We start from the raw sequence: 922,746 nt of genomic DNA, 5'->3' as shown, positions 1-922,746 counted from the left end.
CTAAAGTTTTCATGATGTGCTAAAAACTCAGCGACTTGCGCTTCATTTTCACTCACCTGCCAACTACAGGTTGCATAAACTAAATATCCACCCAGTCGAACTGAAAGGCAGGCATTTTCCAATATTTGCTTTTGAATCGATAATTGTTCAGCCGTATCCTCCAACGAAAATCGCCAACGCGCATCTGGATTACGACGCCAGGTGCCGGCTGAGGTACAGGGTGCATCAATTAAAACCCGGTCAAACCCTGCCTGTTGTTTAACATCATTTGGCAGCCTTAATTTTGATTGCCCATCCCAAACAAAACTTCGAACATTATGATACTGTCCACGCTTGGCTCGTTTTTTCAGCTCATCTAATTTATATTGATGTAAGTCTGTCGCTGTAACACTCCCTTTACCCGCTAATAACTGAGCGATAGCTAAAGTTTTGCCGCCAGCGCCAGCACACGCATCCCAAACTTTAAACCCTGGTTTTAATGATAAAGCTTCAGCAATTTGTTGGCTGGCTAAATCCTGAATTTCAAATGCACCTTTATTGTAGAGTTCTGTTCTTTGAACATCCGTGCCACCGTCAACACTGATCACATTCTTATATAAATCTGCATGAACGCCTTGTTGCTTTATATGGTGCAAAATATGGTGTAAACAATCAGCCTGCTGGTATTCCTGATTAATTCGCAGGTAAATCGGCAGGTGAATATTCTGTTGTTTGATAAATTGACGACTTTGCTCTGCACTCCACGCTTGCAACAAACTTCGCTGTTTTAATAAGTTCAGCCACTGCGGGCGAAAACCATTAACCAAGGCATACGTCTCTATATTATCGTTGATTTGTACTCTATTTTTTAAAAACCAGTTTTGTCGATCATTTTCACTTTTTGTGCCAGGTCCAGATTTGTCTGCGAGTAAATAAACCCACTGCCAAAACTCTTTTGTCGGTATCTCGTGGATACAATCCTGCTTCCATTCTTTATCCCAAAGCAAGGCATTTAATAAAGATTGAGCTTGATAACAAGATTCCAAATAACAGGCGGCTTGCATATAGCGCATTGCTGAAAACATATCATTACTGACTTTCAACTTGTCTTCGCGCGTTAAATTTGGATATTTTTTGAAACTTTGTTTTAACCACCTGTCTAGCGGTTTAAATTTAGATTGGCTAAGCCATTCCTGCCACAGTTGCTTTTTAGCCACCACTAAGTTGAGTTGTGGGTGGGGTGACTTTTTACTTCGTCTTTTCATTAATTTGCTCAAGCTTTAATAAGTAATTACGCTGGATTGTTAATATCAACAAACTCAACATCTAAATGATATTCCTTTGCTAAATACTCTCCCAGCGCTTTTACCCCATATCGCTCGGTTGCATGGTGCCCTGCGGCGATAAAATGAATCCCCATTTCACGCGCAACGTGAATCGTTTGTTCACTGACTTCACCGGTAATAAAGGCGTCTACCCCCTCAGCGACAGCTTGTTCAATAAATGACTGTCCTCCCCCAGTACACCAGGCGATGGTCTGCACGTCGAACTCGCCACCACTCTCGACCAAGGGCTTACGCGCCAACTTTGTTTCCACCTTTTGCGCGAGCTTTGATAAAGAAATAGGTGAAGTGAATCGACCTTTTTGCAATACTCCAGCCGGCTTAACATGTTCTATTGTTTCAACATCGGCGATTTCTAAAACCTGAGCCAATTGCGCATTATTGCCCAGAGACAGGTGCACATCCAATGGTAGATGGTAAGCAAACAGGCTGATGCCATTATTTAATAACGCAGCAATGCGTTTTCTCTTCATACCCGTGATACAGGCAGATTCATTTTTCCAAAAAAATCCATGGTGAACCAATATCGCATCGGCTTCTAGAGATACTGCTTTGTCGATTAGGGCTTGTGTTGCGGTTACACCCGTAACAAGCTTTTTAACTGCCCTATCACCTTCTATTTGCAAACCATTTGGACAATAATCTTTGATCAACTCGGCACTTAACAGTTGATTTAATTGGGCTTCTAATTCTTTAATTTTCATATTTTATGCGTGGTTTCGACTTTGCACACTGTGAGGTTGTTGCAACGGGGCAATACGATTTTGCAACACTTTAATACACTCAAACTGTTTTAGCGTTTTTCGTTCATCTAATTTCATATTGGCGGATAACAACATCACAGATGCAAACTCATTATTTTCATCAATAATCAGAAAAATGCCTTGTTGCATTTCTGACTTTAGCATCACGACCTGATCAAACAAATTGCGTTTTAGTTTGTGTTGTTCAAGAAAATACCAACTTTTGGGCTGCTCTGGCCGCATAAACTTTTTCTGTGCGACGGCATTCAACGCGATTTGCGCACAAATAGCCTCTGAAACAGCCAATTGTTCTTCTACAATCGAATAAAATTCAGTATAACTTTGATTATCAGCAACACTAAATGCAACTGTCTGCTTGGCAGATGGGATCAACTTACTCGCCTTACATGCAGTAACGAACACAAAATCTGTCATGTTCAAACGCATTGTGTGCGAGTCTAGATCGTAAAACCAATACCAATCAGCTTTTGCCTGTAGCATATTTATTCTTGTTCCTGCTTGTAGTGAAACATCAAGATGACAAATTTATTCTTTTTTATCAAGCCCCTGAACAATTTCTTTGATTAACTCAGGCCCTCGATAGATAAAGCCAGTATAAACTTGCAATAACTGAGCACCTGCAGCCAGTTTTTCATTGGCTGCGTTGGACGAATTAATTCCGCCAACCCCGATAATCGGCATTTTTCCGTTTAATTCTTTTTTGAGTTGTGCAATTACGTGTGTGCTTTGTCGTCGCACGGGCACACCACTGAGTCCACCCGCTTCTTTACCATGTTTTAAATGCTCTACTTTATCACGCTCTAAAGTCGTATTAGTTGCAATCACACCATCAATTTCATTTTTAATTAAGGACGCAGCAACTTGAGCGACTTCTTCATCTGTCATATCGGGTGCAATTTTAACGAGAACGGGTTTGTATTGGCCTTGCTGTTCAGCGAGCTCTTTTTGCTTCGCTTTAATACTGCCGAGTAGATCATCTAAAGCTTCACCATATTGCAGACTGCGCAAACCTGGGGTGTTCGGTGAAGATATATTAATCGTAACATAGGATGCATACGGATAAACTTTTTCTAAACAAACTAAATAATCGTTTTTTCCTTCTTCATTGGGCGTATCTTTATTTTTTCCGATATTTATACCTAATATTCCTTGGTATTTAGACTGCTTAACTTGTTCAACCAGGTAATCGACCCCTTTGTTATTAAACCCCATTCGGTTAATAATAGCCTGCGCTTCGGGTAATCGAAATAGGCGTGGTTTATCATTACCCGGCTGAGGTCTGGGTGTAACAGTGCCCACTTCAATGAAGCCAAATCCCATGGCCGCAAAAGCATCGATACATTCACCATTTTTATCTAACCCTGCAGCCAAACCGACTGGGTTTGGGAAAGTTAAACCAAATAACTCAACCGGTTTATTTTCTATTTTTTGACCGTACAAACAATCCAAAGATGTGCCACCCGTCTGCTTTAAGGTTTTTATGGTGACGTCGTGCGACCACTCAGCATCTTGAGTGAATAAAAAAGAACGTATTAACTGATACATTTTTCCCTCAAAACAGCGCAGCTAGTTTAAATATTAGATGCGCTGACTAATTTAATTGTTATTTACATGCATTGTATCGCAATGATGGCTTAACAGCATCAATTCACGTAAGACAACTGAAAATTTAGCGAACTCATGGCTTTGAGTTGCTTTAAAATCAGCTAGCATATGGCGCCAGCGTGCTAACACCTCTGAATGACGCTCGCACCAGTCTCCTAACATATCTTCTGTTACACATTGATCAGTGCAGCCACGCAATACAACCGACGCTAACGCTCTTTGTTGCCAATCTAACTCTTCACGATAGGCTGCTCTGGCAAGTGCTTGCCAATGATTGGCGACAGGCTGTTTATTAATTTGTTCCAAAAACCAATGCAAGTCCATTTTTGCGCCCAGCTTATAATAAACATCTGCAACCAAATGAACAGGTCTTTGAGTTTCTTCAACGACTTCCGCAATATCCATAACCGAAAATAATGTACTGGTAAATGAAAGCTTGTTGGCAAAATTAATATCCACACCACCGGCAGCCAATCGCTCTGCATTTAATTTAAGCTTTTCAAGCTCATCTGCGACCAAATATTTATCTAAGTTTTCACTTAGCTCAGCATACACGGGTTGATAACGTTTAATATTATCTTCAATGGTTGTGATATTACTTCTATGCCTTAAAAACCATCGAGTAGCACGTCTGACCGTTCTTCGCAGCTGAAACAAAGCTTCAAGCTGCAACTGAGCGGATACTTTATTGTCCCACTTTTCGATTTCGTGCCATAAATCAGACAAACCAAAAATGGCGCGCGCGATAGTAAAACAAATAGCGACTTCGCCAACTGTCGCGCCTGTTTCTTCTCCCATGCGATGAACAAAATTCATACCCATATCATTGACTATCTGATTGGTGATCTCGGTTGCGATTATCTCTCCCTTTAACGGATGATTTTGCATCGCTGATTTGTATTTTTTCTGCAGTGCTTTTGGAAAATATGAAACTAAGGCATCCGCCAGATACTCGTTTTCAGTTATTTCTGGAATATTAAGTTTTTCTTTTAACCCCATTTTTGCATAAGCCAACAATACCGAAAGCTCCGGGCGAGTTAATCCGATGCCAGCGGCCTGTCGCTCGGCAAGCTCATCATCTGATGGCAAAAACTCCAGCTCTCGATCGAGGTACCCTTCTTTTTCTAAAGCGTGCAAAAATCTAATTTGTTCTTTTAGCTGCGTTTTAATTTTAAACTCTGTAATAGACAATGAGTGTGTTTGACGATAGCAATCTCTTAAAACGATTTCTGCAACATCGTCTGTCATTTTATAGAGCAAGTTATTACGCTGTTTTAGTGTCAGCTCTCCATCGACAACTAATGTGTTGAGCAATACTTTAATGTTTACTTCTTTATCTGAGCAATCGACACCACCGACGTTATCAATAAAGTCTGTATTAACACGAACACCTTTGTGTGCAGCCTCCACGCGCCCTAATTGTGTGCAACCTAAGTTGCCACCTTCTCCAATTATTTTAAAGCGCACCTGTTTACCATTAATTCGAACGGCATCATTTGCTCTGTCACCCACATCTGTATTGCTTTCTTTGCTGGATTTAATGTAAGTACCAATCCCACCGTTCCAAAACAAGTCTGCTTTCATTTGTAAAGTTTTTCGAATCAGTTCATTAGGCGATAAGGCACTGTCTTGAACTTCAAGCATTTTTTGCATTTGGGGCGTTAACTTTATCGATTTGGCAGAGCGTTCAAAAATGCCGCCACCTTTAGATATCAATTTTTTGTTGTATTCAGACCACCCCATTACACCATCAAACAGTCGTTTTCGTTCAGCATATGTTTTTGCCGCATCTGGCTCGGGATCGATAAATATATGCATATGATTAAATGCTGCTTGCAATCGCGTGTGTTCAGATAACAACATACCATTGCCAAACACATCTCCCGCCATATCGCCTACTGCAACGCAGGTAAAATCTGTTGTTTGGCAATCAATACCAATTTCACGAAAATGACGCTTAACCGACTCCCAAGCACCTCTTGCGGTAATCCCCATTTTTTTATGGTCATAACCAACACTGCCACCTGAAGCAAATGCATCTCCTAACCAAAAGTTATATTCTTGCGAAATTGCGTTTGCGATATCTGAAAAAGTCGCCGTACCTTTATCTGCTGCGACAACTAAATAGGGGTCATCTTCATCATGTTTAATGACATTATCGGGACTAACAACCTCGCCATGTACTATATTGTCGGTCACGTCTAATAAAGCCCGAATAAACGTTTGGTAACATGCTTTACCTTCCGCTAAAAATGCCGCTCGGTCACCGGCTTTGATTGGGGTTTTACAGACAAATCCGCCCTTTGCGCCCACCGGTACTATTACGGTATTTTTAACTTGTTGTGCTTTAACCAAACCTAAAACTTCAGTTCTAAAATCTTCACGTCGGTCAGACCAACGTAAACCGCCTCGCGCAACTTTGCCACCTCTTAAATGGACACCTTCAACTTTCGGTGAATAGACAAATATTTCAAAATGAGGAACCGGTTTTGGTATTTCGGGTATGTTCTTAGGAATGAGCTTGATCGAAATATAGGGTTTGGGCGTTGAATCATGCTCAACCTGGTAATAATTAGTTCGCAGAGTCGCCATCATCATATCTACAAAACGGCGAATAATTCGATCATCATCTAAATTTGCGACCTGATCGAGCGACGTTTCAATATCTTCAATTAAACTCACTTGTTTTTGTGTATCAAACTCTGATGTGGGATCAAACCGAACATGGAATAACTCAACTAACTTTCTGGCAATAGACGGATATTCAGCAAAGGTATTTTCAATGTAGGATTGGCTAAAACTGCTGCCTATTTGCCGCATATACTTAGCATATGTTCGAATAATTGCGACTTCCCGCCCAGTTAAAGTAGCTTGTAATACTAACCGATTAAATCCATCATCCTCTAGTTGACCAAACCAAACATCTTGAAATGCGTCTTGAAAAATATCTCGGCAACGCTCTAAGTCAAGTTCAAAGACCTCGCCCGTCGACATTGAAAAATCTAATATCCAATTGATATGCCCGTCACCACAATTTATTTTGTAAGGTCTTTCATCTATGACACGCAAGCCAAAGTTTTCTAACATAGGCAACACATCAGACAGATGTATTGGTTTATCACGGTGAAACAATTTCAAGCGGACAAAATGTGGGTTTTGATCATCTTCTTGTGGGCGATAGAGCAACATTTCAAAGGTATTGTTGTCGTTAAGCGCCTCTAGCTTGTCGATGTCAACGAGTGCAGTATTGGGCAATTCGTTTTCTTTATAGCTACGTGAAAAAGCATGTTCGTATTTTTTTGCTATTGTTTTCCCTTTTTCTTCGCCATACTGAGACAACAAGCTGCGCTCTAGTTTATCTTCCCATGATTTTGTTAACTCAATCATGTTATTTTGCAACTCATGCTCATTTATATCAAAGTTATTATTCTCTACTCGTACCATATAATGTGTACGTGCTAATGTAGATTCAGATAAATAGGTGTTAAATTCGACATCTCTGTGGCTGCCAAAATAATCCTGAAATAGCTTTTGCGTAGCTTTACGCAGTTGTGTGGTGTATCTGTCCCTGGGCACAAATGCCATACATGAAAAATAACGTCCAAAAATATCTTTACGTGTAAATAAGCGAGACATCCCACGCTCTTGCATTTGCATCACGCCTAATGCAATGCGTTGTATTTCTGACTCTTTAGCATGTAAGATTTCTTCTCTGGGATAAGTTTCCAGTATATTTTGAATCGCTTTATATGAGTGCGAGCCTTCCTGAAACCCCGTTGCTTGTATGACACGTTTGACCTTATGGCTGACCAGTGGGATGTCAAAAGCACTATCGTTATAAAAGTCTGATGAAAACAAACCAATAAATCTGTGTTCGCCAATCACCTGACCTTGCTCATTAAACTTTTTAATACCGACATAATCCATGTAAGCAGGCCGGTGTACCTGAGATTTTGAATTTGTTTTGGTTAATACCATTAAAGTGGATGATAGCGCCTCGTTTTCGGCTGAATTGGGCAAGGTAGAAAATAATCGAGTGCTTTCACCTTTGCTTTGTCTCATCAAACCCAAACTGGAATCTTCAATTCGTGATAAACAATAATCCCCTTTTATTGCTTTTAAGGTATATTCACGATATCCCATAAAAGTAAACTTATTGTTCTGCAACCAGTTTAAAAACTCAATTGCTTCTGAGACTTGATGCTCTTCAATAACTTGCGGCGTTAACTTTAATTCTTTGGCAATACTTTCACACTTTTCCTGCATTGCTTGCCAATCAGATACACTTAAATGAACTTGTTTTAAAACTTGCTCTATTTCCGCTTGTATTTGATTTAACGTTTGGGGATCTGATTGCCGGTCTATTTCTATTAAAAATACGGTACGTTGATGGTCATCTGTTTCGTGATTCCCTTGACTCACATCTGTAATTTTTTGTTGTTCATTTAATTCAACCGTAATTGATTGATATAAAAGCCAGTGAGCCGTAATGCCAATCCGATTAAGTGCCATACGCACCGAGCCAACTAGAAAAGGTTGGTCTGGTGCAATTATCTCAACTATGGTGTGATTGCTTTGCCAGCCATGTTGACTTAAATCTGGGTTAAATACTCGAATGCCCGGCAGTTTATTATAATGGCTTTGGAAGGTATGCCATAAGCTAACAGCTGCGCCATACAGATCGCTGTCATTTCGATTAACCAGATCTTCTGTAGCGATGTCGCGAAAAATAAGTTGTGCGAATCGGCGAATAACTTGCGCTTGTTCAGCTGGCATTTTTGATCTAATGAGTTCACCAACATTCTCAAGAAGCACAGACTGGTTATTTTTATTGTATGTCATGGTTCAGACCTTATGATTAAACAAAGTTTAATCATAAGGTTAGCCTACAGAGCCCAGGTTATTAAAGTATTTATTTAATAATTTTAAAGTTTTGCACAAGTTTTCAACAACAATCCTTTTGTCTCTTTTGATGCAGCGCCGTTTTGATTGACCCAATAACCAAGTGCCGCAATCATTTCATCACCATAAAAAAGATATGGAATTTTGTCCCTTAACCAAGGCGGGATGTTCTGTTCTTGCCACAGTTTTTTTAAACTGCGTTTATGCCGTCTAAATACGGGCTGACATTCAAAAGATGATGGGATTTGGTAACGAATAGAAACGGCTTCATGTTCTTCGGGATGGCGCACATCCGCATGTGTTTCAACATTGATAAACTCGAGCTTTCTCCCATCCGCTAAGGGAATATAATTCGGTAGCCCATTTACTATATGCGTATTAAATGTCGCTAAAAAATGTAAATAACGAGCAGAAAGAAAATATAACTCACTTCGATAACGCCTAATTTCACCACCATGCAAACAGACTTTGGGCTGCGCATCTGCTTTGGCGCTACACATTTGAATAATCTCTTCAGTTAGTTTTTGACTGGGTAAGTTAATATTAAACTCGGCCAACCAATATCTGAGTAGGTTATTTTGACGATGTGGCGCAAGCTGCAAAAATTCTACAAGTTTCAGCTTTTGTGCGGTTATACACTGATTGGCATCAATCTGTGCAATATCGTCTGCCAGCAAGTTACTTTCATTGCATAAAGCAGTGGTTCGTGCAACACAATCATTAAATTTTAGCCAGCGTATATTTAATAAGGGTAACACTTGATTGCGTAAAAAATTACGATCGAACTGATCATCTTGATTACTTTCATCTTCAACCCAGGTGAGTTGATGTTGTTTAGCGTATTGTTCTATCTCGTTGCGGCTACACTTTAATAAAGGTCGCCATAAAATCTGACCGTTTGGGAGATGACTAACGTCTTGCATCGCCGCTAGACCTTTTACGCCACTTCCTCTTTTTAAACGAATTAAAAAAGTTTCTACCTGATCATCTTGATGTTGTGCAGTGGCTAAGATAGCCTGTTTTGAACTATGTTCCATCAAAGCTTGATATCTGGCATCTCTTGCAACCTCTTCAAGAGATTGGCGCGACTTTAACTTTAATGAGACATTTATCGATTGAAAGCTAACTTGATATTGATGACAAATCTCTTCGCAAAACTGTTGCCAATGCGCAGCATTATCGCTTAGGTTATGGTTTACGTGGATGGCCGCCAGCTTAAATGAGATTTTTCGTCGAAGTTCAACTAATTGATGAAGTAAAACACAAGAATCTAAGCCTCCGCTTAATGCTAGGGTTAGCGTTTTATCTGTATTAGATAAATCGGTTAACTTTTCACACCAAGCAGAGTCTAACAACAAGAATTCAGCCCTTAACAATAACCAAAAGACATTAATTTTTGATATCGGCTATCCAATAACTGCTCTTGTCCTGCATTGTCTAATTCACCAAGCTGCTTTTTAAGCGTGGCTTTTAGATTATGCGCCATTAAATCGAAATCCCTATGTGCACCACCTAATGGCTCTTCGACAATATGGTCTATAAGTTTTAATTCTAACAAGCGTTGTGCTGTAATTCCCATCGCATCGGCAGCTTGTTCGGCCTTAGCAGCTGATTTCCATAAAATCGAAGCACAACCTTCTGGAGAAATGACTGAGTATGTGCTGTATTGCAACATATTAACACGGTCACCCACACCAATGGCTAATGCACCACCTGAACCACCTTCACCGATCACGGTACATATAACAGGTACCTTTAAACGGGCCATTACTTTCAAGTTTTTGGCAATCGCTTCACTCTGACCACGCTCTTCTGCCCCCACCCCAGGATATGCACCCGGTGTATCGATAAATGTAATCACAGGCATTTTAAAGCGCTCTGCAAATTCCATTAGACGTAGCGCTTTGCGATAGCCTTCAGGTCTTGGCATACCGAAGTTACGTTTAATTTTTTCTGCTGTATCACGTCCCTTTTGGTGTCCAATGACAACCACAGGTTGACCTTCAAATCGAGCAGTACCACAAATAATTGCTGGGTCGTTGGCAAACGATCGGTCGCCTGCCATTTCATCAAACTCAGTGAATACACGATTTATGTAATCTTGAGTATATGGCCGCTGAGGATGACGCGCCAATTGTGCAATTTGCCAAGCACCTAAATCAGAAAATATTTTTTCTGATAAGTCTTTGCTCTTCTGCTTTAATCGATTAATTTCTTCTTCGATATCTATATTGAGTTCGCCACTGTTCTTGGCTACGCTTTTCAGCTCTTCTATTTTAGATTCCAGCTCGGCAATTGGCTGTTCAAATTCCAGAAAACTTAAACTCATGGATCTATATCTGCCCTTTTAAATGAATATCCGTCCGGTAAAACCGGCCATATAAATGATTAAAATCTTAATGCAATTTGTTCTTCACCAACAATATGGCGCAAATCATACAGCAAACCATCGTCCGGTGTCACATACCATTGTAATCCAGCTTTAATTTCTGCTTGCGCTTTATCACATTGGTAATCAAAAACAAGCGGTGTTACCCCTTCTTTATACTTTTCAATTTTGTCTTTAAGCTGTTGTACGGTATTTTCGTTTAAACTTTCTTGAGTCAGCGAAATCGTCAATGATTTAACATATTTTTCGCGTAAAGAGACTAAATTTTGTACATTTTTGGCTGTCATGCAAAAACCACCGGTAAAATCATCCGGCTCAACGGGACCGGAAACAACTATAATTTGATCTTTTACCAGTTGCTCTTCAAATTGTTCAAACATATCGGCAAAAAAGCGCACATCAATACGACCACTTTTATCATCCAAAGTAACAATGGCCCAACGACGTCCGCTGCGCTTGTTAACCATAGATTTTACACCAATAATTAATCCTGATGTTGTAACTTCTTCATCTCTTCTAGTCGGCACCAATTCATTAATGCGATTTCTAGCATAATGCTTTAGTTCTTCACGATATCTATTTATCGGATGACCTGTTAAATATAGGCCTAATGTTTCACGTTCACCTTCCAACCAAATTTCTTCAGGCCATTTAGCTATTTTTACGAAAGCTTGCTCTACTTCTTCCGGCTCTGTGGTTAATAAACCAAACAAATCGGTTTGTCCCGCTAATTCGTCTTTAGCATGTTGTTCTGCGGCGCGTATTGCATCAGGTAAGGTTGCCATAATAGAGGCGCGATGAGGCCCTAAACTATCCATAGCGCCTGCTTGCACAAGTTTTTCTAACACACGCTTGTTAATGCGTTTTAAATCAACACGTGCGCAAAAATCAAATAAGTCTTTAAACGGGCCGTCTTTTTGCCGCGCTTCAATTATAGCTTCTATCGGCCCTTCGCCAACGCCTTTTATCGCCCCGATGCCGTAAACAATTGCACCTTCCTCGTTGACACTAAATTTGTATTGCCCTTGATTCACATCAGGTGGAATTAGCTTGAGCTTCATACGCTCGCACTCATCCACTAAAGTGACAACCTTATCGGTATTGTCCATATCGGCAGACATTACAGCCGCCATAAACTCTGATGGATAATGTGTTTTCATCCATAAAGTTTGATAAGAAACAAGGGCATAAGCTGCTGAATGCGACTTATTAAAACCATATCCGGCAAATTTTTCTACTAAGTCGAAAATTTTCATCGCCAGATCAGGATCTATACCATTATCTTTAGCGCCGTCTTGGAAAGTGCTACGCTGCTTCGCCATCTCTTCAGGTTTTTTCTTACCCATTGCTCGACGCAACAAATCTGCACCGCCGAGTGAGTACCCAGCCATAACCTGAGCTATCTGCATCACCTGCTCTTGGTACAAGATAATACCGTATGTCGGTTCTAATATTGGCTGCAGACATTCGTGTTGATATTGTGCATCTGGGTATGAGATTTCTTCACGACCCCGTTTACGATCAATAAAGTTGTCTACCATACCTGATTGTAAAGGGCCGGGTCGGAAAAGTGCGACTAACGCTATCATATCTTCGAAACAGTCGGGCTGCAGACGCTTTATCAGATCTTTCATCCCGCGTGATTCGAGCTGAAAGACAGCTGTTGTTTCGTAGTTCTTCAGTGTGACAAAACTGGGTTTATCATCGAGTGGTATTGCAGTTATATCGATTACTGGTTTATTGGCTTTGGCAAGTTTTTCATTTGCCATATCGATTGCCCACTGCATAATAGTAAGCGTTCGTAAACCCAAGAAATCAAACTTTACTAACCCAGCGGTTTCTACATCATTTTTGTCAAACTGGGTGACTGGCTGCTTCCCTTCGGAGTCACAGTACAAAGGTGCAAAATCAGTAATTTTAGTGGGCGAAATTACAACGCCCCCCGCGTGTTTACCAGCATTTCTTGTTGTCCCTTCAAGAATACGCGCCATATCAATAAGTGCTCTAACTTCTTCATCGACATCGTATAATTCACCTAATCTAGGCTCAACTTCAAAAGCTTTGGCGAGCGTCATTCCTGGATCACCAGGAATCAACTTTGAAATGCGATCGACAAACCCAAACGGGTGACCCAATACTCGCCCCACATCGCGTACAACCGCTTTAGCAGCCATAGTTCCGAATGTAATAATCTGTGAGACTGCCTCACGGCCGTATAATTCAGCAACGTGATCGATAACCTCATCACGCCTATCCATGCAGAAATCGACGTCAAAGTCAGGCATCGATACGCGTTCAGGGTTTAGGAATCGTTCGAAAAGTAAGTCAAATTCGAGCGGGTCGAGATCTGTAATTTTTAACGCATAGGCAACCAGTGAACCGGCACCTGAACCTCGTCCTGGGCCCACTGGAATATTGTTATCTTTACTCCACTGGATGAATTCCATAACTATCAGGAAGTAGCCGGGAAAGCCCATTTGATTGATACATTCAAGTTCTATTCTCAAACGTTCATCGTATTCCTTGCGCTTTTCTGCTCTATCCTGCTCATCTGGAAATAAAAACTGTAACCGTTCTTCTAACCCGTCTTCAGAAACTTTAACTAAAAAGTCTTCTTCACTCATTCCACCTGTTGGACATTTGGGTAGGAAATACTTACCCAATAAAACCGTAACATTACAGCGTTTTGCAATTTCAACTGAGTTTTGTAGAGCTTCAGGAACATCTTCAAACAGCTCACACATTTCTGCTTCGCTACGAAGATATTGCTGTTCTGAATAGCGTTTAGGGCGTTTTTTGTCGTCTAACGTATATCCATCATGAATGGCGACACGAATTTCATGTGCATCAAAATCTTCTTTTTTAAGAAAAACAACTTCATTTGTTGCGACAACGGGTAATGCTTGTTCATCGGCCCATTTTACAGCATGGTGGAGATAAGTCTCTTCGTCTTTACGACCTGTTCTTATTAGCTCAACATAATAGTTATCTGCAAAATGAAGCTTGTAAAAATCTGTAATTTGTTGCGCCAGCTTATAATTACCTTTAATCAGCGCTAAACCTAAATCTCCCTCGCGAGCGCCAGACAACAAAATAAGCCCTTCTTTAAGCTCTGCCAGCCACGCTTTATCGATTACAGCTTTATCTTGGATTGCACCGCGAAGATAGGCTCTTGAAATTAATTCTGTTAAATTTTTATAACCGTCATTATTTGAAGCCAGTATAACCAGCCTGAACAACTCATCACCAAATTCTTCACCCTTCACCCACAAATCGGCACCTATTATCGGTTTAATACCACTGCCGTTTGCTGCCGTGTAAAAACGCACTAAACCACAAAAGTTATTCTGATCGGTAATTGCAACGGCAGGCATCCCCATTTCAGCAATTTTGGAGACGATTGGCTTAGTTTTCGCCAATCCATCGACCATAGAGAAATCAGAATGCACTCTTAAGTGAACAAACTTTGGATCTGTCATGCTTTATCTAACTCCAAAATTTTTTGCACAGGTTTAAAACTTTTGCGATATTGGGGCAATATACCCAACTTCTGAATATTTTCCAGATGCTGTTTGGTCGGATAGCCCTTGTGCTTGTCAAATTGATACAATGGATACTCTAATGCCAACTTTTTCATTTCACGATCTCGCTCTTCTTTGGCCAAAATAGAAGCGGCGCTTATAGCTGGCACCAAATCATCACCTTTTACGACGGCAAGTGCGGGATAATTTATTTTTGGTAATTTATTACCATCCACCAAAACGAATTCGGGTGCAGTTTTTAAGCCTTCAACTGCTCTTTGCATTGCTAAAAAGCTAGCTTGCAGAATATTAATCTGATCAATTTCTAAGGGGGTTGCTTTACCGATACACCAGGCTATCGCATTTTCTTTTATTTCAATTTCAAAAGCTGCGCGTTTTTTCTCAGATAGTTTTTTAGAGTCACGTAAGCCTAAAATGGGTTTTTCTGGATCTAAGATCACCGCAGCTGCAACTACACTGCCGACTAACGGGCCTCGGCCAACTTCATCAACACCTGCAATAAGTTGATATTGTTTTAATATATTTTCGTCAAATAGCTTGGTCATTTAATATCTCACTAACCGCATCTGCGGCCAGTTCACCTGCATTGAGTTTAAGTAGTTTATGTATTTTATTAAAATCATTAACTTGTTGATTGTCTGGAGCATTCAATGCACTTTCAATTAAAGTCGCAATTTTATCTGCTGTTACTTCATCTTGTAACAATTCAGGTACGACCGCTTTACCACATATTAGATTCGGCAGGGAAAAGAATTTCACTTTGACTAAGCGTTTAAATATTTGATACGAAAGCGCTTTAAAACGATAACAAACAACCATAGGGCGTTTAATCAGCGCGGCTTCCAGCGTGGCTGTACCGGATGCGATCATAATTGCCTCACTAGCAGCCATTACATCTCTAGATTGGCCATTGACTATGGTTATCTCGACATTTTTAGCATGCTGTGCAAAAGCATTGTAAATATCTTGTTTTCGTTGTTCGTTAACCGCCGCTGCAACAAATTTCAAATCATCGTATTTAGCATGCAAAATAGCGCTAGCTTGGGCAAATTTTTCCGCTAATAACCCCACTTCACTCGCACGACTACCCGGAAGTATCGCGATAAAGCGACCGTCGTCTAATCCTAATCTCTGTTTTGCTTCATGTTTATCACTGTACATCGGGATTTGATCAGCCAGTGTATGGCCGACAAATTTACAGGGCACCTGGTATTTATCATAAAACGCTTTTTCAAAGGGCAATAATGCTAATACCAGATCAACGGCTTTCTTAACTTTAAAAACACGTTTTTGTCGCCATGCCCAAATTGAAGGACTGACATAATGAACAGTCTTTATGCCATGTGCTTTTAGTTTGGCCTCTAGTGTTAAATTAAAGTCTGGTGCATCAATACCCATCATGATATCTGGTGGGTTTTGTTTCCAGTATTTAATGAGGTCTCGACGAATTTTTAACAAACGGGGTAATCTACCCAGCACTTCAACAAGCCCCATCACAGCTAATTCTTCCATGTCATAGAATTTGTTAAAGCCAAGGGCTTCCATCATCGGACCTGCTACACCTTCATATTCTACATCAATGCCCTGTTGAGACATTTTTTCAGTGAAGGATTGCATGAAGTTTGCAGCGAGAATGTCGCCGGAGCGTTCTCCAGCGACTAAAGCAACTCGTAAGGTATTGGGTCGCATAACCTAACGAATAATGCCTCTGTCTGAATTATTTAAGAAGTCAACGATCAGCTGAACGGCTTTTTCTTGTTTTGCGAGTTCAGCCAGTTGAATTTTTGCATCCGCCAGCGTTAAACCATTGCGGTAAATGATTTTATAAGCTTTCTTGAGTGCTGAGATACTATCAGCAGTATAGCCTTTGCGTTTTAAACCTTCGGTATTCATACCATGTGGAACTGCATTTTGCCCAGCAGCCATTAAATACGGTATAACATCTTTAACGACGACTGAACCAACACCACAAAAAGAGAAGCTGCCAATTTTACAAAATTGATGAACGCCAGTAAAACCACCTAATATAGAGAAATCACCTACTTGAACATGGCCTGCAAGTGTCGCGTTATTGGCTAAAATATTATTGTTTCCAACAATACAATCATGTGCTACATGAACATAAGCCATCAGCAAGTTACCACTGCCAATTCTAGTCAGGCTATTATCTTGGACTGTACCGCGATGTATTGTAACTGACTCTCTTATTACGTTGTTGTCACCAATTTCCAGTCGAGTTGGCTCACCTTTGTATTTTTTGTCTTGGCACTCTTCACCAATTGATGCAAATTGAAATATTTTATTATTCGCACCAATTTTAGTCGGCCCTTTCACAACAACATGTGAACCAATAACACATCCTTCGCCAATTTCTACATCCGCACCTATCCAACACCAAGGCCCTATCTCAACACCTGACGCAATTTTGGCTGATGGATCTATAATTGCCGTTTGATGAATCACGTTACATTACTCTCCTAGCACACATAATATCTGCGGCACACACAATCTTGCCGGCGACCTCAGCATGACAATCGAATTTCCAAATGCCTTTTCGTTCTTTTACAAACTTCGCATGCAAATGTAACTGGTCGCCTGGCGTGACAGGCTGCTTAAACCGAACATTATCAATACCGGCCAATAAGTATAATTCTTCCTGTGAAGGATCCTTATCCGTATCTGCTTGCATAGATTTAAAGCCTAAAACACCCGTTGCTTGAGCTAATGCTTCTACAATCAAAACACCCGGGAAAATAGGTTTATCAGGGAAATGTCCAGTAAAAATAGGCTCATTTACTGTTACATTTTTATAACCGTGTAAATAATCTAAAGGTTTATAATCAATAACTCTATCAATTAATAAAAATGGATATCTATGTGGCAATAAAGTAAAGATTTCCTGAATATCTATCGCGTTTAATTCGGTTGTCAAAACGAGTCTTCCTGTTTAATCATTGTTCTAGTGTCGGCATTATATATGGCATTGTGTATATATGCATGTTTAAAAGCCATCTTATTTTAAAGATTTAAGTTGGCCTTCTAACATTTTCACTTTGTCATACAAAGACTCAATTTTTCTCAATCGAGCTGTATTTTTGCGCCACTCTTTATTGTTTACAGCTGGCATGCCCGACGAATAAACACCGGCGTCTTTAAAAGATTGAGTGACCATACTGGTACCGGTAAAGTGTACGTCATCCCCAATCTCTATATGCCCGTTAACTGCAACACAACCGGCAAAGGTACAGCGCTTGCCAATTTTAGTGCTTCCAGCAATTGCAGTTCGTGCGGCTAATGCTGAGTTTTCACCTATTTCAACATTGTGTGCAATGTGTATTTGGTTATCTAGTTTGACGCCATTATGAATAATGGTATCGTGCAATGCACCACGATCAATACTGGTATTTGCGCCAATTTCAACGTGATTACCAATCGTAACACCACCAACCTGTGGTATCTTTATCCAATTGCCTTGGTCATTTGCAAAGCCGAAACCATCTGAACCAATCACGGCGTTGGCATGAATAATACAATTTTCGCCGATTTTAACATTGTGATAAATCACTGCGTTTGGATATATTTTACTGCCAGCACCCAGCACGGAATTTTGACCAATAAAGACACCGGGTCCGATTTGACAACCTTTCTCAATAACAGCATTGGCGCTAATTACTGCATGCGCTCCAATATAAGCATCAGGTGAAACCACTGCGCTAGCATCTATCTGTGCACTGGGATGGGTCGTACTCGCAACCGCGGGTGTTGAATCTAATATCTGCGCAACCTTAGCATAGGTTAAATATGGGTTGTCAGAAATCAGCTTGTTACCAGCAAACAAGGCTTGATCTTCAGCTTTTAAAATCACCAGACCTGCTTGGCACTTGGCCAGTCCTGCAGCATAATTTTTGTCGTTAAAAAACGTGACTTGATTAGGCTGTGCATCATCAATACTCGCAGTTGAGCTGATAACTTCATTTTTATTGCCGATCAACTCGGCTGAAACTTGTTCAGCCAGTTCAGCGATAGTGAACGCCGTCATTATTTCATTTTGCTCACAGCTTCAACAACTTTCTGTGACAGGTTGTCACTTTCGTTACCTAAATATACAACAGCCGTATTTTGTAAAATCAGGTCATATTTTTCACTTGCACCAATTTTGTCCACTGACTGCTTAATCATACTTAATAAACGATTTTGCTCTTCAGCTTTACGACGACGTAAATCATTATCAAGTGGTTTTGCTTTTTCTTGATATTCTGCACCTAAGGTGCGGATTTTGTCGTCTAATTCTTGTTTTTGCGCTTCGCTTAATGTTGCCGCTTCGCGTTGCTTTTTATCCATGTAATATTTGATATCTGTTTGCAAGCGCTGAATTTCTTCAATTCGGTCTTTAAACTCAGCATTAATGCTTGATTCAATTGCAGCAGCTTGTGGCAATTGCTGAAAAACCGCTTGTACATCAATTACACCGATTTTTTGTGCCGCATTTGCCTGCATGCAAAACATACCTGAAGCTAGAGTTAGTAGTAGTGCTGCGGCCTTATTATATTTTGTCATCTTAGTACTCCTCAAAGTTAGAATGTCTGGCCAATGTTAAAACTGAAAAATTTGGTATCGTCGTCGTCAAACTTCTTAAGTGGTTTAGCGAAGCTGAATACGATAGGCCCCATAGGCGATATCCATTGAATAGACATACCTGCTGATGCACGATAACGTGTTGCATCAGAATAGTCATCTAATTTTTCTAATTCAGTTCTGGATAAGTTGCTATAACGATCTAAATCAAATTCGGTATCCCATACATTACCAATGTCCATAAATAAACTTGGACGAACTGAGTTTGATTGCTCTTCGGTAAATGGGATTGGGAAAATTAATTCTAAAGTCGCTAAAGCCTGAGCATTACCACCGTTTGATATAGCAGCACTGCCGTTTCGTGTATATTTTTGAATAATGTCATTTTCTGGACCCAATAATATACTGCCTGTTTCGCCTGTTATATCGGGTACGCCAGCTTTCTCTTGTGTTGTACGATAAAACAGTTTTGGGCCCACTACGTTATTTTCAAAACCACGCATTGTCGATGAACCACCTGCTCGGAACATCTCCCAAATTGGCAATACATGATCATGAATACCTGTTGAACCATAGCCATTTGCATAACCAAAAGATGCTTTGGTCATGAAAACCCAACGCTGGTCACGTGAAAGTGGGAAATAATGACGATCTTCGGCTGTAAATTTAAAGAACTGTGAATCAGAACCTGGGATCGCAACTTTAAAACCAACTGATTGACTAGAACCCGCTGAAGGGAACAAACCTCTGTTTAAGGTAGATTGTAACCAGTTGATATTAAATTCGTAATTATCGAACACCAACTGATTTTGTTTATTATCAGAGTCGGTATAAATTGAGTAGAAATTACGCATCTGCTCGGATGGCTGTGAAATATTCGACATTTCATTGTGCAAATATCCTATTCCATAACTGATCCGACTGATTTCATTAAGCGGATAACCTAAAGTTAAACGTGACGATATGCGCTCTAACTCATAGTCTTCTGAGTTAGAAAAACTGTTACCATAATTCAGTTCACTGTAACTTAACGAGCCCCCTAAACTGACCCCATCTACCGTAAAGTAAGGGTCGGTGTAACTGAAACTAATTTGTTTGGAATAACTATAAGTATTTACGTTGACACCAACACTGTTACCTGTGCCAAGGAAGTTTTCTTGTTGGACACCCAATTGTAAACTTAAACCGGTTAAATCGCCGTAACCGACACCTGCGGTGAATGATCCGGACGGACGCTCTTTAACCGTGAAAACCACATCGACCAAATCACTTTCACCCGGTATTTTAATGGTTTCAAATTCAATCTGTTCCACATACGGCAAACGTGCAATCCGCGCTTTCGAGGCTTCTAAAGAGCGGTTGGATAACCAACTACCTTCAAACTGGCGCAACTCACGCCTCAAAACCTCGTCGTCAGTAATTGAATTACCAACAAAATCAATTCTTCTTACGTTAATACGATTACCCGGCGTTACAGACATAGTTAATGAAACTTCTTTGTTTTCATCATCAATATCTGGAATGGTTTTTACTTCAGGGTAAGCATAACCAAAAGCACCTAGGTAATTGGTAATCGTTTCTTCACTATAAGTGATTGCCGCTGCATTGTAATAACTACCTTCACGAATAGGCACCATGGCTTGAATTGCTCTATCTAAGCCGACCATATCACCAATAAAGTTAACTTCTTTAATTTTATACTTTTCACCCTCTTTTACGTTTAGAGTAACGTAAACTTGTTCTTTATCGGGCGTTAAAGATACTTGAGTGGTATCCACAGCAAAGCGCACATAGCCCTGATCTTTGTAGAAAGATTCTAGCTTTTCAATATCGCCTGAGAAGGTTTGCTTTTGATACCTATCATTGGCCAGAAATTGCCACCACGGCAAATCGTATTTTGATTCAAATAAACTCAGTAGCTTTTCATCAGAATATAATTCATTACCAACAATATTAATTTGTTTAACTTTAGCGGCTTTGCCTTCACTAAACTCAAACGTTAACTTGACTCGGTTACGTGGCAGATGGCTTATCTTTGCACTCACTGACGCATTATATTTACCGATACTTTGATAAAAATCCTCCAAGCCCTTTTCCAGTAGAGTCAAGGTGGTTTTATCTAAAGGTTCGCCAATACGAATGTTTTGATCTTGCAAGTTTTCTTGCAACTGCTCTTCTTTAACATCTTTGTTACCATCAAATTCTATTTCTGCGATGGTCGGACGCTCAGATACTTTGATTATTAAAGCACCTCCTTCACGATACGCTTCAATATTATCAAAGTGGCCCGATGCATAAAGAGACTTAATTGTTTGAGTTAACCTAAAGTCATTTAGTTTATCGCCGATTTGTACCGGTATATAAGTCAACGAAGCACCTAATGCTACACGTTGTAAACCATTTACCTGAATGTCTTCGATGATAAATTCTTGGATAGCAAAAGCTTTACCTGAAAATACCAAAGCGACAGCAGACGCTATAATTGATTTTTTTATTGTCATTCGAAAACTCAAGTTTATATCTTACCAACGAGATAAATCGTTTAAAATGGCTACGCTCATCATACAAAAAATGATGACAGCCCCAATTCTGAAACCTATCTCCTGTACCCGCTCTGGCACTGGCTTACCACTTACAAACTCTATAAGGTAATAAACTAAGTGGCCACCATCAAGTACTGGAAGCGGTAATAGGTTAATAATCCCCAAATTGACACTGATTAACGCTAAAAAGCTTAAAAAGTATACAACACCAAGCCCTGCAGATTGCCCTGCTCCCTGTGCAATAGAAATAGGTCCGCTTAATGACTTGTATGATACATCCCCTGTTAATAGCTTCTCTATCATCGAAAAGCTCAAAGTGATTAATCGCCATGTTTTTTGTGTCGCTTCAACTAATCCATCTAATATGCCAAATTGCATATGAAAACGATAGGCTTGCGGCCATTCAGCCAAAGTTGGAGCAACACCTAAATAACCTTCTTGCTGGTTATTGCGTTCTCTGACGCCTATTGTGACGGAAAGTTCCAATGGTACGCCATTGCGCTCAATCTCCAGATTAACCGTTTGACCCGGGTTTTCACGGATCCAGGATGACATTTCCTGCCAATCAAAGGCGCGCCCCTGATTATAAGACAAAATTTTATCGCCTTTTTGCAAACCTGCGCTTGCCGCTGGGCTCTGTTCTGCTACATGCGCCAATTCAGGTAAAATTTCAGGTCTAAAAGGCACGATCCCCAATTCAGAAATCAAATTGCCTTTCTCAGGATCGACCGTCCAGTCTTTTAGGTCGATAGTATAGTTTTTTTGATATGATTGATTCTGAGGTAGGACTGCCAATTGCAAAGAAGACTCGCCAAGCGCATCCATTAGTTCAATATTCACCTGCTGCCAGGTTGTGACTGGATGACCATTAATCGAGACTATTTCAGCTTCGTTATGTAAACCTGCTTGCGCAGCTGGCGATTGTGCAACCGTTTCTTTTATTACCGGGCGAACTTCCGGCACTCCAATTAGATACATCCCCCACAAAGCAACAATCGCAAATAATAAATTCGCTAATGGACCAGCGGCAACCACTGCAATACGTTGTTGTACCGTTTTATAATTAAATGCTTGCGACTTTTCATGCTCAGGTACGTCGTCTAAACGCGCATCTAACATACGCACATAGCCACCCAATGGGATGGCGGCAATAACAAACTCGGTACCTTCTTTATTCAGCCATTTGTATAATGGCTTACCAAACCCGATCGAAAACTTTAACACCTTTACGCCACACCACCGAGCAACCTTGTAATGCCCGTACTCGTGAATGGTGACTAAGATGCCGATTGCAATAATGAAGGAAAAAATATTCCACAATGCACCCATTAACTTAAACCCTCGGTTGCTAAAACGCGTGCATACTGATCAATTTGCAAAATACTGTCAATATCAGAAACTGCGGAAGGCTGATATTTTTCAAGTATTTTCGCATTTAATTCTGCAATAGCCGTAAACTGAATTTGCTTTCGTAAAAATGCTGCGACGTGCACTTCGTTCGCAGCGCTTAAAACGGTCGTTGCTTCCTGACCGTAAGCAAATGCTTCACTGGCTAATTTCAAATTTGGAAACCTTTGATAATCTGGTGCGGTAAACTCAAAAGCAGGTCCGTTAATAAAATCATAATGGGCACTACCCGAATGAATTCGTTGAGGAAAGCCTAAACAATGCGCTATGGGCGTTTTCATATCAGGCGCACCCAATTGAGCTAAGATCGACCCGTCGCAGTACCTTACCATAGAATGTATAACCGACTGGGGGTGTATTAATACTTCAATAAAGTCAGGTTGTACCCCAAAAAGCCAACAAGCTTCTATTAACTCCAAACCTTTATTCATCATTGTCGCCGAATCAACAGAAATTTTTTGTCCCATTGACCAGTTTGGATGGTTACATGCTTGCTCTGGTGTTTTTTCGGTGAGTTCGACTAATGGCGTTTTTAAAAACGGACCACCGGAGCCTGTTAAAATTAAAGCGTCAACACCATAGTCTCGAATATTTTTGTGTAAATAGCCTTGCTGATAATCAAGAGGCAGACTTTGATAGATAGCATTATGCTCGCTGTCTACAGGCAGCAATTCAGCACCGTGCGCTTTAACTTGATCAAGAAAGATTTGACCCGACATCACCAAAGCTTCTTTGTTTGCCAATAAGATTTTTTTACCCGCTTGGGCGGCCGCTAAAGTAGACGATAACCCTGCCGCTCCAACGATGGCGGCGACCAATGTATGTGTTTTATCGTCGCTCGCCAAGACACACATATTATCGGAGCCCGTTAACACTTCGGTATCTAATTGAAGGGGTTTTAACTTTGCTTGCAATAAACTCGCAGCTTGAGGATCAACCATCAGCGCAAACTCTGGTTTAAACTCAATGCATTGCTCTAGCATTAAATCTACATTTGTATTTGCTGCTAAAGCAAAGACAGATAATTTTCCAGGGTTATTACGAACAACCTCTAACGTGCTTAAGCCTATAGAGCCTGTAGAACCTAAAATAGTGAGTGAATTCATTTAAAATGCATAGAAAAATAAACAACTAAAAACGGGTAGCGCAGCAGTTAAACTATCAACTCTGTCTAAAATACCGCCATGCCCAGGTAATATAGTGCCACTGTCTTTTATTCCAGCCTGACGTTTTAACATGCTCTCTAACAAATCTCCTAATACAGAGCTAAAGACCACAGCTAATGAAACCAAAACAACATGTAAGCCATTGTGACCGATAAATAAAGGCGTCTGTAATACTAAAAATATCAGTGTTGAACTAGCAACAACACCGCCAAACATACCTTCAATGGTTTTACCCGGACTAACGTTTGGCATTAATTTACGTTTACCAAATGCTTTGCCAGCGAAATAAGCACCGATATCCGCCGCCCAAACTAATGCCATTACATATAACAGTAACCAAGCACCATATTGGCTATCATTGTGATATTCGTAGCCTCGAATTAGGTTGATCGCTAACCATGTAGGCAACAAGGTTAATAAACCGAATCCACCTTTGACCCAACGTTCGCTTCGCCAATGTCGTGCTGATTTTGGATAACTCAAGACTAAAACTAGGGCTATAAGCCACCAAATCAGCGCTATCCATAAAGCGGCTTCAATCGCCTGATGATACAAATCAAATTTACCGCTGGTAACTAATCCGGTTGAATAGGCAAACGCAAACATTGAACCTAACAGTACAACCATTAAGCCAATTCTGCGCCTTTTATTGCAAAAACCGATAAAAGGCCCCCACTCCCACGCCCCAATAGATAATACAATGGCGGTAAAAACGGCAAACCAAGTTAAATTTAATTCAAAGATGGCAACCAATGCCAAAGGAAGAAGAATCAATGCAGTCAATATACGTTTTTTTAATGTACTCGACTTTTCTACCTTATTATTATTCAGTGCTTTCAACCTGATCTCCTGTCAGCCCGAAACGTCTTTGACGGTTTGCAAAACAATGCACAGCTTTTGCAAAACTTTCTTCTCTAAAATCCGGCCAAAGCTCGTGCGTAAAATAAAACTCCGCGTATGCGGCTTGCCATAATAAAAAATTACTGATGCGCTGTTCGCCACCGGTTCTAATGATTAAATCCAAAGGCGCGAATTCAGATAGACTGATGAACTTATCTATGTCTTTTTCATCAATAAAATTTTTACCAGATTGCTGTAAATATTGATTAACGGATTGTGCGATATCCCAACGCCCACCATAATTCGCTGCGACAGAAAGTACCAGTCCATCATTGTCGGCAGTTAATGCTTGAGACTCTGCAATCTTTTTTTGTAAACGTTCATTAAAACGAGATAAGTCACCTATCACCTTCAGACGAACATTGTTCTTATGCAAACGCTTAACTTCTTTTGTTAAGACATACATAAACAATTCCATTAAAACTGAAACTTCCTGCTCGGGTCGTTTCCAGTTCTCGCTGCTAAAAGCAAAAAGTGTCAATACTTCAATATGATGCTGTTGAGCAAAGCGTACTGCAGTACGAACTGACTCTACTCCAGCTTTGTGACCAAATGTGCGAGGCTTGCCCTGTTGCTTAGCCCAACGTCCGTTGCCATCCATAATGATACCAACATGTTTAGGAAACGCCTCAGGGTGTATTTTTTTTATCGTATCTAAAACTGTAGTCATGTATAACCAAGGCGCCTCCGAGGAGGCGTTAATTAAATTTCCATTAATTCTTTTTCTTTGGCAGCTAATATGGTGTCAACTTCTTTAATGTTCTCGTTGGTCACCTTCTGAATATCATCTTCTGCTTTTTTAGCTTCATCTTCACTGATGTCTTTATCTTTTAATAAGCCTTTGATATCAGAATTTGCATCGCGGCGAATATTGCGGATTGCAACACGACCACCTTCAGCTTCTGCACGCACAATTTTAACGAGATCTTTACGACGCTCTTCAGTTAATGGTGGTAATGGAATTCGAATCATAGTGCCAGCTGATGAAGGGTTAAGACCCAGATCTGACATCATAATGGCTTTTTCTACAGGTTGAATTAATGACTTATCAAAGACACTTAACGCTAATGTACGAGAATCTTCAACTGTCACGTTAGCAACCTGATTGAGCGGTGTATCAACGCCATAATAAGGAACAACAATTGTGTCCAATAGACTTGGATGTGCTCGGCCTGTTCTAATTTTTGCTAATTGGCTTTTTAAAGCCTCTAAGCTTTTACCCATACGCTCGCCAGCGTCTTTAATTATATCGTTTATCATGGTTTCAATTCCTATTTTTATAAACTGGGTGGATTTAAATTTTCAGCGTGATCTATCAGCGTGCCTTCTTCTTCGCCCATGATAACATTTTTTAACGCACCTGCTTTATTCATGTTAAATACACGAATTGGTAAACTGTGATCGCGCGCAAGTGTAAATGCAGCTAAGTCCATCACTTTTAGTTCTTTTTCAAGCACTTCTTGATAAGTCAATTTATCAAGTAATACTGCATCTGGATTGGTTACAGGATCATCTGAAAATACGCCATCTACTTTAGTTGCTTTTAAAACTGCATCAGCTTCTATTTCAATACCACGTAAACAAGCCGCAGAATCCGTTGTAAAAAATGGGTTCCCCGTCCCGGCAGCAAATATGACGACTTTACCCGCTTTTAACAAACTAATCGCTTCAGCCCAATTATAGGTATCACATACACCTGTTAATTCGATGGCTGACATTAGACGCGCATTCACATAGGCACGGTGCAGCGCATCACGCATTGCTAAGCCGTTCATGGTTGTTGCCAACATACCCATGTGATCGCCGACTACTCGATTCATTCCCGCTTTAGCTAAGCCAGAACCTCTAAATAAGTTTCCACCACCTATTACGATGCCAACCTGTACGCCAAGCTCAACCAGCTCTTTGATTTCTTGAGCCATTCTATCTAATACTTTAGGGTCGATGCCAAAGCCTTCATCACCCATTAATGCTTCACCACTTAATTTTAACAGTACACGTCGATATTCAGGTTTAGGATTCATAGCGTTTTCCATTTAATAACAAAAAGAAGCCGCGACAAGCGCGGCTTAATTGGATAATTATTGGCCTTTCGCAGCAGCCATTTGCGCTTCAACTTCAGCAGCAAAATCTTCTTCTTTTTTCTCGATACCTTCGCCAACTTCTAATCGAACGAAAGTAGAAACGCTTACGCCTTTCTCTTTAAGAAAGTCGCCAACAGTTTTCTTTGGTTCCATGATGAATGCTTGACCAGTTAGAGAAACCTCACCAGTAAACTTCTTCATACGACCAATAACCATTTTTTCAGCGATTTCAGCAGGCTTGCCTTCATTCATCGCGATATCGATTTGAATCGCTTTCTCTTTCTCAACTACGTCAGCTGGAACATCTTCAGGGTTGACGTATTCAGGCTTGCTTGCAGCAACGTGCATTGCAATGTGCTTAAGTGTTTCAGCATCACCTTCACCAGCAACTACAACACCAATGCGATCGCCATGCGTATAATGCGCAAGATTTGCACCTTCAACATATTCTACGCGACGAATATTGATGTTTTCACCAATTTTAGTCACTAATGCAACACGAGCTTCTTCAAATTTAGCTTGCAATTCTTCAATTGTTACTTTTGAAGCAATTGCAGCGTCAGCTGCTTCATTTGCAAAAGCCAAGAAATTTTTATCTTTAGCTACGAAATCTGTTTGACAGTTAACTTCTACTAATACAGCGACACCATCATTTTGCTTAATGATAATGGTACCTTCAGCAGCAATGTTACCTGCTTTTTTGGCCGCTTTCGCTTGGCCAGATTTTCGCATATTTTCAATTGCAACTTCGATATCACCATTTGTTTCTACCAAAGCTTTTTTACAATCCATCATGCCAGCGCCAGTGCGCTCACGAAGTTCTTTAACTAGAGCAGCAGTAATTGCCATCTTAATTTATCCTCGTTTATATAATCGCCTTTAATAAACGGGGGCAATCAGCCCCCGTTTAACAGTAAATAGCAGTTGTTACAGCAGAATTATTCAGCTTCTACAAAACCGTCTTTTTCTGCTTGAACTTCTAAATTGCTTTCACGGCCTTCGTTAACCGCATCAGCTGCAGCGTTTAAATATAATTGAATTGCACGGATAGCATCATCATTACCCGGAATTACAAAATCAACACCGTCAGGTCTAGAGTTAGTATCAACAACAGAAATAACTGGGATACCTAAGTTATTTGCTTCTTTGATAGCAATGTGCTCGTGATCAGCATCAATAATAAACAGAGCGTCTGGTAAACCACCCATGTTTTTGATACCGCCTAAGCTCAACTCTAATTTTTCCATTTCGCGAGTTAACATTAAAGCTTCTTTTTTGGTTAACTTGTCGAAAGTACCGTCTTGACTTTGTGTTTCAAGATCTTTTAAACGTTTAATAGACTGACGCACAGTTTTCCAGTTGGTTAGCATGCCACCTAACCAACGGTGGTTTACATAATACTGGTCACATTTTAAAGCGGCTTCTTTAACTGCTTCGCCAGCAGCACGCTTAGTACCAACAAACAAAATTTTACCTTTGCGCTGAGCAACTTTAGATAATTCATTTAAAGCGCTGTTGAATAAAGGTACAGTTTTTTCTAAGTTGATGATGTGAATTTTATTGCGCGCACCAAAAATGTAAGGTTTCATTTTTGGTTCCCAGTAACGGGTTTGGTGACCGAAATGAACACCTGCTTTAAGCATGTCGCGCATAGATACGTTTGGCATAATTTTCCTCATTTAGTTGGGGTTGAGCCTCCACATACACGCTGTGACCGACCAAATTTAATTGGCACCCCGGACAACGTTGCAGTATGTGTGTGTTATTTAGTTAATCAATATAACAATTCATTTGCGAATTGTCGGCGCGCTTTATACCATAGAAGGCCTAAAACGACAATTTATAAATAAGTTTGTCCTTAAAAAACATGTTAGAGGCATCAGCTTGAGTGTAAAAATTAAAACCCCAGAAGAAATTGAAAAAATGCGAGTTGCCGGCAAGATGGCTGCTGAAGTGTTAGAAATGATTGGTCCACATGTCCAAAAAGGCATCACGACGGACGAATTGAATCAAATTTGTCATGATTACATAGTCAATGTGCAGAAGGCATATCCTGCGCCGTTAAATTATCACGGTTTCCCAAAATCAATTTGTACTTCGGTAAACCATGTTGTGTGTCATGGCATTCCCAACGACAAACAACTTAAAGATGGTGACATTATCAATATTGACGTAACCGTCAGGTTTGATGAGGATTCAGCGGATAATATGCACCCTAATGGATATCACGGTGACACCAGTAAAATGTTTTTGGTTGGCGAATCCAGTTTAAAAACCCGATTAGCGGAAAGACTCATGCAAACCACGCAAGAGTGTTTATATATTGGTATTGAAATGGTCAAACCGGGAACACGTTTAGGGGATATCGGTTATGCTATTGCCAAACATGCTGAAGCGGAAGGTTTTTCAGTGGTTAGGGAATATTGTGGCCATGGTATCGGTAGAGAGTTCCATGAAGAGCCGCAAGTATTGCATTATGGCAAACCCGGTACAGGTGAAGTGTTACAAGCGGGTATGTGCCTCACCATTGAACCTATGATTAATGCCGGCAAGCGCAATACCAAAGTCTTAAAAGACGATTGGACGGTCGTCACGCGAGACCGAAGCTTAAGCGCACAATGGGAGCATACTTTACTAGTAACAGAAACAGGCTGTGAAATTTTAACTTTACGCAGTGACGAGACCATTGAGCGTATAAGATAAACGGGACAATTTGTGAGCAATCAACAGTATTACCTTGAGCAGATAAAAAATGTGACTTCTTTAGCCGATATCAGCGAGCTGCGCAAAAAAGTAGACGAATATCACCTTTGGTTACAAGAAGAGTTCACTAACAAGCCTATTGCAAAATTGGTTCTGGGGCGGGCATTTTTTATCGACAATTTGGTACGAAAATTATGGAGAATTCTCGAACTTGATAAAACACAAGAAATCACCTTGGCAGCTGTTGGAGGTTATGGACGAGGCCACCTTAATCTGCACTCAGATATTGATTTGTTGATTTTATCAAAGAATGAAATAGATAAAGATTGCCAGCAGAAAGTCAGCCAACTTATTACGGCGCTTTGGGACTTAGGCCTAGATATTGGACAAAGCGTCAGAACCTTAAAAGAAACAATAACTTTAGGGCAAGAAGACATAACCATTGCGACCAATTTATTGGAAGCTCGCCTACTTGCAGGTGATGAAAAACTCTTTAACGAATTAACTAAAAAAGTGAATTCTAAAGCCTTTTGGCCCAGTGTTAAGTTTTTCAAGGCAAAATCTGAGGAGCAAAATTTAAGACACAAAAAGTTCAATGACACCAGCTATAATTTAGAACCTAACATCAAAGAAAATCCTGGTTGTTTACGCGATATTCAAAACATTGGCTGGATTGCCAAAAAGCACTACAAAGTGTTTGATGGCAACCAACTGGTTAACCATGATTTTATGACCACCGAAGAACTGCGTGAGCTACAAGACTGCCGTGAATTTTTATGGCATATGAGATTTGCTTTACACATGGTTGCCGGTCGCAGCGAAAATCGCTTGTTATTCGAACATCAACCTGCGGTTGCTAATTTATTAGGTTACGGAGATGACAAAGCAGCGGTTGAAACTATGATGAAACGCTTCTTTGTCATCGTGCGGCGCGTTGGTGAGTTAAATCAGGTTTTGTTGCAATACTTTGCAGATGAGTTTGTCACCCGCTTTCGTCCATGGAAACGCAAACGCCTCAACACTGATTTTGAAATTACCAACGGCCTGATTAAAGCGCGAAATGAAGACGTATTTGAAACGCCTGCCGGTATTTTAGATATGTTTATGTTGATAACCGAAAATCGTAAAATTGAAGGGTTACACTCGCTGACACTTAGATTACTGAGAAATGCCAGACGCAAATATGAAACACTCGAGTTATGTCAATTAGAAGCATGCCGTGAACGCTTTATCAAGTTGATAAAACATCCAGATTTTTTTGGCGTCAGCTGGAATTTGATGCACAAGCATGGTGTGATGGCTGTATATTGTCACGATTGGGCTCACATTGTGGGTTTAATGCAGTTTGATCTATTTCACAGCTATACAGTTGATGAACATACGCATCGCTTAATACGTAACATATACCGTTACACTCAAAAAGATTATAAAGACGAATTTCCTCGCTGTTCCGCTATCTGTAACAATTATCCAAAAATGGAGCTGTTATATATAGCCGCTATTTATCATGATATTTGTAAAGGCAAAGGTGGCGATCACTCAGAATTAGGTGCCGTCGCAGCTCGTAATTTTTGTAAATTACATAATATTTCTGCAACCGATGCAGACTTAGTCGCGTGGCTCGTGGAAAACCATTTGCTGATGTCTGTTGTAGCGCAGCGTAAAGATATCAACGACCCGCAAGTTATTTATGAATTTTGTGATCGAGTACAAGATGAAACCCATCTAAATCTGCTCTATGCTTTAACGCTGGCGGACATACGTGCAACAAATGCCAATTTATTAAATGATTGGAAAGCGTCTTTACTAAAACAGCTCTACACCGCGACACTCAACGCACTTCGTAGTGGCTTGGAAAAACCGGTTGCAAACGCGTTACAGGAAAAAGAAAAGCGTGACAATGCTTTGGAAATTTTGGTGAATAAAAAGCTAGATCCCAATCAGCTTGTCAAATTGTGGCAAAATATGCCAAGTGAATACTTTTTAAGGTACAATGCGCAGCAAATTGCTTGGCACACTCAAACAATATTAACCAATGGTCATGATAATTTTGCTGTAGCTGTGTCTAATCAAGCACATGTTGGTGGCACAGCGGTATTTGTTTATGTCAAAGACAGAGACTATTTGTTTGCCTCGATCTGCTCTGCGTTAGATCGAAAAAATTTCAATATCCATGATGCCAATATCATGAATACTAAAAATGGTTTTGCACTGGATACCTTGATCGTTTTGGAAGAAGAAGGCAATCAAGCCGGTAAAAAACGCTTTAAAGATATATACGATGCGATAAATGAAGCGGTTGCGCAGCACGGTGAACCCAGCGTACCTAATCGCATCCCAAGGCAAATAAAACAGTTTCATGTACCCACTAAAATCACCTGGGTTGAGCATAAAAACGACAAACGCAGCATGATGGAACTAGAAGCGCTTGATACCCCAGGTTTACTGGTTAAAATTGGCCGAGTATTTTTTGACAACAATATTACGATACATGCAGCTAAAGTCACAACAATTGGTGAACGAGCAGAAGATTTTTTTGTGTTAACAAATAATTCTGGTGAGTCGCTAACTGACGAAGAAAAATCTGAAGTCACGACTCAGTTGGTTGCTGCATTAAAAATTAACCCTTCAAATAAGAGATAAATTATGTCTGATATTAAAAATATTATCGAAACTGCGTTTGAAAATCGCGCGGATATCACTCCCTCCAATGTTGCTGACGATGTTCGTTCAGCAATCGAAGAAGCTATAAACTTACTCGATAGTGGTAAAGCGCGTGTAGCGGAAAAAATCTCAGGTGAATGGGTTGTTCATCAGTGGCTTAAAAAAGCAGTATTATTATCTTTCCGTATTAATGACAACGCACCTATTGATGGCGGTGAAACTCAGTATTACGATAAAGTACCATTAAAATATACCAACTATACAGCTGAGCAATTCAAAGCTGAAGGTGTTCGTGTTGTCCCGCCTGCAACAGTTCGTCGCGGTTCTTGCATTGCAAAGAACACGGTATTAATGCCTTCTTATGTAAACATTGGTGCATTTGTGGATGAAGGCTCAATGGTTGATACATGGGCAACTGTAGGTTCATGCGCACAAATTGGTAAAAATGTTCATTTATCTGGTGGTGTTGGGATCGGTGGTGTTTTAGAGCCATTACAAGCAAACCCAACAATCATTGAAGATAATTGTTTTATCGGCGCACGCTCTGAAATTGTTGAAGGTGTTGTGGTTGAAGAAGGTTCTGTTATCTCGATGGGTGTATACATTGGTCAAAGCACTCGTATTTACGATCGTGAAACTGGAGAGATCCACTACGGACGCGTCCCTGCCGGCTCAGTAGTAGTATCTGGCTCTTTACCTTCTAAATGTGGAAAATACAGCTTATATGCAGCTGTTATCGTGAAAAAAGTTGATGCTAAGACCCTTTCTAAAGTGGGTATCAATGGTTTATTAAGAAGTATTGATTAATCAGTCGTTGTCCGTACAGATTATCTTAGATAAAGCCCTGTTTTTCAGGGCTTTTTAGTTTTATTTCATTTAATATAAAGAAGATATACTTTTAAGCCACACGGATCATTTTAGCCGCCTGAGAAGGATCTGTGATATATAAAGTTTCTTCAAACGTCTTCTGAATTAAAGCAGCGTCATTACTGGCCCGATGTCGAGGCTCTGGATTACGTTTCAAAATTTCTAGTTTACTGGTATGCCAGATGGCTTGCTGAGCATCAGACAACAAGCAAACAATACTTTCTAATTTAAACTGAGCGACCATACCCGCCTCTTCAAATAGCAATCCTAACCAGCTTGAATCATGCCCCCAAGCATCAGAATAAACCGTTTTCCCCTGCAATAATTGATTAAGCTCTAATGCCACTTGTTGTACTTCACCCCCTTTACAAAACAGTAAATTCTTGGAGATATGATGAACAGATTCAGCGTTTTTATCCCAGTGCGTCCAATGCTCAAGTGGTTTAATTAATCGGCAGTACCTTACTTGATTTGGCAATGCCAGCCCTATTTCAATAGGATAACTTCCGCGTCCAAAACCTGAAGCTTCAATATCGATTATAACTGGTAAATCAAATTGCATTGCTAAAGCCTTTTGTTAAATATATGTTTCAGCTTAGAGTTAAAGACTCATATTTTCAAGAAATTTAAGGCGCTACTTCGCAAAATGCTATCGTCATCTAGAGAATTTTAGTAACATTTACACAACCACCTATGAAAACGTTCACCCTTTGAGAAACCAATGGCAACAATAAAAGATATTGCACAAGCAGCAGGCGTATCACTGGCAACCGTATCCAGAGTGATAAATAATGGTCCTAAAGTAGGCGATAAAACACGCGCCCGGATCAAAGAAATAATGAAAGAAATGGGTTATCGTCCAAATGCGAATGCACGTGCATTAGTAACTCAAAGAAATCCGTCGCTGGGTGTTGTTCTTGCCGAATTAGCTGATCCGTTTTTCGCGACACTTGCCTATGGTATTGAAAAAGTCGCCAGACAGAAAGATATTCAGGTTTTACTTAGTTCAGGTTCTATTCAAGTAGAGACTGAGCTTAAAGCGATAGAAACACTGTTAGAGCATCGTTGTGAAGCAATGATAGTACACAGTAAAGCGCTAGATGATGAAACCTTAATTGATTTTGCTTCACAAGTTCCAGGCTTTGTTCTAATTAATCGCTATATAGAGCAGATTGCCGATCGGTGTGTATGGTTAGACAATTACTCTGGCGGTGCCACTATGGCTCGACACCTGCTCTCTTTAGGCCACAAAAAATTCGTAATGGTTAGTAGTCATTACCAAATCGATGACCCCAGTGAGCGTTTAAGAGGCATCAAGGATGAGCTTAAGAATGCTGGAATTGAATTACCTGACAGCGCCATCGAATATAGCACACCCGATCAGGAAGGGGGTGAAATTGCAATGCAAAATTTATTGGCTAAGGGTCATGATTTTACCGCTGTGCTTTCATATAACGATGCAATGGCTGCAGGGGCAATGTCAATGTTGTTAGACCATGGCGTAGAAATACCACAACAAATATCGGTTATGGGGTTTGATGATGTTTTGTTATCTCGTTACTGTCGCCCTAAATTAACGACTTTAAGATATCCAATTGAGATGATGGCAGTTAAAGCGGCGGAAGTCGCGTTAAATCGCGCGCGAACAAACGGAAAAAATAAATCGTTAGAAGACACATTTAAATATACACCGACTATCGTAAAAAGGGAGTCGGTGACTCATGCAGCCGACTCCAAATAACCACAGCTAGGTTAAAAATGATAATATAGGCGCTTATGCAAAAGCGCCCTGCTCGGCTGAACAGACAAAGACATCAGCAACCAACCCAGTTTTGTCGGTATACTTAGCAGTGACAACAGATTTTACCGATTCCGTTAATGAACTTGGCGCTAACGCGACAACGCACCCACCGAAACCTCCGCCTGTCATACGCACACCGCCCTTATCGCCTAATTGCTCATCGATAATTTCAACTAGGTAATCTATTTGAGGTGTTGTTACTTCAAAATCATCTCGCATAGAAATGTGAGACGCTCGCATTAATTGACTCATCTTGCCCATGTCAGATGCGTTTAATGCATCAAACATTTTTAATGTACGCTCATTTTCTGTAATAACGTGTTTCGCGCGGCGATATTCATCATTTGATACCTTGTCTTGATGCGATTCCAGCAATGATAAATCAGCGCCTCGCAATGTTTCTAATCCCATCGCTTTGGCGGCAGATTCACATTGTTGACGACGCGTATTATATTCACTGTCCACGAGGCCACGCTTAACATTCGAATTTATAATGATTAAATCTAATTCTTCAGGGATAGTAGAGTGCGAAATTTCTAGCGATTCACAGTCTAATAACATCGCATGGCCTTGCTTACCCATTGCAGAAATAAGCTGATCCATGATGCCACATGAGCAACCAACAAATTCGTTTTCAGCTTCCTGCCCCAATAGCGCGGCTTTTACACCATCTAAAGGCAGTTCATTGAGCGCCGCAAAACATTTTAATATTGCCACTTCAAACGAAGCAGATGAGCTTAAGCCTGCTCCTTGTGGTACGTTACCAGAGACCACTAAGTTTGCGCCCTTAAAATCAGGGAAAACTTTACGTAGTGCCAGCAAAACTCCGCGTACGTAATTACTCCACGTATTCACTTTATCAAATTGAATATCGTCTAACGAGAACTCAACAATGCTCTGTCCCAAATCAGCAGCCACGACTTTGACCATCAAATCATCTCTTATTGCCGCAACAATATCTGTACCAAAATTAATCGCTGCGGGTAACACGAAGCCACCATTATAATCGGTATGTTCTCCGATTAGGTTTACCCGGCCCGGCGCATGGATTTCCAACTGACCTTCAGCACTAAAATGTTCTTTAAATAGCTGACGTAAATTTGCAATACGGCTCATGTTATTAACCTCTTAAGAATTTTGCTTGTAATGAACAGTTGGCAAACCACGGAGTCTATCTGCTGCCTGCTCTGGAGTTAAATCGCGCTGCGCTTCGGCCATCATTTCATAGCCAACCATAAACTTCCTAACACTTGCAGAGCGTAATAGGGGTGGGAAAAAATGCGCATGCAAAGTCCACTCTGGGTGTTCTTCACCATCATAAGGCGCGCCATGCCAGCCCATTGAATACGGAAATGAGGTATTAAATAAATTGTCGTAACGAATGGTTATTTGCGACATCATATCGGCTAAACTGGCTTTTTGCTCTGCACTCAATTCCACCATTCTGGTGACTTTAAATTTTGGCAATAACAATGTTTCAAAGGGCCAGCCAGCCCAGTATGGTACGACCACGATCCAATCATCATTTTCACATACAACACGCTCTGCACTTTTTGATTCTCTTAATGCATAGTCCAACAACATGTTGCTATCGTTTTGTTGCCAGTAGTCACTAAAATGCGTTTGTTTTTTAGCTGCCAATGTTGGCAAGTGGTGATGCGCCCAAATTTGCCCATGAGGATGCGGGTTAGAACAGCCCATCATCGCACCTTTATTTTCAAATACTTGTACCCACGCATAATCTTTAGCCAAGTCTTCGCATTGTAACTGCCAAGTATCTATCACTTGAATTATTTCGTTTTGAGTCAGCTCTGGCAGGGTTTTACTGTGATCTGGAGAAAAACATATCACTCGACTACAGCCCTGGGCAGAGGCAGATTTAAATAGCGGATCATCTGTTTGGTACTCTACAGTGTCAGGCATCAGTGCAGCGAAATCATTATTAAATACAAATGTACTGGTATAATCTGGATTCACTTCACCCGTTATACGTTTATTGCCAGCACATAAATAACAGGATTCGTCGTAACTTGGTTTAACCGTTTCATCAGGCTTTTCAGATTGCCCCTGCCAAGGCCTTTTAGCACGATGAGGTGAAACCAATACCCATTCACCAATCATTGGATTGTAACGACGATGAGGGTGTTCTGTTGGATCAAATTCGCAAGTCATACGTTTAACCTAATAGTTGTTTATGTGCTGAACAGGCTACCTACCAGACAAAATGGTCTAGGTGGGCGCCACCCACTAAAAATATTTTTAAATACTAACCATAAAAACCAGCGCTTTCAAGGAAAAAAGTAAAACGTTTTACCTTCTTTTTAAAAATCGAATATAAATCAATCTTTAACATAACAGAGAGTTTTCGATAGCAAGATCACCAACTGGTTGAAAATTCGAATTTTAAAGGTGATTGATTATGCTGATCTTGAATATTTATCGATACTTGCCAACGCATGTTTCGTTCGCTACACATCACAGGGATAACGTAAAACCGATAAATAAACTGATCTTCCTTCGCTAAAATATCGTATTGCAAGGGTATTTTACCCATGTTCATATTGATACCTTCTAGCCAGGCGCTGTTGATGTTTAACTGAGAGGGTGACGCGACATCAAAATAATTTACTGACTCCAATTCAATTATTTCTTTTAACTTAACAATAGAAACATTCACGTTAGTCATTTTTGCACTACATTGTTGGCGCTCTGATAAATCGCACACTCCATCAAAGGCTGTATTGAGTTGTGATACGACAACCAGTAAAACCAAAAGTGCGAAAATAAAAACAAGTTTTAAATATTTTATTAAATTCAATTTAACCAACTTACAAAAATGGAGGATAACTTGAACATGATATTGACTCAAATCATGTTTTTTTTAAAGTCGACTGTATTTTTAATCGTAAAACCCATACAATTTGCCCGATTTTAGTCAGCTTACTACTTTTTTGTTGAAAATCCGTTCAATTCGGGTGGTTTTTGAGCAAAAGAGGCTATTATCTATATTTTTAGCCGCACATAAGCTTCGCCTTATTTAACGAGACGGTTAAACTTTATTAGTTTTATGCCTTAGAACTTTGGAAGATACAAAATGAGCGCAACAAGTTCTGCAACGCCTATCTACAATTTTGACATAGTCAAAAAATTTGCCGTAATGGCTGTAATCTGGGGGCTGATCGGAATGTCTGCTGGTGTTCTGATTGCAGCTCAGTTAGTGTGGCCGGAATTAAATTTCGACACACCTTGGTTTACCTATTCACGCCTTAGACCACTGCATACCAACGCAGTAATATTTGCTTTTGGCGGCTGTGCATTGTTTGCAACCTCTTATTATGTTGTTCAGAGGACCTGTCAAACGCGCATCTTTAGCGACAAAATTGCAAACTTTACCTTTTGGGGATGGCAGGCAGTCATTGTCTGTGCAATTATTTCATTACCTTTAGGGATGACAAGTTCAAAAGAATATGCTGAGCTAGAGTGGCCAATTGACATTTTGATCGCAATTGTATGGATTGCTTATGCAATCGTATTTTTCGGTACAATTGTAAAAAGAACAACTTCTCATATTTATGTCGCTAACTGGTTCTACGGTGGGTTTATCTTAACCGTAGCGGTGCTGCATATTGGTAACAGCATGGCAATACCGGTCAGCTTTACTAAATCCTATTCCATTTACGCAGGTGCAGTTGATGCCATGATGCAATGGTGGTACGGTCACAATGCGGTAGGCTTTTTCTTAACGGCAGGCTTCTTAGGTATGATGTACTATTTTGTACCTAAACAAGCAGAACGCCCTGTGTATTCATATCGTTTATCTGTGGTTCACTTTTGGTCACTCATTTCATTATATATCTGGGCCGGCCCTCACCATTTGCACTACACTGCCCTACCTGATTGGACGCAATCATTAGGTATGGTGATGTCAATTGTACTATTTGTTCCTTCTTGGGGCGGTATGATAAACGGTATCATGACTTTATCCGGCGCATGGCATAAACTTAGAACAGATCCCATTCTGCGCTTTATGATTGTTTCATTATCTTTCTACGGCATGTCTACATTTGAAGGCCCTATGATGGCAATTAAATCGGTAAATGCACTGTCTCACTACACTGACTGGACCGTGGGTCATGTACACTCAGGTGCATTGGGCTGGGTTGCAATGATTTCTATCGGTTCTCTATATCATCTAATTCCACGTGTATTTGGTCGCGAACGTATGTACAGCATTAAATTAATCAACGTGCATTTCTGGTTAGCAACTGCTGGCGTGGTGTTATATATCGTCGCAATGTGGATCACCGGGGTGATGGAAGGCATGATGTGGCGCGCAATTAACGCTGACGGCACATTAACCTACAGTTTTATTGAAATTGTTGCACAGAAAAAACCATTTAACATTATTCGTTGGGTTGGTGGCTTGTGTGTAGTCACAGGTATGATTCTGATGTTGTATAACGTAATCAGAACAATTCGCTCTGACAAAACAGCGGATGAAAGCATTTCATCTCCCGCTGCTCAAGCGACTGCGTAGGAGGATATCATGGCGAATAAACATGAAATCGTAGAAAAGAATATAGGCCTGTTGGCAATTTTTGCCATCATTGCTATTAGTTTTGGTACCTTAGTGGAAATCACACCACTGATGTTTATGAAAGACACAACAGAGCCAGTTAAAGGTTTAAAACCTTATACCGCTCTACAAATGGAAGGACGTGATATCTACATCCGTGAAGGATGTGTAGGCTGTCACAGTCAAATGATCCGCCCTTTCCGTTCAGAAACCGAAAGATATGGCCATTACTCAGTAGCAGGTGAGTCTGTTTGGGAGCACCCTTTCCTATGGGGCTCCAAACGTACAGGTCCTGATTTAGCGCGTGTAGGTGGTCGTTATTCAGATGAATGGCATCGTGTACATTTAATTAATCCAAGGCTCGTTGTTCCAGAGTCAAATATGCCAGGCTTCCCATGGTTGGAAGAAAATGTTTTAGATGGTGAATTAACCGCGAAAAAACTAAGCATTTTTAAAGAATACTATGGCGTTCCTTATACTGATGAAGATATAGCAAATGCTAAAGCCAGTGTCGCGGGTAAAACCGAGATGGAAGCGCTTATTGCTTATCTACAGTCACTTGGCACGGCATTGAAATAATATGGATTACGGCACTTATCGAGGCATATATACCATAATTATGATGGTCGTTTTTGCGGCTATCATCTGGTGGGCCTACAGTAAGCACAGTAAAAAACGATTTGATGATGCGGCAAACTCTATTCTGGACGACAAAGACCTGAAAGACAGCCGTAAAAAAGAGCAGCAAGCTCACAAAGATTAGAGGATACAACATGAGTACCTTTTGGAGCTTATGGGTAGCAATTTTATCCATTTTGACATTAGTTCTGGTATTTTCATTACTCTACTGGAACATGAAAAATTACGCGGGTGTTGAAGAAGGCAAGTCCATGGGACATGAGTTCGACGGCATTGAAGAATTAAATAACCCTTTACCAGCTTGGTGGACAAAAATGTTTTGGGCGACCGCTGTATGGGCTGCTTACTACTTGTTGGCATATCCAGGGCTGGGCAACTACGAAGGCTTTTTAGGCTGGAAAAGTTCCATTCAAGGCATTCAAACAATTGCTGAAGGTAAAGAAAAAAGCGCTAAAGCATTAGAAGAAGGTTATCGCGTACAGTACGATACGGAACTTCGTGATGCTGAAGCAGTTTTTGGACCTATATTTGAGCAGTATGCGTCTCAAGATGTGAAAACGTTAGCCAAAGACGAAGATGCATTAGAGATCGGTAAACGGTTATATTTGCAGAACTGTTCTCAGTGCCATGCGTCCGACGCTCGCGGCGGAACTGGCTTCCCGAATTTAACCGATAATGATTGGTTATATGGTGGTTCACCCGAAAAAATTAAAGAAACTCTGATGCACGGCAGAAATGCGGTTATGCCCGGTTGGTCCTCTTCAATGGGTGAGCAAGGCATAAAACAATTAACCGCTTACGTCATCAGCTTAAGCGGACGTGAAGTCGATGCGACCTTAGCAAAAGCCGGTGAAGCTAAATTTGGTGTCTGCGCGGCCTGTCATGGTGCAGATGGTAAAGGTAGTATAGCGCATGGGTTGCCTATGGGTGCACCGAACTTAACGGATGATATCTGGTTATATGGCGGCTCTGAACGCGCAATTAGTGAAACACTAAGACACGGTCGTAATGGTGTTATGCCAGCATGGAAAGATATTCTGGGTGAAGACAAAATTCATCTAGTAACAGCTTACATATACAGCCTGTCTAATAATAAATAAGTAACATCTAAAAGCCCTGCTGATTCAGGGCTTTTTAATTTTTATAACTTCAGTAAAATACAGCCCAACACCCTCCCCTTTTGTTAAGTTTTTTAAGTGGTTTTAAATGAATCAAACAGATGTTCGCCCTTGGTATAAAGAACCCTGGCCTTGGGTTTTAATCGCAATCATCGTGCTGCCTATGTTGGTTGCAGCGGTGCGCATGAGTATCTACAGCGAATATCAAGTAGAAATGGTTGTCGATGACTATTACAAAAAAGGTAAAGCAATTAATCAAGAGTTTGATCGTGAAACACTTGCAAGAGACTATGGCATTGCTATCTTTGCCGAAGTTTCAGACCAGCAAATATTACTCGATGTAAATAGAAATCAAAAAGCACCGCAAATCGCCAGTTTAATAGTCTCTTTTTATCATTCAACTCAATCACATAAAGACCAACAGGTTATGGCAACAGCACGCGCTGATGGCATTTTTAGTGCTGATTTATTAAAAGCGACAGAGGGCAAGTGGCAATTAACGATTGAACCTCATGATAAATCTTGGAAAGTCCAAAAAGTCGTGCAATTGCCGCATCAAGGCAAAATTTTAATCACGCCGCATTAAATATATGGCTCAAAATTGTTTTCACTGTAGCCAGCCGATTCCGCATAACGTTGCACTGACAGTTGAGGTAAACCAACAACCTCAAGCTGTTTGTTGTGCTGGTTGTCAGGCTGTTGCAAACGCCATTCTTGGCGGTGGAATGAGTGAATATTATCGCTATCGTGATAGCTCAGCAGACAAACCAGAAATATCTAACGATGATATCCAACAAGATAAAGTTTATGATACGGACAGCATTAAAAAAGAATTTGTCTGGCAAGAGAGCAACGAAGAAGTCGCAGATATTGCTATCGACGGTTTACATTGTGCCGCCTGCGCTTGGCTCATAGAAAAACACTTGAAACAACAATTTCCCGACATCATATCTATTAACGTCAATCTAACACAAAATCGTGCTCATATTAGATGGCTTAAAGATCAGATAAAGGTAAGCGAGTTATTTTACCAAATAAGAACAATCGGATATCTCCCCAGTCCGTTTAAAATATCCGAACTGGAAAACAAGTATCATCAAATCAACAAATCTTTTCAAAAACAACTTGCGGTCGCCGGTCTATTTACCATGCAGGTTATGATGTTTGCATTTGCACTCTATTTTGGCATTGTTGAGCAAGGGTTCGCCGAGTTTTTTCGCTGGATTAGTTTAATACTTTCTACACCTGTTATTTTTTATAGCGGGTTACCTTTAATTCATTCAGCTTATCGCGCGTTAAAAAATAGAAGTTTAAATATGGATGTACCGGTCGTCTTTGCGATTTTAGGCACCTATTTTGCCAGTGCATACGCCACCTTTACACAAGCAGGCGAAGTGTATTTTGAATCTGCCAGTATGTTTGTTTTATTACTGCTAACCAGTCGATATTTAGAGCATCTGGCCAAAACAAAAGCCACAGTCATATCTGCCAATATGCTTAAACTGTTACCTATGGTCGCGCATAAAGTGAAAGGTGAAAACTCAACAAAAACAACCGTGGTACATGCCGACACTTTACACAAAGGCGACTGCATATTGGTAAAGGCGGGACAAAGCATCCCTGCTGATGGCTATTTACTGTCAAAAACCTGCCAAGTTGAAGAAGCTTTATTAAATGGCGAAAGCTTACCGATAGTCAAAAATAAAGGAGATCGAGTTTATGCAGGAAGCACCTCAATAGATCAAAGTATCTACATAAAAGTCAGTGCTTGCGGTTCAGCCACGACACTTGCCAAAATAGCCAAACATCAAGAAACCATCAGTACGTCAAAAAGTAAACTGGCAAATTTAGCCGACAAAGTAGCACGCCAAGCAACTATTGGTGTCATCTTATTATCTTTACTGACCTATATAGTTTGGACATGGTTAGGCGAAAATGCCTTATGGTATGCTGTCGCTGTATTAGTAGCGACTTGTCCTTGCGCATTATCGCTGGCACTCCCCACTGCATTGTCAGCCGCATCTGCCCGCTTAAAAAAACAAGGGATCTTAATACGTAACACCTCAGCACTCGAAAACGCTTGCAAGATCAATCGATTTGCATTTGACAAAACAGGTACCCTAACTGATGGAAAGTTCAGCATTGAATCGGTTATCCTCTACCCCAGCTGCAATTTGACACAACAAGAACTATTGAACCATGTTGCAGCTTTAGAAAAGCCAAGTGGGCATCCAATAGCCAGTGCTTTTACCGATTTTAAAGCTGATATCCCTATTGAAAACTATCAATTGCTTGCAGGCGTAGGTATTCAAGCAACAATTGCGAAGCAAACTTGGCAAGTCGGCAGCGTTAGACTCGTTAACAAGGCAGCAAGCGAACATTTAAAAAACTTAGACGATACGCAGATATATGTCCTGATAGATGGCCAATTAATCGCACATATTAATGTTACAGATAACATTCGAAACCGTGTTAAAGAAAGCTTAACTGCACTAGATGCACCCGTTTATATCTTAAGTGGTGATGTGCACACTAAAGTCAAAAACACTGCAATGCAATTAAACACAGGTTATTATGCAAGCCTAACTGCCAAGCAAAAATTATCGATACTCAAGGATCTCAAAGACTCGCAAGGCGGCATCATGATGGTTGGAGACGGTATCAATGATGCGCTTGTTTTGGCACAGGCAGATATCAGTGTTGCAATGAATGAAGCAGCTGAGCTTAATAAACAAAATACCGATGTCGTATTATTGGGCTCTGATCTCAGTAAAATTCCGCTTCTGATTGCGACCTCAAAAAAACTTAATAGAATCGTAAATCAAAATTTTAGCTGGTCAATCGTTTATAATTTATTAGCGCTTCCACTGGCTGTTTTTGGTATATTAACACCCTGGATGGCCGTTATCGGCATGTCTGTAAGTTCACTGATTGTTGTCACAAACTCAATGAGACTTCTTAAAGAATGAATGTAATCTACGTACTAATTCCATTAGCTATCATCATTTTAATTGCGGCTATTGTTCTATTTTTTTGGGCGGTAAAACGTAATCAGTTTGAAGATTTAAACAAGCAAGGCTATAGCATTTTATTTGACGATGATAAACCTGACGCCAAAAAATGACAGATTTATTTTCAGCTTTTGTTATAGGCTTAATGGGTGCTGGCCACTGTATAGGCATGTGTGGTGGTTTAGCACTGGCCAGTGGTATGCAAAAAAGCCTGGCAGATACCCTACTTTATAATATCGGTCGTATCAGTAGCTATACTTTACTAGGCTTAATGATAGGATTACTCGGCTACTGGCTGACAGACAGTTTTAAACCTATCTTAAATTTATTACGTTTATTGTCCGGATTTTTATTAATATTTTTAGGCTTGTATATCAGTCAATGGTACATGGGGCTGGCAAAAATTGAGCAACTATTCAGCGGCGCTTGGCGTATTATTGCACCAGCAGCAAATAAACAAATCTTTCAGCCGGGTAAATTTAATCGATTTATCGCCGGTACACTCTGGGGCTGGTTACCTTGTGGTCTGGTCTACAGCGTTTTAACTTGGGCTGCAACGCAAGCATCTCCGATCCACTCGGCAAGCATCATGCTGGCATTTGGTCTAGGAACCTGTCCGGCAATGCTATTGTCTGGTATGTTAAGTCAGCAACTAGCCGAAATCACCCAAAATAAATACGTCCGCAGCTTTTTTGGTTTTACCTTGATAGGTTTTGGCCTATATTCAATTTTTACGACTATAATGCAAATGTTTGCGAACCTATAAAACGCAACAAATTTTGCGTTTGCTAAATTAAATAACGATATTACCCACTTATCTAATCGTTTCCGCTCCCGAGGATTATCAGCATTTGAATTCAAATTAAGTATGACGCGAGGCGAAATTGGTAATCATCTTGGGCTCACAGTTGAAACAATTAGTCGTTTACTGAATCGGTTTAAAAAAGCTAACCTGTTAGAGATTAATGGTAAATATATAAAAATCATAAACTTAGAAAAACTCACTGATATCGCTAACTTGCTCACCTAGTGCAATTAATTTGCAACAAAAATAAGCATAAACCCCAACTCTGGACTACACTCATTTAAAAGACAATCAGGGGGTGATTTATGAAAAAATTAAATCGTATATTAGCGGTAATTGACCCGACCGTTGATCAACAAAAATCTCTGAAACGCGCAATCGAACTCTCTCAAAAAACCGATGCCGCTATCACAGCATTTTTAGTCGTATATGACTTTTCTTATGAAATGACAACGATGCTCTCACAAGATGAGAGAGAGTTAATGCGACGCTGTATGATTGAAGAGCGCACGCAGTGGCTAGAAGAGATGTTATTACCCTATGCCGAGCATGTCGTGCAAATTAGACCTGTAGTTGTGTGGCATAACCGTCCGTTTGAAAGCATTATCCAGCACACTCTAAAACACAACTATGATTTAGTAGTCAAAGCGACGCACGAACATCACACTCTACGCTCAGTCATATTTACCCCTACAGATTGGCACCTTATTAGAAAGTGCCCTTGCCCCTTGTTATTAGTAAAAGAACATGATTGGCCACCACAAGGCAAAATTCTTGCAGCGATTAATGCAGCAAACGAAGAGAAACATCATATTGACTTGAATAAAAACATCATAGAAACCAGTTTATTTATCAGCGATTTGTTAAACGCGACCCCTAAATTACTAAACTGTTATCCAGGCACGCCCATTAACCTGGCTGTAGAAATTCCGGAATTTGATCCAACCAGTTATCGTCAGGCTATCAGAGCCCACCACATGCGTTCGGTATTGGAATATGCCAAACAATACAATATCGAAGAAGATAACTGCATAATTGCAGAAGGTTTGCCAGAAGACTCGATAAGTGACGTTGCTAAAGAAATAGATGCAGAATTGATTATAATGGGTACAGTAGGCCGCACGGGTTTATCTGCAGCACTACTAGGCAATACAGCAGAGCACTTACTAGATGGTGTAAATTGCGATGTTTTAGCTATAAAACCGCATGGTTTCGTATCTCCAATCACACTGGACGATTAACGGTAAATAAATGCTAAATAAATGGGCACAAACCTATTCACTGTGTGCCCATTCACAGTATTGAACGCTTACTAAGCAGCCAAATCACTTAAAATAAAATCTAACTCACAAATTTAATTAAATATCTCCGATATTTGCGCCTTTAACGTTAGCTTACTATGACACACCTTGTAAAAACGGATTACGACCACATAAACATTGACAATTCGCAAGGGATCTAAGGGAAAAATAGTGATTAAAGTATTAATTGTTGATGATGATATTGAATTCACAGAAGTAGCCAGCCAAATTTTGGAGTTTCTTGATTACGATGTATGTGTTTCAAATAGCTTACAAGAGGCAAAAAAATGCTTGGAAGTAGAATTCTTTAATCATATATTCCTAGACTTTATGCTACCCGATGGCAGTGGGTTACATTTAATTGAGCATACAAACAAACTACAGCACAAACCCAATATAACTCTAATCACTGGCCACCCTTTGATTAAATCTATCATCGCCGATTTATCACTCCCTAACATTGACTATATAACCAAACCTATCGAGCGCGAAGACTTTGAAAAAGCACTGAACAAAAGAAAAGTCAGCAAAACCAAAGTCGCTAAGCAGGACAACAAACCCCAAAAACATTTTGATTGCTTAATTGGTGAGTCAGAGCCAATGCAAACGCTCTATCAAATGATTAACAGAGTGGCTAAAACCAATGCCAACGTTTTGTTAATTGGTGAAAGCGGCGTTGGTAAAGAAGTTGTCGCACAAGCAATACACACTGCCAGTGGTATAAAAAAACAGTTAGTTGCAACCAACTGCGGAGCTTTGAGTAAAGAACTCATCGCTAGCGAGTTATTTGGTCATGAAAAAGGCGCATTTACGGGCGCGGTTGCCAGCAAAAAAGGCGTCTTTGAACAAGCAAATGAAGGTATTTTATTTTTAGATGAAATAACAGAAATGCCAATTGATATGCAACCTAATTTATTGCGCGTGTTGGAAAACAAAACGCTTGTTCCGCTCGGTAGTACAAAAGAAGTAAAAGTAAATTGCCGCGTTATTTCAGCAACAAACAGGACGGTATCGGAAATAGCAGAAAACAATATTTTACGTGAAGATATTTATTTTCGCCTCGCGGTATTTCCAATAGAAATCCCTCCCCTGCGTGAACGCAAAAGTGATATAGCAGCTTTGGTTCGTTATTTTTTAGATAGATTAAATGAAGAATCGGGGCAAAACATCCAAGTCAGTGAAGAGCAGTTGGCAAGGTTACAGACATATGATTGGCCCGGTAATGTACGGGAGTTAAAACATGTCATTCACCGTGCTTTTATCATGGCCGATCTAGACAAACAGTTAATCGTATTACCCAAAAACCTGCAATCACCATTTTCTCATCAGAAAAATTTATTATTAAATAAAAACCTATCCGCAGGACAAACAATTGAAGACGTTGAAAAAGAATTGATAAAAGTGACCTTGTCTGAGGTCGATGGCAATAAAACACTGGCCGCAGAAATGTTAGGAATTAGTACAAAAACGCTATACAACCGACTCAACGCCTATGGCGAACTATAAAATGTAAGTGGAGGTAAAAGATGCAAAACAAAGATAAACATCCCGATCTCAATAAAAAAGTACATGATGCGCGTACACCACTAAACCAAATTTCAATGCAAGCAGAGCTGATCAAAATACTGATTGAGTCCAATGGCTCGGCCGAAAAATTAACAGAGGCAGCCCAAAAAATAATCGATAACTGTCAAAAGTGCAGTCACTCTTTACAACAAATTTCAGAAGCATTACGACAGTGATAGCTATGGATATGTTGCTTGAAAAAAAAAGAGATAGTTGGATATTAATCTTTTTAATCGTTATTTTAGTGATTTCAGCAAACATTTTTCTTGCGATAAACATCACCTCAAAACTATCCAAAGCGCAAACCTCGTTATATAACACCGGCGAAATAATTAGTGAGCTGGAAGAATTGCATATATTAGTGTTGCAAGCCGAATCAGGTCAACGAGGTTATCTACTCACCGCAAATGAAGAATATCTGACGCCCTATACCAATGCACTTGAAAATGTTTATCAACAAATTGAAACCATCAAAACCCTCGAATCTGAAATACCTGAACAGCCTGCTAAGGTTGCATCCCTCATTCACTTAATAGAAGCGAAACTGAGAGAGTTAGTGGCAACCGTTGAGCTGGCACAAGCGGATAAAGAAAAATCCGCGTTGCGTCAAGTCATGACAGGTAGAGGGCGAAACTTGTATAAAGAGATTAAACTACACTTTGACATGCTCAAATCGATAGAAACCACATATCGAGATGACTTGTTTGCCCAGTTATTAAAAGCTGAAAAAAACGCTGAATTCACCTTTACAACCTCAGCCATCACCAGTTTTTTATTGTTATTTGGCATGATGATTCTAGCCCGTATCTTACTTCAACAAGAAAGAAAAAATCAGACGCTGTTAGAAACTCAAAATGAAACTTTACAAAAAGAAGTTAATGCAAAAACTCAGGAATTAACGGTTTACGCAGAAGAATTAGAACAAAGTAACAGAGAACTGGAAAGCTTTGCGTTTGTCGCATCCCACGATTTGCAAGAACCACTGCGAAAAATCAGAGCATTTGGTGATCGACTGGAAATCAACTATGCGGACAAATTGGACGAACGAGGCGCCGACTTTATAAAACGGATGAAAAATGCAGCAGAGCGGATGTCCAACCTGATTAATGATTTACTAGAATATTCACGTATTTCAACCAGAGGTAAATCATTTAAAGCGGTCGCATTACAAGAAGTTGTTGACACGGTAACGGATGATCTAGAAATTGCAATCGTTGAAGCAAACGCGACCATAAAGGTGGCAGAATTGCCGTCAATTCAAGCGGACAAAAGCCAAATATGCCAGCTTTTTCAAAACTTGATTTCAAATGCTATTAAGTTTAGGCGTTCTGACCAATCGCCCTTAATCACAATAAATTACCACACAGAAACCATTAATAATGAACTATTAGACTGTACGGAAAATTGGCACGTCATAACAATCGCTGATAATGGTATCGGCTTTGAACAAGCGTTCGCCGATAAAATTTTCATTCCGTTTCAGCGCCTGCATTCAAGATCTGAATATAAAGGTACCGGCATTGGACTGGCGGTATGCCGACGAATTGTTGAGCGTCACGGCGGCTGTATCAATGTAAAAAGTCAACCCAATGAAGGGGCAATATTCACCATCAAAATACCAGAAGATTATCAACTACCAATGAGTGACGGAGAATAATATGTGTTTAACAAAAAAAAGATCGATAACCATCCTTATGGCTGACGATGATGAAGATGATAGATTGTTAACGCAGGATGCATTAAGAGAAAGTCGTGTCATGAATGAGCTAAAATGCGTCGAAGATGGTGTCGAGTTATTAGAATACCTGCGCAGAGAAGGAAAATATTCAGATAAGACACTTTCACCTCGTCCAGGCTTAATATTGTTAGATTTAAACATGCCTCGAAAAGACGGGCGAGAGGCATTAAAAGAAATTAAGGCGGATCCAAATTTAAAATCTATCCCTGTTGTCATTCTAACAACCTCAAAACAGGAAGAAGATAAGCTCCGTGGATACAATTTGGGCGCAGCTTCATATATCACTAAACCGGTCGATTTTGATGGTTTAGTCGACTTAATGAAAACTTTAGGTAAATACTGGGTAGAATTTGTCGAACTCCCCAGCCCCGAACAATAATTTATCAAAAATAACAGCAGGTGAATTATGACAAGCAAAATTACAAAAGTATTAATGGTCGATGACGACGAAGATGATTTCATTATTACTCAAGATTACCTACATGAAATGACAACCCATACTTTTGAAATTGATTGGATTAGTTCACCCAAAGAGGCATTAGAAATACTACAAAAAAACCTTCATGACATTTGTTTATTAGACTATCAGCTGGGTGCGCTGGACGGTTTATCCGTATTAAAAAAAGCCATTAAAAACGGCTGTACGGTTCCCATTATTATGTTAACTGGACAATCAGATAGCAGTTTAGATAACAGTGCATTAGACGCCGGCGCAGTCGATTACCTGATTAAAAATGAAATAAACTTAACCTTATTTACACGTGCTATTCGTTATGCGCTGGCACGTAAAGACTTTGAAAATGAAAGATTAGAACGCATAAAAGCTGAAACAAGTAATCGCTCTAAAGATAAATTTTTAGCGCATTTAAGCCATGAACTGAGAACGCCATTGACATCAATCTTAGGCTATACCGAATTACTGTTAAACAAACACCGGACCAAACCTGTTCATTCAGAGCTAACAACGATATTTAATAACGGTAAACACTTACTCGGTTTATTAAACAATGTGTTGGACTTATCCAAAATAGCGGCCAATAGATTAGAATTAAATTGCACTTCAATAGCGCTCCATCCATTTATCGCAAACATCTATGATCTAATGGAAATAAACGCTAAAGACAAAGGGCTATCCTTTACAATTGAATCAAAAACGACACTACCACAACATATATTTAATGACCCGATACGCTTAAGGCAAGTGTTGATTAATATCATTCACAATGCCATTAAATTTACCACTAAAGGTGGAATAAACGTCAGGATACATTTGCAAGATATTCAGGGTGTTGAAATGTTATGTTTTGATATCCAGGATTCAGGCATTGGGATCCCAGATACACTACTGGAGAATATCTTCAAGCCATTTGAACAAATAGAAGATGTGGTTTCAAGAAATGAAGAAGGTGCGGGTTTAGGGTTAGCTATCTGCTCAGAGCTAGTCAAATTAATGCATGGCCGTATATCTGTTGTATCTGAGATTAACAAAGGAAGCTGTTTTACGATTCAAATCCCACCGTATAGCCCAGATAATGAAGAACGCATAGAATTATCTTTAGCCGATAAAGAAAGTTACCAATCGCACGAAAATTACGCACCATTACAAGGTAAGATTTTAGTCGTTGACGATATTCAGGACATCCGCCAACTGATTGGTTATTTCAGCGAATCTTTTGGACTGGAAGTTCATTATGCCGACAATGGTCAAACTGCAGTTGACTTAGTGCTTTCCATGCAAAACGCCAACACGCCATATGACTTAATTTTGATGGATATCCACATGCCTAAGCTAGACGGTAAACGTGCAATTTCCAAACTTAGAGCTCATTCAGTAACAAACCCGATATTAGCGGTTACCGCTGCGACTATGAAAGGCGTCCGTGATGAGTTAAAAAGCCTAGGATTTAATGACGTAGTCGCGAAGCCAATTGAAAAATCTTCTTTATATAACAGTCTTAAACAATTCTTGCCACATGCGGAAATAAGCCAAGAAATCGAGGAAACGACATTAGAAATACTGATTGTAGATGATGATTCAGATGCTGCTAACATAACTGCATTACTACTCGAATCCCTTGCAGTAAAAGCGCATGTAGCGCATTCGGCTGAACATTGCAAAACCTCCCTTGCTGACAACCCCAACATCAATACATTGCTGTTAGATTACCACCTCCCCGACATGGATGGTATTTCATTAGCCAATCAGCTCAAAGATAACAACGCCAATCTAAACATTATCATGTTAAGCGGTAGCGAAATTTCTAATGAGGCAATGCGTACAGCTGGGGCTGCGGGTAAATTACTAAAACCGATAAATTTAGAAATGCTACAAAGAATGTTAGAAACGCTAAACTAATCTAACACACTCGCATAGCAAACTAGTTATGCGCTTTACCCCAGTTAAAATGAAGTAAAGTCTACACACACCCTGTAATTATTACCAAACACACTGAGCCAACAAAACAAGCAAACACACAAAAAACTTATAAAACAATAGGTTAAAAGTTGGCACACTAATCGCTTATTCCCTAGCGTCACAACATTAAAAACCTTATTTGGAGGCCTTAGTATGTTGAGATGGGCATTAACATTTTTTGTCATTGCTTTAATAGCGGGTGTGCTTGGCTTTGCTGGGATTGCTGGCGCAGCTGCTGATATCGCTAAAATAATATTCGTTATTTTTGTTGTTTTGTTAGTTATCTCACTATTTTCAAATGCAATACGTGGAAAACCACCAGAACGCTAACTTATGTAAATTAGCTAGACAATCGGATTAACTAAATTTAAATGGAGAATGATTTTATGAAAACTTTACTCAAAACATCGGCCGTTGTATTTTCATTATTAGCAGCGCTTTCATTAACTGGCTGTGATGATGGCGGTGCGGAAAATATGGGCGAAGAAATTGATCGCGCTGTCGACAATACGGGGGAAAAAATTGAAGATGCAGCGACTGACGCTGGAAACGCAATTGAAGATGCCTGTGAAGATGTAAAAGAAGGTGTCGATGCCAAAGACAAAGATTGTTAACCCCCCATGATTACTACAAACTAAGCGTAGTTTGAACTACGCTTAGCTTTTACCGAAAAAGGAGCTTTATCATGAAAAAACTACTTACCAGTATCACCATCATTGCCTCATTATTGTTCAATACCGCAATTGCAGGTATGGTCGACTCCTCAAGTGTTCTAGCGACTCATCAAAATCAAGTTAAGCAAGCCGAGATACTGCAAATGCTAGCAGATAAAGAAGTGCAAAATAAGCTAATTGCATTAGGTGTTTCACAGCAAGTAGCTGAAAAAAGAATTGCAAACTTAACACCTTCTGAGCTTAAAGCACTGAATCAGCAAATTAATGACGCACCAGCTGGTGGCGTGATCGATTTAATATTCTCAGTATTAATTGTGGTTGCCGTACTCGATTTACTCGGTGTAACTGACGCATATAGTTTTATCGAACCTATTTAATCGACCCTATTTAAGCAAACGCAAAATGTTAAGCAAATAAAATTGAAAGTGGGGTTAAATTGAACGGTTGTGCAACGCTAAGCTGTTGTGGGAATAAAAACACACTCGTTTGGTAATACTAAAATACTTAGAAGGACATAAGATGAGCTTGCGTTGTAATGCATTTGTTTTATTGCTTGGTAGTTTACTATTTTTATCTGCTTGCTCTACAACAGCGCCTCAAACCACAGCTTTGCGCAACCATCCCCCAATTTCGTTAAATCAGCAAACTCACATTTTAGATGTGCCTTTTTTTTCACAAAAAGACTATTATTGTGGGCCAACGACCCTGGCTGAAGTATTTAATTATTATGGTTTCAATACAACGCCGGAACAAATCGCACCTAAAGTTTTTGTACCATCTAAAAATGGCAGTTTACAAATCGAAATGGTTGCAACAATTCGCCAGCAAAACCTTTTGGCTTACAGCGATAACGGCAATCTAAATCAACTACTTCAGCTGGTACATGATGGTATTCCAGTTATTGTATTACAAAATCTATCCATTGAATGGAAACCACTTTGGCATTATGCCGTAGTCGTTGGATTCGATTTAAAGCGACAAAAAGTGATACTACATTCTGGCACAAATCAAGCTAGAGAAGTTGATATGGCGTTATTTGAAAGAACCTGGCAACGCAGTGATTTTTGGTTTGTGGCACCGCTTCCACTTAATAAACATAGCCGAGCATTAAACAAGTTGACTTATGTAACTGCTGCACAAGACTTTGCTAGGATACAAAAAAAAGAACTTGCTCGTCGTTACTTCTATCAAGCAATTCAATACTGGCCGCAATATTGGATCCCCTATTTTCTAATGGCCAATAGCTACTTGGCAAACAAACAGCTAGAAGATGCCTTATATTGGTTTAAGCAAGGCGCCCAATACGGCGCTAACGAATCAAATTACCTAAATAATTACGCCTATGCATTAAACAAATATGGCTGCCATAAACAAGCATACAAAATTATTCAAATGGCTATCCAACTAAAACAAAGCAATCAGCAAGTGTTATTAACCAAACAAGAAATAGAAGAAAATAGTAGCACTCAGCCGCATATAAATTCATCTGCGGCTTATTGCAACACGCTCTAGGGCGTGTTTATCTTTGTTTATAATTTGAGCTGAGAGAAAAAATGGTCTTAGGCAAGGCAGAAATAATGAAGTTTAGTCATCTAAATAAGTTATTTCTAACGCTGCATCAGACCATTTTGGCCTCAGCCCGAAGGGCAATGGCTATTTTAACCCTTAACGGCATTAGAATTCGTTTATTTAGAATGACTAAACCCCACTCATTCTGCTTTGTTAATGATTAAAATAGCCTATTGCTCAAAAATAATACAAAGATTCACACGCCCTAGTAGCAATGCGACGAGTCGTCAACCCACGACATCAATAAAATAATGGATCCAGCCCCACCGAAAGTGAATTCAGGCTGGCTAACCAGTAACATTCTATGGCTTGGTTGACATAATGAATAGGATAAACAAGGTGGCAAGCACCTTGTTTATCACAAATTAGGGGGGCTAAAACACTAAGCAGTTGCCACACTTTCCGCGCCGGCATTCTCCAATACATCTTCGATTCCTTTAGTGTTATTGTGATGTTTAACACCAATTAATATTTTGCCTTCATTAATCGCATCTTCATAAAATTTTATTTCGTGCTCTGGAACAAACGCACCAATCACTGAACCGATAACACCACCAGTAACCGCCCCGATACTTCCAGTTGCTAAAGCGCCAACCAATGGGCCAGCTACTATTACACCGGTACCGCCGGTTGCAGCTGTGCCTATAGCGCTGATGCCTGCTACAACCGCTGTTAATACACCACCTGTGGCTGCACCTATTAAACCACCTTCAGGCGCTTTACTATTATTTTCAATTGCAAAACTTTCTTTGCTATAGCTACCATTTGCAAGCAAACTAATATCCGTTTCTTTACCACCGATAGCTTCAAGTTTATGTGTCGCTAAACTGGCATCAATAGCATTATCAAATAAACCTGTAATTACATCGCTCATCACTGTATCCTCCAATTAATTTAGATTGAATTTGAATCAACACTGTTTTTGTCGCATCATCCTAATGTACTACTAGCTAATGGCTACTTTTTAGCAATAATCCATACCGCATGAACAATACCCGGTATATAACCCAATAAGGTTAACAGAATATTTATCCAAAATGGCGCCCCTATCCCCACTTGTAAAAATACGCCGACTGGTGGCAATAAAATTGCAAACAAAATTCTAATAAAATCCATCTTTCTCTCCATCTATCTTTTGTGTTTTAAAAAGCCCCATTGCCAGCCAGTAAAAGTGTTAACGATACCAGCAGGACAATGAGGAAAGCGAGATAAGATCGTCTATTACTTAAGAAAACATTCCCATCTCTATATTAGAAGGTGTACTGCAAGCTTAAGCTTGCATAATCCACCTCAGTATCAAAATCGTTAATTTCAGCTAAGATACCAATCTTTTGTTTGTCAGTTAAAACGACACCCGCTTGCTGAAAGAACTCGCGCTCTTCTTCTAGGTGATGTAATACTTTGTCTTGCAGCTTTTTCATCACTTTTAACCAGTTAGGATCACTCATTTCAAGCTGATCCAATTCGGCAATGCGTTTATCGATTACGTGATGCTCAGCGATGCCATGGCGCGAATGGCCTATTGTGCGTTCAAATTTAATCAAAGGTGCATAAAAATATCTTTCTTCTGCTACAGCATGATTTTCCAAATTAGCTTTTAAATCTTGGTATTATTCAGCGCGTGTTTTTGACTCACCTTCAGTTTCAACCAAAGCCTTCATCAAGGCTCTTTGTTTGTCATGGTCTTCAGTAAGTACTTCAAATATTGTTGTCATTTTAAGCTCCTATTGTTTTGCAAACGTAGGGATTGCAACCTTTTATTTTGAGCGATACGTGCTAATACCAAAAGCGTTCGAAGCTTGACCAAGGTATATAACATTTTCAACTTTTGACTGTGCAACTTGATGTGATTGAGCGTTCATGGTGATTCCTTTTGCTTTAAAGGTGATGTAAGACATCCATGTCTTATATCCATATCCTATCGGTTTAATTAACTGAATTCGCAAAATACATATTTAACTGTTATTCACTTTTAATTGATTAATAACGTTTTTCACATCATCTGTATTTTGTGCAATGGCCACTGCAAGCTGTTTTTCACTGGCTGATTCAACTTCTCCTTTTAGTGTCACCACACCATTTTTTACTTCAACATTGATATCTGTACCGCCAACCTCAGATTCCAAAAGTAATTTAGTTTTAACTACAGTGGCGACTTTTGAGTCATTTAAAGAAGCCATTAATTGACTATCTTTACTTTTATCTTGGTTGACAACAATTAGGTGATTTTCAACACCCTTAACCCCTTCAAGGCTTTCAACGATTTCTTCAGCTAAAGCTTTATCAACTTCACTATCAACTTTACCGGTTAGAATGACGTGACCTTTCTCAACATCTGTGTTGATGTCAAACGCACTTAATTGCGTGTTAAATAAAATGGTTGCTTCGGCTTTACCATCTATCCATGCATCTTTAGAAGTATCTTGCCAGGTATTGGAGTCACCAGCATTTGCGCCATTAACAACAGCAAAACTTGAAAGAACACCTGCAATCAATAATTTATTGAGTGAATTTTTCATTTCGGTCTCCTAGTTACTAAATTCAACTTACTGAATGCCAGCTGACTAATGCAAGTCACAGACCACCTTGTAACCAGCTGTTTTTAAAGTAATTAATAAACTCACTGATAAATAACTGAAGACTCAATAACCTTTTTACAGGTATCGTTTGTAAAAAATACACATTAATAAACAAAAAAAGCCAGTCGACTTTTCCGACTGGCTTTAATTTTCAGCTTCAATTAACAATATTCAAATAATAAACTGCGGTTACAGCGTACCTCGTAGCCCAAGCAAAAATTGCCGTCCGTTTACAAAGTATTCCATCGGTTGTTTATTATAAATATTACCCCACTGTTTCTTCTCAGCATTGGTTAAGTTAATAATTTCAAAGGAGACCGACATCTCATCACTTAACTTATAACGTGAAGAGAATTTCCAGCTACCTTTATCTTCATAACCCCGAACAAAAGTACCTTCGTCTTTATATTCATTACGGTACTCTTTGTTGTAACCCTCACGGTAATTATAAGAAACCCGCGCACTAAATTTTTCGCCTTCATAATACAGGGTTGTATTGACAGTATTTTTAGAGGTTTCTTCTTCAACTAAGCTTAACACCTCACCAGTAAACGGGTCTTCAACATCTCTTGTGTAATCAATATAAGTATAATTAGCTGAAATACCAAAATCGTCTAACCCGGCAGGTAAAAAGGTAAATGGCTGCTGATAAATAAGCTCATAACCCCACATACCCTCTGCCGGTGTATTTTCTAAACTTTGTACCGACCAGATAGTATCCGGGGTAATCAGTTCATTACCGTCGACATCAACATTCAAACCTTCTAAAAACGTGCGGCTCAACCTGGTATTTTTAGTCGTTTTACTTAAACCAGAAATATCTTTATAAAATACGACACCCCCTAATAGGGCTTCTTCAGCAAAGTACCATTCTAAACCGATATCAAATTGAGTTGATTCGTATGGTTTAAGTGAAGGCCCAGCACCTACTTTAATTGAACCGCCATTTTCTTCACCCGTTTCAGTGCTAACAGATGGCTCACTCACCGATACCGAAGAAGCGAGATCTTTCAGTGCCGGACGTGTGATCGCTTTAGAGGCACTAAAACGGCCAACTAAATCTTCGGTTAAATCCACGGCAATATTTAAAGAAGGCAGGAAATTATCACTTTCACTGACCGTTGTGACCCAGCCATAGCCGTTTTTATAATTCGCACCATCGCCCCAACCTGCCAATAAAGTATTTTTGTTGTAATGATCTTTGTTCGCAATAGATGAGGTATTCGTGTTGTCCAAATAACGCACGCCCAAATTTGCACGCACATCAAAACCGGCTACTACACCGTTATAATCTGTTTGCAAATATACCGCATCAACTTCCTCTTTTAAGCGATAAGTTTGGTCAAATCTTTCGCGGCGCTGCATAAACTCTTTGTCACCAAAAGCAGCCATCATTTTATCAAAATTGGCGGCAGTCCAGCTTGACTGCGTAATCGCAGAATTGGCCGGTACCTCTACTGAATTACCAAATTCAATCCCTAAATCAGCTAAAGTCGTTGCATATAATTCACCGGCTAAATTAATTCCGGTGTAGGGGTTACCTTGCTCATCTGTAGTATAATCTACCGCCCAGGTTTCAGCTCTATTACCCGTTGTGCTCGCTTTAGGATCATTCGCAGCTCTTGTTTCACTGTCTTTAAGGCGCTTGTAGTAGTTTCGGTAATAATGATGCTCGGTTTCAAATGAACGCGAATTGACACCAAATTTAAGCGTAAATTCATCATTCAGCTCATAAGTGAAATCAAGTTTCAATGAGCTATTATCACTTTCTATTGTTTGACTGGCCGTGCGGGTTAACGCAACATTATAATTGCTTCCATCTTTCATTGCCGCTTTAGATTGCTCAAGCGTGTAGTTACCACCTGCATATGAACCATCAGCAAATTGGGGTTGATTTGGTACAAAAGCAAATGATGGCATATCAGAGTTCATTTCACCTGAGGTCGTGGTATTGCCAGAATCATTAATTAAATCCATTGGGTTAATAGAAGCATCATAACTATAAGCAATAATTGAATTATTGGCATCTATTGCGAAGGTATTTTGATAAGGAACATCTAGCTCTGAAACACCGGCACCAACCAAAACTTCCATTTTCAATTTATCATTAATGTACCAATCTGCGTTAAAAGATAACTGATTAAAAGTCGATTCAGAATTATCTTTTCTTGCTTCAGATCGAATGGGTGCATTAGAAAATGCCCCTGCCACTATATTGTTATTTGCGTCATGCACTAGATTCTCAGCATAAATCGTTGGACGAGTTCCTTTGTTGTCACGCATTAAAACTGAATATTGATATTCATTGACATCCGTTTCTAATTTAGCGTGGAGCCAGTCTAAACTCATGACTAAATCGTCTGATGGTGCATATTGTAATGCACCGGTTATCCCTAACCGTGTTTTTTCCTGGCTATAAATTGAGTATCTTGGAATACGCGGGATATATTTACCATCTAGGTATTCGTCGTCATAAGCACCTTTACCTGTAACAACTGTTCGGGGTGGTTCAATAAGTAGATTTGGGTTACCGTATGCATCAGTATCCCCTTTAACCCCATTGTGTTTAGGATTCAGCACAGTCCAACGTACAGAAGAAGATCCTTCGGATTGCACTACCCCTTTAGAGTAAGCAACCGAACCTAAAATACCAAATTTGTTATCCCAGTTTTTACTCGCCATAAACGACATTCTGGGAGTTGTTTCTGCGGCGATGTCATTGTAGCGCGCATTGATGTTATAGGATAATTTTGTTCCTTGGTATTGGAATGGTCTTGCTGACTGCAAATTAACATTACCACCAATACCACCATCTTCCAACGAGGCGGATGGTGATTTATCGACTGTCACTTCGGTAAATAGTTCAGAAGCAAAGACATTAAAATCAAAGGCTCTGGATTTGTTAGAGCCCCCACCGGCATCAGATCCAGAACCAGCCGAAGCTGATTCCATACCGTTTATCGTTGTTTTAACAAAGCGAGACCCCAACCCCCGAATGGTGATCTGACGCCCCTCACCGCCATCTTCTTCCATTGAGATCCCTGGCACCCGAGCTAATGAATCTGCGACATTTAAATCCGGAAATTTACCAATATCTTCTGCTAAAATAACATCCCTAGAGCCGACTGCATCACGTTTAGACATTAAAGCTGCGTTTAAACTACTTCTAAACCCGGTAACTTGAATCACCTCTGATTTTTCCGTTGCTTGTTGTTCAGCATTTTCAGCTGCTATAGCACCAGCAGGCAAGATAACACCAGTTAATAGCAAGCTTTTAAAAAACTTGCTGTAGTTAAAATCATTATTTTTTTTCATTTGTTTCTCCCATATGCTTTATTTGCTTGTTTTATATTCATTTTATGTCGTTATTTTTTGTCTTAATTTTTGTCTTTATTTTTCATTTTGTATTGTGGTTTTATCGTATGCCGTACGTTATCTATAGGTAATTTCCTTTTTAACTAAAACGTATCGGAGATCTCACATGAACTTGGCCACCGGTGGCAATTTAACACTGTTAAAAATAGCAAATCATTTGGGTTAGTGCCTGTTCTAAAAAGAACAGGCACTAACCCTGATTGATGCATCATGCGTTATTTTGGTGATATCACTAAATCATCAATCGTGATGGTCAGATTACTTTCAGTACGTAATTGAATGAAAGATTTAGCCGTCCCCATCGGCACATCTACCGTTATTGTTTGACCAATCAAAGAAGTTAACTCTGATAGTTTACCCACCGAAATTTTGGAAGCACTACCATGTAACGATTTACCACTGCTCGACGTATTATTGTCAATGTAGACAAAGAATCCTTTTTCTTCACCTTGAGCATCCAGCAATTTAAAGCTAACGGTTGCACCGTTTGATAAATCTAATACGCCATTAGGTTCAACACCGTCCGCGGTATCAATATCGAGCGCTGCATCAATATCACCAATGGTAAAGCGCCCGCCACTTGATCCACCAATTGCCAACGTTCCATTTATCGGCTCAACGCCACCGCCTGTTCTAACATAAAACGGTGAAGCTGAATCATCCGGCAATGAACGATAATCCGCACTAAAAAACGTACTTTGATCGGCAGCTGAGAAATCTTCAGTGATGTCATTACGTTTAGGTATAATCACTAAATCGTCAATCGTAACTGCGAAATTACTTTCAGTACGTAACTGCAGGAATGATGTTTTAGTCCCAGCTGGGATATCAACTAAGATAGTTTCTCCCACTTTTTGCGCCAGTTCTGATTGAGTCCCTATAGTTATTTTAGACGCACCGCCATGTAGAGAATTTCCGCTACCCGAGGTGTTATTGTCTAAATAAACAAAAAATCCTTTTTCTTCCCCTAAGGCTGCAATCAGCTTGAAACTTAAGGTTGCGCCTAAAGATAGATCTAATGTACCTAAAGGATCAACACCCGCTTCAGTGGTTGCTGTACCTGTATCACCGATGGTAAAACGACCACCATCGATAACCAGTTCACCATTCACCGGATCAACATTACCACCTGTGCGGATATACAATGCTTGAGTGTCATCCGTTGCTAACGTTTTATAGGCTGCACTGAAGAAAGTAGCTCGGTCAGCGGCTGAGAAATCTTCCGTAAGCGCACCTGCAGAGCCAGCGCTGCCACCAGAATTTCCATCATTACTACCGCCATTACTACCACCATTATTTCCGCCGTTGTTCGTGCCCCCATCGATCGCTGGAATATCATCCATTGACTGGTCAATTATACCAACGCCTGCATTTGCTAAAACATAATTTTTAACGTCAGCAGTGTCGGTTAAATGGTCCTGATAATCATACGGAACTTCGTAAGTAGAGGTGGTTGGGCCATCTAGGTTGTAACTTGCTTCGTCTGCATCTGGAGTCGTCCAAGTCACGTTAGTAAATTGGTTATTACGGGCATTCCAATAACCAATATCTCTTGAGTAAAATGAAACAATTGGATTTTGGACATTTTCAAAAACATTGTTTTCAATTAATAGTTCAGCCCCCATGCGAGAATTAATTGCAGTTGAACTGATATTATTGAAATAGTTGTTATACAGATGCCCTTTACCATAACGGAACAATGGTACCCGAGATTCAAGGTTTGCAAAATGGTTGTGATGATAGGTAATAAAGCGCTCACCGGTATCATCATCTGAAGATCCATTTAACATCGATTTATAATGATTATGAATGTAGTTATATGAAACCGTGATATGGGTCGCACCCGCTTTACTGTCTAATAAACCGTCATAATCATTTTTGCCAACCGATAAATCACCATATAACTCATTGTGGTCAATCCAAATGCGTTTAGTGGGTGTGTTTTCATCGCCTTCTATGCCAATTGCATCACCATTTGCAGCAGGTACATCATGAATGGTCAGATTACGAATAATAATATTTTCCGCACGTTCAATCTGAATGCCAATCCCCTCTAGCTCTGCAGTGGTACCAACACCAATAATTGATACATCTTTAATATCTTTTATTGCAATTGATTTCGCATCATTACTATTCGCTGATGTAATTTTACCATGAACATAAACGGTTAAAGGCACCCCTGAGTTTTTAGCATCAGAAATCGCTTGAATTAAATCCGCACCGTTATTTACAGATACGATTGTACCTCCAACACCGCCCGTAATTTCACCTTCAATGCCTGCAAATCCACCATCGCCTTGCTCTTGCACATCATCAGCTATTACTGGCGGAGCAATTGGTTGAGGGTCCCAACCTGCGCCATTATCGTAGCTTGCAAATACATCCGCACGCGTTGCATATGGCGCATTCGTTAGATCATTTTCAGCTATCGCATTGTTTACTCGACCGCTGGTATCAATAGGATTGCCTTGCAGATCCATGCTGCCATATTCGCGCCAACCAGATGTTGCATCAGCTGTTTGCGGATTAGGCATTGGATCGGTTCGCCATCCATCGGTAATAATGTGTGGTCCCAATTTGTTGTTGATCAACACAATATTATCGTACAAATTACCGTCGCCCGCACTGCGTGCAATATAAGTTGAATTGTCGTTTACACCGTTGCCCAGTGGACCTGGCCCTGAAGTAAATTCGTTATTGATAAAGACAAAACCAGGATAGCTTGCATCTTGAATTCTGGCTTGCAACACATAACCACCATTGCTAGCTGCTGGTGCACTTTTTGAATCGCCAATCGTTCTGATTTCACTATTTTCAAATAGTGTTGCAACACTATAGCCCCAGATAAAGTCAACATTACCGGCAATTAAACAGTCATAAAACCAGTTGTAGCCTTTCATCAACAGCGTATCTTGCTCGCTTATAAAGTTCATATTATTCGCGATAAGACGATGTGAACTATTAAAATACAGAGTTTCAGCTTGATCACCTGAACCTGTTCGCGTGTGCGTATTTTTAAGTGTGAAATTGTTTAACACTAGGTTGTCTGAGCTTTCGACTAAAAATACCGGTCGGCCAGACGATCCACTGTTAAAGCCATCAAAGTTGTTATATTGCACAATGGTATTGTCTCGGCTTTCACCTTGAATGGTTAAATTATTCTTGTTGCGCAAGAATAATAACTCTTGGTAAATCCCGTCTTTAATGGTAATGGTCATCGCGGTGTTTTTATCTGTCATCGCATAATTTAGTGCACCTTGCAGTGTTCTAAAGTCCGCAAATCCATCATCATCTACGATAACTTCTGTGCCACTAGGCGCGGAAGCTTTGGTTGTAAATGTCCAGTTTGCTCCCGAACCTATACCATCAAAATCACGAGCATTTAATTGAGTATTGACCACGACATCATTGCCAACAACAAGCTGATAGGTTTTGCCATATTCAAGCACCCCATCAGCTGGTTTAATGGTGAGTTTATTGCCGTTAATGGTAAACGGACGATAGTTCAAGTCACGGGTTTTACCTGTGATTGACGCAACTGTTTTCCCTAAAGAAGTGGTATCTGATGAAACGCTAATCTCATCCACCATTTCACTGGTTGCGGTATCAAAAATGCGAACAACCCCCGATGTTCCCAAAACCGGTTCGCTGTCAAATTTGATGGTAAAACTACTATCTATATATTGTGCTTGCGCGCCTGGCATTGGGCTTAATTTGGCCGCTAAATCGCCATAATCTGTGCCAGATTCGCTAAATGCCGGGCCTATATCTAGATAAATTTCACGTATAACCGATGCATCAGAGCCAGCCGTTAAATATAAAGTTGCGGTCCCTTCTTTTAATGGTGTAACTGTGACGGTATCACCGTTTCTTTCAACTTTTGCAACCGATACGTCGGAAGATTCAGCGGTAAAACTATCTGTCGTCACGCCATCTTTTTGCTGAGCGGTTACTTTAAACACTAAAGCATCGCCTAATGCGCTGCCAGTCCAGTTGGTTTCGGCTAAATCCGTGGTGAGTAAAACCGGTTTTACACTGGCATCACCAATTTTTAAATCGTCAATTTCAAACGAACGGTTATCCGTATATAAACCGACTAAGCCTTTTGCAGTCAAACTAGAATCTGTATGTGTACCGATTTTTTCGCCATCTACGTATAAAGTAATGTCACTGCCCAATACTTCATAACGAACCGTATACCAGACACCATCTTCGGTCGCGCCTTTTTCACCTAGTAAAAATGGCTTTTTAGTTTGGACAGGTCGATTTAAACTGCCACCCAATTTAGTTGCAACTTCAGCCTGAGTTGAAGTCGATGCATTTTGCATGTTTAAACCGGCACCGTACCAGTTATCTTCATCCTGATAGCGACCTAAAATATACAAATGTTTTTTACTGGTCGTACTGTTTTGCCGTGGACGAATTTTCATTTCAACAAAATAATCTGCGCTTGGAATGTTGGCCATCACAGAATCTTTTAATGTTGCTAAAACACCACCCACTTTTTCAGCCGTAAAACGCATCACTTTATTGCCATTTTCTAATTCCAGTACATCGAATGCACCATCATCAGAGCCGGTATCTAAGTTCCAGTCGTCTAGATTACCATCGGCAAAATCATCACAATAATAAATTTCGCTACCGGCATCGCTGCAACTAAAAACGGGTGCTTCAAACGGATTTAAATATTCAATTCGAAGGTTTTTAATTTCAACAACTGAATCACCTTCGGTGCGCAACTGAACAAATGACTTATTCGTCCCAATTTCACCCGGTATAACGAGTTCACCTAAAGGAACTGAACTAGCCGCAACATTATAAATACGCGAAGAACCACCATGCATCGAGTTAGCGCTGCCTGAGGTATTATTGTCAATGTAAACTTGGAATTTTTTACCTGCGGTTGGCTCTTGTGTTTGCACTACATCTAATACGATGTTGTACGGTTTACTTAAATCGAAAACCCCAACTTTTGTATTGTCTGAACTGCTCGTTGAATACAGGGTTTCGCTATTACCTATGGTAAATCGTGCTCCGGACAATTTAACACCCGTGTCACTCACATCAATTGTACCGCCGGTTTTATAAAACATGGGTTGTGCACTGCCGCTTGCGTCGACTGTACCGTCTAGCGCTAAAGTTTCTGAACTGAACAAATCGCCCGAGACGGATGTGAAGTCAAAAACAAAAGGCAAATCAACTGAAACTTCTGACTCTTTTGGCCCTTCTGGTTCAGTTGGTTCTTCAGGGGCACCAACTGATGCTGCAATGGTATCAATTTGTAAATTATCAATTACAACAATAGAGTCGCCGGCGGCTCTTAACTGAATAAATGAGTTTTTGGTTTTAGCAAAAGCATCCCCTTGATAACTATAAGTAACGCGCTCCCCCACTTTGAAAGTAGGTAAACTCGCGCCTAAAGTCACTAATCCCCCTTCTGTCGTTTCACCTGTTGCTAAATCAATTTGCACCATTTTAGAAATATCGCCGTGTAGCGAATTAGATTGAGATGCAGTATTGTTATCGGCATAGATATAAAAATTACCTGCGTCACTGGCCGAAATAACATCAAACGAAATACTAAACCCTTCACTTAAGTTATATATGCCCGTACCACTACTAAGTGCATTAGTTGCTGCACCCGAGGTATCACCGATGGTAATGCGGTCACCGTCGAACTTAAATTGACCATCGATAATTTCCGGCGAACCAGATGCAATCGCGTACAGCGGGCCGCTGCTGAGTGATTTGTCCAATCTTTTGTAAGTAGATGAGAAAAAGCTATCAATATCGGTATCAAAGTCTTCTTTTAGCTCAATTGATAATTCTTGCGCCGCTTGATTTAAAGCCTCAATTTCTACCGTATTTTGCTGTGCAGAAAAAGCAATTTTGTTGATATTTCGTTCGTTTTCAATGTCACAGTTAGCAACAATTGAAGCGACCCCCATACTGTCATCAGCGGCACAAACACTATAGACTTGCGTTTGAGTGTTGTAGCCTAAAGACACTAAATATTGAGTTTTACTATGCTCGCCATCCATATAATGCATGGCTAAAACGCGGCGGCCAAAGACAAATTCATATGTTCCCGTTTGAACATCACTCCCGGCGACAGAGATGATATAGCTACCCTTTTTACCTTCAACCCCATCTTCGCTTACCGGATCGGGTGTAAAAGTAATCTTTTGTTCAACCACTTGTGCTGTATTGTCTATAAATGGATTATAAATTTCGCCATCAAAAACCGATAAATCAAAAGCACCACTGGCAACGTCACCAAAGTCTTCTTCTAGTGTTTTGACAAAATGAGCAACTGCATCATCATACGAAACCATGGTTCGATCAGGAATAGCCTGAGTCAACCAAGGTTCTATTGCTGCGGCGAAATCTTCTGGCGAACGATTAAAAAACGCTTCAACTGTTTCTCCATCATTCAATGGCATATTCGCAACAGATGCGGCATTAGGTGTGATCTCGATACCATTTTCCGGATCGCCATCTGTATCGAGTGACTGTAATAAACGTGCTAGGTTGGCAACCTGAGGTGCTACTGGGTTATCCGTTTTAAAAAAGCTTAACGGAGTAACAAAGTTTTTAGGTGATATTTCGGGAAGTTTAAAGTTTTCACCTATTTTAAAAACAATCCGGTCGCCTCTTAAATACTCAAAGTGACCATTGAGATCTGTCGTACCACTTGCAACGATTTCGTCATCAATATTTTTTCTTTCAAACTCAAGACCTGATACAGGACTGTCTACAAACTGACCTTGAAGCGCAGGTGGAAGTGGCTCGATAACATTTTTTTCAACTTCAAATCCACAACCAGAAAGCAGCGATGCGCTGATGACACTGCTTAATAACGATATTTTATATTTCATATTAAACCCTCTGTTTAACGCCAGGTTTTTCATCTGGCGTATTTAACTAGCGTTGTTCAGCGTGTTTTTTAATAGAATTTGTAATTCACACCAACTTGCACTGTGCGGCCATATTCTTCTCTTTGATACATAATGTTGCCGCCACTCAAGGCATCTCCTTCAAAGTAACGCAGGTCAACATTATCGGTTAAGTTGATGGCATCAAAATAAACAGACAATCCGCCGCCTACATCATATTTAGCTTTAAAATCAATGGTCTTAAGGTTAGATTGGTATTGATCTGACCAAACCCGGCAATAATCAACACCATTTGGATCGACGCCATTTGGCACAGTTACTTTGCTATCCGTTGCATCAGGACAAGCGCCTATTTCTTCCAGAATATCTGAGCGATAATTACCAATAATGCGTACATTAAAGTCGTCGTTTTCCCAACCAATCGTTAAGTTAGCCGTTACATCCGCTTGCTCTGGTAAATCTATCGTGCCTTTGCGAACGGTTGGATCAACTGTCGCCTCACTACTTTGCAAGGTCGCGTTTGATTGTATAAAAAAGCCTGAATCAAAAAACTGGTTATAACTCAGTTCAATCCCTAAAACTTTTGCCGAATCGCCGTTAATTGTCATATTGATATTCGCCAGAGTTTGCTCTTGAGGAATGATAAACTCAGTCACTTGATTTATTGGTAAAGAGATAGGCAAGGTATCAAAACGACCGTCAATGCCACGCGCATCAACAATAAAGTTTTTAATATCTTTATAAAAAACAGCGGCTTCCATAAATAGATCTTCTGAGTGATACCAACTGATTGAAGCATCATAGTTAGTCGCCGTCATCGGGATCAGATTTGGGTTACCTATGTCGATACTGTTGCCCGGTGCCAGTGTATAGTCTTGCAAATCCAGTGCTGAATAGTTTGCAAATTCTTCTGGCTTATCATGGCAATCGGGTTGTTCATCTGTACTGGTTGGTGAGCATAAAAATACGCGATCATCCATTTTTGCAAACGCTCGGCTTTGCTTAAATGATGGGCGGGTATAACTTGTCCAAATTGCCCCCCGTACCAGCAGATTTTCCGTCGGTTCATAGCGTAAATGCATGCTCGGGAAAAATTCACTGTATTTAATTGAGGCTTGCGGCAGTGGCTGGAATACATCTAATGCTGAACCGGCAAAAGCAAATTCATCATTACGTATGGTCATATAACCGGTAGACGCATATTCTGTTTCTACATAACGCACACCGGTGATCAAAGTCAGGCGATCTGCCAGTTCCATTTCGCCCATCACATAAGCTTCTTGAGTATCTTCACTTAATTCGTAGTCGTTACTTAAGCTGACGTAACCTTGCTTACCTTCAGTCGCAATGTCTTTTGTGTACTCTATTGCATCAACTAGATAATTAAGCGCATCTCGGCTTACAAATGGATATTGAAAATCACTGTTTTTTGGAATAGAAACATCAAAACCAAAGTCTTCTTTAATGTTTTGATGATTAGCACCAATTGCATTAATACAAGTGTCATCGCCGTCATTACAATAACTGGTTTCCGGTTCATAGCTCCAGCGGTTTTTGTCGGTTACATGATCACGATCACTGGCTGCGATACCAGCTTTAATATAATAGAACCAATCTGAATCGATAAAATCATATTGAACATCCAAATTGAATGTTTTGATTTCATCCGTTCGGTTGCTGCCTTCTAAAAACACATTATCAAATTCAAGATTGGCTGGATTATTAATATCACCACGCGTCACATTACTGGTAGACGAAGGGTTTTTAGTTAAGCCGATACCATAAATATCATTATTTTCATAATCAGGGTTTATGATTTGCAAGTCAGTGCGATAATCTAATACTTCATCTTGCGTTAAAATCCGCGCGTCAATTCGATCTTTATGCCCTTGACCGTAAACAATAAGATCTCGTTCTCTAAATTGCACACGGCGATCACCAGTTGCATCTTCGACAGCTTCTGAAGTCGTAAAGTCATAATTGACTGTCCAAGCATCCCTTAATTGATGTTTACCACCAAAATTAAATGTTGTGGTTTCTTTCGTCGATTCCTGAATAAAAAATTGGTGCTGCAGATCAGCATCCGACATAATAAATTCTTTTGTATCAGGGTTAACGTATAATGTTTCACCGGTACCTGCACTGCCCGCTCTAAATCGATAGAATTCGCGATAAGCGACATCTTCATCGGTATATTCAACATAATTACCGCGAACATAAAACTGGTTAGCATCATTGGGTCGGTATTCAACATTCAAAGCGGCTGTGTTACGAGTTCGGTCAGCGAGTTCTTGACGAATTTCATATTCCTGCGGCGCTAATATTCGATTTTCTTCACCAACGCTATAGTCAATGATATCGCCTAGATTACCATTATCATCTACTTCGAAAACGGGTTGTCCGAAATCTTGTTGATAAAATTCCATATTGTTCGTGCTATGGTGACGCTGCTCATTAACAACCGTACTGCGTTTTTCTGTCGATACAACAAAACCAAGTCCTACTTTTTTGTCAAACAAAAACTGCGTACCGTCAATGGTAAATTTTGGTGAGTGCGCTTCACGTAACTCGGAGTATGAGTCCTGTAGTTTAAGTTTTAAGGTATTTTTACCGCGTTCATATGCTGAGATAGCATTAACATTTACAGCCCCACCAATAGAGTTTAAGTTCATATCAGGTGTCAATGTTTTAACCACCTCGATTGAACCTAAGGCGTCACCAGCCAGTGCATCTAATCCAATTTTACGCTCATCGCCCATGCCGGCCATTTGAGATCCGTTCATACTGACAGACACAAATTCAGGACCTAACCCCCGTACCGTAACAAATTTACCTTCACCTTCAGAACGTTGTAAGGTTACACCGGGCATACGTCTTAATGACTCTGCAACGTTTTGATCGACAAAGTTGCCTAAATCATCAGTTGAAACAACTGAACTGAATTGTTTTTTATCACGTTCTATTAGACGGGCTTTTTGATCACTGTATTGAACCCCTCTAACTTCAATTATTTCGGTTTGCTCTTCTTGCTCTTCAGTTGCTTCCGTATCTTCAGCGGCAATAACGTGAATGGGATAATTCATCGCCATTGCCATAACAAATGCATTAAATTTCCAACGTTTCATTTAGTTGTCCCCGATTTATTTTGTGTATGTAACGTCTATAAATTGCCACCGGTGGCATAAACATATCACTATTTAAATTAGATTGTCAAATTGTTATTTTTATGTTTATTTTGCTTTTATTTTCTATAACAGTTCAAATTAAGTATTACTTTTAAGTAACAATAAACCGCGCTATTCATTATTTCCACTCGTCAATAAAGATAAACGTCAAGCACAAGCATCTAATAGTGCTTATATACCGATATGTTAACCAAATGAGATATAGATTAACCTTGACGTAAAAATGTAAAATCTATATATTGCCACCGGTAGCACACTATAAAATCTAGTCCACCGGTAGAGTCTTAATTTTATATTAGCAATTAAATATTTGTTTTAGAGGAAATCTAATGGTCAGCCAGATCCAACCTATCAACTTGCATGCGGATCGACTGTTTAGTGCAGATCCAAAAATGCGAGAACTCAGCAGAGCTTTATATAAAACTGTTGCTGATTTGCCTATTATCAGCCCACACGGTCATACTGATCCAAGCTGGTTTGCAAACAACGAATGTTTCAAAAACGCGACGGAGCTTTTGATTATTCCAGATCATTACGTTTTCCGCATGCTGTACAGCCAAGGTATTCAACTTGAAGAGTTAGGTATTCCTAGAATTGACGGTGGCCAAGTTGAAACTGATTATTTAAAAATTTGGCGCATTTTTGCTGCGCATTATCACCTGTTTCATGCGACGCCTTCCCGTATGTGGATGGATTATGTTTTTTCTGAAGTTTTTGGCTTTACCGAAACCCTGTGTTTGGCTAATGCTGATGATTATTATCATAAAATAAATCAGCAACTTAATTCAGATGCATTTAAACCAAGAGCATTATTAAAACGTTTTAATATCGAGCTTTTGGCCACTACTGAGGGCGCGACAGATCCATTAAAACACCATGCTAAAATTAAAGCGGATGGTTTAAATCAGACAGTAATAACAACATTCCGTCCAGATGATGTGGTTGATCCGAACATTCCAAATTTTTTAGGCAATATTCAGAATTTAGCTGAGCAAACAGGTGAAGATGTACACACGTGGCAAGGTTACTTAAACGCACTCAGAAACCGACGTGCATTTTTCCGTGCGCATGGTGCAACCGCCACAGATCATGGACACCCTTCAGCTTTGACAGCTGATTTATCTGGCGTTGAATGTGAAAAACTGTTTGCAACTGTATTGTCTGGTGATGCATCAGCACAACAAAAAGAGTTGTTTAGAGCGCAAATGCTAACCGAAATGGCGGGTATGAGCGCTGAAGATGGCATGGTGATGCAGATACACCCCGGATCACGTCGTAACCATAATAAACAAGTTTTCGAAAAGTTTGGTTTAGATAAAGGCTGTGATATCCCCGGACGCACAGATTTTGTCGATTCTTTACGTCCATTACTGGCTCGCTATGGTACAGAAAAAGACCTGCGTATTATTTTATTTACTTTGGATGAATCAGTTTACGCGAGAGAACTGGCCCCCCTTGCCGGACACTACCCTTGTTTAAAATTAGGACCTGCCTGGTGGTTTCATGACAGCCCAGAAGGCATGCTTAGATACAGACACAATGTAACTGAAACGGCTGGTTTCTATAATACCGTGGGCTTTAATGATGATACCCGCGCGTTTTTATCCATTCCATCACGCCATGACGTCGCACGTCGGATTGACTGCCGATTCTTGGCTCAGTTGGTAGCAGAACATAGGTTAACAGAATCAGCCGCATTTGATTTAGCTTATGATCTGTCTTATAGACTGGCAAAAGAAGCTTATCAGTTGACTAAATAAGCCGCTTTACCATTCTTATTTCGCAACATTAAAACGAAGGTGGATGTTCATTCACCTTCTTTGTGTTTTCCAATTCGGGTAAGTTATCAAGGTATTTAATAATCGACATAGATGACAGCATTTTATTTTCAAAACGTTGTTTCATATCCTTTTGCTTAGCAACAATGATTTTGTGATGAATTTCAGCCTTCACTTTTTGCAATGGTTTTACACTGGATTCTCGTTTATCTAACAACCTAAATAGATAATACCCATCGTCTGCTTTGATAACATCTGAGGTTTGTCCAATATCAAGTGAATAAGTTGTAGCCACGACATCTACCGGTAAATAGGTTTTTAAGTCTTTTTTAAACCAACCAATGTGCCCGCCTCGATAGCGACTTGCTTGATGATCTGAATATTCAACGGCCAACGCACCAAAGCCGTTAGCAATCTCAATCTCTAATGCCGAGGTACTAACTTGCTGCAGCAAGGTTCGTTGTTTTTCTTGATTCTCACTTAACGCTTGATAAATCATGGCAACCCGGGTTTGTTCGGCTTGTGTAAAGTCCGCATGATTTTGTCTATAAAATGCTTCAATTTCGGCATCGGATACCGTTATTTTAGCCAATTCTGAATTTAAAAATTGCTCTTTAATTTTACCTATCAACAAATTATTGGTCGCTTGTTGATATTCAAATAACTTATCTTGGTTGTGCTGTTTTGCATATTGAACAATAGCCGTGTGTAACACCATTTCGTCCAATAAAGCATTTACATCGACATTCGCCTGATACTGGCCACCTCTTTGTGCTAAAACCTTGTTAAATTCGCTTAAAGTAATGCCTTTAGAGCCAACTTCGGCAACTAACGTTTCACCAATATAATGATCAGCAATCATTCTATTTTGGTAGATCAAAACAGCTAAAACGCCTACCATACAGCCGGCTAATAGACAAAGAACATGCGAATAAATACTGCGCATTATTCGACCTTAATTTTAATGTCATCCGCTTTAAACTGATAACTACTGGCTAATGCAGAGGCGCTAAAATTAACCTGTGTTTGCCCCTGTTTAAGCGCGCTGAATTTAGCATTTGCTAGGTTCAAAGGTAGTTCGGCAATAGATGGCCATTTCCCTTGCGGTAAATCTGCCCAGGACAATACAACAAATTTATCAGTTGTTGGATCATTGTCATAATCCTGCGTATCTCGCTCGATATCACCTACACCTAAAAGTCCGCTAGCATATACCTGCGAAGAATCGATATAAGATAAATATTCGCTTGACCAATGCAGCCTGATCCCTACACCGGCCAGCGCTTTAGCTTCAGGTGCAGTCTGGTATATTACAGTGGTTTCAAATTCAGCACCCTGTGTGACATTCAGTTCAGAAGTGCTACTACTGATCTTTTGTTGTTTTACTTCACTTTCAACCGGTGGTTCTGTCACAGGTGGCTCTGGTGGCGGGTTAACAGGGTCACCGCCGTTACCATTATCAACTTTATAACTACTCTCTCCGCCACCACATGCGATTAACGTTAGCGACAACAAAATAACAAAACCTTTGTAAAAATTATTCATTTTTAGGCGACACCTATTCAGTAAATTGACGACAATATTGCAATATAACATCAGGCAATTGACGACCGGATTCGCTATCAATAATACCGTCTATCAATGCGCTACCTTCATAACCTGCCATGCAACGTGACAACAAAAGACCGTCCGTTAGTGCATTAATTTCACCATTCGCATCTAAATCAAAATACGGCATCATTTCAGATAATTGAGTATCAAAACCTGTCTCTGATATATCTTGGTTAACTTTTAAACCTCGAAGACCTGACATGTAGCGAACAACGGCTAAAGCATCCTGATCAGATGAAGTTTGCCCATCGTTGTTCAGGTCTAGCCGGTTTTGAACACTCGCCATTAAAATAGTCGGTTGAGTTACAAAGTCATAACCAACGCTGAGCTGACTTGCGCTAAACGAAATAACACCACTGGATGTTGGTGACGTTAAAGTTGTAAAGCTTACAGCAGCAAGTTTATTGTCAGGTAATTGCCAATCTGCTGTTGTTTTAGACCACCTTAACTCAATATAACTATCAGTCAGTGGGTTATTATCGTAATCCGAAAAGTCTTGAATTACAGTTGCAGATTGATAAACAAAGTCGGTTGCGTAAATTTGTTTGAACTCATTAAATTTAACAATTTGGCTATTAAAATGGATTCTCACGCCAATACCGTCTAGACCACTGGCGACAGCCCCGCTGTCCAAGCTTGCCTGAGTCTGAAGCTGCAATACAAATTGATCTGATGGCATCGTGATAACTTTTTCTGCTTTAGCAAAAACACTCTGCACACCGACACTTGTTATTTTTGTCGCATCTGTCGCATCATCGGGACTACGATCTTGCTTATCTGGTATCCCGTCATTATCCGTATCAATAGAATTCGGATTTAAAGCAAGTTCATATTCTTTGATATTAATTAAGCCATCACCGTCAGCGTCGGCAAACTGGTCATCTTTATTGAAGTTTAACCCGTTTTCAATTTCCCACATATCATCCATGCCATCGTTATCTGTATCCACTATCGCGTCAGACTCAAAAATACCGATTTTTACCGACGATGAAGACGCTATCTGATAACTATCTGAAACACTGACTACAATTTCAACAAACTCGGTGCTTTCATCTAATGTATCGGCGTAGGGTAAAATTTCAAAACTCGTTTGGGATTGCCCTTTCGCAAAGGTGATTTCTTTGCTGATAAAGCCATAATCACTGCCATTTTCGGCTGAACCCACGATTTCCAGATTAACTTTTAGCGAAACATCTAACGAACCATCACGTGTTAAGGTGACCTGAGAAGCTTTATTGAGCCCCTCAATTAGACTGGTATTAGTCGCCGTAATAGAAACATCCGGTAATCCATCTGAAACACTGAAGCTAATTGAATCTTTTTCACCGATTGCATAAACGTCCAGCGGCATCAGTTGAATGGTTAAGTTTTCTGGAAGCTCAGAAATATTGTCTTTTTTTGGTGTAATACGTAACTTAACCACAGTATCATTTTCAGCGACATCTAAAGGGATGCCATTGTTGGTCAGTGGATGCCATTTGTAATCAGAGGTTGCTTGATTTTTTTCAACTGCGTTGTTCGGGTCGTAATGCGCAACTTCCAATAAAAAGTCAGCTCCGAATTCCGCACTGCCCGTTATTGAGATAGGCACAGACATACCCGTTGGCATAGGAACACCGTTTGTTGTTAATTCAAACTCAATACTTTCGTTTGATTTTTCTTCCAGTGCACCGATTGCTGAAGGATTAAAGTATAATTTTATATCAGGTCTTACAACGCCGGTTTGCAACACACCGCGCGCCCATAATTTATTAATTTCGTTGTTTCTTATTGAAATATTAGACAACACAATGTTCGCATCATGGTAACCACTACCATCACCGTTTGCATCAACCGATATATATGTGTCAAACGTATCCGTCTCTAACTTTATATATTTGCTAAGTGGAATGTCAGGATCGACAACATCAAAAAGTAACGTTAGATCTAATACATCCTCAGATATATCAAAATCAACCACACTGGTTCCATTGGTTACAACAAATAAATCCGACCCAGCCAAGCCAGTCAGCCAATCACTGCCACGCCCAGCAACCAAAATATCGTCCTGGCTGCCGCCTACAAATTTATTATGCGCCGCGCCACCGATGAAAATATAAGATTTATCCTGTCCATATTGATTTTGATAATTTTGGATACCGTCTGAGACAAAAGTGCCTAACCGGTCGCCTAAATAATAGATAGCTTCGTCCAATGATTCATATTCTTCGTCTGCATCACTGGGTGCGCCAATAAAGTTAGCCACCGCAGAGCGGGCATTCACAGCGTAAGTCGTTTGCGAATGGTCAACAACGATACGATCAAACCATTTACTATATAAATACGCATACACACGCCATTTTTCAGATTTACAATCACCACAGTTTAGCATCACAACCTCACCTAAACTGCCCGTGAAGGGATCTTGCATTTGATAATTATCATCATTTGCACTGCCAATCATTTTACCGCCAATCGTCCGGCTGGTTCCCCAATTAATATTTGAAGGATCACCGTCTGCTGATTGCTGTTGAGTCGCATGGTTAACACCCGAGTTTTTGACGTTAAGCTCAAGGCTTGTTGATTGATCATCAATAAACAACGCAGCGACATTCCAATCTTTCGACACCGTTCGGGTACCATAAACAGATTGATAACCTTCTCTGGAAAATCTCAGTCTGTTTGGATAATAAGGGTCGTCATGTGCAGTCAGAACGATTTCAGCCTGTGTATCATGAGTTAGAATTTGCGTAGATTCACTGTTGGTTTTGAAAACAGCAAAATACCCCAGCTCATTATTAAAATGAAACGGGATTGCATCATCCGTTTCTTCTTCTGCCCAGGATTCGAGATAATGATTGCCATCTAGTTTTATGCTTTTTTCACCATTTGGTCCGTCTTGCGCAGTCACAACATCAGCCCATTGCCAACCCGTATTATCGATATGATGTAATAAATCAATTTCACTACCGCGACCGGCTCTGCCAAACCATTCTTCAGCGCTGTCAGAAGTGCTTTCCGCATCCGGATTGTCATAACTGTCAAATAGCGTTTGGTCAACAGAAGCATCTAACCACATTTGTAATGTTGTTGCCTGATTATCCGTCAAACGCATAATATCAACATTGATATCCATCACGACCGCTTGATGTTCCTTGTCATCAACTAAGATTTGTATTGCGTAAACATCCGGACTTAAATCTTGCGCATCAATTGAGGTTACTAAATGTTTAACGACAACATGTCCGTACAATAAATCACTGAGTTTGACGACGTCGCCAGCAGCCAAAACAGTGCCGCTGGATAGATCTGAACTACCGCCTGCCAGATAGCTTAGTTGCAAATTTTCATCTATTTGGTTGAAAGTGACATCAATATTCCAATCCCAGGTATCACTATCTAATACCTGGGGCTGCAGTAAGCTAAAACCTTGTTCACTTAATGTCACCTGGCCCCGAATTAACGTAGGTATCCGGTTATCGCCAGTTTCGGCTCTCGGATCGCTCGACAATTGATATTCTTCGAGGTTAGTCAATCCATCTTCATCTTCATCATTGTCTGCAATCGCACTCGTTGTATCACCAAAATAACCCAGTTCCCAGCTATCTGGTAAACCGTCACCGTCTGTGTCAACAGGCGGCTTAGAGACATATAAATCAATCTGAATATGTTGCGAGCGTTTTGCCTGACTTAAATTAAGCTGGTTTTGATTGGCATTTACGACATAAGCACGAACATTGTCTATGGCAATAAGATTGTGGCTATAGTTCTGACTCTCCTCACCCACTGCAATTGCCCGTTGTTCAACTGTTTCAGTGATAAGAGATGGGGTTAAAGCCTGTTCCAACAACCTTTGTGGAATATCCAAACGATAATCAAATTGCCCATCACCGATTGCATTCAGTGATGTTGAATAAGTTAGCACCTTTGCTGAGCCGTCTAAGGCTTTTATTTGCCATTGCAATTGCCCACTGTTCAAGCGCGTTTCAATACCATGATAGCGATTAAAAACTTGCCCATACAATGTGATCTGAGGTTCAGGCACTTCGGCTCTTACAGAGAAAAGCGAACTACATAAAACAATCATTAATAATTTTATTTGCAGGCTAATAATTGTCTTCATAATTAGTTTCCTGAGTAAGAATAAGTTTGGAAAAATAGTTTGATATCCGTGACACCATTACCATCGCGTAACACCGTATTTTGTCCGGGAATTTTCTGGCCATAAATAAAAGTATCCATACCATCTTCCGAATCAGCGAGGAATGTGCCGCCCGGAATAATCAGCAACCATTTGGTGTTCCATACTGAGCGGCCAATGAGTCGACTGCTATAGGTCATATCTGTTTCGTTAAAAGAACCGGAATCATGATAGGCGCGGAAGCTTGAGTGGCGTCTTATTTTATCAAAAGATCCACTTAAACTATCCGCACTGGGTATCCACGCTGAATTATTTAAGTCACTATCCCTTGCAGGTAATGGCACAGGTATCACCTGATCAATAACACTCCATTCTCGAGTATCTAGTTCAACACTGTCCGGCACATACATAATGTCCATTCCTACCGGTATTAAATACACACGTGGTGTGGTTGATAACGCCGCATTGTTATAGTTATCAAACCAAACACCGACCGATCTGACTTTGGTGGCAAAGTTGCTTGCATCGTAGGCAAAATCACCGCCAGATAACGGCCAACCGAAGAAGTTTTTACCAAACTCAATTGTTGAGGAGAATGGAATCACTAACCCAGGTTGTACGCCAGCACTTTCCGGTGCAAAATTACGCGCAAAACGTCTGAATTCAGGCACATCCCACAGATTATTTTGTTTATATTTTGCCAGTGTATTACGCCAAAGCTTATCGTCTTCCGTTGAGTTATCATCGTTGGCAATTCTAAACAGCCCATGACGCAGTGAAAAACGCCCCGACTCGGTTTGTGGGTTATTAAAGCCCATTTGTGTTTTCAACACATCAAAATTGATTTTAAGGGTTGATAATATCTCGCTTAAACCACCTTGCCCACTAACAGCACCGTTTAGACTTTGTTCACCCAATGTTCGCTCTTTAACGATTTGCGATAACATATGTTTGGCAGAGGCCGGATCGTTTTCAGATAAATTGGTTTCGTAGTCATAGACACGCGCTGCCATATAAATATAACGGGATGCCAAATCAAATGCGGCACGATATTTTTGCAGTGCTTCATATTGACCCATTCTGAACGTCATATCCTTATAACGCTCGCCCTGCGCTTTCGCAGCGATACGTTTATTTAAGGCTTCCCGCTCTTCTAATAAACGTAAACCTTCAGCGAGCACCGTGCGATACTTTTCACCGGCCTGACGCAAAATTTCACGCTTTTTATACATTTCAACTCTAAGGTAGGGTTCTTGTGTGGTTAAGCTGTATTCCACCTCTCTCAGTTGTTGCTGCGTTTCAAAATCATAGCCAGCTTTTTCGATCTCTAGCTCATGTTCCATTGCTTTAAGTTCTTTTTCCGATTCAGTTGCCACAATTGCGCCTTCAGCGGCTATGTTTGCAACAGATAAAATAGGATCAGCTATCGCCCATGAAGCATAAATCGCAGCCCGTCCAGGCGCGCCTACATCAACCGATAAACCGGCACTTTTAGGCAACGCATCGGCAGCCAAGGCTGAAGTATGCCGCAAAAAATCTCGCGTTTCATTCATTGCACTCTGCGTGGTTTTCAAAGTCCCAATAACGGCATTAAATGTTAAAGTGTCATCAATGGCCTCATTGCGAACGTTAATCACATTATCCTGAAATGCTTTTTGTGCATAAATCTGCCCTACTTGAAACTCCATATCCTGTATCAAATCATCATATTGGTCAGCGGCTTGATTAAAGTTAGCTTGAGCGACCAATATTTCAGACAGCGCTTCCTGGAGTTTTCCGGGAGCCCGTCGAATGCCCCAAGAAGCAGGTGCATCAAAACCATATGTACCCGCGGTCACTGGGTATTCAATTTGTATCGCATTAGATGCAACCACTGAGTTAACCGCATCAATATCGGATATATCACCTATTGAAGTGGTGCGGCTCTTAAAATGACCTGTTAATACGTTATCAAAGGTTTGACCATTGCTATTCGCCACTGGTGCAACTTCGTTTGTGATATCAGTCACATCAACATATTGATAGAAATAAAGATCAGGACCATCGTAACCCGGCGCATACACCTTGCCGCTACCAATGGTACCTTCATAGGGTGTGCCAAAGATTTCAATTAAGCGACTTTTGAAATCACGATCTTGATCTTGCGCTTGTTGCAACATGTCTTGCGCGGTATCAGCAACTTCTCTGATCCGGTTCTTTTGCACATTCGCGTAATCATAAACCTTAAAGGCATTTTCCAAAGCCTGTTCTGCTCGCTCTGCGACCTGCTCAAAATGTGTCGCGGGATTATTATAATTACGATCAACACGCACAGGATCAACATCAAAAGGCACTATATCAGGCGCGACGCCTAACGGGTTTTGTCCTTTATCAGCCGATGCTGCTAATGCATAGATATTTTGCGCCTGACTGGAGATTTGCTGAATTTCCGGTACCGTGCTGCGATCAACTTTTCGGATGTCGGCGCTGTCGGTATAATCACTGTCTTTCGCTGGCAACATATTGTTGGCCATTAACCAATCGAAATAAGCACCCGTTGATGCGCGCTGAGCCCATTCAGAAACGCCCCATGAACGTTCAGTATTTCTGTCTTTATAACCTTGCCACTGACCATTTTCATCTTCAACATAACTTGCTCTATATGTCATATCAACAATATCGCGACCCGTTTTTGCGCGCGCAGCGGCTATTTCGGCAAAACGTTGTTCGTCCTGAAAATCAACATCAACTGTCACACCATCAATAAGGACTTTTTCGCCTCTCGGTGTCCACTTGAAATTACCATTTTGCATCAAGTCATAATAATACCTTAATGCCATTGTGTAGTGGCCCCATGCGTCGCCATGACCCTGTGGATATAAAACCCGGGCGTCATCTTCGTCAACCAAACCACTTCCATCAACATCTTTAATATTGTAATTCAGCGCATACGCAACCTCTCCGTCACCAATGGTGAAATTCCAAATCAGACGATTAAATGCCGGACTCGCACCAAATTCTGAGCGTCCCCTTAATAAACTTAACTCCTCCTGCAGTAAAGAAGGCATTTGATTTTTGAAAGTAAAAATACTCGGTGCAACACTGCCATAAGCCTCACTTTCTGTCGTGAAACCAATAGACGGATCAAGCGCGTCGACATAAGCTTCATTGGCCAGCAAGGTATACAACTGAGCCAACCGTGTCGCCGCTAATTGCAGGGCGTTATTAACACTTGAGTTAGAAGTGGGTTGTGAAGCTTCTATACTCAACAGCTTAGCCCGTTCTAAAACGGTTTGATAAAGCTGAATTAAACCTACGTTCTCTATAACATCTTGATCAGCATTTAACGCCACCGCCCCGTTATATCTTTGTCCTGCTTGTTGCAACATACTGGAGTACGTTGCCGGGCTGTCACTACTATAAAAATCACTGATGCGCGCTTCGAACAGATTTACTCTGTCAATAACACGTTTTACCCAGCCCTCAGACAACTGTGCTTTATAAACATTTTTTGCCGGATTATTGTTCGCAGCCCCCGCCCAATCTGACCAACAATCGGCATTATTGGAAGGCTGACAGTCTTTGTGGCGATATCGGGTGAAAAACAAATTATCGGCTAACAACGCCGCGGTCGCGCCTTGCAATGCAATCTGATTTTGGCCTAAACCATTATTAGGTAAAGAAAAGGGTTTCCAATCGCTCGGAGCTTGATCTGGCGGTGCTTTTTCTAAACCATCGTCCGCGCGATATTTCCATTCGTACACCATATCGGTGCCATTTGCGCCAAAGTCAGCTGTATGTCTTAAAACCACTTTTTCATCAAACACATTAGGTGGCATCAAAACATCTATTTCACCTCTAAACTTATTGGCTTTAACCAGTTTCACAATATGTAAAGCTACCGGCGCGCTCCCTAAATCTGCATGGTTATTTTCTGCAACCGTTACATAGGTGATATCAGGTGCATTAGAGTTGGGATCTAACATTGCTGCGCTTGGCATTAACGCGAGTCCACTACCCAAACTTGCCGTATGGATATAGGTATCAGTTTTTAAACTCCCTTCCGGATTTTGTGCGACCTCAATTCCGATGCCATAGTCTATACCCGTCAGCTTTGATGGATTACGGGATAATGCATACAGTTGATCGACAACCTGAGCGAACGTTGCATTGTCTGTTAGTGATTTAACAACCGCCACTTCTTCACTGGTGAGGATATTAGGCAACAATGAATAAATCGCGCCGGGTGCCGCCGTTAAGGTATCGTCGCCCAAAGTTTTTCCGTCAAGAAAACCTTGCACCGCTAATTCTTTAGTCAGTGGATCATAATATATACGGTTTTGTAAATGTGCAGGCAAATCAGTGAAATAATACAAACCTCGCTCTTGTTTAACCATTTTCTGGGACAAGTCAAATTCAGGAATTTTACTGAACTCAGTCCCCCCAGTCGGCCATTTCACAGTGCGCTTTTCAAGCACTTGTGCAAGTCGAGCAGAATAGCGTTTGTCCGAGCTATAACCTGCGTTTAGCCCCATTAGTTTGTTTACATCGTCATATATAATCTGACCCGCAGCAAAAGCTAAAACGCCGGGCAACCCATTTTCAGCAATTCCATCCTCTTCGGCTTCACCGCCAGAATAGGTTAAGGTTTCACCTGCTTTTAAAATCGGCAGCTCTTGCGGCCAACTGGTGTCGAAGCTAATCGCTATTTCTCGATTTTCACCTTCAACTACTTGAGAAAACGGTAATAAGGTGCCATCGGCAACCGCTTGGCAAGTTAGATTAACGTCGTTTTTCGTTGATATTTTACGACCTTTAAAATCGGCTGGTTGACTCTTATCAAAGCACAATTGTGTATCCGCAGGCCACCAAAAATCGGGTTGCATTGGATACCACTGGTAACTAAACAATCGGCCACCACCGGATATCGCCCACGCCTGCCCTTTATGATCTTCCCAATACACATTTTGTGCAGGTGTACTCCCTTGATGCCCCCAGTTTAAACCCGGTATTTGCACACCTTGCACAACATTAAGCGGATAAGGCGCAACGACAGGCTCACCGGCTTTCATTGGATAAGTAAAGGTGTAAGCCTGCTGTTCTTCTGCACTTCCACCTGAAACAGATGAGCCAGTTGTAATTTCAATAGCCGGTAAAACATCTAGGCTGGCACTAACCACCTCTGTACCCTGAACTAAGTTCTGAGCCGTTTGTGACGGTTTAATCCATCTAAAAAACAGTTCTGCACCACCGCCGTGTTCGTAATATTCCAATCGAATATCATAGGCTGTATTCGCTTCTAGGCTAACTTTATATTTACGGTCAAATGGCCCTGAATCAATCCATGAAGATATAACCTGTTTACCGTCTAACCACAAATTGACACCGTCGTCCGCACGCGCTACCAAGGTATATTCGCCAGAAACTTCAGGTACAATCTGTCCGGTATAACGAACTGAAAAATTATCATGGCCTAAGCCGTGCCCGATACTGCCACCCGTGGAGAAACCTATGTTTTGAACACGCTCTACACTAGTGGGATTTCCAGACAAGGTTTTATTGTTAAAGTAGCTGGCAATAAAACCTTGTTGTGTTGTAAGCGCATGTGATTTCATCACGCTAGAGGGTATCGTTTGCAATGTGGTTTCACTTGGCAAACGCCAGGATAAACTCAGTTGAGTATTGGAAGTGTCATCGTAATATTCAACTTTAAGCTTATAAACTTGATTTTGGTTTAAGGTCTTATTGAAGACTTTGCTCCGCACTCCGCCATTATTCCAATCGTCAACCAATAACTCATCGTCAATCCATAAACGAATACGATCGTCATATTCTAAATTAAACAAGTGATCGCCTGATTGCTGCCCAATAATCACCCCTTCATATCGCACACCCACTTTGTCGTTTGGTACCGCGCTATCGAGCTGTTCGGTTGTGATATTTAAACGACTGACCGTACCCCGATGAATGGCATTGCTCAACGACGGTTCGGCGAAATAGGTCGCGGTTAAACCAGCCGTTAATGTCTTGAGTTGTTTGTCTAAACTTTCATTACCAGACGCTTGATTTGCACTGTGAAAAGTTGCCGGATCTTCCATCTCAACCTTATAAACTTTCATTCGGTAAGCTGCAGGTGTGAATGAATTATCTTTGTATTGCACTAACACGTATGGATGCGAAGTATAGGATTCGTCTGCTGTTGTTACATTTAAATCGTTTCTTAATGCAAATGCAGCCGGTGGTCTTGGCGATTCAGTGCGATATCTGTATGAAGCTTCAATTAATGCGTGTTCTTCATTCGGATTAAAGCCAGCTAACGCTGGGTTTGGTTGATTGTATATGCTTACATCTTCAAATTTAGTCGGCGCAAACTTTTCCTGCTCCGCAATACGCAAGCCGTCTTTACCATCAGAACCAACCCGACTGGCTATAACAATACGCTGTAATGCTTGAGGGTCGTCATTGCCATTTAGTTTTTCTGGCCAGCGAATATCATAACGAACCTTTTTAAATGGCCAATATACGGCTTCATAAACATTTTCGTACTGGTAATTTTTGTACCAAAATACTTCAAATAAATGTTCTGGGTTGCCACTGATAAAGTTTTTATTGACCGGGATGATAGGTCCGGTTAAAAGTTCAGGCTGGTAAATATTTGAATTATACCTTGCCAGATCATTTTCAATATAGCCACTGTGCGGCGCTGTATGTTCACTATCGACAAGCACATCACCAATTGGCGCCGAAGCATTTGAGTGCACCATCGATTGGCTAATCAAAGAAACAACCCGAACACAGACTGGCTCATTATTGATATCGCCAATCGCCGGACTGGCTGTTTCGCCAGCAGCCAAATTTTTATCTGAACAAGTGAAAACTAACGTTGATTTTTTATTAACTTCACTGGTCTTTGGCACAGGATCACTGCTGCTTTCAAAAATAAATTTATCAACCTCAACAATGCTGTTATTACTTTCAACTTCAGTATATGCCAGTTTAACGAACGCCCAGGTATCCAAAATACTCCGGTCTAACCACACTGCGGGGGTATCAATGACATAATCATAATGAGATGCAACTGGCCAATTAGAGGTAATTTCAACACGAAATGTTTCGGCACTCCCCCCTTGTACGGGTTCGTTTACCGACCATTCTAAACTATATTTTCCGGGAATTAGTGGATAGATTTTATCTTCGTAATCGGCCCACAGGTACATATCCTGATACGTATCTGCATTACCACTGATGATAAAGCCATTGAAAGGTGCAACATTGAGTCGTCCATTTGAGGTTAACGTTTGTTTGAGCTGACTGACTGCACTGCCAATTTTAGCGTCCGTTAAATTATGCTCGATTATCTCAGCCAAACTGACTGCTGAACCAATATTGTAATTTGCTTTTAACGTTAGAATTTCCATTTCCCACGCAAGTGAAACCGCATTACTCAAATTATCAATATCAATAAAATAATAAGTTTTTCCGTCAATCACTGTGGTGTTGTTATTTAACTTGCTTAAATCACCAGATTCAGCTAAACCGTTTGGCAAACCTCTGCCATACAACCAACCTTTTAATTGATTTAAACCACTGGCTGCTGGCATTAACAAGCGAACATGTTCAAATTCATCGACCCAATATTTGCCAGCATTTTGTTCTAACCTAACCACTTTACCCGATTGTAAGGTTTGAATACGGACTAAATCTTCGTATTTTGAAGCTGTCGTATTAAGATCGATTGCATATTGAGTTTGCCAATTGTAGGTAACTTGCAGAGGCGCATTAAAGTTTAAGCTCAGCGGCTGTTGACGTTGGTCACCGGGTATAAAATCCAATGGAAGGGAGACATCAGAAGAGATGAACTCAGCCCCAGAATTTAAACCAATCACACTGGCTGACTCGGTATTATTTGCCAGTGTGCTGGCTAAAGGGTTTTTCGCTTCATCAAATTTTAAATAATATTCTAAATTCGCTTGCCTGCTGCTAAAAGCATGATTCATATTATTGCGAATTTGAGTTTGGCTGCGCGCTTCACGCCAAACTCTAAATTCATCAATAGAGAAGTTTTTAGTGTATTTATTTAAAGCATCATACCATAAGGTATTGCCCAAATAGCTCAAGTCTCGATCGATTGAGCGTGGTAATGGCATATCATACCTAGCGCCGGCAAACTGACCATTGATGTAAAAAGTAGCTGTGGTTTCACTGCGATCATAGGTTAATGCGATGTGCTGCCACTCATTATCCGTCAATGACTGTGTCGCCAAAACCCGTGGAAAATGATCTTTAGGATCTAGCTCAGAGTTTAAAATGTAAAATTCTGGTTTTTTATCACTGCCATTCAACCCGAGTATTAAATTATTGGCGAAAGAACCGTTAGCCCCAGTGCTTGCTGAAATCTCCAACACTCGGTTACCGTATAAAGTACTGTTTTCATGGGGATTAACCCAAAACTCTATGGTGAAATCGCCGTCAAATACCGCTTTTTCCATATTCGGCAAATCTATTCTAGGTGTACCTATTCTGTCACCGACAAAGGTGACCGATGCACCTGAATCGGTAAAGGGGCTATATGACTTACGGTTATCCAGCACCTTTACACCAATATCATTCAGTAAAACACGCTTATTATTGTTGCTTGTATCAACCACCGCACCATTTACTTGTAAGGTTAGCTGTTCACCTTCTTCAATCCAATGACGACCAATCGTTGGCTGAGGGTTAGGCTGCGCTAGGGTATAATCGCCTAGCGTGGTTATATTAGTTTTTAAGTCTAATAAATGTTCAACCTTCCAATTAAATTTAATGGACACATTTGAATTAAAAGTGAATGCGTATCGGCACGCCTGACCACTAACCACTTGGTCTTCCAAGTCATAACCGGTACAGGTATAGCGAGTGACGGCTCGCGTATCATTTGGATCTGAAACCAGAATTTTCTGATTGGCGTCATCTAAAATAAAGTTGCCAGACGAATCGACCTGATATAAAACTTGACCGTTTTTGTCGATGTAATATTGATTGGGCGCACTAACTTCAACTGTTGAACCTTTTACATAACTAAAATTACCCACCCCCGGGTAAACAAGATTGTTATCATACTTAGATTCAATACTAACCGTTGCTCGCGTGGCCCACTCACCCTGGTTATTCAGTGCAATCACAAAACTTTTGTTGGCGTTGCCTGCTATTAAATTTGCATCATCACCACTACTATCTCTTAATGTCAGCTTACCGTTTTTAAAGTAGCCACTAACATATACTTCTCCGGAGGTTTCTTGTATTGATAAACCACCTGTTGCTGCAGCATTTGCGGGCAAACTACCGGTAAATCCATCCGGCTGAGTTACCCACACCCAATTCAGATTGCTGTCTAGTTTACTGACAAAAAACGTACGCTGGCCAGTGGTTATGTTACCAAATTTAATCGATGAACCGGTTTTAAAATCTGCAGTAACACCTGTTTCCAGTGTCGCCATCAAATATATATTGCCGTTGCTGTCTTTATTTAACGCCATCGCCTGGCCTTTATATTCAGCACCGTTTTGTAATTCAAAGGTAGCTTCTGAGTTAGCAACCTGATTTAAGCTTGCATCTAGGGCGTAAAGCTTAAAACCAGTTGCTTTAACCGGCGAGGTGGCATTGCTGCTATTGTTGGCAACAACCATTTTACTGAGCACATAAATGCGCGAGTTGGCATAAATTGCATCAACTGGCACTTCTTCCTTGCGTGCTTTAATTTTAATTAAATCACCATTACTGTTGCGTTTTGAAATAAAAGTACGGCCAGTATTATTGCTTGAGTATTCATGCGGTCGAAAGGCTTCATTTGAACGTAATGCAGAGTTCAGCCCAGATATTTCAGCTTCTGACCATTTCGCATTACCATCTGTATAATAAGCAGTATCTTTTTCCGGTAAAAAATTAGGCCAATACCAGGTTGCGATTGAACCTGATAGACGGTCTTGCGCAGAATTGGCATTCCATTCAAGCAGATTATTAAAAATCACCTGATCGCTACTATCATAAATTTTCAGTCTAACTCTCTTGCCGCCGCCTTCCGTATCTCTGTGCTCTAATGTAATGAAATGAAAACCAGCATCTAGCGTATAAGTTGCTGATTTTGTTGCCCCTATCTTACCCTCAACTTGTTTACTACTATCACGATCAATGACAACCTTTGCCCAGTCATCGATATCAGAAATTTCAAATTTATAGTCACCTGATGCTGGAAATTTTAGTAAACCATCCACACGGTTATAGTGACCATCATCACCTGAGTTAAGCAAAGGGTAGCGGTTCCAAGCGATACATGAGACATGACCGCTCGTAAATTCTTGGCGTACGCCTTTCACGTCGACATTAGTACAATTATGCCAATTATTTGAGTATGCATTTTTGACTATCGTATGCCAGCCAATCGATGAATATGCATCACCACCGTTATCAATATTATAAGACCGAGATAAATTGCTAACGATACTGCTCAAATCCATCGCAGGACTGTTGTTGCCCACAGCCTGTGTTCCATGTGATAACTGCTCTGTACCATAAAAACTATAGATATCACCCGACTCATCCGTTAACACAGCCGCAGCTTGCATCGGAATATGCACATCGAATAAGGTTGGCTCAGAATCGGGGACAGATTTTTCGTTGTAGTAACGCTTTTTAACGCCAAAGGTTGAGGTTTTTTTATTGTTATTGCTCAGCTTTAACGTCGGTTTTGTCAGGCTATAGCCTCCAACAACAGAATTTTGATTTACCGTGCTTTCGCCTATTTCTATTGGGTTACCAGAGGCGTTTATAGCAAAGTTTGTTGCCGCATAGGATGCATCGGTAGAATACCAGTGCGTTTTGCTATGTTTAAGCTCAAATGAATAACGATGTAAATAATCCCCACTGTTACTGGCATTAGAACTCAGCAACTCCAGTCCTTGACTACTGACTAGCAACTTAAGTTTTTTATTACTATCAGTTGACCTGAAGCTAGTCCCTAAATCTTGAAATATGCTTAGTTCACCCGCAGGAGAAAATTTCGCCAATGAAACACCGGTTTGCGTTACAACAAAACTCTGACCAGATACATTAATGATATTGCCTTCGTTATAAACAACTGCATACATATTACCGGCATCATCATAACCAATATCATGAATTTGACCGCCGGTAATTTCATTGATGTACGGGGTAGCTGCATTTGCACTGTGCAAAACTGTCAATAGTAATAAAAAAACATTAAGCATTGAGCCGACAAATTTGACAGTAAGTTTATATATTTTATTCATTATTCAACTCCTACTGCATTTAGCTGTTTAACGCTACTGACTAATTGCATACTAAATCGGCCTTTAGAGATAATTGGTGCTAGTTCATCGTTATTGGTTTGCTGGTGCAGACCCGTAACTTTTTCGGTATAAACGCCACTCAACTCGTCTACACCTAACCTTGGATTTTCTGATTTTTGCGCTTGACTGTATTCATCAAACATAAAGTGAATATGACGTTTAATTTCGAAACCTTTATCTAAATCTGGGTGATATAAATGTTTATAAGGGTTAAGCGGATGATCTTTCGCATAAGTTAAAATGACTGACACCGCCCCCCCTTCACCAATTTTACCTTGCATCACCTGCTGAGTTTTAACCTTCACGGCACCCGCATTCGTTTCTGAATCTAAGATAAATGGAATTGCAGATAATCTAACGCCAACCAGTTTGCCGTTTTTACGAACAATACCATCATAATTTGCTAATAACCTTTGATCGGTTATTAACACTGGACGCACTGCATCAACGCCAGGTTTGGTTTGCATTAATGTCACTTCCGATAATATATGTGTTCTGTCAGCACTGGCATGCAATAAAAATGGCAGTAAAAAAGTAGAGCCCGCTTCTGTTAACGCTTGACTGTCTTTTACCTCAATATGGGATTCGTTAACCTTTGAAACAACGACCCGACCTTGCCATAAACCGGTTTTTAGCTCACCGGTCGGCAAGGTTGTCCCTAGTTCAATTTCTGCATTTTTAAAAGTAATGCCTTGCGCTGCAGTCGACGCCGAATTTTCGCCCGAAACAGCATTATTTCCATTAATAACATCGGTATAGGTTCCAGCAAAAACATCATTAAAATGCCAGCGTGCCGTTAACCCTAAAGAATTATGGCTCGGTGCCGCATTTTGCAAAGCAATTAAATCGCCAACCGGCAGCACTCTATTCCAGACATGGAATTCATCCATCCAACCAGAATAATGCTGCTCATTATTTTTACCCAATATGAGATTTGCCGTTACGTCGTAACTGTTAAAGTCAGCAAAACTTTGCTGATTCAAAAGCGCCCCATCTTTATATATTTGAATAACTAAGTTTTGTTCGTCATTTACGCTAAAAGTACAAGCCCAATGATGCCACAAAAGATCAAGCGCATTAGCAGGTGTTGCAGCGCTCAAATTATCTAACGTACAAACCAGTTGATCAGCATCCGTTACCTTTATAGCAATCTGGCGAGATTCATTAGCATGTGAAATAAGGGTCGCATTTTGCCCTAACTTGGCAAACCGGTTGTAAAAATCAAGCGTGATGCCCTGTTGTAAATCTAAGTTTAGTGCGTCACTTGTTAACGCATCATCAACAGAATCAAAATAATAGGCTTGGTTTAAGTTGATGTTCGCAAAAGCTAAGCCATCAGATAAATCGTTTGCAGTAAAATCAGCAAGCTGCGCATTGCTTAGCAGTAATCCACTGGTTTGCGTGTACAAAGACTGATTAAAGTTTTCAGCCAAAATCAAATGAGGCTCCATGCCCGTTAGCTTCGCCTTAGACAACTGTTGTAATTGTTCAGTAGATAAAGCTCTGGACCAAAGCTGTAAGTGATCAATCGCGCCAGTTAAAGAGCTAACACTCTGACCATCGCTGTTGGATTTCCCTAAAGACCATTCGCTGATCGTTACAGTGCCAACTTCAACTCGCTTTTGCAGTTCACCATTTAATAATAAGTTTAAGTGGTTGTCGCTATATATCACACTCAGATTATGCCATTCTTCTAATGTAAGTGTGCGCTCTGTAAGGATTAAAGGCGACTCTTGACTACTAAGATAAAGTGCAACTTTATTGCCCTCACGAACGAGTTTAATTTGGTTGGAAGCTGCAATAATTTCGCTGTTTTGCGCGGATTGAGTCAAGTTTAACCAAATTGAAAAGGTGAATTCTGAGGCAAGTTTCTCCTGCTGGCTTTGCGCTAAACGCCATGTCGCTGCTTGTGTGGAACCTTTAAAATTGAGTGCATATTCTCCCTGTACCGGAATTTGGCCCTGCGCATTGATGTTATCAAGCTTTACCCCCAAGTTTGAAAGTTACTACTTACCGTATCCGTTGAACTCACCAATACGCCACTATTGAAGCTGTCATTAAATTGAAAATCGCTGCTTGTATCTGAGCTAATAGGACTGTCTAAACTTTGTTGAACTAACAAACCAGCCGGTTGTTTAATTAAGCGAGTAGCGCTTGTTTGTCTTATTTCAGACTGACTACGTACACTATCCCAAATTCTCAGCTCATCAATTTCGCCGGTAAAATATTGCTCAAAACCATTCCCCCCGACATATAAATCACCTGTTGCGGTGACAGCTGATACGTTTGATTTTTGGGCAATTTGCAAGCCATTTTTAAACAGCGTTAACGTACCTCCGTTTAACGCGTTATCGTAAGTACAAGCAAAGTATATCCAAGGGTTCCCCGCACTAATCTCTGGTTCTATCACAAAATCAGTATCATTGTTTTTTGTTGCGCAAAATAACTTGCCACTTTTGAAACCGGCGACAAAACTGGAGTTTGAATAGGCACCGGCAATACCTATCGCTATATTGTGTGATTCAGTTGTTGATTTTTTATTGCTTTTTAACCAAAACTCTACTGAAAAACTGGTGTTTTCTATGAGTTTGGGGTAACTGTCAGCTTGTTCGGTTAACAAAGTTTGCACACTACCATCAAATTGCATCGCAGTTTGACCAAGGGAGGCGCTTTGCATAACGAGCGTTGATGCGGGCATTAATTTACCATCAACACTTTCGTCTGATATAAAACTAAAATCACCTGAATATGGTGCCTGATTCAATAACTTGGTAGCCTGGCCTTGGGTAATAAAACGCCCTAACTGACTGTTAAACAATAAGCCTTGTTCTAAACCGGATAAATTGGATTTATAAGAAGATGAGATTTGCTCGGCGTTTCGTGTGACCTGCCAAACTCTAGGCTGCGTTATATCAAGCTCGGAAGCATTTTGCTGCCAATATAGATTTTCGTGCGGGATAATTTGTTCGATACCGTCTGGCGTAATCCACTTGAGTTGTAAATTGGCATGCCCACTATTTTCGAAATATTCAATTTTTATCGGAGTGTAGACTCCCTCTGTTAAAGTGAGTTGAGTGCTTCCTTGTAACCCACCGCCATTTTGCCAGACATTAATTTTAGCGGCTCCGTTGATGTCATCTAACCATAATTTCAATCCATCATCACTGACTGTTTTTATCGTATACTGACCGCTTTGGGTTGGTACAAGGTAACCTTGCCAGCGTGCGGTAAAGTTATCCGAGTTCGTTTTGCCGGATAATGTCTGTGCACCATCACCTACAAAATTGATATCGAAATTTTTAGAAACCGTTTTACCTACGTGATGTTGCCATTTTTCATAGACATAACCATCAAATGCATCCATCCCTGAATGGCAATTATATTGAAAAGGGATGTTAGGTTCGGTATATCCATAACATATCTTTTTTCGTCTATCGTTGTAAAAGTCCCCTACCAAGCCCTGATAAAACTCTGCGCTTAAAAATCGGATCTTAGCCCCACTAAAATAGGCTTTATCAACGCCTTTTTGAATCTGGTGTTTTTTGGCTAACTGGCCGTTTAGATATACATTGATATCTAAGATGCCTGTGCTCGTATCTGACGAAACAACGAGCGAAAGATGATGCCATTGATTGTCTGAAAATGGACCGGACACAGTAAAAAAAGGATTATTTACCGGACTATCCGATAACTCCAGGTTGCCCTTATTCAATCTCAAATTCAGCGCTTGGTGCGTGTTATCGCGCTCAATCAACACTAAACCTGTATCCTGAGATGCAGTTTTAAACCAAAATTCAATCGTGGCATCTTGTAAATTGTTGGGTAATTTTGCGGTTTGCAGTACCTCCCCTTTTCCCAACGCCAAAGACTGTGGGGTAATTTGTGCTGTAATATTCGAGCTAAAGAAATAAGCGCCAATAACCGTTATCAAATATAGTTTATTTTTTATCATAGTTAACTTCTCTATAGCTGCGCGCTAATTGGGATTAATCGCTTAATACCAAAGCCTGAAATTTGCAGTAAGCTTTTGCGGCTTGGTTGTCCATTAATTTGATTTTTTTGCAAAACAAAACTGACTTTGGTTTTTTCTCCCTGCAATAAAACCGGTGAGGCATAATTTGTAATATCAGAAAGCAATTCACTTTCTGCCACTGAATCTACTTCAATCGCTACAGGCACTGAGGCGGAATTATCCGTACCCAATACATTCTGAAACAAAAAATCAGATGGAATACGACCAATATTTTTTACCATGATTTCGTATCGGTTATTACTGGGTTGGAAAACCACACCATCACTAGATATCCCTGAAATTTGCAAGTTGCCATAGAATTCAGAATTTCCTTGACTATAAATCCAGTAAGCCTGATTACGTTCGACAATTGTTTGATTTGGCTCGGTGATCAATGTCCATTTATTGTCAATCAGCCGGTAGGCAACCAGTTGTTGATGTGCTGCGGATGATTCAAAAAAGTCCGCAAAGGTGAGCGGTAAAGTTTCGTCGACTTCAAAACCAATTAATGTAAATGCGTTTGCCTGCCAGTTGGGTTTAAGAAACTTAACTTCACCTGTTATTTGCCAATTAAAATCGTCCGTAGCATGAACTAAGTATCCCCGGCCACTATTCAAGCGGTACAAATTAGTTAAAAAAGAATCTTCACGACTGGGCGCTATCCATTTATGCCACTGTGCAGATTTCCAATTTTGCTCGTTTGGTTCATCTATAAATTCAACCGAGCTTAAAGGGGCAAAATAACTGGCGATCATATCTATTTTTGTGTCGGACAATAACGTATTTAAATCGTCAGATTGCGGCTCTACCATTAAATAAACTGCATTCCAGCCTTGATTCAAAGAGATAGTTTGGGTTTGCAATGTATTTGCATTCACAACAAAAACAAATGACAAAAGTATTGCCGGTATGAATCTATTCAATGTGAGTTCTCCAATATTTTTATAGAACGTCATATAACGGTCTTTCGTTTTCTAATTTGGTATTTCCTGAATTGGTACTGCAAACTAATTAACAATATCAATATAAGCAATAAGTAATGAATCGAACCACCACTACTTTCACTGCGACCGGAAGCGGTAAATAAACTATCAATGCTTGTTTGTGCCTGATTGTCATTTGTATCAACATCCATTATGTCCGCTTTAGCAGCGACCGATATTAAATCGGATTGCATCGCAACACCGGCATATTTTTGTAATCTAAAGCGAGTCGTCGCTTTCACGCCATTGGCTAACGTACCTAAATCGCAGACAAAAACCACTAAACTGGTAGACACTTGGCGTATACAGTTCTGTGGAACATCTAAATATCCTAAGCCTTCAGGGAAGCTTACTGTGATTTGATTATTCGTCGTACTTAAAGCGCTATTATTTTTAACGATCGCCGAATAGCTAAATATCTTCTCATTGTTATTCACAATCTCAGCTACCGCACTAACTGACAAGTTACCACCATATTTTGAAAACTCACTTTCAACAAAGTTGTTGCCAGTGTTTGTATCGGCAAGAGATGCTTTATGTGAAGCATTAATTTTCGAATTGAGTAAATTTCCTGATAAAACGAGTGGGATGGTGATTTCACTACCCGCTAAAACGGTACCAATAGAACAGACGATGACCTTTGTTGTTTCGTTTACACAGTAAACAGGCATTGATTTGACGTCGATATCATCAGGCACATTGATCGTTACTTTATTTTCCAAACTATCTACTTGTGCACTATTTTCTATAAGTAATTTATATAAAACTTGATGATTTGTATTTTCTTCAAGGACCATCAACTGTGTTTGCGCTTTCAACACCAAATCGGCTTGCTGGCCTAAATTGCCATTTGAGTTGCTCGTAAACAAAGCCATTTTTCCTTGCGTTTTATCGTAACTAACAATATCAGCAAGGCCGTCTCCGTTGAGGTCGACAGGCGCAATTACGGAGGAATTAGAGACAATCACAGACTCTTGTAACTCAAACTGATTTAACTGACCTTTGTTTTTATAAATTTGAACAACGCCAGTGTCGTTACCAATCATTAAGTCTGGTTTGTTGTCGCCGTCAAAATCGGCTATTTGTACTTTATTACTTGAGGCACTACCAAAACGCCCGACTGTCTCCAGTTTATTGGCTGTGGTGGAAACGACACTGACTGAACGTTTTGCTTTGCCATCATTATTTACCGTGCTTGTGGTTGTTGATCTGGCCGTCACCACAATTTCTTGACTATTGTCACCGTCTAAATCAGCTACCGCAATATCCGTTATCCCGACAATTTCTAATGGTTCACTTGCAGGAACAAAACTCGCTTTGCTAATTTTGGCGGCCAGTGAGCCATCCAGCGTTGGTCGGGCACTGATTGTTTGTTGTATTTGATAAAACAATATTTGTAAACTCTGGCCTGTTGCCACAGCAATCTTATTGTCGGCAATCAAGTTCGCAATACTGGTAATCGGATGATTCGCAGTGTAAACATCAGGCGCTTCACTAAAATAACCGTCTACATTGATATAGACACTTAAATTATAACCCTGTCCGGACATGACCAAGTCTGGATAACCATCCTGATTAAAATCTTGAATAAATGCCTTTTTACCAAAATTTAACGCAATCGTTTGTGTTGAGCTTTCAAACAAACCTTCACGGGTCGCATAATACACATCAGACACCTGTCCCTGACTATTGATGACAAGCACATCAGTTCGCCCATCTAAATTAAAGTCATTTGCGATAATCGTTTCAGTTTGCCCTGTGTTGTTGAGGCTCGCCAACAACTCACTCTGTCCCGCTTCGCCGTCTAATCTTAATATTTTAACCGTATCCCCTTGTTCAGTACCGGCGATAATTTCAATACCTTGCCGCTCATGCAAATCAGCGGTCGTTAAAGCCGTTGCATTACTGATGTCAAAACTTGCATTACCTTGAGTAACCGCCTGACGAATAAAACTAATATCTGAATTAACATTTGCCAGACGATTGTCATTGATATCAATCAATTCAGCAGATACCAAAGTATCTTGTACTTGCTCTGCTGTAATGACCACATTCACCTCAACAGTCTCATTGCTTGGAATGATAAGTTCGCAACTCAAATTAAGGGCATTTTCGCTACAATTTTGAGCTGAAACAATTTGTGTGCCTTCACTAAATTCTAGCAATAAAGTGCCAGAAACTGAGGTATCAGAAAATGATTGCAGGCGTAGGTTGAGTGTCGCTTCTTGTGCAACAAATGCCGGTGCGTTAGACCAATTTGCAGCTAGATGTACCTCTGCGGTTTCTCTTTGCAATACTTCAAATGTTGATTGCTGCTGTGCAGTTGCACCTTCATTATCACGAACATTTACGGTGAACGAAATATCCCCACTGATATCACTTGGCACTAATCCATTAATATTAAAACCATCCAAACTAAGCCAATCCGGCCCTTGGTATTCTAATTGAAGATCTACGCTATCCGGGTCGGATACACCAACAAAATATTCAAATACTGAACCCTGCTCTATCGCATCGAGCTCCAATGCTGAGATAAATATGGGCGCATCATTTATTGGATTAATTTGTATATCAACTTGAGAGACATTAGATTCAACTTGCCCATCTGATAGACGGTAACTAAAACTATCATTGAGAAATTCAGAGCCATCATGCTGATATTCGAAACGACCATCCGCCAACATTGAAAATACGCTTGCTCTGCTCGGTTGAGTCACAAGCTCAATAGTCAGATTGGCAGTTGTATCATCAACGTCAAAATCATTAACCAGTATGCTTTTGCTGTCATCAACGGATAACAGAGCGCCTTCTGTCACTTCATAAAAATCATTTGTAGTAACTGGCGCATCGTTTACAGCTTCTATGATAACCGATATTTCAACACGGTCAGTTAACGCACCATCAGACACTTGCAGCGTAAAGAAGTCATTGCCCACATAGTTTTGATGTGGTGTATAACTGAGTTCGCCATTTATTAAACTCACATCGCCAAAATCGGGGGAGTTGAAACCGTCCAGGATAAGGTATCCAGATCGTTATCCGTTGCGCTCAGTACCATACTTGTTTTCTGGTCTTCTACTCCGGTTAGACGAATAGGTTCTTCCAACTCGATTACGGGTGCGTCGTTAACGCTGATAACATTAATATTAAATAATAAACTATCCGTTAGAAGTCCATCACTCAGTGTCACTAAAATTCGATCTTGGCCAAAAAAGTTGGCCACAGGCTGATAATCCAGAATGCCATTTTCGATGGAAACCAATGCTGCACTATTTAAGCCATCGATTGACCAAACAAGCTCTGTATTATCTGGGTCGAATGCCCTTAAAGGATACTTAACACTTTGATCTTCATTAATTTCAATGGTTGTAACGGCTGGGCTAGTACCACTTTCTGTAATAATCTGAGGTGCGTCATTTTGCGCAATAACGTCTACTTCAACGGTGATAACATCAGTCAACTCACCATCCGACAATTCCACAACAAAACTATCTGACGCCTCACTATTTGCTAATGGTTGATAATTGACTAACCCTTGAGTTACGGTCGCGATCCCGAAACTGGGTGCATTTACGATTCTCCAGCTAAACGTCTGACTATCGGTATCGGTTGCTGATAACTTTCTGGAAATATTTTGATCTTCAATAGTCGACAGCAATAATGATTCTCCTTGATTGATGACAGGCGCATCATTAACGCTGATCACATCTATTGAATATGATTGACTAATAACCCCATTGTCATCATCCGTTACTATCAATTCAACCGCATGAATACCCGCTAACGCTTCCGTTGGGGTGCCTTGCAATACGTACGCTACTTCACTGATTTTTTCTAACGTCAGCCAGTCCGGTACATTAGCGGATAGTTGCAATTCGCTATTTTCAATATCGGATAATTCAATTTCATATTGATACAGTTCATCTTCAAATACCGATTCAACTGGCTGTGATTCAATTTTTGGTAAATCATTTACCGCAACTATCTGGATTGATACCACAGTTTCGTCGGACAATGCGCCTTGATTATCTGCTACTTGATAACTAAAACTGTCAGCACCGTTTTCATTTTCGGTAGGACGGTAAATGACTATACCATTAGATTGAATTTCCAGTGTTCCTTTGCCAGGTTCTGAGGCAAGGACAATACTGCCTTCGTCCAATGTACCATCAATATCTTGGTCATTCGATAAAATATCGAGTTCGATAACCGTATCTTCATTCGTTTGATAACTATCTGCATTGGCAACAGGTATATCATTGACAGAGGTGACGCTGATACTGACTAAGCTGATATTTGAGGTTAGACCCGTACTATCAGAAACTTGGTAGGTAAAACTGTCAGAACCAAAATAATTTTGTCTTGGTCTATAAATCACCATACCTGAATCGGTGGTTTCAAGTTGACCAAACTCGCTGTTTTCTATGATCTCAATGCTATTCACGTCGATGTCATTTTCGAGATCGCTGTCGTTACCCAAAACATTAATTGCTTGAATGGCATCTTCCAATAATAGCACTTGGTCTGGAAGAGTTACCGGCGCGTCGGCTACCGCCTGTACTTCAATATTTACTGTAGCAGATGATGAGCTTGCCCCTTCGCTGTCTGTCAGTATGTATTGGAAATGATCACGACCGTTGAAATTTGCATTTGGTGTATAACTCCACAGTCCATCCGGCGTTTGAGAGACTGAACCAAATGCGGGTTTAGCGAATATCGAAATATTGAAAGGTGATAATTCACTATCTTCAATATCACTATCGTTAACGATCAGCTGTATAACAACACTTTGATCTTCAAGTGTTGTGGCTTCATCATCTACCGCTGTTGGCGCATCATTTAAGCCTTGAACATTTATGATAACGCTGACCGGATTACCATAATCCCCTTGCTGGTCGGCAACGTGGTAGCTAAAAACATCCGTTCCGACATAGTTTTCCAAAGGTATGTAGTGAATTTCTCCGCTTTGAATACTGACTGTGCCTTGTTGAGCCGGATTAACAATATCTAGTGTTTCTGCGTTGATTTCATCGCCTTCGTCAATATCATAATCATTTGCAAGTACATCTATAAGCGTTTCAGCATCTTCATTTATGCTTATTTGGTCAGCGGTGAGTATAGGTGAATCATTTGCAGGCAATACATTTATTGTTACGATAGCCGGATTCGAACCTTCACCTTGTGTATCAGAAACCTGATACACAAAACTATCTGTTCCATTAAAGTTTAACACTGGGATATAAGTTAATACGCCGTTGGCGGTATTGACACTCACTGAACCGTGCTGTGGTTGTTCGATAACAGTAGTACTGGACGCAACAATAAGCCCGTCGCTATCTGTATCGTTTGCCAGTACATTAATTTGCACTGCGTTATCTTCTATTGTTTCAGCGTTATCATCATTTGCCAAAGTCAGGTTATTAACCGTTGAAAACTTCCATTCAATTGATGCACTGTCAAATGGGTTGTTTGATAAGTCTGTTAATAGACCCTCTGAAAAAACAATTTGATATTGAGTATTGGGTAGCAATGTTGATTGCAAAGCAAGAGTTAACTGTGATTCAGTAATATTAATTGCATCTGGCGCTAGGTTTTCGATAACTTCTGCAGTTTCAATATCAACTATACCAATCGCAATTTCTGCGGGTGAGGCTACTTGAACGGGTTCATTGAATATAACGTCAAAAACCAGTCCACTAGTTGGCATAAAGGCTTCATTATTTGCAGGCAATAGTTCAACCACCTGCGGCGCATTCAAATCAAGAACAGTAATTTCAAATTGCTGGCTAATGATTTCATTACCATCGGTTACGGCCAAAACAACCGAATGACTGCCAATATTATCATTCGTCGGTGTACCGGATAAGATTTGAGTGCTGGTATTAAAGGTTAACCAACTCGGCAAACTGGTTGCTGAATAACTTAAAGTATCGCCGGTATCGACATCACTTGCGGTGAAAGTATAGCTATATAAAACATCTTCTAAGCCAGAGGTGATTTCTGTGCTGGTAATTACTGGCGCATCATTGACATTATCCACGACAATCGTAAAGCTTTGATTAACCGTTTCATTACCATCCGTTACCAAAAGGACAACCGAATGACTGCCAATATCATCATTTGTTGGTGTACCGGATAAGATTTGAGTGCCAGTATTAAAGGTTAACCATGTAGGGATTGCCTGTGCAGAATAACTTAAAGTATCCCCTGCATCGACATCATTTGCGGTGAAGGTATAACTATATAAAACATCTTCTAAGCCGGAGGTGATTTCCGTACTGGTAATTACTGGCGCATCATTGACGTTATCCACGACAATCGTAAAGCTTTGATTAACAGCTTCGTTGCCATCGGTCACCAAAAGGACAACCGAATGACTGCCAATATTATCATTTGTCGGTGTACCAGATAAGATTTGAGTGCCGGTATTAAAGGTTAACCAACTCGGTAAGGTGGTTGCTGAATAATTTAAAGTATCGCCGGCATCGACATCACTTGCGGTGAAAGTATAGCTATATAAAACATCTTCTAAGCCGGAGATGATTTCTGTGCTGGTAATTACTGGCGCATCATTAACGTTATCCACGACAACCGTAAAGCTTTGATTAACCGTTTCATTGCCGTCCGTTACCGAAAGGACCACTGAGTGACTGCCAATATTATCATTCGTCGGTGTACCGGATAAAATTTGAGTACCGGTATCAAATGTTAACCAACTCGGCAAAGTAGTTGCTGAATAACCTAAAGTATCGCCGGCATCGACATCACTTGCGGTTAAAGTGTAGCTATATAAAACATCTTCTAAGCCAGAGGTGATTTCCGTACTGGTGATCACCGGCGCATCATTCACGTTATCCACGACAATCGTAAAACTTTGACTGACCGTTTCATTACCATCGGTTACCGCCAAAACAACTGAGTGACTGCCAATGTCATCATTTGTCGGTGTACCGGAGAGCACTTGTGTACCCGTATCAAATGTTAACCAACTCGGTAAAGTAGTTGCTGCATAGCTTAAGGTATCGCCGGCATCGACATCATTCGCGGTAAAACTGTAGCTATATAAAACATCTTCTAAGCCGGAGGTGATTTCTGTGCTGGTGATCACCGGTGCATCATTAACGTTGTCGACCACTATCGCAAAACTTTGGCTGACCGTTTCAGTGCCATCTGTTACCGAAAGGACCACTGAGTGACTGCCAATGTCATCATTCGTCGGTGTACCGGATAAAATTTGAGTACCGGTATCAAATGTTAACCAACTCGGCAAAGTAGTTGCTGCATAGCTTAAGGTATCGCCGGCATCGACATCATTCGCGGTGAAACTGTAGCTATATAAAACATCTTCTAAGCCGGAGGTGATTTCTGTGCTGGTGATCACCGGCGCATCATTCACGTTATCCACGACAATCGTAAAACTTTGACTGACCGTTTCAGTGCCATCTGTTACCGCCAAAACAACTGAGTGACTGCCAATGTCATCATTTGTCGGTGTACCGGAGAGCACTTGTGTACCCGTATCAAATGTTAACCAACTCGGTAAAGTAGTTGCTGCATAGCTTAAGGTATCGCCGGCATCGACATCATTCGCGGTAAAACTGTAGCTATATAAAACATCTTCTAAGCCGGAGGTGATTTCTGTGCTGGTGATCACCGGTGCATCATTAACGTTGTCGACCACTATCGCAAAACTTTGGCTGACCGTTTCAGTGCCATCTGTTACCGAAAGGACAACTGAATGACTGCCAATATCATCATTCGTTGGTGTACCAGATAAAACTTGTGTACCGGTATTAAAGGTTAACCAACTCGGCAAAGTGGTTGTAGAATAACTTAAGGTATCCCCTACATCGACATCACTTGCGGTAAAACTGTAGCTATATAAAACATCTTCTAAGCCAGAGATGATTTCCGTACTGGTGATCACCGGTGCATCATTGACGTTATCCACGACAATCGTAAAGCTTTGATTAACCGTTTCATTGCCGTCCGTTACCGAAAGGACAACTGAATGATTACCAATATCATCATTCGTTGGTGTACCAGATAAAACTTGTGTACCGGTATTAAAAGTTAACCAACTCGGCAAAGTGGTTGCTGAATAAACTAAAGTATCCCCTACATCAACATCACTTGCGGTTAAAGTATAGCTATATAAAACATCTTCTAAGCCAGAGGTGATTTCCGTACTGGTAATTACTGGCGCATCATTCACGTTATCCACGACAATCGTAAAGCTTTGATTAACCGTTTCATTGCCGTCCGTTACCGAAAGGACAACTGAATGACTGCCAATATCATCATTTGTTGGTGTGCCGGATAAGATTTGAGTGCCAGTATCGAAAGTTAACCAACTCGGCAGAGTGGTTGCTGAATAACCTAAAGTATCGCCGGCATCGACATCATTTGCTGTCAGAGTATAACTATATAAAACATCTTCTAAGCCAGAAGTGATTTCTGTGCTGGTGATTACTGGCGCATCATTGACATTATCCACGACAATCGTAAAGCTTTGATTAACCGTTTCATTGCCGTCCGTTACCGAAAGGACAACTGAATGATTACCAATATCATCATTCGTTGGTGTACCAGATAAAACTTGTGTACCGGTATTAAAAGTTAACCAACTCGGCAAAGTGGTTGCTGAATAAACTAAAGTATCCCCTACATCAACATCACTTGCGGTTAAAGTATAGCTATATAAAACATCTTCTAAGCCAGAGGTGATTTCCGTACTGGTAATTACTGGCGCATCATTCACGTTATCCACGACAATCGTAAAGCTTTGATTAACCGTTTCATTACCATCCGTTACCGAAAGGACAACCGAATGACTGCCAATATTATCATTCGTCGGTGTGCCAGATAAGATTTGAGTGCCCGTATCAAATGTTAACCAACTCGGCAAAGTGGTTGCTGAATAAACTAAAGTATCCCCTGCATCGACATCACTTGCGGTAAAACTGTAACTATATAAAACATCTTCTAAGCCGGAGGTGATTTCTGTGCTGGTGATCACCGGCGCATCATTCACGTTATCCACTTGAATAGCAAAACTTTGGCTGACCGTTTCGTTGCCGTCCGTTACGGCCAAGACAACCGAATGACTGCCAATATCATCATTCGTTGGTGTGCCGGATAAAACTTGTGTACCCGTATCGAATGTTAACCAACTCGGCAAAGTGGTTGCTGAATAAACTAAAGTATCCCCTGCATCGACATCATTTGCTGTCAGAGTATAACTATATAAAACATCTTCTAAACCAGATGTGATTTCTGTGCTGGTAATTACTGGCGCATCATTAACGTTATCCACGACAATCGTAAAGCTTTGATTAACCGTTTCGTTGCCATCTGTTACGGCCAAAACAACTGAGTGACTGCCAATGTCATCATTTGTCGGTGTGCCGGATAAAACTTGTATACCCGTATCAAATGTTAACCAACTCGGCAAAGTGGTTGCAGAATAACTTAAGGTATCCCCTGCATCGACATCATTTGCGGTGAAAGTGTAGCTATATAAAACATCTTCTAAGCCAGAGGTGATTTCTGTGCTGGTGATTATTGGCGCATCATTAACATTATCCACGACAATCGTAAAGCTTTGATTAACCGTTTCATTGCCGTCCGTTACGGCCAAGACAACCGAATGACTGCCAATATCATCATTCGTCGGAGTGCCGGATAAAACTTGTATACCCGTATCAAATGTTAACCAACTCGGCAAACTGGTTGCTGAATAACTTAGTGTATCGCCGGCATCGACATCACTTGCGGTGAAAGTATAGCTATATAAAACATCTTCTAAACCAGAGGTGATTTCCGTACTGGTGATCACCGGTGCATCATTGACGTTGTCGACCACTATCGCAAAACTTTGGCTGACCGTTTCAGTGCCATCTGTTACCGAAAGGACAACTGAGTGACTGCCAATATCATCATTCGTTGGTGTGCCGGATAAGATTTGAGTGCCAGTATCGAAAGTTAACCAACTCGGCAGAGTGGTTGCTGAATAAACTAAAGTATCCCCTGCATCGACATCACTTGCCGTTAAAGTATAACTATATAAAACATCTTCTAAACTGGAGGTGATTTCTGTGCTGGTGATCACTGGTGCATCATTAACGTTATCCACGACAATCGCAAAACTTTGGCTAATAGTTTCATTACCATCGGTTACCGAAAGGACAACCGAATGACTGCCAATATTATCATTTGTCGGTGTGCCGGATAAGATTTGAGTGCTGGTATTAAAGGTTAACCAACTCGGTAAAGTGGTTGCTGAATAACTTAAAGTATCCCCTGCATCGACATCATTTGCTGTCAGAGTATAACTATATAAAACATCTTCTAAACCAGATGTGATTTCTGTGCTGGTAATTACTGGCGCATCATTAACGTTATCCACGACAATCGTAAAGCTTTGATTAACCGTTTCGTTGCCGTCGGTTACCGAAAGGACAACTGAATGACTGCCAATATTATCATTTGTTGGTGTACCGGATAAAACTTGAGTACCGGTATCAAATGTTAACCAACTCGGCAAACTGGTTGCTGAATAACTTAAAGTATCGCCGGCATCGACATCACTTGCCGTGAAAGTATAGCTATATAAAACATCTTCTAAGCCAGAGGTGATTTCTGTGCTGGTGATTACTGGCGCATCATTGACGTTATCCACGACAATCGTAAAGCTTTGATTAACCGTTTCATTGCCATCCGTTACCGAAAGGACAACTGAATGACTGCCAATATCATCATTTGTCGGTGTGCCGGATAAGATTTGAGTGCTGGTATTAAAGGTTAACCAACTCGGCAAAGTGGTTGCTGAATAATTTAAAGTATCGCCGGCATCGACATCACTTGCTGTCAGCGTATAACTATATAAAACATCTTCTAAGCCGGAGGTGATTTCCGTACTGGTAATTACTGGCGCATCATTGACGTTCGAAATTGTTAGAGTAAAGGCCTGTTCTGTATATAAAGTGCCATCACTGACACGTAAATTAATATTGTGTGTACCGACTTCATCATTACTAGGCGTACCTGATAAAGTGCGACTCACGGCATCAAAAGTCAACCAAGATGGGATAGTAATCGCAGAATAGGTAAGCGTGTCATTATTACTATCTGTCGCGGACATCGTATAACTATATGTTAAATCTTCAAATGCAAAATCAAAATAAATACTGGTTATTTCAGGTTTTACATTAACATCAACATAAAATCGATGAGAAACCACATCCGTCCCATCGGCTACAGATAATTCAACAGTATTATCCTCCCAATAACTGGAAAAACTAGGTGTGCCGGATAACACCCCTGCTGCCGCGTCAAAACTTAACCACGTTGGCAAGGTAACGGCAGAGAAAGTTAAAGTATCATTTGTATCCACATCGCTAGCAGTTAGAGTATAACTGTAACTTGCACCTTCATGGGCTATCAACTCAGGTGAACTGGTTACAACAGGCAAACTATTGGAAAAATCGACGAGTAGCTGAGAAACACTAGGTGAAAACGCCGTACTTCTGCTATCTATTTCAAGTCGCCAACGTAAATCAGAACCACTGCCATTTGGAAAAGAAAAACCCTCAGCCTGCTGAATCGGATACCAATTTAAACCACCGTTATTTGACAACAAATACGTAATTTCTGAGTGAGCGCTCAGTGTAGACAAGGCGGTCAATTCTGCTCTGGGGATATCAGTAATAGCTGAATTTAACTTTATCGATGTTGCTTGATTTTGTGTAGGTAAAAATTTCTCTATACGGCGCAGGCGACTTTCTTCAAGTAAATTTGCTTCAATTAATTCCGAGACACCATTAAAATCAATATCTGCTACTTCAATTGCCCATGTTGCGTAAGAATTAGTATCGAGTGCAACTCCACTATCAAAAGAACCGCTACCATCATTAAAATGTATGCGATTAGGTGCATTTTCATTGGCAAAAATAACATCCAAATCGCCATCCTGATCAACATCTACAAAATCAATATCTCTGGTGCTCTCAGCAAAAGCTCCAAAATCAGTGCCCGTGGCAGCAAAACCACCCGAACCATTATTCAAATACAGCTTATTTATCAAACTTCCTGAAAATCCGTATGCTACAACCATATCTGGATAAGAATCTTGGTTTAAATCTGCCAGAGAAACAATGGTTGCAGCACTATTATTTTGTGCAACCGTTGTTGCTGCGCCGAAAGTCCCGTCACCATAACCTAAGTACAACAAGGGTTGAGTTGCAGCAACGACAACATCGACATTTCCATCATTATTTACATCACTGGCAGCAACTGTCGCGCCAGAAGTATCAGCGCTTAAATTAGTACCTGTTGTAGGGAAGCTACCGTCACCGTTATTTAAATAAATTTTTTGGGCTATACCTGAATCAGTGCCCACTACCACATCCATATAACCATCACGATTAAAATCGGCTATATCGACACTCCAGGAAACATCAACTTCATTACCAATCGTACTAACCGCAAAAGTAGCATCACCGTTGTTTAAATAGATTTTATTCGTTTGATTATAAGTAGCCGTGACTATATCTGGATCGCCATCATTATCCATGTCTGCAACACGTACTTCTTGGATCTTTTCACTACTACTACCACCTATTTCAGTAGCCGTAGCTAAAAGTTGACCAATACCATCATTAAGGTAAATTTTTACTGCTTGTTCGTCATTTGCAATAAGTAAATCTGGCCATCCATCTTGATTAAAATCTGCAACCCGAGCATCCCGAGAATTGTCTGTATTTGCAGAAATGACCGATGAAGATTGCGAAAAGTGACCGGGATGTTTATTAAAAAGAATCTGGCTTGACAGTCCACCGTAGCTAAAAAGCAAATCCAAGCTGCCGTTTGCATCAAAGTCTGCAAAGTCAAGTACAGAAGTTTGTGTCGATTGCCAATCTAATACTTCAGCTATTGAGAAATTAGCCGAACCATCATTGTAAAAAACAAGGTTTTGCAATGCCTTGCCGCACACCAAATCCAAATCGCCATCATTATCTAAATCCAATAATTTGCTGGTATATGTTTGACCGGTACCGGCTCCATAGCTTGTTCCTTGCAAGGATAAGACACCAAAACCATCATTTAAGTAAATTTGAATTTCCCCATTTTGCAATGAGAAAATCAAATCGACATCATTGTCACCATCAAGGTCACCATAATCAGCCGAATTTACATCTAACCCTGCCGTTGTAAATTCAACACCCGGTTCGATAAAATTACCCAAAGACGAATTAAAATAAATTTTGCTGGTAACCGTATCATTAACGACAACCAAGTCTTTCAAACCGTCACCATCTAAATCCGCTAATAATGCAGTCTCAGTGTCATCTGTTTGATTACTGAATATTTGTGAAGCAGAAAATACGCCGTTTCCTTCATTAAGATACAACAGATCACTAGCTGAATTTTCGATAGCAACAATGTCATTTAAGCCATCTAAATTAACATCCGTGACTAAAATTTCTACCGTGTTTCCAGCTTCACTTGCAAAACTGACAGGCGCGAGAAAACCGCCTGTTTGATCATTTAAATAATACGTATTTGCTGCAGCTTCATTAGCGCAAACCAAATCTTTAAAACCATCATGATTGATATCCGCCAGTGTCATGGAATTAGGGACATTTGTACCGAGCAATACACCACTTAGCATTTTCCCCAAGCCATCATTCAAATGAAGATAAATACCCTCTCCTGATTTAGCGACAATAATATCCGGAGAAAAATCTGAATTGACATCGCCGATAACGATCGTGTTTAAATTCTCCGTACCTGTAATATCAACACCCGTTTTTGGCCAACCACCAGCAACAGAATTACGATAGAGTCGGTTAGGATTACCAGATGTATTGGCGGTAACAACGTCTTTATCACCATCGTTATCAATATCAAGTAATGCAACGTCCATCGTTGCGTACGCGTCAGAACCAATATCACTATCTAATAAAAAGTTACCTGCGCCATCGCCCATAAAATATTGCAATGAATGCTGATAATTCGCAACGGCAAGATCTAGAATGCCATTATTGTTAATATCTGCGAGCGCTAGAGCACGTGTTGATAATGAATCTGCAGAAACACTCCCCAACAGCGAAAAATTACCGGTACCGTCATTCAGATAAATATTATTTGTGCCTTGCCGCGCATTGATTAAATCAAGATCACCATCGTTGTCGATATCGCCTGCTACGTATGCGTAAGTATCATTGGTTTCTGCGCTCAGTGTATATGAGGTCGGAAAATTACCTGAACCGTCATTAAAATAAATTTTGTCTGCGCCATTTAATGACAAATTAGCAACAACAACATCCAGATCGCCATCATTGTCTAAGTCTGCCAATAACAAACCAAACGAGTTCTGCATATCACTTGAAATGTTTGTACCTGCCGAAAATTGCCCTGTTCCATCATTAAAAAATATTCGGTTTGGCTCACCGTAATTACCCTGCAACCCATTGTTTGCAGTCAATATATCTATATCACCGTCATTATCTATATCAGCAGTAACAATTTGTGTCGTTGCATAGTTGCCATAGACAAAAGGAGGGGAGTGAGGGCCTAATGTTGTACCAAAAGAATCAAAATTTCCGTTGCCATCGTTTAAATGTATTTTGTTCGGTTCTTCATAGTTGCCAACCGCCAAATCTAAATAACCATCACCATCAAAATCAGCTAATACGATGGATTGACTATTCACACTCTCCTCTGCCACACTTATCGCGGTTGAACTAAAACCGCCGTCACCATCATTTAAATACAGCTGATTAGCTTGCCCCCTATTGGCATAAATTAAATCAATATCCCCATCATTATCTATATCACCGTAAGCCACACCGGGCGTCCAATCGTTTTCTGAGCCGATTGATTCACCATCCGCTAAAATAGCCGTCAAATTTAAAAAAGAAGGATCTACTACAGGTAAGGTCAGCTGCGATGACGCACTAGACCATTCTAAACTGGTTTTATCTGGATCTAACAAATCTAAATTTGTAAAGTCTTCGGTTACCGGCAATCCTGCTGACGCAGCCTGAACACATATTGTCTGAAGATAAATATAAATCCCGACTATTGCTCTAAGTAAAAAGTACATAGGTAAATTATTTATCTTCATTAATCATCTTCTTAGAGAATAGTTTAACGTTTAGAAAATCTGATTTTCCAGGGTAATCAGACTCCAGTACTCGAAAGTTAAAACTCACTTCCATGGTTGGATAAAGTTGTTGAATATAATCCGCAATATTTTTAGCTCGACTAGACGCGAGTTCTATCGCACCAATATAAGAACCACGATTTTTTATTACTGATTCTAAAATGATGGTGTCAAAGTTTTTTTGGCGAACAAATTCAGAAATAGCAGACTTATTTATTGATGATAACCAGTCTGAATAAGACTTAAACCTAACCTGATGCATATTGTTGGAAAGAAATTTAGCTTCTAAACTATCAACCTGAACTAAAAGCGCGTGGTTTTCTGGATTAACATTAGATTTGCCCCATTGCACAAATATTTTATCGTTTTTGACACCATTAGAATTAAGATATTGATTAACTTCATTTGCCCGCCATAAGCCGGCTCTTTTTTGAAGGTGTTCAGAATCTACTTTTGACTGCAATATTTGAATACGAATGATGGAGTGAGGATGTTTTTTGCTGGCTTGCGCGATTTGCAACAACAGTGATTTTTTATCCTGATTGAGCTTATATGCATCTTTAATAAATTTGAATTTTATCGATTTAGAATAAGCGCGACCGGCTGACCTAGAGCCCTTAGCCAAATTAGAGCCCTCAGCTAAATTAGAGCCCTCAGGTACCTTAGAACTTTTAGCATTGTTTGGCACAGCTGCTGCGGTTACTTGTTTACTATCTTCCAATCTAGGGGGGGATTGCGGTGTCGAATTTACTGGCATCAATACAATTTCAGATCTTCTGGGTTGAATTCTAGTGTTTGTACCCGTTAAAAAATGATATTTAAACCCCAGAGATAAATTAGAAACTGTGTGTCGATTCAATTGATATTGGTTGGCTTGTATAAAAAAAGCGAGGTTCGATTTTATCTGATGTGACAGTGCGATACCGTAAAATACACTGTTGCCCTCTTCTTCTACGGTCAAAACTTGTTGATTAGAGTTTCTTATATTAAAAGAATTTTGCCAAAATAAACCACCAACATTCAATGAAACATCTACCGTTTTAAATACCGGGTAACTGGCTACCATTGATAAATGATATCCACGGCCAGTATCGACATATACCGGTTTTACTTGCTGATGAAAAGCATTTAAGTCAGTTGTTAATCCTGAGAATTTCAAATCCCGACGGCCAAGATCCTGATACCCGATTTCCATAGCCATGCGAGGATGAAATATATAACCTAAAGATATGTCGTAACTGTTTCCTGTTTTACCAACATCCAAGGAAGCAAGGGTTACATCTTGGTAAGCATTGGCAAACGCACTGTTGTCAATATGAGTCTGAGATTTTCCGATACCTGCTTTTATATAAGCCAAATATTTATTATCTCCAGCTGACACCGTACACGACAATACAAGCAGTTTTAATAGTACAGGAAACATAATTTTTTTAAGCTTCCAACGACAATACCTATGTTTCCAAGTCACTATTTATTATTATCCAAAATTACATGTATCCTGTCATCGGCAGGAATCTGAAAAACTATAGCGTTTTTTCAAAAAAATAAAACGAATACAATAATAAGCATAGACAAAAAAGCCACCGTATTTTCAATTAAATAAAAAGAAATACGATGGCTTTGCTATTTTTTAGTTAAACTTTAATACTTATTTCAGCCTGATTATACGTTGTAGGTACTTGAAGATGTGTCGCCACCTCTTCCTGTCCAGTTAGTATGGAAAAACTCACCACGCGGTTTGTCTGTACGCTCATATGTGTGGGCACCAAAATAGTCACGCTGCGCTTGTAATAAATTGGCAGGCAATCGTGCAGTGCGGTAGCCGTCAAAATAAGTTAATGCAGCACTTAAACAAGGTACCGGAATACCGTTGGCAATTGCAGTACCAACGACTTTACGCCAGCCCGGTTGAGCGGATACAACCGTATCTTTAAAATAAGGGTCTAACAATAAGTTAGATAATTCTGGATTATTACCATATGCTTCTTTGATTTTGCCTAAGAAAGCAGAACGAATAATACAACCACCACGCCACATTAACGCGATACCACCATAATTTAAATCCCAGCCATATTCTTTGGCAGCTTCGCGCATCAATACATAACCTTGTGCGTAAGAAACCATTTTAGCGGCTAATAATGCTTGACGAAGGTCTTCGATAAAGGCTTTTTTATCGCCCGCAAATTCTATTGCTGGGCCTTCTATAACTTTAGAAGCTTCAACACGCTCTTCTTTTTGTGCAGAAATACAACGTGCAAATACAGATTCAGCAATTAAGGTTAAAGGAACGCCCAAATCTAACGCGACAACACCTGTCCATTTACCGGTACCTTTTTGTCCAGCTGTATCTAAAATTTGTTCTACTAAAGGCTCACCGTTTTCATCTTTATAGGCAAAAATGTCTCGGGTGATTTCAATTAAATAACTGTCTAGTTCCGTTTCATTCCATTGTGCAAATACTTGATGAATTTCATCTGCAGATAAACCCAATACCGTTTTCATTAACTGATATGCTTCACAAATCAATTGCATATCACCATATTCGATGCCGTTGTGAACCATTTTCACAAAGTGACCCGCACCTGCATCACCAACCCAATCACAACAAGGAACGGTTAAATCACCATTCTCGTCTGCTACTTTAGCTGAAATGCCTTGAAATATATCTTTTACAAATGGCCATGCTTCTTTGGCTCCGCCTGGCATAATTGAAGGACCTTTTAATGCGCCCTCTTCACCACCTGATACACCGGTGCCAATGTAATGTAAGCCTTTGCTGGCTAAATATTCAGTACGGCGATTTGAATCTGGAAAATGCGTATTACCACCATCAATAATAATGTCACCTTTTTCTAGGTGGGGAATCAACTGTTCGATAAAATCATCAACAGGCTGTCCCGCTTTTACCATCAACATGATTTTGCGTGGTTTTTCTAAAGAAGCAACAAGCGACTCTATACTATCAGCACCTCGAATGGATTTTCCTTCAGCTCGGCCATTTAAAAATTTTTCTACTTTATCGTATGTACGGTTATACGCTGTAACGGTAAACCCCTTGCTTGCCATATTAAGCACCAGGTTTTCACCCATTACAGCCAAACCGACTAGGCCGATATCTGATTTTGCTTTCATTATGTTCTCCCATGTATTGATATATTCCTTGGGCGTGCGGGCCCAAGGTCTTACCAGCGTCTTATGCAAATATTCTGCTTATATGACGCTCAAAAATATTTTCAGTTACATTCTTGCCAACAATATCTTTATTGTCTTTCAAAGCTTGTAAATAACGATCACCCATTTGTGCAGCGACTTTATAACCAACATGTAATAACTGACGCAAATGCGGGTTATAATCAGGGTGGTTCAAATCATGACGTAATGCGTTTGCATACTGCTGGCCTGTCCAAGCATTTACCGTATCTGCTGTTGGAAGTTTAGCTGGATCAATGTCAATAACGGTTGCATAAGGCGCGCATAAAGCTTCATAGTTATCTAAAGAATTAGAATACACTTCTTTTGCGATAACCAATCCTTCACCTTCTGATTCAGCCAAGCCAATAAGCTCTTCTAACCAAGTGGTACCAGCTGTTTTTAAGTGTATGCCTGCATTATGTTTTTTCAAATTTTTGCCGATAGATTCATAAATAGAAAACTTATCAGAACCCGAATGAACACTTAATTTCAAAGTTTCAGGTAAACCAAACTCACTAATTGCATACGCTATGACAGCCAAGTCTTGATCAAACTCTTTGTCAAATTGTACAACATCTCCCACATAATCAACACCTTTGTTAAAGCGACCGGTAAATTTAGGTGCAATGGTTTGAGCTGGGATACCTTCTTGTGCAATTGCACTTAATATAAAAAACAATTCCAATGGCGTCTGAGGGTTTTCACATTCATCCATTGAAACCTCAGTTACAAACTCTCCATTCTTGTTTGCTGTGATTTTATCGTAAATTTGTTTTGCCAGTTTAACGGCCCCTAGAAACTCTTTAGCAATTGAGCGTACCTGCTCTTCACTGACATCAAACACCTCGTCAATGCCCGGGATCTGTAGCTGGCCGATGTATTTAGCCTGTGCTTTGACAAAAGATTCAATATCTTCATCGGGTGCTGCTAAACCTATTTGTTCAGCGACATCCAAAGTAAAAAAGTTACTACATGCAATAAACGCGTCTACATTGCCCAGTTGAATATGGTCAGCATCAACAAAATAAGGTAACTGCCAATTTTTCGCTTTTACCGCAGCATCTGCTTCATCACGCAAGCTTTGCGGTTGAGTACCAATTATTTGATGCTCTCTGTTTGATTTATTCCACACGGGGAAGATTTCAACACCAAGCTTTTCTTTTGCCTCAATCATCGCCTGTAACTGAGCCTCTGCCTGATGACCAAATCTGTCACCCACGCCAATTGTATACTTTTCAATTTTTAACATATTATCACCTCATTAGAATTATTGAATCTCCGCCACACACTGCCACCGGTGGCAGTGTGAGTGCAAAAATATTCATAGTAGATTAATGTCATGTACCCAAACTTAACTAACGATAACCCCCAAAAGTAAATAGGTACATGCTTGTCGATTTTACCCATAATTTAAATATCTAATTTTTAACCTGCTGATAAAATTAAGCAGATTTAAAAGCAGATCCTTTTTGATAAGGTCTGACACCTGAAAACACATAATTATGTTGTTCACATTCTTGCTTAACGTATTGCATAATTTGCATCAACAAAGTGTCATCAGGCATATTGCCTAACTCTACCACTACGCCTTGTTGCGTAATTCGACAACGGACTGTATCCGTTTTTTGCATAATGTCTTTCAGTTTGCTCTCTAACAAATCAATAAACTTTAAAGTTGTTTGTTTAATCGATATACCTGTTTCTATTCGACTGGCTAAACAAGGTTGTGGAGGCAAGCATTTGAGCTCTTGTAGATTTAGATAAGCTGCAAGTTCATATATATCGCCTTTTGTCATATTCGCCTTCACATAGGGGTGAACAACAGAATACTCTTCTGCCGCTTGCAAGCCAGGTCGATAATCGGATAAATCATCTAAATTTGTACCTGAGGCAATCGTTCGATTAAAACAATGAGCAATGCGCTGATACAAATTTCGCTTGCAATAATAGCAACGGTTAACAGGATTATTTTTGTATCTTTCTTCTTTCAATTCTTGCGCATCTAATAGCTTTAATGTCCAGCCATAATTTAGCGTATAACTTTGTATCAGTTTAAATGCAGAAGAAGGCACAGCGGGTGAATAAGCATGCGCGGCAATAACATCACTATCAGCAAAACTGTTAGCAACATACATCAATAACATGCTATCAACACCCCCACTGACCGCGACGGCTAAAGTCGGATATTGATTTAAAACATCAATGAGCTGTTTTAACTTATCTTCAACGAATACCACGCGCTGCCTCTCACCTTTGAACTTCAGCCACTATGCAATTTCGGTACACAATTTAAACCGCTTCAATAAATTTATCTTTATAGGCCCACAAGCCTAAAGCTGGATTGCTGACATAGAAAATTTCTTCACCGTCCGGCATGGTATTCCAACCATCTTTCAATGTCTCAATGGGATACTTTTTAATCATTTCTTGATAGTGGCAATACTGATAATTAACAGATTCTATTTCTTCTTTGGAAACGCCGTCAGCCGGACAATATGTCACATTAAAGCGATTATCCGTTGTACCATGAATTAAATGCGCCGCAGCAGATAAATTAGAAGCCAGTTGCGGGTTTTGTTTAACCGCCGCTAATGTTTCATCTGTAGTTTTATAGCCAAATTTACGAATAAGCTGATCAATTTCCATGTCCTCACCAAACCGATGTAACGCTGGCGCTAATACAATCAAGTCACCGCCATCAGCCATCGCCATCCGTGTTCGATAAATGGCTTTGTTGCCTAACCAAGTTGTTTTAAATTCACTGGGCTCTAAATAAACAACCGCTTTGTTAATTGGCTTTTCCAAAAGGTTTAAATTTAGTTTCTGACTCAGTTTGCATGCTTGCGTATAGGTCTCTGTTTGATTGCCACAAAACACACCTTGCAACGCAAGCTTGTCATTTTTGTTACCCAATACGGTTAAAATAAATTCAATGGGCAGATGTCGTAAATATTCATCAAAACCTTCATTTAAGGCCTGCCTGACAGGGGTATTAACCTGCCCCATAATGCGCTCCATGCCATACACAGCGCCTAAAAAATGAGATTTGTGAATGGTATCCGAGCCGCCCGTACCAACCAGTATATTTTTGGTGTAATTTGCCATACCAATCACTTCATGCGGCACTATCTGACCGACTGAAACAATAAGATCCCAATTACCTTCATCTAAGATTTTATTAGCCGCCACGTCCATTGTGTAATCTAATTTGCCTTCCGATAATTCAAGCATTCGCTGAGGGCTAATTTCGCCAAACTTTTTAACGTCTGTGCGCCATCGATGCGGAATAAATAATGATTTAGGAATATCTGGACCAAACATCGCGTCAATTTCATCGTCTGACATTGGGTCGTGCGTACCCAAGGCCGGCAAAAAGTAGATTTCGGCTTGATCTTTAAGTGCTTTATAAAGATACGCTGAAATAAAACCGGCTTTTGAATAAAAACGGGTAATATCCGGTGGTAAAATTAAAATGCGTTTTGCGGTGGCCGCTTTTTGTTGGATAAATTCATCCAATATTTTAATTAACGCGTCATCACTAATGGTATTGTCTGTGTCTACAGCGTGTATTGGATAAGACATTATTTGAGCTCCCGCAAAATCATTTCAACTATATACTCAGGTGTGTTGTCAATATTAACAATAACAGCTTGGCTTTCATTCGGCTCTTCTAATGTATCAAATTGAGACTGCAACAAACTGCTGTTCATAAAATGATTTGCGCGTTTTTGCAAACGTTCAGCAATCAGTTCATAACTGCCCTGCAAATAAATAAAGGTCACCTTTTCCGGCAATTCGCTGGCTAGCCAATCTCGATAAATGTTTTTTAACGCAGAACACGCCAAAACAGCACCCCCCTGATCTTGCTGCCATGTTAGCATTTCGTTCGCCAACCCTTTCAACCAAGGAAGCCGATCTTCGTCGGTCAGTGGAATACCTTTAGACATCTTATCTATCGACGCTTTGCTGTGAAAATCATCAGCATCGTAAAAATCTAACCCTAACTTTTCAGCCAGTTGTTTGCCAATAGAAGATTTTCCGCACCCGCTTACCCCCATCACTACATATATCATTTGCTCTCCTGATGTATTAATCACGCAGACCAGCGCAATAATAACAACACTACTTTGCTAATTGTTTAATAGTATGCTTCAATCTCTTGTTAGTTGCTAACGCTAACACAGCTTAAACCTGCGTTATTTAAAACTAAGTCCACTGCTAAGATAATATTAACTAGGATGGGATTAATATATAATGCCACCGGTGGCAGTGTCAAATTAAAAGAGCCTATTTATATTTAAAATTTTACAAAATATTATTACAATTAGGCATTTCGCTCTAATTATGATACATAAGAGCCGAACAAATTAAATAATGACATTATGAATCAAGAAAAAATAACGATAAATGACATAGCCAGGCTGGCTGGTGTTTCTAAACGAACAGTTTCACGCGTGATTAACCAATCACCCAAAGTCGGTGAACAAACTAAAATTAAAGTTGAGAAAATCATTGAACAGTACAACTATGTACCAGACAAACAAGCTAGAGGCTTAGCGTCTAGCCGATCTTATTTACTTGGTTTAGTTTACGATAACCCTGATGCATTATATATTGATGATATACAACGTGGGATCTTAGAATTTTGCAGCCAGAAAGGTTATGAACTTGTTGTTCATCCCTGCCGGTATAAAAGTCCAGATCTGAATAATAATGTGGTTAATTTTGTTCGGCGTTCTAAGCTCGACGGTATCGTTCTCTTACCGCCTGCCTCTGAAGTAGATAGCTTAGCTGACGTGTTAGATCAAAATAGCATTCCGTATGTTCGTTTAGTTTCAGGCTTTTCCGAAGCCAGTGAAAATTTTGTGATGTCAAACGACAGACATGCAGCTGCCGAGATGGCTAAATATATTACCTCTCTTAACCATCAAAAAATCGCGATGATAACAGGGCCGCTGAACTACCGCTCTTCGCGCGAACGCTTTGAAGGTTTTAGCAATACAATGCAGGAGATGGGTCAACCTTTAGCAGCAGATTTAGTTGTTGAAGGTACAAACCAATACGAAAGCGGTATCGAACAAGGTCGACACTTATTGACCTTAGAAAATCGCCCTACCGCTATTTTTGCCAATAACGATGAAATGGCATCTGGTGTCATTAAAGCCGCACATGATTTAGGTATTAAAATACCTGATGAATTATCGGTATGTGGTTTCGATGATAACTTATTAGCATCCCGCATCATACCTGCACTGACCACCATCAAACGCCCTGTAAGGGAAATGGCCAAGTTTGCAGCCAATAAACTTATCGCGAAAATAGAAGGTGGTAACCCTCAAGCGATTAGTCAAAACTGTGTAGTTCACCCTGAGATTGTTATTCGCGAATCAGCGGGATCGGCAAATAAAGTTTAATCTTGAATGTGGTTTGCTTTAGAGGCCGATATTGCAAACCCAACAGCGATACCAATTGTAATTCCGACCGCGACATTATCAAGTGCCAGACCTAAAGTGCAGCCTACACCAACACCTAGGGCTATCCACAAATCAGAAACGTGCTTTTCGTTGTCTTTTTTATTGGTTGATGCCATCTCATGTCCCTCAATGATCTTATAGTCAACAATCAAACGCTCACTATAATTACTCAAAGAGAATACATTTTCAACATTAAATTAACAGAAAATTAAATATTTGAAGTCTCGTCTAAATCTGTATATTGGTGTGCGGCATCTAACATCCGCCTACTTTCTTGCAAGAAATAGTCAGCATATTCACCAAACCACCGTCTAACATCAAAAAATTCTTCTTTAAACAGGGATTTATCTCCACTTTCTAAAAGCTGAATACCTTCTTGAAAACGTTGAACAAAGCGCTTTAACAAATTAAAGTTCTCTGGATTGGCGTAAATAATATCTGCATATAACTGCGCATCCTGAGCAAACAGCCGTCCAACCATTGCCAACTCTAGACGATAGATAGGTGAACTTAACGCGATTAATTCTTTTAATTGAGGGTTTTCTTGCTGTAAATGCAAACCATAGACAAAAGTAGAGAAGTGCCGCATTACCTGAATAAACGCCATCGCTTTATCGTGCGATTGTGCGCCCACTTCTTTTAATTTTGCGCCCATGGTTTTAAATGTATCTAACAACCACTGCGCCTCTTCAACCTTGCGCCCTGCACAATAAGCGACAACTTGATCATGAATATCAGGAACGTCAGGGCCAAACATCGGGTGTAAACCAACGACACAGCCTAGATGTGCATTTAACATTGCATCAACCGGTTGTGCTTTAATACTGGTTAAATCCGCTAAAATACAAGACTCGTCCAAATTCCCTTGCAACGCATGAATAATCTCAACGGTTAAATTGATAGGTACTGATACCAGGACTAAATCTTGTCCGGAAAGTTTTTGTTGAGCATTGGGCCAGTCATCTTTTTCAAAAACCTGAACCTGATGACCATGCTCAGAAAAAAGCCGAACAAACAAAGAACCTAAACGCCCTTCTCCACCTATGATGGTAATTTTTCTCGTTTGATGGCAGCTTTTGTTCTTAGCAGCTTGCAAACGCTGAGCGCGAATAAACTTTTCAAGCTCAGCTTTTTTCTGTGTTAAACGCTCTATTTCCTGTTCAACCTGCTCTAACTGCGATGCAAGTGTATTTGGCATTATATTAAGCGCCTCGATTGGCCAACGGTTGTTTTAATTTAACCGCCATTTCACGTAATAAATCTTCGGTAGTCGGCCAATCAATACAAGCATCGGTAATAGATACACCATATTTCATATCTGTCATGCATTGATCCGAAGACTGGTTACCCGCATTTAAGTGACTTTCTAACATAATACCGATAATAGACTGGTTGCCGGTTTCAATTTGCTGCATCACGTCTTTAGCAACCAAAGGTTGACGAGTGTAATCTTTATTTGAATTACCATGACTACAATCAACCATCAAAGCGTCATTTAAGCCTGCTTTACGGAGTTTTTCTTCACAAATAGCAACATTGGCTGAATCATAGTTTGGCCCTTTACCTCCGCGTAAAATAACGTGCCCGTCTGGATTGCCACTGGTTGAAATTACGGCAACTTGACCTTGCTGATTAATACCCATGAAGCTATGTGGTGAAGCGGCTGATTTAAGCGCATTAATTGCAGTGTCTAAACTACCATCTGTGCCATTTTTAAAGCCAACTGGCATAGACAAACCACTTGCCATTTCTCTGTGCGTTTGTGATTCAGTGGTACGTGCTCCAATGGCCGACCAACTGAACATTTCGGCTAAATATTGTGGACTAATTGGATCCAACGCTTCTGTAGCCATTGGAATTTCCATATCGGCCAATTCGATTAATAATTTACGGGCTTTATGCAACCCCTCTTCAATATTAAAACTGCCATTGATGTTTGGATCATTGATAAGCCCTTTCCAGCCAACGGTCGTTCTTGGCTTTTCAAAATAAACGCGCATTACAATATACAAACTGTCTTTTAATTCATCATGTAGTGCTTTTAATTTTTTAGCATAAACAATAGCAGCGTCTACATCATGAATAGAACAAGGACCACTAATAACGATAAGCCGTTTGTCTTTCCCTTGAATAATGTTAGAAAGAGTTTGTCTTGCGTTAGCGATATAACTTAATGCACGGTCTGAAACGGGTAAAGCTTCTTTAAGCTTTTCCGGCGTAATTAAAACTTTTTCATCATTAACATGTACATTATTTAGGTTATCTTTGAGCATTAAATCGGTATCCAGTATTTATTTTTGAGGGCTTGATATTATCACGCGACTCTTTCGCAAAATCGCTATATTGTAGCCAAAAACTCTTGGTTAATCAGCTTATTTTTAAGTGCTTTTAACATTACTTTTAAATATTGCTGTACAATGTACAAATATCAAATCATTAATCTTGTTATGCAATCAATATTTAAAATTTTACGCCTGCAAGTCAGCTGGCAATTTATAACGACTGTTGCTTTTATATACGCCAGTTTTTTGTTTTTTAAACCTATAAACACAAATGCGGTCGTGCTATTTCCGCATTTCGACAAACTGGCACATTTTGTCGTATTTGCCGGACTGACCTTTTTAACCGTAATGAGTTTTCATAAAAACCGCAATTTTCATGCTGCTGCAATTATTCTTACTATGGCATTTTATGGTGCGGGTGTAGAAATCATTCAAGGTACATTTTTTGACAGGCAAGCCAGTTTAGCTGACTGGCTATTTGATATGGCAGGTTGTATTACCAGTATTTATATATTCAATAACACTAAGTTTTCATGCTTACTATCGTGGGTTGTGGCGCGATAAGCGCGACCGTAATTTATCAATGTTATAAACAGCAAATACCTTTTGAGGTATTGCTGCGCGCACAAGATATCGCCACTACCGCGTTACCAAAAAAATGTCTTTTGTTCACCGATTTCAACGGTTCTGAGCATCACATTGATTTACCATTAAAAACCAATGACGAAAGCCCCATCGAACTATTGTTATTGGCGGTCAAATCTTATCAGGTTGAAGCTGCACTTAGCCAAGTTAAACAAAAATTCTCGCTCGCTAAAAATGCACATATTGTCCTGCTACATAATGGCATGGGGACGGTTAGCTCGGCACATAAAATATTTCCGTCAGCGCACGTGCTTCTCGCCAGCACAACCTATGCAGCTTTTTCTAAAGAAAAATTCAATATAATACAAACAGGTATTGGCGAAACTGTATTTGGCTGCTTAAAGAATACAGCTGAATGCCCTGCTTTATTGCAAGGCCTTATCAATAGCTGGCAACAAGCCAGTTGGGTGACAGATATTGAAAACAGGTTATGGCTTAAATTGTTTATCAATTCAGTGATCAATCCACTGACTGCTGTTAATAATATAAAAAATGGTGAACTCAGATCGCCTCGCTATTCGGCGCATGTAGAAAAATTAATAGATGAAATTATGCAATTGAGTGTTTGTTTAAAATTGCCTTTTAACCATTCTCAGCTAAACAGCACAGTTTATCAGGTTATCGAAAATACGGCGGAAAATTACTCATCGATGCAACAGGATGTCGCGCACCAGCGCAAAACAGAAATAGATTTTATTACAGGCTACTTATTACAACAGGCAAAGCAATACAATTTAGTACTGCCTTGCCACTTATCACTTTACCAACAGCTTAAACAGGTTGAAAAAGCTTAACGTTTTTATAGCCTTGCTCAATCAAATAAAGCGCTTGCAATCGGCTCATAACCCCTTTTTTACAATACAACAAATACTCTTTATCTTGCTGTAAATCAGGAAATTGAGTCGCCAACTTAAAAAATGGAATATGCAACACTTCGACATTCTCAATATCTAAAGGCTCTAATTCTTCTTCTTCAACTGAGCGCACATCGATAATCACCTGATTTTCAGCGACCTCAGTTAGCGACTCGACTTCAGAAACCACCTCTTGTGTTTCGGTTTTTAACTGTCGGATATCGTAAACCTTGGCCTCATCTACCACTTGCTCGATAAGGGGCATGTGAAAACAATCTTCAGCGGCCAATACTTTATGTTCAGGCGCTGCGATATTGGGTCGTTGTGAGATAACCCCACAATATTCAGGCATTGTTTTAGCAAAATCTTCAGTACCAATTTGACGGGCTAAATCAATAATATCCTGCTTGTCCATGGTAACCAAAGGGCGCACAACCAGTGTATCTGTCACTTTATCAATTAAACTTAAGTTTGATAAAGTTTGGCTTGATACTTGGCCCAAGGCTTCACCGGTTACGACCGCTTTAATATTCATGCGCTCGGCAACTAAACTAGCCGCCCGCAACATCATACGCTTTAATACAACGCCCATTAAACCTGAGTCTATCGTTTCTAATATTTCAGCCACGACCGGTTGAAAATCAACTGAAATAAACTTTACACGATGAGATATGCCGTACTTAGCCCACAAAAAATAAGAGACTTGTTTAACCCCTATCTCGTGCGCTGCCCCCCCTAAATTGAAAAACAAAAAATGCGTTTTAATCCCACGGCGCATGGTTAAAAAACTAGCCACACCTGAGTCAAACCCACCAGAGATCAGCGAAATGGTTTCATCTTGTGTCGCAATCGGGAAACCACCTAGCCCCTTGTATCGGGTACCAATCAAAAAGAGCTGATCGTTAGCAACCTCTAAATTAATTTCAACTTCAGGTTTTTTAAGCTGTACTCGCGCTGACTCTACCTTTTGATTTAATGCGCCACCTACATATTGCTCTAAATCTTTAGAGGTAAAGTCGTGTTTACCACGACGCCTAACCCGCACACAAAAACTTTTATGTTCAATTTGTGATGCATATATAGATAGAATTTTTTCGCAGGTTTCGTCAAAAGAAACAAAAGGAGACTGCTGTACCTCGGCAAACGAGGTTACGCCAGGAATACACTGCAAGCGTTCAATTGCAATTTCACGCTTATCATCACTGACACGTGCCTCTACACAATCCCATTGTTTTTGAACCCAAGCTTTTTCGTCAACTTTACGCAGTACATTTTTAATATTGCTTTCAAGAATTTTGGTAAACCGGATGCGCACCGAACGACTTTTAATCGAAATTTCGGGGTGCATTTTAACTATAAATTTAATCATATTATGCAAAGCTGACTTCAAGCGAAAAATTGGCTGACGATTATACAGATTTTATCAAAGATAAAGAATGCCTTTTTCAAATTAGACTACTTGTCTGTCACAAAATGTGACAGACAAAATGGATTACAGTGTAAATTTATGGCGAAACCGTGATGGGATCTGACTCTTTAGCTTTACCTTGCATAATCGAGATTTCAACCCTTCGATTACGTCTGCGGTTTTCTACTGAATTATTCGGTACTAAAGGTCTCGTATCAGCATGGCCAACAACGACCAATCTATTGGCATCAAAACCCGGGGTTCGCACCATTTCATGTGCAACAGCCACCGCTCGTTTACTCGATAATTCCCAGTTTGAAGCATATAACTCTGATACAACGTTCTGATTGTCTGTATGCCCGGATACAGTTATTTCGCCCGGCACCTGAGTCAGTAGCTTAGCAACTTGCTGAATAATTGGTTTAAATTGAGACTGTAAAAATGCTGAGCCAGATGGAAATGCGCCGTTCTCACGGATACGAATAATAATTTGCTGACCGAGCGATTCTAGCTCAATCGCACCATCGACAATTTGCTCTTCTAATTGCTGGGCAATTTTTTTCACCAGCTCACTGATTTCTTCTGCTGCGGCTTGCGACTCAGCAGTTGAAGACTGTTGGTTTGCAGTGTCAGAAGCAGTACCGCCACGCTGATCACCGCGTTGTTTTTGACGACCACCCGATGAATCTTCATCCCCCGCTTCAAACTCTAAGGTTTGTTGTGTCATTTCAACAGTTTGCTGCTGAATGGTTTCAATTGGTGTTGGATCAGGGCGACCGGGGCGAAATTCTTGTGCAATAACAGATGTCCCTTTAGGAATATCTTTTATTTCCAGTTTATTTTGCACACCGAATGCAAACTTCATCGAACCTGCAATTTGCTTAAATTTAAGGACATCCATTTCAGAGAATGCAAGCAAGAGTACGAAAAAGCACATCAACAACGACATCAAATCAGCAAATGTCCCCATCCACGCGGGCAAACCGGGGGGAGGACATTTTTTACAGGGAGGGCAATCTTCAGCCATTTTATTCCTCGCCTACTTTGCGTTTAGACTCGGCCAAGTAGTTTTTCAAAACACCTTCAATGACCCTTGGGTTTTGTCCATCTTGAATGCCTAAAATAGCGTCTAAAATAAGGCTCTGATTTAGTTTTTCTTCTTCTTTTCTAAGCGTTAATTTAGCCGCCAATGGTAAAGCAATTACGTTCGCTAAAAAAGCACCATATAAAGTAGTTAGCAAAGCAACGGCCATCGCAGGACCAATCGCTTTAGGGTCATCCATGTTTGATAACATAGCAACCAAACCAATCAATGTGCCTATCATGCCCATTGCAGGTGCAACATCACCCAGTGCTTTTAATAAACCAATACCCGCTTCATGTCGTTCAGTTGTCAATTCAATGTCTTTAGCCAAGGTTGCTTTAACAACATCCCCATCATGACCATCGACTAACATATCAACGCCTTTGCGCATAAAAGGATTATCTATTTGCGCTTCTTCTAATGCTAAAAAACCACCTTTACGCGCTGCATCGGCCATTTCAACTGATTTTTCAATTAATTCTTCAGGGCTTTCGATTTTAAACATAAAAGCCTTACCCATAATTTTACCGATGCCAAAAAACTGGCCCATTGTAAAATTAGCCAACACAACGAATAATGAACCACAAAATACGATGAGCACAGACGGGACATCGAAAAACATGGTTAAATCACCGCCTAATATCATCGCCATCACGATAAAGGCGATCGCCCCGACAAGACCAATTACCGTTGCTAGATCCACGCATTCCTCCAAGCAAAAATGGTGTTCGAACTGAACATAGATTTATTTTTATTTTATAAGTTTAACTCAATTATCGACAATAACAGATGAATGTTTAGCTTTTTCATAAAATTAGCTATTTTATCCAACACTTTAAATTGACCATTTACCCAGCCTGTTGTAGTGTTTCGCCGATTTTAAAAGTAGGAATAAATTATGGCCGCTAAAAAACCTGAAAATATGTCTTTGGAAGATAATATAGATGAGTTAGAAAAACTTGTTCAACAAATGGAACAAGGCGAATTGCCATTAGAAGAGGCTTTGAAACAATACGAGCGCGGTGTAGCTTTGGTTCGCGCCAGCCAGCAAAAGCTAGAACAAGCAGAGCAAAAAATAAAAATACTGCAGCAAAAAAACGGCAATAATGAGCTTGTAGATGTCGACCCACAGAGCCTGATTAAATGACAATTGAATCTGATATAAAAAAGTTTCAAGCGGAGTTTAATCAAACTTTAGCCGAACTTTTTCAACAAATCCCAGCAGACAGATCGCCTATATTGCATCAGGCTATGCTGTACAGCTTAACCAATGGGGGCAAACGTGTACGTCCTTATTTGATGAGTTTAGTTGCGCAAGCATTGGGTATTTCAACGCAAACAATCATTCCGGCGGCCATTGCATTAGAGTGCATTCATTCTTACTCATTGGTACATGACGACCTACCCGCAATGGATGACGACGATTTACGCCGAGGCAAGCCAACTTGTCATATTGAATTTGATGAAGCAACCGCCATCTTAGCCGGTGACGCATTACAAACACTCGCCTATGAAACCATCGCCAATGCCGGTGTAAACGACAGTATCAAAGTTAACTGGATAAAAGAGCTTAGCCGTCACGCTGGCTATTATGGCATGTGCTCAGGACAGGCGCTTGATTTAGCAGCCGAAAACAGCCAAATCAGCTTAGCTGAATTAGAAAAAATTCATCATTTAAAAACCGGCGCTTTGCTGCGTGCTGCCGTAAGTCTAGCCTGTCTTGCAAAACCCGACTTACCGGCAGAACATATGAAACAGTTTGATGAGTTTGCGCAGCAGTTAGGCTTAGCGTTTCAGATTCAGGATGACATTTTAGATGTAACCGCCAGCACTGAAGCCTTGGGAAAACCGCAAGGCTCGGATGAAAAATTAAACAAAAGTACCTACCCCGGATTGTTAGGATTAGAACAAGCAATCGAAAAAGCTGAACAAGTATATCAATCAGCACTAGAGCAAATTCGCGATCTCCCCTACAATACGCAATCACTATTTAATTTCGCGCGGTTTATCGTACAAAGACAGCACTGATCTGAGCAATGACTATTAATATAAATAATTACCCCAGACTAAGATTGATTAACGAGCCAGAAGACTTACGCAGCTTACCTTTGTCTGAGTTATCTGAAGTCGCAACTGAATTGCGCGAATATTTACTGGCATCGGTAAGCCAGAGCAGTGGTCATTTTGCTTCCGGCTTAGGTACGGTCGAACTTACGATTGCATTGCATTATGTTTATAAAACGCCGTTTGACCAACTAATATGGGATGTTGGTCATCAAGCCTACCCGCATAAAATACTAACCGGCAGACGCGATCAAATTCATACCATACGCCAGTTAAACGGATTACACCCCTTCCCGTGGCGTGAAGAGAGTGAATATGATCCACTGAGTGTGGGTCATTCTTCAACTTCTATCAGCGCAGCGTTAGGCATGGCGATAGCGGCAGAAAAAGAAAAAGCTGGCCGACAGGTTGTTGCGGTAATTGGTGATGGTGCAATGACAGCCGGCATGGCGTTTGAAGCATTAAACCACGCGGGTGATTTAGATAAAAACATGCTGGTTATCTTAAATGACAATGACATGTCGATATCGGAAAATGTTGGTGCACTGAATAATCATTTAGCCAAATTATTATCCGGCTCTGTTTACACCTCGTTTCGCGAAAGTGGTAAAAAAATACTCAGCAACGTACCACCCATTAAAGAATTAGCCAGTCGTGCAGAAGAACATTTAAAAGGCATGATAGCACCGGGCACCATTTTTGAAGAGTTAGGTTTTAATTATATCGGCCCTATAGATGGACACGATGTAAATGCTTTGGTCGATACCTTAAAAAACATGCGCAGCTTAAAAGGCCCACAACTATTGCATGTTGTTACCAAAAAAGGTAAAGGTTATCACCCGGCAGAACAAGACCCGATTGGTTATCACGCGGTACCTAAATTTGATTTAACCTGCTGTGAATTGCCGGTAAAAAAAGCCAATTCGCCAACCTACTCTAAAGTATTTGGTACTTGGTTGTGTGATATGGCAAAAAACGATAAAAAACTGATGGCAATCACACCTGCCATGCGTGAAGGCTCAGGTATGGTGCGTTTTTCACGTGAATATCCGGCGCAATATTTTGATACCGCGATTGCCGAACAGCACGCAGTGACATTAGCAGCCGGTATGGCTATACAGGGGTTAAAACCCGTTGTTGCGATATACTCAACCTTTTTACAGCGCGCTTATGATCAAGTGATACATGATGTCGCGCTACAAAACCTGCCGGTATTATTTGCCGTCGATCGTGCCGGAATTGTCGGTGCAGATGGACCGACCCATCAGGGGACATTTGATATCAGCTTTATGCGCTGCATTCCCAATCTTGTCGTTATGACACCGTCTGATGAAAATGAATGCCGACAAATGCTGTATACCGGCCACAACAGCCAAAAACCTTGTGTTGTGCGCTACCCAAGAGGCAGTGGTCCAAATGCCGAAATACAAGCTCAAATGCAAAGCTTAGAAATTGGTAAAGCATGGCTAAAACGCAGCGGGCAAAAAATTGCCATTTTAAACTTTGGTAGCTTATGCCACTTTGCTGAGCAAGCCGCCGAAGAATTAGATGCTACTTTATATGACATGCGCTTTGTAAAACCGATAGACAAAACAGCCATAACAAATGCAGCGCAGCAGCATGAATATATTATTACAGTTGAAGACAACTGCATTCAAGGCGGTGCAGGCAGCGCAGTATTAGAAGTATTAGCGGGTTTAGGCGAAGCCTGTAAAGTACTTAATATTGGTGTACCGGATGAATTTGTTAAACATGGTTCACAAAACGAACTTTACCAGATTTTAGAATTAGACGCTGAAGGAATAAAAAACCAAATCAATCGTTTTATTAAAAAGTAAAACGAATAAGGGTAAGTTATGTCTAGCAGCCAGCAAGAGATTGAAAAAACACTGGGTTACACCCTGCACCATCTTGCGTTTAATATGAAATCGGTACTGAAACAGATTTTTAAACACAGCGGATATGAAATTACACCTGAAAGTTACTTTTTGCTCAATTTAATACCTGAAGAGGGTATTGAACAGCAAGTTTTGGTCAACAAAACAGGCAAAGACAAAGCCGCCGTAACCCGCCTGCTTGACTGGCTAACACGACAAGATTGGATTATCCGCCGTGTTGTAAAAACCAATAAACGCAAGTGTATTGTCAGACTATCACCCGAAGGGAAAAAGGTGTGTACGACTCTCAACAAAGCCTTAGCCAATATCAGCCAACCCATGGTAAAAGGCATCACCAGCAGTGAACTTAATGCAATGTATTCTGGATTAAAACAACTGGACGAAAATTTACAGCGCATTGAAGATAAGCTAAAAGAAAAGGGGTAGGAAAAAAGGGTTAGGAAACGAGTAAGTAGCATTTGATTATAGTATGTAGTTCAGTTTATGCTCATGTCGGCGTACACAAGCCAATTAAAGTGGGAGTGTTATTATTTAATGTTTAGGTCGAGCGTAATAAGATGTATCGCGGCTTTAGCTTTAATAGCCTTATATCCTGTGACATCACCCGCATGCGTGAAATCTAGTACTTTAACAGAGCAGCAGTTTCAAAAAATATTGATTGAAAATGGTTTTTCTGATGAAGATCTAGGATCTAAGCATGGATTAGTTCAAGAGATTAGCGTCATTGATGAACATTGTGTGAGGTTGCAAGGACTGGTTGGTGCACCCAAATATCTAAAAAGCCTAGAGTTGGCTTTATATTCCAAGCCGGTTAAAAATCCAGATGGGTTGTGTATCGTATTCAGCTACTACTATTTGGGAAACTATGAAGACGGAGAGAAAATCACGATTCACCCTGATCAAAAGCTAGCTAAAATTGATAAAGACTGCAAGGTTGTTAAACACAACAACTACGAAGGTTATGTTGCAGTTAATCCCAAATTGAAAGGTAAAGACCTGATAACCGAGGTCAAAGAAAAAATGATTGCGCAGAAAAAAATATTTTAAGCATATTAGGGCGTGTGAATCTTTGTATTATTTTTGAGCAATAGGCTATTTTAATCATTAACAAAGCAGAATGAGTGGGGTTTAGTCATTCTAAATAAACGAATTCTAATGCCGTTAAGGGTTAAAATAGCCATTGCTGAGGCCAAAATGGTCTTATGCAGCGTTAGAAATAACTTATTTAGATGACTAAACTTCATTATTTCTGCCTTGCCTAAAACCATTTTTTCTCTCAGCTCAAATTATAAACAAAGATAAACACGCCCTAGGCTAGCCGAAGGTTTTTAGCCAACAAATTAATCTGCTGTTGGCGTTGGAGTCGAAGCTTGATTTTCGTCAGTAAATGTTAAAGTAACCGAGCGGCCGTTGTGCAGGTTTTCTACCTGATAATCTAAATTAATTTTTTGTACTATTTTTTCAACCAGTACTAACCCGATGCCAAATCCGGGTTCTTTTGATGAAGTCACTAATTTATTTTCAACACTGTTTTGGTTCAGGATGGTTACCCCATTCCTGACAACCGCTATATGTACCAGCCCTTGCAGAGTATTTTGAAAAGCGTTACGTACTAAGTTATTAAACACTATTTGAACTAGTGTTGGGTGGGTAAATACCTGTAAATCATCGCCACTGACTATTACTTTAACGCTGCGATCAGCAATAATCGATTTATTGTCTTCAATTGATTTGTTAAGCATTTCAACCAGATCGCACTGGCTGAATCCAAGCTGATTTTGACTCTCTTTACTGATCCATAATAAAGCTTCAATTTGATACTTCATATCAGCAACGGCTATTTCCATTCGTTGCAACACTTTGCGTTCATCCGGTGATAGATCACGCATCATAGCTTCAAGAATTTCCATATTAGTCGACAATACCGCGACTTGTGTACGCAACTCGTGACTGGTAAAGCGCGCAAAAGAGTGTTCTTTTTCAAGCAGTTGGCTAAATTTATTGATACTGTTATTGACCGTATACGCCAGTGATGTTAAGCCATCCATTTTTAATTTTGGCGGTGGTTCTATTTTTTTAGAAGCCGATAAATTATCGGCCCAGCTTGCCAGTTCTCTTACGGTTAAATTCACATGATTAATATAATAAAGCTGCACCATAAACATAATGGCGATGATAACGGCCGCTATAAATACCGCTGGTTGCATTCTGCCAGCCAGCCTTGCGTCTAGCTGAGTTACGTTTTGCGGTGCAACCCGATAGTAGGCAAATAACTTTTTTTCATCAAACAAAACGGGGTAAATCAGCACCAACTCGGCAACTGAAAATACCCCTCTAAATTCAAATATCCCGATATTAACTTTATTGGTAACCAGTTTGTCTTCTTCGCCTAAATTTGGAATGCTGTTTTTTAGCGTTTGATAAGAAGTAACAAGCTGCAATGCATCACTGCCTATTGGATAATGTGGCGCGGTTAAGTAACGATCGGGGTTAGCTTCTATACGTGAGATAGCTCTTTCGGTATAATCAACTAAAAAATGGCTTTGCTCTTTGGCGTGTTCTACATGAAAGTGGATCGCAACATATATCACATACAAAATGATAAATAGTGCGATAAACGCAGTGCCAACTAAGGTACTGCGGATCTGCAAAGCTGTGTTTTTAATCATTCAGTGGATTTCTTAACTCAAATCCAAAACCATGCACGATATGCAATAAAGGTTTACCAAAGTCTTTATCTAAACTTTGACGTAATCTATGTATATGCACTTTTAATACACTACTATCAGGTAAATCGTCCCCCCAAATTGCGTATTCTAAATCTTGTTTACTGACCGCTTTTGGATAGGCTCTGGCAAGTGATTCTAAAATAGACCAACCTGAAGGCGTTAACCTGAGTATGTGCCCATCGCGTCTCGCTGTTTTGCTGGATAAATCAAGTTCTAATCCCAGCTCTGCAATTTTTAATGCTTTTACCTGTCCGCTTCTGCGATGCGATAAAACTTTTATGCGTGCAAGTAATTCTCTCAGTTCGAAAGGTTTAACTAAATAATCATCTGCACCGCTGTCAAAACCGGTTAATTTGTCGTCGATATCAGACAATGCAGAAACCATTAAAATTGGAATTTCTTTACCTTCACTGCGCAATGTGCTGCACATTTGTGTGCCTGACATAAGTGGCATATTAACGTCTGTCACAACAACGTCATAGCTATTTTGATTAACTAAATTAACCCCCTGAACGCCATTGCCACAGTGGTCACAATCAATTTGATTTAACTCTAAAAAATGCATCACGGTTGCGGCTAAATTCTGATCGTCTTCAATCAACAAAACTCGATTACTCATGTTTCACCTCACACCAAGAATGTACTTAAACCTAATGATTTAGTACTATCTAACACACATTGTTAAATATTTGTTTAATATAGCCCTAATCAAAAAGGATGCAATATGCATTCGTATGCAAAGCAAATAACTTGCAGTTCAGTGCATAAAGTTTAACAATTCGTTATTGTATTCATTCACTTGGGTTTAATGCGGCTTTGATAATTTATGCATAATTATGTAATGCAAAAGCTTTACCTACTATATCCCTTTGCCCTTATGCTATTACTTGCAGGATGCGAACGATTTTACACGCTAGAAAAACACCGACCAGAGGTGTTTACCGAAGCTGATTTTTATCAAGTTGAAGGTTACAAATTACGTTATGACTTATACATGCCTAACTCGTATACGGGCTGGCATCACTCAGACAGAAATAAATTTGAGCTAGACGAAAAAACCAATACCTATTGGATGAAAAATGTTGATATATCCAAACCTCAAGTTGATGACGTGGGTGGCCGGTTTAAAATAGCCAGTATTGATTGGCAAAATCAGTTTGGTTTTGGTGAATATGATGTGACGCAAGATGAGTCGAGTTTCGGTTTACCTGAAAAAGGTGTGGTTTTGCATTTGCACTTTTCACATAACAGCCGAGACATGTTTATCGAACTACCTAAAGAAAAACATGGTAAATGGTTAACCGTTGGTCTAAAAGTAACCTCTGATTCCCTGCGCCCGAATGCCATTATGATGGTTAAATTAACAAATATTCCATTCTTACCGTAAATCTTTCTTTATGTTTACCAGATAAATGAGTAATCTATCGGCTAATTAATCGTCAGCTCTAGACTCAAAATATAATAAGGACGAGGCCGATTATGCGCAAACCAATTGCCATCTACGCACAAGATGTAGATATAAATCTGGAAGAGTGTTGTCAAAATGCACGCTATTGGGGGGTTAATACTCTGATATTATCGCCTGATTTGTTTGATGAACCCGAACTCCCCATATTGCTTAATAAATATCAACTCGCTTTATGGTTGAATATCCCAGTATTTAATAATCCAAGCTATTTAAAAGAACACCCTGATAAAATTGCTGTATCGAACACGGGCAATTTAGCGCAGCAAGATTGGTGTCAATTTATCTGCCCATCAGATACCGCGTATATCGAACATTTAAAAGCACAAATCACTGAATATTTAGATGAAACCAACCCAGATTATATTAGTCTGGACTTTTTGCGCCAATATCTTTATTGGCAAGATAAAAGTTATGACGAGATTGCGCCGGAAGATATTGAATATGGCTGCTTTTGTAGCCGTTGTATGAATGCCTTTTATCACAGTGATTTTGCAACATCTGACGCAACGGCTGAAATTGAAAGTCGTGAGTTTTCAGCTGATTTTGCCCATTGGCGAAGTGAACAAATTGCCTCTGTTGCCAAAGTTTTAACTGACTTTATTCGGCAGATGTCTCCCAATACCAGTATTGCATTAAACACCCTGCCCTGGTCGGATAAAGCATTAAATTGCGCTACGTCAAAATATGCGGGCCAGAATAAAAGCCGTTTATCTGAATATTTTGATGCTTTTTGCCCTGTAGCTTTCAGCCATATGTTGCCGCAAACAGCAGATGATAAAAAACAGCTATTAAACGAATTAAATGCTGAAACCCAAACACCGATTTATTATGGTTTACAGGTTGCGCATTGGCGCTTAAAAAAAGCGATACCGGCTGAGCAGTTTGAGATAGAGTTAAAACAAAATCTAGCGTTAAGCAAACAAGGTATGGTGATATACAATTATACGGAGCTGCTGGCCGATGCTGAAAAAGCGACTATTTTAAAACGCCATTTAAATCCAGAAATCCACTTTTAGTTTGCTGTGTTGTAAAAGAGTTCGCAGATAAAAAAAAGCCGACATCAAATCTGTCGGCTTTTCATATTAGATTTTATAAGCATATAAACCTTATTGGTTTATAAACTTACCAACCTGTTTTTTCAGCTAATGCTTTACCAATATCAGCCAGTGAATCAACAGTTGTTACACCTGCTTCACGAAGCGCGGCAAATTTTTCTGCTGCTGTCCCTTTACCACCTGAAATAATCGCACCGGCATGACCCATACGCTTACCCGCTGGTGCAGTAACACCTGCAATGTAAGAAACAACTGGCTTGGTGACATTTTCTTTGATAAATGCTGCAGCTTCTTCTTCTGCTGTACCACCAATTTCACCAATCATTACGATTGCTTCAGTCGCTGGATCTTTTTCAAATAAAGCCAAGATATCAATGAAGTTAGAACCTGGAATTGGATCACCACCGATACCAACACAAGTTGACTGACCAAAACCTGCATCAGTTGTTTGCTTAACCGCTTCGTACGTTAAAGTACCAGAGCGAGAAACAATACCCACTTTACCTGGCAAGTGAATGTGACCTGGCATAATACCAATTTTACATTCACCCGGAGTGATTACGCCCGGACAGTTTGGACCAATTAAGCGTACGCCTAACTCGTCACATTTAACTTTACATTCCAACATATCAAGCGTTGGGATACCTTCGGTAATACAAACAATTAGTTTGATACCGGCATTTGCGGCTTCTAAAATAGAATCTTTACAAAATGGCGCAGGTACGTAAATTACACTTGCTTCTGCACCTGTTTCGGCGACCGCATCTGCAACTGTATTAAATACTGGCAAACCTAAATGTGTTTGACCACCTTTACCTGGCGTGACACCACCCACCATTTTTGTGCCGTACTCTATCGCTTGTTCTGAGTGGAAAGTACCCTGAGAGCCAGTGAAACCCTGACAGATAACTTTTGTATCCTTGTTAATTAAAATACTCATTATTTACCCTCCGCAGCTTTAACAACTTGAACCGCTGCATCTGTCAAACTCGTTGCTGCAATAATGTTTAATCCACTATCCGCTAAAACTTTTGCACCTAATTCTGCGTTGTTACCTTCTAAACGCACAACCACTGGTACACTTACACCGACTTCTTCAACTGCACCAATTACGCCTTCGGCAATTAGGTCACAACGAACAATACCACCAAAGATATTGATTAATACGGCTTTAACTTTGTCATCACTTAAAATAATTTTAAATGCTTCAACAACACGCTCTTTCGTTGCACCGCCACCAACATCTAAGAAGTTTGCTGGCGCGCCACCGTGTAATTTAACAATGTCCATCGTACCCATTGCTAAACCAGCACCGTTAACCATACAACCAATGTTGCCGTCTAATGCGACGTAGTTTAATTCCCATTTAGCAGCATGCGCTTCACGCTCGTCATCCTGCGTTGGATCATGCATTTCACGTAGATCCGGGTGACGGTATAATGCGTTGCCATCGATAACCACTTTAGCATCTAAGCACAGTAAATCGTCATCGTTGGTAATTACTAATGGGTTAACTTCTAACAGCGCAACGTCTTTTTCTGCAAATAACTTAGATAAACCTAAAAATATTTGAGTGAATTGCTTAACTTGTTTGCCTTGTAAGCCTAATTTAAACGCGATATCGCGTGCTTGATAAGGCTGACCACCAACTAATGGGTCAACAGTTGCTTTAAGAATTTTTTCAGGTGTTTCTTCTGCCACTTTTTCAATTTCAACGCCACCTTCTGTTGATGCCATGAAAACGATTCGGCGTGTAGAACGGTCAACAACCGCACCTAAATAAAGCTCTTGTTTAAAAGGACAAGCAGGCTCAACTAAAACGCGGCTTACTGGCTGACCTTTTTCATCTGTTTGATAAGTAACTAAGTTGTTACCTAACCATTTTTTAGCAAATGCTTCTACTTCGTCTTTGGTTTTAACCAGCTTAACACCGCCAGCTTTACCACGACCACCGGCATGTACCTGTGCCTTAACGACATAAGTATCACCTTCAACCTGGTCTACTGCAGCAACCGCCTCAGCAGGTGTTTGTGCAGCGATACCTTTGGCTACTGGCAAACCATATTGTGCAAACAGTTGTTTACCCTGATATTCATGCAAATTCATGTTATGTTTCCTTGATAGCTTAAATATCCAACAATAAACGCGTTGGATCTTCTAGTAATTCTTTAACAGTTACTAAGAATCCGACTGATTCTTTACCGTCAACCAATCTGTGGTCATAAGAAAGCGCCAAATACATCATTGGCAAAATTTCCACCTTACCGTTTACTGCCATTGGTCTTTCTTGAATTTTATGCATTCCCAATATAGCGGTTTGAGGTGGATTAATTATTGGCGTAGAAATCAATGAACCGAAAACACCGCCGTTAGTAATAGTGAAATTACCACCGGTCATTTCTTCGATCGTTAATTTACCATCACGACCTTTAATTGCTAATTCACGAATACCACCTTCCAACTCAGCCAAAGAAAGTTGGTCTGAATCACGTAATACAGGTGTAACTAATCCACGAGGTGTTGAAACTGCAATACTGACATCAAAATAGTTGTGATAAACAATGTCATCACCGTCGATTGATGCATTCACTTCTGGGAATCGTTTTAATGCTTCTGTTACTGCTCGAACAAAGAAAGACATAAAGCCTAAACGGATGCCATGTTTCTTTTCAAAAGCATCTTGATAAGATTTACGAATTTCCATAATAGGTTTCATGTTAACTTCATTAAATGTCGTTAACATTGCAGTTGAGTTTTTAGCGTCTAATAAACGTTCTGCAACACGTTTACGTAAACGTGTCATGGGTACACGTTTTTGCGAACGAGCACTGTTCGCTACCGGCTCAGACAACGATTTGTCTGCAGCTTCTGCAGCCGCTTGACGTTGAGTTTTTGCTTTCACGTAAGCTTCAACATCTTCTTTGGTTAAGCGGCCTTTTTCGCCAGTCCCTTTAATTTTAGCGGCTTCTTCTGTGCTGATTCCGTTTTGAGATAATGCACGTCGGACAGATGGTGTTAACGAAGAATCAGAGCTGTCATCACTGCTTTGTGCTTTAGCTTCATCTTTTGATTCTGCTTTTGGCGCTGCAGCTTCACCCTTGTTTAAAGTACCAATGACTTGCTCACCCGTTACCGTTGCACCTTCATTTTCGATAATATCAGCCAATACACCGTCATATTCGGCAACAACTTCAAGTACAACTTTATCTGTTTCGATATCAACTAGGTTTTGGTCTCGCTTAACTGCTTCACCGGGTTGAACATGCCATGTTGCAATTGTTGCGTCAGCAACTGATTCTGGCAATACTGGAACTTTAATTTCCACGCTTTCACCTTTAACTTGTTTTTCTGGTTGTGATTTCTGCTCGTCTGCAGCATCAGACGGAGCGCTCTGCGGTTTTTCTGAAGAAGATTTTTCATCTGCGCTGCCTAACCGAGCAATAACTTGCTGACCCAGTACAGTGTCACCTTCTTCATGTAGGATTTCAGTGATTACGCCATCTTGTTCTGCAACCACTTCTAGTACAACTTTATCTGTTTCTATATCAACTAAGTGTTGATCTCGTTTTACACTATCACCCGGCTTCACATGCCATGTAGCAACACTAGCATCGGCGACTGATTCAGGTAAAACAGGGACTTTTATATCTAATGCCATAATTCTGTTCTCTTGTTCTCTTTATAATCCAAGTGCCTGATGCACCAATTCTTTTTGTTGCTTGTTGTGCACGGCTAAATAACCAACAGCAGGTGATGCAGAAGCTGTACGACCAACATATTTTAAGCTTGCGCCGGATGGAATAACATCCCAGAAATGATGTTGGCTACAATACCAAGCACCCTGGTTTTGAGGTTCTTCCTGACACCAGACAAAACTTTTAACGTGCGAGTACTTCTCCATAACCGCTTCCATTTCCTTTTGAGGGAAAGGATACAATTGTTCTAAACGAATAATTGCAACATTTTTAAGTTCTTCTTTGTTTCTAGCGTCATACAGGTCGTAATAGACTTTACCACTACACATCACAACGCGATCGACTTTTTCAACATCTTGATTATCGATTTCATCAATAACGTTGTGGTAAACACCAGAAGACAGCTCTTCTAATGTCGAAGTCGCAAGCGGGTGACGCAACAATGATTTCGGCGACATCACAACCAATGGTCTGCGCATCGGTCGCAATGACTGACGGCGGATCATGTTAAACACCTGAGCTGGCGTGGTAGGCACACAAACCTGCATATTATGATCTGCACATAATTGTAAGAAACGTTCCAATCTAGCAGATGAATGCTCAGGTCCTTGGCCTTCGTAGCCATGTGGAAGTAACAATGTTAAACCACATAAACGCCCCCACTTGTGTTCACCAGAACATAAGAATTGATCGATTACTACCTGGGCGCCATTAGCAAAATCACCAAACTGCGCTTCCCAGATTGTTAAGGTTTTAGGCTCTGCAGTTGCGTAACCATATTCGAAAGCCAGCACAGCTTCTTCAGACAACACTGAGTCGTAGATTTCAATCGGTGCCTGATCTTCTTTAATGTTTTGTAACGGCATATAAGTTGATGCATCACGCTGATTATGGATCACAGCATGACGGTGGAAGAACGTCCCACGACCACAATCCTGACCGGTTAAACGAATGCGATTGCCTTGTTCCACCAAGTCTGCATATGCCAACGTCTCAGCAAAACCCCAATCCAGCGCTTTTTCACCTGCAGCCATTAATGCTCTGTCTTGGTAAACCTTTTTAACACGCGAGTGCGGCACAACATCTTCCGGATATGAACTCACCGATTTCGCCAAGGTTTTTAAACGCTCAACTGAAATTTCATGATCGTATTCAATATCCCAGTCATGACCAAGGTATGGACGCCAATCAACTGAATGCTCCATCATGGGTCGCCACTCTTCGACAACACAGGCACCATGATCAAGCGCAGAACGATACTCTTCAACGGCACGATCAGCATCTTGTTCACTCAGTTGCTTCTCGCCAATCAACTGTTGTGCATAGATTTGACGCGGAACCGGATGTTTTTTGATTTTTTGGTACATAAGCGGCTGAGTTGCACTTGGCTCATCTGCTTCGTTATGTCCGTGTCGGCGATAACAGACTAAATCAATCACCACATCACGTTTAAATTTGTTTCTAAAGTCTAACGCTACTTGTGTGGCAAAAATAACCGCTTCCGGATCATCAGAGTTCACGTGGAAAATCGGTGCCTGAACCATTTTCGCAATATCAGTACAATACTGAGTTGAGCGCGTATCTTTTGGATTTGAAGTTGTAAAACCAACTTGGTTGTTAACAACAATTCGAACCGTGCCACCGACTGAATAAGCACGTGTTTGCGAAAGGTTAAAGGTTTCTTGTACAACCCCTTGGCCGGCAATTGCAGAGTCACCATGAATGGTAATTGGCAAGGCTAATGAACCATCGTTACAATTGCGTCGGTCCATACGGGCTCGCACAGAGCCCATTACAACTGGGTTTACAATTTCTAGATGCGAAGGGTTAAACGCCAGCGCTAAGTGAACATTGCCACCCGGTGTTGCAAAGTCTGATGAATAACCCATATGGTATTTAACGTCACCAGAACCTAAAGTTTCATCATGCTTACCAGAAAATTCATCAAATAATACTGATGGGTTTTTACCTAATACATTGACCAGCACATTTAAACGACCTCGGTGTGCCATACCAATGACAACTTCTTTTGAGCCTTGCTCACCTGCACGGCTAATCAAAGATTTCAACATAGGTATTAATGCGTCAGCGCCTTCTAATGAGAAGCGTTTTGCACCGGGAAATTTACTCCCCAGATATTTTTCTAGGCCGTCAGCAGCAACAAGTTCTTTGTACAGTTTAAGCTTTTGAGCTTGGTCAAGTTCAGGTTTACACTGCACTGATTCCAAACGATTTTGTAACCAGCGTTTTTCTTCAGTTGAAGTGATATACATATATTCCGCACCAACCGAGCCACAGTAGGTACGTACAAGAAGGCTTTGTATATCTTTTAATTTCAGTGTTTCACTATTAACCGCAAGAGAACCTACATTAAAAGGCTTATCTAAATCGTCTTGTGTCAGTTCATGGTAACTTAATTCAAGATCACGAACGCGCTCTTGCTTCCACAAACCAAGTGGATCTAGGTTGGCATGTTGATGGCCTCTAAAACGATAGGCATTAATAAGTTGCAGAACTTTAACTTGTTTAGTATCAGAGGTGACTTGTGGAACGATAACTTGACCACGGTGTGCTTTTTTTGCTGCTAGTTTGAAATCTTCACGAATATCGGAGTGTTTCGATTCAACTTCTACACCTTCAACTTGAGGCAACTGATCGAACAATGCTCGCCATTCGTCACCAACACTTTGAGGATTATCAAGATACTGTTCGTACAGCTCTTCAATATATGTGGCATTTCCGCCGGCAAATTGAGAAGACTCAAGCCAGGCTTTCATTGTGCCTTCGTGCATCGTATTTTTCCTTTCCCGCTTAATTATTATTTACGGACTTATTCTTTATAAAAAAATAGCCATTCTCGCAACAAGAACGGCTATTCAGAAGTCAGATTAACCTTGGATAATAAGGTTAGCGTCTAAACAGCCTTATTTAAAAGCATCGATTTAATTTTACCGATAGCTTTCGTCGGGTTGAGCCCCTTAGGACACACATTAACGCAATTCATAATGCCATGACAGCGGAAAACGCTAAATGCATCATCTAAATCAGCAAGTCGCTCATCTTTAGCACCGTCACGTGAATCGGCTAAAAACCGATATGCATGCAACAAGCCTGCTGGCCCGACAAATTTATCTGGATTCCACCAAAATGATGGGCATGAAGTTGAACAACATGCACACAAAATACATTCGTATAAGCCATCCAACTTTTCCCGCTCTTCCGGTGATTGTAAAAATTCTCTCGCCGGAATGTTTTTCGGGTCTGGTATTAAGTAAGGCTTAACTTTTTCGTATTGTGTATAAAATTGAGTCATATCCACTACCAAGTCTCGAACAACCGGCAAACCAGGTAAAGGACGAATTACAATTTTGCGCGCTTTTAAATGTGATAATGGTGTAATACACGCCAAGCCATTTTTACCATTCATGTTGACACCGTCAGAACCACATACGCCTTCACGGCACGAGCGTCTAAACGATAGAGTTGGATCTTGCTCTTTTAATAATAAAAGCGCATCCAAAACCATGATGTCCTGACCGTCTTCAAGATCTAACTCATAATCTTGCATACGCGGTTTTGTATCAACATCCGGGTTGTAGCGATAAATTGAAAATATCTGTTTCATCTTTTTTGCTACCTGCCTTAATAAGTACGAACTTTCGGTGGAAATGCTTCACGCAATTTCGGCTGCATGTTTACTTCACGTTTAATCATAGATTCGGATTCTGGCTGATAAAGTGAATGGCATAACCAGTTTTCATCATCGCGATCTGGGAAATCGAAACGGCTATGTGCGCCGCGACTTTCAGTTCTATAATTCGCCGCGACAGCGGTAGCAAACGCAGTTTCCATCAAGTTATCAAGCTCTAAACACTCGATACGCTGAGTATTAAATTCAGAACTGGTGTCATCTAAGCGCGCTGTTTTTAAACGCTCACGAATTTCTTTTAATTCGCTTAAACCTTGAGCCATTGCATCCCCTTCTCTAAATACAGAGAAGTTCAGCTGCATACACTGCTGTAAATCTTTCTTGATTTGCACTGGATCTTCACCTGATCGCGTGCTTTCCCAGCGATTGAAGCGAGAAAGTGAAGATTCAAGGTCACTTTCAGAAGCATCACGCACGCCATAATCATTCAACGCATCACCGAGATACAAGCCAGTTGCACGACCAAAAACAACTAAGTCAAGTAACGAGTTACCACCTAAGCGGTTCGCACCATGCACAGATACACAAGCAATTTCACCACAAGCATAAAGACCGTCGATCAATTGTTCTTTACCGTTTGCATCAAAGCTCAGCGCCTGACCATTAACGTTGGTTGGAATTCCCCCCATCATATAGTGACAGGTTGGGATAACTGGAATCGGCTCTTTAACCGGATCAATATGCGCGAAAGTACGGGATAATTCACAAATACCCGGTAACCGGCTTTCTAAAACTTCAGCACCTAAGTGGTCTAGCTTCAATTTGATATGAGTGCCCCAAGGACCTTCACAGCCACGGCCTTCACGAATTTCTGTCATCATTGAACGCGCAACAACATCACGACCCGCTAAATCTTTTGCGTTCGGTGCGTAACGTTCCATAAAACGCTCGCCATCTTTATTTAGAAGATAACCACCTTCACCACGACAACCTTCTGTTACGAGTACCCCCGCACCTGCAATCCCAGTTGGGTGGAATTGCCACATTTCCATATCTTGCACAGGCACACCTGCACGTAGTGCCATACCAACGCCATCACCGGTATTAATGTGTGCATTAGTTGTCGATGCAAAAATTCGACCTGCACCACCGGTTGCTAATACAGTCGCTTTCGATTTGAAATAAACAACTTCACCGGTTTCCATATCAATTGCGGTACAACCAACAACCGCGCCATCTTGGTTTTTCACCAAATCAAGGGCATACCATTCACTGAACACTGTTGTTTTGTTTTTGACGTTTTGTTGGTACAACAAATGTAATAGTGCATGACCGGTTCTGTCTGCTGCGGCTGCAGTTCTCGCGGCCTGTTCGCCACCAAAGTTTTTAGACTGACCACCGAACGGACGCTGATAAACTCTACCATTTTCAAAACGTGAAAACGGCAAGCCCATATTTTCCAGTTCAATAATCGCTTCTGGGCCTGTTTTACACATATACTCAATCGCGTCTTGGTCACCGATATAATCAGAACCTTTAACCGTATCGTACATGTGCCATTCCCAGTTATCATCATGCGCGTTACCTAAAGCAACAGTGATACCACCTTGCGCTGACACTGTATGAGAACGGGTTGGAAATACTTTTGATAATAAAGCACAGGTTTTTCCGGATTGCGAAATTTGCAATGCCGCACGCATACCTGCACCACCTGCGCCGATTACTACGGCATCAAACTCTCTGACAGGAATATTCACTTATACACCCCACAATACAACGATGCCAGTCACTAAGTAAGCAAGCGCGGCGACGTTTAAAACAAATTGCAAAAAGATACGAACAGCGACAGCTTTAACATAGTCTGTTAATACCTGCCATAATCCTATCCAAGCATGAACCAACAAGCTTAATAATGTTATTAAGGTAAATACTTTAACCCAAGTTTGCGCAAACAAATTAACCCAAACGGTATAAGTAACTTGCGGTGTAGATAGAAAAAAACCAACCATAAATAAAGCGTAGGCCGTTAATATAATTGCGCTCGCGCGAATTAAGATAAAGTCGTGAACACCGCTACGACCTAAAGTTGCTGCATTTGTTACCATAACCATACTCCTGCCAATACTGAACATATAACAGTAAGAACAATGGTCAGTTGTGCACTTAAAGCGCCTGACTCAATTTCTTCCCAAAAGCCGAAATCCATTACAAGGTGACGTAAGCCGCCTAATAAGTGATAACTTAACGCAGTTAATATGCCCCAATAAATAAATTTGGCGAAATAACCGGATGACCAGTCTTGAACAAATTCAAAACCGGACTGAGAAGATAACGAAACCGATAACAACCACATTAGAATGCCCATGGCAAAAAACATAATTACACCGGTTATACGATGGAGGATGGAAGCAATTGCGCTAGCCGGAAAGCTAATCGTGTTTAGCTCCAAGTTGACTGGTCTTTGCTTGTTCACGAGTTTACCCACTTAGTTTGCGTATTATTGTGATTAGAAGTTACATGTTGCAAGGCGAAAACTTAAATTTATAAATTCGATAATGCAGATTCACATCAACTATTTAGCTATTTAAGTCTGTCGTTTATCCCCTACGGCTTAATTGTAACAACATTAGTTTAAAAAATAAGAGTTTGCGATTTTATACAGCATTTTTTTTTAGCTAGTTCATTTTTTTAATGAATTAAACGCATTTTCAGAATGAATGCAATTAAGATTGGGCATACACGGCATTTACGCTAACATTAACTCGATAATATTTGACCTGTTTGCAGTACAACTCGATATGAGTTTACAAGTCGACGCTATGAAGACTCAAAATAACAGGTTACAATGCCAAAAAGTAATAAATAGATACTTTTATAGGGCTTTAAGTTGAAATAACTTAAATTTCTGTATATTGACTGTTAAGGTCATAATCAAGTATTAATAATTAACTAAACCTGTCACATGACTTGCTCGAAAGGAGAAATTCTATGGCTGACAAGAAAGCCATCCTCAATATTGACGGACAAGAAGTTGAATTACCCGTCCTATCAGGCACAATGGGCCAGGATGTCATCGATGTCCGTTCACTAGGTAAGTATGGTCATTTCACATTTGACCCTGGCTTTTTAGCTACCGGTTCTTGTGAATCAGCTATCACATTTATTGACGGCGCAAATGGTGTACTGTTGCACCGTGGTTATCCAATTGACGAGTTGGCAACCAAAGCAGATTATCTAGAAGTTTGTTATTTGTTGTTGCACGGCAATGCACCAAGCGAATCAGAGTATAAAGAGTTTGTTGATACCATTAACAGACATACTATGGTTCATGAAGGCATTGAGTTTTTCTTCCGCGGTTTCCGCAGAGATGCCCATCCAATGGCAATGTTGTGTGGTACAGTGGGTGCTTTGTCTTCTTTCTATCACAGAGATTTGGACATTACAGACCCAGCCCAACGTGTTCGCTGCGCCACGCGTTTAGTTGCTAAGCTGCCAACCATAGCGGCAATGTGTTACAAATATAGCATCGGTCAGAAATTTGTTTGTCCGCAAAATCATTTAAGCTATTCTGAAAACTTCTTGAACATGATGTTTTCAGTACCCGCTGAAGAGTGCAAAATTGAACCTGCAGTGGTTCGTGCAATGGATAAAATCTTTACTTTGCACGCAGATCATGAACAAAACGCATCAACCTCTACCGTTAGATTAGCTGGTTCTTCAGGTGCAAATCCCTACGCATGTATTGCAGCTGGTATTGCTTCTCTTTGGGGTCCAGCTCATGGTGGTGCCAATGAAGCTTGCTTAACTATGTTGGAAGAAATCGGTTCAGTTGACCGCATTGACGAATACGTAGCCAAAGCAAAAGATAAGAATGACCCGTTCCGTCTAATGGGCTTTGGTCACCGTGTTTATAAAAACTTTGACCCGCGTGCAAAAGTGATGCGCGAAACCTGTCATGAAGTTTTAGATGCTTTAGGCATTAACGATCCATTATTAGACATTGCAATGCGCCTAGAAAAAATCGCATTAGAAGATGAATACTTCATCAGCAAAAAACTATATCCAAATGTAGATTTTTACTCTGGTATCATCCTAAAAGCAATTGGCATTCCAACCAACATGTTTACGGTTATCTTTGCCTTGTCTCGTACAATTGGCTGGATCTCACACTGGCATGAAATGTTGAGCCAGCCGGGTGCAAAAATCGGTCGTCCTCGTCAGTTATATACGGGTGAATTACCGCGCAGCTTCACGCCAATCAATAAAGATTAGTTAATTTTTATTGTATTAAATTTCACAAAGCCCGCGCTTGTCGCGGGCTTTTCTTTTGTATATCCTGCGCGCACGCAATTCTTCATTTCAATGGCACTTTTTTAAGTGAGCAGATTTAGTTACATTTCCAGCATTTTCAAACTTGCTTGGCCCATATGGATCACGCAAGCAATTCAAACCGCAATGGTGACCATCGACTTGTTGATGTCTGCACAAGTCAGTGAAGCGGATATGGCAGCCGTCGGTACCGCTTTATCCATTTGGCACCCTATCTATTTTTTCAGCATGGGGGTAATCATGGTTTTATCTCCATTACTGTCAAAAAGTTACGGTGAGTCCAACTTAACAAAACTGACATATCAATTAGCTCAAGGTATTTGGCTTGCCGGTATTGTATGTATATTTTCATTGGGCGTATTGACGTTAAGCGCACCAATTTTATCTTATTTAAAATTAGCGACACCGTTAATTGTGATTGGCCAAGAATACTTGTTGTATTTAGCGGTTGGCTTACCCTTTATTTGTCTAACCGCAGTATTGCGCTATCTCAATGAAGCTGTTGGGCAAACTAAACCTTTGATGCTGATAAGTTTATGCGGCGTTTTGATTAATATTCCTTTAAACTACCTTTTTATTTATGGCTCGTCTATTACGCCCGCATTTGGTGGTGCCGGATGTGGCATTGCAACCAGCATCGTAAATATCCTGATACTGATCGCATTGTGGCAATATAGTCGCAAAGGCGAATATACTCAGAAGATTCTCGCATTATTCCGTTTTTCTCCCTTGGAGATCCGTGAAATTATCTTGCAACTCAAAATAGGTGTCCCCATAGGTTTAACGATTTTTATGGAAATCGCATTGTTTGCTGCAATAGCGTTGGCAATAGCAACCCATGGTACCAGTGCTGCAGCAGCGCATCAGATCGCGTTAAATGTCACGACAAATTTTTACATGATCCCACTGAGTATCGGCATGGCAACAACCGTGTTAATTGGACAAAACGTCGGACGCAATAAACCTCTGGATGCAAAAACGGTCGCCTATTCCGCTATATCAATGGCTTTTATCTTTGCAACCTGCTCATGTGCACTCATTTATTTAAGCAGACCTTGGCTTATCCCCTACTTTTCTGACGATCCACAAGTGTTCGCTATTGCCAGTTTATTGCTGTTTTGGGCCGCTGTTTTTCAATACCCAGATGCCCTGCAAACAGTTATATCTTCATCATTACGGGGTTATGCAGATACACAAAAACCGATGTATTTTGTTTTATTTGCCTACTGGTGTGTGGGTTTCCCGTACGGTTATATTGTCGGCGAAACGGATTGGTTAGTTGCCCCACAAGGTGTTTCTGCTTATTGGCAAGGTTTATTGATCAGTTTAAGCAGTGCAGCCGTATTATTAACGGTGCGTTTGTTTTACTTTTGGAATAAACAATGCAAAGTAAAGTCGATTTGATTTATAGGTTATTGATATTACTTATATGCTGTCAGCTGGCAGCCTGCTTTGATACGCCGTTGGAAAATGAATGGGCGGAATATCCAAATCGCGTTCATAACCTAGTTACAAAAATAACGGATACCGCGAAAAATAGGCCGCCTTACTCGCTTAATGACAACCAGCTTGACTTTGAGTCAACTGCAATTCAACAACCAGAGTCACTCACAATTCCATTTACACAAGCTCTATCAATAAATGCTTGCAACATGCAACAGTATATCGGTGAGCGCAATAGCTCACTGGGCAAAGTTCATTCGCACGATAGTCGACTGGTTTATGAACTTAGGTTTTTACGAGAGTTATTAAATTGCCGTGACATTGAATATCCAGCCTCACAGACACAACAACAAATACTGCAAGAGATTAAAAAACATAAACAACAGCAATGGCCCAATCAACTCAGCTATTTTTTAGCACATTCAAAACAATCAAATGCAATATTAAGGCGCCATGCAAAATTATTAGAACATGATAATATCGGATTTGCTGCTAGCAAAAATTATCTTCAGGCCCTCTTTGAAATTTCTAAAACACAGCCTCAGGCGATAACCGATGCAAATATAGAAAAATTTGAACGTTCTATCGCACAATTTAAACAGAATAAATTTATCGCCCGGCTATTTTACACATTGGAGTTGACCCAATATCAATTAACAACGGCAGCCGAATCGATTAATGAATTGACCAACTTAAAGCCCTGTAAGAAAACCCACAAGCCGTTAGAAGTCGTCTATTTGAATAATGTTTTAATAAAATACTACGGCCAAGTATTACAACCCCACTTAACCTATTTACAACGAGTGTATAAAGAGTTAGTCCCATTGATAGAATCAATCTGGCAGGCCCCGGCCATTCAGCAGCAAGCATTTGCAGCAAGATATCTAACTACGGCAGCAGGTTCAGTTTATCAAGATTTTGAAAATGCCGTAAATTCACACACAAAAAGTTGGCAAAAGTTGTTAGCTCAATGCCAAATGTCGCCAAGTGTTCAAAATTAAAGCAAACAAACAAAAATTGAAAAATAAACCTTGCCAACCGTGAATGGAATAAGTAAGATTCGCGCCGTTGTTTAGACAACGCCGCAAAATGTACGACCGTAGCTCAGCTGGTTAGAGCACTACCTTGACATGGTAGGGGTCGGTGGTTCGAGTCCACTCGGTCGTACCAATTCTAAAGGCCTTCTGCGCCGCTGAAAACCCTATAAATTTTTTCTACAATCGTTCTACAAACGATCTGCAAACACGATTTCGCTATTCTATACCAACCACAATTAACGTCTCAAAATCTTAAACACATCTAATAAATTGATTAGTTAGAATAGCCACTTAATTTATCTCAAGCATAAAGTCGCTGGTATTGTTTATAGCAAGAAGACCTGCGCCAACCAATTAACAAACAAAAAATCATATACAAACCACATTTTTTATATACAATAATTCATAATTTAAATACAAAATTGCAATACTGCATGCATTAATTTAATGCGAGTTGATAATGAATGAGATAAAAAATAAATTTTGGTTAAAGCTAATTGTAACTATAAGTGCCTGTGCTAGCGTTCTAACTGGTTGTGTATCTCCTAACAGCTTGATTCATGAAAAATCAGCTAAGGCGAAAGCATTCCCCAATATCTTATTTATTTATACAGATGATCAAGCGCCTTGGGCGATAGGTAGTTCTGGTAATCAACAGGCAATTACACCCAATATGGATTTATTAGCAGCTCAAGGCATGTCTTTTCCCAATGCCTATACGACAACCCCTGTTTGTAGCCCATCTAGAGCCGGGTTATTAACCTCTAAATATGGGTATGAGTTAGGTATAGATGATTGGATTAATACGCACTATAAATCAATTACACGCCAAGAGCCTGACCTAGGTTTAGATACAAGTTACCTCACTTGGCCGGAACTATTACAACAACAGGGTTATTACACAGGCCTTATCGGTAAATGGCACTTAGGCGAACTAGATAAATATCACCCGACTAAACATGGTTATAACGAATTTACCGGTTTTAGAGCAGGTGGTATAAAAACCCAGAACCCACCACTTGAAGTTAATGGTACGCTTGCACATCATGATGGTTTAACCGTTGATATTTTAACCGACTACGCTTTAGATTTTCTGGCTAACAATAAAAACCAAAAATTCGCCCTATCCCTTCACTATCGTGCGCCTCATACCAATTGGTTACCTGTCGCCGCTGAGGACATGGCGCCCTATAAAGACTTAGAAATGCAAATCCCTAACCCGCACTACCCTAATTTAGATATCGCACGGGTAAAAAGCATGATGCGTGACTATTTGGCAAGTGTGCGTGGTATAGATCGCAATTTAGGGCGAATTTTAAATCAACTCGAAGTGTTAGGTTTAACTGAAAACACCCTAGTGATTTTCACATCCGATCATGGTTACAACATGGGACACAATGGTATTTGGCACAAAGGTAACGGGCACTGGGTATTAAAAGACAACACAAATCCAATACCCAATATTCCAGCAGATCAAAGACCTAACATGTACGATAATTCAATTAAAGTGCCCGCCATAATTCGCTGGCCCGGGGTTATAGAAGCGGGTAGTAAAAATGCTTCAAGCATATCAAATTTAGATTGGTATCCGACTCTGGTTGAAATTGCAGGCGGTAAAGTGCCAGAAGAGGCTAAAGTGCGTGGTCAAAGCTTTGTCGCTGGCTTGTTAGACAAAAACCAAATAATTAAAACTGACTATTATGCAGCTTACAGCACACTTCACCAATCAGTGACAGGGATGCGTATGTATAGCGACGGCCAATACAAGTTAATCAAAGACTATGTAAATAAAGGTCGCGACGAATTTTATGATTTAATCAACGACCCGGCAGAATCAAACAACTTAATTGCAACGGCTAACCCTGATTATCAAATCGTTATCAATCAATTTGACGATATTATTTTCAACAAAATGTTAGCAACCAACGATCCTTTATTAAAACAATTTTTTGGAGAACAATAACAATGAGCTGCAAGAAGTTATTGGTTTACCTATTGATTCTATTGGCGACATTCACATTTAAACTGCATGCAGTTGGTGAAAATTTACACCATCAACATGCCTTACCCTCCAATTTAGCTGATCATAATATTGTCGAATCAGATTTCAGCAAAGCACTCAAAAAAGGTAAACGTATTTTACAAGCAGAAAACTGGAATGTATGGGGCGCCTCTCCGATAGTCGGTGATGATGGGAAAATTCATGTGTTTTATTCGCGCTGGCGTGGTACGCATAGCCGCTGGTTGAGTCATAGTGAAATCGCACATGCGGTCGCGGATAAACCAGAAGGTCCCTACACTGTTCTTGGCACAGTGTTAACAGGACGAGGCGGAAATAAATGGGATGCCGACACCATACACAACCCGACTATCCAAAAAGTGGGTGATAAATATGCGCTGTTTTTCATTGGTAATAATTTAAAAGACGCCAGCAAATATGATGGTCATCATGCGTCTACCCAAAGAATTGGCCTTGCCTTATCGGATAGTTTATACGGACCATTTATTCGAGTGGGTGAAGATCCTATTTTGGAGATCAGCAAAGATAAAAAACAATGGGATAGCTATTTAACGACGAATCCAGCTTTGTTGTTGCATCCAAATGGTGAATACTGGTTGTATTACAAGGCTTGGGATAGATACAACGACCAAATGCGGAAAATGGGTGTTGCGATTGCCAATCATATTGAAGGACCTTACATCAAACATGAGAAAAATCCGCTCGTCAGCTTTTCACACTTAAAGCGCCAGGTCGAAGATGCATATGTGTTTATTCACCATAACAAATTCTATATGGTCATGCGTGATATGGGTGTTATTCATCCCCATGTTGGATTAATACTCGAATCGGATGACGGCATTAACTGGTCAGAACCTATGTTAGGTTACAGAACAAGCGTCGAATATATAAATGAAGAAAAAGTTGAACGGATGGAGCGACCACAAATCTTGTTTCAAAACGGAAAACCGACCCACCTATTTTTAGCCTTGATGGGCGGAAAATATAACACCTCTTCAGCTTTCATTGTTGAAATTGACCAAAGCAAGTTTTAAAGCACTGGCTATGCAATAAGGGGGTTGCTCAATACACAGGCAAAAGGCGATTGCTCAACAAAGCAACCGCCTTTCAAGTGAAACTAAACTACAGTCACATTTTTAATAACATTGCCCTGACCACTCACCCCTTAATGAAGTGGTGTTGCTAATAAAGCGATATCACTATCATTTAGGGTTGAGTTAAACACTTTAAATTCATCTATATATCCATTAAATGGTAAATCTGGCCAATAGTTAACGCCTAACGCAAATGTTGCGCTTTGAGCGCTAAATATATCGCCAATACCATTCCAAGAAGCGCTTTCGACACCATTAATATAAATTCGTGCCATGCCGTTATCAACGGTAAAAGCGACATGAGTCCATTGCGCGGTTGCAAGTGGTGCGGTCTGTGTATTAAACCAATTGCCCTGATTAAAACTCCATAAGGTTGTACCTCCATCCCACCAGTTTTGCGGCAAAAAGCTTAACCATTGTTCGCTATTATTCGCAGCAAAAAACATCGGAGTATGGACAGAAGTTGAGTTAGGATTCACCCAAAATGAAACACTGTATTGATAATTATCAATCAGCCCATTTGGTAAAGCAATTCCAGTACTACCGTCCAACCATATCGCTTGTCCTTGAATGCCAGTTGCATAGTTTTCGTTCCCCCCTTCAGCACCAATCATTGGGCCAATCACTGCAGCGTCACTGAACCCACCTGTTACTTCAGACAAATGATTGTCAAAAGTATAATGCGCTGAAGCGATTGGTGGTGCGCCCAGTGATTTTATTAGCACCTCAAAATCACGGGTCATATCTTCGCCAGCCAACGATACAGTGGCTGTTAAGGTCACCGTTTTATCCGGCTTCCCTACCGCTGGAAGAGTCACAACACCTTGGTTTGTAATAGATGCGGTATCAGAGCTTTGCCAACTAATAATGGCAGAAAAATCACCCGCAACTGGCAGTGTTAAATCATGGCTTACATTATCTAAACTGCCTAACTCTATTTGCCCTGCTACTAGTGATAATAGCTCTGAATTTGAGCGTTGTTCTATATCCAGTGCGATTATTTCTGCTTGCGACAAACTGGCATCATAAACGGTAAATTGATCAATCAAACCGTTAAAGGGTAAATCCCAATAATTAACACCCAATACAAAAGTTCCGTCGTTGGAGGAAAACAAATCTGTGATTTCGCCACCAGAAAATTTGTTAATGCCATCTATATATAGATTCACTGAGCCCTGATTAACTGAAAACGCAATATGCGTCCATTGATTATCTGGCATACGCTCACCGGCAGTACCATCAAACCAGGCTTCGCCGCTCCACAACATGGTGTTACCATCCCAACTTTGCGGTAAAAAGCTTAACCAAGCACTGGGTGAAGTTGACGCAAAAAACGCAGTTGTAAACGCATTTATCTGAGTTGGATTCAACCAAAAAGAAACCGTATATTCGTAACTACCGATCAAGCCACTCGGAAGCTGAACACCCGACGAACCATCTAAAAACAAAGCCTGCCCCTGAATGCCATTTTCAAACGCGAGGTTGCCACCTTCTAAACCTATTTTGTCCGCTAACATAGTCGCATCAGAAAATTGACCAAAGCTGTCGCTTAAATTATTTTCAAAACTAAACTGAGCGACTCGGTTGTAAACACTACGTGCTTTCACCGTAATCATAAATTGCTTTTCGACTTGCCTTCCCAATATGTCAATCGTTGCGGTTAGCGTGACCACTGCGTCAGCTTCACCTGCGGCCGGTCGTGTTACCTTGCCGTCTACCGAAATCACGTTTGGCTGTGAACTATGCCAACGAATATTGGCAGCTCGCGTTGCACGCGTGGGTAAATGTATTCGGTTGGTTTTAATAATTGAATCATAATTAAGTGCAGCAACAATCGAGTCTATAATCTGATCGGTCGTTTTATCTGTTAACTTCGACCCCCATATTGAAATTCCGTCGCTTGAAAGTGCTGTAAACGCTGGGACTAACTGCTGAGTTTGATCATTATACTGCCATTGAATGACACCGTTAAATGTCCCACCCGTAAAACCGGGCTGACTGTTAAGTTGCAAACCTATATAATTAGGGTTTACAGCCGAGACAAAATAACTGCCTGTATACTCACCACTGACTTTACCATCGGCTGTCAAGCTTATATAAACTGACTGTTTAGCCTTACTATTGGTATCCAGTTCATGATTAATAAATCGATAGTCGCCTACTAAATCTTGTTCATTTACTTGGGTCTCTCCATTAATAGGTACATAACGATGCGGTGATGCGACTAACCAGTCATCTTCATTAATGAACATTTCATGTACACGTATAGCGTGCGCCTCTCCACGATCGGGAAACCGCGTATGTGTGATTAATAAATGTTTTCCACTGCTCTCATCATAATATGCAGAATTATGCCCTGGCGCTAAATAACCTTGATCCTCGCCTTCATCACCTACTTCGGCAACAAAAGTAAAACCGCCCATAAGTTTAACACCGTGTTCTTGAGGATCACCCCATACATCCGCCATGTTAAAACCTTTAGCGTCGAAAAACGGCCCATTTGGATTACGCGAGCGAGAGATACGCATGTTGTATCCACCATCAGAATTAAAACCACCAAGCGATGTGAACAAATAATAATAATCACTTACAGGGCTATACAACATATATGAACCTTCATTTGCATAAAAGTTACCGCCGGTTAATCTTGTACCATATCCTTGACCGGTTTTTGGTTTCGCTGTTGTTTCATCCATTTCAAGTACCCATATTCCGCCAAAATGCGAGCCGTATATCATCCACAAACCACCGTTTTTGTCATAAAAAACGTCAGGGTCAATCGCATTCGGCATTTGTCCATCAATATAATGCTCTACACCATCTGGTAAATCTGCTGCAGTCACACTGCTTAGTGTGCCAGATTTAAGAAAAATCCCTTTATCAACGTACGGACCTTCAATATTATCAGAGACTGCCACGCCTAAATAAGAATGTGGCATGTTGCAATCTCCCGATGCAGGGTTAGCACAATGGTTATAATAAAAATAGAATTTACCATCATTTAATTGAATCACATCAGAGGCCCAAGAACCGACATGCCCACCAGTCCATGCAACCGCTTCGGGTAAAGCTTGTGCATAACTTGGAGAGAATAAAATCCCGTTGGTAAAGTTATCTCCTGGGTTAAGCGCTTGCCAGTGCATTAAATCAGTTGTTTTAGCAGCAGCAAGGTGAGAGCCAAAAACATAATATGTATTGTCAACTTTAATCACTGAGGGATCATGCACGCCAAAATCATTAAAAGTAATTGATTGACGATCAACACTTGGGCGGGCGTTGATAATTTTTAATGCTTGTAATTGTGCAGAGTAAGAAAACATCCCCCGTTTGCGCTCAAACACTATACGCACAGCTGCACTGATATCAGATATTTCAAAGTAAGGCTGACCTTGCTCATCAAACCCATCTGCATTCAGCACTGCATGACTGTTATCAACAACGACAAGACGCAATGGATCAGCTAACTCAATATTGCTGTCTGCAACCAACTGGTTATCGGTATAATAACCCGTTCCGCGTAAATAAAATCGGCGGCCTTTTTCAATACTAACAGATTCTAATTCAATCCATTTAGCGTCTCCTGCAACAGCATAATTACTGTATGTGAAGAGGCAGGCTATGGCCAATAAGAGTGCGATGATGGATAAATGGTTTGCCATATAATGGGCCAATAAACGTTTCAATATCATATTCATTTTTAAACGCCTACTTGTATCATTCTGGGCAAGTGAACACGCAAAGTTAAGCGTACGACCAATAAAATTAATCCACCAATAAAAATAAACAAAGCTGCCGGCTCTGGTATATCAGCCACAGTTTCTGTGATAGATAGGTTTGCTACCGTCAAACTGTCGAATAAATCGAAATCACCGTCAATTACACCAAATTGAATAGATGCATTGGCACCTGACCATGCTGTAAGATCAAAACGACCGCCTGCAGTTAAATCGATAGTTGAGAGGTTATTATCTAAATCGAACAATTGGACAAAAACAAAATCAAACACGTCATCCGTTAAACGATAAGAAACATCTAAGGCTAAAGTTAAATTGTTACCCGCGGTTATGTTATCTACCGTAAAATCCTGAAATAACACAATACTCCAATAATCATTATCAATATCAAATGAAGTGTTTAAAGTAACTGTGTTACTCGATGTTTCAAAATTTTCTGGATAACTGCCAGCTATATCCCCAAAATCAAGGGTGTCGCTATCCGACGTAAAATTGTATACAACAACTTCCCCATGCCAGTTCGAAAATCCACTACTGAAATCCTGATTAATCAAACCAGCATTAGCCATTTTGTTTATCATCAAGCCACATAAAAGCAACACAGGCATTGCTAAACTTGATTTAAATCTGCGCATATTCACCATTATTCCCCTAAATTCAAACGTTAAAAACCACCAAAAACATACAATAATACTATATTATATTTTTAAGATTTAAAACAAGATTAATAAAATGAACATAGATTGTTTAACCTTTGTATACAGGGTTGTTGTTAATTTGTTGTTTAGCGGCTCAATCCATTTAAGGTCAGCTTTTTTCATTAAAAAATCGAGTAGAGTCAGACTAATACGCAATATTTTTTAAATAGAAGAGAATTAAAGTGAACTGGTTACTTTATTGTTCATACTGACTATTAGATAATAACAACCACCTTTATATTTCGTTTTTTATTTATGCTTGAATACGCCACATCACTTTTCACTTTTAATCAAAATAGCTTGATAGTAACTGGCCAATATTCCACTGGCATGGTTGCTCTGTCTGTATTGATTGCAGTTTTCACTTCTTTTATGGCATTACAAGTGGCGTATCAGGCTTCCGGCTTTCAATCAAAATTCAGGCGTCAAGCTTCACTTTTCAGTGGCAGTTTAGCTTTAGGTGGTGGTGTTTGGTCTATGCACTTTATTGGCATGATTGCTTTTAATCTTTGCACGCCAGTTGAATACGCCATTAATACAACCCTTATTTCAGCACTGCCGAGCATTGCTGCCTCATGGGTCGCACTTAATATCATCTCCAAGCCCAGCTACAACAAACCCCTTATTTTATTAGGAGGTGTGATAGTAGGTGCTGGAATCGGAGCTATGCATTATATTGGTATGGCTGCAATGGAAATGGCACCACTGCTGAGATATCACCTACCTACATTTTTACTGTCGATCATAGTTGCAGTTGTGCTTGCGGTGTTGGCGTTATGGGTCGGCTTTGGGCTTAGAAATAATACCCATTTAAATTTTTCGGTCTTACAGCGAAACTGCATTGCCAGCATCATAATGGGCGCCGCCATAGCTGGAATGCATTATACAGGCATATCGGCGGCCAGGTTTGTATTACCCGAAGGTATGGAGCTGTCCAACCAAACCTCTAGTATTTCGACTTATTTAGCGATTGCGGTCACTATAGCGACATTCACCATTACCAGCTTAATAATAGCTATAAATTACATTATCAAATATAAGCAACTATCACATCAGGCAAAAGTGAATGAAGCCCGCATGCGCTCTATGATGGATACAGCATTGGATAGCATGTTAATTCTGGATACATTCGGCAACGTAGTTCACATCAATAAAGCGGTAGAGAATGTGTTTGGTTGGACCCCAGCCGACTTACTCGGCAAGTCTATCGTAGCCGTATTACCAACCAAATTGAAACAAGAATTTGCAGAACAAATTAACAGCAAAACGAACATTTTTATTGGCAAAAGCCGTGAAGTGAAAGTGCTGAATAAAGCAGGCGAGCAGATAGACGTACGCCTAGCGGTTGGCAAATGTGAAGTTGAAAACGAAATTTATTACATAGCCTATGTATCAGACCTCACCGAGCGTCTAAAAATGGAAAGCGAGCTCAGATTTAACGAAGAAAGATTCCGCTCATTAATCAGTAATATTCCGGGTATCGCTTTTCGGTGTTTAGATCAATCTGATTGGGCAATGCTCTATATCAGTGACGCGGTTGAAGAAATCACCGGCTACCCGGCCAGTGACTTTGTATTACCGAACCCTAAACGCTCCTTTGCTGATTTATATCATCCAGATGATAGCGAGCCGCTTGCTCAAATGGTCGGCTCTAAAGGTGGGTATTGTGCTGAATACCGCATTATCACTAAATCGGGTGATGTACGATGGATGTTAGAACATGGAAACTTCATCGAAAAAGAGCATAAAACCACCTGGTTAGATGGTTTTATCATGGACATAACAGAACGAAAAGATATTGAGAAAGAACTAAGACAAGCCAAAGAAGTTGCTGAACAAGCCGCTGCAAGCCGCAGTGCATTCTTAGCCAATATGAGCCACGAAATCAGAACCCCAATGAATGCAATCATTGGTTTTGCCGATATTTTATTAGACAGCCCATTACAAAAAGAGCAAAGCGAACAACTTAGAACCATCCATAATTCAGCCAAGTCATTGTTGCACCTTCTAAACGATGTGCTAGATAGTGCAAAACTGGAAAAAGGCCGATTTGATTTAGAACTCGTCGATTTTTCTCTGATTGAAGAAATTGACATGGTTGTCTCCACTTTGTGGTTAGAAGCCAAAAAGAAAAACATTGTACTCAATACAGAAATTTCTCCGTCGATTAAACCCTATTATCTTGGTGACCCGCATAGAATAAGACAGGTTTTAACAAATCTTGTTAGTAATGCAATTAAATTCACCCCTGCCGGACAAGTAACGGTTAAGGTCAGTGAATCCAACAATGGTCACATTGACATAGTCGTATCAGACACTGGCATTGGTATGACGCCGGAACAATTAAAGGTCATATTTGATGCGTTTACCCAAGCAGATGCATCGGTCAGCCGTAAATTTGGTGGTACAGGTTTAGGGACAACGATTAGCAAGCAACTTGTAGAATTAATGGGTGGCACAATTCATGTCAATAGCCAGTTGGGCGAGGGCAGTCAATTTACCATTCACCTACCACTTCAATCCGCGCAAAATAAACACACAAAACCTTCAAAAGGCTCGTATGCAGTATTACCACCGCTTTCAATTTTAGTGGTGGATGATATTCAACAGAACATTGATTTACTCACAACACTGCTGTCAAATCGTGGACACAAAGTCATGACCGCTCGCGATGGAGAACAGGCACTAACACGCTTAAACAAAGCGTCAAATATAGACCTTGTCTTAATGGACATACAAATGCCTGTATTAGATGGCATCAATGCTGCGCTGCAAAGAAGGCAATTAGAATCAGAACTGCAGTTGAAAAAGGTCCCAATTATAATGCTAACGGCCAGTACATTAGAACAAGACAGAGTAGCAGCCACCGCAGCAGGTGTGGACGGTTTCGCCTATAAGCCAGTTGACTATATACAACTATCGCAAGAAATTGCACGTGTTTTACAGTTAAACCTTGAATCTAATAATACTTCTAATGAAGCGTCTAAAGAAGCTTCTAATGATGCATTTACGATACAAAATAATGAAATTGAAGGTTTTGACTGCTTCGACGCCAATAAAGGCATCGAACTATGGGGATCAAAGCGTTTGTATATGAAAGAGCTTAATCTTTTTTATCAGACGCATTGTGAAAAAGTTAAACACCTTACTTACAATGCAGAAACAGTTAGAAGTCCCGATGCGCAAAATTATATTCACAGCATTAAAGGTTTGTCTGGAAATCTAGCACTAACTAAGCTCTTCGGATTATTTAAGCAACTAGAAGAAAACATTCAAAACGAGTCGTTCTTAACACTCAATTCTTTATATACGGACATTCAATTACAGTTTAATCAGTTAAAACAAGCGCTGGATTTATACTTTTCAACCCAGAACCCAAATAACCCGATTAAAAAATCATTAGAGCCGAATGTGATTTTAAAGCTGCTTGAACAATTAAGTGAGCAGGTTGAACATAATGAATTTGATGAAGACATATTGGCTCAATTATCCGCAGCCGTCCCCACAGAATGGGAACAAAAAGTTGTACCTTTGGTTGATACATTAAATGAATTTGAATTTGCCAAAGCACAGCAAATTATATCGCAACTAAAATTAAATATTGCCGAGGTTTAATTATGTCGTATATGCCATCTCGCGAACAGAAAATTCTTGTAGTTGATGATGAACCGGCCAATTTACGAGTCTTAAAGCAAGTTTTACAAAATGAATATCGTTTAATCTTTGCCAAAAGTGGCGAAGAAGCAATACGCTTAGCACAAACAGAAAAACCAGATTTGATCTTGCTAGATATTATGATGCCAGCCATGTCTGGTCTTGAAGCCTGTGAAAAATTAAAAGCCGATACTAGTACTCGAGCGATTCCTGTCATCTTTGTGTCGGCTTTATCCACTGAAATAGATGAGGCTTCAGGATTTGCTGCTGGTGCAGTCGATTATATTAGTAAACCGATTTCTGCCGCCTTGGTGAAGGCGCGAGTAAAAACACATTTATCACTGGTACAAGCTGACGAGTTAAAACAAACCCGACTACAGATTATTCAAGTACTGGGACGTGCATCAGAATACAAAGATAATGAAACAGGCATGCACGTTATTCGCATGAGCCATTACGCACGAATTATCGCACTGGCATACGGTTTCTCCCCCGAACAGGCTGATAAATTGATGCACGCAGCTCCGATGCATGATATTGGAAAAATAGGGATCCCTGATAGCATTTTATTAAAACCTGGGCGCTTAACGGATGAAGAAATGGAAAGGATGCGACAGCACCCAATTATTGGCGCGGCTATATTAGGAGAAGCAAACTCAGATTTACTCAAGTTAGCTAAATCAGTTGCCCTCACCCATCATGAAAAATGGGATGGTACAGGTTACCCCTATGGTTTAGCGGGTGAAGATATTCCAATTGAAGGTCGTATCGTCGCATTGGCAGATGTTTTTGATGCTCTGACCTGCAAACGCCCCTACAAAGAGGCTTGGAGCATTGAAAAAACGACTCAATTTTTAATTGAACAAAGTGGTAAACACTTTGACCCTAAACTAGTCGATTTATTATTGGCCGAAATGGATAAAATATTAGAAGTTAAAGAAACTTGGCGCGAAGACACTGAGTAAACTTTAAAGCTCGCATATCTAAAACAAGAAAACCGGCATAAATGCCGCTTTTCTGTATTTCCTTAACTCTAGTTGATAATTAATCTATGCATTCAACGGCATCTATTAATAATCTCTCCACTGTTGGTTCCAATTATTGTGACACGACCACTGTATCATTGAATCCCCATTGCTGGTTCCAGCAGCACTGACATCAATACACTTATCGCTGAGTCTTGAGCGCAACCGATAATAGCCATCCCCCATATCTTCTTTCATAAAATGCTGGTTATGACTAGCAGAACAAGTCCACTGCACGATATTGCCACCGTCTAGCATACTGTGTTCAAAAACATCTAAACATAAGCCACTATGAGCGACTTTAATTTGAAAATATCCATCGCCTGTCGGCTCAAAAGACCATTGCTGATTAGCATTAGTATGACATGCCCACTGCACCACATCCGCTCCATTTGCCGTACCTGAGCCGTATACATCAATACATAAATTACTGTGGCGTGATTGAATACGCGTTGTTGGATAACTGTTTGCTTGTTCTAAAAATGCATCTAACGTTTCAGTAGGTTTACCAGTATTAGGATCCCATGCCCCCAATGTATAGCCATTCCAATTTGAAGCTTGTGGTTCCCAGTAAAAGATCCCCAAACCTCGACCATTATTAACTTGTCTAACTTTACTGATCATGTCTGATATAATTTCTGGCGCTTCAGGGTGATCCCAGGGTGCGCCCACTTCGGTAATCATCACATCTTTATTGTAACGCGCCACCATATCATTCAGATTGTCTAAACATTGGTTGTTAATCGTTTGCCAAGCAGTTGGCGCTGAATTGGTCGGGTAGGCAGAAGCCCCTATTACATCGTATTTGGCGCCATATTGGTTAATACCATCAAACATCCATCGAAAATTTGCACTATCGTGACAATTGGCTAAATGCACAATGACTTTTGCATTCGGAAAAACGTCTTTAACCGCGTCATGTCCACTATTAACCAGCCACGCAAAATTTTGCATGCTGTTAGTTGCTTTACCTTCATCCCACAGCATACCATTGTTGGTTTCGTTACCCACCTGCACCCATTCTGGGGTAATACCTGCATTTTTTAACGCGTTTAATGAATCATAGGTATGCCACCAAACGGCCGACATTAAGCCATTAATATCATAGGTTTCCCAAGCTGCAGGTTTAAATTGTTTAGCTGGATCTGCCCAACTGTCGCTGTAGTGAAAATCGATCATAATGCGCATGCCGGCATTTTTTGCACGGATAGCTTTGTTAATCACATCATCAATACCATTCCAACCGCCTTCAGGGTCTACCCAAACGCGCAGTCGAATTGAATCCATACCATGATCTTTTAAGATTTGTATAACGTCTTGTTCTTGACCTGCATCGTTGTAAAACTGCGTGCCGTAATATTCCATTTCAGATAGCCATCCAACATCAGCCCCTTTAGCAAATCCAAATGCCTGAGAGTGTGTAACAGCCAGTAGCAGTCCAGCAATTGTATTCGTTATAAGCTTGGATTTTTTCATAAAAATATCACCCTTGTTGTTTTATTTAACATAAACGCAACACAATAATACACACAAAGGTAAACGCTTAACAAGCATTATTTCCCAACAAAAAGTTAAATAAACAGTATTTCATTGATTTAAATGGATTTATTTAGTTAAACGATTACCCAAATTAACACATATATTTTACAAATTAAATCAACTACTGGGCTAAACGTTGTAAAAGCATATATCGTGCTTGATACTGATCTAAGGATTCAAGCTCTGGCTTTGCTTTTATCACAAGCCGCTTGCCTCTACTAAAGTTTGGCCAAGGTATCAGCATCAATTTATGATCAACTCCGTTTCCCATATTAGGGCTGAGCTTTTTTATAAAATTAGCAAAATAGCTTTGCATGACTTTTGAAGTTTGATAGTCGTCATCTTGCCATTGATAAGTCGGGTTTAGTCCAAGATTACCGAGTGCATATTCAATTTCAGCCGAATGTACCGCTCCTCTCTCAACTGACGGAGCGGGCCTTGGGCGTGCGTATAAATAATAATATACGGGTCGGCGAGAATGGCTAGACACCTGTTTAGCCCAAAGCCAAGTACTAAAACTTAAAAAACGATCGCTGGCCAAATCTTGTGCGGCGTCTTTAATTTGCTCGGCCTTCTCTGCTGGGTATAAGTTTAAAATGGCTTGCCAATTTTGCGGGTAATGTTTTTTAAGCGCTGCTATATAATTATTTTTATTAATATTTTTTTGCCATTGAGGTTCATCTAAAATCGCTTTGTAGCTATCTTCCTGGCTATTGACGCCTGTTAACAAAGGTACTTTGGCAAACTCGCCACTGTTGTATAAATGCTCGGCAGACTGGGGGAAAAAATATCCATCTATAACAGGCCTGAACCAAACATATTGCGCATCTGAGACTTTTTTTAATAAGCTTTGTGCATCCATATTTCTCAATTGAGCAATATTTTTTAAATTTAATACTTGCTGTATCGCCTCTCCTTCTGATTCACCTTCTTCTCTTGTTCTATGGGTAAAATCTAATCCAAGCATTGAACCACTTTGCCCAATTGCAGCTTTCATTAGATCTCTACTTAATGGTGATGCCATCAATGCACTGACTGAAATTGAACCTGCAGACTCTCCACCAATAACAATATGCCGTGGATCGCCACCAAAAGCTTCTATGTTATCCTTTACCCATTGCAATGCTGCGACTTGATCTAAAAATCCATAATTACCTGATGCTTTGTGAGGGGATTCTTGTGTTAATTGTGGGTGAGCAAAAAAACCAAACACGCCTAAGCGATAATTCACAGTCACAACAATCATCCCTAATTTTGCCATACTCGTGCCATCATAACGCGCTTCATCAGCTGATCCTGCAATAAAGCCACCGCCATGAAAGTACACCAACACGGGTAACTTCCTTGCTTTTTTTGTAGCATCGACGGGTGCCCAAATATTTAAGTATAAACAATCTTCACTTACCTTTTCAGAGCGAAACATCATGTCGTCAAATATTGGCAGTTGCATGCAACGCGGAGCAAACTGAGTTGTCTTTTTTATGCCCGTCCAACTCGCTAATTTAACTGGCGCTTTCCACCTAAGACCTCCCAAGGGCGGCTGTGCATAAGGTACACCTTTAAAGATATATAGTTGAGCTTGTAAGTCTTCTACACCTTCAACTATCCCGCTGGGCATCTTCATTTGAATCGCGTTTTCGTTTGCGTTGGCGTGCAGCGAATTGCTATAGCTCAATGTTGTTACGAATAAAAAACCAGAAAGTAGGAAAATAAATTTTACTGGGGAAAAAGATAGATAACTCTGAATAACACGTGACATTTTTAACTCCGATAAAATCAAAAGCAAGCCGACATATCTAGCTTGCTTTTGTTTATATTCAATGACAACTTAATGGTTGTCACAAGGAGTATATATTAAAAATTTGTTAAGTACTTATCTAAACCCATTTTAGAAGCCTGAACTGCTTCAAGAGGCGTCATATTATTTGGGTACTCTTCTTGTTCGACGACAAACCATAAGGTGCCACCTGCTTTTACGTTAGCTTCAATTAACGCAGACCAATCAATGGTATCTTGACCAATAATGGGTGATTTGCCTTGCGTACCTTCAGGTAATCGCACTTTAAAGTGTGTTGTCAATGTACGCCCAGGATATTTGTTAACATATTCTACCGGATCTAATCCTGCATAGGTCGTCCAACCCACATCTTGCTGCAAGACAACCGATTTAGGGGTATTTTGCGCTAAATAGTCCCAATAAGTTGAATCTTGATACTGGTTAAACTCTTGCGCATGGTTGTGATAACCCACCTTGATATCATGTTCAGCTAGCTTGTTTGATAAACGGGTTAATTCTTCTGTTACCCAAACAATGCCATCATCACTAAAGGCGCGCTCGTCGTAGGGGATGATCAACATCGGACATTCTATTGTTTTGTAAAATGCGACAGTCCGAGTAAAATTCTGTTCATTTAATGCTTCAAACGGAACATGTGCCCCACTGGCAACTAATCCAATTTCGTCTAGAAAGGTTTTCAACCCCTTAGGATCCTGTTCATAAGGTCCAAAATTCCTCGCAAATTCAACGCCATCAAATCCCATATTTTTCAGTGTTTTTAATGTCCCTTTAAAGTCTGCTGAAACCTGATCTTTGACAGACCATAGCTGAACACTGATCTTTGGCATTTTTTCCTCGCTCGTATTCTGTTGTTTTGTTGTGCAGCCTAGCATCACTAAACTGGCTGAAATTAAGGCAACCAAGCCAATATTATTAAATATTTTCATAGTAGTAAGTTTCTCTTTTCGTTTTATATTTTGTGTATTGTGTAATTTATTATTCGTTGTATTGATTAAGCGTTTATAAACGTCCGGCTTTAACTTCTTTCACTGCATAATCAACCGCTCTGGCTGTCAACGCCATAAAGGTTAAAGACGGATTAACTACGGCTGACGAACAAAAAGCAGAACCATCGGTGACAAACAAATTATCAATATCATGGCACTGGTTGTAACCGTTCAGAACAGACTCTTTTGCATCGCGTCCCATTCTCGCCGTACCCACTTCATGAATGGCAATCCCTGGCGGGCGCTCTGAGAAAGAACTTTGTACATTCTTATAACCTGCTTTTTCTAACATTTGTGCGGCAGTTTGTGCGGCATCTTCCATCATGCGCTTTTCATTTTCTGACCACTTACAATTAAAGTGTATTTGCGGTATCCCCCACTTATCCTTTTTACTGTTATGCAATGTCATTTGATTTTCTCTATTTGGCAGCATCTCGCCCTGAGCGCCCAACGACATGCCCCATTTCCCCGGGTGTTTCAGCTTATTTTTGAAATCAACCCCAAATCCGTTGCTTTTTGCCATCCCTTGCCAGTCACTGCGGCCTGCACCGCCTGATAAGGCATAACCACGTTTATAGTCTTTGTGATAACGTTTAGGCTCATAGCGGAAATTTGGAATATAAATTCCGGTTGGCCGACGCCCCATGTAATACTCGTCTTCATAACCATCAATCTCTGCATAAGCTCTCGCGTTATAATTATGATCCATTAAATAATGACCCAATACGCCTGAGCTATTTGCAATACCATTTGGAAATTTACGAGATTTAGAGTTCAACATTATCTGCGTACTGGCTAATGTCGACGCGCACAAAAATACAATTTTGCCGTAATATTCGCGTGTTTTGAGTGTGTCGTTATCAACCACATTCACACCTTTAACCTTGTTGGTTTTTTCATCGTATATAAGGCTTTCGACGACACTGTTCGGCGCTATGTATAAATTGCCGGTACGCGCTGCAGCCGGTAAGGTTGCACTTTGCGTTGAAAAGTATGCGCCAAATGAACAGCCTTTTTGGCATTCATTACGTGCCATACACTTCATTCTTCCAAGCTCAACCTGAATTTTTTGCGGCGCAGTAAGGTGTGCACAACGTCCCATTATAGCCGGACGATCTGGATACACTTCGGCCATGGTTTTTACAAAGTCTTGTTCCGGTTTTGTCATTTCAAATGGCGGTTGAAACTGGCTGTTTGGTAACTGAGGTAAATTGTCATAATTGCCACTAATACCGACAAATTTTTCGACATAATCATACCAAGGCGCTAAATCTTTGTAGCGGATCGGCCAATCATTACCAATGCCGTCTTTTAGGTTTGCGGTAAAATCATAATCACTTAATCGGTAAGACTGCCGGTGCCACAGCAATGATTTCCCGCCCAACTGATTCGCCCGGATCCAGCTAAAATCGGTGCCTTCTGCTGTGCTATAGGGTAAATCCCTATCATTGCCAAAAAAATGTTTAGTACCATCATGAAAGGCATAACATTGGCTTTGTATTTTGTATTGTTCTTCCACCAGTAGGTTATTAACTTTAGTTCTGTGCGGAAACTCCCACGGGCCTTTTCCTTCAGCAATATAGTCTTTCCGGTGCTCAACCACCCGCCCACGTTCAATCATTAATGTTTTAAAACCACGCTCGGTGAGCTCTTTTGCAGCCCAACCGCCGGTAATACCAGAACCAATAACGATTGCATCATATACTTCGTTAGATTCGTTAATGTAAGTTTCTTTTTTCATACATTGCTCTCGTTAAAAATCTATCGTGAAAAGCTTAATAATACGCTTTAGAACTCCAAGCAGTGCCCACATCTTTATAAGGTACCGAGCCTCTAAAACCACCTGGTACCGGCAAATAACGCAGTTCTTGCATCGCCCCAGCTTGCGATGTGTAGTAGCCAAAGACGATCAAGGACTTAACCAGCTTAAAACCGGTTTCATCCTGCTTAGAAAAAGCTCCCTGAAGAGTCTCAACTTGTTGTAATATATCCAATTGTTGCGCATCGTTTAGCTCAATAAAACCTTTGCTAAATCGGGTTTGGCAAACTTGATTTATTTTATCCAAGATTGCAGTCGCAGACGATTGTGCACTTTGCTCATGCACATGTTTGAGTTGATGATCAACGAAACCATGACAATCCACATCAACTGCACCTGGCGTATCGGTTTTCGGGATCACATGTGCACAAATATCCCGCAACATCTGCATCTGTGGTTGCGAAAAAACTTCGCCAGCTAACTTGTGACTGTTTGGTTTTGGTGTATAAGCATTTGCAATAGCGATGGCGTTTCCGCCAAGCAAATTACAGGCAGCAGCTGTGCCAAGCACAGCTCCTAAACCTTGTAAAAGCGAACGCCGTTTTAAGTTTAACGAGTCGCTCATGCGGCCCCCTCTGCGTTGTCAATGTTAGAAGATTGTTCACCCTCGCTATGGCCCGATTGCGGCTTTGGTCGGTTGCGCATATAAATATATAAGCCGCCAAACGCAACAATTAATACCAATGGAAATAAGGTCAAATTGGACAAGGTTGCCTGTCCAGCCGCTAATTCGGCGGCAGGACCAACCAAATTCTGGCTTGCCGCCTGAACGCGACCTTCATCAATCCAGCTTCCGATAACCGGATTCCACATGCTCACTGAAAACATTCCAGCGCCACCTATTAGCGACATGCCTAAGGCGCCCGTTCTAGGCTGATATTCAGCTATAAAACCTATCATGGTCGGCCAAAAGTAAGTAACCCCTAAAGCAAACAAAATCGCAGCGAAATAAACCATATTGCCCGTTGCGATACTCATAGTATAGATCCCTAACGTCGATACGATAGCTGAAGCTAATAAAATACCCACTGGATTCAACGTATGTACCAAGGGGCCAGCAAAATAACGGCCTACTGCCATTAATCCCGTGACCATCGCCATGATAATCATAGGAGAAGCACCCGATGCGCCCAATATACGTTCAATCCACTGCTGTGTACCCAACTCTGTTGTCGCCGTTAAAGTCATACACAGCACCATAAAAATAAACAATGGAGAGGCTAATGCTTTAATGTTATGCGAGGTCGAATTATCAATATTTTCTGCTTCAGGAAATTTCTGAGTCAACATTAAATAACCATAAATGACGGTTGGTAATAACATAACCGCAATTTGTAATTCCCATCCCAAACTTGCATCTGTCATAAATTTAGAAATTAAAGCGCCGATTACAATGCCACCTGGAAACCAAACATGAAATTTATTCAGCATGGTTGTTTTATTTTTATGGTACATATCGGCAATCAGTGGATTACAACCCGCTTCTACCGAACCATTTGCAAAACCAATAAAGAAGCTGGAGATAATTAATAACCAGAAGCCATCAGCAGCCATTGTTAAAATCAAACCCAACAAATGGCAGAAAAACGCGACGATTAATAATTTTTTAGCGCCCATCAGATTGTATAAAAAGCCACCTAGCATAGTTGCAACAGGAAAGCCGGCGAAAGCCATCGCATTGATCCAACCTAATTCTGTATCTGATAAACCATAGCTGTCACTGAGCTGGCCCAATATACCAGCACGAATTGCAAACGTCATTGCGGTTACGGCCAGTGCAATACAGCTTGCAATAAACAATCTTGAACGATTAATCTGCATCATAGTATTTACCTTATAACCCGAGTATTTTGTTGTTTAACGCTTCATCTGCACCGACGGATGCAAAATCATCAAAAGCTTTTTCAGCGCGGCGAATGAGGTGCTTTTTAATAAACTCAGCCCCTTCTTTCGCTCCCTGCTCTGGATGTTTAAGGCAGCATTCCCACTCCAAAACAGCCCAACCTGAAAATCCGTATTGTGTTAATTTGCTAAAAATGCCACTAAAATCAATCTGACCATCACCTAAAGAGCGAAAACGTCCTGGACGATCAACCCAAGATTGGTAACCGCCATATATGCCGCTTCGACCGTTCATATTAAATTCGGCATCTTTCACATGGAAAGCTTTAATGCGTTCATGATAAATATCGATAAATGACAGATAGTCTAGTTGCTGTAACACGAAATGACTTGGATCATATAAAAGATTTGCACGCGCATGATTACCCGTTGCTTCTAAAAACCTTTCGAAGGTAACACCATCGTGTAAATCTTCACCCGGATGGAGTTCATAACAAACATCTACACCAGCATCATCAAACGCGTTGAGTATCGGCAACCAACGTTTCGCTAATTCGGCAAAACCTTGTTCAACTAATCCAGCTGGACGCTGTGGCCACGGATAAACGGTTTGCCATAATAACGCACCAGAAAAACTAGCATGTGCGGTTAAGCCTAAATTTTGGCTGGCTTTAGCTGCTGCTTTAAGCTGAGAAATTGCCCACTCAGTACGATCAGCTGGTTTACCTTTTAATTCTTCAGGCGCAAAACCTTCAAACATTGTGTCGTATGCCGGATGTACCGCAACCAATTGACCTTGTAAATGCGTAGACAATTCACTGATTTCAAGACCGTGTTGGGCAACAATACCTTGTACTTCATCACAATAATCTTTACTTTCTGCGGCCAATTCAAGATTAAACAAACGTTTATCCCAAGTTGGAATTTGCACGGCTTTATATCCCATACCGGCAACCCAGTTACATATATCAGACAAGTTATTGTATGGCGCTTCATCACCTGCAAATTGTGCTAAAAATATAGCAGGACCTTTAATTTGACTCATGAGACGGATGCTCCTATTAATTTAATTATTCTTTTACTTATTATTCGGTGCAATACTAAACGCATGCCACTTTTCGTTTGACTGACTGGCCGCAACGACATTTTCGATAAATGCCATACCGCGCACAGCTTCTTTGATGCCTGGGACATCCTGAGCAATTTCATCGGGCGTTTGTTTTTCTTCAAAGGCTCTAATTTGCTGTGCAAAATTGCGATAGATATTTGCAAAAGCTTCCAGATACCCTTCCGGATGACCGGCCGGTGTACGCATATTTGCAGTCGCAAATTCAGATTGTTGACCAATACCGGCGCGTAATATTTGGTTTGGTTCGTGCAAATCTTTTAGGATCAGAGAATTCGGTTCTTGCTGAGACCATTCCAGCCCCCCCGTTTCACCATATACTCTAATTTTTAAATTGTTTTCTTCACCTACGGATATTTGGCTTGCCATCAACACACCACGTGCACCATTGTTAAATTTTAAAAGTACGGTGCCATCATCATCTAGTTCTCTGTTTTCAACCGTAGCAACCAAATCAGCACATAGTTCAGTAATTTCAAGGCTTGACATATATTCTGCTAAGTTGGCAGCATGCACGCCAATATCGCCCATACAACAACTGATCCCAGCTTGTTTTGGGTCTAAACGCCAAATTGCTTGTTTGTTACTTTGGTCCGGTGCTTCAGCCAGCCAACCTTGTGGGTATTCAACCACTATTTTTCTAACTTTACCGATTTTGCCTGCATTAATGAGCGCTTTTGCTTCTTTAACCATTGGGTAGCCGGTATAAGTATGTGTTAACCCGTATAACACATCATGCGCATTTAAAATCTCTTCAAGTGCTAAAGCCTCTTCCAAGGTAAAAGTAGCTGGTTTATCTGACATCACATGAAAACCGTGTTCAATTGCCATTTTGGCAACCGGAAAATGTAAATGGTTTGGTGTAACAATTGCTACCAACTGCATGCGCTTATCGGCAGGCAACTTTGACTCAACTTCGAACATTTCTTGATAACTGCTATAACAGCGCGAGTCATCTAAAAACAATGCGCGACCAGATTGTTTTGAACGTTCAGCAGTACTACTAAATGCACCGCACACCAGTTCGATCTGTCCGTCTAAATTTGCAGCCATGCGGTGTACTGCGCCAATAAAAGCGCCCTGCCCACCGCCAACCATGCCCATTCTAATCTTTTGCATTTGTCTTCCCCTTTTAAACTCGACAACAAGGTTAATTCATTGTTAACCATGTTAGTTTAAATTAAATACAATTCGTTAGAAGTAAATCGGTCTAAATTAGGACTAATTCGGCGTTGAGCTGGCTGACTTTATTACAAGCTGCTATCATACTTGTGTTTGCAACTTTGCAGTCGAAACTATACATTCATCTCAAAATTGAAAACAATTTGCAAAATTACAAATATCTAATCGTTTAATTAAGAAGCAAAAAATGTCATTAAAACACACAGAAATAGATGATTTTTTAGACAAGGTTGGCGTTCAACAACTCATCAGTATGTTTGATTTGTTACCCGATATTCTGTTTTGGATTAAAGATGCCGATAGCAAAATTATTTATGCGAATAAGTCTTTTCAAGCGCATATAGGGGTTAATAATCTAGAGCAAGCAATTGGTTTAAGTGACTATGATTTCGCACCAACTCACTTAGCAAGACAATTTGTCATGGACGATCAAAGAGTGATGGCTGGTCAACTTGTTGACGATAGATTGGAAATGAATATCTTAAAATCGGGTGACTTGGGGTGGTTTACAACCTCAAAACGGCCGCTGTTTGATCAAACAAATAACATCATCGGCTCATATGGCACGTCGCGTCATTTAGAAAAAACTTCTCGTGCGTTAAGTGGCATGCATGCGTTAAAAATTCCGGTGGAATATATTCGAGCGCAATATATGAAAAACATCTGTATTGTAGAACTAGCTGAAATAGCACACTTGTCAGTTAGTGCATTAGAAAGGCGTTTTAAAAAATATTTACATAAAACGCCGAAACAATACATAAATGAGGTACGTCTTGAACATGCCAGAAGGCTGTTAACTGAAACAGCTATGCCAATCTCTGCAATAGCCAGTGAAACTGGCTACACAGATCCGAGTTATTTTACCCGGCAATTCACAAACTTTTTTGCAGAGACACCCTCTGAATTTAGGCGCTCGTATCAGAGCCCGTAAACCAATGGCGTGTTCTATTGGCAAAATAAACCAAAGACAACATCACAGGTACTTCAACCAAAACACCAACAACTGTTGCCAACGCAGCACCCGAGTGTAAACCAAAGAGTGATATCGCAACCGCCACGGCCAACTCAAAAAAGTTTGAGGTGCCTATCATACAAGCCGGTGCAGCAACATTGTGCGGCAGTTTCATTTTTTTCGCGGCAAAATAAGCTATCGCAAATATGCCATAGGTTTGAATTAGCAATGGGATAGCTATCAAAACAATGGCTTGTGGTTTAGCCAAAATGGTTTCGGCCTGAAAACCAAATAGCAATACGACCGTGGCAATTAGCCCTACAATTGACCAAGGTTTAGTTTTGGCCAAAAATGAATTTAACCGTCTGTGATCATCTTTTTTGTCCAGCTTGGTTCTGGTTATCGCACCCGCTAATAATGGTAATAACACGTATAATACCACTGACAGCAACAAGGTTTGCCAGGGCACCTGAATATCCGTTACACCAAGTAAAAATGCGGTAATAGGCGCAAAGGCAAATATCATAATCACATCATTAATAGACACCTGCACTAAAGTGTAGTTTGCATCCCCTTTGGTTAACTGGCTCCAAACAAACACCATCGCGGTACAAGGCGCAACCCCTAACAAGATCATACCGGCGATATATTCATTGGCAGTTTGTGCATCGACCATATCTGCAAAAAACACTTTAAAGAACAACCAACCTAACGCCGCCATTGAAAAAGGTTTAATCAACCAGTTTATAACCAGTGTTAAGATGATCCCCTTTGGTTTTTTACCGACATCTTTAATTGCCGAAAAATCAACCTGCACCATCATAGGATAAATCATTAGCCAAATTAAAACTGCGACCACTATGTTTACATGTGCATATTCAAATGCGGCTATCTGACTAAAAACTTGTGGCGCGATACTGCCCAAGAATACACCAGCAATAATCCCTAGACCGACCCAGACCGACAAAAAGCGTTCGAAAATTCCCATAGGTAAACCTCCTAAATTGATCTTTGATTTACGCGCTGACTAACCTGCTCGGCCGATTCGACGCGTTCAGAATAACGGTCAACCAAATACGATGCATTGTCACGAGTAAGCAAGGTAAATTTCATCAACTCTTCAACGACGTCCACGATGCGATTGTAATAAGGGGAGGGTTTCATCCGGCCATCTTCTTCAAATTCTAAAAATGCTTTGGCAACAGAAGACTGATTAGGAATGGTTAACATACGCATCCAGCGGCCTAGAATACGCATCTGATTAACCGCATTAAACGACTGACTTCCACCACAAACCTGCATTATCGCAAGTGTTTTCCCTTGTGTTGGTCGAACGCCACCCAAGCTTAATGGGATCCAGTCAATTTGGCTTTTCATGATACCCGTCATCGCTCCATGCCTTTCCGGTGAACACCATATTTGCCCTTCGGACCACATTGCTAACTCGCGTAGCTCTTGCACTTTTTCATGCTCTGCGTCTGCATCATCGGGTAGAGGTAAACCAGACGGGTTAAAAATGCGCGTTTCAGCGCCCATTTTTTCTAATAAACGCTGACATTCTTCAATAACCAAACGGCTATAAGAACGATCTCTTAGCGATCCGTACAATAATAAGATCCGAGGTTTATGTTGACTATATTGTTGCTTCATTGCATCCAAGCTAGGCACTTGAAACTGCGATTCATCAACATTAGGTAATGATAAATCTATATCTGACATTACACAGCCCCGCATTCTTTTAATGCAGCGCGCAATGCAGTCTGCTCACTGACATCAACTGAAATCGACTTTAACGCCTCTACTCTTGATTTAATTTCAGCAATCGTCGCGCGAAATGCTTCTGCTTTTTCACTTTCAGAGCCTTCTAATTTAGAAGGATCTGATAAACCCCAATGTACTTTTACACTATTGCCAAACCAGACAGGGCAAGCCTCACCGGCTGCTGAATCACACACAGTAACAACAATATCAGGCGCAAAATCTTCAAACTCATCCCAAGATTGACTTTGCAAACCTTCAGTAGCAATACCCGCTTCTTGCAAATACTTAAGTGATAAAGGGTGCACTTCGCCAGACGGTTGACTACCCGCACTTTTAGCTTCTAATTTACCATCTGAAAAATGGTTACTGATTGCCTCAGATAAAATGCTACGACAACGGTTATGCGTACATATATATAAAATTTTCATTATTAAAACCTATAAATTAAGAACGGGTACAAGTGTCCTGCTGGGTATCCAACATAGACAACAACGAATCGATATATTGCGAATTATTTTTAGCTGTGTTTTGCAGCACATCTACAGCCCAATCCGGCAGGTCTGGATTAAATTGATAATAAACCCACTTGCCTTTTCTTTGATCAGACAACAAACCACATTTGCGTAACTCCGCCAAATGACGGGATACTTTTGGCTGACTTAGTTGCAATGCAGTGGTTAAATCACAAACACACAACTCGCCTCGAGTGGCAATCAACAGCAAAATTTTCAAGCGCGTATCTTCAGAAAGACACTTATAAAATGTTAAAGGACATAACATATTTAATTCCCACTAAACACATATGAAATATCATATATATGAAATTCCATATGTCAATGCGAGACTACATTAGTTTTCAATTTGGACTGCCCGGCGTTGAGGTGTTGAGGTGTCGAATTCAAGAAATTTTATAAAAGCGATACAGGTATAGATGCAGGTATATTAGTGATATAAACTTATTAATTTTGCAGAGACAATTCGTTATTTTGCGCTTTGTATAGCCTAATCATGGTCGATAAATTGATACCAATCACCATAGACTCAAGCATAATGCCACCAATCGAGTTTACAATGATATTATTTACCAGCCATATGACTGAACCAATCAATAACGCCACTCGCATTTGAATACCGCGCAAACAAAATAATCCATAGGTGCCAAATGACGCGCCCAAAACGGATAACCAATCGTACCAGTATTGTGCCCATTGCGCATTCACCACAATCAAAGCAATAATAAAAAGATAAGCGACTTTTTTAGAAGCAGTTTTCATCGATGTTGCGGTACGCAGCGCTCCAAGTAACGTTGAGCACGCAGAGGTCACGGCCCCCATTAAGATAAAATGTATCGAATGGTTAATGTTCAGCACCAACATTATGCACTTAAATTTTTTGTCGTCTTTTTGCATAAAGCAAAAAGCCCCCAAAATAAAGCTAAATAGGCCAAATAACTGAGGGATCAGCATTTCATTCATATAAAGAGTAAAACCACGCTATAAGATTGAATTAAAGTCGCAACTAAACCGACTGGTTAGCTGAACTAGGACAATAGACGCGTATTTTCGCATATTCCCAAGCAAAATGCCACCGGTAGACATCGCAATTTAAGTAAGCGAGAATGTTTATTATCATGCATTAGCGATTGCTGCTTTTTAACTCTTTCGACAATTGTTGCAGACTGGATTTATCAACCTGTATAAGTCCACGTTTAGGCCTATCTAAATCAATAATCACAGTGATAATTAAAGTAATGAGAAATGTTACTATCATAGTTGGCACTAAAATGCGTTTATTACTGAGACCACTGGAATAACCTAAAATCCCACCGGCTGATAAAAACACGCAAAATAATAAAAATAAAACAACTTCTGGCACCCTAATTTGTAATAGTGCATTACGTTTAGACTGAGCCTCAATTAAACCTTCTATGGCAGAAAAATAGGAACTTGCATTAAAATATTCGGCATCCAGTTTTGCAGCTTCTTTTGCCAGGTCCCACATTGCATGATGCAATTGATTAATCTCTACGTTGAGTTGAGCACGACGTTCGACTTGGGTAATATCCACTTCTCCAATCGTTATGCGCAGAGCCAAATATCGCTCTAACATGCTGTACGCTTTATTTTGCATATCTTCCGGCAACATCTGCACCTGAAAACTGGCTTTTTCGATCGCAGCAGTTTCGTTTATTAACGCGTGACTGCGTTGGTCGTATCTTTGCATCGACATACTAAACGTAAAGCCCAACAATAAAGCCAACAAACCAAGTGTACTGGTTTGTATCGCACTGGTGAGCGTTTTCACGTCACTATCGCTTTTCGCTTGCATTATTCTGCCAAATCTAAAAGCGATCTCATTTATTAGCAGTAATAAAAAAAACAAACATAATGCGATTATTGGGCTGGGTATACTGTACACGAATTGCATCACCATAGTTGGGAAGTTTCCTAAAAATACAAATTAACGGTAAGAGATAAATTTAGCAAATCATTATGCAGTCAAACATGGTTTTTTGCTTGTAATTTAAACCACTAGAGCTAGAGTTAAATGACTTAAATTGTAAAAAAGATAATAGAGTATGGAAGTTGTTAATTTTAGAGTTGGCGACCAGTTTGTGGCCTTTAACATTTTAGATATTCTGTTAACAGAAAAATATATGCAGGACGAAACGCCAGTCCCCTCGCAAGATCCTTCATTCTTAGGCATGAAAGAGTTTATGGGGGTAGCAACACCTATATATGATTTAGGGAAAGCGATGAACGGCACAACAACCCAAGAAATCAATCAATCTTTATCAATGCGTGTCAAAAACGCGATAAACAATATCCAACAAACACTGGTAGACAGTGATAAAAGTCGTTTAACTTTGAACGCTGAACTACCGGAATTAAGGAATTTACATGCCACTCATCCCGAAATAAAAGAACTTTTACAGCAAGCTCAACAAACTTTAGTAGAAATAGAAAAAATTAAGATTGAATACGACAATCAAGAAGCTACAAAGCAAAAAATACGTAAACTACTGCAGCAGCTTGGTATGGTTTATGAGTTGATAGAAATAACGCATAAACCCGTCACAGTTTACACGACTCAAGATGGCCATACGCCGAAAACCGGTTTTGTCGTTGATGAAGTATCAGACTCGTTACAGGTTCGTCAGGATAATATTAAACCTTTAGAAAACCTCGAATTCCATACAGGTAATATTGACCCTCGCGTTAAAAATATGCTGCAAGGTTTATTGACTCATGCAAACAAAAACAGTTTATTATTAAAACCCGAAGCATTTTATGCAAAATTAGTTGTTGATACAGCACAGTAAACCGAATATGAGCCAACACCCAATACAAGAAAATAAAATAGATTGGATTACATTAGAACAAGCTTCTGAAATTACAGGTGCGTCACTCGCTATAATTCAAGATACCTTTCGTAAATATCAAGACAACCCTAAAGCCCTCAAGACTCAATCAATTGATGGTGAAATCTTTGTCGATAAAAGACAAATTATTAATTTGTTTCCGGCATCAGCTACAGTCGTTGAAAAAGAAAAAATACCCGGCACTTTATTCCGCTGGTTTGACGATCTAAGACGCGCTTATGAAACCAGTTTAAATACCATGTTTAAACGCGTTGAAGCGGTTAAAGACGAACATAAAAATGATTTGGAAAGCGCCTATAAACAACAAATAGCACTGCTTGAAAAAAAGCATCAGCAACAGATAAAACAATTTGCAATCCATTACAAGCAACAAATGCAACATTTGCAATCCAGCATCCATAGATTAGAAAAAGACGCTGAGTTTTATCAGAATCAAATCGTGACCCAACAAGACACCATAGCTAAACTCAACTCCCGTTACGATGCGGTCATCTTGGCATTAAAAAACAAAGGGACAATTGCTGAAAAAGATATTACGCCAGACAACAACCTGTTGGCTAGTCAGGCAGACCAATCGGAACAAAATAAAGAAAAAATACCACCGGCTGAAGAAACGCATAAAAACACAGTACCAAACGACAGTGAAAGCCTTAATGAAGAAATCAATAAACTCCTGGAAATTGCATTTCACGCTCGAGATGAAAAAAACTATTCTGTTGCAGTTAAAAACTTTGAATTGGCAGCATTTTTAGGCAGCAGCAAAGCCATGGGCGCGCTCGGGCGTTGTTACTTTGTGGGTGAAGGTGTCGAAAAAAATATCGAAAAAGGCATTGCTTGGTTGTATCTGGCCTCTGAATATCACTTTGAACCCGCTAAAATTAAAATCCAGCAAGTACAGATAAAACACCCAGAAGAATATACCAATGCATTACAACTAGCTGATGCACTGGCGATTCAAATAAAATTAAAACAAACACAAATCGTGCATGACGCCAGAGAGAAATAATGACATTAGAAGAAAAAAAACAACTGTTTACTGAGTTTTTTACCTTACCACTTGCGTTAAACATCAATTTAGAAGCGTTTGCTGACAACGAAGCAATACCCGATGACGAAGCTTTTTTAGAAGAAATCCCCTACCCGTTTAAACTGGCAACACAAATAAACAGCTTAGATGCGATGAATATTAAACAAAGCCACAGTTACGGCAACCATACGGCCGAATTGGTTGACCTTTTAAACATACAAGCCAAAAAAATTGATTTGATTATGTCGCACCTACTGTTGCAAGAAGATCATGCAGAATCTCGCTATAAAACCCAGACCTTCGGTGCAGGTGGATTAACCCTAATAAATGAAAAAAAATGGTTATTAGAGCAAAGTTTTCGCTTAAAAATATTTATGCCAGAAGAAGCTTCTGCCGTATACTGCTTCGCCGAAATTATTGATATCCAACAGCGCGAAAACCTATATGAATATCAGTTTGTATACACTCAAATTCGCGATGAAGATAGAGAAATTTTGGTCAGGGCTGCTTTGCATCAACAAAGCAAACATTTAAGACAATTGGCACAACAAAGAGCCAATTCAGCTAAAGATAATAAATGAACGAATACAGACTACCACCAGAATGGCATCAACAAGATGCCATCATGCTTACATGGCCACATGCTCAAACCGATTGGGCTGAAGTATTAGAACAAGTTGAGCCTGTTTATATTGAAATCTGTAGCACAATTGCTCGTTTTCAAAAACTCGTGATTGTCTGTCACAGCTGTGATTTACAACAGCAAGTGCAGCAAAAATTAACCGATGCCGGGGTACACGTAGCTAAAATTAGCTGGGTCATTTGTGCAACCGATGATACTTGGGCCCGGGACCATGGTCCGATAACCTTAACGAATGATAATGGCACAATTTTCGCCCTTGATTTTACCTTTAATGGTTGGGGCAACAAATTTGAAGCCGAAAATGACAACAAAATTAATACGGCCATATTTAAACAACTGAACATCAAACAACAAAAAAACATTCCATTTGTTTTAGAAGGTGGTGGGATCGAAACTGACGGGCAAGGCACCTTATTGGTTACTCAGGCTTGTTTACTCAACCCAAACCGCAATCCAAACTTTTGCAAAGCGCAAATTGAAGATAAGTTGGCTGATTTATTCAACATCAAACGATTTTTATGGTTAGAGCATGGAGAACTAGAAGGTGACGACACAGACGCGCACATTGATACACTTGCCCGTTTTGCGCCAAACAATGTGCTTGTTTACCAAGGTTGCAATGATCCTACAGATGCACATTTTGCATCACTAAACAAAATGGCTCAGCAGCTTAAACAATTTACCAATAGCAACAATCAAGCATATCAATTATTTGAGTTACCTTGGCCCAGCGCGCAATTTGATAAACAGGGTAATAGACTACCAGCAACCTACGCGAATTTTTTAATTATCAATAATGCAGTATTGCTTCCCGTTTATGGTATCGAACAAGACGCGCAGGCCATTGAAGTGATGCAGCGCGCTTTTCCTTCACATCAAGTCATAGCCATCAATTGCCGTGCTATTATTGAACAATACGGAAGTTTGCATTGTATAACGATGCAACTCCCCAAAGGCTTTTTAGCCAATCAACCTTGAATCGGGAGGATTTATGAAATCATTAAAAGTCGCTTTAGTGCAACACTCTAATACTTCTGATACGACGCATAACCTAGAAAAAACCATTTCAGGTATAAAAGAAGCCGCAGCAAAAGGGGCAAAACTGGTTGTTTTGCAGGAGCTTCATCGCAGTTTATACTTCTGCCAAACCGAAAATGTAGATATGTTTGATTTGGCTGAATCTATTCCCGGCCCAACAAGCGATAAACTGGCAGAAGTGGCTAAATCATTAAACATTGTCATTGTAAGCTCTTTATTTGAAAAGAGAGCGGCAGGTATTTATCACAATACGGCGGTGGTATTTGAAAGTGATGGTGAAATTGCCGGAATATACCGCAAAATGCACATTCCAGACGACCCTGGATTTTACGAGAAATTTTATTTTACCCCTGGTGATCTAGGGTTCGAGCCAATTGATACCAGTGTCGGTAAATTGGGTGTGTTAGTTTGTTGGGATCAATGGTTTCCTGAAGCCGCCAGATTAATGGCAATGGCAGGCGCTGAACTGCTAATCTACCCGACGGCTATTGGTTGGGATCCAACAGATGAAGATGACGAACAGCAACGCCAACTAGATGCTTGGGTAATAGTACAAAGAGCTCATGCGGTAGCCAATGGTGTCCCGGTCATTGCCTGTAATCGTGTCGGTCATGAGCCTGATCCAAGTGAGCAAAGTGAAGGCATTCGATTTTGGGGAAATAGCTTTGTGACTGGCCCTCAAGGTGAGATTTTAGCGCATGCAGGTGATAGTGAAGAAGAAATTCTGATTGCCGACATCGATATGTCACGGAGTGAAAATGTGAGACGCATTTGGCCCTATTTGAGAGACAGACGAATTGATCATTACGCTGATCTAAGCAAAATTTACCGAAAATAAATAATGCAGATAAATATTAATATCAACAAAGCTCAGACCGAATCCGGCCTGAGCTTTTTCAGTTGAAAATTCAATTACGATTTCAATTTTGTATCTAACTCTGCAATCTTAGCTTGCCAAATGGCTGGGCCTGTCTGGTGCACATTGTTACCATTAGAGTCAACAGCAACAGTTACCGGCATATCTTCTACTTCAAATTCGTAAATAGCCTCCATACCTAAATCTTCAAACGCCACCACACGTGATTTTTTAATTGCCTTAGCAACCAAATAAGCCGCGCCGCCAACCGCCATTAAATAAACCGCTTTATGCTTTTTAATCGACTCTACGGTTGCTGGGCCACGCTCTGCTTTACCAACCATCCCCATCAAACCACAATCATCCAGCATCATTTCAGTGAATTTATCCATTCGAGTTGCGGTAGTTGGGCCGGCCGGACCGACTACTTCATCGCCCACAGCATCAACTGGGCCGACGTAATAAATAAAACGACCGTTAAAATCAACGCCATTCGGCAATGCTTCACCACGCTCTAAATATTCTTTAATACGTCTATGCGCTGCATCACGGCCGGTTAGTATTTTACCGGATAGCAAAACAGTATCACCCGCTTTCCACTGCGCAGTTTCCTCTTTTGTCACTGTATCTAAATTGACTCGACGTACGTTTTCACCCAGCTCCCAAGTTACTTCAGGCCAATCTTCCAATTTTGGTGGAGTAAATTCTGCCGGTCCGGAACCGTCTAAATAAAAATGAGCATGTCGGGTTGCAGCACAATTCGGGATCATAGCGACTGGCTTTGACGCCGCATGTGTCGGTGCGCTTTTAATTTTAATATCAACCACAGTTGTTAAACCGCCCAACCCTTGCGCGCCGATACCCAATTTATTGACTTTATCAAATAACTCTAAGCGCAATGCTTCTTCTGCATTTTCTGCACCTTTGTCAACCAAGGCCTGAATATCAACGGGGTCCATTAAACTTTCTTTTGCAAGTACCGCTGCTTTTTCTGCAGTACCACCAATCCCTATACCTAACATCCCCGGAGGACACCAACCCGCCCCCATTGTCGGCAATGTTTTTAATACCCAATCAACAATAGAATCACTGGGGTTAAGCATAACCACTTTAGATTTATTTTCAGAACCGCCCCCTTTCGCCGCAATCATCACTTCAATTTTATCGCCTGCCACCATATCAATGTGCACGACGGCGGGGGTATTGTCTTTAGTGTTTTTGCGGCTTCCGGCTGGGTCTGCAACAATCGAGGCACGTAATGGATTATCCGGATTCATATAGGCTCTGCGAGTACCTTCATCAACCATTTGCTGCACAGTTAAATCATGTTTATCCCACTGAACTTGCATACCCACTTTAACAAAACAAGTCACGATACCCGTATCTTGACAAATGGGACGATGGCCTTCTGCAGACATTCGTGAATTTATTAAAATCTGCGCCATAGCATCTTTAGAAGCTGGGTTAATTTCTTTTTCATATGCCTGCTCAACTGCTTTGATATAATCCAGTGGATGGTAGTAAGATATAAACTGAAGCGCATCTTCTATGCTATCAATAAAGTCCTGCTGACGGATTAAACTCATTTTGTACCTCGTGGTGTTTGTGTTTTTCTTTTCTAATGCCAATATGATAACCTTCATCCCAACTCACGCCAATGGCTATATAACAATTCAACGAAAAATGTCAGACACAATGAATAACAGTCACTTCATATCTCAATTAGAATTGCCGTCAGATTTAGATTCGGCATTGTTATTTTCGGTGGTTGCAGATGAAAATGGCGCAATATTTTTAGACTCAGCTAACGCAGAGCATCAACACAGCCGATACGATATATTGTTGTCTGCACCTCTGGCACGATTAACTTATAAAAATGGCATCACTCAAACAAAATTGCTACAAGGGCTTTATACCAGTGAAAGTCAAGATGACCCTTTTAAAGTTGCACGCCGCTTACACGCTGAACTGATGCCGAAATCACTTGTAGAAACAGATTTACCGTTTGCAGGCGGAAGTGTTGGTTGGTTTACGTATGATCTCGCCCGAGCAATAGAAAACTTGCCAGAAACTGCTCAGGCAGACATCAATTTACCTGATATGATGCTGGGCATTTATGATTGGGCCATCATTAAAGACAACAAAACCAAAACTTGGTTTGCACTGGATTATCAGCCAAAATTAAAACGTGTTGAACGCTGGTTGCAAAAATTTGAACAGTCGACAGCACAACCCGCTGAAACGTTTGCACTCACATCTGACTGGCAAGCCAATATGAGTGAAGCCGATTACCGTGATAAATTTGAGCAGGTAAAAAAATATTTACACCAAGGTGATTGCTACCAAATTAACTTAGCTCAAAGGTTTACGGCTAGCTTTCAAGGCAATGCTTGGTCCGCTTACTTAAAATTAAGAGAACGTAACAAAGCGCCTTTTTCTGCATTTTTACGAACAGAAAATGCCAGCGTCATATCAATCTCACCCGAACGTTTTTTACAAGTAACCAATCAAAAAGTCGAAACCAATCCAATTAAAGGAACCATAGCCAGAGGTCAATCGTTAAAACAAGACAACTTGCATAAAGCTAAATTAAAAGATTCACAAAAGGATAGATCCGAGAATCTTATGATTGTTGACTTACTGCGCAATGATATTTCAAAAGTTTGCCAAGCTGGCAGTGTCAGAGTACCTAAACTTTTTGACATAGAAAGTTTCCCTTCTGTTCACCATATGGTAAGTACGATCACCGGCGAACTAAAAGATGATAAAAATGCCTTTGATTTACTGAGGGCTTGCTTTCCGGGTGGGAGTATTACCGGTGCGCCCAAAATTAGAGCGATGCAGATTATCGAAGAGCTAGAGCCGCACCGCCGTAGCATTTATTGCGGTGCAATTGGCTTTATTGATTGGCGCGGCAATATGGACACCAATATCACAATCCGAACCTTAGTCGCGAAAGAAAATAAAGTACATTGCTGGGGGGGCGGCGGATTAGTTTATGATTCAAATTGTCTCAGCGAATATAACGAGACTTTCGATAAACTGAGCCAAATATTACCCGTGTTAAAACGTAACTAAAGCAACGTCGACAATTAATTAGTGTACAAGCAAACCATATTACACAAATTGCAACTGTCTGTGTTACCTGAATTAAATGATGGCCGCCGACAATTAATGCAAGGGCAAACACTAAAAGCCAGCGCGGTGCTTGTCCCTATTTTCAGTTTTAATGATCAACTTTGCATTGTACTTACACAAAGGCAAGGCTTTTTACGCCACCATGCAAATCAAATTAGTTTTCCTGGTGGCAAAAAGGATCCCACTGACAAGACATTAGCAGATACGGCACTGAGAGAAACCTTTGAGGAAATAGGTGTTGATATAAACGCAGTCTCTATCATTAATAAGCTGAGCGAAATTCAAACGCCTTCGGGCTTTAGTATTACTCCATATACAGGTTTTATTGCCGAGCATGCCCAGTTCAAACTCAACTATCAGGAGGTTAGACACCTAGTTTATTTACCGCTAGAAGTGTTATTGCAACAAACGGATTGGGCTTGCTACTCTGTCAAAATTAAAAACCGTTACCATCAAGTATATGCGTTTCAATACAATGAACATTTTATTTGGGGGGCAACAGCTGCCATATTAAAACAGCTGTCTATGATACTAAAATAATCGTTTACTTAACGGGCAGTTTTAAGTCTTTAAACATTGCATCAATTTCATCGGCATTTTTAAGTGCAATGGCTTTATCCACCACATCTCGGGTTAAATGTGGGGCAAACCTTTCGATAAAATCATACATATAATGGCGTAAAAATGTGCCTTTTCTAAATCCAATTTTAGTTGTGCTCGGCCTAAACAAATGAGATGCATCAATTGCAACTAAATCTAGATCATTTCGTTTATCAACCGCCATAGTCGCCATCACACCGACCCCAACGCCCATGCGTACATAAGTTTTAATGACATCGGCATCTGTTGCTGTAAATACAATTTTAGGCTCTAATCCAGCTTTACTAAAAGCACTGTCTAGTTCAGAACGCCCTGTAAAACCAAACACATAAGTCACAATTGAATGTTGGGCTACGTCTTCAAGCGTAATAGTTTTCTTTTTCGCTAATGGATGGTCACGCGTTACGACCACACTTCTATTCCAGTGATAACAAGGCAACATAATCAAGTCATTGTATAAATGCAGTGCTTCTGTTGCGATAGCAAAATCTGCTTCACCTTTTGCCGCAGCATCGCTTATTTGAGAAGGGGTTCCCTGATGCATATGCAAAGACACTTTAGGGTATTTCTGCATAAACCCTTTAATAACCTCAGGTAGCGCATATCGAGCTTGTGTATGGGTCGTCGCTATATTTAACTTGCCTTGATCTGGCAGTGTATGCTCGCGTGATACTGATTTAATACTTTCAACTTTAGAGAGTATTTCTCGAGAAATATGGACAATTTCTCGCCCGGCAGACGTCACATGGGTTAAATGCTTACCACTTCGTCCAAAAATTTGAACACCTAGTTCATCTTCCAACATTCGCACTTGCTTGCTAATGCCTGGTTGTGATGTATACAAACTTTCCGCTGTTGCCGAAACATTTAAGTTGTGGTTAACAACCTCGACAATATAGCGTAGCTGTTGAAGTTTCATGCGCCCACCGCCATTTACATCCTATATTCTATTAGAGAATACAATATCAGAGTTTTATTACTTTTTATAAAGTTTATACCTAGAAAATTCAAAATACGATGATTAATTGGCAAAAATATTCTAAATTCAATATACAAGACTTCTAAAGGCATCGTTAATCCAGCATGAACAGACTCAATCGTTACACTAAGTTAAGTTTTTTACTGGTCGATGATTTTGCAGAATTTCGCACTTCTCTTAAATCCATTCTTAATGGTATTGGTGCGCAAGATATAGATATGGCTGCCAATGCAGAAACCGCTATTTCGCTTTATCAACAAAAACGTCATGACATTATCTTATGTGATTTTAATTTAGGCCCGAATAGCATTAATGGCCAGCAGTTAATGGAATCATTAAAATATCGTGAGCTACTTAAAGCTGAAAGTATTTTTATGATTATATCTGCTGATAATTTCAGTAATATTAATACACCGATTGATTGCCAAGCAGACGGCTATTTAACTAAACCATTTAACCGCCAGATCTTACGCAAAAAACTTGATCGTATCCTTGATCAAAAAAACGAGCTTAATGATATTTTAAAACTTCAAAACTCGCATAAATATGATCTAGCAATACAAGCCTGCAACGATTATATCAAGGGGAAAAACCAGTACAGTTTCAGCTGTTTGCAGTTAAAAATTGATTGCTATTTGAAAATAGCCGCATACCACAATGCATTACAACTATTAGATGCATTAATAACAAAACGAGCGACAAACTGGGTTTTAATAAATCATGCAAAATGCTTAATCGGTCTGGGGCAATATACCAAAGCAATTGAAAGTATAGATCTAGTATTAACAACCAACTCAAATTCGGTCAGTGCTCGAGATCTTAAATGTGAAGCATTTATGGCATTAGGTGAGTTTAAACAAGCTTTTGAGGAAATTGAACATGCCATTCAACTCGCTATAGCCTCAACATATCGCTATCGCGTGGCTGCACTTTTAGCCGAACAAAATAATGACCTAGCTAAAGCAGTTTTGTATCGAAAAAAAATCAACAATCAGATACCGCTCACCCCAACTCATTTAGAAGAAGATACATTGAAGTATTTAAATGTATTATGCCAAGCAATAAGCGCATGCGACGGGCGCCAGCAAAGCTATTATCATAACGACTATCAAACAGCCTACTCAAATGCGAATAAATCTACGCAAGGTCAAAGTCAATTTCAAACCGCTTTGTTACTAAGCAAATGTATCTATCTTAAGGTGAGCGAACAGTTAGATACCCTCAATACCACGCTGAAACAAATAGAAGCATTAGTTAAGCTTGAAAATCACGCAAAATGTCGTAGCTTTCTTAAATATCAGCTTGTTTACATATTAACTGAGTACCCATATTTATTAGCAGACTCGCCAGCTATACAAGATTACTGCAAAACGACAAACTGCCATAAGCGACTCGCTATCAATGTTTTAAAAGCGAATCAACTTTATGAAAAAGCCAAGGTTTGTAATTCAAATAACATGCTTACTGAGCAGCAGAGCTTGCTGACACAAGCATTTTCATATGCGCCTTTTAATAGCAACATAGCCATTAAACTATTGCTTGTATTAGGCAAAAACATAAATTTACAATCTAATCAAAATGAATATAGTGACATACTAGAAACATGTATAAATCACTTAAAATCGCTCGATCCTTCAGATCAAAGATTTACCATATTCAGAAATGAACTAAAACGCTTTATTAATCAAAAGCCAACACACATCCAACAACAAAAAGAGGTCTAAACGTGAGTGACGAAACCCCAATCGATTTTTCCAGCGTACTGGCATCCGCTGTCCATGACATGAAAAACTCCCTCTGTATGCTTATTCAATCTATCGATCAGTTAAGCCAATCTTCGTCACATCAAAGTAAAGAACAAGCTGAAGAGCTTGCACGTCTGCACTATGAGGCATCACGTTTAAATACAAACCTTATGCAACTTTTGTCGCTGTATCGAGCAGAAAAGCACCAGCTTCCCATGACGATAGAAGAGCATTATATCGATGACTTAATCGAAGAAATGATTGCAAAAAACGAAATCTATATCGAAAAACGAGGATTAACAATCGAAATAGATAACGATGAAGCATTAGCCTGGTATTTAGACATGGATCTAGTTGGCAACATGCTAAATGACATTTTAATAAATGCGATGCGCTACAGCAAAGACACTATTGTTATTTCTACAGAAATCATCAACGATGAATTACATATTCATATTCAAGACAATGGTGATGGTTATCCACAAGAGATGATTGATTTGATTGACTTGCCAATGCAAGATTTAAATTTTGATACCGGCCGTACGGGTTTAGGCTTATTTTTTGCTAGGATGATTGCAAAGGCTCACAAAAACCAGAACAAAGAAGGTCGGATTATGCTAGAAAATGGTGGTAAATTGGGCGGCAGTGTATTTACTTTGATACTTCCGTAAAACAAATTAACAAACTTCTGTTTGCAAGTCGACTAATTGGGATTATTCTTGTAGTATCAGTTGGTTAATAATTTAACAACAAAAAACGTTATCAATCAGGATTTGTAATGATTTTTTCTATTGTAATAGCACTTGTAGTCGCGCTCGTCGTTTTGGCCATTATTATCAATGCTGTCCAACAGCACAAAGAAAAAGTTGAGGCCGAAAAGCGAAGTGAAATCGCTAAGTATAAAAATATAATCGAAGAAACCGAAAGCCTGCTCATGAGTATTGGCAATATTCCGGTAAGCCCTCAATTAGTGCTGGTATTACATCAGCGCATATTGGACGCGGTTAAAAATATGTATGAAATCATGCCTGAATCAACAGAGTTACGTCAAAGAGTACGTGATGCTGAAGGTAGTGTACAAAATATGGATCCGACCGAAAAGGTTCAATCAGAAGAGAGCTTCGTATTACCGGACGATGAACGTGCGACCATTGCACTAATTCAGAGCATCAAAAAACTGCGCAACGCTTTACGTGCAGAACACAGCAAAGGGAAAGTGGATACCCATCTTTTCATGAATGAAGATAAACGTCTAGACAGATTGCAACTGCGCATCAATGTTGAGAGCTTAATGAAACGCGGCCAATCTGCTCGTCAGGGAAAAATGTTAGGCTCTGCCCGTCAATACTATGAAAAAGCATTGGCTACAATCACTTCTCAAGCAATTCGAGACGATTACACTAACACACGCAAAGCAGAATTAGATCAGATTCTGGCAACCATAAACGAAGAGCTAAAAAATACAAATGCACGTGACCGTTTGAAAAAGCAAGCTGAAGAGAAAGATGATTTAGATATGCTTTTTCAACCGAAAAAGAAATGGTGATTTAGTTTATCCGTTATATAGACCCCAAAAATATCTAAACATCTAAAAAAAGCCGTGTAATGACACGGCTTTTTCATATTGAGCGGCTCTGCTATGACAATGACTCATATACTACATCAACATAATATTTTGCAACGCCATTTTCCTGCTCTTTAATTAATCCATGTACGTCAGTTTCAAAACCTGGAAACGCAGTATTAAAATCACGTGCAAACTGTAAATATTTAATAATGGTTTTGTTAAACCGCTCTCCCGGCACCATTAAAGGAATTCCCGGAGGGTAAGGCGTCACTAGCATTGCAGTTATCCGCCCTTCTATCTCATCAATTGAGATACGTTCAATGTCACGGTGCGCCATTTTAGCCCAAGCATCAGCCGGTATCATTGCGGTTTCAATGTTGGATAAGTACATATCCGTCGTAATCCGAGCAACGTCATATTCTCGATACATATTATGTATTTGATTACACAAATCTCGTAAACCAACCCGCTCGTACTGACGGTGTTTTTTAACAAATTCTGGTAGTACGCGCCACAAGGGTAAGTTTTGGTCATAATCATCTTTAAATTGTTGTAATTCAGTCACCATTGAATTCCAGCGACCTTTGGTAATACCAATCGTAAACATGATAAAAAATGAATATAACCCGGTTTTTTCAATGATAATCCCATGTTCTGCCAAATATTTACTGACAATAGCTGCAGGAATACCGAATTCAGCAAAATCACCTTCAATATCTAATCCTGGGGTGATAATCGTTGCTTTAATTGGGTCTAACATATTAAAGCCTGATTCTATCTGCCCGAAATCATGCCATTTATCTTGTGGATGAATGACCCAATCTTCGCGCTCGCCAATACCTTCTTCGGCTAATTTTTCGGGTCCCCAAACTTTAAACCACCACTCATCGTCACCAAACTCTGCATCCACTTTGCGCATCGCACGACGAAAATCAATCGCTTCTAACAGTGATTCCTCTACTAAGGCTCTCCCACCGGGTGCTTCCATCATTGCCGCAGCAACATCGCACGAGGCAATAATAGAGTACTGTGGACTGGTAGAAGAATGCATTAAATAAGATTCATTAAAACGATGCGTATCAAGCTGACGTCCAGTACCATTTTGTACCAATATTTGTGACGCCTGAGATAAACCTGCCAGTAATTTATGCGTACTTTGCGTTGCAAACACCAAAGTTTCATCGGTGCGCTCACGCCCTTCACCTATCGCATGCATGTCTTTATAAAATTCATGGAAAGTTGCATGTGGCAACCAAGCTTCATCAAAATGTAGGGTGTCGATTGAATTACCTAAAATGTCTTTAATTTGCTCGACATTGTAGATAACCCCATCATATGTACTTTGGGTAATGGTTAAGATACGCGGTTTCTTATTTTTAGCATTTCGTGCAAATGGATTCGCTTCAATTTTTTTACGAATAGCTTCTAAACTAAACTCACTTTTAGGAATTGGTCCAATAATGCCATAATGGTTACGCGTTGGCATAAGAAATACCGGTATCGCGCCTGTCATAATAATTGAGTGCAAAATAGACTTATGACAATTTCTATCAACCACCACAATATCACCAGGTGCGACCGTTGAATGCCACACTATTTTATTTGAAGTCGAGGTACCATTAGTCACAAAAAATAAGTGATCACAATTAAATATACGTGCAGCATTTTGCTCACTGGCTGCAACAGGACCGGTATGATCTAACAATTGCCCTAACTCATCTACCGCATTGCACACGTCAGCACGCAACATATTTTCACCAAAAAACTGATGAAACATCTGCCCGACCGGACTTTTTAAAAAGGCAACACCACCAGAATGGCCGGGACAATGCCATGAGTAAGAACTGTCTTCTGCATAATTAACTAAAGCGTTAAAAAATGGGGGCGACAACGCGTCCAAATATTTTTTAGCTTCGCGAATGATATGGCGAGCCACAAACTCAGGGGTATCTTCAAACATGTGAATGAACCCATGCAGCTCACGCAATATATCAGTTGGGATATGACGAGAGGTGCGTGTTTCACCATACAAAAAGATAGGAATATCAATGTTTCTTTTTCTAACTTCTGCAATAAAAGCACGTAAAGAAGCGACCGCAATTTCAACTTCAGCATCACTGCCTGCACCAAACTCTTCATCATCAATAGAAAGAATAAAACAAGATGCTCGGCTGGCTTGTTGCGCAAAAGCACTCAAATCAACATAGCTGGTAAAGCCAATAACTTCCATCCCTTGTTGACCAATCGCCTCAGCCAAATCTCTAATGCCTGAGCCGGAGATATTCTCAGAGCGAAAATCTTCATCAATTACAATAACCGGAAAACGAAATTTCATGGGTAGTGTCCATATTTTGTCCGTGTAAGCAGGAAGGATAGCACTTAAACAGACGGATTAAAAAAACAGACGAAGTTATCGCCTACCCGACCGCTCTGCTCCTTTGTGCAATATGACACATGAAATGTTACGCCAGCTTTGTCTGGCGCGAATTAAAGCAGTTTTTTATGAAATGAAAAGCATTTTTTTATGATTTTTTTGCGTTAGTTACTCGCTCGTCAAATTAACCTTAATCTACATCCTTTAACGGCCAAATCGCGATGTAATCTTCAAAATATTCTAAATCAACTTCATCGTCTTGAAGAACCTTCCCACGCACGGACATACCAGCTTGATGCATCTTAGATTTTTTGCCTTTATTTAACAAAGGATGCCATGAAGGTAAACCGCGTCCTTCTTGCAAACGACGATAACTACAACTGCTTGGCATATAAAAAATAGCGTCTAGGTTTTCCGGTGTTAACTCAACACAATCTGGCACTAATTGCCGACGTTTAGGATAAACGGTACAGCTACAGGTTTTATCATTTAAATAACGACAGACAATATTGGTAAATTCTAGCGACTCACCTTCATCGATTCTGTCGGTCGTTGTCACTTCAGCAACTGTGTCATCGGCAATAAATTTATGCAAACAACATTTACCACACCCGTCACAAATCTGTTCCCACTCCGAACGCGTCATTTCCTGCAGCGTTTTAGTTTGCCAAAATGGCGCTGTATCAGTCATGAGTTACAACCTGACTTGTATAATTGAATCGGTCAAACGAAATACTTAATTTATCGCCTGATGATAGTGCTGCGACACCAGCAGGTGTACCAGTTAACACCACATCGCCAGGTAACAAAGTAAAATTCTGGCTCATTAAACTCACAACTTCAACAATACTACGTTCCATATTTGCGCTGTTACCGGCTTGGCGTAATTTACCATTTACCTCTAGAGAAAATTCAATATTGTTGAGATCATCAAAATATTGCTTACTGGTAAAACCAGAAAGTGGACAAGAAGCATCAAATGATTTTGCGCGTTCCCAAGGTCGCCCTTGCGACTTCAAGCGTTTTTGTAACGCTCTTAACGTTAAATCCTGTGCAATACCGATTCCCCAAATGGCATTTTCCGCAGCCGTCACATCAGCATTTTTAAGCGCTGTGCCAATCAATACAGCAATTTCGGTTTCATTGTGGCATTCGCCAAATTCTGTCGGAATCTTAATTTCAGGCTCTAAGCGCACCATAGCCGTAGACGGCTTCATAAATAACACCGGCTCATCGGTTACTAAAGACGACATTTCTTTGATGTGGTCAGCGTAATTACCGCCAATGCAAATGACTTTACCAACCGGCAAGTCTATTGACTTGCCTTGTGAATCTTGATGAAAATATTGCATCTATTTAACCACCGGATAACCGATACGATCGGCTAAATACCCCACCGTCGTGACAAAATAGTAAGAGCGATTCCAATGCATTAATACTTTGTAATTATCATACGCTAAGTAGACTCGCCCTTTTTCTCCGTCTGGTAATAACATCGCCGCTTTTATATCTACGTTAGGTAAATCTGAACCATCCATTCGGCGCACACCTCTGCGCTGCCATTCGGCTAAACTAACTTCAGTTGCTTTCCATTTTTTAGTCCAGTCGCTGCGACCTTTAGTTTTACTTGGAATGGCTAATGAAAAATCAAAGTCTTCTGGCACTTTAACCTGGCGACCCCAAGTTAAATTATCATTCCAGCCTTCACGTTTTAAATAGTTTGCTGCGCTGGCAAAAACATCGGCCTGATTTTGCCAGATATCTTTAATGCCATCACCGTCATAATCAACCGCATAAGCTTTAAATGAACTCGGAATAAACTGTGCCTGCCCCATGGCACCTGCCCATGAGCCTTTAAGCTGATCAAGCCTTGCTTCACCGTTTTTAACTATGTCTAGCGCATCCCATAGCTGGCGTTTAAAAAATGCGCCTCGTCGTCCGTCGTAACTTAAAGTCACTAAAGAAGAAATAACCGGCAAATTGCCTTGAATACGGCCAAAATTACTTTCTAATCCCCAAAGCGCGACAATAAACCTAGGCTGGACACCATATTCCTGACCGATTTTTTCTAATAGTACTCGATGTTCGGCAAATTTTTCTCTGGCTTGTTTAACTTTCCACTCGGGTACCCGTTTTGGTAAATAGGTTTCCAATGTTTCAATAAACTCTGGCTGATTGCGATCTGCTTTGACCACTTTTTCTTTAAACTCAACCCCTTTAAAAGCTTCGTCAATCAAAGATTTATCGTAACCTTTACTGATAGCTTCCTGTTTAAGCTCAACAACAAATTGTTCAAACTTCTCTTTATCTGTCGCTGTATCCGCCCAAGCCGGCAATGCTGCACCTAACATTGCCGCCAAACAAATGCGTTTTGCAAAATTTTTAATCATTACTATCACTCCGTTTATTGCGAGCTTTTAACTCATCCAACATATTTTCTGACGGTGGTGGCAACTGCAGATAAAAACCGTGTTCGGTTAAATCTGCCCGCACTTTTTTTAAATCTGCTGTGCCTAACTTATCTCTTTTATCTAAATTACACATCAACACAAAGATGGGTTGACCAAAACTGGCCATCAAAGGTTCAGGAACCCGGCTAAAATCATCCCGTTTTGTGACGTACAAATAAGTATCTGCTTTTTTATGACTACGATAAACCGCACAAAGCACTAGAAAATCCTCATATTTATTGGTTCTGAATGCTAAATAAAATTAGAATCTGTCGAATTTTACAACAATGGCTATTCACAACCTGATCTTGCCCGAAAACACTGCATCTATAAAGTGATAAATGCTTGCGTTCAAATTAGGCGCACTATACCATGTTGCGCAGTAATATATATGTAACTCGCGGCTAAGAAAGCCTATCTCGAACAATAAAAATTTAAAATTATATGTCGGATTCTACAATCGAATTAAAAGGCAGTGCTTTTACACTGTCTGTTCTACACATTCAAAGCAACAATGTTGTTGCAGTTGCAGAAGCTTTAGCAAGCAAAATTGCCCAAGCCCCTCAATTTTTTTTAATGGCCCCCATAGTTGTCAATGTGGACAAGTTAAATGGTGAAGTGATTGATTTTGCATTATTAAAGCAACAATTAGAAAGCCTAAAGTTGGTTCCGGTAGGCATTTCAGGTGCTAACGACGAACAAAAAGTTGCAGCCAGAGCAGTTGGTTTAGCTTGTTTAAGCACAGCTAAAGAACAACATCCGCAACCTCAACAGCAGAATAACGACGGACAACAAACACAAATCCGTTACGAACGCGTAGAAGTGCCGGTTGAAGTTGAAGTGCCAACCTATAAACCGGCGCAAGTTTTAAGACAAAATTTACGATCTGGTCAGCAAATTTATGCACGCGATACAGATTTAGTTGTAATTGGTACTGTCAGTAATGGCGCTGAAGTCATTGCTGATGGCAACATACATATATATGGCAGTCTGCGTGGCCGTGCAATAGCCGGTGCGCAAGGAAATGCAGAAGCAAAAATATTTGCACAAAAAATAGAAGCAGAATTAGTGAGCATAAATGGGACTTACTGGACCAGTGAACAACTCACCCAGTGTTGGAAAAAGTCAGGCTGTATTTCATTAAGTGGCGATAGTCTCGCCGTATCAGATTTAGAAGTTTAGCGAGGGAGATATAAATGGCTCGTATTATTGTTGTTACCTCAGGTAAAGGTGGCGTTGGCAAAACAACTTCAAGTGCGGCAATTGGCACAGGATTAGCGTTAAAAGGCTTTAAAACAGTTATTATCGATTTTGATATTGGTTTAAGAAATTTAGATTTAATCATGGGTGTAGAACGCCGAGTGGTTTATGACTTTGTGAACGTGATTAACGGAGACTCAAACTTAAACCAAACCATGATTAAAGATAAACGTGTAGATGGTTTGTACATACTTCCAGCGTCACAAACTCGTGACAAAGATGCACTTACCAGAGAAGGTGTTGAGCGCGTATTAAATGAATTATCGGAAACTTTCGACTACATTATATGTGACTCTCCTGCTGGAATCGAGCAAGGCGCGCTAATGGCCTTGTATTTTGCGGATGAAGCAATTGTTGTTACTAACCCTGAAGTATCTTCAGTACGGGATTCAGATCGCATTTTAGGTATTCTCGCTTCTAAATCTAAACGTGCAGAAGAAGGCAAAGACGCAGTTAAAGAGCACTTGCTGTTAACACGTTATAATCCTGGACGAGTGCAACGTGGCGACATGTTAAGTGTTGAAGATGTGTGTGAAATATTAGCCGTTAAAATGATTGGTGTTATCCCTGAATCACAAGCGGTGCTACGTGCTTCTAACGTCGGTGAGCCGGTAATTTTAGATGAACAAAGTGATGCCGGACAAGCTTATTTAGACACAATAGAACGCTTGCTAGGCAACCAAGTTGAATATAGATTCATAGAAGAAGAGAAAAAAGGCATATTTAAACGCTTGTTCGGAGGTTAATGGATTATGTCATTATTGAATTATTTTCGCCCTAAACGAACATCAGCAGCGTCTCACGCAAAAGAGCGGCTACAGATCATCGTTGCACAACGTCGCCGTGGAGACGAACGCAGTGACACGTTAAGTGCGATGGAGAAAGATATCCTGGAAGTTATCCGAAAATATTATATCAACATAGATTCGGACGCCATTTCTGTGCAATTAGAACAGAACGAAGACGACTTATCGGTATTGGAACTGAACGTCACATTGCCAGAAGATAAATAGCAAGCTTATCTAAAGTATTGGTGGGGCAAGCTGATAGTAGAAATAAACCCGAATAAAATTTGGGTTTATTTTACTTATATTCAATCCATCTAAAAACATATCGCGTATAATCATAAAAGAATAAGCAAAAACTATTTATATGGAGTTTTTGATGTTGAGCCCCGAAGCACAAAAAGTACAACAAGCTCTGATTGCTAAAGGTTTAGAAACCCCAGTTGTTGAAAACCGACTGAGCAATGAAGAAAAACGTCAGGCAATTGAGGCCAGTATGACACAAGTCATGCGCGCACTGGGTTTAGACTTGTCAGATGATAGTTTAGCTGAAACACCTCAACGCATCGCTAAGATGTATGTCGATGAGATATTTTCAGGTTTAGACTATGAAAACTTTCCTAAAATGACCACCATTGAAAATAAAATGGCAGTCGATGAAATGATCACAGTTGATAAAATAAGTGTCAGTAGCACCTGTGAGCATCATTTTATCACCATTGACGGGGTTGCCCGTGTCGCTTACATACCAAAAGCCAAAGTAATTGGTTTGTCGAAAATAAACCGAATTGTTCGTTTTTTCTCGCGACGTCCTCAGGTACAAGAGCGACTAACTCAGCAAATATTAGTGGCCCTGCAAACACTGTTAGAAACAGATGATGTGGCGGTCAGCATTAACGCGACACATTATTGTGTAAAAGCGCGAGGTGTGATGGATATGAGTTCGACAACACAAACAACCTCTTTAGGTGGGTTATTTAAGTCAAGTTTAAATACAAGACAAGAGTTTTTATCTAACCACCACAACTAGGACGTGTTGAACTTGGCATTTTTATTTTTTAATCGATAAGCCACTGCACGCTTAGTGGACCTTTTAGTGACCCTCAGTGCATACAGGCTTATCAGCGTAATGCTTATAAAGATTTAAAATTGTCACTGTTTTGTCATTGACCCAAAGCTAGTTTAGATGGCATATTCTTTAACGCATATAACAAACTTGGACTTAATATGAACTTAACCGCCTTTAATATTCGCTTAGCAATGCCCGTGGTCGTCATTCGCCCGCTGCCATTTTGTATGCGCGTATTCGAATGCGGAAATTAACAAGTATATAAGACTCATTGTTAAAAGCCGCATTCAGTTATCGATGCGGCTTTTTTGTTTGCATTGGTAGCTTTCTTTTTTCTTATTAGGGATAACACAATGCAACTTCAACCCAAAATAACATTCAGCTATTTAGCCGTCGTTTTAATTTGGTCTACCACACCTCTTGGAATTGTCTGGAGCAGCGAGTCAATCCACCCTGTTTTAGCCGTCATGCTGCGCATGTGCTTGGCTTGTGTCATTGGCTTATTGTTATTACCAATATTGGGCATTCGTCTACCTGTTAACAAAAACGCACTGCGATTGTACGGCTACTCTGTCATAGGTGTATATGGCGGAATGATGTTCAGCTACTTAGCTGCTGGGTACATTCCATCAGGATTAATCTCTGTTGTATTTGGCCTAGCACCCATTATTGCCGGAATAGCCGGACAAAAAATATTGGGTGATGCGCCTTTTAGTAAAGTGCGTTGGTTTGCTTTGATTGTTTGCTTGTTAGGCTTAGCTTTTATTTTTAGAGACGCATTGAATAATGGACACAACAACCTGATTGGTATTCTACTTGTGCTCATTGCCGTCACACTTTTTAGTTTAAGTAGTGTTATGGTTAAAACCGTTGAAATTAATATCCATCCTATGGCGACAACCGTTGGTGCCGTCACTTTATCATTACCTTTGTATTTTATATCTTGGTACTTAATGGATGGCCAGTTAAATTATACCCAATGGAGCAGCCGCTCTGTCGGCGCAATCGTCTATTTAGGTTTATTCGGCTCTTTGTTCGGGTTTATCTGTTACTACTTTATCTTGCAAAAGCTAGCAGTATCAACCGTGTCCTTAGTGACCTTAATTACACCGGTTATTGCACTTCTATTAGGCAACCAACTCAATGGCGAAACATTAAGCAAAGATTTATTGTTAGGTACTGCTGCCATTTTACTCGGCTTGTCTTTGTATTTATGGGGAGACCATTTGGGTCAAAGGCTTGTAACAAGCCAGAATGCGCTATGAGTGGTAAGCTAATTGCTACAGCTAATTGCTGCAAAAGGTGTTTTATCAAGAGACGGTTTATCACCGCTCTCTTTTTCCGGCTTGTCTTTTGCCAAAAATGAGCCCATCAAAAACAAAAAGTCCACTTTAACGTGGACTTTTTCTTACTAATTCTCGCTAATATAAAGCGTTAAAAAATCAGTTTATTCCCACTCAATCGTCGCAGGCGGTTTACCGGAAATGTCGTAAACAACACGTGAAATACCATCAATTTCATTAATAATCCGGTTAGAAACATGACCTAAGAAATCATATGGCAAATGAGCCCAGATAGCTGTCATAAAGTCAATTGTTTCAACTGCGCGCAGTGAAACAACCCAATCGTATTTACGGGCATCGCCCATCACACCAACAGAGCGTACCGGTAAGAACACAGTAAATGCCTGGCTCACCTTATGATACAGCTCGGCTTTGTGTAACTCTTCGATAAAAATAGCATCTGCACGGCGCAATAAATCGCAGTATTCTTTCTTGATTTCACCTAATACACGCACTCCTAAGCCCGGCCCTGGGAATGGGTGGCGATATAACATATCGTAAGGTAAACCCAGCTCTAAACCAATTTTACGTACCTCGTCTTTAAACAATTCACGCAAAGGTTCAACTAAGCCCATTTCCATATCATCTGGCAGGCCACCTACATTATGGTGCGATTTTATAACGTGCGCTTTGCCGGTTTTTGAACCTGCTGATTCAATCACATCTGGGTAAATTGTGCCCTGCGCTAACCATTTTGCGGTGGTTAATTTTTTAGATTCTTCATCGAAAATTTCAACAAAAACACGGCCTATAATCTTACGTTTTTTCTCTGGATCAGCTTCGCCCTGTAGCGCATCCAAAAAGCGATCTTCGGCATCGATATGAAGAATTTTCAAACCGAAATGATCACCAAACATTTCCATTACCTGCTGACCTTCATTTAGCCGCAACAAACCATTGTCAACAAATACACAAGTTAATTTATCGCCAATTGCGCGGTGCAACAACATTGCGGTTACTGAAGAATCAACGCCACCGGATAAACCTAAAATGACTTCATCATCACCAACCTGAGCTTTAATACGCTCAACAGCATCTTCAATAATGGATGCGGGTGTCCAAAGTTTTTTACAACCACAAATATCAACGACAAAGCGCTCTAAAATACGCTGACCTTGACGTGTATGGGTAACTTCTGGGTGAAACTGAACACCATAAAAATGTTTATCTTCATTGGCCATCCCTGCATGGGGGCAACTTGGCGTGGTCGCAACTGTGCTAAAACCAGATGGAATTGAAACCACTTTATCACCATGGCTCATCCAAACATCTAATTGTGCCAGCCCGTTTTCACCGATATGATCTTCGATATTTGACAACAATGCAGATTCACGCGCCAGTTCAACTTTTGCATAACCAAACTCACGATGTTCTGAGCCTTGCACCTGACCGCCCAACTGCTGTGCCATAGTTTGCATGCCATAACAAATACCAAAAACAGGTACACCCGCGTCAAAGACATATTGTGGCGCTCGCGGCGTGTTTTCAGCCGTTACGGTTTCTGGTCCGCCTGATAAAATAATACCACTTGGGTTAAATTCTTTAATCTGCTCTTCAGTGACATCCCACGCCCAAAGCTCACAATAAACGCCTATTTCACGCACGCGACGTGCTATCAACTGTGTGTACTGAGATCCGAAATCTAAAATCAGAATTCGACTTTCGTGAATATTTTTACTCATTGCTAAAATCCAGTATATATAAACAACTCAGGCCAGCCCTCGGGCTAGCCTGAAAATAAAGGAATAATCGACTAAATTATCCTAATCGGTAATTCGGCGCTTCTTTGGTGATTTGTACATCATGCACATGCGATTCACCCATGCCGGCTGATGTTATACGAACAAATTGAGCTTTGGTGCGCAACGCTTCAATATCACCACAACCTGTTAAACCCATCGCTGAACGTAAACCGCCCATTTGCTGATGAATAATATTGGATAACGGTCCTTTATAAGCGATACGGCCTTCAATACCTTCTGGCACTAACTTATCGGCTTCGTTCGATTTTTGGAAATATCGGTCACTTGAGCCTTCTTTCTGGCTCATTGCACCAAGCGAACCCATACCGCGATAAGATTTATAATAGCGACCTTGGAACAACTCAACATCACCCGGTGACTCTTCAGTCCCCGCAAACATTGACCCTACCATGACACAACTTGCACCCGCGACTAAAGCTTTTGCAATATCGCCCGAGAAACGAATACCACCGTCAGCAATAACCGGAATACCCCGCTCGGCTAAAGCTTCAGCCGCATCTGCAACCGCCGTAATTTGTGGTACACCACAACCTGTCACAATACGTGTTGTACAAATTGAACCCGGTCCAATACCGACTTTTACCGCATCAACACCCGCATCAGCCAGTGCGATTGCACCTTCTGCGGTTGCAACATTACCCGCGATTAATTGTACAGTCGGAAAGTTTTCGCGCACCCAACGAACTCTGTCGATAACGCCTTGCGAATGGCCATGTGATGTATCCACCAAAATCACATCCGCACCCGCTTCAACCAAAGCAGCGACACGCTCATCAGTGCCAGCTCCAACGCCAACCGCGGCACCAACACGTAAGCGACCTAACTCATCTTTACATGCGTTTGGTTTATTTTCAGCTTTGTAATAATCTTTTACTGTGATCATGCCAGCTAATTTAAATGCATCATCCACCACTAAAACTTTTTCGATACGGTGACGGTGCATTAAATCTAAAATCACATCTGATTTTTCACCTTCTTTAATGGTCACCAATTGATCTTTTGGTGTCATCACAGAAGAGACAGGTAATTCTAAATTTGTTTCAAAACGAATATCACGAGCAGTACAAATGCCAACAAGGTTATTATCCGTATCAACAACAGGGAAACCAGAAAACTTCACTTGTTCAGATAAGTAGATCACATCTTGTATCGTCATATCCGGCTTTACCGTAATCGGATCAGAAACAATACCTGATTCAAACTTTTTAACTTGACGAACCTGAGCGGCTTGCTCTTCGATGGTCATATTTTTGTGAATGAACCCCAAACCACCCTCTTGAGCCAACGCGATGGCCAAACGAGCATCTGTTACCGTATCCATAGCAGCAGATAACATTGGGATATTTAAACGAATTTTGCTTGTTAATTGAGTTTTCAATTCCGCATTATGCGGTAGTACGGTCGAGTGACCCGGTACTAGGAGAACGTCATCAAACGTTAGAGCTTCTTTAGCGATTCTTAGCATTGCAACTTCTCACCAAGGTTATGAGTAGGTATTTACAGTTGCGGCAGAATTTTAACGGCTTTAAGTGACTAGGTAAACTTAAATTTAAGATATTTTCGCTTAAATTTGCCTATATGGAGTTTTCAGCATTAACATAGGCCCATCATTTACCAAATTTGACCGGATATGCTTTCATCTCAAACTGTTTTTAGCGTAAGTCAACTCAACACACAAATTAAAAGCTTACTAGAAAATAACTTCAGTGGCATTTGGCTCGAAGCCGAAATATCTAATTTAACCAAGGCCGCTTCAGGACACTGGTATTTTTCGTTAAAAGACGAAAACGCACAAGTGCGCTGCGCCATGTTTCGAATGGCAAACCGAAAAGTGACTTTTCCAGCAGAAAACGGAACACAGGTGTTGGTTAGAGCAAATGCCAGCCTCTATCAAGCGAGAGGAGAATATCAATTAATCGTCGAGTCAATGCAGCCAGCAGGCATTGGACGCTTGCAACAAGCTTTTGAAGCGCTCAAAACGAAACTGCAAAATCAAGGGCTATTTGATTTACACCGTAAAAAACCACTACCGACCAATATTCGTAAAATCGCGATAGTCACTTCAGCAAAAGGCGCGGCCATCCACGATATGCTCAGTATCTTAAATCGCCGCGCTCGACATATCGAAATCGATATCTATCCCTGTTTAGTACAAGGTGAATCGGCGGCAAAAGACATTGCCGAAAAGATCAAACTGGCACAAGCCGACCAAAGCTTAGATTTAATCATTGTCGGTCGAGGTGGTGGTTCTTTAGAAGATTTATGGGCTTTTAATGAAGAACAAACTGCATTAGCGATAGCAAGTTGCCCACTGCCTGTTATTAGTGCTGTCGGCCACGAAACCGATATTACAATTGCAGATTTTGTTGCAGATATACGCGCCGCAACCCCTTCTGCGGCAGCTGAAATCATTAGCCAAAACTGTCTTGACTTAGCCGCAACCCTTCCGCATCTGAACAATCGGCTGACAAACGGGCTACAGCAAACCATTCGAGCTCAACAAAACCGTCTACTGACATTAAAAATGACCTTGTCTGAACACAGCCCTCAACAAAAAATCAGGCAAAAACAACAATGGTTAGACGAACAAGAATGGCGTATTAATGAAGTACTGAGTCACAAACTAACCCAGTTAAAAACAAAACAACAAAAGTTAAGTGACCGGTTTGCTGCGCATTCACCGTTAGAGCATTTTTACAGTATCAAACATCAATTGGCGGAACTGCAAAACCGGCTGACATCGACCATCCAGAGCCAAATGCAAACAAAGCAAAATAAAATCAATTTAGCGGCACAACACCTGCACGCAATCAGTCCTTTGGCGACGTTTGAACGCGGATACTCTGCAACTTACAACCAACAAAAACAATTAATAAAATCAGTCAAAGAGGTTTTACCCGGAGAGGAAATTCAAACCCAGTTAAAAGATGGTTTTATCACCAGTAAAATAATTAACAGCAGAAGCACAACTGATTCTTGAGCTTATGCAATTGAAGACATAGAATGCGACGCAGATTTTTAATAACAATAATTTAGAGAATTTTACTCGTGGATATTCCAAAGTTTAGCTTGAAGTTTTTTCTACCCAAATATTGGTTAACTTGGATTGGCATTAGCATTTTGTACACTATCAGTTGGTTACCCTATAAAGTCCAACTCTTACTGGGTCGTCTTGTCGGTAGATTAATGTATACACTGGCCAAACGCAGAAGACACATTGCAAGACGAAATCTGGAAATTTGTTTTCCCAATATGCAAGACCATGAAATTCAGTCTCTGTTAAAGCAAAACTTTGAAGCGGCCGGAATTGCGCTGTTTGAATCCAGTATGGGTTGGTGGTGGCCTAAATGGCGACTTGCGAAATTCTGTCATTATCAAGGATTAGAGCATATTGAAGAAGCCCAAAAAGCTGGTAAAGGCGTATTAATGGTGACTTTTCACAACATGTGTTTAGAAATATGCTGCCGGGTATTTGGCCAAAAACATCCAGCGGTTGCATTTTACCGCCAGCACAACAATCCGTTGATGGAATATTTTCAATATCATGGACGCGCCAGAGATAATAAATATCTAATAGGTGCTAAAAACGTAAAAGGATTACTTAACGCATTAAATGACAACGAACTGTGTTTTTACTTCCCGGATCAAGATTATGGCCGCAGGCGCAGTGTTTTTGTCCCCTTTTTTGCTGAGGAAAATACCTGTACCACCACAGGCACAACATTATTTTCCGGCGAAGCGGGTTGTCCAGTTGTACTGGTTACGCCACAAAGACTAGACGATGGCAAAGGTTATCTAATTACAGTCAGCCCGATCATAGAAAATTACCCCAGTGGCGATGACACAGCAGATGCAGCAAGGTTAAATAAACTGATAGAAACTGAAATCTTAAAAGCACCAGAACAATATATGTGGTTGCACAGACGCTTTAAAACACGTCCCGATCGCAAAGCAAAATCATTATATGATTAAGCTTTTAATGACAACTTACTGGAAATTTAAAAAGCAATAAATTAATCTTGCTCATCAAATGAACAATGGATAGTCAATCATGTGGTTTTGGATTCGACATACATCTGCAGCAATTATTTTAGTATTTATTGGAGCTTACGTAATCTTAAACGAAAACGCTTTATTTACCGCTGACACTTTAGACAATGCATTAGAAAGTGACACAGCAAAAACAACCAAATCCAGTGCGACAAAAGCAATGCAAGGATTTGGTGACTTTTATGCTGATCTAAAACAAAAATATGAAAGCATGTCTGATGCAGAGCGAGAGCTGTATGTAATCGAATTGAAAAAGCCAAATAGTAGCCTAACCGATGAACTTCACAAAATCGGCGTAACAACACGCTCAGTGAGTGGCAATTGGGTTGGTGCCATGAAAAACCGACGCTTCGCTCATGGTGACACGTTAAGGGAACGCATGCGAGATATCGCAGAAGCTGAAAATATGCATCTAATATGGTGGTTAGAGCGCGATTTTGTTGTCAAACTGCCTTTTAGAGTAGAAGAAACAACGGTTGGTACCTTGTACAAAATGAGTACCGCAATAGATAGTGATTTCGAAAGGGATGTGTACGCTTTCTTTTGTCCCAAACAACGTACTCTTGTCATCACAGACGTTGTTGAACATTACATTCGGGAAAATTGCGCGCCAGCCAGATCAGCCGACAGTCGAAGATGGCGATTATTTAGATAGTAACTGTATCTACCCTCTAACGAATTTATTCTCTTTAACCGAAACCCGACAGTTATTGCGGTCTTCTTTGGTCACGGTTTTTAAATCGCCTAATTGGATATGAATTTGACTATACATATTCTTTGCTGCATATACATAACAAGACTCAATGGCGCCAGAGATACGCTTTTCTAAAACGAGACAAGCTTGTTGCACCTTTTTAAACTCTTTATCATGGTGCTTATATTTTTTAATCGTCTCTTCAACCAGTTTAGTTCTTTCAGGACATGCCTCATCGTCTTTCAAATGTTCCCATGCCGCTTTTAAATCTTCTAAGACGATTTTTTTATGCTTTTTAAGCTGCACAATCGCCGCCTTTTTCTGTTGCTCTTTTTCTAAATCACAACATAAATGAATATGCGTAGAGGTTGAAGCTGGCGCCCCTAAAGTGGCACAAGATAAAAAACGATTGAGTTGAAACAAACCACCAATAATCTTACCTGCTGGTGTGTTTTCAACACCACCAACAACTGAATCTGCTTTGACAAATGCATGTGATAATTGCGCTTGAAAAGACAACTGCTTACCACAAGTCACTTTTGCATACTGGATATACTTAGCACAGACATTACCAGTTGCCTGCACATTACAACTGAACTCAGTTTCTTGTGTAACCACTTCATCAGTTACCTTGCGGCCAATAATACCTTTTAAGACGGTGACATCTCCGTCTACTTCGAGTCTGGCATTTTCAACAAATCCAGCAATCGTAACATCCCCTTTCGCTTTTAATCGCATCCCTTCAGCGACATCACCGTTGACAATAACACCGCCTTCAAAATCGATATGCCCGGTAGACACATCGACCCCTTTGAGCTCCAATACATTGTCGATGCGAGCACCTTGTTCAGACAAATACGGTAAACCTGCCATTTCCGCGACTAATAAGTTTTTGTCTGTCGGTGAAACCACACACCCACTTCCTGCTTCAAATTCTAGCCATTCTCCCGGTGTCGCTAACAATGCATCACCTAACACATTGAAACCAGATTTACCTTTAGTGGGCGGGTGTCGCCGCATGATAGCATCGCCGACTTTGACGGAAATAAGCTCACCTAAATCCCGCATATCAACTTTGCCATTTTCAGCTTCTTGCGGCTGTAAAACACGCTCACGTGCATTTTTACTTAGCGCTTCAAACCAACTATCATCCCCTTTTATCGGCTGTTGTCCATGCGCGATAACCTGAGTGGTTATTTCACCCGGTTCGGCATTCGCGGCAAGCTCTGCCAAATTTTTAACGGCATCTTGATCAACGCCCATGCTTACGCCTTTTTGCGTAAGCGCTTTAATGATTTTATTCGGCGTTAAATAAGCGCCACCATAAGGGCCAATAATTTCAGCTTTAGCAGACATACTGTCATTCGCAACAGTGACATTGATTTTAGCATCACGCACTTCTGCGACAACCAATTCGACCGGCTGGCTAAATTGTTTTTGAATAATTTTATCATTTGCCATAGCAACAAAATCCGTCACGGATTTGTCAATAACAAATAAATTGGCATAATCAGACGTTGCTAACTGGCTTTTTAACCAACTGTCTTTTAAGGCTTGGCTATCTTGGCTGATAGTAACTACCGCCGTTAATTCGCCTGAATGCTCGTCTAAATTAAACTTCAACTCAGCCATGCAGGGGGGACTCAAGTTTTTTACATTTGATCAAACAATAACATACAATTATTTTTTTCAAAAGAATCATAAGCATAATTAGACAGGTAAATTAAACTGTCTCTGCTTCTTGTTTAAAATGTTTCAATAATTGAGCAAACTCTTCAGCCGGACGGTCAAATGCACTTTCTGGTATCAATAAATCATACCCACTTAATTTTCTGAGCCAGGCCATACGGTGTGCAAACATGCCTCTAAGTCCAGTATAGATAATACCCGAGTCACTTTTGTAAGCATCAGTGTTTAATGTTATTTCACTTATACAGGTACCCGTTGGACAATCTTCTTTTAAATAACGGTGTAAAATTGCACGCTGTTCAATCAGCAAGTGAGATATCAGTCTTAAACTGATTGCGCCCAGTATTTTTTCAGGGTCAACCAATTTTATGCCAACAAAAGCCAAGTCAACCGATTCTAATCCCTGATGAACCTTTGGAATATCAATTCGTTGAACGTTTTCCCATTCAATCAATAAAAAACCGCGTTTGTGATGATATAGGATGCCTTGATTGTTTAGCATAAAACTGACATCAGGCTCTTGTATTTTAAATACGCCCATCACCACCCCAACAACAGAGCAGCCCATCAAAAACATCAAGGGCAATTGCAAATTTTCAGGTGCTTCAAAATATAAAATAGCCAAAACAACCATTAAAATAGCACTATATACACTGATACTATAGCCATTTTGCTTAGCGACAGATCGAATGTACTGTGTATCCAAGTTTTGCATAACATTCATCCAGTCAAATTAGGTAAATAAACCTCCATGACAAACCAAAACATAAAAAGGCCCCAAACAATAATAAGCCGCCACTTGCGACAACGAGGACAATCGGGCCAGAATAAATCTCTAATCCATTTTTTCATAAATTAAAAAAAAGGAGGCATAGCCTCCTTGTTATCTATTGTCAGTTAACTATAGATCAATCTATAGTTAGCGCTTAATATTTTGCAAACTACGTATCAGCTCACCGCTCAAACTTAAATTGGCTGAAGCACCTTCAATTGAACCTTGAGTTTGGCTCACCAACTGCTGCATTTTTTCCTGAATATCTTCAGAATTCGTCAACTGTACACGAATGTGCTCAATCATAGTGGCCATAGATTCTGAACTGCTTTTTGCAACGTTCACCAAAGAATTAAGTTGGCTGGTAGTGGTATCGGCTATATTTACACTACTATCAATTAACTCTTCGACTTCTTTTTGTTTAGTAATGATAGAGCCTGAAATATCCATAATTTTACGCATTTCAGTTTGAATCTGGTCGGCAGAATTATTTGCAGTGTTAGCCAGCGAACGTACTTCATCTGCAACAACCGCAAAGCCTCGACCATGCTCGCCTGCGCGTGCAGCTTCAATCGCCGCATTTAACGCGAGTAAATTCGTTTGTTCAGCAATACCTTTAATCGCTTCAACTAAGTGGTCAATGTTTTTGCTGTTTTCTTCAAGATTAGAAAGTAAGTGGGTAAATTCTGAGATAAATTGCGCTGAGCTGCGGATATTGTTGACAAGATTCGTTAACTCAACGATACACTCCTCACTTGTTTTTGAAGTTTCAGCTGCCGCTTCGTGAGAACTGTTTGCAATATTTTCAATTTCCATCGACTGCTCTATAAAATGTTTAACCATTTCATAGCTATGCTCGATCATGTTTAGGCCTTCTTCACTCGACTCATTCACGGTGCTGGCATTTAGTTTTATTTGCTCTGCTATTTCGTAAGCAGAACTTTCGAGCAGTTTATCTAAAATAGCGGCTTTCTTTTCTAAATCCATCAATTCAACTTGATCGACTACTGCCTTTCCGGCAGGAATTGCTGGTTTCATCCAACTAAACATATCAGGCCCTTATCTAATACGAATAAAATTATTCTTATTTAACTTATGATTTTAGTTATTTTTTAATGAGTAACTTGTTTAAACTAAACCTTATAACAATATAAATTTTTGAAACAATAGTTTAGCAAAGTTAATTTATCTATGTTCGCCATCTAACTTTAGATGATGTCGCATGAGTTGAACAGTTTTTTATCGGAAAAATACACAACAACTTTAAGATAATTTACGCTTTTAGATGATAATCAATATCATTTGCAATATAATTGCAATATATCGCTTCGAAATGGCAACTTAGGAGTCAGTCAAAATGACACTGAATAAATTACCAGTTGGAACATCTGCCACTGTTTTATCTATCTCGCCAAGTCAAGCAGGCTTTAGGCGTAAACTACTCTCTCTAGGCATGACTCCCGGTGCAAAAATAACCGTAAAACGTTTGGCGCCATTAGGTGACCCAATTGAAATTGAAGTTCGCGGTTTCAGTCTAAGTTTGCGTAAATCAGAAGCAGAAACCATTCAGGTAGAGACAATTTAATTCATGCAAAAACAACTATCTATTGCTGTAATTGGTAATCCAAATTGTGGTAAAACCACTTTATTTAATGCCTTAACAGGCGCAAGACAACGTGTCGGTAATTGGTCTGGTGTTACGGTGGAAAAGAAAACCGGTTTTTTTAATATAGACGCCTCCACTAAAGCTGAGTTAACGGATTTGCCGGGGACTTACTCACTTGATGCAGAAGACCATGAGATATCTCTAGACGAAAAAATTGCGCGCGATTACCTACAATCAGGCGAATCCGATCTGATTCTTAATATTCTCGATGCATCCAGATTAGAACGCAGCTTATATTTAACGTTGCAATTGAGAGAAATGGGCGTACCACTGATTGTGGTGCTCAATATGGCTGATGTTGCAGAAAAACAAGGCATTAAAATTGATACAGAGCGTTTAAGCGAATGTATTGGCGTGCCGGTAATCAGTGTCAGTGCGATAAAAAAACAGGGCCTTGATAAACTATTATCTGCCATTAAAACGCCGCCATCATATAAACCTAAACCGTTAGAGTTAGACTTAACTCAAGCTAAAAACATTGTTCTAGAAGAGCTTCAATCAGAATTTAAGTTAACTGAATCGCAAGCCCAACAAGTTTACTCGCGACGCGCTGAAAAAAGCACCATTGCTCAATGGTTAAAAGCAGAAATACCCGCGGCTGAAAAACTGATTGAAAAGGTAGAGCACGAGCAAGCAACCTTTTTAGCAGATAAAAGGTATCAGATTGCTCAGCAGTGGATTGACCACAGCACCCAGCAAGAATACAAGCAAACTAAAACTTTAACGGATTATATAGACGATGTAGTCCTAAATCGCTGGTTAGGCATTCCAATATTTTTAGCCGTGATGTACTTAATGTTTGTCTTTGCGATCAATGTAGGTGGCGCCTTCATCGACTTTTTTGACATTCTATTCGCAACTGTCATGGTTGATGGTGCGCATATTCTTTATCAAAATATCGGCTTACCTGAATGGTTAAGTACCATCCTCAGCCAAGGCATTGGCGGCGGCATACAATTAGTCGCAACCTTTATACCTGTCATTGCGGGTTTATATTTTTTCCTCTCGCTTATTGAAGATTCAGGATATATGGCGCGTGCAGCTTTTGTCATGGACAGATTTATGCGCGCAGTCGGTTTGCCGGGTAAATCATTTGTCCCGTTAATTGTTGGTTTTGGCTGCAACGTACCTGCGGTCATGGCCAGTCGAACTTTAGATACACATAAAGACAGACTCTTAACGATAGCAATGGCACCTTTTATGTCATGTGGTGCTCGCTTGTCTGTGTATGCCCTATTCGCGGCAGCATTTTTCGCCAGTTCAGGCCATAACATTGTCTTTTTATTGTATTTGCTAGGTATCGTGATGGCGATATTAACGGGTTTGTTATTAAAGCAGACGTTATTTAAACCGACATTAACGCCTTTTGTTATGGAATTGCCGGCTTATCATCTACCTTCAATGAAAAATGTTTTATTAAAAACTTGGGATAAGTTGCACGGCTTTATCACACGCGCGGGTAAAACCATTATTGTTGTTGTCACCTTGCTGAGCTTTTTAAACTCTTGGGGGACAGATGGGACTTTTGGAAACCAAGATTCAGAAAATTCAGTGCTTAGCCAAATCAGTAAAACCATTACCCCAGTATTTGCGCCAATTGGTATTGAAGAAGAAAACTGGCCCGCAACGGTGGGAATTTTTACCGGCATTTTTGCTAAAGAAGCGGTTGTCGGTACTTTAGATGCATTGTATGGCCAAATTGGTTCACAAGCAGAAATCGATGCATCTGACGATCAAACGAGCTTTTCATTGCAAGCGGGTATCTCAGAAGCATTCGCAAGCGTGCCGGCCAACCTTGTGGATATTTATAATAATATTTTTGATCCACTTGGGTTAGGTATTATTTCAGAAACAGATTTAACCGCTGCGGCGGACGCACAAGGTGTTCAAGTATCGACTTTTCAGGCAATGGGCAATTTATTTAATGGCACAACCGCCGCTTTCTCGTATTTAGTGTTCGTTTTATTGTATACCCCTTGTGTTGCGGTAATGGGCGCGATGTATCGCGAAGCCGGGCTAAAATGGATGAGTTTTATTGCACTTTGGTCGACGGGTCTGGCATATATTACCGCTTCGGTAATTTATCAAGTTAGTACGTTTAGCGCACACCCAACATTCAGTGCAATGTGGTTATTATCCTGTGCTGCTATTGTTATTGTTACCTTGGCATTGATGAAACAACATGGGCGGAAAATCGCCAAAAAAGAAGCGCTAATTATTCCAGTGGTCAACGTGAACTAGCTTTCTAAGCAAAATTAGCCGCATAGAAAAGATCTATAGTCACTATTAATAAACCGGATTTCTGTTTATTTCAGCTTAAAAATAGAAATTCGGTTTATTCAAATCAAAGTACCCCTGCTATCCTTTTAACTATTTGCGTGTAATGTTCACACCTCTACACACCGCTCAAGAACCGAAATTCCTCAATAAAAACAACCAAATAGGACTGAGCATTCAAATCGCAACAACAGATTAAAATGTCGAAAAATAATACGATAGCTTATTATTTTTAAATACAAAAACAATTTTCGAAATGATATTGATTCGCATCCAGCCTAATGTATAATTCGCTAATAATAATTACTCTCATTTTCAAGTACATTAAGATTTAACTCATAAAATATTAACAGGAAGCTAGGTTAGGATTATGAATATCAAACATTCAATATTATTTAGTGCAATCGCTTTATCTCTTACTGCTTGTGGTAGCTCATCAGATGACGCGCCTCAAAATACAGCGCCAACAAGTGTTTCCTTGTCTACAACAACGGTTGCCGAAAATCAAATGGCGGCCACTATTGGTACTTTAAGTGCAACTGATGCGCAAAATGATACACTTACTTTTGAACTCGCATCAGGGGCAGACAGCCGCTTTGAAATCAACGGTAACAGCTTACAACTCAAAGCCGATGCCATGTTAGATTACGAAAAAGAAACAACAATCACCCTGCCTGTTATCGTTTCAGACGGTACTTTATCAACAGAAGAAACCTTAACCATTGAAGTTCAAGACGAACTTGATTTTTATGTTTTCCCAAGCAAATTTTCTGACGGTGACAGTGTCAGCTATTCTGGTCAGGTCGCGCGCCACGTATTAATCGCCGAATTAACCAACTATATCGGTTCGGGTTTACAGGCTGATATTGAAAACGAAAAAGTTAAAACAAAAGCGGACGCTTTAGCTAAATTATATGCCTACTACTACAGTGATTCGGATGAAAACACCACAGCAGATGCCGTCAATGCGGTGTTAAATGCAGATTTAACAGTGGTTGCAAACAGCGAACAAAGTTCAATTGCAGATATTTCTTCAGGTAAAAACCTGCAGGGCAAAATTGCTGGCAATGATGGTGGTTTCGATGATGCAGTCGTAACACAACATAAAGATTGGAATGCGGGCACTGAGTTTGAAGCCTTTAGCGCAACTTACATGGGTGATTTTGAACAAACCCCGGAAGCCTTATTGTTAAAATTCTTTGAAGTGATCGCAATCAACGCTGAAGCAGTTTATGCTGGTGAGCACCTCGACGATAATAATTTCTCACTTCCAGTCTATTTAACAAAAGATGGTCATGATCTAAAACAATTGGTCCAAAAATTCTTATTAGGTGCAGTAGCTTATTCGCAAGGCACCGATGATTATTTAGATGACGCAACAGACGGTAAAGGTTTAAAAACCGCCAATGCTCAAGATGGCACATCTGCTTACAGTAAATTAGAACACCAGTGGGATGAAGGTTTTGGTTATTTTGGTGCAGCGCGCAATTATCTAGCCTATACAGATGAAGAAATCGCAGGTAAAGGCGGCCGTGACGGTTGGAGCAGCGGTTATTACGACATCAATATGGATGGCAAAATTGATTTAAACAGCGAGTTTAACTTTGGTAACTCAACCAATGCGGCAAAACGTGATTTAGGCAGTGCAGGTGTCACTGATTATACCCAGCAAGCAATGGAAGCATTTTTAGCCGGTCGTAGATTATTAAACGAAATCGCTGGCACGAGCTCTGATTTAACAGATTTAGAAATGGAAGAATTAAAAGGCCATCGTGACCAAGCGGTATTAGCCTGGGAAAAATCAATCGCAGCAACGGTTGTGCATTACATCAATGATACCCATGCAGATATCACAACTGGTGCAAGCTTAGCCGATACTGCTAAACACTGGTCTGAATTAAAAGGCTTTTTAATTGGTTTACAATTTAATCCGCATAGCCCGTTAAGCGATGCTGACTTCACTGAAATTAACAACCTGATTGGCGACAAGCCGGTATTAGATGCGGTTAATAAAACAGCTTATTTAGCAGACTTGCTAGAAGCCAGAGCGAAATTACAAGCTGCATATAGCTTTGATGCAGATGTAGTTGCAAACTGGTAATTTTAAAGCAGTCAACTATTTGAAAACAGGATGTTAAAGGTTAGCTGCGCAAGCAGCTAACCTTTTTCCGTTTATAATCTAGCATCGTTTATAATCCGATGCTGATGATATTCAAAGGATTTTTAATCTCGTTAAACATACCTAAAAATTAAAATATAACAAAATAGACATAAAAATCGTGTAAACAACGCGCATATAGAATCAACAGAGTGCAATTTATGAATTTGACTAAAAAGACAAGAAACGCTCTATCAGCTGTTAGCCTGATATTTTTAAGCGCCTGCGGCGAATCCACCAGCAGTAAAGCCGGCCCGGAATATGGATTAACCTCTGACTTTACCGAAAATGAATTGATAACGCACTTGGTTGACCAAGTCATTAAGCCCCGCCATGAAAGTTTCAGTGCAGCACTTGCAGCACAAGAACAGTCACTTGAAGCCTATTGCACAACAATTGAAACTCAAACTGACAGCAGCAGCGAACTCACCCAAGTACAAAATGACTTTACAGCACTGATGGCGAGCTGGCAGCAAATTGAAGTCATGCAAATGACACCGCTTTCTGAAAACTCCGCAGCCCTGCGTAACACAATATATAGCTGGCCCAGAGAAAACAGCTGTGCGGTTGATCAAGATGTCGCGTTTAATGCAGAAGGCAGTGTAAATGGTCAAAATTATGATATCAGCAAGCGAAGCGACACGCGCAAAGGATTAGATGCGTTTGAATATCTCATTTATAATCAGAATTTAACCCACAGCTGCAGCTTAGAAACAGGCGCACTCGTCGGCTGGAATCAACTAGACGAAAATACACGAAAAATACAGCGCTGCGACTTTGCTAAAGTTGTGCTTTCCGATCTCAAAACACGCTCTGACGAACTGCAAGTAAAATGGTATACGGCTGACAATGCCTATCAAAACGAATTAAAAAATGGCGATCCACGCAGCGCAATAAACACACTGGGCCAAGCCTTATTTTACGCCGATTATCAAATTAAAGACCAAAAACTGGGCATGCCACTGGGCTATTTTAATAATCAATGTGGCAATGCACCTTGTGCTGCAGAAGTAGAATCAAAACATGCCAAATTAGCGATTAAAAACCTACAAAACAACTTAATCGCGTTTGAAGCTCTGTTTACCGGTAAAACTTCTGAACATGCAGCCGACAGCGACGAAGCAATTGGTTTTGATGATTACCTACAAGCTGTTGGTGACAGTGAAACGTCTGAGGTCATTTTAACCGCTTTACAAAATGCACAAACACAATTAGCCGATATTCAAAGTGATTTTGCAACTGCGCTAACCAATCAAAATAGTGATTTTGAAAAAATCGAAGCACTGCATGCGCAAATAAAAGTGATTACCGACCAGTTAAAAACACACTTTATTACGAGCTTATCTGTTGAATTGCCTGACACATCAGCCGGCGATAACGACTAAGTTTAAATAATAAGGGAACGAACAAAATATGAAACTCAACCCAATTTTTATCGCAATCTCGGCCTGTTTGCTTAGTACAAATATAAATGCACAACAAGCGAATCAACCAGCGAATCAACCAGCGAATCAAGAAAAAGCGAATGATAGCGAGAGCCGATATGCAGAGCGTATTCAAATATTAGGCGCACACGACAAATTGCGCACTCAAGGCGGTGCAACCAGTTTAGTATCAGAAGCGACATTAGAAAAATTTGAATTTGATGACATTAACAAAGTGCTGGCTTCCGTACCCGGGGTAAATATTCGCGAAGAAGACGGCTATGGCTTAAGACCCAATATCGGATTCAGAGGATCAACGCCAGAGCGCAGCAAAAAAATATCTCTAATGGAAGACGGCGTGCTGATCTCCCCTGCCCCCTACTCTGCACCTTCTGCCTATTATTTCCCAATGGTCAGTCGGATGACGGCAGTCGAAGTATTTAAAGGCCCGGCAGCGATAAAATATGGGCCAAATACAGTCGCAGGTGCACTTAACTTAGTCACTCGCAGCGTACCAACTGACAATGAAAGCGCGATTGATTTAGCCTACGGCACAGACAATTACAACAAAGCCCACTTGCATCATGGACAAACGGTTGGCCGTTTTGGTTATTTAGTAGAAGGCTTGTATACAAAAGCAGATGGCTTTAAAAGTATCGATTTTTCTGACGCCGATACCGGCTTTGAAAAATCTGATTTAATGGCAAAATTTAAATACGATTTTTCGGGTAGCCAATCAAAACATTTTGTTGAACTCAAACTGGCATATGCGCAAGAAACTTCAGATGAAACATATCTCGGTTTAACCGATGCAGATTTTAACGTCGAACCAAATCGGCGCTACGCTGCAACACAAAAAGATAAAATGCAGTGGACCCATGATACAGTTCAATTAACGCACTACATTGAACTAGGCTCTGTCGATCTAATCACCCGCATTTATCAACACGATTTTGCCAGAGACTGGCGTAAAGTCAGCTCATTAGGCCAAGGCGCACCTTCGTTGTTAGACGTGTTAATACAACCAGACAGCAGCGAACATCAGAAATACTATCAGATTTTAAGCGGCCAGCAGGCTGGTGATATTATTCTGGGTACGAATGACCGATCTTACCAATCAAAAGGTATTCAAAGTGATTTAAGCTGGCAGTTTATCAGCGGTGATATTCAGCACAAAGTGGATGCCGGTATTCGATTGCACCAAGATTATATTAACCGAGATCACTTTGAAGAAACCTTCAGTATGTCGGAAAGTGGAACACTTGGCTCGGCTGCAAATAAAGAATTTACCTCTGTCAATCAAGAAAAAACAGATGCCCTGTCGGTTTACCTGCAAGATGCAATGACATTAGATAACTTAACCGTTACCGCAGGTATACGCGGCGAATATATAGATGCTCGCTACCAAAACCGTAAAAACGAAAACGATTGGTTAGAAAAAGAAAGCCGAATCTGGTTACCTAGCTTAAGTGCGTTTTACAAATTGCACTCAGACTATGGCGTATTTGCCGGTGTACACCAAGGATATGTCCCAAGCAGCCCGCAACAAAATGATCAAGACGTAGAAGCAGAAAAAAGCATCAACTATGAAATGGGCTTTCGCTTAAACAATGGCCATATCAATGCTGAAATTGTTGCCTTTTATAACGACTACAGCAACTTAAAAGAAAGTTGTACCTTTTCTCAATCATCAAACTGTCCACTGGATTCTGATTTTAATGGGGGCAACGTAAACGTATATGGCTTAGAAGCACATATTGCTAATCAATTTACCTTAACCGATGCATTAGACATGCCATGGAGCGTCACCTACAGCTATACCCGTTCAGAGTTTGAAGACAGTTTTGTCTCCGATTACCCGCAGTGGGGGGCAGTTGAACAAGGTGATTCTATGCCGTATCAACCCGATCATTCATTAACCTTGAGTAGTGGACTCGCTGCAACTAATTGGCAGCTCAATGCCCAATTAAAATATACAGGTGAAATGCTAGAAGCAGCCGGCGATGGTGTAAACCTATCTGGAAAAGTAATCGAAGCCAGCACCATTTTGGATATATCGGCAAGTTATTACTTCCCAAACAATCACACCGTCTACCTAAAAGCAGACAATATTACCGAAGAAACGCATATCGTCAGTCGCCGACCTAACGGTGCCAGACCGGGCAAACCAAGACAGCTCATTTTAGGATATAAGTTTAGCTTTTAAACAATGAACCCTATCCTAAACTGGCTAGATACAAATGTGTTTGATATGGCATCTAATTTATTAGATGCCAACAAACGCATCTATTTAGTTTATTTGTTATCCGCTTTGCTGATTGCCAGCGCAACCTATTTAATGCAAAAGCCCGCAGGCAAACTGCACCAATATTTATTCAACCGTAAAATTTGGTGGCATAAAAGCGCACAAGCCGACTACAAATTAATGTTGCTGAATCGAATCATTAAAGCCCTAATGGTCACCCCTTTCTTGTTTGGCGCAATACCAATAGCCCTGTTTATTAACGAATCTTTTAGCATGTTAATGGGACCGGCTCAAAGACCCAGTGCAGGTACTTTAGAAACGGCCTTTATATTTACCGTAATCTTATTTATTCTAGACGATTTCAGTCGCTTTATATTGCACTACGCGCTGCACAAAATACCGGCACTTTGGGCCTTTCATAAAGTCCACCATAGCGCACAAGTGCTTACACCACTGACTATCTATCGCACACATCCACTAGAATCTGCCTTATATGCAATGCGCATGACGCTAGTGCAAGGTAGTTCAATTGGCATCAGTTTAGCGTTATTTGGGCCAGCGTTAACTATGATAGATATACTAGGTGCTAATTTATTTATTTTTTTGTTTAATCTGGCGGGTTCTAATTTACGTCATTCACATGTCTGGTTAAGCTGGGGCAAGTATTTCGAACATATATTTATAAGTCCGGCACAACATCAATTGCATCACAGTAAGCAAGCTCAACATTTTGACTGTAATTTTGGCACCACCCTAGCCTGCTGGGACATATTATTTAAAAGTTTAATCACAGCCCCCAAAAAACGCCCGTTTAAGCTATCATTTGGTATTAAAGATCAAGCAAACCCACATCAGCTGCCTCAATTGTATTTCACCCCTTTTTATGAAGCTTGCCCAAAAAGCCTGCGCTTGAGCTTGACTCAACTTTTTAAAAACTTGATTCGGCTTCTTAAAAATCTGAAAGCAAAATTTAAATACGACAACTCTCAACCCATACGTTTTGACTAATGTTCAAAAAAGCATAAACTTAAAAGAAACTCACAGACAACAATAAACCATGGACGTAACTAAAAAATTAACCTTATCACTGCTTGCATGTTTATATTCCGCTTCTGCATTTAGTTCAGAAGAGTTTGCAACCACGCTATATTATCAACAAGCGAAAACCGAGAACGCCAGTGACGGTTTTGGCATAGAAGGCGCCTATATCCATCAAAATTACGGCGGCATCTATTTAAACTACACAGAGTATGCTGAGATAGAATTCACCGACAACAATAATGTTGTGCAAAATAACAGCCTACCTATGTTGAAGCTAGGTTATATTCACAAACTCAAATTAAACCAAAAACTATCTTTAGCGTTTAAATTAGGTGCAGCGTTTGCAAACCAAGAAATCACCAATAGCCAAGCAACCTTATTGGAAAACGGCGATACTGCATTAAACCTAGGCGCTAATTTGATCTGGTCTTTTTCAGATGTTTTGGCTTTAGATGTTGGCATAGAGCAAATACAAGATATGCCCTATTTTGGTAGCTTCAGTGCGATACAACTGGGTTTAAGTTATCGTTTCCAGCTCAGTGGAAAATCCGATAAAGTTATCCGAGGTGAAATTTCAAAACCCGTCCCATTAACTACACAGCCAGTGGAAAAAAAACCGCATACTAAACAGCCAGTAAATGAAACAACCGAAAATGTCGCACTTGCTGAAGTGAAAATTGGTGAAGACACACAAAAACCCACCTTATTACAGCGTGAAATGGCCAAACGCAGTACAGAACAAACACAACCTACAGCGCAGTCAACAGCACAGCCAACCGCGCAAAAACCTAACACAGAGTCACAACCAGACTTATATACAACTCAAACATCAAGCGCTTATAAAATACAGTTAGGTGCATTTGCTAATCCCTCAAATGCAAAACAACTGGCACAAAAAGTTGAACAAGCCGGATTTAAATTTACCATCGAGAATAAAAATGGTCTGCAATTAGTGTACGCAACAGGTTTTGCAAATCAGCAATTAGCAGAACAAGCAAACGACACACTAAGCGAGAAGTACGGAACAAAAGGCATCGTTCGCCTAAATAAAAACGAATAATTGATATAAAAATATAACAGGGAACATTATGAAACCAACCAGTCGTGCAGTGTCATGGGCATTTTTAGTCTTTAGCTTGTTTCACTTGCCTTTATGGGCGCTTAGCAACGCACAAGACGTGGAATTTAAGATAGAAAAAGCGCCCAATTGGGTTACACCCAAACAACTTGAGCAAAAGCTATCGCTGGCAAAACTGAGAAAACCGGCCCATTATCATCTTGTTGATGTGCAAAAACACGTTGCCACACAAAGCCAGTACCGTCGGTATGTTTACAGTGTTTCCGATCCTTCCGGTATCAGTGACTATTCTGATATCAGTATTCGTTTTAACCCAGCATTTGAAAAATTAACCATACATACAATTAATATTGTTCGAGGTGGCAAAATAGTCAGTCGCGTTGAAAAAAGCGACATAAAAATCATTAATGCAGAAGATGATAGAAGCAACAACATCTATTCTGGAGAAATGACTGCAGTTACCTTACTAAAAGGTGTCCAACTCGGTGACACAATTGACTACGCATATTCGTTAGCAGGACAAAACCCCGTATTTTCGGGTAACTTTGCAAGTTTTGAATGGCTGGGATGGAGAACACAAGTCGACCAAATTAATGTCGAAGTAATCAGCCCTAAATCCCGTAACATTCATTATCAGGTATATGGCACAGCGCAAACGGTAAGCGTCACTCAACAAGAAGACAACTTGCTATACCGCCTGAATATATCAAACAGTCAAAAAGTATTTGAAGAAGATAATGTACCTAGTTGGCACAAAACCTACCCTTACGTTCAATTTTCGGAATATGCAAATTGGCAACAAGTTGCTACTTGGGCAAGTGCTTTATTTACAGTGAATTCTCAGCCGTCTGAACAATATTTAAATCTGATCAAAGAATTAAAGAAACAACCTCAAAAACAAGCAATAGAAAAGGCAATAAATTACGTACAGGATGAAATTAGATATTTGGGTTTGGAGCTGGCTGAAAACTCGCATAAACCGCACACTCCGAATGAGGTGATCGCCAACAAATATGGCGATTGTAAAGATAAATCGTTGTTGCTTGTCGAGCTGCTAAAAGAGCTGGGGGTAAAAGCCAATGTCGCGCTGGTGTCTAGCTATAAAAGTAAAATGCTAAATACATATTTGCCAGCGCACAACGTATTTAATCATGCAATTGTAAAGCTAGAATATAATGACAATAAATATTGGATAGACCCAACTATTTCACTGCAAGGCTTCAAGTTAGAAAACAAATACCAGCCTAATTACAGTTATGCGTTGTTAATTGAGCATAACTCAACCAATAACGATTCAGTGCAACTTGTTGATGCAACACCAAGTCAGCCTTTAAAAGGAACGGTTAACATTAAAGAGACAGTAAAAGCGATAGATTATGTATCTCCTGTCGAGTGGATTATTGTTAGCCATTTTACCGGCGTCGAAGCTGAAGATATGCGTTATAAGGTGAATAACTCTGGTTTAGATAGTATTCAAAAACAATATTTAAATTATTATGCTAAAACCTTTCCCAAAATATCTAAGCTGAGTGCGTTAAAAGCGTCTGATGATATCAAAAATAACCACTATACCTTAACTGAGCACTATCTAGTTCCAGATTTTTGGACAATTAATCAAACAGCTTCTGAGTTTGCTTTAAATGCGGATTACACAGAAAACTTCATTTATCAACCTGATACAATAATCAGAAGTCAGCCACTTTACATTCCCCCGCGAGTGCAAGTAGAGCACCGTGTCACATTTATTTTGCCGGAAGATATCGATTTTTCATCTTCAGTGACTGAAGATGTGCTGGAAGATAAACATGTACGTTTTGTCAGTAACTTAAGCTACGACAGACGTCACCTAACCTACAGCAATCAATTGCATTCCAAAACAGATCATGTAAACCCGGAGGATGTTGCAGACTACCTTTCACTGCTGAAAAAGATAGAAGACCATAAAACCTATTATGGTGAAATCACCAATGTAACCCAAGAAAGCAGCATGCTGGCAATGCAGAAGCTTGCAAGCAGGTTAAATAAAATGCGAGCTAAAAATAGCCCACCTACGCAACTGTACGAGGGACGTTAAGATGACCGGCATTCGCCTAAATAGCATCAAAATAAAAAATACACTAGCCAAACACATAAAAGCCTTAATTGCGCTCACTTTATGTTGCTTGTTAAGTGTGTTTACAACGGCTTGCTCTAACACATCAAATCAACCGGCAAATTCCGAACCGGTCACAAATAATACAAGCAAAATACTAAAACCTGTTCAATTTAATTATTTGTTTGAAACTGCGCTAAATGATAAAAATTGGCGATTTATAAACAAGCACCTGACAAACGATTCGATTGTTCAATATATCCGCGATCAGTTTCCTGATTACCTGCCAACCGTATCAACTACGGCAACCTTAAAAAGCACCTACAGCACACTAATAACAAACCACTCGCTTGAAGAATCAGGTTGGTACTACCTTTTTTCGGAAAAAACTGAAGACTACTTAATTAGTCATTATCGGGTCGATATGGACAGCGCTGGCTATGTTTATCTGGATTTTTATTTATCGCCGGATACATTCCATATTTTAGATATTAAAAATGTATCGACCATATTCTCATCAGCAGAGCTTATTATTGGATTAGCTCAATTGGCTGTAAGTGAAAAACAAAAATCATTGTTACCATTAATGCAGGCTACCCGCAATAAAGACACAGCACAAATTAAGCGACTTTGGCCAATGCTCAGTGAAACGCATAAAAATAACCTCTATTTGCTCGATGTGATGCTGCGAAATATAGCCACCCAGCACACGTCATTTGACAACAAAATGGTGATGGATATTCTTAACCGCATGCCTGACTCACACAACCCCCCGATGGCATTTGAAGATTATTTTATTCAAAAAGAAGACTATGATTCAGCCTTGAAATCGATAGACAACATGCCGTTGTTTGCGCAGCAAGATGTCAAATTACTCTCTGAACGCGCTACACTGTATTGGTTAAAAGGCGAACTTGAATTAGCGCATCATTATGCGCACCAAGCACTGGTCGCTGACCCGTACGATTTGGAAGCCTATCTCATTTTTTTACAAATTAGTATTGTTAAAAAAGATTATCCGCTAGCCATTGAATTAATGGACGTGCTGGAAAGCCGTTTTTTATTAACTGAATGCTCTGAAGTTTTACCAGAGATAGAAGGCCACCAAGATTTTATGCAATCAAAAGCCTACAAAACACGTAATAGACAGAGTAAAACTCAAAGTTAGAAACAAACAGGCTTAAAACGAACGAAGAGAAGCTACAAAAAAGTGACTGGTGCTGCAAAGAAGCGCCGCAAAAAACAATTTTGCGGCGTTTATGATTAAATCCCCAAACTCTTAAGGTATTCTTCGTAGCTACCCTGAAAATCGACTAAACCAGTGGGTTGAATATCAATAATTCGTGTTGCTAATGAAGAGACAAACTCGCGATCATGGCTGACAAAAATAAGCGTACCTGGATAATTTTCTAGTGCTAGGTTCAACGCTTCAATTGATTCCATATCCAAGTGGTTGGTCGGCTCATCCATCAATAAAACATTTGGGTTGGTTAAAGTTAATTTACCAAACAACATGCGCCCTTTTTCACCACCAGAAAGTACACTGACTTTTTTATTCACGCTGTCGTTAGAAAATAGCATACGCCCCAGTGCGCCGCGTACTAGCTGGTCATCACCTGTCGTCCACTGTTTCATCCAATCAAACAAAGTTAAATCTTCAGCAAAATCGGTGGCATGGTCCTGTGCAAAATAACCAATCTGAGCCTGTTCAGCCCATTTTATATCACCGCTATCGGCCGCCAAATCGCCATACAAACAACGCAATAAAGTGGTTTTACCCGCACCATTCGGGCCGATAATCGCCACCCGCTCACCTGCTTCAATCATCATATTTAAATCACTAAATAAGGTGCGATCAAAACCTTTGCTTACCCCTTCTAGCGTAACCGCTTGGCGGTGCAATTTTTTCTCTTGTTCAAAACGAATAAACGGACTGATCCGGCTTGAAGGTTTTACTTCATCCAATTGAATTTTTTCAATTTGTTTGGCTCGAGATGTTGCTTGTTTTGCTTTAGAAGCGTTCGCAGAGAATCGACTCACGAAGGTTTGCAACTCAGCAATTTGTGCTTTTTTCTTCGCGTTTTCACTCAATAAACGCTCACGAGCTTGCGTAGAAGCTGTCATGTACTCATCGTAATTACCCGGATACAGACGAATTTCACCAAAATCTAAATCTGCCATATGGGTACATACAGTGTTTAAAAAGTGGCGATCGTGCGAAATGATTATAATGGTACTGTTGCGCTCAACCAAAATACCTTCCAACCAACGAATGGTGTTGATATCCAAGTTGTTGGTTGGTTCATCAAGTAACAAAATATCCGGATCTGAAAACAACGCCTGAGCTAATAAAACCCTGAGTTTCCAACCTGGCGCAACATTACTCATTGGGCCATAATGCTGTTCAATTGGAATATCTAAGCCCAGCAATAATTCGCCTGCTCGCGCTTCCGCTGTGTAACCGTCCATCTCAGCAAATTTCACTTCCAGTTCAGCAACGTCCATCCCATCCTGCTCACTCATTTCAGCTTTGCTATAAATACGATCTCGCTCGGCTTTAACGGCCCAGAGTTCCGTGTTGCCCATGAGCACAGTATCCATCACTGAATACGCTTCAAACGCAAATTGATCCTGACGTAACTTACCTAAACGCGTATCAGGCTCTTGCATTACGTTGCCTGAAGAAGGTTCTAAATCACGGCCCAGAATTTTCATAAAAGTTGATTTGCCGCACCCATTTGCACCAATTAAACCATAACGGTTACCTTGGCCAAATTTAACAGAGACATTTTCAAATAAAGGTTTGGCACCAAATTGCATGGTGATATTTGCAGTTGAGATCACGTAAAACTTCCTGAGGATGGGTAAAAAAGCGCGTATTTTAACGGAAATTAAGCGCTATAGATATGACAATTCTGTTTAATTCAAAGCTGGAAAACAATTAAATGTGTTTTGCCATAAAATTTCAGCCAGTTGTGTGGCGTCCGTTTTTTTAATTTGCTGCAAAACTTTAAAAATCTCAGGTAAATATTCGGGTAAATTAATCTCCCCCTGACGTCCACAAATTGGCATATCCGGCGCATCTGTTTCTAGTAGCAAATGCTCACTTGGGATCTGCTCCACCGCGGCGCGTGTTTTTTGGGCTCGCGGGTAGGTAATGGTACCACCAATACCCAGTTTAAACCCCAGATCAACTAATTTTTTTGCTTGTTGAAAACTCCCTGAAAATGCATGCACAACCCCACCGCAATCAAAATGAGCTTGGCGCACCAATTTACTAATATTATCAATACTTTGCCTGTGATGAATAATAACAGGCAAATTAACCTGTTTAGCCAACATAAGTTGCTGATAAAAAATATCAATTTGTTTTTGCTTATCAACAACACTGTCTAAAATATGGGCGCTAAAATCTAAGCCAATCTCACCTACTGCTACGCTATTTTCATTCGCACTTAACAATTGTTCCAGTTGCAGTAAATCATCCGTGTAATGTGATTTTTTCAAAAAATATGGGTGGAGCCCAAACGCAATATCTAGTTGTGCATACTGTTTTTTTAATTTAATTAAATCCTGCCAACTAGGCTGATTTATGGCCGGCACGAGTATGCGTTTCACCCGGTTTTTAAGTGCCCGACTTAATACCTGATCTATAGGCATTTTTTCTGCAATCAGATTAAGGTGACAATGACTATCAAAAAATTTCATAAAAAAACCTTGAAAGCAAAAAGTACCATCCCTATATATTAATCAGACGCCGATGACGGGTCTACAACGCCAGCCCTTACGGGTGGCACACAATCAAATTTTAACATATTGCTTAATAGCGAGGATATGAATATGAAAACTTTAGACTTTACACCACTATACCGTTCTTTTATTGGTTTTGATCACTTAGCCAACTTAATGGATACTGCTGCACGTAGCGATAAATCAGCAGGTTATCCCCCATACAATATCGAATTAACTGCAGAAGATAAATACCGGATTACGCTTGCAGTTGCGGGTTTTGCTGAAGATGAACTAGAAATTAATCTTGAAAACAACACATTAACTGTAACCGGCAAACGCGCAGACAAAGCAGATAACGCAGAAGAAAACGACAAACGCTTTATTTACAAAGGTATCTCAGAGCGTAACTTCGAGCGTAAATTCCAGCTTAGCGACCACATCAAAGTCAGTGGCGCTGAAATGGATAGAGGTTTGTTACACATAGACTTATATAGAGAAGTACCAGAAGCTTTAAAACCTAAAAGCATCCCAATTGGTAACAAGCAAAAATCTGAATTGTTAGAGAATAAATAACCCTCTAACGCAATAATTAACGTAAAAAGGGTCGCGGATGCGACCCTTTTTCGTTTTACGTTTAGTTTTACGTTTTTAGTATTTGCTCATCCAATCAATCGCCCTACGCCTTGAGTGATGTTAGCTAACTAGCTGAACCAACGCGATTTCTTCTATTAATTTTGATATCTGATTAGGTTTGTGAATGTAATAACCCTGCAGGTAATCCACTTCAAGCCATTCTAGGGTATGTTTAATTTCTTTGTTGGAAACATATTCAACAATGGTTTTTAAATTCATCGTATGGCCAATTTTATTAATCGCGTCTACCATTGCTTGGTCAAAAACATTCGCATCAATTTCTTTGACAAACGCCCCATCAATTTTTAAATAATCAATCGGTAAGTTTTTCAAATATCCGAATGAAGACAACCCACTGCCAAAATCATCTAACGCAAAACGCACGCCGAAATTCTTTAATTTATTAATGAAATCAGTCGCTTTATTCAAATTTGAAATCGCAACAGTTTCAGTTACCTCAAATACAATGTGCTTGCCGTCAATTTGATAGCTATTTAACATTTCCACAATATAATCTTGCAGCTCTGGTTTATTAATAGACTCACCCGAGAGGTTAATCGAACAAGATAAATCCGCTGGCAGCCTAAACCTATTTTCATCTAACCATTTAAACGTTTGCTTAATCACCCACAAATCAATGGAATACATTAAATTATATCGCTCTGCAGTAGGTATAAATGCACCGGGTTGAATAATTTCACCATCAAAATTTAAACGAAGTAAAATTTCAAATTTTAATCCTTTGTCACCCCGTTTAGTTGCCGCTATCTGCTGAAAATAAAGCTCAAACAAATCTTGTTCTAAAGCCTGCTTTATTCTGCTCACCCATTTTACCTGATTTTGCCGTGCATTCAGTTCAGAGTCATCAGGCTGATAAACATAGACATAGTTACGCCCCATATCTTTTGATACGTAACAAGCGACATCAGCCAAGTGCAATACATCATTTACATTATTAGAATATTGATCAATCGGGATAACGCCAATACTCGTAGTAACCGTAAAGTCTTTACCATCCCAACAAAAGCGGAAAGACTCAACTTGATCGCGAATACTTTCAGCAATTTTCTTAGCTCGCTCGATATCACAATTAAACAAAATTGCGGCAAACTCGTCGCCTCCTAAACGTGCAAATGTATCGTTTGACCGGACCTGTTTTTTCATTAAACGAGAAACTTGCCGCAGCAATTCATCTCCCGCTTGATGGCCACAAAGGTCGTTTACAATTTTGAATCTGTCCAGATCGATATAAAGTAAAACATGATGCTCGGCCGCTTGTATACTCTGCTCTACTAAATCTGATAGGGTGCGATCAAACTCACTTCGATTAATTAACCCGGTTAACCCATCATGTTTCGCTTGATGACTTAACTGTCTTTGAATAATTTGTGACTGCGTCACATCCTGAAACACCACAACGGTTCCGGTCACATTCTTGTTTTGGTCAAACATCGGCGCAATTGTATGCCTAATCGCACAAACAGAACCGTTTCGGCTATACAGTAACCTAGATTTACTGGTGACATGAGTTTGTTTGTTTTCAATTGCATTGCGAATAATGACATCACATGGCCTTTGTTCTGGTGAGTCAACAACGGCCATCACCTGACTTATTTTTTTGTGTTTAGCCCGTTCCAAAGGCCAACCAGTTAACGCTTCTGCTACCGGGTTCATATAAACAATGGTGGCGTTGTTTGAAGTTGTGATCACGCCATCGCCAATAGACTCTAACGTGGCATACATCTGCTCTTTCTCTTTATAAAGCGCCGCTTCAATAGCTTTGTACTCAGTCATGTCATTAATTAAACAAGTGAGTTCAATAACCGCATGACTGCTTTGCGTGATTATAATATCTAAGTAACGCGTATAATTTGCGTTTGTAGAATAGCCTTCTAAACGCAAATGGCCCGGCTGGCTAAACAAGCTTGCGCGCGCTGAAAATAAGTCTGTTTCAGTCGAGTTTTTCATTTGTGAAACTTTGTTCACATTAAATATTTGCTGGATAGATTTACCAAGCGCGTATCCTTCTGCAACAGAAAAAATACGCTCAGCTTCGGGGTTCATTCCGGTAATTTTTTGTGCTGAATCTAAAGTAACAACCCCTGCTTGAATATCCCGCACAATACTCTCAGTTTTTGCGGTTGCATCTTCTATAACATCCATTAGTTTATTATAGCGCTCTGCAATTAAGCCTACTTCTGTATAAGGCTCTACCGGAATTCTGAGCGATAAATCGTCTTTTTGTTTATCTAAATTGAGTAAAAAATCATGTAAGTCCGTTCTAGCATTATGCTCGGTCATATTCAGGCCGTTATGTTCATCTTCAGCGCTAACACGTAATGGATAAAACGAATTAACGAGCCTCAGCATTAAATAACTACATGAGAATGCCCATAAGCCACAGGTCACCACGCCTTGCAGTTGTACATAAAATTGCTCAAGACGGCTCAATCCGGTTGCTAGCACGTCAAGATCAGCAAATATTGCAACGGCAAGCGAGCCCCAAATACCAGCAAATAAATGAACAGGAATGGCTGATATTGCATCGTCTAACTTTAATCTGCCAAGTAATGTACATCCCAACAACATCACAGCAGCGCCGATTACTCCAATTAACACTGCATCTATCTGAGACACTGCATGACAAGATGCGGTTACTGAAACCAAACCAGCGAGAATACCATTTAACAGCACCACACTATCTTCAAGATACCGTGTTGGCATAATGCGGTTAAAAACAAAAGCTGCAAGCCCACCTGAAGCGGCGGCCAACAAGGTATTGATAATAATCAGAGGTATATCGCGGGTAAAAGCTAACGTGCTACCCGCATTGAAACCCACCCAGCCAACCACAAATAACACCACACCTAACATGGCTGCCGGTAAGTTACTATAAGGAATTGAATTAATATGTTGTTGAGTGAAGCGGCCAATTCTTGGCCCAATTATAATAATCGCCGCTAGCGCGACCCAGCCGCCAATACTGTGCACAACGGTAGAACCGGCAAAGTCAACAAAACCAATTTCGGCCAACTTACCAGCTTGCGTGCCACCATTAAACCAAGCCCAATGACCAAATACCGGGTAAACGATGGCGACAACCAGTAGCGTTATTATTTTATAGGCTAGAAACTTGGTTCGTTCAGCAACTGCACCGGAAACAATCGTAGCAGCGGTTGCACAAAACATAGCTTGAAAAATAAAGAAAGTCGCTTCGCTAGGATTACTCTTTTCAACCGCAAACAGAAAGCTTGTACCGCCAATCCAACCAAAATAACTTTGGCCAAACATCAGACCAAAGCTTACGACCCACCAAATTAAAAAAGTAAGCGCAAAATCGGTAGCATTTTTTAGCGCGACATTAATTGCATTTTTTTTGCGTGTTAGACCTGACTCTAAAAATAAAAAGCCGCCCTGCATAACCAAAACTAACACAGCACAAAACAACACCCATAGAATGTCTATACTCACGCTTACCTCCTAGTTTTATACTCACTAGAAGATGCAAAATATACGCCACACTATAAATGCAGGTGCCTTTTAGACACTGATTCAAGGTTGCTAATAGGCTCTGATGCTCGGTCAGTCTGCGATACGTGATGGTTCAGCGGGAATATGTGTTGAAGTCAATACGCATATATCAAACATGATAATGCAATGAGTGGCGCACCAAATTAGGGATTTTTCGCTAAATAATTCTTACCCCTATAACCATCTATAACCATCGCCTTACTTTTATCGAATACTCCCTATATTCAACAGGTAAAGCGTGCGATAAATGTTGCTCTTCAGCAATTGCCTGACGATTGAGTGTATACACGCCGAAAATTAAACATACTAAAGAAAAAACTGATGGCATTGTGCAGAAAACCACAAAACTTAAAGTCTGTGCTAAATCGCTATCGTTTTTGGCTTGTTAAACTTTTCTCGGGCTTTTTGTACTTCGTCTCTATATGCACAATATTCAGCATGATCATTAATCAGCCCCATCGCTTGCATAAATGCATAAACGGTCGTTGGGCCTACAAATTTCCAACCTTTTTTCTTAAGATCTTTAGACAGTACCTTAGAGACATCAGAAACCGAGATTGATTGCGGTGTAGCAAGCGTTGTCTGATTAGGTTCAAAGCGCCAAAAATAAGCAGCTAACGACCCATACTCTTTAACAATTAACTTAGCTTGCTGTGCGTTGTTAATAGCGGCTTCAATCTTTTTGCGATGGCGCACAATACCAGAATCGGCTAATAAACGCATAATATCGTTTTCGCCAAAAGCAGCCACCTTGTTATAGTCGAAACCAGCAAAAGCAGCGCGAAAATTTTCACGCTTTGCCAGAATAGTTCGCCAACTTAAACCGGACTGAAAACTCTCAAGCGTTATTTTTTCAAACAGTCGAATATCATCGTCTACAGGATACCCCCATTCTTTGTCATGATAAGCGATATACTCGGGCGTTGCGGTGCACCATTGACAGCGCACTTTCCCATCTTCACAGACAGCTGTTGAATTCATGATTTAAGCCTTATTAATTGATAAAAATTGAAGATTTAGCATCATCTTAAGATTTTGTCACCTAATATTCTAAGGCTTTTACATATTCATTTTTTAATGTATTTTATAAGCCATTCAGCTCGCAATACTCAAACGAAACATAGCAAGGAGATAAAATGCCCATTAGTGCGGTTCTGCCGTTAAAGGTAAGTGGTAGTTATGATGTAAATGATCTAAAAAGAGCTCATATACTATTTTCTTCACTCTCTAAATTTTTATCCCCCGGCCTTATTAGTGAGCTTTTTGTTGTAACCCCTGCAAGCGAAGTGGAAATCGTCAAGAATGAATATGCGCGCTGGGCACATTTAAACATTGTGGTAATTTCTGAAGAAGATCTTCTGCCTGAGCTGAAAAATTACCCTAAAATGCGTGGCTGGCGTAAACAGCAGTTAGTAAAAATAGCCATTGCTGACAAAATCAGCAACGAATTTTATCTAACATTAGATGCTGATGTTGTGTGTTTAAAACCAATCACTGAATCCGATTTAATAATAGATGGAAAAGCTATTCTGCAGTATGAGCAGCGCTCAAGACACCCCAAATGGTGGAAAGCGTCTAGCCGGTTATTAAAAATAAACAGTAATATTGGTCCCCAAGGCGTTGGTATGACAGTGACACCAGCATTAATGTCTAAAACATTAAGCCGAACATTGATGGCTGATTTATCGCCCAAACGCGCAAATAAGACTTGGGCAGATAACCTATGTTCCTTACACAACCCATCCGATCCAAAAAACTGGTGGTTGGGTCGTTATTTAAAACTTAAATGGACAGAGTATTCTTTATATTATTTATGTGCGTTAAAACACCAAATATTGGATGATTTTCATGTGATATGTGGTACCGAAAAGATCCCACAAAAACTATTAGTAGATGACTCACATGATTACCAAAACTGGCATGTCGCTGACAGTTTCGCAGAGCATAACCCAGGGTTATTTTTATTAGTTGGCAGTAAATCACGTTTACCGCCAAAACAAGTTTTTGAGCGCTTGTCACCATTTATAAATAATAGCAACCAGCCGGTAACCTCAGCGCTGTTTGATTGAATTGCAGTTACTTTGCAGCTTGGCATACGCTTGTGCAAAATCTTCACCCATTTTAAGATAGCCCGAGCTTAAATAATGCCAAGCATCTTTTTTTCCATATTGATAGTTTTCGGTTTGCGTCATATAGCTAGCACAAATGTCTTGTTCAACAAATAACTGCTGAGCTAAGTGTACGCGCTTGATATAAGGCATAATATCTTCTTCACCTAGCTCTGAATCTGTAATTTTGCCAATAACAACCGGTATATCATCATCTCTTAACGCAGCGCGTAGTAACCCCATCAAACGCGTTAAATTATACAAATAGGCATTCGCTGATGCATCACTATCATGCGCATCGGCTTCGCCCTGCATCCAAATAATACCCGCAGGTATTAATGTATCCGTTTCGCCATCACCATTTATATCAGCGGTAGCAAATGCATTTTTAATGGTGTTGAGTGCAAAATCATATTGGTTGTTCCCGTCTCCTTCACGAAAATCGGGTGACCAGTTGCCATAACCTGTTTTTAAATGTAAGCCAGTTCCACCGACCGAATATTTTATTAAGGCAATTTTTTTATTCGGAAACAATTTTGCTATCGTTGCAGCAAAACTGAGTTCAGCACCAAAACGAGTAGAATAACGGTTGGTTTTACCATCTGATTTAAAGCCAGTACCATGACCAGGTTTTAATTTTGACCACTTACCTAAACCGCCATTTGGTTTATTATCAAAAACCCCATTACCATGAAAAATCATAACGTTTTGTTCAGCTAACAGGTGTTCTGGCAGTTCATTGACATAACCATAACCATCCATATTAGATTGACCGCCTAAATAAAAAGTTAAATATTCTTCAGCACTGCTTATGTTTGTGAAACAAAGTAGTAGTAATACAGTTAAAATTTTTGTTTTCATTTAAAGCCCCTATTTTTGTTCATCAGATAGTGATAATTCGATAAAATCTAAAATTTTTGCATCGTCTTGATGCCCGCCGCCAAAATTCCATTTGCTAGGCTCAGGCGTCAGCTCTCGATAAGCGCCTTCACCCGTTATATCCCAAGTTGTCACATATATTTTGCTGCCTATCCAGTTTGAAAGACCAAAATCTGATAAACGATACGTAAAGCTGATTGTTTTGCTGTTTTTGTCGGTTTTCACCCGCGGTGCAACACCAAATTTTTGACCTTGATGTTTTTCGCTGGCCTGCTCTGTTGAAAAAGTAGTATTACCCCACCCGTAAACTACATGCGCTAAATCCCAATTCCAACCGTCAGGCATTTGAGAATTTAACATAGGTAAAACAGTTGCCCCATGCATATCTGGAATATCAAAAAACAAACTAAATGCGACGTTGTCAAATCCATTGGCCGGTATCCAGTCATTGGTAAATTCGCGCATGGTAAAAGTCAGGGTTAATACTTCACCACCCATTTCAGCTTTAACTGATTCAATGTCTTGTTGGCCAATACTTTGCGCATGCAGAGGTGCGCTGTAACTGCCATTTAATCCTCTATTATCCCCAACGCCATCTATAAAATTAAACACATACTCTGGCTGAGAGACTAAAGTAGTAAAATTTAAAGTATTGCTGACCGCTTTATCAATTGGCGAATAAGCGACCAGAGAAACCTGTTCTTTACCCAAATTAGTGACCCGATGTTTATATTGCCAGTTACCTTTGGCATCGGTTTGGATTTTAATTGCCGTGTCTAACCGCGTATTTTTAATGATTAAAATTTCACCATTGGTGACAGATGATTGGCCACTAATCAATAGATCTTGCGTTACAACAGAAGTCGGTGGTGTTGTCGCAATAGAAATGTGGCTTGCAGCCTTATTAGCGATTGTTTCGTTTAAAGGCGTTACTTCGGCGATCATGATGCTTTTTCCCGGCAACTCTGTTGTCAGTTTACCGTCAGAATTTAGCCTGATATCCTGATTAAAACCAAACAAAGGCGTCAGCTTGGCTATCCTGTCAGCTATTTTTATATCGCTAACTAAAATATCCTGACTCGATGTGTTAAACATAATCAGCGCTGTTCGCCCTTGATAACGGCGGGTATACGCCAATACCCCCGCGCCAGTTTTATTTGCAGCAACGATATTTAAATTGCCGCGCGTAAATAATTTATCTGAAGTCCTAAGTTTGGCCATTGATTGGATAAATTGATATAACTCGCTTTCTTGATCGAAATAATCTTTTTCGGCCAGAAAACCACCTTTAAACATAGCTTGGCGTGATTCTATCATCGCTTGAGCAGTGCCCTGGTATATGGTTGGTATACCCGGAATTGTCATAATAGTGGCTAAAGCTTGTTTGAATCCGGCAATATCGCCCGAGGCTAAAAATCGCGCCATATCATGGTTATCAATAAAGGTCGGCACAACATAAGGGTTATCATAAACCTGCATATGCTGCTGAATGCGATAAGCTAAATGGTCAGTGGGGTAACCCTGAGCAAAAACGGTTTTTAACTCATGATGCAGCGGAAATGAAATAATTGAGTTTAACTCTGGCTTTTGTTTATTGCCTAAATAACTCGCGACCTTATGCTCTGCATCATTATTATAAGGTTTTGATGTATCAAAAACTTCGCCAAATGCTAAAAAATCATCTCGCCCCGTTATTTTAGCAGCAGCATGAATACCATCTTCATCATGCATAAAGTGATGAAAAAAGTCATGCTCAACATAGCGGACAGTATCAATGCGAAACGCGTCTACACCTACATTTTTAATCCAATCACCGTAAATTTGCTTAAACGTATCAATAACAACAGGGTTTTGAGTATTAATATCTGCTAGCGAAGCTAATTGATAAGTGAATTGTTGAGATGTGTCAGAATAATCCATGATAGATGGTGTCCAGTTGTAAATATCCGCTTTTACATGTTCTGGATTATTGCGGTCAATTAAATTGAATGGTGCTTGGATAGGCGTAGGTTTCATTCCTTCTGTATTAACAAGCAATTTAAAGTTTTTTGCCGTGTCATTTGGATCATATCCGTCTATTCCGCCTTCGTAACTAAATAAATTGGCCGTGTGATTAACGACAATATCCTGAATCAAATACATGTTTTTACGATGCAATTGGTCTGAAAGTTTTTTTAAAGTATCAATATCACCAACGTGCGGATCGACTGAACTAAAGTCAGTTGCCCAGTAACCGTGGTACCCGCCATAATTAAGCGCATCGCTCCACCATTGATTAGTGACAAGCGGGGTTGTCCAAACCGCAGTTGCACCTAACCCTTCAATGTAATCAAGTTTATCGATGATGCCCTGAATATCACCGCCACTATAATGACTCTCTAAATAAGGGTTATATTCCCCCTGCCCTTGATCATTATTGGCTGCAACACCATCATTAAATCGATCTGTCATTACAAAATATATGATTTGATCGCGCCAATCGGGTGATGGAACATGCAGCAACAATTCTCCTTGTGATGCATCACTCACCTTAGATTCAGCTTTTTGTTCTTTATTTTGCTTGCTACAAGCCACCAAAATAATAGCCATACCGAGCACAACAACAATTTTTGTTCTAATCATATTAACCCGTCCCACGCTTATTGAATTTAGAAAGTTTAGCTCATTGCAGGTTAATTTTTGGATGCGACAAATCCAATTTAAAGATTCTAAAATTTTCTCAAAGAAGCTCTAAAAGCCTATATTTCCCTACACTGCAGGTTTAAATTGATTAATTTTTCGGCGTTTTAAACATAGATTCAACTTGTTCTAATTCAGCATAAAGAAATGAGATATTAAACTTGGTAATATCTCGTTTTGCTTCTAAAAACAGATTTTGTGCGAGCTCAAGGTTGCCAGATAATTTGTGCACCTTAGACATTTTCAGTTTGATTGCACATATATCAATAACCTTTCCGGTAACCTCATAAAACCTGAGTGATTTATTGAGACTATCTAATGCACTTTGGTAGTCTTTTATTTTTGTTAAAACCTCACCTGATTCCGCATTAATTCGAGCGCCTAAAAGCGATGGTGGGTATTCAGATATCAACTCTGCTGCGCTGTTTAAAAAATCAAGTGCCGCCTGATATTGGTGTTTTGCAAATGCAACCATCCCTCTGTAATAAAGTAGTTTTGATTTTTCTTCCAATTTTAAATTAGGTAGCGCATTTAATTTATCGTAAAGTTGTAACGCATCTGCGTAATCACCCAGCCAGATATATAAGCGCATAAGATACGTCATCGCAACGACTGAATCGGGCTCGATTTTAAGGTAGCTTTCAAAAAAACTAACTGCACTGCTCCAGTCTGTTTCGTATGCCAACATTGCTTCGGCAAATAACGCATGTTTAAATTCGTTCTTTAAGTGTATATGGTTATCCGCTACCGAACCGTTTATTTGTTGCAGCACTTCATTTGCAGCCTTTACCAAACCTTGATCAAGAGACTCTGCGAAAATGACTTTTTTGTGAACGTTATTGGGGCTATTGACTGTAATCGATATGGTATATTCCATATTTTTACCGATGAACGTTACCTCTACCGCGTGTGTCGCCCCTGACAAATTTAATATTCGTTGAATGTTTAACGATTTTTGCTCAATAGAAAAACCAGCTGAATTAATTAAACTGATTGTTTCTTCCGTACTAAATACCTGCAACGAAGCTGTTACACTTTCTAAAGTAGAGATTATGTGATCCATGCCTCCTATACTTAACCATTTTCTGTCTTCATACTCGATTTCATTTTGTACAGGTAATATTAAAATTCGCGTGTCGGTTGGCAAAGCATGACGGCTATCACTAGAAGATAAAAAGTAAATTACCCCTACAACTGCCAACACAATTAACGCACTGCAGCTCGCAGTAACGAGTTTCCAATTAAGCTTGCGCGTGGATTTTTCTTGTGTCGGTTCGACATGCGCGACAAATTGATAGCCTTGCCTAGGATGGCTAACAATGACTTTGCTATCTTCTAAAAGTTTGCGAATTTCACTAATAGACTGAAATACAACACCTTCATCCACAGTAACATCGGGCCAAACTGCGCTTAATAATTCTTCTTTACTTTTAATAGCATGTTGATTGGAAATAAAATAAAGCAGTAATTTGAGTGTTCGTGGTCTTATTTTTTTTATTTTATCACCACACACTAAAGTCCGGTCATTCGGATCTAACACTAAATCATTTATTCTGTAGTTCATTAATTGCCCGAAAGTATGCTCTGGTAGTTACCGAAAAAACGATGTTAAATATATCTTTCCGCTCAATAACGCACTGTTAACGGCACTTGACCAATAGACATCTAAACAAGAATGAATGACAAGACTGAAAGACACAACAACTGAAACAAATACAATCGCCAGTATTATATGATAATGAATGGATTTAATCTGGAATGCAAAAAACTTAAAGGAAATTTAAAGAGAAGTCGTGTCGATGTGTGCTTGAGAAAAGCTTTAAAATTGAGCGGATAAGTACCAATTGCGCAAATTGGTACTTAATATTAGACGTACAAAATGACGAGTCATCTGTTAGACAGCGAGATGATCAACAATTGCTTTACCAACAGCGTGCGCGCTAGCCGGGTTTTGCCCTGTAATTAGACGATCATCCTCAACCACAAAAGATCCCCACGGCTGAATTTTATTAAAACGGGCTGCTTTCCGGGTTAGTGCTTCTTCTAGTAAAAAAGGCACGTCATCAATCGTGCCATAATCTATCTCTTCTTCACGGGTAAAACTGGTGATGGATTTGTCCGCAAGCAAAGATTCACCGTTACTCAAATCGATGGGTAACAATGCCGCTGGACCGTGGCATACAGCAGCGATTATGCCGCCACGCTCATAAAGCTGCGCTGCTAATTTTGCAAAATCTTGATTCGTCGCTAAATCAGATAACAGGCCGAATCCACCCGGGTAAAAGACAGCATCGTAGTCTGCGATATTAACTTGAGATACAGGGGTTGTATTATTCACACGGTTTTGGAAATCTTTATCGGATAGCATGTTGCTATTTACATCATCACCTTCAATGTCTTGACCATAAATAGGTGCTTTACCGCCTTTAATGGATGCAATTTCATAGTCAATGCCAGCTTCTTTTAGTACGTGCACTACGTGCGTCAATTCAGGCGAGAAAGTGCCGTTTTCTTGTTCGGTTTCACCTAGCGTTGCGTGATTAGTGACTGGAATAAGTACTTTTTTCATATTTGTCCCTCATTAAATATTTGAGTTCTAGCGTTGAGTTTTAGTGTTAAGTTCTAATGTTAAGTTCTAATGCAGGTTGCTAACCATGACACTACTTTAATAAATTGCAGGACTGATGATAATCCCCTAAAATAGATAAACAGTATTGCCATATAGCAACAATGAGAGCAAATGGACAGTTTTGAGGGCATTATTGAATTTGTCGCCGTAGCACAAAGCAATGGGTTTTCTGCAGCTGCCACTCAGTTGGGATGCAGTACAAGCCACGTCAGCCGGCAAGTAGCGCGTTTAGAAAAACGTTTAGGTTGTGTTCTGCTCGCCCGTTCAACCCGTGTAGTGACATTGACAGAAGCGGGGGCCGACTATTATCAGCATGCCAAAATGCTGGTCGAAGGCTTGCAACAAGCAAATGAACAGGTAAATAGACAACAGGTAGCGTTAAGCGGTACGTTAAGAGTGAGTGCGGCGGGCGGACTTGCCGAACATTTTGTGGGCCCTGCCCTAATGGAATTTGTTGCTCAGCACCCCGGGTTAACCGTTGATCTCGATATGAATAGTCGCTTGGTAAATCTACCAGAAGATGGTATTGATTTTGCGATTCGATATGGTGAGTTAAATGACTCAAATTTAATTGCCCGTAAACTCGTCAACCGCCCCATGATGGCCGTTGCCAGCAAACGCTACCTGCAACAACATGGCACACCTAAACATCCTTTTGATTTGCAAGACCACAGCTGTATTGTTTCCAACAAAGACTTATGGGAATTCAATATTGATGGTAAAAAAGAAGTGACAAAAGTAAAAGGAAGATGGCGTAGCAATAATGCCAACATGGTTTTAAATGCCTGCAAAAAAGGCTTAGGCGTCGCCTACATGCCCAAAAGCACATTTACAGATGCCATTGCAAAACAGCAACTTATACCAATACTGGAACCTTTTTGGGGACAAGGCACCAGTAGTTGGATTGTATACCACAATAAGCAATTCATGCCTTTGAGAGTAAGATTAGCCATTGATTTTCTTTTGCAACATTTCGCGAATTGGGATGAAACTTCACAATAATTAAGCTTGCCAGTGTTGACGGTTCGCTTTACAGTTTAACCAACTCATTTAAATCATTATTTGGATATACTTATCATGGAGCAAGATAAAGCAAGTTCTACCGCTTATACCGTATTGCAAGGTACTTTATATACAGCTAACAAGTCTCAGTATGCGTCGCTGGTGTCTGAAGACGTAATCACGGCATGTCAACAAATATTGCAAGCGTCTGAAATCGGGCGCGCACGCCTGAAACAATTAGAAAGTAAATCATATAACCTCTTAGCATCGTTTGCTGAAAAAATATTAATGCCGGGCATTACATTGCATTATGTATTGCGAAAACGTTATATAGAAGAAGTCGTTCGCGAAGCCTTAACAGATGGAGTGACTCAAGTTGTTAATCTAGGTGCAGGGTTCGACTGTTTGGCATGGCGGTTACATAAAGAGTATTCAGAGGTCAACTTTATCGAAATCGATCACCCAGCCACCAATGCAGAAAAAGAAAAAGCGTTGTTTGATACTCAACCTGAAAATCTCAGTTTATTAGCGATTGACTTTAGTCAAACAGATACCAAAGGGGCATTAAGCCAATTCGACCGATTTGATCCCAGTAGGCCCACAATTTATATTTGTGAAGGCGTATTAATGTACCTTAAAAAGCAAGATGTCGATCTTTTATTTAAAAACTTAAAAGAATTAACAGGTACATCAACACGTATTGTATTCAGTGCTTTAGAGCCGATGTCTAGTGCTAATAATAATACAGGTTTGCTTTTAAGAATTTACTTAAAGCTCGTGTCAGAGCCATTAAATTGGACGATTTCTTCAACAGATATTTCGGAATTTTTAGACAAACAAGCGTTTAAATTACTCGAAATTGCAGACACGCCGCTATTGGCTGAAAAGTCTCTGAAAGGCATAAAACATGGCACCTTACACAAAGGTGAATATCTTGTTTTAGCTAGAGTCAAAGAAGCATAAATTGGTACTTAAATAGTTAAATAAATTCAAGCCTAAAATACTAAGCGTGGCAAAACACTCTAGAGCTGTTTGTTGTAACCTTACCTGCTGCTCTTTATGCACATCAAACAATGTGCAGAGGGAGCGATCATGATGTGTGGACACAGATTTTGCCCCCTAGATAAAACAGGAACAATATTAAGACAGCTCCCCAAAAAATAATCCTCTGTACACCACGCGTCTTTTGATTAAAGTGATATATTGCATCACCGATTTTCTTATCTGCTTTTACACGAGTAATATCAACATCTTTAATGCCAGCAGCTTTAAACGCTAACAAAGAAACAACAAATATGAACAACAGGGGTAAGAAAACACTTTTAAATGAAAATTTAAAATTTTCCCATTCAATTTCGTAGGCAGCATATCCAGCTACTGCGACACCAGACAATATAATGACCATAGCGGCTAAATATCCATTTAATTTCTTTTTCATCAAATCCTGTCATCTTATTAAGTTGCGGCTTCGCGCAACATATCCTTATTTATTATGCATGGTAACAAATGCGAATGGTTACTTAACCATTAGAGTCCACAACCTTGTTGGGATAGAAATTGTGTATTAAGAAAAGTGATTACTTTATCAAAGTTATCATGATGTTCGTTATGCCCGCCCACTAGGGAGATATGCTGGCTCGGGAATGGAAAATCATTTGCTTTTAACCGGTTAATTATGATTTCAGACATTTCCATTGATGGCCACTGTTCATCTTCGGTGCCGGAGATAAGCAGCACGGGCCCGGAAATGTTTTCAACTTTTATTGCTGCAGCCTCCATAGCCTCGGTATTCTGCATCATTTTTTCGAAAGCCCCCCGCAAGTTGCCTGTCAACAAATCGGGAGTAACGCTCCATGGTACAGGAACAAAAGGAAGGGACTTTTTGTTGTGGGAAAATCCGGGTGTCGTCATAGCATCGTTAACTGCAGCAAAAACTGAACTTCCTGGGACGATACCGATAACACTTTTGTATTCTTGATAATAGCTGCCTAAAAGCAGTGCCAGTTCGCCGCCCCGGGACACTCCCATAACTGAAATGCAATTTTCGTTTATACGTGGATTTTGTGCTGCCTCTATTACAGCCTTGTGCACACCTTCAATGGCGATTCGATCTAGACTTTTAGGGGTGTTCTCAGTGCCGAAATAGGCTATTGATAGGAAAGCATAACCATTATTCTGCAGTAGTTTTCTCTGTTTCTCTCCGTGCGGCCCAGCCCAGCCATTCCCTCCATCGGCGCCGCCAAGGCCAACAACCAAAGGCTGGTTACTACCTTCGCTTAAGAATAGCTTTACTTCAACTTCTCCGTATTTTTCCGGCAAAGTCTCAGTATCAAATGAATATACCGTGTAGTTTGCATAGGCAAATAACAATATAAATAGAGCAATAATTGCAACTAACAACCATTTAAAAACACGTAACACCAGTTTCATTTAATATCCTTTTTTTAGCAAGTCACAAATACTCGTAAGCTTGCAAAACGCTCCTTTAACGAGCAAAATTATGTTGGCTATAATGTGAAGCGGAGCGAAACAAAGCCAACGTAATTTTGTCCACTATTGAACAATTTGTTGAACGAAGCCGCTATGCGGCAGAATAAAGCGATCGTGGCTTTAATTAAATAACTGCGAATACTGGCAGCCATTTAATTGGAGTCCACCACCATGAACAGCCACGATCAAACTCAATTTAATACTTTGTATTTAACTTATATCAACGAGTTAAAATTGCAAGGTAAAAGCGATAAAACCATTGAGTGTTATAGTCGGGCCTTGCGCCAAACTGCTGACTTTTTTGATACTTGCCCTGATGACTTATCCGTTGAAGATTTGAAACGCTTCAACAAAGTTACCCATCTTGTGGTAATCGTCACTTGCCCGTGCTGCCATTATGAAATTACAGGAGAAAAAAAACTAACATGAAAAACAATGCGTTAAAAATCACGGCCGAAAACTGTCTAGCTTCACTCGCCTTGAAAAAAGTCAGCCATAACGACAAACCTATTTATTTCCTTATATAAGCAGAACTCAACACCGGGCTTGTGACGTGCAAGGATGCACTAATGCCGTGACTGCAGGATGCAGAGAAACGGTCCAACAATAGAATTAAGTTGCGGCTGCGCGCAACTTATCCTTATTTATTAGCTTTCTAGGATACACAGATATTAAGAACAGCTTTCATTTTTGAAAAATCACAATGGACACCTAATATATTTGCATCAATCCAGTCATCAACACTTACAGCATCGAAAGATATCTCAAACCCAGCATTAATAACTAGATGTTCAAAAAAAATACGCTGAGCACGACCGTTACCTTCCCTAAAAGGGTAAATCATATTTAGATCACAATAATATTCTGATAACTTTGTAATAAACTCGCTGTATTCTAGACCCACTAAATAGTTATCTTGCGACAACTTGTTTAATAACTTATTAGCTTCATTTTCGATAAATGAAACATTACAAAATCTAGTATGCCCTTTTGTAATATCGATCTCTCTGAGTTTTCCTGACCACTCGTATAAATCTGAAAAAAGAGCATGGTGAATGTTGCAAAGGTAAGCTAAATCATAAGGGGGCTCTTTGAATTCAATAGCTGCAGCGGCAACAAAGGATAAGTCTCTTTCCGCTTCAGAGAGTAAGTTTTCATCTTGAATTGACAACTTATTCTTAAGTAAGTTAGTACCAGGATAACAACATGGGTCATCCCCAACACCATATTTATCAAGCATTGACTAATTGTGCTCTTTTCGCGTAATACTTCAATAACTCATCTCGTTTATCTTGGAGCTGCTTCTTATTAGCACTTAAATCAAGTTTTTTAGATGATATCCCCTCCAAACGAAGACTTTCATTATAGTTTTTGAGTTTAACTGAGTTTGAATATTCAATTTTATCAGATAGTGATAATAATTTACGTTTCCTCTGATTTTTTGATGCAATTCGGCGGGCCTTAGCTTTTGCTAAATCTAACTTATATAAGCGCTCAATAATTGAAGAACCTGTCTCGAACGCGCCCCAAGACTCTATAAAGAAGTAAAAAGAGTTTTTCTCTCTTCTTTTTTTGATACATATACCTAGATTTGAGTGCAAATCTTTCAGAACTGATTGAACTTTCCTTTCTGAAATACCTGTAGAATTAACTATAACCTTAGTATTAACATGTTTAAATTGTACTAGAGCTGCTAAAACTTCAAATTCGTATTTCATAGAAAATACCTTCCTGCATATATATGCGTATTTAAATGTAGTTTACTGTAATTTGGCAGATAGCAGCTTGGATCAGAAAGAAAGCTAACGCTTAGTATTCATGCACACGTAGTTTGTGTGAATGCATCACTTGTTGAACGGGCAAACAACGCTGTTGTCTGGTTTGATTTATGCTTTAGGAACCACTGGATAAGGCGCAGAGTGAGAATGTGTTACTGGCGACAATGGCGAAAGCCCAGAACTAAAGTAAGAAACCTTATGAAACGAGGTGTGCATTTGTGAGGTACGAACAAAGCCAACTGTTTTTTGTCCGCACTTTTAATTTGCTTTGTTAGAAAGCCTGGATTCTATACTCAAGGCTTTTATTTCTGAGTTGGAAAGATACAACACGGCTATGTTCGTCATAACTTACGATTTGATTCATAGTCTTACTTTTAAAATAGTCACCAATCTCACTAGCTGAAATATCTCTAGAAAATAAGACTGTATGACTAACTGAGCTTACCTTACATGCTGGCATGTCAGAGTTACTCCTGCACCTATCATCTAAAGTTGGCATTGAAACAGAAACCGAGTAAAAATTATTAGCTTGTTTGTCAGCATCCAAATAGACTCTTGTGCTTACAGTAGCAACCATACAACCAGAACCAATATAGTGTTTATGAGAGCGGCCGGAAATAGAACTTTGTCCAATCCTAAGCCTTTCTCCACTATCTGTCGAAATTGGAAAAGACTGGTAATACTCGTGAGCACATTGTTCCCGTTTAGAGTTCGATATTTCTGAAGAAGGTAAATACCCCCAATCCCAAACAGGATCAGGCTCTTTTTTCCCACAACCAAATAAAAGCAACAAAGCTAAAAGGTAAATAAAATTCTTCATAGGCTTTCTAACGAGACTGTAGAAAAACAACAATCTCAGCTTTAATAAATAAAACCAGTTTAATCTGTAAATTGTTGAAAAGAAACATTGAGTTGCCAGATCCCATGTGATCTAATAACTATTATTCGCTAACGCAACTTATTTATGGCCAACTACAAGCCAGACTACTCACACCAAAACCAATTTATCGCTGTTGATTTCTCTGCGCAAATTGTTCCGGGTACATTCGAATATGCCTTAAGCCATATTATTGATAACCACCTCGACTTATCCTCGTTTAATGCCCGTTATAAAAATGATAAAGGCGGGGCAAGCGCTTATTCACCGGCCATCATGCTCAAAATCATCTTACAAGCGCAAGCTTGGGGGTCGGTTGGAGAACAACAAACCTTACAACCCGCCATCAAACAACTACAAAAAACGCTCTCTAAAATCCAACAAGCAGACAGCTTAATCAGGCTAAAAAGCGAAAGGTCCGTACCGATAAAAGCCACAAACTCTTTACCTACCATGAGTTCACATTCAACGAAGCAAACTTAACCTGTATCTGCCCTGCGGGTAACCCCATGTGGCTAACCGCCAAACCAAAAACAGATGCAACGCATACTCGCTTTCAAGCGTACCTTAAAGATTGTCGAGATTGCCCTATGCGCGAGCAATGTATGCAAAAAGAACCGAAGAAATACGGCCGGCAAGTTTCAATACCAATAGACAAACTGCGCTCAGCAGCACAAATACTCAGCGATAAAATGAAAGCTAAAAATAGACAGCCCACAAGGGCGGCGTGAATATAGTAAACGACTCGGTTGCATTGAACCTGTATTTGCCAATATTACTAAAAATAAAGGGATGAATTACTTCACGTTACGTGGAAAAACAAAAGTAAATGCCCAATGGCAAATGTATTGTTTAGTCCATAATATCGAAAAACTCAGAAATAGTCTGCATTAGAATCGCTAAACCAAGTAAAATGGCACCTCCCTCCGCCAAAAAGACAGTTACCTCCCAACTTCCACGATAAAATTTAATTCCAAAATATTTCCGACTGCAAAATCTAAAACCAAGGAAATAAATTGCAACTAAAGTTAAACAGAAAATTGAATTTAAGGTGATTTACTCAGCTAAAAACAAGTAATTCTACAGTCTCAACGCCACAATATGAGGCTCAAAACACTTGGCTAAACTTTATGCGACGTAGGAGCACAAGCCAAGAGTTTTGTGTCCTTCCATAATTGACTTGTTATATTTTTAACACTATCATGTACGACAGTTCCGTACACAAAAGAGAGGGTATTATGGATAGCATAAGCGTTAATCAATTCAGAGACAATCTAAAAACTTATGTTGAGCAGACCGTTAGCGAACATGAGCCAATAAAAGTAACTAGACGTGCTGGCGAGCCATTTATTGTTATGAGTGCAGAAGATTGGGAAAGGGAGCAGGAAACACTTCATGTACTTCAAAGCAGTAATTTAATGCAGCAAATTGCTGACTCAGCATTAACGCATAATAAGAAAGATGGATACAAACCAACTCAAGAGCAATTGGATGAGATCACTAATATTTGAAGGTAACACTTGGCTCATATATGAACAGTTGAGAGAAAAAGATAAAAAGCTTCACAAGTCGCTTTGCAAGATATTAAAAGAGATGTTGCGAGGCGAGCCCAATAGAGGGCTAGGAAAGCCAGAGGCATTAAAACATAATCTATCGGGCTTGTGGTCTAAGAGGATTTCACAAAAAGATCGGCTCATTTACAAATATGATGATAACTACATCTATGTCTTTGCTATTGGCGGACACTACGACGATCACTAAAAACAGTCATGGTAGAACGACCCATTACTGAGCCGCCCCCATACAGATCCGGACGTGCCCTAATGTTGAAAATAGCACCGCATCCGGCTCTTCATTAATATCATTGCCCGCGTAATACACAAAGCCCCCTAATACCAATCTACAGTAATCAGCCGCTTGCTGACCCGTAGTGATTTAATTTGAAAATATCCTAGCATATCTTTCAACCCATGCCAGTTAAAACTCTGCCTTTGACTACGCCTATTTAACCATTTGTATAAGGTGTGCAGCACAAAGTTATATATCCTGCTGATACTTTTACTATTGTCTGGTAGCCCAAAATAATTTTGAATGCCAACCAGTTTTCGCTTGAGTGTCGGCATTGTATTAGACCATTACAACTATGAGTAAATCCGACTGCCAAGGTGTCTTCAATCTGTCTTGTATTTTACTTAACATATTTACCAACCTCCGTTTGGAACAACCTTGGCGCTCACAAGTTCTTGTGCACATCTTTTAATACATGCCACGGTTTTATAACTGCGTTGACTCGCCACAACCTTGCCTTGTCGGTTGCTTAGCTTGGACTTCGACTGCCTTAACATATAAAAGAGGGGCCTCGTCAATCAGAATTCTTGTTTTTCGCAGCGATTTCAACACTTCAGGGACACGGCATCCCCTATGGCCTATATTATTCTCTGTCTACGCTCATTTGCATCCTGCAATCGCTGCATTAGTACGTCCTGTACGTCTACGCTTCGCATTGTTTGTTCGATTATGTGTGGCCGCACCACGGGAGAATCTTCGATAATCCATAACCTCCGCGCAACACGCAAGACTCGATACTGGTGGCGGGCTAGGCCTTACCAGACAGGGACTTTCACCCCGAAAGATGCGCCAAGCTTACCGGTGGAATAATTTGGCGCGGCTTTTTGCGTTTTTTTGCAAAAACCGCGACAGATTATGGAATCCGGTAGAGCGCCTTGTTAGCAGTTTTATTTGGTGCATGCACATTAGTAATGATACCTGCACGATATTATGGTTAGACTTTTATCATCAACGGCATAAACTAAACGATTGGTGTCATCAATACGGCGTGACCAGAAACCTGACAAATTTTCTTTAAGAGGCTCAGGCTTGCCAATACCCTCAAATGGTGAACGCTTAGTGTCACTGATTAATTTGTTTATACGCTTTAATGTCTTTTTGCCCTGACCTTGCCAGTAAACGTAATCATTCCAAGCTTCATCAGTCCAACAAAGTAGCCTACTACTCATCGACTATATCTCTTTGCGTAGTTTTACCACTTTTATATTGAGCTATTGATTTGTTTAAATGTTCTGCATTTGCAGGAGACTTTAACAAATGAACTGTTTCCATCAAACTATTGTAATAATCTAATGACATCACTACCGCATCTTCTGAATCTCGACGCGTGATAACAGTGGTGTCTGCATCATTAACGACAGAGTCTAAAACAGCTTTTAGTCCATTTCTTGCTTCAGTAAAAGATACAACTCTCATAAATCACCTATATGTACAATTTATTGAACAACTATAACTCAGTTATTTTACATGCACAATATATGGTACATGTATTTTTTGCTGCGTCATGGTAGAACGCCCCATTGCTGAGCCGCCCCCATACAGATCCGGACGTGCGGAATTACCGCATCCGGCTCCTCAGTTATATTATTTACCGCGCAGTATATTGCCTTCACAAAGTTGCTTAATCTAGCCATCTTCTCCATTCCACCCGAGGATAATTTAATCAATCTTCAGCTCAACTGAATGTATAGTTTGTACCTTAGTTTTCATACAATATCCAGCCCTACATGTCCGGTGTATGTTTCCGTTACAAACGCAATATAACCGCCACCCCCTTCGCCATGTAAACGGCTTTCCCGTTTTCAGACTACTATGAGTTGGTCCGACTCCCAATACACCATCGTTCGCCTCGCTTTTTGCTCAGCATCCCTACCCATATCCTTTGGGAGTTGTACTGGGTCTCACAAGTTCTCAACACATCTTTTGATACATGCCACGGTTTTAGAACTGCGCTGACTCACCACAACCTTGCCTTGTCGGTTGCTTAACTTGGACTTCGACTGCGTTACAGGCCTCGTCAATCAGAATTCTTGCTTTTCGCAGCGATTTCAACACTTCAGGGACGCGCATCCCCTATGGCCTATATCATTCTCTGTCTACGCTTCGTATTGCTTGTTCAACTATTTGTGGCCGCACCACGGGAGAATCTTCGATAATCCATAATCTCCGCCCAACACGCAAGACTCGATACTGGTGGTTGGCTAAACCTTACCAGACAAGGACTTTCACCCTGTAAGATGCGCCAAGCTTCGCTTGTCGCACTAACGCCGCGGTAAGCTGCGGCTATGTAGTTGATTGTGTTGTGGCAGCGTAGCGACCGCCACATAAACAAGCGACGGAATAGACGTCAGCTTGACCGCCTTGTTAGCTACTTGACCTTGCGATAGAACATGTTTCCGAACTTAGAGTCGAAAACATAATAAAACTTTCTGTTACCACGGTACAGTGTTGGGTATTCATCAACTAGGGGATGAGCATGCTCGATATCTATACGGAATAGCATCGGTGGTGATCGTCTGAACCAGACCACTTTACCCTTTATAGTTTTCACGTTTCCATCTTTCAACTTTTCATGAAATAGAAACTCATCCTTCTCGTTGATTTCAAATGAAAAGTGTTCCTTTTGCCAATCAGCGTTTTCACCCGGGTAAAAACTGGCATCAATTTGGTATAGCCCAACAACTCTTTCCTTGGTTATTGGATAATGCGCATAAAGTACTATGGCAATTAATATGCTCGGAAAAACCCAAATTAACCCAAGTTTTTTGAGGTATGCCAATTCTCTAGTTCTGCAATACTTCCATGCACAAATTGACGTTGAAATCGCGATGAAAAGTACAAAACCAAAGAAAAATAGGAAGCTGAAAAATGGCACGATCTAGTTTTCCATGGGTAGCTAACGCCCAAAGCACCGCGCGAGCGTAGCGAGTCCGGTGCCTTTGATTGTTACGTGTTTAGTCATGGAAGTGCTCCAAACCAGAGGCCTTTATATAGGGAGCTAGAGCTTCCACTGCTCCGTTATTTTTATGCCAGATAATATATGTGTAGTCCCACTCTTCACTTACAACACACTCTAAATCTGGAATTACTATCTTTATGAATTTTGATGATTCTTTTTCCATGCTTTCATCATAGGTTGTAATCAATGTTTCTATATCACCGATCTTTGTCAGCGATTGATTCTCACAGTTTGCCAATTCGAGGGAAAAGGTTTTGGCTAGACTTCTAAGGAATTCGTTGAATCTAGCCCATTCAGATTCCGTGACTTCATCCAATTTGTGATAGTTCTCTTGACCAAGCCAGCCTTTCCAGAGAGATACATACTCTTTGGAATATTTTGGCTTGACTTCCCAATCTTCAAAGTAATCGCTAAACATGATTTCTCGATGACACGGTCATGGTAGAACGACCCATTACTGAGTCGCCCCCATACAGATCCGGACGTGCGGAATTACCGCATCCGGCTCTTCATTAATATCATTGCCCGTGTAAAACACAAAGCACCCTAATACCAATCTACTGCAATCAGCCGTTTGCTGACCCGTAGTGGTTTTATTTGAAAATATCCTAACATATCTTTAAAACCTCGCCAGTTAAAACTATGCCTTTGACTGCGCCTATTTAACCATTTGTATAAGGTATGTAGTGCAAAGTTATATATTCTGCTGATACTTTTGCTGTTGTCTGGTAGCCCAAAGTAATTTTGAATGCCCACCAGTTTTCGCTTGAGTGTCGGCATGGTTATATTCAGTCGTTTTGAGCGATGTTTCTTTATCCATTGGTAAAGTGTGCTCAGCATAAGTTTATGCTTTTTCCGACTCGTGACTCGTTTTAATCTTGGCTCGCCTTGATGGTCTTTGCCCCAATAACATTCAAACCCTAAGAAGTTGATTCTTCTATCTGGGTGTCCGCTTGGATGAAAGCGGCTGAATCTCTTGAGGTGCGTTTTATCTTTTGCCAGTTCTAGATTAAATTTTCTTAATCTATTACCGAGTATTCGATAAAACATTTGTGCATCTTGTTGATATTGAAATGCGGTGACAAAGTCATCCGCATATCTTATCAACATGGCTCTGCCCTTCATTCGTGGTTTAACCTTCTTTTCAAACCAGAGGTCTAGTGCGTAGTGCAGGTAGATGTTTGCCAATATTGGGCTGATAATTCCACCTTGTGGTGAGCCACTGGTTGGTTTTATCTTTTGTCCATTTGGCAGTTGCACTTTTGCTTTTAACCATTGGTTGATTAAGCTGAGCAAGGCTTTATCTTTAATTTTGAGGTTCAGCATTTTCATCAGCCAGTTGTGGCTCATGTTGTCGAAGAAGCCTTTTATGTCGGCTTCAACTATATAGCCGTATCCTCTAAATTGTAGATTTAGCGTTAAACTGTGAATGGCTTGGTGTGCACTTTTGTTGGGGCGATATCCGTAGTTAAATGGCAGAAATTCGCTTTCCCAGATACTTTGCAGTATTTGGCTCACGCTCTGCTGTACCAGTTTATCTTCAACGATTGGCATTCCAAGGTTTCGGGTTTTGCCATTGGCTTTGGGTATTTCAACACGTTTTACTGCACTGGCTCGGTAGCTTTTGCTTTTGAGTTGGTGGTGCAGTGTTTGGATATTTTCTGGCAATCTTTGTTGGTATATGTCGGTTGTGATACCGTCTATTCCAGCCTTCGATTGTTTGTTTAGTTGACCCCAACTTTGATACAACAATTCTGAATTCAGTAGTCCATAGAGGTTTTCAAACTGATGTTTGGGGTGGGTTTGTGTTTTAAATGCTATGGCTTGCAAGGCGGTTGTCATTGTTAATTCAGACCCGACTTTGTTCCGACAATGTATCTGTTGCAAGCCGTGATATTAATGTTTACCCCTTCGCCTTGTATGTGGCTTTCCCACACGCTGACTACTATGAGTAAATCCGACTGCCAAGGTGTCTTCAATTTGTCTTGTATTTTACTTAACATATTTACCAACCTCCGTTTGGAACAACCTTGGCGCTCACAAGTTCTTGTGCACATCTTTTAATACATGCCACGGTTTTATAACTGCGCTGACTCGCCACAACCTTGCCTTGTCGGTTGCTTTGCTTGGACTTCGACTGCGTTACAGGCCTCGTCAATCAGAATTCTTGCTTTTCGCAGCGATTTCAACACTTCAGGGACACGGCATCCCCTATGGCCTACATTATTCTCTGTCTACGCTTCGCATTGCTTGTTCAATTATTTGTGGCCGCACCACGGGAGAATCTTCGATAATCCATAATCTCCGCACAACACGCAAGACTCGATACTGGTGGTTGGCTAAACCTTACCAGACAGGGACTTTCACCCTGTAAGATGCGCCAAGCTTTGCTTGTCGCACTAACGCCCCAAGCAGCGGAAAACACGAACGCTTTGGCCGTTGTTTGGCCAGTGAGTGGTTTTCCGTTGACTTGGCTTGTTAGCATTTATTTGCACTGAATTTCAGCTTTTAACCAAGGATGCTCAATAGTAGTGATACCTCCGAGGAAAATACCACCATCAGTTTTGCCTTTGTTTTCGTCTATGACATCGTAACCTTGTGGGCACAATTCTGAGGCACGTTTACTCCAATACTCTTTAAGCATTGGAATTGAAGTTGTTCCATTTCCATAGTATTCAACTCGGTAATGGTTCTCTCCCAACTTTTCATCTTTGTAACCACCGGACCAAGTGTGGGCTTGGTATCCTGTCGCGCATCCAGTTAAGACTAAACATCCTGTAATTAATGCAACTGACTTCATTTTTTCTCCAAACTTAATTTGAATGCTAACGCCGCGGTAAGCTGCGGCTATGTAGTTGATTGTGTTGTGGCAGCGTAGCGACCGCCACATAAACAAGCGACGGAATAGACGTCAGCTTGACCGCCTTGTTAGCTACTTGACCTTGCGATAGAACATGTTTCCGAACTTAGAGTCGAAAACATAATAAAACTTTCTGTTACCACGGTACAGTGTTGGGTATTCATCAACTAGGGGATGAGCATGCTCGATATCTATACGGAATAGCATCGGTGGTGATCGTCTGAACCAGACCACTTTACCCTTTATAGTTTTCACGTTTCCATCTTTCAACTTTTCATGAAATAGAAACTCATCCTTCTCGTTGATTTCAAATGAAAAGTGTTCCTTTTGCCAATCAGCGTTTTCACCCGGGTAAAAACTGGCATCAATTTGGTATAGCCCAACAACTCTTTCCTTGGTTATTGGATAATGCGCATAAAGTACTATGGCAATTAATATGCTCGGAAAAACCCAAATTAACCCAAGTTTTTTGAGGTATGCCAATTCTCTAGTTCTGCAATACTTCCATGCACAAATTGACGTTGAAATCGCGATGAAAAGTACAAAACCAAAGAAAAATAGGAAGCTGAAAAATGGCACGATCTAGTTTTCCATGGGTAGCTAACGCCGCAAATAAACGGCAAAAAATAGTTGGCTATAATTTGAGAGGCACGAACAAAGCCAACTGTTTTTTGTCCGTACTTTTTAATTTGCTTTGTTAGGTGCGTAAGAATCCAAATACTCACCTACTCGACCACCAAATAGCGAAGGTGATGTATTATGTATTTTACGTTTAGCATATGAGCAAGACTCTTTAACTCTGATGCTACTCTCAGATTGCCATAATGCCGCGTCTGTATTTTTTACTATTTCTTTTAATGGTTGCTTGCTGATGATAACTGCTTTATCGATGAGCTGTTTGTTACTTAAGTACCACTCATTTATTTCTTCTTGGGTTGCGTTATCACAGTATTTTTTTAAAGATAATATGTAGCTAAAAACCTGACGAGCTCTAAATGCAGCATCTTCATATGAACAAACACCATCTCGTCTTTGCTTGCCCTCTGGGACTGGTTCACAAGGTTCCACAGCAGAGACTCTAAATGAAAAAAGCAGAAGCAAAGTTAGTAATACGATCTTCATTGGCACCTAACGCCGCGATAACTGGCTTGGGAGAAGGGGCGGTTTTTTTGCGCCTTTTAGCAAAAAAGATGACGCTTTGCCCAAGTCCATGTTCATTGCCTTGTTATGAGGTCTTGCCCACTTGGCAATGGGCTCAAGTTTTTAAGATGGATTCCAAAGCCCGAAACAGTTTCTTCAAAGGAGATGTTTCGAATCTTTCCCTTTGAAGAAATACTGAGAGCTATATACCTGCCTGTTATCTCTTGATTTGGCGGGACTATCTCTATTATTCCCCGAATGCTTTGTGCTGAACACTGGGACCATACTGCTACTAGCTCTTCTACACCTATTTGAAGCGCATCATAATTTTGAATGTACTCCGTAACTCTTTCTGCATGCTCATGACTAGGAATGTCGTTTTCTTTCATTATTGAAACGAAACCTTTGATATCCCAGTGTACAGCTGTTTCGCGCCCAGCTTTTAGATCATCATGATAGTCAGTGTAGATTTTGATGACTCTCTCATTGCATGGGTTGGTATCTCCTGCACGAACAAGAGAAGAAATGAACATCAAAATGATTATTGCCACCTTACTCATGATGCGTGCATCTCATAACGCCGCATTCACCGGCTTGTCCGGTGCAATGCTTTGTTATACCTCTCCTTCGACAGGCTCAATGTCTTCGTCAATTCTATCAATAGGCAAGTTCCCATAGACACTAAAGTCATGTCCAGGATCAAATTTAGCTTTGGCGGCTTGTAACATCTTCACACTATCATTTCCTATTCGAGACCTATTCCGCCAATACACTTGGTTGTTTTTGTTGCTCCCCTCCAAAAGCGTGAGAAGCTCCTCCTTAGTAAAACTATTCAAGTTGGGATCGATAAACCTATCGTAATACATATCTGCTCGTTCAAAGTCCGAACTATTGATGAAACAGGCGATACAAAGTTTTCGGTATTTATCATCTAATCCAAGTTGATCAGATATGTCTCTGATGGTTTTTAATTGCTCTTTCTTTATATATGAACCTGCTTCACCGTATTTCCTATATAAGTTTTCTCTAACATGGCTTGATATTTTTTCGATATGTGACCCCGGATTGTCAGAGATAAAAAATGCAGTAGCGAAATTGGTCAAGTCCTCAGTCAGAACAGGATTGATCAATTCTTTAGCCGCATCATTTAACGCATCATAAATAGGCTTTTCCAATGAAATAAACGAAATTAAATTTTCAATAATATCGGTTTGGCTGGAGATGTGAGAGTAGTAAGCAGTTTCCGCCTTAATTGCTTCCTGAATTTGTGGCTTCTCCTTCTTGTAGATTAAAGCCAAGGCTCTAGTGTTAATTTCCCTATTTTCATTCGCCTTATCATCTTCCAGCCTAAAACAGAACTTCCACAACCCTCTGAATACTTTTATCATAACCTCGACATTAAGAGATCCTAAATATTTTGCATCAAGATATTTAGAAAGCGCCGAATCATTTGGCATCATATTTTTAGTTTTTTCTAAATCAGATAGGATCGTGCCTACGATTTTTTGTGTCAAATAAGGTGGTTTAGACAATAGTGTTTCAATGCTATTCCTAATGTCGCTTTTAACCATCTCATCAGTTGGCTCGAAGAGTGTATCTTCGTCACTAATTACCGGGTGCGCAGATAGATGTCTATGGTCCTGAATTACGGATAACTTATGATAAGAACTCGTGTCCAATAATTGAGTTCTCTCAAATACCATTTTGACTAATTCTTTTTCCCATTTGGGCGAATATGGGTCACTATTTTGCAACTCTTCTACTTCAGCGAGAATTTTTTCAGCTGTTTTGTCATCATATAGGTCTCTTAATTCTTGCAACTTAAATATGAGGTCACATACAACAACAGACCAGAGCATAACTGTCGCAGATCTAAGGCAACCATTTGCATAACTCTTATATACCTCATCAAAGTATTTACGAGATCGTCTGTCATAGATCTTGGCTTTGTGATTCTCAAGTGAAAATACTCTGGTACTCACTTCTTCTCCTTAAAGGTATAACAATTTAATAGTGCGCGATTTGCGCATTTTTCTGCCAAAATTGCGCGCATATTTATACTTTTTGTATTTTTAGCAAATTAGCTAATACTTTGCCACATATATTATTTATTTTGAAACATAAAAATAGTCTAAGCAGAAAAATGCGCAAATCGCGCATTTTCTTGAATATAGGAGAAAGAGCGCTATACTGTATAAATAAACATACCCAAGGAAGGAGATTTTATGAAAACTAGATCACCATTTTTAAATAGTATTGCCGAGTACATGTTTTTACGTCAATACTCGCTAAGAACGATTGAAACCTACTTAAAATGGATAACGTCTTATATTCACTTTCATGGCAAGCGCCACCCAGCGTCTATGGGTGATACTGAGGTTGAACAATATTTAGAACATCTCGCCTTAAAGGCAAATGTCGCACCAAGAACTCAAGCAACTGCTTTAAATTCATTATCGTTTTTATATAAACATATTATTAAAAAAGAATTGTCGCACAATTTAAATTTTGCGCGTAGCAATAAACAATCAAAGTTACCTATAGTAATGACGCCCAATGAGGTGACTCAAGTTATGAAGCACCTAAACAAGCGATATTATTTAATAGCAGGTTTAATGTACGGCAGCGGACTACGAGTTATGGAAGCGATCCAACTGCGTGTGCAAGACATCGATTTTGATTATAAGTGCATCAGAATATGGAATGGCAAAGGCAACAAGCATAGGATTGTTACGCTGGCTATTGAGCTAATTCCCATGCTTAGGAATCAAATTTTACAAGTTGACGAATATTTACAGCTAGATTTAAAGAACGAGCAATTTTCGGGCGTATGGATGCCACACGCGCTAGCTAAAAAATACCCGTCTGCGAATAAATCACTAGCTTGGCAGTATCTGTTCCCGTCACATCAATTGAGTGCAGATCCCGAAACCGGTGAAATTAGGAGGCACCATTTTCATCATACTTGCATTCGAAAAGAAGTAAAAAAAGCAGTGCGCGCTGCTGGATTAACTAAGCCGATAACACCACATACGTTTAGACATTCTTTCGCTACTCATTTATTGCAAAATGGCGCGGATATTCGCACAGTACAATCACAATTAGGTCATTCTGATGTTAAAACAACCCAAATATACACCCATGTATTGCAGCAAGGTGCAAACGGCGTTGTTAGCCCATTAAGCAAATTGTTTTAATATTTATAAAAAAGGTCGCTTGCGCGACCTTTTCAGCACTAAATTTAGCCGCAGCCAAATTTAACAATTAAGCGTTACGGTTACGAAAACGCTCTATCAATGCGTTAGTTGAGCTGTCACCATTTAACTCAATTGAGCTGTCTTCTAACTTAGCTAAAACATCGTTACCCAACACTTTACCTAATTCAACGCCCCATTGGTCAAATGAGTTAATTCCCCAAATAATGCCTTGTACAAATACTTTATGTTCGTACATAGCAATTAATTGGCCTAATGCTCTGGGTGTTAGTTTGTCCATTAAAATCGTATTACTTGGTTTGTTACCTTCAAATACTTTTTGTGGTGCTACCTTTTCGATTTCAGCGTCGGTTAAACCTTTGCCAGCAAATTCTGCTTTAACTTGTTCTACTGTTTTACCTTGCATTAATGCTTGAGTTTGACCAAAACAGTTAGACGCTAACATTGCATGATGGTTTGTCATTTCATGCTGTGAGTGTAATGGCATAATAAAATCAGCCGGAATCAATACAGTGCCTTGGTGTATTAATTGGTGGAACGCATGTTGGCCATTTGTGCCCTCACCGCCCCAAATTACCGGGCCTGTTGCATAATCTAAGTAGTCGCCGGTTGGAGTAGCTGATTTACCGTTAGATTCCATGTCTAGCTGTTGCACGTATGCTGGGAATCCACGTAAGTAGTGGTCGTATGGTAATAAAACATGGCTTTGCGCACCAAAAAAGTTGATGTACCAAACCCCTAACACACCTAATAATGCAGGTAAATTTTCTTCTAGCGGTGCATTTAAAAAGTGTTGGTCCATGTCATATGCACCGTTTAATAACTCTTCAAAATTATCAAACCCAAGCGCTAACGCGATTGGCAAACCAATAGCAGACCATAAAGAGTATCGACCACCAACCCAATCCCACATTGGAAAGATGTTGTCTTCGTCCATACCAAACTCGGTCGCAGCTTTGATGTTAGAAGAAACACACATAAAGTGCTTTGCGATATCTTCAAATGTACCGCCGTTGTTCAAAAACCACTCTTTGGTGGTTAGTGTGTTTTTTAATGTTTCTTGTGTACCAAATGACTTAGACGACATTAGTACCAATGTTGTTTCAATCGGCAATTTAGCTAACACATCATGAATATGCGCACCATCAACGTTTGCGACAAAGTGCACATTTAAACCTTCAACTTTATAAGGTTTAAGTGCTTCGGTCATAATTTTAGGGCCTAAAAATGAGCCACCAATACCAATTGCCAAAACATCTGTAAATTTTTTGCCGGTGTAACCTTTGCGCACGCCATTGTGTACTTCTTCAACAAAGGTTTTCATTTTTGCCAGTGTAGCGCGCACTTCTGGCATCACGTCTTTTCCGTCAACCAGCACTTCTTTATCTGATTTGTTACGTAATGCGGTATGTAATACCGCACGATCTTCTGAAGTATTGATGCGCGCGCCATTAAACATGCCATCACGCTTTTCTTCAACTTTAGCTTCACGAGCTAAATCGAGTAATAGAGATTTTGTTTCGTCGGTGATACGGTTTTTTGAGTAGTCTAGCTCGATGCCACATGCTTTCGCTGAAAATTTGTTGAAACGATCAGCATCTTGAGCGAATAAATCACGCATATGTACATTTTTTACTTGTTCAAAATGCGCTTGCAAAGCTTGGTAACTTTTTAATTCTGTAAATAAAGCCATAATATTATTCTTAACTTGTATAGGTGTATGCCAGGTCTGTGGTTATGAACAAACAAGGCGGTATAAACCGCCTTGTTTTAGCTAATGCTGTAATTTAAATTACAGTTTAGCGCGTAACATGTCTTCCAATTTGTTTTGGTCAACGGCAAAGTTACGAATACCTTCAGCTAACTTTTCGTTAGCCATTGGATCTTGGTTGTGCTCCCAACGGAATTGCTCTTCAGTTAAACGAGCTGGGCGCTCTTTAGTTTCGCCGTTATAAGACAATTTAACTTCTAAATCGCCCTCTACTGCTTCTAACTCTTCTAACAATGCAGGACCAATTGTTAAACGGTCACAACCTGCTAATTCGATGATTTCATCTGTGTTACGGAAACTTGCACCCATAACAACTGTTTCATAACCGTGCTCTTTGTAGTAGTTGTAAATGTTTGTAACAGATACAACACCCGGATCTTCAGACGGTGCATAGCTGTCTTTGCCTTCCGCTTTTTTGTACCAGTCTAAGATACGGCCAACAAATGGAGAGATTAAGTAAACGCCCGCTTCAGCACACGCACGCGCCTGAGCAAATGAGAACAATAATGTAAGGTTACAGTTGATGCCTTCTTGTTCAAGAATTTCAGCCGCTTGGATACCTTCCCAAGTTGAAGCTAGTTTAATCAATACTCGGTCATTAGAAATACCAGCGTCATTGTATAATTTAATTAATTTACGCGCTTTAGCTAATGAGCCTTCTTTGTCAAACGACAAACGTGCATCAACTTCAGTTGAAATACGACCAGGAACACTTTTTAAAATTTCTAAACCAATGTTTACAGATAATTTGTCACCCGCATCAATAATTTGCTGATCAGCATCATTTGATTGCGCTTTTGCCCATTCGATTGCATCAGCAATATACTTTTCGTATTCTGGGATCTGAGCTGCTTTTAATAAAAGGCTTGGGTTAGTTGTTGCATCTTGAGGCTTAAATTTTTTGATTGCTTCAATGTCGCCTGTGTCGGCAACAACTGTGGTTAATTTACGTAGGTTTTCCAGCTTAGTAGTCATGTATCGCTATCCTATAGTTTTCAATGGGTCTAACAAATTTTTTAAAAATAATACTAAAGCTTAAATCAAAGCTCTAGCTAAACTAATATTTTTAAGTAGTATTATACAGATTTACCACTATTCATCCATTATTCTGTAAGCTCGTTCACCATTCATCAAAAATATGATGGCTATATGGAATTGAACGGGCTCTATACACATATTGCGTTTTTTGTGCTAATTTCAATACCATGTTGTCCTCTTTTTACGAGTGCAAAATTACACAAAAGTTAAACTTATGTTAACCTTTACATAGGCTTGATAGGCATTGGTGGTTAGATATGGTGTTTCGCAGTAGTTTTTACGCTAAGAAAAAAGTCATGGTTGTAGATGATTGCGAACCCATTCGCTCGGCTGTAAAAGGCATGCTGCAAAAAATCGGTTTTGTCACCATTGTTTCTGCCGCCAACGGTAATCAGGCGTTACAAAAAGCGACAGATACGCGATTCGACTTTATCCTCGTTGATTTCAATTTAGGTGACGGTAAAGACGGTTATCAATTATTTGAAGAGCTAAAATACAAAAAACTACTCGCCCCGCATTGTTGCTTTTTTATTATTTCTGCTGAAAACCGCAGACCTTACGTACATGGGTTAGTTGAATTACTACCGGATGATTTTTTATTAAAGCCTTTTACTTACAAAGGCCTAGAAATGCGTTTTTCCAGAGCGCTTGCCAAAAAAGTGACATTAAATAAAGTTTACGAATCTATCAGTGAAAATGATACCAATGTCGCCATCCAAGAATGTAATGAAATAATCAAAAATGATTCGGCAAATGCCTTACTTGCTTTGCGCATGAAGGGTGAGTTGTTGATCAAACAACATAACCCTGAAAAAGCATTAAAACTGTACAATAATGTGTTAAACAAACGAGAATCAAGCTGGGCTTTGTTGGGCAAAGCTATTGCAACTTTAAAGGGGGGCGATTTAACGGAGGCTGAGTCGTTATTTTTCGAATTATTAGACAGAGACGATACGCGTCTTGAAGCTTATGACTGGTTGGGCAGGCTTAATATAGAAAGGGAAGACACGGTCACGGCATTTGAAATGTTGATGGAAGCCGGAAAAATCTCCCCTAGAAACTTATTTAGGCAGCGCGCAATTGCCAATTTGGCAATTGCCAACGGCGAGACTGAGGAGGCTGTCAGAGCTTATTCTCGAATTCTTAAAAACAGCCGTTTTTCGGTATTTGATACACCTGAAAATTATCTGAATTTTGCCCGTTGTTTATTGGATTTATGTGACGATTCAAATAAATTAGAAGTCGCCAAACAAATAACCAAATGTACTGATTTATTAAAAGATATTGATAAGCGATTTTACTCTGACACTGTCAAAGCGCAAGAACTCGTTATTAAGGCGCGCGTACAGGTTTTAAAAGGCAACATGCAAGATGCCAGAGTGAATTTAGAAGAAAGTGAAAAACACGATTCACCATACGATTCGGCCGATGACAGGCTAGATAAAGCCAAGGCTTATTTTTCTACCGGTAATTTGTCACGCAGTGACGAAATTATGGCGACTTTAGACGAGATATCAGAAAATGACGATCTAATTTCTGCCACTTTACAGGTTTTAATTAACAAAGAAAAAGCCAGTCATGAAGAACTGCGCGAGCGCATACGCGAGCTTAATAATGAAGGTTTAGCGCTCTACCAAAAAGCGCAATATCCGCAGTCTGTCGAATGTTTTGTTGAGGCCTACCAATACATGCCCAACAACGCAAGTTTAGCGCTCAACTTAGTGCAATCCATCACTAAAGTCGGTACATTTTTAACTCAGGGCAGAAGCCCTAAAGAGATGAAATCCATGTGCCAAAATTGCGTTAATATTATTGAGCAGTCTGATTTATCCGAAAACAATATGCGCCGCTATCACGCCATCAAAGAAGAGTTGATGACGTTATTAAACGCTAAAGATGTAGCATAATTTTTAACTTAGCACTAACTCAGCATTTGTTTGCTTAAACAAAAATAAAAGCCAGTATTAAAACGATGTATGGAAACATTACAGTAGGCTTAAGCGCAGATTTGATGTACTGCTTAATGAGCCCTACTGTTGATGGCCGGTTTTTAGACCATTGTAAATTAAACTCAAAACCACCTGCCACTTCGCCGCCCTTAATCGCTACTTCTAACCAGATTAAACGCGCGTCTATTCTGGCTTGAAAAGTTTTCCATATCGCATCCTGCAACCAGCAGACCGCAAGTAATACAATTGAAAGCGTCAGTGTCGCATTTGCAGAAAATTGATACGCTGCGAGCGCTATTGAAAATATTTTAATGCCAAGCGATAAGGCTTCGTATTTATCATAAGCTTTTTGCAACACCACCCATTCATCATTTAGCCGGTTTTGAGCTGTGGTTTGTATATTCATAATACTCGTTTGCACCTTCAGTGATTAATGTTTAAATTAAATGTCTACCGCCATCTAATTTAAGTTGTCGCCCCGTCATATAACCGCTATTTAAGATAAACTCGATTGCATTGACCACTTCCTGCTCGCCGGGTTCAACACCCAACGCAGATTTTTTGAGGGTTTTTTCCCGGTATTCTGGGTCATCTTCTGGGTTAAATACAATTAACGAAGGAGCGATTGTATTTACTTTAATTTCAGGCGCAAAACGTTTGGCAAAACTCAACGTTAAATTATCTAAAGCTGCTTTACTGGCGCAGTAGGCGATATGTTTATCACTGCCCTTTTCAACCGTATAGTCAGTGATATGGATAATATCAGCAAGCTGATTACCGGCTTTTAATAATGGTTCTAAAGTTAGATTAATTAAATAAGGGGTTTCAACATGTATCTGGTACATTTTGCGTAAAATATCTGCTGATATTTGGCTTTTATTTTCAGCTTGCCAAGCACTGGCGTTATGAACAACAGCCCGCAAACTGCTTACATGTTTTTTAACCCAAGCATTAAAAGCATCTATTCCGCCAGTCGTTGAAAAATCGGCTTGAACACAAGTCACGCCCAGTTTTTTCAACTCATCCACGCCACTTTTATATGTACGATAAGTGATGACGACCGGGTAATCAGACTGAGCTAATTGTTTTGCAGCTGCCAGTCCCACTCGCTGTGCAGCTCCGGTAATCAGTACAACGTTTTCTAACACTTTACCCACCTTTTACATTTGCAATCTGCTGCGTTTTTGCTGTTAATTGCCCGTCAACAACCTCAATACCCTTTTCGTCTTCCACCGGTTTTATTAAGCTGGTTATTCTCCAACCAGCTTTAGGTTTAAATGAAGGTACATTGGTATACATATGAATCTTACCTTTTGGTTCAATCGCACAAAGGGGTAATAAATATCCGTCATATTTTTTGCAGTAATCATCAAAACTAAATTCTTTTGATAGTTTAGTGGTTTTAATAACCCCTCCCTGAAAAACGTATTCTGTTAAACTGCCATAGTCGACGGTTTCAGAAAATAAACATCGTTTTTGTCTGTTTGGGTTAGAAACCTGATGGCTCGCCAATTTTTGTGATTCAATTGTTCTTAAGCTCCATACACTCCCTTTACCAATTTCATGTTCAAAATGATAAGCCAATAGCGAATTGAGTTGTGTATAGGGTGACAACAATAAAACCCCACCATATCTTGAAATGTCCAATGTCCGGTATGCATGTTCAGACATCGGGTTACCAAAATAAGTGGGGATACCATCCATTCTTGCTCGGCTTATTGCATCCCAGTTGGTATCTGCAATACTCACTGCAACATCCTGTTTGATGAGTTCTTTGGCAAATAAGCGTGCAAATACGCCACTTCCAAATATTAAATAACCATTCGGTTTTGGTGCTCTTAAGTTGAGCATTCTGGCTATTCTAACGGCAGTTAAACTTTGTACAACCACGGTAAAAATAATTACAGAAAATACCATGGGTACCAGAATGACGGCTTCTTCATAACCTAAATTTTCAAGCTTTAAAGCAAATAATGCCGACACCGCAGCGGCGACAATACCGCGCGGTGCTATCCAACTTAATAGTGCGATTTCCTGCCATTTCAGCCCTGCCCCTACCGAAGAAAGCATGACTGAGATCGGCCTAGCAATAAACATAATCCCCAGTAAAACTAAGATTGCCTTCCACCCCAAATTAAGCACCGAAGCCAATTCAATTCTCGATGCGAGCAATATAAACAGGCCGGAAATTAATAACACACTGAGCGTTTCTTTAAACTCTAATATGCTATCAACTTCTACATATTTCATATTAGCTAACCACGCTCCCATAATGGTCACTGCTAATAAACCAGATTCATGCGCTATCATGTTCGATCCTTGAAATACGCCCAGCATCAGGGTTAAAACAGCGGTGTTCACTAAATAGTGCGGAATTAGTTTATTTCTTAAGATTAACCCCAACAAATAGCCTGCAACCGCGCCAAATACCGCGCCTACCGTTATCGTTAGAGCAAAAGCTTTAAGGGTATGGTTTATCGCGTCATGTGCGGACACCATATATTCAAAAACCAGTACAGCTAAAAGTGCACCGATGGGATCAATCACTATACCTTCCCAACGCAGTATATTGGCTATCTTCGCACTGGGCCTTACTGTTCTGAGCATGGGCACAATAACGGTAGGGCCCGTTACTGTGACAATGGCACCAAATAAAAAGGCCATCTCTAACGATATGTCCAATATTAAATGGGAGATAAAGGTAGCAATTAAACAGGTTGCCAAAGCACCAACCGTACATAAATTTCGAACGACGGAACCATGCCCTTTGAGGTCTTTAAATTTAAGCGTTAAAGCGCCTTCAAATAAGATGATAGCCACTGATAAAGAAACAATCGGGAACAGCAAATCGCCAAACATCTGATCGGCATCAATAAAACCGATTAGGGGGCCAACAATAATACCCGCTATCAACAATGGCAAAATTGCAGGTAGTTTTACTTGATATGCAAAAAATTGACAGGCTATCGAAATCAAACCAACAGCAACTAATGGGATAATTGGATCACTCAAATTAAATCCTTGGAATTTAAATCAAAATACATGTGATTAGTCGTAGATCACATAACAAAATAATAAATGAATTAGCAGTTTTTATACCAGTATCTTAATTTATTTGGTACAAATGCTAAATTGTCTTATACGCGAAAACCACATTATAACCGCAATTTAATGAATGAATTTGCAAACCTTAAAAATACCATTAAATTTAAGCTAATACTTACTCTATTTGGTGATCTATATTGTCGTTGTTAAGCCACCTTCAAGCCGCCGTTGATGTTTCTGGACCTGTTTTAATTATTTTATTAGCAGGTATGTTTTTTAAACGAATTAAATTGGTTGATGCACATTTTGTCAGCATTGGTAATAAACTGGTTTTTAACATTGCCCTACCCTGTTTATTATTTTTAAGTACGGCTTCTGGTCCGATTGGTGAAAATTTTAATTTGTCTTTGATCGGTTTTGGTGCAATTGCCACAATTGTATCGGTTGTTTGTGTCTGGTTGCTCGCATATATCACTATTGAAAAATCAAAAGTCGGCGTTTTTACCCAGTGCGCTTTTCGCGGCAATATGGGCATTATCGGTTTAGCTTTGTGCGTAAATGCTTTTGGTGAACAGATTATTGCTAAAGCGGCAGTTTATTTAGCTTTTTTAACTGTGTTGTATAATTTAATAGCTGTTTTAATATTGAGTGACTCTAAGTCTGGTATTTCGGGTATTTTTAAAAACTTAGCTAAAAACCCACTTATCATCGCTATTTTACTTGGTGGCTTTTGGTCACAATTAGGGCTTTCTATTCCTGTGGTGATGGAGTCTTCTCTCGGTTATGTGGCGCAGCTCACTTTGCCGCTGGCTTTAATATGTATCGGGGCCAGTTTAGATTGGCACAGCTTTAAAGCAAACCACCAACAGGCTGCCTTTGCAACCGCTTTAAAACTGCTGGTTTTACCGGGATTAGCAGTAATTGTTGCAATACAATTGGGCTTTGACTCTGAATCATTAGGCATATTATTTTTAATGATGGCTACCCCAACGGCTGCGGCTGCCTACATTATGAGTAAACAGATGACGCCACACGGTAATCTAGCCGCTGAAATTATAACGCTTTCAACTGCCCTCAGTCCTTTCACTATCACCTTCGGATTAGTGTTATTGAGTTATTATAAATACATTTAATATAACTTAATAAAACGACTGCTTATTCATCTGATATTTCACTGGGCTGAGCTTCTGGTTGTTCTGCAAGCTTGGCTCGCTCAGCTTTTGAAATATATTTAGGTTTATTTGAATGCACATTTTTAGCATTCGCTTTTTTAGCTTTCTTTTTTAAAATTGTGAATATTTTTTTCTTACGATTCATTGTTTGCAACTTTCAGTGGCTGTTTAATAAATGAAGTATACATAACGATTCGGGTGAAAGCTTGAAGCGTGAGGAAAATGAGGTAACTTTAATGAAATTAAAGTGGCGGAGTGGACGGGACTCGAACCCGCGACCCCCGGCGTGACAGGCCGGTATTCTAACCAACTGAACTACCACTCCGCAGTGGTATGATTGTAATGCGGTATTCGATTTTCTTTACTTTAAATGCTTGAATATTTTAAAAAGGTTGAGAAATACAACTTTATTAAAGTGGCGGAGTGGACGGGACTCGAACCCGCGACCCCCGGCGTGACAGGCCGGTATTCTAACCAACTGAACTACCACTCCGCAGTGGTATGCTTTTATAGCAAATGTTCAAACCAAATTTTTGCAATACATTTTAGATAATAGTGGCGGAGTGGACGGGACTCGAACCCGCGACCCCCGGCGTGACAGGCCGGTATTCTAACCAACTGAACTACCACTCCGCAGTATTATCTAAGCGCTTGAATTAAGTTGGCGGAGTGGACGGGACTCGAACCCGCGACCCCCGGCGTGACAGGCCGGTATTCTAACCAACTGAACTACCACTCCGCATTCTCTTAACTTTCAAGAACTTAATCTTCTAGACTTTGGTTGCCCTCCGTCAGAAGCGGGCGCAATAATAAGGACTCGAAGAGGATGAGTCAACAGCTTTTTTCTAAAAAATTTAAATTAAGTTTCATCCGGCAAGGTTAAGTCTATTATATCATCAGCTTCTGTTGAAATTTTATCCACTCCGTTTTCTTCAGGCAATTCCATCTCTTTAACCGCCTTTTTATTACGTTGCCAAAACTTCCAGTTTATCTTTTTAAATGACAGTTTTTTATCTCTCTTAAAGACAAACCAATAGATAGCAAATGCGGTTAGTAATACAAATAAATTACCAAACACGGCAATCATAATAACAGTTGTGGCAGAATAACCTTCTGGTTCGGGTGGTTTTACCGGTGCTTCCGGCAGAGCTTCCATCTCTTCTTTAGGCACAAGCGCTGATTCATCTATTTCTACCGGCGCGGGCGCTATATTAAATGTAAACTCTGGTACATCTAACATCAAATCGCGTCCATTTATATTTTTGCCAAATGCAGAAACTTTTACCCGATAAATACCATCTGCATAGTTAAATAGAGGAAAAGATTTTTTAGCCTCTGAACTTTCAGTTAATGCAAACTTTTCAGCTTCGCCATTGGGGTAAAACACCTCCCCGCTAAAAACAAAGCTTGAAAAGTCTATCTTATCTGATGCAGATTCAATATTGAATATATGCTGTTGATCGGCTGTTAAAGCTTTATCCACAGTCATCGACAAAGGTATAGGGTTAATAATAATAGGATCGAGTAAAAGTTCTCTGTTAAACAAGCCCAAGTCAATAAATAAGCTAGGCAACCATTCACCGGGCTGAATGGTTAATTTAAATTCACCGGTAAAAATGCCGTCTTTGCGCTTTTCGTCGAATCCTTGGCCATCATCGTAAAAGCGTGCGACTTTAACTGCATCCGCGCCAAAGTTATCGTAATCAATGTTATTGGTACTGGTAAAAGTAACTTCTAACCCCACCACACTGCTGAAGTCGCCGTATTCAATTGGTTGACCACCATTTTTTAAATAGGCTTGTAGCTTTAATGTTTCACCAACAAATAATAAATCAGGCAAAGGCTCGGCTTCTAATTGAATGTCAGAAACCACCATAATGCGACTACCTGCTTCTATTCGCCCAACAGCCTGCCAAGGGCCCACCATAGGGTCTTTCAAGCGAACCATGTCGTAGTTGTTGTCATCGTACCATTCACCCTGTTCTGGTGTAATAGTTGGCGCATACAACTTGCTGCCATCGGGCCGAATTAAAATAACCGGTGGCGAACCCGCTTTTCTAAACAACACTAAAACTATTTCATCTGTATGCTCATCAATACGAAAACGGTTATCAATAAGCTGAATGCCCGTTAAATGTTTTGGGGGGTTGAGTAGCTTAACCGCATCAAGAGATGTTTTACCCGGAGTTGGGACTTCAATTGCAACGGTTTGTTTAGGTCTTTCTACCTGCTGTGCCTGCACCGTAAATATCAGTGACATTACACAGCACATTGCAAATAATTGCCCCAATCCGCTCTTCACATTTAACCTCTCAATAATGATTTAATCATTTGCTGAATCTTCAGCGCTTGTTCGCCACAAACAGGTTCCGGCACTTTTTTCAACAATATCAAGCCTTTCGTTGTGTGCTTTTATTTCATCGGCGGATGCGCGCACAACCTTTAGCGGTTTTCGATCTTTAGGGAGTCTAATGATTTTACTGATTTCACCGTCTTCATTATTATCACTAGACAAATTCAGCGCCGTTTGCCCACCAGTCATCATCAAATAGACATCAGCGAGAATTTCAGAATCTAACAATGCGCCGTGTAAAGTACGGTGTGAGTTATCTATACCAAAGCGATCACACAGCACGTCTAGATTATTTCGCTTACCCGGAAACATTTCGCGTGCTAATTGCAAGGTATCGATAATTTTACAAATATTTGCGGTGCGGACTGGATTGCCTAATTTTTCAAATTCATAGTCCATAAAACCAACGTCAAACGTTGCATTGTGAATAATGAGCTCTGCCCCACGAATAAATTCAATAAACTCTTCTGCGATTTCAGAAAACGCGGGTTTATCGGCCAACATCTCATCGGTAATACCATGAACCTCAATGGCTTCAGGGTCTACAGGGCGATCTGGCTTAATATATACATGAAAGTGATTACCGGTTAATCGACGGTTTACAATTTCTACACAACCAATTTCTATAATTCTGTGCCCCAAATAAACTGGACCACCTTCCTGATTCATACCCGTTGTCTCGGTATCTAGTACGATCTGTCTTGCCATAACTGATTACATTCGCTATTCATTAATTAACTACCTGACAATATAACGGATAGTCGTTCAGGTATAAAGTTCGAAGATATTTTTGCTACAATCAGCTCACGCTTTCTATATATAACGTAATTAAATGAAAAAAATAGAACTTTTTACCGATGGTTCATGTTTGGGTAATCCAGGCCCTGGTGGATTTGGGGCTGTATTGCGCTTTGGCAAACATGAAAAACACCTCAGCCAGGGCTTTAAACTAACCACCAACAACAGGATGGAGTTATTGGCTGCCATTGCCGGGTTAGAGGCATTAAAAGAACCGTGTGAGATTATACTTACGACTGACAGCCAATATGTTAAAAACGGTATAAATCAATGGATAGCAGGCTGGAAAAAAAAGGGCTGGAAAACGGCAGACAAAAAACCGGTTAAAAATATAGATTTATGGCAGCGTTTAGATACAGCCTGCCAAAAACATAAAATTGATTGGCGGTGGGTAAAAGGCCACTCGGGACATGCTGAAAACGAATTATGCGATCAGCTTGCCCGAAGTGCTGCAGAATCGGATAAATTATTAACAGATACCGGATATAAAGGTTAAGAATGTATTCCACCGCGAATACGCACGTTGCCAACCGGCGCTAAACTCGGTTTAACTTTCCATTTTGGTTTAATCGGCGTCAGTGGCAGCTCTCTTTTACGGGCAACTAACAAATAGACAGCCCCAAAACGCGTCAAATATTGATGGGTAATTGCGGGCGCCCAGCGACTATGAAAGGCCTTTGGCTGTTTACCCAAAGCACCATAAATAAAGCGCACATCATTAACGACTTCACATCCAAGCAGGTTCAGCCAATCGCCTATCCGGTTAGCGGAAAAAAAACGAGCTTGTTTAAGCGCGTTATGTTTTGTAATGGGTAATAACCTGATAAGCCCAGCTAAACTGATAGGATTAAAACCGGTAATAAAGATAAAACCATTCGGCACCAGCACTCGGTGCGCTTCACGCAAAAGCTGGTGTGGGTCGTGCGTATAATCCATAGTGTGCGATAGTAAAACCGCGTCGACTGAATGCTCTCGAAACGGCAAATGATGGATATCTGAAATCACCCCATGCCGCGTACCTTCAGCACCCACATTTATTTGATGTTTTATGGTGCATACCCGAGTATCAATTTCACTACTTAAACCACCAACTTTCAACAAGTGATAACCAAAAACTTGTGGCCACCATTCATTTAAATGGCGCTCAACCTGCTTGCGCACAAACCCGCCTTGTGGAATATCACTCCAACTAGATGGAATATCGGTCAATATATCTTGCAAAGCGGGTTTCATCAAAAGTATTAAACCTTATACTATATCTAAATTTATAAAATCAGGATTAGATTGATATGTTGTGTCCAAAACCAATCGCCGCGTTAAATGATAATTATATCTGGCATTTATCAAAAGATAATTACAGTCTAGTCGTCGATCCCGGTGATGCACAAGCGGTTTTAGACAAGCTCGGCAACCAACAACTTATTGCTATCTTAATTACACACCATCATTGGGATCATACAAATGGTGTAAACGCTTTAAAACAAAAATTTCCGAATGCGACTGTGTATGGGCCTAAAAACTGCCCATTTTCTCACATTGATGTTGAATTATCAGAAGGTATGCAAATTAAAATTGATACGCTGAATGTCTGTTTTAATATTTTGCATGTGCCTGGTCATACGCTAGACCATATTGCTTACTATAACCATCAATTTTTGTTTTGTGGGGATACTTTATTTTCAATAGGGTGTGGCAGAATGTTTGAAGGCACGCCGGCAATCTATGTTGAAAGCTTAAACAAACTGAAAAGTTTATCAAAAGACTTATTAGTGTGTTGCACCCATGAATATACCCAAACCAATATATCCTTTGCACTTAGTATCCAGCCCGACCATCAAGAATTGTTAGATTTACAAAACAAAGTAGAACAATTAAGACGCGAAAAACGCCCCTCCCTCCCAGTATTGCTGGCTGATGAGCTAAAGCTTAATCCATTTTTACGAACAGATTGCGCTGAAATGCAAAAAAGTGTGAGCAATATTATTGGAACACCAGTCAATACTTCGATACAAACTTTTGCGGCTTTGCGCAAACTAAAAGATAATTTCTAAGTCAGATAAATTGCTTTAATGATGAGTAATCAGTAACATCTCGCCAAGCATTTATTTCGGGTTTTAGCATGTTTAAACGTTTTACAGTTATTGCATTTGCATTACTAATGACTGGTTGTCAGCATATCTCAAATATAGAAAATTCTATTGCCAGTAAACTTACCAGTGAGCCAAATAATTTAACACATGAAGATTTTATTGCGGTTGAAACGGACAATGATGAAATTTTTTATGATATCAGTCGAGTTTCACCTACTCAGGAAGCTGATCCCTTATCTGAGCACCAAGTCGTATATGGTGATATTTGGAAACGCATTCAAAGTCAGCTTCATTTGCCAATTGCTGAAAATAGAAGGCTTAAAATCCAACGAGCTTGGTATGCCAATCACCCTGAATATTTGAATCGTGTTGCCAAACGTGCAGAACCTTTTTTGTATTATATTGTTGAAGAAATTGAAAAACGCGAGTTACCTATGGAACTTGCGCTGTTACCCATTGTAGAAAGTGCATTTGATCCTTTTGCTTATTCACACGGGCGGGCATCTGGTTTATGGCAGTTTGTACCAGGCACTGCTGAACGCTTCGGTTTAGCGCAAAACTGGTGGTATGATGGCCGGCGTGATGTTATTGCGGCGACTAAAGCGGCTTTAGACTACCTTGAAAAACTTCACCAGCAATTTGATGGCAATTGGTTACACGCACTGGCTGCTTATAATTCTGGTGAAGGCAGAGTCGCACGTGCAATTCAAAAAAATTATCGAGCAGGTGAAAACATTGATTTTTGGTCATTGGAATTACCCAAAGAAACCGATGCGTACGTGCCCAAATTACTAGCATTGGCGGATATTGTAAAACGCCCTCATAAATTTAATATTCAACTGTACAGTATCGCAAATGTGCAGATTATGGACATTGTGGAAACAGAGCATCAGATTGATTTAGCGCTTGCTGCCGATATGGCGGGTCTTCATATCAATGAATTACATGCTTTAAACCCCGGATATAACCGTTGGGCGACCGCTCCAGACGGCCCTCACCGATTTTTATTACCACTTGAAAATGCACAAAAACTGGCACAAACAATTTCTAATAAAGCACCTGAAGAGCTGATAACTTGGCAAAGATACCAGATAAAATCAGGTGACACTCTAAGTACTATTGCACAAGCTCATCAAACAACGGTAGACACAATTAAAACGGCTAACAAAATAAAAGGCCATACGATTCGCCGTGGCGACTATTTGTTAATTCCAACTTCTGCAGTACATACAAAAGAGTACAAATTAAGTGCACAACAAAGAGTCCTTGCTAAACAAAGTGCCTATGAAGGCTCAAGCATTGATTACACGGTCAAAAAAGGCGACACCTTCTGGGATATCAGTAAAGCGCATAAAGTAAATGTGCGAGACTTAGCAAAGTGGAATAGTATGGCACCGGGAGATCCGATTTACCCAGGACAAAAACTGAAAATTAAAGTGTCAGACAGTCAAGTAGGTGTGTTATCCGATGCACCAACCACCCGCAAAGTAAAATACAAAGTAAGACGCGGTGATTCACTTGCCCGAATTGCGCAAAAGTTTAAAGTCAGTATTTCTGATATTGAAAGCTGGAATAAAATAAGCCGTCGTAATTATCTGCAGCCAGGGCAAATGTTAAATTTGCATGTAGATGTCACTCAAATCTAATGTGACCTACTTAAATCAGCGGTAAGACTACCAGCACTAAGACGAAAAAGGGGAACAACCAGTTCCCCTTTTAAAATCAATACCGAGCCCCTTTAACGAAACAATACTTTTTCCTGACTAAACCAATATACGCAAAAGCTCAGCATGATGCAGGCAAGTAAAAATTGACTGCCCCACACGATAGACAACAAAAAACCATCAGCTTGGCCTTTTAATATATCTTTTATCGACAATGCCACATTACTGATTGGAACCAAAGCCCATTGCCAGTTCAGATCAATACCCGGTAACATTGCGACGATCAAGGGGACAAAAATAAAAAAGCTTAAAGGCGCCATAAAATTTTGCGCTTCCTTAAAGTTTTTAGCGTAAATAGAGATGCATAAAACCATTGCAGAAACTAAAAGCACAACAGGTAACATCATAAATAAAGCAAGCATTAAGTCGCTTACACCCAAAGTGCCGACAATTTTAACGATAATTTCGACGGCTAAGCCTTGTGCAAAAATAAAACTCCATAGCGCTAAACTGACAATCGCACTCAATGCGGCAATAAATGATGCTGTAAAAATAGTAAAAAACTTGCCTAACACCAAATCGATTCGTTTTACCGGCGCTATCATGAGCGACTCTAACGTGCCCCGCTCTTTCTCACCGGCAGCTAAGTCAATAGCCGGATAGATTGCCCCCAATAAACACAGTGGTAATAATATATACGCGACTAAACCACCCAGTTTACTGCCTAAACTTTCTTTTTCTGGCGCTATGTCCTGCTTTTGCAGGACCACGGGTTGTAAAATGCCGTCAATTTGATTTTTATCCACCCCAAAAGAGATTAATTTACTTTGTGTTAAGCTCTGATTAAACTCTCTAATTAAATGGTCAATTCGATACGATGCAGAGTTAATACCACTGGCGTTGTTAAAATATAAATACCAAGTGTTTTGTTGTGTCGATTGCGCATTGACTGAAAAATGGTCATTTATCTGAAGCCAAAAATCCAGTTTTCCGTCTTGAATAAGCTTTTTGATGTCGGCATCTTGCAACTGTGTTGCATTGCCTAAAGATTCAGCTTGATATGCTTGCAAATTGTTTTGCGCTGCCAATTTTTCCAGTATTGGGTTATCCGCTTCTGCACCACTCACGAAATACGTCAATGTTTTTTCCTGTTCTGCCTTGACTGTTTTGGCTGCAAATACGGCTAACGCGCCAAATATGGCAGGAAAAATCAACAAAGGTAACAAAATCATAAATACGAGTGTTTTTTTATCGCGAATCAGCTCTAGCATTTCCTTTTGATAAACTGCTTTAATCATGTGCAACCTCCATATGTTGCAACACCGCATCAAACAAAGAGTCGGATTGACTGTGTTGCATTAACTGTTGTATGTCACCAGAAAATCGAACCTGCCCCTGTTCAACAATATATATTCTTTGGCACAAACGCTCGACTTCAGCTAAATCATGGGTAGAAAATATGACGCCAACCCCTTCGTTTTTTAACGTTTCAATAAAGTTTAGAATGACTTCTCTGGCTCGAATATCCAATCCTGTTGTAGGTTCATCCAAAATCACAAAGTCGGGATTGTGGAGCACAGCTCTAGCAATTGCTACTTTTTGTTTCATACCGGTAGAATAATCGTCAAACCGACGATGAATAAAATCCTGCATGTTCAGCTTTTTTATCAATGTGTCGATACGAACTTTGCCTTGTGCTTTATCCAGCCCGTACAAATTGCTGAAATATTGTAAGTTTTCGTATCCACTCAGTCGCGCATATAGCCCTGTTGTGCCCGACAAAAAACCAATTGACTTACGATATTTCAGCTTATTTTGCTTTATTTCTTGGCCATTTAATTTAATTTGTCCACTATCGGCTGCTAAAGCCGTCGACAAAACACGCAATAATGTTGTTTTACCCGCACCGTTAGCCCCCAGTAGAGCGACCACCTCTGCGGCTTTGCAATTTATAGAAACGTTTTTTAAGGCATAAAAAAATCGACCGGAAACTCTCGGATCATCCGCACAAAGCTGATTGCTTTGTTTAGCATCTTTTAACCGAAACCGCTTGTTTATGTTGTCTAGTTCTAACATCACACTTCCTTAGTGAATTTTGATTCGCTTATGTTAAACTTCTAAACCATTAAAAAACAAATAAATTCAATTATGAACAACTTTTTTTCATTGTTACATGAGCTTATTATCCGCCCCAGACACGGATTTACATTGATTCAAAATAATTCAGTTCCAAGCTGGCCCGCATTTTTATTAATTGTTCTTTCGCTACAACTTTTTTGGTGGCTATATTTTTCGCAAGTAGATATGCAATGGCTCATTCAATACACCATTGATATCAATTTAGGTCAATCGACGCCGGCAGAAAAGGCACAATTAGCCGAGCAGCTAACGCCGGAAGTTATTCGTTATACCAGCTCATTTGGTAGCTTACTAATGCTGTTACTACAGGGTTTACTGGTTGCGAGTTATCTAAATATCGCAACTAAATTAGACCCAGAGAATACTGACACTTTTACCAATTGGTTTGGCTTTTATTGGTGGATACAATTACCCGTTGTTTTGCAGCTGCTTTTTTCAACAATGTTGTTGTTGGTTACCGATGCCAGTCAAACGACTTTGTACGAATTACAAATCACCTCTTTAAATCAAATATTGGCACTACAGCCGGGGGATAAATTTTATTCTTTTGCTGCTAGTTTTGATTTGTTTGGTTTATGGTCATTTGTTTTAATGTTTTATGGTTTATCGGTCAAGACACAACTTAAAACCTCTACACTTGCCAATATTTGTGTGATTCCACTGATTGCTATGATCACCTTTAGTTTAGTTTTCAGCTAAACTAAAGGTCAGTGTGATTTTATGATGGTTATTGACTAAACGGGCTCTGATTCAGGGCCGCAGATAAAGGTTTCATGCGGGTCGACCAAAACATGATCTTTCATGCCTTCTCGCCCTAATAACATTAAATAAGTCATGTCAGAGCGGTCAGTTAAGGTAATTTGAATGGGCCATTCGCGATTACCAATCTGAAATAACGTTTCTATTACATATCTTTGCTGGCGCGTACCATTTGAGCTTTTAACCCAACGCACATCTTTTAACGGTGCTTCTGCTTTGACTGTTTCATCTACGTTATACAAATTCGGATGAATATCAAAAGTGACCCAAGGCTTGCCTTTGCGCTTAACCGATTTAATATTATCCACGTGCAACGATGATGTTTGCGCGCCGGTATCTATTCTAATTTTCAGATCGCTTATACCTAATTCTGGCAAGTTACAGATTTCTAATGCACCAATTAATAGCTTACTGCGGATCATGGATTATTCTCCGGTTGAATAATAACGGCCTTTTGAAAGACTAAACTGTTTGGGTAAGTTGATAATTGTTTCGAATCATCCGTTAATATCACATGAAATAAGGTAATTTCTTTTATTCGACCACTGATACTATTTTCACCATCGACGATTTTAACAGTGTCACCCACTTTGTAAGGAAAAAAGAAATAAACAATAATGCTGGCAGTGACATTGCTTAATATCGACCACTGCGCAAAAAACGCTACACCAATTACCGCAAATGCAGACGAAAAAAATATCGCCAAGTGACTGTAGTCAATCCCCAAAGATAAACTAACCATGATAAAAGTTACACCTGCCAATGCGATGTTAATGACAGTGCGTACATAATGTATACGTTTTAAATCGATTTTCTTTTCTGCACCTATTTTTTCAACGAATTGGTTAGAGGTTTTTTTTACTAACCAAAAGCCGGCAATAAGTGCTATTGCAATTAAAAAGCTTACACCTGTCATTGTACTAAACTCGTATAATCGTCCGGTAAAAATGTATCGCTCATCAACTCGACTTCTTCACCCACATTATCCACTTTTCTAAAGGCTGCAATATGGTACATTGCCTCGCCCTCATGTACTAAAGGTATATTTGATTGACCAATGACGATACCTGAAAAAGGCGCTTTTAGTTCAATTGTATTGTCACCTAATGGATCGCCTATTTCGGCTATTACATCACCTTTTTCAACAGAATCGCCCAATCTGGCTTTAACGCTGACAATGCCGCTCGAGTTAGCTCGTATCCAGTTACTTGATCGAGCGACATAAGGTTCTAGCGCTTTGCTCGTGCGCGATTTTCTGATCATCTGTAAATGCGCCAGTACATTTAAAATACCAGAGACACCCGCTTGAATAGACAACTCGTCAAACCGCAATGCTTCTCCCGCTTCGTACAGAAGTACTTTACACCCCATCTCTCCAGCCGCGCCACGCAATGAACCGTCACGAATATTTGAATTTAATAATACCGGCACACCAAAAGCCCTTGCCATCGCAAGCGTTTCTTCATCATCTAAATCAGCTCGGATTTGTGGTAAATTAGAACGATGTATCGCCCCAGTATGCAAGTCAATTCCATAATTACATTTGCTGACAATTTCCTGCAAAAACAAATGCGCTAATCTTCCAGCTAACGAACCTTTTGATGTTCCGGGAAAAGATCGATTTAAATCACGCCTGTCTGGTAAATAACGGCTTTGATTAAGCACGCCAAGCACATTGAGTATAGGTATTAATATTAGCGTACCTTTTAATGTGTTAAGCTGCTTTTTTGTTAACAACCGCCGAATAATTTCTATACCGTTTAACTCATCACCATGAATAGCAGCGCTGATAAATACAGTAGGCCCTTTCCTTTTACCTCGAATGATTCTAACCGGGATATTTGTTTCAACATCTGTGTATAAGCGAGCAGCCGGTATTTCTATGGTTTTACTTTCGCCCGCCTTAACTTCTACACCGGCAACCTCAAAAGGTTCCACCATTAACCTTTACCTCGTGTACGTGTTGCATATGGTTTGGCATTTTTTTCAATATGCTGAATCACCATTTGAGCAACATCTTTACCTGTCGCGGTTTCAATACCCTCTAAACCAGGTGAAGAGTTAACTTCCATAACAACAGGGCCTCGGTTTGAACGCAGAATATCTACACCGCAGATACCCAAACCCATTATTTTTGCCGCATTCACAGCTGTCGCTCTTTCTTCTTTTGATAAGCGCACAATCTCTGCGCTGCCGCCTCGGTGTAAATTCGATCTAAACTCACCATTAGCCGCTTGTCGTTTCATTGCCGCAACCACTTTATCGCCAATGACGAAACACCGAATATCTGCACCACCCGCTTCTTTTATGAACTCTTGTACCAGTATATTGGCATTAAGCCCCATAAACGCTTCAATAATGCTCTCCGCTGCTTTTTCAGTGTCTGCCAAAACAACGCCAATTCCTTGTGTACCTTCCAATAGTTTTATAACGACAGGGGCACCACCAACATTCGCAATTAAATCTTGGATATTGTCTGGATGCCTTGCAAAACCGGTCTTCGGTAGGCCAACTCCTTTTCGCGATAAAAGCTGTAGCGAACGAAGCTTATCCCGAGAACGGCTAATTGCAACTGACTCATTAACTGAAAAAGTCCCCATCATCTCGAACTGCCTTACAACCGCGGTACCATAAAATGTAATAGATGCACCAATTCTAGGGATAATCGCATCAAACCAAGGCAATGCTTCACCTTTGTACCTGACTGCTGGCTTATTACTGGTAATATCCATATAACAATGCAGGGTATCTATAATCGATATCTCGTGTCCAAGCGCTTCCCCCGCTTCTTTTAATCGACGCGTAGAGTATAAATTTGAGTTACGCGATAAAATCGCAATTTTCATTGTGAGATCCTTAATTTGCTCTGCTTAAATTTGCTTACTTCAACTTGAATATGAGTACCGTAAGAATTTACGCCTAAGAATGGGTGCAAAAAACGCCGCTATAATTACACTAAACAGACAAAGCGCAAGCTTTTTCTTAATAACAAAAAGCTATATAAATCAGCACTTTTTGTTTATTTAGTTTAAAGTCTAGACGCTAATAAAGTTCTCGCAATGTTTGTGCAATAATTTTAACCGCTTTCTCTATAATTTCGTCACTCTGACAATAGGACAAACGCAAACATTGTTGCTTATGACGCCATGCTTCTTTAAGCGCAAAAAAGAAAGGTTCGCCGTCCATTACGAGCACCCCTTTTTCTTTCAATAAAAGATATAGCTGACTGGATGGGATAGGTAAATCTTCAAACCACAGCCAAATAAAAAATGCCCCTTCTGGTTGATGAATTCGATACTTAATTCCGCTGAAATTTTGACGTATCGCATTTAACATTGTCTCGCGCTTATTTTTATAAAATGGCAGTAATGTTTCTTTGCAAACACTATCGAGTTTATTGTCTTGCAATAATTTAACCATCAATTCAGGCCCTAAATTACCATTTGCTAAACTCATGATGGTGTTTACATTGACAAATTTTTCTATCATTTCTTCACTTGCTATCACAATACCCGTTCGGCACGCGGGTAAACCAAGTTTTGATAAACTAAATACGTAAATCGTATTTTCATCAAACGGCGTTAATGTGTCTTGATACACTAGGTTTGGAAAAGGTGCACCATAAGCACAATCGATAATTAGCGGAATATTTTGATTATGTGCAATCGTGGATAAGCGCAATATTTCGGCTTCGGTCACCACATTGCCAGTCGGGTTGGTTGGTCGCGATACACAGATGGCTGCAGTTTGTGCATTGACCTCTAAATTGTCAAAATCGATAACATATTTAAATAGATCGGCGCCCTGTTTTTTTATTTTAGGTTTACACGCTTTAAAGTAATCATCCGCCAAAGCTTGATCGCTATACCCTAAATATTCAGGGACAAGCGGAAATAAAAAGTGCTTTTTATCCCCATCGGTTTGACCCGCCAGCATATTAATTAAAATAAAAAATGCTGATTGGCTGCCATTGGACAAGGCAATATTTTTTGGACCAATAGGCCATCCGTGTTTCGCTTGAAAATAAGCGGCCAATGCTTCAATTAACGTTTCAGAACCTTGCGGAGACTGGTAAACACCTAAAACCCGATGCAATGCTTCAGGTGAATGGGCTATATCGTTTAAATATTCAGCCATCAAATTTTCAAACTGTGTAATTTGTGCCGGGTTTCCACCACCCAAAAACAACAGATTTGGATTGACATTGAGTGCCTCACCTAAATCTTTCATTAATTCGACGATGCCGGAGTCTTTACTTAACTGTGAACCTAAATCTGAAAGCTTCATATCTACCTTTTTTATTTACGCCTTTTTACTTTTACGTGTTATTATTGCGCTTTGATGCGTTGGCCATTAGTTTACTGAACAAAACGCTACCAAGTACACCATCCTAAATCTTTTATCACTGCATTCTTAACTCTGCGGTGATTGTACTTATTGGTTAAAGTGAAATTGGCCTGCTGAGTATTTACCAAGTATAACCTTAAAACGGTTATTAGGAGTTTGAAGTGAAAGCTAAAGTTGCCGTTATCATGGGCTCAAGAAGCGACTGGAGCACGATGAAGAATGCTGCAGATGTTATGGACGCACTAAATGTTCCATATGTAGTTGAAGTTGTATCTGCGCACAGAACACCAGATAAATTAATGAACTTTTCTGCCAGTGCGGCTGAAAATGGTTTTGAAGTTATCATTGCCGGTGCTGGCGGTGCAGCCCACTTGCCGGGTATGGTTGCTTCTAAAACCCGATTGCCTGTGCTGGGTGTACCGGTTCAAAGTAAAGCGTTAAACGGTATGGATAGTTTGTTATCTATTGTACAGATGCCTAAAGGTGTCGCTGTCGGTACATTAGCGATTGGTGATGCTGGTGCATACAATGCAGGCCTTTTCGCCTGTCAGATTTTGGCAAATAATGATGCCGATTTAGCCGGTAGAATTGAAGCTTTTCGCAACAATCAAACTGAAACAGTTTTAGCAAATTCGGATCCAAGAGAGTCTGTTTAATGTCTGGTTATTTTGATCAAACCGTTTGGGTACTAGGGGCCGGTCAACTCGGCGCAATGCTGTCGCACGCGGCTTACCCGCTCGGGGTAAATGTAAACCCTGTCGATATTGACGCACAAACCCTACCCCAGCCGGGAAAAAATGATATTGTGACTGCCGAACGCGAGCAGTGGCCTGAAACCCCCGTTACCAATATATTGGCAGCACATCAAAACTTTGCCAATAAAAACTTTTTTGCCACAATTGCAGATCGCTTTCAGCAAAAATCTTTATTAGATAAATTGTCGCTAGCAACGGCCCCATGGCAGTTAGTTTGTGACGAAACAAACGAAAGTCAACTGCATCAAAAGTTAGGTGAGCGTGTCCTTCTAAAACGCCGTATGGGTGGTTATGATGGCCGTGGACAACACTGGTTAAAACAAGCTGAAAATAGCCAAATTCCAAATGATTGGCATAACAATGCCATCGCGGAAAAGGCAATTGCTTTTGACGAAGAGATATCGCTTATTGGTGTAAGGGATAAAAACGGCCAATGTTATTTTTACCCATTGACTTTAAATTTACACCAAAATGGTATTTTAACCGCCTCGGTTAGCCCTCTTGAGCGCTTGAATAAATACCAACCCGTCGCTGAAAAAATGCTGACCACATTAATGGACGCAGTTGAATATGTCGGTGTAATGGCGATGGAATGTTTCCGCGTAGGTGATGATATTCTAATAAATGAAATTGCGCCTCGTGTGCACAACAGTGGCCACTGGACACAAGCTGGCTCAAATATCAGCCAGTTTGAAAGCCACATTCGCTGTGTCACTGGCTTGCCGATGATACAACCCAGTGTGAGAAATAAAAATTTCATGATTAATCTGATTGGCTGCGATCTAGATGCGCGCTGGTTAGCCGTGGAAGGTTCAGAACTATTTTGGTATCAAAAAGAAGTTCGCCCTGGCAGAAAAGTCGGTCATATTAATTTTAGTAAAACGGGTGAGAAAAATATCCGCACCGCTCTTGAACAAATGGAACCTTTGTTACCAGAGCGCTATCAAGAAACCATTGCTTGGTTAACTAAAGAGTTATTAGGTTAAGCCTTTAAATTAATTTGCATATCAGCCAGATTCAGTTATGAATCTGGCTATCACCTTCTTCAAATCTTCAGTTAATGAATTGATTTTACGTGATTGCTCAAGTGTCTGCTCAGCGCTATTTAAATTTGTATTAGAAATATCTGCAATTTGACTGACTGCTCTAGTCATTTCAGATATTGCCGCACGTTGCTCGCTTATTGATGATTGTGCGCTACTAAACTCCTGTCTTGTTTGTGTAATTTCGTGGTTAATTGTCTGCATCGATTTATCTAAGGTTTCAATGCTACTGCACACTTGATTGCTAATTTTTATTCCGGTTTGCATAGAATTAAATGAAGAATCTATATCGTTTTGAATTTCAGCAATAATCTTTTGAATCTGAATAGTCGAATTTTGCGTACGTGACGCTAATTCGCGAACTTCATCCGCAACGACGGCAAACCCTCGACCTTGCTCACCCGCGCGGGCTGACTCAATCGCCGCGTTAAGGGCCAACAAATTAGTTTGCTCTGCTATTTTTTCAATTGTCTCTACTATATTGTCGATTTCACTTGAGCGCAGTTTTAACTGATTAATCCGTTCTCCAGAATGACAAGCTTGTTGGTTTAATTGCTCTACAAGCTGCTTAGTATGCTGGCTATTTTTACGACTCTCTACAACCTCATTGTTGGTATCTTGCATGTGGTTAGAAAAAACCTCTAATTTATCAGCTACATCTGTTGCCTGTAATTCGACTGCTTGAGCGTTCATTTTACTGGATTCAACTAAATGAACCGACTTTCTCAGTTGCTGACTTAATTTGTGCGTATCGTCATTTGCATATTCGACAGCTGAACTCAATTGACTCGAGGTATCGCGAATTAAAGTTACCAGTGTACGCAAACTATCCGTCATTTTGTTAATATCGGCAGATAACTTGCCCATTTCATCATCTACGCGAATTCGTAAACTGCGTGTTAAATCTCCATTCGCTATCGCTGAAACCACTTTCCCCATCCCTTGTAATGGTCTAATAATAGCTTGCATGGTTAACCAATAAGTTATGGCTGCTACAAGTAAACTAATCACCAGCGCAATAATACCTGTGCTGTATGCATCATTAACTGTGTTTCCAACTGCTGTTTGTATATTTTGCATTGCATTTTCGGCGTCAGCTTTAACTCGCTCTGCAAATTGCAGAGCCGTATTTACCTGCGCTTCACTTGTTTGGTGGAGTGATTTTTGTTTTGTCGAGGCTTTGATCAAATTGCTTCGAATCGCAATTAACCCTGTTTGTGCGGTGAGCAAAGCAAATGCTTTTTCCTTTTGCTCTCCCACATTTGTAATAGCGTCACTGTGCATGTTGGGATCTAAGTTTCGAAATAGATAATCCATCTTGATTGCAAAATCTTTCAATGCAAAACTTAAAGTTTCCTCTAAATGCGTCAATGTTTCCTGCTTTTGCGCATTGTAAATTTCCCTACCAATTCCAATAATAGTATACAAAGTGGTGTCTAACTGATTGGTCATACCTTCAATGCGCTCAGCATCCTCACCATTATCCGCATAGGCGATATCTAGCAACAAAGCACCCAATTCATCGGCCTGCTGCTCAAAACTTAGAAGTTTTTCATCAAGCTCTTGATACAGTGCAAATGTACGTGAGGTGTTTGAAAACAAGCTTTCTGCACTGTTGGCAAAACTATTTGCCGCGCTACTGAGTTTTTGTATAACCGATTGCGTTTGCGAAGATAGTTTATATTGGCTAAAACGCTGCAGCTGTCTGTTAAAATCGTTTTTTAATACGCCATAATCTCTCCTAATTTCTGACAGTTTTTGCTCATCGTCTACTGCCAGACTGGCGGAGCTTATTTTTATTTGTTGCAATAACAACACCTGTAAGTTTGCTGTCTCTTGCTGCAATTTTACAGCATTGTTCTGCTTCTCAACTGCCAAAGACTGCACTTGCGACAGTTTATTTAACGAAAATAAGCTTAAACCGATTATTAAGATAAGATAAACAACGGTACTTATTATTAAATTTTGTTTTAAACTAAAATTTACCACAATGTCCCTTAGCCAACAGAAAAGGTATACTCATTATCAGCCTAGGTTATTTTTCAGAGTAATCAAATAGGTACACAATAATACTGTTCAGACTTTCAAATAATAAGGCCAGCCATATGAGTGAGACAAACGCACAAGGTGAATTAATCCTTAGAACGCAAGCTATGCCAGCTGATACTAATGCAAATGGTGATATTTTTGGTGGCTGGATTATGTCACAAATGGATATCGCTGGCGGGATGATGGCAAAAGCTGTCGCAAAAAGCCGTACAGTAACGGTTGCTGTTGATTCAATTCGGTTTATTAGCCCAGTTCACGTTGGTGATATATTCAGTTGTTATGGCAGCATATTGCATATTGGTAACACCTCAATGAAAATTAAACTCGAAGTATGGGTTGAACCGGTGTTGCGCAGCAATTTAGCCAGTAAAGAAAGTTTTATTGTATGCGAAGGTGTTTTTACGTATGTTGCAATCGACAATGACGGCAATAAACATAAAGTTGTGCGTGAGGCATAAGTAGAGTGCATGTATTTACCTACGGCTCGCTTATGTATAGTGAAGTTTGGCAACGAGTCGTATCTGAGAAATATCAATCAGAGACAGCTCGTATTTATGGATTTTGCCGAAAAAAAGTAGTCAATGAGCATTACCCGGTCTTAAAACTGCAAGATAATGCAATTTGTCAGGGGCGTCTTTATTTGAACGTCACTCTGACAGATATTCACCGATTAGATGATTTTGAAGGTGAGTATTACGATAGAGTCACTAGACTCGTTAGCTTATCGAATGGTCATCAAGTAAAAGCTCAGGTTTATCTGTTAAATAGCCAGTTTTCACATATTTGCAGCCACCAGAACTGGTCTACAAGTGAATTTGAAAAAACAGGTCTTAACCAGTTTCTTGCACAATACAAAGGGTTTAACCCAGTTTAAAACCGCAATTAATATTATTTATGAACGATATCTACAAAATAACACAAAAACCAGACGCTATTCTTTTCGATATGGATGGTACTATTTTTGACAGCGAGGCTATCTACTGTCAGGCATGGGTCGATACAGCTGACAAATTCGGCCAACATTTTACAGCATCTATGTATGATGATTTTGTCGGTGTGCGCTCGGAAGAGTGTTACCGTATAGCCGCGAAACTATTTGATAGCACGGTTAATATGAATGAATTTATTCGCCAATTGCGCGCGGATATTGAACACAAAAAGCAATTGCACCTGCCGATTAAAAAAGGCTTTGATGGATTTTTCCAACAATGCGTTGCGAGCGGTTTAAAAGTCGGTTTAGTCACCTCATCAAGACAAGCAGCAGTGGCATTCAACTTTGAGCAATTGAGCTACCAGCAGCACTTTTCAGTCATCGTGTGCGCAGAAGACGTTACTCAGCCAAAACCCGCCCCCGAATGCTATATAAAAGCTTGTGAATTAATAGGCAGTCGACCGCAAAATACATTCGTTTTTGAAGATTCTAATCCAGGTGCTTTAGCGGGAATTAATGCCAGTTGTCGCACTATCATTATCCCGGATTATTTACCCATTCATGAAAGTATTCAGGAACAAGCCGAAGCTGTCGTAAGAAGCTTTGATGAGGTTCAGTTAAACTGGCAATAATATTGGACAATCACGCTTACTCATCTCAGCTTCATTGGTTTTTATAGTTTATATTTCAAACAAATATAGCTACTATTAAAGTCTAATCGCTAGGTCGAATAAGCGTGGAGGTTGGCATGGCAGAAATAAACACTAGTAGTACCCAAGTGGCCGGCAGCAATAATGCAGAGCAACTTAGGCAATTACAGAATGAAGAAGTTCAGCGGCAACAACAAAGCGCTGAAGTTGAATCAGCTGAAAATTCAGAGCAGCAATCACAGGTAGAAAATACGCAAGTTGCAACTTCCGGCGAATTACCAGCGCAAGCGATAGAAGACCCAGCAGAAGTCGAGAGAACATTAGCAGAAGCGACACAACAAATTTCTCAAAATGCCTCTTTGGCTCAGGAAGTACAGGCAAATCAGTCAGCGCAAGAGATTCTTAGGCTATAAATTCAGTTAAAGCTTTTATTAAAGGTTTGCCTTTGGCATAAATTATACCTTACAGATAAATGTGGCTTGCTTTTGGGGATACTATGCAAGAACAACTTGCCGAATATCAGTTTCATCAGCTAAATTCAGAGCCGCCAATCAATCGCTTATTGAGGTTGCTTAATATTGGAATTTTTGCTTCACAAAATAAGCAACAGGAACGAATCGTAAAAGTCATCCTGTTATTGAATCGTTCGCTCGAATCAGAAAAATGGCCTGAGTTAGCCGACAACTTAAGCAAGCTATACAGTCACCTGCTCTACCTTACAGAACAGCAGCAATACGATGAGATCCAGCGCATCTTTTTACGTCTCTATAACCAATGGCAAAAAACGACGATTACGAACAAATAAAATTGAGCTAGATCAACTTTCGATACGCATTTTTTCGTGTCAGCAACAAAACTTGATCTAGCGCAATATAATGAATGCTCAGAACCATATATTTACCTCAAGTCACTCGTTATTTAGTAAAGGTAAATATTATGAATGCTATACAAATGTTATTAAACGATCCTGTTGTTTGGGGCTCACTGTTAGGTATTGCCACAGTTATCTCCTTACTGGCTTACTATGTGTGGCTATTTTTAACTAACATAAAAAATGCAGTGCCACCTCAAGAATAACAGGACAAAATATCCTCCATTGTGGTAAATTTCTGTTCCCGAAAATTAACAATGAGTTATGGCTGTGGAATACGATTTTTACCGCTCTGCTGACGGAGAATTTCAAGCAGTATTTACAACAGAACAAGAAGCGTTCGGATATTGGTTTACTGATGAGATTGGCAACAACAGGCACAAAATTGCTGAGCTACTCAATATTGTCACTCAAGTTCAAAAGAAAGATTTGCAACAGCACACCATTCAAGGCGCAACTCATCAGCTCATCATAGACAGAGATGAAGTTCGAGTTATCGACAATGCAAAGCCCCTATCGAATCCAAATACCACACCGGAAGATGACAATGATGATTTTGAGAGCATCGAAGAGAACGATGAGCAAGAAACTGAAGAAGCCATACTCAGTGATGATGCATTAATTTGTGGCTGTGGTTTAGATGACTTTGTGACCGCATTAAAAGCTTGGCTTAGATTCATTAATGAAGATTGACACCTTTTGATAAAGCGCTTAGGCTCAAAAAACAATTAATATTGGAGTAAAACGCTACATGAAGCTGCCTGCAAGCCTCAATTCAATTACCCATAGATACGACGACAAAATTCGTGAAGCGGCTATTCAAGCAGCAAATAGCAGAATCATTCTGGCCGGTAGAAAAGCCAGTGATTTATCAGAAGAAGAACTCGAAGTTATAGTGAAAGAGGAAGAAGACAAAATTCGAGGTCGTATTAAAGAAAAAGGTTTGTTAGCGTTAGCCGCATTATTAGGGTTAGGTTGGTGGGTATAACGTGTTTAATCCATTAATCAGATTTACCATACTGACAACAATATGGCACAAATACAAAGAAAACATTAAGTCAACCATTGCCACTATCCTCGCCCTTATTTTCATTCAGTTAGTTTATCTTGATGTAACCGAATATTTGCAAGTGGCTGAGCAAGTTAATTTATTGGTGTATGCATTAGCTGGAAAGTGGCTATTGGTATTGGCCGTTTTATTAGTCTGGCTGTGGGGATTAAAACCTAAACGAAAAAAAAGCATGAATGATACCCTGCCTATCAACAAAAAAATCAAAACAGAACGAGAAGCTAAACCAGAAAATGACCCATTTGCAAACATACGCAGTAAAAAAAGATTGCGTTCACGCGGTGATGTTTTAATTGAAAGTCATAACAAAAAATAATATATCACTGCACAGCAAGGCGTCGAATCGAGATTAAGTATGATTATTGAAAGCAGATTTAAACCCGCTTGGTGGTTAAAAAACCGTCACTTCCAGACCGGTTGGCAAAAAATTGAACGTAAAAACCTCCCCTGCCCAACTTTAAGCGAAAGAATAGAATTACCCGATCAAGATTTTTTAGATATTCATTGGACTGAAAAACCCAATTTTGATACGACAAAACCAATTGTTGTGGTGTTACACGGGTTAGAAGGGTCCATCAAAAGCGCCTACGCCCGAGGCATGTTAAACGCGATTCGTCAAAAAGGATGGATAGGCTTGTTGTTGCACTTCCGCTCTTGTGGCGGCGTTCCGAATCGCCTCCCCAGAGCTTATCATTCAGGCGAAACGACAGATCTTGCCTATCTTTGCCAATGGCTCAAAGAACGCTACGCACACGCGCCTTTAGCCTGTATTAGCTTTTCATTAGGGGCTAATGTATTGTGTAAATTTGCAGGTGAAAGCGGCCAACAAAACCCATTTGAAGCCGGTGTCGCAATTTGCCCACCACTTGATCTTGCAGCTTGTTGCAGACATATTCAAAAAGGCACGTCGAAAGTTTATCAAAAATACCTATTGGATATGATGCTGGATAATCTGGCGAGAAAGATGCAGAGAGTAAATCTGAACAATCATATAAAGCTTAAAGCAGATGAATTTCGCAAGATCAAAACACTGTGGCAGTTTGACGATCTGGTCACCGCACCCTTGCATGGCTTTTTTAATGCTGCTGACTATTATCAAAAATCCAGTGGTCGCCAGTTCTTGCGTCATATTGAAAAACCAACCTTGATAATTCACTCTAATGACGACCCGTTTTTATCCCCCAAATCGATTCCGCAACGGGATGAATTATCACACAGGGTTACATTTGAAATGAGTGAAAAAGGTGGCCATGTTGGTTATGTTAGCGGCAGTATTCCATTTAAAGGTGAGTACTGGTTAGAAAAACGCAGCATCAATTATATTGAGAATCACTTGCAATACAGATAACAAGCCCGCTAGTTGTCTCACAATATACTGTGCATTTCGTTTCGAACTTATTACCAAATTTAGTATTAACAAATTTAGTAATACTTTATCAATATTAAGACATAAAAAAAGGTTGCCAAGTTGGCAACCTTTTTTATTATGCGTTTAGCTTATTTCTTAAGGCGCAACCAATGCCAACAAGATACCGGCCGCTACAGCAGAGCCCAGTACACCTGCCACATTAGGCCCCATTGCATGCATTAACAAGAAGTTATGTGGGTTAGAGTCTAAACCAACTTTATTAACAACACGCGCTGCCATCGGCACAGCAGAGACGCCTGCAGCACCAATTAATGGGTTAATCTTACCACCACTCAATTTACTCATGAGTTTAGCCATCATAACGCCACTGGCAGTACCAATACTAAAGGCAACCGCACCTAACGCCAAAATACCTAAGGTTTCAACTGTTAAGAAGGCTTCAGCAGATAATTTTGAACCAACAGCCAATCCTAAGAAGATCGTGACGATATTAATCAGTTCGTTTTGTGCTGTTTTGCTCAAACGATCAACAACACCACACTCTCGCATCAAGTTACCTAAACAGAACATACCGACTAATGGCGTTGCTTCTGGTAACAATAGTAAGGTAATAGTCAATACCATCAACGGGAAAACAATTTTTTCCTTTTGTGATACTGGACGCAATTGCTCCATCACAATTTTACGCTCTTTTTCGTTCGTTAAAGCTTTCATGATTGGCGGCTGAATAATGGGTACCAGAGCCATATATGAATAGGCTGCAACAGCAATTGCCCCTAATAAGTCAGGCGCTAACCTCGAAGCCAAAAATATCGCGGTAGGACCATCCGCACCACCAATAATAGCGATTGCTGAGGCATCTGCCAGTGTAAAGTCAAAACCTGGAATTAAGTTCAGTAGAATAGCACCGAACAAGGTTGCAAAAATCCCAGCCTGAGCAGCAGCACCTAATAACAACATTTTAGGGTTAGCTATCAGCGCCCCAAAGTCAGTCATCGCGCCAACACCCATAAATATCAATAAAGGAAAGACACCTGTATCAATACCAATTTTGTATACATAGTACAAAACGCCACCCGGATCACTCAAACCCGCGATTGGAATATTTGTTAAAACTGCCCCAAAACCAATGGGTAGCAATAATAGCGGTTCAAATTTCTTTGAAATCGCCAGATATAGGAGTAAGAAGCCTACTGAAATCATAATCAACTGTTGCCAGTGAAAATTTGCAATCCCAGTTGCGGCCCATAAAGTTGTAATACCGTCCATCGTCTACCCTTATGCCAAGCTAATCATAGGATCACCGGACTGAACCGCATCACCTGTTTTAACATGAACAGAAACGACTTCACCATCTTTAGCAGCTCGAATCTCAGTTTCCATCTTCATTGCTTCCATGATGATAACAACATCACCTGCAGAAACCTGATCTCCTGGATTAACATTCACTTTAAAGATATTACCCGATAGAGGCGCATTTAAAGTTTCTGCTCCTGATACAGATGTAGACTGTGGAACTGTCTCGTCGTTACCACCTTGTCCGCCTTTGATGTCTTTAATTTCACCACTTGGCGCAACATCAACTTCATACACCTTACCATCAACTCTAACACTGTATGATGCTGGACCAGACTGAGATACAGTGGCTTTTGGTGCGGCACTGTCACTGGCGTCGTCAGCAGTTGGGGCTGGCTCAAACGCATCTGGATTGTTACGATTTTCTAAGAACTTCAAGCCAATTTGCGGGAATAGTGCGTAAGTTAATACATCATCTACTTTCTCGTCCGCCAACTTGATAGACTTTTCTTTGGCAAGTACATCTAATTCAGCTGTTAGTTTTTCTAACTCAGGCTCGATTTTATCAGCCGGACGACAAGTAATGGCTTCACCACCGTCTTTTAAAACACGTGCCAATAATTCTTCATTAACCGGTGCAGCAGTTGCACCGTATTCACCTTTTAACACACCAGCCGTTTCTTTAGTAATAGACTTGTAGCGCTCACCCGTGAGGACATTTAATACCGCTTGAGTACCAACAATTTGTGAAGTTGGTGTAACCAATGGGATAAAGCCGAGATCTTCACGAACGCGTGGAATTTCTTTTAAGACTTCATCTAATCGATCCGCTGCACCCTGCTCTTTTAATTGGTTTTCCATGTTTGTCAACATGCCACCAGGTACCTGAGCCGTTAAAATTCTGGCGTCAACACCTTTTAAAGCACCTTCAAAACGCGCATACTTTTTACGTACATCACGGAAATAAGTCGCAATTTCTTCCATTTGCGTTAAATCGATACCGGTATCACGCTCGGTACCTTCAACTATTGCAGCAATGGTTTCAGTAGCGGTATGGCCATATGTCATACTCATTGACGAAACTGCGGTATCTAACATATCAATACCCGCATCAATGGCTTTCATATAAGTAGCGGTGCTTAAACCCGTAGTAGCATGACACTGCATTGCAATGGGTACATCAACTGCTTCTTTAAGCTTGGTCACCATTTCTTCAACCACGTATGGCTTTAATAGACCTGCCATATCTTTGATAAAGATAGAGTGTACACCCATGTCTTCTAGTTGACGTGCCATATCAATCCACATATCCATTGTATGAACTGGGCTTACGGTATAAGACAATGTACCTTGTGCATGTGCCCCAACCTGAATTGCAGCCTTAACCGCAGTTTGTAGATTACGAACGTCATTCATCGCATCAAAAATTCTAAACACGTCAACACCGTTGGTGTGTGCTCGCTCGATGAATTTTTCTACTACATCGTCAGCATAGTGACGATACCCTAATAAATTTTGTCCGCGTAATAACATTTGCTGGCGGGTATTAGGCATTGCTTTTTTCAATTCGCGAATTCGATCCCATGGATCTTCGCCTAAATAACGGATACAAGAATCAAAGGTTGCACCGCCCCAACTTTCTATAGACCAGTAGCCAATTTTATCTAACTTTTCGGCAATAGGTAGCATATCGTCCAGACGAAAACGAGTTGCTAACAAAGATTGATGTGCATCTCTTAATACTACATCAGTAATCGCTAGAGGTTTAGCCATGTGAAGTCTCCTGCTTACTATTTATTGTCTTGACGATATTGGTGTACCGCAGCCGATATGGCAGCGACGACCTTTTTATCTTGAGTTGAATTGGATTTTCTAGAGGTTGGGCGATTTGGTATGTTAACGGATGCGGGAGCTGGTGCATCACTTCCGACCAATTTGGACATTAATTTAATAAGAAAAATTAATATGCCAAGAAACATAAACACCACAACCATACCAACCAAAAGCAGGTTTGCTGCTTCAATTAGTAAAGAGCTTAGATTGTTTTCCATATATCGTCTCTGTTAGTTAAGGACCGCGAACCCAACGGATAGCATGCTATCGTATATAAATCAATCAACCGATTAAAAATAGTTGATTAATTGGGGTCATTTAAACAAAGAAAATAACCAAAAAGTTCAGTTTAATCAAAAAAATATTCAATAATGCTTATTTTGATTAAACATACGTTTACTAACGGTTAATTTCCGCTTTGACGCTAATGATAACAGACATTGCTGCATAAAAGCATTAGCCAAAAATTAGTCAACGCTAAATTTGTTTTTTAGAAGTTAGGTCTCGGTTGTAAACAAATTCAGCGTTTTTTAATTGGAGCTGACTAATATTCAACTCTAAGGTGTATAAATCTTACTTTACCACCTTTACAATCTATTCAACACTGCTCATTTATTATCGTCAACCTTGTGAAGAACATGAGAAGTGGCGCGCGTGGAAGGATTCGAACCTCCGACCATCTGGTTCGTAGCCAGGTACTCTATCCAGCTGAGCTACACGCGCATTATCTGACTTTAGACAACATTTTAAAAAATGGCGCGCGTGGAAGGATTCGAACCTCCGACCATCTGGTTCGTAGCCAGGTACTCTATCCAGCTGAGCTACACGCGCGTCTTTTTTAAAACTTACGAAGTGGCGGTGAGAGAGGGATTCGAACCCTCGATAGGGCTACAAACCCTATACTCCCTTAGCAGGGGAGCGCCTTCAGCCTCTCGGCCATCTCACCGTTTTCGTGGGGCGCATATTAATGATTCTCAGATTTTTGTCAAACCTTTTTCTCAAATAAATTAATGTTTTTTATCAAACCATCAATTTTTAAACAATCTCTGTATAACAGATAATCAATAGATTATTATTCAATCAATCCCTGTTACTGGGCGGCGAATTCGATGTGCCTTTTTATCATTTCTTCAGTTAGTTTTTTATATTGTCTATGTTTTAATCGTGTACAAGATTCTGCAATGCGGTAACTGAATATACTTATCAGTAATGAATTAGGTACATTACTTTCTATCTGATGTATATGTTGTATGTCTGGTGAGTTCTTCTGCAGTAAGTGTTTTGCTAACGAATACCCAAATAACCACTGTAATATTAAATTTAAGATTAATGTAATCACCACAACTTGATAGAAGACGATGAACATATCGGTATAACGTAAGCTTGTTTCCAACTGTAATATGTAGATGCCGTGAATCGCCAAAACAAACAACAAAACAGCAGTGGTAATCATAAGCTCAGTTTTATTGATTAATTGGAACATATATACCTTTAACCACTCGCCGGCTTTTGCAATGCTGTCCTGGTCTTTTGTATACAACATTTTTTCTATTTTTTTTCCCAACATTGCATTCGCTTTAGGCTCTTTTAGCTTGCAATGACTGCATTGTGTTGCTTGTACTAAATTAGTTTCCCCACATTGTGGGCAAATAAACCACTGCATATTAACCTCAGATAAAATTAAACATTAAAAAGAAGATATTTCCGACTTGCGCTCGACCACGCGAAAGTTAGACTAACGCGAATTTTTCTTCAAAAAGCTTTATACCATGTCTGCCAATATATTTCGTCATACTATTAGCAATGCAATTAAAAAAAACCTCGTACCCGGTATCGTTTTACAGTCTTTTGCTGTGATTATCGGTCTGTGTTACTTCTATGTCCCTAGTTGCCAGCCTTATTTTTCTTTGCTGGCCAATCTAAAATATGATCTCGGTCGTGTTTATGCATTTTTTGCAACCGCTTTATTTGGCGGTTTAATTCCTTTTATATACCTAATGACCACTAAACAATTTGCCAATCGCGAAGATTTTATAAAGTTATTTTTGTTTTATTTTCTATTTTGGGGTGTTAAAGGCGTAGAAGTTGATTTGTTTTATCAACTACAAGGCTATTGGTTTGGTTATCAAAATGACTTTATGACTATTGCGACTAAGACGAGTGTTGATCAGTTTATCTACAGTGCATTGTGGGCAGCGCCCAGCATCGCTATCGCTTATTTGTGGATGGAACACGGCTTTTCAATTAAAGAGACTCGTTTAGCGCTAAACCGTACATTTTTAACGCTCACACTTCCCGCGACTATTTTATCTAATTGGCTCGTTTGGATCCCAGCGGTTTCTATTGTTTATTTAATGCCGGCAGATTTGCAAATCCCTTTGTTTAATTTAGTTTTATGTTTTTGGGTGCTCATGCTGGCTGTTTTAAACAAAAAAGCCGATACAGATGTACCGGCTAGTGTATTAACAGAAAAAACGTCAAATAAATAAAGGCTATTTATTTAATCGCTTCTCAATTAAATTATCAACAACGGAAGGATCGGCCAATGTACTTGTATCGCCTAACGATTCATGTTCATTGGCTGCAATTTTGCGCAAAATACGGCGCATAATTTTACCCGACCGTGTTTTAGGCAGCCCAGGTGCCCATTGAATCAAATCAGGACTCGCAATAGGACTTAATTCTGTACGAACCCAATTTCTAAGCTCTTTGACCAATTCATCATTAAATTCAGCACCTTCTACTAATGTCACATAGGCGTAGATGGCTTGACCTTTGATATCATGTGCAAAACCAACAACTGCAGCTTCTGCCACTGTTGGATGTGCGACAAGTGCGCTTTCAATTTCTGCTGTGCCTAATCGATGCCCTGAAACATTTAATACGTCATCTACACGACCCGTTATCCAATAATAGCCATCAGAGTCTCGACGCGCGCCATCACCGGTAAAATACATGTTTTTGTAGGTGCTAAAATAGGTTTGCTCAAAACGTTGGTGATCGCCATAAATAGTACGTGCTTGACCGGGCCATGAATCAAGAATGACTAAATTTCCACTTACCTCACCCTCAAGAATGTTGCCTTGAGCATCAACTATAGCTGGCTTTACGCCAAAAAATGGCCGCGTTGCTGAGCCTGGTTTTAGCTCTATAGCTCCGGGTAGAGGCGTAATCATATGACCACCGGTTTCCGTCTGCCACCAAGTATCCATAATAGGACAATTACTGTTGCCAATATTTTTATAGTACCATCCCCATGCTTCTGGGTTAATTGGTTCCCCGACACTGCCTAAAACCCGCAGACTATCTCTTTTATTGTTGGCAAATGGTTCATCACCTTTTGCCATTAGCGCTCTGATAGCAGTCGGTGCTGTATATAAAATATTGACTTTATGCTTATCCACCACATCCCCGATTCTCCCACAATTTGGGTATGTTGGGACGCCTTCAAAAATCACTTGTGTCGCACCGTTCGCCAAAGGGCCATATACTATGTAACTATGGCCTGTTATCCAACCGACATCGGCAGCACACCAATAAACATCCCCTTCATGGTAATCAAAGACGTATTCATGAGTCATTGCTGCGTAAACCAGATACCCTCCCGTTGTATGTAACACGCCTTTTGGCTGCCCCGTTGAGCCAGATGTATAGAGAATAAATAATGGATCTTCAGCATCCATAATCTCTGGCTCACAGAACGCCGGTAGGTTTTCAGTAAGCTCCCCCGCCCATATATCGACGTTAGATGACCAGTTAATTTCCGCGCCAGTATTTTTATAGACAATGCAGTGCTCAATGCTAGTGACATCTTTACGTGCTAATGCTTCATCAACATTTTTCTTAAGTGGTACATTTTTACCACCTCGGCGACTTTCGTCGGCTGTAATAATCGCCTTCGCATTGCAATTCACGATACGGTCAGCAATTGCATTTGGCGAAAAACCACCAAAGATAACAGAATGCACAGCACCGATACGGGCACAAGCCAACATTGCATAAATCGCTTCACATATCATTGGCATATATATAGCGACGCTGTCACCTTTTTGAATACCTAATTTTTTCAAGCCATTTGCAAGTCGAGCGACATTATCGTGTAACTCCTGATACGTCACTTTAAAATCATTTTCTGGCGAATCCCCTTCCCATATCAAAGCCACCTGATTGGCTTTTTCAGGTAAGTGCCTATCGATACAGTTGTAACAGGCATTTAACTGGCCATCTTCGAACCATTTAATGTTTACCTGCCCTGCTTCATAACTGGTGTTTTTTACTTTGCTATAAGGTTTAATCCAATCTAAGCGCTTTCCCTGCTCCGCCCAAAAACTTTCTGGATTTTCAATTGATTGTTTATACATTGCTTGATAAGTCGCATCGTCAATTTTACAACTTTGTGCGATGTTAGACGGTATTGGGTAACGTTCGTTTATCATAAGTTCTCCATGAAATTTACGCGTGCCTGAGTTCACTTAACATTTTTTAAACATACTACTGTGCGTTAACGGTAGCTGTCGAGACTCAAAAGTCATTTGAAAATAGTTTCAATTAGTTTTGAATATAAACAAGATGAATGATTCCAGCAAATACAATCTCAGCTAAATAACGACTTGTTATCTTCTACCAATGTGCTTTTTTAAAGCATAAAATTATTTATTTGCATCAAATTAATTCAATAAATTAACCTTTTCATTCCAATTTGATCCACAAAAGTGCTTTTTCTGCTATCCTTCGCTCCGAATTGGTGATTTCCAAGTGGACGTATTAACTTAAAAATAGAGCCATCAAAATGAAAAAAATTACAGCAATTATAAAGCCCCATAAATTAGATGAAGTTCGCTCTGCATTGAGTGAGATAGACGTTAAAGGCATGACGGTTTGTGAAGTAAAAGGATTTGGTCGTCAAAAAGGTCATGTTGAATTATACCGCGGCTCTGAATATACCGTTGATTTTGTTTTAAAAACCAAACTCGAAATAGTTGTAGATTCTGATCGCGTTGATACGGTTATTGATACCATTATTAATGCGGCCCGTACGAATAAAATTGGCGACGGTAAGATTTTTGTATCTGATGTGATACAAACTGTCAGAATACGCACGGGTGAGCAAGGCAACGACGCAATTTAATACCTTTACACACTTTAACTACTCAACACTTCAAACAGGAAACGAAAAATGCGAGCTTTATTAGCCCTTTTGCTTTTACTGCCTATGTCTGCTTTTGCCGACACAATTGACAAAGCGGATACCGCTTGGATTCTTACTGCTACAGCGCTAGTTCTTTTTATGACACTACCCGGCTTATCATTTTTTTACGCGGGTTTAGTCAGAAGTAAAAATGTTCTCTCCGTACTGATGCAATGTTTTGCCATTGCCTGCCTAGCCTCTATTGTTTGGTTAGCTTTTGGCTATAGCTTAGCATTTGGCGAAGGCAACGCTTTTATCGGTGATTTTTCAAAAGCCTTTTTAAATGGCGTTGGCAAAGACAGCGTATCGGGCACCTTGCCTGAACCATTGTTTTTTATCTTCCAAATGACATTTGCAATTATTACCCCCGCGTTAATCGTAGGTGGTTTTGCTGAGCGCATGAAGTTTTCGTCTGTATTACTGTTCACTACAGGTTGGCTGATTTTAGTCTACTTACCGGTTTGCCACTGGGTTTGGGGCGGCGGTTGGTTGGCCGAAATGGGCATGTTAGATTTTGCAGGGGGTACGGTCGTACACATCACTGCAGGTGTTGGGGCCCTAGTTGCAGCTATCGTTATTAAAAATCGGCACGGGTTTGGTAGTGCAAACTTAATACCGCACAACTTAACAATGACTGTTGCTGGTGCAGGTATGTTGTGGGTCGGCTGGTTTGGCTTTAATGGTGGTAGTGCTGTTGCAGCCAATGGTGACGCAGCGATGGCAATGTTAGTCACTCATATTTCAGCCGCTGCGGGATCTTTAACCTGGGCTGGTTTAGAATGGAAAAAATACGGTAAGCCTTCTGTGTTAGGTATTGTCACGGGTATGGTTGCTGGTTTAGGTACAATTACGCCGGCGTCGGGATTTGTCGGGCCGGCCGCTTCTTTAGTGATTGGTATCAGTGCGGGTATCGTATGTTTTTACTGTACCAATTTAATTAAACAAAAATGGAAAATTGATGATTCATTAGACGTTTTCCCTGTGCACGGTGTTGGCGGAATTTTAGGCACTTTCTTAGCAGGTATTTTCTGTTCGCCTGATCTAGGGATTTTCAGCGGTTATGGTTTTGGCGGTGACAACCAAAACATTGCGCAGCAGCTCGGGGTACAAAGTATTGGCATTGTTGCAACTTTTGCCTATACCGCTATTGTGAGTTACTTCTTATTGAAGGTAGTTGGTTTGATGACCAAAGGTATCCGAGTTGACCATGAACAAGAAATTCAAGGTTTGGATATTGTGAGCCATGAAGAGCGAGGTTATAACCTTTAAGCGCTTTTGCTAAGCCTCTTGCTACTAAATATCAACCGGTGAAGTTACGCTTCACCGGTTATTTAATTCTTGTTTGAGCTTAGCATTTTGAGAATCTAATTCTAATAGCATTGCACTGATTAAACAGTTTTACGTTTTAATCTCTTTTTATTCTTAGCAGCTTGCAGTTTTTTCTTATCCAATTTTCTGACCTTCTTCTTGGGCTTTTTACCCGGGATTTTTGCCTCTTTGTGCTTCGGCTCTAACCCTTCAATCATTCTTCTTGGTAGTTTTTCTTGTATGTATCGCTCAACTTTACCGACAACTTCCATATCGTGCGCTTCAACAAAACTGATTGCTGTACCTTTTTTGCCCGCGCGTCCAGTGCGGCCGATGCGATGAACATAAATATCAGCAGTACGCGGCATATCAAAATTAAATACGTGCGTAATATCTGCCACATCTAGACCTCTTGCAGCAACATCGGTAGCGACCATAATATTGCGGTGCCCAGAAGAAAAAGCTTTAATTGCTTTCTGCCGCCTATCTTGTGGCATATCTCCTTGCAACCAACAACAAGGTATTTGTGCAGTTGCCAACTGACCGGACAGCTCTGCAACTCTTTCTCTGGTTTTGACAAAAACAATCGCTTTTTTCACATCGTCTTTTACCAACCAATGAACCAACTGGGAAATTTTATGTGGACGACTATCAGAAAGATGAATCCATTGGTGTATTTTGGCTTTTTCTCTACGGGGTGAATCAGCTTCAACCAATACCGGCTCTTGTAGTACGTTTTTGGCAAATCGCTCTACCCCAACACCTTCTAATGTGGCTGAAAATAACAAACTTTGTTGGCGGTTGGCTGTTTCATCTGAGATCCGTTCAATCATTGAAGTAAAGCCCATGTCCAACATGCGATCAGCTTCATCTAACACAAGCCATTCTATATCTCGGCAATCAAATGTTTCGTTGTCGATATACTCTAAAAGGCGGCCGGGTGTGGCAACTAAAATATCAACACAGCCGTCTGAAATTTCTTTATGTTTTCCGTAATTAATACCACCGGTTATTATAGCCGTCTTCGTTTCGGTAAACTCGCTAAGTTGTTTAGAAACTTTATAAGTTTGCTCCGCCAACTCTCGAGTTGGCGACAAAATTAAAATGCGGACCCCGTTTTGCCGCTTGCGTGGGAAATCCAGAAGATGCTGCAAAGCGGGTAAAATAAAAGCAGCGGTTTTTCCTGTACCTGTTGGCGCACAAGCTAGAATGTCTTTTCCTTCCAGAGCAGGTTGAATTGCTAATTGTTGGATAACGGTTGGCTTGGTGTAATTCTGTTTTTCAATCGCCGCCAATAACGATTCATCAAGGTCTAAATCAGCAAAATTCACAATACTTTCTCACCTGTTAAAAAGAGTCGGTCATTCTAACCTGAACACCTGTTAAGTAAAGCAGTGTTGTAGCCTGTGCTAAATTTTTTCTATGAATTTCTGATTAAACTGACTATTTATCAGATTTGTTTGGTAGACTGGCTGATGCGCATTAAATTGAATTGGATAGGCGAAAAGTATTAATGAGTGTATATGACGCAGAATTAACAGAACAATTTGGCGAAGCGATTTACCAAAAAGGTTTAAACTTATATTTGCAGGATCAAGTAAAAAAACTAAAACACATATCATCATTAAACACGGTGACAGCCGTAGTAGAATCGCGTAACCAACAATACAGGGTTGCTATCGACAAAGCTGATTTGTCGAGCTTATGTACCTGTACGAATAGCGGACATTGTGAGCATGCAGTAGCGACACTGATAGCCGCTGAAGCGCAACAATTGATTGATAGATCCCCCGTTAGACCTTTCGCGCAATGGCAACAAAATATACAAAAGCTGCAAGAATTACATAGTGAAGCGCAGACGCAGCTAAAAGCTGAAGGGGTTGGTCAAGTTCAGTTTTGCTTGCAACCGGTTCTTGAACCATCAACTGGTTTTACACAAATTCAACTTCAACTATCAACCAATACAAAAAAAAATACAAAAAAAACGAGTCAGGACGATAGTGAGCTCTTCGATGCTTTGAATTTAAATTGTAAAACATCTAGCTCGAATAAACGCCTTTTACTTGGTCGCTCAGCAACAAAAGCACTGCCGCAGTTACTTGAAAGCGCACGTTGTTATTGGCAATCGACTCACACCAAGCCGCTAAAATATGGTGCACCTCGTAAGGTAGAATTATTTTGGCAAGCGAGCGCAGATGAATTTAAACTGCAAATTAAATTGGAAAAAGCGGAACGTTGGTTCTTAATTTCGGCAGATACACCTTGGTATTTAGATGTTCAAAAAGGCACATTAGGTACCATAGACACCCACTTATCAGGATTGCAGCTCAGTCAGTTGATAAATTTGCCCGCGTTAAACCAGAAAGAATTATTGGCCTTTTCCAGCTGGCAGCAAAGTGAAATAGCCGATTTACAACTTGAGCTACCGATTCACCAAGATATTGTATCGGTCAAAGAAAAACTAACCCCAGTTTTACGTATTGGTTTAAATGAAGCCGGCTATATTGCTAAGTTTAGGCTGAAGTATGGTGAATACGAAATTCCAATGAGCTTGGTCAATGAACCCTTTGTACAAATAGAACGCAATCAAAAAATTATCCAAATTCATCGCAATCCAGGTCACGAACGAAAAGCATTTTATCTCTTAGATTCGTATGGCTTTGCTCATGTCAAAGGCAGTAGTTCAAGCCAAGATTTTGAGTTTTTCTATAATTCGGAAATTGGCGTTCGTTATGACCAGTTTTGGCTAAATATATTTGAAGAAATATTTCCTCTACTTCGCTCTCAAGGCTGGCAAGTTGAATTTGAAGAAGGCGTACAGCCTATTAATGTAATACAAGATCCCACGTTTGAATACCAGATAAACGAAAGTCATGACTGGTTTAAATTGGGACTAAAAATTGATTTTGATGGGCAGAAAATTGATTTAATACCGGTCTTAGTCAATTGGCTTAAACAAACGGACAATTGGCGAAATCAAACAGGCCGAGTGAAGATTGCACTGAATCGCCATCAATTTATCCGTGTAGATATTGAGTCTTTAAAACCTATTTTGGCTATCTTACAAGAGGCAAACAACAAACAAGCAAAGTTTTCCAACCGTCAAGCGCATATACTCAACCAAATTCCTGAGATCAATTCGTGTATTGGTGGCCAACATGTAAAACAGCTTGCAAAGTTACTACAGGATTTTGAAGGGATAAAACAAATTCCCGTCCCCGACTCAATCAATGCGAATTTGCGCCCGTATCAACAGCATGGTCTAAACTGGTTAATGTTTTTGATTGAGTATAATTTTGGCGGCATACTCGCTGACGATATGGGTTTGGGTAAAACGCTGCAAACTTTGTGTTTACTGGAAAACATGCGTTTAGCCGATTTATTAACCGAACCGGCTCTCATCATTTGTCCAACTAGTTTGGTGGGCAACTGGGTCAATGAAGCGAACAAATTTGCGCCCGAACTCAACATTAAGGCTGCTTATGGTAATCAACGTCAAACTGTATTGGATGAAATTGAAAGTTATGATGTTGTAGTGACTACTTACCCGTTGATCAATCGTGATTTTGATGAGTTAGTGAGCAAATCATTTTCACTGTTGGTGTTAGATGAAGCGCAAAACATCAAAAATCCACGTGCTCAGATGACGCAAAACATCAAACAGTTAACCTCTAAACATAGGTTGTGTTTAAGTGGTACACCGATTGAAAATCATCTTGGTGAACTTTGGTCATTATTTGATTTTCTGATGCCCGGATTTTTAGGGCCACAAACTAAATTCAGTAAAGAGTATCGTAAACCTATAGAAAATTTTCGCGATGTAGATACTCAAGCAAGACTGCATACCAAAATTCATCCATTTGTCTTGCGTCGCCGCAAGGAAGAAGTGGCGAAAGAGTTACCTAAGAAAACTGAGATTATTAAACATATCTCGTTGGATAACGAACAACGCGTCTTGTATGAAGCGATTCGTGTCAGCATGGAAGACAAAGTTCGTAATATATTGCAAATTAAAGGTTTGGCAAAAAGTCATTTGGAATGTCTAGATGCCCTACTTAAACTCCGGCAAATTTGCTGCGCACCACAATTACTGAACTTAGAAACAGCGCAGGATATTCAACAATCTGCAAAACTGGAGTATTTAATGGAGGTTGTCCCTGAAATGATCGAAGAAGGGCGCAACATTCTTATCTTTTCGCAATTTGCTCAAATGTTACACATAATTTCTGACCGTCTCGAGGAAATGGGAATTGATTATGCGAAACTAACAGGCGAAACGCGAGATCGACAAACTCAAATAGATAACTTTCAAAATGGGCATGTCAGCGTATTTTTGATATCACTCAAAGCGGGTGGTACGGGTTTGAATTTAACCGCGGCTGACACTGTGATTCATTACGATCCATGGTGGAATCCTGCCGCAGAAGCTCAGGCCAGTGATCGAGCCTACCGTATCGGTCAGAAAAAGCCTGTCTTTGTTTATAAGCTGATTTGTGAAGATACCATTGAAGAAAAAGTGCTCAACATGCAAGAAAATAAAAAGTCATTAAATCAAAGCATGTTTGCAAAACAAACGGTTGATTCAATTAAAGACTTAACTGCAGATAGCTTGCTAGAACTTTTTAAATCAGCTTAATAAAAGGTAAAATCAGGTCGTACTCATGAACGGACTTCTGCTCAGTACGAGCCAAATTGCGCTACTATTACTTTCCCTTGCGATTATGGCGAGCAGTCAAAAGCTGCGCTGCTTGCCCCGCCTGATTGGCTGCTTGTCTGTAGTGTTTGCAATCTATCTGCTTGATGGGATTGCACCCGCGCTTTTTATACCTTTGCTGCTCTTGTCCGCTATCTTTTATCAAGCGCGAAACAAAAACATCTCACTTACTTTTAGAACGTTACTGAACATCATTATGATGCTAGTAAGTTGTGCGCTCATTATTCATATAGTGCCCGGCTTTAATAATTTTGAAATCCTTGATTCGGTGACGCTTAGTGAAAACTCCGTGACATATTCACTTTACCTTAATTACGACAAACTGCTTGCGGCTTTGTATTTATCCTTATTGTTGCCCTCCATTAGACACACAATTAAAGACAACCCAAATAAATTTTACGCCAGCCTGCTAATGACCTTCTTTACTCTGTCTACTGTGGTCTTTTTGCTTGCACTTAAACTATCAATTATCGATTTTGCACCTAAAATCCCCACATTCTGGATTGAGTGGATCCTAATAAATTTAATCATCACCTGTTTTGCCGAAGAGCTGTTGTTTAGAGGTTTTATCCAACAAAAAATCAAACATGCTTTATTTCAAGCACAATTTCAAACACATAAGTTTCAGGCCCAAAGTTCAGTGATCGCAATCGCAATAAGTAGTTTACTATTTGGCCTAGCCCATATTCCCGCCGGTGCAGCTTATGCTATTTTAGCATGCGCATTAAGCCTATTTTATGGCTATGCGTTCAACAAAACGCAAAATATCTTGTTACCCGTATTATTGCACTTTACCTTTAACTTGCTGCATTTTTTATTTTTTAGCTATCCTTATCTCGCCCACTAAAAAATTGATTCGCTAACTTAATAAATACTTCTCCGCGATGTTGATAATCTTTAAATAAACCAAAACTCGGTGCGGCAGGGGAAAGTAAGATACTTTGGTTCGTTTGAACTTTTTCAGCCAGCGCTGACATCCCCTCTTCTAAAGAAGTATAAACACGCCAATCAAATTTGAATTTACACTTGGCCTGCGCAAGTTCATTCGCTAATCGTTTACCGGTTTGGCCAATTAAAACAACATGTTGAATGTTAAATTGCGCTAAGTGCGTAATAAATTTATCGTAGTTTTGAGCTCTTTCAGTGCCGCCCAGGATTAAGTGGATTTCTTTTTCGCGATAGGCTTCCAACGCGCACAATGTAGAGTCAGGGGTGGTTGATATACTATCATCTACGCAAAGTATGCCATTTTCAAAGTAAAATTCTTGTAATCTATGGGCCAAGCCATTAAATCCATTTAGCTTAGTCAGCACACATTTCCAGTTAAGTGCTAAGGCATCTATCAATGCTAAACTCGCAGCTAAGTTTTTTAGGTTATGCTCGCCTTTTAACTTAAAGTTATGATTAAGCTCTTCATCTTTAAAATAAAGCTTGTGATCAACAACATTAAAACCTTGTTCTGTACCAAAAGAAACCAAGTGCCCCTTGAATGGTTTTGAGAGTTGCTTTGATAAATGAGAATTATCGTTAATCACCGCTAATTCACTTAATGACTTGTGCAATATTCGGGTTTTATCATAAAAATATTGTTTAGCACTTGTGTGCCAAGGGACGTGCTCTTGATACAAGTTGAGCAGTATAAATCCATCGCAGTGGCCGTGAAAGTCTGCTAACTGATAAGAAGAAAGTTCTAATATCGTCCAGTCTTTACCCGCTTTGACATCTAATAAAGGCAAACCAATATTACCTGCAAGGGTTACATCTAAACCTAAATTTTGCATTAAATAAGCAAGTAAACTAGCTGTAGTACTTTTACCTTTTGTCCCACTTACAATAATGGTTTTCGCGTTTCTATTTTCTTCAAACCATAGGTTGGTTGAGGATGTGAGGAGGCTACCTTCTTTTGTCGCTTTTTGTAATTCTTGACGATATAGGCTAATTCCGGGGCTTTTGATAATGAGATCAAAATCACCTGCAGCCAGTAGTTCAAGACCAGTTTCGCCAAAAATATAGGAACCTTTAAGTTCATTGAATAAAGATATATCGTATTCATCAGTTAAAACTTTTATATCCGCTTCTGGCCAACGCTTCAAGGCATAGTTGTAACAGCTGCGCCCTTCTCGGCCAAACCCCCAAATGACAATTTTATTCATTGTTTAGGCACTCATAATATTCATCTGGTATATTGTGCTCGGCTGAAAGTGTTAATAATTTTTGCGCGCCTTTTCTTAGTTTTTCTAAACCATATAAATTGATAATTTCAGGCAAAATATTGGCGATTATTGGATTGTCCGCATAATCATTTTTATCTGAAATTTGATACAAAGCAACTGCAGACTCAAACTTTTCACCCACACATTCCCATGGTTTACCATTGGTTAAGCCCACTAACTGTCGAAAAGAATTTAGATTATCAAACTCATTTAGAGGGTTACCTCCAAAGATTTTAATAATTCTTGTTGTATCGTTGCAATGAGCAGCAAACATCAGGAATACGAAATGACACTTTGGACATTCTAAACACCAGCGTTTTTTAGATTTTTCATGGAATAATTTAAAGGCTCTATTACAGGAGGTGAACACCTCGTCATATAAATTGAATGTCAAAAATCTTTCTACAATTTTATATTCAGAATAGGCTCTGAGAATTGAAAAATATTGAATTTGCACAGCGTCTATTGCATTTATAATTTCAGTAAAATCTTGTTCAAATTCATGCGATTTGCTGTATTGGTGGTTCACTTTCCAATTGCCTTCTATCAGAGTCGGTTCGTTTGCAGAACGTTCATTTGATGTTATTACCGAGTCGCAACCACTCAACTGTGCCACAATAACGGCCAACATACTAATAATGGCAGTGATTGGCACATGGCCATTTAATGCACCTTGTTCGTTTAATTCAAATAATTTTGTGTCTAACTGGCGTTTAACAAAAACAAAAGGAAGCTTTGAGGTTTCGACACAATCCAAAATAGGTTTAGCCGGATTAACAGCAAACAATAGCTGCTTTTTACCTGATTTTTTTAGCGCTTCAACGGATACTAATGAATCTTTCCCCCCTCCAATTAAAACGAGTGCCTTTTGTTGCTGCAAACTTTTTTTGGCTAGCGTTTTTTTAGCTGAAGTGGTTGTGAACTCGAAAGGAAACTGGCAGGCTTGTCGAATATCAATGCCATTACGATAGGCAAACTCAGCTAAACCGTTTTGATATAATTTAGTAAAAAATTCAGATTCGGCTTTGTTAAGTTTGGTGTGCTGTAACTGAATCTGACTAAACGGTTGTAGCTTAAAATAACTCACCCCTGCTGCTAAACTTAAGTATTCTAAGTTTTTTTTCAGCGTTTCGCTAGAAGACAACTTGAGTAGAATTTCTTTAGTAAAAAACTCACTGGTGTAGGTTTCGTTAAATTCCAATGCCCCCAACTTGTAGTGAAGCTGAAAGCCATTTTTAATCAGAGAAAAACCATTAAAAACAAACTCGTTTGCACTAATCAAAAGCTATATCCAATTCGCAAATATTAGCGTTCATTCTATCAAGTCTGCCATCGAAAATCGTTGAAATTTTCACGAAATAATTGGATTCTATGCATAGAGAAATTCATAATAAAATTGAAGAATTTCGAGCTTTGAGCTTTGAGCTTTGAGCTTTGAGCGGATTGTAGGTCGTGGCTTTAGCCCGACAAAGAAAAATTGCACAATGACTGAATTTAGAGTGGTCGCCCTAAAGGGCAGACCTACATTGCAGTGAAGCTTACAGCTAAAATGTAGGTCGCAGCTCTAGCTCAACGTGTAGGTTGGTCTTTAGGCCAACATGAAAGATACACAATAGTCGAATTAAACATCGTCGCCCTAAAAGGCAGACCTACACTGCAGTGAAACTTATAGCTAAATGTAGATCGCAGCTTTAGCTCCACGTGTAGGTTGGTCTTTAGGCCAACAATGAAAGAAACACAATAGTCGACCTAAACATCGTCGCCCTAAAAGGCAGACCTACACTGCAGTGAAACTTATAACTAAAATGTAGATCGCAGCTTTAGCTCCACGTGTAGGTTGGTCTTTAGGCCAACAATGAAAGATACACAATAGTCGAATTAAACATCGTCGCCCTAAAGGGCGGACCTACACTGCAGTGAAACTTATAGCTAAATGTAGATCGCAGCCTTTGTTCGACGTGTAGGTTGGTCTCTAGGCCAACAAAGAGTTATTACACAATGGCTGAATTTAGAGTTGTCGCCCTAAAGGGCGGACCTACACTGCAGTGAAACTTATAACTAAAATGTAGATCGCAGCTTTAGCTTCACGTGTAGGTTGGTCTTTAGGCCAACAATGAAAGATACACAATAGTCGACCTAAACATCGTCGCCCTAAAGGACAGACCTACACTCGTAGCTCGTAGCTCGTAGCTCGTAGCTCGTAGCTCGTCAATATATTTAAGCTCTAAACGCAAAAAGCCCATCTCTTTCGAGATGGGCTTAATATACTTTTATCAGTTGATAATACTTTTTGATTAATTTTTATTAATTTTTTTGTCTTAATCTATTTTATCAACCAATCTAATTTGAAGCCTGGCAGTGTGCTACTCTCACATGGGAAACCCCACACTACCATCGCCGCTATTGTGTTTCACTTCTGAGTTCGAAATGGATCAGGTGGTTCCACAATGCTATCGCCGCCAGGCATAAACTGTTAAATCTCGAACAGTAGTAATTCTCATGCGCTCAAGCTTAATCTTTTATATTCATATTCAATAAACATTCGGCGTTGTATGGTTAAGCCGCACGGGCAATTAGTATTGGTTAGCTCAATGCCTCACAGCACTTACACATCCAACCTATCAACCTCGTAGTCTACAAGGGCCCTACAGGACCTTAAAGGTCTGTGACAACTCATCTCGGGGCTCGCTTCCCGCTTAGATGCTTTCAGCGGTTATCGATTCCGAACTTAGCTACCCGGCAATGCTATTGGCATAACAACCGGAACACCAGAGGTTCGTCCACTCCGGTCCTCTCGTACTAGGAGAAGCCCCCCTCAATTATCAAACGCCCACGGCAGATAGGGACCGAACTGTCTCACGACGTTCTAAACCCAGCTCGCGTACCACTTTAAATGGCGAACAGCCATACCCTTGGGACCGACTTCAGCCCCAGGATGTGATGAGCCGACATCGAGGTGCCAAACACCGCCGTCGATATGAACTCTTGGGCGGTATCAGCCTGTTATCCCCGGAGTACCTTTTATCCGTTGAGCGATGGCCCTTCCATTCAGAACCACCGGATCACTATGACCTGCTTTCGCACCTGCTCGACGTGTCTGTCTCGCAGTTAAGCTGGCTTATGCCATTGCACTAACCGTACGATGTCCGACCGTACTTAGCCAACCTTCGTGCTCCTCCGTTACGCTTTGGGAGGAGACCGCCCCAGTCAAACTACCCACCAGGCAGTGTCCGCATCCCCGATTAGGGGACTACGTTAGAACATCAAACATACAAGGGTGGTATTTCAAGGATGGCTCCACAACATCTGGCGACGCTGCTTCATAGCCTCCCACCTATCCTACACATGTAGGTTCAATGTTCACTGCCAAGCTGTAGTAAAGGTTCACGGGGTCTTTCCGTCTAGCCGCGGGTATACGGCATCTTCACCGCAATTTCAATTTCACTGAGTCCCGGGTGGAGACAGCGTGGCCATGATTACACCATTCGTGCAGGTCGGAACTTACCCGACAAGGAATTTCGCTACCTTAGGACCGTTATAGTTACGGCCGCCGTTTACCGGGGCTTCGATCAAGAGCTTCGCTTACGCTAACCCCATCAATTAACCTTCCGGCACCGGGCAGGTGTCACACCGTATACGTCATCTCTCGATTTTGCACAGTGCTGTGTTTTTAATAAACAGTTCCAGCCACCTGGTTACTTCGACCACCTCTCGCTCCAGTCGTTAAGACTTTCACAATAACGTGGCGTACCTTCTCCCGAAGTTACGGTACTATTTTGCCTAGTTCCTTCACCCGGGTTCTCTCAAGCGCCTTAGTATTCTCTACCTGACCACCTGTGTCGGTTTGGGGTACGGTTCTTAATAACCTGAAGCTTAGAAGATTTTCCTGGAAGCCGGGCATCAACTACTTCAACACCTTAGTGTCTCGTCTCGTATCTCAGCCTTAGTGTTCCGGATTTGCCTAGAACACCAGCCTACTTACTTTCACTTGGATAACCATCACCAAGCCAGTTTAGCCTTCTCCGTCTCTCCATCGCAGTTATTAAAAGTACGGGAATATTAACCCGTTTCCCATCGATTACGGCTTTCGCCCTCACCTTAGGGGCCGACTTACCCTGCCCTGATTAGCATGGGACAGGAAACCTTGGTCTTTCGGCGAGGGGGTTTTTCACCCCCTTTATCGTTACTCATGTCAGCATTCGCACTTCTGATACCTCCAGCAAACTTCTCAGTTCACCTTCAACAGCTTACAGAACGCTCCCCTACCACTTGAACTTACGTTCAAATCCGCAGCTTCGGTTGCTTATTTAGCCCCGTTACATCTTCCGCGCAGGCCGACTCGACTAGTGAGCTATTACGCTTTCTTTAAAGGGTGGCTGCTTCTAAGCCAACCTCCTAGCTGTCTAAGCCTTCCCACATCGTTTCCCACTTAATAAGCATTTGGGACCTTAGCTGGCGGTCTGGGTTGTTGCCCTCTTCACGATGGACGTTAGCACCCACCGTGTGTCTCCCGGATAGCACTCTACGGTATTCGGAGTTTGCAAAGGGTTGGTAAGTCGGGATGACCCCCTAGCCTTAACAGTGCTCTACCCCCGTAGGTGTTCGTCCGAGGCGCTACCTAAATAGCTTTCGGGGAGAACCAGCTATCTCCCGGCTTGATTAGCCTTTCACTCCGACCCACAAGTCATCCGCTAATTTTTCAACATTAGTCGGTTCGGTCCTCCAGTTGATGTTACTCAACCTTCAACCTGCCCATGGGTAGATCGCCGGGTTTCGGGTCTATACCTAGCAACTCTACGCGCAGTTAACACTCGCTTTCGCTACGGCTACCCTATTCGGTTAACCTTGCTACTAAATATAAGTCGCTGACCCATTATACAAAAGGTACGCAGTCACAGAACAAGTCTGCTCCCACTGCTTGTACGTACACGGTTTCAGGTTCTATTTCACTCCCCTCACAGGGGTTCTTTTCGCCTTTCCCTCACGGTACTGGTTCACTATCGGTCAATTGGGAGTATTTAGCCTTGGAGGATGGTCCCCCCGTCTTCAGTCAAGATAACACGTGTCCCGACCTACTTAATACGTGATTAATGAATCTTCATATACAGGGCTATCACCTACTATGGCTGAGCTTTCCAGCTCATTCTACTAATTCATTTATCATCGGCTCTTCCCCTTTCGCTCGCCGCTACTTAGGGAATCTCGGTTGATTTCTTTTCCTCGGGGTACTTAGATGTTTCAGTTCTCCCGGTTCGCTTCTTACACCTATGTATTCAGTGCAAGATACCCTAAAAGGGTGGGTTGCCCCATTCGGAAATCTGTAACTCATGCGTCTTTTATCGACTCGTCACAGCTTATCGCAGATTAACACGTCCTTCATCGCCTCCAATTGCCAAGGCATCCACCGTGTACGCTTAGTCACTTAACCATACAACCCGAATGTTTATCGAATCGTATCATTAAACGCTTTTACGTTGATTGAATACTATGGTCTTACTTGATTAAACTCGTTTTTTTCAACGCATTTAACTTTTTTACTACTGTCCAGATTTTTAAAGAGCGTTGGCTTTTTCGGTAAAAAAAACCAAACAAGATAATTGCGTTCTCTTCAATTATTTTGTTTGGCTTCTGTCAGCCTGACTTCGTTTGTGCGTTTGTGCGTTTGGAATTTGGTGGAGCTAAGCAGGATCGAACTGCTGACCTCCTGCGTGCAAGGCAGGCGCTCTCCCAGCTGAGCTATAGCCCCATATTCTTTTCGCTTTTACATAAGGTCTTTTTATCTATTTAAAGATAGACAAGGCGTTTTATGAGGACGTTTAGTTTACTAAACGACGATTAAAACAATGCAGTATATCTTTAAATTTGGTAGGTCTGGGCAGACTTGAAATAACCAAGCCGACTCTCACCGCTAACATTAAGAACGGGGTGCGCTCTAACGTTTTCAACCTATGTTATTGGTAGGTCTGGGCAGACTTGAACTGCCGACCTCACCCTTATCAGGGGTGCGCTCTAACCAGCTGAGCTACAGACCTAAATCAGGTTAGCCTTCACTATGTTCAAGCTTTGACCTTACGAAGTCTTTCTTTGTAGTAACCTTTATTTATCTGTGTGAACACTCTGCATATTTAAATAGCATCGTTAAGGAGGTGATCCAGCCCCAGGTTCCCCTAGGGCTACCTTGTTACGACTTCACCCCAGTCATGAACCACAAAGTGGTAAGCGCCCAATGTTAAGCTACCTACTTCTTTTGCAGCCCACTCCCATGGTGTGACGGGCGGTGTGTACAAGGCCCGGGAACGTATTCACCGCAGCATTCTGATCTGCGATTACTAGCGATTCCGACTTCATGGAGTCGAGTTGCAGACTCCAATCCGGACTACGAACAGCTTTAAGGGATTCGCGTACTCTCGCAAGTTAGCTGCCCTCTGTACTGTCCATTGTAGCACGTGTGTAGCCCATCCCGTAAGGGCCATGATGACTTGACGTCGTCCCCACCTTCCTCCGGTTTGTCACCGGCAGTCTCCTTAGAGTCCCCAACTTAAGGCTGGTAACTAAGGATAAGGGTTGCGCTCGTTGCGGGACTTAACCCAACATTTCACAACACGAGCTGACGACAGCCATGCAGCACCTGTCTCACAGTTCCCGAAGGCACTTAAGCATCTCTGCTTAATCCTGTGGATGTCAAGGGATGGTAAGGTTCTTCGCGTTGCATCGAATTAAACCACATGCTCCACCGCTTGTGCGGGCCCCCGTCAATTCATTTGAGTTTTAACCTTGCGGCCGTACTCCCCAGGCGGTCTACTTAGCGCGTTAGCTTCGTTACTCACGTCTTAAAGACACAAACAACAAGTAGACATCGTTTACGGCGTGGACTACCAGGGTATCTAATCCTGTTCGCTACCCACGCTTTCGCACCTCAGTGTCAGTAATGGGCCAGGGGGCCGCCTTCGCCACCGGTATTCCTCCAGATCTCTACGCATTTCACCGCTACACCTGGAATTCTACCCCCCTCTCCCTTACTCTAGACTGACAGTTTTGAATGCACAGCCGAGGTTGAGCCCCGGTTTTTCACATCCAACTTATCAATCCACCTACGTGCGCTTTACGCCCAGTAATTCCGATTAACGCTTGCACCCTCCGTATTACCGCGGCTGCTGGCACGGAGTTAGCCGGTGCTTCTTCTGTCAGTAACGTCACAGATAATGGGTATTAACCATAACCCTTTCCTCCTGACTGAAAGTGCTTTACAACCCGAAGGCCTTCTTCACACACGCGGCATGGCTGCATCAGGGTTTCCCCCATTGTGCAATATTCCCCACTGCTGCCTCCCGTAGGAGTCTGGGCCGTGTCTCAGTCCCAGTGTGGCTGACCATCCTCTCAGACCAGCTAGAGATCGTCGCCTTGGTGAGCCATTACCTCACCAACAAGCTAATCTCACTTGGGTTCATCTCGTCGCAGGAGCCAAAGCCCCCTTTAACCCGTAGGTATTATGCGGTATTAGCCATCGTTTCCAATGGTTATCCCCCACAACAAGGCAGATCCCCAAGCATTACTCACCCGTCCGCCGCTCGACGCCTGAGAGCAAGCTCTCATCGTTTCCGCTCGACTTGCATGTGTTAGGCCTGCCGCCAGCGTTCAATCTGAGCCATGATCAAACTCTTCATAGAAAGTTTTAATCTTTGTCTCAATCTTACTGATTTAACATTCTGAATTAACAGTAGTCACTTCACTAGATTGAATATTTTGTATCTATTCAAACTATGCGAGTGCCCACACAGATAAATAATAAGGTTACTAATTTTTAAAGAACGTTTTCTGAAGTTCGAACCGTTAGTCCGTTTCAGTGAGGCGCGTATCTTACGCTTCTCATTTTCGTTGTCAAGCCTTTATATATCTCACTTTCGTTTAATGTTTTGCTTTTCAACTTTGGCGCTTTGAGTTGGCTTTTAAGCTGTTTGCTTGTTGCCGTGTCGCTGCGTTGTGGGGGCGCATTATAGGGACTAATTAAAACCCGTCAATGCTTTTTATCAGAAAATTTAAATTTATTTTTTATTTGATTGGTATTTAAACAAAAAGCTGAATAATTAGACGTTTACTGTCGTTATCATAGTAAAAAGAAGTGTTAAGAGGATATTTTGATTGAAATGGGTTTAAGTAATAGGCACTCAAACCCAAATTTGACCAAAAACTAGCTTAATCGTCCGTACTTTTGTCAGAATCAACAATATCTTTTGTTTTTAGTTCTTTAACACTTCTGTATGTAATAACCGGCCCAGAAAGCGCATATAAAGAAAACAAGCTAAATAAAACTAAAGCCGGCTCTGTCGCTACCACTACAAATACAAGTACAACTAATAATATAGCAATAAAGGGCACGCTTGCTTTCCAATCTACCTCTTTGAATGAACTATATCGGAAGTTACTAACCATTAGCAGACCTGTTAATACGGTAATTAATACAGCTACGAAGCCAAAAGAATCTGGATTAAGTTCATGGTCAGCACCCAACCAAACCATACCCGCTACAACAGCAGCTGCTGCTGGACTTGCTAGACCTTTAAAATAGCGTTTATCAGCCGTATCAATTGTCGTGTTAAAACGCGCCAGTCTTAACGCTGCTCCAGCAGTAAATATAAAAGCAGCTAACCAACCAATTTTACCTAAATCAGCTAATGCCCAATTATAAGCCACCAATGCTGGTGCAATACCAAAAGATACCATATCGGCCATACTGTCATATTCAGCACCAAAAGCACTTTGAGTATGAGTCATCCGAGCGACCCGCCCATCTAAGGCATCAAATATCATAGCAACAAAAATTGCGACTGCAGCACTTTCAAATTGATTGTTCATCGAAGCAATCACTGCATAAAATCCAGAAAATAAGCCAGCAGTAGTTAATAAATTAGGAAGTAAATAAATCCCTTTATTGCGGCTTTTTATTGTTTCATTATTCTCAGACATAGGTTCTCTAAATAGTTAATAAGGAGCCGACAATCTCCTGTGGCTCCCATTTCACAGGTATCATTATGTTTTTGATAAAAAGACTAATTTATCATCTTTCTCATCAACAACAATGGTTTTTTCAAATGATAGTCTACCTGCTAACAAGTCTTGAGCAAGTGGATTTTCAATTTCATGTTGTATTGCACGTTTTAGTGGCCGAGCACCAAATACAGGATCAAAACCAACTGCAGCAATTTTGTTTAATGCTCGATCATGCACTTTAAATTTATATCCTTTTTGCTCTAAACGTTGTTGCAGTCCTCGCAATTGAATTTTAGCAATATTTTTAATCTGCTCCATTTCCAAGGGATGGAATACAACAGTTTCGTCAATACGATTAATAAACTCAGGTCTAAAATGAGTGCCGACAATTTGCATTACAGAATCACGCATTTCATTATACGAGGCTGTAGAAAATTTATCTTGAATAATATCCGAGCCTAAATTTGAAGTCATGATAATCACGGTATTTTTAAAATCAACCGTTCGTCCTTGACCGTCGGTTAATCGACCATCATCAAGCAGTTGCAGTAATATATTGAACACATCAGGATGTGCTTTTTCTACTTCATCTAATAAAATCACTGAATACGGACGTCTTCTTACGGCCTCTGTTAGATATCCCCCTCTTCATATCCGACATATCCTGGAGGTGCCCCGAGTAAGCGGGAAACTGAGTGTTTTTCCATAAATTCAGACATATCAATCCGTACCATGGACGCTTCAGAATCGAACAAGAAATTTGCTAACGATTTACATAATTCTGTCTTACCTACCCCCGTTGGACCAAGGAATAAAAAAGAACCTATTGGTCTATTTGGATCAGCGAGACCTGCACGTGAACGACGTATCGCATTTGCAACAGAAGAGACTGCTTCATGCTGTCCAACCACTCTTTTATGTAATTCATCTTCCATACGTAGTAATTTATCTCTCTCTCCTTCAAGCATTTTAGCAACGGGGATCCCTGTCCAACGAGATAATACATCTGCTATTTCGGTTTCAGTTACCATATGTTTTAGCAAACTCATGTCTTGCATCTCTGCTTGCACAGCTAAATCTAGTTGACGCTCCAAAGCCGGTATTTTACCGTATTGCAATTCGGACATACGACTCAAGTCACCTGCGCGTCGAGCAATATCGAGATCTAACCTTGCTTGCTCCAAGTCACCTTTTATGTTCTGTGTACCTTGCAGTGCTGCTTTTTCAGCGTTCCATATTTCATCAAGTTCGGCAAACTTTTCCTCATTACTATGGATTTCATCTTCCAATATTTGTAAACGCTTTTTACTTGCTTCATCTCGCTCTTTTTGTAATGCCTGCTGCTCCAATTTTAATTGGATAATGCGACGCTCTAAGCGATCTAAATCTTCTGGCTTGGAATCAATTTGCATACGAATGCTAGATGCCGCTTCGTCAATTAGATCTATTGCCTTGTCTGGCAATTGTCGATCGGCAATATAACGATGTGACAGTGACGCTGCAGCGACAATTGCTGGATCGGTGATCTCAACTGAGTGATGCAGTTCATATCTTTCTTTCAATCCACGTAAAATAGCAATAGTGTCATCTACACTGGGCTGTTCCACCAAAACTTTTTGAAAACGACGTTCTAGTGCCGCATCTTTTTCAATATATTGACGATATTCATCAAGTGTGGTTGCACCAACACAATGCAGTTCACCTCGAGCAAGTGCAGGTTTTAACATATTACCGGCGTCCATAGCACCGTCGCCTTTTCCTGCTCCCACCATAGTATGTAACTCGTCAATAAACAAAATGACTTGTCCTTCTTCTTTAGCCAATTCGTTTAATACAGATTTTAACCTTTCTTCAAATTCACCTCGATACTTAGCACCGGCAACTAGGGCGCCCATATCTAAAGATAGAACTCTCTTATGTTTTAGCCCCTCCGGAACCTCACCATTGACAATACGTTGCGCTAAACCTTCTACGATTGCAGTTTTACCGACTCCCGGCTCGCCAATCAAAACTGGGTTGTTTTTAGTTCTTCGCTGAAGTACCTGTACCGTGCGACGAATTTCTTCATCTCGACCAATAACAGGATCAAGCTTGCCTTGCTCGGCCCGAGCGGTTAAATCTAATGTAAATTTCTCAAGTGCTTGGCGCTTTTCTTCAGCATTAGGGTCATCCACATTTTGTCCACCCCGCACGCTGTCGATTGCTTTTTCTAAACTGGCTTTGTTCAGACCTAAGTTTTTAAGAATACGTCCGAGATCCCCGTTGTCTTCAATTGCAGCAAGCACAAATATTTCGGATGAAATAAACTTATCTTTTCTTTTTTGCGCGAGCTTATCTGATAGATTGAGTAAACTAATCATATTACGAGAAAGCTGAACATCTGCGCCGGCGCCTTCCACTTTGGGCATTTTTTCCAACACTTCAGCTAATTGTGAACGTAGCGAAGTTAAATTGACACCCGCTTGATTCAATATACTGCGAATAGAGCCAGCATCTTGATTCAACAAAGCATACATTAAATGTGTAGGTTCAATATATTGATGATCTCGGCCTAAAGCTAAAGATTGAGCATCTGATATTGCTATTTGGAATTGGCTGGTTAATTTATCTAATCGCATAACGGTCCCACTCTAATCTGTTAAGTTAAATAAAAAATGGGTGCTCGCCACGCAAATATCAAGCTATCTAAGGCCTTTAGTATGAATTTTTCATCCAAATGAAACTGGCTTGTCGACCTGTTTGTCCATCCCGCCGAAAAGAAAAATATTGGCTAGACTGGGTATATGTGCATAGTTCATCAGAGTAGATATTATGGGCACCTAGTTGCCTAAGTTGTATTTTTGCCAAATCATAAATATTAGCTAAAAACTTACCTTCGATTGATTGTGATTTAAACGCTTTATTGTAAAGCGGATCTTGTTGCATAAAAAATTGATAAACATCATCGCCCACTTCAAATGCACTGGGGCCAATTGCAGGGCCTAGCCACACCAGCAAATCCTGACGATTACAATTTATTGCCGTTAAAGTATTCGCTAACAAACCATTTGCCAGCCCACGCCAACCGCAATGGACTGCAGCCACAAAATCTCCTGACTTATTTGTCAGTAAAACGGGTAGACAATCCGCAGTTAAGACAACACAAACTTGCTCTGCTAAATAAGTATATGATGCGTCCGCAGGTTTAGCTAAATCTTTACAGGGTAACTCAATACAGATATCACTATGTGTCTGATTGAGCCAACCTACAGACTTGGGTAAAGGTAAAAGAGCACGGTTACGCATTACCGTTTCTCGTGCATCTTTGACATGCGTCGCTAAATTCAAACTATTATACGGAGGCAAACTAAAACCACCCTGACGACACGTTTGCAATGCCACTACATGATGCGGAGCAGGCCAACTTGGAGTATAAAAGCGCATTTTAGTAATCTTTTAAACCGTGCTTTTTCGTATCGTCTCGTAAAACAGATGACAAATTTACCATATCCTCTGGCACTGGCGCTTCAAACTGCATCCATTCACCTGTCGCGGGATGTTCTAACTCTAAGATAGCCGCGTGCAGCGCCTGACGGCGAAATGCTCTTAGCGTGTCGATGACAATTTCATCAGCTGCTTTAGGCGGTCGCACTCTGCCACCATAACTAAAATCACCGACTAACGGATGTTTAAGGTGTGCCATATGAACACGAATTTGGTGTGTACGACCCGTTTCCAAACGCAATCGAAGTCGCGTATGCGCACGATATTTTTCGGCGACTCGAAAATGGGTCACCGCAGGTTTACCTTCAGGCACGACAGCTTGGATCGTACGTTTAGTCGGATGTCGACCAATTGGATAATCCGCAATACCACCGGCGGTCATCGTACCGTTAACAACTGCCTCATATTCACGCGTTACTATTTTTTCTTGTAATTGAGCAACTAAAGAAGTTTGCGCCGTCAAGTTTTTTGCAACAACCATTAAGCCAGTAGTATCTTTATCTAAACGATGCACAATGCCCGCACGTGGCACCTGTTCAATTTGTGGGTAATGATGTAATAACGCATTTAATATTGTACCCGCTGGGTTACCCGCTCCTGGGTGAACTACCAAGTTGGCCGGTTTGTTGATCACAAGAATATCTTCGTCTTCATATACGATATTCAATTCAATCGGCTGTGCAGGCGCTTTAACTTCTACCTTTTTTTCAGCTTCAATCTGGATTAATTCGCCGCCCAATACTTTCTCTCTGGGTTTAGTAATGACTACCCCATCAACAGTTATATTGCCGGCTAATAGCCATTCTTTTAGTTTCGATCGAGAATATTCAGGGAACAATTCTGAAATTGCCTGATCTAACCGACTACCAATCGCGTTTTCAGGCAAGACGCCCGATAATGTAATAGTTTCTATTGTCATAATATTGTAAAACCGATAAATCTGTGCAAGTTTACTCACCCTAGGTTAGAATGCACGAATTTGTTGATTGTACCGCGTTATGCGGGTGAACTCATAATATTTTAATAAAGAGGGAGTCAAGTTGAACTTTAAGCGAACCCTAATCGCCACATCATTGGCATTAAGCGTATTAGCAGGTTGTTCAAATACGCCTGATGAAGTCGTTGTTGCTGAGCAAAATGCAGTTGAAGCGCAATATCTGGAAGCTAAAGATTTGTTGGTACAGGGTAACTATGTTCGAGCATCTGAAATTCTATCTGCTCTAGATGCCAGTTTTCCGTTTGGACCCTACTCTCATCAAATTCAGCTAGATTTGATATATAGCTATTATAAAACAGACAATACAAGCCAAGCACTAGCTTCTATAGACCGATTTATCAAGTTAAACCCAACACATACTGACATAGATTATGTGCACTATATGCGCGGTTTAACAAATATGAAAGCTGCTAAAAATTCGCTACAAGAAATGGTAGGTATTGACAGGTTTGATCGCGATATTACAGAGCACAGAGAAGCCTTTAATGACTTCAACACAATTGTGACTCAGTACCCACAAAGTAAATATGCAGCTGATGCAAAACAACGTATGGTTTTTGTCAAAGACTTTATCGCTAAAAGTGAATTAGCCGTTGCCGAGTATTATATGCGTCGTGGTGCTTATGTTGCTTCCGCCAACCGAGCTAAATATGTGCTGGAAAACTTAGGCGACACACAGCAGGTAGAAAACGCACTGGAGATGATGCTTGAAAGCTACAGACAACTTGAATTAGATGATTTGTATCAAAACACCTATCAAGTATTAAAATTAAATTATCCGAATAACCCACTTGTCAATTAAAGCTTGCAGCCAACTAACAAAATAAGGGCTGTTTACGCCCTTGTTTTGTTATGTATTTTACAGCGGTAAATAGTCAGCATTAAGACTTTTCAGTCAAAACCTCTTTTTCAATTTCTAATTGCACTTCTTCAGGTAATTGTTCTACTTTGTTGTTCACTTCGGATTGATTCGACAATATAACAGCAAACCAGCGCGTGGACTCTGAACCTTCACACGCAATTTTGACCACCATAGTTAAAGGTACGGACAACAACATACCCACCGTACCTAACAGCCACCCCCAGAAAACCAAGCTTAAAAATACCACTAAGGTAGATAGCCCTAAGCCTTTCCCCATATACTTAGGTTCAACCATATTCCCCATAATGGCGTTTATTGCCATGTACCCCAAACCGACAAATAGAGCGCCAACCGGACTTAACTGGATAAACGCAAGCAATACAGCAGGAATCGCCGCAATGATAGAGCCGATGTTTGGAATATAATTAAACAAAAAACCTAAGACGCCCCATAAAACAAAATAGTCCAACCCCATACTCCAACACAACAAACCGGCCAACACACCGGTACCTAAACTAACGACAGTTTTAATTGCAATATAATGGTTTACTGACGTTAAAAAGCGATCAATTCTATCAATGTGCATATAAGGGTCATCCCATGCCAAATGCAACTTTTTCTGAATTGTCCCAGCTTCCAACAACATAAATACCGTCGTGAGTAAAATGAGGAAAAAATTGGTCAGTGTGTTGCCCAAGCCAGATAACATGTTGGTTGCCAGTGACATCGCGGCCCCCGGATCGAAATGTTCAATTAACTGCTCTTTATTTAAATGAATATTAAAAGTAGCAAGCTGTTGACTGAGCCACGCAATCTCATTTTGCAGTTTGGTTTTATATTCAGGTAAATCCTGACTAAAACTGTTTAACGAGTTTCCAACCAACCCTGCCAATGAAAAACCGAGCGTGATGACAAACAAAATCACAATGGTAATTGCAAGCATTTTCGGTACTCGATAGCGTTCTATAAATAAAATGACTGGCTGGCAAATAATGGCAATAAATATTGATAATAAAAATGGAACCACCAGTTGCTGTGCGGTTTTAATACCCGCTAATACGATGACTAAAGCAGCTAAAAATATAAACACCCGAAAAGCCGGATTTTGTGTAATAGACATAAATATGATCCATCAAGTTATAATATTCGTTATAGTGCGGTATAAATTAAAACATATAGGGTGATATAGCTAGATGACAAGTTCGAAGATAGCCAAAATAAAAATCAAAAATTTACGCTTACGTACTTATATTGGAATTAAAGACGACGAAGTCAACAACAAACAAGATGTGATTGTTAATGTTTTAATTCACTATTGTGCTGATAAAGCAGCCAATAGTGACAATATGGATGATGCGTTAAATTACCGTTCAATTACCAAACGCATTATTGCACTGGTAGAAAACAACAGATTTCATTTATTGGAAAAACTGACAGCTGAAGTGCTAGCGATTGCCGGAGAACATGATTGGGTAAAATATGCTGAAGTTGAAATTGATAAACCGCATGCATTGCGTTTTGCTGATTCGGTTTCACTCAGTCTATCCATGGAAAAGTAAAATTTGAAAAATACGCTACACTTAAAAGTTGGGATAGTGCTATACGGGGGCATATATGAAAGTGTTAGTGACAGGAGGAACCGGCCTTATAGGCCGCTCGCTCATTAAACAACTAAAAACGACCCATCAAATATATGTGTTAACTCGCTCCCCAGAAAAAGCGTTTAAATTATTAGGGCATGATATAGAAGCGTTTAAAACTTTGCCCCGTGCAAAGCACTTTACCTATGATGTGATTATTAATTTAGCAGGTGAGCCCATTGCGGACAAACGTTGGAGCAGCCAGCAAAAAAATAAAATTTGTCAAAGCCGATGGCAAATCACCCAAGATTTAGTCGACAGAGTCAAAGAATGTGAATACAAGCCAAAAGTGATAATCTCTGGTTCTGCTATTGGTTTTTATGGCAGACAAGCACCCACAACTGAAATAACTGAAAACAACTTCCAAGTACATGACGAATTTACCCATCAGGTCTGTTTAAAGTGGGAAAACATAGTTAAAGAATGCGAAGAACAGGCTCGAGTATGTCGTATAAGAACAGGTATTGTACTGGCTAAAAAAGGCGGTGCACTAAGTAAAATGAAACCGGCATTTTTATGTGGCCTCGGCGGACCGATTGCATCTGGTGAACAAATGATGTCTTGGATACATATTGATGATGCAGTAGCGGCAATTCAGTACCTGATGTACAACAAAGCCTGCTCAGGTGCATACAATTTGACCGCTCCGCAGCCTGTCAGCAATAAAGAGTTCAGTAAACAGCTTGGGCAAGTGCTAAACCGTCCAACCTTTTTTACGATGCCAGAGTCACTATTAAAAATATTATTGGGTGAAATGTCTGAGTTATTAACGACAGGGCAAGCTGTAATCCCGCAGAGACTCGAGGAACACGGCTTTACCTTTCATTTCCCAAATTTAAAAATGGCTTTAAAATCATGCATTGGCAAACATTTAGAGTAAAAAAGTTCTTTAAACCCCTTAACTTACATGATATAAAAGCGAGAGAAAATCATAAAAGTAGCTGGTTTTCTGTCCAAAATTATAATCATATTAAGTAGTTGGATGAATATGGACGATATCATATCTTGTAAAAAGTTAGAGCAAGCGCGTAAAGCAGCAGGCTTGGCACAAAAAGATCTATATAAAGCAGTTAATGTTTCGCGCGCGACTTACCATAATTGGATTGTCGGAAAAAGCGAGCCAAGCGCTAATCAGTTTTTTACCATGTTGGATATCTGTTGGCAAAAAACTAAACCCGCCAATGGCAAATCGGAATTCGATGATTTGCTGAACAATTTAATGTCGATTGGTACAGACGAGAAAGCCTCAAACTAACCCTCTTGCAAACCACTTAACAAACCCGCCTTGTCAAATTCAGTGCGCCAGATTGCAAGCTTTTCTGCCGCACTTAATCTTGCATTTGCTGGACTCGTTGAAGGTAAGTGAAAAATTTGAATATGATCAGCAATTTTATTTGAAACATAACGATTGAACAACTGTGTGGCTTTACCGCCATTTAAAAAAACATTTTGGATATTTGGGTATTGCTTGAACAACCTCTGAAAGTCGTTAACCTGAATACTTTTCGCTTTAATGGCGCTATCCAAACTGCCTTCTCGTTGACATTGTGCGATCACATCCCACAAACTCAGTTGCTTTGATAACAATGCTTGTAATTTATCCTCGTAACTGACTAACTCTGGCCAATCAAACAACGCCTGCATAATTGGCCAAAATGCATTTCTAGGATGAGCATAATAAGCACTCGACCTTAAAGAAACAACGCCCGGCATTGAACCCAAAATGATTGAGCGTGAATTTTCATCTACCACTGGCGCAAAGCCATTTGCCAACAAAATATTAACCTTTTCTTTTATTAGAGCTTGATTTAACACAGCTTATCCCAATATTAAGTGGGAATAAAATTCAATTGAACTGGCGCGCATTATTATTGTCAGATAAACGCTATAAACTAAACCAAACGATAAGAATTATTATGGCTGAACAAGAATTTTCAAAACTAAAAGCATATTTAGACACCCAAGTCATTGGCCAACCCGAATTAACAGAAAACATGTTAATTGCACTCCTTGCCGATGGCCACTTGTTGGTAGAAGGTCCTCCTGGTCTTGCAAAAACACGCGCTATCAACTCTTTAGCTCACGGTATACAAGGTGATTTTCATCGGGTTCAGTTCACACCTGACCTATTGCCTGCCGATCTGACAGGTACCGATATATATCGCCCAGAAGAAGGCACCTTTTCATTTCAGCCAGGTCCCTTATTTCATAATTTAATATTGGCTGATGAAATAAACCGCGCCCCCGCCAAAGTTCAATCTGCGCTATTAGAAGCGATGGCTGAACAGCAAATTACGGTGGGGAAAAAAACCTATAAACTGCCAGATCTATTCCTAGTTATGGCAACGCAAAATCCATTAGAACAAGAAGGAACTTACCCGCTACCTGAAGCCCAGTTAGACCGGTTTTTAATGCACTTAGAAATTGCTTATCCAGGAGCCGAAGTTGAACAACAAATCTTAAAATTAACCCGTGGTGAAGCACTCAATCACACAGTGGTAGAACAACCTAGGATTACACAAGAAGAAATTTTTGCCGCACGCCAAGCTGTTTTAAGTATTCATATGGCGGATGCGTTAGAAGCCTATATCGTTGACCTCATCATAGCAACTCGCCAACCAGAAAAATATGATCCGCAGTTGGCCCAATGGATAGCTTATGGTGCATCCCCTCGAGCAACCATATCGTTAGATCGCTGCGCTAGAGCAAAAGCTTGGTTAAGTGGAAAAGACTTCGTGACACCTGAAGATATTCAAGCAGTCTTTCATAATACGCTGCGCCATAGGCTGTTATTAACCTATGAAGCTGAAGCAGATGGAGTGACCACGAACCAAGTACTGGATAAAATTATATCGTTAGTAGCCGTACCGTAAGTCAATAATGATGAATACGTCTGATTCAAACCTAAACTGGTTACAAACAGTGTCTTCTAACGGTGTCTGCGCGCAAAAACCGGAGTTGCTTTATTATCAAGCTAAAACCAGCCTGATAAACATGTCTCCTAAACATGCTCTGCAAGCAAGGTTAGCTGGGCAATATACCTCTGTGCATAAAGGCCGTGGTATGGAATTCGACGAAGTGCGCCACTATCAACCTGGTGACGATATCAGAATGATCGATTGGCGTGTAACCGCCCGTACCGGCACAACCCACACCAAACTGTTCAGAGAAGAAAAAGAACGCCCTGTTTTTATCTTCACCGACCTGAGTGATTCGATGCTATTTGGCAGTAAACTATTGTTTAAATCAGTACAAGCCTCACACTTAGCAGCGCTGTTAGGCTGGACAGTAAATAAAATGGGCGATCGGCTAGGAGGTTTAGTCTTTACCAACCATAACCATATTGAATTAAAACCCAAAGCCAGAACGCCCGGTGTACTTCATTATATTCACGCATTAGAACAGCAAAGTGCTGAAACAAATGTCGTAAACGCCCATAACAAAGTGCAAGAAGCTCAGCAAGCGGAAATATTTAGTCAAGCATGCTCAAGATTACGCCGATTAGCCAGACCCGGCAGTTTAGTCATCTTGATCAGTGATTTTCAAAATTTGTCTGATGCATCTGTTAAGCAGCTCAGTTTACTGTCGCAACATTGCGAGCTAATGGCTTATCGTATTAGCGATCCACTGGAAATTGAATTACCACAGAGTCGGTTCAGTCAAAACTTGCCTGTGATCCATCAAGGGCAAACAGGTAATTTACAAATAGGTAATAAACAAGCAGCCAGCTTATATCATTCAGAAGCACAAAAACTTATAGAGCAACAAAATACATTATTAAGACGTTGCCGCTGCACCATACAAGATGTTTCTGCTGCGTATCCGCTAGAGGTTCAGTTTAAATGAATCAAGCATTTTTAGATCTTCAAATGCCCGAACCAACTTCATGGTGGCCTTTAGCTTGGGGTTGGTGGGTTTGTATTATTTTAAGCTTAGTTGTCATCGGCCTGCTCGTAACGCATATAATCAAATATTTTAAACGAACGAGAGCAAGAAGAGCGGCTATTGCAGAGCTAAAAAGCATGAGCGTGCAAACCAGTCAGTTGGAATTGCTAGCTGTGCTAAAAAAAGCGGCTCTAAGTTATACCGAGCGCCAAAAGATAGCCTCCACCAGTGGAGCACAAATGGCGCAGTTTTGGCTTGCCAATATTAACCAAAAGCAATCGCAATATTTAGCAGACTGGTTGTCCGAGTTATATAAAAGTGCATATGCAAAATCTCGCACAATCAATGAGGATGATATTAACAAGTCGATTAGCTTACTTAAAGCGGCCCTACCATTGAAATATAAAGAGGTAACGCATGTTTGAATTTGCAATGCCTTGGTTCTTTTTACTATTACCCTTGCCAATACTGACTTATTGGTTGAGTAAAGCACCGAAAAACACACAATTAAGCGGCGCACTTAAAGCCCCCTTTATCCGTCATCATAATGTACAACATACGGTTAACAGTGGAGACAAAAATAATAAAATTTCAATTTTATACGGCATTATTTGGTGCTTGTTAATAATCGCTAGTGCGCGACCGCAATGGCTGGGTGAGCCGATTAGTTTACCCGCACAAGGGCGTGATTTAATGTTGGCAGTTGACTTATCGGGTTCAATGAAAATGGATGATATGCAAATCAATAATCAGCAAGTTGACCGATTGAAAATGATTAAATTCGTGATGCAAGACTTTATTAATAGACGAACCGGAGATCGACTTGGGCTCATTCTTTTTGCCGATACAGCTTACTTACAAACGCCGTTAACGCGTGATAGAAAAACCGTCGCGCAGATGTTAGATGAATCAGTAATCGGATTGGTTGGTGACAAAACGGCAATCGGTGATGCAATTGGTTTAGCAGCAAAACGATTTGCCAATAAAGACAAAAGCAATCGCATACTTATATTATTGACTGACGGGCAAAATACCTCCGGTAATTTACAACCCGAACAAGCTCTGCAACTGGCTCAGGAACAAGGTATTAAAATTTATACAATCGGTGTAGGGGCCGATGAAATGCTGCAAAGAGGCTTTTTAGGTTATCGTAAAATCAACCCTTCTGCTGACTTAGACGAAACAATGTTAAGCACATTAGCAGAGTCAACTGGCGGACAATATTTCCGGGCACGCGATACGCAGGAACTCAGCCAGATTTATCACGAATTAGATAAGTTAGAGCCGATTAGTGAAGATGCTCTGCAAATGCGCCCGCTAACCACCCTATTCTATTGGCCACTGGCTTTAGCGCTTGTGCTGAGCTTTATCATCGCGTTGAAACCTTTTTATCAAAATGTATTACGTCAAAAAAACACGGTAGAGAGTAACCATGGCTGATTTCCATTTTTTGCGCCCGTACTGGTTTTTAGCATTAATACCTGTCTTGGTTTTAGGATGGATGTTGTTTCGCTATAAAATAAGTCAATCCGGCTGGACTCAATTCATTCCTCCACACTTGGCAACACACCTGATTAACCAGAAAAATACAAACAGTTCGTTGCCGATTAAATCAATTATTATTGCATGGCTTATTGCGGTCATCGCTTTAGCAGGACCTACTTGGCAAAAACGGCCGCAGCCAATATTTCAGGCAAAAGCGGGCAAAGTGATATTACTAGATTTATCTTTATCTATGTATGCAGAGGACATACGCCCCAACCGAATGACCATGGCCCGCTTCAAAGCGATAGAAATAGCACGCAATATCAATGAAGGTGATTTAGGACTAGTTGGTTATGCAGGTGATGCATTTACCATTAGCCCATTAACACCCGACAGCAACAATATTGTGTCTCTCATTCCAAGTTTGTCGCCGGATATTATGCCGGTAAAAGGCAGTGATGCTGCGCTGGGTATATTGCAAGCCATTGAACTGCTTAAAAATGCAGGGTTTCAAAATGGTGATATTTTCTGGATAACCGATGGCGTTAGTCAGGTTGAAGTAAATGACATCAACCAATACCTATTAAAGGAAGATTACAAACTATTGATTCTAGGTGTCGGGACAGAAGAAGGGGCGCCAATTAAGTTACCTTCAGACGAACTTTTAAAAGACCGAAACGGAAGCATTGTTATCCCTAAAATGAATAGTTATCAATTACGTGCATTGGCTGATAAAAACTCGGGCATTTATCAAGCCATTACGGCAGACGATCAAGATATCAATAATTTAATAGCCAATATGCAAACACCAGAAGAAATTGAAAAAGATAATAAAACGCAACTAGAAGGAGATCAGTGGTTTGAGTTTGGTCCTTGGCTAGTGGTTGCCATACTCCCTTTTGCGCTTTTGGCTTTTCGTAAAGGTGCAATGATGGTGATATGCCTGGCTATATTTTTTCCCGTACTACCAAACTCAGCGCATGCAAATTTGCTGGATTCGGCGTGGCAAAATAATGATCAAAGGGCATATCAATTATTGCAAGAAGGTCAATATCAAGAAGCCATTGAACTGGCTGAAGATAGCAATATTAAAGGGGCTGCACATTTTAAAAACGGTGATTATGAAAAAGCTGTAGCGGCTTATGCCAATAGCAAAGATCCGGACGCTTTGTACAACAAAGGAAACGCACTGGCGAACCTTGGGAAATTAGACGAAGCAATTGAAGCTTACGAGGAAGCTTTAGCACAGCGACCTGACTTTCAAAAAGCAGCCCAAAATAAGCAACTTGCTGAGCAACTGAAAAAACAGCAACAACAGCAACAGCAAGAGCAGCAGCAACAAAATAACGATAAAAACTCTGAGCAAGAAGATCCAGAGCAGCAAAATCAAGATGGTCAATCACAGCAAGGTGATCAGCAAAGTCAAAACGACGAACAACAAAGTAGTGGCCAACAAGAACAGGAACAAGAAAACTCAGGCAATAATACTCAAAATAATGATCAACAATCGCCTTCTGCTAATGACGATGAGGCGCAAAATGATCAAGAAAATGCGGCTAACCAAACAGCAAGCTACGAACAGCAAGAGCAGCAGGATGAGCAAAACAGCACTCAACAAATGCTGGATAACGCCAAACAACAGGCCGAAAATGCAGAGCAGACAACTGAGCAAGCAATGCCAACACAAATGACTGAAGAGCAACGAGAAGAACAAGAAAATCAACAAATCATCCAACAGTTGTTAAACAAAGTAGAAGATGACCCTTCATTTCTGCTACGCAGAAAAATGCAACTGGAATATGAAAAACGCAGACGTCAACAAACCCCGAAAGGAGTAAAAGAGCCTTGGTAACACGACTTTTAGCAATCCTTTGTGTACTCACAAGTTTTAATGTTTTGGCACTTAATATTGTAGCCAGTGTCAGCCAGAATCCAGCCACAATAAATGAATCTATTGATTTAGAAATAACAGTGGATGATTCTGTTGATAATAATATTTTTGACTTTGACGTACTGAATAAAGATTTTCGGGTATTAGGCACATCCGTTAGTAGCCAAACCCGTATGATAAATTTTAAAACAACACGGCAAACCCGCTTCACAACACGCTTAATTCCCAAAAGAACTGGGCAGATAACGATCCCATCATTTAGTTACAATGGCGCAACATCTAACCCAATTCAACTCAAAGTAGTGGACAGTCAGTCAGCAAATAGTAAACAACAAGATCGCGATATATTTATTGAAACCCAACTTTCTGCTAATGAAGTCTGGCTGCAACAGCAAGTCATATATACAACAAAACTTTACCTTTCGGTACAAATGACCAGCGGCTCTTTGACCCAACCAGAAATCGCAGGTGCGATTGTCGAGCAGCAAGGTGATGATAAAGAGTCAGATACGCTAATTGATGGTATTCGTTATCGGGTTATCGAAAGAAATTACCTGATTACACCGCAACGCAGTGGCACTTATAATATAGACAGCCCAGTTTTTCAGGGTGAAATTTTGGATCGCAGAAGAAGCCAATTTTTCAACCAAACAAAAGTTATTACGCGTACTGGCGAATCAATAACGCTCAATGTTAAAGCGATTCCTAATGATTACCAAGGTCATTGGTTACCTTCTGAACTGGTCATGCTAAATGATGAACTGCAACCCAGGCAGGATGAATATCAAGTGGGTGAGCCGATGACTCGAGTCATAACCCTATCAGCATTAGATGTCAGTGCTGAACAGCTACCCAAAATAGACGTGAATTATCCGGATAGTATCAAAGTCTACCCAGATCAAGCCGACACACATAGCAGCCAACGAAATGGGCAAATCATTTCACAAAGAATTGAAACCGCAGCGCTTGTGCCAACTCGTACTGGTACTTTCACCCTACCTGAAATAAAAATTAGCTGGTGGAATACCAAACGAAATAAACAAGAATTTGCCATTATTGAAGCTCGAGAAATTATTGTACAACCAGCAGCACAATCGACTTCAAATATGCTGTCACCTCCGACACTTAGCGATAATTCACAGCCATCAAGGCTTAACGAACCCCCTTGTCGCTGCGAAGAACAATCTGACAACGACACGGATTCTGTTCAACAACAACCGAGTATTAGCAGCAGCCCTTGGGCATTTAATTATTTAAGCGCTGTAATTACCTTGCTATGGCTGCTCAGTATTGCCTTCATCTTGCTATTAAAACGAAATAAAAAAACACATATAGAGCAACATACCAAAGCAGAGTCAAATCAAAGCGAAAAACAAGCTTGGGTGACCTTAACAAAGTCTATCAAAGAAAATAATCCTCAAGGTATCAGAAGCAATTTACCCAAATGGGTCAAGGCACTGACAAACAGCGAATCAGACTATACGCTGCCACAAGCCTTAAAACGTCTATCCAGTGAAGCCATAGACCAGGAAATTTATCGTATGGAATCCAGTATATATGGTAAGCAACCTCAAAACTGGCAAGCCAATGAATTACAAAAAGCACTAAAGCAAGCGCGTGATAAATATTTAATATCGCATGCTAAACAAAGTGGAAAACTTGCTAGCCTAAATCCTTAAGGAAAAAATTTGCATGATTGGCAATTTTTTACGAAAGAAAAAGACACAGACTCAGGTCTTAGTAGGCATGAAAGAAAAGCAAATTCAGTATGAAGCTTTGGTCAGTGCTTATCATAAAGATATGTATCGCTACGCATACTGGCTGACACATGACCAACATATTGCTGAAGACATAGTACAGGAAACCTTTCTGCGCGCGTGGAAAAGCTTGGATAGCTTGTTAGATGCAAACGCCGCTAAATCTTGGTTAATCACCATTTTGCGACGGGAAAATGCGCGGCGTTTCGAACGCAAACAGTTTGATATGACAGAGTATGAAGAACACAATATACATGATGACAATGCCGATACAGAGCAGAATGTAGAGCAGCAGTTACTACAAAGAAAAATTGCCAATTTACCAGTTGAATACCGAGAACCCTTGCTCCTTCAAGTTGTCGTAGGGTTTAGCGGTGATGAAATTGCCAAGCAGTTAGAGTTAAACAAAAACACTGTAATGACTCGCCTATTTAGAGCGAGAAATATGCTAAAAGAAGCATTAGACAGTGGCAACAGCGAGAGGTCTGCCAATGGATGATTTAGAATTCAGAAAGCGTATTTATGCTGAACCTAAATGTCAGGACGATGCTGTGCGCCAAGCAATGCAAGAAGATAAACATAAACGTAAATTTTATGACGAAATGGGTTTGCTCGAGCAAAAAATAGAACAAGCTTTAGATGTGCCTGTCTCTGAAGGATTACAAAGCAAAATCATTTTACGTCAAAGCATACAAGAAAAAAGCAAACAACCCAAAGTATCAAAAGCATACATAGCGATTGCGGCAAGCATTGCGTTTGTATTTGGCATGACTATTAATCATTTTTTAGCAAATCAGAATAGCTTTAATGTGACCGAAATGGCTTTAGCGCATGTCTACCATGAAATGCAGTCGCATGGCAACCTCGACTTAGATCTAGACATCAACACAGTTAATGCAAAATTAGCAGCATACGGCGCTCAATTTGAAAAAGAAATTGGCCATATTTATTCTGCAAATTTTTGCCAAATAAAAAACACACGCGCTCTGCATCTAGTTTTAGCGGGGCAACATGGACAAATTAATGTGTTTATTATGCCTAAAGCGAATGATGCAACTGGTTGGGATAGCGTAAGCGACAACAAACTGACAACACGCAGCAGCCGTTATCAATCTGCAGACTTAATCTACGTCGCACCTAAAGCTGAAAATTTAGATGCGGTTCAAGATAGCATTGAAAATAAAATCAGTTGGCGTATATAAGGGCTATCGTTAGCCCTTATATACCGCTGGTCAATTACGCAAATGTAAGACTGTCATTTAATCGTCACATTTATGTAAACCGCCTGTCACCCCCCTGTCACCTCTATCTATTAGTTTGACCCGCATTCAATCTAACTAGAAACAGAGAATACTATGATAAAAAGAACACTACTTTGCGCTGCTGTATTGGCCGGTTTATCAGCATGTTCGTTAGAAATAACAACTGACGACAACGAGACACATCCAGCAAAAGACATGCAATTTGATTTGGTCGCTCGAGCGGTCTTAAATGTGCAATCGCCGGAAGGCGCTGCAGAAATCGTCGCTTATCAAAAATCAAGCGGCTATATTTATGCAGTCAACAGTTCAGGCGATACCGCAACGGTCGAAATATTAGATCTTGCTGATGCAAACCCTGCTGCACTGACAGCTGATTCTGAAGGTGTTGTCGATACAACAAACCTGCCTATTATGTATACACTAGACGTTTCTGCAGACGTTGCTGGTGATGCAAACAGCATAGCCGTTGACGATAATAATGAAATATTAGCGATCGCTATGGCAGCTAAATCGACAGATGAACGGGGTTTTATTGCGTTTTACGACATTTCAACTTCTGTACCTTCATTTATAAAATCTGTTCAGGTTGGCTTCTTACCTGATATGGTCACTTTTAACCACGCTGGAACACAGGTTATCGTGGCTAACGAAGGAGAACCTTCAGGCGACTACGTAATTGATCCAGAAGGTTCGGTTTCTATCATAGAAATCCAAGCAGGTGTACCTGCAGATAGTGCAACAGAAATAAAGTTTGATGCGTTTAACAGCTTAACAGCGCAACTCGTTGCGCAAGGTGTAAAATTTGCTAACCCTAATGGCGCAACCGTTGCACAAGATTTAGAACCCGAATACGTCGCTGTATCAGAAGACGACTCGTTAGCCTTTGTTAGCTTACAAGAAAACAATGCCGCTGCTGTAATCGACTTATCAAGCAAAACACTTTTAAACGTGTTTGGATTAGGTTTCAAAAACTGGTCAATGTATAAATTAGATGTATCAGATAAAGACGATGCTATCAATTTGCAAAGCTACAATAATTTATATGGCATGTATCAACCTGACACCATCGCAAGTTATACCGTTGATGGAAAGCACTATTTAGTAACGGCTAACGAAGGTGATGCGCGTGAATACATCGACGACGCATTATCGGGTGGCAGTGTTGAAGATGAAAACAAAGACGCCTGTTTAACGGCTCATCCAAATGGTCTGTACGACTTTGATGATGGTGAGGAAGTTTGTTTCTCATATTTAGAAGAATCACGTGTAAAAGACCTTGAAGACTTCGCCCCGTTAAATGCCGAGTTAGAAGCCATGTATGATAATAACGGTGGCAGCGATGGTTTAGGTCGTTTAATTGTGACCAAAGAGCTTGGCATGAACAATATCAGCAATGAATATGAAGCTTTATATTCTTATGGTGCACGTTCATTCTCAATTTTCAGTCAGTCAGGTGAACTCGTATTTGATTCTGGCGATGACTTTGAGCGTTTAACGGCAGAAATACACGGTGCTGCGTTCAATAACAATGAAGACGAAAATGAGGGTGATACTCGCTCTGATGCGAAAGGACCAGAGCCTGAAGCATTAGCAATCGGTGAGATTGACGGTAGAACCTATGCCTTTATTGGTTTAGAGCGTATGGGTGGAATTTTTGTATATGACATCAGCAAGCCTTACAATGCTCAATATGTTAACTATTTTTACAATCGCGGATTAATTGAAGGCGCTGACATTACAGGTGACCTTGCACCTGAAGGTATGAAGTTTATTCATGCAGATGATAGCCCGACAGGTGAAGCATTATTGGTTATCGGTAACGAAATATCTGGCAGTGTTGCGGTTTGGCAAATTTCGCTTAATAAAGACTAAATAAAAGTAGATAAAAAAGCAGCTTGAAGATAAAAGGCGTTGTTAGCAACATAACAACGCCTTTTTCACGTTTTACGTACATAACTACAGCATCACCAAGATTCGCGCCCTCACAAATTGACTGCTTTAATTGAAAATATTTTTCTTTTAATTCATTATGCAAAACATAAACGCTTTAAAATTCAAACTCCAATCAATCACCATTCGAAACAACAACAACACAACAACATAGGAATCGGGAAAAATGGCGCAAGCGGTAGATAAACATAAATTAGAAATTGCTTTAAATGGATTTTCAATCCCGCCCCGTCCAGAGCTACTGATCGCGCTGCAGCAAGAGATTGACAGCGGTGAACCTGATGTTAAGTACATTGGCAAGCTCATTAGCCAAGATATTGCAATTGCAGGCTTTTTGCTAAAAGTGGTCAATAGCCCAGTATTCGCGCGACGGCAACATATAGACTCAGCCGCCCAAGCTTGCTTAGTTCTGGGAGCTGAAAAGCTCTTGTTATTCGTACGCAGTATTTTAATTCGATACCAAATTGGCACACAAAAAGCCGATTTATTCCTCGATACACTTTGGGATTCATCGAATAAATTAGCGGAGGCTTGTGTCGCAATATGTCAATATATGCAGTTAGACTTTCCGGATGAAGCTTACACAATTGGTATGTTTCATAACACCGGCATGGCAATTTTATACAGTAAAAATGCTGACTACCCAAAAGTATTAACGGATGCCTACACTCAGGAGCTATTAACAATCAGTGAGTATGAAGAAGTCACTTACTCTGTTGCGCATGAATTACTGAGTTTTCTGGTCGCTGAATCTTGGGGCTTAAGCCATGAAGTTTGCAATGTGCTGGCATACCATCATAGCGTTAACGCAATATATACAACCGGCAACTACATAGAAAAAGAAATGCTATCGGTGCTAAAACTAGCCGAACACATGCTAGAACTGGGCAAATGGTTAACAGGATACGAAGTTGATTACGAATGGCAGCGTTGCAGCGACGCGGTATTAGATACATTGGAAATAGAACCCTTTCAATTACCAGATATAGGCGAATACCTAGAAAACCTAGGTATTCGCAATAAATATAGCATGCTCTAGGGCGTGTTTATCTTTGTTTATAATTTGAGCTGAGAGAAAAAATGGTCTTAGGCAAGGCAGAAATAATGAAGTTTAGTCATCTAAATAAGTTATTTCTAACGCTGCATAAGACCATTTTGGCCTCAGCCCGAAGGGCAATGGCTATTTTAACCCTTAACGGCATTAGAATTCGTTTATTTAGAATAACTAAACCCCACTCATTCTGCTTTGTTAATGATTAAAACAGCCTATTGCTCAAAAATAATACAAAGATCAACACGCCCTAATATCCGCGTTTCTTTGTTGCCAGGAGGAATCGCTATTCAGAAAATTCTGATAACAAACTTTTCAATAGCTCAGTTAACTTATTGAATGTCAAAGAGCGGCGTGTCGTTTGCCGCCAAACCATACCTATTTGCCGGCTCGCCTGCTCAGCAGCAGGCCGCAGCACTTTTAAATCCGAATGTTCTAACAAGCCAGTTTTAAGCGCCATTTGCGGAATAAAAGTTGCGCCTTTTTGACATTCCACCATAGCAACCAAAGTTTGCAAGCTACTTGCCGAAAGTGGATTGATTTTCTGACTATCAACCAGCTGACACGCTGAAACAGCATGTTCAGTTAAACAATGCTCTTTTTGTAGCAAGAAAATGCTCTCGTCAGGAAAATCTTGATAACTATACACCTGCCCTTTTTCGACAGGGTAATCTTTATGGGTCACAAACCAAAACGGATCTTCCCCTAACACCTTTGTATGAAAACCGGCTGTATTAACGGGTAAAGCCAATATCAAACAATCTAATTCCCCTGCATCTAAAGATTTTAATAGATTTTCTGTCGTATCTTCTTTTAATTGTACGTTTAAATCAGGATAGCTGTTTTTGCACAAGGTAAAAAATGGCTTAAATAAAAATGGCGCAATTGTTGGTATACAGCCTAAACGCAGTCGCCCCGACATTGGATTTTGGGTTTCGTGTGCAATTTGTGTTAATTCACTGGCCTGCTGCACTATGCTTTTGGCCATCACCACTAAGGCCTCCCCCATATCCGTAAATACAAATGCCTTGTGATCACGCTCGATGAGTTGGCCACCCAATTGATCTTCCAGATTTTGAATACCGGCACTTAAGGTAGACTGGCTAACAAAACAAGCTTCAGCCGCGCGATTAAAGTTTTTAAGTTCATACAATTTTATTAAATATTGTAAATTTCGTATGCTGGGTAATTTATTCATCTAATGCCTTGAATTCATCTATTACATGGTATCAAAGCAAGATTAGCTTAGACTGGAAAATGGTTAAACCCCTAATTAGAGGAATAACCATTTAAAATAATCAATGTTTACTCACCATCACGTGATTTTTTATGAGCATGATGTTTTTTATGCTTTCTCTTTTTCATATGCGCCATAATTTTATCAAATTTAGCTTGTTGCTCTGTAGTCAAAACAGCGCGAATTTGATTTCTCATCGTGGCGGATAAAACCAACTTATCATTTAGTTGAGATTGATATTGAGCAACCAACGCATATGCTGCCTCTTCACTGTAGTTATCGCTGATAACCAAGTTGCGTAGTTCTTGATGGAACGTTTTCAAATCCTCTTTTAGGCTTTCACGCTGCGCTTGATTTGACGCTTTAATAGATTTAATTTGCTCTTTTTGTTGCTCTGTCAAATCCAGCTTTTTCATAATAAAGTGAATTTCAGAATGCCCGCCTCGCTTATGTTTGCGCTCACCATCATACTCACCTTTTCCTGCAAACGCAGACTGACTAACTAAGGTAAAACCTAAAACAACAGGTACAAATACTTTCGCTAATTTATTTAAATTGATTTGCATATTTAATCTCCTAATGATTAATTTACAACAAGATGTTTGTTGACGATTATTAGTTTAGCGACTGCAAAGCAAAGAAACGCAAAGCCAGTGTAAAGGTTAGGTAAATAGTTTGCGTGCCAAATAACACGAGTTATATTGACACCTATAAGTAGTAGATGAGTAATGAGAGTAAAATGTCTGCCAATATATTAATCATTGATGATGATTTAGATTTAGCCGAGTTACTCGGCGAGTATTTAACTTCAGAAGGCTTCACCTGTGATCATGCTGAAAACGGTTTAATCGGTCTTGATAAAGTAAAACAACATCCTTACGACCTCGTTTTATTGGATGTCATGATGCCGCAACTGGATGGTTTTGAAACGTTAAAAAAACTACGCCAGTTCAGCAAAATGCCGGTGTTAATGTTAACGGCTAGGGGCGACGACTATGATCGCATTCTTGGATTAGAATTAGGCGCAGATGACTACCTACCTAAACCATTTAACCATCGTGAGTTATTAGCTCGAATTAAAGCGATACTGCGTCGTTTCGAATATGCCAGCATACAACAGCAGGAAGCAATTAGTCGAGCCGGTAATTTGGTTATCGATCATAATACTCACACAGCTCATTTAGACGGAGAAGCCATTGAACTTACGGGGACCGAATACCAGTTTTTAAGTTATTTAACACAACACCTTGGACAACTTATCAGTAAAGAAACACTCAGTGAAGAAATATTAGGCAGACGACTCATGCAATATGACCGCAGTATTGACATGCATATCAGCAATATCAGACGTAAGTTAAAGGCAGATAGTCAAATTCAAATCAAAACGGTGCGCGGTGCAGGTTATAGACTGGTTACAATATAGATGAAGTTATTATTAATTATTAAAAAATTAAACCCATTAAATAGTTTATTTGGTCGTATCTTTTTAGGTTTTTGGGGAACCGTTTTAGTTGTTGTAGCCGTTACAATTTTTATCAATCAACAGCTCAACGACTTTAATAAAGTAAAACCATTGGATGGATATCAGGAACACCATTTGCTGCTTGCAAAAAAAAAGCTGGAAAAAGCGGGATTGGAAAAGTTAACTTATGCTCTGCGTAGAATTCAAAAAGAAGGAAAATTAAAATGGGTCGTATTAAAAAACCTTGAAACCGGCGAATTACTCAGCCATCGAAAACCCAGACATCTTGCGTTGAAAGAATTTAAACAACTTGCATTTGAACCCAAACCATTACAAGTCAGGTTAGACGACTTTTTAATTGCAGGCCCAGTCGACATTAACATAGAGAATACTCACTTTAAGCTAATGCTGGCGTATAAATTAAGTCCAAGAGCTGACTTTTATCGTGCGCTCTGGCACTCACCTGAATGGTTAAAATTTCTAATAGCGGGCTTACTAACAATACTCCCCTGCTGGCTAATTGCGCGCAGCATCAGTAAACCAATTCACAAACTAAACCGCTCGACTCATATTTTAGCAGAAGGCAATTTATCACATCGAGTTGAGGAAAACGTCGTTAACCGACACGATGAAATTGGCAAACTGGCTAATGATTTTAATGAAATGGCGAATAAGCTCGAAAGTAATCTAGAGTTACATAAAAGACTTTTGGGTGACGTTTCTCATGAACTCAGAACACCACTGACCCGATTGGAGCTGTCTTTAGCCATGGCGATGAAAGATCCGGCCAACAGTAAAAACCAACTTGTTCGTATCGAAGCTGAATTGCATAAACTGGATGAAATGATTTCCAGCGTACTGCGTTTGGCACGTCTGGAAAATGAAGATATTCAATTAGAAAAAACAGAGATCAATCTGTCCATCCTAGTTAAAGATATTATTCAATCCGCGCAAGTTGAATGCGACGCAAAAAATATTCAACTAAAAACAAACATCGCGCCCAACATCGAATACCTAGGGGATGCTTTATTGCTTAACAGTGCATTTGAAAACATATTACGCAATGCGATTAAATTTAGTGAAACAAACAGCGAAATTGAAGTGAAATTAAAAATTCGCGATGATGAGATTATCTACGCTGTCTGTGACAACGGACCCGGCGTCAACAGTGATGAATTAAACAAAATTTTCATGCCGTTTTACCGCGTAAACAAGGCAAGAGACCGAAAAACCGGTGGGACAGGCCTCGGGCTAACCATTGCAAACAAAGCTGTTCTGCGCCACTGTGGGCGTATCGAAGCGCATAATAAAGAGCCTAAAGGTCTACAGGTTAATATTTACCTACCAATGATTCAGCTCGCAAATTAATCAAGGCTAAACCAATCATATATAATGTGTTCCTCAGCTTGTCAGGAAAATTACCTAAAATAAATTAAGATGCCGTATAAAAGTCCAAGCTGCGGTGTCAGTTAAGCGATTATTTTTTTTGGTAATCTACATCTCCTGACAGTGAGATTTTTTTCAACGCCCCTCATGTACTCATTACTTTTATAAATATAATTATATCAAGTGCCATGAAAGCCTAGATAAAAGACAACTTGGGTGAAGATGTTTTTTGGTGATTTTTTAAGGCTTCAGATCATTATTTGATACTATTTGTTATTATTTGAATAGACATACATTTTTGAAGAGTAAGATTGGTGGGTCATGCAAGATTCGAACTTGCGACCAATGGATTAAAAGTCCACTGCTCTACCAGCTGAGCTAATGACCCAATCTTAATAGGGAGTAAATATATCTGATGATGGTGGGTCATGCAAGATTCGAACTTGCGACCAATGGATTAAAAGTCCACTGCTCTACCAGCTGAGCTAATGACCCATAATCAGATATGGTGAATTAAAGTGGTGGGTCATGCAAGATTCGAACTTGCGACCAATGGATTAAAAGTCCACTGCTCTACCAGCTGAGCTAATGACCCACTCTAATTCTTTGTTGAACCTACAGTTTTCTTACTGCAACCCTGCCGGCTAACGGGGGCGTATGATACTGATATGACGGCTGAACGCAACAAATATTTCATTTTTTTTTGCAAAAAAATCGTTTAGCTAAAAACTGCTGAATATTCGTTCGAACAGCGTTATATTTTTAATCAAATTAAACCAATATTACAATTCTGCCAGTCGGCTGTTGGCTAACTTAGCAGAAGTAGAATCAGGATACTCGCGGAGTACCTGCTGGTACTTTTCTTTCGCCAAACTGACCTGGCCTAGTTTTTGAGCAACCATGCCTGACTTAAAAATCGCATCAGGTCTTTTATTTGACTCAGGGTAATTTTCTACCACTTGGTTAAAACTTTTGGCCGCTGCTTTTAATTCACCTTTGGTAAAGAATAGCTGACCTAACCAGTAATGCGCATTCGGCTGATAAACAGAATTTGGAAACTGTTGAATAAACTTTTCAAACTCAGGTATCGCTTGCTCATAGCGTTTATCTTTCAATACTAAGTTAACGGCTCGATCATAGGCTTGATTTTCATCTAGATTATCAGTGTAAGCTTGCACTGACGAGCTACTACTTGAATTGGACGCGGTAAGGCCTGTATTGGCATTTAAAAGCGACGAACTTGCACCGGACGCCTTGCTCTGCGCCGTTAAATCAGACATCTGCTGGGTAAGCTGAGTAATTTTATCAAGTTCTTGATAGAGCTCTCGCTGACGCTCTAAAATTTGCGACAATTTATGATTGTGCTCTTCGGATATACCCCGTAGCTCACTTAATTCAAACTGCAATGAGTCCACTTGCTGCGCCATTTCAACCTGTGAACGGCTACGCGCATCTATTGCACGTTCCAACATATCAATTCTTTCATTTAGCGACATATTGCGTTCAGCATAAACAAAAGGAGTGCACGCCAACGACGCCACTCCTAAACTGAAAGCAACTAATTTACTTAGTTTTGCCATCATAAATCAACTTATCTATTGATTAATATACTAATACAGCTCTTCTGTTTTTAGAAAATGCAGCTTCAGTGCGCGACTTGTCTAAAGGCTTTTCTTCACCGTAGCTCACGGTTGAAATTTGAGAAGCAGTAACCCCTAAGTTTTGTAAATACTTAGCGACACTCTTCGCTCGACGCTCACCCAACGCGATATTGTACTCTGGTGTACCGCGCTCATCACAGTGACCTTCAATTACAACTTTAGCGCCAGGGTTTGCACGTAGATAAGCGGCATGCGCTTCTAACACTTCAAAATACTTGCCTTCAACTTGAGAATCATCAAAGTCGAAGAACAACATATTAGTTTGACGTAATGCAGCTTGCTTTTTCTCTTCTTCTTCAATTTCCATCTGACGCTTTTTTTGTAACGTCATGACTTCTACTGAATCTGCATCGTTTTGCGCTAACGCACCAGTCGTAGCTGTATCGTTCGCGTTAGTTGCAGTTGCAGTGTCTTCACCTGTAGTTGTAGAACATGCTGCTGTTAACATTGGTAAAACGACAACAAGGTATTTTAATAATTGGGTTGGCTGCATGTGCTTTTCCTTATTTATTAGAAATTTCAATTGTTAGTTAAATAAAATATGCCAATTACATATAAGGTGACCAAGCAGGCGACTTAACCTGCCCGACACCAGATGGCAATCTGGCTTTAAATCGACCATCAACAGATACCAGCGCAAGTACCTGATTTTGGCCATGTAATGTACTATAAATTATCATATTTCCGTTCGGAGAGATACTAGGTGACTCATCTAAATAAGTTTTGGTCAGTACCTGCATCGAACCTGTACGTAAATCCTGTCGAGCAATATGATAGTTCCCTCGAGTCCGATTAACGACGACTACACCTTTATTATCCGGTAGAAACGAACCGCCAAGATTCATTTCACCCGTATAAGTTAAGCGATGTGCTTTGCCGCTACTCAGTTCAATTCTGTATAACTGTGGGCGCCCGCCACGTTCTGAGGTTATCACCAAAGATTTCCCGTCAGGCGACCATGATGGTTCTGTATCTATAGTTCGATTATTTGTAATGCGTGTCAAGCGACGCGTCAATAAATCCATTACATATACTTCAGGATTGCCGTCTTTTGACAATACCATTGCCATTTTAGAACCATCTGGCGACCAACTTGGTGCACCATTAATGCCCGGATATGATGCAATCATTTCCCGACTACCTGAATATAAGTCGTGGATAAAAATTTGAGCTTGACGGTTTTCAAACGTCACGTACGCTAATTTTGTCGCATCCGGAGACCAAGATGGCGACATTAACGGCTCATTACTGCGTACAATTTCCTGCTCATTGTAACCATCGTAATCTGCAACCACCAATTGATACGGTCGATTTGGTTGCTCGGTAACCAGAACGTAAGCTATCTTGGTTTGAAATGCACCTTTTATGCCAGTAAGTTGCTCAAACACTTTATCACTGATTGCGTGCGACACTCGACGAAAATCAGACGAATCAAAAGAAATAGGTTTGCTGGCAAACATAATATGATCGTTTGATGCAACAAGTTCGCCGCCACTCAACATTTGAGCACCACCGCCCGTAATTTGCCCCCGAATAATATCAATGATTTGATAAGTCACAGAAAACTGCCCAGGCCTTACATCATAGATTTGACCAGTGACAATTGTATCCACACCTTTCTCTGTCCAGGCCGTATAATCTACGTCTTCTACATTTTTTGGCTGTTGTGGCATTTCAAATACCGCTTTAGGGTTAAATTTGCCACTACGCCCCAAATCTGCTGAAATAATATCAGAAATTTTAACCGGCATTTGCGCAACGCCCTCATAATGAAAAGGCACAATCGCGATAGGACGCGCACTATCTAAACCCTCTGTAATTAAGATTTCAATCGCCGCCTGCACAGGCGTAATCAAAACTAAAGATAGTAAAAGTGTAACAATTTTCTTCATGCTTATAGCGCCTTTATTTTAATTTTCTGGTGCAACTGTTAAGTTAATATTTCTTAACTCAGCAGTAACTTCCGGATCTTCAGATACCGGCAACTGATTCGTTTTATAAACAGCACGTTCGGCTTCCTGACAGGTTTGTGGGTTGCCAGATAAGGTTTTTACCTGAGTCACAAAACCATTTGCGGCCAAACGTATATTCAATTTACAACTGGTTCCAGCCAAAGAAGCATCGGTAAACAAATTACTTTGAATTGCTGAGCGAATTAGCGCTACATATTTGTCACGCTCCGACATAATGTATTGCTGCTTTTGAGCCGCACGTGCTTCCATCTCGGCTTTCATTTGCTGTTCTAACAGCTTCTGTTGCTCTGCTTGTTCACGCGCTTCTTTTTCACGCTGTTTACGCGCCTCTTCTGCTTTTCGGGCTTCCTCTGCTTTACGTTTAGCTTCTTCTTGCGCTTTTTTGGCGGCAAGTTCGGCTTGCCTTTTCGCTTCTGCTTGTTTTTCAGCTTCCTGTTTTAGCTCTTTTGCACGTTTAGCTTCTTTAATCTGGCGCTCTTTCGCAGCGCGTGCTTCAGCCTCTGCTTGTTTTTTCTGTTTTTCAAGCTGCTTTAGATTTTGTTCATTTTGTTGTTTTGCCTTTTCAGCTTCTCGTGCTCGCCTTTCCAACTCAGCTACGCGCTGCTCTTCTGCTTTTTCGCGTGCAGCTTTTTGCGCTTCTAGTTTTTTAATTTGTGCCTGTAGTGCACTTTTATCAACTGAGACTGCCTGCACAACTTCACTTTTACTGGCTTGGTTAGGCTGTTTTGTTGGCGTTTTAAACTCCATGCTGTACATCAAAACAACGCCTAATAAAAGATGGATGGTGATTGAAGTTATTAATGCCAATGGATACTGCTGCATATTATTCCCCTACCGGATCTGTCATCAAGCCAACAGAAGCGACGCCTTGTTTTTGCAACAACACCATCAGACTCACCACCGCATCATAACTCACAGTGCGATCACCTTCGACCATCACAGGACGTTCAGGTTCAACTTCGATATAAGCACCGACCAATGCCGCCAACTCTTGTGGCTGCATCGGACCATCTTTATTACTACCATCAGTGACAAAATATTCATAATCAGCGGTAACAGAGACAATAATGGGTGGTTTACTGTCTTCTGCTAATGGGTTAGCTTCAGCTTTTGGCAGGTCAACATTAACTCCAGCAGTAATCAAGGGCGCCGTCACCATAAAAATAATGAGTAACACCAGCATGACATCAATATAGGGGACAACGTTAATATCCGAAACAGGACGACGCCGTTTACGTTGATACATTTAGACTAAGCTCCTGCCTGCTCTTTTTTCGCAATGGCCTGACGATGTAAAATAGCAGAAAACTCTTCCATAAAATTAATCATACCATTTTCAATTTTCTCTACCCGATGTGAAAAACGGTTGTAGGCAATAACGGCAGGAATGGCTGCAAACAAGCCCATCGCAGTTGCAATTAACGCTTCAGCGATACCCGGAGCAACCATAGCTAAAGTAGCTTGTTTCACTTCACCTAGAGCGATAAAGGCGTTCATAATCCCCCATACTGTACCAAATAAACCTATGTATGGGCTGATTGAACCAACGGTTGCTAAAAAGGGTAAATGTGTTTCTAATTTATCAACTTCTCGCGACATACTGACGCGCATCGCTCGATAAGTTGCATCCATTAAAGCTTCAGGTGAGGTATGCCCACCTTTTCGCACGCGTGCAAACTCTTTAAATCCAGCTTTGAATAAACTTTCGCTGGCGCACGGCTCGGTGACTTTGTGGCTGACCTCATGGTACAGGTTACTTAATTCAACGCCTGACCAAAATTTGTCTTCAAACAACCTTGCTTCTCGACTGGCGCGGCTTAAAACACTGGAACGCTGAAAAATCATCATCCACGAAATAACCGATAAAGCCAACAATAAAAGCATAACGGCCTTGACAAGTAAACTCGCCTGTAAAAATAGACCTATAAAGGTGATATCAGCTGACACTTTTTAATTCCCCGAAAATACTAGCCGGTATACGCACCGGTTTTAATTGTTTTAAATCGACACACGCTATTTCAATGAGCGCAGTGTTAATAATTTTCTGTTCTTTTTCAATGTGCTGGCGAAAAATTAAACTCGCCTTTTTTAAACTTTCGATCTCTGTCACAACTAACAGGCGATCATTAAACTGCGCCGCAACTTTATTATCTAAAGTGATACGTTTAACCACAAAGCCGATATTTTGCGTCAGCAGGTTATCTTGCTCAATACCCAAAGCGGATAAAAATTCAGTTCGCGCACGTTCGTAAAATTTTAAATAATTAGCGTGGTATACAATACCACCGGCATCCGTGTCTTCATAATACACACGAACACCAAATTCAAATCTATGACTCATGCTTTCCTGTTAATCCAAAATGCAAATAAGTACGTTGTGTCGCAATTCGGCCTCTTGGCGTTCGCTGAATAAACCCCTGCTGAATCAAAAATGGCTCAATTACATCTTCTATTGTATCTTTCTCTTCACCAATTGCAGCAGCTAAATTATCCAATCCGACCGGCCCCCCATCAAATTTATCAATAATGGCTTCTAATAATTTGCGATCCATATAGTCAAAGCCTTTGTGGTCAACATCTAGCATATCTAATGCATCAGAAGCCACTCCTTGCGTTGCAGTGCCATCTGCCTTTACTTCAGCATAATCGCGCACGCGACGCAATAATCGGTTAGCAATTCTGGGCGTTCCTCGTGCTCTTCTGGCTATTTCCAACGCACCTTCTTCATCCAACTGCATGCCTAAATGATGAGCAGAGCGCTTTACTATAAGCTGCAGCTCATCTACTGAGTAAAATTCTAACCTTTGTACAATACCAAATCTATCTCTCAACGGAGACGTTAACGCACCAGCGCGCGTCGTCGCACCAATCAGTGTAAAAGGCGGCAATTCAAGCTTGATAGAACGAGCCGCTGGTCCTTCACCTATCATGATATCAAGCTCATAATCTTCCATTGCCGGATATAAAACTTCTTCAACCACTGAACTTAAACGATGAATCTCATCGATAAATAAAACATCATTGGGTTCTAAATTGGTCAATAATGCCGCTAGGTCACCTGCTTTTTCTAACACGGGGCCCGATGTTGTTTTGATATTCACCGACATCTCATTTGCAATAATTCGAGCCAATGTCGTTTTACCAAGCCCAGGCGGGCCAAATATCAATACATGGTCAAGCGCATCTTGTCGGTTTTTTGCCGCTTCAATAGCGATTTGCATTTGTGACACAACATTTTTTTGGCCAGTGTAATCTGCCAAAAGCTGTGGACGCATCGCCCGATCGATACTTTCTTCTTCGCCACTTATTGTTGGGCTTATCAGCCTATCCGCTTCAATCATGGTTTACAACATACTCTTTAAAGCGAGCCTGATAATCTGCTCACTAGTCATTTCTGTACTTGCAACTTTTTTCACTGCGCTTTCGGCTTGTGTAGCTTTGTAACCAAGGGCAACTAAAGCCTCAACTGCCTCACTATCTGCTTTGGCATAGTGAATGGTTGCCTCTGGTCCACCTATTGCATTTTGTTCATCCGACGATCCGTTATCGCTTTGATTTATCTGCCACTTAACCAATCTGTCTTTCATTTCTAGCAATAATCGCTCGGCTGTTTTTTTACCCACACCCGGTATTTTCACTAAATGTGAAACAGCATCATTTTGCACAGTCTGAATAAACTGCTCAGCTGACATCGCAGATAAAATAGCTAACGCTAGCTTGGGCCCAACACCATTGGCTTTTAAAAGTTCACGAAACAAATCTCTGTGGTATCTATTGTGAAAACCGTATAAAGAGTTGGCATCCTCGCGAATAACCTGATGGATGTAGACAGTTGTTGGCTGCTCAAGTTCAGGTAATTTATAAAAACTTGTCATTGGCAGAAAAACTTCATATCCCACACCATTTACATCTAATATGCATTCAGGCGGTAATTTTTCAACTACGACACCACTTAAACGAGAAATCATTTATTACCTTTTAGCAAAATTTATTATGTGTAAGTTAACGCAAACGACCACGTACGGTTTTACTCGCTTGCCCAGCCATGCTTATTAAACTTTGCCGTGTATGTGCATGGCACAAAGCAACGGCCAGTGCATCTGCAGCATCTGCTTGCGGCGAAGCGGTTAACTTTAAAATATGAGTCACCATATGCTGTACTTGTTTTTTGTCTGCACTGCCTTTACCCACTACCGCTTGTTTAATTTGCCGGGCTGAATATTCGGCGACGTCTAAGCCCGTATTGGCTGCAGCAACAATTGCGGCCCCTCTAGCCTGCCCCAACTTTAAGGCTGAATCAGGGTTATGTGCTAAAAACACTTGTTCTATCGCAAATAGATCCGGCTGAAATTGCTGAATCAATTCACTAATGCCACGAAAAATATTGATAAGCCGCTCGGCTAATGGCACATCACCTAAACGAATACAACCACTGCCTAAATACTGAATGTTTTTGCCTCGTTGTTGTATGACGCCATATCCGGTTATTCGCGATCCCGGATCTATGCCAAGAATAATACTCAATGAATATTCACTTTATAAGTTTTCCAAGACATCATCCGGAATATCTGCATTAGAATAAACATCCTGCACATCATCTAAATCTTCCAGCATATCAATCAAGCGTAATAACTTAGGTGCACTGTCAACATCTAATTCAGACTTAGTTGAAGGCACCAGTGTCACTTCAGCATTTTCAGCTTTTAAACCAGCTGCATCCAATGCATCTTTTACCACACCAAAATTTTCGGCTGTGGTATAAACTTCAAAAGTTCCGTCGTCATTATTAATGACATCATCCGCCCCCGCCTCCAATGCGGCTTCCATAAGCGCATCTTCTTCGGTTTTAGCGCCATAACTAATCACCCCTTTTTTATCAAAAAGGTAAGCAACTGAACCGTCTGTGCCTAAATTACCGCCGCACTTTGTAAAGGCATGACGCACTTCAGAAACCGTCCGGTTGCGATTATCTGTCATGCATTGCACCATCACAGCAGTACCCGCAACACCATAACCCTCGTAGGTTATTTCTTCTAATACCTGACCGTCTAGCTCGCCTGCACCACGTTTAATTGCACGTTCAACCGTGTCTCGTGTCATATTATTTGACAAGGCTTTATCAATCGCGGCTCGCAGTCTTGGATTCGCTGATGGATCAGAGCCACCTTCACGAGAAGCAACGGTTAATTCACGAATCAATTTGGTGAATATTTTGCCGCGCTTGGCATCCTGCGCGGCTTTTCTGTGTTTAATATTGGCCCATTTACTATGACCTGCCATAAATTAAACTCCTGTACTGCTTTATTACGATTATTTTACTTCTTCTTCTTTTTCTTCTGTTTTTTCTTCTTTTGCTTTTATTTGGATCGCCAACTCTTCAAGTTGCTGCGGGTTTGCAAAGCCGGGCGCATCGGTTAACGGACAAGCTGCGGTTGTTGTTTTCGGAAAGGCCATCACATCGCGAATCGAAGTAGCACCTGTCATTAACATCACTAAGCGATCTAAGCCAAACGCTAAACCGGCATGTGGCGGCGCACCAAATTTAAGTGCATCTAGTAAGAATCCAAATTTTTCTTCTGCCTCTTCTGCACCAATGCCTAAGATTTCAAAAACAGCTTGCTGCATATCTTGTTGGTGAATACGCACAGAACCGCCACCCACTTCACAACCGTTTAATACCATATCGTATGCATTAGATAATGTATTTTCTGGATTTTGTTTGAGTTCTTCAGGGCTTACACCAACTGGTGCAGTAAATGGATGGTGCAATGGTGTTAAACCACCGTCATATTCTTCAAACATTGGGAAATCAACAACCCAAAGCGGCTTCCATTCATCGGCAACTAAGCCCAATTGCTCACCGATTTTAAGCCTAAGAGCACCAATGGCTTCACTGACAACTGTGTATTTATCTGAACCGAAGAATATAATATCGCCTGTTGCCGCCTCTGTTCGCGCTAAAATGCCTTCCACTACAGTATCCGGCAAGAACTTCAATATAGGTGACTGTAAACCTTCTCGGCCTTTTTCCAGATCATTAATTTTTAGCCAAGCCAAGCCTTTAGCACCATAAATACCAACAAACTTCGTTAATTCATCAATATCTTTACGTGAAAATTTATCCGCACCATTTGGCACTTTAAGCGCAGCAACGCGGCCTTTTGGATCATTTGCCGGCCCAGAAAATACCTTAAACTCAACATCCGCCATTAAATCAGCAACATCAACCATCTCAAGCGGGTTGCGTAAATCAGGTTTATCACTACCGTATTTAGCCATTGCATCGGCATAAGTCATACGAGGGAATTCACCTAAATCTACATCCAATAACTTGCTGAATAACTGTCGCGTCATATCTTCAGTGACAGCCATCACCTCATCTGCTGACATAAATGAGGTTTCAATATCAATTTGCGTAAATTCTGGCTGACGATCTGCCCGTAAATCTTCGTCACGGAAGCATTTAACAATCTGATAGTATCTGTCCATTCCCGACATCATCAACAATTGTTTAAACAATTGCGGTGATTGTGGCAACGCAAAAAACTGACCTTTGTGCGTGCGGCTAGGCACTAAATAATCTCGTGCACCTTCAGGTGTTGCTTTGGTTAATATCGGAGTTTCGATATCTAAAAAGTCATGTTCGTCTAAATAGCGGCGAATTTCACTGGTAACGCGCGCGCGGAATTTTAACTTATTCGCCATTTCAGGGCGTCGTAAGTCTAAATAGCGATATTTAAGTCTTTGCTCTTCAGAATTATTTAAATGACCGTCCATGTTTAATGGTAGCGGCGCTGAAGCATTCAAGATAGTCAGTTCTGAGGCTAAAATTTCAACCCCACCCGTCGCCATATTTTTATTGACCTGACTTTCCGGGCGTGCTCTGACTTTACCTTTTAACTGAATACAAAACTCATGCTTTAATTTATTTGCCGTGGCAAATAATGCTTCGAAATCTGGGTCGATAACAACCTGAACCAAACCTTTAACATCGCGCAGGTCTAAAAATATTAACCCACCTAAATCACGGCGGCGGTTAACCCAACCACATAAAGTAACTTGCTGATCTATTAATGACTCGTTGACCTGCCCGCAAAAATGGCTTCGCATAGTATTGTGCTTCCTGAATTCTGTTGTTATTTATGTCAAAAATTGCGCCAGATTATATACCTAATCGCCCCTGTATTGCTAGTTAAGGGCGATAAGACACAAAGGGTCAATTCAATTAATCAAATAAAACTCAGGAATTGGATATTTTTCGCTCTACTTTATGCCACCAATTAAGTGCATTTTGCAACATCAGATAATTTATTGGCACCAAAAATAGAGTTACAAAAGGGGCAAACAAAATGCCAAAACCAAGTGAAACCGCCATCGGCACTAAAAACTGGGCTTGACTGGATTGGTCTAAAATCAAAGGTAATAATCCTAGAAAGGTGGTACTCGAGGTCAAAAAGACTGGCCGTAAACGGGTTGAAGTGACCTTCATAACCGCATCAACAATTTTTGTCCCTGTTGCACTTTGTTTGTTAATAAAATCAACTAGGACAACTGCATCGTTTACCACAACTCCTACTAACGCGATTAAACCGATAAAGCTCATCATGGTCAGATCAATGGACAACAACCAATGTCCAGCCATCGAGCCAATAACGCTAAAGGGAATAACGGACATCACGATAATGGGATGAACATATGATTTAAACGGAATTGCCAAAATACCATAAATTAAAACCAGCGCCCCCAAGATCCCCCACTTTAAAGATTCAAAGGTATTTTTAAGCTCGCTACTTTCTCCGACCAATTTAAAATCAACATCCGGATAAACCATCGCCATCCCTTGCAAATAATCCGTCAACTCATCATTTAAAGCGGATAAATCGACTTTGGGGTTAGAAAAATCAGCAGTAATATCTATGCTTCTTTGATGATCGACACGGCGAATAATTTGCGGGCCTGATTCTGTTCTAAAACTAGCAAGTTGTGACAATGGTACTTCTCTATTGTTGGGCAGATGCACCATAAAACGTTGTAAATCGGGTAAAGATTGGCGCTCATTTAATGGCAATTTAACTTTTACCCTAACTTCATGCCCGTTGCGAATAATACGCTGTACCTCAATCCCCCAAAACCCAGCACGCACTTGACTTAACAGATCAGCTCGTGTGACACCAAGCGTTTTAGCCAAAGGTGTTAATTCGATAAAAAGTTGTTGTTTGCCCGGCGAAAAGTTATCAGCAACATCTTCGACATGGGCAAATGTTGATAACTTCACTTTAATCTGTTCTGCAACTAATTGCAGTTTTTCCAAGTCATTTGCAGAAATACGCACATCAATTAAATTATTTGTTTTGCCAGCTTGTGATTCAAATACCAAACTTTCTGCACCAATCACCAGACCTATCAGTTTTCGCCAAGCTTGTTCAAGCTCTATGCTGGAAACGGCAAAATCATGTTGCTCTGAAGGCGCTAAATCAAAACTGACAAAGCCAACATACGGATTATTTTGCTGATTATCTTCAGCGCCGGTAACCGAGACAATATTTCGAATTAAACTTTCTCCGATTTTTTCATCCTGATACATTTTTTGTAGAACTTGCGCTTGCTGACTAATATGCAGAATATTTTTGTCGATAATATGTGTGTTTGTTCCGGCTGGCATAGTTAACGTGACTTTGACCTGTTCGCTGGATATTTTTGGAAAAAACACAAACTTATTTTCGCCGGTAAAAACAGCTGAAACCACAACCAGTAAAAAACCACTGAAGATAATCAAACAACTATATTTATTTTTTATACTCCAGCTCAGCGCCGGGCGATAAAACCTTTCACTATGTTTTGCAAAACCTCGATTAAAACGGTATTGCCAACCCGCCAAACCAGATATATGTCCACTGGTTTGCAACTGCACAAATTTAAGTCTTGCCGGTAATACCCATTTAGATTCCAGCAAACTAAATACCAATACCGGAATAACAACCGCCGCAATCTGCGATAAAATAACGCCTTGCGAGCCACTCACAAAAAACAATGGAATAAAAGCAACAATAGTGGTTAAAACCCCTAAAGTAACGGGTTGCGCGACCTCTTGAGTGCCGGCTATGGCCGCATGTAACCCCGACTCAGCATGTTCCAGATGACTATACACATTTTCGCCGGTGACAATGGCATCATCCACCACCATACCCAAAACCAAAATAAAGCCAAACATACTGATTAAATTTAAACTCACGCCAAATAATGGCATGACAGCAAAAGCCCCTAAAAAGCTCAGCGGGATCCCCAAGAACACCCAAAACGCAACCGCGGGTCGCAAGAAAAGGGTTAACATTAACAGTACCAAAACACTGCCGTACAAAGCGCTGGTTGCCATACCTTCAATACGATTTTCAAGTCTTTCTGCGTTGTCACTCCAATGGCTGATATAAATCCCTTCCGGCAAATCTTGTTGTTTGTGCTTGATATAATTTTTTGTGATCTTGGCCAGTTTAATTGCGTTTTGCGATTCAGTTTGCATAACTTCTAACAACACAGCCGGGTAACCATTAAAACGCGTCGTTAGCGCAACTTCGGCAAAACCATCATCAATCTGTGCGATTTGATTCAGTTTAACGGTACTGCCATTTTCCTGATATTTTACAACAATGTTTTCAAGTGCCCGCCCTTCGTAAGCCTGCCCTTGCGAGCGAATAATAATATCGCCGTTTGCGGAATGTATATGCCCGGCTGATAAGTCCTGTGCGTTTTCTTCAATTGCTTTGGCGACCTCTGCTAGACTTAAATTGTACTTTTGCAAAGTATCAGACGATATTTGAATTGAAATTTCATAATCTGGCACATGACGCATCACCAACTTTTTTAAAGTGGGTATGGCGCCTAATTCAGCTTCAACTTTTTCTGCAAAATGCCGAATTGCGCGTTCAGATGCATCGCCATAGATAACCACCCCTAAAACAGATGAAAATTCATTTTTTAAACGAATACTGGGTTTATCAATTTCTTTTGGCAATGTATTAATTGAATCAATTTTCAGCTTAATATTTTGCATCACTTTCGTGGTATCAACGCCGCTGTGCAACTTAGCCGTTATTATGCTGCGCTCTTGCGCGGACTCACTAAATACCTGCTGTACACCCGATAATTCTTTTATGGCAGACTCGATATGGGTTGTGACTTTTAACTCAACATCAGATGGCACAGCGGCCGGATAACGCACACTTATCTCTATTTGTTCGGCTTCCAAACTCGGTAAAACCTGATGCGGAATTTGATAAACCAAAGACCAAGCACCCGCCAACAACAAACAAGTCATCAATAAATTAGCGGCAATATCGTTTTTAGCAAACCAAGCTATCATGGATAGACCGCCTTTGGTTTAGCCTGATGATTGAGCGGTTCAATCTGGGTAAACGAATTAACCTTAACATTGTCTGGTACTTGACCAAGCGGCGTGACAACTAACCAATCGCCATCTTGTAAGCCTGACCGTACCACTGCATGCTTGTGGTTGCGCCACAAAATATCGAGTTTTCGTTCAACTAATTGACCATCTTTTACCACATAAACAAACTCATTTTGATAAACAGCTTGTGGGTTGATCACAAAAACGTTATTCAATTGAGCACCATTAAATCGTGCGGTCACATACTGACCTAATTTAAGCGGTTGTTGACCATCGGCTAAATTTGCATAGGGCTTGCGAATAATCACCACAACATGCAACTGTTGACTGGCATTATCAATCGCCCCTTCAGTTCGGATCAATTCGCCTTGCCATAACTCCTGCTGGCCTAAATTGGATTCAATCGTGACAAAATGTTTGCCAGAAGGTAGATTTACTTGCGATATATTTTCGGTTAACGAAGGTAAACTGATAAACGGGAGATCTTCATTGCTAAGTGGCAACCTCACCTCAAAAGCATCAATTGCGTAAATTTCACCTAATACATTGTTGTTGCCGACGACCTGACCAATTGCGACATTTTTAAATAACGTATGGCCGTCGTAAGGTGCTTTGATTTGGGTTCTTTCTAAATTTAATTTTGCTTTATTTAATAGCGCTTCTGCTGATAACAATCTCGCTTCTGCGGCAGCAAGTTGAGGTTTTCTAAGCACTAATTCAGGTGGTTGTTTATTCCCTTGCGCTCTGTGCCAATCTACTTCGGCTTGTTTTGCTCGGGCGAGTTCCTGTAAATAATTTTGTTTTGCGGTTAAATAACCGGCGTTTGCAACTTCAACGTCTGCTAAATAATCACGCTGATCGATAGAAACTAAAAGCTCTCCTTTTTTAAAAAAGCCGCCACTATAAAAACCTGAACTAACATACGTGACAGCCCCGTGAATTTGGCTGACAACCTGCCCTTGAATACGCGCCTGAACCCGCCCATAAGAGGTAATTTCAGGCACAAATGAAGTTCGTTTAACTTGCTCAACCAAAACATTCAGTTCTGCTTTTTTGGGTGCCTGACTTTGCTCGTTCATATCGTCTGTTAACCAATACAGTGCAATAAATAAACTGAATAAAGTGACCAATACCAGAGGAAAACTATCGCGCATTAAGACTATCCACTATACAAAAAATTAACATTTATAAAAATTACTTTAATACTAGCCATTTAAAACGCATTTGCCCAATAATTTATGCACTCGATAAAGTCAGGCACGCGCAGGCAATTTAAGGTAAAATCACGCGCAATTTAGATTAAAACCAACTTTGCACGGTATTTAAAAAACAAGATGGTTAAAAAAGATAATATTTATGCGTCACCGTTACCTAAGGTAAAAGACTTTGTGTTTGATGAAAGTGTAGTTGACGTATTTTCAGACATGATTGAACGTTCTGTTCCGGGCTATCAGACAATTATTTCAACAATCGGGCATTTAGCGAAAGAGCATGCGCAAGCTGACAGTAACATCTATGATTTGGGTTGCTCTTTAGGGGCGGCTACTCTGGCGATGCGCCGCAATATAGACGTTAAAAACTGCAAAATAATTGCCGTTGATTATTCACAGGCAATGGCACAGCGCTGTGAAAAAAATCTAGCCAGTTTTAAAAGCAATATTGAAACGCTAGTATTGTGCGACGATGCGCTGAAAATAAAGATAGAAAATGCTTCGTTTGTGGTACTGAATTTTACCCTGCAATTTATTCAACCAGAAGATCGCCAACAACTGATTAATCAAATTTACGCCGGCTTAAAACCCGGTGGTATATTAATTCTGTCTGAGAAATTACGTTTTGAACAACCTTCAGTGCAATCTGTTATAGATGAACTCCACCTTGATTTTAAACGCGCACATGGCTACAGCGAACTCGAAATCAGCCAAAAACGCAGTGCAATTGAAAATGTCATGCGCACAGATACGTTAAACATTCACTACGCGCGTTTAAAAACCGCAGGTTTTAAGCAATATAACCAGTGGTATCAATGCTTTAACTTTACTTCAATGATGGCGATAAAATAATGCTTTTTAATTCTTTTTACCGTTCAATTTTAGATTCAAAACTTAATGTGTGGTTAGAAAGCATGCCTGCTTTATTGGCGGACTGGCACAAAAACGCATTGCATGGTGAATTTAAAAATTGGCAAAAAACCATCCAGAATTTACCAGAAGCTGACGCGTCACACCTTAATTTTAAAGACAAGGTGCAAATCGGCACCGCGCAAGATTTAAACACCGGCCAGCAAAAAAGATTGGAAGTATTGCTTAAACAGTTTATGCCATGGCGAAAAGGCCCCTTTGAACTGTTTCATATTAACTTAAATACAGAATGGCGCAGTGACTGGAAATGGGACCGATTGTTACCCCATATAGCGCCATTAAAAGGCAGAACTGTTTTAGATGTGGGCTGCGGCAATGGGTACCATATGTGGCGTATGTTAGGTGAGCAGGCTGAAATGGTAATAGGTGCCGATCCTTCACAGCTCTTTGTCGTGCAGTTTCAGGCAATGCAAAAATATGCGAAACAAGACAACATTCATTTACTACCCTTAGGGGTAGAGCAGTTACCCGCCAGTCACGCTTTTGACACTGTTTTTTCGATGGGCGTGTTATATCACAGACGCAGTGCGTTTGATTTTTTACAGCAACTCAAAGACCAACTCAGACCCGGCGGACAACTTGTATTAGAAACCATAGTGGTAGAAGGTGATGAACAAACAGTATTAGTACCGGGCGAACGCTACGCAAAAATGCGCAATGTTTGGTTTATTCCCAGCAGTAAAGCGCTATGCCACTGGTTAACGCGTGTCGGCTTTAAAAACATTAAAGTGGTTGATGAAACGGTTACCCGTTTAGATGAACAAAGAAAAACAGAGTGGATGGAAAATGAATCACTCAAGGATTTTCTAAACCCTGACGATACAACTAAAACCATTGAAGGCTACCCTGCTCCTATTCGTGCAGTGATACTGGCAGAAAAATAACAGCAAAGAAGTAAAATTTGACGTACGGGTACTATTGCGCGTACTCTTTTTAGATACAGACAACAAGGCATGCATAGCATATGAATCAAGCTGAAATCACATTATTAATGGAAGAATCTGCAACTGATGCAGTCAATTATATTCGCGATGAATATGCCTTGACTTTGGATTACAGCATCGAAAGCATTGCTCAAATAGATAAAATTATTTTATGGAGCATTGCTAAATTAAAAGATGAGAAAGAGCGTAAACAAGATTTTATTTTTGTCATCTGCAACATGCTAGGTGCATATATGGGGGAAACCTTTCGTAAACATATTGGCGGCGAATGGTTATATGACGATAGCGACCCGAACGCACCCACTGTTATGTTATCTTTTTCAAGCCATACTTTTGCATTTCCCGGTATTTGTTACCAAAAACTAGTCAATGACGTAAACACCAGTGTTAAAAAATATTTTGATATTGCAATATCAAACGTTACGCAGTAAAAATTTGCAAGGCCTGTGACTACGCTTTAAGGTGAGTAAGCTGCCTTTTTGTTTCTGGCTGGCTATTGTGCTGTTCAATTGTCTTTCTAAAGCTGATATTTTTCGACCAATGCTCTGAGGTCTTTAATTGATGCATCCGCTTGTTCGCTTTTGCTGTAGACCGTCAATAACGTGATGCGCTCTGTTGTTTTTATATAATAAATAACTCTATAACCACCGCTTTTACCTCGGTTACTGTCGTTATTTTTGACTCTAACCTTGTATAGTGAAGCGCCAACACCGGCTATTTGCTCTCCTGGCGTTTCGCCTTCAGCCAATGTGGTAAATAGTGGTGTCAGGTCTTTTTGGATACTTCTATATTTTTTAGCAAGCTGTCTAACGTTTCTTTTAAATTCAGGCGCAAACTCAACTTTAGTCGACATCAATACCATCCCACAAGGTACTGATATCTTCACCTTCGCCCGCTAACGCCTCTTGCAATCCTTTCTCTACGCTAGCAAGTGGTGATTTTAAACTCACACTTTCTCTAAAGGTATGAACTATATTTAACAAAGCAGCTAGGTGCTCTGCTGGGGTTTGATCGATTTCTTTATGTAACGCTTGGGCATAATCTGTCGTTTTCATTTTGACTTTCTCCACTTCTATTGAGATAAACAGAGCTATAATACGCGTACGTATTTTAACCGATTTTATCATCATCTTGTTAAAAAAGACTACCTAGACTGAATTCAATACTATTGCCAAAGGCACCCCGCCATGCAGTCCTACACATAGAGGCATTTTCCCTATTATTTTCAGGTTGTTGTGAGCAGATATCTGGTTCATTTGTGCAGTATCTTACTTTTTAGCCCTAGATGCACTTTATTTTCTTGACGCTGGTTTCCTTCTCTTGCGGCGTACATTTGCACTATTTTTGGGTTCTGTTGGGACTTCAATGTTTTTATCGGGATAATAGATAGCAACCGGTTTAGGTTTTAATCCGCCTGGAGCCATACCGTTCTGAAGCTCAACCTCATACATGGGTAATGGCTTTTCAGCTCCGCTTATCTTACGTTTGTATAACTCATGATATAAACCCGTGTATTTTTCAAGTCGTTGGTCTATCGGAAAGCTACGGCCATCTTTAAAATGGATTCGATATTTAGGAACAGGCATTCCATATGGGCTAACGGGTAGAGGCGGAATCTCAACCGAAGCCACCTCATGCCAATCGTAGTCTTTTCCGTTGTTTAGCCGGATGCAGGTATCACTTGTAGCCAACAACACCTGACCACTTTCGAGCCAGTCTTTTGTTCGTAATACAACAAAAACACCAAGAAAACCAAGCGCGCCTAAAACAAATTCTATCTCTAACACAGGAAATGCTGAAAACAACGCTAAAGCAATCCAAAAACTATAGTTAATGTAATCCATCCAAGAACTGACAAAACATTGCCACCAACTAAACTTGTAATGTTTATATATATTCAATTGAGCATTTTCACTTAGTGCTGACGTGCCGATACGGTTATTTGTGAACATCAAAATGACCAATTTGAAAACACATTGTTGCCATAATTTCCAATGAAACTATCAAAACTTTCATCAGCAAAAGCTCCAAAATTCTTGGGTACCCAATTTGAAGAAGAAAAATATTTATTTAATCCAAAACCTGCAGCCCCGCCAGCAAACGTAGCTAAAATTAAATGGTCATAATTAATTTCTTCTCTTCCCATTGATTGCTCCCATCTTTGATCTAAAAATTCAGTCGCTAAACTAGTTCCCATTCCGGCTAGAACTGTATTTCTAACCCTTCCAAAAGCAGCCCCACCTATAAAACCCGTTGTAAATGACTTAAACGGATTTGAGCCATCAACTCCGTTAAAAGCCAAATCTGCGGCTAGGTTTGTTGCACCATTAACACCACCTTGTTGAATAACCGATTGGAATGTTTTATTTATAGCCAAGTTTCCAAGTTGGGTATTGAGTGATCCAGCAGTACCTGTTAATCCAACCCTTGCATTTTGACCTGCTTGTAACGCAACCTTTCTCAATGCAACTTTTGTTATTTCTGTTTGAGCCAAGCTCAATGGATTAGCCTGCCAAATCGCGCTTCTTGCGTAAGTGCCTGCATGTAAAACCATATCATCGGCAAGATTTACGCTGGCTCTGCCCAATGTCATTAGCCCATGCCCGACTTGAGGTACCAAATTGACCATTCCACGAAGCGCCAAGTTTCCTAAAGCACCAATGCCCGTCACCAAACTCGGTAGTGTTGCAATTCCACCAACTAACTGTAACGAAACGGCTTGCAACTCGCGTGTTGTTTTCGTCCCTTCATTTCGTGCAAAGGCCATTCGTGTAGCAGAATCATTCATATCAATGATATTGCCTGTAGTAACCCGGTTAGCTTTGCCGACGTTGTAGTTATGAATTCCTCTGGCTATGCCTGCTTGATAGGACGCTTCAATTCTTTGATTGCCTTGAACACTAGTAAACGCAAATTTATAGGCAAGTCCTGCTGCAGGACTGCCTTTCAAGAAATCAGTCACATGGTTAAGCACACCATCACCGTAGTTGAAAAAGGCATTGTCTGATCCATTGGATAAATAAAACCCTTTGGTTTCATCAATTCCAACAATACTTCCGTTTAATTTAGGGCCGCTACCTGACGATCCCGAACCGCCTGAGTTACTGTTGCCACCTGAACCGCCATTCGAAATTGTGCCACCGTTTTCTTTAGCAACCGCCTTAGCGGCGGCATAGGTTGCCTCTTTTTCTGAAGCACCCGATTGAATCGCATTTGTGTATGCTTCGTCAGCAGTCTTTTTAGCTTGAGTTTTAGAAGTTGGTTTAGCACTCATCCCCTCAACAATGCTATTCCCCAACGCATTGCCAAAATCATAACCGATTGATTTATAGAACTTCAATCAGTGGATGGACTAGAAATCTAACATCCATGGGCTTTACAATGTAATTACTTAAACACCTCTATGAAGTATGAACGGCAAAAATATACCTGCAAAAAGAACTAGTATCCCAATTACTGCGGGTGTGACCAAATATTTTTGGTCATATTTATCTAGATTTTTTTCGTTTATTTCAGGGTACATCTGCGGATATTTCAAATAACGCTTGTTTCTTACACTATAAAAGTAATAAGCAATCATGGTCGCAATTGCGCTTAAAAAGACGTTCGGAACACCAAATATGTTTCCCCCCATAAATATGTCAGCCATAGGAACATCCATAACGACCCCTATTAAACTAAATGACCCATTAAAAAAAAGAAGACCATGCACCCCCATGCCGATCAAAGTAATGTGTGCAATCAGAGTTGAAGATGCATACTTATTCTCATTTTTTTTTATGCGCAAATATCCAACATAAAACATTAAGTCTAATAATCGAATCATTATTTACCTATCTATTGTCCCTAAACGGGGCTCGTACGGTTTTAACGTTTCGCTATCCCATGGGTTTATCCAACTATCGCCACCAAAATTGGTCGCAGCAAAATAACCGATAGATACAACAGCCCCAATAGGGCCGCCAAATACACCGATATAAGTCATGGCGATATCGGTGGCCAATTTGGCACCGTTATACCCTAAAGTGGTCCCACTAACACTACCCGTTGAACGTACTTCATTGGTGATATTTGCATGTGTGTCATAAATTGAAAATCCAACACCGACTCCACCCAAAGCTCGCCCACCCCATACTCCGGCGGTATGCAATGCACTACGCCCTTGGTTATAACTTACCAACGTTCGGCTATTTGTCGCTTCACTGTAAGGAACCAAATCAGGGCTTGCGATTGAAAATGGCCTAGTCCAACCATTGCTAGCGTTGTTTGCCCAATATGTTTTAATTTGCCAAGAATTAGATGCACTGCTCAAACTAAAAGTATTCGGATTAAGACCAAACTTATTTGAGAAACTAAAACTAGGAATGTGTTCAGCAAATGCCAGATACGGAGAAGCCTTAGTCATCAATTCATTATATGGAGTCATCCACCCTGTTCCAATTAGATTTAATTGAGCAGGGGCTTGATATGAAGAAACATAGCCACTTTTCCACGGACCAAGTGAAGTATGAATTTCCCATGGGCCAGGGAAGCCAAATGAATTTGTAACCGGGCTAGCATTATTCGATGAGTTTAAATAACCCAATGACCAAGGCCCAGCAACCCCAGCTCCATTTCTAACAGGATCTAACGTCATGGAAGGAAAATCGCCTCCATCCGCTAAATTAACCTCTATGTAGCTAGAATCACTACCACCCAGTTCACGGAATTTTCGCTGAGTTTCTTCATATGCTACATTTTTTTGATGTTCATATGTTGAGGACTGCTTACTATACAAATCATCGGCTAAAGCTGCATTTCTAGTTACTGCATTTGCTCGATAAGCAGCCAGCTTCTCTTGTCTAGCTATTAGCTTAGCTTCTTCTTTTGCATCAGATACCTCACGTTGCTGTTGAGACTTTTCTTCTAATTTTTGAGTGGCTGCTGCATCAAGATCAGCTGAAGTTTTAGCTGCTATTTCGTTGACTGCTTGATTCAATTTGTCATTTACTGACTTTTCTAACTTAGATAAATCAATTTTTGGATCTGGTGTTTTTGGTGCGGACTTCATCCCCTCAACAATGCTATTCCCCAACGCATTGCCAAAAGCAATCACCCCGCCATGCAGTCTTACAGATAGAGGCATTTTCCCTTTTATTTTCAGGTTGTTGTGAGCAGATATCTGGTTCATTTGTGCAGTATCTTACTTTTTAGCCCTAGATGCACTTTTTTTCTTAATGGCGGGTAAATGGCTGAGCTGGCCGCTAGGCCAACATAGCCATTTACCCGTCTATTGCCCCTTGGGGTTGGGGGTTATAAAGTGTTGGCGCTTGCGCCAGCTTTGTAGGCTTTAGGTAATTTATACATTATGTAAATTACAGGGCGCTAGCGGACTGCGAAGCTACAAAAGGCGCATTGTAAGGAGCTTGCGACTGGAGATGTGGGGTTTGGTAAATAAAAAACCCGCAGTGAGCCTTTAAGCGTGGGCGCTGGCCTTGCTGGTTTAGTGCTTATGTTTACTGGGGCTTTTGTTGCAAGGCCTGTGACTGCACTTTAAGGTGAGCAAGCTGCCTTTTTGTTTCTGGGAGCTTGCCGACAGCTTTTGTCATTTATGGTGTACTCGGTGTAATTGCACGTCCATATAGTTTCTTAGAAGCTTGTTGATACGTGTTTGATAGCCCTGTCCTTCAGATTTTAAAAATTCCAGTACATCTTCATCTAACCTTAAAGTTACTGATTTTTTTGCAGGCATTCTAAGCTGTGCGTGATTAAAAAAATCATTACCTAACTCTGGAATATCACTTGTGTCTATATCTTCATCCGACATTTCTGCCAGTCTTTTCCAATCGGTTTTAGAGACTTTGTTCATAGCGTTTCACCTCTTGCTTTGTCGCCAATCGAGCTGAGATTATCCTAATGGTATCGCCTTCTCGTTCTGTGTATACCACAACACCTATTTGATAGCGCAACCAACCTATTCCTATCCATCTGTCTTCATAGTATGCAAATCGTGTGTCTTGCTGAATAACCATTGGGTGGTTAAACATGTCTAAAACGTCATTAAAGTCGATACCATGCTTTTGAATGTTTATTGCGTTTTTATTCTCATCCCATTCAAACTGCATTGTCACAACCTGTACATACATTTGTATTTACAATTCTAGTAGCTTTTGTGTGATTTGTCATTTTTAATCTTCTTCATCCTCTAACATTTGCTGTAATTCAGCCATATCCCCACCTTCTGAGGCTTTTTTCAGTTTGGCGGGATGGCAGCGTGTGTGAACATCTTTTAAAGCTTTGATGCTCACTTGCGTATATATCTCTGTGGTGCTCAGCTCTGCATGACCTAGCATGGCTTGGATAAAGCGAATGTCTGCGCCATTTTCTAACATCAGTGTGGTCATTGTATGCCTGAATAAATGGCAGCTGCCTTGTTTGGGAATGCCCGATTTTTCAACATATTGGGATTACTGATGCATTTAAGTTAGATTGCACCGATAAAACCATTGAAAAAGAATTGATTAATGCCGCTTTTAGCCAAGTGAAAGCGCATAAAACTTTATACATATTAATCGATGAAGCGCATTTATTGGAAATAGCCGCACTACGTAAACTCCGTTTATTGTTTGAACGTTTGAGCCACATGGATGTGGTAAATGTCGATTTTGCAGGAGCAAAAATCGCCCCCAAAAAATCATAACTTAGTTTTATTAGCTCAACCTGAGCTATTGCATGCATTATCGCTCACTGCCAATCAAGATATTAAAAGCCGGATTACCTATTCAGCGCATATAAAACCTCTCAATGATGATGACTTACAAGCCTTTATCATTCGTGAACTTGAGCAAGCCACAATGGGCATAAACACCTTTGACTCTGCTGCCATTGAGGTCATACTGCGCTCGGCAAATGGTAACTTACGTTTATGCCGTAATCTTTGTTATGCCAGTTTGATTGAAGCCTGTCGCGAGGCCAAAAAGATGGTCACCATCAGCCATGTGAACAATGTACTGATTCAACCACATTGGCGCAGCCATGAAGAATTGATTAAGCAACAGGTGGCATCATGAAAATATTGCAAACAACTCAATACCTAAGTGCTGAAGACGCCGAGTCGATCATACAGTTCTTGGATGATATCCGCGAAATGCTAATCGCGCATTACGGTGAGGAAATACGTCAACATCATCGTAGTCGTTTAAAACTCGAAGAAAATGGGCAGAAAAATGAATAGTTAAACCTAATATGCCGAATCATCATACGCCCAACGCCTGAGTTAAATACTCGGGCGTTTTCCGTTTTATCGAGGTGGTAATTTGACCTTATTTGGAAAATTGCCAGCTCCATCCAATACGACAACAAATTGGTTAAGAGTATGATTCAGTTTAGGAAAGAGTATGATTGGAGTTGGTAAATTGTACGGTATGAATTTGGTAACGCCGAAAAATCGTTCGATATTAGCGTGGTAAAAACGTCATATTTTGGCCAAATCTTACGATATTTTGCTTGGTAAAAAGTATGACGTTATTTTTGTAAACTACAAGAGACTCAAAAAACGGTCACCATAACCCATGTTAATCAAGTGCTCGTGCAGCCGCACTGGCGTAGCCACGAGCAATTAATAAAGCAACAGGTAACTTAATATCAGCGTTTAACTTTAACCTTGTTTTGTGATTTAGCGATCGAGAAAACAGGGCTTTTAAATGCTCGCTACGCGAGCATTTAAGCAGAAAATACACTGGAGCGAAAGCCCTTTTTTTGTGTCAAAAACTCAGCTAAAGCCTTTATTCACAATATGTTCGATAGCAATTCGGTTCAAACTATGACAGCAATTTGGCTGAGTTGAAAATTGTTATGATGGCAGTGCGGGAAAGTAGTGTGTTTTTTAAACGATCGTATGATGAACAATTTGGCCGAAAGTATGATGGGAAAAAAGTACGCTACATTTACTTACTTAAATTAAAAAGCCCCGCGTGTGAGGTGAGTCCTTATAATTGGATAATCCAGTTATTTAGTTTCACTTCAGAATGCGGAGCTTTGGATTAAATGCTTGAGCGTAATAATCAAAAAGATTACAGAAGAAGCGATTTTTTCAGCTCTTCAAAATCTTCACTGTATATTTCTAGCTGCCCACTTTCATATTTATTAGAAATTTCTTTTTTCCAGTCTAAGTGACCGTATACATTTAGACATAACTTTTCCAGTACATATTTTGGTGCTCCAACAACAAAGTAGTCATCTGGGTGATAAATTCCAAGCCAATTTAATTTGTCACCTGATGTATAAAAGCCTTCGTAGACAAGGTTTAACTCTTGAAACTTATCAAAACTGCTCCAATTCTTCTGATTTTGAACGAGTAAATCAGGTTTCTTGTCATTAACGTCGATAAATGCTTTAAACACTAATTCGTCATTACCTAGCGCCTCATTCAATTCAAAAATAGCTTCATACAAAACTTCATCGACAAGTTGATCATTCGAAGATGAGAAAACAGCATAATCCAATTCTTGGTGAAATGGGTTATCTGGGAGTTTTCTCCAATCGCCAAGTTTACGCTCTATATCTGATATGTAGTTCATCAAAATCATCTCATTTTTATTTGCCTCTAATTAAAGTTAGAGGCGACATCTATCCTGACACAGGGGGCCATAAGGCCTAAAATGCTGACGGGAGTTACCACTCGTTTGGAAAGACAAATCACCGTATTTGGAAATAAGCTTATTGCCTAAATATACATAACTTACACCATCACCCGAAGTTGTACTTTTAGTTCGATATAGTAACTGACCATCAAAGCTATACATTGAGTAGGTTGTATCACTGCCTTCTACCTGCTTTACTCGACGGTTGTGTCCATCGTACAAATAGCTATTGCCATTCGCAGAAGCTAATTGATTTGCAGCGTTGAAGTTCAGTGAATAAGCGCCATTATTGGTAATGTTACCGCGTGTATCATAGCCTATAGAGCTATAACGTCCACTGACACCGGAAACACTAGAAAGTCTATTATTTGCATAATCATATGTATAATCTAACTCTCGATTCTTGCTTTTGTAATAAGTGATATTACCAAAACCGTCATATTCTATTTCGCTAGAGCCGCTGCCGTAGCCGCCATACGTGTATATAAGCCTATCAAGACCATCATATCCCATACTGGTTAAACTGTAATTTACCTCACTTCTATCGAACGATCCCGCGATTTTTTACCAAATTATCATCAACTTTAAATTCATGATTATTATGGTAATTTGGGAAACAGAATTTCTGTGTAGAATTTTAACTTTTACTAAAATGGTTAATTTTCATGCAGCGATTTTTTTCTTCACTTTTTGAGTTAGATATTTTCACTCGTTCTTTAGATAGCTTAAATTCTAATCAAACTTGCCAGCATTGTGCTTGCTCTAACAGTTGGGTGTCTCATGGTTTTATTTATCGTAAAGGTTGGCAAACGTATTTTATGTGCCAACCGTTATGGTAAATCAGGTTGCGGCCGCACTTTGGCTTTGTACTTGTCTGATTTCATCCCTAACCGTCGTTATTCTTTTAGTGTGATTTGGGCATTTGTTTTGTCATTGCTGCAAGGGGCAACCGTTGAACAAGCTTATTATTCGGCCATTGGACATTGTCATTTTTCACACCGGCAAGCCTATCGTTGGCTTAGTGCTTTATATGCTCAATTGGGGTTATTTCGTAGTTGGTTAGCCCGTTTGAATTTGAACTTGTTAGATACTGGTTATCTAAATTTTCGCTCCACTCGTTTGGCGGTTTTGTTGTCGACCTTGGCAAGTTTTGCTCAGCGCTTTACCAATATCTCATCGATTCAAGCTGGTTTAAATTGCAGATTTTGTTGAATTTTTATCTTGTTTTTTACTGCAACCGATTTTGTCATTTAGGGCTTTTTTGCGTTGTTTTAATCTCCTGAAGCTTTATTAATTTTGTTCATTTTAGGAGATTTTTTATGCCCATTCCTTCGTTAGAAGTGCGTTTACGTGTACTCGCTGCCGTTGATGCAGCGCAAGGTGCAACGGTGCGTGAGCGCATTAAACAGGTTAGCCAACAATCCTTTACCTGCCACCAATCTAATCATGTGTTTAAGTTTACTTGGCGCACCATTAGCACTTGGGTTTACCGTTATAAAAAATATGGCATTACTACGCTTGAGAAGAAGACCCGAGCGGATAAAAACGCGCAACGTAAAGTGCAAGTGGCTGAGCTTGCTGAAGCATTGAGTGAAGTTTTACCAAGTTTATCAGCCAACAAGGTGGGTGTTGTGCCTAAAAGTGCCATTTATCGCGTGTTATTGGCGCGTAATTATTTTACCCGTGCACAATTAGCCCCCACCACTTTTTACCGTTTTGTGCGTGAGCATGAGTTGTTGGATTTAGAGTCCACCAACAAGCTGAGAATGGCATTTGCGATGTTGCATGCGAATGAACTTTGGCAGGGAGAGATGTATAGGATATACGAATGTCGTGGGCGCATGGATGCGCAGGAACGACCACCATGCATGGGCCTGTGATTAAACAGCCCGACGGCAAATATAAAAAAACCTTTTTCATTGCTTTTATTGATGATGCTTCGCGCTTAATCACCCATGCTGAATTCTTCTACCGTGATGATACGCAGAATATGATTAATGCTTTGACTGACATGGATGTTAGAAATGCCGATTTTGCAGGAGCAAAAATCGGCGAGAACCGCCTTGTATAAACGCGGTAAACCTGAGCGGTTGTATTTTGATAACGGTGCAAATTACACCGCGAAGGAGATTTTACAAGCTTGTGTGCGATTGGATATTCGTTTGTCTCACGCACCCGTTAGGGATGGCGCAGCCAAAGGGAAGGCCGTTCCTGCGCATCCATGCGCTCACGGCATTAGTGAATCCTTTCACGTCATTGAGCGCTTCTTTCGTGGATTTAGGGATAGGTTTTTAGTCATGCATACTGAGTTTTCATCGCTTGAGACGTTAAACCAGTTAGCGCAAGCTTGGGTGGAAGATGAATACAATTCTAAGTTGCATTCGGCCATCCAAATGACGCCGCTAGACAGGTTTAATTTAGATTACCGGCGCATTCAATATTTACCCAACAATGAGTTTACTGAGGAGGTGTTTTTTATTGAAGAAGAACGCAAGGTGTCTAAAGTGAATGTGTTTTCTATTAACAGCAATAAATTTGAATGCCCTGTCGATTTACGCGGTAAAACTGTGCAAGTTCGTTATGACCGCTCTGTCAGAGATAGATTTATTGTCTATTACAAAGACCAACGCATGGGCGATGCAATGCCATTAAACCTGTATTTAAACGCACAATTGGCAAGGGAGTTTAAACATGATTAATGCAATTTGGGGTATTCGAGATGTGCCATTTAAACGTGAGCCAAATCAATTATTAAAACAACAACAAAGCATTTTTGACATCATTCAAATTCATGCCAAACAAGGTGGGTTTTCTGTGGTGTTAGGCCAGCCTGGCGTGGGCAAAACTGTATTGCGTGAGCATATTGAAAAGCTGGATACAACACGTGAGTCAACCGTGGTGTCTTGTTCAAGAACCATGCATACTTACCGGCAAATTGTTCGACAGTTAGCGGATGCATTTAAGTTAGATTGCACCGATAAAACCATTGAAAAAGAATTGATTAATGCCGCTTTTAGCCAAGTGAAAGCACATAAAACTTTATACATATTAATCGATGAAGCGCATTTATTGGAAATTGCAGCGTTGCGTAAATTGCGTTTGTTGTTTGAACGTTTGAGCCACATGGATGTGGTGAATGTCGATTTTGCAGGAGCAAAAATCGCCCCCCAAAAAATCATAACTTGGTGTTGTTTGGTCAACCTGAATTGTTGCATGCGTTATCGCTCACTGCCAATCAAGATATTAAAAGCCGGATCACCTATTCAGCGCATATAAAACCGCTCAATGATGATGACTTACAAGCCTTTATCATTCGTGAGCTTGAGCAAGCCAAAATGGGCATAAGCACCTTTGATGAAAATGCGATGGCGTTAATTATTCGTTCAAGTGAGGGGAATTTGAGATTATGTCGAAACTTGTGTTTAGCCAGTTTGATAGAAGCTGCACGAGAGACTCAAAAAACGGTCACCATAACCCATGTTAATCAAGTGCTCGTGCAGCCGCACTGGCGTAGCCACGAGCAACTAATCAAACAACAGGTGACTTAATATCTGTGGTTAACTTTAACCTTGTTTTGTGATTGACCGATCGAGAAAACAGGGCGTTTAAATGCTCGCTTCGCGAGCATTTAAGCAGAAAATACACTGGGGCGAAAGCCCTTTTTTTGTGCCAAAAACTCAGCTAAAGCCTTTATTCACAAGATGTTCGACAGCAATTCGGTTCAAACTATGACAGCAATTTGGCTGAGTTGAAAATTATTATGATGGCAGTGCGGTAAAGTAGCGCATTTTTTAGCCGATCGTATGATGAACAATTTGGCCGAAAGTATGATGGGAAAAAAGTACGCTACAATCAAGTATGCCAAATGGTTTTTAATTATTTGCGCTATGTTGTCGTAAGGTCACGATAAAACACCCCAGAAATACCGCTAATTTGAGCTAATCCCATTGCGCTTGAAAGCTCATTTAGCCCAAATGCATTATCTAACTCGTAGTTTAACTCTCGGCTAAATGAACCAAAATCATCCCTTCCCATGATATCCCTAATTTCAGAGTCATACATACCGCCAGCGACATTGCCAACGGTGTCAAGCATGCCGCCTTGATATAGCTCTTTAAGTCCTTTTCTGCTTATATCAAACCCGCCATTGCCGAAACTTTCACCGTTTACTGTAACTAGACCAACTCGATTAGAATTGCCGTTGGCAGTTGAACCTGTTGAGATGCCTTCTTCTTTATTCGCTGCAACTGCCAGTTCATGATATTGATCATCTGAAAGGTCGTCTATGACACCTTCTTTCTCATATATTGCCAAAGTTTCAGCGGCAGTAGCCCTTCGGGAACAGTAACATTTGCAAGTTTTGGAGAGATAGGTTGGGACTTCATCCCCTCAACAATGCTATTGCCCAACGCATTGCCAAAAGCGTTACTTAACTTTCACTGAGACATTTTTATTTTCTTTCGGATAAAAAATATACTTTGGTTTGGACAGCAATTCGGCAGCTCCTCCAGCTAGTTTATCAACTTCATAAACAGGCAGTGGAGCAGCCGTACCAACTATATTTCTTTCAAACAACTGCTTATACAACCCAGTATAATCATCAACTCGCTGAGTGATTTTATATTCTTTACCGTCAGTGAAGTTAATTTGAAAGCCAGGTGTGGCAGCTCCATACACACTCGGTTTCAATTCCAATAATTGAACACTTTGCACCTCTTCCCATGGATACTGGTAACCAGTTGGTAAAGTAATGCCAGCTTCACTCAGAGTTATCCAAACCGCCCCTCCTTCGAGGTAACGCTTAAATGATAAGGCAAGATAAAATACTAAAATACCAATCGGAACTAGCACTGACCCTGATAGACCGTCTCTAAATAAGCCATAAACAATTAGGCCAAGTAATAATGAATAACCCAACTGCCATCCAGAATCGCATTTAACAATGGCATCCGAGCCAATTTAAATTCAACTTTGTTGATTAAACGATTATTGTGCATTATTTGCTGTACCAATCTTTAAAGTGGTTACTGCTATAGTTCCCTTAAAATGAATCAATCGAGCTATCATACAAAGAGCGAGTTGAAGTAGGTAAAACCATAGGCATATTTCTAAACACTTTAGAAAATCCTAATCCGGCACCCCCTCCAACCGTAGAAGAAATTAGAATATCTTGAGCGGAGAAAGAATCTTGCCCTAACCACTCGGCCAGCCCACTACCAACAGCACCACCAACAAAGCCTCTAGCGCCAGAAATCACTTTTTGTGCGACCCCATACCCAACTCCTCCACCAATAAATCCGTTTACAAAAGCGCCTAAAACATTAGCTTCAGAGCCTTTAAAAGCATATTCTGCGATACCGTTTGTAAACCCATTTATCGTACCCGATTGCATTGCACCTTGGAATCCTGTAGAACCCGCGATCCTACCTAAAGTAGAATTTAAAGTTCCAGCAAAGCCTGTATATTCAACTCGCCCTAAATGAACAGCCGAGCGAGCGCCCATTTCAAACCCTAAGTTAGTTACAGGGCGAACTTGTCGCAAAGCGCTTTGCCCATAAGCAGAAGCACGTAAAGCTACATCATCAGTAGTTTGCAGACTCGCACGCCCCATTGAGACAAAACCACGTCCTATGGTTGGTAACGCTGCTCTCGTTAACGATGCCAGTCCAATACCTAAACCCACACCAAGACCTAAACCACCAATTACCATTGCAGCTTTATTTGCGTAGTCTAAACCAGTATGAACAGCCGTCATAAAATCATCTGACAGTGCACCATTGGCACCCGTCATCGCGTATTTCATTGAACCAGTCCAAGTGGATGTATTACCTACATCCCAGCTATTTGTGGACCTTCCCAAATCGATTCTGCGCATTCTACTTTCATAAATAGCTTGGCGCTCGGCAGAGCTCATTGCTAAAGCTTGTCGCTGGGTGTCGATTCTATGGTTGTACATCATTGAGCTAAATCCTAGCGCTGAACCACTTGTCGATAAGTCATTACCCGCCCAATTTAGAAAATTACTGTGAATGAATTTAGCTCTTTTAAATGTGCCATCTAGCAGCCCACTAAATGTATCATTCATCGCATTGCCATTTTCATATCGGGTGAAGTGAACGTGCCCATCATTGTCGTAAGCACCGTGAATACCACTAAATCCACGCTTACCGCTTCCGCCTGACGAGCCAGTGTCATCTGATATATTCCCAAATGATACACCTTCTTCTTCATAAACTTTTTGAATGGCTAGTTTTTTCGTTGTGTCATCAGTATTACTATTTTGGATTTCTTGGATTTTTGCAGCAGCCTTGCTACTACTATCCGATTTCATCCCCTCAACAATACTATTCCCCAATGCATTGCCAAAGGCAGGCACCCCGCCATGCAGTCCTACGCATAGAGGCATTTTCCCTTTTTTTTCAGGTTGTTGTGAGCGGATATCTGATTCATTTTTGCAGTATCTTACTTTTTTGCCCTAGATGCACTTTTTTTCTTAGTGGCGGTTATAAAGTGTTGGCGCTTGCACCAGCTTTGTAGGCTTTAGGCAATTTATACATAATGTAAATTATGTTAACCCGAAGGGCTTGATTGCCTGAAGCCGGTTAAGCCCTAAGCTTAGGGGTAAACAGGGCTCAGCAGAAGTTTACTTCTGCCCTGTGAACACCGTAGCCATGGATGGCGAAGGGTGCCTGGCGTTGCGTAGCAGGACTGCGAAGCAACAGAAGGCGCATTGGAAGGAGCTTGCGACTGGAGATGTGGGGTTTGGTAAATAAAAAACCGCAGTGAGCCTTTAAGCGTGGGCGCTGGCCTTGCTGGTTTAGTGCTTATGTTTACTGGGGCTTTTGTTGCAAGGCCTGTGACTGCGCTTTAAGGTGAGCAAGCTGCCTTTTTCTTCTCTGAGCTTGCCGACAATGTTTGTGTTTCAATTATCCATGCAATGCTTTTAGTGCATATTGTGGATCAGCATCCAGTATTTTCAGTAATGCTCTTGCTGGCCCTGTTGGATGCCTGCGACCTTGTTCCCAGTTTTCTAGCGTTCGTTTGCTAACACCTACTATGTCTGCAAAGCGACTTTGGCTTAAACCTGTTTTCGCTCTTATGGCTTTAACTTCAGGCTCTGCAAACACGGTCACACGTGATGGCTTAGCCTTACCTTTCATTATGTCGCCTGCTTGCTCCATGCTCTGAACAAGCTCTTTAAACATTTCATCATTCATGTGTCCACCCCTCTACTATCTGTTTCATGACTTTTAATTGGGCATCGGTTAAATTTTCTTGTGCACTTTTTGGGTACGCGTACAGCATGTATATCTGCTCATCTTCAGTCATCCAATAATAGATAACCCGTACGCCTCCACTTTTTCCACTACCTTCAAGTGTCCAGCGGATTTTTCTGATCCCGTTGCTATTTTTTATTATCGCCCCTCTATCTGGCCTAGTGATTAGGGCTTCTTGTAAGTTTTTGTATTCATCATCTGTCATTAAGGTTTTTATGATTTTGGTGAATACGGCCGTTTCTATTATAACCATATTGCCTTTATAATACGCCAATGGCGTATTTATTCAACTTGTTATTCATCGTTATCTTCTATCGTTTGCAGTAATTCTGCCAGTGCCCGTTGTTGTTGCGCCTTGGCTTTTGCGGGGTGGGTTTGTTGGTGGATTTCTTTGAGTTTGTTTATGCTCACTTGTGTATAAATTTCTGTGGTGCTTAATTCTGCATGGCCTAACATGGCTTGGATAAAGCGGATGTCTGCGCCGTTTTCTAGCATTAAGGTGGCCATGCTATGGCGCAGTAATTAGCTTTAACCAAGCTTTATCTGTTAACATAGTTCTAGGCATAACGGCTCATTGGTGTTTTGTTTTTTGGCGAAACCATTATACCTTAGTCGTTATGCCGCCCATTTATTAAACAAAGATAAACATGCCCTAGATGCGGTGATACAGCAGGTAAATAATTAGTGAAAATTCAGTTTGAGCATGCTTGGGACATTTCTATAACTCAAGCTCAAGAGTTACAATACAAATTAGCGCATCAAGTAATTTGTACCGACTCATTTTCAAATATTCAACTAGTGGCTGGCGTCGATGTCGCTTATTCAAAAGAAACTGATGAGTTAATAGCTGCGGTGGTTGTACTCGAGTCTGCAACATTAAAAGTAATTGAAAGCGTAACAATCAAAGAAAAGGCGACTTTTCCGTATATTCCAGGATTGTTTTCGTTCCGTGAATTACCACCTTTACTCAAAGCCTTGGAATCAATCAAGACGCGACCAGATCTTATTATCTGTGATGGCCAAGGATATGCCCACCCCAGAAGATTTGGGCTCGCCTGTCACTTAGGGATTATTTTCAATATACCAACAATAGGCTGTGGGAAGACTAAATTACTAGGTGAATATTGCTCAGTCGGAAATTTAAGAGGGGATCACACACCTCTTTTACATGACAATGAGGTTATTGGTAATGTTTTGAGAACACAAAACAATGTAAAACCAGTATTTGTATCAATTGGCCACAAAATATCCCTTAAAAGCGCTTGTGAGTGGGTTTTAAAGCTGGCACCAAAATATCGCTTGCCTGAAACGACACGGCAAGCAGATCAATTAGTGAATACAGTACTTAAGACGCAATAAGTTGATTGCCAATATAAACTTCACATGTTGGTGCGTTGGAGGTGTATAACTGCAGTAATGTGTCATTGGGATAGTTTTGCTCGGTGAAGTCCAGTCTATTTAAATTTAATTGAGTCAAAAACTTTATGAGATCCATGTCTATGCTCATATCATGAGAAACATAGACTTGTGAACATTCCCTAAAACCACCATTTTCAAAAATAGAAATTAGGATATCTAAACTTACACTGTTGCCAGATAGATATACATTCCTAGAAATGGTTAAAGTCGACATATACTCTTTTTCCGAAAAGCTTTTATCAATTAACCAATTTTTATATGGCTTAATCAATTCAAAAAAATTGTTTTTTACGATTATAGAGTGTAGCGAACCGTCCTCTTCCCCCTTTAGTGAAAGCTCCGCTAGACTGCCCCATAATGTTACCCTATAGTGAATGAGCTTGCCTTTTTCTGTCCATTCAAATTGCTGAATACCAAGTTCATCTTCAAAATATGTAATTCTATAAGGCGTACCATCTTTTAAAAAATCGGTTTCACTGCTGCGCTGACCAAAATCAAGCTCAGTTTGACTCACACAAAAACCGTCATTAAAGGTATAAACAATTGCGGTTAAAGGTTTCCCTTGTAAGCATATAGGTTCATCCCAATCCCCTTTTAATACTTCATCTAACAGCCTCAAATCTGGCATTTTTTCAGGCAAATATGGATCTTTAAAATCCCCAACAACTCGCCCATTTTGAAGTTCTTTAATCGCCTTAACTTCACGACCTTCAACTACATACATAACGCCTGAAAAAAGAGTGTCTTGGTAATAAAACAATTGATTTTTCTGTATCAATTTCTCACTTGATAAACGCAACACCATAATTACTGCTTCCTAATACTCGTTAAGATATTAAAATCATCTAAAATGCCACCACAGTTAAGACAAGCTGGGAAATGATTACCTGTACCTCGTACTAACTTAGCGGTTGCGATATTCATTTGAGATGCGGGTGTATTCGCTGGTAGCTTATTCAGTAAATCATTCGCAGCCCTTACTTCAGCATGATATCCAGGTAATCCATTTCGGTGTTGTGCGAATACTTTTGCTCCTGGCTCGCCAATATATTCCAAAATACGAGCTCTCATTGCAGTATTTAGTGGACTCTTTGTTCCATAAGCTTCATCTAAAGCATCTAAATATGCGTTAGGATCAGGTATTGAAAATTGGCTTTTGTTCTCTCCGAAACGATTAATTAACCCTTTAATTTCAAAATCCTTAACACTCGCTGGTAAATTAGTGAAGCCTTCACTTATAACACCATTAGGCCCCCTAGCTTTTGCATAGGCTTGTAATTGATTTAAGGTTTTTAAATCTTTAGATTTGATTAGCTCATCAGCGCCACGCATTACATCTCGGACAAAAGGACTGGCACCGCCATTTCTCAAATTTTGAGCCCGAATGGTTGCTCTAGAACGATTGTACACAGCTTGAAGTTCAGGCGATATTTCCTTTATCCCTGCTTTTGCTGCTTTATAAAATACACCTGAAATGTTACTGACCGATGCAAACCCCATCGCATCAGCTAACTCATTTAGCCCAAATGCATTATCTAACTCGTAGTTTAATTCTCGGCTAAATGAACCAAAATCATCCCTTCCCATGATATCCCTAATTTCAGAGTCATACATACCGCCAGCGACATTGCCAACGGTGTCAAGCATGCCGCCTTGATATAGCTCTTTAAGTCCTTTTCTGCTTATATCAAACCCGCCATTGCCGAAGCTTTCACCGTTCACAGTAACTCGTCCAACTCGATTAGAATTACCGTTAGCAGTTGAACCTGTTGAGATGCCTTCTTCTTTATTCGCTGCAACTGCCAACTCATGATATTGATCATCCGAAAGGTCATCTATGACGCCTTCTTTTTCATATATAGCCAAAGTTTCAGCGGCAGTAGCCCCTTCGGGAACAGTAACATTTGCAAGTTTTGGAGAGATAGGTTGGGATTTCATCCTCTCAACAATCGAGTTCCCCAATGCATTGCCAAAGGCATTTAATGCAACTTGAGCATAATTAGCATTTTGCCCGCCATTCCACTGGTGGTCAAGTTTTGCGGTTGTAGCGCCTGCGGCGAATCCACTTATACCTCCGTTAACCAACCCATTTCCGACATCAACGTTATTTGACACTCCATGACCGGCCACAGAGCCAGCAACCTGCGCTGCCATACCTTTCCAACTAAAGCTAACATTGTTATTACCAACAAGTTTATTGGCCGCATAATTTGCGCCGTAACTACCCGCGGCTTGGGCTGCAATACCATAACCATTAAATATACCTTTACCATTTGCACTCTGTTTTACAAACCAGTCGCTTTTACTTACGGCGTCTTTGCCAACTCCTAAACCTTTAGCTAAACCAGCGGTAGCCCAAGTTGTTGCACCACTGACAAACGCATCTTTTAAGCTAATATCATCTACTACGCCCATCATTTTTCCAACGGCCTGTGAAGCTAGGCTGCCTACGACACCTGCCGCAAAAGCAGCGGTGCTAAACCCACCAGCTAATACGCCTGCTCCCGCACTCATAGCGCCGTAGAAGCCACCCACCGCGAATGCGCCAGCGCCTGCGGTAAATACCGTCACCACTACTGCAACCACAACCATAACTATTCCAGCTATTGCATTACATTTTGGTGGTGGTGGCGGCACTGGGCTAGGCGACACATCTCCTATAACTTCTGCTGGGTTGTATGGCTTAAAGTTGTCTGATGAATTTTTAATTGTTGTGTTAATTTGCGGTAGTCTCAGTTGCGTACCCGCATCCGATGCACTAAAAGCATCGAGTGGCGCTTTTGATAGTCCATTTTCGTGTGCTATTAGGTACCAAAGTGACGAATCACCGTAAATCATTTGCGCAATATTTTGTAGAGTTTCGCCACCTGAGATTGTGTACTTGTCGATATTTCGAGTTTGTTCTGGGTGAATCGATGGTATAAATGTAGAGTTTTTCGAACCCAAATATTGTCCATTAGCATAAAAGGCATGGTCAAAGGTAACCTTTCCACTATCTGTTCCTGATAAAATTTTATGGATGCTTGAAGAAATTTGGCCCGAACTATTATTGTAAAACTGCTTTATGTTTTTGCTATTGCCTTGAACATATACTACTTCATTCAATTCTCCAGCAAGGTTGTACTGGTTGGTAGATACCCCATCATCCCAGTCTTTTCTTGAGGCTATTTGTGAAACTTGTTCATAACCTTTTTGATTATATTCATAGACATTTTGTAAGCGCTCAATGAACCTACGGGGCTAGCTTTCTTTATTTTCGGCTTTAAAATTCCATGGCAGGAGCCTTTCTAACTTTTCAACCGTATCTGCGTATGGTAAGGCTTTGAATACCGCATTTAAATAGTGATACGGCTCAAGTCCATTAAGCTTAGCCGTTTCTATCAAGCTATAGTGTATTCCACTCGCATGCGCACCAGCGGGACTATCTGCAAATAACCAAGCTTTTCTGCCAACAGCAAACGGGCGGATCGCATTTTCTGCTAGGATATTGCTGATATTTAATCGGCCATCTTTACAGTAAACCGTTAATTTGTCCCATTGGTTGTGTAAGTAAGTCATTGCTGTGCCCGTTAAACTGTCTTTGACTACTTTGGGGCGCTGCACGTCTAACCACTTTTTCAACTTGTTCAGAACAGGCACGCTTTGCGCTTGACGCGCTTGGTATTTCCCATCAGCACTCAATGATTTTATATTACGCTCTATCACATACAACTTGTTGATATAGCTGAGTGCCATATCCGCTTTACTGACTTTGGTCTTTTTACTTTTCGGTTGCACGATCTGAGCTTCTTTAAATTTACGCCTTGCATGATCCCAACACCCTAATGAGGTCAGTTTATATTCTTTGCAGACCGCATTATATCCAGCATATCCATCAGATTGCAGGTAACCTCCCGTGAATCCATCCAGCAGGCGCAAGGGTACCTCCTGACTACGCGAAGGATCATATTCAAACAGCACTGATTGTCGATTAGGCTCTCCGCCTAGAGTGACCCACATGTATTTATCACCCGTTGGGGAAGCGCCTGGTTCTTTGAGTACCTGAATGCGAGTTTCATCCGCCATTATCAGTGGGCCGTTATGTTGATACTCACGGAGTAAATGAATAAGTGGTTGAACTTGCCTTGCCAACGCGATAACCCAATTCGCTAAGGTCGCCCTTGAGATATCACCACCATAACGGCGGATGATATTTTCTAAACGATACAGTGGCATACCATCCGCGTATTTCGACACAATCACGTAGGTCATTAAGTTCACACTGCCCATCGCTTTGGCTACAGGGTGTAATGTGACTTCAGCGGCTTTGATAATGCGCTTGTCTTGTTCATCTTTAAACACGGCTTTTTCTTGCATGTATTCCAGCACACGCACTTGAGCAGGGATGATGTCTAGCTCTTCTCGGACTTTTACAAAGAAGGTATCAATGGCACCGGCTTTGTCTTTTTCAGATAAATAAGCGAATACTTGTTCGCGTGGTAATTTATCAGAGAAAGGTTTACGCCCTGTTTTGGTTTTTGAAGCGGTATCAGGTAAAAGCAGTTCTTCTTGCTCTGGCTCTGCGGTGATTTCAGCTTCGTTAAACAAGTTACCTTGCTCAGCTGTGGTTTGTTCACTGCTAGACCCAAAACGTTTTTGGTTAGCAAGGTTGAGGTATTCTTCTAACAAAGCGATACGCTGTTGTTGCCAAGCAATCACTTCTGATTTTTTGTCGATAATGTCGTCTTTTTCAGACAGCAAGGCTGCCATCTCAGTCGTAGTTTCGACAGATGTAGAAGCTTGATTTGATTGAGCTTTGGGCGACATTTTCATGGCGGGTATTATAGCAAAGTGAGCGTCAAAAAGCCCTAAAAAACAGCCTCATAATGAAGTTTTTTATGGCCTTGCATAGCACTAATATCATAGCCATCGAGTAACCAATTTATCTGCTGTCCGGTTAAAGTTATCATCTCTTCATTGTTGCGTGGCCACTGGAATTTTTCTTCGGCTAAACTCTTGTAATAGAGCACGAAACCGTTGTTTTCCCAAAAGAGGCACTTTATTTTATTACGCTGGCGATTGGTGAAGGCGTATAAGTGACCTTCAAATGGATTGTGGCCAAGCTCACATTCAATAATGGCAGATAACCCGCGAAAGGATTTTCTAAAATCAACGGGCTGACAATAAAGGTAGACTTGTGTCAGTGAGATGTTGGGGCGCATCACTTGGTTCATGACAACACCTGGGCCAACTGTTTAACCAGCTCAAGGTTTTGGTGTGTAATACCACTGACCTTGAGGCCGTTATTCAGATGAACGCTCAGTGGTTGACTGGTTGTATAGCTTTCCATGACTTGGACACGAGCAAATCCGTTGGTCACGGAATTAACATGGCTGGGTAAGTTAGCCAATTTATGCTTATGATAGCTTAAGCCGTTTTGACATAAATTATGCTGACGACAATAAGCCGCTTGAGTAAGCCCTGATGCTTGCCATTGTTCGATATGTGTTTGCCAGTATTCTTGTTTAGCGGTGAGCATGTTATTTCCTCGCGTGAATGATGAGGAAATTATGCGGCTCTGAGATCTCGAAAGTAAGAACGTTAGTTCATTAGGCGCTTACGACATTTTTGTATTGATACTTCTGTTCATTATTTCCGTCGTGATATCTGAATTGATAGCCAAGTAGGTTTCCCGCTTTGTCGTACCCTATTTCATTATCCTTGCTAACGCCTACGTGACCGTAGGTTGTTTCACTTAAGCTTCCATCTGAATCGACGATAGTTTCGCGATTAATGCTGCCATTACTGTTATATGTAGTTCTCGTTTCACTACCATTTTTAATTGCAAGTGTTTTCTGTCCAAAAAAATTGTACTCGTATTTCTCATACAAACTGCCAGAGTGGCCACCATTGCTGATAGTTGTAGCTCCAAATTCATTGGGCCGACCTGGTTCCATATGATAATAATATCTTTCTCGTGAATAAGTTTTCGATGAACCTGTCACCTCAATCAACCATCCATGGTGTGAGTAACTATAATCACGAGTAATGGCGACAGCCTTGTCAATTGTTGTCCAATAAGTAGCATTTGGATCATTAACGCCAATTGGTATTGTATTACCCATGTCAGGAATAATATTTTCAACCGTTCGCGCTAGTTGCCCTTGGGCATTGTACGAATAAGACTTCATACCACCTTGGAAGGCCTGATAAGTAATATAACCAGTTGTATTTGGTGTTTTTGCCGAATATTATTATTTGGTGAGCAGACTAACAAGAGGCTATTGGTCTATCCGAATAAGGGCGGTAATAGAAAAGCAAAAAGCGCCTGCTATCTTTGCAAAACGACGCTTTTCGTATGTTTAGTAGTTACTTTATTAAGCTATTTAAATGAATAAAACGCATTCTATTTAATGTTGCCATTCAGAGGTTAAAAACTCAGTTTCGCCATTTTCTAGTTTGACTTCGTATTTTGCCTCTTGGCCTTGTTTATCCACGACATAAAACTCGTAAATTATTGCGCCGTTTGTCTGTTCGCTTTCAATAATACGTTTAGGTAAAACCTCTGGCACATGTTTTTTAAATGTCGTGATAACACCCGCTGGGCATTGCTCAAGTGTTAAATCTCGCTGCACTTCAACGATTTCCCATTGGCCATCGACTTGCAGTAAATCAAATTCAATTTCGTTACCTTGATCGTCAATACCTTCTACATCAATATAGGTTTTGCCATGTTTTAATTCTTTTTCAGCCTCTTGCACAGTAAATCCAGCCCGCTTGTTTCTAATGGCTTCGAGCACTTTGCTCGGTATTTCATCAAGCTCTAATTTATATTTTTGATGCAAGCTGCTACCCACTTCTTGTTTTGTTTCTGGTATTTGAGGCGCTTCAGTTGTTTTACCACAAGCACTTACTGCCAGTGCTAAAAATACAATCGTGCCAATTGTTGTAAATCGCATATCCATCTCCGGTAAATAAAAAAGCATTATTGACAAACAAATTTAACAAGTCAACCAACAAAAATGTATTACAAAAAATCACAAAACCAACAGAAACAAACTCCTAAAAATTTTCAACCAACCTGCATCAGCAATTACCTCTCGCCTTAGTAAAGTATTACAATACATTTAAATTACCACACCCTTCAACTCGCTTGAAAAGCAGTCAAACACTGCCTAAAAACACCTAAAAGCGCCACTATAAATAGGTCAAAGCAATGATATCGCTAAATACAGCAATAAATAAAAGATAAGCTATCATTTAACATCGCCTAAATTAAATCACCACACACAATTGGTAATACAAAAACAAAACACTTGTTAATACTAAATCAAAATAAATGAACATTTTTTATAACATAAATGTTGATCTTTTAATCACAATGTGAAACACTTTGACTTACACATTTAAGAACTATGTAAAACACAAAACACTAATTTGGTCTAACCAGATTAAAATATGACAAGGGGTTCATAATGCAATTCAAACTATCGAAAATTGCTATGTCTTTGCTTTCTGCTTCAGCACTTACAATGGCTGCCAACGCAAATGCGGCTGAAACTAAAGAAGAAGTAGAAACAATTGAAGTAAAAGGGTATACACAAAGTTTAAAAGCAGCCGCTTTATTAAAGCGTACAGATGGTCGTATCGTTGATGCGGTTGTTGCTGAAGATATTGGTAAATTACCTGACAACAATATTGCTGAAGCTTTGCAGCGTGTTACTGGTGTTTCAATCAGCCGTGACTTTGGTGTAGGTGACAGTGTTTCTATTCGTGGCTTACCACAAAACCGAGTAGAAATTAATGGCCGCTCTACTGTTGGTGATGGTCGTGGTGGTATTAGCTTACAAGATTTCCCTTCAAGCTTTTTACAAGCGGTTGAAGTTGTAAAATCACCGACGCCTGAAATGATTGAAGGTGCCTTAGGTGGTACAGTGAGCTTAAAAACAATAAAACCATTAAAAATGAAAGAGCCGCTGGTAGCCATGTCTTTTGATGCAGAATATGCAGATAAAACAGAGAATTGGGCGCCTATATTTAACGTTGCTGCAGGCAATAAATGGGATTTAGGCGACGCGGGTACTTTTGGTGCTATCGCCATGTTCGCATACCAAGACCGCGAACTTCGTCGAGACGAATTTTTTAACCGTGTTCAAGCGTACACGCATGATTCTATTGCCGGAATAGACTCGCCTGCCACTCAAACACCGAGCGGTCGATATTTAGTTGCTGACCAAAATACAGTTGAACAAAAAACTGAAAAGCGTGAGCGAACAGCAATGAACCTGACACTGCAATGGGCACCGAATGACGATGGTTTTATCTATTTAGATTTAAACACCACAGATCGTTCAGGTTATCAAGATGCATATTCAATTCTTGATGTCGGTGGCTCAATCGTAGCAACTGAAAATACAACCGTTGATGAATATGGCCAGCTAAACAATTATGAACTTCAAGGTGCTTTCACCATTCCAAAAACTTGGAGTGATTTCCGTGAAACAGAATCGTTTTCACATGCATTTGGCGCTGAGTGGAATCTTTCTGATCAGTTAAAGGTTTCTGGTGAAATTGCTATCGCCAGCTCAGAAAGTTCAGCACCAAAGTCTGAGTTTAACTTACGCCCTATTAGTCAATCAGCTTGGAACGAATGGACTGAAAACTGGGATGGCTCTAGTTTTAACAGCGGTACGCTTCGTCATACGAGCACAGCAACTGTCATTCGTAGCGGCGATAAAATTCCTAGTGTAGTGTATGCAGACGGTCACTTGGCTGCTCAACCTGAAAACTTAGCCGTACGAGATTTCTTCCACGACGAACGTTGGACAGAAAATGATGAAACTGCAATGCGTTTTGACCTTGAATATTTTGAACCGTTCGGTGTTGATTTTATCTCTAAAATCAAAGCGGGTGTTCGCACAACTGATCGAGATTACAAATACTCAGAAGCTTATTATGATGCTAAAGATCTTTATAAAAAGATGTTTAACGACGATGGTACACCACATGCTGTTTGGATTAATGAAGTAGAAGAAATGTTCCCGGGCAGTGTACATACGGTAAACCATTCAAATTCATTTGATCAAGCAGGATTTGCAGGTGAAAACCAGTTAACTAAATATCGCGTATTCAAAGGTACTGAGCTTGCTAACGCTGAAGAAACTTTTAAAAAGGTTCAGCAACTTACAGCGGGTACAAACTACGCGACAACGGGTAGTCTGGCAGATAACCTAACCGAAAACCAAGGTGCTTTCCGTGATATCACAGAAAAAACAACAGCGCTTTATGCACAAGCGCATTTAGACTTTGATTATCTAACTGCGATTGTTGGTGGTCGTTTTATTAATACAGAGATTGAGTCGACCGTTTATACTAAAGGTGAACTTGATACCGGTACACATGAGTATGATGACTTTTTACCAAGCTTAAATGCGACTTACCGATTGACAGACGACACCTTTGTGCGTTTTGCAACCGCTAAAGTAATGCGCCGCGCTGACTTTAGTGAGTTGAGCCCTGCTTTCTTAATTGATAATTCATTTGTGACTGCTGATCGCGGTGCAATTACCCTTGACCCCTATCGTGCAACTCAGTATGACTTGTCGATAGAACACTATTATGGTGAAGGTAACATGGTTTCGTTTGCTGTTTATTATAAAGACGTTGAGTCTTTCTTAAATGACAGCACAACTTGTGAAGCAAACTCTTTGACTTCACAACAAAACGTGACTGAGTGGTCTAATGTTTGTCAATTAGATACGGCAGGCGTGAGTAAAGACAGAATCATCACATCTAGTTTAGGCGACTTCCAAGGTGAAGATAACCCTTCACAAGCGGGTCTTGATTATGTTGAAAGTTTACGTGCACAAGGTTTGACGGGTATTATCACTGACCAAAAAACCAATGGCGAAAATGGTACGATCCAAGGTTTTGAGCTAGGTATTCAACAAGATTTAGGATTTATTCCAGGTTTAGGTTTTACGGCTAACTATACTTATGCAGATAGTGAGCAACCGAACGGTAACCCACTATTAGATATTTCTAAAAATACCTTTAACGCTCAGGTATATTACGAAAATAGTGGTTTCCAAGTGCGTTTAGCCTACACTTATCGTGATGAGTTCCTTGATACTGAAAATGAAAAACGTGTTATCACTATCGGAAGCGCGGTAGCAAATGGTGACGCAATCGGTCAGGAAGTTAATGAAAACGGCGAGACAGTTGACGTATTTGATAAGTCAGAAGGTAATAACTACCGCAATCCAACTGGTCAACTTGATTTCTCTGCAAGTTATGAAATCAATGAGAATTTCACAGTAGTGACTAATGTGACTAACCTAACAGGTGAGCCTGTTAGCTTCTCAACTGAATTAGGCTCTGATTGGAAATACAGCGAAGCGGATCGTCGATTTACGTTCGGTGTTCGAGCTAAGTTCTAAACCCACTTTGATATCAGTTAAAAAGCGAGCTTTATGCTCGCTTTTTTCCTTTATCATAACTGCAACTGATATTATTTACTGGCCGAATGAAATGTTATCAATATAAATCGTCGATTGGCTACGTCCATCAACATTGTCCGGGAATATCGCAATACCTTCTATAGCATCATTTTCAGGCAGGCCTATGTCAGCAGAAAAATCAATAGTCAGCTCTTCCCATTCGTTAATTTTGGTATTGCTGACAAACCTAGGTGGATGCGAACCCCAACCATCACCATGACGCTTTTCAAACTTAATGCCAACCGGGCTGATTTTGTCTTTATAAACCCAAATTTTTACCACTGCATTTTCAGCACTCAGTGCAAATGAGTCGACTGAATGAGTGACCGCTCCCGCCCACATTCCAGAATTTGCCTCTGCTGCTAATAAATTAAACTTAGCAACCGTGTTGGATACGTTGCCAACCATGCTTGGGTTAGTGACAAACTCCAAAGCGGGAGATGGATTGCCATTTTCAAATGTTTCCCACGCCGCTTGTTCACCCTCAAATGTGATGCCATCAGTAATATTGATTTTGCCACTGCCACCAGAAGCGTTTGAAATAGCGCCGGTTTCATGTACTTCAAAATTATCAACACTAAACACGGCACCATCTCCGGCGCCCCAAGCAGGAAATATCATAAACACATCTATCGCTTGTGCATCGACACTGGCGAACGAAGAAATATTAAAAGTGTAATGCATCCAAGTATCTAGTTGAGGTTGAGCATGTCCTTGTAAATTATCTGATAAATTAATTTCTGCCGCTTCAGCGCCGCCATTACTTTCAACTTTAATTTTCCAGTCTGTCGTTGCAGACGAAGGTGCCGCGGTCATTTTCAGATCAAAACTGATTACCCCGGTCGATGCATAAGCCGAAGCATCTAAAGGACTTGTCTGAGTTGCGCCGTGATCCGCTCGGGTGCTAAAACCAACAACGGTGTCGCCTGAAATCATAAATTCAATAACCTCACCGTAAAGATCATCTGAATCCGTCAGAGGTGTCGGTGTTGTTCCACCACAACAATCCCATGCAACCCAATTTGAATTTACAGTATCGTCAAATATCACTAGAGCAGCATCACCGGTTGGAGTCGGCGTTGGTGTAGGCGTTGGTGTAGGCGTTGGTGTAGGAGTCGGTGTCGGAGTTGGCGTGGTCGATTCTTCACCGTGTATCATCAGATTATCAATACTATACTCTGCCCCGCGCCAGAGCCCCAAGCGGGAAATATCATAAAAACATCGATTGCTGAAACGTCTAAACCAGCCGCTTTTAAATCATCCATTTTAAAGGTATAAGTTTGCCAAGTATCCAAAACTGGAGAAGTGTGCCCTTCTACACTGGCAGATAAATCGAGTTCAACTGGAGTTGCACCGCCACTGCTTTCAACTTTAAATTTCCATGGCACAACGCCTGCAGTAGGTTCAGCATTCATTTTCAACTCAAACGAGACAATGGCATTTTGTAAATTTGATGCATCATAAGGCGTACCATTGACAGCACCATCCGCATCGCGTGCGGTAAATCCCATTACGGTATCACCCAAAATAGAAAATTTTACTACTTGGTCATGTTGAATATCATCTGTTATCAATTCAGGCGTGGAATCTGTACAACAATCCCATGCTGCCCATTGCGACAAAACTTGGTTTTCAAAAACCACAAGCGCGGGCATGGCTGCGGTATCTTCTTGAACAACCGAAATGTCTATTTGACGGGTTGTTTCAACTAAACCATCGTCTACAATTAAAGTCACTGTCCCTGTATATACATCACCCGTGCCGGGTGTACCTGATAATACTCCTGTTGAATCATCAAACGTTAACCAAGACAACTCGGCCGGAATTAAAACCGATTTCATCAAATTGTCATTGTCAGCATCCATTGCTGTCATTGTGTAACTAAACTCAGTGCCAACATCAACTGAATAACTACCACTTGCACTGGTGATAACGGGCGGTGTATTTTGTGCGCCCCCTTCATCTTCTGATTCATCATTAATTTCTAACGAACAAGCCGTTACCGAAATCCCCAAGGTTACCGCATAAAACATCTTTGATAATTTATTGTAATGCATGCTAATCCTTAAATTGTTTTGGTAGATTCTGAGCACAATCAAGTAAGCTTGATAATGTTAAGCATCTTTATCAGTTAACTATCGTGCAAACCGTCGCAAGGCGGTTAAGTCCCGCCAGTTGTAACACATAGGTTAAATTTAAATTCAAAAACAAGCCAAAACGGGTTAACAATAAGTTAACTTGGAAGTTGGAGAGGTAAGAAAGCGAAGTGTTTAGCGTGTTAAGAATAGAAAATACTAAAGGTAAAAAAGTAGAAAGTAGAAAGTATCGAAATTTGAGTGTTAATAAGATGGGTTGAGAGTCACACCCCATCTTATTAAGTTGTGCCGCATTTGTTATGTATTACGGCATCACTATTTGCGACACACTTGGTCACCATAATAATTATTTGGATAATTACAGTCTTTTTGAGCTAATTTGGCTGAACGCTTAGCTAATAAATTAATATAAGATTTTATCAATTTCTTTATCAATTTCTTTATCAATTTCAAAAGTTTCTCCAATTCGTTAATGAGCTGACCTGTAAAGTATCGCTTAATGGGTCAGCTATCTAAATCAGAAAAAACAAATCACTGCGTTCTAAAAAACAGATTAAATTAACGACCTATTAAATATCTGCTGGGTTTGCTGATTTAATGCAGCCGAATAATATACTTAGGAATTTTTGTTTTTTCGCAAAAATTCAACCTGTTTACCATTTGCACAATACAACTTGCAAGATTTTGCATGGCCACTTTTATCTAATGTTAACAAACCAATTGCACTGGCGTTATGTAAGGTTTGTTGTGCATTGTTTTGATCAGACGTAGCGGGTATTCGATGACTAATCGTCATATAGCGGCGTTTGGTTAAAACATTAAGTGGGGAGCGGGCAGAAAACAACCATTTATTTAATCTATCCAGTACAGATAACAATCGCTTTGGAAATTCGTTTTTAATTCCGCTACAGGTAAACTGCAATATCTGTGGACTGTTTTTACGAAATTTTAGTCTGATGTCATAAACAAAAGAATAATGCACATCACCGGATAAAATTATAAAATTAGGCGGTGTTTTAAAATGTCGGAATATATTCAGCATCACGTTTGCGGTGCCGCGGTGTGCCATCCAATTTTCTGCATCAACCATTAAAGCTTTACCAAAAAAGGTAAATATTTTTTGGATGCTTTCTATCAACTTATTGCCATATACAGGGGCAGCCGAAACCATAATAACCGACTGATGACCTATCATATTTTGCTGCAGTTCGCACAGTGCTTCCCAGTCCATTAAACCTGAAGGTTTGTTAGCGTTAGATTCAGATCGCCAGCGGCGCGTTCGTGTATCTAAAACTAATATTGCTGGGTGTGTATCTAACTGATAGTGCCAATCTTCAAACGCAAACAATGTATCGATTAAGGCATTCTGATACTGCGACATATCACTTAAAGCGAGTTTTGTTTTGTTAACTAATTCATCCATTTTATCCGGCTTGTTGCCCCAAGCCTGACATAAGAGATAACCAATCAGCGCATTGCCGATAATGCGTTTTGACAAAGGATGTGAATAAACCACCTCTTCCCAACCCCTTGTTAAATTCCAATCATCAGTCACATCATGATCATCAAATATCATATAAACGGGTAAATGCGCCATTGCCCTTTGCACTTTATATAAGCCTTTTACAAAACGCTCCACTACCTTTTGCTCATTTGCAAATTGAAGTTTATGTGCTGTTTCAATGTGCGCATCGGAAATTTTAATACACGACCATAAAGCGGGAGACCAAACTAAAAAATACATCGCGAGCACTTCATTGAGTGCGATTAAGTGATTTTTTGCATTATCAGATGTAAAAACGGGTTTGCGTTTGGCGCTAAAAAACTTTCTTTTTACCGCTTCATTGATATCAATTTTGGGAAGTAATTCTTCCCTGTGATAATAGCAATATGGATGATTCGCCAGCGCTTTACTGTCTGTAATCGTCGCGCCTTCTAACGGTTCGTGGTATAAACCTAAAAGCTCAATGACTTGCTGAATTGCGTTTAGCGTCGGTCCTGCTACGTCATCGGCGTATATTTGATCACCTGTTAATAATAATAAATCCGGTTTTATAGCAGTTGCATTATTGGGTGTATCCATTGAATCTGATAAAAGTTTATCAACCTGCAAAAATGCATCTGGTCCGGGGTGATGTGGCTTGCGACAAGAGCCATGTAAAATATTTTTTAGTTGATGAGGCACATGAAAACTGGGAAGTTTTTCACCCGAATATATGATATCTGGCAGCAATTCAGTCAAACTCGTTTCAACCATATCAGCTGCGCTTAAACAAATATCATAAAAAATCTTTTCTCCAACAGGTAAGCATTCATTACGCAGTGCCACATTAATAAGTTGAATAAAAGCATGTTGGCCTACCTGAACTGATTGCACTTGTGCCTGCTCTAGGTTTTGGTCATAGAAACAGCGGCCACTTTTGGCATCTGACAGGCGCAATTTAAACTGACAGTCTTTTGCGGTAACAAGCCAAAAAGTGACGTTTTTCGCGCTTACCTGCCGAATAATCGGCCCTGCAATAATTTCGGGTATTTCTAGTTTTGTATTCGACATGATTTGATTTCTTTTAGGCTATCCCAAAATTCAGCTATTGCACGGAATACGTATTCAAAATGTTGAACCGTGAGTTGGTTTGCAACTTACATAATGGCTATCAATTTTGAATTACTTTTTAAATTTCAGATTTTGATTATCTAAATAATACTGGCTCATGGATAAACCGTCTGTCAGTGTTTTTAACGAACGAGAGGTAAATTCACGAATATAGAGTATTCGTACAACAACCACAGTAAGCGCTAAAAACAATAACGGATGAATAAACCAGCCAACAACAGACAAAGCAAAATAATACGAGCGCATTCCTGAATTAAAATTATGTCCGGCTTGATCGATTAATTTCCCTGCATTGACTGAAAATACCTTTTTCATTTCCGGCGTCGCTCTTTCATCATCTGCATTAGGTGCAGCGCCAATCATCACTGAAGCAAATCCGTACTGCCTGAGCGCCCAAGTAAACTTAAAAAAGGCGTAAATTAGAATACAGATAATGGTCATCACCTTGATTTGAATCATATCTAAAGTTTGTGGCCATACCCAAGGCACCATTTGTACGATTTCATGGATAGATTGCGCGGAAGTTAATGCGGTTAACGTACCGGCTATAATAAGCAGGGTTGTGGATGCAAAAAAGCTGATATTTTTTTCTATATTGCCCATCAGAGCCGCGTCTAGAATACGATTCTCGCGTTCAAGTAAATGGCGCATCCAATCAACGCGATAGATGATCAAAACGCTCGACAAAGATTCTCGTTTTTTGGCAGCGCGTCTGGCAAATGCAGCATACCCATACCAAATAGCTAAAAAAGCAATTAAACAGGAAAAATCAATCCAACTATCTGACAACGACATAGGGCCTCATAAAATAAAATTAACTGTGATCATTGTCGCGCAAAATAAGATTTCAAGCAAAAGAATACACATTTCTATTTGGTTATCTGTTAAACTAAGTGGCAAGTAGGACGTTTAAATAACACCGTTTATTCGGAATACATATTGGAATCTTAAATGAAAGCTTTTACTTTAATTGCCAGTTTGCTTCTTGTGACTTCGGCATTCGCCAACGAAAAAACACTGCCTCCATCTCAACAATTAACTGATTCAAGTGAATTTAATAAACATAAAGAAAAATATGTAAGATGTGTACTGAGTAAAGCAGAGAGTTTTAGCAAAGTCGCTGAGATTGATATTGCTTTTAAATATGCACCTATTGCGTGTCGCCGTGATTTATTACAAATTAAAAAGATGTTGATTGGCGGACCATATAAAATTGAAGTTATTGATCAGTTGGTTGAATCTGTCCAGGAAGGCGTCGAAATAGATATGATCAACCATATATTTGAGCTCAAGCTTAAAAATAAATAGTGAAACAAACTAAAACTTGATGCTAAAGATAATACTACAACGCCCTTGATTAAGGTGACGATTAATAAGTCGACGCCTTAATCCACAGAGAAATACCCGCCAGAATAGTCAGTACTTCAAAACAACGTTTAACGAGTTTATTACCTTTTGCAATAACCAGATAGGCCCCTATATATCCACCCATTAGTGAGCCTAATAACAGCGCTGGCAACCAGTCCCACTGAATTTGAGAAACTAAGCCTAATGTAACTGCGCCAGTGCCATTCCACAATATACCTACCATCACCAGCGTGTAAGAGACCGCACGCCCATAAGCCATACCAAACCAGTGTATCAGCCACATTGTGACAAATAAGCCCGTACCCGAGGTCAGAGAACCATTTAGAAATCCGATAATAAATAATCCTAACGAACCTATCAGGTATCCTCTAAGGTTGAGGTTTTTAAGATTGTCTGTTTGCCCAAGTGACGGTTTCAAAAATGAGTACACACCTAATGCTATGGTAAGTGCACCTAAAGCCCACATAGACAGTTGAGGGGGAATTTCAACAATAACTCGCGCACCTAAAATGACCCCAGGTAAGGCGCCAATGATCATGATCACAACCAATGGTAATGAGAATTGACCATGTTTAAGGTGCTTAATGGATGCCCCAACCCCTAACGCAACAGATGCAACTTTATGTGTTGCGAGTGCCACTGAAAAAGGTAATCCCAAAAAGATAATGGCCGGCAACTGTAATAGTCCGGCGCCACCACCAGCAAGCGATGACAAAGTATTGGCAATTAAGCTGATGATAAAAAGTGTTATATGTTCAATCACAGGTTGAATCTCTTAAAGAAAGCAAAAACGCCGCTGAACAGCGGCGTTTTATTAACTTTAAGCTTGAGTTAGCTAAAATTATGTATCTCTAGACTAGAGCTTTGATTTTGACTGCCTTCATTTTTTGCGGAATCTTTTCTTAACGCATCTAAATGATCAAGATAAGCTTGACTGACATCATTTGTCACATAATTCCCATCAAAAACCGAAGTTTCAAATCGCTTAATATGAGGATTACCCTCACCGACAGCTTCTATTAAATCTTCTAAATCTTGGAATATTAAACCATCTGCTTTGATCAAATCACAAATTTCATCAACTTCTCTGCCATAGGCAATAAGCTCATTTGCACTAGGCATATCGATACCATAAACATTTGGAAAACGAATCTCTGGTGCCGCTGATGCGAAATAAACCTTTTTAGCGCCTGCTTCTCTTGCCATTTCTATAATTTGTTCAGAAGTAGTTCCTCGAACAACCGAGTCATCGACCAATAGCACATTTTTGCCTTTAAACTCGGAAGAGATAGCATTAAGCTTACGACGGACAGAGCGACGTCTTTGTTGCTGTCCTGGCATGATAAAGGTACGTCCAATATAACGATTTTTTACATAGCCTTGGCGATAAGGGATTTCAAGCGTATTGGCAATTTCTAAGGCGATGTCACAACTGGTTTCTGGAATTGGGATAACAACATCGATATCTAAATCGCTCCATACGCGCTTAATTTTTTCACCCAGCTTTTTGCCCATTCGAACGCGACTGGCGTAAACAGAGATATTATCTAATGTTGAATCAGGACGGGCAAAATATACGTATTCAAACAAACAAGGTACTAACTCTGAAGACGGCGCACATTGTTTGCTAAATAGTTCACCTTCTTTGGTAATGTATACCGCTTCACCTGGCTCAACATCACGGACGACGGTAAAACCGACTGCATCGATTGCGACACTTTCTGAAGCAACCATATATTCAGTCCCTTGCTCTGTATCACGCTTACCTAATACTAAAGGACGAATTCCATAAACATCTCTAAATGCAGCGATACCGTAACCTATGATAGAAGCAACCACAGCATAAGCGCCACGAGCTTTTGTGTGCAATGTAGTCACTGCAGCAAAAACATCATCGGCTTTAAGATTCCAATCACCACCACTCTCACACAGTTCATGTGCAAATAAATTCATCAATAATTCAGAATCAGATGATGTATTCACATGTCGACGAGCTTCGCTGATCAGATTTTGCTGTAATTCTTCAGCATTCGTTAAGTTACCATTGTGGACAAACGCAATACCGTAAGGTGAGTTTGTATAAAATGGTTGAGCTTCAGCAGAAGTAGATGACCCAGCTGTGGGGTATCTTACGTGTCCGATACCCCAATCACCTGCTAAGCGTTCCATGTGTTTTTGTTCAAACACATCACGCACCAATCCATTGGCTTTTCTCAGCTTAAACATACCATTATTAATGGTCATGATTCCGGCAGCATCTTGCCCACGATGCTGTAAAACTGTTAACGCATCATATAAAGACTGATTTACCGGGGAATGAGCAACTATGCCAACGACACCGCACATGGATTACCTACCTCTTACACAGGTTGAACATCTTTCAAAAAACTTGAAGTGGTCTTGATATACTCAAAAAACCACTCCACAACAATCTTGAACTCTGGAATTAATATTGACTGCATCCACCAGTCTGCTTTAGCAGCAGGTGTAAATGCATCCATAAAGAATAGTACAGCAGAAACAATCAGCACACCTCGTAACGCACCAAAGACTAACCCCAACACTCTATCTGTACCGGAAAGCCCTGTTTTTTGTACAAGCTGTGAAATTAAATAGTTGATAATCGCGCCTAAAATAATCGTAGCGATAAATAATATGCCGATAGATGCGGCATTACGCAGCATTTCATCTTCAATATTGGGTAAAAATGTCGCAAAATCGAGATAAAAGTTACTGGCGACAAAAAATGCGCTGAGCCAAACCACGAGTGAAAGTGCCTCGCGCACAAACCCTCTAACCAGACTCACTAAAGTCGAGATTAGAATAACAGCCAGTATTGCGTAGTCGAACCAAACCATATCTATCTTCATGAAGAAAATTGCCGGCGAATTCTAGCAGATTTGCCAGTGTAATTACTAATATTATTGTGCGACATCATAAATTGATATTTTTCCACTTAAATTAGTAAGGCGTTTTAAGTCTGGTAACATTGCTTGTAATTTCACTTTGTCAAAATCCGGACCTACATATACTTTGGTCAGTTTACCATTTGAGGTGCGCAGTGGTCGTGTAAAAGTTACGTAACCTTCTCGGCTGAGCTTTTCTTGTAAATTTTTGACGTTTTTTTCATGACGAAAACTGCCTAATTGGATTACCCAAGCTATTTCATTTTTGTTTTTGTTTGTGTTTGTGTTTGTGTTTGTGTTTTTATTTTCGTCTTTTACTGCCGTTTGATTGCTTGTTACTTCTTCGCTTGATGAGGTTTCAGCTACCGTCTCAGCCACACGACTCTGCTCTTCAGAGCGAGCGCTTTGACTTTCTGGCTGCACGGTTGGTTGCGCCAAATATACATCATCCACTGCATTTTCATCGACAGCATTAGCCCGCTGCTTATCAATAGCGACTTCAATTTCCTCTTTTGGAAACATTGGTTTAGCCGGAATAGCTTGTGCTTTAGGTCGAGCAGGTATGGTTTGAAACTGGTCGCCATAATCTGTTTTTTTACCATCTAGCAGATCGGGTAAAAATATAACGATTAGCGCGACAAATACAATGCTACCAACCAAACGATTCTGAAAAGAAGTTGCCATAATTTATTCTGACCCCATCAAATCCGTGATTACCCAAAAAGAACCAAATGCAATAACACAGGTTTGTTCAGTCGCATCATTTAGTGCGGCTTGATAAGCTGACTCAATATTTGCGTACTGTCCTGCAACTTCACAATCTGCCAACAATGGGTAGAGCTCAGCCGCTTTAGCACCGCGCGGCTGATTGATATCGGCTAAATACCAAACATCTATTTGTGGTTTTATAATATCCAGACATTCTTCAATATCTTTGTCTTTTAACATGCCAAACACGGCCAATGTTGTTTTGCCGGCAAATTCGCGTTCTAATTTATGACTTAAAAACTTAACCGCTTCAGGGTTATGCGCAACATCAACATATACGTCTGGGCAGCTTTGTAATTTCTGCCACCGGCCCGGCATTTGAAACTCAGCCAATACCTGATTTAGTTGCTCTTCAATTAAATCGATACCCAATTGCTCAACTACCGCAAGTACTGTGCTGGCATTTTGCAAAGGCATGTTTGGCTTGCTTAGCGATAAAAGGTTTTTATTGCCAAACCAGCTCCAGCATTCTGCATGTTCTGAATATTTGAAAGAAATCCCCTGCCACACCGCATCACAGGCTAATTGTTGTGCTGCGTTTTTTACTGATTCAGGCGGGTTAGCATCCCCGCAGACAACTTTTTGGTTTTGGCGATAGATGCCTGCTTTTTCAAAACCAATTTTTTCTCTGTCATTACCCAACCAGTCTTGATGGTCAAGTGCAACCGTTGTAATCACTGAAACTTCGGGTTGAACAACATTCGTCGCATCTAAACGACCACCTAATCCCACTTCCAATAAAATAAAATCAGGTCGTTGCTGAGCCAATAGCACTAAGGCAGCTAATGTACCGAACTCAAAATAAGTTAACGATATGTCGCGTCTTGCTGTTTCAACTTGCTGAAAAGCCTGACAATGGTCTTGTGATGAGAGCCATTCACCATTAACGGTTACACGCTCTTTATAATCATGAATATGCGGAGAGTTGTAACAACCTACACTATAACCGTGTTTTTGTAAGATCTGGCGCAATAACTGGCAACTGGTACCTTTACCATTTGTGCCACCTATTAATACAATTCGACTGTTTGAAAAATCGAGGTTAAGCGACTCGAACACCTGTTGTGTTCGAGTTAACCCCATATCAATTTCAGCTGGATGAATTGCTGTTAAATAATCCAGCCATTCATCTACTGATTTAAATTTGGCAGGTTCAGATGCCATACTCTGCATTAAATCTGCTCAGACGAAGGTAACTTCATCATTTTAGATATGACTCTAGCGACCGTGTCTCGCATTTGACGGCGATCAACAATCATATCAATTGCACCTTTTTCCAATAGGAATTCACTGCGTTGGAAACCTTCAGGTAACTTTTCGCGAACGGTTTGCTCGATAACTCGTGGCCCGGCAAAACCAATAAGGGCTTTAGGCTCGGCGATATGAATATCACCTAACATTGCAAAACTAGCTGAAACACCACCCATGGTCGGGTCGGTTAGCACTGAGATATAAGGTAAGCCTTTTTCGCTCATTCTTGCCAATGCAGCGCTAGTTTTAGCCATTTGCATCAGAGACATCAAAGCTTCTTGCATTCGAGCTCCGCCAGAAGCAGAAAAACAAACTAATGGTAATCCGTGTTTAATGCATTCTTCAGCTGCGCGTACAAATCGAGCGCCGACAACAGAACCCATTGAGCCACCCATAAATGCAAATTCAAATGCGACCGCTACGACTGGAACACCTCTTACAGTTCCCCGCATTGCAACCAACGCATCTTTTTCGTTAGTTGCTTTTTGTGCAGCTGTAATTCTGTCTTTATAGCGTTTTGAATCTTTGAATTTGAGAACGTCTTGTGGCTCTAAATCACCGGCAATTTCTACTTTGTTTTCCGGGTCTAAAAACGAATCGAGTCTGCGGCGCGCACCAATTCGCATGTGGTGATTACATTTTGGACAAACATTTTGCTGTTGTTCAATATCAGCTCTATATAAAACAGAACTACATTCATCACATTTTACCCATACACCTTCAGGCACATTACTCTTTTTAGTCGAATTTGTTTTCGGGAGTATTTTTTCGATCCAACTCATTGATTATCTCTGGGTTATAAATTTGCTAAACGAATCCTTGATCTAGCCATCAACTAGACCGGCCAATTGGCGCACATTAAACCATAATCTACGCGCATTTTTAACTAAAACCTTAAGTTACGATATAAATCTTAGTCATCCGTTAAAAATAACGGTCCCATCGGGTGTTCTGGGATACCAAATTTCTCAGGATAAAATACTTTCACTAAATACAAACCATTCGGTTTAGCCGTCGCCGCAGCTAAAGTTCTGTCTTTTTGCTCTAACAATTCGGCTATCCAATTTATCGCTTGCTGACCCCGTCCTATTTCCATCAAGGAGCCTACGATATTTCTCACCATATGGTGTAAAAATGCATTCGCTGTAATATCGACTATGACATAACGTCCTTTACGCGAAACAGTCACTTGATGAATATTTCTAAACGGGGTATTGGATTGGCAGTGCGATGCCCTAAAAGCAGTGAAGTCTTGCTCACCAATTAGAGTTTGCGCTGCCTGATGCATTTTAATTTCATCTAAGGGTTCGTAAAATTGAGTAACGCCTTGTTTGAAAATGCCGGCTCGAATACGGCTATTAAAAATAATATATCGATATCGACGTGCGGTAGCCGAGAAACGGGCATCAAACTCCTCTGCAACTTCGACAGCCCATCGAACGGCGATGTCGTCTGGTAAATTAGCGTTCGCCCCCAAGGTCCAGGCTGATAGCTTTCTTTCTATCGGGCAATTAAAATGCACTATCTGCCCGGTTGCATGAACGCCTGCATCAGTACGACCTGCGCAGGTAACTGCAATTGGACTATCAGCTATTTTTGATAAGGCGGTTTCTAATCTAGCCTGGACAGATTGTATATGTGACTGCCGTTGCCAGCCCGAATATGCCGCGCCATCGTATTCTATACCTAATGCTATTTTCATGAACTTCTGATGCTGCTAAAAAGTGCGGCTATTATAGTGTTTAAGCAAAGGAAAACCAGTTTATTCACTGGCTTTAATTTTTTCCAGCAGTTGCTCTGCTTCTTCTTTTTGTGCTGGATCGCCATGTTGTAACACATCATCTATAGCACTCATCGCTGACTCAAAGTCATCTATTTCGCTATATGCATAGGCCAAATCTAACTTAGCTTGCATGCCATTGGCATTTTCCTGATCAACATCAATGTTAGAAATATTTTCTTTAGCGATAAAATCATCTAAGCCTACATCTGCTAGTGGCTCATTGTATGGCTCTTCATCTTGTTCTTCATCTTCTAATTGCTCAATGATTGAATCGACATCCAACAAGTCTCTTTCATCGAGTTCTTGATTGTTATCTGCATCATCAATATCAATGTCAAGATCACCGACTTCCTCGTCTGCCAACAACGCGTCCATATCCAGTGCGTCATCGCTAGTTGCATTGTCATTTGAAGTTTCGTCAACGGTGAGCTCGTTGAGCAGCTCATCAAAGTTAGTGTTCTCATAATCATCTAACTCTTGTAAGTTTGGATCATCCGCTGCTATATTCGGTTCTTCAGCAACCTCTAGTGTGTCAGCGCCCTCATCTTCACGAATGATATCGTCGATATCTGGTTCATTTGACAAGAGTTCGTCAAAATTTAATTCCTTTTCCAGTGCTCGTTGAGCTTCTTCACTTTCTTGGCTGTTGTCAGTTTCATCATCAATTTCGTCTAATAATGAGTCCCAATCTAACTCACCTTCTAACGCTTTTGCATCATCCTCGGTAAACTCTATATCCAGATTTATTTCGTCATCTGCTGGATTTTCACCATTGCTATCGTCTGTTTCTGCAACTGAGTCTAATTCGGGAGTATCGTCTTCTAGTGTCAGTTCATCAGCAGTGTCGCTTTGAGATTCTTCTGCTGATTCTGGAACATCCGTTGCCGCGAGATCGTCTTCTAAAAGGTCTTCGTCTAAAAGTTCTTCATCTTGTAGCTCACCTGCTGACAGTTCTTCTTCAGGTAAGTCACTTTCAGTTAATTCATCACTGTTATTTTCATCAAGTGCCGTCTCATCCAGTGCCGTTTCATCAAGCGCTACTTCTTCTGGACTTTCGTCGCCGATAAAATCATCGTCTAACGTTAGTTCATCTTCAGTTTCACTTTGAGCTTCTTGCTCTGCGGTTTCATCAAGCGCCGCTTCTTCTGGACTTTCGTCGCCGATAAAATCATCGTCTAACGTTAGTTCATCTTCAGTTTCACTTTGAGCTTCTTGCTCGGCGGATTCATCCTGCGCGGTTTCATCAAGCGCCGCTTCTTCTGGACTTTCGTCGCCGATAAAATCATCGTCTAACGTTAGTTCATCTTCAGTTTCACTGTGAGCTTCTGGCTCTGCGGATTCATCCAGTGCAGATTCATCAAGCGCTGTTTCTTCTGGGAGCTCGTCGCCGATAAAATCGTCATCTAGTGTCAGTTCATCAGCAGTGTCGCTTTGAGATTCTTCTGCTGATTCTGGAACATCCGTTGCCGCGATCCCGTCTTCTAAAAGATCGTCTTCTAAAAGGTTTTCGTCTAAAAGTTCTTCATCTTGTAGCTCACCTGCTGACAGTTCTTCTTCCGGTAAGTCACTTTCAGTTAATTTATCACTGTTATTTTCATCAAGTGCCGTTTCATCAAGCGCTACTTCTTCTGGACTTTCGTCGCCGATAAAATCATCGTCTAACGTTAGTTCATCTTCAGTTTCATTTTGCGCTTCTTGTTCTGCGGATTCATCCTGCGCGGTTTCATCAAGCGCCGCTTCTTCTGGACTTTCGTCGCCGATAAAATCATCGTCTAACGTTAGTTCATCTTCAGTTTCACTGTGAGCTTCTTGTTCTGCGGATTCATCCTGCGCGGTTTCATCAAGCGCCGCTTCTTCTGGACTTTCGTCGCCGATAAAATCATCGTCTAACGTTAGTTCATCTTCAGTTTCACTGTGAGCTTCTGGCTCTGCGGATTCATCCAGTACAGATTCATCAAGCGCTGTTTCTTCTGGACTTTCGTCGCCAATGAAATCATCGTCTAACGCTAATTCATCTTCAGTTTCACTGTGAGCTTCTGGCTCTGCGGATTCATCCAGTGCAGTTTCATCAAGCGCCGCTTCTTCTGGACTTTCGTCGCCAATGAAATCATCGTCTAACGCTAATTCATCTTCAGTTTCACTGTGAGCTTCTGGCTCTGCGGATTCATCCAGTGCAGTTTCATCAAGCGCCGCTTCTTCTGGACTTTCGTCGCCAATGAAATCATCGTCTAACGCTAATTCATCTTCAGTTTCACTGTGAGCTTCTGGCTCTGCGGATTCATCCTGCGCGGTTTCTTGTGGGAACTCGTCCCCCATGAAATCTTCGTCTAAGACCGATTCTTCATCATTATCGCTTTCTTCAAGATCACTTTCGGACAACAGCGCATCTATATCTATCTCATCTTCGATATCGTCTTGGTTATCCGATAGTAATGAGTCTATATCTATAGGTTCATCATCATTTTCTTCATCTAACTCATGCTCAGAAAGCAGCGCGTCTATATCAACCTGATCATCATCCGTTGCCTCTTCGCTGCCTTCATCACGAACTGCGTTACTCGATTCATTATTATCTGGGTCAAATGCATGAGAGAGAGATTCATTTGCTTCTTCAACATCTTCAGTTTGAGCTTCATCTAACAGCGCATCTATATCAAATGCGTCATCTGAATCATCTGCCTCTTCATTTACATCCATACTTGACGCATCGTCAGGTTGCTCATCGTCACCTAACATATCGTCTAAATCGACATCTTCGCTGAGCTTAGATTCATCGACTGGCTTATTTTTTGCCATATCTTCATCTAACAATGCATCTAGATCTGCATCTTCAATATCATCATCTACATCTGTCGTAAGCTGTTGATTTTCTTGCTCGGACGCATCAGATTCCTGTGTAGCCGACAATAAAGCATCGATATCATCTTCATCGACGTCTTGCGAGTCTTGGTTTCCTGCGGCCTGTGTTTGTGAAAGCAGCGCATCGATATCATCTTCATCGACGTCTTGCGAGTCTTGATCGCCTGCGTCTTGAGTTTCTGAAAGCAGCGCGTCTATATCGTCTTCATCGACATCTTGTGATTCTTGATTGCCTGCGTCTTGTGTTTCTGAAAGCAGCGCATCTATATCGTCTTCATCGACATCTTGTGATTCTTGATTGTCTGCGTCTTGTGTTTCTGAAAGCAGCGCATCTATATCGTCTTCATCGACGACCGAGTCGGATTTATTCTCTGATAACAATGCGTCGATATCGTCTTCATCAACATTGTCATTCGAATCTTCATCCGTACTAAATAAGGAATCTAAATCATCTTGCGATAGTTCATCGCCTTCCAGCGCTTCATTTTCAGCTAATTCATCCCCGATATCAGCAGTCGCTTCTTCTAATAACGCATCAATATCATCATCCGATACTGTTTGATCGCCATCGTCGCCGATAATGTCATCAAGTGACTGCTCTAGCAAATCATCGTCAAACGCATCATCGGGTACATCTAGTAAATCATCATCTTCTTCATATACCAGTTCATCATCACCGCTTGTATTTTCTTCATCCAACGGCGGCAATAAGTCATCATTCTCATCTAAGCGTATGGACTCATCAACGTCAAAGTCGTTTGAGTCTGTGCTATCTGGCATTGTCGGCGATAAATTAAAATCATCCTGCACATCGTTTTGAGGGCTGGTTTCTCTTTGTGCCTGCTCTTTTGTTTCACTATTTTCTGCTGCTTTTTTCTTAGCGCGCCACCACAACAGCAACCCACCGATAATCAATAAAGCTGGGAGTGTTGCCAATAAAATCATGTACATAACACTGTTTGTAATGGCTTGCCACAACTCTTTAACTAAGCTTTTATTTGCCTCTTCCAGTTCTTTGCGCTTTTGCTCTAGCATTTCTGTTTGTTGCGCCAGAATCTGTTCCATTTGCTTTTGTAACAAGCTGTCTTGACCAACTTGCTGTTTTAATTCGATAACCTCTTCATTGACATTAACCAAACGATTTTTCAAGCGTTCGTTCTCTTCTAACAATACTTGAATGCTATCTAGTGAGGCCGAAAATTGTTCTTTTAATAAACCATAAGATTGCAGCTGTTCTTGCTGCAATTGGCTTATTTTATCTTCCAGTTGAGTTTTAGCCGTTTCAACATCTGATTGTTTGGCTGTTTCCTGCCGCTTTTTTTCTTCTGGGTCTTGCTGAGCGGCAAGGTACTTCCGCTGCTTTTGCGCCCAAATTTCGTCGTCTAAATCAGATTTATTCTTGGCTGCGGTTTTGTTAACTTTTCGAATGGCAGATAAAGTGGGTAACTCAAGCACAGCGCCACTTCGCATGCTATTTAAGTTATTGTTTAAAAACGATTCGCTATTAGCTTGATAAATTGCCACCATAACTTGATAGGTGGTGACACTATTGTCTGGTTTATATTGGGTAGCAATTTGCCACAAGGTATCTTTAGGTGTGATGGGACCATAAGTGCGTCCAGATAATCCGTCATCATTTTCTTTATCTCCACGGATCCGCATCTCAGCATGCGCTTCTGCTGAAACAAAAAATTCTATAACACTATATGATGGTGTTCCTATAAGGAACAACCATAACAATGCAATTCCTAGTTTTTTATACAAGCGCATTCTGTTACTGTCCCACTTTGGCGTTATCTACGCGTTATTATAGTTATTAAGCAAACCTTGTTCCATGTGGTTTCATCTAATTGAAACCACTCAGATTCTTTTTAATCCAATAATCGAGTATTAAACCCTAAATCGGTGAATGTTTGATACAAACTTTTATCGCACTCTACTTTAAGTGAAGTTAATTCTCTTCGTATAGCGTAATTTTTCCTGAGTAGATCAAAACTTTCAGGTGCTTTCGCTAATCCCATACGAAAATCTAGGTCATCGTTTCGAATATCATAAACTAGGTTCATTAATGCTCTGTATTGCCTTTGACTGAGTTGATATTCTCGCGTTAATTCCATTCGGTTAATCGCCATTGCCGGCAATAAATCTTCTAATAACACGGTGGGTTCTATGCCTAGTCTTTTACAAACTAGCTTATATAATATTTCGGTTCCACGCGCCTTTCCCTCTAAACTGTGCCCTGCAATGTGAGGTGTGCCAAACTCTAAATAAGGCAATAAGTCTAACTCTATATTGGGCTCATTTTCAAAAACATCTAATACGACATGTAAAGAATGCCCTTGTTTGAAGACGGATAATAAGTCTTGATTATTAACCACTTCTCCTCGACACGCATTTATTAAAATGGTTTGTTTAGGCAGTTTTAACAAGGTTGCTTCATTGAACATATGATGCGTTGCGTATGGACCTTCTTTTACATAAGGAACATGACAAGTAATTAGATCACATGCCAATACATCGTCAAAACTTGCACTTTGAAAATCACTTTCAGTTTGCGCTCTAACAGGATCGTATAGAACAACCTCACAACCTATTGCCGCAAAGCGTTTGTTTAATCGACGACCAATTTCACCGACTCCGACTATTGCTATTTTTTTATCAGAGACCAGAAAGCCATATTTGTTTGCTAAATTAAAGGCGCTACTCAGTACATAATCGGCAACCGCATCGGCATTACAACCTGCGGCAGAAGACCATGGGATATTTCTGCCTTTTAGGTATTGTGCATCAATATGATTGTAGCCCGCCGTGGCTGTACCAACAAACTGTAGTTTAGAGCACTTGTTTAACAAACTTTCATTTACCTTTGTTGTTGAACGCGTCAACAAATAATCGGCATCTGAAATTTCTTCAGCGGTTACATCACGTCCTTTAAATCGAGTAATTTTACCTAATGAAGAGAAAAACTCCTCTGCATACAATAGTGAGTCTTCGATAAAAAAATGCAGCTCTTGGGCCATTAAACACCTGATTCTAATAAATTGGGAAGTCAGAAGGTGCGCTTTAAGCACACCTTCATCTATTACATTAAGCTTGGAAGCGCTTAAAGACTAAAGTTGCGTTTGTACCACCAAAACCAAAGCTGTTAGACATGACAGTTTGTAATTCAGCCTCTCTTGGCTCTAATACAACATCTAAACCTTGGGCTTTTTCGTCTAAGGTTTCAATATTAATTGAGGGGGCAATAAAGTCATTGTCTAACATTAGCAATGAGTAAATTGCTTCTTGAACCCCTGCTGCACCCAGTGAGTGCCCTGTCATCGCTTTAGTCGCACTAATGGCAGGTTTATATTCTGTAAATACATTTTGAATCGCTTCAAGCTCTTTTACATCGCCTACCGGTGTTGATGTACCGTGCGTATTTACATAGTCTATTGATGCATCAACTGTAGACATCGCCTGTTGCATACATCTGATCGCGCCTTCACCTGATGGCGCAACCATATCGTAGCCGTCTGATGTTGCTCCGTAACCTACGATTTCGCCATATATCTTGGCACCACGTGCAAGCGCGTGCTCTAATTCTTCAACAACGACAATACCGCCGCCACCTGCAATTACAAAACCATCACGATCAGCATCATAAGTACGGGATGCCTTTTCAGGTGTCTCGTTGTATTTGGTCGATAAAGCGCCCATGCCATCAAATAGACATGCCATGGTCCAATCTAATTCTTCACCACCACCAGCGAAAACAACATCTTGTTTACCCAGTTGGATTTGCTCCCAAGCTTGGCCAATGCAATGCGCTGATGTTGCACATGCCGAGCTAACCGAATAATTTACGCCTTTTATTTTAAACGGGGTTGCCAAGCAAGCAGAAGCAGTTGACCCCATGGTTTTAGTCACCATATATGGCCCTACTCGTCTAACACCTTTTTCTCGCATTGTGTCTGCCGCAGCAACCTGATTTGCTGATGACGCGCCACCCGAACCGACAATTAAACCGGCTCTAGGGTTAGATACCATTTCTTCGGTTAATCCTGAATCAGTAATGGCTTGTTGCATTGCAACATAGGCATAACCGGCAGCATCTCCCATAAATCTTAATTGTTTGCGATCAATATGCTCAGACAAGTCTATATCAACTTTCCCCCAAACTTGGCTTCGCATTTTCATATCAGCAAACTGTTGAGAGTGTGTTATACCAGAACGGCCAGTCTTTAATGACGCCAATACTTCTTTAGCGTCATTACCAATACTTGATACAATTCCCAGGCCAGTAATCACAGCTCTTTTCATAAATTTCCTCTCAGTACTAAAGGCACAAATTTGCCTTGATTGTTTTCTGGATTATCTAAAGCTTCATATTATCTGTTAATTTCTAGTAAAATGCGATGCTTGTAAACTGATTGGACCAATAAAATTGAATAATATCACGACAGCCGATGTGCAATTTAACGAAAATGGTAACCCGATATCCGAAAAATATGATGATATCTACTTTTCTAAAGAGGATGGGTTAACAGAATCGTATGAGGTATTTCAAAATGGCAACAATCTAGTGGGACGCTGGCAAACTAACAACCATAGTCACTTCACCATTGCCGAAACGGGTTTTGGCACGGGTCTAAACTTTCTAGCGGTCTGCCAACGGTTTATAAACTTTAAACAAACACACCCTAGCGCACAGCTTAAAAAACTGCATTTTATTTCATTTGAAAAGTTCCCATTGGAAAAAAGCGCATTACAAACAGCATTAAAGGCTTGGCCGCAATTAACCTACTGGTCAAATCAGCTGTTGGCACAATACCCATATTTAGTTTCAGGCCCACACAGAATTCACTTTGATGGTAACATCACTTTAGACCTTTGGTTAGGCGACATTGCAGAGCAGATGCCACAAATGCAAAATGTGAGCAATGGCTTTATCGATGCGTGGTTTTTAGATGGATTTGCACCCAGTAAAAATCCAGATATGTGGCAACAAAGCCTATTTAATAACATGGCTTTTTACTCTAAACCCAATGCAACCTTTTCTACATTTACGGCGGCTGGATTTGTGCGTCGCGGTTTAATCGAGGCTGGTTTTAACGTTGAAAAAGTAAAAGGTTTTGGTTACAAACGAGAGCGTATACAAGGCGTTTTAATCCATAAAAAGAATACTGACAGCGCAAAGCCTAAATGGAACATCTACCCAATTGAGATGAGTCCAAGTAAAAAAGTTGCTATTGTTGGCGGCGGTATTGCAGCAGTTACAACGGCGCTGGCACTGGTTCAACGAGATTTTCAAGTTGAGCTGTACTGCCCAACTTTAGAGACAGATGGTGCTTCAGGAAATCAACAGGGTGCCATTTATCCCATGTTACAAAACAACCACAATGCTTTTAGTGAGGTCAACCTTAAAGCATTTCAATTCAGCCAACAATATTATCACTACTGGCAATCTAAATTTGATTTCGATGCTGATTTTTGTGGCCTAATTCAATTAGCTTTTTCTGATATTGTAAAAGAACGTCAAAACAGTCTCGTTGAAGGGGAACTCTGGCCGCAATCCGTTTTTCAAGCATTAGATGCAACGCAATGCAGCGAGGTTGCTGGCGTCTCAATAGATACAGGCGGCCTCTACTTCCCGGACGCAGGCTGGATTAACCCAAAAGCGTTTGTAAAGGCAGCCAAAACATATTTAGCCCAATGTCGGAAGGTGTCTATTATTTCGGATGCTGAATTAGTTGACATACAAAAAATAGAATCTCATTGGCGTTTAAAGTTTGATTGTGAATCCGCTCAGTTTGAAACTATCACGCCTTCTGTCGTTTTAGCTTTGAGTCACAATAGCCGCGATTTTAGCTACACCCAACATTTAAGTTTGTCGCCGGTTCGAGGTCAGATTACACATATCAACAGTCATGCATCGTTAAAAAACTTAAACACTGTGTTATGTCACAAGGGATATTTAACCCCCGAAACAAATAATCTGCATTGTATTGGCGCAACCTACAAACATGGCCAAACGGACAGCCAGCCAACCAGTCAAGATAATCTGAGCAATTTAGCCTTACAAAAAAAACATCTGCCAGCTTTATCGGACGAGTTGAGCGAAAAAAATGTTAGCGGCGAGCGAGCGTCTATTCGCAGTGCAACACCAGACCACCTGCCAATGTGTGGTTTAGTGAATTCACCGCAATACCTGAAAAAATCTCTGCTATGTAAAAACAGACGTTATAAAGACCCATTACCTGAAGTTGACAATATTGGTTTGTATGTTTTAACTGGACTCGGTTCGCGTGGGTTAACAACCGCTCCTTTACTTGCTGATTGCTTAGCTTCGGTGATGGCGGGAGAGGGGTTGCCATTACCGAGCTTTGCAATTGAGGCGCTGCATCCCAATCGTTTCATATTTAGAGGGTTGAAACGTGGGTTGGAGGTAAACAGCTAAATCAACGTGGTATTTTAAAAACGGTCTTAGGTCTATCTTGATAATGTTTTTTTAATTCTGAAATATCATTGCCCAATAGTTGAATAGAAGAAAGCACCTCATTCATCATATTAGGTTCATCAATAATTATTTCATTAATTAATAAATCAACTTGATCCAAAGATATATCCTGTGACATAAAACACCTAGAGTATGCTGACTTAATCAAGTTATCGACCCTAGAAAAATTAACTTAAGTATATTTTCACTTTTTTTGGAGGCCCTATGGATTTACACAATACCCACCAAGACGACTGGGCTCTGTTTTGTGAAGAAGTCTCTGACGTCAAACCTATCGAACAAGACATAATCCATGTGCCTAATACTAAAAAGAATGAAAATGGCGCGCGGCTTAGAGCGGCATTAAATCAAATCAATGAACTTGAGGAAAATCAACTGACCACTGGGTTTGTTGAAGCTGTAGATCCTTATGACATTATTGCTTACAAAAAAGAAGGCGTACAAGACGGTGTGTTTAAATCGCTAAGGCAAGGTAAATACCGGGTAGAGTCTACATTAAATATAAGCAAGTTATCCGTAGAAGCAGCTCGTTTAGAAGTTTTTAAATTTATTACGCAAAGCCATGAAAATAACATCCGCTGCGTACTACTAGTGCATGGATTAGGGCTTAAAAACAAACCTCATCCTGCCCGCCTTAAAAGTTATATTAACGCCTGGTTACCGAATATTGATTTAGTATTGGCTTGCCATAGTGCAACCACACAACTGGGCAGCTATGGTGCAACGATTGTATTACTGAAAAAATCAGCTGAGAAAAAACGCGAAACGCGTGAGAGAATTCAAAAACGCTTAGGCTAATAGTTTTTTCCGAATAGGCGAAAAGTTAAATTCGATTAGCCAAGTTTGGTTCACTTGATATATCCTTAGCCGACCTTAAATAAAGATTTATCTTAAATAGAGCTTTTGTCCACTTACCGGACGTTTTTTATGCAAATTTACGCACTATTTAAATTTTTAAAATTTAAAACGATTTAATTGGAGAATAATGATGAGCGAAGCCAGACACTGCCGTCTGTTGATATTAGGTTCAGGACCTGCGGGTTATACAGCTGCTGTTTATGCTGCACGTGCCAACTTAAACCCTGTTTTGATAACAGGCATGCAGCAAGGCGGTCAGCTAACGACGACCACCGAGGTCGAAAATTGGCCTGGTGATGCGCATGATTTGACCGGTCCAGCTTTAATGGAAAGAATGCAAGCTCATGCCGAGCGCTTTGAGACTGAAATTTTATTTGATCATATCCATACCGTCGATTTTTCAAAAAAACCTTATACATTGACCGGAGATGCAGGCAGTTATACATGTGATGCACTTATCATCTGTACCGGTGCTTCTGCTAAATACTTAGGTTTACCTTCTGAAGAAGCCTTTCAGGGGCGTGGTGTTTCAGCCTGTGCAACATGTGATGGATTCTTTTACAAAAACCAGAAAGTAGCCGTTGTGGGCGGCGGTAACACTGCGGTTGAAGAAGCTTTATACTTGTCAAACATTGCTTCAGAAGTGCACTTGGTTCACAGAAGAGAAACTTTCCGCTCAGAAAAAATCTTAATTGACAGATTGATGGATAAAGCTGAAAACGGCAACATTAAGTTACATTTAAATCGTACCTTAGACGAGGTTTTGGGTGATGATATGGGTGTAACAGGGATGCGCCTTAAAGATACACAAAATGATGCAACAGAAGAATTAGAAGTTGCAGGCGTATTTATTGCAATTGGTCATAAACCTAACACCGATATTTTCGCGGGACAGTTAGAAATGAAAGACGGCTATATTATCACTCAGTCTGGATTACAAGGAAATGCGACAGCGACAAGCGTAGAAGGTGTCTTCGCTGCCGGTGACGTGTGTGATCATATCTATCGCCAAGCCATTACTTCTGCCGGCACAGGCTGTATGGCCGCTTTAGACGCTGAGCGCTATTTAGACGCGCTTAAATAATTTAACTATCGTATCTATATCGTATCTATTGAGCTAAACTTTCTAGTTTAGCTCAATCTCTGTGGAGGTTTAAAATAGCACTCTACGAACTGGACCCAGATCATCTACACTTTCCCCCGCCTCAACTAGCATTAGCGTCCCCTAACGGCCTATTAGCGATTGGTGGGGATTTATCTGTTGAGCGCCTTATAAGTGCATACAGTAACGGCATTTTCCCTTGGTACAACCCTGGTGAGCCTATTTTATGGTGGAGCCCTGATCCGCGCGGTGTCATTAAGCCAGAGCAAATCACAGCAAACCGCAGTCTTAAAAAATCTATCCGCAAATATAACTATCGCTTCACGCTAAACCAATGTTTCTCTGCGGTTATCGATAATTGCGCTAAACTTAGAGAAAGAAATGAAGGAACCTGGATCAATAAGGATATACAAACAGCCTATAACAATTTACATCGTGCAGGATATGCACACTCACTTGAAGTATGGAGCAATGATCAATTAGTGGGTGGTTTATATGGTGTGTTGCTGGGTTCATTGTTTTGTGGTGAGTCGATGTTTCATTTAAAAACAGATGCTTCAAAAGCAGCTTTCAATTGTTTAGGGAAACATTGTCTAGCAAACGGTGTGCAACTAATTGACTGTCAGATGGTGAATCCTCACTTGCAAACTTTGGGCGTGTATGAAATGCCTCGCAAGGATTTTTTGAAGATAGCAGCTCAACTTATTCACCAACGCAATCATTCAAAAAGCTGGCTGCCGCAGGAGCTCAATTATGGGCCATAATATTCCAATTCAATTTGGTATTTCTGAAGAGTTTAGCTGTGACTACTTGCCTCAAAATAAAGAAAGATTGTTGGTCGCGCTTGATAATATCGTATACAACCCAGCCAACTACGAAAAATTAATGGAGATGGGTTTTAGGCGCAGCGGCGCGCAAGTATACCGACCGCATTGTAATTTATGTAGTGAGTGCCAATCCATTCGGATACCGGTCATTAAGTTTGCAGCCAGTAAAAATCAAAAACGCGTTATTCGAAAGTGCGCTAACTTTATGGTAAAGCTTAATCTCAATCAAACTGATCCGCTTACTTATTACTCACTTTATGAAAACTATATCAACACACGTCATGCCGATGGCAGCATGTACCCTGCTAATGTTGAACAATATTTAAGTTTTGTCGAAGCCCATTGGTTACAAGTTGGATTTTTAGAGATTTATGATAAGCAAAAATTGATAGCGGTCAGTGTCATTGACTGCCTGCCTAACTGTTATTCCGCGGTTTATACTTTTTTTGATCCCGATTACCAAGCCTATTCGCTTGGCACCTTTGCAATATTGCAACAGATTGAATTGACGCGTTTAAGCGCACGGCAATTTTTATATTTGGGTTATCAGGTAGACGGTTGTAATAAAATGAATTACAAGTCGAAATTTTATCCACATCAGAGATTAGTACAAAATAAATGGCTTAATGTAGAAAAAACCAGCTAAACCTTTACATACGGTGAAGCTTAGGGCATGATCTGCGCGAATTTTTTATACGGCTTAAAATACTGAGGTTTTTAACTGAATGGCGAAAGAAGATTGCATTGAAATGCAAGGTACAGTTTTAGACACTTTACCTAATACTATGTTCCGGGTTGAACTTGAAAATGGTCACGTTGTGACAGCGCATATTTCAGGAAAAATGCGTAAAAACTATATTCGAATTTTAACGGGCGATACAGTTACTGTTGAAATGACGCCATACGACTTGTCTAAGGGTCGTATCGTTTTCCGCCAGCGTTAATACAGTAAAACAATGTGTGTTTATTATCAAACACACATTGTTTGCTCACCACACCATACAATCCGTTTAGTCTGTACTCTCAGCTTCGGCTTGTTCACTTTCATACTGAAAACTGAGTTCATCACCATTTACAGTAATAGTTACACTTCCGCCTTTACTGAGCGCACCAAACAATAATTCGTTCGCTAACGGTTTTTTCAAGTTTTCTTGTATGACGCGAGCCATCGGCCTTGCGCCCATCGCTTTATCATAACCTTTTTCCGCTAACCACTCTCTGGCATCGCTTTGCAAATTAAGTGCAACACCTTTTTTATCCAATAATGATTCTAGTTCGGCAATAAACTTATCAACCACCTGAACAATAATTTCCGGTGTTAAGTGATTAAACCAGATAATATTATCTAATCGGTTGCGAAACTCGGGTGTAAAGGTTCGATTGATTTCCTGCATGGCATCTGTACTGTAATCCTGTTGCTGGAAACCAATAGATTTACGAGCTGTTTCTTGTACCCCCGCATTTGTGGTCATGACAAATACCACGTTTCTAAAATCAGCTTTACGCCCATTATTATCGGTTAACGTGCCATGATCCATCACTTGCAACAGGATATTAAAGACATCTGGGTGTGCTTTTTCAATCTCATCCAATAAAACGACTGAGTGCGGATGTTTGATAACTTGATCGGTCAATAACCCCCCCTGATCAAAACCAACATACCCCGGAGGCGCGCCTATTAATCTGGAAACTGCATGACGCTCCATATACTCAGACATATCGATGCGAATTAGTTCAATACCAAGTGCCTTTGCCAACTGCTGGGTTACTTCGGTTTTCCCCACCCCTGTAGGGCCTGCGAATAAAAAGCTACCAATAGGTTTAGTTTCATCACGTAAACCAGAACGGGCCAATCGAATCGCGGAGGTCAATGTTTCTATTGCAGGGTTCTGGCCGAACACTACCATTTTAAGGTTTCGTTCAAGATTTTTTAACACCGCTTTATCTGAAGACGAAACTGATTTTTCAGGAATACGTGCTATTTTTGCAATGATTTGTTCAATGTCTGCCACATTTACCGTTTTTTTACGTTTGCTCACCGGTAATAAACGCTGGCTTGCACCGGCTTCATCAATAATATCAATTGCTTTATCTGGTAGCTTACGCTCGTTAATGTATTTGGCAGACAATTCTGCCGCTGCACGCATTGCTTTGTGGGTAAACCGAACACCATGATGTTCTTCGTAGCGCGATTTTAACCCCATCAGTATTTTCGTCGTATCGTCAACCGACGGTTCAGTCACATCTACTTTTTGAAAGCGGCGAACCAAAGCTCGGTCTTTTTCAAAAATCCCCTGGAATTCCTGATAGGTCGTTGAACCAATACATTTGATTTTACCACCCGATAGCAGAGGCTTGAGCAAATTAGACGCGTCCATCACGCCACCAGATGCAGCACCAGCACCAATAATGGTATGGATTTCATCAATAAAGAGAATCGCTTGCTGATCTTTCTCCAGTTCTTTTAATAAATTTTTAAAGCGTTTTTCAAAGTCGCCTCGATATTTAGTGCCTGCTAACAAAGCCCCCATATCCAGAGAGTAAATTGTCGCTTTCTCAATAACTTCAGGTACATCGTTATTGACAATTCGATAAGCTAACCCTTCCGCAATAGCGGTTTTGCCAACACCGGCTTCACCGACCAATAAAGGATTATTTTTACGGCGACGACATAAAACCTGAACAGTACGCTCTAGTTCTGCTTCTCGTCCAATTAACGGGTCTATTTTGCCTTGTTCCGCTTCTTTGTTTAAATTTGTAGAGAAAGAGCGCAATACACTGCCACCTTCAACAGCCTCGCTGCTTTCTTCACTTTCAATTGCTGGCGATTCATTGATATCTTCATTCTCGGTTTTTTTGATTCCATGAGAAATAAAGTTCACAACATCTAGTCTTGATACGTCTGCTTTTTTCAATAAATAAACAGCTTGTGATTCTTGTTCGCTAAATATCGCAACAAGCACATTGGCTCCGGTTACTTCAGATTTACCGGAAGACTGCACATGAAACACGGCTCGCTGCAAGACACGCTGAAAACCTAAAGTAGGTTGAGTCTCGCGCTCTGTGTCATCTTTAGGAATAACAGGGGTAGTTTCGTGAATAAAAGTTGAAAGTTCTTGCTGGATTTGCTCCAGTTGAGCACCACACGCTTCAAGCGCTTCTCTAGCAGCAGGATTACTCAACAACGCCAGTAATAGATGCTCTACCGTCATAAACTCGTGACGGTGCTGTCTTGCGTCTCTGAAAGCTTCGTTTAACGTTGTTTCTAGATCTTTATTTAGCATAAGGTACTCCACAGGCTAACAAAATTTTGCGTCCTTACCATTACGCTTGTTCCATAGTGCACATCAAGGGGTGCTGGTTCTCACGCGCATACTGATTAACTTGAGCCACTTTTGTTTCGGCTATTTCAAAAGTAAAGGTGCCACAAACTCCTTTACCCTCATAATGTATAGTCAACATGATTTGCGTTGCTTTTTCAGTATCCATCTTAAAAAACTTCGTCAATACCTCAACCACAAAATCCATTGGGGTATAATCATCGTTGTTTAATATAACTTTATATAATGGTGGCGGCTTAAGTGCCTGCCTGACCGCTTCCTTTAATTCCCCATGATCAAATTCAGGGTTATTCTGTTTACTCATAATTCAAATATAGCTCGCGATTTACCGAATGCACAAAGATTTTACCTTATTCGTCAAATATACGCTTTTTTTATTTAATTAGCTCAATTTAACTTGACTAGATGCGTAATTTATCTACAGTTGATATGTAGTCGCTTTATCTGATTTTCAAGCGGTATTCAGATTTCGACTCAAGTCGCGATTATTTAAATCGACCCTGTTCAAGATTCAGAAGGAATAGTAGTATGGCTACAGGTAAAGTAAAATGGTTCAACAATGCTAAAGGTTTTGGTTTCATCGTACCAGAAGGCAAAGAAGAAGACGTGTTTGCTCATTACTCGACAATAAGCATGGATGGGTACCGCACTCTAAAAGCCGGCCAAGAAGTTGAGTTTGAACTTGAAGAAGGTCCAAAAGGACTGCATGCAACCAACATCAAATTATCTGATATGGTTAAATAAATGACCGTTGAAAAACACGAGATAAAAAAAGCAGCTTAAGCTGCTTTTTTTGTTGGTCTTCATAGTGAGTCTTCATACAAGATAGACAACCCTACTACCGTCATTCATCAGCAGGCCAGCCAAAAGGTATTTCAGGCACATCAATGCCCCTTGCTTGCAGCGCTTCAGGTACGCTTAGCGTTGTATCACTTGAAGCCCATAAATCGTTAGCGTAAGCGAGATCCGCACTTTCGTCTGCGATGTCTCCCAAAGCCCCGCTTGCATCAATGTCAAATACAAAACTAGCTAAGCCATCATAGTCACAGCTGTTGGTCGGTGCATAGGCTATATTGGCTCTATGAGCTGTCCCGTCATAGAGGCCGGTCGACTCATCATAATCGATATGTTGTCTTTGCGTATAAGGCTGTAATGTATGATCATTGTTCGGACCCGCCCAGTTACATATAAACCCTTTGATCCAACCATCAGTATTGTCTATTGTATCCCCATATCCATAATGTGCTTCACCATTGGCTAAATCAGGATCATTTAATCCAACCGTTATAATTCGACTATGAGAATCATGGGCACCGGCTTGCCACACATAGGTGTATTCACCTTCTATCGTTTGTTGGGAAAAATTAGCGCCAAAAATAGCAAAGTTTTCACTCCAACCATCTGGATTACTAACACTATCATACAGGTTGTCTACATCAACTAAGCCATCCGCATTATATGCATTGCTGACATCGTGGCCACATAATGTTGCGGTTCGAGCCTGCAACGCGATATCACTACCATCGCGACTATAGCTGAGTGAACCAGCCAAACTTCTTTCATCCAAAGCACAGTTTCCCCCTTGAAACTCAATGCCCGCGACGCCAACCTCACCTTCTACCAAATAACTGAGATTTCCATCATATATCGAGATGTCTGAGCCTGGCATATGGTTCATTTCCAACCAAATATCATAGTCATGACCGTCAACCTGATAGGCAAACTCTACGCTGTACACCCATGCATCATCCGCTCTGCTGATAACTGCAGAAGTAAAATTGATATCCGATAAACCTAGGTTATCCATTGCCACGGTTAAATCTAAAGACTCTTCATCTGCAGGTAAACTTTCTCCCTCCGCGATTGCAGTCGATACCATACTCGCCAATGTCATTAAGGCCATTCGACTTTGACTTTGTACGCCGCGCAGTAAACTATTGGTTTGTGCAACTGAACAGGCTTGTCCATTGTCAGCAGAAGTTAACCAGATGCCAACATCACCAGATGGTAAAGTGCCATCTTCCATATCAGAACTCGTTGCATCGACATGACCTTGGTAAGCGATTTCGGGGCCAAAACAATTTGCATTGTGACCACGCCGATAAAAAGCTTCCACCATAAAATCATCGCGCAATGGCGTCATGCCATTAAGTACTCTAGCTATTCGTCTGGTCGCCCAAATATAATGCGGAACAGTGCCAAGCGGCCGTTGCGCACTGGCCGCAGATGTATCTGTCTGTGTGTCTATTTCGTCAATAAATGGGGATGAAGCGGCTAAGCCAACCGGAAAGATTTTTTCTGCAGTGGTTTCGACTTGATCCGGATAATCATGCGGCTCTTGCTTATCATGATCATCCGTTTGTATTTCAACGGAACACGCAGTACAAAACAAAGCTGCGCTGATTACACTTAGTTTTCTCTTCAACATAATAATGCCTGTATTTTATTTTTCTTTGCAATATTAAATTTATTCTAAATTGACAGAAATGCTAGGTTTGATTAATTAAAATATTAAATAGCGCACATTAACGCAATCTTTCAAAAGCAATTATTTTATTACGCTGATCAACTAAAAGTCGAAACCGACCAACAATACCTCGACTGTCAATATGCGCTTTTAATCGATTTACCGGAACTTGCACCTTGACGCCATCTTCACTGATTAAGAGCACATCATTAAGCATCCCCGTGTACAAGTTGTAACATTCGACATAGGTAATATTAAGTGAGAAAAAGTAAGCTTTAAATGCGGTTGTCATTTGAGTCTATATTATATGCTGGGGGAGCAGCGAGCTACCCCAGCATCTTATCGAGTGATTTAGCTACAGGTCTAATGTTTTAGAAATTTTTTCGTATAAATCTTTTGAAAGATTATCGAGTTCAAACAAACGGCTTAATTCTGCTTTTATCAGCACTTGCCGCGGTTCGTCTAGCTTTTTAAATTGAATTAAAGGCGTTATCATACGCGCGGCTATTTGCGGATTACTGGTATTCAGACGCTCAATCACTCGCCCCAAATATTGATACCCCCGACCTGTTTTATGATGGAATTGGCTATGATTAAACATGGCAAACTGCGCGATCAAAGCACGCACCCGGTTTGGGTTGTTCCAGTTAAAGTCTGGATGATTTTGTAATTCGTCTAGGTTCTGTAGTATTTGCTCTGAATCACAGCGTGCGTGTACAGAGAACCATTTATCCATCACTAATGCATCACCACGCCACTTCTCATCAAATGACTGCATTATGTCTTTAAATAGTGAGCCACCGACTAAGCTAGCCGCTTGCATGGCCGCTAACGTATCCGTCATATTGTCTGAATTTTGATATTGAGTCTCGATGATTGTGCGCACATCATTATTTTCATCACTCGCGGCGAGCAATAACAAACAGCTATTGGCGAGCGCTCGTTTTGCGATCGCGTCTTGGTGATACTCATATGTTTGGGCGTGATTTTTGTTATAACAACTAACCAGCTGATCATTTAAGTTTTTAATGATAAATTGTTCGAGCGATTTGCGCGCCTGAATCACTGCATCTACGTCAACTGTATCCATTGTTTCCATAATAGAAGCAAAACTCGGTACTTTTAGTATTTCAGCCAACAAAGCTTTATCAGTTGACGCATCTTGTATTAAAGCAGCCAGTATGTCACAAATAATGCTTGGGTACTGATAGCTACTATCCTTAATACCCTGAGTAATATGTTTAATGTACAAATTCTGCATCAGCTCCCACTTTGTATACTGACTGCTTTCTGCTGGTATTAAACAGGCTAACGCATCATCCGAATATTGATAAACTAATTTAACGGGTGCTGAAAAGTCACGCAACAGACTGAAATAAGGTTTGACTTCGGTCGAAAATTCGAACGTCTGTTCAGCCTCTGTTAAATTAACAACTTGTTCAGCGCCACCTGAGACATCTAAAGCCTCTCCTGCGGTATTAAAAAAAGCAATATTGATCGGTATATGCAACGGTTGTTTAATCTTTTGATCGGCCGTAGGTGGATTACTTTGTTTAATCGTCAACTTAAGTTTGTTTTCCGCTGCAAGATAAGCTTCTTCTACCTTTACAACTGGCGTACCACTTTGTGAATACCATAATCTAAACTGAGTGAGATCAACCCCAGATGCATCCTCCATCGCCGCAACAAAATCGTCACAGGTCACCGCTTGTCCATCATGACGAGAAAAATATAATTGCATACCCTGCTGAAATCTATCCTCTCCCAATATGCTATGCATCATGCGAATCACTTCAGCACCCTTGTCATAAACTGTCACTGTGTAGAAATTATTCATTTCTATGACAGATTCCGGACGTATCGGATGAGACATTGGGCTGGCATCTTCAGCAAATTGGTGCTCTCGCATAACCTTAACTTGTTGAATTCGATTTACAGCACGCGAGCCCAAGTCCATACTAAACTCTTGATCTCTAAAGACGGTTAGCCCTTCTTTTAAACTAAGCTGAAACCAATCACGGCAAGTTACACGATTGCCCGTCCAATTGTGAAAATACTCATGCCCGACGATAGATTCAATACTTAAGTAATCATTGTCGGTTGCACTGTCACTGTCAGCCAACACACATTTAGAATTAAAAACATTGAGGCCTTTATTTTCCATCGCCCCCATATTGAAAAAGTCGACCGCGACAATCATATATATATCTAAATCGTATTCTAAATTGAATCGTGATTCATCCCACGCCATCGCTTGTTTTAGCGATGTCATCGCATGTGGTGCTCGCTTCAAGTTTCCTTTGTCAACAAATAGCTCTAAAGTGACATTTCTACCGTTTTTTGTCGTATAGACATCCCGTAAAACGTCAAAATCACCGGCCACTAAGGCAAAAAGATAACAAGGCTTTTTGTATGGGTCGAACCAAGTCACTTTACTACGTCCATCTTCCAGTTCAACTTCATTTACTTTATTGCCATTTGACAATAAATAAGGGAAGTTTTTTCTATCTGCAATAATATGAGTTGTAAACTTAGCCAACACATCAGGACGATCCTGATAATACGTGATGCGCCTAAACCCCTCTGCTTCACATTGAGTACAATATGCGCCGGCAGACAAGTATAACCCTTCTAAAGCAGTGTTATTAACCGGATCAATTTGAGATTTTATCGTCAATGTAAATTGCTCAGGTAGCTCAGTTAAGGTCAGTGTTTCCTCTGTTAACTGGTATTTCTCTTGTGCTAAAACCTGCCCATCTAATGAAACTTGCAGCAATTTTTGGTGCTCACCATTTAACACTAAGTCAGCGTTATTCTGACCGTTTCGCTTATATTGTGCTGTCGAGGTAACAATTGTTTGTTCGCCATTTAATTCAAATACCAACTCGACTTCATCAACTAAAAAAGGCGGTACTGTGTAATCTTTTAAATATTTCGCGCGCGCAGCAGTCATTTCATTTTTCATACAAAAAACACCTTATGTCATAAGACATATTAAAATTTTACCAACCCGATCAAATTTACAAATACAAGAATAATGATCAAAGGCGTTACAAATTTGAGAAGCACTCGAAGTACAGCATATGTCACTGGTGCTAATGCCAATTCAGTTTCAAAGCTGTTTGAATGGACTTTCCAGCCCGCAAACAAAGCTATTAATAACCCACCAATAGGTAACATGATATTAGCAGTCAAGTAATCCAACAGGTCAAATAAAGTTTTGCCCTCGCCCATAAAGCTCACCAGTGCCCATGATTCACCGGTAAATGAAAAGACAGTTAATAAACTTAAACTCCATAAACCAAATCCTGCCAATACCGCAGCTTGTGGTCGCTTATACCCTCGCCGCTCGACCAGCCAAGCAACACTGGACTCAATTAACGCGATGGCTGATGTAAATGCGGCAAAAACCAGCATCACAAAAAACAATGTTCCAATAACCCGGCCCGCAGGCATTTGACCAAACGCTAACGGCAATGTCTGAAATATCAATCCAGGCCCTGCGCTAGGTTCTAGCTGATTGGCAAACACGATAGGAAAAATAGCCAAACCGGCTAACAGTGCAACCAGCGTATCAGCTATTGCAATCCAAATTGAGGTTTTAACGATTGATGTTTGTTCTGGTAAGTACGCACCGTACATCAGCATCACACCAGAAGCCAAACTTAAAGTGAAAAAAGAATGCCCTAATGCGGTCAAAACACTATTAATTGTGAGCTTACTAAAATCGGGTGCGAACATAAATTCTACAGTGTGTGCGAACTCGCCATAAAAGCCGGAATAAACCACAATCACTAACAATAAGAATAACATGCCAGGCATCATAAAACGGGTGGCTTTCTCCAATCCATTTTGCAAACCTTTTGCCACAACAATAACGGTTATCAATAAAATGACACTGGTCCAACAGATTAACTGCACTGGCGAAGTTAAAAACAAAGCAAAGGTGTCACTTAAATATTCCGGCGAAGCATCGACAAAACTGCCACCTGCGGCTTTAAATACATAGGCAAATGCCCAACCGGCAATAACAGCATAAAAAGACAAAATTAAATAACCAGCCAAAACCCCCATCGCACCAAAGGACTGCCAGAGAGGATGTGCGTTATTTTCCTTAGCGACTTTAGCGACCGCCCGCATTGGGCTTTGTCGACCTTTTTTACCGACATAAACTTCCGCTATCATGACAGGGATACCGATAATCGCAATGCAGAGCAGATAAACAAGCACAAAAGCGCCTCCGCCATTCTCCCCCATAATGTATGGAAACTTCCAAATATTACCCAATCCGACGGCAGCACCGGTCGCCGCTAAAATATATGCGAATCGATTAGACCACTGGCCATGTACGATGTCTTTATGGTTCGCAGACATGACTCTCTCCGATGAGTTTTATAATAATTTAGATACAAAAAAGCTCTGTAAACAGAGCTTTTTCAGTTAGCTTTTGGCAAGTGCATCCTTGCCAATATAGTCGAACATGATATTTGCAGCCTCATGTAAAAAGACATCATATTCGTTGATATCTTCTGGAATATCGTCAACCGATTCGACAGGCTCTTTACCCATGCGCTTGAGTCGCTCATTTGCCCTTTTCAAACGCTCTGCTTTCGCTTCATCACGCTTTTCAATTCGTATCGCTTCATTTAACGATTCAAACTTCTTATCTTTGTTTTCTTGGTACTCAGCTATATCTTCAAAAATATAGGCAAATTCAGGATTAGTTTTAATGCGCTCGATGTGATGTTGCTTAAGCTTCTCTACTTTACCCTGATCAATCAAATTCAACTGTTGATAATTTGCACTTGCAATTTTATCCCAAGGTAGTGCATTTTCCTCTTTAGCTTCACCCCATTCACTCGGCTCGATAGGGGAAGGGAAAGCAATATCCGGTATCACCCCTCGATGCTGAGTTGAACCACCGTTTATGCGGTAAAACTTTGCAAAAGTATATTGGATATGGCCCAGCGGTTTGTCCAATAAATCAAATCGTTTTTTAAGCGATCTATGTTGTTGCACTGTCCCTTTACCAAAAGTTTGTTCGCCGACCACTAATCCTCTGCCATAATCTTGTATTGCGGCAGAAAAAATTTCTGAAGCGGATGCGCTATACCTGTCTACCATCACGATAAGTGGACCATCGTAAAAGACTCGAGGATCTCGGTCTTGCTGTACATCAACACGATTGCCCACACTTCTCACTTGGACAACTGGGCCTTTTTCAATAAATAAACCTGTCAAGTTGATGGACTCCGGTAATGAGCCACCGCCATTGCCACGCAAATCAATAACGATGCCTTCTACATCCTTTTCTTGTAATTCACCCAAGTGTTTAACCACATCGCGCGTGACTCCAGAGTAGAAACTCGGAATTTCAATAACGCCTAACTTGCGGCCTTTGTAATCACCCTCTTCCGGTACAAACACTTTGACATCTGCCGCACGATCTTCCAGCTTAATCTTATCCCGAACCAAAGAAACGATCACCGGTTGGTTGTCTGCTGTATCACCTTTTAATAGCTGCAATCTAACTTGTGTGCCTTTAGGACCTTTAATCAGATCGACCACATCATCTAATCGCCATCCAATAATGTCTACAAACTCATCTTTACCTTGGGCAACCCCAACTATCTTGTCTTCAGGTTTAATTTGTTGTGATTTATCAGCCGGACCACCCGGTACCAAACTTTTAATGACTGTATAATCGTCTTCTGCAAACAACACAGCCCCGATCCCTTCTAGCGAAAGGTTCATTTCCATTTCGAAACGATCCGCTCTGCGAGGAGACAAATAACTGGTATGCGCTTCGATACTGCGAGCAAAGGCGTTCATCACAGCCTGAAAAACGTCTTCACTTTGAGATTGAGCGAGCCTTTTGATCGCCGTCTTATATCTTTTGCTGAGCAGTTCTTGAATTTTTGGCCATTCTTTCCCTGCTAGTTTGAGATTTAACGCATCATATTTAACACGTTGATGCCAGTATACTTTGAGCTCTTCCAATGAACCTGCCCAAGATTTATCTTCGCGATCATAGTAATAAAATTCGTCTTTATCGAACTTCATCTCTTTATCTAATAATGACAAAGCGTATTCATACATTTCTTTACGGCGACGCAAATTTAACTCGTACATATCGTAAACGAAATCAAGTTTGCCGCGATAAAAGGCCTCGTCAAATTTATTTTGATGCGCTGCTAATGCGTCGATATCGGCCTGTAAGAAAAACTGTTTGTTGTAATCCAATTGATCGATATAACGTTTAAATACTTTTTTCGAAAAAGTATCGTCCATTTCAAAACGCTTATAGTGTTCACGTGTAAATAGCTGATAAATGCGCTTACTCGCCATAGCATGTTGGCTTTCCTGCTCTAAAACAGGCAACTCAATAGCTTCGCTATTTGAATCACTATTAGTCGTTACCGCATATAAATTACAATTAAACGCGACAACAGATGCCAGCAGCATGCTGCGAATCGGCATTTTCATACACATTACTCCAAATTATACTTCTACGCTGCATTACTCAAAACAGATTAATCTTCAAACAATCACAGAAAATACTTATAGTTTAAACCAAATTTTTCTTTTCTGTTTTAATTGTCATGCCTGTCATCGTTTCGACAACAACATCATCACCATTAATTTCTCTGAGTGTACACTTAACTGGAGAGTTCCCTAAAGACACGTGCAAAGACATACCAACAGTCAAAGGCCCACTGATAGGTTGTACTTTTGGTTTCGGTTTATCTTGTGCTTGACGAACCACTTTACCTTTCGACGTATTGCTTTGCTCTTTTTTACTACTGAACTTTCGTTTTTGAAATGGTTTTTTATTGGCATTCGGGTTATTTGCTTTTTGCTGTTTTCGTCGTTCAGCAACCCGCTGTTTACTCTCCAATAACTGTTTTTGCGCATGTTCGGCATGTTCAGCTTCGATAGTACTGTCCGCTTCGCCCTGCAAGTTGACTCTGGAACTGCCTACTTTAACGCTTTCCAAATAACGCCAGCTCGAAGTATATTTTCGCAGTGCGGCCCTTAAGCTTGTACGCGAAACTTTATCGTCTTCATCCAGCGCTTGCGCCAAATCCTGAAATATCCCTATTTTAAGGGGCTTAGCTTCGCCTTTAACACTAAAACACGCTGGAAATCGTTCCGCTAAATAGGCAATAACCTGTTGCGTGTCTTTAATTTTGTTTGGCTGCTCTTGCTCTGCCGGTTTCATTGTTTCCATCTGGTTTTCACTTTTTACCGCTTGATTTGGTTGGGTTGTTTGTTGCATTAAATATTCACCATGGTTATGGCTTAGTCTGAACAGCTAAATACTCTTCAACCCAAGTCACAATTTCACTTTCATCTTCAAATTCTGTTAAATACTCATCGGCTGCAAGGGCTTGCCACACATTCGCCAATTGAGTTGTTAATTTTTCTGTATCAATATCTTCATCAGCATTTTGATACAAGCAGTGGATAACTTGATTATAGTTATCTGCTGCCAGTTCACTTTCTAAATGCCAATCTGATAGGTCATCAGGCTGCACTAAAAATTCATGTACCGAAACTAATTCTTTCACCTGTACGTATTACTCTCAATTTCTGCTATATACTGCTATTTTCGCCATCATACACTTAATTTTATCTAAGTTTAACGGTTTAGATGTTTTTTGTGACTACCAAGCCATCACACTTTTGACAAATGGTATTGTGAGCTTTCGTTTTTCTGCTAAAGATTGTGTATCCAATATCTCTAAGCAGCGCATTATACTCGCATTATCCTGCTGGCTTCTCATTACAATGAAGTTTGCCAGCTCTTCGGTCATTGGCATTCCCCTTGATTGACTTCGCATAATTAACATCTCTTTACGCTGCGCTTCGTCTAGAGGTTTCACTAACCATTTTTGCCCCCAATTTAATCGGGAAACTAAGTCCGGTAAAGTAAATGGAATGTCATCTGCTGGCAAACTGCCGCTAAAAACGATTTTATGACCTTGCTCTAGCGTCCTGTTAATTAGATCAAAAATACTGGTTTGCCATTCGTCATCTGCAGCAATTTCCTGAATGTCATCAATCAACAGTAAATGGTTCATTTCTAACCCATGCGTAAATGCTACCGGCATCGCAATTAACTGACTGCAGGGTAAATATTGTGCATTTTGCTTGTTCAAATCAGCATAGTGACACGTTGCTTGCAGCAAATGCGTTTTCCCGCTGCCTTTTGGCCCATGTATATACATAAGCTGCTGGCTGTGGACGTTGACGTTAGCTGTTACAAATTCTTGCAGATTTGCGAGCAACATTTCGTTACCTTGTTGGTAGAAATAATCAAAGCTCGCTTCTAGTTCATGCGTAAAATTAATTGTTAGCTGTTGTTTCAATGAAACTTCCCTTTCCATTGATACAAATTTTCAACCATTTTATTTTCTTGCCCAAATATCGGTTTCACTTTTTCAACTCGACTGTCTAACGACAGTGCATCTAGTACATCTAAGGCTTCTCCCAGCAAATTTAACTGGAAAGTTACACCTGATTCGTTAATTTGTAGTATTAATACGTTATCGACTGCGGATATTGTAGTTAAAAATCCTTGAATGGCTACTGCTTGTGCTGCGTTTTCGATATTTTCTATCGTGATGTTTAAACTACTGGCCGTGTAACCTTGTGCTTTTATCGAATATCGGTGAGCTAACTGGTCAGCTACCCAATTAACCATTTCGGGCCAGACCAACTCTAAATCATCACGGATAAAGGTGTGTGTAGATAATTTCTTATCCTCTAAAACGCTCACTTGTGCCATCCAGCCTTCTGCTAATACGGACTCTTCATTTGTTTGTGTAAATATTCTTGCCATCACGATGGCTTCTGCATTATATCGCTCACTCGCTGATTTAACAGTGTTGGCAAAGCGCCCCCAGACATCGGTAATACTAATTTGCATCCGGTCATCAAAGTCCATCAACGGAAATATATAGGGTACTCCGCGCAGTTTTGCATGATGAGCAATTATTTGGGTATACTGCTGCTTTTCCTCTGAAATAATATACCGTTTATTTTCTTCTTCAATTGCCAGCCACCATAGGGTTTGCGGACGACGCGTCCCCCAAATGGTTAAACCTTTGTCTTTTAACAAGCCGTTAATGAGTTTTTCGTTAAAGCGAGCTTCTAAGTATAACTGACCATTTTGCTGTAAAAATCGATATTGACTTAGATATTCAGTCGGCTCATTTATCACCCTTGCAAGCTCTGGTAATTCAACAACCCCCTGATTGCCACTGACCCGAACCAATACTTGTTTAATTGCAGATTTATACGCCACTTTTCTGTCTTGATAACTTTGCCCTTTTACTTCTACCACACCTAAGTATAGTCCTTCGACTTCAACAGAAAATACGGGAGCACTCGCTAATATCACTAAAATAAATATGCAGAACTTATTTATCATCATTAACCATGTTTATTATTCGTTCCAACACCGTGACATCCATATACACTTCGCACACGGTAAATTTAAGCTGCAAGTATACTCATAGATTAACGAAATAAAAACGATCAACTTTCCATAACTGTCGTTCTAGCATATAATAGCCGCCGTTTTAATTGTTCTTTTACATAACAGGGTAAGATATGCATCCAATGCTGACAATCGCCGTGCGCGCAGCGCGCAAGGCTGGTCACGTTATCGCACGTGGCTTTTCTGAATTAGACCGAGTAACAATAGAAAATAAAAGTGACAATGATTATGTCACAAATATAGACAGAGAAGCTGAATCAGCTATCATTTCGACGGTTCGCCAATCTTATCCTGAACATAGCTTTATCGGCGAAGAAGGTGGTCATCAAGCCGGTAAAGAAAGCGATTATGTGTGGGTAATAGACCCACTAGATGGCACCACCAATTTTGCACGAGGCATCCCCCACTTTGCAGTTTCAATTGCACTTCGAGTCAAAGGCAGAACTGAAGTTGCTGTTGTTTATGATCCAATTCGTGATGAGTTATTCAGCGCAGTGCGTGGCTCCGGCGCGCAATTAAACGGATACCGAATCCGTGTTGCCAACAAAAAAGAGCTAACCGGCACCTTGTTAGCAACGGGTTTCCCTTTCAAACAAAAACATCACTTTGATGCTTACCTACAAACTTTCAGTACGTTATTTAAAAGTGCAGGCGATATCCGCAGAGCGGGTGCCGCGGCATTAGATTTAGCTTATGTTGCTGCAGGGCGAATCGATATGTTTTGGGAATTTGGATTGAAACCTTGGGATACCGCAGCGGGCGATTTATTAGTTCGTGAAGCAGGTGGCATGGTAACCGATTTAACAGGTGGCCATGGTTACTTCGATTCTGGTAATATTGTAGCAGCAAACCCGAAACTGCAAGGCATAGTACTAAAAGAAATACAGCCATTTATTACACCTGAATTGAAAAAATAATAAACACCTCGATTCATTGCCGGTATTTTAATGCCGGCTTCTGCGCCCCCACCGATAATGTATTAATTTCGTAAAATCTGTTGTACAGTAATTCAATCTGAGTTTCTCAAAAACTGTTATCACCTTATGTATTTATCCAGCACTAGAAGTCGTTTTTTAACATTCTTAGTAATTGTAATTTTCCATTTACCCGTCCATGCCAGTGAATTGGCTGACCAGCTCATTAAAAAATATGAATCTTCGGTTTTTCAAGTCCAACTCATAGAAAGGCAAAGCAATAAAAAGTCAGCAATTGGTTCAGGCTTTTTAATAGAAGAAAATAAAGTTATCACTAATTATCATGTGGTTTCCTCTTATATCAACAGCCCAGCGCAATACAGCATTGAGCTTCTCAGTAGTTCTGATGAAATTATTAAAGCCAGCCTACTTAATTTTGATGTAGTAAATGATTTGGCAGTGTTGTCACTGCCCAAAACCACAGCACCGAAGTTAAAATTAGCCGCACAAACACCGCAACAAGGTGCTGAAATATATTCAATCGGCAATCCCCATGATTACGGAATGATAGTCGTCCCTGGCACCTATAATGGTGTTACCGCACACAGTTTTTATCAACGCATTCATTTTACGGGTTCGATAAACCCTGGAATGTCAGGTGGTCCTGTTTTAGACAAGCAAGGCAATATTGTGGGTGTAAATGTCGCGACAGCAGGCAATCAAATCGGTTTTCTAGTGCCTTTGTGGCATTTAGATGCGCTATTAAAAAAGCCGATTCTGCCATTTGACAAATATAATTATCAAGATGAAATCGAACGTCAATTAACTGCCAGCCAAGACCGTTTATTTGCAGATTTATTGCAACGTGATTGGCAAACTACCATACTCGGCCAATCCTTGGTGCTTGCAGAAATAGCCCCTTATCTACCATGCTGGGGTCAGTCAAATGCTGAACAGGATAAAGCGATGTTCGCAGTAAGTGAAATTAACTGTATTAGTAAAGAGCAATTGTTTATCAGCAATGGCATGAGAACTGGCAATATCGAAGTTCAATTTAGTTGGATTGAAAAAGAGCAACTCAATGATTTTCAATTTAGCCACTTACTGACACAGTCTTTTTCACGCGCAGGTCCGGGAAATAGCGCAAACAAAAAAAATGTTACCAACTTTCATTGTTATCAAGACTTTAGTAAAGACCTAAGTGCACATATTCACAAATCTACCTTTTGTGTCAGAAACTACAAAAAGTATCCGAGTTTATATGATGCTTTGTATATATCTGTCTCTGCTAACAACACCTCAGGCGCGGCGCTGATGAGTCACTTTACATTAGCAGGCGTCAGCCAACAAAACGCGACTGCATTTCTTAACAAGTTTATGGAGTCTGTGACATGGAACTAATCATCCAACAATTAAATAGCAGTGGAAAGGTGATAGCGCAGCACAAAATTAGTAAACAAAAAATAACATTAGGACGCGCTTATTCAAATGATATTATTATAGATGATCCGCATATTTGCCCTCACCATGCGCAATTAGAGATTGAAGATAACGGGCAAATCTGTCTTGTCGATTGCAACTCAATCAATGGCATTTTCAACCAAAATAAAAAACCACTAGCAGCTGTTACAAATTTAAATAGTGGCGATTCTATTTATCTTGCAAAACTTAAATTTAGAATACTTAGAGTAGATCACCCTGTAGCAGATACCGTCGCGTTAACGCAATCAGAAAAAACAGCTGAATTTATCTCTAAAAAATCCGTTGTCTTATTGTTAAGTGTCTTAATACTTGGTTTATTTATATTAGGAGAATTTTTAAAGTCGCTCACCGAGTTTAGTGCAAAATCTTTATACACACCTATCATTAGTTTTATTATTGTACTCCTCATGTGGCCTCTATTCTGGAGTTTACTATCACGCTTTTTTAAACACGAAGTTAGATTTTGGGCACACCTATCCTGTTTGCTGATAAGTTTACTCGTATTTAAGCTTATCCTTTTTGTTGGCACTATTGTCAGTTATAACTTTGGAACTCAAACAGCTTTGATCTTCCAAGCAACCCTTTCTTACCTAGTGACATTTATTTGTCTTAAATTTAGTTTGTATTTATTTAATCAGCGTAAAAATAAACGTCAGGTAAAACTTAGTTTTATTTTTACAAGCGCTATTTTTGCCCTGCTCACAATTGGCGTTTATGTCAAAAAAGCAGAATTTAGTGCGCTGCCAAAATACTCTGGTTTAATTCTGCCACCTGTACTTTTATGGCATCAAGGGATAGAAAAAGACGATTATATCAAAAGTGCACAACAAGTGTTTCAAGATGCACAACAAGAAAGTGTGAAAGAAACAGACAAGTCAACCGAGCATGGCGACGCACTAGAGGAAGCATTACAGGATGAAACAGTCTCTTCTCAATAACCGATTTGTGAAAGCGTTACAGCAAGCCGATAACAGTTCCGAGTTAACCATTCGGACAATTGTGCTTGCGATAATAATGACCATCATTCTAACAGCAGCTAACGCTTATGTTGGTCTACTGGTTGGTTTAACCGTATCCGCTTCAATTCCGGCTGCAGCACTCAGTATGGCAATTTTAAGCTGGTTCAAAAATAGCAACATCCGACAAAATAATATGGTGCAAACCAGCGCTTCTGCTGGTGAAGCGTTGGCAGCTGGGGTGATATTTACCGTACCCGCCTTGCTCATCATGCAAGCATGGCAATCGTATCACTTTGGTTTTATCATGTTGCTTGCCCTGAGTGGTGGCATTTTAGGTGTGATCTTTACGATCCCATTGCGCAGTGCGTTGGTAATTGAACACAAGCTTCCGTATCCCGAAGGTGTTGCAACAGCGCAAATCCTGCAAGCAGGTCATACAAAATCTGATTTAAACCATGATAGATATACAAGTCTGGGGGTCCGTCACTTATTACAAGCAACCGGCGTCAGTGCACTGTTTAAACTCATGTCTGGCGGTTTTGGGATGTTGGCAAGTTCATTTTCAGCTACCAAAACATTTTTTGGCGGCACCTTATTGTCACACGTCAGCATTCAATTTAGCCCAGCTTTATTGGGAGTCGGTTACATTTTGGGCTTAAACATAGCTATTTTAGTTTTTATCGGTGGTGTCATTGGTACATTAGCAGGTATCCCGCTCAATTGGTTATTACGCGCAGAGAGCATTGCTCAAAAAATAGAACTTTCGTCATTAAATTTAAATCAACTCAGCCCCTTCGAGTTAATAGAACTTGCCAACGCTATTTGGCAAGAAAACCGCCGTATTGGGGTTGGTGCAATATTAATTGGTGGTATCTGGTCGATAGTCCAGATTGCCAAACCCGTATACGTGAGTATCAGAACGAATTTAGTGTCTTTTCGAACGCTCCACAATAGCCAAAAAAACTTACTGAAAGCCGATGGTGACTTGCCCTTTGCAATATGCTTATGGTTTATCCCACTATTGTTAATAGCACCAGCTTTAATGATGGCACCACTCTTTGGTAGTGGTTTTTGGGCGATAGGGATGACATTGCTATTTAGTGTATTGCTATTAATATTTGCATTTGTATTTTCAAGTGTAGCCGGTTATATGGCGGGTGTCGTTGGCAGTTCAAACAACCCAATTTCCGGCGTGACTATACTCACGGTATTAATTTCATCGGTCATACTATTTAACCTCACAGTTGACAATACAGCGTTTTTACAGGTAGGCCCGATAATAGTGATGTTTCTAGCGGCGGTTACTTGCTCTGCAGCTGCTATTGCCGGTGACAATATGCAAGATTTAAAATGCGGTAAAATGGTTGGTTCAACGCCTTGGAAACAACAAATTTACCAATTATTAGGGGTTGCTATTGCAGCTTGTATCTTGCCTTTTATTCTTAACCTCTTAGATGCAAGTTACGGTATTGGCAGACCAACAGGCGATGCACAAAACGGCTACTTACCGGCGCCACAAGCTGGTTTAATGGCTGAACTTGCGCACGGAATCTTCCAGCAATCAATCAATTGGAGCTTTATATGGATTGGCGCAGCAATCGCTGCTGTTTGCATATTATTAGAAGTGCTATTTAAGAGGTTAAATATTAATTTCAAGCTAAACGTCTTGGCAATTGCGATTGGGATCTACTTACCATTTTCGCTTTCCTGCACCTTACTCATTGGTGGATTGTTAAACTATTGGATCCAACAAAAAACCAAGCACAAAAATGACAAAAATTACCAACAAACCGGCACTTTACTCGCATCGGGCTTGGTAACAGGTGAAGCTTTAATGGGCGTGGTACTGGCAATGGTTGTTGCATTTGTGATGCCGTTAGCCTCCCCTATCAAATATGCAGAATGGACGGGGTTATGTGCTTTTTCACTGGTTCTTTTTTATATCTACAAAAGAACCAGAAGATAAAGCGCACCTTAAAATTGATAAGCCAATGATAAGTCAAGAATTAAAGCTTGAGCATTAATTAAATCACTGGTTTCACTGCCAATTCTAAATTTAAAATTCGGGTGTTTGATACTGAATAACAATGCTTCTGTACCAGACTGATAACCGGTTTCCAGTCGCCAATTAGCAAGCTGGTAACCCACCCCGATACTGGGAAAATAACTATCATTTGCTGCATATAACTCCGCCCAAACCGGGATCCCCCACACTCCGCTGACTCTCGCATTAAGCTGTGTAGAGACAGATAACTTATGTTTACCATCTGGGTAACGACCACGAAAGCTTGGATTGATACTAAATGTGCCGTCTGCGTTAAATACTTCAGTTCTAGTATCTAGCTGCCCCTGTGTACGGCCTAACTTATCAAACTTAAACTGATTAACGAGATCATAAACCTGTAATTGTAAAGCCCAATCTTCAGCGAAATGATAGTTTACGAGCATATCTACGCTATAGCCATATCCATCTTCAGTCCAATCGCCATGGCAGCCAGCTTTAGGTGGATCAGTTTTAGGGCAATTTTTGCGATCGAGTATCGCATCTTGATAGTAGGTGTAATCCAGTGTCCCCGTGACCTCAAATGTATCATCTGCTTGGTTGGCCAAGAACACCCCATCCAACTCGCCATCTTCCATGTATTGAACATCCCAATAATGACCAACAAAGCGTACTGACAATTTATCCCTTTCAAACTGATATCCAAAACCGACTCCATTGGCGCGAATATGCTTCGCTTTAAAATATAAAACATATTCATCTTTATCAACAGGACGTTCGGCTCGGTCTAAAAAGAACAATTGTGCAGCATCAGGGGTAAAGTCAATTCGATAATCATAGCGAGTCGCCACTTCAAAAAAGAAGTTATCTCTTTCAAATGTCAAATTCGCTCGATTATGCGTTAAAGCATGACGGCCTTCTTCTGGTGCTGTAGAAAAAGTGGTTTGCCGACCAATTTTGGCGACCGGAATAACACCACCGAAAGTTTGAATGACTGGCATGACCTCACTATAGCTAAATGATGTCCCAGTTAAACTTAACTTATATTCACTTTCGTCTTGGCTATTTGTTTGTGCGAAAACAGCTGGGCTAAGGGTAAATAACGCCAGCCTAAGCATTTTACTTTTTATCATTATTAATGGATTCTCAATCATAAAAAAAGGGGCTACACAAAGCCCCCTTTATAACATCCTAATTTAGGATTTCGATATATGGTTAGTAAAGAGTTTCAAAATAATCTGTCTCTGTGTAGTAAACCAATACAAGACCATCGTCTGTTCTTTCAAATGTGGCTAATAATTTATCATCGTCTTCTGTATCTCGAATAACAGCGACAATAACAGGGTCTTTTTCACCAGAATCAGGATCTTGATAAATACCTTCTTCGTCATAGGTAATCACCAACCCATTACCATTGTGAATATGAACCACTGTGTCTTCTTCTGAATCAAAATCTAGCACCAAATTACTATTGGAATCTTCCAGTTCAACTGTAACATCCGCTCGCTTTTGCTCTGTTCGATTCGTTATCACTGTGATGCGTCCTTGACTTTCCATTGTCGGATTCGCCAAGAAAGATAAACTAGCAGTAACATTCAACCAATTATTTTCATCTTCAAAATCGGTCTCAATATCTAAGTCATCGATATCGTCGATATCATGGATAATAACTGGGCCTGGGGCTTTATAGTTTGCCGCGTTAGCAATAGACAAGCCAAATGACGCTTTAAAACTCAGGTCTGTATTAACCTGAAAATCACCATTTGCAGTCACATTACTTGGTAGGTACATATCCATCATCGTCGAGTCACCATCCTCATCAATGATTTCAAGTGGCTGACCTTTAACAATCACTAACCCCAATTTACCATTAAAGGATACAGAGTCATCTAACTCTCCGGCTATCGCGTCTTGAGTTAATTCAACATCTAACGCGAAATCAATATCTAACACCTCATGTTGAGGCTCAAATCGGTGCCCAGCACCGGCAATAGTCACGTTAACAGAACCATCGTGAATAGTAATGACTGTTGCCCCAGCATCTAACTCGCCATCAATAGTTGCCAACAATGTTTTTTCAACCAAAGGTGTGGTTGAATCCTGGTCTTCTGTTGGTGGTAAGGTAACAACCGCATTGAGCATCAAAGTGATGCCATCTTGCTCTAAGTCTAAGATAAAGCTGGCTTCCCTATCATCTAACTCGTTAAGCTCGATGCGACCAGTAAAGGTATCGTCATACAGCGCAATATCTGCTGTTTCAAAAATGCGTAAGTCAGTTTCACCTTCGTCAATATCTACTAATATTTCATCTAATAAACTCAGTACATCACCAATCATGTCAAGGTCAGTGACCTCATCTCTGAATACTGGAGCGGCTGCTTCGATAGTTTCGAATAAATCTTCTGTATCTTCAACCAACTGCCGAGGTCCAGTAAATTTATCTGGGAATAAATACGCCCCCCAAGTACGGATATCCTCAACCATTAACCGAGCTTGATTAGTTGGGTCATTAGCCGCAATATTAACGGATACGACTGCATTTTCAGTGTAACCATTGCTTGTTGTCACTTGGTAAGAAAAAGAATCGCTGCCGACACTATCACCAATTATGCTGTACTCTACAACACCTTCAACCGATAAAGTCACCTGCGCTTTTTCAGTATCCAAACTAGTTACCGGATTATCACCATCTAGCAAAGTTACACTGATATCAGTATCTTTGAACTTATCATTGCTCAACAGATTAAGCGTTTGGTCAACATACTGCAAAGTATCAATTGAGTCATTTACCGCATCCTGAACAGCTGTCACAGTATAATCAAACGTACCAGTTTCAACCTCGCCAGTACCTTTTAATGTAACTGAATAGGTTAATGAATCTGCACCGTTAAAGTCCGCGTTTGGCTGATAAGTTATTTTATTATCACTGGTTACCGTTGCTGTACCATTGGCGGGTGCGGTGGAGATGACGATAGAATCAATGCTATCTGCATTGTGAGAGCCGATTGCACTGGTATCACTGTCATCTTCATCAATCGTTATTTGAGCATCTAAAGTATCTCGCTGAGGCGTTACAGTAATAACAATGTTGCCTGTTTTAGTTTGTTCCAAGGCAGTGACTGTATAGGTCAGTTGCTCTGTTCCGTTAAAGTCAGCATTTGGAGTATATTTAATTTCACCATTTTCGATAACCGCAGTCCCATTTGCCGCTGCAGAAACAGCTGAAAGTGTTATGGTTTGGCTATCATCACCTTCTACTCGAAGTGTGTCATTTGCTCGTGGATCAAAAGTAACAGTGCCGTCTTCATTAACAGTTTTTGAATCAACAAATAATTTACCAACTAAAAACGGACCTGTTGGCTCGTCATCTATATCATCAGGCGTCAGTTCTTCACCCGAACGATCTTCGCCAGATTCAATGGCAGCATCAATATCAACCGTTGTTTCTGTTACAAACCCGGTAACAGCTTCCCCCAACTCAGTATTATTTTGGAAGGTTGAATCTACACTTTGAGTTTGTTCAGCAATCTGCGCCGTTTTCTGCTCATCTGTTAAAGTTGTGTCATTATTAATGACTCTTTCAATCTTTTCTTTAATTTTTGTCTGTAAATTAGAATTCAGGTTTTGAACTTCATTTACGGTATCTTCAAGAGTTATTACCAAACTCGTATCTTGTGACGCGGTTGCTTTAATTGTACCTTTATTGTCTGCTATGTCGCTCGCAGACGAATTTAAAAAGCCGCTTAAATCGTTCGATTTAATCGCTTTGGATGCAATCGCAGCAGAAACAGCAGCAGCCTGAAACGCTTCTGCACCTACATTTTCAATATCACTTTGGTTGGTGATATCAACCACTGGGATTTCAGAAACATCCACGCCGCTGCCAAGTTTAAAAATCTCAGCTACTTTTCGGTTGGCAGCGTCGACTGCATTACTTGCATCAACATCTCCACTGGTATTATCTGCCAGTGTTTTTTCCATTAAAGCTGCTGCGATATTGGTTAGCGGCGTGACATTGGTTTTAACCACCGCTTTGTCCTGATTAGACTGACGAATTGCTTTCGTTACAGCGGACAATTTAAAATTACCGCTCAGTGACAGTTCATCACCAAATTCAATCCCAGCACCACAACCATCAATCACGTCACAAATCATTTGGGTGGCGGTGGAAGGTGTAATTTCAATTTTAATTGCACCCTGGTAATCTTCCATAATTTCTGCCGAGTATTGACCTTTTTCATCCGTTAAAATTTCAAGCGGATTAGTTGTTAGTTTAGCACCCAACTGCCCTGTAGATTCGACTCGGTATAAAGTCACTAAACCAGATTTGATGATCCCCTTGGCGGCAACCCCACTGACCTCTGCAGATGCCACTGGAGTCGGCGTTGGAGTCGGCGTTGGAGTCGGTGTCGGTGTCGGTGTCGGGGTCGGGGTCGGTGTCGGTGTCGGTGTCGGGGTCGGACGATCCGACCCTCCGAAACAGGCAGTCAAAGAGCCAGTAGCCAAACAAAGCAAAAGTACTCGTGAAAGCTGACGTGGATTTTTCATTGTTATTTTCCTAATTAACTGAATATTTTGCAGATTCCGAAACAAGCTCAATCTCCGAATCCAGCAACTCGATTATAATAATTTTACTTTAACAAGTTTGCATTTGGATTAAAGATTCGTGTCAAAACCAAGCTATTTCACTTTACCTTAATGTAGCAGTTATCGAGCCAGCCTCAAGCAGTTTTTTTAAAAAAATCCAACTTATTCTCACAATTAAACAAACTTAACGACATATATTTCATATTTTTTTCACAATTACATTTACTATATCGCCTTCATGTTTATTGCCTTCTTCCCTAGGAATCACAATTAAACAATCAGAATGTGCTAGTGCAGATAAGGCACCTGAACTTTGCATCCCAGCTGAACATACCGCAGAAATACAATTACCTTGATAAAGCAAAATACCACGCTGATAATCCTGCCGACCAGCGCGCTTTTTTAATGTGCCTTTTAACGGTAATTGTAAATATTTATCCTCATGTAATTCTAAGCCGGCCAATTTACTTAAGCCTTTTAATGCCAGTTGTTCAAATGTAACGGCTGCAGAAACAGGATTACCCGGTAAACCAAAAAAATAAGATTGCTCAATTCGACCAAATGAGAAGGGTTTGCCGGGTTTCATCGCCAGCTTCCAAAATCCTACAGTACCTAACTCCTGCAGCACCTGCCCTGTGTAATCAGCATCTCCCACCGAAACGCCACCAGAAGTAACAATAGCATCACAGGTTTGAGCAAGATGTAAAATGGCCTGGCGAATCTGATTTGGATCATCTGCAACAATGCCAAGATCCTCAACATCAAAATGATGCGATTGCAAAAAGGCTAACAGCATTGGACGGTTACTATCGTAAATTTGTCCTGTATCTAGTTCACTACCTGCGGGTTTGAGCTCATCACCTGTTGTTAAAATACCAACTTTTATTTTTTTATACGCCTGAACTTCAGATATACCTAAAGTGGCTAACAACCCAATATCTGTTGCACTAAGTTTTTTATTTGCCTTCAGTACAGTGTCACCAATTGCTATATCTTCACCCGCAAACCGAATATTGGCTCGTTTTTCTACAGGTTGTCGCAATTTTATTGAACCATCTTGCAGTATCTCAATATTTTCTTGCATCACGACCCGATCACATGTTTCTGGTACAACAGCACCTGTCATGATTCTTGCACATTGCCCTGATAAAATCTTTTTTACAGTTGGCTTTCCTGCATAAATTTGGTCAACGCAATGGTATACTTCAGCATCGGGAGAGGCTGCTGATAAAGCATAACCGTCCATTGCCGAATTGTTATGCGGTGGATTGTTCACTTGGGACACAATATCACTGGCCAGAACACGGTTAATAGCTAGATTTAAAGGAACTTTTTCTGTAATAGAAGTTTTTTTGATTTGCTGAAACATCAGAGTCAAAGCCTGCTCGACCGAAATCAAATTGTTGTTGTCGCAATTCACGGGGACACACTCCTTGCATGTAGATAAAGGCAATAGTTGAATCATTAATTAGGCAGATAGAATGAATATCTTAAACAATATATCAATAAAACATCGCTCATACATCAATGTACTGATTACATTAATCGGTTTAGTGGGTATTGTGATGGTTTTATTGTTCGAATCTAACCAACTCATCAAGCTAAATAATATTCGAGCGGAAGTCGCAAACTTAGAAAGTGAAACGTTAAGACTGAGCAGCAATGAATATCACTTTATAACACAACGCGATCTGGCATATGCAGAGGCGTTTAAAGTGTCACTACAGCGCCTAAATACTAAAACAAGCGAGCTGCAAGCATCTTTAAAGGCTTTTGATATAGAAACCCGCCATCTCACTACATTCAGCCATAATATAGAAATTTACAACAAGTTATTTAATCAAGTTGTTCGTCATCAAACAAACTTGGGGCTTGACCACAAATCAGGTAGTTATGGCAAATTACGTGCCGCCGTGCACAATGTAGAAAGCCAAGTAAATGCAATTAATGAGTATGAGTTATTGAGCCTGATGCTCCAACTTCGGCGAGCCGAGAAAGACTTTATGCTGCGACTAGATGAGAAATATTTAGATAGGTTTAATACGCTAGTCAAATCATTCTCTGCTACGCTAGAAGCTAAATTAGAAGAGCCTGTTATAAAAAAAAATATCCAAGCGGCTTTAGAAAAATATTTAGCTAATTTTGAAGCATTTGTTGCTGCGCAAAAACAACTGGGCCTAACTCCAGACACTGGGTTAATTGGTGAAATGAACGCAACAATTAACGAAACCATTGACGGTTTAGCACGCCTCTTAGCAACATCCGAATCCGCTTTAGAAGAAAAACAAAGTGATACCGTTACCAAAGCCTTATCAATAGCTTTCATTGTCGCGCTGGTTATTTTCTTGCTCAGTTTCTACTTCGCCCGCCATATCGTAGCACCAATCAATTACCTGTGTGAAACCATACATAATATTCGCCAACAAAATGACTTAACACTCAGAATAAAGAGTCAGGGAAAAAATGAAATTAGCTTCTTAAGTCAATCATTTAATGAATTACAAAATGACTTCTTAGTTGCCATTCGTTATATCAACGAATCAACAAAAAAACTTGAAGGCGCCACCAGTCAATTAGAAACAATGACCACCCGCACACAAAAATCGACAGAAAAACAACAAATAGAAGCAGATCAAGCGGCCACTGCAACCACGGAGTTACAGTCAACCGTGGCTGAAATTGCACGCAATACTGATTTAGCCGCAAACAATGCAAATACCACAGCAACGTTAGCAATTAATGGTAAAAAACAAGTTGAGCAAACGGTAAGTGTTATTTCTTCTTTGTCTGAAAAATTATCAACGGCCAACAACGAAATTCAAAACCTAGAACAAGACAGCAAAACTATCGGTTCTGTGTTAGAAGTCATTCGCGCGATAGCAGAGCAAACTAACTTACTCGCGTTAAATGCAGCCATTGAATCCGCTCGCGCCGGCGAACAAGGTCGAGGATTTGCTGTTGTTGCCGATGAAGTCAGGAACCTTGCCATGCGTACACAAGAGTCCACCGGTCAGATTGAAGACAATATTGCCAACTTACAGGGTCGTTGCACTTCCATTGTAAGTATGCTGAACACCTGTTTATCTGATAGCGAAAAATCGGTTAACGAAGCACGTCAAGCCAATGAAATGCTAGACAAAATAAGCGAGGAAACAAATTCAATTTCAGATATGAATAACACGATCGCTTCAGCAGTCGAAGAACAAAGCAGCGTGACCGAAGAAGTGGGTAGAAACGTTGTCGCTATGCGTGATATTGCAGTTGAAATTCACCAAATGGCAAGCTCCAACTCAGAGATCGCTGCAACTATTACCGATAGCTTACACGATCTCTCACATTCAGTTGAACGCTTTAAAGTTAACTAGCAGCAACTTCATTAATTAAACGACGAAGCCAAATATGGCTGGCATCATGATGTAACAAAGGTGACCATATCATGTCCAGCTGTATTTCTGGCAAGTCCATAGGTGGGTCGAGCAAGACAATATCCGGCTCATGTAAATAATTCAAAGTGGCTCTTCTAGGCACGGTAACCATTAATTGCTTGGCCAATGCCAATTGAATAGCGACATGGTAATTACGGGTAAATACACGTATTTCTCGTTTGCGGCCTAACTCTTCAAGTTTTTCATCGACCCAACCAAGCTTTTGGATATCTGTTGGATCCATCCCTAGGCCGACACCGAACCCGGTTTTACTCACCCAAATATGTTGAGTTTTACAATACGCATCTAAATCCCAGTTGCCCACAAAAGGATTATCTTTGTGTGTTAAACACACAAAACTATCTGACCAAACAACTTTTTGATGAAACGAAAGAGGTAAATCGTCAAAGCGATTAATCGCCATATCAATTTTACCTTCTTCCACGTCGTGGAAAGTGACATCACTGGGCGTCATCACATCCAAAGAAACATTCGGCGCGAGTTCTTGCAAACGAGAGAGTAATTTAGGTAATAACGTCGACGCAGCATAATCACTCGCCATAATTCGAAATACGCGATTACTTTTAGCTGCTTCAAAAGGGTCAGTCGGCTGCAGTGCCTCTTCTAAATCTAACAATATTCGACGGACAGTTGGCTGCAATTTACGCGCTTTCTCCGTCGGAGACATACCGTCAGAAGTACGCACTAAAACAGGATCATTTAGCAATTCACGCAAACGCTTTAAGCCGTTGCTCATTGCCGGTTGAGTAATGCCCAGTTGCTGTGCAGCTCGTGTTACATTTTGTTCGCGAAGCAGGACGTCAAGATAAATTAATAAATTGAGATCTATTTTTGAAATATTCATTTTGGTTATAGATTTTCATAAAACAATCAACAAAATGAATGGTAGTGTTTTTTTGAATAAGGGACAAGTAAAAATATCAATAAGTCGGGAAAAAATTAAGCTGCAACCGACTTGGCTGCAGCGCTAACGATAATTATTCAGCAGATTGCTCGTCAGTATCTTCTTTATATTTAGCGGCAGTTTCTTTGATCAAAGGTTGAAGCTCACCTTTTTGAAACATCTCCAAGATAATATCACATCCACCGATGAGTTCACCTTCAACCCACAATTGCGGAAAAGTCGGCCAATTAGCATATTTCGGTAATTCTGTTCGGATATCTGGGTTTTGTAAAATATCGACATACGCAAACGGTTCACCACAATTCATCATTGCTTGAGACGCTTGAGCCGAAAAGCCACAACTTGGTAACTTTGGGCTGCCTTTCATATATATTAATATTGGGTTTTCGCTGATTTGCTGTTTAATTTTTTCTAAAGTATCCATCGACACCACCATTTATCTAAATTTAACGCCTATTGTAAAGTAAGTTTGCGATTGACCCAAATTTTTCCCTTGTTTTTCGCCTATTGTTTTTCGCCTATATTAATAGTGAATAACAAAAATAATTCGCTAGACTTAATTTGCCCTTGAGAAAAGTAACTTGAGCCCCTACTTTAGTAGTCGATGTATTTTAGAAAACCCTAAGCAAGTTAGGTTTTATCTAATCATAAATAAGTTACTATTAAACTGAAGTTTAAATAATAACGCTAGCCAAAACGGAGAAAATATCATGGCATTTGAATTACCAGCATTGCCTTACGAAAAAAATGCATTAGAACCTCATATCTCAGCCGAAACGCTTGAGTATCACTATGGCAAACATCATCAAACTTATGTGACTAAATTAAATGGCCTGGTTGAAGGTACTGATTTAGCTTCTAAGTCGTTAGAAGAGATTGTAAAAACTTCTTCTGGCGGTGTATTCAACAACGCAGCACAAATCTGGAACCACACTTTCTACTGGAACTGTTTAAGCCCGAATGGCGGTGGTGAACCAACAGGTAAAGTTGCAGATGCAATTAACGAAACTTTTGGTTCATTTGAAGCATTTAAAGCTGAGTTAAATGACAAAGCAGTTAACAACTTTGGTTCTAGCTGGACTTGGTTGGTTAAAAACGCTGACGGCAAACTTGCAATTGTTAATACCTCAAACGCTGCAACCCCATTAACCGATGCAGGTGTAACACCATTATTAACTGTTGATTTGTGGGAACACGCTTATTACATCGATTATCGCAACGCACGTCCTAAGTACCTAGAAGCTTTCTGGGCACTTGTAAATTGGGATTTTGTTGCAAAAAATTTAGGTTAATTCAACAAGCTTAAATTATCCCCTAATTAAGGACGCAGCTAAGCGTCCTTTTTTATTAATGCCTCTCCTAGTTCAAAAATTTTTCTATTTTATTTTCTTGTAGTTAGTCTAAATACGGGTCTAAGCTTAAGCTAAGTCTGTAAACAAATAATTCCTTCTGATTGCAAACTGAATCGCGAAATCTTTCGTAAAAGTTGTATCTTGAAAACGGTGGAGGCCTGTATGGGTATATTCGAACACTTTCAACAAAGGTATGAATTAAAACAACAAGAAGAGTATTCAATACAAGAATTTTTGGAGCTGTGTAAAACTGACAAAACCGCATATGCCAATGCTGCAGAGCGATTGTTAATGGCTATTGGCGAACCAGAAATGGTTGATACGTCGCAAATACCCCGTCTCAGTCGCATCTTCTCCAACCGAGTTATTGCCAGATACCCTGCATTTTCTGAGTTTTATGGCATGGAAGAAGCTATCGAACAGATAGTGTCTTATTTACGCCACGCTGCACAAGGTTTAGAAGAGAAAAAACAAATTTTGTATCTCTTGGGGCCTGTTGGGGGGGGAAAAGCTCACTTGCCGAAAAAATTAAAAGTTTAGTTGAAAAATGCCCAATCTATATTATTAAAGACTCACCAGTTAATGACCACCCGCTTTGTTTGTTTGATCCGACAGAAGACGGAGAGATATTAGAAAAAGAATTCAATATCCCCCAAAGATATATAAAAACAATTATGTCGCCTTGGGCGCGAAAACGCCTTCATGAGTTCAATGGAGACATATCTAAATTTAAAGTCGTTAAAGTTTATCCATCCGTATTAGATCAAACCGCCATCGCAAAAACCGAACCTGGCGATGACAACAATCAGGATATCTCAGCTTTAGTCGGTAAAGTAGATATTCGTAGATTAGATGAATACGCTCAGCATGATCCAGATGCATATAGCTATTCAGGCGCACTATGTCGCGCGAATCAAGGGGTCATGGAATTTGTAGAAATGTTTAAAGCGCCAATCAAAGTGCTTCATCCACTATTAACTGCAACCCAAGAAGGTAACTACAATCCAACTGAAGGCATGTCAGCACTACCCTTTGACGGTATAATTTTGGCACACTCAAACGAGTCTGAATGGCAGTCGTTTAGGAACAACAAAAACAATGAAGCTTTTTTAGATAGGGTTTATATCGTAAAAGTGCCTTATTGTTTAAGAGTATCCGAAGAAATAAAAATATATAACAAGCTGATTGAGAGCAGTGAGCTGGCCACCGCACAATGTGCGCCAGGCACTTTAGAAACCTTAGCTCAGTTTTCTGTTTTATCACGCGTCAAAACACCCGAGAACTCGAGTATTTACTCCAAAATGCGGGTATATGATGGTGAATCACTGAAAGATACCGATCCTAAAGCTAAATCTTATCAAGAATATCGTGATTTTGCAGGTGTTGATGAAGGTATGAGCGGGTTATCCACACGATTCGCCTTTAAGATTTTATCTCGAGTCTTTAATTTTGACCATACTGAAGTCGCAGCAAACCCAGTGCACTTATTTTACGTACTCGAGCAACAAATTGAGCGAGAGCAATTTCCTGCCGATGTATCAGAACAATACCTTGAATTTTTAAAAGGGTATCTGGTCCCTAAATATATCGAATTTATCGGTAAAGAAATTCAAACAGCGTATTTAGAATCTTATTCAGAGTATGGGCAGAATATTTTTGATCGTTACGTTACCTATGCAGATTTCTGGATCCAAGACCAAGAATATCGAGATCCGGAAACCGGTCAGTTATTTGATCGAAGTGCGCTTAATAATGAATTGGAGAAAATTGAAAAACCAGCCGGTATTAGCAATCCAAAAGATTTTCGCAATGAAATTGTCAATTTCGTACTGAGAGCGAGAGCGAAGCATTCAGGCAAAAATCCAAGCTGGACCAGTTATGAAAAACTACGCACGGTCATTGAGAAAAAAATGTTTTCCAATACGGAGGAGTTGCTACCCGTTATTTCATTTAATGCCAAAACATCTTCTGATGATCAGAAAAAACATGACGATTTTGTAGAACGCATGATGGAAAAAGGATATACCCGAAAACAAGTACGCTTGTTATCCGAGTGGTACCTAAGAGTTCGCAAATCATCCTAAGCAAGTAATCACATTTGCTAAGACTCTGTGCGACCGTTAATGAACTGAATGTGAGCGGTCGCAAAAAGATGATTAACGCAAAGAGGATCATATGGCGAATTTTATTGACCGTCGTTTAAACGCGAAAAACAAAAGCACCGTAAATAGGCGTCGTTTTTTACGACGTTATAATCAGCAAATCAAACGTGCTGTCTCTGATGCTATTAATAATCGCAGTGTAACCGATCTCGAATCAGGAGAAAGCGTAAGCATCCCTAAACGAGATGTTTCAGAGCCGGTTTTCCATCAGGGTCGCGGTGGCGAACGAGATATGGTGCATCCAGGTAACGATCAGTTTAAGCCTGGCGATCAAATGAAGCGTCCACCAGCTGGACAAGGTGGAGGCTCGGGCGAGGGTCAAGCGAGCCCTGATGGTGAAGGTGAAGACGAATTTGTTTTTCAAATATCAAAAGATGAATATTTAGATATTTTGTTTGATGATCTTGAATTACCCAACTTGAAAAAAAATCAACTTGCCAAAGTCACGGAATATAAAACAGTACGCGCAGGATATAAAGCCGACGGCAACCCAAGCAGTATTGATATCGTTCGTTCTTTGAAAAACTCTCTGGCTCGCAGAACAGCAATGGCCGGTAAGTACAAAAGTCGTTTAAGAAAGGCTAAAGAACAACTGGAAGCTTTACTTGAAAATCCAATAGAACATGAAGCAGATATCAAAATTCTCGAAGCTGAAATAGAAACGCTAGAATCGAAAATAAAAAAAGTCCCGTTTATCGATGAGTTTGATTTGCGCTACAAAAATTACGAGCAGCAGCCTATTCCAACCAGTAAAGCCGTGATGTTTTGCCTAATGGATGTGTCCGGTTCAATGGATCAAGCAACAAAAGATATGGCAAAGCGGTTTTATATTTTACTCTATTTGTTTTTGACCCGCACTTATAAAAATGTCGAAGTCGTTTACATCCGACACCATACACAAGCCAAAGAAGTCGATGAACAAGAGTTTTTCTATTCGCAAGAAACGGGCGGAACGATTGTTTCAAGTGCTATCAAGCTGATGAACGAAATTATCCAAGACAGATACTCACCGAGCGAATGGAATATCTATGCCGCACAAGCGTCTGACGGCGACAACTGGGCCGACGATTCACCACTCTGCTCTGAACTAATGCGTAAAAATATCATACCGTTAGTACGCTATTACGCTTATATAGAAATTACCACACGTAACCACCAATCTTTGTGGCGAGAATACGAACAGCTGACAGCAGAATATGAAAATTTCGCAATTCAGCATATTAAAGAAGTTGCAGATATCTACCCTGTATTTCGTGAACTTTTCAAAAAACAGGTTAAATAAGGTAGGCGTATGGTACAAACAAATAAGCCGTTAAGTGATGGTCCGGATTGGACATTTGAGTTATTAGATGAATACCATCAGCAAATAAAAAGAGTCGCTGAACATTATAAACTGAGCACTTACCCTAATCAGATAGAAATTATTACCGCCGAGCAGATGATGGACGCTTATTCAAGCGTCGGTATGCCTATCGGATACTCTCACTGGTCTTATGGCAAAAAATTTATTCAGACTGAGCAAAATTATAAACGCGGCCAAATGGGCCTCGCATATGAAATAGTCATCAACTCAGATCCCTGTATCGCCTACTTAATGGAAGAAAATACCATTACCATGCAAGCATTGGTGATGGCACACGCAAGTTATGGCCATAATTCCTTTTTTAAAAATAATTACCTCTTTACCACTTGGACTGATGCTGGCTCAATTATCGATTATTTATTATTTGCAAAAAAATATATTGCCGAGTGTGAAGAAAAATATGGCATTGATAACGTTGAACAGACCATTGATTCTTGCCACGCCCTAATGAATTTTGGGGTCGACCGCTACAAGAGACCACAAAAAATCTCGATTGATGAAGAGCAAAAAAGACAAAAAGAACGTGAAGCGTATTTACAATCACAAGTAAATGACTTGTGGCGCACGATCCCTAAAAAAGCGTCTGAATTAGAAACGCAAAATATACGCTTTCCAAAAGAGCCACAAGAAAATTTACTCTACTTTATTGAAAAAAATGCGCCGTTGCTCGAACCTTGGCAACGAGAATTAGTGCGAATTGTGCGCAAAATATCTCAGTACTTTTACCCACAAAAACAAACTCAGGTCATGAATGAAGGTTGGGCAACATTTTGGCACTACACAATTTTAAATCATTTATATGATGAAGGCTGGTTGACCGATAGGTTTATGCTGGAGTTTTTATCCAGTCACACGAATGTCGTCTACCAACCGCCCTACAATAGCCCTTATTACTCGGGTATCAATCCATATGCATTAGGTTTTAATATGTTTGTAGATTTGCGCAGAATTTGCGAACACCCAACAGATGAAGATAAACATTGGTTCCCAGATATTGCTGGATCGGATTGGCTTGAAACCTTACATTTTGCGATGGAAAACTTTAAAGACGAAAGTTTCATCAGTCAATTCTTATCACCTAAACTGATGCGCGACTTTAAATTGTTCCACATCAAAGATGACGACCATAAAAACTATATCGAAGTGGCTTCTATTCACAATGAACAAGGCTACCGAGATATTCGGGAGGCATTATCTAAACAGTATAATTTAAGCAATCTCGAACCTGATATTCAGGTACACAATGTAGATGTGATTGGTGATAGATCATTGACACTGAGATACAAGCCACATCATAGAATCCCCTTGGCAGAAAGCCGCAGTGAAGTATTAAAACATCTATATCGATTATGGCAGTTTGACGTCAAACTAGAAGAAGAGCGGCCAGACGGTAGCGTACAAATTATTGAGAGGTGCCCAACCGTCGAGAAGAAAGTGCAAATTGATTAAACATCAGGGCTGAGTATGCCCTGATTTTGTTGCCTGTTGTACTCAATACAGCTACTTCACAACAACGGATTCCGCCAAAACAGGCATATCTGAACGATATTTTTGAAATATTTCTCCTGATAACATGCCATAGTCACGGATAAGCTCAGGCACTTCATTAAATTTACCGGCTTCCGTAATTGCAATAAATTTCATATAAAACGAGCGTGCAAGCTCTCTTGCATCTGGATGAGAAAAATAATAGTTACCCAGCTTGCTGTATAAAGCTTTAAACCCATTTAGTATTAATACGTATATTAAGTTGCCTGATGCCATTGCGAGCGCATGATGAAACTGATATTCAAACTCACTATAGGCTGCGCCATTATCTTCAATTTCTTGGCTTTCTTTCAACGCCAGTAAAACATCTTGAGGTGCATTTTTGACGGCCGCTCTCGCATAAATAGTCGCAACATTGGTTCTTGCTGAAAGCAAATTATCGACCAATTGGTCAGTATTTTGAGTATCCAAACGCACAATGGTTTCTAAAATATTCAACCCAGAGGTATACCAAACATCATTTACCAGTGTTGACTTTCCATGCTGGATCGTCAGCCAACCATCTCGAGCGAGTCTTTGTAAAACTTCACGCAAAGTTGTTCGGGTAACCCCGATTTCTTCTGAGAGTTCTCGTTCGGCTGGTAAAATTGTGCCAGGAGCATACTTCCCATTCCATATCGACTCAACTAAATACGCTTCAGCAAAAGCAGCAGGACTTTGTGCCTTAATATACATGTAAAATTCCTCGAAGGTTCCATACAAACTGGTAATACCAGTCTTGAGTCTAGCAATTAATTACCGCTAATCCAGTATTGGTGTGTTTTAACACAATCTAAGTTGCCAATTCTACAAATGAAGCATTATTTTGGATATAAACGAAGTAGCCAATAGTTTAATACACAATACTTTGAAAAATGATACAATCGCCGTCACTTCTTTTCTAAATACCTATACCTTTCATTAAATATGCAGCTCCAATACACAAATCTGGGTGAAGGCGAATCGATAGTTTTGTTACACGGACTATTTGGTAACCGCAACAATTTAAATACCTTAGCAAAATACCTCGCTAAAAGCTTCAATGTGATAAATGTGGATCTACGTAATCATGGTGAGTCTGCACATTCGCAATCGCATGATTATTTATCAATGGCACAAGATGTGGTAGAAACCATTCAACAAACAAGCATCGAGAAATACCACGTATTGGGTCACTCGATGGGGGGCAAAGTTGCGATGCAAATTGCGTTAAACTTCCCTCACCATGTGAATAAACTCATTGTTGAAGATATTGCGCCAGCTAGCTACCCAGATAGGCACAGTGCAGTATTTGAAGCATTACAAGCACTTGATCTAGAACACTTGAAAGATAGAAAACAGGCGCTTTCCGAACTCAATGCACATCTAAATGACATTAACACCTGCCACTTTCTACTGAAAAATCTAAAAAACGATGGCCAAAAATGGTATTGGCAGATGAACCTAACAACTCTGAAAAATTGTTACACAACTATATGCGGATTCCCTGGCAAGGAAACTGCATTTCATAACCCGAGTTTATTTATTAAAGGGGCAAATTCAGATTATTTACAAGCACAGCATTCAAGGCTTATCGCACAATATTTTCCGGCGTTTACAGCAAAAATCATTGAAGGTGCAGGACATTGGATACACTCAGAAAAAAGCGCTGTATTCAATAAAATTGTCTTAGATTTTTTGCAAAAATAAGCTCATAGAAGAAAAATATGATATAGTGCGCTATTTGATAATAATTCACATTTAATTTAATTAGCGGCAATTAGCATGACTTTTGAGCAGTTTGAAACATTGAGCTTTTACCTTGGCATATCAGCTTTATTTCTACTGATTGGTTTAGCCATTAAAGATGTATTGAAAACCGGAAACGTGCCCTTATTTGGCAAAATCATGGTTTGGTTAGTGCTCTTTTTAGGTTGTGCGGGCTTTTTAGTTAAAGGTTTAATTCAAGTTTTTTTTGATTCTTAAATAAGCGAGTTTTTGAAATGGCAGTCGTAGGATTATTCTTTGGTAGTGATACTGGCAATACCGAAGCTATTGCTAAAATGATACAGAAAGAGTTAGGCAAAGATCTCATTGATGTAAAAGACATTGCAAAAGCAACGAAAGAAGACATCGCCGAGTATGACTTTTTAATGTTTGGCATACCAACTTGGTACTATGGTGAAGCCCAATGCGATTGGGATGACTTTTTCCCGGATTTAGAGGAAATTGATTTTAACGATAAGATTGTTGCCATATTTGGCTGTGGTGATCAGGAAGATTATGCAGAATATTTCCTAGATGCCATGGGCATGGTTCGAGATATCGTTGAGCGTAAAGGTGCAACAATTGTAGGTCATTGGCCCACTGCCGGTTATGACTTCGAAGCATCTAAAGGTTTGGTGGATGATGATCACTTTGTTGGCTTAGGTATCGACGAAGACCGCCAACCAGAATTGACTGATGAAAGAGTCAAAGCTTGGTGTATGCAAATTTTTGACGAAATGTACCTGTCTGAATTTAAATAGCAAATCAATAACACTGGGTCGCAGCAACTTAATTATTGCTGCGACCACCCTCCATATATAACCTAGCGTTTCATACAAATATTTTTATATTATATAGATTACTTCTATACTTAAATTTACCGTATTGATAATGTCGATTAGGTGTTTATGGGAAAAAGAAGTCATTTTAGCCTACTTTTATTAGGCGGTGGTGCCCGGGCTGCGTATCAGGTTGGGGTACTTAAAGCAATTGCCAGTGTGATCCCAAGAAACCACGGTACGCCCTTTCCTATTTTATGTGGCACTTCAGCTGGAGCGATTAATGCGACTGCGCTTGCCTGTTACGCCTCTTGTTATCATTTAGGCGTTAAAAAACTAGAGTGGGTTTGGAAAAACTTCGAAACCGACTTGGTTTTTCGCAGTAACTTTTCAACCCTGTATCGCACACTGGTTAAAAATTTATCTTCTCGCAATGATGGCGAATATTACAATAAAACCATCAGTTGGCTTGATAATACCCCACTACAAGAACTACTTAGCCAACTATTAGACCTAGACCGCATACAAACAAATATAGATAGCGGTTACTTGGATGCGGTATCCGTTACGGCTTCATCATACCACTCTGGTGATTCGGTTTGTTTATATCAAGGAAAGGCCCATATCAAACCTTGGACTCGCGCAAAACGTAGAGGGTTACATAGCCCAATACAAGTCGAACACTTAATGGCCTCGTCGGCGATCCCCATGGTCTTTCCTTCCGTTGAGTTACATGGTGAATTTTTTGCAGATGGTTCAATCCATCAGCTCGCGCCACTTAGCCCAGCAATTCATCTAGGGGCTGATAAAATTTTTATCATAGGTATGGAACAACCCAAAAATCGATTTTCTTTTGTCGGCGAACAGGCAGTGCCTCCAACGGGTGGAGCAATTGTCGGACATTTATTAGATACGATATTTACAGAGGCTTTAGCGTCAGACATTGAACGTGTTGAACGTATCAATCAAACAATAAGTTATTTATCCGAGCCTGTACGCAAAAAATGCGGTCTTAAAAAAGTACAAACTTTACAAATTAACCCTTCAAAAAACTTTAATGAGATTGCAGCTGAGCATTATATGAGCATGCCATTTTCGATTCGTAGTTTGTTACGAATATTGGGCATTAACAATAAAACAGTAATGAATTCAAGCTTGATCAGTTATTTATTATTTGAAAAGGCATACTGTCAAGAGCTTATCCAATTAGGCATTACGGATGCGATGAACCGAATGGAGGAAATTAAAAGCTTCTTGGAAATCGATCAGTTAAATTAAGTTATCTATATTTGTATCATTTTTACTGCATAGGCAAAGCACGCTTCTACCAGACGCGAATAAAAAAGCGAATAAAAAAGGCGCTCGAAGCGCCTTTTTAACAGATAGTTTAAATCCTGAAAAGCTTAATCTTCCAATAAGATTCGTAGCATTCTGCGCAGTGGTTCGGCTGCGCCCCATAATAATTGGTCACCAACAGAGAATGCCGATAGGTAATCACCCCCCATCGCTAACTTACGAATACGACCGACCGGTACGTTTAGCGTGCCTGTAACCTTAGCGGGTGTTAATTGAGCGAGTGTACTTTCTTTATCATTTGGAACCACTTTAGCCCACTCGTTATGTCCGGCTAACATATCTGATATTTCATCTAATGGAATATCTTGTTTTAACTTGATAGTAAACGCTTGGCTATGACAACGCATTGTACCAATACGTACACATAAACCTTCAACAGGAACGACAATATCTGAATGGCCTAAAATCTTGTTGGTTTCAGCGCCACCTTTCCATTCTTCACGACTTTGACCGTTGCCCAGATCACTGTCAATCCATGGGATCAAGCTACCAGCTAAAGGCACAACGAAATTTTCTGTTGGGAAACCATCAGAATTTAAGGTTGCCGTTACTTTTTTATCTATTTCTAAAATAGCACTAGCCGGATCAGCCAATTCACTGGCAACAGACTGATTTAAAACGCCCATTCCGGATAACAATTCGCGCATGTGCTTGGCACCGCCACCCGAGGCAGCTTGATATGTCATCGATGAAATCCAGTCAATTGCATTGTTTGCAAATAAACCACCTAATCCCATCATCATCAACGAGACTGTACAGTTACCACCAACAAAAGTTTTAGTGCCGTTGGCTAAGCCAGATTTTATAACATCAGAGTTTACCGGATCTAAAATAATAATGGCTTCATCATCCATACGTAATGAAGATGCCGCATCAATCCAGTAACCTTGCCAGCCAGATTCACGCAATTTCGGATAAACCGCTTTAGTGTAATCTCCCCCCTGACAGGTGATGATGACATCCATTTTTTTCAGCTCATTAATATCAGTGCCGTCAATTAAGACGCCTGCTTCTTTACCAAAATTGGGCGCTGGTTTGCCCGCCTGTGACGTAGTGAAAAATACTGGTTCAATTAAGTCAAAATCCTTCTCTTCAACCATGCGATTCATCAACACTGAACCGACCATACCGCGCCAACCTACCAGACCTACTTTCTTCATGAAAATTTTCCTCGATGAGCTGAATAATAAAAACTTGGAGCTGGATCATACAGAAAATAACGCTATTCGGCTAGAATCATGCTGCAATTTAGCGCATAAATTATCTGAATTACTGCCCAATTAGTCTGTTAAAACACCGTTTTGATAGTCTTTAATGGCTATATCAATTTCACTTTGACTGTTCATTACAAACGGACCATATTGCGCAATAGGTTCATTTAATGGTTTACCGGCAATGAGCAAAAAACCGCTATTCTGTGGGGCTTCAAGCGACAATTGCCCTGTTTTGCTTAAACGCACTAATTCTTGTTGATTAACAACTACCTCTCCAATTTGCACCCTTCCAGCGTAAACATATATTAACGCTGTGAAGTTTTCAGGTATGTCAATTTCGATTACTTGCGTTTTATCTACTGAAAAGTCAAAATAAATAGGCTCGGTGGTCGCTTTTTGTACAGCCCCAGAGATAGAGGCCGCATTTACATTTGCCTGACCGGCCAGCGCAGTAATTTGCAATCCATCGAATTTATACATAGGGATATCATGCGCATGGATATCCTGATAACGAGCCGGCTGTAACTTATCTTTTGACGCCAAATTTAACCACAATTGAAAACCATGCAAACGCCCTTCAGTTTGTTTTGGCATTTCAGAATGAATAACCCCTTTTCCAGCCGTCATCCACTGTAAGCCACCATCTTGTAACAAACCAATGTTGCCCATATGGTCCTGATGTTCCATTTTACCTTGCAACATATAAGTAATGGTTTCGAAACCTCGATGAGGATGAGGTGGAAAACCCGCAATATAGTCATCAGCTTGCTCTGAGCCAAATTCATCTAACATTAAAAATGGATCAAATCGCTCGGTTTGACGACCACCAAAGACACGACTTAATTTGACTCCAGCACCATCTGAGGTTGCCCGAGCTACAATTTTTTCAACTATGGTACGCATTATCTTTACTCGCTCTCTTCAATTAAACTTTCTATTTCAGATTTAGCCGTTTCGAACGCTTGCTCTTTGTGCCCAGACATCGCCAAAGCTTCAGCATAGACAACAGATATATTTTTTAAGCCAATAAAATTTAGAAAAGTTTTAACAAAACTGACTTCGGTATCCTGAGGTTGATTCTTATGTATACCCCCTCTGGTCGTCACCAGATAGACAGGTTTATCATCAAGCAAGCCGATAGGCCCCTGTTCGGTATACTTAAATGTCACACCTGCTCTTGCAATATGATCAAACCAAGCTTTTAACATAGAAGGGACATTAAAGTTGTACATTGGCAGTGCAATAACTAAAATATCAGCGTTTTTAACCTCTCCAATCAGTTTGTCTGAATATGCAACCTTTTTGGCTTGTTCTGCTGTACGTTGCGAATCTTCAGTAGATAACGCTTGGATCCAAGCAGCATCCAAATGCGGAACCGGATCCTGCGAAAAGCGCCTGGTAACAACATCCAGTTTTGCGTATTTGCCCGCTAATCTATCGATTAAATGATCAATTAATTGACTCGACTGTCCGTGCTCACCAAAAATGCTTGAATCTATTCTCAATACTTGCTTATTCATACGACACCTCACTATTTTAATTATCAAAACTCACAAATAACTACCGACTGGGTAGCTGACAAGATCAGAATAGCTCGAATAATTGAATGAAATGCATTAAATTATGCATTAAATACATCAATATTTTAGATATATGAAACTCCCTAAAACGACTTTAGAACAATGGGTAACCTTTTTAACTGTCTTGGAAGAAGGGGGATTTTCCGCTGCAGCTGAGCGCCTGAATAAGAGTCAGTCGAGTATTAGTTATAATATTAAAAACTTAAACAGCGCGCTGCCACAGCCCGTTATGCAGCTTGTCGGTAGAAAAGCGCAGCTTTCGAAAAGTGGCGAAGCACTGCAACGCAAAGCAAAAACCCTAGTGGAACTGGCAAATTCAATAGAAATGGCTGCACAAAATTTAGCACAGGGATATGAGAGTGACATTACATTAGCAATTGATGCAATTGTTCACCACCCGTCTATTTTTGAAACACTGGCTGACTTTTCTGACAACTATCCACAAATTCGTATCAAAATATTAGAAACCACTTTATCGGCAACTGACGAGGCTTTACTTGAGCGCCAAGCAGATTTGGTATTCAGCCCACGTATTCCACCGGGTTTTCTCGGGACGCCGGTTGGCGAGGTAAAAATGGTTGCTGTTGCACGCTACGATCATTCGATATTCCGCAAAGGTGAGCAAATATCCGAATCTGAACTGCGTCAATTCAGACAAATTGTCATCAGAGATAGCGGTCTCAGAAGAAATCAAGATGCAGGTTGGTTAGGTGCAGAACAACGATGGACGGTAACAAACATCAATACATCCATTGATGCAGTCAAATCCGGAATAGGTTTTGCGTTTTTACCAGTCAGTTTCATTAAAGATGAATTAGCTCAACAGCAACTAAAACGTATCCCTTTACAAAATAACGCAGAACGCGTAATTCCGATTTATCTGATACAAGCTGAGCCCGATTGCGCAGGGATGGGAACACAAGCCTTGTTTAAGCACTTTGTGGAACATCTAAAATCAATTTAAGCTGGCTCTATCAACCACTCACAACGGCTATAGGCTGACTTATCCTGCGCTAATAGTTGTTGTAAATAAGGCAAGGCTTGTTGGATCTGTTGATCTAACTTAAAAGGCGCATTGACGATGGCCATACCTGAACCATGCATACCAAAATCACTGGCTTGCTGACAGATTGTTAATTCCGCTAATAATAAACTATTGAAACCCGCTTTTGACAAACTCGCGTAAAGAGATTCACTCTGATCTCTGCCGCGCGCTAAAATAGGATACCAAATTAAATATATCCCTGTAGGCCACTTTTTATAAGCTTTAGCAACACTATCAACAACCGCTTGATAATCTTGTTTAACTTCATATGCCGGATCAACTAAAACAACCCCTCTCGCAGGTTTAGGTGGGACGACCGCATTCAAGCCTTCAAACCCATCACGATGATGAATTGATGTTCTATTTTCACTGCTAAACAAAGACTTCAAATTTAAAACCTCCTGATTGTGCAATTCCATTAAAATCAGTTTGTCTTGCTCTCTTAAATTAGCACGTGCAATTTCTGGTGAGCCGGGATAAGACTTAATGTCTTTGTGAAAATATAATTGACAGAAATCAGCGTACTTTAAAAGCGATTCGGGCGCATTGTGCGCATCCACTAAGACCTTCTCAATGCCTGTTGAATATTCAGCATTTTTTAGTGCTTCTGCCGCGGATAAATCATATAATCCGCGCCCGCTGTGCGTGTCGAGATAAACAAAAGGCTTGTTTTTTTGTTTTAACTTGTCAATAACCGATAATAAAACAAAGTGTTTTAGCACATCAGCATGGTTTCCGGCATGAAATCCGTGACGATAACTTAACATTTTTTCGTAACTCTATTGAATTAAATCACTGCGCATACCATATACCTAAATGTAAAAAATACAATTATTTATGATTTTTTTTCTGGACAAAATCTTTAACGATTTAGAGGACTTAGGGTAAATGTTTACACTGTTGACAAAAAAAATCATAAAAAAATGAACTTTTACACTTGATTAACATCAAAGAATAATACAAATTATTAACATCAGATAACATTATGAATACTCAAGGTGATATGCTAATGAAATTGACTTCCAATAAATTATTGGGTGGCTTGGCATTTATGTTCTTTCTACCTTTTAACTCTCAAGCTGAAGAACAATCTGGCAGCTCAACAGAGCTATCAGTTGACGGTGATACCGTAAAACTTGCATTAAAGGTTAATAAAAAGTTAATCGAACATGATTTACAAATTGCCGAAAAACTGCCCGAAGTCGACTTATCAAAAGCGTCGAATTACCAAACCTTTATTGAGTACTATTTCCAAGAATACTTACCGGTCACCAAAGAAAATGGCCAACCTGTAAACTTGGCCATAAAATCAACCAATGTAGAAGGTGATACTGTGGTCTTTAACTTAGAAGCACCACTAGAAAACGCAAACATGTTAAGTATCAATAACCGTGTTTTATTTGATTCAAATGAAGAGCAGGTCAATAAAGTACAGGTACAAGATCATTCTTATACCTTCACCAATGCGGTTGATGAACCTTTAATCGTTTGGCAAAAAGAAGGGTTTGATGGGGTTATGGATAATTTTACAAGCTTAGATAAAGCATAATCAGGCTGCGTCCGCAATGCAGCCTGATTATTAACTGTGTTAACCGACTAAATAGAGTCGAATAGCTGCTCGTGTAAATGCTCAACGACTTTTGGCGCATCTTCTGATTGAGTTAAAAAGCAAAAATTATGTGCACTGGCACCTTGGCAAATCATACGCAAATTGAAATTTTCCAACGCGCTGAATAAACGACCACCCACACCAGACTTTGCCTGTAAGTGATTACCTATTACAGCAACCAATGAAAGATTTTCTTCGACCGTCACTTCACTAAATTCAGACAACTCTTGTAAAACCGCTTTATTTAACCCGCTATGAGTAGAGTTAGCTGGATTATCAATTGTTAACGCAACTGAAATTTCAGAAGTAGTGACTAGATCCACGCTGATTTTATATGCTGCTAAAATTCCAAATACCTTAGCTAAAAAACCACTGGCCAATAACATATTCGGACTCTTTACAGTAACCAATACTTGGTCTTTGCGTAATGCGATTGCTCGGTAAGGGGGTTTATTGTCAACTTTTTTATAAATCCAGGTTCCCCCCTCTTTTGGAGCTCGGCTACTTCCAACAAACACTCCAATGCTTCTGCGCATTGCCGGAATTAAAGTAGCTGGGTGCAGAATTTTAGCGCCAAAGGTTGCCATTTCAGCGGCTTCATCAAAACTCAGCTCAGCAATGGGTCTTGCAGCTTTTGTCAAACGAGGATCAGTGGTATAGATACCGGTCACATCTGTCCATATTTGTAAGGTATCGGCTTCTAACGCTTCTGCAATCAAAGCGGCGCTATAATCACTGCCACCACGGCCCAAGGTTGTCGTATGGCCTTGCTCATCCGATCCAATAAATCCCTGAGTCACAAAAACAGTACCTTCTAACTCTGGCGCAATCAATTTTTCAGCCTGAAGTTTAGTCAGTTCAATATTAGGTTCTGCCTTCCCATAATTAGCGTCTGTTTTTAATACTTGTCTGATATCAAAATTAACCGCATGAATTTTTTGCTGGCGTAAAACTTCCGCAAATAGCAGCGAAGACATTTGCTCACCGAAAGATTGAATTTGATCTTTTAGACGCATAGAGCCAACTAAACTATCTGAGTGAGCCACGTCTTTTAATTCAGCAAGCAGATTTTCAAGCGCCAACCTAACCCACTCTGGATTTCCTAACCGCTCGACTATCGCATATTCTATCGCTCGAATTTCGGCCAGAATATTATCTCGTTCAGCAAACGTCACATCAGCTTGAGTCAAACGCACCAATTTGTTTGTTACACCTGATTGAGCGGATACGCAAACGACTCGAATCTTAGGTTCATTGATAATAATTTCGGCACATCTAGACATAGCATCGAAATCCGCGACACTGGTACCACCGAATTTTGCAACGATTAAATTCTTCATAATTCCCCTGTTGTAATCAAAATGAGGGAAAGCGTAGGCTTTGGAATGAAGGTAGGCTTCACTGCAAAGTCCGAAAGCTCTCCACCTAATCTGGTGACAGTCAGTTGGATTCAACCACAGCTGACCGAGAATAAATTGGCTAAGTTGTTTATTCTCTCGGCGTACACTCCCCTGGCTGGTTGTCATAAAGGCTTAGCCCTCTATTACCAGTTACCTGAGTAACGCACCTCTTCCGGTCTTTGGGGCGGTTTAAACCGCCAAATTAAGACGCGCGCGCATTAAAAATCAATTTGTATTAAAAATCAACTCAATCTAACTGTAAAGGCATTAATTTAAATGAAATTCAGCTTATAAGCGGTTTCTTTATCATTGTTTTTAATCTAAAGTTTTAATATTCGACAGATACTTTAAAGTTGGCCAACATATTCAAAATATCTGAGTAAAAGCAAATTCGCCAGCAATAGAATAAGATAAATTATGAGCAATAAAAACACAGATAATAAATCAGACTCAATACAACAAAAACAAGTAAGTGACTGGGATGAATTACCCGATCTCGAAATTTATGATGATGATGAATTATCATTTATCAAAAAAGAGCAATCAGACGAAAACCTTTCTATCAGTGATGACGAGTTTAGTGACTTGATGATAGACGACGATATGCTTCCCGAAGATGAAAGCGATACTTTAGACATCAATGCGGAAGATCTTACAATTGAGTTAGCGGCTGATTTTCAAGACGAAGAAGAAGAAACAGATTTAGACGACATAGCCGAAATCGAAAAACTTGCGAATGAATACGACCAATTCGTCAAAACAGAAATCAATGCCAGTCAGCAGCTCAGTGAAAATGCCTCTTGTGAGCCAGTAACAGACGAATTTTCTGATAGCTTTAACCTTGATGAACTAGCAGATGACGATTACATCATCGAAGATAGTGACAATATTGATAATATTGATAATAGTGATGAGCCGCTGATAAAAGCAGATAAAGAGCAAGCTAAGCTTGTAGAGCAGAACGAAAACGAACTGCAAAGCAAACAAGAAGCTGAAGTAAAAGCAGTAAACAGCCAATTTACCGGTTTAGAAAGCCAATTGGCTGCACTAACGCTAGAAATACAACAATTGGCGTCGACCATTCGCGATGCCGTTTCTCCAGTTAAACAGACATCTGAAACGCCGCAAATCTTATCCGCAAATCCACAGAAATTATTTGCCACTGGCGTATATTACGCAAAACACGCTGATTACATTCATGCCGCCAAGTGGTTCAGGCGAGCAGCTTTAGCGGGACATGGAAAAGCCATGTTTTACTTAGGCATGATGTTTATCAAAGGAGAAGGGTTACCACAATCGGTTATTCACAGCTATGTCTGGATGAGCTTAGCTAAAGTATATGAAGTCAGTGAAGCCAAAGCCGCAATGACAGATATTCAACATCGACTTACCGCACATGAACTGAATCAGGCACAACGAATCGCAGCAGAAAAATATGAAGAAATAGAAAACCAACTTGCCAAACTGGCGTTGCAGTAAAAAACCAGCCGATTAACAAAAATAATGCCAGGAGGTCGTGAGGGTTGAGGTAAGCCACTATTCCTGTTAATCGGCATACAAAATATGTCTTATTGCAAAAATGAGGGGTATTCGACAATAATCTGACACATTTTGTAATTCTGGTCGCAAAAATCTTTGCAAATAAGGTTAAGCAATATATCTGCCACCTTTAAAAAATCACCTAACAAACTTCAAGTTTTAGTGATAAGAGAAAAAATAAATTCCGTAAATCGAGCAATTAACCTAACAAAGACAATGCTGCTTGAGGTCGCTGATTTGCTTGGCTTAATACCGTTGTACTGGCTTGCTGTAAAATCTGATTTTTAGTTAATGACGCGGTTTCTTCAGCAAAATCAGTATCTTTAATTTGTGAACGTGCAGCAGATACATTTTCCATAATATTGCTTAAATTTCTGATCGTAGACTGAAATCTATTTTGCAATGCACCCAAATCAGCGCGTGCTGAGCCAATCGTGGAAATCGCAGCATCAATGGCTGTTAAAGCGGCTGATGCATTTTGCTCAGTGGTTACAGAGATAGAGCCAACACCTAAACCTGAAGCGCCAAAGCCGCCTGCCGCACGAGAAAGATTAACCGAAATCGTTTGTCCACCATTGGCACCCACTAAAAATGCTGCAGAATAGCCACCTGTTAGCAAGTTTACACCGGCAAATTGTGTGGTCGATCCTATTCGACTGATTTCTGTTTTTAACGCAGATACTTCTTTTTGCAAAGCCAACCGGTCTGAAGAGCTATTAATACCATTTTGCGCTTGAATAGATAATTGGCGAATACGTTGTAACGAAGAAGTGATCTCTTGCATAGCCCCTTCCGCAGTTTGTGTTAACGAAATGGCATCATTTGCATTTCGAACGGCCATATTTAAGCCTTCAATCTGAGTTGTCATGCGGTCAGTGATTTGTAAACCAGCCGCATCATCAGATGCTCGGTTGATTCTAAAACCTGAAGATAATCTTTCAAAAGCAGTATTTAATGCATTATCAGAGTTGAATAATTGACGCTGAGCGTTTAATGACGAAACATTAGTATTTACAAATAAACTCATTTTCTCTCTCCTAACTTGGATTATTAAGTGCCTTGTTTTTATTGGTATCATCCGCTGACACTTAATATATCGGAGAGCTTTGCGCAATCTTTAGTCAGACACACGCAAATAATAGCGAAAAACTTTGCCGGTAAGCGGCAAACTTTCACTTATGGTCAAGCCATTAATCCCTTAGGCATTGATTTTATTGAGGTTAAAGCGGCAAGCTTTAAACGAAATTAAAATTATATTTTTGCAAAAATTCGTTAATTTTATCCTAAAGCTGTTAATTGAAGGCAAAAATAAGGACTGGACAGCATCGACCAGTCCTTATTGGAGTGAGTACAACTCACCCGCTTGGCCTGTAACCTATTGCACTACCTCCTGGCAATCCCCAAACGGGCGGAAGCAGAGCTTAAATCAGTAGAAATTAACCCAATAACGACAACGCTGATTGCGGTCTTTGGTTTGCCTGACTTAAGATAGTAGTACTCGCCTGCTGAACAATCTGATTTTTTGTCAATTCAGCAGTTTCAGTGGCAAAATCCGTATCCTTAATTTGAGAACGTGCAGACGAGACGTTTTCAATGATGTTACTTAAGTTACGAATAGTCGACTGGAAACGGTTTTGCAGAGCACCCAAATCAGCACGCGTGCCGCCGATAGTTGAAATTGCAGCATCAATTGAAGTGAGCGCTGCAGATGCATCTGAAGCGGTTGCAACAGTGAGGCTACCAATGCTTAAACCGGAAGCGCCGAAACCACTGGTTCTCGATAAATTAACCGAAATCGTCTGTCCGCCATTAGCACCCACTAAGAATGCCGCAGAATAGCCACCGGTTAACAAATCAACACCCGCAAACTGTGTCGTTGTACCAATACGGCTAATTTCTGTTTTTAATGCCGAAACTTCTTTTTGAAGTGCTGTTCGGTCAGCAGAGGTGTTGATACCATTTTGTGACTGAACCGCCAACTGACGTATACGCTGCAAAGAAGAAGTAATCTCCTGCATTGCACCCTCAGCAGTTTGGGTTAATGAAATTGCATCATTTGCATTACGAACTGCCTGATTTAAGCCTTGGATCTGACTGGTCATACGATCAGTAATCTGTAAGCCGGCAGCATCATCTGATGCTCTGTTTATTCTGAAACCTGAAGATAATCGTTCAAACGATGTATCCAGTGCAGTGCCCGAGTTAAACAACTGGCGCTGCGCATTCAATGACGAGACATTGGTATTTACGAACATACCCATAGTACTCACTCCTATGTAAAAAATGTTCTTTAGTAAAAGGGGCCTTACTAACTAATTTAAAGACAAAGCAAATATTATTAAAACTATTAACCTTGTCTTACTTAATTTATCGGCACTAAAAAACACTTCTTTAGGAATTAATTGTATATTTTTTGACTTTTTTACTTTTATTTAAACTAAATATTAGGAATATTTAAATAGATAGTACGCGAACAACGTTTCATGAAGTAGATTATGGTAATTTTATTATTTAAAACAGATAGGTGAGATTGTTTAAATCTAAAAAACTGCATAGCAAAACAGCCGGAGGAAATTCCTCCGGCAAGTCGCCACACAAGTTAGGAGAGAGTGAGCGAATTTGTACATAGGCCTGGCCTAATTTGAGCGCACCCTACCCGGTTGTGTCATTTTGAGTCCCAGCGATAATGGGCCAATCATAGGATTACCCTAACAATGATAATGCGGCTTGAGGTCGCTGGTTTGCTTGACTCAGCACCGTAGTACTGGCCTGTTGCAATATTTGATTCTTAGTTAATGTCGCCGTTTCTGTGGCAAAATCCGTATCTTTAATCTGTGAACGCGCAGAAGAGACATTTTCTATAATGTTACTTAAGTTACGAATGGTCGATTGAAAGCGGTTTTGCAACGCACCGAGATCTGCCCGAGCAGAGCCTACAGCTGAAATCGCAGCATCAATAGAGGTTAAGGCTGCTGATGCACCTTGCGCAGTTGCAACCGTTAGCGTACCAACGCCCAAACCAGAGGCACCAAAACCACCGGTTCTGGATAAATTAACGGAAATAGTTTGCCCACCATTTGCACCGACTAAAAATGCAGCGGAATATCCACCGGTTAATAGATCAACCCCAGCAAATTGCGTAGTCGAACCAATACGGCTAATTTCAGTTTTTAATGCCGAGACTTCTTTTTGCAGTGCGGTGCGGTCGGCTGAAGTATTAATACCATTTTGTGATTGCACCGCTAATTGGCGAATGCGTTGTAACGAAGAAGTGATCTCTTGCATCGCCCCTTCAGCTGTTTGCGACAAGGAAATCGCATCGTTTGCGTTTCGCACTGCTTGATTCAAACCCTGAATTTGGGTCGTCATACGATCGGTAATTTGTAAACCCGCGGCATCATCTGACGCTCGGTTAATCCGAAAACCAGACGATAATCGTTCAAAGGCTGTATCTAGCGCACCACCTGAATTAAATAGCTGACGCTGTGCATTTAATGAAGACACATTAGTGTTTACGAACATTGTCATTTTACTCTCTCCTAACAAATTTTGAGCGTAGTTATATGTAACCTTGTTATTATTAGAATCATCCGCTGACAATTAGGTTATCGGTGAGAAAAGACAGCTCTTTAGTAAAATTTTGGGTCAATTGGTAAATTAATTAGCTAAAGTTTTTTATCGGATTGTCGAGTCGCGCTATATAGAATAGGCTTTAGTTGGATTTGATATGCTTTTTTAGAGCTTAATACGAAAAAAAGCAGCTTAAGCTGCTTTTATTCAAACTTACAACGCGGGAAAAAAGCCATCTAGATGAAATTAAACAGCGATAAACCGGTTATGCGACCAAATGTTGTATTGGCTACCTGGTACGCTGTTTCCTGCTTTTGTAGTTCGGTCACCGCTTCTGCAAAATCAACTTCAGATACTTTTGCTTTGGCTTCTTTAATGTTAATTTCTAAATCTTTGTTAGACATATCAACACTGTCTATTACATTCATGCGGCCACCGATTTCTGAGCGCGCAAAGCCAATATTTTCCTGAGCTTGCTGGATAGAATAAAGTGTATTCTGAATTACATCATTTAAATTATCACCACCTGACTCATCCGTTTGCATCAGCGATATCATAGAATCCATTGCATTTAAAATATTCGATTTTGCCGGCGGGTTTAGGGTGAAATCAAGCTGATCGCCAGCATTACCGCTAATAGAGAACTCTAGTCCTTTGAAGTTAACAGGCTCACCATTTGTGAAATTGCCAGAATCAAGCACGTTCCCGGCGTTATCTTGCACTTGATAAGTCCCAGTCCCTAAAACAATACTATAATCATTTGAACCGGCGGGATTAGGTGGCACTCTGACATAGTTTTGACTGTGGAAAGCATCAAAACTATCTCCGTTTTGCAACCTGTAGGTGCCGGAAGCGGTTGATGTCGCCGCAATCGATAAGTTGTTGCGGGCGTCGGTATCTTCAAAAATTGAAAATCCAGATCCGGGAATGCCGGCTTCAACTTTCAGTGTTTCAGAAATTTGAATACGTTTAACATTTTCATCACCTTGATAGACATACTCGCCCGCGGAGTTTTCTACGAACGGCGGCTGGTCTGATCGAGCGCCAGCGAATAAATATTCACCTTGCGAATTTTTAGAGTTCATTAAATCCGCAATCTCTTCTTTTATCAAATTAAGTTCAGTGGCCACTGCACGTCTATCTGTAAAACTTAATGCGCCATTACCTGCTTGAATAGATAAAGAATAAGCTCGGGTTAACGCATCGTTAATACCTGTTAAAGCCGTTTCTTGAGTGCTTAGTTGATTTTTAAGATTAATCGTATTTTTACCAAACTGTTCGATGCGGGATAAATCTTCATCAAAGCGAACAACCTTAGTCGCACCTGTCGGATCATCGGAAGGTTTAAGGATATTGGTTTGTTTAACCAGAGTATCATTTGCCCGCACCAAGCGCTTTTGTGATTCCAAAATGCCTTCTAAGCTACGATTATAAATTAAGTTTGTGGTTAAACGCATGATATTACCTCACCGCCTGTAATAAGGAATCAAACAAGGTTTGCGAAACTGAAATGATGCGCGCAGAGGCATTGTAAGCCTGTTCGTAACGCACTAAATCGGCGGCTTCTTCATCCAGATTAACACCAGACATGTCGGCAACTCGTGTCTCAGACTGCTCAAGCATTGTCGTATTGGCCGCTAAATCTATTTGCGCACGGTTCGCTGTATCACCAATATAGCCAACCAAATTAGAATAGGCTTCGGTAAAAGTTAAGGTATTATTCCCGACCCCAGAAACATTGCGACGCATGGTATCGGCTGACTGTAAATCCGTCATTTTTAAACCGTTAAAGTTATCATCCAATGCATCAGAATTAAATGAAATATCAAATTCATCACCCGGCTCTGGATTGCCAGAAATGGTAACTTCATAACCTGGATAATCACTGCCATGTGTTGTAGATGGCCACGCACCACCGGCTTGTAACTGAGCCATAATTTCTCGTCCGCTGGTTGCGGTACCCAGCACGTTACCTGCGGCATCCTGTACTTCATACTCGCCGGCTAGTGTGTAAACTACTTTAGTTGGCGCGTCTGCATCTAATGCACCACTGGCATCAAAAGCAGAATTATTTAAGGTCGAGTTGTCGCTATCCGTTGAACTAATGTCGACTAATTTAATTTCACCATCGCCGATGTTTTCAATCGGGTTAGCGACTTTTATCGGTGCGGCTAAAGCAAGTTGTTCAGGACGGTTTAAATTGGTTTCTATTTGCACACCGGCCAAACGGGTTGGCCTGACTAAAAACGTATCGCCTGCGACAAATGCACTATCAGGTTCAAAGCGCATTTCAATACCATCTGGCAATCCATCAGTGGACCCTTGAAAGTCTGTCGTGTTACCCGGTATGGTGAAAGGTCCTGAGGCGCTACCAACTGTATCGCCGCCTTGATAGGCCTGCACAGTGTATTCTGTCGCACTGGTAAATGAGACCTGGTAATCAAAGTTGGTAACCTGATCACCAAGACCTTCTTCAACACGCACTTCTATTAAATGGTTTGCGCTGCTATTGTCTTGAAATCCTAAAGCTTGAATGCTGGGAATATTAAAAACATCGCCACCGAGCTGACCATCTAATGTCACACCTTTTTTATTTTGTTCATTCATGGCATCGGCAAATGCGATAGCTAATTGACCTAGCGAGTTAATAGACTGATCTAATACTTCTTCTCGGTATTTGATTAAACCACCTAATTGCCCCCCCAACCCATTGGTATTAAAATCTTTGGCCGCCAGTGAATTGTTATTAATAACCAGTTGAATATCGGTTCGTCTTGGGTCTGGATCGCCGGTCACTGATTTAAACTGATAATAATTGCCATTGGTGACGAGCGTTTGCCCACCCTGTGTATTGATATGAATACCGCCAGCATCATCTTCCATTGTCTTTATATTGACTTTTTCCGCTAGCTGACGAATGAGTTCATTACGTTCATCTAATAATTCGGGTGCAGCTTGCCCGCTAATTTCCGCTTTTTTCGACGTAATAACCTGTTGGTTGAGCTGGTATACACCTTGTATCAGTGAATTAGTTTCGCTGAGTTGCAATTTAATTTCATCGTTGACAATTTCTTCTTGCTCTAAAACCCGATCTGACAAACTCTGCATTCTGCTAACCAAGGCTTGAGAATCCGAAATAACAAGCTGTCTTGGGGTTAAGGCTGTCGGCTCATCATTGGCTTCGTTTAGACGTTGAAATACCCCGTCCAACCCTTTAGAAATACTGACAGAATCATCTGAGAACAAAGTATCTAAAATACTTGTATTATCTGAATATGATTCTTGTTTGGCTTTTTCTGATGTGTCGCGTCTAAACTGGTCGAGCGCAAAACGATCAAATAAACGAGTCACTTGAGGGCGACCCACGCCCCACTCAACATAACTGGTGTATTCTGTTCTCTGTCGGGTATAACCCGGGGTATTTATATTGGCAATATTATTACTGGTTGTTGCCAGCTGATTCTGGTTGCCCAGCAGAGCAGAACTACCAATTTTCAACAAGTCAGTCATTTGAATACACCAAGGTTACGAGCAAAGGCTACAAAAATTAGATTTAGATATCGTTTTATCGGCCACTATGATTAAAACTTTAGCACATTGTCAAATGATTCGAACACTGAATCTTTTAAAACGGACATTATTTTATCCGCATAGTTAGGATCGGTCGCATATCCAGCTTTTTGCAAGGCGTTGAAATATTTTTCTGGCTCTTGTGCTGAGTTTACGGCTTCTTCATAGCGAGGGCTGGATTGAATGAAACTGACATAATCTTCTAGCGAATCTTTAATCTGTGAATACGCTCTAAATTGGGCTTTTTCCATTTGTGCAATTCCATTGCGATATTCCAAAGTATTGACAGCCGTTTTGTCACCATCCCAGCGGCCATCGGCTTTGATACCAAAAAAATTTAACGCGTTTTGACCGTCAAACTTTTTCATCATTTTTTGCCCCCACCCTGTTTCAAGCGCGGCCTGCGCTATCATAGCCAGGGGTGGCAAACCCATTTTTTCGGCGGCATTTTTAGCAAATGGTAATAACTTTTCAACAAAATCTTGTTTTGAGGTAAATTCGACGGGTTGGCTTATATCGCTTTCAGCCTTGGCTGCGCTGGATAATTGAGTTATATCAGCTGTCTGCGGTTTGACCTCTGCTGCGGATAACTGTGCGTCATAAATGCGGCGATTAACAGCGGCAACTTGCGGGTTTTCGATTGCTTTGTGTAAACTTGCATCACCGCGCAATGCTTGTGCCGGCATAAATTGCCCTTTTACTGGGCTCAACTGTTCAACAATCAAATCGGCTAAGCCTAAAGCACCAGAGGACGACAAATCGACCGCCATTTGGTCATCGTGCATATCCCGGTAAAACTTTGTTTCCTGACTGTTAAAAGGGCTATCTTTATCGGCTAACACCTCTTCGGCCTGACGCATACTTTTGAGCATCATTTTCATAAATATAGATTCAAAATGTTCAGCAGCTTTACGCAGCGCTTTTTCATCATTTTGCTGCGCAGCCTCGCGAAGCCCGTTAAGCCCCGAGAAATCAGTGTACATTTGCGCTTGATCTAATTTATCCATGTTGATACCTAACTAAATGACTACGAGTTCACCATGTAAAGAACCTGATTCTTTTAGTGCTTCCAAAATTGCCATCAAATCCCCCGGCGCTGCACCTATTTCATTTAATGCTCTCACCAATTCATCTAGAGTTGTCCCGGTATCTAAAACAAACATGCGTGTATCGTCTTGCGATACATCAATCAATGTTTGTTTGGTGACAACCGTTTCACCATCAGCAAAAGCATTCGGTTGACTGACCTGCTGATTAGCAGCGATAGTGACTGTCAGTCCGCCATGCGTCACAGCGGTAGGTGATAAACGAACATTTTTACCGATAACAATCGTACCCGTGCGTGAGTTTACAATCACTTTGGCGGGTGCATCTGCCGGTTTAAACTCTAAATTTTCTAAGGTAGAAATATATGAAACACGCTGACCTATATCTCTGGGTGCTATCACTTCAACTGAGGTTGCGTCTACAGCGGTCGCTGAATTAGGCCCAACCAGTTGATTAATCACATCAGCCATTCTTTTTGCCGTGGTAAAATCAGGTCGGTGCAAATTAAAAGTTAAATAATCGCCATGCGAAAGCGAAGTCTCAACTTCTCTTTCTATTAAAGCACCATTAGGAATACGACCCACAGTGGGTGTATTAACCAATACTTGAGAACCATCCTGCCCCTGTATACCAAAACCACCAACAATCAAGCTACCTTGCGCTATCGCATACACTTTGCCATCAGCACCTTTTAAAAAGGTTTGCAGTAAGGTACCACCATTTAAACTTCCAGCACTACCAATTGAGGAAACCGTCACATCGATAGTTTGACCAGGTTTTAAAAACGGCGGTAAGGTTGCACTAACAGCAACAGCCGCGACATTTTTAATTTTCGGTTTGACACTAGAAGGTATCGTAATGCCAAAATTATTCAGCATGGTACGGAAACTTTGTTCGGTAAACGGGCTTTGTTCACCGGTTCCCGGTAAACCGACGACCAAGCCATAACCAACCAATTGGTTATCCCGAATGCCTTGTATACTGGCTAAATCTTTAATGCGCTGTGCTTGACTATACTGACTAAACAATAGGCCAGCGAACAGACTTAAAATGAGCAGTGGTTTTAAGGATATTTTTATTAAATTATACATCTGAGCGCTCCTTAAAACGGCCACCAGGTAGAATAGAAAAATCGCGACAACCAGCCTTGTTTATTCGACTCGGCAAATGATCCTGTGCCTGAGTATTGAATTCGAGCATTTGCAACGCGGTTACTGGCGACCGTATTATCACTACTAATATCTTCCGGTCGAACGGTACCCGTAACACGGATATATTCATCACCGGTATTTAACGTCAACCATTTTTCACCACGCACCTCTAAATTTCCATTGGGCAATATGCGGATAACATGAACCGATATTTGCCCGCTCAAACTGTTGCTTTGGCCCGCTTTTGAATCACCTTTGAACTCGGTTTCAGAGCTCAAACCAACATCAAGTTGGTTACCACCAATTGTGACATTTCGTCCAAAAGCAGCAAATGGCTGCATTGCAATATCATTTTCTTTGCCATATTCAGCTTTAGCTTGTTTCGATGCCGAAGTGTTCTCGCGCAGAACAACAGTAATAATATCGCCTATTCGTCTCGCTTTACTGTCTGAATAAATATTATTATGCGAAATATCATTAAACAAAGAGCCGTTTGGCACCACAGCAACCGGTTCTGGCATCGGCTCTATCGGCGCAAACTGTGGATCATCCGGGGTTGCTGAGGTTTCAGATGTTGACGCACAAGCAACCAGTTGCAACATGCCCAATATCAACAAAAGCCTACTACAAAAAAAACGATTCATCGGCAACCTCCGAATAAATATAAAAACTAAAGGATTAAAGCTGTTGCACAGCTTGACCTAACATTTGGTCAACTGAGGAAATCACTTTTGAATTCATTTCAAAAGCGCGCTGACTTTCAATTAAGTTAACCAGTTCTTCAGTCACATTGACATTAGATGTCTCCAATGCCCCCTGTACCATAGTTCCTAAACCATCAACCCCAGGGTTACCTTGCACCGGTGCACCGCTTACCGCTGTTTCGGTATACAAATTCTGACCAATAGGCTGTAAACCTGATGGGTTGATAAAATCAGAAATGGTAACTTGACCAATCACTGCATTATCCGCTTGTCCGGGTAAGGTGACCGACACTTCACCATCTTGTGAAATTGTGATGGATTGGGCATCCGGTGGAACCGTTATATTAGGTTGCAACAAAAAACCAGCGCCGGATGTCACCATTTGCCCATCTTCATCCAAGGTAAACTGGCCATTTCGTGTATAGGCAATTGTTCCGTCTGGCTGCAATACTTCGAAAAAGCCTTTGCCCTGAATCATCACATCTAGCGAGTTTTCCGTAGTTAACATATTGCCCTGAGAAAAGTTTTTTTGCGTTGCCACCACTTTTGCACCCGCGCCTAACATCAAACCATTTGGCAACTCAGTATCTTGTGATGAACGCCCCCCGGGTTGATTAATGTTTTGGTACAATAAATCTTCAAATATCGCTCGACTCTTTTTAAACCCTATCGTGCTTGCGTTGGCTAGGTTATTCGATATGACTGAAATATCAGTCTGTTGCGCATCAAGACCTGTTTTACTAATCCACAGTGCTGAGTGCATACATCACCTCCAGAGTTATAAAACTCATATAAATAGCTAATTCGTTTATTAAAAAACCCGCATCAACATATCGGACTGCTGATCGATAGTTTCTGCTTTTTTCATCATCTTGGTTTGCATTTCAAATTGTCGTTGCAAAGAAACCATCTCAACCATAGAACTGATTGAATTAACGTTACTGGTTTCAAGCGCGCCTTTTACAATACGAACATCTGGTGATGCTTCACAAAACCCACACTGGCCAAACTCATTTAATTCTTTAGGCCTGAACAAACCATCGTTGCCTTTATCCAATTCAAAGTCATCGTCTGGTTTAATTAATTTAATTCGATCAACTTCTTCTAAAAAGTTTGCAGGGGCTCCTTGTGGACGCACAACAATTGCACCATCCAAACCGATTTCAATTTTATCTACCGGTACGGGTAAGACTATCGGTCCACCTTCACCGATAACCGGATTACCACTGGCGGTGGTCAACAACCCTTCAGGTGTCAATTGTAAATTTCCGGCCCGTGTATAGGCTTCATTTCCTTGTTTGTCTTCAACTGCCATCCACCCGTCGCCTTGGATGGCAATGTCCAAATCGCGCCCGGTAGTCACTAAAGTGCCACCTGACATATTTTGTGCAGGGCGCTCTGCCATTGCAAAAACGCGTGAGGGCAACCCTTCACCAAAAGCCTGCATGCTTCTGGCCTGCACTAAATCGGCTTTGAAGCCGGCTGTTTTAACATTGGCCAAGTTGTTAGCATGCATTGCAACACTATTGAGATTTTGTTTTGCACCGCTCATTGCGATATAAAGCATCTTATCCATAACAACCACCGTTAATAAATTGACTCTATAGATATGTAGCAATCTAAATGCCAACTATCAAAAATCACCTGACAAAAAAAGAAGATGCGTAAAATAGAAATAAATTTGTTTTATATCAATTCGTTAATAACAGTATCAATTAGGCATTTGCTGTTTATTTATGCGCAAAGATAAACAAAAAAAAGCAGCCAAAAAATTGACTGCTTAATTTGAAGAGGCTTAAGGTATTTATAATTATCGAATCTGTAAGATATTTTGTTGTAACTGTGAATTAACATCTAATGCACGAGAATTCGCCTGAAACGATTTCTGTGAAGTTATTAGATCAACTAACTCTTGCGTAATATCTACATTTGATTGTTCTAATGCAGACGATACGATTGTCCCAAAAGTACCCGTGTTGGCTTCACCAGCCAGTGGTTGACCTGAGTTGATTGTTTCTTTCCAGCTTACATTACCAACTTGCTGCAAACCTTGATCGTTTGAAAAACGAACCAAAGCAACTCGACCTAAAAAGTCGACCGTACCGTTTGAATAATTGGCCGAAACCAAACCATCATCGGCAATCGTCACCCCGGTTAATCGCCCGACTGTTGCACCATTTTGCTCAAGTGATGTCACTTCAAAATCAGAAGCAAATTGCGTTGGCTCAGTAAAATCCAGAATGATTTGCTGCGTTGAATCGGCACCATTTGTTAAAACTCCAGCTTCTGGTTGCGCAGCTGTAATGGTTGGCCCTAAACGCTGACTTTGAATAAATGGCTCTGCATCTATCCCCGGTAAGTAACCGTTGATAGACTGAATTGAACCTTGGTTATCAAACACCATTGGTACGCCGACAAAGTCGCCATCCCCTGCTGGATAGCCGGTTGGCGAAGCGGTAATATGACCACCCGTATTACTTGCAGCGTCTGGATCAGAGCCACCTAATGCAGTTGTGCCATTACCGGTCCCCCCTAAATCAACAGGGATCGGGTTGCCATTAGCATCGTTATCAATAGAAGAAAATACATACCAGCGGTTAATTGGCGGGGTTGCGTTGGCCGCATTAACATCTTTTACGTAATAAGTGGTTTGAATGTGGCTTTCACCCAATGAGTCAAAAACAGTCACAGATGAAGATGCGTGATAGGTCGTATTATCATTTGGGTTAAAAAGCGCAGGATCTAATGGTGTTGAAGTTGAATCAACATTCATCGTCATTTCAACAGATGAAGTTGCCACAGGTACACCTGCCGAATCCGGAATACGTAAAGCTTCGGTGGTAGAGAGTGAAACCCCCTGAGATGTACCATCAGAGTTCACCGGATAAACTTGTAGAAAGTTACCTTTATTGGTGACCACGAAATTATCATCATTTAGTTTAAAGTTACCCGCTCGGGTAAATGTCATATCACGAGATGATAATTCAGGCGTGGTTGCAAAAAAACCATTGCCTGTAACAGCCAAGTCTAAAGAATTGGTTGTAAATTTTAAGCTACCCTGGCTAAATTGCTGAGCAACAACAGAGGTTAAACCACCATCACCCACTTTTGTTTTACCGCCACCAAATACAGAGCTTGCAAATACATCGGCAAATTCCGCTCGACTTTCTTTAAAGCCGGTTGTATTGGCGTTTGCAATGTTATTGGCGGTGGTATTTAAGTCTTTCTGTGAAACAGAAATACCGCTTAAAGCTATATTAAAAGACATAGTTAATTACCTCTTCGTTTGCCTTATTCATTCGAATTAGGGCGCGACTTCAATAATGTCGTCCATTGAAAAACTGCCTAACCCAGCTAAATTCATATCTAATGCGTTGCCGGCGCCAAAGCGCACACTACTAACAGTTGAATATGCACCATTTGAAATTTCAGTGCGCTGTCCGGATTCAGGATCAATACCAGTTGCTTGAACCTGATACAGGCCTGGGGGCATCTGATTACCATCTGCGTCAAGCCCATCCCATTGGTAGGAAACAGGCCCGTCTGTAACGGCACCTAAATCCAAAGTTTCCAATACTTTTCCAGCACTATCGGTAATATTCACTTTGATATCATTCATACCGCCGCTAAACAATAATTGCCCAGCCATACCATATGCTCCTTCGCCGTATTGAAAGAGCGCTGATTCATTCGACTCTACCAGTACATTACGCCCAACCATAGATGAAGCTTGTAACGCTTTATTGGATGTCTGATTGACCGAGTTATTGTCTAAAAATTGACTGAATTGACTGGTAAAGGTATCAAATTTAGTACCCAAATCACTAATTCCTTCAGCCATTGTAAAACTGGTCATCTGCGAGATCATTTCTTCATTGCTGGCAGGATTCGTCGGATCTTGAGCGGCTAACTGAGTCGTTAACAAGGAGAAGAAATCTTCTTGTTTCATTGTATTGCGTTCAGTTTCCGTTTCATTGTTCGACTGCTGTGTATTCCAGCGCAATGAATCCAGATTATTATTAATGGAATCCATAGTGCGTTACCTTATCGACCTTGACCAATTTGCAATGTTCGCGACAACATTTTTTTGGCATTGTCCGCAATTTGAATATTGGTTTGATAGGCACGTGATGCAGAAATCATGTTCGCCATTTCTTCCATTACATTGACATTCGGTTTATAGATGTACCCATTTTTATCTGCCATCGGATGATTTGGGTTATATTCAATTTGCAGCGGTTTATCACTTTCTACGATACCTTTTACGTTAACCCCAACACTCGATGCATTATCCATATTAGAAGCAGCACGTGTCATTTCAGCCGCAAATACCGGATGGCGCGCTCTGTATGTCTGATCAATGGATGAACTGACACTGTCAGCGTTGGATAAATTACTGGCAGTCGTATTTAAACGTACAGATTGTGCACGCATCGCCGAGCCAGAAACATCAAATACATTAAATAAACTCATTAGCCCTGCCCTCCGTTAATGGCCTTTTTCAGGCCGGTAATTTTGTCAGTAGTAAACTGTACGCTTGCATTAAACCTAAGTTGATTTTGCAAAAATTCGTTTCGTTCTGCTTGCAACTCTACTGTATTACCATCCCCCGTATCAGGCTGGGTTGGGATACGATATTGCAAACCATCGTTTATAGTAGAACTGGCATTCAGATGTTTTGCATCGGTTTGTTCGAGCGAAGTCGTATATTGTTTACGCGCGCCAGATAATGCCGCATGGAAATCAAAATCTTTAGCTTTATAACCTGGGGTGTCAGCATTTGCTATATTACTGGCAAGCACTTCAGAACGTTCTATACGCAATTTGATTGCGTTAGTTTGCATCCCCAAATAATTATCTAATGAAATCGCCATTTTTTTGTCTCCTAAGAACTCTTAAGTAATAAAGCAACAAAAATGCCAAAATCACACAAAACGAGAATCATTTTATAAAGATTAATAAAATCAATCAGTTAAATGAATTTTAAGATGGGAAAGTGTGAGCAAGATTGAGAAAGGAATTAGATTCCACAATAAAAAAGCGGCAAATAATGCCGCTTTAATCTTTATGTTTAACGTTAAAACCTAACTTTTAAGTCTATAGACAATGCCGGGGTTGCAACGCTGCATGACAAAATCATCACTTAAACCTGAGATCGATTCTGATGCACCTAAAAACAAATAACCATTTGGATTTAATGCATTGGCAAACTGCTTTAAAATTTTACTTTTGTTTTCTGCTGAGAAATAAATCAACACGTTACGACAAAAAATAATGTCAAATTTACCCAATAAACTATAGCTGTCTAATAAGTTCATCTGCCGAAAATTAACCAAATTACGTACATTATCACGTAATTTCATAACGCCTGCTTCCGCACAAGGTTCAAAGAATTGACGTTTGCGCTCTGGACTTAAGCCTCGCGCTAAAGCTAACGAGTCATAGATACCACTTTTGCATATGTCCAGCATACTTGGCGAGATATCAGTTCCCAAAATCTGTACACGTGAGCTCATGCGTTTTTTTTGCTGATGCTCCAGTGATGTCATCGCAATTGAATAAGGTTCTTGACCCGACGAAGAAGCTGCAGACCAAATTTTTATCAGTTGCGCTTTTTTATCATATTCTGGAAAGATATCCCGAGTTAACACTTCAAATGGGTAACTGTCACGAAACCACAAAGTTTCATTTGTGGTCATCGCATCAACAACTGCGGCACGCAGTTGCCGCTCTGTTACGCTCATCGCTCGGTTAACAATTTCACCTAAACTTTTGGCATTAAAGCGTGACAATAAAGGCGATAGTCTACTTTTAACCAAATACTGTTTATTTGTACCAAGTACTATGCCACATTGATGTTCAAGAAATGTGCAAAACTTGTTGTAATCTTCTACACCAATATTTTTATCCAGCACACAGCTTCCCTAATCTACGTTTAACCATTTTTGAACCGCTCCCGCCAACTCATCCGGATTAAATTTTGCAATAAAATCATCTGCTCCCACTTTGTCTACCATCGCATGATTAAAAACACCGCTCAATGACGTATGTAAAATAACATGGAGGTTTTTCAGTGCAGGATTATTCTTGATTTCAGCCGTTAATGTATAACCATCCATCTCAGGCATTTCAATATCAGATATTAGCAAAGCAACTTTATCGGTCACATCACCGGTTTCTTTAGCCAGTTCTTTTAACTTTACCAATGCATCTTTACCATTGATTGCTAAACGCATTTCAATGCCGAACCCTTCAAGCGCCCTTTTAACTTGATTCCTCGCAACCGAAGAGTCATCGGCGATAAATATCACTTTTTCAGTATAATCTTTGGTGACTGGATTAGATTCCATCACGCCTTCACTAACAACTGCATCTATTGGTGTTATCTCATGTAAGATTTTTTCAACATCCAATATTTCAACCAGCTCTTTATCCACTTCAGTCACTGCAGTTAAATAACTGTAACGACCAGCCCCTTTAGGTGGCGGCATAATAGATTCCCAGTTGATATTGATAATCCGCTCGACTGAAGAAACTAAAAAGCCCTGTACGGAACGATTATATTCTGCAATGACAATAAAACAGCTAGAAGTATCTTGAATCGGTTTGCCGCCAGTTGCCATACTTAAATCAATAACCGAAATAGTCTGGCCCCGAATATGAGCAACGCCACGAATATATGGGTTGCGTTTTGGCAACGAGGTCAATTTTGGACACTGCAATACTTCGCGTACTTTAAATACATTAATGCCAAATCTTTGTCGGCCCTGTAATCTAAATAGAAGCAATTCAAGCCTATTCTGCCCAACAAGCTGCGTTCGCTGGTTAACGGAATCAAGTACTCCGGCCATTATATTCTCCAAGGGTTAATTTTCGGCACGCTATTTGCGACAACCAAATATCAGTTTTAAACCAACAATTATTTGACGGTTATTAGATTCATTTATAACGCTTTTTTTTAAATAATCATAGTCGATTATAAAAAAAGTGGAACTTAATTACTAAGGTTAGCAGAATGAAAAATTTCTACAGGTATTTATCGCTATTTTTAACTCTGACGAGTTTTCAGCTCGAAGCAAATCAGTATACGCGTCAACAAATTGAAACACTTGCAGAGGAACATGCGCTTTCAGTATACCCTGCACAAGCAGATGATAAATTAACCGCAACTGCATCCCCAATTGACAGTCGACTTGATATTAAACCATGCGAACGTGAAATTACAGCCCATATTCCTAATCTAAACCCCTATTCAAAAAACATGACAGTCAGGGTACGCTGTGAAGGCGAAGACGGTTGGGCCATGTATGTTCCAGTACAGGTCAAAATAATGACGCCCGTTGTTGTCGCGCACAGCTACATAGAATCAGGCCAAACCATTACACAAAATGATGTGCAAATAGCTATGATTGAAAAAAATCGTGCACGAAATGGGTTTATGGCCGATATAAAAACCATAGTCGGCAGCAAAGCAAAGCGGCAAATTCGTTCAGGAGAAGCTATACTGAATAAAAATATATGCTTTGTTTGTCAGGGCGAACTGGTTACAATAGAGGCAGTGGCATCGGGTTTATCTGTCAAGGCGGTCGGAATTGCTTTGTCAGATGGCAGTTATGGTGAAACCGTAAGTGTCAGAAACAAGAGCTCTAACCGTGTTATCCAAGGTCGCGTCAGCTCAGTATCGGAAGTTCAGATTTTTTTATAAAAAGCTAAATTAAAGCTAAAGAAATTTGATATTCCGCCGATAAACTAGATGTAAAGAATTTATTAGGTGTAAATCATGGCTATCAATGTTAACAATCTGAATAATCAGGTTGGTAAAGCTGCATCTGAAGCGCAACAAAAAGCTCAGCAAAATCAGCAAACAGCCAACCAAGGACCGCAAGCAGCGCAAAATCAAGCGGCTGCTCCGCGACAAGACTCTGTATCGCTTACCCAAACGGCACAGAATTTAAATAACTTGAATAAAAAGGCACAAAACTCCAGTGGTTTTGATCAAGAAAAAGTGGAAAAATTAAAAAAAGCAATTGAGTCTGGCGAATATAAAGTGAACGCTGACAAGCTAGCTGCTAATATTATCGCCAGTGAAGGTAAATTATTCGGGCTATAATATATGCATAAATCTTCTGCTCTGCTCAGCCAACAAAAAGACAACTTAAATAAGTTGATGGCATTGTTAAATGCAGAGCTTGATGCGTTTAAACAGCGTAAAGCAGATGAAGTGTATGAAATTGCCAAAGAGAAAAATGCGCTTTTAAATCATATCCAAAATTGCGATCAAGAAATTGCAGCGCTGGAGGATCTTTCAGAAGTCAAAAAACAAGCTTCCTTTCAACAAGCGGTTGAAGAAGTAGAAACCTTGCTTGCCAAGGTAAAAGCGCAAAACTCTATCAATGAGCGTGTTATCCGTACCAGCCTAAGTAATATTCAACGTTTAAAACAGTCTATATTGGCAATGCAAAACTCTGATGCGATGACGTATGACAACAAAGGTCAAGCTCAAACTCAAACTTTAGGTAAAGGTATAAAAGCCTAATCAGCCGAGTAGCCAATACCCGCTTGCCTTATTCTTGTTTTATCCCTCATTATATACTCGCTTAGATATACACATCGAGATGCTATCTAGAGATACTATCTAGAGATACTATGTAGACATACTATACAGCGCTTATATCTAAGCGCGAGGTTTAAGGCGTACTAAGCTTTGTTTTCTGTGCAATGCTCAACACGCCTTAGGGCGTGTTTATCTTTGTATTATTTTTGAGCAATAGGCTATTTTAATCATTAACAAAGCAGAATGAGTGGGGTTTAGTCATTCTAAATAAACGAATTCTAATGCCGTTAAGGGTTAAAATAGCCATTGCCCTTCGGGCTGAGGCCAAAATGGTCTTATGCAGCGTTAGAAATAACTTATTTAGATGACTAAACTTCATTATTTCTGCCTTGCCTAAGACCATTTTTTCTCTCAGCTCAAATTATAAACAAAGATAAACACGCCCTAGCTTATCTATAAATTTACCGCTGAATCAATTCGATTGATTCAATGTCAATGGCATGCCATTTATCTAAAGCTGAAGGTTTGTATAAACCATCCACTAACCTAAACTGAAACCCTTGGTAATTATTCAAGTTTTGCATATCTATGATTTCCGCCATTTTAACCTCACTGGTCGATAGACTCACAGGCATAAATACAGGATAGGCTTGCGTTAGTAATGTTTGAGTCGGTTTCAACTTGCTCAGTGGTATTAACAGATATTGCCACTGAGGAGATACTTTAACCCTAGTGCCATATGCTAAGCTATTTGCATCTAACATAGATATTTCAATATATTCTGTCTGAGTAACGGCTCTGGCTTTTATCGCCAACGTATTGTATCCCGCTAGATTACGCCTTTTTACCGGGTTTTCACTTGATGGGGTAAGCCGAACCAACCAATTTTCATCTCCCTCTACCACATTATCCATGGTTAACCTTAATGCCAAGCCTTTATCGTTTTGCGCAGATACATACTGCCAGCCTGAGTGACCATCTTTTGGATAAACTTTACTATTCACGTCTAAAGCTGCGTTAAAAAGTTCTACAGGTGCTTTTTCAGCTCTAAGCTCAGTGTACCAATATCCTTTGTCAACAAAATCCCATTCATTTGGTTGTCCTGCTGCACCGCCCGGAAAGGTTGTCGTTTGTCCATTTATGTTAACGCTAATTGCATACTCAAGCATGCCACTGAGCTCCCACTCTTCTGACTTGGCTAATTTGGCGCGATAAAGTCCAGCATGTATGTGTTCCATTTTGACTGTCGTGAATTTACGATAATCAAGGTAGCGAATATTTAAACTAACATCTTGCGGCACTTGAGCCGCACCAATATTTGCTTCAAAAACCAGCTCATCGGCTAAACTTAGCTGTCTTGCAGCTTGATGTGAGACTGTTAACTCTGCGTCTTTGATCGCCGGTAAATAATAATCTTTATCCACTGCCTTCATATCTGCTTGACTAACTGGCTTGTTTGCCAACAGGTAAACCCCAGGCTCAATTACAATAGCGCCTTGCTCAGCGCGTCCACTTAAATGATTATCCAGATTAATGCCATTAAAATAAAATTGCTTGTTAAGATTTGGAATATTTATTTTTATTTGCCGCTTTGCAAAGTACAGCCGACCGACTTCACGTTTGAGGCTTGAATTTTTGTACGGATCATCTAAACGAATCACATCAGGAAAAACTTCTAGCCGCCACATTCCGTCTTTTATTTTATCCAGAAAATAAGCGCCCGAGCCTTGATAATTAACCAACTTAGATTGACCAACACCAGCCACTTGAACCAGTTTGCCTGCTGACTTAGCTTCAATCTCATTTGTGTTTGTGTAAATAAACTTTTCTGCTGAATTAAACAGACTGAGCGCACGACTGTAATCAATCGTAAACAAATCAAATTGATTGCTTTCTGGATATTGAGCGACATTTACATGACGTGGTAAATTTTTAAATACTTCTCCTGCTATCATCAAGCTGATTGCCTTAGCAGGTGTGTATAATAAATTAAAATAGTGAGTGTTATATTCTGCATTACTGTCTGATAATGCAGCAGTATCGTAGGCGAATTGGGTTGCCCATTGAAAACCTTCGGCGCGAAAGCTTCTTGCCATCGCTGGATACATCACAGGCACGTCGATATCAGCAGCGTCAAATTCATAAATCATTTTTGCTTTATCAGCACAGGCTTCGATATGTTTAAAAGGATTGTGGTATTTCGCAACATTTGGCAATACATTCGTTTGTAATTCACTATATTTTAAAAGACCGGTTGGATACCATTGGTATGCGATACCATCGATGGATGACTGGCATAATGCTTGCGCAAAAGCCTGATCATTGCCCTGTTCACTGATATTGTAAAACAAAGGTTTTGTAACACCCGCCGCACGCATTGTGGCAATCAAGCTTTCAACATAAGCGGCACTGCTTTGCGCATCCGCTTTGTGTTTGGGTTCATTAAATAATTCAAAAGCGAGTATGTTTGGATCGGTACCGTAGACTTGCCCAGTGTAGCGGTTTTTGTAATTCATCAGCTGAGTTAAATAACGTTTTTGTGCTTGAATTGCATCAGGATTCTGATTCATCTCATGTTTTTCAAAACGCGTCGAAAAACCGGGTTCTCTGGGATCTTTCTCTGGATATCCACTCCCCCACCAAGCTAATGGGGTAATGATACTTGTAATATTTTCTTCTGACAGGCGCATCATCAAATAATCAAAAAGAGCCAAATGTTCGTTATCTAACAGGTTCCCTTGTTGATCAGAAAGTAATCTATCCCACAAATGAATTCGGTAAGCGGATAAACCCAGTCTAGCGATATGATCAACATCCATATCTATAACTTTTTTATGGTCTAACCCAAGCTTCTTAACAGATCGATAACCATAGGCAAAGGGTAGGTTGTAGTTAGCGCCAAAAAGAGAGACTTCTTTCCCAGCCGCGTTATATAAAACACCTTTTGAAACATATGCTTCTTCGGCTAACGCCGAATGGGTTGAAAATGTAACCGTTAGAGCAAAACAAAAAACGAGTTTTTTGCATAAATTTTTATTCATATAAAATTCCACGAGTTATTTACACTGTAGAAATTCTAGAACATAAGGCAAACGTTTACCACAAAACCAAGTCAAATATAGCGCACACTTCCAAAAAAACACAAGAAAACTTAATTAGACACTCAAAAACAACCCGAAAAACAAATAAAAGAAAGGTAATCGATTACCCCCTTTTATAACCAAAAACTTTGGACGCTAAAGTAAAAAGTTAGAATTTATCTCAATAAATTGATTTGCCGTCTGCTTTATAGCGTCAGCAGTAAGTTGTGGTACACCCATCACGATGGTTTCACATTTATATTTGTCCATAACCTTTTCTAATAACAGACTAAAGTCCCCATCGCCGGATAACAATACAATGGTATCGACCTGAGGTGCCCCTTCCAATACATCGATTGTTATACCAACATCCCAGTCACCTTTGGCTGTACCATCACTACGTTGAATAAAGGGTTTTAAACAAACCTCAAAGCCGATATGGCGCAGGGCACTCTGAAATTTTTGCTGTTGACTGTCCCCCTTATCAATTGCATATGCCTTAGCAATGCTGATACCTCCCATTTCGCTTAAATAACGCCAAAAAAAACGATAATTAAACTGCTTATTATAGGCTTGCTTGCAGGTGTAATAGATGTTTTGCACATCAACAAAAACAGCTATTCTTCGCACATTATTTTGTGGCTTTGTTAACATTCAAACTCCACTTATACTGACACAGGGGGATTATGCTAGCAAACATAACATACTACAGCCCCTTTGCATAAATCCCGCAGATAATTGCCTTAATTTATCGTGCCAGATACATTGATTGAGGCACAAAAACATTCAATGAAGTAGGTTGTACAACAACCTCTAGACATTTATCTTTAAATACTTCACCGTCAATTACATAGTGGCATTCTGTTTCACTAGATATTTTAATTTTTTTTACCTGCTTGTGTTTTACCGCCACATCATAATGCGTTTCTGTGACGCCTGATATCGCTAACTCAAACATGCTCAGAATAGGCTCAGCAATCGCATCTGATGCTGGGATCCAAGTGACGTCCAGTTCCCCGTCACGCAGATCCGGAGCGCCTTTTCCTTGCGCCAACAATGAAGTAAAAGGTGCTGCATTAGCAACGGTTAAACTTGTCACATCTATTTTCTGTTCAGCTTCTTCGTCAAATTGAACTGCTAGTTGAATACTTTTATTCGCCCCTATCGCATTCCAAAGACCTTGCAGATAGGCAAACTGGCCCAGCGCATTTTTCTTTTCTCTGTTAGCCTGTTCAATCATTGTGTGTTCAAAACCCAAACCGGCCAGCAATAAGACCAATTTTTCATTGCACTTGGCAGTATCAATTTGACAACTGTAGCCTTCAATTATATTCATACAAGCTGACTCAATTGGCAGCACTTTAGAGCTGATGCCCCACAATGCATGGCTCAGCGCATTTGTTGTGCCAAGCGGTATAATACCTAATTTAGCTTTGGTATTAATAAGTTGGCTTGCTACCTGAGTCACTGTGCCGTCACCACCACAAGCTATCAATATCTGAAAATTTTCCTTTAACGCTTGCTGCGCAAGCGTTTCACCACTGATGCTTTCACTTGTGTATTTAATTTGGAAATCAAAGTAAGGCGACAACAAATCAAAAATTTCTAGTTTATATTTATCCCATTTCTGCCCACCTGATACGGGATTAACAATCAAGCAAGCTTTGTTTTTAACGCTCAGTAATCCCGCTTTTTGAAATTGCTTTAACCTTCTATTCTGTTTTTTATTGAGCCGCGCGGTTGCACGTACTTGTTGAATTCGCGTCATCACTTCTTCAATTGTCGCCTCTGGGTGCTGGCTTAACATATAGGCCATAACGACAAAAACAGAACGACCACGACCCAAAGCGCAATGAACAACCACTGAGCGCTCGTCTGCCTGATGCTTATGCAGCCAATTGAGCGCTTTTAGTAATTGGTTTTTAGACGGGACAGAATGATCTAATACCGGAATATTTAAATATTCAATTTGCGTTTCAACATCTTCATCTAAAATAGAAAAATCTAATGCATTAAACTCTGCAGTGACATCTAAAATAGCGGTTATGCCCTGCTCTTTAAGATTCTCTGCATCTGAGGGTAATAATCGCCGTGCTAAGTATAGATTACGATCTACTTGCTGTAACGCAGGGACAGGATCGTGATAACGCGCATATAAATTATACAGCCTGATACAGATCAGAAATGGAATGAACAACCAGCGAACATAAAATGGTAATCGTCCGTTTTGCTTTTTTCTAAAAATTTGAGGCTTGTTAAGAACATAAGCCAATGCGACAAGTAAGAAATTTAAAGCAAACCAATCAATTAAAAAGGTTAGGAATATATTATCTAGTAAAAAAGCACAGCTAAATAATAATAAAGCGACAAACAAGTAATACAGTGAAAAAAGCATCTTGACGAGACTCCCAGAGCAATTTTAGTTTTGTCTAAAAACGCAAAACCCCTGACGAGCTGTCAAGGGTTTTGTAACTCATTATGGCCTTGGAGCACGCCCTCGGATGGCCCCCATAACCAAAGAGATCACTAAAAGCACAACAAATAAGAAAAATATAAATTTGGCAATTGATGCCGCTGCGCCGGCAATGCCAGTAAAACCAAACAACGCTGCAATCAACGCAATTATCAAAAAAGTAATAGACCAATGTAGCATTTCCAATCTCCTTATTATCTGTCTAAAATGACATTCAAAAATCAAAATGATGTTTGTCTCATCTTTAACAGTTCAAATTACATACCATTCGAGAATGAAAACTAAGAAACTGTTTTAAAAGAGCTTTTTATAAAAAACGATGTTGGAGTTATTACAAAATAAGTAATCAGTCCGTAAGAGTTACAAGCAGTTAGTAAGATTTACAGACATTAAGTCAATTTTTTAGGATCGAGCAAATCGGCCAATGTCTCTTTGTCTAAATCTGTCATTTCGACAGCGACGTCAATAACGGGTCGCTTTTCGGCATAAGCTCTTTTGGCAATTTTAGCACCTTGCTCATAACCAATTTTCTGATTCAATGCTGTCACCAATATCGGGTTATAAGACAGTGTCTGCTCTATTTTTTCGCGATTTATTGTGAAAGTGGCAATGGATTTATCAGCAAGCGCATAACAAGCGTTACGCATCAAGGATATACTTTGCAATAAATTATACGCAATCACAGGCAACATTACATTCAGTTGAAAATTGCCAGATTGAGCCGCCACTGTAATACAGCCATCATTACCGGTTACCTGCGCACATGCCATTGCAACCGCTTCAGGGATAACTGGGTTTACTTTACCAGGCATGATACTGCTGCCGGGTTGTAAACTTTCTAAGTTAATTTCAGACAAACCAGATAATGGACCACTATTCATCCATCGCAAATCATTCGATATTTTGAGCAAACTGGTTGCCAATACTTTTAACTGACCGCTTAGCTCCAATGCACTATCTTGACAGCTCAATGCGGTAAAATAGTTTCTTGCCGGCACAAAGCACCAATTTGATGTTGCTTGCTCACAAGATGATTGTAACCTTTCATTTACATAATCACAGACTTTTTGCGCAAATAGTTTTGAACTGTTTAGCCCAGTACCAACAGCCGTACCACCTATTGCTAGTTGGGATAAACTCGTTTGTGTTGCTTCGATTCTAGCCGCACACATCTTAAGCTGCTGCGACCAGCCACCTACTTCCTGAGCAAAGGTAATGGGTAAAGCGTCCATTAAATGTGTACGACCGGTTTTCACTTCTTCTTTTAGTAATTCCGCCTTTTCATCAAGAGTATTAACTAGGTGCTGAATAGCCGGCAACAACTGTTTTTTTAACTCAATGAGTACACTTAGATGGATACTAGAGGGGATCACATCATTTGAGCTTTGTCCCTTATTTACATCATCATTTGCGTGTACTTTTTGCTGGTACAATTTGTAGGCTAAATGCGCAATCACTTCATTTACATTCATATTACTGCTGGTACCAGAACCCGTTTGAAAAACATCTAACGGAAACTGCTCAGCATACTGGCCGCTGTGAATAGCCAAAGCGGCACGCTCTATCGCCTGAGCTTTGTCATTAACCAACAAACCTAATGAATCATTCGCGTTTGCCGCAGCTGCTTTAATAAGTGCCAAAGCCTGAATAAATTCTTGCGGTAGCCGCAAATGACTGATTGTAAAATTTTGCACTGCTCTTTGCGTCTGCGCGCCATACAATGCGTCAACCGGTATATTCACCTCGCCCATACTATCCGATTCAACTCTAAATTTAGCATTGTTGTGCTTTTGCATCTGGCCCTCCTGATATTGTTTGCCCGATAGTCTATTTAATTAATAAGCGTAACCAACAATTGCTCTATTCGCACATTTTGCACATCAATAACTTCAAATTTATAGCCGGAAAAACAAACATAGTCGGTTTTCTTAGGTAGTTTTTTTAATTTGTACAAAATAAAGCCAGCGATTGTTTCGTACTGATTTTTGTCTGGAAATGCCAGTATGTTTAACTCGCGAGCGACGTCATTAACCGGGGTCAAACCATCAATTAACCAAGAATGACTATCTCTTTTAATAATCAACGATTCATCTAGGGGAGTGATTAACTGACCCATAAAGCTACTGAGTAAATCTTTAACTGTGACTAAACCAACAATAAAGCCATATTCATTGACAACAATAGCGCAGGGTTGAGATGCAACTTTAAACGCATTTAACGCATCAGATAAGGTTAATGTTTCTGGTAAATAAAACACGTCTTTATCCACCATACTTGTCAATATTTTTGCACCATCACCCTTTAACATTGCGCGGAAAATATCCTTGCAATCAACAATTCCAACCAGTTTATCCAATGTGTTATCGCAGACTAAAAAATGATTATGTGGATTTTCAACAATTTGCTTGGTAATTTCTTCGCTACTTGCGGCCAAATCAAAGTAGACTATTTGATCTCTAGGCGTCATCACACTAGATAAAGTTCTGGATTCTAACTCAAACACATTTTCGATTAACTGATACTCCTGCTGTTGTAAACTGCCGTGCTCGGCTCCAGCTTCCATAGTTGCCACGATATCTTCAGTCGTCACTATCTCTTCGCGCTCTGTGGGCAATTTAAAAACGCGCAGTATTAAGTTGGTCAGACTATTGAAAATAACCACAAACGGCGTTAGCGCAACCGTCACCCAGCGCATGGGCGTTACCAGTAAAACCGCGACATTTTCCGGCATAATCATGGCGATCCGTTTGGGTAATAAATCAGCAAATAAAATAAATAACGCGGTTAAGACAATAAATGACAATACAAAACTAATGGTTTGTAAATATTCGCCATCGTAAACGTAAGCCACAAAACCAGAAATATAGGGTGTCAGCGCAGCTTCACCCAGAATTCCGCCCAAAATCGCGATCGCGTTCAATGCTATCTGGATCATCGCAAAAAACGCGCCTGGGTTTTCCTGAAGTTTTAAAACAGCTAAAGCTTTATGACTACCTTCGTCGGCTTTTACCTGAAGCTTGATTTTACGTGCTGCAGCCATTGCAATTTCTGACATTGCAAAAACTGCACTGATGATAATCAAGAGAAAAATACTAATTAGATCTGTCATGCTATTTCCTGAACGAAAATATAGCCGGATATGGCCAATAAGGTGTGTTTGTGGGGCGGTTATAATTTACAACAATGAATAATTTTTACCTAATAAAATAAATGCTAAAGCACCTCTTTTCATAAACAAAAAAAGCGCCAAAAAATGGCGCTTTTTAACGTTATTGTTGTCTTACTACAACCTAGTTATTGACTCACTAATTTAATGCCATCTTTTTTCATTGTTGGCATTAACTGAGTTGCGACTGAAGATGGAATAAATCCCTGCGCTGACGCAACAACTGCTCTAGATTCTATGCCGACAACCCGTGCAACGACTTCAACGCCATTATCTTTTTGCGTAAATGTACCCGTTAATACGTACTCTATAGGATGCCACTGTCGCAGTTCGTCGATATCGCGACTCAACGCAAAGTCGCCCGTTTCTGTAACCCGAATAGTACCCGTTGCCTTGTAATCAATTACTGACAACCCAAGTACCTGCGCTTGATGTTGAAAACTTTCCGCTAAATGAATACCAAACAAATTTGTTTCTTCTAAATTTGAATCCACTGGGACAAAACTCGCCACAGCAACAGGTGTTTTATCTGTCACATAACGCATATTTTTAACCAGCTTAATTGCCATGGCTTCAACATAATCACTGATACTTAATCGGCTATCGCTGCGAATATGCTGGTTAGCTTGATTGATATAACGATGCGGATCGCGTGCCCAGTGTGACAACATAGCCGTATCGTGGTGGCCTTGAAAGTTCTCAAGTATTAATTCATCATTCGTTTGTTCTGGTTTAATTTTGGCTTGTTTCCATTGTTGTAATGTTTCACAACCCGTCAATAACGCCCAGACTGACGCCACTATTATAATTTTTTTCATCTTGCCTCCACCATACGCACCACATACGCACCATACAAAGTAGTATCATCAACAACACTAAAACAACACTAATGATACTGAGCGTTAATAATTCGAGTTTGCCCATTCGTAAATGCACGTACCCGATATAAATCACGTAAATTCAATTCCAGTTCAGTAATATAGACGCCGTCTAAGTGATAAGATTTAACCAAACGCGCACCTTTAATAACCCCCTGCACCGAGGCGCGAACTCGCTCGTTGCCTAGTACTAAATCACTGACTTTAACATCGCCGTCTAACTTATAGCCGTGCACTTTTTCAGTTAAATCTCGGTAAGCATCTAACTTAGAAGCCTTAATTGCTTTAACCATTTTAGTTGTTTTATCGGCACCCATTTGACTTTCTATAGGTGCATATCCAATTGCGGATACGACATAATCTTGTTCTGGTAATTGGTACTGCCACTCATAGTGTTTATCAACCTGTATAGTGGCTAAATTGCTCTGACAGCCAAAGAGTACAAGCACTACAAACACCGAAAAACACAATTTACTTAATACTTTCATGTCCAGCTCCATATACACGGGGTCTTTCACCTTTATGGATTAATACACCGTCTTGCAAAGAGATCGCCTGTTCTGCCCAAAATAAATTCTCAGGCATAAACCCTTGAGCAGTAGCGACCACTTGTTTATTCAGCATATTCATCAGGCGGATATTAACAATGGCCCCCTTTTGATGGGGTGTCATCGTACCAGCCAAGACATATTTGACATCCACTTTTTCGGCCAATTCTTTAGTATCCCGGCTCCAGATTAAATCGCCTTGTCCAGTAACGTTAATATGTCCGGTCAATTTATAGTCGATAACTTTAAATCCCCGCTTTTGCAGCTCGTATATAAACCCTTCTTCCAATTGTCCACCTAAATGTTTCAATGGCGCACCGCTGGCAATACTGTCTGTTCGATTATCTTGTGCAACAAAGCGTGTCACCGCAACATTGCCATACACTTGAGACGCATTTACTGACAATAATAATTCGTCTGCCAGCATATAGGTGTAGGCTTTAACCGATAATTGACTCATCTCGGGTTGATAGTAATGTTTAGCCGAGTGTGATGGCGCTTCTGGCACCATATAACTATGTGATGCTTTGTAGGCACAGCCTGAAATCCAGACGCTGGCAATTAAACAGCAAATAGTTAAAATGTATCTCTTAATATGTGTCATCTTTTTGACCCAAAACCTCAAAAATATGCAACCTTGGCTTGATGTAGATAACACTGCAAGTTTAGTTCCAAATATTTAATCCCTGTGCAAATAACCGTATTGAGATCGGCTTGTGTGGATCCTCTTATCGCTGACTAGATAGGTTATTGATAGGTTATTAATGCGCTAGATAACTTATTAATACCATTTAAAACTGAGTTAACACTTTCAATGAATGAAAGTGGCATACATTTCGCTTTGTATAAAATCAGTCGCTTGTTTTTCAACTAACCGTCAATAAAATGTCGTACAGGTTTAATTATGTCGTCTATTCGCTTTATACATACACTTGTATTGTTGGCTGCCTTCTTCAGCGCCTTTAGCCTTTCTGTGCATGCAGCTTGGTATCAAGCTTCTGCCAGCAGTAAAGTGATCAATGGACAAATAGACGCAGCCCGACAAAATGCAATTGAAGAAGCCGTTAAACAAGCATTACTTTTTTCAGGTGCGTCTATTACCAGTAGCCAGCAAGTTACTAATGGTTTATTAACGCAAGATTTATTTATGGTGCGAGCCAGTGGCGTGGTCAATGAAATTGAATTGGTAGAAGAAAAAATTCACCGCGGGCAATTATCAGTCACCATTCGCGCTGATATTTTTGCCGATAACAGGCAATGTTTTACCGCAGACTATAAGAAATCCGCCATCCTGCTACCACTGCAAATTCGCAATCAAAACCAAGCTCAGATTGGCGGTTTGTATGAGCTTGGATTAACGTTAGGCGAACGAATTTATAAAACGATGAGTCAAACCGCAACTCACTTGAACTTGCGTGACTACTATACTAATTCAATCCTTTATGCCAGTCGTGGTGACAAAAATCAAAAAAGCCAAATTGCCGATGCAAATATATTATCGATTCTAGCTGAAAAAAGTGACGTTCAACTGATTATTACCGGTGAAATTACCGACCTTTCAATGGGGCAACCAAATAACAAAGTGGCACAGTGGTTTACTGGAGAACACGCAGAACGTTACTTTGAAATGCAAATTTCGATATTCGATGCGTTTAGTGGTGAAAAAATTAGAACATTTGAATATCAAAGTGAGGCTATGTGGGAATTTGATGTACGTCGGCCGGTTGATATCCGTAGCCGAAAATTTTGGCAAAGTGCTTATGGCAGCACCATCACACAAAACATTGCCAAAGCAACCAATGAAATTGACAACGCACTTGCCTGTACTTCAGCTCAAGGTCGCATCGTCGATACAAAAGATTTACAGCTCAGGTTTAACCTTGGTAGAGCCAATAATGTACATGTAGGTGATCGATTTAAAATACTACACAAAGCCAGTTTTACCGATAAAGCTGGCCATAGCCGCCCACATTTTATTGTCAGTCGTCATGAAGTCGAAGTCACCCAAGTATACGGAAGTTCCTCTGTCGCAAGAAGTGTCAACAATCAATTGTTAGGCAATATACAACCCGGCGATATCGTCAGGCCTAGCGGTAATTTTGATCTCAATGGCAAGCCGTATTAAATAAGTATCGCCACTGTTACTTTATTTTATGCTTACCTACCTAACCATTTCTGCATTAGGTAATGTCGCCCATTACTCGCTAAGACTTGCGCTTTGTCAGCAAAAATTAACTACACTGTAATTAAGCAATTTAATTTAATGAAAGTGATTAGAGTTGGCTTATGCGTTTAAATGTTCTGTCTGTGATCTATTTAATGGTCAATTTCACCTTGATGAGTTGGCAAAGCCTTGCGCAGGACAGCAAAGCTTGCCACTTAAAGAAAGCCGAAAATAGCTTAAAAACCATCCACGTGCTAGCCATATCCCCAGAAGCATCCCCGCTCCAATTCTGGGGTATTTATCGCCAAATACTAACAGCCGCCGCGAAAGACCTGAATATCCATCTTGAATTAATTAATATTGAAGAAAAAGATGATAATCGGTTTTCTTTTCAAGGTTTATTGCAAAATCGCTTGTCGCGTTCACCAAAACCTGATTTTGTTTTGACACCTTTGTTTTTGAACGCGGAATTCATCACCTTAGAATTGTTCGAACAGTATAAAGTCCCCTTTATGGTGGTTAATACAAGTGTTAGTAAATCATTTCGTCAACGCGTGGGTAAACCACGGGAAAAATATTCACAATGGTTAGGCAATTTAACGCCCAATGATGAACAGGCAGGATATGATTTAGCCCGCATTTTAATTGAGCAAGCGAAAAAATCAAAGCAATCAAAATCAATAACAATTGCAGCGATTTCAGGCCCAACCGATAGTAGCGTAAGCCAGCTAAGGGTGTCTGGATTAGCCAAGGCCAGTAGCCATTTAAAAGCACACCAATTACCAGAAATATATACAAACTGGCATTACGGCAAAAGTTTATATGCAGCACAAGCAATATTTAGACGCATGCCTGATACACAAGTGGTTTGGACAGCGGGTCCAGACATAGCACATGCTGTGGCTGATTATTTAGCAAACCAACCGTTTAAAAATAAAGTTCTTGTCGGTACTTTTGATTGGACCCCCAATTCTTTAAAACTACTAAAAAATGGCGAAATTTATGCAACTATGGGGGGACATTTTGTTGACGGCGCATGGGCACTGGTTATGTTATTGGACTATGCAAACAATATCGATTTTGCGCAAGAACTCGGCACTGATATTTCAACTAAACTACATCCACTGACCGCAAAGGATGCTGCACATATCGAATCTGTACTATTTACCAGTAATTGGCAAAATTTAGACTTTAAACAATTTAGTAAATGTTACACTCCTTCACGGCGTCAGTATGACTTTTCACTGAAGGCCCTATTTAGCTACTAAGAAATTTTTTCAGGTGCGTCGGGCATTCTCCAGAGGTATAAAGAGACGCAAATAGCAATGGTTATTAACAGCATAGCCAACCACAGTTTGGCAGTTACAAAAATGGAAATCGCCATACTGATCCAAATAAGTGAAATTGCTTTTTGTTTGCTGCTGCGAGAGATACCTCGATAGGTTTGATAATCTTGTATTAAAGGGCCAAAGTATGGCCGCTTTAGCAGCCACGAATGAAAACGAGGTGAAGATTTTGCGAAACAACCGGCGGCTAATAAGACAAATGGTGTGGTCGGTAAAACAGGTAATATAGCACCTAAAATACCTAAAGCTAATGCCCCCCACCCCGCAAAAATTAGTAATATCCGAACAATAGAAGCCATGTGCAACCTGCTTAAGAATGTTTTATATTCATTAAAACATACGCAATATTGGGTATTTTGCCAGTTAGTTTTAACGCTTTTTCAAATAAAACCAGGCAACCAATGTAAATACCAAACTTGGCATCATAGCGCCAACAACTGGCGGAATATCGTAAACTAATACAACCGGCCCAAAAATCCGGTTAGTTATAAAAAATCCAAAGCCAGTCATCACGCCTAATAAAATGCGTGCGCCCATAGAAGTACTGCGCAGTGGACCAAAAATAAAAGACAAAGCAACCAGCATCATGACAGCAACGGTTAATGGCTGTAACAACTTGCGCCAAAACGCCAACTGATAGCGGCTTGGATCCTGTTCGTTGCCCGTTAAATAATCCAGATAGTCAGACAAATCAGACAATGACCAAGCTTCAGGTGTTGCATTCACAACCGTTAATTTATCTGGGCTTATCTTAGTCTGCCATAACAAGGTATCAAGCGACTTTAAACTGATATTATCTGCACCGATATCAGTTTGAGTTACGTTCATCAATTGCCATTCATTTTGCAAAAATATCGCACTCTGTGCATGTAGCACTTGATTCAATTGGAGCTCATCGTCAAATACGTACAAGGTTATATCTTTTAAATGATCTTCATTTTGCGCATCACCAACATGGACAAAACGACTACCATCTTTTAACCACATGGCTTGCGGTGACATTGAATTCTGCGTGCCATACAAGGCACTGTCACGAATATGCTCTGCTTTACGCTCTAAACGTGGCGCCACAAACTCACCAACAATTAAGATAGCAACTACCATTAACATAGTTGTTTTCATTGCTGATTTAACAATATCCAACTTAGATAAACCAACCGACTGCATGACAATTAACTCACTATTTGTAGCGAGCGCACCTAATCCTAACAATCCCCCTAACAAAGCACCCATTGGGAAAAATACTTCAATATCACGGGCGATTGAGTACATAACAAACAAAGATGCATCTGACATGTCGTAAGTGCCACGCCCAACATATCTTAGCTGTTCAACAAAACGGATTAATCCACTTAATGCGGTTAATACTAAAATAGAAAAAAAGGTGGATGAAGCGATTGCGCGGCCAATATATATATCGACAATTTTAATCATGCAGCTCGACGCCTCTTCTTAACTTCAAATAACAATTGACGACCGAGTGTACGCTCAGTCGTAAACAAATATGCCGCATATAAAAATGCACCCGCATGAATCCACCATAAGCCTAAAGCTGGCGGAATCTTACCATCTTCCAATGCAGATTTCCCGGCCATTAACAGCAAGAAATAACACAAATAAATTGCAAACGCGGGCACTAATTTTGCGTATTTTCCTTGCCGAGGATTGACTCTCGCCAGAGGCACAGCAATCATTGCGACTATCAATACGCTGAGCGGGAGTGAGATTCTCCATTGTAACTCTGCGATTTCAGCCGTTTTGGTAGAGCCCCATAACTCAACACTGGGCACAGCCATCAAACGCAATCTTTGTTCTTCAATAGTTCGCTCTTTTACTATCATGCTATAGCTAGCAAAATCAGTCAGTTGGTAATCCATACGCCCAGTCGTACCTTGGTAAGCTGCGCCTTGTTGCAATATCAAATGCTCAGTACCGTCAGCCAATGTTTCCATATGGCCCTGTTTAGCGTAAACAACATCAAAACGGTTTTGATTTTCTTCTGACGGGCTCACTTGTGCGACAAATACACGGTCAAAATTAACCCCACGTTCTTCGCTGCCATGAATGAAAATAACCGCTTTTTTATTGCTCGACTCACGAAACTGTCCGGGTATTAAACTAGAAATGCCAACATCCGCTCTAATTTTTTCTCGAAGCTCCTCTCTATCCTGATAAGCCTGAGGCGTCCAAAAAAGAGCATACATTCCAGTTAATACAGCAATGATAAGTGCCAATGACAGTGTGACACGTGTGATATACCACTCGCTGACTCCGCAAGCTTTAAGTACCGTCATTTCACTATCTGCATACATTTGCCCATGAGCCAAAAATATCCCGATAAATAAGCTTAAAGGTAAGATAAGTCCCGCCAAAGGCGGAATACTGAGCGAAAGCATACTCAATACTAACTCGGTCGGTAACGCACCATCCATTGCATCATCCAGAACCCGCATCAGGGTTTGCGAAGAGAAAATAGCCATTAACACACTAAACACAGCAAACTGCGCTTTAAATGTTTCACCGAAAATATAGCGAAAAATGATCAAGGTTTTGCCCGTAAATATTCTATTTTGCTGCAATTAATCAAAATATTAAGTAAACTCGGCGTTTTTACAACAAAAAACATTTGAGCCAAGCCCCACGCAGCGAAATTTGGGTTAATATTATTCGAAGGTTAAATTGTAACTGATAATCAAAGTTAATTTGACCTTATTTAGTTAAAATCTAAAGATCTTAACTATATTATTAGACATTCTCATTAATTCACTTGGACTCAAGTATACAGACCAAACAGTTTTAGGAGTCAGTATGGAATTTAGCGTAAAAAGCGGTAGCCCGGAAAAACAACGCAGTGCTTGCATTGTCGTAGGCGTATTTGAACCTCGCCGCCTAACCGCTGTCGCTGAACAGTTGGATAAAATCAGTGAAGGTTATATCAGCAACTTATTGCGCCGTGGTGATCTAGAAGGTAAAGCAGGCCAAATGCTGCTGTTGCATCATGTGCCGAATGTGTTGGGTGAACGAGTATTATTAGTCGGTTGTGGTAAAGAAAGAGATTTAGATGAACGCCAATACCGCCAAATCATCACCAAAACAATCAATACGCTGAATGAAACAGGTTCAATGGAAGCTGTCTGCTTTTTACCTGAATTACACGTCAAAGGACGAGATATTTATTGGAAGCTACGTCTGGCAGTGGAAGCAACGCAGGACTGTTTATACACCTTTGATCAATTAAAAACCAAAAAAGACGAAACACGTCGCCCATTGAGAAAAATTGTATTCAATGTGCCGACAAGACGTGAGCTTAATATAGGTGAAAAAGCGATTGAACATGCATTAGCCATATCCAGTGGTAAAAAAGTATGTCGTGATGTAGCTAACATGCCACCAAACATTTGCAATCCAGCTTACTTAGCGCAAAGAGCAAGCGAACTGGCAGAAAACTATAAGAATATTGATACTTATCTGGTTGGCGAAGCCGAAATGGAAAAACTCGGCATGGGTTCATACCTTGCGGTTGGCCGTGGTTCAGACAATGAATCTATTATGTCCGTTATCCAATACAAAGGTGCAAGTGACGACGTAGCGCCAATTGTATTAGTCGGTAAAGGATTAACATTTGATACAGGCGGTATTTCATTAAAACCAGGCGAAGCTATGGATGAAATGAAATATGATATGGGCGGCGCAGCTTCTGTGTTAGGTACGATGCAAGCATTAGCTGAATTGAATTTACCTATTAATGTGGTTGCAATTCTGGCTGGCTGTGAAAATATGCCAGATGGAAAAGCCTACAGACCCGGTGACGTGTTAACCACCATGTCAGGTCAAACCGTTGAAGTACTTAATACCGATGCAGAAGGCCGCTTGGTGTTATGTGACGCACTCACCTATGTCGAAAGATTTAACCCAGATGTCGTTATAGATGTTGCCACTTTGACAGGTGCATGCGTGATCGCTTTAGGCAAACACGCTTCTGGTTTAATGAGTAATCACAACCCACTGGCGCACGATTTATTCAACGCTTCAGAGCAATCCGGTGACAGAGCTTGGCGTTTACCTTTATGGGATGAATACCAAGAACAATTAGAAAGTCCGTTTGCTGATATGGCCAACATTGGTGGCCGTCCGGGTGGTAGCATTACAGCTGCGTGTTTCTTATCTAGATTTACTCGCAAGTATAACTGGGCGCATTTAGATATTGCAGGCACAGCTTGGGTGAGCGGTAAAAATAAAGGCGCAACAGGGCGTCCCGTGCCTATGTTGACTCAGTATTTAATTGACCGTGCAACCGATAAAACGACAGATTAATGACTCAAGTCACTTTTTATATCATGCCAGAAGAGCAGTCGGAACATGATGTTCCGGCTGTTTCTCGTTATGCTTGTGAACTTGCATCAGATAGTTATCGCAATAACCAAAGAGTGTTCATTTTAACGAACAATCAAAAACAAGCTGAAGAGATTGATGAAACACTGTGGCAATTTGATCCAAAACGTTTTGTCCCACACAATCTTCAAGGTGAAGGCCCCAAATTTGGTGCTCCGGTCGAGATAGGTTACCAAACTTTCCGCGGACGACGCGATATACTGATCAATTTAAGTCAGTCAATGCCTGACTTTGCACGCCAGTTTAAACTGGTTTACGATTTTGTTCCTTCCGATGAAAGCGGAAAAAAAATCGCACGAGAAAGATATAAACAATTCAGAGCTGCAGGTTTTGCGTTATCTACCGCACCTGCCCTATTTGCCAATACAGATTCAGAGTAAAGATACACTTTATGGAAACTAAATTTAATCCATCAAGCATAGAACAAGCTTTATACCAAGCTTGGGAAGAAAAAGGCTATTTTAAACCATCTGGCCAAGGTGAAGCGTACTGCATCATGATCCCACCACCCAATGTGACAGGTAGTTTACATATGGGCCATGCATTCCAACAAACCATTATGGATGCACTGACCCGTTATAAGCGAATGGATGGTTACAATGCTTTATGGCAAATGGGCACTGATCACGCTGGTATCGCAACACAAATGGTTGTTGAGCGTAAACTAGCAGCAGAGAACGGCCCGAGCCGACACGAACTCGGACGTGAAAAATTTATAGAAAAAATCTGGGATTGGAAAGCAGAGTCCGGCGGCACTATTACCAAACAGATGCGCCGACTTGGCAACTCGCTAGATTGGGAACGCGAACGCTTTACCATGGATGAAGGTTTATCTAATGCAGTCAAAGAAGTGTTTGTTCGTTTATATCAGGATGATTTAATTTACCGTGGCAAACGTCTCGTCAACTGGGATCCTAAATTACAAACTGCAATTTCAGATCTTGAAGTTGAAAACAAAGACAAACAAGGCTCAATCTGGCATTTACGTTACCCTTTAGCCGATGGCCAAAAAACCGCAACCGGTCACGATTATTTAGTAGTCGCAACCACTCGCCCAGAAACCATGTTAGGTGACAGCGCAGTGGCGGTTAACCCAAAAGATGAACGCTATCAGGATCTAATAGGCAAAGAAATCATCCTCCCCATAGTGAATCGTCGCGTTCCGATTATCGCGGACGATTATGTCGATATGGAATTTGGTACAGGTTGTGTAAAAATCACCCCAGCGCACGATTTTAATGACTACGAAGTGGGTAAACGGCATCAACTCCCCCTGATTAATGTTTTATCGCCTACCGCTGAGATTTTAGTAAGCGGTGAAGTGTATTTCACCGATGGCACAGCCAATACTCAAGAAAAAGCGGAAATACCGGAAAACCTCCAAGGTTTAGAACGATTTGCAGCGCGAAAAGCTATTATTGCGCAACTTGAAACAGAGGCTTTATTAGAAAAAATCGAGCCGCATAACAACAAAGTGCCTTATGGCGATCGCTCTGGTGTTGTGATTGAGCCGCTGTTGACCGACCAATGGTACGTGCGTGTTGCTGAAATGGCAAAAACCGCGACAGAAGCAGTTGAAAATGGCGACATTCAATTTGTGCCTAAACAATACGAAAATATGTATTTCAGCTGGATGCGAGACATTCAGGACTGGTGTATCAGTCGACAGCTTTGGTGGGGTCACAGAATTCCAGCATGGTACGACGAATCGGGCAAAGTTTATGTAGGACGCAACGAAGAAGAAGTCAGAAAAAATCATAATTTATCAGCCGACATTGAGTTATCACAAGATGACGATGTGCTGGATACTTGGTTTTCTTCGGCTCTGTGGACCTTCTCTACACTCGGCTGGCCAGAAAATACCGACGATCTCAAAACCTTCCACCCTACAGATGTCTTAGTCACAGGTTTTGACATTATATTCTTCTGGGTTGCGCGCATGATCATGATGACCATGCATTTCATCAAAGATGAAAATGGCAAGCCTCAAGTACCTTTTAAAACCGTCTATGTAACGGGCCTGATTAGAGACGAAGAAGGCAATAAAATGTCTAAATCTAAAGGCAATGTAATTGATCCTTTAGATATGATAGATGGCATCAGTTTAGATGCGCTCGTCGAAAAACGCACTGGCAACATGATGCAACCTAAGCTAGCTGAAAAAATTAAGAAGCGCACTGAAAAAGAGTTTGCACAAGGCATTGAAGCGCACGGTACAGACGCCCTGAGATTTACCTTAACTGCGCTAGCGTCAACCGGACGTGATATCAACTGGGATATGAAACGCTTAGAAGGTTACCGAAATTTCTGTAATAAAATCTGGAATGCTAGCCGTTATGTATTAATGAATACTGAAGCACAGGACTGTGGGCAAGAGGGTGGCGAAACAGAACTTTCATTGGCCGATAAATGGATTTTGGGTCGTCTGCAAGAAACCATACAAACGACACGACAGCACATAGACAACTATCGCTTTGATTTGGTTGCTCAAACCTTATATGAATTTTCCTGGAATCAGTTCTGTGACTGGTATTTAGAGCTCACTAAACCTGTATTAAACGAAGGTAGTGAAATACAGCAGCGTGGTACACGTCAAACATTAGTGACGGTATTAGAGAGCTTACTGCGTTTGATGCACCCGGTCATGCCTTTTATCACTGAAGAAATCTGGCAGCGTATTGCACCTTTAGCCAATGCAAATGGTGAAACCATAATGCAACAACCTTACCCTGTTTATCAGGCACAATTGGTTGAAGAAAGTGCAATCGCGGATGTTGAATGGTTAAAACAGTTTATTTTAGGTGTACGTAACATTCGGGGTGAAATGAACATCTCGCCAAATAAACCGATTAGTGTTTTACTGCGAAATGTCTCTGCGAATGACCAGCGACGCTTAGAGCAAAACAAAAACTTTTTGCAATCTTTAGCTAAACTAGAGTCAATTGAAGTTTTACCCGCCGGTGAAAAAGGCCCAGCTTCTGCAACCGCATTTGTTGGCGATATGGAAATATTAATCCCGATGGCAGGTTTAATTGATAAAGACGCTGAGCTGGCACGTTTACAAAAAGCCATCGACAAAGCTGAAAAAGAAGTGGCTCGTGTGGTGGGTAAACTTTCTAACGAAAAGTTTGTAAATAATGCACCTGCACATGTTTTAGATAAAGAAAAAGCCAAACAGGCTGAAGCAGAAAGCGCACTGCATAAGTTAAAAGAACAATTTAACGAAATATCAGCGATTTAACACAGCCGGCTAAAATGAAGCCAGATCTCACTCTGGCTTCTGTCTTACCCTACAATGCCCTAACTTAATGCAAAACACCAAACCACCCTATCAATATAAACTTAGGCCCTATCAACAACAAGCCGTTGACGCAACGTTGGCTCATTTTAGAAAATCCAATGCTTCAGCCGTTATCGTTTTACCAACGGGATCGGGTAAAAGTTTAGTCATTGCCGAACTGGCTAAAATGGCTAAAGGTCACATTTTAGTGCTAACGCATGTCAAAGAACTGGTCGCACAAAACTACGAAAAATATTGCGCCTTTGCCGACAATGCAGGTATTTATTCAGCTGGTTTAAAACGCAAACAAACCGATAAACAAGTCACTTTCGCCAGTATTCAATCTGCAGCACCAAACCTGCAAGACTTTTCCAGACATTATAGCCTAGTCATTATCGATGAATGTCACCGTATCAGTCTGCCAAAAAGAACAATCGAAAGTGCTCAACAAAACAACGGGCGAGACAAAAAAAATGAACGCAAACCTCAACAAGGGAATACAGATAATCAATATCAAAAAGTCATATCTCAACTTAAACACTACAACCCTCAACTTAAAATTTTAGGTTTAACGGCGACCCCATATCGTTTAGATAGTGGCTGGATATATCAATATCACTATTATGGTTTTGCGCGCTGCGAGCAGGCTGTCCAGTTTGACAAATGCATCTTCGAACAACCACTGGCGGTTATGATCAAACAAGGTTATTTAACACCGCCCAAACGGGTCAATGCGGCAACCGAACACTATGATTTTTCATCTCTTAAAGCGACAGCAAACGGAGAATACAAGCCAAATGAAATCAACGCCTTATTAGACAAGTTCCCGCGCGTTACGCAAGCTATTTGCCAGCAAATATTTGAAATTGGTGAGACTCGGCAAGGTGTTATGATATTTGCCGCAACCGTCGAACATGCTCAAGAAATAACAAATTACCTGCTTAGCTACTCACCCTCCGTAGCCCTGATAACCGGTGCAACCGAGCAGATAGCCAGAGACAACTACATCCAAGCTTTTAAAGATAAACAGTTAAAATACTTAGTGAATGTATCTGTCTTGACAACGGGTTTTGACGCCCCGCATGTCGATTTTATTGCGATCCTCAGACCGACACAATCTGTTAGTTTATATCAGCAGATCGTGGGGAGAGGTTTACGCTTAGCGGAGAACAAAAACGACTGTCTGGTGATAGATTACGCTGGAAATGATTTTGATTTATTTTATCCAGAAGTCGGCTCAGCGCGTCCCAATAAAAATACAGTCCCTGTACAAGTGCCTTGCCCTAAGTGTGAGTTTGCCAATATATTTTGGGGTAAAGTAGATGCAGACGGGGATATTATTGAACACTATGGCAGACGTTGCTGGGGTCTTATCGAAAATAATCCACCGACTTTGTGTGATTACCGCTTCAAATTTAAACAATGTCCCAACTGCCAACAGGAAAACGACATTGCGGCAAGAAAATGTGGCCATTGTCTTCAGGTTTTAGTAGACCCTGATGAACAAATCAAAAATGCACTCAAACTCAAAGATGCAATGATTATCCGCTGTGCAGGGTTAACCACACAAGTTGATGGTAACGTACTAAAAATCACCTATTTTGATGAAGATGGTGCCGAACTTAAAGAAAGTTTCAACTTTGAAAATAAAAAGCAAACTCAGCTCTTTAATCAACAATTTGTCAAACGCATACTAAACGCCCCCCACCCTCTGGTAATAACTAATATAGCAAAGTTAAATCCATACCTAGACAAATTACCTGAACCTGACTTTGTCATAGCGCGCCAAGTGAATAAGCAGTGGCGTGTACGTGAACGTATATTTGATTACCAAGGCAATTATCGCAAAGCAAACCAAATTTAAAATAATATTCGTTTTATAAAATCTTCAATCACTACTGCCTATGCAGAAAGAACTCTTGCACATCTCATTTGTTATTTACTGCTTAAATATTGGTAAATTCAAAAATTCTTGATATTCTAAATTTGTTGGCTTGATTGTTTTAACCTGTCATACCAGTAATTAAACTCAATTTATCCAACATCAAAACCTACATACGTTTGGAAGAAAAAAATCTTAAAATGGAGTCACGCATGGCAAAGTACGATGAATATAAAGTAATGCACGTGGTTGAAGGGGGTTGTGGTACCTTATTGTTAGGTTCAAGTGGTTTACCGATGAAAAAACTTGAATCTACATTAAACCAAGAAGCAGCAGATGGTTGGGAACTCGTCTTTCAGGTTATTGAAAACAAACGTTTTTGGTTATTCTGGACACGTGAAGCCGTGATTATCACACTTGGCAGAAAACATGCCTAAAAAGCTTATTTTAGCCGCCATTCGACGTTATCAGGCGAAAGGCGGCTCTAAACATTACTTTAACCTAGAGTGCAACTTTACCCCGACTTGTTCTGAGTATACCGCTCAAGCGATAGAAAAGTATGGCGTACGTAAGGGTATTGCACTTGGCTATCAACGTATATGTCGTTGCAAGCAGCCAGATAACCCGCATATTATTTCAGACCCTTTAGAATAGCGAGATGCTTTATGGATGAACAAGCTTTAAGAAATGAAGAAGAAGAACTACGCTCACAAATAGCCCGCCTCAGCCCTGAACAAAAGAAAAAATACTATGCATTAGAAAACCAAAGAGTCAAAGATCCCGACACCTATGCAGTATTAAATTATTTTTTTGTCACCGGATTGCACCATTTTTATTTAGGTAAGAATCTTCATGGCGCAATTGATTTAGCTATATTGGCAATAGGTATATTAACCATAGAATACTATGGCTGGGTATTAATTATATTAATTTCACTATACGAAATACCGCAATTATTTAGAAGTCAGAGAATACTCCATCAATATAATAATCAAGTCATGCGCGATACCCTGGCTGAAGTTAATCAAACGCCGTCAAGCCTAGCTGGGAACGTATAATGACAGCTTATAATCAATACAATAGCAATGCGGAATATAAACGCTGGGCGATTATTATTAGTGCCAGCATTTTCGTTTTATTACTTTTCGTCTATAAAGCCTACACTTACATACTGCCCAGCTTATCGGAATATATTGCCGATCAACTCCCTGCCAGTGCAGCACAACATATCGGTGAAAGCGCGCTTGAACAAATGGATAAAGAGCAATTTAGCGAATCACAAATCAGTGAAGAAGAACAGCAGCGCATTTTTGCCTTATTTTCCAAGCTTCAGCCCTTACGTAAAGAAGGCAGAGAAGGGAGCGAAAATAAAGAAATACAAGATTCAACCGAAACTCAGTACCGGCTGTTGTTTCGTCAATGGGATGATACTGCAAATGCCATGGCGTTAGCAGACGGAACCATTATCATAACGGACAGAATGTTAGCGTTAATTGAAAATGACCAACAGTTAGCCGCGATTTTGCTACACGAGATTGGCCACGTAGAACACAATCATGTGATTGAAAATTTGGTGCAAATGTCTGTCATGTCGCTCGCAATGGCGATCGCTTTTGGTGATGCCAGTGCACTTAATGCAATTTTAGTACAAGGTGCAGCATTAGGAACTTTGCTCTCATATTCAAGAAAAGCAGAATTTGAAGCCGATCAATATGCCGCGCAGCGCATGTTATCGCTTTATCAAACGGTCGAGCCCTTTGTCCAAGCCCTAAAACTACTTGAATCAGATTATTTAAAACAACACCAAGAAGATAATGCTAGCAGTGATGCTGAAAATAACTTAGAGGAAACTAGCCGTGAACACCTAGATTGGTTTAGCACCCACCCGAACATGGAATCACGTGTCACAGCTATCAGAAAGGTCTCTAGCGCTCAACTCAATTAATGACTTAACGCCATTAAAACACGGATAAAATCTTTCACCGAGTGAATGGCCGCTGTTTCTTGCATTGTGTGGTAACCCGTACTAGGTATCTGTATTGTAGTACCGGTTACCGCGCCATTTGATGCCTGAATAATTCGACCGAGTTCGGTACTACCATACGACGCCACTTCGCCACCCGACTTTTCTGCGTCCAAGTTTTTCAGACGGACATATTCATCCTTATAAGAGACAGCGATATCGAGTTGTCGGCAAACAGCAGCTAGTTTTTTCGTTGCTGCAACTGAAAACTGTGCGTTTGCATCTTTATTTCTCAATACTAAACTTTGATTTTCAGCACTCTCTCGGTCTGGAAATGGTGAGGTATCTACCACAAATAATTGGTCTTGTTTATGGCCAAAACGACGAAACCACTCCAATAAATAGCGCCAACTCCGACCCGCTTCTTCTTGTGCTGTGAAAAACACAGTACCCGCGAAACCTAATGAAAACAAATGCACAAGTGCAGCAGCAGTTAATACATTATCCAGTTGTGCCGATAAATGCTTTTCAGTAATTTTTAAACGATCAGAAAATGCAACGGGTGTACCAGCCACGAGATGATTTAAACCTTCCAGCTCAAAAATCAGATTGTTACGACGTTCACAAATGTAACTACCGGTAATTTTTCCACCACCACGGTATGCACCAGACCAAGGTTCGTAAGCCATCACCTGAGTCTGTGAAAAACGATCTACGATTTTTTTAATAAGCGATTCGGAAACCGAGTTACCTAATAAATCTGAACGACTGCCGGCAACGAATGCTGCATACTGAAATTCATTGGGCCCAGTGCAGATTAAACCATGCCGGTCAATATGCGCAGAAAACAAGGCTGAATTTGGTTTGTCGCCCTGTGCAACCAGTAAACCTTCATACCAAGTCACCTTAGCGCCGCGGCATTCTAACTCTCGCTGTAAAGTACGGTAAAAAGCATGCTCAGCACCTACCACACTCGGCTCTCGTACCAGCACTTTCAACAAATCTAAAAAATCATCAAAAAGTAAATCCATTGTTTTTCACCCATTTAAAGCCAGTCGACTTAACATTGCGTTATACGCCGAATGAGGAAAATAACAATAGATTTTTAATGCTCATTATCAACTTTATCCATTGATAGCATCAGCTTCGCTTTCAGTAAAATAGTCAGGTTTAAAGTTTTTCTAACTCGATTTCGCCTACATCGGCAAAAACATGTGTTGGCCGGTACGGATATTGTTTTACAGTTTCTCTATCACTGACCCCAGATAATACTAAAATAGTATCCATCCCAGCTTCTAAACCACCGATAATATCGGTATCCATACGATCTCCAATCATCACTGTATCTTTTGAATGCACGCCTAACTGATTCTTCGCAATTAACATCATCAAAGGATTGGGTTTACCGACAACATATGGTTTTTTACCGGTCGAAATTTCCAATGCCGCTAAAATCGCACCACTCGCTGGTTCTAAACCTTGCTCACTGGGATCAACAATATCTGGGTTGGTACCAATAAATTGTGCGCCATTATTGATTAAACGAACTGCGGTTTTCATCATTTCGTAATTAAAAGATTTGGTTTTACCCACAACGACATAATCCGGATCTGAATCGGTGATCGAAAAACCTAATTTATATAACTCACTGACAATACCGCCGCCACCAACAACGTAAACTTTGGCCCCCGGATTTTGGCTATGCAAAAACTTGGCAGTCGCAATAGCAGAAGTAATAAAGTGTTTTTCCTCTAACCCTTTTACGCCTAAAGACTCCAATTTTCTGACTAAATCAATAGGTGTTTGCTCTGAGTTATTCGTCAAGAATAAAAAATTTGTATTGGATTCAATGAGTCTCTGAACGAATTCTTTAGCGCCCGGAATAAGCTCTTTACCCCGATACAGAACACCATCCATATCTGATATTATATTTTTCATAATTTCCTCTCGTTAGGTTGAACGCAGTTGAAGATGGTTGATTGCCTCAGATACGAAAAAGCAGGCATAAGTCGCCTGCTTTTCAACCAGTATAAAATTGTATGAAAGATTTTTTAATCTAAGTTTTCAGCTAAGCGCTCTTTAAGCTTAGGTAAAATTTTCTCTAACTGAGACTTTTCAACTGGCGTTAAAGTTAAATCATTGATCACGACGTACGTTTGCGCTTCCTGCCGAATCAGCTCGATAACATAATCGCCTTTTTCTAAACCAAATGCATCATCACCATTACCAAACAAACCCGACCAAAATCCGCTATTATCGCGTTTTACTCGAGCGTGGATACGACCTTGAATTTTATTCACGTCAGTCAATAGTAACTCATAATAATCAAGCGCTTCAATCATTCGAATCCAGCTATGCTCATAAGGTGCATCAATCAATACAGCAGGATCGCCATTCGGAGCCGTGGCAAGCGAAGCGACAATTCCTTTAACATATTGTACGCGTCGATTTTCCGCATCTAACCGTAATCGATACTCAAAATGACCAACCACCGAATTCAGCATTTCAGTTGCTAAAGCAACATCGTCTGTTAAAACATATTTAGCGTAATCATCAACAAGCGGTTGACGCTCGACTAATTCAACGGTTAATGAACCCGAACGTCTATGCGGTTTCATTTTCACCCAAAAGCGGTATTTTTGTTTATCGATTACACGCTCATCTTTCCAAAAGCCCCAGCCTTCTTCACGTGAAATATTAAACCACTCACTTTCTAAAACACCGGCCGATGCTGCAAAACGCGCGACTTCTACGTCCTGTTTGTTTAAGTAGCCGCGAACCGCATTCCAAATAGCCTCTTCTAAATCTTTAACTTGTTCGGTTTGTTCAAACCAGATTGTCGTTCGAGGATCCAATTCGTCTATATGACTGGCAGTAACAATAGGTGCAACTAAACGAGGCGGGAAAATCGAAACGGCTTCGCCCACTTTACCATTCACTGGCTTTTTATGCTCAATCTGGTACTGACGATCTGATATTGGTTTAGCCAGCTTAGCTGGCACGACAATTTCTTTTGCTGGTTTTATTGTAGTATATTCATATCCGCCATCTGCTTTCTTAGGCTGACCGGCGCACCCAGCTAACATCATAATTGCGCCGACAGTAAATAGCGGTGGTAACCCTTTTAGGTTAATCATTGACAAAACCTGATTGTTTTAAAGCTTGTTCGATTACTTTTTGTGAATTTGGTTCCGGTGATAACATCGGAAGTCGCAATACACAGTGTGGTATTTTACCCATGCGATACATGGCCCACTTAACCGGCACCGGATTTGATTCGACAAAAAGATCACGATGTAAAACCTGAAGATTATCATCAATGCGCTTAGCATCCTGATATTGACCTTCGGCCATTAAATCACATATTTGAGCTAACTCAGCTGGTGCAACATTTGCTGTTACTGAAATAACACCATGGCCGCCTGCTTTCAAAAACGCCAACGAGGTCGCGTCATCACCACTTAACAAACTAAAATCATCGGCTACTAAGGCTTTTATTTGTTGGATTCTTTCTATGCTACCTGTTGCTTCTTTTATACCGACAATTTTTTCATGCTTGGCCAAATGCGCGACAGCTTCGGGTAACAAATCAACAGCGGTGCGACCGGGCACATTGTATAAAATTTGTGGTACATCACTACAATTAGCAATCGCTTCAAAGTGCGCTATTAAACCTTTTTGAGATGGTTTGTTATAGTAAGGTGTAACATTTAAAAAGGCATCAATGCCCGATTTACTCATCAGTTTAGTCAGCTCTATCGCTTCTGAAGTTGAGTTTGCACCATTACCAGCGATGACTTTTAGTCTCCCCTTGGCTTGTTTTACAACTGTATCCACAACTTTGACGTGCTCATCAACGGGTAAAGTTGCAGATTCGCCGGTTGTACCGACCGCAACAATACCATGCGTGCCAGCCGCTACGTGAAAATCAACTAGTTGTTCAAGACTTTGGTAATCCACCGAACCATCTAAATTCATCGGTGTAATTAACGCAACAATACTTCCTCGGATCATTTAATGCCCCCATAAAATCAAGCGCACTATGGTAATGGTGAGCGCGCAGAAAGACAATAATTTAGCCCAAAATAGCTGCGATTTATTCGTTTATTTTTCCAAAGTATGGAAATTACCTCTGTTTGCTAATATATATCGATCTCAATTTGCTATTTTGGCGTAAGAAGGAGCAAAATAGAGCAATGTCATTTTGTTAATTATCTTGGAGTGATAAATGAATACATTAAAAGCAGGTGATACCGCACCTGACTTCACCTTACTAAATCAAAAAGAACAACCTGTGTCACTAAGTGAAACATTAAAAACTCATAAGGCCTTAGTCTATTTTTACCCAAAAGCACTCACGCCAGGCTGCACGACTCAAGCCTGTAGCCTGCGTGATACCAAACAAGAACTAGAAGATTTAAATACAGTGGTCTTGGGTTTAAGCCCAGATGCCCCTGAAAAACTCGAAAAGTTTACGCAAAAACATGAGCTTAATTTTGATTTGTTATCTGACTTAGACCACAAAGTGGCAGATGCATTTGGCGTTTGGGGATTGAAGAAGTTTATGGGTAAAGAATACGACGGTATTCATCGCATTAGTTTTTTAGTCAATCAAGACGGCAAAATCGCCCATGTATTTGATAAGTTTAAAACCAAAGATCATCACGATGTGGTGTTAGATTACTTAAAAAATAACGGATAATACTTTTGAGGGCATACATTATTGTTTGAGTATGCCCTCTAAGTTGTCTTTTTAGAGTGTTAAGAAAGTGCTTTATCTATATCGTCAGGTGTTTCATGTGCAGCTGGCCAAGCATTGACAACAGCTTTAACCAGTGTTGCTAACGGAATGGCGAAAAACACCCCCCAAAAACCCCAAATACCACCAAAAAACAACACAGCAATAATAATAAATACTGGGTGTAAGTTAACAGCCTGCGAAAATAATAAAGGCACAATAACGTTACCGTCCAGCGCTTGGATAATACCGTACACAATCATGATATACCAAAACTCTGGTGTGACACCAAATTGAAAGACAGCAACCACAGCAACTGGGATAGTAATCACCGCTGCACCGATATAGGGTATTAATACTGAAAATCCAACCCCAACACCTAACAAGACTGCATAACGTAAATCCAGCAACAAAAAGGCAATGACAGACATCGTACCAACAATCAGGATCTCGATAACCTTACCTTGAATATAATTACCGATTTGCTGATTCATCTCACTCCAGACACGGTTTGCCAATTTACGTTGTCTGGGTAAAAATTGTAATGTTTGGCGCAGCAATTTATCTTTATCTAACAGCATAAACAAAACCAACAAAGGCACCAGCACAAGGTATATCAGCAAAGTAACCAGTGTCACTAAAGAATTTAAAGACGCACTGACGAGTTCTTTACCAGTATTGACCAACTGCTCTTTCAAGGCATTTGTCATATTTTTAACCTGTTCAGGGTTAATAAGCGACTGATATTCACCAGGTAAATTTAATAAATAGTCTTGGCCTTCTTGTAAAATATATGGAATTTCAGTTATTAGATTCGTCAGCTGTCCCCAAATTTGAGGTGTCAGCCCCACCAGCAAAGTAAATGATAAACAGGAAAAAACGACTAACACCCCAATCACAGAAATGCTGCGCCTAACGCCTATTGCCGTTAATTTAGCAACTGGCCATTCGAGCAAATAAGCAATTACCAAAGAGACAATAACAGGTGCAAGTATATCGCCCAAAAACAACACGATGGCGAACATAAATGCCAGTATAAATACCAGTGTGACGGCATCCGGATCGGAAAATCGTTTTTGATACCAACGCGCTATAAATTCAAGCACAATCCCCTCCTGGGTAATTAAGGTGTATAAATCGCGAGCATTTAAGCATTCAGAAGTGCCTCCTGCAAGCTTTGAATTTGATCTCTTAATTGTGCAGCTTGTTCAAACTCAAGGTTACGTGCATGCTCAAACATTTTGCTTTCTAAATTTTTAATTTCTTTTGCAATATCTTCAGCCTTGGCGGCATGGTAAATACCTTTTTTGTCCGCCACTTTACGCAACTTAACTTTGCCATCAGACGTTTCTTCGGCATATCCCATATCCATTACATCCGTAATTTTTTTATTAAGTCCTTTCGGTGTAATGTTATTGTCTAAATTAAATTCAGTTTGTTTTGCACGTCGTCTTTGTGTTTCATCAATTGCTTTTTGCATCGACCCCGTTATTCGGTCTGCGTACAAAATGGCCTTACCATTTAAATTACGTGCGGCGCGCCCTATGGTTTGAATAAGAGATCGCTCAGAACGCAAGAAACCTTCTTTGTCAGCATCTAAAATAGCGACCAAAGAAACTTCTGGCATATCTAAACCTTCACGCAATAAGTTAATACCAACCAGTACATCAAACTTACCCAATCTTAAATCCCGAATTATCTCCATCCGTTCGACCGTATCGATGTCTGAATGCAAATAACGTACTTTAATATTGTGATCGTTTAAATAATCTGTCAGATCTTCTGCCATGCGTTTAGTGAGCGTAGTCGCCAGTACCCTCTCACCCAACTTAATGCGTTTACGTGCTTCAGACATTAAATCATCAACCTGAGTACCCACTGGTCTAACTTCGATCTCAGGGTCTAACAAACCTGTCGGACGAACCACCTGCTCTGCTATTTCGCCGTCAGATTTCTCAATTTCATAAGGTCCGGGTGTCGCTGAAACATAAATACACTGCGGCACAAGTGATTCAAACTCATTAAACTTAAGCGGCCTATTATCCAGCGCAGAAGGTAAACGAAAGCCATATTCAACTAAATTTTCTTTTCGTGCCCTGTCTCCTTTATACATGGCGCCCAATTGCGGCACAGTAACATGTGACTCATCAATAATCATAATGCCATCTTCCGGCAAATAATCGATTAAAGTGGGTGGCGGCTCTCCATTATCTCGGCCCGATAAATAACGTGAATAGTTTTCGATGCCTGAGCAGTAACCTAATTCCAACATCATTTCTAAATCATATTGCGTACGTTGTCTTAAACGTTGTTCTTCTACTAGTTTTCCAGCATCAAGCAATTGCGCACAACGGTCTTTAAGTTCAACTTTAATCTGCTCAATCGCATCCAGTATTTTTTCCCGCGGGGTGACGTAATGCGTTTTTGGATAAACAGTGGTTCGTGTTAAATGGCGTGCAACCTCCCCCGTCAGTGGGTCAAAGACACTGATTCTTTCTATTTCTTCATCAAACAATTCAACTCGAATCGCATCACGCTCGGAATCCGCCGGAAAAATATCAATAACATCGCCTCTTGCGCGGTAAGTCCCGCGCTGAAAATCGATATCATTGCGGGTATACTGTAATTCAGCCAGTCGACGCAGTATCACCCTTTGATCAACAATGTCACCTTGTCTTAGGTGAAGTAACATTTGCATATAGGATTGAGGATCCCCCAAACCATATATAGCTGAAACAGAGGCCACAATGATAACGTCTCGCCTTTCTAACAAGGCTTTGGTTGCGGATAAACGCATTTGTTCAATATGGTCGTTAATAGAAGCATCTTTTTCAATAAAAGTATCGGTTGACGGGACATATGCTTCAGGCTGATAGTAGTCATAATAAGAAACAAAATATTCGACTGCATTATTTGGGAAGAATTCTTTCATTTCGCCATATAGTTGGGCTGCCAATGTTTTATTCGGCGCCATCATAATGACAGGTCGACCAAGCTTGGCGATGACATTTGCAATGGTAAAAGTTTTACCTGAACCTGTTACCCCCAGCAATGTTTGGTGGGCCAGCCCACAACCTAACCCTTCAACCAACCTTGTAATCGCAGTTGGTTGATCACCTGCCGCTTGATAATCTGAAACTAACTCGAACGCTTTAACAGACACGGTTACACACCCTGTTTTTTAAACCGAAAATAAGAAACCATTGCCATGCAACAGTTTCCGACAACACACCCTGCAAATAAACCATAAATACCGTACAACTCACCACCGATATAAGCTGCCGGTACATAAAACAAGAATAATCGCATAATACTCAGTTGCAATGCGATCATAGGTTTATGCAACGCGTTAAAAGATGAATTGGTCAAAATAATAATGCCTTGCAACCCATAACCTAAAGGTACAATCCAAATAAACACCCGAATAAGCTGGTTAACCTCTCCTTCACTGGCAAAAGCATTGGCTATCAGTGGTGCGCTAATAACCAGAAGGATATAGACAACAAATTGCCATAATAAAACAAATCGACAGCAAAGTTTGTAACCATCAATAACTCGTTGTACTTGACCTGCACCTAAATTTTGGCTGATAAAAGGCGGTAACGTCATTGACAATGCCAATACAACAATACAACCAATCGACTCTAGCCTTTGACCAACACCAAAAGCGGCAACGGCTTCATGACCATAACCTGCAACGATTGCAGTTAAAATTGACATGGCCAGAGGTGTCAACATATTAGCCCCCGCTGCGGGTAAGGCTATCTTTAAAATTTTTTGTACTGAGTTTTTTAATTTCTTCCACTCAGGCAAATGTAAATAAATCAACTGCCTTTTTATCGACAATATATACAGCATAACGGCTGCACCGGTCATCCAAGCGATTAAACTAGCAATTGCAGCGCCAGTCATACCTAACGCAGGTACTGGGCCCAGTCCAAATATCAGCACAGGATCCAATATTGCGTTCATAGCGCCGCCCAGAGCCATAATGGTACTCGGTGTTTTGGTATCGCCTGAAGCTCTTAAAATGGAATTCCCAATCATAGGTAAAACAAGAAAAACCGAGCTGAAATACCAGATTTGCATATATTCAAGGATAAAGGGCAATGTATTTTGCTCACTCCCCAGTAAAGTAAAAATAGGGGTTATTAAAAGCCAGCCGATGCTCGATAAACTGGCTACTAACACAACAGACAATAACAAAGCACTGGTTCCCTGATCGCGTGCCTCACTGTTATCCCCGCCCCCCAATGTTTTAGCAATACAAGCAGAGGTCCCGATCCCCAAACCAATCGTTAAACTAATAACCGTAAAAGTAACTGGAAAGGTAAAACTAATTGCGGCTAGTTCATTTGTCCCCAGCAAACCAATAAAAAAAGTATCAATTAAATTAAACGACATTAATGCAATCATCCCCATCACCATTGGTATGGTCATATTTTTTAAGGTCACACCAATTGGAAAAGATAATAAGTCGTTTTGTGTTTTATTAGCTTGCACAAGAATCCCAAAATTTTCGTTCAACTAAAAGCTCAGTAGTTTAATGCAATTCAACTCGCTGAGCGAGTTAAGAGCACAAAAGAATCACAAACAAATTCAATATTAGGGCCTCTAGGAAAACGAGATAAACCTAATTTTTAAAGCTTTCTACCTGAAAAGCGCCCAACAGCCTTAAAATATAACCTTAGCTAAAATATTGATAAAACTTTTCAGTTGTATACTACCTGTTAACTACGAGTTGCTTAGGGTGAGTAGGAATCTTGAAAAACAGTGCATAATTTACAAATGATTTTACCTAATAAAATTTAATATGCACAAAGCGTGTGCAAATTGTGTAAATTTTAGCTTAATCAAGGAAAATCTCATTATCTAACACAACAAAACCTTAAATAATTGATTTTAATGCATTTTAAATTTTACCTTAATTTTCCCTTGATCAAGTGTTGACACAGTATTTATGCGGGCTGAGCTTAGATATTCCGAATTATTCACACAGTTATCCACAGCTTTAGTGGATAACCAAGGATAAGCCTTATATTATCGGGGGTTGCATGATGTTCTGTCACTTTTTCATCACAATTGTTCTGTATAGAAATGAAACAAAGTCAATAACCGGTTTGGTGCATTTAAATTTTAACACGCTCAATATGGCTCAGTTGAGCTAGCAAAACTAACCTTACAGACACAAAGTCAGTAAAAACAGGGAAAAGAGAGGCTCTTTTAGTAAACGACTTAAACAGCGCAAAAAATAGAAACTAATATATAAACCGACAAAGCGGTTAAAGCTTCACCACATTGTACAAAATACCCGCTCAGCTGTGTTAAATTTAGGCAAACAGTAATAAAATAAAAAAATTGTAAAAATGTTTGTTGACAGCATGAGGGAGTATCATTAAGATGCGCAGCCGTTGACGAGAAGCAATTCCCCCTTAGCTCAGTTGGTTAGAGCGACGGACTGTTAATCCGCAGGTCCCCCGTTCGAGTCGGGGAGGGGGAGCCAACTTCTTGCAGCAAAAAATAATAAAGTACTCAATTCCCCCTTAGCTCAGTTGGTTAGAGCGACGGACTGTTAATCCGCAGGTCCCCCGTTCGAGTCGGGGAGGGGGAGCCACTTTATTATCCTCTCAAAATTAAATTTATTTACCCTATCTCATTCATATAACCGATTATCACCTCATTAGGTTAGTTTGTATCTATTTTTAAAAACAGCAATATTACTTAATTACTTACAACATCCTATTTTGTTTGCAGTACGAAAAACTGTTATATTTACGATACTGATTTGCCGTTATTCTGATTACACGGTAAAATTCTATTAGATACGATGGATTAAAGCTAATTGACTTAGTTTCATAACAATAATGCGCACAATGGAGCACCGCTAAATGAGTATTTTTCGAAGAGTATTAGTTCAAAATACTGTTTTGTTTGTGATAATAAGCCTGATTAGCGCTTATATTATTTGTTTTGCATTTTCTCAATATGCAAAGCAGCAGCAATCGCACCATTTAGCTCAACTTCAACAACTATTAGAACTGGATAAATCCACACCTAAACAAGTTGTAAAAAACTTAAAAAGCAGTTTTTCTTACCAAGATTTACGAGTTGAACGCCTGTCAGGTGAAGTTGAACATCAATATCAACAAGACAAATTCCCTTTTTACTTGTCTAGACTGCTTATGCAAACGTTTGGTTTGCAAACGCATATGCAAACCTATGCAAATCAACTTGCTAACTTAAGAATTACCTACATTTTATCGCAAGATGACATTTACCAAATAATGGATAACCTACTCTATGCTTTGGTAACCCTGTTTTTTCTATTTATTTTTATTAATACCTTCACTATTCGTTACCAAATTAAGCGCATTTTAAACAAATCCATCCAAATAATTTGTCGCACTTTAACGCGCACGCAGGCGAATGAGCCAGAAAATATAGCAGCACACACTCTACCTAAAGAATTTTCATCACTTGCGCATCAATTAAATGAAATGCGTTCAACGATGACCCAACAATTAAAAGAGTGGCAGACGTCTGCTGAAAACTATCGCCACGAAGCAACACGTGACGTTGTCACCGGACTGCCTAATCGCATTAGTTTTGTCAGCAGTCTTGAAGAACAAATTAATGATGAGCAGACAAAAAATTTCGGTATATTGGCTATCACTCGAGCTTCTGAGTTGCAATATTTAAATCAAAATCGAGGCTATGAAGCAGGTGATCAGTACATCTGTGATTTATCACAAGCGATACAGCGGGTTGGTAACCACTACCACAATGCCCTGCTGTTTCGTTTAAATGGTTCAGACTTTGCCCTTATTATTCCTAACGTAACCATAAAAGAAGCTGAAAATTTCGCCAAAAATTTATTTGGCCGCTTCACTGAATTACAAAAAGCGCTAGAAACCAACAGTATTGGTTATACGGGTATCGTGGCCTACGAAGCGGGCGATTCGATGGGCGAATTACTTGCCTTAGCGGATACGGGTATCAGTTTAGCGCAAACTAAAGTCGCGAACGGTTGGCACATTCAAAATGATAAGTCTATATTAAACAACGTCAGTGCTAAATATGGTAACCAAAACTGGAAACAAGTCATCGATGACGTATTAGAAAGTCGCGCAGTCAAATTATTTTATCAACCCATTCAACCAACGAATAAATCATCGAAAGTCTATTCAGAGATACTGGCTCGTTTTACCAATAGCGAGGGTGATATCCTGCCGACGGCCTCATTTGTGGCAATGGCAGAAAAGATGGATAAAATCATTGAATTAGATAAATTAATTATCGATGCGACCATTCAAACGATCCAACAAAAAAACTTAAATACCCAATATTTTGGCATTAACATCACCGCGAAATCAGCACATGACGAACAATTTTGTGTATGGTTAGAGCGCCGTTTATTGCGCGATTCTTTTATCGCTTCAAAACTGATTTTCGAAGCCTCAGAATTTGGTTTACAACAAAATATGCCAGCCTCGCAGCGCTTCATTCAAATGCTGCACCGCACCGGTGCGCGTGTGACGGTAGAACGATTTGGCATTGGGTTTACATCTTTCAAGTTTTTCCGCGATATCAAACCGGATTTTGTTAAAGTTGATGGCAGTTATAGCCGCGGAATTGACGAGGATAAAAACAATCAATACTTTTTGCGTGTTGTTGTTGATTTAGCACATAGATTAGGTGTAACGGTAATAGCAGAAAGTGTTGAAACTCAGGAAGAAAAATTTGCCCTGGAACAAATTTTTATAGATGGTACACAAGGTTATTTTATCGGCAAACCGAGCGAACTCTAACCCCTAATAAAACCTTAATATAATAAATATTCAGTTATTATTAAAAACCATATGCATCACAAGTTGTTAATTGTGGTCGAAAACTGGATAATACAGCCGCATTAAAAAACAAGCATGGCTGTCTTTTCTTTTTTCCAGCTTTTTTTAAACGGTTAGCGTATAAAATTTGGTGTATATGACTGAATACTTTTTATTATTTGTAGCGACAATTCTAGTCAACAACTTCGTCTTGGTTAAGTTTTTAGGATTATGCCCTTTTATGGGTGTGTCAGGCAAAGTTGAAACTGCAATTGGCATGTCTCTAGCAACAACCTTTGTGCTAACCATAGCTTCAATTGCCAGCTACCTATTAGATCAATATATACTGCAGCCACTTGCGCTTGAGTTTTTGCGCACACTCGGCTTTATTTTAGTCATCGCTGTGGTAGTACAATTTACCGAAATGGTAGTGCATAAAACAAGCCCGGCTTTATATCGGATATTGGGTATATTTTTACCTCTAATCACAACAAACTGTGCTGTTTTGGGGGTCGCATTACTTAACCTCAACGAACAACACAATCTAATCGAATCAGCTATTTATGGCTTTTCCGCTGCGCTAGGCTTTTCTTTAGTACTCATTCTATTTTCTGCTATGCGCGAGCGTCTTGCGGCCGCAGATATTCCACAACCATTTAAAGGCTCCGCAATCGCTATGGTTACAGCCGGTTTAATGTCACTTGCATTTTTGGGCTTCACAGGATTGATAAAACCGTGACAATTCTTATTTATTCATTATTAGCACTTGGCATCATCGCTTTAATATTTGGTGCTATTTTGGGCTATGCAAACATAAAGTTTAAAGTTGAAAGCGACCCGCTAGTCGACCAAATAGATGAAATATTGCCACAAACTCAATGTGGACAGTGTGGATACCCAGGCTGTAAACCTTATGCTGAAGCGATTGCGAATGGCGATGATATTAACAAGTGCCCTCCCGGTGGAGACGCAACCATTCAAAAATTAGCGGATATGATGGGCGTTGAAGCTAAACCACTAGCAGGTACAGAGGGTGACGATGTACAAGAGCCCGTTAAAACGGTTGCTTATATCAGAGAAGACGAATGTATCGGTTGTACTAAATGCATTCAGGCCTGTCCAGTAGATGCGATTGTAGGCGCTGCCAAACATATGCATACGGTTATCGAAGATGAGTGTACAGGTTGTGATTTGTGTGTTGAACCCTGCCCTGTAGATTGTATCGATATGCTGCCTGTGCAACCTAAACCGGATACTTGGCGCTGGCAACTTCAAGCCATCCCGGTTAAACAAATAAATTAAGCTGGAATTAGTTGGAGTCAGAGTGGAATCCTTGGTAGAAAAGATTAAATCTGGATATATGTGGGACTTTCCCGGCGGTGTATTCCCACCGGAACGTAAAAAAATGTCGCTACGTGATCCTATCCAACAACTACCACTACCTTCGCGTTTTTATGTGACGGTAAAACAACATATTGGTGAAAAAGCAAAAATAAGTGTTGCTGTCGGAGACAAAGTACTTAAAGGGCAAGCTCTGACCCAAGTTCAGGGCCCCATGCAACTCCCCGTTCACGCGCCAACTTCGGGCATTGTCGAAAGCATCACCGACCACCCTATTCCGCATCCATCTGGCTTAAATGATCAAACCATTATCATAACTGCGGATGGCAATGATGAGTGGTGTTTAAAACAGCCTACCATTAATTACCTGACACTGAGCAAAGTCGAAATTGTCGATAAACTAAAAGCCCTAGGTGTTGCCGGCTTAGGCGGGGCTGCATTTCCAACTTATGTAAAACATTCAAATTCACAACCAGTTGAAGTTTTAATTATCAATGGTGTCGAATGCGAACCCTATATCACATCAGACGATGCATTGATGCAAGCTTACGCTGCTGAAATTGTCAGTGGCATAGAAATATTTACACACCTGCTAAAACCCGAAGTTGTTGTGATTGCAATTGAAAATAACAAACCCAAAGCAATTCAAGCGATGGAACAAGCATGTGCCGGAAAAACACAGTTCATCGTACGCGCGATCCCAACGAAATACCCAGCGGGTGGTGAAAAACAACTGATTCAGGTAGTGACCGGTAAAGAAGTTCCATCTGGTGGCATTCCGGCTGATATAAGGGTTGTAACGCAAAATATCGGTACTGCTTATGCGGCATACAAAGCGATTGTCCATGGTGAACCGCTGATTGAACGCGTTGTCACTTTAACAGGTGAACAATTTAAAAAACCGGGTAACCGCTGGGTAAGAATTGGTACACCTGTTGAATTTTTATTAAAACAAGGCGAGTACCAACAAAGCAAAACCCCCAGAATAATCATGGGTGGACCAATGATGGGCTTTACCCTGCACAATGCACAAACGCCAATCGGTAAAATAAGCAATTGTATTCTGGCGCCAAGTGAAACAGAACTACCACCCGCAACGAATGAACAAGCATGCATACGCTGTGGTTTTTGTGCCGATGCCTGTCCGGCGTCATTGTTACCGCAACAACTATACTGGCACAGTAAAGCAAAAGAATATGAGAAAGCTCAGTCATACAAATTGTTCGATTGCATAGAATGTGGCGCCTGCGCTTATGTCTGCCCCAGCGAGATCCCTTTAGTTCAATACTACCGAGTTGCTAAGAGCAATATTAGGCTGCAACAAGCAGAACACGAAAAAGCAGAAAAAGCCAAAGAAAGATTCAATGCGCGCAATGAGCGTTTAGAGAGAGAAAAACAAGAACGTTTAGAAAAACACAAGCAAGCGGCCGAAGCGCGCAAGGCAGCGATGTCACAAGATCCCAGCGCACAAGATAAAGTAGCGGCTGCGCTGGCTCGCGCCAAAGCGAAAAAGCAAACTGACGCGCCCTCACCTGAAACTAAGGCGAACCCAAAACAATCAGCAGCGGCTGCAATAGCGCGCGCAAAAGCGAAAAAAGCAAAAGCGCAAGCTCAAGCCCAAGCTGAAACGAACATCTCACAAAATGAGCCTAACGTTGAAAACACAAAGCTTGATGCAAATACTCAAAACCTAGAGCCCACAGAAAAAACCAACGATGCGCCTGCAAATTCGGCGGCCGACAAGGCAAAAGCAGCAATAGCGCGCGCTAAAGCCAAAAAAGCGGCAAAAATGAAACAAGATGAGCAAGCATCAATTGCGTCTAGTAAACACGATAGACAACAAGAAAAACAACAAGAAACCAGCCATTTAACCAACAACCAAGATGACAAAGAAGCACGCATTAAAGCAGCTATAGCAAAAGCCAAAGCAAAAAGAAAACAGTTAGGAGAAGATAAATGAGTTTTCGTGTAGCCAGTTCTCCTCATGGACATATCCAAAGAAAAACATCAAATGTTATGTTGGCCGTTGCATTGGCTTGTTTACCGGGTATCGCGACCCAAGTTTGGTATTTTGGTTTTGGCGTACTTATCCAGCTCGTATTGGCTATCAGTGCAGCAATGCTTGCAGAAGCAATTTGCATTAGACAGCGTGAGCGAAACGCGCTGCTAACCTTAAAAGACAATAGCGCCTTGTTAACTGGTTTATTATTGGGCTTAAGTTTACCACCACTGGCCCCTTGGTGGATTGCCATCATTGGCAGTGTTTTTGCGATAGTTTTAGTTAAACAAGTATATGGTGGGCTAGGACAAAACTTATTTAACCCAGCCATGGCGGGCTACGTTGTACTATTGGTTTCGTTTCCCTTATCAATGACACTATGGTTACCTCCGTTACAGTTAGTGGAATACCAGCTAACGTTTACCGACACCATTATGCTGATTTTTACCGGCTACAGCGAAACAGGCTACTCATTAGCGCAATTGAGAGTCGATTTAGATGGTTTTACCATGGCAACCCCCTTAGATACGGTAAAAACGGCGCTGACAAATCAACAAACGTATAGTGAAATTCTAACTGGCAAAGTATTTTCTGACGGTTACGGTATCGCTTGGTTCCCAGTGAATCTCGCCTATTTAGTTGGTGGCCTCTGGTTGGTACAACAAAAAATCATTAGCTGGCGTATCCCAACCGCGTTTTTAGTGACCTTATTTACATTAAGCTTTATCACCCACATTATTTCACCTGATGGCAGTGCAAGTGCGATGTTACATGTGTTTTCGGGCGCAAGTATGTTTGGCGCATTTTTTATTTTGACAGATCCTGTCTCTGCCTCAACAACAGCCAAAGGGAAAATTATCTTTGGCATCTTAGCAGCTGTGTTAGTGTATTTAATCCGCAACTGGGGCGGATATCCAGACGCAGTGGCTTTTGCTGTCTTGTTAGCCAATATGTGTGTACCGTTAATAGACTATTACACCAAACCCAGAACTTATGGGCATGTATCCGGGTAAAGTATGTTAGATATCAAACCAATTAGTAAAGCCAGTGGCATCTTAGCCTTGTTTGCGATCTGCACAACAGGCTTGGTAGCCCTGACTCATATTCAAACTAAAGATAAAATCGCCAGTGAAAAAGAACGCGCCATTGTTCGGACGATTAGTCAAATAGTCCCTCCTGATTTATATAACAACCAAATCGCGCAAGATTGCTTAATGGTCGAAAATCACCAAGGCACACAATCAAGAATATTCAGAGCCCGTTTAAATGAAAACAATACAGCCCTGATAATTGAAACTATTGCCCCAAATGGCTATAACGGCCGCATCGAACTCTTGGTTGCCTTGGCAAAAGATCATCAAATACTAGGGGTACGCACCACAGCTCACAATGAGACACCTGGGCTAGGCGACAAAATAGAAGTGACAAAATCAAACTGGATAGAACATTTTGCTGGCTTATATGTGACAGCCGAAAACTCAAAAAAGTGGGCTGTTCGCAAAGATGGTGGCACATTTGACGGGTTTACCGGCGCAACCATTACCCCTAGAGCGGTCATCAAAGCGATAAAAGAAACAACCCTGTGGGCAGCTGAACAAGAATCGCTGTTTTCTGCTAAAAGTAACTGTGGAGCCTAATATGACGCCATTACAAGACATTAGCTGGCAAGGGATTTGGAAAAACAATCCAGCTTTAGTACAAATGTTGGGGCTCTGCCCATTACTGGCAGTCACTAACACAGTGATTAACGGTTTAGGATTAGGTATTGCCACATTATTTGTTTTATTGGGATCCAACATAACCGTTTCAGTTGTACGCAACTGGATCCCGAATGAAATTCGGATTCCCGTATTTGTGATGGTAATCGCCTCTTTGGTTACCATTGTTCAACTATTAATGAATGCTTACACCTATCAGCTCTATCAAACGCTCGGAATTTTTATACCACTGATTGTAACCAACTGCGCAATTATTGGGCGGGCTGAGGCATTTGCTTCTAAAAACTCAGTCGGTTTAGCCGCCTATGATGGTTTGATGATGGGCTTAGGCTTTTTACTTGTTCTGGTAGTGTTAGGTGCAGTAAGAGAACTACTCGGCAGTGGTACGTTATTCGCTGGCGCTGAATTACTAGTTGGCGACAATGCTAAAACGCTCACTTGGGTGGTATTTCAACCAGATGAGAACTTTTTAGTCGCGATTTTACCCCCAGGGGCATTTATTATTATGGGGCTTCTAATCGCCCTTAAAAATAAATACGACAAACGCATAGAGCATATTGTAGTTGGCGAACAAGAAAAAACAAAAATTGAACGTGCACGCGTGACACTGGAAAGCTAAGATGAATCAACAAAAACGCGTAGAAATTTTAACGAGACTACGCGCAAACAACCCAAATCCGACAACAGAATTGGAATATTCAACCCCCTTTGAGTTGTTAATAGCGGTTATTTTATCCGCTCAGGCAACGGATGTGGGTGTCAATAAGGCAACACGTAAGCTTTACCCTATCGCCAATACCGCCGAGAAAATCTACAACCTCGGATTAGAGGGGCTTAAAAGTTATATCAAAACCATTGGTTTGTATAACAGTAAAGCAGAAAATGTCATAAAAACCTGCAAAATTTTAATGGATAATTATAACGGCGAAGTACCTGAAAGCCGAGAAGCGTTAGAAGCATTGCCGGGAGTTGGCAGAAAAACCGCCAATGTTGTCTTAAACACGGCATTTGGCTGGCCGACCATTGCGGTAGACACGCACATATACAGAGTCAGTAACAGAACAAAATTAGCCGTTGGCAAAAACGTTAATGAAGTCGAACAAAAACTACTGAAAGTTGTACCGACAGAATTTAAAGTAGATGTACATCACTGGCTGATCCTGCATGGCAGGTATATCTGTGTAGCACGCAAGCCCCGCTGCGGTGCTTGCTTGATTGAAGATTTGTGTGAGTTTAAGGATAAAACTGAGTAGCTAGTTGCCTGTAACGAGCGATTTGATACTACCGCAAAAAAGCGGACGAAATAAAATCGAATAACTTTTTAAGTGATGCAAATTATTGATTTACATCGTATATTATTGAACCACATTCAAATTACTGGACTTTGGTTCTACTAGTTTATCTAAAACTCGTAGCTTCGCTATAAAATCAAGACCCTCTCCGGAGGCTATGAGAGTGTTCATATAATTATGTTGGATAGGCTCTAAAACATGTTTAGTTGCTGTGGCCTAGCAATTGGCATTAGACCACAACACAAAGAAAAGACATATTGTTTAGTTATTTTGTTCTTTGGGACAAAATATTTCTTCAATGCTTTGTCCAAAGGTCTCTGCAAGAGCAAAAGCAAGAGTTAAAGAAGGATCATGTTTTCCTGTTTCTATAGCGTTCACGGCTTGACGTGACACTCCTAACTTTTCAGCAAGATCTGCTTGAGACCATCTATTTTCTGCACGAAGTACCCGTAACCTATTCTTCATGGGTATCGCTCGATAGTTTAATAGACTGTGCTACACCAAAGATGACTGCTATTGCTGGCAACATAAAGGCTGGGCTAATAGTCGGCACCTCAACCATTTCTGAGAGCAAGCCATAAGCCATTGCCGCACAACCAACAACACCTACAGCCCAAAGCAAACTTTCACCCATTACTCTCTGGATGTATTCATCCAATGACCTATAATGATTTACCACCAGCCGCAATAAAAATATCACAGGAATTACAGGGGACATTGCGAGGAATCCAGTGCTGTATATAGACAAATCATTGGTCTCATTCATTACTACTGATATCGCTAAAACCGCTAAAAACATCGCTATATGCAACATAAATTTGACTAGAAACTTCTTTTCCTTTTTATCTAATACATTACTCATATTTAGCACTCCTGAAGTTACCTTGTTCTCTTAATTAGTTTTGATTGTGTCATCATACCTCGACATAATGTAAGGCTAACATTACATATTAATCATTAATAAGTCAAGCAAACCTGACAACAAGATGCGTTTAACTTACATTACTGAAATATTGAAAAGCTATTTTTAAGAGAACCTAATGACTACAAGTCAAGCGTCAGCAATAAGATGAAAGTGCTCTCTGGCCTACTGGGAGAGGACGATCCGTAATTGCGCACAAAGCGTAAAGCTAAAATGTTTAAAGTAAATCGCGATCTACTTAAATTATCCTTTGGCTGGCCGACCATTGCGGTAGGCACGCACATATACAGAGTCAGTAACAGAAAAAAATTAGCCGTTGGCAAAAACGTTAATGAAGTCGAACAAAAACTACTGAAAGTTGTACCGGCAGAATTTAAAGTAGATGTACATCATTGGCTGATATTACATGGTCGATACACCTGTGTCGCTCGTAAACCCAGGTGCGGCTCTTGTATCATCGAAGACCTGTGCGAATTTAAAGAGAAAACTGAGTAGCTTCTGCCTACTACGATACGAAAACAGACATTAGCCTTGATTATATTGCGACAAGAAAGTCCGATAAAGCGGACATGGTGACACCTAGTTGCACAAAAAGATTTATATAGCTGTACCATACTATGTATTTATAGAAATTTTTTATCTGAGAGCATAATCCAGTGGACCCTATTAAAGTCATTAATTGATTCTAATACCCTCATAATTGACTTACTGAACAACGGTCTATTTAAGCGTTGTCGAATAATGCAATTGACGGCTTCTTAAATCTTCTTGATGCTAAACCCATAATGCCTAATGTGAAGATAGCAAGGGTTGAGGGCTCTGGGATTTGTGTTTGTATTTCATTTCCTAACTCATCAAATACAGTTCCACGTATTTGTAAATTGCCGAAATTAACCGCATACCCTGCCGTTGGAGCAAATGCGTAAACTCGAAAATCTATCGAAGTTAATGAAGTAAATGAAGATAAGTCAACAGAAAAAAGATCTGGAGCTATAGTATCGTATGGAGCAGTAATAAAAGAACTATCAATATCACTTGCAAAACTGTCGACACTCGAACGTAAAACCCAGCCTCTTGGTGTTGAAGCGCCACCATTGTAAGCGTGAAAACTAAATGTTTCTAAATCAAATGAATTAGATAATTGTGCACTAATAGAAAATTGAAAAAAATCATTAGCAGCTACGGCATCAGAAAATGTTGCAACCGCAACAGAGGGTCTAAGAGTGATAGCATCTCCAAAAGAACCACCGGAGCTTTCATAAATCTCTGCATTCGAATCAACCCAAGTTATACCTGTTGCATCCATACCTGTAGTAACTTCTACGTTTGGAGCGTAACCTACAATCAATCCCGCATTAGCAAAGCCACTCACACTCAAAGCTAAACCAGCAACAGCTGCTTTTAACATTTTTATATTCATTTATATTTTCCTTAGTACTACATTCTATCAAAAAAATGATTGTATTGTTATAAACCCAGCGCAGAATGCAAATTCCACACCATGAAAATAAAGACCTTTATTTTCAGAGAATTAGGATTTTTGGTAGCTTTGAATTTAGCAAGGGTGTAAAATAAGCTGACATAAAAAGTAAGTTGACTACTTGCTTTATAAGTATATTAATAAGTTATTAATGAAAAATGATTGACCACTTCCATTGTTTTATTCTTATTCATTCACATTGATGTATAGTCTATAGTCTCGCGGCCTACAGTTTTGTAGCTTGAACGACTAACCAATTTAGTGAATTTACAGCGCACACAATTTTTTTGTCATTAATGTCGCCAATACACTATAAAAAACAAAACCCGTTGGGTTAGAGCTTGCTGTGCGCATTGAAAATAAAGTTGCAATAAATGACCAAATTAGCTTAAATTACAGCTAATTCAATGCGCAAACTCAAGTTAAATGGATTGCTGAAATGCGAACAACAAGGAAACAACCTGCCATGTCAGCTGAGCTTAAAAAAGCAAATTCCTCTGGTCTATGCAGCATAAATCAAACCAAACAACTGCACCGTTTGCCCGCTAAACAAATGATTCATTCACACAAACTAGGTGTACATGAATACTAAGTGTTAGATGTCGAAGGAATTAAATGTACAAAATAATCACACTATCATTTATGTTCGTTCTAATTGGTTGCAAAAGTACTACTTCCGTCACGGAAGCTAAAAGTGAGTTAGTCGCGCCAGTGGATCACAAACTAATAAACCGAGCTGAGGCCATTAAGCCTTAAAAAACAACAGAAGAGCGATTAGCCTACTATAGTGAGAACGCTATAAAATTTACATCTCGATGTACCACGCAAGACGGTAAACAAGAAACAGGCAATCAAAAAATTCAAGCTGTAAAGCGAGTTGGACCAAAGTATCCTAAACTCGCTGAAAAAAAGAGGATTGAAGGTTTCGTGACGATGGAGTTCGATTTGAAAGTTTCTGATAAACCAACTCATTTAAGTGATGAAAATATACCAAATATACTAAAATCGCTGGTCGAGGAACATTTGAGTCAAGGTGTTCCATTCAATATAAACGTTATTGAGCATTATCCTGATCATTCCTTTGACAGAGCTGCTATTGATGCTTTAAAACAGTGGGTATTTAAAACCCAAAGTGGCGAAAAATTCGAAACCAAAGAATGTTTAACCGTTACTTTAAATTTTATATTTCTACCCTAAAGTATAACGTTGTAATCTAACGGGTAGTGTTTTTCTCGAAGTTTCATGGCAGTTTCAGTGTTTCAAACAGCTAACGAACTGTTTATTAAAGGGACGCAAAAAGCTTGGTTGCGCTCATCCTTCACTATGATCGGCTAATATTTATTAGCCGTTAGTGACAACGCCAATAAAATCAAAAAAGTGACTAAAAGTTATACCTCCTGCAATTAAAGTTGAGGTACATCACTGTTAATATTAGATGGTCGGTACACAGGTGTTGCTCGCAAAGCAAGGTGTGGCTCGTGTATCATAGCAAATTAAGTGAGTATAAAAAGACAGAGATATAATAAGCGGAGTGGAAAAAATGCGAATTTTACATACTATGTTGCGCGTTGCTGATTTAGAAAAATCGATACAGTTTTATACCCAAGTCATGGGCATGTCTTTGTTGCGCCAGCACGACAATGAAGAATATAAGTATACATTAGCTTTTGTCGGTTATGGCAGCGAAGAAGACGGTGCAGTTATCGAGCTAACCTACAATTGGGGGGTTGATAGCTACGATGCGGGCAATGCGTATGGTCATATTGCCATTGAAGTGAATGATATTTATCAAACGTGTGAACAAATAAAACAAGCTGGCGGTACGATCAGTCGCGAACCGGGTCCTGTTAAAGGGGGGACAACCGAAATTGCCTTTGTACGCGACCCAGACAATTACGCACTAGAATTAATTCAGAAAAAGCAGGATAAAAACCTCTAATTTAAATCCTGCTAAAATCCTGCTATAGCGTGTTAAGCCTTGTGATACCCTGTATACCAGATGGCGACACGCTATATATCACGCTATATATCACGCTATATATATTGCTGTACTTTAGCTTTCAAATCTTCTGTTTGTACAGGTTTTGATAAAAAGTCATTCATGCCCACTTTTAAACATTTTTCTTTATCCCCCGCCATGGCGGCACCAGTTAACGCGATAATAGGCACATTTGCTAAATCATTTTCTTTTTCATATTGGCGAATCAGATGAACCATATCGTAACCACTTAAATTGGGCATGTGGCAATCAGTGATGATTAATTTAAACCTTTTGTCCTTGTAAGCCTGCAACCCCTCATAACCATCGTTTGCCAGTTCTGGATAAACATCAAAGCTCTTTAATTGCTTTTGAATAAGCTTCTGATTAAGTGGGTTATCTTCAACTAACAGCACATCAGCCGGTTTATCTTGCACGTCATTAGCTTGCGCTAATTCAGGAGAGGCTGACTCGCGGCTCTGTACATTATTTTGTTTGCTACTAGACGCCTGCTCATACACAGCAAAGTCAGATTCATCTGCCATCGCATGTTTGATAAATTGAAATTTTGTCAGTGGTTTAATCGGCAAGGCAGGCATATTCGGATACAAATTACGCAACCTTTCTAAATCATTTCGTTCAACAGCAACCATTTTTAATGCATAAGGTGATTCTGCTGACACAAATTTCTGCAACAACGCCTGATAAGGTTCAATTTCACCTAACATCAAAACCACAGTACCGCTCAGGGCAGAAATATCCGAGTCAGCTTGCCAATTAAGTCGTTGCGCCTCCCCCCCTTCACTCTCGGTATAATCAACCAGTCGGCTGGTTAATTTATCAAGATAATGATTACATTCTAAAAAATACAACTCTTTACCAAATAAAGACGGTAGTTCCTCCTCATCGTCTTGACTTTTACCTAAGCGTATCGCAATGCAAAACTCGGTTCCTTGACCAATTTCAGATTGAACCGTGATACTACCCTGCATCATCTCAGTCAGTTTTTTGCAAATAGCCAATCCCAATCCCGTGCCACCAAATTTTCGGCTAGTCGATTTTTCAGCCTGACTAAAAGGTTGAAATAACTTCTCCTGCACTTCCTTATGAATGCCTATACCATTATCTTTGATACGAATTTCAACCAGCAAGCTATCTGTTTGTTTTTCTATAACGCTTAGATCGACAACTATCTTCCCTTTTTTCTCTTTTTGCTGAGCAGTAAACTTGATGGCGTTCCCGACGATATTAAACAAGACTTGCCTAATACGAACCGGATCACCAATTACTTTATCTGGAATATCGCTTTGCTCGCGCACTTCAAAGATTAAACCTTGCTCTAAAGTTGAAGGGACGAATGTTTTAACCACACTATCTATTGTTTCTGATAGTAAAAACTCTGTTTGTTCTAACTCAAATTTGCCAGATTCAATTTTGCTGATATCTAGAATGTCATTCAGAATGAGCACCAAGTTTAACGCTGAGGATTTGGCGGTATCAACAAGATCGAGCTGCTCATAATCAACTTGTGTTTGTGCAAGTAAATCTAATGAAGCCACAATACCATTCATTGGTGTGCGGATTTCATGGCTCATCATAGCCAAAAAGTCAGATTTGGCAGAACTGGCCATTTTTGCTTGCTCTATCGCTTTTTGCATTTCTAAAGTACGCTCAACAATGCGATCTTCAAGCTCTTCATTCAGCGCTTCCAATTCAGCTGTTTTTTGATGTACTTTATCTTCAAGAGACTTGTTGGCTTGTATTAAACTATTGGCCAACTTGTTAACTGTTAATGCTAACCGACCAAATTCATCTTCAGAGTCTAAAACAATATTATGTTGTAAATCACCACTTAATATTTTCTCAGCCCCGCGAGTGACTTTATATAAAGGTTTGAGTACAGTTTTAACAATATAAACCGCAACTAAACAGCCAATAACACCGGCCAAAATATAACTATAAAAGAACAGATTTTTAATCTCAGAAATCGTAATATTATCTACTTGGCTCTGATACAAATACAACGCAGTACCGGGCAATAAAATACATATCAAAAATATAAAAAGTTGCGCCATATATAATTTAAAACGGATACTGTAGCGACTAACTTTGCCCATTACCAACCCCTTTTATGTCAGGTTTAAAATTTGCGTGGATAACCTTATCCAATTCATCTGAACTAACAAGCGGTTTTGAAAAATAAAAGCCCTGTACTTTCTCCGCCTTGTATTGTAAACATAATTTTGCCTGCTCAACATTTTCAACCCCTTCAACGACTACTTTCATCTCTAAACTTTTAGCAATATTAATCAGTGCTTTTAATAACCTGCAGCCTCTGGATTCACCGGGTAAACCCAGTAAAAAGGATTTATCTACTTTTAACGTGTTAACCGGCAAATCACGCAAATAAGCTAAAGACGAATAACCTGTGCCAAAATCATCCACAGCTAAACTGACACCAGCATTAATCAATAGCGTTAGGTTATCTTTTAACCGTACAAAATCTCGTATCAACACGCTTTCGACAATTTCCAGTTCGACACATGAGGGGGCAATATCATATTTTTTAAGATAGGCAAAAAATGATTCAACAAAATGACTCGACAGTAACTGATGGACAGATACATTAATGGCCATACAAAAAGTATCATCCACCAGCTCACTTTTACGCCATTGTTGTAGTTGCGTAAATGCAGCCTCCATGACCCAGTTTCCTAACTTTATAATTTTATCTAAATCCTCTGCAATAGATATAAAAGCTTCGGGGTAGAGCAAGCCCAGCTCGGGGTGTTGCCAGCGAACCAGCGCCTCGACGCCAGCAACTTTATAGGGTTCAAGTACAACAATTGGCTGATAATGCAAGACGAATTGGCCTTCTTTCATCGCAGCAGGTAAAGTATTTTCAATTAATAAACGTTTGCTAACATGTGCATGTAGTTCACTCGAATAATAAGAAAACTGATTTTTACCCGCTACTTTAGCGCGATACATTGCAATTTCAGCACATTTTAATAACTCTTGTGGTTCATTTGCACTTTCCGGAAATTGTGCGATCCCTAAACTAGCTGTTAATTCAATCTGATGTTGTGCACATTCTCGAGGCGCATTAAAAACGTCTAACAGACGCCTAACGAAACGGTGCAGCGCTGCGCTGCTGTCCAATTTATAAGCCAATATAGCGAATTCATCCCCGCCCAAGTAACAAATCAGATCACCCTCCCGACTTAAACGATTCATGTCCTGTGCAACCTGCTGTAAATACATATCCCCTGTCTCAAAACCGTAATGCTCATTGCACGATTTAAAGTTATCAATATCAATTACCATTAAGGCCAATTTAATATTGTAGCGTTTAGCGCGCGGTATCGCCGAAGTTAAAGATGATAAAAAATATTCACGATTATGCAGTTGCGTAAGTTTATCCGTTTGGCTTAGATCTGTACTTTTAACAAATGAGTTGGAAAAATCTGAAATTACACTCATATTATAAAGTTTTCTGGCTAACGCCTTGTTTAACAAGGTAGGCGTCACTTCTGTTGGTTTAACCACATCGTCAGCGCCTTTTTGCAAACACCAAGACACCAATTTTTGATCAAAATCATCTGCAACAATAATAAAAGCGGTGTTAGTACCGGCCCGCCCATTATTTAATTGCATCAATGAAGGCGCATCAATATCAGGTAAAACCAGCGAAACGATTACAATATCAAACTGTACTCGCATTAACTGAAATAAAGCTTGCTCCCCATCTTCTACAATCAAAAAAGTATGTTCTTGAGTTGCTGAACACTGTTCCAGAATACCTTTTACATGTAATTCACTATGGTTAACTAACAATATGCGCATTTATGCCTATAACCTAATAAGTCAATAATCTAGTATAAGTGTTTTACACAAAGCGCAAATTAGCAAATAAGTTGCGTTTTTTTTGCACTCTGAATTTCCTCATCTACAATTAAAGTTAATTTCACAACCCTCTTTAACAACAACAAATAAACATGTTACATACAAAAAAACAACATTGCTCTGGAGAAAGCATCTACATTAATCCGTATAAACTTCACGAAGAGAAATGAGTTAAAGTCGATATGAGCTATGAAAAACAGACTATACCTGTCAGATATGATCAAAAAGATGAAACCATATGTCTGCTTTTCTCTTACCACGGAAATTTGCTTTCTGATGTACCGACAGACACTAGCCACCCTATCTATCAAGCGCTTAATCTACAGTTGGAAAACAGTGTAGATGCAAATCTTTTAAGTGATTTGATAGGCTATGAGAATTTTGAAAAATTAAGGCAAGCGAGTTGGAATTTCGGTAAACCATGTAGTATTCCGCCTTGTTTTATCGAGCATTATGGTAATTGGGATATTAGCTGTTATCCAACCAAATTAAACGATACTGCGAGTATCCTTGTAAATTTTACACCATCGTCAATTACAACTGGGACACAGCTGAAAAACAGCTTTCAGATTGCAGCCGATGCGACTGGTATCGGCGTTTGGGATATTCGTTTTATCGACGATCCCAGAAGCTTAACTGAATCAGAATGCTTTACAAACCTGTTAGATAACCACTTTATTTTTTTCTCGCAAGTCGCAAAACAAATCTTGGGTATTGAAATTAATAAGCCTATCACCTGGCGCACAATATGGGATCGGATCCACCCAGACGATCAAGTGACATTTGAACAATTTTTTACTGCCAATATATTTTACGACATTCGGCTAAATTTTGATTGCCGTATTGCCGATATGCAAAACCAGTACAAATGGTACACCATTCGAGGGCAAACGCTGACCGATCAAAGTGGACTATTACTTAGAATGTCAGGCAGTTTAATCGAATGCACTGAACAAAAAGAAATGATACATAGCGTTGTTGAGGCTGAAAATACTAAAAAACTTGCACTAGAAGCGAGCGGTATAGGTGTTTGGACCGGAAATTTAGATTCGGGGTATTGGCAATGGGACAATAATGTAAAAAGGATAATGAATATTGAGTCTGCCAGTGTGGGTAAATTACAGGATTGGACTCAGTATATTCACCCGGATGACTTTATCGAACTTAAAAAAGGATTAAATCAGGCCATTGCAGAACTTGGACAATTATCCGTTGAGGTAAGAGTTAAAGATAAAACTCGACAATATAAATATGTTCATATTAAAGGTAATGTAACCACAGATGTTATTAGCAAAGTTAATAGGATTGATGGCATTTGCCATGATACAACAGCCCATCGAATTGCTGAAAAAAGAATGTCAGAACTGAATGAAGCGCTTGAAAAAACCGTTAAAAAACGAACAATGGAGTTAATTCAAGCGCGTGATTTAGCGGAATCCGGCAGTATGGCTAAATCTAATTTTTTGGCCATGATGAGCCATGAAATTAGAACCCCAATGAATGGGGTAATTGGTGCACTCGACTTGGTTGAAAACACACCTTTAAACGCTGAACAGAACGATTTAATCGAAACTGCAAAAACCTCAGCGCTCAATCTAGTTGATATACTCAATGACATACTCGATTTGAATAAAATAGAAGCGGGCAAGATGGAGCTCGAGTTCATCCCAGTTTCTATTTCGGCTACCGTAGACAATGTAATTAACATGTTTACTGCTATTTCAGAAAGCAAAAATGTTGAGCTACGATTAGAAGAAGACAATGCTTTACCCGATTGGGTTAATACCGACCCAGTAAGACTCAGGCAAATCTTAATAAACTTTATCTCCAATGCTGTTAAATTCAGTAGCACAAATAACGAGAAAAAAGGGATTGTCAGTGTTACAGCTAAAGTTGATCAACAGCATTCATTAGGCCAACAAAAATCAATTGTTTTTACCGTATCCGATAATGGTATCGGCATGGATAAAAAAACCGTAGAACGCCTCTTCACCCCATTTACTCAAGCCGAAGCATCAACCACCCGAAAATATGGTGGCACCGGCTTAGGGCTTGCGATATGCGCTCGGTTATGCGAAATGTTAGGGGGACAAATTGAAGTACAAAGTGAAGTTGGCGAAGGTTCAACGTTTACCATCCGCTTGCCTTTGTGGGAAACGAGCCACGACAGCGATTTAAGCGCTATTTTTGGTGTGAATGTCGCAATAATCGGAGCACTAGAAGAAAATAAGGTTCAATGGCTCAAAACCCGCTTAGAGCAACTAAACGCAGATGTGAGCATTGTCAGCAATATTACGAATGATACGCTAAGCGATTATGAAATGATTATACTGCTGGCTACAGGTCAAAACGAATCCGAAATAGATAAAGAATTGTCTGATTTACCAGTAACCGAAGCGCAAAAAATCGTATTGGTTTGCCCGAGACAATTTAAACAATCATTATGGGCAAAGCACCCAAGCATTCAAATACTGGCTAATAACCCGCTGACACGCTACTCGTTAGAAAAGATTAATATGAAGGATACGCAAGTTATTACGGAAAATACTCCACATCATACTGAAAAAATTGTAAATAAAGCGGTTGATAAAACCCCAATAGCTGAAAATTTAACAAATAGCCCTTCTACTATTTTATTAGTAGAAGATAACCCATTAAACCAAAAATTATTGTTAAAACAGTTATCTGTTATCGGGTATAGCGCTGATGTTGCCAGTGATGGTGAGATTGGTTTACAACTATTTAGTGAAAACCAATACAAAATAGTATTTACTGACTGCCATATGCCTAAAATGGACGGTTATACTTTATCTAAAAACATTAGGGCATTTGAAAAAGAGCACAACACAGCACCGGTACCGATTATTGCAATAACAGGCGCAGCAATGACGGGTGACAAAGAGAAGTGTATAGAGTCGGGTATGAGTGACTTTTTATCCAAACCGATAGAAACACACAAATTAAAAGAAATGGTGGAGAAATGGCATGAGCGAAATTCCGATTTATGACCCTGAAGTGTTAGTTAGCTTAATTGGAGACGATCAACCACTTATAGAAGAATATAAAAAAGAATTTGTAAAACAGTGTGTACCGACATTAAGAGGTATCGCAGCTGCATTCAATAAAAATGAAAATACAGAGGTCAAAGATCAAGCGCATTATCTTAAAACCTCTGCAAAGGCCATTGGAGCCATGCGCTGCGCTGCGAGATTACAAAAAATAGAAGACTGCGCACTGAGTGATGACAGAGTATCGCTCAAGCAACATATCACACTTTTGCAAAATGATATCCGAGATGTCAAAAAGGAGTTTATTAAATGACAGTTAAAAGTGCACTGGCGAGTCGTCATCCGCAAGTATTGTTAATTCATGATCGTGAATTAGAAAGTGGTGCTGCTGTTATCATTTCACAACATATGGAAGACTTTAGAGCATTTAAAGCCGGTGACGACTCAATTAAAGCAGTCAAAGAATACCAACCCAAAATTCTCTTGTTAGAAATGAACTCAGTAAAAGACTCTATTCAGTACTATGTTAGCTTGGTTAAAGAACACAACTTGCTGACCCACCCTCATCAGGTTGTCCTATTGTGTACGAACAAAGAAGCTGGGCTCGCTTATGCCGTATGTGCAAAAGGCACTTTTTACGACTACTTTGTATCCCGCCCAATTTATGAAAAATTTAGATTAAAGTCGATTTTAAATAACCTATCCAAATTATTAGCTATCCAAGAAGATGCAACCCAAATTAACGACACCTACGTGAATGCATTAGATGGTGACATCAATAGTCTCGTAGATGAGGTCAATAGCTTTCAAGAAAATATAAAAAACCAAATCGACAACTGTCGAAGTGTTTTGGTAAATCAAGGTAATCATTCGGGCGGTGAAGACATAGAAGAAGTGCTCTCTCCCTTAATTTCGCAAATTGAAGATGAAGTCCATAAAAGTTTAGCTAACTTTTTAGATAATTTAGGCAAACAAAAACTATCCAATATTAAACACAAGAAAAACCTATCTAAGTCTGTTTCATCAGAATGCAAATTTATTAAAGACATTCCAGATGATGGTAACATAGAATTACCGCAAGCCAGCTCTGGCGCCGAAGCTGAAGATGATATGCCAACAGATGATATGCTGTTAGAGGCTGCCGATGATAATCTAGAAGCGGAAAAGCTGCTTGCTGATAATGTATTACTTGGCGATGAAGGGGTAATTGAAAAAAAATCACCGAAAAAAATCATGGTGGTAGAAGACAACCATATCTATCGCGATATGATAAAAAAGATCCTCATTGGCCATAAATACGAAGTGATTGAAGCATCTAATGGTATGGAAGCTATCAAACAGCTAAACAAGCATAAATTAGATTTAGTATTAATGGATCTATTTATGCCAGAATTAGACGGCTTAAACACAACCAAACAATTCCGTAAACATTCAGGTAAAAAAGATTTACCGATCCTCGCGTTAACAGGTAATAAAAACAAAGACCTAGTCGTCAAATGGGTTTCATCCGGTATCAATGGTTACATCATGAAACCATCAAGCAAAGAAAAAATCATTCAAGCGGTCGAAGAAGCGCTGGACAAAATCAAGAAAAATTAGTGGCTAGTGGCTAATAGCTGTTATTTTTAATGAAAATATATTTATCAAAACAAAAAACGCCGGAGCTCCGGCGTTTTTTAATTTAGATTAAATCTATCTAATTAGTTATTAACAACAGTCGTTGATATTTCCGCAGTTACACGACGGTTTTTATTACGACCTTCTTTAGTAGAATTATCAGCGATAGGGCTGGTTTCACCTTCACCACGTGATAATACGCGCTCAGATTCTAAATTAAAGTTGTTTACTAAGTACGCCGCAACTCGCGCTGCACGCTTTTCAGACAACATTTGATTATAAGCAGCAGAGCCACTTGAATCTGTATGGCCCACTAAAGTCACTTTAGTATCTGGGTATTGCTTCATGAAATCAGCAACTTTCTTGATTTCACCGTGATACTCTTGTGGGATTACACTACTGTTATTCGGGAACGAAACATAAAGCTCAATTGAAACAGTTTCAGTCAATTGCTCGCGACAGCCATTATCAGCAACTTTCGCGCCTTCTGGTGTCATTGGACATTCATCCATGTAGTCATAAACGCCATCAACATCACGGTCGAATGGACAGCCTTGGCTATTTACACGAACGCCAGATGGGGTGTTTGCACATAAATCAGAAGTGTTTGCAACACCATCACTGTCATCATCCATTACAGCTGGTTTTTGCACTGGCGCAGCCGTTACAGGTTGGCTTTTCTCTGATTTCATTGGCTTACTTGAAGAAACATCACCGAACTGATACTTGAGGCCAACACTTGGTACACTTTCAATCAAAGTTGAATCGAAAGAAACAAGCAAATCCCAAAATACAGTTGCCGATAAGTTAGGCTGAAGAAAATACTCGTAACCTGCACCTACTTTGATAGCGGCCTTGCTTTCTTCACCTAAAGCACCTGCGTCTAACTTATACTGACCTAAACCAGCTTTTGCTAACAAGCTGTTCTGACCAACAGGTGCATAACGGTATAAACCATTAATAGACAACAAGCTAATGTCTGTATCTGTGGCTGACGCTGTTTTTGTTTCAGAGCTTGCCATGTTGTAATCCAGTTCGACAGCCCAGTTCTTGTCTAGTTGATAGCCTAGACCTAACCAAGGGCCGAACGCATTATCAACGTTGTGCACTTCATTATCGAATAAAAACATATTTGCACCACCCGTTACATAAACAGGCTCTTGTGCAAAAGCTTGAGAAGAACATAAAAGTGCTGCGGCAATACTTGCTAGTTTAAATGATTTTTTCATGACTTTATCCTTAACCATTTTTTGAATTGGGGTTATTTTATGAAAGAAGGTGTCCCTATTACACCAGCTTAAAACGACAATTATATGAATAAGACTGCATTAACGATCCTCATTAACAGCAAAACTAACCTCCTATAAGGAAAATCTTTGTGTCTTTATAACTGCTATCTTACGTAAATATTTCAAGGGCAGACCACCGAAAATACAAATACTTGTGATCAACATCCCAATTTTGGTGCAATCAGCTTACCATAGCTGCTCACAAAAATGTAACTCTCAACTATTTTAAAAAAATTAACCCTTTTTTTACGTGCCAGACGTTTTACGAATAACCCTGCCCAAAACAAGCGAAAAAAGAGGTCTATATGAGCGTAACAATCTATCAAGATATTAAACTAATTCATCAGGTTGTAAAGCTATCCGGTACAGTAATCTTTGGGATATTTATTGCGATAAGTTTATTTATAGTCATGAATAAACTGATAGAACCAGATATGCAATACGCACCAGAGCCAACGCCAACTTTTATTGAAAATTTTGTAATGGAAAAACCTCAGATAAAACCCATTATAAAAAATCAACTACCGCAGCCACCACAGGCCACACAACCCCCACCCCCACCACAATCTCTCTCTGCAACTACTGCGGAAAACCTTGTCGTTGAAGCGCTCACATTCAAACCTAAAATAGAACTGGGTACCAATAATGATGACTTCACCTATTCACCACAAGATTCTTCTGCTGCAACACCTTTTGTCAGGGTTGAACCCAGATATCCAGCAGTTGCCGCTCGAGATGGTATTGAAGGCTGGGTTGAACTATCATTTGATATTAATAAGCTAGGCCAAGTTGAAAACATTCAAATCATCAAATCTGAGCCTAAGCGCATATTTGACCGTTCTGCAATCAAAGCTTTAAGCAGTTGGCGCTATAAACCTTTAATAAAAAATGGCACGCCGCAAGTGCAAAACGGACTGACCGTTAGATTAGATTTTAGCTTGGCACAATAGATATGATAATAAGTAATGGATTAAAACTGTGGTTAAACGCCACAGTTAGCAAATCTAAAGATTGGATGAACTTGTATACCCACAGTGGCGACAGTAAGTATCTGGAGCCGTTAATACAGCAATTTAATCCAATTTTATTTAAATATTTGAGACATCAAATAAGTGAACAGGATGCAGCTGATATTTGCCAAAAGACTTGGTTAAAAATCATTGAAAAGCGCCATTTATATAAAGAACAAACCCAATTCAAAGCCTGGCTGTTTAACATTGCTCGCAACCTGATGATTGATGAATTGCGAAGGCAAAAAAAATATTTAGATTGTGACACAACAGAGATTTCAATAACCACACACCATGATGTTGAGGATACACAGGTAAATGCTTTTCGCGCCGCCCTTGCAAAAATATCATTTGAGCAAAAAGAAGCACTCACCCTACAATTTGAAGGTTTTAGTTTAGAGCAAATTGCAAATATCACTCAAACAGAAATTGAAACAGTCAAAAGCCGATTAAGGTATGCCAAAAAACATCTGAGCAAGTTATTGCCAGAGGAGCACTCATGAACTCTGAAAACGTTAAGCCAAATGATCCGGAGCAAGCAAAAAACTGGCAGACTTTGTATCAAAAAAGCTGTCAACAGACCTCTGTTCCCCCGCAGCTTAAACAGCAAATAATACGGAATTTGCAAAAAAAGAAGACTGCGCAGAAAAATATAAAACCTTGGCTGGCATTAGCTGCATCATTTGTGGTCGCTGTATTAATGTTGCAAGTCTATCAATCTAAGCCCATGTTTCAGCAAATTCAGCCCCAAGTGGAGCTTATAGAGCTCGAGCTCTTGCAAGAAATAACAGAAACGCAGAATAAACCCGAGTTTATTGTGAATATTGAAAAACGACTGGCAAACTACCAACAACAGCAAATTGCCATCAACAATGCTTTTAAAAATCAAATGCTGCGGCTACAGTCAAGTTACCTCAATAAACCTGATGCCTTACTTTACGCACGCTATGCCGTGTTAAAACAGGAAAACGAACAACTTATTTTGAGTTTATGTGACAATAAAACGCTACAAGTTCTAAAAAGTTCAGGCTTAAATAAAAAGGCACAAAAATCTTGGCTCAATCGCTTACAGCCATATCAAACTGTGCAAATTTTATTATCAGATGCAGGACAAATAGCGGGGATCTTACCAAGTCAAATCAAAAATTGTAGCTGAAGACTGGTACTGTGAAAAAAGCGCCTTATTACAGAACCGTCAAACTAGCAATAAGGCGTTAGCAACATAAGGCTATAACATGGGAGCTTACGCTCAGTTTACAGTGATGTTTAAACCCCAAAAAAATAGGTTTCCCATTAAACAAAACCATAAACAAAAGCACATTACAGCAAACCCGGCTTGATAGACCAATCTACACCAAGCTGCGTAATATTTGGCTAGTTTAGACAAATCCAGATTGACCACAAGTTGAATACGTATGTAGTCGCGTGATTGAAATTAATGGACCGATAAAAGCTTGCGCGCCAGCGCTAACCCACTGACAAAAGCCCCTTCGACTCGACCACCACAAAAACCATCACCGCACGCGGCCAGATTTTGCTGAGCGTCTAACCAATATTGCTCCTTGTAGCCGAGGAGTTTAATACGCGCATTGGGATATAAATAGCTGAAGGAATCAACAACTTGACAAGGCTCTCTTTGGCTAAAAATTTGCTCTAGCTGAAGTTGAGCTAAGCGGATAAAACAAGCATCATCGTTGTAACGATACATGTCTGTTGCTTCTGGCGTGAAATGCATTAACCACGCCTGCTGTTGGCTGTTTCTATTGTATTTGGCATTGACTTGCCCCAACCAATCTATTGCTCTATCTTTGACAAACGACCACTCAACCTCAGTTCTAATTGCTTTTTGCAACGACAACACAACGACCTGAGTAGCATAAGCGTCAAATTTTGGAAATACTTTTAAATCGATGTTTTGAGGCAATAAACTAACAACATCTGGTGCCGGAATTGCCAGTACCACATAGTCGTATGGTCCACTCTGATTGTGTTGGCTCAATTGTGCAAACCATCCTTGAGAGCGTTTATGCAGCGATTCGATATTTTGCTGTAGATGAACATTGCAATCAGCCAATAAACTTTCAATTGGGGATTGCGCCAAGGGTGTACCAAAATAGCGCTTTGTATTATCCGGCGATGGATGTATACCAAGTTTATCAATTAAATGCGGTTGAATATCCCATGCTGCCACAACCGAATCTTTAAGCCATCTAGTTACTTGCCGAATAAAAACAGGATCTCTAGCGGTAAAATACTGCGCCCCCAAATCAAAATTTGACCAAGCCATCTGCGTACTGGCCATTCTTCCGCCAACATGTTTATTTTTTTCCATGACACTGACTGAACAGCCAGCCTGCGTTAACGTGTAAGCACATGCGGCGCCAGCCATTCCTGCTCCGACCACTAATACCTTCATCTACACTACCTTTATTTATTCTGACTGATGTCATCTATACCGACTGAAAAAGTAAATAGTTCACATTACTGTTGATAAAAAATTGCTCAATTAACCAATAATAGTTGATAAACCTGCAAATACGAATTGTAAAAGAAAACCTTTTCCTTAAACTAAAGCTGTAATACCCGATGTTACTGACCCGTTTAACGCTGGAATTATATGTGCCATCGAGCAACAGGCACAAAGCCAATTTAAAAACCAATCAAAACTTTATTTGTGAAGGAAATTACAGTGCTGAATCTAGGGCGTGTGAATCTTTGTATTATTTTTGAGCAATAGGCTATTTTAATCATTAACAAAGCAGAATGAGTGGGGTTTAGTCATTCTAAATAAACGAATTCTAATGCCGTTAAGGGTTAAAATAGCCATTGCCCTTCGGGCTGAGAGAAAAAATTATAAACAAAGATAAACACGCCCTAGTGTCGAATAAACCGATAGAAACGCGTAAAAATACGCCGGTACATTTTGTTGTTCGCTAAAAAGAAGCCATAATTAAGCTATTACAGTTGAATTAATTGTGGACAGCTTTGAAACAGGTACTTGACTTATTCATATTACTAATCTTATTTTTTAGTGCGCCGCTTAGCGCCTTGCCCAACTTTGGCGAGGCGAATGTCCTTAAAGTGCCTTACCTACAAAATGATTATTTCTCAGATGTACTAAAACTGGCACTCAAGAAAACGCGAGATACGCACGGCCCCTATATTCTCATCAAAAAAGAATGGCATGGACCTAAACAAAGAATGCGCCAACTGCTTGCTAAAAACAGGTATATTCGGATTTTGTGGAGTACCACCAGCGAACAACGAGAAAAACAGCTCAGGCCGATAAAATTCAGTTTACTTAAAAAACTAAACAACTATCGCTTTTTGTTAATTCACAAAGGCGAACAACAGCGTTTCAATCATGTTAAAACGATTGCGGACTTGCGCAAGTTTACTGCAATATCAGGCGCGCACTGGCAAGATACTGAAATATTTAAACGTAATAAACTCCCCGTAGCGACGTCAATTGATACCGATGATTTAGTCAAAATGTTTAACTCAAGGCGCGGTGATTATTTTGCCCGCGGTGCCTATGAAGTCTGGCATGAACTCACACAACCGGAATACAGTGCATTTGAACTAGAACAAAATTTATTGCTTAAATACAACTCTGATTATTATTTTTTTGTGAATCATACAGATGACGAGCTTGCACAGCGCTTAGAAGCGGGTCTAAAAAAAGCAGCGGAAGATGGCAGTTTTGATGCATTGTTTTTTAGCATCCCTTCTTTTAAACAAGGATGGGATGCGGTACAAAACAATCAAAGACGCATAATTGAATTACCTTAATGAGTAATTTATTACGTCATATTACGCTTTAAAGCTGCCAATATCTCTTGATGTGATGAGAAAAGCCGATCCGCTCTTTTTAATGTTTGCACATCAGTAAAAACATGTTGAATTGCCAAACACCTGAGCCCAGCACCTTTAGCTGACTGAATACCACCACAGGAATCTTCAATGGCACAGCAGTTCTGTACTGCAACTTTCAATTGGTTAATTGCTTTTAGGTATGGCTCAGGGTGAGGCTTGCTTCGCTCAGTGTCTCCGCCTGCAACGACTAAATCGACAAATTCATCTAAAGCATGTTGCTTTATCGTACGCAACACACTAGCACGCTCAGCGCCTGAGACGATTGCCACCCGCAAATTAACGTCTGCGCTTTTGGCCCACTGCAAAATAGCCAAGATCCCCGGCATCAATGGAAAAGCTTGCTGTTCTAAATAAGCCTGAGTTTCTTTCTCTTTAACTACCGCCAGTTCGCTAGGTGAGATACCCAAAGCATATTTATCGACCAGATAAGCAGCTGTCATCTCACCCGGAATACCGATTCTAGGTATAAACTCATCAAATGAAAACTCGATCCCAAAGTCCCGTAAAATACGCTGCCAAATTTGATGTTGTGCGGGTTCTGAATCGACTAAAGTTCCATCATGGTCAATCAATAGCGCCTGTAATTTATTCATTATGCGTAACAAATATCAAGCTTCGCTGACTTACTTTCTGCTGGCTGTAAATACCAACTGTTGGCAAAAGCATTACCCCGCTCTACACAAACGAAGCGGGTATAATTTTCTTCTCCCAAATCGTTCATTGAAGCCGCTTTAGCCGGTCCGGGATTCCACACAATAGCACTGTTGCAACTATCACTTCGTAATGCGATCGGCGTCGCAGTTTGTATCACTTGCTCTGACGCTACGTTTAAATAAATTCGATCTATCTCAGATGGGAATGTCACCGGACCTTGCTGAATATGCGCCTGATAATTCATGGTGTTATCTAAAAACGTTGTATTATGCAATCCAGTTACAGAAACTGTTGCTAAATCCTCAATCGGGTGGTAGCTGTGTAATGCAAAACTAACCGGCATAATCTCACTCGAAAGGTTTTTACAACTTAATTCAAGTTCAACTTTATCGCTTAAACTAATTGTATATTCAGCGTCAAAATCGTATGGGTATAACGCTTTAGTCTGTTCATTACTTGAGAACGCAAACTTTAACTTAGCGCTTTGGTCACTCGCTTGAACCTCTTTCAACTGCCAATTGCTCGCTCTGACAAATCCATGACTGGGCTTACTTTTATCAAACTGATTTTCACCAAACCAAGGAAAACAAATTGGCACCCCACCTCGAATCGCTTTATTTTGTTTGTATGCAACTTTAGGACTAACCCACAATAACGGCGCTTTTCCTTTCACTTCAAATTCAATTAAATGTGCACCTTGAATGGCTATAATTGCGCGGCAAACTTCAGTTTCAATTTTGATAAGTGGCAAAGCTTCATGCTTTTCGCCAAACAAAGTATTTGCATCTGTTAGTTCAACCTGCGAAAAAGGTTTAATAAGCTCATGAATAGACATAGTTCACCAATAAAAAACAGTATTTTCGCTATCTTAACACTGGCGTTAACAACAAAAAACCAACACGCAGTATGGATAATATTAAAATAACAAATGCTACTTTTCTGGATAACAGAAACAGCCTTGTCCTTGACTGACAATAAATGGCTCTAGCTTTAAATTATTTTCAATCGCATAGTTAGCCTGTTGTAAAGCCAAATCGACTAAACTGTTGTCTTTATTGCATAGATACCCGGAAGAGTATGGCCCGGCATACAGCAAATCGCGCATTTTAGAAAATATCAGCACTGCTGGCGCGGCTGGTATCAACGATTTAAGTTCTTTGATGTCAACAGCATGGATTTGAAAATTCAATGCAGCCAACTGCTTATCTAAATCCACGATATGTGCTTGAGTTAAGACATTACACGAACAGTTACTATCTGTCACATGAATCACTGTTGGGCGCGCATTAAGAGCCAATTGCTTATGTAACAAGCTAACGTAATTATCAGAATGCATGATATTCTGGAAACGACTATTCGGATCAAAGAGCTGCAGTTTTGGCTGGCTAAAATAATAAAAAGCGCCAGCCGTTAAACACACCCAAATCAACAACAACAAGGTAAAAAGCTTATTAATCAAACTTTGCCAATGCCTTCTTCAATTTTTCAGCAAGATTACTGACATGCTCAGCAACCGTTGAAATATTCGTCAACTCGGAAGTTTCTTTGTCTGCGATAGTTTTAACTTCATTCGCCGAATGTGCAACAGATTCAGCTGCAGTCGCCTGCTCTTCAGTCGCAGTGGCAACCATATCAATATTGTGTGCGACCTGACTGACACTGCCTGCTGCCGCTTTAATCTCAACAGCCAACTCATCACTGCTCACCAAAATAAAATCCAGTTTGTCTAATGACGAATTCATCGCCTCAACAGATGATCTGGATTTATTCAACAATATTTCCATGATACCCGCGATTTTGGCAGTGCTTTCTTTGGTTCTAAAAGACAATTGCCTCACTTCATCTGCAACCACAGCAAACCCTCGTCCATGCTCACCCGCACGGGCAGATTCAATAGCGGCATTTAATGCCAATAAATTGGTTTGTTCAGCTATCGCCTGAATACTCTCCAAGACGCCAGAAATTTCACTACAGGATTCACTTAACGCTGTAATTTCCTGACTTGTCTTACGTACAACTCGTTCAAACTCATTGATTGTACTTTTAGATTTATCCACTTTTTGCTCAGCATTAGCAACCGCATCTAGTGTTGCATGTACTTGATCGTTGGCTTCCACTGCACGATGCGCAATTTCGTTAACCGTTTTTGACATTTGAGAAGTCGCTGAAGCGATGGAATCAGTATGCTGTTGCCCTTGTTTTTGCATCGCTGATAAATGACTAAAACTTGATTTAAGATCGCCTGACTCATTGTGCAACAAATCGGAAGTCTTCTGAAATTCATCCGTTAACTGCCGTATTGCATTAAATAACTTATTGTATTGATTTAAAATTTTGATGTTATTAAAAGTATTCACAGAGCCACTTAGTTTTACCCTTCCTGGTTGCTCAAGCCGCTTCTCGATATCTTTTTTCAGCTCATCACCAATCAACCCCATACGTAGCATGCGAGTACAGATGAAAATCATAATAGCCCCTTCGAGTACCGCATAAAATGCATGAAACAATAAATAATTAAATTTTAAATGCCCTTCTTCAAACAAATACACCGGCATCGCTTGTAATTGCATCCAGAAAAAACCAAGGTGATATAACAAGACAACGACAACAGCCAACGCGATGACTTTCCAATCTCGGTAGAAGACCAGAGCGGCTAAATAGGCAAAAATGCCGAAATGAATTTCTATCAATCCCTGCATCTGGTGTATATGTAAAGCACTAAAAATCATAGTGCCAATCGCAACTGCATAACGTGACGATGCTGAATGAGGCGAAAGTTGGATAAATAGCCAAGGCATGACCAATGCGGGAATACCAATTATCATCACTTCAAGCCAAGTGCCGTAGAAGAGTGCGTAAAACAAGGATAGACAAAATAAGCCAATTAAAAATGGTTTAAAAACTTTGTGGACCTCATTTGTCCATGGAAAATGCATATTCGACATACCAACATCTCTATGTATAAATAATAACTCTGTACAGAAAAGAGTAGAATTAAGATCAAATATAGCAATTAAAGTAAATTCTTGCCGTGCGATAAAATATATCCTGCAAAAGCTTTATATTCTTAATTTTTACTTGGTACAATATAACCAATCAGTTTTTAGTTATTATTTTAGGAGCCGCCGTGGCCGAACAAAAAACCACACTGAGTTATAAAGACGCCGGTGTTGATATAGATGCAGGTAATGAGTTAGTTGATCGCATTAAAGGAGTCACTAAAGCGACTCGTCGACCTGAAGTAATGGGTAACTTAGGCGGCTTTGGCGCTTTATGTAAATTACCTGAAAAATATAAGAAACCATTGTTAGTATCGGGTACTGACGGTGTAGGTACAAAACTTAGATTAGCCATTGATCTAAAATATCATGACACAGTGGGCATTGATTTGGTTGCTATGTGTGTAAATGACCTGATTGTACAAGGTGCAGAACCCTTGTTCTTTTTAGATTACTACGCAACCGGCAAATTAGATGTTGATATTGCAGCATCTGTTGTTACCGGTATTGGCGAAGGCTGTCGACAATCAAATTGTGCGCTCATCGGCGGTGAAACAGCAGAAATGCCTGGCATGTATGAAGCTAATGATTATGATTTAGCTGGCTTTTGTGTCGGCGTAGTTGAAGAAGCTGATGTCATTGATGGCTCTAGAGTGCAACCGGGCAATAAGCTAATCGCTTTAGCGTCTTCTGGGCCACATTCAAATGGCTATTCATTAATCCGTAAAATTATTGAAGTGTCCAACGCAGACCTAGATCAGCCGTTAGACGGTAAACCATTAAAAGATCATTTAATGGAGCCGACTCGGATTTACGTTAAGTCTGTATTGAAATTATTAGAAAGTGTAAAAGTAAACGCCATCACGCATATCACAGGCGGCGGATTCTGGGAAAATATTCCGCGCGTGTTGCCAAAGTCAACTAAAGCAGTCATAGACGATAGTAGCTGGCAATGGCCTGCTGTGTTCAACTGGTTGCAACAAGCAGGTAATGTTGAAAAACACGAAATGTTACGCACTTTCAACTGTGGTGTTGGTTTAATTCTTTCTGTACACGAAGATGATGCTGAAGCTGCATTAGTAAGCTTGCGCAAGTCCGGTGAAAAAGCTTGGATAATTGGCCATGTTGCAGAGGCAGCAGAACAAGAAGCACAAGTAGAGTTGGTTTAAGCGTGACAAAAAATTTAGTTGTACTCATTTCCGGTAGTGGTTCAAACTTACAAGCGATTATTGATGCAACAAAAAGCGGCCAGATTGATGGCCGCATTTGTGCTGTCATATCAAATAAAGCGGACGTATACGGCATAGAGCGAGCAAAAAAAGCGGGTATCAAAACGCATGTATTAAATCATAAAGCTTATGCCAGCCGAGAGGCCTACGATCAAGATTTAGCGCAAGTCATTGAAACATACCAGCCAGATTTAGTTATTTTAGCTGGATTTATGCGAATTTTAACCGCAAATTTTGTGCAAAAATTTGTTGGTAAAATGTTGAACATTCATCCATCTTTGTTGCCTAAGTACCAAGGGTTAAACACTCACCAACGTGCGCTAGATGCAAAAGATACTGAACATGGTGTCAGTGTGCATTTTGTAACAGAAGAGTTAGATGGTGGGCCTGTTGTATGTCAGGCATGTATTAAAGTATTATCTAATGATACAGCTGAAACTTTGGCGCAACGAATTCACGCCGAAGAACATATTATTTACCCAAAAGTTGTAGAATGGTTTTGTCAGGATCGACTTACGATGCGCAACGGAAATGCCTGGTTTGATAATGAGCTTTTGCCCCCAACTGGGATACGTTATGCTGAAAAAAATTAGTGGTTATTCACTTGTCTGTTTATTGTCGTGTTTGTTTACATATAATGCGTATGCACAAAATGCAAAACCGGATGTATTAACACCCTTTAATGCGAAATACAAAGTCTCTAAGGGACGCCTTAATCTTGGTACAGCTAAACGACAACTTTCTCAGATAGGTGAAAATCGCTATACTTTTTCATACTTTTCAGACCTCTCTTTGTTGATTCTCAGTGATCACAGACGTGAAACATCAGAGTTAACGATACAAAATAATCTCGTCACCCCTATTCGCTATCTTTTTAAACGAGAAGGTACGGGTAGTGACAAAAGCACAACCCTAGAATTTACTAAAAATGCGGTGATTGATTCTGAAAATGAAAAAACACTTGATATAGCAGATGGAATACACTGGTTTGACGAAGTCAGCTATCAACTCCAGTTAAAACTTGATTTAGCCGCTGGCAAAACAGAAATGAGTTATTATCTGGTCAATCATAAAAAACGCGACAAATTATACGTTTTTAAAGTGGTTGCAGAAGAAGTACTTGAGGTACCAGCGGGTAAAATAAATACAGTCAAATTACAAAGAATCCGCGAAGATGACAGTGACCGTTTAACCGAGTTTTGGCTCGCACCTGATTTAGGCTATTTATTAGTCAGAATTCGTCAAGAAAGAGGCGGAAGTGAAGTTGCCGATGCGCAATTAGAGAAATTTGTATTTACACCCCTCTAGTGGCGAGCTGTAAACTACGAGCTTCGAGCTGCAATGTAGGTCGTGGCTTTAGCCCGACAATGTAGGTCGCGGCTTTAGCCCGACAATGTAGGTCGCGGCTTTAGCCCGACAATGTAGGTCGCGGCTTTAGCCCGACAATGTAGGTCGATGTTTACGCCGACAAAGCAGAATCCACAAATATTGAATTTTAAAATGTCGCCCTAAAGGACGACCCACACAGCTCGAAGCTCGATACTCGTAGCTTAAAACTTATCGCTAATATGTAGGTCGTGGCTTCAGCCCGACACTGTAGGTCGGTGTTTACGCCGACAAAGCAGAACCCACAAATATTGAATTTTAAAATGTCGACCTAAAGGACGACCCACACAGCTTGAAGCTCGATACTCGTAGCTTAAAACTTGTCGCTAATATGTAGGTCGCGGCTTCAGCCCGACACTGTAGGTCGGTGTTTACGCCGACAAAGCAGAATCCACAAATATCGAGTTATACAATTGTCGCCCTAAAGGGCAGACCTACATTTAAGCTCGAAACTTGTAACTTGAAACTTGTCGTTTGTATCTTTTGTCGGGCTAAAGCCGCGACCTACATTTAAGCTCGAAGCTCGTAGCTCAAAATATTTTCATACAGCACTTGAACTGTATGAAAAACCAGTATACTGTATATACATACACAGCAACTGTATGAGAACACGCTGATGAAAACCATTATTTCAACTGACAAATATAGCAAGACACATTTATTGGCTGTACAAAATAATAGTAGTGAATTTGAACAAAGGTTTTGGCGCAGTATCGCAAAATTACAAGAATCTAAACGTTGGTTATGTATTATTGCGCCATCTAAAATGCCATCTAAGTCATTTTTGCGGGAAATGGGTGTTCAATTAGACAAAATGTTAGTGATACACCAACAAAAATCATCAGCCTATACCACCACTAAAAAAGCCTTGTTAGCAGGAAAATGCAGCACGGTAGTTGCTTGGTTAGATAGTTGTTCAAATGCACAGCATCAAGAAATAAAAGCGCTGGCTACACAGGCTAAAAGCCAAATTGTATTGATTAAAGAAGAATATAAAACCACGCCAATCGAGAAACGGGCTGTGCGAAAATTATCTGCTTAAAATGAAACAAGTACCCTTTCACACCTTGGGGCAAACGCCCCTTTTTTTTAACACTTACATTTAAGCTTAGAGAAGTTAATAAACGCCAAGCTCTTTAAGTCTTTCAATTAAGTATTTATGTGCAGTATATTGCTCTGATAAAACAACGTCTGGCCTAGCATGCAAAAACAAAGGCATAGATATTCTTGAAGTATTCTGAATACGATCAGAAGGGTTGATAACTCTATGTGTGGTCGATGGAAAATAATGTGCGGATGCTTCTTGCAACATGTCACCTGTATTGACAATCAAATAGCCAAATTCAGCTGGTACATCTAACCATTCACCATTAAGGGTTTTCACCTGTAATCCGCCCTCGCTGGCAGCCGGTAAAATGGTTAATAAATTAATATCTTCATGTGCTGCGGCGCGAATAGAACCTGGCGCCTCATCTCCCGTCATTGGCGGATAATGCAAAATTCTGAGCATCGTCATATCAGAGTTTTTAATCATGTCACTGAGCTTTTGGCTATACGCCTGCGCAACTTCAGGTGGTGATTGGTTTTCAACCCAATTTAATAAAGTTTGCGCCAGTTGACTCGCCTGTTCAAAATAGGCTTGGGTTTGCACTTTAAGAACATCTGGACACTGTCCCCAAGGATAATAATGAAAATACTCTTTGATATCCTGCTGTGTGGCGTTTTTAGCTTTTTCCGCTTTATTTTTAGCAAAGTAACCATCTTGCTTATCTTGGGTATATGCAAACTGGTATTTTTCAGCAGAGCGATAAAAATCGAGCCAAGCTTGATACAAGTTATCGACTAAAGTTTTATTAAGTGGATGATTTTTGAGAACGGCAAACCCCGTTTCTTTTAATGAACTGACAAAAGCTTGCGCTGCATCTTTTGCTTTAAAATCTATCGCCTCAAACATCTTTACCAACTCGATAAATCATAAATATACTGATGAGTGAGATACAAAGCACACCATGCAAACACACCAGCCAACATATCATCCAGCATAATACCAATACCACCATGCACTTTTTGATCTAACCATTTTATCGGCCAAGGTTTAATGATATCGAAAACCCTAAAATATAAAAATCCAATTATCACGGTAGAATAACTTAATGGGAAATAAAACAGCGTGATCAACATACCAACCACTTCGTCCCATACTATCGCTGGGTGATCGTGTGTTTTTAACGCTTGAGCTGTATAACCACAAAACCAAAAGCCTAAAATAGCAAAAAGCACAGTAGCAGCGATATATATCGGCATCCCAGCGAACATCAACAACAAATACACAGGAATAGCCGCCAAGCTGCCAAAAGTACCCGGTGCAATGGGTGCTAACCCACTGCCAAAACCTAACGACAAAAAATGAATCGGATTTTTAAGTGACAAACATTTAAGTTCTGGCCGAATTGAAAAATACTTAAGCAAAATGCTGATACCCCATATCTGAAATTTCTATAATTTGCCCTTGCTGAACAACTTTAAGTCCTTCACCTTCACCTTCCACTATCTGCCCAATGACATGCAATGGAATATCGAGTTTCTCGGCTGTAGCTCGTAACTTATCTATATCACTTGGCTTTATGGTAAAGCATAATTCGTAATCATCTCCGCCCGACAATGACATTCTCTGAGCAGCTTGTTGACCGAATTGACGAACCAGAGCTGGCGACAGAGGTAATTTATCGATATCAATTGTTGCACAGCAATTGGAAGCTTTTAGAATATGGGTGAGATCGGCTAATAAACCATCTGAAATATCAATCGCACAGCTTGAAAACGCTAATAATGCCAACCCAACCTGAACCCGAGCGGACGGGTAGTTAAAACGTGAAAACAAGGCATCTCTGGTTTCAATGTCACAAGGTGTCGACTGATCCAACATTATCTTTAAAGCGCCGGCAGCATCACCAAGCGTACCTGAAACACAGATCAAATCGCCGACTTTAGCATTTTTACGCAACAAACAACGATTCTCAGCAACCTGCCCTACCGCACTAATAGTGACACTTAAAGGGCCCGAAGTCGTATCACCGCCGATCAGGTAAATATTATGCTCGGCGCTGAGCACCTGCAAGCCCTGACTGAATTCCGCCAACCAATCTTGGTTTTGAGCAATTTCTTTGGGCAAACTGAGCGCTAAACTAAACCATCTAGGCATTGCCCCCATTGCCGCTAGATCACTTAAGTTTGTCGCTAAACATCGGTACGCTAGCGCATGAGGTGGGATATCTTGCAGAAAATGCGTTCCGCATACTAAGGTGTCTGTGGTGATGGCTAATAGCTCAGTAGCATTACCACTGCGCACTAACGCACAATCATCACCTTTGTCCAGAACAACAGAATCAGGTTTTTCACCAAAAGTGAAAAACCTAGAAATGATATCAAATTCAGCCACCGACTATTTTCCGTGGGGGCGAATTTTCTTAACAGCTTTATCTAAAACCCCGTTTATAAAACGATGGCTTTCATCTGCTGCAAAAGTTTTGGCAATTTCAATCGCTTCATTAATAACAACACGATAAGGCACTTCAAGACAATGCGTTAATTCATAGGTAGCTACGCGTAAAACAGCGCGCTCAACCATATCCAGCTCTTCTAAATTACGATCTAAATAATCAGAATATGCTGCATCTAAAGCTTTAGCATTTTTGACTGTGCCTTGAACCAACTGACGGTAAAAATTAACATCAAATGATTTGTTATCAACTTCTTCTAACGTACCATCAATGATGGTATCGACTCGGTTTTCAGAAGCTTGCCATGCGTAAACTGACTGTGTTGCCAGCTCACGAGCCCGACGTCTATGTGAAGGTTTCAATCTACAGCTCCTATAACTGAGATAAAACGTTAACCATTTCCAACGCGCTTAAAGCAGCTTCGCCGCCTTTATTGCCCATTTTCGTGCCAGCACGCTCAATTGTTTGTTCAATAGAATCTGTCGTTAAAACGCCAAACGCAAGTGGTATAGAATACTCTAAGGATACTTGGGCTAACCCTTTGTTACACTCGTTTGCAACAAAGTCAAAGTGTGGAGTACCACCTCGAATAACTGCACCCAATGCAATTATTGCGTCATAGTTTTTTGACTCAGCAACTTTTTTTGCAACCAAGGGTAATTCATAAGCCCCTGGACATCGCACAATCGTAATGTCTTCATCGTTTACTAAGCCGTGACGCTTTAACGTATCAATTGCGCCTTCAACTAAACTTTCAACAACAAAGCTGTTAAAACGAGAGACAACAATTGCAAATTTTTTACCTTGCGCTGGAAATGCACCTTCTATAACCTGCATTTTAATAACCTTTTAACTATCTAAATAAATTGCGCTGGATTCTAACAAAAAATAGACCAACAGGGTATTTTAATCTTCGACGTATTCAACGACTTCCAAACCAAAACCACTTAATGAATGGTATTTTTTCTGCGAACTTAATAATCGCATTTTGCCAACATTCAACGCAGATAATATTTGCGAGCCGACACCAACCGTTCTTGAAGTACCTCGCCAATTAGAAGTCACTCTCGCCGGCTTACCTTCATCTTCGGCCTGATAAGCTTTTACTCGGGCTATTAATTCTTCAGGCGTTTCGTTTTTACCCAGTAAAACCAATACCCCCCCCTCTTCAGAGATGCGTTTGAGCGCACAGCTCAGCTCCCATCCTTTAGAAGGTTCACGTGCTGAGCGCAACAGATCACTTAATATATTCGTGACATGAACACGTACTAAGGTGGGTTTTTCATGTTCTATTTCAGTATTTTTAAGTGCAAAGTGCACTTGCCCATCAATCGTATCGCGAAAAGTCATTAAATCGAACTCACCAAAACTGGTCGGTAGTTTACACTCGGCAATTTTTTCAATCGTCGTTTCTGTGTTATTGCGGTATTCAATAAGGTCAGCAATTGTGCCAATTTTTAGCTGGTGTTTTTCTGCGAATTTTTCCAGTTCAGGACGACGCGCCATGGTGCCGTCTTCATTTAATATTTCTACAATAACACCGGCCGCTTGCAAGCCTGCTAAGCGAGCTAAATCACAAGCTGCTTCAGTGTGTCCAGCACGGTTTAATACCCCACCATCTTGCGCCATAATTGGAAAAATATGACCAGGTTGTACGATATCTTCTGGTTTCGCATCTCTTGCGACAGCAGCGCGCACAGTCGTCGCTCTATCTGCAGCAGAAATACCCGTTGTCACCCCATTTGCCGCTTCAATTGACAAGGTAAAATTCGTTCCAAATTGCGCTTTATTGCGATCTACCATTAGTGGTAAATCAAGTTGCTGGCAACGCTCCCGGGTTAAGGTTAAACAAATTAATCCACGACCATGGGTCGCCATAAAGTTTATCACCTGTGGCGTACAATGTTCTGCAGCCACGATTAAATCACCTTCATTTTCCCTATCTTCGTCGTCCATTAAAATGACAACTTTACCTTGGCGAATATCGTCTATGATTTCTGCTGCACTGTTTAACTTCATCTTGTTTACCCTATTTAATCATGCCGCTATTTTTTAATAGCTCTAATGTAACACCGCCTTTAGGTGCGGTGTGGGCTTGCATTAATCGTTCTAAATAGCGAGCTATTACGTCAACTTCTAGATTAACCCGCGCACCGCTCTGCCAATCATGAATTGCTGTTTTTTCTGTTGTATGTGGAATAATGGTTAATCGAAACTGAGCTCCTTGCACTTCATTAACCGTTAAGCTAATGCCATCTACGGTAATCGATCCTTTTTCGGCAATATAATGCGCAAGAGAATCTGGTGCTTCTATCCAGTAATCGGTTGCATTTGCGTTTGCATAAACATTTACAACGTGTCCAACCCCATCAACATGACCACTGACGATATGGCCACCTAATCGCGTATTAGGCGTACAGGCTTTTTCTAAGTTTACATCACTGCCAACGTTTAACTGTGAAAGCTTAGTGCGTTTAATGGTCTCAGCAGAGACATCTGCACAAAATGCTTGTGGTTGTATTTGAGTGACCGTTAAACAAACACCGCTCACGGCAATGCTATCACCCAGTTTCACATCTGATAAATCTAGATCGGCTGTATCTATAACGATTTCAAAATCGCCGGATTTTGCATTTATTGTTTTAATCTTGCCAACACTTTCTATGATTCCGGTAAACATTTTTTATAACGCTCTTAGTATTAATTTTAAATCTTGTCCAACACGGGTATGCGATTCAAATTGCCAACGCACAGCTTGTTTTAATTCGGTTATATTGGGCATATCTAATAAACCGCGCGTATTCTCGCCCATAAATATAGGCGCCTGATAAATAATCAATTCATCCACTAAACCTGCTTGCATAAAAGCACCTGCTAGCGCAGCACCACCTTCAACCCAAACTTCATTGATTTCACGCTTTGCTAATTCAACTAAACACTCTTCTAAATCAATATGTTGGCCAGTCTGCGACAACTCAAGCATTTCCACATGCGGTGGCCAATCTCCGCTACGTTTTTTATTTGCAACTAAATAGACTGGCGAAGGGAGTGAAAATAATTTCAGTTCATTTGACAATCGTAATTGGTTATCGATAACAACACGAACAGGTTGTCTAACTTCACCTAGATACTCAAAGTTTAAGTCTGAAATTCTAACATTTAAACTGGGGTTATCGGCTAATACTGTACCTGCGCCAGAGATAATCGCACAGGAGCGCGCTCGGTAAGTTTGCACATCTCGCCTGGCATCTGCACTGGTGATCCATTGACTTTCACCACTTTGCATAGCCGTTCTTCCATCTAAACTCGCAGCAAGCTTTAAGCGCACATATGGTTTGCCTAGCTGCATACGTTTAATAAACCCAGGATTTAACTTTTCACATGCATCAGTCAGGCAATTTTCAACCACCTGAATGCCCGCTTGTCTTAATTTTTCGATTCCGCGGCCGCTGACTTTAGGATTCGGATCAACCATACCAACAACAACACGCGTAACACCGGCCGCTATTAGTGCATCTGCACAAGGGGAAGTACGTCCGGTATGACTACAAGGTTCGAGTGTGACATAAACACACGCCCCTTTCGCCAATTCACCGGCATCCACTAACGCATGACGCTCGGCATGCGGGCCACCGGCTTTTATATGAAATCCTTTACCAACGACTTTATCGTCATAAACAATAACACAACCCACTCTGGGATTTGGGCTGGTTGTATATAAACCTTGTTCAGCAAGACGAATGGCTTGTGCCATATATTGGTAATCCTGCTGTGTGCATACGCTCATTGTATTCTCTAACTCTAACATTAAGTGTTATTTCAGCTTAGCTCATTTGATTGATTTATCACCCAATCCGGCAATTGCTTCGCCAAATTCTCGAATATCTTGGAAAGAACGATAAACAGAAGCAAAACGCACGTATGCAACTTCATCAACCTCTTTAAGCTTTTCCATCAAAATATTGCCAAGCAATTTACTTTCAACCTCGCGCTCACCGGTTGCACGTAATTCAGATTGTAACTGGGTGATTAAAGTTTCGATTTGCTCAGTACTAACCGGTCGTTTTTCCAACGCACGCATTAATCCGGTCCTGAGTTTGCCTTCATTATAAGGTTCTCGTGTACCATCGTTCTTAATAATACGAGGCATCACAAGCTCTGCTGTCTCAAAAGTAGTAAATCGTTCGTGACATTCAAAACATTCACGACGCCGTCTAACCTGATGGCCTACGGCAACCAATCGACTGTCGATAACTTTAGTATCTTGTGCTGCACAAAACGGACAATGCATACAGAAGCAACCTTATAATGAAAGCAGGCCGCAAGAGCGGCCTGTTGGATTATTTGGACAATTACAAACGCTGAAATTTAAGCGTATACAGGTAATTTTTTACAAATGTCCTGAACTTTCTGTTTAACTGATGCGATAACAGAATCATCTTCTAAATTATCTAATACATCACAAATCCAGCCAGCCAATTCTTTAGCTTCACCTTCTTTAAAACCACGACGTGTGATTGAAGGTGTACCGATACGCAGACCTGAAGTTACAAATGGAGATCGAGGGTCATTGGGTACAGAATTTTTATTAACCGTAATATTTGCACGACCTAGAGCGGCATCTGCATCTTTACCGGTAATATCTTTGTCAATTAAATCAACCAAGAATAAGTGGTTTTCAGTACGTCCTGAAACCACTTTATAGCCACGTTCTTGTAAAACAGCGACCATTGCCTGAGCATTTTTAACAACTTGCTCTTGGTATGATTTAAATTCTGGTTGCATCGCTTCTTTAAATGCAACGGCTTTAGCGGCGATAACGTGGCATAAAGGACCACCCTGACCACCTGGGAATACAGCGCTGTTTAACTTTTTATATAAAGTTTCTTCGCCTTTAGCAGAAATAATCAAACCACCACGCGGGCCCGCTAAAGTTTTATGCGTTGTGGTTGTAACCACATCGGCAAATGGAACCGGAGAAGGATAAACACCTGCGGCAATCAAACCAGCAACGTGCGCCATATCAACTAATAAATAAGCGCCAACTTTATCCGCTATTTCACGGAAACGTGCCCAATCAACAACCAATGAATACGCCGAAAAACCACCAATAATCATTTTTGGTTTATGTTCTAAAGCTAATGCTTCAACTTGATCGTAGTCGATTTCGCCGGTTTCTTCATTCAAACCGTATTGAACCGCATTGTAGGTTTTACCAGAAAAGTTTACATGTGCACCGTGCGTCAAGTGACCACCGTGCGCTAAACTCATACCTAAAACCGTATCACCCGGTTGTAAAAGCGCCTGAAAAACCGCACCATTGGCTTGAGAGCCAGAATGAGGTTGAACGTTCGCATAATCACTACCAAACAACTCGTTTGCACGATCAATTGCTAATTGTTCGACAACATCGACATGCTCACAACCGCCATAATAGCGTTTGCCAGGGTAACCTTCAGCATATTTGTTGGTTAATTGAGAGCCTTGCGCTTCTAAAACGCGTGGGCTGGCATAGTTTTCAGAGGCGATCAATTCGATATGTTCTTCTTGCCGAACAGTCTCTTGTTGAATGGCTTGCCACAGATCGGGGTCAAAATCAGCAATGTTCATGTCACGAGTTAACATGGTTTCTCCTGTTAGAAAGCACAGTAAAGTTTTAAAGTCGCGTATTGTAGTATGAACTACGCTCGATGCCTACTGTTTGATCAGGCTTTTATTGCAAGCTGATGATGAAAATATCTCAATGAACCGTTTAAAAGGTTAACTTTCTATCAATTTAACCCAAACCCCAACATCCATCACCGAACTTTGATTTCCGGTATAACACCCCTGCACAGGCGGTACTGACTCTGGTAAACGCGCAACTGCAACCGCAATATGATCAGCCCCTACAATGCAGCCCACCGTAGGGTCAAAGCCTTTCCAACCCGCACCTGGCAAATAGACTTCAGCCCACGCATGAGTGGCCCCCGCCATATCAGCAAGTGCGGGTGCATACAAATAACCACTGACAAAACGACACGCCAAACCTAAAAATCGCGCAGCTTCAATAAATAATGCTGCAAAATCACGACAAGAGCCGGTTTTATGGGTGAGTGTAAAAGAAGGACTCTGCACACCGGCTTCTTCGCGAATTCGGTAAGTAAACTGATTATGAATACTTTCGGCCAAACGTTTTAATAAAGTATAAGTTTGTATTTTCTCATCTGCTTGCCATATACTGGCTAGCCACTGCTGGATAATATTTTTGTCTTCTGGTTGCGTGAGCCTCATATAAGGTTGCAATAAAACCTGATCCCCTTGGCGATATTTAAACGGGTAATAAACCGCATAATCAGCTACTAAAAAATCCAATGGTGACTCATTAAATTGCTGAATAATCACCTCACTCTCAACCGTTAACTTAGCTGTATTTTGCTTAAAAGACACTTCCGCAACCGAATTATTTTCTACATCTCTGTGCCACAACAAATTGTAATCCGGTGTTATATTTAGCGAAAATGATTCTATTCTCAACTCATGATCTTCCCTTGGTCTGAGCAGCATATAATGCAATCCAAGTTCAACGAATCCTGAATATTGGTAGTGCGTACTATGGGTAATTGAGTATCGTTTCATCAGCAATTGTTTCCCAATTGTTCAACAAAAACGTTTTGCGAAATCGGAAATATCGCGGGTCCGAATTGATTAAAAACTGCCACATCAGCGGCATCCCGGCCATAAGCGATAACCACATAACCAGGTTTTAAGGTTTGCTGAGTGGCATCAAATGTATACCAACGCCCATCAATATAAGCTTCAAACCACGCGTGAAAATCCATCGGTGATAAACCATGTAGATAGCCCACGACCATACGTGCGGGTATACATAAACTCCGGCAAAGGGCAATTCCCAGATGCGCAAAATCGCGACATACTCCCCAACGGCGCTGATAAACATCAGTTGCTGAAACTAAATAATCATTAATCTGTGTTTCATAACGTATATTGGTATTTATCCATTGAGAAATAGCGGCTACCTGATCATAGCCCAGTAAATATCCATCTGTAATTTCACAGGCAACGTTCACTAACACATCTGATTCGCAGTAACGACTCGGCAATAAATATGAAAGCACCGCATCAGGCAAAAATTGCACAGGAACAAAAGGTGCACCGGGCGCAATATCTATCACCTCAGGTGTTTTGACCTGCACCGAAGTATTAATCGAAAAAAGGCCAACCGGGGCAATCAGGCGCTGGCACAAATTACCGTAAATATCGGTAAACTCAACAATAGGCGTACTGGGCGTTAAAATGTACTTTTCAAGTTCAATCCATTGCTGCGCACCACTTCTGGGACGCAACATCAGCATAAAAGGGGTCGGAATATTAATATCAAAAGCGATTTGACAACCTGTTTTCAACCACATGTAACACCTCACAATAAAGGATTATGGGTAGCACATTCAATCTTACGCCCTTTAGATGAAAAAGATATGTCTAACTCCCCCTGTGTCAGGATAGATGTCGCCTCTAACTTTAATTAGAGGCAAATAAAAATGAGTTATAAATTTACTGAAGAATTTAAAATCCAAGCGGTCGAAAAAGCTTTGAATCGCCGAAGTGATGTTAATTTAAAAGATATCGCACTTGAGCTAAATGTTGGCTATTCAACATTGCAAAAATGGATTGTACTTGCTAAAAACCATCAACTGGAATTTACCGACAACGGCAATAAAATGAAAAAAGAAAAACGACCTCAAGATTGGAGCGCAGAAGCTCGATTAAACGCCATCATTGCCTGTGCATCATTAGACGATGAAGGTCTCAATCAATATTGCCGTGCCCAAGGGATATACCCACATCATATACAGCAGTGGAAACAAGATATAACCCAAAGAAACTAGCCAAGCACCACGAAAGCGTCTGCCACGCACACAAAGCAATTAAAAAACGAAATTAAACAACTGCAAAAAGAATTGAATCGTAAAGATAAAGCCTTAGCAGAAACAGCTGCATTATTAGTACTCAAAAAAAAAGTGGATGCCATTTGGGGTTCCAGCGAGGACGATTAACACCAATGGAAGAGCGCAGACAGTTAATCAAATGGGTTCAGGAGGCGCAATCTTCCGGAGCCAGTCAGGCCAAAGCCTGTCGTTTACTGGGGTTGAGTGAAAAAAGCATACAACGGTGGATAAAAAAGGAAAATATGCAAGATGGCCGGATAGAGGCAATTAAAACACCAGCTAATCGACTGACTGACATTGAATGCCAGAAAATAATACAGATAGCAAACAGTGATGAATATGCAGATTTATCCGCCAGTAAAATTGTGCCGAAACTGTTAGATAAAGGCATTTGGATTGCATCGGTGAGTTCATTTAACCGGGTCATGAAAAACCATAACCTACTGACGCACCGAGAAAAAAGCAAGCCAGCAAAAACAGTCGCTAAACCTCAGGCTTTAACAGCGACACAGGCAAATGAGATATACACTTGGGACATCACCTACTTACCGACCCAGGTGAAAGGACTGTTTTTATACTTGTACTTAGTGATGGATATTTATAGCCGAAAAATAGTGGGTTGGCAGATACATGAAACCGAGTTGAGCGAATTAGCAGCTGATTTAATGACGGATATTTGTCAAAGAGAACAAATTAAGCGTGACCAAGTCACATTGCATTCGGACAATGGCAGCCCGATGAAAGGAGCGACTATGCTGGCGACACTGCAAGAACTGGGGATTATGCCCTCGTTTAGCCGCCCGTCAGTGAGTAACGATAATCCTTATTCTGAGTCGTTGTTTAAGACATTGAAATATAGACCGGAATACCCAGAAAAAGCATTTGAAAGTATAACGACAGCTAGAGCGTGGGTGAGTGGATTTGTAAACTGGTACAACGATGAACATTTGCACAGTGGAATTAAGTTTGTCACACCCAATCAGCGCCACGCTGGATTGGATAAAGAGATACTGGCTCATCGCCATAAAATTAATACAGAAGCTAAGATGAAGCACCCGACTCGTTGGTCAGGCAAAACACGAGACTGGTCTGCCATCGAACAGGTACATTTAAACCCGACAAAAAATGAAGATGAGAAGGCAGCATAAAATTTAACTTTAGGCGACAACTATCTTGAAAAACACCGAACTTTAAGCTTCGAGCTATGAGCTATGAGCTATGAGCTATGAGCTATGAGCTTCGAGCTTCGAGCTTCGAGCTTCGAGCTTCGAGCTTCGAGCTTCGAGCTACAGGTAGGTCGGTGTTTACGCCGACAAATTCTGCAATTAACATTTGTCGCCCTAAAGGGACGACCCACATCTGAGCTTTGAGCTACGAGCTTTAGGTAGGTCGGTGTTTACGCCGACAAATTCTGCAATAAACATTTGTCGCCCTAAAGGGACGACTCACATCTGAGCTATGAGCTTCGAGCTTCAAGTTTCAAGTTTCAAGCTTTGAGCTTTGAGCTTTGAGCAATAAGCTATAAGCTATAAGCTACAGGTAGGTCGGTGTTTACGCCGACAAATTCTGCAATGAACATTTGTCGCCTAAAGGGACGACCCTCTTTCGATTTTCGCAGCTTATAACGCCAGTTCAGAAGTAATAATTGCATCAGAAAAGCCCTGATAGGCACTTTCAAATTGTTTAGCAACCGGGTCTGGAAATAAATGATAATCTCCATTTTTTAACGATTCGACTATCCCTTCCGCGACAACACTTGGCTCCGGCGCCCCTTCAAAACCAGCAGAATCCCCCATATCTGTGCCAATAGGCCCTGGGTGAACACTCAGTACGTCAACCCCTTTTGCTGCAAACTTTTGCTGCAAACCTTGTGTAATAGAATAGGCCGCAGATTTAGAAGCGCAATAAGTCGCAATGTCAGCAAACGTCTTAATTGAGGCAATTGAATTAAGTTGCACCAAAACACCTTTGTTCTGCGCCAATATTTCTTCATAGGCACTCGCAACACGCATCAGTCCAAACACATTCACATCAAATTGCTGCTGTAGTGACGCCTGCGCATTGTCATCCAAAGGTGAGCCCAACTGCATGATGCCAGCATTATTAACCAGAATATCTACGTCTTTCGTTTGTTCTGCTAGGGTTTTAATTGAATCCGCATCCGATACGTCCGCTTTAAGTGTCACCACTTTATCTTTAAATTGAGTGGCTAACTCTACGGTAGATTCAGGATCACGCACGGCCAAATAAACCTTTTTCGCTCCGTGTGCAATAAAAGATTCAACAATTGCTTTGCCAATTCCCCGGTTTGCGCCCGTCACTAATGCAACTTTGTTCTCAATAATATGACTCATAAAACTTCCTTATGGTTAACTGATGGATAATACTTTCTATTTTGTACCGATAGGTACACTTGACCAACTCTATACCGTTCGGTACAATATGTCAAAATAAATAAAGAGATAAAATTGTGGTAGGTAGAAAACGTACATTTAGCGAAGAGCAAGCATTAGAGGCTGCAATGGATGTGTTTTGGCGAAAAGGCTACACAGGCGCTTCTTTGTCTGAACTCACACAAAGCATGGGTATCAACAAACCCAGTATGTACGCTACTTTTGGTAACAAAGAAGCTCTGTTTGTTAAAGCGACCAGTTTGTATATCGAAAAAATAGCCAAGCCTCATACACAATGGCTATTTGAAGAAGGTACTAGATTGGAAAAACGTGTAAAAAATTACATGTTATCGATTGTTAAAAGCCAATGTGAATCAGACGATCCTAAGGGCTGCTACGTTATTTTATGCCAGTCTGAAATCGCCGGAGGCGATATGCCGCAAGCGCCTACTGAACTGCTTAACGAAGCCGGACAATATATTCAAAAGCTACTGACAGAACTCTTTCTAAACGATCCGCAAGCGATACGGTTGGGCCTCAATCATCAGGCAAGTAGTGCTGCCCTTAGCATAGCAACAACCTTGCGTGGTACAGCCTCAATGGCGCGTGCAAAAGTTACTTTTGCTGAATTACAAACGGTCATTGAACATTGTTTAAAAGGGATTGGAATAAACTCGGACGGAGACAAATTTTAACGCGGAGTTATGTATGTCAAACAAACATCGATATATCGCAAATTCAGTTTTTTTACCTGCGCTTACCTTGCTTGTCAGCTGTTTATTTTCCGTCAGTATTTTTCTAAAAAACGCCGATGCAGCACAATCTTTTAGCAGTCAAAAACATGATTTTTATCTGGATGAAATCGCCTCTGGCTTTGATACGCCTTGGGGTTTGGCGTTTATCACACCCAATAAACTGATATTGACAGAAAGAGACAGTGATATTTTTCTGTTAGACCTCAAAGCAAAAAATCAAAAGCAAATATCCGGACATCCCAAAATTGAAAGTTCCGGACAAGGTGGTTTACTGGATGTTGCCCTGCCCTCGGTTAAACCTGAAAATTATCAAGATAAAATTCGGCTCTATTTTACCTACAGCAAATCAACAGAAGCCGGGTTGGCAACCACATTAGCAAGCGCTGAGCTTGTTGGTCAGCACCTGATTAACTGGCAAGATATACTGGTTACGCAGTCAGCCAATGACAACACACGGCATTTCGGCAGTCGTATCACTTTTGACGGACAAGGACATTTATTTTTCAGCATAGGCGATCGAGCAGAGCGGGACAATGCACAAAATTTATCAAATCACGCGGGTGCGATTATACGCTTAACACTAGATGGCAAAACGCCCGCCGATAACCCCTTTGTCGATTCAAAAGAAGTATTGGCGGAAATATGGTCATACGGCCACAGAAACCCTCAAGGTCTGGTATTTGATAAAACCCACAAACGACTGTGGTCGATTGAACATGGGCCGCGTGGTGGTGATGAAATTAACCTCATCGAAAAAGGCAAAAATTACGGTTGGCCACTCGTTTCGCAAGGCAAAGAATACTGGGGACCGATTTCCGTTGGTGAAGAAAAAATGCCCGGTATGCAAGCAGCGAAAAAAGTGTATACACCCTCCATCGCGCCGGGTGGATTAACTTTATACCAAGGAAAAGCCTTCCCCAAATGGCAAGGCAGTTTATTTTCAGGTGCGATGAAATTAAAACATCTAAACCGTGTTGAGATTGATGAAAACGGTCATATCACAAGCGAAGAACGCTTGTTAGAATCACTTGAGCAAAGAATACGCGCCGTTATCACTGGTCCAGATGGTTACCTTTACTTTTCCAGTGACAACGGAAAAATTTATCGCCTGCGGCCCCAAAATACAGGTTAGTGACAACACTTACCGTGTCTTTCTAATCGCCAGTAATTGTATGGCCAAGGGGTTAAAAAGCCTGCAAGCAGCGCCAAAGGGATCACCCACCAGGTTAAGATTGCCCCGCCGGTTAACGCATAGTCGGTTAAATTCATCGCCGCTTCCATCGCCAGCATCGAAATAAAACTCATGCCAAAAGCGGTTTTAAGCGCCGCTTTCAACGTAAAATGTGCACGATACAAAATAATCGTTTCCAGCATAATGCTGGTGAGCAACCCGTTAAACATTGCGAATAACATCACACTTAAAGTTGAAAGGTTGTGCTCATTAAATTGAAAATAGGCAATTGTACCAAAATCACCAATCGCACAACCCAATAAACACCATTTAGTATTGTGTGCACTTTTAATCCAGTTTGTTTTGTTGTTCCAATTCATACCCATTAGAGACTCCATACTATTGACTGGCCAATAGTTTAAAACAGTTGCGCCCGATGCTCGTTACAGGGTTATTTGTTTTTGTTATAGAATTTACAGTTTATCTAAAGCATTTCTGAGTTTTTGATCTTTTACCGAGCGAAAATAACTTGGCGTTAACCCGGTCACTTTTTTAAATTGCCCGCTTAAATGCGCAACACTGCTATAGCCTAACAAAGATGCAATTTCCGCCAGCGATAACTCACCGTAGACCAGTAGTTCTTTTGTTTTTTCAACTCTAAGTTTTATAAAGTATTGCTCAATCGTGATGCCTTCTACTTCAGAAAACAAATTGCTTAGATATTTATATTCCCGCGCAACATGATGATTAATATGCTCAGACAAGCGCACATGGGTTTGCGCCTGCTCACCTTCTATGGTGCTTTTAAGATAGTCAATGCACGAATTTTTTACCGCATCAATTAACTTACTTTTTGAATTATTCAGCAGTGAAAAGCCCAGCGCTTCTAATCGCTGGCTTAATTGAGTATGAATAAGATCGGGTAGTTGCTCACCTAGATGGTTTGAAAAATCCACCACACCTAAACCAACAGTGACATAACTTAACTGCATCTCTTGCAGTATATTTTCCACCGCCAGAATGCACCGGTCACAAACCATGTTTTTAATATAAATTTTCACTAAGCTGTTCACATCCTAAAGCAAAACGGTATTTTCTATCATTAAAAAGCAAAAACCCAGCCGAAGCTGGGTTTTTAACGAACAAGTGTTCTGGAGGATGATGTCTTTTTCAGACTACATCATGCCGCCCATGTGATAGTTATCCATTTGTTTTTATTGAATTATTTGCATGGGAGTTTTTCATAACCCTCACTTTACCCCCTGGATTTTAATGAGCTATAAAAATACTTAATTTTTCAGTTCATTATAGTTTTTTAATCTAAATTGATTCCTTTATAAATGTGTTCTGTTTTCTTGAACCAAGAAAAATAAAAATAAGATTGAACAAATACACTTAGATTCGCTAACAGCAGGCTATAGTTAGCAGAAAAATAACGATCAACCATAACTCCTGCAACCAATAAAATAGATTTATTAGTTAATACAAAGCCATTGATATCCATCCACGTTAACTTTATCAATTTTAAGATCTTTAAAAGTTAAAGCAGAGTTAGAAAAAGCAACACGTTCCAGCTCATCAAATTTAATTTCATCTTTATGAATAGGGAAAATAAACTGATTTATATCAAAACCTTCACGACATGGAGTGTTTTTAACTTCTATGAGCTGTATCCCGTTAGCTTCTATAATAACATCTCCCCCCAACATTAAATCCCCTTCAAAATCCGCAGTAATTTTATTAATATTGGCTTCATTATTAATAAAATAAGCACCCGACATTTGAAAGAAATTCAGCGATTCAGCACTCAAAGATAAGCGGTAATATTCTGGGTTTTTAAAAGTATTTATAGCTGGAGAAAATTTCATATGTAACAAACCATTCTCATAAGCAACGTCTTCACTTATTTTATTAGCAAGTTCTGTATCATAGCTAACATACTTTTCAGGAATGTTTTTTAGTAATATACCAACCAATGGCACACCATTTTCCACTTGTACTTGCCAGTTTTCATTACTTCTTTCCCTTAATAATAAACCTGACAATAACCCCAGTCGATAAGATTCAAGGTTTGAAGTTAAGGTATAATCAAAAGCAATGATATTATCATTGATATTTTTAATTAATTGCTCCTCAGAAATGTTACAGCCGTATTCAGCCAAAGCAAGCATCACATAGCCGGCATATTCGGCAGTTCCTTCAATGTTGTCGAAAACGTTAGTAACAACAGCTTCTTCTGGGTGTTCCTGCAAGTAACGCCTGTACCAGTATTTGGCTTCTGATAAATCTGACTTATTGCTTAATGCTTCTTGTAAGGCATAAATTAACTTAGTGCGTAGATAACGAGGTTGCCAGTGTAATGGGTAGACATCACCACGTTCGTGAGAATCTATTAGCCAGTTTTCCTGAGCAAAGTAATGAAAAAGCTCATGAAAAAGTAAATGCACATCATGTTTCCAATATGTAGAACCATCGCTACGAAGATGATGACTAATTTCTAACGCATTTAGCCCTACTGTTTTCTTACCAAAGTAATAGCCAAAGTTATAAAGAAGAAACCATTGTGGATCTAAAAATTCAAGTTCAACATTGTTGACACTCTTATCAATTGCCTGCCAGTGAAAGGCATTTTTTATCCCTCTAGGTCGGTCAATAACCAATACTTCAGATTGCTTAAAATTTTGACTGGCACTTGCCCATACACGCTCAGGGCATTCTGTTAAAGGTGCATCTAAGGCCTGAATTAAAGGAGGGGTATCATAGTTACCAACATATTCTGCTTCAATTGTTTCTGAAGAGTCGCAAGCTGCCAGCATCACCAAACCATAAGTCATTCCAAATAATCGTTTAATATTATTAATATCCATATCTACATTATCTTTTTTAATATTATTCTTAATATAGCGACGGCTATATCTACTTCAGTACTTACAATTCAAAAGTAAAAGAAACGCCTACAAAAGCATTATCAGGCGTAAAATCTTTATTTACTGAAAAATATTTTCTCGCGTTTAATTCAATAACAAAACTTTTGGTCATATTAAAAGTTAACCTAAGCTCTGGGTATAGTAATAAATCAGTATCACCATAAACCCCATCTTTATTTTTATCATCTGCACAAAATTCACGCTTTTGAATATCCACTGTATTTTGATTACACTTTCCTTGAAAAGCTGCAATAGCACCACCACCTAAATAAAAATCATAATACTTATGATGATAAAGATTCCAGTTATAGCCTGCGCCTAAAGTAATAAAACCATTAAACTCAGTCTCAGTGTTTAAGCTATCTAAAACCCCAACTTCAAGATAACCAAGGTTTTTTCTATTAGGAAATTGGATACCCGCAACATAATGCCTTTGTTTACCTTCCAGCCCCTCCAATACAGACAAATAAATGGTTTTATCTTCTAAAATAACTTGAGCACTTGAGGTGACAGAAAAGAATAATAAGGTAAAAAAAGATACAAATTTATACATAAACGTCCTACTTATTTTCTGATATGAAATAAATAAACAACTTATTCATAAAACGGTTTTGCTAGTAGATAGTATTCGAAGCCCGCATCGCCCCCTCCCAAACATTGCCGTAAAAACACCTCAATATTACGGTAGCTTTCAAGTCGGTTATACCACTTACGAATATCATGAACATCTTTAATAACAATGAATTCAACATCGTTATTTGCTTGAACTAAATCATAAAAATCAACAGCAGTTTGAAAAGGGACTTTGCTATCATATTCAGACTGAACTAGCAAATAGTGGTTGTCCTGATAATTACTATATTTAATTGGTGAATACTCATCAAATTTACCCTGCCTGATATTATCAATACCGCCATAATAGCGAATAAAGAAATTAACCGGGTTATCCTGAAAAGTTAGCGCGGTTTGATATAAATCATAAATACCATTAATCGAGACAATACACTTATTTTGTTGGTATTTACTAGCTAATAACGCTAAATAACCACCATAACTGCCGCCCATAAGTCCAATAGCGCTTTTATCAACATTTTTAACATTAATTAACCATTGGCTTGCTGATTCAATATCATTCAACATCACTTCGATATTGTTATAGGCTTGTTGCTGGTATTGGTGCCCAAATCCTTTCGACCCTCGATAATTCAGCGATATCACATCATAGCCCCTGTTAGATAATAATATCGCTTCTCTGTCATAATCAGGGTAACTCCTTTCTTCAGGCCCGCCATGTAATAAGATCATAGCGGATTTCTTTTCTGAAAATTGGACTTGAGCCGGGTAATAATAGCCATATAAAGGTGTATTGCTTTCATTATGAATTTGAATAAACTGTGCGGGTTTGATAAAAGATTGATAATCAAAAAGTTGCCCTTTAGATAACATTGCGATGTTATTTCGCTCTAAATCAACTAAATAGTAACGCTCACCTAAATGAGATGAGTTTTCGAGTGTTAACCGATTAAAGTCTCGATCCATACTGATAATTTTTATTTTACCTTGAAGCTCATTGGTCAGTTTTTGAAAAGCACTATCGTTTTGTAAGTTAAAAGTTATTGAATTTTGTTCATGATATAAAGAAAAGTAGGGTATGCCATTGACAGGATTTACCACCACTTGAGCAACATCAGAATTACATTCTTCAATTGCATTACAAGTATAATGTTTATAAAGCTTATTTTTAGCTCGAATTAGCTGTAATTTATCTGATTCACAATTAGAGGTGTAATTAAGAAAGCCATCGCTATCAAGGCTTAATAACTTTATATTTGCATTAATATCACTACACTCAGATATCGTAATAAACCCACTGTTACTTTGCTTTTCAATAAAACGTTGATTATCTTTTTGCCGAATACGAGCAACAATCTTCTTATCTTTTACAATTAAATCAACAATATGTTTTTCATTTAAGTCAATTTTCTGAGGGGCACCTTCCGATAACTCCATTAGGTAATATTCGGGTAATTCGTTCAAAACATTTCTTTTCAATACTAAAGTAACGCTAGGCTGTAAAATAATACGGTGTATTCTTAAACTGCCAGAAAGATTTGATAATAATAGATTAGTATTTATTTTTTCTCTTTCATAGGTATCAATTAATGCTATTTTAGATTCTTTAACTTGTTGAGAATAAATAGGAAATAATATATATCGCGATTCATCTCCCCAATAAAAATTTTGATCGATAAAAGGAGTTTTTATAATGTTTGTATTGTCCGTAGATAAATCCTTAATCTTTAACTCTAAACGATCTTCTATTACCTCAACCCATGCTAACTTTGTACCATCAGGGCTTATTTTATAGCCTAACTTAGTATCAATATTGGCAAAAAGTTTCCTTAGAGGAATGAGCTCATAGCTATCAGGTGCATCAATCCGCTTAAAAATAGGAAAGCTTGTCGTTGAACAAGATAAGATAAAACTAGATAAAGTTAATACAATAATTAATCTAATATTTAATAACATCATTCACCTTTCTATCTTTTGATGCATAAAAAGTATCAGCAATTTCATCCCAATAATGAATTTGCTCAGGATAACTTCTCAGCCAGTCTTGCATATCGCTCGCTAGGCGCTGGGTTATATAATGTACTTTACCTGCCATCCCCTCATGTTGAAGTAATTCAACATCAATCGGCTCTTCGATTTTTAAGGTATGTTGATTTTTATCATCTTTATAATTCACAACGGGGACAACAACAGATTTTGTGATAACAGCTAATTCAGCAATACCACATTGAAAATGAGTATCCTTTCCCATAAAGTCGACAGTAACTCGCTTATTAACCCTCACTTCCATATCATTCATAAATATTGCTATATTATTCTTTCTTAGCTGATAAAAACATTTTTTAGCGATATCATCATCAAATCTAATAATATTTAATCTTTTACAGTAGCGTTTTAATTTTGCATACAATTTGTCTTCATTATCAGACTTACCTGATACTTTGATAATATTTAATTCCTTATTTAAGGTTGTTATTTCGGCGAGCCTTAGAAACCCTCTATAAAAATCTCCACTTTTAATCGAAACTAAAATTATAGGGCGTTTTTCAACTTCAGCAGTACGAACATATTCCTCATTAATAATTTTGACTTTGCTAATTTCTTTTGCAATATCATTTACTGATAAATTAGCTAAATAAGAATAGTTATAGTGAAATGTTACTGCACTTTTAATTCCCTTCTTATATATCAAGCACGCTTCTCTATTTTTTATATTCAAAGCAACAGCAATAAACTGAACTATAAGATGAGCAAATTTAGAGCGACGCTTTTTTTTCTTAGAGTATTGAATAGGAAGTAAAAAAATATAAGAAAATATTTTATTTATATAACACTTTAGTTTATTAATTATAGCTAACATCTTAATCCATCGAAGCCTAGTTCTTACTAATAAAAGTAGCGCTATCGAAAGCACTACTTTTAAAATTAAAATTTATTGTTGTCTAGCAACATGAGTCATTTTTATATGTAACAGCTCCGCCTGCATTGCCTGTATTAGGATCATAAGTTCCTCCTGCACAAATTCTTGAACTTCCACCGTAGCAAATGTCTATGTCCGAATTTGGATTTGGATTATCTGTTTCTACAGTCGTTTTTCCACCTTTTGCTAATGTTGGACCTAGCGCTTTTTTCTTAATATTTAAATTCAAATTTTGCATTTCTTTTTCCTTTTTATAATATTCCCATTTATCACGGGAGGGTTACATCAAGTACAACATGTACAAGAATTCGTTTACATCTAACACAAACAATGTGTCAAACCATATATCAGTTACTCTATTTCTCTCACTTAATAACCTTAGGTGGAACACAACCACAAACAGGTGTTATAGCTGGTTCGAAAGGTGCCGGAGTAGCAATAAGCCCTCTAAAGTTACCTTTGGCTAATGTTGGGCCTAGTGTTTTTTTCTAAATATTTAAATGTAAGTTTTCTATTTCTTTTTCCTTTTTATAATATTTCCCAAAATGACAGGGATTACATCAAGTACGAGATGTACATAAATTTATTCACATTAAGCAGGCACCACTTCTACGCCTTTGGCAGTGATCACGGAAAGTAAATCACCTAAGGTGCTTTTTAATGTCAGCTGGTCCAGCGTTTCTTCATCAAATTCAATATTGCAGGCATCTTCAATTTTATAAATCATGGTAAAAAAGCCGACTGAATCCAGGCCAAAATGTTCTAAATTGGTTGATTCGTCAATATGATCTAAAGCGCCTTTTTCCAGCTCAGAACTAAGGATATTTTTAAGTTCTATTACAGTAATTTTCATGTTATTTCCCGATTAATTTAATGATGGTATTGGCTCATAATGAGCGATACATTGTTATTACCAAAACCAAAAGAATTTGACATTGCATGTTTGATTGAGTGTTGATTTGCCTCGCCAACAGAAATGTTGAGTTTCTGGTTGGCTTCAGCTTGATAATAGGCAATGGGCGTAACAATCTGGTCTTCAATACATTTGACCGTATGAACAGCTTCAAGCGCGCCACTGGCTCCTAACATATGTCCGGTAAGCTGTTTAATCGGGACAACAGGAATATCTGACGTTTTAGGGCCAAATAATGCAGCCATCGCATTGTATTCAGCCTGATCATTTAATGCGGTGCCGGTGCCATGTGGACTAATAAAATCAATATTATCACTGTCAATTCCAGCATCGCTTAATGCCAACGCCATAGCTTTTTTACCATCAGAGCCATCTTCTATCGGTTTTACAACATGGTAAGCACCACCAGTGACCCCATAACCTGTCAATTCAGCTAAAATAGTTGCTCCTCTGGACAAAGCCCTTTCTTCACTTTCTAACACCAGCATTGCTGCTCCTTCTCCCATAATAAAGCCATCACGGCCTTGAGAAAAAGGTTTACAGCTAGTTTCTGGGGTATCATTACAGCGTGACATTGCTCTTAATTGATCAAAGCCTGCATACAATAACGTCGTAAAGGTATATTCAACACCACCAGTAACAATACAATCTAAACGACCATTGCGAATAAGATCTAATGCGGTGCCAATTGCATTAGCACCTGACGAACAAGCGGTACTAATTGAAAATTGATGCCCATGTATTTGCCAGCGTCGACTTAAGGCGCTAACAATGCTATTAGGGTCAACATTGGGCACTGTCATCGGGTGAATCCGTTTGCCACCAGTTTCATACATTTTTTTCAGGTTATCTTCTGAAAAATAAAGGCCTCCCAAGCCAGACCCCAATATAAGACCAATATCAGGATAAGATTCAAAAATACCCTTAGCATTTTCTTGTAAAAACAAGCCCTGACCACATAACAGTGACAATTCTCCATTCTTAGACACAGCACTTTGTCCCGTTAAGTCCAATATATCTCGGTAAGCATCATCTATTTCGCCGCCTATTTTTGTAAAGTGGCGCTCAGCATTAAACCTAGAGATGGGTTTGATACCACTATTCCCTTGCTTAAGGTTATGCCAAACTGTATCAATATCATGACCAAGTGAACAACAGGCATTAACTGCTGTAACTACAACCTTTCTTTTATCCATTAGTTAATTTCCCTAGTGAAAGCGTTAAAACACGATCAGCAGCTACTTGCATATCCGGATCATGAGAAATATAAATCACTGAAACATCACCCGACTGGCAAATAACATTTTTAATTTGCTGTTTGGTTTCAGGATCTAAATGATTAGTTGGTTCATCTAAAATTAAGATGCCAGGTAATTTAATTAGCGCCCTTGCTAATCCTATTTTTTGTTTCATGCCGCCAGAAAGCGTTTTAGGTGTCAGTAACAATAGCTGATCAGTCTCCAAATTTTGATACATATCAGTCAAACCAACTTGTTCAATGACCGATATAATCCTATCGTCTGAGTAGGTTTTACCCTGAGTAATATTATTAATCAGTGAATCGTTATAAATAAAAACATCTTGCGGCACGAAGCCAATCGATTCACGAAAAAACTGCACATCCTCAAGCTTTAATTCGACATCATCAAGGTATAACTTTCCTTTATCAGGGCTAATTAACCCCAACAGGATATTGATAAAACTTGTTTTACCGCTACCATTGATGCCATCGATACAAATAACTTCTCCGGGCTTTATAGAAAAATTCACCTGGTCTAAAACCTGCTTTTCTCCATACAATAATGAAATATCTCTTGCTTCTAATTGCTGGGTAAATTGGTTTAATCGACCTGGTACGGTTAACGGTATTTGACTAATTGATAATATCTGTTCAATTCTTTCTATCGCAGAAATATCAAAATGAAATTCAGCCATAAAATTATAAAAAGCAGCAACAGGCGTATATAACATGGATAAAAAAATCATATAGGCCATCACTTCACCTAATGTCATGGTGCTATCAATCACTTTGCTACCACCAATTGCCCAGACTAAAACTGAAACAATAATAGGTAGAGAGCTCATCAGCACATTAATTTTTCGATTAACTATGGTCCAATTAAACTTAGCCCCTTCACTCTCATCAATACGTTCCTGAACTTTTTGGGTATGATATTCAAAAGAATTGTCGACCTGACATTCTCTGACACTTGAAAAAGCTTCCAAAATTTTTGAATTATAATCAGAAAAAGTTTCGTGACTGTTTTTAGAAAGGTTATATAACGGTGCACTAAAGTATTTAAAAATAAAGAAGGAGATAGGCAACATTATTAATAGTGAGAGTGTTAAATACAAATTGGTGTAAAATAAGAGCCCAATAAGAAAAATTAATTTTAACAACTCAACAGATAAAGTACTTAAACCTACGGGCGTTAAATAACCAATGGAGTCAACATCTCGTGTTGCTCTTGCCTGAATATCAGTTTCCGAGATTTTACTTAACTCTTGATACTTAGCATAAACAACCGCTTTATAAATGTTCGTTTTAATGCTCGAATTATAGCGTTTGACAACTTTGGCAATATAAATAGCAAGAAAGTACCCCAGAATAATCGCCCCTAACATAACAACAAGCAAAATAGTGATCTGAAGATACAGTTCATTTTTATCCTCAAACCTTCCTTGCTCAAGATTATCAATTAACCGTTGAATAATCAGAGGGCTAGGTAAATAAGCAAGCATGCTTGAGGTAGAAAAGATAAAGAGTAATACAAACTCTTTTTTAAATTGCAAAGAGATAGCAAAAAACAGCGCATTTTCTTTTAAGCATTTATTAATAGACTGGAACATCATAACTTTTTACTACCTTACTGTTTAACCACTAAACTAAACTCATCAACTTTTAATAAAGCGATTTGACTGGCTTTTTCTAACAATTCAATATCAATTATTTTTAATTTATTGGCTTGATTAGCTACCGCCAGATCTTCAATCAACCCTTGATTATTTTCAGCTTCCAATAGCGTAAATTCTCTTTCCAGCATTTTCTGCTTTCGTTGTAATTGATTAACTTCCTTATTAATAAGGCTCATTTTCAAATGTATTTCTTTATTTTGATTTTTAATCTCACGCTGAGTATCTAACAACTCCATTTTTAATTTTGCCGACTGATAAACAGCACTTTTATATTTACTGTCAGCAGCAAAACCCTCAAATAAATTCCATCTCATTGATAAGGTTATTTGGCGTCTATCCTGTTGCATGTGATCAAAGGCATCAAATGAACCATTTTTACTTAAGTTAAAATAAATTTGGTTAACAGATAAATCGAACTTAGGCCGATAGCGACTTTTAGCTAATTCAATATCGTACTTTGATTGCTGGTAATGGCTTTCAGCTTTTAGCACATCAATATTTTTCTCTAATTTAACACCCAGGTCGGCAAATACTTTGACATAATCTTCGGCTTTCAGGTATACAGCAATTTGATGATTAAATTTAACGACATCCTCATCTAGTAACTCAAGCAAAATAGCTTCATATATCTTGGTTTCATAGTCAAAATACGCTACCTCCTGCTCAAGATCCCAAACACTTTTTTGCTGATCATGAAGTTCAGCTTCATTAATTAAACCAGCTCGAAAAGACGTCGTTTGCACAGTTAAGTAATTTTGCTCTAACCTCAATTTAAGCTGTGACTTTTGGTAATTCAATGTTGCAACTTTGAGGTTGTGATAAAGTTGGATTGCCTTTTGTGCAATAGTAAATCGGGCAAATTGATTTTCACTTTCCGTTAATTGTTTTTCCAAAAGTGATTTTTTATAGTTATTCCAGTGATATCCTCCACTATAGAGGTTAACACTTAATGATGTGGTAAATGTTGACGAATCGATATCATCCTGCCCTTGTAATAACACCGAATCGATACCTGGCAAAGTGCCATACTTTTTAATATTATCAATACTTAAAGCGACATCGACTTTAGGGTAAAACTCACTCAGTTTAGTTTGAATATTTTGCTCTGAAATTTGTAAATCAATCAGACCCTTTTTAACATCATAACTGTTCACCAAAATTAATTTTACCAATTCAGTTAAGTGGCTATTTTCAACAATTGTTACAGTATTAGCTTCAGGACAAGATTCCGCCCGATAGCTATATAACAAAACGAATAATGCAAACCCTAAATACTTAATCATACCGCAACGACTCAATAGGTTTTAAATTCGCCGCTTTTATCGCGGGATATAAACCGGAGAAAAAACCAACAGTTAATGTGCTAATCAGTGCGATTAAAACACCGAACTGTGATGTTGAAACATCAAAATGATAAATCAGGCTGACTGATGTAATACTTAAGTAAGCTAAGCTTATACCCAGTACACCACCAATAATGGTTATTAATACCGACTCTAAAACAAACTGAGTCAGAATATCCCGATTTTTGGCTCCTATTGCTTTTCTAATACCGATTTCTCTGGTTCTTTCAACCACTGACATAAACATAACATTCAATACCGCCAGGCCACCGACAACCAGTGAGACAAGCGCGGTAACTAAACCGACAAGTGAAATATTCTTTAAAATATTGTTGGCAGTATCTATGTACTGAACCATGGTTTCCCCTTTATAACTAAAGTGATTTTTATACTTTTTAGTTAAGTAATTTTTAACTTGATAAACAGCAAGTTCAGCAGCATCTATATCCTTCGCCTGCCCTTGGAAATAGCTAATCTCTCTATTATTTCCCTTAATATTTTGAATGGTCGTATAGGGAGTCAACATTCTTATATTTGGGTCAGTTTTATTGGCTCCTATGCTGGAAATAAAATCTCGGCTTTTATTTTTAATCACACCTACAATAGTGAACCAATTATCAGCAATATTTATTTGTTCACCGATAGGGTATTTTACGCCCGATTCCATTAATACTTTCTCGACATCTTGGCTGATCACGGTGACAAAGTTTTTTTGTTTTATATCAGTACTGGAGATAAACCGTCCTTGGGCCAAAGTTTCATTATTAATAAGGTCAAACTCTTCATTAACACCAATCACATTGGCCCGAATATCTTTCCCTCGAAAGCTCACTGACTTATCTGATAAAAGCGTAATAATGGGAGATAGTCGCTTTAAGCTGGCACAACACTGTTGACGAATATACTGATAATCTTCATTAAACAACCCTGTACCATATACAGCACCATATTTTTGGTCATAATAATCAGTCCAGTCCCTTGAAATCCATATAGATGTTAAGCCAAATGTTTCCAGCTCTTTAAAAATCAGCTGTCGGCCAGACTCGTTCACACTAACCACTAATACAATAGAAGCAATGCCAATCATGATGCCGGACAAACTAAGTAAACTTCTTAATTTATTTTCGGAAAGCGCCTCAACAGCTGTAGTAATAAGCGCTCTCAATTTTATGTAAGTATCCATTACTGCCCTTTTAAATAACCATCTTCCATTTCAAAAACACGATCAGATTGCTCTGCAACTTTAGGGTCATGAGTCACTATAATGACTGTTTTCCCTTCTTGGGTAAGCTCACGAAATATTTGCATAATTTCATTGGCATTTTTTGAATCAAGTGCGCCTGTTGGCTCATCCGCCAAAATAATATCAGGCTTGTTAACTAGTGCTCTGGCAATAGCAACCCGTTGCTGTTGACCTCCAGAAAGCTGACGAGGGTAATGCTCTTTCCTGTCAAACATATTTAATTTAGCTAACGTTTTTTCCGCTCGTTCAATCCGCTCCTTCTTTGGTATTCCTTTATAAATCATTGGCACTTCTACATTTTTAATCGCACTGCTTCTAGCAATGAGATTGAACGACTGAAATACAAAACCAAAGCGCTCATTTCTTAAATTTGCCATACCATTTGAGTCTAAACTGGACACATCTTGGTTATTCACCATAATTTTTCCGGATGACACCGTATCTAAACAACCAATTAAATTAAGTAATGTTGATTTACCCGAGCCAGATCGACCGATAATACTTACCATTTCGCCGCTACCAATAACCATATTGATATTGTTAATAACGGGTAATTTATCCCGGTAAATTGCATAATGTTTATTGACATCCTGTAGCTCGATCATAAAAACAATACCTGGTTTAATGCTTAATTAATTGCATTCCTTCAATAAGCTCATCACGCACGCCAACATTGATATAATCACCGCCTACGGGTGTTATTTGCTTTGCTGCTATTTCGTCTCCGTCCAGAAAGTTGATAAAAATACCTTGTTCAGTAAATTTCAAAAATTCTTGCGGTACGATTTTCACATTAAGGTATGAGTTGGTTTCAACATTCACGATAGCCTGCTGACCAACCTTTATACCCTGAGTCATATTGTCAAGGCTGAACTCAACTTCAACAGCATTTGCTCCCTCATGTTTAACAACTAGCTCACTAATATAAGTAATTTGGCCATCAAAGCTGGTTTTGTCATATTCGCCTAAAGACACTTTAATTTTTTGACCCACTTCAAAACTTTTAACATCAAACTCATTAACATAAGAAACTAACTTGATATCACTGGTATCAATAAGTTGAGCAAATTTTTCACCACTATTTACTATCTGCCCTTCTTTCACCAACACATCAGAAACAACCCCATTAGTAGCACTATGAACTAAGCAATGTTCAGCCATAAGATGCTTTTGCTTTAATTCATTAATTAGTCGCTTATGGTCAAAATCCAGTTCAGCTATTTTATAAGTTAATTCACTAACCTCTTGTTTAGACTTACCACCAGCCTGGTAAAGGCTTTCTAAAGCTTGCTCTTCTTTCTTAAAATGATTTAATGAGTAGTTTGTTCGCTCAATAGATAATTTAATATCCTCTATTTCTAAGTTATGTTTGCGGCAATCTAACTTAACAATTGGTTGACCTTTATTAACTGTATCGCCTTCATTAATTAAAAGTTCTTCGACTTTACCTGTCATACCACTACGCACAATAAACTTATTTTTACTCTCAAAAATACCGCTAACCGTATGAGTAATAATTAAGTCGCCAGATTTAACACGGTATGTTTCATAAGCATTCGGCGTTGTATTTCTACTCCAGCCTAACTGCATATATAAAGCACCAACAATTAATGTAACAAACAGCAACACCACAAGTTTCATCTTTTTAACCCATAATTTGTTATAACGACAAAAATATTTCTGATGAAATGAATCGTAATAATTAGAAAAATATTCTCAAAAATAAAATACAAAACACACTGCACGATACTAAATAAAAACATCTCAGTAACATGACGCCATGATATTAATTGGCTTTTATGCCACACCACAAAAAACACAGAAGACACGATAACCGACAAACTCGCACCTGCAATATTCGACATTGCTATCAAAAAAATTCCACGCCATATTATTTCTTCGTAAATGGCAGTGGCTAAATGCAATAAAGTAAGCCAATAGATATCGCGATCTAACCTCGTTAGATTATTTATCATCGCCTGAAGTGTTAACTTAAGATGAGAACTAATCCCTGTCGAAATTAAAAACATCACAACGCCGAACACTGGAAATAAAGCAAACTGATATAACGAAAGTTCTGTCAATTTAAATACCTGCCCCAAAAGCCCAAGACCTAAGACTAAAACCACGGCATCAAGCAAATAGCCTGGCAATTGATATAAGAAAGCTCGGAATAACATCAAAAAGCTAATAAGGTAGAAGGTAGAAATATTATTGAAAAATTCCATATTTATAATACTTCCTTAACATTAATTCCTTGTTTTCTTTTATAAAACTAGAAAACTTGTGACCTTACGGCAAGTTAGCGCAACTTAGCCGTAGAAATGTGTTTAAGCCCAGAATTTAATCTGAGCTTTGGTTTTGAGCCGTATAATTCCAAGGTAAGTAAAGCTCTGGCGTTAATCTAATTTGTTCACTTTCGCGCTGCAGCACAGTCAAATACTCTAGCGCATTGGCGCCTGCTTCAACACAGGTTGCAATGAGTGAGGTTAATACATCACCAATGTCTGCGCCCACTTGCGTTTTTTTGAACATCGCATTTTTTCTATCGCGTATAATTAACTTTAATTGGTTTTCTATTTTGTTGTTGTCTAGTTGTGCACCTTCTGTGCTGCAGAATGCACTCAGTCCAGCAAAATGTTTTAAGTAATAATTAATTGCTTTACCTAAACCACTATTGGCTTCTACTGTGCCCTTGTCTAAATGCGCTTTCCCCCAATTGGCAATACTGTACATCACTGGCAACGAGTGTTGCTGGTGATAAACAAGCCGTTGTTGTGCTGACATGTTCTGTTGTTGAACTATGCTTTCGTGATGCCAGATTTTGCCATACTCTTCTATGACCCAAGCCACTTCTTCTGGAAAATGACTGTGTACATCATAAAATTGCCGCCTAGCATGACTATTACACAAGCTCATTTTAACTTTTACTTTGCTCGGTTGATTGGCCGAAAGTGCATCACTCATTAATATGGGCTCAGCTAAATCGTTTGGCCGTTTTTGTAATATCTCATCGATAAATTCACCAGCATGGCCTATGTTGGTTTGGAATAGCACGATGTTGTACTCTGCTACTTTGGCAATTAACCCTGATGTATAAATGCCTGTGCGCGCTCTGGTTTTACCATCTCGTGATTTTTTCATCACTGAGGTTTGGTTTAAAATTCGATTCGTTGTGTCGTCCAAATGGTAATGTTCGGCTGTCGCTGCCAGCTCGGTTAAATATTTGTGTACTGGGTAAATTGCATTCGCGACATGCTCTATTTGGTCAAAGATGGTCGATGCGCTGATAGAGACCCCTAATAAATCTTGCATGCTGCCTTGGCGATAAAAAGGTGAGCCTGCAAAATATTTATATAGACACATTAACGAGCGCGCGGTGTAACCATACTTTTGGTGTACATCACCATCGGCCAGTACATCGTCAGTGACCGCGGCAGTAAAATAAGCGCCACAGGCATTACAGCGCAGGCGCTCCATGACGTGTTGCTCTGGTTTGAATGGACTTTGTCCGGTAATTCTTAAAAAGGTTGCAGGTTCAAATTTGTATAGTTTGCCCGTTGGGCATTCAAGGCAGCTATCACCCTTTTGTAAATCGGTGTGTTTGTGGTGAATCACTTCTGGTTTTATTTGTGTCGGTTGGACTTTGTTTTTTCGCCCATGCTGTTTAGGTTTTTTGCTTTTCGTTAAGTTCGATTTTAAACGCTCGGATGATTGAACCATGCCTGCCAGTTTTCTTAGCTTATTTATGGTGATGTCATTGTCATTGAGCCGCTCTTGCATACTGGCTAGGGTGACTAAGGCATCTAAGAGTAATGCACAATCTTCTGATGAAAGTGTTAATTGGTGCTCTTTGGCTTGTGTCACCCGCTCAATCAATGCATCCAATGCTTGGCTACTGATGTCGGTAAAAGTTTGAGTCATTATCTTGTTATTTTGCATGGTTATTTTGCATGGTTATTTTGCATGGTTATTTTGTTTAGTTGCCAGATCAGATCACAGGCATTTCATTTAGTTCAATTTATTTTATACTTTTTTATAAGTTGGGTTGGCTTCACCCTTTAACAGCACCCTAAGTTCAGTCGCCAACATGGGCGATACTTTATTTTGTGAATTTGGCCAGTTTTGAAAGCGTCCTTTAGACAAACGTTTAGTCATCAGCCAATAGCCACTGCCATCATAGGTTAATACCCGTAGCATGGTTCGACTTTTGTTAATAAACACAAAGCGAATATCCGCCCTGGGGTTTTGTTGTAATGAATCACGACATACGGCAACAAAGCCATCAATGCCTTTGCGGAAGTCTTGCGGCTGGGTGGCTAACAATATGGCGGTTTGAGCAGAGAGTTGTAACATAAACGCACCTGTTAAAGTTGATTGGCAGTGTTACAAGCTTGTGCGATAACGGACAATAACTGAGTACTGGCACCGCCATTGAGTACAATGCTAGAGCCATCGTTTAATACAATTGATGCTTGTGCAATAGTTGAATAAACCGCCTGGCTGTTTGGCAAAGCAACAAATGCGTCAATGGGGGCGTCGGTTGTTTGAGTGAGTTTTAAGTCTGATTGCCAACGTTTAATCACTGAGCCACTTAATCCTAGAGTTGTCACGACTTTAGTGGTGGAATAGTGTTGTGTCAGCTCAACAGCTTGCCTGCGTAATTTATCTGGTGTGATTGTGCCTAAAGTTTCTTTGTTGTCGCGCCAGTGGGCAAATTGTGCTTTGGTTTGTTCTAACGATAAGGTGGTGTTCATTTGATTGCGCCTTGGTTTGTTTAGGTTGCAATCAAGTATGCCAAGTTGATTTTAATTATTTGCGCTATGTTGCCGTAAGGTCACGAAAACTTCCGTTTACTCAGGCTATGAATAATGACATCAATATAGCGCCCCTGATGTTTATGGTGAGCAACTAAAACCCCTTCAACATCAGCAATAAAATTATTAACACGTTGAGCTTGCTTATTAAATTCGTAGGTATAACCAATCACTTTATTTAAGTTCAGCGAATTAAAAGCATAATTACAGATTGCCAGTGATATATCTGAGCCATAAATACCATTTCTTCTAGCGGGATCACCTATAATGTAGTTGTATTCAACCGTTCTGTTTTTCCAGTCAAGATTATTAAATAACGTTAAACCAACTAAGTTTTTATTCTTTTTTTCTTCAATCACAAAATACTTGTCAGGGTGATAGTCATCAGAATTCTTTTTAATAAAATCAATAACGATATCTTTTTTAGACATCCCTTTGTCTAAAGGGATAGCATATAAATTTTCACGAAAAACATCAGAATGAAGCCAGTCAGCTACTCGCTCAATATCGTCTGGTTCAATTTTTCTAAAAGATACGAATAAACCTGAAAACTCCATGGGTTACCTTTTGTTATATCCAAACAAACATAAATCATTATATTGACCATCTAAGAAAACTTGCCCAGAAAGCGTTGCTTCAAGCGCCATGTTTTCAGTAATCACTGGTGTACCTGATTTTTCATTTAACAAAAGGCTTGTGCAAAACCTTGAGACCTTAAAATGCTCTTCTAAGAACTGAATAATACTGTTAAAAATATGCTTTATTGTGTGCTGACAAGTCGTATTGGTATTATCAAATAATTGCAATAGCTTAAAACTGATGACCTCATTGTCTGGGTCGAAAGACGTTACTTTAAATAAAGCCAGTGAAGTAGCCGCGGAAGTTAAAATAAACTCAGTTTGGTTCAGTTGTTGCTCAATTTCATATCTCGATTCATATGAAGATTTGCGAAAATAGCCATCAAATAAAAAGTAACTGCTTTTTATGTATTTATCATTAGATAATATTGAAATAATACTAGAAGAAGCGACCGAATTGATCTGTGTATCATTTTTTATTAAGTTAATTTGCATACTAATTCCTTGTATTAGCCCTTCGGCTAAAAATCATAATTCCCTTGCACAACTAATAATATTTAATTGAATCAGCATTGTAGACCAAAAACATAAAAATTCAATTTTTTTTAATATTAATTTTATATCCGATCTTCCGCTCCACTTTTAGGAATAAAGTAAGCATTAGCGGAAATATGGTCATACGGCCACAGAAACCCTCAAGGTCTGGTATTTGATAAAACCCACAAACGACTGTGGTCGATTGTAAGCGCTCAATGAACCTACGGGGCTAGCTTTCTTTATTTTCGGCTTTAAAATTCCATGGCAGGAGCCTTTCTAACTTTTCAACCGTATCTGCGTATGGTAAGGCTTTGAATACCGCATTTAAATAGTGATACGGCTCAAGTCCATTAAGCTTAGCCGTTTCTATCAAGCTATAGTGTATTCCACTCGCATGCGCACCAGCGGGACTATCTGCAAATAACCAAGCTTTTCTGCCAACAGCAAACGGGCGGATCGCATTTTCTGCTAGGATATTGCTGATATTTAATCGGCCATCTTTACAGTAAACCGTTAATTTGTCCCATTGGTTGTGTAAGTAAGTCATTGCTGTGCCCGTTAAACTGTCTTTGACTACTTTGGGGCGCTGCACGTCTAACCACTTTTTCAACTTGTTCAGAACAGGCACGCTTTGCGCTTGACGCGCTTGGTATTTCCCATCAGCACTCAATGATTTTATATTACGCTCTATCACATACAACTTGTTGATATAGCTGAGTGCCATATCCGCTTTACTGACTTTGGTCTTTTTACTTTTCGGTTGCACGATCTGAGCTTCTTTAAATTTACGCCTTGCATGATCCCAACACCCTAATGAGGTCAGTTTATATTCTTTGCAGACCGCATTATATCCAGCATATCCATCAGATTGCAGGTAACCTCCCGTGAATCCATCCAGCAGGCGCAAGGGTACCTCCTGACTACGCGAAGGATCATATTCAAACAGCACTGATTGTCGATTAGGCTCTCCGCCTAGAGTGACCCACATGTATTTATCACCCGTTGGGGAAGCGCCTGGTTCTTTGAGTACCTGAATGCGAGTTTCATCCGCCATTATCAGTGGGCCGTTATGTTGATACTCACGGAGTAAATGAATAAGTGGTTGAACTTGCCTTGCCAACGCGATAACCCAATTCGCTAAGGTCGCCCTTGAGATATCACCACCATAACGGCGGATGATATTTTCTAAACGATACAGTGGCATACCATCCGCGTATTTCGACACAATCACGTAGGTCATTAAGTTCACACTGCCCATCGCTTTGGCTACAGGGTGTAATGTGACTTCAGCGGCTTTGATAATGCGCTTGTCTTGTTCATCTTTAAACACGGCTTTTTCTTGCATGTATTCCAGCACACGCACTTGAGCAGGGATGATGTCTAGCTCTTCTCGGACTTTTACAAAGAAGGTATCAATGGCACCGGCTTTGTCTTTTTCAGATAAATAAGCGAATACTTGTTCGCGTGGTAATTTATCAGAGAAAGGTTTACGCCCTGTTTTGGTTTTTGAAGCGGTATCAGGTAAAAGCAGTTCTTCTTGCTCTGGCTCTGCGGTGATTTCAGCTTCGTTAAACAAGTTACCTTGCTCAGCTGTGGTTTGTTCACTGCTAGACCCAAAACGTTTTTGGTTAGCAAGGTTGAGGTATTCTTCTAACAAAGCGATACGCTGTTGTTGCCAAGCAATCACTTCTGATTTTTTGTCGATAATGTCGTCTTTTTCAGACAGCAAGGCTGCCATCTCAGTCGTAGTTTCGACAGATGTAGAAGCTTGATTTGATTGAGCTTTGGGCGACATTTTCATGGCGGGTATTATAGCAAAGTGAGCGTCAAAAAGCCCTAAAAAACAGCCTCATAATGAAGTTTTTTATGGCCTTGCATAGCACTAATATCATAGCCATCGAGTAACCAATTTATCTGCTGTCCGGTTAAAGTTATCATCTCTTCATTGTTGCGTGGCCACTGGAATTTTTCTTCGGCTAAACTCTTGTAATAGAGCACGAAACCGTTGTTTTCCCAAAAGAGGCACTTTATTTTATTACGCTGGCGATTGGTGAAGGCGTATAAGTGACCTTCAAATGGATTGTGGCCAAGCTCACATTCAATAATGGCAGATAACCCGCGAAAGGATTTTCTAAAATCAACGGGCTGACAATAAAGGTAGACTTGTGTCAGTGAGATGTTGGGGCGCATCACTTGGTTCATGACAACACCTGGGCCAACTGTTTAACCAGCTCAAGGTTTTGGTGTGTAATACCACTGACCTTGAGGCCGTTATTCAGATGAACGCTCAGTGGTTGACTGGTTGTATAGCTTTCCATGACTTGGACACGAGCAAATCCGTTGGTCACGGAATTAACATGGCTGGGTAAGTTAGCCAATTTATGCTTATGATAGCTTAAGCCGTTTTGACATAAATTATGCTGACGACAATAAGCCGCTTGAGTAAGCCCTGATGCTTGCCATTGTTCGATATGTGTTTGCCAGTATTCTTGTTTAGCGGTGAGCATGTTATTTCCTCGCGTGAATGATGAGGAAATTATGCGGCTCTGAGATCTCGAAAGTAAGAACGTTAGTTCATTAGGCGCTTACGGTCGATTGAGCATGGTCCGCGTGGTGGTGATGAAATTAACCTCATCGAAAAAGGCAAAAATTACGGCTGGCCACTCGTTTCGCAAGGCAAAGAATACTGGGGACCGATTTCCGTTGGTGAAGAAAAAATGCCCGGTATGCAAGCAGCGAAAAAAGTGTATACCCCCTCCATCGCGCCGGGTGGATTAACTTTATACCAAGGAAAAGCCTTCCCAAAATGGCAAGGCAGTTTATTTTCAGGTGCGATGAAATTAAAACATCTAAACCGTGTTGAGATTGATGAAAACGGTCATATCACAACCGAAGAACGCTTGTTAGAATCACTTGAGCAAAGAATACGCGCCGTTATCACGGGTCCAGATGGTTACCTTTACTTTTCCAGTGACAACGGAAAAATTTATCGCCTGCGGCCCAAAAATACAGGTTAGTGACAACACTTACCGTGTTTTTCTAATCGCCAGTAATTATATGGCCAAGGGGTTAAAAAGCCTGCAAGCAGCGCCAAAGGGATCACCCACCAGGTTAAGATTGCCCCGCCGGTTAACGCATAGTCGGTTAAATTCATCGCCGCTTCCATCGCCAGCATAGAAATAAAACTCATGCCAAAAGCGGTTTTAAGCGCCGCTTTCAACGTAAAATGTGCACGATACAAAATAATCGTTTCCAGCATAATGCTGGTGAGCAACCCGTTAAACATTGCGAATAACATTACACTTAAAGTTGAAAGGTTGTGCTCATTAAATTGAAAATAGGCAATTGTACCAAAATCACCAATCGCACAACCCAATAAACACCATTTTGTATTGTGTGCACTTTTAATCCAGTTTGTTTTGTTGTTCCAATTCATACCCATTAGAGACTCCATACTATTGACTGGCCAATAGTTTAAAACAGTTGCGCCCGATGCTCGTTACAGGATTATTTGTTTTTGTTATAGAGTTTACAGTTTATCTAAAGCATTTCTGAGTTTTTGATCTTTTACCGTGCGAAAATAACTTGGCGTTAACCCGGTCACTTTTTTAAATTGCCCGCTTAAATGCGCAACACTGCTATAGCCTAACAAAGATGCAATTTCCGCCAGCGATAACTCACCGTAGACCAGTAGTTCTTTTGTTGTTTCAACTCTAAGTTTTATAAAGTATTGCTCAATCGTGATGCCTTCTACTTCAGAAAACAAATTGCTTAGATATTTATATTCCCGCGCAACATAATGATTAATATGCTCAGACAAGCGCACATGGGTTGGCGCCTGCTCACCTTCTATGGTGCTTTTAAGATAGTCAATGCACGAATTTTTTACCGCATCAATTAACTTACTTTTTGAATTATTAAGCAGTGAAAAGCCCAGCGTTTCTAATCGCTGGCTTAATTGAGTATGAATAAGATCGGGTAGTTGCTCACCTAGATGGTTTGAAAAATCCACCACACCTAAACCAACAGTGACATAACTTAACTGCATCTCTTGCAGTATATTTTCTACCGCCAGAATACACCGGTCACAAACCATGTTTTTAATATAAATTTTCACTAAGCTGTTCACACCCTATAGCAAAACGGTATTTTCTATCATTAAAAAGCAAAAACCCAGCCGAAGCTGGGTTTTTAACGAACAAGTGTTCTGGAGGATGATGTCTTTTTCAGACTACATCATGCCGCCCATACCACCCATTCCGCCCATGCCGCCCATATCTGGAGCCGCTGGTGCGTCATCTTTTGGTACTTCAGTAACCATAGCTTCAGTAGTGATCATTAAGCCAGCTACCGATGCAGCAAACTGTAGTGCACTACGCGTTACTTTAGTTGGATCTAAGATACCGGCTTCTAACATATCGCCGTAAGTATCGTTGCCCGCGTTGTAACCAAAGTTAGCGTCACCTTCTTTAACTTTGCTAACCACAACAGAAGCTTCTTCACCCGCGTTTGTCACGATTTGACGCATTGGTGCTTCCATTGCACGTAGTGCAACTTTGATACCGTGGTTTTGATCTTCGTTGTCACCTGTTAAATCGATGATTTTCGCTGCAACACGAACCAATGCAACACCACCACCCGGTACAACACCTTCTTCTACTGCTGCGCGAGTTGCATGTAATGCATCTTCAACACGTGCTTTTTTCTCTTTCATTTCAACTTCAGTTGCTGCGCCAACTTTGATAACTGCAACACCGCCCGCTAATTTAGCCAAACGCTCTTGAAGTTTTTCTTTGTCGTAGTCTGAAGAAGATTCTTCGATTTGACCACGGATTTGCGCAACACGGCCTTGAATCGCGTCTTCATCACCCACACCGTCAATGATAGTCGTATTGTCTTTGCTGATAACAACGCGCTTGGCTTGACCTAAATCTTCTAAAGTTGCTTTTTCAAGCTCCATGCCGATTTCTTCAGAAATCACAGTGCCGTTTGTTAATACAGCGATGTCTTGTAACATTGCTTTACGACGGTCACCAAAACCTGGTGCTTTAACAGCAGCAACTTTTACGATACCGCGCATGTTGTTTACAACTAAAGTTGCTAAAGCTTCCCCTTCAACATCTTCAGCAATAATTAATAAAGGCTTACCTGCTTTTGCAACGCCTTCTAAAGTACCTAACAATTCACGGATGTTAGAGATTTTCTTGTCAACTAACAAAATGAAAGGATTTTCTAATTCAACTGTACCGTTTTCAGCATTGTTGATGAAGTAAGGTGATAAATAACCACGATCAAACTGCATCCCTTCAACCACGTCTAATTCGTTTTGAAGTGCCTGACCTTCTTCTACAGTGATAACACCTTCTTTACCCACTTTGTCCATCGCTTTAGCGATGATTTCGCCGATTTCGCTATCAGAGTTTGCAGAGATAGTACCGACCTGAGCAATCGCTTTGCTATCTGCACAAGGTTGAGATAAAGCTTTTAATTCTTCTACGGCTGCGATAACCGCTTTGTCGATACCACGCTTTAAATCCATTGGATTCATGCCAGCAGCAACGGCTTTTAAACCTTCGTTTACAATTGACTGTGCTAATACAGTAGCAGTTGTTGTACCGTCACCAGCTTCATCATTTGCTTTAGACGCTACTTCTTTAACCATTTGTGCGCCCATGTTTTCAAACTTGTCTTCAAGTTCGATTTCTTTAGCAACAGATACACCGTCTTTAGTAATTAACGGAGAACCAAATGATTTGTCTAAAACAACATTTCGACCCTTAGGACCTAAAGTGACTTTAACTGCATTTGCTAAGATATTTACACCCGCAAGCATTTTTACACGAGCGTCTTCACCGAATTTTACGTCTTTAGCTGCCATAATTTTTAATTCCTGAATTTTTTACTTATTACTCAATATGGTTTTTATATCTGGTTATAAAAATTAACCTTCAACCACACCCAAGATGTTCTCTTCTTTCATGATCAATACTTCTTCGCCGTCAATCTTTTCAGATTTTTCGATGTAGTTACCAAATAACACAGTTTCACCTACTTTTACATCGACAGCTTTTACTTGACCATTATCTAAAGTGCGGCCATTACCGACAGCCAATACTTCACCTTTAGATGATTTTTCGGCTGCACTTCCAGTTAAAACGATACCGCCAGCTGACTTAGTTTCAACTTCCAAGCGCTTAACGATAACGCGATCATTTAAAGGACGAATATTCATCTTCTCTAATCTCCTGAGAAATTAATTACACTATGGTTTGTTAGTAAAACCCGACGCTGCTTAGCGGCGCCGGGAAATTCTTAAGTTGATGCAATAAATGGGGTTTGGAAAAGACAACACAAGGGGGAAGTGTGAAATTTTTTGATTTTTTTTTGTGTTACCAGCCTAATTTTTCGCGAATCGGTAAAAAATAACGTTCAAGATCAATTCTAATCGGCATGAAATAACAGTGCGAGCCTGTTTTTTGACAGTGCTCTAACACTTCAACAGCAAAGTCGGTATTCCAATCATAATCTGGTCTGAATGATTTAGGAAAAACAACTTTATTTACATTTTCCCAATACGCCTGGCTTTTTTCAGTGATCACAGGTGAAACCCCCCAATACACTTTATCTGCCGGCAGAAAATCTGCGTAAACATCTAACAAACGTTTATCAAAAAACGGTTGCGATAATATATAGTCACAGCCTGCATCAAACTTATCCAGAATATAATCACGTTCTTGTTTTACCCCATAGCGGTATGGGTCAAAACCGCAAAATATTTCAATATCCGGGAAGTCTGCACGAATTTTTCGAACCAAATCGACAACATGAGTACGATAGACCTGATGCGAGCGGTCCGGCGGGGGATCGCCTGTTACAATCAGTATTTTATCCAGTTCCCGCGCTTCAATAATCTCCTGTAAGCGGTTTGATTTAATATCAAAATCAATCGAGCGCACATGTGGAATATAACTGTACTGGCTACGGTCAACATAATCAGTGCCTTCCCAACTGCGGATCGGTAAACGCAATAAATCGGGGATATTAATGGTGTTAATAAACGGCAATTGCTGTTTAACAAAGTCCATTTGTTGTTCTGTAGCCTCAGCCGTGCGAGGTACAATTTCAAACGAGATATTCATTAAAATTTCCTAACTTATACAACCAAAGTTCGTTTAAACAAGTCAACTGACATACGGTACACCTGCATTGCTAGTGCCGGGTCGTATCTGTCGAGTCCTTCATCACGCATAAATGCATGCGCGGCATTAAATTCAAACCAGGTAAATTTAACACCCGAATCAATCAGGTTGTGGTGGATCTTAAAGCGGCCTTCATCTGGTACATGTGGGTCTTGTTTACCCCATACCATCATCAACTCACCTTTAATGTCTTTGGTACGCGATAATGAATCGGCACCCGCCTGACTTGGCAAAGTACTTGAATGAATGTCTGTTGCGTACAAACAAGATGCAGCTTTTATATTTTCATTCATCGCCGCACGATAAGCTAAATGACCGCCAATACATACGCCCATTGCACCAATGTGTCCTGTGCAATAGCTTTGCTGCTGTAAAAAATCAACCATCATTTGCGTGTCAGAGTCATGCGCTTCTAAGGGTTTGGCAAACTTATCTGCATTGCCTTTATCTTTACCTTCATCGTCATACCCGAGTACAGTGCCAATTGGATTTAATTCGTGAAACACTTCGGGTACTAAAACCACAAATCCATGACCTGCCATAATGGCTGCTGAGCGGGCTATCGGTGCAGTTTGCTGAAATATTTCAGAATAATAAATAATTGCCGGATACTGCCCTGCTTCTTTGGGACGGTATATATAGGTTCTCATTTCACCCGTTGGGGTTTTTAAATCAACAAATTCTGTTTGAATAATCATTTCTGCTCCCGTTAAAGCTTAGCTTAGTGCGCTAATCTGGCCGCATTATACAGAAACTAACTCGCATTATTGACCTTTTTATCCAACACTAAGTTGAAAACAATTCAACATGGCAATTAATAAACGCATACCCAATTTTTTTGCTAAGCTTTTTATTGGAACCTATTTGCAGAGTGTAGAGCTGGCAACATTATTGCTTACATTAGATTGACCCAGGTTATTTGCCAAACTATGCCTCAAAATATTACAAGGAGTCGGAAATGCAAAACCGTTCAAGTACAGACACAATAATCAATGACTTAATAGCTCAACAAAACTTACCTTCGCATTTCATTGAGATTGTACATAAATGGTATTTGCCGTTATGCGAAAACCTTGTACAACAACATCACAACAAGCAACAAACCTTATATGTTTCAATAAATGGCTGCCAAGGAAGCGGCAAATCAACGATGGCACTTTTTATCGAAAAGATTTTAACGAAAATGTTTGAGCTTAAAGTAGCAAATCTCTCGATAGATGATTTTTATTTAACGAGAAAAGAACGTAAAAACATGGCAAAGCATATACATCCATTGTTGATTACCCGGGGTGTACCAGGCACGCACGACATTCCACTGGCCATTAAAACATTAAAAAAGTTAGCGACTGATCATGCCGCTATCGAATTAGTGCGATTTAACAAAGCCATTGATGATAGAGCGGATAAATCATCCTGGCATAAAGTTAACGGTCCGATGGACGTAGTTATTTTAGAAGGTTGGTGTATGGGGCTAGAAGCGCAAAGTCCACAGGCACTTTATTCTCCGATTAACGAACTTGAAAGCAGTGAAGATGCCAATGGCAAATGGCGTAACTATGTAAACGAACAGCTTTGCGAGCACTACCCGGATCTATTTCAAATGTTTGATACCTTAATTATGTTAAAAGCCCCTTCGTTTGAATGCGTATATCAATGGCGTCGTAAACAGGAAGAAAAGCTCAGGCAAACCGCTAAACTGGGTACACATGTAATGAATGACGCGGAATTAGGCCGTTTCATTCAACACTACCAAAGATTGACCGAACATGCGTTTACAACCCTGCCAGCAAAAGCTGATATTGTTTTTGAACTGGGCAGTGATCAACATTTTCAACAAGTAACAGGATTATCCGTTTGATGAACTCAAATACAAACATGAGATTATTAGTCTTTACTGATATGGACGGCACCTTGTTAGATCATGATACTTACGATTGGCAAGCTGCTCTACCTAGTATAAACACTCTAAAAAAAATGGATGTGCCGATAATATGTAATACCAGCAAAACCTTAGCAGAAGTTTGCCAATTGCATGAACAGATTAATTTAGGAGATCCCTTCATCGTAGAAAACGGTTCTGCCATCTATCAACCAGCGGAGAATGGAAAAACCCAGTTAATGCACCTAATTGGTGCAAGGCGTGCAGATATTCTGGATTTATTAACAAAACAAAAATCATGGGATTATCAATTTGAAGGCTTTAATGACTGGACAGTGGAACAAGTTATTCAACATACGGGGCTATCCGCAAGCGAAGCGTTGCTCAGTAAAAAAAGAGATTTTTCGGAACCGATCATTTGGCAAGGTAGTGAACAGGAAAAACAACAGTTTATTACAAATTTACAAAAACAAAACCTAATGGCGCTCCAAGGCGGCCGTTTTTTGTCGATTCAAGGCCAGTGTAATAAAGGTATCGCGTTAGCCTGGTTAAAATCGCATTATAGTCAAAAGTGGGGCTGTCCGGTTTTAACGGTTGCATTGGGTGATAGTGAAAATGATTGTGCAATGTTAGAAGAAGCAGACGTCTCGGTATGGATTAAACGTCATAAACCAGCCCCTAAATTGGCTAGAAAAAAGCAAGTTTATCACAGCAATGCATATGGTCCGGCTGGTTGGAATGAAAGCATGGAACACATATTGCAGAGCTTTTCAGCAGGACAGTTAGAGTTACTTTAAACTTTTAGGAGACAAAATGGGTGATTTTTACCAGAACGGTGTAATAACGACGTTACACAATTTATCGCGGGATTCAGTATCAATTGAATCTATGGAAAAAGAATTAACCGAATTTGCCAAAGTAAGACCCTTATCATTAGTACTGCCCTCTTTATATTCCGAACTTCAAGGCCCTGCACTTAAAAACATCGTTGAGCATTTGTGTGAAGTGCCTTATCTGAATCAAATTGTCATCGGCTTAGACAGAGCAACTGAAGACGAATATCGTCATGCCCTTGAATTTTTCTCAAAGCTACCGCAAAAAATTAAAGTATTGTGGAACGATGGCCCTAGATTACAAGCCTTAGATGCCGAGTTACAAGAGCAAGGCTTAGCGCCCAAAGAATTGGGTAAAGGCCGAAATGTATGGTACTGCCTTGGCTTTGTGTTGGGCTCAGGGCAAGCTGAATCGGTTGCCTTGCACGATTGTGATATTTTAACCTATGACCGCCATATGTTGGCGCGTTTATTATATCCGGTTGCTAACCCCAATTTTAACTACGAATTTTGCAAAGGATATTATGCCCGAGTTGCCGATGGAAAAATAAATGGTCGCGTCAGCCGATTATTAGTTACCCCACTGCTGCGCGCACTCAAAAAGATTTTCGGTAATCTAGATTACCTAGAATATCTTGATAGCTACCGCTATCCATTGGCTGGGGAATTTTCGTTTAGAACCGATGTCATTAATGATATTCGCATTCCCAGCGACTGGGGATTGGAAATAGGCGTATTGTCAGAGATGGACAGAAACTACTCTAACAACCGCCTTTGCCAGGTCGACATCGCTGATACATATGACCATAAGCATCAGTCTTTATCCGTTGACAACGAAAATGGTGGTTTGTCGAAAATGTCCATTGACATTTCAAAAGCGATTTTCCGCAAACTGGCAACCAATGGTGTCGTATTTAACACAGAAACGTTTCGTTCTATCAAAGCAACTTACTACCGAATTGCACTAGATTTTGTTGAAACTTATCGCAACGATGCAACCATCAACGGCTTAAAGTTTGATATTCACAGCGAAGAACAGGCGGTAGAACTGTTTGCTCATAATATTTTAAAGGCAGGTCTGCACTTCTTAGACAATCCAATGGAGACACCTTTTATTCCAAGTTGGAACCGGGTTACCAGTGCAGTACCGGATATTTTCCCACGCATGATGGACGCGGTAGAAAAAGATATGGAAGAGTTTAGTTCAAAGTAATCATTACAAACGGGGCATTTTTATGACAGACACGACATGTTCAGAGCTCATACATAGAGTAAAGACACATTTGCAGCTGATTTATCCGGAACATGATATTCAAAGCATTTGTCAAAACCTGCTGCACATTATGCAGTTGGAAGAAAATACCCCAAGCCCACCCAATCACCAAAACCATTGGTCGCAGGAAGATGTCGTTGTCATCACGTATGGCAGCAGTGTTATTAAAGAGGGTGAGAAGCCACTTCACACCCTACATCGTTTTTTTAATGAGCATTTAAAAGGGGTTGTGAATAGCGTGCATATTCTGCCCTTTTATCCGTATTCCAGCGATGATGGTTTTGCCGTGATGGACTACTCAAAAGTCAATGACTCTTTGGGTGATTGGGTTGACATTGAGGCGATTAGCCAAGATTTTCGCCTTATGTCCGATCTGGTTATCAATCACTGTTCAAGCCGGAGTATTTGGTTTGAAAATTTTAAACAGGGTAAATCACCTGGCACAAACTACTTCTACACTGCAACGCCTGAAGATGACATTTCTCAGGTTGTCAGGCCGCGTACCAGCCCTTTATTAAGAGAAGTCCCTACACCGGAAGGCACAAAATACGTTTGGTGTACCTTTAGCCATGATCAGGTCGACTTTGATTTTAGAGAAATTGACGTACTGTACGAATTTATCAAAATCATCCGCCTGTATTTAGACCGAGGGGTTAAAATATTTCGCTTTGATGCCGTTGCTTTTTTATGGAAAGAACCCGGCACACCCAGTATTCACTTGCCGCAAACACATGAATTGATTCGCCTGATGCGAACTCTAGTCGAACATGCTGTGCCAGATGCCATCATTATTACCGAAACCAATGTACCCAATCACGAGAACCTGAGTTATTTTGGCAATGGTAATGAAGCGCACTGTGTTTACAACTTTTCACTCCCTCCACTACTGGTTAATAGTTTAATCAGCGGCAGTTGCAAGCACTTAAAACGTTGGTTAATGACCATGCCGCCCTCGCAAGTTGGGACTGCTTACTTTAATTTTATCGCATCACATGACGGCATTGGTTTGCGCCCAGCAGAAGGTTTACTAGATGAAGACGAATTGGCGACATTGGTTAATACCATTAGTCAATTTGGCGGAAAAATCTCTTGGCGAAGTGCAAATGGTATCAACAAACCGTATGAAATGAATATTAGTTTATTTGATGCGCTACAGGGGACCTATAAAGGGCCAGATAAATACCAAATTGACCGATTTATCTGTGCGCATGCCGTAATGCTGGCATTAGAGGGTATTCCCGGTATTTATCTACACAGCTTGTTTGGTACAACAAATGATTACGAGCGGGTCAACAACACCAGCCAAAACCGCAGCATTAATCGCCATCAATGGCAGGCAGATGAATTAGATGCGCAGCTAGATAATAAATACAGTCACCATCATAAAGTATTTAACCGCATGCGAAAACTGATTAAAATTCGCACAACGCAACCAGCGTTTCATCCAAATGCAGTGCAATTCACCTTACAATTAGGTGAAGAGTTGCTTGGTTTTTGGCGGCAAAGTCAAAACCGAAAACAAAGTATATTCTGTATTTTTAACATGACAGATAAAGAGCAAACCATTGCGATGGCTGAAATCAACTTAATTGACACCGAAGAATGGTTTGATTTAATCGCTGACAGCAAAGTTGAGGATTTGCGCTCAACGTTGACACTGGCACCGTACCAAGCGGTATGGCTAACCAATTTCAGGGGGTAACGTCTCTGACTAAAGCAATTACCTTGTTTACCGGCGGTGTTTTCGCGCAAAACTAGATAAACAAGATAATTGCTTGCCTTTCATGAAACGAACACCTACCTTTATACCTAGTTACATTTATTTATAAATTAAGATTTTGTAGATTTACTCTTTAAGTTATAAAGGAATCCAACCACATGAACAAACCGGCCTCTAAGCCTAATAAAAAAACAACCGTGGTAACCACTGACGACATCTTAGTTATGTTATGTAAGTCTGTTACAGATGTTTTAGCCAGCGCAAATGCAAACCAAGTAACGTACTCAGCTTTGGTACAGAAAATAACCAAAACCAGTTTAAAGCCAGATATTGGCTCTTTTGTTTTATTTGATGGTGGTTTTTCAGGCCTGGTTGTTATTAATTTCAGCGCTGCTGCGGCAATTGAAATTTATCAGAAATATATGACCAATATGGGCATCCCAATTGAAGAATTGTCCACACAACACACCTCTGATGATGTCGGAAACGTGATGGGTGAGCTGCTTAACCAAATTTTAGGTGACTTCACAGGTCTTGTTGGCAAAGAGCTGCAGACATCCATTACACAAAGTCAGCCCAAAATGCTGACAACCAACAAACAGCTTATTATTTCAATAGATACTAATTTAGACAGGCCGCAAGCTAGACGAGTGACATTTACCACTCAAAAAGGCAATATCTTTTATTTAGAAATGGCAATGGATCGAACTGAATTTATTAAGCTTCATGACTTTGTTCCAGAAGAATTCGACCCGGATGAAATCATACGCGGCGCGTCAATTCAAATGGAAGAAGAGGAAGAACAGCGAAATAAAAAACCAGATTCTGACTCAGATAACCTGTTAGATGAATTAGGCTTATAAGTTAGACCGCTTTTTAATGGACACGAACTAACAAGTGGTATTGCATTCAATTTACCACTTGTTAGAATATTTTTTATCCAAGCATGGACCTGAGCCGGATAAGATGAGCTTTTTTAAATCCTGGTTAGAACAACTATCCCCCACCTCTAGTCATTTTCAATACACGCTGGATAGCAAAACATATAGCCCAGGCGACACGATACACCTAACCATCTCTTTAACCGGAGGTGCAGTGGAACAACATATTTGCGGCATAATTGTCGAGCTCAACAGTCATCTAACTGCATTTTCTAATCCCTCAGGTGAACTGACAACAAACCTAACTCGCATTGAGCTAGAGCGTGAAATATATATTCCAGCAAATGAAAAGGTTGAAAAACTATACAACATCAACCTGCCCCAATTTATGCCTATATCTAACGAGCAGAGTGCCAGCCAGCTCCAGGTGACTATAAACCCACACTCGAGCAAGGGTAAAAGCATCCAAGTATGCCCCCTTACAATAGTTGCTACCGCCCATCAAAATGCCTGGTTTGAATGTTTACATATGTTGGGGTTTAAACAAGAATCAGCTTGGAATACCAAAAACGACAATCAGTCTTATTTAAATACTAACTTTTTGCAAAAATATAGGTTTCGAAGCAAAACCCTTATTCCAAACAAAAACTTAGATTTAATTTTTTGGATGGAGTCTTTTGAAGATTATTTAGATGTCTATATAGATATTTCGACCGGACTGTTCAGTGCCTCAATCCAATCAACGCCACTGGAAAATAGATTTACGATAGATTTAAAACAAGGTGATCTCTATACAGAGCACCTTAGACGCTTTATTCTAAAAAAAATCAACGAATAAAACGCGTAACTTCGCGGACATATTTCGCTATACTATGCCCATGCATATTCAGTCTACTTTAAATTTCTATTCTACATTTTCAGCTTACCAAAAAGTGCTAACCGATTGGGGATGGCGCAGTATTTTGATTTTGCAAGGCGAGACAAATTGGCGCAGTCAAATTGCCAACAACCTGATTAAAAAGCAGAGTTGGTCAAAAGGTTTATCGTTCAGCAGTATACAAAAACCACCTCATTTTCAGCAATATTTAGGGCAAGAGTTTGACTACATTTATATCGACAGTGACTTTGGCCTTCACCCTGACTTAATTTGTGCCTTAGCGGGCACAATTAAAGTTGGCGGGTTATTCATTTTAACCTTAGCTGACGACTGTTATAGCAATGATAACATTATGCAACAAGCGCTCCCTTGGAGCACTAATACGACTGCAACCCACTCTCATTTTAATCAAAGACTGGTAAAACTGACTGAACAAAGCGAGCAAACGCTGTATTTTCGCCAACAGGGTAATAAGGTTAGTGGTCAGTGGCCGGTGTTAAATCAAATCGCTGCAACGCACTGGCAAAAACCGAATGGACTTACACTTGAACAACAATCAATCTTAAACCAGCTCAAGCAAGTCGCATCAGGCCATTTTACATTATCGGCCGATCGCGGACGGGGCAAATCAGCCTTACTAGGCTCTGTTGCTGCATACTATTTACAGCAAGGAAAAAGCATCATTGTTACAGCACCAGCGAAACGCTGTTTACAAATTTTTTATCAGTGGGCTGGTAGCAGTGTAAATAGCGAAAATCTAAGGTTTCAGCCACCCGACCAATTACAAAATGCAGAGCTAGCGTGCGATCTTTTAATCGTTGACGAAGCAGCCGCACTGCCAAGCCAACTATTGCATAACATATCGCTTGCTTGTGAATTTGTCATTTACGCGACCACCATACATGGCTATGAAGGCTCTGGAAAAGGGTTTAAACAACATTTCATAAAAACACTTAACCAACGTACAGCAACTCATAACCACTTCCAATTGCAGCGGCCAATACGCTGGGCACCATCCGATCATTTAGAGCAGTGGTTAAACACGGTATTTTTACTGGATCTTGATTGTCCACAACCTAAGCTAAAGCAAAGCAAGCAATTAGCTGAAGTCGCACCGATTCCGTTTTCGATAAAATGGCTTGAACCAGCAGACTTAACCAACAACGAGCAACAACTCAAAAGCTGTTTCGCCTTGCTTATGCAGGCACACTACAAAACGACTCCCAATGATTTAAAGTACATGTTGGATAGCCCTTTTTTGAAGTTAGCCGCTATAATTTCAGCCAGCAGCAATATACTAGCTATTGTGCTTTTAAGTCAGGAAGGACAACTCCCAGAACAGCTCGCTTTGGACTGTATGGACGGCACAAGACGTCCAAATGGACATTTAACCAGTCAGATCATAGCCGCTCAATTAGGCACACCTGAATTTTGCAAATTACTGGGTTGGCGCATTGTACGTATTGCAGTACAACCCGACATGCAACATTCAGGGGTTGGGAGTCGATTACTGAACTGGTTACAGGAACAAGCAATAGCTGAAAAAATTGATTTTTTATCCGCCAGTTTTGCAGCCTCGCCCCATGTCCTGAAATTTTGGCACAAAAACGATTATCATCTTGTTCGCATTAGTACAACTGCCGAGCATCACAGCGGCTTACATTCAGTACTTTATATCAATGCAATCAGTTCGAGCTGTGATAATTTGCTAGATCAAATAAAACCTCTGGCACTGCAAAACTATCTCATTAATCTAACAACCCGCTATATTCATGTCCCTTCTGAATCGCTATGGCTATGGGCTGCGCATTTACCGTTTTCACTCCCCCCTGTGCAAAAATCATTTGTTAAAAGCTTTGCCTATGCAAATACAAATTTTTTTGCGGCGCACAGCGCACTCCTTTATTATTGCTTACAACAAGCAAATGATGTATTGACGTTAGATACAAAAGACATGGATATTTTAGCGAGCACGATATTACGGCAAACACCTATCACAACGGTCTGTGATCAATTTGCCTTTACTGGACAAAAAGCGATGATTAAATATTTACGCCAACTCATCGATCAACTCATTTTGAAAGAGTCGTCGTAATGTTGCGTTTTCTATTTCCGCTCATTTTAATTTTAATCGCCCAAAACAAAAGCTGGGCGGATCAAAATACACTGTATATTCAAGCCGCAGCATGTCTAAAACAAAAATGTGTTGAAACCTATCGCCAGCAAATAGAAGGTTTGGGCTTTAACAGTCAGGTTAAATATACCCAGCAAACAAAAGAAAGCTTTAATATTGTTTCCAATCCAACCAAAAACATTAAGGCAGCTCAAGCCTATTTAACGACAATCAATACAGACAAACGGGTGCGTGTTAGTGCAAAAATGCATGATATTGCTGATTTGGTATATTTAGATTTAGGCCATCAATCGAATCGAAAACAAGCTGAATGGCTGGTCAATTTTGCCAATTATTTAGCAAATACAAATACTTTGAGTTTCAAAATAAAACAGCACATAACACAAGTCTTTTCGATTAAAATTTTGGCAGGTCCATTCAAAACAGTAGAAGAAGCGCAAAAAGCTTTATTTCAAATTCGACAACACCCAAGTTTTTCAAGCGCATTTATCACGCCCCAAAATGACACGAACAGTCGCCCCGCAACGTGATTTTAGCGAAAGTTGATTTTAGTGAAGGTTAGGATAGTTATGGATAGTTATGGATAGTTATGGATAGTTACGATGCTGAACTTGGCTCTACAACTGAAAATAACTGCCTTGCGCGCGTTGGGTAATCGGTAAATATGCCGTCAACGCCCAACTGGTGCATTTTTTCCATATCTTCAGCATGATTGATGGTGTAAACAAAAACTTTTAACCCTCGCTGATGAGCATCCTGCACAAAATCCTGATCAATAAAATCACGAGCACAATGCACCGACCAAGCGCCAAGCTCAGTTGCAAACTCTGCTAAGCTCAGTGGCAAATTTGCGGTTAATGCACCCAAACGTATGGCCGGTGCTAATTTAGCAAAACGAGCCAACATCCGATGATTAAAAGAAGATACCAAAATATCGTCCGCAGTCACTGCACTATGTTCTAGCGCATATTCAATATCAGCCAGAATCAATGCTTCACAATCTGCTGCTTTTAATTCAATATTAATCTTACAGCGCCCATTGATATGCATCAGCACATCTCTTAAGGTCGGTACGCTTTGCCCATCGCCCGCATCTAACGATTGTAAATAACCAAAAGCAACTTGAGTGACATGCCCTATTCCATTGGTTGTTTGCTGTAACCACGCATCGTGTAATACAACAGGAATGTTTTCTACAACTTGTACGTCAAGTTCAATACCATCAGCTTGAGCTTGTATTGCCTGTTCAAAAGCTTTTATCGTGTTTTCAGGTGCAATACTACTGGCACCCCGATGCGCCCAAATAAACATACCCTTTTCCTATTTTTGACGGTTCACCGACCATGTTTCAAAAACGGCTGCCGAGACAACCATTGCGCCCCCAAGCAAAGTTTGCCAGCTTGGATACTCGGTCAGAAATATAGCAGCAAAAGCGGTTCCATAACAGGGAGACAGACAGGAAACTAAACTCATGGTTTTTGCTCGAATCGAGCGCAGGCCATTAACAATTAAAGAATGGGGTAAAGCGGTAAACACAACGCCAAGCAATAGCAACCAAGCGATAGTTGAATCTTTAATCTCAGAAAATGAAGTGATTTCAAAAGGCATTAATACCAAAGCAATAACAAAGGATTGAAACATCATGTTTTTTGTCCCGGAATAATGGGCAAACACTTTATGATTCATAATGTTTCGGGCGGCAAAAAATACGGCAGACAACACACCGAGTAAAATACCCAAGGTATAATCACTTTCCAATGATAAGTTGGGCACCATTAAGGCCACGCCAGCCAATACAAACATCGCCATTACCACATCCATCAACTTGGGCAACTGTTTGTGTAGCAAAGGTTCGATTAACACTATCATCACAGGGTAGGTATACAAGGCTATCATACCTGTAGCAACGGATGATAATTGCATGGCATAAAAATAGGTCACCCAATGGATGGCCATAAAAACACCTAAAATAACGCCGTTGCGATAATCCCGAAAACTATTCAGTGATAATCGCCCTTCGGTCGCTTTAACAATCATCGCCAAAAACAGGGCTGCGATTGCCGCGCGGGCCAACGATATTGCAGAGCCACTTAGCGGAACAATTTTTGAAAATAGCGCCGTCCCGCCTAACAGCAAGACGCCCATATGCACCTGCAACAAAGCAACCTTTTGCTCTGCTGCAGTCGATTTTAATGAACTCATTTTATTTTGAGCGGTTAGCCAATACTTCACCTAAACGCACTTTTTTGCCTGCTTGCGCGCCATCGGCAAAGTCAAGGTGCGGATTGGCAAAGGTCATAACAACCGTTGAGCCCAATTTAAAACGCCCCATTTCCTGACCTTTTTCGATAATAATTGGAGGCTGGTTATCATAGTGCCAAGTAAATGGACGTCTACCTGTCGGCGGCGTAATAACGCCTGACCAAATGGTTTCAATGCTGGCAACTATCATGGCGCCAACCAAAACCATTGCTAACTCACCATATTCAGTATCAAAAAAACAAACGACTCGTTCATTGCGTGCAAACAAACCATTTACGTTACGGGTTGTCGCTTGATTCACTGAAAATAATTTGCCCGGTACATAAACCATTCTTTTCAGCCGACCTGTACAGGGCATATGGATTCTATGATAATCACTCGGTGATAAATAAATAGTTGAAAAACACCCATCTTTGTATACTGCAGCATTTTCTTCATCGCCACCTAACAAAGTCGTCAGACTATAATTATGCCCCTTAGCCTGAAAAATGCTATCGCCGTCAATTTTCCCACACTGACTGACCTCACCGTCGACCGGTGACACCCACTCACTCGTTTCGATGGGACGTGCATCAATTTCTAAAGCACGCGTGAAAAAATCATTAAAAGATGCAAAATCACTTAGCTTTTTAACCTGAGCCTCTTCCAAGCGAATATGATAGGCGCCAGCAAACCAACGGATAAATGCCTGACTAATGAGTTTATTCTGGCTAGCGGCTAACATCCCTACAACTCTAGACAATGCATGTTGTGGTGTAATGTACTGTAATGCTACTTTAAATTTTTCTAATGACACTGCTGTTCCTTTACTAACAATCAGAAAGCTAAAATTTTATGGCGGCTATGATACTAAAGCCTGTTAAACTTTTCTGTATAAATTTTGTAGAAGCAAATAGCGTATCAGGCTCTACAGGCTTCACATCATTTATGAATATCTAATTTATAAGCGGGTTTATTCTCTACTACAGACTGTAAAATTTTATGATAATGCTCTAGCCTGTGTGGTTTTACCTGCCCTGCTTCGACCGCTTTGCGTAAACCGCAGCCCGGATCTTCCAAATGTTTGCAGTCTCTAAATTTACACCTTGCACTGTATTGCGCAAACTCAATAAAACCATCAAAAATTTGCTCAGCACTTAAATGCCATAGTGCAAACTCTCGCACCCCCGGTGAGTCAATTAAATCTCCGCCATGCGACAAGTGGTATAAGCGGGCAACCGTTGTGGTATGCGTTCCCAAGCCGATGGTATCAATATCCCCCACGGCTGCATCGGTATCTGGCAATAACTGATTAACCAAAGAAGATTTGCCAACACCTGATTGACCGACCACGATAGAAATTCTGTTTTTCAAAATTTGATGAATGAGCTCAATTCCCTCTTCAGCTTTAACACTGAGCCAGTGCACTTGATAGCCAATATCTCGGTAATATTGCAGTTCTTGGTCAATCTTTTGCTTTTCCGCTTCTGGCAACAAATCAGACTTGTTAATAACCACCACAGGTTCTGCGCCCATGGTTTCAACCGCCACTAGGTAGCGATCTATAATTTGCAGAGACAGCTCGGGTTTGATGGAGGATAAAATAACAACTTGCTCAATATTAGCCGCTACAGGTTTAACCCCGTCGTAAAAATCAGGCCGAGTCAGCACAGAGCTCCGCTCTTGCACTGCTTCTACCACGCCTTGACTGTCACCACCGGTTAAATTTTCGCGCCAGATTATTTTATCACCTGCGACCAATGAGCCAATAGTGCGACGTAAGTCACAACGAATTAAATTGCCACTTTCATCTTCAATATCTGCATGCTGGCCATATCGGCTAATCACCTGACCGTGCTGGGCTGGACCCAAATTAGAATCATCCGGCAAATTGTCAGGATTATTTTCTGTTTGCTCCAATTTTCTGCTACGATTAGATCGCATGCGTCTAAGTTGTTGTTTGGTTAGTTTCTTTTTTTTTGCCACAATGCTACTTTTAATAAATAATAACGATAGACTGATCAAACGAGCGCAACTTTACACTATATTCAAGTTGCAGCAATGAATACTTTCTTTTCTAACTATGTATCAAAGAAAGGGTTGAGTAGGAATACTATATGTCATTTAGCGAAAATAATCTTGTCTGGCTTGATCTTGAAATGACGGGTCTTGAACCAGAGCGCGATAAGGTACTGGAAATTGCGACGATAGTCACTGATAGTGAACTCAATATCATTGCAGAAGGCCCGGTGTTTGCGATTCATCAACCAGATGAAGTTTTGGATAATATGGATGAATGGTGCATTAATCAGCACGGTAAATCAGGATTAACGCAGAGATGTCGTGAAAGCGACATCGATATCATCGAAGCTCAAAAGCGTACTATTGAATTTTTAAAACAATATGTCCCTGCGGGTAAATCGCCTATGTGCGGTAACAGCATCAGTCAGGACCGACGTTTTATGTATATTCATATGCAAGAACTGGAAGCTTATTTCCACTATCGAAACTTAGATGTAAGCACAGTGAAAGAGTTGGCACGTAGATGGCGACCTGAGCTTGTGAGTGACTACAAGAAAAAAGGCACTCATTTAGCGTTGCAAGATATCCACGAATCTATTGAAGAGCTGGCGCGTTATAAAAAAGAATTCTTTAAAGTTTAATTAGTTATAACTGCCATTCTGTCAGCAAGCCTTTCGATATTTTCGTGGGCTTGCTAAATAGTTCCCTTTCACATAAATTTTTTTATTTTTCTGCTCATTTTTCCGTCATTTTTTAAATTCTTCGTCTAAACTTTAGTAACGAGCGGCAAGACTCGTTTAGCGGGCGGAGCATAAACACATGGAATCAAAAAAAGCACTGCAAATAATAGTGTCTGTGTTGATACTATTACCTAGCATTCAATTGGCACATGCAATTGATACAGAATCCTTTTTTATGCAATCAACGCAAGCCTATTTTTCGTTAGACGCTAAAAATGAAAATTATTTACATATTCACCAGCCGCAGCAACAAAGCCAATTGTTTTTTACTGCTGAAATTGATTCGACACAACCGCAAAATCGTATTCAAGCGGGCACGGGTTATCAACTCAATTTAAATTCTGACGTTGCCTTAAACGCTAGCTTGTTGATGCAAACAAATACACTAAACGATAAACAAGCTAATTATCAACATCGTGCGGCCAACAGAAACTCACAACTGGCTTTAGAGGCGGGTTCAAAAATCAATCTAACTTCAGCGTTTAGAATATACAGTGCGTTGGTATATAAAGTACCGGAGGAATACTTGCAAACAACAAAAACACCGGAAAATAAAAAACTAGGCGTAAAATTAAAAGGGGAATATTATTTTTCAGACAATGTTTCTGCAACAATTCACGCGCAAATAGTTGCCGAGAGTCGCATTTATGGTGTACAAGGTAGTTTTCATTTTTAATGATTGAACGATTCACGGTAGATTTATGTTTCAAAAATTCAGATTAGGTGTATGGATACTCTCGTCTAGTTTATTAGCGTCCTGCGGGGGCTCGGATAACACAGACAATTCCAAGCTTGCAAATAGCAGTTGTAGTCGGGCTGCGATAAATCAACATTGGTATCAAACTCTACAAAATGATTATTTGTGGTTAGAAGAACTGCAAACCCCACAAAATGCGTTTTCACAATACCCCACAACCAATACTTTGTTAGCCGATGTATTACCCGTTAAAGATAGGTTCAGTGTCGCGTTATCAACTGATGATTGGGATGGTTTAATCAGCGGCAGTGAATTTGGTTTTGGCATTCAGCTTAGCGTGTCAGACGACAAGTTATTTGTCTTTCAAACTTTCACTGGCTCGTCTGCTCATCTGGCCGGCATTCAACGTGGACAAGAAATCATTTCAATTGGTGATATTCCCGCATCTACTTTTGTCAATTGGCTCAATAATGCTGATATACAAAGTTATCATCAAGCATTTGGACCAGATCAAGCTGGGTACCAATTAACCTTTAGCTGGCGTGATCTAAACCAGCAGGAACAAGTTGCCGTATTGGAAAAATCGGCATTTAAGGTAAACAGTTTAGCTGACAATAAACTAATTCAGACCAATGCCGGCACCGTGGCTTACCTCGCTTTTCCGAACGGTTTTTTGGAAAGTACGGCGGATGAATTAGATGCCGTATTTGCCAACATTAAACAGCAAGACTTCGACCACTTTGTTTTAGACTTACGCCACAATACAGGCGGTTTGTTATCTGCATCCGCGCGTTTAGCGCTTTATCTAGCGGGCGAGCGAATTGATCGACAAACCTTTATTGAAATAGAACACAATGCCAACAATGCCGAGTTTAACGCGAGCTACACTGCCGAAGATCTCATTTGGTCAAATTTAAACAATTCAGACCAATTTCAGGATTACCAAAATGTCCTGAACAACAGTTTAAATTTAGATTCACTGATTGTGCTAACAAACAAATCAACCGCATCCGCCAGCGAAACCTTGATCAATAGTTTAGACATTGAGGCATATTTAGACGTCACGGTTATCGGCGAGCAAACCTTTGGCAAACCGGTTGGTTTTTATCCAGACGAATACTGCGACGAAACCCTATTGGCTTTAAATTTTCAAACCAATAATGCACTGGGTTTTGGTGATTATTTAAATGGTATTCCAGTTGATAGCGGATGCGATGTGACTGATTCTAATATGCCGTATCCTTGGGGCAGTACAGACGATCCTATCGTCCATGCTTCGATTAATTATTTGCAATCGGGCGTATGTAAACTTGATGAGACAGCGGAGAAAACAGCTCATAAACCGATTATAAACGGACAAAACCAGCGAACCGTCAACATTCCAAGAAAAACTTTACCCGGCATGTTAATTGATCGCTAGTATGATTTTAGTAAAGCTTAAAAACTTAATTTTAACCATACTGCTGTGCTGTCTATCTTATTCAGCACTAGCGGGCCCCTCGCTTTGGCAATTAAGTTATCAAGGAAAAACATCATGGCTGATGGGTACAGTACATGCAACCACCCCGCCAATGCTTGAAATGGTAACACCTGCCAAAAATAAACTAAAAGATGCGCGCTTACTCATTACCGAGCTTAACCTTTTTGATTACCAAGCTGGGTATATTCGCGACACAATGTTAAAACTGGCTAAATTGCCCAAGCAGATGAAATTGCAAAGCTTTTTGACGGAAAATGAGCTCACAAAACTACAAACTCTATTGGCCGAACATGGCTTAGATATCGCACAGCTCTCCTCCTACAAACCTTGGTTTATTGCACTGCAACTCAATATTTTACAAACACAAACTGAAGGGTTCAGTTTTGCACAATCTATCGACAAAGAATTAATGGATACCGCGCATAAATTAAAGGTTGAGATATTAGGCCTAGAATCTGCAAAACAGCAAATTAGCTATTTTAATGAAGCTGAAAACGGTGGCAAAGATCTATTGCTGGATGTATTTGTTCAGCAGCAAGATACAAAAATGACCCTGACGCATCTGGTTTCACTGTGGTCGAGCGGTGATCATCTCGCGCTTGAAAATTTGATGCAAGAGACGGCTAAAATATATCCAAGTCATCAATTTACACAACAGGTTCTGCTTGATAAGCGCAATAAAAAATGGCTGCAAAAACTACTGCCTGAAATCAAACAAGGCAATGTATTTATTGCAGTGGGTTTGATGCATATGACTGGGCAAAATAGTTTAACTAAGCTGTTAACAGCGCAGGGCATCTCGGTGGTGCATACCAAGCTGGACTAAACGCCAAGCTGCGTTAATTCGCTTGTAACTGTTAACGGCTTAGTAATACATATCCGGCGGAATCGGTAAGTTTGAAGATCTAAACTGTTTAGGTCGTTTTTTGACTTTGCCTTTTTTATAATCGCGCAGCGCAAATACATAAGCCAATACTTGAGCCACCGCAGCAAACAACTTTTCTGGTATCTCTTCTTCAAACTCAGTTGTATAATAAATCGCACGTGCCAACATGGGTGCCGTTAAAATGGGGACTTCATGTGCTGTTGCAATGTCTCTAATATGTCCTGCCATCTCATCGACGCCTTTCGCCACTAGCATAGGTGCACCTGTACCTAAAGGATCATATTTAAGCGCAACGGCAAAATGCGTCGGGTTAGTCACAACCACGTCCGCTTTGGGCACTTCCTGCAGCATACGACGTTGCGAAGCCTTAAACATCGCCTGACGAATTTTCCCTTTGATCAGCGGATCACCTTCTGCATTTTTGTGCTCATCTTTAACTTCCTGTTTTGTCATTTTGAGCTGTTCGTTGTGATTATAAATTTGATACGGTACATCAATCAGGGTAATGACAATTAATGAGGCTGACAGAATTAAAAATACCCAAATCATAATTTCCAGCGCTTTAAATAAACCGCCAGGCATAGACTCAACATTGATATGCAATAATTCTTGATAAAACATTTTAAAACAAACGTAAGCCGAAATAACAACAACCGCGACTTTGGCGATAGACTTAACCAGCTCAACTAAACCCTGAATGCCAAAAATACGTTTAAACCCCGTAATTGGGTTCATCTTACTAAACTTAGGTCGCATCGCTTTAGCAGAAAAATTATAGCCACCAATTGCAATATTGCCGATAACGGCAAATATCAAAAGTACAATATTAATGGCTAAAACCGGCCAGGCTATTGCGTCTAATGCACTTTCCATTTGTACAAACATGCGGGAAATATCAAATGCATCTTCCCGCTCAAGTGTCAGAGCGTTTTTCAGCATACCGAACATAGCCGTTGCTAAATAATGACCGTATAAAAGAAACCCCAATCCACCGCCAACTAACACCATCATAGTGCTTAATTCACGCGAGCGTGGAATTTGCCCTTTACTCCGAGCATCCGACAATTTTTTCGATGTGGGGTCTTCTGTGCGACCTTCTGCATCTGCTGCCATTTAACTGCACCCCGCGATATCACACATTAAATTCGCCGCACTTTCCCAGATAGTATTAAAATGCAACATAAAGACAGATAGGCTGACCCAAACCACTAATAACCCTGTGATTTGGGTAATCGGAAAACCAATTGAAAATATATTTAACTGAGGTGCTGCGCGCGTCATGATCCCAAAGGTTAAATTGACCATTAACATTGCAGCGATGGGTGTCAGTGCAATCGTGATGGTGGCAAGAAATAACCATTTACCCCACTCAACGACTTTATATATTTTATCTACACCTAACCAACCTGAATTGACAGGCATCGCTTCAAAGCTCAGCGCAATCATTTTAATCATCATTAAATGACCATCAACAGCCCAAAATATTAAAGTGGCCAAAATAACGTAAAACTGACCAATAGCAGCGGTATTGATGCCATTGACCGGATCAACCAAGGTTGCGAAACCCAAACCACTTTGTATTGCAATTGTTTGACCGGCCATTACAAAGGTGTTTAAAAAAATTTGCGAGATAAAGCCGATGGCCACACCAATTAAGATTTGTTGAATGACCACTAAAAAACCAGCTAAAGAAAAAAGCTCGTTAAAACCGCTGGAAGGAATAGTCGGACTGATAAGCAAGGCAATTGATAACGCGAGTAACGCTTTAACGCGTTTAGGAACACCTTTACCACTAAACCCAATCATTACAACCAACAGCGCTGAGATGCGGACAAACGGCAGCATAATATCTGCAATCCACTGCATTAGCATGGTTGTTGTAAAGTTCATGTTAGCCGACCACCTGCTGTACTCGAGCAAACATACTAATGGTATATTCCATTACACGATTAATACCCCAGTGGCCACCGTAAATAATCGCCGCCAGCGTAACGATTAAACGCGGTAAAAAGCTTAAGGTTTGTTCGTTAATAGATGTTGCAGCCTGAAAGATAGAAACAATTAAACCCACTATCAAACTGGGTACAATAACCATACTCACCAGCAAAATCACCATAAACATGGCTTCTTGCAAAATATCGACAAACACTTCTGGTTGCATACATCCTCCGCGTGAGCTAGGTGCCAACTCCAAAGCTGGTTGCCAGTGTGCCCATAGTTAAATTCCAGCCATCGACTAAGACAAATAACATGAGTTTAAACGGCAGTGAAACCATCATGGGAGACAACATCATCATACCCATCGCCATTAAAACTGAAGCAACAACCAGATCGAGTATCAAAAAAGGGATAAATAACATAAAACCAATTTGAAATGCCGTTTTTAGCTCAGATGTGACAAATGCCGGGATCAAAACGCGCATCGGAACATCTTCTGGCCCATCTAAGGTTTCAAAGCCCGCTATTTCAGCAAAAGTCGCGATGTCTTTAACCCGGGTTTGTTGCAACATAAACGCTTTCATCGGCTCTTGTGCGACATCAAACGCATCTCGCGCCGTCATCTCTTCGTTAATGTAGGGCTGAATTGCTGTGTCATTTATCTCTTCAAATACGGGTGCCATGATAAAAAAAGTTAAAAACAGTGCGAGCCCAACCAACACCTGATTTGACGGTGATTGTTGTAAACCAATAGCCTGACGTAAAATACCCAACACAATTACAATTCGCGTAAACGACGTCATCATCACCAATATTGCGGGCAAAAAGCTCAGCATCGTCATCAATGCGAGAACTTGAAGGGTTACGGTATAATCCTGCCCACCTTCTGGGTTATCAGAAACAGTCAGTGCCGGGATACCCGCGTCGGCCGCAACCAAAGGTGTAAAAAAATATAAAAGTAACAGTAACCAATTACGATTCATGAGTTGTTTTCTTTTGCATAAAGCCGGCAAGTGTTTGTTTAAAATCAGCTTGTTTTACATCCAGTGGTGGCGAAAATTCTTTTAGTAAATTGATCGAATTTGCCGTTACCCCTAACAACAATTGACTTTCCCCTGCATCCAGCAAGATGAGTTTTTCACGATTTGAGATGGGTAGCACAGCCACTATTTTTAGTGCACCGGCTCGCATCTGACCTATATTGGTTTTCTTTGCCACTGCTGCAAGTGCAAATATAACTGCAATAGTAAAAACCAAAGCCAGTAATAAGCTGGTAATCGATGAAGTAATAGATGCTGATTCAGCCAATGCACTTGTGCTTAAGCACAGCATGCACAGTGCTAACATACTTAAACGTGCCATTATTTAAGTTTCTTGATACGTTCAATTTGGCTGATAACATCAGTCAATCGAATACCAAATTTATCATTCACAACAACCACTTCACCATGCGCGATAAGCGTACCATTTACCAATACATCTAATGGCTCACCCGCGACTCGGTCTAATTCTACCACTGAGCCTTGATTCAATTGCAATAAATTACGGATACTGATCTTACTCCGCCCAACTTCCATCGCTATGGTTACCGGAATATCTAAAATCGTATCTAATTTACGCTTTTCTTCAGCTGTGATCTGCGGTTTTTCGTCAGTCAGCTCTTCGAGCTCTGCAACTTGTGCTTCATCGGCTGGGTTTTCGGCACCTTCAGCTTCGGCTTGCTCAGCCATTGCTGCTGCCCAATCGTCCATATCATCACTCATAATTTACACTCTTCTCTATAATCATTTCACAACAACGATTAATCAAAATCTTCTAGTTCTCTCAACTCTGCTTCAGCGTCAATTCTTCGGCCGCCACGAGTCACCATCTGCAATTCAGATTTAACGGACGCCGGACGTTTAATTTTTTCTATGACTTTTATGGCTAAGTTATCTTTAGAACGCCCCATTTTAGCGCGATAAGTAGGTAAGTCTTCGACAAAAACAGTCAGATGTTCCGGCATTTCAACGGGTATAACGTCTCCGGCTTGCAACTCCATAATTTGCTCAAGCGACAATTCAAATTCAAGCAGTTTAGCCATGATATTCACTTCAACATCCATAATTTCATCGCGAAGTGCTTTACTCCATCTTAAGTCTGTATCTTCCTTGTCACTTTGTACGCCTGCATCCAATAATTCACGTATCGGCTCTAACATAGAATATGGCAGACAGATGTGGAAGTCGCCCCCGCCACCGTCCAGTTCTATATGAAAAGAACTGATAACCACGACTTCAGTTGGGCTAACAATATTGGCCATCGCAGGGTTTACTTCAGAATCCAGATACTCAAATGACACATCCATAACGGGTGCCCATGCTTCTTTGTAATCTTCAAAAACCAGCTTGAGCAACATTTGAATAATACGGCGCTCTGTTGGGGTAAACTCACGACCTTCTATTTTTGCATGATAACGTCCATCACCACCAAAAAAGTTATCAACCAGTATAAAGACCAACCTAGCTTCCATGGTGATCAAACCGGTTCCTTTTAACGGTCTAAACCTCACCATATTCAAGCTTGTCGGGACAAACAAGGTATGTATGTACTCACCAAATTTAATCATTTGTACACCGTTGATTGACACTTCAGCGGTGCGGCGCATCATATTAAATAAACTGATACGCATGTGACGGGCAAATCGCTCGTTTACAATTTCAAGGGTAGGCATTCGCCCACGAACAATTCTGTCTTGCGATGAAAAGTCATACTCAGACGCCATTGACACTGCACTGCCTGAACGGCTGGCGCTTTCTTCAACGTCCTCTTCTTCAACGTCATCTACCCCGTGAAGTAGCGCGTCAATTTCGTCTTGAGATAATAAATCTGTCATGTTTCAGCCGTTTCTATTACTGCATTACAAAACCGGTAAAAAGTACTTTTTCGATTACAGGTCTACCTGCAATACTCAATAGTTCATCTTGTACTGCTTTTAACGAACTGGTTTTTAATGCTTCTTTGCCTGCACTGGTGCCTAATGAATCTGCACTGGTGCCACTAAATACCCTTAACAATGTCCCTTCAATCAAAGGAATATGTTTTTTAGCTGTCTCTTCGTTTTGCGAGCCGCGTACTAATAGTTGAACCTTGATTTGCACTAAACGATCTCGATCGGCGCCAGGTACATTGAATACAAACGGACGAGGCATTGCGACATACACGGCATCACCAATCTCGACATTGCCGCCCCCACCAGAAGCATTGTTAGCTGCCGCTGGCGCTTCATCTAATGAAACTTCAGCCTCTGCAGAATCGTCTCCGCCCATAAACATAAAATAACCGACACCGCCTAATACCAATACCAGTACTACGGCTACAATAATGATAATCAGTTTTTTCTTGCCACCACCGGCTTCTTCTACCTGCAATTCTTCTTGTTCTGCGGCCATTTTTTATCTCCAATCAAAAAAGCAAAAAGGTATTTATATCAATTTTTGTAAGTTTAACGGATTTTGCCGCTACCGTAATGCTTTTATGCATAATAGTCTACTGCGCCCAAATGCCCATTGGTGATTTTCTGTTCTCCAACAAGCTGTTCATCCCCACTTTCATCTGCATCTCCATTCCCTTGACCGTTTCCACCTGCTCCGCCGTTACCAGATTGCGATGCATTTTGCTCTTTACCTTCCTGTTTTTGTGAAACATTCGCCTCACCCATTTGTAAACCTTGCTGCTCTAACATTTCTTTAAGCTTCGGCATGGTTTGCTCTAACATTTCTTTTGCTTGCGGGTTTTGTACAAGCATACTGACACTGGCTTGATCACCATTTAATGATATTTTAATTTGCATACTACCCAATTCTGGCGGGTCCAGCCGAATTTCAGCGGCTTGAATGCGTCCGTTCATCATATATTTTACAGCATCATTTAAAGCTGTCGCACCTTCAGGTTTATGTAGCTGTATTTGCTCTTTTAGCTGAGTCATCTGGTTCTGTTTGTCTGCTACTTTTTCAGCCTGAATACTTTCTTGTTTGTGCTGAACTTGCTGATGAGTAAATTGTGTATTTTGTACCCGAGTGTCTGCTGCCGCTTTTTGCTCATTCACCTTTTGTGTAACTTCTGCATGTAGTTGCTCACCTAAAACCTGCTCTCCTATGATAGATTCAGTTTCCAACGGCTTTACGTGTTCCTGCTGTGCGTCTGTTTCACTTTTGTTCAGCTTCTGACTTTCCGCAAATTTACTGACGACTGTTTTGTCTGAGCCTTCATTGTTTTTGGTGGTCAATAATGTTTTATCATTCCCACTATATTTATTTTGTACTTCTTGTTTACCATCTGCCGCTGGTTGTTCTGATACGATACTTTCCGCTTGGAATTCAGCTGAAGCAAAGGCCGTTGCTACCGTCTTGTCTACATCAGGTGAAGTAGCAGCAGCCGATTTATTTTTGTCCGCAGTTGTTTCTTTTATTGCAGCTGTCTCTTTTATTGCAGTTGTTGAACGGGCTGCCTCTTGGCTACCTTTTGGGCTACCTTTATCATTTGTTATACCTTCAACCAGACTTTTTTCGACGGCGCCAAGGTCGGCTTTTTCAGTCAGACTGTGCTGCGTACCTGTTTGACTATTAACGCGTTTATCTACCAGTGGTTGGGTACTGACTGGTTTTTCAGCCTCCACGGCCGAAGCTTTTTTAGATTCAGCTGTTAGGCTTGTTTGATTTACACCGGTCTGATTCATCAATTCATCAGAGATCTTTTTATTAGTCTTAGATTCGCTGGCTTTTGCTAAACCATTTTCTGCTATTTGCTGAGATTTTTCTGATATCTGTTTGTGCGTTGCATTGGCATTTAAAGCTGCTTGGTCTTTTTCACCTGCATCTTTAGCAACATCTGCAACTGCTGCAGAGTTCACTTTTTCGTTTGCAGCAAGCTCAGCATTGACCGCTTTTCCATCAATCAAAGTCTGTCCCTTTGCTTTGACCTCGCCGGCTTGGGTTTGTATCGCAGCAGTGTTTGCTTTCCCACCAGCGAGCGCTTTATCTGGGTTACCCGCTACAGCACCGTTATTTTCTTTTTGCGTGTTGAGTTCACTTTTTAACGGCCCCTTACCCAATAGATCGTCCAGACCATTTTGGGGTTTTGGCGACATGCCTTCTTTTATTTGACGATTTGACAATGATTCAACGCCAGTTTTACCACCAAGACTCTCTTCTTTAGCCGCTGTAGACGCATTTTTTTGAGTCGCATCAGGGTTGATTAAAACTTGCTGCAAGATATCATCCGCGCCTAACTTGCCCTCTTTTGCTGGGCTTTGTGCTTTAGTGGATAGATCGACTTTATCTAAACTGTTTTTGTCTTCATTTGCCAATGGCTTTTCAGCAGATTTACTAGAGCTCACCTTGGCACTGTTTGATTTATTCAGAAAGCTTAATAAATCGAAGCTTTCTTCACTTTTTTGTCCGTCATTAACCTGTTTTTGTCCGGCGGCAGTGGCTACCGCTTCGGCAGTTTTCTTAACATCACTGTGAATCAATCTAGTATCCATGCCCTGAACTTTCGCATCATTTTTAATATGACGGTCAGTTGAAAGGCTTTGTTCTAAGCTGTTTTCTAGAGCTCTGTTTTCTTTAAGCGTGTTTTCCTTGAGACTGCTTTCTCGTGTATGACTTTCTTTTGTATTGCTCTCTTTATCAATACCCTTGGTATCGCTTTTAGCATCATTAACATCATTCTGCGGTTGCTTTCGCGTTGCTGTTTTATCTGTCTTTTCAGAGTTCACTGCTCCCGCGTCAATCTGTTGCGATTTAGTAGCCTGAGTCTGATTATCCGCTTTTCTCGCAGCGCTATTTTCATTGTTTGATTTTAATTGCGAGGCGCTAGGCTCAACTGTTTTCTCAGTGTTTTGCGGTTTACGGTTCTGAGTTTCATTTTGACGAAGGTTTTTTTCATGCTGCTGATAAATATATGCTTCAAAGCCTTTGTCAGTGCTTTGAGTTGCTTTTTTAGTTTGCTCGGCCGCTGTTCTCTTTTGTTCTATCGTAACATTGGCGGCAATATTTGACGGAATATTGGCAATATACTGCATAAGTCATTTCCCAAACATGAATGAGACCTTGCTAACCCATTTTACTAAATATATACATATCAGTTGGTTAGCGATTAATCTGGATTGTTTTCACATTTAAAAGTGTCAAACTATCCGATGGTTGTTCGTTTTTTATTTTGCTCTTGTTGTTTAATTCAATATTTATACCAACTGATCTTTATACAATGCGGACTAACCTTGCAGTCTTCGGGTCGCTTGATTCGTTGCATATTCGTCAAACATTTTTTGCTCTTCACGATCAAGTCTGAGTTGTTCTATCTTGCGCTGTCTCTCAATCACAGTTTCAATCGATTTACGCTTTCTCTGTTGTTGCAGCCAAAGTGCTCTTCGCTGGTCAACCACTTTCTCAGCTTTCTGGATATTATCTCTTTGTTGATGACAGGCTTTATCTAACTGGGTGATAAAACTCTGCAACCGCTGAAAGCCCGAACTGCTTAATCCCTGTTTACCGGATTCAATAACCGTATTCATATAATCACGCTGATATTTTTCTAGACCAGCTAACTTTTCATGCTGCTGTGTTAAGTCTTGCGTTGCTTGTGCATATTTTTGTGCCAGTTGATCTTCTTTTTTCTTTTCAATATCAGCCACTAACATTAATTGTTTATTCATTGGTTAGGCCCTCATCGAACTGGTAACAGATGCCAATAAATTTAAACAGTCATCATAATTAATGACGTCACTCATACCTTGTTGTAAAAACTTATCCATTTTAGGCTTGAGTTTGATTGCCGCATCAACGATTGCATCACTCCCTTTGGTATATGCGCCAATTGAAATTAAGTCTTTGCTGTTTTGATAACTGGAATAGAGTTGCTTAACAATACGCGCCTGCATTTGATGCTCTTCGCTGGTCACAGCAGGCATCACCCGACTAATAGATTTTGCAATATCAATCGCAGGATAGTGCCCTTGATCAGCCAAATCACGGGATAGCACAATGTGGCCATCTAAAATTGCGCGTGATGCATCCGCGATTGGATCTTGCATATCATCACCTTCAGATAACACGGTAAAAAATGCCGTGATAGAACCTTGCCCGTCCCCCCCATTACCCGCTCTTTCAACCAATGCAGGTAGTTTAGCAAAAACGGAAGGTGGGTAACCTTTTGTTGCAGGTGGTTCGCCAACGGCAAGGGCAATTTCCCGCTGAGCCTGTGCGTAGCGGGTAATTGAATCTACCAGCAACAAAACATTTAAACCTTGATCACGAAAATATTCAGCAACAGACAAAGCCGTTTCACATCCTTTTAAACGCATCAATGGCGCGTTATCAGCTGGCGCAGCAATTACAACAGCGCGCTGCCGGCCTTCGTCTCCTAAAATTTCATCAATAAATTCTTTTACTTCCCGGCCACGTTCACCAATTAATCCAACAACAATCACATCGGCTGCCGTACCGCGAGTCATCATGCCGAGCAGCACACTTTTACCCACACCAGAACCGGCAAACAAACCGATACGCTGGCCCATGCCCACAGTCAATATAGAATTGATGGCTTTTATACCAACATCAAGCGGTTGTTTAATGGGTTTTCGATTCAGCGGATTCAGCTTTTTACTTTGATATGAAGGTTCGTTTGCATCGGAAATACGTCCTAAACCGTCAATGGGCTGACCGCGTGCATCTAATACACGGCCCAATAATGACATGCTAAAAGTAATTTTTTGCTGGATACTCGCGGGGATTACTTTCGCGCCGGGTAATATACCGGTGACTTCTTCACTTGGCATCAGATAAATTTTTTCGCCTTCAAAACCAACCACCTCAGCATCGATATAACCCGAATCGGTTTCCACTTTGCAATGGCTGCCGACCGCTGCCTGACACCCTACCGCCTCTAACGTTAATCCAATAACCCGCGTTAGACGCCCGGCCACTTTAGGCTTACTTTGCCCGACTAATTTTTGGTAGCTGTTAATTTTTTCACTAAGCGCTAATGCCATACTTGATGCCACCGTCAATTAAATGACTTATTCCCAGTAATTTGACTATTAACCAATACAGTTGCAATTGCCTAGCCAGTTTGATCTTCTAGTTGAGCAAATACTTCGCGTACCCTGTCTTCGATGGTATAGGTGATACTGGTGAGCTCTGTTTGTATTTCAACACTGCCACGTGAAATATTTGGATCGGCCGAAACATGCCAATTTCTGCGTTCGATTTCAGCTGTTGTATATTGGTTAATCACGGTTTCATAATCTTCTGGATTGACAAATATTTGGCATTGTTTGGTATTAAACGGTAGTTTTTCTACCGCTTGTTTGATGCTTTGTAAAATAATACTGTCGTTAGTTTGTAGTTCAGTATTAATGACCGCTTTGGCAAGTGCGACCGCAAGCTGTAATAGTTCTTTTTCTACGTTTTCATCCATCTTTTGCAGTGGATTGTCTAACTGTTGAATCAGTTGATTCCAGATATCCGCTTTCTCTTCCATGATACTTGTACCACTTTCCAAACCTTCCTGATGGCCAGCTTCTTTACCGGCTTCAAAGCCAGCTTGATAGCCTTGTTCTTTTCCTTCAGCTTCGCCTTTTACAAAACCTTCTTCTTTACCCTCGGCAAACCCTTCTTCGTATGCGGCTTGCCTAATGGCTTCGAGTTCTTCTATGGTTAATGGTTTGGGCGCCTCCGGTTCTGGCTCTGGCTCTTCATATGTCCAACCTTCAGGTTTACCCAGTGCATTCGTGTAATCATCCGCTTTATTGTTGGCTTCTGATTCAACAATTGGGATATTCCATGTTTTCAATTCTTTGAGTATTTCATCATCACTGCGAATTGATTTACGAAATTTAAAATCATCTACCATTTAGTTTAATACCTATAAGAACTCTTCGCCGCCACCGCCGCCAAGCATCACTTCACCTGCGTCCGCCAACCTGCGGGCAATAGACAACACTTCTTTTTGTGCTGCTTCTACTTCACTGATTCGAATGGGGCCCATAGCTTCTAAATCATCTGCCAACATTTCGGCCGCGCGTTTTGACATATTGCCCAGAATTTTCTCTTTTAAGCTCTCATCTGCACCTTTTATGGCTCGCATAAGCACATCTTGTTGTACTTCACGCAGGATCGCCTGAATACCCTTGTCATCTACATCGGCTAAGTTATCAAAGACAAACATTAGATCCTGGATTTGCTGACTCATTTCTTCGTCATGTTCACGGATTGAATCCATCAACTGGCCTTCAATGTTGGTATCTAGGTAGTTCATGATATCGGCAGCTGCTTTTAAGCCGCCCATTTTCGCAGCTTGCGCACCCGCTTGACCTGCGAACTGTTTCTCCATTATTTCGTTCAATTCTTGCAATGCGGCTGGCTGAACTTCTTCTAAATTTGCAATACGCATCATTAGGTCTAATCGCACTTTTTCAGAGAATTGACTCATGATTTCCGCCGACTGCTCTGGCTCTAAATAAGCCAATACGATAGTTTGAATCTGCGGGTGCTCATTTCGGATAATGTTTGCCACCTGTTTAGAATCCATCCACTTGAGTGAATCTAAACCTTTGGCACCACTACCCATAATAATTTGTTCGATCAGGTTGCCCGCTTTATCTTCGCCCAATGCGGCCGTTAGGGCTTTTCTGACAAATTCTTGGCTCTGGAAGCCTATGGTGCTGAATCTTTGTATTTCATCGATAAATAATTTATGGATAGCCGTTATTTTGCCCTGACTAAAATCGTCAAGAGAGGCCATCGCCATACCAACCTTTTGCACTTCTTTTGGCTCAAGGTGTTTTAAAATTTGCGCTGCGTCTTCTTCGGATAAACTTAACAATAGAACCGCTGCTTTTTCTATCCCGTCTAAACGGGAGATATCATATTCTTCTGATGTATTTGCGACTTCTTGATCAGGCATCTTCGTTCAACCATGCTTTTACAACTTGTGCGGATAATATTGGTTCGTTGGCAACTAACGCTCGAACCGCTTTTAATACGTCTTCGTCTTTGTGCAGATCTGGTAACATCAAGGTACCATCCTGATTGAAACCAACTGAACTTGCATCAAAATCTGCCGATAACATGTCAATGGTTTCATCACCTAAATCAACACCCGATGAAATTGAGTCGTCTGAATACTCATCCACCACTTCTTCTGGATAAATTAACTTACGTAACATCGGACGAACTACCGCTAAGATTAGCACTACGATGATAATTGTACCTAATAACAAGCGTACTAATTTAGTAAACCAAGGTTGTTCAAGCAGTGGTGTTTCTTCAATTTCACCTAAATCGGTACGAACAAAAGGCACAGTTACAACTTCTAACGTATCACCACGCTGCACATCAAAACCAAGACCACCTTGTAATAATCTTCGGATATTTGCGAGCTCGGCTGTGGTTCTGGGATCATAGGTTGTTTCATTGGTTTCGTCATTTACATTTGGCAAATAATCAACCGCAACCGACACACTTAAACGGCGAATTACACCGGTTTGCTGGCGGGTATGACTAATTGTTGTGTCTAGTTCATAATTTCGTGTCGCTTCACGATGACTTTTACTGGGAGAAGCATTGCCGTCCCCCCCTCTAGCTTCTTCTGGGATGTTAGATTCTAGCGGGGGTTGATTTGTCAATGCCCCCGGAATACCCGCTGCGATGCCGCCCAGTGAGTTTGTTTCGACCGTCATTTCACTGCGCACGGCAGGCAAATCAGGATTGTAACGTTTTTGTGTTTGCTCAATTGAGGTAAAGTCCATTGTGACATCAACTTGCGCGGTATAATTACCTAAGCCAACCACAGGAATTAATATTGAGTCGATTTTTTCGAGGTATTCAGCTTCTCGTTTTTGCTCAATTTCATATTCTTTTCGGGTTCTGGAAGACAAGTCGTTTTGTGAACCTGAATTTAATAATCGACCATTTTGGTCTGTTACTGTGACGCGTGTTGGCTCTAACCCTTGAACGGCTGATGAAACGATATCAACGACAGAATCGACTTCTTCTGATGCGAGCATTTTGCCGCGTTTCATGGTTAGTACGACAGTAGCGCTTGGTTTTTTTTCATGCCGTGCAAAGACGTTTTCTTTTGGTATCGCCAATAATACTTTTGCACGTTGAATGGAATGTAGCTCTTCTATTGTGCGTGCTAAAGTTTGCTCGCGACTATATTTTAGTCGCTCGGCTTCAACACGTTGGCTGACGCCAAAACCCATATCTGTCAATAATATGTCGTCGCCTTTTGCAGGACCGCTTGATAACCCAGAGCGCGTCATTTTTAATTTAATGTCTTGGTATTCATCTTCGATGACATAAATCACATCACCGTCTAGGCGGTATTCTATTTTTTGTTGATCGAGGAAATCGAGTGTGGAGATCAGTTCTTCTGTTTCCATTTTACCCAATGGGCGAAAATCAGGTTCGCGCGCCCAGACAATGATAAAAATTGCAATGGCTAAACAGATTGCGAGTGCCAGTATTAAGGTCACTTGGCGTAATATATCAACATTGCCAAGTGAACCCATAAATCCGGATTTTTGTTCTTCTGTAGACATATCTGAGGTTGCGACATCTGTGTTATTGTCGTTTACCATGATATCTGTTGATGCACCTTGTTCAGCCACGTTCATTTACTCCGAAATACTGTGTTATACAGGCATGTTGCTAATTTTATCGTACGCTTCCATCACTTTGTTGCGTACATGCACAGTTGCTTCGAAAGCGATACCTGCTTTACCTTTAGCTATCATAACGTCAGCCAGCGATACACTTTGATCACCCATTTCAAATCGGTTGGTCATCTCTTTAGATTTGTGCCCGAGTTCGTTGACGTTTTCGACGGCTTGATTAAGTAATTTACCAAAGGTTGATGAATTCGCATTTTCAACTTTTGGTCCGACAGGTGCGACTTCTGATTGGATAGGTGTACCAGCCTGTGCCGCCAAAGATTGCATTTGTGCGTATAGGTTGTCTGCTCCAATTTTCATATTGTTACCCCTTTCGTGTCAAAATATTGAACTTTTGAATCTTGTTAAAAGGGGTAATGCACAGGGTGTGCCAGATATTTAAAACAACTTGTGGGTTAACGACTGATGTTGTCGACTTGATGAGTTTGAAACTTGCCACTTGCCTCTTATTACTTGTTACTTGCGACTTGTAACTTGCTAATTGTCGCCCTAAAGGACGACCTACACAGCTCGATACTCGTAGCTCAAAACTTGACACTTAAAACTAAAATGTAGGTCGCGGCTTTAGCCCGACAAAACTTGCAATATGCACGATGTCGCCCTGTAGGTTGGTCTTTAGGCCAACAAAAGCAAGGTGCACTGGTTTTAAATGAAAAAACTGTCACCCTAAACCGACAATAATGTAGGTTGGTCTTTAGGCCAACAAAGCAAGATGCACTGGTTTTGAACTAAAAACTGTCACCCTAAACCCACGACAAGTTTGAAACTTGTTGCTTGCCACTTATTACTTGTAACTTGTCGCCCTAAAGGACGACCTACACAGCCCGAAGTCCCTCGCTTACAAGCTATTTTTAACTTGTCGCCCTAAACCCCCAACAATGTAGGTTGGTCTTTAGGCCAACAAAAGCAAGGTGCACTGGTTTTAAATGAAAAAACTGTCACCCTAAACCCACAACAAATTTGAAACTTGTTGCTCAAAAATGTAGGTCGCGGCTTCAGCCCGACAAATCTTGCAATATGCATAATGTCGCCCTAAAGGACGACACACAGCTCAATGCTCAATGCTCAATGCTCAAAAATCTACTATTCTATACAGGTATTTCAATCCCCATTTCTTTCATTTTGGCAATTTTATATCGCAACGTCCGCGGGCTGATACCAAGTTTATCTGCCACTTTATTTCGTTTGCCATGACACGCAATTAAGGTGTCTAAAATAATTTGATGTTCTTGTTGCCGCAGCTCTTTCCCTAAAGACTCATCATTATTTTCAACCGGCACATTATTGGGAACTGCGGTATCCGCTTCAATCAAAATATCTGCAGCGTCAATAATTTGATGCTGGCATAAAATTAACGCGCGCTGTATCACGTTATCAAGCTCTCTGACATTTCCCGGCCAGCTATGTTGTTGCAATAAACTTCGCGCTGCCGTGGTTAATTTGGGCGCTTGCTTTTGCGCTCGAACTGAGTGGCGTTCGATTAAGTGCTCAGCTAAGGGTAAAATATCTAATTTGCGCTCACTTAAAGGCAACCAAGTCAACGGAAATACATTTAAACGATAATATAAATCTTCACGAAATGTACCATTGGCTACCGCTTGTTTTAAATCCTGGTTGCTAGTTGCAATAACTCGAACATCTAATTTAATGGTTTTTCGTCCACCTAGGCGCTCTACTTCTCGCTCTTGCAAGACTCGCAATAATTTTGCCTGTAGCACTAAATCCATTTCTGAAATTTCATCTAATAAAATCGTGCCCTGCTGAGCTTGCTCAAATTTGCCCGGACAAGCCTGAAGCGCGCCGGTAAAGGCACCTTTTTCATAGCCAAAAAGCGTAGCTTCTAACATATTTTCGGGAATAGCTGCACAATTGATGGCGATAAATGCGTTTTCACTGCGTGGCGATTCGTTATGAATAAAACGCGCCAAGACCTCTTTACCCGAACCACTGGGCCCGAGCACCATAACCGAGGCTTCAGACTTAGCGACCCGACTGGCGAGCTGCAACATTTGTATGCTTTTTTCATCTGCAACCACAGGTTTATAACTCTCACTTTTGTCTTCTGGCATATAGCGCCCGACCAAGTTTAATAAAACTTCAGGTGAAAAGGGTTTTGCTAAATAATCCGTCGCACCTTCGCGCATCGCATCGACTGCATCTTTAATATTGGCAAATGCCGTCATCAATAAAAATGGCATCTCCGGAAATTTTGTTTTAACCGATTTCAGCAAAGATAAACCATTTATACCGGGCATTTGTACATCACTGATAATCAATGAAATGGGGTGTTGATTCAATAAAACTAAAGCCTGCTCACCGTTTTCTGCTTCAATACACTGAAAACCACCAATTAATAAGGTATCTGAAATAGCCTCTCTTAAATTTTCATCGTCTTCGACTAATAATATTTTATTGTCCATGATGACCTCCGATTAATTTTGACCTGCAGCCAGTTGTACAGGTTTGGTGACCAATACAGGCAACTCTAAAGTAAATGTGCAGCCGCTGTTAAGTTGCGATTCAACAAAAACCCGACCTTGATGTTGTTCTGTCACGGCCTTTACAACCGCCAAACCAAGGCCGGTTCCTTTACCACGTGTCGTGAAAAACGGCTCAAAAATTTGCTCTTGGATCTCTTTAGTAATACCGGGACCGTTATCTATAACTTGCACCCAAACATTGTCTGGATTTTCAGGACTCCGTTTGGCAAGCAGTTGAATGCGAGCCCCTGCACCGATAATTTGAATGCTGTTGTGAATCAGGTTTTGAATGGCACTGGCCAACGCATTTTTGTTGCCATAAATTAAAATGTCTGGTTCTGGCAGTTGCGTTGATAAATGACCTTGATTTTGTAAAATCATTGCTTCGCTGCCCGCTTGCACTTCAGATAATAACTGACCCAGAGACAAGGTTTCCGCAACTTGCTTTTGACCAGTTTTGGCAAACAACAACATATCGTTTATCTGGTTATCAAGATCTTGCAAACGCGCAATCAGTTTTTGCTGAAAATTGCTTTGTGAAACCTTAGCAAGTGATGTATTGGCCAAGTTTGAAGCATACAACATGGCTGCAGAAAGCGGAGTGCGGATCTGATGCGCTAGTGAAGCCATCATTTTACCCAGCGTACTAAGCTGTTTAAAATGGCTTAAACGCTCTTGCAATAGCCGCGTATGGGTCATATCGGTTAGTAAAATAAGCTGACCAGATTCAGGTGTTAAAGCAGTGGTTTCTAACTTAACTCTTCTGCCATCGTGCAATGAAACTTCGTGTCCATCATCCGCTTGGGGATTAAACGCACGATCGATCACATCTATCCAGCGGGCGTGCAAAAGTGGCTCACCTAACAAGTCGATGGCAATTTGATTGGCTTCTTCGACAAAACCATTTTCATTTAATATGACGACACCAGCAGGCAATATATTCACCAAATGACTCAAACGAGCCGCCTGGCTGCGTAAATCGTTCAATTCGCCAGCGTAACTTTCCTGTGCCAAGTTTTGAAGATTAAGTTGCATTGTATATACCTGTGTCAAAAAACCATACAGGCTACAAAGCAATCAAAGTGCCAACTTTATTTATCTTTAAAATCAAACAATTAAAACAAAAAAGCTGCGTCATTAATATGACACAGCTTTAAATCTTACTCGGTAAATTTATTTAAGCAAAAATGAATTAGGCTTGGTTCAAACCATATTTACGCATTTTTTCGACCAATGTTGTCCGCCGCATTCCTAACATTTCGGCAGCTCTTGCAACCACACCATCGTGGAAATCAAGCGCTTGATTAATTAAATTAATTTCTAACTCAGCAAGGTATTCTTTAAGATTGATACCTTCATCGGGTAAGCTTGTCATTAAGCCAACATCATTAAAGTCGTCTTCTTCGTCATAATCTTCTTCAGAAGAACCAAACAAATCGTTAAGCGCCTCACGCTCTAACATTGACTCAGGGTATTCAGGTTCAAATGCCTCTACTTCAATATGTTGATATTTAGCAGGTAAATCGGCCACATCCACAATTTGATTGGGATATAAAATGGTTAAGCGCTCTAATAAATTAGCCAGCTCTCGCACATTACCCGACCATTTATGTTCCATTAATGACTGGTATGCATTGTCGGTTAATTTAACTGACTCACCTTCACGTTCAGCCAATCGATTAATGAGCTCCTGGGCCAACAAAGGGATATCTTCTCGCCGCTCACGCAGTGCCGGGGTTTCAATCGGAAATACATTTAAACGATAAAACAAGTCTTCCCTAAATTTACCGTCTTCAACTAATTGTTCTAACTCTCTGTGTGTGGCAGCAACAACCCGAACGTCTGCTTTAACTTGTGTCGCTGAACCGACCCGCTCAAAAACACGTTCTTGCAATACGCGAAGCAATTTAACCTGCATCGGCAGTGGCATATCGCCGATTTCATCTAAAAATAATGTGCCACCCTGAGCTAACTCGAAACGCCCTTTACGTGCACTAATTGCGCCGGTAAAAGCGCCTTTTTCATGACCAAACAATTCACTTTCTAACAGCTCGCCGGGTATTGCGCCACAGTTAACTGGCACAAAAGGGCCTTTCGCTCGTTTAGACAATCTATGGATAGATTGTGCCACGACTTCTTTACCTGTACCGGATTCACCTAATACAAGTACGTTTGCATCGGTTGGTGACACTTGCTCAATGAGTTTACGTACAGTTTGCATCTCTTGGCTTTTGCCAACTAAGGTGTGTAGTAAATCTTTACTGCTGGAAACCGATCTGCCCGGCTTATTGCGCAAATAACTTTCGCAGTGATGCAGTGCATGGGTAAATTGCGCGTAATTGATACTACCATTGATCGCCGCAACGACATTGGCAAATGCAGTGAGCTCAGAAACGCTTTCCTGAACAATAAAAGGTAGCTCAGGGGCTGAGTTAATCAGCTTTTGGCTATCGTCAATATTCTTAACACCAGCACCGAGCAAAACGGCCTTCCAGTTTTGATGTTGCTTTAAATGTTGAGCTGCTTCTTCAGGCAATACCCAATCATAATCTTCATCAATAAACTGCAAGATAGTTTTAAACTGCTCTAGCGATTCGTTTTTACTATCGATTAATAATATTCGTCGTTCAGAAGGCATCTATGTCAATTTATTGTTGTTTTATTCAGGCTTGGATGAATTATTGACGAAAAAGGCGGATTAATCCAGCAAAGCATAAAAAAAACGTCAATTTTTTGTAATTAGCGTAAAATGAAGTAAATAGTCAGCAAGTGTTTAAGACAATGCGAGGCAATAAAAAGAAAAAGCAGCACGGGATGAGCGCACTGCTTTTACGTTATATATGAATGATTTTTTGCTTAACTCAGCAAACTTAATACAGACTCTTGTTGTTGCCGAGCTTGCGCCGCAACGATATTGGAGCTTTGGCTTAAAATATCATTTGCTGCTTGATCAGCGGTAGCCTGTGCATAATCAGTATCCTGTAAACGACTACGGGCAGCTTGTACATTTTCGTTTGTCGTATTTAGGTTATTGATGGCAGATTCAAATGCATTGGCTGTTGCGCCTAAACTGCCTCGCTCTGAACCGACGAACTCAATTGCGCTGTCGATTGACTCTAATGCTGTATCAATATTTCCTGAAGTGACATCAATATTTTGTAAACCAGATAACTGTGACGCTAAATCAGATGTATTTACCGAACGAGACTGCCCTGCTCCCGAGCCAACCTGGAAAGAAAACTCATTGTCTTGGGTAAATAATGACTGACCGTTAAATTCGGTATTTTCAATTGTGCTTTGAATATTTTGCTGTAAACCGGAAATTTCAGACTGAATTGCCTGTCGGTCTGCATCAGTTAATATCCCACTACCTGCTTGTTGGGTAAGCTCTCTGATTCGCTGTGCATCATCGTTGATGCCTTGCAATGCTCCATCCGCTACTTGTGATAATGAAATACCATCGTACGCATTACGCACAGATTGTTGATAGGCGTTTGATTCAGAAGAAAGTCGTTCTATGATCTGTTGGGCGGCCGCAGCATCTGCCGCTTTATTAACTTTTTTACCAGACGACAATTGCTCAAAAATAGTGTCTTGTTTTCGATTAATCTGGTCTAAAAAATTGGCATTAGCGCCAGACGAAATATTGTTAATAGCCATAACCGCATCCTTAAACTACTTCAATGCATTGAGTGATATTTGTACAGTATAGCATAACTGAGAAATTGACAAATAACAAAAACCAAATTTATGGCATAAGTTATTTAGATAGTGAGTGCACAACCTCTATAATTTCAGTAGTTGAAATAGAGGGCGTGCGCGGCAAGTATATAACTTCACAAATATCTTTGAAACAATCAAACTTTCCTTGCCAATCATCACCCATTACCAAAATGTCAGCCTGATGCTGGCGCAAATATTCAGCTTTCATATCCAAAGAATGCTCTAAAAAAACGGCATCAACAAATTGAAGTGACGAAATTATTTTCACTCTGGCTGATTGTTCATAAATTGGATAACGCTGTTTTTTATCATAATTTAGCGCATCGGTTGACACACCAACTGTTAAATGGTTCCCCAAAGCTGCTGCTCTCTCTAATATGTTTATATGTCCCACATGGAAAACATCAAACGTGCCGAATGTGATTATTTTTTTCAGAGTAAACCCCTATATTAAGTTCTTAACGGCTTTCAAAATATCAATAACACTGCAAACCGTATGTTAAGGAAAGTAAGTATTGTAATGCGTCTCCTCAACGTTTGTTGTCTAGTATTACGACAAGCAAACTATTAATTTTCTCAATGTTGTGATTGCAAATATAACCTCGTCAATGATGTATCTCCAAGTTATAATAATTACGCTTATAGTTTGTTGCTTGACATAAACCTGAATTATATATAAGTCTACCTAAATCTAAAATATCTAAGGAATATAATGAAAAAAATTTTGGTAACCGGCGCAGATGGTTTTATTGGCTCTCACTTAGCGGAATTGCTTACTCAAAACGGTTTTCAGGTTAAAGCATTATGCCAATACAACTCATTTAATAGCTGGGGTTGGTTAGATACCTCACCGCTTGCAAAAGAAATGGAAATTGTCAGTGGTGACGTTAGAGACCCATTTTTTTGCAAAACAATCAGCAAAGATATAGATGTTATATTCCATTTAGCCGCTTTGATAGCAATCCCTTTTTCATATCACGCACCACAAAGCTATGTGGAAACCAATGTAACTGGCACCTTGAATATTTGCCAAGCAGCATTAGAAAATGACATTTCACAAGTCATACACACATCGACAAGTGAGGTTTATGGAACGGCACAATACGTACCTATCGATGAAAATCATCCGTTACAAGCCCAGTCGCCATATAGCGCATCAAAAATAGCAGCAGATGCTATGGCTGTAAGTTACTTTAATGCATTCCAGCTCCCAATTACAATAGCCCGGCCTTTTAATACATATGGCCCAAGGCAATCTGCACGAGCAGTTATACCATCGATAATAACGCAAATCGCAAATGGGGCTGAAGTTTTAAAATTAGGAGACCTTGCTCCGACGCGCGATTTCAATTACGTAGAAGATACTTGTAACGCGTTTATCAGTTTATTAAACAAAACAAATATTTTGGGTGAAACAATTAATTTAGGTTCTAATAGCGAAATCAGCATTAGTGATACTGTGAAAAAAATAATCACGCTAATGAACAAAAACGTGACAATAGAGCAAGATGAACAAAGATTACGTCCGAAAAATTCGGAAGTGTTCCGACTACTCTGCGACAACACCAAACTAAAAGAAAAAACCGGTTTTGAGCATAGCGTTACAATTGATGCAGGGTTGCAAAAGACAATTGAGTGGTTTACTAACCCTGATAATTTACGCCAATATAAAGCAAATATATATAATATTTAGTGATGAATAAAAAACATATGCAAATTGAAAATCTACCTATAGGTCCAGAGTTTCCCCCAGTTGTTATTGTTGAAATTGGAATCAACCACAACGGCAGTCTCGAAGAAGCCTACAAACTTGTAGATGCTGCCTATAAAGCAGGCGCACAAATTATTAAACACCAGACTCATGTTGTTGATGACGAAATGAGTCCTGAAGCTAAAAAAGTTATTCCTGCGCATACCAAGGAATCCATTTACGAAATAATGGAAAACTGTGCGTTGAATGAAGCCGATGAAATAAAGCTAAAAGCGTATGTTGAAAGCAAAGGAATGATTTTTATCAGCACCCCTTTTTCAAGAGCAGCTGCTGATCGTCTTCAAAAAATGGGCGTATCTGCATATAAAATTGGCTCAGGGGAGTGCAATAATTATCCATTAATTGAGCATATTGCTCAATTTGGAAAGCCAATTATTCTAAGCACAGGCATGAACGATATTGCTTCTATAACGAAAGCAGTAGAAATTATTGAAAAGCACAAAATTGACTACGCTTTACTACATTGTACAAACATTTATCCAACGCCAAACAAACTGGTTCGGCTAGGTGCTATGCAACAAATGCAGCACGCATTTCCCAACGCCATCATTGGTTTATCTGATCATACAACCACAAATTATGCTTGTTTAGGCGCTGTTGCACTCGGCGCTTCGATTTTAGAACGACACTTTACCGATAGCAAATCTAGAGTTGGGCCAGACATCTCTTGCTCTATGGATCCTTCTGATTTGACAGATTTGATCACAGGTTCTCGACTCATATATGAATCTCTAGGTGGAACAAAAGAAGCCGCTCAAGAAGAGCAAGCAACTATTGATTTTGCATTTGCAACGGTTGTCACGATTAAAGATATAAATGCCGGCGAGACGCTTGATAAAACTAACGTTTGGGTTAAAAGACCCGGTACGGGTGAAATACTAGCCAAAGATTTTGAAAATGTATTGGGGAAAACAACCATTAAAAATATCCCCACTGGTACTCATTTAAGCTATAGAGACTTCGTTTAATTATGCTGTATATATCAGGAGCAAGTGGATATATAGGTTCTGCGCTTTGTAAACATTTGAATAAGCAATCCATTCAATATAACACCATTAGAATAAGAATAGACGAACCGGAGTCAACCGGCAGCCTGCTCCAAATAAATAAAGAAGATACACTTATCCATCTTGGAGAGTGTGCCAATATAACGCAAGCAAACCAGCTCGGTGAGCGATATATCCAGCAAAATCTTGCGGCACTAAAAAAATTATTGTTCCTCGGTTTTAATAAAATAATCTACGTATCATCAACAGCAGTATATGGTGAGACTGGCAATACGCCTGCAATGGAAGCGGATTCGGATCTTGTATCAAGTCACATATATACGAGAAATAAAATAACCTGCGAGCAATTTATTCAAAAACACTTTCCAGAATATGTTATTTGTCGGCTTAGTAATGTGTATGGCGGTACAATGAAACAAGATTGTTTGTTTGCGGATATCTTGAACCAACTAAGTGCCCCAACCGTCACTTTGCGAAACACGGCACATACAAGAGACTATATCCATATCACCGATGTCTGCACAGCCATAACTCAAGCATTAAAAATAAACGTCAACGGCTTATATAATATCTCTGCTGGACAATCGTATTCAGTATCGGAAATAGCAAACCAGTTGTTCAAAATTCACAATGCTACACCGATTTTGAAAGGTCACTCGACAACGACTTCGTCGCAATACATCTGCAACAAAAAAGCGATGCAAGCATTAAACTGGATACCCCAAATGGATATATCAGCGGGCTTAAAAACAATAAAAGTGAATAGTCATGAATAAACATATCGCGGTTTTTACCGGTAACAGGGCCGAGTTTGGCCTTCTTAAACCAGTTATCGAAGCGTTAAATAAGCGCTCAACATTTAAAGTTTCATTGATTGTTTCAGGTGCTCACGTTAGTCATGTTTTTGATGCTTCAAAAAATGAAATTGCGCAAGCTGGATTCAATGTTGCGTGTGAAATAGAGTTAGCCAAAATTACGTCTTGCGCCGCTTCTACTCCATTTGCTATTGGTGATGGCATACAAAAATTCTCTCATGCTTTAGAAAAGTTACAACCTGACTTTTTAATCGTTTATGCGGACAGGTACGAAGGGTTTGCAGCCGTGATAGCAGCGTCTCAAATGAGCATACCGGTCGCCCACATGGAAGGAGGTGATTTAACCGAAGGTGGCGCTTTAGATGATTCAGTCAGACATGCGATGACAAAGCTATCTCACTTACACTTTACAACAAATGAAGAGGCAAAAAATCGAGTGTTGAAACTAGGTGAAGAGGCCTGGAGAGTATTCAATGTTGGTTTTTCCGCTATTGATACAATCAATAAAAAGCTATTTTACTCTAAAACTGAAATCCAAAATGAATTTAATTTAGATGCAAATCAACCCATAATAGTTTTTACACAACATTCGGTGACAACCGAATACCAAAAATCTAAAGAGCAAATACAAAGCGCCTTAACAGCATTACAAAAGGTGATGGCTGAAACAAACTGCAAAATCTTTTTAACCTACCCAAATGACGATATAGGCTGTGAAGCTATCATTGAAAAAATTGAAGAATTTGCTAAGAAATCTGAAAACACAATATGTCTAAAAAGCTTGGGTCAAAAACGTTATTACGGACTTTTAAATTTAGCAAAACACGATTGGAAAATAACATGTGTCGGAAATTCGTCTTCTGGAATCAAAGAAACACCAGCATTTAACTGCCCGACCGTTAATATCGGCACGCGCCAAGCTGGAAGACTTCAAGCCTCCAACGTCATCAACACCAGTTATTCACCAGAAGATATCTACCAAGCAATTAAACAGTGCTTATTTGATAAAACTTTTATTAAATCATGTCAAAAGATAAAAAATCCGTATGGTACGGGTAATGCTGGTGAAAACATTGCCGATATACTAGCTAACAGCTTTGATAAAGATCAATTGTTAAAGAAAAAAATGACCTATTAATTCGCGTGGTATCACATGGTTAAAGATTGGCACAAAACGTTAGTCTCTGAAGATTCAACAATATTAGATGCAATGAAAGTAATTGATAAATCAACATTGCAGGTAGCATTAGTTATAAGCAGTCAACAGAAACTCGTTGGAGTTGTCACGGATGGTGATATTCGTCGCGGCTTAATAAATAATCATTTATTGTCTGATCCTGTGGTAAATATTATGAATACAAAACCACTGGCCCTTGATACAAGCAGCAGCGAAACTCAGCGCATCGAGTTTTTATTGCAACACGGTATTAGACACTTACCGATTTTGAAAGATGGCAAACTGGTTGATTTATTTATTTACCCAAGCTTACGAAAAAAAACCTATAACAACCCTGTGTTTTTAATGGCCGGAGGGTTTGGTAAAAGACTCAGGCCATTAACTGAAAACTGCCCAAAACCACTATTAAAAATCGGCTCAAAACCTATTTTAGAATTAATTTTACTCAGGTTTATAAACGCAGGGTTTTATAATTTTTTTATTTCCACACATTATTTACCTGAAAAAATCGTAGCGCATTTTGGTGACGGGCGTAAGTGGGGGGTACAGATAACCTATGTACATGAAGAAACGCCACTGGGGACTGCCGGCGGTTTAAGTTTAGTCAAACAGCAAAATATACAAGCTCCCATGATAGTGATGAATGGGGACTTATTAACAAAAGTTGATTTTACAAAGTTAATTGACTTTCACGCAAAAAGCCAAGCCATAGCAACCATGTGTATTAAACACGAAACTTATCAGATACCCTATGGAGTTGTGGAATATAACGACAATACACTTACAGGAATAACAGAAAAACCAACAAAATCTTATTTTATTAATGCCGGAATATATGTATTAAACCCCGCTTTAGTGAAAAGTATTGACGAAAATACTTACTTAGATATGCCAACTTTATTAGAGATGAATTTAAATAAAGGACAAGAAGTTGCTGTTTTTCCAATACATGAATACTGGTTGGATATCGGACAGCATGAAGAGTATAGCCAAGCGCAGATTGATTTTCATACAGACGATTATGAGTCTTAAATAAATTGGTAAACGTCTTTTTGTGCTTTCGCATAAGCGTTTGGATTACCAATATCTCTTAAATAAGTGGTATTTTCCCAAACGTGAATACGCTCTAAGATTGTTGGTATAATATCTAAACTAATATCCGGCTTTGTTAAAGAACAATTTAAAAAGCTAACGAGAGCTTTTTCCGAAAACAGATAAACGGCACCATTTGCTAAATTTCCTGGTGGATTGTCAACTTTTTCATGAAATGCCTTTATCCTTTTATCCGCATACAACTCTAATATCCCACATGTTTGTGGTGAATCAGTATGAAACGCCATCATGGTAACATCTATATGTCTATCTCTTTCAAGGTGAAAGTTAAAGAAGTCTTCCCAATCACAAAAGCACAAGTTATCAGCATGTGCAATCAACACATCCTCAGCAACCAAATTAAAACTAGAAACAATGTTTTTCACTGAGCCAGCTGTGCCAGCTAATTCAGCTTCATCAACAACGGTGATGTAACTGTTTTGTGCGTATAAATTTATAGCCAAGCGCACTTTATCCGCTAAATAGTAGGTATTTACATAGATATTTTTAATACCTTGCGCAATCAAATTATCAAACCAGTAATATAAAAGTGGTTTGCCAGCAATAGGCACCAAGCATTTCGGAACAGAATTGGTGAGAGGCTGTAAACGAGAACCCAACCCTGCGGCCAGCAATATAGCGGTATTAATCGCCATTACTTAACCTCGCTCAATGCATTATCTAACTCAGATTGTTGTAAAGGTGTATTGCCTACGCGACTTACTTGGCAAGCAGCAGCAACAGCACCGACAAAAGAGGCATGCCAAAAATCTGCACCAACAGCTAAAGATAAAGTTGCTGCCGCTAAAAAACAATCACCAGCGCCTGCGGGATCTTCAACTTTCTCGGCTAAAGCCGCAATTTTGTCGTTTACCCATAGATCACCGTTAACTGCATTCGTTAAAGGTTTATGTAAAAAAGCACCGTTTTCCGCCAATGTTACAACTACATGCTTGGCATCACATTTTTGCCGAAGTTTTTCAGATAGGACAACCAAACCATCTTTAGCGTTGTTTAACGCTAATCGGGCTTCTCGTTCAGTGGGTGTAATAATATCGACATGTGAGAATCTAGAGATGTCGCCAACCTGTGAAGACGATTGGCTATCTGCAGCCATGATAACGTTATTTTCGATGCAAAGTTGTATAATTTGATCAACCAGCGTTTGTGGCAGCACGCCGTAATTAAAATCTGAAAAGATTAATACATCAACATTATTAATTTCAGATTCCAATTGTTTTATTATCTGCTTTTGCAATGATTTTTCGATATCATGATTACGCACTTCATTCACTCGAAGCATCGTTTTACTGCCGACCCGATAGCGGGTTTTAAGATTTGTCGGTCGAGTTTCGTCCGAGCTTAAAAAAACTTCTACTCCGTATTCTGCTAGCTTCTGCTTGGTATAATTGGAATACTCATCAGCCCCTGTAACTGTATATAATTTGACGCAATTGGCTCCCATCGCTTTAGCATGGCTTGCTGTAATTCCAGAGCCACCAAGGTACAAAGATTTTTGATTTGGGGTTACAACAATTGTTGGATCTTCTTGAGACATACCAACAGCACTACATTGCACATATTGGTCAATTATTACGTCTCCAATAACTACAACGTTTAATTCAGAAAAACGCCGTACAGTATCAGAACAAGAACTCAGGGTAATATTTCTTCGGCTTAAATAACCATTTAATTTATTCGAATTAATTACCGGTGCTTGCGATTTCGAACTTTGCACACTTCCTTCATTAAAATATGCATCGCCTGAACAAAATATAAGCTTGCCGTTAAATTTTTCTAGCGCTAACGTTTCTGGGTTATCTTTGTTTTGATATTCAACACCTTTAACCATAATGTTAGGCTTTAAAGCCATAATAACTTTTTGAATTTCGTCTCGGTTGATAAAACAAAAATCTACGTAAGCAAGAGCAGAAACAACCTCAGCACGGTATTGCTCAGCTAAATAGGTTGGATTGTTGACAATGCTATCTGCATTTATACCTACTACTAAAATATCACCACACTCTTTGGCAAATTTTAATAAACGTATATGCCCCGGATGCAACGTATTAAAATTACCGTTAACGAACACAACCCGTTTATTGTCATGCAAAAGGGGGTTATCAATTAATTGAAAAAACTCAACTAGAGTGGTCATGTTTTAGCTCATTGTAATCAAAGCCCTGACAATTTTACGCTGCTCAAGATCATCCAAAGCATCATTGATTTGATCCAATGAATATTCATGAGAGAGCATTTTATGCACAGGTAATTTATACTTGTTTATAATATCGGCAATAATAGGTATATCTTTATCAGGTTTACTGTTTCCTCCCCAGCTCCCCTCAATTTTTTTACCACAAATTAACTCAAAAGGGTCGATAGAAATCTTGTCACCAAATTTTGGATGTGAGGCAAAAATGCAGCGGCCACCTCTTTTGATTAAAGCAAACGCTGTTTCTATAGTTTCAACCGTACCGGCCGCCTCAATGGCGTAGTCGATGCCATTTTTGTAAGTGTTTTTTAGCTTGGATATTTCGTTTTCATTCGCTAAATAGCACTCATGCGCACCTAATTCTTTTGCCAATTCTAATTTAGTCGGTTCAATATCTACGGCAATAGCCCTGATATTGCTAAAGTGCCGCAATGCTAACAATGCGCTTAAGCCAATTCCACCTAACCCCATGACTAAAACGCTAGAGTTTGCTTCCGGTTTTAATTGATTGAGCACGATACCGGCTCCTGTCGGTAATGCACAGCCTAAAAGTACGGCTAACTTTTCATCAAAGTCTTGCGGTATTTTTACCACTCGGTTTTCGGAAACGACAGAATACGTACTAAAGGTGGTCACCGCACCCGCGTTGATTGTTCCTATCGGCGAATCATACTGCGTCCCACCAGCATCTAAGCCTTCCCCTTTAATCCAACCTAGTACCACTTTATCACCGAGTTTAACCTTGGTAACGCCTTCACCCACCTGCTCTACTATTCCGACGCCTTCGTGGCCCAGCATATGCGGCAAGTATTTGTCTTCTCCACGAAGGCCTCTAGCCTCCATTAGCTGACTATGACAAAGGCCCGCATATAGTATGCGAACAACAACCTGCCCTTGCTTCAATGCGCCAATAGAAATACCTCGTACAATTTCTAAAGGTTTATTTGGGCTGATTAAAACCCCTCCTATAGTTTTTAACATGTCACCCCCTAAGCAGTTGTTTAATAAAAGGAAAATATTAATATACACCTTGTGTTCGCTGATAAGTTTCCAAGTCAGCCACTGTATCCACTTCTAACCACCCTCTGTTTATATAGGTAGGGTAAACCTCAAACGAGTTATTTATCAATAATTGAAGAAATGTCGTCATATACATATCTGAGAACTTTTTCCCGTCATAATATGCTTTTTTGTCGAGCGAGTGATAAAAATCTACAATCTCATGTATTTGGCAAGCTGGAATTTTAATCAACCCTATATACTGAGCATGGATTTCATCATAGCTCTTAGGCTTACCTCCCAATTCAATAATCCTTCCGCAATCAACTTTAAAAGTTTCCGCATCCTCTAACGGATTATCCATCCTAAGCTCCCAAAACTCTTTCCACTGCAGATCTGCAACTACACATATACCGCGTTTATCATTTAACAAGCTTTCAAGTACTTTAGGCTTGTATATAATGTCGCCATAGCAAACCAACAAATCAGCATTTCTCTCAAAAAAACGTTCAGCACAAAACAAGCTTTGAACCATATTAGAAGATGCAAAGTTTGGGTTATGATAACAATATCCGTAGTCAACTAGCTGTTCGGCTTTATAACCAGTTACTACTGCAACATTTTCTATATTCAGATGCTTCAGTGTATCTAGCTGATGCTCGATCAAAGCTTTTCCAAATAGTTCAACTAAAGCTTTAGGTTTATCATTGGTATAGGGGCGTAGCCGAGTTCCCTGTCCTGCGGCCAAAATTACAGCTCTTGTCATATTTCAAACCATTTTTTAAATAAATTAATATCCCTTCTTGTAGGTTTAGCCAATCTCTCTGGGTGCCACATAATTCCATATATTTTCTTTTTTATGTGTCTAATTGCTTTTATAACATTGTCATTGCTTTTCCCTAAGACCAATAAATCTGCAACTGTATTTGTTGTTCCATTTTCGTGGAAACTATTTACACATTCTATATTGCCATTAAAAGTAATGTGTTGTTGACGGCAAACATGGCCTTGAATAGGCTCAAGCGTTACACCGAAATAACTTTGTATAAATTGCATCCCTCGGCACACTCCAACAATAGGCAAATTATTCACTATACAATGTTTGATCAAACACAGCTCAATGGCACTTCGTTGATCATCACCTTTTGGATTGTGGATCCCTCCCCCTGTTAACAAAACACCACAAAAATCATTCGAAACAATCATCTTTTCTGCTAATGTTAAATTGTTTGGAATTAAAACAGGTATCAACCCAAGTTGCTCTAGAAAACCAAACCACCTAATGTCTATTGAATCTCTACACTCTAAATAATTATCGTCAAAGTCTTGCCTCATGGTTACTAAGATCATGTTACTTTTATGTGTCACCTAATAACCCTTACTTTTCTATTTATTGCATTGATTTCAAGAAGCTTTGCTGATTCCCATTTTTTGTATAAAATCTCTCCTGCACCAATAACCGATGGTATGCCTAGTTCGCTCGCCCTTATCGCCATATGAGAATTACAGCCACCGTATTGGGTGATAAGACCTTTTATATCGTGCGAAAAAATCCAGTCATAGCCCGGATCAGCGTTAGGTATAAAAACTATTTTACGTTTTAAGTCATACGTATTTTTAATACTACAAGTTTGTCCAGTTGTAACTTTGTCTGTGATAAAGTTAGGTTCCGATGCTGGTAACTCAAACTCGTCAACATCTCTAGCTGAAGATATTAATGGTGGCAAAACTAATAAACGAGTAACCTCATACAATCGCTTTCCTTTATCAATGCTCTCCCTTATCGTACCTTCAACACAATCAGACGCACCTAAAAGGGACTGTAAATCTTTAATATTTAAGTAAGCTGCATCTTCCCTTGAACATCCTACCTGAGCACACAGTTCAGCTATATCCTCAATGGCGTTACTCAAAGATTTTGAAAATACAAACTTAGCATATTCTCGCCCCTCGATTGCGGACTTTATAAAGTGAAATAATGATATGGCTGAATGACTTATACCATGTGCGCTTAACAATTCGTCACACTTCCTTTTGGTTTCATCTGATAAAATAAATTTGCAATCTTTATTTGCTAATTTCCGAGCATCCCAATCAAAATATAAATCAGGGGCTGCATCATACCTAGGTGAAGTTATTTCATAGGTTCCAGGTCTCAGGTGACCATATTTTTCTAAAAAAACTGACCGACTTTGACTCGAAAAATCATCAGACATTTGAGAGCTAACAGTTGACAAACTACTCATAAATCGTTCGTAATCATGCTCTGTCAATACCCTCTCTGCAACCATAGAACGTAATAACTGGACAGCAATAAATGCTGCTCTAGCTAAACCTGCGAATGGCAGAGTACCATAGCGCTTACAGTCTTCTAACTGCCAGTAAATTCTCTGCCGTATATCTGTAATTTTCTCATGTACGTGACTTTGACGCTGGACTAACTTTTCTATCTTGTGAAAGTCTTGAATCCATAATCCAGTTCGCGAATCTATTATTCGGTTCGTTAACTCCCTTAAAGACGTTGATAAGGTGGCTACTTCAAAATCCGAAAAACCGGCATTACGTAATTTCTCCATCTTGTTGTTCATATCTAGAGAATAACAAGACAGGACAATATTAAACTCTATTTTATCGTGATATATTGGCTTACTTTCTAACTGATCTAAATAATAGTCTACCAATTTTTCCGCTAGCTCTGGTGGCGTGTCTTTTGGAACAAACGAATTAAAACTCACTCTAACGTCTATGTAGGGTTGACCACAAAAGCTGACTAAAAGAGGAAAACTACGCAAGTTTAGATACCCATAGTTATTCCTTTGATACGCCCAAATATTATCGGTAACTAGCTCTCGATATAAACTTAATGAAAGAGGTTTGGGTCGCACACCGATAATTTCAGCAGGATTCCAGTCGGGCATAACACCAAATATACTTCGTTGCCCGTATAAATAAGGGTGAGGTGCATTTAACAGATTAATCTGATTTTTTATTCGCTTCTTTGCTCGAAAAACTTCATCAGTAGCTTTAGCTTCTGGTTTTTTTATGACCAAAGGACGCACTTGCAGCAACCAAAGGGTTTGGTCAGTATCAATAGCAAATTCGATATCAAGATTATCTTTTCCCAATAGTGTGCTTAATTCATCGGCTAACGCTATTAATTCACGTGCAGTTTCACTTTTAGGTTTTGTGTTTTTACTCACATAACAAGTAACGTAATCCTTGCCGTCACCACTTGTAATTGAATCCGTTCGACCAGTCGTATCGTAATTTATAACATAATAATCACTGTTATTAGATTGGTTATATGTAAAAAATACCCCACATTTTTCAACATTTACTAGTTGTGGTTGAATTAGTACTTGTTCAGAGTCTTTTAAATTTTCACGGTAACTAGAGAAAACTTTTTCTACGGCCATATTTAATGCTTGAATTGTAGTTATCCCAGCAATTGACAAATACTTCCCAGCTGAAGATTGGTTATTACAATCTTCAAAAGAGCAACTACTTCTCACAATAAGCGACTTATGCTTCGATAGAAAATTGGAATCCAAATTCCCATTCTTCCAATCAGTATATGTAATAATTACGCATGGTAAAATCTTCCCTGATTTTAAATTTGGTTGAAGTTCAAGTAGTGTTTGCCCTTTCGTTGAAAATTTAATCACAAGTTTGCCTTAAACAATGAATCTACAACTATTACGATACTTAGTTAATTTAACTGCGCCGCCCAAATCCTCGTTGTATAAGGAACGACTATATTTTCTTTAGGCAACTCATTGATAAAAGAACTCACTTTATCAATCACTGTCATAAAATCACCTTTGGCTTGCCGTTCTAAAGTAGCATGTGATTTCCAAGCTTCAATTATGTCTTTTTTTGACATCACGTGCTCAACAGCCCCCTCAATATACCTAACATTTTGAAATAACCCACTTCGTTTAATTTCTTCAGTTTGATCTTCTCTGCGAGAGCCGTACCCATACCCCTCAACAACACTTTTAATTATCGACTCAATTTCAGCTTGAATCGGATCAGTTAAGTCCCGGTGGTTCCACATAGCCGCGAACCACCCTTCATCTCTTAGTATCCGCTTACTTTCAACTAATGCTTTTTGGCGATCACAAACGTTGAACGAAGACCCAAAAGTTACCAGATCAAACGTTTTTGGGCTCTGCCTCGTATTTTCCCCAACACCTTCGCACCATTTAACATCAAACTCTGAGGTTCTTTGGATACCAAGTTGACGCATATCCTCATTAGGCTCTACAGCTATTACCTCAAAACCGCTCCTGAGTAGTTTTAGTGTTAAATGAGCGACACCAGCCCCAACATCACACACAACTGATTTATCTCTTAATGAAGAGATCTCAAATAGTCGTTCCAATGCTATATCGGAATAATCTGGCCTCTTTAAATAAGCTTGGGCCATCCCAGTATAATCCCACTCTGTTTTCATATTATTTATTCCACCTATCATTTTTATAGCATCTAGCTAATATATCGGCATAAGAATCAATTAATTTAGTACCATCGTTTACAAAATGAAAATCTGGCTGTTTTGGTAACTCAATTTTCTGATTGACACCCGGCAAATTAGTCTCGCCTGAACTATATAGTTTTTTTTGGTTTCGTTTTAGCAAAACACACTTGGGTGCGTCGATAAAAACTTCCAAGTAACCGGGTATGTTTGCTCTATTCCATTCCCTTACCTCTTCGAACATAGAAACTGTGGCACATATTACAATGTGCTGCTGAGAAACCATTAACTTGCATAACCGACCATACACAAATGCCAATTCAGCCCTGCTATCTCTATCATAGTGAGAATTTGATTTCCCTAATACATTGCGTAAAGAGTCCCCATCCAGCAAAATGGGCTTTACCTCGTATTCGAGAAGTTTGCGCTGCAAACACTGAGCAATAGAGCTTTTCCCTGCACCTGGCAACCCTGTAATCCAAAAACATTTAACCATAAAATTCAAAAATTAATTAATATAGGGAAAACTTTAATTTGCTCGCCAGGTACACCGTTCAAAATTAACTGATTGTAAATTTGAATAAAGTGCCTAGAAGTAATAATGATACAATCGAAATCATAACGCTCTAATTGCTCTATGCATATAATCGGTATATTCTCATATGTTCGCTCTTTTTCGATGTTGGCAGAGTTGTCAACAATAAAGCTAACTTTTGCTAGTTCAAATTTCGGAACTAGTGAAAAATATAAATCAAGCCCAGTCCCTAAACCAAACAAGCCTATCTTTTGCATTCTATAACCTCAATAAATGGCTCATTAAAACTTAAAACATAACGATAAAAAAATAAAACTTTTTCACTACGAGTTATTAGTAATTGTTTTTCGTATGCTTTTCTTGCAAGTTCAATGCTCGAAAAGTAAGGTAAGTATTCTATTAACAATGTATGCGTTTTTAAAACTTGTAAAGGATCCTCTTCTAGTTCAGACGGCAACTGATACCCCCAACTCCTGTACCTAGCCGCAAATAATTTCAATAATATTTTTTCATCTAGAACTGGAATTAAATCAGAAAGGCATATTTTAGCTTGAGAAGAGGGTGAAAAGCCTGAAATATGCTCCCGCCCTTTAACATTACTCCAGCGGCGACCACCAAAAGAACTACGCAACAAACAATCATCCCATTGTATAGCGAGACGATTGCATAATCTGCTTAGTATAGCGTTTGGAGAGGCATGCAAATCTTCCAATTTAATTCCAATATGCTTAACTGCGTGATTAGGGTGCTGGGTGGCATTGAAAAACAGTTGGCCAAGTATCTTAACAAGATTGTCAGGCGTAAGGTTGTTAGACTCCATTTTACAACGAAGTAGTGAACGCAAAGCAACTAACGGTGAGCGAACCATTTGTAAAACAGTGCATTTATTGAAGTTTTTAGCGTACCAATTTATTTGGTCATATAAGGGATTATGTAATTGGAACACTATCTTTTTTTGTTTTAGCCTTTCAATGGATTGCTCTCCATTCAAGCAACTGTCGAATGAATAATTTATTGTTAGAAACAATCTTAATTTGTCCGTATAACCTTCACTCGTCAACAAATTAAAATAGTAAAAAAAATACTTTTTGAATTTATGGTACTCACAAATGTTATCAACATCTAGGTTCCCTGTTTCACATTGGCGAAAATAATTTTCTTGTTCTGCTTTATAGGATGCTCCAAAGAAAGGGCCAAATTTTTTTTCGACAAAGCTGAACCCAGACTCGACAGTCGTTATATCGGTTGGGCATTTTGACAATTCAAATTGGAATGAATTGATGATAGGTGGTAAACAAATTAAATCAGGATGACTATCAAGCAAAGAGTGTAAAAAATATGACCCGCTTCGACCATAATAAACAATAATTACAATATCGTTAAGTCCACAATTACTGTTCAATTTATTCAATTTTTTCAATTTTTTCTCAACAATTAAATCTAAATCTGACATAAGTTTATCACCTGAGGCGCCACCACTTTTTTACACTTCATTAGACCTCCATCCGTAAACCATTTTTACTAGTGATAACTACTATGAAAAATATTTAAATACCAAGTTACTGCTATCTATTATTAACACATGATTGTGTTTGTAACTAAAACATTCTTATTCGCCCCTATCCAATTTATATTCTTCTCGCTTAAAAATCTCTAGCCAAATCTGAATATTATCGTATATTTTAGTAATTTATGTTTGTGATATATGCATATCTCGGATTGAGTTTGCAACACGTTCTATGATCAAGTCTGTGTTAGATGTAATGCTTAAGCTAGGTGGTAACCTGTTTAATAAAGACGAGTAGCGAGTGGGTATTTGACCATCATATGAAGCTGAAACAGGCAAAATTCTCCCATCTCGCCTCCCCAAGTTTTTGTGTATTATTTTTGCAACATCGTAATAAGTAACGTCTGCCATACCAGATAGCTGGTATACGCCAGTTTGCTTTGTTTTTGCAATTTCGATAAGTACACGTGAAACATCATCTAATAAGATCGGGCAAAAGTAATGATCATAGTAAGCTTCAACATCTTGCCCACTACATATAGCACTTGCCCATTTTAAAAATAACGGAAAATCTTTGGAAATAACTTTGGATAGCCTGACTATAGCAAAATTTTGTTTCTGTTCTCGTAGATAACTTTCTACATATACTTTATTTTCTGCATATAAACTTTGTGGTGAATACAGCGCATCAAAAGGTACTTGATAAGTATTCCGCCCAAAAACTAAATTAGTAGATACAAATATGGGGAAAATATCTAGCGTATCTAGTTTTTCAATCAACTTCACTGTCATGACATTATTAACAAAATTCACTTTCTCCACGTTCACGGCTCGAGAATTTTGAGGGGTGATAGCAGACAATAGAATCGCACTTCCACCTGAATATCTAGAAAATTCATCCCATGTATCGGGCTTTTCTAAGTCAAATATGCAGTCAACTTCTTCTTGTCTTCCAGCCGAAACCAAACGCCTATCAAACTTACATTGAGTGCTCAATATACCTCGACCAATAAAACTATTTGCACCCAAGACTATAATTCTTTGACTGTCGATTATATTTTTCCTCATTAAACAAATATGTATGATGTATCACCACAGCGCTTACTTCTCGCACAAGAGAGTAAATTCCAAATTCACACGCGTAGCCAAGCCACCACCAATCCCGACGTGCAACAAGTTGTCATGGAACGCGACATATTGGCCTGGTTGTATATTGAATTGTTTAATCTCTACCTTAGTTTCATCAATTTGTATTTGGGGTTTTATAAATCCATCACGTAAAACTCCAATATAGGGCCAAGACCTTTTATGGGAATTCTCTACATACCCAAGCCCCGAGAGGTTTAGTTCACAATATAAAGCCAACCAAACTTTGACCCTAAAACAGCCCTCAGGCATAACCCCATGGCCTAGTTCCCAAAACCATGAATCTGCATGAAGTGGCCCTATATCTGATCTTGAATCTGGCCTAACAATCCTCCAATATATTTCTTCAGGTTGCATTGACTCTTCATTAGCAATTCTAAGAACATTCAGCTCATTAGCTAATGTTTTGAAAAATGACATGCTCTTAATTTTACTGACAGCTTTCGAATCTAGCACTCTCTCTTTTTTAGGCCACAATAATTTATGTTCTAATAGGTTATCAAGCTCATGATACGCATCCATTTCTAAGTTTTTTATAGTTTGTTCCAAATAAGGATAACATTTGAGTATTCGATTTCGCCATTGTGATTCTACCAAAGATTTAATCGCATCATATTCATCCGAATTTATTGGTTTTGAAAGGGTAAAACCATCGTTGTTGATTGTGTCTAGTATCACTTCAAATTCTCGTTTCATTCAAATTTCAAAAATGCAAACTATGTCAAGTAGTATTAATTCTAAGGTCTTTAGGTTCTAGGAATTAAAAATAGATATTACATACAGCTAAGTTTTTCACTGTATACAAACACTTCATTTCTATCCGCTCCGTTCAATGGCAAGCTTTTATATCCTTTAGAAAACAAAAACTCTCGATTTGATTCACTATTCGACTCAACTATAAACATTGGGTGGTCCCTTTCAATTAATTTACTCATCCCTTTTAATACTTGTAATTCATAGCCTTCCACATCAACTTTTACAAGAGCCACTGTCATAGGTATATCTAAATTATCAATTGGCAAACAAAGTGTATTAAGCACTCCATTATTAGATACCGAGCTGCTGGTATAAGTGTCAAACAATACAGTATCTTTGTTGATTAATCCCGACTGCTCAATAGCAACCATACTAACTTCATCACCAACAGCACAATTAAAAGCGGTGATGTTTTTAAAATGCGACTTTCTAATCATGTAAGTTAAAATTTCATGGATTTCAGGAAGTGGTTCAAATGAAAAAACATGCCCATCCACTCCAGTTAATTCTGCCATTTTAAGTGTATAGCGACCTACATTTGCCCCAATATCCAAGCAACAATCTCCTTTATTGATCCAGCGACCAAGTTCAAAAAATTCAATCTCGCTACTTACAAATTTATTTTTTTTAAATTGGTTGTGAAAGTATCGTTTTTCTATACTTTGACATAGATTAAAAGGTAAAAGCCCTAACATAAACTTAAATACTTTAATTCTGATATTTCCCACGTTAAAACGGCCCTTTAAAATGAGATCCTGGAATATCATGGTGCCCTTCGGTATCAAGTTCTCGATATAAGGAGCTATCAACATTTTCTAAAAGCATTCCATGAACTTTTTCCGCAATTTCTTTAGCACCAAAATAAAATTGCTTAGTTAAACCGTAACTAGTTGGCTCAGGTATATCCGGCATGGCTAATCGACTCGGTGCAGCTTTTAAATGGGCAAAACACTTTTCACTTACTTTAGCTACTATTTCTCCGGCTACTGAGCCGGTTTCAGCCCCCGTATCTAACACAAGTAAGCGCCCTGTTTTTTCAACCGATTCATATATCGTTTCCCAATCAATTGGTTTTACTGTCATCAAATCAATTAATTCAACATTGACACTGTTTTTAGATAAAGCCTCACTCGCTCGAATCGCCTCAACCGTTAAATAAGACATCGCGATAATTGTTATATCGTCACCTTTTTTCAAAAGTTTAGCTTTTCCAATGCTGGAATGTGAGCCTTTTTCAATTAAACCGACTTGCCCATGTAACCATCTATGTTCAATAAATATAACTGGGTTTGGATCTTGTATTGCTTGTTTTAACATATGATAGGCATCATTGGGGTTAGTCGGCATCACCACTTTAAGTCCGGGAATGTGTGCAAACCAAGCGTGCAAATTTTGAGAATGGGTAGGCCCTTGCCCCCAACCTCGACCAATCATTAACCGAATCACAATTGGGACATTAGATTGCCCATTGAACATGTAGTGCCATTTTGCAGCCGCATTAACTAATTGGTCCATTGCTAATAAAAAAAAATCCAACCGTTGATGAACCATAACGGGTTTTAAGCCATTCAAAGCCGCGCCTATACCTACGCCAGTCATCGCATTTTCACAGGTGGGCATATCAAAAACGCGCTGCGGGAAATTTTCGCTTAAGTTCGCTGTTGTACCAAATATTCGCAGCGGATCATCAACCCCTAAACCATAACAAATAACAGATTCATCCATTTCCATTGATTCTGTTAGTGCCACATTAACAGCTTGCGCCATCGTTAATTCTTTACAGGACATTAGCTCACCTATAGATATAATCATTTACTGTGGAAACATCTGGAAAAGGCGACGACTCTGCAAATTCAAAGGACTCCTGAACCAACCCGGTTACTTGGCCGCGTATTTGACTAAAATGATTCTGAGTAAACAAGGTGTTTTCAAGCAGCCAATTTTCATATCGTGCTATTGGTTCTCGCACTTTCCAATTATCAAACTCTTGTGCAGTTCGATAACCCAAATCATTATCATAGTTTGGTCCACAATGCTCTCGCCAACGATACGTGTCGAACTCAATAAATTGAGGCCCACTGCCGGCTCTTATTAGGTTGATTTTTTCCTGTAATATTTCATAACACTCAACTACGTTATTTCCATCGGCATGCGTTGACTTTATACCAATCGCCTCAACCATTTTGTACAACTTTCGCCCTTCTGGCTGCCTATTTTTTAATGGGCTATATACCGAATACAAGTTATTCTCACAGACAAACAAAACGGGTAATTTTTTAAGCGCGGCAAAATTTGCGGATTCATAAAAGACGCCCTCTTCAAGAGCTCCGTCTCCAACAAAGACAACGCTAATACCTTGTTCCGATTTTATTTGTTGACTTAAAGCTAATCCCACCCCGATCGGAATAGTGTTGCCCACAATTGCAGTACTTCCTTTAAAACCAACAGACTCATCAATTAAATGCATCGATCCCCCTCGACCACCGCTGCAGCCGGTTGCTTTGCCATAGATCTCAGCTATCATGGCCTTAGGGCAACCACCCTTTGCCAAATAATGTGCATGAGCCCGATGAGTCGAAACAGCTAGGTCATAGCTAAACAATAAAGGTGCCAAAGCAGACGGTACACCTTCTTGCCCAATGGATAAATGAGTAGGACAACGCATTTTTCCTTCTGGATAGCGTTTTGCAATTTCTTCTTCTAGATCTCGAATCAAGTATAAAGTTTTTAAAACCTTTAATTGATGCGCTTCATTGTTCAATAACTGAGTCACATAACACCTACGGGATAAACCAGTAATAATCGCCCGTGTAACCCACCTGTTTAAAAAAGGCTTTCCATTCATCCACGTGCATCATAGTTTTAGCGGTTAAATTCCAAGCTTCCATTCTCTCTTTTTCTTCATCATTGCGATAAGCATCTACTGTAATAAAGCTTTTTCCTGGTTGTTTTAAAACTCGTTCAATTTCAATTAGGGCTTTTGCCAAATCATCTACTTCTAAATTGTGCAGAGTTGTTATCGAAAACAGCGCATCAAAGGTATTGTTTTCATAAGGTAGCTCAGTTGCACTACCTACGACCAAATCAGGTTTTACAGCTTCCAGTGCATTTTCTATTGCATACTCAGAAATATCTAAACCACTGACCTGAATACCTGGAATCAGTTGTTTAAAGTCATACAGCATAAAGCCTTTGGCACAACCAACATCTAAAATATGGCTCGACGCATCTAGACTGAAGTGCTGTGCAAAGTCAGGAATCACTGGTTGCCAAAATCTGGGCATGTATTTAAAACCACCGTATCCAGTGTCTCGTGTTCCGTCAAAAAATTCTTTACCGAATTTACGTGCAATCGCTCTATCAGCCTCAGTTTTAGTATGACCACGTCCCGATACATCTCTTTTTGTTTTTGGGTAATTATGCATTAAATCAATTTCTTGTCCCATTAGGCTTCCTTTAATTCAATATTGATTAATGATGCGGCGCGTTTAACGGTGTTTACAACATGTTCAACTTGCTCGTTACTTAATTCTGGGTAAATCGGTAGGCTAACAATCCTTTCTGCCTGCTTTTCAACGACAGGAAAATCCCCTTTTTTATAACCTAAGTTTTTTGCTGCTTGCATTAAATGCAGTGGCACAGGGTAATGTATTTTCGTTTCTACGCCATGATCTAATAAAATCTGCATAAATTCAGCTCGTTTTTCGACTTGAATAACAAAGTTGTGAAAAACAGGCGCGTCCTCTTTGCGAAAATACGGACATTGCACGATACCTGTTAGCTCAGATGTGTATATTGCAGCGATCTGTTGAAAACGCGCAGTCCATTTTTCAAAATAGGGTAACTTTTTTAGACCAATTGCCGCTTGTAATGTATCGCAACGACTGTTTCGGCCCCAAAAACCAGCTTCATCACGATTAATTAGCCCATGATTTCTGAGTTTTTTCACTCTCTCGAAAATTTCCGAATCGCGCATAGTAATAAACCCAGCATCACCCATTAAATGAAAATTCTTTAGTGGGTGTAGGCTAAAACATGCTACGTCACCCAGAGATCCGACTTTTCGACCTTGATACTTCGCACCTATTGCCTGAGCGGCATCTTCAATTAAAACCAAGCCATATTCATCAGCTATACTGCGAAACTCGTTCATTTTTGCTGGGTTTCCAGTCAAATGCACCACAATGATCGCTTTTGTTTTCTCTGATATTTTTTCGACAACTCGCTGTGGGTCTAAATTATAATCTTCATCAACATCTGCAAAGCGAATTTCTGCACCCACTTCATTAATTGCACCTGCTGTCGCTATAAAAGAATTCGGAGCGGTTATCACTTCATCTCCGGCGCCAATTCCATAACCCAATAATGCTAAAGCTAATGCATCCGTTCCATTCCCTACCGCTAAGGCATAGTTGCTTTGGCAAACCAAAGAAAGCTCTTTCTCAAATAATTCGACTTGTGGTCCAAAAACATATTGCCCAGAGCGACCAACTTGTCGGAAAATATCTACTAATTCATTTTCTAATTCAGCATACTGAACGGCTAAATTGACAAACGGTACATGCATTGGCTTGACATTATTCAGGTTCATTTTGCATAAAACTCCTGAATACACTCAACGACATATGCTATTTGCTCACTGCTTATAAATTCGTGTACGGGTAAGGACAAACAATTATTTGCCAAGAATTCCGCTTTAGGGAAATCTCCTACTTGATAACCATATGGTTGCGCGGCAGGTTGCAAATGCATCGGAACCGGGTAATGTACCTTGGCATCTACTCCCTTGTTATTTAAAAAATTCTGCAACTCATCACGCTGCTCAAACGTCGCCATATACAAATGATAAACCGATTTTTTTTCAGGATCTCGCTTTGGCAATTTAACTTGTGGGATTTGTTTTAGAAGTTTATCGAAACGCAATGCGTTCTCGATTCTTTTTTCAGTAATATGCTCGATTTTATTATCTAATAAATGCTGTGCGACAACCGCTTGTATTGTATCTAGCCGCGAGTTATATGCCCATTCTTGACAATAATCACGGTTCATCAAACCATGATTTCGAATAGAATAGAGCTTTTCTGCAACCGCTGAATTATTAGTAACAATAACACCGCCATCTCCCCATACATTTAAATTTTTAAGCGGATGCATACTAAAACAAGCTACGTCACAAAGCGCTGCCATTCCTTGATTTCGATAACGACTCGAAATTGCATGACAGGCGTCTGCAACAACGAACAGATTATGCTTTTGAGCAATATGATTAATTTTTTCCATGTCACATGGAACACCCGCCCAGTGAACAGGCATAATCACTTTAGTTTTTGTTGTGATAGCAGATTCAATTAATTCTGCATTAATATTATGGTCGTCACAAATATCCACGAAGACTGGAGTTGCGCCCGCTGTAACAATGGCTCCTATAGTGGCGAAAAATGTAAATGGAGTCGTTATAACTTCATCACCATTACCGACTCCCAAAGCTTTTAAAGTCAAAAACAAAGCATCTGTACCGCTACCAACACCAATGCCATACTTTCCATGATTTAACTTAGAAAAATCGGCTTCAAACTGATCGACAGACTGACCCAGCGTAAAATCACCTGCAATCACAACCTGTTTTACTTTTTCCCAAATGGACTCGAAATCGGAAAACTGCTCTGGCAAATAATTATGGTTAATTGGGTAATGTCCCGTCTTTTTATATTGTTCCGGATAAAAATTATTCATATTAAGCTTTGTGTATATATTTTAATGGTTGATTTTTAATTGAAAGCCAATGACATTCAACCCAATCTAAAGTGTTTAGAATACCTTGTTCTAAAGAGGTTTCAGGTTGCCATCCCAGTTCACGCCGAGCTTTTTTATCATCCATTAAATACTGCAAATCTTTGCCGACTCTATCTTCTGAAACATCAACAAATTTTTCAAAATCAATACCCTGAATACGATTTATTTTCTGCACTAAATCGTGTATCGATATAAATTCATCGGTAGAAAAATGATATATCTCGCCTATCTGCCCTTTTTCCAATGTCAGCCTTAATCCACTTGCTGCATCATCACCATATATAAATGCCCGAATGGCTTTCCCTCCGCCATGCAAAGGTAACTTTTTGCCTAATTTGGCGTAAATTATCGTGCGAGGAATAATTCTATATAATTGCTGAGTGGGACCATAAAAATTTGAAAACCGAGTTAAAATTACCGGAAATTCAAATTGCTTGTAATAGGCCATCAAGTGCATATCTACACATGCATGACTAATTGCATAGGGTGTGCTAGGGCTATAGCTCGTCGATTCACTAATCAACGCATCAGTACTGCCATAAACTTCTGGGGTAGAAACACGTACGTATTTTTGTAAATATGCTTTATCTTTTAGAAAGTTAATCAACTTTGATTTAGCAACAACGTTTGTTTGATACCATTGTTCAGGACTTTCCCAACTTTCTGCAACCATCCCTTGACCTGCAAAATCAACAATAAATTGCGGCTTTTGGCATTCGATAATATCGCAAATACGATCAAAATCAGAATTGATATCAAAAGCGTAAAAAATGTACTCATTTTCTAAGTTGGTTAATTTATAAGGCACAAATTCAGGTGTTTTTTCTGCACTTCTGTTGATACCAATTACCTTGTAATTATGCGACAACATATGTGCAACAAAACAACCGCCTGCAAACGAATTCGCACCTAAAACTAGTACCGTTTTAGATAAATTCATTTGTTTTCCTCATCGCACAACATTCTCATCAACATGTGACCTACAATCAACTGTAAGTCTTCAGATATTTGCATATCATCTATTGCGAAATGAATGGGTAAATCAACTAGTTTTTTAGCTTCTCCACCTTTGTAACCCAGAATCCCAACCGTAATCATGTTTTTAGCTTTCGCAGCTTGAATAGCTTCAACAATATTTGCTGAATTGCCGCTGCCAGATAAAACAATTAGCACATCATCTCTGTTGCCTTTTACCTGTATCTGACGTGAAAATATATGTTGATACCCCAAGTCATTTCCCAAACAAGTGAGTACCGAGCAGTTTGCAGACAATGCCTCCACTCTTACCGATTTTGCTTGTTTTGGACTAATGCCGTACAAAAAGTCATTAGCCAAGTGCTGGGCGTTGCCCGCACTACCACCATTGCCACAAAGATAAAGTGCTTTACCATTATTGATCGTACTTTGTAAAATTTCACCTAACGCTTTGACAATAGACCAATCCGTAGAAGCAAGCACGTCGCTTAATCGTGAGGCATATTCTGGACAGCTAAATTTGTTCATAATACTGTTTTTTGCATCCACTTAAGATTGTAATATTCCTCTTTATCGGCCAATAATCCATTTTTATAAGCTTCAATTATCTCTTCTATTGCTATTTCGACCGATTTTTTCGGTTTAAAACCTGTGGCAAGCAGTTTCTCAGAGTTAACTCGGTACGAACGCGGGTCATTTGAAGGTGTCGTAATAACCTCTGCACCAGTACGACGAGCCAGTATCTCGGCGATCTCAGCAATTGTTATATTCTCAAAACCCGCATTAAATACACCTGTCACATCTGCTCTATTCAACAAAAATACATATAAATCCGTAATATCATCCATGTGGATATTAGGTCTTGACTGATTACCACCGAATACAGTTATTTTGCCATTTTTGATCGCTTGCATAGTCAACATGTTAACTGCTACATCCAACCGCATTCTCGGCGATAGACCACAAACGGTAGCTGGCCTGACAATTTGCACGACCATCTTATCAATATAACTAAGCAGCACTCGCTCAGATACCATTTTAGTTTTGTTGTATTCAGACAATGGTTCTAGCGACAAATCTTCCGTTACATTTTCTTCGTCTTTAACACCATAAACACTACCAGACGATGCATAAATAAAATGCTTTACACCTTTGCGCACAGCATGATCGGCCAATTGCATTGTTGCAAGCGCGCTCACTTCCCAAGTTAGTTTGGGATCTAAATCTCCACATGGGTCATTTGCAATTGAGGCTAGGTGAATTATGGTTTCCACTCCGTCCAACGGAATCGTTTCAATAAAACGCACATCTCCTTTTATAACCACTAAATTTTCGTGAGGCTGCAAATGATTACCGAACCATTGAGTGTCAAATGCTATAACTTTATGCCCTTGGTTCAATAGTTTAGGTACTAACACACTACCCTTGTACCCTGTCGCGCCTGTAACTAAAATTGTTTTCATATTCTACTCGACGTTAAATAATTTTTTGTTTGCTTGAAGAAAGCTATGTGGAATCACAATATTTTTGTTTAAATAACCGCAATCATTTGGGATTTGTGCAAAATATTGACGTAATAATCGATCATCGTATTGGTTACGATTAGACAACACACCTTCAAATTCAATTGTCGCTTGTATAATTTCACTAGAAGTGTTTTCAATATATGAATACCCATAGCCAGCTAAGACTTGTCCATTATATATATCTAACACTCTCTCTTCGATTCCCAAGTTGTTTTTTAAAGTTGTACCTTGTGCAATTTCTACAAATGATTTTGCTTTTCCTTCATCATCAATTAATTTCTTAAAAATATTCCAGATGTTTTTACCATAAACATGTACGTATGGTGCACAATTAACTAATAAGCATGGTTTATCGAAAGATGCGGCTATAGCGAATGGGCCTGAATTAATACCTAAATAAAATACACAATCCCTAATGAATATTAGTTCAGCTAAAGATACATTTGAAGATTCGTTGCGCTGATTTAAATCAATGTAAAAATCTGAATCAATTGATAGCTTTTGGTTAGTATACTGCCCTATTCTTACAACGGTGTACCCTGCACCTATTAACCATCTTATCGTTGATTCATAGTTTAGAATGTCCACATCACGGTAATCGTGATAAGTTGTATCTTTGCCGCCGACGACACTCGTTAAATATTTAGAGTCTCTAACATGTAGACAGACTATTGGTCTCTTCGCATGTATACCAAACTCATTGTATATAGAGTTTTTAAGTTCAGTTTGTTTTTCTGTCAGCTCGAGGAGTCGATCAGCTTGTTTATAAACGACCACGGCATTGTGTAACTGATTTTCAATCGAAAATGCCTGCCTTTTTGCGCTGTTTACATCATATGGCATTTGACCATAAAATTTATCATTTAAAAGAAGCGGTCGCGAGCTATGCAGGTTAAACAAATAGTCACTGAGTTCTATTTTTTGGTAGTTTGCCAACATATCTAAATATGCATAATTACAAACTTTTTCTTGGCCTATAAATATATTTAACTCATTTGGACTTGCCTGTAGCCGTGCCCTTTTGCGCAGCCACGCATCAGATTCACACGCTAAATGACCAATTCGTTGTGTATTGATAAAATAAATTTTGACACGTGAATACCCTAACTCGCGCAACCTTGCATTTAAAATCTGAGCTTCGCCCCCCACACTCACCATAAAACACAATATAACAACAGAACAATGATACTGTTCCCTGAGCCAAAATGCTTGAGCTAGATGATATAGCACTTCAGGATCTGTACTGCGATACCAACTTAACTTCCTCAAAAAACCTAAGTCGTCATATGCAGTCCCCAACCCTAACAATGCGTCTAAGCGAAATTTAAGTAATTGAGCATTGTTGGGATCTAGCTTGAGGGCTTTATCCACTGTTTTTAACAGATCAATATAATTTTTCTTTGATAATTCGTTTGTACATTTATCTAATATTTTACTTAAACATAAGTGCATTTAACTTAATCTCTCTAAGTCAGAATAAGTATCTATATCTATTGAATCGGCACGACTCATGATATATGGATGAACATTATTCTTCGCAAAGTTCTCTCTACTCATAAAATCTTGAGCGTAAAAAAGGTATATTGCGCCGTTTGGCATTAAAAATTTTGGCATTTCTTGCCGGCGAAGATGTGGAAAATCATTCGCAAATGCACTTTCAATTTCACCATTACTCTTCTGTATATAAGACTTACCTAGATTAAACTCTGGCTCAAATACACTCACGACCATTGTCGCATTTTTCTCTAAATAAAGTTGATATGCCTCTTCAATATGTTGACATGTACGAAGTGGTGAGGTTGGTTGTAATAAAACAACATTAGAATAAGATATACCTTTGTTAAGAAGTTCATTAATTGTATGTGTAATAACTGGCGCCATGGGTGTTTGATCAGTCGACAAATGGCTCGGACGAGATATAACATCGACCCCGAATGCTTTACTCACTTTGGCAATTTCATGGCAATCAGTTGTCACAACTACACGGTCGATGAAGGTGCTTTGTCTCGCGGCATTAATTGACCAATAAATTAGTGGATATCCTTTTACGTTTACTAAGTTTTTATTTTTAATCCCCTTTGAACCAGCTCTTGCGGGGATAATTGCTAAAAGGCTCATTGTAAAATACCTCTAGTAGGAAGCACGCTGGCCAACAATGATTTAGGGTTTACAACCGATAGTTGGATATTTTGGCGGTTTAACACATTCTGTTGGAGCCAAGGGAGATATTCGGTAATTGGTAAATTACCTAATTGTGATGATATTTCTTTAGAAGCTGTCGCATGAGCCGTCCTACTCACATTTCGATGAGTTCCATTGGCGTTAATTTCGTGTAATACTGCTTGTGCTTGCTTACTAATATTATCCTGATGTGACTGGTAGAAATAAGCTTCATCATATAAATCAACTCCCACTAACCGAATATCGTTATATCCCATAGTGACGCAGTAATTAATTGCCGAGTCTAAGTTAGACATATGATGTGTTAAGATATTGGCTCTTCGATAGAAATACGGAATCAAACTAGACAACAGCTCTGGATCTTTTGTCTTAACTGATACTGTCGGATAAAAAGCCACCTGCTTTCTAGACGCAAATTCTAAATACTCCACCGCACTTTGCGCAATATACCGAGCGGAAATGAGTAACGGTGTTTCTTTAAAGGGTTGATGTTTAAGTGCTCTCTTTTCAAAAAACTCGATAAACTTGGGCGTGTTCTTAAATTCAGTAAAATGCACGCTCGGTACAAATTCATGGACAAAAAACAAATTCAACCCAACTGAATAATGTTGTTTTATACATTGCCACTCGTTATTACTCACGTCATTAATACTACTTCCACACCCTAATATAAAAGCAGTTTTTTGAACGCCAGTTTGTGCGTTATTTTGCGTTATCGGAGCAGGGATCAAAAGCTCTTTGCAACCGAAATGTTTTGCTTCTTTTGCGAGTTTTTTTTGTATATATTCTTCCCAAAATACGTTAGCTAGGATGTGCGTATGATCTTCAGGTATGCTATGTTTTCTAGCATATTTCTGCGCTCTAAAGCTAAAAAATTTATACAACCAAGATGAATAAATTGGATAGAGTCCCTGTTTAAACTTAGGCTTTCTTTCCATATTTAACACACCTTTTTACAAACCAATATACAAAATGCCCCATCTTCCCCAATAGATATATCGCCGTCAGTGCAATCTGCCTGCTTATAGGTCTCAGTCACAACAAATCCAACGGATTCAACCAGAGCTGTGATTTCAGGTACTGTATAATGTTTTACATGATACTTAAATTGCGCTTTGTTAAATGGCATCACTGATTCATTAGGGGTTGAACAAATTAGCGTGCCTTCTGGTTTTAACCATTTATAAAATAATATAAGCAATTGACGATCAAAATCGATATGTTCTATTGTTTCAAAAGAAGTAATAGCATCAACTGAGTTTTCATCTATATCTAGCTTCAAAGCATCTTTACAAATAAAGTCCACATTCTCATGTGCAAAATATTCTTTCGCATACTGAATCGCACCGAGATCAATATCAACGGCAGTGACTCTACTTTTTGTAGACTGAGCAATTATTTTGCTGCCATAACCAATACCACATGCTAAATCCAATACAATTTTAGACTCTAATTGAGCTAACTTGTCAGCGGCAAATATGTAGCGATTTTTATGATCCTGCCGAATAGCTTCATAGCTAGTTGAGATTTGACGCTCTCCATAATTCATTGTTTTGGTTGCTTTCGCTATTAGCATTCCTTGCTCTTTTACAATTTCAACCCCAGTAAACCCGACACGCTCAAGTAGAAAGGTTAGCTTACTTTGACTATATGCACTTTTATATACGTTTTCATATGATTGATTGTAATCAGCAAACCTAGGGTTGCTGCATTGTTGTGAGCCATACAATTTAGCACTTGATATCCGCGCGGCTGACTGCGGATCTTTGATAGATTTCTCATCCCACCGTGCATCCAGCCATTGACGCATATAATACTCAGCATCAGTGACTCTAAGTTCGATTGAGCCGCCTACCATCAAACTTTTAAACCAATCAATCAGACACGCGTCACCCTCCATAGCAGTTAGATATTCTAGGCAGTTTTCAATTACGAGGTTATCTATAGAATTACTGTACGCACTTAATTCCCATGCAACAAGTTGCTGACTACCAATTGTGAGCTTCGTATTTTGACACTTATTTATTTTTAAACATTGCATGGCGTAAACCCTTAAACTTATATCACTTCCAAATTGGTAAATTGTTGTAAATATTCCCGGCTAAAATTTGCATCATTAATTTTTTTTTGTCGTAATATCATCGCAGCCAGCAAACGTTGCTTGTTTTCGAAACGATTTAATAAACACAGACCTTCTGCAATTACCTTTTTCCCCATTAACGTGGCTTCAAAAAGCACAGTAGAGTTAATTCCATGCACAATGTCTGACCAATGAATTAATTGATGTGTCGTTTCACTTGAAGTAGCCCAGCGCCCCTTAGGCAAAACGTACTTATCTGTTTTTGTATCCAGCGGATGTGCTTTAAAAATAATAGGCTGGTCGTATAGTGTGCATATATATTCAATAAACTCTTGCATACCATACTTAAAACGTGAGTTTTTCCTCACGTTTGAATCAGACTCTAACTGCAAAGGGACGAAAACGTACTCACCATAGCTGAGTTTTGGATAGTTATCTAAAAAGTATTCAGTTTTGTGTTGCGCTATGATTTCTAGATAATTATTTGGCAGCCAACTGACGTTACCATGCTGCAATGAACTTTCGTCATTTATGCCGTGTCTATCGAAATACACATAGTCTTTTTGGGGGAAAAAGCCACATTCTGCGTAGGTAAATTTCTTGTTTAAATGAATTAATTTTTCCTTTAAATAATTAAAGCTACTTGTAGTCCCATTCCATAAAAAAATGCCGCGCGATTGCTTTAGCACTTCATGTGATGTTTGCTGTAATGGGTGTTTAAATATAAGCTCGATATCATGAGACTTTAAATAGCGTTCAAATCCGGACAGCCACTTTTTATGATTATTAGGATCAACCGAATAGAACAATATATATGGCTTTTGGAGTGTAATTTTGTGTTCGTAGTATGAAATGTTGTTTGTCAGTTCTGAAGATAAATCGAAATATTTCACGCTATCAGGTAAGATTTTGCGTGCTTTTTCGATAATCTCAAATTGAAAAACATTTGAGCCAATTACAAAATACTTTATATGCTTGGCTGTATTCAACTCAATTAAGGGAAGAGATAAGTTGTTATGATTGGGTGTGTTTTCCCCGATATAACAAAAGCATCTTGGTAAAGTGACGTTATTTTTTTCAATGTGTTGAAGTAATTTTTTGCTATAGCCGCCTGTTCCGATAATGGCGTATTGTTTATTTTTTAACACGCCCAACTTGGCGATATCAACATCAATAAAATTCACAACTTATTCTCGTTTGAAAGTACTCATTTAGTTATCGACTATTTGGGTAAATTGTTTAGCGTCAATACATTCAACGAGTCGCTGCCAGTGTAAATCAAAAAGACCACAGTCATCACCAAACCGCGCATTAGAAATTTCTCTTAGTCTCTCAAACATTTTTCTTATTTCTTGTAGCGATGCTTTTGTTCTTGAGAAATCTAACTCTCGAATAGCCTGGTACAATATAAATTCATTGGGGTCCATTTCCCAGCCTAGCTCGGCAATAAAATCTTTTAAGATCTTTTCTCGCAATGTGCTTTGAACTGCGGTTTTAGTCGCAATAACTTGCGTCGAGTGGATTCTATATTTCACCAAAGGCATTTGAATATTGTGAAATTTAAAAGTGCTTTTGGTCGCTAATTGACACCATAATCGATAATCTTCACAAAACTCAAATGCACTTTCATATTTAAATGCATCATAGACTTTCTTTCTTACTATTACGGCGTTATGTCCAAACCCTGAGCGCTTAAACATCATTAAGGATTTTATATGTGAATCAAACTGCCGATAATGCCAGACCTCTGTTTTTTGCCCAAACAACTCAATCCATGAACCACATACATCAACATCGGGATTATTTTCCATAAAATCCATTTGAATCTGAAAGCGATCTTCTCTTGCAATATCGTCACCGTCCATTCGTGCAATTAAATTACACGAGCAATACTCCAACCCTAAATTTAAAGCAGCGACAAACCCTGATTCTTGCGCTTTAACCAGTTTAACGCGCGCATCATTATTTGCATATTGCTTTACAATATCTGCTGTCATATCTGTTGAATGATCATCCACCACGATAATCTCAAATTTAGAGTATGTCTGTTTTAAAATGCTGTCCATACATTCAGAAATATACGGTTCAACATTTTTAACTGGCATCAAAATCGACAAGCTACACATCTTTCAAAGCCAGATCATTTTCATACAAATATAGCCACAATCTATTTTCTAAATCTTTCGAATTTCCATGACTTATACATTCATTCCATTGAGTGTTGTTGTGCTTGAATACTCGACTTTTACCATAAAATTTATCTAACCAAATCATAGTATCATTTTGAATTAAACTGAAATTAGCTGGCGTATTACCCTTTAACGTTGCAGAGTGAAAAAAATATTCGCAAGGTCGCTCTCTTTCGTTTAACCCCAAGCTACGCCCCAATGAAAAATGACTGTATTCGATCCCCAGTAAATCAAAAATCGTAGGAAATAAATCGAAATGAGATGAATGTTCAAGCAGTCTACTTGGTAGCTTCTGATGTTGAAGCCAAAATGGAACTGTAATTTGTTCAGGAACCACAGAGTTACTATGAAAATAATACCCAAACTCCCCGAAGGACTCCCCATGATCTCCAGTTAAAATCATTATGGTATTAGATAAATCGACTTTCCTTTCCAATTTTTTTAAAAATTCACTCAATATAAAATCGACTTCATCTAATGCATTTAAATATTCAGACTTTTTTCCATCCCCTTTAAATCGATTGAACTTTTTCTTATCAATAATTTGATAAGGCATATGGGTTTGATCATTTATCACATGCAAAAAAAATGGTTTGTCACCTTCGATTTCTTTCACTATAGGCTCAACCATATCTAATAGACGATAATCACCATTTCTCTTTGCTGGCAGGTCATCTGTCCCCCAAATACGGTCAAAACCGATACGCTTGAGTAAACGGTCATAATTGTAAAGCTTGATATCAGCACTATCTAGGAACATAGTTTTATATCCCAATCTTTTCAATACTGTTAAATGCTCTGGCTCTCCTCCGTAAAACACTGAATCAGCCTTGTTATATGGATTATTAGAATACTTCCCCGTATATATTTGATTTGTAGATACAGTTGTATTTGGACAAAGACTGTAGTGTGCTTTCGAATACCAAAGCCCATTCTGAAACCTCTCAACCAACCTAGAGCGAATATATTTTCCATTATCTGTCGCAATATAATTCCCCATTGACTCAACTGTAAATAGAATTACATTGGCTCCTGAACATGAGGAAAAGAAAGCGGATTTTTTTTGTTCACTCGGTCGAAGTAAAGTATTTAAATCATTGTTATTTACTTTAGGCAATTTGAATAATTTTGGATGTACAAACAGACTAGAAATAATGCTACTTATATTAAAAAAAGAACTTTTGGGGCGAAAAGACATTTTCACTAAGTTTAGTAATAATAAGGCTAGAGTAAACGGTAAAATTAAAATGTTATCCAAGCATTCCTTACCCGTTGCTATTAAAACATTACTTTGCGAAAAGAACCTATCATAAAAGAATACATACAGAAAAATAGCAAACAAAAATATAAAGCCACCGAATGAAAGCGGTTTACCCCAAAAAAAATTCCAAAAATGACCACTGCCTTTTAGTATCCCTTTGCTTCCACTCATAAACCATTTTACTGTTTGAATATTGACTTCGATTTTGTACTGAACAAATAAAGCGGCATCTATAATTAGAATCAAGCCTAAAATTAGTAGCATAATCAAAATAGCTAAACTTGCGGTATCTGACTTAATAAAATCCGATACAAACCAGAGTATAAGTGATAAAAATGCGCTCCAATTTACATCAGACAATCCAATAAATCGATAGATAGCACCTCTTGACGATTTTAAGTACTTAACAATCGTTAAAAAAATTAAGGTAAGTGTGAGATACAATATAATAGCCAATCGAGTAAATCTCTTTTGTTGTGTTTAAGCTTTTAATTAATAGAATCCAATATGTTTTTTGCTTCTCTCAACGACACGCTCTTTCCAATCAATACTTCAATATCAATTGGGGATTCAATAATACACCCTCTATTACCAACTGCATCTAAAACACAATCCTTCGTATCAATGCCTTTTTTTGGAACGGCGATATAGTCAAAAAACTCAACAAAAGACTTAACAAACTCTAGCTGATTGCATATATAGTTTAGTGTTTCCACAGCGTCTGCATTTAAATACTCCTGCTCAACAAAATTGTATTTAGGTAAAAATAAAAAAATGTTATCCATACTATGGATAAATTTCGCGTAAAAATAACTTCTATGCGGAGACGCAATAGGAACTTTGCCAGTCACTACATCATTTAATTGTAAATTGTCATAACTAAGCCACCAGAAATAAGAATCTTTTGGGTTACAGCTGTAATACAGGGTTTTTAAGTCTTGTCCAAATGTTAAGTTTGAAAAACCGACTAAAGTTTTTGAATCGCTAACAAAGGTTTGAGTATAGTCATTGTAGGTTGTCCTATTACCAAAGTATGCTAGATGAACCTTTTCACAGTTAAGTGCGCTGTTAGAAAAATTATGTTCAACAAAGCGCTTCAATATGCTTTTATATGTGCAATCCAACACCTCGACTTTAAAGTCAACGAGATTTTTCTTATGCATAATTAATTTATATTCTCGATCAGTCGCGAAAGAAGAACTACTATCGTAGGCTTGATATCGAATATCTAAGTCTTTTTTAATTTTATTTAGATATTTATGCCAGATTGATAGGAGGTGGCCAATAAACACATTAGCCTCACTAGAATACATTGCTTTAAGAAGAACTGAATTCATATAGTTCACAGTTCCATATAAGTAATAGAATAACAATGACTGACCACGGCTATATGAAGAAAATAACAACTCTTTATGGAAACGGATTAATTCATCAACATCGGGGATGCCAGAAGAATCACTGCTCTTTGCTAACAAAGCATCAATTTCCATTTTTAGAATGAGTTCACTATATTTATGTTGATACTTGCCATCATATCCCGAACATTTACTGTTTGAAAATGCATTAAACCTAATATGAAGAAGACAATCTTTTTTGTACTTGGAATCTAATAACAATAATACCAATTCAGCTTCTAAGGGCACACTCCCCACAATCAAAGCCCCATCACTACAGTTAAAGCAATCTACTTTTCGCTGGGCTAATGTTTGTTCTAATATCGTTTTCGAAACTTTGAATTCGTGTTTAGTAAAAACAGTCGGTCTAAAATTTCCGGGCACCACCATAGAGGTATTGTTTTTGGCTTCGTAGTCATACATCTGCTCGCCATTTTCTTTATAATAACCAGACTGGGTTGAGTGGTGTTTAGTTTTATCGTAAAAACCCAAATCGATGCCAAACAAATAAACTTGGTTAAATCCCATTTTGGTAAATATATTCAGTGCAAAATTTGCAACAGTTGGAAACGCAAACTGCAATTCTTCGTATAGGCCTTTTCCAATCACCTCAATGGCCGATACGGTCGACGACTCCCCTTCTTTAAATGCTAGATAGACGTCTTTAAACAAATCACAAGTATCTGGGTGTATGCCATTACAGCTGATCAAGCTAATTTGTTTTAAATAATCAAAATCGCCAATCCGGCAAATCCAGTCAAAAGTCGATCTATTTTGCTCTATCTCTGCGTGAAAATCTGGCACGATGCCATTTTTATATAGAGGCATTAAGGCAGTGCCGCACGAAACGATAATTGCTTGCGCTTTCCACTCTTTAATTGTTTCAATGCTTTGATCTAAAGAAGGGCCGTTACCCACTAAAAATATCGGTACTTCTTTATCTTGATAGCTTAGCTTTTTATCTGCCTCTTGAATTAAAAACGGATAGCCACGTGCAATTGTTTCTGTTGTATGCGCGATACCGTATCTTGCATGGTCGTAATATTCGCCCATTGAAATTACAACTTGTAACTGCTCTCTAAGTTGTGCAATCGCGGCAACCAAGTTCGAGTTGTAATAACTTTGATAAAAGTAGGTATTAGCCAGTATATATGGGCCGATTGAATAAAACTGGTTGAGCAAATCTCTGAATAAATGCGTACCATCATCACCAATATTTAAATATAAGCGCCCGCCAGATTCATCAATTTGTTTTAAATACTGTGCCCAGTCGATGCTATATAAAGAGGCATAAAAAAAGTCGCGGTTGGGTTCACAAATAAATAAGTTTTCAACTTGGTGATGATTAAATAGACACTCCAGCTGATAACCCGTACCTACGCCAAAAACAATCAGTGATTTGATATCTTGTGGTAAATTGCCAGCTTCTTCTTCTATCTCTTCTAGAATTTTTTCTGTTTCGGCAACAAATTGATAGTGTAAATAATGTTTAAGCTTGGTCCCTTTATACCCTAGCACCAAACCGTCTTTATTTGGGTAACGGCAAAAGTTTTCAAAATTTTGTTCGCACTCTTGTTTAGGGTTATCGCCATGCCAACTGGTTAATGATTTTTTTTCAATCAAGTTTATTTGTTGTTCTTGGTTAACAACAGGAAGCCAATTATTCGGTTGGTAATCAGAAAATTCTTTAGCGATTTGTGGGTAGTATTTTTTGAATGCAGCAATATTTTTTGCAAAAACGCTGTCTGTTTTCCCGTCTGTTTTCCTGTCTGTATCTGGCATACCCGCATCTGGTATCGAAGCTAAATTTGTTAAATCGATAGATTGTGTCCAAATTGGCAGGTAGTTATCTGCTTGTTGCTGCTGATAATTTATACCCTGCGCCATACATTTTTGCCAGCCAAAGTCTCGTAGTGACACAGCCAGTGAGTCGAAAACTGGATGATGATAATGCGGGTAAAGATAAAAGCCATCAAAGGGAAAATGCTGGTTAAGCTCAGATACATCCGCCAGCAAATCACGGCCATCTTTTCCAATCTGCAAATAAATCGCTGTACCTTTAGATTTCGCGGTATCAAGAATCAGCTCCCAGTCGATCGCCATAACAGAACACTGAAAATATTGAAGTTCTGGCTCATAAATTGCCAAATGTTTAATGTTCCGTGAATTGAGCAACTCAACGATGTGCTGCCCCATCCCCAACCCCAATACCACAAGCACATCTATTTCTTTAGGGAGTGCACTTCGTTCTAGATAAGTTTGGTAATGCGGTAAGTCTTCTAATTTGGTCGCTTTTTTGAGCGCTATATTGCTTGACTGATTTTCCAGTGTTTCATTCAGTGCCACGTACTGCGGGAAACGACAAAATGCGTTAAATTGCTGGTGTATTTCTGCTTTTGGGTCTAGGCCATATAAAGTTCGCCCATTACCGTAGTCAACAATGTTTCTTTGCCCAAAACGATTGCAAAAAAGACTGATATTACTGGTGCGAATATTTTGTACAAAACTCAACAAGCTGGGAATATGGTAACTAAAAGCTTGAATATTTCTGCTATGCTGTCGCTGAATATCTGCTGCAAGTTCAGCTTCGATTTCGCTTTGTTTCTCTTCATCTTGTTCTATATGTAAGCGAATATCTTTTAACATCTATTTATTCCGATACCATTATTTTTTAATTTAAGGTGAAAGATTCAATCAGATTGATGCCATCCCAATAAACATCAAATTCTAATGCTTTACCCAATTGCGCTTGTCGTTTACCTAAATTCAGCGCGCATTCTTTAACTTCGACGTCTTTAACTTCAACGTCTAGCAAAAGACTTTGTAATTTATCATTATTTTCAATTTGTTGTGGTGTTTCTATTTGCATTTCTAACACCAAACCATTACCGCTGTGTTCGATCAGCATCTCAGCAGTCAAATTTTTGACTTTGCAATGTCCAAGTGGGCCTACACTCTGGATCTTAGCAAATGACTTGCCAGAATGTTGAGCTAATTCAATACCATGCGAAACCGCGAGTTTTTGTAACAAGATATGCTGTTCAACTTTATTGCTCATCGTCAGCTGATTTTTATTTTTGGGCAACAATTGTTGTACGGATTGCCAAAAATCTTGTTGTTTATTTTCATCTACATTTAACCAATAGATGGCTTTTGGTGAAGAACAAGCTTGTTGGTTAAACGGCAGTATATCGGTTAAAAAATTTTGCGCGGTTGCTTCGATTGAATTTGATTCGGGCAAGGTCAAAAGTGCAATTGAGTATCGATCAGGAAAACTCAACTGTTTTGTGTCTGGTTCAATCGCACTGATTAACTCTATTGTTGTATCGCCGCCCCATACTACGCGCAGATCACACCAGCGACTGAGTTGAGCGGTAACATTATTCAGTTGTGCTGAATATTCAACTATTGATAGGTAACGAGCAAGTGTTTTTCCCAGCTCAGACTCAGCATAAAGTTTTATAATTTCGATTAAGATATGCGTCACTTCACCACTGCGTCCACTCACTCTGACAATATTTTGATTGCCACATAAAACCGACAACAGCGCTGAGTATAAAAACACGGTATCCACATTGGCCGGCGCAATATGGAACACCTTGCCAGCTATTTTACCGTTACCGTTTTTATCACTGGCTTGCAAACCTTGCTGTTGTAGTTGTTTAAGGTGGGCGCCTCTAAACCAAAATGCCAGTGCAATGATTTCAGGGTAAGCCTTTAAGCTGGGCTGTTTGAGGATAAAGGCTGATAATCCATTGACCGCATCCACTATCTCATCTTGCCAAGCAAGATTCGTTTGTGGCTGTATAAAAACATCACTTTTAAGGTGCCATTTAACCTGTTCGATAAATTTAAGAGAATGTATCACTACACCCCCTTACCTGCGCATTGGGTACTCTGCCATGCACAGTAAAATATTTGCCTAAACGGCCACATTGGCAATCATCTTCGCCATGAACCACCCCCAGATCTTCTGTTAAAATGCAGTGCCCTGGGTAGCTGGTTGGTAAAGTTGAATTAACCTGTATCAAACCTTTTTCACCAAAAGGTAATAAGTGCAAGTCGTTTGTGTCACGAATCATCACATCTGACCATACAGGCGCGTGCAAATATCCATGCTCACACTGCATGTAGATTGTGCCTGTTTGCTCAACCATGCCGTAGTAATCGTGCACGGTTACGTCTCCTAAACGATTTTTGATGTGCTGCTGAAACAGAGCGTCATTGACTGCTTGTTGTTGCATTTTTTTCCAACCACCACCGTGTATCAAAGTCGCATTTTGCAAATTAAATTTTAGGTTTAGTTTTTCAAGCTGTTGAATAAATTGCTGCCACACAATAAATGTAAAACCAAATATTAATATGTTCTCTTGCTCATATCGCTGAAAAAACTCGGTTATACGCGCAACATCCAGTTGCATATCTGAGTTTAATGCATAACAGTGATTCCGCCCGAAAAACGACAAACCTTGTAGCCCAGCAGCCCGTGCTGTCATGCCATTTTTATTCTGTACACTTTGTGCAGCATCAATCAATAGCATGGGTCTGCGTGCTTTGCCTAACCAATGCTGTAAAATTTTAACCAGTACCTGACTTTGCAATTTAGCAGAGTCCGCATCTAGATAGATACTCGATTGACTGCCATGCGTACCAGATGAGCGCATCAAACGAAAGATTTCTTCTTCGTCGATACTTTTTAATTGATATTCTTTAAACAAGCGCGCGGCGACTGGTGGAATATGCTCTGCATCTTTGGGCATACAGGTTTCGCCAATGCAATGTAATAGCCTTTTATATTCACCACAATGTTGATAATGATGTTGTGTAAGCTCCAACAATCTTGCTGTTAAAAATTGCTTTTTTTCCAGTTTGTTAAGCCCGTAAACCGGCATGTTAACTAAACTAGCCATTTGCATCTTGATTCTCCAATGCTTGAAGCGCAATTTTATTCAGTTGCATAAAATCAATTTTACCGTTTGTGTTTATTGGCATCTCGGGTATTTGTACCTGTTTTATATAACGCGGATGACAGCCTAGAAATAGCGCTAATTGCTCGGCCAATTCACTTTCAATTTCGCTTTCGATTTCACTTTCGATTTCACTTTCAAATCGCTTGCAACGGGTTAAGATCAACAAATCATCTTTGCCTACCGGGCAAATGGCTGGGTATCGTTTATCCAACCAACTTTGGATCTCGTCTAAATTGATACGTTTGCCAACAATTTTTATAAAGCGTTTAGTTCGCCCGATAATACAATAATCACCGTCGGTATCTCGTGTGGCGATATCGCCCGTTTTTAGCCAGTCTATTGTTTCAAGTTCAGCTAAATCTGCGCTTGAATGTGCATACCCACAAAATACGTTGTCACCGCGATAACACAATTCACCGCTTGTTCTAGCAGTTGTATCGGCGGCTAAGTCATTTTCATTAATCAATTTTAACTGGCCATTCGGAATCGCTTGGCCAATACAATGTGCTTTTGCTGGCAGTTTTGCGGGCTCTAGGTAGGCAATGCGCGCAGTTGCCTCGGTTTGCCCATACATAATAAATAACTGTTGTTTATCCGTTAAAAAACCATGCAAATGATGTATCTGGGCTTCTCGCATTTTGCCACCGGCTTGTGCAAAAAAACGCACTTGCTTTAATGGTAGTCTTTTATAATTGAGCCTTTGCAGCATTTCATAAATAAATGGAACGCCATAAAAGCAGCTCACTTGGTATTGTTTAAATAATTGCCAAAAAGATTTTTCCATCACACCAAAGTCACTGAGTATCAAGGTACTATGGCGAAACAGGTGTGTATGAATAACAGATAACCCAAAACTATAATGCATGGGTAAAGTGGTGATCACACTATCTGTTTGTTGAATGGGTAAAAACTGGCAAATTGATTGACAGTTTGCACTCAGGTTTTGATAACTGAGTTTGACCATCTTAGGACTACCGGTTGAACCGCTGGTTGACAATAAAAGTGCAAGCTGAGGTGCAATTTTTTGTGTTTGTCCGTGCTTATTGTTATTGTGCCTGATTAGCGTTTTTTTTGGCTGATAAACCAAATCAACTGCATATTCTGAGATGAGATTATTTTTCTGCTCAGTCGATAAATTTGCATCAATAAAAATAACCAAATAACCGAGTCGTAAACTGGCTAGATAAGCAACTAAACACCCTAGCTGGTTGTTTGCTTCTATCGCTATAATTTTTTTACCTGTGTAAACATCCGGCTTAATTTGTTCATTGATAAAAGTATCAATCATGCTATCAACTTGTTGATAGCTATAAGCAATGGCGCTGCTGTCTTCACCTGCAATACTATCGACAATATACGCCGTTTTAGGCGCTTGTAAAAAATGCGATTTAGACCAAAAATCCATCATCAACTTAATGCAAGCCCGCCATCTACAGCGATATTCTGTGCTGTGATGTAACGCGCCTTTGAAGAGATTAAAAAGCTAATCAGCTGCGCAACATCATCTGCTTGACCTAAACTTTTTAATGCCGTTTGTTGTTTTAATTCGGCTCTTTGTTCATCCGAATAATGTGCAACTAATTCTGTTTCGATAAAACCGGGTTCAATTAAATTTACCCGTATGTTCTGACCGCCCAGCTCTTTGGCCAAACTTTTAGTTAAGCCGAATAAAGATGATTTACACGCTGCATATAATGCCTGACCGCTTGCGCCTTGCGCTGCCACCACGGATGACAAGAATACGATCACGCCTTGTTTATTGCGCACCATTAAACGGCTTGCATACTGCGCAAGTAAAATAGATGAAGTTAAGTGCAGATTGACTTGAGCTTGAATATCATCTGGCCGTATCATCATCAAGGGCGATTCGTGCAATGTACCTGCACAATTAACTAACCCATATAAATGCTTAACTTGTTTTTGAATAAACTGAAATAGGCCTTTAATTGCCGAGCTGTCTTGTAAATCCAGCACAAAACATTCCACACCGGCAGCACCGAGTTGTAGCAATTGCGCTTTTAAACTTTCAAGTTTATCAAGGTGTCGTGCGCTGATAATCAGCCCATAACCTTGTTTTGCCAGTGCTTTGGCCGTATGTGAGCCAATGCCACCCGTTGCGCCGACTATCAGTATAGATTTATCTTGCTGCACCCTGCTCTATCCTTTTTTAGGCGATATATTTTTGAATAATTTCGCCCGCTTTTTGATACGAGCTCATGTCGATAATGTCATCTGTATCGAGCATGATGTCGAAGCTGGATTCTAATTCTGCGATCAGCACCATATGTGCAGTCGAATCCCATTTTGGATGCTGACTGTAAGCCAGTTCAGCTGTCACTTCATTTTCTTCTATTGATAATGCGTTAACAAAGGCTTGTTTTAATTTATCTTCAAACATCTAGTTTAACCTCGGCTTAACCAAGCTTTTATTTGTTGGGTTGTCTGTTTATAGTTATCGGCCGTTAAAATGATTTCTGTAAAATCTTCATCGATTGGTTTGAGTTGATAACCCAGTTGTTGATTATATTTAAGTGCCGCTTTATTTTGGCTTCGCACTTTACTGCGCAATTGTTGAATATTCAAATTTTCAAACAAATAGTCGTTGATAAGCAATGATGGCGCAAACGCGACAATATTGTTGCGGTATTTTTCTTCACCTATGTATAAACCCACTTCGGCTTCGCGTGTTTGCTTGATAGCCTGTCCATCAGTACTTCTGACATTTATCGAACCAATTGCATGTTGTTTGTAATAAATCACATAATGTTTTTGCTCTGTGCGCGCTGCAAGTTTTGCAAACCAATTTTGATGTTGTGCCAATTCGAGCTTTTCAGTATTCACCATTTGCGATCTGATTTCAGGCTGGTTTCGCCATTCAAATAACAGCATCATATTGTCTTGGCTTACTGAATTAAGTTCGACAGCGTAACCCGATAAATAATCTTTCAATTTGAAATTCCTAAATTTCTTATCAATGTCGTTTGCGGTTTCGAGCAGCGAGTTGTAAGTTTCAAGTTTCAAAACATGTAGGTCGTGGCTTCAGCCCGACATGTAGAGCTGTATTTATGCCGACAAATGTATAAAAAATTGTCGCCCTAATGTAGGTCGTGGCTTTAGCCCGACATGTAGATCTGTATTTATGCCGACAAGTGTATAAAAAATTGTCGCCCTAAAGGGCCGACCTACATTGTTCTTGAAACTTGTAACTTTTAACTTGTAACTTATTGTCGCCCTAAAGGGTCGACCTACATTGCTCTTGCAACTTTCAACTCGCAACTTACCGCTCGTTGCTCGTGGCTCGTAGCTCGTAGCTCGTAGCTCGTAGCTCGTAGCTCAAACCTATTTTCCATTCAACAAGGTGTTTACAACATTTTTTGCACCCTCGGCGCTGCCTGGCTGAATTTTAGATTGCATGTGTAGCAAGGTGGTTTCGTTTAAACATTCTTGAATAGCACGTGTCATTTTGTCTGAATCAAAAGTTTGCCTAAAATCAAGCACTTTAGCCCAACCATCTTGCGCCGCATTTTGTGTATTGCGATATTGATTGTCAGCAAGAATAATTAAAATGGCGGGGGTTTGCATGGCATATAATTCAAACTGAGCAGTACCGGCTGCCGAAATGGCTAATTTAGCATTAGCAAATATAGCCGCTATATTGTGCGGCGCAACGGTATAGCTAAAATTACTCGGCAACTTTTCAATTTGCGCTATTAATTGCGTTTTATCTTCAAAACCATTTGCCACGATACAGCGCACAGGTGCTGTTAGATTTAACTGCGCCAGTAAATTTAAAACTTTAACGCTATATGAAAATGGATCGGTACCGCCCATAGTGATAATAATTTCACTGCGCTTATCTAATGGCAGAATTTGTTGTTGGGAAAACTCTTTGCGCAATAACCTATAATGATGACCCGCCATTAATTTTGCACCGGGGGCAATCTTAGAATAATCAGGTATCGCGTTAATATCCGTTGATGGATTTAAAATCCAGTCGGTAAACATTTTAGCCTGATCTGCGTTGTCATCTATGCTAATCAGCTGACAGTTACACGCATATTGACGCAGAGCTTTAAATAGCTGCTGGCGAAACTCAAGGTTAAAGTTATAGCCGTCAATAAATAGATAACCAATAGTTTGCTGGTTGCAATACTGTGCTAGTTTCTCTAATGATTTTTGACTTCCCTGCTGTTCATCCATCAGATAAACAGGGTAATCGAACAAAGGATTTTGTTTAGCAAATATAAAGCTGTTTTTATCCAGTGCAAAAACAGGCGCTATCCTAGCCTTTTCACAGGCTTGTGCCAGCGCAATACAGCGCATTAAATGACCAGAGCCCAATAAGCTGTTAGCTTGTGTTAAAAAGACAACTTTAGAATGTGTATTAGTTTTGCTCGGCATTATGTGCATTTTGTAAATGTGGCCAGTCAATCGCTGTGCCTGCTTTGATATCCTGCGTCGCGTTGCTCTGCAACACCTGCTTAAAATGCTTTGGCGCTAAACCTAATGCAGGTCTAACAACTTTAACGTTTTCGCGGGTGAAAGGTTCGCCTGCTTTAATGTCGCTGCACGCAAATATCGAACGCCGATAATACTTACTGTTACGCTCAGCCGGGCTGCCACCATATGTCACTTTGCCTAACGCTTTAAAGGCCAGCTCACTGGCTTCAACGAGTGCAGAAAACTCATCGGCTTCTAATGAAAACTCGGCATCAACCCCGCCGGCAGTTCTGTCTAAAACAAAATGTTTTTCGATTGCAACAGCGCCTAAAGCCACTGAAGCAACTGAAACACCAATACCGCGTGTATGGTCTGACAAACCCACTGGGCAGTTAAATTTTTGCCGCATGTCCGGTATGGTAAGCAAATTGGTATTTTCTGCACTGGCTGGATAGGTACTGGTGCATTTTAAAATAATGATTTGTGCATTGCCGGCTTGATGTGCTGTATCAATCGCTTGCTGAATTTCAGCTTCGCTCGCCATACCAGTAGACATTATCAGTGGTTTGCCAGTCGCTGCTGCTTTTTCAATTAGTGGCAAGTCTGTCAATTCGAAAGAGGCAATTTTATAGCATGGTACATTCAAGGTTTCTAAAAAATCGACGGCAGCTTCATCAAATGGAGAACTAAAAGCTTCTAACCCCAATGAATTGGCAAAACTAAATAGTTCTGCATGCCATTCGTATGGGGTGCTGGCTTTTTGGTACAACTCATGTAAATGTGCGCCGTACCATAACGAATCTTTCTCTTGTATACGAAAGTTATCTGAATCAATTGGCAACGTCATAGAATCAGCAGTATAGGTTTGCAATTTAATTGCATCTACCCCTGCATTTGCAGCTGCCTGCACCATATCTTTTGCCAAATTTAAATCTTGGTTATGATTACCTGATAGCTCGGCAATAATAAAGGGGTTATGCGCTGGGCCGAGCGTACATTTTCCAATTTTGATTTCTTTCATTTCGCTTATCTTCTGCCTTCATTCTGTAAAATGATCAGCCATCATGTTTAGTAAATATCTCATCGACACATTTCATGATTTCATCGGCCGAAATACAATTACAGGGAGAGACCGGGCTTTGACCCGTTAATTGTGACAAACAAGCAGCGCACTCTCCAGTTGGATCTGTGGCAAAATCAGGCATAATCATTTGTGGTTGTGTCGCACCGGATATTAATAATACTTTGCAGTTAACCGTTTTTGCCAACCACAGCAATTCACTTGGCGGTGTAATTAATAAATCACAGGCGGCCAGCTTTTCCAGTTTTTCTTTTATCGGCATATCGGTAAAAGGTTCGCTCCAAACCTGATAGCCCAGTTCAAGCAAACGCTTTTTAACCACTTGCATGTGTGGATAGTTAGGCAACGCATTACCCGCTAAAGCAATCGTTTTTTTACCCTGCCCAGCTTGAGTTAATTTCTTATCTGCTGTCACTGGAATAGACATATTCATCTGCAAACGATCAAAACCGCAACATGTCACCAGAAAGTGTTCTGGGTAACCTTCGTTTGGTAAGTACTCGGCTTCCCACCAAGGCGTAAACCATTTGTGCATCGCACTAAAGGTGCTCTCCAGGTAGGCGCTGGGTTGATTAACATACTCAGGCTTCAGTGCTTGTTTTTGAAATTGTTCAATCAATTCCTGAACTGAGATGCTTAGATAATTCCCCATTGCACGCTCACCCGCATCTTTTAAAAAGCGGGTTAAAAAACAGGCCATAAAGCTGGTGTCTAAATTGATAATTTGATCATATGCTTCACCCACAATTTGTTCAGCCAACCCCAAAAATGCTTCCATCGCCGGAATAAAATCTTCTGGCCATTGATCTCTTGCCAGTTGCATAACACGGCAGTCTGGTTCGGCCAGTTGAATCACTTCAGCACCTTGCGAAAAAGTTAAAAACGTAAACTCGGCTGACGGGTTTTGTTGTTTAAAGTATCGTAAAGCAGGTACACCTATTGCTGCCACATCAGCCAGATTGAGTAAGCGGATAATTAATATTTTTAACGGTTTTTCTGTGCTGCTCATAAATTTTCCTATTCGCTTTCTTTAAGTTGGTGAGCTTTATACATCAGCTCAGCTGTGTGCCAATCTTCAAGTGTATCTATATCCTGTACTAAAAATCTAGGCATCATAATGGGCACACTGTGCTCGGAAAACATACCTTTTTTAGATAAATAATCTTCAACTCTTCCCCAATAAAATTGTCCTGCATCATGAAATGCTTCTTCTAAATCTTGTGAGCGTTTGCCAATGGACTCGGGAAACATAGCGGTCACACCCGTATTGTGTTGTTTGAGCGCGCGTTGTACAGGAAATGGAAAAGTGCAGACCGAAAATGCAAACGCTTTGTCTTTTTGCGCTTGTAGAGCTTGATAGCCTTGCATTAAATATTCGGCTGTTAACAAAGGGGCTGTTGCATAAATACAGCAGGCGTAGTTAAGGTCAATTCCTTGCTTTAAATAATACTGAATGGCGTGATTGGTTACCGGCCGCGTTCCAGTGAAATCATCCGCTAAATTTTCGGGCCTGATGAAAGGCACTTCAGCGCCATATTCACGCGCAACTTCGGCAATCTCGTCACTGTCTGTTGATACCATGATATGGTCAAATATTTTCGCTTGTTGCGCAACTTGAATACTGTGGGCAATAAGTGGTTTGCCCGCAAACGGCCGGATGTTCTTTTTAGGAATGCGCTTGCTACCACCACGAGCGGGTATGATCGCGATATTCATTTTGTACAATCCCGCAGTGCTTGTTCTAATGCTTGCTCTAGTGCTTGTACGACATGTAATTGCTGTTCATCCGTCATACTTTGAAACAGCGGTATCGTTAAAGTGTGTTCTGCGTAATGTTCAGCGGCTGGAAAGTCGCCTTTGTTAAATCCAAGCTTTTGGTAATAAGGTTGTAAATGCACCGGTGAATAATGCACATTCGCGTGCACTCCAGCGTGCTGTAACAATTGATAAACTTGTAAGCGATTTTGCCCTTTTAATTCAACCGCGTATAAATGCCAGGCACTTTCGGCTAACTGCTTTTTATCGGGTAACTGAAGCGGTAAATTTTCCAAATGATTAAAATAATTATCGGCTAAGGTCCTGCGCCGCGCTATAAATGCATCTAATTTGGCAAGCTGGGTAATGCCTAAAGCAGCCTGCAAATCGCTCATTCGATAGTTAAATCCTAATTCGACTTGCTGATAACACCACGGGCCTTCAACTACATCTTGCATTTGTGCTTGTTCGCGCGTTACACCGTGTTTCGCAAACAAAGTTGCACGCTCAATCAACCTCTGCTGATTTGACAATAGCGCGCCGCCTTCAGCTGTGGTAATTGATTTAACCGGGTGGAAACTAAAAACGGTAAAGTCGGAATAACGACAATTACCTATTTTTTTACCCTGATAATCACCGCCCAGTGCGTGGCAGGCATCTTCGATGACCTTTACCCCGTGTTGCTGACATAAGGTGTAAATTTGCTGCATCTCGCAGCTATAACCGGCAAAATGAACCGCGATAATGGCTTTAGGAAGGCGCTTTTCTGCTTGCGCGATTTCTAATTTTTGCGCTAAAGCTGTCGGGCAAAGATTTCGGCTACGTGGATTAATATCCACAAAATCAACATCAGCACCACAAAATCGAATACAGTTTGCAGTTGCAACAAAGGTGATTGGGGTTGTCCAGACTATATCGCCCGCTTTAACATCTAATGCTAAACAGGCAACATGTAGTGCAGAAGTCGCGCTATTTACTGCCAGTGCATATTGAGCGCCAGTGTATTGGCACAAAGCCTCTTCAAAAGCCGGTACCTGCTTGCCCTGGGTTAAAAATTGATTTTCTAAAACATCTACAACGGCCAATATATCCTGCTGATCGATAGAATGTTTACCATATGGGATCATAAAATATTTTTATCCAGCTCAATCAATTGCTGCAAAGTTAAAAATTCAGGGTTGGTGCCAGAGTGATATTCAAACTTTTCACTGACTTTTTGACCTTCTTCGCCCAAACGATTATGGCTATATTCAAGCTTTTTCTCAAAAAAACGAATCGGGGGCGTAATCACATAATGGTCGTCAAATTCCAACGAGTGATGCGCCACTTCTTCCGGAACCATTATTTCATGTAATTTTTCGCCGGGGCGAATGCCGACTGCTTCATATTCTCTTGTACCACTCATGGCTTCGACCAAATCGAGAATACGTACAGATGGTATTTTGGGAACAAAAATTTCACCACCTTGCATGCGCTGAAAACTTTTAACAACAAATTCAACGCCCTGCTCTAAGCGCAGCCAAAAACGTGTCATCTCCGGATGTGTTACCGGTAAAGGTAATTTACCCTCATTGATTAACTTGCGGAAAAATGGCACAACTGAACCGCGAGAGCCAACAACATTACCATAACGAACGACCGCAAAACGGGTACCATGCGCACCCGAAATATTATTGCCGGCGACAAATAATTTATCCGAAGCAAGTTTAGTCGCACCATACAGATTAACTGGATTTGCTGCTTTATCAGTAGATAATGCAATGACACGTCGAACATTCGCTTCAATCGCCGCTTCTATCACATTTTGTGCACCCATTATATTGGTTTTGATGCACTCCATAGGATTATATTCTGCCGCAGGCACTTGTTTTAAAGCAGCAGCATGCACGACATAATCAACGTCCCGCATCGCCGTAATCAGCCTATCTTTATCACGCACGTTGCCGATAAAATATCGCATAACAGGGCTGGTAAACTCTTGCTGCATCTCAAATTGTTTCAATTCATCTCGAGAAAATACAATGAGCTTATGCGGTTTATAATGTGTTAGCAGATGTTTTATAAAACACCGGCCAAATGAACCTGTGCCACCCGTTACTAAAATTGATTTGCCGTCAAACACTATGATGTTCTCTATTTTTTGTATTTTTTGATCGCTTTTTGCCCTTTTACAAGCTGCATAAGCGCGGACTCAGATTGCTTAAATAACTGATTACAAAGCGTAATCAATCTATTATTGACGTCTCGTTCAGCTAACGCAAATTCTTTTTGTTGTTCGAGGTTTTTAAACGTGTCTAACAGACCTTGAATTAATTCGTCTCTTTGCTCTATCAGCTTCAACAAATTTGCACTGTCCAGCTCGTCTTCATTGATTATCTCAACGAGCTGTGTATTTAACAAGGCGAGTTCTGGTGGGGTATAAGCGTGATTTAATCCTTCAATCGAGAGTGTTTCCACACTACTAGACTGCACTTTGCTCTTGCTGTCTTTGTCTTTGTAATTCATATGCTTCCTGTTTAGCTTCTTCAGGAATGGACGCCCAAGCAGTTTTAATTGGCAACATTAATGCGATAATTTCATCCATAATTTGGGTGCTATTTTGCACATGCGCATCTGTTAAGCGGTTAATCATGTAATCATACAGTGCATATAAGTTATCTGTCACTTCACTTTCGACAGAAAAATCCAATGTATCTCGCAAGTTAACAAGAATCGCAGATGCTTTAGATAAATGGATGGATTTATTTTCATGCTCTTTGCGCTCCATGCAACCTTTAGCGTAAGCCATCTTATCCAATGCCCCCTGCATCAGCATTAACGTAATTTGATGCGGATCGGCTTGCGCAATTTGCTGCTTAATATTACCTTGCTTATAAGCATTAATACCACGTTTAAACATTTAGCTCACCTATTCTCTTTTCGTTAATCTTTTTTATAAAAATGCAGATGCCAGTGAAGCATTCAGCGCGTTGCCTGTGCGCTGCAATTTGGCCACTGTTAAATCTAAATTTATGTATTTATCTCGCAATAACTGCTCATAGTCAGCCATACGTAGTTCAAATCGCTCTCGCTCATCTGACAGCAGATCTTTTTCATCCTTAAAAGATTGCTCGCGTGTTCTTAATAAGCCACCAAAAGTCGTATATTCATAAACATAGTCATATAGTTTGTTGGCAATCCCTTCATCGTCATCAGAAAACAACGAAGCAATATCATCAAAATTATCTTCCAGTGCGTCGTCTAATAAATCCTGACCACTACCAAAACCAAATTCATCGGTTTCGGAGATTTCTAATTTGCCGTCATCATCAAACGAGATACCAATTTGAAACAGGCTACCAAGCGCAGAGGCACTGACATTCTCCGTGATTATAGAACTTAATCCAGATTGAATACCACGCACCATATAATCACCGGCTAACGCGCCATCATCTTCTAGTTCTGAAATACCGTATTTGGTTAAGCTAGCAAGCTCATCTTGAATTGCATTATAGTTATCGACAAAGTCAGTAATTTTGTTTTTAAGACCGTCTTTGTCATAACCAACCTCTAATGTTGACGGTATAAAGTCACCCACTGAATCTTTAGAGCTTTTTTCAAATACTTCAAAAGAGACGTTTTGAATTACATTTTCAAATTCGTTGGTTTCGCTTTCAACATCAATACCATCAATATTGGCTTTTGCGTTAGTGGCTGATTGTATACTCACATTGCCGTAAGTGGTCACTTCAGTAGAATCAACAGTCGCGATTTGTTCTAATTCTGCGATGTCATTGTCGTTAACGATACTGAGATCATTTCCGGTACCAGTTGTTTCTGAAGTAAAAACCAGTTTAGTTCCATTCGCTGTCCCAGTGTCAACCAAACTAGCATTGATGCCAAAATCATTACCGGTTGCTGAGTTTACCGCTGAGCGCAACTGCGACAGGGTCATCCCGGCGGTTACCGCAACAGAAAAACTATCACCGGTTGAGCCTATTTTGAAAGTGAGCGATCCTGCGCTAGAACTGATCACATCAGAAGAACTTGAAAATGCTGCATTTGCCGTTTGCAAACGACTGCCTGAAGCGAGTTCTTCGACATATATTTTATACGAGCCTTGCGTTGCACTGTTTGACGCTTCTGCCGTAAATGGTCCAGATTCATCTTCAGCAACATCGGGATGAGTTACTACTGCTTTGCGGCTTTGTAAGTTGGTGCTATCACGCAAGTCTTTAACGGAGGCTTGAAAGTCGTCCATTTTTGACTTCAAGCTACCAATTGCAGAAATAACCGTTTCAAGGTTTTCTTCACGAGCATCTAATCTGTCTTGTTTGGGTTTACGCTCAGCTTCCAGCAGTTGTTGCACTAAACCGCTTAAATCTAAACCTGAACCTACGCCAATTGACTGAATGCCCATGACAACCTCTTTTCCAGTTAACTACATCAATTATACTTGCCGATTAACGAGCACTCCTATTGCTTCACCTGCATCAGAACGAAGCTCATTAATTCTTTCGGCCAACTTTAACATTTCTTCTGACGGTATTTGACGAATAATTTCGCCAGATTCAGAATCAGTGACCTTGATAATCGATTTATTGCTATTTTCATCAAACGAAAAATCGAGCTGTCGATTTTGCGCCTGTATAAAATCAGCAACATCTGCAACTGCAGTATCAAGATCCTGTTGTTCAGCCCTACTAGCTTTATCGGCCTGTTCGCCATCAACTTTAGTAAAATCCGCTATATTAATCTTAGTTTCACTTTGCTTAGACGCAAATGAATCGTCAGTATTCTGACGGTTTTCTTCAGAATACCTTCTTGATGCGGGATTTGAACCAGAGTAAGCAAAAACATTGCCACTTTGCGATACATCAATATCCATAATCACCTCCCATTTTTAGTTGAGGCAGATTGAAGGCTTTGCAAAACGTATTAACCAAAGCTCATCAATCTTCAACCAAAAATCAATTCATTACCCCAATAAAGATAATGCACTTTGTGGACGTTGATTGGCTTGACTCAAGACAGAGATACTGGCTTGTTGAACGATTTGATTACGTGTTAATTCAGCTGTTTCTGTCGCAAAGTCTGTATCACGAATTTGAGAACGGGCTGAAGATACGTTTTCAATAACATTACTCAAGTTACGAATAGTCGATTGAAAACGATTTTGCAAAGCACCTAAATCCGCTCGTGCAGCACCAATTGTCGAGATAGCTGTATCAATTGCTGTTAACGCTGCTGATGCACCAGCGACCGTTGCAACCGTTGTACTTGCTAGACTTAAACCAGAGGCACCATACCCTCCAGAACGAGACAGATTAACCGAAATCGTTTGACCGCCATTTGCACCCACTAAGAATGCTGCAGAATACCCACCCGTTAAAACATCTACACCGGCAAACTGCGTATTTGCGCCAATACGGCTAATTTCCGTTTTTAACGCAGATACTTCTTTTTGTAGTGCTGCACGGTCAGATGAACTGTTAATACCGTTTTGTGATTGCACAGCCAACTGACGAATACGTTGCAACGAAGAAGTAATTTCTTGCATCGCACCTTCAGCCGTTTGTACAACTGAAATACCATCGTTAGCATTTCGTACCGCTTGGTTTAAGCCCTGAATTTGGCTGGTCATGCGCTCAGAGATCTGCATACCCGCGGCATCATCTGCAGCACGGTTAATACGAAAACCTGAAGATAAACGTTCAAATGAAGTATTTAAACCATTTGATGAGTTCATCAACTGACGCTGAGCATTTAATGATGAAACATTAGTATTTACAAACATACCCATAGTAGTTACCTCCTGAGAACTGAATCAGGTTCCCTCAAACCTATATGAAACAGCTCGCTTAAAATTCAACTCAATTAGGTATAACCTTTGAGTCGCCTCAATTAAATTTGAAATCCGGCCCCTCAACCAAAGATCAAATATTAAAATTCCCCTCATTTATAGTTATCGGCCACTTCTGAAGAAACTTTAGGATTTTTTATAAAATAATTTGAAAAATAAATCCTATAAAAATCAGTTAGATAATTCAAAGTTCAATTTAAAATGGAAAAATAACCTCATTTTCATTTAATATAGCGAGCAATTTTATTGGTATTAATTAAATGAGGTCATATTGTGGAAGAGATAATTCGCGGCGTAATGGCATTTAAAAAACACGGGTATCCGGCCAGAAAAGAGCTGTTTAAAGAATTAGCGAACGGCCAGAGCCCTGAGGTTCTGTTTATAACCTGCGCTGACTCTAGAATTGATCCGAATTTGTTGACTAATTCAGAGCCGGGCGACTTATTTATTTGTCGCAACGCAGGCAACGTAGTTCCCCCACATAGCAATACAACCGGCGGCATGACAGCCTCTATCGAATTTGCGGTAGCCGTTTTAGGGGTTAAGCATATTGTGATATGTGGGCACACCGATTGTGGCGCAATGAAAGGTGTCATCGATCCAACTGGGTTAGACGCTGTACCACATGTAAAAAACTGGTTAGGTCATTGCCGAGCTGCTGGTGATATCGTTAAAGCGAAATACGGCAAACTAGAGCCTGTACATATAGATGAGGTAATTGAAGCCAACGTTTTAATGCAATTACAACATTTGAGAACACATCCTTCGGTTGCAGCGCAACTTGCGCAACAAGAAGTTACATTGCACGGCTGGGTTTATGACATTAAAAAAGGCTCAGTCAATGTATTTGATGAGTCTAAAGCGTCATTTATTTCTTTAGAAGAAGCTTATCCTGAGTTTTTAGAAAAGTAATAAAACCATTTGTCGAATTTGTCGAACCAGTAAGAAGGTGACTTTTTCACCTTCTGCTATTCATCATCCAACGGCAAAAACTCGGTTCCCCACCCGTCGTACTGTATTTTATACTGGCGGGCAATGTCTTCCATTTGAGCGACCTGCTTTTCTATTTCTGCTAGTTCAAGTTTAGCTTCTGCAAAAACATCGAACGCCAAAATTTCCTGACCATCATCTGTTTCGAACTCTTCAGCATCTGAAACTTCGTAGTCTAATTTAAAAGCAGCTACAGCGGCTTTTTCTAAGCGATCAAAATCACTGGAAGAGAAGTGGTGCTCGATTGTATAGATAGCACTCGGATCACTCCCATCTTCGAGTAAAGCTGCAATCACGGTTTGGCTAAAAGCTTGCGGATTTTCATAATAATCCATTGTCGTTACCTTTTTTATTGTTTAGGTTGCAACTGCTCTGCTTCAGAGTCTAGTTCGTTTAGTTTATTTAGCATGATTGCATGAAAATCTTCACATGCTTGTTTCAAATTCTTTTTCTGTTCATCTGTCAAAGCTCGTGGTGCCATGACTTCAATAATAACCGTGCCATTAGACCATTTGTTCAGATCTATTTTATTTTCAGTGGTACTCATCACCACTGGTACGATAGGTACATCAGCCGCTTGTGCCAATTGAAAAGCACCACGTTTAAATGGCAGTAAACCGCGCCCGTAAGAACGTGTTCCTTCCGGGAACATCCAAACTGATATTTTTTTATTTAAAATAGTATCCCTAGAGCGTTTTAGCGCAGCCATTGCTTTTTTACGATTTTCTCTGTCTATCAGTATATTACCGGCAAGCCAATATAACTGGCCAAAAAATGGTATCCACTTGAGGCTTTTCTTGCCAATGGTTACCGTGCTGGGCAGCACACTGCCACACAGGGTAAAAATATCATAACTGTTTTGATGATTTGCAATAAAAACAGCGGGGTTAGTTTCAACGGCTTCTGGATGATGACGAACGACCAACTTCACCCCGATTATTTTCGAAGCTTTGCTGTACAGTTGCCCAAGCCAATAAACATTATTACGATGAAATGGCCTGATTAAACAAAATAATATTCCCAATATGCTGGCGATAATCACAAAGATCCCCAGCAAAATAATACGAATAACTGCTAACACTAATATGTACCTTTTAATCCAGAATATTATTCTGCTTCATTTTTAGTTTCCGCTGATTCAATCAGCAACTCATCTACTCGTTGAAGACCACGGGGCAGTTTATTGCCGCGGCGTCCTCGCTCCCCTGTGTAATGAGACCAATCATCCGGTTTTAACGTCATTTTACGCTTACCAGCAACTAACACTAAAGAATCTTCCATGCCGATCACGTTTATGTGGCGGATAAATTCTTCCCGATTACGTGCTCTTTCAGAAGATATGCTGATTATTTTGTTACCTTTGCCTTTAGACAAACAAGGTAAATCAGCTACCGGGAACAATAACATTCGCCCCTCGTTTGAAATGGCTACAATCAGCTTATTATCCGGATTTAGCACAAGCTGTGGTCGAATTACTTTGGCATTGGTTGGCAATGTCAAAACGGCTTTGCCGTTTTTATTTTTACTGACCATGTCCGCATATTTGATAACAAAACCATAACCCGCATCTGAGACCATTAAATAAGAGTCATCTGGATTTCCCATCACCACATGTTCAATTCGCTCACCAGCTGCTATGGTAAATCGACCCGATAAAGGTTCACCTTGCCCGCGAGCTGAAGGTAACGTATGGGTATCGGTTGAAAATGCACGTCCACTTGAATCGACAAACACAGATTGTTGGTTGGAGCGACCTGTATCAGCAGATAAAAACTGATCACCCGCTTTATAATTTAAGCCTTCAACATCAACATCATGGCCCTTTGCACAGCGTGCCCAGCCTTTCTCTGAAACGATGACAGTAACAGGCTCACTGGGCACTAGGTCTTTTTCACTTAATGCTTTCGCCTCGAGGCGCTCGACAATTGGTGATCGTCTATCATCACCATACTTTTCTGCATCTGCCGCCAATTCTTTTTTAACCAGCTTTTTCAGCTCGGCATCAGACCTCAATATCCCTTGTAACCACTCGCGCTCTTTTTCCAATTCATCTTGCTCACCAGTAATTTTCATTTCTTCTAGTTTGGCAAGATGGCGCAATTTAAGCTCTAAAATAGCTTCAGCTTGTTTATCAGATAACGCAAACCTTTCCATTAATACAGGTTTAGGTTGGTCTTCAGTACGTATAATATGAATCACTTCATCTATATTTAGAAAGGCAATTAATAAACCTTCTAATATATGTAGACGCGCTAAAACTTTATCCAGCCTGTATTGCAGCCTTTTGGTAACTGTGTTTAATCTGAATTGCAGCCATTCATTTAAAATTTCAGCCAGTCCTTTTACCTGCGGCCGGCTATTTAACCCGATCATATTCAGGTTAACGCGATAGCTTTTTTCCAAATCTGTCGTTGCAAACAGGTGTTGCATCAAGGTTTTATTGTCAACTCGGTTAGAGCGCGGTACAACCACCAAGCGCACTGGATTTTCATGATCGGATTCATCCCTTAAATCTGCAACCATAGGTAATTTTTTAGCCTGCATTTGATGTGCAATTTGCTCTAAAATTTTACCACTCGAACTTTGGTGTGGCAGCGCGGTAATAACGATTTCACCCTGCTCAATTTCGTACACCGCACGCATCTTGATAGAGCCACGCCCCGTTTCGTAAATTTTACGGATATCTGCAGTCGGCGTAATGATTTCAGCTTCAGTTGGATAATCTGGCCCCGGTACGAAGCTCATCAGTTTTTCGATTCCAGCATTCGGGTGATCTAACAAATAACGCGCTGCAGCCACCACCTCTCTAACATTATGTGGGGGAATGTCTGTTGCCATACCCACAGCGATACCGGTCACACCATTTAATAAAATATGAGGTAAACGAGCAGGAAGATTAACCGGTTCTTGTAGTGTACCGTCAAAGTTGGGTCCCCAATCGACCGTTCCCATGCCTAATTCAGATAACAAAACTTCTGCAAATTTAGACAACCTAGCTTCGGTATAACGCATCGCAGCAAACGATTTAGGATCATCCGGCGCGCCCCAGTTTCCTTGACCGTCAACTAATGGATAACGGTAAGAAAAAGGTTGAGCCATTAGCACCATTGCTTCGTAACAAGCTGAGTCACCATGCGGATGAAATTTACCCAATACATCACCAACCGTACGCGCTGATTTTTTATACTTTGCGGCGGCTGATAAGCCCAGCTCAGACATTGCATAAATAATGCGGCGTTGTACGGGTTTCAATCCATCTGAAATATGCGGCAATGCTCTATCCATAATGACGTACATTGAATAATTCAGGTACGCATCTTCGGTAAATTTTCTTAGCGCCAGGCGTTCAATGCCATCTTCACTAATTTCACTTATTTCTGACATTTTGGATTCATCTTATTATTTTAGTTTCAGGCTGTTCGTTTAATGCCACTGAACAAACGATAAAAATTTTCGGTCGTTGTTTCGGCAAGTTGATTTAAACTTACCCCTTTTAAATCCGCCACAAACTGCGCGACTTCACGCACATAAGCCGGTTGGTTTTGTTTACCCCGATAAGGTTTAGGTGCAAGCCAAGGTGAATCTGTTTCAACCAACAAGCGTTCAATGGGTAATGCGCGCACAACATCACGCAATTCTGCTGCATTACCAAATGTCACGATACCAGAAATTGAGATATAAAAATTTAAATCGATGGCCGCTTTTGCCATTTCCAGTGATTCGGTAAAACAATGCAAAACACCACCGGCTTTTTGTGCATTTTCGGCTCGTAAAATATCCAATGTATCTTGCCGAGCATCACGCGTATGTATTATCAAAGGCTTTTCTAATTCATGAGCCAACTGGCAATGTTGGATAAAAGATTTTTGTTGCCAATCTTTGGTCTCGGCTGAATAAAAATAATCTAATCCTGTTTCTCCAATTGCAACGACATGAGGGTCTTGAGCTAAAGATTTAAGCTTTGCAAAATCATAATCTTGCTCGTGGTACAAAGGATGTACTCCACAGGAAACGGATACATCAGAATGCGCCTGCACACTTTGCAGCATGTTAGGAAAATCATCAAGTGTCACACAAACACACAAAAAGTGTTCAATTTGACGCTCGCGGGCGGCTTGCAGCATATCGCTCACCGTTTCCCCATTTTCTCCGGTTTTTAGTTTATCTAAATGACAATGAGAGTCGACTAACACAAACGGCTCCAATAATTGTAATCTATGCAGCGGTTTTGCTACATGGTGTAAGTTGCTTCGCCGGAGTTTAACATAGGTCCCAACATGGTCTCTATACGGTCTTTTAAGTGATGTTTATCATCAATAAATGCAACCCCAACGCCTTGCGGTGCACTACTGTGAGAGGCCGGTGGTGTTAACCAACAAACTCGACCGGAAACGCTTAAAGGCTCTATTGCACCTGGCAGTAATACACTAAGCGCTAAAGAATGGCCTAAATCGTAAGTTCGATTTGTAACAACAAACAAACCGCCCTCTTTGATAAACGACATATAACTTTTATAGAGTACGTGTACATTATTAAATTCTAGAACCAATTCTTCCATTTAAGCTCAACTACCTACGAAGTATCTGCGACAGTTTATTACACATCGCCTGATATAATAATTTCTTATTCATGCCAGTTTGCAACATTTGCATTCTAACTTGAATCACTAAATTTTGCATATCACAAATCTGCACCTGCTTAAGCGCCAATTCAAGATCCCTGCCATTCTGTTTTAATTTAGAATTCAACCACATTTTAAGCGCATTTAACAACCACACTAATTGCTTGTCGACCTTGTCCTCATCATAGCTGGCTGAAAATTGATAAGCGGTTGATTGACCGCCTAAAAACGATTTAAATTGTGCTAAATACGCTTTTTGAGCTTGCAACGCTCCACTTTTGATAAATTCCAGTGCAGAAAGCGGTGAAGATTCTAGCATTGGATAAACTTTCTCAAACTCTTCTAGTGCTACATTCTGTGCAACCAACCAAGGTTGTAATATTTCAGCACTTGGTGGTTTGATTGTATACTCTTGTGTTCTGCTCTTAATCGTTGCTAATAAACGACTCGGATGCGGAGTCGTCAAAATTATAAATTTATTTTGCCCGGGTTCTTCCAAAGTTTTTAATAGCGCATTAGCTGATGCTTCCGTCATCTTGTGACAATCCGGTAGAAAAAAAACATGAGCTCCATGCATTTGTGATTTTTGTTGTGATTTATTAACCAATTTACGAATTAAATCTACACCAATTGTTTTACTGTTGTCATCTTCCACCAACATAAAATCTGGATGGCTTTGTTGAGTAAATAAGTGACACGATTTGCAACTACCACAGGGTTTATTTTCTGCAGAAAGACACAAAAATGCTTGTGCCAATTGATTCACTAATACTCGCTTACCAAATCCCTCAGGTGCAGTTAGCAAGATTGCATGGTGCAACCTGCCTTGCAAAAACTGCTGAAGCAAAGATTTTTGTATATTTTTGAGCCAAGGGTAATTCACGGCTTAAACTCCAAAATATTGCTCTAAGTGTGCCCGAATGTCTTGATGTACTTTTGCCATATCTTGCTCTGCGTTAATAATCTCTATATTTTCTTCGCTGTTAGCAATATCTAAATATTTATTTCGAGTACGAATAAAAAAATCAATTTTTTCTTGCTCAATTCTATCTAACTCACCTCTTGCTTGTGCTCTGGTAAGCCCGACTTGTGGTGAAACATCTAAATACAAGGTAAGATCAGGGCGAAAATCCTGTAACACCGAGTTTCTAAGGGGTTGTAAAACTGACTCTGGGATTTGCCTTCCGCCCCCTTGGTAAGCACGAGATGACATATCATGGCGATCTCCAACTACCCACTTTCCCTTGTTTAGTGCGGGTTTCATTACCGTCTCGATAAGCTGTACGCGACTGGCATACATTAACAACAGCTCTGCTTGAGGCGTAATAATTTCATTTTCATCCACCGTTTTGACTAGAGCTCTTAATTTCTCGGCCAATGGTGTGCCACCGGGTTCCCGAGTTTGGATAAACTGAATATCACGCTCAGTAAGCCAGTCTGTCACGACTTGAATCGCACTGGTTTTTCCTGCGCCCTCTAATCCTTCAATTACGATAAATTTTGCATTATTCATTGGTCGCTTTCTCTGTTGTCATTTTTTGTTGTGACATTTTAGCAAGATACTCTTTTACCGCTTTATTATGCTCTTTTAATGTTCTGGAAAATGTGTGCCCACCTTCACCAGTTGCTACAAAATATAAATAGTCTGTATTGGCTGGATATAGCACGGCATTAATTGCATCTAATCCGGGCATTGCAATGGGCGTGGGCGGTAAACCTTTAATTTTGTATGTATTGTACTGTGTTTTTTCGTTTAAATGGGCGCGCGTAATGTCCCCTTTGTAACGATTTCCCAAGCCATAAATAACGGTTGGATCTGTCTGCAAACGCATATTTTTATCCAAGCGATTATAAAATACCGACGCTACTTTCGGCATTTCTGCAGTCACTGACGTTTCTTTCTCGACAATTGAAGCCAAAATTAACGTTTGATACCAGTCTGACAATAAACTGTTGTCTGCAAGTTCTTCTTTTAATGCCTGCATTTTGTCATATGCTTGTTTTAATATCACCTTATCTTCTGTTCCCGACTTAAAGAGATAGGTACTAGGGAAAAACAAGCCTTCAGGGTGTGTGTAAGGCGAAATCAAGCTATCTAACCAATCTTGATAATCCGTCTGCAGAAGATGCGGATGAGCCGCAATCCACTGTTGCCACTGTTTGAAATCAGACCCTTCTGGAAAAGTAATACGGAAAAGCTGTACCTCGCCCTGTCGAATTTTTTGTAACACTGCAAAGGTTGAATATTCACCGTCAAACAAATATTGACCCGCCTGCATTTTTGCAAACCGTGGATCAACTTTCGGTAATATTTTGAGCACTATGTTATTTTCAATCAGTTGTTGTGTAGCCAGTTGCTCAACCAAAGCGCTATACGACTGGCCTTGCGGTACAACAAGGCTGGTATTTTCAATTATTATGCTTTGATTTAATTTTTGGTAACCTTGATAGATAACATAAGTAGTCGCAATCGCCAACAATGACATGCTAAAAAACACATAATAGAAAACTTTTAATAATTTATGCATAACACCCTTGGATAAAATCCTGCGACTGTTTTTGATTGAGCATCCGACCATCAATGCTGGCAACAGATACCCAACCTATCAAGGCATTTGATATCACTGCAGCCTGAATTGCTGCAACCTCAGTTTGATGAATCTTTCGTCTTTCAATATTTTTGATTTTGTTTAACGTAAATGCTCTTTGTACCCCTGCCACACCGGATTCTGACAAATCAGGGGTTAGCCAGTTTTCGTTTATTTGAACAAAAATATTGGCCAATGATGTTTCGATTAAAAAACCATCTGTATCGAAAACCAGTCCATCCTTTTGTTGTTTATCGGTCAGTTCTTTTTTAATTAAAATTTGTTCTAAACGGTTACAATGCTTTATTCCAGCTAACAAAGGTTGACGCGCTATTTGAGTATGTAAACTGATTAGCGCAATACCATCAGGATAAGAAAACAACTTTTCATTCAAATCAGATGTATAAATCAAAGCAACACTTTGCATATCGTCAGAAAATGCATAGCCCCTTTGACTTTCTCCACGACAAATCAATATTTTTACAATGACATCTGATTGCGCTTTAGCAATATCTTGTAATGTTTTTTCAAGGCGTTTGATATCAAGATGTGGAAATGCCAGCCTTTTATTCGCGTCTAATAACCGCTTTTTATGATAGGGCCAAAGGAGAATTTGGTGATTTTGAACTTTGATGGTCGTAAAGTGACCATCACCAAATTGCAGGGCTCTATTGGAAGCAGCTATTTGGTGATGGTTAGGTATAACTCTGATTAACTTCATAATTCGGTTGATGCCACAAGGGCCCGATTTAAAATCGCAGAATTATACTTTACGGAACAAGATAGAACCGTTGGTTCCACCGAAACCGAATGAGTTACACAATGCGTAGTCAAAAGAAGCTTGACGTGCTTCATGCGGTACATAATCTAAGTCACAACCTTCACTGGGATTTTCCAAGTTAATGGTTGGCGGAATACTTTGATCTTGTAACGCTTTTACCGTAATTATCGCTTCAATTGCACCTGCAGCACCTAATAAGTGACCCGTCATGGATTTAGTAGAGCTCACCATTACTTTTTTAGCATAATCTTTAAATAGATTTTTAACCGCATTGGTTTCAGCTAAATCACCCGCAGGTGTTGAAGTACCGTGTGCATTCAAATAGCCCACTTGTTCAATTGAAATACCCGCATCACGAATAGCATTAGCCATCGCTTGCTGACCACCAACACCATCTTCCGGTGGTGAAGTAATATGGTGAGCATCACCACTCATGCCAAAACCAGATAGCTCTGCATAAATTTTTGCACCGCGAGCTTTAGCGTGTTCGTATTCTTCCAATACCATCACACCTGCACCATCTCCCATGACAAAACCGTCACGGTCTTTATCCCATGGGCGACTTGCTCGAGTAGGTTCATCATTACGTGCAGATAATGCTCTTGCTGCCGCAAAACCACCCAAACCTAAAGGTGTAGTTGCTGCTTCAGCACCACCGGCTAAAATTGCATCTGCATCACCGTAGGCGATCATTCGAGCTGCATGGCCAATGTTGTGCACACCTGTAGTACAAGCTGTAGTAATTGCGATATTCGGGCCTTTCAATCCAAACAAAATAGATAGATGACCTGAAATCATATTAATAATGGTAGAAGGCACAAAAAATGGCGACATGCGCTTAGGACCGCTATTCAATAATTTACTGTGATTTTCTTCAATCAAAGATAAACCACCAATGCCTGAACCCACAGCGGCGCCAATGCGATGTGCATTTTGCTCTGTAATTTCAAGGCCTGAATCTCTCATAGCTTGGATACCAGCAGCAACACCGTACTGTATAAAAGTATCCATTTTTTTTGCTTCTTTTTTTGGTAAATAATCTTCAAACTGAAAACCTTTTACCAAACCACTGATGCGAGTTGAAAAGCTGCTTACGTCAAAAGTATCAATTAACTGAATACCACTTTGACCTGCCAATAACGCTTTCCAAGAATCGTCAACTGAATTACCGACCGGAGATAACATTCCTAGTCCGGTGACAACGACACGACGTTTTGACACTAGATTGCCCCCAGGAGGAGTATTTGAAAGGTGTAAAAAAGGCGGTTAAACAACCGCCCAGAATCAATTATTCTTTGTTTGCTACAACGTAGTCGATAGCAGCTTGAACAGTTGTAATTTTTTCAGCTTCTTCATCTGGAATTTCAGTATCAAATTCTTCTTCAAGAGCCATAACTAATTCAACAGTATCAAGAGAATCAGCGCCTAAATCGTCAACAAAAGAAGCTTCATTTGTGATTTCTTCTTCTTTAACGCCTAGTTGTTCAACGATGATTTTGTATACTCTTTCTTGGATATTTGCGTTACTCATAATGTAAAGTTTCCCTCAGACAATGCGCACTATGCGCAAGTTTGCTGTAGTTTATTAAAATCAATAAATCGGTTGCAAGCTTAAAGCTTTTATTTAGTCTACTGGTCTAACCTCTTAAGTTAAACCCAACACCAGACTCTTATTATCCGAATGCGAGCGAATGATACCCGTTATCGGCACAAGAATCTACCGTATTTATGCCATATACATGCCGCCATTCACATGAATGGTTTCACCTGTAATATAAGCAGCCTCAGCAGCGGCTAAAAATAACACTGCTGCGGCAATTTCTTCAGGTTGCCCTAAACGACCCGCTGGAATCTGAGCAAAGATAGTATTTTTCTGCTCTTCACTCAACTCTTTTGTCATATCGGTATCAATAAAACCAGGTGCAACAGAGTTTACGGTAATTCCGCGAGAGGCAACTTCTTTTGCCATCGCTTTGGTAAAACCAACTAATCCGGCTTTAGCGGCACAGTAGTTTGCCTGCCCTGGGTTACCGGTAGAGCCGACCACTGAACCAATATTAATAATGCGACCATTGCGTTTTTTCATCATTGCGCGCAACACGGCTTTAGACAACTTAAAGACAGACGTTAAGTTAGTCTCAATAATATCAGACCACTCATCGTTTTTCATTCGCATTAATAAATTGTCGCGCGTAATACCGGCATTATTCACTAAAATATTAATATCACCATGCGCTGCTTTTATGGTATCAAACAAAGCGGCAATGGAATCATCGTTTGTGACATTTAATACTAGCCCTTGCCCATTGTCACCTAAATATTCAGAGATTGCCGCGGCTCCTTTTTCTGAAGTCGCTGTCCCTATAACAGTTGCGCCTGCTGCAACCAATTTTAAAGCTATTGCTTTACCAATACCACGGCTTGCACCTGTAACCAGTGCAACCTGTCCTTCTAGTCCTGCAAACATAGTGTTACCCATTTATAAATGATTCTAACGACGCAGTGTCATTGACAGATACTGCTGTTAAAGATTTTTCAATTCGTTTAGTCAAGCCATTTAGCACCTTACCCGGTCCTACTTCAACTAATTGAGTAATACCATTGGCGGCTAAATGTTGTACTGTTTCAGTCCAACGCACTGGACAATATAACTGTCTTACCAATGCATTAGCAATTGCTTCAGAAGTAAATTCAGCTTTAACATCAACATTGTTAACCACAGCAATTTGCGGCTCAGCCAATTGTATATTTTGTAATGCCGCATTGAGTTTTTCGGCCGCCGGCTGCATCAAAGCGCAGTGAGATGGCACGCTTACCGGTAATGGTAATGCGCGTTTAGCACCGGCTTCTTTACACAATTCTGAAGCTTTTGCGACAGCATTTTTATGACCTGCAATAACCACTTGCCCCGGTGAATTAAAGTTTACCGCTGCCACCAACTCGTCACCGCTTGCTTTTGCACACGCTTCGATAACCGCATCGTCCGCCAGTCCAATAATAGCGGCCATAGCACCAACGCCTGTTGGTACAGCTTCTTGCATCGCCAAACCACGTAATTCAACTAATTTCAAAGCGTCTTCAAACTGCAATACGCCTGCTGCGGTGAGTGCTGAGTACTCACCTAAACTGTGGCCCGCCATAAATTTGGCTTGTTTGGCCCCCTGCTCTAACAACAAACGATATATTGCGGTACTTGCTGTTAACAAGGCGGGCTGGGTGACCTGCGTTTGATTTAGTTTTTCAGCTGGATCTTTTAAGATCGTTTCAGCCATATCATAACCGAGTGCATCGGAAGCTTGCTCAAATGTTTGTTTAACACTAGGAAAAGCTTGATATAAAGATTCCAGCATACCGACAGTTTGTGAACCCTGCCCTGGAAATACAAATGCAATTGATTGTTCAGACATATTATTTCTCAATCTTTAGTTTAATACTTAATTAATGCTGACGCCCACGCAAAACCACCGCCAAACGCTTCTAGCAATAAGGTTTGTCCGCGTTGAATGCGTCCGTCTCGGATTGCTTCATCTAGCGCAGTTGCAACCGAGGCAGCCGAGGTATTTCCGTGTTTATCTAATGTGACAACCACTCTATCCATGGTCATATCTAACTTCTTGGCCGTTGCTTTGATGATTCGGTAGTTCGCCTGATGCGGAACAAGCCAGTCGATATCTGACTTTTGTAAGTTATTCGCTGCCAGTGTTTCTTCAACTATCTCACTTAATTTGGTAACTGCTACTTTAAATACTTCATTACCTTTCATGTAGCCATACGCTTCGTGTACCGATGCTTCGACACCTCTAGTGGGTAAATCCGCACCGAGCAAATCAGCATATCGACCATCTGCATGGATATGTGTCGATAAAATCCCCGCTTCTTCACTGGCTTCCAAAATACATGCACCCGCTGCGTCACCAAATAAAACAATCATGGTTCTGTCGTTTGGATCTAATAAGCGGGTTAACGCATCGGTACCGACCACCAAAACTCTTTTAGCTGTGCCGGCTTTGATAAATTGATCAGCAACACTTAGCGCATAACAATAGCCTGCACAAGCTGCAGCTATGTCAAAAGCGGGAACACCAGGCAAACCAAGTAAGTTTTGAATTTCGCATGCTGCGCTCGGCAATGCTTTTTCCCAACTGGTCGTTGCACATAAAATTAAGTCAATATCTGATGCTTTTAGATTAGCCGCCTCTAAAGCTTTTTTCGAAGCTTCAAACCCCATGGTAGCAACATTTTCTTCAGGCCCAGCAATGCGTCTTTCGTGGATACCCGTACGCTCAATAATCCAGTCATGACTGGTATCTACCATTTTTTCTAAGTCAGCGTTGGTACGCACTTGTTCGGGAAAAAAACTGCCTGTGCCGATAATTCTTGAATACATATTTATTTAAGACCTGTCAGTTAACGCCTGTTCAATTCTATTACCAATTTTTTCTGGTACTTGATGGCGAATTTCATTTATAGCTTCTTCAATTGCGTATTTGAAAGCTTCTTTTGAGGCATTCCCATGACTTTTTATCACTATACCGCGCAATCCTAACAAACTCGCTCCATTATACTGGTCGGGGTTCATTTGCCGATATAGCTTTTTTAACATAGGTAAAGCGATCGCTGCAAAAACCTTACTTAACCAATTTTCGCTGGCCAGTGATTTAATAGATTCTATAACCGCTTTTGCAAGGCCTTCACATGCCTTCATTGCCACATTGCCGACAAAGCCATCGCAAACAATTACATCGGCCTTATCAGTAAATAAATCATTGCCTTCAACAAACCCTATATAGTTTAACGATTTGTCTTCTTTTAACAATCTTGCTGCTCTTTTTGTTGTGCCGCTACCCTTTATTTCTTCTTCGCCTACATTCAGTATGCCAATCCGAGGGTTTTTCAAATCAATTTTTTCGGTCAACACACTACCCATCAATGCAAATTGATGCAATATGTGTTCGTCACATTCTACATTTGCGCCTAGATCTAAAACATAAGTTCGATGACCCTTAGCACTTGGGATTGCCGTAACCAAAGCTGGACGCTTGATCCCGGGTAGCATCTTCAATACATAATAGGCCATCGCTAATAATGCGCCAGTATTGCCAGCGCTAACACAGGCCTGAGCTCGGTTTTCTTGCACAAGATCGAGAGAAACTCGCATTGATGATTGCGTTTTATTACGTAATGCTTGTGAAGGCTTTTCACCCATAGAGACAACTTGAGGACAGTGCAAAACTTCAATACGCTGTTGTAGGCTCAATGCGATGTCATTGATAAGCGGAACGATCTGATATTTATCGCCACAAACGATAAATTTTAACTGGGGGTACTCAGCCAACACTTCGAGCGCAGCCGGAATAGTAACAGGAGGCCCGTGATCGCCTCCCATTGCATCTAACGCTATGGTTAGATTCGCCAAAGTTGCCTCTTATGCAGAAACTACTTTTTTGCCTTTATAATAGCCATCTGCAGTAACATGGTGACGACGATGAGTTTCACCAGATGTACTGTCGATAGACAGGCTAGCAGCAGTCAAAGCATCATGAGAGCGACGCATATCACGCTTTGAACGAGATTTTTTGTTCTTTTGAACAGCCATTACTGATCTCCTGTTATTTTGGATTCTTTAAACTTTTCAATACATCAAACGGACTGGCTGGTTTTTCTTGAGCAGCTTCATCTAGCTCCCCCCAACTCATGTCTTGTTCTTTGATGGCGCACTCATCGACTTTATGTTTAGGGACAATTGGAATTTCTAACAGCAATTCATCTTCAATTAATGCTCTTAGATCCAATAACCCATATTCATTCACCGCAACGATAGCATAGTCTGAAGGTACAAGATCTTCATCTAAACGATACGTTTTTGGTGTAAAAGTCGCTGATAAACCCAGATGTTGTTGCATCGGCTCACCACAGCGCTCACACTTCACTTCGACATCCGTCTCAGCAGTGATGAGCATGACAGGCAGCCGTTGCTCATCATAGGTACATCTAAGCGTGACATTGACTTGCCCGTTACCAGACAATATCGATGCGCTTAAACGCGTTAAATCTTCCAATTGATATACACCGTTATAATCAGAGCGTTTTTGTGCACTTTTTACCGGATCAATCTCAATTGGCATTTTTACCTTTTGCATAGGGCGCGGATATTATCGATCTGCTATTGCTTAGTCAAATGAAAATCGGAAAAATAGTAGAACATTTTAAAATAAGTGCGAAATTTATGACAATCTTAAAGCAAAGCAATAAAAAACCAGCTTTAGTGCTGGCGTCAACTTCAATTTTTAGAAAACAAATTTTACAAAAGCTACAACTTGATTTTTTAACATGCAAACCTGAAACCGACGAAACTGAGCTCGCGGGTGAAACGGCTTATCAGCTGGTTAAGCGGCTAGCTGAAAGCAAAGCAACAGCCGGTTCTCAGTTGCACCCAGGACACTTTGTGATTGGCTCAGACCAAGTAGCCTTTCACAATGGTGAAATACTGGGTAAACCACATACAATTAAAAATGCCGAAAAACAACTGGCCAAATTAAGCGGCAATCGAGTTGAATTTTTCACTGGCCTTGCTGTAATAGCGCCTAATGGCCAAATGAAAAGTCTAGTTGAAGTTTTCACCGTCTATTTTAGACAATTGTCGAAAAGCGAGATTTCGGCGTACATACAGGCAGAAATGCCTTTAAATTGTGCTGGCAGCTTTAAAAGTGAAGCTTTGGGGATCACTTTATTTGAAAAGCTCGAAGGTGATGACCCCAATACATTAATGGGTTTACCATTAATAAAACTCTGTGAAATATTAAGAAGCTTTGATTTTAATCCACTTCAGCAACTACCTGTGGCAATAAAATAGTTCTAATCTGATGTATTTGATGGACGATAGCAACCGGCTTACAACTCGCTAGTGTTGCTTCGTCGTTTACCCCACAGGTCACTCCAATAGCATCCATGCCGGCATTGTTAGCCATGTTAAGATCATGTACTGTATCGCCAATCATAACCGCTTGGTTCGCAGTTAAATCAAATTGTTGTAATAAACTCAAGAGCATTTTAGGGCTGGGTTTAGACTCACTCTCGTCAGCGCATATAGTCGCCGCAAAATAATTGGCTAAACCGGTCGCCTTTAACACCCTATCTAATCCTGCTCGCGCTTTACCCGTTGCAACCGCCAATATGTATCCTTGCTCTGATAATTGCTGCAAAAGTGGCTCAACGCCGTGAAACAGTGGGGTCGGAACCGGGTTATCATAAACATATTCTTGCCGATACACATCAGATAGTCGTTTTTTCATCGTTTCATCTGCACTTGGAAAAAGCGTTTGAATCGCGGTTGGCAGACTTAAACCGATAACAGATTGAGCTAGTGCGTCACTGGGCACTTCAACCCCGCAATTAGAAGCGGCATTTTGCATTGACGATACAATACGGCCAATCGAATCCATTAATGTACCGTCCCAGTCAAAAATCACTAATTTATATTTATTCATTTGCCAGTTTCTCCAGGGCCTTTTGCAACGAATCTTCTAAAGGTGCTTCTATACGCAACGTGGTACCATCTTTGGGGTGCTTAAATGAAATTGATGCAGCATGTAAAAACAACCGGTTAATCCCCATAGTTTTCATTTTTTTATCAAATTCAGCCTCACCATACTTGTCGTCTAACGCAATCGGATATCCGGACGCCGCAGCATGAACGCGGATTTGATGGGTTCGACCTGTAACCGGAAATGCCTCGACTAAAGTTGACTGCAAAAAGCTGCGTAATATTTTAAATCGAGTTTCACTGGGCTTGCCAAGCTTAGCATCGACTTTCACAACCCGCTCTCCAGAAGCTAATACATTCTTGTATAAGGGTTTTTCAACCACTTTGAGCGCTTTAGGCCAAGCACCACTGACCAGCGCCCAGTAACGTTTATCCACTTTCTTTTCACGCAATTGCTGATGTATTGCTCGCAAAGCCGAACGCTTTTTAGCAATAATTAAACAACCCGAGGTATCTCTGTCCAATCGATGAACCAACTCTAGTTGTTTTAATTCTGGTCTTATCTGGCGCATCGCTTCAATTGCACCATAATTCAATCCCGAGCCACCATGTACCGCCAAACCAGAAGGTTTATTTAAAATAATCAGATGCGAATCTTCGTATAAAATAGCACCTTCTACCAACCTTTTAAGTCTGTCACCTACGGTAAAATCATTTTCTGCTTTAGTTTCGATTCGGATTGGCGCAATTCGAATAATATCTTCTGGTTGTAGTTTGTATTCAGGTTTAATTCGCTTTTTGTTAACCCGAATCTCCCCTTTTCTTAACAAACGATAAATCAAAGACGTTGGTACACCTTTTAGCTCACGCTTTAACCAATTGTCTATTCTTTGACCAGAATTATCCAAATCTATCTCGTGATAGGTAACCGACTGGCGGTCATTTTCTTTCATATGTAAATATCTTTCCATATTTTGTGAAATTCGATTGCCGCTATGGCAAGAGCTTTGCTATATTTTCTCTGATGGCATACTTTTATGCCAGTGTTTTTCAAAAACGTGTCATAATACACGAGAATTGGTGGTGACATTCAGACTGTGTAAGAGGACGAGGTGAAGCAATAAACTGAACATTTTCTCATGTTACAGTTTATCTACGCATTTTCAAATCTGGCGAAGTGTGTAATTTTTCGTTTAGCTTTGAAACATCAAACCCGACAGTGAATGCCAATGTAATTTATTTTTTAGAAACGCCAAAAACCTAACAGATATAGAGTAGCCTGAGATTTATAGTTTATTGCACTTGATAAGACAGTGCGATAATTGCTTATCAGAACGGACTGACGTAAATAAACATTGTTTATTTACTGGGTATAAATGAAAAAAAGCGGTACAAACACAATATAGTACCGACACATATACTTGCCCACATTTTGGTCAGACGCTTTGTTTAAACAGTGTTTATAGATACTCGAGAGAGTAGCTAATAACAAACAGTCAATTCAAGTTTAGGATTTGGCGTTTCATATGTGGTGAAAAGAAAACAATATGAAACGTATGTTAATTAATGCAACTCAGGAAGAAGAGTTGCGCGTTGCGTTGGTCGATGGCCAACGCTTGTATGATCTTGATATCGAAAGTCACGGTCACGAACAAAAAAAAGCGAATATTTATAAAGGTAAAATTACCCGTGTCGAGCCTAGCCTTGAAGCAGCATTTGTTGATTATGGCGCTGAACGGCATGGTTTTTTACCATTAAAAGAAATTGCTAAATCATACTTCCCTGCAGGTTATACTTTTTCCGGCCGACCGAATATTAAAGACGTTATTCAGGAAGGACAGGAAGTTATCGTGCAAATTGATAAAGAAGAGCGCGGACAAAAAGGTGCCGCACTCACCACTTTTATCAGTTTAGCAGGCAGTTACTTAGTATTAATGCCAAATAATCCACGTGCTGGCGGCATTTCTCGTAGAATCGAGGGCGATGAACGAACAGAGTTGAAAGAGGCGCTAGCCAAATTATCTTTGCCAAATGGCATGGGGTTAATCGTTCGAACAGCGGGCGTTGGTAAAGCATTTGAAGAACTTGAGTGGGATTTAAATGTTTTATTAAAACATTGGGAGTCTATTCAATCTGCCGCAGGTAGCCGGGCTGCCCCGTTCTTAATTCATCAAGAAAGTAATGTTATTGTTCGTGCAATACGCGATTACTTGCGTCGTGACATTGGTGAAATCTTAATCGACCACCCAAAAGTATATGAAGACGCAAAACAACATATTGCTTTGGTGCGTCCTGATTTTGTTAATCGTGTACGCATGTATCAAGGTGAAGTCCCTCTATTTACGCACTTCCAAATAGAGAGCCAGATTGAATCCGCCTTTAAACGAGAAGTTAGGTTACCGTCAGGCGGTTCAATTGTTATCGACCAAACCGAAGCATTGACTTCAATTGACATCAACTCTTCAAAAGCGACTAAAGGTGGCGATATTGAAGAGACGGCTCTGAATACTAACCTAGAAGCAGCAGATGAAATTGCACGCCAATTAAGATTGCGCGATTTAGGTGGTTTAGTTGTTATTGATTTTATCGATATGACGCCAGCCAGAAATCAAAGAGAAGTTGAGAATAGGTTGCGCGATGCTGTGCGTTCTGATCGTGCACGAATTCAGCTTGCACGTATTTCTCGTTTCGGTTTGTTGGAGATGTCGCGTCAAAGATTACGACCTTCTTTAGGTGAAAGCTCAAGCCAAAGTTGTCCAAGATGTCAGGGAACCGGTGTTGTTCGTTCGACTGAATCTCTAGCTCTTTCTGTCTTGCGCTTACTAGAAGAAGAAGCCATAAAAGAAAACACAGTACAAGTACAGGCTCATGTTCCGGTTGAAGTTGCGACCTTCCTGTTAAACGAAAAACGTGGTGCAGTTCGATTTATCGAAAAAGGTCATGATGTGCGCATCGTTGTTGTACCAAACCCACACATGGATTCGCCCAACTATGAAGTTTCGCGCGTTAAAATAGAAGATTCCGGTGATGAAATCAGCTACAAATTAATTTCTAAGCCTGACGAAGATCTGTCGGTTCCAATTTCACCGTCGATAAAACCGGTCGAGAAAAAGGAAGAACCGGCTTTAAAAGGTTTTGCTGCACCGGATATGCCGGCTCCTATAGCCGAAGCAAAACCGACAGAAGAAAAAGTCCCTACGCAAGAAAAAGGTCCTGGTTTAGTCAGCCAGCTTGTGAATTGGTTTAAATCTCTTTTTGCCTCGCCTGAACCACAAAAGGAAGTTAAAAAAGCAGATAACGAACGCAAACCACGCCAGTCGGATCAGCGCAAACCAAGAAACAATAAGCGAAATAACGCTAACAAGCGCAACAACGCGAAAGATGACAATCGTGATTCACGCAAAAAAGGCAATGACACTAATCGTCCTGACAGAAAAGCTGCGCAAAGTAAAAATAAAACTGAAACGAGTGGCAAAAAAGGTCATCAGGAAGAGAAAATTCAGGAAAGACGTGCCAGACGCCAGCAGCGCAAAAAAATCCGCGTCGAGCAAAAACCTCGAGTGGACAAAGCGAAAGAAACACTGGAAGAAAAAGCAGAAGAAAAAGCGCTAGAGGTCAGCGTACAATCAACTGAGAAGCAAACTCAGAAAAAACAGAATGAAGTTAAAGCAACGGTAAAAGCCGAATCTGTAACAGCTGATACTGCGCAAACTCAGGCAAAAGTTGAAGCCATCACAGAAACACCGGCCGTTGAAAACGAAGTTGCAACATCGACTCCTACTGTAGTTGAAGAAACAACTGAGGTAAGCAAAGAGCCAAAGGTTAACGAAAATAAAGAAGATAACCGTGGCAACAATCGTCAGCGCAGAGGAACACGACATTTACGAGCGAATAGCCAACGTCGTCGTAGAAATCAAACGGACACAGAAAATGAATCTGAAAGCAATAATCAAGATTCAGGAAAATACGATAAATATTATCGTAAAAACGACAAGCAAAATGAACTTGCGCTTGAAGTGATGCAACATGCTGACGTGACGGAAGATCCGGTTGAAAGTCGCTATCCGGAAACCCATCAGACAAGCAGCAATGTCACTGCAAACGATGTAGAAACTTCAAACGATGCAGAAACAACCGCAAGTAATAGTGCTGCTGTTTCGGCTGTTGAAAGCACTGAAGAGAAACAACTAGCAGACAGTGAAGTGGATAAAACTGTTAATGTTAGTGTCGCTGCAGGATCCAATATCGAGGATGCAGTAAGTCAAGATGCGTCAAATCAAGGTGCAGCAACAGAGGTGATGTCTGAGCAAGCTCAGCCGGTCGAATCTACAGAAATTGAACCTTCAGAAGCCGAAGTCGACACTCAAGCTGTTGAACAAAAAAATGTAGCTGAAAATGTAGCTGAAAAGGAAGCGAGCGCTTTACAACAACAAACACCTGAAGAAACTGCACAAGCAGAAGACTCAAGTGCTCAAGATGTCGTTGAAGAAACCAAAAAAGTTGTTGAATCTGTCGCTCGCTCAGAACAAGAGTCTGAAAGCAAGCAACAAAGTTTACCACTTGATGAAATAGAGCCAGTACAAGCGGTAGAATCAGCCGTTACGACTCAGCAAGAGATGGACACTACTGAGCAAGTCGAGAAGCCTCAGCAGGTCTCGGAAACGCGCGATCATAAGCGTCTACATGGTTTTGCGTCCGCTCCTATGACACAAACTAAGCCAGAATCGATAGATGTGAAAAAGGCACTTTCGATAAATGTATTACCGCAGGATAGCCGACCTTCATTGTCTATATCCGGAAAAATTGGTGGTTCATCAGCGCCGAGTGCTCATAGTGAAGCACCTGCAACTCAGGCCAATCAATAAAAACAAAAAATCCGCTTTAGCAAACCACTAAAGCGGATTTTTCAGCGGATTTTTCTTTAATGATTTAATTAACTTATCATTTTAAACGGTTCAACCTAAATATTTGCCCGCTTTTAGGCTCTCCAGTATTAATTGCCACATAAATTTCACCACTAGGCGATACTGCAACATCACGCACTCTGCCGCGACCTTGAAAAATAACCTCCTGCTGGGTAACTTCAGTGCCTTCAATAACAATACGTCGAAGCTCTTCGCTTTTCATACCGGTCACTAATAAGTTGTTTTGCCATAAACCAAATTGACTGCCTTTATAAAAATCGATCCCTCCAGTTGCGATTGAAGGTACCCAGTAATGTTTTGGCTGCTGCATCCCATCTTGGTGTGTTTTATCTGTGATTGGCGTACCATTGTAGTTGATCCCATAGGTTATCACAGGCCAGCCGTAATTAAGCCCTTTCTCGACCAGATTAATTTCATCGCCTCCACGAGGTCCGTGCTCTGTTGACCAAACTTTACCTGTGACGGGGTGAATTGCTAAACCTTGTGGATTTCGATGGCCATAACTCCAAATTGCTGAAACCGCAGATTTTTGTTTAGCAAAGGGGTTATCCTGAGGCACGCGACCATCGTAATATAGTCGGTAGATCTTACCATTTACGTTTGCCAGTGATTGTGCTAATTCTTTTTTCCCTCTGTCACCAACAGAAAAGTAGACATAGCCATTGTGTAGCGCAAAACGGGAACCAAAATGGACAGCTGCAGACGTATGCTGGGTTTGCTCTGCTGAGAATATTACCTGCTCTTTTTGCCAAGTTCCGTCAATAATTTGGCCTCTTACAATTTTTGTCATACCAATATCTTTATCAAAACTATTATCAGCATAAGACAAGTAAATCCAAGGTTGCTTTGGATACTCAGGGTGCGCCGCTACATCTAAAAGCCCGCCTTGCCCATTCAGCCAAACATTAGGCGTGTTTTTAATTTGGGTTTTAGTACCGTTTTTATCTATGATAAACAAATGACCATTCTTCTCAGTCGTTAATAAGCTACCATCAGGTAAAAAGCTAATTGCCCAAACCGAATTTTCCAAAACCGCAAAAGATTGCAATTCCACTTTGTAGTCTTCTGTCTTAAAAATTTTATTGTCAACTCTGTCATGTCCTTCACTATCTGCTGCATCTACTGCGCGCTCTTGTAAATAGACGACCATTGCCCGAATCTCTTCAGAGCTCAGTGTACCTTTCCACGCGGGCATCCCCTTAGCCAGCACACCATTTTCAATAGCTGAGAATATTGCTTGCTCTGACGAACCGTGTAGCCATGTGTCGTCTTTTAAGTTAGGCCCAAGGCCTCCTTGCAATTTATCACCATGGCAACTCGCACAATAACGGCTGTAATTCTCGTTTACATTGGCAAATACATTAGACTGGGAACATAACAATAATGAAAGAGCTGTAAAAACTTGATTTTTAATTTTTCGGTTTTTCATAAACATTCCTAAACTTAGTTTTGATTCCGCTACAAATTAACCATAAGTGAATACTAGGCAATAGTGGGTATTATGTGACATTAACGGATAGAAAGCTTTGTGTACAGAATAGACGTCAACAAGCCCGCTGTTAGAACACCTAATTTATTCCTTTTTCGGGTAAAGTATACCGCACTTTGTTGACATTACACATTAGAAGGTTTTTATGCTTACTGGCACTTTATCTAAACGAGCAGTTGATATGTATAGAAGTATAGAAAAAAACTTGAATAGTATATAAGGGTAAATGGGGTGACTGTATAAAATAAAAGATTGGATTAGCGTTTGCGTTTTCGCAGTGAAACGACCAGCTCGGCTTCTGCTCTTGGGATCTCACATTCTTCAATTATTTCTTCGATGGATGCCCCTTTTTCCGCCAATTTGGCCGCTCTGCTATACAACTTGGATTCAGGATCAACCAATTCCAATTCACTAAAACGATTTTCTAACTCGGCAAAATATTGCGCTAGTTGACGAATATTTTTGCCCATGCTGATACTGCTAGCATTTACTTCATTAATTTCATGACGCAAAATTTTATTTTCGCGCTCTAAATGGCTAAGCTTCTCATCAACATTTGTTTGCAATACTTGCTGATTTTTTTTGCTGCTCAACCACACCCACAACACCAAGGCATTTGCCAGAACAGCAAAAAACAATGCACACCACAGATAAATTAACTGCATATAATTAAAAGGCGCTCAACTCATCCCACTCTTCGTCACTTAGTAGTTTATTTAAGTCAACTAAGATCAACAATTCGCTACCTCTATTTGATACACCTTGGATAAAACGTGCACTTTCTTCGGTACCGACATTTGGTGCGCTGTCGATTTCTGACGACTTCAAATATACCACTTCTGCAACGCTATCCACTAATATTCCAATGACCTGTTTTTCCGCTTCAATAATTACGATACGTGAATTATCTGACACTGTAGATGGATTTAAACCAAAACGCGAGCGGGTATCAATAACAGTGACAACATTACCACGCAAATTAATAATCCCCAGCACATAATCTGGTGCACCTGGCACTGGTGCTATTTCAGAGTAGCGCAGTACTTCCTGCACTTGCATTACATTGATACCATAGGTTTCCTCATCTAATTTAAAGGTCACCCATTGTAAAATTTCATTATCGGCTGCATCTGCCACGGTACTTCTATCTGCGTTATTCATATTCCAGCTCCGACTCAATCGTCATCAAATATCATCCAGGCTGTTCAGGCCCTTATTCAATAATTCAATTAATTGCCCAACATCCAAAAGAGCACACATTTTTTCTTTTACCAGGCCTGCAAGCCAGGGTCTTTTTCCATCACTGACCCGCCATTTAACATCATCTGTATTTAAAGTAACTGTATTAATCAGAGTTTCACACGAGAGTCCCCAATTACTATCTCCTAACATTATAAGATATTGGTAATTTAATGATGTTGCCAGTTTTTCATCATATTTTTCAGGCATGACCCATAAAGCACTGTCAACCACATTTATTTTTTGTTCTCTGTGTATCATTAACCCTTTAAACCAATCAGGTTTACCGAATAATGGCGATACTTCCGTTAAATTGTGGATACCGCCTAATTCGGTTAACGGTACGGCTAAAGTTAAACCCGCGACTTCAAAAAACAACGCTTGGAATGATTGCTCAGAACTTAATTGCACTGACCTTTGTTGAACCGGCGCCGCTTCTCCAGCTACCTCGACTTGCGTATGAGATAGTTCTTGCGTGTCCTGCTGACTTTGCAAATTCTCAACCGGCTGCGATACTTTCGGTTCGACTTTTTCGAGCTCAACGTCATCTATTTCTGGCGTGACAGCTACTTTCTTAAGCAACTCTTCCACATGCTTAGTTCGCAGCCCTACATCATCCATGTAGGGGTCATCAGGCAACTGCTGCTCTATTTTTTTTGGTTTACGTAGCTGCACAGATTCCGACACATCTTCTGTTAACAATGCGTCTAGATATTCTTCCATTACATCTTCATTTGCAAAAGCACCTTTACTCATATCACCACTAATTATCCAATTCAGATAAAAACGTCAATAACGCATTGTAGGCAAACACCCCTCGGGATTTAGGTGCATACATAGAGGGAACCAACTGCTCTAGGCTTGCATCTCTAAACTTAGTATCAACTGGCACAACACTAGACCAAACAACATCACCATAAGTTTTTTTGAGTTCTTTGTATGCTTCCAGTGATGCACGTGTTCTTTTGTCAAACATTGTAGGTACGATTGTGCACTTGTAATCACGTTTTTGAGAACGAGACATCAAATACAATGTCCGCATCATTCGTTCAAGTCCTTTTAATGCCAAAAACTCGGTCTGAACGGGCACTAAGATCCGCTCACACGCTGCCAATGCATTTACCATTAAAACACCCAGCACCGGAGGACAATCAATTAAAGCATAGTCATACTCATCACCCAACAGGTCAATAGATTTTTTTAATACCAGCCCCATCCCACCTTGATTACCCATCCTGCGATCTAAAGTAGCTAAAGCCATTGTCGCCGGTAAAATGTCTAGATTGGGCAAGGTTGTTGGGCACAACATTTGTAGGACTTGCTCTTTATTTAAGTTTTTCCGTTGTAAGAACAAATCAAATACGCTGTTATCTAGCTCTTCAGAATCGATGCCAAAATAATAAGTCAGCGATGCGTGCGGATCGGTATCAATTAATAAAACCCGTTTTCCTCGTTCTGCTAATATCCCCCCCAAACTGACCGTTGTTGTAGTTTTACCTACACCGCCTTTTTGGTTAGCGATTGTCCATACTTTCAAAAGTGTACCTCAATCATACTAAATTGAACTCACTTTTTATTCTATCAGCCATTGCATCTAAACTGATAGACTCACTGGATATTCCAGCAGAGCAAACTGCTTGCGGCATGCCATATACTACACACGAATCTTCGTCTTGTGCCCAAATTAACGAACCTTGTTGTTTAAGTAGTCGGCACCCTTCCCGGCCATCCGCGCCCATGCCAGTTAAAATAATAGCCAACACTGACTCACTATACACCTTTGACGCAGTAGCAAAGGTTACATCGACACTCGGTTTATAGGTTAAACGCTCTGAACTATCATCACGAATAGATAGCTTTGCCGATGCTGAATTGCCTTCCACCATCATTTGTTTACCACCAGGCGCCAAATAAGCACAGCCAGGTTTGAGTTGATCGCCATTTTCTGCTTCTTTTACTGAAATTTGACACATGCTATTCAAACGACTGGCAAATGCCGATGTAAATGCAGCAGGCATATGCTGAACTAAAATAATTGGGCAAGGAAAGTTGGCAGGTAGACGGGTCAATATTGTTTGTAAAGCAACAGGGCCACCCGTTGAGGTACCTATAGCCAACATTTTAAATTTCTTATTGACGCTACGCGATTTAACCACAGGTGTCGTTTTTTTACTTTCGCCTAGACTTTTTTTATTTAAACTAGATGTTTGCTCGTTTAATCGATTTGCGCGACTTGTAGCAACTCGATTCAGACTTGATGTGCGCAGGGCAGCCATTCGCATGCTGATCCGACGCTTAGAAATTTGTTTGATACGTGTCTGAAGCAGCAACACAGCATCTTCTTTATTACGCGCTATGTCTTCAAATTTTTTCGGTAAAAAATCTAATGCGCCTGCTTCCAAAGCATCTAAAGTTGCCTTTGCGCCATCATGCGTCAATGAAGAGAACATTAAAATAGGTGTAGGGTACTGACGCATGATCTCACGAACTGAAGCGATACCATCCATCACCGGCATCTCTACATCCATAGTGATCACATCAGGTTTCAACCTAACCGCTTTATCAACTGCATCTTTACCATTTAACGCTGTATCAATAACGGTTAAGTCTGGATCTTTTTCGATAATCTCGGACACTCTTCGCCTGAAGAAGCTGGAGTCGTCGACCACCAAAACTCGAATGGGCATTCACACTACCTTATATTATCAACGCTTAGCGTATTTTTTTAGCATTCCGGGTACATCTAAAATTAAAGCTATACCACCGTCGCTAGTAATAGTTGCCCCAGCCATTCCAGGAGTACCTTGTAACAAAGCATCCAGCGGTTTAATAACCACTTCTTCCTGACCAATTAACGAATCTACTACAAAACCAACTTGTTTACCTGTTCCAACTTGGACAACCACAACATGACCAATATCTCTGGAACACAATTTTTGTTTGTTCTTATTCCGTGTCAACCAGTCCTGTAGATAAAACAATGAAATTGCCTTTTTACGCACTATCATTGTTAACTGACCATCAACCGTGTTTGTTTTTTTCAAGTCCAAGTTAATAATTTCACTGACACCTGCTAGAGGCAAGGCAAATGTCTGACCAGATACAATAACCATTAAGGTTGGCAGTATCGCTAGCGTGAGCGGTACTTTAATCTCTAATTGAGTACCCACCCCTTTTTCAGACTTGATGACGACAGAGCCATTAAGCTGGGTTATCTTAGTTTTCACCACATCCATGCCGACACCGCGTCCAGAGATGTCTGAAATTTGGTCTTTAGTTGAAAAACCAGGCGCAAATATCAAGTTATAAGCTTCACTGTCAGACATTCTGCCAGCGGCATCGACATCTAAAATTCCATTTTTGATCGCAATGCCCTTTAATTTTTCAGGATCCATACCAGCACCATCATCTGTGATGGTTAGTAAGATATGATCGCCTTCTTGTGATGCGGCCAATTTAACTGTACCACACCGAGCTTTACCGTTCGCAGCACGCACATCGGGCATTTCAATACCATGATCAACCGAATTACGAACCAAGTGCACCAAAGGATCTGCTAAAGCTTCAACCAGGTTTTTATCTAAATCAGTTTCTTCACCTTCTAGCTCTAAAGATATCTCTTTATTAAGTGAACGCGCTAAATCTCTAACAACACGAGGGAAACGGCCAAAAACTTTCTTTATTGGCTGCATTCGTGTTTTCATTACAGCGCCTTGCAAATCACCAGTCACTACATCTAAATTGGCAATCGCTTTAGACATTTCTTCATCGTTAACATTGATGCCAAGACTGACCAGTCTATTTCTGACGAGCACCAGTTCACCCACCATATTCATAATTTGATCGAGTCGTTTGGTATCAACACGAACCGTGGTTTCAGCTGCAGGTGCCGGTGGAGCTGCTTTTTTCTTTTCTGCTGCGACAGGTTTAGTTGCAGCAGGTGCGGAAGCTGCTGGCGTTTTCGCTTTTGCACTTGCTGCTGGAGCACTTGCTTTTACTGCTGGCGTTGGCGCTGGCGTTTTTGCGGGGCTAGGCGTTGGAGTTGGGGCTGGTACAGCCGCTTGTTCTTTAGCCGTTGGTGCTTTCCCCTTGCCATGTAATTCGTCAAGCAAAGCTTCGAATTCATCATCGGAAATCTCATCGCCACCAGATGCGCTGGAGGAAACAACTGGTTGTGGCTCAGGTTTAGCCGCAGCTGCTGACGGTTCGCTCCCCGCTTTAAATTGACCTTTACCATGCAATTCATCCAGCAGTGCTTCAAATTCATCATCCGAAATTTCATCACCACTGCTGGCAACATTAGAAGCTGGAGCTGGGGCTGGAGTTGGAGCCGGCGCAGAATTTGTTGGCCCCTTGTTGGTACCATGCAGCTGATCTAATAACTTCTCAAATTCATCATCAGTAATTTCATCAAGTGGCGCACCTGAATCAGCAGTTTGTTCGCTATTTTCCGCTCCTACAGCATCTTGAGCCGATTCATCAAGTGCAGTATCAAATAACTCAATACTGGCTTCATCTGTATTATTTTCAGAAGTTGTCGCGTCTTCACTGGCAGGATGACTGAGCTTGTGTAAAGTATCCAGTAACTGAGGGTCTGCTGGCTCAGGTTCCTCTCGGTTTTGAATTTGCGCAAACATTACGTTGATTGTATCCAGCGCTTGAAGAATAACATCCATTAGTTCTGGTGTTACATCACGCTGACCTTTGCGCAGTATATCAAAAACGTTTTCTGCCCCGTGACATGCATCAACGAGGTGTGTCATGGCCAAAAATCCAGCACCGCCTTTTACCGTGTGGAAGCCACGAAATATCGCATTCAGCAAATCGGAGTCTTCAGGATTATTTTCTAGCTCCACTAGCTGCTCAGATAACTGTTCCAGAATTTCAGCCGCTTCGACTAAAAAATCCTGCAATATATCTTCATCTACATCAAAGCTCATGGAACCTGTCCCCTAATTAAAAACCTAAACTAGATAATAAGTCATCCACTTCATCTTGATTTGATACTGCATCCGCTCTTTCTTCTGCATTAATGATAGGCCCTTCAGCACCACCATCTTCAGCTTTGTTAGTATTTTTATCACTTTGCGGAGTACCAAACACTGTGAGTAAATTGATTAAATTGTCTTCAACTTCTTTTACTAAATCAATTACTCGACGGATGACTTGTCCGGTTAAATCTTGAAAATCTTGTGCCATAAGTACATCATTTAAACGTACTTTTAAGTTTTCTGAACCGCTTTGTGATTGTTTTAATAAGCGGTCGACATCATGGCACAACGTTTTAAATTCACTTAATTCTATTTTACGATTCATTAATTTATCCCAAGTTGGGATAATGTTTTGAATATTCTCGTTGAGCTCTACCGCGATAGGCAGACACTCTTCAACTGCATCCATTGTTTTATTAGCTGATTTTTCTGTTAAATCCATTACATAAGCTAAGCGATCTTTCGCATCAGGAATATCTTCCGTAGCCAAATCAGCTAATCTCATGTCGAGCTGAAATCCACCAATAGAATCATGCAACTGTCTGGTTAACTTTCCAACCTCTTCAAAAAGCTCAGCAGAAGCTGCTTGAGTCACGGTGTGCAAAATTTGGTTAGCCGTATCATTATCACCTTGTTCTAAACAAGTCACTAAACGACGGGCGTCTTCCAGACTAATTAAAGGGGCATTTGGCAACAATATTGTTCTCCCGATGCAAACTTAACCAAGACGCTCAAAAATTTTATCGAGCTTCTCTTTTAAAGTGGCCGCTGTAAAAGGTTTAACAATGTAACCATTTACCCCCGCCTGAGCCGCTGCAATTATTTGTTCTTTTTTCGCCTCAGCAGTTACCATAAGCACCGGAATGTGTTTAAGTTTAGCATCTGCTCTGATTGCTCGAAGCAAATCAATACCTTGCATACCAGGCATATTCCAGTCTGTTACGACAAACTCAAAATCGCCATTTTGCAACATAGGTAAAGCAGTTGCGCCATCATCAGCCTCTGAAACATTGGTAAAACCTAAGTCTCTAAGCAAGTTTTTTATTATTCGTCTCATTGTTGAGAAGTCATCAACAACCAGCACTTTCATGTTTTTATCCAAAGCTTCCTCCGCTTGAGCATATCTCTATAGAGCAAAATTCTAGTTTAATTTTGATGCCAGCTTTTTAGCCGAGCTTTTAACCTGTGCATAGCTTGGCTGTGAATTTGACTCACTCGAGATTCACTCACATCTAAAACAGCACCAATTTCTTTCAAATTTAATTCTTCATCGTAGTATAAGGATAATACCAAGGCTTCACGTTCTGGCAAGGTTTCAATTGCTTTCGCCAATGCACCTTGAAATGCACCATGTGCAATATCTTCAAACGGCTCGTCTGAGTGCTTATCTTCATTACTACCGATAACATCATCCGTTACGCCTAAATCTTCAATGCCAATAATCTTGCCACAATTTACATCATTTAGAATATGATGGTATTCATCTAGCGTAATATCAAGTTTTTCAGCAACTTCTGTGTCACGAGCATCTCGTCCAGTTTCTTTTTCAACATCAGAAATCGCTTTTGCTATCATTCGACTATTCTTATGTACTGAGCGTGGAGCCCAGTCACCACGGCGGATTTCATCTAACATCGCACCACGAATACGGATACCCGCAAAGGTTTCAAAGCTGGCTCCTTTACTGCCATCAAAGTTTTTTGATGCCTCTAGCAATCCTATCATACCGGCCTGAATTAGGTCATCAACCTGGACACTGGCAGGTAATCGCGCCATCATATGATGAGCAATGCGCTTAACAAGTCCCGCATGTAATTCCACCAGTGCTTGTTTTTGATCAACTGATTGATAAGCCGCCACTTTATTCACAACAGATTAAGCTCCTGGTGTTACCAATTGTTCAATAAAAAACTCTAAGTGGCCAGTCGCATTGTCTGGAATTGGCCACTTGCCTGCTCTAGCAGCTAGCGCTTTAAAGGCGATTGCTGCTGGCGACTTTGGAAATGCATCCACTATTGTTTTTTGTCGCCTAACGGATTTCCTTATATTTTCATCAAATGGAATAATTGCCACTAATTCTATCGCCACATCCAAAAATCGGTCAGTTACTTTTGACAGTTTAGCAAATAATTCTTGCCCTTCCCGCATTGAACGCACCATATTTGCAACAATTTTAAAACGAAAAACACCAAAATCTCTGTTGAGTACCTTCATCAGGGCATAAGCATCCGTAATTGAAGTGGGTTCATCACACACAACGACCATGACATCCTGCGCAGCTCGCGAAAAGCTCAATACCATGTCTGAGATCCCCGCCGCTGTATCGACGATCAATACATCATATTCACGATGTAATTCGCTAAAAGCGCGAATCAATCCAGCATGTTCTTGGGGTGTAAGTTCTACCATATTCCGCGTACCTGATGCGGCGGGTACAATTTGAATACCATGCGGGCCGGTAATTAATATATCATCTAATTCACATTCCCCAGCCAACAGGTGAGATAAATTTTTCTCAACACGAAGCCCCAACATCACGTCTACGTTTGCTAACCCTAAATCAGCATCAAAAACCAGCACACGCTTACCTTGCTGCGCCATAGCAACAGCGGTATTCAAAGAGACGTTGCTTTTACCAACTCCACCTTTACCACCTGTAACCGCAATTACTTTTATCTTTTTCTGCTTCATAGTTCGAAGGCCATTGGCCTGATCACCTAACTGGTTCATTATCTTCATAAAATCTATTTAATATATAGGCTGTCGAGCGTTATCTGTAAACCAGTATGGATGAGAAAAATCACGATCATCCATCAAACCGGTGGCCTTTTCGGTTAAATATTGTGCACTTGCTGCTTTTATGTCCTCAGGCACACGCTGACCGTCAGTAAGATACCCGATTGGCAACGCATTTTGAATGGCAACACTAATAATTTCTCCTAAACTCATGCATTCATCCAGTTTTGTTAAGATACAACCGGTCAATGCTGTACGTTTAAACTGTTGTACAGCTTCCATTAGCACTCTACGTTGAGAAGTTGCCTGTAATACTAAATAACTACGTATCTTAACATTAGCAGATTTCATCAGTCCGTCTAATTGTTCTGCCAATCGGATGTCTCGTTGCCCAACACCTGCGGTATCAATTAATACCAGTTTACGGTTTCTCAATTGGTGAAGTGTATCAGACAACTCTTCCGGTTGGCGGACTACTTTGCACGGGCAGCCGATTATTTTTGCATACGTTTGTAATTGTTCGTGCGCACCGATTCGATAGGTGTCTGTTGTCACTAAAGCAACTGAGTCCGGTCCATGCTTTTTCGCAAAGTGCGCGGCTAATTTCGCGACTGTCGTTGTTTTTCCAACGCCTGTTGGACCTAATAACGCAACCACACCGCCACGACGCATAATATCATTATTAGTGACAGAAATTTGACTGGTCAATAATTCCAACGCGTGATCCCAGGCTTCATTCTGTTCAATACCATCTGGTAAAAAGCTTGCAATTTGATCGGCAACTTCGCTGGCAATGCCCATTTTTGATAAGCGATCTACAATATAGGCCCGCATCGGTTCACTGCGCGCCATCTCTTGCCACATCAAACCCGACACCTGATGCTGTAATAGGCTACGTAATTCCGCCATTTCAGCTTTAATTGACTTAAGCTCACTATTTGTCTCTGGTGTTGCCATAGAGGCAGGAGCAGGCTTTCTGGCCGCTTGTCTTTGATCTGCTTTTTGAAACAACTCACTTAACGAAATGTCTTGCTTTTCTGGTTCTGGCTCTGCAAAGCCATCAACTGAATTGGCCAATGAACGAATCATTCTGGCTTTGTTGGCTTTAAAATTATCTTGTGCGGCATTTTCGCGCGGTGGTTTAGAAGCTGTTTTTTGTCCTTGTCGTTTAAGCAACGACTGCAAACTATCCGACATTTTTATTTCTTCTTCGTCTTCGGCTAGCAAGGTATCACGATACGATTGTTTTGCTGCGTTAGCTTTAACAGCAGGTTGGGCTTCTGATGCGGTTGTTTTAGTATTATGCTCGGTATCGATCGCAGCAACAATTTCAATCCCTTCAGCAACCTTTGTATTTGACATTATCACGGCATCCGGCCCCAATGTCGCTTTAACTTGGTTTAATGCTGAACGAATATCTTTGGCAACAAAACGTTTAATTTTCATTTTTACTCCTCAGCCATGCTTGTAAAAACATAACTAGACACTTTTTTGACGCTATTGACCTATCGAATGAACTATCCGGATTTGCTTGTCGTCCGGTATTTCCTGATATGACAATACGTGAAGCCCAGGTACTGTGTGTTTAGTAAATCGAGCCAGCACAGTTCTTAGTATGCCAGACGTTAATAACACTGAGGGTTCGCCGTTCATTTCTTGTTGTTGCGACGATTCTTTTAACGCTGTTTGAATGCGTTCAGCCAAGCCGGGTTCTATCCCGCCCCCTTCAGCACCACCTGATTGCATAGACTGATGCAAAATCTGCTCCAACTCTGGCGCCAAAGTTATGACAGGCAATTCTTCCATCCCCCCTGAAATATCCTGCACGATTAATTTTCTCAGCGCGATACGCACTGCAGCAGTTAATACATCAGGATCCTGGCTCTTAGGTGCATATTCAACAAGGGTTTGAACCATGGTTCGCATATCTCGTATAACCACGCCTTCATACAATAGATTCTGCATTACCTTAACAACACAGGACAAGCTCAACATGTCCGGCACCAATCCTTCAACCAACTTAGGATAAGATTTCGCCAACATATCTAAAAGGTTCTGAGCTTCTTCGTGCCCAATCAACTGCCATGCATTGTTGGTTAGTAACTGACTTAAGTGTGTCGCGACGACCGTAGAAGCATCGACCACTGTATAGCCAAGTGTTTGTGCTTGCTCACGTTGCTCAGGATTAATCCAGACAGCTTCCAAACCAAATGCAGGATCGGTTGTTTTAACACCTTGCAACTTACCAAAAACTTGTCCCGGGTTAATCGCCATTTCTCTGTCATGATAAATTTCAGCTTCACCTATCACAACGCCCATCAAAGAAATACGATAGATATTGGGCGCTAAATCGAGATTATCGCGGATATGCACGGCAGGCACTAAAAAGCCCATTTCTTGCGAGAGCTTTTTACGCACGCCTTTGATTCTGGATAACAACTCACCACCTTGCGATTTATCTACAAGTGGTATTAAACGATATCCGACTTCAAGCCCTATCACGTCCATTGGTTGAACATCATCCCAGCTAATCTCCTGAGGCTCGGTAGGTGCTTTGCCTGAATCTGGCAAAGATTTAGCTTGCCCGGACGCCGAACTACCTTTGCCCTGTGCTTTTCCACCACGAATTAAACTGCCTGACTTTGATCCCGCCTCAGCTCGTTTTTGTGCTAAGAAATAGCCCGCGCCAGCGACACATAAAGCTAAGGTTATAAATGCCAAATGTGGCATTCCAGGAATAATCCCCATTACAAATAAAATCGCAGAAGCAATATACAATGCTTTGGTATTGCCAAGCTGCGCCGTCAGTTGATCGCCCAACTCTACAGACGTATTTTGACGCGTTACGACGATGGCGGTGCCGACTGACAATAATAACGAAGGTATTTGCGCAACCAATCCGTCCCCGATGGTCAGTAATGTATAGATCTCGATGGCATCAGAAAAAGCTAAGTCATGCTGCACCATACCAATCACTAAACCACCGGCAATATTGATTAACATAATCAATAGACCAGCGATCGCATCCCCTTTAACAAATTTGCTGGCACCATCCATTGAACCGTAAAAGTCGGCTTCTTCAGTAATTTCTTTTCGTCTTTCAACCGCTTCTTCTTGATTAATAAAACCAGCATTTAAATCTGCATCAATCGCCATCTGCTTACCCGGCATACTGTCTAGGGTAAACCTCGCACTCACCTCTGATATACGTCCAGCACCCGCTGTCACAACCTTAAAGTTGATAATCATTAAAATTGCAAAAACAACCAGACCAACAGCGTAATTACCACCAATAACCACTTCACCAAATGACGCAATGACTTGCCCTGCTGCATCGCCGCCTTGGTGGCCTTCAAGCAAAACAATACGAGTAGAAGCAATATTTAGCGCAAGTCGAAAGACGGTCGCCAACAGTATAACCGTTGGGAAAGCACCAAATTCAAGGGGTTTCAGGGTATATACAACGACTAACAATATCACCATAGAGAGGGCGATATTGAACGAAAATAAGATATCCAACAGTAATGCAGGAATCGGCAATACAACCATTGCCAGAACCGCTAGTACTCCAGTGGCAACCCCTAACCCTGTAACTTGTTGTAATTTGTCTTTGTTGAAATTTATTTTCTGAAACGCTTCGGCTAATTGCATACCGTCAATAATCCAGCGATGAAAAACACTGGCAGTATATAAGCAATATTAGGGCCAAAGTGAATAAATTTAAGAGATTGGGGTGAATAGCTAATTCAGCTTAGTGAGAAGCCTGAAGTTGGTTGAGCACATCTAGCAAGCCCGTCGCGTCGGCGTCTTCACCTGTAGTTGATTTATCATCTGGCGTGTCTTGATTGGCCTGCTCTAATCGCGCTATTTTGTTGAGCACATGTAAATTGACGTTTTGAATAACATGTTGGTCAATTTTCTTTGGATCGTTAAATTGTGACAACGCAGCTTGCTGCAATCCCGCTAACAACCTCACCTGACTACTCCCAGATTGATGTAACGCCAAATTTTGTTGACTGGCTGATTCATAAGCCTGATCGTCTGCTTTCAGTTTATAAATAGCTCTAACGCCAAGCTGTTGCTTTAATATATCTTCATCTTTTTCAATCTGACCTAAAGCCGATTTAGCGATACTGAATTGGGCATGTTCAATGACATCCGCTGAGAACATTGCCAACGTCATTGCAAAATCTGGACGACGCTGACCATTAATCGCGGCATTTAATCCATATCGTATATGTAGCTCGTCAATGAGTGGTATAGGTAATTCAGCTTGCATAACAAGAAGGTAATTGAATGAACAATATACAATACATCGACTCAACAATAGGTTTCTTTAATTTTTTAATAAAAAGACTTTACAGTTCAAATAATTTTGTTACTATGCCGCCCGTCTTTGAGGAGGGGTTCCCGAGTGGCCAAAGGGATCAGACTGTAAATCTGACGGCTCTGCCTTCGCTGGTTCGAATCCAGCTCCCTCCACCATCTTTACTAAAGCCAAGCATCTGTATTATTCACTTTATTATTCACTTTCTCCTCTTGCGCAAAAATAACATTCAGTAAATAATTTAATTTTATATCCGTTACAAGGTTCGCATGAAATCAGGATTGACGTATGCCGATAAAAGCTTTTTGATTGTCGATGACCAACGTCCTTTTCAGATAATGCTAAAAGGTATTCTGATTAACCTAGGAGCTCGCAATGTTAATGCCGTCGCAACCGGTGAGGCAGCAATCAGTGCTGCACGCGGCAGAGTTTATGACTTTGTATTGGTTGATTACAATTTAGGCGGACATAGAAAAAATGGCCGTCAGGTGATTGAAGAACTCCACAGCAGAAAATTACTAGGGCCTCATAGTATTAGCATTATGGTAACCGGTGAAAACCACCGCCCTATGGTACTCGGTGCGGTAGAATTACAACCAGATGACTATGTGATGAAGCCATTTTCACAAAATGTGCTTAAATTCAGACTAGAAAAATGTTACCAAAAACGCGCAGCATTAATCCCAGTCCATCGCGCCATGTTTGACGGAAAGTACGATGAAGCCATACTAGAATGCAAAAAACTTATCCAAGATAAAAGCCGCTACCGAAATTATTGCAACAACTTGCTCGCCGAGCTGCTTTGCAAAATGGGCAAGTATCAGCAAGCTGAATATCTACTGCAAAAATTACTGGCACATAAACCTTTTACCTGGGGTCAAATACAATTAGCGCGGACCTATTACCATCAGGAAAAATACAGTGAGGCGGTACGGCTCGCCAGTGAGGTGATCAATCAGGCTCCGTTAATCATTGACTCGTATGATTTACTCAGCCAAGCATTATTAAAATCAGGCCACATTACAAATTCGCTTGAAATGGCGATTAAAGCAGTAGAATTATCACCTTACTCAATAGAAAGGCAGTACAGGCTATGCGAGGTCGCGCAAAAATGCGATATGCATGAAATTGTAAAAGATGCCTGTAAAAGCATATTAGACATGTCCCGTAAGTCAATTAATCAGGATGATATTCACCTGCTTAATTACATACGTTCGGTTATCAATGCCGCTGAACATACGGAAGATAAATCTGAGCAAAATAAATTGATGCAAGAAGCCTCCTTAGCATTGCAACGAGGCCGACATGACGAGCTTATTACGCATGAAATGGACTATAACGCGTTTGAAGGCTTATGTCGCGCTCGTTTGGAAAGCCTTGAGAACCAGCTCTTAGCGGCTAAAAAGCAACTTTATGCAATACAAAGTAAAGCACAAGACAATCAAGTTGAGGGCGAAGATGACCCGTTTATTTTTGATAAAGTAGCCGTTTTACTTAAAATAGGCGAGTTTGAAACAGCCGAAAGTTGGATAGAACAAGTTGCGAATTCCAGCCAAAACAGAAATCAATTTATCAAAGATAACTTAGAGCATTATCTTAAAGCGTCAGAAAGTAAACAGCGCGCTTTTAGTGAATTAAACCAAGCTGGCATCGAAGCTTATAAAGCTGACGAATATATGCAAGCCGTTAACTCATTTGATCAAGCTTTAAAATATGCGCCTCTACATACAGGGGGAACATTGAATTTAATTTTAGCTATTTTCAAATTAATGGAAACAACAGGAAAATATCCTGAAGACTTGGTAAAACGAGTAAATAAAGCTTTTCAATCCTTGTCTGATATCAAATTACCGACAAAGCAACTTGAGCGTTATCAAAAACTACGTGGACAGTACGACAATTTAATCGCAGAACAATCATCGAGAAAAAATTAGCTTTAAATGTTTGCAATTGAAAGAGATTGCAATAGGCTTATAAATAGTCATTGCTAAAGTAAAAAATAGCTCCAATAACAAGTAATTAAAATGAAATCTTAATATGCACGATAAAGAAAAGTTTGGTACTTGCAAATACGCCTCCCCTAACGGCAGTTATTGTCAAGAAGTAGATATGGGAAATGGCTTTTGTTTTTGGCATGACCCAACATTTGACAAAAAAGGCATGGAGTTAACCGATAAACTAGAGCGTTTTGCATCTTCGGGCGGCATAACTCAAGGATTGCAATTAAAGTATGCCAACTTAGAAGGTATCAATTTAGTTCGAAAAGGCAGTAATTTAGGTTACGATTTTTCAGGTTCTGATTTATATCGTGCTAATTTAAAAAATGCCCATTTATTTAATATCCGGTTAAACGGTGGTTCACTGATGAAAGCCGATTTAACAGAAGCAAACCTTCATTGTGCCAAACTCGTTGATACCAATTTACTGGGTATAAAACTCGCTAATACGAAAATTGATAATATCCAACTTGGCAATAAGTTAATACAAGAAAAACTAGCACAAGAAGCATTACAACAAGACAATTTAGATGCTGCGCAGGACAACTTTGAACAAGCGGAAGAGATTTACCGCGATGTGCGAAAAGCCTCAGAAAACCAAGGTTTATTTGATCTGACCGGTTATTGTATCCATAAAGAATTAACCATGCGCCGGATGCAAATGCCTAAGTTTTCCAGAGATAGGGTGATATCAAAAATTGTTGATCTATTCTGTGGTTATGGTGAGCGACCTGCAAATGTCATCTTGTTTTCTATGATGTTGATTTTAACATGTGCTGTCTGCTACTTTTTACTAGGTGTTCAGTTTGGTGAAGAACGCATACAACTCAGCAGCCAACAAACTATAAGCGAGAATATCTCAGACTTCTTCAGTGCCCTATATTACAGTGTTGTGACCTTTACTACGCTAGGCTATGGGGATATTACGCCAATCGGTCCAGCCCGCATAGTCGCAGCATGCGAAGCTTTTACCGGCAGCTTTACGATGGCGTTATTCGTAGTCGTATTTGTTAAAAAGATGACACGTTAAGACTTTAATTTGTCTGCGTACTTATCGGCTATTTTTTGCAGTTTAGGGCTTATCACAACCTGACAATAAGGCTGGCGACTATTATGTTCATAATAGTTCTGATGATAACCCTCTGCGGTATAAAACGCCTCATTAGGTACAATTTCGGTGACGATAGCTTGGCTAAAATGAGCCTGCTGCTTGGCAACAAAGTCAACCGCTTGACGCTGTTGCTCTTCATTTAAATAAAATATTACACTGCGGTATTGCCGCCCGATATCGTTACCCTGACGGTTGAGTTGCGTCGGATCATGCAAATCAAAAAAAATGCTTAATATATCAAGGTAACTAATAATATTTTCGTCAAATTCCACTTTCACCGCTTCCGCATGATCAGTGTTGCCAGTACACACGGCTTGATAGTTTGCCGTTGCTTCTGTACCGCCACAATAGCCAGATACAGCATGTTTAACACCCACCAAACGATTAAAAGCACTTTCTATACACCAAAAGCACCCCCCAGCTAATATCGCAGTTTGCATATGTACCTCCGGTTAAACTCTAAATTTAGAGACTAGCCCGTTTAAATTTTCTGACAAATTTTTAATGCGCTTCGCCAAACTTTCAGAACTCTCCGCAATGGACGATGCATGGCCGCTCTCTTCGTTTAAATTAAATAAATTTTGGCTTATATCGTCTGACACAGCACTTTGCTCTTCTGTTGCCTGAGCCGTTTGTGTAGATAATTCATTTACTCTTTGCGCAGACTGCAGCAGGGCTTCAAAAACCTGATTAGTTTCGCCAAAGCTATCAATTGTTTTATCAACGTTCTTTTTCCCACTGGTAATTGCATCTGAAGAACGATTTACATTGTGTTGCAATTGTTCAATCATTTCCTGAATATGGTTAGTACTTTCTTGAGTCCGAGTTGCAAGTGTGCGTACCTCATCAGCGACGACCGCAAACCCCCGACCTTGCTCGCCTGCCCTGGCCGCTTCAATTGCCGCATTTAACGCCAGTAAATTAGTTTGTTCGGCAATACCACGAATGACATCTAGAACCGACGCAATGTCTTCCGAGCTTTTCTCCAGCTCAGCAGAAAAGCTCAGTGCGGTATCCATATCGGCAGACAACTCAGCAATACTTGAGTTAGAGTGCGCCACAACCGAAATACCTTGTTGAGCTTTAGTACTTGAATTTTCAGCTTCTTCCGCTGAGCCACTGGCAACTTGTGCCATCTCTTTGTTTGAGATATTCATTTCGTGCACCGCACTGACAATTGAGTCTGAAGCCTTGTTTAATGTTTGCGTTACACTACGTGTTTTTTGCGACGAATCTTGCAAAGTATTAGTCAGTTCTGACAATTCAGCTGACTGGTGTAAAACCGCCTTAATCAATTCACGCAAATTTCCGACAAATCGATTAAACTGAATGGCAAGCTCACCGAATTCATCTCTACTTTGAACATCAATAGTCGCAGTTAAGTCGCCATTGCCAGAAGCAATTTCGCGAATACGCCCCGTTAAAAAGTTGATTTGACCGGTAAGTTGTTTGGGTACTTGATAACTAAACCATCCAGCAACAAGCAATATGATAATAATCAAAATAAACGCACTGTTTTTAAAGGCCGAAACCTCACTTTCTAATTCAGTTTTAAGTTGTTCTGATTTTTGTTCTGCGGCTTCGCCCGCCTTATCAAGAATGTCACGGACAGCTTGAAACTTAACATCGGTTGCAACAATCAGTCTTCGTCTCGCTTCAAGACTCTCATCCTTACTATCTAATAGCCCCTCTGAGGCTTGATACCAATCTTTATAAGCTCTCTCAAACGAAGCAAATTTGTTGGTAACATCCGGATAGTCGGCTAAATATCTGCGATACGCATTAAACCTTTCTTTTACCTGTGCTGCGTTTTCACGCATTTCCTTGTTATTTTCTTCAAAACTGCCCAAACCTGTTAATACGTTTAATTGTGCCACCTTCGCTTGATATAAATCCCGATCGGCATTTAGCACAGCAGAGATTGATTTAATAAATTTTTCCGATTGCGTTTCCAGTGCATCTTCTTGTAATGACAGTAAATGTAAAAAGGTAAAAAATACGACAACTAGCGTTATCGCAAGTGCCGCGATCGGCAACGAGCTTTTTGCCCGAATACTATGCATATTCATCGACCAGTTAACCTCATCAATTGTGAAATTATTTATATATATAGTTACAGATTAGTAAATTGCGGCTAAAACACAACCCAATAGAAGTGATATAAAACTAAGTCAAGTACGTAGCTGATATATCTTCTGTCCGCTTATGACATACTTTTCTTCAAATGGCGTAATAGGTATGCGTACCTCTATTTCGTTCAGTTGGCTATTTATCTGTAAATGTTGTAGAGCAATCTGGAACTCTTGTAAGTACAACAGCCAGTTTGAACGCAGCTCCAGACTAGCAGACAACGCTGCTATTTGAGGAAAGACCGGACTCCCATGCCAGCGCCTTTTAATATGCTGGCTTTTAGGCCATGGATTAGGATAAAAAATCTTATGTTCAGCAACAACCAATTTGTCTTTAACCATCAGGCGATAAAGATCATTTAAATCAGCACGAATCAACAATAAATTAGGCTGATCCTCTCTTCCTTGTTTATTGAGCCTAAACTCAGATTTATCGACCCCTACAACACACTTATCCGGATTGTTTTCAGCTAACTGCCTCGAGCTTTCTCCAACCCCACAGCATGAATCAAAAATGAGTGGCTTACCTTGCTTGTCAATAAACGACAATATTTTCTGATAAGCGAGCAAAGTATGCTCAGCAACTGGCTTTTTGAATTCGCTCGAGAGATGACGAGTTACAATTTTTGTCAGATCTTTATGAATGCCTTGCTGGCTTGATTCTATACTTCTTGAATTGCCAATCATTAACTGCGGATCCCAATACCTTTATTAATAAGTGTAACAGCGGTGAAAAACAGCACTAGGGTAAAACCTATTAATACCGAAAAAGCGAGTGTTAAACTCACATCACTAGCGCCTAAAAAACCAAATCTAAACGCATTGACCATATAAATAATGGGATTCAACTGACTGACGCCTTGCCAAAAGTCTGGCAACATTGAAACAGAAAAAAAGACCCCCCCTAAATAGGTTAAAGGAGACAATATAAATGTCGGTATAATACTAATATCATCAAATGTTTTTGCATAAACGGCATTAATCAAGCCACCTAGGGCAAACAACACTGCTGTTAAAAGTAGAGTCGAAAGAATCACCCCAAAATTATGTATCTGAATATCGACAAAGAAAAGCGCGACTAAGCTGACAATAAAACCGACTATAGTAGCTCGAATTACGCCCCCACCAACATAGCCAGCGACAATAACATAGGTAGGCACAGGCGCAACGAGCAGTTCTTCGACATTACGCTGAAACTTAGCACTAAAAAACGAAGATGACACATTCGAGTATGCATTGTTAATGACAGCCAGCATAATTAACCCCGGCATCATAAACTCAACATAACTAAAACCGTTAACTTCACCGACTCGACTACCAATCAAACTACCAAACACAACAAAATATAATGTCATCGTGATAGCGGGTGGCACTAAGGTTTGAACCCAAATGCGTAAGAAACGATTGCATTCTTTATATAAAATACTTTTTAACGCAACCCAGTAATTTGCCTGTATCAAACTTGTGTCTCCCGCCCATGTTCAACTAAACGTACAAATAACTCTTCTAGTCGATTTGCTTTATTTCGCATGCTTTTAACCTTAACCTGTTGAGCCGTTAATTCACTAAATAACTGATTCAGCGTTGAGCCTTTTTCTAGCTCCACCTGTAATGTATGACTATCAACTAATTCACTTTTACAGCATTTAAGTTGTATGTCCTGATAGTCATCATCTAAATCTAAAATAAAAGTCTCAACACTGAGTTTGCCAAGAAGCTGCTTCATGCTAGTGTTTTCGATAATTTTGCCTTTGTCGATAATTGCGATATTACGACATAAACTTTCAGCTTCTTCTAAATAATGAGTTGTCAGAATAATGGTTACGCCGCTTTTGTTAATATCCGTTAAAAACTTCCACATTGAGCGGCGAATTTCGATATCCACACCAGCTGTCGGTTCATCTAAAATTAATAATTTAGGTTGATGCATCATAGCTCTTGCAATCATCAGTCGACGCTTCATGCCGCCTGACAAATTGCGGGCCGGTGAATTTCTCTTTTCCCACAAGTCAGTTTGCTTAAGATAAACTTCGCTGCGCTGCAACGCAATTTTACGTTCAACCCCATAATATCCGGCTTGGTTTACAACAATTTGCTGTACCGTTTCAAATTGATTAAAATTAAACTCTTGCGGAACCAAGCCAATATAAGATTTGGCCTTATCCAATGAATTATCGATATCATGGTTAAACACTTTGACCTGGCCTGATGTTTTATTAACCAGCGAACTTAAAACACCAATTGTAGTTGATTTACCTGCGCCATTTGGACCTAGCAAAGCAAAAAAGTCACCTTCTTTTACCGTGAGATCTATGCCTTTAAGCGCTTCAACGCCCCCTTTGTAGACCTTCTTTAGATTGTTAATTTCTAATGCATACATTGAAGTTTTTTCCTGCTTAATGATGTTTATAACCCCATGGCTCTATTAAATCTTGTGCAATCGAAAGGTGATCCAAAATACGCGCAACCACAAAATTTACAAGATCCTCGATACTTTGAGGTTGATGATAATAACCAGGGGAAGCGGGCATTATCGTCACGCCAAGTTTCGCTAAACGTGTCATATTCTCTAAATGAATTACGGAAAGTGGCATTTCCCGCGGTACCAGTATAAGCTGCCCTTTTTCTTTAATCACAACATCAGCAGCACGCTCAATTAAATTGTCACTCGCGCCACTTGTAATCGCGGATAATGTGCCCATACTGCACGGGCAGACAACCATGGTTTTAGGTGCGGCAGAGCCTGAAGCTACAGGGGAAAACCATTCATCTTTGCCATAACAGACGATCTGCCCCACCTTTGCTGAACAATGCTCAATTAAAAAATCTGCAGCCGCTTGCGGACCCGCAGGTATCGTTAAATTATTTTCTGTTTTCAAAACAACGCGCGCAGCAGATGATATCAGTAAATGAATACGACAATCTGCACTGACCAATGTTTTCAATAAAGTTAAAGCGTAAGGCATTCCTGATGCACCGGTTAGCGCCAACGTAATTTCACGTGTAAATGATTTAAGCATATTTATTCAGCTCACCTATTATTTTTTGATGGACGCCGGCAAAACCACCATTACTCATCACCACTACTTTGTCATCTTGAGCACTGTACTGAGCGACCTGAGATGCTAAATCGTCAATATCAGACAACACAAAGCAAGGCGTATTCAATGCAGATAAACCTTGTTCTATCGCGTCACATGACCAACTTAAATTTGTATCCTGGTAAATAAAAACAGCATCCGCTTTATTTAGTGCGGCGATTAATTCTTGCTTGAAGATCCCCATTTTCATTGTGTTCGATCTCGGTTCAAGGACAGCAAGCACGCGCCCTTGTTGCGTATTTTTTATCACGCCATCCAAGGTTGTTGCGATCGCTGTAGGGTGATGCGCAAAATCATCATAGACTTGAACTCGATTCACTTGCGCCAACAATTCCAATCGGCGTTTAACGTTTTTAAAGCGACTCAAAGACTGGATAGCTTGCTCTGGTCTAACACCCGCATGACGAGCTGCAATAATAGCCATAGTTGCGTTAAATGCATTATGCTGGCCAATTAACGGCCAGTCTAAGCGCGCGACCGTGCTTTCTTTAAACGCCACTTCAAAGCTTGACCAGTCATCAGACAGTGATTGTATTGTCCATTCATCGCCTAAACTGACTGTTTCACTCCAACATCCCATCTCTAACATAGCAACAACATTCGTTTCATGTGCCGGATAAATAACTTGGCCGCTGGCCGGGACGGTTCTAATCAGATGGTGAAATTGCTTTTTTATTGCATGTAAGTCATCAAAAATATCTGCGTGGTCAAACTCTAGATTATTAACAACTAAAGTACGTGGATGATAGTGCACAAATTTGCTGCGTTTATCGAAAAATGCTGAGTCGTATTCATCCGCTTCGATGACGAAAAATATCGAATCACCCAATCTCGCGGAGATGCCAAAATTGTTTGCCACACCACCAATTAAAAAGCCGGGTTTACAGCCATTATCTTCCAATATCCAAGCTAACATGCTCGAAGTCGTTGTTTTACCGTGCGTACCGGAAACCGCTAAAACCCATTTGTCTTTGAGTACATGCTCAAATAACCATTGAGGGCCCGAAATATACGGAATATTTTTATCTAAAACCGCTTCCACAACGGGATTTCCACGAGACATTGCGTTACCAATCACAACCAGATCGGGATTAATATTAAGCTGTTCTGGTTGATAACCTTGAATTAATTCAATGCCTTGTGCTTCTAATTGGGTGCTCATCGGCGGGTATACGTTTAAATCGGAACCCGTAACGCGATACCCCATTTGTTTAGCCAGCACCGCTAATCCACCCATAAAAGTGCCACAAATGCCTAGAATATGAATATGCATAAAACGTTATTTGAATATTAAGATATGGTGCATGATACCAGTTTATCGCCCGCCTTTTGAATATATATACGGTAAAGTTTACAAACAAGGATGTTAAGTTTTATCAGTTTTATTTCGCGACTTAAACTTTTAATAAAAGGTTAATCAATTGGTCACAGATGGAAAATACCATCGAATTGTTGCAAAAACTCATATTATCTAGTTAATGGTTAAAATTAAGGAGTTTCAAATGGAAATGACAAACGAAATTTTCTTTCCCTCAACACGCCATTCCAATAACGAATCAAAAAGCAGCAAAAAACGAAAGTGGCGTGAAATTGAAGCAATTTTAGATCAACGAAATTTATCCAGAGAATTGGACGACATTGACGAGTTTGGCCAATTAAAAGAGCATTACCAACTAGACATCTAAAGCCCCTAAATTAATCAGGGGCTTTTTTGTATACAGTGCGGTTAACTTTAGAGTCATGCGTAATACGCAATAAATCAATTCTACAGCCTATTAATTTGCCAATTAATAGGCTTTTTGCCATTTTGCAATAAATATTGATTCGCTTGACTGAAATGACCACACCCAAAAAAACCGCGATGAGCTGAAAGTGGCGATGGGTGCGGTGCTTGCAAAACAAGGTGTTTATCACGATCTATGTGTGCCCCTTTTTTTTGCGCATGGGCGCCCCACAACATAAAAACAATGTCATTCGTGTGTTGATCTATCACCTTAATCACTTGATCTGTGAATTTTTCCCAGCCGCACTTAGCATGCGAGTGTGCTTTACCTGCTTCCACTGTTAACACAGTGTTTAACAAAAACACACCTTGTTGTGCCCAGGATTGCAAATAACCATGCTGTGGGATCTGAAAACCTTCAACATCATTTGCCAGCTCTTTATAAATATTGGCGAGTGAAGGCGGAATTTTAATACCGGGTTGCACAGAAAAACATAAACCATGTGCCTGATTCGCACCATGATACGGATCTTGCCCTAGTATCACGACTTTAATATCGGCTAACTCTGTTTCTTGAAAAGCCGCAAATACCTCATCTTTAGGTGGGTATATCGTTTTTCCTGATACCCGCTCTTGTTCAACAAATTGCGTTATTTCTTGAAAATAACGCTGCTGCTTTTCTGTCGCTAACACATTTTCCCATAGCATACGCAATACCTTGTTAAGCTTAGTTTACTTATTTTATTCAGCACTTTTGCTTCTTTGCAAACAAAAATGCCCTGAAAATTCAGGGCATTTTAGGCGATAAGCATATTATGTTTTTATTAACCTAGCTTGGTAAACATATATTCTTTTAGCGTTGCAAAATCTGCATTGATAGCATCGGACAATATATCCTTATTTGCAACATCAGCCAGTGCTTTAGGCAATGCAACCGGCACACCTAATATATTTTCAACTGTTTCTTTAAATTTTGCAGGATGTGCTGTCCCCAAGAAAATGCCAATTTCATCGTCAGCTAGAGTGCGCTTAAGGGCTTTATAGGCAACCGCTGCATGTGGTTCGCTCTGATAGCCTAAATCGTTCAGCTGACGTACGCCCATGTGGGTATAATCTTCGTCAACACTTTCGGCAGTCAATAAAGATTTATCCACTAAACCTTGCTCAATCATAGCCTCAATACGCGGCCAGTTATTTGGCGAGCTGATATCCATTGCGTTTGACATAGTCGCGATCGTCTTTTTCGGTTCCCATAAGCCAGATAATAAATACCGAGGTACAGTATCATTAACATTGGTCGAAGCGACAAAACGCTTGATCGGTAATCCCATGGTTTTAGCAATCATAGCTGCGGCTAAATTGCCAAAATTACCACTCGGTACTGAGATAACGGCCTTGTTTTGCTGGTCTTTTGGTAACTGAGCCAGTGCTTCAAAGTAATAACAAACCTGGGCCAACAAACGAGCAATATTGATTGAATTGGCTGAGTTTAAGTGCAGTTTTTCGCGGATATCCTGATCGTCAAAAGCATGCTTAACTAATGCCTGACAATCATCAAAAGCGCCATCTACTTCAGCGGTAAATATATTGCCACCTAAAGTTGAAAACTGCTTTTCTTGTAGCGGGCTGACCATGCCTTTCGGATATAAAATAACAACATTAATATTTGGCAATCCATGAAATGCATGCGCAACCGCTGCACCTGTATCCCCAGAGGTTGCAGTCAAGATAGTAATAGGCTGACCTTGCGCCGTGAGATGCGACAAGCATTGTGCCAAAAAGCGAGCGCCAAAATCTTTAAACGCAAGTGTTGGACCATGAAACAATTCTAATGAATAAACATTATCGGCAACGTGCGCTAATGGTGCTGTAAATTGAAAAGCGTTATTGACTAACTGAGCAACCGTCTCTTCACCTAACTCATCACCAATTAACGCGTTTAATATTTTAACGCTACGTTGTTGAAACGGTAACGCTAATAAAGCATCGATATCTTCAAGTTGCGGGATAGATTTAGGAAAAAACAAACCTTGATTACGCCCTAAACCTTGTTTAACCGCTTGTGAAAAACTAACAACTTCAGTCGGATCTTTCAGATTAAATAATTCCACTTACACGTCCTCTGACACTTGGGTTCCGCGGGTATCTACCTTACAAATGTGGGCAAACCCGTCTTCATTTTGAATATAGTTTTGTTCTAACCATAATTTGATATTAGCGGCTGTTTGTTGGCTATCCACTGCGGCAAAAACGGTTGGGCCCGAGCCTGAAATGCCAAAAGCCAGCGCGCCTTCTTGCTCCGCATAACTGCGAGCAGCATCAAAGTTTTTTAACAATGATTTGCGATACGGCTCCGCGATCACATCATTCATAACAGCAGCGGCTAATGCACGGTCACCGCGATGCAACGCATCGACGAAAACCGCTAATTGCCTGCCAAAATCTATGGTTGTTGAACGATCATATTGAGCGGGTAATATTTCACGCGCAGCAGAGGTTGAAACACTCGCACCTGAATAACAAATCACCCAATACCAGTCATCAAAAACGGGTAGGCTCAAACTAATTTTCTGCTCACTCTCGAGCATCAATTGTAAGCCACCTAGATAGCAAGGTGCGACATTGTCATAGTGTACACTGCCACTAATTTGACCTTCTAATTTACCCATTAAACGCAGTAATTTCTCGCTATTAAGCGGATTACCATAATATGCATTTAATGCTGCTAAAGCTGCCACGATTGAACTTGCAGATGAACCTAAACCACTACCAATGGGCAAGTTTTTTTCCAATTGCATTGCGACAGGCTGAACTTCTATCCCCAGTTCAGCCATTTCTTTTTGAAAACCGATAAAACAATCATAAACAATGTTTTGTGTCGCATCTGCCGGTAATTTATGTGCGAAGCGACCAGTATTCACTAAACTAAATTCAGCTTGTTCTGATAGCACCGATACCCGGTCACCAAGCAAAGTGCCATCTATTGGCGCTAGCGCTAAACCTAAAATATCAAAACCTAAACTGACATTACCCGTTGATGCGGGTGCATATGCTGTTACCGCCATATTGACCTCTTTTATACTTCGCGTTTCCAAGGCATGGTGCGCATTAGATCGGCAAACACGCCAGCAGCGGTTACCGCTGCACCAGCACCATAACCACGAATAACCAATGGAATTGGCTGATAATATAAACTATGAATCGCCAACGCGTTTTCACCATCTTTAATGGCATATAACGGATGTTCAGCACCTACAGCTTGAATACTGCATCGACACTTACCATCTTCTATCGTGCCGACATAACGCAATACTTTACCTTCAGCTTTTGCATCATCATTTAACTTTTTATAGTAAGCGTCTGATTTAGGTAAATTATCCATAAACGTATCAATAGAGCCTTGCGCATCAAAATCTTCCGGCAGTACAGATTGAATTTCAATATCTTCCAGTTCCATTTCCATACCGGCTTCGCGTGCCATAATCAATAATTTACGGGCGACATCCATCCCACTGAGATCGTCACGCGGATCAGGCTCTGTAAAACCGTTACTGCGAGCAATAGAGGTTGCTTCAGATAAGCTCATCCCCTCATCTAATTTGCCGAATATGAAAGACAAAGAACCCGATAAAATCCCCTGAAACCCGATCAGCTCATCACCTGCACTAATTAAACTTTGCAAAGTATCGATAACCGGTAAGCCGGCACCCACGTTTGTTTCGTATAAAAAACGACGATTAGTTTCTGCAGCCGCTTCACGGATTTGGTGATAGAACGCCATCGAAGAGGTGTTTGCTTTTTTATTTGGTGTAACCACATGGAAGCCAGCGGATAGGAAATCAGCATATTGCGCTGCGATGGCATCATTGCTGGTGCAGTCAATAATTACGGGGTTAATCAAATGATTATCGGCGACAAACTGTTTTAAATTTGCCAGTGTAAACTGGCTGTCACCATTTGCTAACGCATCTTCCCACTCAGTCAGATTCAAGCCATTTTCCGCCAATGCCATTTTACGACTATTCGCAATCCCATAGACTTGTAAACTAATATTACGCGATTTAAGTATAGGTTGTTGCTTAGTTAACTGCTGGATCAGTACTTTACCGACAGTACCACAGCCTACCAAAAATACATCAATTACATGTAAATTAGTGAAGAAGTTTTGGTGCGTAACCTTGATTGCATCCTGCGCTTTTGCACCTTCGATAACCGCAGAAATTGAACGCTCGGAAGAACCTTGCGCAATCGCAACAATATTTACTTTAGTTTGACTCAATGACGCAAAGAATTTAGCAGCGACCCCTTTATGCATGCGCATACCATCGCCAACAATCGAGATAACAGATAGATGATCTCGCAATTCAATCGGCTCTAACAATTGATTATTGAGTTCTAACTCAAATTCTTGCTCTAATACACTGCGAGCACGCTCGGTATCCGCTGAGTGGATACAAAAACTGATGCTATACTCTGAAGATGACTGTGTTATCAACACCACAGATATTTTCGCTCGCGATATTGCATCGAAAATACGGCTAGCCATACCAACCATGCCTTTCATGCCAGGCCCAGCAACATTCACCATAGTGACATCATTTAAGGTAGAAATACCTTTAACAACATGTTCTCCGGCGGCGCTTTCTCTGGAAATAAGTGTACCAGGGGCCGCAGGGTTTAAGGTGTTACGGATACGACATGGAATATGGTATTGTGCGATAGGGCCAATTGTTTTCGGGTGTAAAACTTTCGCACCGAAATAAGATAGCTCCATCGCTTCCTGATAAGACAATTGCTCTACTAGCTGAGCATTATATACTTTATTAGGGTCTGCGTTATAAACACCGTCGACATCTGTCCAAATCTCACACACGGTTGCATCAATACAGGCTGCCAATATGGCCGCACTGTAATCTGAACCATTTCGACCCAGAGTAACTAATTCACCTTCTGGATTACGTGCACAAAAACCTGGCATGACCCAAACACTATTGGTCGGTAAATCGGCTTGTGCAAATAATTTGCGACTTGTCTCTATATCTGCTTGAGATTCAAGATAGCCACCACGAGCGACAACCAATTCCGTTGGGTCAATAATATCACTGTCAAAACCACTCGCCCGTACCAGTGCTGCGAAAATTTCTACACTGATAAACTCGCCTAGACAAATAATGCTGGCATTAACAGAGTCTGGACATTCACCCAATAACCGGATGCCTTGCAAGCGATTTATTAAAAAGTTAATTTTTTCTTCTTTAGTCGCGACGACAGAAGATTTATCAAAGTTTGAGTAAGTATTAGCAAGCTCATTGATAATATTATCAATTGTCGCATTGAGCTGATTTAATAATTCGGTTGTATCCTGGTCTTTAATTGCTTCTTGTACAAGCGCAACCAGAATGTTGGTCACGCCTTTAGGTGCTGATAAAACAACCGCAGTTGCAGAAGAACTTTGCTTTTCTAATACGATATCTCTAACCACTTGGTAACGCGCTGCGTCTGCTAGAGATGAACCACCAAACTTTAATACTTGCATGTATTTACCCTATCTTTTCAGACAAAAAAGCCCGTGACCTTTTGAGTCACGGGCTTTTGCATTGATTCGATTTCTTTAGCGCAACAGCCAGTGACCACCCCTTATTGAAAGGTGATGGTTATAATGACGGTAATGGTGTAAATCGCGCTCTTTTTCATGGTGCGAAACTGTGCCTTATCTGGCCGTCTCTGTCAATCAATATTTGGAATTGAGATGATGATTAATAAATTTTTTATTTCCGGTAGAGTGTCGTTCGATTACGACCGTCTCGCTTGGATTGATATAAGGCTAAATCGGCACGAGTGACTAAATCTTCATATTTTTTAAAGTTGTTGTCTAGCTCACAAACGCCCACACTCATAGTTGCATGAATCACATGTTCTTTAAACTTCATAGGATGGACTTGAAAAGCTTTGCGAATACGCTCTGCTAACTCTAACGCACCTTTACCGCCAGTATTCGGTAAAATAAGGCCAAATTCTTCGCCACCATATCGGCCTAATAAATCCTCTTTACGCAGCATTGATTGCACTAACCGAGTCGCTTCAACCAAAACAAGATCGCCGCCCTGATGACCATAAATATCATTTACTTGTTTAAATTTATCCATATCAAACATGATCAGTGACAAGGGGTTTTGATGTCGTACCGCTGAGGCAAACTCAATCTTAAAGCGCTCTTCCCAAAATCGTCGGTTTGCGACTTGAGTTAAACCATCCATGCGGCTGACTTGTTCAAGCTTCGCCAATGTGTCTTTAAGCTTTTCTTGATAAAAAAACACGTCGGTAACATCATCGATAACAATACAAACTTGTTCCACTTCATTTGATTGCTGATTACAAACCGGTATAAAGGTAATATCCTGTGCCATAAATTCACTACTCGTAGTGACTGGTCTGGCATGGCGCATTCTAAAAACATATTGTCGTTGCTCCCACGAACTAAACGCAGGCGAGTTAAGCATTAAAACACTTTGAATTTTACGCTTTAGCCATTTTTCAGGCGCATCAGGGAAAGTATCAAAAAGTGATTGTCCGATGACATCTTCACTTTTGAGTTGACTATGGGATTCCATAAAACGGTTAAAATAAACCAAGTTGATATCCGCATCAACAATCAAAACGCCTGAATTAATACGTTGCAGAATGAGTGAGTGGATATCAGATAACTGCAAAATTAAAACTCATCCAATATTTGGTCTAAAACAGCCTGAATGTTGACGATCGCTTCTCCCGGTATTAAAAGTACCATGTCGCAATTAAACGAATAATCAGTAACCTGATAGCTGATATCAACTTTTAAAGCTAAATCCCAGTTAAAAGACAATTGTTCTAGATGCTGCTCTAACGGGGTGTCCACCGATGAAACAATACGTGGAGCGCTATAAGCTAATTGATTGTCTATCTGTTCAGCTAGACCATTTAAAAAAGTCGTTGTGAGGATAGAGCTGATGTCTGTTAATTGCTCAACCTCAGAAATATCATCTGGTTCATAGCCGAGGATTTCAGCAATACCATGTGCATCATGTGATTTATAAATAAGTAGAGACTCACCCAATATGCCACGCTCCCCATAAAAACCCTGACTGACTAAAGACACGCCCTCTTCAGCATAGTTTTCTGCAAATCGCTCTGGCAGAGCTTGTGAGTCTATCAACTCAATGTACGGCACTTGTAGGTGCACAAACGTCTGCAAATATCGAGCGAGCTTATCACTTGCTCGCCCCATTGCGACATTTATCAACTCTTGCAAACAGTCTCTTTGATCTTCGGTAAGCGCTATATCTTTCATAACAATCCGTATTGTTGCAATATTTCTTTAAGTTTAGTCGTATTTACAGGTTTTTGAATAAACGCGAGTGCACCCAGTTCAATTACCCGCTTTTGCATTTCAGGTTGAATATCAGCAGAAACCACGATAATGAAATCGACGAGTTTTTCTGCATGATTTGCTTCCAGCACGGCGACCCCATCGATCTCTGGCATTGTCAGATCTAAAAATGTAACGCCAATTTGCTGGTTGCGCAAAATATCCAATGCTTCCTTGCCGTTGGTCGCGAATTGAACTTCGACATCCCATTCAGCTGGCAAACTTTTTTTAACCTGTTTTCGGGCCAGCGCTGAATCATCACAAATTAATACAGGAATGCTCATTAAGTCTTTCTCTAATTATTATAAAGTTAAAAACATCATTTTTGACTACTAGGGTCAACGAAGACAAGGATTAGTAAAGCCTTACTGCGAGAATATCATTTACAAAGTTAAAATTCTTTATTTTTTACAAAAAAATAACATCATTCTTCACTTTCTTACAACGTCCCGCACCTGCTTCTTAATATTTTTGACAACACTCTGCAAGTTTACATACAAGCGTTGACGCTCTGTCTCACTGACATCAGCATATTGTATCCTATCCATTATTGTACACAAAATTTTCCACTGCTTTGCAACTTCTACATTTTCGATGCGTATTTTATACAATAGAGTTGCGGGTGTTTCTCCTTCTTTTTTGTATATCCCGAGCTTTTCTAATGAATTTAACGCTTTTTTATATGCCTTTTGTAATTTATTTTGATTATTAGCTGGTTTTGAAACGAACCAAATCAGCAAAAAGCTCACCAACAATAATGCAATTAAACTAACGGCAATCAACAAGCTACGCAGAATATTTTGAGCACCTAATATATGCGACAAAAATCGCTCCTGTTGTGCGCTGTCATAATTTAAAATCCATCGCGTCCATTGATAATCAATATTCGCTAATAACATCCGAGCACTTTTCACGCCTGGTACTTGATCAAATTTGTGCAGTGAAAATAAACTTTCCGCTAAAAATTCGTCTCGCCCCACTGCTTGTTGTAAATTAAACGATACCCTTTCTGGCGCAACAGCCAAAGTTGGATCGATGCGCGTCCAACCTTGTGGTTGCCAAATCTCAACCCAAGCATGTGCATCAAATTGATAAATGCTGTAGTAGTCTCCATTTGAGTTATGCTCCCCACCTAAATACCCTAAGACAATTCTCGCGGGAATACCGGCAACACGCATGATGTAAGCGAAAGCACTGGCATAATGGCCACAAAACCCTTGCCGACTATCAAACATAAAGTTATCAATCACCGGCGCTGGAATTTGTTTAGGCTCTAATGTATAAAAAAACGAATTTTGATTAAAATAATTTAATACCTGTTCAACAAAAGCTGTGTCTGACGGAAACCTCTGCTTCATTGCCAAAGCCCACTCTCGTGTTTTTTTATTTTGTGCTTCCGGTAGTTGCAAATAATGCTGTAGTGGGCGATATGCAGGTTCGTCATCTAATGCTAAGTTATAATATGACGAAACCTGATACTGAAACTTTTTATTGAGCTTTTTTCTGGCGAGCAAACTATAGTCCGGCATCAGAGCAACGCCCTTTGTATCACTGACTGCAAGATCTAATGCAAATAACCAATTTTGTTGACTCGCTTCGGCAATGACCTGGTAAATTAATACATCATCATCCTGTACAGGGCCACGTAAATCCTTATTCTTGCTGATTACGTATTTTCTAAGCTGCTTTGCTGCGCCACTTTGTTGCCATATCTTTCCGTCAAAATAATCTAAGGTAAAGCCACGCCAATACAAAGCCTCGCGAGGCGGGACAATACTGGAAAAGTTGACGCGAAATGCTAAATCAGAAGATAAGCTTAGTTGAGCGATATCACCTGGGTTTAAGTTTTCTTGTAGCCCAGTTGTCTTTGTCTGCGCTTTAGGCATCTGCCACAGCGGCGGTAGCCTGGGCATGATAGCAAATAATATGAGCGCGACAGGCAAAGCCAGCACAGTTAACTTCAAATACTGTTTAGCATGCTCAACAACCGTCGAATGTGCACTGCGATATTGGTAAAAGGTTGCAAACAAAGCAAGTAAGCTGCTTAAAAACAAAATCACTGCATAGTACAACTCTAAAAAATACATCATAGTTGCTGCAGTCAAAAACATCTGTACCCAAGTTAAAGTAAACAGTGAACGTTGCTGATGAAGATTTAAAAAAGTTAAACCTTGAGCACAAATCAGCATAGTAAACAAACTGTTTAACAGCTGGCCTTGCAAAAATGAAAAAGCCACCAAGCAAACGGCAAGCGTAAAAAACAATCCGGGTACCCATTTAGTTAAACGCCGCCATTGCTCTTTAGATGCAACCTCTTGATAAAATCTAACGCCAACATTCGCAACCAAGAATCCGAATGCAGGCCATCCAACCTGCGATGTCATAAACCCAGTTAAAATCAAACAAGCCAGTGCCATTGATAACAACGAAGTGTTGGCTATCACTGTTTTTTTCACAAAACTTCCTTGTTAGCCGTCAACGCAATTTTTGTTAAACAATTTAATTTGTGTTGGACCCCATCATCCGGTGAAATATCATGCGAAAAAAGTTGTATACCAAATCGATAACCTTGCTGATGAGCTTGCAGCACGAGCCAAGTAAGTTGCCCTAACCTCTCCTCCAACGCGCCGCTGAGGTGATGAATGGAATACCATATTTCAGTTTGTTGTCCGGATTCAAAATTTTTAACCATCCAGCTTTTACCCGGCACCATTTTTTTCCATACGATACGGCTGCGTGCATCCCCTTGACGATAGCTCTCTATACCCTGAAACTCATCTGCCTGTGTATTTTTCTCATCACCTGCTTGCAAGTATTTCCCTGTGCCGGCTAAATATTGAGGGCAAGCAATCGGTTTGGCATAAACCAAAGCTTCGGTCGCAAAGTCTATATGCGTCCATACTTTGAACAAACCAAAAGGTGCGGTCGACATCAGTTTAATTCTGGGTAGCTGAAATAATCCTCTTTTTGCGGCTAAAAAATGAAGATGATGCAAGCTAGAGCCGCGAGGGACCATATCTATAGAGCTTTGCTCAGTGTCATGAAAAATCAGCTGGTAGGCCGCTTTAGGGCTATCGACCCGAATTTCTAGGGCAATGCTTTCACCACAAAAAGCAGGGTTACAGTTTTGTTTTTGTATCTTTAAGCCAGATAGGTTTAAAAAGCTTGCTATCATGGCAATGATTAAAATGGCAATGAGCCAATAAGCGAACAATAAGATCAAATTATTTTGGTAGTTCGTCGCCAGCAGGTAAACCGCCATAATACAAAATAGATAAGCGCCTCCTGCTTTCGATGGTAAGATAAACAGGTTTTTATGATTTAAGCTGTGCCTATACGATGCGGGAATACGCTGGTTAAGCCAACGCTCAAACATCAAGCTTCTACTTTTTTTCGACATCACAAACATGGACTTATACCGGCTCAACCGCGGCCAAGACTTGCTCGCTTAATTTACCGTCAATAGCAACACCTGCAGCCAATCTGTGCTCGGCTACTGAGGTAAAAATAGCTTGTACATGATCAGCAGTGACAAAAGTGGCATCATGTATATATGCCCATGCTTTGCTAGCTTGTAAAATTGCTCTGCTTGCACGGGGTGACAAGGGTTGGGGGAACATATCACTTTGCCGCGTGTATTGTACCAACTGAAGAATATATTTTAGTAAATTTTCAGAAACCCTTACCTGATTGACACTTTCTTGCATCCCTAACAAATCTTGCACCGTCAATTTGCCATTAACGCAAGTTTTGCAAAGCTCAATCTCCCCTTGCTGTAGCATCTTAAGTTCATACTCAATTGACGGATAACCAAGGCTAATTCGCATTAGAAAACGATCTAATTGACTCTCGGGCAAAGGATGCGTACCAGATTGTTCAGCCGGATTTTGTGTGGCAATCACAAAAAAAGGGGATTCTAACGGATATGAGTTGCCATCAATACTGACTTGTTGCTCTGCCATTGCTTCTAACAACGCACTTTGTGTTTTAGGGCTCGCACGGTTAATTTCATCCGCTAAAACAAGTTGACTGAAGAGTGGGCCAGGATGAAACTCAAATTGATTTTGTTCAGTATTATAAACAGACACCCCAGTAATATCTGACGGCAACAAATCTGAGGTAAACTGCACGCGGTTGTAACTTAAAGACATTGTTTCTGCCAATACATGTGACAGCGTTGTTTTTCCCATACCGGGTAAATCTTCAATTAACAAATGCCCTTTTGCCAATAGGCAGGTTAATGCAAGTTTAATTTGTTGCTCTTTGCCTAAGACCACAGCCGATATATTGTCGACCACCAATTGACACCGCGTTTCTAATTTATCACCTTGCATGTCTATCCTTGTAATTCACAACAATTTTTGTACTTACCCTAATATTATTATGGTTGAAGACGTTCGACTTGCCAGTTGTTTTGTTTTTTAAAATAACGAAATCTGTCATGCAACCTAAATTCACCACCTTGCCAAAATTCAACTTCATGCGCTTTTATTTTATATCCGCCCCAATTGAGAGGTCGCGGCACATCCTTACCTTGGTACTTTTCCAACAATTTATGGTAGTGCTTTTCCAGTGTTTGCCGATCTTTAATGACCTCTGACTGATGGGATGCCAAAGCCGCTATTTGACTGGTAAAAGGTCTGGATGCAAAATACGCATCGTTTTCGTGTTCACTTAGTTTTTCTACAACTCCAGAAAATAACACTTGACGCTCAGCTGCAAGCCACGGAAAAATCGCACTAATCTTTGGATTTTGCTGCAAATGTTGGCCTTTGCGGCTATTTTGATTGGTATAAAACGTAAGGCTTTCATCATCCACAGCTTTCATTAAAACGGTGCGTTGAAATGCCTGTCCTTCCTCGTCCACTGTCGCAACTATCATTGCGGTAGGATCGGAAATTTGTTTTATTTCCATAGCTTGTTTTAGCCAACTTTCAAATAGTTCAAATGGTGACTGCGTTAAATCTGCTTCGGTAAGATCACTTAATTCATACTCACGGCGAACTTCATAAAATATTGACATGTAGAACAATATCCCTCGATAAGAAAAGATTGAAACGAAACAACAAAATATAGATAAAAATAGCAAAATCGCTACAAATCGCTACAATAGGTGTTCAGATCACAAACTAGCAAAGCTATGGCATTTTATTTAAAATCTTCGCAAATACCTGAACTTAAAACTTACTCTTTTACAGAACGCGCCCAGATAATATCTATCGCTTTGTCATTTATGAGCGTACCAGATAAATTTATTTTAAACATGTCTAAATTGGTAGTTTTAGCCCCAATATTTATTATGGTTGCCAAATTTGAAGAATGGTGGATGTTAATCCCGATGATCATTGTCGGCATTTGCTACCCGCTAATTACCAACCCAATCCAACTTAACCTAGCGCGTAAACATCTCCCTAAAGCACTGCGTAGCTTCCAGGCTGAGCGAACACAGCAAGACGAAACTGCAGAGAAAAAAGACGAAGACCAATAAACGAAGACCAACAATAGTCCAACAATAAACAAAGGTTAAAATAAGTCTGGTTTCCCCCAGTGCAGCTGACCGAAGCATGCGCTAAATTGGGCGCCGCCTAATTTACTTTGACTAACTGTAACCTGCCCTTTGTGCCATCGGCATATTTTATCAACAATCGCTAAACCCAAGCCAAAACCATTCGATTTACTTTTCCCCTTTTCATCTGCGCGGTAAAAAGGCTTAAAAATATGTGGCTGTTGCTGCTGGCAAACGCCTTTCCCATCATCCTCAACAACGAATACTAACCTCTCGCGGTTAGATGTCGCGACGGATAACTCAACATTTACTTGGGCAACTGCATATTTTTCTGCATTACTGAATAAATTTTGCACGACTCTTTCAAAAAGGAAACCATCACAGCACCATTCATAATCATCTGCTAAGTCCGTTTTAAAATGCACATTTGAGCTTTCGAACAGGTGCAAGAAATGTCGCACTATTTGTACTACAGGTACTTTTTGTAACGACAATTTGTTGTTCTGGTGCTCTAACCTTGCATAACTTAATAACTCATCGATAAGGGTTTCTAAAGCCTGTACATCTTGTTTCATTGAATCTATTTGTAAACAACTATTATCATCGGCCTTATCCTTTTCGGGGTTTCCTTGCATCATGGCCAGTGAAAATTTTAGCCGCGATAAAGGCGTTCGCAAATCATGACTCACCGCATTTAACATTAATTTTTGTTCATCAATGAGCTGCGCTATTTTATTTGCCATATGATTAAAACTATCAGCTAAAGGGTAAATAGCAGAGCCTTTATGTAAGCTAATTTGTTGGTTAAAATTCCCTTTTGCAAAATTTTCATTCGCTCGGTTTAACTTTCTAAGATCTCGCCACAGTGGCCAAGTCCATGCTGCAATAAAAACAGCCAGCATCAGATACGAGATTGATTGTAATATCGATTTAAGTGAATGGTTTTCATGCGCTTGCTGTATCGGGCCAATCTGTAGCACCTTCCCCATTTCGGGTATCGGTTGTAATATAATCAAGCTATCATCACTACTATAACTTAATTCAGTAGACTGCGAGGTTAACCATGTTGGCTGCATGCCCTGCGCAGCAAAATCAGCTTGTTCCAATATTTCAACATTAAACTGAAGTTGCTTTTGTAATTCGCTGCGAAACGATTGCAGTGTTTGTTCGTCTTTGATCGCTAATAAGCTAATTTGTGCCAATTGGGCCAACTTTCTAGCGTCACTGTCAGATTTATCATTTAAACTATGCCAAATCGCTTCACTCCCCCAGCTGATAGCAAATAAAGCAATCACGACAAATAAATATAAACTGATAAAAATTCTGCTCATAATAGCACGCTAGTTAATCCCAAGCTGTGGCACTAAATACATATCCTTTCCCCCAAACCGTCACAATTTTATAAGGTTTATTTAAATCATCATGCAATTTTTTACGCAACCTTGATACCCGAACATCAACACTTCTGTCTAAACCATCATACTCTCGCCCTATCATTTTTTGATGCACATATTCTCGAGTTTGCACCTCGCCCGGTTTACTGGCCAGTAACAACAATAGCTCAAACTCATGAGTCGTTAATTCAATGCGCTGGTTTCTATATGTAACAATTCTCGATTGTTTATCAATTTTAAGATTGCCAAAAACCAATACGCTTGACTGGCTAATCTGACTGATATTTTGTCCACTGCAGCGCCTGAATAATGTATGAATGCGAGCGAGTAAAACATGTGGCTCAATAGGTTTAATTAAATAATCATCGGCCCCCATTTCCAGACCAGAAACATGATCAAAGTCGCTGTCTCTTGCCGTTAAAAACAAAATAGGTCCAGAATACTTATTGCGTATTGCCCGACAAACGGCAAAACCGTCACAACCGGGTAAATTAATATCTAAAATAACCAAATCGGGATTAACGTTCAGTATTGTGTCGATAGCAATATCACCACGTGCGATAACTTGCACCTGAAAGCGGTTTTGTTGAAGAAACTGTGCGATCAGACTGGCCAGTTTTTGATCGTCTTCAACAAGAACAATATTTTTCATCAGAACAAACTCCAATCAGAATGCAGCCTGTTTCTATACTTTCTAGGTTGCATACCGGCAACCCGTACCAGTTGCTCAAACAAAACTTGGCTGCCTGCTTTCAAGTAAAATACCGTATTTTGTTTTAACTCTATGGGCAACAGTGCGCGTCCGCTCTGTTTATTTTGCCAACAATGTAACGCTTTTTCTTCTTGCCAAACACATACTTTTGCACCTTCAGCATTTAACAACTGCCAACTAAATTCTGCTTTCATTTGACACTTTTGACCAAGTTGCTGCACCAAACAAATAACTGGTTTGACGGAAAAAAAATGGCTGCCTGAAGTCTGAGCTTGCGTGATTGGGCAGATTAAAAATAGCACGACACATACCCAGCTCTGTTTGCTCGCAGCAAGCTGATTAAAACGCATAATTCACTCCAAAAAACAGCGTCGTCCTTGCATTGTCTTCAACAACTGGGCTATTTTTAAGTGCCTTCGATAAACTTTGATACTCTAATAAAAACACGGCCTTCCATGCATCGTTAATTTTATAATTGGGGTTAATACGCAGATAAGGTAACCAACTTGCACTAGGATGATACCAATATTGTTGCTGCTGAGTGTCTCGCTGGCCGATACCATAATAATATTGGCTAACCTCAGAAGACAGCCAGTCGGCACCTATACTGTTGCGAACAGCCCAATTATTCTGCTGCCATAAGTAGCTATATTCTATATTTACATTTGAACCCGAGTGAACTGAGCTCACATCGGTTAAATAGCGTAAGCGCAAACGATTCTGTTGATTAACAAAATAATAAAATTGCAGCCCCGCATCAACAGACCACTTTTTATCCGCTAGATTTTTCCTGTGAAATTTAACTTCTCGCTGGTCCGGCCCAAAGCTTGGCTGTTCCGGTTGGCTCGGCTGCGGATCCCCCCCATCATCGGTCATGCCATCCCCCGTACTTGGCACGGCAGGGACAGCATCAAGCGGTACTTCAGTTTCTGGCGCGACTGAAACCCCAACCGTAGTCGCAACCAAAAAGTTAGCGGGATGTCCATCAATAAAATGTGCATATTCTTCGTTTAAACGCGCCACTGCTGTTAACGAAAAATGGTTATCCTCATAAAAGCTATAACCGATATCTCCATTATCAAAATAAAAGCGCTCGCCGTAATAATAAACAGATGGAATAATTAAAAGAGGTAAGTCATCCCCATCAAATAAAGGGTTGGATTTTTTGCCAATGCCAACAGAAACCGATATTTGCCATCGATCGACAGGTACCACGGATTGACTGTGCAATACTTGATTTTGCTCAGCCAGTACTGTTGAAGCTAAAAAACAAAACAGAATACCTACCTGCAAGCAACTATTCTGAATCAATTTATTCAAGAAGTTCTCCAATCTTTAAGTAATCTAGCGCTATTAAGCTAGGGCACCATATAGTAATTAATTTATCGCCCCTCACAGGGTTTTACCAGTGCAAATAACACTTGGTTACATTTGGTAGCAATTAACAACGGTAAGAACGCCAGATCAACCTATAGTTAGCATATAGATTAAACACATATTTAGTCTAATTAGCCTAAACTTAAGCTGTTTCAAAAAGGAGTTGGATCTTATGTCTTTCACAAACCGCAAAATATCTTTACTAGCGTCACTCATATTGCTTTCAGCCTGTGGTGGCTCAAGTATAGATACCAATCAAGATGGTACACAAACCGAAGTAGATACTGTACCAGATATCAATGCAATTCAAACGTCATTAAAACCATTACAAAAAGCAGATAAAGAAACATTTTTAACAAGTCTAAAAAATGGTCTTTATTTATCTGCTGAACGAGGGAACGTAATCTATGCCATGGAGGTGGATGCCGCGCCGACAACAGATGGAAGTGCGGAAGCTGCCAACGATGACTTCTCAAAAACCATTACACAAGAAGAAGGAGTTGATGAAGCGGATCGCATTAAATATGATGGCGACTATTTATATATTGCCAGCAATCAATATGAATCAGGCCAGAATAATAGTCAAGTTAGAGTACTTAAACGGAACGCTGACGATAGTTTGAGTGAAGTTGCTTCTGTCAAATTTGAGCAACAAGCTGAAAACAAACGAGTCGATGATTTGTATTTGAGCGCTGATACGTTAACTTTATTGAGCAGCGAAAATTACTACTATTTTGATAACGCTGCCCTGACGGATACGGTATTCGATATTTGGCGGCCTTACAGCGCAAAATTCAATATCTCCATCAATGATGTATCTGTCCCTGAGCAACCCGCTAATAAAGCAGAATTTGAAATCGATGGACGACTGATCACTAGCCGAGTCATTAATAATACCTTGTACCTAGTTTCTAGTTATTCTCCTGTTCTTAATGAAAATTGGCTCTACCCGCAAAACGATGACGAAAAACTGAGTACCTATAGAAATATAACTGCATTAGACGAAAGCGAAATATTACCGCAAATAACAGACGCCAGTGGTGACAGTGCAAATTTAGTGGATGCTGAAAATTGTTATTTACCACAAGGCAGTACCGAAAATACCGGGTTTGACGCACTGATTACGTTAACGGCGATCTCACTTGCAGACCCACAAACAAAACAATCCGTTTGTATCAACACTCAAGTTGAAGGTGTGTACGCGTCGTTAAATTCGCTTTATTTGTACGGCACACACTATGATGGTGAAGCAGGTTACAATTCTGTCGTGCATCAGTTTACAATGTTAGATAATCAACTTGATTTCCAATATTTGGGTTCCGCTCAACTAGACGGTGCGTTCGGCTGGAACCAAACGCAGCTCCGGTTCAGTGAATATCAGGGGCATTTACGTGTCGTCACGACAACGAGAACCAGTGACCAGAATGACCGATTTGATCATCATTTATATATTCTGCGCCATGATAGCGACACTCAACGTCTAGAAACAGTGGCTAAGTTACCGAACGAAAGTCGTCCTGATGAAATTGGCAAAGCAAATGAAGATGTTTACGCGGTGCGTTATTTTGCAGATCGAGCCTATGTTGTCACTTTTGAACGAATTGACCCTCTATATGTTCTCGACTTAGCGGATGTAAATGAACCTAAAATAGCCGGAGAGTTAGAAGTGACCGGTTTTTCTTCTTATTTGCAGCCTGTTGGTGAAAACTTGTTGTTAGGTATCGGCCAAGAGGTTGACCCAAATGGCGTGCGAATAAATGAAGCGACAGAAGAGGGCACGAGTAATGATGAGGTGATTGAACCCGGCGCTAAAGTGGCTTTGTTTGACGTTACAGATATATCCTCACCACTTGAATTAGGCAACCAGGTTTTTGTCAATGGCCATACACCTGTTGAATATAATTACCATGCTCTGGGGATGTTGAGACTATCTGATGATGAATATCGTTTTTCTTTGCCTGTGACCTCTTGGAATGTCACAACAGAGAATGATGGCAGTCAGACTTGGAAACAATACCAAAGATTAGCATTATTAACTGTTAAACAAGCGTCTGGCACTGCGACTTTATCTTTTGATGGAGAGGTTGCTCCTAATCTTGAGAGCAGTGGATATAGTTACGATGATCGCAGCGTATTACACGCTGATTTAATTTACTACATTAAAGAGGACAAAGTTTGGCAAAGTAATTGGACTGCGCCAGAGGTTGTTTTTGGTCCATATTAACCCACTGTAAAATAAATCACCTGATATACAAAAAAACCGCCCTGTAATTATACAAGGCGGTTTTTTATATTTTGCTTTTGATTCGCTAAATATTAAGCTAACAAGGCTTTTAACTGCGCGCTGACATTTTCAACGGCCTGTGTACCATCTAATTTGTGATACTGTGTTTTACCCTGCTCTGCCAAACCTTGATAGTATGCAACTAATGGTTCAGTTTGTTCATGGTAAATATCCAAACGCTTTTTAACCGTTTCCGGTTCATCATCGGCGCGGATGATCAAATCGTCACCGGTTTGATCATCTTTACCCTCTTCTTTAGGTGGATTGTATACGATATGATATACACGACCTGAAGCTGGATGAACCCGACGTCCACTCATTCGCTCAACAATCACTTCATCCGGAACATCAAATTCCAAAACATAGTCGATGTTGATATTGCTTTCTACCATAGCATCCGCTTGTGGTATTGTGCGTGGGAAACCGTCTAACAAAAAGCCATTTTGACAATCCGGTTGAGCAATACGCTCTTTAACCAAACCAATAATGATTTCATCTGAAACCAATTGACCGGCATCAATCACTTTTTTCGCTTCTAAGCCTAACGGAGTACCCGCTTTAATTGCAGCGCGCAGCATATCTCCAGTTGAGATTTGCGGAATGCCGAACTCTTGCATCAAGTATTGTGCTTGCGTGCCTTTACCTGCACCAGGCGCACCTAATAAGATGATTCGCATAACGTCCTCTAAGTACAAAAATAAACTGCGGCGAACAATACAACGATGAGTGGGATTATACAAGCCAAAAACTCAAAAACGGACGCTTGGCGTCCGTTTTTCATACTATTTATCCAGATATGTCAGTTGGGTTTAGCCAACTTTTAACAATAGCTTGTTCAGTTTAGTGACAAACTCAGCTGGATTTTTCAATGACCCCCTTTCAGCTAAAGTCGCTTGATCTAACAGCACTTCGACCCATTCTTTGAATAATTCTTCATCTGTTTCATCTGCAACACGCTTAACCAAGGCATGCTCTGGGTTAACTTCGAAGATATATTTAGTTTCAGGTACTGCCTGCCCTGCAGCTTCTAAAAGTTTCGCCATTTGAGTATTCATATCATACTCATCGGTTGTAATCACAGCTGGTGATTCTGTTAAACGATGTGATACTTTAACGTCTTTAACTTTGTCGCCTAATGCGTTTTTAGCGCGCTCAACAAAGCTTTCAAATGCTTTTTCTGTTTCCTCATGCGCTTTTTTAGTGTCTTCATCATCCATATCAGATAAATCGATGTTCGCTTTAGCAACATGTTGGAATTGTTTCTCATTGTATTCAGTTAAATGAGACATCATCCACTCATCAACACGCTCTGCCATTAAGAGCACTTCAATGCCTTTTTTGCGGAACGCTTCTAGATGCGGGCTTGATTTAGCAGCTTCAAAGGTATCGGCTGTAATATAATAGATTTTATCCTGACCTTCTTTCATTCTTTCAAGATAAGCATCTAACGCAACTGTCTGTTCGTTTTTATCTGTGTGTGTGGAAGCAAAACGGAACAATTTAGCGATCTTGTCTTTGTTGGCAAAATCTTCGGCCGGACCTTCTTTTAATACATTACCAAACTCTTTCCAGAAAATTGCATAATCTTCAGGCGCATTTTCAGCCATACGTGTCAGGGTTTGTAAAACGCGTTTTACGTTACCGCTACGAATGGCTTGGGTAACTTTATTATCTTGCAATATTTCACGCGATACGTTTAATGGTAAGTCATTTGAATCCACTAAACCTTTAACAAAACGGAGGTAGCTCGGCATGAATTTTTCTGCATCATCCATGATAAATACACGTTGAACATATAACTTAATGCCATGTTTTACGTCACGATTCCACATGTCAAACGGCGCACGTTTTGGAATATACAATAAGCTTGTGTACTCCGTTTTACCTTCTACTTTATTGTGTACCCACTTCAACGGTTCATCAAAATCATGTGCGATAGATTTGTAAAACTCTTTGTACTCTTCATCAGAGATATCTGATTTGTCTCGTACCCAAAGTGCAGTTCCCTTATTGATGGCTTCCCACTGCCCTTCTGTCGCTGCTATTTTTTCACCGTCTTCGCCTTCTGACTCAGGAGTGCCTTCTTTCCACATTTCTACCGGAATACCAATGTGATCAGAATAACGTGTGATAATAGAACGTACTTTCCAGTCGTCTAAAAATTCTTGTTCATCTTCTTTTAAATGCAGAATAACGTCTGTGCCGCGTTTTTCTTTTTCAATATCACCAATGGTGAATTCACCATCGCCTTTTGAACTCCATTCAACGCCACGCTCTGTCGCTTCACCTGCAGCTCGAGTACGCACAGTCACTTCATCTGCAACAATAAATGCTGAGTAAAAACCGACACCAAATTGACCGATTAACTGCGAGTCTTTTGCTTCGTCACCGGTTAATTTACCAAAAAATTCTTTTGTGCCTGATTTTGCGATTGTCCCTAAATGCTCAATGACTTCATCGCGCGTCATACCAATACCATTATCTGAAATGGTCACCGTGCCGGCATCTTTGTCGACACTGATCCGAACTTTTACATCACCATCATTTTCAAATAATGCATTATTTGATAGCGCTTTAAAACGTAGTTTATCGGCCGCATCAGATGCATTAGATACAAGCTCACGTAAAAATATTTCTTTGTTTGAATATAATGAGTGGATCATCAATTGCAGAAGTTGTTTTACTTCTGTTTGAAAGCCATGCGTTTCTTTATGTGCGACTTCGCTCATTGAATACGTCTCCTGTCTAATTCGCAATTCTAGCTAAAATGTATATCAGTTCAAAATGAACTCATCTAAGTGCTAATTAAATGGGGGGTCGCTGATTTGATTTCAAGATGAGGCTTTAAATTTTTTACAACTGTTTTCGACCGCTAAACGCATGACCCAAGGTTCGGCTGTCGATTGCAGATAGCTCGCCGCTAGATGGCAACCCTTGTGCCAGTCGGGTCACCTCAATTGAGGCCGCTTTGGCCATTTCAGAAACATAATAAGCGGTCGCTTCACCTTCAACACTGGGTGATGTCGCCAAGATCAATTCTCGTACTGAGGATTGTTGTAGTTGTTTTGCCAACAAATCCAAACCTAACTCATCCGGCCCAATCCCATCGATTGGTGAAAGTAATCCCTTTAATACAAAATACCGACCTTGATAATGACCTGTTTGTTCAATTGACAAAACATCTAAAGGACTTGCTACGACGCATAATTGCCCTGCGTCTTTTCTGATCTCAGATTGGCAAATATCACAGACAGGTTGTTGGGTATAGTTGCGGCATTGGCTGCAAGATTGAATACCGTCTACGGCAGCCAATATATTTTTAGCTAACTTTTTCGCCCCATTTGAGTGCTCTAATAACATAAAAGCCATGCGCTGTGCCGACTTTGGCCCAACACCCGGTAGGATGCGTAAAGATTCAATTAAGGCATCTAATAATGGGGAGAATTTCATGAATACTCTTTAACTGCGCTAAAACGGCATTTTCATACCAGGTGGTAATTGCATACCGCCGGTAATTTCAGCCATTTTCTCTTGATTTTGTTTTTCAACTCGACGGACGGCATCATTCACCGCAGCGGCCATCAGATCTTCCAACATTTCTTTATCGTCATCCAATAAACTTGGATCGATTTCAACTCTTTTAACATTGTGATTGCCTAACATAGTCACTTTTACCATGCCTGCGCCTGATTCACCAATAACTTCCATATTAGCGATCTCTTGTTGGGCTTTTTGCATGCGCTCTTGCATTTGTTGCGCTTGCTTCATCATATTGCCCAATCCACCACCTTTAAACATATTTTATTACCTTCAATTTAATTCAATTAATTTGCAATATTATTTGCAGTATTATAACGCTTTTACTGTCTCTTCGACCACTTCAGCGGCAAAAAATTGCTGCAACAGATGGACGTTGGGGTCATTTTTAATGACTTCTTTGGCGTACTGATAGCGACAATAATCAATCGACTTTTGTATTTCAAATGGTGTTATCAGCGCATCACTTGATATTTCAACGATTAATTCAACCGATTCACCGAATACCTGATTCAACTTTTCTGTAACAACATCAACATTATTACTGATGTTTAGATGTTTTTGTTCGTCGCTTAACAAGAGTCGAACCTGATCGTTATTTTTTTCATACTCGGAATGCAAAGCAAACTGACGTTGCAAACCAAATAAATCCAGTTGCTCGACTAAATTAGCCCACTCATCCACTTGTTGAGCATGGGTTACACCATTTCTAACCTGGTGATTTAAATTAAACTTTTCAATGATATCTTCACGCCCTTGCATCAAAAAGCCAAGGTTTGACTCTGGTTTTAATTCAGGTCGTGTTACCGAAGCTTCTGTTGTTGCGGAATTCGCCGCGCGTGGCTGCATATTTGATTCAAGCGCCGCCTGCGATTCGGCAAACATATCTCCAGACCAATGATCTACCCAAGGCGCTTCTTCACTATCTTGCTCTGTTACTGCTGATTGAGGTTCTTGCGAAGCAGGGGTTTCTGAATGCGTTACCTGTGCTTGAGCATTTGCATTTTCAGCATCCATTGCAGCCTGTGATGTCGGTGCGGCCTGAGTAACAGGTTGAGTACGAGTGTTCTCTTTGTACTCAACTGACTCTTGCGCAGATTTAACTTGTGGCTCCGCATGTCTTGCTTTAATCGACTCCGGCACTGTCAATTTTGCGCTGGCATCAGGCTTGTCTTTTTGTTTTTGCGCTAGTGAATCTTGTTTTTTCTGCCGCACAGATAACAGCACAAGATGCATGTCTGTACTTTGTGTGTTTGTTGCAGACCCTGTTATATCAAGCTGGCTATTTGTCGAGCCGATAACTTCTTGTGAAACCTGCGGTGTAGTAGCCTCATGCGGACTGAGTTCATCTTCATCAACTTGATAATGATAATCAGAATAATCGTATTCGCCGCCTGAATTGTTTTCCACTCCGGACATTTGACTGGCAGCAAGTGATTCTATTTGCGCCTGTTGAGCATGCAATGCGGCTAATTCTGGCTCTGGCTCTGGCTCTGGCTCTGGCTCTGGCTCTGGCTCTGGCTCTGGCTCTGGCTCTGGCTCTGGCTCTGGCTCTGGCTCTGGCTCTGGCTCTGGCTCTGGCTCTGGCTCTGGCTCTGGCTCTGGCTCTGGCTCTGGCTCTGGCTCTGGCTCTGGCTCTGGCTCTGGCTGAACAGTGTGGCTTGATTCAGCGACTTCGTTGTCAATGTTATTTTCAGCTGTTTTACTGATTGGGCTTTCATTCAGTAAATTTTTTTTTTCGCTGTCGTCGTTTTCCGTAATAACTGTTTTGACCGCTTTAAAGACTGATTTACGCTCTACATCAACTGGAGAAAATGTAAATAAACGCATGAGCGTCATTTCTAGTCCAGCCCGTGGGGTCGCGGCAAACGGTAAATCTTTACGTCCCTTTAAACAAATTTGATAATAAAGCTGTATTTGCTCTGGCGTCCAATCTTGCGCAGCGGTTTCAATTAGCGATTGTAGTTCAGGCATTAAAGGCTTAAATTCAGGCAAACTCTGAACTAATGCGACCTGGTGTAAACAATTCATCAACTCAATCAAAATTTGTGCAGGCTCAATAGCGGCCAAAAACAACTCTTCAACCGCTTGCATCGCTTGTTGAACATCTTGCTCAATCAGCGCAGAGAAAAGCTTTTTGATATGCTTTTCATCTAACAGCCCCAACATGTTTTTGACGGTTGATTCCAAGAGCTGCCCATTGCCTTGGGCTATTGCTTGATCAGTTAAACTTAACGCGTCACGCATGCTGCCATTGGCCGCGACCGCTAACCTTTTAATTGCAGAGTGTTCATTAATAATATTTTCTGCTGTTAAAATGGTATTCAACTGACTTTCGATTTGCGCAATATTCATTGCTTTTAAACTAAACTGCAAACAACGCGAGAGAATGGTTACCGGGAGCTTTTGTGGATCGGTTGTCGCCAATAAAAACTTAATATGTGGAGGTGGCTCTTCCAGTGTTTTAAGCAAAGCATTAAATGAATGACGAGAGAGCATATGAACTTCATCAATCAGGTATACCTTATAACGCCCCTGAGTCGGCTTATACTGGACGTTGTCTAAGATTTCGCGAGTATCTTCAACTTTAGTACGCGATGCTGCATCGACCTCAACTAAATCAACAAACCGCCCTTCTTCAATTGCCAGACAATTTTGACACTGACCACAAGGCTCTGCCGTAATACCGTCAGCACAATTTAGACTTTTCGCAAAAATACGCGCAATAGTTGTCTTACCGACCCCTCGAGTACCGGTAAACAAATAAGCATGATGCAGTCGGTCATTGGTTAACGCATTACTTAAAGCTGCTACAACATGTTCTTGCCCCATGAGCTGAGCAAAAGTCTGTGGTCGCCACTTTCGTGCCAGTGCCTGATAACTCATTTTAGATATTACTCTCCGTTAAAACTCACTAAACTATATGCTTGTACATCTAATGCTTGCAGTTTAGCTAAACCACCTAAATCAGGTAGCGAGATAACAAAAGCTGCATCTTCAACTTTTGCTCCTAATGAACGTACCATCTTTACGGCGGCTTCCATTGTACCGCCTGTTGCAATTAAATCGTCAATCATTAAAACATGATCGTCAGCGGTTAAAGCGTCTTTGTGGATATGCAGTTCGTCTTCACCATATTCCAACTGATAGCTTTGTCTTACGGTCTCACGTGGAAGTTTATTCGGCTTACGGGCTAACACAAAACCAGCCCCTAATACATTTGCAACGGCTGCGCCAAAAATAAATCCCCTCGCTTCTGCACCGACAACTTTAGTGATATGTTTGTCTTTGTATTGTGCTGCCAACGCATTTACTGACATGGCGAAAGCTTTGCCATCTTCGATCAAAGAAGTGACATCTCTGAACATGATCCCTTCTTTGGGATAATTAGGAATGGTTTTAATGCTGGATCTGATATAGTCCAAATTAGCTTGCTCTGTCATTTTTAGGTTCCAATACGTTTTGCTTGGCAGCATTAAAACAAAATGGAACCAAATTGCAAGCTATCCTGCTTCAAGCTTACATACTTTAAGCCAACAGGCTTAAAGTATGTTTAAAGATTAAGCTGCTGCTCCTTCATCTGCGTGCTGAATTGCAGCTAAGATTTGTTCAAATTCTACCGGTTTAGCTAACCATTCCAACTTTAATTTTTCGATATTGAAAATGGCTTGTGCACTGGTGTCTGTCGTTAATATTAATATTTGTTGAGCTTGATAATTTAAGTCGTTTATTAAATTCTCTGATAACTTAACACCATCAATAATCGGCATTTTAAAGTCAGTAACGACGATATCAAATGAACTATTTTTTGCTTTATTAAGGCCTGATAAACCATTGTCAGCTTGCTCTACCTCAAAACCATTGGCAAACAACTGCTCGGCAATTTGATGGCGTAACGCAACGTTATCATCAACTAGTAATACTTTCATAATGTTTAACCTTCTACCCTGAATAACTTTGGCAGTATTTGTTAGTCACAAAAACTGCCAAAAAGTTTCAAATTGGCATATTTGCCAAGTCCTTAACTGTAAAAATGTTTTTGTTTTACTTTGCTAAAATGATATACCAACCTAATACAGCTGGTAGCAAAGGTAAGGCAATAGTCACGGCCACTGCCGCTAATAAATGGCCCACGTTTGAAGTTTCTTCAAACTGATGATCATGATGAGACATATATCTCCTCCTAAAAATTTTTGCGTATGTTAGACAAAAGTTACGTCAATTCCAAATAATTATTTCTTATTTACTATAATGCCAACCTCTGCCAACTCACTCAGTCTCGTTTTTAGTCCATTTTCCAATTGTGTTGCAGATATTTGAGGCAAGTGTTTAGTAACTTCACCCAACAGAGCAGAAAAAGTATTTGCCACAGATTTATCGACTAAATCTAATGTAAAAGCTAATACAGCGTTAATCTCTAAAAATTGAACCCTTTCATTAAAATCGCGATAGACTACCAGATATGTTGTATCTTGCTCTGCTTGTGGCTGGTAATCGACAGTTATTTTATGCACTGGAAAAGGGTAAGAGACCATCTGAGCAACATCTGATAAAACAAAAAATTGCGTTTCAAGATTTTTTATTTTGCTTCGTTTGTATGATGCCTGTTTTATCGCAATACTTAATTCAAGCCATTCATAGTGGGCCAGATAAAGATAAAATGGCGGAGCGTCTTTGCTATCATATTCTTCACTTAAAAAATCAATAAATTCAGATGCTAAATCACTAAAATAAGGTGACCGGCTTTTATGTATCTGAAAAAATTGTCTGACAACTTTCGGCCAATTTACCTCACCATATATTTTGGCCAATACCGGAAATACCGTAGTAAGGCTATCTTGCATATTATTGATAAAAAGTTCTTGATATACCGCGACACGCTGTTCTGGGAATGTGCTGCACTTGCCTGAATTAAGCGGATTTCGAATCGTTTTTGCAAAATCCAATTGCACTTGTTGAAATTTATGCATTGATACTCAAATTAAGCTTATTGACTGCGGCCTGTATTTTGCTGATACATCGGACTTCTTCAAGCATTTGCTCAACAGAAGGAATATTAAAGTCTCTTTCTAATAAAGTCGGGAAACAACCATGTTGTTGATATGCGAATTCTAACAACTTCCAAACAGGTTCAATAACATCAGCGCCATGAGTATCGATTATGAGATCTATGTCTTGATTATAATGGCCGGCAATATGCCCATAAACAACTTTTTCTGAAGGTAAACCAGAAATAAATAATTCGGCATCATAGTTATGATTAATAGAATTTACATAAACGTTATTTACATCTAATAACATCAAGGCACCTGATTCTTCCAATACAGTTTTGGTAAATTCCAATTCACTTATTTCCTGCATTAATGGCGTATAATAAGATACGTTTTCTAACACCAAAGGACGTTCGATAATATCCTGTACTTGCTTTACCCTGTTAGCAACATAATGCGCCGCCTCGTAAGTAAAAGGAATTGGCATTAAATCATATAGGTGTCCTTGCGCAGAGCAGAAACTCAAGTGCTCAGAATATAAAACAATATTATGTTTATCTAAAAAAGTTTTCACTTGTTTAACGAAGTTTACATCTAGCGGATCAGGACTCCCAATTGATAAAGATAACCCATGGCAGGTAAATTGGAATTTGTCTGTAAGCTGCTCAAACAAGTGGCCATACCGGCCACCCATTTTAATCCAGTTTTCAGGTGCAACCTCTAGGAAGTCCAATTCAGAATCCATACGCTCGTCGATGTGCTCGATAAACTCTCTGCGCAGTCCTAGACCCGCACCATGTAAACCATCAAACATTATTTTTTGCTACCGCACTTGCCTTCACCGCATTTAGCTTCTTTGTCGGCTTTAGCGCCACACTTGCCTTCACCGCATTTAGCTTCTTTATCAGCTTTAGCGCCACACTTGCCTTCTCCGCATTTAGCTTCTTTGTCGGCTTTAGCGCCACACTTGCCTTCACCGCATTTAGCTTCTTTATCGGCTTTAGCGCCACACTTGCCTTCACCGCATTTAGCTTCTTTGTCGGCTTTAGCGCCGCACTTGCCTTCTCCGCATTTAGCTTCGCCGGCAGCCAATTCATATCCAGCGGCTAAATGCTGCATGGCAAAAGGGTTGGCTTGGGCAAGTTCAACAGTCGTTAAAGATCCAACAACGACCGCACCTAATGTCGCTGCTACAGATGATTTTTTTAAAGCTCTCATATAAAAATGTCCTATTAGAATATTTTAATTCCCTTAGATGACCCGAATGATGCAGAATATATTTCAAAAATTCCGCATTAAGAAAAACTTTTTTGTGCATAAAAAAAGGAGCTTGCGCTCCTTTTTCAAATCACTGATAAAAGTAGAAAGTTATATAGATACGTTTTTACGCTGTGCTGTATCTTTTATATAGCCAATCCAGCCTTGCGCCATACGCTTGTGCTGTTTTGATTGCAAACTTTCTTTGGCATATTGATACGCTTTTTTATAGTTACCCAAGTAAAAATGAGCTTCTATTAACGAAACCTTAATTTGAGCAAGCTTTTCGCTGCCGAAATCAATGGCTTTCTCGTAGGCATCAATAGCACTTTTATAGTCTTCCGCGATGGCCAACAAATCACCTGATTTTCTATAGTGTTCAGGATCTTCGCTCAACTTTGCGGCAGCTAAATAAGTTTGCGCCGCTTTCTTATAATCAGATGCTTGGTGATAGTAGTTAGCAGTTACTGACAGGTTTTTCGCGTTTTTCTCGATTAACCCTGAGTCAATATGCTTTTCCATTGTCTTAGCCGCTTTATACGGAATACCATACATTGAATATAATTGCGCCAAAGTTGTGTAATGTGCAGGCTTGTTTAAAAACCCTTGCATTTCAGATAACTCAAACGTTGATAAAGCGCGCGCATAATCTTCTTCCATTAGATAAAATTGAGCAAGTGGAACCCACCATTTTTTATCTTCTGGGAAGTACTGCAACGCAGCAATACAAACATCAATCGCTTTCTTGTAGTTTTTAGTATCTACATAAGCTGACATTTTCAACTGATAAGCATCTGCTTTTGGCTCATCTGCGTGCTTAATTGCTAAATCAGCTTGTTCAACTGTTTTAGCATAATTTTTCAACTGATAATAACTCAAAGCTTTATGTGTATATACTTGAGGGTCGTGCTTCTCAGTAAAGCCATACCATTTGTTATAGTAATCTATAGCATTTTGGTATTTCTCTTCCTGCAAGCTTAATACAGCCAAAAGTTTTAACACACCAGCCTGGTCATCCCAGCTTAATACATCTAAATCGGCAGCATACTTGATTTTTTCAATCGCCTTTTTGTATTCGCCTTCTTGCGCATACAATTTACCAGTCAATTGAGATAAAAACGCCTTGTCAAACTCTTTTTTGACGTCAATATCTTCAAGCATTTTGATGACATCTGGTAAAGGTGCTTTGTTCTCACCATCTTCACCGCCTGTCATCATGTCTATTGCTTCCGCAACTTTTTTACCGACTCTTTCGGACATGACCTCTACAGGTCTTTCCTTTTTTCTTTCTTCCAAAGTTTTAGCAGCTACGTCTAACGGCATAACTACGGCCGATAAACTACTACCGACTAAAACAGCGGATAAAATCAATCGTGAGAGTTTCATACTGTCTCCGGGGTTAGCCTACTGAAGGGTAAGCTAACCTTCTTCAATTGAGTGAAAAACAACCTTATTTTGCTAGAGAGAAATCCAATCTAACCGTTAGACCCGGTTGTTTGACTGGTTTTCCATCAACAATTTTTGGTTTGTATTTCCATTTACCCAACGCTTTTTTCGCCTCACGGTCAAATATACGTCGAGGTTCTGAGTTGAGAACTTCCACATCGATGACGCCACCGACTTCATCAATTGTAAAGCTTAGTTCAACCCAGCCTTCAATTCCATCTCGCGCTGCCTGAGCAGGGTAACGAGGTTCAATCCGGACTATTGGTGTCGCGTCACCATCTTTCATCATGGCGCCACTTATGTCACCAAGACCGACATCAACTCCACCGGTACTAACGTTAGGAACATCTAAGTTAATACCACCAGCATCTGCCTTAGTTGTATCTGGCTCTGCCTGTTGCGGCGGAGGCGGAGACTGAGGCGGCGGTGGCGGCGGTGGCGGCGTTCTAGTTCTTTGTTGAACAGAATCCGACGGCTTCTGCATCACGATATCAATTCGAGGGGCCTCTTCACCTGCTTCAGGCCCTCTCTGATTGTTGGCAATTAATTCTGCCATTAGAACAAACAGGCCGAATGTTATCGCGATGCCTATTGGTATGGATAACAGTAGGCGGATCATATTACTTTTTCCCCGCAACTACGATTTTATCTATACCAGCCGCTTTGATTTGATCCATGACTTTCATTACTTTGCCATGTTTCGCCTCTTTGTCAGCCTGTACAATTACAGTATCAGTTGACTGCTCGGCTAACATTTTCTCAAGGTTAGCTTGTACACGTTCAACGTCAACCATACGCTTGTCCATCCAAATATCACCATTTTCGTTAATTGCGATAAAGATATTCGCTTTAGGCTCAGATTTAGACTGGCTAGCTTCTGGTTTATTTACTTCTATACCCGCTTCCTTTACGAAAGAGGTCGTTACGATAAAGAAGATCAACATGATGAATACGATGTCTAGCATCGGCGTCATGTCAATCGCTGCATCTTCTTCTTCTCGGCGATGTCTACGTGCCATAATAATTCTCTCTAATGATGTGGCAAACTATCCACTAACTTTTCCACTTCCACTCGAACGCGTGTTTCAATTCTAGAGCTAAAGAAAACCCCAGAAAGCGCCGCAACCATACCTGCCATTGTAGGTATTGTTGCCATGGAAATACCCGATGCCATTAAGCGAGGGTTACCCGTTCCAGAGACAGCCATGGTTTCAAAAACTGAAATCATACCTGTTACTGTGCCGAACAAACCGATTAAAGGACAGACTGCCACTAGGGTTTTAATCAAAAGAATTCTGGCGTTCAGCAATTCTGATGCTTCAGAAATCCAGGCATCTCGCACTCTGTGTGCATACCAGGAAGTCGTATCTTCACGTGAATCCCAACGTTCGATAATATTTTTTCGAAGTTTTGGAAATTCTATAAACATGAACCAATATCGTTCAATCATTAAAATCCACATGACAGCTAGCACCCCGAAGACGATCCATAATACGTCGCCCCCGGTTGATATAAATCCCCTGACAGTTTCCCAAAGTTCTATCAGGTATAACATCTTATGCTCGCTCCTTCTCCGCGTGAGAAGCTACAATGCCTGCACTTTGTTCTTCAAGTACATGGACAATTGACTTACTCTTAGCAGCCGTGATGCTGTGTAAGAAAATTAGAGGTAGTGCTGCAATTAGACCTTGTGCAGTCGTTACCAATGCCATTGAGATATCGCCGGCCATAATTTTCGGGTCACCTGTACCGAACAATGTAATCGATTGGAAAGTACCAATCATACCTGTAACTGTACCTAGTAGACCTAATAAAGGCGCGATTGCTGCTAAAATCTTGATTACGTTGACACCACGTTCAATACTTGGTGTTTCGCGCAAGATAGCTTCATCCAATTTTAGCTCTAATGTTTCAGTGTCTACGCTTTTGTTAGAATCATAAACACTTAAGATGCGGCCAAGTGGATTTTTCTGGCTTGGGCTTTGTAAGTTTTTAAGCTGAGACTTAATCTTCGCACCCACAACAGTTAATGTGATAAAGCGTTCAAGAGAGATAAGCGCACCGATTAGTAACACAACTGTAATCACATAACCTGGTAAACCACCCTGATGATAGCGTTCCATCATAGTTGCTTTTTGCTTGAAAATATCAAGAATCGCACCACGAGATGGATCTAGGTATAAACCAGCGAAACCAGAAGTTGTACTGTTAAAATCAGCAACAGAGGCAACCATGTGGCTTTCAGGCTGACGACCTAAAGGTTCGATTTGATCGCTTTCTGAGTTGAACTTTAAGTACTTGTCTTCACCTAGTAAGTTGAACGTACCCACTCGAGTAACTGTTTGCATTGACTCTGAACCATCTAAACCAACAACACTTGCGTCGAACTTAACAACTTTTGCTGACTCAGTCATTTCGGTCTGTAACGCAAACCAAAGCTCTTCAAGTTCATTTAGTTTAGGTAGTTCTTTTGCTTCCGCTAACTTAGCTAAAAGTTCAGTACGGTTTGCATATTCAGGTTGAGCACTAACGATAGATGTTGCGATTCGTCCAACCGTTTCACCTGATGCTTGACGCACAACACCAAACATTTCACCTAATGTGCCTTTCGCATCATCAAGCTCTTTAGTTTTGTCGGTGATTCGATTTTCGTTATCTGCGAATGTTTGCTGTAAGCGTTTTTGACGCGCTTGCTCATCAGCTAATTCTTTTTTCGCTTTGTTAAGTAAAGCTTGTTTTTGATCTCGTGCAGCACGAAATTCTGCTTCACGTTGTTTGTTTATTTTAGCTTCAGAAACACGGTTACTTTTTACTTCGTTAAGTAACTGGTCCAACGCGGCTGTGTTGGCATAAGAGCCAAACGACATTGACGTTAAAGCAATCGCTGAAGCAGTTAGAATTGTTTTTAAATGTCTCATTATTCTGCACTCTCCGCTGCAAACACTGGCACTTCAATCAAGTCAGGTGCAACCTGTTTCTTCGCCATACGAATTACTTTTGTAACTGGTTTATTATATTCTTCACCTAACTGAACCCAATCACGTGCAGTATTGTCCCAAACCCATGCTTTTTTAAGGTCTAAAGACTGAGCTAATAAAGCAACACGACCGATATGCACCATATCAACTGTCATGTCGTTCAATTTACCTTGGTAAGCAGAGATAGCCGAACCGTAATCATTTTCGATTTGATAAGCTTCTAACACTTGGCGATAACGCTCTGAGGTTGTGATATTTGGTTCACTCATTAATTCGCGGATACGCTCTACACGCTCTTTACGTGCTTCAACTTCAACTGGAATATCCAGCTCGATGAATTTCTCAAGTGCATCTAACATCTTGTACATTAAAGGCACAACACCTTTTTTGGTGTCTTCAATGCTGTCAATTTGATTCTGTAAGGAAGCAATCATCTTTTCTTGGTTGTTAACCAATTTTTGCACGTGATCGTTGTATACGCGTAAGTTGTCTGTTTCGTCAACTACTTGGCGGTATTCACTTAGCAAATCCAGAGACTGTTCAAACATTGAATCAACACGTTTCTGAGATTTAACTGCTGCATCATGAATAGCACGCTCTTCTTTATGCAGGTTTTCAACCTGGTCTGCTGAAGCTACTGAAGACAGTGACATAGCACATGCAACAGCAACTGCAGAAGCGAGTTTTTTGCTCTTTATCATCTTTGACACGATTCCCAATAATTAAAATTGTTTGGAACTTACTTAGCTGTGGTGGACGGTTGATAACATCACCGTGAAAATAATTTCCGTACTGTTTATTAATAAAACAATAACGAATCTTCTACCAAATGTATCAGACTGTCAACCGAGCCGCTTACTTGTTGGAGATTTGTTTAATCTAGTATCTAGCACTAAAAGATCCTAGTTCAAATCTCACTTTATATAGACGCCGTTAAATCTTAGCTAAAGTACATAGTAGATTGCAAAGAATTTTATATAAATACGTAATATTTTAGCTATTTTCTTCACTCAGATTAACATAAATGTGTTTTTTGTACTAAAAACCACCAATTGTAAATCTTTTAGTTATTAAAAAGATATTTTGATTCAACAAAATAGTTTTCTAAAACGATTAGGTTTAAACACCTTGTTACAGATTAATATTTGTTTTTGTAATAACGAAAATAAAAATTCTAGATGGTAGGAGCAGTGAGTTTATGGCTAAAAAGACACAAATATGAATCTCTCTAGCATATGCATCGACCTTTATACCGCACTTATATCACACTTATATCGCACTTTTGTTGCCTCGGTTTTAAAGATCAACACACTGCTAGTATTTTTATAGACTACATTCTTTCGTTGGTTTCGATACCTAAAAGATGTAAACCGGTACGCATTACTTTAGCCGTCCAACGGCTCAGTGCTAATCGGCTCTTTTTGTCATTTTCTGTAACATCTAGTTTAAGAATTGGACAAGCTTCATAGAAGGTCATGAATAAACTCGCCAGCTCGTATAAATACAAACACATTAGATGAGGTTGCGCTTCTAAACAAACTTGCTCTAGAGTATCTTCAAACTGCATGAGCTTTAAAGCAAGCGCTCTTTCTTGCGCCATTTTTAATAATATTTCAGAATCTATCGCGCGCTCGTCAATACCCGCTTTTGTGAAGATAGAACGAATACGGGTATAAGCATATTGCAAATAAGGCGCTGTTGCCCCTTCAAAGCTCAACATACTATCCCAGTTAAAGATATAGTCACTGGTGCGGTGTTTGGATAAATCAGCAAATTTAACCGCACCAATACCGACTTTACGCGCGATTTCATTTTGCTCTGACTCTGATAAATCTGTCGAACGTTCAGCGATTAGCGTTTTTGCTCTGGCGATAGCTTCATCTAGCAACTCAACTAACTTAACAGTGCCACCTGAGCGTGTTTTAAAAGGTTTACCATCACTGCCCATCATGGTGCCAAATGGGTGATGCTCTAAGCTCATATCTTCAGTTACATAACCAGCTTTACGCGCGATAGTAAAGACTTGCTGCATATGCAACGATTGGCGGGCATCGATAAAATACAAATTGCGATCCGCTTTCAGAGTCTGGCCACGATATTTTAGCGCAGCCAAGTCTGTAGTTGCGTATAAAAAGCCCCCGCCCGACTTTTGAATGATAACCGGCGACGGATTTCCTTCTTTATCGGCTAATTCCTCTAAAAACACAACTTGCGCGCCTTGATCTTCAACCGCTAAACCTTGTGCTTTCAAATCGCTAACAACTTCATTTAACATCGCGTTATAGGCACTTTCAGGCTTGATATCGTCTCGCGTTAAGGTCACATTTAATTTTTCGTAAACTTCTTCACTGTGTGAGACTGAAATATCGATAAATTGTTTCCACAAAGCTTCACAACGTGCATCACCGGATTGGAGTTTTACGACATATTCGCGCGACTTGTCTGCAAATTCACTATCTTCATCGAAGCGCTTTTTCGCTTCACGATAAAATGTCTCAAGGTCAGCTAACGCAACTTCTGCTACAGATTGATCGGCTAAGACTGTTTCAAGATGGGCAATTAACATCCCAAACTGAGTGCCCCAGTCGCCCATATGATTTTGCCGGATCACATTGTGCCCTTGAAATTCAAGCGCCCTAACAATTGCATCACCAATGATGGTTGAACGTAAATGACCAACATGCATTTCTTTTGCTAAATTCGGTGATGAATAATCGACAACACAAGTTTGTTTAAGTTTTGCGGGCGCGACCGAACAACGAGGATCATCTATATGAATATTTAACTGTTTTGCCAGCCAAGATTCATTTAAGAATATGTTAATAAAACCCGGACCGGCAATTTCTATTTTGCTGGCAATCTCATTTAAATCTAACTGCTGGACAACTTTTTCTGCTAACGCTCTTGGGTTGGTTTTTAAGTGCTTAGCTGCGCCCAGTACGCCATTGGCCTGATAATCACCAAACTTAACTTGTTTAGACAACGCAATGTGTGGGCCGAATGATTCTGGGATCTCAGCTGCTAACATCGCAGCTTGAACTTTTTCAGCTAAAAGTTGTTTAATCTTCATTTATTTTTGCCTTAATGTTCTCGAGTCTGATGGAACTCAATATCGGGGTAACGTTCTTGGGCTAAACTTAAATTAACCATTGTTGGGGCAATATATGAGAGATTTTCTCCCCCATCCAGGGCTAAATTCGCTTCAGCTTTGCGCTTGAACTCGTCTAGTTTTTTGCCGTCTTTACAGCTAACCCAACGAGCTGTTGCTACATTAATCGATTCATAAATTGCATCAACGTTATATTCAGACTTCAGTCTTTGGACAACGACATCAAACTGCAAAACACCAACTGCACCAACAATTAAGTCGTTATTAATAAAAGGTCTGAAAACCTGTACTGCGCCTTCTTCGGATAATTGCACCAAACCTTTTAATAATTGTTTTTGTTTTAGCGGATCTTTTAATCGAATGCGGCGGAATAATTCTGGCGCAAAGTTCGGGATCCCTGTGAATTTAAGCTTTTCACCTTGCGTAAAGGTATCCCCTATTTGTATCGTGCCATGATTATGCAAACCAATAATATCACCAGCGTAAGCATTTGCCGCTCTCTCACGATCGCCGGCCATAAAAGTCACGGCATCCGATATACTGATAGATTTCCCTAAGCGAACATGATTCAGTTTCATTCCCTGTGTATATTGACCGGAAACGATTCGCACAAATGCAATCCTGTCTCTGTGTTTAGGATCCATGTTGGCTTGAATTTTAAACACAAATCCACTGAATTTTTCATCTGTTGCTTCAACCACTCTTTCATCTGTTTGCCTTGGCATAGGAGACGGAGACCACTGAGTTAAACCATCTAACATATGATCAACACCAAAATTGCCAAGTGCGGTGCCAAAAAATACAGGCGTTAACTCTCCTTTATCAAACAAACTTTGATCAAATTCGTGACTGGCACCCACAACTAATTCTAACTCTTCACGCAAAATTTCAACCAATTCATCACCGATGGCTTTGTCCAACTCTGGGTTATCTAAACCTGGAATGACACGAGCATCCTGTATTGTATGCCCTTGACCTGACTGATATAAAATGGCTTCGTTACGATGGATATGAAATACACCTTTAAATGCTTTACCACACCCTATTGGCCAGGTTATGGGCGCACAGGCGATATTTAATTCGGTTTCAACTTCGTCCAGCAATTCCATTGGATCTCGTATATCGCGATCCAGTTTATTCATAAATGTAATGATAGGGGTATCCCGTAAACGGGTCACTTCCATTAATTTACGAGTACGATCCTCGACACCTTTGGCCGCATCAATAACCATCAAACAGGAATCTACCGCGGTTAAGGTTCGGTAAGTATCTTCAGAGAAATCTTCGTGACCTGGCGTATCCAACAAATTGACCAGTTTATCCTGATACGGAAATTGCATTACAGACGTGGTTACCGAGATACCCCGTTCTTTTTCCATTTCCATCCAGTCAGATTTAGCATGCTGATTCGAACCTCGGCCTTTTACCGTACCAGCTTTTTGCAAAGCTTTGCCGAATAAAAGCACTTTTTCGGTGATTGTCGTTTTACCTGCATCAGGGTGAGAGATGATTGCGAAAGTTTTTCGCTTATTGATTTCATTTAGAAAAGTTTGCTCTGCCATCAAAAATTCTTTTGGTTAATGTGCGGATTCTAAATGTGCTTTAAAACATTCTAGCTAACAGGCGCTAGCCTAATCCGTATTGTTAAAAGGAAATAGCGGGTATTTTCGCTGATATTGACATCAGACACAATCAAAGCTTTACGATATGCCCACTATTTAAGCATTAATTGCATATTCAATGCATCGACACCGGCTGCATAATAGTTTTTTCGTATAGAGATTGGCTGATAGCCTAATTTTTGGTAAAGATTAAATGCCTCAGTATTGTCTGAACGTACTTCGAGCCAGACTTTGTGCACTTGGTTTTGCTTTGCAAAATTGATCATGTATTGGTGTAGCTGCTGCGCTATCCCTTGGCGCCTAGCATGTGGGGCGACACATATATTCAATAGGGAGAGTTCATCAACCACCATATCGGCAATTAAAAAACCTGCGACCTGATTATTGCCTAAACATACCAGATTAAAATATCTAGGGTGCAAGCAAGACTTAATTAATGCTTCACTCCATGGATGGGCCTGACTTGCCTGTTCAATTGCATAAACCTGTGCGCAATGCTCAACCGACATTTGTTTAATGTCATAAAGCTGGCTTGTCATAACAAACGGCAAATCTGTTGCCACAGTGCTTTTTTATCTGTGCTATTCAATAAATTAAATGACAACGCTGTGGTTAACTCTGGGTGCGTTAATTGAATATGCGTACGAATATTTTGAGTATTGCATTCTTCTGATTCAAACTGCCAACTCGTTTCTGGTGATAAACAATTTAATAATGCACCAGCATCCGCTTGACTGATATTTTCGACCGCTATATGAGCTGGAGCTTGCGCTGCAAGGATAGTATTTGAAGTGTTTTTTGTTTGATAGACTGGAATGTCTAATTCATGAAGAACGGCTGTTTGGTAATCATTAAGATAAGACATGAATACCTCTTAAACAGTCAAAAAGAGTTGGCAGGGGCGGAGGGACTCGAACCCCCAACCATCGGTTTTGGAGACCGCTGTTCTACCAATTCGAACTACACCCCTAACGAACTGCAGCGAATTATACAGGCGCTTTTTCAGCTGTAAAGCAATTAATTGCATGAAATGGTTCAACTGGTTAATTTATCTTCGATATGACGTTTTCGACAATGTCATTGAGCTCAACATCTTCAATGTCAAAAAATTCAAGTAACTGCTCTCTTACCATTTCCCACTCATCGCTCGTTTCGTTGCCTCGCTGAATATCTAACACGATATGACGCGATATTTTTAATACTGCCAGTAACCACAAGCCCACTTTACTCAGCTCTGAGGTGGTGAAGATACCTGCACTATCATGCTGATAGTATATCACTTCAATTAAATCTTTCGGTAAACGCCATCGTTGACCTAACAGAGCACCAATGGTTGTATGATTAGTTTGAAATTTGTCGCGCTCTTCTGTCAGTATACTGTCATTCCATCCCAACGATTCGGCTTTATGCATCACTTCATAGTACGAGGGGTAATTAATACAAAGGACCGGAATACCCGCATTATGAAATAAGCCCAACATATATGCGTTGTCACCTAGCTGTGGTTTTTCCAGTTGTTGACAAACTAACGCACAGACATTGGCGATGTTCGTTGAATCTTCCCAAAATTGGGTCAACTCATCACTGGCCGCCATAGCGCTTTTTAATGCAACCGCTTTGACGATGGGGAAAACTCTTTTCAACCCCAAAACCATCACTGCTTGATCGATAGATTTAATCTCTTTGTTGCGACGAAACGCCGCAGAGTTAACAACCTGCAAAACAGCCGCAGAGATAGCAATATCGCTGGAAATAGATTGTGCAATAACACTGACATCCGGTTCGGGCTTCTTCGCTTCATCACTAACTTTAAGCAATGCTTCAGGTCGAGGTGGAATGGTTACATTTTGTAAAATCTTTTTTTCAGACGCGGTAATTTGTATCGCCATAAAGAAACATGCCTTAAAACATCAAGTAAGCTCATTAAAGGTTACCCAATCATAAGCGATGCAGCAAGTTTAACCTCGACAAATACTGCATTGCTCATCACTGGTTAAGGAAAATTGCATAAAACTCATCTCCCACGCATCGAAAGTCAACAATTTATTAAACATAACCTTTGTCGGTTGCGTTATAAGTTTAACGCATTCAAGCGCCTGCATACTTCCCATAATACCCAATAATGGCCCTAATACACCACTATTGCTACAATTTAATCCCGCATCCTGAGCAGCTAAATCTGGGAATACACAATGATAACAAGGTGTTTTTTGCTGTTTAAAATTAAACACCATCAACTGTCCTTCACCTCGGATAGCAGCGGCTGTAATTAAAGGAACCTGTTGCTCAACGCAAGCTTGATTAATAAAATAGCGACTCGCTGCATTGTCCGTACAATCTAGCACCGCAGTTGCATTTGCTATCAATAGCTTAAAGTTTGATTCTTCTACTTTAACGGTTTGAGCATCAATTTTGATTTCAGTATTTAGCGCCTGTAATTGTTGGCTGGCCAGTTGTGCTTTATCACGCCCAATATGGTTGGTTTTGTATATCACCTGACGCTGTAAATTGCTCAGTTCAATGGTGTCAGGGTCAATTATCGTCAGATGGCCAACGCCTGCAGCGGCTAAGTAAAGCGCCGCTGGGCAACCTAAACCACCGGCACCGACAATCACCACATGGCTGGATTTCAACTTAAGCTGGCCACTTTCGCTAATTTGCTCTAATAATAAATGGCGGCTATAACGCAAAGACTCTTTATCCGTTAAGTTGTTCATTTTGCTCCAATGCATTAGATTCACTTAATATTTGCTTAAAATACTCAACCGTCATAGCAACATTTTCGGCTTGAGTGATTGCTGTTACAACCGCGATTGAACCAACCCCTGTAGCAGCTACGTGTGGCGCATTGGCTTTGGTAATACCGCCAATAGCGACCATAGGTATCGCACCTTCGACCAATTTCAAATATCGACTGAGTCGTCTAACACCTTGAATTTGGCCTGTCATATCTTTTGTATTGGTTGGGTAAATTGCGCCAACCGCGATATAACTTGGTTTTACTTGCAATGCACTTAACAATTCAAATTCGCCGTGTGTACTGATGCCCAATCTCAAGCCTGCTTTTTTAATGGCTTGCAAATTAGCACTTTGAATATCTTCTTGTCCCAAATGCACGCCATAAGCTTGGTATTGGATAGCCAACTGCCAATAATCGTTGATAAACAATCTCAGGTTATACTGTTTTGCTAACTCGACCGATTTTTTTATTTGTGCACGTAAGGTTTCTTGAGTGGCGTTTTTAATTCTCAGTTGTATGGTTTTAACGCCTAACTTCGCCAACTTTTCAATCCACTCAGCCGAATCAACAACCGGATATAAACCTAAAGACTGAGTGTTACAAGCTGCAAAGTCAGTTGCCCATGCTGCATTACCCAGTCCAATCTCCCAGTCTAGTTTATTTGCTATCGGGCTGCCACTTTGCACAATTTCGGGATAGTCTAACGGGTTTAACGGCCATTGACCTTGGCGTATCGGCCCATAGGCCCCTTGAAAAGATGCAGCTTCAGCTAAACCTTGATTAATAAAAGCTTTAGCCACAGTCGCAGCATCCCTAAGTAAATAGCCCTGCGCTAATAACGCAGCAATGGCAGAAGCGTAAGTACAACCCGTGCCATGGTTATGCTCGCTAAAATTGCGCTTTGACGCCAGCCAATATTGCTGCTCTCCTATGTCAGCCATATCCACACAATGCGACGTATCTACGTCAATATGTCCGCCTTTGATAATACAAGCTCCAACACCTAACTTCATTAATCCTCGACTGGCTTCAATCATGCTTTCCCAATTAATGATATACACGCCAGATAACCTTTGGCATTCTTCTGCGTTAGGTGTAAGTACATCCACTAGGGGCAGTAACTTTTCTTTAATGCTTGGAATAATATCTTCTTCTGCCAAACTACCACCGGCTGATGCAATCGCTACCGGATCATAAACAATACGTGGCAATGGTGCCGAATTTTGCAAATCTAAAATCCATGACGCGACAATTTCTACTTGCTGACTATTCGCCAGCAGACCAATTTTAATCACACTCGGCAGTCTATCCTGCGCAAGTGAGTCTAACTGCGACAATAAAACTTGATTGCTAACTGCATTAATTTCCTGCACGCCAAAGCTATTTTGTGCCGTATTTGCGATAATCACAGTGCAAACATCACATCCCAAATTATGCATTGTTTTCAAATCTGCTTGTATACCGGCACCACCGGAACAATCAGAGCCGGCAATACTCCAGACTATTGGCCGTGAAGCTGTATTTTCGAACGTCATTTTTTATCCTGTCTGATGCCAAAAAGGCATACCTAAAGTTGGCGTACTGGGTTGTGCTGTATTTTTTTCTGGCATTCGACCAGCTTCATACGCTAATCGGCCGGCCTGACAAGCGGCTTTAAATGAAGCCGCCATTGTGACGGGCGATTGAGCTTGAGCGATAGCTGAGTTGAGCAAAATTCCATCATATCCCATCTCAAAAGCTTGAACAGCGTGCGAAGGCAAGCCAATGCCAGCATCAACTATTAATGTGATCTGTGGGAAACGATGCCGTATTGCAGATAGTGCGTATGGGTTTAATAACCCTTTGCCTGTGCCAATAGGGGCTCCCCAAGGCATTAATACTTTACAGCCCAACTCGACTAAGTGACGGCAAATAACCAAATCATCCGTGCAGTAAGGCAAGACTTCAAACCCGTCATTTAACAAAATTTCAGTTGCTTTCACTAAATCAATTGGATCGGGTTGTAAGTTGTATTCATCCCCCACCAATTCTAGCTTAATCCAGTTGGTATCAAATATTTCTCGTGACATTTGTGCCAAAGTCACGGCTTCTTGAATACTATGACAACCTGCTGTGTTGGGTAAGATAGTCAAGCCAAGGTCTTTAATTTGTTGCCAAAACTGTGTCCCGCCGCCTTCTTCCGGTGACTGTCGGCGCAAAGAAACCGTTACTATTTCTGATGCTGATGCGCGTATGCTGTCCTGCATTATTTTGGGTGATGGGTACAAAGCGCTGCCAATCAACAAACGGCTATCAAAGGATTTACCGTAAATTTCCAACTTATTTGTATCTTGCATAGCTAGCCGCCTTGGACAGGAGAAAGTATTTCAATACTGTCTTGTGTTTTAATCTGAGTTTCTGCATGTTGGCTTTTAGGAATAAACTGACCATTAACCGCCAGTGCAAATGGTGCTTGTGCACCATGCTGTACAACTACATCTAATAAGCTTAAGCCATCTGAAAATTCAGCTGGCTGACCATTAATCGTTACATTCATAAACTATCCTCTTACGAGAAAAATAAAGCTTCACACTGAGTTGCATTTTGAAAGTTGATACTGCCCAATGTGCTGTCAGCTATTGTCTTAGCAGAATCTTGAAACAATCGAATTAATGCTTGTTCAAGAATAGCCGGGGCCAACAGGAAGCCATGTCGATATAGACCATTTATCCGCATCAAACCTTGTTCAACTTGAATGCAAGGATCATTATCTGTCATGGTCGGCCTTAACCCACTATCCAATGCTTCTATATGTGCCTCAGCAAAACCAGAGTGTACACTATACGCGGCAGATAATAGTTCCATCGATGAGCGTACAGTCACCGGCTTTTCCGATTCAGATTCAATTTCAGTTGCCCCTATAACGTACTGTTTATCGGGTTTTGGCACAATATAAATCGGATACCTTGGATGCATTAATCTAATCGGCCGGCTAATATTTACTTCAGGTGCATATACACGCGCAACTTCACCACGCACGCCGCGTAGCTGACGCGCTCGGTTGTTTTGCATATCGGCTTTAGCGCCCATACCACGGCAATCGATAACCCAGTCGTATTGCATTGTTTGCGTACCGCAAACAATAGTATTACCTTCCACTACAACTGGTTTTTGCCAGTGCATTTTGACCGCATTTTGCTGCAAAGCCTCGAGCAATGCTTGATATAGTTTGCGATTATCGATTTGCGCTTCATTTTCGATATATAAGCCTTGGTTAAATCGATAACCTAATTCTGGTTCTAATTCTGCAATCTGTCGCGCATTCAACGTTTTTAACGCGTTTGAGTTTTTTAATCGTTGTTGAAAACTTAATAAATCGCCTCGATCTTGCGCATGCGCTAAAATTAAACTCCCTGCTTGCTGGTAAAAAACAGGTAGTTCCAAATCAGCCAATAACGCCGGCCACAATTGCAATGTCCGAAATCCCAATTGCGTGACCAGCGGTCCGGCAATCACTGACTCTGCGACAGGTGCAACCATTGCAGCGGCGATGTAACCGGCACTGCCAGTTCCACTGGCCATTCCTTTGTCAAAAAGCTCGACCTGGCAACCAGAAGAAGCATGACTTAAGCGCCATGCCATCAGCCTTCCAATTAACCCGCCGCCAACAACGGCAATTTTCATATCAAACGACCCTACTTTGCTGTGTGATAAAGTTCTGAACCTTTTTCACGAAACTCTTTCGATTTTTCCGCCATCCCAGATGACGCATCAGCCGGTTGGATTTCGATTTTTTTAGCTTCTAAATCTGCAGCATAATCACGAACTTCCTGAGTGATTTTCATCGAACAGAATTTAGGTCCACACATAGAACAGAAGTGCGCTACTTTACCCGACTCCTGTGGTAATGTTTCGTCATGGTACTGACGCGCACGTTCTGGATCCAAACCTAAATTAAACTGATCATGCCATCGGAATTCAAATCGAGCTTTTGATAAAGCGTTGTCTCGAATTTGAGCGCCCGGATGACCTTTAGCCAAATCAGCAGCATGCGCAGCAATTTTATAGGTAATCAAACCTTCTTTCACATCCTCTTTATTGGGTAACCCTAAATGCTCTTTGGGTGTGACATAACATAACATTGCACAGCCATACCAACCGATCTGAGCGGCACCGATCCCCGAAGTAAAGTGATCATACCCAGGTGCAATGTCTGTGGTTAATGGACCTAAGGTGTAAAAAGGCGCTTCATGACAATGCTCTAACTGCTCTGTCATATTTTCATGGATCATATGCATCGGAACATGACCAGGACCTTCTATCATCACCTGCACATCATGCTTCCAAGCAATTTTAGTGAGCTCACCTAAAGTACGTAGTTCACTAAACTGAGCTTCATCATTCGCATCAGCGATAGAGCCCGGACGTAATCCATCCCCTAAAGAAAAAGACACATCATAGGCTTTCATGATTTCACAGATGTCTTCAAAATGGGTATATAGGAAGTTTTCTTTGTGGTGTGCTAAACACCATTTTGCCATGATAGAACCGCCACGCGACACAATTCCGGTCAATCGCTTCGCTGTCATTGGCACATAACGCAACAACACACCTGCATGAATGGTAAAATAATCAACCCCTTGCTCAGCTTGCTCTATCAAGGTATCGCGGAAAATTTCCCAAGTAAGGTCTTCGGCAACACCATTTACTTTTTCCAATGCTTGATAAATTGGCACAGTGCCAATTGGCACCGGTGAATTTCGGATAATCCATTCACGTGTTTCATGAATATAACGACCCGTCGATAAATCCATTACTGTATCGCCACCCCAGCGAGTTGACCAAACTAACTTTTCAACTTCTTCTTCAATTGAAGAAGTCACGGCTGAGTTACCAATATTGGCGTTCACTTTAACTAAAAAGTTTCGACCAATAATCATAGGTTCAACTTCTGGGTGATTTATATTCGCCGGGATAATTGCGCGACCTTCAGCCACTTCCTGACGCACAAACTCAGGCGTAATTTGTTCTGGTAATTTAGCGCCCCAAGCTTGGCCTTTATGCTGTTGATTTAAGATTTCACCTTTGATCTCTTCACGCTTCATATTTTCACGAATCGCGATAAACTCCATTTCCGGGGTGATAATGCCCTGACGTGCGTAATGCATTTGTGATACATTTTTGCCCGCTTTGGCCCGACGAATTTTAGGTAGGTGTTCAAAGCGAATATGGTCTAAACCATCATCTGCCAGCCGTTTTTGGCTATAACGTGAAGTGACTGAATCTAAAGCCTCAGTATCATTGCGCGCTGCAATCCATTGCTCTCGAATGCGCGGTAAACCTTTGTGTACATCAATTGTAATATCGGGATCTGTATAAGGACCGGAAGTGTCATAAACACGAATCGGCTCATTTTTTTCGAATTCAGGCTCATCTTTAGTCCCACCGACTAATGTATCTGATACCGCAATCTCGCGCATCCCGACACGAATAGAGGGATCACTACCTTCAACATAAACTTTTTTAGAATTTGGAAATGGTTGCCCCGAAAGATTATTGATAAATTCCTGGGCTTCTGCTCTTTTTTCTCTGCGACTTAATTGTGACATAGTGGTGCCTTTATTATGAGTGAAATAAAGACGGAGTGTGGCTGTCGACAAGACATCATTTTATGGATGGTTTATCTTGTTCCCTACGCTGGTTTAACCCAGATCAGGTTCGACGGATCCCGCTAACGCGATCTCAGCCCTAAGGCACTCCGACAAGTAATCGCTGATGATTATATAGACTCTCTAGAAATTTTAAAGAGTAAAAGTTGCATTGCAGGAAAGTGGAACAATAAATCTTCTGATTAAAATCAGAATTTGAGCTATTTACTTGTAATTCTCTGTCTTTGTATCAATAATCAGCGCATATGCTAGGTATTTTTGGACACCATAAAAACCACTAATGAATCCAGAGCTCGTAAAGTTTTCCAAGGTTTTGATTATTGATGATCAGCCTTTAGCACAAATATTTTTAAAACAATCTTTAGAAAAGATAGGTTTTGAAAATATATCTGTTGCAGAAAGTGCAAAACATGCGTTGCGCTTGTGTCAGGAAACTTCATTTAGCGTTATTATTTGTTCATATAACCTCAGTCGAGACCGTGACGGTTACCACTTATTTGAAGAATTAAAAGCGACGGGCGCTGTGCGTCTAACCACTGCGTTTATCTTTACCAGTGCCGAAACCGATGCAACTTTAGTGAATAGTGTTGTTGAGCTACAACCGGATGATTTTTTAGCTAAACCTTTTACGGCAAAAGAGTTGAGTGAAAGACTGCGACGTGTATTAACCCGCAAACAAAAACTCAGTAAAATTTATCAGGCGCTCGATCAAAATGATTACGCTAATGCGCTGCAAAATATTGATGCCATTTTAACAGACAGCAAAGCCGCTAACTTATATCCACTCGTGTTACGCATCAAAGGTGATGTGTTACTTGCACAACAAGATTACACAGTTGCTGCAAAATTCTATTATGAAGTTATCACCCTGCAAAAATTCACTTGGGCAATGGTAGGTTTAGCCAAAGCCTATCTAGGGTTAAACAAAGAAGACGCAGCCAAATCAATTTTAGAAAAGCTGGTCACAAAACCCGAAACCAAATTAGCCGCATTAGATTTATTGGGTCAGTATTATATCCAGCATGATGAATATGAACTTGCTTATCAACAACTACAAAATGCAACCGGACTCTCTCCGCGCAATATAAACAGACAAAAAAATGTTTTATCGCTTGCTCGCTTACTACACGATCACAGCGGACAATATGTCACAGCAAAAACCATGCTGAAGTTTGCGAAAAAGTCACTACATGACTCCCCTGATTTATATTTAACCGTTGCCAGAGCAGCAATTGATTACGCGATGACCTTGCCGGAAACAGAATCTGCCGCAATCGCACGTCAGTCTGAGCGATACTTAGAGACGCTTAAACATGAATTTCCCAACCATCCGGAAACAAAAGATAAAATCGCTGTCGTACAGGCAAGATTGCATTATCTAAAAGATGAACAGGGAAAAGCAAAACAACTGATCAACAGTGTGATGGAACAGCACAATGAGGGCAGTTTGGAAGATCACTTAGACAAAGCAAAAGCGTTTCACGAATTAGGTTATCAAGACCAAGCTGTACAGTTATTGGAAGGATTAGCTGCGCAAACAGCAGACGACCCACTCAATGAAAAAATCATGAGTAGATATATTAAACAAGAAGCGCAAGAAAAAACCGACATTCCATTCTCTCCCCGTCAACTCAACAATATTGCCGTGCAACTTTATAATAAAAAGCAGTTACCCGCCGCTATCCAAGCGTTTGCCGACGCGTTAAGGTTAATGCCGAAAAACAGTCGAATTGCACTTAATATGTTGCAAGCATTGGTAGACCAAAAGTTAAAAACCACGCTCAATGACACTCAGGAAGAGTTGTATCAAAAATGCTTACGCATACTCAATACAACAAGTTTAACCAGCGAACAACAGCAAAGATATGACAAACTTATCGAGCGTAATAACCAGATAAAAGTCCCCCAGCACTAAGTGGCAACGGAAGTTTCTAGCACCCAATTCTCATATTCAACAAATCGGAAAGCCGCACACCCACTCGAAGCCGTTTGCACGACACTTTTTTCAAAATGTCGAAATAAACCACCCGCACTGACTAACTGTTGAGTACCATTGTAACAAGGCTCGATAGACCACTCATCATATCCACCATTGACCGTATCCACTAGGTTATCCCCCGTCAACGCGTTTAAAATATAATATCGCCCAACTTCCATACAAGGTGAAAACAGCCAGTCAGCTGATTTGCACTGATTACTGAGCGATAATTTAACCTCTCCATTATGAAAGCGTAAATACATGCCATCCAGCGTTTTTATATGCCATTTATATGCAACGAGTAAGGATTGCTCTTGAATCATAGCCTTTAACCTACCTGCTTGAATTTGCGCGACTCTTTTAGCCTAGCTCAAACCATGTTAATTGCAGGTAAGTTATTTAAAAAGAACGTAATTTAAATCTAAGAGACTCACGGTCAGATAAACAATAAAAGCAAAAATTATTGGATTTCATTTACCTGGTTATATATAAAGAGGACTGAATGTAACAATCAGATATAAGATATACCTAACTGTTACATTGAAATTTAATAAAAGCGCAACACCTCAAATAAATGACCAACAGACATTTATTTTAACCAAAAAACAGACGCCATAACCAACCGTGACTGAGCTCTTCTTCACATCGTTTAAGCTGTGCACCATAGCGCTCTGCGCGGCCTTGTACTTTAGCAGCCACTTTTTTTAACCAAGCCTTGCGATTATATGATTTTTTACGATAACCACCCCAACCTTCGTGATAGTTTAAGTACTGGTTATAGGCATCCCATTTAGAGACGCCATTGACTTTATGCGTTTTGTAAATAAACCATGCCATAAAATCTATCGCATCTTCAAAATCATCCCTGTCAGCCCAGCCATTACCCGTTTCACGTTTGTAATCTTCCCAAGTGGGTGTTTTAGCTTGAGAATATCCATAAGCGCTACTAGCACGACCAATCGGAATAAAGCCTAAAAAATACTCCATTGGGGGCCTAGCATCCGCTCTGAATGAACTTTCCTGATACATCATTGCCATCGGAATATGAATGGGTGTTCCCCATTTAGCCTGAGCATCTTTGGCCGCATCATACCAATCTCTATTTTCAAAAAAGATTTCACATAAATCTTCCGGCTTTTGTGGGGGCGCCGTTGCACAAGCGGCTAACAAACACAGGGTAGAGATTAAAATTAAGCGTTTTTTATTATTCATATCTATTGTGCAAAATACTGATTTAAAAAGACGTCAAATGGCAAATTTTGTGATTGTTCAATCTGCACCTGTTTTTCACGACTTGCCTTAGCTGCGTCCGCTAAAAAGCCTGCATCGAACATCGCATAATCTTGCCCCATGAGTTGTGAACGATATTGACTGGCCAATTGCAAACCTAACTCGCCATTATCAATATTTTCAGACAATAAGCGGCTAATAACACGCCCCGACGGCGTTGTTTCAGGTTGCCGAATTTTGCGCATTTGGCAATCCAGTGCTTGTCGGTAATTTGATGAGGCATCACCATCAAAGTAATTTGCAAGTTGATACAAATCATCCAGAATTGAATGCGCCCATTCAGTCAATGTGATTTTTTGCTGACCATTATTTAACTCAACACCGGGTTTGCGCCCGTACAAAATAGTTTGTTGCATGTTTGCAGTGATTAAAAACTCATCATTACAATGAATTTCGGGTGACGCTTGTATTGCGCACCAAGTTAAAAATACGTCTAGAAATCGAATTTGCTCAATATCTAATCCAACAGGCGTAAACGGGTTAATATCCAGTGCACGCAGTTCAATATATTGAATACCGTCGCGCGCCAAAGCATCCGTCGGCTTTTCACCGCTTTTGGTCACCCGTTTTGGCCTGACAGGTGAATAATATTCATTTTCTATCTGCAAGACATTGCTGTTGAGTTGATTAAAAATACCGTTTTGTCCGCTCGGTATATGTGCAAAATCACCAGACGGCATTTTAATCGCTTGACGTAAACCCGCAATATATTCATCCAAATTGTTATAACGAATACTTAATACCGATTGAGCTTTATTTGTGTAACCCAGATCACTTAATCGTAATGAGGTGGCATAGGGTAGATACAATGACCCTTTACCGACTTTTTCAAACGGATAGGCAGACTGTTTACCTTCAATAAAGGACGAACACAAAGCTGGAGATGCACCAAATAAATAAGCTAACAACCAAAGGTGGCGTTTCACATTACGTAAAACAGCTAAATAACGATCGGATATAAAATCTTGATTGAGTGTTTTATTTTGTTGTTTAGCTAAGCGTTGCCAAAAACTGTGTGGGAAAGAAAAATTAAAATGCACCCCTGCAATAACCTGCATATAACTGCCATAGCGGTTTTTTAATCCTTCTCGATAAAGAGTTTTCATTTTTCCGGTATTTGAACTGCCGTATTGCGCTATTTCAATATCCGATTCGCAACCGACAAAACACGGCATACTCATTGGCCAGAGTAATTCATCTTGCTGATTGTGATAAGCAAATTTATGCAAATCGGCCAGTTGACTTAAACTCACTTCAGGCTTATTTTCAACGGGCGTAATAAATTCTAATAAACTTTCCGCATAATCTGTGGTGATATAAGGGTTGGTTAATGCAGAGCCCAACGCTGCCGGATGCGATGTTTTGGCTAATTTACCATTTGCCGCAATACGTAACGCTTCTTTTTCGATCCCTCGACTGAGTTGCCCAGCATAAGCTGTTCCTTGCGTTTCGAAAAAGTCACGCAAATCGCCTGCTAAAATCACTATGAATATTCCTCAACAAGATAAGTGCAGTAGAAAAGATGGGCCGCACAATAATAAAAATTAAAATACATGAAAAATGCACTGAACCCAACCTTAAAATAAGATTGCTGTAAAATGTAGGCTCAAAGTTTGATTTCAAGGCAAGTGTGACAGAAAAAAACCAAGTTAATTCGGCGAATAATGATATATTTCAAAAGTTAAGCTATTTTAATTACTTATCCTAATCTTGCGCCAACATAACAACACAGCCTATTTTACACGGCAAAGTGCTATGCTTAGATAATTAGAATGCTTAAGACAAATAGAAAAAATAAAGGTAACTGGATGACGAAAGAATTTAGCTTTGAACAAACACGACTGATAGGTGTTTTCTTAGAAAAAGAAAAAACAACACCCGACCAATACCCCCTATCAATTAACGCAATGACAAACGCCTGTAACCAAAAGTCCAATCGCGATCCCGTCGTCAATTTTAGCGAAAGCCAAGTACAAAATATCGTTGACGAACTGATTAAGCTTAGGGTTTTACAACTTGTTTCCAGCCCATCCGCTCGTGCCGCCAAATACAAACATAGATTTTGTGGTTCCGATTTTTCTTTGTTTGATTTATCCCCTGCACAAAGTGCAATTATTTGTCTGCTATTTTTACGCGGCGCTCAGACGCCAGGCGAATTAAGAACTCGAACACAAAGATTATACGCGTTTTCTGATGTCGCACAGGTTGAAGAAACACTCAGCGAGATGGCTCATAGTGAAGATCCTATGGTAAAAAAGCTTCCGCGTGAAGCTGGCAAACGCGAGTCTCGCTATATTCATCTTTTTACATCCGATGATGAGATAGCAAAATATGACAACTTAACGGATGCAAACACAGCGCAAGCAAGCCTTCATCCTGATGAGCAACAACGTATCGAGCAACTCGAACAAGAAGTTGCACAGTTAAAAACAGAAATAGCTCAGATAAAAGAAGCCCTTGATCTGTAAAAAAGGCGTGTTTACCTACATCGACTCAATGACCGTCTTCTGTTAAAATGCCACCCAATTACCAAGGGGTGTATTGATAAACTGAGACGCAATTCTGCGAACCCTTTGAACCTGTTCAGGTAATGCTGTGGCAGGGATGGTTAATCACTTCCTATCCCTGCGTCACTCGCCTTTCGTATTTGAGGAACGCATGAAAATCCATAATTTAATTAAATTTAGTTTAATCGGTTTAACCATTAGCAGTTGCTATTCTTTTGCTCAGGACGAGATTGAAGTCATTCAAGTAAAAGGGGATTTTCGCCAAAGCACAGTTAATAATAGCGCGTTATCATTAAGCGTGCTAAATCAATCCGCGTTAAATCGCACCGCCAATAACCACCTAGAAGATGTCATTTCTGCAGCGGCGAACGTAAACTTTAATGGCGGTAGTTCTCGTGCACGCTTTTTTCAAATCAGAGGACTTGGTGCACAGAGCGAGTTTGACGCGCCGGTAAATTACCCAGTTGGCATTTATATAGATGATGTTGATTTTAGCCAAATTGGCAGTGGCGCAACCCTGTTTGATATAGAACAAGTAGAAATATTTAGAGGGCCACAGGGTACACGATTTGGCGCAAATGCCATGGCTGGCTTAATCTACTTAACATCAACACAGCCTAGCTCCTCCCCATCTGGTAAAATTAAATTCAGCAAAGCCAACTACAACACACAGGAATTTGGTGTTGCGGTCGGCAACCGCATAAACAAGCAAGCTAATTTTCGTTTAAGTGCCCACCGCTATACTTCAGACGGATTTATCGAAAACGCCTATCTTAAACAAGACGATACCAATAATCGGGATGAAATGACCCTACGTGGTAAGCTGTCCATTGAGATGCCCCAACAAGGGCAATTAGACTTGTCTTATACACATGTCAACATGGACAATGGTTATGATACTTTTAGCTTAGACAATACACGCCAGACTTTGTCCGATCAGCCCGGTAAAGATACACAACAAACCAACGCGTATTCTGTACAGTATAAAAAACCATTAAATAGCGCAATCAAGCTGCATTCTATTGTCAGTTATGCCCATTCAGATACGCTTTATCAGTACGATGAAGACTGGGCATACGAAGGCATTCATCCAGACGGATACAGCTCAGTTGACAGTTACGCGCATGACAAAACAAATGCCAGTTTAGAACTGCGGCTGTTGTCTCATCAGGAAAAAATATTAAACAACAGCACGCAATGGGTCACTGGCATATATTTGCAAGAATCCAAAGACAAATTGGTTCGCGACTATACCTATAGCGATCTTTTCACATCCGATTTCAACAACCAAAAAGGCGCAATTTTTGCGCAAAGTGATAGTCAACTAAATGACGACTTATCTCTGACAATAGGCCTTCGTTACGAAATACATAAAATGGATTATCGCAACTCACAACAACTAAACATAACACCTGATTATGAAATGTGGGGTGGTAAATTAGCTTTGGCTTATCAACTATCGTCAGATACCTTCGCTTTTGCATCAATCAACAGAGGTTATATGCGCGGCGGTATCAATTATAATGGCACGCTAAGTGATGCACAAAGATACTACACGCCGGAATACTTATGGAATTATGAAGCCGGCTTTAAATACCGTCATAACAATTTTGCATTTAATTTAACCGCCTTTTATATGGACAGAGAAGACATTCAGCTAAACAAGTATTTTGAAGTTGAACGCGCAGATGGTAGCACCGAATTTATTAGCTTCACACGCAATGCTCAAGGGGGTTATTCGACGGGTTTAGAAGCTGAGTTAAACTGGTATGCTTCGGATGTTTTACACTTATACGCAAGCTTTGGTCAATTGCGCGCTATTTCCGAGCGCTATACTGTGCCTTCAAGCGGTCAAACCTTTGCTGAGCGAACCTTATCGCAATCACCTGACTATAGTTATCAATTAGGTGCGAATTTAAATCTTACGCAAGATATCTGGTTTAACATTGAAGCGATTGGTAAAGACAGTTATTACTTTTCCGACGATAGTGACAACGATGTGCAAGCTGACAAGCGTAATCTGGTGAATGCGGCACTCAATTATCAAAACAACAACTTGCTCGTTAAACTTTGGGCGCGCAATATCTTTGATCAAGATTATTATGTGCAAGGCTTTAATTTTGGCAACGACCCTAGAGATGGCTACCAAAGTAAATTTTATTACCAATACGGTGAACCTGCACGACTCGGTTTAACCCTTGAATATTCATATTAAATAAGGTGTTTAGATGCAACTGTCTGTAGAAATCAGCTTGTACCCTTTAGCCCAGCAACAATTTGAAACAGCTATTTGGGACTTTATAGAGCGCGTCAAACAAACGCCAAATGTCCGCATCACAACCAATGGCATGAGTAGCCAGGTATTTGGCGCGTATGATGATGTCATGCAATGTTTGCAAAAAGAATTCAAAATAACGTACCAGCAAACAGGTACGGCTATTTTTGTTTGTAAATTTGTGCCGGGTGACAGGTCGACACTCAATGAATGAGATGCTTGCTGAAATCAGCCAAATGGCTCTCCTAGAAGTTATTGCAGTGCTGTCTAGCCTGATATATGTGGTGCTGGCAGCGAAAGGACAACTGCTCTGCTGGCCTTTTGCTATCCTCGCTAGTGCTATCTACTGTTATATCTTTTTTGATGTGCGCTTGCTGATGGACAGTTTGCTACAAGTATATTATGTCTTGATCGCAGTTTATGGCTGGATGAATTGGCAGCAACATAAAAACAATAATTCGGCACTGCAAATACAATCATTGCCACTTAGACTATTTATCGTACACGGTTGTATTTTAATCACTTTGTCTTTGGCAATTGCTTTTATTTTAGCCAGTAATACAGATGCCTCATATCCCTATTTGGATACGTTAACCACGGTTTTTAGTTTTTATGCAACCTATTTAATTGCCACTCGTGTCCTTGAAAACTGGTTGTACTGGATAGTGATTGATGCAGTATCTATCTATTTATATATTAATAAATCATTATATTTAACTGCATTTCTTTTTGTCTGTTATACCCTTATAGCAGTGTACGGTTACTTTAGCTGGCGTAAACAAAAAACAATGATACAACCCACTCATTCAAACACACAACCTATAAACGGCGAAATAAATTGAAACTACCTAATCCGGTGCTCGATTACTTAACTCACAAATTGGGCGAGATACAATCGTTAACTACTATCCCGAGCGGCCAAACGAATACGTGTGTAAAAGTCGAAATAAAAGAAACGGATCAATCCGCGCTCTATTTCGTTAAGATTCTCAATTCGAAAAAGCTAGACCAAAGCGAGATGGCAAACGAAGGCTTTGCCCGCAACTGGGCGACAGAAAATGGTTTAACCCCCCCCTGTTTATTTGAACGTGCAGAGATAGGTACATATATCTACCCCTACATCCCTAATGCTAACCTAGCGGATGCAGAGATCACGATGGCAGATAAAATTAATATCCTGGCCGAATGCTTAGCTGAATTACATAAAATCGCAAAACCAAATAAACAAGGGATACTAAAACAGCGCTTGGCGACAGAAATTGATTTATATGCACAAAGCAATCCAAACGCTAACATAGACCCTAACTTGTTATTACTTGCACAGCAATTAGATGCGCAAAGCCCTTTAAATTGTGTTTGTCATGGCGACCTTTCTTTTGACAACATTATCAATTGCCAACCTGCGATGCTTGTCGACTGGGAATATGCAAGAATTAGTGAACCTGCCTATGACTTAGCCTCTGCGATTGTGATAAACAATTTAAGCCCAATTCAAGAAAGAAAACTAATTTATCTGTACCAAGGGCTTATGGGTTTTCCTGTTCGTAAATTCCTCGCAGAGCGGATTCATCAATACAAAAAAATATTTAACTTGTTAAATGACTTATGGCGTGATCATCAACACATTAGCGATAATTAAGGTTACAATATGCAAAATTTTTTAGCGGAGTAAAATTATGAGAGCTTGTGGTGTAGAGATAAAATCGAACGAAGCCATTATTTGCTTGTTATCAATGGAAAATGGTTTATTTGATATTCCAGACTGCCGAAGCCAGAAATTTTTGTTAAAAAATGCGGCCAGCGGCGAAGAGTTGCAAGAGTTTCAATTTGCATTTAAAAAATTGATGGAAGATTATCAAATTCAAAATGTTGTTATTAAAGAACGCCCCATGAAAGGTAAATTTGCAGGGAGCTGCGCCGGATTTAAAATAGAAGCCGCTATTCAACTGATAGACGGTTTAAGTGTAGAGTTGCAAAACAATACACTTGAAAAAGCGTTGTTGAAAAAAAATCCTTTGGCTGTTGATTTTAAAAGTACCGGATTAAAAGTCTTTCAACAAACGGCGTTTACCACAGCCTACTGTTACTTACTTAAAGAACACTATGGTGTTCCACAAGCTGACTAAATTATCCTTAGGCCATAATCACTTTAAGCTGATTATGGCTTTTCCATTCTAATAACCACACGTCTGTTTTTTGCACGTCCCAACACATTTTGATTGCTTGCAACATGTCGACGTTCACCGTAAGAATCCACTTCAATACGCTTACTTTCGACACCTGCCTCGGCAAAAAAAGTACGAATGGTCGTAGCTCTAGCTTTGGCCAACTCTTCATTGTGCCAACGACCACCATAACTATCGCTATAACCTGTCAGCAATACCAACTCTAAATCCGTATCCTGCTTTAAGTATTCGGCAATCATGGCCAAGCGCTTTTTTGAGGCCTTGCTTAATTCCGCGGTATTTGAATTATAGGTTAATACCGTCATAGCGATATCTTCAAAACTATAAGGTAATAAATTATCAATACAGGCTAAAAACTTATCGTACGCTGCATGAAAGTTTGCTGAGTTAATGGCAACCGCTACCTTATCGAAATCACTGTGCCAATCTTGATAGTAAAAAGTCGGCATCATGCCTTTTTCTAATTCGCTGAGCATGGTCCAAGCGGGTTTATCAATCAGCTGTCCGTCGAATTGTTGTAAAATCTGCATATCTATAATTTGTCGGCTGGGTACACCGGCTCGATGTGAAGGTGCAATAGACTCTAACGCTGCGATATCATAACCTACTGGTAATTTCAGCATATCTAGCGTAAAGGTCATATTTATCGCGCGGCTTGCATCACTACTAAAAATTGCTTTGCCGTATCTAGGTATTGGGTGTTCAAGCTGACAAGATAATCGAGCTTGATTAGACACAAGCCATTGAGAATTAGAAATAGCTGCTTTGTAGTGCCGCACATCGGCATCGGCAAACCGGATCCCACTTGCTACAATGAACACTAAATAAATAAATCGCATGACCATTCCTCAAATCAAACAAACGAATTGACAATATATTGACAATCAACAGACAATTTTTTGTCAATATAGCTATCAACACCCGAATATTTCGCACTTATCTGTACGCATATCAATTAATAAAGCAAATAATAGACCAACTCTAGGGTCTGTTGATCTTTGTTTATAAATAATACAAAGATCAACACGCCCTAGCACACAGATAAGTTATCTTGCGCTCACTATTTCTGGCATAATAGGCGGAATTTTTTATCTTAGCCAGTATATGGAGCACAGCGCAGTTATATGCAAAAAGCGCAATTAAAAAACAGATTCAGGGGCTACTACCCAGTTGTCATTGACGTAGAAACAGCGGGTTTCGATGCAAAACAAAATGCTTTATTAGAAATAGCCGCGACACTGACAGAAATGGATGAAGAAGGCAATCTATATTGTGGTGAAACCGTTCAATTTAATGTAGAGCCATTTGCAGGTGCCATTTTAGAAAAATCAGCCCTAGAATTTAACGGGATCGACCCACACCACCCGCTAAGAGCTGCCGTAGATGAAAAAGAAGCATTAAGCGAAATTTTCAAAAAAGTTAGAAAGCGGCAAAAACATTATGAATGCCAACGCTCAATTATGGTTGCGCACAACGCTGCATTCGATATGTCCTTTTTAAATGCCGCGATTGCCAGAAGTAATATAAAACGTAGCCCTTTTCATCCTTTTGTATCTTTTGATACAACCAGTTTAGCAGGTTTAACTTTAGGCCAAACAGTGCTTGTTAAAGCCTGTCAAGCAGCAGGTATCCCATTTGACAACAAAGAAGCACACTCAGCTTTATACGATACACAAAAAACCGCTGAGTTATTCTGTTTTATGGTCAATAAATGGAAAAGTTTGGGGGGCTGGCAAGAGCCGGTTTCAAATTCAGATGCGGTAAAAGAAGAATAGATCTAAAAAGCCACCCGAAGGTGGCTTTAGTTATTAGCCAGACAGAGAGTTTTATAGCTTGTCTGCGTTTTCAGAAAGGTAAGAAGCAACACCTTTAGGGCTAGCATCCATACCTTTATCACCTTCCTGCCAACCAGCAGGACAAACTTCACCGTGCTCTTGGTGGAATGCTAAAGCATCAACCATACGTAACATTTCGTCTACGTTACGACCTAATGGCAAGTCATTAACAACTTGGTGGCGAACATTGCCTTCTTCATCAATTAAGAATGAACCACGGAATGCAACACCCGCTTCAGGATGCTCAACATCATATGCTTGACAAATTTCATGTTTAACATCAGCAACCAAAGTGTATTGAACTGGACCAATACCGCCTTCGTTTACTGGAGTGTTACGCCATGCGTTGTGGCTGAATTGAGAATCGATAGAAACACCAATAACTTCGACACCACGTTTTTGAAATTCAGCAAAACGCTTATCAAACGCGATTAACTCTGAAGGACATACGAAAGTGAAGTCTAATGGGTAAAAGAAGATAACCGCTTTTTTACCTTTAATCGCTTCACTCAAAGTGAATGAGTCAACGATTTCGCCGTTACCCAAAACAGCTGCTGCAGTGAAATCCGGAGCCGGACGGCCTACTAATACAGACATAACATTCTCCATTTATTTTATTTGGAATTGTTCAAGAGTTTTCACTCTTCCTAATACTGCTCAAAAGTATATAGGCGAAATATGAAAAACCAAGGGGCAATTTGCACTAAATTCCAAATAGTCGTACAAAAGCGAAAATACCAGTTAAATAGTGAACAATCGCAAAATTTATATAAGATAAAGTTGCAAATACGAATATTTCTCATTTATAATGCAGTTGTTATTTGCAGAGGCGTTATTTAAATATGTACATTTGTTTATGTAATGGTATTACCGAAAAAGATATCCAAAAAGCGGCCCAAGAAGGTTGCACCAGCTTAGTTGAGTTGCGCAAAAAAATGGATATCGCGAATGAATGTGGAAAATGCCGCAAACAAGCAATTAACGTACTTCGCGAATCTCAAATTATAGACGATGGGTTACTGATAGCCTCATTTGCATAATATTAAAGCTTTGCGAATTGCGAGTTGCGAGTTGCGAGTTGCGAGTTGCGAGTTGCGAGTTGCGAGTTGCGAGTTGCGAGTTGCGAGTTGCGAGTTGCGAGTTGCGAGTTGCGAGTTGCGAGTTGCGAGTTGCGAGTTGCGAGTTGCGAGTTGCGAGTTGCGAGTTGCGAGTTGCGAGTTGCGAGTTGCGAGTTGCGAGTTGCGAGTTGCGAGTTGCGAGTTGCGAGTTGCGAGTTGCGAGTTGCGAGTGCATTGTAGGTCGTGGCTTTAGCCCGACAAGTGTTTTTTTAAATTATTTTCCAACGCAAACCTTTCAAGTTTCAAGTTTCAAGTTTCAAGTTTCAAGTTTCAAGTTTCAAGTTTCAAGTTTCAAGTTTCAAGTTTCAAGTTTCAAGTTTCAAGTTTCAAGTTTCAAGTTTCAAGTTTCAAGTTTCAAGTTTCAAGTTTCACAAACAGTGTAAGTCGCTCCTTTAGGACGACAAGCGTTTTTTGCATATCTTGTCGGCGTAAACACCAACCTTTAAAGTTTCACAGAAGGTCGTCCCCTTAGGGCGACAATTATTAATTCGACATCGTGCATAATGCAAAATTTGTCGGGCTAAAGCCGCGACCTACATTGTCGCCGTAAACACCAACCTTTGAAGTACCCCCGGTGTTTTTCAAGAAAGCTCCCCCCTAAAAATGACAAATTTGAACTCAGCATCTGTGTAATATGCCTTTGTTGGCCTAAAGACCAACCTACATGAGCTACGAGCTACGAGCTACGAGCTACGAGCTACGAGCTACGAGCTACGAGCTACGAGCTACGAGCTACGAGCTACGAGCTACGAGCTACGCAAAAAGTGTTGTTCTTTTAGAATGGTATTCAAGTCTAGCGCAAAAATATTATGCAAAATGAGCGCATTTAAAAAAGCTGATGGATGTAAATCTTGATATTCAGTTCATCTAGGCGGATTTTCATCGCATTGATTGTTAGCAACTTTAAATTAGTAACTTTTATTTAGTAACTTTTATTTAGTAACTTTTATTTAGTAACTTAGATTTCTTCGCTAAGATACATAACTCGGCGATCGAGATGGATTTATACTTACTGCATACGACATAGAGCACAATATCCTCAATATGCTCAATAAAAAACGTGCACTGTCTGAATCAAAATAGCGTCTAGGGCATGTGAATCTTTGTATTATTTTTGAGCAATAGGCTATTTTAATCATTAACAAAGCAGAATGAGTGAGGTTTAGTCATTCTAAATAAACGAATTCTAATGCCGTTAAGGGTTAGAATAGCCATTGCCCTTCGGGCTGAGGCCAAAATGGTCTTATGCAGCGTTAGAAATTACTTATTTAGATGACTAAACTTCATTATTTCTGCCTTGCCTAAGACCATTTTTTCTCTCAGCTCAAATTATAAACAAAGATAAACACGCCCTAAGGATATTTGCAGCGCGAATACATAACCAGAATTTTAGATTCAAATTATCGTTGCCAGTCATTTAGATGGCGATCGAATAAGCTGTCTAACATCAGAAGATTAGGCTGATAAAATTTATTTTCACAAGAAATGCATATAAAGGTGTGTGCATTTACTGGTATACATCATCCTGACGTCAGTAAATGGTGCCCGGGGCCGGACTTGAACCGGCACGCTGTTACCAGCGAGGGATTTTAAATCCCTTGTGTCTACCAATTCCACCACCCGGGCAGACACTAGGTATCGTTATAATAACGTACCATAAAATTTGGAGCGGCTAACGAGACTCGAACTCGTGACCCCAACCTTGGCAAGGTTGTGCTCTACCAACTGAGCTACAGCCGCGAAAGGAGAATGCTTAAATAATTTGGAGCGGCTAACGAGACTCGAACTCGTGACCCCAACCTTGGCAAGGTTGTGCTCTACCAACTGAGCTACAGCCGCATATCAAATGAAAAATTGGTGCCCGGGGCCGGACTTGAACCGGCACGCTGTTACCAGCGAGGGATTTTAAATCCCTTGTGTCTACCAATTCCACCACCCGGGCAGACACTTTTCTATGTTTTCAGTTATGGAGGCGGGTCCCGGAGTCGAACCGAGGTAGACGGATTTGCAATCCGCTGCATGGCCACTCTGCCAACCCGCCGCTTTAATCAGAATTTGGAGCGGCTAACGAGACTCGAACTCGTGACCCCAACCTTGGCAAGGTTGTGCTCTACCAACTGAGCTACAGCCGCACTCTGAAGATTTATGAAAGTTTCTTTTCATAACTCCCGAAAACGAGGCGCATTTTACAAACTATACGGGGCGAGTCAACTATTTATTTTAATCTTTTTTCTAACCGCTCAATAAACAGACGAATGGGCGGTTTTTACAGCACAAAATACCATCCCCAAACACTAATCAACTTTTGTTAGGCTTGGCCAGGCCGCTTTAAGATAAATTAACATCGACCAAAACGTTAAAACGACCGCTACATATAACAATAAAATCGATGCAATAAACAAAACGCCAGTGGGTTGCACCAACAAACCAACAAGCGCAACCATCTGCGCTAAAGTTTTAAGCTTCCCAATCCCTGATACTTTTACTGCAGCCCTTTGCCCCAACTCAGCCATCCACTCTCGCAGTGCAGAAATCAGTATTTCTCGACAGACCATCACAACTGCAGGTAACGTAATCCAAAAAACACTATAATGCTCAACAATCAAGCCCAAAGCAGTTGCAACCATCAGTTTGTCCGCAACGGGATCTAAAAACGCACCAAAAGGCGTAGATTGTTGCCAGCGTCTCGCAAGATAGCCATCCAACCAGTCGGTCACCCCCGCAATTGCAAACAGTAACGCAGCCAAATAATGGCCCCAAACTACCGGCAAATAAAAACACAACACAAAAAAGGGTATTAATACAATTCTGAACACAGTCAGAATATTAGGTATATTCCACATTCTATTTACTTAAATACTTAAACTCGCACTATTGTCGCACTATTTACTAAGGTTTGTCATGTAAGTGATAAAAAACGCTTTCTGCCAGTTCATGACTGATCCCGGGAACTTTTGCAATTTGTTCTATAGTCGCATTTTTTAGCTCTTGCATACCACCTAAATATTTTAATAATGCCTGTCGTTTTTTGGGACCAACCCCCGCAATCCCTTCTAAAGAAGAAGTATTTTTAACTTTTTGTCGTCTGGCTCTGTGTCCCGTGATAGCAAAACGATGTGATTCATCACGAATGTGCTGAATCAAATGTAGCGCCGGTGAATGAGACTCTAAATGAATAATTTGGTGACTACCCGCCATAATCAATGTTTCCAACCCGGGTTTGCGGCTGGTTCCTTTCGCAATACCAATTAACAGCGGCATTTTTTGCTGCCAATTGGCAAAATGCGCTTCAGCCTGAGCCAGCTGTCCCTTACCACCATCGATAAATATGATATCCGGAATTTTATCTTCAGGTTGCGGCGCTTTGTAGCGGCGTGCTAAGACTTGCGCCATTGCTGCATAATCATCACCAGGATTTATTCCGCTAATATTGTATTTCCGATAATCGGTCTTAAGCGGACCTTGTCGATTAAAAACAACACATGATGCAACCGTTTGCTGTCCCATTGTATGACTAATATCAAAACACTCCATGCGCTGGATTGGCTCTGCTAACTCTAAAACCTCATCTAAAGCTTCAAAGCGGCGCTGTACCGACATCGCTTCGGTTAATCGAGTCGTTACTGCATTTTCTGCATTCGTTAGCGCTAGCTTTAAATAACGCATTTTTTCGCCCCGTTGCGGAACATGAAATTGTACTCGACTTTGATAAATTTCGCTGACAGCATCCTGCATCCCCTGCTGCTCTGCAAATTTAAAAGGCAGTACAATTTCTTTTGCTGGCTGCCTGTCACTTTGCTGATTCAAGTAATACTGAGCAACAAACGCGATCAACACCTCTTCCGGTTCAGCGTTTTTGGGCATTTTTGGGTAGTAACTTTTACTGCCCAAAACTTTACCATCTCGCACAACCAACAAATGCACACAAGCTACACCATGCAGATATGCAAAACCGATCACATCCAGTGAATCATGTTCACCACTGACAGATTGTTGCTCACGTATCTGACGCAATGCGGACAATTGATCGCGATACAAAGCAGCAAGCTCAAAATCAAGACATTGACTCGCCTGCTCCATTTTATCAACGAGTTGATCAACGACTTCTTGATTACGCCCTTGCAAAAAAAGCTTAACCAGCTGAACCTGTTGATTGTAATCTTCGTCACTGACATATCCTTCTACGCAAGGTGCTGAACATCGTTTGAGCTGGTATTGCAAACAGGGTCTGCTACGCGCTTGATAATAGGAGTCTTCACACTGTCTAACCGGAAATAGTTTTTGCAATATACGCAAGCTTTCACGCACTGCGCCGCCTGAGGGGTAAGGTCCAAAATAACTACCAGCCACTTTTCTAGGCCCACGATGAAAAGCTAATCTTGGGTGGGGATGATTGGTCAATAAGATGTAGGGATAACTTTTATCATCACGTAACAACACATTGTACTTAGGCATGTATTGTTTAATTAAATTGTTTTCCAGAATTAAAGCTTCTGTTTCAGTGTGGGTCACTGTAACTTCAATACGATGGATTTGGCGCACCAGCGCTAGAGTTTTCTGGCTAGTTTGATTTGCTCTGAAATACGAGGTGACACGTTTTTTCAGATCTTTTGCTTTGCCGACATAAATAACCTCACCTGCCACGCTATACATACGATAGACACCTGGCTGGTGAGTTAAATTTTTTAAAAAGCTTTTATAATCAAACTGTGTATCTAACAAATCAACGACCACAAACAAACAATTGAGTAGTCGTATGGTACGAAATTTTAAAGGTCTTTGGTATCCAACATCCGATACTTTATTGCTAAGTGTGTCAGTTCAACATCGCCACCAATATTCAGTTTTTCAAACATACGATAGCGATAACTATTCACAGTTTTAGAACTTAAATTAAGCTGCTCTGAAATATCCTGAACTTTTTGACCCCGGGTTATCATCATCATGATCTGCAGTTCACGCTCTGACAATATATCAAATGGATTCTCTTGTTGGCCACCAACTTGAGACAACGCAATTTGCTGAGCTATATCGGGTGCAATATACCTTTGCCCTGAATGCACTTGGCGGATCGCCTTAATCATTTCATCCGGCGCTGCACCTTTTGTTAAATAACCAGACGCGCCGATTTGCATTACTTTATATGGCAACGGGTTTTCAGTATGCACCGTTAAAAATATGACTTTAGTATCTGGACAATAGCGTACAATTTTTTTTGTTGCTTCCATACCACCAATACCTGGCATATTCATGTCCATCAATACAACATCTGGGTTATTCTTGCGGCAAAACTGAACAGCTTCTTCGCCAGTTTGCGCTTCTCCTACAACTTTAATGCCGCGAATTTCATTTAGAATACGACTGATCCCTGTGCGAACGAGTTCATGGTCATCAACCAGTAGTATATTAATCAATTCGGACTCCGTAATAATTGGCTTATCTTCATACGTTATTCAATGCACTTAATGGACACAAATAAAATAACTGGTATAGCAAATGCTACATATCTGATTGTTATAAAAAGATTAGGAAAAGTAAAGAATTAGAAAAAATAAAAGATTCAGCTTACTAAAAATATAGATAGCTAGCCAATATGGCTTTAATAATGGAAAGTTATTGAATATGAGTCGAGCTGGGAAAGAAGTGGCGGTGAGGCAGGGATTTGAACCCTGGGTACGCTATTAACGTACGCCGGTTTTCAAGACCGGTGCTTTAAACCACTCAGCCACCTCACCGCTTTGTTGCTTGCTGTTCCCTTGGGAACGGCGCGCATATTAAGTACTTATGAGGGACTTGTAAAGCATAAATACGATATTTTTTTGATTTTTTTACTGTTCGCTCAGATAATGCTCTAAACGAACAATTATTCAACAGCTTCATGCTATTTTAGGGCTCATCTTTACAATGACCCCTTGTCATAAACAAATATTAGCGTTAATCAGCTTGAAAATTATGGACTGAATAACAATATTCTGTACTATAAAGCGAACCAAATATCTCAATTACATTCTAAGTAACTGAATTAAATTATTTAAGCAAAGAGGTGCATTATGGAAAATCGGACTACTTATGCTGAACACAGCAGTACTTCGGTCATCGAAACGAATAAGGTATTACGTAATACCTACTCTCTATTGGCATTAACTTTAGCATTTAGTGCTATTGTGGCAGCCGTAACCGGTGCGATGGGATTACCCCGCCCACACTTTTTAGTCATTCTAGTTGGCTTTTATGGCTTGTTGTTTTTGGTTCATAAAACTGCAAACTCCTCAGCAGGCTTATTAAGCGTTTTTGCTTTAACTGGCTTTATGGGATACACCTTAGGCCCAATTCTGTCTATGGTCGTCAGTGCAGGTGCTTCTGATTTAATCGTATTGGCGTTAGGCGGTACGGCATTAACTTTCTTTGCACTATCTGCTTACGTTTTAACCACCAAGAAAGACATGTCATTTTTGGGTGGTATGATGATGGCTGGTTTTGTCGTGTTAATTGTCGCCGTTATTGCTAACTTGTTTTTACAAATGCCGGCGATTGCTTTGGCTATCAGTGCCATGTTTATCTTATTTTCATCCGGCGCAATATTGATGCAAACCAGTGAAATTGTGCGTGGCGGTGAAACAAATTATATTCTTGCAACTGTCACTTTATACGTTTCTATCTACAATATTTTTGTTAGCTTGTTACATATCTTAATGTCATTTGCTGGCGGAGATGATTAATCCTCCTGCAAGCTGTTATACTAAAGGCCTCTGATGAGGCCTTTTTTGTATGTGATATCTTAAACTATGGCTAGATTTTTATTATTTGTGACCAGTTCACCCGAACAACAAAGCGCGCTTTCTGCTTTTCAATTTGCAAAACAAGCGTGTCAAAAACATCAGTTACCCGCTGTGTTTTTTTACTCCGATGGGGTCTATATCGCCAACGAACTGAGATCCCCACCCACTGACGAATTTGATTTGTGCCAAGCATGGCAAACATTAGCCGAACAATACAAAATAGAGTTAATTATTTGCTCTGCTGCGGCACAAAGACGTGGTGTATTAAATTTAGATGAAGCTAATTATCATGGTAAATCCAGTTATAACTTAGCGACCCCATTTCGGCTAGGTGGTTTAGCTGAATATGTTGAACTTCAAGCACAAGCAGATAAGGTATTACAGTTTTGAATCCCGTTAACACATCGGATAATACGTCACATGCAATTATTATCACCAGCGCACCATTTGAAAATGCTAAAGGACAAGAAGCGCTTGAGCTCGCTTTAACCTTGGCAACTTTTGAACAAGCTGTCGCATTATTTTTCAGCGGGAGTGGCCTTTTACAACTACTCAAATCGCAAAACGCAGAATTGCTAAAATTGAAAAACTATACCGACGGATTCAAAGCATTAGACCTGTACGATATTGAGGATGTATTTATTGAACAGCAGTCCTTGGCTGATTTGCATTTAAATGAAAATGATCTTCTTATCGAAACACAAGCCTTAACAAAAAGTGAATGGTTATTGCAATTAGCCAATTACAACGTCATTTTAAAATTTTGAGCCAATGTTATGCCTAGTTTAATCTTAATCAATAGACTCATTTCACAAGCAGAATTCGAGCTCCTTACAGTGCAAGCTGAACAAGGTTTGGACATATTGCTTGCTCTAGAGGGTTGTTACAATATACTTAAATTTGAAGCTTTAGCTGAGCTGAGCCATGTGTACATCCATGCAACGGACGCATCAGCCAGAGGTATTCAAAAAATACCAGGCAACATAAATCAAATATCTCAATCTGAATGGGTTGAGCTAAAACTCAGTAGAAAGTGCATTATTCCTTTTTAAGACGATCTGGCCAACTGACGATATAAAAATGCAAACAATTGAAATCAAAAATAAACAAATCCCAGTAGATAAACATGGTTATCTAGCAAATGTGCAAGATTGGGATCAAGAAATTGCTGAATATATGGCGAAACAAGAAAATATAGTGCTCACAGAAGCGCATTGGGAAGTGATTAACTTTGTTAGAAACTTCTATTTGGAGTTCAAAACTAGCCCGGCAATTCGAATTTTAGTCAAAGCGATTGGTCAAAAACTAGGTAAAGAAAAAGGGAATAGCCCATACTTGTACAAACTATTCCCCAAGGGTCCAGCCAAACAGGCAACCAAGATAGCAGGTTTACCTAAACCCGCTAAATGTATTTAACCTTTTAACCTTTGCTTGCATTACTGTAGGTTAAGTAAGCGTCATACGCTAACACAAGTACTGAGCCAAAAATCGCAATAATTAATAGCCAATATACAGTCTTTAAAAACATTTTTACCGGCGTCGGTGTTGCCGTTTTTTTCTTGCCTGTCATCTTTAACTCGCCCTTAATGTTTTTTAGCTGACATTTAGTCAGCTAATGATATATGTGTTTCTCCGCCCATATAAGGCTGCAATACAGTTGGAATGGCAACCGAGCCGTCTGCTTGCTGATAGTTTTCAAGAATGGCGACCAAGGTGCGACCGACGGCTAATCCAGAGCCGTTTAAAGTATGGAGCAATTCTGGTTTTTTGACACCTTTTCTGCGCAATCTAGCTTGCATGCGACGCGCCTGAAAATCTTGCATATTAGAACAGGAAGAAATTTCGCGATAACAATTTTGTGCCGGTAACCAAACTTCCAAGTCGTATGTTTTAGCTGCACCAAAACCCATATCTCCAGTACACAAACTCATGACTCTGTATGGTAGCGCTAACTTTTGTAATACAGTTTCTGCATGTGCAGTTAGCTCTTCTAATGCCTGCATTGAATCTTCGGGTTTAACCAACTGAACGAGTTCAACTTTGTCAAACTGGTGCTGACGAATTAACCCCCGGGTATCGCGACCTGAAGAACCTGCTTCCGAACGAAAACAAGGTGTGTGGGCCGTTAATTTGACCGGCAACAGTTCCTCATCAAAAATTTCGTCACGCGCCAAATTAGTTAAAGGCACTTCAGCTGTTGGGATAAGCGACATCCCTTGCCCGTCTGCCGTTAAAGGCTGAGTGTGAAAAAGGTCTTCACCAAACTTTGGCAATTGTCCTGTTCCATATAAACTCGCTGCATTGACCAGATAAGGTACATACGCTTCTTGATAACCATGCTGCTCAGTGTGTAAATCTAACATAAACTGCGCCAGTGCACGGTGCATTCGGGCAATTTTGCCACGCATGACAACAAAGCGTGCGCCAGATAATTTAACCCCAGATTCAAAATCTAAACCACGGTGTAACGCTTCAGCGACGTCAACATGGTCTTTTACGGCGAAATCAAATTGTGGAATTTCCCCCCACTTGCGAATTTCTACATTATCATCTTCATTCTCGCCAACGGGTACCGATTCATCTGGCAAATTAGGTATACCTAACACCAGACTGTCCCATTGATTCATCACTTCAGCCAATTCTGCTTTAGCTGAATCTAATGCACCACCGAGTTCACTCACTTCAGCCAGTAATGGTTCTATATCCTGACCTTGTGCTTTAGCTTTACCAATGGATTTCGAGCGCGCATTACGCTCGTTTTGTAATTGTTCAGTTTTAACCTGCAGCGCTTTTCGTTTTTCTTCTAATTGAGCAACGGTTTGAGTATCCAACGAAAAACCACGTTTTTTCAGTTTTTCGGCAGTTGCTTCCAGTTCGTTTCTTAAATATTTTGGATCTAACATTATGTACCCGTTCAGACTAAATTTTTACGCTTGCTAATTTGCTACCGAGCCAAACAGCGAGTAAACAAATTAACACATTAAAAAGAATATTTAGCACAGCTTTTAACCAATCTCCTTGTTGCATCAATAACAAAGTGTCCATTGAAAAAGTAGAAAATGTGGTTAATGCGCCTAAAAAACCAATTCCAATAAATGTTCGCCATGGAATAATTTGTAACTGACCTTGTGCTATCAAAGTATATAAAAAACCGATTAGCAATGAGCCTATTATATTGACTATGAGTGTACCAAAAGGAAAACTTTTCCCAAACCAGATTAACGCTTGCTGCGAAAGAAAATATCGTAAGCTCGCACCAAATGCACCACCTAAGGCAATAAAGACATACACTAAAGGACTATTCATATCGTTTTTTGTCACTCATTAAATCTTGGTGTTTAAGATAATCCAACTTTTGCGCTATTTTACTTTCCAAACCTCGGTTTTCAGGGTAATAATACTGACGACCCTGTAACTCAGGTGGAAAATAACACTCTCCCGCGGCATACGCATTAGCTTCATTATGCGCATAACGATATTCAGCGCCATGTCCCAAGTTTTTATTAACCTGAGTTGGCGCGTTACGAAGGTGATATGGCACGTCATAACTGGGTTGTTCTGCGGCATCTTTCAAAGCAGCTTTAAAAGCACTATAAACCGCATTGCTTTTAGCGGCGCAGGCAAGATAAACACAAGCTTGCGCGATAGCCCGCTCGCCTTCGGCTGGGCCAACCCGATGATAACAATCCCAAGCATTTAATGCTAATTGCATTGCTCTGGGATCAGCATTGCCAATGTCTTCCGATGCAATTGCCAACAACCGGCGTGCAACATATAAAGGATCAACGCCTGCTTTGAGCATTCTTGCGTACCAATATAAAGCAGCGTCTGGATCTGATCCTCTAACTGATTTGTGAAATGCCGAGATCATGTCATAAAACAAGTCGCCGCCTTTATCACCGGCAACAATGCGATGTTGTACTAAAGTTTGAATATGTTCGTTGCTCACTCGGGCTTGCTTTTGCGCATCAAGCTCGACCATATCGGTTAAAACTTCAATTAAGTTTAATAACTGTCTGGCATCGCCGCCGGCTTGATCTATTAACAAATCAGCTTGTTGTTCAGTCAAAACAATCTTGGCACTTTCACCACTTAAATCCGGTCGTTCTTTGACTAACCTGAGCAGTTTCTTTAAATCTTGTTTTTCATGTTTTTGTAATAAATAGACCCGTGCCCGGGATAATAATGCGCGATTTAACTCAAACCCTGGGTTTTCAGTGGTTGCACCAACAAAAATAACCGTGCCATCCTCGATAAAGGGTAAAAACGCATCTTGTTGTGATTTGTTAAACCTGTGCACCTCATCTACAAACAAAACGGTTTTTTGACCGCCCTGTTGTGCAATCTGTTGCGCGTTTTCGATTGCTAAACGAATGTCCTTAACACCAGAATTCACAGCGGAAAGACGTTCGATATGTGCATTTGCATATTGGGCGATTAATTCGGCTAAGGTGGTTTTACCTGTACCGGGAGGACCCCATAAAATCAAAGAGTGCACATTCCCCGATTTAATAGTCCGATACAAAGGCTTGCCTGCAGCTAAGATATGTTGCTGGCCAATATAATCTTCTAATTTGCTGGGCCGCATACGCGCGGCCAAAGGTTTATGAGCGCTTTCAAACAACATTATTGTTGACGCTGATCATCTAAATCGGCACCTTCAGGTAATTTAAAGACAAAATACTCTTTACCGAAATCAGATAACTGAGTTTGCTTAAACTGAAAAAATTGATAGTGACTGGTTTGTTGCTGTCTGTCTTTAATCGTTAACCATTCAACCGCATTATCCTGAGTAAACGAAATCTCAATATACTCTATTTGATTACGCTGCGATTTTGAGGTTACTTTAAATACAGAAGCCGATGGTTTTTCAATAATATATTCCTGCCAAGCAGAGGCATCAGGCTGCAATAACAATAATATTGGATTTGAATTAACCGTATCGGCAAAATTATACACAGTAGCTTGCTCAACAAACGGGTCATAAAACCAGACACTGACGCCATCTGACATCAATAAACTATCGTTGGGTGGCAGTGTTTCCCAGCGAAATTTATTGGGTTGAATGAGTTCTATATTGCCCTCTGACAATTGTACAACTTGTTTTTTACTGTCTAATACTTTTTGCTTAAATTGCGCACTAAAACCGGCTATTTCGGATAATTTTTCTTTTAATTGCTGACTGACTGTTTGTTCAGCTGATACAGCGAACGACAAAATTAATAAAACTAAACTACTTACAATTTTTTTCATACTTAATCCATTCTAGGTGGAGGTGGGGCCAATACTTCGCGGGCACCGTTGTGACCTGCGCTAGATACGACACCCGTTGCTTCCATTTGTTCCACAATGCGTGCCGCTCGGTTATAACCAATTCTAAATTTGCGCTGAACGCTGGACACTGAAACTTTACGTGTTTCTGTCACAAATGCGACCGCTTCATCATACAGTGCATCAGATTCTTCATCTGCAGCGGCTTCAGCTTGCTCGCCTGGCAATAAAACATCTTCAGAGCTATCACCATTTAATATGTCATCAATATAAACCGGTGTGCCTCTTGCTTGCCAATCGGCAACAACCGCATGTACTTCATGATCGTCAACAAAGGCCCCATGTACGCGTGTCGGCACCCCTTTACCGGCGGGCAAGTATAACATATCACCCATCCCCAATAAGGTCTCAGCGCCTTGTTGATCTAAAATAGTACGAGAGTCAATTTTAGAGGAAACCTGAAAAGCGATACGCGTTGGAATATTCGCTTTAATCAAACCGGTAATAACATCAACTGAAGGGCGCTGAGTGGCTAAAATTAAGTGAATGCCGGCCGCTCGGGCTTTTTGCGCAATACGTGCAATCAGCTCTTCGACTTTTTTACCGACAATCATCATCATGTCGGCGAATTCGTCTATCACAACAACAATACTGGGCAGCTTTTCTAATTCAGGTGCTTCTTCATCCATGCTGTCTCCGGGTTTCCACAGTGGGTCTTTTAAAGGTTCTCCGCGTTCAATCGCCTCACTGACTTTTGTATTAAAGCCTTTGACATTACGCACCCCCATAGCAGACATCAATTTGTAGCGTCGTTCCATCTCTCCAACACACCAACGCAGTGCATTGGAGGCCTCTTTCATATCGGTTACCACTTCACACAATAAGTGAGGTATCCCCTCATACACCGAAAGCTCTAACATTTTAGGGTCAATCATGATTAAACGGACTTCTTCTGGCGTTGATTTATACAACAGGCTCAGAATCATGACATTAACACCAACTGATTTACCAGACCCCGTCGTACCGGCAACGAGTAAGTGTGGCATACGGGCCAGATCGACCACCACAGGCTTACCGGCGATATCTTGACCTAACACCATAGTCAATGGAGATTTAGCATCTGCGAACTCACTGCCCGAAATCACCTCACTTAATTTAACGACTTCACGGTGTTTATTCGGCAGCTCCAAACCAACAAAAGATTTTCCCGGTATCACCTCTACTACCCGCACACTGACAGCAGATAAAGAACGTGCAATATCTTTCGATAAGTTAGTGATTTTAGATACTTTTACACCCGGTGCTAAATCGAGCTCCAAGCGGGTAATGACTGGCCCAGGATACATACCAACAACTTTTGCATCTACGCCAAAATCAGCCAATTTTGCTTCAACCAAGGCGGCAACCTGATCCATTTCTTCCTGAGTGATCGGATTCTCTTTTTTATCTGGCCTGTCTAATAATTCAAACGAAGGTAATGGCGTCATCTCTACCGAGGCTTTTTCAGCATCGGCTGCTTCTTGCTGAGCTAAAAACTCACTGAATTGAGTTTGCGATGATGAAACACGAATATGAGCTTTGTTGGGTGCTGATTTTTTGGCCATTTTTTCAGGTTCGACGTCGCAGTTCTCCCCCAAAGGTAACATGGTTTGCATGTCATCATCGTCAACCTCAGCCAAGTCGCCAAGAACCGGCTCTTTACGAGTTTCCGTCTCGACAACATCGTCCATATCGCTAGCGTCATGCAAAGCAGGTTCTTCAGCCGGCGCAACACCCGTGTGGCTCGCCATTTGTTCGGACGCTTGAGTTGCGGTTTGTGCCGCAGCAGTTGATGCAGGCTTGGTAAGCGGCGTTAACGTGTCGGACGACTTTTGAGTTTGGACATCCGCCTCATCTTTACTTCCAAATAAAGCTGATAAAGAAGGCATTTTACTCGTCGCTTGTTCGCTATCCTTTATATCCGATTGAGCTTCAACCACTGGTGTATTGGATTGAGTTGTTGCATCAACCTTGTTCTTATCTTTGCCTGTAACTGCACTGTCAACTGACGACGCTTTTACATCGTCTTTATCTTTTAGTTTATTGCAAAGACGATTGATTTGACGCCATACAAACAAACTGACGCCAATCACACTTTCACCTGTTTTATCAATGATATATAGCCATGAAATACCAAATAAGAGTGTAATGCCAGTACAGAAGAAACACAGCAAAAGTAAGGTAGTACCAATGAAGTTAAAATAAGGAATCAAAGATTGGCTAACAACATCGCCGAGCAGACCACCTGAGGAATAAACAAACAGGTCACTGAAGTTCATACTTGATAATGACGTTGTCGCAATCAGCAGTAAAAACAAACCGATAATGCGAAGCCCTAGCGCTAAAAAATCAATTTCAAAAAAATTAGGTCGCTTTTGAAATAAAGCCCAGCCTATAAAAGCTACCGCAAAAGGCACAAGATAAGCCACAGCACCAAAAAAGAAAAGCAGCAAGTCAGATAACCATGCGCCCGCAGCGCCAGCCATGTTACGGATAGGTACCTGATAACCTGATTGACTCCAACTCGGATCCAGCGGGTCAAAAGATACCAACGCCAGTAAGATAAAAAGTGCACCGCCGGCAAATGTAATTAAACCGACTTCCAGAAGACGCTGTATTCCCGTTAGTGACTTTGATTCTGCTGATTCGCTCAAAACAACCATAAACTCTCGTTTTCCCCTAAGGCCCGTATTCTAAACCTGTTCGACAATAAATCCCAACTTTGAATTAAACATACAGCTGCAAAATAATGAATTTGACTATACTCAATACATGTTTGTGGATCATATGAGTCATCAAAGTTATGCAGATAGCGGTTCCCAAAGAAATTAAAAACCATGAATATAGAGTTTCTCTCACCCCTGAAAGTGTCAACCATCTAGTTAATAGAGGTCATCAGGTCTGGGTTGAACATGATGCAGGTGCAGGCATTCAATATCAAGACCAAGATTATTTACATGCAGGGGCACGTGTCACAAAAAAATCAGAATTATTTAAATATGCTGAGCTCATTGTCAAAGTTAAAGAGCCCTTGCCAGAAGAAATCGCCTTGTACCAACCACAACATTGTTTGTTTACATACTTGCACTTAGCCGCAGATAAAGCGCTGAGTCTAGCACTCGCTAAATCAGGGGTAACTTGCATTGCATACGAAACAGTGACTGATAATGGCTTTTTGCCTTTACTCCAGCCAATGTCTGAAATTGCCGGGCGACTGTCGATTCAAGTCGGCGCGCATTGTTTAGAAAAAGCACAAGGTGGAATGGGAAAACTATTGGGTGGTTTAGCCGGAGTTGAACCAGCTCAAGTCGTTGTCATCGGGGCCGGCTCTGTTGGGCAACAAGCCGTTGCCATGGCTGTTGGTGCACAGGCCAGCATCACTGTGCTGGATACCGATTTACATAAACTTAGAATGTTACAAACCTTGTATCAAAATCAAATCAATTGTATTTATTCAACGCCTGCGACCTTAAAAAAATATGTATTAAACGCCGATTTAGTAATTGGTGCCGTATTAATCCCAGGTGCCAGTGCGCCTAAATTAATTCCTAAAGAATGGTTAAAAAAAATGAAAGCCGGTGCTGTGATGGTGGATGTGGCCATTGACCAAGGCGGATGCTTCGCAACATCTAAACCGACCACACATACAGCGCCAATTTATCAGTTAGACGGCGTTATTCACTACTGTGTGACCAATATGCCGGGCGCTGTACCCCTAACAGCAACTCAGGCATTAAACAGTGCGACTTTGCCCTATGTGACCGAGTTGGCTGACAGTGGTATTGAGCAAGCTTTAGAAATCTCAGCGCCATTGCGAGCCGGATTAAATATTTATAAAGGAGACATTTGTCATCCGCAAGTTAGGAAAAGTCTGCAGTTAGATTAAAAGTTTGTTCTATAGGCATAGGTTTAGCGTAATAGTATCCTTGCATTACACGACATCCCTGCGCCTGTAGAAATTCACTTTGTTCGATTGTTTCAACCCCTTCGGCGACTATATCTAAACCAAGCTTTTGCGCCATTGCAATGATCGCACTGGAGATTTCTTTGTCTTGTTCATCCTGTGGAATATCTTTGATGAAGGTACGGTCAATTTTCACACAATCAATTGGAAACTGTTTTAGGTAAGCCAACGAAGAATAGCCGGTTCCGAAATCATCCATGGCTAAACGAAAGCCTTGATCTTTGAATAATTGCATTAAACGGATAGCTTGTTCAGTGTTCTCCATCAACAAAGACTCGGTCACTTCAAACTCTATTTGCTGTGGAGAAATAGCATAACTTGCCATCATTTCCATCACACTAGAATAAAAATTCTTAGCAAACAATTGGCGCGATGACAAATTAACCGCAATACCGTCTATACCCACTAATCTCAAGGCTTTACCATGTTGCTGCAAATATCGACACACTTGTCTAAGAACCAATAAACCTAAATCATGGATCAAGCCGGTTTCTTCGGCGACACCAATAAACTTATCTGGCGGTATAAATCCTTCATCTTTATCAATCCAGCGAACTAAGGCTTCAGCCCAAATAAAGCGATTTTTTTGCGCGTCAAATTGTGGTTGTAGGTAAACTGTCAGCGCTTCGTCACTAATAGCTTGCCTAAGTTTATGTTCTAAATGGACTTTCGCTTTAATTTCTTTATCTAACGTGTCGCTGAAATAAACAACTTGGTTGCGTCCAAAATCTTTTGCTTTATATAAGGCTATATCGGCACTGCGTATCAAATCAGCACCATTCACCCCGTCTTTAGGATAAACGGCAACACCAATAGATGCTGTAACATCTAACAATGCTTGATGTTCCAGTGGGGTTAAAACTGAACTCAGTAGCTTTTTAACGACCAGATCTAAACTTGAAATAGTAGCGACATCACGGATCAGTATCATAAACTCATCCCCACCCATGCGTGAAACGAGATCATCATCAGCTAACGCTTTTTTGAGTTTATTGGCAACCGAGACCAATAAATCATCGCCAAATTCATGTCCTTTGGCGTCATTCACACGTTTAAAATTATCTAAATCAACCATCAAAACGGCCAATTGCTGCTTAAGTTTTAGCGCATTGGCAATTTCCAACTTTAAGTGTTCATTAAAAAACCGGCGATTAGCCAAACCGGTTAAAGGATCCTGATAAGCCATTTTTTCAAGCTCAAAGCGGGCTTCTTTTAACTCGGTAATATCAAGCACTGAACCAATATAACCGGTTAACTGACCATCATTTAGCGTAACGGGCGATATTTTTTCCAAAAAATTCTTTCGTTTACCTTGCGGTGTTGTGAACCTATATTCAACAGATGAAGTCGATTTATTTAACTGACTTTCATTAAACATTTCTAACACGCGCAAATTGTCTGGGTAAGCGATTCTTTGGCTATATTCAATAAAATCTATTGGTAACTTACAGCCAGTCATATCCTGCCAACTGTTGTTAACATATAAATACCTATCTTGCTCATCACGCAAAAAGATACCGATTGGGGCTTGGTCGGATAATGATCTCAACCGTTGCTCTGATAACTGCAATAATTTGTGCTCGTCAGCCAAACTATCTAACATGTTATTAAACACATCAACCAGTTGGCCTACTTCATCCTCTTTAGATTTATATGCGCGAATGTCAGCAAAAACGTTTTTAGTAATATGTTGAGCCGTTGAATGCAAATGTTGCAGCGGTGCCAGAACTCTTTTTAATAATTGATTGGCAATTGCATAAACCGCCAATAAAGAAATACTGATAACAATAAGGATAACCAATAAAACATGTTGCTGAGTAGACTGAACGTACTTCAAATCAGATTGAATCATCAAAGCGCCCATAATTTCCTGATTATCCAGTACAGGCTTAATGATGTTTAGACCATTTTCATTAAAATGTTGCTGATAGCTATCGATCACACCGAGGGTGGGTGGGCAATTATACCGCCTGTCATCATATATATACTGAGCAAAGAATTCTTTTTCTTTGTTATATAAACAAATATGCTGAATACTTTGATGAAATTGCGCAGCGGATAAATTGGTTTGTGCAGCAGCAACGTCATTAAAGATTAAGGCGGCTACCGTTCGGTTTGCAAGAATTTCACCAATGACATTTAAATCAGATAGCAGTTTTTCTTTTGCCAGATCTTTTTCTACATAAAACAGCGTTAAACCAATTACGCTTAAAGACAACAAAAATAACACAATTAGGCGTTTTATGATGGCATATTTAAGTGACTTGCGCGCAATCTTCATCATTCAGGCCTTTCTATCTTATTGGCCAGTTCTAACAAAGAGGAACTAAACACGATATTGTTTTTGCTTGCTAAACCTAAATTAACATTAAAACCTATTCGATTATTTTTATTAATTAATTCAATGACACTGGTTTTAAGGCCCGTTTTACAGCCATCACAAACACTCAAGCCAGAATAATTAGCAAGAAGCGTTGCAGACAATTTATTTTTGCCACCGATGATCAATAAATCGCAGTCAGATAGTGATTTGGCATTCTCTTCGACAATTTTAAAATTCAGCTTTTTAGCGTTGACTTTTAGACTAGGAGAAACTTGTTGCAATTTATCTTGTGAGCTCGGTTGTCCGCTCGCACAAATTAAAATAGATGGATTCTCGCGACTGGGCAGTTGTGTGTAGCGTAATATGCCGACGACGACAGCTGCTCGAAGGCTGGCCTCTTCGGGTTGATTCATTAAAGCCTGCGCTGGCGCAGCTGCATAAAACATATAACCCATCAGTAACATTACATTCAATACAACTGCCGTGATTATATTTAATTTCATTTAATATCCATTAACCCTGTATCCCAAGCCTGCGGGCTATGTATTGATTATCCATATAACGATGTATTAAAAAGTACCTGAGCAAAACCTAAGTGTAGCTAAGCCAGCGATCGTATGCCAAGTAAAGTGAGCATAATTCAAGAAAATCCCGTTCAAACGACCCAATTTAAATTAATTGCTTAACAATTTGCTGCACGAGTTTGTCTAATAGTAAATCCATTGTCGAGACCAAATCATCATACCCTTCTGCAGATTGCTGCATACGCAGTATAAACTTTTCCGGTTTTTGCTGGGCAATTGACCATGCCCCAATCAACATGACTTCACCTTGTAGATTGCCATGAAAACGGACAATTTGTAATTGTAAACCACCCAGCTGATTAATGTCATCTACTACTTTGCCGGGTAGCTGGTTTGATAATTTATCAACTAAACTCTCATTAATCGAGACTTGCAATGGTTGAGCCCAGCGGTGGTAATGTGCAAATTGTAACAAATTACCCTCTTTTAATAGTGCAATACTATCCGTTTTAAGATAAGGGGCAAGCTCCAAATTTAACGCGATTTCCACGCGCTGTTGTAGCGCCTTATTTTCTGGATAAGGGAACAAATAGTACTGGGTTGAGGGCTCTGGTTGACTAGAACAGGCAAACAGAAAGCTACTGACGATTGCGATGAGTGTGATTTTAATAAAATTCATTTATCTTTCCCTGGTACGATATCAGCTTGTCTGGGTGAGCTAAATAGCAATGAGTCTGGTTTACTCTCAATGGTATCTGCGACTTTTTGAATACTGCGCAAAGTACTCTGTACTTCATGTAATGTAATATCTAGCGATGAGGCTAGCCCTTTTTCATTGGAAAACAATTGCAATGTTTTTTCCAGCTCAGTAATCAATGTATTTAGTTTTTGTGGCAATTCTTGTGCGCTTGGCTGCTCAATGAGCTGTTTACCTTGTGCAGCAAATTGATTGAGCGACTGAATCAATTGAGTCGCTTCTTGCATAGTCTGCTCTGCCGAGGCTAGCATATTGTTCACCTGACTGGCCGTTTGTGTTAATGGCAGCTTTGCCAAGCTATCTGCAAACACGCCAATATCTGACAACATACTGTCTAAATCATCATGTGTCGTTGGAATACTTGAGTATAAACCGACATTAAAAATTGATTTAGATTGGTCGGGATAAAAATCCAGTTGAATATAACTTTGCCCTGTCACTAAACTACCCGTTTTTAACGCAGCGCGCAGACCGTTCTTGACGTGTCGATTCAAAATTTTTGTCAATTTTTCAACAGCAGCGGGCGAATCTTCACCCAAAATTCGCCCCGGATCGAGCCTTATTAAGACCGGTACTTTAGGCGCGTTTGCGCTATCGAATTGGTTTTCAGGCAAATAATCAAAAGAAATATCCACTACTGTGCCAACCCGCACCCCACGATATTCAACATATTCGCCAATGTTTAAACCGCGAATGGAGCGTTCGAAAAGTAACAAGTAGTCGACAGAATACTGATAAGGGTGCGCTTCAATCGCCATTTTGTTTTCGTACAGCTTAAATTCTGTACCATCGGTTACGGCTTTACCCGGTGATAAGGTCGCAGGCAAATCAAATGAAATACCGCCGGTTAATGTACTTTCAATCGAGTCTGAAAAAACATCGATACCTTGCGCGTTTAACCTAAAAGACACGCCACTGGTGTTATAAAATCGACTATTGCTGGTTACCATGCGATCGTATGGTGACTCTATAAAGATGTTGGTTTTAAGTTTTTTAGAATTTAATATTTCGATTTGGGTGACTTGCCCTACTTCAAAGCCTTTAAATAAAACAGGATCCCCAGCATTTAAAGAATTAGATGCATCACTCACCAGATAAATATTTAAACCATCCTTGTTTGTACGATTTAATGGCGGGTTTTCCAAACCGACGAAACTGGTTTTTCCGGGATAATCGTTGCCCGGTTCAAGCTCGATATAAGCGCCGGATAATAATGTTGTTAACCCTGACACGCCTTTAGAACCAATTCTAGGCTTTACAACCCAAAATTGAGAATCCTGCCGAAGCAAATTGGTTGCTTCTGGTTTGATTCTGGCAAGCACCCTAACCGTCAGCAAATCTTCGTTAATCTCAACTTTAGTCACAACGCCAACTTCAACATTTAAGGTTTTAATTAAAGTTTTACCGGCTTCAATGCCCTCTGCACTTTGAAAGCGAATTTCAATTTCAGTACCGCGGTTGAGATAATGTTGGGTTACAAACCAAATACTGACTAACATTGCAAATAGCGGAATAATCCAAACCGAAGATAATTTAGTGCGTTTTTTAATGGTGGGTGTTTGCATGATTTTCCTTCGATTCTTCCTGATCCCATATCAGTCTTGGATCAAATGCTTCAGCGGCCAGCATAGTGGTTACCACTACGACCGCAAATGCCACAATAGCAATACCTGGCTCTATTTTCAAAATGCCGCCCAATTGCATTAGCGATACTAAGATAGCAACGACAAATACATCAATCATAGACCAGCGGCCAAACCATAAAGTGATACGATACAATACCATACGTTCTTGTTTGCGTCCTTTGATACGCAATTTTAAAGACAAACACAACCACATTAATACCAATATTTTACCAATTGGAATCACGATACTGGCAAAAAAGATGACAACAGAGATAAAGTAAGCTTGTTGATTCCAAAGCTCAACAACCCCTCCAACAATCGTATTGTAAGCAGTTCGACCCAATGTACTGGTGGACATTACCGGATATAGATTCGCCGGAATATAGAAGATCACCGCGGTTATTAACCAAGCCAGTGTTTTTTGCACCGAGTTAATTTTACGCGTGTGCAACACCTCTCCACACCTGGAGCATTTACTCCATTTAACAGGATTTAACTTTTGACAACTCAAACATAATGCTAAATTTGCTTGAGCTGCTGTCTTAATAGTTGGTGGCATTTTATTTTATCCAAATATCGCCAAAATCGAATTTTATCCAGATTAGCCAGCGCTGACGCCAAACACACGGTAAATACAATATAAGCCCATAACCCAATCCCAAGATCGATATTGGCAACCGAAGTGAGCTTGGTTAAGCTGGCCAGTGCTGCGATTAAATACACATCTATCATACTCCAGTGCTTAATATAAAACACCCAACGGCCAATCGCGCTAGTATAAGGCATCACTCGACGCATAAAAATCATGGGCAAAAGCATATAGACTAGCGCCAACAATAATGCAGATGGACACAACAGCAAAACAAAAAATATAAGAAAAAACAAGAACGGCTCACCCAATTCCAAAAATTGCCAAGCAGCCTGATACAAGCTCATCTCATTGTACAAACCTGCTTTTTCGACACTTAACATCGGGAAAAAATTAGCAACGAAAAACAAAATAATACAGGCGATAGAAAATGAAAGTGTAAACTGCAGGCTATACTTGGGTCGTTGGCAAATAATATGGCCACAGCGAGGGCAATGTGCTGACTCACTGTGATTTAATATAGGCGCTTCTAATAACAAATCACATTGTTCACACGCTGATAAATGCTCAATCATCTTGCGCTTCTTTAAATTCATCCAGCAGGTGCGCGACTTTCATGACAGCGTCTTCACCCAACTTAATGGCCTCTGCTGCACGGTTAAACTCTAAAATACCAATATCTTCCACTTTGGGTTGGATCAACAAGTCGGGCGGATCGGCAGCCAATCGACTGCGTGTAATCCGGTTTTGCATAATATCAATTGCACTGGTTGCAACCGCCACCATACTGGGTGAATTAGCCGAACCAACCGGAATTTTATTGATTAGCTGGTCGATAAATCCTTTACTCTGCCCCAACAGATCCTGAAACTTATTGGGTTGTTCCTGCTCATCTATCTCGCCCGCCTCATTTGCCTCATCGATATCATTCGGTAAGTTTTTTAAATGCGCTGGCGCTGCAATATCACCTTTTTTATGAACAGCCGGCACACGACCACAGTTTAAATCAATTGCGATGACATGTGTGGCCCCCATAGCACGACAGACAGATACGGGGACTGGGTTAACCACTGCCCCATCAATCATCCAGTGCCCGTCGATAAATTGTGGTGCCAACATGCCAGGTATCGCACACGATGCACGTACTGCGTCGATATAACTTCCTTGCTGAAAAATATGCTCTCGACCGGTATACAGTTCTGTTGCAACGGCTGCGTACTGGACGCTAGAGTCTTCAATAAGCGTATTACCGATTTGAGATTCAAGACGTTTATACAGTTTGGTACCCGATACAACGCCACCGCGCCCCATACCCCAATCTAATAAACGCACCACCTTCCAAGTATCCAAAGAAAGCGCCCATTTTTCCAGCTCATCCAATTTATCCGTACAATAGGCCGCCCCCACTAACGAGCCCATTGAACAACCTGCAATGACTTTTGGTTGAATTCCTAACTTATGCAAACTTTTCAATGCACCAATGAGCGCCCAGCCACGCGCAGCGCCACTGCCCAAAGCTAAACCTAGTTTAAAATTTTCTTGTTGCTGCATAGATTTAGACCTATCCTTAAAACAATGTTTTAAAGCTATTCTAGTCTGCTTAGAAAAAGAAATATACATCTTATAGCGTGACAAAAAACTTGATTTATACTGAATAAACAGGGACTATTTTGTATAAATGTTAATTATTAGTATAAAGTCTAAATTTGTAGACATTACGTACAATAAGCAGTGAAATTTAAAGGAAGGCGCAATAAGAGTTTCACGACTTTTTTGTACCCTATACAAGTGATAAAAATAATTGGGAATATAGATGTTTTTTTACGCAGCAAGACAACCTATTTTTAATCGTGACAGAGAGCTGTTTGCTTACGAATTGTTATTTAGGGACAGTCTAGAAAACGTATTTCCCAACATAGATGGTGATCAAGCAACCTCTAAATTAATTGAAGCAAGTCAGTTTAATTTAGGACTTGAAGATTTTACCGATCAACACCCAGCTTTTATCAACTTTTCGGATGAACTGGTGATTAAGAAGTTTCCGAGTTTGATTCCAAAAGAGCAGCTGGTTGTGGAATTATTGGAAACTGCCAAGCCAACCAAGAAGCTACTACAAGCCGTTATTGAACTTAAAGAAGAAGGCTATCGCATTGCCTTAGACGACTATGAGCACAACCCAGTTTGGTTACATTTTTTTCCCTACATTGACATCATTAAAGTCGATTTCAGAGCGTCTACCCCACAAGAAATAACGCTAATAGGCACGCTCGCTAAAAAGCACAAAATAGAGTTATTGGCGGAAAAAGTTGAAACCTATGAAGAGTTTAATAAAGCGTTGGAATGGGGTTTTGTATATTTTCAAGGTTACTTTTTTAGTGAACCGGAAGTCATGCAAAGTAAAGCGCTGGCACCTTCTCAACTGAGCTTAGCCGAACTCTTGTATGAATCGTCTAAATCTGAAATGGATCTAAATGCAATTATCGCAATATTTCAGCGCGACGTAACCTTGTCATTTAAATTATTAAGATATGCAAACTCAGCGTTATTTAAACGTCGGGGGATATTGAGACAATCAAGCAGGCACTGGTTGTACTTGGACAAATAGAACTTAAAAAGTTTCTGGCGGTTCTTTTTGCCGCGCAAATCAATTCTCAAAAGCCGATAGAGTTAATTAGATTATCCATGAGCAGAGCGCATTTTTGTGAGTCTATTGCTAAAGCGCACAAACACTTGAAAGACCCATCAACTGCTTTTTTAGCCGGTATGCTATCGGTTATTGATGCAATACTGGATGAACCTATCGAAAGCATTATGCAAAAGCTGCCTTTAGCGCAAGAGATTAAAATTGCATTAATCGAAAAAACTGGAATATTAGCCGACTATTTAGCTTTAGTTGAACTGTATGAAAAAGCTGAATGGAAGCATGCAGAAGCGATAATTGACAAATTAAATTTAAGTGGCGCAGCGGTTCCAGATTTTTATCACACCGCCATTCAATGGTCTAATGACAGGGCAAATGAATTAGCGGCCAGTTAGCGGGCTGTGTAGGTCGTACGACATAAGCTACGAGCTACGAGCTGTGTAGTTCGTCCCTTTAGGGCGACAATTGTGCATAATTCAAGATTTGTCGGGCTAAAGCTACATTTTAGCTTCGAGCTTCGAGCTTCGAGCTTCGAGCTTCGAGCTTCGAGCTTCGAGCTTCGAGCTTCGAGCTTCGAGCTTCGAGCTTCGAGCTTCGAGCTTCGAGCTTCGCACGTATTGTAGGTCGGGCCTTTAGGCCGACAACAAGAAAAATTTAACACTATTTCTATCATTTACCCATTAAATCCCCCAAACGTTCGCCTACTTAGCACCACCTTGACGCCATCACGCAAAATATTTATTCGTCATGTATTTCTAAGGTGACCATTGTATATTAGCGATGAGTTGAAACTTATTGAATCGAACGGATAGTTGAGCGGTAAATGGGCCAACGTCTATCACAGCAAAGTTGAAAAACTGGCCAGCTAGCTGTTAAAAAATCAACAAGACACATACAAAAAAGCCACTCATTGAGTGGCTTTTATTATTCAAACTAATTTAATAGTTTTAATTAACCATTATCGTTTGCAGCACCAGAGCCGCCTGAAGCACCAGTTACTGGAGTTGGTGTTTGGGTCCCTTTACCTTTAGACACTTTAGCTTTATTAGCATCAGCTTTAACATTAGTTAACGTTACACTAGCAGGCTCTTTAGTTTTCGGCTTAGTAACATTCACCTTGTTCGCATTAGCTGTTACTTCAGTTTTTACTTTATCAGCAAGGTTAGCCAACACAGTCACGTCTTCATCGTTGGTAGACTCAGGGTCACCAACAACTTTTTTAACACTCTTTGCAATATCTTTTAACGCTTTGCCTAATGTCTTAGTTTGCTCGGCTAATTTACCAAATGAAGCATTAACAAGCGCTAAGTTTTTCACTTTAGTATCGCTCGTTGCGGCAATTTTATCTGGCGTTGCAGAAGGTATTTCTAGAGTAAGAAAATCGGTGGTTACATCGATATCATCTTCAATACCCAGCATAAGAGCAACAGCTTGAGAGTTATTAACACCTAAATTCTTCAATTCATCTTGGGTTAATGAATCATTCAGTTCTGGAGCATCTTGCAATAATTCAGTTGTCAATGTTGATAGAACACTGACTTCCACTGTATCCAACGTGACGGTTGGTGCAGTGTCACTTGGAGTCGGCGCCAATGCAATTGTTTTAAGCTCAGTACCAGTTAAATCCAGGTTGTCACAATCTGCTTGGTCTGCTAAATCACATTCCATTGTTGTGCTCTCATTTGCGACAATTCGAACGACAATTACTTTACCATGGCCATTTGAATTCACTTCAAGAGAATAACTACCATCAGCGCCTGTCGTTGTTTCACCAACAAAACCTTCCTCTCCAGCCAAGCCGTTGGTTAAATCTTCTTTACCCGAACAATCCGTTTTTGCAACACAACCATATACGGTTGCACCAATTAGAGAACCTTTGGTTGCAGTCCCCGATAACGCGACTGATTGTTGAGTAGGTGGAGTTGTTGGAGTTGGTTCAACAAATACAGGGTCGCCGCTACCAATAAAGTTACAACCCGTTAAAGTAAAAGAACCCGCTAGGGCTAATGATAATGCAGTGTGCTTAAAAGTTAGTTTCATTTTTTCAGCTTCCTTGTATTGAGATCTGAAATAGTTTGGAATTCAGGGTGATTAAAAAACAGATGATGCTAATTTGCAAGTGTCTTTTTTGTGACGCCTATGCCACTGTTTATATTTCCATCTCATTCTACTGCTAATCTTCCAAACTGCAAGACTCAAAAATCATTTGATTACAAAATTTTCTTTCAATTTGTTAATGGTTTGTTTTCCAACACCTTTAATTGATTTTAATTGTTCAAAATCTGTTAAAGCACCATTCTTTTTAATAAATGCCAAAATTGCAGACGCTTTAGATTTCCCAATCCCGGGTACTTGGCTAAGCTGTTGCATTGACACATTGTTTAAGTTTAGCTTTTTATCTACTTGTAATTGTTCAACCGACGCAACCTGTTTATCTGAGGGGAGTTTTGGTTGTGCAACCAGAGAGCCGGATAAAACAAAAGAAGAGATAAATGCAGTTGTTAAGATAAGTTTTTTCATAGTCCTGTAGTCCTTTTTTCCTTTTGGCAGAATCGCCAGACATCAGCTTAGTTAATTATTTGTTATATCTCCAGCGGCAAAATACAAATCTTTATACAATTTTGGTATAGCCAACTGATAATTTTGCATAAAGGTCGCTTTTGCAACGGGTTTATAGGCTTGAAAGCGGTTTGAACCTTGGCAGGTTTCTACTGGGTAATAACCGATAGCCTCTGTATTCAGTTGTTTTGTAACGCCACTTTTAAGCTGATAACCTAACTCCGTTTTTATTATCCAATTTTGCAAATTATTAACATATTGACTCCATGTCGAGTATTTTTCTAAACTTTGAACCAGTTCAAATTTTGTTGGGTAATAATATTGGCTATCGACCGCAATTAAATTTACGCCTAGGCGAAACATGGCTTTATTTTGCCCGCTACACCTTTCTTGTAATTGAGGATTGGTAAGTACATACTCATCTTCAAAGCCTAACCAGTGCGCTATTTCATGTTGTATCAGCGCCGTGTCCGAAAACTTATTGAGGACAATTAAATTATTCTGCTTATAAGACTTTTTATTATCAGGTTGATAGTCAATAAAATAGCGAGCGAACTGGCTCATTTGCCATCTTGTCTCGCGGTTTAAATTTGCTGCCAGCCAATGCTGCTGCGCGATGCAAAATTCAGAAAAAAGCGCATCAGATTTTAGCACCCGCTCTGTTGCTTGGCGTAATGCAGCCATATCCCATGGTTGGTGTGTGATTAAATGTATTGGCTTTTTACATGGTAAATCTGCGTTGTTAACCGCGTCAGTCAGCGCGCGTTTAAAACGCTGTAAATTTGGCCGAAAGTGAGCTTGATAGAGTTTTAACCAATCTTGGCTATTGCCTTTATTTTTCTCAGCGAGTGTAGTTAATAATGGCAACCATTGCTCTGGTACTGCATTTTGCCGGATTAAGTGTTGCAGATAGTCGTATTGCGCATTTAATAGCTGCTTTGCGCTTAGTGGCCTCCCTGTTTTTTGCACGTTCTGCAGCACCTCTGCGTGGCTATCAGTGTGCGCTTTAATAAATGTCTGATTGAGTGCACGTTTAAAATAGTCGTTTGCGGACTGGGCATCTGTACTTTTAATACGATTAGCATATAAATAGGCGGCATAGGCAGATTTAACGGCTGCTCTTTTATACCAAAGTGCTGCTGTTTGAGTGTGCCCTTGATTATCGTTTTGTTGTGCTAACGCAAGCTGTGCTGGCAGATAATTTCGGTTGGCCAAGTATAACAACACTTTTTTCGGAGCCTGAATCTGCTGAACAGGCATGGATTGTAAACGCTCAGCAAGCTGCGCCATCCAGTATTTTTGCTGTTCACTTTTTTGTGCAGTGAACCAGTTTGTTATTTCCGCATTAAAAACTAAGTGATGTGACTGATGCGCCTGTTGTACCAGTTTATTAAGATGCTTACTTGCTAAATAAAGCTGCAAACAAGCATCAAGAATAAAACTAAATAAAATGATAACGAGAATGACACACAAGCTAACTTTTAGCTTGCGGGTTGTTGCCATGCTGCCATTCTTTTAAGTTCAGTTTGCGCATATCTAAACTCGACAAACTGATAAATATGGGTACTCAAAGCTGCTTTAAAATAATACTCAGCCGCCTCGTTGAAATTAGACATCTGATAATTTTTAGCGATATAAAAATAAGCTTCGCATAATTTTTCGTTTAAATCTTGTTCGTCGTGACTTAACTTAGCTGCAAGTTGTTGCAGATCTAAAGCTTGTATTTCGCCGGTAAACAATTGAATAATTTGATAACCCCAAGCGTTTTTATCCAATTTGCCAGCGCGTTGTTTTAATCGACTGAGCGCCATTTCAGGGCTTTCTTGATACTCGGCAAAATACCACCATATCACGCGATAAGGATCAGTTGGATTGATGTTATAAAATGATTCGAAATCTTTGTATGACAGCTGAGCACGCTCGCCATAGTACAAAGCAATGGCCCGATTAAAATAAGCATATTCATGATCAGGTGTCAGTTCTAATACTGAGTCAAAAGATTCGTATGCACGTCCAAACTCTTCCTGCCTTACATAATATATACCTAACATGTTATAGGCTTCACTCAGATCGGGTTTATGCTCAAGCGCCTGCATCATATCAAAATAGGCGAGATGCATTAACCCCAGCTCATCCAGTAATAAACCACGGCGGAAATAAAGTTCAGCCTGTTGTTCATCATTAAGCTGCTCTTGTGTCAAGATGTCTGAAATACGGCGGATCGCAACCTGATGTTGCACTGTATCCACTATCGGGTTGGCGATATTTAAAATCTGCGGCTCAGGTTGAACCGGATGGGTCTGGCTAAGTTGACTAAATGAAGAACACGCGGTCAACCCTGACAAAAAAAGTAAACCGCATCCTAAACGGAAATATTTAAGCATAGTTAAAATGGTCTGTTTGCGAATAGCATGGCTTAAGTTTGCCAGATTTACACTTTTATTAAAACAAAAAAGGCATGCCTAAACGAATTAGACATGCCTTTTTAAGCGAACCCTTAATTTACAAATTCAAATTATTCAGATTCTGTTGATTCTTCTTTTTTATCCGCTTCAATTAAAGCTTTCATACTTAAACGAACGCGACCTTGGCGGTCAATTTCAAGTACTTTCACTTTAGTTTGCTGGCCTTGTGATAAATAATCAGATACGTTGTTCACACGCTCTTCTGAAATCTGAGAAATATGAACCAAACCTTCTTTACCTGGTAATATTTCAACAAACGCACCAAAGTCAACAATACGCGTAACTTTACCGTCGTAAACTGCACCAACTTCAACTTCAGCGGTTAACGCTTTAATACGTTCTATTGCGGCATCGGCTTTATCTTTACCCGTTGCTGCAATTTTAACCGTACCATCGTCTTCAATTTCAATTGTAGTGCCCGTTTCTTCAGTCAACTGACGGATGGTTGCACCACCTTTACCAATGACATCACGGATTTTATCTTGGTTGATCTTAATCTTATAAATGCGTGGCGCGAATTCAGAAACTTCGTTTCTATGTCCACCAATCGCTTGGTCCATTACATTTAAGATATGTAAGCGAGCTGCTTTTGCTTGATTCAATGCAATCTGCATGATCTCTTTAGTGATACCTTCAATTTTGATATCCATTTGCAATGCAGTAATGCCGTCTGTTGTACCCGCGACTTTAAAGTCCATATCACCTAAGTGATCTTCATCACCTAAGATATCTGATAGAACGACGAAGTTTTCGCCTTCTTTAACCAGCCCCATCGCAATACCCGCAACAGATGCTTTAATCGGTACACCCGCATCCATCAGTGCCAATGAAGAGCCACAGACAGAAGCCATAGAACTTGAACCGTTAGATTCAGTGATTTCAGATACGACACGTACCGTGTACGGGAATTCCGCAGCACTTGGCATCACCGCCGCGACACCACGCTTAGCCAAACGACCATGACCGATTTCACGACGCTTTGGTGCACCTACCATACCTGTTTCACCAACACAATACGGAGGGAAGTTGTAATGGAATAAGAAGCGATCTGTTTTATCACCGGTTAAATCGTCAATCGTTTGGGCGTCACGTTCAGTGCCTAAAGTTGCTACAACGATGGCCTGAGTTTCACCACGAGTAAACAATGCACTACCGTGTGTTCTTGGTAAAATACCGGTACGTACGTCTAACGCTCGAACCATAGTTGGATCACGACCGTCAATACGCGGTTCGCCGGCAATAATGCGGCTACGAACCACTTTTTTCTCAACTGAGCTTAAAATATCACCGACTAAACCCTGGTCGATTTCTTCATTCTCTTCAACCAATTTCGCCAATACCGATTCTTTAACTGCAGTCGAAGCATCTTTACGTTCAGCTTTATCTGCAATTTGGTATGCTGCCGTAAACCCAGATTCTGCTAATTCGGTTACTTTGCCGATCAAATCAAGGTCTTTTTCCGGAGCTGTCCATTCGCTAGCTGGTGGATTAACTTGTTCAACAAAATCACGGATATTTGCAACTACGGTTTGCATTTGCTCATGGCCATATACAACCGCACCTAACATGGTATCTTCACTTAAAACTGAAGCTTCAGATTCTACCATTAATACCGCGTTTTCTGTGCCTGCCACTACAAGGTCAAGCTCAGATTGAGCAAGTTCACTTGATAATGGGTTTAACATGTATTGGCCATCTTTATAACCAACACGTGCTGCACCAATTGGACCTTGGAAAGGAATACCGGCAATCGATAATGCGGCCGAAACCCCTATCATTGATACAATATCAGGGGCAATTTCAGGGTTGGCCGACATTACAGTTACGACAACCTGAACTTCGTTGGTGTAGTCTTTTGGGAATAACGGACGAATAGGACGGTCAATTAAACGCGCTGTTAAAGTTTCGCCTTCTGAAGGTTTAGCTTCACGTTTAAAGAAACCACCCGGTATTTTACCCGCTGCATAGGTTTTTTCTATGTAGTTTACTGTTAATGGGAAAAAGTCACGTGTCGGATCTTGATCTTTTTTAGCTACAACACTTACGAGTACGCAAGTGTCATCCATACTAGCCATAACGGCTGCGGTTGCTTGTCGTGCAACTACGCCTGTTTCCAGCGTGACTTGATGTTGGCCAAACTGAAATGATTTTGTAATTGGAGTCACAATAATGTTTCCTTTGTTCTTACTTTACTTTTTGGTCTCTTAATTTCCGGATAATTATACGTAACTATTTACCAAATAAGTACAGATGATGTACAAAACAGAAAAAAAAAGGGCCATTCGGCCCTTTTTTCATAAATTTTTGTCTTAACGACGTAAACCTAAGCGCTGAATCAATGTGCTATAACGTTCAACATTCTTACGTTTTAAATAGTCTAACAAGCTACGACGTGAGTTAACCATACGGATCAAACCACGACGTGAGTGGTGATCTTTTTTGTGATCAGAGAAGTGACCTTGCAATTTGTTGATTCTGTGTGTCAACAAAGCTACTTGTACTTCTGGTGAACCAGTATCGCCTTCTTTAGTTGCATAATCAGCAACAATTTTTGCTTTTTCTTCGTTAGTTAGTGACATAATATTCTCCAAAAATTCGGGCAAACCGATCACTAATCCAGCATGCCTATAAAATGAACAGCGGATTCTACTGAAACTAGCAGAAATAGCAAGCTGAATTTTCTATTAGCGTATTTCTGTTGTATCTAACAGTCGCTTGGGGTGCAATAGGTTGCGCTCGTCTAATTCAGCTATGCCCAACATCACCCCGCTTTGCTCATCGTAGACGCGGAATATTTTGTGCTTATCTGCAGATATTTCAAACCTTTGGCCGTTCACAAAACGTTTGGTGAGTTCGGCGGGTAAGCGTATCTGTGGTAAATGTTGTATGCCTGCATCCAGTGGATTAATAGCGGCTTCACGCTCGCTTTCATCCATGTTCTGCAACTGTTCAAAAGTATACATAGGCAAGTGATCAAAGCCCGCAACTATTGTTCTGCGTAATGCGGATACGTGAGCACCACAACCCAGTTTTTCACCCAAATCATCGACAATAGTGCGAATATAAGTTCCTTTTGAGCAAGCAATTGTCATGCGTACGTAAGGCAGTTCGATGGCTTCGATTTTAATTTGGAAGACTTCTATCTCACGCACCGGACGCGGCACATCAATCCCTTTTCGTGCATAATGATACAAAGGTTTTCCCTGGTATTTAAGCGCAGAATAAATGGAAGGTTGCTGCTTTTGTTTACCTAAAAAACTGAAAGCTGCACTTTCTATTTCTGCCACTGAACAATCAACCGGTTGTTTACTGACCACCTCACCTTCTGAATCCGATGTTGTGGTGCGGATCCCAAGATGCGCTGTCACTTGATACGTTTTATCTGCATCTAATAAAAACTGACTAAACTTGGTCGCCTCACCAAAACAGATAGGTAGTAATCCAGTCGCTAAAGGGTCAAGTGCGCCAGTATGGCCGGCTTTTTTTGCACGAAATAAAAACCGCACGTTTTGCAATGCTCGGTTAGAGCTGACGTCTAACCCTTTATCTAACAAAACAATACCATTTAGAGCTCGAAAAGGGACGCGCTTATTCACCCTTGTCTTTTCCTTCGTCTGAATGATTTTCTATCGTGTCATCTGGATGATGATTTTTTGCCTTTTCCTGATCTTTGGCAATTGCCTTGTCTACCAACTCTGACATGCGAATCCCTTCATTTAAACTCATATCTAATTGGAATTTTAAAATCGGAACACTACGCATACGCATTCGTTTTGACAACAGTGAGCGAACATATGGCGCGACTTCGTTGAGTTGTTTCACACTGGCTTTGGCTTTTTCTTCTTCTTGCAACAAAGCGGATATAAATATTTTGGCATAGGCCAGATCTCTGGAAACTTCTACTTCTGAGATGGTCACCATTCCAATTCTAGGATCTTTTAATTCACGCAGAATGATTTGTGCCACTTCTTTTTGCACTTGTTGGGCAACGCGTTCAGCCCGAGAAAATTCTCTATTCATTGTATAAACTCTTCATTGTCCAGTTTGCCAATCGCGAATTCATATTCACTTTCAGCGCAAAAAGGGGCCTAAGGCCCCTTTAAAATCACGATAACTGGGTGATTATTATAGCTGTCGTTTAACTTCAACTATTTCAAATACTTCAATCATATCGCCAACTTTAACATCGTTATAGTTTTTAACGCCGATACCACATTCTGTGCCTTTACGCACTTCTGCAACATCGTCTTTAAAGCGACGTAAGGATTCTAATTCACCTTCGTAGATAACAACATTATCGCGCAGTACACGAATTGGGTTGTTACGCTTCACATTACCTTCAGTTACCATACAACCTGCGATTGCACCAATTTTAGGCGATTTAAAGACATCACGAACTTCGGCTAAACCAATGATTTCTTGTTTGAATTCAGGGTCTAGCATACCACTCATTGCCAGCTTAACTTCATCAATTAAGTCATAAATAACTGAGTAATATCTTAGTTCTAACGCTTCCGTTTCAATTGTTTTACGCGCGGTTGCATCTGCACGAACATTAAAACCTAGCAGGATAGCTGAAGAAGCGGCCGCTAATGATGCATCCGTTTCGGTAATACCACCGACACCACTACCGATAATTTTAACTTTCACTTCTTCAGTAGATAACTTAAGCAATGAATCAGAGATGGCTTCTAATGAACCTTGAACATCCGCTTTCACAACAATGTTCAATTCTTTGACATCGCCTTCAGTCATGTTAGAGAACATGTTTTCAAGCTTAGCTTTTTGTTGACGTGCAAGCTTAACTTCACGGAATTTACCTTGACGTTTAAGCGAAACTTCACGTGCCTTTTTCTCATCTCGAACCGCAGTCGCTTCATCACCTGCCGCAGGGACGCCAGATAAACCTAAAATCTCGACTGGAATAGATGGACCGGCTTCGTCGATATCTTTACCATTTTCATCTTTCATTGCACGAATACGACCGTATTCCAAGCCACAAAGAATGATATCGCCTTTTTTCAGTCGACCGGATTGAACTAAAATACTGGCAACAGGACCACGGCCTTTGTCAAGTTTAGACTCGATAACAATACCTGAAGCCAATCCTTCATGTACTGCATCTAAATCAATCATTTCTGATTGCAATAAAATGGCTTCTAACAGGTCATCAATACCTTGCCCTGATTTTGCAGATACGTGACAGAATTGAACATCACCACCCCAATCTTCAGGGATAATATCATGCTGTGCTAATTCGTTTTTAACGCGATCTGGATCCGCTTCTTCTTTATCAATTTTGTTAACCGCAACCACCACAGGTACTTCTGCAGCTTTTGCGTGTTGAACCGCTTCAATTGTTTGCGGCATGACGCCATCATCAGCGGCAACCACCAAAACAACAATATCAGTTGCTTTTGCACCGCGAGCACGCATTGCAGTAAAGGCCGCGTGACCCGGTGTATCTAAGAACGAGATCATACCTTGATCTGTTTCTACGTGATAAGCACCAATATGCTGGGTAATACCACCGGCTTCGCCTGAAGCAACTTTTGCGCGGCGAATATGGTCAAGCAGTGACGTTTTACCATGGTCAACGTGACCCATAACCGTCACAACTGGCGGACGTCGACGAACTTCAGTTTGCTCACCACGGTTTGCCAACAAATCCTCTTCCATTGCGTTTTCGCTAACCGCAACCCCTTTATGGCCCATTTCTTCAACAACTAATAAAGCTGTTTCTTGGTCTATCACCTGATTAATGGTGACCATAGCACCCATTTTCATCATAGCTTTAATCACTTCTGTGCCTTTAACAGCCATCTTGGCAGCTAAGTCAGCAACTGTGATGGTCTCACCGATACGAACTTCATGTTGTGTCGGGGAAACTGGCTTCTGGAAACTATGTTGCATGTTTTTAGGTGTAAAGATTTTCTTGCGTTTGCCTTTAGGTGCACGACTACTGGCAACTGCTTGCGCTTCTTCATCTTTTTTCGACGTCTTCTTCTTACGTCGGCGAGAACCTTTCTCTTCTTTGCGCTCTTGCTCTGCTTCTGCTTCTTGTGCATAACGAGAAGAGTGACTGTGAATTTCTTTTTTCTCTTCTTCTTTACGGCGCGCTTCTTCAGCTGCCCAACGTTCAGCATTTTCTTCGGCTAATCGTTTTGCTTCTTCAGCAATACGTGCAGCTTCTTCTTCTGCTTTGCGTTTTTCTTCAGCTTCTTTTTTCTCGCGTAGCGCAATTTCTTCCGGTGTTTCTACGTGTTTAGGCTTTTTAGCCTCTACTTTAGCGGGCGCTTTTTTGCTTTCTGCGGGTTTAGCTGCAGTCTTAGCTTCAGGAGTTGACTGTCCTTCGGTTTTTTCAGCTTCTTGCTTAGCTTTTGCTTCTGCTTCACGTTTCGCTTGCTCTTCTGCTTCACGTTTCGCTTTGGCTTCTGCTTCGCGTTTCGCCTGCTCTTCTGCCTCACGCTTAGCTTGCTCTTCCGCTTCACGTTTTGCTTCTTCTGCAGCCTGCTTTTGCTGTTCTAACGAACTTGCTTTTACATAAGTCCGTTTTTTACGTACTTCAACTTGCACAGATTTGGCTTTGCCATGCGAACCAGAAACACTTAACGTGCTTTTAGTTTTTCGTTGCAAAGTCATTTTGCTTGGTTGTGACGCTGTATCATCACCACCATGCTGTTTACTTAAATAGGTCAATAAAGTCTCTTTCTCTTGCTCTGTAACTTGACTATTGGGTTGTTTAGTTAACCCAGCTTCTGCAAATTGTTGAACTAATTTTTCAACTGTCGTACCTACATCTGCGGCAAGTTTATCTATTGATACATCTGACATTCAGTTCTACCTCCGCCGTTTTATTCAGCTTCGTTTTCGCCACCGAACCAACATATGTTGCGGGCTTTCATAATTAATTTACCTGCGCTTTCTTCATCCAAACCTTCAACGTCAGACAAATCATCTACCCCTTGCTCAGCGAGGTCTTCTAATGTGCAAACGCCACGACTAGCTAGAACAAATGCCAAATGGCGTTCAAGCCCTTCTAGGTTTAACAAATCATCAGCCGGCTCTGTATTTTCCAGCGATTCTTCATTCGCCAGTGCCAGGGTTGTAAGCGCAGCTTTGGCTCTTGACCGAAGCTCTTCAACTATATTTTCATCAAATCCTTCTATTTCCAGCAACTCGTTTACTGGAACATATGCAACTTCTTCAAGACTAGAGAAACCTTCTTCAACTAATACAGTTGCAAAATCTTCATCTATATCGAGTTTATCAGTGAATAATGTCATCAATTTATCAGCTTCGGCTTGATGTTTTTCTGACATGTCTTCAACTGTCATAACGTTCAACTCCCATCCTGTGAGTTGACTTGCTAATCTTACATTTTGGCCACTTCGACCAATCGCTTGCGCTAGGTTATCAGCTTCAACCGCGATATCCATTGTGCGTTTGTCTTCATCAACAATAATGGATGCGACATCAGCAGGCGCCATGGCGTTAATAACGTATTGCGCCGGATTGTCATCAAATAAGACGATATCAATACGCTCACCATCTAACTCACCCGAGACAGCCTGTACACGAGAACCTCGCATACCAACACAAGCCCCTACTGGGTCAATACGTTTATCATTGGTTTTAACCGCAATTTTCGCACGTGAACCCGGATCTCGAGCGGCAGCACGAATTTCCAACATTTCTTCACCAATTTCGGGTACTTCAATGCGGAACAATTCAATCAGCATCTCAGGTCGAGTTCGACTCATGATTAACTGAGGGCCGCGTGCTTCTGGTTTAATTTCGTATAACAAACCACGGACTCTGTCACCCGGTCTAAATGTTTCGCGTGGTAATAACTCTTCACGACGAATGACAGCTTCTGCGTTATTACCCAAATCCAGAATCACACCATCTCGACTGGCTTTTTTAACCACACCCGTTAACAACTCACCAACTCTTTCTTCGTATTCTTCAATAATTTGCGCTCTTTCCGCTTCGCGAACTTTCTGCACTATTACTTGTTTAGCTGTTTGAGTTGTAATGCGGTCAAATTGAATGGATTCAATTTCTTCTTCAGCATAATCGCCCAGTTGAATATCCGGCTGCTCAAATTGAGCTGCTTCTAATCCAATTTCAGCATAAGGATGCTCTAAGCCATTACCACTATCTTCCACCACTTTCCAACGACGAAATGTGATAAAATCGCCTGTTTTGCGATCAATACTGACACGAACTTCAATGTCACCTTCGTATTTTTTCTTGGTTGCCATGGCAATGGCTGATTCCAACGCCTGAAAAATTTTCTCACGAGGAACCGCTTTTTCATTTGATACAGCTTCCGCTACTAACAAGATCTCTTTATTCATTATTCAGCCTCGCTACCTGGGTTCCTAAAACTGAGGAACAACCTGTGCCTTATCAATATTTTTAAATGGAATTAAGTACTCTTCTCGGTCTACTTCAAGCACAATCGAATTACCTTCAACGCCTTGCAAGATGCCTTTAAATTTGCGTCGCCCTTCTACCGGCATGCGGGTTTTTACATTCAGCTGATAGCCGATATAGGGAGGATAGTGTTCATTTTTGAACAATAATCTGTCCATACCCGGTGAGGATACTTCTAATACATATTCGCCAGAGATTGGATCTTCAACATCCAGTACAGCACTTACTTGTCTGCTGACTTCAGCACAATCATCAACACCAATACCATTAGCGTGATCTATGTAAACCCTTAAAATAGAGTGTTTGCCCGCTCGAACAAACTCGATACCCCATAAATTAAAGCCTGTAGCCGCAACGGCCTGAGCAACTATTGGCTCTAGCTGTAACTCTTGTTTTGACAATCTAACCTCTAAATATTTCGAAAATACAAAATAAAAAGCCCCGACTTGCGACCGGGGCTTCTTCAACTATAAAACCGGTTGGTTGCGGGGGCTGGATTTGAACCAACGACCTTCGGGTTATGAGCCCGACGAGCTACCAGACTGCTCCACCCCGCGACAATGGCAAGCATTATAGTGATCTGAAGGAATAAATTCAAACCTAATGCCAAACCCGGTACTACTTTTATAAGTTGGTGCCGTGAGCGGGACTTGAACCCGCACGAGCAATGCTCACCACCCCCTCAAGATGGCGTGTCTACCAATTCCACCACCACGGCCTGAAACTTATAAATTTTACTCTGGAATATCTTGAGAGGTTTTATCAGCTGCAGGAATTTCTTCATTGATAACCTGCTGCTCTCCAACTGGCACTTCTAACTCTGCCCACTCATCCGTTGCTTCGTTTTGTTTAGCAGACATACCACCTAACAATAAACACAGAACGAAAAAACCAGTTGCTAAAACTGTAGTGGTTTTAGTTAAAAAGTTGCCTGCACCCGATGAACCGAATACAGTCCCTGATGAACCTGAGCCAAATGATGCCCCCATATCTGCACCTTTACCTTGTTGAATCAAGATAAAACCGATAAGGGCTACCGAAATAACAATGTATGCTACCAATAAAACTTCAAACATTTAATTCACCAATGCCGTTTGACATATTTCTATAAATTTTTCCGGAATTAAACTCGCACCACCTATTAACCCACCATCGATATCTGGTTGAGCAAAATAGGATGCGGCATTTTCCGGCGTCACACTGCCACCATAAAGAATACAAACACTTTTCGCAGTAGTTGGACATACTGAGGATATCATCCCTCGTATAAAACGATGTACATCCTGCGCTAATTCGGGCGAGGCCGGTTTACCGGTTCCCACTGCCCAAATTGGTTCATATGCAATAATACAGTCTTTAAATGCGGTTTTTCCACCAATATGTAAAACAGCTTCAATTTGAGCTGTTAAACGAGAAAAAGTTTTGCCTTTTTCATATTCTTCTGTGGTTTCACCCACACAAAGAATAGGTTTAAGTCCTACACTTTGTGCTTTTACAAACTTTTCTGCCGTTGTAATTGAGCTTTCATTAAAGAGTGAACGCCTTTCTGAGTGACCACAAATCACCCATTTACAACCACTTTCTTTCGCTAAGTGAGCGGAGATTTCTCCGGTCAGTGCCCCTTTATCCAACTCATTAATATTTTGTGCTGCCAGAATAATTTCAAGCTTATTCTGTATTATTTTTTCATCAATGTAGCTGTATAGAGTTGCTGGTGGACTGATGACAACTTGTAATTGTTTATCAACGCCTGATTCTTGTATCTGTTGAAGCAGATTATCAGCTAACTGGCGACTACCATTCATTTTCCAGTTAGCGGCCACAACGGGCTTTCTTATTGTCATGAGCCACTCCATTTTAAAGCGGGCGAGATTGTAACTAGCATCGCCCTTGGATACAAGAGGTAATAGAACTTTAATTCACCGCTTGTTGCACTGTATCTGCTATTTGTTGTGCAAATTTGTCAACATCGGCTAAATTTTCACCTTCCACCATAACTCGAATGACTGGCTCTGTTCCTGATTTACGCATCAACACTCGACCCGTATCACCTAGCGCAGATTCAACGTCACGTACTGCTTGTTTAACTTGTTCACTCTCAAGCGGCTGTTGCCCTTCGCCAAAACGCACGTTAATCAATTTTTGCGGGTATTTGTCCATCCCTAGGCTTAATTCGTACAAGGACATTTGCGAAGTTTGCATCGCTCGTAATACCTGTAAGCCTGAAATAATACCGTCTCCGGTTGAGGTCATATGCAGGTTAATGATGTGTCCTGAACTTTCACCACCAATAAACCAGCCATTTTCTTTTAATAACTCCAGCACGTAACGATCGCCGACTTTACTTCTTAAAAATGGAATGCCAAGACGTTTAACGCCTATTTCCATGCCTAGGTTACTCATCACAGTACCTACAACCCCACCATGCATTTCTCCGCGTCGAAGTGCATCGCGCGCGATAATAAAGACCAGCTGATCGCCATCAATTACGTTGCCTTTGTGATCAACCATCATTAATCGGTCACCATCGCCATCGAGTGCGAATCCAACGTCTGCTTGGGTTTCTAGGACCTTTGCTTTTAATGCATTTAGTGAGGTTGCGCCACAGTTTAAGTTGATATTGACCCCATCTGGCGAGGTACCGATATCAATCACTTCTGCACCCAATTCACGTAGCACATTAGGCGCGATATGGTAGGTTGCACCATTGGCGCAATCTACAACAATCTTCAAACCTTTCAATGACATATCTGATGGATACCGGCTTTTACAAAACTCAATATAACGACCTGCCGCATCATCAATACGCTTTGCTTTACCTAATTTGCCTGATTCGACAATGCTCATTGGTTTGTCAAGCTCGGCTTCAATCGCTAATTCCAAGTCATCTCCGAGTTTTGTCCCATCTTTTGAGAAAAACTTAATTCCATTATCTTGATAAGGGTTGTGAGATGCACTAATTACAATACCTGCGTCTGCTCTAAACGTGCGACTTAAATACGCTATTGCGGGTGTTGGCATTGGACCTAATAGGCCAATATTCACACCTGCAGCAGACAAACCAGACTCCAATGCAGATTCCAACATATAGCCTGAAATCCGCGTGTCTTTACCAATTAAAACCTTGTGCGTGCCTTGTTGCGATAATACACGCCCCACTGCCCAGCCTAATTTCAAGACAAACTCTGGGGTAATAACGCCTTTCCCAACTTCACCTCGTATTCCGTCGGTGCCAAAATATTGTTTATTCATTTTATATCTCCTTAACCGTAGCTTGATATACAGCTAAAGCGTCTGCCGTTTCAGCTACATCATGTACTCTGATTATTCTTGCACCGTTTAATGCGGCTATGGTTGCGCCTGCTATACTCGCAGCTGTTCTATTGTGTGGTGGCCGACCGGTTACTGCTCCGAGCATAGATTTGCGCGATAAACCGGCTAACAGCGGAACACCTAATTCTTTAAATTGAGAAAATTGCGCCAGTATTTGATAATTATGCTGCACGGTTTTACCAAATCCAAAACCCGGATCCAATACGATCCGCTCTAAATTTATTCCGCTATTTAGACAACTTTGCATGCGCTGATTTAAAAACGTTTTAACTTCACTGATGACGTCTGCGTAAGCAATATTATCTTGCATATTGATTGGATTACCACGCATGTGCATGAGACATACCATTACATCTGAAGCTGCGATTGTCTCAATCGCGCCCTCTTCTGCCAGTGCTTTTACATCATTTATCATGTCAACACCGACCGCGATGGCTTCTTTCATCAAGCCTGCTTTGTATGTATCTACCGAAATTGCAACATCAAATTCTTTGCGCAGCGCTTCTATAACAGGTATGACGCGCTCAATTTCGAGCTCCAAAGGCACATATTCTGCACCCGGGCGCGTAGACTCTCCTCCCACGTCAATAATATCTGCACCATCTTCAATCAGTTTTGCAACACGCTTTAGCGCTTGGTCTAATGCATTATATCGCCCACCGTCACTAAAACTATCCGGTGTCAAATTGACAATACCCATTATAAGCGGGCTTTCTTTCGATTTTAATAAGGATTGAATTTTCATCTAATACTTTTTAGGTGAGAAGTGAATAACCCCGCTGTGCGGGGTTATTGATGGAGCTTATTTAGCAGGAATATCGTCAGTAGACGCGTCTACCTTTTTTTCACTGTCTGCGTTTTGTTCTTTACTATCTTTATCGCTATTATCACCACCAGATTGTCCGGTAGGCGGCTTGTTATCTTTATTCCAATCTTGCGGCTCTCGAACTTCTGTTCTAGCCATTAGATCGTCTATTTGCTTAGCATCGATAGTTTCATATTTCATTAATGCATCTTTCATTGCATGTAGAATATCAATATTTTCCGTTAACAGTTTTTCAGCTAGCTTATAGTTTCTATCCAACAAGCCTTTAATCTCACTATCGATAGCCTGTGCTGTTTCATCTGACATGCTTTTCGACTTAGATGAACTGCGACCCATGAAGACTTCGCCTTCTTCATCAGCATACAAAATGGGTCCTAGTGCGTCAGACAACCCCCACTGAGTCACCATTTTGCGCGCTATCTCGGTTGCCCGTTCAATATCATTTGAAGCGCCTGTTGTGACTTTATCCATACCATAAATAATTTTTTCAGCTAAACGGCCGCCATACAAACTGGCAATCATACTTTCTAAATGCTGTTTACTATGGCTGACTCTATCCTGTTCAGGCAAGTACATTGTTACCCCTAATGCGCGCCCTCTCGGAATGATGCTGACTTTATAAACCGGATCATGCTCTGGCACTAAGCGTCCAACTATCGCATGGCCTGCTTCATGATAGGCGGTCATTTCTTTTTCAGCTTCGCTCATCACCATGGATTTGCGTTCCGCGCCCATCATAATTTTGTCTTTCGCTTTGTCGAATTCATCCATTGCAACTAAGCGTTTGTTATTACGTGCAGCAAACAAGGCCGCTTCATTTACTAAGTTAGCCAAATCAGCACCTGAGAAACCCGGTGTACCACGCGCTATAACAGATGCATCGACATCATCACCTAAAGGTACTTTACGCATATGGACTTTTAAAATTTGCTCACGGCCACGGACATCCGGTAAACCGACTACAACCTGTCTATCAAAACGACCAGGGCGCAATAATGCTGGGTCAAGAACATCCGGTCGGTTTGTCGCCGCAATGACAATGATACCTTCGTTGCCTTCAAAACCATCCATTTCAACTAACATTTGGTTAAGAGTTTGCTCACGCTCATCATGACCACCACCCAGTCCAGCGCCACGCTGACGCCCTACCGCATCAATTTCGTCAATGAAAATAATACAGGGAGCTGATTTTTTCGCCTGTTCAAACATGTCTCGGACACGAGATGCACCAACACCAACAAACATTTCGACAAAGTCAGAACCTGAAATTGTAAAAAATGGCACTTTCGCTTCACCCGCTATGGCTTTAGCTAATAGTGTTTTACCGGTACCCGGCGGACCAACCATCAATACGCCTTTAGGAATTTTACCACCTAGTTTTTGGAACTTGCTTGGATCTCGCAGGTAATCAACTAATTCCACAACATCTTCTTTCGCTTCATCACAGCCGGCGACATCCGCAAAAGTAGTTTTAATTTGATCTTCACTCATTAAACGAGCTTTACTTTTACCAAAAGACATGGCGCCTTTACCGCCACCGCCTTGCATCTGGCGCATGAAAAAGATCCAAACTGCAATCAATAAAATCATCGGGAACCAAGAAATAAAAATAGTGCCCAATAAACTCGGCTCTTCAGGTTCAACCCCTTGCACACGCACGTCTTTATTTAACAGTTCATCTAAGATTTTGTCATCACGCATTGGAAAAACGGTTTCAAAGCGTTCCCCGGTGCGTTTTGTACCAACAATCACGCCAGTTGAAGGATCAATTTTGACTTCACGGATCATGCCTTGGTCTACTTCTTTGACAAAAGCGCTGTATTCTAATTTACGCTCTGCTCCACCTCCTGGAGAAAAGCTTTGAAAAACAGTCATTAACACTACCGCGATAACGACCCATAAAATTAAGTTTTTTGCCATATCACTCAAGACACTAACCTCTTTGTCGACTTAATATTTGAAACCGGATGCAACAAAATATACTTCACGAGACCGCCCTCTAGACGAATCCGGTTTACGAATTTTTACCTGACTAAACGCAGCCCTAACTTCTTTTAGGTACTCGTCAAATCCTGCCCCTTGGAAAACTTTGACCACAAATTTACCATTTTTCTTCAATACTTGGTTACACATATCAAATGCAAGTTCAACCAAATACATAGACCGAGCTTGATCCACAGTCTCATTGCCACTCATATTGGGTGCCATATCTGATAATAGCACATCAATATTCTTACCTTGTATACGTTCTAACAAGGTATTTAGCACAGATTCTTCTCTAAAATCTCCTTGTAAAAAATCTACGCCGGCAATTGAATCCATTTCCAAGATATCACACGCAATGACTTCACCTTTTTGACCAACGATATCCGCTGCATATTGGGACCAGCCACCTGGTGCTGCTCCTAAATCAACCACTTTCATCGCTGGACGAAATAATTTATCTTTTTTGTGGATCTCTTCGATTTTAAACACTGCTCTTGAGCGTAAGCCTAAACGCTGTGCTTTTTGTACGTATGGATCATCAAAATGTTCTTTTAGCCAGCGTTTACTGCTGGCTGATTTCTTTTTCTGCACCATTATAATTTGGTTTAGTTAGTAATACGCATTAGATGGCGTTAAAATACCGTAAATTCAAGCTTTGTCATCCAAAAAGTGAAATTATGAGTATATCAACGAAACAAAAACAATTTTTAAAGGCCCAAGCACACTCTCTAAAACCAATCGTTCAACTCGGAGCGAATGGCCTGACAGAAGGCGTGTTAGCGGAAATTGATTCTGCTTTAAACCATCACGAGCTCATTAAGGTTAAAATTCCAACCGATGAACGTGATTTAAAAAAGACAATCATAGACGCAATAGTGCGTGAAACACAAGCGTTTCAGGTGCAAACAATTGGTCATACTGTGATCTTATACCGTCCATCTGAAGACAATAAAATTGAATTACCTAAAAAGTAATCAATCTGCCTAAACAAAAAAAGCCGACTGAGTCGGCTTTTTGCTTTTTATCTAAGGTAGCTTAAATATATTCTACCTTTATTATTTCATACTCTACTTCATTCGCTGGCGTTTTTAAGGTAAAAGCATCATCGACTTCTTTACCTATCATTGCTCTAGCAATCGGTGAATTAACAGAAATTAAATTTTTCTTTATATCTGCTTCATCGTCACCCACAATGCGATAAGTCACTTCATCACCAGTGTCAACATTTTCAATGCTTACCGTTGCACCAAAAATAACACGACCATTGTTTGGCATCTTTTTGATGTCAATAATCTGTGCATTTGACAATTTAGCTTCAATTTCCTGAATTCGACCTTCGCAAAAACCTTGCTGCTCACGCGCAGCATGATATTCTGCGTTTTCTTTCAGATCACCATGCTCACGAGCATCCGCGATAGCTGCAATAATTTGCGGTCGCTTAACAGATTTCAAGTGGTCCAATTCTTTTCTAAGCGCTTCTGCACCTAGGACTGTCATCGGAAATTGATTCATAGTTGCACCTTTTTATGTAAAGCCTGAACAGAGTTTACTGATTTTCTGTCATCTGCTGCATGTGCCATACAAGTTGCGAATGCGGCATTTAACGTTGTTGTGTAGTTCACTTTATAACGTAATGCACCACGACGAATTGGCACAGAGTCAGCAATCGCCTGACGACCTTCAGTGGTATTCACTATGTAGTCGTACTCGCTGTTTTTGATGCGGTCAACGATGTGCGGACGACCTTCCGAAACTTTGTTGACAACGCGAACGTCAATACCTGCTGCTTCTAATAAAACAGCCGTACCTTTAGTTGCGTCTATCTTATAACCAATTTTTACCAACTCTTTCGCTAAATCGGCTACGCGCTTTTTATCACTGTCACGCACTGATAATAAAACACGACCGGTTTTTGGTACAGAATCACCCGCACCTAAACGCGATTTAGCAAATGCCTCTGCGAAGGTATCACCAATTCCCATAACCTCACCCGTTGAGCGCATTTCAGGGCCCAAGATAGGATCAACACCAGGGAATTTGTTAAATGGAATCACCACTTCTTTTACAGAGTAATAAGGTGGAATAATTTCCTTGTTAATACCCTGCTCTCTTAAAGTTTGCCCCACCATCACTCGAGCGGCGACTTTAGCCAACGGAATACTGGTTGCTTTAGAAACAAAAGGTACGGTACGTGCTGCTCGCGGGTTCACTTCAATAAGATAAATTTCATTATCTTTCACGGCGAACTGGGTATTCATTAACCCTACTACACCTAATTCTAATGCTAGTTTGCGTACCTGTTCACGCATTCCATCCTGAATTTCGGCAGTTAATGAATAAGGTGGTAATGAGCATGCCGAGTCACCTGAGTGAACACCTGCTTGTTCAATATGTTCCATGATGCCGCCAATAACCACATCTTGACCGTCACAAATCGCATCGATATCAACTTCAACGGCGTCATCTAAGAATCTATCCAACAAGACAGGCGATTCATTAGACACTTTAACCGCTTCATTTAGATAACGTTTTAAATCGTTTAGGTCATAAACGATTTCCATTGCACGACCACCTAACACGTATGAAGGACGTACCACTAACGGGAATCCTATATCGGCAGCTTTGGCGATCGCTTCTTCCATGGTTTTAACTGTTGCGTTAGGCGGCTGCTTCAGACCTAATCTATCAATAGCCTGCTGGAAACGCTCACGATCTTCTGCACGGTCAATTGCATCAGGCGAAGTCCCAATGATAGGTACGCCATTGGCTTCTAACTCACGTGCTAATTTAAGCGGCGTTTGTCCACCATACTGAACAATTACACCTTTAGGTTTTTCTAAACGAACGATTTCTAACACGTCTTCAAGTGTAACAGGCTCAAAATACAATCGATCTGAAGTATCATAATCGGTTGAAACAGTTTCGGGGTTACAGTTAACCATAATGGTTTCGTAACCATCTTCACGCAATGCCATAGAAGCATGCACACAGCAATAATCGAATTCGATACCCTGGCCGATTCTGTTTGGGCCACCGCCTAAAACAATAATCTTGTCTTTATCTGTCGTTTGCGCTTCGCACTCTTCGTCATAGCTCGAATACATATACGCTGTAGAAGTTGAGAACTCAGCGGCGCAGGTATCGACACGTTTATACACTGGGAAAATGTTTTGCTGATGACGCTTTTTACGCACTTCACTTTCGGCAACACCGATTAAATCAGCGATACGCTTATCAGCGAAACCTTTACGTTTTAAGCTATACAGAAAATCTTTGTCTAGACCCGCCATACCTTTTTCAGAAATGGTCTTCTCAGACAAGACTAAATCTTCAATCTGAACCAAGAACCAAGGATCAATTTTAGTAATGGCAAAAACATCATCTACCGACCAACCTGCTCTGAATGCATCAGCGATGTACCAAATACGTTCAGCACCTGGCTCTTTTAGCTCGTGACGAATCTTAGCTTTGGCATTTGCATCTGTAATATCAATAATTGGATCTAATCCACTTACACCGACTTCAAGTCCACGTAATGCTTTTTGTAAAGACTCTTGTTGGTTTCGGCCAATCGCCATCACTTCACCAACAGATTTCATCTGTGTGGTTAATCTGTCATTTGCACCGGCAAATTTTTCAAAGTTAAAGCGTGGGATCTTAGTGACAACATAGTCGATAGACGGTTCAAATGATGCTGGTGTTTTGCCACCTGTAATATCATTGTCTAACTCATCTAAGGTATAACCAACGGCCAGCTTAGCTGCGATTTTGGCAATTGGGAAACCTGTTGCTTTTGACGCAAGCGCTGATGAGCGAGATACACGCGGGTTCATTTCGATGATAACCATACGGCCATCTTCAGGGTTAATACCAAACTGAACGTTTGAACCACCGGTTTCTACACCAATTTCACGCAATACGGCCATCGAGGCGTTCCGCATGATTTGGTATTCTTTATCGGTTAAGGTTTGCGCAGGGGCAACAGTAATAGAGTCACCGGTATGAACCCCCATAGGGTCAAAGTTTTCAATCGCACAAACGATAATGCAGTTGTCCTTTTTATCACGAACAACTTCCATTTCGTATTCTTTCCAACCAATTAATGATTCATCAATTAATAATTCATTGGTTGGTGAAAGGTCTAAACCGCGCGTACAAATTTCTTCAAATTCTTCAATATTGTAGGCAATACCACCACCAGATCCACCCATAGTAAAAGATGGACGGATGATACATGGGAAACCAATACGTGATAACACGTCGTTAGCTTCTTCCATGCTGTGCGCTATTTCTGCACGAGGTGTTTCTAAGCCTATTGCTTTCATCGCTTTATCGAAGCGTTCTCTATCTTCAGCTTTGTCGATAGCGTCAGCTGTTGCACCAATTAACTCACAACCAAATTTTGCTAAAACACCATGTTTATCCAGATCTAAAGCACAGTTTAATGCAGTTTGCCCACCCATCGTTGGCAATACCGCATCTGGTCTTTCATCTTCGATAATTTTGGCGACAACTTCCCAGTGAATTGGCTCGATATAAGTTGCATCGGCCATTTCTGGATCAGTCATGATGGTTGCTGGATTCGAGTTAACTAAAATAACTCGATAGCCTTCTTCTTTTAAGGCTTTACAGGCTTGAGTGCCTGAATAATCGAATTCACAGGCCTGACCGATCACTATCGGCCCGGCACCTAAAATTAAAATGCTTTTTATATCAGTACGTTTTGGCATCGGCAGTGTCTCTATCTGGCTCGTTATTTGGATTTAGCGGCTTTAATTAGATCAATAAAATGATCAAATAAATCAGCGGCTTCATGCGGGCCCGGACTGGCTTCAGGGTGACCTTGGAAGCTAAAAGCCGGTTTATCTGTACGATGAATACCTTGCAAAGAACCATCAAACAATGATTTATGCGTTGCTTTTAGATTAGACGGTAAACTCGCTTCGTCTACTGCAAAACCGTGGTTTTGACTGGTAATCATCACTACACCTGATTCTAGATCTTGCACCGGGTGGTTAGCACCATGATGACCAAACTTCATTTTTTGAGTTTTTGCACCACTGGCTAGCGCTAACAATTGATGCCCCAAACAAATACCGAAAACAGGAATATCGGTTTCCAAAATTTGTTTAATCGCGTCAATCGCGTAATCACAAGGCTCTGGATCGCCTGGGCCATTGGATAAGAAAATTCCATCAGGGCTCATTGCTAAAACGTCACTTGCAGGTGTTTGTGCCGGGACGACTGTTAAATCACAACCGCGATCAACCAACATACGCAAAATATTACGTTTCACACCAAAATCGTAAGCTACAACTTTAAACTCTTTATTTTCTGGCTTTTGATGACCTTGACCTAACTGCCAAGTGCCTTCATCCCAGTTATAAGTTTCTTTAACTGTAACTTCTTTGGCTAAATCCATGCCTTTTAAACCTGGGAAAGCTTTCGCTGCGGCCAATGCTTTTTCAGCATCATCGCCCGCGATTAAGGTGCCATTTTGTGCACCTTTTTCACGTAAAATACGTGTTAGCCTACGCGTATCTATATCCGCTATGGCCACAATGCCTCGTTTTTTAAGATAGTCAGACAAACTATCTTGGTTACGAAAGTTTGATGCCACTAATGGCAAATCTCGGATGACCAAACCTTTGGCCCAGATATTGGTAGATTCTTCATCTTCTGAGTTCGTACCTGTATTTCCTATATGCGGATAGGTTAAGGTTACGATCTGCTCAGCATAGGATGGATCGGTTAATATTTCCTGATACCCTGTCATTGAAGTATTAAATACAACTTCACCAACAGACATCCCCTCAGCACCAATTGAAGTGCCCTTGAATACAGTACCATCTTCGAGTACTAACAAGGCGGTTTCAGCCAAAACGACCTCCTGAACATTAAAAAACGGGAGCTATTGGTAACAGCCACCCGTTTTCAGAATTCTTCGAATGCGATGTTTAAATCGCAGCATATAAATCTTGTCTATTTTAGATTAATTCTCACTTGTTGGCTATTAAAAATTCAAAAACTTATACAAATAAAGCTTTAATCACCAAAATCAACTAAACAAGACAAAACAAACAGTTTTACTTTAATCCCAGTACATCTTGCATATTATACAAAGCAACAGGTTTACTTGCTAACCAGTCCGCAGCGCGCACTGCGCCTTTAGCAAAAGTTAAACGGCTTGATGCTTTGTGTGTTATTTCAATGCGCTCGCCGATATCAGCAAACATCACAGTATGTTCACCTACTATGTCGCCAGCTCTGACTGTCGCAAAGCCTATTTCATCTCGCGGGCGCTCACCGGTATTGCCTTCACGGCCATACACCGCATTTTTATCTAAGTCTCGGCCAAGTGTTTCAGCTATCACTTCACCTAAAGCGAGCGCCGTACCTGACGGTGCATCTTTTTTAAATCTATGGTGCGCTTCCCAGATTTCAATGTCTGTATAGTCACCCATAACTTTGCTGGCGGTTTCTAATAGTTTAAACAAAAGGTTGACACCAACACTCATATTGGCCGCAAACACAACGGGGATTTTTTCACCTGCTGCTTTAACTTCTACGAGCTGCTCTTTACTAAACCCAGTTGTACCAATGACAATAGGTTTGTTGTTAGCAACACACCAACGGATGTTTTCAATACTGGCGTCCGGCAAAGTAAAATCAATGTACACATCAGCAGTTGCTTCATCTTGTTGGCAGATACTTGCAGGTAAACCCAACTTGCCGATGCCAGCGATTTCACCCGCATCAATACCGTGAAATGCACTTCCTTCTCGAACGAAGGCTTGTGCAATTTCAACTGCGTCATTTTGCTGGCAAGCTTCAATGAGGGCTCGCCCCATTCTGCCATTGCTTCCAAAAATACCGATTTTTGTCATTTTTATTTACCCAATTCTATTTATTGCGCGCATTGTAGTCTTTGTGTCACAGTTTTCAAATTTTAGGCACTAAAATTTCTTTTAATGACGCATATTCACGACCCCCTAATCTTGCAATCGGGTCAATTTTCAACACATCCGTTTTGAGTCTTTGTTTGTCATCCAGCGAAATAACTTCATCTGCAATATAAATCTGTTTTATTTCGACAAACACTAATGTTTGCGGTTTATCGCCTATTTCCGTTGTCTGGTATAACTCACAGCCAAAAGCAATTGGGCAGGCTTTTACTCGAGGAAGCTCGAATCCATCAAAATCAGCCAACTCAATATTATAGTGTTCAATTTCAGATTCATCTGCCGGTAAACTGTTAGCGCTTTGTTGCATCTGGTTTATTTGCTGAGCGCTTGCGATATGTACAACACATTTTTGCTGGTAATTAAAATTTGCAATAGAATCTTTTATTTCACCGTTCGGTTTTTTACCTGCAGAATACATTAGTAAAGGCGGCTCACTGCTTACTGCGTTGAAATAAGAATAAGGTGCTAAATTATAGTGAGCATTCTGATGTTGTGTCAGCACCCAAGCAACAGGCCGAGGCACAATGGTTTGCGTCATTAAATGATAAACTTCACTCGAATTTAAACTTGCCATATCTATTAACATAAAATCTCCTGATTTCGCCTAAGCACCAAATAAGTGCAAACACCCTAAATGCGTGCGAAACTTTTCAACTGGCTAAATGATTCTAATTATACCTTAATGCGGGTTAAACTATATAAATAAAGGGATACAGCTTGTTAATCGATATTGGCACGCTTAATGCTTTCATTAGATAGCAGGAGTTCAATTAAATTGAACCGGCAACACAAAGCTAAACAGATGACTAGGGTTCCGGCTTGACTTATCAAGTGACTGGTCCGAGAGTTGTCAACCTAGCTGCATTAGAATTAATCACATCGATGTTTTTAATTTTTATGTTTGCGTAAGCAAAGGTTACACGGCGGGATAAAAGCCCGGGAGGTTCAATTTAATTAGACCTCCTGTGCCCAGAATCCGTGTAAACTTTGGAGAACGCGACATGAAAACGATAAAAATACTCACTTTAATCCTCGCATTATTTAGTAGCACCAACGCTTTAGCAAAAGACAAATTTTCAATCTGCTGGTCAATTTATGTTGGTTGGATGCCATGGGAATATGGTGACAGCTCTGGCATTATCAAAAAATGGGCTGACAAATACGATATTGAAATCGATGTTGTGCAAATCAATGACTACATAGAATCAATTAATCAATATACCGCGGGTCAGTTTGACGCTTGTAGTATGACCAACATGGACGCATTAACCATACCGGCAGCCAGCTTTGTTGATAGCACAGCGCTCATTGTCGGTGATTTCTCAAATGGCAACGATGGTGTCATTTTAAAGGATAAAAAGACACTCAGTGAGATAAAAGGCCAGCAAATCAATCTCGTTGAACTCAGCGTATCGCATTATTTATTGGCAAGAGGTTTAGAATCAATTGGTTTATCTGAGCGAGACGTCGATGTAGTCAATACATCGGATGCCGACTTGGTTGCCGCTTATTCTACCCAAGATGTCACCTCAGTTGTTACTTGGAACCCACTTCTTTCTGAAATCGAAAAACAGCCTAGTGCCCATAAAGTGTTTGACTCATCCAATATCCCAGGTGAGATCATTGACTTGATGGTGGTCAACACGGAAACGCTAAGCGCAAACCCTAACTTTGGTAAAGCGCTCGTCGGTGCCTGGTATGAAATCATGAGTACAATGTCTAATGATGCTGTTTTAACGCACATGGCGAAAGCTTCCGGTACTGATTTAGCGGGTTACAAGTCACAATTGGCCAGCACAAAGATGTTTTATCAGGCAAAAGATGCGGTTTCTTTCACTAAAGACCCTCAACTCAGCAAAACGATGAAGTATGTCGCTGAGTTTTCTTTTAAACATGGGTTATTAGGCGATGGTGCTCCAGACGCTGGGTTTATCGGTATCGAAACACCTACTGGTGTGTTTGGCAATCCGGCCAACATAAAACTACGTTTTGATCCTAGCTTTATGCAAATGGCCGCTGACGGCAAACTATAAAGATACTAACTTATGAAAAAGTTAATGAATATAGAGCCATCGCGTCCACTTAAAGGTTTTTTGGCTCTGTTACCTTTTGTTTTAATTTTGATGCTGTATTGGTCAGCATCAAATGAAAGGTTGGCAGAAAACCCTTACGACAAGCTGCTTCCAAGCTTTAGTCAAATATCGGATGCAGTTGAACGCATGGCATTTACGGAAGACAAACGTAGTGGTGAATACTTATTTTGGGTCGATACGGGTGCAAGCATGTACCGTATTGGCCTCGGTATCGGTATTAGTGCCATGCTTGGTTTATTGCTTGGCATGTTGTCTGGCCTTTTACCTGTCTTCCGGTCGGGCTTTTCACCACTGATCACCATTGTATCTTTGATACCGCCGATGGCGGTACTCCCTATTTTATTTATCAGCTTCGGCTTAGGCGAACTTGCTAAAGTGATGCTAATTATTATTGGCACAGCGCCTGTTATTATTCGGGATGTTCAAGGTCATGTGCGTCAATTACCGTCAGAAATTCTGATCAAGGCACAAACTTTAGGTGCGTCTACTTGGTTGGTTGCCATTCGAGTGGTGTTACCACAAATCATGCCCCGCCTGATTGGTGCCGTTAGATTGTCCCTAGGTACCGCCTGGCTCTTTTTAATTGCGGCAGAAGCGATTGCCGCCCAGGAAGGTTTAGGTTATCGGATATTCTTGGTACGACGCTATATGTCTATGGATGTGATCCTGCCTTATGTTATATGGATAACCACGCTGGCATTTGTCATGGATTTTAGCTTACGCAAACTGTCCGAACTGTGCTTCCCTTGGTATCACCATCAGGAGGCTGGCAAATGAGTTTTCTGACAATTGATGATGTTTGGAAGTCCTATGCTGATGTGCAAATCCTTGAACGGCTCACACTCAAGGTTGAACAAGGTGAGTTTGTCTCTATGGTTGGCGCTTCTGGCTGTGGTAAAACCACCTTGTTGAAAATGATATTAGGCAGTGAGCAGCCTACGCGGGGGCGAATACAGCTTGAAGATCAGCCTATTTCGCCTGAACCAAACCAAGCCCGTGGTATTGTTTTTCAGAAATACTCTGTGTTCCCACATCTAAGTGTTTTACAAAATGTCATGATTGCAGACGAGTTTACCGCAGCGCGCTTTCTGGGTCGGACTTTTGGTAAACAAAAACAACAAATTGCCGACAAAGCGATCGGTTTTATCGAAGCTGTTGGTTTGTCACATGCAATTCACAAATATCCACATCAGTTATCAGGCGGCATGCAACAACGTCTGGCGATAGCACAAGCGTTAATGAAATCCCCCAAGATTTTATTGCTCGACGAACCATTTGGCGCGCTTGACCCGGGTATTCGCAAAGATATGCATCAACTCATACATAAAGTATGGAAAGAAAATAATCTGACCATTTTTATGGTGACGCATGACATTCAAGAAGGGTTCGAGTTGGGCTCGCGACTTTGGGTCTTTGACAAAGTGCGCCACGACCCGCAGGCCCCAACCGCGTATGGTGCACAAATCACCTACGACTTAGCGCTTAACAGCGAAAAACAACAACAGGCGGGTCAAACTTTAGCTAAAAAATATGCAAAAAAGGTCGTTAACTTATGATTTTATATCAAGATACTCTACCAGCAGGTAAACACTGGTCAATGCGAATGCGCCGTGGCACCAGCTTGCGTTTAATAGACAAAACAGGCAGTGCGAACATAGGGGTGTTATTTTACAATCCGGAAAATCTACTGGAGCGTTACAACGCACCGGATACATTAAAGTGCCAGCACACTTTAAAATTAACTAAAGGTCATTGTTTATATTCAGATATGGGACGCATTTTTTGCGCTATTACAGAAGATAGTTTTGGATGGCACGACACCATAAGTGGCAACAGCAACAAAACCCTCGTCGAAAAAAAATGGGGTAAACGCGACTACCAGCACGACAGAAACAATTGGAAACAAAATGGTTATGACGCATTTCTAGTAGAAGCGGCTAAATATGGCCTTGGCAAACAAGATCTGGCGGCCAACTTAAACTTATTCAGCAAAGTTGAACCAGATGGTGAAGGCGCACTCAGCTATAGTGAAGCACAATCTAAAGCTGGAGACTTTATCGAGCTGCGTTTCGAAATGGACACCTTGGTGTTGTTACATACTTGCCCGCACCCACTAAACAACTCTGAAAACTACCCAGATTTTGCAGTGGAATATCAAATCCGCCCGTCGGCCCCCATTACCGAAGACGATCTTTGCAAAAACGGGTGCGCTGAAAACCAACGGGGTTATGAAAATAACCGTTTGTATCATCTGGGTCTGTAAGGAGTTTATCATGATCAAAACAAGTCAATTAACCACTGAACAAGCACTGAATCGTGAAATCGTTGAAGCGGGAGACTATTACTTAAAAGTTGTCAAAAAAGGTCAGACGATACGAATTTTAGATTTGAAAGGTAATCAAGCCGCTGACACATTATTTTATAACGCAAACGATATTAGCGAGCGATACAGTGCAACCGACACCATACGTGAGCAGGGTAATGTTTATTTATCGGCTGGCAGCACCTTAATGTCGAATGAATGCAACCCAATGCTCAAAATTGTCGCTGATACCTGTGGTCGTCACGATACTGTCGGTGGTGCGTGCGCAACAGAGAGCAATACAGTACGTTATGCATTGGAAAAAAAATGCATGCACGCCTGTCGTGATAGCTGGTTGTTAGCCATTGCCGAAAACCAAGAATTGGGCTTGAACAAAAAAGATATCACCCACAACATTAACTTCTTTATGAATGTACCGGTAACCACTGACGGCAAATTAACTTTTGCAGATGGTATCAGTGGCGCAGGAAAATATGTTGAGTTAGAAGCCTTGATGGATGTCATCGTACTGATTTCTAATTGTCCTCAATTAAATAACCCTTGCAACGCGTACAACCCAACACCGATTGAAGTATTGATTTGGGCTTAGCTATTAAGCGCTTAAGCGCAAAACAAAAATTGATTAGTTAGGCCGTAAGGCAAGTATTTGGGACGACCCAGATACAAAAATAAGCTTGATGCGGGACGACCCGCTAAGACGAGTGAAATATCATGTTTAACACAGTCCTAATTGCCAACAGAGGCGCAATCGCCTGCCGCATTATTCGTACCCTAAAAAAGCTTGGCATTAAAAGTATTGCCATTTATGCAGAAGCCGATAAAGAATCGTTACATCTTAAACAAGCGGATGAAGCCTACAGTTTAGGAGAAGGCGCAGCCGCAGCTACTTATCTGGACCAAGAAAAAATTATCACCATTGCTCAACAAACAGGTGCGCAAGCAATTCACCCAGGTTATGGTTTTTTAAGTGAAAATGCGACCTTTGCAGAAAAACTCAAACAACACAACATCAGTTTTATCGGGCCGCGCGCGCAGCAAATGATCGACTTTGGTTTGAAGCATCAAGCACGTGAAATTGCTGAGAAGGCAAATGTGTCATTGGTGCCTGGAAGTGGCCTAATTGCAGATTTAACCGAACTGGTAAAATATGCCGAAAGCGTTGGCTTCCCGGTCATGCTAAAAAGTACGGCGGGTGGCGGCGGCATTGGCATGCAAAGGTGTGACTCGGTTGATGAACTAGAAAAAGCTTTCATCAACGTAAAACATTTAGGTTCACAAAATTTTGCAAACGATGGTGTTTTTGTCGAAAAATTCGTAGAAAAAGCACGCCATATAGAGGTTCAAGTCATCGCAAATGGATTTGGCCAGGTTGTTACTTTAGGCGAGCGAGATTGCTCCAGCCAACGACGCAATCAAAAAGTTATTGAAGAAACACCTGCGGCTAACTTACCTTCGTCCACCCGCAGTGCCATGTTAACAACCGCTAAAAATCTAATGGCCTCAATAAACTACCTCAATGCAGGTACCGTTGAGTTTATTTACGACCCGCAGCAAGACCAGTTTTATTTTTTAGAAGTAAACACTCGCTTACAAGTAGAACATGGTGTTACTGAGATGTGCTACCAGGTTGATCTGGTTGAGTGGATGCTTAAAGTTGCCTATAGTGAAAGCATATTAAGTTCACCTTTAGATTTATCTGAATTAGCGGATTTAAAACCGCAAGGCCACGCAATTCAAGCGCGCATATACGCAGAAAACCCAGCTAAAAATTTTCAACCCTCGGCAGGTTTACTGACTCAAGTCGAATGGCCGCAACAAGAGGCTAGAATCGATCATTGGATTGAAGCGGGGCTAACTGTGTCGCCATTTTTTGATCCTATGCTGGCAAAAGTTATTGTCCATGCAGAGAACCGAGACACTGCAATCGACAAGCTTCAAAGCGCCCTGACCGCGTCAAAAGTCTACGGCGTGATAACGAATATTGATTATGTACAGCAGATTTTAGCGGATGAAAGCTTTAAACAAGGCAAAATTTTTACCCGCAGCCTCAATGATTTCCAAGCACAATTTGCAGGCTTTGAAGTGTTAAAAGCCGGCACTATGACCACTATTCAAGACTACCCTGCCCGCGTCGGTTATTGGGATATAGGCGTACCACCATCAGGCCCATTTGATTTTTATTCATTTCGCTTGGCAAACCGATTATTAAATAATCCAGACAATGCAGCTGGTTTAGAAATAACCTTACAAGGACCAAGTTTAAAATTTCATCAAGATTGCCAACTTGTGGTCACAGGTGCAGAAATAGAGATACACCTTGACGAAAAACCACAAAAAAACCACCAGATAATCGATATCAAAGCTGGACAAATTTTAAAAATAGGCAAAGTTAATGCAGCAGGTGCACGCGCCTATTTAGCTGTCAGTGGTGGCATTCAATGTCCGGATTATTTAGGCAGTAAAAGCACTTTTACTTTAGGTCAGTTTGGTGGACATTGTGGTCGCGCGCTGCGTATCGGTGATTTTTTAGCCACTCCCAAAACAGTAGAATTAGCAAAAATTACACCGCCAACTCAACCTACTTCAAGTGACATGATTCCGGCAGAGATAGTTGCACCGGTCACCAATAACTGGTCTGTCAGAGTGATATATGGCCCACATGGCGCGCCCGATTTTTTTACCGAAGAAGACATTGCCAATATACAATCTCACACTTGGAAAATTCACTATAATTCGAGTCGGACAGGCATTCGTTTAATCGGCCCGAAACCCCAATGGGCACGGGAAACAGGCGGAGAAGCGGGCTTGCACCCTTCCAATATCCATGACAATGCGTATGCTTTTGGAACAGTCGATTTTACCGGCGACATGCCCGTTATATTGGGACCCGATGGCCCAAGTTTAGGTGGTTTTGTTTGCCCATTTACTGTGATTAGCGCAGATTTATGGAAACTGGGCCAATTAAAAGCAGGTGATAATCTTCAATTTGAAGTGGTCGATCTGACAACCGCCAAGCAAATAGAAATTGCGCAAAATCAACAAATAGATACGCTGACTAAAGTAAACTGTGATTACCAGAGCAGCGCTATCTCAACACCGATATTAAGTACCTTAGTAACTGATGATGGCGAGCCTGATTTAGTATTTCGTCAAGCGGGCGACAAGTTTTTATTAGTGGAATACGGCGAACTTGTATTAGATCTGACACTGCGCGCGCGCGTGCAAGCATTATTAGAGGCATTACAAGCAAAAAATATTCATGGGATCTTAGAGATCACGCCGGGCATTCGTTCACTACAAGTACATTATGAAAACCTGCTAATAGATGTCGAAAGCCTGATTGAGGTCATTAAACAAATTGACCTAGGTTTAGGTGACACCCGTCAATTGAGTTTTGAATCACGCATCGTCCACCTGCCATTAAGCTGGGATGACAAAGCCTGCCAAGAAGCTATCGATAAATATGTGCAATCAGTGCGCAAAGATGCGCCATGGTGTCCGTCTAACCTAGAGTTTATTAAACGGATAAACGGCTTGGACAGCATTGAGCAAGTTAAAAAAATTGTTTTTGACGCGCATTATTTAGTTTTAGGTTTAGGGGATGTTTATCTCGGCGCACCGGTTGCAACCCCACTCGATAAATGCCATCGGTTAGTGACCACGAAGTACAATCCGGCCCGTACCTGGACCGCAGAAAACTCGGTCGGAATAGGGGGTGCGTATATGTGTATTTACGGCATGGAAGGGCCCGGAGGTTATCAGTTTGTTGGTCGGACAGTGCAAATGTGGAATCGATATCGCAGTAACGAGATCTTCAACAAACCATGGTTATTACGATTTTTTGACCAAGTTAAATATTACCCGGTCAGCCATGAAGAATTGATGCAAATTCGCGAAGACTTTCCGTTAGGCAAGTGGCAACCCAAAATTGAGACGTCTAACGTTTCTATGCCCGAACTGATTCAGCAATGGCAAGACAACCAAACCGCCATAGACAAATTCACTCAACAAAGAGAACAAGCATTTGCCAACGAAATGGCCGAATGGAAACGAACAGGCCAATTAAACTATTCATATGAAGCGGAGGCTGAACAAAAATCAGCAGAGATTGAGCTAACCGACAAGCAATATTTAATGGAAGCGACAGCGGCCGGAAGTGTGTGGAAAGTTGCCAGTAAAGCCGGACAGCAAGTTTCTTCTGGTGAATCAATTATTGTGCTTGAATCGATGAAGATGGAGATTGATATCGCCGCAACTGAAAACGCTAAAGTAATCAAAATTCTAGTTAAAGAAGGTCAGCAAGTTCATGCAGGTCAAGCCCTGATGGTATTGGAGGAGGCATAATATGCAACAAACAAACTTAACCATAGAAGCGCTCAATAACGCCTATTCGACTGGTGCTTTATCTGCAGAAACGTTAATTTTAAGCCTCGCTGCAGAAGCAAAAACGCAAAAAGCAGTCTGGATAAGCCTGCTCGATGAAACGCAGATAACAGCGTATTTGGCTGGGCTGAAAAATAAATCACCACAAACCCATCCACTGTACGGCGTGCCATTTGCGATAAAAGACAATATAGATTTAGCTGGGTTGCCAACAACGGCTGCTTGTTCTGAATATAGTTATATCGCAGAAAAATCAGCCTACGTTGTCGAGCAATTAATCGATGCTGGTGCAATACCTATTGGTAAAACCAACCTAGATCAGTTTGCCACCGGATTGGTTGGCACACGCTCGCCCTATGGTGAAACTAAAAATGCATTTAACCCCGACTATATCTCAGGTGGCTCAAGTTCAGGCTCTGCGGTTGCCGTTGCGACCGGCATTGTCAGTTTTGCACTCGGTACAGACACAGCAGGATCCGGCCGGATACCAGCATGTTTCAATAATCTAGTTGGTTTAAAACCCAGCAAAGGGTTATTGTCGACTTCAGGTGTTGTACCAGCCTGTCGAAGCTTAGATTGTGTTAGTATTTTTGCGCTGACCGCAAACGATGCCAACACAGTCTTTCAAATTGCCGCGCAATATGATGCCAGCGACTGTTTTGCACGGATAAATACACCCGCCAATAAAAGCCCAGTACTGAGCAAAGCAGAATTTACCTTTGCCGTGCCTTTGCCAGAACAACTAACTTTTTTCGGTGATAATATTTATCAGGCAGAATTTTACAAAACGATTGAAAAACTTGAAGCGTTAGGCGGTAAGAAAACACAGTTAGGCTTTTCGCCAATGCTACAAGCTGCTAAATTATTATACGAAGGCCCTTGGGTCGCAGAGCGATACCTTGCAACGCAAGAGATTATCGAGAAAAAGCCTGAAGCGATGCTTGATGTCACGCGAACTATTATAGAAGCAGGTAATTCGGCAAAAGCAACCGATTGTTTTGCTGCTTTATATAAACTACAAGCCCTTAAAAAACAAGCTGATGCAATAGTAGAACAAGTTGATTTTGTGGTGACACCAACAGCAGGGACACATTATACACGCGAAGAAATTAGGGACAATCCTATCAGTTACAATTCAAATTTAGGTTATTACACCAATTTTATGAATTTATTGGATTATTCTGCTATAGCCGTGCCGACCAGCTTTACAGAGCAAAAAATGCCGTTTGGTGTGACCTTGTTTAGTTTTGCACTGCAAGACCAAAAATTATTGGCATACGCAGATAAAATCATGCAATCCAATCAACTGCCACTCGGCGCAACAACTTGGCCCCTCACCAATAAAACACTGTCGACCTCTAATAATCGAGGTTTTATTGATCTAGCGGTATGTGGTGCGCACTTATCCGGTATGGCCCTCAACCACCAACTTATCGAGCGGAATGCGTTATTAGTTGAAAAAACAACAACCGCTAAAGCCTATCAAATGTATACCGTTCAAGGACCTGTCGAACGCCCTGCTCTAATTCGCTCGGAGCAAGAAAAACAAAGCTTTGAAGTGGAAGTTTGGCGAATGCCAACGGAACATTTTGCATCTTTTGTCCTAGGAATCGCTGCACCGCTCGGAATGGGTAAAATCGAACTCGTCGACGGTCGTTTAGTCACTGGCTTTATCGCTGAAGCAATTGCACAAAAGGGCCGTAATATAAGTGAATTCGGTAGTTGGCGAAAATATATGGCTACACAGTAACAGATTACTCACTCTGTCCCTGCAGTGTTTATCAAATAGCGGTAAAACAGGTCGAAAACCGACACAATTTTACGCTCGAATATATCTAAATGGAGTTGAGTGCAAAATAATTGCAGTGTTTGTGCTCGAATCCCTTTAGTTACTTTCCCCAACATCTAGGGCGTGTGAATCTTTGTATTATTTTTATAAACAAAGATAAACACGCCCTAGTGAAACAAATTTTTATATACAAAACCATTGACAATAAAATTTACGCCCCTTAAATTATCATACGATAACATGATGTTATCCGATTAATAAGTTGAGTCTGTTGCATACACCTCATTTATTCAATCAAATTTGAAAGCGCTTACACACAACTACTTTAAGGAGTACTCAAAAGTAGCAAGCGTAAAACCACTTACATACTAAAGGATATATATATGTTTATAAGGTCAAAAAACACATTTTCTGACACAGTTAAACTCATCTCTATCACATCTGGCATACTGTTGTGCCAAAATGCTCTTGCTAATACACCCTACGGAACAAACCCAATTGCCATCCCAGGTACAATTGAAGCAGAACTGTTCGACTTAGGCGGCCAAGGTATTGCTTATCACGATTTAGGTGCAGGCAATACAGGTGGTCAATTTCGCAATGAAGATGTAGATATCGAGATCGCATCAACCGGTGGCTATAACATAGGTTGGTTTGAACCCGGTGAATGGCTTGAATACACAGTCAATGTTGAAACTGCAGGAAATTACGCCATCCATGCGAAAGTTGCGTCTGGAATGAATGGCGGTTCATTGCGTTTTGAAGTTTATGGTGCAACAAATACCAACAGTGAAACCATTAGTTTTCCTGGTACTGGTAGTTGGCAAAACTGGACAAGCAGCCCTTCAACTTCATTAAGCCTCAATGCAGGTACTCATATTGTTAGAGTGGTGCAGAATTCAGGCGGCTTCAATGTAGACTCGATTTCATTTGCATTAACAAATAGCGGTGGAACACCATATCACGGTGCTCCAGCTCAAGTACCGGGTGTCATCGAAGCTGAATTTTATGATATTGGCGGCGCAGGCATTGCTTACAATGATTTGAATGCAGGCAACACTGGCGGGCAACTGCGCAATGAAGATGTCGATATTGAACTCGCCAGTACCGGAGGCTACAACATCGGCTGGTTTGAACCGGGAGAGTGGTTAACCTACACGATTAATGTGAGCCAAGCAGGTAATTATGATATTTCAGCCATTGTTGCCTCGGGTATGGGTGGTGGCGCTATGCGCTTTGAATTTACTGGCGCGACAGATGTTCAATCTGCTGATATCCAGATAAGCGACACAGGTGGTTGGCAAAATTGGACGCCTTCGCCAAATACCAGCGTTACGTTGAATGCGGGCATGCATGTCGTGCGTTTACTTCAGCTTTCAGGCGGCTTCAATGTCAATTCTTTTTCTTTGCAAAGTGACACAACAGGTGGCAACTTGCCTGTCGCCTATCCAGGGTACACAGGCCAATATCCGGGTTATACCCTGAAGTTAGATGAACGCTTTGATACCTTTGATAATTCAATTTGGGCGAAAGGTGATGGCGCTGTTGGGACCGAATCTGATTGTCGATTTACCCCGCAAGGCGTGCAAATCAACAATGGTAAACTCGAGCTGGTCATTCGCAATGAATTTGTCCCGGCAAGCTGGTCAAACGATCATCAATCTTGGAAAGGGGATTATCATTATTCTTGTGGTGAATTAAGAACGATACCAGCAAAACGAATTAAATACGGTCGTATTGAAACTCGAATGAAAGCACCTGCCCGAGCGCAAGCTTCTGGTTACATCTCATCTTTATTTACTTATAGGCATGAAGGATCGCCAAGAGAGTGGGAAGAAATAGATGTAGAACTAGAAGGTGGTCGACCGGATAAATTTCAAGCAAACTTAATTTATGGCGAAAATGCTGGCAGTTGGAGCGAGACTCGAAACTGGGGCGCATGGGAAGATAAAATAAACATAGCTCCGGCTGATCAATGGCGTGTCTATGCGATAGAATGGACTCCAAGTGCGATAAAATGGTACGTTGATGGCGTATTACATAAAACCTTAGATCAAAGTGACATCGATTGCGTGCCAAATTGTGTTTCTCCACAAATTTATCCAACTCCAATTCCTGATGATCTGACAGAATTGATGATGAATTTTTGGATTCCAAATGACAATATTCAAGATGCTTTTGGCGGCAATAAAGCAAACAACGTCTATCCAATGGTGACAGAATACGACTGGGTGCGCATCTACCAATTAGATTCTCAGCCACTGCAAAACTGGTAATGCTCAATTAGTTAATTGTACGTCTTAGTACAATTGATTGATAAGCGAATTAGTAAGCGAATTAGTAAGCGATATACGCTTTAATCGGTATATCGCTTTTTTCTAACACTTTTTCTTATTCCTCTCATTTTATCCTCTGTTTACTGTATAATGCGCGTTTTTTGCTATTTTGAGATAAACCCATGCGAACAGATAACTACCAAAACCGCTTTGGTGGTAGCCAAAGAATCTATGGCCAACAAGGACTCGAACAACTTAAACAAGCGCACGTTGCAGTTGTCGGTTTAGGTGGGGTTGGCAGCTGGGTTGTCGAAGCGCTGGCGCGGACTGGAATTGGTCAGCTTTCATTATTTGATTTAGACGATATTTGTGTTTCGAATACCAATAGACAAATTCATGCAGTATCTGGTCAATTTGGTCAGTCAAAAACAGAGAGTATGGCCAGCCGTGTAAAGCTGATTAACCCCGAATGCAAAATCAATCCATTTGAAGATTTTGTGACCGCCGATAATGTAGGTGAATACTTTCATACAGGTTTTAATTACGTTGTCGATGCAACCGACAGTGTAAAAGCCAAAGCGGCGATGATAGCCTATTGCAAACGCAATAAAATACGTATTGTCACCGTTGGTGGTGCTGGCGGACAAGTTGATCCGAGCCAAATCAAAATTGCAGATTTAGCAAAAACGATTCAAGACCCCCTACTGGCCAAAGTTCGTAATACTTTGCGCAGAGAATATAACTTTTCTAAAAACCCGAAACGCAAGTTCGGCATTGAAGCGATATATTCAACCGAACAATTACGTTACCCAACCGAAAATGGTGAAACTTGCCTTGCCAAACCCGATACGGGCGATATCGCTAAATTAGACTGTGCGACGGGTTTTGGTGCCAGTACAGTGGTAACAGGCAGTTTCGCTTTTTTTGCAGCTTCGCTGGTGATAAACAGAATAAGCGCGCCCGCAAAATGACCAACGGCTTAAAAAAGTAAAACAAGCTTGGCCTTTGAATTTAACATTATTTGTATTACTGTATATTTTAGACACAGTGTTAAAGTATCAGTAACAATAATGAAAAAGGATTCTTATGGCATTAACATCAAAGCAAAAACAAACCGTCTATTGGCAAGCCAATCTTAAACTGCTCGCTTTTTGTTTAAGCATATGGTTTTGTGTGTCGTTCTTGTTCGGTATTTTACTTGCAGATTGGTTAAATCAATTTTCGTTAGCGGGCTACAAACTTGGCTTCTGGTTTGCTCAGCAAGGCTCTATTTATACCTTTGTCGCATTAATTTTTTTCTATGCGCATAAAATGAATAAATTAGACAGCCGTTTTCAAGCTGACGAAAAACAAGGAGATACAGAATAATGGAATTACAAAGCCTAATTTATCTTGTCGTCGGATTTACATTTCTGGTTTACATTACCATCGCCATTGTTACCCGTGCTTCCAGCACAGGAGAGTTTTATGTTGCGGGTAAAGGCATTCACCCAGTTGCCAATGGCATGGCAACAGCTGCAGATTGGATGTCTGCCGCATCATTTATTTCAATGGCGGGGTTAATCGCGTTTATCGGCTACGATGCATCGGCTTATTTAATGGGTTGGACAGGCGGGTACGTCCTACTGGCATTGTTACTTGCACCCTACCTTAGAAAACACGGAAAGTTTACTGTGCCTGAATTTATAGGCGATCGTTATTGCTCTAAAGCAGCACGTATTGTTGCCGTTGTTTGCTTAATCGTCGCCTCTATTACCTACGTCATTGGCCAAATGAAAGGCGTCGGCGTTGCCTTTAGCCGCTTTTTGGAAATCGAATTTGAAATGGGTGTGTTGGTTGGCATGTGTATTGTTTTTATTTACGCGGTACTGGGGGGATGAAAGGCATTACGTATACGCAAATAGCGCAATATGTTATTTTAATCTTTGCTTATACTGTTCCCGCTGCATTTATTTCGATTCAGCTAACAGGCAATCCAATTCCGCAGTTGGGCTTGGGGAGTGAAATGTTAGCGACAACCGCTGGCGAAAGTACTTATTTATTGGATAAATTAGATGCTGTACTGCATGATCTGGGCTTTGCGGCTTTTACAGAACAAAAAGGCTCAACCATTAATTTATTCCTATTAACCCTATCTTTGATGATTGGAACCGCTGGTTTACCGCATGTCATCATTCGCTTTTTCACCGTACCTGGTGTCAAAGAAGCGCGCAGCAGTGCAGGTTGGGCTTTAGTCTTTATTGCAATTTTATATACAACCGCCCCAGCGGTAGGTGCAATGGCAATATTTAACCTAGCCAAAACAGTACAACCAGAAATAACCCAACAAGCTCCGCGACAAGCGCGAGATTCAGCCCCTGAATCATTAAGTTATAACGAACGACCCGAATGGTTTAAAACATGGGAAACCACCGGCTTATTAGAATTTGAAGACAGAAATGGGGATGGCAAAATTCAGTATTACAATGATAAAAATCCAGAATTTAGCCAAACCGCAAGCGAGTATGGCTGGCAAGGCAACGAACTGGTCACAGTCGACAGAGACATTATGGTATTGGCCAATCCAGAAATAGCGCAATTGCCCAACTGGGTAATAGCTTTGGTTGCGGCTGGCGGGATTGCGGCAGCTCTGTCAACGGCTGCGGGTTTATTACTGGCGATTTCTTCTGCTATATCGCATGATTTACTCAAAGGCACCTTTACTCCAAACATCTCAGAAAAAACAGAGTTGAATGCAGGTAGGTTTGCCATGGCTGGGGCGATATTAGTAGCGGGTTATTTGGGTATTAATCCACCTGGGTTTGCGGCGCAGGTTGTCGCACTAGCATTTGGCCTAGCCGCATCATCAATCTTCCCAGCGCTCATGATGGGTATATTCAGTAAACGCATTAACGAAAAAGCGGCCATAGCAGGTATGCTAGCCGGTCTAGTGAGCACGCTAGTGTACATATTTATTTATAAAGGCTTCTTTTTTATTCCAGATACTCATTTATTGGCAAATACACCCGACAACTGGTTATTGGGTATATCACCCGAAGCTTTTGGTGCAGTGGGCGCTTTTATTAACTTTACACTGGCATTTGTAGTGGCGCGCGTAACACCTGCTCCATCACAAAAAATCATTGATATAGTTAATAAAATTAGAACACCATAAAAATTGTAATCCATTGCTTAACAGCGTAATACTTCTGCATTAAGATAGACTGACTTGTGAAAAAAGGCTATAGGCAATGGATTTTTATTGGATTTTAATTGTTTTTGTATTTGGATTTGCTTTAAAGCAAATTGGTTTACCTCCCATGATAGGGTATTTAATTGCAGGTTTTGCAATGAATGCCTATGGCATCCAGCCAATTAATAATATTGAAACTTTAGCTAATTTAGGTATTACCCTTTTATTATTTACCATTGGCCTGAAAGTGAGAGTGAAAGATCTAACGGATAAAGTTGTATTAGGGGGTGCTATTGGCCCAATGATACTGACCACCGTTTTGGTAGGTGTTGGCTGCTTAGCCATTGGGACAGTTGTCTCCGTTTCACTATTTGATCTGTCGTGGCAAACCGCAGCACTGATTGGTTTTGCTCTGAGTTTTTCAAGCACAGTCTGTGTTGCCAAAATATTGGAAGAGACAGGCGAATTAAAAACACGCCACGGTAAAATATCGATTGGTATACTCGTAATACAGGACTTTGCCGCGGTGATTTTTTTAGTGGCCGCTTTAGGAACGCTACCAAGCTTGTGGGCCTTAGCACTGATACTATTAATTCCCGCCCGCCAAATATTTGGCAAATTATTAACCCAAGCCGGACACGGTGAGCTCTTACCACTCATCGGTTTTTGTTTCGCTTTTGGGGGTTACGAATTATTTTATGCCGTCGACTTAAAAGGTGACTTAGGTGCGCTGATTGCTGGCATGCTCCTGAGCTCACATGCTAAATCAAACGAACTGTATAAATCGTTGATGAATTTTAAAGATTTATTTTTAATTGGATTTTTTATTTCTATCGGCTTCACCGCGTTACCTAGCCTTGAAACCTTTACCTTAGCGATTATATTGGTGGCATTGATACCCGCCAAGTTTGTAATATTCTTCTATATACTGGCTAAACTTAAACTCCGCGCTCGTACCAGTTTCCTAACGGCAATGGCACTGATGAATTTTAGTGAATTTGGTCTAATTGTCGCTAAGATATGTGTCGATAAAAATTGGCTCGCGGCCGATTGGCTAGTGGCTATTGCCATAGCGGTTACACTCAGCTTTGTTATCAGTAGTTTCGTATTTAAACATGCTCATTTGTACTTCAGCCGATACAAAAAATATATCCTGAAATATGAAGCCGAACAGACAGTTAATAACACTTGTCCGAATATGCCAACCACGGCCGAAGTACTGGTCATTGGTATGGGCCGAGTCGGTAGTGGCAGTTATGATGCGTTAGCAGAAGAACTAGGTGATAAGGTTTGGGGCATAGATGCAGATTCAGATCGCATAGAAAAACACCAAAATTTAAAACGAAAAGTGGCTTTGGCTGACGCAGAAGATATTGAATTCTGGGAGCAAGTAGATTTATCACAGGTTAAACTTGTAATGCTAGCACTCCCCTCTTTAGCCGATATGAAAAACGTCATTATGCAGCTGAAATTGTGCCAATACCAAGGTCAAATAGCCGCGATAGCACAATATGCTGATGAAGGTGAGATACTGATTAAATATGGCGCGCACACTGTATTTAACTATCATAAAGAAATTGGTGCAGGTTTTGCCAAAGAAAGTATGAATTTATTAAACAAAGAGGAAGAAAGGCTCAACCTCAACACGCTTTAGGGCGTGTTTATCTTTGTTTATAAAATAATACAAAGATTCACACGCCCTAATACCTGTCAGTACTTTGAAATATTTTATCGGCTGACTGAGTGACAAAGCCCTGAAATAATTGACCATTGCTGAGCGTAAATCGCTCAGCGAATTCATAATAACAAGTCGGTATTTCAAACTTACCTTCAATAAAGTCAATTTCCCGCTTATCTGCTAATGTAGCAGATTGTTTTAGCCCATCACTTTCGTGTCCTTTAATTTCACCACCATGTGGATTAAGTGCGTAACCCGCCCTTTTCAGTTTTTGATTGACCTCTTCAAGCTGCGTTTTCGGCAAGAGCTGATTAACATTCACTGTAAAGTGATTTGCATGAAAGCCAAGCGCATACCACCAAGCAGCATATTCTGATTCTTCCGCTAATCGACAATATATTGGGTAACTGGCCGGCCAAATACGTCCACGATACAAACAGTCTGCCGCTTGGCAAAAATCATCTGGTATATCATTGATAGCCTGTTCAATAACGTTTTGCAGATAGGTACTGCACTGTGACATGGTTAATTGTGAAATAAATATTTTGGGCCAGCGCGGCCGTTGCAAATGAATAAAATACTGAGCATCTAACTTTTTAGTGGCAAAATGATAACAATCAGCAGGCGTATAGCCCAATGTTAAAAAATGCTGCGCAAGCTGCTGTATATTCGTCTTTGCATGCGCCATGGTGCGCAGCGCAATATGATCATTTGCTACCGCTTCATTTTCTGCCAATAACCTGTTTATAGCAGCTGCTTGCGGATTTAATGTTAAATAGTCTAACCAAAGCTGATTCATCAATGCATACATAACACACCTCAACTATCAGTATAGATGAGAAAATCAGACTTACTTATCAGTTTTTTCGACAAAAAGGTTACTTTTTATGCATTTTAATGTTAACTATAAGTATAAGAGAAAAAGGTATTATCATTATGACGAAAAAGAACCGACTGCCTGAAGAGCAGAAATTAACGGTATTATGCAGAGTTGAACCAGGCTCATTAGGCCCAACGGGGTTAGATTATGTTGAGGAGTACTGCCAGTTCGCTCAAAGCAAAATAGCACCGGTTGAATCCTGGTTAATAAACTGGAAAATTATCCCCCGTTATGACAAAAGTTTAGCGGAAACTGAATATAGTATTGCTGGCAAACGTATTACCAACGAACAAGCAGCCGCTTACCTAGAGCACTTTGAAAAAGATCTTGAAGAAGTCGAAAATCAGTTACATGAAGTTATTTCACTGCTCATTGATAAATTTTTTGCCGACTCCTAACACACAAGCCTAATGCTGGGATGCATACCCAGAAGGTAATTTAGGCGGTAAAGTTAATGTCTCTGATTCCAATGACGCCGTCGGATATGCACAATAATCAGCAGCATAAAAGGCACTTGGCCGCGCGTTACCACTTATGCCAACGCCGCCAAATGGCGCAGCACTACTGGCTCCCGTCAAAGGCTGATTCCAATTAATAATCCCCGCACGGATCTCCCGATAAAACCTCTGGTATTGCTGTTTATCGTTTGTCAAAATACCAGCAGATAAACCATAGCGGGTATCATTTGCACGTTCGATTGCGTCTGCAAAATTGTGATAACGACTGACTAATAAAAGTGGGCCAAAATGCTCTTCATCTGCAAGCGACACGATATCCGTTACATCAATCAGACCGGGCGATAACAACCCCGTAGACGCTTCTAATAATCGCATTGAATTCAAAGCAACCGCGCCCTCTGCCAATAAATACTTTTGCTTATCCAGCAGACTCTCAGCTGCCTTAAATGACACCAATGAGCCGTAATAAGGTGCAGGCTGCGCATCATAATGCCCAACGACAAGCTGCTTCAACTTATTACTTAACGCAACCAATAATTGCTCGCCACTTTCATCATTTGGCACCAACAAACGACGAGCGCAGGTACACCTTTGCCCAGCAGTAATATACGCTGACTGTATAATATTAAATATACTGGCCTCGAGATGCTGTTTATCAATGGCAGATGAACCTATAATTAATGGGTTATTACCGCCCATTTCCATCGCTAATATTTTTTCAGGCTGCATCATACAGGCCTGCTGAATAGCAAACCCAGTTTGTGAACTGCCGGTAAAAAAGATACCGTCAACTTTAGGATGGTTAACCAATGCTTGACTGGTTTCTTTATCACCTTGCAATAAATTAAGAACCCCTGAAGGTAGACCAGCCTTAAGCCACATCCGTACCATTAACTCAGCGGTTTTCGGCGCTTGCTCACTAGGTTTAAATACAATACTGTTTCCAGCTAGTAAAGCGGGAACAATATGTCCGTTAGGTAAATGAGCCGGAAAATTAAAAGGCCCCAGAATGGCGCAAACACCACGGGCTTTATGCCGGGTAATGGCGTAACCATTTATGGTTTTGACCGTTTTTTTGCCAGTTCTTTGGTGATATGCACGGCGTGAAATTTCAATCTTGCCAATCACGGCCTTTACTTCAGTTTCCGCTTCCCACAATGGTTTTCCTGTTTCTGCAGAGATAGTATGTACTAAGATTGTTTTGTATTCTTGTATCAGCTTTGCAAACGCGCGGCATATATCTAAACGTTTGTTAAAATGACAGTTTCGCCAAGCTTTACCTGCCTGATACGCAGCCTGAACAGCCAAATCAACCTGTGCGGATGAAGCTGCCTGCCCTTGCCAAACTTCGGTGGTTTTACAGGGGTCTATTTTCTGCAAATTCGGCCCTTCACCGACTAACCAAGTATCATTGATACAGTGCACTTTGTTTGACATAAAATAACCCTCATATGATTATTTGTTACATCGGTAATATTAAACAAGCGCCAAAATGCGCGCAGAATCGTGTTTTTTAAGCCCTAACAACTCGGCATCCGAGCTACTTAAAAGAATCCGGTTAGATATTTCATCCAACTGAGATTGCGCAATCGCCGCTCTAAAATTTTTAACCCGAGTGTTGCATATCAAAAAATGCTGCATTCCGCCGGCTTGCTCGCCTGTTTGCAAAGCAACGGAAACTTTACGTGAGTTTTTAACACTATTAATTTGATGCAACTCGGCTTCAACGGTCGGTCCGCCATCAAAGATATCGATATAACCATTAAAGCGAAAAGACTCCGCCTCTAATAAGCTCAATGCCGGAGCAGTTTGTGGGTGCACCTTACCAATAACAGCCTGCGCTTTAGAACTTAACAATCTCGTGTAAATGGGAAATTTCGGCATCAGTTCAGCGATAAAGGCTTTATTGCCAATGCCGCTCAAATAATCGGCTGTAGGAAAGTCTATGCGAAAAAAATTATCTTCTAACCAGTCCCAAAATGGAGAATGTCCAGATTCATCTAAAACACCACGCATTTCCGCAAAAATACGGCTATTAAAACGGTTTCGATGCTCAGCCATAAACATAAAACGAAATTTAGACAACAACTTACCAGCGTTTTGTCCCCTGGCTTGTGGTGCCAAAAATAAACTGCCAATTTCGGTCGCACCCGTGTAGTCATTACATAAAATAAGCACGTCTAACGGGTTGTATATACCAAGCTTAGGGGAACTATGAACCACTTTGGAAATCCGATAATGATAAAATGCATCATCCAAACCAACAGATGATTCAATACCACTGGTGCCTAGAATCTCTCCACTAATTGTATCTTCTAACACAAATAGATAGCTCTGCTTAGTTTGAGAGAACGCAAAATCAGACTCAAGGTTAATCGCAGCAACACTGGCTTCAATTTTCTTAGCCAGAATATTTTTATCATTCGGTAACGAGGTAAAACCGTGCCCAGTTGCCTGAGCAATTACCAGTAAAGCATCAATGTCACGCGCTTCAATAGGACGAACTAACAACATACAGCTCCTCCAAGCGGAAAGATATTTGTATATTGTTTAAATTATAGTCGGTAATTAAAAAGACGCGTCCAAGATACTTGCAACGCGCCTTAAATGTCCTTCCTTGTAGCTGAATAAAGGTTGGTTATTCGCTTAATCACCAGCGACTACGCGCGCAACCGCTTTATCGAAACGTAAAAACCCTTCTTCAATATCCTGCGGTTCAACAATTAATGAAGGTGCAAAGCGCACTACGTTTGGACCGGCAACCAAGCACATTAAACCTTGCTCAACAGAGGCTGCGATAAACTCTTTAGCACGCCCTTCATGTGCTTGATTCATGACCGCCCCTAATAACAGCCCCTTCCCTCTAATTTCAGAAAATACATCATATTTTTGATTAATTTGCTGCAATTTATCGCGAAACAACCTTTCTCTTGTTTCAATCCCTTGTAACACTTCTGCTGTATTGACGATGTCAAAAGCTGCTTCGGCAACCGCACAAGCCAATGGATTACCGCCATAGGTTGTACCATGTGTACCAAACTTTAAGTGTTGACCAATCTCATCTGTTGTTAAGATGCCACCAATTGGAAATCCACCACCTAAAGACTTAGCAGTAGACAAAATATCCGGTGTCACGCCGTAAGCCTGATACATGTACAAGTGTCCACTTCTGCCAAAGCCTGTTTGCACTTCATCAAAGATAAGCAGTGCATTGTGCTTGTCACAAAGAGCGCGTACACCTTTAATAAACGCATCTGTCGCTGGGGTAACCCCACCTTCACCCAACATCGGCTCCATAATTACGGCACAGGTGTTATCTGAAATCAGCGCTTCTAATGACGCTAAATCATTGTACGTTGCATGATCAATGGCACTAGGTTTAGGCCCAAAACCATCTGAATAGGCCGCTTGACCACCGGCGGTTACAGTAAAAAACGTGCGGCCATGAAAAGATTGATTAAACGAGATAATTTGGTTTTTCTGCTCGCCATATTTTTCCAGTGCGTAACGTCTTGCCAGCTTTAGCGCAGCTTCATTTGCCTCGGCACCGGAATTACAAAAAAACACTTTATCGGCAAAAGTCGAAGCCACTAACTTTTTGGCCAATCTTAACGCGGGCTCATTTGTCCATACATTACTGACATGCCATAACTTCTGACTTTGCTCCTGAATAGCCTGAACCAATGCCGGATGACAATGCCCCAAACAGTTCACCGCGATCCCACCAGAGAAATCAATGTACTCTCGACCATCCTGATCCCATACATGAGAACCATCCCCTTTTACAGGCACAACACTTTGAGGTGCATAGTTAGGCAACATGACCTCGTCAAAAGTCGCTCGGTTGACATGTAACATATTCGACATTTTTGAAACTCTCCATAAAAAATCTAAATCCCGCAAAGCGGACCATCCCCGTTAAACTTTCATCTGTAATCTGTTGTAAAAACACATTTTAAACATACAATCAGGGGTTAATATTGAGGTTTTTTTTGCGTTGCTCAATAGCATAGTTCAATATCAATAAATATAAACCATCTATCCGCGCCTTTAAACAAATATTCATGTGTTTTTCACTAAAGCAACGCTCAAGTCTTGGACTCAGGGGCAAACTTGATTACACTTGCGTCAACTTAATGTTTAATACCTAAGATGCATGAATTTCTGCGAAATAACTCAACCAGCTCAACCACTGAAAAAATCCGACCATATAAAATGGGGCCAATTACACGGTAGCAGTAGCGCGTTTGCAATCAGCCAACTGAGTTTACATCAATCAGAACCTGTTGTGGTGATCACACCCGATACAGCGTCTGCGCTCAGATTATCCGCAGAAATAGACTCTTTATTAACAGAAAAAGGGTTGAACGCCTATTATTTCCCAGATTGGGAAACCTTGCCATACGATACCTTTTCACCACATCAGGACATTATTTCACAACGCTTACATACCTTGCATCGCTTACAACAAAAACAAGGTGTCTATGTGGTATCGGTTAATACCTTGTTGATGCGTATGGCACCGCCTGATTATTTGGCTCAATATAGTTTAATCTTAAATAAAAATGATAAGCTGAATATTGATTCAATGCGCGAACGCCTCACTTATGCTGGCTATCGAATAGTTGACCAAGTTATGGAACACGGTGAATTCAGTGTCAGAGGATCGTTGCTAGATTTATTTCCTATGGGTAGTCAGTCGCCATTTAGAATTGATTTTTTTGATGATGAAGTTGACTCGATTCGTGTTTTTGATCCGGAAACACAACGCAGTGGCGATCAAATCGAATCAGTCGATTTACTGCCAGCGCATGAATTTCCAACTGACGACGCAGGCATCGAAAAATTCCGCCAAAACTGGCGCAACAAATTTGAACCCAGTACCGACAAAGAATCAATATACTACCAAGTCAGTAAAAAAATCATGCCGGCGGGTATTGAGTATTATCTGCCATTGTTTTTTGATAACACCAGTAGTTTGTTTGACCACCTGCCAAACAACACGCAAATTGTTTTTAGTGAGTCGATTGAAACGTCCTGCAAGCACTTTAGGGATGATGTTCTTAAACGTTACGAAAACCGCAGATATGACGTACGTCGCCCGCTGTTACAACCGAACGATCTATTTTTAACCATTGAAGAGCTATTTAGCGAACTGAAAAAGTTTGCCCGTATCGAGTTACACAGCAGTACCTTAGAAAGCAAAACAGGTCGCTACAACTTCGCGACCCAGCCGCTGCCGGATATTGCGATCAATGCTCAACTGAACGCCCCCTATCAAAAGTTAAACGACTTTGTTCAACAAGAAGTCGCACGTGTATTATTTATCGTAGAATCGCAAGGTCGCCGCGAAACACTACTCGACCTTTTAAAACAAGCAAAAATAAAACCAAAAGAATACAAAGGGTTAGCAAATTTCCTTAAAAACAATGCCCAATATGGCATTGTTGTCGCGGACATAGAACATAGTTTTATCTGTGATATTAACGGACAAAAAATTGCCGTTATTACAGAAACAGAATTATTGGGCAATCGTGTCAGCCAAAGACGCAGGCGTAGCAGCGCCAAGGGGCAAAGCGCTTCTACTGAGTCAGTGGTTAAAAACCTCGCCGAGCTGAGTGTAGGTCAGCCAGTTGTCCACTTAAATCATGGTGTCGGTCGATACCTTGGCTTACAGACAATTGACGCAGCAGGCGTCGCAACTGAATTTGTCACCATAGAATACGCCGATTCAAAACTATATGTTCCGGTTTCAGCATTGCACCTGATCGCCCGTTATACAGGCGGTGATGTAGAACACGCGCCACTGCATAAACTCAGCAGTGATGCGTGGGATAAAGCCAAACGCAAGGCCCTTGAGAAAGTGCGCGATGTCGCGGCTGAACTGTTAGATATTTACGCTAGGCGTAATGCAAAACCGGGTTATAAATTTGAATTAGACAGTGAACAATACCGTCAGTTTAGTGCTGGCTTCCCGTTTGAAGAAACCCAAGATCAATTAGATGCAATTCAAAATGTCATGGCCGATATGCAATCGCCTAATGCGATGGACAGATTGGTCTGTGGTGATGTGGGTTTTGGTAAAACTGAAGTTGCGATGCGTGCTGCATTTATTTCAGTTAACGCCGGCAAACAAGTCGCGGTATTAGTGCCTACAACCCTATTGGCTCAGCAACACTTTGAAAACTTTAAAGACAGGTTTGCCGACTGGCCGGTAGAAGTAGAAGTATTATCACGCTTTAAATCGACCAAGCAGCAAAATGAAATACTTAAACGCGTCAGTGAAGGCAAAGTCGATATCATTATTGGTACACATAAACTGTTGTCGAAAGACATTAAGTTTAAAGACCTTGGCTTACTGGTAGTAGATGAAGAACACAGGTTTGGCGTTAAACAAAAAGAATTGATTAAATCACGAAGAGCGGACGTGGATATACTCACCTTAACCGCAACACCTATTCCGCGAACATTGAATATGGCAATGAGTGGCATGCGGGATTTATCTATCATAGCAACCCCCCCGAAAAAACGCTTGTCAGTGAAAACTTTTGTCCGTCAATATGACGATGATCTCGTCAAAGAAGCAGTATCACGTGAAATTATGCGTGGTGGACAGGTTTATTATCTGCATAACTCTGTCGATACAATCGAAAAAACAGCCACGAATATCCGAGAATTATTGCCAGAAGCCAATGTGATTGTGGCGCACGGGCAGATGCGCGAGCGTGAGCTAGAGCAAGTGATGTCAGACTTTTACCACCAAAGATATAATGTCTTAGTGTGTACAACTATTATTGAAACGGGTATCGACATTCCAAGTGCAAATACCATTATCATCGACAGAGCAGATAATTTTGGTCTGGCGCAATTACACCAGTTAAGAGGTCGTGTGGGTCGTTCGCATCATCAAGCTTACGCATATTTAATGACACCACATCCCAAACGCATGACAAAAGATGCATTAAAACGACTGGAAGCCATTGAACAATTAGAAGACTTAGGCGCTGGTTTTGCACTGGCCACACACGATTTAGAAATTAGGGGTGCCGGTGAGCTATTGGGTGAAGATCAAAGCGGACAAATCAGCTCAATCGGATTTTCACTGTATATGGAAATGTTAGAGCAAGCTGTTGAGTCGCTAAAACAAGGCAAAGAACCTTCGCTTGACTCAGTTTTACAAAACCAAACAGAAATGGAGCTTCGCATCCCTGCACTATTGCCAGATGATTACATCCCAGACGTCAATATACGCTTGTCCTTATACAAACGACTGGCCAGTTGCAATACTGAAGACGAACTAGACGATTTCCAAATCGAATTGATAGACCGCTTTGGATTATTGCCCGACGCAACAAGAAACCTCATCAAAATCAATCAGTTTAAACTGAAAGCTGCCAAAGCAGGCATCAAAAAGATAGATGCTGGACCAAGAGGTGGGGTCATAGAGTTTAGCTCATCAACAAAAGTTGACCCGGCATTCATTATCGGCTTAATTCAATCACAACCCAAAGTGTATGGTATGGGTGGACCGGATAAGTTAAGGTTCAACATAATCGCAGAGGATACCCGTGAACGTTTGAAACTGGTAGAATCTATGATTAACGAATTTACTCAAAAACTTTCTGCTTAAATCGGGATATTTAATGGAAAAAATAATACGCGCGCTGTGCATAGCAGGTCTTTTGGTGAGCAGCCCGAATGTTTTTGCAGAGCGCTGGTTTGAGATTGAATTACTCATTTTTAGCCATGACAGTAGCTCTGATAATTTGCAGGAAAATTTTGACGCTAAAATTCAACCAATAATGGTCAACGATGCGCGCGATCTACTGAGCCCGATATACCAACCAGATATCGACACAATCCGTAATTTATTACCCGAATGTCAAATCGTTAACCCGTATCAACCCAGCTTACAAATCAACTTGCATAATCAAGAGCTAGAGCCACAGGCAATGTCTGCTGGCGCACAAAGTGACAGTGCAGCCGATTTAAGCACACAACTGGTGTTGGATTTAAACCTTGCCAGCCGTCGCAAAAACGACTTTATTGAATCACTGGTCTTTCCAATCGATGCTGCGAGTTGGCATTATGACTTTGACTGCCGAATCCCCGAACCCAGTATGTTAAACCCTGAACGAGAGTCATTAATAGCATTAGATAAAAGTCTGTATTGGGCACAACTGCCACGCCGTGTCACACAAACCGTAGATGAATACCGAGACGAACCGTATCTATTGAACGATGAGCATTTGCAATTTAAAGAGCTAGCAGCAAAGTTTCGTTGGCGTAAGGATATTATGCCACTGATGCACTTAGCTTGGCGCCAACCGGTTGAAGCTGAAAACCAAGAAACACCTTGGCGTATCTTTGCAGGTAACAACTATACAAAAGAGTTTGATTATTTCGGCGAGCCACTGATAAAAGTCGATACCAATCAAACCCTGATACCGGGATCAGAAAGCGATTTACGACAACCTGAAATCGTGCTCGCCGATGAAGCGTTAAATCACCAAAAGATCTTAAATAATATTCAAGATGTGCTGATAAAAATCGAAAACAAAGAATGGTCAGCCGAAAACGCACTGTTTGAAAAACAACAGGAAATCTGGCTCGCACAGCAACAAATAGCCGGAACCCCAAAAAATGTCTGGCAATTAGATGGTTTATTTAAAATTTATTTACGTCATTATTTGTTTATTGAAACAGAATTTAATGTGCGTAAGGTTGGACCGCACCCCAAACGGGTACTTGCCGACAAAGCCTTAACAGCGAAAAGCAGTACAGCTGGTTTTGAGCATAAAGATACCTTCTTATACCCCTATCATTTTAAGCAGAACAGGCGTATCCGCTCGGGTGAAATTCATTACTTTGATCACCCTGAAATGGGTATAGTGCTGCAAGTAAGAAGGTATACTAAACCCGAGCGACCGCAATCAGATATTGAATAATGAGCACTCCCTAGAAATATTCACTTAAGCTGTTATGATAATAATGGCTTAAGGATGTTTTTCAGGAGGATGTCATTAAAACACACAGCGATGTAGAAAAACCGAGTCCCACTGCAAATTCGCGCCCGTTAAATAAATACGCTTGGTGCATTCCTTTAATTTTCGCTTTTATGCTGGTTTCCAGTTTGTCACTGGCAAGAGACCTATTTCTACCTTTAGTAGCCGCCTGTTTATTGTCATTATTGCTTTCACCGGCCGTACGTTTTCTGACAAATTTAGGGCTCCCCCGGTTTCTAAGCGGATTAACCATGATCCTTGTCAGTGCAGGCCTTATCGTAGCTTCAGTTTGGGTAACAATCCCCGCTTTAACGCAGTGGATGGAAAGCGCGCCTGACAGCATCAGTCATATCCTTAAACATGAACGTGAACTAAAAGATACCATCGAAAATATTCAAGAAACCTCACAGCGAGTATCTGATGCAGTAGAAGAAATCATTGAGCAGGAGCCTGAAGCAAACGTCTTAGTCAAACCCGAAGAAAACTGGGGTGAGAGTTTATTAACGTCGTTACAAACTGGCTTTGGCGTGGGTATCATCATACTCACATTGACACTCTTTTTGCTGACACACGGCGATAGCCTGATTTTAAATTTGATTCGTGTATCTGCAAAACGAAAAACCAGACGTAAGTTTATTAAACTGTTTCGCCGATTACGTTTCGAAGTGGGTCGCTATCTTGCGGCAGTGACGCTAATCAATGCGTTGTGTGGTGCAGTAACAAGCCTAATCGTTTGGTATTTTGATCTGCCGATGCCTTGGGTGTGGTTAGTTTTGGTCACATTTTTACGATTTGTACCTTACGTTGGGGTTGCAATACTCGCAGTCTTACTGACATTAATTTCAGCAACTCAGGCAGATACTTTATGGCTGACGCTCGCTCCGACGCTCTGTTTTTTGGTCATGATGAATATTACGGGGTTATTAATTGATCCTTTAGTGCACGGAATGCGTTTAAAAATAAATCCTATCATAGTCTTCGTATCTGTCGTGTTTTGGGGATGGCTGTGGGGTATAGCCGGCGCCATTATCGCGGTACCTATGCTCACCATTATTTTAGTCAGTGCACAAACGCTTGAATGGATTAGGGTGTCTCAAATAATGACGGTGAAATCAAAATGAAAAAAGATTATAAACTACCAACAGTCTGTAAAAATAAACAAGCCGATTATCGCACGGTCGGTTTTGAGCTGGAGTTTGCCGGTGTCAGTATACAAAAAGTTGCACAAACGATTGCCGATAAACTGTCAACTGAATATCACAATTTAAACGACACTGAATACACAGTCAAAGTCAGCGATGTAGGCACCTTTAAAGTAGAGCTTGATTGGCGCTATGCCAAAATTAAAGCCCGTCAGCGTGCGCAGCTTGCCGCTGATGGCCAGCCTCCAGCTGACTTTACAGATGAAGCCAGCGATCGCATTATGCGCTGGTTAACGGATATTTCCACCACGCTAGTGCCGGTTGAAATTGTATGTCCCCCCATCCAAATAAATCAGTTAGATTTAATAGATCCTGTAATCTATTCTCTTCGAAAACAAGGTGCTAGCGGCACTGACGAATCCGTTTTGTATGCCTTTGGAGTACATATCAATACTGAGCTACCTGATTTATCCGCGGCCACTATAGCCAACTATTTAAAAGCTTATATTGTGTGTGAAGAATGGTTAATCAAAAAACATAAAGTCGACCTAAGCCGCAGGGTAACCCCTTTTATTGACACCTACCCGAAAACTTTTAAAAAGTGCGTTCTCAACTATGATGATAATGTATCTGTTGAGCAAATAATCAATGATTACTTAAAGCATAATGCGACCCGCAATCGAGCGTTAGATATGCTGCCTCTGTTTAGACATATCGATGATGATAAAATTACCAAAGCTTTACCCAAAGAAAAAATAAATGCTCGACCAACGTTTCATTACCGTTTACCAAACTGCCACATCGGCACAAGCGATTGGTCTTTACATGAAAGTTGGAATATTTGGTGCGTAGTTGAAGAAATCGCGCACGATACAGAACTGCTTAATCAACTCGCTAAAAATTGGTTAGCACATCAAAAAGATTGGTTACAAATAGATAAGCCATGGCACAAAGAACTCGAAAAAATTTACCAAAATTAAAAATTGGCGTTACCGGTAACGCCAAATTTATTTCGCCCTCTTGGAACTGTATTCGGCTGTCACTGTATATTTGTGGAGCGAGAGCGGTGCGCATCAGCGCCAATAGTCCTCGATATAACGAGCGTTTCGACGCCTTTATAATATCCGGTGGGGATGATATCCACCCTACTTTATACGGCGAAGAAGTAACAGCAAAGGCACAATACGACAGAAAGCGAGATAAGCTAGAAATCAACTATATTCACAAGGCACTCGAAAATCACATCCCGATCTTAGGTATTTGTCGAGGATATCAGTTAATAAACGTCGTCTGCGGCGGTAGTTTATATACAGATATTCGCGATAAACGCCGAAAAACCAGCAATAAAGCGATTTTAAGAGCTAAAAAGCCCGTAAAAGTGAATGCTAATTCAAAACTAGCGCGAATACTTAACTGTACTGGGATCAAAGTAAATAGTCTGCATCACCAAGCGATAAAAACATTAGGTCATAATTTACAGGCGGTTGCATACGATAGAGATCACTTTATTCAAGCAATTGAACATACAGGTCAAAAACCCATTCTCGGGGTACAATGGCACCCTGAATATCTAGTGTATAAAAAAACACAACGCCGCCTATTCAATTGGTTAGTTAGAGAAGCTGAAAAGGCTCGTCACTCATGATTGTCAGCTACATAACATTATTTGTTAGCTCATTTTTAGCAGCAACTATTTTGCCATTTTATTCAGAAGTCATTCTGTATGCTTTAATTCAGCAAGGGCATCCCGGCTGGTTATTGGTTATCTTGGCCGCCAGTGGCAATACATTAGGTGCGGTCGTTAACTTTTATTTAGGCTGGTATTTATTAAAATTTAAGGACAAAAAGTGGTTTTATTTTAGTGATAAACAAATAGATAAGATGCAGCACTGGTTTAATAAATACGGCGTTTGGAGCTTATTATTTGCATGGTTACCGGTTGGTGGTGATGCGTTGACGCTCATTGCCGGAACAATGAAAGTTAGGCTGCCCGTATTTTTACTACTGGTTGGTTTGGGCAAAACACTCAGGTACGTAGCCGTATTGTATTTTGCCGGCTGGACACATGAACTGATCCATACGTAACTTTGTTAGAAGGCGCTTTACGCGCCTTCTAGCAAATATCGCTCTGCTCTTTCGACGCGTCTAGGGACACCCAAAATAATCACAACATCTTGCGCTTCCAACGCAATATCCGGATCAGGGTTAATAATTTCTTTATCTCCGCGCCGAATCCCGGTTACTTCAACTCGTCTAAGTGGCAAATCCAATTCATTCAACTTTAAACCAACCGCAAAGGCTCTTTCGGTTAAAGTGACCGCATGTAAATACTCAATTTCTCGTTCATTTTGCTTGTAAGAATCGCCCCGATAAAATCCATGTAAACCATTATAGTGGTTTTTACGCTCTCGTCTGACACGGCCAAATATACGCTTAACCGGTACACCGGAATGCAGCATAACGTGTGAAACCAACATTAAGCTACCTTCAAGTGTTTCTGGGATAACCTCATCCGCCCCGGCGGCAAAAAGCTGCTGTAAATTATCGTCAGTGCGAGTGCGCACCAATATTTTAGCAGCTGGTGCATGCTTTTTGACTAAATCAATCACCACCAAGGCTTTTGCAATATCATCAAAGGCAATAATAACCAAACGTGCAGCATGAATATTGACCGATTTGAGAATTTCGATTTTGCGCGCATCACCAAAATGCACCGGCTCATAAGCGGCCTTCGCTTCATGTATTCGAGTCGGGTCCACATCTAATGCAACATAAGGGATAGACTCTAATTTTAGAAAGCGACTGACAATTTGACCGACACGACCAAAACCGCAAATAATAACGTGATTACTCAAATTAGAATGTTCATTAGAATTATCTGGTTTAGCATCAACTAAAGACTGACGGGCCAAAAATTGTGCAAATAATGACGCTCTATTCACTAAATATGGGGTAATCGCCATACTGACAACACCAACACCAATTAACATCGAAGCAAGATGTTTATCGATCAGCGTATGCTCTAATGCAAGTGCCGCTATAACAAAACCAAACTCACCCATTTGGCATAACATAATACCACTGGCCCAAGCATCGGTTTTATTTTGTTTGAAAAACCGAGCGACAAGCTGAATTAAAAAAACTTTTAGCGCCAGCACAATCACAACTATAAAGACCAACCAATGTACAGAAGCCCACACCAAAGCAATATCCAGCTGCATACCAACACTGATAAAAAATAGCCCCATTAAGATGTCTCTAAATGGCCGAATATCCGCTTCCAATTGATGTTTATATTGGCTTTCCCCCAACATCATGCCCGCTAAAAATGCGCCTAAAGCCATCGACAGACCGAATAGATGTGTAATGGCAGCAGTCAATAATGCCACCAAAATAGTCGTCAATACGAATAACTCATCCGAGCGAGCCTGTGCAATTTCATTGAAAATACGAGGCAGCAACCATTTGCCAACCGCGATTAACAGAACAAAGACAAGTAAACCGTTAATCAATGCAGCTAACAGGCTCGATGCTAAATCAGCATCAGAGCCGCCCGCTATAATAGGCAGCGCAATCAACATAGGCACTACGGCCAGATCCTGAAACAATAGGATAGATACCGCGAGTTGGCCACGCTTATTTTGCAACTTGCCATTTTCGGTTAATTGCTTAATGACAATCGCTGTTGAAGACAAGGCTATCGCACAACTGACAACCAAGGCCGCTTGCCAATCGTAACCACTAAACAAACAAATCGCTAAAATAACCAACAGTGTTAATACAACCTGCCCACAGCCCACACCAAAGACCATATGTCGCATGGCGATTAAACGTGGAAAAGAAAATTCTAGACCGAGTGAAAAAAGTAAAAAAACAATCCCAAGCTCACCAACAAAACTAATCTCTTTGGCATCTGACAAAATATTAATGACTGAGGGACCCGCAATAACACCCGCAACTAAATAAGCCAATATCGGCGCCAGTTTTAATCGGCGAAATAGCGCGATTAAAAAAACTGAGATAAGCAACAGTAAAAGTATTTCAGCAAATAGATTAAGTTCCATGCAGCCCTTTTTTAAGTCTTATAGATCGAATTAAATCAGCAATGTTTAATGTACTTTTATCTAATAATAGACAACATTTGACAGAATTGATTATTTTTCCAGCCAATATTTTGACACTTTAAGCCCCCGCCCTTCAAAAAAGAAGTAACCAATTGTTTTATAAGGAAAAATAAAAAGTGGCATAAAGATAGCTTTATTCCTCTTAGATACTTTTAACTGTGGGGTTAAAGAATGGATATATTACAAGCATATTTGTCGTCTGAATCAGGCAAAGCGAATCCATTAACAAGCCAGTTTTTTAACGGGCTTCAACGCTCTGGGCATGCAAATTTTAATGCGTTAGCAGAACGTTTACATGCGTCATTGGATTTAAACCGAATCCTGCAAACTTTTACCGATGAAGCGGCAAAATACATCCAAATTAGCGGATTGAGATTTCAGGCAGAAGCAACAACGGTTGAAACAGAACGTTTTGTTGAAGGAATATACGAGCATATTACCGAGCTAAGATTCAATAATACGACTTTAGGCTATCTAACCTATTCAACCTATCGTGAGTTTGAACCGCAAGATATCCGCATGCTGCATAACATGCAAAGCAAACTGGTTATGCCCATTTATAACGGCATTCAATTTTATATCTTGCAACAACAAGCGGTTAAAGACCACCTCACGCAACTGGGCAATAGAGCTGGATTCGACGAACAATTTGAATTAGCAATTGAACGCTGTATACGCGAAGATCAGGGAATGACCTTACTGGTTTTGGATTTGGATGATTTCAAACGTGCGAATGACAGTTTTGGCCACGAAATAGGTGATCAGGTATTACAAAAATTTGCACAAATACTGCGCCAGAGTATTCGTAAAACCGATCTTGCTTTTAGATTTGGCGGTGATGAGTTTGCGATTATTTTAAATACTGCTGATGAGCCTGTCGCTAAACGTGTCGCATCTAGAATTCAAACATTGGTCGCGCAAAACCCATTAATGCAGCAAACCTCAGTTTCTTGCTCGATTGGCTGTGCGAGCTGGCAAAATGAAACGCAAAAACAATTATTTCGGCGTGCCGATCATGCATTATACGACGCCAAAACAGCGGGTAAAAATCAATTAAAGTGCGCTTAGAACAGCCTAAATAATTATATCTTTGCAAGGTGTATAGCACACCTTGCAAAATAAGCCTTCCAATTCAACTTTATCTGCATCTAACAGCCTGCTAATATTATCTGTCCGTTATAAGTCTGTGATTAAAGCCTAATGTCAAAACAAGAACAAGCACTACAATCTGTATTTGCCTCAATTTGTGAGCTCCACCAAAACGGTAAAAATATATCTGTTGCTACCGTCAAAAATGCCATGGTGATCCCTGCTCCACTGCCTATTATTACCAAAGCGATATCTGCATTTAAAGCAGATCCGCAAAGTTATCTAAAAGTATGGGAGCAAAATAACATAGCCGCACAAGCTGATAAACAAGCCAATCAACAAAATGAAACCAGCAATACGCTAACGCTAGAACAAAGAGTTAAAACACTTGAAGAACAGGTTGTATCGCTAAGCAATCAACTAAAACAATTACTCAGCAAGTAACAGGCCCGAAGTTTGCAGAGCCGCTGCCAAAGCTTATTTTATACTCAGCGCAGAAATAAATTCCGCTAGGCTATCGGCCAACTTTCGGCAAGGCTCTTGCCCTACTCGTTCTAACATGACAGCGCCCGTTTGATTAACCACTGATATTAAGTATTCATCATCATCGGTACTGGCAATAAAAACAGTTGCTTGTTGTTTAAGCTTTTTCTTCATGAGCAGATGACCGATGATGTTTTCTTGTAGTATTTTAAAATCGTCATCATTCCAAACCTGCAATAAAACCAACTGGTTAGATTCAAACTCGGCCGTTAAAGAAGGTGCGTAGAATGCAGTATAAAAATCAACCACATCTGGATTAAGAGATATTTGTAACGCCTGCTCGATATTCTTAAGTTGACTATCGTCTGTACGCTCAATCGCTTTCCATTGGCAGCTATCATCCGATTGCTTATTTTGTATACATGGGCTCAACCAATCAGCTTCGTAATACACTTGTGCTTGTTGACTGTCCTGAGCTTTACTAAAAAATGTTTGTAAGGCGTGTCGTATTGAATCAGACATAAGGTACAATAATACAATGATAAAAAAATGCATTAAGCCTTATGTCCCAACAGAACTCAAGTGATTTACTGAAAGAACTTAAACTTGGAAAGCACACAGACTACGTCGACCAATATGATCCAAAGCAACTGCAAGGTGTATCTAGGCAGTTAATGCGCGATACGCTGCCGACAAGTACAAAAGCCTTTTATGGTCTTGATATTTGGACGGGCTATGAAATTTCTTGGTTATCACCTAGTGGTAAACCTGTCGTCTATATTGCAGAATTTTTCTTCTCAGTAGACTCGCCCAATTTAGTTGAGTCTAAGTCTTTTAAGCTGTATTTAAACAGCTTTAACCAAAGTCACTTTAAAAATGCAGAGCAAGTGACCGCCATTATGGAGACAGATTTAAGTGCCGTTTCTGGTAAGCCAGTTAGCGTAAAGCTGTATACACTAGACGAGTTTGCCAAACGACAAGTCACCCAATTTCAGGGCATACTGTTAGACGATCTACCCGTCAACATTGAAAGCTATGACTATCAACCAGAACTAGTTTGTGCCACTTCAACAGAAGAAAAGGTTGAAGAAACGCTGGTTTCACATCTACTAAAATCAAACTGCCTTGTGACCGGCCAACCCGACTGGGCAAGTATCGTGATTCGCTATACCGGGCAAAAAATTGACCACAACAAATTACTGCAATACATAGTGAGCTTTCGCAACCATAATGAATTCCATGAGCATTGCGTAGAGCGCATCTTTCGCGATATCGAATCTAGATTAAACCCAGATAAACTCAGTGTTTATGCAAGATATACCCGCCGTGGTGGATTGGATATTAATCCGATTCGACTATCAAATACCCAGCTTTTAGACGACATCAGCAATCACCGGCTGGTACGTCAATAAAACTGGACAATTATAAAAGTTGTTTATACTCACTAGTCAATATAAAAATCACAACAAGTTAGCAAAAAGTGCTTACGATGCTAGGTAAAAAATTTGTTATATGTTTTAATCAAAATGGCATATTATCAATCGGCACAATTGAGCAATTTCAACTAAACTGATTGTAAAAAACATATTGATTTAAATGACCAGCTTAATCATGCAGTATTAGGTTAACTGACCAAGGTTTATTAAGTGTCTGAAGAACAAATAGAGCTATTAAAAAAGAAACTTGTTGTCTCTTTAAAGGCGCGCCAACAACTAGAGCGCACTTATGAACAACAATTCACTATGCTAACCAACTTTATCAACCGTCTGTCAAACGTTTGTAAAGGCATAGATATTGAATTAGATAACCGCTTAGCAAAACTCAGAGCGCATTTAAATAAAAACACAGATATTGAAAATATCGCCCCACTAATGGGTGATATAGAACACTTATTAAATCAACACAGTACCCGCTTATCGCTTAATATTAAACAGACTCAAAATTCTTTAATTACGGCTGGAAAACAATTACAAAAAGTCAAAAACTTGCCGTCAGATCTACGCCGTGAATTGCGAAAATTGATGCAGGATATTAGCGAACCAAAAGGTTCTATTCTGTTATATTTACCCACTTTAAACCGCTTAGTGAGCCTCTACCAACGCTCACTATTGCTCAGTAACGGTGGGCAAGACTTATCATCTGAAGAGCAAGCAAACCTTTCAGCACTCCAATCACAAGTCACATCAGAGTTAATTAATATATTGAGTAATATCGCATTTTCTGGAGAGAATGCAGATAAAATAGATGCGATACGTGAAGTTTTATCAACACATGTCACGGCTGACACAATCGTAAATTGTTGCGTTGAAGTCATACGGTTAATTATTGAAAGCATTACAGAGGAAAGACAATCGGCACAAAGCTTTTTATTTAGCTTAAATGACGCTTTAAATTCTGTACATACCGCTGTTGCCACGTCAATCAATGGCAGCCAGGAAATCAACAAATCAAAACAGCAACTGAACGAAAAGCTAAAAAATGATCTGGCAGGGATGTCTGCTGAACTCAGTAAAGCAACTTCACTTGATACACTCAAAAAGCAGATTAATGTTCGAATTACCGATATTGTCGATGCATTAAATCAAAAAGAGCAATTAGAAGTTGAAGAGCATACTTTGCTCGTCGACAGTTTAAGTGAGATGGAAAGCCGCTTAAAAGAGCTAGAAAAAGAAGCAGAAGAATATAAAAAGAAACTGTCAGAGCAAAGGTTTAAATCTTTGCAGGATGCTTTAACTAAATTACCGAATCGCGCATCGTTAGACGAACGTATGGAATTAGAATACCGCAGATGGATGCGCTATAACCATGATTTATGTGTCGCAGTTGCCGACATTGACCATTTTAAAAATATAAACGACACTTTTGGCCATTCTGTAGGTGACAGAGTCTTACAAATCGTTGCAGCCAATTTAAATAAAGGGCTAAGAGAAACGGATTACATTGCACGTTACGGTGGTGAAGAATTTGTTATGCTCTTTCCAGAGTCAAAGTTAAAAGATATTGAAAAACGGTTGGATAAACTCAGAATTGCGATTAGCAAAATTCCATTTAAATTCAAAAATGCAGATTTGACTGTAACCATTTCTATGGGCATGACTCAGTTTAAAGCAATTGACCAGCCTCAAAGTGCTTTCGACCGAGCTGATCAAGCGCTATATGCAGCGAAATCTAATGGCCGAAACAAAGTGATGGTGAAATATTAGATGCGGTTGAAACACTCACTTTTTAGCACAGCAAGAATCCATTGCGGTTAAATAAAGCGCAAAAATCACTTAACTTAACACAGTTTAGCAAAATCCAAATAAGCGACGATTAAACGCATCTAAGTAAATAAAATTCCTTCACTTTTTCTTAATATCAGCAATAATTAATATAACACTCAAGCAATATGTACTATTGTCTTGTGGATACAGGAACGAGTGTTGAACAGCAATGGCGCTGTATAATAAAAATAGGAGCAAACTATGATAGTTGAAATTAATCCAACGGGCAGTATGGATTTGTTATCCCAACTTGAAGTCGATAAGCTTAAACAATCGTCCACTAGTGACTTATATCGTTTATATAGAAATTGCTCTTTAGCTGTCTTGAATGTGGGCAGTCATACAGATAGCAGTGCTGAAATATATGATCAATTTCAAGATTTTGACATTGATGTTATTCGCCGTGAGCGAGGCGTCAAAATACGTTTGATCAACCCGCCTAGCCACGCCTTTGTCGATGGCGAGCTCATCAAAGGGATTCAGGAATTACTATTTGCCGTTTTACGTGACATTTTATATACCGGTGTGCGATTAAGAGAACTGAGCAAAATAGATTTGCAAGATCCCGGTCACGTTACGCACTACGTGTTTGATATATTACGTAACGCGGGTGCGCTGCAAACGCAAAAAGATCCTAATATGGTGGTGTGTTGGGGTGGCCACTCGATTCGCGAGCATGAATACCAATATACAAAAGATGTTGGTTACCAAATGGGGCTACGCGGTTTAAATATTTGTACCGGCTGTGGACCTGGCGCAATGAAAGGTCCAATGAAAGGTGCCACGATAGGACATTTAAAACAGCGGACTGTAAATAGTCGCTACCTAGGTTTAACAGAGCCATCTATTATTGCGGCTGAACCCCCCAACCCGATTGTCAATGAACTGGTCATCTTGCCGGATATTGAAAAACGCTTGGAAGCATTTTTACGCGTTGCTCATGGTATCGTTATTTTCCCAGGGGGCGCTGGTACAGCAGAAGAGCTTTTATATCTGCTCGGTATTATGTTACACCCAGATAATAAAACTCAATGCTTACCCATTGTATTAACTGGCCCGAGAGAAAGTGCAAACTACTTCGTAGAAATGGACAAATTTATTCGCGCTACCCTAGGTGACGAAGCGGCTAACATGTACACCATTATCGTCGACGATCCGGCTAGAGTCGCGCAACATATGAAAGGTTTTATGAGCGAAGTTCGAAATAACCGAAAGTCCTCTGGAGACGCGTATCATTTTAACTGGTCTTTAAAAATAGCCCCAGAGTTTCAAAAACCCTTTGAGCCGAACCATAGTAATATCGCGACACTGGATTTACATTTAGAGCAGGATAAAGCTTCATTAGCCGCTAATCTTAGACGCACGTTTTCTGCTATTGTCGCGGGTAATGTAAAAGAGGAAGGTATCCAGGAAATCGCAAAGCATGGTCCTTTTATGATAGATGGCGACAAGAAGCTGATGGAAATGATAGACAAGCTACTGCAAGCCTTTGTTGAACAGGGTAGAATGAAGCTACCTGGGACTGTTTATCAGCCCTGTTATAAAATCATTCAAACATAAAATTTAGGCTAATTTAACAATGAAAACCGTCTTTATTACAGGTGCAAACCGTGGATTAGGTTTGGAGTTTACCCGACAGTATGCGCAAGCAGGGTATCAGGTAATCGCCACAACCAGAGCACCTTTACAAGCTGAAGCATTACAAAAACTTGCACAGGCACACAACAACATCCAAATCATGTCGTTAGACATTACTGACGAGAAACAACTCGCCGGTGTGAAATCGATGTTGCAACAGCAAGCGATCGATATACTAATCGCTAATGCGGGCTATTATGGACCCAAAGATGAACGTAATGCGTTTGGGCAAATTGACTCTGAAGAATGGTTAAAAACTTTTCAGATCAATACCATAGCTCCCTTAAAATTAGTAGAAACTTTGTACCCGAATTTACAAGCAGGCGCAGAAAAAAAGATCGCAATACTAAGCAGCAAAATGGGTAGCATTGATGACAACAGTTCAGGTGGCAGTTACATCTACCGCTCGAGCAAAACAGCGTTAAATGCTGTCATTAAAAGTTTATCGGTCGACCTAAAAGGGGATGGCATTAAAGTCGTTTCCCTGCATCCAGGTTGGGTAAAAACAGACATGGGCGGCCCTAACGCGCTAATTGATAGCGAGACATCTGTTAAAGGCATGATGGGCGTAATAAAAGGCTTAACGGGCAAAAAATCAGGTACATTTATAGCTTACGACGGTAAACAAATCGCTTGGTAAATCAACACTCTGGTACTGCATATAAAGCGATTTTAAAGCTTTGTATGCAGCATCAAAAATTACAGCAATCTATCCACAGTAGTCGCCTTATCGAATCAGACATTGCCAAACAAGGCTACAAGTTAAGCCGGCTTTGGTTAAAATTAGATGGGCAAGGTTTACTATCTCTTCGCTTTTTATTTTTTTTCCCACTCCAACTGCCACTCGTTAGCCAACGCTACTTACAAACTTGCGTGCTAATTCTAACGTTTAAAAGAATTTTAAATCTACATGACAACCTAGTGCACAAACTGCTGACAACTGCCTGTTTTCGGGATTTAAGCTTGCCGCCAAAAAATACCAACAAAAGTGCACAAAGCTATTTAGCTGAGATCCACAAAAGTGCAGTATTAAGCGCCCTACAATCTAAAAAAATTGGTTTATCTGGTTTGAGTCAGTTAATTAAACAGCAATATGCAAAAACATCGGTTCGCCAGTTGTTGAGCGACCGCCTGTTCAATTTTGCCTGCCGTATAGTGAATCATCGGAGCATTAACTCAGCACTAAACTGGCAACAATTGCTCAGCAAACTGTGTCGTCAAGACGCGCTATTTATTGACAGTCAGTTAACCGACTTATTATTGCAACACTGGGGCGATATGCCTGAAGGTATAACAGTCTTAAATAACAATACTCAAACCATAGGCTATCTATTGGCAGTAAAGGATAAATCAGCCGATATTTATCAGTTAAATGGACACATACAAGAATATCCGCTGGCTGCCCTAGAAGTTGTGCAAGCTAAGCATAAAGTTCCTCAAAAACAGTACATTGATTGCCTCAACAATGAAAAGTTTTTGGCAGCACTCGACAAAACTGTCAATCCATCTAAGCACGGCTGTAAATTCATCTTAACTAAAGCGGAGTTAACTGAGTACCTAGCGATATTTAACAACACAAACCAAGATCCAATCGATCAGTTAAATAAACAATTCAACAAAAACACTTTATTAATGGAAGCATTAAAAGCGTATGCAGCGGAACTAAGTAAATCACAAAGCAGCTTTTCAAATTTGCGTAACGCCATTATGATGCTTGGATTAAACAGAATTCGATATTGGTTAGCCCGAGTTCATTTAGAAAACAATTATTGGCATGCGTATTACGATCATAAACCACTGCACGAGCAATATTTAAAAACAGCTCAGTACGTTGCATCTGAACTGGCCAAAAAAACAGATTTCATTTATCCAGAACAAGCAAAATTGTTGATCAGTGTAACTTTAATTCAATATCTGAGTGCACCGCAAATCAAAAGATTCGCTGAGCCGCCTATCTATTATAGCTGTACACCGGATAGTGTGTTTGGCTATAGCAAACAGTTACCAAACGAATTTATACAAGCGATCACTGAAACTTGGCAGCAACCGGCCTGGATGTCCAAATCCTTGCTTCAACTGGGTGAAAAACCAAATAACGTATTGGTTAGCAAACAGCAGCAAAGTACGCTGAGTGTTATTTATCTTGCATTAGCCAGCGTCGGCATGACGTACACAGCTCAAGCAAAACAACAGACAGCGCCTGAAATTTTTAAACAAAGTCTTGCCTGCTTAAAGCTCACATCTAATGACTTATACAAGATACAACAAGACAATATTGTTGATAACACTTGCTTTAACCCCCTACCTCGCCTGATACACTAACAACCCCCTAGGCTTATATTGCAACACGCTAGCAATCACCGCTACGAAATGGTATAAAACGGCCAACAAATATGCACTTTACAATTCTGTTTAGCATATAAGAGGTTACTTATGCCCACACAGCACATAACTGTCATACCTGGAGATGGTATTGGCCCGAGTATTATTGAGTCAGCTGTCCAAATCCTGCAAAAATTAGATTGTGGATTTGAGTTCCATTATGCAGACGCAGGCTTAACGGCACTGGAAAAAACCGGTGAATTACTGCCGCAAAGAACAATTGATTTAATTGAAAAAAATAAAGTGACACTAAAAGGCCCACTGACGACCCCTGTCGGTGAAGGGTTTACCTCAATTAATGTTACTTTGCGCAAAAAGTTTGGATTGTACGCCAATTTACGCCCTGTTTTATCATTTAAAGGGACCCGCTCTCGATATGAAAACATCGATATTGTTACGATCCGGGAAAATACTCAAGGTATGTACTCTGGCTTAGGTCAACAAGTATCTGAAGATGGCAAAACGGCAGAGGCGACCAGCCAAATTACCCGCGAAGGCGCAGAAGCAATCGTCACCTTTGCTTACGAACTGGCCAAAAAAGAAGGTCGAAAAAAAGTAACTGCAGTACACAAAGCCAATATTTTAAAATCGACATCGGGTTTATTTTTAAAAGTAGCTCGAGAAGTAGGTGCCCGTTACCCAGAAATCGAGTCGACTGACATGATAGTTGATAACACCTGCATGCAGCTTGTTATGAATCCAGATCAATTTGATGTCATTGTCACAACCAATCTTTTTGGCGATATTATATCGGATTTATGTGCCGGTTTAGTGGGCGGTTTAGGCATGGCACCTGGCGCGAACATAGGTAAAGATTGTGCGATTTTTGAAGCGGTGCATGGCAGCGCCCCCGATATCGCGGGCAAAAACCTAGCCAACCCAACTTCCGTCATACTGGCGTCAGTACAAATGTTAGAACATCTTGAAATGAAAGATAAAGCAGACCGATTACGCAACGCGGTCAAAGATGTGATAGAAAGCGGTGATCGTACAACCCGCGATTTGGGTGGTTCTGCAGGTACCATTGAATTCACTCAAGCCGTTTTAGAACGTTTATAACAAGCCAATCACAATCCAATCGACAAAACAAAAAAGCCAGTGTCATACACTGGCTTTTTTCGAATAACTTTAGTCATTTATCCTTAACCTGTATTGCGAAGACCTGTCGCAACACCAGCAATACTGACCATTAACGCACGTTCTAAGTTATGATTCAGAGTTTCATCGCCTGCCTCTCGAGCGCGTTTTAGCAGCTCAACTTGCATCAGGTGCAATGGCTCTAAATAATTAGCCCGTATTTGCATGGATTCCTTGCCGCTTGGATCTTTTTCCATGACTTCTTTTTGTTCCAAAATTTGCAATAACAAAGCTTGGCTTTCCATCAACTCATCACGTAAATTCTGACCAAAGTATTTTAATTCTTCAGGAACTAAAACCTCGTCATAAATAGCGGCCATTTGTGGGTTGGCTTTCATGAAGACCATTTCCAACATAGATAAACGAGACGCAAAGAAAGGCCATTCTTTCATCATTTCCTTGATGGTAGGCTCATTACCGTTTTCCAACGAAACTTTAAATGCTTTCATCACGCCCAACCAAGCGGGTAACACCAAGCGATTTTGAGCCCAAGCAAAAATCCACGGTATAGCACGTAAACTTTCCACACCACCGTTTGGTTTTCGTTTTGAAGGGCGACTACCCAGTGGTAATTTCGACAGCTCCAACTCAGGCGTTGCACTGCGGAAATAGGCAACAAAGTTTTCATCATGACGAACAACAGCTCGGTAATTATCACGCGCATCATTAGCCATTTCAGTCATCACATCACGCCACTGATCTTTCGGCGCCGGGGGTGGCAACATTAACGCTTCAAGTATTGCACTGGCATATAAACCAAAACTGCGTTGTGCTAGTGGTTCAGTACCAAACTTATACCGAATTGTTTCGCCCTGCTCTGTTACACGCAAACCACCTAAACAAGATCCCGGTGGTTGAGATAAGATAGCACCGTGAGCCGGTAAACCACCCCGCCCAATAGTACCACCACGACCATGGAATAAAGTGAGCTCTACTTGGTGTTTTTGTGCGAGTTCAACCAAAGCTTCCTGCGCCTGATATTGCGCCCAACCCGCAGCCAAGGCACCTGCATCTTTCGCTGAATCAGAATAACCAATCATCACATATTGATGATTTTTGATAAATCCTCTGTACCACTCGATATCCAGCAAGCGAGACATACTATCAAATGCATTATTTAAATCGTCTAAAGTTTCAAACAAAGGTGCCACTGGCATAGGCCACTTGATACCACTTTCTTGCAGTAATAAATGCACTTCCAATACATCAGACGGTGCACGTGCCATCGAAATAATATAAATACCTAAAGCTTGCTCGCTTTGTTTAGCAACAACTTTACAAGTATCCAAGACTTCCTGAACTTCTGCAGACGGTTCCCATACGCGTGGGATCAGCGGTCTTTTAGACGCCAGCTCTCTTAACAAAAATGCTTGCTTGTCTTGCTCTGACCAGTTTGAATAATCACCTAAGCCTAAATAACGCGTAATTTCGCTAAAAACTTGATCATGGCGATCTGAATCCTGACGGATATCCAACTTCAATAAATTGACACCGAAACAATGTGCGCGGCGAACTGAGTCTAGCAACTGACCATTTGCAATCCCGCGCATACCGCAGTTTACAAGTGATTGGTAACATAACTCCAACGGCTCTATCAACTCTTCTTGCTTTTGTATCCAGCTGTTTTCTTTATAGCTGTCGCCTTCAAGATAAGCTTCAATGCCCTCTACTGTCGCTTGTAACTTAGATTTTAGCTGACCAAGAATAGCACGATACGGCTCTCTCTCATCCGCACCCACTTTTTCGCGTAACTGCTCATCACACTGCGCCATAGACAATTCAACATACAATGTTGAGATATCGTCTAAAAATAAAACAGCGGCTCTTTTGCGAGCGAGTAATAGTACTTCTTCGGTCACTTTTGATGTAACGAATGGGTTGCCATCGCGATCCCCACCCATCCATGAACCAAATCGAATTGGCGTTGAATTTAACGGCAACTCAATATCAAATTCATTTTTTAGTTGATCATTTAATTTGCGTATGAAATCAGGAACAGCTTGCCACAGCGAATTTTCAATAACGGAGAAACCCCATTGCGCTTCATCAACAGGTGTCGGGCGAGCCGCACGAATTTCATCTGTGTGCCATGCTTGACTGATCAATTCAGCTATTCTGCGCTCTACTTGTGCACGATTTGCATCCGATAAAGATTCATTATGCAACTCAGACAAACATTCAGCTAAACGTGAATATTTATAGATAAGTGTACGGCGTGTCACTTCTGTGGGGTGAGCAGTTAACACAAGTTCAATGGACAACTTTTCAATTGCCTCTTCCAGCGACATTTCGCAGTGCTCGACTGATTTAATTTTACTCAAGAAATCAGCAACAGGATCCTGCTCGTTTAAATTGGCAACTGTATGCTCTTGCTCTGCCAAATTCGCCAAGTTTAAAAATTGAGAAAATGCTCTTCCGACTGTCAGCAATGACTGATCTGACATTTCAGAAAATAATTTTTGTAAAGATTCTGTAGCTTGCTTTTCGCCAGAGTAAGATTTGCGGCCTTGTTTACGGACGGTCTCTATTTTCTCCAACCACTCATCACCTAAATGCTGTTGAATAATTTGACCTAACTCAGTACCTAAATAGCGTACAGTTTCCAACAACGAATCATCAATGCCTTTTTGCATATAGAACCTCTTGTTTAATTTCCGTCTTAAATACTGGATTCAGTGTTTAAGAGTTTAACGCTCATTTTCACAAGATACCACAAAACCGTACTGTGAAAATGAATTTGCTATAACCTACCACATTGGTATGACCAAATCACCATACTCAAAATAAGGTTTAATCCATCGAATAAAAAAGCACCGTATTGGTGTTGAAAGTTTTGCAAAAGATTGTATTGAAGGTTAAGCCAAAGATAATGCAGAAAAATGAAATGAGATTCGAGCTTCGAGCTGCAATGTAGGTCGCGGCTTTAGCCCGACAAAGCATAAGCCACTGATTTTGAACGATGAAATGTCGCCCTAGAGAAACAAAAATACCCTCGAAACCTAAAACCCGTCGCCCTAAAGGGTCGACCTACACGACTCGAAGCTTGAAACTAAAATGTAGGTCGCGGCTTCAGCCCGACAAAGCATAAACCACAGGTTTTAAACGAAGAAATGTCGCCCTAAAGAAACAAAAATACCCTCGAAACCTAAAACCCGTCGCCCTAAAGGGTCGACCTACACGACTCGCAGCATAAAACTAAAATGTAGGTCGCGGCTTTAGCCCGACAAAGCATAAGCCACTGATTTTGAACGATGAAATGACGCCCGAAAGAAACAAAAGTGCTCTTGAAACGCAAACCCGTCGCCCTAAAAGGCCGACCTACACGACTCGCAGCATAAAACTAAAACCCGTCGCCCTAAAGGGTCGACCTACACGACTCGCAGCATAAAACCTAAAACCCGTCGCCCTAAAGGGTCGACCTACACGGCTCGAAGCATAAAACTAAAACCCGTCGCCCTAAAGGGTCGACCTACACGACTCGAAGCTTGAAACTAAAATGTAGGTCGCGGCTTTAGCCCGACAAAGCATAAACCACAGGTTTTGAACGAGCAAATGATGCCCGAAGGAAACAAAAGTGCTCTTGAAACGCAAACCCGTCGACCTACACGGCTCGAAGCTTAAAACTAAAATGTAGGTCGCGGCTTCAGCCCGACAAAGCATAAGCCACTGATTTTGAACGATGAAATGACGCCCGAAAGAAACAAAAGTGCTCTTGAAACGCAAACCCGTCGCCCTAAAAGGCCGACCTACACGACTCGCAGCATAAAACTAAAACCCGTCGCCCTAAAGGGTCGACCTACACGACTCGAAGCTTAAAACCTAAAACCCGTCGCCCTAAAGGGCCGACCTACACGGCTCGAAGCTCAAAGCTCAAAGCGATTATCGCTCAACAACCGATTCAAACAATTCAAAATAATTAGGGAATGTTTTCGCCGTACATTTTGGATCATTAATAATCATCGGGTTTTTACCCATAGCCGCTAGCGAAAAACACATCGCCATACGGTGATCATTATAAGTGTCAATTGCCGCTGTTTGTACTTCAGCTGGCGGCTCAACAACAATATAATCTTCGCCCTCTTCTACCGTTGCACCTACTTTGCGCAGCTCGGTTGCCATCGCAGATAAACGATCAGTTTCTTTCACACGCCAGTTGTAGATATTACGAATGGCAGTGGTACCTTCGGCAAATAATGCTGCGGTTGCAATGGTCATAGCGGCATCGGGGATATGATTTAAATCAACATCAACTGCTTTTAACGGTCCATTATTAGTAACCGTAATAGACTCATCCGCCCACTCAACAATTGCACCCATTTGCTCTAAAACCTCAGCAAAACGCGCATCGCCCTGTACACTCTTATTACCGACACCGTTTACTTTAATTGTGCCGCCTTTAATTGCCGCTGCAGCAAGGAAATAAGAAGCAGAAGACGCATCACCTTCAACCAAAATGCGGCCAGGTGATTGATAAGTTTGACCACCTTTCACTTTAAATACTTGATAATTCTGGTTTTCAACTTCAACGCCAAACTGCTTCATCAAATGCAAGGTTATCTCAATGTAAGGCTTTGAAACCAACTCGTCGATAACCACAATTTCCATATCGTCTTTGGCTAAAGGTGCAGCCATTAATAGCGCCGTTAAAAACTGGCTTGAAATACTGCCTTTAATTTCAACACGGCCACCCGCTAAACCATTGGCATTTATTTTAAGTGGTGGAAAATCAGTATCTTTTAAATACTCAATATCCGCACCAACCTGACGCAGTGCATCAACCAAATGCCCGATAGGTCTCTCAAACATACGTGGTTCGCCCGTTAAAACAAACTCACCTTTACCCAAACATAAAGCTGCGGCTAATGGGCGCATGGCTGTACCGGCATTACCTAAAAATAATTCTTCGCTACCCTCAAAATTTATCGCATGCCCTAAACCTGACACCTTACACTCTGATTTATCGTCAGACAGCTGATAACTAACACCTAATTTTTTAAGCGCAGCCAACATATGACGAATATCGTCACTGTCTAATAAATTTGTAATATGCGTTTCGCCTTCGGCCAATGCAGCCAAAAGCAAAATACGGTTAGATAAACTTTTTGAACCCGGTATGGTTACTTCACCATTTACATGTGAAATTGGTGCAATTGTAAGGCTTTCCATTCATTCAGCTCTTTATGTTGTGATGATTAAAATTTGCTTGGCCGAATTATAACGGGTATTGGCACTCAATGCGATTTAGATAATACAAAAGCTGACCTATATCGTTCAATAAACCAGCAATCAAAACAGATTAACGTTAAATATCTGGGATTGTACTTGCTATCAGGCTGTGAATATGGATAATTCGAGCCGTCTCATTATGGTGACCTTGTTGGTCCTCTCGCAATGATACCTCGTTAATCTGGTCAGGCCCGGAAGGGAGCAGCCACAGCGAGCGACTCATGTGCCGAGATGTGGCTGGCGAGGTTGCCACCTCAAACTTCACATATCTTGATCTAACCATAAGCTAACAAATTACAAGCATAACTTCGTAGCGCCTGAACGGTGCCAAAAGCGAAAGCTTAGCTGCAAATTATTTAGCGTCAGTCAATCGCAAACGAGCAGACCATGGTAATGTTCTCAAAAAAAATTTTAATACTGCCGTTTACGGGCGGAAACTCCAGTGCCAATTTAGGCTCATTGTTTACGCAGCAAACTTAAGTTACTCTATTGTAACGAAAGGGGAATTAGCTATAGTCAACGCGAGTGTAAATGGAAAATAACAGCAACCTCAATCGGCAATTATCTCAACTTTACAAAGAACAAAGCGGCAAAGTACTTGCCACCTTGGTACGCTTAGTAGGTGATTTTGAGCTAGCAGAAGAAGCCATGCATGAGGCGTTTTCAGTCGCCGTTGAATCTTGGGCTAAAAAAGGAATACCCACTAACCCTACACCCTGGTTAATCTCAACCGCCCGTTTTAAAGCCATAGATAGCCTCAGGCGCAACAAACGTTTTAGTGAACTAGAAACTGACATTCAACAATTAATCCATGAGCTTGAAGAATACAATCAAGAAATTGGCCAGCAAGAGATAGAAGACGACCAGTTGCGTATGATCTTTACGTGTTGTCATCCAGCTATAGCTCCGCAAATACAAATTCCTTTAACCTTACGTGAAGTCTGTGGTTTATCTACAGAAGAAATTGCCAGCGCATATTTGGTATCGCCTTCAACAATGGCTCAACGAATTGTCAGGGGAAAAAATAAAATTAAACAAACCAACATACCTTTTGTTATTCCTCAAAAAAGTGAGTTATCCGATAGACTTGATGGCGTGTTGTCTGTGATCTATCTGGTTTTTAACGAAGGGTATGCTGCGTCAAATGGTGACTCTTTATTACGTGTTGATTTGTCTAATGAGGCCATACGTCTTGCCCGCTTAGTCTTATCTTTATTAAAAGATTCAGAAGTTATGGGACTGCTAGCCTTAATGTTATTGCATGAATCTAGGCGGTATGCGCGTACCGACGGCGACGGTAATATAATATTGCTAGAAAACCAAGACCGCAACCTATGGCAGCAAGCCTATATTGATGAGGGCACAGCCTTAGTTCAACAAGCCATTGCTAGCGGCCAAGTTGGCTCTTACACACTACAAGCCGCAATTGCTGCGGTACACACTCAATCAACCAACACCACAGACTGGGAACAAATCATTGCGCTTTACTCCCTTTTATTGCAAGTTGAACCCTCCCCTGTTATTGAGCTTAATCTGGCAGTGGCTATTGCCATGCGTGATGGTGCAAAAGCAGGATTAAACATAATAGACAGCATTTTAGCCAGTGGTAAGTTGCAAGAGTATCATAAACTCCATTCAGCTCGTGGCGAATTACTTGCTCGCTCAGGCCAAATCACTGCCGCCATTGCCGCATTTGAACAGGCATTAGCGCTAGTCAAACAAGCACCTGAACAACGATTTTTAGTGCAAAAATTAGCCCAACTAAAAAGCCAATAACTCACTTTTATAAATTATTTAAAAAAATTTCATTGCTTGTCGATTTGTTTTTAGTTCGTTCGATTAATCAGTACACAACAAGCAATAACATTTAGTTTTTAAATTTATCAGGAGAAATTTATGAAAGTCATGGTAATAGTTAAAGCAACGGATAGTTCAGAAGCTGGGGTAATGCCTACTCAAGCACTCATGAAAGCCATGGGTGAGTTTAACGAAGAGCTGGTAAAAGCAGGCGTAATGGAATCTGGTGACGGTTTAAAACCAAGCAATGAAGGCTTTAGGGTGCGCTTTAGTGGCAATAAACGTGAAGTAATCCAAGGGCCTTTTGTTGAAACCAATGAACTGATTGCAGGCTATTGGATATGGAATGTAAATTCAATGGATGAAGCCTTAGACTGGGTGAAAAAGTGCCCTAACCCTATGATGGAAGATTCAGATATAGAAATTCGCACTTTTTATGGTATGGAAGATTATGCCGACTGGGATAACACAGGGGAATTTGCCAAAAAAGAACAACATCTGTGCGACACTCTTGCTATGCAAAATACGATGAAACAAGCCACTATTAATAATTACCTGTTTTTTTCTGGTCGCTGCGAAGAAGCGATTAACTATTACCAAGAACACCTAGGTGCCAGTATTAGTATGTTAATGCGCTTTAATGACAGCCCCGATCCGCTGCCAGAAGATTTATTAGCGCCAGGCTTTGAAAATAAAATTATGCACTGCGAATTTAATATCGCTGATAGCAAAGTATTTGCCTCAGATGGCTGTGGTGATGGCACCAATATGAGTGGTTTTAGTTTAGCGTTAACCCTAAATGACCACGACGAAGCGCATAGAATCTTTAATGCGCTGGCCAAAAATGGCCAAATTAATATGCCATTGACAGCAACTTTTTGGTCACCTCTTTATGGCCAAGTCACCGATCAATTTGGTGTAGCTTGGATGGTAATGATACCGAATGAAGAGCCCAATACAACAGATAAATAAGGAATTTAAAATGCAATACATGTTATTGATTTACAGCGACGAAAATTGTTGGACCGAAGATGAAATGCAAACCTGTTTCCAAAAATCAATGCGCATTAGCGAAGAGTTAAGCGTTAAAGGTAAACTGATCTCAGCAGCGCCATTACATTCGGTGACAACAGCTACCAGCCTGCGGGTTAAAAATGGTAAACGCCATATTACCGATGGCCCCTTTGCCGAAACCACCGAGCAACTTGGCGGTTATTATATTGTGGATGTAGAAAATTTAGATGAAGCATTAGAAATAGCAGCCAGCCTACCCCCAGCAGAAAAAGGCACGGTAGAAGTGAGGCCTTTATTTCCGCTACCAGAGAAGAGCCAAAATTAATGCATTGCTTAATGCTGCTATTATCTAGAGTTATATGAGGGCGAGCTGAGCCAAAGTAACTTCGCCAAAGCGCCTTAATAGTAAGGCTTCTGAAGCAGCTAAGGCGTCGCCTATTTCTCTATTTACTGCCTTTTCTATAATGCATTCGGTATGTTCATCAGTTAAACCTATGGTAAATACTGAGCTTTCACCGAGTGCATTATGAATATCTAATAAAGTAATGTCTTCCAGGGCAACATTTAAACGCCAGCCGCCGCCATGCCCCTTAACTGATGTCACATAACCTTTCTCCCGCAAACAAGCCATGGTTCGTCGTACCACCACAGGATTTGTATTTAACATTGTGGCTATAAATTCGGAGGTAGCCGCTTGTTCCATCTGAGCCATGTGGATCAAAATATGAAGCATGCGGGATAGTCGACTGTCTTTTCTCATTTTTTCTCGTTCAGTGCTGTATTGCGGATTGATATTTTGCGTGCTGACTTTTAGATACACGACAAAAACCTATAAAAAATGATATCACGAAACTTTAAATGTTGCATGTATTGACTCCAACATTTTATGTAACATAAAATGTTTCATAAGTTGGATTATTGAGGAAAAGTGATGTTACAAGATGTTTTGATTATAGGTGGCAGTTTTGCTGGCCTGTCTGCTGCCATGCAATTAGTTAGAGGTCAACGCAAAGTAACTGTTATTGATGCAGGCAAACCAAGAAACCGTTTTGCTAAACACTCCCATGGTTTTTTTGGCCTAGATGGTCAAAGCCCAAGTGCAATAAAAAAAAACATGGCAACAATTACTCGCTTATCCCACAGCACGTATCATCGAAGCCAAGGTGATTGGTGTGCGTAAAGATGGCAATGAGTTTATTATCCAGCTCGACAATCAATTCCAACTGACAGGCAAAAAATTAATTATTGCCACGGGCTTACAAGACACATTACCTAATATCAAAGGTTTACAAGAGTATTGGGGAAAAACCGTTGTGCATTGTCCATATTGCCACGGTTATGAATTACGAAATCGTTCATTAGGCGTTATCGCCACTGGACCAATGTCTTTGCACCAAGCCGGAATGATCCCAGACTGGGGCATCACAACGTATTTTTCACAGGGGCAGCATTTACCCGATCCAGAACAACAGCTCTTTTTAGAACAACGAGGTGTTCAGCTTGAACACTCACCTGTCATTGAAGTGTTAGGCGAAGGCACGGATATTTCTGCGGTTAAACTTAAAGATGGCCGCCTTATCGACGTTAAAGGGTTATATATTGGCCCCAAAACACAAATGGCAAGCCCCATTCCTCAACAATTAGGTTGTGAGTTTACTCAAGGGCCAATGGGTGAGATCTTTGTCACCGACGACTTTAAACAAACCACAGTAGCCGGTGTTTTTGCTGCAGGGGATATTGTTAATCCCATGCAAAATGCCACCTTTGCATCAGCTTCTGGTGTGTTGGCAGGCGTTGGAGCTCATCACCAATTAGTTCAAGAACTGCGTTAAGGTAATGCATGAGTAGGGAAAAATTAGAGTTTTGGGAAGCTAGCTTCAAAGACAAACAAAGCATGTGGGGCTTTAAGCCGGCCGATTCTGCTATGCCCTTATACACTTACTGGATGAACAAGAACGAAAACGGCTAATACAAAATTGTTACCAGCAACTAAAACCTGGCGGATATATGGTATTTGTCGCCTTATCCAAAAATAGCGCAAGCTATGGCCAAGGAACAAAACTCAGCCCAAATAGGTTCGCCAGTAAACACGGTGTTAACTTATTTTATTATGATGAAGACACAATAACTGCCGAGTTTGGCGATTATGGCTTGTTACAAGCCAAAGAAATAAAAGAGTCGTCACAAACCTTTTATTTTATTGTATGCATTAATAAAGCCATTTGAATTTACTTTACGATAAATGGTGCGTTAGCCGGTTGGATTCTGGTCGCCTACGGTTTTGTCGTATAGATGCAGGCGATCTCAATTAGATATTAGCCAATTTGGTAGCAAACTTTAGCTTCAAGCGAGTTTAGTTTGCTCACGAGCATCAAGTACCCCTGAAATTCTTGTTAAAACAATCGCAAATACAACAATTAACGCACCTACCCAAGGTGTATCCATAAGTGTCATATCTTCAACAATAACCCCACCAACAATTGAGCCTATTGCAATACCTAGGTTAAAGGCGGCTATATTCAACCCTGACGCAACATCAACCGCATTTGGCGTGTATTTTTCGGCTAGTTGCACAACATAAACTTGCAGTCCGGGGACATTACCAAAAGCAAATGCGCCCCAAACCAATACCGTCAATACAGCGCCAATTTGGCTATCTGCGGTGAAGGTAAAAACAAGAAGAACCAGCGCCAAAGCTGAAAAAATAATATGCAAAGCTTTTACCGGCCCCATTTTATCGGCAAGTTTACCGCCCCAAATATTTCCGATTGCGACAGACACACCATAAACCAGCATAATCAAACCAATAGAACTTGCAGCAAAACCAGATACTTGTTCGAGTATCGGTGCAAGGTAAGTAAAAGCAACAAAAGTACCGCCATACCCCACGGCTGTCATTGCGTACACTAATAACAAACGGGGTTGAGTTAATACCTTTAACGGCTCAGAAAGTGCAGCAGGTGCGGCTTGTTTTAAATTTGCAGGAACCAAAACGGCACTGCCAATTAATGCGACTAAACCTAAAATTGATACAATTAAAAATGTCGCTCGCCAGCCAAATTCCTGCCCTATCCATGTGCCAAGTGGAACCCCAGTCACCAAAGCAACGGTTAAACCCGTAAACATAATTGCAATTGCACTGGCTTCTTTTTCTTTTGGAACCAAACTCGTTGCAATGGTTGAACCAATAGAAAAGAAAACGCCATGCGCCAACCCCGTTAATATCCTGGCACAGATCAGCGTTTCATAACTGGGTGCTTGCCACGCTAACAGATTACCTAATACAAAAAGTGCCATTAAAGTTAACAGTACCGATTTACGATTCCAACGACCGGTTAAAGCAGTCAATACAGGCGCACCAATGGCAACACCCAGCGCGTACAAACTTACGAGAAGACCCGCGGAGGGTAAAGAAACCCCTAAATCTGCAGCAATCGTGGGCACTAATCCAACAATAACAAACTCAGTGGTTCCAATAGCGAAAGCGCTTAAAGTAAGCGCGAGTAAAGCTAAGGGCATATTAAAAATCCTCAAATGGTAAAAGTTGAGGCATTTTCAACAAAAACATTAACAACAGAAACAGCAATAATAGCAAAACCATTTTGTAAAAAATGTAATAATAAAAATAGACTAACAGGTGGTTTATAAAAGGCGTGCAAATGGGCGTAAAATCAAAAACAGAAGATTTAGAAAACTTTATCACAGTTGTTGAATCTGGCAGCTTCACCAAAGCTGCCAACTTGCACAATACACAAGTTGCCAAAATTTCTCGCTCGGTTGCCCGGCTTGAACAAGAGTTAAATGTAACCTTGTTAAATAGAAGCACGCGCCGAATTGAATTAACCGAAGAAGGCCACCTATTTCTAAAATATGCTAAAGAAGGATTGAGCGCTTTAAATAGAGGTGAAGCAGCATTAAATGACCTAAAAGGTGCGCCACAAGGTAAACTAAGAGTCGATGCAGCCAGCCCGTTTTTGATCCATCAAATTATTCCATATATAGAAGACTTCCAAATTGCCTACCCTGAAATTCAATTAGATCTTATCTCCAATGAAAATATTGTTGATTTAATCGAAAAGAAAACGGATGTCGCAATTCGTATTGGCAAGCTGGCTGATTCTAACCTCTACGCTAAAAATTTAGGTAATAGCAGGCTGCATTTAGTGGCAAGCCCGCGTTATCTCGCCAAATGTAATGCACCACAGTCACCTATAGAGCTGAGACAACACAAACTGATAGGATTTACCGACTCTCCAAAACTCAATAACTGGTATTTAAAAGAAAAAGTAAACATCAAACCCGCTTTAACTGCAACAAATGGAGAAGCCCTAAGACAACTGGTATTAAATGGAAACGGTATCGCCTTACTATCAAACTTTATGATCAGCAAAGATTTAAAGAGCGGCCGCCTTATTGAAGTATTGCCGGGGGCAGTTATTTCACCGAACCCTAGAGAAGAAGTTCACGCTGTCTATTACAAAAACTCTGCAGTATCTTCGCGGATCGCCGCATTTATCGACTTCTTTGCAAAGAAAATTGCGCTCTGATAACAAGATGAGATGCCCCACTGAGATTAAATTTAAGCCTTTTACACTTTAAATGTTTAATAATATGCTGATTGTTTTATATTGTGATAAAACAGCCTACAAACTTACTGAATCAACCAATTCGTGAGTGTAGTAACAAAACCGTCTGTGAAATTTTTATCCAGATGTTGATACTCATCTCTTAACCCTGTTTGAGCGGTTTGAAAGTAGTGGTTAGCATTGTTAAACACTCTCAAGTCAAATTGGGCTGCGGATTTTAAAAACGCTATTTCCATCGCATCTTTATTTTGTTCAATTGTCACTTGCAGATCTTTACCGCCCATTAAAGACAACACAGGAACAGAAAGTTTTGCATAATCCAATGCAGTATCATGATATAAAAATGACGCCAAAGAAGGCATGCTATAGACATATCTCATTTCGTCATACTGATTTTCAGCTTGCTGCGAAACAGCCCTGTTCGCTTTTTCATGTTGATTCTGATCTTGGCTGGCGTGATAGCTCAAAATATCAATTGTCGCATTTTTAAAGCGTGATTCTGCCCGTTGTAAATTGCCATTATTGTTAACGGCCCACATAAGTTGATTATGTGCTGAAACCACCTCTTCAATCTGGTTCTTAGGAACCGCTGCATTTGCGTATTCAAGTCTCAGTTGATACAAAACCAAATCAACTAAAGGCACAGAAGGTGCGCCCATCAACACGACTTTTGACACGTCTGCATTGCCAACTGCCACATGTGCAGCAACTATCCCGCCTTGACTATGACCCAGTAATACAAACTTGTTGAAACCGTACTCTTTAGAATGTTTGAAAAACTGAATAATTGCCAGCACATCGCGGGTATGGTCTTGTAATGTAGCTTTGCTAAACACACCACTGCTACCGCCAACGCCGGGGTCGTCAAATCTAAAACTGGGTATCCCGGCAGCCGCAAAATGATGCGCTAACGTTTTAAATACCTTAAATCCATCTAAGGTTTCATCTCTGTCTTGCGGCCCACTGCCCGTAAGCATGATAACCAATGAAGGTGTCGATTTAACCTCTGGCAACCATAAACTGCCGGCAATAATTTGTTCACCGGAATGCAGTATTTCTAATTCCTGCTGCCCATTCTTTGCACCACTATCGGCTGCGAGCGCACTAATCGAAATTGCGTATAAAAGAAGCGATAAAACTTTAAGTATTCTAAACATGGCTCGGCCTATTAAATATATTTAATCGATTGTTTTTTGTTGTTTTTACTGTTGTTGCGGTATTTGCTTTAGATAACGATCAAACAGCTTCGAGAGCTGCTGAATAACTGGGTCGTCGATACTCGATTGTCTAATGGTCGCTTGCAGCACAACGGTACGTTTCATACCATGTATAAGTTTAAGCGGCGCGAGCTCACCAGCATTTTCAGATCGGTCTAACATCCAACTAGGAAGCCACGCAAAACCAAGTTGTTGCTTGACACAAGTTACTGCTTCAGCAACCGAAGAAACCGTTAAACGATTACGGCTCCCTAACCAACCAGAATTAACATTCGTGCGTAATCCACCGTCACGAATAACAATTTGCCGATAATTTTCAAGCTCACTCAGTTGGATATTATCTCTTGCAAACAACGGGTGTTGCGGATGCGCGGCAGCAAATAATTCCACTGGATTGTTCCAATGGCCGATATAACCTTTGGGTATCAAACTTGCTACACCAACATCAACCGTTCCATCTTCAAGTAGTTCAGCGCAGCGAGACAGCACAGTTTCATACAACTGGATATTTAAATTCGGAAAACAATCTGTCAATTGATGCAAAATATCAGTTAATAATAAACGGGGAAACAAAGTATCCACGGCGATATTTAACGTGTGGCCCACCTCAGACTTTTGCGATATCGCATCATGTTCCAAATTATCCGCCTGCGTGACCAGCTGTCGCGCAGCTGACAATAAACTTTCACCAAATGGCGTAATCACCGCTTTTCGCCCGACCAGTTCAAATAGCGGACTACCGACTATTTTTTCCAGTTTTTTAATACTATGGCTAATTGTCGATTGCGTTTTATATAACGCATCTCCAGCTTGCGCAAAGCCACCACAATTATAAACGGTAATAAAAGTGCGCCACTGTTCAAGTGATATTTTATGCATATTGCCTCCATTTAAAGCTGCTGATAAACATCAATGCGCCCAGATATGCTAAAACCCAGTTTTTGGTAGATCCCAAGCCCCATTTCAGAAGCCTGCAAACTGACAAATTCAAACTCATTTCGCTGCGCATAATGTAAAATATGTAACATGATTGACTTCGCGTAACCGCGTCCGCGATATTGCTCAGGAACCGCCAATTGATAAACGCCCAATGTATCCCCGGTACAATGCAACAATGCAGTCGCCACCTGCCTGTTGGCAACGCTTAAAAACACCAGTTTCACATCATTATCTTGCACTACTTTTTGTAAAACACCTGTATCAATTGTATAACCAAAGCCAAGGCTACAGAGTTTAGAAAAGGCGTGGATAAGCTTATCATCATTTGGGGATATACTGGTTAACTCAGTTTTATCACAGTGGGGAAACTGGCGTCCTGTTAAATTTAGATTCATTAACTGCAACTGAAAACCTAACGTTAAAGCAGAATTCAAACCTGCTTTACAACCCAGACTAGAGGATAAACCTGTACATGACTGTACTGGGTAAACCACAAGCTTTTGCAGTTTATCTAGCTGCAAGTTGTGTGCCTGAGCAATAGTTTGATTTTCGGCCAATGCATCATGCCAAACCCGGTTTGGCCAGCTATTTGAATACCAAAACGCCCCTTTTTTACGGGCACCGTATCGCTGCCACAACGACACCATATTCTGAATATTTTTTTGCGAGGCAAGCTTCATAACATCACCTATTAAGTAAAACTAAACCAAGAACCATAGCACCACCGCCTAATATTCTCGAAGGCGTAATAGGCACTTGCGGTAAACCAAACAAACCAAAATGACTCAAGACAACCGCAGTGAGTAATTGCCCTGTAAGCGCGACCGACATCATAGAACCCGCTCCCATTTTAGGAATCAGATAGTAAAACAAGCCAACCCCAACCGCACTCAAGCCCCCGCCAAACCATAGGTACATCGGAATTGTTTTAACCAAAGGTTTGCCTGGTATATAAGGATGTGTCGCAAAAAGCACGATCGCCGACACAAAAGCAGCAACACTAAAAGCCACAAGCGTTGCCAGCAAAGTATTGCGTAAGATAACGCCCAATTGACTATTAATGCTGGCTTGTAGTGTTATTAAACCGCCAGCAATTAATGCGAGTAAAATGTTCACGCTCACATGTCCAAACAAAATTCGGCGCTAGGCACTCTCACCTTTGGATAGTCTGCACTTAAATCAGTATCTGCGCGCTGACCCAATGTGCATATAACTGCAGAAGCCAATCCCAAACGAGGCAATTGTAAAACCGCATCAAAACCCGACTTATCAAAACCAGCCATTGGACATGCATCAACGCCTTCTATCGCCGCCACGGTTAACAAATTCCCAAGCGCAATATGTGCTTGATTTTCTGCCCAGACCTTCAATTCCGCCTGAGTCATAGACAACATTACGTCTTTAACATGATTGGCAAACCCATTTAATGCGCCAGATGGCAGATCCCGTTGTTGCTCAACCATATTAAAATGTTGATCAAGAAATGCTTCGTTTATCTCAGTATTTATCGCCAAAACAAAAAGATGAGAACAATCTCTTACTTTCTCTTGTCCAAACGAGTGCTTTAACAACTGATTTCGCGTCTCTCTATTACGGACCACCAGCAACCGGTATGGCTGCAAACCATACGCCGATGCGGATAACCGAGTCGCTTCAACCAACTTTTGAATGACAGCAGGTGCAATTTTTTCTGGCGAAAACTGGCGCACCGCATAGCGCCAGTTAAGAGCTTCAATGATATTCATAACAATTCCTCCGCTTGTCCAGAAACAGCTTTTTTATCTAATTCAGACTGAATTAAAGTGGCAAGTTGTGAATATGAAAGCGACTGAGACACCACATTTTGGCCATTGATTAAAAATGCTGGAATTCGGCTAATACCCCGCTCCTGCGCGCGATGTAAATCACGTTCAACATCATCTGCGTTTTCCTGCGATAACAGTACCTTGTGTATCTGATCAAGCGGCAACTGCAATTGTGTAACTATGTCATCCAAAACCTTTGGATCATTAATGTTCTGATTAAAATAAAGATGTGCTTTTTGCACCGCATCAAAAAAATCCCAATGCGCGCACTGCCCACCCGCTTGTCCGCTGATTTGTTCACCGACACGCTCAACCGCTTTGGCATATCGGGCAGATAAATAACCAGTCGGATAATCAAAAGCCGCTGCTCTCATGCCCTCAATGTTGATCAATTCAGGCGCATCAGCGTAAGCTTTACAATGCTGCCAATGTTGCAGTATTTCGTTTTTTGCAGCATCCATAGAGCCGAACCGACTGATCATTTCATCGTTATTTTTTTGCAATACAAACGAACGATGAATCACTTCAACCGGATAACGCTCGGCAATCGCTCTTAATCTGGGAGACTGTATATAGCACCAGCCACATACAGCATCATGGAAAAACTCTATTTGAATCATGTAAACCTCTATTTGTTTATTAAAACAAATTCAGTTTACGACCTTCATGAGTAGAAAAATAATGATGCTTTTCGGGGAAAATAATGAAAAATAATCATGTTATTGCGAGGTCAAGCGTGTTAAATCACTTATAAATTCGCTTCTACCATTTCTTTGATGGTACGCGCCTTTACAAAATGATCTAACTGATGAAGCTGGATCCACCAAGTGGCGGCTTCCATCAATAACTCCGGGTCATCATTTTTATTGGCAAAAAATGCGTAAAATGAAAGCCCAACGTTATCGCCTTTAGTTGCGATTTTCTTATTACACACGTCAATAATTTTTGCTCTTAATGCGGGTCTCATAATTTAGTTTATTCCTACTTAATAGCGCATAATTTTTAATGCGATATACGGCGCGACGAAAAAAACTAAAGTTAACACTTTGTAGTGACTTAAAAAAGCGAAATACTTAGCTTCAAGATCTGAGCGCTCAAGGTTAAACATTTTGCAATGCAAAGAAGATATAGTTCCTTTCATCAACACAAGCAAAAGGGTCGCTAAACTCAAATAAGCGATATTTATCAAAGCAGCCCAGCCGAATAACTCAGTTAATTGTGCAAGTGTAATCATAACAATGCCTTTGTTTGTAAAGTTCAATAGGGTTTAACCTAGTGTAGTATTTAGCCAGCTAATTGCTCCGCTAAAAAGTCAAAAACAAATCTGATTTTTTTACTCGATTTCAGTTCCTGATGTACCACCAGCCAAGCTTGCGTTTGCCAATCTTGATGTGCGGGTAAAACGGCTTGAACTTTATCTTCCGCATCGCCCACTTCCTGCAACATAACACCAATCCCCAAACCTTGTTTAGTCAGCTCCCAAAGCACAATATGATTTTCGCACTTTACCGGAAAGTTCTTTTCGCTAACCGCAAAGCCCAGTTTAATCAGCTCTTTTTGATACAGTTCGGCGCCGCCATCTGCGCCACTAAAACCGATAAAATCAGCCTGACTCAAACACGCTAAATTAACTGGACCAGCCAAACTACTGATATAGGCAGGCGTGGCATAAAAAGCAAACTTAAAATCACGAATTCGTTTGGTTATTAAATCTTGCTGGCTCGGCCAAAAGCTTCTGATAGCAATATCGGCTTCTCGCCTTTTTAGATCACTGGCATCATTTGATGCAATAATTTGAATTTGGATACCGGGCTGAATTTTACGCATTTTAGCCACAATGGCCGGCAGAATAAAAGTTGCAATCGCTTCAGATGCACTAATGCACACCTGGCCTTCCAAAGATTCTGAACGCCCAGAGGCAGATAGCGAAAATTGATTTGCCGCCTCTCCCATCGTTCGGACAAAATTAAGCAAATCGAGCCCATTTTCGGTTAACACCAAACCTTTTCCATGGCGCTCAAATAAAACAATATTCAGCTCATTTTCAAGCGCGGCAACCTGTCGGCTTAAAGTCGGCTGCGATGTATTAAGTGCGCGAGCGGCTGCAGAGAGTGATCCTTCTTCTGCGGTCACTAAAAATGCTCGGGCATGATTCCAATCAAAATTTACTGAACGCCAATCCATACAATTATGTATACCTTAAATGCAAATTTAGCCAATTAACACTTAAAAATGTATACCTATAATAAGGCAACAACAAGTAATTTTCGCAACTGAATGACTGAAGGTTAAAACAGATGACAAGCGCTGCTAAATTTTGGGATCGTATTGCTAATAAATACGCAAAATCGCCTATCGCAAACGAAGAGGCCTACCAACACAAACTGCACAAAACGCAGAGTTATTTAAACAAAAACATGCAACTGCTTGAAATTGGCTGCGGAACTGGGTCTACCGCCTTACAACACGCGCCTTTTGTAAAGCACCTACGCGCCGTTGATTTTTCAGAAAAAATGATAGAAATTGCAAAACAAAAAGGCGAGCAAGCGCAAATTAACAATGTAACCTTTGCGGTTTCAACGGCTCAAGCCGAATTAGCAGGTGCACAAGAATATGACATGATTTTAGCGCTCAGTATCTTGCATTTGCTGCCCAACCGCCAAGCGGTAATTCAGCAAGCATATCAGCGGCTGAAACCCGGTGGTTTGTTTGTTACCAGTACAGCCTGCTTGCGAGACGGTTTTGTCTTTTTAATGCCGATATTAAAAATCGGGCGTTTATTAAAACTGCTACCTTACGTAGAAATGTTTACCGGCACCACTTTAATAAACGAATTTAAAGGGGCCGGTTTCGAAATTGAATATCAATGGACGCCCGGTAAAAGGCAAGCGACATTTGTGATTGCCAAAAAACCGGAAATTTAATTAATGATCGTGATCATGTTCGTCTGCGTGATCATCCTCATGCTCGGCAATGCCTAACCATGTAATAGCTTTAGGAAGCACATTTAGCTCAAATTCAGACGTAGCATCTGATTCCAAATCTAGTTTTAATACGTGCCGAGCAATGGGATCCGCGATATAAACAAAATGGCCATTTTGCGCAACCGTCATGCTAAATGAATGATTATCCGGCATGTCCGCTACATCTTGCTGTGAAATATCAACACGGCGATCGAACGCCCAGTGTTTATGACCATCATGCTCCTCTGCCGACAAAATCGTTAGATAACCTAAATTATCCAGAATTAAAAAATGCTCGGCGTCAGCTGAAAATGCATAAGAAACGGGATGTGCATCGGTCAACGGCTGCCAGTCAATATCATCCATTTCGTTCTCTTCAGGATTAATTTGCACCAGCAAAGCTTCTCCCCCGCCGTGTTGCGAAGCGACACCAATAAAAGAATGTAAATGCTCGTGGCCGTAAATAGTACCGACACGTAAACCATCTAAGCTATCGATATTGGCGATTTTGGCGGAAGTAAATTCACTGCCGTCTTTTTGTGTAACCAAGACACCGTCACTACAGCCAAATACCTGAACTTCTTCATTTTGTGCGGCGCCATGTAAATCTGGGCAGCTTTCAACAAAAGTATGATCTAACTCGTATTCATCATCATGCAAATGAAAAACGCCTACTTGATCAGGTAAAATTTTATTTGCTGACGTGCTCAATGCGTCATCACGGCGAATCGACGCAAAAACATACTCACCGTTAGGCTCAGCCACGCCGTGCATATTAACTGAATAGCTAAAAGCCGGTAAAGATTGTGTTTGGTTAGCAATATCTGTATCTGACAATACCTCTACCGAAGAAACTTCGCCGGTTTCTGAATTACCGTCGTAAAAAACCGCCAGTTTGCCATCGTGTTTCACTAAATGTGTAGGTCGGCTGCCCATTAATTTATAAGAAGATAAAGCCGGTGCTTGTTTATAATCGTGCAAATGCTCGCCGTGATCTTCACGCCATAAACCACCATCAATAAACTCAACTTGATCCTGACCACGGTGGGTAACAGTTGCATAACGAAAACCGGCAGAATACGACAAAGCGCCGCCTTCAAAGCTGACCGCAATGTTTTGCAGTAATTGATTATTGTCTAAATCATAAATCGCAACTTCGTTACTATCTGCAACTGAAACCGCTAAACGACCTGCACTTTCAATCAAATATCCATCTGAATGATCATGTCCGTCATCCGGATCGGTTTGGATCGGATCTTTTTCAACAATCGTTGTTTCTGAATCACCACAAGCCGACAATAAAAGTGTGCTAATCGCAACTGCGAGCAAATTTAATCTATATAATTTCATCATTTGATTCCTGTTTAGCCTAATTTTTCTGACAAATATCTGGAAATTTTTTCATCGTTTTTTAAATACTTTTCCGCGTATTTTGCGAATACATTAAAAATACCCACGGATCCCTGCGGTAATATTCCGACCCGGGCGGGGGCTAAGTCTTTTAAAAATGAGGTATGAACACGTGCTTCTGTATCCGTTAAGTTGCTCACTTTCAGGTATAAAGAGGTATCTAAATTTAACAGCGGTAAATCATAAGAAACGTTGACATCAACCAAGGTATAACCGTCTGTAGCGGTTTCAAAATCAGAAATTTTGTCCTGCTTTTGATAACGGGTAATGTCAAGTTGAGCGCTTAATTGCGCATTCTGATACTGAAACTGGGTACCCACTCTAAGTGGCGGGGTACGCGGTAAATCGCCACCTGAATTTAAAGTGGCGCGCACGTAATCTGAAAACAAACTGGTTTTAAAGGCATTCGTTACTTGCCAGGCAAGCTGTGCTTCAAATCCTTTTAAAACCACATCATCTGTTTTAAACAAATAAACCGGTAACTCTGAAGCATGCTCATCGTGTCCACCTTCTTCTTCGCCGTGGCCATGATCGTGGTCGTGATCGTGCGAAAATTCGGCATACAACCCAGTCGCAACCTGATAATAATAATTATCTACCTGATTATAAAAAGCATTTAATACAAAACCGAAATCACCTTGTGTTTTGCGCAAGGTAAAATCGATATTACGCGCTGTTTCTAATTCAATTGTCTGGTTACTTAATTCAAATTCATGACCATGTGCGTCTTCAACCAAGGTAAAAAGCGCACCAATTTCGTAAGAGCGCGTACCAATGTGCGGACCAAAAGACATCAACTCAGAAGCAGACGGTGCACGCTGCGAGCGTGAAATTGACACGCCCATATTATAACTGGGCAAAAAGTCCCAAACGATTCCGGCAGATAAACTAACAGGTGTGAATGATTGGTCTACAGAAAAAACACGCGTGATATTCTGTTCGCTTTGATGCTCATTCACGTGACCATGCGCACCATCCGAATCGGCATCATGATCATGCACCTCTAAAGTAGGTAATAATAATTGATTCGCAGTCAGTTCTACCTGCTCAACACGCCCACCTAATTGCAATAAAACATCATGAAAATGCGCCTCTTCCATCAGGGCTACGGCAAACGTCTGAGACTGTGAAGGCGGTGTAAAAGCTTCATCCCCCTGCGCTGAAATTTCACTGTTTTTATAATGCAAACTCAAACCACCATTCCACTTTTCAAGCGGATTATGCAATAGCTCGAATTTCACTTCCTCAGTGGAATTTTCAAACAAAGTACCCACTGAATGGTTTTCGATTTCGGCATGTTGATAGTCACTAGCGGATGCACGTACATTCAGTTTATTCAACCATTTGTTATCAAACGTCAGCTCAGCTAAAAGCTGAACGCGCGTTTGTTCTAAATCGGCAAAAACACTTTCGGCTTCGGCTGATTCTTCAGTTGAATGGCTATGACCCGGAATGCCATATTCGCGATTAAATTGCTCAACTGAAACACCAAAATAACCATTGTCCAATAAATAACTGCTACCTAGGGTAAAACCATTCGACTCTTCCGCACTGTTGGCGATGGTTTCCTGCTCACCCGCCAAAGGTGTTTTATATTCGTCTGCTTCACGCCAATAACCATCAACATAAAAAGCAAGCGAACCTGCCCCACTGGTTAAATTAAACGCACCTAGCTTTTTATTGTTTACCGAGCTGGTTTCGATTTGCCATTCGCCGCGTGTTTGCTTATCTATTGGCACACGAGAATCAACAACATTGACAACCCCGCCAATTGCGCCGCTGCCATAAAATAAAGTTGCTGGCCCGCGTAAAACTTCAATTTGCTGCGCAGTAGAAGCTTCAGTCGCAACAGAATGATCGGGCCCGACTCTCGAAACATCCCCCACATCCAAACCATTTTGTGCAATCAACACACGAGGGCCGCTTAATCCGCGAATAATCGGCGTACTGGCGACATTGCCATGATAGTTAGTATTGACACCGGCCAGTTTTTCAAGGCTATCGCCCAATGTTGACGCTTGCTGGCGTCTTAACGCTTCGCCAGCAATCACATTTACCGGCGTTGCCGATTCCATAATAGACAAATGCACCGGCGCGGCTTGAACATCTATTACCTCAATGGGCGTGCGATTTAGCTTAATAATATATTGTTGCAGGCCATTTTCTGGTATTTCGACATGTTGGTGCAAATGCGCAAATCCCTTTGCCACAACATGTATTTTATTATCACCAACATTTAAATTAACTAATTTAAACTCACCATTTTCATCTGTTTTAATTGAAGTTGATGTACCTTCAATTTCAATATTAGCACCCGCAACCGGTTTTCCCTGTTGGTTTACGACCACACCATCAATGCTATTTGCCATTGATATAAAAGGAAAAATAGCTGCTAGTACCGCACTTACATTAAATTTATTCTTCATGCTAGCTCTCAATTCTCGTCACGATAAATGCAATGTTATCTTATAACATAATGTTACTTTATAACATATCACTTATTTACAGTGTAAAACAACACATTTATCTTCAGTACGGAAAAGCAATGGCAGAAAAGCTCTGGCGGATAACAACAGGTAATTTTCTAATTATTCAACTACACTAAAATATTATAATTAACAAAAACTACAGCTCATGCAAAACGTCAACGAACTCAATTTGCTTAAGCTACTAGAGCATGCTCACATTGGTGTTGTTTTCCATCGGTGGGATACATCGATTCTTTACGCCAACCCAATGGCTTTAGCTTTATTAGAAATGACAAGTGAGCAAATTATTGGCAAAAACGCCTTTGATCCCCAATGGAATTTTATTGACGCGGATGGCAAAAAACTCTTAGTTGACAATTACCCAGTAAAAAAAGTCATACGCAGCAGACAACGCATTACTAACGAAACCATGGGCATAATCAGCCATATTAACGCAGAGATTAAGTGGTTTTTAGTCAATGCCTACTGTGATATTGGTAAAACTGAACAGGACAGCTTTGTTGTAGTGACCTTTAACGATATTTCAGATATAAAAACTTTATTTAGTTTTCAAGAGATAGTCGAAAACACGCAAGATATTGTGATTGTCACCGAAGCGCAGGACATTGAGTATCCAACCGGCCCAAAAATCATTTATGTAAATAAAGCATTTGAAAACCTCACCGGTTACAAAGCCGAAGAAGTAATCGGCGAAACACCCCGAATATTGCAAGGCACCCTAACCGATGAAGCAGCGAAAGGCCGTATCCGAGAAGCTTTAATAAAGCACCAAAAAATCACCGAAACCTTATTAAATTACGATTGCAAAGGCCGGCCTTACTGGATAGAAATTAATGTTGTTCCGCTGAAAAACAATTATGGAGAAGTCACCCATTTCGCGGCGATTCAACGCAATGTTTCTGAGCGAAAATTTCATTTGGAACAGTTAAAAAAACGCAACTCAGATCTCAAACAACTTAAACAAAATTTAGAAAGGCTGGTTAACGACCGAACGCTAGAATTACAAAAAGCTAAAAATCAGCTAGAAAGCATTGCTTTTTACGACCCTTTAACCGACGTGCCCAATCGCCGGCTTTTTATTGATCTTGCAAATAAACTGATTAAAAGTGCCGAGCGCCACAATTTTAAAATAGCTTTTGGCCTGTTAGATATAGACGACTTTAAAATGCTTAATGATACCTACGGACATGATGTGGGCGATTTGGTTTTGATCAGTCTTGCACACTTTTTAAAAAGCTTCTTTCGTAGTGAAGATGTCTATTGCCGATATGGCGGGGAAGAGTTTGCATTTGCAATATTATTAAAAGATGAGCAGTCAGTTACCGCTTTAGCCAACAGAATTTTAGAGGGCATAGATAAACTTTCTGTAGCATTGCCAACCAGTGAGACAGCGCATACAGAAAACACTAAAGCCCTATCCATTACGGCCAGTATCGGCTTAAAATATTGCGATCCAACTACGCAGCAAAAAATCGACTTAGAAAAAGCACTAAAATGCTGCGATGTCGCGATGTATCAAGCCAAATACAATGGCAAAAATCAGTACAAAATCCATCAATAAACAAAAAGCCAGAAAATCAGTCTAACTGTTTTAGCTGATGCTCAACCAATGGGTTGTCAGGTGCCAACTGTTTAGCAACTTCCAACAACTGAATAGCGTCTTTCGGGTGTTTTTCCTGATGTTTCATCGCAATATCAAGTAAGGGCTTTATATCTATTTGCGCTTGATATTCCTGCACATAACTTTCTTTTTCGTCAATCAAAATCCGATGTGCTTTACTCAGCAAGTCTAATCTATGGTTTGAATTCGCATTGGCTTTATTCAGCTTTTTGTAATAATCCTCTTTAAAGCGTAATGTCTTAGTTTGCTGGCGAAACTGTGCAATATCCACTTGCTGATTGCAGATAAAATCTATCGCAACCTGCTTATAAAAACCAAACTTGTTCAGATACGTTGCATGCGTGCCGTGGCCCATACCAAATACGCGCAAATGGGTGAGCTGCGAATAACGTTTTGCATGCATACGGTCAATAAAGTTAGTCGGATCGTAAATAATATAGCCTTTGGCGTGGCCTAAATCTAAATCGTGATAGTCGCCTTGCCAGTCAAATTTTTGTGCGATATCCGTGCTAGAACGATCGTCCCACGGCACCAATGCTTTATTTTTGGTACTGACAGGGTGAAATAACAATACCTGATCTAAACCCAATAAATTAGCAAACGCCCCCACACCAAATCCGCCCCGGCTTAAACCGTAACCTAATTTGCAGTTAAAAGGTGTTAATAATGTTGCAAGCTGCTCAAGAAAAAAAATCAAATTCTGGCTGCGAAACCAATTACTTTTACCCAAGTGTTGAAAAGCAATAATATTCACATTTTGTTTGTGTGCTAATTTATAGCCCCAAGGTGAAAAATCATCATGTAAATCATGCTCTTGAACATTAGTACCGGCAGGAGAAAAGGTAAAAAGCAAAGGTTTATCTGGGTCAACAAAACTGTATTTAACAAAAACCCCATCAAGCAGATCATGTCCGCTCATTGGCAATCTGGCCTTTTGTTCTTCACAGGAAAGGGTTAACCACTCATCTAACCAATACAATAACTTCATCTGTCCTCCAGCCAAATTGGGGCGCTGATTGTATCAAAATTAATCAAATAAGAGAAATCACACGACAAACCGGTTGATTAGTATCGGCGTTAAAGTCATCGCCTAAAATTTCTCTCAGTACTTTTTGGCCTTGCTCGTTAGCTTTACAAACAAAAACGGCCAGTGAATACTAGGGTCTGTTGATCTTTGCTGTATGATTTTGCAGCGAGTTGTGCGGTATTTATACAACAAAGCACGATTGTGGTGTAGTTGTTCTACATAAATGAGTGCTGAGGCAGTAGAAATGCCGCACAAACGCTGCCCGAAGGGTTCGTCCTAAACGCTTTTTACTCTTTGTTGCTGATTTTTGACTTAGCCCACTAGGCCTACAAACCAGCGCCGCGATTAAAAAGCGTTTAGTTAGAACAAAATTTATACAGCAAAGGTCAACAGACCCTAGCCGTTTAAAAATACTTGGCGAGTTAAAACCAATTAAAACCCTGCACAATTCGTATCAGAGCTGTGATTACAAGCATCTCGACCGATATAATTTTGAGTTGAATATTCTTCAATCGGCAATTTATCTAATGCCATATTGTTTTCTGACAACATCTCAACATAATCGATTAAACCTTGCGCATATTCAGTGTAAGTATCTACATAATCACCCGCATTAAACACAGTACCAAAAGTTGCATAACCGTCTTGGCCGCTGGCGATAAAATCATTCGTGACCACAGTATAAGTTGCACTTAAATCAATGGCGTTCCAGCTACCGGCCACGCGTGGATTTACCTCAACATTGCTCACCCGGCTACCTTTAGCAGCAGACGCATCAACATTAAAACGTAAACCAGCCGCGTACGGATAAGAACCGGTAGAACCCGCATTGTCTAAGGTATTGGCCAGCGCATCTTCTAACACATCAACAATTTGCTGACCTGTCATTTCTAACGTCACCAAAGTATTTGAAAAAGGTAACAAGGTATAAGCATCTGCAATTGTAAAATCACCGGCTGCAACATCCACTCGCACACCACCGGCATTTTGAATACCGATATCCGCCGTTGGCGTTACCGTCATAAAGGCTTTAGCCACCAGATTAGAAATATCGCTGCCAAATTCATAAGTTGCTGAAGCATCGCACAAAGTAGAACGCGCCTGCCCTGGGAAACGGTCTAAACATAAATCAGTTGCAACCGTACCAATCACAAACTGAGTTAACTCGTTTACTTGCTGATCATAACTTGCAAGCAATGCGCTGGTCGCCGCATCTGCTTCTGTTACTACAACTTCAGAATGCTGAGTTAACGCTTGGCTGACAAGCATTTTATCCTGATCGCGTAATACGCGCGTTTCACTGTCGCTAAACTCATAGGCAAATTGATCGCTCACCGGCATCAAAGGCTTACCCTGACAAGAAACAACATGCCCTTCTTTATCAAAACTCACCTCTAATTTACCCATGATATGCGCATATTCCCAAGCTTGAACAACACAAACTTGATTGCCCATTTTATCCGTTACTTGGGTTGGATACGGCCCGACTGGATTAAACCCTAAATCAGAAAAAGAAGCATCACCTAATAAACTATGCGAGTCACCGCCAACAACAACATCAACACCTTCTAAATTCGCCACCATAGCCAAATCGTTTTGATACTGATAATGCGTTAATAAAATAATTTTATTCACGCCCATATCCGTTAACTCATCAATATATTGCTGCGCTGTAGTGGTTTCGTCTAAAAATAAAGTGCCATCATCAGGCTGAGAAGAATTTTTGGTTTTACCTGCGATATCAATACCAACAATACCAATTTTTTCGCCTTCTTTTTCAACAATAGTATAAGGTTGAATATAACCATCTTTAATCGCTGAATCATCTGCCGGCACTACGTTTGCAGCTAAAACAGAAGTATCACAACCGCCAGAACTCAACTCATCTAAAAAGCTGGCTAAACCTGCATCACCATCGTCAAATTCGTGATTACCTAAGGCAAACGCATCAAAACACACCTGATTCATCATCGCCGCATCCGCTTCACCTTTATACAAGCTGTAATACAAAGTACCCGTAATCGCATCACCTGAGTGCAATTTTAAAACGTTTTTACTGTTAGCCGCTTGTTGCTCAAACAAACTAACCAACATCGGAAAACCACCATAACTTACTTCAACTTCGTTAATTGCAGCATCGTTTTCAGCTTTCGCCGACAAACTTAAAGTAGACACATCAAAATCAAACGAATCTGCCGCAATATGCGAATGATGATCGTTCATATGCAAAATGGTGACATCAATTGCTTTGGCTTGGTGCTCGTCGTCATTGTCGTTAACGTTAATATCTAGGTTGCAACCTGCTAATAAAGCCGTGCAAGCGGCACTGACTAAACTGACTTTAAATAGGTTTCTCATATGTGCTCCATGTTGATGGTATTTGCCAACTAATATAATTGTGGCCAAATAATAACCCTTAAATGGGGCGCATTAGTGACACTAAGATGAAAGTGATTTGACACAGTAACCGCACAAAAGTAACAGTATTGTTAACAGTTTATTGTCATTTAAATTATTGTAGTTTAAGATTGCAAAGGCCTGTTTATTTATAAAATCAACTTTTTATAAATAAGATAAACCAACTCAATACACCGAATTGCCAAATAGCCAAAGTGAGAATGAGATAATGTTGATACAAAAAAGAAGAATGTCACTTGTGATGTCTGCAGTGGTGGCATCATTAATGGGTTGCAGCCAGAATTCAACCGAACAACAATCGAAAATAGAATTTAAAGATGTCACCCAAAGTGTTGGTTTAGTCACCGAAAACAACTGGAAATACGGTGGCCCCGCAGTGGCGGATATGAATAACGACGGTCGCTACGACTTTTTGTTAACCAATCACAACTCAACCCCAGCGCAGCTATTTATCGCCAACGAAGACAACACCTATACCGAAATTAAAGGCCAGTTTCCGATGGCCGATTTACATGGCTTAACAGCCGGAGACTATGACTTAGACGGCGACAACGACGTTATCTTATCCGTTGGCGGCGGTAGCGGCTTAAAACCACAACCGCAACGTTTATTCAGAAACGACAATGGCAATTTTGTAGAAGTCACTAAAGAAGCCGGCGTTGCAGAATTAGGCGCACGTGGCCGCGCCGTTAGATGGATAGACTTAGACAGCGACGGCGACCTAGACTTTTTGCAAATTAACGCACCAAAAGTTGTAAACGAAGATATGCCCAGAAATATCTTATTTAAAAACAATGGCGACGGCACTTTTGATTACCATCACAGCCCAAGTTTTGAAGAAGTAGACGCAGAGCGCCTGTTACTCTCCGACTTTGATAACGACGGTTATCTAGACGTTATCGCGTTTGATGGGCATGGCATTACAACCTTATTAAAAAACAACAATGATTTTAGCTTTACCGATGTCACCTCAAAATGGCTGACAAAAGATGCAGAAAACTACAAATATGTCATTGCAGTCGCCCACCTTGATATGGACCAAGATGGCGATTTAGACTACTACCTCGCCCGAGGTAAACTGCATTATGGTTTAGCCAACAACTCGATTTCTTACACCAAAGAAACCAAAAGATTAGACCTGCGCGACGAAGGTAGTGAAAGTGAAGACGGCATGTTACTAACCGTAGACGGCGACCTTTCACTGATTAACTTTTACCACTGGCCCAGAGCAAAAGACTTAGAGTACATGCCGGTATTTTTGGGCAAAGATAAAACCAGCATCAAACCACCAGAAGATACCTTTGTAGTTGCAAAAGACACCGCCAAAGGATTTCCGGATGAGATAACAGAAACAGGCTGGTACGTTGGTTACTTAGGCGATGGAAAATGGAAAGTAAGATGGAAACTGGGCGTTAAACAAGCTTGGGGCATTCGCGCTTCATTTGGAGGGGTAACCGAATATGACACAGAATTCACGCCGAACAACTCAGATTTACCAGATGTATTATTGCGTAACGACGGCACCCATTTTACCGATGTTTCAGACACCTTACCAAAACTGACGCATCATAATAACTGGGGCGTTGCAGTCGGCGATTTTGACAATGACAGCGACGACGATTTATTTGTATACCGCTTTGGTAAATTAAAAGAACGCCTACCGGATTTACTATTGGTAAACGATGGCACAGGTAAATTTAAAGCCTCACTGGCGACATCTGCAACCTCGGGCGTTGGCAAAGATCAACATGGTGACATGGGTATAGCCATTGATTATAACCAAGACGGCAAACTTGATTTGTTAAATGGCGACGACGACAACGGCCCTTGGTACATGTATCAAAATATAACCGAAAATGACAATCATTATGCCTTTGTGCATGTGGGATATTCAGTAAAAGGCGTCGATCCATATGGCGCAAAAATTGAAGTGACAACCCAACAAGGCAAACAACACAAAACCGTGGGTTCGTTAAACGCCAGCCATTCACAAAGCTTGTTAAACATTGCCCACTTTGGATTAGGCAACCTAGATAAAATAGACAAGGTTAAAGTAACATGGCGCGATGGCACCACAGAAACAAAAAGCAACTTAAGCGCAGATAACACTTACAAATTTGGTAAATAGTAAATTTCGTAAATAAACAAAGTACATAAATAAACAGTCTGCGTAAATAAACAGTCTGCGCCAGAAATGAGTAAGCCCGTAAGTTTTACGGGCTTACTTCCATTCGCACATCATTAAGAAACGTTTCTACCAATAAAACGCTGGTATAGTTGCTCAGTAGCGACTTTAATGTCGGTTGTTAATAAAGTACCTACCTCACCAAAATGTAAAACTGACTCCCTTGTACGTGTTATTTCTTTAAAGTAATCAACTAAATTCTGCCCGTACACGTGATGATCTACTAAATACTGGCGAATACGCGTTAATTCACTTTCAAAGCCTTCAATCGCGTGGCGATAAACAACACCATCTAAGTCATCAAAAAATTGGTTTACACGTTTGAAAGATTTAGGCGCTAATTTAAAATCATACAAGCCTAATTTTGGTGCAATAACGACTACACCCACATTGGCAAATTCTCGGGTTTCGGCAAAAGGCATAAAACGCACAACAGCATACATGCATAGTGTATTGGTGTTCATCAATTCACTCATTTTAGCCCCTCACCAAATTTTTGATTTAAATACTCGTTTAATCTTAACGTCATTCTTTCAATTGTTCCATGAGGTGTAGGTAGTTGATTATTCAAATATTACACTCTTAAGCCTTGCAAAGGTGCGCATTTGTTCAGTTGCGTAAATAGGCTCATAATCCTGATTTTTAGCTATCAGCTTATAACGCCCGTCCGGTTCTTTTTTAATATCGCGCAATAAATACTGAGCTGTGCCGGTTTCATCATCGCACTCTATAGCAACGGTGCAATTTTGCAGCGAGCCCGCGCGCTCTGGTGTAATCCACTCAAGCAACAATAAATCACCATCTAAAATAGGGTTTTTGCCACCATTCATCGAATTGCCCGATGCACGGGCCAAAAAATGTCGTTTCGGATCCAGTTTACCAACCCCATCAGGTGCAGGAATATACTCAACCTCACTATCGTCACCGCTTTTAAAATGACCACACGCAATTTTAAGATTAGGGAAATAAGGCAAGTTGGCTGAATTTTGGCGATCCGCCCTTTGCTGCGCAGCTTGACTAAAATCAATAACTTTAGCGCCATTATCTGAACTCGTAAGCGCTCCGCTGCTACTAGAAAAAGAAGATGTACTAACGTCACTCGCACTGACAAACTTATCTTTTGCACCCAGCCAAAGCTTAGCACCATTTAACTCGGCAACCTGATACGCCCAGTCACTAACCGCTTTTGATTTAACCGAATCACAATAATAATAATTGCCTAATTCAGCTTGCAATACATCGGTATGCTCTTCTAAATTTTGTGCTTGCCAATTTTCTTTATGAATGTGCGCAGCCAAAAAATCTCTTTTATTGTTGTTGCATGTTCGGTGTGCTGCAACAAAATTATGCCCTAAGTCATGAGCATAACGCGCAAAAGGAATAAAATGATCAACCTCAACAGCCCCACTGACCATTGGCTTGTGGCAATAAAAACAGCGGTTTTGTTGTATCTCGATTAACACAGGTTTTGCATAATTTAACGCAGTTCTGTCAAAACCAAATAAAAAGCGTTCAAGCTGACTTTCTGGCCCAATTAACTGTTGATTAAACTTAATAGCTTGAATTTTTTGAATCCAACTATTTCTGGCTAAATACACAACCAAATCGTAAAAACGGCGAAAACAATCCGCAATCCCTGGATACAAAGTAATAAATTTCTGCTTTTTATTGTGCGGATATAAAAAGCATTCTTCTTGTTTTGCCAGAATTTGCAATCGCCAGAGTGGGCCATTTTTTAATGTTTCCATACTCGCATTAAAAACAGCTTTCCAATATTGACTGTTTTTTAACTGACGCAGACTTTTAATTTCATTTTGCTGGCACTCGTATAAAACGGTAATCACCTTAGATTGCGCACCAGTATTTTGCCTAAGTAACCCCGCTTCACCTTGATGGCTAGAAAATGGCGTCGCATGATGCCAATACAATAAGATAAGTTTCTCGGCCAAGGTTTCTAACGAGATCTCTAACTGGCCATCCGCCTGATTTTCGTTACCTGATAAATCGACACTTTCCACACAAACATCAGCCAGCGCATGCAACAAAGCAAATTTATAAGTTGCTGAAAAATCGCCTTCATTTAACATGCGTTGAATATAAGCGATAAAATTAAGTTGCTGTTGCATCGCTGCCATTATTAAACATCCACCTTTTGAATCAGCGCATTCAACCAAATTTCATTTGAGCGATTAGGTCGCTGATCGGCACTTTGCCAATGTTTAATCATAACCAAATCAGGCTGCTGACTAATGAGCTTAGCTAATGAAGAGTCAGTTAAATCAGTAAAATTGCGGCCATTATCAACACGCTCGGTTTCACCATATTTAAACGAAACATACATCACACCGTTATTTTTAAGCGCCGCAGCTAATTTAGCAAATACCAAGGGTAACTCTGCTTTGGTAACATGCAACAAACTGGCACAACACCATATACCGTGATATTTATTTTGTGCACAAAGCTGCTGGAAAGTTTTTGTTTCGACAGGCTGTTGTAAATGCTCAGTCGCGATAGCTGCAAGCTGAGCGCTGGCATCAAATGCCTCAACAAGATAACCCTGTTGTTTAAAATAAAACGCATCTCGACCACTTCCACAACCTGCATCTAAAATAACGCCAGCGGATTTTATCAGGGGCAAAAATTCAGAATACAGCGCAGATAAATCCACCAAAACAGTTGAGTTATAAAACTCACGTGCATTGTTATTATAATAATCCGTTGTTTTACTAAACATTGTACAAACTCTGCTTTGTGGTATGGCCACTCAAATACGTTAACGAGCGGAAGATTTAGCAACTGAATTTATCAAAACAGCTTTGAAAAATATAGTTTTTATAGGTTGTTAATTTGTAATGAGGGCCCAAATGAGACTCACCACTACTTTCTCAAATTCGCCTGCCTTAAACGTGTTAGATAGGCGATTTGCGCAGGCTGGTCGTTTGGCCCAATACAGTGTGTCTTAGCCGACGGATACTATATTTAACTTAAACACCAAGAAGTCTGTTTTTTTATACAGTATATTTTGCTCTTCTGGGTATTATGTGTGACAATAGATCATAAAGATTCTCTTAAAATAAAAAGCAGAGCTATCTACTATGAATGATAAAGAGTTGTTACTCAAAGCGCTGGAAATTTTCGATCAAAAATATTTGGCTGAATATCTGAAAGAAGCAATTGGCAGTTCATTATGCCGTGAAACGATTAATCGCTGCATAAAGGGGAAAATGGAGCTTAAACTCAGTGCTACTGAATACAATGCGTTAGAAAAGCTTTTACCTGTACCGAAAGTAACAGCTGAAAATGCCGAATTCCGATTCATAGACTTATTTGCAGGAATAGGTGGGATTCGAAAAGGCTTTGAAAATCAGGGCGGTTTATGCGTATTTACCAGCGAATGGAATAAGTACGCAGTTAAAACATATAAAGCTAACTATGGTAATGATAACGAACATCATTTTAATGAAGACATCAGAGAAATTACCCTATCGCAAAGAGACGACATAACCGAGGAACAGGCTTATGGACATATTCGCCAACACATCCCAGCTCATGACGTACTTCTGGCTGGTTTTCCGTGTCAGCCTTTCTCAATTGCTGGTGTATCCAAAAAGAATTCATTAGGCCGTGCACATGGCTTTGAATGTGAAACCCAAGGTACTTTATTCTTTGACGTCGCCCGCATTATTGCGGCCTGCCAGCCAAAAGCATTTTTGCTGGAAAATGTAAAGAACCTTAAATCTCACGATAAAGGCAAAACTTTTAAAGTAATTATGCAAACGCTTGAAGAATTAGGCTATGAGGTCGCAGACAAGCTATATGAAGGTAATAAAGACCCCAAAGTCATTGACGGTCAGTTATTTACCCCACAACACCGTGAGCGTATTTTGCTGGTAGGGTTCAGAAAAGATTTAAATGTACATGAGGGTTTTACATTAAAAGATATTGACCGGCTTGTGCCTGACATTAAGCCAAAAATGGGCGATATTCTAGATAGTAAGGTTGATGATAAATATATATTAACGCCAAAACTTTGGAAATATCTGCATGATTATGCAATAAAACAGAAAGCTAAAGGCAACGGCTTTGGTTTTGGTCTGGTGAATGAAAACAGTGTTGCAAGAACTTTATCTGCAAGGTATTACAAAGATGGCTCAGAAATTTTAGTGGATCGCGGCTGGAATTTTGAAAAGTCATTTGAAGATGAAGAAAACCTTTCACGACGGCCAAGACGACTAACTCCTCAGGAGTGCGCAAAACTGATGGGGTTTGATAAACCGGGTGAAAGTAACTTTGTGATTCCGGTGTCGGATACTCAAGCCTATAAACAGTTTGGTAACTCGGTTGTCGTACCTGTGTTTGAGGCTGTTGCTGCATTGATGAAAGACAGGATAGTTAGTGCAGTTCAGATTGCTCAACAGATGAATAATGTAGCTTAAATTTGCGATCGGATCCAATACTTTGAACACCACGCTAAGTGAGTAAAATGACTTAACGAGGTGAATATGACAACTAAAAAGATCCGCAAGACTTACACCGCTGAATTTAAAGCTGAAGCCCTGAAACTAGCCGAACGAGTTGGTGTTGCTGAAGCGGCTAGGCAACTTAAAATCTATGAATCGCAACTCTATAGCTGGCGAACTGCCACTGTGAAAAAGTCCACAATAAGCCAACGCGAATCCGAGCTTGCAGCTGAAGTTGCTAAGTTAAAACGCCAATTGGCTGATCAAGCCGAGGATTTAGCCATCCTAAAAAAGGCGGCCACCTACTTCGCGAAGAATCAAAAATAAGCCGATTCGGATTTATGCTCGAACACCAGCACCAGTTTCGCCTAAAATCAATGGCGACTGTGCATGGTGTGACGCGAAGTGGGTATTATGCGTGGCGAAAGTCAAGCAAAGAGCCGAGTGCGCGATTACTCAAACAAAAACTGCCCGACTGTACTTTACTTCAGTTAATAAATAGCTAGTTGATGCAATGTTACAAGGAAGGTAATATCAGTTCTGAAGGATTGTTTTTAACCAATAACAAAATAACAGGGTTAATTAAGTGGAACTGGCAGCAGTAATAGCCGCGCTCAAAAATGAAGGCGCAACAAGGATCATCGTAAAGCCACTGGCTAACAATGATAACACTAAACAACAAGTGTATTTGGGCGGTAATTTTGAAGTTATTCAGATGTTACCATCCGGCGAGATATATTCCGCTGGTATCAGCAAAAAAGGTCCTATTTTTAAAGCACCTCTAGATTTTTGGTGGTTAGATAATGAATTCAACTGTGCCAACGCACCCGGTGCTCAACTTATTTTATATCCAAAATATCCAGAAGTCAGATTCAGTGGTTTTTTGAAAAAGTGCCCCACTGCGCCCAGCCATTTGATGCAGCCTCCAACAAAAGATGAACGAGCAGAGCGAGCTAATAAATCTCGTATTTTATTCCTTGGTATTGCTGCAAAACGAATTATCGGATTTACCACTCACTGGGATTCAGCTATATCCCAAGAGATTCTGGATCAGATTGTAGAAAAGAAGCTAGCGCAGATTGAGCAAGAAAAATCTGTTTTTTACGATCTAGTAAATGAGGCCTCAGGTTCAAAATCACGCTTACTTAGCAAACTTACAAATATTTATCAGATGGGAGCTGTCCCCTCACAAAGAATTAAAGAGGGTAACGTTGTGCCCTATGTCGCACAAAACGGAGCAGGTTTTACACTTGAAAGCTTATTTGCAATATCACCTAACGGCAGAGCAGAACCAGACTTTGAAGACTGGGAACTAAAAGCCCATTCAGGTTCAGTTGTTACGCTAATGACACCCGAGCCAAACTGCGGCGAATACAAAGAGTCACTGGAACAGTTTTTACGAAAATACGGTTGGTCGAAAGCCGAAGGGAGAATGGACTTCGCCAGTATTCATAAAAACAATTTAAAAAATGAACGAACTCAGTTGTCATTGATTATGACAGGCTATGATCCAAAAAAAGAAGAAATTACAGATCCGGATGGTGGCCTGCACTTAGTTGATGATAAAGGTAATCTGGCTGCAGGTTGGGGGTTCAGTAAGCTACTGGAACACTGGAAAAAGAAGCATTCGCGAACTTGCTTTGTCAGCTACAAAAAAATAGATGACGGCGATATAAAATTTACATTTGGCCCCAATGTGACATTGGCCGAAGGTGCCAGCCTCAAACGCTTCCTTCAATCTCTGTACGGTCAGGCTATTTATTATGACCCAGGAATCAATATGAAGCTGGTCAATGGCAAGTGGAAACCTAAAAAAAGAAACCAATTCAGAATAAAGTTTAAAGATATTGGTGATTTATATTTGATCGTAAACGACTTAGATTTGGCTAATAGCTAAACTCTTTTAAGAAATGGATAACTGCTAACCCACTAATAGAGCTTCCACTACACACCGCTTGCCCAGGTAGAGTAGGCTAGTACCTTTTCCATTTTATTTTGATGAGTTGAATCTCTTAATCCATCGTAGGCTCGGTGTAGTTTATTTTGCGCCGAGTCTAAGTTGAAGAACCATCTAATTGAGGCTTTGTTAGAATTTCGATTTGTTTCCCCATGCATGCAGTTCGGTATCAGCAGTTGCCCGGAATTTTCGGACAACTTCACTTTCGTTCAATTCCTGATTAGACCGTATTTAAACCTAGCCTAAAACAAAAAAGCGAGCCACTTTTTACAGTCAGCTCGCTTTTGTTTTTTTTAGTTGGGTTGGCTTAAGGGTTAGTTTGCCGCAATCTTAAATACCCCTACTCCGCATAACTCTCTACACTGGGGCAGCTGCATATTAAGTTACGGTCGCCGTATACGTCGTCGATACGGTTTACCGTTGGCCAAAATTTATTGGCTCTGGCTTGTTCGCTTGGAAATACCGCTAATTCTATGCTGTATGCACGGTTCCAGCCGGCTTCGGTAATATCGGCCAGTGTGTGTGGTGCATTTACCAGTGGGTTGTCATCTAGTGGCCATACGCCTTTTTCTACTTGGTCTATTTCTTTGCGAATGGCAATCATGGCTTCTATAAATCGCTCTACTTCACAAAGTGGTTCTGATTCGGTCGGTTCTACCATTAGCGTACCCGCTACCGGAAAACTCATGGTTGGCGCGTGAAATCCGTAGTCCATTAAACGTTTGGCAACGTCCATTTCGCTAATGCCCGAGCTGGCTTTTAACGGGCGCAAATCAATAATGCATTCGTGCGCAACGCGGCCATTTTGCCCTGTATATAAAATAGGGTAATGTTCGGCTAACTTTTTCGCCATGTAGTTGGCACTTAAAATAGCCACTTGGGTTGCTTTGCGTAAACCGCTGGCACCCATTAATGCAATATAAACCCATGAAATCGGTAAAATACCCGCACTGCCCCAAGGCGCAGCCGAAACAGCGCCGTTAGCAACATCTAGCTGGTCAATTTGTACCACTGGGTGGTTTGGTAAAAACGGGGCCAGATGCTCTTTAACACCAATGGGTCCCATACCTGGGCCGCCGCCACCATGTGGTATACAAAATGTTTTGTGCAGGTTTAAATGCGATACGTCAGAGCCGATAAATCCGGGTGAAGTCACGCCAACCTGTGCATTCATGTTGGCGCCGTCCATGTAAACTTGGCCGCCATATTGATGCACGATATCGCAAATTTCACGAATGGTTTGTTCGTATACACCGTGCGTCGATGGGTAGGTAATCATAATGCAGGATAAGTTTTCAGCCAGTTCTTGTGCTTTGCTGCGTAAGTCGGCCAAATCAATATTCCCTTTTTGATCGCACGCAACCACAACAACTTTCATGCCGGCCATTTGTGCGGATGCTGGGTTTGTGCCATGCGCAGAAGATGGAATTAAACAGATGTTTCTGTGATGGTCGCCGCGGCTTTCGTGGTATTTTCTAATTGCTAACAAACCGGCGTATTCACCTTGTGCACCCGAGTTTGGTTGCATGCTTATCGCATCATATCCGGTAATTTCGACTAACCAGTCTGATAGCTGGCGGATCATACGCTGGTAGCCCTGCGCTTGCGAAACCGGTGCAAATGGGTGTAGCTCGGCAAATTCTGGCCAAGTTACGGGGATCATTTCTGCAGTTGCGTTTAATTTCATGGTGCACGAGCCCAGTGAAATCATTGAGTGGTTTAAGCTTAAATCTTTATTTTCTAATGATTTGATATAACGCAGCATTTCAGTTTCTGAGTGGTGCGTATTAAATACCGGATGCGTTAAATAATCGCTGCTACGTACATAGTCTGCCGGTAACCCACTTTTAGACTGGCTGCAAACCAGTTTATCCAGTGCGCTTACATCTAAGCCATGGCCTTCACCAAATACAATGTCAAATAGTTCGGCTACATCGCTTGCGGTTTTGGTTTCGTCAAAACTAACGGCTAACACACCTTCAATATCGGTACGTAAGTTAACACCTGCTTTTTCTGCACGGGCGATAACTTGGGCTCTTTGCTCGCTGACAAAGGTTAATGTGTCAAACCAGTGTTGGTTTTTAATTTCGATGCCTTTGTGTGCAAGGCCGGTTGCAAATAAGCTGGTTAATCGTTCAATGCGTTTAGCAATTCTGTCTAAACCTTTGGGGCCGTGATACACCGCATAAAAAGCGGCCATGTTGGCCAATAATACTTGCGCGGTACATATGTTTGAGTTGGCTTTTTCGCGGCGAATATGTTGCTCGCGCGTTTGTAGTGCCATACGCAGCGCTAGGTTTCCGCGTTTGTCTTTTGATACGCCAATGATGCGGCCGGGTAACGAGCGTTTAAATTTGTCTTTGGTGGCAAAAAATGCGGCATGTGGGCCACCGTAACACATCGGCACACCTAAACGTTGTGCGCTGCCTATTGCAACATCTGCGCCTAATTCTGCTGGTGTTTTAAGCTGAGTCAGTGCTAACAAATCGGTTGCCAGTGTGGTTAAACCTTTGCTGTTGGCAACATGCTCTATGAGTTTTTCAAGCGGGTAAATATCGCCTTGTGTATTCGGGTATTGAAATAATGCACCAAATACATCGTGTTGCAGTACTTCATCTGCTGGTGCGACAACCACGTCAAAACCAAACAATTCTGCCCGTGTGACGACAACATTGATGGTTTGCGGATGCACATCGTTTGCAATAAAAAACAGGTTAGATTTTTTGTTTTTGCTGGTGCGTTTTGCAAATGCCATAGCTTCGGCAGCGGCTGTTGCTTCGTCTAATAGTGACGCGTTGGCAATTTCTAAGCCGGTTAAATCAATCACCATTTGTTGGTAATTTAACAGCGATTGTAAACGCCCTTGCGCAATTTCGGGTTGGTAGGGTGTGTAGGCTGTGTACCAACCTGGGTTTTCTAATACGTTACGTAAAATAACGTTGGGCGTATGTGTTGGGTAGTATCCTAAACCAATGTACGATTTATTAATTTTATTTTGCGAGGCAATTTGTTTTAACCATGCCAAAGTGGCCACTTCGGTTTGCGGCTCACCTAATGATAGGTCGTCGGCCAGTAGGATGTTTTCCGGTACGGTTTGTTTTATTAAATCGTCTAACGACGTTGCACCTAAAGTTGCCAACATATGTTGTTGTTCGGCTACGTCCGGCCCTATATGGCGTTGGATAAAATCATCTCGGTTCTCTAACTGGGTTAAAGATACATGCTCGCTCATTAATCGGTTTTCCTACTCAATATGCTTTTGTTAAGACTTTTTCGTGTCTTAAAAATAAAAAACCCCGGATCATGCCCGAGGTTCCGTCTCAATCTGTTTTTAGCTTATTCGTCGTCTAATGCAGCTTCGTAACCTTCTGCATCTAATAACGAGTCTACTTCGCCCATGTCTTCAACTTTTAATTTGAATAACCAGCCGTCGCCGTATGGGTCGGTGTTTACTAATTCAGGTGAGTCTTCTAATTCTTCGTTCACTTCCACTACTTCACCGGCAATCGGTGAATACACGTCTGAAGCCGCTTTTACTGATTCAACCACTGCAATTTCGTCACCTGCAGTAAAACCAGCGCCTACTTCAGGTAAGTCTACGTGTACTAAGTCGCCTAATAAATCTTGCGCGTGATCACTAATACCAATAGTTACAATTCCGTCACCGTCGTCACGAACCCATTCATGGCTGTCGGCATATTTTAATTCAGCAGGAATATTGCTCATATTCTTTATCCTCAGATCAAATTTAAAAAATCTTTTTTCCATGGCGTACAAACGCAGGTTTTACAACACTCACTGTAACCCACTTTTTACGCATTTCAACTTCTAATTCGTCACCTGCATCTACCGGTACTCGGGCAAATGCAATGCTGTGGCCTAATGTCGGTGAAAAAGTGCCGCTGGTGATTATACCTTCGCCGGCTGCGCAGCGTACTTTGCTGCCCGAGCGCAATACGCCTTTTTCTGTCATCACCACACCAACCAGTTTTTCGGTTTGTTTATTTTTATATTCTGTCAGTGCGGCGCGGCCAATAAAATCGCGATCTTCTGGTTGCCAGGCTATTGTCCAGCCCATGTTGGCGGCAAGTGGCGAAATACTCTCGTCCATATCTTGCCCGTACAAATTCATACCCGCTTCTAAACGCAGGGTATCACGAGCACCTAAACCACAAGGTACAACGCCTGCATCTAATAATTTTTGCCAAAACTCTGCGGCCAGTTCGTTTTCTAATAAAATTTCGTAACCTGCTTCACCGGTATAACCTGTGGTGGCGATAAATAATTCGCCGGCTTGTACGCCGTAAAAAGGTTTCATATTGGCTATCAGGTTTTGTTGTGTTTGGCTGAGTAATCCGGCGACAACTTCAGGTGCTTTTGGCCCTTGTACCGCTATCATTGCCAGATCGGCGCGCTCGTTTAACGTCACATCAAACCCTGCGGTAACTTGGCTTAACCAGGCTAAATCTTTTTCACGGGTGGCTGAGTTAACCACCAAGCGGTAGTCGTTGGCTGCAAAATAATACACGATTAAATCGTCTATTACGCCGCCCTGCTCGTTTAACATGCCCGAGTATAATGCTTTGCCTTGTTCTTTCAGTTTAGCCACGTCGTTGGCTAATAATTTTTGTAAATAAGCGGTGGCGTCTGACCCTTTTACATCCACGACTGTCATGTGTGATACATCAAACATGCCTACATTTTCGCGTACCGCCTGATGCTCTTCAATTTGCGAGCCGTAACGGATTGGCATTTCCCAACCGTGGAAATCAACCATTTTGGCACCAGATTCTAGATGTTTTGCGTGTAGCACTGTTTTATTTGTCATAGTGGGTTGTCTATTCTTTTGCAGGTCAGAATTTCAGGCGGCGGATTATACCTAATATCCGCTCGGCTGAATAGACGAAAAAGTCATGCTTTTGTGGTTATTCGGTATAACACTGTAAATTCAGTTGTTCAGCCAATTGATTTAAGGCACTGGTGTCGATAGAAAGCTGCATTGCATCCAGTACCGTTTGGTTAACATAGTAATCTTGATAACAGGCATATTGGTAGTTTTTTGCTTTGTCTGGATTTAATAATAAATACTTTACGGCCAATAACGTATTTGGGTAGTCTGCATAGCTGGCGATTGCCGAACCAGCCTGAAATGTGCCTGCCGAATAACCTATTGAAATTGTTTTATTTTGAAACATGTATTGCAAGACAACCCGCCCGATAGAGGCGTTAAACAGGTTTTCATCTGGCAAAATCACAAATGCATCAGCGCCTTCTAGCGCACGTTTAATCACATAAAAGGGTTTTAAATTTTCGGCGTTATTTTGATACCAAACAACGTTGCTCAGTTCAGGTTTCCATACCTCTGCGACGCTTTGATCTAAATAGGCAGAGGTCACTTTTTTATCGGCAAAAAAATGCTTTATTAGTTGATGAATACGCTGCGGTGAAGCCTGATTATTGATAAACCGCCATTTATCACAGACGTTGAGCGGTTCTGCACACACCAGCATTTGCAATTTTTTAACCTGATGAATATCAACGCCCATTACTAATACCGAATTCGCTCGGTTGTTTTTAAAGTGTTTTAGATAATGTTGTGCATTGTCAAAACCTGAAATTAATATTGGCAGAGTTTCGCTCATTTCCGGGTAAAATGGCAATATTTCAATTTCAGGTTGCAGTAGTGTTTGCGTGTAAAGTAATTGGCTTTTTGAAAAGTGTTGCTGCGAAAAATAAACGCCAGCCTGTATCACTTGATTAGCCTGAGCAGACAAACAACTGCCTATCAAGCAATAAACCACCAGCTTAAAGATGTTTTTTTTCATTTAGCAGACATTACCCGTTTCGCTTTAAAAGCGTTTGCAGTTATAGTTGATGGTAACATTAAGAATAACTCAATACGTTGTCCGAACCGAAATTAAACTATGTTCAAGCCCAGCATTTTATTTAACGCCATCTTTTTTGCAATTATCCCCAGTATTTTAATGACTATTGGTATTTGTGGTTACATAGTGCACGCAACCAGTGTAGAGCGCGACAACTTAATTGAAGAGCAAGCCAAAAACTTAGTTGATTCAATTGGTTACGCCAGTGAATATAATTTAATCAGTATAAATAAAACCGGCCTGCAAAGTAAACTCAGAGATATTAACGCAACCTCATCGCTCCCCATTGCCAATATTTTAGTGTACGACGATACCGGCGAGTTATTTGTCGCCTCTAACTACACACAAATTAATCATAGTTATAACGAAGCCGACAGTTATGGTGTAAAAATCACGCGCCCAGATAATTTACGATTAATTGTCAGTAGCCCGATTTTTGCATTCGACAATAGTTTTAATCAAACCGCGCAGTGGCAAGGAACCAGCCACACAGCCCACCCAATTGGCCATGTGGTTTTGTTGCTTGATTTATCGGCTGAAACTTACCAGCGTTTTATTACTAATTTAAATTTATTTGTTTTAATTGGTATTGCCGCTTTGTTAACGGCAATGTTGATGATTGCCTTGGTTAATCGGGTGATCAAACCGGTTAAGGCGTTTGTCGAAGCGGTAAAACGTATTGGCAGTGGTGATTTGCGTTATCGCTTAGATATTCCTGTGCAGTATGAATTTAATGAACTCAGAGACGGTATCAATGTGATGGCGGCTCAGTTGCAGCATAACCAGTCAAAATTAGAATCGGAAATTGAAGACGCGACCCGCGATTTACAACAAAACCTGTTATTGGTTGAAGAAAAAAATGCAGAGCTGGATATAGCGCGTAAAGAGGCATTAGAAGCCAGTAAAGTAAAATCGCAATTTTTAGCCACCATGTCGCATGAGGTTAGAACCCCGCTGAATGCAATTGTTGGTTTTACCAAAGAGTTAGAAAAAGCTGAATTACCCGACCCGTACGAAGATTATGTTAAAACCATTAATGCCTCTGCAGATAGCTTAATTGCCATCGTCAATGATGTACTAGATTTCTCGAAAATCGAAGCGGGCAAAATGGAACTTGACCACTCGGCGTTTAATTTGCTACGCACGGTTGAGGAAGTCACCAAATTAATGGCGCGCGATGCATTTGCTAAAGGCTTAGTGTTTTCAGTTGAATCTGATGCATTGCCGATTGCTGCAATTGGCGATCGCCACAGATTTAAACAAATATTGTCTAATTTACTGTCTAACGCCATTAAATTTACGCCCAAAGGGTTTGTCATTCTTCGCCTAAAAATCAACTCTGTATCTGAAAGCCAGCATATGCTGACGGTTGAAATTCAGGACTCAGGTATTGGTATCAGTAAAGATAAACAAAGCAAACTTTTTAAAGCCTTTCATCAGGCCGATGCCAGTACCACCCGCAAATATGGCGGTACCGGTTTAGGGCTTGCAATCACACATGGGTTGGTCAGCAAGATGAATGGTAAATTAAGCATTGAAAGTTCACTGGGTAAAGGCTCTACTTTTACCTTGAGTTTGCCAATTACCACATCTAAACCTAACCGCGTTGAAAAACTCTCTCGTTTAAATAAAGCCTTGATACTTGATCCGCACACAGTCGCGTACACAGGGTATCGTATGTTATTTCAACAACTGGGGATCGCTGCCGATATTTATTCAGAAATTGATGATTGGGAAAACCAGCTCAGACAACAGGATAATTACGATTTAATTGTGATTGCCAGTGATTCTGATGAAGAGTCGCTTGAATTATTGCCATTGCAGGCCGCATACGCTGCTAAACAACAAACGGCTGCTTTAGTTGTGTTGGCAGTGCCCTTGTATACCTCACTGCCTGAAACACATAAATCTTTGTTGGGTGACTGGCCGGTCACCGAAAAGCCCTTCACTTTCAGTAAGCTTGAACAGGTTTGGTCACAACACAACAAATTATCCTGGCTTGCCGAAGAAGACGATACTGAGGTTGTCGATATTTCAGCCAATCAGTCCGAACAAGGGCGGATAAAAATGCTGGCGGTTGACGACAATGAAACCAATTTAAAATTATTGTCCGCGATACTGCGCAAAGGTCGTGTTAATTTAACCACCACCTTTTCCGGTAAAGATGCCTGCCGCATTGCTGAAGAGGAAGAATTTGATTTAATTTTAATGGATGTGCAAATGCCAGAAATGGACGGCATTCAAACCACCGCCAAAATTAGACAAGGCATTTTAAACAAGCACACGCCTATCATCGCGTTTACCGCTCATGCTTTTAAAGAAGAAAGAGAAAAGTTACTGCGCAGTGGTATGGATGACTACCTTGCCAAACCCATCGACATGGTTAAATTTAACCAATTAGTCAATAAATGGGTGGTTGGTGCGTCTGAACAAAACATAAAACCACAAACTAAAGCGCAAGTTGATAATGAAAAACGCGGTATCGATTGGACACTTGCTCTGCAAAAAGCCAACAACAATCACGAAATTGCGGTAGAAATGTTAACCATGTTGGCATCGACCTTTGATGATGTTGAGCGCGACATTAAACATGCCGCAAGTCAAAATGATTTTGCAACCCTGTTAGATGTTGTTCATAAGTTTCATGGCTCTACCTGCTATTCTGGTGTGCCTTACTTACGTTCGCTGGCCAATAATTTAGAGTCTCAATTGAAAAAAGATGTGCATATTAATGTAGATGAATTAATCGAAAGTCTGTTGCAAGAAATGCAAGTTGTTAAAAATGGGTTGGCTGAATTGCAGAGCAAAAGTTAAAGAAAATATATCTTTATAACTAGAACGAATAAAAAATTAGTATTTATTCTTTCCAGTTATCGTTATCCCATCTAAGCTATACCGCTCAATCAAGTCACGGATTTTTGGGAATATGTCTTCGCAAAACACAGAACTGTCAAGCCCTTTGGCAGCTGAGCAATTAACTCAGCTTAATAAAATTACGGCAAGCATGTCAACAAACCAGTTAGCATGGGTAAGTGGGTACCTATATGGTTTGTCACAAGCTGGTGCGCCGTCAGCAGGTTCATCTGCACCCGCAGCGCCAACAGAAATGCCAACTTTAACCGTGTTATTCGGCTCACAAACCGGCAACGCAAAAGGTGTCGCTCAACAAGCTGCAGCTGCTGCAGAAGCCGCAGGATTAAAAGTTCGCTGTGTATCAATGGCAGACTATAAACCTAAAGAGCTTAAAGGTGAGACGCACGTTCTTATCACCAGTTGTACACAAGGTGAAGGCGATCCACCAGATGACGCTATTGAATTCCACGAATTTTTAGCCAGCAAAAAAGCACCTAAACTAGAAGGTGTTAAATATTCTGTTTTGGCTTTAGGGGATTCTTCTTACGAATTTTTCTGCCAAACCGGTAAAGATTTCGATGAAAGATTCGCTAAATTAGGTGCGACTTCTGTTGAACCACGTGTTGACTGTGACGTTGAATACGAAACAGATGCAGCCGGTTGGGTTGAGCGTGCTGTCAGCGCTATAGCCAAAGATATTAAAGCAAATAGCGCAAGCCAAGTAACGGTTTCAGCAGCGGCTACACCAACGGCAACGACTTCACAGTACAATAAAAAGAACCCGTTTACCGCGACCTTAGAAACAAATCAAAAAATTACAGGCCGCAACTCAGTTAAAGATATTCGTCATTTCGAAATTTCTTTAGAAGGTTCGGGTTTAACATACAAAGCAGGCGATTCTTTAGGTATTTGGTTTAGAAACGATGAAAAAATCGTTGACGAAATCATTGCTAAATTGTCGTTAGATGCAGATGCAAGCATCAGCGTTGATGACCAAACGGTTAGCTTAAAAGAAGCGTTAACCCGTTATTACGAGTTAACATTAAGCCACCCGGGTTTTGTTGCAAAATACGCAGAAGCGGCCAAAATTGAAGCGTTAACTAAACTGGCAGAAGACAGACATGCGTTACGCGAATATTTAGAAGCACGTCAAATTATCGATATCGTGCGTGAACATCCAGTAGAATTAGCCGCTGAGCAGTTTGTTGCTTGTTTACGTCGATTAACGCCAAGATTGTATTCTATTGCCTCTAGCCAAGCAGATGTTGACGAAGAAGTGCATTTAACAGTTGCGGTTGTTAAATACGAAGCGTTTGGTGAAGAACACTATGGCGGTGCGTCTGGTTTCTTGGCAGAGCGTTTAGAAGAAGGTGGTGAAGTAGATGTGTTTGTGGAACACAGTCACTTTAGATTGCCAGAAGATAATTCGCCGGTCATCATGGTAGGTCCGGGGACAGGTGTTGCGCCTTTCCGTGCCTTTATGCAGGAAATCGATGCAAATGATCGCGAAAACGACACTTGGTTGTTCTTTGGTAATCCAACCTTTACAGAAGACTTTTTGTATCAGGTCGAATGGCAAGATTATTTAAAACGTAATGTATTAAATAAAATTAATTTGGCTTTCTCGCGCGATCAAAAAGACAAAATTTATGTGCAGCATCGTTTATTAGAAAAAGCAGCCGATGTTTGGGCATGGTTAGAAAAAGGTGCTTACTTCTATGTTTGTGGTGATGCGACCCACATGGCAAAAGATGTACATGAAGCTTTAATTACCATTATCGAGCAGCAAGGCGGGAAAACCCGTGAAGATGCCGAAGCCTATGTGAACGAATTGCGTAAAAACAAACGCTATCAGAGAGATGTCTACTAATGAGTGAAAAAAAATTAGCCGCTAACGAATACTTAAAAATTAACAGTAATTATCTGCGTGGCACACTTGAAGAAAGTCTAGCTGATATCACCACTGGCGCGGTTGCAGACGATGATACGCAGATAACCAAATTCCACGGTTTCTACATGCAAGACGATCGTGATATTCGTAACGAGCGTAAAAAGCAGAAGTTAGAACCCAAACACACATTCATGTTACGTGCTCGGATTCCGGGTGGTGTAATTGGTATGGATCAATGGTT

The 922,746-nt window shown here is 40.4% G+C and carries 811 protein-coding genes, 26 tRNA genes, 3 rRNA genes, 1 other RNA gene, 14 pseudogenes and 4 riboswitches (2 of these 859 cut by a window edge); of the genes and pseudogenes, 292 read left to right on the top strand and 563 right to left on the bottom strand.

All coding sequences use genetic code 11. The annotated features are described in order from the left end of the window. The 23 genes from FNT16_RS14660 to rpsB form a co-directional block, all read right to left on the bottom strand. Nucleotides 1–1,244: the 5' portion of an RsmB/NOP family class I SAM-dependent RNA methyltransferase gene (locus tag FNT16_RS14660; protein ID WP_143872279.1), read on the bottom strand. It extends 82 nt beyond the left edge of the window; the window shows 1,244 of its 1,326 coding nt (coding positions 1–1,244); its start codon is at nucleotides 1,242–1,244; the stop codon falls past the left edge of the window. A 26-nt stretch (nucleotides 1,245–1,270) separates the two neighbouring features. After that, a complete protein-coding gene (locus tag FNT16_RS14655) occupies nucleotides 1,271–2,026 on the bottom strand; it encodes a Nif3-like dinuclear metal center hexameric protein (RefSeq protein WP_143872278.1) in 756 nt (251 codons plus the stop codon). A gap of 3 nt (nucleotides 2,027–2,029) precedes the next feature. Continuing rightward, complete coding sequence (locus FNT16_RS14650) at nucleotides 2,030–2,566, bottom strand: cell division protein ZapC domain-containing protein (protein ID WP_143872277.1); 537 nt, start codon at nucleotides 2,564–2,566, stop codon at nucleotides 2,030–2,032. A gap of 45 nt (nucleotides 2,567–2,611) precedes the next feature. Further along, complete coding sequence (gene pyrD, locus FNT16_RS14645) at nucleotides 2,612–3,631, bottom strand: quinone-dependent dihydroorotate dehydrogenase (RefSeq protein WP_143872276.1); 1,020 nt, start codon at nucleotides 3,629–3,631, stop codon at nucleotides 2,612–2,614. 51 nt (nucleotides 3,632–3,682) lie between these two features. Beyond that, nucleotides 3,683–8,533: an NAD-glutamate dehydrogenase gene (locus FNT16_RS14640; RefSeq protein ID WP_143872275.1), complete on the bottom strand. Its 4,851-nt coding sequence runs from the start codon at nucleotides 8,531–8,533 to the stop codon at nucleotides 3,683–3,685. Between the two features lie 83 nt (nucleotides 8,534–8,616). Further along, on the bottom strand, nucleotides 8,617–9,951 hold the full coding sequence (gene tilS, locus FNT16_RS14635; protein ID WP_143872274.1) for a tRNA lysidine(34) synthetase TilS: 1,335 nt from the start codon (nucleotides 9,949–9,951) through the stop codon (nucleotides 8,617–8,619). 11 nt (nucleotides 9,952–9,962) lie between these two features. After that, nucleotides 9,963–10,922 (bottom strand): acetyl-CoA carboxylase carboxyl transferase subunit alpha, encoded by a 960-nt coding sequence (accA, locus tag FNT16_RS14630; protein ID WP_143872273.1) that lies wholly within the window; start codon nucleotides 10,920–10,922, stop codon nucleotides 9,963–9,965. Nucleotides 10,923–10,981: 59 nt separating this feature from the next. Then, on the bottom strand, nucleotides 10,982–14,461 hold the full coding sequence (gene dnaE / locus FNT16_RS14625; protein WP_143872272.1) for a DNA polymerase III subunit alpha: 3,480 nt from the start codon (nucleotides 14,459–14,461) through the stop codon (nucleotides 10,982–10,984). Continuing rightward, nucleotides 14,458–15,069 (bottom strand): ribonuclease HII, encoded by a 612-nt coding sequence (rnhB, locus tag FNT16_RS14620; RefSeq protein ID WP_143872271.1) that lies wholly within the window; start codon nucleotides 15,067–15,069, stop codon nucleotides 14,458–14,460. The genes dnaE and rnhB overlap by 4 nt, the downstream gene beginning before the upstream one ends. Further along, entirely contained in the window at nucleotides 15,053–16,213 is a 1,161-nt protein-coding gene (gene lpxB / locus FNT16_RS14615) for a lipid-A-disaccharide synthase (protein ID WP_143872270.1), read from the bottom strand. The genes rnhB and lpxB overlap by 17 nt, the downstream gene beginning before the upstream one ends. A gap of 3 nt (nucleotides 16,214–16,216) precedes the next feature. Continuing rightward, nucleotides 16,217–16,987, bottom strand: a complete 771-nt coding sequence (gene lpxA, locus FNT16_RS14610; RefSeq protein WP_143872269.1) for an acyl-ACP--UDP-N-acetylglucosamine O-acyltransferase — start codon at nucleotides 16,985–16,987, stop codon at nucleotides 16,217–16,219. Between the two features lies 1 nt (nucleotide 16,988). Next, on the bottom strand, nucleotides 16,989–17,456 hold the full coding sequence (gene fabZ / locus FNT16_RS14605) for a 3-hydroxyacyl-ACP dehydratase FabZ (protein WP_143872268.1): 468 nt from the start codon (nucleotides 17,454–17,456) through the stop codon (nucleotides 16,989–16,991). Nucleotides 17,457–17,537: 81 nt separating this feature from the next. Then, nucleotides 17,538–18,563: a UDP-3-O-(3-hydroxymyristoyl)glucosamine N-acyltransferase gene (gene lpxD, locus FNT16_RS14600; RefSeq protein WP_143872267.1), complete on the bottom strand. Its 1,026-nt coding sequence runs from the start codon at nucleotides 18,561–18,563 to the stop codon at nucleotides 17,538–17,540. Beyond that, a complete protein-coding gene (locus tag FNT16_RS14595) occupies nucleotides 18,563–19,081 on the bottom strand; it encodes an OmpH/Skp family outer membrane protein (protein ID WP_143872266.1) in 519 nt (172 codons plus the stop codon). Before FNT16_RS14595 ends, lpxD begins: the two co-directional genes overlap by 1 nt. 17 nt (nucleotides 19,082–19,098) lie before the next feature. Then, the gene (gene bamA / locus FNT16_RS14590; RefSeq protein ID WP_143872265.1) at nucleotides 19,099–21,600 is read right to left on the bottom strand and encodes an outer membrane protein assembly factor BamA; all 2,502 of its coding nucleotides are present in this window, start codon (nucleotides 21,598–21,600) and stop codon (nucleotides 19,099–19,101) included. A 21-nt stretch (nucleotides 21,601–21,621) separates the two neighbouring features. Next, nucleotides 21,622–22,971, bottom strand: coding sequence for a sigma E protease regulator RseP (gene rseP / locus FNT16_RS14585; protein WP_143872264.1), 1,350 nt, complete (start codon nucleotides 22,969–22,971; stop codon nucleotides 21,622–21,624). Further along, a complete protein-coding gene (gene ispC / locus FNT16_RS14580) occupies nucleotides 22,971–24,155 on the bottom strand; it encodes a 1-deoxy-D-xylulose-5-phosphate reductoisomerase (RefSeq protein WP_143872263.1) in 1,185 nt (394 codons plus the stop codon). The genes rseP and ispC overlap by 1 nt, the downstream gene beginning before the upstream one ends. Continuing rightward, nucleotides 24,156–25,055 carry a phosphatidate cytidylyltransferase gene (locus tag FNT16_RS14575; RefSeq protein ID WP_143872262.1) on the bottom strand — a complete coding sequence of 300 codons (900 nt, stop codon included), beginning with the start codon at nucleotides 25,053–25,055 and terminating at the stop codon, nucleotides 24,156–24,158. It abuts the gene before it with no gap. Then, nucleotides 25,039–25,785: a polyprenyl diphosphate synthase gene (gene uppS, locus FNT16_RS14570; protein ID WP_143872261.1), complete on the bottom strand. Its 747-nt coding sequence runs from the start codon at nucleotides 25,783–25,785 to the stop codon at nucleotides 25,039–25,041. The genes FNT16_RS14575 and uppS overlap by 17 nt, the downstream gene beginning before the upstream one ends. Nucleotides 25,786–25,817: 32 nt before the next feature. Beyond that, nucleotides 25,818–26,375 carry a ribosome recycling factor gene (gene frr, locus FNT16_RS14565; protein ID WP_143872260.1) on the bottom strand — a complete coding sequence of 186 codons (558 nt, stop codon included), beginning with the start codon at nucleotides 26,373–26,375 and terminating at the stop codon, nucleotides 25,818–25,820. A gap of 17 nt (nucleotides 26,376–26,392) precedes the next feature. Beyond that, on the bottom strand, nucleotides 26,393–27,139 hold the full coding sequence (gene pyrH / locus FNT16_RS14560; protein WP_185976607.1) for a UMP kinase: 747 nt from the start codon (nucleotides 27,137–27,139) through the stop codon (nucleotides 26,393–26,395). A gap of 57 nt (nucleotides 27,140–27,196) precedes the next feature. Beyond that, complete coding sequence (tsf, locus tag FNT16_RS14555) at nucleotides 27,197–28,048, bottom strand: translation elongation factor Ts (protein ID WP_143872258.1); 852 nt, start codon at nucleotides 28,046–28,048, stop codon at nucleotides 27,197–27,199. An 89-nt stretch (nucleotides 28,049–28,137) separates the two neighbouring features. Continuing rightward, complete coding sequence (gene rpsB, locus FNT16_RS14550; RefSeq protein ID WP_143872257.1) at nucleotides 28,138–28,866, bottom strand: 30S ribosomal protein S2; 729 nt, start codon at nucleotides 28,864–28,866, stop codon at nucleotides 28,138–28,140. 217 nt (nucleotides 28,867–29,083) lie between these two features. On the opposite strand from rpsB, the gene map reads away from it, so the two are divergent. From map to dapD, 3 genes are read left to right on the top strand one after another with little or no spacing between them, the layout of a single operon-like run. Beyond that, on the top strand, nucleotides 29,084–29,902 hold the full coding sequence (map, locus tag FNT16_RS14545) for a type I methionyl aminopeptidase (RefSeq protein WP_143872256.1): 819 nt from the start codon (nucleotides 29,084–29,086) through the stop codon (nucleotides 29,900–29,902). 12 nt (nucleotides 29,903–29,914) lie between these two features. After that, nucleotides 29,915–32,545: a [protein-PII] uridylyltransferase gene (gene glnD, locus FNT16_RS14540; protein ID WP_143872255.1), complete on the top strand. Its 2,631-nt coding sequence runs from the start codon at nucleotides 29,915–29,917 to the stop codon at nucleotides 32,543–32,545. A 3-nt stretch (nucleotides 32,546–32,548) separates the two neighbouring features. Continuing rightward, the gene (gene dapD / locus FNT16_RS14535; RefSeq protein WP_143872254.1) at nucleotides 32,549–33,373 is read left to right on the top strand and encodes a 2,3,4,5-tetrahydropyridine-2,6-dicarboxylate N-succinyltransferase; all 825 of its coding nucleotides are present in this window, start codon (nucleotides 32,549–32,551) and stop codon (nucleotides 33,371–33,373) included. 91 nt (nucleotides 33,374–33,464) lie between these two features. Here the strand turns inward: dapD and FNT16_RS14530 are convergent, their stop codons facing one another. Then, nucleotides 33,465–33,995, bottom strand: coding sequence for a 3'-5' exonuclease family protein (locus tag FNT16_RS14530; RefSeq protein ID WP_143872253.1), 531 nt, complete (start codon nucleotides 33,993–33,995; stop codon nucleotides 33,465–33,467). 159 nt (nucleotides 33,996–34,154) lie between these two features. Here FNT16_RS14530 and FNT16_RS14525 point away from each other — a divergent pair, with 159 nt between their 5' ends. Then, on the top strand, nucleotides 34,155–35,174 hold the full coding sequence (locus FNT16_RS14525; RefSeq protein ID WP_143872252.1) for a LacI family DNA-binding transcriptional regulator: 1,020 nt from the start codon (nucleotides 34,155–34,157) through the stop codon (nucleotides 35,172–35,174). A gap of 33 nt (nucleotides 35,175–35,207) precedes the next feature. Here FNT16_RS14525 and galK read toward each other — a convergent pair whose 3' ends face one another. The 3 genes from galK to FNT16_RS14510 all read right to left on the bottom strand — a co-directional run bounded on the left by galK (nucleotide 35,208) and on the right by FNT16_RS14510 (nucleotide 38,052). Continuing rightward, the gene (galK, locus tag FNT16_RS14520; protein WP_143872251.1) at nucleotides 35,208–36,350 is read right to left on the bottom strand and encodes a galactokinase; all 1,143 of its coding nucleotides are present in this window, start codon (nucleotides 36,348–36,350) and stop codon (nucleotides 35,208–35,210) included. 12 nt (nucleotides 36,351–36,362) lie between these two features. Beyond that, nucleotides 36,363–37,406, bottom strand: a complete 1,044-nt coding sequence (locus tag FNT16_RS14515) for a UDP-glucose--hexose-1-phosphate uridylyltransferase (protein ID WP_143872250.1) — start codon at nucleotides 37,404–37,406, stop codon at nucleotides 36,363–36,365. A 205-nt stretch (nucleotides 37,407–37,611) separates the two neighbouring features. Next, entirely contained in the window at nucleotides 37,612–38,052 is a 441-nt protein-coding gene (locus FNT16_RS14510; protein WP_143872249.1) for a hypothetical protein, read from the bottom strand. Between the two features lie 276 nt (nucleotides 38,053–38,328). Here FNT16_RS14510 and ccoN point away from each other — a divergent pair, with 276 nt between their 5' ends. The 19 genes and pseudogenes from ccoN to FNT16_RS14415 all read left to right on the top strand — a co-directional run bounded on the left by ccoN (nucleotide 38,329) and on the right by FNT16_RS14415 (nucleotide 54,590). Beyond that, complete coding sequence (ccoN, locus tag FNT16_RS14505; RefSeq protein ID WP_143872248.1) at nucleotides 38,329–39,771, top strand: cytochrome-c oxidase, cbb3-type subunit I; 1,443 nt, start codon at nucleotides 38,329–38,331, stop codon at nucleotides 39,769–39,771. 9 nt (nucleotides 39,772–39,780) lie between these two features. After that, nucleotides 39,781–40,389: a cytochrome-c oxidase, cbb3-type subunit II gene (gene ccoO, locus FNT16_RS14500; RefSeq protein ID WP_143872247.1), complete on the top strand. Its 609-nt coding sequence runs from the start codon at nucleotides 39,781–39,783 to the stop codon at nucleotides 40,387–40,389. Nucleotide 40,390: 1 nt separating this feature from the next. Further along, the gene (locus FNT16_RS14495) at nucleotides 40,391–40,573 is read left to right on the top strand and encodes a cbb3-type cytochrome oxidase subunit 3 (protein ID WP_143872246.1); all 183 of its coding nucleotides are present in this window, start codon (nucleotides 40,391–40,393) and stop codon (nucleotides 40,571–40,573) included. Between the two features lie 10 nt (nucleotides 40,574–40,583). Further along, complete coding sequence (gene ccoP, locus FNT16_RS14490) at nucleotides 40,584–41,549, top strand: cytochrome-c oxidase, cbb3-type subunit III (protein ID WP_143872245.1); 966 nt, start codon at nucleotides 40,584–40,586, stop codon at nucleotides 41,547–41,549. A 106-nt stretch (nucleotides 41,550–41,655) separates the two neighbouring features. Then, on the top strand, nucleotides 41,656–42,153 hold the full coding sequence (locus FNT16_RS14485) for a FixH family protein (protein WP_143872244.1): 498 nt from the start codon (nucleotides 41,656–41,658) through the stop codon (nucleotides 42,151–42,153). A 4-nt stretch (nucleotides 42,154–42,157) separates the two neighbouring features. Next, nucleotides 42,158–44,536, top strand: a complete 2,379-nt coding sequence (locus tag FNT16_RS14480) for a heavy metal translocating P-type ATPase (RefSeq protein WP_143872243.1) — start codon at nucleotides 42,158–42,160, stop codon at nucleotides 44,534–44,536. After that, entirely contained in the window at nucleotides 44,533–44,691 is a 159-nt protein-coding gene (gene ccoS, locus FNT16_RS14475; protein ID WP_143872242.1) for a cbb3-type cytochrome oxidase assembly protein CcoS, read from the top strand. Before FNT16_RS14480 ends, ccoS begins: the two co-directional genes overlap by 4 nt. Beyond that, the gene (locus tag FNT16_RS14470) at nucleotides 44,688–45,344 is read left to right on the top strand and encodes a sulfite exporter TauE/SafE family protein (protein WP_143872241.1); all 657 of its coding nucleotides are present in this window, start codon (nucleotides 44,688–44,690) and stop codon (nucleotides 45,342–45,344) included. The genes ccoS and FNT16_RS14470 overlap by 4 nt, the downstream gene beginning before the upstream one ends. Before the next feature lie 39 nt (nucleotides 45,345–45,383). Next, nucleotides 45,384–45,608: pseudogene (locus FNT16_RS14465) on the top strand (helix-turn-helix domain-containing protein); the annotation flags it as partial. Nucleotides 45,609–45,688: 80 nt separating this feature from the next. Beyond that, nucleotides 45,689–46,624, top strand: coding sequence for a universal stress protein UspE (gene uspE, locus FNT16_RS14460; RefSeq protein ID WP_143872239.1), 936 nt, complete (start codon nucleotides 45,689–45,691; stop codon nucleotides 46,622–46,624). A gap of 231 nt (nucleotides 46,625–46,855) precedes the next feature. Continuing rightward, nucleotides 46,856–48,190, top strand: a complete 1,335-nt coding sequence (locus FNT16_RS14455) for a sigma-54-dependent transcriptional regulator (RefSeq protein WP_143872238.1) — start codon at nucleotides 46,856–46,858, stop codon at nucleotides 48,188–48,190. Between the two features lie 20 nt (nucleotides 48,191–48,210). Next, complete coding sequence (locus FNT16_RS14450; RefSeq protein ID WP_143872237.1) at nucleotides 48,211–48,426, top strand: histidine kinase dimerization/phospho-acceptor domain-containing protein; 216 nt, start codon at nucleotides 48,211–48,213, stop codon at nucleotides 48,424–48,426. 5 nt (nucleotides 48,427–48,431) lie between these two features. Beyond that, nucleotides 48,432–49,907, top strand: coding sequence for a sensor histidine kinase (locus FNT16_RS14445; protein WP_143872236.1), 1,476 nt, complete (start codon nucleotides 48,432–48,434; stop codon nucleotides 49,905–49,907). 1 nt (nucleotide 49,908) lies between these two features. Beyond that, the gene (locus FNT16_RS14440; protein ID WP_143872235.1) at nucleotides 49,909–50,367 is read left to right on the top strand and encodes a response regulator; all 459 of its coding nucleotides are present in this window, start codon (nucleotides 49,909–49,911) and stop codon (nucleotides 50,365–50,367) included. Between the two features lie 27 nt (nucleotides 50,368–50,394). Next, nucleotides 50,395–52,344: a response regulator gene (locus FNT16_RS14435; RefSeq protein ID WP_143872234.1), complete on the top strand. Its 1,950-nt coding sequence runs from the start codon at nucleotides 50,395–50,397 to the stop codon at nucleotides 52,342–52,344. Between the two features lie 213 nt (nucleotides 52,345–52,557). Further along, nucleotides 52,558–52,734 carry a DUF1328 domain-containing protein gene (locus tag FNT16_RS14430; RefSeq protein ID WP_143872233.1) on the top strand — a complete coding sequence of 59 codons (177 nt, stop codon included), beginning with the start codon at nucleotides 52,558–52,560 and terminating at the stop codon, nucleotides 52,732–52,734. 56 nt (nucleotides 52,735–52,790) lie between these two features. Beyond that, a complete protein-coding gene (locus FNT16_RS14425) occupies nucleotides 52,791–53,018 on the top strand; it encodes a hypothetical protein (RefSeq protein ID WP_143872232.1) in 228 nt (75 codons plus the stop codon). A 71-nt stretch (nucleotides 53,019–53,089) separates the two neighbouring features. Continuing rightward, on the top strand, nucleotides 53,090–53,455 hold the full coding sequence (locus FNT16_RS14420) for a PA2779 family protein (protein WP_143872231.1): 366 nt from the start codon (nucleotides 53,090–53,092) through the stop codon (nucleotides 53,453–53,455). Between the two features lie 142 nt (nucleotides 53,456–53,597). Continuing rightward, a complete protein-coding gene (locus tag FNT16_RS14415; RefSeq protein WP_143872230.1) occupies nucleotides 53,598–54,590 on the top strand; it encodes a PA2778 family cysteine peptidase in 993 nt (330 codons plus the stop codon). Between the two features lie 439 nt (nucleotides 54,591–55,029). On the opposite strand, the gene FNT16_RS14410 is transcribed toward FNT16_RS14415, so the two are convergent. The 7 genes and pseudogenes from FNT16_RS14410 to FNT16_RS14380 all read right to left on the bottom strand — a co-directional run bounded on the left by FNT16_RS14410 (nucleotide 55,030) and on the right by FNT16_RS14380 (nucleotide 70,622). Further along, on the bottom strand, nucleotides 55,030–55,521 hold the full coding sequence (locus FNT16_RS14410; protein WP_143872229.1) for a hypothetical protein: 492 nt from the start codon (nucleotides 55,519–55,521) through the stop codon (nucleotides 55,030–55,032). An 83-nt stretch (nucleotides 55,522–55,604) separates the two neighbouring features. Further along, complete coding sequence (locus FNT16_RS14405; RefSeq protein ID WP_143872228.1) at nucleotides 55,605–55,763, bottom strand: YqaE/Pmp3 family membrane protein; 159 nt, start codon at nucleotides 55,761–55,763, stop codon at nucleotides 55,605–55,607. A 134-nt stretch (nucleotides 55,764–55,897) separates the two neighbouring features. Then, a pseudogene (locus FNT16_RS14400) lies at nucleotides 55,898–56,362 on the bottom strand (hemerythrin domain-containing protein). Between the two features lie 240 nt (nucleotides 56,363–56,602). Next, the gene (locus tag FNT16_RS14395; RefSeq protein ID WP_143872227.1) at nucleotides 56,603–57,166 is read right to left on the bottom strand and encodes a BON domain-containing protein; all 564 of its coding nucleotides are present in this window, start codon (nucleotides 57,164–57,166) and stop codon (nucleotides 56,603–56,605) included. A 249-nt stretch (nucleotides 57,167–57,415) separates the two neighbouring features. Continuing rightward, nucleotides 57,416–60,541 (bottom strand): TonB-dependent receptor, encoded by a 3,126-nt coding sequence (locus FNT16_RS14390; RefSeq protein WP_143872226.1) that lies wholly within the window; start codon nucleotides 60,539–60,541, stop codon nucleotides 57,416–57,418. A gap of 275 nt (nucleotides 60,542–60,816) precedes the next feature. After that, nucleotides 60,817–67,479, bottom strand: a complete 6,663-nt coding sequence (locus FNT16_RS14385; protein ID WP_143872225.1) for a pectinesterase family protein — start codon at nucleotides 67,477–67,479, stop codon at nucleotides 60,817–60,819. A gap of 68 nt (nucleotides 67,480–67,547) precedes the next feature. Next, nucleotides 67,548–70,622, bottom strand: coding sequence for a TonB-dependent receptor (locus tag FNT16_RS14380; protein WP_143872224.1), 3,075 nt, complete (start codon nucleotides 70,620–70,622; stop codon nucleotides 67,548–67,550). Between the two features lie 389 nt (nucleotides 70,623–71,011). Between FNT16_RS14380 and uxaC the strand changes: the two genes are divergently transcribed. Next, entirely contained in the window at nucleotides 71,012–72,442 is a 1,431-nt protein-coding gene (gene uxaC / locus FNT16_RS14375) for a glucuronate isomerase (RefSeq protein WP_143872223.1), read from the top strand. Nucleotides 72,443–72,470: 28 nt separating this feature from the next. On the opposite strand, the gene FNT16_RS14370 is transcribed toward uxaC, so the two are convergent. The 15 genes from FNT16_RS14370 to FNT16_RS14300 form a co-directional block, all read right to left on the bottom strand. Next, nucleotides 72,471–73,406, bottom strand: coding sequence for a peptidyl-prolyl cis-trans isomerase (locus tag FNT16_RS14370; RefSeq protein ID WP_143872222.1), 936 nt, complete (start codon nucleotides 73,404–73,406; stop codon nucleotides 72,471–72,473). Then, the gene (locus FNT16_RS14365; protein ID WP_143872221.1) at nucleotides 73,406–74,005 is read right to left on the bottom strand and encodes a hypothetical protein; all 600 of its coding nucleotides are present in this window, start codon (nucleotides 74,003–74,005) and stop codon (nucleotides 73,406–73,408) included. The genes FNT16_RS14370 and FNT16_RS14365 overlap by 1 nt, the downstream gene beginning before the upstream one ends. A gap of 13 nt (nucleotides 74,006–74,018) precedes the next feature. Then, the gene (locus FNT16_RS14360; protein ID WP_143872220.1) at nucleotides 74,019–78,173 is read right to left on the bottom strand and encodes a hypothetical protein; all 4,155 of its coding nucleotides are present in this window, start codon (nucleotides 78,171–78,173) and stop codon (nucleotides 74,019–74,021) included. Nucleotides 78,174–78,175: 2 nt separating this feature from the next. Beyond that, complete coding sequence (locus FNT16_RS14355) at nucleotides 78,176–89,455, bottom strand: PA14 domain-containing protein (protein ID WP_143872219.1); 11,280 nt, start codon at nucleotides 89,453–89,455, stop codon at nucleotides 78,176–78,178. Further along, nucleotides 89,455–91,509 carry a LamG domain-containing protein gene (locus FNT16_RS14350; protein WP_143872218.1) on the bottom strand — a complete coding sequence of 685 codons (2,055 nt, stop codon included), beginning with the start codon at nucleotides 91,507–91,509 and terminating at the stop codon, nucleotides 89,455–89,457. Before FNT16_RS14350 ends, FNT16_RS14355 begins: the two co-directional genes overlap by 1 nt. Further along, nucleotides 91,500–93,467: a LamG-like jellyroll fold domain-containing protein gene (locus tag FNT16_RS14345; protein WP_143872217.1), complete on the bottom strand. Its 1,968-nt coding sequence runs from the start codon at nucleotides 93,465–93,467 to the stop codon at nucleotides 91,500–91,502. The genes FNT16_RS14350 and FNT16_RS14345 overlap by 10 nt, the downstream gene beginning before the upstream one ends. A gap of 11 nt (nucleotides 93,468–93,478) precedes the next feature. Next, nucleotides 93,479–94,450 (bottom strand): hypothetical protein, encoded by a 972-nt coding sequence (locus FNT16_RS14340; protein ID WP_143872216.1) that lies wholly within the window; start codon nucleotides 94,448–94,450, stop codon nucleotides 93,479–93,481. A gap of 29 nt (nucleotides 94,451–94,479) precedes the next feature. After that, nucleotides 94,480–97,494 (bottom strand): FG-GAP-like repeat-containing protein, encoded by a 3,015-nt coding sequence (locus FNT16_RS14335; RefSeq protein WP_143872215.1) that lies wholly within the window; start codon nucleotides 97,492–97,494, stop codon nucleotides 94,480–94,482. Beyond that, nucleotides 97,491–109,640 carry a putative Ig domain-containing protein gene (locus FNT16_RS14330; protein WP_143872214.1) on the bottom strand — a complete coding sequence of 4,050 codons (12,150 nt, stop codon included), beginning with the start codon at nucleotides 109,638–109,640 and terminating at the stop codon, nucleotides 97,491–97,493. The genes FNT16_RS14335 and FNT16_RS14330 overlap by 4 nt, the downstream gene beginning before the upstream one ends. Continuing rightward, nucleotides 109,627–111,036, bottom strand: coding sequence for a hypothetical protein (locus FNT16_RS14325; RefSeq protein WP_246072235.1), 1,410 nt, complete (start codon nucleotides 111,034–111,036; stop codon nucleotides 109,627–109,629). Before FNT16_RS14325 ends, FNT16_RS14330 begins: the two co-directional genes overlap by 14 nt. A gap of 305 nt (nucleotides 111,037–111,341) precedes the next feature. Beyond that, a complete protein-coding gene (gene gnd / locus FNT16_RS14320; RefSeq protein WP_143872212.1) occupies nucleotides 111,342–112,811 on the bottom strand; it encodes a decarboxylating NADP(+)-dependent phosphogluconate dehydrogenase in 1,470 nt (489 codons plus the stop codon). Between the two features lie 61 nt (nucleotides 112,812–112,872). Continuing rightward, nucleotides 112,873–114,120, bottom strand: a complete 1,248-nt coding sequence (locus tag FNT16_RS14315) for a tagaturonate epimerase family protein (RefSeq protein ID WP_143872211.1) — start codon at nucleotides 114,118–114,120, stop codon at nucleotides 112,873–112,875. Nucleotides 114,121–114,313: 193 nt separating this feature from the next. After that, nucleotides 114,314–115,108, bottom strand: coding sequence for an ATP-dependent sacrificial sulfur transferase LarE (larE, locus tag FNT16_RS14310; protein WP_143872210.1), 795 nt, complete (start codon nucleotides 115,106–115,108; stop codon nucleotides 114,314–114,316). Between the two features lie 52 nt (nucleotides 115,109–115,160). Continuing rightward, entirely contained in the window at nucleotides 115,161–116,453 is a 1,293-nt protein-coding gene (locus tag FNT16_RS14305; RefSeq protein WP_143872209.1) for a nickel-dependent putative hexonate epimerase, read from the bottom strand. After that, nucleotides 116,453–116,944: a gluconokinase gene (locus FNT16_RS14300; RefSeq protein ID WP_143872208.1), complete on the bottom strand. Its 492-nt coding sequence runs from the start codon at nucleotides 116,942–116,944 to the stop codon at nucleotides 116,453–116,455. Before FNT16_RS14300 ends, FNT16_RS14305 begins: the two co-directional genes overlap by 1 nt. A 309-nt stretch (nucleotides 116,945–117,253) precedes the next feature. Between FNT16_RS14300 and FNT16_RS14295 the strand changes: the two genes are divergently transcribed. Then, a complete protein-coding gene (locus tag FNT16_RS14295; protein WP_143872207.1) occupies nucleotides 117,254–118,285 on the top strand; it encodes a LacI family DNA-binding transcriptional regulator in 1,032 nt (343 codons plus the stop codon). Here the strand turns inward: FNT16_RS14295 and FNT16_RS14290 are convergent. The 3 genes from FNT16_RS14290 to FNT16_RS14280 all read right to left on the bottom strand — a co-directional run bounded on the left by FNT16_RS14290 (nucleotide 118,282) and on the right by FNT16_RS14280 (nucleotide 120,618). Next, the gene (locus FNT16_RS14290; RefSeq protein WP_143872206.1) at nucleotides 118,282–118,461 is read right to left on the bottom strand and encodes a glycine zipper domain-containing protein; all 180 of its coding nucleotides are present in this window, start codon (nucleotides 118,459–118,461) and stop codon (nucleotides 118,282–118,284) included. The genes FNT16_RS14295 and FNT16_RS14290 overlap by 4 nt on opposite strands. A gap of 92 nt (nucleotides 118,462–118,553) precedes the next feature. After that, nucleotides 118,554–119,543 (bottom strand): bifunctional chorismate mutase/prephenate dehydrogenase, encoded by a 990-nt coding sequence (gene tyrA / locus FNT16_RS14285; RefSeq protein WP_246072234.1) that lies wholly within the window; start codon nucleotides 119,541–119,543, stop codon nucleotides 118,554–118,556. A 4-nt stretch (nucleotides 119,544–119,547) separates the two neighbouring features. Continuing rightward, nucleotides 119,548–120,618 carry a 3-deoxy-7-phosphoheptulonate synthase gene (locus FNT16_RS14280; protein ID WP_143872204.1) on the bottom strand — a complete coding sequence of 357 codons (1,071 nt, stop codon included), beginning with the start codon at nucleotides 120,616–120,618 and terminating at the stop codon, nucleotides 119,548–119,550. Between the two features lie 69 nt (nucleotides 120,619–120,687). On the opposite strand from FNT16_RS14280, the gene FNT16_RS14275 reads away from it, so the two are divergent. Together FNT16_RS14275 and FNT16_RS14270 are read left to right on the top strand one after the other, a co-directional pair. Next, entirely contained in the window at nucleotides 120,688–121,191 is a 504-nt protein-coding gene (locus FNT16_RS14275) for a VanZ family protein (RefSeq protein WP_342779171.1), read from the top strand. After that, the gene (locus FNT16_RS14270; RefSeq protein WP_143872202.1) at nucleotides 121,161–122,066 is read left to right on the top strand and encodes a ketopantoate reductase family protein; all 906 of its coding nucleotides are present in this window, start codon (nucleotides 121,161–121,163) and stop codon (nucleotides 122,064–122,066) included. The genes FNT16_RS14275 and FNT16_RS14270 overlap by 31 nt, the downstream gene beginning before the upstream one ends. Here the strand turns inward: FNT16_RS14270 and thiI are convergent. From thiI to pomA, 3 genes are all read right to left on the bottom strand, one after another. After that, complete coding sequence (thiI, locus tag FNT16_RS14265; RefSeq protein WP_185976759.1) at nucleotides 122,044–123,492, bottom strand: tRNA uracil 4-sulfurtransferase ThiI; 1,449 nt, start codon at nucleotides 123,490–123,492, stop codon at nucleotides 122,044–122,046. The two genes, FNT16_RS14270 and thiI, sit on opposite strands and share 23 nt — an antisense overlap. Nucleotides 123,493–123,631: 139 nt before the next feature. Further along, a complete protein-coding gene (locus FNT16_RS14260) occupies nucleotides 123,632–124,561 on the bottom strand; it encodes a flagellar motor protein MotB (RefSeq protein ID WP_143872200.1) in 930 nt (309 codons plus the stop codon). A gap of 1 nt (nucleotide 124,562) precedes the next feature. Continuing rightward, nucleotides 124,563–125,321, bottom strand: coding sequence for a flagellar motor protein PomA (pomA, locus tag FNT16_RS14255; RefSeq protein WP_143872199.1), 759 nt, complete (start codon nucleotides 125,319–125,321; stop codon nucleotides 124,563–124,565). A 195-nt stretch (nucleotides 125,322–125,516) separates the two neighbouring features. Between pomA and FNT16_RS14250 the strand changes: the two genes are divergently transcribed. The 5 genes from FNT16_RS14250 (at nucleotide 125,517) to FNT16_RS14230 (ending at nucleotide 129,627) form a co-directional block, all read left to right on the top strand. Further along, on the top strand, nucleotides 125,517–125,765 hold the full coding sequence (locus FNT16_RS14250) for an exodeoxyribonuclease VII small subunit (protein WP_143872198.1): 249 nt from the start codon (nucleotides 125,517–125,519) through the stop codon (nucleotides 125,763–125,765). Beyond that, entirely contained in the window at nucleotides 125,762–126,646 is an 885-nt protein-coding gene (gene ispA / locus FNT16_RS14245) for a (2E,6E)-farnesyl diphosphate synthase (protein ID WP_143872197.1), read from the top strand. Before FNT16_RS14250 ends, ispA begins: the two co-directional genes overlap by 4 nt. 8 nt (nucleotides 126,647–126,654) lie before the next feature. Next, nucleotides 126,655–128,520, top strand: a complete 1,866-nt coding sequence (gene dxs, locus FNT16_RS14240) for a 1-deoxy-D-xylulose-5-phosphate synthase (protein ID WP_143872196.1) — start codon at nucleotides 126,655–126,657, stop codon at nucleotides 128,518–128,520. A gap of 18 nt (nucleotides 128,521–128,538) precedes the next feature. Further along, nucleotides 128,539–129,006 (top strand): MarR family winged helix-turn-helix transcriptional regulator, encoded by a 468-nt coding sequence (locus FNT16_RS14235; RefSeq protein ID WP_143872195.1) that lies wholly within the window; start codon nucleotides 128,539–128,541, stop codon nucleotides 129,004–129,006. Between the two features lie 186 nt (nucleotides 129,007–129,192). Beyond that, a complete protein-coding gene (locus tag FNT16_RS14230; protein WP_143872194.1) occupies nucleotides 129,193–129,627 on the top strand; it encodes a hypothetical protein in 435 nt (144 codons plus the stop codon). A gap of 293 nt (nucleotides 129,628–129,920) precedes the next feature. Here FNT16_RS14230 and FNT16_RS14225 read toward each other — a convergent pair whose 3' ends face one another. Both FNT16_RS14225 and FNT16_RS14220 read right to left on the bottom strand, forming a co-directional pair. After that, on the bottom strand, nucleotides 129,921–131,249 hold the full coding sequence (locus tag FNT16_RS14225; protein WP_143872193.1) for a sensor histidine kinase: 1,329 nt from the start codon (nucleotides 131,247–131,249) through the stop codon (nucleotides 129,921–129,923). Further along, the gene (locus tag FNT16_RS14220) at nucleotides 131,242–131,928 is read right to left on the bottom strand and encodes a response regulator transcription factor (RefSeq protein WP_143872192.1); all 687 of its coding nucleotides are present in this window, start codon (nucleotides 131,926–131,928) and stop codon (nucleotides 131,242–131,244) included. Before FNT16_RS14220 ends, FNT16_RS14225 begins: the two co-directional genes overlap by 8 nt. A 207-nt stretch (nucleotides 131,929–132,135) precedes the next feature. Between FNT16_RS14220 and FNT16_RS14215 the strand changes: the two genes are divergently transcribed. Both FNT16_RS14215 and FNT16_RS14210 read left to right on the top strand, forming a co-directional pair. Then, complete coding sequence (locus FNT16_RS14215; RefSeq protein WP_143872191.1) at nucleotides 132,136–132,696, top strand: hypothetical protein; 561 nt, start codon at nucleotides 132,136–132,138, stop codon at nucleotides 132,694–132,696. Nucleotides 132,697–132,788: 92 nt separating this feature from the next. Next, on the top strand, nucleotides 132,789–133,793 hold the full coding sequence (locus FNT16_RS14210) for an alpha-galactosidase (RefSeq protein ID WP_143872190.1): 1,005 nt from the start codon (nucleotides 132,789–132,791) through the stop codon (nucleotides 133,791–133,793). 106 nt (nucleotides 133,794–133,899) lie between these two features. Here FNT16_RS14210 and sucD read toward each other — a convergent pair whose 3' ends face one another. The 8 genes from sucD to sdhC all read right to left on the bottom strand — a co-directional run bounded on the left by sucD (nucleotide 133,900) and on the right by sdhC (nucleotide 143,649). Continuing rightward, nucleotides 133,900–134,772: a succinate--CoA ligase subunit alpha gene (gene sucD / locus FNT16_RS14205; protein ID WP_143872189.1), complete on the bottom strand. Its 873-nt coding sequence runs from the start codon at nucleotides 134,770–134,772 to the stop codon at nucleotides 133,900–133,902. Continuing rightward, nucleotides 134,772–135,938 carry an ADP-forming succinate--CoA ligase subunit beta gene (gene sucC / locus FNT16_RS14200; RefSeq protein ID WP_143872188.1) on the bottom strand — a complete coding sequence of 389 codons (1,167 nt, stop codon included), beginning with the start codon at nucleotides 135,936–135,938 and terminating at the stop codon, nucleotides 134,772–134,774. The genes sucD and sucC overlap by 1 nt, the downstream gene beginning before the upstream one ends. Nucleotides 135,939–135,957: 19 nt before the next feature. Next, nucleotides 135,958–137,490 carry a 2-oxoglutarate dehydrogenase complex dihydrolipoyllysine-residue succinyltransferase gene (odhB, locus tag FNT16_RS14195; protein ID WP_143872187.1) on the bottom strand — a complete coding sequence of 511 codons (1,533 nt, stop codon included), beginning with the start codon at nucleotides 137,488–137,490 and terminating at the stop codon, nucleotides 135,958–135,960. Between the two features lie 21 nt (nucleotides 137,491–137,511). Next, on the bottom strand, nucleotides 137,512–140,319 hold the full coding sequence (gene sucA, locus FNT16_RS14190) for a 2-oxoglutarate dehydrogenase E1 component (protein WP_143872186.1): 2,808 nt from the start codon (nucleotides 140,317–140,319) through the stop codon (nucleotides 137,512–137,514). A 122-nt stretch (nucleotides 140,320–140,441) separates the two neighbouring features. Next, entirely contained in the window at nucleotides 140,442–141,152 is a 711-nt protein-coding gene (locus FNT16_RS14185; RefSeq protein WP_143872185.1) for a succinate dehydrogenase iron-sulfur subunit, read from the bottom strand. Between the two features lie 17 nt (nucleotides 141,153–141,169). Beyond that, on the bottom strand, nucleotides 141,170–142,933 hold the full coding sequence (sdhA, locus tag FNT16_RS14180) for a succinate dehydrogenase flavoprotein subunit (RefSeq protein ID WP_143872184.1): 1,764 nt from the start codon (nucleotides 142,931–142,933) through the stop codon (nucleotides 141,170–141,172). Then, nucleotides 142,934–143,281, bottom strand: a complete 348-nt coding sequence (gene sdhD, locus FNT16_RS14175) for a succinate dehydrogenase, hydrophobic membrane anchor protein (protein ID WP_143872183.1) — start codon at nucleotides 143,279–143,281, stop codon at nucleotides 142,934–142,936. Beyond that, nucleotides 143,275–143,649, bottom strand: a complete 375-nt coding sequence (gene sdhC, locus FNT16_RS14170) for a succinate dehydrogenase, cytochrome b556 subunit (RefSeq protein ID WP_221935033.1) — start codon at nucleotides 143,647–143,649, stop codon at nucleotides 143,275–143,277. The genes sdhD and sdhC overlap by 7 nt, the downstream gene beginning before the upstream one ends. Nucleotides 143,650–144,164: 515 nt before the next feature. On the opposite strand from sdhC, the gene gltA reads away from it, so the two are divergent. The 6 genes from gltA (at nucleotide 144,165) to FNT16_RS14140 (ending at nucleotide 151,039) form a co-directional block, all read left to right on the top strand. After that, nucleotides 144,165–145,448, top strand: a complete 1,284-nt coding sequence (gltA, locus tag FNT16_RS14165; protein WP_143872181.1) for a citrate synthase — start codon at nucleotides 144,165–144,167, stop codon at nucleotides 145,446–145,448. A 105-nt stretch (nucleotides 145,449–145,553) separates the two neighbouring features. After that, the gene (locus FNT16_RS14160; RefSeq protein WP_246072233.1) at nucleotides 145,554–146,909 is read left to right on the top strand and encodes an MATE family efflux transporter; all 1,356 of its coding nucleotides are present in this window, start codon (nucleotides 145,554–145,556) and stop codon (nucleotides 146,907–146,909) included. Then, nucleotides 146,888–147,949: a DUF3080 family protein gene (locus FNT16_RS14155; protein WP_143872180.1), complete on the top strand. Its 1,062-nt coding sequence runs from the start codon at nucleotides 146,888–146,890 to the stop codon at nucleotides 147,947–147,949. Before FNT16_RS14160 ends, FNT16_RS14155 begins: the two co-directional genes overlap by 22 nt. A 92-nt stretch (nucleotides 147,950–148,041) precedes the next feature. After that, nucleotides 148,042–148,118: transfer RNA gene (locus FNT16_RS14150), tRNA-Val, on the top strand. Between the two features lie 327 nt (nucleotides 148,119–148,445). Next, nucleotides 148,446–149,948, top strand: a complete 1,503-nt coding sequence (locus FNT16_RS14145; RefSeq protein ID WP_143872179.1) for a sulfatase family protein — start codon at nucleotides 148,446–148,448, stop codon at nucleotides 149,946–149,948. A gap of 2 nt (nucleotides 149,949–149,950) precedes the next feature. Then, nucleotides 149,951–151,039, top strand: a complete 1,089-nt coding sequence (locus FNT16_RS14140; RefSeq protein WP_221935032.1) for a glycoside hydrolase family protein — start codon at nucleotides 149,951–149,953, stop codon at nucleotides 151,037–151,039. Between the two features lie 131 nt (nucleotides 151,040–151,170). On the opposite strand, the gene FNT16_RS14135 is transcribed toward FNT16_RS14140, so the two are convergent. Together FNT16_RS14135 and FNT16_RS14130 are read right to left on the bottom strand one after the other, a co-directional pair. After that, on the bottom strand, nucleotides 151,171–154,794 hold the full coding sequence (locus FNT16_RS14135; RefSeq protein ID WP_143872178.1) for a LamG-like jellyroll fold domain-containing protein: 3,624 nt from the start codon (nucleotides 154,792–154,794) through the stop codon (nucleotides 151,171–151,173). A 2-nt stretch (nucleotides 154,795–154,796) separates the two neighbouring features. Next, complete coding sequence (locus FNT16_RS14130) at nucleotides 154,797–155,468, bottom strand: hypothetical protein (protein WP_143872177.1); 672 nt, start codon at nucleotides 155,466–155,468, stop codon at nucleotides 154,797–154,799. Between the two features lie 318 nt (nucleotides 155,469–155,786). Between FNT16_RS14130 and FNT16_RS14125 the strand changes: the two genes are divergently transcribed. Then, nucleotides 155,787–159,146: an MHYT domain-containing protein gene (locus FNT16_RS14125; RefSeq protein ID WP_143872176.1), complete on the top strand. Its 3,360-nt coding sequence runs from the start codon at nucleotides 155,787–155,789 to the stop codon at nucleotides 159,144–159,146. Between the two features lie 2 nt (nucleotides 159,147–159,148). Next, nucleotides 159,149–160,150, top strand: a complete 1,002-nt coding sequence (locus FNT16_RS14120) for a response regulator (RefSeq protein WP_143872175.1) — start codon at nucleotides 159,149–159,151, stop codon at nucleotides 160,148–160,150. 105 nt (nucleotides 160,151–160,255) lie between these two features. Here FNT16_RS14120 and FNT16_RS14115 read toward each other — a convergent pair whose 3' ends face one another. The 8 genes from FNT16_RS14115 to FNT16_RS14080 all read right to left on the bottom strand — a co-directional run bounded on the left by FNT16_RS14115 (nucleotide 160,256) and on the right by FNT16_RS14080 (nucleotide 170,439). Beyond that, complete coding sequence (locus FNT16_RS14115) at nucleotides 160,256–161,686, bottom strand: ricin-type beta-trefoil lectin domain protein (protein WP_143872174.1); 1,431 nt, start codon at nucleotides 161,684–161,686, stop codon at nucleotides 160,256–160,258. A 184-nt stretch (nucleotides 161,687–161,870) separates the two neighbouring features. Beyond that, nucleotides 161,871–163,508 carry a carboxylesterase/lipase family protein gene (locus tag FNT16_RS14110; protein ID WP_143872173.1) on the bottom strand — a complete coding sequence of 546 codons (1,638 nt, stop codon included), beginning with the start codon at nucleotides 163,506–163,508 and terminating at the stop codon, nucleotides 161,871–161,873. A gap of 95 nt (nucleotides 163,509–163,603) precedes the next feature. Further along, nucleotides 163,604–164,473 carry a sugar phosphate isomerase/epimerase family protein gene (locus FNT16_RS14105; RefSeq protein WP_143872172.1) on the bottom strand — a complete coding sequence of 290 codons (870 nt, stop codon included), beginning with the start codon at nucleotides 164,471–164,473 and terminating at the stop codon, nucleotides 163,604–163,606. A 73-nt stretch (nucleotides 164,474–164,546) separates the two neighbouring features. After that, a complete protein-coding gene (locus FNT16_RS14100) occupies nucleotides 164,547–166,274 on the bottom strand; it encodes a GMC oxidoreductase (RefSeq protein WP_143872171.1) in 1,728 nt (575 codons plus the stop codon). 34 nt (nucleotides 166,275–166,308) lie between these two features. Continuing rightward, on the bottom strand, nucleotides 166,309–166,917 hold the full coding sequence (locus tag FNT16_RS14095; RefSeq protein ID WP_143872170.1) for a gluconate 2-dehydrogenase subunit 3 family protein: 609 nt from the start codon (nucleotides 166,915–166,917) through the stop codon (nucleotides 166,309–166,311). Beyond that, entirely contained in the window at nucleotides 166,914–168,176 is a 1,263-nt protein-coding gene (locus FNT16_RS14090) for an MFS transporter (protein ID WP_143872169.1), read from the bottom strand. Before FNT16_RS14090 ends, FNT16_RS14095 begins: the two co-directional genes overlap by 4 nt. A 10-nt stretch (nucleotides 168,177–168,186) precedes the next feature. Further along, nucleotides 168,187–169,239, bottom strand: coding sequence for a sugar phosphate isomerase/epimerase family protein (locus FNT16_RS14085; protein WP_143872168.1), 1,053 nt, complete (start codon nucleotides 169,237–169,239; stop codon nucleotides 168,187–168,189). 33 nt (nucleotides 169,240–169,272) lie between these two features. Further along, nucleotides 169,273–170,439 (bottom strand): Gfo/Idh/MocA family protein, encoded by a 1,167-nt coding sequence (locus FNT16_RS14080; protein WP_221935031.1) that lies wholly within the window; start codon nucleotides 170,437–170,439, stop codon nucleotides 169,273–169,275. Between the two features lie 250 nt (nucleotides 170,440–170,689). Here FNT16_RS14080 and FNT16_RS14075 point away from each other — a divergent pair, with 250 nt between their 5' ends. Next, nucleotides 170,690–171,433 carry an AraC family transcriptional regulator gene (locus FNT16_RS14075; protein ID WP_143872167.1) on the top strand — a complete coding sequence of 248 codons (744 nt, stop codon included), beginning with the start codon at nucleotides 170,690–170,692 and terminating at the stop codon, nucleotides 171,431–171,433. Here the strand turns inward: FNT16_RS14075 and arsB are convergent. The 6 genes from arsB to FNT16_RS14045 all read right to left on the bottom strand — a co-directional run bounded on the left by arsB (nucleotide 171,408) and on the right by FNT16_RS14045 (nucleotide 175,642). After that, nucleotides 171,408–172,442: an ACR3 family arsenite efflux transporter gene (gene arsB / locus FNT16_RS14070; RefSeq protein ID WP_143872166.1), complete on the bottom strand. Its 1,035-nt coding sequence runs from the start codon at nucleotides 172,440–172,442 to the stop codon at nucleotides 171,408–171,410. The two genes, FNT16_RS14075 and arsB, sit on opposite strands and share 26 nt — an antisense overlap. An 11-nt stretch (nucleotides 172,443–172,453) precedes the next feature. Beyond that, nucleotides 172,454–173,173: an arsenical resistance protein ArsH gene (arsH, locus tag FNT16_RS14065; RefSeq protein WP_143872165.1), complete on the bottom strand. Its 720-nt coding sequence runs from the start codon at nucleotides 173,171–173,173 to the stop codon at nucleotides 172,454–172,456. Beyond that, complete coding sequence (locus FNT16_RS14060) at nucleotides 173,173–173,643, bottom strand: arsenate reductase ArsC (RefSeq protein WP_143872164.1); 471 nt, start codon at nucleotides 173,641–173,643, stop codon at nucleotides 173,173–173,175. Before FNT16_RS14060 ends, arsH begins: the two co-directional genes overlap by 1 nt. Nucleotides 173,644–173,659: 16 nt before the next feature. Continuing rightward, nucleotides 173,660–173,995, bottom strand: coding sequence for a metalloregulator ArsR/SmtB family transcription factor (locus FNT16_RS14055; RefSeq protein ID WP_143872163.1), 336 nt, complete (start codon nucleotides 173,993–173,995; stop codon nucleotides 173,660–173,662). Between the two features lie 179 nt (nucleotides 173,996–174,174). Next, on the bottom strand, nucleotides 174,175–174,690 hold the full coding sequence (locus tag FNT16_RS14050) for a YgjV family protein (RefSeq protein WP_143872162.1): 516 nt from the start codon (nucleotides 174,688–174,690) through the stop codon (nucleotides 174,175–174,177). A gap of 160 nt (nucleotides 174,691–174,850) precedes the next feature. After that, nucleotides 174,851–175,642 carry a bestrophin-like domain gene (locus tag FNT16_RS14045; RefSeq protein WP_484051818.1) on the bottom strand — a complete coding sequence of 264 codons (792 nt, stop codon included), beginning with the start codon at nucleotides 175,640–175,642 and terminating at the stop codon, nucleotides 174,851–174,853. A 151-nt stretch (nucleotides 175,643–175,793) separates the two neighbouring features. On the opposite strand from FNT16_RS14045, the gene FNT16_RS14040 reads away from it, so the two are divergent. The 5 genes from FNT16_RS14040 to FNT16_RS14020 are packed head-to-tail and all read left to right on the top strand — an operon-like array spanning nucleotide 175,794 to nucleotide 180,143. After that, nucleotides 175,794–176,537 carry a CheW domain-containing protein gene (locus tag FNT16_RS14040; RefSeq protein WP_143872160.1) on the top strand — a complete coding sequence of 248 codons (744 nt, stop codon included), beginning with the start codon at nucleotides 175,794–175,796 and terminating at the stop codon, nucleotides 176,535–176,537. 7 nt (nucleotides 176,538–176,544) lie between these two features. Further along, a complete protein-coding gene (locus FNT16_RS14035) occupies nucleotides 176,545–177,603 on the top strand; it encodes a tetratricopeptide repeat protein (protein ID WP_143872159.1) in 1,059 nt (352 codons plus the stop codon). After that, nucleotides 177,603–178,205: a PilZ domain-containing protein gene (locus tag FNT16_RS14030; RefSeq protein ID WP_143872158.1), complete on the top strand. Its 603-nt coding sequence runs from the start codon at nucleotides 177,603–177,605 to the stop codon at nucleotides 178,203–178,205. Before FNT16_RS14035 ends, FNT16_RS14030 begins: the two co-directional genes overlap by 1 nt. Then, nucleotides 178,202–179,245 carry an agmatine deiminase family protein gene (locus tag FNT16_RS14025; RefSeq protein ID WP_143872157.1) on the top strand — a complete coding sequence of 348 codons (1,044 nt, stop codon included), beginning with the start codon at nucleotides 178,202–178,204 and terminating at the stop codon, nucleotides 179,243–179,245. Before FNT16_RS14030 ends, FNT16_RS14025 begins: the two co-directional genes overlap by 4 nt. A 13-nt stretch (nucleotides 179,246–179,258) precedes the next feature. Continuing rightward, nucleotides 179,259–180,143 carry a carbon-nitrogen hydrolase gene (locus tag FNT16_RS14020; RefSeq protein WP_143872156.1) on the top strand — a complete coding sequence of 295 codons (885 nt, stop codon included), beginning with the start codon at nucleotides 179,259–179,261 and terminating at the stop codon, nucleotides 180,141–180,143. A gap of 74 nt (nucleotides 180,144–180,217) precedes the next feature. Here the strand turns inward: FNT16_RS14020 and FNT16_RS14015 are convergent, their stop codons facing one another. Then, nucleotides 180,218–181,747 (bottom strand): fumarate hydratase, encoded by a 1,530-nt coding sequence (locus tag FNT16_RS14015; protein WP_143872155.1) that lies wholly within the window; start codon nucleotides 181,745–181,747, stop codon nucleotides 180,218–180,220. 109 nt (nucleotides 181,748–181,856) lie between these two features. On the opposite strand from FNT16_RS14015, the gene pabB reads away from it, so the two are divergent. Both pabB and FNT16_RS14005 read left to right on the top strand, forming a co-directional pair. Next, nucleotides 181,857–183,239 (top strand): aminodeoxychorismate synthase component I, encoded by a 1,383-nt coding sequence (pabB, locus tag FNT16_RS14010; protein ID WP_143872979.1) that lies wholly within the window; start codon nucleotides 181,857–181,859, stop codon nucleotides 183,237–183,239. Between the two features lie 21 nt (nucleotides 183,240–183,260). Beyond that, nucleotides 183,261–183,839 carry a CoA pyrophosphatase gene (locus FNT16_RS14005; RefSeq protein WP_185976605.1) on the top strand — a complete coding sequence of 193 codons (579 nt, stop codon included), beginning with the start codon at nucleotides 183,261–183,263 and terminating at the stop codon, nucleotides 183,837–183,839. Nucleotides 183,840–183,843: 4 nt separating this feature from the next. On the opposite strand, the gene cysB is transcribed toward FNT16_RS14005, so the two are convergent. Continuing rightward, nucleotides 183,844–184,818 carry an HTH-type transcriptional regulator CysB gene (gene cysB, locus FNT16_RS14000; protein WP_143872153.1) on the bottom strand — a complete coding sequence of 325 codons (975 nt, stop codon included), beginning with the start codon at nucleotides 184,816–184,818 and terminating at the stop codon, nucleotides 183,844–183,846. 164 nt (nucleotides 184,819–184,982) lie between these two features. Between cysB and FNT16_RS13995 the strand changes: the two genes are divergently transcribed. The 3 genes from FNT16_RS13995 (at nucleotide 184,983) to FNT16_RS13985 (ending at nucleotide 188,169) form a co-directional block, all read left to right on the top strand. Next, complete coding sequence (locus tag FNT16_RS13995; RefSeq protein WP_143872152.1) at nucleotides 184,983–186,602, top strand: response regulator; 1,620 nt, start codon at nucleotides 184,983–184,985, stop codon at nucleotides 186,600–186,602. Nucleotides 186,603–186,661: 59 nt separating this feature from the next. After that, on the top strand, nucleotides 186,662–187,294 hold the full coding sequence (locus FNT16_RS13990) for a sensor histidine kinase (RefSeq protein ID WP_143872978.1): 633 nt from the start codon (nucleotides 186,662–186,664) through the stop codon (nucleotides 187,292–187,294). Between the two features lie 107 nt (nucleotides 187,295–187,401). Beyond that, nucleotides 187,402–188,169, top strand: coding sequence for a hypothetical protein (locus tag FNT16_RS13985; RefSeq protein ID WP_143872151.1), 768 nt, complete (start codon nucleotides 187,402–187,404; stop codon nucleotides 188,167–188,169). A gap of 91 nt (nucleotides 188,170–188,260) precedes the next feature. On the opposite strand, the gene FNT16_RS13980 is transcribed toward FNT16_RS13985, so the two are convergent. The 5 genes from FNT16_RS13980 to FNT16_RS13960 all read right to left on the bottom strand — a co-directional run bounded on the left by FNT16_RS13980 (nucleotide 188,261) and on the right by FNT16_RS13960 (nucleotide 193,234). Beyond that, nucleotides 188,261–190,525, bottom strand: a complete 2,265-nt coding sequence (locus FNT16_RS13980) for an arginine/lysine/ornithine decarboxylase (protein WP_143872150.1) — start codon at nucleotides 190,523–190,525, stop codon at nucleotides 188,261–188,263. 229 nt (nucleotides 190,526–190,754) lie between these two features. Then, the gene (locus FNT16_RS13975; protein WP_143872149.1) at nucleotides 190,755–191,255 is read right to left on the bottom strand and encodes a YcgN family cysteine cluster protein; all 501 of its coding nucleotides are present in this window, start codon (nucleotides 191,253–191,255) and stop codon (nucleotides 190,755–190,757) included. Then, nucleotides 191,248–191,916 carry a fumarylacetoacetate hydrolase family protein gene (locus FNT16_RS13970; protein WP_143872148.1) on the bottom strand — a complete coding sequence of 223 codons (669 nt, stop codon included), beginning with the start codon at nucleotides 191,914–191,916 and terminating at the stop codon, nucleotides 191,248–191,250. The genes FNT16_RS13975 and FNT16_RS13970 overlap by 8 nt, the downstream gene beginning before the upstream one ends. Further along, on the bottom strand, nucleotides 191,917–192,954 hold the full coding sequence (locus FNT16_RS13965; RefSeq protein WP_425456675.1) for a lytic murein transglycosylase: 1,038 nt from the start codon (nucleotides 192,952–192,954) through the stop codon (nucleotides 191,917–191,919). Continuing rightward, entirely contained in the window at nucleotides 192,947–193,234 is a 288-nt protein-coding gene (locus FNT16_RS13960) for a YcgL domain-containing protein (RefSeq protein ID WP_143872147.1), read from the bottom strand. Before FNT16_RS13960 ends, FNT16_RS13965 begins: the two co-directional genes overlap by 8 nt. Nucleotides 193,235–193,458: 224 nt before the next feature. Between FNT16_RS13960 and minC the strand changes: the two genes are divergently transcribed. The 5 genes from minC to FNT16_RS13935 all read left to right on the top strand — a co-directional run bounded on the left by minC (nucleotide 193,459) and on the right by FNT16_RS13935 (nucleotide 197,393). Then, nucleotides 193,459–194,196: a septum site-determining protein MinC gene (gene minC, locus FNT16_RS13955; RefSeq protein WP_143872146.1), complete on the top strand. Its 738-nt coding sequence runs from the start codon at nucleotides 193,459–193,461 to the stop codon at nucleotides 194,194–194,196. Between the two features lie 14 nt (nucleotides 194,197–194,210). Further along, nucleotides 194,211–195,020 carry a septum site-determining protein MinD gene (gene minD, locus FNT16_RS13950; protein ID WP_143872145.1) on the top strand — a complete coding sequence of 270 codons (810 nt, stop codon included), beginning with the start codon at nucleotides 194,211–194,213 and terminating at the stop codon, nucleotides 195,018–195,020. A gap of 6 nt (nucleotides 195,021–195,026) precedes the next feature. After that, entirely contained in the window at nucleotides 195,027–195,287 is a 261-nt protein-coding gene (gene minE / locus FNT16_RS13945) for a cell division topological specificity factor MinE (protein ID WP_143872144.1), read from the top strand. Nucleotides 195,288–195,438: 151 nt separating this feature from the next. After that, nucleotides 195,439–196,089, top strand: a complete 651-nt coding sequence (gene folE, locus FNT16_RS13940; RefSeq protein WP_143872143.1) for a GTP cyclohydrolase I FolE — start codon at nucleotides 195,439–195,441, stop codon at nucleotides 196,087–196,089. Between the two features lie 392 nt (nucleotides 196,090–196,481). Next, the gene (locus FNT16_RS13935) at nucleotides 196,482–197,393 is read left to right on the top strand and encodes a DMT family transporter (RefSeq protein WP_143872142.1); all 912 of its coding nucleotides are present in this window, start codon (nucleotides 196,482–196,484) and stop codon (nucleotides 197,391–197,393) included. Nucleotides 197,394–197,575: 182 nt separating this feature from the next. On the opposite strand, the gene guaA is transcribed toward FNT16_RS13935, so the two are convergent. Both guaA and guaB read right to left on the bottom strand, forming a co-directional pair. After that, on the bottom strand, nucleotides 197,576–199,153 hold the full coding sequence (guaA, locus tag FNT16_RS13930; RefSeq protein WP_143872141.1) for a glutamine-hydrolyzing GMP synthase: 1,578 nt from the start codon (nucleotides 199,151–199,153) through the stop codon (nucleotides 197,576–197,578). A gap of 76 nt (nucleotides 199,154–199,229) precedes the next feature. Beyond that, nucleotides 199,230–200,699, bottom strand: coding sequence for an IMP dehydrogenase (gene guaB / locus FNT16_RS13925; protein WP_143872140.1), 1,470 nt, complete (start codon nucleotides 200,697–200,699; stop codon nucleotides 199,230–199,232). 165 nt (nucleotides 200,700–200,864) lie between these two features. On the opposite strand from guaB, the gene xseA reads away from it, so the two are divergent. From xseA to FNT16_RS13910, 3 genes are all read left to right on the top strand, one after another. Then, nucleotides 200,865–202,214, top strand: coding sequence for an exodeoxyribonuclease VII large subunit (xseA, locus tag FNT16_RS13920; protein WP_143872139.1), 1,350 nt, complete (start codon nucleotides 200,865–200,867; stop codon nucleotides 202,212–202,214). A gap of 68 nt (nucleotides 202,215–202,282) precedes the next feature. Beyond that, nucleotides 202,283–203,206 carry an LpxL/LpxP family Kdo(2)-lipid IV(A) lauroyl/palmitoleoyl acyltransferase gene (gene lpxL / locus FNT16_RS13915; protein ID WP_143872138.1) on the top strand — a complete coding sequence of 308 codons (924 nt, stop codon included), beginning with the start codon at nucleotides 202,283–202,285 and terminating at the stop codon, nucleotides 203,204–203,206. Between the two features lie 79 nt (nucleotides 203,207–203,285). Continuing rightward, entirely contained in the window at nucleotides 203,286–203,939 is a 654-nt protein-coding gene (locus tag FNT16_RS13910; protein WP_143872137.1) for a TcpQ domain-containing protein, read from the top strand. 9 nt (nucleotides 203,940–203,948) lie between these two features. On the opposite strand, the gene FNT16_RS13905 is transcribed toward FNT16_RS13910, so the two are convergent. The 3 genes from FNT16_RS13905 to FNT16_RS13895 form a co-directional block, all read right to left on the bottom strand. Then, complete coding sequence (locus FNT16_RS13905; RefSeq protein WP_143872136.1) at nucleotides 203,949–205,610, bottom strand: flagellar assembly protein A; 1,662 nt, start codon at nucleotides 205,608–205,610, stop codon at nucleotides 203,949–203,951. 91 nt (nucleotides 205,611–205,701) lie between these two features. After that, complete coding sequence (locus FNT16_RS13900; protein ID WP_143872135.1) at nucleotides 205,702–206,382, bottom strand: DUF2982 domain-containing protein; 681 nt, start codon at nucleotides 206,380–206,382, stop codon at nucleotides 205,702–205,704. A 204-nt stretch (nucleotides 206,383–206,586) separates the two neighbouring features. Continuing rightward, entirely contained in the window at nucleotides 206,587–207,255 is a 669-nt protein-coding gene (locus FNT16_RS13895) for a methyl-accepting chemotaxis protein (protein ID WP_425456707.1), read from the bottom strand. A 541-nt stretch (nucleotides 207,256–207,796) separates the two neighbouring features. Between FNT16_RS13895 and FNT16_RS13890 the strand changes: the two genes are divergently transcribed. The 9 genes from FNT16_RS13890 (at nucleotide 207,797) to FNT16_RS13850 (ending at nucleotide 221,588) form a co-directional block, all read left to right on the top strand. Next, entirely contained in the window at nucleotides 207,797–208,024 is a 228-nt protein-coding gene (locus tag FNT16_RS13890) for a FeoA family protein (protein ID WP_143872133.1), read from the top strand. A gap of 3 nt (nucleotides 208,025–208,027) precedes the next feature. After that, entirely contained in the window at nucleotides 208,028–210,346 is a 2,319-nt protein-coding gene (gene feoB, locus FNT16_RS13885; RefSeq protein ID WP_143872132.1) for a Fe(2+) transporter permease subunit FeoB, read from the top strand. Between the two features lie 406 nt (nucleotides 210,347–210,752). Further along, entirely contained in the window at nucleotides 210,753–212,483 is a 1,731-nt protein-coding gene (locus FNT16_RS13880; RefSeq protein ID WP_143872131.1) for a DUF4856 domain-containing protein, read from the top strand. 218 nt (nucleotides 212,484–212,701) lie between these two features. Beyond that, nucleotides 212,702–213,925, top strand: coding sequence for an imelysin family protein (locus FNT16_RS13875; RefSeq protein ID WP_143872130.1), 1,224 nt, complete (start codon nucleotides 212,702–212,704; stop codon nucleotides 213,923–213,925). A gap of 28 nt (nucleotides 213,926–213,953) precedes the next feature. Continuing rightward, nucleotides 213,954–216,170: a TonB-dependent receptor family protein gene (locus FNT16_RS13870; RefSeq protein WP_143872129.1), complete on the top strand. Its 2,217-nt coding sequence runs from the start codon at nucleotides 213,954–213,956 to the stop codon at nucleotides 216,168–216,170. Nucleotides 216,171–216,173: 3 nt separating this feature from the next. After that, on the top strand, nucleotides 216,174–217,217 hold the full coding sequence (locus FNT16_RS13865; protein WP_185976604.1) for a sterol desaturase family protein: 1,044 nt from the start codon (nucleotides 216,174–216,176) through the stop codon (nucleotides 217,215–217,217). A gap of 49 nt (nucleotides 217,218–217,266) precedes the next feature. Further along, a complete protein-coding gene (locus FNT16_RS13860; RefSeq protein WP_143872128.1) occupies nucleotides 217,267–218,310 on the top strand; it encodes an SPOR domain-containing protein in 1,044 nt (347 codons plus the stop codon). A gap of 28 nt (nucleotides 218,311–218,338) precedes the next feature. Then, nucleotides 218,339–220,402, top strand: coding sequence for a DUF3857 domain-containing protein (locus tag FNT16_RS13855; RefSeq protein WP_143872127.1), 2,064 nt, complete (start codon nucleotides 218,339–218,341; stop codon nucleotides 220,400–220,402). Nucleotide 220,403: 1 nt separating this feature from the next. Next, on the top strand, nucleotides 220,404–221,588 hold the full coding sequence (locus tag FNT16_RS13850) for a tetratricopeptide repeat protein (protein ID WP_143872126.1): 1,185 nt from the start codon (nucleotides 220,404–220,406) through the stop codon (nucleotides 221,586–221,588). Between the two features lie 95 nt (nucleotides 221,589–221,683). Here the strand turns inward: FNT16_RS13850 and FNT16_RS13845 are convergent, their stop codons facing one another. Next, nucleotides 221,684–223,264, bottom strand: coding sequence for an ABC-F family ATPase (locus FNT16_RS13845; RefSeq protein WP_143872125.1), 1,581 nt, complete (start codon nucleotides 223,262–223,264; stop codon nucleotides 221,684–221,686). Between the two features lie 75 nt (nucleotides 223,265–223,339). Then, nucleotides 223,340–224,128 (bottom strand): TatD family hydrolase, encoded by a 789-nt coding sequence (locus tag FNT16_RS13840; RefSeq protein WP_143872124.1) that lies wholly within the window; start codon nucleotides 224,126–224,128, stop codon nucleotides 223,340–223,342. A gap of 132 nt (nucleotides 224,129–224,260) precedes the next feature. Between FNT16_RS13840 and FNT16_RS13835 the strand changes: the two genes are divergently transcribed. After that, complete coding sequence (locus FNT16_RS13835; RefSeq protein WP_143872123.1) at nucleotides 224,261–224,725, top strand: Hsp20 family protein; 465 nt, start codon at nucleotides 224,261–224,263, stop codon at nucleotides 224,723–224,725. Nucleotides 224,726–224,845: 120 nt separating this feature from the next. Here the strand turns inward: FNT16_RS13835 and amt are convergent, their stop codons facing one another. Together amt and FNT16_RS13825 are read right to left on the bottom strand one after the other, a co-directional pair. Next, on the bottom strand, nucleotides 224,846–228,256 hold the full coding sequence (gene amt / locus FNT16_RS13830) for an ammonium transporter (protein ID WP_143872122.1): 3,411 nt from the start codon (nucleotides 228,254–228,256) through the stop codon (nucleotides 224,846–224,848). A 420-nt stretch (nucleotides 228,257–228,676) separates the two neighbouring features. Beyond that, nucleotides 228,677–229,297 carry a DNA-3-methyladenine glycosylase I gene (locus tag FNT16_RS13825; protein WP_143872121.1) on the bottom strand — a complete coding sequence of 207 codons (621 nt, stop codon included), beginning with the start codon at nucleotides 229,295–229,297 and terminating at the stop codon, nucleotides 228,677–228,679. 155 nt (nucleotides 229,298–229,452) lie between these two features. Here FNT16_RS13825 and FNT16_RS13820 point away from each other — a divergent pair, with 155 nt between their 5' ends. Further along, a complete protein-coding gene (locus FNT16_RS13820) occupies nucleotides 229,453–230,385 on the top strand; it encodes a DUF6492 family protein (protein ID WP_143872120.1) in 933 nt (310 codons plus the stop codon). On the opposite strand, the gene FNT16_RS13815 is transcribed toward FNT16_RS13820, so the two are convergent. The 4 genes from FNT16_RS13815 to FNT16_RS13800 form a co-directional block, all read right to left on the bottom strand. Further along, nucleotides 230,368–231,285: a sialate O-acetylesterase gene (locus FNT16_RS13815; protein WP_143872119.1), complete on the bottom strand. Its 918-nt coding sequence runs from the start codon at nucleotides 231,283–231,285 to the stop codon at nucleotides 230,368–230,370. The two genes, FNT16_RS13820 and FNT16_RS13815, sit on opposite strands and share 18 nt — an antisense overlap. Before the next feature lie 9 nt (nucleotides 231,286–231,294). Beyond that, nucleotides 231,295–233,925 (bottom strand): alpha-amylase family glycosyl hydrolase, encoded by a 2,631-nt coding sequence (locus tag FNT16_RS13810; RefSeq protein WP_143872118.1) that lies wholly within the window; start codon nucleotides 233,923–233,925, stop codon nucleotides 231,295–231,297. Nucleotides 233,926–234,073: 148 nt separating this feature from the next. Next, a complete protein-coding gene (locus FNT16_RS13805) occupies nucleotides 234,074–235,546 on the bottom strand; it encodes a winged helix-turn-helix domain-containing protein (protein ID WP_143872117.1) in 1,473 nt (490 codons plus the stop codon). A gap of 330 nt (nucleotides 235,547–235,876) precedes the next feature. Beyond that, nucleotides 235,877–236,551: a type 1 glutamine amidotransferase domain-containing protein gene (locus FNT16_RS13800; protein ID WP_143872116.1), complete on the bottom strand. Its 675-nt coding sequence runs from the start codon at nucleotides 236,549–236,551 to the stop codon at nucleotides 235,877–235,879. Nucleotides 236,552–236,722: 171 nt separating this feature from the next. Here FNT16_RS13800 and FNT16_RS13795 point away from each other — a divergent pair, with 171 nt between their 5' ends. Continuing rightward, nucleotides 236,723–237,613: a LysR family transcriptional regulator gene (locus FNT16_RS13795; protein ID WP_143872115.1), complete on the top strand. Its 891-nt coding sequence runs from the start codon at nucleotides 236,723–236,725 to the stop codon at nucleotides 237,611–237,613. Nucleotides 237,614–237,688: 75 nt separating this feature from the next. After that, a complete protein-coding gene (locus FNT16_RS13790) occupies nucleotides 237,689–238,576 on the top strand; it encodes a class I SAM-dependent methyltransferase (RefSeq protein ID WP_143872114.1) in 888 nt (295 codons plus the stop codon). A 127-nt stretch (nucleotides 238,577–238,703) separates the two neighbouring features. Here FNT16_RS13790 and FNT16_RS13785 read toward each other — a convergent pair whose 3' ends face one another. Both FNT16_RS13785 and FNT16_RS13780 read right to left on the bottom strand, forming a co-directional pair. After that, the gene (locus FNT16_RS13785) at nucleotides 238,704–239,051 is read right to left on the bottom strand and encodes a hypothetical protein (protein ID WP_143872113.1); all 348 of its coding nucleotides are present in this window, start codon (nucleotides 239,049–239,051) and stop codon (nucleotides 238,704–238,706) included. A gap of 89 nt (nucleotides 239,052–239,140) precedes the next feature. Continuing rightward, nucleotides 239,141–240,043, bottom strand: a complete 903-nt coding sequence (locus FNT16_RS13780; protein ID WP_143872112.1) for an acyl-CoA thioester hydrolase/BAAT C-terminal domain-containing protein — start codon at nucleotides 240,041–240,043, stop codon at nucleotides 239,141–239,143. A gap of 231 nt (nucleotides 240,044–240,274) precedes the next feature. Between FNT16_RS13780 and FNT16_RS13775 the strand changes: the two genes are divergently transcribed. Continuing rightward, nucleotides 240,275–240,532 (top strand): phage integrase N-terminal SAM-like domain-containing protein, encoded by a 258-nt coding sequence (locus tag FNT16_RS13775; RefSeq protein ID WP_143872111.1) that lies wholly within the window; start codon nucleotides 240,275–240,277, stop codon nucleotides 240,530–240,532. Nucleotides 240,533–240,758: 226 nt separating this feature from the next. Here the strand turns inward: FNT16_RS13775 and FNT16_RS13770 are convergent, their stop codons facing one another. Together FNT16_RS13770 and FNT16_RS13765 are read right to left on the bottom strand one after the other, a co-directional pair. Then, nucleotides 240,759–241,343, bottom strand: coding sequence for a putative adenosine monophosphate-protein transferase Fic (locus FNT16_RS13770; protein ID WP_143872110.1), 585 nt, complete (start codon nucleotides 241,341–241,343; stop codon nucleotides 240,759–240,761). Next, the gene (locus tag FNT16_RS13765; RefSeq protein WP_143872109.1) at nucleotides 241,336–241,821 is read right to left on the bottom strand and encodes a YhfG family protein; all 486 of its coding nucleotides are present in this window, start codon (nucleotides 241,819–241,821) and stop codon (nucleotides 241,336–241,338) included. The genes FNT16_RS13770 and FNT16_RS13765 overlap by 8 nt, the downstream gene beginning before the upstream one ends. A 180-nt stretch (nucleotides 241,822–242,001) precedes the next feature. Here FNT16_RS13765 and FNT16_RS21155 point away from each other — a divergent pair. Continuing rightward, nucleotides 242,002–242,100, top strand: a pseudogene (locus FNT16_RS21155) (group II intron maturase-specific domain-containing protein); the annotation flags it as partial. A 52-nt stretch (nucleotides 242,101–242,152) separates the two neighbouring features. Here the strand turns inward: FNT16_RS21155 and FNT16_RS13755 are convergent. Then, nucleotides 242,153–242,701, bottom strand: a complete 549-nt coding sequence (locus FNT16_RS13755) for a hypothetical protein (RefSeq protein WP_143872108.1) — start codon at nucleotides 242,699–242,701, stop codon at nucleotides 242,153–242,155. Between the two features lie 144 nt (nucleotides 242,702–242,845). On the opposite strand from FNT16_RS13755, the pseudogene FNT16_RS21150 reads away from it, so the two are divergent. From FNT16_RS21150 to FNT16_RS13740, 3 genes and pseudogenes are all read left to right on the top strand, one after another. Then, nucleotides 242,846–243,652: pseudogene (locus tag FNT16_RS21150) on the top strand (transposase). A 344-nt stretch (nucleotides 243,653–243,996) separates the two neighbouring features. Next, nucleotides 243,997–244,269 carry a type II toxin-antitoxin system Phd/YefM family antitoxin gene (locus tag FNT16_RS13745; RefSeq protein WP_143872107.1) on the top strand — a complete coding sequence of 91 codons (273 nt, stop codon included), beginning with the start codon at nucleotides 243,997–243,999 and terminating at the stop codon, nucleotides 244,267–244,269. Beyond that, entirely contained in the window at nucleotides 244,220–244,519 is a 300-nt protein-coding gene (locus FNT16_RS13740) for a Txe/YoeB family addiction module toxin (RefSeq protein WP_342779134.1), read from the top strand. Before FNT16_RS13745 ends, FNT16_RS13740 begins: the two co-directional genes overlap by 50 nt. Before the next feature lie 128 nt (nucleotides 244,520–244,647). Here FNT16_RS13740 and FNT16_RS13735 read toward each other — a convergent pair whose 3' ends face one another. The 3 genes from FNT16_RS13735 to FNT16_RS13725 all read right to left on the bottom strand — a co-directional run bounded on the left by FNT16_RS13735 (nucleotide 244,648) and on the right by FNT16_RS13725 (nucleotide 246,022). After that, on the bottom strand, nucleotides 244,648–244,881 hold the full coding sequence (locus tag FNT16_RS13735; protein WP_143872105.1) for a group II intron maturase-specific domain-containing protein: 234 nt from the start codon (nucleotides 244,879–244,881) through the stop codon (nucleotides 244,648–244,650). Nucleotides 244,882–245,511: 630 nt separating this feature from the next. Continuing rightward, nucleotides 245,512–245,775: a Txe/YoeB family addiction module toxin gene (locus FNT16_RS13730; protein WP_143872104.1), complete on the bottom strand. Its 264-nt coding sequence runs from the start codon at nucleotides 245,773–245,775 to the stop codon at nucleotides 245,512–245,514. Then, the gene (locus tag FNT16_RS13725) at nucleotides 245,768–246,022 is read right to left on the bottom strand and encodes a type II toxin-antitoxin system Phd/YefM family antitoxin (protein ID WP_015486388.1); all 255 of its coding nucleotides are present in this window, start codon (nucleotides 246,020–246,022) and stop codon (nucleotides 245,768–245,770) included. Before FNT16_RS13725 ends, FNT16_RS13730 begins: the two co-directional genes overlap by 8 nt. Nucleotides 246,023–247,213: 1,191 nt before the next feature. Here FNT16_RS13725 and FNT16_RS20405 point away from each other — a divergent pair. Next, nucleotides 247,214–247,375: a hypothetical protein gene (locus tag FNT16_RS20405; protein WP_185976602.1), complete on the top strand. Its 162-nt coding sequence runs from the start codon at nucleotides 247,214–247,216 to the stop codon at nucleotides 247,373–247,375. Between the two features lie 185 nt (nucleotides 247,376–247,560). On the opposite strand, the gene FNT16_RS13720 is transcribed toward FNT16_RS20405, so the two are convergent. From FNT16_RS13720 to FNT16_RS13710, 3 genes are all read right to left on the bottom strand, one after another. After that, nucleotides 247,561–247,983, bottom strand: a complete 423-nt coding sequence (locus tag FNT16_RS13720; RefSeq protein ID WP_143872103.1) for a hypothetical protein — start codon at nucleotides 247,981–247,983, stop codon at nucleotides 247,561–247,563. Between the two features lie 128 nt (nucleotides 247,984–248,111). Beyond that, a complete protein-coding gene (gene ltrA / locus FNT16_RS13715) occupies nucleotides 248,112–249,407 on the bottom strand; it encodes a group II intron reverse transcriptase/maturase (protein WP_185976603.1) in 1,296 nt (431 codons plus the stop codon). A gap of 643 nt (nucleotides 249,408–250,050) precedes the next feature. Continuing rightward, nucleotides 250,051–250,365: a CC0125/CC1285 family lipoprotein gene (locus tag FNT16_RS13710; protein WP_143872102.1), complete on the bottom strand. Its 315-nt coding sequence runs from the start codon at nucleotides 250,363–250,365 to the stop codon at nucleotides 250,051–250,053. 371 nt (nucleotides 250,366–250,736) lie between these two features. Here FNT16_RS13710 and FNT16_RS20400 point away from each other — a divergent pair, with 371 nt between their 5' ends. Beyond that, entirely contained in the window at nucleotides 250,737–250,898 is a 162-nt protein-coding gene (locus FNT16_RS20400) for a hypothetical protein (RefSeq protein WP_185976602.1), read from the top strand. A 211-nt stretch (nucleotides 250,899–251,109) separates the two neighbouring features. Here FNT16_RS20400 and FNT16_RS13705 read toward each other — a convergent pair whose 3' ends face one another. The 3 genes from FNT16_RS13705 to FNT16_RS13695 all read right to left on the bottom strand — a co-directional run bounded on the left by FNT16_RS13705 (nucleotide 251,110) and on the right by FNT16_RS13695 (nucleotide 253,547). Beyond that, nucleotides 251,110–251,493 (bottom strand): hypothetical protein, encoded by a 384-nt coding sequence (locus tag FNT16_RS13705; RefSeq protein WP_246072228.1) that lies wholly within the window; start codon nucleotides 251,491–251,493, stop codon nucleotides 251,110–251,112. Nucleotides 251,494–251,639: 146 nt separating this feature from the next. Further along, a complete protein-coding gene (locus FNT16_RS13700; protein WP_143872100.1) occupies nucleotides 251,640–252,125 on the bottom strand; it encodes a hypothetical protein in 486 nt (161 codons plus the stop codon). A 54-nt stretch (nucleotides 252,126–252,179) separates the two neighbouring features. Next, nucleotides 252,180–253,547: a hypothetical protein gene (locus tag FNT16_RS13695; RefSeq protein WP_143872099.1), complete on the bottom strand. Its 1,368-nt coding sequence runs from the start codon at nucleotides 253,545–253,547 to the stop codon at nucleotides 252,180–252,182. A 243-nt stretch (nucleotides 253,548–253,790) separates the two neighbouring features. Between FNT16_RS13695 and FNT16_RS13690 the strand changes: the two genes are divergently transcribed. Continuing rightward, the gene (locus tag FNT16_RS13690; RefSeq protein WP_143872098.1) at nucleotides 253,791–254,762 is read left to right on the top strand and encodes an integron integrase; all 972 of its coding nucleotides are present in this window, start codon (nucleotides 253,791–253,793) and stop codon (nucleotides 254,760–254,762) included. 67 nt (nucleotides 254,763–254,829) lie between these two features. On the opposite strand, the gene pgi is transcribed toward FNT16_RS13690, so the two are convergent. Continuing rightward, entirely contained in the window at nucleotides 254,830–256,473 is a 1,644-nt protein-coding gene (pgi, locus tag FNT16_RS13685) for a glucose-6-phosphate isomerase (protein ID WP_143872097.1), read from the bottom strand. A gap of 99 nt (nucleotides 256,474–256,572) precedes the next feature. Next, nucleotides 256,573–257,526 (bottom strand): transaldolase, encoded by a 954-nt coding sequence (gene tal / locus FNT16_RS13680; RefSeq protein WP_143872096.1) that lies wholly within the window; start codon nucleotides 257,524–257,526, stop codon nucleotides 256,573–256,575. Nucleotides 257,527–257,846: 320 nt separating this feature from the next. On the opposite strand from tal, the gene FNT16_RS13675 reads away from it, so the two are divergent. Continuing rightward, nucleotides 257,847–259,496, top strand: a complete 1,650-nt coding sequence (locus FNT16_RS13675; RefSeq protein WP_143872095.1) for a tetratricopeptide repeat-containing response regulator — start codon at nucleotides 257,847–257,849, stop codon at nucleotides 259,494–259,496. Nucleotides 259,497–259,530: 34 nt separating this feature from the next. Here the strand turns inward: FNT16_RS13675 and FNT16_RS13670 are convergent, their stop codons facing one another. From FNT16_RS13670 to FNT16_RS13660, 3 genes are read right to left on the bottom strand one after another with little or no spacing between them, the layout of a single operon-like run. Then, entirely contained in the window at nucleotides 259,531–259,944 is a 414-nt protein-coding gene (locus FNT16_RS13670) for a hypothetical protein (protein ID WP_143872094.1), read from the bottom strand. Nucleotides 259,945–259,975: 31 nt separating this feature from the next. Then, a complete protein-coding gene (gene folM / locus FNT16_RS13665; protein WP_143872093.1) occupies nucleotides 259,976–260,686 on the bottom strand; it encodes a dihydromonapterin reductase in 711 nt (236 codons plus the stop codon). A 1-nt stretch (nucleotide 260,687) separates the two neighbouring features. Next, nucleotides 260,688–262,550 (bottom strand): cation:proton antiporter, encoded by a 1,863-nt coding sequence (locus tag FNT16_RS13660; RefSeq protein ID WP_143872092.1) that lies wholly within the window; start codon nucleotides 262,548–262,550, stop codon nucleotides 260,688–260,690. Nucleotides 262,551–262,780: 230 nt separating this feature from the next. On the opposite strand from FNT16_RS13660, the gene FNT16_RS13655 reads away from it, so the two are divergent. Further along, entirely contained in the window at nucleotides 262,781–263,716 is a 936-nt protein-coding gene (locus tag FNT16_RS13655; protein WP_143872091.1) for an AEC family transporter, read from the top strand. Nucleotides 263,717–263,738: 22 nt separating this feature from the next. Here FNT16_RS13655 and FNT16_RS13650 read toward each other — a convergent pair whose 3' ends face one another. From FNT16_RS13650 to dnaQ, 7 genes are all read right to left on the bottom strand, one after another. Further along, on the bottom strand, nucleotides 263,739–263,900 hold the full coding sequence (locus FNT16_RS13650) for a DUF2986 domain-containing protein (protein WP_143872090.1): 162 nt from the start codon (nucleotides 263,898–263,900) through the stop codon (nucleotides 263,739–263,741). A 103-nt stretch (nucleotides 263,901–264,003) separates the two neighbouring features. Further along, nucleotides 264,004–264,080: transfer RNA gene (locus FNT16_RS13645), tRNA-Asp, on the bottom strand. 91 nt (nucleotides 264,081–264,171) lie between these two features. Then, a tRNA-Asp gene (locus FNT16_RS13640) sits at nucleotides 264,172–264,248 on the bottom strand. 63 nt (nucleotides 264,249–264,311) lie between these two features. Next, nucleotides 264,312–264,388: transfer RNA gene (locus FNT16_RS13635), tRNA-Asp, on the bottom strand. A 29-nt stretch (nucleotides 264,389–264,417) separates the two neighbouring features. Beyond that, a tRNA-Asp gene (locus FNT16_RS13630) sits at nucleotides 264,418–264,494 on the bottom strand. Nucleotides 264,495–264,614: 120 nt separating this feature from the next. After that, the gene (locus tag FNT16_RS13625) at nucleotides 264,615–266,015 is read right to left on the bottom strand and encodes a TIGR03503 family protein (RefSeq protein ID WP_185976601.1); all 1,401 of its coding nucleotides are present in this window, start codon (nucleotides 266,013–266,015) and stop codon (nucleotides 264,615–264,617) included. Between the two features lie 63 nt (nucleotides 266,016–266,078). Then, entirely contained in the window at nucleotides 266,079–266,816 is a 738-nt protein-coding gene (gene dnaQ / locus FNT16_RS13620) for a DNA polymerase III subunit epsilon (protein WP_143872088.1), read from the bottom strand. A gap of 124 nt (nucleotides 266,817–266,940) precedes the next feature. Between dnaQ and rnhA the strand changes: the two genes are divergently transcribed. Further along, complete coding sequence (gene rnhA / locus FNT16_RS13615; protein ID WP_143872087.1) at nucleotides 266,941–267,402, top strand: ribonuclease HI; 462 nt, start codon at nucleotides 266,941–266,943, stop codon at nucleotides 267,400–267,402. On the opposite strand, the gene FNT16_RS13610 is transcribed toward rnhA, so the two are convergent. Further along, the gene (locus FNT16_RS13610; protein WP_143872086.1) at nucleotides 267,399–268,139 is read right to left on the bottom strand and encodes a class I SAM-dependent methyltransferase; all 741 of its coding nucleotides are present in this window, start codon (nucleotides 268,137–268,139) and stop codon (nucleotides 267,399–267,401) included. The two genes, rnhA and FNT16_RS13610, sit on opposite strands and share 4 nt — an antisense overlap. Before the next feature lie 56 nt (nucleotides 268,140–268,195). Between FNT16_RS13610 and gloB the strand changes: the two genes are divergently transcribed. Both gloB and FNT16_RS13600 read left to right on the top strand, forming a co-directional pair. Then, nucleotides 268,196–268,957, top strand: a complete 762-nt coding sequence (gene gloB / locus FNT16_RS13605; protein ID WP_143872085.1) for a hydroxyacylglutathione hydrolase — start codon at nucleotides 268,196–268,198, stop codon at nucleotides 268,955–268,957. Between the two features lie 68 nt (nucleotides 268,958–269,025). Then, complete coding sequence (locus tag FNT16_RS13600; RefSeq protein WP_143872084.1) at nucleotides 269,026–270,642, top strand: lytic transglycosylase; 1,617 nt, start codon at nucleotides 269,026–269,028, stop codon at nucleotides 270,640–270,642. A gap of 92 nt (nucleotides 270,643–270,734) precedes the next feature. On the opposite strand, the gene FNT16_RS13595 is transcribed toward FNT16_RS13600, so the two are convergent. Beyond that, nucleotides 270,735–271,958 (bottom strand): ABC transporter permease, encoded by a 1,224-nt coding sequence (locus FNT16_RS13595; RefSeq protein WP_143872083.1) that lies wholly within the window; start codon nucleotides 271,956–271,958, stop codon nucleotides 270,735–270,737. Beyond that, nucleotides 271,951–272,736 (bottom strand): ABC transporter ATP-binding protein, encoded by a 786-nt coding sequence (locus FNT16_RS13590; protein ID WP_143872082.1) that lies wholly within the window; start codon nucleotides 272,734–272,736, stop codon nucleotides 271,951–271,953. The genes FNT16_RS13595 and FNT16_RS13590 overlap by 8 nt, the downstream gene beginning before the upstream one ends. 72 nt (nucleotides 272,737–272,808) lie before the next feature. Between FNT16_RS13590 and FNT16_RS13585 the strand changes: the two genes are divergently transcribed. Next, the gene (locus FNT16_RS13585) at nucleotides 272,809–273,498 is read left to right on the top strand and encodes a YIP1 family protein (protein WP_143872081.1); all 690 of its coding nucleotides are present in this window, start codon (nucleotides 272,809–272,811) and stop codon (nucleotides 273,496–273,498) included. 35 nt (nucleotides 273,499–273,533) lie between these two features. Here the strand turns inward: FNT16_RS13585 and FNT16_RS13580 are convergent, their stop codons facing one another. The 5 genes from FNT16_RS13580 to FNT16_RS13560 all read right to left on the bottom strand — a co-directional run bounded on the left by FNT16_RS13580 (nucleotide 273,534) and on the right by FNT16_RS13560 (nucleotide 277,845). Then, entirely contained in the window at nucleotides 273,534–273,980 is a 447-nt protein-coding gene (locus tag FNT16_RS13580; RefSeq protein WP_143872080.1) for an ATP-dependent zinc protease family protein, read from the bottom strand. After that, nucleotides 273,977–274,474 carry a mechanosensitive ion channel domain-containing protein gene (locus tag FNT16_RS13575; protein ID WP_143872079.1) on the bottom strand — a complete coding sequence of 166 codons (498 nt, stop codon included), beginning with the start codon at nucleotides 274,472–274,474 and terminating at the stop codon, nucleotides 273,977–273,979. The genes FNT16_RS13580 and FNT16_RS13575 overlap by 4 nt, the downstream gene beginning before the upstream one ends. Continuing rightward, nucleotides 274,471–275,499, bottom strand: a complete 1,029-nt coding sequence (locus FNT16_RS13570) for a succinylglutamate desuccinylase/aspartoacylase family protein (RefSeq protein ID WP_221935030.1) — start codon at nucleotides 275,497–275,499, stop codon at nucleotides 274,471–274,473. Before FNT16_RS13570 ends, FNT16_RS13575 begins: the two co-directional genes overlap by 4 nt. Next, nucleotides 275,499–276,404, bottom strand: a complete 906-nt coding sequence (gene rimK / locus FNT16_RS13565; RefSeq protein ID WP_143872078.1) for a 30S ribosomal protein S6--L-glutamate ligase — start codon at nucleotides 276,402–276,404, stop codon at nucleotides 275,499–275,501. The genes FNT16_RS13570 and rimK overlap by 1 nt, the downstream gene beginning before the upstream one ends. 196 nt (nucleotides 276,405–276,600) lie before the next feature. After that, a complete protein-coding gene (locus FNT16_RS13560) occupies nucleotides 276,601–277,845 on the bottom strand; it encodes a valine--pyruvate transaminase (RefSeq protein ID WP_143872077.1) in 1,245 nt (414 codons plus the stop codon). Nucleotides 277,846–278,066: 221 nt separating this feature from the next. Here FNT16_RS13560 and purE point away from each other — a divergent pair, with 221 nt between their 5' ends. Both purE and purK read left to right on the top strand, forming a co-directional pair. Beyond that, complete coding sequence (purE, locus tag FNT16_RS13555) at nucleotides 278,067–278,561, top strand: 5-(carboxyamino)imidazole ribonucleotide mutase (RefSeq protein WP_143872076.1); 495 nt, start codon at nucleotides 278,067–278,069, stop codon at nucleotides 278,559–278,561. Then, nucleotides 278,561–279,646 (top strand): 5-(carboxyamino)imidazole ribonucleotide synthase, encoded by a 1,086-nt coding sequence (purK, locus tag FNT16_RS13550; RefSeq protein ID WP_143872075.1) that lies wholly within the window; start codon nucleotides 278,561–278,563, stop codon nucleotides 279,644–279,646. Before purE ends, purK begins: the two co-directional genes overlap by 1 nt. 21 nt (nucleotides 279,647–279,667) lie before the next feature. Here the strand turns inward: purK and FNT16_RS13545 are convergent, their stop codons facing one another. Next, the gene (locus tag FNT16_RS13545) at nucleotides 279,668–281,692 is read right to left on the bottom strand and encodes a methyl-accepting chemotaxis protein (RefSeq protein ID WP_143872074.1); all 2,025 of its coding nucleotides are present in this window, start codon (nucleotides 281,690–281,692) and stop codon (nucleotides 279,668–279,670) included. A gap of 116 nt (nucleotides 281,693–281,808) precedes the next feature. Here FNT16_RS13545 and FNT16_RS13540 point away from each other — a divergent pair, with 116 nt between their 5' ends. The 10 genes from FNT16_RS13540 (at nucleotide 281,809) to FNT16_RS13495 (ending at nucleotide 286,621) form a co-directional block, all read left to right on the top strand. Next, nucleotides 281,809–282,210, top strand: a complete 402-nt coding sequence (locus tag FNT16_RS13540; RefSeq protein WP_143872073.1) for an acyl-CoA thioesterase — start codon at nucleotides 281,809–281,811, stop codon at nucleotides 282,208–282,210. A 5-nt stretch (nucleotides 282,211–282,215) separates the two neighbouring features. Next, on the top strand, nucleotides 282,216–282,626 hold the full coding sequence (locus FNT16_RS13535) for a gamma-glutamylcyclotransferase family protein (RefSeq protein ID WP_281281859.1): 411 nt from the start codon (nucleotides 282,216–282,218) through the stop codon (nucleotides 282,624–282,626). A 20-nt stretch (nucleotides 282,627–282,646) separates the two neighbouring features. Beyond that, on the top strand, nucleotides 282,647–283,315 hold the full coding sequence (locus FNT16_RS13530; RefSeq protein ID WP_143872071.1) for an HAD family hydrolase: 669 nt from the start codon (nucleotides 282,647–282,649) through the stop codon (nucleotides 283,313–283,315). Nucleotides 283,316–283,431: 116 nt separating this feature from the next. Beyond that, the gene (locus FNT16_RS13525) at nucleotides 283,432–283,746 is read left to right on the top strand and encodes a hypothetical protein (protein WP_143872070.1); all 315 of its coding nucleotides are present in this window, start codon (nucleotides 283,432–283,434) and stop codon (nucleotides 283,744–283,746) included. Between the two features lie 83 nt (nucleotides 283,747–283,829). Beyond that, nucleotides 283,830–284,138, top strand: coding sequence for a hypothetical protein (locus FNT16_RS13520; protein ID WP_143872069.1), 309 nt, complete (start codon nucleotides 283,830–283,832; stop codon nucleotides 284,136–284,138). Nucleotides 284,139–284,269: 131 nt separating this feature from the next. Next, entirely contained in the window at nucleotides 284,270–284,410 is a 141-nt protein-coding gene (locus FNT16_RS13515) for a DUF3149 domain-containing protein (RefSeq protein WP_143872068.1), read from the top strand. 58 nt (nucleotides 284,411–284,468) lie between these two features. Beyond that, entirely contained in the window at nucleotides 284,469–284,897 is a 429-nt protein-coding gene (locus FNT16_RS13510; RefSeq protein WP_143872067.1) for a YacL family protein, read from the top strand. Between the two features lie 58 nt (nucleotides 284,898–284,955). Beyond that, entirely contained in the window at nucleotides 284,956–285,192 is a 237-nt protein-coding gene (locus FNT16_RS13505) for a hypothetical protein (protein WP_143872066.1), read from the top strand. A 1-nt stretch (nucleotide 285,193) separates the two neighbouring features. Next, a complete protein-coding gene (locus FNT16_RS13500; RefSeq protein ID WP_143872065.1) occupies nucleotides 285,194–285,589 on the top strand; it encodes a hypothetical protein in 396 nt (131 codons plus the stop codon). A 39-nt stretch (nucleotides 285,590–285,628) separates the two neighbouring features. Continuing rightward, nucleotides 285,629–286,621 (top strand): hydrolase, encoded by a 993-nt coding sequence (locus FNT16_RS13495; protein WP_143872064.1) that lies wholly within the window; start codon nucleotides 285,629–285,631, stop codon nucleotides 286,619–286,621. Nucleotides 286,622–286,777: 156 nt separating this feature from the next. Here the strand turns inward: FNT16_RS13495 and FNT16_RS13490 are convergent, their stop codons facing one another. The 7 genes from FNT16_RS13490 to FNT16_RS13460 all read right to left on the bottom strand — a co-directional run bounded on the left by FNT16_RS13490 (nucleotide 286,778) and on the right by FNT16_RS13460 (nucleotide 291,434). Further along, nucleotides 286,778–287,911 (bottom strand): sodium ion-translocating decarboxylase subunit beta, encoded by a 1,134-nt coding sequence (locus tag FNT16_RS13490; RefSeq protein WP_143872063.1) that lies wholly within the window; start codon nucleotides 287,909–287,911, stop codon nucleotides 286,778–286,780. A 9-nt stretch (nucleotides 287,912–287,920) separates the two neighbouring features. Beyond that, on the bottom strand, nucleotides 287,921–289,711 hold the full coding sequence (oadA, locus tag FNT16_RS13485; protein ID WP_143872062.1) for a sodium-extruding oxaloacetate decarboxylase subunit alpha: 1,791 nt from the start codon (nucleotides 289,709–289,711) through the stop codon (nucleotides 287,921–287,923). A 17-nt stretch (nucleotides 289,712–289,728) separates the two neighbouring features. After that, nucleotides 289,729–289,989: an oxaloacetate decarboxylase subunit gamma gene (locus FNT16_RS13480; RefSeq protein WP_143872061.1), complete on the bottom strand. Its 261-nt coding sequence runs from the start codon at nucleotides 289,987–289,989 to the stop codon at nucleotides 289,729–289,731. 428 nt (nucleotides 289,990–290,417) lie between these two features. Beyond that, nucleotides 290,418–290,494, bottom strand: a tRNA-Arg gene (locus FNT16_RS13475). A 31-nt stretch (nucleotides 290,495–290,525) separates the two neighbouring features. After that, nucleotides 290,526–290,602 (bottom strand) — tRNA-Arg (locus FNT16_RS13470). Between the two features lie 22 nt (nucleotides 290,603–290,624). Beyond that, nucleotides 290,625–290,717 (bottom strand) — tRNA-Ser (locus tag FNT16_RS13465). A gap of 144 nt (nucleotides 290,718–290,861) precedes the next feature. Beyond that, entirely contained in the window at nucleotides 290,862–291,434 is a 573-nt protein-coding gene (locus tag FNT16_RS13460; protein WP_143872060.1) for a hypothetical protein, read from the bottom strand. Between the two features lie 106 nt (nucleotides 291,435–291,540). Here FNT16_RS13460 and FNT16_RS13455 point away from each other — a divergent pair, with 106 nt between their 5' ends. Continuing rightward, the gene (locus FNT16_RS13455; protein WP_143872059.1) at nucleotides 291,541–292,260 is read left to right on the top strand and encodes a hypothetical protein; all 720 of its coding nucleotides are present in this window, start codon (nucleotides 291,541–291,543) and stop codon (nucleotides 292,258–292,260) included. Between the two features lie 3 nt (nucleotides 292,261–292,263). Here the strand turns inward: FNT16_RS13455 and acs are convergent, their stop codons facing one another. Beyond that, nucleotides 292,264–294,207 (bottom strand): acetate--CoA ligase, encoded by a 1,944-nt coding sequence (acs, locus tag FNT16_RS13450; protein WP_143872058.1) that lies wholly within the window; start codon nucleotides 294,205–294,207, stop codon nucleotides 292,264–292,266. Between the two features lie 353 nt (nucleotides 294,208–294,560). On the opposite strand from acs, the gene FNT16_RS13445 reads away from it, so the two are divergent. Together FNT16_RS13445 and FNT16_RS13440 are read left to right on the top strand one after the other, a co-directional pair. After that, nucleotides 294,561–294,899, top strand: a complete 339-nt coding sequence (locus FNT16_RS13445; protein ID WP_143872057.1) for a P-II family nitrogen regulator — start codon at nucleotides 294,561–294,563, stop codon at nucleotides 294,897–294,899. A 48-nt stretch (nucleotides 294,900–294,947) separates the two neighbouring features. Then, on the top strand, nucleotides 294,948–296,228 hold the full coding sequence (locus FNT16_RS13440; protein ID WP_143872056.1) for an ammonium transporter: 1,281 nt from the start codon (nucleotides 294,948–294,950) through the stop codon (nucleotides 296,226–296,228). Nucleotides 296,229–296,347: 119 nt separating this feature from the next. Here the strand turns inward: FNT16_RS13440 and srmB are convergent, their stop codons facing one another. Further along, on the bottom strand, nucleotides 296,348–297,598 hold the full coding sequence (srmB, locus tag FNT16_RS13435) for an ATP-dependent RNA helicase SrmB (RefSeq protein WP_143872055.1): 1,251 nt from the start codon (nucleotides 297,596–297,598) through the stop codon (nucleotides 296,348–296,350). 182 nt (nucleotides 297,599–297,780) lie between these two features. On the opposite strand from srmB, the gene FNT16_RS13430 reads away from it, so the two are divergent. Together FNT16_RS13430 and FNT16_RS13425 are read left to right on the top strand one after the other, a co-directional pair. Next, entirely contained in the window at nucleotides 297,781–300,903 is a 3,123-nt protein-coding gene (locus tag FNT16_RS13430) for a DEAD/DEAH box helicase (protein WP_143872054.1), read from the top strand. A gap of 25 nt (nucleotides 300,904–300,928) precedes the next feature. Continuing rightward, nucleotides 300,929–301,828, top strand: coding sequence for a CPBP family intramembrane glutamic endopeptidase (locus FNT16_RS13425; RefSeq protein WP_143872053.1), 900 nt, complete (start codon nucleotides 300,929–300,931; stop codon nucleotides 301,826–301,828). On the opposite strand, the gene murD is transcribed toward FNT16_RS13425, so the two are convergent. From murD to rluD, 11 genes and pseudogenes are all read right to left on the bottom strand, one after another. Further along, nucleotides 301,803–303,134 carry a UDP-N-acetylmuramoyl-L-alanine--D-glutamate ligase gene (gene murD, locus FNT16_RS13420; RefSeq protein WP_143872052.1) on the bottom strand — a complete coding sequence of 444 codons (1,332 nt, stop codon included), beginning with the start codon at nucleotides 303,132–303,134 and terminating at the stop codon, nucleotides 301,803–301,805. The two genes, FNT16_RS13425 and murD, sit on opposite strands and share 26 nt — an antisense overlap. Then, on the bottom strand, nucleotides 303,127–304,476 hold the full coding sequence (locus FNT16_RS13415; protein ID WP_143872051.1) for a MurL-like N-terminal domain-containing: 1,350 nt from the start codon (nucleotides 304,474–304,476) through the stop codon (nucleotides 303,127–303,129). The genes murD and FNT16_RS13415 overlap by 8 nt, the downstream gene beginning before the upstream one ends. A gap of 1,068 nt (nucleotides 304,477–305,544) precedes the next feature. Further along, a 5S ribosomal RNA gene (gene rrf / locus FNT16_RS13410) occupies nucleotides 305,545–305,658 on the bottom strand. An 88-nt stretch (nucleotides 305,659–305,746) separates the two neighbouring features. Further along, nucleotides 305,747–308,622 (bottom strand): 23S ribosomal RNA (locus FNT16_RS13405). A gap of 242 nt (nucleotides 308,623–308,864) precedes the next feature. Next, nucleotides 308,865–308,940, bottom strand: a tRNA-Ala gene (locus FNT16_RS13400). Between the two features lie 209 nt (nucleotides 308,941–309,149). Continuing rightward, nucleotides 309,150–309,226, bottom strand: a tRNA-Ile gene (locus tag FNT16_RS13395). A 107-nt stretch (nucleotides 309,227–309,333) separates the two neighbouring features. After that, nucleotides 309,334–310,861 (bottom strand): 16S ribosomal RNA (locus tag FNT16_RS13390). Together the 16S, 23S and 5S rRNA genes with 2 tRNA genes alongside form the textbook arrangement of a ribosomal RNA operon. A 526-nt stretch (nucleotides 310,862–311,387) precedes the next feature. Further along, complete coding sequence (pssA, locus tag FNT16_RS13385; protein ID WP_143872050.1) at nucleotides 311,388–312,158, bottom strand: CDP-diacylglycerol--serine O-phosphatidyltransferase; 771 nt, start codon at nucleotides 312,156–312,158, stop codon at nucleotides 311,388–311,390. 63 nt (nucleotides 312,159–312,221) lie between these two features. Continuing rightward, nucleotides 312,222–314,800 (bottom strand): annotated as a pseudogene (clpB, locus tag FNT16_RS13380) (ATP-dependent chaperone ClpB). A gap of 76 nt (nucleotides 314,801–314,876) precedes the next feature. Beyond that, nucleotides 314,877–315,605, bottom strand: coding sequence for a peptidoglycan editing factor PgeF (gene pgeF / locus FNT16_RS13375; RefSeq protein WP_143872049.1), 729 nt, complete (start codon nucleotides 315,603–315,605; stop codon nucleotides 314,877–314,879). Nucleotide 315,606: 1 nt separating this feature from the next. After that, on the bottom strand, nucleotides 315,607–316,584 hold the full coding sequence (rluD, locus tag FNT16_RS13370; RefSeq protein WP_143872048.1) for a 23S rRNA pseudouridine(1911/1915/1917) synthase RluD: 978 nt from the start codon (nucleotides 316,582–316,584) through the stop codon (nucleotides 315,607–315,609). Nucleotides 316,585–316,705: 121 nt separating this feature from the next. On the opposite strand from rluD, the gene FNT16_RS13365 reads away from it, so the two are divergent. After that, entirely contained in the window at nucleotides 316,706–317,464 is a 759-nt protein-coding gene (locus tag FNT16_RS13365; protein WP_143872047.1) for an outer membrane protein assembly factor BamD, read from the top strand. A 79-nt stretch (nucleotides 317,465–317,543) separates the two neighbouring features. On the opposite strand, the gene FNT16_RS13360 is transcribed toward FNT16_RS13365, so the two are convergent. Further along, complete coding sequence (locus tag FNT16_RS13360; protein ID WP_143872046.1) at nucleotides 317,544–318,644, bottom strand: AI-2E family transporter; 1,101 nt, start codon at nucleotides 318,642–318,644, stop codon at nucleotides 317,544–317,546. Nucleotides 318,645–318,717: 73 nt separating this feature from the next. Here FNT16_RS13360 and folX point away from each other — a divergent pair, with 73 nt between their 5' ends. The 3 genes from folX (at nucleotide 318,718) to FNT16_RS13345 (ending at nucleotide 320,419) form a co-directional block, all read left to right on the top strand. Next, nucleotides 318,718–319,083: a dihydroneopterin triphosphate 2'-epimerase gene (gene folX, locus FNT16_RS13355; protein ID WP_143872045.1), complete on the top strand. Its 366-nt coding sequence runs from the start codon at nucleotides 318,718–318,720 to the stop codon at nucleotides 319,081–319,083. Between the two features lie 55 nt (nucleotides 319,084–319,138). Then, nucleotides 319,139–320,044 carry a TIGR01777 family oxidoreductase gene (locus tag FNT16_RS13350; protein WP_143872044.1) on the top strand — a complete coding sequence of 302 codons (906 nt, stop codon included), beginning with the start codon at nucleotides 319,139–319,141 and terminating at the stop codon, nucleotides 320,042–320,044. A gap of 108 nt (nucleotides 320,045–320,152) precedes the next feature. Then, complete coding sequence (locus tag FNT16_RS13345) at nucleotides 320,153–320,419, top strand: helix-turn-helix transcriptional regulator (protein WP_143872043.1); 267 nt, start codon at nucleotides 320,153–320,155, stop codon at nucleotides 320,417–320,419. On the opposite strand, the gene FNT16_RS13340 is transcribed toward FNT16_RS13345, so the two are convergent. Further along, the gene (locus tag FNT16_RS13340) at nucleotides 320,416–320,979 is read right to left on the bottom strand and encodes a DNA-deoxyinosine glycosylase (RefSeq protein ID WP_221935029.1); all 564 of its coding nucleotides are present in this window, start codon (nucleotides 320,977–320,979) and stop codon (nucleotides 320,416–320,418) included. The two genes, FNT16_RS13345 and FNT16_RS13340, sit on opposite strands and share 4 nt — an antisense overlap. 101 nt (nucleotides 320,980–321,080) lie before the next feature. On the opposite strand from FNT16_RS13340, the gene FNT16_RS13335 reads away from it, so the two are divergent. From FNT16_RS13335 to FNT16_RS13290, 10 genes are all read left to right on the top strand, one after another. After that, a complete protein-coding gene (locus tag FNT16_RS13335; RefSeq protein ID WP_143872042.1) occupies nucleotides 321,081–322,037 on the top strand; it encodes an AAA family ATPase in 957 nt (318 codons plus the stop codon). A gap of 7 nt (nucleotides 322,038–322,044) precedes the next feature. Further along, nucleotides 322,045–323,010 (top strand): DUF58 domain-containing protein, encoded by a 966-nt coding sequence (locus FNT16_RS13330; protein WP_143872041.1) that lies wholly within the window; start codon nucleotides 322,045–322,047, stop codon nucleotides 323,008–323,010. Continuing rightward, nucleotides 323,007–323,474, top strand: a complete 468-nt coding sequence (locus FNT16_RS13325; protein WP_143872040.1) for a DUF4381 domain-containing protein — start codon at nucleotides 323,007–323,009, stop codon at nucleotides 323,472–323,474. Before FNT16_RS13330 ends, FNT16_RS13325 begins: the two co-directional genes overlap by 4 nt. Beyond that, complete coding sequence (locus FNT16_RS13320; RefSeq protein ID WP_143872039.1) at nucleotides 323,467–324,489, top strand: vWA domain-containing protein; 1,023 nt, start codon at nucleotides 323,467–323,469, stop codon at nucleotides 324,487–324,489. The genes FNT16_RS13325 and FNT16_RS13320 overlap by 8 nt, the downstream gene beginning before the upstream one ends. Beyond that, on the top strand, nucleotides 324,482–326,386 hold the full coding sequence (locus FNT16_RS13315) for a vWA domain-containing protein (protein WP_143872038.1): 1,905 nt from the start codon (nucleotides 324,482–324,484) through the stop codon (nucleotides 326,384–326,386). Before FNT16_RS13320 ends, FNT16_RS13315 begins: the two co-directional genes overlap by 8 nt. 44 nt (nucleotides 326,387–326,430) lie before the next feature. Beyond that, on the top strand, nucleotides 326,431–328,104 hold the full coding sequence (locus FNT16_RS13310; protein ID WP_185976600.1) for a BatD family protein: 1,674 nt from the start codon (nucleotides 326,431–326,433) through the stop codon (nucleotides 328,102–328,104). A gap of 13 nt (nucleotides 328,105–328,117) precedes the next feature. Then, on the top strand, nucleotides 328,118–328,681 hold the full coding sequence (locus FNT16_RS13305; protein ID WP_143872036.1) for a sigma-70 family RNA polymerase sigma factor: 564 nt from the start codon (nucleotides 328,118–328,120) through the stop codon (nucleotides 328,679–328,681). Continuing rightward, entirely contained in the window at nucleotides 328,674–329,384 is a 711-nt protein-coding gene (locus FNT16_RS13300) for a DUF3379 family protein (protein ID WP_143872035.1), read from the top strand. The genes FNT16_RS13305 and FNT16_RS13300 overlap by 8 nt, the downstream gene beginning before the upstream one ends. 153 nt (nucleotides 329,385–329,537) lie before the next feature. After that, nucleotides 329,538–331,316, top strand: coding sequence for a choice-of-anchor I family protein (locus tag FNT16_RS13295; RefSeq protein ID WP_143872034.1), 1,779 nt, complete (start codon nucleotides 329,538–329,540; stop codon nucleotides 331,314–331,316). A 244-nt stretch (nucleotides 331,317–331,560) separates the two neighbouring features. Then, nucleotides 331,561–332,433: an HDOD domain-containing protein gene (locus tag FNT16_RS13290; RefSeq protein ID WP_143872033.1), complete on the top strand. Its 873-nt coding sequence runs from the start codon at nucleotides 331,561–331,563 to the stop codon at nucleotides 332,431–332,433. Between the two features lie 298 nt (nucleotides 332,434–332,731). Here the strand turns inward: FNT16_RS13290 and FNT16_RS13285 are convergent, their stop codons facing one another. Then, entirely contained in the window at nucleotides 332,732–333,643 is a 912-nt protein-coding gene (locus FNT16_RS13285; RefSeq protein ID WP_143872032.1) for a hydrogen peroxide-inducible genes activator, read from the bottom strand. A gap of 107 nt (nucleotides 333,644–333,750) precedes the next feature. After that, complete coding sequence (locus FNT16_RS13280; protein WP_143872031.1) at nucleotides 333,751–334,248, bottom strand: Spy/CpxP family protein refolding chaperone; 498 nt, start codon at nucleotides 334,246–334,248, stop codon at nucleotides 333,751–333,753. A gap of 173 nt (nucleotides 334,249–334,421) precedes the next feature. Between FNT16_RS13280 and FNT16_RS13275 the strand changes: the two genes are divergently transcribed. Both FNT16_RS13275 and FNT16_RS13270 read left to right on the top strand, forming a co-directional pair. Further along, nucleotides 334,422–335,105: a response regulator transcription factor gene (locus tag FNT16_RS13275; RefSeq protein WP_143872030.1), complete on the top strand. Its 684-nt coding sequence runs from the start codon at nucleotides 334,422–334,424 to the stop codon at nucleotides 335,103–335,105. Continuing rightward, nucleotides 335,106–336,512, top strand: a complete 1,407-nt coding sequence (locus FNT16_RS13270) for an ATP-binding protein (RefSeq protein WP_143872029.1) — start codon at nucleotides 335,106–335,108, stop codon at nucleotides 336,510–336,512. Between the two features lie 330 nt (nucleotides 336,513–336,842). Here FNT16_RS13270 and FNT16_RS13265 read toward each other — a convergent pair. The 17 genes from FNT16_RS13265 to FNT16_RS13185 all read right to left on the bottom strand — a co-directional run bounded on the left by FNT16_RS13265 (nucleotide 336,843) and on the right by FNT16_RS13185 (nucleotide 351,720). Next, nucleotides 336,843–336,918: transfer RNA gene (locus FNT16_RS13265), tRNA-Lys, on the bottom strand. Nucleotides 336,919–336,949: 31 nt separating this feature from the next. Further along, nucleotides 336,950–337,025, bottom strand: a tRNA-Lys gene (locus FNT16_RS13260). A 24-nt stretch (nucleotides 337,026–337,049) separates the two neighbouring features. Then, nucleotides 337,050–337,125 (bottom strand) — tRNA-Lys (locus FNT16_RS13255). A gap of 187 nt (nucleotides 337,126–337,312) precedes the next feature. Continuing rightward, entirely contained in the window at nucleotides 337,313–338,113 is an 801-nt protein-coding gene (gene ybgF / locus FNT16_RS13250) for a tol-pal system protein YbgF (RefSeq protein WP_246072227.1), read from the bottom strand. Between the two features lie 19 nt (nucleotides 338,114–338,132). After that, entirely contained in the window at nucleotides 338,133–338,684 is a 552-nt protein-coding gene (gene pal, locus FNT16_RS13245) for a peptidoglycan-associated lipoprotein Pal (RefSeq protein ID WP_143872028.1), read from the bottom strand. Between the two features lie 55 nt (nucleotides 338,685–338,739). After that, nucleotides 338,740–340,083: a Tol-Pal system beta propeller repeat protein TolB gene (gene tolB, locus FNT16_RS13240; RefSeq protein ID WP_143872027.1), complete on the bottom strand. Its 1,344-nt coding sequence runs from the start codon at nucleotides 340,081–340,083 to the stop codon at nucleotides 338,740–338,742. A gap of 18 nt (nucleotides 340,084–340,101) precedes the next feature. Beyond that, nucleotides 340,102–340,986, bottom strand: coding sequence for a cell envelope integrity protein TolA (gene tolA, locus FNT16_RS13235; RefSeq protein WP_143872026.1), 885 nt, complete (start codon nucleotides 340,984–340,986; stop codon nucleotides 340,102–340,104). A gap of 1 nt (nucleotide 340,987) precedes the next feature. After that, complete coding sequence (gene tolR / locus FNT16_RS13230; protein ID WP_143872025.1) at nucleotides 340,988–341,410, bottom strand: protein TolR; 423 nt, start codon at nucleotides 341,408–341,410, stop codon at nucleotides 340,988–340,990. Nucleotides 341,411–341,415: 5 nt separating this feature from the next. Further along, nucleotides 341,416–342,111, bottom strand: a complete 696-nt coding sequence (gene tolQ / locus FNT16_RS13225; protein ID WP_143872024.1) for a protein TolQ — start codon at nucleotides 342,109–342,111, stop codon at nucleotides 341,416–341,418. Further along, complete coding sequence (gene ybgC / locus FNT16_RS13220; RefSeq protein ID WP_143872023.1) at nucleotides 342,101–342,505, bottom strand: tol-pal system-associated acyl-CoA thioesterase; 405 nt, start codon at nucleotides 342,503–342,505, stop codon at nucleotides 342,101–342,103. Before ybgC ends, tolQ begins: the two co-directional genes overlap by 11 nt. Beyond that, nucleotides 342,495–343,505, bottom strand: a complete 1,011-nt coding sequence (gene ruvB / locus FNT16_RS13215; RefSeq protein WP_143872022.1) for a Holliday junction branch migration DNA helicase RuvB — start codon at nucleotides 343,503–343,505, stop codon at nucleotides 342,495–342,497. The genes ybgC and ruvB overlap by 11 nt, the downstream gene beginning before the upstream one ends. A gap of 3 nt (nucleotides 343,506–343,508) precedes the next feature. Next, entirely contained in the window at nucleotides 343,509–344,132 is a 624-nt protein-coding gene (ruvA, locus tag FNT16_RS13210; RefSeq protein WP_143872021.1) for a Holliday junction branch migration protein RuvA, read from the bottom strand. 34 nt (nucleotides 344,133–344,166) lie between these two features. Next, nucleotides 344,167–344,688: a crossover junction endodeoxyribonuclease RuvC gene (gene ruvC / locus FNT16_RS13205; RefSeq protein WP_143872020.1), complete on the bottom strand. Its 522-nt coding sequence runs from the start codon at nucleotides 344,686–344,688 to the stop codon at nucleotides 344,167–344,169. Between the two features lie 12 nt (nucleotides 344,689–344,700). Further along, nucleotides 344,701–345,444 (bottom strand): YebC/PmpR family DNA-binding transcriptional regulator, encoded by a 744-nt coding sequence (locus tag FNT16_RS13200; protein WP_143872019.1) that lies wholly within the window; start codon nucleotides 345,442–345,444, stop codon nucleotides 344,701–344,703. Nucleotides 345,445–345,474: 30 nt separating this feature from the next. Next, the gene (gene aspS / locus FNT16_RS13195) at nucleotides 345,475–347,274 is read right to left on the bottom strand and encodes an aspartate--tRNA ligase (RefSeq protein WP_143872018.1); all 1,800 of its coding nucleotides are present in this window, start codon (nucleotides 347,272–347,274) and stop codon (nucleotides 345,475–345,477) included. 130 nt (nucleotides 347,275–347,404) lie between these two features. Further along, nucleotides 347,405–350,521 (bottom strand): efflux RND transporter permease subunit, encoded by a 3,117-nt coding sequence (locus FNT16_RS13190; protein WP_143872017.1) that lies wholly within the window; start codon nucleotides 350,519–350,521, stop codon nucleotides 347,405–347,407. Further along, nucleotides 350,518–351,720, bottom strand: a complete 1,203-nt coding sequence (locus tag FNT16_RS13185; RefSeq protein ID WP_143872016.1) for an efflux RND transporter periplasmic adaptor subunit — start codon at nucleotides 351,718–351,720, stop codon at nucleotides 350,518–350,520. The genes FNT16_RS13190 and FNT16_RS13185 overlap by 4 nt, the downstream gene beginning before the upstream one ends. A gap of 180 nt (nucleotides 351,721–351,900) precedes the next feature. Here FNT16_RS13185 and cmoA point away from each other — a divergent pair, with 180 nt between their 5' ends. The 3 genes from cmoA to FNT16_RS13170 all read left to right on the top strand — a co-directional run bounded on the left by cmoA (nucleotide 351,901) and on the right by FNT16_RS13170 (nucleotide 354,082). Then, nucleotides 351,901–352,629: a carboxy-S-adenosyl-L-methionine synthase CmoA gene (gene cmoA / locus FNT16_RS13180; protein ID WP_143872015.1), complete on the top strand. Its 729-nt coding sequence runs from the start codon at nucleotides 351,901–351,903 to the stop codon at nucleotides 352,627–352,629. Beyond that, a complete protein-coding gene (gene cmoB / locus FNT16_RS13175) occupies nucleotides 352,629–353,591 on the top strand; it encodes a tRNA 5-methoxyuridine(34)/uridine 5-oxyacetic acid(34) synthase CmoB (RefSeq protein WP_143872014.1) in 963 nt (320 codons plus the stop codon). The genes cmoA and cmoB overlap by 1 nt, the downstream gene beginning before the upstream one ends. A gap of 80 nt (nucleotides 353,592–353,671) precedes the next feature. After that, on the top strand, nucleotides 353,672–354,082 hold the full coding sequence (locus tag FNT16_RS13170) for a hypothetical protein (RefSeq protein ID WP_143872013.1): 411 nt from the start codon (nucleotides 353,672–353,674) through the stop codon (nucleotides 354,080–354,082). An 86-nt stretch (nucleotides 354,083–354,168) separates the two neighbouring features. On the opposite strand, the gene FNT16_RS13165 is transcribed toward FNT16_RS13170, so the two are convergent. From FNT16_RS13165 to FNT16_RS13125, 9 genes and pseudogenes are all read right to left on the bottom strand, one after another. Continuing rightward, nucleotides 354,169–354,504, bottom strand: a complete 336-nt coding sequence (locus FNT16_RS13165) for a type II toxin-antitoxin system RelE/ParE family toxin (protein WP_221935028.1) — start codon at nucleotides 354,502–354,504, stop codon at nucleotides 354,169–354,171. Further along, on the bottom strand, nucleotides 354,494–354,706 hold the full coding sequence (locus FNT16_RS13160; protein ID WP_143872012.1) for a hypothetical protein: 213 nt from the start codon (nucleotides 354,704–354,706) through the stop codon (nucleotides 354,494–354,496). The genes FNT16_RS13165 and FNT16_RS13160 overlap by 11 nt, the downstream gene beginning before the upstream one ends. A 237-nt stretch (nucleotides 354,707–354,943) precedes the next feature. After that, nucleotides 354,944–355,603, bottom strand: a complete 660-nt coding sequence (locus FNT16_RS13155) for a hypothetical protein (protein WP_143872011.1) — start codon at nucleotides 355,601–355,603, stop codon at nucleotides 354,944–354,946. Further along, a complete protein-coding gene (locus FNT16_RS13150; protein WP_185976599.1) occupies nucleotides 355,603–356,991 on the bottom strand; it encodes a hypothetical protein in 1,389 nt (462 codons plus the stop codon). The genes FNT16_RS13155 and FNT16_RS13150 overlap by 1 nt, the downstream gene beginning before the upstream one ends. 51 nt (nucleotides 356,992–357,042) lie before the next feature. Continuing rightward, nucleotides 357,043–357,477 (bottom strand): hypothetical protein, encoded by a 435-nt coding sequence (locus FNT16_RS13145; protein WP_143872009.1) that lies wholly within the window; start codon nucleotides 357,475–357,477, stop codon nucleotides 357,043–357,045. A gap of 3 nt (nucleotides 357,478–357,480) precedes the next feature. Then, nucleotides 357,481–358,821: a coiled-coil domain-containing protein gene (locus FNT16_RS13140; RefSeq protein ID WP_143872008.1), complete on the bottom strand. Its 1,341-nt coding sequence runs from the start codon at nucleotides 358,819–358,821 to the stop codon at nucleotides 357,481–357,483. A 414-nt stretch (nucleotides 358,822–359,235) separates the two neighbouring features. Then, nucleotides 359,236–359,499, bottom strand: a complete 264-nt coding sequence (locus FNT16_RS13135; RefSeq protein WP_143872007.1) for a BrnA antitoxin family protein — start codon at nucleotides 359,497–359,499, stop codon at nucleotides 359,236–359,238. Further along, the gene (locus tag FNT16_RS13130) at nucleotides 359,483–359,755 is read right to left on the bottom strand and encodes a BrnT family toxin (protein WP_143872006.1); all 273 of its coding nucleotides are present in this window, start codon (nucleotides 359,753–359,755) and stop codon (nucleotides 359,483–359,485) included. Before FNT16_RS13130 ends, FNT16_RS13135 begins: the two co-directional genes overlap by 17 nt. 63 nt (nucleotides 359,756–359,818) lie before the next feature. Next, a pseudogene (locus FNT16_RS13125) lies at nucleotides 359,819–360,082 on the bottom strand (tyrosine-type recombinase/integrase); the annotation flags it as partial. Nucleotides 360,083–360,147: 65 nt separating this feature from the next. Between FNT16_RS13125 and FNT16_RS20395 the strand changes: the two are divergent. Genes FNT16_RS20395 through FNT16_RS20390 form a run of 3 tightly spaced genes read left to right on the top strand, consistent with a single transcriptional unit; the run spans nucleotide 360,148 to nucleotide 360,864 of the window. Beyond that, nucleotides 360,148–360,330, top strand: a complete 183-nt coding sequence (locus FNT16_RS20395) for a hypothetical protein (protein WP_185976598.1) — start codon at nucleotides 360,148–360,150, stop codon at nucleotides 360,328–360,330. After that, nucleotides 360,287–360,700 carry a hypothetical protein gene (locus FNT16_RS13120; RefSeq protein ID WP_143872004.1) on the top strand — a complete coding sequence of 138 codons (414 nt, stop codon included), beginning with the start codon at nucleotides 360,287–360,289 and terminating at the stop codon, nucleotides 360,698–360,700. The genes FNT16_RS20395 and FNT16_RS13120 overlap by 44 nt, the downstream gene beginning before the upstream one ends. Next, nucleotides 360,697–360,864, top strand: coding sequence for a hypothetical protein (locus FNT16_RS20390; RefSeq protein WP_185976597.1), 168 nt, complete (start codon nucleotides 360,697–360,699; stop codon nucleotides 360,862–360,864). Before FNT16_RS13120 ends, FNT16_RS20390 begins: the two co-directional genes overlap by 4 nt. A gap of 838 nt (nucleotides 360,865–361,702) precedes the next feature. Here FNT16_RS20390 and FNT16_RS13115 read toward each other — a convergent pair. Both FNT16_RS13115 and FNT16_RS13110 read right to left on the bottom strand, forming a co-directional pair. Then, a complete protein-coding gene (locus FNT16_RS13115; protein WP_143872003.1) occupies nucleotides 361,703–362,209 on the bottom strand; it encodes a hypothetical protein in 507 nt (168 codons plus the stop codon). A gap of 36 nt (nucleotides 362,210–362,245) precedes the next feature. Next, entirely contained in the window at nucleotides 362,246–362,785 is a 540-nt protein-coding gene (locus tag FNT16_RS13110) for a hypothetical protein (protein WP_143872002.1), read from the bottom strand. 267 nt (nucleotides 362,786–363,052) lie between these two features. On the opposite strand from FNT16_RS13110, the gene FNT16_RS13105 reads away from it, so the two are divergent. From FNT16_RS13105 to FNT16_RS13080, 6 genes are all read left to right on the top strand, one after another. Continuing rightward, nucleotides 363,053–363,484 carry a DUF1949 domain-containing protein gene (locus tag FNT16_RS13105; protein ID WP_143872001.1) on the top strand — a complete coding sequence of 144 codons (432 nt, stop codon included), beginning with the start codon at nucleotides 363,053–363,055 and terminating at the stop codon, nucleotides 363,482–363,484. A 107-nt stretch (nucleotides 363,485–363,591) separates the two neighbouring features. Then, on the top strand, nucleotides 363,592–364,152 hold the full coding sequence (locus FNT16_RS13100) for a hypothetical protein (protein WP_143872000.1): 561 nt from the start codon (nucleotides 363,592–363,594) through the stop codon (nucleotides 364,150–364,152). Next, nucleotides 364,101–364,343 carry a hypothetical protein gene (locus FNT16_RS13095; RefSeq protein ID WP_143871999.1) on the top strand — a complete coding sequence of 81 codons (243 nt, stop codon included), beginning with the start codon at nucleotides 364,101–364,103 and terminating at the stop codon, nucleotides 364,341–364,343. Before FNT16_RS13100 ends, FNT16_RS13095 begins: the two co-directional genes overlap by 52 nt. After that, complete coding sequence (locus FNT16_RS13090; protein ID WP_143871998.1) at nucleotides 364,297–364,971, top strand: transposase family protein; 675 nt, start codon at nucleotides 364,297–364,299, stop codon at nucleotides 364,969–364,971. Before FNT16_RS13095 ends, FNT16_RS13090 begins: the two co-directional genes overlap by 47 nt. Continuing rightward, complete coding sequence (locus FNT16_RS13085; protein WP_143871997.1) at nucleotides 364,964–365,548, top strand: ATP-binding protein; 585 nt, start codon at nucleotides 364,964–364,966, stop codon at nucleotides 365,546–365,548. The genes FNT16_RS13090 and FNT16_RS13085 overlap by 8 nt, the downstream gene beginning before the upstream one ends. Continuing rightward, complete coding sequence (locus FNT16_RS13080; protein WP_143871996.1) at nucleotides 365,479–365,820, top strand: hypothetical protein; 342 nt, start codon at nucleotides 365,479–365,481, stop codon at nucleotides 365,818–365,820. The genes FNT16_RS13085 and FNT16_RS13080 overlap by 70 nt, the downstream gene beginning before the upstream one ends. Before the next feature lie 337 nt (nucleotides 365,821–366,157). Here the strand turns inward: FNT16_RS13080 and FNT16_RS13075 are convergent, their stop codons facing one another. The 6 genes from FNT16_RS13075 to FNT16_RS13050 all read right to left on the bottom strand — a co-directional run bounded on the left by FNT16_RS13075 (nucleotide 366,158) and on the right by FNT16_RS13050 (nucleotide 370,056). Continuing rightward, on the bottom strand, nucleotides 366,158–366,586 hold the full coding sequence (locus FNT16_RS13075) for a hypothetical protein (RefSeq protein WP_143871995.1): 429 nt from the start codon (nucleotides 366,584–366,586) through the stop codon (nucleotides 366,158–366,160). A gap of 111 nt (nucleotides 366,587–366,697) precedes the next feature. After that, nucleotides 366,698–367,189 carry a hypothetical protein gene (locus FNT16_RS13070; RefSeq protein WP_143871994.1) on the bottom strand — a complete coding sequence of 164 codons (492 nt, stop codon included), beginning with the start codon at nucleotides 367,187–367,189 and terminating at the stop codon, nucleotides 366,698–366,700. A gap of 124 nt (nucleotides 367,190–367,313) precedes the next feature. After that, nucleotides 367,314–368,678, bottom strand: coding sequence for a hypothetical protein (locus FNT16_RS13065; RefSeq protein WP_143871993.1), 1,365 nt, complete (start codon nucleotides 368,676–368,678; stop codon nucleotides 367,314–367,316). 520 nt (nucleotides 368,679–369,198) lie between these two features. Then, a complete protein-coding gene (gene nadS, locus FNT16_RS13060; RefSeq protein ID WP_143871992.1) occupies nucleotides 369,199–369,489 on the bottom strand; it encodes a NadS family protein in 291 nt (96 codons plus the stop codon). Continuing rightward, nucleotides 369,482–369,802 (bottom strand): type II toxin-antitoxin system RelE/ParE family toxin, encoded by a 321-nt coding sequence (locus FNT16_RS13055; RefSeq protein ID WP_143871991.1) that lies wholly within the window; start codon nucleotides 369,800–369,802, stop codon nucleotides 369,482–369,484. Before FNT16_RS13055 ends, nadS begins: the two co-directional genes overlap by 8 nt. Nucleotides 369,803–369,843: 41 nt before the next feature. Continuing rightward, nucleotides 369,844–370,056, bottom strand: coding sequence for a tyrosine-type recombinase/integrase (locus tag FNT16_RS13050; RefSeq protein ID WP_143871990.1), 213 nt, complete (start codon nucleotides 370,054–370,056; stop codon nucleotides 369,844–369,846). A 177-nt stretch (nucleotides 370,057–370,233) separates the two neighbouring features. On the opposite strand from FNT16_RS13050, the gene nfi reads away from it, so the two are divergent. Next, nucleotides 370,234–370,908, top strand: a complete 675-nt coding sequence (gene nfi, locus FNT16_RS13045; RefSeq protein WP_143871989.1) for a deoxyribonuclease V — start codon at nucleotides 370,234–370,236, stop codon at nucleotides 370,906–370,908. On the opposite strand, the gene FNT16_RS13040 is transcribed toward nfi, so the two are convergent. The 7 genes from FNT16_RS13040 to FNT16_RS13010 all read right to left on the bottom strand — a co-directional run bounded on the left by FNT16_RS13040 (nucleotide 370,895) and on the right by FNT16_RS13010 (nucleotide 377,906). After that, on the bottom strand, nucleotides 370,895–371,773 hold the full coding sequence (locus tag FNT16_RS13040) for a hypothetical protein (RefSeq protein WP_143871988.1): 879 nt from the start codon (nucleotides 371,771–371,773) through the stop codon (nucleotides 370,895–370,897). The two genes, nfi and FNT16_RS13040, sit on opposite strands and share 14 nt — an antisense overlap. A gap of 2 nt (nucleotides 371,774–371,775) precedes the next feature. Then, nucleotides 371,776–374,073 (bottom strand): YwqJ-related putative deaminase, encoded by a 2,298-nt coding sequence (locus FNT16_RS13035; RefSeq protein ID WP_143871987.1) that lies wholly within the window; start codon nucleotides 374,071–374,073, stop codon nucleotides 371,776–371,778. A 135-nt stretch (nucleotides 374,074–374,208) separates the two neighbouring features. Further along, nucleotides 374,209–375,780: an IS66 family transposase gene (tnpC, locus tag FNT16_RS13030; RefSeq protein ID WP_143869684.1), complete on the bottom strand. Its 1,572-nt coding sequence runs from the start codon at nucleotides 375,778–375,780 to the stop codon at nucleotides 374,209–374,211. 35 nt (nucleotides 375,781–375,815) lie between these two features. Further along, complete coding sequence (gene tnpB, locus FNT16_RS13025; RefSeq protein WP_143869685.1) at nucleotides 375,816–376,181, bottom strand: IS66 family insertion sequence element accessory protein TnpB; 366 nt, start codon at nucleotides 376,179–376,181, stop codon at nucleotides 375,816–375,818. Further along, nucleotides 376,178–376,486, bottom strand: coding sequence for an IS66 family insertion sequence element accessory protein TnpA (gene tnpA / locus FNT16_RS13020; RefSeq protein ID WP_143869686.1), 309 nt, complete (start codon nucleotides 376,484–376,486; stop codon nucleotides 376,178–376,180). The genes tnpB (FNT16_RS13025) and tnpA (FNT16_RS13020) overlap by 4 nt, the downstream gene beginning before the upstream one ends. 70 nt (nucleotides 376,487–376,556) lie before the next feature. Further along, on the bottom strand, nucleotides 376,557–377,138 hold the full coding sequence (locus FNT16_RS13015; RefSeq protein ID WP_143871986.1) for a hypothetical protein: 582 nt from the start codon (nucleotides 377,136–377,138) through the stop codon (nucleotides 376,557–376,559). 219 nt (nucleotides 377,139–377,357) lie between these two features. Beyond that, nucleotides 377,358–377,906 (bottom strand): PepSY-like domain-containing protein, encoded by a 549-nt coding sequence (locus tag FNT16_RS13010; RefSeq protein ID WP_143871985.1) that lies wholly within the window; start codon nucleotides 377,904–377,906, stop codon nucleotides 377,358–377,360. 516 nt (nucleotides 377,907–378,422) lie between these two features. Here FNT16_RS13010 and FNT16_RS13005 point away from each other — a divergent pair. Beyond that, nucleotides 378,423–381,386, top strand: a complete 2,964-nt coding sequence (locus FNT16_RS13005) for a TonB-dependent receptor (RefSeq protein WP_143871984.1) — start codon at nucleotides 378,423–378,425, stop codon at nucleotides 381,384–381,386. A 75-nt stretch (nucleotides 381,387–381,461) separates the two neighbouring features. Here FNT16_RS13005 and FNT16_RS13000 read toward each other — a convergent pair whose 3' ends face one another. The 4 genes from FNT16_RS13000 to FNT16_RS12985 all read right to left on the bottom strand — a co-directional run bounded on the left by FNT16_RS13000 (nucleotide 381,462) and on the right by FNT16_RS12985 (nucleotide 386,951). Next, entirely contained in the window at nucleotides 381,462–382,604 is a 1,143-nt protein-coding gene (locus FNT16_RS13000) for a hypothetical protein (protein WP_143871983.1), read from the bottom strand. Further along, complete coding sequence (locus tag FNT16_RS12995) at nucleotides 382,604–383,503, bottom strand: putative Ig domain-containing protein (protein ID WP_143871982.1); 900 nt, start codon at nucleotides 383,501–383,503, stop codon at nucleotides 382,604–382,606. Before FNT16_RS12995 ends, FNT16_RS13000 begins: the two co-directional genes overlap by 1 nt. Before the next feature lie 655 nt (nucleotides 383,504–384,158). Then, a complete protein-coding gene (locus FNT16_RS12990) occupies nucleotides 384,159–386,096 on the bottom strand; it encodes a metallophosphoesterase family protein (protein WP_143871981.1) in 1,938 nt (645 codons plus the stop codon). A 111-nt stretch (nucleotides 386,097–386,207) separates the two neighbouring features. Next, nucleotides 386,208–386,951: a DUF599 domain-containing protein gene (locus FNT16_RS12985; protein WP_143871980.1), complete on the bottom strand. Its 744-nt coding sequence runs from the start codon at nucleotides 386,949–386,951 to the stop codon at nucleotides 386,208–386,210. Between the two features lie 156 nt (nucleotides 386,952–387,107). Here FNT16_RS12985 and FNT16_RS12980 point away from each other — a divergent pair, with 156 nt between their 5' ends. Beyond that, nucleotides 387,108–387,464, top strand: coding sequence for a hypothetical protein (locus FNT16_RS12980; protein WP_143871979.1), 357 nt, complete (start codon nucleotides 387,108–387,110; stop codon nucleotides 387,462–387,464). 61 nt (nucleotides 387,465–387,525) lie between these two features. On the opposite strand, the gene FNT16_RS12975 is transcribed toward FNT16_RS12980, so the two are convergent. From FNT16_RS12975 to fabB, 10 genes are all read right to left on the bottom strand, one after another. Then, nucleotides 387,526–388,287 (bottom strand): sulfite exporter TauE/SafE family protein, encoded by a 762-nt coding sequence (locus FNT16_RS12975; protein WP_221935027.1) that lies wholly within the window; start codon nucleotides 388,285–388,287, stop codon nucleotides 387,526–387,528. A gap of 68 nt (nucleotides 388,288–388,355) precedes the next feature. Continuing rightward, entirely contained in the window at nucleotides 388,356–389,870 is a 1,515-nt protein-coding gene (gene purF, locus FNT16_RS12970) for an amidophosphoribosyltransferase (protein ID WP_143871978.1), read from the bottom strand. 14 nt (nucleotides 389,871–389,884) lie between these two features. Beyond that, nucleotides 389,885–390,382: a CvpA family protein gene (locus FNT16_RS12965; RefSeq protein ID WP_143872970.1), complete on the bottom strand. Its 498-nt coding sequence runs from the start codon at nucleotides 390,380–390,382 to the stop codon at nucleotides 389,885–389,887. Between the two features lie 63 nt (nucleotides 390,383–390,445). Beyond that, nucleotides 390,446–391,114 carry an SPOR domain-containing protein gene (locus FNT16_RS12960; protein WP_143871977.1) on the bottom strand — a complete coding sequence of 223 codons (669 nt, stop codon included), beginning with the start codon at nucleotides 391,112–391,114 and terminating at the stop codon, nucleotides 390,446–390,448. Nucleotides 391,115–391,117: 3 nt separating this feature from the next. Next, a complete protein-coding gene (gene folC, locus FNT16_RS12955) occupies nucleotides 391,118–392,371 on the bottom strand; it encodes a bifunctional tetrahydrofolate synthase/dihydrofolate synthase (protein WP_246072225.1) in 1,254 nt (417 codons plus the stop codon). Then, nucleotides 392,371–393,231, bottom strand: coding sequence for an acetyl-CoA carboxylase, carboxyltransferase subunit beta (gene accD, locus FNT16_RS12950; protein WP_143871976.1), 861 nt, complete (start codon nucleotides 393,229–393,231; stop codon nucleotides 392,371–392,373). Before accD ends, folC begins: the two co-directional genes overlap by 1 nt. 131 nt (nucleotides 393,232–393,362) lie before the next feature. Beyond that, nucleotides 393,363–394,151: a tRNA pseudouridine(38-40) synthase TruA gene (gene truA, locus FNT16_RS12945; RefSeq protein ID WP_143871975.1), complete on the bottom strand. Its 789-nt coding sequence runs from the start codon at nucleotides 394,149–394,151 to the stop codon at nucleotides 393,363–393,365. Between the two features lie 60 nt (nucleotides 394,152–394,211). Beyond that, nucleotides 394,212–398,861, bottom strand: a complete 4,650-nt coding sequence (locus FNT16_RS12940) for a FimV/HubP family polar landmark protein (RefSeq protein WP_143871974.1) — start codon at nucleotides 398,859–398,861, stop codon at nucleotides 394,212–394,214. 101 nt (nucleotides 398,862–398,962) lie between these two features. Continuing rightward, nucleotides 398,963–400,111, bottom strand: a complete 1,149-nt coding sequence (locus tag FNT16_RS12935) for a 4-phosphoerythronate dehydrogenase (RefSeq protein WP_143871973.1) — start codon at nucleotides 400,109–400,111, stop codon at nucleotides 398,963–398,965. A gap of 67 nt (nucleotides 400,112–400,178) precedes the next feature. Further along, nucleotides 400,179–401,393 (bottom strand): beta-ketoacyl-ACP synthase I, encoded by a 1,215-nt coding sequence (gene fabB / locus FNT16_RS12930; protein ID WP_143871972.1) that lies wholly within the window; start codon nucleotides 401,391–401,393, stop codon nucleotides 400,179–400,181. Between the two features lie 124 nt (nucleotides 401,394–401,517). On the opposite strand from fabB, the gene mnmC reads away from it, so the two are divergent. Further along, nucleotides 401,518–403,530 (top strand): bifunctional tRNA (5-methylaminomethyl-2-thiouridine)(34)-methyltransferase MnmC2/FAD-dependent 5-carboxymethylaminomethyl-2-thiouridine(34) oxidoreductase MnmC1, encoded by a 2,013-nt coding sequence (mnmC, locus tag FNT16_RS12925; protein WP_185976596.1) that lies wholly within the window; start codon nucleotides 401,518–401,520, stop codon nucleotides 403,528–403,530. A 1-nt stretch (nucleotide 403,531) separates the two neighbouring features. Here mnmC and FNT16_RS20385 read toward each other — a convergent pair whose 3' ends face one another. Continuing rightward, nucleotides 403,532–403,708, bottom strand: coding sequence for a hypothetical protein (locus FNT16_RS20385; RefSeq protein WP_185976595.1), 177 nt, complete (start codon nucleotides 403,706–403,708; stop codon nucleotides 403,532–403,534). An 86-nt stretch (nucleotides 403,709–403,794) separates the two neighbouring features. Here FNT16_RS20385 and smrA point away from each other — a divergent pair, with 86 nt between their 5' ends. The 5 genes from smrA to infA all read left to right on the top strand — a co-directional run bounded on the left by smrA (nucleotide 403,795) and on the right by infA (nucleotide 407,321). Continuing rightward, nucleotides 403,795–404,388 (top strand): DNA endonuclease SmrA, encoded by a 594-nt coding sequence (gene smrA, locus FNT16_RS12920; protein ID WP_143871970.1) that lies wholly within the window; start codon nucleotides 403,795–403,797, stop codon nucleotides 404,386–404,388. Between the two features lie 190 nt (nucleotides 404,389–404,578). Then, a complete protein-coding gene (trxB, locus tag FNT16_RS12915; protein WP_143872968.1) occupies nucleotides 404,579–405,532 on the top strand; it encodes a thioredoxin-disulfide reductase in 954 nt (317 codons plus the stop codon). Nucleotides 405,533–405,606: 74 nt separating this feature from the next. Next, nucleotides 405,607–406,314 carry a leucyl/phenylalanyl-tRNA--protein transferase gene (gene aat, locus FNT16_RS12910; protein WP_143871969.1) on the top strand — a complete coding sequence of 236 codons (708 nt, stop codon included), beginning with the start codon at nucleotides 405,607–405,609 and terminating at the stop codon, nucleotides 406,312–406,314. Next, nucleotides 406,304–407,023 carry an arginyltransferase gene (locus FNT16_RS12905; protein WP_185976594.1) on the top strand — a complete coding sequence of 240 codons (720 nt, stop codon included), beginning with the start codon at nucleotides 406,304–406,306 and terminating at the stop codon, nucleotides 407,021–407,023. The genes aat and FNT16_RS12905 overlap by 11 nt, the downstream gene beginning before the upstream one ends. Nucleotides 407,024–407,102: 79 nt before the next feature. Further along, nucleotides 407,103–407,321 (top strand): translation initiation factor IF-1, encoded by a 219-nt coding sequence (gene infA, locus FNT16_RS12900; protein ID WP_017445978.1) that lies wholly within the window; start codon nucleotides 407,103–407,105, stop codon nucleotides 407,319–407,321. 66 nt (nucleotides 407,322–407,387) lie between these two features. Here the strand turns inward: infA and clpA are convergent, their stop codons facing one another. Together clpA and clpS are read right to left on the bottom strand one after the other, a co-directional pair. After that, nucleotides 407,388–409,661, bottom strand: coding sequence for an ATP-dependent Clp protease ATP-binding subunit ClpA (clpA, locus tag FNT16_RS12895; protein ID WP_143871968.1), 2,274 nt, complete (start codon nucleotides 409,659–409,661; stop codon nucleotides 407,388–407,390). A gap of 40 nt (nucleotides 409,662–409,701) precedes the next feature. Continuing rightward, nucleotides 409,702–410,022 (bottom strand): ATP-dependent Clp protease adapter ClpS, encoded by a 321-nt coding sequence (gene clpS / locus FNT16_RS12890; protein ID WP_143871967.1) that lies wholly within the window; start codon nucleotides 410,020–410,022, stop codon nucleotides 409,702–409,704. Between the two features lie 224 nt (nucleotides 410,023–410,246). Between clpS and cspD the strand changes: the two genes are divergently transcribed. Continuing rightward, a complete protein-coding gene (cspD, locus tag FNT16_RS12885; protein ID WP_143871966.1) occupies nucleotides 410,247–410,462 on the top strand; it encodes a cold shock domain-containing protein CspD in 216 nt (71 codons plus the stop codon). A gap of 100 nt (nucleotides 410,463–410,562) precedes the next feature. Here cspD and FNT16_RS12880 read toward each other — a convergent pair whose 3' ends face one another. The 9 genes from FNT16_RS12880 to FNT16_RS12840 all read right to left on the bottom strand — a co-directional run bounded on the left by FNT16_RS12880 (nucleotide 410,563) and on the right by FNT16_RS12840 (nucleotide 421,624). Further along, nucleotides 410,563–412,146, bottom strand: coding sequence for a hypothetical protein (locus tag FNT16_RS12880; protein ID WP_143871965.1), 1,584 nt, complete (start codon nucleotides 412,144–412,146; stop codon nucleotides 410,563–410,565). A gap of 97 nt (nucleotides 412,147–412,243) precedes the next feature. Further along, nucleotides 412,244–412,477, bottom strand: a complete 234-nt coding sequence (locus FNT16_RS12875) for a DUF2835 family protein (protein ID WP_143871964.1) — start codon at nucleotides 412,475–412,477, stop codon at nucleotides 412,244–412,246. A gap of 63 nt (nucleotides 412,478–412,540) precedes the next feature. Next, the gene (gene pepN, locus FNT16_RS12870; RefSeq protein ID WP_143872966.1) at nucleotides 412,541–415,138 is read right to left on the bottom strand and encodes an aminopeptidase N; all 2,598 of its coding nucleotides are present in this window, start codon (nucleotides 415,136–415,138) and stop codon (nucleotides 412,541–412,543) included. 41 nt (nucleotides 415,139–415,179) lie between these two features. Beyond that, nucleotides 415,180–416,559, bottom strand: a complete 1,380-nt coding sequence (locus FNT16_RS12865) for a sodium-dependent transporter (RefSeq protein ID WP_143871963.1) — start codon at nucleotides 416,557–416,559, stop codon at nucleotides 415,180–415,182. 66 nt (nucleotides 416,560–416,625) lie between these two features. Further along, the gene (gene prc / locus FNT16_RS12860; RefSeq protein ID WP_143871962.1) at nucleotides 416,626–418,677 is read right to left on the bottom strand and encodes a carboxy terminal-processing peptidase; all 2,052 of its coding nucleotides are present in this window, start codon (nucleotides 418,675–418,677) and stop codon (nucleotides 416,626–416,628) included. 76 nt (nucleotides 418,678–418,753) lie between these two features. After that, nucleotides 418,754–419,464, bottom strand: a complete 711-nt coding sequence (proQ, locus tag FNT16_RS12855; protein ID WP_246072223.1) for an RNA chaperone ProQ — start codon at nucleotides 419,462–419,464, stop codon at nucleotides 418,754–418,756. 16 nt (nucleotides 419,465–419,480) lie between these two features. Further along, a complete protein-coding gene (locus FNT16_RS12850) occupies nucleotides 419,481–419,756 on the bottom strand; it encodes a hypothetical protein (RefSeq protein ID WP_143871961.1) in 276 nt (91 codons plus the stop codon). 96 nt (nucleotides 419,757–419,852) lie between these two features. After that, nucleotides 419,853–420,557: a DnaA regulatory inactivator Hda gene (hda, locus tag FNT16_RS12845; RefSeq protein WP_143871960.1), complete on the bottom strand. Its 705-nt coding sequence runs from the start codon at nucleotides 420,555–420,557 to the stop codon at nucleotides 419,853–419,855. Beyond that, on the bottom strand, nucleotides 420,554–421,624 hold the full coding sequence (locus FNT16_RS12840; protein WP_143871959.1) for a DUF2066 domain-containing protein: 1,071 nt from the start codon (nucleotides 421,622–421,624) through the stop codon (nucleotides 420,554–420,556). The genes hda and FNT16_RS12840 overlap by 4 nt, the downstream gene beginning before the upstream one ends. A gap of 179 nt (nucleotides 421,625–421,803) precedes the next feature. Here FNT16_RS12840 and suhB point away from each other — a divergent pair, with 179 nt between their 5' ends. From suhB to FNT16_RS12820, 4 genes are all read left to right on the top strand, one after another. After that, nucleotides 421,804–422,607: an inositol-1-monophosphatase gene (gene suhB / locus FNT16_RS12835; protein WP_143871958.1), complete on the top strand. Its 804-nt coding sequence runs from the start codon at nucleotides 421,804–421,806 to the stop codon at nucleotides 422,605–422,607. Between the two features lie 126 nt (nucleotides 422,608–422,733). Beyond that, nucleotides 422,734–424,005 (top strand): S1 family peptidase, encoded by a 1,272-nt coding sequence (locus FNT16_RS12830; RefSeq protein WP_143871957.1) that lies wholly within the window; start codon nucleotides 422,734–422,736, stop codon nucleotides 424,003–424,005. Continuing rightward, the gene (locus tag FNT16_RS12825) at nucleotides 423,996–425,024 is read left to right on the top strand and encodes an FHA domain-containing protein (RefSeq protein ID WP_143871956.1); all 1,029 of its coding nucleotides are present in this window, start codon (nucleotides 423,996–423,998) and stop codon (nucleotides 425,022–425,024) included. Before FNT16_RS12830 ends, FNT16_RS12825 begins: the two co-directional genes overlap by 10 nt. Further along, nucleotides 425,002–427,011: an OPT family oligopeptide transporter gene (locus tag FNT16_RS12820; RefSeq protein WP_143871955.1), complete on the top strand. Its 2,010-nt coding sequence runs from the start codon at nucleotides 425,002–425,004 to the stop codon at nucleotides 427,009–427,011. The genes FNT16_RS12825 and FNT16_RS12820 overlap by 23 nt, the downstream gene beginning before the upstream one ends. Before the next feature lie 8 nt (nucleotides 427,012–427,019). Here FNT16_RS12820 and FNT16_RS12815 read toward each other — a convergent pair whose 3' ends face one another. The 3 genes from FNT16_RS12815 to moeA all read right to left on the bottom strand — a co-directional run bounded on the left by FNT16_RS12815 (nucleotide 427,020) and on the right by moeA (nucleotide 433,054). Next, a complete protein-coding gene (locus FNT16_RS12815; RefSeq protein WP_143871954.1) occupies nucleotides 427,020–428,180 on the bottom strand; it encodes a hypothetical protein in 1,161 nt (386 codons plus the stop codon). A gap of 82 nt (nucleotides 428,181–428,262) precedes the next feature. Continuing rightward, the gene (locus FNT16_RS20380) at nucleotides 428,263–431,595 is read right to left on the bottom strand and encodes an Ig-like domain-containing protein (protein ID WP_185976593.1); all 3,333 of its coding nucleotides are present in this window, start codon (nucleotides 431,593–431,595) and stop codon (nucleotides 428,263–428,265) included. A 238-nt stretch (nucleotides 431,596–431,833) separates the two neighbouring features. Then, nucleotides 431,834–433,054, bottom strand: a complete 1,221-nt coding sequence (gene moeA, locus FNT16_RS12805; RefSeq protein WP_185976592.1) for a molybdopterin molybdotransferase MoeA — start codon at nucleotides 433,052–433,054, stop codon at nucleotides 431,834–431,836. 61 nt (nucleotides 433,055–433,115) lie between these two features. Between moeA and FNT16_RS12800 the strand changes: the two genes are divergently transcribed. Further along, the gene (locus tag FNT16_RS12800) at nucleotides 433,116–434,999 is read left to right on the top strand and encodes a methyl-accepting chemotaxis protein (protein ID WP_143871952.1); all 1,884 of its coding nucleotides are present in this window, start codon (nucleotides 433,116–433,118) and stop codon (nucleotides 434,997–434,999) included. Here FNT16_RS12800 and FNT16_RS12795 read toward each other — a convergent pair. Both FNT16_RS12795 and FNT16_RS12790 read right to left on the bottom strand, forming a co-directional pair. Then, nucleotides 434,992–435,924, bottom strand: a complete 933-nt coding sequence (locus FNT16_RS12795) for a LysR family transcriptional regulator (RefSeq protein ID WP_143871951.1) — start codon at nucleotides 435,922–435,924, stop codon at nucleotides 434,992–434,994. The two genes, FNT16_RS12800 and FNT16_RS12795, sit on opposite strands and share 8 nt — an antisense overlap. Before the next feature lie 133 nt (nucleotides 435,925–436,057). Then, the gene (locus FNT16_RS12790; protein WP_143871950.1) at nucleotides 436,058–436,408 is read right to left on the bottom strand and encodes a Grx4 family monothiol glutaredoxin; all 351 of its coding nucleotides are present in this window, start codon (nucleotides 436,406–436,408) and stop codon (nucleotides 436,058–436,060) included. 286 nt (nucleotides 436,409–436,694) lie between these two features. Between FNT16_RS12790 and sodB the strand changes: the two genes are divergently transcribed. The 4 genes and pseudogenes from sodB to FNT16_RS12770 all read left to right on the top strand — a co-directional run bounded on the left by sodB (nucleotide 436,695) and on the right by FNT16_RS12770 (nucleotide 442,310). Beyond that, complete coding sequence (gene sodB, locus FNT16_RS12785; protein ID WP_143871949.1) at nucleotides 436,695–437,276, top strand: superoxide dismutase [Fe]; 582 nt, start codon at nucleotides 436,695–436,697, stop codon at nucleotides 437,274–437,276. 222 nt (nucleotides 437,277–437,498) lie between these two features. Further along, a pseudogene (locus FNT16_RS12780) lies at nucleotides 437,499–439,420 on the top strand (PrkA family serine protein kinase). 91 nt (nucleotides 439,421–439,511) lie between these two features. Continuing rightward, entirely contained in the window at nucleotides 439,512–440,780 is a 1,269-nt protein-coding gene (locus FNT16_RS12775) for a YeaH/YhbH family protein (RefSeq protein WP_143871948.1), read from the top strand. A 9-nt stretch (nucleotides 440,781–440,789) separates the two neighbouring features. Then, nucleotides 440,790–442,310 (top strand): SpoVR family protein, encoded by a 1,521-nt coding sequence (locus tag FNT16_RS12770; RefSeq protein WP_143871947.1) that lies wholly within the window; start codon nucleotides 440,790–440,792, stop codon nucleotides 442,308–442,310. A 51-nt stretch (nucleotides 442,311–442,361) separates the two neighbouring features. Here the strand turns inward: FNT16_RS12770 and fadR are convergent, their stop codons facing one another. Next, nucleotides 442,362–443,084 (bottom strand): fatty acid metabolism transcriptional regulator FadR, encoded by a 723-nt coding sequence (fadR, locus tag FNT16_RS12765; protein WP_143871946.1) that lies wholly within the window; start codon nucleotides 443,082–443,084, stop codon nucleotides 442,362–442,364. Nucleotides 443,085–443,315: 231 nt separating this feature from the next. Here fadR and FNT16_RS12760 point away from each other — a divergent pair, with 231 nt between their 5' ends. The 4 genes from FNT16_RS12760 to FNT16_RS12745 all read left to right on the top strand — a co-directional run bounded on the left by FNT16_RS12760 (nucleotide 443,316) and on the right by FNT16_RS12745 (nucleotide 446,191). Beyond that, the gene (locus FNT16_RS12760; RefSeq protein ID WP_143871945.1) at nucleotides 443,316–444,077 is read left to right on the top strand and encodes an alpha/beta fold hydrolase; all 762 of its coding nucleotides are present in this window, start codon (nucleotides 443,316–443,318) and stop codon (nucleotides 444,075–444,077) included. 75 nt (nucleotides 444,078–444,152) lie between these two features. Further along, complete coding sequence (locus tag FNT16_RS12755) at nucleotides 444,153–444,353, top strand: DUF2788 domain-containing protein (protein WP_143871944.1); 201 nt, start codon at nucleotides 444,153–444,155, stop codon at nucleotides 444,351–444,353. A gap of 17 nt (nucleotides 444,354–444,370) precedes the next feature. Further along, nucleotides 444,371–444,895 carry a flavodoxin FldA gene (gene fldA, locus FNT16_RS12750; RefSeq protein ID WP_143871943.1) on the top strand — a complete coding sequence of 175 codons (525 nt, stop codon included), beginning with the start codon at nucleotides 444,371–444,373 and terminating at the stop codon, nucleotides 444,893–444,895. 147 nt (nucleotides 444,896–445,042) lie between these two features. After that, complete coding sequence (locus FNT16_RS12745) at nucleotides 445,043–446,191, top strand: patatin-like phospholipase family protein (RefSeq protein ID WP_143871942.1); 1,149 nt, start codon at nucleotides 445,043–445,045, stop codon at nucleotides 446,189–446,191. Nucleotides 446,192–446,316: 125 nt separating this feature from the next. On the opposite strand, the gene asd (FNT16_RS12740) is transcribed toward FNT16_RS12745, so the two are convergent. The 3 genes from asd (FNT16_RS12740) to FNT16_RS12730 form a co-directional block, all read right to left on the bottom strand. After that, nucleotides 446,317–447,429 carry an aspartate-semialdehyde dehydrogenase gene (asd, locus tag FNT16_RS12740; protein WP_143871941.1) on the bottom strand — a complete coding sequence of 371 codons (1,113 nt, stop codon included), beginning with the start codon at nucleotides 447,427–447,429 and terminating at the stop codon, nucleotides 446,317–446,319. Nucleotides 447,430–447,549: 120 nt separating this feature from the next. Continuing rightward, on the bottom strand, nucleotides 447,550–448,386 hold the full coding sequence (locus FNT16_RS12735; RefSeq protein WP_143871940.1) for a pirin family protein: 837 nt from the start codon (nucleotides 448,384–448,386) through the stop codon (nucleotides 447,550–447,552). 5 nt (nucleotides 448,387–448,391) lie between these two features. Further along, on the bottom strand, nucleotides 448,392–449,003 hold the full coding sequence (locus FNT16_RS12730; RefSeq protein ID WP_143871939.1) for an FMN-dependent NADH-azoreductase: 612 nt from the start codon (nucleotides 449,001–449,003) through the stop codon (nucleotides 448,392–448,394). Between the two features lie 133 nt (nucleotides 449,004–449,136). Here FNT16_RS12730 and FNT16_RS12725 point away from each other — a divergent pair, with 133 nt between their 5' ends. Then, nucleotides 449,137–450,027 carry a LysR family transcriptional regulator gene (locus tag FNT16_RS12725; protein ID WP_143871938.1) on the top strand — a complete coding sequence of 297 codons (891 nt, stop codon included), beginning with the start codon at nucleotides 449,137–449,139 and terminating at the stop codon, nucleotides 450,025–450,027. Here FNT16_RS12725 and FNT16_RS12720 read toward each other — a convergent pair. After that, complete coding sequence (locus FNT16_RS12720; protein ID WP_143871937.1) at nucleotides 450,024–450,875, bottom strand: 23S rRNA (adenine(2030)-N(6))-methyltransferase RlmJ; 852 nt, start codon at nucleotides 450,873–450,875, stop codon at nucleotides 450,024–450,026. The two genes, FNT16_RS12725 and FNT16_RS12720, sit on opposite strands and share 4 nt — an antisense overlap. A gap of 242 nt (nucleotides 450,876–451,117) precedes the next feature. On the opposite strand from FNT16_RS12720, the gene FNT16_RS12715 reads away from it, so the two are divergent. Further along, entirely contained in the window at nucleotides 451,118–451,657 is a 540-nt protein-coding gene (locus FNT16_RS12715; protein WP_143871936.1) for a DUF6702 family protein, read from the top strand. Nucleotides 451,658–451,704: 47 nt separating this feature from the next. Here FNT16_RS12715 and lysC read toward each other — a convergent pair whose 3' ends face one another. After that, on the bottom strand, nucleotides 451,705–453,057 hold the full coding sequence (lysC, locus tag FNT16_RS12710) for a lysine-sensitive aspartokinase 3 (RefSeq protein WP_143871935.1): 1,353 nt from the start codon (nucleotides 453,055–453,057) through the stop codon (nucleotides 451,705–451,707). 66 nt (nucleotides 453,058–453,123) lie between these two features. Continuing rightward, a riboswitch (Lysine riboswitch) is annotated at nucleotides 453,124–453,297 on the bottom strand. A 237-nt stretch (nucleotides 453,298–453,534) separates the two neighbouring features. On the opposite strand from lysC, the gene FNT16_RS12705 reads away from it, so the two are divergent. Beyond that, nucleotides 453,535–454,596, top strand: a complete 1,062-nt coding sequence (locus FNT16_RS12705; RefSeq protein ID WP_143871934.1) for a tetratricopeptide repeat protein — start codon at nucleotides 453,535–453,537, stop codon at nucleotides 454,594–454,596. Nucleotides 454,597–454,855: 259 nt separating this feature from the next. Here the strand turns inward: FNT16_RS12705 and FNT16_RS12700 are convergent, their stop codons facing one another. Next, on the bottom strand, nucleotides 454,856–455,683 hold the full coding sequence (locus FNT16_RS12700) for a flagellin N-terminal helical domain-containing protein (RefSeq protein ID WP_143871933.1): 828 nt from the start codon (nucleotides 455,681–455,683) through the stop codon (nucleotides 454,856–454,858). Between the two features lie 27 nt (nucleotides 455,684–455,710). Between FNT16_RS12700 and FNT16_RS12695 the strand changes: the two genes are divergently transcribed. Continuing rightward, nucleotides 455,711–455,905, top strand: coding sequence for a hypothetical protein (locus FNT16_RS12695; protein WP_143871932.1), 195 nt, complete (start codon nucleotides 455,711–455,713; stop codon nucleotides 455,903–455,905). 187 nt (nucleotides 455,906–456,092) lie between these two features. On the opposite strand, the gene FNT16_RS12690 is transcribed toward FNT16_RS12695, so the two are convergent. The 15 genes from FNT16_RS12690 to FNT16_RS12620 all read right to left on the bottom strand — a co-directional run bounded on the left by FNT16_RS12690 (nucleotide 456,093) and on the right by FNT16_RS12620 (nucleotide 471,549). Further along, nucleotides 456,093–456,917 carry a flagellin N-terminal helical domain-containing protein gene (locus FNT16_RS12690; RefSeq protein ID WP_143871931.1) on the bottom strand — a complete coding sequence of 275 codons (825 nt, stop codon included), beginning with the start codon at nucleotides 456,915–456,917 and terminating at the stop codon, nucleotides 456,093–456,095. A gap of 442 nt (nucleotides 456,918–457,359) precedes the next feature. Beyond that, nucleotides 457,360–458,184, bottom strand: coding sequence for a flagellin N-terminal helical domain-containing protein (locus FNT16_RS12685; RefSeq protein ID WP_143871930.1), 825 nt, complete (start codon nucleotides 458,182–458,184; stop codon nucleotides 457,360–457,362). Between the two features lie 278 nt (nucleotides 458,185–458,462). Continuing rightward, nucleotides 458,463–459,683: a flagellar hook-associated protein FlgL gene (flgL, locus tag FNT16_RS12680; RefSeq protein WP_143871929.1), complete on the bottom strand. Its 1,221-nt coding sequence runs from the start codon at nucleotides 459,681–459,683 to the stop codon at nucleotides 458,463–458,465. Nucleotides 459,684–459,687: 4 nt separating this feature from the next. Continuing rightward, complete coding sequence (gene flgK / locus FNT16_RS12675; RefSeq protein ID WP_143871928.1) at nucleotides 459,688–461,736, bottom strand: flagellar hook-associated protein FlgK; 2,049 nt, start codon at nucleotides 461,734–461,736, stop codon at nucleotides 459,688–459,690. A 71-nt stretch (nucleotides 461,737–461,807) separates the two neighbouring features. Continuing rightward, on the bottom strand, nucleotides 461,808–462,803 hold the full coding sequence (gene flgJ, locus FNT16_RS12670; RefSeq protein WP_143871927.1) for a flagellar assembly peptidoglycan hydrolase FlgJ: 996 nt from the start codon (nucleotides 462,801–462,803) through the stop codon (nucleotides 461,808–461,810). A gap of 12 nt (nucleotides 462,804–462,815) precedes the next feature. Next, the gene (locus FNT16_RS12665) at nucleotides 462,816–463,934 is read right to left on the bottom strand and encodes a flagellar basal body P-ring protein FlgI (protein ID WP_143871926.1); all 1,119 of its coding nucleotides are present in this window, start codon (nucleotides 463,932–463,934) and stop codon (nucleotides 462,816–462,818) included. An 11-nt stretch (nucleotides 463,935–463,945) separates the two neighbouring features. After that, the gene (flgH, locus tag FNT16_RS12660; protein WP_143871925.1) at nucleotides 463,946–464,638 is read right to left on the bottom strand and encodes a flagellar basal body L-ring protein FlgH; all 693 of its coding nucleotides are present in this window, start codon (nucleotides 464,636–464,638) and stop codon (nucleotides 463,946–463,948) included. Nucleotides 464,639–464,672: 34 nt separating this feature from the next. Continuing rightward, nucleotides 464,673–465,461, bottom strand: a complete 789-nt coding sequence (flgG, locus tag FNT16_RS12655; protein ID WP_143871924.1) for a flagellar basal-body rod protein FlgG — start codon at nucleotides 465,459–465,461, stop codon at nucleotides 464,673–464,675. A 48-nt stretch (nucleotides 465,462–465,509) separates the two neighbouring features. Then, on the bottom strand, nucleotides 465,510–466,274 hold the full coding sequence (flgF, locus tag FNT16_RS12650; protein WP_143871923.1) for a flagellar basal-body rod protein FlgF: 765 nt from the start codon (nucleotides 466,272–466,274) through the stop codon (nucleotides 465,510–465,512). Nucleotides 466,275–466,508: 234 nt separating this feature from the next. Continuing rightward, nucleotides 466,509–467,966, bottom strand: a complete 1,458-nt coding sequence (flgE, locus tag FNT16_RS12645) for a flagellar hook protein FlgE (RefSeq protein WP_143871922.1) — start codon at nucleotides 467,964–467,966, stop codon at nucleotides 466,509–466,511. A 36-nt stretch (nucleotides 467,967–468,002) separates the two neighbouring features. Then, nucleotides 468,003–468,731: a flagellar hook assembly protein FlgD gene (locus tag FNT16_RS12640; RefSeq protein WP_143871921.1), complete on the bottom strand. Its 729-nt coding sequence runs from the start codon at nucleotides 468,729–468,731 to the stop codon at nucleotides 468,003–468,005. Between the two features lie 11 nt (nucleotides 468,732–468,742). Beyond that, nucleotides 468,743–469,171 (bottom strand): flagellar basal body rod protein FlgC, encoded by a 429-nt coding sequence (gene flgC / locus FNT16_RS12635; protein ID WP_143871920.1) that lies wholly within the window; start codon nucleotides 469,169–469,171, stop codon nucleotides 468,743–468,745. Beyond that, nucleotides 469,171–469,572: a flagellar basal body rod protein FlgB gene (flgB, locus tag FNT16_RS12630; RefSeq protein ID WP_143871919.1), complete on the bottom strand. Its 402-nt coding sequence runs from the start codon at nucleotides 469,570–469,572 to the stop codon at nucleotides 469,171–469,173. The genes flgC and flgB overlap by 1 nt, the downstream gene beginning before the upstream one ends. Nucleotides 469,573–469,782: 210 nt before the next feature. Further along, nucleotides 469,783–470,613, bottom strand: a complete 831-nt coding sequence (locus FNT16_RS12625; protein ID WP_143871918.1) for a CheR family methyltransferase — start codon at nucleotides 470,611–470,613, stop codon at nucleotides 469,783–469,785. 9 nt (nucleotides 470,614–470,622) lie between these two features. Continuing rightward, a complete protein-coding gene (locus FNT16_RS12620) occupies nucleotides 470,623–471,549 on the bottom strand; it encodes a chemotaxis protein CheV (RefSeq protein ID WP_143871917.1) in 927 nt (308 codons plus the stop codon). A gap of 164 nt (nucleotides 471,550–471,713) precedes the next feature. Here FNT16_RS12620 and flgA point away from each other — a divergent pair, with 164 nt between their 5' ends. The 3 genes from flgA to flgN all read left to right on the top strand — a co-directional run bounded on the left by flgA (nucleotide 471,714) and on the right by flgN (nucleotide 473,234). Further along, nucleotides 471,714–472,403 (top strand): flagellar basal body P-ring formation chaperone FlgA, encoded by a 690-nt coding sequence (gene flgA / locus FNT16_RS12615; RefSeq protein ID WP_143871916.1) that lies wholly within the window; start codon nucleotides 471,714–471,716, stop codon nucleotides 472,401–472,403. Between the two features lie 75 nt (nucleotides 472,404–472,478). Next, nucleotides 472,479–472,808: a flagellar biosynthesis anti-sigma factor FlgM gene (flgM, locus tag FNT16_RS12610; protein WP_143871915.1), complete on the top strand. Its 330-nt coding sequence runs from the start codon at nucleotides 472,479–472,481 to the stop codon at nucleotides 472,806–472,808. Nucleotides 472,809–472,811: 3 nt separating this feature from the next. Beyond that, on the top strand, nucleotides 472,812–473,234 hold the full coding sequence (gene flgN / locus FNT16_RS12605) for a flagellar export chaperone FlgN (RefSeq protein ID WP_143871914.1): 423 nt from the start codon (nucleotides 472,812–472,814) through the stop codon (nucleotides 473,232–473,234). 479 nt (nucleotides 473,235–473,713) lie between these two features. On the opposite strand, the gene FNT16_RS12600 is transcribed toward flgN, so the two are convergent. From FNT16_RS12600 to FNT16_RS12560, 9 genes are all read right to left on the bottom strand, one after another. Next, on the bottom strand, nucleotides 473,714–476,293 hold the full coding sequence (locus FNT16_RS12600; RefSeq protein WP_143871913.1) for a glycoside hydrolase 5 family protein: 2,580 nt from the start codon (nucleotides 476,291–476,293) through the stop codon (nucleotides 473,714–473,716). Nucleotides 476,294–476,488: 195 nt separating this feature from the next. Then, the gene (locus FNT16_RS12595; protein WP_185976757.1) at nucleotides 476,489–476,962 is read right to left on the bottom strand and encodes an NYN domain-containing protein; all 474 of its coding nucleotides are present in this window, start codon (nucleotides 476,960–476,962) and stop codon (nucleotides 476,489–476,491) included. Nucleotides 476,963–477,080: 118 nt separating this feature from the next. Continuing rightward, nucleotides 477,081–478,727, bottom strand: coding sequence for a diacylglycerol kinase family protein (locus FNT16_RS12590; RefSeq protein ID WP_143871911.1), 1,647 nt, complete (start codon nucleotides 478,725–478,727; stop codon nucleotides 477,081–477,083). An 81-nt stretch (nucleotides 478,728–478,808) separates the two neighbouring features. Then, nucleotides 478,809–478,985, bottom strand: coding sequence for a DUF1328 domain-containing protein (locus FNT16_RS12585; protein WP_143871910.1), 177 nt, complete (start codon nucleotides 478,983–478,985; stop codon nucleotides 478,809–478,811). A gap of 209 nt (nucleotides 478,986–479,194) precedes the next feature. Next, the gene (locus FNT16_RS12580; RefSeq protein ID WP_143871909.1) at nucleotides 479,195–480,601 is read right to left on the bottom strand and encodes a class II fumarate hydratase; all 1,407 of its coding nucleotides are present in this window, start codon (nucleotides 480,599–480,601) and stop codon (nucleotides 479,195–479,197) included. Between the two features lie 35 nt (nucleotides 480,602–480,636). Continuing rightward, nucleotides 480,637–481,914, bottom strand: coding sequence for a polyamine export protein PaeA (paeA, locus tag FNT16_RS12575; protein ID WP_143871908.1), 1,278 nt, complete (start codon nucleotides 481,912–481,914; stop codon nucleotides 480,637–480,639). Nucleotides 481,915–482,099: 185 nt separating this feature from the next. Next, on the bottom strand, nucleotides 482,100–482,789 hold the full coding sequence (locus FNT16_RS12570) for a FlgO family outer membrane protein (RefSeq protein ID WP_143871907.1): 690 nt from the start codon (nucleotides 482,787–482,789) through the stop codon (nucleotides 482,100–482,102). Nucleotides 482,790–482,857: 68 nt separating this feature from the next. After that, entirely contained in the window at nucleotides 482,858–483,337 is a 480-nt protein-coding gene (locus FNT16_RS12565; RefSeq protein ID WP_143871906.1) for an LPP20 family lipoprotein, read from the bottom strand. Beyond that, on the bottom strand, nucleotides 483,321–484,001 hold the full coding sequence (locus FNT16_RS12560; protein ID WP_143871905.1) for a FlgO family outer membrane protein: 681 nt from the start codon (nucleotides 483,999–484,001) through the stop codon (nucleotides 483,321–483,323). The genes FNT16_RS12565 and FNT16_RS12560 overlap by 17 nt, the downstream gene beginning before the upstream one ends. Nucleotides 484,002–484,301: 300 nt before the next feature. Between FNT16_RS12560 and FNT16_RS12555 the strand changes: the two genes are divergently transcribed. Continuing rightward, on the top strand, nucleotides 484,302–485,522 hold the full coding sequence (locus FNT16_RS12555) for a flagella assembly protein FlgT (RefSeq protein WP_143871904.1): 1,221 nt from the start codon (nucleotides 484,302–484,304) through the stop codon (nucleotides 485,520–485,522). A gap of 161 nt (nucleotides 485,523–485,683) precedes the next feature. Beyond that, nucleotides 485,684–486,829, top strand: a complete 1,146-nt coding sequence (locus FNT16_RS12550) for an ABC transporter substrate-binding protein (RefSeq protein WP_143871903.1) — start codon at nucleotides 485,684–485,686, stop codon at nucleotides 486,827–486,829. Here FNT16_RS12550 and FNT16_RS12545 read toward each other — a convergent pair. The 3 genes from FNT16_RS12545 to lptF all read right to left on the bottom strand — a co-directional run bounded on the left by FNT16_RS12545 (nucleotide 486,826) and on the right by lptF (nucleotide 489,453). Next, nucleotides 486,826–487,206, bottom strand: a complete 381-nt coding sequence (locus FNT16_RS12545; protein WP_143871902.1) for a YbaN family protein — start codon at nucleotides 487,204–487,206, stop codon at nucleotides 486,826–486,828. The genes FNT16_RS12550 and FNT16_RS12545 overlap by 4 nt on opposite strands. A 70-nt stretch (nucleotides 487,207–487,276) precedes the next feature. After that, nucleotides 487,277–488,338 (bottom strand): LPS export ABC transporter permease LptG, encoded by a 1,062-nt coding sequence (gene lptG, locus FNT16_RS12540; RefSeq protein WP_185976756.1) that lies wholly within the window; start codon nucleotides 488,336–488,338, stop codon nucleotides 487,277–487,279. Further along, a complete protein-coding gene (gene lptF, locus FNT16_RS12535; protein WP_143871900.1) occupies nucleotides 488,338–489,453 on the bottom strand; it encodes an LPS export ABC transporter permease LptF in 1,116 nt (371 codons plus the stop codon). The genes lptG and lptF overlap by 1 nt, the downstream gene beginning before the upstream one ends. A 262-nt stretch (nucleotides 489,454–489,715) precedes the next feature. Between lptF and pepA the strand changes: the two genes are divergently transcribed. From pepA to FNT16_RS12495, 8 genes are all read left to right on the top strand, one after another. Beyond that, complete coding sequence (pepA, locus tag FNT16_RS12530) at nucleotides 489,716–491,221, top strand: leucyl aminopeptidase (protein ID WP_143871899.1); 1,506 nt, start codon at nucleotides 489,716–489,718, stop codon at nucleotides 491,219–491,221. Continuing rightward, entirely contained in the window at nucleotides 491,221–491,679 is a 459-nt protein-coding gene (locus FNT16_RS12525; RefSeq protein WP_143871898.1) for a DNA polymerase III subunit chi, read from the top strand. The genes pepA and FNT16_RS12525 overlap by 1 nt, the downstream gene beginning before the upstream one ends. Before the next feature lie 11 nt (nucleotides 491,680–491,690). Continuing rightward, a complete protein-coding gene (locus FNT16_RS12520; protein WP_143871897.1) occupies nucleotides 491,691–494,540 on the top strand; it encodes a valine--tRNA ligase in 2,850 nt (949 codons plus the stop codon). Between the two features lie 67 nt (nucleotides 494,541–494,607). Continuing rightward, entirely contained in the window at nucleotides 494,608–496,443 is a 1,836-nt protein-coding gene (locus FNT16_RS12515) for a DEAD/DEAH box helicase (RefSeq protein WP_143871896.1), read from the top strand. A gap of 230 nt (nucleotides 496,444–496,673) precedes the next feature. Further along, nucleotides 496,674–496,898 carry a DUF4177 domain-containing protein gene (locus tag FNT16_RS12510; protein ID WP_143871895.1) on the top strand — a complete coding sequence of 75 codons (225 nt, stop codon included), beginning with the start codon at nucleotides 496,674–496,676 and terminating at the stop codon, nucleotides 496,896–496,898. Then, nucleotides 496,891–497,115 carry a membrane protein insertion efficiency factor YidD gene (gene yidD, locus FNT16_RS12505; RefSeq protein WP_143871894.1) on the top strand — a complete coding sequence of 75 codons (225 nt, stop codon included), beginning with the start codon at nucleotides 496,891–496,893 and terminating at the stop codon, nucleotides 497,113–497,115. The genes FNT16_RS12510 and yidD overlap by 8 nt, the downstream gene beginning before the upstream one ends. Nucleotides 497,116–497,126: 11 nt before the next feature. Next, the gene (locus FNT16_RS12500) at nucleotides 497,127–497,519 is read left to right on the top strand and encodes a TM2 domain-containing protein (protein ID WP_143871893.1); all 393 of its coding nucleotides are present in this window, start codon (nucleotides 497,127–497,129) and stop codon (nucleotides 497,517–497,519) included. Continuing rightward, the gene (locus FNT16_RS12495) at nucleotides 497,519–498,406 is read left to right on the top strand and encodes a M48 family metallopeptidase (protein ID WP_143871892.1); all 888 of its coding nucleotides are present in this window, start codon (nucleotides 497,519–497,521) and stop codon (nucleotides 498,404–498,406) included. Before FNT16_RS12500 ends, FNT16_RS12495 begins: the two co-directional genes overlap by 1 nt. On the opposite strand, the gene FNT16_RS12490 is transcribed toward FNT16_RS12495, so the two are convergent. From FNT16_RS12490 to dapA, 4 genes are all read right to left on the bottom strand, one after another. Continuing rightward, nucleotides 498,403–499,455 carry a peptidase M42 gene (locus FNT16_RS12490; RefSeq protein WP_143871891.1) on the bottom strand — a complete coding sequence of 351 codons (1,053 nt, stop codon included), beginning with the start codon at nucleotides 499,453–499,455 and terminating at the stop codon, nucleotides 498,403–498,405. The genes FNT16_RS12495 and FNT16_RS12490 overlap by 4 nt on opposite strands. A gap of 139 nt (nucleotides 499,456–499,594) precedes the next feature. After that, nucleotides 499,595–500,362, bottom strand: coding sequence for an HAD-IIA family hydrolase (locus tag FNT16_RS12485; protein WP_143871890.1), 768 nt, complete (start codon nucleotides 500,360–500,362; stop codon nucleotides 499,595–499,597). A 113-nt stretch (nucleotides 500,363–500,475) separates the two neighbouring features. Next, nucleotides 500,476–501,561 carry an outer membrane protein assembly factor BamC gene (gene bamC, locus FNT16_RS12480; protein WP_143871889.1) on the bottom strand — a complete coding sequence of 362 codons (1,086 nt, stop codon included), beginning with the start codon at nucleotides 501,559–501,561 and terminating at the stop codon, nucleotides 500,476–500,478. Continuing rightward, on the bottom strand, nucleotides 501,554–502,438 hold the full coding sequence (gene dapA / locus FNT16_RS12475) for a 4-hydroxy-tetrahydrodipicolinate synthase (RefSeq protein WP_143871888.1): 885 nt from the start codon (nucleotides 502,436–502,438) through the stop codon (nucleotides 501,554–501,556). The genes bamC and dapA overlap by 8 nt, the downstream gene beginning before the upstream one ends. A gap of 214 nt (nucleotides 502,439–502,652) precedes the next feature. Here dapA and bcp point away from each other — a divergent pair, with 214 nt between their 5' ends. Continuing rightward, a complete protein-coding gene (gene bcp, locus FNT16_RS12470) occupies nucleotides 502,653–503,126 on the top strand; it encodes a thioredoxin-dependent thiol peroxidase (RefSeq protein WP_143871887.1) in 474 nt (157 codons plus the stop codon). A gap of 59 nt (nucleotides 503,127–503,185) precedes the next feature. On the opposite strand, the gene FNT16_RS12465 is transcribed toward bcp, so the two are convergent. The 3 genes from FNT16_RS12465 to FNT16_RS12455 are packed head-to-tail and all read right to left on the bottom strand — an operon-like array spanning nucleotide 503,186 to nucleotide 507,665. Further along, nucleotides 503,186–504,268, bottom strand: coding sequence for an AI-2E family transporter (locus FNT16_RS12465; protein ID WP_143871886.1), 1,083 nt, complete (start codon nucleotides 504,266–504,268; stop codon nucleotides 503,186–503,188). Between the two features lie 41 nt (nucleotides 504,269–504,309). Beyond that, nucleotides 504,310–506,325, bottom strand: coding sequence for an excinuclease ABC subunit UvrB (gene uvrB / locus FNT16_RS12460; RefSeq protein WP_143871885.1), 2,016 nt, complete (start codon nucleotides 506,323–506,325; stop codon nucleotides 504,310–504,312). Nucleotides 506,326–506,327: 2 nt separating this feature from the next. Next, nucleotides 506,328–507,665 (bottom strand): MATE family efflux transporter, encoded by a 1,338-nt coding sequence (locus FNT16_RS12455; RefSeq protein WP_246072221.1) that lies wholly within the window; start codon nucleotides 507,663–507,665, stop codon nucleotides 506,328–506,330. 923 nt (nucleotides 507,666–508,588) lie between these two features. Between FNT16_RS12455 and FNT16_RS12450 the strand changes: the two genes are divergently transcribed. The 10 genes from FNT16_RS12450 (at nucleotide 508,589) to nth (ending at nucleotide 517,299) form a co-directional block, all read left to right on the top strand. Then, nucleotides 508,589–508,665 (top strand) — tRNA-Asn (locus tag FNT16_RS12450). A 34-nt stretch (nucleotides 508,666–508,699) separates the two neighbouring features. After that, nucleotides 508,700–508,776, top strand: a tRNA-Asn gene (locus tag FNT16_RS12445). 274 nt (nucleotides 508,777–509,050) lie between these two features. After that, nucleotides 509,051–510,970 carry an EAL domain-containing protein gene (locus FNT16_RS12440; protein WP_143871884.1) on the top strand — a complete coding sequence of 640 codons (1,920 nt, stop codon included), beginning with the start codon at nucleotides 509,051–509,053 and terminating at the stop codon, nucleotides 510,968–510,970. A 175-nt stretch (nucleotides 510,971–511,145) separates the two neighbouring features. Then, nucleotides 511,146–511,727, top strand: coding sequence for an electron transport complex subunit RsxA (gene rsxA, locus FNT16_RS12435; RefSeq protein ID WP_143871883.1), 582 nt, complete (start codon nucleotides 511,146–511,148; stop codon nucleotides 511,725–511,727). Next, entirely contained in the window at nucleotides 511,724–512,290 is a 567-nt protein-coding gene (rsxB, locus tag FNT16_RS12430) for an electron transport complex subunit RsxB (protein ID WP_143871882.1), read from the top strand. The genes rsxA and rsxB overlap by 4 nt, the downstream gene beginning before the upstream one ends. A gap of 22 nt (nucleotides 512,291–512,312) precedes the next feature. Next, nucleotides 512,313–514,289 (top strand): electron transport complex subunit RsxC, encoded by a 1,977-nt coding sequence (rsxC, locus tag FNT16_RS12425; RefSeq protein ID WP_143871881.1) that lies wholly within the window; start codon nucleotides 512,313–512,315, stop codon nucleotides 514,287–514,289. Further along, nucleotides 514,286–515,341, top strand: coding sequence for an electron transport complex subunit RsxD (gene rsxD, locus FNT16_RS12420; RefSeq protein WP_143871880.1), 1,056 nt, complete (start codon nucleotides 514,286–514,288; stop codon nucleotides 515,339–515,341). Before rsxC ends, rsxD begins: the two co-directional genes overlap by 4 nt. A 3-nt stretch (nucleotides 515,342–515,344) precedes the next feature. Then, nucleotides 515,345–515,965 carry an electron transport complex subunit RsxG gene (rsxG, locus tag FNT16_RS12415; RefSeq protein ID WP_143871879.1) on the top strand — a complete coding sequence of 207 codons (621 nt, stop codon included), beginning with the start codon at nucleotides 515,345–515,347 and terminating at the stop codon, nucleotides 515,963–515,965. 1 nt (nucleotide 515,966) lies between these two features. Beyond that, the gene (locus tag FNT16_RS12410) at nucleotides 515,967–516,665 is read left to right on the top strand and encodes an electron transport complex subunit E (protein WP_143871878.1); all 699 of its coding nucleotides are present in this window, start codon (nucleotides 515,967–515,969) and stop codon (nucleotides 516,663–516,665) included. A 1-nt stretch (nucleotide 516,666) separates the two neighbouring features. After that, complete coding sequence (gene nth, locus FNT16_RS12405; RefSeq protein WP_143871877.1) at nucleotides 516,667–517,299, top strand: endonuclease III; 633 nt, start codon at nucleotides 516,667–516,669, stop codon at nucleotides 517,297–517,299. 300 nt (nucleotides 517,300–517,599) lie between these two features. On the opposite strand, the gene FNT16_RS12400 is transcribed toward nth, so the two are convergent. After that, on the bottom strand, nucleotides 517,600–517,803 hold the full coding sequence (locus FNT16_RS12400; RefSeq protein ID WP_143871876.1) for a helix-turn-helix transcriptional regulator: 204 nt from the start codon (nucleotides 517,801–517,803) through the stop codon (nucleotides 517,600–517,602). Continuing rightward, nucleotides 517,793–518,200 (bottom strand): hypothetical protein, encoded by a 408-nt coding sequence (locus tag FNT16_RS12395; protein WP_143871875.1) that lies wholly within the window; start codon nucleotides 518,198–518,200, stop codon nucleotides 517,793–517,795. The genes FNT16_RS12400 and FNT16_RS12395 overlap by 11 nt, the downstream gene beginning before the upstream one ends. A 294-nt stretch (nucleotides 518,201–518,494) precedes the next feature. Between FNT16_RS12395 and FNT16_RS12390 the strand changes: the two are divergent. Next, nucleotides 518,495–518,755, top strand: a pseudogene (locus FNT16_RS12390) (endonuclease III); the annotation flags it as partial. A gap of 229 nt (nucleotides 518,756–518,984) precedes the next feature. Here the strand turns inward: FNT16_RS12390 and FNT16_RS12385 are convergent. Next, entirely contained in the window at nucleotides 518,985–519,680 is a 696-nt protein-coding gene (locus FNT16_RS12385) for a PEP-CTERM sorting domain-containing protein (RefSeq protein WP_143871874.1), read from the bottom strand. Between the two features lie 1,005 nt (nucleotides 519,681–520,685). Between FNT16_RS12385 and FNT16_RS12380 the strand changes: the two genes are divergently transcribed. From FNT16_RS12380 to gloA, 3 genes and pseudogenes are all read left to right on the top strand, one after another. Further along, nucleotides 520,686–520,937 (top strand): energy transducer TonB, encoded by a 252-nt coding sequence (locus FNT16_RS12380; RefSeq protein WP_143871873.1) that lies wholly within the window; start codon nucleotides 520,686–520,688, stop codon nucleotides 520,935–520,937. Nucleotides 520,938–521,121: 184 nt separating this feature from the next. Next, nucleotides 521,122–521,237 (top strand): annotated as a pseudogene (locus FNT16_RS20825) (endonuclease III); the annotation flags it as partial. A gap of 43 nt (nucleotides 521,238–521,280) precedes the next feature. Next, nucleotides 521,281–521,679 (top strand): lactoylglutathione lyase, encoded by a 399-nt coding sequence (gene gloA, locus FNT16_RS12370; RefSeq protein ID WP_143871872.1) that lies wholly within the window; start codon nucleotides 521,281–521,283, stop codon nucleotides 521,677–521,679. A 95-nt stretch (nucleotides 521,680–521,774) separates the two neighbouring features. Here gloA and FNT16_RS12365 read toward each other — a convergent pair whose 3' ends face one another. Both FNT16_RS12365 and FNT16_RS12360 read right to left on the bottom strand, forming a co-directional pair. Continuing rightward, nucleotides 521,775–523,835, bottom strand: a complete 2,061-nt coding sequence (locus tag FNT16_RS12365; RefSeq protein WP_143871871.1) for a hybrid sensor histidine kinase/response regulator — start codon at nucleotides 523,833–523,835, stop codon at nucleotides 521,775–521,777. Further along, nucleotides 523,822–525,564: a two-component system response regulator gene (locus tag FNT16_RS12360; RefSeq protein WP_143871870.1), complete on the bottom strand. Its 1,743-nt coding sequence runs from the start codon at nucleotides 525,562–525,564 to the stop codon at nucleotides 523,822–523,824. The genes FNT16_RS12365 and FNT16_RS12360 overlap by 14 nt, the downstream gene beginning before the upstream one ends. A 242-nt stretch (nucleotides 525,565–525,806) precedes the next feature. On the opposite strand from FNT16_RS12360, the gene FNT16_RS12355 reads away from it, so the two are divergent. Genes FNT16_RS12355 through FNT16_RS12345 form a run of 3 tightly spaced genes read left to right on the top strand, consistent with a single transcriptional unit; the run spans nucleotide 525,807 to nucleotide 530,231 of the window. After that, a complete protein-coding gene (locus FNT16_RS12355; protein ID WP_143871869.1) occupies nucleotides 525,807–528,632 on the top strand; it encodes an ATP-binding protein in 2,826 nt (941 codons plus the stop codon). Next, complete coding sequence (locus tag FNT16_RS12350) at nucleotides 528,610–528,945, top strand: Hpt domain-containing protein (RefSeq protein ID WP_143871868.1); 336 nt, start codon at nucleotides 528,610–528,612, stop codon at nucleotides 528,943–528,945. The genes FNT16_RS12355 and FNT16_RS12350 overlap by 23 nt, the downstream gene beginning before the upstream one ends. Continuing rightward, nucleotides 528,942–530,231 carry a response regulator gene (locus tag FNT16_RS12345; RefSeq protein ID WP_143871867.1) on the top strand — a complete coding sequence of 430 codons (1,290 nt, stop codon included), beginning with the start codon at nucleotides 528,942–528,944 and terminating at the stop codon, nucleotides 530,229–530,231. The genes FNT16_RS12350 and FNT16_RS12345 overlap by 4 nt, the downstream gene beginning before the upstream one ends. Nucleotides 530,232–530,332: 101 nt before the next feature. Here the strand turns inward: FNT16_RS12345 and FNT16_RS12340 are convergent, their stop codons facing one another. Beyond that, a complete protein-coding gene (locus FNT16_RS12340) occupies nucleotides 530,333–531,478 on the bottom strand; it encodes an OmpA family protein (protein WP_143871866.1) in 1,146 nt (381 codons plus the stop codon). 365 nt (nucleotides 531,479–531,843) lie between these two features. On the opposite strand from FNT16_RS12340, the gene FNT16_RS12335 reads away from it, so the two are divergent. The 3 genes from FNT16_RS12335 to FNT16_RS12325 are packed head-to-tail and all read left to right on the top strand — an operon-like array spanning nucleotide 531,844 to nucleotide 533,704. Beyond that, nucleotides 531,844–532,488 (top strand): energy transducer TonB, encoded by a 645-nt coding sequence (locus FNT16_RS12335; protein WP_246072219.1) that lies wholly within the window; start codon nucleotides 531,844–531,846, stop codon nucleotides 532,486–532,488. A 2-nt stretch (nucleotides 532,489–532,490) separates the two neighbouring features. Further along, the gene (locus tag FNT16_RS12330; RefSeq protein WP_143871865.1) at nucleotides 532,491–533,051 is read left to right on the top strand and encodes an RNA polymerase sigma factor; all 561 of its coding nucleotides are present in this window, start codon (nucleotides 532,491–532,493) and stop codon (nucleotides 533,049–533,051) included. Continuing rightward, nucleotides 533,048–533,704 (top strand): hypothetical protein, encoded by a 657-nt coding sequence (locus tag FNT16_RS12325; RefSeq protein WP_143871864.1) that lies wholly within the window; start codon nucleotides 533,048–533,050, stop codon nucleotides 533,702–533,704. Before FNT16_RS12330 ends, FNT16_RS12325 begins: the two co-directional genes overlap by 4 nt. Nucleotides 533,705–533,983: 279 nt before the next feature. Here FNT16_RS12325 and FNT16_RS12320 read toward each other — a convergent pair whose 3' ends face one another. Continuing rightward, a complete protein-coding gene (locus FNT16_RS12320) occupies nucleotides 533,984–534,964 on the bottom strand; it encodes an NAD(P)/FAD-dependent oxidoreductase (protein WP_143871863.1) in 981 nt (326 codons plus the stop codon). 569 nt (nucleotides 534,965–535,533) lie between these two features. On the opposite strand from FNT16_RS12320, the gene FNT16_RS12315 reads away from it, so the two are divergent. Then, nucleotides 535,534–536,340, top strand: a complete 807-nt coding sequence (locus FNT16_RS12315) for an amino acid ABC transporter substrate-binding protein (protein ID WP_143871862.1) — start codon at nucleotides 535,534–535,536, stop codon at nucleotides 536,338–536,340. 11 nt (nucleotides 536,341–536,351) lie between these two features. On the opposite strand, the gene FNT16_RS12310 is transcribed toward FNT16_RS12315, so the two are convergent. The 4 genes from FNT16_RS12310 to FNT16_RS12295 form a co-directional block, all read right to left on the bottom strand. Further along, nucleotides 536,352–537,017, bottom strand: a complete 666-nt coding sequence (locus FNT16_RS12310) for an HAD family hydrolase (protein ID WP_143871861.1) — start codon at nucleotides 537,015–537,017, stop codon at nucleotides 536,352–536,354. Then, a complete protein-coding gene (locus tag FNT16_RS12305; protein WP_143871860.1) occupies nucleotides 537,017–537,913 on the bottom strand; it encodes a D-hexose-6-phosphate mutarotase in 897 nt (298 codons plus the stop codon). Before FNT16_RS12305 ends, FNT16_RS12310 begins: the two co-directional genes overlap by 1 nt. 96 nt (nucleotides 537,914–538,009) lie before the next feature. Continuing rightward, nucleotides 538,010–538,537: a DUF6436 domain-containing protein gene (locus FNT16_RS12300; protein ID WP_143871859.1), complete on the bottom strand. Its 528-nt coding sequence runs from the start codon at nucleotides 538,535–538,537 to the stop codon at nucleotides 538,010–538,012. Continuing rightward, nucleotides 538,530–540,023 carry a methyl-accepting chemotaxis protein gene (locus FNT16_RS12295; protein WP_185976590.1) on the bottom strand — a complete coding sequence of 498 codons (1,494 nt, stop codon included), beginning with the start codon at nucleotides 540,021–540,023 and terminating at the stop codon, nucleotides 538,530–538,532. The genes FNT16_RS12300 and FNT16_RS12295 overlap by 8 nt, the downstream gene beginning before the upstream one ends. 182 nt (nucleotides 540,024–540,205) lie before the next feature. On the opposite strand from FNT16_RS12295, the gene purM reads away from it, so the two are divergent. The 4 genes from purM to FNT16_RS12275 all read left to right on the top strand — a co-directional run bounded on the left by purM (nucleotide 540,206) and on the right by FNT16_RS12275 (nucleotide 543,734). Next, complete coding sequence (gene purM / locus FNT16_RS12290; protein WP_143871858.1) at nucleotides 540,206–541,246, top strand: phosphoribosylformylglycinamidine cyclo-ligase; 1,041 nt, start codon at nucleotides 540,206–540,208, stop codon at nucleotides 541,244–541,246. Between the two features lie 2 nt (nucleotides 541,247–541,248). Continuing rightward, nucleotides 541,249–541,899: a phosphoribosylglycinamide formyltransferase gene (purN, locus tag FNT16_RS12285; protein WP_143871857.1), complete on the top strand. Its 651-nt coding sequence runs from the start codon at nucleotides 541,249–541,251 to the stop codon at nucleotides 541,897–541,899. Continuing rightward, the gene (locus FNT16_RS12280; protein WP_143871856.1) at nucleotides 541,883–542,614 is read left to right on the top strand and encodes a DUF3108 domain-containing protein; all 732 of its coding nucleotides are present in this window, start codon (nucleotides 541,883–541,885) and stop codon (nucleotides 542,612–542,614) included. The genes purN and FNT16_RS12280 overlap by 17 nt, the downstream gene beginning before the upstream one ends. A 694-nt stretch (nucleotides 542,615–543,308) precedes the next feature. Beyond that, nucleotides 543,309–543,734: a SulA-like leucine-rich domain-containing protein gene (locus FNT16_RS12275; RefSeq protein ID WP_143871855.1), complete on the top strand. Its 426-nt coding sequence runs from the start codon at nucleotides 543,309–543,311 to the stop codon at nucleotides 543,732–543,734. Between the two features lie 75 nt (nucleotides 543,735–543,809). Here the strand turns inward: FNT16_RS12275 and FNT16_RS12270 are convergent, their stop codons facing one another. From FNT16_RS12270 to FNT16_RS12215, 12 genes are all read right to left on the bottom strand, one after another. After that, a complete protein-coding gene (locus FNT16_RS12270) occupies nucleotides 543,810–544,646 on the bottom strand; it encodes an isopenicillin N synthase family dioxygenase (RefSeq protein WP_143871854.1) in 837 nt (278 codons plus the stop codon). Between the two features lie 2 nt (nucleotides 544,647–544,648). Continuing rightward, nucleotides 544,649–545,164, bottom strand: coding sequence for a phosphatidylglycerophosphatase A family protein (locus FNT16_RS12265; RefSeq protein WP_143871853.1), 516 nt, complete (start codon nucleotides 545,162–545,164; stop codon nucleotides 544,649–544,651). Next, nucleotides 545,154–546,131 (bottom strand): thiamine-phosphate kinase, encoded by a 978-nt coding sequence (thiL, locus tag FNT16_RS12260; protein WP_143871852.1) that lies wholly within the window; start codon nucleotides 546,129–546,131, stop codon nucleotides 545,154–545,156. The genes FNT16_RS12265 and thiL overlap by 11 nt, the downstream gene beginning before the upstream one ends. A 3-nt stretch (nucleotides 546,132–546,134) precedes the next feature. Next, nucleotides 546,135–546,554, bottom strand: a complete 420-nt coding sequence (gene nusB / locus FNT16_RS12255) for a transcription antitermination factor NusB (RefSeq protein WP_143871851.1) — start codon at nucleotides 546,552–546,554, stop codon at nucleotides 546,135–546,137. A gap of 10 nt (nucleotides 546,555–546,564) precedes the next feature. Then, nucleotides 546,565–547,029, bottom strand: coding sequence for a 6,7-dimethyl-8-ribityllumazine synthase (gene ribH, locus FNT16_RS12250; RefSeq protein WP_143871850.1), 465 nt, complete (start codon nucleotides 547,027–547,029; stop codon nucleotides 546,565–546,567). A 69-nt stretch (nucleotides 547,030–547,098) separates the two neighbouring features. After that, nucleotides 547,099–548,211 carry a bifunctional 3,4-dihydroxy-2-butanone-4-phosphate synthase/GTP cyclohydrolase II gene (ribBA, locus tag FNT16_RS12245; protein WP_143871849.1) on the bottom strand — a complete coding sequence of 371 codons (1,113 nt, stop codon included), beginning with the start codon at nucleotides 548,209–548,211 and terminating at the stop codon, nucleotides 547,099–547,101. A 10-nt stretch (nucleotides 548,212–548,221) separates the two neighbouring features. Beyond that, entirely contained in the window at nucleotides 548,222–548,872 is a 651-nt protein-coding gene (locus FNT16_RS12240) for a riboflavin synthase (protein ID WP_143871848.1), read from the bottom strand. A 3-nt stretch (nucleotides 548,873–548,875) separates the two neighbouring features. Beyond that, entirely contained in the window at nucleotides 548,876–549,979 is a 1,104-nt protein-coding gene (gene ribD, locus FNT16_RS12235) for a bifunctional diaminohydroxyphosphoribosylaminopyrimidine deaminase/5-amino-6-(5-phosphoribosylamino)uracil reductase RibD (protein WP_143871847.1), read from the bottom strand. Between the two features lie 42 nt (nucleotides 549,980–550,021). Beyond that, nucleotides 550,022–550,483, bottom strand: a complete 462-nt coding sequence (gene nrdR, locus FNT16_RS12230; protein WP_143871846.1) for a transcriptional regulator NrdR — start codon at nucleotides 550,481–550,483, stop codon at nucleotides 550,022–550,024. Nucleotides 550,484–550,560: 77 nt separating this feature from the next. After that, a complete protein-coding gene (gene glyA / locus FNT16_RS12225; RefSeq protein ID WP_143871845.1) occupies nucleotides 550,561–551,817 on the bottom strand; it encodes a serine hydroxymethyltransferase in 1,257 nt (418 codons plus the stop codon). Nucleotides 551,818–551,952: 135 nt separating this feature from the next. Then, nucleotides 551,953–552,810 (bottom strand): transglutaminase family protein, encoded by an 858-nt coding sequence (locus FNT16_RS12220; protein WP_143871844.1) that lies wholly within the window; start codon nucleotides 552,808–552,810, stop codon nucleotides 551,953–551,955. After that, nucleotides 552,810–553,604 (bottom strand): transglutaminase-like domain-containing protein, encoded by a 795-nt coding sequence (locus FNT16_RS12215; protein WP_143871843.1) that lies wholly within the window; start codon nucleotides 553,602–553,604, stop codon nucleotides 552,810–552,812. The genes FNT16_RS12220 and FNT16_RS12215 overlap by 1 nt, the downstream gene beginning before the upstream one ends. A gap of 129 nt (nucleotides 553,605–553,733) precedes the next feature. On the opposite strand from FNT16_RS12215, the pseudogene FNT16_RS12210 reads away from it, so the two are divergent. Then, nucleotides 553,734–555,289 (top strand): annotated as a pseudogene (locus tag FNT16_RS12210) (IS3 family transposase). Between the two features lie 471 nt (nucleotides 555,290–555,760). Here FNT16_RS12210 and FNT16_RS12205 read toward each other — a convergent pair. Then, nucleotides 555,761–556,495, bottom strand: coding sequence for an SDR family oxidoreductase (locus tag FNT16_RS12205; protein WP_143871842.1), 735 nt, complete (start codon nucleotides 556,493–556,495; stop codon nucleotides 555,761–555,763). Nucleotides 556,496–556,611: 116 nt separating this feature from the next. Between FNT16_RS12205 and FNT16_RS12200 the strand changes: the two genes are divergently transcribed. Continuing rightward, nucleotides 556,612–557,229: a TetR/AcrR family transcriptional regulator gene (locus FNT16_RS12200; protein WP_342779131.1), complete on the top strand. Its 618-nt coding sequence runs from the start codon at nucleotides 556,612–556,614 to the stop codon at nucleotides 557,227–557,229. Between the two features lie 13 nt (nucleotides 557,230–557,242). Continuing rightward, nucleotides 557,243–558,421: a PQQ-dependent sugar dehydrogenase gene (locus tag FNT16_RS12195; protein ID WP_143871841.1), complete on the top strand. Its 1,179-nt coding sequence runs from the start codon at nucleotides 557,243–557,245 to the stop codon at nucleotides 558,419–558,421. On the opposite strand, the gene FNT16_RS12190 is transcribed toward FNT16_RS12195, so the two are convergent. From FNT16_RS12190 to FNT16_RS12095, 20 genes are all read right to left on the bottom strand, one after another. Next, nucleotides 558,418–558,846, bottom strand: a complete 429-nt coding sequence (locus tag FNT16_RS12190) for a DUF4396 domain-containing protein (RefSeq protein WP_143871840.1) — start codon at nucleotides 558,844–558,846, stop codon at nucleotides 558,418–558,420. The genes FNT16_RS12195 and FNT16_RS12190 overlap by 4 nt on opposite strands. A gap of 87 nt (nucleotides 558,847–558,933) precedes the next feature. Beyond that, nucleotides 558,934–559,473 carry an AraC family transcriptional regulator gene (locus tag FNT16_RS12185; RefSeq protein ID WP_221935026.1) on the bottom strand — a complete coding sequence of 180 codons (540 nt, stop codon included), beginning with the start codon at nucleotides 559,471–559,473 and terminating at the stop codon, nucleotides 558,934–558,936. A gap of 462 nt (nucleotides 559,474–559,935) precedes the next feature. Beyond that, nucleotides 559,936–561,327, bottom strand: a complete 1,392-nt coding sequence (locus FNT16_RS12180; RefSeq protein WP_143871838.1) for a hypothetical protein — start codon at nucleotides 561,325–561,327, stop codon at nucleotides 559,936–559,938. 61 nt (nucleotides 561,328–561,388) lie between these two features. Further along, nucleotides 561,389–561,940: a hypothetical protein gene (locus FNT16_RS12175; protein WP_143871837.1), complete on the bottom strand. Its 552-nt coding sequence runs from the start codon at nucleotides 561,938–561,940 to the stop codon at nucleotides 561,389–561,391. 41 nt (nucleotides 561,941–561,981) lie between these two features. Continuing rightward, nucleotides 561,982–563,919, bottom strand: a complete 1,938-nt coding sequence (locus FNT16_RS12170) for an alpha/beta hydrolase family protein (protein WP_143871836.1) — start codon at nucleotides 563,917–563,919, stop codon at nucleotides 561,982–561,984. After that, nucleotides 563,900–564,820, bottom strand: a complete 921-nt coding sequence (locus FNT16_RS12165) for an LpxL/LpxP family acyltransferase (RefSeq protein WP_143871835.1) — start codon at nucleotides 564,818–564,820, stop codon at nucleotides 563,900–563,902. The genes FNT16_RS12170 and FNT16_RS12165 overlap by 20 nt, the downstream gene beginning before the upstream one ends. A gap of 82 nt (nucleotides 564,821–564,902) precedes the next feature. Continuing rightward, on the bottom strand, nucleotides 564,903–565,118 hold the full coding sequence (locus FNT16_RS12160) for a hypothetical protein (RefSeq protein ID WP_143871834.1): 216 nt from the start codon (nucleotides 565,116–565,118) through the stop codon (nucleotides 564,903–564,905). 354 nt (nucleotides 565,119–565,472) lie between these two features. Further along, a complete protein-coding gene (locus tag FNT16_RS12155) occupies nucleotides 565,473–565,733 on the bottom strand; it encodes an acyl carrier protein (protein ID WP_143871833.1) in 261 nt (86 codons plus the stop codon). Between the two features lie 17 nt (nucleotides 565,734–565,750). Next, nucleotides 565,751–566,989 carry a beta-ketoacyl-[acyl-carrier-protein] synthase family protein gene (locus FNT16_RS12150; RefSeq protein ID WP_143871832.1) on the bottom strand — a complete coding sequence of 413 codons (1,239 nt, stop codon included), beginning with the start codon at nucleotides 566,987–566,989 and terminating at the stop codon, nucleotides 565,751–565,753. Beyond that, complete coding sequence (locus FNT16_RS12145) at nucleotides 566,982–568,643, bottom strand: ABC transporter ATP-binding protein (protein ID WP_185976588.1); 1,662 nt, start codon at nucleotides 568,641–568,643, stop codon at nucleotides 566,982–566,984. Before FNT16_RS12145 ends, FNT16_RS12150 begins: the two co-directional genes overlap by 8 nt. Before the next feature lie 17 nt (nucleotides 568,644–568,660). Beyond that, complete coding sequence (locus FNT16_RS12140) at nucleotides 568,661–569,992, bottom strand: TolC family protein (protein WP_143871830.1); 1,332 nt, start codon at nucleotides 569,990–569,992, stop codon at nucleotides 568,661–568,663. Further along, the gene (locus FNT16_RS12135) at nucleotides 569,985–571,235 is read right to left on the bottom strand and encodes an ABC transporter permease (RefSeq protein WP_143871829.1); all 1,251 of its coding nucleotides are present in this window, start codon (nucleotides 571,233–571,235) and stop codon (nucleotides 569,985–569,987) included. Before FNT16_RS12135 ends, FNT16_RS12140 begins: the two co-directional genes overlap by 8 nt. Beyond that, nucleotides 571,235–571,900 carry an ABC transporter ATP-binding protein gene (locus FNT16_RS12130; protein ID WP_143871828.1) on the bottom strand — a complete coding sequence of 222 codons (666 nt, stop codon included), beginning with the start codon at nucleotides 571,898–571,900 and terminating at the stop codon, nucleotides 571,235–571,237. Before FNT16_RS12130 ends, FNT16_RS12135 begins: the two co-directional genes overlap by 1 nt. A 16-nt stretch (nucleotides 571,901–571,916) precedes the next feature. Next, the gene (locus FNT16_RS12125; RefSeq protein ID WP_143871827.1) at nucleotides 571,917–572,936 is read right to left on the bottom strand and encodes an efflux RND transporter periplasmic adaptor subunit; all 1,020 of its coding nucleotides are present in this window, start codon (nucleotides 572,934–572,936) and stop codon (nucleotides 571,917–571,919) included. Beyond that, complete coding sequence (locus FNT16_RS12120; protein ID WP_143871826.1) at nucleotides 572,933–573,523, bottom strand: CPBP family glutamic-type intramembrane protease; 591 nt, start codon at nucleotides 573,521–573,523, stop codon at nucleotides 572,933–572,935. The genes FNT16_RS12125 and FNT16_RS12120 overlap by 4 nt, the downstream gene beginning before the upstream one ends. A 115-nt stretch (nucleotides 573,524–573,638) precedes the next feature. After that, on the bottom strand, nucleotides 573,639–575,237 hold the full coding sequence (tnpC, locus tag FNT16_RS12115) for an IS66 family transposase (protein WP_221935025.1): 1,599 nt from the start codon (nucleotides 575,235–575,237) through the stop codon (nucleotides 573,639–573,641). An 84-nt stretch (nucleotides 575,238–575,321) separates the two neighbouring features. Then, nucleotides 575,322–575,651, bottom strand: a complete 330-nt coding sequence (gene tnpB / locus FNT16_RS12110) for an IS66 family insertion sequence element accessory protein TnpB (RefSeq protein WP_143871825.1) — start codon at nucleotides 575,649–575,651, stop codon at nucleotides 575,322–575,324. An 11-nt stretch (nucleotides 575,652–575,662) separates the two neighbouring features. Beyond that, entirely contained in the window at nucleotides 575,663–576,052 is a 390-nt protein-coding gene (locus tag FNT16_RS12105) for a hypothetical protein (RefSeq protein WP_143871824.1), read from the bottom strand. 80 nt (nucleotides 576,053–576,132) lie between these two features. Beyond that, on the bottom strand, nucleotides 576,133–576,669 hold the full coding sequence (locus FNT16_RS12100) for a GNAT family N-acetyltransferase (protein ID WP_143871823.1): 537 nt from the start codon (nucleotides 576,667–576,669) through the stop codon (nucleotides 576,133–576,135). Nucleotides 576,670–576,672: 3 nt separating this feature from the next. After that, nucleotides 576,673–577,185 (bottom strand): hypothetical protein, encoded by a 513-nt coding sequence (locus FNT16_RS12095; RefSeq protein ID WP_143871822.1) that lies wholly within the window; start codon nucleotides 577,183–577,185, stop codon nucleotides 576,673–576,675. Between the two features lie 174 nt (nucleotides 577,186–577,359). On the opposite strand from FNT16_RS12095, the gene FNT16_RS21070 reads away from it, so the two are divergent. Further along, nucleotides 577,360–577,446, top strand: coding sequence for a PQQ-dependent sugar dehydrogenase (locus FNT16_RS21070; RefSeq protein WP_221935096.1), 87 nt, complete (start codon nucleotides 577,360–577,362; stop codon nucleotides 577,444–577,446). A 10-nt stretch (nucleotides 577,447–577,456) separates the two neighbouring features. Here the strand turns inward: FNT16_RS21070 and tnpC (FNT16_RS12085) are convergent, their stop codons facing one another. The 3 genes from tnpC (FNT16_RS12085) to tnpA (FNT16_RS12075) are packed head-to-tail and all read right to left on the bottom strand — an operon-like array spanning nucleotide 577,457 to nucleotide 579,734. Further along, nucleotides 577,457–579,028, bottom strand: a complete 1,572-nt coding sequence (gene tnpC / locus FNT16_RS12085) for an IS66 family transposase (protein WP_143869684.1) — start codon at nucleotides 579,026–579,028, stop codon at nucleotides 577,457–577,459. A 35-nt stretch (nucleotides 579,029–579,063) separates the two neighbouring features. After that, a complete protein-coding gene (gene tnpB, locus FNT16_RS12080; RefSeq protein WP_143869685.1) occupies nucleotides 579,064–579,429 on the bottom strand; it encodes an IS66 family insertion sequence element accessory protein TnpB in 366 nt (121 codons plus the stop codon). After that, nucleotides 579,426–579,734, bottom strand: a complete 309-nt coding sequence (gene tnpA, locus FNT16_RS12075; protein WP_143869686.1) for an IS66 family insertion sequence element accessory protein TnpA — start codon at nucleotides 579,732–579,734, stop codon at nucleotides 579,426–579,428. The genes tnpB (FNT16_RS12080) and tnpA (FNT16_RS12075) overlap by 4 nt, the downstream gene beginning before the upstream one ends. A gap of 69 nt (nucleotides 579,735–579,803) precedes the next feature. Between tnpA (FNT16_RS12075) and FNT16_RS12070 the strand changes: the two genes are divergently transcribed. Further along, nucleotides 579,804–580,244 carry a PQQ-dependent sugar dehydrogenase gene (locus FNT16_RS12070; RefSeq protein WP_143871821.1) on the top strand — a complete coding sequence of 147 codons (441 nt, stop codon included), beginning with the start codon at nucleotides 579,804–579,806 and terminating at the stop codon, nucleotides 580,242–580,244. On the opposite strand, the gene FNT16_RS12065 is transcribed toward FNT16_RS12070, so the two are convergent. From FNT16_RS12065 to FNT16_RS12040, 6 genes are all read right to left on the bottom strand, one after another. Next, nucleotides 580,241–580,669: a DUF4396 domain-containing protein gene (locus tag FNT16_RS12065; protein WP_143871820.1), complete on the bottom strand. Its 429-nt coding sequence runs from the start codon at nucleotides 580,667–580,669 to the stop codon at nucleotides 580,241–580,243. The genes FNT16_RS12070 and FNT16_RS12065 overlap by 4 nt on opposite strands. A gap of 87 nt (nucleotides 580,670–580,756) precedes the next feature. Next, the gene (locus FNT16_RS12060) at nucleotides 580,757–581,344 is read right to left on the bottom strand and encodes an AraC family transcriptional regulator (RefSeq protein ID WP_143871819.1); all 588 of its coding nucleotides are present in this window, start codon (nucleotides 581,342–581,344) and stop codon (nucleotides 580,757–580,759) included. Nucleotides 581,345–581,458: 114 nt separating this feature from the next. After that, nucleotides 581,459–583,105 (bottom strand): chaperonin GroEL, encoded by a 1,647-nt coding sequence (groL, locus tag FNT16_RS12055; protein ID WP_143871818.1) that lies wholly within the window; start codon nucleotides 583,103–583,105, stop codon nucleotides 581,459–581,461. 63 nt (nucleotides 583,106–583,168) lie between these two features. Further along, nucleotides 583,169–583,459 carry a co-chaperone GroES gene (locus tag FNT16_RS12050; RefSeq protein WP_143871817.1) on the bottom strand — a complete coding sequence of 97 codons (291 nt, stop codon included), beginning with the start codon at nucleotides 583,457–583,459 and terminating at the stop codon, nucleotides 583,169–583,171. 157 nt (nucleotides 583,460–583,616) lie between these two features. Further along, on the bottom strand, nucleotides 583,617–584,366 hold the full coding sequence (locus FNT16_RS12045) for a methylenetetrahydrofolate reductase (protein WP_143871816.1): 750 nt from the start codon (nucleotides 584,364–584,366) through the stop codon (nucleotides 583,617–583,619). A gap of 14 nt (nucleotides 584,367–584,380) precedes the next feature. Next, entirely contained in the window at nucleotides 584,381–585,124 is a 744-nt protein-coding gene (locus FNT16_RS12040; protein WP_143871815.1) for a dienelactone hydrolase family protein, read from the bottom strand. Nucleotides 585,125–585,384: 260 nt separating this feature from the next. Between FNT16_RS12040 and FNT16_RS12035 the strand changes: the two genes are divergently transcribed. From FNT16_RS12035 to FNT16_RS12000, 8 genes are all read left to right on the top strand, one after another. After that, nucleotides 585,385–586,284, top strand: coding sequence for a hypothetical protein (locus FNT16_RS12035; protein ID WP_143871814.1), 900 nt, complete (start codon nucleotides 585,385–585,387; stop codon nucleotides 586,282–586,284). Beyond that, on the top strand, nucleotides 586,284–587,102 hold the full coding sequence (locus FNT16_RS12030) for an HAD-IIB family hydrolase (RefSeq protein ID WP_143871813.1): 819 nt from the start codon (nucleotides 586,284–586,286) through the stop codon (nucleotides 587,100–587,102). The genes FNT16_RS12035 and FNT16_RS12030 overlap by 1 nt, the downstream gene beginning before the upstream one ends. 16 nt (nucleotides 587,103–587,118) lie before the next feature. Next, the gene (locus FNT16_RS12025; protein ID WP_143871812.1) at nucleotides 587,119–588,351 is read left to right on the top strand and encodes a glycosyltransferase family protein; all 1,233 of its coding nucleotides are present in this window, start codon (nucleotides 587,119–587,121) and stop codon (nucleotides 588,349–588,351) included. A gap of 22 nt (nucleotides 588,352–588,373) precedes the next feature. Continuing rightward, nucleotides 588,374–590,113, top strand: coding sequence for a sugar phosphorylase (locus FNT16_RS12020; protein ID WP_143871811.1), 1,740 nt, complete (start codon nucleotides 588,374–588,376; stop codon nucleotides 590,111–590,113). A gap of 176 nt (nucleotides 590,114–590,289) precedes the next feature. Next, nucleotides 590,290–590,994: a DUF3334 family protein gene (locus tag FNT16_RS12015; RefSeq protein WP_143871810.1), complete on the top strand. Its 705-nt coding sequence runs from the start codon at nucleotides 590,290–590,292 to the stop codon at nucleotides 590,992–590,994. Nucleotides 590,995–591,097: 103 nt separating this feature from the next. Next, a complete protein-coding gene (locus FNT16_RS12010; RefSeq protein WP_143871809.1) occupies nucleotides 591,098–591,850 on the top strand; it encodes a sporulation protein in 753 nt (250 codons plus the stop codon). Between the two features lie 34 nt (nucleotides 591,851–591,884). Then, nucleotides 591,885–593,984 carry a tRNA(Met) cytidine acetyltransferase TmcA domain-containing protein gene (locus FNT16_RS12005; RefSeq protein WP_143871808.1) on the top strand — a complete coding sequence of 700 codons (2,100 nt, stop codon included), beginning with the start codon at nucleotides 591,885–591,887 and terminating at the stop codon, nucleotides 593,982–593,984. Then, complete coding sequence (locus FNT16_RS12000) at nucleotides 593,984–594,553, top strand: hypothetical protein (protein WP_143871807.1); 570 nt, start codon at nucleotides 593,984–593,986, stop codon at nucleotides 594,551–594,553. The genes FNT16_RS12005 and FNT16_RS12000 overlap by 1 nt, the downstream gene beginning before the upstream one ends. A 67-nt stretch (nucleotides 594,554–594,620) precedes the next feature. Here the strand turns inward: FNT16_RS12000 and FNT16_RS11995 are convergent, their stop codons facing one another. The 4 genes from FNT16_RS11995 to rsgA form a co-directional block, all read right to left on the bottom strand. Beyond that, nucleotides 594,621–595,334 (bottom strand): glycerophosphodiester phosphodiesterase, encoded by a 714-nt coding sequence (locus FNT16_RS11995; protein ID WP_143871806.1) that lies wholly within the window; start codon nucleotides 595,332–595,334, stop codon nucleotides 594,621–594,623. Between the two features lie 9 nt (nucleotides 595,335–595,343). Next, nucleotides 595,344–596,255: a DMT family transporter gene (locus tag FNT16_RS11990; protein ID WP_342779128.1), complete on the bottom strand. Its 912-nt coding sequence runs from the start codon at nucleotides 596,253–596,255 to the stop codon at nucleotides 595,344–595,346. Next, entirely contained in the window at nucleotides 596,227–597,081 is an 855-nt protein-coding gene (gene asd / locus FNT16_RS11985) for an archaetidylserine decarboxylase (RefSeq protein WP_246072217.1), read from the bottom strand. The genes FNT16_RS11990 and asd (FNT16_RS11985) overlap by 29 nt, the downstream gene beginning before the upstream one ends. 125 nt (nucleotides 597,082–597,206) lie before the next feature. Beyond that, nucleotides 597,207–598,250 carry a small ribosomal subunit biogenesis GTPase RsgA gene (rsgA, locus tag FNT16_RS11980; RefSeq protein ID WP_143871805.1) on the bottom strand — a complete coding sequence of 348 codons (1,044 nt, stop codon included), beginning with the start codon at nucleotides 598,248–598,250 and terminating at the stop codon, nucleotides 597,207–597,209. 131 nt (nucleotides 598,251–598,381) lie between these two features. Between rsgA and orn the strand changes: the two genes are divergently transcribed. The 4 genes from orn to FNT16_RS11960 all read left to right on the top strand — a co-directional run bounded on the left by orn (nucleotide 598,382) and on the right by FNT16_RS11960 (nucleotide 602,029). Continuing rightward, nucleotides 598,382–598,927, top strand: coding sequence for an oligoribonuclease (orn, locus tag FNT16_RS11975; protein WP_143871804.1), 546 nt, complete (start codon nucleotides 598,382–598,384; stop codon nucleotides 598,925–598,927). Between the two features lie 178 nt (nucleotides 598,928–599,105). Next, nucleotides 599,106–599,702 (top strand): hypothetical protein, encoded by a 597-nt coding sequence (locus tag FNT16_RS11970; RefSeq protein WP_143871803.1) that lies wholly within the window; start codon nucleotides 599,106–599,108, stop codon nucleotides 599,700–599,702. A gap of 25 nt (nucleotides 599,703–599,727) precedes the next feature. Then, on the top strand, nucleotides 599,728–601,143 hold the full coding sequence (locus FNT16_RS11965; protein ID WP_143871802.1) for a S41 family peptidase: 1,416 nt from the start codon (nucleotides 599,728–599,730) through the stop codon (nucleotides 601,141–601,143). Nucleotide 601,144: 1 nt separating this feature from the next. Continuing rightward, the gene (locus FNT16_RS11960) at nucleotides 601,145–602,029 is read left to right on the top strand and encodes a TraB/GumN family protein (RefSeq protein ID WP_143871801.1); all 885 of its coding nucleotides are present in this window, start codon (nucleotides 601,145–601,147) and stop codon (nucleotides 602,027–602,029) included. 39 nt (nucleotides 602,030–602,068) lie between these two features. Here the strand turns inward: FNT16_RS11960 and flhB are convergent, their stop codons facing one another. The 20 genes from flhB to FNT16_RS11860 all read right to left on the bottom strand — a co-directional run bounded on the left by flhB (nucleotide 602,069) and on the right by FNT16_RS11860 (nucleotide 622,385). Then, nucleotides 602,069–603,202 carry a flagellar biosynthesis protein FlhB gene (flhB, locus tag FNT16_RS11955; protein WP_143871800.1) on the bottom strand — a complete coding sequence of 378 codons (1,134 nt, stop codon included), beginning with the start codon at nucleotides 603,200–603,202 and terminating at the stop codon, nucleotides 602,069–602,071. Beyond that, complete coding sequence (fliR, locus tag FNT16_RS11950; protein ID WP_143871799.1) at nucleotides 603,203–603,979, bottom strand: flagellar biosynthetic protein FliR; 777 nt, start codon at nucleotides 603,977–603,979, stop codon at nucleotides 603,203–603,205. It lies immediately after the preceding gene. A 1-nt stretch (nucleotide 603,980) separates the two neighbouring features. Beyond that, nucleotides 603,981–604,250, bottom strand: coding sequence for a flagellar biosynthesis protein FliQ (gene fliQ, locus FNT16_RS11945; protein WP_143871798.1), 270 nt, complete (start codon nucleotides 604,248–604,250; stop codon nucleotides 603,981–603,983). A gap of 16 nt (nucleotides 604,251–604,266) precedes the next feature. Further along, a complete protein-coding gene (gene fliP / locus FNT16_RS11940; RefSeq protein WP_143871797.1) occupies nucleotides 604,267–605,010 on the bottom strand; it encodes a flagellar type III secretion system pore protein FliP in 744 nt (247 codons plus the stop codon). Beyond that, the gene (fliO, locus tag FNT16_RS11935) at nucleotides 605,000–605,389 is read right to left on the bottom strand and encodes a flagellar biosynthetic protein FliO (RefSeq protein ID WP_246072215.1); all 390 of its coding nucleotides are present in this window, start codon (nucleotides 605,387–605,389) and stop codon (nucleotides 605,000–605,002) included. The genes fliP and fliO overlap by 11 nt, the downstream gene beginning before the upstream one ends. Further along, nucleotides 605,389–605,790 (bottom strand): flagellar motor switch protein FliN, encoded by a 402-nt coding sequence (gene fliN / locus FNT16_RS11930; protein ID WP_143871795.1) that lies wholly within the window; start codon nucleotides 605,788–605,790, stop codon nucleotides 605,389–605,391. Before fliN ends, fliO begins: the two co-directional genes overlap by 1 nt. 38 nt (nucleotides 605,791–605,828) lie before the next feature. Then, complete coding sequence (gene fliM / locus FNT16_RS11925; protein ID WP_143871794.1) at nucleotides 605,829–606,902, bottom strand: flagellar motor switch protein FliM; 1,074 nt, start codon at nucleotides 606,900–606,902, stop codon at nucleotides 605,829–605,831. Between the two features lie 16 nt (nucleotides 606,903–606,918). Then, complete coding sequence (gene fliL, locus FNT16_RS11920; protein ID WP_143871793.1) at nucleotides 606,919–607,458, bottom strand: flagellar basal body-associated protein FliL; 540 nt, start codon at nucleotides 607,456–607,458, stop codon at nucleotides 606,919–606,921. An 83-nt stretch (nucleotides 607,459–607,541) separates the two neighbouring features. Further along, on the bottom strand, nucleotides 607,542–610,091 hold the full coding sequence (locus FNT16_RS11915; protein WP_143871792.1) for a flagellar hook-length control protein FliK: 2,550 nt from the start codon (nucleotides 610,089–610,091) through the stop codon (nucleotides 607,542–607,544). 192 nt (nucleotides 610,092–610,283) lie between these two features. Then, entirely contained in the window at nucleotides 610,284–610,724 is a 441-nt protein-coding gene (gene fliJ / locus FNT16_RS11910) for a flagellar export protein FliJ (protein WP_143871791.1), read from the bottom strand. Nucleotides 610,725–610,727: 3 nt separating this feature from the next. After that, on the bottom strand, nucleotides 610,728–612,059 hold the full coding sequence (gene fliI, locus FNT16_RS11905) for a flagellar protein export ATPase FliI (protein WP_143871790.1): 1,332 nt from the start codon (nucleotides 612,057–612,059) through the stop codon (nucleotides 610,728–610,730). Between the two features lie 71 nt (nucleotides 612,060–612,130). Next, the gene (gene fliH, locus FNT16_RS11900) at nucleotides 612,131–612,922 is read right to left on the bottom strand and encodes a flagellar assembly protein FliH (RefSeq protein WP_143871789.1); all 792 of its coding nucleotides are present in this window, start codon (nucleotides 612,920–612,922) and stop codon (nucleotides 612,131–612,133) included. A gap of 12 nt (nucleotides 612,923–612,934) precedes the next feature. Continuing rightward, a complete protein-coding gene (gene fliG, locus FNT16_RS11895) occupies nucleotides 612,935–613,975 on the bottom strand; it encodes a flagellar motor switch protein FliG (RefSeq protein ID WP_143871788.1) in 1,041 nt (346 codons plus the stop codon). Further along, nucleotides 613,968–615,689, bottom strand: a complete 1,722-nt coding sequence (gene fliF / locus FNT16_RS11890; RefSeq protein WP_425456674.1) for a flagellar basal-body MS-ring/collar protein FliF — start codon at nucleotides 615,687–615,689, stop codon at nucleotides 613,968–613,970. The genes fliG and fliF overlap by 8 nt, the downstream gene beginning before the upstream one ends. An 18-nt stretch (nucleotides 615,690–615,707) precedes the next feature. Further along, nucleotides 615,708–616,046, bottom strand: coding sequence for a flagellar hook-basal body complex protein FliE (gene fliE, locus FNT16_RS11885; RefSeq protein WP_143871787.1), 339 nt, complete (start codon nucleotides 616,044–616,046; stop codon nucleotides 615,708–615,710). A gap of 788 nt (nucleotides 616,047–616,834) precedes the next feature. Beyond that, nucleotides 616,835–618,169, bottom strand: coding sequence for a sigma-54-dependent transcriptional regulator (locus FNT16_RS11880; RefSeq protein WP_425456706.1), 1,335 nt, complete (start codon nucleotides 618,167–618,169; stop codon nucleotides 616,835–616,837). A gap of 9 nt (nucleotides 618,170–618,178) precedes the next feature. Further along, nucleotides 618,179–619,261, bottom strand: coding sequence for a sensor histidine kinase (locus FNT16_RS11875; protein ID WP_143871785.1), 1,083 nt, complete (start codon nucleotides 619,259–619,261; stop codon nucleotides 618,179–618,181). 157 nt (nucleotides 619,262–619,418) lie between these two features. Next, the gene (locus tag FNT16_RS11870) at nucleotides 619,419–620,864 is read right to left on the bottom strand and encodes a sigma-54 dependent transcriptional regulator (protein ID WP_143871784.1); all 1,446 of its coding nucleotides are present in this window, start codon (nucleotides 620,862–620,864) and stop codon (nucleotides 619,419–619,421) included. 218 nt (nucleotides 620,865–621,082) lie between these two features. Next, nucleotides 621,083–621,886, bottom strand: coding sequence for a flagellin N-terminal helical domain-containing protein (locus FNT16_RS11865; protein ID WP_185976586.1), 804 nt, complete (start codon nucleotides 621,884–621,886; stop codon nucleotides 621,083–621,085). Nucleotides 621,887–621,986: 100 nt separating this feature from the next. Next, a complete protein-coding gene (locus tag FNT16_RS11860) occupies nucleotides 621,987–622,385 on the bottom strand; it encodes an FAD synthase family protein (RefSeq protein ID WP_143871783.1) in 399 nt (132 codons plus the stop codon). A gap of 276 nt (nucleotides 622,386–622,661) precedes the next feature. Between FNT16_RS11860 and FNT16_RS11855 the strand changes: the two genes are divergently transcribed. The 5 genes from FNT16_RS11855 to FNT16_RS11835 are packed head-to-tail and all read left to right on the top strand — an operon-like array spanning nucleotide 622,662 to nucleotide 627,751. Beyond that, nucleotides 622,662–623,642, top strand: a complete 981-nt coding sequence (locus FNT16_RS11855; RefSeq protein WP_143871782.1) for an NAD-dependent 4,6-dehydratase LegB — start codon at nucleotides 622,662–622,664, stop codon at nucleotides 623,640–623,642. A 17-nt stretch (nucleotides 623,643–623,659) separates the two neighbouring features. Continuing rightward, nucleotides 623,660–624,688 carry an N-acetylneuraminate synthase family protein gene (locus tag FNT16_RS11850; RefSeq protein WP_281281858.1) on the top strand — a complete coding sequence of 343 codons (1,029 nt, stop codon included), beginning with the start codon at nucleotides 623,660–623,662 and terminating at the stop codon, nucleotides 624,686–624,688. 2 nt (nucleotides 624,689–624,690) lie between these two features. Beyond that, the gene (locus tag FNT16_RS11845; RefSeq protein WP_143871780.1) at nucleotides 624,691–625,503 is read left to right on the top strand and encodes an NAD-dependent epimerase/dehydratase family protein; all 813 of its coding nucleotides are present in this window, start codon (nucleotides 624,691–624,693) and stop codon (nucleotides 625,501–625,503) included. Next, entirely contained in the window at nucleotides 625,496–626,680 is a 1,185-nt protein-coding gene (gene neuC / locus FNT16_RS11840; protein WP_143871779.1) for a UDP-N-acetylglucosamine 2-epimerase, read from the top strand. The genes FNT16_RS11845 and neuC overlap by 8 nt, the downstream gene beginning before the upstream one ends. Nucleotides 626,681–626,695: 15 nt before the next feature. Continuing rightward, complete coding sequence (locus tag FNT16_RS11835; protein WP_143871778.1) at nucleotides 626,696–627,751, top strand: nucleotidyltransferase family protein; 1,056 nt, start codon at nucleotides 626,696–626,698, stop codon at nucleotides 627,749–627,751. On the opposite strand, the gene FNT16_RS11830 is transcribed toward FNT16_RS11835, so the two are convergent. The 46 genes from FNT16_RS11830 to FNT16_RS11605 form a co-directional block, all read right to left on the bottom strand. Continuing rightward, on the bottom strand, nucleotides 627,748–628,467 hold the full coding sequence (locus tag FNT16_RS11830) for a nucleotidyltransferase family protein (protein ID WP_143871777.1): 720 nt from the start codon (nucleotides 628,465–628,467) through the stop codon (nucleotides 627,748–627,750). The genes FNT16_RS11835 and FNT16_RS11830 overlap by 4 nt on opposite strands. Next, nucleotides 628,467–629,969 carry a PfkB family carbohydrate kinase gene (locus FNT16_RS11825; RefSeq protein ID WP_143871776.1) on the bottom strand — a complete coding sequence of 501 codons (1,503 nt, stop codon included), beginning with the start codon at nucleotides 629,967–629,969 and terminating at the stop codon, nucleotides 628,467–628,469. The genes FNT16_RS11830 and FNT16_RS11825 overlap by 1 nt, the downstream gene beginning before the upstream one ends. 3 nt (nucleotides 629,970–629,972) lie before the next feature. After that, complete coding sequence (locus tag FNT16_RS11820) at nucleotides 629,973–631,007, bottom strand: alcohol dehydrogenase catalytic domain-containing protein (protein ID WP_143871775.1); 1,035 nt, start codon at nucleotides 631,005–631,007, stop codon at nucleotides 629,973–629,975. 37 nt (nucleotides 631,008–631,044) lie between these two features. After that, on the bottom strand, nucleotides 631,045–631,791 hold the full coding sequence (locus tag FNT16_RS11815) for a phosphocholine cytidylyltransferase family protein (protein WP_143871774.1): 747 nt from the start codon (nucleotides 631,789–631,791) through the stop codon (nucleotides 631,045–631,047). Continuing rightward, the gene (locus tag FNT16_RS11810; RefSeq protein ID WP_143871773.1) at nucleotides 631,788–632,393 is read right to left on the bottom strand and encodes a gamma-glutamyl-gamma-aminobutyrate hydrolase family protein; all 606 of its coding nucleotides are present in this window, start codon (nucleotides 632,391–632,393) and stop codon (nucleotides 631,788–631,790) included. Before FNT16_RS11810 ends, FNT16_RS11815 begins: the two co-directional genes overlap by 4 nt. Further along, entirely contained in the window at nucleotides 632,390–634,690 is a 2,301-nt protein-coding gene (locus FNT16_RS11805; protein ID WP_221935024.1) for a PEP-utilizing enzyme, read from the bottom strand. Before FNT16_RS11805 ends, FNT16_RS11810 begins: the two co-directional genes overlap by 4 nt. Before the next feature lie 44 nt (nucleotides 634,691–634,734). Then, complete coding sequence (locus tag FNT16_RS11800) at nucleotides 634,735–635,481, bottom strand: class I SAM-dependent methyltransferase (RefSeq protein ID WP_143871772.1); 747 nt, start codon at nucleotides 635,479–635,481, stop codon at nucleotides 634,735–634,737. Between the two features lies 1 nt (nucleotide 635,482). Then, entirely contained in the window at nucleotides 635,483–635,998 is a 516-nt protein-coding gene (locus FNT16_RS11795; protein ID WP_143871771.1) for an adenylyl-sulfate kinase, read from the bottom strand. Nucleotides 635,999–636,003: 5 nt separating this feature from the next. Continuing rightward, the gene (locus FNT16_RS11790) at nucleotides 636,004–636,294 is read right to left on the bottom strand and encodes a hypothetical protein (RefSeq protein ID WP_143871770.1); all 291 of its coding nucleotides are present in this window, start codon (nucleotides 636,292–636,294) and stop codon (nucleotides 636,004–636,006) included. Continuing rightward, nucleotides 636,282–637,490, bottom strand: coding sequence for a hypothetical protein (locus tag FNT16_RS11785; protein ID WP_143871769.1), 1,209 nt, complete (start codon nucleotides 637,488–637,490; stop codon nucleotides 636,282–636,284). Before FNT16_RS11785 ends, FNT16_RS11790 begins: the two co-directional genes overlap by 13 nt. Before the next feature lie 237 nt (nucleotides 637,491–637,727). Then, nucleotides 637,728–638,573, bottom strand: a complete 846-nt coding sequence (locus tag FNT16_RS11780; RefSeq protein WP_185976585.1) for a sugar nucleotide-binding protein — start codon at nucleotides 638,571–638,573, stop codon at nucleotides 637,728–637,730. 72 nt (nucleotides 638,574–638,645) lie between these two features. After that, entirely contained in the window at nucleotides 638,646–639,386 is a 741-nt protein-coding gene (locus FNT16_RS11775) for a phytanoyl-CoA dioxygenase family protein (RefSeq protein ID WP_143871767.1), read from the bottom strand. A 77-nt stretch (nucleotides 639,387–639,463) separates the two neighbouring features. Then, the gene (locus FNT16_RS11770; RefSeq protein WP_185976584.1) at nucleotides 639,464–640,174 is read right to left on the bottom strand and encodes an FkbM family methyltransferase; all 711 of its coding nucleotides are present in this window, start codon (nucleotides 640,172–640,174) and stop codon (nucleotides 639,464–639,466) included. Between the two features lies 1 nt (nucleotide 640,175). Then, complete coding sequence (locus FNT16_RS11765) at nucleotides 640,176–641,234, bottom strand: alpha-ketoacid dehydrogenase subunit beta (protein WP_143871765.1); 1,059 nt, start codon at nucleotides 641,232–641,234, stop codon at nucleotides 640,176–640,178. A 4-nt stretch (nucleotides 641,235–641,238) separates the two neighbouring features. Beyond that, on the bottom strand, nucleotides 641,239–642,219 hold the full coding sequence (locus FNT16_RS11760; protein WP_221935023.1) for a thiamine pyrophosphate-dependent dehydrogenase E1 component subunit alpha: 981 nt from the start codon (nucleotides 642,217–642,219) through the stop codon (nucleotides 641,239–641,241). Nucleotides 642,220–642,226: 7 nt separating this feature from the next. After that, entirely contained in the window at nucleotides 642,227–642,892 is a 666-nt protein-coding gene (locus FNT16_RS11755) for a class I SAM-dependent methyltransferase (RefSeq protein WP_143871764.1), read from the bottom strand. After that, the gene (locus tag FNT16_RS11750; RefSeq protein WP_143871763.1) at nucleotides 642,892–644,037 is read right to left on the bottom strand and encodes a DegT/DnrJ/EryC1/StrS family aminotransferase; all 1,146 of its coding nucleotides are present in this window, start codon (nucleotides 644,035–644,037) and stop codon (nucleotides 642,892–642,894) included. Before FNT16_RS11750 ends, FNT16_RS11755 begins: the two co-directional genes overlap by 1 nt. Further along, on the bottom strand, nucleotides 644,034–645,179 hold the full coding sequence (locus FNT16_RS11745; protein ID WP_143871762.1) for a DegT/DnrJ/EryC1/StrS family aminotransferase: 1,146 nt from the start codon (nucleotides 645,177–645,179) through the stop codon (nucleotides 644,034–644,036). Before FNT16_RS11745 ends, FNT16_RS11750 begins: the two co-directional genes overlap by 4 nt. 1 nt (nucleotide 645,180) lies before the next feature. Beyond that, on the bottom strand, nucleotides 645,181–646,179 hold the full coding sequence (locus FNT16_RS11740) for a GDP-mannose 4,6-dehydratase (protein ID WP_143871761.1): 999 nt from the start codon (nucleotides 646,177–646,179) through the stop codon (nucleotides 645,181–645,183). Then, nucleotides 646,176–646,742: an SIS domain-containing protein gene (locus FNT16_RS11735; RefSeq protein ID WP_143871760.1), complete on the bottom strand. Its 567-nt coding sequence runs from the start codon at nucleotides 646,740–646,742 to the stop codon at nucleotides 646,176–646,178. Before FNT16_RS11735 ends, FNT16_RS11740 begins: the two co-directional genes overlap by 4 nt. After that, the gene (locus tag FNT16_RS11730; RefSeq protein WP_143871759.1) at nucleotides 646,739–647,677 is read right to left on the bottom strand and encodes an NAD-dependent epimerase/dehydratase family protein; all 939 of its coding nucleotides are present in this window, start codon (nucleotides 647,675–647,677) and stop codon (nucleotides 646,739–646,741) included. The genes FNT16_RS11735 and FNT16_RS11730 overlap by 4 nt, the downstream gene beginning before the upstream one ends. Nucleotides 647,678–647,680: 3 nt before the next feature. Then, entirely contained in the window at nucleotides 647,681–649,192 is a 1,512-nt protein-coding gene (locus FNT16_RS11725; protein WP_143871758.1) for a TIGR04372 family glycosyltransferase, read from the bottom strand. Next, on the bottom strand, nucleotides 649,193–649,858 hold the full coding sequence (locus FNT16_RS11720) for an acylneuraminate cytidylyltransferase family protein (protein WP_143871757.1): 666 nt from the start codon (nucleotides 649,856–649,858) through the stop codon (nucleotides 649,193–649,195). Beyond that, complete coding sequence (locus tag FNT16_RS11715) at nucleotides 649,855–650,859, bottom strand: hypothetical protein (protein WP_143871756.1); 1,005 nt, start codon at nucleotides 650,857–650,859, stop codon at nucleotides 649,855–649,857. Before FNT16_RS11715 ends, FNT16_RS11720 begins: the two co-directional genes overlap by 4 nt. A gap of 2 nt (nucleotides 650,860–650,861) precedes the next feature. Continuing rightward, nucleotides 650,862–651,962: a class I SAM-dependent methyltransferase gene (locus tag FNT16_RS11710; protein WP_246072213.1), complete on the bottom strand. Its 1,101-nt coding sequence runs from the start codon at nucleotides 651,960–651,962 to the stop codon at nucleotides 650,862–650,864. Between the two features lie 17 nt (nucleotides 651,963–651,979). Further along, on the bottom strand, nucleotides 651,980–653,185 hold the full coding sequence (locus FNT16_RS11705; RefSeq protein ID WP_143871755.1) for a capsular polysaccharide export protein, LipB/KpsS family: 1,206 nt from the start codon (nucleotides 653,183–653,185) through the stop codon (nucleotides 651,980–651,982). 27 nt (nucleotides 653,186–653,212) lie between these two features. Continuing rightward, complete coding sequence (locus FNT16_RS11700; protein WP_185976583.1) at nucleotides 653,213–654,118, bottom strand: glycosyltransferase family 2 protein; 906 nt, start codon at nucleotides 654,116–654,118, stop codon at nucleotides 653,213–653,215. A 1-nt stretch (nucleotide 654,119) separates the two neighbouring features. Next, nucleotides 654,120–655,907 (bottom strand): sulfatase-like hydrolase/transferase, encoded by a 1,788-nt coding sequence (locus tag FNT16_RS11695; protein WP_143871753.1) that lies wholly within the window; start codon nucleotides 655,905–655,907, stop codon nucleotides 654,120–654,122. A 32-nt stretch (nucleotides 655,908–655,939) separates the two neighbouring features. Beyond that, on the bottom strand, nucleotides 655,940–659,491 hold the full coding sequence (locus tag FNT16_RS11690; RefSeq protein ID WP_143871752.1) for a motility associated factor glycosyltransferase family protein: 3,552 nt from the start codon (nucleotides 659,489–659,491) through the stop codon (nucleotides 655,940–655,942). A gap of 25 nt (nucleotides 659,492–659,516) precedes the next feature. Continuing rightward, entirely contained in the window at nucleotides 659,517–660,713 is a 1,197-nt protein-coding gene (locus FNT16_RS11685) for an acyl-CoA reductase (RefSeq protein ID WP_143871751.1), read from the bottom strand. Then, a complete protein-coding gene (locus tag FNT16_RS11680; protein ID WP_143871750.1) occupies nucleotides 660,697–661,761 on the bottom strand; it encodes a LuxE/PaaK family acyltransferase in 1,065 nt (354 codons plus the stop codon). The genes FNT16_RS11685 and FNT16_RS11680 overlap by 17 nt, the downstream gene beginning before the upstream one ends. Next, the gene (locus FNT16_RS11675) at nucleotides 661,748–663,223 is read right to left on the bottom strand and encodes an AMP-binding protein (protein WP_143871749.1); all 1,476 of its coding nucleotides are present in this window, start codon (nucleotides 663,221–663,223) and stop codon (nucleotides 661,748–661,750) included. The genes FNT16_RS11680 and FNT16_RS11675 overlap by 14 nt, the downstream gene beginning before the upstream one ends. Then, complete coding sequence (locus tag FNT16_RS11670) at nucleotides 663,223–663,966, bottom strand: SDR family NAD(P)-dependent oxidoreductase (protein WP_143871748.1); 744 nt, start codon at nucleotides 663,964–663,966, stop codon at nucleotides 663,223–663,225. Before FNT16_RS11670 ends, FNT16_RS11675 begins: the two co-directional genes overlap by 1 nt. A 16-nt stretch (nucleotides 663,967–663,982) precedes the next feature. Beyond that, nucleotides 663,983–664,213: an acyl carrier protein gene (locus FNT16_RS11665; protein ID WP_143871747.1), complete on the bottom strand. Its 231-nt coding sequence runs from the start codon at nucleotides 664,211–664,213 to the stop codon at nucleotides 663,983–663,985. Nucleotides 664,214–664,218: 5 nt separating this feature from the next. Next, a complete protein-coding gene (locus tag FNT16_RS11660) occupies nucleotides 664,219–664,764 on the bottom strand; it encodes a GNAT family N-acetyltransferase (RefSeq protein ID WP_143871746.1) in 546 nt (181 codons plus the stop codon). A gap of 390 nt (nucleotides 664,765–665,154) precedes the next feature. Continuing rightward, a complete protein-coding gene (gene pseG, locus FNT16_RS11655; RefSeq protein ID WP_185976582.1) occupies nucleotides 665,155–666,216 on the bottom strand; it encodes a UDP-2,4-diacetamido-2,4,6-trideoxy-beta-L-altropyranose hydrolase in 1,062 nt (353 codons plus the stop codon). Beyond that, entirely contained in the window at nucleotides 666,200–667,276 is a 1,077-nt protein-coding gene (gene pseI, locus FNT16_RS11650) for a pseudaminic acid synthase (RefSeq protein ID WP_143871744.1), read from the bottom strand. The genes pseG and pseI overlap by 17 nt, the downstream gene beginning before the upstream one ends. Nucleotides 667,277–667,310: 34 nt before the next feature. Next, nucleotides 667,311–668,345, bottom strand: coding sequence for a glycosyltransferase family 9 protein (locus tag FNT16_RS11645; protein ID WP_143871743.1), 1,035 nt, complete (start codon nucleotides 668,343–668,345; stop codon nucleotides 667,311–667,313). Nucleotides 668,346–668,353: 8 nt separating this feature from the next. Beyond that, nucleotides 668,354–669,052, bottom strand: a complete 699-nt coding sequence (pseF, locus tag FNT16_RS11640) for a pseudaminic acid cytidylyltransferase (RefSeq protein ID WP_143871742.1) — start codon at nucleotides 669,050–669,052, stop codon at nucleotides 668,354–668,356. Continuing rightward, on the bottom strand, nucleotides 669,049–670,218 hold the full coding sequence (gene pseC / locus FNT16_RS11635) for a UDP-4-amino-4,6-dideoxy-N-acetyl-beta-L-altrosamine transaminase (protein WP_143871741.1): 1,170 nt from the start codon (nucleotides 670,216–670,218) through the stop codon (nucleotides 669,049–669,051). The genes pseF and pseC overlap by 4 nt, the downstream gene beginning before the upstream one ends. Next, a complete protein-coding gene (pseB, locus tag FNT16_RS11630; protein WP_143871740.1) occupies nucleotides 670,215–671,213 on the bottom strand; it encodes a UDP-N-acetylglucosamine 4,6-dehydratase (inverting) in 999 nt (332 codons plus the stop codon). Before pseB ends, pseC begins: the two co-directional genes overlap by 4 nt. Before the next feature lie 11 nt (nucleotides 671,214–671,224). Then, complete coding sequence (locus tag FNT16_RS11625) at nucleotides 671,225–671,596, bottom strand: hypothetical protein (protein ID WP_143871739.1); 372 nt, start codon at nucleotides 671,594–671,596, stop codon at nucleotides 671,225–671,227. Next, nucleotides 671,553–671,990, bottom strand: coding sequence for a flagellar export chaperone FliS (gene fliS, locus FNT16_RS11620; protein WP_143871738.1), 438 nt, complete (start codon nucleotides 671,988–671,990; stop codon nucleotides 671,553–671,555). Before fliS ends, FNT16_RS11625 begins: the two co-directional genes overlap by 44 nt. 33 nt (nucleotides 671,991–672,023) lie before the next feature. Next, entirely contained in the window at nucleotides 672,024–673,490 is a 1,467-nt protein-coding gene (fliD, locus tag FNT16_RS11615) for a flagellar filament capping protein FliD (RefSeq protein WP_143871737.1), read from the bottom strand. A 30-nt stretch (nucleotides 673,491–673,520) separates the two neighbouring features. After that, nucleotides 673,521–673,958 carry a flagellar protein FlaG gene (locus FNT16_RS11610; protein ID WP_143871736.1) on the bottom strand — a complete coding sequence of 146 codons (438 nt, stop codon included), beginning with the start codon at nucleotides 673,956–673,958 and terminating at the stop codon, nucleotides 673,521–673,523. Nucleotides 673,959–674,048: 90 nt separating this feature from the next. Then, nucleotides 674,049–674,873, bottom strand: coding sequence for a flagellin N-terminal helical domain-containing protein (locus FNT16_RS11605; protein ID WP_143871735.1), 825 nt, complete (start codon nucleotides 674,871–674,873; stop codon nucleotides 674,049–674,051). Nucleotides 674,874–675,206: 333 nt separating this feature from the next. Here FNT16_RS11605 and FNT16_RS11600 point away from each other — a divergent pair, with 333 nt between their 5' ends. Next, nucleotides 675,207–675,845 carry a carbonic anhydrase gene (locus FNT16_RS11600; protein ID WP_143871734.1) on the top strand — a complete coding sequence of 213 codons (639 nt, stop codon included), beginning with the start codon at nucleotides 675,207–675,209 and terminating at the stop codon, nucleotides 675,843–675,845. A gap of 56 nt (nucleotides 675,846–675,901) precedes the next feature. Here FNT16_RS11600 and rraB read toward each other — a convergent pair whose 3' ends face one another. The 17 genes from rraB to FNT16_RS11515 form a co-directional block, all read right to left on the bottom strand. Then, on the bottom strand, nucleotides 675,902–676,258 hold the full coding sequence (gene rraB / locus FNT16_RS11595) for a ribonuclease E inhibitor RraB (RefSeq protein WP_143871733.1): 357 nt from the start codon (nucleotides 676,256–676,258) through the stop codon (nucleotides 675,902–675,904). Nucleotides 676,259–676,272: 14 nt separating this feature from the next. Continuing rightward, complete coding sequence (locus tag FNT16_RS11590; protein ID WP_143871732.1) at nucleotides 676,273–677,004, bottom strand: 1-acylglycerol-3-phosphate O-acyltransferase; 732 nt, start codon at nucleotides 677,002–677,004, stop codon at nucleotides 676,273–676,275. 26 nt (nucleotides 677,005–677,030) lie between these two features. Beyond that, complete coding sequence (parC, locus tag FNT16_RS11585) at nucleotides 677,031–679,307, bottom strand: DNA topoisomerase IV subunit A (protein ID WP_143871731.1); 2,277 nt, start codon at nucleotides 679,305–679,307, stop codon at nucleotides 677,031–677,033. A gap of 26 nt (nucleotides 679,308–679,333) precedes the next feature. After that, the gene (locus FNT16_RS11580; RefSeq protein WP_143871730.1) at nucleotides 679,334–680,116 is read right to left on the bottom strand and encodes a TatD family hydrolase; all 783 of its coding nucleotides are present in this window, start codon (nucleotides 680,114–680,116) and stop codon (nucleotides 679,334–679,336) included. Nucleotides 680,117–680,154: 38 nt separating this feature from the next. After that, nucleotides 680,155–680,481: a PilZ domain-containing protein gene (locus tag FNT16_RS11575; RefSeq protein WP_143871729.1), complete on the bottom strand. Its 327-nt coding sequence runs from the start codon at nucleotides 680,479–680,481 to the stop codon at nucleotides 680,155–680,157. 10 nt (nucleotides 680,482–680,491) lie between these two features. After that, nucleotides 680,492–681,427: a DNA polymerase III subunit delta' gene (gene holB, locus FNT16_RS11570; protein WP_143871728.1), complete on the bottom strand. Its 936-nt coding sequence runs from the start codon at nucleotides 681,425–681,427 to the stop codon at nucleotides 680,492–680,494. A gap of 3 nt (nucleotides 681,428–681,430) precedes the next feature. Continuing rightward, nucleotides 681,431–682,057 carry a dTMP kinase gene (tmk, locus tag FNT16_RS11565; protein WP_143871727.1) on the bottom strand — a complete coding sequence of 209 codons (627 nt, stop codon included), beginning with the start codon at nucleotides 682,055–682,057 and terminating at the stop codon, nucleotides 681,431–681,433. Further along, complete coding sequence (mltG, locus tag FNT16_RS11560) at nucleotides 682,050–683,072, bottom strand: endolytic transglycosylase MltG (RefSeq protein ID WP_185976581.1); 1,023 nt, start codon at nucleotides 683,070–683,072, stop codon at nucleotides 682,050–682,052. Before mltG ends, tmk begins: the two co-directional genes overlap by 8 nt. Further along, on the bottom strand, nucleotides 683,065–683,853 hold the full coding sequence (gene pabC / locus FNT16_RS11555) for an aminodeoxychorismate lyase (RefSeq protein WP_143871725.1): 789 nt from the start codon (nucleotides 683,851–683,853) through the stop codon (nucleotides 683,065–683,067). Before pabC ends, mltG begins: the two co-directional genes overlap by 8 nt. A 42-nt stretch (nucleotides 683,854–683,895) precedes the next feature. Further along, complete coding sequence (gene fabF, locus FNT16_RS11550; protein WP_143871724.1) at nucleotides 683,896–685,134, bottom strand: beta-ketoacyl-ACP synthase II; 1,239 nt, start codon at nucleotides 685,132–685,134, stop codon at nucleotides 683,896–683,898. Nucleotides 685,135–685,201: 67 nt separating this feature from the next. Beyond that, on the bottom strand, nucleotides 685,202–685,444 hold the full coding sequence (gene acpP / locus FNT16_RS11545) for an acyl carrier protein (RefSeq protein ID WP_017444731.1): 243 nt from the start codon (nucleotides 685,442–685,444) through the stop codon (nucleotides 685,202–685,204). Between the two features lie 195 nt (nucleotides 685,445–685,639). After that, a complete protein-coding gene (fabG, locus tag FNT16_RS11540; protein WP_143871723.1) occupies nucleotides 685,640–686,380 on the bottom strand; it encodes a 3-oxoacyl-ACP reductase FabG in 741 nt (246 codons plus the stop codon). 4 nt (nucleotides 686,381–686,384) lie between these two features. After that, nucleotides 686,385–687,320, bottom strand: coding sequence for an ACP S-malonyltransferase (gene fabD, locus FNT16_RS11535; protein ID WP_143871722.1), 936 nt, complete (start codon nucleotides 687,318–687,320; stop codon nucleotides 686,385–686,387). Between the two features lie 20 nt (nucleotides 687,321–687,340). Beyond that, nucleotides 687,341–688,300 carry a beta-ketoacyl-ACP synthase III gene (locus FNT16_RS11530; RefSeq protein WP_143871721.1) on the bottom strand — a complete coding sequence of 320 codons (960 nt, stop codon included), beginning with the start codon at nucleotides 688,298–688,300 and terminating at the stop codon, nucleotides 687,341–687,343. A 6-nt stretch (nucleotides 688,301–688,306) separates the two neighbouring features. After that, nucleotides 688,307–689,329 carry a phosphate acyltransferase PlsX gene (gene plsX / locus FNT16_RS11525; RefSeq protein WP_143871720.1) on the bottom strand — a complete coding sequence of 341 codons (1,023 nt, stop codon included), beginning with the start codon at nucleotides 689,327–689,329 and terminating at the stop codon, nucleotides 688,307–688,309. Between the two features lie 9 nt (nucleotides 689,330–689,338). Beyond that, nucleotides 689,339–689,509 carry a 50S ribosomal protein L32 gene (gene rpmF / locus FNT16_RS11520; RefSeq protein ID WP_143871719.1) on the bottom strand — a complete coding sequence of 57 codons (171 nt, stop codon included), beginning with the start codon at nucleotides 689,507–689,509 and terminating at the stop codon, nucleotides 689,339–689,341. 13 nt (nucleotides 689,510–689,522) lie between these two features. Then, a complete protein-coding gene (locus FNT16_RS11515) occupies nucleotides 689,523–690,038 on the bottom strand; it encodes a YceD family protein (protein ID WP_143871718.1) in 516 nt (171 codons plus the stop codon). A 101-nt stretch (nucleotides 690,039–690,139) separates the two neighbouring features. On the opposite strand from FNT16_RS11515, the gene FNT16_RS11510 reads away from it, so the two are divergent. Continuing rightward, the gene (locus FNT16_RS11510; RefSeq protein WP_143871717.1) at nucleotides 690,140–690,766 is read left to right on the top strand and encodes a Maf family protein; all 627 of its coding nucleotides are present in this window, start codon (nucleotides 690,140–690,142) and stop codon (nucleotides 690,764–690,766) included. Here FNT16_RS11510 and FNT16_RS11505 read toward each other — a convergent pair. Together FNT16_RS11505 and rluC are read right to left on the bottom strand one after the other, a co-directional pair. Next, nucleotides 690,729–691,400, bottom strand: a complete 672-nt coding sequence (locus FNT16_RS11505; protein WP_143871716.1) for an HAD family hydrolase — start codon at nucleotides 691,398–691,400, stop codon at nucleotides 690,729–690,731. The two genes, FNT16_RS11510 and FNT16_RS11505, sit on opposite strands and share 38 nt — an antisense overlap. Next, entirely contained in the window at nucleotides 691,393–692,349 is a 957-nt protein-coding gene (gene rluC, locus FNT16_RS11500) for a 23S rRNA pseudouridine(955/2504/2580) synthase RluC (RefSeq protein ID WP_143871715.1), read from the bottom strand. Before rluC ends, FNT16_RS11505 begins: the two co-directional genes overlap by 8 nt. Before the next feature lie 594 nt (nucleotides 692,350–692,943). On the opposite strand from rluC, the gene rne reads away from it, so the two are divergent. After that, nucleotides 692,944–696,261, top strand: coding sequence for a ribonuclease E (gene rne, locus FNT16_RS11495; protein WP_143871714.1), 3,318 nt, complete (start codon nucleotides 692,944–692,946; stop codon nucleotides 696,259–696,261). Between the two features lie 76 nt (nucleotides 696,262–696,337). Here the strand turns inward: rne and FNT16_RS11490 are convergent, their stop codons facing one another. From FNT16_RS11490 to FNT16_RS11425, 14 genes are all read right to left on the bottom strand, one after another. Then, entirely contained in the window at nucleotides 696,338–697,750 is a 1,413-nt protein-coding gene (locus FNT16_RS11490; RefSeq protein WP_185976580.1) for a PQQ-dependent sugar dehydrogenase, read from the bottom strand. A gap of 317 nt (nucleotides 697,751–698,067) precedes the next feature. Beyond that, nucleotides 698,068–698,475 carry a DUF2802 domain-containing protein gene (locus tag FNT16_RS11485; RefSeq protein ID WP_143871712.1) on the bottom strand — a complete coding sequence of 136 codons (408 nt, stop codon included), beginning with the start codon at nucleotides 698,473–698,475 and terminating at the stop codon, nucleotides 698,068–698,070. Nucleotides 698,476–698,479: 4 nt separating this feature from the next. After that, nucleotides 698,480–698,971 carry a chemotaxis protein CheW gene (locus tag FNT16_RS11480; RefSeq protein ID WP_143871711.1) on the bottom strand — a complete coding sequence of 164 codons (492 nt, stop codon included), beginning with the start codon at nucleotides 698,969–698,971 and terminating at the stop codon, nucleotides 698,480–698,482. Between the two features lie 24 nt (nucleotides 698,972–698,995). After that, a complete protein-coding gene (locus tag FNT16_RS11475; protein WP_143871710.1) occupies nucleotides 698,996–699,805 on the bottom strand; it encodes a chemotaxis protein CheW in 810 nt (269 codons plus the stop codon). 7 nt (nucleotides 699,806–699,812) lie between these two features. Continuing rightward, a complete protein-coding gene (locus FNT16_RS11470) occupies nucleotides 699,813–700,586 on the bottom strand; it encodes a ParA family protein (protein ID WP_143871709.1) in 774 nt (257 codons plus the stop codon). Between the two features lie 13 nt (nucleotides 700,587–700,599). Continuing rightward, nucleotides 700,600–701,736 (bottom strand): protein-glutamate methylesterase/protein-glutamine glutaminase, encoded by a 1,137-nt coding sequence (locus FNT16_RS11465; protein ID WP_143871708.1) that lies wholly within the window; start codon nucleotides 701,734–701,736, stop codon nucleotides 700,600–700,602. An 18-nt stretch (nucleotides 701,737–701,754) separates the two neighbouring features. Continuing rightward, on the bottom strand, nucleotides 701,755–703,989 hold the full coding sequence (locus tag FNT16_RS11460) for a chemotaxis protein CheA (RefSeq protein ID WP_143871707.1): 2,235 nt from the start codon (nucleotides 703,987–703,989) through the stop codon (nucleotides 701,755–701,757). Nucleotides 703,990–704,005: 16 nt separating this feature from the next. Further along, nucleotides 704,006–704,737 carry a protein phosphatase CheZ gene (locus tag FNT16_RS11455; RefSeq protein ID WP_425456673.1) on the bottom strand — a complete coding sequence of 244 codons (732 nt, stop codon included), beginning with the start codon at nucleotides 704,735–704,737 and terminating at the stop codon, nucleotides 704,006–704,008. A 21-nt stretch (nucleotides 704,738–704,758) separates the two neighbouring features. Then, nucleotides 704,759–705,142 carry a chemotaxis response regulator CheY gene (cheY, locus tag FNT16_RS11450; protein ID WP_026016871.1) on the bottom strand — a complete coding sequence of 128 codons (384 nt, stop codon included), beginning with the start codon at nucleotides 705,140–705,142 and terminating at the stop codon, nucleotides 704,759–704,761. A 44-nt stretch (nucleotides 705,143–705,186) separates the two neighbouring features. After that, a complete protein-coding gene (locus FNT16_RS11445) occupies nucleotides 705,187–705,909 on the bottom strand; it encodes an RNA polymerase sigma factor FliA (RefSeq protein WP_143871705.1) in 723 nt (240 codons plus the stop codon). A gap of 6 nt (nucleotides 705,910–705,915) precedes the next feature. Next, nucleotides 705,916–706,770 carry a MinD/ParA family protein gene (locus tag FNT16_RS11440; RefSeq protein ID WP_221935022.1) on the bottom strand — a complete coding sequence of 285 codons (855 nt, stop codon included), beginning with the start codon at nucleotides 706,768–706,770 and terminating at the stop codon, nucleotides 705,916–705,918. 18 nt (nucleotides 706,771–706,788) lie between these two features. Continuing rightward, a complete protein-coding gene (flhF, locus tag FNT16_RS11435; RefSeq protein WP_143871704.1) occupies nucleotides 706,789–708,222 on the bottom strand; it encodes a flagellar biosynthesis GTPase FlhF in 1,434 nt (477 codons plus the stop codon). Nucleotides 708,223–708,273: 51 nt separating this feature from the next. After that, nucleotides 708,274–710,427: a flagellar biosynthesis protein FlhA gene (flhA, locus tag FNT16_RS11430; protein ID WP_143871703.1), complete on the bottom strand. Its 2,154-nt coding sequence runs from the start codon at nucleotides 710,425–710,427 to the stop codon at nucleotides 708,274–708,276. A gap of 100 nt (nucleotides 710,428–710,527) precedes the next feature. Continuing rightward, on the bottom strand, nucleotides 710,528–711,055 hold the full coding sequence (locus FNT16_RS11425; protein ID WP_143871702.1) for a VC2046/SO_2500 family protein: 528 nt from the start codon (nucleotides 711,053–711,055) through the stop codon (nucleotides 710,528–710,530). A 121-nt stretch (nucleotides 711,056–711,176) separates the two neighbouring features. Between FNT16_RS11425 and FNT16_RS11420 the strand changes: the two genes are divergently transcribed. The 3 genes from FNT16_RS11420 (at nucleotide 711,177) to FNT16_RS11410 (ending at nucleotide 714,130) form a co-directional block, all read left to right on the top strand. After that, nucleotides 711,177–711,261 (top strand) — tRNA-Tyr (locus FNT16_RS11420). 111 nt (nucleotides 711,262–711,372) lie between these two features. Further along, the gene (locus FNT16_RS11415; protein ID WP_143871701.1) at nucleotides 711,373–713,037 is read left to right on the top strand and encodes a response regulator; all 1,665 of its coding nucleotides are present in this window, start codon (nucleotides 711,373–711,375) and stop codon (nucleotides 713,035–713,037) included. Between the two features lie 103 nt (nucleotides 713,038–713,140). Next, a complete protein-coding gene (locus tag FNT16_RS11410) occupies nucleotides 713,141–714,130 on the top strand; it encodes an ion channel (protein ID WP_143871700.1) in 990 nt (329 codons plus the stop codon). Here the strand turns inward: FNT16_RS11410 and msrA are convergent. From msrA to mpl, 7 genes are all read right to left on the bottom strand, one after another. Beyond that, the gene (gene msrA / locus FNT16_RS11405) at nucleotides 714,127–714,651 is read right to left on the bottom strand and encodes a peptide-methionine (S)-S-oxide reductase MsrA (protein WP_143871699.1); all 525 of its coding nucleotides are present in this window, start codon (nucleotides 714,649–714,651) and stop codon (nucleotides 714,127–714,129) included. The genes FNT16_RS11410 and msrA overlap by 4 nt on opposite strands. A 12-nt stretch (nucleotides 714,652–714,663) precedes the next feature. Further along, the gene (locus FNT16_RS11400) at nucleotides 714,664–716,280 is read right to left on the bottom strand and encodes a methyl-accepting chemotaxis protein (RefSeq protein ID WP_143871698.1); all 1,617 of its coding nucleotides are present in this window, start codon (nucleotides 716,278–716,280) and stop codon (nucleotides 714,664–714,666) included. A 102-nt stretch (nucleotides 716,281–716,382) separates the two neighbouring features. Continuing rightward, nucleotides 716,383–717,027 (bottom strand): tRNA (guanine(46)-N(7))-methyltransferase TrmB, encoded by a 645-nt coding sequence (trmB, locus tag FNT16_RS11395; RefSeq protein ID WP_143871697.1) that lies wholly within the window; start codon nucleotides 717,025–717,027, stop codon nucleotides 716,383–716,385. Continuing rightward, nucleotides 717,027–717,800: an ABC transporter permease gene (locus tag FNT16_RS11390; RefSeq protein WP_246072210.1), complete on the bottom strand. Its 774-nt coding sequence runs from the start codon at nucleotides 717,798–717,800 to the stop codon at nucleotides 717,027–717,029. The genes trmB and FNT16_RS11390 overlap by 1 nt, the downstream gene beginning before the upstream one ends. Further along, the gene (locus tag FNT16_RS11385; RefSeq protein WP_143871696.1) at nucleotides 717,797–718,720 is read right to left on the bottom strand and encodes an ABC transporter ATP-binding protein; all 924 of its coding nucleotides are present in this window, start codon (nucleotides 718,718–718,720) and stop codon (nucleotides 717,797–717,799) included. Before FNT16_RS11385 ends, FNT16_RS11390 begins: the two co-directional genes overlap by 4 nt. Before the next feature lie 16 nt (nucleotides 718,721–718,736). Further along, on the bottom strand, nucleotides 718,737–719,360 hold the full coding sequence (locus FNT16_RS11380) for a flavin prenyltransferase UbiX (protein ID WP_143871695.1): 624 nt from the start codon (nucleotides 719,358–719,360) through the stop codon (nucleotides 718,737–718,739). After that, on the bottom strand, nucleotides 719,353–720,714 hold the full coding sequence (gene mpl / locus FNT16_RS11375) for a UDP-N-acetylmuramate:L-alanyl-gamma-D-glutamyl-meso-diaminopimelate ligase (protein ID WP_143871694.1): 1,362 nt from the start codon (nucleotides 720,712–720,714) through the stop codon (nucleotides 719,353–719,355). Before mpl ends, FNT16_RS11380 begins: the two co-directional genes overlap by 8 nt. 229 nt (nucleotides 720,715–720,943) lie before the next feature. On the opposite strand from mpl, the gene FNT16_RS11370 reads away from it, so the two are divergent. Beyond that, the gene (locus FNT16_RS11370; protein WP_143871693.1) at nucleotides 720,944–721,126 is read left to right on the top strand and encodes a DUF3545 family protein; all 183 of its coding nucleotides are present in this window, start codon (nucleotides 720,944–720,946) and stop codon (nucleotides 721,124–721,126) included. 80 nt (nucleotides 721,127–721,206) lie between these two features. Here the strand turns inward: FNT16_RS11370 and ung are convergent, their stop codons facing one another. From ung to pdxH, 11 genes are all read right to left on the bottom strand, one after another. Further along, on the bottom strand, nucleotides 721,207–721,878 hold the full coding sequence (gene ung, locus FNT16_RS11365; RefSeq protein WP_281281855.1) for a uracil-DNA glycosylase: 672 nt from the start codon (nucleotides 721,876–721,878) through the stop codon (nucleotides 721,207–721,209). A 110-nt stretch (nucleotides 721,879–721,988) separates the two neighbouring features. Then, nucleotides 721,989–723,275 carry a threonine synthase gene (thrC, locus tag FNT16_RS11360; RefSeq protein ID WP_143871691.1) on the bottom strand — a complete coding sequence of 429 codons (1,287 nt, stop codon included), beginning with the start codon at nucleotides 723,273–723,275 and terminating at the stop codon, nucleotides 721,989–721,991. After that, nucleotides 723,276–724,229: a homoserine kinase gene (gene thrB, locus FNT16_RS11355; RefSeq protein WP_143871690.1), complete on the bottom strand. Its 954-nt coding sequence runs from the start codon at nucleotides 724,227–724,229 to the stop codon at nucleotides 723,276–723,278. An 11-nt stretch (nucleotides 724,230–724,240) separates the two neighbouring features. Further along, entirely contained in the window at nucleotides 724,241–726,700 is a 2,460-nt protein-coding gene (thrA, locus tag FNT16_RS11350) for a bifunctional aspartate kinase/homoserine dehydrogenase I (RefSeq protein ID WP_143871689.1), read from the bottom strand. A gap of 232 nt (nucleotides 726,701–726,932) precedes the next feature. After that, the gene (locus FNT16_RS11345) at nucleotides 726,933–727,874 is read right to left on the bottom strand and encodes a sensor domain-containing diguanylate cyclase (RefSeq protein ID WP_143871688.1); all 942 of its coding nucleotides are present in this window, start codon (nucleotides 727,872–727,874) and stop codon (nucleotides 726,933–726,935) included. Between the two features lie 2 nt (nucleotides 727,875–727,876). Beyond that, nucleotides 727,877–728,491, bottom strand: coding sequence for a chemotaxis protein (locus FNT16_RS11340; protein WP_143871687.1), 615 nt, complete (start codon nucleotides 728,489–728,491; stop codon nucleotides 727,877–727,879). Then, complete coding sequence (locus FNT16_RS11335; RefSeq protein WP_143871686.1) at nucleotides 728,488–728,853, bottom strand: response regulator; 366 nt, start codon at nucleotides 728,851–728,853, stop codon at nucleotides 728,488–728,490. Before FNT16_RS11335 ends, FNT16_RS11340 begins: the two co-directional genes overlap by 4 nt. Before the next feature lie 147 nt (nucleotides 728,854–729,000). Then, nucleotides 729,001–731,025 (bottom strand): transglutaminase TgpA family protein, encoded by a 2,025-nt coding sequence (locus tag FNT16_RS11330; RefSeq protein WP_143871685.1) that lies wholly within the window; start codon nucleotides 731,023–731,025, stop codon nucleotides 729,001–729,003. Continuing rightward, on the bottom strand, nucleotides 731,022–731,945 hold the full coding sequence (locus tag FNT16_RS11325) for a DUF58 domain-containing protein (RefSeq protein ID WP_185976579.1): 924 nt from the start codon (nucleotides 731,943–731,945) through the stop codon (nucleotides 731,022–731,024). Before FNT16_RS11325 ends, FNT16_RS11330 begins: the two co-directional genes overlap by 4 nt. A gap of 37 nt (nucleotides 731,946–731,982) precedes the next feature. Beyond that, nucleotides 731,983–732,903 carry an AAA family ATPase gene (locus FNT16_RS11320; protein ID WP_143871683.1) on the bottom strand — a complete coding sequence of 307 codons (921 nt, stop codon included), beginning with the start codon at nucleotides 732,901–732,903 and terminating at the stop codon, nucleotides 731,983–731,985. Nucleotides 732,904–732,950: 47 nt separating this feature from the next. Next, nucleotides 732,951–733,592 (bottom strand): pyridoxamine 5'-phosphate oxidase, encoded by a 642-nt coding sequence (gene pdxH / locus FNT16_RS11315; protein WP_143871682.1) that lies wholly within the window; start codon nucleotides 733,590–733,592, stop codon nucleotides 732,951–732,953. Nucleotides 733,593–733,709: 117 nt separating this feature from the next. On the opposite strand from pdxH, the gene FNT16_RS11310 reads away from it, so the two are divergent. Then, nucleotides 733,710–734,057 (top strand): DUF6170 family protein, encoded by a 348-nt coding sequence (locus FNT16_RS11310; protein ID WP_143871681.1) that lies wholly within the window; start codon nucleotides 733,710–733,712, stop codon nucleotides 734,055–734,057. Nucleotides 734,058–734,092: 35 nt separating this feature from the next. Here FNT16_RS11310 and FNT16_RS11305 read toward each other — a convergent pair whose 3' ends face one another. Genes FNT16_RS11305 through FNT16_RS11290 form a run of 4 tightly spaced genes read right to left on the bottom strand, consistent with a single transcriptional unit; the run spans nucleotide 734,093 to nucleotide 737,501 of the window. Then, nucleotides 734,093–735,406, bottom strand: coding sequence for an ATP-binding protein (locus tag FNT16_RS11305; RefSeq protein WP_143871680.1), 1,314 nt, complete (start codon nucleotides 735,404–735,406; stop codon nucleotides 734,093–734,095). Nucleotides 735,407–735,419: 13 nt separating this feature from the next. Further along, nucleotides 735,420–736,121 (bottom strand): response regulator, encoded by a 702-nt coding sequence (locus FNT16_RS11300; RefSeq protein ID WP_143871679.1) that lies wholly within the window; start codon nucleotides 736,119–736,121, stop codon nucleotides 735,420–735,422. Next, the gene (locus tag FNT16_RS11295) at nucleotides 736,121–736,531 is read right to left on the bottom strand and encodes a DUF3019 domain-containing protein (RefSeq protein WP_143871678.1); all 411 of its coding nucleotides are present in this window, start codon (nucleotides 736,529–736,531) and stop codon (nucleotides 736,121–736,123) included. Before FNT16_RS11295 ends, FNT16_RS11300 begins: the two co-directional genes overlap by 1 nt. After that, the gene (locus FNT16_RS11290; RefSeq protein WP_185976578.1) at nucleotides 736,521–737,501 is read right to left on the bottom strand and encodes a MipA/OmpV family protein; all 981 of its coding nucleotides are present in this window, start codon (nucleotides 737,499–737,501) and stop codon (nucleotides 736,521–736,523) included. The genes FNT16_RS11295 and FNT16_RS11290 overlap by 11 nt, the downstream gene beginning before the upstream one ends. A 229-nt stretch (nucleotides 737,502–737,730) precedes the next feature. Between FNT16_RS11290 and FNT16_RS11285 the strand changes: the two genes are divergently transcribed. Further along, nucleotides 737,731–739,782 carry a beta-propeller domain-containing protein gene (locus FNT16_RS11285; RefSeq protein ID WP_143871676.1) on the top strand — a complete coding sequence of 684 codons (2,052 nt, stop codon included), beginning with the start codon at nucleotides 737,731–737,733 and terminating at the stop codon, nucleotides 739,780–739,782. A 92-nt stretch (nucleotides 739,783–739,874) separates the two neighbouring features. Here FNT16_RS11285 and adk read toward each other — a convergent pair whose 3' ends face one another. The 29 genes from adk to thiC form a co-directional block, all read right to left on the bottom strand. Then, on the bottom strand, nucleotides 739,875–740,519 hold the full coding sequence (adk, locus tag FNT16_RS11280) for an adenylate kinase (protein ID WP_143871675.1): 645 nt from the start codon (nucleotides 740,517–740,519) through the stop codon (nucleotides 739,875–739,877). 132 nt (nucleotides 740,520–740,651) lie between these two features. Then, nucleotides 740,652–742,571 carry a molecular chaperone HtpG gene (gene htpG / locus FNT16_RS11275; RefSeq protein WP_143871674.1) on the bottom strand — a complete coding sequence of 640 codons (1,920 nt, stop codon included), beginning with the start codon at nucleotides 742,569–742,571 and terminating at the stop codon, nucleotides 740,652–740,654. A gap of 124 nt (nucleotides 742,572–742,695) precedes the next feature. Next, the gene (gene recR / locus FNT16_RS11270) at nucleotides 742,696–743,292 is read right to left on the bottom strand and encodes a recombination mediator RecR (protein WP_143871673.1); all 597 of its coding nucleotides are present in this window, start codon (nucleotides 743,290–743,292) and stop codon (nucleotides 742,696–742,698) included. 18 nt (nucleotides 743,293–743,310) lie between these two features. Next, nucleotides 743,311–743,640: a YbaB/EbfC family nucleoid-associated protein gene (locus FNT16_RS11265; RefSeq protein WP_143871672.1), complete on the bottom strand. Its 330-nt coding sequence runs from the start codon at nucleotides 743,638–743,640 to the stop codon at nucleotides 743,311–743,313. Nucleotides 743,641–743,691: 51 nt separating this feature from the next. Further along, a complete protein-coding gene (gene dnaX, locus FNT16_RS11260) occupies nucleotides 743,692–746,265 on the bottom strand; it encodes a DNA polymerase III subunit gamma/tau (protein ID WP_143871671.1) in 2,574 nt (857 codons plus the stop codon). A gap of 8 nt (nucleotides 746,266–746,273) precedes the next feature. After that, on the bottom strand, nucleotides 746,274–746,822 hold the full coding sequence (apt, locus tag FNT16_RS11255) for an adenine phosphoribosyltransferase (protein ID WP_143871670.1): 549 nt from the start codon (nucleotides 746,820–746,822) through the stop codon (nucleotides 746,274–746,276). A gap of 117 nt (nucleotides 746,823–746,939) precedes the next feature. Next, on the bottom strand, nucleotides 746,940–747,308 hold the full coding sequence (locus FNT16_RS11250) for a response regulator (RefSeq protein ID WP_143871669.1): 369 nt from the start codon (nucleotides 747,306–747,308) through the stop codon (nucleotides 746,940–746,942). 115 nt (nucleotides 747,309–747,423) lie between these two features. Continuing rightward, nucleotides 747,424–747,552 carry a hypothetical protein gene (locus FNT16_RS21020; protein WP_281281853.1) on the bottom strand — a complete coding sequence of 43 codons (129 nt, stop codon included), beginning with the start codon at nucleotides 747,550–747,552 and terminating at the stop codon, nucleotides 747,424–747,426. 59 nt (nucleotides 747,553–747,611) lie between these two features. Then, the gene (locus tag FNT16_RS11245; RefSeq protein ID WP_143871668.1) at nucleotides 747,612–748,349 is read right to left on the bottom strand and encodes an HvfC family RiPP maturation protein; all 738 of its coding nucleotides are present in this window, start codon (nucleotides 748,347–748,349) and stop codon (nucleotides 747,612–747,614) included. Then, the gene (locus FNT16_RS11240) at nucleotides 748,342–749,184 is read right to left on the bottom strand and encodes an HvfB family MNIO-type RiPP peptide maturase (protein ID WP_143871667.1); all 843 of its coding nucleotides are present in this window, start codon (nucleotides 749,182–749,184) and stop codon (nucleotides 748,342–748,344) included. Before FNT16_RS11240 ends, FNT16_RS11245 begins: the two co-directional genes overlap by 8 nt. Beyond that, nucleotides 749,184–749,588, bottom strand: coding sequence for an HvfA family oxazolone/thioamide-modified RiPP metallophore (locus FNT16_RS11235; RefSeq protein WP_143871666.1), 405 nt, complete (start codon nucleotides 749,586–749,588; stop codon nucleotides 749,184–749,186). Before FNT16_RS11235 ends, FNT16_RS11240 begins: the two co-directional genes overlap by 1 nt. A 150-nt stretch (nucleotides 749,589–749,738) precedes the next feature. Beyond that, nucleotides 749,739–751,013 (bottom strand): tetratricopeptide repeat protein, encoded by a 1,275-nt coding sequence (locus tag FNT16_RS11230; RefSeq protein ID WP_143871665.1) that lies wholly within the window; start codon nucleotides 751,011–751,013, stop codon nucleotides 749,739–749,741. Between the two features lie 64 nt (nucleotides 751,014–751,077). Then, nucleotides 751,078–751,692: an energy transducer TonB gene (locus FNT16_RS11225; RefSeq protein ID WP_143871664.1), complete on the bottom strand. Its 615-nt coding sequence runs from the start codon at nucleotides 751,690–751,692 to the stop codon at nucleotides 751,078–751,080. Between the two features lies 1 nt (nucleotide 751,693). Further along, entirely contained in the window at nucleotides 751,694–752,092 is a 399-nt protein-coding gene (locus tag FNT16_RS11220) for an ExbD/TolR family protein (protein WP_143871663.1), read from the bottom strand. 11 nt (nucleotides 752,093–752,103) lie between these two features. Further along, the gene (locus tag FNT16_RS11215) at nucleotides 752,104–752,628 is read right to left on the bottom strand and encodes a MotA/TolQ/ExbB proton channel family protein (protein ID WP_143871662.1); all 525 of its coding nucleotides are present in this window, start codon (nucleotides 752,626–752,628) and stop codon (nucleotides 752,104–752,106) included. Between the two features lies 1 nt (nucleotide 752,629). Beyond that, nucleotides 752,630–753,991 carry a MotA/TolQ/ExbB proton channel family protein gene (locus FNT16_RS11210; protein ID WP_143871661.1) on the bottom strand — a complete coding sequence of 454 codons (1,362 nt, stop codon included), beginning with the start codon at nucleotides 753,989–753,991 and terminating at the stop codon, nucleotides 752,630–752,632. Beyond that, nucleotides 753,991–754,752, bottom strand: coding sequence for a DUF3450 domain-containing protein (locus tag FNT16_RS11205; protein ID WP_143871660.1), 762 nt, complete (start codon nucleotides 754,750–754,752; stop codon nucleotides 753,991–753,993). Before FNT16_RS11205 ends, FNT16_RS11210 begins: the two co-directional genes overlap by 1 nt. Before the next feature lie 629 nt (nucleotides 754,753–755,381). Then, nucleotides 755,382–757,121 carry an arginine--tRNA ligase gene (gene argS, locus FNT16_RS11200; RefSeq protein WP_143871659.1) on the bottom strand — a complete coding sequence of 580 codons (1,740 nt, stop codon included), beginning with the start codon at nucleotides 757,119–757,121 and terminating at the stop codon, nucleotides 755,382–755,384. 11 nt (nucleotides 757,122–757,132) lie between these two features. Continuing rightward, nucleotides 757,133–758,722, bottom strand: coding sequence for a peptide chain release factor 3 (gene prfC, locus FNT16_RS11195; protein WP_143871658.1), 1,590 nt, complete (start codon nucleotides 758,720–758,722; stop codon nucleotides 757,133–757,135). 152 nt (nucleotides 758,723–758,874) lie between these two features. Further along, the gene (gene rimI / locus FNT16_RS11190; protein WP_143871657.1) at nucleotides 758,875–759,321 is read right to left on the bottom strand and encodes a ribosomal protein S18-alanine N-acetyltransferase; all 447 of its coding nucleotides are present in this window, start codon (nucleotides 759,319–759,321) and stop codon (nucleotides 758,875–758,877) included. After that, nucleotides 759,318–759,647 (bottom strand): hypothetical protein, encoded by a 330-nt coding sequence (locus tag FNT16_RS11185; RefSeq protein WP_143871656.1) that lies wholly within the window; start codon nucleotides 759,645–759,647, stop codon nucleotides 759,318–759,320. The genes rimI and FNT16_RS11185 overlap by 4 nt, the downstream gene beginning before the upstream one ends. A 28-nt stretch (nucleotides 759,648–759,675) precedes the next feature. Then, a tRNA-Trp gene (locus FNT16_RS11180) sits at nucleotides 759,676–759,752 on the bottom strand. A 73-nt stretch (nucleotides 759,753–759,825) separates the two neighbouring features. Beyond that, a complete protein-coding gene (locus FNT16_RS11175) occupies nucleotides 759,826–760,671 on the bottom strand; it encodes an HDOD domain-containing protein (protein WP_143871655.1) in 846 nt (281 codons plus the stop codon). Nucleotides 760,672–760,740: 69 nt separating this feature from the next. After that, complete coding sequence (locus FNT16_RS11170; protein WP_143871654.1) at nucleotides 760,741–761,499, bottom strand: HesA/MoeB/ThiF family protein; 759 nt, start codon at nucleotides 761,497–761,499, stop codon at nucleotides 760,741–760,743. Beyond that, entirely contained in the window at nucleotides 761,480–763,057 is a 1,578-nt protein-coding gene (gene thiE, locus FNT16_RS11165; protein WP_143871653.1) for a thiamine phosphate synthase, read from the bottom strand. The genes FNT16_RS11170 and thiE overlap by 20 nt, the downstream gene beginning before the upstream one ends. A gap of 3 nt (nucleotides 763,058–763,060) precedes the next feature. After that, nucleotides 763,061–763,858, bottom strand: a complete 798-nt coding sequence (locus FNT16_RS11160) for a thiazole synthase (protein WP_143871652.1) — start codon at nucleotides 763,856–763,858, stop codon at nucleotides 763,061–763,063. A gap of 2 nt (nucleotides 763,859–763,860) precedes the next feature. Further along, complete coding sequence (thiS, locus tag FNT16_RS11155; protein WP_143871651.1) at nucleotides 763,861–764,058, bottom strand: sulfur carrier protein ThiS; 198 nt, start codon at nucleotides 764,056–764,058, stop codon at nucleotides 763,861–763,863. An 11-nt stretch (nucleotides 764,059–764,069) separates the two neighbouring features. Continuing rightward, nucleotides 764,070–765,185 carry a glycine oxidase ThiO gene (gene thiO / locus FNT16_RS11150; protein ID WP_143871650.1) on the bottom strand — a complete coding sequence of 372 codons (1,116 nt, stop codon included), beginning with the start codon at nucleotides 765,183–765,185 and terminating at the stop codon, nucleotides 764,070–764,072. A gap of 11 nt (nucleotides 765,186–765,196) precedes the next feature. Then, nucleotides 765,197–767,110, bottom strand: coding sequence for a phosphomethylpyrimidine synthase ThiC (thiC, locus tag FNT16_RS11145; protein WP_143871649.1), 1,914 nt, complete (start codon nucleotides 767,108–767,110; stop codon nucleotides 765,197–765,199). Between the two features lie 63 nt (nucleotides 767,111–767,173). Further along, nucleotides 767,174–767,272: riboswitch (TPP riboswitch) on the bottom strand. A gap of 178 nt (nucleotides 767,273–767,450) precedes the next feature. On the opposite strand from thiC, the gene FNT16_RS11140 reads away from it, so the two are divergent. Next, complete coding sequence (locus FNT16_RS11140; protein WP_143871648.1) at nucleotides 767,451–769,085, top strand: tetratricopeptide repeat-containing response regulator; 1,635 nt, start codon at nucleotides 767,451–767,453, stop codon at nucleotides 769,083–769,085. Here FNT16_RS11140 and FNT16_RS11135 read toward each other — a convergent pair. The 3 genes from FNT16_RS11135 to gshA all read right to left on the bottom strand — a co-directional run bounded on the left by FNT16_RS11135 (nucleotide 769,082) and on the right by gshA (nucleotide 771,922). Then, nucleotides 769,082–769,471 (bottom strand): hypothetical protein, encoded by a 390-nt coding sequence (locus FNT16_RS11135; RefSeq protein WP_143871647.1) that lies wholly within the window; start codon nucleotides 769,469–769,471, stop codon nucleotides 769,082–769,084. The genes FNT16_RS11140 and FNT16_RS11135 overlap by 4 nt on opposite strands. A 271-nt stretch (nucleotides 769,472–769,742) precedes the next feature. Then, the gene (locus tag FNT16_RS11130; protein WP_143871646.1) at nucleotides 769,743–770,360 is read right to left on the bottom strand and encodes a transglycosylase SLT domain-containing protein; all 618 of its coding nucleotides are present in this window, start codon (nucleotides 770,358–770,360) and stop codon (nucleotides 769,743–769,745) included. 2 nt (nucleotides 770,361–770,362) lie between these two features. Continuing rightward, on the bottom strand, nucleotides 770,363–771,922 hold the full coding sequence (gene gshA / locus FNT16_RS11125) for a glutamate--cysteine ligase (RefSeq protein WP_143871645.1): 1,560 nt from the start codon (nucleotides 771,920–771,922) through the stop codon (nucleotides 770,363–770,365). A gap of 324 nt (nucleotides 771,923–772,246) precedes the next feature. On the opposite strand from gshA, the gene FNT16_RS11120 reads away from it, so the two are divergent. From FNT16_RS11120 to FNT16_RS11095, 6 genes are all read left to right on the top strand, one after another. After that, nucleotides 772,247–772,906 carry a YceH family protein gene (locus FNT16_RS11120; protein WP_143871644.1) on the top strand — a complete coding sequence of 220 codons (660 nt, stop codon included), beginning with the start codon at nucleotides 772,247–772,249 and terminating at the stop codon, nucleotides 772,904–772,906. Nucleotides 772,907–772,960: 54 nt separating this feature from the next. Then, nucleotides 772,961–773,060: riboswitch (TPP riboswitch) on the top strand. A gap of 36 nt (nucleotides 773,061–773,096) precedes the next feature. After that, nucleotides 773,097–775,160 carry a TonB-dependent receptor gene (locus tag FNT16_RS11115; RefSeq protein ID WP_143871643.1) on the top strand — a complete coding sequence of 688 codons (2,064 nt, stop codon included), beginning with the start codon at nucleotides 773,097–773,099 and terminating at the stop codon, nucleotides 775,158–775,160. A 13-nt stretch (nucleotides 775,161–775,173) separates the two neighbouring features. Next, nucleotides 775,174–775,434 (top strand): YkoF family thiamine/hydroxymethylpyrimidine-binding protein, encoded by a 261-nt coding sequence (locus FNT16_RS11110; RefSeq protein ID WP_143871642.1) that lies wholly within the window; start codon nucleotides 775,174–775,176, stop codon nucleotides 775,432–775,434. Then, nucleotides 775,427–776,062 (top strand): nicotinamide riboside transporter PnuC, encoded by a 636-nt coding sequence (gene pnuC / locus FNT16_RS11105; RefSeq protein ID WP_143871641.1) that lies wholly within the window; start codon nucleotides 775,427–775,429, stop codon nucleotides 776,060–776,062. Before FNT16_RS11110 ends, pnuC begins: the two co-directional genes overlap by 8 nt. Continuing rightward, a complete protein-coding gene (locus tag FNT16_RS11100) occupies nucleotides 776,059–776,859 on the top strand; it encodes a phosphotransferase (RefSeq protein WP_143871640.1) in 801 nt (266 codons plus the stop codon). The genes pnuC and FNT16_RS11100 overlap by 4 nt, the downstream gene beginning before the upstream one ends. Nucleotides 776,860–776,896: 37 nt before the next feature. Continuing rightward, nucleotides 776,897–777,346: a DUF3010 family protein gene (locus FNT16_RS11095; RefSeq protein ID WP_143871639.1), complete on the top strand. Its 450-nt coding sequence runs from the start codon at nucleotides 776,897–776,899 to the stop codon at nucleotides 777,344–777,346. A 32-nt stretch (nucleotides 777,347–777,378) separates the two neighbouring features. Here the strand turns inward: FNT16_RS11095 and FNT16_RS11090 are convergent, their stop codons facing one another. Next, a complete protein-coding gene (locus FNT16_RS11090; RefSeq protein ID WP_143871638.1) occupies nucleotides 777,379–778,245 on the bottom strand; it encodes a flagellar protein MotY in 867 nt (288 codons plus the stop codon). Nucleotides 778,246–778,530: 285 nt separating this feature from the next. Between FNT16_RS11090 and rnt the strand changes: the two genes are divergently transcribed. Further along, on the top strand, nucleotides 778,531–779,181 hold the full coding sequence (gene rnt, locus FNT16_RS11085) for a ribonuclease T (RefSeq protein ID WP_143871637.1): 651 nt from the start codon (nucleotides 778,531–778,533) through the stop codon (nucleotides 779,179–779,181). A gap of 51 nt (nucleotides 779,182–779,232) precedes the next feature. On the opposite strand, the gene FNT16_RS11080 is transcribed toward rnt, so the two are convergent. Further along, a complete protein-coding gene (locus tag FNT16_RS11080; RefSeq protein ID WP_143871636.1) occupies nucleotides 779,233–779,838 on the bottom strand; it encodes a peroxiredoxin in 606 nt (201 codons plus the stop codon). Nucleotides 779,839–780,083: 245 nt separating this feature from the next. Here FNT16_RS11080 and FNT16_RS11075 point away from each other — a divergent pair, with 245 nt between their 5' ends. After that, nucleotides 780,084–780,281 (top strand): bacterioferritin-associated ferredoxin, encoded by a 198-nt coding sequence (locus tag FNT16_RS11075; RefSeq protein ID WP_143871635.1) that lies wholly within the window; start codon nucleotides 780,084–780,086, stop codon nucleotides 780,279–780,281. 1,617 nt (nucleotides 780,282–781,898) lie between these two features. Here the strand turns inward: FNT16_RS11075 and FNT16_RS11070 are convergent. The 10 genes from FNT16_RS11070 to FNT16_RS11025 all read right to left on the bottom strand — a co-directional run bounded on the left by FNT16_RS11070 (nucleotide 781,899) and on the right by FNT16_RS11025 (nucleotide 786,094). After that, nucleotides 781,899–781,985, bottom strand: a tRNA-Leu gene (locus FNT16_RS11070). A gap of 38 nt (nucleotides 781,986–782,023) precedes the next feature. Then, nucleotides 782,024–782,099 (bottom strand) — tRNA-Gly (locus tag FNT16_RS11065). A 23-nt stretch (nucleotides 782,100–782,122) separates the two neighbouring features. Then, nucleotides 782,123–782,198, bottom strand: a tRNA-Gly gene (locus FNT16_RS11060). Between the two features lie 16 nt (nucleotides 782,199–782,214). After that, nucleotides 782,215–782,301: transfer RNA gene (locus tag FNT16_RS11055), tRNA-Leu, on the bottom strand. Between the two features lie 25 nt (nucleotides 782,302–782,326). Further along, nucleotides 782,327–782,400, bottom strand: a tRNA-Cys gene (locus FNT16_RS11050). 15 nt (nucleotides 782,401–782,415) lie between these two features. Continuing rightward, nucleotides 782,416–782,491 (bottom strand) — tRNA-Gly (locus FNT16_RS11045). A 162-nt stretch (nucleotides 782,492–782,653) separates the two neighbouring features. Further along, entirely contained in the window at nucleotides 782,654–783,202 is a 549-nt protein-coding gene (pgsA, locus tag FNT16_RS11040) for a CDP-diacylglycerol--glycerol-3-phosphate 3-phosphatidyltransferase (RefSeq protein WP_143871634.1), read from the bottom strand. 46 nt (nucleotides 783,203–783,248) lie between these two features. Next, complete coding sequence (gene uvrC, locus FNT16_RS11035; protein WP_143871633.1) at nucleotides 783,249–785,081, bottom strand: excinuclease ABC subunit UvrC; 1,833 nt, start codon at nucleotides 785,079–785,081, stop codon at nucleotides 783,249–783,251. 47 nt (nucleotides 785,082–785,128) lie between these two features. Next, complete coding sequence (gene uvrY / locus FNT16_RS11030) at nucleotides 785,129–785,773, bottom strand: UvrY/SirA/GacA family response regulator transcription factor (RefSeq protein WP_143871632.1); 645 nt, start codon at nucleotides 785,771–785,773, stop codon at nucleotides 785,129–785,131. Between the two features lie 230 nt (nucleotides 785,774–786,003). After that, nucleotides 786,004–786,094 (bottom strand) — tRNA-Ser (locus tag FNT16_RS11025). A gap of 315 nt (nucleotides 786,095–786,409) precedes the next feature. On the opposite strand from FNT16_RS11025, the gene FNT16_RS11020 reads away from it, so the two are divergent. From FNT16_RS11020 to FNT16_RS11000, 5 genes are all read left to right on the top strand, one after another. Continuing rightward, complete coding sequence (locus FNT16_RS11020) at nucleotides 786,410–787,078, top strand: Bax inhibitor-1/YccA family protein (RefSeq protein ID WP_143871631.1); 669 nt, start codon at nucleotides 786,410–786,412, stop codon at nucleotides 787,076–787,078. 66 nt (nucleotides 787,079–787,144) lie between these two features. Continuing rightward, nucleotides 787,145–787,528: a sulfurtransferase complex subunit TusD gene (gene tusD, locus FNT16_RS11015; protein ID WP_143871630.1), complete on the top strand. Its 384-nt coding sequence runs from the start codon at nucleotides 787,145–787,147 to the stop codon at nucleotides 787,526–787,528. After that, nucleotides 787,525–787,905: a sulfurtransferase complex subunit TusC gene (gene tusC, locus FNT16_RS11010; RefSeq protein ID WP_143871629.1), complete on the top strand. Its 381-nt coding sequence runs from the start codon at nucleotides 787,525–787,527 to the stop codon at nucleotides 787,903–787,905. The genes tusD and tusC overlap by 4 nt, the downstream gene beginning before the upstream one ends. 9 nt (nucleotides 787,906–787,914) lie before the next feature. Further along, complete coding sequence (locus FNT16_RS11005; RefSeq protein WP_143871628.1) at nucleotides 787,915–788,190, top strand: DsrH/TusB family sulfur metabolism protein; 276 nt, start codon at nucleotides 787,915–787,917, stop codon at nucleotides 788,188–788,190. Nucleotides 788,191–788,218: 28 nt separating this feature from the next. Then, nucleotides 788,219–788,554 carry a TusE/DsrC/DsvC family sulfur relay protein gene (locus tag FNT16_RS11000; protein WP_143871627.1) on the top strand — a complete coding sequence of 112 codons (336 nt, stop codon included), beginning with the start codon at nucleotides 788,219–788,221 and terminating at the stop codon, nucleotides 788,552–788,554. A 4-nt stretch (nucleotides 788,555–788,558) separates the two neighbouring features. On the opposite strand, the gene FNT16_RS20375 is transcribed toward FNT16_RS11000, so the two are convergent. From FNT16_RS20375 to FNT16_RS10975, 6 genes are read right to left on the bottom strand one after another with little or no spacing between them, the layout of a single operon-like run. Further along, nucleotides 788,559–788,708: a hypothetical protein gene (locus tag FNT16_RS20375; protein WP_185976577.1), complete on the bottom strand. Its 150-nt coding sequence runs from the start codon at nucleotides 788,706–788,708 to the stop codon at nucleotides 788,559–788,561. 34 nt (nucleotides 788,709–788,742) lie between these two features. Next, nucleotides 788,743–790,041 (bottom strand): serine--tRNA ligase, encoded by a 1,299-nt coding sequence (gene serS, locus FNT16_RS10995; RefSeq protein ID WP_143871626.1) that lies wholly within the window; start codon nucleotides 790,039–790,041, stop codon nucleotides 788,743–788,745. 16 nt (nucleotides 790,042–790,057) lie between these two features. Continuing rightward, nucleotides 790,058–790,444, bottom strand: a complete 387-nt coding sequence (gene crcB / locus FNT16_RS10990; protein WP_143871625.1) for a fluoride efflux transporter CrcB — start codon at nucleotides 790,442–790,444, stop codon at nucleotides 790,058–790,060. Next, entirely contained in the window at nucleotides 790,437–791,765 is a 1,329-nt protein-coding gene (locus FNT16_RS10985) for a replication-associated recombination protein A (RefSeq protein WP_143871624.1), read from the bottom strand. Before FNT16_RS10985 ends, crcB begins: the two co-directional genes overlap by 8 nt. After that, nucleotides 791,765–792,391 carry an outer membrane lipoprotein periplasmic chaperone LolA gene (gene lolA / locus FNT16_RS10980; protein WP_143871623.1) on the bottom strand — a complete coding sequence of 209 codons (627 nt, stop codon included), beginning with the start codon at nucleotides 792,389–792,391 and terminating at the stop codon, nucleotides 791,765–791,767. Before lolA ends, FNT16_RS10985 begins: the two co-directional genes overlap by 1 nt. A gap of 2 nt (nucleotides 792,392–792,393) precedes the next feature. Further along, on the bottom strand, nucleotides 792,394–795,111 hold the full coding sequence (locus FNT16_RS10975) for a DNA translocase FtsK (protein WP_143871622.1): 2,718 nt from the start codon (nucleotides 795,109–795,111) through the stop codon (nucleotides 792,394–792,396). Nucleotides 795,112–795,251: 140 nt separating this feature from the next. On the opposite strand from FNT16_RS10975, the gene ald reads away from it, so the two are divergent. Continuing rightward, entirely contained in the window at nucleotides 795,252–796,334 is a 1,083-nt protein-coding gene (gene ald / locus FNT16_RS10970; RefSeq protein WP_143871621.1) for an alanine dehydrogenase, read from the top strand. Here the strand turns inward: ald and FNT16_RS10965 are convergent. The 7 genes from FNT16_RS10965 to rssA all read right to left on the bottom strand — a co-directional run bounded on the left by FNT16_RS10965 (nucleotide 796,309) and on the right by rssA (nucleotide 803,781). Beyond that, nucleotides 796,309–798,696 carry a bifunctional diguanylate cyclase/phosphodiesterase gene (locus FNT16_RS10965; RefSeq protein ID WP_246072208.1) on the bottom strand — a complete coding sequence of 796 codons (2,388 nt, stop codon included), beginning with the start codon at nucleotides 798,694–798,696 and terminating at the stop codon, nucleotides 796,309–796,311. The two genes, ald and FNT16_RS10965, sit on opposite strands and share 26 nt — an antisense overlap. Then, complete coding sequence (locus FNT16_RS10960) at nucleotides 798,693–799,238, bottom strand: YfiR family protein (protein WP_143871620.1); 546 nt, start codon at nucleotides 799,236–799,238, stop codon at nucleotides 798,693–798,695. The genes FNT16_RS10965 and FNT16_RS10960 overlap by 4 nt, the downstream gene beginning before the upstream one ends. A gap of 166 nt (nucleotides 799,239–799,404) precedes the next feature. Then, nucleotides 799,405–799,938 (bottom strand): PqiC family protein, encoded by a 534-nt coding sequence (locus FNT16_RS10955; protein WP_143871619.1) that lies wholly within the window; start codon nucleotides 799,936–799,938, stop codon nucleotides 799,405–799,407. Continuing rightward, a complete protein-coding gene (pqiB, locus tag FNT16_RS10950) occupies nucleotides 799,935–801,581 on the bottom strand; it encodes an intermembrane transport protein PqiB (protein WP_143871618.1) in 1,647 nt (548 codons plus the stop codon). Before pqiB ends, FNT16_RS10955 begins: the two co-directional genes overlap by 4 nt. Further along, the gene (locus FNT16_RS10945; RefSeq protein WP_246072206.1) at nucleotides 801,562–802,095 is read right to left on the bottom strand and encodes a paraquat-inducible protein A; all 534 of its coding nucleotides are present in this window, start codon (nucleotides 802,093–802,095) and stop codon (nucleotides 801,562–801,564) included. The genes pqiB and FNT16_RS10945 overlap by 20 nt, the downstream gene beginning before the upstream one ends. A 65-nt stretch (nucleotides 802,096–802,160) precedes the next feature. Next, on the bottom strand, nucleotides 802,161–802,805 hold the full coding sequence (locus FNT16_RS10940; protein WP_185976576.1) for a paraquat-inducible protein A: 645 nt from the start codon (nucleotides 802,803–802,805) through the stop codon (nucleotides 802,161–802,163). Beyond that, nucleotides 802,798–803,781, bottom strand: a complete 984-nt coding sequence (rssA, locus tag FNT16_RS10935) for a patatin-like phospholipase RssA (protein ID WP_143871615.1) — start codon at nucleotides 803,779–803,781, stop codon at nucleotides 802,798–802,800. The genes FNT16_RS10940 and rssA overlap by 8 nt, the downstream gene beginning before the upstream one ends. Nucleotides 803,782–804,043: 262 nt before the next feature. On the opposite strand from rssA, the pseudogene FNT16_RS10930 reads away from it, so the two are divergent. Further along, a pseudogene (locus FNT16_RS10930) lies at nucleotides 804,044–805,266 on the top strand (EAL and HDOD domain-containing protein). A gap of 556 nt (nucleotides 805,267–805,822) precedes the next feature. Here FNT16_RS10930 and FNT16_RS10920 read toward each other — a convergent pair. The 19 genes from FNT16_RS10920 to rlmE form a co-directional block, all read right to left on the bottom strand. Further along, complete coding sequence (locus FNT16_RS10920; RefSeq protein WP_143871614.1) at nucleotides 805,823–806,911, bottom strand: hypothetical protein; 1,089 nt, start codon at nucleotides 806,909–806,911, stop codon at nucleotides 805,823–805,825. 162 nt (nucleotides 806,912–807,073) lie between these two features. Continuing rightward, nucleotides 807,074–807,391, bottom strand: coding sequence for a ComEA family DNA-binding protein (locus FNT16_RS10915; RefSeq protein WP_143871613.1), 318 nt, complete (start codon nucleotides 807,389–807,391; stop codon nucleotides 807,074–807,076). Nucleotides 807,392–807,442: 51 nt separating this feature from the next. Beyond that, on the bottom strand, nucleotides 807,443–808,933 hold the full coding sequence (locus FNT16_RS10910; RefSeq protein WP_143871612.1) for a hypothetical protein: 1,491 nt from the start codon (nucleotides 808,931–808,933) through the stop codon (nucleotides 807,443–807,445). After that, nucleotides 808,912–809,775 carry a lipoprotein NlpI gene (gene nlpI, locus FNT16_RS10905; protein WP_246072204.1) on the bottom strand — a complete coding sequence of 288 codons (864 nt, stop codon included), beginning with the start codon at nucleotides 809,773–809,775 and terminating at the stop codon, nucleotides 808,912–808,914. The genes FNT16_RS10910 and nlpI overlap by 22 nt, the downstream gene beginning before the upstream one ends. A gap of 170 nt (nucleotides 809,776–809,945) precedes the next feature. Then, complete coding sequence (pnp, locus tag FNT16_RS10900) at nucleotides 809,946–812,060, bottom strand: polyribonucleotide nucleotidyltransferase (RefSeq protein ID WP_143871610.1); 2,115 nt, start codon at nucleotides 812,058–812,060, stop codon at nucleotides 809,946–809,948. A gap of 144 nt (nucleotides 812,061–812,204) precedes the next feature. After that, nucleotides 812,205–812,474: a 30S ribosomal protein S15 gene (gene rpsO, locus FNT16_RS10895; protein WP_143871609.1), complete on the bottom strand. Its 270-nt coding sequence runs from the start codon at nucleotides 812,472–812,474 to the stop codon at nucleotides 812,205–812,207. 105 nt (nucleotides 812,475–812,579) lie between these two features. Continuing rightward, nucleotides 812,580–813,491 (bottom strand): tRNA pseudouridine(55) synthase TruB, encoded by a 912-nt coding sequence (truB, locus tag FNT16_RS10890; RefSeq protein WP_143871608.1) that lies wholly within the window; start codon nucleotides 813,489–813,491, stop codon nucleotides 812,580–812,582. Then, complete coding sequence (gene rbfA, locus FNT16_RS10885) at nucleotides 813,484–813,915, bottom strand: 30S ribosome-binding factor RbfA (protein WP_143871607.1); 432 nt, start codon at nucleotides 813,913–813,915, stop codon at nucleotides 813,484–813,486. The genes truB and rbfA overlap by 8 nt, the downstream gene beginning before the upstream one ends. A 105-nt stretch (nucleotides 813,916–814,020) precedes the next feature. Next, nucleotides 814,021–816,729, bottom strand: a complete 2,709-nt coding sequence (gene infB / locus FNT16_RS10880; protein WP_143871606.1) for a translation initiation factor IF-2 — start codon at nucleotides 816,727–816,729, stop codon at nucleotides 814,021–814,023. A 20-nt stretch (nucleotides 816,730–816,749) separates the two neighbouring features. Next, nucleotides 816,750–818,258 (bottom strand): transcription termination factor NusA, encoded by a 1,509-nt coding sequence (nusA, locus tag FNT16_RS10875; protein ID WP_143871605.1) that lies wholly within the window; start codon nucleotides 818,256–818,258, stop codon nucleotides 816,750–816,752. Between the two features lie 24 nt (nucleotides 818,259–818,282). After that, entirely contained in the window at nucleotides 818,283–818,738 is a 456-nt protein-coding gene (rimP, locus tag FNT16_RS10870) for a ribosome maturation factor RimP (RefSeq protein WP_143871604.1), read from the bottom strand. 79 nt (nucleotides 818,739–818,817) lie between these two features. Next, nucleotides 818,818–818,894, bottom strand: a tRNA-Met gene (locus FNT16_RS10865). 75 nt (nucleotides 818,895–818,969) lie between these two features. Continuing rightward, nucleotides 818,970–819,055: transfer RNA gene (locus FNT16_RS10860), tRNA-Leu, on the bottom strand. 16 nt (nucleotides 819,056–819,071) lie between these two features. Continuing rightward, entirely contained in the window at nucleotides 819,072–819,413 is a 342-nt protein-coding gene (secG, locus tag FNT16_RS10855) for a preprotein translocase subunit SecG (protein ID WP_143871603.1), read from the bottom strand. After that, complete coding sequence (gene tpiA / locus FNT16_RS10850) at nucleotides 819,414–820,181, bottom strand: triose-phosphate isomerase (RefSeq protein WP_143871602.1); 768 nt, start codon at nucleotides 820,179–820,181, stop codon at nucleotides 819,414–819,416. It lies immediately after the preceding gene. Between the two features lie 70 nt (nucleotides 820,182–820,251). After that, entirely contained in the window at nucleotides 820,252–821,589 is a 1,338-nt protein-coding gene (gene glmM, locus FNT16_RS10845; RefSeq protein ID WP_143871601.1) for a phosphoglucosamine mutase, read from the bottom strand. 1 nt (nucleotide 821,590) lies between these two features. Further along, nucleotides 821,591–822,415, bottom strand: a complete 825-nt coding sequence (gene folP / locus FNT16_RS10840) for a dihydropteroate synthase (RefSeq protein WP_143871600.1) — start codon at nucleotides 822,413–822,415, stop codon at nucleotides 821,591–821,593. 57 nt (nucleotides 822,416–822,472) lie between these two features. Further along, on the bottom strand, nucleotides 822,473–824,425 hold the full coding sequence (ftsH, locus tag FNT16_RS10835) for an ATP-dependent zinc metalloprotease FtsH (RefSeq protein ID WP_143871599.1): 1,953 nt from the start codon (nucleotides 824,423–824,425) through the stop codon (nucleotides 822,473–822,475). 21 nt (nucleotides 824,426–824,446) lie between these two features. After that, nucleotides 824,447–825,076, bottom strand: a complete 630-nt coding sequence (rlmE, locus tag FNT16_RS10830) for a 23S rRNA (uridine(2552)-2'-O)-methyltransferase RlmE (RefSeq protein WP_143871598.1) — start codon at nucleotides 825,074–825,076, stop codon at nucleotides 824,447–824,449. A gap of 83 nt (nucleotides 825,077–825,159) precedes the next feature. Between rlmE and yhbY the strand changes: the two genes are divergently transcribed. Beyond that, nucleotides 825,160–825,456 (top strand): ribosome assembly RNA-binding protein YhbY, encoded by a 297-nt coding sequence (yhbY, locus tag FNT16_RS10825; protein ID WP_143871597.1) that lies wholly within the window; start codon nucleotides 825,160–825,162, stop codon nucleotides 825,454–825,456. Nucleotides 825,457–825,517: 61 nt separating this feature from the next. On the opposite strand, the gene greA is transcribed toward yhbY, so the two are convergent. The 5 genes from greA to FNT16_RS10800 all read right to left on the bottom strand — a co-directional run bounded on the left by greA (nucleotide 825,518) and on the right by FNT16_RS10800 (nucleotide 832,033). After that, complete coding sequence (gene greA / locus FNT16_RS10820; RefSeq protein ID WP_143871596.1) at nucleotides 825,518–825,994, bottom strand: transcription elongation factor GreA; 477 nt, start codon at nucleotides 825,992–825,994, stop codon at nucleotides 825,518–825,520. Beyond that, the gene (gene carB / locus FNT16_RS10815; RefSeq protein ID WP_143871595.1) at nucleotides 825,991–829,212 is read right to left on the bottom strand and encodes a carbamoyl-phosphate synthase large subunit; all 3,222 of its coding nucleotides are present in this window, start codon (nucleotides 829,210–829,212) and stop codon (nucleotides 825,991–825,993) included. The genes greA and carB overlap by 4 nt, the downstream gene beginning before the upstream one ends. 23 nt (nucleotides 829,213–829,235) lie before the next feature. Beyond that, a complete protein-coding gene (gene carA, locus FNT16_RS10810; RefSeq protein ID WP_143871594.1) occupies nucleotides 829,236–830,363 on the bottom strand; it encodes a glutamine-hydrolyzing carbamoyl-phosphate synthase small subunit in 1,128 nt (375 codons plus the stop codon). A gap of 205 nt (nucleotides 830,364–830,568) precedes the next feature. Next, on the bottom strand, nucleotides 830,569–831,369 hold the full coding sequence (gene dapB / locus FNT16_RS10805) for a 4-hydroxy-tetrahydrodipicolinate reductase (protein ID WP_143871593.1): 801 nt from the start codon (nucleotides 831,367–831,369) through the stop codon (nucleotides 830,569–830,571). 55 nt (nucleotides 831,370–831,424) lie between these two features. Then, on the bottom strand, nucleotides 831,425–832,033 hold the full coding sequence (locus FNT16_RS10800; protein WP_143871592.1) for a flavin reductase family protein: 609 nt from the start codon (nucleotides 832,031–832,033) through the stop codon (nucleotides 831,425–831,427). 209 nt (nucleotides 832,034–832,242) lie between these two features. Further along, nucleotides 832,243–832,392, top strand: a riboswitch (guanidine-I (ykkC/yxkD leader). Nucleotides 832,393–832,448: 56 nt separating this feature from the next. Between FNT16_RS10800 and FNT16_RS10795 the strand changes: the two genes are divergently transcribed. The 12 genes and pseudogenes from FNT16_RS10795 to FNT16_RS10740 all read left to right on the top strand — a co-directional run bounded on the left by FNT16_RS10795 (nucleotide 832,449) and on the right by FNT16_RS10740 (nucleotide 849,137). Next, entirely contained in the window at nucleotides 832,449–833,480 is a 1,032-nt protein-coding gene (locus FNT16_RS10795; RefSeq protein WP_143871591.1) for a putative urea ABC transporter substrate-binding protein, read from the top strand. A 12-nt stretch (nucleotides 833,481–833,492) separates the two neighbouring features. Beyond that, a complete protein-coding gene (locus FNT16_RS10790) occupies nucleotides 833,493–834,317 on the top strand; it encodes an ABC transporter permease (protein WP_143871590.1) in 825 nt (274 codons plus the stop codon). Beyond that, entirely contained in the window at nucleotides 834,314–835,096 is a 783-nt protein-coding gene (locus FNT16_RS10785) for an ABC transporter ATP-binding protein (RefSeq protein WP_143871589.1), read from the top strand. Before FNT16_RS10790 ends, FNT16_RS10785 begins: the two co-directional genes overlap by 4 nt. After that, nucleotides 835,093–835,803 (top strand): urea amidolyase associated protein UAAP1, encoded by a 711-nt coding sequence (locus FNT16_RS10780; protein WP_143871588.1) that lies wholly within the window; start codon nucleotides 835,093–835,095, stop codon nucleotides 835,801–835,803. Before FNT16_RS10785 ends, FNT16_RS10780 begins: the two co-directional genes overlap by 4 nt. Nucleotides 835,804–835,813: 10 nt before the next feature. Beyond that, entirely contained in the window at nucleotides 835,814–836,452 is a 639-nt protein-coding gene (locus tag FNT16_RS10775; protein ID WP_143871587.1) for an urea amidolyase associated protein UAAP2, read from the top strand. A gap of 122 nt (nucleotides 836,453–836,574) precedes the next feature. Further along, the gene (uca, locus tag FNT16_RS10770; RefSeq protein WP_143871586.1) at nucleotides 836,575–840,207 is read left to right on the top strand and encodes an urea carboxylase; all 3,633 of its coding nucleotides are present in this window, start codon (nucleotides 836,575–836,577) and stop codon (nucleotides 840,205–840,207) included. 1 nt (nucleotide 840,208) lies between these two features. Continuing rightward, nucleotides 840,209–841,996 (top strand): allophanate hydrolase, encoded by a 1,788-nt coding sequence (atzF, locus tag FNT16_RS10765; RefSeq protein WP_143871585.1) that lies wholly within the window; start codon nucleotides 840,209–840,211, stop codon nucleotides 841,994–841,996. A 422-nt stretch (nucleotides 841,997–842,418) separates the two neighbouring features. Then, entirely contained in the window at nucleotides 842,419–844,311 is a 1,893-nt protein-coding gene (locus FNT16_RS10760) for a carbohydrate-binding protein (protein ID WP_143871584.1), read from the top strand. A gap of 182 nt (nucleotides 844,312–844,493) precedes the next feature. Then, the gene (gene tcdA, locus FNT16_RS10755) at nucleotides 844,494–845,282 is read left to right on the top strand and encodes a tRNA cyclic N6-threonylcarbamoyladenosine(37) synthase TcdA (RefSeq protein WP_143871583.1); all 789 of its coding nucleotides are present in this window, start codon (nucleotides 844,494–844,496) and stop codon (nucleotides 845,280–845,282) included. A gap of 115 nt (nucleotides 845,283–845,397) precedes the next feature. Beyond that, nucleotides 845,398–845,679 (top strand): DUF4212 domain-containing protein, encoded by a 282-nt coding sequence (locus FNT16_RS10750; protein ID WP_143871582.1) that lies wholly within the window; start codon nucleotides 845,398–845,400, stop codon nucleotides 845,677–845,679. Beyond that, nucleotides 845,679–847,465: pseudogene (locus tag FNT16_RS10745) on the top strand (sodium:solute symporter family protein). The gene FNT16_RS10750 and the pseudogene FNT16_RS10745 overlap by 1 nt, the downstream one beginning before the upstream one ends. Nucleotides 847,466–847,541: 76 nt before the next feature. Beyond that, complete coding sequence (locus FNT16_RS10740) at nucleotides 847,542–849,137, top strand: cation:proton antiporter family protein (protein ID WP_143871581.1); 1,596 nt, start codon at nucleotides 847,542–847,544, stop codon at nucleotides 849,135–849,137. A gap of 46 nt (nucleotides 849,138–849,183) precedes the next feature. On the opposite strand, the gene FNT16_RS10735 is transcribed toward FNT16_RS10740, so the two are convergent. After that, complete coding sequence (locus tag FNT16_RS10735) at nucleotides 849,184–849,972, bottom strand: DUF1338 domain-containing protein (protein WP_143871580.1); 789 nt, start codon at nucleotides 849,970–849,972, stop codon at nucleotides 849,184–849,186. A gap of 125 nt (nucleotides 849,973–850,097) precedes the next feature. Here FNT16_RS10735 and FNT16_RS10730 point away from each other — a divergent pair, with 125 nt between their 5' ends. Beyond that, nucleotides 850,098–850,439, top strand: a complete 342-nt coding sequence (locus FNT16_RS10730; RefSeq protein WP_143871579.1) for a hypothetical protein — start codon at nucleotides 850,098–850,100, stop codon at nucleotides 850,437–850,439. Between the two features lie 9 nt (nucleotides 850,440–850,448). Here FNT16_RS10730 and astD read toward each other — a convergent pair whose 3' ends face one another. From astD to FNT16_RS10715, 3 genes are all read right to left on the bottom strand, one after another. Further along, nucleotides 850,449–851,936 carry a succinylglutamate-semialdehyde dehydrogenase gene (astD, locus tag FNT16_RS10725; protein ID WP_143871578.1) on the bottom strand — a complete coding sequence of 496 codons (1,488 nt, stop codon included), beginning with the start codon at nucleotides 851,934–851,936 and terminating at the stop codon, nucleotides 850,449–850,451. A 39-nt stretch (nucleotides 851,937–851,975) separates the two neighbouring features. Then, complete coding sequence (gene astA / locus FNT16_RS10720) at nucleotides 851,976–853,013, bottom strand: arginine N-succinyltransferase (protein WP_143871577.1); 1,038 nt, start codon at nucleotides 853,011–853,013, stop codon at nucleotides 851,976–851,978. A gap of 132 nt (nucleotides 853,014–853,145) precedes the next feature. Beyond that, nucleotides 853,146–854,366, bottom strand: a complete 1,221-nt coding sequence (locus FNT16_RS10715; RefSeq protein ID WP_143871576.1) for an aspartate aminotransferase family protein — start codon at nucleotides 854,364–854,366, stop codon at nucleotides 853,146–853,148. A gap of 289 nt (nucleotides 854,367–854,655) precedes the next feature. Between FNT16_RS10715 and mfd the strand changes: the two genes are divergently transcribed. Continuing rightward, nucleotides 854,656–858,129, top strand: a complete 3,474-nt coding sequence (gene mfd, locus FNT16_RS10710; protein WP_143871575.1) for a transcription-repair coupling factor — start codon at nucleotides 854,656–854,658, stop codon at nucleotides 858,127–858,129. Between the two features lie 13 nt (nucleotides 858,130–858,142). Further along, nucleotides 858,143–859,447, top strand: coding sequence for a CsiV family protein (locus tag FNT16_RS10705; RefSeq protein ID WP_143871574.1), 1,305 nt, complete (start codon nucleotides 858,143–858,145; stop codon nucleotides 859,445–859,447). A 61-nt stretch (nucleotides 859,448–859,508) separates the two neighbouring features. Here FNT16_RS10705 and FNT16_RS20820 read toward each other — a convergent pair whose 3' ends face one another. Continuing rightward, entirely contained in the window at nucleotides 859,509–859,757 is a 249-nt protein-coding gene (locus FNT16_RS20820; RefSeq protein ID WP_246072509.1) for a hypothetical protein, read from the bottom strand. On the opposite strand from FNT16_RS20820, the gene FNT16_RS10700 reads away from it, so the two are divergent. Genes FNT16_RS10700 through FNT16_RS10685 form a run of 4 tightly spaced genes read left to right on the top strand, consistent with a single transcriptional unit; the run spans nucleotide 859,639 to nucleotide 862,731 of the window. Beyond that, a complete protein-coding gene (locus FNT16_RS10700) occupies nucleotides 859,639–860,625 on the top strand; it encodes an AI-2E family transporter (protein WP_246072483.1) in 987 nt (328 codons plus the stop codon). The genes FNT16_RS20820 and FNT16_RS10700 overlap by 119 nt on opposite strands. Next, the gene (locus FNT16_RS10695) at nucleotides 860,622–861,626 is read left to right on the top strand and encodes an amidoligase family protein (RefSeq protein ID WP_143871572.1); all 1,005 of its coding nucleotides are present in this window, start codon (nucleotides 860,622–860,624) and stop codon (nucleotides 861,624–861,626) included. The genes FNT16_RS10700 and FNT16_RS10695 overlap by 4 nt, the downstream gene beginning before the upstream one ends. Continuing rightward, the gene (locus FNT16_RS10690; RefSeq protein ID WP_143871571.1) at nucleotides 861,590–862,291 is read left to right on the top strand and encodes a gamma-glutamyl-gamma-aminobutyrate hydrolase family protein; all 702 of its coding nucleotides are present in this window, start codon (nucleotides 861,590–861,592) and stop codon (nucleotides 862,289–862,291) included. The genes FNT16_RS10695 and FNT16_RS10690 overlap by 37 nt, the downstream gene beginning before the upstream one ends. Then, complete coding sequence (locus FNT16_RS10685; protein ID WP_221935020.1) at nucleotides 862,288–862,731, top strand: YqaA family protein; 444 nt, start codon at nucleotides 862,288–862,290, stop codon at nucleotides 862,729–862,731. Before FNT16_RS10690 ends, FNT16_RS10685 begins: the two co-directional genes overlap by 4 nt. Before the next feature lie 17 nt (nucleotides 862,732–862,748). On the opposite strand, the gene FNT16_RS10680 is transcribed toward FNT16_RS10685, so the two are convergent. Further along, on the bottom strand, nucleotides 862,749–864,710 hold the full coding sequence (locus FNT16_RS10680; protein WP_143871570.1) for a monovalent cation:proton antiporter family protein: 1,962 nt from the start codon (nucleotides 864,708–864,710) through the stop codon (nucleotides 862,749–862,751). A gap of 231 nt (nucleotides 864,711–864,941) precedes the next feature. Here FNT16_RS10680 and FNT16_RS10675 point away from each other — a divergent pair, with 231 nt between their 5' ends. Both FNT16_RS10675 and FNT16_RS10670 read left to right on the top strand, forming a co-directional pair. Next, nucleotides 864,942–865,838, top strand: a complete 897-nt coding sequence (locus FNT16_RS10675) for a GGDEF domain-containing protein (protein WP_143871569.1) — start codon at nucleotides 864,942–864,944, stop codon at nucleotides 865,836–865,838. A 132-nt stretch (nucleotides 865,839–865,970) separates the two neighbouring features. Beyond that, the gene (locus FNT16_RS10670; RefSeq protein WP_143871568.1) at nucleotides 865,971–866,303 is read left to right on the top strand and encodes a hypothetical protein; all 333 of its coding nucleotides are present in this window, start codon (nucleotides 865,971–865,973) and stop codon (nucleotides 866,301–866,303) included. A 33-nt stretch (nucleotides 866,304–866,336) separates the two neighbouring features. Here FNT16_RS10670 and syd read toward each other — a convergent pair whose 3' ends face one another. Further along, on the bottom strand, nucleotides 866,337–866,864 hold the full coding sequence (syd, locus tag FNT16_RS10665; RefSeq protein WP_185976575.1) for a SecY-interacting protein: 528 nt from the start codon (nucleotides 866,862–866,864) through the stop codon (nucleotides 866,337–866,339). A gap of 41 nt (nucleotides 866,865–866,905) precedes the next feature. Between syd and queF the strand changes: the two genes are divergently transcribed. The 6 genes from queF (at nucleotide 866,906) to FNT16_RS10635 (ending at nucleotide 874,684) form a co-directional block, all read left to right on the top strand. After that, nucleotides 866,906–867,754 (top strand): NADPH-dependent 7-cyano-7-deazaguanine reductase QueF, encoded by an 849-nt coding sequence (gene queF, locus FNT16_RS10660; protein ID WP_143871566.1) that lies wholly within the window; start codon nucleotides 866,906–866,908, stop codon nucleotides 867,752–867,754. 234 nt (nucleotides 867,755–867,988) lie between these two features. After that, nucleotides 867,989–869,545, top strand: a complete 1,557-nt coding sequence (locus tag FNT16_RS10655) for a GGDEF domain-containing protein (RefSeq protein WP_143871565.1) — start codon at nucleotides 867,989–867,991, stop codon at nucleotides 869,543–869,545. A gap of 261 nt (nucleotides 869,546–869,806) precedes the next feature. Then, the gene (ppnN, locus tag FNT16_RS10650; RefSeq protein WP_143871564.1) at nucleotides 869,807–871,165 is read left to right on the top strand and encodes a nucleotide 5'-monophosphate nucleosidase PpnN; all 1,359 of its coding nucleotides are present in this window, start codon (nucleotides 869,807–869,809) and stop codon (nucleotides 871,163–871,165) included. 19 nt (nucleotides 871,166–871,184) lie between these two features. Further along, complete coding sequence (locus tag FNT16_RS10645; protein ID WP_143871563.1) at nucleotides 871,185–871,883, top strand: SDR family oxidoreductase; 699 nt, start codon at nucleotides 871,185–871,187, stop codon at nucleotides 871,881–871,883. Nucleotides 871,884–871,927: 44 nt separating this feature from the next. Next, nucleotides 871,928–873,565, top strand: a complete 1,638-nt coding sequence (locus FNT16_RS10640; RefSeq protein WP_143871562.1) for a hypothetical protein — start codon at nucleotides 871,928–871,930, stop codon at nucleotides 873,563–873,565. A 111-nt stretch (nucleotides 873,566–873,676) separates the two neighbouring features. Then, a complete protein-coding gene (locus tag FNT16_RS10635) occupies nucleotides 873,677–874,684 on the top strand; it encodes an isocitrate dehydrogenase (protein WP_143871561.1) in 1,008 nt (335 codons plus the stop codon). An 83-nt stretch (nucleotides 874,685–874,767) separates the two neighbouring features. Here the strand turns inward: FNT16_RS10635 and ppc are convergent, their stop codons facing one another. Continuing rightward, complete coding sequence (ppc, locus tag FNT16_RS10630; protein ID WP_143871560.1) at nucleotides 874,768–877,395, bottom strand: phosphoenolpyruvate carboxylase; 2,628 nt, start codon at nucleotides 877,393–877,395, stop codon at nucleotides 874,768–874,770. 1,246 nt (nucleotides 877,396–878,641) lie between these two features. After that, nucleotides 878,642–879,928 (bottom strand): 3-phosphoshikimate 1-carboxyvinyltransferase, encoded by a 1,287-nt coding sequence (gene aroA / locus FNT16_RS10625; RefSeq protein WP_143871559.1) that lies wholly within the window; start codon nucleotides 879,926–879,928, stop codon nucleotides 878,642–878,644. A 209-nt stretch (nucleotides 879,929–880,137) separates the two neighbouring features. Here aroA and ffs point away from each other — a divergent pair. The 4 genes from ffs to FNT16_RS10605 all read left to right on the top strand — a co-directional run bounded on the left by ffs (nucleotide 880,138) and on the right by FNT16_RS10605 (nucleotide 883,124). Next, nucleotides 880,138–880,234, top strand: an RNA gene (gene ffs, locus FNT16_RS10620) — signal recognition particle sRNA small type. Nucleotides 880,235–880,519: 285 nt separating this feature from the next. Continuing rightward, nucleotides 880,520–881,764: an RNA polymerase sigma factor gene (locus tag FNT16_RS10615; protein ID WP_143871558.1), complete on the top strand. Its 1,245-nt coding sequence runs from the start codon at nucleotides 880,520–880,522 to the stop codon at nucleotides 881,762–881,764. A gap of 120 nt (nucleotides 881,765–881,884) precedes the next feature. Next, a complete protein-coding gene (locus FNT16_RS10610; RefSeq protein WP_143871557.1) occupies nucleotides 881,885–882,757 on the top strand; it encodes a YciI family protein in 873 nt (290 codons plus the stop codon). A 10-nt stretch (nucleotides 882,758–882,767) separates the two neighbouring features. Beyond that, nucleotides 882,768–883,124 (top strand): YciI family protein, encoded by a 357-nt coding sequence (locus FNT16_RS10605; protein ID WP_143871556.1) that lies wholly within the window; start codon nucleotides 882,768–882,770, stop codon nucleotides 883,122–883,124. Nucleotides 883,125–883,154: 30 nt separating this feature from the next. Here FNT16_RS10605 and FNT16_RS10600 read toward each other — a convergent pair whose 3' ends face one another. Then, nucleotides 883,155–883,619, bottom strand: a complete 465-nt coding sequence (locus FNT16_RS10600) for an Rrf2 family transcriptional regulator (protein WP_246072202.1) — start codon at nucleotides 883,617–883,619, stop codon at nucleotides 883,155–883,157. Between the two features lie 111 nt (nucleotides 883,620–883,730). Between FNT16_RS10600 and FNT16_RS21015 the strand changes: the two genes are divergently transcribed. From FNT16_RS21015 to FNT16_RS20560, 4 genes are read left to right on the top strand one after another with little or no spacing between them, the layout of a single operon-like run. After that, nucleotides 883,731–883,979 carry an FAD-dependent oxidoreductase gene (locus FNT16_RS21015; RefSeq protein ID WP_221935019.1) on the top strand — a complete coding sequence of 83 codons (249 nt, stop codon included), beginning with the start codon at nucleotides 883,731–883,733 and terminating at the stop codon, nucleotides 883,977–883,979. Then, nucleotides 883,972–884,631, top strand: coding sequence for an NAD(P)/FAD-dependent oxidoreductase (locus FNT16_RS10595; protein ID WP_221935018.1), 660 nt, complete (start codon nucleotides 883,972–883,974; stop codon nucleotides 884,629–884,631). The genes FNT16_RS21015 and FNT16_RS10595 overlap by 8 nt, the downstream gene beginning before the upstream one ends. Nucleotides 884,632–884,639: 8 nt before the next feature. After that, complete coding sequence (locus tag FNT16_RS21010; RefSeq protein WP_281281851.1) at nucleotides 884,640–884,768, top strand: hypothetical protein; 129 nt, start codon at nucleotides 884,640–884,642, stop codon at nucleotides 884,766–884,768. 38 nt (nucleotides 884,769–884,806) lie between these two features. Further along, nucleotides 884,807–885,025, top strand: a complete 219-nt coding sequence (locus FNT16_RS20560) for a hypothetical protein (RefSeq protein ID WP_221935017.1) — start codon at nucleotides 884,807–884,809, stop codon at nucleotides 885,023–885,025. A gap of 117 nt (nucleotides 885,026–885,142) precedes the next feature. Here FNT16_RS20560 and FNT16_RS10585 read toward each other — a convergent pair whose 3' ends face one another. Then, entirely contained in the window at nucleotides 885,143–886,318 is a 1,176-nt protein-coding gene (locus FNT16_RS10585; protein ID WP_143871555.1) for an MFS transporter, read from the bottom strand. A 140-nt stretch (nucleotides 886,319–886,458) separates the two neighbouring features. On the opposite strand from FNT16_RS10585, the gene FNT16_RS10580 reads away from it, so the two are divergent. Next, entirely contained in the window at nucleotides 886,459–887,346 is an 888-nt protein-coding gene (locus tag FNT16_RS10580) for a LysR family transcriptional regulator (protein WP_143871554.1), read from the top strand. Nucleotides 887,347–887,450: 104 nt separating this feature from the next. Here the strand turns inward: FNT16_RS10580 and FNT16_RS10575 are convergent, their stop codons facing one another. From FNT16_RS10575 to FNT16_RS10535, 9 genes are all read right to left on the bottom strand, one after another. Beyond that, nucleotides 887,451–888,542 carry an alpha/beta hydrolase gene (locus tag FNT16_RS10575; protein ID WP_143871553.1) on the bottom strand — a complete coding sequence of 364 codons (1,092 nt, stop codon included), beginning with the start codon at nucleotides 888,540–888,542 and terminating at the stop codon, nucleotides 887,451–887,453. A 45-nt stretch (nucleotides 888,543–888,587) separates the two neighbouring features. Further along, nucleotides 888,588–889,481 carry a LysR family transcriptional regulator gene (locus tag FNT16_RS10570; protein ID WP_143871552.1) on the bottom strand — a complete coding sequence of 298 codons (894 nt, stop codon included), beginning with the start codon at nucleotides 889,479–889,481 and terminating at the stop codon, nucleotides 888,588–888,590. 11 nt (nucleotides 889,482–889,492) lie between these two features. Then, the gene (locus FNT16_RS10565; RefSeq protein WP_143871551.1) at nucleotides 889,493–890,221 is read right to left on the bottom strand and encodes a GNAT family N-acetyltransferase; all 729 of its coding nucleotides are present in this window, start codon (nucleotides 890,219–890,221) and stop codon (nucleotides 889,493–889,495) included. 4 nt (nucleotides 890,222–890,225) lie between these two features. Continuing rightward, on the bottom strand, nucleotides 890,226–890,657 hold the full coding sequence (locus FNT16_RS10560; protein WP_143871550.1) for a DMT family transporter: 432 nt from the start codon (nucleotides 890,655–890,657) through the stop codon (nucleotides 890,226–890,228). Between the two features lie 2 nt (nucleotides 890,658–890,659). Continuing rightward, a complete protein-coding gene (locus FNT16_RS10555) occupies nucleotides 890,660–891,286 on the bottom strand; it encodes a nitroreductase family protein (protein ID WP_143871549.1) in 627 nt (208 codons plus the stop codon). Then, entirely contained in the window at nucleotides 891,283–891,966 is a 684-nt protein-coding gene (locus FNT16_RS10550) for a DsbA family oxidoreductase (protein ID WP_143871548.1), read from the bottom strand. Before FNT16_RS10550 ends, FNT16_RS10555 begins: the two co-directional genes overlap by 4 nt. 128 nt (nucleotides 891,967–892,094) lie before the next feature. Beyond that, nucleotides 892,095–892,313 (bottom strand): DUF6500 family protein, encoded by a 219-nt coding sequence (locus FNT16_RS10545; RefSeq protein ID WP_143871547.1) that lies wholly within the window; start codon nucleotides 892,311–892,313, stop codon nucleotides 892,095–892,097. An 18-nt stretch (nucleotides 892,314–892,331) separates the two neighbouring features. After that, entirely contained in the window at nucleotides 892,332–892,580 is a 249-nt protein-coding gene (locus tag FNT16_RS10540; RefSeq protein ID WP_143871546.1) for a DUF6868 family protein, read from the bottom strand. Between the two features lie 50 nt (nucleotides 892,581–892,630). Further along, complete coding sequence (locus FNT16_RS10535; protein ID WP_143871545.1) at nucleotides 892,631–893,530, bottom strand: LysR family transcriptional regulator; 900 nt, start codon at nucleotides 893,528–893,530, stop codon at nucleotides 892,631–892,633. Between the two features lie 113 nt (nucleotides 893,531–893,643). Here FNT16_RS10535 and FNT16_RS10530 point away from each other — a divergent pair, with 113 nt between their 5' ends. Beyond that, nucleotides 893,644–894,270, top strand: coding sequence for a class I SAM-dependent methyltransferase (locus FNT16_RS10530; RefSeq protein WP_143871544.1), 627 nt, complete (start codon nucleotides 893,644–893,646; stop codon nucleotides 894,268–894,270). On the opposite strand, the gene FNT16_RS10525 is transcribed toward FNT16_RS10530, so the two are convergent. Then, nucleotides 894,271–895,662 (bottom strand): 5-methyltetrahydrofolate--homocysteine methyltransferase, encoded by a 1,392-nt coding sequence (locus FNT16_RS10525; protein WP_143871543.1) that lies wholly within the window; start codon nucleotides 895,660–895,662, stop codon nucleotides 894,271–894,273. Nucleotides 895,663–895,752: 90 nt separating this feature from the next. Beyond that, nucleotides 895,753–898,145: pseudogene (locus FNT16_RS10520) on the bottom strand (TonB-dependent receptor). 208 nt (nucleotides 898,146–898,353) lie between these two features. Between FNT16_RS10520 and FNT16_RS10515 the strand changes: the two are divergent. Continuing rightward, nucleotides 898,354–899,769, top strand: coding sequence for a sensor domain-containing diguanylate cyclase (locus FNT16_RS10515; RefSeq protein WP_143871542.1), 1,416 nt, complete (start codon nucleotides 898,354–898,356; stop codon nucleotides 899,767–899,769). 16 nt (nucleotides 899,770–899,785) lie between these two features. Here FNT16_RS10515 and FNT16_RS10510 read toward each other — a convergent pair whose 3' ends face one another. Both FNT16_RS10510 and FNT16_RS10500 read right to left on the bottom strand, forming a co-directional pair. Next, the gene (locus tag FNT16_RS10510; RefSeq protein WP_143871541.1) at nucleotides 899,786–900,817 is read right to left on the bottom strand and encodes a cytosolic protein; all 1,032 of its coding nucleotides are present in this window, start codon (nucleotides 900,815–900,817) and stop codon (nucleotides 899,786–899,788) included. A 471-nt stretch (nucleotides 900,818–901,288) separates the two neighbouring features. Then, on the bottom strand, nucleotides 901,289–903,214 hold the full coding sequence (locus FNT16_RS10500) for a bifunctional metallophosphatase/5'-nucleotidase (protein WP_143871540.1): 1,926 nt from the start codon (nucleotides 903,212–903,214) through the stop codon (nucleotides 901,289–901,291). Nucleotides 903,215–903,482: 268 nt separating this feature from the next. Here FNT16_RS10500 and FNT16_RS10495 point away from each other — a divergent pair, with 268 nt between their 5' ends. Next, complete coding sequence (locus tag FNT16_RS10495) at nucleotides 903,483–905,402, top strand: CRTAC1 family protein (RefSeq protein ID WP_143871539.1); 1,920 nt, start codon at nucleotides 903,483–903,485, stop codon at nucleotides 905,400–905,402. Between the two features lie 113 nt (nucleotides 905,403–905,515). Here FNT16_RS10495 and FNT16_RS10490 read toward each other — a convergent pair whose 3' ends face one another. From FNT16_RS10490 to FNT16_RS10480, 3 genes are all read right to left on the bottom strand, one after another. After that, on the bottom strand, nucleotides 905,516–905,935 hold the full coding sequence (locus FNT16_RS10490; RefSeq protein WP_143871538.1) for a DUF3037 domain-containing protein: 420 nt from the start codon (nucleotides 905,933–905,935) through the stop codon (nucleotides 905,516–905,518). 87 nt (nucleotides 905,936–906,022) lie between these two features. Further along, nucleotides 906,023–907,594, bottom strand: a complete 1,572-nt coding sequence (locus tag FNT16_RS10485) for a S24 family peptidase (protein ID WP_246072200.1) — start codon at nucleotides 907,592–907,594, stop codon at nucleotides 906,023–906,025. A 2-nt stretch (nucleotides 907,595–907,596) separates the two neighbouring features. After that, complete coding sequence (locus tag FNT16_RS10480; RefSeq protein WP_143871537.1) at nucleotides 907,597–908,193, bottom strand: class I SAM-dependent methyltransferase; 597 nt, start codon at nucleotides 908,191–908,193, stop codon at nucleotides 907,597–907,599. Nucleotides 908,194–908,554: 361 nt separating this feature from the next. Between FNT16_RS10480 and dcm the strand changes: the two genes are divergently transcribed. The 3 genes and pseudogenes from dcm (at nucleotide 908,555) to FNT16_RS10465 (ending at nucleotide 911,816) form a co-directional block, all read left to right on the top strand. Further along, on the top strand, nucleotides 908,555–909,895 hold the full coding sequence (gene dcm / locus FNT16_RS10475; RefSeq protein WP_143871536.1) for a DNA (cytosine-5-)-methyltransferase: 1,341 nt from the start codon (nucleotides 908,555–908,557) through the stop codon (nucleotides 909,893–909,895). 66 nt (nucleotides 909,896–909,961) lie between these two features. Further along, nucleotides 909,962–910,395 (top strand): annotated as a pseudogene (locus FNT16_RS10470) (transposase); the annotation flags it as partial. A 110-nt stretch (nucleotides 910,396–910,505) separates the two neighbouring features. After that, a complete protein-coding gene (locus FNT16_RS10465; protein WP_143871535.1) occupies nucleotides 910,506–911,816 on the top strand; it encodes an MvaI/BcnI family restriction endonuclease in 1,311 nt (436 codons plus the stop codon). Between the two features lie 400 nt (nucleotides 911,817–912,216). Here FNT16_RS10465 and gcvP read toward each other — a convergent pair whose 3' ends face one another. From gcvP to FNT16_RS10445, 4 genes are all read right to left on the bottom strand, one after another. Beyond that, nucleotides 912,217–915,108 carry an aminomethyl-transferring glycine dehydrogenase gene (gene gcvP, locus FNT16_RS10460; RefSeq protein WP_143871534.1) on the bottom strand — a complete coding sequence of 964 codons (2,892 nt, stop codon included), beginning with the start codon at nucleotides 915,106–915,108 and terminating at the stop codon, nucleotides 912,217–912,219. A 104-nt stretch (nucleotides 915,109–915,212) separates the two neighbouring features. Beyond that, nucleotides 915,213–915,602, bottom strand: coding sequence for a glycine cleavage system protein GcvH (gene gcvH / locus FNT16_RS10455; RefSeq protein WP_143871533.1), 390 nt, complete (start codon nucleotides 915,600–915,602; stop codon nucleotides 915,213–915,215). 22 nt (nucleotides 915,603–915,624) lie between these two features. Continuing rightward, nucleotides 915,625–916,704, bottom strand: a complete 1,080-nt coding sequence (gcvT, locus tag FNT16_RS10450; RefSeq protein ID WP_143871532.1) for a glycine cleavage system aminomethyltransferase GcvT — start codon at nucleotides 916,702–916,704, stop codon at nucleotides 915,625–915,627. Between the two features lie 97 nt (nucleotides 916,705–916,801). After that, nucleotides 916,802–917,701, bottom strand: a complete 900-nt coding sequence (locus tag FNT16_RS10445; protein ID WP_143871531.1) for a hypothetical protein — start codon at nucleotides 917,699–917,701, stop codon at nucleotides 916,802–916,804. A 99-nt stretch (nucleotides 917,702–917,800) separates the two neighbouring features. Here FNT16_RS10445 and FNT16_RS10440 point away from each other — a divergent pair, with 99 nt between their 5' ends. The 3 genes from FNT16_RS10440 to cysI form a co-directional block, all read left to right on the top strand. Then, nucleotides 917,801–920,575 (top strand): ATP-binding protein, encoded by a 2,775-nt coding sequence (locus tag FNT16_RS10440; protein WP_246072198.1) that lies wholly within the window; start codon nucleotides 917,801–917,803, stop codon nucleotides 920,573–920,575. Between the two features lie 112 nt (nucleotides 920,576–920,687). Continuing rightward, nucleotides 920,688–922,484 carry an assimilatory sulfite reductase (NADPH) flavoprotein subunit gene (locus FNT16_RS10435; RefSeq protein WP_143871530.1) on the top strand — a complete coding sequence of 599 codons (1,797 nt, stop codon included), beginning with the start codon at nucleotides 920,688–920,690 and terminating at the stop codon, nucleotides 922,482–922,484. Continuing rightward, nucleotides 922,484–922,746, top strand: partial view of an assimilatory sulfite reductase (NADPH) hemoprotein subunit gene (gene cysI, locus FNT16_RS10430; protein ID WP_143871529.1) — the 5' end (the start) only. It continues 1,441 nt past the right edge of the window; the window shows 263 of its 1,704 coding nt (coding positions 1–263); the start codon lies at nucleotides 922,484–922,486; its stop codon lies off the right edge, out of view. Before FNT16_RS10435 ends, cysI begins: the two co-directional genes overlap by 1 nt.

Source organism: Catenovulum sediminis (assembly GCF_007289895.1).
GTDB classification, from domain to species: Bacteria; Pseudomonadota; Gammaproteobacteria; order Enterobacterales; family Alteromonadaceae; genus Catenovulum; species Catenovulum sediminis.
The sequence above is the reverse complement of the archived record's forward strand: the minus strand, read 5'-3'. Positions and strand labels throughout refer to the sequence as shown.

Coding starts and splice junctions, on each gene's coding strand:
- FNT16_RS14220 (WP_143872192.1), bottom strand. CDS start 131,928: ATGAGTAATCGAGTTTTGTTGATTGAAGACGATCAGAATTTAGCCGCA.
- flhA (WP_143871703.1), bottom strand. CDS start 710,427: ATGCAATTAGCCGAAGCGTTTCAGAAAATAAATTTCAACAAAGACAAA.
- FNT16_RS13880 (WP_143872131.1), top strand. CDS start 210,753: ATGAATATCAAACATTCAATATTATTTAGTGCAATCGCTTTATCTCTT.
- FNT16_RS14420 (WP_143872231.1), top strand. CDS start 53,090: ATGAAAAAACTACTTACCAGTATCACCATCATTGCCTCATTATTGTTC.
- mpl (WP_143871694.1), bottom strand. CDS start 720,714: ATGCATATTCATATTCTAGGCATTTGTGGCACTTTTATGGGTGGATTA.
- FNT16_RS12335 (WP_246072219.1), top strand. CDS start 531,844: ATGAGCGTAACAATCTATCAAGATATTAAACTAATTCATCAGGTTGTA.
- clpS (WP_143871967.1), bottom strand. CDS start 410,022: ATGAGTAAACAGAATAACCCTGAATTTGATCATGGGGAATTAAAGGAA.
- flgM (WP_143871915.1), top strand. CDS start 472,479: ATGGCTATCAATGTTAACAATCTGAATAATCAGGTTGGTAAAGCTGCA.
- FNT16_RS11460 (WP_143871707.1), bottom strand. CDS start 703,989: ATGAGCTTTGATGTAGATGAAGATATATTGCAGGATTTTTTAGTCGAA.
- FNT16_RS13935 (WP_143872142.1), top strand. CDS start 196,482: ATGCAACTTCAACCCAAAATAACATTCAGCTATTTAGCCGTCGTTTTA.
- sucC (WP_143872188.1), bottom strand. CDS start 135,938: ATGAATTTGCATGAATATCAGGGTAAACAACTGTTTGCACAATATGGT.
- FNT16_RS13495 (WP_143872064.1), top strand. CDS start 285,629: ATGATTATTGAAAGCAGATTTAAACCCGCTTGGTGGTTAAAAAACCGT.
- ribD (WP_143871847.1), bottom strand. CDS start 549,979: ATGAGCGTATGCACACAGCAGGATTACCAATATATGGCACAAGCCATT.
- FNT16_RS12310 (WP_143871861.1), bottom strand. CDS start 537,017: ATGAATAAATTACAGGCGCTATTGATTGACCATGATGGAACTTTAGTC.
- FNT16_RS13985 (WP_143872151.1), top strand. CDS start 187,402: ATGATTTTTTCTATTGTAATAGCACTTGTAGTCGCGCTCGTCGTTTTG.
- FNT16_RS10955 (WP_143871619.1), bottom strand. CDS start 799,938: ATGAATTTTATTAAAATCACACTCATCGCAATCGTCAGTAGCTTTCTG.
- FNT16_RS13975 (WP_143872149.1), bottom strand. CDS start 191,255: ATGACTGATACAGCGCCATTTTGGCAAACTAAAACGCTGCAGGAAATG.
- FNT16_RS12140 (WP_143871830.1), bottom strand. CDS start 569,992: ATGATTAAGTATTTAGGGTTTGCATTATTCGTTTTGTTATATAGCTAT.
- FNT16_RS11160 (WP_143871652.1), bottom strand. CDS start 763,858: ATGCAAGATACAAATAAGTTGGAAATTTACGGTAAATCCTTTGATAGC.
- FNT16_RS14650 (WP_143872277.1), bottom strand. CDS start 2,566: ATGCTACAGGCAAAAGCTGATTGGTATTGGTTTTACGATCTAGACTCG.
- FNT16_RS10750 (WP_143871582.1), top strand. CDS start 845,398: ATGGCATTAACATCAAAGCAAAAACAAACCGTCTATTGGCAAGCCAAT.
- FNT16_RS14060 (WP_143872164.1), bottom strand. CDS start 173,643: ATGAAAATTTTATATATATGTACGCATAACCGTTGTCGTAGCATTTTA.
- fliI (WP_143871790.1), bottom strand. CDS start 612,059: ATGGCATTAGCGCTTAGTGAAAAAATTAACAGCTACCAAAAATTAGTC.
- FNT16_RS11250 (WP_143871669.1), bottom strand. CDS start 747,308: ATGAAAGTATTACTAGTTGATGATAACGTTGCGTTACGCCATCAAATT.
- nusA (WP_143871605.1), bottom strand. CDS start 818,258: ATGAATAAAGAGATCTTGTTAGTAGCGGAAGCTGTATCAAATGAAAAA.
- neuC (WP_143871779.1), top strand. CDS start 625,496: ATGAATAAACATATCGCGGTTTTTACCGGTAACAGGGCCGAGTTTGGC.
- FNT16_RS11845 (WP_143871780.1), top strand. CDS start 624,691: ATGCTGTATATATCAGGAGCAAGTGGATATATAGGTTCTGCGCTTTGT.
- FNT16_RS13100 (WP_143872000.1), top strand. CDS start 363,592: ATGCCCATTCCTTCGTTAGAAGTGCGTTTACGTGTACTCGCTGCCGTT.
- FNT16_RS14495 (WP_143872246.1), top strand. CDS start 40,391: ATGGATTACGGCACTTATCGAGGCATATATACCATAATTATGATGGTC.
- ruvB (WP_143872022.1), bottom strand. CDS start 343,505: ATGATTGAAGCGGATAGGCTGATAAGCCCAACAATAAGTGGCGAAGAA.
- FNT16_RS11855 (WP_143871782.1), top strand. CDS start 622,662: ATGAAAAAAATTTTGGTAACCGGCGCAGATGGTTTTATTGGCTCTCAC.
- rnhB (WP_143872271.1), bottom strand. CDS start 15,069: ATGACCAAGCTATTTGACGAAAATATATTAAAACAATATCAACTTATT.
- FNT16_RS13085 (WP_143871997.1), top strand. CDS start 364,964: ATGATTAATGCAATTTGGGGTATTCGAGATGTGCCATTTAAACGTGAG.
- FNT16_RS12515 (WP_143871896.1), top strand. CDS start 494,608: ATGCAAAACACCAAACCACCCTATCAATATAAACTTAGGCCCTATCAA.
- dapB (WP_143871593.1), bottom strand. CDS start 831,369: ATGACAAAAATCGGTATTTTTGGAAGCAATGGCAGAATGGGGCGAGCC.
- FNT16_RS12040 (WP_143871815.1), bottom strand. CDS start 585,124: ATGATTATTCAAACAGAATTTGTTGATTTAAAAACCCCAACGGGTGAA.
- FNT16_RS12095 (WP_143871822.1), bottom strand. CDS start 577,185: ATGCAAATTAACTTAATAAAAAATGATACACAGATCAATTCGGTCGCT.
- cysB (WP_143872153.1), bottom strand. CDS start 184,818: ATGAAACTTCAACAGCTACGCTATATTGTCGAGGTTGTTAACCACAAC.
- FNT16_RS13820 (WP_143872120.1), top strand. CDS start 229,453: ATGCCCATTAGTGCGGTTCTGCCGTTAAAGGTAAGTGGTAGTTATGAT.
- FNT16_RS11605 (WP_143871735.1), bottom strand. CDS start 674,873: ATGGGTATGTTTGTAAATACTAATGTTTCATCATTAAATGCTCAGCGT.
- FNT16_RS13805 (WP_143872117.1), bottom strand. CDS start 235,546: ATGAACTACAGAATAAATGATTTAGTGTTAGATCCGAATGACCGGACT.
- FNT16_RS13445 (WP_143872057.1), top strand. CDS start 294,561: ATGAAAAAAATTACAGCAATTATAAAGCCCCATAAATTAGATGAAGTT.
- FNT16_RS13870 (WP_143872129.1), top strand. CDS start 213,954: ATGAAACTCAACCCAATTTTTATCGCAATCTCGGCCTGTTTGCTTAGT.
- orn (WP_143871804.1), top strand. CDS start 598,382: ATGTCATTTAGCGAAAATAATCTTGTCTGGCTTGATCTTGAAATGACG.
- fliR (WP_143871799.1), bottom strand. CDS start 603,979: ATGAACTTTACAACAACCATGCTAATGCAGTGGATTGCAGATATTATG.
- ccoS (WP_143872242.1), top strand. CDS start 44,533: ATGAATGTAATCTACGTACTAATTCCATTAGCTATCATCATTTTAATT.
- FNT16_RS11825 (WP_143871776.1), bottom strand. CDS start 629,969: ATGACCACTCTAGTTGAGTTTTTTCAATTAATTGATAACCCCCTTTTG.
- FNT16_RS10785 (WP_143871589.1), top strand. CDS start 834,314: ATGAGTTTTCTGACAATTGATGATGTTTGGAAGTCCTATGCTGATGTG.
- FNT16_RS12205 (WP_143871842.1), bottom strand. CDS start 556,495: ATGAGTCATATTATTGAGAACAAAGTTGCATTAGTGACGGGCGCAAAC.
- FNT16_RS10440 (WP_246072198.1), top strand. CDS start 917,801: ATGTTCAAGCCCAGCATTTTATTTAACGCCATCTTTTTTGCAATTATC.
- FNT16_RS14390 (WP_143872226.1), bottom strand. CDS start 60,541: ATGAAAAAAAATAATGATTTTAACTACAGCAAGTTTTTTAAAAGCTTG.
- carB (WP_143871595.1), bottom strand. CDS start 829,212: ATGCCAAAACGTACTGATATAAAAAGCATTTTAATTTTAGGTGCCGGG.
- FNT16_RS10510 (WP_143871541.1), bottom strand. CDS start 900,817: ATGAAGTTATTGTATTGGTTAGATGAGTGGTTAACCCTTTCCTGTGAA.
- FNT16_RS12755 (WP_143871944.1), top strand. CDS start 444,153: ATGACTTTTGAGCAGTTTGAAACATTGAGCTTTTACCTTGGCATATCA.
- glyA (WP_143871845.1), bottom strand. CDS start 551,817: ATGTTAACTCGTGACATGAACATTGCTGATTTTGACCCCGATCTGTGG.
- FNT16_RS12165 (WP_143871835.1), bottom strand. CDS start 564,820: ATGTTAGCTATAATTAATAAACTAAAGTGTTATATAAATAAAATATTT.
- oadA (WP_143872062.1), bottom strand. CDS start 289,711: ATGGCTAAACCTCTAGCGATTACTGATGTAGTATTAAGAGATGCACAT.
- FNT16_RS13580 (WP_143872080.1), bottom strand. CDS start 273,980: ATGATCCGCAGTAAGCTATTAATTGGTGCATTAGAAATCTGTAACTTG.
- FNT16_RS14020 (WP_143872156.1), top strand. CDS start 179,259: ATGAAATCATTAAAAGTCGCTTTAGTGCAACACTCTAATACTTCTGAT.
- pseI (WP_143871744.1), bottom strand. CDS start 667,276: ATGAAAGAAATCAAAATTGGAAAATGTACGCTCGGCCCAGCGCATAAC.
- dnaQ (WP_143872088.1), bottom strand. CDS start 266,816: ATGGCAAGACAGATCGTACTAGATACCGAGACAACGGGTATGAATCAG.
- FNT16_RS14055 (WP_143872163.1), bottom strand. CDS start 173,995: ATGTTATGTCCTTTAACATTTTATAAGTGTCTTTCTGAAGATACGCGC.
- FNT16_RS11110 (WP_143871642.1), top strand. CDS start 775,174: ATGCAACTGTCTGTAGAAATCAGCTTGTACCCTTTAGCCCAGCAACAA.
- FNT16_RS10480 (WP_143871537.1), bottom strand. CDS start 908,193: ATGTTTAGTAAAACAACGGATTATTATAATAACAATGCACGTGAGTTT.
- FNT16_RS13875 (WP_143872130.1), top strand. CDS start 212,702: ATGAATTTGACTAAAAAGACAAGAAACGCTCTATCAGCTGTTAGCCTG.
- FNT16_RS14300 (WP_143872208.1), bottom strand. CDS start 116,944: ATGATATATGTAGTGATGGGGGTAAGCGGGTGCGGAAAATCTTCTATT.
- FNT16_RS14095 (WP_143872170.1), bottom strand. CDS start 166,917: ATGAGCGACTCGTTAAACTTAAAACGGCGTTCGCTTTTACAAGGTTTA.
- FNT16_RS13505 (WP_143872066.1), top strand. CDS start 284,956: ATGAAGCTGCCTGCAAGCCTCAATTCAATTACCCATAGATACGACGAC.
- FNT16_RS12175 (WP_143871837.1), bottom strand. CDS start 561,940: ATGTATAAATTTGTATCTTTTTTTACCTTATTATTCTTTTCTGTCACC.
- pal (WP_143872028.1), bottom strand. CDS start 338,684: ATGCAGCCAACCCAATTATTAAAATACCTTGTTGTCGTTTTACCAATG.
- FNT16_RS13725 (WP_015486388.1), bottom strand. CDS start 246,022: ATGAGAGTTGTATCTTTTACTGAAGCAAGAAATGGACTAAAAGCTGTT.
- FNT16_RS14595 (WP_143872266.1), bottom strand. CDS start 19,081: ATGACAAAATATAATAAGGCCGCAGCACTACTACTAACTCTAGCTTCA.
- gltA (WP_143872181.1), top strand. CDS start 144,165: ATGGCTGACAAGAAAGCCATCCTCAATATTGACGGACAAGAAGTTGAA.
- paeA (WP_143871908.1), bottom strand. CDS start 481,914: ATGACAGATCTAATTAGTATTTTTCTCTTGATTATCATCAGTGCAGTT.
- FNT16_RS13810 (WP_143872118.1), bottom strand. CDS start 233,925: ATGATTAGAACAAAAATTGTTGTTGTGCTCGGTATGGCTATTATTTTG.
- folP (WP_143871600.1), bottom strand. CDS start 822,415: ATGAAAATTCAATCCTTATTAAAATCGAAAGAAAGCCCGCTTATAATG.
- FNT16_RS12160 (WP_143871834.1), bottom strand. CDS start 565,118: ATGCAAAATTTGAATTTAAATATTAAGAAAAAAGCGCTAGGTCCAACA.
- thiE (WP_143871653.1), bottom strand. CDS start 763,057: ATGACGTTCGAAAATACAGCTTCACGGCCAATAGTCTGGAGTATTGCC.
- FNT16_RS13520 (WP_143872069.1), top strand. CDS start 283,830: ATGCAAGAACAACTTGCCGAATATCAGTTTCATCAGCTAAATTCAGAG.
- FNT16_RS10940 (WP_185976576.1), bottom strand. CDS start 802,805: ATGATTGAGCATTTATCAGCGTGTGAACAATGTGATTTGTTATTAGAA.
- argS (WP_143871659.1), bottom strand. CDS start 757,121: ATGAAGATTAAACAACTTTTAGCTGAAAAAGTTCAAGCTGCGATGTTA.
- guaA (WP_143872141.1), bottom strand. CDS start 199,153: ATGAGTAAAAATATTCACGAAAGTCGAATTCTGATTTTAGATTTCGGA.
- FNT16_RS11625 (WP_143871739.1), bottom strand. CDS start 671,596: ATGAATTACAAAGACAAAGACAGCAAGAGCAAAGTGCAGTCTAGTAGT.
- FNT16_RS13130 (WP_143872006.1), bottom strand. CDS start 359,755: ATGCAGTTTGAATGGGATGAGAATAAAAACGCAATAAACATTCAAAAG.
- FNT16_RS12000 (WP_143871807.1), top strand. CDS start 593,984: ATGTTGCGTTTTCTATTTCCGCTCATTTTAATTTTAATCGCCCAAAAC.
- FNT16_RS12125 (WP_143871827.1), bottom strand. CDS start 572,936: ATGAAACTTGTGGTGTTGCTGTTTGTTACATTAATTGTTGGTGCTTTA.
- FNT16_RS20390 (WP_185976597.1), top strand. CDS start 360,697: ATGAAAATATTGCAAACAACTCAATACCTAAGTGCTGAAGACGCCGAG.
- odhB (WP_143872187.1), bottom strand. CDS start 137,490: ATGGCATTAGATATAAAAGTCCCTGTTTTACCTGAATCAGTCGCCGAT.
- uxaC (WP_143872223.1), top strand. CDS start 71,012: ATGGTCAGCCAGATCCAACCTATCAACTTGCATGCGGATCGACTGTTT.
- FNT16_RS11690 (WP_143871752.1), bottom strand. CDS start 659,491: ATGTTAAAAGATATTCGCTTACATATAGAACAAGATGAAGAGAAACAA.
- FNT16_RS14315 (WP_143872211.1), bottom strand. CDS start 114,120: ATGTTAAAAATTGAAAAGTATACAATTGGCGTGGGTGACAGATTTGGT.
- dnaE (WP_143872272.1), bottom strand. CDS start 14,461: ATGACAGATCCAAAGTTTGTTCACTTAAGAGTGCATTCTGATTTCTCT.
- FNT16_RS12965 (WP_143872970.1), bottom strand. CDS start 390,382: ATGGTTTGGTTCGACTACGCAATACTGGCTGTTATTCTAATCTCGACT.
- FNT16_RS11295 (WP_143871678.1), bottom strand. CDS start 736,531: ATGCGTTTTAATCAGCTTGCTGCGAGCAAACAGAGCTGGGTATGTGTC.
- tolR (WP_143872025.1), bottom strand. CDS start 341,410: ATGTATCAACGTAAACGGCGTCGTCCTGTTTCGGATATTAACGTTGTC.
- FNT16_RS11140 (WP_143871648.1), top strand. CDS start 767,451: ATGAATCCAGAGCTCGTAAAGTTTTCCAAGGTTTTGATTATTGATGAT.
- FNT16_RS12590 (WP_143871911.1), bottom strand. CDS start 478,727: ATGCTTTTTTCACTGTATTACTTGTTTGTCGCTTTATTATTATTTAGC.
- groL (WP_143871818.1), bottom strand. CDS start 583,105: ATGGCAGCTAAAGACGTAAAATTCGGTGAAGACGCTCGTGTAAAAATG.
- rssA (WP_143871615.1), bottom strand. CDS start 803,781: ATGCAGCAACAAGAAAATTTTAAACTAGGTTTAGCTTTGGGCAGTGGC.
- FNT16_RS12015 (WP_143871810.1), top strand. CDS start 590,290: ATGAACAAACCGGCCTCTAAGCCTAATAAAAAAACAACCGTGGTAACC.
- fliP (WP_143871797.1), bottom strand. CDS start 605,010: ATGAATCGTAATTGGTTACTGTTACTTTTATATTTTTTTACACCTTTG.
- ppnN (WP_143871564.1), top strand. CDS start 869,807: ATGATAGTTGAAATTAATCCAACGGGCAGTATGGATTTGTTATCCCAA.
- FNT16_RS12725 (WP_143871938.1), top strand. CDS start 449,137: ATGAAACTCCCTAAAACGACTTTAGAACAATGGGTAACCTTTTTAACT.
- accA (WP_143872273.1), bottom strand. CDS start 10,922: ATGAGTTTAAGTTTTCTGGAATTTGAACAGCCAATTGCCGAGCTGGAA.
- rpmF (WP_143871719.1), bottom strand. CDS start 689,509: ATGGCTGTTCAAAAGAACAAAAAATCTCGTTCAAAGCGTGATATGCGT.
- FNT16_RS14025 (WP_143872157.1), top strand. CDS start 178,202: ATGAACGAATACAGACTACCACCAGAATGGCATCAACAAGATGCCATC.
- ald (WP_143871621.1), top strand. CDS start 795,252: ATGCAGATAGCGGTTCCCAAAGAAATTAAAAACCATGAATATAGAGTT.
- minE (WP_143872144.1), top strand. CDS start 195,027: ATGTCATTATTGAATTATTTTCGCCCTAAACGAACATCAGCAGCGTCT.
- FNT16_RS11815 (WP_143871774.1), bottom strand. CDS start 631,791: ATGACAAGAGCTGTAATTTTGGCCGCAGGACAGGGAACTCGGCTACGC.
- FNT16_RS11510 (WP_143871717.1), top strand. CDS start 690,140: ATGACAATCTTAAAGCAAAGCAATAAAAAACCAGCTTTAGTGCTGGCG.
- infA (WP_017445978.1), top strand. CDS start 407,103: ATGGCGAAAGAAGATTGCATTGAAATGCAAGGTACAGTTTTAGACACT.
- FNT16_RS12100 (WP_143871823.1), bottom strand. CDS start 576,669: ATGGAGTTTTCAGGTTTATTCGTATCTTTTAGAAAAATTGAACCAGAC.
- FNT16_RS12705 (WP_143871934.1), top strand. CDS start 453,535: ATGAGCAATAAAAACACAGATAATAAATCAGACTCAATACAACAAAAA.
- FNT16_RS11220 (WP_143871663.1), bottom strand. CDS start 752,092: ATGGCACGTAGACATCGCCGAGAAGAAGAAGATGCAGCGATTGACATG.
- pqiB (WP_143871618.1), bottom strand. CDS start 801,581: ATGCAAACACCCACCATTAAAAAACGCACTAAATTATCTTCGGTTTGG.
- FNT16_RS12485 (WP_143871890.1), bottom strand. CDS start 500,362: ATGAAAAATATAATATCAGATATGGATGGTGTTCTGTATCGGGGTAAA.
- sdhD (WP_143872183.1), bottom strand. CDS start 143,281: ATGGTAACAAATGCAGCAACTTTAGGTCGTAGCGGTGTTCACGACTTT.
- FNT16_RS13325 (WP_143872040.1), top strand. CDS start 323,007: ATGAATCAAGCATTTTTAGATCTTCAAATGCCCGAACCAACTTCATGG.
- queF (WP_143871566.1), top strand. CDS start 866,906: ATGTCCCAACAGAACTCAAGTGATTTACTGAAAGAACTTAAACTTGGA.
- FNT16_RS11725 (WP_143871758.1), bottom strand. CDS start 649,192: ATGCACTTATGTTTAAGTAAAATATTAGATAAATGTACAAACGAATTA.
- flhB (WP_143871800.1), bottom strand. CDS start 603,202: ATGGCAGCAGATGCAGAAGGTCGCACAGAAGACCCCACATCGAAAAAA.
- FNT16_RS13740 (WP_342779134.1), top strand. CDS start 244,220: ATGGATACAAACCAACTCAAGAGCAATTGGATGAGATCACTAATATTT.
- FNT16_RS11335 (WP_143871686.1), bottom strand. CDS start 728,853: ATGAGCATTCCTGTATTAATTTGTGATGATTCAGCGCTGGCCCGAAAA.
- FNT16_RS12550 (WP_143871903.1), top strand. CDS start 485,684: ATGCGTTTAAATGTTCTGTCTGTGATCTATTTAATGGTCAATTTCACC.
- FNT16_RS10920 (WP_143871614.1), bottom strand. CDS start 806,911: ATGAAACTAACTTTTAAGCACACTGCATTATCATTAGCCCTAGCGGGT.
- FNT16_RS10780 (WP_143871588.1), top strand. CDS start 835,093: ATGATTTTATATCAAGATACTCTACCAGCAGGTAAACACTGGTCAATG.
- FNT16_RS12730 (WP_143871939.1), bottom strand. CDS start 449,003: ATGAATAAGCAAGTATTGAGAATAGATTCAAGCATTTTTGGTGAGCAC.
- FNT16_RS13890 (WP_143872133.1), top strand. CDS start 207,797: ATGACACTGAATAAATTACCAGTTGGAACATCTGCCACTGTTTTATCT.
- arsB (WP_143872166.1), bottom strand. CDS start 172,442: ATGGGAATTTTCGAACGCTTTTTGTCGGTCTGGGTCGGTCTAGGGATT.
- FNT16_RS13090 (WP_143871998.1), top strand. CDS start 364,297: ATGCCGATTTTGCAGGAGCAAAAATCGGCGAGAACCGCCTTGTATAAA.
- FNT16_RS11490 (WP_185976580.1), bottom strand. CDS start 697,750: ATGAAAAACCGAAAAATTAAAAATCAAGTTTTTACAGCTCTTTCATTA.
- rpsB (WP_143872257.1), bottom strand. CDS start 28,866: ATGCCAAACGTATCTATGCGCGACATGCTTAAAGCAGGTGTTCATTTC.
- FNT16_RS12935 (WP_143871973.1), bottom strand. CDS start 400,111: ATGGCCCAAGAGCTGCATTTTTTTATCGAAGACTCACTATTGTATGCA.
- FNT16_RS10640 (WP_143871562.1), top strand. CDS start 871,928: ATGCAGCATCAAAAATTACAGCAATCTATCCACAGTAGTCGCCTTATC.
- FNT16_RS20405 (WP_185976602.1), top strand. CDS start 247,214: ATGAAAAGTGTTCCTTTTGCCAATCAGCGTTTTCACCCGGGTAAAAAC.
- FNT16_RS12560 (WP_143871905.1), bottom strand. CDS start 484,001: ATGACACATATTAAGAGATACATTTTAACTATTTGCTGTTTAATTGCC.
- FNT16_RS12980 (WP_143871979.1), top strand. CDS start 387,108: ATGAAAGCTTTTACTTTAATTGCCAGTTTGCTTCTTGTGACTTCGGCA.
- FNT16_RS12495 (WP_143871892.1), top strand. CDS start 497,519: ATGACAGCTTATAATCAATACAATAGCAATGCGGAATATAAACGCTGG.
- FNT16_RS13050 (WP_143871990.1), bottom strand. CDS start 370,056: ATGGCCACCTTAATGCTAGAAAACGGCGCAGACATCCGCTTTATCCAA.
- FNT16_RS12120 (WP_143871826.1), bottom strand. CDS start 573,523: ATGGAATTTTTCAATAATATTTCTACCTTCTACCTTATTAGCTTTTTG.
- FNT16_RS10575 (WP_143871553.1), bottom strand. CDS start 888,542: ATGTTTAGAATACTTAAAGTTTTATCGCTTCTTTTATACGCAATTTCG.
- FNT16_RS13895 (WP_425456707.1), bottom strand. CDS start 207,255: ATGGAAATTGAAAATATTGCAAACAGTTCTCACGAAGCGGCAGCTGAA.
- tnpA (WP_143869686.1), bottom strand. CDS start 376,486: ATGCTCACCGCTAAACAAGAATACTGGCAAACACATATCGAACAATGG.
- fliM (WP_143871794.1), bottom strand. CDS start 606,902: ATGACAGATTTATTATCTCAAGACGAAATTGACGCGCTACTTCACGGG.
- FNT16_RS13745 (WP_143872107.1), top strand. CDS start 243,997: ATGGATAGCATAAGCGTTAATCAATTCAGAGACAATCTAAAAACTTAT.
- FNT16_RS12395 (WP_143871875.1), bottom strand. CDS start 518,200: ATGAGTAATGTATTAGATAAAAAGGAAAAGAAGTTTCTAGTCAAATTT.
- FNT16_RS13015 (WP_143871986.1), bottom strand. CDS start 377,138: ATGAAGTCTTATTCGTACAATGCCCAAGGGCAACTAGCGCGAACGGTT.
- ccoO (WP_143872247.1), top strand. CDS start 39,781: ATGGCGAATAAACATGAAATCGTAGAAAAGAATATAGGCCTGTTGGCA.
- gcvH (WP_143871533.1), bottom strand. CDS start 915,602: ATGAGCAATATTCCTGCTGAATTAAAATATGCCGACAGCCATGAATGG.
- FNT16_RS13995 (WP_143872152.1), top strand. CDS start 184,983: ATGAACAGACTCAATCGTTACACTAAGTTAAGTTTTTTACTGGTCGAT.
- FNT16_RS14295 (WP_143872207.1), top strand. CDS start 117,254: ATGAATCAAGAAAAAATAACGATAAATGACATAGCCAGGCTGGCTGGT.
- FNT16_RS14235 (WP_143872195.1), top strand. CDS start 128,539: ATGTCTAGCAGCCAGCAAGAGATTGAAAAAACACTGGGTTACACCCTG.
- FNT16_RS14040 (WP_143872160.1), top strand. CDS start 175,794: ATGGAAGTTGTTAATTTTAGAGTTGGCGACCAGTTTGTGGCCTTTAAC.
- FNT16_RS13855 (WP_143872127.1), top strand. CDS start 218,339: ATGAAACCAACCAGTCGTGCAGTGTCATGGGCATTTTTAGTCTTTAGC.
- dxs (WP_143872196.1), top strand. CDS start 126,655: ATGACTATTAATATAAATAATTACCCCAGACTAAGATTGATTAACGAG.
- FNT16_RS10800 (WP_143871592.1), bottom strand. CDS start 832,033: ATGTTAATAGATATGGCAAGTTTAAATTCGAGTGAAGTTTATCATTTA.
- FNT16_RS11120 (WP_143871644.1), top strand. CDS start 772,247: ATGACGAAAGAATTTAGCTTTGAACAAACACGACTGATAGGTGTTTTC.
- pepA (WP_143871899.1), top strand. CDS start 489,716: ATGGAATTTAGCGTAAAAAGCGGTAGCCCGGAAAAACAACGCAGTGCT.
- FNT16_RS12005 (WP_143871808.1), top strand. CDS start 591,885: ATGCCCATGCATATTCAGTCTACTTTAAATTTCTATTCTACATTTTCA.
- FNT16_RS13320 (WP_143872039.1), top strand. CDS start 323,467: ATGTTTGAATTTGCAATGCCTTGGTTCTTTTTACTATTACCCTTGCCA.
- pgeF (WP_143872049.1), bottom strand. CDS start 315,605: ATGCGCTTTTATACTCCAAGTTGGCCTGCTCCGCATCATGTAGTGGCA.
- FNT16_RS13280 (WP_143872031.1), bottom strand. CDS start 334,248: ATGCAAATCAATTTAAATAAATTAGCGAAAGTATTTGTACCTGTTGTT.
- astA (WP_143871577.1), bottom strand. CDS start 853,013: ATGTTGTTAGTTCGTCCTATTGAAGCGCGTGACATTGATGCTTTACTG.
- FNT16_RS12600 (WP_143871913.1), bottom strand. CDS start 476,293: ATGAATAAAAATTTATGCAAAAAACTCGTTTTTTGTTTTGCTCTAACG.
- FNT16_RS10715 (WP_143871576.1), bottom strand. CDS start 854,366: ATGTCGAATATGTTACATGTCAACCGAGCGACTTTTGACGAGGTCATG.
- FNT16_RS11415 (WP_143871701.1), top strand. CDS start 711,373: ATGAAATCAGGATTGACGTATGCCGATAAAAGCTTTTTGATTGTCGAT.
- FNT16_RS11175 (WP_143871655.1), bottom strand. CDS start 760,671: ATGGCGATACAAATTACCGCGTCTGAAAAAAAGATTTTACAAAATGTA.
- FNT16_RS14260 (WP_143872200.1), bottom strand. CDS start 124,561: ATGGCTGAAGATTGCCCTCCCTGTAAAAAATGTCCTCCCCCCGGTTTG.
- FNT16_RS13530 (WP_143872071.1), top strand. CDS start 282,647: ATGAACGATATCTACAAAATAACACAAAAACCAGACGCTATTCTTTTC.
- FNT16_RS13115 (WP_143872003.1), bottom strand. CDS start 362,209: ATGAACTACATATCAGATATAGAGCGTAAACTTGGCGATTGGAGAAAA.
- FNT16_RS14130 (WP_143872177.1), bottom strand. CDS start 155,468: ATGCGCAGATTTAAATCAAGTTTAGCAATGCCTGTGTTGCTTTTATGT.
- acs (WP_143872058.1), bottom strand. CDS start 294,207: ATGATAAACGAACGTTACCCAATACCGTCTAACATCGCACAAAGTTGT.
- FNT16_RS10735 (WP_143871580.1), bottom strand. CDS start 849,972: ATGTATGCATTGATGAATCAGCTTTGGTTAGACTATTTAACATTAAAT.
- FNT16_RS13155 (WP_143872011.1), bottom strand. CDS start 355,603: ATGTTCACAAATAACCGTATCGGCACGTCAGCACTAAGTGAAAATGCT.
- tyrA (WP_246072234.1), bottom strand. CDS start 119,543: ATGCCAAATACACTTGCATCGCAGTTAGAGCAGGTTGAACAGGAAATA.
- FNT16_RS12010 (WP_143871809.1), top strand. CDS start 591,098: ATGAGCTTTTTTAAATCCTGGTTAGAACAACTATCCCCCACCTCTAGT.
- FNT16_RS13460 (WP_143872060.1), bottom strand. CDS start 291,434: ATGCAGTGGTTTATTTGCCCACAATGTGGGGAAACTAATTTAGTACAA.
- FNT16_RS14345 (WP_143872217.1), bottom strand. CDS start 93,467: ATGATAAAAAATAAACTATATTTGATAACGGTTATTGGCGCTTATTTC.
- FNT16_RS12525 (WP_143871898.1), top strand. CDS start 491,221: ATGACTCAAGTCACTTTTTATATCATGCCAGAAGAGCAGTCGGAACAT.
- FNT16_RS10695 (WP_143871572.1), top strand. CDS start 860,622: ATGAAAAAAGATTATAAACTACCAACAGTCTGTAAAAATAAACAAGCC.
- FNT16_RS14075 (WP_143872167.1), top strand. CDS start 170,690: ATGTCATTAAAACACACAGAAATAGATGATTTTTTAGACAAGGTTGGC.
- rimI (WP_143871657.1), bottom strand. CDS start 759,321: ATGACAAGCCAGCTTTATGACATTAAACAAATGTCGGTTGAGCATTGC.
- uspE (WP_143872239.1), top strand. CDS start 45,689: ATGAAAAAATTAAATCGTATATTAGCGGTAATTGACCCGACCGTTGAT.
- fadR (WP_143871946.1), bottom strand. CDS start 443,084: ATGTATATTAAGGCACAAAGTCCTGCTGCTTTTGCTGAAGCGTATTTA.
- FNT16_RS10985 (WP_143871624.1), bottom strand. CDS start 791,765: ATGTTGTTTGAAAGCGCTCATAAACCTTTGGCCGCGCGTATGCGGCCC.
- FNT16_RS12275 (WP_143871855.1), top strand. CDS start 543,309: ATGAAAACCATTATTTCAACTGACAAATATAGCAAGACACATTTATTG.
- FNT16_RS10795 (WP_143871591.1), top strand. CDS start 832,449: ATGAAAACGATAAAAATACTCACTTTAATCCTCGCATTATTTAGTAGC.
- FNT16_RS13350 (WP_143872044.1), top strand. CDS start 319,139: ATGAAAGTGTTAGTGACAGGAGGAACCGGCCTTATAGGCCGCTCGCTC.
- rluD (WP_143872048.1), bottom strand. CDS start 316,584: ATGACAATAGAAACTATTACATTATCGGGCGTCTTGCCTGAAAACGCG.
- thrB (WP_143871690.1), bottom strand. CDS start 724,229: ATGGCGGTAACAGCATATGCACCCGCATCAACGGGTAATGTCAGTTTA.
- tsf (WP_143872258.1), bottom strand. CDS start 28,048: ATGGCAATTACTGCTGCTCTAGTTAAAGAACTTCGTGAGCGCACTGGC.
- FNT16_RS10685 (WP_221935020.1), top strand. CDS start 862,288: ATGATTGTCAGCTACATAACATTATTTGTTAGCTCATTTTTAGCAGCA.
- FNT16_RS11475 (WP_143871710.1), bottom strand. CDS start 699,805: ATGAGTAAAGGTGCTTTTGCAAATGAAGATGTAATGGAAGAATATCTA.
- FNT16_RS13295 (WP_143872034.1), top strand. CDS start 329,538: ATGATAAAAAGAACACTACTTTGCGCTGCTGTATTGGCCGGTTTATCA.
- FNT16_RS10635 (WP_143871561.1), top strand. CDS start 873,677: ATGCCCACACAGCACATAACTGTCATACCTGGAGATGGTATTGGCCCG.
- galK (WP_143872251.1), bottom strand. CDS start 36,350: ATGAGCCGTATTGCAAATTTACGTCAGCTATTTAAAGAACATTTTAGT.
- fliF (WP_425456674.1), bottom strand. CDS start 615,689: ATGAACGTGGCTGAACAAGGTGCATCAACAGATATCATGGTAAACGAC.
- FNT16_RS11960 (WP_143871801.1), top strand. CDS start 601,145: ATGATTTTAGTAAAGCTTAAAAACTTAATTTTAACCATACTGCTGTGC.
- arsH (WP_143872165.1), bottom strand. CDS start 173,173: ATGTCAGATATAGATTTATCATTACCTAATGTTGATGAATCGCAGTTT.
- astD (WP_143871578.1), bottom strand. CDS start 851,936: ATGTCAAACAAAGTGCACTGTATCAATGATACTTGGTTAGTCGGTGAA.
- FNT16_RS14410 (WP_143872229.1), bottom strand. CDS start 55,521: ATGAGCGATGTAATTACAGGTTTATTTGATAATGCTATTGATGCCAGT.
- FNT16_RS14445 (WP_143872236.1), top strand. CDS start 48,432: ATGGATATGTTGCTTGAAAAAAAAAGAGATAGTTGGATATTAATCTTT.
- yidD (WP_143871894.1), top strand. CDS start 496,891: ATGCCTAAAAAGCTTATTTTAGCCGCCATTCGACGTTATCAGGCGAAA.
- FNT16_RS13000 (WP_143871983.1), bottom strand. CDS start 382,604: ATGATACACGGTGAAGAATCGACCACGCCAACTCCGACACCGACTCCT.
- prc (WP_143871962.1), bottom strand. CDS start 418,677: ATGTGTATGAAAATGCCGATTCGCAGCATGCTGCTGGCATCTGTTGTC.
- FNT16_RS11515 (WP_143871718.1), bottom strand. CDS start 690,038: ATGCCAATTGAGATTGATCCGGTAAAAAGTGCACAAAAACGCTCTGAT.
- FNT16_RS10530 (WP_143871544.1), top strand. CDS start 893,644: ATGACAAGCGCTGCTAAATTTTGGGATCGTATTGCTAATAAATACGCA.
- FNT16_RS10610 (WP_143871557.1), top strand. CDS start 881,885: ATGAAAGTCATGGTAATAGTTAAAGCAACGGATAGTTCAGAAGCTGGG.
- tnpC (WP_221935025.1), bottom strand. CDS start 575,237: ATGCAAAATAACAAGATAATGACTCAAACTTTTACCGACATCAGTAGC.
- fldA (WP_143871943.1), top strand. CDS start 444,371: ATGGCAGTCGTAGGATTATTCTTTGGTAGTGATACTGGCAATACCGAA.
- sucA (WP_143872186.1), bottom strand. CDS start 140,319: ATGCACGAAGGCACAATGAAAGCCTGGCTTGAGTCTTCTCAATTTGCC.
- FNT16_RS12880 (WP_143871965.1), bottom strand. CDS start 412,146: ATGTTGAAGAGAAAACTAAGTGTAATCAGCGCAGCTTTGTTTTGTACT.
- lpxD (WP_143872267.1), bottom strand. CDS start 18,563: ATGACGGCGTTCACTATCGCTGAACTGGCTGAACAAGTTTCAGCCGAG.
- FNT16_RS13010 (WP_143871985.1), bottom strand. CDS start 377,906: ATGCGATTTACAACAATTGGCACGATTGTATTTTTAGCACTGGCAGTA.
- FNT16_RS12180 (WP_143871838.1), bottom strand. CDS start 561,327: ATGGATATTAATAATATTAAACGATTATTTGGAATGACTTATGGTTTG.
- FNT16_RS11505 (WP_143871716.1), bottom strand. CDS start 691,400: ATGAATAAATATAAATTAGTGATTTTTGACTGGGACGGTACATTAATG.
- mfd (WP_143871575.1), top strand. CDS start 854,656: ATGAATTTCTGCGAAATAACTCAACCAGCTCAACCACTGAAAAAATCC.
- FNT16_RS10525 (WP_143871543.1), bottom strand. CDS start 895,662: ATGATGAAATTATATAGATTAAATTTGCTCGCAGTTGCGATTAGCACA.
- FNT16_RS13600 (WP_143872084.1), top strand. CDS start 269,026: ATGTTTAAACGTTTTACAGTTATTGCATTTGCATTACTAATGACTGGT.
- FNT16_RS11170 (WP_143871654.1), bottom strand. CDS start 761,499: ATGAACAACTTAACGGATAAAGAGTCTTTGCGTTATAGCCGCCATTTA.
- dcm (WP_143871536.1), top strand. CDS start 908,555: ATGAATGATAAAGAGTTGTTACTCAAAGCGCTGGAAATTTTCGATCAA.
- rseP (WP_143872264.1), bottom strand. CDS start 22,971: ATGGGTGCATTGTGGAATATTTTTTCCTTCATTATTGCAATCGGCATC.
- FNT16_RS13055 (WP_143871991.1), bottom strand. CDS start 369,802: ATGGTTATAATAGAAACGGCCGTATTCACCAAAATCATAAAAACCTTA.
- suhB (WP_143871958.1), top strand. CDS start 421,804: ATGCATCCAATGCTGACAATCGCCGTGCGCGCAGCGCGCAAGGCTGGT.
- rimK (WP_143872078.1), bottom strand. CDS start 276,404: ATGAAAATTGCGATTTTATCGCGTAACTCAAATTTATACTCTACGCGT.
- FNT16_RS14385 (WP_143872225.1), bottom strand. CDS start 67,479: ATGAAATATAAAATATCGTTATTAAGCAGTGTCATCAGCGCATCGCTG.
- tolA (WP_143872026.1), bottom strand. CDS start 340,986: ATGCAGCAGTATCCATTGGCATTAATAACTTCAATCACCATCCATCTT.
- dnaX (WP_143871671.1), bottom strand. CDS start 746,265: ATGAGTTATCAGGCACTGGCACGAAAGTGGCGACCACAGACTTTTGCT.
- gnd (WP_143872212.1), bottom strand. CDS start 112,811: ATGAAAGCAAAATCAGATATCGGCCTAGTCGGTTTGGCTGTAATGGGT.
- FNT16_RS12570 (WP_143871907.1), bottom strand. CDS start 482,789: ATGAAAAAAATTATAATAGTGGCGTCAGTCTGGGCGTTATTGACGGGT.
- FNT16_RS14185 (WP_143872185.1), bottom strand. CDS start 141,152: ATGAAACAGATATTTTCAATTTATCGCTACAACCCGGATGTTGATACA.
- FNT16_RS14440 (WP_143872235.1), top strand. CDS start 49,909: ATGTGTTTAACAAAAAAAAGATCGATAACCATCCTTATGGCTGACGAT.
- FNT16_RS12105 (WP_143871824.1), bottom strand. CDS start 576,052: ATGAACACCACCTTATCGTTAGAACAAACCAAAGCACAATTTGCCCAC.
- FNT16_RS12640 (WP_143871921.1), bottom strand. CDS start 468,731: ATGGATTCCATTAATAATAATCTGGATTCATTGCGCTGGAATACACAG.
- pyrD (WP_143872276.1), bottom strand. CDS start 3,631: ATGTATCAGTTAATACGTTCTTTTTTATTCACTCAAGATGCTGAGTGG.
- cmoA (WP_143872015.1), top strand. CDS start 351,901: ATGGTTAAAAAAGATAATATTTATGCGTCACCGTTACCTAAGGTAAAA.
- aroA (WP_143871559.1), bottom strand. CDS start 879,928: ATGGAAAGCCTTACAATTGCACCAATTTCACATGTAAATGGTGAAGTA.
- FNT16_RS13335 (WP_143872042.1), top strand. CDS start 321,081: ATGGCTGAACAAGAATTTTCAAAACTAAAAGCATATTTAGACACCCAA.
- flgN (WP_143871914.1), top strand. CDS start 472,812: ATGCATAAATCTTCTGCTCTGCTCAGCCAACAAAAAGACAACTTAAAT.
- FNT16_RS12745 (WP_143871942.1), top strand. CDS start 445,043: ATGGGAAAAAGAAGTCATTTTAGCCTACTTTTATTAGGCGGTGGTGCC.
- FNT16_RS10540 (WP_143871546.1), bottom strand. CDS start 892,580: ATGATTACACTTGCACAATTAACTGAGTTATTCGGCTGGGCTGCTTTG.
- FNT16_RS11965 (WP_143871802.1), top strand. CDS start 599,728: ATGTTTCAAAAATTCAGATTAGGTGTATGGATACTCTCGTCTAGTTTA.
- FNT16_RS11480 (WP_143871711.1), bottom strand. CDS start 698,971: ATGAATAACGCAGATAGAAGTACCGTGGCAGATGCAGCCGATAATGAA.
- FNT16_RS10670 (WP_143871568.1), top strand. CDS start 865,971: ATGTCAAAACAAGAACAAGCACTACAATCTGTATTTGCCTCAATTTGT.
- FNT16_RS13345 (WP_143872043.1), top strand. CDS start 320,153: ATGGACGATATCATATCTTGTAAAAAGTTAGAGCAAGCGCGTAAAGCA.
- FNT16_RS12620 (WP_143871917.1), bottom strand. CDS start 471,549: ATGGCCGGAGTACTTGATTCCGTTAACCAGCGAACGCAGCTTGTTGGG.
- FNT16_RS14085 (WP_143872168.1), bottom strand. CDS start 169,239: ATGAGTCAAATTAAAGGTCCTGCTATATTTTTAGCACAATTTGCAGGT.
- trmB (WP_143871697.1), bottom strand. CDS start 717,027: ATGATTGGCAATTCAAGAAGTATAGAATCAAGCCAGCAAGGCATTCAT.
- murD (WP_143872052.1), bottom strand. CDS start 303,134: ATGAATAAAATTGTCATTTGGGGGTTTGGCCGAGAAGGGCGCAGCTGT.
- FNT16_RS10565 (WP_143871551.1), bottom strand. CDS start 890,221: ATGAAGCTTGCCTCGCAAAAAAATATTCAGAATATGGTGTCGTTGTGG.
- FNT16_RS13800 (WP_143872116.1), bottom strand. CDS start 236,551: ATGAAAAAAGTACTTATTCCAGTCACTAATCACGCAACGCTAGGTGAA.
- FNT16_RS13270 (WP_143872029.1), top strand. CDS start 335,106: ATGAAGTTATTATTAATTATTAAAAAATTAAACCCATTAAATAGTTTA.
- FNT16_RS12295 (WP_185976590.1), bottom strand. CDS start 540,023: ATGTCGAATATGCATTTTCCATGGACAAATGAGGTCCACAAAGTTTTT.
- FNT16_RS13835 (WP_143872123.1), top strand. CDS start 224,261: ATGAAAACTTTAGACTTTACACCACTATACCGTTCTTTTATTGGTTTT.
- FNT16_RS10435 (WP_143871530.1), top strand. CDS start 920,688: ATGTCTTCGCAAAACACAGAACTGTCAAGCCCTTTGGCAGCTGAGCAA.
- pabB (WP_143872979.1), top strand. CDS start 181,857: ATGAATAACAGTCACTTCATATCTCAATTAGAATTGCCGTCAGATTTA.
- FNT16_RS12990 (WP_143871981.1), bottom strand. CDS start 386,096: ATGTCGAATACAAAACTAGAAATACCCGAAATTATTGCAGGGCCGATT.
- cmoB (WP_143872014.1), top strand. CDS start 352,629: ATGCTTTTTAATTCTTTTTACCGTTCAATTTTAGATTCAAAACTTAAT.
- tnpC (WP_143869684.1), bottom strand. CDS start 579,028: ATGAAAATGTCGCCCAAAGCTCAATCAAATCAAGCTTCTACATCTGTC.
- FNT16_RS14305 (WP_143872209.1), bottom strand. CDS start 116,453: ATGTCTTATCCAATACACGCTGTAGACACAGACAATACCATTAGTGAT.
- recR (WP_143871673.1), bottom strand. CDS start 743,292: ATGAAATTCTCCCCATTATTAGATGCCTTAATTGAATCTTTACGCATC.
- FNT16_RS11410 (WP_143871700.1), top strand. CDS start 713,141: ATGCACGATAAAGAAAAGTTTGGTACTTGCAAATACGCCTCCCCTAAC.
- FNT16_RS11020 (WP_143871631.1), top strand. CDS start 786,410: ATGGAAAATCGGACTACTTATGCTGAACACAGCAGTACTTCGGTCATC.
- FNT16_RS10760 (WP_143871584.1), top strand. CDS start 842,419: ATGTTTATAAGGTCAAAAAACACATTTTCTGACACAGTTAAACTCATC.
- FNT16_RS10675 (WP_143871569.1), top strand. CDS start 864,942: ATGGATATATTACAAGCATATTTGTCGTCTGAATCAGGCAAAGCGAAT.
- FNT16_RS12355 (WP_143871869.1), top strand. CDS start 525,807: ATGAGCTATGAAAAACAGACTATACCTGTCAGATATGATCAAAAAGAT.
- FNT16_RS11665 (WP_143871747.1), bottom strand. CDS start 664,213: ATGTTTGAAGATAAATTAAAACAAGCCTTTGTTAACGCATTATCAATA.
- FNT16_RS13285 (WP_143872032.1), bottom strand. CDS start 333,643: ATGAATAAATTACCCAGCATACGAAATTTACAATATTTAATAAAATTG.
- FNT16_RS12280 (WP_143871856.1), top strand. CDS start 541,883: ATGCTGAAAAAAATTAGTGGTTATTCACTTGTCTGTTTATTGTCGTGT.
- FNT16_RS13290 (WP_143872033.1), top strand. CDS start 331,561: ATGGCGCAAGCGGTAGATAAACATAAATTAGAAATTGCTTTAAATGGA.
- FNT16_RS14015 (WP_143872155.1), bottom strand. CDS start 181,747: ATGAGTTTAATCCGTCAGCAGGACTTTATTGATAGCATAGAAGATGCG.
- FNT16_RS11835 (WP_143871778.1), top strand. CDS start 626,696: ATGGTTAAAGATTGGCACAAAACGTTAGTCTCTGAAGATTCAACAATA.
- FNT16_RS13330 (WP_143872041.1), top strand. CDS start 322,045: ATGATGAATACGTCTGATTCAAACCTAAACTGGTTACAAACAGTGTCT.
- pseG (WP_185976582.1), bottom strand. CDS start 666,216: ATGCCGAGCAAAACTAATACACATTCTAAAGTTGTCTTTTTAACACAA.
- rne (WP_143871714.1), top strand. CDS start 692,944: ATGAAACGTATGTTAATTAATGCAACTCAGGAAGAAGAGTTGCGCGTT.
- fliE (WP_143871787.1), bottom strand. CDS start 616,046: ATGAAAATTGGAGCAGACAACCTATACGCACAAATGCAATCTTTGGCG.
- FNT16_RS13710 (WP_143872102.1), bottom strand. CDS start 250,365: ATGAAGTCAGTTGCATTAATTACAGGATGTTTAGTCTTAACTGGATGC.
- FNT16_RS10740 (WP_143871581.1), top strand. CDS start 847,542: ATGGATTTTTATTGGATTTTAATTGTTTTTGTATTTGGATTTGCTTTA.
- bcp (WP_143871887.1), top strand. CDS start 502,653: ATGAATACATTAAAAGCAGGTGATACCGCACCTGACTTCACCTTACTA.
- FNT16_RS10445 (WP_143871531.1), bottom strand. CDS start 917,701: ATGAAAAAAAACATCTTTAAGCTGGTGGTTTATTGCTTGATAGGCAGT.
- FNT16_RS12720 (WP_143871937.1), bottom strand. CDS start 450,875: ATGTTAAGTTATCGTCACGGATTTCATGCCGGAAACCATGCTGATGTG.
- FNT16_RS13570 (WP_221935030.1), bottom strand. CDS start 275,499: ATGGTGGAACCTTTTGAGGTTGCCGGTGTAGAAGTTAAGGCGGGCGAA.
- FNT16_RS12665 (WP_143871926.1), bottom strand. CDS start 463,934: ATGTATAATTTAATAAAAATATCCTTAAAACCACTGCTCATTTTAAGT.
- FNT16_RS13675 (WP_143872095.1), top strand. CDS start 257,847: ATGGTGTTTCGCAGTAGTTTTTACGCTAAGAAAAAAGTCATGGTTGTA.
- FNT16_RS14120 (WP_143872175.1), top strand. CDS start 159,149: ATGTCGTATATGCCATCTCGCGAACAGAAAATTCTTGTAGTTGATGAT.
- dapA (WP_143871888.1), bottom strand. CDS start 502,438: ATGATCCGAGGAAGTATTGTTGCGTTAATTACACCGATGAATTTAGAT.
- FNT16_RS11300 (WP_143871679.1), bottom strand. CDS start 736,121: ATGAAAAATATTGTTCTTGTTGAAGACGATCAAAAACTGGCCAGTCTG.
- ccoN (WP_143872248.1), top strand. CDS start 38,329: ATGAGCGCAACAAGTTCTGCAACGCCTATCTACAATTTTGACATAGTC.
- FNT16_RS10730 (WP_143871579.1), top strand. CDS start 850,098: ATGACGAAAAAGAACCGACTGCCTGAAGAGCAGAAATTAACGGTATTA.
- FNT16_RS11530 (WP_143871721.1), bottom strand. CDS start 688,300: ATGTATTCAAGAATTATCGGCACAGGCAGTTTTTTTCCCGAACAAGTG.
- FNT16_RS11485 (WP_143871712.1), bottom strand. CDS start 698,475: ATGCAGTTAATTTATCTGTGGTGTGCATTGTTTTTTGCTGTTCTGGCA.
- mltG (WP_185976581.1), bottom strand. CDS start 683,072: ATGCATAAATTATTAAAAGTTTTCTATTATGTGTTTTTTAGCATGTCA.
- tnpB (WP_143869685.1), bottom strand. CDS start 376,181: ATGAACCAAGTGATGCGCCCCAACATCTCACTGACACAAGTCTACCTT.
- FNT16_RS10485 (WP_246072200.1), bottom strand. CDS start 907,594: ATGGCAGCGATGCAACAGCAACTTAATTTTATCGCTTATATTCAACGC.
- FNT16_RS10500 (WP_143871540.1), bottom strand. CDS start 903,214: ATGAGAAACCTATTTAAAGTCAGTTTAGTCAGTGCCGCTTGCACGGCT.
- FNT16_RS11745 (WP_143871762.1), bottom strand. CDS start 645,179: ATGAATAATTTTTATCCGGAACAATATAAAAAGACGGGACATTACCCA.
- FNT16_RS12700 (WP_143871933.1), bottom strand. CDS start 455,683: ATGAGTTTATTTGTAAATACTAATGTTTCGTCATTAAACGCTCAGCGT.
- rnhA (WP_143872087.1), top strand. CDS start 266,941: ATGAAAAAAATAGAACTTTTTACCGATGGTTCATGTTTGGGTAATCCA.
- FNT16_RS11340 (WP_143871687.1), bottom strand. CDS start 728,491: ATGAAAGATATAGCGCTTACCGAAGATCAAAGAGACTGTTTGCAAGAG.
- flgH (WP_143871925.1), bottom strand. CDS start 464,638: ATGAATCGTTTTTTTTGTAGTAGGCTTTTGTTGATATTGGGCATGTTG.
- FNT16_RS13775 (WP_143872111.1), top strand. CDS start 240,275: ATGAACAGCCACGATCAAACTCAATTTAATACTTTGTATTTAACTTAT.
- FNT16_RS11765 (WP_143871765.1), bottom strand. CDS start 641,234: ATGTCCTGTAAAGAATTAACGATGGCGCAAGCTGTTAATGTGGCACTA.
- flgF (WP_143871923.1), bottom strand. CDS start 466,274: ATGGATAAGATGCTTTATATCGCAATGAGCGGTGCAAAACAAAATCTC.
- FNT16_RS13865 (WP_185976604.1), top strand. CDS start 216,174: ATGAACCCTATCCTAAACTGGCTAGATACAAATGTGTTTGATATGGCA.
- FNT16_RS14140 (WP_221935032.1), top strand. CDS start 149,951: ATGAGCTGCAAGAAGTTATTGGTTTACCTATTGATTCTATTGGCGACA.
- FNT16_RS14450 (WP_143872237.1), top strand. CDS start 48,211: ATGCAAAACAAAGATAAACATCCCGATCTCAATAAAAAAGTACATGAT.
- FNT16_RS13430 (WP_143872054.1), top strand. CDS start 297,781: ATGAGTGTATATGACGCAGAATTAACAGAACAATTTGGCGAAGCGATT.
- FNT16_RS12360 (WP_143871870.1), bottom strand. CDS start 525,564: ATGCGCATATTGTTAGTTAACCATAGTGAATTACATGTAAAAGGTATT.
- thrA (WP_143871689.1), bottom strand. CDS start 726,700: ATGCAAGTATTAAAGTTTGGTGGTTCATCTCTAGCAGACGCAGCGCGT.
- purK (WP_143872075.1), top strand. CDS start 278,561: ATGTCTGGTTATTTTGATCAAACCGTTTGGGTACTAGGGGCCGGTCAA.
- FNT16_RS13610 (WP_143872086.1), bottom strand. CDS start 268,139: ATGAAACCCGCTTTGCAAGATATATTGACCGATATTCCATCTAGTTGG.
- FNT16_RS12815 (WP_143871954.1), bottom strand. CDS start 428,180: ATGATAAAAAGTAAAATGCTTAGGCTGGCGTTATTTACCCTTAGCCCA.
- FNT16_RS13490 (WP_143872063.1), bottom strand. CDS start 287,911: ATGGACGGTATTACAACTTTATGGGCCGCAACTGGGATTGCAAATTTT.
- FNT16_RS11305 (WP_143871680.1), bottom strand. CDS start 735,406: ATGAGCAGAATTTTTATCAGTTTATATTTATTTGTCGTGATTGCTTTA.
- FNT16_RS12340 (WP_143871866.1), bottom strand. CDS start 531,478: ATGAAAAAATCATTTAAACTAGCAAGTATTGCCGCAGCACTTTTATGT.
- FNT16_RS11215 (WP_143871662.1), bottom strand. CDS start 752,628: ATGTTATACCTGATAGAACTTTGGGAAACTGTCAGGGGATTTATATCA.
- FNT16_RS14090 (WP_143872169.1), bottom strand. CDS start 168,176: ATGATGCAGATTAATCGTTCAAGATTGTTTATTGCAAGCTGTATTGCA.
- FNT16_RS13990 (WP_143872978.1), top strand. CDS start 186,662: ATGAAAAACTCCCTCTGTATGCTTATTCAATCTATCGATCAGTTAAGC.
- FNT16_RS12020 (WP_143871811.1), top strand. CDS start 588,374: ATGACAGACACGACATGTTCAGAGCTCATACATAGAGTAAAGACACAT.
- FNT16_RS13190 (WP_143872017.1), bottom strand. CDS start 350,521: ATGATAGCTTGGTTTGCTAAAAACGATATTGCCGCTAATTTATTGATG.
- rpsO (WP_143871609.1), bottom strand. CDS start 812,474: ATGTCACTAACTAACGAAGAAAAAGCAAAAATTGTTGCTGATTATGCA.
- FNT16_RS14110 (WP_143872173.1), bottom strand. CDS start 163,508: ATGTCACGTGTTATTCAGAGTTATCTATCTTTTTCCCCAGTAAAATTT.
- tpiA (WP_143871602.1), bottom strand. CDS start 820,181: ATGACAATAAGAAAGCCCGTTGTGGCCGCTAACTGGAAAATGAATGGT.
- aspS (WP_143872018.1), bottom strand. CDS start 347,274: ATGCGAAGCCATTTTTGCGGGCAGGTCAACGAGTCATTAATAGATCAG.
- FNT16_RS12985 (WP_143871980.1), bottom strand. CDS start 386,951: ATGTCGTTGTCAGATAGTTGGATTGATTTTTCCTGTTTAATTGCTTTT.
- ribH (WP_143871850.1), bottom strand. CDS start 547,029: ATGCAGGTTATAGAAGGTGCATTTCCAGCGCAAGGTAAAAAATTTGCA.
- FNT16_RS12330 (WP_143871865.1), top strand. CDS start 532,491: ATGATAATAAGTAATGGATTAAAACTGTGGTTAAACGCCACAGTTAGC.
- FNT16_RS12145 (WP_185976588.1), bottom strand. CDS start 568,643: ATGTTCCAGTCTATTAATAAATGCTTAAAAGAAAATGCGCTGTTTTTT.
- parC (WP_143871731.1), bottom strand. CDS start 679,307: ATGTCAGAAATAAGTGAAATTAGTGAAGATGGCATTGAACGCCTGGCG.
- FNT16_RS11310 (WP_143871681.1), top strand. CDS start 733,710: ATGGCATTTTATTTAAAATCTTCGCAAATACCTGAACTTAAAACTTAC.
- FNT16_RS12995 (WP_143871982.1), bottom strand. CDS start 383,503: ATGCATTACAATAAATTATCAAAGATGTTTTATGCGGTAACCTTGGGG.
- FNT16_RS14355 (WP_143872219.1), bottom strand. CDS start 89,455: ATGAATAAAATATATAAACTTACTGTCAAATTTGTCGGCTCAATGCTT.
- FNT16_RS11400 (WP_143871698.1), bottom strand. CDS start 716,280: ATGAATATGCATAGTATTCGGGCAAAAAGCTCGTTGCCGATCGCGGCA.
- FNT16_RS10495 (WP_143871539.1), top strand. CDS start 903,483: ATGTTGATACAAAAAAGAAGAATGTCACTTGTGATGTCTGCAGTGGTG.
- FNT16_RS14655 (WP_143872278.1), bottom strand. CDS start 2,026: ATGAAAATTAAAGAATTAGAAGCCCAATTAAATCAACTGTTAAGTGCC.
- FNT16_RS10965 (WP_246072208.1), bottom strand. CDS start 798,696: ATGATGAAGATTGCGCGCAAGTCACTTAAATATGCCATCATAAAACGC.
- FNT16_RS14530 (WP_143872253.1), bottom strand. CDS start 33,995: ATGCAATTTGATTTACCAGTTATAATCGATATTGAAGCTTCAGGTTTT.
- gloB (WP_143872085.1), top strand. CDS start 268,196: ATGTTGTGTCCAAAACCAATCGCCGCGTTAAATGATAATTATATCTGG.
- FNT16_RS13840 (WP_143872124.1), bottom strand. CDS start 224,128: ATGAAATTTTTTGATAGTCATTGTCACCTTAATCTGATTGCAGAAAAA.
- FNT16_RS12790 (WP_143871950.1), bottom strand. CDS start 436,408: ATGGATACTTTAGAAAAAATTAAACAGCAAATCAGCGAAAACCCAATA.
- FNT16_RS12135 (WP_143871829.1), bottom strand. CDS start 571,235: ATGGATACTTACATAAAATTGAGAGCGCTTATTACTACAGCTGTTGAG.
- FNT16_RS13965 (WP_425456675.1), bottom strand. CDS start 192,954: ATGATTAAAAATTTTGCAAAACGCATTTGTTTGGCGGCAATGTTAGGT.
- FNT16_RS12770 (WP_143871947.1), top strand. CDS start 440,790: ATGGTACAAACAAATAAGCCGTTAAGTGATGGTCCGGATTGGACATTT.
- nth (WP_143871877.1), top strand. CDS start 516,667: ATGAATCAACAAAAACGCGTAGAAATTTTAACGAGACTACGCGCAAAC.
- glmM (WP_143871601.1), bottom strand. CDS start 821,589: ATGAATAAACAATATTTTGGCACCGACGGAATACGAGGTGAAGTTGGG.
- FNT16_RS10645 (WP_143871563.1), top strand. CDS start 871,185: ATGAAAACCGTCTTTATTACAGGTGCAAACCGTGGATTAGGTTTGGAG.
- FNT16_RS13795 (WP_143872115.1), top strand. CDS start 236,723: ATGGACAGTTTTGAGGGCATTATTGAATTTGTCGCCGTAGCACAAAGC.
- FNT16_RS11095 (WP_143871639.1), top strand. CDS start 776,897: ATGAGAGCTTGTGGTGTAGAGATAAAATCGAACGAAGCCATTATTTGC.
- flgA (WP_143871916.1), top strand. CDS start 471,714: ATGAAAAATTTCTACAGGTATTTATCGCTATTTTTAACTCTGACGAGT.
- minD (WP_143872145.1), top strand. CDS start 194,211: ATGGCTCGTATTATTGTTGTTACCTCAGGTAAAGGTGGCGTTGGCAAA.
- FNT16_RS20375 (WP_185976577.1), bottom strand. CDS start 788,708: ATGACAGGCAAGAAAAAAACGGCAACACCGACGCCGGTAAAAATGTTT.
- FNT16_RS12050 (WP_143871817.1), bottom strand. CDS start 583,459: ATGAATATTCGTCCTTTAAATGATCGCGTTATCGTTAAGCGCTTGGAA.
- FNT16_RS12940 (WP_143871974.1), bottom strand. CDS start 398,861: ATGCGCTTGTATAAAAAACTAGGAATTGCATTGTTATGGTTGTTCCTT.
- flgB (WP_143871919.1), bottom strand. CDS start 469,572: ATGGCGATTTCATTAGATAATTATTTGGGGATGCAAACTAACGCAATC.
- FNT16_RS21010 (WP_281281851.1), top strand. CDS start 884,640: ATGAGTAGGGAAAAATTAGAGTTTTGGGAAGCTAGCTTCAAAGACAAA.
- bamA (WP_143872265.1), bottom strand. CDS start 21,600: ATGACAATAAAAAAATCAATTATAGCGTCTGCTGTCGCTTTGGTATTT.
- fabG (WP_143871723.1), bottom strand. CDS start 686,380: ATGTTTGCAGGACTAGAAGGACAGGTTGCACTGGTTACAGGTGCAAGC.
- FNT16_RS13095 (WP_143871999.1), top strand. CDS start 364,101: ATGTCGTGGGCGCATGGATGCGCAGGAACGACCACCATGCATGGGCCT.
- rnt (WP_143871637.1), top strand. CDS start 778,531: ATGCAAAAAGCGCAATTAAAAAACAGATTCAGGGGCTACTACCCAGTT.
- FNT16_RS10545 (WP_143871547.1), bottom strand. CDS start 892,313: ATGAGACCCGCATTAAGAGCAAAAATTATTGACGTGTGTAATAAGAAA.
- tmk (WP_143871727.1), bottom strand. CDS start 682,057: ATGAATAATGCAAAATTTATCGTAATTGAAGGATTAGAGGGCGCAGGA.
- trxB (WP_143872968.1), top strand. CDS start 404,579: ATGAGCGAAGCCAGACACTGCCGTCTGTTGATATTAGGTTCAGGACCT.
- FNT16_RS13525 (WP_143872070.1), top strand. CDS start 283,432: ATGGCAGAAATAAACACTAGTAGTACCCAAGTGGCCGGCAGCAATAAT.
- feoB (WP_143872132.1), top strand. CDS start 208,028: ATGCAAAAACAACTATCTATTGCTGTAATTGGTAATCCAAATTGTGGT.
- FNT16_RS14125 (WP_143872176.1), top strand. CDS start 155,787: ATGCTTGAATACGCCACATCACTTTTCACTTTTAATCAAAATAGCTTG.
- acpP (WP_017444731.1), bottom strand. CDS start 685,444: ATGAGTAACGCAAATATCCAAGAAAGAGTATACAAAATCATCGTTGAA.
- FNT16_RS11785 (WP_143871769.1), bottom strand. CDS start 637,490: ATGTCAGATTTAGATTTAATTGTTGAGAAAAAATTGAAAAAATTGAAT.
- FNT16_RS13815 (WP_143872119.1), bottom strand. CDS start 231,285: ATGAAAACAAAAATTTTAACTGTATTACTACTACTTTGTTTCACAAAC.
- sodB (WP_143871949.1), top strand. CDS start 436,695: ATGGCATTTGAATTACCAGCATTGCCTTACGAAAAAAATGCATTAGAA.
- FNT16_RS10615 (WP_143871558.1), top strand. CDS start 880,520: ATGGAAAATAACAGCAACCTCAATCGGCAATTATCTCAACTTTACAAA.
- FNT16_RS10535 (WP_143871545.1), bottom strand. CDS start 893,530: ATGGATTGGCGTTCAGTAAATTTTGATTGGAATCATGCCCGAGCATTT.
- pyrH (WP_185976607.1), bottom strand. CDS start 27,139: ATGAATCCTAAACCTGAATATCGACGTGTACTGTTAAAATTAAGTGGT.
- pepN (WP_143872966.1), bottom strand. CDS start 415,138: ATGACTGCTGCGCGCGCGAAATATTTAAAAGATTACACAGTACCGCCT.
- FNT16_RS11135 (WP_143871647.1), bottom strand. CDS start 769,471: ATGATTCAAGAGCAATCCTTACTCGTTGCATATAAATGGCATATAAAA.
- FNT16_RS13860 (WP_143872128.1), top strand. CDS start 217,267: ATGGACGTAACTAAAAAATTAACCTTATCACTGCTTGCATGTTTATAT.
- FNT16_RS14280 (WP_143872204.1), bottom strand. CDS start 120,618: ATGCTCAAAGATAACCTAAATAATGTACATGTTAATGATGAAAAAGTT.
- FNT16_RS14330 (WP_143872214.1), bottom strand. CDS start 109,640: ATGAAGATAAATAATTTACCTATGTACTTTTTACTTAGAGCAATAGTC.
- FNT16_RS13560 (WP_143872077.1), bottom strand. CDS start 277,845: ATGAAGCTTTCAGATTTAGGTTCACAGTTAAGTAAAGACTCCGGCATC.
- fliD (WP_143871737.1), bottom strand. CDS start 673,490: ATGGGCATTCAGTCAATTGGCGTAGGTTCAGGTTTAGATTTAAGCGGT.
- folE (WP_143872143.1), top strand. CDS start 195,439: ATGTTGAGCCCCGAAGCACAAAAAGTACAACAAGCTCTGATTGCTAAA.
- FNT16_RS12150 (WP_143871832.1), bottom strand. CDS start 566,989: ATGGATAAAAGAAAGGTTGTAGTTACAGCAGTTAATGCCTGTTGTTCA.
- FNT16_RS12220 (WP_143871844.1), bottom strand. CDS start 552,810: ATGAAACGATACTCAATTACCCATAGTACGCACTACCAATATTCAGGA.
- FNT16_RS11775 (WP_143871767.1), bottom strand. CDS start 639,386: ATGAAACGAGAATTTGAAGTGATACTAGACACAATCAACAACGATGGT.
- minC (WP_143872146.1), top strand. CDS start 193,459: ATGTCGGATTCTACAATCGAATTAAAAGGCAGTGCTTTTACACTGTCT.
- FNT16_RS10790 (WP_143871590.1), top strand. CDS start 833,493: ATGAAAAAGTTAATGAATATAGAGCCATCGCGTCCACTTAAAGGTTTT.
- nrdR (WP_143871846.1), bottom strand. CDS start 550,483: ATGCATTGTCCGTTTTGTGCAGCACAAGATACTAAAGTTATCGACAGT.
- fliL (WP_143871793.1), bottom strand. CDS start 607,458: ATGGCCGCAGAACAAGAAGAATTGCAGGTAGAAGAAGCCGGTGGTGGC.
- FNT16_RS13315 (WP_143872038.1), top strand. CDS start 324,482: ATGGCTGATTTCCATTTTTTGCGCCCGTACTGGTTTTTAGCATTAATA.
- rsxG (WP_143871879.1), top strand. CDS start 515,345: ATGTTAGATATCAAACCAATTAGTAAAGCCAGTGGCATCTTAGCCTTG.
- FNT16_RS11750 (WP_143871763.1), bottom strand. CDS start 644,037: ATGAACCTGAATAATGTCAAGCCAATGCATGTACCGTTTGTCAATTTA.
- secG (WP_143871603.1), bottom strand. CDS start 819,413: ATGTTTGAAGTTTTATTGGTAGCATACATTGTTATTTCGGTAGCCCTT.
- FNT16_RS14210 (WP_143872190.1), top strand. CDS start 132,789: ATGCGCAAACCAATTGCCATCTACGCACAAGATGTAGATATAAATCTG.
- FNT16_RS12865 (WP_143871963.1), bottom strand. CDS start 416,559: ATGTCTGCGAACCATAAAGACATCGTACATGGCCAGTGGTCTAATCGA.
- ispA (WP_143872197.1), top strand. CDS start 125,762: ATGACAATTGAATCTGATATAAAAAAGTTTCAAGCGGAGTTTAATCAA.
- FNT16_RS14050 (WP_143872162.1), bottom strand. CDS start 174,690: ATGAATGAAATGCTGATCCCTCAGTTATTTGGCCTATTTAGCTTTATT.
- FNT16_RS11380 (WP_143871695.1), bottom strand. CDS start 719,360: ATGCTTAAATCATTTACACGTGAAATTACGTTGGCGCTAACCGGTGCA.
- folC (WP_246072225.1), bottom strand. CDS start 392,371: ATGCAGAGTATGGCATCTGAACCTGCCAAATTTAAATCAGTAGATGAA.
- FNT16_RS13145 (WP_143872009.1), bottom strand. CDS start 357,477: ATGATTCGATTATTAGACTTAATGTTTTATGTTGGATATTTGCGCATA.
- FNT16_RS13440 (WP_143872056.1), top strand. CDS start 294,948: ATGCGAGCTTTATTAGCCCTTTTGCTTTTACTGCCTATGTCTGCTTTT.
- proQ (WP_246072223.1), bottom strand. CDS start 419,464: ATGCAACAAACAACCCAACCAAATCAAGCGGTAAAAAGTGAAAACCAG.
- pseF (WP_143871742.1), bottom strand. CDS start 669,052: ATGAATATCGCGATCATACCCGCTCGTGGTGGTAGCAAGCGCATTCCT.
- FNT16_RS12580 (WP_143871909.1), bottom strand. CDS start 480,601: ATGCAAAAGCACAACAATGCTAAATTTAGAGTTGAATCGGATAGTATG.
- FNT16_RS21015 (WP_221935019.1), top strand. CDS start 883,731: ATGTTACAAGATGTTTTGATTATAGGTGGCAGTTTTGCTGGCCTGTCT.
- FNT16_RS13110 (WP_143872002.1), bottom strand. CDS start 362,785: ATGGGATATGATGGTCTTGATAGGCTTATATACACGTATGGCGGCTAC.
- FNT16_RS12195 (WP_143871841.1), top strand. CDS start 557,243: ATGTCAAACAAACATCGATATATCGCAAATTCAGTTTTTTTACCTGCG.
- FNT16_RS14395 (WP_143872227.1), bottom strand. CDS start 57,166: ATGAAAAATTCACTCAATAAATTATTGATTGCAGGTGTTCTTTCAAGT.
- FNT16_RS13790 (WP_143872114.1), top strand. CDS start 237,689: ATGGAGCAAGATAAAGCAAGTTCTACCGCTTATACCGTATTGCAAGGT.
- FNT16_RS10705 (WP_143871574.1), top strand. CDS start 858,143: ATGGAAAAAATAATACGCGCGCTGTGCATAGCAGGTCTTTTGGTGAGC.
- ybgF (WP_246072227.1), bottom strand. CDS start 338,113: ATGATGGCAAAACTAAGTAAATTAGTTGCTTTCAGTTTAGGAGTGGCG.
- FNT16_RS20380 (WP_185976593.1), bottom strand. CDS start 431,595: ATGAAAAATCCACGTCAGCTTTCACGAGTACTTTTGCTTTGTTTGGCT.
- FNT16_RS13305 (WP_143872036.1), top strand. CDS start 328,118: ATGATTGGCAATTTTTTACGAAAGAAAAAGACACAGACTCAGGTCTTA.
- apt (WP_143871670.1), bottom strand. CDS start 746,822: ATGACAGAGCAAGCTAATTTGGACTATATCAGATCCAGCATTAAAACC.
- FNT16_RS13515 (WP_143872068.1), top strand. CDS start 284,270: ATGAATGCTATACAAATGTTATTAAACGATCCTGTTGTTTGGGGCTCA.
- FNT16_RS13185 (WP_143872016.1), bottom strand. CDS start 351,720: ATGCGCGATAGTTTTCCTCTGGTATTGGTCACTTTATTCAGTTTATTT.
- FNT16_RS14145 (WP_143872179.1), top strand. CDS start 148,446: ATGAATGAGATAAAAAATAAATTTTGGTTAAAGCTAATTGTAACTATA.
- greA (WP_143871596.1), bottom strand. CDS start 825,994: ATGAATCAATTTCCGATGACAGTCCTAGGTGCAGAAGCGCTTAGAAAA.
- FNT16_RS12510 (WP_143871895.1), top strand. CDS start 496,674: ATGGCAAAGTACGATGAATATAAAGTAATGCACGTGGTTGAAGGGGGT.
- FNT16_RS13700 (WP_143872100.1), bottom strand. CDS start 252,125: ATGAGTAAGGTGGCAATAATCATTTTGATGTTCATTTCTTCTCTTGTT.
- FNT16_RS12795 (WP_143871951.1), bottom strand. CDS start 435,924: ATGAATATTTCAAAAATAGATCTCAATTTATTAATTTATCTTGACGTC.
- FNT16_RS14080 (WP_221935031.1), bottom strand. CDS start 170,439: ATGCAAAAGATTAGAATGGGCATGGTTGGCGGTGGGCAGGGCGCTTTT.
- rsxA (WP_143871883.1), top strand. CDS start 511,146: ATGACTGAATACTTTTTATTATTTGTAGCGACAATTCTAGTCAACAAC.
- FNT16_RS20385 (WP_185976595.1), bottom strand. CDS start 403,708: ATGTCACAGGATATATCTTTGGATCAAGTTGATTTATTAATTAATGAA.
- FNT16_RS14105 (WP_143872172.1), bottom strand. CDS start 164,473: ATGAAAATATTTAATAATATTGGCTTGGTTGCCTTAATTTCAGCCAGT.
- tnpB (WP_143869685.1), bottom strand. CDS start 579,429: ATGAACCAAGTGATGCGCCCCAACATCTCACTGACACAAGTCTACCTT.
- flgC (WP_143871920.1), bottom strand. CDS start 469,171: ATGAGTTTATTTAATGTATTTGATGTTTCTGGCTCGGCGATGCGTGCA.
- FNT16_RS13765 (WP_143872109.1), bottom strand. CDS start 241,821: ATGAAATACGAATTTGAAGTTTTAGCAGCTCTAGTACAATTTAAACAT.
- FNT16_RS12735 (WP_143871940.1), bottom strand. CDS start 448,386: ATGCGTACCATAGTTGAAAAAATTGTAGCTCGGGCAACCTCAGATGGT.
- FNT16_RS13755 (WP_143872108.1), bottom strand. CDS start 242,701: ATGAAGAATTTTATTTACCTTTTAGCTTTGTTGCTTTTATTTGGTTGT.
- ruvA (WP_143872021.1), bottom strand. CDS start 344,132: ATGATTTCTCGTTTAAGTGGTGTCGTAGTTGAAAAATTACCGCCTGAA.
- FNT16_RS11465 (WP_143871708.1), bottom strand. CDS start 701,736: ATGCCCATTCGAGTTTTGGTGGTCGACGACTCCAGCTTCTTCAGGCGA.
- dapD (WP_143872254.1), top strand. CDS start 32,549: ATGTCTGATATTAAAAATATTATCGAAACTGCGTTTGAAAATCGCGCG.
- FNT16_RS11265 (WP_143871672.1), bottom strand. CDS start 743,640: ATGTTTAAAGGTGGTGGATTGGGCAATATGATGAAGCAAGCGCAACAA.
- FNT16_RS10580 (WP_143871554.1), top strand. CDS start 886,459: ATGGGCGTAAAATCAAAAACAGAAGATTTAGAAAACTTTATCACAGTT.
- FNT16_RS12400 (WP_143871876.1), bottom strand. CDS start 517,803: ATGAAGAATAGGTTACGGGTACTTCGTGCAGAAAATAGATGGTCTCAA.
- FNT16_RS11875 (WP_143871785.1), bottom strand. CDS start 619,261: ATGCAACTTAATCTTCAAAACTTGGCACAGGAAAGTTACGCTGGCGAA.
- FNT16_RS10515 (WP_143871542.1), top strand. CDS start 898,354: ATGCAAAACGTCAACGAACTCAATTTGCTTAAGCTACTAGAGCATGCT.
- FNT16_RS13135 (WP_143872007.1), bottom strand. CDS start 359,499: ATGAACAAAGTCTCTAAAACCGATTGGAAAAGACTGGCAGAAATGTCG.
- FNT16_RS11730 (WP_143871759.1), bottom strand. CDS start 647,677: ATGAAAACAATTTTAGTTACAGGCGCGACAGGGTACAAGGGTAGTGTG.
- FNT16_RS14290 (WP_143872206.1), bottom strand. CDS start 118,461: ATGGCATCAACCAATAAAAAAGACAACGAAAAGCACGTTTCTGATTTG.
- FNT16_RS11970 (WP_143871803.1), top strand. CDS start 599,106: ATGGAATCAAAAAAAGCACTGCAAATAATAGTGTCTGTGTTGATACTA.
- FNT16_RS12545 (WP_143871902.1), bottom strand. CDS start 487,206: ATGGCTTCTATTGTTCGGATATTACTAATTTTTGCGGGGTGGGGGGCA.
- FNT16_RS14225 (WP_143872193.1), bottom strand. CDS start 131,249: ATGATTAAAAACACAGCTTTGCAGATCCGCAGTACCTTAGTTGGCACT.
- FNT16_RS10550 (WP_143871548.1), bottom strand. CDS start 891,966: ATGATTCAAATAGAGTTTTTCCATGATGCTGTATGTGGCTGGTGCTAT.
- bamC (WP_143871889.1), bottom strand. CDS start 501,561: ATGATTAACCTAAAAGGGTTACCACCGCTATTTACTGTCGGCGCAATT.
- frr (WP_143872260.1), bottom strand. CDS start 26,375: ATGATAAACGATATAATTAAAGACGCTGGCGAGCGTATGGGTAAAAGC.
- FNT16_RS11090 (WP_143871638.1), bottom strand. CDS start 778,245: ATGCGATTTATTTATTTAGTGTTCATTGTAGCAAGTGGGATCCGGTTT.
- FNT16_RS13650 (WP_143872090.1), bottom strand. CDS start 263,900: ATGAATCGTAAGAAAAAAATATTCACAATTTTAAAAAAGAAAGCTAAA.
- flhF (WP_143871704.1), bottom strand. CDS start 708,222: ATGAAAATTAAACGTTTTGTTGCCAAAGATATTCGTTCAGCATTAAAC.
- FNT16_RS13730 (WP_143872104.1), bottom strand. CDS start 245,775: ATGAGTAGTAGGCTACTTTGTTGGACTGATGAAGCTTGGAATGATTAC.
- rbfA (WP_143871607.1), bottom strand. CDS start 813,915: ATGAATAGAGAATTTTCTCGGGCTGAACGCGTTGCCCAACAAGTGCAA.
- FNT16_RS12875 (WP_143871964.1), bottom strand. CDS start 412,477: ATGACAACCGCATTTAAAGCTTACTTTTTCTCACTTAATATTACCTAT.
- ispC (WP_143872263.1), bottom strand. CDS start 24,155: ATGAATTCACTCACTATTTTAGGTTCTACAGGCTCTATAGGCTTAAGC.
- pnuC (WP_143871641.1), top strand. CDS start 775,427: ATGAATGAGATGCTTGCTGAAATCAGCCAAATGGCTCTCCTAGAAGTT.
- fabD (WP_143871722.1), bottom strand. CDS start 687,320: ATGTCTGAACAATCAATTGCATTTGTATTTCCAGGGCAGGGTTCACAA.
- FNT16_RS13040 (WP_143871988.1), bottom strand. CDS start 371,773: ATGGTGTTGCGTTTATCAAGTGAGAAATTGATACAGAAAAATCAATTG.
- FNT16_RS12025 (WP_143871812.1), top strand. CDS start 587,119: ATGGGTGATTTTTACCAGAACGGTGTAATAACGACGTTACACAATTTA.
- flgJ (WP_143871927.1), bottom strand. CDS start 462,803: ATGGATAAATTAGATCAAGCGCAAATGTACACTGATTTCTCGGGGCTT.
- msrA (WP_143871699.1), bottom strand. CDS start 714,651: ATGCAAACTGCGATATTAGCTGGGGGGTGCTTTTGGTGTATAGAAAGT.
- FNT16_RS12690 (WP_143871931.1), bottom strand. CDS start 456,917: ATGGGTATGTTCGTAAATACCAATGTCTCGTCATTGAATGCGCAGCGC.
- FNT16_RS11645 (WP_143871743.1), bottom strand. CDS start 668,345: ATGAGCAGCACAGAAAAACCGTTAAAAATATTAATTATCCGCTTACTC.
- FNT16_RS12500 (WP_143871893.1), top strand. CDS start 497,127: ATGGATGAACAAGCTTTAAGAAATGAAGAAGAAGAACTACGCTCACAA.
- FNT16_RS13140 (WP_143872008.1), bottom strand. CDS start 358,821: ATGAACCAGATATCTGCTCACAACAACCTGAAAATAAAAGGGAAAATG.
- truA (WP_143871975.1), bottom strand. CDS start 394,151: ATGAAAATAGCATTAGGTATAGAATACGATGGCGCGGCATATTCGGGC.
- flgK (WP_143871928.1), bottom strand. CDS start 461,736: ATGACTGACTTGTTGAAAATTGGTAGTTCTGCTCTGCTGGGCAACCAG.
- FNT16_RS12685 (WP_143871930.1), bottom strand. CDS start 458,184: ATGACAATGTTCGTAAACACTAATGTGTCTTCATTAAATGCACAGCGT.
- FNT16_RS12410 (WP_143871878.1), top strand. CDS start 515,967: ATGACGCCATTACAAGACATTAGCTGGCAAGGGATTTGGAAAAACAAT.
- pabC (WP_143871725.1), bottom strand. CDS start 683,853: ATGAAGTTAATCAGAGTTATACCTAACCATCACCAAATAGCTGCTTCC.
- FNT16_RS12830 (WP_143871957.1), top strand. CDS start 422,734: ATGTATTTATCCAGCACTAGAAGTCGTTTTTTAACATTCTTAGTAATT.
- FNT16_RS12350 (WP_143871868.1), top strand. CDS start 528,610: ATGAGCGAAATTCCGATTTATGACCCTGAAGTGTTAGTTAGCTTAATT.
- uca (WP_143871586.1), top strand. CDS start 836,575: ATGTTTAACACAGTCCTAATTGCCAACAGAGGCGCAATCGCCTGCCGC.
- fabB (WP_143871972.1), bottom strand. CDS start 401,393: ATGAAAAGAGCTGTGATTACTGGCCTGGGAATTGTATCAAGTATTGGT.
- FNT16_RS11680 (WP_143871750.1), bottom strand. CDS start 661,761: ATGCAAATGGCTAGTTTAGTTAACATGCCGGTTTACGGGCTTAACAAA.
- FNT16_RS11325 (WP_185976579.1), bottom strand. CDS start 731,945: ATGTTTGAGCGTTGGCTTAACCAGCGTATTCCCGCATCGTATAGGCAC.
- FNT16_RS20560 (WP_221935017.1), top strand. CDS start 884,807: ATGGTATTTGTCGCCTTATCCAAAAATAGCGCAAGCTATGGCCAAGGA.
- FNT16_RS12190 (WP_143871840.1), bottom strand. CDS start 558,846: ATGGGTATGAATTGGAACAACAAAACAAACTGGATTAAAAGTGCACAC.
- FNT16_RS12385 (WP_143871874.1), bottom strand. CDS start 519,680: ATGAATATAAAAATGTTAAAAGCAGCTGTTGCTGGTTTAGCTTTGAGT.
- FNT16_RS12170 (WP_143871836.1), bottom strand. CDS start 563,919: ATGATGTTATTAAATATTAGATTAATTATTGTATTAACTTTATCTAGT.
- tnpA (WP_143869686.1), bottom strand. CDS start 579,734: ATGCTCACCGCTAAACAAGAATACTGGCAAACACATATCGAACAATGG.
- FNT16_RS11115 (WP_143871643.1), top strand. CDS start 773,097: ATGAAAATCCATAATTTAATTAAATTTAGTTTAATCGGTTTAACCATT.
- FNT16_RS11245 (WP_143871668.1), bottom strand. CDS start 748,349: ATGCATAAATTTCAACAAGTGCAATTGGATTTTGCAAAAACGATTCGA.
- FNT16_RS14270 (WP_143872202.1), top strand. CDS start 121,161: ATGCTTACTATCGTGGGTTGTGGCGCGATAAGCGCGACCGTAATTTAT.
- FNT16_RS11080 (WP_143871636.1), bottom strand. CDS start 779,838: ATGTCTGTATTAGTAGGCCGTCCGGCTCCGGATTTCACTGCAGCAGCT.
- FNT16_RS10960 (WP_143871620.1), bottom strand. CDS start 799,238: ATGAAATTAAATATAATCACGGCAGTTGTATTGAATGTAATGTTACTG.
- ppc (WP_143871560.1), bottom strand. CDS start 877,395: ATGCAAAAAGGCATTGATGATTCGTTGTTGGAAACTGTACGCTATTTA.
- FNT16_RS14640 (WP_143872275.1), bottom strand. CDS start 8,533: ATGACATACAATAAAAATAACCAGTCTGTGCTTCTTGAGAATGTTGGT.
- FNT16_RS12345 (WP_143871867.1), top strand. CDS start 528,942: ATGACAGTTAAAAGTGCACTGGCGAGTCGTCATCCGCAAGTATTGTTA.
- FNT16_RS20400 (WP_185976602.1), top strand. CDS start 250,737: ATGAAAAGTGTTCCTTTTGCCAATCAGCGTTTTCACCCGGGTAAAAAC.
- xseA (WP_143872139.1), top strand. CDS start 200,865: ATGCTTTCATCTCAAACTGTTTTTAGCGTAAGTCAACTCAACACACAA.
- sucD (WP_143872189.1), bottom strand. CDS start 134,772: ATGAGTATTTTAATTAACAAGGATACAAAAGTTATCTGTCAGGGTTTC.
- FNT16_RS11870 (WP_143871784.1), bottom strand. CDS start 620,864: ATGCCTTCTGAACGACGAATATTATTAATCGATAGTAAAAACGAATCG.
- FNT16_RS11800 (WP_143871772.1), bottom strand. CDS start 635,481: ATGAAAACAGAGTGGGATTATACTGGGATGGCCCAAGCTTATTTAAAG.
- rlmE (WP_143871598.1), bottom strand. CDS start 825,076: ATGGTGCAGAAAAAGAAATCAGCCAGCAGTAAACGCTGGCTAAAAGAA.
- FNT16_RS11820 (WP_143871775.1), bottom strand. CDS start 631,007: ATGTTAAAAACTATAGGAGGGGTTTTAATCAGCCCAAATAAACCTTTA.
- FNT16_RS11790 (WP_143871770.1), bottom strand. CDS start 636,294: ATGCAAAAGATAGGCTTGTTTGGTTTAGGGACTGGGCTTGATTTATAT.
- FNT16_RS12030 (WP_143871813.1), top strand. CDS start 586,284: ATGAACTCAAATACAAACATGAGATTATTAGTCTTTACTGATATGGAC.
- FNT16_RS11230 (WP_143871665.1), bottom strand. CDS start 751,013: ATGAAACTCTCACGATTGATTTTATCCGCTGTTTTAGTCGGTAGTAGT.
- guaB (WP_143872140.1), bottom strand. CDS start 200,699: ATGCTAAGAATCGCTAAAGAAGCTCTAACGTTTGATGACGTTCTCCTA.
- FNT16_RS13200 (WP_143872019.1), bottom strand. CDS start 345,444: ATGGCAGGTCATAGTAAATGGGCCAATATTAAACACAGAAAAGCCGCG.
- FNT16_RS11995 (WP_143871806.1), bottom strand. CDS start 595,334: ATGTTTATTTGGGCGCATCGGGGTGCCAGTAGTATTGCACCTGAAAAC.
- FNT16_RS13690 (WP_143872098.1), top strand. CDS start 253,791: ATGAAAACTAGATCACCATTTTTAAATAGTATTGCCGAGTACATGTTT.
- FNT16_RS11320 (WP_143871683.1), bottom strand. CDS start 732,903: ATGCAAGGTGATAAATTAGAAACGCGGTGTCAATTGGTGGTCGACAAT.
- FNT16_RS11185 (WP_143871656.1), bottom strand. CDS start 759,647: ATGTCTTATCTTAATGATTACCAAACAGCCGTTCTTCATGAATTAGAC.
- FNT16_RS14365 (WP_143872221.1), bottom strand. CDS start 74,005: ATGAATAATTTTTACAAAGGTTTTGTTATTTTGTTGTCGCTAACGTTA.
- FNT16_RS12490 (WP_143871891.1), bottom strand. CDS start 499,455: ATGGATTTACTTTTTGATGATTTTTTAGATTTGTTGAAAGTGCTGGTA.
- FNT16_RS13360 (WP_143872046.1), bottom strand. CDS start 318,644: ATGTCTATTACACAAAATCCGGCTTTTCGGGTGTTTATATTTTTAGCT.
- atzF (WP_143871585.1), top strand. CDS start 840,209: ATGCAACAAACAAACTTAACCATAGAAGCGCTCAATAACGCCTATTCG.
- yhbY (WP_143871597.1), top strand. CDS start 825,160: ATGAGTATATCAACGAAACAAAAACAATTTTTAAAGGCCCAAGCACAC.
- tal (WP_143872096.1), bottom strand. CDS start 257,526: ATGACTACTAAGCTGGAAAACCTACGTAAATTAACCACAGTTGTTGCC.
- FNT16_RS13065 (WP_143871993.1), bottom strand. CDS start 368,678: ATGCCTCTATGCGTAGGACTGCATGGCGGGGTGCCTGCCTTTGGCAAT.
- FNT16_RS12440 (WP_143871884.1), top strand. CDS start 509,051: ATGAGTATTTTTCGAAGAGTATTAGTTCAAAATACTGTTTTGTTTGTG.
- FNT16_RS10975 (WP_143871622.1), bottom strand. CDS start 795,111: ATGGTTGTTTTGAGCGAATCAGCAGAATCAAAGTCACTAACGGGAATA.
- thiS (WP_143871651.1), bottom strand. CDS start 764,058: ATGAATGTAACGATTAATGGTCAGCCAGCTGAATTTTCAGATGGCTTA.
- FNT16_RS12365 (WP_143871871.1), bottom strand. CDS start 523,835: ATGGGCAAAGTTAGTCGCTACAGTATCCGTTTTAAATTATATATGGCG.
- ccoP (WP_143872245.1), top strand. CDS start 40,584: ATGAGTACCTTTTGGAGCTTATGGGTAGCAATTTTATCCATTTTGACA.
- FNT16_RS13970 (WP_143872148.1), bottom strand. CDS start 191,916: ATGCAATATTTTCATCAAGATTCACAAGGCAAGTCAATAGACTTGCCG.
- cspD (WP_143871966.1), top strand. CDS start 410,247: ATGGCTACAGGTAAAGTAAAATGGTTCAACAATGCTAAAGGTTTTGGT.
- FNT16_RS14035 (WP_143872159.1), top strand. CDS start 176,545: ATGAGCCAACACCCAATACAAGAAAATAAAATAGATTGGATTACATTA.
- FNT16_RS11850 (WP_281281858.1), top strand. CDS start 623,660: ATGCAAATTGAAAATCTACCTATAGGTCCAGAGTTTCCCCCAGTTGTT.
- FNT16_RS13785 (WP_143872113.1), bottom strand. CDS start 239,051: ATGAAAAAGAAATTAAATGGATATTTAGCCGCTATGGTCATTATATTG.
- FNT16_RS14360 (WP_143872220.1), bottom strand. CDS start 78,173: ATGAAGACAATTATTAGCCTGCAAATAAAATTATTAATGATTGTTTTA.
- htpG (WP_143871674.1), bottom strand. CDS start 742,571: ATGAGCGAAGTCGCACATAAAGAAACGCATGGCTTTCAAACAGAAGTA.
- flgG (WP_143871924.1), bottom strand. CDS start 465,461: ATGCACTCAGCACTGTGGATTAGTAAAACAGGTCTTGATGCGCAACAG.
- FNT16_RS13540 (WP_143872073.1), top strand. CDS start 281,809: ATGAGTGAGACAAACGCACAAGGTGAATTAATCCTTAGAACGCAAGCT.
- FNT16_RS10555 (WP_143871549.1), bottom strand. CDS start 891,286: ATGAATATCATTGAAGCTCTTAACTGGCGCTATGCGGTGCGCCAGTTT.
- FNT16_RS11385 (WP_143871696.1), bottom strand. CDS start 718,720: ATGTATGCATTAGAAATTAACAATCTAAAGAAGGTCTACAAAGGGGGC.
- ltrA (WP_185976603.1), bottom strand. CDS start 249,407: ATGACAACCGCCTTGCAAGCCATAGCATTTAAAACACAAACCCACCCC.
- FNT16_RS13625 (WP_185976601.1), bottom strand. CDS start 266,015: ATGTCACTGATATTTACGGTGCAGGCACAGCAGGTAGAAAGACCTAAA.
- FNT16_RS11210 (WP_143871661.1), bottom strand. CDS start 753,991: ATGAGACATTTAAAAACAATTCTAACTGCTTCAGCGATTGCTTTAACG.
- pgsA (WP_143871634.1), bottom strand. CDS start 783,202: ATGTGGAATATACCTAATATTCTGACTGTGTTCAGAATTGTATTAATA.
- fliG (WP_143871788.1), bottom strand. CDS start 613,975: ATGCCTGATCAAGAAGTCGCAAATACATCAGAAGAATATGATATCTCC.
- FNT16_RS10690 (WP_143871571.1), top strand. CDS start 861,590: ATGGCACAAAGAACTCGAAAAAATTTACCAAAATTAAAAATTGGCGTT.
- lpxB (WP_143872270.1), bottom strand. CDS start 16,213: ATGCGACCCAATACCTTACGAGTTGCTTTAGTCGCTGGAGAACGCTCC.
- FNT16_RS11130 (WP_143871646.1), bottom strand. CDS start 770,360: ATGAATAATAAAAAACGCTTAATTTTAATCTCTACCCTGTGTTTGTTA.
- FNT16_RS11735 (WP_143871760.1), bottom strand. CDS start 646,742: ATGAACAAATTTAGCTGTCCAGAATATGCCTCACGATTAAGCGACGTG.
- FNT16_RS14405 (WP_143872228.1), bottom strand. CDS start 55,763: ATGGATTTTATTAGAATTTTGTTTGCAATTTTATTGCCACCAGTCGGC.
- ribBA (WP_143871849.1), bottom strand. CDS start 548,211: ATGAAGTTAAACAGTGCAGCAGAAATCATAGACGATATTCGCCAAGGT.
- FNT16_RS12045 (WP_143871816.1), bottom strand. CDS start 584,366: ATGAATATCTCGTTTGAAATTGTACCTCGCACGGCTGAGGCTACAGAA.
- FNT16_RS14115 (WP_143872174.1), bottom strand. CDS start 161,686: ATGAAAAAATCCAAGCTTATAACGAATACAATTGCTGGACTGCTACTG.
- syd (WP_185976575.1), bottom strand. CDS start 866,864: ATGTCTGATTCAATACGACACGCCTTACAAACATTTTTTAGTAAAGCT.
- fliO (WP_246072215.1), bottom strand. CDS start 605,389: ATGGCACGTTTAAGTATGTTAGCACTGTGCATGCTGTGCTTAAGCACA.
- FNT16_RS12155 (WP_143871833.1), bottom strand. CDS start 565,733: ATGAAAATTACTGTAATAGAACTTAAAAATATCCTTAGTTCTGAGCTG.
- FNT16_RS11915 (WP_143871792.1), bottom strand. CDS start 610,091: ATGCAGTATATTGCCAATATTCCGTCAAATATTGCCGCCAATGTTACG.
- FNT16_RS12130 (WP_143871828.1), bottom strand. CDS start 571,900: ATGATCGAGCTACAGGATGTCAATAAACATTATGCAATTTACCGGGAT.
- FNT16_RS13455 (WP_143872059.1), top strand. CDS start 291,541: ATGTCTGCCAATATATTTCGTCATACTATTAGCAATGCAATTAAAAAA.
- pssA (WP_143872050.1), bottom strand. CDS start 312,158: ATGTCTGAGAATAATGAAACAATAAAAAGCCGCAATAAAGGGATTTAT.
- FNT16_RS12825 (WP_143871956.1), top strand. CDS start 423,996: ATGGAACTAATCATCCAACAATTAAATAGCAGTGGAAAGGTGATAGCG.
- FNT16_RS20820 (WP_246072509.1), bottom strand. CDS start 859,757: ATGGTTAATCCGCTTAGAAACCGGGGGAGCCCTAAATTTGTCAGAAAA.
- fliH (WP_143871789.1), bottom strand. CDS start 612,922: ATGGTAGATGATTTTAAATTTCGTAAATCAATTCGCAGTGATGATGAA.
- flgL (WP_143871929.1), bottom strand. CDS start 459,683: ATGCGTTTAACCACAAACTTAATTTATAATCGTAGCTTAGAAGGCATT.
- FNT16_RS14480 (WP_143872243.1), top strand. CDS start 42,158: ATGGCTCAAAATTGTTTTCACTGTAGCCAGCCGATTCCGCATAACGTT.
- FNT16_RS10910 (WP_143871612.1), bottom strand. CDS start 808,933: ATGGCAACAACCCGCAAGCTAAAAGTTAGCTTGTGTGTCATTCTCGTT.
- FNT16_RS12820 (WP_143871955.1), top strand. CDS start 425,002: ATGAAACAGTCTCTTCTCAATAACCGATTTGTGAAAGCGTTACAGCAA.
- adk (WP_143871675.1), bottom strand. CDS start 740,519: ATGCGAATCATCTTATTAGGTGCGCCTGGTGCAGGTAAAGGCACGCAA.
- FNT16_RS13480 (WP_143872061.1), bottom strand. CDS start 289,989: ATGGAAAACAATCTAAGCTCTTTACTAATTGAAGCAGCAAACCTGCTT.
- FNT16_RS13275 (WP_143872030.1), top strand. CDS start 334,422: ATGTCTGCCAATATATTAATCATTGATGATGATTTAGATTTAGCCGAG.
- FNT16_RS10570 (WP_143871552.1), bottom strand. CDS start 889,481: ATGCATAAAATATCACTTGAACAGTGGCGCACTTTTATTACCGTTTAT.
- fliN (WP_143871795.1), bottom strand. CDS start 605,790: ATGAGTGATGATATGGACGATTGGGCAGCAGCAATGGCTGAGCAAGCC.
- fliJ (WP_143871791.1), bottom strand. CDS start 610,724: ATGAATAAACAATTAATGTTAGTGGCTGATATTGAAAAGAAAAAAGAA.
- FNT16_RS13575 (WP_143872079.1), bottom strand. CDS start 274,474: ATGACAGGTGTAAGCTTTTTAATTGCAATAGCACTTATTGCCGGCTTT.
- FNT16_RS13170 (WP_143872013.1), top strand. CDS start 353,672: ATGAATCAAGCTGAAATCACATTATTAATGGAAGAATCTGCAACTGAT.
- FNT16_RS10680 (WP_143871570.1), bottom strand. CDS start 864,710: ATGGAACTTAATCTATTTGCTGAAATACTTTTACTGTTGCTTATCTCA.
- FNT16_RS13510 (WP_143872067.1), top strand. CDS start 284,469: ATGGCTGTGGAATACGATTTTTACCGCTCTGCTGACGGAGAATTTCAA.
- FNT16_RS11610 (WP_143871736.1), bottom strand. CDS start 673,958: ATGGATATTGATGTATCGCAAAGTGGCAATGTTTTTGCTTACTCTGGT.
- gcvP (WP_143871534.1), bottom strand. CDS start 915,108: ATGAGCGAGCATGTATCTTTAACCCAGTTAGAGAACCGAGATGATTTT.
- FNT16_RS11740 (WP_143871761.1), bottom strand. CDS start 646,179: ATGAATTTATCTAAAACGGTACTAGTTTTAGGTGCGAATTCGTTTGCA.
- FNT16_RS12775 (WP_143871948.1), top strand. CDS start 439,512: ATGGCGAATTTTATTGACCGTCGTTTAAACGCGAAAAACAAAAGCACC.
- FNT16_RS12270 (WP_143871854.1), bottom strand. CDS start 544,646: ATGTTTGAGGCGATAGATTTTAAAGCAAAAGATGCAGCGCAAGCTTTT.
- FNT16_RS13300 (WP_143872035.1), top strand. CDS start 328,674: ATGGATGATTTAGAATTCAGAAAGCGTATTTATGCTGAACCTAAATGT.
- FNT16_RS14100 (WP_143872171.1), bottom strand. CDS start 166,274: ATGAAAAAAGAAACTTACATTAACGAATCTAACGAAGTATATGATGCA.
- FNT16_RS14415 (WP_143872230.1), top strand. CDS start 53,598: ATGAGCTTGCGTTGTAATGCATTTGTTTTATTGCTTGGTAGTTTACTA.
- FNT16_RS13670 (WP_143872094.1), bottom strand. CDS start 259,944: ATGAATATACAAACCACAGCTCAAAACCGGCTAAATGATGAATGGGTG.
- FNT16_RS14250 (WP_143872198.1), top strand. CDS start 125,517: ATGGCCGCTAAAAAACCTGAAAATATGTCTTTGGAAGATAATATAGAT.
- FNT16_RS12840 (WP_143871959.1), bottom strand. CDS start 421,624: ATGATGATAAATAAGTTCTGCATATTTATTTTAGTGATATTAGCGAGT.
- FNT16_RS12715 (WP_143871936.1), top strand. CDS start 451,118: ATGAAATTGACTTCCAATAAATTATTGGGTGGCTTGGCATTTATGTTC.
- infB (WP_143871606.1), bottom strand. CDS start 816,729: ATGTCAGATGTATCAATAGATAAACTTGCCGCAGATGTAGGTACGACA.
- flgE (WP_143871922.1), bottom strand. CDS start 467,966: ATGTCTTTTAATATAGCTTTAAGCGGTATTTCTGTTTCACAGAAAGAC.
- FNT16_RS13105 (WP_143872001.1), top strand. CDS start 363,053: ATGGTTTTATTTATCGTAAAGGTTGGCAAACGTATTTTATGTGCCAAC.
- FNT16_RS11000 (WP_143871627.1), top strand. CDS start 788,219: ATGCAAACAATTGAAATCAAAAATAAACAAATCCCAGTAGATAAACAT.
- FNT16_RS14525 (WP_143872252.1), top strand. CDS start 34,155: ATGGCAACAATAAAAGATATTGCACAAGCAGCAGGCGTATCACTGGCA.
- FNT16_RS11720 (WP_143871757.1), bottom strand. CDS start 649,858: ATGAGCCTTTTAGCAATTATCCCCGCAAGAGCTGGTTCAAAGGGGATT.
- FNT16_RS13980 (WP_143872150.1), bottom strand. CDS start 190,525: ATGAAATTTCGTTTTCCGGTTATTGTAATTGATGAAGATTTTCGCTCT.
- FNT16_RS12520 (WP_143871897.1), top strand. CDS start 491,691: ATGGAAACTAAATTTAATCCATCAAGCATAGAACAAGCTTTATACCAA.
- FNT16_RS11865 (WP_185976586.1), bottom strand. CDS start 621,886: ATGGCTATTAACAATATTTCGTCTGGCGCTAATGCCAATTTTTTAGAC.
- pseC (WP_143871741.1), bottom strand. CDS start 670,218: ATGATCCCATATGGTAAACATTCTATCGATCAGCAGGATATATTGGCC.
- FNT16_RS12565 (WP_143871906.1), bottom strand. CDS start 483,337: ATGAAAGTATTAAGTAAATTGTGTTTTTCGGTGTTTGTAGTGCTTGTA.
- FNT16_RS12585 (WP_143871910.1), bottom strand. CDS start 478,985: ATGCTACATTGGTCTATTACTTTTTTGATAATTGCGTTGATTGCAGCG.
- FNT16_RS14030 (WP_143872158.1), top strand. CDS start 177,603: ATGACATTAGAAGAAAAAAAACAACTGTTTACTGAGTTTTTTACCTTA.
- FNT16_RS12240 (WP_143871848.1), bottom strand. CDS start 548,872: ATGTTTACCGGAATCATAGAAAGTGTTGGCAAGATTAAAACAATAAAT.
- FNT16_RS12215 (WP_143871843.1), bottom strand. CDS start 553,604: ATGTGGTTGAAAACAGGTTGTCAAATCGCTTTTGATATTAATATTCCG.
- uppS (WP_143872261.1), bottom strand. CDS start 25,785: ATGACTACAGTTTTAGATACGATAAAAAAAATACACCCTGAGGCGTTT.
- FNT16_RS11755 (WP_143871764.1), bottom strand. CDS start 642,892: ATGGGACAAGAAATTGATTTAATGCATAATTACCCAAAAACAAAAAGA.
- FNT16_RS10490 (WP_143871538.1), bottom strand. CDS start 905,935: ATGAGTGAATTGATGAACACCAATACACTATGCATGTATGCTGTTGTG.
- clpA (WP_143871968.1), bottom strand. CDS start 409,661: ATGCTAAATAAAGATCTAGAAACAACGTTAAACGAAGCTTTCAGAGAC.
- rsxD (WP_143871880.1), top strand. CDS start 514,286: ATGAGTTTTCGTGTAGCCAGTTCTCCTCATGGACATATCCAAAGAAAA.
- tusD (WP_143871630.1), top strand. CDS start 787,145: ATGGCTAGATTTTTATTATTTGTGACCAGTTCACCCGAACAACAAAGC.
- FNT16_RS14435 (WP_143872234.1), top strand. CDS start 50,395: ATGACAAGCAAAATTACAAAAGTATTAATGGTCGATGACGACGAAGAT.
- FNT16_RS11235 (WP_143871666.1), bottom strand. CDS start 749,588: ATGAGAGCTTTAAAAAAATCATCTGTAGCAGCGACATTAGGTGCGGTC.
- FNT16_RS11075 (WP_143871635.1), top strand. CDS start 780,084: ATGTACATTTGTTTATGTAATGGTATTACCGAAAAAGATATCCAAAAA.
- FNT16_RS11225 (WP_143871664.1), bottom strand. CDS start 751,692: ATGATCCGCCTACTGTTATCCATACCAATAGGCATCGCGATAACATTC.
- FNT16_RS10915 (WP_143871613.1), bottom strand. CDS start 807,391: ATGAAAAAACTTATCTTAACAACTGCATTTATCTCTTCTTTTGTTTTA.
- FNT16_RS13780 (WP_143872112.1), bottom strand. CDS start 240,043: ATGAAACTGGTGTTACGTGTTTTTAAATGGTTGTTAGTTGCAATTATT.
- crcB (WP_143871625.1), bottom strand. CDS start 790,444: ATGAATAGTCCTTTAGTGTATGTCTTTATTGCCTTAGGTGGTGCATTT.
- FNT16_RS13910 (WP_143872137.1), top strand. CDS start 203,286: ATGTGGTTTTGGATTCGACATACATCTGCAGCAATTATTTTAGTATTT.
- FNT16_RS13825 (WP_143872121.1), bottom strand. CDS start 229,297: ATGAATTCAACAGCTGTCTGTGAAGATGGGAAAGTGCGCTGTCAATGG.
- fliQ (WP_143871798.1), bottom strand. CDS start 604,250: ATGCAACCAGAAGTGTTTGTCGATATTTTGCAAGAAGCCATGTTTATG.
- fliS (WP_143871738.1), bottom strand. CDS start 671,990: ATGTTTAAACGTGGTATTAATGCTTATAAGCAAGGTAATATTAAGCAG.
- lolA (WP_143871623.1), bottom strand. CDS start 792,391: ATGAAAAAAATTGTAAGTAGTTTAGTTTTATTAATTTTGTCGTTCGCT.
- FNT16_RS13900 (WP_143872135.1), bottom strand. CDS start 206,382: ATGCAAAACTTGGATACACAGTACATTCGATCTGTCGCTAAGCAAAAT.
- nadS (WP_143871992.1), bottom strand. CDS start 369,489: ATGAATGATGAAATGTTTAAAGAGCTTGTTCAGAGCATGGAGCAAGCA.
- FNT16_RS11575 (WP_143871729.1), bottom strand. CDS start 680,481: ATGGAAGAATTGGTTCTAGAATTTAATAATGTACACGTACTCTATAAA.
- FNT16_RS13160 (WP_143872012.1), bottom strand. CDS start 354,706: ATGAAAACGACAGATTATGCCCAAGCGTTACATAAAGAAATCGATCAA.
- FNT16_RS11425 (WP_143871702.1), bottom strand. CDS start 711,055: ATGCAAGCTGAATTACCTATACCACTCATTGACGAGCTACATATACGA.
- pgi (WP_143872097.1), bottom strand. CDS start 256,473: ATGGCTTTATTTACAGAATTAAAAAGTTACCAAGCTTTGCAAGCGCAT.
- FNT16_RS13735 (WP_143872105.1), bottom strand. CDS start 244,881: ATGCCGACACTCAAGCGAAAACTGGTTGGCATTCAAAATTATTTTGGG.
- FNT16_RS14380 (WP_143872224.1), bottom strand. CDS start 70,622: ATGAAACGTTGGAAATTTAATGCATTTGTTATGGCAATGGCGATGAAT.
- FNT16_RS11675 (WP_143871749.1), bottom strand. CDS start 663,223: ATGATGGATTTTTGGTCTAAATCGCATTTTTTACAAGCGCCTAAAACG.
- FNT16_RS12305 (WP_143871860.1), bottom strand. CDS start 537,913: ATGTCTATTCATGAGCTTATTAAACCTTTTTCGCAGGTTGAACTAACA.
- FNT16_RS14370 (WP_143872222.1), bottom strand. CDS start 73,406: ATGCGCAGTATTTATTCGCATGTTCTTTGTCTATTAGCCGGCTGTATG.
- FNT16_RS14155 (WP_143872180.1), top strand. CDS start 146,888: ATGCAAAGTAAAGTCGATTTGATTTATAGGTTATTGATATTACTTATA.
- FNT16_RS14045 (WP_484051818.1), bottom strand. CDS start 175,642: ATGCAATTCGTGTACAGTATACCCAGCCCAATAATCGCATTATGTTTG.
- accD (WP_143871976.1), bottom strand. CDS start 393,231: ATGAGTTGGATCGAAAAAATACTCCCGAAAACAAATTCGACTAAAAAG.
- FNT16_RS13120 (WP_143872004.1), top strand. CDS start 360,287: ATGTCGATTTTGCAGGAGCAAAAATCGCCCCCAAAAAATCATAACTTA.
- FNT16_RS11715 (WP_143871756.1), bottom strand. CDS start 650,859: ATGGAAAGAAAGCCTAAGTTTAAACAGGGACTCTATCCAATTTATTCA.
- FNT16_RS13720 (WP_143872103.1), bottom strand. CDS start 247,983: ATGTTTAGCGATTACTTTGAAGATTGGGAAGTCAAGCCAAAATATTCC.
- FNT16_RS21020 (WP_281281853.1), bottom strand. CDS start 747,552: ATGTCTCATCATGATCATCAGTTTGAAGAAACTTCAAACGTGGGCCAT.
- FNT16_RS14135 (WP_143872178.1), bottom strand. CDS start 154,794: ATGAATATGATATTGAAACGTTTATTGGCCCATTATATGGCAAACCAT.
- FNT16_RS12905 (WP_185976594.1), top strand. CDS start 406,304: ATGGGCCATAATATTCCAATTCAATTTGGTATTTCTGAAGAGTTTAGC.
- FNT16_RS13770 (WP_143872110.1), bottom strand. CDS start 241,343: ATGCTTGATAAATATGGTGTTGGGGATGACCCATGTTGTTATCCTGGT.
- asd (WP_143871941.1), bottom strand. CDS start 447,429: ATGAAGAAAGTAGGTCTGGTAGGTTGGCGCGGTATGGTCGGTTCAGTG.
- FNT16_RS13005 (WP_143871984.1), top strand. CDS start 378,423: ATGCAATTCAAACTATCGAAAATTGCTATGTCTTTGCTTTCTGCTTCA.
- pdxH (WP_143871682.1), bottom strand. CDS start 733,592: ATGTCAATATTTTATGAAGTTCGCCGTGAGTATGAATTAAGTGATCTT.
- FNT16_RS14485 (WP_143872244.1), top strand. CDS start 41,656: ATGAATCAAACAGATGTTCGCCCTTGGTATAAAGAACCCTGGCCTTGG.
- FNT16_RS12960 (WP_143871977.1), bottom strand. CDS start 391,114: ATGGCAACTTCTTTTCAGAATCGTTTGGTTGGTAGCATTGTATTTGTC.
- FNT16_RS11795 (WP_143871771.1), bottom strand. CDS start 635,998: ATGGTTAAATGTTTTTGGATTACAGGGTTGCCAGGTGCAGGGAAAAGC.
- FNT16_RS10775 (WP_143871587.1), top strand. CDS start 835,814: ATGATCAAAACAAGTCAATTAACCACTGAACAAGCACTGAATCGTGAA.
- FNT16_RS13905 (WP_143872136.1), bottom strand. CDS start 205,610: ATGGCTGAGTTGAAGTTTAATTTAGACGAGCATTCAGGCGAATTAACG.
- FNT16_RS13595 (WP_143872083.1), bottom strand. CDS start 271,958: ATGATTAAAGCAGTTTATCAAAAGGAAATGCTAGAGCTGATTCGCGAT.
- rraB (WP_143871733.1), bottom strand. CDS start 676,258: ATGGATTATTATGAAAATCCGCAAGCTTTTAGCCAAACCGTGATTGCA.
- rluC (WP_143871715.1), bottom strand. CDS start 692,349: ATGAAAGAAAATGACCGCCAGTCGGTTACCTATCACGAGATAGATTTG.
- prfC (WP_143871658.1), bottom strand. CDS start 758,722: ATGGCAGAGCAAACTTTTCTAAATGAAATCAATAAGCGAAAAACTTTC.
- thiC (WP_143871649.1), bottom strand. CDS start 767,110: ATGTCACAATTAAGTCGCAGAGAAAAAAGAGCAGAAGCCCAGGAATTT.
- tcdA (WP_143871583.1), top strand. CDS start 844,494: ATGCGAACAGATAACTACCAAAACCGCTTTGGTGGTAGCCAAAGAATC.
- FNT16_RS11240 (WP_143871667.1), bottom strand. CDS start 749,184: ATGTTTGATGGTTTACATGGTGCGGGTCTAGGACTGCGCAGAGAGTTT.
- FNT16_RS14430 (WP_143872233.1), top strand. CDS start 52,558: ATGTTGAGATGGGCATTAACATTTTTTGTCATTGCTTTAATAGCGGGT.
- ybgC (WP_143872023.1), bottom strand. CDS start 342,505: ATGAGTCATAGATTTGAATTTGGTGTTCGTGTGTATTATGAAGACACG.
- FNT16_RS11370 (WP_143871693.1), top strand. CDS start 720,944: ATGGAAATGACAAACGAAATTTTCTTTCCCTCAACACGCCATTCCAAT.
- FNT16_RS10585 (WP_143871555.1), bottom strand. CDS start 886,318: ATGCCCTTAGCTTTACTCGCGCTTACTTTAAGCGCTTTCGCTATTGGA.
- FNT16_RS12035 (WP_143871814.1), top strand. CDS start 585,385: ATGCAAAACCGTTCAAGTACAGACACAATAATCAATGACTTAATAGCT.
- FNT16_RS11205 (WP_143871660.1), bottom strand. CDS start 754,752: ATGATAAAGAGCAAAAAACTCGCTTCTGCAGTTGCTGTTGCATGTGCT.
- gcvT (WP_143871532.1), bottom strand. CDS start 916,704: ATGACAAATAAAACAGTGCTACACGCAAAACATCTAGAATCTGGTGCC.
- purF (WP_143871978.1), bottom strand. CDS start 389,870: ATGTGCGGTGTCGTTGGCATAGTTGCTCATTCCCCGGTAAATCAGTCT.
- folX (WP_143872045.1), top strand. CDS start 318,718: ATGACAAGTTCGAAGATAGCCAAAATAAAAATCAAAAATTTACGCTTA.
- FNT16_RS14515 (WP_143872250.1), bottom strand. CDS start 37,406: ATGACTTGCGAATTTGATCCAACAGAACACCCTCATCGTCGTTACAAT.
- FNT16_RS11285 (WP_143871676.1), top strand. CDS start 737,731: ATGTCTTTCACAAACCGCAAAATATCTTTACTAGCGTCACTCATATTG.
- FNT16_RS13165 (WP_221935028.1), bottom strand. CDS start 354,504: ATGTCGACTAAAGTTGAGTTTGCGCCTGAATTTAAAAGAAACGTTAGA.
- FNT16_RS14470 (WP_143872241.1), top strand. CDS start 44,688: ATGACAGATTTATTTTCAGCTTTTGTTATAGGCTTAATGGGTGCTGGC.
- FNT16_RS12065 (WP_143871820.1), bottom strand. CDS start 580,669: ATGGGTATGAATTGGAACAACAAAACAAACTGGATTAAAAGTGCACAC.
- FNT16_RS14215 (WP_143872191.1), top strand. CDS start 132,136: ATGCATAATTATGTAATGCAAAAGCTTTACCTACTATATCCCTTTGCC.
- FNT16_RS12800 (WP_143871952.1), top strand. CDS start 433,116: ATGAATATCTTAAACAATATATCAATAAAACATCGCTCATACATCAAT.
- FNT16_RS11710 (WP_246072213.1), bottom strand. CDS start 651,962: ATGCAATGTTTAAAAATAAATAAGTGTCAAAATACGAAGCTCACAATT.
- FNT16_RS12760 (WP_143871945.1), top strand. CDS start 443,316: ATGCAGCTCCAATACACAAATCTGGGTGAAGGCGAATCGATAGTTTTG.
- tolB (WP_143872027.1), bottom strand. CDS start 340,083: ATGAAGAAAATTGTTACACTTTTACTATCTTTAGTTTTGATTACGCCT.
- tnpC (WP_143869684.1), bottom strand. CDS start 375,780: ATGAAAATGTCGCCCAAAGCTCAATCAAATCAAGCTTCTACATCTGTC.
- FNT16_RS11005 (WP_143871628.1), top strand. CDS start 787,915: ATGCCTAGTTTAATCTTAATCAATAGACTCATTTCACAAGCAGAATTC.
- FNT16_RS12320 (WP_143871863.1), bottom strand. CDS start 534,964: ATGAAGGTATTAGTGGTCGGAGCAGGAATGGCTGGCGCCGCATGTGCT.
- tnpB (WP_143871825.1), bottom strand. CDS start 575,651: ATGTTACAACTCTCTGCTCAAACCGCCATATTGTTAGCCACCCAGCCG.
- smrA (WP_143871970.1), top strand. CDS start 403,795: ATGGATTTACACAATACCCACCAAGACGACTGGGCTCTGTTTTGTGAA.
- FNT16_RS13850 (WP_143872126.1), top strand. CDS start 220,404: ATGACCGGCATTCGCCTAAATAGCATCAAAATAAAAAATACACTAGCC.
- lysC (WP_143871935.1), bottom strand. CDS start 453,057: ATGAAGAATTTAATCGTTGCAAAATTCGGTGGTACCAGTGTCGCGGAT.
- serS (WP_143871626.1), bottom strand. CDS start 790,041: ATGTTAGATCCAAAATATTTAAGAAACGAACTGGAAGCAACTGCCGAA.
- gloA (WP_143871872.1), top strand. CDS start 521,281: ATGCGAATTTTACATACTATGTTGCGCGTTGCTGATTTAGAAAAATCG.
- FNT16_RS11440 (WP_221935022.1), bottom strand. CDS start 706,770: ATGAACCAGTTAGGTGATCAGGCCAATGGCCTTCGAACTATGAAGCAG.
- FNT16_RS14425 (WP_143872232.1), top strand. CDS start 52,791: ATGAAAACTTTACTCAAAACATCGGCCGTTGTATTTTCATTATTAGCA.
- FNT16_RS12325 (WP_143871864.1), top strand. CDS start 533,048: ATGAACTCTGAAAACGTTAAGCCAAATGATCCGGAGCAAGCAAAAAAC.
- FNT16_RS13585 (WP_143872081.1), top strand. CDS start 272,809: ATGAACAACTTTTTTTCATTGTTACATGAGCTTATTATCCGCCCCAGA.
- FNT16_RS13425 (WP_143872053.1), top strand. CDS start 300,929: ATGAACGGACTTCTGCTCAGTACGAGCCAAATTGCGCTACTATTACTT.
- FNT16_RS12555 (WP_143871904.1), top strand. CDS start 484,302: ATGTCGTCTATTCGCTTTATACATACACTTGTATTGTTGGCTGCCTTC.
- FNT16_RS11830 (WP_143871777.1), bottom strand. CDS start 628,467: ATGGCGATTAATACCGCTATATTGCTGGCCGCAGGGTTGGGTTCTCGT.
- thiO (WP_143871650.1), bottom strand. CDS start 765,185: ATGAAAATTGCCGTTGTTGGCGGCGGGTTAATTGGAAGGCTGATGGCA.
- FNT16_RS10605 (WP_143871556.1), top strand. CDS start 882,768: ATGCAATACATGTTATTGATTTACAGCGACGAAAATTGTTGGACCGAA.
- FNT16_RS13590 (WP_143872082.1), bottom strand. CDS start 272,736: ATGTTAGAACTAGACAACATAAACAAGCGGTTTCGGTTAAAAGATGCT.